Origin of the sequence: Microbulbifer sp. VAAF005 (genome assembly GCF_030012985.1) — a bacterium.
GTDB lineage: Bacteria > Pseudomonadota > Gammaproteobacteria > Pseudomonadales > Cellvibrionaceae > Microbulbifer.
Window position 1 is genome coordinate 3,462,072 of the sequence record NZ_CP120233.1, and the last position, 922,746, is coordinate 4,384,817.

The 922,746-nt window shown below is 48.7% G+C and carries 793 protein-coding genes, 5 tRNA genes, 2 other RNA genes and 20 pseudogenes (2 of these 820 running past the window's edge); 403 read left to right on the plus strand and 417 right to left on the minus strand.

Annotation, left to right across the window (positions count from 1 at the left end):
• Window positions 1-314, plus strand: partial view of a DUF2237 family protein gene (locus P0078_RS15580; RefSeq protein WP_282930846.1) — the 3' portion only. 64 nt of this gene lie to the left of the window's left edge; the window shows 314 of its 378 coding nt (coding positions 65-378); its start codon lies beyond the left edge, outside the window; it ends in the stop codon at window positions 312-314.
• 98 nt (window positions 315-412) lie between these two features.
• Here P0078_RS15580 and P0078_RS15585 read toward each other — a convergent pair whose 3' ends face one another.
• From P0078_RS15585 to P0078_RS15645, 13 genes are all read right to left on the minus strand, one after another.
• Entirely contained in the window at window positions 413-1,405 is a 993-nt protein-coding gene (locus P0078_RS15585; RefSeq protein WP_282930847.1) for an AgmX/PglI C-terminal domain-containing protein, read from the minus strand.
• 1 nt (window position 1,406) lies between these two features.
• On the minus strand, window positions 1,407-1,928 hold the full coding sequence (locus P0078_RS15590; protein WP_282930848.1) for an ExbD/TolR family protein: 522 nt from the start codon (window positions 1,926-1,928) through the stop codon (window positions 1,407-1,409).
• A gap of 12 nt (window positions 1,929-1,940) precedes the next feature.
• Window positions 1,941-2,453: an ExbD/TolR family protein gene (locus P0078_RS15595; protein WP_282930849.1), complete on the minus strand. Its 513-nt coding sequence runs from the start codon at window positions 2,451-2,453 to the stop codon at window positions 1,941-1,943.
• An 11-nt stretch (window positions 2,454-2,464) separates the two neighbouring features.
• The gene (locus P0078_RS15600; RefSeq protein ID WP_282930850.1) at window positions 2,465-3,130 is read right to left on the minus strand and encodes a MotA/TolQ/ExbB proton channel family protein; all 666 of its coding nucleotides are present in this window, start codon (window positions 3,128-3,130) and stop codon (window positions 2,465-2,467) included.
• Between the two features lie 210 nt (window positions 3,131-3,340).
• Window positions 3,341-3,610 (minus strand): hypothetical protein, encoded by a 270-nt coding sequence (locus P0078_RS15605; protein ID WP_282930851.1) that lies wholly within the window; start codon window positions 3,608-3,610, stop codon window positions 3,341-3,343.
• A gap of 2 nt (window positions 3,611-3,612) precedes the next feature.
• The gene (locus P0078_RS15610; protein ID WP_282930852.1) at window positions 3,613-4,188 is read right to left on the minus strand and encodes a tetratricopeptide repeat protein; all 576 of its coding nucleotides are present in this window, start codon (window positions 4,186-4,188) and stop codon (window positions 3,613-3,615) included.
• A 56-nt stretch (window positions 4,189-4,244) separates the two neighbouring features.
• On the minus strand, window positions 4,245-7,109 hold the full coding sequence (locus P0078_RS15615) for a tetratricopeptide repeat protein (protein ID WP_282930853.1): 2,865 nt from the start codon (window positions 7,107-7,109) through the stop codon (window positions 4,245-4,247).
• Window positions 7,102-9,072: an ATP-binding protein gene (locus P0078_RS15620; RefSeq protein WP_282930854.1), complete on the minus strand. Its 1,971-nt coding sequence runs from the start codon at window positions 9,070-9,072 to the stop codon at window positions 7,102-7,104. Before P0078_RS15620 ends, P0078_RS15615 begins: the two co-directional genes overlap by 8 nt.
• 6 nt (window positions 9,073-9,078) lie before the next feature.
• A complete protein-coding gene (locus P0078_RS15625) occupies window positions 9,079-9,603 on the minus strand; it encodes an AraC family transcriptional regulator (protein ID WP_282930855.1) in 525 nt (174 codons plus the stop codon).
• A gap of 116 nt (window positions 9,604-9,719) precedes the next feature.
• On the minus strand, window positions 9,720-10,718 hold the full coding sequence (locus P0078_RS15630) for an FAD:protein FMN transferase (RefSeq protein WP_282930856.1): 999 nt from the start codon (window positions 10,716-10,718) through the stop codon (window positions 9,720-9,722).
• 12 nt (window positions 10,719-10,730) lie between these two features.
• Complete coding sequence (locus P0078_RS15635; protein ID WP_282930857.1) at window positions 10,731-12,302, minus strand: general secretion pathway protein GspF; 1,572 nt, start codon at window positions 12,300-12,302, stop codon at window positions 10,731-10,733.
• 114 nt (window positions 12,303-12,416) lie between these two features.
• Entirely contained in the window at window positions 12,417-14,936 is a 2,520-nt protein-coding gene (locus tag P0078_RS15640; RefSeq protein ID WP_282930858.1) for a LamG domain-containing protein, read from the minus strand.
• Window positions 14,937-14,939: 3 nt separating this feature from the next.
• A complete protein-coding gene (locus P0078_RS15645) occupies window positions 14,940-16,166 on the minus strand; it encodes a hypothetical protein (RefSeq protein WP_282930859.1) in 1,227 nt (408 codons plus the stop codon).
• Window positions 16,167-16,387: 221 nt separating this feature from the next.
• On the opposite strand from P0078_RS15645, the gene P0078_RS15650 reads away from it, so the two are divergent.
• The 6 genes and pseudogenes from P0078_RS15650 to P0078_RS15675 all read left to right on the plus strand — a co-directional run bounded on the left by P0078_RS15650 (window position 16,388) and on the right by P0078_RS15675 (window position 22,345).
• Window positions 16,388-18,916 (plus strand): HzsA-related protein, encoded by a 2,529-nt coding sequence (locus P0078_RS15650; RefSeq protein ID WP_282930860.1) that lies wholly within the window; start codon window positions 16,388-16,390, stop codon window positions 18,914-18,916.
• 89 nt (window positions 18,917-19,005) lie between these two features.
• A complete protein-coding gene (locus P0078_RS15655) occupies window positions 19,006-19,851 on the plus strand; it encodes an outer membrane beta-barrel protein (RefSeq protein ID WP_282930861.1) in 846 nt (281 codons plus the stop codon).
• Window positions 19,821-20,474, plus strand: a complete 654-nt coding sequence (locus tag P0078_RS15660; protein ID WP_282930862.1) for an outer membrane beta-barrel domain-containing protein — start codon at window positions 19,821-19,823, stop codon at window positions 20,472-20,474. Before P0078_RS15655 ends, P0078_RS15660 begins: the two co-directional genes overlap by 31 nt.
• 28 nt (window positions 20,475-20,502) lie before the next feature.
• Window positions 20,503-20,978: pseudogene (locus P0078_RS15665) on the plus strand (TlpA disulfide reductase family protein).
• Between the two features lie 4 nt (window positions 20,979-20,982).
• Entirely contained in the window at window positions 20,983-21,198 is a 216-nt protein-coding gene (locus P0078_RS15670) for a DUF4266 domain-containing protein (RefSeq protein ID WP_282930863.1), read from the plus strand.
• On the plus strand, window positions 21,185-22,345 hold the full coding sequence (locus tag P0078_RS15675; RefSeq protein ID WP_444892269.1) for a DUF3570 domain-containing protein: 1,161 nt from the start codon (window positions 21,185-21,187) through the stop codon (window positions 22,343-22,345). The genes P0078_RS15670 and P0078_RS15675 overlap by 14 nt, the downstream gene beginning before the upstream one ends.
• Window positions 22,346-22,428: 83 nt before the next feature.
• Here the strand turns inward: P0078_RS15675 and P0078_RS15680 are convergent, their stop codons facing one another.
• Window positions 22,429-22,731, minus strand: a complete 303-nt coding sequence (locus tag P0078_RS15680) for an antibiotic biosynthesis monooxygenase family protein (protein ID WP_282930864.1) — start codon at window positions 22,729-22,731, stop codon at window positions 22,429-22,431.
• Window positions 22,731-23,069 (minus strand): NIPSNAP family protein, encoded by a 339-nt coding sequence (locus tag P0078_RS15685; RefSeq protein WP_282930865.1) that lies wholly within the window; start codon window positions 23,067-23,069, stop codon window positions 22,731-22,733. The genes P0078_RS15680 and P0078_RS15685 overlap by 1 nt, the downstream gene beginning before the upstream one ends.
• Window positions 23,070-23,158: 89 nt before the next feature.
• Here P0078_RS15685 and P0078_RS15690 point away from each other — a divergent pair, with 89 nt between their 5' ends.
• A complete protein-coding gene (locus tag P0078_RS15690) occupies window positions 23,159-23,851 on the plus strand; it encodes an ArsR/SmtB family transcription factor (RefSeq protein ID WP_282930866.1) in 693 nt (230 codons plus the stop codon).
• Window positions 23,852-23,900: 49 nt separating this feature from the next.
• On the opposite strand, the gene P0078_RS15695 is transcribed toward P0078_RS15690, so the two are convergent.
• The gene (locus tag P0078_RS15695) at window positions 23,901-24,299 is read right to left on the minus strand and encodes a DUF998 domain-containing protein (RefSeq protein WP_353057080.1); all 399 of its coding nucleotides are present in this window, start codon (window positions 24,297-24,299) and stop codon (window positions 23,901-23,903) included.
• A gap of 673 nt (window positions 24,300-24,972) precedes the next feature.
• On the opposite strand from P0078_RS15695, the gene P0078_RS15700 reads away from it, so the two are divergent.
• Both P0078_RS15700 and P0078_RS15705 read left to right on the plus strand, forming a co-directional pair.
• Window positions 24,973-26,361 (plus strand): pyridoxal phosphate-dependent decarboxylase family protein, encoded by a 1,389-nt coding sequence (locus P0078_RS15700; protein ID WP_282930867.1) that lies wholly within the window; start codon window positions 24,973-24,975, stop codon window positions 26,359-26,361.
• A 332-nt stretch (window positions 26,362-26,693) separates the two neighbouring features.
• Window positions 26,694-27,581 carry an alpha/beta fold hydrolase gene (locus P0078_RS15705; protein ID WP_282930868.1) on the plus strand — a complete coding sequence of 296 codons (888 nt, stop codon included), beginning with the start codon at window positions 26,694-26,696 and terminating at the stop codon, window positions 27,579-27,581.
• A 70-nt stretch (window positions 27,582-27,651) separates the two neighbouring features.
• On the opposite strand, the gene P0078_RS15710 is transcribed toward P0078_RS15705, so the two are convergent.
• Window positions 27,652-28,437: a DUF2884 family protein gene (locus P0078_RS15710; protein ID WP_282930869.1), complete on the minus strand. Its 786-nt coding sequence runs from the start codon at window positions 28,435-28,437 to the stop codon at window positions 27,652-27,654.
• A gap of 235 nt (window positions 28,438-28,672) precedes the next feature.
• Here P0078_RS15710 and P0078_RS15715 point away from each other — a divergent pair, with 235 nt between their 5' ends.
• Complete coding sequence (locus P0078_RS15715; protein ID WP_282930870.1) at window positions 28,673-31,015, plus strand: zinc-dependent metalloprotease; 2,343 nt, start codon at window positions 28,673-28,675, stop codon at window positions 31,013-31,015.
• 50 nt (window positions 31,016-31,065) lie between these two features.
• Here P0078_RS15715 and P0078_RS15720 read toward each other — a convergent pair whose 3' ends face one another.
• From P0078_RS15720 to P0078_RS15730, 3 genes are all read right to left on the minus strand, one after another.
• Window positions 31,066-31,902, minus strand: coding sequence for a transglutaminase domain-containing protein (locus P0078_RS15720; RefSeq protein ID WP_282930871.1), 837 nt, complete (start codon window positions 31,900-31,902; stop codon window positions 31,066-31,068).
• A 4-nt stretch (window positions 31,903-31,906) separates the two neighbouring features.
• Entirely contained in the window at window positions 31,907-32,137 is a 231-nt protein-coding gene (locus tag P0078_RS15725; RefSeq protein ID WP_108734840.1) for a DUF350 domain-containing protein, read from the minus strand.
• A 317-nt stretch (window positions 32,138-32,454) separates the two neighbouring features.
• Window positions 32,455-32,748: a putative quinol monooxygenase gene (locus P0078_RS15730; protein WP_282930872.1), complete on the minus strand. Its 294-nt coding sequence runs from the start codon at window positions 32,746-32,748 to the stop codon at window positions 32,455-32,457.
• Window positions 32,749-32,949: 201 nt separating this feature from the next.
• On the opposite strand from P0078_RS15730, the gene P0078_RS15735 reads away from it, so the two are divergent.
• A complete protein-coding gene (locus P0078_RS15735; RefSeq protein WP_282930873.1) occupies window positions 32,950-33,912 on the plus strand; it encodes a LysR family transcriptional regulator in 963 nt (320 codons plus the stop codon).
• Between the two features lie 108 nt (window positions 33,913-34,020).
• Here the strand turns inward: P0078_RS15735 and P0078_RS15740 are convergent, their stop codons facing one another.
• The 3 genes from P0078_RS15740 to P0078_RS15750 form a co-directional block, all read right to left on the minus strand.
• Window positions 34,021-35,529, minus strand: coding sequence for a S8 family serine peptidase (locus tag P0078_RS15740; protein ID WP_282930874.1), 1,509 nt, complete (start codon window positions 35,527-35,529; stop codon window positions 34,021-34,023).
• 499 nt (window positions 35,530-36,028) lie between these two features.
• Complete coding sequence (locus tag P0078_RS15745; RefSeq protein ID WP_282930875.1) at window positions 36,029-38,848, minus strand: M16 family metallopeptidase; 2,820 nt, start codon at window positions 38,846-38,848, stop codon at window positions 36,029-36,031.
• A gap of 239 nt (window positions 38,849-39,087) precedes the next feature.
• Entirely contained in the window at window positions 39,088-39,486 is a 399-nt protein-coding gene (locus tag P0078_RS15750) for a globin (protein WP_282930876.1), read from the minus strand.
• 584 nt (window positions 39,487-40,070) lie between these two features.
• Here P0078_RS15750 and P0078_RS15755 point away from each other — a divergent pair.
• From P0078_RS15755 to P0078_RS15765, 3 genes are all read left to right on the plus strand, one after another.
• On the plus strand, window positions 40,071-41,234 hold the full coding sequence (locus P0078_RS15755; protein WP_282930877.1) for a phosphoglycerate kinase: 1,164 nt from the start codon (window positions 40,071-40,073) through the stop codon (window positions 41,232-41,234).
• Window positions 41,235-41,323: 89 nt separating this feature from the next.
• Window positions 41,324-42,388 carry a class II fructose-bisphosphate aldolase gene (fba, locus tag P0078_RS15760; protein ID WP_282930878.1) on the plus strand — a complete coding sequence of 355 codons (1,065 nt, stop codon included), beginning with the start codon at window positions 41,324-41,326 and terminating at the stop codon, window positions 42,386-42,388.
• A gap of 114 nt (window positions 42,389-42,502) precedes the next feature.
• On the plus strand, window positions 42,503-43,486 hold the full coding sequence (locus P0078_RS15765) for an alpha/beta hydrolase (protein ID WP_282930879.1): 984 nt from the start codon (window positions 42,503-42,505) through the stop codon (window positions 43,484-43,486).
• 202 nt (window positions 43,487-43,688) lie between these two features.
• On the opposite strand, the gene P0078_RS15770 is transcribed toward P0078_RS15765, so the two are convergent.
• The 7 genes from P0078_RS15770 to serA form a co-directional block, all read right to left on the minus strand.
• Window positions 43,689-44,129, minus strand: coding sequence for a DUF6326 family protein (locus P0078_RS15770; protein WP_282930880.1), 441 nt, complete (start codon window positions 44,127-44,129; stop codon window positions 43,689-43,691).
• Complete coding sequence (locus P0078_RS15775) at window positions 44,126-44,857, minus strand: DUF4386 domain-containing protein (protein ID WP_282930881.1); 732 nt, start codon at window positions 44,855-44,857, stop codon at window positions 44,126-44,128. The genes P0078_RS15770 and P0078_RS15775 overlap by 4 nt, the downstream gene beginning before the upstream one ends.
• A 625-nt stretch (window positions 44,858-45,482) precedes the next feature.
• Window positions 45,483-46,469 (minus strand): MBL fold metallo-hydrolase, encoded by a 987-nt coding sequence (locus P0078_RS15780; RefSeq protein WP_282930882.1) that lies wholly within the window; start codon window positions 46,467-46,469, stop codon window positions 45,483-45,485.
• Between the two features lie 218 nt (window positions 46,470-46,687).
• Window positions 46,688-47,470 (minus strand): LytR/AlgR family response regulator transcription factor, encoded by a 783-nt coding sequence (locus tag P0078_RS15785; RefSeq protein WP_282930883.1) that lies wholly within the window; start codon window positions 47,468-47,470, stop codon window positions 46,688-46,690.
• The gene (locus tag P0078_RS15790; RefSeq protein ID WP_282930884.1) at window positions 47,467-48,543 is read right to left on the minus strand and encodes a sensor histidine kinase; all 1,077 of its coding nucleotides are present in this window, start codon (window positions 48,541-48,543) and stop codon (window positions 47,467-47,469) included. The genes P0078_RS15785 and P0078_RS15790 overlap by 4 nt, the downstream gene beginning before the upstream one ends.
• Window positions 48,544-48,594: 51 nt before the next feature.
• Window positions 48,595-49,503: an EamA family transporter RarD gene (gene rarD / locus P0078_RS15795; RefSeq protein WP_282930885.1), complete on the minus strand. Its 909-nt coding sequence runs from the start codon at window positions 49,501-49,503 to the stop codon at window positions 48,595-48,597.
• Window positions 49,504-49,702: 199 nt separating this feature from the next.
• A complete protein-coding gene (gene serA / locus P0078_RS15800; protein WP_282930886.1) occupies window positions 49,703-50,950 on the minus strand; it encodes a phosphoglycerate dehydrogenase in 1,248 nt (415 codons plus the stop codon).
• 150 nt (window positions 50,951-51,100) lie between these two features.
• Between serA and P0078_RS15805 the strand changes: the two genes are divergently transcribed.
• The 7 genes from P0078_RS15805 (at window position 51,101) to P0078_RS15835 (ending at window position 56,241) form a co-directional block, all read left to right on the plus strand.
• On the plus strand, window positions 51,101-51,763 hold the full coding sequence (locus P0078_RS15805) for a fumarylacetoacetate hydrolase family protein (RefSeq protein ID WP_282930887.1): 663 nt from the start codon (window positions 51,101-51,103) through the stop codon (window positions 51,761-51,763).
• An 84-nt stretch (window positions 51,764-51,847) separates the two neighbouring features.
• Window positions 51,848-53,356, plus strand: a complete 1,509-nt coding sequence (locus P0078_RS15810; protein WP_282930888.1) for an aldehyde dehydrogenase — start codon at window positions 51,848-51,850, stop codon at window positions 53,354-53,356.
• A 269-nt stretch (window positions 53,357-53,625) separates the two neighbouring features.
• Window positions 53,626-54,024 carry a hypothetical protein gene (locus P0078_RS15815; RefSeq protein ID WP_282930889.1) on the plus strand — a complete coding sequence of 133 codons (399 nt, stop codon included), beginning with the start codon at window positions 53,626-53,628 and terminating at the stop codon, window positions 54,022-54,024.
• A gap of 96 nt (window positions 54,025-54,120) precedes the next feature.
• On the plus strand, window positions 54,121-54,432 hold the full coding sequence (locus P0078_RS15820; RefSeq protein WP_282930890.1) for a putative signal transducing protein: 312 nt from the start codon (window positions 54,121-54,123) through the stop codon (window positions 54,430-54,432).
• The gene (locus P0078_RS15825) at window positions 54,374-54,865 is read left to right on the plus strand and encodes a VOC family protein (RefSeq protein ID WP_282930891.1); all 492 of its coding nucleotides are present in this window, start codon (window positions 54,374-54,376) and stop codon (window positions 54,863-54,865) included. Before P0078_RS15820 ends, P0078_RS15825 begins: the two co-directional genes overlap by 59 nt.
• Before the next feature lie 207 nt (window positions 54,866-55,072).
• Complete coding sequence (locus P0078_RS15830) at window positions 55,073-55,393, plus strand: SpoIIAA family protein (protein WP_282930892.1); 321 nt, start codon at window positions 55,073-55,075, stop codon at window positions 55,391-55,393.
• An 89-nt stretch (window positions 55,394-55,482) separates the two neighbouring features.
• Window positions 55,483-56,241 (plus strand): TerC family protein, encoded by a 759-nt coding sequence (locus P0078_RS15835; protein ID WP_282930893.1) that lies wholly within the window; start codon window positions 55,483-55,485, stop codon window positions 56,239-56,241.
• Between the two features lie 62 nt (window positions 56,242-56,303).
• On the opposite strand, the gene P0078_RS15840 is transcribed toward P0078_RS15835, so the two are convergent.
• The 9 genes from P0078_RS15840 to P0078_RS15880 form a co-directional block, all read right to left on the minus strand.
• A complete protein-coding gene (locus P0078_RS15840) occupies window positions 56,304-56,756 on the minus strand; it encodes a phosphate-starvation-inducible PsiE family protein (RefSeq protein ID WP_282930894.1) in 453 nt (150 codons plus the stop codon).
• Between the two features lie 55 nt (window positions 56,757-56,811).
• Window positions 56,812-57,408 carry a lipase family alpha/beta hydrolase gene (locus tag P0078_RS15845; protein ID WP_282930895.1) on the minus strand — a complete coding sequence of 199 codons (597 nt, stop codon included), beginning with the start codon at window positions 57,406-57,408 and terminating at the stop codon, window positions 56,812-56,814.
• 213 nt (window positions 57,409-57,621) lie between these two features.
• Window positions 57,622-58,551 carry an alpha/beta hydrolase gene (locus P0078_RS15850; protein WP_282930896.1) on the minus strand — a complete coding sequence of 310 codons (930 nt, stop codon included), beginning with the start codon at window positions 58,549-58,551 and terminating at the stop codon, window positions 57,622-57,624.
• A 100-nt stretch (window positions 58,552-58,651) separates the two neighbouring features.
• Window positions 58,652-59,479 carry a DUF5694 domain-containing protein gene (locus tag P0078_RS15855; protein WP_282930897.1) on the minus strand — a complete coding sequence of 276 codons (828 nt, stop codon included), beginning with the start codon at window positions 59,477-59,479 and terminating at the stop codon, window positions 58,652-58,654.
• Between the two features lie 260 nt (window positions 59,480-59,739).
• On the minus strand, window positions 59,740-60,201 hold the full coding sequence (locus P0078_RS15860; protein WP_282930898.1) for a YccF domain-containing protein: 462 nt from the start codon (window positions 60,199-60,201) through the stop codon (window positions 59,740-59,742).
• A 214-nt stretch (window positions 60,202-60,415) separates the two neighbouring features.
• On the minus strand, window positions 60,416-60,940 hold the full coding sequence (locus P0078_RS15865) for a nuclear transport factor 2 family protein (protein ID WP_282930899.1): 525 nt from the start codon (window positions 60,938-60,940) through the stop codon (window positions 60,416-60,418).
• Between the two features lie 507 nt (window positions 60,941-61,447).
• On the minus strand, window positions 61,448-61,678 hold the full coding sequence (locus P0078_RS15870; RefSeq protein WP_282930900.1) for a hexameric tyrosine-coordinated heme protein: 231 nt from the start codon (window positions 61,676-61,678) through the stop codon (window positions 61,448-61,450).
• An 88-nt stretch (window positions 61,679-61,766) separates the two neighbouring features.
• The gene (locus P0078_RS15875) at window positions 61,767-62,144 is read right to left on the minus strand and encodes a PH domain-containing protein (RefSeq protein WP_282930901.1); all 378 of its coding nucleotides are present in this window, start codon (window positions 62,142-62,144) and stop codon (window positions 61,767-61,769) included.
• Between the two features lie 231 nt (window positions 62,145-62,375).
• Window positions 62,376-63,302 carry a LysR family transcriptional regulator gene (locus tag P0078_RS15880; RefSeq protein WP_282930902.1) on the minus strand — a complete coding sequence of 309 codons (927 nt, stop codon included), beginning with the start codon at window positions 63,300-63,302 and terminating at the stop codon, window positions 62,376-62,378.
• Window positions 63,303-63,462: 160 nt separating this feature from the next.
• Here P0078_RS15880 and P0078_RS15885 point away from each other — a divergent pair, with 160 nt between their 5' ends.
• The 3 genes from P0078_RS15885 (at window position 63,463) to P0078_RS15895 (ending at window position 67,328) form a co-directional block, all read left to right on the plus strand.
• On the plus strand, window positions 63,463-64,908 hold the full coding sequence (locus tag P0078_RS15885) for an NAD-dependent succinate-semialdehyde dehydrogenase (RefSeq protein WP_282930903.1): 1,446 nt from the start codon (window positions 63,463-63,465) through the stop codon (window positions 64,906-64,908).
• A 126-nt stretch (window positions 64,909-65,034) separates the two neighbouring features.
• Entirely contained in the window at window positions 65,035-66,348 is a 1,314-nt protein-coding gene (gene aptA / locus P0078_RS15890; RefSeq protein ID WP_282930904.1) for an omega-aminotransferase AptA, read from the plus strand.
• Between the two features lie 395 nt (window positions 66,349-66,743).
• A complete protein-coding gene (locus P0078_RS15895) occupies window positions 66,744-67,328 on the plus strand; it encodes an HdeD family acid-resistance protein (RefSeq protein ID WP_282930905.1) in 585 nt (194 codons plus the stop codon).
• Between the two features lie 99 nt (window positions 67,329-67,427).
• Here P0078_RS15895 and P0078_RS15900 read toward each other — a convergent pair whose 3' ends face one another.
• Together P0078_RS15900 and P0078_RS15905 are read right to left on the minus strand one after the other, a co-directional pair.
• Window positions 67,428-70,163, minus strand: a complete 2,736-nt coding sequence (locus tag P0078_RS15900; protein ID WP_282930906.1) for a M1 family metallopeptidase — start codon at window positions 70,161-70,163, stop codon at window positions 67,428-67,430.
• 129 nt (window positions 70,164-70,292) lie between these two features.
• Entirely contained in the window at window positions 70,293-71,843 is a 1,551-nt protein-coding gene (locus P0078_RS15905; RefSeq protein WP_282930907.1) for a CocE/NonD family hydrolase, read from the minus strand.
• Window positions 71,844-72,169: 326 nt separating this feature from the next.
• Between P0078_RS15905 and P0078_RS15910 the strand changes: the two genes are divergently transcribed.
• Entirely contained in the window at window positions 72,170-73,672 is a 1,503-nt protein-coding gene (locus P0078_RS15910) for a hypothetical protein (protein ID WP_282930908.1), read from the plus strand.
• Between the two features lie 227 nt (window positions 73,673-73,899).
• Window positions 73,900-76,107, plus strand: a complete 2,208-nt coding sequence (locus P0078_RS15915) for a transporter substrate-binding domain-containing protein (RefSeq protein WP_282930909.1) — start codon at window positions 73,900-73,902, stop codon at window positions 76,105-76,107.
• Window positions 76,108-76,183: 76 nt separating this feature from the next.
• Here P0078_RS15915 and P0078_RS15920 read toward each other — a convergent pair whose 3' ends face one another.
• The 8 genes from P0078_RS15920 to P0078_RS15955 form a co-directional block, all read right to left on the minus strand.
• The gene (locus P0078_RS15920; RefSeq protein ID WP_282930910.1) at window positions 76,184-77,227 is read right to left on the minus strand and encodes a Kelch repeat-containing protein; all 1,044 of its coding nucleotides are present in this window, start codon (window positions 77,225-77,227) and stop codon (window positions 76,184-76,186) included.
• A 44-nt stretch (window positions 77,228-77,271) separates the two neighbouring features.
• Window positions 77,272-77,733, minus strand: a complete 462-nt coding sequence (locus P0078_RS15925) for a GNAT family N-acetyltransferase (protein ID WP_282930911.1) — start codon at window positions 77,731-77,733, stop codon at window positions 77,272-77,274.
• A gap of 276 nt (window positions 77,734-78,009) precedes the next feature.
• Window positions 78,010-80,631: an aminopeptidase N gene (pepN, locus tag P0078_RS15930; RefSeq protein ID WP_282930912.1), complete on the minus strand. Its 2,622-nt coding sequence runs from the start codon at window positions 80,629-80,631 to the stop codon at window positions 78,010-78,012.
• Window positions 80,632-80,829: 198 nt separating this feature from the next.
• Window positions 80,830-82,170, minus strand: a complete 1,341-nt coding sequence (gene aptA, locus P0078_RS15935) for an omega-aminotransferase AptA (protein ID WP_282930913.1) — start codon at window positions 82,168-82,170, stop codon at window positions 80,830-80,832.
• 230 nt (window positions 82,171-82,400) lie between these two features.
• Complete coding sequence (locus tag P0078_RS15940) at window positions 82,401-82,964, minus strand: phosphoribosyltransferase (RefSeq protein WP_282930914.1); 564 nt, start codon at window positions 82,962-82,964, stop codon at window positions 82,401-82,403.
• A gap of 11 nt (window positions 82,965-82,975) precedes the next feature.
• Window positions 82,976-84,337 (minus strand): NCS2 family permease, encoded by a 1,362-nt coding sequence (locus tag P0078_RS15945; RefSeq protein WP_282930915.1) that lies wholly within the window; start codon window positions 84,335-84,337, stop codon window positions 82,976-82,978.
• Between the two features lie 18 nt (window positions 84,338-84,355).
• Complete coding sequence (locus tag P0078_RS15950) at window positions 84,356-85,123, minus strand: outer membrane protein OmpK (RefSeq protein WP_282930916.1); 768 nt, start codon at window positions 85,121-85,123, stop codon at window positions 84,356-84,358.
• A 754-nt stretch (window positions 85,124-85,877) separates the two neighbouring features.
• Window positions 85,878-87,485 (minus strand): ABC-F family ATPase, encoded by a 1,608-nt coding sequence (locus P0078_RS15955; RefSeq protein WP_282930917.1) that lies wholly within the window; start codon window positions 87,483-87,485, stop codon window positions 85,878-85,880.
• A 501-nt stretch (window positions 87,486-87,986) separates the two neighbouring features.
• Between P0078_RS15955 and P0078_RS15960 the strand changes: the two genes are divergently transcribed.
• The gene (locus tag P0078_RS15960; protein WP_282930918.1) at window positions 87,987-88,403 is read left to right on the plus strand and encodes a VOC family protein; all 417 of its coding nucleotides are present in this window, start codon (window positions 87,987-87,989) and stop codon (window positions 88,401-88,403) included.
• Between the two features lie 75 nt (window positions 88,404-88,478).
• Here the strand turns inward: P0078_RS15960 and P0078_RS15965 are convergent, their stop codons facing one another.
• The 4 genes from P0078_RS15965 to P0078_RS15980 form a co-directional block, all read right to left on the minus strand.
• Window positions 88,479-89,399, minus strand: a complete 921-nt coding sequence (locus tag P0078_RS15965; RefSeq protein WP_282930919.1) for a DMT family transporter — start codon at window positions 89,397-89,399, stop codon at window positions 88,479-88,481.
• Entirely contained in the window at window positions 89,396-89,986 is a 591-nt protein-coding gene (locus P0078_RS15970) for a cysteine hydrolase family protein (protein ID WP_282930920.1), read from the minus strand. Before P0078_RS15970 ends, P0078_RS15965 begins: the two co-directional genes overlap by 4 nt.
• 87 nt (window positions 89,987-90,073) lie before the next feature.
• Complete coding sequence (locus P0078_RS15975) at window positions 90,074-91,600, minus strand: cryptochrome/photolyase family protein (RefSeq protein WP_282930921.1); 1,527 nt, start codon at window positions 91,598-91,600, stop codon at window positions 90,074-90,076.
• Between the two features lie 32 nt (window positions 91,601-91,632).
• Entirely contained in the window at window positions 91,633-93,231 is a 1,599-nt protein-coding gene (locus P0078_RS15980) for an ABC-F family ATP-binding cassette domain-containing protein (RefSeq protein WP_282930922.1), read from the minus strand.
• A gap of 327 nt (window positions 93,232-93,558) precedes the next feature.
• On the opposite strand from P0078_RS15980, the gene P0078_RS15985 reads away from it, so the two are divergent.
• Window positions 93,559-94,209 carry a glycine-rich domain-containing protein gene (locus tag P0078_RS15985; protein WP_502867298.1) on the plus strand — a complete coding sequence of 217 codons (651 nt, stop codon included), beginning with the start codon at window positions 93,559-93,561 and terminating at the stop codon, window positions 94,207-94,209.
• Window positions 94,210-94,249: 40 nt separating this feature from the next.
• Here the strand turns inward: P0078_RS15985 and P0078_RS15990 are convergent, their stop codons facing one another.
• From P0078_RS15990 to P0078_RS16005, 4 genes are all read right to left on the minus strand, one after another.
• Window positions 94,250-95,446 carry a CaiB/BaiF CoA transferase family protein gene (locus P0078_RS15990; RefSeq protein WP_282930924.1) on the minus strand — a complete coding sequence of 399 codons (1,197 nt, stop codon included), beginning with the start codon at window positions 95,444-95,446 and terminating at the stop codon, window positions 94,250-94,252.
• Between the two features lie 53 nt (window positions 95,447-95,499).
• Window positions 95,500-96,648, minus strand: a complete 1,149-nt coding sequence (locus P0078_RS15995) for an acyl-CoA dehydrogenase family protein (RefSeq protein WP_282930925.1) — start codon at window positions 96,646-96,648, stop codon at window positions 95,500-95,502.
• 105 nt (window positions 96,649-96,753) lie between these two features.
• Complete coding sequence (locus P0078_RS16000; protein ID WP_282930926.1) at window positions 96,754-98,910, minus strand: 3-hydroxyacyl-CoA dehydrogenase NAD-binding domain-containing protein; 2,157 nt, start codon at window positions 98,908-98,910, stop codon at window positions 96,754-96,756.
• 10 nt (window positions 98,911-98,920) lie between these two features.
• A complete protein-coding gene (locus P0078_RS16005; protein WP_282930927.1) occupies window positions 98,921-100,129 on the minus strand; it encodes an acetyl-CoA C-acetyltransferase in 1,209 nt (402 codons plus the stop codon).
• Window positions 100,130-100,514: 385 nt separating this feature from the next.
• Here P0078_RS16005 and P0078_RS16010 point away from each other — a divergent pair, with 385 nt between their 5' ends.
• Both P0078_RS16010 and P0078_RS16015 read left to right on the plus strand, forming a co-directional pair.
• Window positions 100,515-101,423, plus strand: coding sequence for a DUF937 domain-containing protein (locus tag P0078_RS16010; protein WP_282930928.1), 909 nt, complete (start codon window positions 100,515-100,517; stop codon window positions 101,421-101,423).
• Complete coding sequence (locus tag P0078_RS16015; protein WP_282930929.1) at window positions 101,414-101,758, plus strand: OmpA family protein; 345 nt, start codon at window positions 101,414-101,416, stop codon at window positions 101,756-101,758. Before P0078_RS16010 ends, P0078_RS16015 begins: the two co-directional genes overlap by 10 nt.
• 93 nt (window positions 101,759-101,851) lie before the next feature.
• Here the strand turns inward: P0078_RS16015 and P0078_RS16020 are convergent, their stop codons facing one another.
• Window positions 101,852-102,886: an AraC family transcriptional regulator gene (locus tag P0078_RS16020; RefSeq protein WP_282930930.1), complete on the minus strand. Its 1,035-nt coding sequence runs from the start codon at window positions 102,884-102,886 to the stop codon at window positions 101,852-101,854.
• Window positions 102,887-103,250: 364 nt separating this feature from the next.
• Between P0078_RS16020 and P0078_RS16025 the strand changes: the two genes are divergently transcribed.
• Window positions 103,251-103,583 (plus strand): helix-turn-helix domain-containing protein, encoded by a 333-nt coding sequence (locus P0078_RS16025; RefSeq protein WP_282930931.1) that lies wholly within the window; start codon window positions 103,251-103,253, stop codon window positions 103,581-103,583.
• A gap of 25 nt (window positions 103,584-103,608) precedes the next feature.
• Here the strand turns inward: P0078_RS16025 and P0078_RS16030 are convergent, their stop codons facing one another.
• The 3 genes from P0078_RS16030 to rpiA all read right to left on the minus strand — a co-directional run bounded on the left by P0078_RS16030 (window position 103,609) and on the right by rpiA (window position 105,615).
• On the minus strand, window positions 103,609-103,986 hold the full coding sequence (locus P0078_RS16030) for a DUF4168 domain-containing protein (RefSeq protein ID WP_282930932.1): 378 nt from the start codon (window positions 103,984-103,986) through the stop codon (window positions 103,609-103,611).
• 313 nt (window positions 103,987-104,299) lie between these two features.
• Window positions 104,300-104,926, minus strand: coding sequence for a transglycosylase SLT domain-containing protein (locus tag P0078_RS16035; protein ID WP_282930933.1), 627 nt, complete (start codon window positions 104,924-104,926; stop codon window positions 104,300-104,302).
• Between the two features lie 17 nt (window positions 104,927-104,943).
• Complete coding sequence (gene rpiA / locus P0078_RS16040; RefSeq protein ID WP_282930934.1) at window positions 104,944-105,615, minus strand: ribose-5-phosphate isomerase RpiA; 672 nt, start codon at window positions 105,613-105,615, stop codon at window positions 104,944-104,946.
• Between the two features lie 207 nt (window positions 105,616-105,822).
• Between rpiA and ilvA the strand changes: the two are divergent.
• Together ilvA and P0078_RS16050 are read left to right on the plus strand one after the other, a co-directional pair.
• Window positions 105,823-107,340, plus strand: a pseudogene (gene ilvA / locus P0078_RS16045) (threonine ammonia-lyase, biosynthetic); the annotation flags it as partial.
• Between the two features lie 244 nt (window positions 107,341-107,584).
• The gene (locus P0078_RS16050) at window positions 107,585-107,722 is read left to right on the plus strand and encodes a hypothetical protein (protein WP_192879435.1); all 138 of its coding nucleotides are present in this window, start codon (window positions 107,585-107,587) and stop codon (window positions 107,720-107,722) included.
• 92 nt (window positions 107,723-107,814) lie between these two features.
• Here the strand turns inward: P0078_RS16050 and P0078_RS16055 are convergent, their stop codons facing one another.
• From P0078_RS16055 to P0078_RS16070, 4 genes are all read right to left on the minus strand, one after another.
• Window positions 107,815-108,393 carry a 5-formyltetrahydrofolate cyclo-ligase gene (locus P0078_RS16055; RefSeq protein WP_282930936.1) on the minus strand — a complete coding sequence of 193 codons (579 nt, stop codon included), beginning with the start codon at window positions 108,391-108,393 and terminating at the stop codon, window positions 107,815-107,817.
• Window positions 108,394-108,421: 28 nt separating this feature from the next.
• A non-coding RNA gene (gene ssrS, locus P0078_RS16060) (6S RNA) lies at window positions 108,422-108,602 on the minus strand.
• 84 nt (window positions 108,603-108,686) lie between these two features.
• Window positions 108,687-109,016, minus strand: a complete 330-nt coding sequence (locus tag P0078_RS16065) for a cell division protein ZapA (protein WP_282930937.1) — start codon at window positions 109,014-109,016, stop codon at window positions 108,687-108,689.
• Entirely contained in the window at window positions 109,016-109,219 is a 204-nt protein-coding gene (locus tag P0078_RS16070) for a TIGR02449 family protein (RefSeq protein ID WP_108734784.1), read from the minus strand. Before P0078_RS16070 ends, P0078_RS16065 begins: the two co-directional genes overlap by 1 nt.
• Before the next feature lie 208 nt (window positions 109,220-109,427).
• Here P0078_RS16070 and P0078_RS16075 point away from each other — a divergent pair, with 208 nt between their 5' ends.
• The 8 genes from P0078_RS16075 (at window position 109,428) to gcvH (ending at window position 117,867) form a co-directional block, all read left to right on the plus strand.
• On the plus strand, window positions 109,428-109,982 hold the full coding sequence (locus P0078_RS16075) for a UPF0149 family protein (RefSeq protein ID WP_282930938.1): 555 nt from the start codon (window positions 109,428-109,430) through the stop codon (window positions 109,980-109,982).
• Window positions 109,982-111,334: a Xaa-Pro aminopeptidase gene (gene pepP / locus P0078_RS16080; protein ID WP_282930939.1), complete on the plus strand. Its 1,353-nt coding sequence runs from the start codon at window positions 109,982-109,984 to the stop codon at window positions 111,332-111,334. The genes P0078_RS16075 and pepP overlap by 1 nt, the downstream gene beginning before the upstream one ends.
• A gap of 64 nt (window positions 111,335-111,398) precedes the next feature.
• Entirely contained in the window at window positions 111,399-112,637 is a 1,239-nt protein-coding gene (locus P0078_RS16085; RefSeq protein ID WP_282930940.1) for an FAD-dependent monooxygenase, read from the plus strand.
• A 50-nt stretch (window positions 112,638-112,687) separates the two neighbouring features.
• Window positions 112,688-113,926, plus strand: coding sequence for a UbiH/UbiF/VisC/COQ6 family ubiquinone biosynthesis hydroxylase (locus P0078_RS16090; protein WP_282930941.1), 1,239 nt, complete (start codon window positions 112,688-112,690; stop codon window positions 113,924-113,926).
• 50 nt (window positions 113,927-113,976) lie between these two features.
• Window positions 113,977-114,945: a rhomboid family intramembrane serine protease gene (locus P0078_RS16095; RefSeq protein ID WP_282930942.1), complete on the plus strand. Its 969-nt coding sequence runs from the start codon at window positions 113,977-113,979 to the stop codon at window positions 114,943-114,945.
• Entirely contained in the window at window positions 114,942-116,057 is a 1,116-nt protein-coding gene (locus P0078_RS16100) for a CNNM domain-containing protein (RefSeq protein WP_282930943.1), read from the plus strand. Before P0078_RS16095 ends, P0078_RS16100 begins: the two co-directional genes overlap by 4 nt.
• 268 nt (window positions 116,058-116,325) lie before the next feature.
• Entirely contained in the window at window positions 116,326-117,414 is a 1,089-nt protein-coding gene (gcvT, locus tag P0078_RS16105) for a glycine cleavage system aminomethyltransferase GcvT (RefSeq protein ID WP_282930944.1), read from the plus strand.
• A 66-nt stretch (window positions 117,415-117,480) separates the two neighbouring features.
• A complete protein-coding gene (gcvH, locus tag P0078_RS16110) occupies window positions 117,481-117,867 on the plus strand; it encodes a glycine cleavage system protein GcvH (RefSeq protein ID WP_282930945.1) in 387 nt (128 codons plus the stop codon).
• A gap of 92 nt (window positions 117,868-117,959) precedes the next feature.
• Here the strand turns inward: gcvH and P0078_RS16115 are convergent, their stop codons facing one another.
• From P0078_RS16115 to P0078_RS16140, 6 genes are all read right to left on the minus strand, one after another.
• On the minus strand, window positions 117,960-118,619 hold the full coding sequence (locus P0078_RS16115; RefSeq protein ID WP_282930946.1) for a hypothetical protein: 660 nt from the start codon (window positions 118,617-118,619) through the stop codon (window positions 117,960-117,962).
• Between the two features lie 223 nt (window positions 118,620-118,842).
• A complete protein-coding gene (locus tag P0078_RS16120; RefSeq protein ID WP_282930947.1) occupies window positions 118,843-119,607 on the minus strand; it encodes a tRNA(His) guanylyltransferase Thg1 family protein in 765 nt (254 codons plus the stop codon).
• Window positions 119,594-120,043, minus strand: coding sequence for an AAA family ATPase (locus P0078_RS16125; RefSeq protein ID WP_282930948.1), 450 nt, complete (start codon window positions 120,041-120,043; stop codon window positions 119,594-119,596). Before P0078_RS16125 ends, P0078_RS16120 begins: the two co-directional genes overlap by 14 nt.
• Window positions 120,044-120,099: 56 nt before the next feature.
• Window positions 120,100-120,696, minus strand: a complete 597-nt coding sequence (locus tag P0078_RS16130; protein WP_282930949.1) for an alpha/beta fold hydrolase — start codon at window positions 120,694-120,696, stop codon at window positions 120,100-120,102.
• Window positions 120,690-121,052 (minus strand): hypothetical protein, encoded by a 363-nt coding sequence (locus tag P0078_RS16135; protein ID WP_282930950.1) that lies wholly within the window; start codon window positions 121,050-121,052, stop codon window positions 120,690-120,692. The genes P0078_RS16130 and P0078_RS16135 overlap by 7 nt, the downstream gene beginning before the upstream one ends.
• Window positions 121,053-121,282: 230 nt before the next feature.
• Window positions 121,283-121,555, minus strand: coding sequence for a hypothetical protein (locus P0078_RS16140; protein WP_282930951.1), 273 nt, complete (start codon window positions 121,553-121,555; stop codon window positions 121,283-121,285).
• 1,546 nt (window positions 121,556-123,101) lie between these two features.
• Here P0078_RS16140 and csrA (P0078_RS16145) point away from each other — a divergent pair.
• A complete protein-coding gene (gene csrA, locus P0078_RS16145) occupies window positions 123,102-123,290 on the plus strand; it encodes a carbon storage regulator CsrA (RefSeq protein ID WP_282930952.1) in 189 nt (62 codons plus the stop codon).
• A gap of 107 nt (window positions 123,291-123,397) precedes the next feature.
• Here csrA (P0078_RS16145) and P0078_RS16150 read toward each other — a convergent pair whose 3' ends face one another.
• The 9 genes from P0078_RS16150 to P0078_RS16190 form a co-directional block, all read right to left on the minus strand.
• Window positions 123,398-123,742, minus strand: coding sequence for a hypothetical protein (locus P0078_RS16150; protein WP_282930953.1), 345 nt, complete (start codon window positions 123,740-123,742; stop codon window positions 123,398-123,400).
• 114 nt (window positions 123,743-123,856) lie between these two features.
• Window positions 123,857-124,657 (minus strand): MBL fold metallo-hydrolase, encoded by an 801-nt coding sequence (locus P0078_RS16155; protein ID WP_282930954.1) that lies wholly within the window; start codon window positions 124,655-124,657, stop codon window positions 123,857-123,859.
• A gap of 229 nt (window positions 124,658-124,886) precedes the next feature.
• On the minus strand, window positions 124,887-125,726 hold the full coding sequence (locus tag P0078_RS16160; RefSeq protein ID WP_282930955.1) for a hypothetical protein: 840 nt from the start codon (window positions 125,724-125,726) through the stop codon (window positions 124,887-124,889).
• A 250-nt stretch (window positions 125,727-125,976) separates the two neighbouring features.
• Complete coding sequence (locus tag P0078_RS16165) at window positions 125,977-126,405, minus strand: hypothetical protein (RefSeq protein ID WP_282930956.1); 429 nt, start codon at window positions 126,403-126,405, stop codon at window positions 125,977-125,979.
• 557 nt (window positions 126,406-126,962) lie between these two features.
• Complete coding sequence (locus P0078_RS16170; protein ID WP_282930957.1) at window positions 126,963-127,283, minus strand: hypothetical protein; 321 nt, start codon at window positions 127,281-127,283, stop codon at window positions 126,963-126,965.
• A gap of 229 nt (window positions 127,284-127,512) precedes the next feature.
• Window positions 127,513-127,854 carry a hypothetical protein gene (locus tag P0078_RS16175; RefSeq protein ID WP_282930958.1) on the minus strand — a complete coding sequence of 114 codons (342 nt, stop codon included), beginning with the start codon at window positions 127,852-127,854 and terminating at the stop codon, window positions 127,513-127,515.
• 63 nt (window positions 127,855-127,917) lie between these two features.
• A complete protein-coding gene (locus P0078_RS16180; RefSeq protein WP_282930959.1) occupies window positions 127,918-128,298 on the minus strand; it encodes a DUF7674 family protein in 381 nt (126 codons plus the stop codon).
• A 68-nt stretch (window positions 128,299-128,366) separates the two neighbouring features.
• Window positions 128,367-128,630 carry a hypothetical protein gene (locus tag P0078_RS16185; RefSeq protein WP_282930960.1) on the minus strand — a complete coding sequence of 88 codons (264 nt, stop codon included), beginning with the start codon at window positions 128,628-128,630 and terminating at the stop codon, window positions 128,367-128,369.
• A gap of 425 nt (window positions 128,631-129,055) precedes the next feature.
• Window positions 129,056-129,475 (minus strand): hypothetical protein, encoded by a 420-nt coding sequence (locus tag P0078_RS16190; RefSeq protein WP_282930961.1) that lies wholly within the window; start codon window positions 129,473-129,475, stop codon window positions 129,056-129,058.
• Window positions 129,476-130,110: 635 nt separating this feature from the next.
• Here P0078_RS16190 and P0078_RS16195 point away from each other — a divergent pair.
• The 4 genes from P0078_RS16195 to P0078_RS16210 all read left to right on the plus strand — a co-directional run bounded on the left by P0078_RS16195 (window position 130,111) and on the right by P0078_RS16210 (window position 132,823).
• On the plus strand, window positions 130,111-130,320 hold the full coding sequence (locus P0078_RS16195) for a hypothetical protein (RefSeq protein ID WP_282930962.1): 210 nt from the start codon (window positions 130,111-130,113) through the stop codon (window positions 130,318-130,320).
• Window positions 130,321-130,335: 15 nt separating this feature from the next.
• Window positions 130,336-130,749, plus strand: coding sequence for a reverse transcriptase domain-containing protein (locus P0078_RS16200; protein WP_282934627.1), 414 nt, complete (start codon window positions 130,336-130,338; stop codon window positions 130,747-130,749).
• Window positions 130,658-131,308 (plus strand): group II intron maturase-specific domain-containing protein, encoded by a 651-nt coding sequence (locus P0078_RS16205; RefSeq protein WP_282930963.1) that lies wholly within the window; start codon window positions 130,658-130,660, stop codon window positions 131,306-131,308. The genes P0078_RS16200 and P0078_RS16205 overlap by 92 nt, the downstream gene beginning before the upstream one ends.
• 376 nt (window positions 131,309-131,684) lie before the next feature.
• Window positions 131,685-132,823 (plus strand): IS3 family transposase gene (locus P0078_RS16210; protein ID WP_282930964.1). Its coding sequence is split into 2 segments (ribosomal slippage): window positions 131,685-131,934 and window positions 131,934-132,823, totalling 1,140 coding nucleotides; the frame shifts between segments, so codons are not numbered across the junction.
• A gap of 250 nt (window positions 132,824-133,073) precedes the next feature.
• Here the strand turns inward: P0078_RS16210 and P0078_RS16215 are convergent.
• From P0078_RS16215 to P0078_RS16250, 9 genes are all read right to left on the minus strand, one after another.
• Window positions 133,074-133,271: a hypothetical protein gene (locus P0078_RS16215; protein WP_282930965.1), complete on the minus strand. Its 198-nt coding sequence runs from the start codon at window positions 133,269-133,271 to the stop codon at window positions 133,074-133,076.
• A gap of 90 nt (window positions 133,272-133,361) precedes the next feature.
• On the minus strand, window positions 133,362-133,832 hold the full coding sequence (locus P0078_RS16220; RefSeq protein ID WP_282930966.1) for a hypothetical protein: 471 nt from the start codon (window positions 133,830-133,832) through the stop codon (window positions 133,362-133,364).
• Window positions 133,833-133,914: 82 nt separating this feature from the next.
• On the minus strand, window positions 133,915-134,310 hold the full coding sequence (locus P0078_RS16225; protein ID WP_282930967.1) for a hypothetical protein: 396 nt from the start codon (window positions 134,308-134,310) through the stop codon (window positions 133,915-133,917).
• Window positions 134,311-134,599: 289 nt separating this feature from the next.
• A complete protein-coding gene (locus P0078_RS24625; RefSeq protein ID WP_353057009.1) occupies window positions 134,600-135,013 on the minus strand; it encodes a DUF4279 domain-containing protein in 414 nt (137 codons plus the stop codon).
• Window positions 135,014-135,052: 39 nt separating this feature from the next.
• Complete coding sequence (locus tag P0078_RS16230) at window positions 135,053-136,417, minus strand: IS4 family transposase (protein ID WP_282930968.1); 1,365 nt, start codon at window positions 136,415-136,417, stop codon at window positions 135,053-135,055.
• Window positions 136,418-136,563: 146 nt separating this feature from the next.
• Window positions 136,564-137,040 (minus strand): lysozyme inhibitor LprI family protein, encoded by a 477-nt coding sequence (locus tag P0078_RS16235; RefSeq protein ID WP_282930969.1) that lies wholly within the window; start codon window positions 137,038-137,040, stop codon window positions 136,564-136,566.
• Window positions 137,041-137,118: 78 nt separating this feature from the next.
• On the minus strand, window positions 137,119-138,327 hold the full coding sequence (locus P0078_RS16240; protein ID WP_282930970.1) for an IS91 family transposase: 1,209 nt from the start codon (window positions 138,325-138,327) through the stop codon (window positions 137,119-137,121).
• Window positions 138,328-139,050: 723 nt separating this feature from the next.
• Window positions 139,051-141,303, minus strand: coding sequence for a phosphoenolpyruvate--protein phosphotransferase (ptsP, locus tag P0078_RS16245; protein WP_282930971.1), 2,253 nt, complete (start codon window positions 141,301-141,303; stop codon window positions 139,051-139,053).
• Between the two features lie 108 nt (window positions 141,304-141,411).
• On the minus strand, window positions 141,412-141,918 hold the full coding sequence (locus tag P0078_RS16250; RefSeq protein ID WP_282934628.1) for an RNA pyrophosphohydrolase: 507 nt from the start codon (window positions 141,916-141,918) through the stop codon (window positions 141,412-141,414).
• Window positions 141,919-142,241: 323 nt separating this feature from the next.
• On the opposite strand from P0078_RS16250, the gene P0078_RS16255 reads away from it, so the two are divergent.
• Together P0078_RS16255 and P0078_RS16260 are read left to right on the plus strand one after the other, a co-directional pair.
• Window positions 142,242-142,898, plus strand: a complete 657-nt coding sequence (locus P0078_RS16255) for an HAD family hydrolase (protein WP_502867280.1) — start codon at window positions 142,242-142,244, stop codon at window positions 142,896-142,898.
• Window positions 142,899-142,966: 68 nt separating this feature from the next.
• A complete protein-coding gene (locus P0078_RS16260; RefSeq protein WP_282930972.1) occupies window positions 142,967-144,151 on the plus strand; it encodes an imelysin family protein in 1,185 nt (394 codons plus the stop codon).
• Between the two features lie 68 nt (window positions 144,152-144,219).
• On the opposite strand, the gene mepK is transcribed toward P0078_RS16260, so the two are convergent.
• Window positions 144,220-144,753 (minus strand): peptidoglycan L,D-endopeptidase MepK, encoded by a 534-nt coding sequence (gene mepK / locus P0078_RS16265; protein WP_282930973.1) that lies wholly within the window; start codon window positions 144,751-144,753, stop codon window positions 144,220-144,222.
• A 689-nt stretch (window positions 144,754-145,442) separates the two neighbouring features.
• Between mepK and P0078_RS16270 the strand changes: the two genes are divergently transcribed.
• Window positions 145,443-146,849 carry an Lcl C-terminal domain-containing protein gene (locus tag P0078_RS16270; protein ID WP_282930974.1) on the plus strand — a complete coding sequence of 469 codons (1,407 nt, stop codon included), beginning with the start codon at window positions 145,443-145,445 and terminating at the stop codon, window positions 146,847-146,849.
• Window positions 146,850-146,880: 31 nt separating this feature from the next.
• On the opposite strand, the gene P0078_RS16275 is transcribed toward P0078_RS16270, so the two are convergent.
• From P0078_RS16275 to P0078_RS16295, 5 genes are all read right to left on the minus strand, one after another.
• Window positions 146,881-148,059, minus strand: a complete 1,179-nt coding sequence (locus tag P0078_RS16275; RefSeq protein ID WP_282930975.1) for a L,D-transpeptidase family protein — start codon at window positions 148,057-148,059, stop codon at window positions 146,881-146,883.
• A 56-nt stretch (window positions 148,060-148,115) separates the two neighbouring features.
• Complete coding sequence (locus P0078_RS16280; RefSeq protein WP_282930976.1) at window positions 148,116-149,339, minus strand: L,D-transpeptidase family protein; 1,224 nt, start codon at window positions 149,337-149,339, stop codon at window positions 148,116-148,118.
• A 187-nt stretch (window positions 149,340-149,526) separates the two neighbouring features.
• On the minus strand, window positions 149,527-149,868 hold the full coding sequence (locus P0078_RS16285; protein ID WP_282930977.1) for a L,D-transpeptidase family protein: 342 nt from the start codon (window positions 149,866-149,868) through the stop codon (window positions 149,527-149,529).
• 71 nt (window positions 149,869-149,939) lie between these two features.
• Window positions 149,940-151,478, minus strand: coding sequence for a L,D-transpeptidase scaffold domain-containing protein (locus P0078_RS16290; protein ID WP_282930978.1), 1,539 nt, complete (start codon window positions 151,476-151,478; stop codon window positions 149,940-149,942).
• 414 nt (window positions 151,479-151,892) lie between these two features.
• Window positions 151,893-152,714: an NRDE family protein gene (locus tag P0078_RS16295; RefSeq protein WP_282930979.1), complete on the minus strand. Its 822-nt coding sequence runs from the start codon at window positions 152,712-152,714 to the stop codon at window positions 151,893-151,895.
• Between the two features lie 88 nt (window positions 152,715-152,802).
• Here P0078_RS16295 and lgt point away from each other — a divergent pair, with 88 nt between their 5' ends.
• From lgt to P0078_RS16345, 10 genes are all read left to right on the plus strand, one after another.
• Window positions 152,803-153,654: a prolipoprotein diacylglyceryl transferase gene (gene lgt, locus P0078_RS16300; RefSeq protein WP_282934629.1), complete on the plus strand. Its 852-nt coding sequence runs from the start codon at window positions 152,803-152,805 to the stop codon at window positions 153,652-153,654.
• 6 nt (window positions 153,655-153,660) lie between these two features.
• Window positions 153,661-154,494, plus strand: coding sequence for a thymidylate synthase (locus tag P0078_RS16305; RefSeq protein ID WP_282930980.1), 834 nt, complete (start codon window positions 153,661-153,663; stop codon window positions 154,492-154,494).
• Window positions 154,495-154,503: 9 nt separating this feature from the next.
• Window positions 154,504-155,013, plus strand: a complete 510-nt coding sequence (locus P0078_RS16310; RefSeq protein ID WP_282930981.1) for a dihydrofolate reductase — start codon at window positions 154,504-154,506, stop codon at window positions 155,011-155,013.
• A 287-nt stretch (window positions 155,014-155,300) separates the two neighbouring features.
• Window positions 155,301-156,083, plus strand: coding sequence for a DUF3450 domain-containing protein (locus P0078_RS16315; RefSeq protein WP_282930982.1), 783 nt, complete (start codon window positions 155,301-155,303; stop codon window positions 156,081-156,083).
• The gene (locus tag P0078_RS16320; protein WP_282930983.1) at window positions 156,080-157,450 is read left to right on the plus strand and encodes a MotA/TolQ/ExbB proton channel family protein; all 1,371 of its coding nucleotides are present in this window, start codon (window positions 156,080-156,082) and stop codon (window positions 157,448-157,450) included. The genes P0078_RS16315 and P0078_RS16320 overlap by 4 nt, the downstream gene beginning before the upstream one ends.
• A 14-nt stretch (window positions 157,451-157,464) precedes the next feature.
• On the plus strand, window positions 157,465-157,992 hold the full coding sequence (locus P0078_RS16325; protein WP_282930984.1) for a MotA/TolQ/ExbB proton channel family protein: 528 nt from the start codon (window positions 157,465-157,467) through the stop codon (window positions 157,990-157,992).
• A 112-nt stretch (window positions 157,993-158,104) separates the two neighbouring features.
• Window positions 158,105-158,506, plus strand: coding sequence for an ExbD/TolR family protein (locus P0078_RS16330; RefSeq protein ID WP_108734754.1), 402 nt, complete (start codon window positions 158,105-158,107; stop codon window positions 158,504-158,506).
• Between the two features lie 5 nt (window positions 158,507-158,511).
• Window positions 158,512-159,129, plus strand: a complete 618-nt coding sequence (locus P0078_RS16335) for an energy transducer TonB (RefSeq protein WP_282930985.1) — start codon at window positions 158,512-158,514, stop codon at window positions 159,127-159,129.
• Window positions 159,130-159,332: 203 nt separating this feature from the next.
• Window positions 159,333-160,493 (plus strand): tetratricopeptide repeat protein, encoded by a 1,161-nt coding sequence (locus P0078_RS16340; protein WP_282930986.1) that lies wholly within the window; start codon window positions 159,333-159,335, stop codon window positions 160,491-160,493.
• 224 nt (window positions 160,494-160,717) lie between these two features.
• The gene (locus tag P0078_RS16345) at window positions 160,718-161,362 is read left to right on the plus strand and encodes an energy transducer TonB (RefSeq protein ID WP_282930987.1); all 645 of its coding nucleotides are present in this window, start codon (window positions 160,718-160,720) and stop codon (window positions 161,360-161,362) included.
• A 42-nt stretch (window positions 161,363-161,404) separates the two neighbouring features.
• Here P0078_RS16345 and ilvD read toward each other — a convergent pair whose 3' ends face one another.
• From ilvD to P0078_RS16380, 6 genes and pseudogenes are all read right to left on the minus strand, one after another.
• Entirely contained in the window at window positions 161,405-163,237 is a 1,833-nt protein-coding gene (gene ilvD, locus P0078_RS16350; RefSeq protein WP_282930988.1) for a dihydroxy-acid dehydratase, read from the minus strand.
• 128 nt (window positions 163,238-163,365) lie between these two features.
• Window positions 163,366-164,687, minus strand: a pseudogene (gene argA, locus P0078_RS24630) (amino-acid N-acetyltransferase).
• Between the two features lie 59 nt (window positions 164,688-164,746).
• On the minus strand, window positions 164,747-165,910 hold the full coding sequence (gene argE / locus P0078_RS16365) for an acetylornithine deacetylase (RefSeq protein WP_282930991.1): 1,164 nt from the start codon (window positions 165,908-165,910) through the stop codon (window positions 164,747-164,749).
• Window positions 165,888-166,766 carry a DMT family transporter gene (locus P0078_RS16370; protein WP_282930992.1) on the minus strand — a complete coding sequence of 293 codons (879 nt, stop codon included), beginning with the start codon at window positions 166,764-166,766 and terminating at the stop codon, window positions 165,888-165,890. Before P0078_RS16370 ends, argE begins: the two co-directional genes overlap by 23 nt.
• A gap of 182 nt (window positions 166,767-166,948) precedes the next feature.
• Complete coding sequence (locus P0078_RS16375) at window positions 166,949-168,223, minus strand: inorganic phosphate transporter (RefSeq protein ID WP_282930993.1); 1,275 nt, start codon at window positions 168,221-168,223, stop codon at window positions 166,949-166,951.
• Between the two features lie 10 nt (window positions 168,224-168,233).
• Window positions 168,234-168,911, minus strand: coding sequence for a TIGR00153 family protein (locus P0078_RS16380; protein WP_282930994.1), 678 nt, complete (start codon window positions 168,909-168,911; stop codon window positions 168,234-168,236).
• Window positions 168,912-169,057: 146 nt separating this feature from the next.
• On the opposite strand from P0078_RS16380, the gene tfpB reads away from it, so the two are divergent.
• From tfpB to P0078_RS16395, 3 genes are all read left to right on the plus strand, one after another.
• Window positions 169,058-170,833, plus strand: coding sequence for a type IV pilus assembly ATPase TfpB (gene tfpB, locus P0078_RS16385; protein ID WP_282930995.1), 1,776 nt, complete (start codon window positions 169,058-169,060; stop codon window positions 170,831-170,833).
• A 169-nt stretch (window positions 170,834-171,002) separates the two neighbouring features.
• Window positions 171,003-173,846 (plus strand): bifunctional [glutamate--ammonia ligase]-adenylyl-L-tyrosine phosphorylase/[glutamate--ammonia-ligase] adenylyltransferase, encoded by a 2,844-nt coding sequence (gene glnE / locus P0078_RS16390; protein WP_282930996.1) that lies wholly within the window; start codon window positions 171,003-171,005, stop codon window positions 173,844-173,846.
• A 59-nt stretch (window positions 173,847-173,905) separates the two neighbouring features.
• Window positions 173,906-174,859 carry a branched-chain amino acid transaminase gene (locus P0078_RS16395; RefSeq protein WP_282930997.1) on the plus strand — a complete coding sequence of 318 codons (954 nt, stop codon included), beginning with the start codon at window positions 173,906-173,908 and terminating at the stop codon, window positions 174,857-174,859.
• Window positions 174,860-174,911: 52 nt separating this feature from the next.
• Here P0078_RS16395 and P0078_RS16400 read toward each other — a convergent pair whose 3' ends face one another.
• Together P0078_RS16400 and P0078_RS16405 are read right to left on the minus strand one after the other, a co-directional pair.
• Window positions 174,912-176,255, minus strand: coding sequence for a UDP-glucose dehydrogenase family protein (locus P0078_RS16400; protein WP_282930998.1), 1,344 nt, complete (start codon window positions 176,253-176,255; stop codon window positions 174,912-174,914).
• 109 nt (window positions 176,256-176,364) lie between these two features.
• The gene (locus P0078_RS16405; protein ID WP_282930999.1) at window positions 176,365-177,555 is read right to left on the minus strand and encodes an O-antigen ligase family protein; all 1,191 of its coding nucleotides are present in this window, start codon (window positions 177,553-177,555) and stop codon (window positions 176,365-176,367) included.
• 353 nt (window positions 177,556-177,908) lie between these two features.
• On the opposite strand from P0078_RS16405, the gene P0078_RS16410 reads away from it, so the two are divergent.
• Window positions 177,909-178,796 carry an ELM1/GtrOC1 family putative glycosyltransferase gene (locus P0078_RS16410; RefSeq protein ID WP_282931000.1) on the plus strand — a complete coding sequence of 296 codons (888 nt, stop codon included), beginning with the start codon at window positions 177,909-177,911 and terminating at the stop codon, window positions 178,794-178,796.
• Here the strand turns inward: P0078_RS16410 and P0078_RS16415 are convergent.
• Together P0078_RS16415 and P0078_RS16420 are read right to left on the minus strand one after the other, a co-directional pair.
• Window positions 178,793-179,458, minus strand: a complete 666-nt coding sequence (locus P0078_RS16415) for a YrbL family protein (RefSeq protein WP_282931001.1) — start codon at window positions 179,456-179,458, stop codon at window positions 178,793-178,795. The genes P0078_RS16410 and P0078_RS16415 overlap by 4 nt on opposite strands.
• Window positions 179,451-180,458, minus strand: coding sequence for a glycosyltransferase (locus tag P0078_RS16420; protein WP_282931002.1), 1,008 nt, complete (start codon window positions 180,456-180,458; stop codon window positions 179,451-179,453). Before P0078_RS16420 ends, P0078_RS16415 begins: the two co-directional genes overlap by 8 nt.
• Window positions 180,459-180,816: 358 nt before the next feature.
• On the opposite strand from P0078_RS16420, the gene P0078_RS16425 reads away from it, so the two are divergent.
• Window positions 180,817-181,590, plus strand: a complete 774-nt coding sequence (locus P0078_RS16425; RefSeq protein WP_282931003.1) for a glycosyltransferase family 2 protein — start codon at window positions 180,817-180,819, stop codon at window positions 181,588-181,590.
• A 250-nt stretch (window positions 181,591-181,840) separates the two neighbouring features.
• Window positions 181,841-183,166: a lipid IV(A) 3-deoxy-D-manno-octulosonic acid transferase gene (waaA, locus tag P0078_RS16430; RefSeq protein WP_282931004.1), complete on the plus strand. Its 1,326-nt coding sequence runs from the start codon at window positions 181,841-181,843 to the stop codon at window positions 183,164-183,166.
• A 14-nt stretch (window positions 183,167-183,180) separates the two neighbouring features.
• On the opposite strand, the gene P0078_RS16435 is transcribed toward waaA, so the two are convergent.
• Window positions 183,181-183,855, minus strand: coding sequence for a TolC family protein (locus P0078_RS16435; protein ID WP_282931005.1), 675 nt, complete (start codon window positions 183,853-183,855; stop codon window positions 183,181-183,183).
• Between the two features lie 14 nt (window positions 183,856-183,869).
• Window positions 183,870-184,703 carry a TolC family protein gene (locus tag P0078_RS16440; RefSeq protein WP_282931006.1) on the minus strand — a complete coding sequence of 278 codons (834 nt, stop codon included), beginning with the start codon at window positions 184,701-184,703 and terminating at the stop codon, window positions 183,870-183,872.
• 351 nt (window positions 184,704-185,054) lie between these two features.
• On the opposite strand from P0078_RS16440, the gene P0078_RS16445 reads away from it, so the two are divergent.
• The 6 genes from P0078_RS16445 (at window position 185,055) to P0078_RS16470 (ending at window position 189,239) form a co-directional block, all read left to right on the plus strand.
• Window positions 185,055-185,708, plus strand: coding sequence for a paraquat-inducible protein A (locus P0078_RS16445; protein ID WP_282931007.1), 654 nt, complete (start codon window positions 185,055-185,057; stop codon window positions 185,706-185,708).
• Between the two features lie 109 nt (window positions 185,709-185,817).
• Window positions 185,818-186,381: a paraquat-inducible protein A gene (locus tag P0078_RS16450; RefSeq protein ID WP_282931008.1), complete on the plus strand. Its 564-nt coding sequence runs from the start codon at window positions 185,818-185,820 to the stop codon at window positions 186,379-186,381.
• A complete protein-coding gene (locus P0078_RS16455) occupies window positions 186,374-187,861 on the plus strand; it encodes a PqiB family protein (RefSeq protein ID WP_282931009.1) in 1,488 nt (495 codons plus the stop codon). Before P0078_RS16450 ends, P0078_RS16455 begins: the two co-directional genes overlap by 8 nt.
• Window positions 187,861-188,082, plus strand: coding sequence for a hypothetical protein (locus P0078_RS16460; protein ID WP_282931010.1), 222 nt, complete (start codon window positions 187,861-187,863; stop codon window positions 188,080-188,082). Before P0078_RS16455 ends, P0078_RS16460 begins: the two co-directional genes overlap by 1 nt.
• Window positions 188,055-188,723, plus strand: coding sequence for an MlaD family protein (locus P0078_RS16465; RefSeq protein WP_353057010.1), 669 nt, complete (start codon window positions 188,055-188,057; stop codon window positions 188,721-188,723). The genes P0078_RS16460 and P0078_RS16465 overlap by 28 nt, the downstream gene beginning before the upstream one ends.
• A gap of 54 nt (window positions 188,724-188,777) precedes the next feature.
• Window positions 188,778-189,239, plus strand: coding sequence for a DUF4136 domain-containing protein (locus P0078_RS16470; RefSeq protein ID WP_282931012.1), 462 nt, complete (start codon window positions 188,778-188,780; stop codon window positions 189,237-189,239).
• A gap of 158 nt (window positions 189,240-189,397) precedes the next feature.
• Here the strand turns inward: P0078_RS16470 and P0078_RS16475 are convergent, their stop codons facing one another.
• Both P0078_RS16475 and P0078_RS16480 read right to left on the minus strand, forming a co-directional pair.
• Entirely contained in the window at window positions 189,398-190,450 is a 1,053-nt protein-coding gene (locus P0078_RS16475) for a glycosyltransferase (protein ID WP_282931013.1), read from the minus strand.
• Between the two features lie 36 nt (window positions 190,451-190,486).
• A complete protein-coding gene (locus P0078_RS16480; protein WP_282931014.1) occupies window positions 190,487-191,527 on the minus strand; it encodes a glycosyltransferase family protein in 1,041 nt (346 codons plus the stop codon).
• A 146-nt stretch (window positions 191,528-191,673) separates the two neighbouring features.
• On the opposite strand from P0078_RS16480, the gene P0078_RS16485 reads away from it, so the two are divergent.
• The 8 genes from P0078_RS16485 to P0078_RS16520 all read left to right on the plus strand — a co-directional run bounded on the left by P0078_RS16485 (window position 191,674) and on the right by P0078_RS16520 (window position 201,450).
• Window positions 191,674-192,336 (plus strand): NUDIX domain-containing protein, encoded by a 663-nt coding sequence (locus P0078_RS16485; protein ID WP_282931015.1) that lies wholly within the window; start codon window positions 191,674-191,676, stop codon window positions 192,334-192,336.
• An 87-nt stretch (window positions 192,337-192,423) separates the two neighbouring features.
• Window positions 192,424-192,945 (plus strand): DUF1249 domain-containing protein, encoded by a 522-nt coding sequence (locus tag P0078_RS16490; RefSeq protein WP_282931016.1) that lies wholly within the window; start codon window positions 192,424-192,426, stop codon window positions 192,943-192,945.
• A gap of 41 nt (window positions 192,946-192,986) precedes the next feature.
• Window positions 192,987-193,811, plus strand: coding sequence for a 3',5'-cyclic-AMP phosphodiesterase (gene cpdA / locus P0078_RS16495; protein ID WP_282931017.1), 825 nt, complete (start codon window positions 192,987-192,989; stop codon window positions 193,809-193,811).
• A gap of 344 nt (window positions 193,812-194,155) precedes the next feature.
• Complete coding sequence (locus P0078_RS16500) at window positions 194,156-194,830, plus strand: hypothetical protein (protein WP_282931018.1); 675 nt, start codon at window positions 194,156-194,158, stop codon at window positions 194,828-194,830.
• A 102-nt stretch (window positions 194,831-194,932) separates the two neighbouring features.
• On the plus strand, window positions 194,933-195,526 hold the full coding sequence (locus P0078_RS16505; RefSeq protein ID WP_282931019.1) for a YqiA/YcfP family alpha/beta fold hydrolase: 594 nt from the start codon (window positions 194,933-194,935) through the stop codon (window positions 195,524-195,526).
• 12 nt (window positions 195,527-195,538) lie between these two features.
• Window positions 195,539-197,425, plus strand: coding sequence for a DNA topoisomerase IV subunit B (gene parE, locus P0078_RS16510; RefSeq protein WP_282931020.1), 1,887 nt, complete (start codon window positions 195,539-195,541; stop codon window positions 197,423-197,425).
• A 486-nt stretch (window positions 197,426-197,911) separates the two neighbouring features.
• The gene (locus P0078_RS16515) at window positions 197,912-198,421 is read left to right on the plus strand and encodes a hypothetical protein (RefSeq protein ID WP_282931021.1); all 510 of its coding nucleotides are present in this window, start codon (window positions 197,912-197,914) and stop codon (window positions 198,419-198,421) included.
• Window positions 198,422-199,794: 1,373 nt separating this feature from the next.
• A complete protein-coding gene (locus P0078_RS16520) occupies window positions 199,795-201,450 on the plus strand; it encodes a hypothetical protein (protein ID WP_282931022.1) in 1,656 nt (551 codons plus the stop codon).
• Between the two features lie 362 nt (window positions 201,451-201,812).
• Here the strand turns inward: P0078_RS16520 and P0078_RS16525 are convergent, their stop codons facing one another.
• Window positions 201,813-202,754: an IS1595 family transposase gene (locus tag P0078_RS16525; protein WP_282931023.1), complete on the minus strand. Its 942-nt coding sequence runs from the start codon at window positions 202,752-202,754 to the stop codon at window positions 201,813-201,815.
• Between the two features lie 162 nt (window positions 202,755-202,916).
• Between P0078_RS16525 and asnB the strand changes: the two genes are divergently transcribed.
• Window positions 202,917-204,851: an asparagine synthase (glutamine-hydrolyzing) gene (gene asnB / locus P0078_RS16530; protein ID WP_282931024.1), complete on the plus strand. Its 1,935-nt coding sequence runs from the start codon at window positions 202,917-202,919 to the stop codon at window positions 204,849-204,851.
• 150 nt (window positions 204,852-205,001) lie between these two features.
• On the opposite strand, the gene P0078_RS16535 is transcribed toward asnB, so the two are convergent.
• Window positions 205,002-205,793: an SDR family NAD(P)-dependent oxidoreductase gene (locus P0078_RS16535; RefSeq protein WP_282931025.1), complete on the minus strand. Its 792-nt coding sequence runs from the start codon at window positions 205,791-205,793 to the stop codon at window positions 205,002-205,004.
• A 111-nt stretch (window positions 205,794-205,904) separates the two neighbouring features.
• On the opposite strand from P0078_RS16535, the gene P0078_RS16540 reads away from it, so the two are divergent.
• Together P0078_RS16540 and P0078_RS16545 are read left to right on the plus strand one after the other, a co-directional pair.
• Window positions 205,905-206,261 carry a winged helix-turn-helix transcriptional regulator gene (locus P0078_RS16540; protein ID WP_282931026.1) on the plus strand — a complete coding sequence of 119 codons (357 nt, stop codon included), beginning with the start codon at window positions 205,905-205,907 and terminating at the stop codon, window positions 206,259-206,261.
• Window positions 206,262-206,321: 60 nt separating this feature from the next.
• Window positions 206,322-207,035, plus strand: coding sequence for an NUDIX hydrolase (locus P0078_RS16545; RefSeq protein ID WP_282931027.1), 714 nt, complete (start codon window positions 206,322-206,324; stop codon window positions 207,033-207,035).
• A 20-nt stretch (window positions 207,036-207,055) separates the two neighbouring features.
• On the opposite strand, the gene P0078_RS16550 is transcribed toward P0078_RS16545, so the two are convergent.
• The 3 genes from P0078_RS16550 to P0078_RS16560 form a co-directional block, all read right to left on the minus strand.
• Complete coding sequence (locus P0078_RS16550) at window positions 207,056-207,895, minus strand: ADP-ribosylglycohydrolase family protein (protein ID WP_282931028.1); 840 nt, start codon at window positions 207,893-207,895, stop codon at window positions 207,056-207,058.
• A 34-nt stretch (window positions 207,896-207,929) separates the two neighbouring features.
• Window positions 207,930-209,345 (minus strand): nicotinate phosphoribosyltransferase, encoded by a 1,416-nt coding sequence (locus tag P0078_RS16555; RefSeq protein WP_282931029.1) that lies wholly within the window; start codon window positions 209,343-209,345, stop codon window positions 207,930-207,932.
• A gap of 206 nt (window positions 209,346-209,551) precedes the next feature.
• Window positions 209,552-210,676: a bifunctional nicotinamide-nucleotide adenylyltransferase/Nudix hydroxylase gene (locus P0078_RS16560; protein ID WP_353057081.1), complete on the minus strand. Its 1,125-nt coding sequence runs from the start codon at window positions 210,674-210,676 to the stop codon at window positions 209,552-209,554.
• A gap of 127 nt (window positions 210,677-210,803) precedes the next feature.
• Here P0078_RS16560 and P0078_RS16565 point away from each other — a divergent pair, with 127 nt between their 5' ends.
• On the plus strand, window positions 210,804-211,199 hold the full coding sequence (locus tag P0078_RS16565; RefSeq protein ID WP_282931030.1) for an FAD-binding oxidoreductase: 396 nt from the start codon (window positions 210,804-210,806) through the stop codon (window positions 211,197-211,199).
• 57 nt (window positions 211,200-211,256) lie between these two features.
• Here P0078_RS16565 and P0078_RS16570 read toward each other — a convergent pair whose 3' ends face one another.
• The gene (locus P0078_RS16570; protein WP_282931031.1) at window positions 211,257-212,171 is read right to left on the minus strand and encodes a LysR family transcriptional regulator; all 915 of its coding nucleotides are present in this window, start codon (window positions 212,169-212,171) and stop codon (window positions 211,257-211,259) included.
• Window positions 212,172-212,288: 117 nt separating this feature from the next.
• Here P0078_RS16570 and P0078_RS16575 point away from each other — a divergent pair, with 117 nt between their 5' ends.
• The 3 genes from P0078_RS16575 to P0078_RS16585 all read left to right on the plus strand — a co-directional run bounded on the left by P0078_RS16575 (window position 212,289) and on the right by P0078_RS16585 (window position 213,555).
• Window positions 212,289-213,011, plus strand: coding sequence for an SDR family oxidoreductase (locus P0078_RS16575; RefSeq protein ID WP_282931032.1), 723 nt, complete (start codon window positions 212,289-212,291; stop codon window positions 213,009-213,011).
• 125 nt (window positions 213,012-213,136) lie between these two features.
• Window positions 213,137-213,388 carry a hypothetical protein gene (locus P0078_RS16580; RefSeq protein WP_282931033.1) on the plus strand — a complete coding sequence of 84 codons (252 nt, stop codon included), beginning with the start codon at window positions 213,137-213,139 and terminating at the stop codon, window positions 213,386-213,388.
• On the plus strand, window positions 213,385-213,555 hold the full coding sequence (locus P0078_RS16585) for a hypothetical protein (protein WP_282931034.1): 171 nt from the start codon (window positions 213,385-213,387) through the stop codon (window positions 213,553-213,555). The genes P0078_RS16580 and P0078_RS16585 overlap by 4 nt, the downstream gene beginning before the upstream one ends.
• 67 nt (window positions 213,556-213,622) lie before the next feature.
• On the opposite strand, the gene mmsB (P0078_RS16590) is transcribed toward P0078_RS16585, so the two are convergent.
• Entirely contained in the window at window positions 213,623-214,516 is an 894-nt protein-coding gene (gene mmsB, locus P0078_RS16590) for a 3-hydroxyisobutyrate dehydrogenase (protein ID WP_282931035.1), read from the minus strand.
• Window positions 214,517-214,534: 18 nt separating this feature from the next.
• Complete coding sequence (locus tag P0078_RS16595) at window positions 214,535-216,046, minus strand: CoA-acylating methylmalonate-semialdehyde dehydrogenase (RefSeq protein WP_282931036.1); 1,512 nt, start codon at window positions 216,044-216,046, stop codon at window positions 214,535-214,537.
• Between the two features lie 318 nt (window positions 216,047-216,364).
• On the opposite strand from P0078_RS16595, the gene P0078_RS16600 reads away from it, so the two are divergent.
• Together P0078_RS16600 and P0078_RS16605 are read left to right on the plus strand one after the other, a co-directional pair.
• Window positions 216,365-217,417, plus strand: coding sequence for a hypothetical protein (locus P0078_RS16600; RefSeq protein ID WP_282931037.1), 1,053 nt, complete (start codon window positions 216,365-216,367; stop codon window positions 217,415-217,417).
• Between the two features lie 174 nt (window positions 217,418-217,591).
• Window positions 217,592-217,816 (plus strand): DUF7661 family protein, encoded by a 225-nt coding sequence (locus P0078_RS16605; RefSeq protein ID WP_282931038.1) that lies wholly within the window; start codon window positions 217,592-217,594, stop codon window positions 217,814-217,816.
• A 212-nt stretch (window positions 217,817-218,028) separates the two neighbouring features.
• On the opposite strand, the gene P0078_RS16610 is transcribed toward P0078_RS16605, so the two are convergent.
• Entirely contained in the window at window positions 218,029-218,631 is a 603-nt protein-coding gene (locus tag P0078_RS16610) for a GNAT family N-acetyltransferase (RefSeq protein WP_282931039.1), read from the minus strand.
• Between the two features lie 461 nt (window positions 218,632-219,092).
• Here P0078_RS16610 and P0078_RS16615 point away from each other — a divergent pair, with 461 nt between their 5' ends.
• The 4 genes from P0078_RS16615 (at window position 219,093) to P0078_RS16630 (ending at window position 226,404) form a co-directional block, all read left to right on the plus strand.
• Window positions 219,093-220,565 (plus strand): DEAD/DEAH box helicase, encoded by a 1,473-nt coding sequence (locus P0078_RS16615; protein ID WP_282934631.1) that lies wholly within the window; start codon window positions 219,093-219,095, stop codon window positions 220,563-220,565.
• A gap of 282 nt (window positions 220,566-220,847) precedes the next feature.
• Window positions 220,848-223,193: a PKD domain-containing protein gene (locus tag P0078_RS16620; protein ID WP_282931040.1), complete on the plus strand. Its 2,346-nt coding sequence runs from the start codon at window positions 220,848-220,850 to the stop codon at window positions 223,191-223,193.
• 303 nt (window positions 223,194-223,496) lie between these two features.
• The gene (locus P0078_RS16625; protein ID WP_282931041.1) at window positions 223,497-225,272 is read left to right on the plus strand and encodes an FG-GAP repeat domain-containing protein; all 1,776 of its coding nucleotides are present in this window, start codon (window positions 223,497-223,499) and stop codon (window positions 225,270-225,272) included.
• Window positions 225,238-226,404: a PKD domain-containing protein gene (locus P0078_RS16630; protein ID WP_282931042.1), complete on the plus strand. Its 1,167-nt coding sequence runs from the start codon at window positions 225,238-225,240 to the stop codon at window positions 226,402-226,404. The genes P0078_RS16625 and P0078_RS16630 overlap by 35 nt, the downstream gene beginning before the upstream one ends.
• Window positions 226,405-226,444: 40 nt before the next feature.
• On the opposite strand, the gene P0078_RS16635 is transcribed toward P0078_RS16630, so the two are convergent.
• Window positions 226,445-227,746 carry an amidohydrolase gene (locus P0078_RS16635; RefSeq protein WP_282931043.1) on the minus strand — a complete coding sequence of 434 codons (1,302 nt, stop codon included), beginning with the start codon at window positions 227,744-227,746 and terminating at the stop codon, window positions 226,445-226,447.
• Window positions 227,747-228,473: 727 nt separating this feature from the next.
• Between P0078_RS16635 and P0078_RS16640 the strand changes: the two genes are divergently transcribed.
• From P0078_RS16640 to P0078_RS16650, 3 genes are read left to right on the plus strand one after another with little or no spacing between them, the layout of a single operon-like run.
• Window positions 228,474-230,831, plus strand: coding sequence for an efflux RND transporter permease subunit (locus P0078_RS16640; protein WP_282931044.1), 2,358 nt, complete (start codon window positions 228,474-228,476; stop codon window positions 230,829-230,831).
• Window positions 230,812-231,627 (plus strand): outer membrane lipoprotein-sorting protein, encoded by an 816-nt coding sequence (locus tag P0078_RS16645; protein WP_282931045.1) that lies wholly within the window; start codon window positions 230,812-230,814, stop codon window positions 231,625-231,627. Before P0078_RS16640 ends, P0078_RS16645 begins: the two co-directional genes overlap by 20 nt.
• An 11-nt stretch (window positions 231,628-231,638) precedes the next feature.
• Window positions 231,639-232,823, plus strand: coding sequence for a hypothetical protein (locus tag P0078_RS16650; RefSeq protein ID WP_282931046.1), 1,185 nt, complete (start codon window positions 231,639-231,641; stop codon window positions 232,821-232,823).
• Window positions 232,824-232,890: 67 nt separating this feature from the next.
• On the opposite strand, the gene P0078_RS16655 is transcribed toward P0078_RS16650, so the two are convergent.
• Window positions 232,891-233,484, minus strand: coding sequence for a TetR/AcrR family transcriptional regulator (locus P0078_RS16655; RefSeq protein WP_282931047.1), 594 nt, complete (start codon window positions 233,482-233,484; stop codon window positions 232,891-232,893).
• 341 nt (window positions 233,485-233,825) lie between these two features.
• Here P0078_RS16655 and P0078_RS16660 point away from each other — a divergent pair, with 341 nt between their 5' ends.
• From P0078_RS16660 to P0078_RS16690, 7 genes and pseudogenes are all read left to right on the plus strand, one after another.
• Window positions 233,826-234,089, plus strand: coding sequence for a hypothetical protein (locus P0078_RS16660; RefSeq protein ID WP_282931048.1), 264 nt, complete (start codon window positions 233,826-233,828; stop codon window positions 234,087-234,089).
• A gap of 92 nt (window positions 234,090-234,181) precedes the next feature.
• The gene (locus P0078_RS16665; protein ID WP_282931049.1) at window positions 234,182-234,493 is read left to right on the plus strand and encodes a cupin domain-containing protein; all 312 of its coding nucleotides are present in this window, start codon (window positions 234,182-234,184) and stop codon (window positions 234,491-234,493) included.
• 328 nt (window positions 234,494-234,821) lie between these two features.
• The gene (locus tag P0078_RS16670) at window positions 234,822-235,130 is read left to right on the plus strand and encodes a DUF1272 domain-containing protein (RefSeq protein ID WP_282931050.1); all 309 of its coding nucleotides are present in this window, start codon (window positions 234,822-234,824) and stop codon (window positions 235,128-235,130) included.
• A gap of 191 nt (window positions 235,131-235,321) precedes the next feature.
• Window positions 235,322-236,284 (plus strand): glucokinase, encoded by a 963-nt coding sequence (gene glk, locus P0078_RS16675; RefSeq protein ID WP_282931051.1) that lies wholly within the window; start codon window positions 235,322-235,324, stop codon window positions 236,282-236,284.
• 169 nt (window positions 236,285-236,453) lie between these two features.
• Complete coding sequence (locus tag P0078_RS16680; RefSeq protein WP_285892588.1) at window positions 236,454-238,679, plus strand: TonB-dependent receptor; 2,226 nt, start codon at window positions 236,454-236,456, stop codon at window positions 238,677-238,679.
• Window positions 238,634-239,317: pseudogene (locus P0078_RS16685) on the plus strand (TonB-dependent receptor domain-containing protein); the annotation flags it as partial. The gene P0078_RS16680 and the pseudogene P0078_RS16685, both read left to right, overlap by 46 nt.
• 134 nt (window positions 239,318-239,451) lie before the next feature.
• Window positions 239,452-240,963: a tryptophan halogenase family protein gene (locus tag P0078_RS16690; protein WP_282931054.1), complete on the plus strand. Its 1,512-nt coding sequence runs from the start codon at window positions 239,452-239,454 to the stop codon at window positions 240,961-240,963.
• Window positions 240,964-241,053: 90 nt separating this feature from the next.
• Here P0078_RS16690 and P0078_RS16695 read toward each other — a convergent pair whose 3' ends face one another.
• The 5 genes from P0078_RS16695 to P0078_RS16715 all read right to left on the minus strand — a co-directional run bounded on the left by P0078_RS16695 (window position 241,054) and on the right by P0078_RS16715 (window position 248,972).
• Window positions 241,054-241,353 (minus strand): hypothetical protein, encoded by a 300-nt coding sequence (locus tag P0078_RS16695; protein ID WP_282931055.1) that lies wholly within the window; start codon window positions 241,351-241,353, stop codon window positions 241,054-241,056.
• A gap of 31 nt (window positions 241,354-241,384) precedes the next feature.
• On the minus strand, window positions 241,385-243,283 hold the full coding sequence (locus P0078_RS16700; protein WP_282931056.1) for a VCBS domain-containing protein: 1,899 nt from the start codon (window positions 243,281-243,283) through the stop codon (window positions 241,385-241,387).
• A 296-nt stretch (window positions 243,284-243,579) separates the two neighbouring features.
• Complete coding sequence (locus P0078_RS16705) at window positions 243,580-245,751, minus strand: tetratricopeptide repeat protein (protein WP_282931057.1); 2,172 nt, start codon at window positions 245,749-245,751, stop codon at window positions 243,580-243,582.
• Between the two features lie 3 nt (window positions 245,752-245,754).
• On the minus strand, window positions 245,755-247,752 hold the full coding sequence (locus tag P0078_RS16710; RefSeq protein WP_282931058.1) for a DUF3857 domain-containing transglutaminase family protein: 1,998 nt from the start codon (window positions 247,750-247,752) through the stop codon (window positions 245,755-245,757).
• Between the two features lie 374 nt (window positions 247,753-248,126).
• On the minus strand, window positions 248,127-248,972 hold the full coding sequence (locus P0078_RS16715) for a DUF3014 domain-containing protein (protein WP_282931059.1): 846 nt from the start codon (window positions 248,970-248,972) through the stop codon (window positions 248,127-248,129).
• 270 nt (window positions 248,973-249,242) lie between these two features.
• Here P0078_RS16715 and P0078_RS16720 point away from each other — a divergent pair, with 270 nt between their 5' ends.
• Window positions 249,243-250,889, plus strand: a complete 1,647-nt coding sequence (locus P0078_RS16720; RefSeq protein ID WP_282931060.1) for an alpha-amylase family glycosyl hydrolase — start codon at window positions 249,243-249,245, stop codon at window positions 250,887-250,889.
• Window positions 250,890-250,956: 67 nt separating this feature from the next.
• Here the strand turns inward: P0078_RS16720 and P0078_RS16725 are convergent, their stop codons facing one another.
• The 3 genes from P0078_RS16725 to P0078_RS16735 form a co-directional block, all read right to left on the minus strand.
• Window positions 250,957-251,748 (minus strand): universal stress protein, encoded by a 792-nt coding sequence (locus tag P0078_RS16725; RefSeq protein ID WP_353057082.1) that lies wholly within the window; start codon window positions 251,746-251,748, stop codon window positions 250,957-250,959.
• A 530-nt stretch (window positions 251,749-252,278) separates the two neighbouring features.
• Window positions 252,279-252,818, minus strand: a complete 540-nt coding sequence (locus tag P0078_RS16730) for a hypothetical protein (RefSeq protein ID WP_282931061.1) — start codon at window positions 252,816-252,818, stop codon at window positions 252,279-252,281.
• Window positions 252,819-253,379: 561 nt separating this feature from the next.
• A complete protein-coding gene (locus P0078_RS16735) occupies window positions 253,380-253,841 on the minus strand; it encodes a hypothetical protein (RefSeq protein WP_282931062.1) in 462 nt (153 codons plus the stop codon).
• A gap of 1,114 nt (window positions 253,842-254,955) precedes the next feature.
• On the opposite strand from P0078_RS16735, the gene P0078_RS16740 reads away from it, so the two are divergent.
• The 3 genes and pseudogenes from P0078_RS16740 (at window position 254,956) to P0078_RS16750 (ending at window position 259,596) form a co-directional block, all read left to right on the plus strand.
• A complete protein-coding gene (locus P0078_RS16740; RefSeq protein ID WP_282931063.1) occupies window positions 254,956-255,132 on the plus strand; it encodes a hypothetical protein in 177 nt (58 codons plus the stop codon).
• 239 nt (window positions 255,133-255,371) lie between these two features.
• Window positions 255,372-256,148: pseudogene (locus P0078_RS16745) on the plus strand (ADP-ribosylglycohydrolase family protein).
• 898 nt (window positions 256,149-257,046) lie between these two features.
• Complete coding sequence (locus P0078_RS16750) at window positions 257,047-259,596, plus strand: alpha amylase C-terminal domain-containing protein (RefSeq protein WP_282931064.1); 2,550 nt, start codon at window positions 257,047-257,049, stop codon at window positions 259,594-259,596.
• 47 nt (window positions 259,597-259,643) lie between these two features.
• Here the strand turns inward: P0078_RS16750 and P0078_RS16755 are convergent, their stop codons facing one another.
• The 3 genes from P0078_RS16755 to P0078_RS16765 all read right to left on the minus strand — a co-directional run bounded on the left by P0078_RS16755 (window position 259,644) and on the right by P0078_RS16765 (window position 264,904).
• Window positions 259,644-260,099 (minus strand): hypothetical protein, encoded by a 456-nt coding sequence (locus P0078_RS16755; protein ID WP_282931065.1) that lies wholly within the window; start codon window positions 260,097-260,099, stop codon window positions 259,644-259,646.
• Window positions 260,100-260,498: 399 nt separating this feature from the next.
• Window positions 260,499-262,412 carry an alpha-amylase family glycosyl hydrolase gene (locus P0078_RS16760; protein ID WP_282931066.1) on the minus strand — a complete coding sequence of 638 codons (1,914 nt, stop codon included), beginning with the start codon at window positions 262,410-262,412 and terminating at the stop codon, window positions 260,499-260,501.
• A 50-nt stretch (window positions 262,413-262,462) separates the two neighbouring features.
• A complete protein-coding gene (locus P0078_RS16765) occupies window positions 262,463-264,904 on the minus strand; it encodes a glycoside hydrolase family 31 protein (RefSeq protein ID WP_282931067.1) in 2,442 nt (813 codons plus the stop codon).
• Window positions 264,905-265,090: 186 nt separating this feature from the next.
• Here P0078_RS16765 and P0078_RS16770 point away from each other — a divergent pair, with 186 nt between their 5' ends.
• Window positions 265,091-266,608 (plus strand): MFS transporter, encoded by a 1,518-nt coding sequence (locus P0078_RS16770; RefSeq protein ID WP_282931068.1) that lies wholly within the window; start codon window positions 265,091-265,093, stop codon window positions 266,606-266,608.
• A gap of 177 nt (window positions 266,609-266,785) precedes the next feature.
• The gene (locus P0078_RS16775; protein ID WP_282931069.1) at window positions 266,786-268,189 is read left to right on the plus strand and encodes an alanine/glycine:cation symporter family protein; all 1,404 of its coding nucleotides are present in this window, start codon (window positions 266,786-266,788) and stop codon (window positions 268,187-268,189) included.
• 67 nt (window positions 268,190-268,256) lie between these two features.
• On the opposite strand, the gene P0078_RS16780 is transcribed toward P0078_RS16775, so the two are convergent.
• Window positions 268,257-268,703 carry a L,D-transpeptidase family protein gene (locus P0078_RS16780; RefSeq protein WP_282931070.1) on the minus strand — a complete coding sequence of 149 codons (447 nt, stop codon included), beginning with the start codon at window positions 268,701-268,703 and terminating at the stop codon, window positions 268,257-268,259.
• Window positions 268,661-268,933, minus strand: coding sequence for a hypothetical protein (locus tag P0078_RS16785; RefSeq protein WP_282931071.1), 273 nt, complete (start codon window positions 268,931-268,933; stop codon window positions 268,661-268,663). Before P0078_RS16785 ends, P0078_RS16780 begins: the two co-directional genes overlap by 43 nt.
• Window positions 268,934-269,811: 878 nt before the next feature.
• Between P0078_RS16785 and P0078_RS16790 the strand changes: the two genes are divergently transcribed.
• A complete protein-coding gene (locus tag P0078_RS16790) occupies window positions 269,812-271,266 on the plus strand; it encodes an aryl-sulfate sulfotransferase (protein ID WP_282931072.1) in 1,455 nt (484 codons plus the stop codon).
• A gap of 80 nt (window positions 271,267-271,346) precedes the next feature.
• On the opposite strand, the gene P0078_RS16795 is transcribed toward P0078_RS16790, so the two are convergent.
• On the minus strand, window positions 271,347-272,405 hold the full coding sequence (locus P0078_RS16795; protein ID WP_282931073.1) for a hypothetical protein: 1,059 nt from the start codon (window positions 272,403-272,405) through the stop codon (window positions 271,347-271,349).
• A 297-nt stretch (window positions 272,406-272,702) separates the two neighbouring features.
• Here P0078_RS16795 and P0078_RS16800 point away from each other — a divergent pair, with 297 nt between their 5' ends.
• Together P0078_RS16800 and P0078_RS16805 are read left to right on the plus strand one after the other, a co-directional pair.
• Window positions 272,703-273,017 (plus strand): cupin domain-containing protein, encoded by a 315-nt coding sequence (locus P0078_RS16800; RefSeq protein WP_282931074.1) that lies wholly within the window; start codon window positions 272,703-272,705, stop codon window positions 273,015-273,017.
• A gap of 888 nt (window positions 273,018-273,905) precedes the next feature.
• Window positions 273,906-275,711, plus strand: a complete 1,806-nt coding sequence (locus P0078_RS16805; RefSeq protein ID WP_282931075.1) for an Ig-like domain-containing protein — start codon at window positions 273,906-273,908, stop codon at window positions 275,709-275,711.
• A 91-nt stretch (window positions 275,712-275,802) separates the two neighbouring features.
• Here the strand turns inward: P0078_RS16805 and P0078_RS16810 are convergent, their stop codons facing one another.
• The 12 genes from P0078_RS16810 to P0078_RS16865 form a co-directional block, all read right to left on the minus strand.
• The gene (locus P0078_RS16810) at window positions 275,803-276,636 is read right to left on the minus strand and encodes a polyphosphate kinase 2 family protein (RefSeq protein ID WP_282931076.1); all 834 of its coding nucleotides are present in this window, start codon (window positions 276,634-276,636) and stop codon (window positions 275,803-275,805) included.
• Between the two features lie 39 nt (window positions 276,637-276,675).
• A complete protein-coding gene (locus P0078_RS16815; protein ID WP_282931077.1) occupies window positions 276,676-279,201 on the minus strand; it encodes a plasma-membrane proton-efflux P-type ATPase in 2,526 nt (841 codons plus the stop codon).
• Between the two features lie 526 nt (window positions 279,202-279,727).
• The gene (locus P0078_RS16820; RefSeq protein ID WP_282931078.1) at window positions 279,728-280,114 is read right to left on the minus strand and encodes an Imm50 family immunity protein; all 387 of its coding nucleotides are present in this window, start codon (window positions 280,112-280,114) and stop codon (window positions 279,728-279,730) included.
• Window positions 280,115-280,180: 66 nt separating this feature from the next.
• On the minus strand, window positions 280,181-280,618 hold the full coding sequence (locus P0078_RS16825; RefSeq protein WP_282931079.1) for a DUF8479 domain-containing protein: 438 nt from the start codon (window positions 280,616-280,618) through the stop codon (window positions 280,181-280,183).
• 144 nt (window positions 280,619-280,762) lie between these two features.
• Entirely contained in the window at window positions 280,763-281,095 is a 333-nt protein-coding gene (locus P0078_RS16830; RefSeq protein ID WP_282931080.1) for a hypothetical protein, read from the minus strand.
• Between the two features lie 2 nt (window positions 281,096-281,097).
• A complete protein-coding gene (locus P0078_RS16835) occupies window positions 281,098-281,598 on the minus strand; it encodes a hypothetical protein (protein WP_282931081.1) in 501 nt (166 codons plus the stop codon).
• 1,168 nt (window positions 281,599-282,766) lie between these two features.
• Entirely contained in the window at window positions 282,767-283,099 is a 333-nt protein-coding gene (locus P0078_RS16840; protein ID WP_282931082.1) for a hypothetical protein, read from the minus strand.
• A gap of 84 nt (window positions 283,100-283,183) precedes the next feature.
• A complete protein-coding gene (locus tag P0078_RS16845; RefSeq protein WP_282931083.1) occupies window positions 283,184-283,447 on the minus strand; it encodes a hypothetical protein in 264 nt (87 codons plus the stop codon).
• Between the two features lie 794 nt (window positions 283,448-284,241).
• Window positions 284,242-284,724, minus strand: a complete 483-nt coding sequence (locus P0078_RS16850) for a hypothetical protein (RefSeq protein WP_282931084.1) — start codon at window positions 284,722-284,724, stop codon at window positions 284,242-284,244.
• 75 nt (window positions 284,725-284,799) lie between these two features.
• A complete protein-coding gene (locus P0078_RS16855) occupies window positions 284,800-285,330 on the minus strand; it encodes a hypothetical protein (protein WP_282931085.1) in 531 nt (176 codons plus the stop codon).
• A gap of 100 nt (window positions 285,331-285,430) precedes the next feature.
• Window positions 285,431-285,817, minus strand: coding sequence for a recombinase family protein (locus tag P0078_RS16860; RefSeq protein WP_282931086.1), 387 nt, complete (start codon window positions 285,815-285,817; stop codon window positions 285,431-285,433).
• A gap of 451 nt (window positions 285,818-286,268) precedes the next feature.
• A complete protein-coding gene (locus P0078_RS16865; protein WP_282931087.1) occupies window positions 286,269-286,562 on the minus strand; it encodes a hypothetical protein in 294 nt (97 codons plus the stop codon).
• Window positions 286,563-287,845: 1,283 nt separating this feature from the next.
• On the opposite strand from P0078_RS16865, the gene csrA (P0078_RS16870) reads away from it, so the two are divergent.
• Window positions 287,846-288,034 (plus strand): carbon storage regulator CsrA, encoded by a 189-nt coding sequence (csrA, locus tag P0078_RS16870; RefSeq protein ID WP_108732074.1) that lies wholly within the window; start codon window positions 287,846-287,848, stop codon window positions 288,032-288,034.
• Window positions 288,035-288,157: 123 nt separating this feature from the next.
• Here the strand turns inward: csrA (P0078_RS16870) and P0078_RS16875 are convergent, their stop codons facing one another.
• Window positions 288,158-288,604, minus strand: a complete 447-nt coding sequence (locus P0078_RS16875) for a hypothetical protein (protein ID WP_282931088.1) — start codon at window positions 288,602-288,604, stop codon at window positions 288,158-288,160.
• An 822-nt stretch (window positions 288,605-289,426) separates the two neighbouring features.
• On the opposite strand from P0078_RS16875, the gene P0078_RS24775 reads away from it, so the two are divergent.
• Entirely contained in the window at window positions 289,427-289,591 is a 165-nt protein-coding gene (locus tag P0078_RS24775; protein WP_502867281.1) for a transposase, read from the plus strand.
• Between the two features lie 189 nt (window positions 289,592-289,780).
• Here the strand turns inward: P0078_RS24775 and P0078_RS16885 are convergent, their stop codons facing one another.
• The 9 genes from P0078_RS16885 to P0078_RS16925 all read right to left on the minus strand — a co-directional run bounded on the left by P0078_RS16885 (window position 289,781) and on the right by P0078_RS16925 (window position 295,600).
• A complete protein-coding gene (locus tag P0078_RS16885) occupies window positions 289,781-290,176 on the minus strand; it encodes a hypothetical protein (RefSeq protein ID WP_282931089.1) in 396 nt (131 codons plus the stop codon).
• Between the two features lie 459 nt (window positions 290,177-290,635).
• Window positions 290,636-291,064 carry a hypothetical protein gene (locus tag P0078_RS16890; RefSeq protein ID WP_282931090.1) on the minus strand — a complete coding sequence of 143 codons (429 nt, stop codon included), beginning with the start codon at window positions 291,062-291,064 and terminating at the stop codon, window positions 290,636-290,638.
• Between the two features lie 42 nt (window positions 291,065-291,106).
• Window positions 291,107-291,649: a hypothetical protein gene (locus tag P0078_RS16895; protein ID WP_282931091.1), complete on the minus strand. Its 543-nt coding sequence runs from the start codon at window positions 291,647-291,649 to the stop codon at window positions 291,107-291,109.
• Window positions 291,650-291,732: 83 nt separating this feature from the next.
• The gene (locus tag P0078_RS16900; RefSeq protein ID WP_282931092.1) at window positions 291,733-292,008 is read right to left on the minus strand and encodes a CarD family transcriptional regulator; all 276 of its coding nucleotides are present in this window, start codon (window positions 292,006-292,008) and stop codon (window positions 291,733-291,735) included.
• A 107-nt stretch (window positions 292,009-292,115) separates the two neighbouring features.
• On the minus strand, window positions 292,116-292,712 hold the full coding sequence (locus P0078_RS16905; RefSeq protein ID WP_282931093.1) for a hypothetical protein: 597 nt from the start codon (window positions 292,710-292,712) through the stop codon (window positions 292,116-292,118).
• Between the two features lie 615 nt (window positions 292,713-293,327).
• Window positions 293,328-293,888 (minus strand): hypothetical protein, encoded by a 561-nt coding sequence (locus P0078_RS16910; protein ID WP_282931094.1) that lies wholly within the window; start codon window positions 293,886-293,888, stop codon window positions 293,328-293,330.
• 43 nt (window positions 293,889-293,931) lie between these two features.
• Complete coding sequence (locus P0078_RS16915) at window positions 293,932-294,405, minus strand: hypothetical protein (protein ID WP_282931095.1); 474 nt, start codon at window positions 294,403-294,405, stop codon at window positions 293,932-293,934.
• A 236-nt stretch (window positions 294,406-294,641) separates the two neighbouring features.
• The gene (locus P0078_RS16920) at window positions 294,642-294,884 is read right to left on the minus strand and encodes a hypothetical protein (RefSeq protein WP_282931096.1); all 243 of its coding nucleotides are present in this window, start codon (window positions 294,882-294,884) and stop codon (window positions 294,642-294,644) included.
• Window positions 294,885-295,120: 236 nt separating this feature from the next.
• Window positions 295,121-295,600, minus strand: coding sequence for a hypothetical protein (locus P0078_RS16925; protein WP_282931097.1), 480 nt, complete (start codon window positions 295,598-295,600; stop codon window positions 295,121-295,123).
• A 127-nt stretch (window positions 295,601-295,727) separates the two neighbouring features.
• Here P0078_RS16925 and P0078_RS16930 point away from each other — a divergent pair.
• Window positions 295,728-296,523: pseudogene (locus P0078_RS16930) on the plus strand (IS110 family transposase).
• Window positions 296,524-297,719: 1,196 nt separating this feature from the next.
• Here P0078_RS16930 and P0078_RS16935 read toward each other — a convergent pair.
• The 3 genes from P0078_RS16935 to P0078_RS16945 all read right to left on the minus strand — a co-directional run bounded on the left by P0078_RS16935 (window position 297,720) and on the right by P0078_RS16945 (window position 300,069).
• Entirely contained in the window at window positions 297,720-298,031 is a 312-nt protein-coding gene (locus P0078_RS16935) for a hypothetical protein (protein ID WP_282931098.1), read from the minus strand.
• Between the two features lie 89 nt (window positions 298,032-298,120).
• Complete coding sequence (locus tag P0078_RS16940) at window positions 298,121-298,438, minus strand: hypothetical protein (protein ID WP_282931099.1); 318 nt, start codon at window positions 298,436-298,438, stop codon at window positions 298,121-298,123.
• Between the two features lie 761 nt (window positions 298,439-299,199).
• Window positions 299,200-300,069 carry a hypothetical protein gene (locus P0078_RS16945; protein WP_282931100.1) on the minus strand — a complete coding sequence of 290 codons (870 nt, stop codon included), beginning with the start codon at window positions 300,067-300,069 and terminating at the stop codon, window positions 299,200-299,202.
• A 682-nt stretch (window positions 300,070-300,751) separates the two neighbouring features.
• Between P0078_RS16945 and ltrA the strand changes: the two genes are divergently transcribed.
• Window positions 300,752-302,023, plus strand: a complete 1,272-nt coding sequence (gene ltrA / locus P0078_RS16950) for a group II intron reverse transcriptase/maturase (RefSeq protein ID WP_282931101.1) — start codon at window positions 300,752-300,754, stop codon at window positions 302,021-302,023.
• A 72-nt stretch (window positions 302,024-302,095) separates the two neighbouring features.
• On the opposite strand, the gene P0078_RS16955 is transcribed toward ltrA, so the two are convergent.
• The 7 genes from P0078_RS16955 to malT form a co-directional block, all read right to left on the minus strand.
• Complete coding sequence (locus P0078_RS16955; protein ID WP_282931102.1) at window positions 302,096-302,413, minus strand: hypothetical protein; 318 nt, start codon at window positions 302,411-302,413, stop codon at window positions 302,096-302,098.
• 89 nt (window positions 302,414-302,502) lie between these two features.
• The gene (locus P0078_RS16960) at window positions 302,503-303,231 is read right to left on the minus strand and encodes an AAA family ATPase (protein WP_282931103.1); all 729 of its coding nucleotides are present in this window, start codon (window positions 303,229-303,231) and stop codon (window positions 302,503-302,505) included.
• 83 nt (window positions 303,232-303,314) lie between these two features.
• Window positions 303,315-303,692, minus strand: a complete 378-nt coding sequence (locus P0078_RS16965) for a hypothetical protein (protein WP_282931104.1) — start codon at window positions 303,690-303,692, stop codon at window positions 303,315-303,317.
• 1,191 nt (window positions 303,693-304,883) lie between these two features.
• Window positions 304,884-305,255, minus strand: coding sequence for a hypothetical protein (locus tag P0078_RS16970; protein WP_282931105.1), 372 nt, complete (start codon window positions 305,253-305,255; stop codon window positions 304,884-304,886).
• Window positions 305,256-305,334: 79 nt separating this feature from the next.
• Complete coding sequence (locus P0078_RS16975; RefSeq protein ID WP_282931106.1) at window positions 305,335-305,751, minus strand: hypothetical protein; 417 nt, start codon at window positions 305,749-305,751, stop codon at window positions 305,335-305,337.
• A 968-nt stretch (window positions 305,752-306,719) separates the two neighbouring features.
• Complete coding sequence (locus P0078_RS16980) at window positions 306,720-308,363, minus strand: alpha-amylase family glycosyl hydrolase (RefSeq protein ID WP_282931107.1); 1,644 nt, start codon at window positions 308,361-308,363, stop codon at window positions 306,720-306,722.
• A 209-nt stretch (window positions 308,364-308,572) separates the two neighbouring features.
• Complete coding sequence (malT, locus tag P0078_RS16985) at window positions 308,573-311,287, minus strand: HTH-type transcriptional regulator MalT (RefSeq protein WP_282931108.1); 2,715 nt, start codon at window positions 311,285-311,287, stop codon at window positions 308,573-308,575.
• Between the two features lie 433 nt (window positions 311,288-311,720).
• Here malT and P0078_RS16990 point away from each other — a divergent pair, with 433 nt between their 5' ends.
• The 9 genes from P0078_RS16990 (at window position 311,721) to P0078_RS17030 (ending at window position 318,454) form a co-directional block, all read left to right on the plus strand.
• Complete coding sequence (locus tag P0078_RS16990; protein ID WP_282931109.1) at window positions 311,721-312,614, plus strand: hypothetical protein; 894 nt, start codon at window positions 311,721-311,723, stop codon at window positions 312,612-312,614.
• A gap of 50 nt (window positions 312,615-312,664) precedes the next feature.
• Window positions 312,665-313,315, plus strand: coding sequence for an MBL fold metallo-hydrolase (locus tag P0078_RS16995; RefSeq protein ID WP_108734664.1), 651 nt, complete (start codon window positions 312,665-312,667; stop codon window positions 313,313-313,315).
• Between the two features lie 55 nt (window positions 313,316-313,370).
• Entirely contained in the window at window positions 313,371-313,985 is a 615-nt protein-coding gene (locus P0078_RS17000) for a DUF2799 domain-containing protein (RefSeq protein WP_282931110.1), read from the plus strand.
• Window positions 313,986-314,067: 82 nt separating this feature from the next.
• On the plus strand, window positions 314,068-314,496 hold the full coding sequence (locus tag P0078_RS17005; RefSeq protein ID WP_282931111.1) for a hotdog fold thioesterase: 429 nt from the start codon (window positions 314,068-314,070) through the stop codon (window positions 314,494-314,496).
• Between the two features lie 33 nt (window positions 314,497-314,529).
• Window positions 314,530-315,237, plus strand: coding sequence for a M48 family metallopeptidase (locus tag P0078_RS17010; protein WP_282931112.1), 708 nt, complete (start codon window positions 314,530-314,532; stop codon window positions 315,235-315,237).
• A gap of 93 nt (window positions 315,238-315,330) precedes the next feature.
• Entirely contained in the window at window positions 315,331-316,641 is a 1,311-nt protein-coding gene (rlmD, locus tag P0078_RS17015; protein ID WP_282931113.1) for a 23S rRNA (uracil(1939)-C(5))-methyltransferase RlmD, read from the plus strand.
• 61 nt (window positions 316,642-316,702) lie between these two features.
• Window positions 316,703-317,071 carry a DUF2750 domain-containing protein gene (locus tag P0078_RS17020; RefSeq protein WP_108734659.1) on the plus strand — a complete coding sequence of 123 codons (369 nt, stop codon included), beginning with the start codon at window positions 316,703-316,705 and terminating at the stop codon, window positions 317,069-317,071.
• A 55-nt stretch (window positions 317,072-317,126) separates the two neighbouring features.
• Window positions 317,127-317,501: a VOC family protein gene (locus P0078_RS17025; protein ID WP_108734658.1), complete on the plus strand. Its 375-nt coding sequence runs from the start codon at window positions 317,127-317,129 to the stop codon at window positions 317,499-317,501.
• A gap of 23 nt (window positions 317,502-317,524) precedes the next feature.
• Window positions 317,525-318,454, plus strand: coding sequence for an SDR family oxidoreductase (locus tag P0078_RS17030; protein WP_282931114.1), 930 nt, complete (start codon window positions 317,525-317,527; stop codon window positions 318,452-318,454).
• A gap of 17 nt (window positions 318,455-318,471) precedes the next feature.
• On the opposite strand, the pseudogene P0078_RS24780 reads toward P0078_RS17030, so the two are convergent.
• Window positions 318,472-319,292, minus strand: a pseudogene (locus tag P0078_RS24780) (tRNA 2-selenouridine(34) synthase MnmH).
• A gap of 1,077 nt (window positions 319,293-320,369) precedes the next feature.
• On the opposite strand from P0078_RS24780, the gene P0078_RS17045 reads away from it, so the two are divergent.
• The 3 genes from P0078_RS17045 to P0078_RS17055 all read left to right on the plus strand — a co-directional run bounded on the left by P0078_RS17045 (window position 320,370) and on the right by P0078_RS17055 (window position 324,326).
• A complete protein-coding gene (locus P0078_RS17045; RefSeq protein WP_282931117.1) occupies window positions 320,370-320,960 on the plus strand; it encodes a hypothetical protein in 591 nt (196 codons plus the stop codon).
• 807 nt (window positions 320,961-321,767) lie between these two features.
• Window positions 321,768-322,358: a hypothetical protein gene (locus P0078_RS17050; RefSeq protein ID WP_282931118.1), complete on the plus strand. Its 591-nt coding sequence runs from the start codon at window positions 321,768-321,770 to the stop codon at window positions 322,356-322,358.
• Between the two features lie 126 nt (window positions 322,359-322,484).
• Window positions 322,485-324,326, plus strand: a complete 1,842-nt coding sequence (locus P0078_RS17055; protein ID WP_282931119.1) for an SLC13 family permease — start codon at window positions 322,485-322,487, stop codon at window positions 324,324-324,326.
• Window positions 324,327-324,337: 11 nt separating this feature from the next.
• Here P0078_RS17055 and P0078_RS17060 read toward each other — a convergent pair whose 3' ends face one another.
• Window positions 324,338-324,784: a CBS domain-containing protein gene (locus P0078_RS17060; protein ID WP_282931120.1), complete on the minus strand. Its 447-nt coding sequence runs from the start codon at window positions 324,782-324,784 to the stop codon at window positions 324,338-324,340.
• A gap of 550 nt (window positions 324,785-325,334) precedes the next feature.
• Between P0078_RS17060 and P0078_RS17065 the strand changes: the two genes are divergently transcribed.
• Both P0078_RS17065 and P0078_RS17070 read left to right on the plus strand, forming a co-directional pair.
• Window positions 325,335-325,811, plus strand: coding sequence for a DNA binding protein (locus tag P0078_RS17065; protein ID WP_282931121.1), 477 nt, complete (start codon window positions 325,335-325,337; stop codon window positions 325,809-325,811).
• A gap of 169 nt (window positions 325,812-325,980) precedes the next feature.
• The gene (locus P0078_RS17070; protein ID WP_282931122.1) at window positions 325,981-326,544 is read left to right on the plus strand and encodes a SixA phosphatase family protein; all 564 of its coding nucleotides are present in this window, start codon (window positions 325,981-325,983) and stop codon (window positions 326,542-326,544) included.
• Here the strand turns inward: P0078_RS17070 and cobB are convergent.
• The 5 genes and pseudogenes from cobB to P0078_RS17100 form a co-directional block, all read right to left on the minus strand.
• The gene (cobB, locus tag P0078_RS17075) at window positions 326,541-327,251 is read right to left on the minus strand and encodes a Sir2 family NAD+-dependent deacetylase (protein WP_282931123.1); all 711 of its coding nucleotides are present in this window, start codon (window positions 327,249-327,251) and stop codon (window positions 326,541-326,543) included. The genes P0078_RS17070 and cobB overlap by 4 nt on opposite strands.
• 195 nt (window positions 327,252-327,446) lie before the next feature.
• Window positions 327,447-328,753 (minus strand): annotated as a pseudogene (locus tag P0078_RS24635) (NAD(P)/FAD-dependent oxidoreductase).
• A gap of 207 nt (window positions 328,754-328,960) precedes the next feature.
• Window positions 328,961-329,116: a hypothetical protein gene (locus P0078_RS17090; RefSeq protein WP_282931124.1), complete on the minus strand. Its 156-nt coding sequence runs from the start codon at window positions 329,114-329,116 to the stop codon at window positions 328,961-328,963.
• Window positions 329,101-330,171, minus strand: coding sequence for a selenide, water dikinase SelD (gene selD / locus P0078_RS17095; protein WP_353057083.1), 1,071 nt, complete (start codon window positions 330,169-330,171; stop codon window positions 329,101-329,103). Before selD ends, P0078_RS17090 begins: the two co-directional genes overlap by 16 nt.
• Window positions 330,172-330,284: 113 nt before the next feature.
• On the minus strand, window positions 330,285-331,241 hold the full coding sequence (locus P0078_RS17100; protein WP_282931125.1) for an FAD-dependent oxidoreductase: 957 nt from the start codon (window positions 331,239-331,241) through the stop codon (window positions 330,285-330,287).
• 258 nt (window positions 331,242-331,499) lie between these two features.
• Here P0078_RS17100 and P0078_RS17105 point away from each other — a divergent pair, with 258 nt between their 5' ends.
• The 4 genes from P0078_RS17105 (at window position 331,500) to P0078_RS17120 (ending at window position 338,654) form a co-directional block, all read left to right on the plus strand.
• Window positions 331,500-336,698, plus strand: a complete 5,199-nt coding sequence (locus P0078_RS17105) for a DUF748 domain-containing protein (RefSeq protein ID WP_282931126.1) — start codon at window positions 331,500-331,502, stop codon at window positions 336,696-336,698.
• A 486-nt stretch (window positions 336,699-337,184) separates the two neighbouring features.
• On the plus strand, window positions 337,185-337,556 hold the full coding sequence (locus P0078_RS17110) for a hypothetical protein (protein WP_282931127.1): 372 nt from the start codon (window positions 337,185-337,187) through the stop codon (window positions 337,554-337,556).
• Between the two features lie 92 nt (window positions 337,557-337,648).
• A complete protein-coding gene (locus P0078_RS17115; protein ID WP_282931128.1) occupies window positions 337,649-338,056 on the plus strand; it encodes a GFA family protein in 408 nt (135 codons plus the stop codon).
• 292 nt (window positions 338,057-338,348) lie between these two features.
• The gene (locus P0078_RS17120; protein WP_282931129.1) at window positions 338,349-338,654 is read left to right on the plus strand and encodes a hypothetical protein; all 306 of its coding nucleotides are present in this window, start codon (window positions 338,349-338,351) and stop codon (window positions 338,652-338,654) included.
• A 71-nt stretch (window positions 338,655-338,725) separates the two neighbouring features.
• On the opposite strand, the gene P0078_RS17125 is transcribed toward P0078_RS17120, so the two are convergent.
• The 4 genes and pseudogenes from P0078_RS17125 to P0078_RS17135 form a co-directional block, all read right to left on the minus strand.
• The gene (locus P0078_RS17125) at window positions 338,726-339,526 is read right to left on the minus strand and encodes an ABC transporter permease (RefSeq protein ID WP_282931130.1); all 801 of its coding nucleotides are present in this window, start codon (window positions 339,524-339,526) and stop codon (window positions 338,726-338,728) included.
• Window positions 339,523-340,128 (minus strand): ABC transporter ATP-binding protein, encoded by a 606-nt coding sequence (locus P0078_RS17130; RefSeq protein WP_282931131.1) that lies wholly within the window; start codon window positions 340,126-340,128, stop codon window positions 339,523-339,525. The genes P0078_RS17125 and P0078_RS17130 overlap by 4 nt, the downstream gene beginning before the upstream one ends.
• Before the next feature lie 687 nt (window positions 340,129-340,815).
• Window positions 340,816-341,007, minus strand: a pseudogene (locus tag P0078_RS24640) (ABC transporter permease); the annotation flags it as partial.
• Window positions 341,008-341,160: 153 nt separating this feature from the next.
• Window positions 341,161-341,412, minus strand: a complete 252-nt coding sequence (locus P0078_RS17135) for a hypothetical protein (protein ID WP_282931132.1) — start codon at window positions 341,410-341,412, stop codon at window positions 341,161-341,163.
• 323 nt (window positions 341,413-341,735) lie between these two features.
• Between P0078_RS17135 and P0078_RS17140 the strand changes: the two genes are divergently transcribed.
• From P0078_RS17140 to P0078_RS17155, 4 genes are all read left to right on the plus strand, one after another.
• Window positions 341,736-342,197 (plus strand): DUF2846 domain-containing protein, encoded by a 462-nt coding sequence (locus tag P0078_RS17140; RefSeq protein WP_282931133.1) that lies wholly within the window; start codon window positions 341,736-341,738, stop codon window positions 342,195-342,197.
• A 236-nt stretch (window positions 342,198-342,433) separates the two neighbouring features.
• Complete coding sequence (parC, locus tag P0078_RS17145; protein ID WP_282931134.1) at window positions 342,434-344,683, plus strand: DNA topoisomerase IV subunit A; 2,250 nt, start codon at window positions 342,434-342,436, stop codon at window positions 344,681-344,683.
• Between the two features lie 137 nt (window positions 344,684-344,820).
• On the plus strand, window positions 344,821-345,270 hold the full coding sequence (locus tag P0078_RS17150; protein ID WP_282931135.1) for a MarR family winged helix-turn-helix transcriptional regulator: 450 nt from the start codon (window positions 344,821-344,823) through the stop codon (window positions 345,268-345,270).
• On the plus strand, window positions 345,263-346,342 hold the full coding sequence (locus P0078_RS17155; protein WP_282931136.1) for an HlyD family secretion protein: 1,080 nt from the start codon (window positions 345,263-345,265) through the stop codon (window positions 346,340-346,342). The genes P0078_RS17150 and P0078_RS17155 overlap by 8 nt, the downstream gene beginning before the upstream one ends.
• 64 nt (window positions 346,343-346,406) lie before the next feature.
• On the opposite strand, the gene P0078_RS17160 is transcribed toward P0078_RS17155, so the two are convergent.
• From P0078_RS17160 to P0078_RS17175, 4 genes are all read right to left on the minus strand, one after another.
• Window positions 346,407-346,826: a DUF2147 domain-containing protein gene (locus P0078_RS17160; protein ID WP_108734638.1), complete on the minus strand. Its 420-nt coding sequence runs from the start codon at window positions 346,824-346,826 to the stop codon at window positions 346,407-346,409.
• A gap of 183 nt (window positions 346,827-347,009) precedes the next feature.
• Complete coding sequence (locus P0078_RS17165) at window positions 347,010-348,476, minus strand: protein adenylyltransferase SelO (RefSeq protein WP_282931137.1); 1,467 nt, start codon at window positions 348,474-348,476, stop codon at window positions 347,010-347,012.
• 72 nt (window positions 348,477-348,548) lie between these two features.
• On the minus strand, window positions 348,549-349,619 hold the full coding sequence (locus P0078_RS17170) for a Ppx/GppA phosphatase family protein (RefSeq protein WP_282931138.1): 1,071 nt from the start codon (window positions 349,617-349,619) through the stop codon (window positions 348,549-348,551).
• Entirely contained in the window at window positions 349,532-350,020 is a 489-nt protein-coding gene (locus tag P0078_RS17175) for a Ppx/GppA phosphatase family protein (RefSeq protein ID WP_282931139.1), read from the minus strand. The genes P0078_RS17170 and P0078_RS17175 overlap by 88 nt, the downstream gene beginning before the upstream one ends.
• Before the next feature lie 385 nt (window positions 350,021-350,405).
• Here P0078_RS17175 and ppk1 (P0078_RS17180) point away from each other — a divergent pair, with 385 nt between their 5' ends.
• Window positions 350,406-352,454 carry a polyphosphate kinase 1 gene (gene ppk1, locus P0078_RS17180; protein ID WP_282931140.1) on the plus strand — a complete coding sequence of 683 codons (2,049 nt, stop codon included), beginning with the start codon at window positions 350,406-350,408 and terminating at the stop codon, window positions 352,452-352,454.
• Between the two features lie 360 nt (window positions 352,455-352,814).
• Window positions 352,815-354,866 (plus strand): polyphosphate kinase 1, encoded by a 2,052-nt coding sequence (gene ppk1 / locus P0078_RS17185; protein WP_282931141.1) that lies wholly within the window; start codon window positions 352,815-352,817, stop codon window positions 354,864-354,866.
• A gap of 138 nt (window positions 354,867-355,004) precedes the next feature.
• On the opposite strand, the gene P0078_RS17190 is transcribed toward ppk1 (P0078_RS17185), so the two are convergent.
• Together P0078_RS17190 and aceK are read right to left on the minus strand one after the other, a co-directional pair.
• Window positions 355,005-355,514, minus strand: a complete 510-nt coding sequence (locus P0078_RS17190; protein WP_282931142.1) for a hypothetical protein — start codon at window positions 355,512-355,514, stop codon at window positions 355,005-355,007.
• Between the two features lie 56 nt (window positions 355,515-355,570).
• Window positions 355,571-357,325, minus strand: a complete 1,755-nt coding sequence (gene aceK / locus P0078_RS17195; RefSeq protein WP_282931143.1) for a bifunctional isocitrate dehydrogenase kinase/phosphatase — start codon at window positions 357,323-357,325, stop codon at window positions 355,571-355,573.
• 156 nt (window positions 357,326-357,481) lie between these two features.
• Here aceK and P0078_RS17200 point away from each other — a divergent pair, with 156 nt between their 5' ends.
• Entirely contained in the window at window positions 357,482-358,090 is a 609-nt protein-coding gene (locus P0078_RS17200; protein ID WP_282931144.1) for a MarC family protein, read from the plus strand.
• A gap of 149 nt (window positions 358,091-358,239) precedes the next feature.
• Entirely contained in the window at window positions 358,240-358,974 is a 735-nt protein-coding gene (locus P0078_RS17205) for a sulfite exporter TauE/SafE family protein (RefSeq protein WP_282931145.1), read from the plus strand.
• Between the two features lie 395 nt (window positions 358,975-359,369).
• Here the strand turns inward: P0078_RS17205 and P0078_RS17210 are convergent, their stop codons facing one another.
• On the minus strand, window positions 359,370-359,729 hold the full coding sequence (locus P0078_RS17210) for a putative quinol monooxygenase (protein WP_282931146.1): 360 nt from the start codon (window positions 359,727-359,729) through the stop codon (window positions 359,370-359,372).
• 927 nt (window positions 359,730-360,656) lie between these two features.
• Here P0078_RS17210 and P0078_RS17215 point away from each other — a divergent pair.
• On the plus strand, window positions 360,657-362,519 hold the full coding sequence (locus P0078_RS17215; RefSeq protein ID WP_282931147.1) for a sensor domain-containing diguanylate cyclase: 1,863 nt from the start codon (window positions 360,657-360,659) through the stop codon (window positions 362,517-362,519).
• A gap of 1 nt (window position 362,520) precedes the next feature.
• Here P0078_RS17215 and pstS read toward each other — a convergent pair whose 3' ends face one another.
• Window positions 362,521-363,603, minus strand: coding sequence for a phosphate ABC transporter substrate-binding protein PstS (gene pstS, locus P0078_RS17220; RefSeq protein WP_282931148.1), 1,083 nt, complete (start codon window positions 363,601-363,603; stop codon window positions 362,521-362,523).
• A gap of 111 nt (window positions 363,604-363,714) precedes the next feature.
• Entirely contained in the window at window positions 363,715-365,637 is a 1,923-nt protein-coding gene (locus tag P0078_RS17225) for a PhoX family protein (protein ID WP_282931149.1), read from the minus strand.
• 229 nt (window positions 365,638-365,866) lie between these two features.
• Between P0078_RS17225 and P0078_RS17230 the strand changes: the two genes are divergently transcribed.
• Together P0078_RS17230 and P0078_RS17235 are read left to right on the plus strand one after the other, a co-directional pair.
• Complete coding sequence (locus P0078_RS17230; RefSeq protein WP_282931150.1) at window positions 365,867-368,470, plus strand: TonB-dependent receptor; 2,604 nt, start codon at window positions 365,867-365,869, stop codon at window positions 368,468-368,470.
• 131 nt (window positions 368,471-368,601) lie between these two features.
• Entirely contained in the window at window positions 368,602-370,482 is a 1,881-nt protein-coding gene (locus tag P0078_RS17235) for a phytase (RefSeq protein WP_282931151.1), read from the plus strand.
• On the opposite strand, the gene P0078_RS17240 is transcribed toward P0078_RS17235, so the two are convergent.
• The 5 genes from P0078_RS17240 to P0078_RS17260 form a co-directional block, all read right to left on the minus strand.
• Window positions 370,460-370,897, minus strand: a complete 438-nt coding sequence (locus P0078_RS17240; protein ID WP_282931152.1) for a VanZ family protein — start codon at window positions 370,895-370,897, stop codon at window positions 370,460-370,462. The genes P0078_RS17235 and P0078_RS17240 overlap by 23 nt on opposite strands.
• A 591-nt stretch (window positions 370,898-371,488) precedes the next feature.
• Window positions 371,489-372,199, minus strand: coding sequence for an outer membrane beta-barrel protein (locus P0078_RS17245; protein ID WP_282931153.1), 711 nt, complete (start codon window positions 372,197-372,199; stop codon window positions 371,489-371,491).
• Window positions 372,200-372,417: 218 nt separating this feature from the next.
• Window positions 372,418-373,128 carry an outer membrane beta-barrel protein gene (locus tag P0078_RS17250; protein ID WP_282931154.1) on the minus strand — a complete coding sequence of 237 codons (711 nt, stop codon included), beginning with the start codon at window positions 373,126-373,128 and terminating at the stop codon, window positions 372,418-372,420.
• 142 nt (window positions 373,129-373,270) lie between these two features.
• On the minus strand, window positions 373,271-373,936 hold the full coding sequence (locus P0078_RS17255; protein WP_108734620.1) for a replication protein P: 666 nt from the start codon (window positions 373,934-373,936) through the stop codon (window positions 373,271-373,273).
• Window positions 373,848-375,155: a DnaT-like ssDNA-binding domain-containing protein gene (locus P0078_RS17260; protein WP_108734619.1), complete on the minus strand. Its 1,308-nt coding sequence runs from the start codon at window positions 375,153-375,155 to the stop codon at window positions 373,848-373,850. Before P0078_RS17260 ends, P0078_RS17255 begins: the two co-directional genes overlap by 89 nt.
• On the opposite strand from P0078_RS17260, the gene P0078_RS17265 reads away from it, so the two are divergent.
• From P0078_RS17265 to gbpA, 5 genes and pseudogenes are all read left to right on the plus strand, one after another.
• Window positions 375,149-375,334 (plus strand): hypothetical protein, encoded by a 186-nt coding sequence (locus P0078_RS17265; protein WP_282931155.1) that lies wholly within the window; start codon window positions 375,149-375,151, stop codon window positions 375,332-375,334. The genes P0078_RS17260 and P0078_RS17265 overlap by 7 nt on opposite strands.
• A gap of 21 nt (window positions 375,335-375,355) precedes the next feature.
• Window positions 375,356-377,598 (plus strand): annotated as a pseudogene (locus P0078_RS17270) (heavy metal translocating P-type ATPase).
• Window positions 377,599-377,967 (plus strand): cupredoxin domain-containing protein, encoded by a 369-nt coding sequence (locus P0078_RS17275; protein ID WP_282931156.1) that lies wholly within the window; start codon window positions 377,599-377,601, stop codon window positions 377,965-377,967.
• 155 nt (window positions 377,968-378,122) lie between these two features.
• Entirely contained in the window at window positions 378,123-378,950 is an 828-nt protein-coding gene (locus P0078_RS17280) for a DUF417 family protein (RefSeq protein WP_282931157.1), read from the plus strand.
• Window positions 378,951-379,732: 782 nt separating this feature from the next.
• Entirely contained in the window at window positions 379,733-381,385 is a 1,653-nt protein-coding gene (gene gbpA / locus P0078_RS17285; protein WP_282931158.1) for an N-acetylglucosamine-binding protein GbpA, read from the plus strand.
• 89 nt (window positions 381,386-381,474) lie between these two features.
• Here the strand turns inward: gbpA and P0078_RS17290 are convergent, their stop codons facing one another.
• Entirely contained in the window at window positions 381,475-382,080 is a 606-nt protein-coding gene (locus P0078_RS17290; RefSeq protein WP_282934634.1) for a TetR/AcrR family transcriptional regulator, read from the minus strand.
• Between the two features lie 138 nt (window positions 382,081-382,218).
• Here P0078_RS17290 and P0078_RS17295 point away from each other — a divergent pair, with 138 nt between their 5' ends.
• Entirely contained in the window at window positions 382,219-383,295 is a 1,077-nt protein-coding gene (locus tag P0078_RS17295; protein ID WP_282931159.1) for an MBL fold metallo-hydrolase, read from the plus strand.
• A 163-nt stretch (window positions 383,296-383,458) separates the two neighbouring features.
• On the opposite strand, the gene P0078_RS17300 is transcribed toward P0078_RS17295, so the two are convergent.
• From P0078_RS17300 to P0078_RS17340, 9 genes are all read right to left on the minus strand, one after another.
• A complete protein-coding gene (locus P0078_RS17300) occupies window positions 383,459-384,532 on the minus strand; it encodes a hypothetical protein (protein ID WP_282931160.1) in 1,074 nt (357 codons plus the stop codon).
• Window positions 384,533-385,052: 520 nt separating this feature from the next.
• On the minus strand, window positions 385,053-385,277 hold the full coding sequence (locus P0078_RS17305; protein WP_282931161.1) for a hypothetical protein: 225 nt from the start codon (window positions 385,275-385,277) through the stop codon (window positions 385,053-385,055).
• 49 nt (window positions 385,278-385,326) lie between these two features.
• The gene (locus P0078_RS17310; RefSeq protein ID WP_282931162.1) at window positions 385,327-386,598 is read right to left on the minus strand and encodes an alpha/beta hydrolase-fold protein; all 1,272 of its coding nucleotides are present in this window, start codon (window positions 386,596-386,598) and stop codon (window positions 385,327-385,329) included.
• Window positions 386,599-386,743: 145 nt separating this feature from the next.
• Entirely contained in the window at window positions 386,744-387,490 is a 747-nt protein-coding gene (locus tag P0078_RS17315; protein ID WP_282931163.1) for a copper resistance protein B, read from the minus strand.
• Window positions 387,483-389,273 (minus strand): copper resistance system multicopper oxidase, encoded by a 1,791-nt coding sequence (locus tag P0078_RS17320; protein WP_282931164.1) that lies wholly within the window; start codon window positions 389,271-389,273, stop codon window positions 387,483-387,485. Before P0078_RS17320 ends, P0078_RS17315 begins: the two co-directional genes overlap by 8 nt.
• Window positions 389,274-389,284: 11 nt before the next feature.
• On the minus strand, window positions 389,285-389,773 hold the full coding sequence (locus tag P0078_RS17325) for a DUF411 domain-containing protein (RefSeq protein WP_282931165.1): 489 nt from the start codon (window positions 389,771-389,773) through the stop codon (window positions 389,285-389,287).
• A gap of 108 nt (window positions 389,774-389,881) precedes the next feature.
• Entirely contained in the window at window positions 389,882-390,229 is a 348-nt protein-coding gene (locus P0078_RS17330; protein WP_282931166.1) for a hypothetical protein, read from the minus strand.
• 82 nt (window positions 390,230-390,311) lie between these two features.
• Window positions 390,312-391,109 (minus strand): oxygen-binding di-iron domain-containing protein, encoded by a 798-nt coding sequence (locus P0078_RS17335; protein ID WP_282931167.1) that lies wholly within the window; start codon window positions 391,107-391,109, stop codon window positions 390,312-390,314.
• Window positions 391,110-391,122: 13 nt separating this feature from the next.
• Window positions 391,123-391,566 carry a pseudoazurin gene (locus P0078_RS17340; protein ID WP_282931168.1) on the minus strand — a complete coding sequence of 148 codons (444 nt, stop codon included), beginning with the start codon at window positions 391,564-391,566 and terminating at the stop codon, window positions 391,123-391,125.
• Between the two features lie 261 nt (window positions 391,567-391,827).
• Between P0078_RS17340 and radA the strand changes: the two genes are divergently transcribed.
• Window positions 391,828-393,222 carry a DNA repair protein RadA gene (gene radA / locus P0078_RS17345; RefSeq protein WP_282931169.1) on the plus strand — a complete coding sequence of 465 codons (1,395 nt, stop codon included), beginning with the start codon at window positions 391,828-391,830 and terminating at the stop codon, window positions 393,220-393,222.
• A gap of 82 nt (window positions 393,223-393,304) precedes the next feature.
• Here the strand turns inward: radA and P0078_RS17350 are convergent, their stop codons facing one another.
• From P0078_RS17350 to P0078_RS17365, 4 genes are all read right to left on the minus strand, one after another.
• Window positions 393,305-394,411: a YHYH protein gene (locus tag P0078_RS17350; RefSeq protein WP_282931170.1), complete on the minus strand. Its 1,107-nt coding sequence runs from the start codon at window positions 394,409-394,411 to the stop codon at window positions 393,305-393,307.
• 56 nt (window positions 394,412-394,467) lie between these two features.
• The gene (locus P0078_RS17355; protein ID WP_282931171.1) at window positions 394,468-394,725 is read right to left on the minus strand and encodes a hypothetical protein; all 258 of its coding nucleotides are present in this window, start codon (window positions 394,723-394,725) and stop codon (window positions 394,468-394,470) included.
• 388 nt (window positions 394,726-395,113) lie between these two features.
• Entirely contained in the window at window positions 395,114-396,172 is a 1,059-nt protein-coding gene (locus P0078_RS17360; RefSeq protein WP_282931172.1) for an AraC family transcriptional regulator, read from the minus strand.
• A 733-nt stretch (window positions 396,173-396,905) separates the two neighbouring features.
• Window positions 396,906-398,507, minus strand: a complete 1,602-nt coding sequence (locus P0078_RS17365; RefSeq protein WP_282931173.1) for an AbgT family transporter — start codon at window positions 398,505-398,507, stop codon at window positions 396,906-396,908.
• Between the two features lie 316 nt (window positions 398,508-398,823).
• Between P0078_RS17365 and P0078_RS17370 the strand changes: the two genes are divergently transcribed.
• The 5 genes from P0078_RS17370 (at window position 398,824) to P0078_RS17390 (ending at window position 412,586) form a co-directional block, all read left to right on the plus strand.
• Window positions 398,824-399,405: a glutamine amidotransferase-related protein gene (locus P0078_RS17370; RefSeq protein ID WP_282931174.1), complete on the plus strand. Its 582-nt coding sequence runs from the start codon at window positions 398,824-398,826 to the stop codon at window positions 399,403-399,405.
• 772 nt (window positions 399,406-400,177) lie between these two features.
• Window positions 400,178-403,192, plus strand: coding sequence for a TonB-dependent receptor (locus tag P0078_RS17375; protein ID WP_282931175.1), 3,015 nt, complete (start codon window positions 400,178-400,180; stop codon window positions 403,190-403,192).
• A 3,487-nt stretch (window positions 403,193-406,679) separates the two neighbouring features.
• Complete coding sequence (locus tag P0078_RS17380) at window positions 406,680-407,744, plus strand: HlyD family secretion protein (protein WP_282931176.1); 1,065 nt, start codon at window positions 406,680-406,682, stop codon at window positions 407,742-407,744.
• A 2-nt stretch (window positions 407,745-407,746) separates the two neighbouring features.
• The gene (locus tag P0078_RS17385) at window positions 407,747-410,479 is read left to right on the plus strand and encodes an ATP-binding cassette domain-containing protein (RefSeq protein ID WP_282931177.1); all 2,733 of its coding nucleotides are present in this window, start codon (window positions 407,747-407,749) and stop codon (window positions 410,477-410,479) included.
• The gene (locus P0078_RS17390; protein ID WP_282931178.1) at window positions 410,469-412,586 is read left to right on the plus strand and encodes an ATP-binding cassette domain-containing protein; all 2,118 of its coding nucleotides are present in this window, start codon (window positions 410,469-410,471) and stop codon (window positions 412,584-412,586) included. The genes P0078_RS17385 and P0078_RS17390 overlap by 11 nt, the downstream gene beginning before the upstream one ends.
• Window positions 412,587-412,799: 213 nt before the next feature.
• Here P0078_RS17390 and ettA read toward each other — a convergent pair whose 3' ends face one another.
• Window positions 412,800-414,464 carry an energy-dependent translational throttle protein EttA gene (ettA, locus tag P0078_RS17395; RefSeq protein WP_282931179.1) on the minus strand — a complete coding sequence of 555 codons (1,665 nt, stop codon included), beginning with the start codon at window positions 414,462-414,464 and terminating at the stop codon, window positions 412,800-412,802.
• Between the two features lie 180 nt (window positions 414,465-414,644).
• Here ettA and P0078_RS17400 point away from each other — a divergent pair, with 180 nt between their 5' ends.
• The 5 genes from P0078_RS17400 (at window position 414,645) to fnr (P0078_RS17420) (ending at window position 420,131) form a co-directional block, all read left to right on the plus strand.
• Window positions 414,645-415,751 carry an enoyl-CoA hydratase/isomerase family protein gene (locus P0078_RS17400; RefSeq protein ID WP_282931180.1) on the plus strand — a complete coding sequence of 369 codons (1,107 nt, stop codon included), beginning with the start codon at window positions 414,645-414,647 and terminating at the stop codon, window positions 415,749-415,751.
• 72 nt (window positions 415,752-415,823) lie between these two features.
• On the plus strand, window positions 415,824-416,729 hold the full coding sequence (mmsB, locus tag P0078_RS17405) for a 3-hydroxyisobutyrate dehydrogenase (protein ID WP_282931181.1): 906 nt from the start codon (window positions 415,824-415,826) through the stop codon (window positions 416,727-416,729).
• A gap of 398 nt (window positions 416,730-417,127) precedes the next feature.
• Window positions 417,128-417,826: an OmpW/AlkL family protein gene (locus P0078_RS17410; protein ID WP_282931182.1), complete on the plus strand. Its 699-nt coding sequence runs from the start codon at window positions 417,128-417,130 to the stop codon at window positions 417,824-417,826.
• A 123-nt stretch (window positions 417,827-417,949) separates the two neighbouring features.
• Window positions 417,950-419,332: an oxygen-independent coproporphyrinogen III oxidase gene (gene hemN, locus P0078_RS17415; RefSeq protein ID WP_282931183.1), complete on the plus strand. Its 1,383-nt coding sequence runs from the start codon at window positions 417,950-417,952 to the stop codon at window positions 419,330-419,332.
• A gap of 70 nt (window positions 419,333-419,402) precedes the next feature.
• Window positions 419,403-420,131, plus strand: a complete 729-nt coding sequence (fnr, locus tag P0078_RS17420; protein ID WP_282931184.1) for a fumarate/nitrate reduction transcriptional regulator Fnr — start codon at window positions 419,403-419,405, stop codon at window positions 420,129-420,131.
• Window positions 420,132-420,183: 52 nt separating this feature from the next.
• Here the strand turns inward: fnr (P0078_RS17420) and P0078_RS17425 are convergent, their stop codons facing one another.
• Entirely contained in the window at window positions 420,184-421,206 is a 1,023-nt protein-coding gene (locus P0078_RS17425) for an adenosine deaminase (RefSeq protein WP_282931185.1), read from the minus strand.
• A 290-nt stretch (window positions 421,207-421,496) separates the two neighbouring features.
• Between P0078_RS17425 and P0078_RS17430 the strand changes: the two genes are divergently transcribed.
• The 4 genes from P0078_RS17430 to P0078_RS17445 all read left to right on the plus strand — a co-directional run bounded on the left by P0078_RS17430 (window position 421,497) and on the right by P0078_RS17445 (window position 425,367).
• Complete coding sequence (locus P0078_RS17430; protein WP_282931186.1) at window positions 421,497-422,363, plus strand: SDR family oxidoreductase; 867 nt, start codon at window positions 421,497-421,499, stop codon at window positions 422,361-422,363.
• A gap of 232 nt (window positions 422,364-422,595) precedes the next feature.
• The gene (gene fnr / locus P0078_RS17435) at window positions 422,596-423,327 is read left to right on the plus strand and encodes a fumarate/nitrate reduction transcriptional regulator Fnr (RefSeq protein ID WP_282931187.1); all 732 of its coding nucleotides are present in this window, start codon (window positions 422,596-422,598) and stop codon (window positions 423,325-423,327) included.
• Between the two features lie 850 nt (window positions 423,328-424,177).
• The gene (locus tag P0078_RS17440) at window positions 424,178-424,573 is read left to right on the plus strand and encodes a hypothetical protein (protein ID WP_282931188.1); all 396 of its coding nucleotides are present in this window, start codon (window positions 424,178-424,180) and stop codon (window positions 424,571-424,573) included.
• A gap of 98 nt (window positions 424,574-424,671) precedes the next feature.
• Window positions 424,672-425,367 carry a putative adhesin gene (locus P0078_RS17445; RefSeq protein ID WP_282931189.1) on the plus strand — a complete coding sequence of 232 codons (696 nt, stop codon included), beginning with the start codon at window positions 424,672-424,674 and terminating at the stop codon, window positions 425,365-425,367.
• A gap of 66 nt (window positions 425,368-425,433) precedes the next feature.
• On the opposite strand, the gene P0078_RS17450 is transcribed toward P0078_RS17445, so the two are convergent.
• Both P0078_RS17450 and P0078_RS17455 read right to left on the minus strand, forming a co-directional pair.
• Window positions 425,434-425,877 (minus strand): SpoIIAA family protein, encoded by a 444-nt coding sequence (locus P0078_RS17450; RefSeq protein WP_282931190.1) that lies wholly within the window; start codon window positions 425,875-425,877, stop codon window positions 425,434-425,436.
• A gap of 29 nt (window positions 425,878-425,906) precedes the next feature.
• Entirely contained in the window at window positions 425,907-426,482 is a 576-nt protein-coding gene (locus tag P0078_RS17455; RefSeq protein ID WP_282931191.1) for a hemerythrin domain-containing protein, read from the minus strand.
• A 480-nt stretch (window positions 426,483-426,962) separates the two neighbouring features.
• Between P0078_RS17455 and P0078_RS17460 the strand changes: the two genes are divergently transcribed.
• The 14 genes from P0078_RS17460 to ribA all read left to right on the plus strand — a co-directional run bounded on the left by P0078_RS17460 (window position 426,963) and on the right by ribA (window position 437,041).
• Window positions 426,963-427,451: an outer membrane beta-barrel protein gene (locus P0078_RS17460; RefSeq protein WP_282931192.1), complete on the plus strand. Its 489-nt coding sequence runs from the start codon at window positions 426,963-426,965 to the stop codon at window positions 427,449-427,451.
• A gap of 149 nt (window positions 427,452-427,600) precedes the next feature.
• A complete protein-coding gene (locus P0078_RS17465; RefSeq protein WP_282931193.1) occupies window positions 427,601-427,735 on the plus strand; it encodes a hypothetical protein in 135 nt (44 codons plus the stop codon).
• Window positions 427,736-427,743: 8 nt separating this feature from the next.
• Entirely contained in the window at window positions 427,744-428,097 is a 354-nt protein-coding gene (locus P0078_RS17470; RefSeq protein WP_282934635.1) for an outer membrane beta-barrel protein, read from the plus strand.
• Between the two features lie 219 nt (window positions 428,098-428,316).
• A complete protein-coding gene (glyA, locus tag P0078_RS17475) occupies window positions 428,317-429,585 on the plus strand; it encodes a serine hydroxymethyltransferase (protein ID WP_108734578.1) in 1,269 nt (422 codons plus the stop codon).
• Between the two features lie 153 nt (window positions 429,586-429,738).
• Window positions 429,739-430,206 carry a transcriptional regulator NrdR gene (gene nrdR, locus P0078_RS17480; RefSeq protein ID WP_108734577.1) on the plus strand — a complete coding sequence of 156 codons (468 nt, stop codon included), beginning with the start codon at window positions 429,739-429,741 and terminating at the stop codon, window positions 430,204-430,206.
• Window positions 430,203-431,348, plus strand: coding sequence for a bifunctional diaminohydroxyphosphoribosylaminopyrimidine deaminase/5-amino-6-(5-phosphoribosylamino)uracil reductase RibD (gene ribD / locus P0078_RS17485; RefSeq protein WP_282931194.1), 1,146 nt, complete (start codon window positions 430,203-430,205; stop codon window positions 431,346-431,348). The genes nrdR and ribD overlap by 4 nt, the downstream gene beginning before the upstream one ends.
• Complete coding sequence (locus P0078_RS17490; protein ID WP_282931195.1) at window positions 431,348-432,010, plus strand: riboflavin synthase; 663 nt, start codon at window positions 431,348-431,350, stop codon at window positions 432,008-432,010. Before ribD ends, P0078_RS17490 begins: the two co-directional genes overlap by 1 nt.
• A 78-nt stretch (window positions 432,011-432,088) precedes the next feature.
• On the plus strand, window positions 432,089-433,210 hold the full coding sequence (ribBA, locus tag P0078_RS17495) for a bifunctional 3,4-dihydroxy-2-butanone-4-phosphate synthase/GTP cyclohydrolase II (RefSeq protein ID WP_108734574.1): 1,122 nt from the start codon (window positions 432,089-432,091) through the stop codon (window positions 433,208-433,210).
• Between the two features lie 77 nt (window positions 433,211-433,287).
• The gene (gene ribH / locus P0078_RS17500) at window positions 433,288-433,758 is read left to right on the plus strand and encodes a 6,7-dimethyl-8-ribityllumazine synthase (RefSeq protein ID WP_108735355.1); all 471 of its coding nucleotides are present in this window, start codon (window positions 433,288-433,290) and stop codon (window positions 433,756-433,758) included.
• Between the two features lie 69 nt (window positions 433,759-433,827).
• Window positions 433,828-434,271, plus strand: coding sequence for a transcription antitermination factor NusB (gene nusB, locus P0078_RS17505; protein WP_282931196.1), 444 nt, complete (start codon window positions 433,828-433,830; stop codon window positions 434,269-434,271).
• 10 nt (window positions 434,272-434,281) lie between these two features.
• Window positions 434,282-435,241 (plus strand): thiamine-phosphate kinase, encoded by a 960-nt coding sequence (gene thiL, locus P0078_RS17510; RefSeq protein WP_282931197.1) that lies wholly within the window; start codon window positions 434,282-434,284, stop codon window positions 435,239-435,241.
• Window positions 435,242-435,264: 23 nt separating this feature from the next.
• A complete protein-coding gene (locus tag P0078_RS17515; protein ID WP_282931198.1) occupies window positions 435,265-435,753 on the plus strand; it encodes a phosphatidylglycerophosphatase A family protein in 489 nt (162 codons plus the stop codon).
• Between the two features lie 17 nt (window positions 435,754-435,770).
• Window positions 435,771-436,406: a retropepsin-like aspartic protease family protein gene (locus P0078_RS17520; protein ID WP_282931199.1), complete on the plus strand. Its 636-nt coding sequence runs from the start codon at window positions 435,771-435,773 to the stop codon at window positions 436,404-436,406.
• Between the two features lie 17 nt (window positions 436,407-436,423).
• A complete protein-coding gene (ribA, locus tag P0078_RS17525; RefSeq protein ID WP_282931200.1) occupies window positions 436,424-437,041 on the plus strand; it encodes a GTP cyclohydrolase II in 618 nt (205 codons plus the stop codon).
• A gap of 69 nt (window positions 437,042-437,110) precedes the next feature.
• Here the strand turns inward: ribA and pulA are convergent, their stop codons facing one another.
• Window positions 437,111-440,437: a pullulanase-type alpha-1,6-glucosidase gene (pulA, locus tag P0078_RS17530; RefSeq protein WP_282931201.1), complete on the minus strand. Its 3,327-nt coding sequence runs from the start codon at window positions 440,435-440,437 to the stop codon at window positions 437,111-437,113.
• 690 nt (window positions 440,438-441,127) lie between these two features.
• Here pulA and P0078_RS17535 point away from each other — a divergent pair.
• Both P0078_RS17535 and rsgA read left to right on the plus strand, forming a co-directional pair.
• Window positions 441,128-441,256, plus strand: coding sequence for a hypothetical protein (locus P0078_RS17535; protein WP_282931202.1), 129 nt, complete (start codon window positions 441,128-441,130; stop codon window positions 441,254-441,256).
• 11 nt (window positions 441,257-441,267) lie between these two features.
• Window positions 441,268-442,143 carry a ribosome small subunit-dependent GTPase A gene (gene rsgA / locus P0078_RS17540; RefSeq protein WP_282931203.1) on the plus strand — a complete coding sequence of 292 codons (876 nt, stop codon included), beginning with the start codon at window positions 441,268-441,270 and terminating at the stop codon, window positions 442,141-442,143.
• Between the two features lie 39 nt (window positions 442,144-442,182).
• On the opposite strand, the gene P0078_RS17545 is transcribed toward rsgA, so the two are convergent.
• Window positions 442,183-442,500 (minus strand): DMT family transporter, encoded by a 318-nt coding sequence (locus P0078_RS17545; RefSeq protein ID WP_108734565.1) that lies wholly within the window; start codon window positions 442,498-442,500, stop codon window positions 442,183-442,185.
• Between the two features lie 294 nt (window positions 442,501-442,794).
• Between P0078_RS17545 and P0078_RS17550 the strand changes: the two genes are divergently transcribed.
• Window positions 442,795-444,843 carry a TonB-dependent receptor gene (locus P0078_RS17550; protein ID WP_282931204.1) on the plus strand — a complete coding sequence of 683 codons (2,049 nt, stop codon included), beginning with the start codon at window positions 442,795-442,797 and terminating at the stop codon, window positions 444,841-444,843.
• 91 nt (window positions 444,844-444,934) lie between these two features.
• Here the strand turns inward: P0078_RS17550 and P0078_RS17555 are convergent, their stop codons facing one another.
• From P0078_RS17555 to P0078_RS17575, 5 genes are all read right to left on the minus strand, one after another.
• Window positions 444,935-446,785, minus strand: a complete 1,851-nt coding sequence (locus P0078_RS17555; RefSeq protein WP_282931205.1) for a DUF885 domain-containing protein — start codon at window positions 446,783-446,785, stop codon at window positions 444,935-444,937.
• A gap of 140 nt (window positions 446,786-446,925) precedes the next feature.
• A complete protein-coding gene (dxs, locus tag P0078_RS17560) occupies window positions 446,926-448,842 on the minus strand; it encodes a 1-deoxy-D-xylulose-5-phosphate synthase (protein WP_282931206.1) in 1,917 nt (638 codons plus the stop codon).
• 95 nt (window positions 448,843-448,937) lie between these two features.
• The gene (locus tag P0078_RS17565) at window positions 448,938-449,831 is read right to left on the minus strand and encodes a polyprenyl synthetase family protein (protein WP_282934636.1); all 894 of its coding nucleotides are present in this window, start codon (window positions 449,829-449,831) and stop codon (window positions 448,938-448,940) included.
• A 15-nt stretch (window positions 449,832-449,846) separates the two neighbouring features.
• Window positions 449,847-450,161 (minus strand): exodeoxyribonuclease VII small subunit, encoded by a 315-nt coding sequence (locus tag P0078_RS17570; protein ID WP_502867282.1) that lies wholly within the window; start codon window positions 450,159-450,161, stop codon window positions 449,847-449,849.
• A gap of 50 nt (window positions 450,162-450,211) precedes the next feature.
• Window positions 450,212-451,699, minus strand: a complete 1,488-nt coding sequence (locus P0078_RS17575; protein WP_282931207.1) for a PQQ-dependent sugar dehydrogenase — start codon at window positions 451,697-451,699, stop codon at window positions 450,212-450,214.
• A gap of 795 nt (window positions 451,700-452,494) precedes the next feature.
• Here P0078_RS17575 and P0078_RS17580 point away from each other — a divergent pair.
• Window positions 452,495-453,064: an HNH endonuclease gene (locus tag P0078_RS17580; protein ID WP_282931208.1), complete on the plus strand. Its 570-nt coding sequence runs from the start codon at window positions 452,495-452,497 to the stop codon at window positions 453,062-453,064.
• Between the two features lie 53 nt (window positions 453,065-453,117).
• Here P0078_RS17580 and P0078_RS17585 read toward each other — a convergent pair whose 3' ends face one another.
• From P0078_RS17585 to P0078_RS17610, 6 genes are all read right to left on the minus strand, one after another.
• On the minus strand, window positions 453,118-454,128 hold the full coding sequence (locus tag P0078_RS17585) for a D-alanine--D-alanine ligase (protein ID WP_282931209.1): 1,011 nt from the start codon (window positions 454,126-454,128) through the stop codon (window positions 453,118-453,120).
• Window positions 454,129-454,132: 4 nt separating this feature from the next.
• Window positions 454,133-455,074 carry a penicillin-insensitive murein endopeptidase gene (gene mepA / locus P0078_RS17590; RefSeq protein WP_282931210.1) on the minus strand — a complete coding sequence of 314 codons (942 nt, stop codon included), beginning with the start codon at window positions 455,072-455,074 and terminating at the stop codon, window positions 454,133-454,135.
• A gap of 76 nt (window positions 455,075-455,150) precedes the next feature.
• Window positions 455,151-456,224: a histidinol-phosphate transaminase gene (gene hisC, locus P0078_RS17595; protein WP_282931211.1), complete on the minus strand. Its 1,074-nt coding sequence runs from the start codon at window positions 456,222-456,224 to the stop codon at window positions 455,151-455,153.
• The gene (locus tag P0078_RS17600) at window positions 456,221-457,261 is read right to left on the minus strand and encodes an FHA domain-containing protein (protein WP_282931212.1); all 1,041 of its coding nucleotides are present in this window, start codon (window positions 457,259-457,261) and stop codon (window positions 456,221-456,223) included. The genes hisC and P0078_RS17600 overlap by 4 nt, the downstream gene beginning before the upstream one ends.
• The gene (locus P0078_RS17605) at window positions 457,252-458,550 is read right to left on the minus strand and encodes a S1C family serine protease (protein WP_282931213.1); all 1,299 of its coding nucleotides are present in this window, start codon (window positions 458,548-458,550) and stop codon (window positions 457,252-457,254) included. The genes P0078_RS17600 and P0078_RS17605 overlap by 10 nt, the downstream gene beginning before the upstream one ends.
• A 110-nt stretch (window positions 458,551-458,660) precedes the next feature.
• Window positions 458,661-460,442, minus strand: a complete 1,782-nt coding sequence (locus tag P0078_RS17610) for a trans-sulfuration enzyme family protein (protein WP_282931214.1) — start codon at window positions 460,440-460,442, stop codon at window positions 458,661-458,663.
• Between the two features lie 1,219 nt (window positions 460,443-461,661).
• Here P0078_RS17610 and P0078_RS17615 point away from each other — a divergent pair.
• Complete coding sequence (locus P0078_RS17615; protein WP_282931215.1) at window positions 461,662-462,159, plus strand: hypothetical protein; 498 nt, start codon at window positions 461,662-461,664, stop codon at window positions 462,157-462,159.
• Here P0078_RS17615 and P0078_RS17620 read toward each other — a convergent pair.
• The 3 genes from P0078_RS17620 to P0078_RS17630 all read right to left on the minus strand — a co-directional run bounded on the left by P0078_RS17620 (window position 462,153) and on the right by P0078_RS17630 (window position 468,504).
• On the minus strand, window positions 462,153-464,714 hold the full coding sequence (locus tag P0078_RS17620) for a serine/threonine-protein kinase (RefSeq protein WP_282931216.1): 2,562 nt from the start codon (window positions 464,712-464,714) through the stop codon (window positions 462,153-462,155). The genes P0078_RS17615 and P0078_RS17620 overlap by 7 nt on opposite strands.
• A 126-nt stretch (window positions 464,715-464,840) precedes the next feature.
• A complete protein-coding gene (locus P0078_RS17625) occupies window positions 464,841-467,423 on the minus strand; it encodes a serine/threonine-protein kinase (RefSeq protein WP_282931217.1) in 2,583 nt (860 codons plus the stop codon).
• 106 nt (window positions 467,424-467,529) lie between these two features.
• The gene (locus P0078_RS17630; RefSeq protein ID WP_282931218.1) at window positions 467,530-468,504 is read right to left on the minus strand and encodes an FHA domain-containing protein; all 975 of its coding nucleotides are present in this window, start codon (window positions 468,502-468,504) and stop codon (window positions 467,530-467,532) included.
• Between the two features lie 715 nt (window positions 468,505-469,219).
• Between P0078_RS17630 and P0078_RS17635 the strand changes: the two genes are divergently transcribed.
• Entirely contained in the window at window positions 469,220-470,614 is a 1,395-nt protein-coding gene (locus P0078_RS17635; protein ID WP_282931219.1) for a cytosine permease, read from the plus strand.
• Window positions 470,615-470,662: 48 nt separating this feature from the next.
• On the opposite strand, the gene P0078_RS17640 is transcribed toward P0078_RS17635, so the two are convergent.
• The 3 genes from P0078_RS17640 to P0078_RS17650 all read right to left on the minus strand — a co-directional run bounded on the left by P0078_RS17640 (window position 470,663) and on the right by P0078_RS17650 (window position 472,647).
• Window positions 470,663-471,226: a YceI family protein gene (locus tag P0078_RS17640; RefSeq protein ID WP_282931220.1), complete on the minus strand. Its 564-nt coding sequence runs from the start codon at window positions 471,224-471,226 to the stop codon at window positions 470,663-470,665.
• 12 nt (window positions 471,227-471,238) lie between these two features.
• Window positions 471,239-471,844, minus strand: coding sequence for a cytochrome b (locus tag P0078_RS17645; protein ID WP_282931221.1), 606 nt, complete (start codon window positions 471,842-471,844; stop codon window positions 471,239-471,241).
• A 134-nt stretch (window positions 471,845-471,978) separates the two neighbouring features.
• Window positions 471,979-472,647: a hypothetical protein gene (locus P0078_RS17650; RefSeq protein ID WP_282931222.1), complete on the minus strand. Its 669-nt coding sequence runs from the start codon at window positions 472,645-472,647 to the stop codon at window positions 471,979-471,981.
• Window positions 472,648-473,217: 570 nt separating this feature from the next.
• Here P0078_RS17650 and yihG point away from each other — a divergent pair.
• Window positions 473,218-474,120 (plus strand): 1-acylglycerol-3-phosphate O-acyltransferase, YihG family, encoded by a 903-nt coding sequence (gene yihG / locus P0078_RS17655; RefSeq protein WP_282931223.1) that lies wholly within the window; start codon window positions 473,218-473,220, stop codon window positions 474,118-474,120.
• Window positions 474,121-474,172: 52 nt separating this feature from the next.
• Here the strand turns inward: yihG and P0078_RS17660 are convergent, their stop codons facing one another.
• Complete coding sequence (locus P0078_RS17660; protein WP_282931224.1) at window positions 474,173-474,610, minus strand: host attachment protein; 438 nt, start codon at window positions 474,608-474,610, stop codon at window positions 474,173-474,175.
• Between the two features lie 315 nt (window positions 474,611-474,925).
• On the opposite strand from P0078_RS17660, the gene P0078_RS17665 reads away from it, so the two are divergent.
• From P0078_RS17665 to P0078_RS17675, 3 genes are all read left to right on the plus strand, one after another.
• Window positions 474,926-475,354: an Hsp20/alpha crystallin family protein gene (locus P0078_RS17665; RefSeq protein WP_282931225.1), complete on the plus strand. Its 429-nt coding sequence runs from the start codon at window positions 474,926-474,928 to the stop codon at window positions 475,352-475,354.
• A 74-nt stretch (window positions 475,355-475,428) separates the two neighbouring features.
• Window positions 475,429-475,845 carry a CBS domain-containing protein gene (locus P0078_RS17670; protein ID WP_282931226.1) on the plus strand — a complete coding sequence of 139 codons (417 nt, stop codon included), beginning with the start codon at window positions 475,429-475,431 and terminating at the stop codon, window positions 475,843-475,845.
• 272 nt (window positions 475,846-476,117) lie between these two features.
• Window positions 476,118-476,693, plus strand: a complete 576-nt coding sequence (locus tag P0078_RS17675) for a PhnA domain-containing protein (RefSeq protein WP_282931227.1) — start codon at window positions 476,118-476,120, stop codon at window positions 476,691-476,693.
• 146 nt (window positions 476,694-476,839) lie between these two features.
• On the opposite strand, the gene P0078_RS24645 is transcribed toward P0078_RS17675, so the two are convergent.
• Complete coding sequence (locus P0078_RS24645; RefSeq protein WP_353057013.1) at window positions 476,840-477,082, minus strand: DUF6868 family protein; 243 nt, start codon at window positions 477,080-477,082, stop codon at window positions 476,840-476,842.
• Window positions 477,083-477,316: 234 nt separating this feature from the next.
• Between P0078_RS24645 and P0078_RS17680 the strand changes: the two genes are divergently transcribed.
• The 3 genes from P0078_RS17680 (at window position 477,317) to fghA (ending at window position 480,510) form a co-directional block, all read left to right on the plus strand.
• Complete coding sequence (locus tag P0078_RS17680) at window positions 477,317-478,330, plus strand: AraC family transcriptional regulator (RefSeq protein WP_282931228.1); 1,014 nt, start codon at window positions 477,317-477,319, stop codon at window positions 478,328-478,330.
• 174 nt (window positions 478,331-478,504) lie between these two features.
• On the plus strand, window positions 478,505-479,638 hold the full coding sequence (locus tag P0078_RS17685; protein ID WP_282931229.1) for an S-(hydroxymethyl)glutathione dehydrogenase/class III alcohol dehydrogenase: 1,134 nt from the start codon (window positions 478,505-478,507) through the stop codon (window positions 479,636-479,638).
• 14 nt (window positions 479,639-479,652) lie between these two features.
• Entirely contained in the window at window positions 479,653-480,510 is an 858-nt protein-coding gene (gene fghA / locus P0078_RS17690) for an S-formylglutathione hydrolase (protein WP_282931230.1), read from the plus strand.
• A gap of 137 nt (window positions 480,511-480,647) precedes the next feature.
• Here the strand turns inward: fghA and P0078_RS17695 are convergent, their stop codons facing one another.
• On the minus strand, window positions 480,648-481,082 hold the full coding sequence (locus P0078_RS17695; protein WP_282931231.1) for a hypothetical protein: 435 nt from the start codon (window positions 481,080-481,082) through the stop codon (window positions 480,648-480,650).
• Window positions 481,083-481,493: 411 nt separating this feature from the next.
• Here P0078_RS17695 and P0078_RS17700 point away from each other — a divergent pair, with 411 nt between their 5' ends.
• A complete protein-coding gene (locus P0078_RS17700) occupies window positions 481,494-483,701 on the plus strand; it encodes a S9 family peptidase (protein ID WP_282931232.1) in 2,208 nt (735 codons plus the stop codon).
• A gap of 73 nt (window positions 483,702-483,774) precedes the next feature.
• On the opposite strand, the gene katG is transcribed toward P0078_RS17700, so the two are convergent.
• Window positions 483,775-486,048, minus strand: coding sequence for a catalase/peroxidase HPI (gene katG, locus P0078_RS17705; protein WP_282931233.1), 2,274 nt, complete (start codon window positions 486,046-486,048; stop codon window positions 483,775-483,777).
• Window positions 486,049-486,386: 338 nt separating this feature from the next.
• Here katG and ybaK point away from each other — a divergent pair, with 338 nt between their 5' ends.
• The gene (gene ybaK, locus P0078_RS17710; RefSeq protein WP_282931234.1) at window positions 486,387-486,854 is read left to right on the plus strand and encodes a Cys-tRNA(Pro) deacylase; all 468 of its coding nucleotides are present in this window, start codon (window positions 486,387-486,389) and stop codon (window positions 486,852-486,854) included.
• 140 nt (window positions 486,855-486,994) lie between these two features.
• Here the strand turns inward: ybaK and P0078_RS17715 are convergent, their stop codons facing one another.
• From P0078_RS17715 to P0078_RS17765, 11 genes are all read right to left on the minus strand, one after another.
• Complete coding sequence (locus P0078_RS17715) at window positions 486,995-488,569, minus strand: DNRLRE domain-containing protein (protein ID WP_282931235.1); 1,575 nt, start codon at window positions 488,567-488,569, stop codon at window positions 486,995-486,997.
• Between the two features lie 44 nt (window positions 488,570-488,613).
• Window positions 488,614-489,342 (minus strand): fibronectin type III domain-containing protein, encoded by a 729-nt coding sequence (locus P0078_RS17720; RefSeq protein WP_282931236.1) that lies wholly within the window; start codon window positions 489,340-489,342, stop codon window positions 488,614-488,616.
• 86 nt (window positions 489,343-489,428) lie between these two features.
• Window positions 489,429-490,070 carry an Lcl C-terminal domain-containing protein gene (locus P0078_RS17725; RefSeq protein ID WP_282931237.1) on the minus strand — a complete coding sequence of 214 codons (642 nt, stop codon included), beginning with the start codon at window positions 490,068-490,070 and terminating at the stop codon, window positions 489,429-489,431.
• On the minus strand, window positions 490,070-491,653 hold the full coding sequence (locus P0078_RS17730) for an ethylbenzene dehydrogenase-related protein (RefSeq protein ID WP_282931238.1): 1,584 nt from the start codon (window positions 491,651-491,653) through the stop codon (window positions 490,070-490,072). Before P0078_RS17730 ends, P0078_RS17725 begins: the two co-directional genes overlap by 1 nt.
• A gap of 292 nt (window positions 491,654-491,945) precedes the next feature.
• Window positions 491,946-492,548, minus strand: a complete 603-nt coding sequence (locus tag P0078_RS17735) for a glutathione S-transferase N-terminal domain-containing protein (protein ID WP_282931239.1) — start codon at window positions 492,546-492,548, stop codon at window positions 491,946-491,948.
• Window positions 492,549-492,631: 83 nt separating this feature from the next.
• Window positions 492,632-492,883, minus strand: a complete 252-nt coding sequence (locus tag P0078_RS17740; protein WP_282931240.1) for an HP1242/YdcH family protein — start codon at window positions 492,881-492,883, stop codon at window positions 492,632-492,634.
• A gap of 313 nt (window positions 492,884-493,196) precedes the next feature.
• Complete coding sequence (locus P0078_RS17745; RefSeq protein WP_282931241.1) at window positions 493,197-493,949, minus strand: TetR/AcrR family transcriptional regulator; 753 nt, start codon at window positions 493,947-493,949, stop codon at window positions 493,197-493,199.
• A gap of 145 nt (window positions 493,950-494,094) precedes the next feature.
• Entirely contained in the window at window positions 494,095-495,114 is a 1,020-nt protein-coding gene (gene cydB / locus P0078_RS17750; protein WP_282931242.1) for a cytochrome d ubiquinol oxidase subunit II, read from the minus strand.
• Window positions 495,111-496,499, minus strand: a complete 1,389-nt coding sequence (locus P0078_RS17755) for a cytochrome ubiquinol oxidase subunit I (protein WP_282931243.1) — start codon at window positions 496,497-496,499, stop codon at window positions 495,111-495,113. The genes cydB and P0078_RS17755 overlap by 4 nt, the downstream gene beginning before the upstream one ends.
• Window positions 496,500-496,816: 317 nt before the next feature.
• On the minus strand, window positions 496,817-497,374 hold the full coding sequence (locus tag P0078_RS17760) for a GbsR/MarR family transcriptional regulator (RefSeq protein ID WP_282931244.1): 558 nt from the start codon (window positions 497,372-497,374) through the stop codon (window positions 496,817-496,819).
• A gap of 125 nt (window positions 497,375-497,499) precedes the next feature.
• Window positions 497,500-498,453, minus strand: a complete 954-nt coding sequence (locus P0078_RS17765) for a DUF1853 family protein (RefSeq protein ID WP_282931245.1) — start codon at window positions 498,451-498,453, stop codon at window positions 497,500-497,502.
• A 263-nt stretch (window positions 498,454-498,716) separates the two neighbouring features.
• Between P0078_RS17765 and P0078_RS17770 the strand changes: the two genes are divergently transcribed.
• On the plus strand, window positions 498,717-499,619 hold the full coding sequence (locus P0078_RS17770; protein ID WP_282931246.1) for a bile acid:sodium symporter family protein: 903 nt from the start codon (window positions 498,717-498,719) through the stop codon (window positions 499,617-499,619).
• A 211-nt stretch (window positions 499,620-499,830) separates the two neighbouring features.
• Entirely contained in the window at window positions 499,831-500,748 is a 918-nt protein-coding gene (locus P0078_RS17775) for a glycosyltransferase family 2 protein (RefSeq protein WP_282931247.1), read from the plus strand.
• A gap of 67 nt (window positions 500,749-500,815) precedes the next feature.
• On the opposite strand, the gene P0078_RS17780 is transcribed toward P0078_RS17775, so the two are convergent.
• The 3 genes from P0078_RS17780 to P0078_RS17790 all read right to left on the minus strand — a co-directional run bounded on the left by P0078_RS17780 (window position 500,816) and on the right by P0078_RS17790 (window position 505,262).
• Complete coding sequence (locus P0078_RS17780) at window positions 500,816-503,167, minus strand: autotransporter family protein (RefSeq protein WP_282931248.1); 2,352 nt, start codon at window positions 503,165-503,167, stop codon at window positions 500,816-500,818.
• Between the two features lie 148 nt (window positions 503,168-503,315).
• On the minus strand, window positions 503,316-504,092 hold the full coding sequence (locus tag P0078_RS17785) for an OmpW/AlkL family protein (protein WP_282931249.1): 777 nt from the start codon (window positions 504,090-504,092) through the stop codon (window positions 503,316-503,318).
• Between the two features lie 240 nt (window positions 504,093-504,332).
• Window positions 504,333-505,262 carry a LysR family transcriptional regulator gene (locus P0078_RS17790; protein WP_282931250.1) on the minus strand — a complete coding sequence of 310 codons (930 nt, stop codon included), beginning with the start codon at window positions 505,260-505,262 and terminating at the stop codon, window positions 504,333-504,335.
• A gap of 113 nt (window positions 505,263-505,375) precedes the next feature.
• Between P0078_RS17790 and P0078_RS17795 the strand changes: the two genes are divergently transcribed.
• From P0078_RS17795 to P0078_RS17810, 4 genes are read left to right on the plus strand one after another with little or no spacing between them, the layout of a single operon-like run.
• The gene (locus P0078_RS17795) at window positions 505,376-505,594 is read left to right on the plus strand and encodes a hypothetical protein (RefSeq protein ID WP_282931251.1); all 219 of its coding nucleotides are present in this window, start codon (window positions 505,376-505,378) and stop codon (window positions 505,592-505,594) included.
• A 2-nt stretch (window positions 505,595-505,596) separates the two neighbouring features.
• Entirely contained in the window at window positions 505,597-506,526 is a 930-nt protein-coding gene (locus P0078_RS17800; protein ID WP_282931252.1) for a sodium-dependent bicarbonate transport family permease, read from the plus strand.
• Between the two features lie 6 nt (window positions 506,527-506,532).
• The gene (purE, locus tag P0078_RS17805) at window positions 506,533-507,024 is read left to right on the plus strand and encodes a 5-(carboxyamino)imidazole ribonucleotide mutase (protein WP_282931253.1); all 492 of its coding nucleotides are present in this window, start codon (window positions 506,533-506,535) and stop codon (window positions 507,022-507,024) included.
• A 12-nt stretch (window positions 507,025-507,036) separates the two neighbouring features.
• A complete protein-coding gene (locus tag P0078_RS17810; RefSeq protein WP_282931254.1) occupies window positions 507,037-508,137 on the plus strand; it encodes a 5-(carboxyamino)imidazole ribonucleotide synthase in 1,101 nt (366 codons plus the stop codon).
• A gap of 3 nt (window positions 508,138-508,140) precedes the next feature.
• Here the strand turns inward: P0078_RS17810 and mnhG are convergent, their stop codons facing one another.
• From mnhG to P0078_RS17875, 13 genes and pseudogenes are all read right to left on the minus strand, one after another.
• The gene (mnhG, locus tag P0078_RS17815; RefSeq protein ID WP_282931255.1) at window positions 508,141-508,485 is read right to left on the minus strand and encodes a monovalent cation/H(+) antiporter subunit G; all 345 of its coding nucleotides are present in this window, start codon (window positions 508,483-508,485) and stop codon (window positions 508,141-508,143) included.
• On the minus strand, window positions 508,475-508,810 hold the full coding sequence (locus tag P0078_RS17820) for a cation:proton antiporter (protein WP_282931256.1): 336 nt from the start codon (window positions 508,808-508,810) through the stop codon (window positions 508,475-508,477). The genes mnhG and P0078_RS17820 overlap by 11 nt, the downstream gene beginning before the upstream one ends.
• Window positions 508,810-509,244, minus strand: a complete 435-nt coding sequence (locus tag P0078_RS17825) for a Na+/H+ antiporter subunit E (RefSeq protein ID WP_282931257.1) — start codon at window positions 509,242-509,244, stop codon at window positions 508,810-508,812. Before P0078_RS17825 ends, P0078_RS17820 begins: the two co-directional genes overlap by 1 nt.
• A 44-nt stretch (window positions 509,245-509,288) precedes the next feature.
• A complete protein-coding gene (locus tag P0078_RS17830) occupies window positions 509,289-510,809 on the minus strand; it encodes a Na+/H+ antiporter subunit D (RefSeq protein WP_282931258.1) in 1,521 nt (506 codons plus the stop codon).
• Window positions 510,806-511,180, minus strand: coding sequence for a Na+/H+ antiporter subunit C (locus P0078_RS17835; RefSeq protein ID WP_282931259.1), 375 nt, complete (start codon window positions 511,178-511,180; stop codon window positions 510,806-510,808). Before P0078_RS17835 ends, P0078_RS17830 begins: the two co-directional genes overlap by 4 nt.
• A 1-nt stretch (window position 511,181) precedes the next feature.
• Complete coding sequence (locus P0078_RS17840) at window positions 511,182-511,601, minus strand: Na+/H+ antiporter subunit B (RefSeq protein ID WP_282931260.1); 420 nt, start codon at window positions 511,599-511,601, stop codon at window positions 511,182-511,184.
• Window positions 511,598-512,770, minus strand: a complete 1,173-nt coding sequence (gene mbhE, locus P0078_RS17845; protein WP_353057084.1) for a hydrogen gas-evolving membrane-bound hydrogenase subunit E — start codon at window positions 512,768-512,770, stop codon at window positions 511,598-511,600. Before mbhE ends, P0078_RS17840 begins: the two co-directional genes overlap by 4 nt.
• Window positions 512,762-513,882 (minus strand): annotated as a pseudogene (locus P0078_RS24650) (proton-conducting transporter transmembrane domain-containing protein); the annotation flags it as partial. The gene mbhE and the pseudogene P0078_RS24650, both read right to left, overlap by 9 nt.
• Before the next feature lie 219 nt (window positions 513,883-514,101).
• A complete protein-coding gene (locus P0078_RS17855; RefSeq protein ID WP_282931262.1) occupies window positions 514,102-514,794 on the minus strand; it encodes a pirin family protein in 693 nt (230 codons plus the stop codon).
• A 102-nt stretch (window positions 514,795-514,896) separates the two neighbouring features.
• Entirely contained in the window at window positions 514,897-515,799 is a 903-nt protein-coding gene (locus P0078_RS17860; protein WP_282931263.1) for a LysR family transcriptional regulator, read from the minus strand.
• A gap of 105 nt (window positions 515,800-515,904) precedes the next feature.
• Window positions 515,905-516,876, minus strand: a complete 972-nt coding sequence (locus P0078_RS17865; protein WP_282931264.1) for a glutathione S-transferase family protein — start codon at window positions 516,874-516,876, stop codon at window positions 515,905-515,907.
• Between the two features lie 47 nt (window positions 516,877-516,923).
• On the minus strand, window positions 516,924-517,355 hold the full coding sequence (locus tag P0078_RS17870; RefSeq protein ID WP_282931265.1) for a DoxX family protein: 432 nt from the start codon (window positions 517,353-517,355) through the stop codon (window positions 516,924-516,926).
• A gap of 170 nt (window positions 517,356-517,525) precedes the next feature.
• Complete coding sequence (locus tag P0078_RS17875) at window positions 517,526-518,263, minus strand: OmpW/AlkL family protein (protein WP_282931266.1); 738 nt, start codon at window positions 518,261-518,263, stop codon at window positions 517,526-517,528.
• 663 nt (window positions 518,264-518,926) lie between these two features.
• Here P0078_RS17875 and P0078_RS17880 point away from each other — a divergent pair.
• The 14 genes from P0078_RS17880 to P0078_RS17945 all read left to right on the plus strand — a co-directional run bounded on the left by P0078_RS17880 (window position 518,927) and on the right by P0078_RS17945 (window position 528,529).
• Window positions 518,927-519,136, plus strand: a complete 210-nt coding sequence (locus tag P0078_RS17880; protein ID WP_282931267.1) for a hypothetical protein — start codon at window positions 518,927-518,929, stop codon at window positions 519,134-519,136.
• The gene (locus tag P0078_RS17885) at window positions 519,136-519,795 is read left to right on the plus strand and encodes an alpha/beta hydrolase (RefSeq protein ID WP_282931268.1); all 660 of its coding nucleotides are present in this window, start codon (window positions 519,136-519,138) and stop codon (window positions 519,793-519,795) included. Before P0078_RS17880 ends, P0078_RS17885 begins: the two co-directional genes overlap by 1 nt.
• A 607-nt stretch (window positions 519,796-520,402) precedes the next feature.
• Window positions 520,403-521,728: a hypothetical protein gene (locus P0078_RS17890; RefSeq protein WP_282931269.1), complete on the plus strand. Its 1,326-nt coding sequence runs from the start codon at window positions 520,403-520,405 to the stop codon at window positions 521,726-521,728.
• Window positions 521,725-522,543: a hypothetical protein gene (locus tag P0078_RS17895; protein ID WP_282931270.1), complete on the plus strand. Its 819-nt coding sequence runs from the start codon at window positions 521,725-521,727 to the stop codon at window positions 522,541-522,543. The genes P0078_RS17890 and P0078_RS17895 overlap by 4 nt, the downstream gene beginning before the upstream one ends.
• Window positions 522,544-522,882: 339 nt before the next feature.
• A complete protein-coding gene (locus P0078_RS17900; protein ID WP_282931271.1) occupies window positions 522,883-523,047 on the plus strand; it encodes a hypothetical protein in 165 nt (54 codons plus the stop codon).
• Between the two features lie 110 nt (window positions 523,048-523,157).
• Complete coding sequence (locus P0078_RS17905) at window positions 523,158-523,400, plus strand: hypothetical protein (protein ID WP_282931272.1); 243 nt, start codon at window positions 523,158-523,160, stop codon at window positions 523,398-523,400.
• 33 nt (window positions 523,401-523,433) lie between these two features.
• Window positions 523,434-524,255 carry a hypothetical protein gene (locus P0078_RS17910; RefSeq protein ID WP_282931273.1) on the plus strand — a complete coding sequence of 274 codons (822 nt, stop codon included), beginning with the start codon at window positions 523,434-523,436 and terminating at the stop codon, window positions 524,253-524,255.
• A 34-nt stretch (window positions 524,256-524,289) separates the two neighbouring features.
• Window positions 524,290-525,114, plus strand: coding sequence for a hypothetical protein (locus P0078_RS17915; RefSeq protein WP_282931274.1), 825 nt, complete (start codon window positions 524,290-524,292; stop codon window positions 525,112-525,114).
• 31 nt (window positions 525,115-525,145) lie between these two features.
• Window positions 525,146-525,454, plus strand: a complete 309-nt coding sequence (locus tag P0078_RS17920) for a hypothetical protein (protein WP_282931275.1) — start codon at window positions 525,146-525,148, stop codon at window positions 525,452-525,454.
• Window positions 525,454-525,969 (plus strand): hypothetical protein, encoded by a 516-nt coding sequence (locus P0078_RS17925; protein WP_282931276.1) that lies wholly within the window; start codon window positions 525,454-525,456, stop codon window positions 525,967-525,969. The genes P0078_RS17920 and P0078_RS17925 overlap by 1 nt, the downstream gene beginning before the upstream one ends.
• Window positions 525,970-526,002: 33 nt before the next feature.
• Entirely contained in the window at window positions 526,003-526,821 is an 819-nt protein-coding gene (locus P0078_RS17930; protein WP_282931277.1) for a hypothetical protein, read from the plus strand.
• A 34-nt stretch (window positions 526,822-526,855) separates the two neighbouring features.
• Window positions 526,856-527,674 (plus strand): hypothetical protein, encoded by an 819-nt coding sequence (locus P0078_RS17935; protein ID WP_282931278.1) that lies wholly within the window; start codon window positions 526,856-526,858, stop codon window positions 527,672-527,674.
• A 31-nt stretch (window positions 527,675-527,705) separates the two neighbouring features.
• Window positions 527,706-528,038 (plus strand): hypothetical protein, encoded by a 333-nt coding sequence (locus tag P0078_RS17940; RefSeq protein WP_282931279.1) that lies wholly within the window; start codon window positions 527,706-527,708, stop codon window positions 528,036-528,038.
• The gene (locus P0078_RS17945) at window positions 528,035-528,529 is read left to right on the plus strand and encodes a hypothetical protein (protein WP_282931280.1); all 495 of its coding nucleotides are present in this window, start codon (window positions 528,035-528,037) and stop codon (window positions 528,527-528,529) included. Before P0078_RS17940 ends, P0078_RS17945 begins: the two co-directional genes overlap by 4 nt.
• Window positions 528,530-529,328: 799 nt before the next feature.
• Here P0078_RS17945 and P0078_RS17950 read toward each other — a convergent pair.
• From P0078_RS17950 to P0078_RS17990, 9 genes are all read right to left on the minus strand, one after another.
• Entirely contained in the window at window positions 529,329-530,270 is a 942-nt protein-coding gene (locus tag P0078_RS17950) for a COG2958 family protein (RefSeq protein WP_282931281.1), read from the minus strand.
• 60 nt (window positions 530,271-530,330) lie between these two features.
• Window positions 530,331-531,698 carry a restriction endonuclease subunit S gene (locus tag P0078_RS17955; RefSeq protein ID WP_282931282.1) on the minus strand — a complete coding sequence of 456 codons (1,368 nt, stop codon included), beginning with the start codon at window positions 531,696-531,698 and terminating at the stop codon, window positions 530,331-530,333.
• Window positions 531,695-533,299: a class I SAM-dependent DNA methyltransferase gene (locus tag P0078_RS17960; RefSeq protein WP_282931283.1), complete on the minus strand. Its 1,605-nt coding sequence runs from the start codon at window positions 533,297-533,299 to the stop codon at window positions 531,695-531,697. The genes P0078_RS17955 and P0078_RS17960 overlap by 4 nt, the downstream gene beginning before the upstream one ends.
• Entirely contained in the window at window positions 533,244-534,428 is a 1,185-nt protein-coding gene (locus P0078_RS17965; protein WP_282931284.1) for a Fic family protein, read from the minus strand. The genes P0078_RS17960 and P0078_RS17965 overlap by 56 nt, the downstream gene beginning before the upstream one ends.
• A 197-nt stretch (window positions 534,429-534,625) precedes the next feature.
• The gene (gene hsdR / locus P0078_RS17970; RefSeq protein ID WP_282931285.1) at window positions 534,626-538,150 is read right to left on the minus strand and encodes a type I restriction-modification system endonuclease; all 3,525 of its coding nucleotides are present in this window, start codon (window positions 538,148-538,150) and stop codon (window positions 534,626-534,628) included.
• Between the two features lie 224 nt (window positions 538,151-538,374).
• A complete protein-coding gene (locus tag P0078_RS17975; protein ID WP_282931286.1) occupies window positions 538,375-538,998 on the minus strand; it encodes a DEAD/DEAH box helicase in 624 nt (207 codons plus the stop codon).
• A 23-nt stretch (window positions 538,999-539,021) separates the two neighbouring features.
• Window positions 539,022-539,774, minus strand: a complete 753-nt coding sequence (locus P0078_RS17980) for an SNF2-related protein (protein ID WP_282934639.1) — start codon at window positions 539,772-539,774, stop codon at window positions 539,022-539,024.
• The gene (locus tag P0078_RS17985) at window positions 539,771-541,573 is read right to left on the minus strand and encodes an SWIM zinc finger family protein (protein WP_282931287.1); all 1,803 of its coding nucleotides are present in this window, start codon (window positions 541,571-541,573) and stop codon (window positions 539,771-539,773) included. The genes P0078_RS17980 and P0078_RS17985 overlap by 4 nt, the downstream gene beginning before the upstream one ends.
• Before the next feature lie 151 nt (window positions 541,574-541,724).
• Window positions 541,725-544,742 (minus strand): DUF2339 domain-containing protein, encoded by a 3,018-nt coding sequence (locus P0078_RS17990; protein ID WP_282931288.1) that lies wholly within the window; start codon window positions 544,740-544,742, stop codon window positions 541,725-541,727.
• Between the two features lie 646 nt (window positions 544,743-545,388).
• On the opposite strand from P0078_RS17990, the gene P0078_RS17995 reads away from it, so the two are divergent.
• Both P0078_RS17995 and P0078_RS18000 read left to right on the plus strand, forming a co-directional pair.
• The gene (locus P0078_RS17995; protein ID WP_282931289.1) at window positions 545,389-546,063 is read left to right on the plus strand and encodes an AzlC family ABC transporter permease; all 675 of its coding nucleotides are present in this window, start codon (window positions 545,389-545,391) and stop codon (window positions 546,061-546,063) included.
• Window positions 546,060-546,374, plus strand: a complete 315-nt coding sequence (locus tag P0078_RS18000; RefSeq protein ID WP_282931290.1) for an AzlD domain-containing protein — start codon at window positions 546,060-546,062, stop codon at window positions 546,372-546,374. Before P0078_RS17995 ends, P0078_RS18000 begins: the two co-directional genes overlap by 4 nt.
• Window positions 546,375-546,829: 455 nt before the next feature.
• On the opposite strand, the gene P0078_RS18005 is transcribed toward P0078_RS18000, so the two are convergent.
• Both P0078_RS18005 and P0078_RS18010 read right to left on the minus strand, forming a co-directional pair.
• Entirely contained in the window at window positions 546,830-547,210 is a 381-nt protein-coding gene (locus P0078_RS18005) for a DUF5329 family protein (protein WP_282931291.1), read from the minus strand.
• Window positions 547,211-547,328: 118 nt separating this feature from the next.
• Complete coding sequence (locus P0078_RS18010; protein WP_282931292.1) at window positions 547,329-547,688, minus strand: hypothetical protein; 360 nt, start codon at window positions 547,686-547,688, stop codon at window positions 547,329-547,331.
• Window positions 547,689-548,367: 679 nt separating this feature from the next.
• Between P0078_RS18010 and P0078_RS18015 the strand changes: the two genes are divergently transcribed.
• Both P0078_RS18015 and P0078_RS18020 read left to right on the plus strand, forming a co-directional pair.
• Complete coding sequence (locus P0078_RS18015) at window positions 548,368-548,757, plus strand: hypothetical protein (protein WP_282931293.1); 390 nt, start codon at window positions 548,368-548,370, stop codon at window positions 548,755-548,757.
• A 251-nt stretch (window positions 548,758-549,008) separates the two neighbouring features.
• A complete protein-coding gene (locus P0078_RS18020) occupies window positions 549,009-551,000 on the plus strand; it encodes an LVIVD repeat-containing protein (RefSeq protein WP_282931294.1) in 1,992 nt (663 codons plus the stop codon).
• Window positions 551,001-551,365: 365 nt separating this feature from the next.
• On the opposite strand, the gene P0078_RS18025 is transcribed toward P0078_RS18020, so the two are convergent.
• A complete protein-coding gene (locus P0078_RS18025) occupies window positions 551,366-553,531 on the minus strand; it encodes a winged helix-turn-helix domain-containing protein (protein ID WP_282931295.1) in 2,166 nt (721 codons plus the stop codon).
• A gap of 220 nt (window positions 553,532-553,751) precedes the next feature.
• On the opposite strand from P0078_RS18025, the gene P0078_RS18030 reads away from it, so the two are divergent.
• Together P0078_RS18030 and P0078_RS18035 are read left to right on the plus strand one after the other, a co-directional pair.
• The gene (locus P0078_RS18030) at window positions 553,752-554,603 is read left to right on the plus strand and encodes an alpha/beta hydrolase (protein ID WP_282931296.1); all 852 of its coding nucleotides are present in this window, start codon (window positions 553,752-553,754) and stop codon (window positions 554,601-554,603) included.
• 57 nt (window positions 554,604-554,660) lie between these two features.
• Complete coding sequence (locus P0078_RS18035) at window positions 554,661-555,863, plus strand: serine hydrolase domain-containing protein (protein WP_282931297.1); 1,203 nt, start codon at window positions 554,661-554,663, stop codon at window positions 555,861-555,863.
• A gap of 167 nt (window positions 555,864-556,030) precedes the next feature.
• Here P0078_RS18035 and csrA (P0078_RS18040) read toward each other — a convergent pair whose 3' ends face one another.
• On the minus strand, window positions 556,031-556,240 hold the full coding sequence (csrA, locus tag P0078_RS18040) for a carbon storage regulator CsrA (RefSeq protein WP_282931298.1): 210 nt from the start codon (window positions 556,238-556,240) through the stop codon (window positions 556,031-556,033).
• Window positions 556,241-556,933: 693 nt separating this feature from the next.
• On the opposite strand from csrA (P0078_RS18040), the gene P0078_RS24785 reads away from it, so the two are divergent.
• A complete protein-coding gene (locus tag P0078_RS24785) occupies window positions 556,934-557,272 on the plus strand; it encodes a YjaZ family protein (protein WP_444937234.1) in 339 nt (112 codons plus the stop codon).
• A 723-nt stretch (window positions 557,273-557,995) separates the two neighbouring features.
• On the opposite strand, the gene P0078_RS18045 is transcribed toward P0078_RS24785, so the two are convergent.
• The 7 genes from P0078_RS18045 to P0078_RS18075 form a co-directional block, all read right to left on the minus strand.
• A complete protein-coding gene (locus tag P0078_RS18045) occupies window positions 557,996-558,250 on the minus strand; it encodes a hypothetical protein (protein ID WP_282931299.1) in 255 nt (84 codons plus the stop codon).
• Between the two features lie 137 nt (window positions 558,251-558,387).
• Window positions 558,388-558,744 (minus strand): hypothetical protein, encoded by a 357-nt coding sequence (locus P0078_RS18050; RefSeq protein WP_282931300.1) that lies wholly within the window; start codon window positions 558,742-558,744, stop codon window positions 558,388-558,390.
• 282 nt (window positions 558,745-559,026) lie between these two features.
• Entirely contained in the window at window positions 559,027-559,233 is a 207-nt protein-coding gene (locus tag P0078_RS18055; protein WP_282931301.1) for a hypothetical protein, read from the minus strand.
• A 954-nt stretch (window positions 559,234-560,187) separates the two neighbouring features.
• Window positions 560,188-560,577: a transfer-messenger RNA gene (gene ssrA / locus P0078_RS18060) on the minus strand.
• 173 nt (window positions 560,578-560,750) lie between these two features.
• A complete protein-coding gene (locus tag P0078_RS18065) occupies window positions 560,751-562,097 on the minus strand; it encodes a sodium-dependent transporter (RefSeq protein ID WP_282931303.1) in 1,347 nt (448 codons plus the stop codon).
• A gap of 40 nt (window positions 562,098-562,137) precedes the next feature.
• Window positions 562,138-562,617: an SsrA-binding protein SmpB gene (gene smpB, locus P0078_RS18070; RefSeq protein WP_282931304.1), complete on the minus strand. Its 480-nt coding sequence runs from the start codon at window positions 562,615-562,617 to the stop codon at window positions 562,138-562,140.
• 15 nt (window positions 562,618-562,632) lie between these two features.
• Window positions 562,633-564,051 (minus strand): sodium-dependent transporter, encoded by a 1,419-nt coding sequence (locus P0078_RS18075; protein ID WP_282931305.1) that lies wholly within the window; start codon window positions 564,049-564,051, stop codon window positions 562,633-562,635.
• Between the two features lie 190 nt (window positions 564,052-564,241).
• Between P0078_RS18075 and P0078_RS18080 the strand changes: the two genes are divergently transcribed.
• Entirely contained in the window at window positions 564,242-564,682 is a 441-nt protein-coding gene (locus tag P0078_RS18080; protein ID WP_282931306.1) for a type II toxin-antitoxin system RatA family toxin, read from the plus strand.
• Window positions 564,679-565,032, plus strand: coding sequence for an RnfH family protein (locus P0078_RS18085; protein ID WP_282931307.1), 354 nt, complete (start codon window positions 564,679-564,681; stop codon window positions 565,030-565,032). The genes P0078_RS18080 and P0078_RS18085 overlap by 4 nt, the downstream gene beginning before the upstream one ends.
• Here the strand turns inward: P0078_RS18085 and P0078_RS18090 are convergent.
• Window positions 565,029-565,373, minus strand: a complete 345-nt coding sequence (locus P0078_RS18090) for an outer membrane protein assembly factor BamE (RefSeq protein WP_282931308.1) — start codon at window positions 565,371-565,373, stop codon at window positions 565,029-565,031. The two genes, P0078_RS18085 and P0078_RS18090, sit on opposite strands and share 4 nt — an antisense overlap.
• Window positions 565,374-565,650: 277 nt before the next feature.
• On the opposite strand from P0078_RS18090, the gene fur reads away from it, so the two are divergent.
• Window positions 565,651-566,061, plus strand: coding sequence for a ferric iron uptake transcriptional regulator (gene fur, locus P0078_RS18095; protein WP_282931309.1), 411 nt, complete (start codon window positions 565,651-565,653; stop codon window positions 566,059-566,061).
• A gap of 50 nt (window positions 566,062-566,111) precedes the next feature.
• Here fur and P0078_RS18100 read toward each other — a convergent pair whose 3' ends face one another.
• Together P0078_RS18100 and recN are read right to left on the minus strand one after the other, a co-directional pair.
• Window positions 566,112-566,711, minus strand: coding sequence for a 1-acyl-sn-glycerol-3-phosphate acyltransferase (locus P0078_RS18100; RefSeq protein ID WP_282931310.1), 600 nt, complete (start codon window positions 566,709-566,711; stop codon window positions 566,112-566,114).
• A 281-nt stretch (window positions 566,712-566,992) separates the two neighbouring features.
• Window positions 566,993-568,660, minus strand: a complete 1,668-nt coding sequence (gene recN / locus P0078_RS18105; RefSeq protein WP_282931311.1) for a DNA repair protein RecN — start codon at window positions 568,658-568,660, stop codon at window positions 566,993-566,995.
• A 228-nt stretch (window positions 568,661-568,888) separates the two neighbouring features.
• Between recN and grpE the strand changes: the two genes are divergently transcribed.
• The 3 genes from grpE to dnaJ all read left to right on the plus strand — a co-directional run bounded on the left by grpE (window position 568,889) and on the right by dnaJ (window position 572,932).
• Window positions 568,889-569,509, plus strand: coding sequence for a nucleotide exchange factor GrpE (gene grpE, locus P0078_RS18110; RefSeq protein ID WP_282931312.1), 621 nt, complete (start codon window positions 568,889-568,891; stop codon window positions 569,507-569,509).
• A gap of 123 nt (window positions 569,510-569,632) precedes the next feature.
• On the plus strand, window positions 569,633-571,579 hold the full coding sequence (gene dnaK, locus P0078_RS18115) for a molecular chaperone DnaK (RefSeq protein WP_282931313.1): 1,947 nt from the start codon (window positions 569,633-569,635) through the stop codon (window positions 571,577-571,579).
• Between the two features lie 228 nt (window positions 571,580-571,807).
• Complete coding sequence (dnaJ, locus tag P0078_RS18120) at window positions 571,808-572,932, plus strand: molecular chaperone DnaJ (RefSeq protein ID WP_282931314.1); 1,125 nt, start codon at window positions 571,808-571,810, stop codon at window positions 572,930-572,932.
• Between the two features lie 125 nt (window positions 572,933-573,057).
• Here dnaJ and P0078_RS18125 read toward each other — a convergent pair whose 3' ends face one another.
• On the minus strand, window positions 573,058-573,507 hold the full coding sequence (locus P0078_RS18125) for a hypothetical protein (protein WP_282931315.1): 450 nt from the start codon (window positions 573,505-573,507) through the stop codon (window positions 573,058-573,060).
• Window positions 573,508-573,739: 232 nt separating this feature from the next.
• Between P0078_RS18125 and dapB the strand changes: the two genes are divergently transcribed.
• From dapB to greA, 7 genes and pseudogenes are all read left to right on the plus strand, one after another.
• Window positions 573,740-574,555, plus strand: coding sequence for a 4-hydroxy-tetrahydrodipicolinate reductase (gene dapB, locus P0078_RS18130; RefSeq protein WP_282931316.1), 816 nt, complete (start codon window positions 573,740-573,742; stop codon window positions 574,553-574,555).
• Between the two features lie 164 nt (window positions 574,556-574,719).
• Window positions 574,720-575,109 (plus strand): annotated as a pseudogene (locus P0078_RS18135) (ATP-dependent zinc protease family protein); the annotation flags it as partial.
• 84 nt (window positions 575,110-575,193) lie between these two features.
• Window positions 575,194-576,102 carry a 30S ribosomal protein S6--L-glutamate ligase gene (gene rimK / locus P0078_RS18140; RefSeq protein WP_282934640.1) on the plus strand — a complete coding sequence of 303 codons (909 nt, stop codon included), beginning with the start codon at window positions 575,194-575,196 and terminating at the stop codon, window positions 576,100-576,102.
• Between the two features lie 53 nt (window positions 576,103-576,155).
• Window positions 576,156-576,845 carry a YfiR family protein gene (locus P0078_RS18145; RefSeq protein ID WP_282931317.1) on the plus strand — a complete coding sequence of 230 codons (690 nt, stop codon included), beginning with the start codon at window positions 576,156-576,158 and terminating at the stop codon, window positions 576,843-576,845.
• A 330-nt stretch (window positions 576,846-577,175) separates the two neighbouring features.
• A complete protein-coding gene (gene carA / locus P0078_RS18150) occupies window positions 577,176-578,324 on the plus strand; it encodes a glutamine-hydrolyzing carbamoyl-phosphate synthase small subunit (protein WP_282931318.1) in 1,149 nt (382 codons plus the stop codon).
• Window positions 578,325-578,436: 112 nt separating this feature from the next.
• The gene (gene carB / locus P0078_RS18155; RefSeq protein WP_282931319.1) at window positions 578,437-581,664 is read left to right on the plus strand and encodes a carbamoyl-phosphate synthase large subunit; all 3,228 of its coding nucleotides are present in this window, start codon (window positions 578,437-578,439) and stop codon (window positions 581,662-581,664) included.
• Window positions 581,665-581,751: 87 nt separating this feature from the next.
• Window positions 581,752-582,228 (plus strand): transcription elongation factor GreA, encoded by a 477-nt coding sequence (gene greA / locus P0078_RS18160; protein WP_282931320.1) that lies wholly within the window; start codon window positions 581,752-581,754, stop codon window positions 582,226-582,228.
• Window positions 582,229-582,285: 57 nt separating this feature from the next.
• On the opposite strand, the gene P0078_RS18165 is transcribed toward greA, so the two are convergent.
• The 12 genes from P0078_RS18165 to P0078_RS18220 form a co-directional block, all read right to left on the minus strand.
• Complete coding sequence (locus P0078_RS18165; RefSeq protein ID WP_282931321.1) at window positions 582,286-583,161, minus strand: hypothetical protein; 876 nt, start codon at window positions 583,159-583,161, stop codon at window positions 582,286-582,288.
• 448 nt (window positions 583,162-583,609) lie between these two features.
• Window positions 583,610-584,491: a hypothetical protein gene (locus tag P0078_RS18170; RefSeq protein WP_282931322.1), complete on the minus strand. Its 882-nt coding sequence runs from the start codon at window positions 584,489-584,491 to the stop codon at window positions 583,610-583,612.
• Between the two features lie 295 nt (window positions 584,492-584,786).
• Complete coding sequence (locus P0078_RS18175) at window positions 584,787-585,677, minus strand: hypothetical protein (RefSeq protein ID WP_282931323.1); 891 nt, start codon at window positions 585,675-585,677, stop codon at window positions 584,787-584,789.
• A 306-nt stretch (window positions 585,678-585,983) separates the two neighbouring features.
• Window positions 585,984-586,868, minus strand: a complete 885-nt coding sequence (locus P0078_RS18180) for a hypothetical protein (protein WP_282931324.1) — start codon at window positions 586,866-586,868, stop codon at window positions 585,984-585,986.
• A 411-nt stretch (window positions 586,869-587,279) separates the two neighbouring features.
• Window positions 587,280-588,161 carry a hypothetical protein gene (locus P0078_RS18185; RefSeq protein ID WP_282931325.1) on the minus strand — a complete coding sequence of 294 codons (882 nt, stop codon included), beginning with the start codon at window positions 588,159-588,161 and terminating at the stop codon, window positions 587,280-587,282.
• Window positions 588,162-588,405: 244 nt separating this feature from the next.
• A complete protein-coding gene (locus tag P0078_RS18190; RefSeq protein WP_282931326.1) occupies window positions 588,406-589,425 on the minus strand; it encodes a hypothetical protein in 1,020 nt (339 codons plus the stop codon).
• A 450-nt stretch (window positions 589,426-589,875) separates the two neighbouring features.
• Entirely contained in the window at window positions 589,876-590,898 is a 1,023-nt protein-coding gene (locus P0078_RS18195) for a hypothetical protein (protein WP_282931327.1), read from the minus strand.
• 489 nt (window positions 590,899-591,387) lie between these two features.
• Complete coding sequence (locus P0078_RS18200; RefSeq protein ID WP_282931328.1) at window positions 591,388-591,930, minus strand: hypothetical protein; 543 nt, start codon at window positions 591,928-591,930, stop codon at window positions 591,388-591,390.
• A 58-nt stretch (window positions 591,931-591,988) separates the two neighbouring features.
• Entirely contained in the window at window positions 591,989-592,861 is an 873-nt protein-coding gene (locus tag P0078_RS18205; protein WP_282931329.1) for a CsgG/HfaB family protein, read from the minus strand.
• 32 nt (window positions 592,862-592,893) lie between these two features.
• Complete coding sequence (locus P0078_RS18210; protein ID WP_282931330.1) at window positions 592,894-593,313, minus strand: curli assembly protein CsgF; 420 nt, start codon at window positions 593,311-593,313, stop codon at window positions 592,894-592,896.
• On the minus strand, window positions 593,313-593,741 hold the full coding sequence (locus tag P0078_RS18215) for a CsgE family curli-type amyloid fiber assembly protein (protein ID WP_282931331.1): 429 nt from the start codon (window positions 593,739-593,741) through the stop codon (window positions 593,313-593,315). Before P0078_RS18215 ends, P0078_RS18210 begins: the two co-directional genes overlap by 1 nt.
• On the minus strand, window positions 593,738-594,169 hold the full coding sequence (locus P0078_RS18220; protein WP_282931332.1) for a response regulator transcription factor: 432 nt from the start codon (window positions 594,167-594,169) through the stop codon (window positions 593,738-593,740). The genes P0078_RS18215 and P0078_RS18220 overlap by 4 nt, the downstream gene beginning before the upstream one ends.
• Before the next feature lie 863 nt (window positions 594,170-595,032).
• Between P0078_RS18220 and P0078_RS18225 the strand changes: the two genes are divergently transcribed.
• From P0078_RS18225 to P0078_RS18235, 3 genes are all read left to right on the plus strand, one after another.
• Window positions 595,033-596,469, plus strand: coding sequence for a hypothetical protein (locus P0078_RS18225; protein ID WP_282931333.1), 1,437 nt, complete (start codon window positions 595,033-595,035; stop codon window positions 596,467-596,469).
• A gap of 162 nt (window positions 596,470-596,631) precedes the next feature.
• Window positions 596,632-597,423 (plus strand): glycerophosphodiester phosphodiesterase family protein, encoded by a 792-nt coding sequence (locus P0078_RS18230; protein ID WP_282931334.1) that lies wholly within the window; start codon window positions 596,632-596,634, stop codon window positions 597,421-597,423.
• 482 nt (window positions 597,424-597,905) lie between these two features.
• The gene (locus P0078_RS18235) at window positions 597,906-598,808 is read left to right on the plus strand and encodes an MBL fold metallo-hydrolase (protein WP_282931335.1); all 903 of its coding nucleotides are present in this window, start codon (window positions 597,906-597,908) and stop codon (window positions 598,806-598,808) included.
• A gap of 64 nt (window positions 598,809-598,872) precedes the next feature.
• Here P0078_RS18235 and P0078_RS18240 read toward each other — a convergent pair whose 3' ends face one another.
• The gene (locus tag P0078_RS18240; RefSeq protein WP_282931336.1) at window positions 598,873-601,992 is read right to left on the minus strand and encodes an efflux RND transporter permease subunit; all 3,120 of its coding nucleotides are present in this window, start codon (window positions 601,990-601,992) and stop codon (window positions 598,873-598,875) included.
• 119 nt (window positions 601,993-602,111) lie between these two features.
• The gene (locus tag P0078_RS18245) at window positions 602,112-603,230 is read right to left on the minus strand and encodes an efflux RND transporter periplasmic adaptor subunit (protein ID WP_282931337.1); all 1,119 of its coding nucleotides are present in this window, start codon (window positions 603,228-603,230) and stop codon (window positions 602,112-602,114) included.
• 134 nt (window positions 603,231-603,364) lie between these two features.
• On the opposite strand from P0078_RS18245, the gene P0078_RS18250 reads away from it, so the two are divergent.
• Window positions 603,365-603,997 (plus strand): TetR/AcrR family transcriptional regulator, encoded by a 633-nt coding sequence (locus tag P0078_RS18250; RefSeq protein WP_282931338.1) that lies wholly within the window; start codon window positions 603,365-603,367, stop codon window positions 603,995-603,997.
• On the opposite strand, the gene P0078_RS18255 is transcribed toward P0078_RS18250, so the two are convergent.
• Genes P0078_RS18255 through P0078_RS18265 form a run of 3 tightly spaced genes read right to left on the minus strand, consistent with a single transcriptional unit; the run spans window position 603,978 to window position 606,224 of the window.
• The gene (locus tag P0078_RS18255; RefSeq protein ID WP_282931339.1) at window positions 603,978-604,442 is read right to left on the minus strand and encodes a GFA family protein; all 465 of its coding nucleotides are present in this window, start codon (window positions 604,440-604,442) and stop codon (window positions 603,978-603,980) included. The genes P0078_RS18250 and P0078_RS18255 overlap by 20 nt on opposite strands.
• A gap of 58 nt (window positions 604,443-604,500) precedes the next feature.
• The gene (locus tag P0078_RS18260) at window positions 604,501-605,262 is read right to left on the minus strand and encodes an ABC transporter permease (protein ID WP_282931340.1); all 762 of its coding nucleotides are present in this window, start codon (window positions 605,260-605,262) and stop codon (window positions 604,501-604,503) included.
• Window positions 605,259-606,224, minus strand: a complete 966-nt coding sequence (locus P0078_RS18265) for an ABC transporter ATP-binding protein (RefSeq protein ID WP_282931341.1) — start codon at window positions 606,222-606,224, stop codon at window positions 605,259-605,261. The genes P0078_RS18260 and P0078_RS18265 overlap by 4 nt, the downstream gene beginning before the upstream one ends.
• Before the next feature lie 39 nt (window positions 606,225-606,263).
• Here P0078_RS18265 and P0078_RS18270 point away from each other — a divergent pair, with 39 nt between their 5' ends.
• Window positions 606,264-606,536, plus strand: coding sequence for a hypothetical protein (locus P0078_RS18270; RefSeq protein WP_282931342.1), 273 nt, complete (start codon window positions 606,264-606,266; stop codon window positions 606,534-606,536).
• A 219-nt stretch (window positions 606,537-606,755) separates the two neighbouring features.
• Here P0078_RS18270 and P0078_RS18275 read toward each other — a convergent pair whose 3' ends face one another.
• A complete protein-coding gene (locus tag P0078_RS18275; protein ID WP_282931343.1) occupies window positions 606,756-606,911 on the minus strand; it encodes a hypothetical protein in 156 nt (51 codons plus the stop codon).
• Between the two features lie 84 nt (window positions 606,912-606,995).
• Between P0078_RS18275 and soxR the strand changes: the two genes are divergently transcribed.
• Window positions 606,996-607,484 carry a redox-sensitive transcriptional activator SoxR gene (gene soxR, locus P0078_RS18280; protein ID WP_282931344.1) on the plus strand — a complete coding sequence of 163 codons (489 nt, stop codon included), beginning with the start codon at window positions 606,996-606,998 and terminating at the stop codon, window positions 607,482-607,484.
• A 93-nt stretch (window positions 607,485-607,577) separates the two neighbouring features.
• Here the strand turns inward: soxR and P0078_RS18285 are convergent, their stop codons facing one another.
• The 4 genes from P0078_RS18285 to P0078_RS18300 all read right to left on the minus strand — a co-directional run bounded on the left by P0078_RS18285 (window position 607,578) and on the right by P0078_RS18300 (window position 609,483).
• Complete coding sequence (locus tag P0078_RS18285) at window positions 607,578-608,303, minus strand: dienelactone hydrolase family protein (protein ID WP_282931345.1); 726 nt, start codon at window positions 608,301-608,303, stop codon at window positions 607,578-607,580.
• 80 nt (window positions 608,304-608,383) lie between these two features.
• Window positions 608,384-608,797 (minus strand): VOC family protein, encoded by a 414-nt coding sequence (locus P0078_RS18290; protein WP_282931346.1) that lies wholly within the window; start codon window positions 608,795-608,797, stop codon window positions 608,384-608,386.
• An 83-nt stretch (window positions 608,798-608,880) separates the two neighbouring features.
• Window positions 608,881-609,297 (minus strand): LysE family translocator, encoded by a 417-nt coding sequence (locus P0078_RS18295; protein ID WP_353057085.1) that lies wholly within the window; start codon window positions 609,295-609,297, stop codon window positions 608,881-608,883.
• 3 nt (window positions 609,298-609,300) lie between these two features.
• Window positions 609,301-609,483: a hypothetical protein gene (locus P0078_RS18300; protein WP_282931347.1), complete on the minus strand. Its 183-nt coding sequence runs from the start codon at window positions 609,481-609,483 to the stop codon at window positions 609,301-609,303.
• Between the two features lie 375 nt (window positions 609,484-609,858).
• On the opposite strand from P0078_RS18300, the gene P0078_RS18305 reads away from it, so the two are divergent.
• Window positions 609,859-610,818: a LysR family transcriptional regulator gene (locus P0078_RS18305; RefSeq protein ID WP_282931348.1), complete on the plus strand. Its 960-nt coding sequence runs from the start codon at window positions 609,859-609,861 to the stop codon at window positions 610,816-610,818.
• Window positions 610,819-610,886: 68 nt separating this feature from the next.
• On the opposite strand, the gene P0078_RS18310 is transcribed toward P0078_RS18305, so the two are convergent.
• From P0078_RS18310 to P0078_RS18340, 7 genes and pseudogenes are all read right to left on the minus strand, one after another.
• Window positions 610,887-613,649: a nitrate reductase gene (locus P0078_RS18310; RefSeq protein WP_282931349.1), complete on the minus strand. Its 2,763-nt coding sequence runs from the start codon at window positions 613,647-613,649 to the stop codon at window positions 610,887-610,889.
• Window positions 613,649-614,095 (minus strand): nitrite reductase small subunit NirD, encoded by a 447-nt coding sequence (nirD, locus tag P0078_RS18315; RefSeq protein WP_282931350.1) that lies wholly within the window; start codon window positions 614,093-614,095, stop codon window positions 613,649-613,651. The genes P0078_RS18310 and nirD overlap by 1 nt, the downstream gene beginning before the upstream one ends.
• 87 nt (window positions 614,096-614,182) lie before the next feature.
• Entirely contained in the window at window positions 614,183-616,720 is a 2,538-nt protein-coding gene (gene nirB / locus P0078_RS18320) for a nitrite reductase large subunit NirB (protein ID WP_282931351.1), read from the minus strand.
• A 270-nt stretch (window positions 616,721-616,990) separates the two neighbouring features.
• Window positions 616,991-618,772, minus strand: a complete 1,782-nt coding sequence (locus tag P0078_RS18325; RefSeq protein WP_282931352.1) for a bifunctional protein-serine/threonine kinase/phosphatase — start codon at window positions 618,770-618,772, stop codon at window positions 616,991-616,993.
• Window positions 618,762-620,224: pseudogene (locus P0078_RS18330) on the minus strand (NarK family nitrate/nitrite MFS transporter). The gene P0078_RS18325 and the pseudogene P0078_RS18330 overlap by 11 nt, the downstream one beginning before the upstream one ends.
• Before the next feature lie 180 nt (window positions 620,225-620,404).
• On the minus strand, window positions 620,405-621,469 hold the full coding sequence (locus P0078_RS18335; RefSeq protein WP_282931353.1) for a CmpA/NrtA family ABC transporter substrate-binding protein: 1,065 nt from the start codon (window positions 621,467-621,469) through the stop codon (window positions 620,405-620,407).
• A 7-nt stretch (window positions 621,470-621,476) separates the two neighbouring features.
• Window positions 621,477-622,064 carry an ANTAR domain-containing response regulator gene (locus P0078_RS18340; protein WP_282931354.1) on the minus strand — a complete coding sequence of 196 codons (588 nt, stop codon included), beginning with the start codon at window positions 622,062-622,064 and terminating at the stop codon, window positions 621,477-621,479.
• Window positions 622,065-622,838: 774 nt separating this feature from the next.
• Between P0078_RS18340 and P0078_RS18345 the strand changes: the two genes are divergently transcribed.
• The 4 genes from P0078_RS18345 to P0078_RS18360 all read left to right on the plus strand — a co-directional run bounded on the left by P0078_RS18345 (window position 622,839) and on the right by P0078_RS18360 (window position 627,965).
• On the plus strand, window positions 622,839-624,386 hold the full coding sequence (locus P0078_RS18345; RefSeq protein ID WP_282931355.1) for a Re/Si-specific NAD(P)(+) transhydrogenase subunit alpha: 1,548 nt from the start codon (window positions 622,839-622,841) through the stop codon (window positions 624,384-624,386).
• A 15-nt stretch (window positions 624,387-624,401) separates the two neighbouring features.
• The gene (gene pntB / locus P0078_RS18350; protein WP_282931356.1) at window positions 624,402-625,793 is read left to right on the plus strand and encodes a Re/Si-specific NAD(P)(+) transhydrogenase subunit beta; all 1,392 of its coding nucleotides are present in this window, start codon (window positions 624,402-624,404) and stop codon (window positions 625,791-625,793) included.
• A 281-nt stretch (window positions 625,794-626,074) separates the two neighbouring features.
• Window positions 626,075-627,589, plus strand: a complete 1,515-nt coding sequence (locus tag P0078_RS18355; protein WP_282931357.1) for a S41 family peptidase — start codon at window positions 626,075-626,077, stop codon at window positions 627,587-627,589.
• 1 nt (window position 627,590) lies between these two features.
• A complete protein-coding gene (locus P0078_RS18360) occupies window positions 627,591-627,965 on the plus strand; it encodes a hypothetical protein (RefSeq protein WP_282931358.1) in 375 nt (124 codons plus the stop codon).
• A 34-nt stretch (window positions 627,966-627,999) separates the two neighbouring features.
• Here P0078_RS18360 and P0078_RS18365 read toward each other — a convergent pair whose 3' ends face one another.
• Window positions 628,000-628,239, minus strand: a complete 240-nt coding sequence (locus tag P0078_RS18365; protein WP_282931359.1) for a YhbY family RNA-binding protein — start codon at window positions 628,237-628,239, stop codon at window positions 628,000-628,002.
• Between the two features lie 205 nt (window positions 628,240-628,444).
• On the opposite strand from P0078_RS18365, the gene rlmE reads away from it, so the two are divergent.
• The 8 genes from rlmE to P0078_RS18405 all read left to right on the plus strand — a co-directional run bounded on the left by rlmE (window position 628,445) and on the right by P0078_RS18405 (window position 636,857).
• On the plus strand, window positions 628,445-629,065 hold the full coding sequence (gene rlmE, locus P0078_RS18370; RefSeq protein WP_108734402.1) for a 23S rRNA (uridine(2552)-2'-O)-methyltransferase RlmE: 621 nt from the start codon (window positions 628,445-628,447) through the stop codon (window positions 629,063-629,065).
• 187 nt (window positions 629,066-629,252) lie between these two features.
• Window positions 629,253-631,172 (plus strand): ATP-dependent zinc metalloprotease FtsH, encoded by a 1,920-nt coding sequence (ftsH, locus tag P0078_RS18375; RefSeq protein ID WP_282934642.1) that lies wholly within the window; start codon window positions 629,253-629,255, stop codon window positions 631,170-631,172.
• Window positions 631,173-631,263: 91 nt separating this feature from the next.
• Window positions 631,264-632,109 carry a dihydropteroate synthase gene (folP, locus tag P0078_RS18380; RefSeq protein ID WP_282931360.1) on the plus strand — a complete coding sequence of 282 codons (846 nt, stop codon included), beginning with the start codon at window positions 631,264-631,266 and terminating at the stop codon, window positions 632,107-632,109.
• 94 nt (window positions 632,110-632,203) lie between these two features.
• Entirely contained in the window at window positions 632,204-633,556 is a 1,353-nt protein-coding gene (gene glmM / locus P0078_RS18385; RefSeq protein WP_282931361.1) for a phosphoglucosamine mutase, read from the plus strand.
• Window positions 633,557-633,675: 119 nt separating this feature from the next.
• On the plus strand, window positions 633,676-634,410 hold the full coding sequence (gene tpiA / locus P0078_RS18390) for a triose-phosphate isomerase (RefSeq protein ID WP_282931362.1): 735 nt from the start codon (window positions 633,676-633,678) through the stop codon (window positions 634,408-634,410).
• Between the two features lie 70 nt (window positions 634,411-634,480).
• Window positions 634,481-634,912 (plus strand): preprotein translocase subunit SecG, encoded by a 432-nt coding sequence (gene secG / locus P0078_RS18395; RefSeq protein ID WP_282931363.1) that lies wholly within the window; start codon window positions 634,481-634,483, stop codon window positions 634,910-634,912.
• Window positions 634,913-634,924: 12 nt separating this feature from the next.
• A tRNA-Leu gene (locus P0078_RS18400) sits at window positions 634,925-635,010 on the plus strand.
• A 272-nt stretch (window positions 635,011-635,282) separates the two neighbouring features.
• Window positions 635,283-636,857: a site-specific integrase gene (locus P0078_RS18405; protein ID WP_282931364.1), complete on the plus strand. Its 1,575-nt coding sequence runs from the start codon at window positions 635,283-635,285 to the stop codon at window positions 636,855-636,857.
• A gap of 3 nt (window positions 636,858-636,860) precedes the next feature.
• Here the strand turns inward: P0078_RS18405 and P0078_RS18410 are convergent, their stop codons facing one another.
• The 3 genes from P0078_RS18410 to P0078_RS18420 form a co-directional block, all read right to left on the minus strand.
• Entirely contained in the window at window positions 636,861-637,019 is a 159-nt protein-coding gene (locus tag P0078_RS18410; RefSeq protein ID WP_282931365.1) for a hypothetical protein, read from the minus strand.
• 78 nt (window positions 637,020-637,097) lie between these two features.
• Window positions 637,098-637,334 (minus strand): hypothetical protein, encoded by a 237-nt coding sequence (locus P0078_RS18415; RefSeq protein ID WP_282931366.1) that lies wholly within the window; start codon window positions 637,332-637,334, stop codon window positions 637,098-637,100.
• Complete coding sequence (locus tag P0078_RS18420) at window positions 637,331-637,708, minus strand: Tse2 family ADP-ribosyltransferase toxin (protein WP_282931367.1); 378 nt, start codon at window positions 637,706-637,708, stop codon at window positions 637,331-637,333. Before P0078_RS18420 ends, P0078_RS18415 begins: the two co-directional genes overlap by 4 nt.
• A 442-nt stretch (window positions 637,709-638,150) precedes the next feature.
• On the opposite strand from P0078_RS18420, the gene P0078_RS18425 reads away from it, so the two are divergent.
• A complete protein-coding gene (locus P0078_RS18425) occupies window positions 638,151-639,605 on the plus strand; it encodes a KAP family P-loop NTPase fold protein (protein ID WP_282931368.1) in 1,455 nt (484 codons plus the stop codon).
• Window positions 639,606-640,624: 1,019 nt separating this feature from the next.
• Here the strand turns inward: P0078_RS18425 and P0078_RS18430 are convergent.
• The 3 genes from P0078_RS18430 to P0078_RS18440 form a co-directional block, all read right to left on the minus strand.
• Window positions 640,625-641,470, minus strand: coding sequence for a TIR domain-containing protein (locus P0078_RS18430; RefSeq protein WP_282931369.1), 846 nt, complete (start codon window positions 641,468-641,470; stop codon window positions 640,625-640,627).
• Between the two features lie 135 nt (window positions 641,471-641,605).
• Window positions 641,606-642,811: a hypothetical protein gene (locus P0078_RS18435; protein ID WP_282931370.1), complete on the minus strand. Its 1,206-nt coding sequence runs from the start codon at window positions 642,809-642,811 to the stop codon at window positions 641,606-641,608.
• A 939-nt stretch (window positions 642,812-643,750) separates the two neighbouring features.
• Entirely contained in the window at window positions 643,751-645,580 is a 1,830-nt protein-coding gene (locus tag P0078_RS18440) for a hypothetical protein (protein ID WP_282931371.1), read from the minus strand.
• Window positions 645,581-646,431: 851 nt separating this feature from the next.
• On the opposite strand from P0078_RS18440, the gene P0078_RS18445 reads away from it, so the two are divergent.
• Window positions 646,432-646,671 carry a hypothetical protein gene (locus P0078_RS18445; RefSeq protein ID WP_282931372.1) on the plus strand — a complete coding sequence of 80 codons (240 nt, stop codon included), beginning with the start codon at window positions 646,432-646,434 and terminating at the stop codon, window positions 646,669-646,671.
• 377 nt (window positions 646,672-647,048) lie between these two features.
• Here the strand turns inward: P0078_RS18445 and P0078_RS18450 are convergent, their stop codons facing one another.
• Window positions 647,049-647,720: a recombinase family protein gene (locus P0078_RS18450; protein WP_282931373.1), complete on the minus strand. Its 672-nt coding sequence runs from the start codon at window positions 647,718-647,720 to the stop codon at window positions 647,049-647,051.
• Window positions 647,721-649,439: 1,719 nt separating this feature from the next.
• Between P0078_RS18450 and P0078_RS18455 the strand changes: the two genes are divergently transcribed.
• From P0078_RS18455 to cas6e, 7 genes and pseudogenes are all read left to right on the plus strand, one after another.
• On the plus strand, window positions 649,440-651,605 hold the full coding sequence (locus P0078_RS18455) for a choice-of-anchor U domain-containing protein (RefSeq protein WP_282931374.1): 2,166 nt from the start codon (window positions 649,440-649,442) through the stop codon (window positions 651,603-651,605).
• A gap of 45 nt (window positions 651,606-651,650) precedes the next feature.
• Window positions 651,651-651,890, plus strand: coding sequence for a hypothetical protein (locus tag P0078_RS18460; protein WP_282931375.1), 240 nt, complete (start codon window positions 651,651-651,653; stop codon window positions 651,888-651,890).
• A 468-nt stretch (window positions 651,891-652,358) separates the two neighbouring features.
• Window positions 652,359-653,960, plus strand: coding sequence for a type I-E CRISPR-associated protein Cse1/CasA (casA, locus tag P0078_RS18465; protein ID WP_282931376.1), 1,602 nt, complete (start codon window positions 652,359-652,361; stop codon window positions 653,958-653,960).
• Window positions 653,960-654,537 (plus strand): annotated as a pseudogene (gene casB, locus P0078_RS24655) (type I-E CRISPR-associated protein Cse2/CasB). Before casA ends, casB begins: the two are co-directional and overlap by 1 nt.
• 183 nt (window positions 654,538-654,720) lie before the next feature.
• Window positions 654,721-655,797 carry a type I-E CRISPR-associated protein Cas7/Cse4/CasC gene (gene cas7e, locus P0078_RS18475; RefSeq protein WP_282931378.1) on the plus strand — a complete coding sequence of 359 codons (1,077 nt, stop codon included), beginning with the start codon at window positions 654,721-654,723 and terminating at the stop codon, window positions 655,795-655,797.
• Window positions 655,798-655,861: 64 nt separating this feature from the next.
• Complete coding sequence (gene cas5e / locus P0078_RS18480; RefSeq protein ID WP_282931379.1) at window positions 655,862-656,563, plus strand: type I-E CRISPR-associated protein Cas5/CasD; 702 nt, start codon at window positions 655,862-655,864, stop codon at window positions 656,561-656,563.
• Window positions 656,564-656,573: 10 nt separating this feature from the next.
• On the plus strand, window positions 656,574-657,344 hold the full coding sequence (gene cas6e, locus P0078_RS18485; protein ID WP_282931380.1) for a type I-E CRISPR-associated protein Cas6/Cse3/CasE: 771 nt from the start codon (window positions 656,574-656,576) through the stop codon (window positions 657,342-657,344).
• 783 nt (window positions 657,345-658,127) lie between these two features.
• Here the strand turns inward: cas6e and P0078_RS18490 are convergent.
• From P0078_RS18490 to P0078_RS18500, 3 genes are all read right to left on the minus strand, one after another.
• Window positions 658,128-659,486: a hypothetical protein gene (locus tag P0078_RS18490; RefSeq protein WP_282931381.1), complete on the minus strand. Its 1,359-nt coding sequence runs from the start codon at window positions 659,484-659,486 to the stop codon at window positions 658,128-658,130.
• 343 nt (window positions 659,487-659,829) lie between these two features.
• Window positions 659,830-660,333, minus strand: coding sequence for an endonuclease V (locus P0078_RS18495; protein ID WP_353057014.1), 504 nt, complete (start codon window positions 660,331-660,333; stop codon window positions 659,830-659,832).
• Window positions 660,334-660,376: 43 nt separating this feature from the next.
• Window positions 660,377-661,111, minus strand: a complete 735-nt coding sequence (locus P0078_RS18500; protein WP_282931383.1) for a tetratricopeptide repeat protein — start codon at window positions 661,109-661,111, stop codon at window positions 660,377-660,379.
• A 236-nt stretch (window positions 661,112-661,347) separates the two neighbouring features.
• Here P0078_RS18500 and cueO point away from each other — a divergent pair, with 236 nt between their 5' ends.
• Window positions 661,348-662,919, plus strand: coding sequence for a multicopper oxidase CueO (gene cueO / locus P0078_RS18505; protein WP_282931384.1), 1,572 nt, complete (start codon window positions 661,348-661,350; stop codon window positions 662,917-662,919).
• Between the two features lie 20 nt (window positions 662,920-662,939).
• Here cueO and P0078_RS18510 read toward each other — a convergent pair whose 3' ends face one another.
• Window positions 662,940-663,374 carry a helix-turn-helix domain-containing protein gene (locus P0078_RS18510; RefSeq protein WP_282931385.1) on the minus strand — a complete coding sequence of 145 codons (435 nt, stop codon included), beginning with the start codon at window positions 663,372-663,374 and terminating at the stop codon, window positions 662,940-662,942.
• A 28-nt stretch (window positions 663,375-663,402) separates the two neighbouring features.
• Between P0078_RS18510 and P0078_RS18515 the strand changes: the two genes are divergently transcribed.
• On the plus strand, window positions 663,403-664,908 hold the full coding sequence (locus P0078_RS18515) for an MFS transporter (protein ID WP_502867299.1): 1,506 nt from the start codon (window positions 663,403-663,405) through the stop codon (window positions 664,906-664,908).
• A 282-nt stretch (window positions 664,909-665,190) separates the two neighbouring features.
• Window positions 665,191-665,697, plus strand: coding sequence for a cupin domain-containing protein (locus P0078_RS18520; RefSeq protein WP_282931387.1), 507 nt, complete (start codon window positions 665,191-665,193; stop codon window positions 665,695-665,697).
• A gap of 376 nt (window positions 665,698-666,073) precedes the next feature.
• Here P0078_RS18520 and P0078_RS18525 read toward each other — a convergent pair whose 3' ends face one another.
• On the minus strand, window positions 666,074-667,027 hold the full coding sequence (locus tag P0078_RS18525; RefSeq protein WP_282931388.1) for a hypothetical protein: 954 nt from the start codon (window positions 667,025-667,027) through the stop codon (window positions 666,074-666,076).
• 846 nt (window positions 667,028-667,873) lie between these two features.
• On the opposite strand from P0078_RS18525, the gene P0078_RS18530 reads away from it, so the two are divergent.
• Window positions 667,874-670,306, plus strand: coding sequence for a glycoside hydrolase family 19 protein (locus tag P0078_RS18530; protein WP_282931389.1), 2,433 nt, complete (start codon window positions 667,874-667,876; stop codon window positions 670,304-670,306).
• Between the two features lie 146 nt (window positions 670,307-670,452).
• Here P0078_RS18530 and P0078_RS18535 read toward each other — a convergent pair whose 3' ends face one another.
• From P0078_RS18535 to P0078_RS24660, 5 genes are all read right to left on the minus strand, one after another.
• The gene (locus P0078_RS18535; protein ID WP_282931390.1) at window positions 670,453-671,268 is read right to left on the minus strand and encodes a NosD domain-containing protein; all 816 of its coding nucleotides are present in this window, start codon (window positions 671,266-671,268) and stop codon (window positions 670,453-670,455) included.
• A gap of 395 nt (window positions 671,269-671,663) precedes the next feature.
• Window positions 671,664-672,887 (minus strand): hypothetical protein, encoded by a 1,224-nt coding sequence (locus tag P0078_RS18540; RefSeq protein WP_282931391.1) that lies wholly within the window; start codon window positions 672,885-672,887, stop codon window positions 671,664-671,666.
• A 278-nt stretch (window positions 672,888-673,165) separates the two neighbouring features.
• Window positions 673,166-673,330: a hypothetical protein gene (locus P0078_RS18545; RefSeq protein ID WP_282931392.1), complete on the minus strand. Its 165-nt coding sequence runs from the start codon at window positions 673,328-673,330 to the stop codon at window positions 673,166-673,168.
• A gap of 128 nt (window positions 673,331-673,458) precedes the next feature.
• Window positions 673,459-674,817 carry a hypothetical protein gene (locus P0078_RS18550; RefSeq protein WP_282931393.1) on the minus strand — a complete coding sequence of 453 codons (1,359 nt, stop codon included), beginning with the start codon at window positions 674,815-674,817 and terminating at the stop codon, window positions 673,459-673,461.
• A gap of 511 nt (window positions 674,818-675,328) precedes the next feature.
• The gene (locus P0078_RS24660; RefSeq protein ID WP_353057086.1) at window positions 675,329-675,439 is read right to left on the minus strand and encodes a hypothetical protein; all 111 of its coding nucleotides are present in this window, start codon (window positions 675,437-675,439) and stop codon (window positions 675,329-675,331) included.
• Between the two features lie 1,177 nt (window positions 675,440-676,616).
• Between P0078_RS24660 and P0078_RS18555 the strand changes: the two genes are divergently transcribed.
• A complete protein-coding gene (locus P0078_RS18555) occupies window positions 676,617-677,456 on the plus strand; it encodes a right-handed parallel beta-helix repeat-containing protein (protein WP_282931394.1) in 840 nt (279 codons plus the stop codon).
• A 545-nt stretch (window positions 677,457-678,001) separates the two neighbouring features.
• On the opposite strand, the gene P0078_RS18560 is transcribed toward P0078_RS18555, so the two are convergent.
• From P0078_RS18560 to P0078_RS18585, 7 genes and pseudogenes are all read right to left on the minus strand, one after another.
• Window positions 678,002-678,376 carry a cysteine peptidase family C39 domain-containing protein gene (locus P0078_RS18560; protein ID WP_282931395.1) on the minus strand — a complete coding sequence of 125 codons (375 nt, stop codon included), beginning with the start codon at window positions 678,374-678,376 and terminating at the stop codon, window positions 678,002-678,004.
• A gap of 435 nt (window positions 678,377-678,811) precedes the next feature.
• Window positions 678,812-679,906, minus strand: a complete 1,095-nt coding sequence (locus tag P0078_RS18565) for a hypothetical protein (RefSeq protein ID WP_282931396.1) — start codon at window positions 679,904-679,906, stop codon at window positions 678,812-678,814.
• 156 nt (window positions 679,907-680,062) lie between these two features.
• Window positions 680,063-680,167 (minus strand): annotated as a pseudogene (locus P0078_RS24665) (hypothetical protein); the annotation flags it as partial.
• Window positions 680,168-681,185: 1,018 nt separating this feature from the next.
• The gene (locus tag P0078_RS18570) at window positions 681,186-682,496 is read right to left on the minus strand and encodes a hypothetical protein (RefSeq protein WP_282931397.1); all 1,311 of its coding nucleotides are present in this window, start codon (window positions 682,494-682,496) and stop codon (window positions 681,186-681,188) included.
• 490 nt (window positions 682,497-682,986) lie between these two features.
• Entirely contained in the window at window positions 682,987-684,282 is a 1,296-nt protein-coding gene (locus P0078_RS18575) for a hypothetical protein (protein ID WP_282931398.1), read from the minus strand.
• A gap of 576 nt (window positions 684,283-684,858) precedes the next feature.
• Window positions 684,859-685,722, minus strand: coding sequence for a hypothetical protein (locus tag P0078_RS18580; RefSeq protein WP_282931399.1), 864 nt, complete (start codon window positions 685,720-685,722; stop codon window positions 684,859-684,861).
• The gene (locus P0078_RS18585) at window positions 685,722-686,150 is read right to left on the minus strand and encodes a hypothetical protein (RefSeq protein ID WP_282931400.1); all 429 of its coding nucleotides are present in this window, start codon (window positions 686,148-686,150) and stop codon (window positions 685,722-685,724) included. The genes P0078_RS18580 and P0078_RS18585 overlap by 1 nt, the downstream gene beginning before the upstream one ends.
• 1,402 nt (window positions 686,151-687,552) lie before the next feature.
• Between P0078_RS18585 and P0078_RS18590 the strand changes: the two genes are divergently transcribed.
• Both P0078_RS18590 and P0078_RS18595 read left to right on the plus strand, forming a co-directional pair.
• Window positions 687,553-688,116 carry an MFS transporter gene (locus P0078_RS18590; RefSeq protein ID WP_282931401.1) on the plus strand — a complete coding sequence of 188 codons (564 nt, stop codon included), beginning with the start codon at window positions 687,553-687,555 and terminating at the stop codon, window positions 688,114-688,116.
• A complete protein-coding gene (locus tag P0078_RS18595; RefSeq protein WP_282931402.1) occupies window positions 688,050-688,940 on the plus strand; it encodes an MFS transporter in 891 nt (296 codons plus the stop codon). Before P0078_RS18590 ends, P0078_RS18595 begins: the two co-directional genes overlap by 67 nt.
• Window positions 688,941-688,975: 35 nt before the next feature.
• Here P0078_RS18595 and P0078_RS18600 read toward each other — a convergent pair whose 3' ends face one another.
• Window positions 688,976-690,337: a hypothetical protein gene (locus tag P0078_RS18600; protein WP_282931403.1), complete on the minus strand. Its 1,362-nt coding sequence runs from the start codon at window positions 690,335-690,337 to the stop codon at window positions 688,976-688,978.
• Window positions 690,338-690,997: 660 nt separating this feature from the next.
• On the opposite strand from P0078_RS18600, the gene P0078_RS18605 reads away from it, so the two are divergent.
• A complete protein-coding gene (locus tag P0078_RS18605; protein WP_282931404.1) occupies window positions 690,998-692,158 on the plus strand; it encodes an NnrS family protein in 1,161 nt (386 codons plus the stop codon).
• Window positions 692,159-692,240: 82 nt separating this feature from the next.
• Here P0078_RS18605 and P0078_RS18610 read toward each other — a convergent pair whose 3' ends face one another.
• Window positions 692,241-692,663, minus strand: coding sequence for a GFA family protein (locus tag P0078_RS18610; RefSeq protein ID WP_282931405.1), 423 nt, complete (start codon window positions 692,661-692,663; stop codon window positions 692,241-692,243).
• 82 nt (window positions 692,664-692,745) lie between these two features.
• Window positions 692,746-693,537, minus strand: coding sequence for a PhzF family phenazine biosynthesis protein (locus P0078_RS18615; protein ID WP_282931406.1), 792 nt, complete (start codon window positions 693,535-693,537; stop codon window positions 692,746-692,748).
• A 195-nt stretch (window positions 693,538-693,732) separates the two neighbouring features.
• Between P0078_RS18615 and ubiM the strand changes: the two genes are divergently transcribed.
• The 15 genes from ubiM to P0078_RS18690 all read left to right on the plus strand — a co-directional run bounded on the left by ubiM (window position 693,733) and on the right by P0078_RS18690 (window position 707,018).
• Window positions 693,733-694,899 carry a 5-demethoxyubiquinol-8 5-hydroxylase UbiM gene (gene ubiM / locus P0078_RS18620; protein WP_282931407.1) on the plus strand — a complete coding sequence of 389 codons (1,167 nt, stop codon included), beginning with the start codon at window positions 693,733-693,735 and terminating at the stop codon, window positions 694,897-694,899.
• Window positions 694,900-695,187: 288 nt separating this feature from the next.
• Window positions 695,188-695,264: transfer RNA gene (locus P0078_RS18625), tRNA-Met, on the plus strand.
• A 41-nt stretch (window positions 695,265-695,305) separates the two neighbouring features.
• Window positions 695,306-695,382, plus strand: a tRNA-Met gene (locus P0078_RS18630).
• 37 nt (window positions 695,383-695,419) lie between these two features.
• Window positions 695,420-695,496 (plus strand) — tRNA-Met (locus P0078_RS18635).
• Between the two features lie 136 nt (window positions 695,497-695,632).
• Window positions 695,633-696,097, plus strand: a complete 465-nt coding sequence (gene rimP / locus P0078_RS18640) for a ribosome maturation factor RimP (protein ID WP_108734364.1) — start codon at window positions 695,633-695,635, stop codon at window positions 696,095-696,097.
• 42 nt (window positions 696,098-696,139) lie between these two features.
• The gene (nusA, locus tag P0078_RS18645) at window positions 696,140-697,642 is read left to right on the plus strand and encodes a transcription termination factor NusA (protein WP_282931408.1); all 1,503 of its coding nucleotides are present in this window, start codon (window positions 696,140-696,142) and stop codon (window positions 697,640-697,642) included.
• 64 nt (window positions 697,643-697,706) lie between these two features.
• Complete coding sequence (gene infB, locus P0078_RS18650) at window positions 697,707-700,601, plus strand: translation initiation factor IF-2 (protein ID WP_282931409.1); 2,895 nt, start codon at window positions 697,707-697,709, stop codon at window positions 700,599-700,601.
• A gap of 90 nt (window positions 700,602-700,691) precedes the next feature.
• Window positions 700,692-701,090: a 30S ribosome-binding factor RbfA gene (gene rbfA / locus P0078_RS18655; RefSeq protein WP_108734361.1), complete on the plus strand. Its 399-nt coding sequence runs from the start codon at window positions 700,692-700,694 to the stop codon at window positions 701,088-701,090.
• A gap of 3 nt (window positions 701,091-701,093) precedes the next feature.
• The gene (truB, locus tag P0078_RS18660) at window positions 701,094-702,035 is read left to right on the plus strand and encodes a tRNA pseudouridine(55) synthase TruB (RefSeq protein WP_282931410.1); all 942 of its coding nucleotides are present in this window, start codon (window positions 701,094-701,096) and stop codon (window positions 702,033-702,035) included.
• Between the two features lie 146 nt (window positions 702,036-702,181).
• Complete coding sequence (rpsO, locus tag P0078_RS18665) at window positions 702,182-702,451, plus strand: 30S ribosomal protein S15 (protein ID WP_252083174.1); 270 nt, start codon at window positions 702,182-702,184, stop codon at window positions 702,449-702,451.
• A 263-nt stretch (window positions 702,452-702,714) separates the two neighbouring features.
• A complete protein-coding gene (gene pnp / locus P0078_RS18670) occupies window positions 702,715-704,838 on the plus strand; it encodes a polyribonucleotide nucleotidyltransferase (RefSeq protein ID WP_282931411.1) in 2,124 nt (707 codons plus the stop codon).
• Window positions 704,839-704,952: 114 nt separating this feature from the next.
• On the plus strand, window positions 704,953-705,603 hold the full coding sequence (locus tag P0078_RS18675) for a hypothetical protein (RefSeq protein ID WP_282931412.1): 651 nt from the start codon (window positions 704,953-704,955) through the stop codon (window positions 705,601-705,603).
• Complete coding sequence (locus tag P0078_RS18680; RefSeq protein ID WP_282931413.1) at window positions 705,596-706,000, plus strand: GFA family protein; 405 nt, start codon at window positions 705,596-705,598, stop codon at window positions 705,998-706,000. The genes P0078_RS18675 and P0078_RS18680 overlap by 8 nt, the downstream gene beginning before the upstream one ends.
• A gap of 51 nt (window positions 706,001-706,051) precedes the next feature.
• Entirely contained in the window at window positions 706,052-706,693 is a 642-nt protein-coding gene (locus P0078_RS18685; RefSeq protein ID WP_282931414.1) for a CorA family divalent cation transporter, read from the plus strand.
• Window positions 706,620-707,018 (plus strand): CorA family divalent cation transporter, encoded by a 399-nt coding sequence (locus P0078_RS18690; RefSeq protein WP_282931415.1) that lies wholly within the window; start codon window positions 706,620-706,622, stop codon window positions 707,016-707,018. Before P0078_RS18685 ends, P0078_RS18690 begins: the two co-directional genes overlap by 74 nt.
• Before the next feature lie 188 nt (window positions 707,019-707,206).
• Here the strand turns inward: P0078_RS18690 and P0078_RS18695 are convergent, their stop codons facing one another.
• From P0078_RS18695 to pcnB, 7 genes are all read right to left on the minus strand, one after another.
• Window positions 707,207-708,634 carry a hypothetical protein gene (locus tag P0078_RS18695; RefSeq protein ID WP_282931416.1) on the minus strand — a complete coding sequence of 476 codons (1,428 nt, stop codon included), beginning with the start codon at window positions 708,632-708,634 and terminating at the stop codon, window positions 707,207-707,209.
• 163 nt (window positions 708,635-708,797) lie between these two features.
• Window positions 708,798-709,835, minus strand: coding sequence for an endonuclease/exonuclease/phosphatase family protein (locus P0078_RS18700; RefSeq protein WP_282931417.1), 1,038 nt, complete (start codon window positions 709,833-709,835; stop codon window positions 708,798-708,800).
• 396 nt (window positions 709,836-710,231) lie between these two features.
• The gene (locus P0078_RS18705) at window positions 710,232-711,023 is read right to left on the minus strand and encodes an acyl-CoA thioesterase (protein WP_282931418.1); all 792 of its coding nucleotides are present in this window, start codon (window positions 711,021-711,023) and stop codon (window positions 710,232-710,234) included.
• 78 nt (window positions 711,024-711,101) lie between these two features.
• Window positions 711,102-711,914: a 3-methyl-2-oxobutanoate hydroxymethyltransferase gene (gene panB, locus P0078_RS18710; RefSeq protein ID WP_282931419.1), complete on the minus strand. Its 813-nt coding sequence runs from the start codon at window positions 711,912-711,914 to the stop codon at window positions 711,102-711,104.
• A gap of 5 nt (window positions 711,915-711,919) precedes the next feature.
• Window positions 711,920-712,606 (minus strand): deoxynucleoside kinase, encoded by a 687-nt coding sequence (locus P0078_RS18715; RefSeq protein WP_282931420.1) that lies wholly within the window; start codon window positions 712,604-712,606, stop codon window positions 711,920-711,922.
• Window positions 712,607-712,707: 101 nt separating this feature from the next.
• Window positions 712,708-713,184 carry a 2-amino-4-hydroxy-6-hydroxymethyldihydropteridine diphosphokinase gene (folK, locus tag P0078_RS18720; RefSeq protein ID WP_282931421.1) on the minus strand — a complete coding sequence of 159 codons (477 nt, stop codon included), beginning with the start codon at window positions 713,182-713,184 and terminating at the stop codon, window positions 712,708-712,710.
• A complete protein-coding gene (pcnB, locus tag P0078_RS18725) occupies window positions 713,184-714,560 on the minus strand; it encodes a polynucleotide adenylyltransferase PcnB (protein WP_444925801.1) in 1,377 nt (458 codons plus the stop codon). The genes folK and pcnB overlap by 1 nt, the downstream gene beginning before the upstream one ends.
• Window positions 714,561-714,566: 6 nt before the next feature.
• On the opposite strand from pcnB, the gene P0078_RS18730 reads away from it, so the two are divergent.
• On the plus strand, window positions 714,567-715,190 hold the full coding sequence (locus P0078_RS18730) for a hypothetical protein (RefSeq protein ID WP_282931422.1): 624 nt from the start codon (window positions 714,567-714,569) through the stop codon (window positions 715,188-715,190).
• 183 nt (window positions 715,191-715,373) lie between these two features.
• Here P0078_RS18730 and P0078_RS18735 read toward each other — a convergent pair whose 3' ends face one another.
• The 5 genes from P0078_RS18735 to dksA form a co-directional block, all read right to left on the minus strand.
• The gene (locus P0078_RS18735; RefSeq protein ID WP_282931423.1) at window positions 715,374-716,765 is read right to left on the minus strand and encodes a sigma-54-dependent transcriptional regulator; all 1,392 of its coding nucleotides are present in this window, start codon (window positions 716,763-716,765) and stop codon (window positions 715,374-715,376) included.
• A 129-nt stretch (window positions 716,766-716,894) separates the two neighbouring features.
• On the minus strand, window positions 716,895-719,858 hold the full coding sequence (locus P0078_RS18740) for an ATP-binding protein (protein ID WP_282931424.1): 2,964 nt from the start codon (window positions 719,856-719,858) through the stop codon (window positions 716,895-716,897).
• Window positions 719,848-720,024 carry a hypothetical protein gene (locus P0078_RS18745; RefSeq protein ID WP_169337099.1) on the minus strand — a complete coding sequence of 59 codons (177 nt, stop codon included), beginning with the start codon at window positions 720,022-720,024 and terminating at the stop codon, window positions 719,848-719,850. The genes P0078_RS18740 and P0078_RS18745 overlap by 11 nt, the downstream gene beginning before the upstream one ends.
• 142 nt (window positions 720,025-720,166) lie before the next feature.
• On the minus strand, window positions 720,167-721,039 hold the full coding sequence (gene gluQRS, locus P0078_RS18750) for a tRNA glutamyl-Q(34) synthetase GluQRS (protein WP_282931425.1): 873 nt from the start codon (window positions 721,037-721,039) through the stop codon (window positions 720,167-720,169).
• 80 nt (window positions 721,040-721,119) lie between these two features.
• Window positions 721,120-721,557: an RNA polymerase-binding protein DksA gene (gene dksA / locus P0078_RS18755; protein ID WP_108734345.1), complete on the minus strand. Its 438-nt coding sequence runs from the start codon at window positions 721,555-721,557 to the stop codon at window positions 721,120-721,122.
• Window positions 721,558-721,815: 258 nt separating this feature from the next.
• Between dksA and sfsA the strand changes: the two are divergent.
• Window positions 721,816-722,516: pseudogene (gene sfsA / locus P0078_RS18760) on the plus strand (DNA/RNA nuclease SfsA).
• An 18-nt stretch (window positions 722,517-722,534) separates the two neighbouring features.
• On the opposite strand, the gene P0078_RS18765 reads toward sfsA, so the two are convergent.
• The 3 genes from P0078_RS18765 to P0078_RS18775 all read right to left on the minus strand — a co-directional run bounded on the left by P0078_RS18765 (window position 722,535) and on the right by P0078_RS18775 (window position 724,692).
• Complete coding sequence (locus tag P0078_RS18765; protein ID WP_108734344.1) at window positions 722,535-722,879, minus strand: Rieske (2Fe-2S) protein; 345 nt, start codon at window positions 722,877-722,879, stop codon at window positions 722,535-722,537.
• A 48-nt stretch (window positions 722,880-722,927) separates the two neighbouring features.
• The gene (locus tag P0078_RS18770; RefSeq protein ID WP_282931426.1) at window positions 722,928-723,983 is read right to left on the minus strand and encodes a S1C family serine protease; all 1,056 of its coding nucleotides are present in this window, start codon (window positions 723,981-723,983) and stop codon (window positions 722,928-722,930) included.
• A 493-nt stretch (window positions 723,984-724,476) separates the two neighbouring features.
• Window positions 724,477-724,692 (minus strand): hypothetical protein, encoded by a 216-nt coding sequence (locus tag P0078_RS18775; RefSeq protein WP_282931427.1) that lies wholly within the window; start codon window positions 724,690-724,692, stop codon window positions 724,477-724,479.
• Window positions 724,693-725,404: 712 nt separating this feature from the next.
• Between P0078_RS18775 and csrA (P0078_RS18780) the strand changes: the two genes are divergently transcribed.
• On the plus strand, window positions 725,405-725,584 hold the full coding sequence (csrA, locus tag P0078_RS18780; protein WP_282931428.1) for a carbon storage regulator CsrA: 180 nt from the start codon (window positions 725,405-725,407) through the stop codon (window positions 725,582-725,584).
• A 588-nt stretch (window positions 725,585-726,172) separates the two neighbouring features.
• Here the strand turns inward: csrA (P0078_RS18780) and P0078_RS24670 are convergent.
• A complete protein-coding gene (locus P0078_RS24670) occupies window positions 726,173-726,373 on the minus strand; it encodes a transposase family protein (RefSeq protein WP_353057015.1) in 201 nt (66 codons plus the stop codon).
• A gap of 1,344 nt (window positions 726,374-727,717) precedes the next feature.
• On the opposite strand from P0078_RS24670, the gene P0078_RS18785 reads away from it, so the two are divergent.
• The 6 genes from P0078_RS18785 to P0078_RS18810 all read left to right on the plus strand — a co-directional run bounded on the left by P0078_RS18785 (window position 727,718) and on the right by P0078_RS18810 (window position 739,330).
• The gene (locus P0078_RS18785; protein ID WP_282931429.1) at window positions 727,718-728,071 is read left to right on the plus strand and encodes a hypothetical protein; all 354 of its coding nucleotides are present in this window, start codon (window positions 727,718-727,720) and stop codon (window positions 728,069-728,071) included.
• Between the two features lie 131 nt (window positions 728,072-728,202).
• Complete coding sequence (locus tag P0078_RS18790; RefSeq protein WP_282931430.1) at window positions 728,203-731,553, plus strand: beta strand repeat-containing protein; 3,351 nt, start codon at window positions 728,203-728,205, stop codon at window positions 731,551-731,553.
• A complete protein-coding gene (locus tag P0078_RS18795) occupies window positions 731,480-733,174 on the plus strand; it encodes an autotransporter family protein (protein WP_282931431.1) in 1,695 nt (564 codons plus the stop codon). Before P0078_RS18790 ends, P0078_RS18795 begins: the two co-directional genes overlap by 74 nt.
• A gap of 880 nt (window positions 733,175-734,054) precedes the next feature.
• Window positions 734,055-735,353 (plus strand): hypothetical protein, encoded by a 1,299-nt coding sequence (locus tag P0078_RS18800; RefSeq protein ID WP_282931432.1) that lies wholly within the window; start codon window positions 734,055-734,057, stop codon window positions 735,351-735,353.
• A gap of 23 nt (window positions 735,354-735,376) precedes the next feature.
• Window positions 735,377-735,985 carry a hypothetical protein gene (locus P0078_RS18805; protein ID WP_282931433.1) on the plus strand — a complete coding sequence of 203 codons (609 nt, stop codon included), beginning with the start codon at window positions 735,377-735,379 and terminating at the stop codon, window positions 735,983-735,985.
• Window positions 735,986-736,006: 21 nt separating this feature from the next.
• Window positions 736,007-739,330, plus strand: coding sequence for an autotransporter outer membrane beta-barrel domain-containing protein (locus P0078_RS18810; protein WP_282931434.1), 3,324 nt, complete (start codon window positions 736,007-736,009; stop codon window positions 739,328-739,330).
• 120 nt (window positions 739,331-739,450) lie between these two features.
• Here P0078_RS18810 and P0078_RS18815 read toward each other — a convergent pair whose 3' ends face one another.
• The 6 genes from P0078_RS18815 to P0078_RS18840 all read right to left on the minus strand — a co-directional run bounded on the left by P0078_RS18815 (window position 739,451) and on the right by P0078_RS18840 (window position 745,175).
• Entirely contained in the window at window positions 739,451-741,010 is a 1,560-nt protein-coding gene (locus P0078_RS18815; RefSeq protein WP_282931435.1) for a GSCFA domain-containing protein, read from the minus strand.
• Between the two features lie 214 nt (window positions 741,011-741,224).
• A complete protein-coding gene (locus tag P0078_RS18820) occupies window positions 741,225-742,250 on the minus strand; it encodes an IS630 family transposase (protein ID WP_282931436.1) in 1,026 nt (341 codons plus the stop codon).
• A 571-nt stretch (window positions 742,251-742,821) separates the two neighbouring features.
• A complete protein-coding gene (locus P0078_RS18825) occupies window positions 742,822-743,361 on the minus strand; it encodes a hypothetical protein (protein ID WP_282931437.1) in 540 nt (179 codons plus the stop codon).
• A gap of 4 nt (window positions 743,362-743,365) precedes the next feature.
• On the minus strand, window positions 743,366-743,728 hold the full coding sequence (locus tag P0078_RS18830) for a hypothetical protein (RefSeq protein ID WP_282931438.1): 363 nt from the start codon (window positions 743,726-743,728) through the stop codon (window positions 743,366-743,368).
• A gap of 103 nt (window positions 743,729-743,831) precedes the next feature.
• Complete coding sequence (htpX, locus tag P0078_RS18835; RefSeq protein ID WP_282931439.1) at window positions 743,832-744,716, minus strand: protease HtpX; 885 nt, start codon at window positions 744,714-744,716, stop codon at window positions 743,832-743,834.
• A 174-nt stretch (window positions 744,717-744,890) separates the two neighbouring features.
• Window positions 744,891-745,175 carry a TfoX/Sxy family protein gene (locus tag P0078_RS18840; protein WP_108735343.1) on the minus strand — a complete coding sequence of 95 codons (285 nt, stop codon included), beginning with the start codon at window positions 745,173-745,175 and terminating at the stop codon, window positions 744,891-744,893.
• A gap of 231 nt (window positions 745,176-745,406) precedes the next feature.
• On the opposite strand from P0078_RS18840, the gene P0078_RS18845 reads away from it, so the two are divergent.
• From P0078_RS18845 to P0078_RS18855, 3 genes are all read left to right on the plus strand, one after another.
• The gene (locus P0078_RS18845) at window positions 745,407-746,141 is read left to right on the plus strand and encodes a M15 family metallopeptidase (protein WP_282931440.1); all 735 of its coding nucleotides are present in this window, start codon (window positions 745,407-745,409) and stop codon (window positions 746,139-746,141) included.
• A gap of 140 nt (window positions 746,142-746,281) precedes the next feature.
• Complete coding sequence (gene cysE, locus P0078_RS18850) at window positions 746,282-747,088, plus strand: serine O-acetyltransferase (protein ID WP_282931441.1); 807 nt, start codon at window positions 746,282-746,284, stop codon at window positions 747,086-747,088.
• Between the two features lie 18 nt (window positions 747,089-747,106).
• The gene (locus P0078_RS18855; protein WP_282931442.1) at window positions 747,107-747,583 is read left to right on the plus strand and encodes a hypothetical protein; all 477 of its coding nucleotides are present in this window, start codon (window positions 747,107-747,109) and stop codon (window positions 747,581-747,583) included.
• Window positions 747,584-747,664: 81 nt separating this feature from the next.
• On the opposite strand, the gene ppa is transcribed toward P0078_RS18855, so the two are convergent.
• A complete protein-coding gene (ppa, locus tag P0078_RS18860) occupies window positions 747,665-748,201 on the minus strand; it encodes an inorganic diphosphatase (protein WP_282931443.1) in 537 nt (178 codons plus the stop codon).
• Between the two features lie 162 nt (window positions 748,202-748,363).
• Between ppa and P0078_RS18865 the strand changes: the two genes are divergently transcribed.
• The 5 genes from P0078_RS18865 to P0078_RS18885 all read left to right on the plus strand — a co-directional run bounded on the left by P0078_RS18865 (window position 748,364) and on the right by P0078_RS18885 (window position 754,177).
• Window positions 748,364-749,737 carry a glutamine synthetase family protein gene (locus P0078_RS18865; protein WP_282931444.1) on the plus strand — a complete coding sequence of 458 codons (1,374 nt, stop codon included), beginning with the start codon at window positions 748,364-748,366 and terminating at the stop codon, window positions 749,735-749,737.
• An 18-nt stretch (window positions 749,738-749,755) separates the two neighbouring features.
• A complete protein-coding gene (locus P0078_RS18870) occupies window positions 749,756-751,162 on the plus strand; it encodes an aldehyde dehydrogenase family protein (protein ID WP_282931445.1) in 1,407 nt (468 codons plus the stop codon).
• Between the two features lie 105 nt (window positions 751,163-751,267).
• Window positions 751,268-752,452, plus strand: a complete 1,185-nt coding sequence (locus P0078_RS18875) for an iron-containing alcohol dehydrogenase (protein WP_282931446.1) — start codon at window positions 751,268-751,270, stop codon at window positions 752,450-752,452.
• A 62-nt stretch (window positions 752,453-752,514) separates the two neighbouring features.
• Window positions 752,515-753,108, plus strand: coding sequence for a peptide-methionine (S)-S-oxide reductase MsrA (msrA, locus tag P0078_RS18880; protein ID WP_282931447.1), 594 nt, complete (start codon window positions 752,515-752,517; stop codon window positions 753,106-753,108).
• Between the two features lie 25 nt (window positions 753,109-753,133).
• Window positions 753,134-754,177 carry an alpha/beta fold hydrolase gene (locus tag P0078_RS18885; RefSeq protein WP_282931448.1) on the plus strand — a complete coding sequence of 348 codons (1,044 nt, stop codon included), beginning with the start codon at window positions 753,134-753,136 and terminating at the stop codon, window positions 754,175-754,177.
• 251 nt (window positions 754,178-754,428) lie between these two features.
• On the opposite strand, the gene P0078_RS18890 is transcribed toward P0078_RS18885, so the two are convergent.
• The 3 genes from P0078_RS18890 to pdxR form a co-directional block, all read right to left on the minus strand.
• Window positions 754,429-755,361: an ADP-ribosylglycohydrolase family protein gene (locus P0078_RS18890; RefSeq protein WP_282931449.1), complete on the minus strand. Its 933-nt coding sequence runs from the start codon at window positions 755,359-755,361 to the stop codon at window positions 754,429-754,431.
• Window positions 755,362-755,561: 200 nt separating this feature from the next.
• The gene (locus P0078_RS18895; protein WP_282931450.1) at window positions 755,562-756,371 is read right to left on the minus strand and encodes a right-handed parallel beta-helix repeat-containing protein; all 810 of its coding nucleotides are present in this window, start codon (window positions 756,369-756,371) and stop codon (window positions 755,562-755,564) included.
• A gap of 260 nt (window positions 756,372-756,631) precedes the next feature.
• Window positions 756,632-758,086 (minus strand): MocR-like pyridoxine biosynthesis transcription factor PdxR, encoded by a 1,455-nt coding sequence (pdxR, locus tag P0078_RS18900; RefSeq protein ID WP_282931451.1) that lies wholly within the window; start codon window positions 758,084-758,086, stop codon window positions 756,632-756,634.
• Between the two features lie 103 nt (window positions 758,087-758,189).
• On the opposite strand from pdxR, the gene P0078_RS18905 reads away from it, so the two are divergent.
• Window positions 758,190-758,789 (plus strand): pyridoxamine 5'-phosphate oxidase family protein, encoded by a 600-nt coding sequence (locus tag P0078_RS18905; protein ID WP_282931452.1) that lies wholly within the window; start codon window positions 758,190-758,192, stop codon window positions 758,787-758,789.
• Window positions 758,790-758,817: 28 nt separating this feature from the next.
• Here the strand turns inward: P0078_RS18905 and P0078_RS18910 are convergent, their stop codons facing one another.
• The gene (locus tag P0078_RS18910) at window positions 758,818-759,741 is read right to left on the minus strand and encodes a S41 family peptidase (protein WP_282931453.1); all 924 of its coding nucleotides are present in this window, start codon (window positions 759,739-759,741) and stop codon (window positions 758,818-758,820) included.
• 52 nt (window positions 759,742-759,793) lie between these two features.
• Entirely contained in the window at window positions 759,794-760,264 is a 471-nt protein-coding gene (locus P0078_RS18915; protein ID WP_282931454.1) for a MarR family winged helix-turn-helix transcriptional regulator, read from the minus strand.
• Window positions 760,265-760,528: 264 nt separating this feature from the next.
• Between P0078_RS18915 and P0078_RS18920 the strand changes: the two genes are divergently transcribed.
• The 3 genes from P0078_RS18920 (at window position 760,529) to P0078_RS18930 (ending at window position 764,599) form a co-directional block, all read left to right on the plus strand.
• Window positions 760,529-763,381, plus strand: coding sequence for an ExeM/NucH family extracellular endonuclease (locus P0078_RS18920; protein ID WP_282931455.1), 2,853 nt, complete (start codon window positions 760,529-760,531; stop codon window positions 763,379-763,381).
• Window positions 763,382-763,837: 456 nt separating this feature from the next.
• A complete protein-coding gene (locus P0078_RS18925; protein ID WP_282931456.1) occupies window positions 763,838-764,206 on the plus strand; it encodes a hypothetical protein in 369 nt (122 codons plus the stop codon).
• Window positions 764,207-764,236: 30 nt separating this feature from the next.
• Window positions 764,237-764,599 (plus strand): VOC family protein, encoded by a 363-nt coding sequence (locus P0078_RS18930; RefSeq protein ID WP_282931457.1) that lies wholly within the window; start codon window positions 764,237-764,239, stop codon window positions 764,597-764,599.
• A gap of 66 nt (window positions 764,600-764,665) precedes the next feature.
• Here the strand turns inward: P0078_RS18930 and P0078_RS18935 are convergent, their stop codons facing one another.
• Window positions 764,666-765,928, minus strand: coding sequence for a 6-phosphofructokinase (locus P0078_RS18935; RefSeq protein ID WP_282931458.1), 1,263 nt, complete (start codon window positions 765,926-765,928; stop codon window positions 764,666-764,668).
• A 287-nt stretch (window positions 765,929-766,215) separates the two neighbouring features.
• On the opposite strand from P0078_RS18935, the gene mpl reads away from it, so the two are divergent.
• The 4 genes from mpl (at window position 766,216) to P0078_RS18955 (ending at window position 771,270) form a co-directional block, all read left to right on the plus strand.
• Entirely contained in the window at window positions 766,216-767,598 is a 1,383-nt protein-coding gene (gene mpl / locus P0078_RS18940) for a UDP-N-acetylmuramate:L-alanyl-gamma-D-glutamyl-meso-diaminopimelate ligase (protein ID WP_282931459.1), read from the plus strand.
• A 31-nt stretch (window positions 767,599-767,629) separates the two neighbouring features.
• Window positions 767,630-768,292: a flavin prenyltransferase UbiX gene (locus P0078_RS18945; protein ID WP_444891899.1), complete on the plus strand. Its 663-nt coding sequence runs from the start codon at window positions 767,630-767,632 to the stop codon at window positions 768,290-768,292.
• On the plus strand, window positions 768,282-768,569 hold the full coding sequence (locus tag P0078_RS18950; RefSeq protein WP_282931461.1) for an Rdx family protein: 288 nt from the start codon (window positions 768,282-768,284) through the stop codon (window positions 768,567-768,569). Before P0078_RS18945 ends, P0078_RS18950 begins: the two co-directional genes overlap by 11 nt.
• A gap of 118 nt (window positions 768,570-768,687) precedes the next feature.
• Window positions 768,688-771,270: an efflux RND transporter permease subunit gene (locus tag P0078_RS18955; protein ID WP_282931462.1), complete on the plus strand. Its 2,583-nt coding sequence runs from the start codon at window positions 768,688-768,690 to the stop codon at window positions 771,268-771,270.
• 73 nt (window positions 771,271-771,343) lie between these two features.
• Here the strand turns inward: P0078_RS18955 and P0078_RS18960 are convergent, their stop codons facing one another.
• Window positions 771,344-771,625 carry a peptidylprolyl isomerase gene (locus P0078_RS18960; protein ID WP_282931463.1) on the minus strand — a complete coding sequence of 94 codons (282 nt, stop codon included), beginning with the start codon at window positions 771,623-771,625 and terminating at the stop codon, window positions 771,344-771,346.
• Window positions 771,626-771,813: 188 nt separating this feature from the next.
• On the opposite strand from P0078_RS18960, the gene P0078_RS18965 reads away from it, so the two are divergent.
• The 14 genes from P0078_RS18965 to P0078_RS19030 all read left to right on the plus strand — a co-directional run bounded on the left by P0078_RS18965 (window position 771,814) and on the right by P0078_RS19030 (window position 786,763).
• Window positions 771,814-772,395, plus strand: coding sequence for an LON peptidase substrate-binding domain-containing protein (locus tag P0078_RS18965; RefSeq protein WP_282931464.1), 582 nt, complete (start codon window positions 771,814-771,816; stop codon window positions 772,393-772,395).
• A 96-nt stretch (window positions 772,396-772,491) separates the two neighbouring features.
• Window positions 772,492-773,775 carry a glutamate-5-semialdehyde dehydrogenase gene (locus P0078_RS18970; RefSeq protein WP_282931465.1) on the plus strand — a complete coding sequence of 428 codons (1,284 nt, stop codon included), beginning with the start codon at window positions 772,492-772,494 and terminating at the stop codon, window positions 773,773-773,775.
• A 24-nt stretch (window positions 773,776-773,799) separates the two neighbouring features.
• Window positions 773,800-774,507, plus strand: coding sequence for a nicotinate-nucleotide adenylyltransferase (gene nadD / locus P0078_RS18975; protein ID WP_282931466.1), 708 nt, complete (start codon window positions 773,800-773,802; stop codon window positions 774,505-774,507).
• A complete protein-coding gene (gene rsfS, locus P0078_RS18980) occupies window positions 774,504-774,881 on the plus strand; it encodes a ribosome silencing factor (RefSeq protein ID WP_238152049.1) in 378 nt (125 codons plus the stop codon). The genes nadD and rsfS overlap by 4 nt, the downstream gene beginning before the upstream one ends.
• A 5-nt stretch (window positions 774,882-774,886) precedes the next feature.
• Window positions 774,887-775,363, plus strand: a complete 477-nt coding sequence (gene rlmH, locus P0078_RS18985) for a 23S rRNA (pseudouridine(1915)-N(3))-methyltransferase RlmH (RefSeq protein WP_282931467.1) — start codon at window positions 774,887-774,889, stop codon at window positions 775,361-775,363.
• 120 nt (window positions 775,364-775,483) lie between these two features.
• On the plus strand, window positions 775,484-777,382 hold the full coding sequence (gene mrdA / locus P0078_RS18990) for a penicillin-binding protein 2 (RefSeq protein ID WP_282931468.1): 1,899 nt from the start codon (window positions 775,484-775,486) through the stop codon (window positions 777,380-777,382).
• Window positions 777,375-778,520: a rod shape-determining protein RodA gene (gene rodA, locus P0078_RS18995; protein WP_282931469.1), complete on the plus strand. Its 1,146-nt coding sequence runs from the start codon at window positions 777,375-777,377 to the stop codon at window positions 778,518-778,520. The genes mrdA and rodA overlap by 8 nt, the downstream gene beginning before the upstream one ends.
• 42 nt (window positions 778,521-778,562) lie before the next feature.
• Window positions 778,563-779,573 carry a lytic murein transglycosylase B gene (mltB, locus tag P0078_RS19000; RefSeq protein ID WP_282931470.1) on the plus strand — a complete coding sequence of 337 codons (1,011 nt, stop codon included), beginning with the start codon at window positions 778,563-778,565 and terminating at the stop codon, window positions 779,571-779,573.
• A 147-nt stretch (window positions 779,574-779,720) separates the two neighbouring features.
• Window positions 779,721-780,596 (plus strand): septal ring lytic transglycosylase RlpA family protein, encoded by an 876-nt coding sequence (locus P0078_RS19005; protein WP_282931471.1) that lies wholly within the window; start codon window positions 779,721-779,723, stop codon window positions 780,594-780,596.
• Between the two features lie 249 nt (window positions 780,597-780,845).
• Window positions 780,846-781,991: a D-alanyl-D-alanine carboxypeptidase family protein gene (locus P0078_RS19010; RefSeq protein ID WP_282931472.1), complete on the plus strand. Its 1,146-nt coding sequence runs from the start codon at window positions 780,846-780,848 to the stop codon at window positions 781,989-781,991.
• 167 nt (window positions 781,992-782,158) lie between these two features.
• Window positions 782,159-782,440 (plus strand): HP0495 family protein, encoded by a 282-nt coding sequence (locus P0078_RS19015; RefSeq protein ID WP_282931473.1) that lies wholly within the window; start codon window positions 782,159-782,161, stop codon window positions 782,438-782,440.
• On the plus strand, window positions 782,440-783,141 hold the full coding sequence (gene lipB / locus P0078_RS19020) for a lipoyl(octanoyl) transferase LipB (RefSeq protein WP_282931474.1): 702 nt from the start codon (window positions 782,440-782,442) through the stop codon (window positions 783,139-783,141). Before P0078_RS19015 ends, lipB begins: the two co-directional genes overlap by 1 nt.
• On the plus strand, window positions 783,134-784,117 hold the full coding sequence (gene lipA / locus P0078_RS19025) for a lipoyl synthase (RefSeq protein WP_282931475.1): 984 nt from the start codon (window positions 783,134-783,136) through the stop codon (window positions 784,115-784,117). Before lipB ends, lipA begins: the two co-directional genes overlap by 8 nt.
• A gap of 930 nt (window positions 784,118-785,047) precedes the next feature.
• Complete coding sequence (locus tag P0078_RS19030; RefSeq protein ID WP_282931476.1) at window positions 785,048-786,763, plus strand: AMP-binding protein; 1,716 nt, start codon at window positions 785,048-785,050, stop codon at window positions 786,761-786,763.
• A gap of 70 nt (window positions 786,764-786,833) precedes the next feature.
• Here P0078_RS19030 and P0078_RS19035 read toward each other — a convergent pair whose 3' ends face one another.
• The 3 genes from P0078_RS19035 to P0078_RS19045 all read right to left on the minus strand — a co-directional run bounded on the left by P0078_RS19035 (window position 786,834) and on the right by P0078_RS19045 (window position 790,302).
• Window positions 786,834-787,124, minus strand: coding sequence for a DUF1540 domain-containing protein (locus tag P0078_RS19035; RefSeq protein ID WP_282931477.1), 291 nt, complete (start codon window positions 787,122-787,124; stop codon window positions 786,834-786,836).
• 159 nt (window positions 787,125-787,283) lie between these two features.
• Complete coding sequence (locus tag P0078_RS19040; RefSeq protein ID WP_282931478.1) at window positions 787,284-787,805, minus strand: GNAT family N-acetyltransferase; 522 nt, start codon at window positions 787,803-787,805, stop codon at window positions 787,284-787,286.
• A 112-nt stretch (window positions 787,806-787,917) separates the two neighbouring features.
• Window positions 787,918-790,302 (minus strand): autotransporter outer membrane beta-barrel domain-containing protein, encoded by a 2,385-nt coding sequence (locus tag P0078_RS19045; protein WP_282931479.1) that lies wholly within the window; start codon window positions 790,300-790,302, stop codon window positions 787,918-787,920.
• Window positions 790,303-790,729: 427 nt separating this feature from the next.
• On the opposite strand from P0078_RS19045, the gene arfB reads away from it, so the two are divergent.
• Entirely contained in the window at window positions 790,730-791,149 is a 420-nt protein-coding gene (gene arfB / locus P0078_RS19050) for an alternative ribosome rescue aminoacyl-tRNA hydrolase ArfB (RefSeq protein ID WP_282931480.1), read from the plus strand.
• Window positions 791,150-791,413: 264 nt separating this feature from the next.
• Here arfB and P0078_RS19055 read toward each other — a convergent pair whose 3' ends face one another.
• Window positions 791,414-791,971 (minus strand): DUF2799 domain-containing protein, encoded by a 558-nt coding sequence (locus P0078_RS19055; RefSeq protein WP_282931481.1) that lies wholly within the window; start codon window positions 791,969-791,971, stop codon window positions 791,414-791,416.
• A 245-nt stretch (window positions 791,972-792,216) separates the two neighbouring features.
• Between P0078_RS19055 and P0078_RS19060 the strand changes: the two genes are divergently transcribed.
• The 3 genes from P0078_RS19060 (at window position 792,217) to P0078_RS19070 (ending at window position 798,641) form a co-directional block, all read left to right on the plus strand.
• Window positions 792,217-793,638, plus strand: a complete 1,422-nt coding sequence (locus tag P0078_RS19060; RefSeq protein ID WP_282931482.1) for an amidase — start codon at window positions 792,217-792,219, stop codon at window positions 793,636-793,638.
• A gap of 473 nt (window positions 793,639-794,111) precedes the next feature.
• A complete protein-coding gene (locus P0078_RS19065) occupies window positions 794,112-795,671 on the plus strand; it encodes a M20/M25/M40 family metallo-hydrolase (RefSeq protein WP_282931483.1) in 1,560 nt (519 codons plus the stop codon).
• Between the two features lie 345 nt (window positions 795,672-796,016).
• Entirely contained in the window at window positions 796,017-798,641 is a 2,625-nt protein-coding gene (locus tag P0078_RS19070; protein WP_282931484.1) for a TonB-dependent receptor plug domain-containing protein, read from the plus strand.
• 132 nt (window positions 798,642-798,773) lie between these two features.
• Here P0078_RS19070 and P0078_RS19075 read toward each other — a convergent pair whose 3' ends face one another.
• The 4 genes from P0078_RS19075 to can all read right to left on the minus strand — a co-directional run bounded on the left by P0078_RS19075 (window position 798,774) and on the right by can (window position 802,641).
• Window positions 798,774-799,505 carry a glycerophosphodiester phosphodiesterase gene (locus P0078_RS19075; protein ID WP_282931485.1) on the minus strand — a complete coding sequence of 244 codons (732 nt, stop codon included), beginning with the start codon at window positions 799,503-799,505 and terminating at the stop codon, window positions 798,774-798,776.
• 159 nt (window positions 799,506-799,664) lie between these two features.
• On the minus strand, window positions 799,665-800,177 hold the full coding sequence (locus tag P0078_RS19080) for a flavin reductase family protein (protein ID WP_282931486.1): 513 nt from the start codon (window positions 800,175-800,177) through the stop codon (window positions 799,665-799,667).
• A gap of 118 nt (window positions 800,178-800,295) precedes the next feature.
• Entirely contained in the window at window positions 800,296-801,888 is a 1,593-nt protein-coding gene (locus P0078_RS19085) for an FAD-dependent oxidoreductase (RefSeq protein ID WP_502867283.1), read from the minus strand.
• A gap of 96 nt (window positions 801,889-801,984) precedes the next feature.
• Window positions 801,985-802,641: a carbonate dehydratase gene (can, locus tag P0078_RS19100; protein WP_282931487.1), complete on the minus strand. Its 657-nt coding sequence runs from the start codon at window positions 802,639-802,641 to the stop codon at window positions 801,985-801,987.
• A gap of 427 nt (window positions 802,642-803,068) precedes the next feature.
• Between can and P0078_RS19105 the strand changes: the two genes are divergently transcribed.
• Entirely contained in the window at window positions 803,069-803,578 is a 510-nt protein-coding gene (locus P0078_RS19105; protein WP_282931488.1) for a GNAT family N-acetyltransferase, read from the plus strand.
• A 78-nt stretch (window positions 803,579-803,656) separates the two neighbouring features.
• Here the strand turns inward: P0078_RS19105 and P0078_RS19110 are convergent, their stop codons facing one another.
• Window positions 803,657-804,853: an MFS transporter gene (locus P0078_RS19110; protein ID WP_282931489.1), complete on the minus strand. Its 1,197-nt coding sequence runs from the start codon at window positions 804,851-804,853 to the stop codon at window positions 803,657-803,659.
• Window positions 804,854-805,018: 165 nt separating this feature from the next.
• On the opposite strand from P0078_RS19110, the gene P0078_RS19115 reads away from it, so the two are divergent.
• The 9 genes from P0078_RS19115 to P0078_RS19155 all read left to right on the plus strand — a co-directional run bounded on the left by P0078_RS19115 (window position 805,019) and on the right by P0078_RS19155 (window position 817,517).
• Complete coding sequence (locus tag P0078_RS19115) at window positions 805,019-806,935, plus strand: IucA/IucC family protein (protein WP_282931490.1); 1,917 nt, start codon at window positions 805,019-805,021, stop codon at window positions 806,933-806,935.
• Window positions 806,936-806,945: 10 nt separating this feature from the next.
• Complete coding sequence (locus P0078_RS19120; protein ID WP_282931491.1) at window positions 806,946-807,929, plus strand: GNAT family N-acetyltransferase; 984 nt, start codon at window positions 806,946-806,948, stop codon at window positions 807,927-807,929.
• Complete coding sequence (locus P0078_RS19125; RefSeq protein WP_282931492.1) at window positions 807,926-809,746, plus strand: IucA/IucC family protein; 1,821 nt, start codon at window positions 807,926-807,928, stop codon at window positions 809,744-809,746. Before P0078_RS19120 ends, P0078_RS19125 begins: the two co-directional genes overlap by 4 nt.
• Window positions 809,746-811,065, plus strand: coding sequence for a lysine N(6)-hydroxylase/L-ornithine N(5)-oxygenase family protein (locus P0078_RS19130; RefSeq protein WP_282931493.1), 1,320 nt, complete (start codon window positions 809,746-809,748; stop codon window positions 811,063-811,065). The genes P0078_RS19125 and P0078_RS19130 overlap by 1 nt, the downstream gene beginning before the upstream one ends.
• Before the next feature lie 826 nt (window positions 811,066-811,891).
• Complete coding sequence (locus P0078_RS19135; protein ID WP_282931494.1) at window positions 811,892-812,413, plus strand: hypothetical protein; 522 nt, start codon at window positions 811,892-811,894, stop codon at window positions 812,411-812,413.
• 434 nt (window positions 812,414-812,847) lie between these two features.
• A complete protein-coding gene (locus tag P0078_RS19140) occupies window positions 812,848-813,960 on the plus strand; it encodes a phospholipase A (protein WP_282931495.1) in 1,113 nt (370 codons plus the stop codon).
• A gap of 81 nt (window positions 813,961-814,041) precedes the next feature.
• The gene (locus tag P0078_RS19145; RefSeq protein ID WP_282931496.1) at window positions 814,042-814,446 is read left to right on the plus strand and encodes an NUDIX hydrolase; all 405 of its coding nucleotides are present in this window, start codon (window positions 814,042-814,044) and stop codon (window positions 814,444-814,446) included.
• Window positions 814,447-814,696: 250 nt separating this feature from the next.
• On the plus strand, window positions 814,697-816,748 hold the full coding sequence (locus tag P0078_RS19150; RefSeq protein ID WP_282931497.1) for an aminotransferase class I/II-fold pyridoxal phosphate-dependent enzyme: 2,052 nt from the start codon (window positions 814,697-814,699) through the stop codon (window positions 816,746-816,748).
• A gap of 28 nt (window positions 816,749-816,776) precedes the next feature.
• Window positions 816,777-817,517, plus strand: coding sequence for an SDR family NAD(P)-dependent oxidoreductase (locus tag P0078_RS19155; protein WP_282931498.1), 741 nt, complete (start codon window positions 816,777-816,779; stop codon window positions 817,515-817,517).
• A 72-nt stretch (window positions 817,518-817,589) separates the two neighbouring features.
• Here P0078_RS19155 and P0078_RS19160 read toward each other — a convergent pair whose 3' ends face one another.
• From P0078_RS19160 to P0078_RS19170, 3 genes and pseudogenes are all read right to left on the minus strand, one after another.
• Entirely contained in the window at window positions 817,590-818,351 is a 762-nt protein-coding gene (locus P0078_RS19160; protein WP_353057087.1) for an acyl-CoA dehydrogenase family protein, read from the minus strand.
• A gap of 120 nt (window positions 818,352-818,471) precedes the next feature.
• Window positions 818,472-818,609: pseudogene (locus P0078_RS19165) on the minus strand (hypothetical protein); the annotation flags it as partial.
• Window positions 818,552-819,247 carry a hypothetical protein gene (locus P0078_RS19170; RefSeq protein ID WP_282931499.1) on the minus strand — a complete coding sequence of 232 codons (696 nt, stop codon included), beginning with the start codon at window positions 819,245-819,247 and terminating at the stop codon, window positions 818,552-818,554. The gene P0078_RS19170 and the pseudogene P0078_RS19165, both read right to left, overlap by 58 nt.
• An 810-nt stretch (window positions 819,248-820,057) precedes the next feature.
• Between P0078_RS19170 and P0078_RS19175 the strand changes: the two genes are divergently transcribed.
• The 6 genes and pseudogenes from P0078_RS19175 (at window position 820,058) to P0078_RS19200 (ending at window position 824,471) form a co-directional block, all read left to right on the plus strand.
• A complete protein-coding gene (locus tag P0078_RS19175) occupies window positions 820,058-820,741 on the plus strand; it encodes a helix-turn-helix transcriptional regulator (protein ID WP_282931500.1) in 684 nt (227 codons plus the stop codon).
• Window positions 820,742-820,745: 4 nt separating this feature from the next.
• Window positions 820,746-821,174, plus strand: a complete 429-nt coding sequence (locus P0078_RS19180) for a CsgE family curli-type amyloid fiber assembly protein (protein WP_282931501.1) — start codon at window positions 820,746-820,748, stop codon at window positions 821,172-821,174.
• Window positions 821,174-821,575, plus strand: a complete 402-nt coding sequence (locus P0078_RS19185; protein ID WP_282931502.1) for a curli assembly protein CsgF — start codon at window positions 821,174-821,176, stop codon at window positions 821,573-821,575. The genes P0078_RS19180 and P0078_RS19185 overlap by 1 nt, the downstream gene beginning before the upstream one ends.
• A 153-nt stretch (window positions 821,576-821,728) precedes the next feature.
• Window positions 821,729-822,462: pseudogene (locus P0078_RS19190) on the plus strand (CsgG/HfaB family protein).
• A gap of 290 nt (window positions 822,463-822,752) precedes the next feature.
• Window positions 822,753-823,238 carry a hypothetical protein gene (locus P0078_RS19195; RefSeq protein ID WP_282931503.1) on the plus strand — a complete coding sequence of 162 codons (486 nt, stop codon included), beginning with the start codon at window positions 822,753-822,755 and terminating at the stop codon, window positions 823,236-823,238.
• 54 nt (window positions 823,239-823,292) lie between these two features.
• On the plus strand, window positions 823,293-824,471 hold the full coding sequence (locus P0078_RS19200) for a hypothetical protein (RefSeq protein ID WP_282931504.1): 1,179 nt from the start codon (window positions 823,293-823,295) through the stop codon (window positions 824,469-824,471).
• Between the two features lie 88 nt (window positions 824,472-824,559).
• Here the strand turns inward: P0078_RS19200 and holA are convergent, their stop codons facing one another.
• From holA to leuS, 3 genes are all read right to left on the minus strand, one after another.
• On the minus strand, window positions 824,560-825,564 hold the full coding sequence (gene holA / locus P0078_RS19205) for a DNA polymerase III subunit delta (RefSeq protein WP_282931505.1): 1,005 nt from the start codon (window positions 825,562-825,564) through the stop codon (window positions 824,560-824,562).
• Window positions 825,565-825,577: 13 nt separating this feature from the next.
• The gene (locus P0078_RS19210; protein ID WP_282931506.1) at window positions 825,578-826,102 is read right to left on the minus strand and encodes an LPS-assembly lipoprotein LptE; all 525 of its coding nucleotides are present in this window, start codon (window positions 826,100-826,102) and stop codon (window positions 825,578-825,580) included.
• Window positions 826,103-826,187: 85 nt separating this feature from the next.
• Window positions 826,188-828,785 (minus strand): leucine--tRNA ligase, encoded by a 2,598-nt coding sequence (gene leuS / locus P0078_RS19215; RefSeq protein WP_282931507.1) that lies wholly within the window; start codon window positions 828,783-828,785, stop codon window positions 826,188-826,190.
• Between the two features lie 161 nt (window positions 828,786-828,946).
• Here leuS and P0078_RS19220 point away from each other — a divergent pair, with 161 nt between their 5' ends.
• From P0078_RS19220 to P0078_RS19230, 3 genes are all read left to right on the plus strand, one after another.
• Entirely contained in the window at window positions 828,947-829,396 is a 450-nt protein-coding gene (locus P0078_RS19220) for a zinc ribbon-containing protein (protein ID WP_108734284.1), read from the plus strand.
• Window positions 829,397-829,593: 197 nt separating this feature from the next.
• Window positions 829,594-830,175, plus strand: coding sequence for a YdcF family protein (locus tag P0078_RS19225; RefSeq protein ID WP_282931508.1), 582 nt, complete (start codon window positions 829,594-829,596; stop codon window positions 830,173-830,175).
• 172 nt (window positions 830,176-830,347) lie between these two features.
• A complete protein-coding gene (locus P0078_RS19230; protein WP_282931509.1) occupies window positions 830,348-830,761 on the plus strand; it encodes a hypothetical protein in 414 nt (137 codons plus the stop codon).
• Between the two features lie 10 nt (window positions 830,762-830,771).
• On the opposite strand, the gene P0078_RS19235 is transcribed toward P0078_RS19230, so the two are convergent.
• From P0078_RS19235 to miaB, 6 genes are all read right to left on the minus strand, one after another.
• The gene (locus P0078_RS19235) at window positions 830,772-831,689 is read right to left on the minus strand and encodes a TIGR01777 family oxidoreductase (protein WP_282931510.1); all 918 of its coding nucleotides are present in this window, start codon (window positions 831,687-831,689) and stop codon (window positions 830,772-830,774) included.
• Between the two features lie 114 nt (window positions 831,690-831,803).
• Complete coding sequence (gene lnt / locus P0078_RS19240) at window positions 831,804-833,369, minus strand: apolipoprotein N-acyltransferase (RefSeq protein ID WP_282931511.1); 1,566 nt, start codon at window positions 833,367-833,369, stop codon at window positions 831,804-831,806.
• 70 nt (window positions 833,370-833,439) lie between these two features.
• On the minus strand, window positions 833,440-834,336 hold the full coding sequence (locus P0078_RS19245; RefSeq protein ID WP_413663108.1) for a CorC family transporter: 897 nt from the start codon (window positions 834,334-834,336) through the stop codon (window positions 833,440-833,442).
• Between the two features lie 71 nt (window positions 834,337-834,407).
• Window positions 834,408-834,878, minus strand: a complete 471-nt coding sequence (ybeY, locus tag P0078_RS19250; RefSeq protein ID WP_282931512.1) for an rRNA maturation RNase YbeY — start codon at window positions 834,876-834,878, stop codon at window positions 834,408-834,410.
• A 16-nt stretch (window positions 834,879-834,894) separates the two neighbouring features.
• Window positions 834,895-835,950, minus strand: a complete 1,056-nt coding sequence (locus P0078_RS19255) for a PhoH family protein (protein ID WP_413663106.1) — start codon at window positions 835,948-835,950, stop codon at window positions 834,895-834,897.
• A gap of 194 nt (window positions 835,951-836,144) precedes the next feature.
• Window positions 836,145-837,512: a tRNA (N6-isopentenyl adenosine(37)-C2)-methylthiotransferase MiaB gene (gene miaB / locus P0078_RS19260; RefSeq protein WP_282931513.1), complete on the minus strand. Its 1,368-nt coding sequence runs from the start codon at window positions 837,510-837,512 to the stop codon at window positions 836,145-836,147.
• A gap of 192 nt (window positions 837,513-837,704) precedes the next feature.
• Between miaB and P0078_RS19265 the strand changes: the two are divergent.
• Window positions 837,705-837,992 (plus strand): annotated as a pseudogene (locus P0078_RS19265) (DUF1820 family protein); the annotation flags it as partial.
• Between the two features lie 61 nt (window positions 837,993-838,053).
• Here the strand turns inward: P0078_RS19265 and P0078_RS19270 are convergent.
• Genes P0078_RS19270 through P0078_RS19280 form a run of 3 tightly spaced genes read right to left on the minus strand, consistent with a single transcriptional unit; the run spans window position 838,054 to window position 841,196 of the window.
• Window positions 838,054-839,409: an MmgE/PrpD family protein gene (locus tag P0078_RS19270; RefSeq protein ID WP_282931514.1), complete on the minus strand. Its 1,356-nt coding sequence runs from the start codon at window positions 839,407-839,409 to the stop codon at window positions 838,054-838,056.
• On the minus strand, window positions 839,402-840,595 hold the full coding sequence (locus tag P0078_RS19275; RefSeq protein ID WP_282931515.1) for a M20 aminoacylase family protein: 1,194 nt from the start codon (window positions 840,593-840,595) through the stop codon (window positions 839,402-839,404). The genes P0078_RS19270 and P0078_RS19275 overlap by 8 nt, the downstream gene beginning before the upstream one ends.
• On the minus strand, window positions 840,582-841,196 hold the full coding sequence (locus P0078_RS19280) for a recombinase family protein (RefSeq protein ID WP_282931516.1): 615 nt from the start codon (window positions 841,194-841,196) through the stop codon (window positions 840,582-840,584). Before P0078_RS19280 ends, P0078_RS19275 begins: the two co-directional genes overlap by 14 nt.
• A gap of 468 nt (window positions 841,197-841,664) precedes the next feature.
• Here P0078_RS19280 and P0078_RS19285 point away from each other — a divergent pair, with 468 nt between their 5' ends.
• The 3 genes from P0078_RS19285 (at window position 841,665) to P0078_RS19295 (ending at window position 844,123) form a co-directional block, all read left to right on the plus strand.
• Window positions 841,665-842,456 (plus strand): UDP-2,3-diacylglucosamine diphosphatase, encoded by a 792-nt coding sequence (locus P0078_RS19285; RefSeq protein WP_282931517.1) that lies wholly within the window; start codon window positions 841,665-841,667, stop codon window positions 842,454-842,456.
• A gap of 148 nt (window positions 842,457-842,604) precedes the next feature.
• The gene (locus tag P0078_RS19290) at window positions 842,605-842,949 is read left to right on the plus strand and encodes a lysophospholipid acyltransferase family protein (RefSeq protein ID WP_282931518.1); all 345 of its coding nucleotides are present in this window, start codon (window positions 842,605-842,607) and stop codon (window positions 842,947-842,949) included.
• Window positions 842,900-844,123, plus strand: coding sequence for a bifunctional lysophospholipid acyltransferase family protein/GNAT family N-acetyltransferase (locus tag P0078_RS19295; protein ID WP_282931519.1), 1,224 nt, complete (start codon window positions 842,900-842,902; stop codon window positions 844,121-844,123). The genes P0078_RS19290 and P0078_RS19295 overlap by 50 nt, the downstream gene beginning before the upstream one ends.
• Before the next feature lie 83 nt (window positions 844,124-844,206).
• Here P0078_RS19295 and P0078_RS19300 read toward each other — a convergent pair whose 3' ends face one another.
• Together P0078_RS19300 and P0078_RS19305 are read right to left on the minus strand one after the other, a co-directional pair.
• Complete coding sequence (locus P0078_RS19300; protein ID WP_282931520.1) at window positions 844,207-845,481, minus strand: aspartate aminotransferase type Ic; 1,275 nt, start codon at window positions 845,479-845,481, stop codon at window positions 844,207-844,209.
• Window positions 845,482-845,672: 191 nt separating this feature from the next.
• On the minus strand, window positions 845,673-846,539 hold the full coding sequence (locus P0078_RS19305; RefSeq protein ID WP_282931521.1) for a DUF6279 family lipoprotein: 867 nt from the start codon (window positions 846,537-846,539) through the stop codon (window positions 845,673-845,675).
• Window positions 846,540-846,805: 266 nt separating this feature from the next.
• On the opposite strand from P0078_RS19305, the gene nagB-II reads away from it, so the two are divergent.
• On the plus strand, window positions 846,806-847,804 hold the full coding sequence (gene nagB-II / locus P0078_RS19310; protein WP_282931522.1) for a glucosamine-6-phosphate deaminase NagB-II: 999 nt from the start codon (window positions 846,806-846,808) through the stop codon (window positions 847,802-847,804).
• 32 nt (window positions 847,805-847,836) lie between these two features.
• Window positions 847,837-848,967, plus strand: a complete 1,131-nt coding sequence (nagA, locus tag P0078_RS19315) for an N-acetylglucosamine-6-phosphate deacetylase (RefSeq protein ID WP_282931523.1) — start codon at window positions 847,837-847,839, stop codon at window positions 848,965-848,967.
• 29 nt (window positions 848,968-848,996) lie between these two features.
• Here the strand turns inward: nagA and P0078_RS19320 are convergent, their stop codons facing one another.
• Window positions 848,997-850,040, minus strand: coding sequence for a LacI family DNA-binding transcriptional regulator (locus tag P0078_RS19320; protein WP_282931524.1), 1,044 nt, complete (start codon window positions 850,038-850,040; stop codon window positions 848,997-848,999).
• A gap of 825 nt (window positions 850,041-850,865) precedes the next feature.
• On the opposite strand from P0078_RS19320, the gene edd reads away from it, so the two are divergent.
• The 8 genes from edd (at window position 850,866) to P0078_RS19360 (ending at window position 861,542) form a co-directional block, all read left to right on the plus strand.
• Window positions 850,866-852,683, plus strand: a complete 1,818-nt coding sequence (gene edd / locus P0078_RS19325) for a phosphogluconate dehydratase (RefSeq protein ID WP_282931525.1) — start codon at window positions 850,866-850,868, stop codon at window positions 852,681-852,683.
• A 53-nt stretch (window positions 852,684-852,736) separates the two neighbouring features.
• Window positions 852,737-854,197 (plus strand): glucose-6-phosphate dehydrogenase, encoded by a 1,461-nt coding sequence (zwf, locus tag P0078_RS19330; protein ID WP_282931526.1) that lies wholly within the window; start codon window positions 852,737-852,739, stop codon window positions 854,195-854,197.
• A gap of 69 nt (window positions 854,198-854,266) precedes the next feature.
• On the plus strand, window positions 854,267-854,977 hold the full coding sequence (gene pgl / locus P0078_RS19335; RefSeq protein WP_282931527.1) for a 6-phosphogluconolactonase: 711 nt from the start codon (window positions 854,267-854,269) through the stop codon (window positions 854,975-854,977).
• Between the two features lie 21 nt (window positions 854,978-854,998).
• Window positions 854,999-855,625 (plus strand): bifunctional 4-hydroxy-2-oxoglutarate aldolase/2-dehydro-3-deoxy-phosphogluconate aldolase, encoded by a 627-nt coding sequence (eda, locus tag P0078_RS19340; RefSeq protein WP_282931528.1) that lies wholly within the window; start codon window positions 854,999-855,001, stop codon window positions 855,623-855,625.
• A gap of 73 nt (window positions 855,626-855,698) precedes the next feature.
• Window positions 855,699-856,733 carry a type I glyceraldehyde-3-phosphate dehydrogenase gene (gap, locus tag P0078_RS19345; protein ID WP_282931529.1) on the plus strand — a complete coding sequence of 345 codons (1,035 nt, stop codon included), beginning with the start codon at window positions 855,699-855,701 and terminating at the stop codon, window positions 856,731-856,733.
• A 117-nt stretch (window positions 856,734-856,850) separates the two neighbouring features.
• Window positions 856,851-858,287 carry a pyruvate kinase gene (gene pyk, locus P0078_RS19350; RefSeq protein WP_282931530.1) on the plus strand — a complete coding sequence of 479 codons (1,437 nt, stop codon included), beginning with the start codon at window positions 856,851-856,853 and terminating at the stop codon, window positions 858,285-858,287.
• Between the two features lie 876 nt (window positions 858,288-859,163).
• Window positions 859,164-861,281 (plus strand): Hint domain-containing protein, encoded by a 2,118-nt coding sequence (locus tag P0078_RS19355; RefSeq protein WP_282931531.1) that lies wholly within the window; start codon window positions 859,164-859,166, stop codon window positions 861,279-861,281.
• Window positions 861,282-861,290: 9 nt separating this feature from the next.
• Window positions 861,291-861,542, plus strand: coding sequence for a hypothetical protein (locus P0078_RS19360; protein ID WP_282931532.1), 252 nt, complete (start codon window positions 861,291-861,293; stop codon window positions 861,540-861,542).
• Between the two features lie 703 nt (window positions 861,543-862,245).
• Here the strand turns inward: P0078_RS19360 and P0078_RS19365 are convergent.
• On the minus strand, window positions 862,246-862,608 hold the full coding sequence (locus P0078_RS19365) for a hypothetical protein (RefSeq protein ID WP_282931533.1): 363 nt from the start codon (window positions 862,606-862,608) through the stop codon (window positions 862,246-862,248).
• Window positions 862,609-863,439: 831 nt separating this feature from the next.
• On the opposite strand from P0078_RS19365, the gene P0078_RS19370 reads away from it, so the two are divergent.
• The 5 genes from P0078_RS19370 to P0078_RS19390 all read left to right on the plus strand — a co-directional run bounded on the left by P0078_RS19370 (window position 863,440) and on the right by P0078_RS19390 (window position 866,697).
• Window positions 863,440-863,784 carry an SMI1/KNR4 family protein gene (locus tag P0078_RS19370; protein ID WP_282931534.1) on the plus strand — a complete coding sequence of 115 codons (345 nt, stop codon included), beginning with the start codon at window positions 863,440-863,442 and terminating at the stop codon, window positions 863,782-863,784.
• A 363-nt stretch (window positions 863,785-864,147) separates the two neighbouring features.
• Entirely contained in the window at window positions 864,148-864,741 is a 594-nt protein-coding gene (locus P0078_RS19375) for a hypothetical protein (RefSeq protein WP_282931535.1), read from the plus strand.
• A gap of 250 nt (window positions 864,742-864,991) precedes the next feature.
• Window positions 864,992-865,204: a hypothetical protein gene (locus P0078_RS19380; protein ID WP_282931536.1), complete on the plus strand. Its 213-nt coding sequence runs from the start codon at window positions 864,992-864,994 to the stop codon at window positions 865,202-865,204.
• A 973-nt stretch (window positions 865,205-866,177) separates the two neighbouring features.
• Complete coding sequence (locus P0078_RS19385) at window positions 866,178-866,405, plus strand: hypothetical protein (RefSeq protein WP_282931537.1); 228 nt, start codon at window positions 866,178-866,180, stop codon at window positions 866,403-866,405.
• Between the two features lie 43 nt (window positions 866,406-866,448).
• A complete protein-coding gene (locus P0078_RS19390) occupies window positions 866,449-866,697 on the plus strand; it encodes a hypothetical protein (protein WP_282931538.1) in 249 nt (82 codons plus the stop codon).
• 729 nt (window positions 866,698-867,426) lie between these two features.
• Here the strand turns inward: P0078_RS19390 and P0078_RS19395 are convergent.
• Together P0078_RS19395 and P0078_RS19400 are read right to left on the minus strand one after the other, a co-directional pair.
• The gene (locus P0078_RS19395) at window positions 867,427-867,987 is read right to left on the minus strand and encodes a hypothetical protein (RefSeq protein ID WP_282931539.1); all 561 of its coding nucleotides are present in this window, start codon (window positions 867,985-867,987) and stop codon (window positions 867,427-867,429) included.
• A gap of 1,496 nt (window positions 867,988-869,483) precedes the next feature.
• The gene (locus P0078_RS19400; RefSeq protein WP_282931540.1) at window positions 869,484-869,810 is read right to left on the minus strand and encodes a hypothetical protein; all 327 of its coding nucleotides are present in this window, start codon (window positions 869,808-869,810) and stop codon (window positions 869,484-869,486) included.
• An 846-nt stretch (window positions 869,811-870,656) separates the two neighbouring features.
• Here P0078_RS19400 and P0078_RS19405 point away from each other — a divergent pair.
• Both P0078_RS19405 and P0078_RS19410 read left to right on the plus strand, forming a co-directional pair.
• Window positions 870,657-871,109, plus strand: coding sequence for a hypothetical protein (locus tag P0078_RS19405; RefSeq protein ID WP_282931541.1), 453 nt, complete (start codon window positions 870,657-870,659; stop codon window positions 871,107-871,109).
• A 579-nt stretch (window positions 871,110-871,688) separates the two neighbouring features.
• Window positions 871,689-872,851 (plus strand): IS3 family transposase gene (locus P0078_RS19410; RefSeq protein WP_282931542.1). Its coding sequence is split into 2 segments (ribosomal slippage): window positions 871,689-871,947 and window positions 871,947-872,851, totalling 1,164 coding nucleotides; the frame shifts between segments, so codons are not numbered across the junction.
• A 165-nt stretch (window positions 872,852-873,016) separates the two neighbouring features.
• On the opposite strand, the gene P0078_RS19415 is transcribed toward P0078_RS19410, so the two are convergent.
• From P0078_RS19415 to P0078_RS19435, 5 genes are all read right to left on the minus strand, one after another.
• Window positions 873,017-873,754, minus strand: a complete 738-nt coding sequence (locus tag P0078_RS19415) for a LytR/AlgR family response regulator transcription factor (protein WP_282931543.1) — start codon at window positions 873,752-873,754, stop codon at window positions 873,017-873,019.
• Complete coding sequence (locus P0078_RS19420) at window positions 873,751-874,497, minus strand: sensor histidine kinase (protein ID WP_282931544.1); 747 nt, start codon at window positions 874,495-874,497, stop codon at window positions 873,751-873,753. Before P0078_RS19420 ends, P0078_RS19415 begins: the two co-directional genes overlap by 4 nt.
• Before the next feature lie 437 nt (window positions 874,498-874,934).
• On the minus strand, window positions 874,935-876,311 hold the full coding sequence (locus P0078_RS19425; RefSeq protein WP_282931545.1) for an amidohydrolase family protein: 1,377 nt from the start codon (window positions 876,309-876,311) through the stop codon (window positions 874,935-874,937).
• 444 nt (window positions 876,312-876,755) lie between these two features.
• A complete protein-coding gene (locus P0078_RS19430; RefSeq protein ID WP_282931546.1) occupies window positions 876,756-877,187 on the minus strand; it encodes a GFA family protein in 432 nt (143 codons plus the stop codon).
• Complete coding sequence (locus tag P0078_RS19435; RefSeq protein ID WP_282931547.1) at window positions 877,156-877,599, minus strand: hypothetical protein; 444 nt, start codon at window positions 877,597-877,599, stop codon at window positions 877,156-877,158. The genes P0078_RS19430 and P0078_RS19435 overlap by 32 nt, the downstream gene beginning before the upstream one ends.
• Window positions 877,600-877,868: 269 nt before the next feature.
• On the opposite strand from P0078_RS19435, the pseudogene P0078_RS19440 reads away from it, so the two are divergent.
• The 6 genes and pseudogenes from P0078_RS19440 to P0078_RS19465 all read left to right on the plus strand — a co-directional run.
• Window positions 877,869-878,528, plus strand: a pseudogene (locus P0078_RS19440) (IS5 family transposase); the annotation flags it as partial.
• Window positions 878,529-879,180: 652 nt separating this feature from the next.
• On the plus strand, window positions 879,181-879,345 hold the full coding sequence (locus tag P0078_RS19445) for a hypothetical protein (protein WP_282931548.1): 165 nt from the start codon (window positions 879,181-879,183) through the stop codon (window positions 879,343-879,345).
• A 307-nt stretch (window positions 879,346-879,652) separates the two neighbouring features.
• Window positions 879,653-879,889, plus strand: coding sequence for a hypothetical protein (locus P0078_RS19450; protein WP_282931549.1), 237 nt, complete (start codon window positions 879,653-879,655; stop codon window positions 879,887-879,889).
• The gene (locus P0078_RS19455; RefSeq protein WP_282931550.1) at window positions 879,844-880,449 is read left to right on the plus strand and encodes a hypothetical protein; all 606 of its coding nucleotides are present in this window, start codon (window positions 879,844-879,846) and stop codon (window positions 880,447-880,449) included. Before P0078_RS19450 ends, P0078_RS19455 begins: the two co-directional genes overlap by 46 nt.
• Window positions 880,439-880,984, plus strand: coding sequence for a hypothetical protein (locus P0078_RS19460; protein WP_282931551.1), 546 nt, complete (start codon window positions 880,439-880,441; stop codon window positions 880,982-880,984). The genes P0078_RS19455 and P0078_RS19460 overlap by 11 nt, the downstream gene beginning before the upstream one ends.
• A 19-nt stretch (window positions 880,985-881,003) precedes the next feature.
• Window positions 881,004-881,216, plus strand: a complete 213-nt coding sequence (locus tag P0078_RS19465; RefSeq protein WP_282931552.1) for a hypothetical protein — start codon at window positions 881,004-881,006, stop codon at window positions 881,214-881,216.
• A gap of 181 nt (window positions 881,217-881,397) precedes the next feature.
• Here the strand turns inward: P0078_RS19465 and P0078_RS19470 are convergent, their stop codons facing one another.
• On the minus strand, window positions 881,398-882,384 hold the full coding sequence (locus tag P0078_RS19470; RefSeq protein ID WP_282931553.1) for a transposase: 987 nt from the start codon (window positions 882,382-882,384) through the stop codon (window positions 881,398-881,400).
• Window positions 882,385-882,590: 206 nt separating this feature from the next.
• Between P0078_RS19470 and P0078_RS19475 the strand changes: the two genes are divergently transcribed.
• On the plus strand, window positions 882,591-883,319 hold the full coding sequence (locus P0078_RS19475; protein ID WP_282931554.1) for a hypothetical protein: 729 nt from the start codon (window positions 882,591-882,593) through the stop codon (window positions 883,317-883,319).
• 11 nt (window positions 883,320-883,330) lie between these two features.
• On the opposite strand, the gene P0078_RS19480 is transcribed toward P0078_RS19475, so the two are convergent.
• The 5 genes from P0078_RS19480 to P0078_RS19500 all read right to left on the minus strand — a co-directional run bounded on the left by P0078_RS19480 (window position 883,331) and on the right by P0078_RS19500 (window position 887,435).
• The gene (locus tag P0078_RS19480) at window positions 883,331-884,398 is read right to left on the minus strand and encodes a hypothetical protein (RefSeq protein WP_282931555.1); all 1,068 of its coding nucleotides are present in this window, start codon (window positions 884,396-884,398) and stop codon (window positions 883,331-883,333) included.
• 29 nt (window positions 884,399-884,427) lie between these two features.
• Window positions 884,428-885,438: a hypothetical protein gene (locus tag P0078_RS19485; protein WP_282931556.1), complete on the minus strand. Its 1,011-nt coding sequence runs from the start codon at window positions 885,436-885,438 to the stop codon at window positions 884,428-884,430.
• Window positions 885,439-885,443: 5 nt separating this feature from the next.
• Window positions 885,444-885,905 carry a hypothetical protein gene (locus tag P0078_RS19490; protein ID WP_282931557.1) on the minus strand — a complete coding sequence of 154 codons (462 nt, stop codon included), beginning with the start codon at window positions 885,903-885,905 and terminating at the stop codon, window positions 885,444-885,446.
• A 242-nt stretch (window positions 885,906-886,147) separates the two neighbouring features.
• The gene (locus P0078_RS19495; RefSeq protein WP_282931558.1) at window positions 886,148-886,807 is read right to left on the minus strand and encodes a hypothetical protein; all 660 of its coding nucleotides are present in this window, start codon (window positions 886,805-886,807) and stop codon (window positions 886,148-886,150) included.
• Between the two features lie 541 nt (window positions 886,808-887,348).
• Window positions 887,349-887,435: transfer RNA gene (locus P0078_RS19500), tRNA-Leu, on the minus strand.
• 178 nt (window positions 887,436-887,613) lie between these two features.
• On the opposite strand from P0078_RS19500, the gene queA reads away from it, so the two are divergent.
• The 4 genes from queA (at window position 887,614) to secF (ending at window position 892,921) form a co-directional block, all read left to right on the plus strand.
• Complete coding sequence (gene queA / locus P0078_RS19505) at window positions 887,614-888,687, plus strand: tRNA preQ1(34) S-adenosylmethionine ribosyltransferase-isomerase QueA (protein ID WP_282931559.1); 1,074 nt, start codon at window positions 887,614-887,616, stop codon at window positions 888,685-888,687.
• A 14-nt stretch (window positions 888,688-888,701) separates the two neighbouring features.
• A complete protein-coding gene (gene tgt, locus P0078_RS19510; protein WP_444894765.1) occupies window positions 888,702-889,820 on the plus strand; it encodes a tRNA guanosine(34) transglycosylase Tgt in 1,119 nt (372 codons plus the stop codon).
• A 219-nt stretch (window positions 889,821-890,039) separates the two neighbouring features.
• Window positions 890,040-891,908: a protein translocase subunit SecD gene (gene secD / locus P0078_RS19515; protein ID WP_282931561.1), complete on the plus strand. Its 1,869-nt coding sequence runs from the start codon at window positions 890,040-890,042 to the stop codon at window positions 891,906-891,908.
• Window positions 891,909-891,919: 11 nt separating this feature from the next.
• Window positions 891,920-892,921 carry a protein translocase subunit SecF gene (gene secF / locus P0078_RS19520; RefSeq protein WP_282931562.1) on the plus strand — a complete coding sequence of 334 codons (1,002 nt, stop codon included), beginning with the start codon at window positions 891,920-891,922 and terminating at the stop codon, window positions 892,919-892,921.
• A gap of 105 nt (window positions 892,922-893,026) precedes the next feature.
• Here secF and P0078_RS19525 read toward each other — a convergent pair whose 3' ends face one another.
• The 3 genes from P0078_RS19525 to pyrC all read right to left on the minus strand — a co-directional run bounded on the left by P0078_RS19525 (window position 893,027) and on the right by pyrC (window position 895,225).
• Complete coding sequence (locus tag P0078_RS19525) at window positions 893,027-893,221, minus strand: PFL_1563 family small protein (RefSeq protein ID WP_282931563.1); 195 nt, start codon at window positions 893,219-893,221, stop codon at window positions 893,027-893,029.
• Window positions 893,222-893,391: 170 nt separating this feature from the next.
• Complete coding sequence (gene rnt, locus P0078_RS19530) at window positions 893,392-894,063, minus strand: ribonuclease T (RefSeq protein ID WP_282931564.1); 672 nt, start codon at window positions 894,061-894,063, stop codon at window positions 893,392-893,394.
• A 130-nt stretch (window positions 894,064-894,193) separates the two neighbouring features.
• Entirely contained in the window at window positions 894,194-895,225 is a 1,032-nt protein-coding gene (gene pyrC / locus P0078_RS19535) for a dihydroorotase (protein ID WP_282931565.1), read from the minus strand.
• A 319-nt stretch (window positions 895,226-895,544) separates the two neighbouring features.
• On the opposite strand from pyrC, the gene P0078_RS19540 reads away from it, so the two are divergent.
• From P0078_RS19540 to P0078_RS19585, 10 genes are all read left to right on the plus strand, one after another.
• The gene (locus tag P0078_RS19540) at window positions 895,545-896,765 is read left to right on the plus strand and encodes an argininosuccinate synthase (RefSeq protein WP_282931566.1); all 1,221 of its coding nucleotides are present in this window, start codon (window positions 895,545-895,547) and stop codon (window positions 896,763-896,765) included.
• A gap of 155 nt (window positions 896,766-896,920) precedes the next feature.
• Window positions 896,921-898,375: a cytochrome-c oxidase, cbb3-type subunit I gene (gene ccoN, locus P0078_RS19545; protein ID WP_282931567.1), complete on the plus strand. Its 1,455-nt coding sequence runs from the start codon at window positions 896,921-896,923 to the stop codon at window positions 898,373-898,375.
• 11 nt (window positions 898,376-898,386) lie between these two features.
• A complete protein-coding gene (ccoO, locus tag P0078_RS19550; protein WP_282931568.1) occupies window positions 898,387-899,004 on the plus strand; it encodes a cytochrome-c oxidase, cbb3-type subunit II in 618 nt (205 codons plus the stop codon).
• A gap of 18 nt (window positions 899,005-899,022) precedes the next feature.
• Window positions 899,023-899,256, plus strand: coding sequence for a cbb3-type cytochrome oxidase subunit 3 (locus P0078_RS19555; RefSeq protein WP_282931569.1), 234 nt, complete (start codon window positions 899,023-899,025; stop codon window positions 899,254-899,256).
• On the plus strand, window positions 899,256-900,164 hold the full coding sequence (gene ccoP / locus P0078_RS19560) for a cytochrome-c oxidase, cbb3-type subunit III (protein ID WP_282931570.1): 909 nt from the start codon (window positions 899,256-899,258) through the stop codon (window positions 900,162-900,164). Before P0078_RS19555 ends, ccoP begins: the two co-directional genes overlap by 1 nt.
• A gap of 139 nt (window positions 900,165-900,303) precedes the next feature.
• Window positions 900,304-901,722 (plus strand): cytochrome c oxidase accessory protein CcoG, encoded by a 1,419-nt coding sequence (gene ccoG / locus P0078_RS19565; RefSeq protein WP_282931571.1) that lies wholly within the window; start codon window positions 900,304-900,306, stop codon window positions 901,720-901,722.
• An 85-nt stretch (window positions 901,723-901,807) separates the two neighbouring features.
• The gene (locus tag P0078_RS19570) at window positions 901,808-902,332 is read left to right on the plus strand and encodes a FixH family protein (protein WP_282931572.1); all 525 of its coding nucleotides are present in this window, start codon (window positions 901,808-901,810) and stop codon (window positions 902,330-902,332) included.
• Entirely contained in the window at window positions 902,329-904,761 is a 2,433-nt protein-coding gene (locus P0078_RS19575; RefSeq protein WP_282931573.1) for a heavy metal translocating P-type ATPase, read from the plus strand. The genes P0078_RS19570 and P0078_RS19575 overlap by 4 nt, the downstream gene beginning before the upstream one ends.
• Before the next feature lie 34 nt (window positions 904,762-904,795).
• Window positions 904,796-904,981 (plus strand): cbb3-type cytochrome oxidase assembly protein CcoS, encoded by a 186-nt coding sequence (gene ccoS / locus P0078_RS19580; RefSeq protein ID WP_282931574.1) that lies wholly within the window; start codon window positions 904,796-904,798, stop codon window positions 904,979-904,981.
• Window positions 904,982-905,731 (plus strand): sulfite exporter TauE/SafE family protein, encoded by a 750-nt coding sequence (locus tag P0078_RS19585; protein WP_282931575.1) that lies wholly within the window; start codon window positions 904,982-904,984, stop codon window positions 905,729-905,731. It begins immediately after the preceding gene.
• Window positions 905,732-905,758: 27 nt separating this feature from the next.
• Here P0078_RS19585 and nadC read toward each other — a convergent pair whose 3' ends face one another.
• Window positions 905,759-906,613: a carboxylating nicotinate-nucleotide diphosphorylase gene (nadC, locus tag P0078_RS19590; RefSeq protein WP_282931576.1), complete on the minus strand. Its 855-nt coding sequence runs from the start codon at window positions 906,611-906,613 to the stop codon at window positions 905,759-905,761.
• A gap of 434 nt (window positions 906,614-907,047) precedes the next feature.
• On the opposite strand from nadC, the gene P0078_RS19595 reads away from it, so the two are divergent.
• The 8 genes from P0078_RS19595 (at window position 907,048) to P0078_RS19630 (ending at window position 917,518) form a co-directional block, all read left to right on the plus strand.
• The gene (locus P0078_RS19595) at window positions 907,048-909,519 is read left to right on the plus strand and encodes a DUF1631 domain-containing protein (RefSeq protein ID WP_282931577.1); all 2,472 of its coding nucleotides are present in this window, start codon (window positions 907,048-907,050) and stop codon (window positions 909,517-909,519) included.
• Between the two features lie 190 nt (window positions 909,520-909,709).
• Window positions 909,710-910,267 carry a 1,6-anhydro-N-acetylmuramyl-L-alanine amidase AmpD gene (gene ampD / locus P0078_RS19600; protein WP_282931578.1) on the plus strand — a complete coding sequence of 186 codons (558 nt, stop codon included), beginning with the start codon at window positions 909,710-909,712 and terminating at the stop codon, window positions 910,265-910,267.
• 90 nt (window positions 910,268-910,357) lie between these two features.
• Window positions 910,358-911,233, plus strand: coding sequence for a regulatory signaling modulator protein AmpE (ampE, locus tag P0078_RS19605; RefSeq protein ID WP_282931579.1), 876 nt, complete (start codon window positions 910,358-910,360; stop codon window positions 911,231-911,233).
• A 217-nt stretch (window positions 911,234-911,450) separates the two neighbouring features.
• Window positions 911,451-912,878 (plus strand): aldehyde dehydrogenase family protein, encoded by a 1,428-nt coding sequence (locus P0078_RS19610; RefSeq protein WP_282931580.1) that lies wholly within the window; start codon window positions 911,451-911,453, stop codon window positions 912,876-912,878.
• A gap of 52 nt (window positions 912,879-912,930) precedes the next feature.
• On the plus strand, window positions 912,931-913,977 hold the full coding sequence (locus P0078_RS19615; protein WP_282931581.1) for a threonine ammonia-lyase: 1,047 nt from the start codon (window positions 912,931-912,933) through the stop codon (window positions 913,975-913,977).
• Between the two features lie 15 nt (window positions 913,978-913,992).
• Window positions 913,993-914,565 (plus strand): YbhB/YbcL family Raf kinase inhibitor-like protein, encoded by a 573-nt coding sequence (locus P0078_RS19620; RefSeq protein WP_282931582.1) that lies wholly within the window; start codon window positions 913,993-913,995, stop codon window positions 914,563-914,565.
• A gap of 71 nt (window positions 914,566-914,636) precedes the next feature.
• A complete protein-coding gene (locus P0078_RS19625; protein WP_353057016.1) occupies window positions 914,637-916,010 on the plus strand; it encodes an AmpG family muropeptide MFS transporter in 1,374 nt (457 codons plus the stop codon).
• Window positions 916,011-916,246: 236 nt separating this feature from the next.
• Window positions 916,247-917,518 carry an AmpG family muropeptide MFS transporter gene (locus P0078_RS19630; protein WP_282931583.1) on the plus strand — a complete coding sequence of 424 codons (1,272 nt, stop codon included), beginning with the start codon at window positions 916,247-916,249 and terminating at the stop codon, window positions 917,516-917,518.
• Between the two features lie 17 nt (window positions 917,519-917,535).
• On the opposite strand, the gene P0078_RS19635 is transcribed toward P0078_RS19630, so the two are convergent.
• A complete protein-coding gene (locus P0078_RS19635) occupies window positions 917,536-917,841 on the minus strand; it encodes an MGMT family protein (RefSeq protein WP_282931584.1) in 306 nt (101 codons plus the stop codon).
• 240 nt (window positions 917,842-918,081) lie between these two features.
• On the opposite strand from P0078_RS19635, the gene P0078_RS19640 reads away from it, so the two are divergent.
• Together P0078_RS19640 and P0078_RS19645 are read left to right on the plus strand one after the other, a co-directional pair.
• A complete protein-coding gene (locus P0078_RS19640; RefSeq protein ID WP_282931585.1) occupies window positions 918,082-919,113 on the plus strand; it encodes a DUF481 domain-containing protein in 1,032 nt (343 codons plus the stop codon).
• 84 nt (window positions 919,114-919,197) lie between these two features.
• Window positions 919,198-919,959 carry an SDR family oxidoreductase gene (locus P0078_RS19645; RefSeq protein WP_282931586.1) on the plus strand — a complete coding sequence of 254 codons (762 nt, stop codon included), beginning with the start codon at window positions 919,198-919,200 and terminating at the stop codon, window positions 919,957-919,959.
• An 83-nt stretch (window positions 919,960-920,042) separates the two neighbouring features.
• Here P0078_RS19645 and cfa read toward each other — a convergent pair whose 3' ends face one another.
• Complete coding sequence (gene cfa / locus P0078_RS19650; RefSeq protein WP_282931587.1) at window positions 920,043-921,191, minus strand: cyclopropane fatty acyl phospholipid synthase; 1,149 nt, start codon at window positions 921,189-921,191, stop codon at window positions 920,043-920,045.
• 144 nt (window positions 921,192-921,335) lie between these two features.
• Between cfa and P0078_RS19655 the strand changes: the two genes are divergently transcribed.
• The 3 genes from P0078_RS19655 to groL form a co-directional block, all read left to right on the plus strand.
• Window positions 921,336-921,821 carry an FxsA family protein gene (locus P0078_RS19655; RefSeq protein WP_282931588.1) on the plus strand — a complete coding sequence of 162 codons (486 nt, stop codon included), beginning with the start codon at window positions 921,336-921,338 and terminating at the stop codon, window positions 921,819-921,821.
• A 215-nt stretch (window positions 921,822-922,036) separates the two neighbouring features.
• Complete coding sequence (locus P0078_RS19660) at window positions 922,037-922,330, plus strand: co-chaperone GroES (RefSeq protein ID WP_020412315.1); 294 nt, start codon at window positions 922,037-922,039, stop codon at window positions 922,328-922,330.
• Between the two features lie 48 nt (window positions 922,331-922,378).
• Window positions 922,379-922,746, plus strand: the 5' portion of a protein-coding gene (gene groL / locus P0078_RS19665; protein ID WP_282931589.1) for a chaperonin GroEL. It continues 1,273 nt past the right edge of the window; 368 of the gene's 1,641 nt are visible here — the first part of the coding sequence; its start codon is at window positions 922,379-922,381; the stop codon falls past the right edge of the window.

Sequence of the window (922,746 nt, forward strand, 5' to 3'; positions counted from 1 at the left end):
AAACCGGTTTCTTTCGCGATGGCTGCTGTAATACCTGTAACGAGGATCTCGGTTCCCACACGGTCTGTGTCGCAGTCACCGATAAGTTCCTGGCGTTCTCGCGCAGTCGCGGCAATGATTTGAGCACTCCGATAGAGGAGTTTAACTTTCCCGGTTTAAAAGAAGGGGACAGATGGTGTCTCTGTGCCGCGCGCTGGCTTGAAGCGGAGAAATTGGATATGGCTCCCCGGGTATTTTTACAGAGTACACATGTGAAGGCGCTGGAAATTATTCCTATGCAAATATTGCGTCGCTATGCGCTGGATTTGCTTTAGTTGATTGGGTGGATCAGCTTCCTGTCCACCTATTAACCCCCTCAAATGGCGGCACGTCCCTGTGTCGCCACGCTACAGACAAGGTAGCTACTCGGAACTTAAGAGGGCAGGAAGTCGATTGAGTAGTTTTTGGTAGTACTCTCAACGTTGGCAGAACCAAAATTGATCATGCGGATTCTCGCCAGCAACTTGCGTTCAAGTGCCGGGTTATTGAGCTCGCTCTCTACCAATTTGATCGACGCGATAGCACCATTCGGTGCGATCACCAACTGTACTGTAAGCCTTCCCTGTAGAGTTGGGTCCCTGCGCAGCGCACGATTATAGATTCCAATAATGGCCTCTTTATTGGCCTCCATAACACTGCGAATGGAATCGTCGGTACGTATGGATTTTTGCCCTCTGGCCTTGGCCACCGCTTCTTTGGCTGAACCTGTTGCCTGGGTACTTTGCACTCGGGTGTTCTCACGACCGGCCAGTGAGACGCCACCGGTATCGCGACTCACTCTGCCGGCGGCAACGCCGCCACTGGAGGCTTTCGACTTATCCGCGATCATACTGCGTTCTATTTTAGTAGCAGTAGCATTTCCCGAGCTGAGCTGGCCCCGGCTAATATCCGATGTATTAAAACTCTCGCGCATATCCAATAGGTCATCGGCGAGTGCATTCAGGCCGCTATTGGCCGCTTTCTCTCGGGCCTGCTGTACTTTGGCAACTGGGGGATTTTCAACCTTGCGCGGTTTCTCCACTGGTTTGGGCTTGTCGGGTGTTTCCGCTTTTTTCTCGGGCTTCTCCTCAGGCTTTTTCTTTTCCTCGGGTTTCTTTTGCTCCTTGGGTTTTGGCTTTGGTTTAGCTTTAGGTATTTCTTTCTTTTCCAGAATTACTTTGGCCAACTGTGGTGGTACCCTTTCGGCTTGTTCCCGGGTGAGTTCGGGAACTGGCGCAAGTGCGACAGCAATGCCGCTGATAGCCAGAGCGATCAGGCCTACACGCAACAACTTAATAAAGCGCTGATCTTCCTCTCGCGAGGCAGACCAGGGGAGTATTGTTTCCTGCAGTTGCCAGGGAGCATAACTAATCGTTGCTGTACTCATATCAAGACTCCACCCCCGAAGGATTTTCCGGTGCGGTTTGCTCTACAGCAAAAGACATATCGCGGAAGTCTGCTGTTGCACAGGTGTGCATAATTTGCTTAAGCAACTCATAAGGGACCTGCTCATCCCCCATAATAGTCACAGCGCGCCCCAAAGTTTTCTGGGTTTCGCTCAGTTCTCCCGCCCGCTCAGCGCGATATTTAAGCTCTGTTACCAGTGGTTCAATATTTTCCGCGCTGGGGTCGATATCATCGATATTGATGATAAAGCGATCCCCGACAAACAGCTGTTGATTATTGACCCGCACCACAGTAGTCACCTCGGGTTTTTGTTGAGAGGTGGACTTGGGTAGCTTTATGGTTTTATCAGTCTGCAGAACCTGTACATCACTGGTTGAATTTACCAAAAGGAAAAATACCAAGATGGTAAAGATATCCATCAGTGATACCAGGTTCAGTTTTGACTGCTGCCTTTTTTGCCTTTGTCTGCGTTCTTGCAGTTTCGCGGCTGCATTTATCTTCATAGTTTGGCCCCGCTATTTTTCCTGCTCCGGTGCATCGCCGAGAGATATCTGGGGGAACAGTTCTGCATCAACAACGGATGCAGCCACTACAGCCCGGTAGCTGCGGGCAGTATCCATGGCGGCAACCAATGTCTTGTAGGGCGTACCCTTTTCCGAAAGGATTACAAGATCATCTTTGTCGATAGATTTTTCCCGTAATTGCCGTTTTATTTGTTGTAAAACAACAGAAACCGTAGCGAAATCCGGCGAATTTTCTTCGTGTGGGATGCGTTTAACCCGCTGTCCTGCCGGGTAGTTGATATCGACATACTGCTTGCGTAAAACAAGTTCTAGCTGGCGGTTTTCCTCTACACTACTGGAACTGCCATCACTGATGCCTGGTAGGTTCAGTTTGAGCACAGAAATATGAGAAAACACCATGTTAAGCAGTAACACTGGAACCAAAATGGTCATCAAACTCATAAATGAGGTGATATCAAGCTCTGCTTCCTCGTGTCCACGCCGGCGAATGTTGATGTTCAGCATGGCGGTATCCCCTAGCTGTTAGCGGTGCGCTGTTCAGCTTTCTGTGGGCGTCCCATGGTCAGCAGGTTGAGAAATTTAACCCCAGCCATTTGCAAGCTATCGACAATTTCATTGGTTTTATTTTGCAGCATTGAGTTAAATAGAAGCAGCGGGATGGCGGAAATAAGGCCAAATGCAGTGGTATTCATCGCTACAGAAATACTGGTAGAAAGCATGGTAGCTTTCTCAGAGGGATCAGCGCTGGCTACTGCGGTAAATGCAGCAATCAGACCCATAATAGTGCCGAGAAGTCCCAGCAGGGTAGCGATATTAGCAAGGGTAGCCAGGTAGCTAGTGCGTTTCTCCAGGCGGGGAACTGCTTCAAGAATTCCCTCCTCAATTGCCAGGGCAATATTCTCCTCGCGTTTGGCAAATTGCAACGTATTGATACCTGCTGCGGCAATGCGCCCCATCGCTGCGTCGTTATCGCGGGCCAGCTGCAAGATACTTTGGTAGCTGCGTTTTTGCAGCATGGGTAATACTTGTTGATAAGCCTTCTTATTGGCATTTCTGGCACGGGTTAAGAATATCCAGCGCTCTACGACCATTGCAAGTCCGATTACCAGAACGACCGCAATCGGGTACATAAAAGGTCCGCCATTTTGGAAGAAGCGCAACATCGCTTGAGTGAATTCCATGATTTAATTCTCCACAGATAAAAGTATAAATTTGTAGTGCAAAGGGGAAGAAAATCCGCCCTTACCCTTGTTGTATTAAAAGGGTCGCCGGACACTGAAGCGCAGTGCAGCGTTTCCAATTATTCGCTGAATAAATTCAGTTGCGCCGCCTTCCTTGCACCGCAAAATACATTTTTTTAAGTATTATTTGTAACTTTTTGGGCGCGTCGGCTATTTGGTTTCTTCCTGTTCGGTTTGCAGCAATTTTATTTCGCGGCGAAATTCAGAGTATTCCTGATGCTCGAATACGGAAGAGAAAGTTTGTGGTAGGACGCTGTCGAGCCTTTGCAAACTATCGGCCTGCTTCCAGGGAATAATATATAAAACTTTAGGTTGCTCCTGGCTGCCGATTACGGTGGATTCCAGAGTGGTGATTTCCTCAGCCGCTGCGACTTGTACCCAAGTCAATATGGTCAAGATGAAGCTAATATATAATTTCATTATTAAAGTCTCCGCTCCAGCTCAAGTATCCATGCGTTGAGTAATTTATCCTGTTCAATACTGGCATCTTGTGCTGCAAGATAGTGCTGCAGAGCGCGTTCTGGTTTTTGCAGGTAGAGGTCGTAGAGGATTCCCAGATTACGGTGAGCGTCGACGTAGTGTGGCCAGCGCTCTATAGCGGCCTTGTAGCATTGCTCAGCATCTTCAAAGCGCCCCCGATCGCGCATTAGCGCAGCGAGGTGGTTCCAGGCAAATATATTGTTATCGTTTACGCTAATGGCCTGGCGAAAGCTTTGCTCAGCCTCCGCGTATTTATCAGCAGACTGTTGAACGATAGCAAGATTTAGCCAGGCTCCGGAAAGTACCGGCCATTTTTCAGTAATTTGTAATAATTGTGATTCGGCCGTTGTTAAATCGTTTGCCTGGAAAGATTGATGAGCTAAATCCATCGCCGCTCGAGCCTGTTGCGGCACTCTTTGAGCATCTTGCAAATACGGGTTTTTCGTCCGTTGCTCCGCAGCCTCCCCATCGGTTGGCGATACGGTCTTTTGCAGGCCACTACATGCGCAGAGTGACAAAGCCAGCACAATGGTAGTTAGGAACCGTACCGCCGATATTTTTTACGGTACTCAATTCAGTGCAGTGCATCACTCCACCCCAAAGTTTTTTCATCTTTTTTATATCGCGCAGGTAACAGCTCCCCCAGTGAATGGAAGCTGCGTTTAACCCAGTCGTCGTATATACCCTCAATCGTGCGCTGGATATTGGCCTCATGAAGTTCTATGGACTTCTCCTCAAAAGGGTAGGCCTGTTCTTCCAGTAGAATTTCGTACTGTTCCAGTTCAAGGTCATTCAGGTTTTTAGGGCGCTGTGAGTCCATCAAGTCCCGGCTGAGCTGCCGGTAAACTTCTGCAAGGCGATAGTTGGCTTGAGGGGTGAATTCCGCAATACCAAACTCCAGGACTTTGCGGTAATCAGCTACTGTCGTGTGCATAGCCCGCTTTTTATTAGCGAGACTGGTTTTTAATGGTAGACGCAATGCCAGTTCAGCAAACTTTGCATAGCTCTGTTCTGCCAATTCACTTTGCGAATAAGCAGCCAGGTACCGACCGCGAGGCGATTGCAGTGAATTCTGTGCCAGTTGCTGTAGCCAGTAATTCCGTTTCGTTGTTTGTTTGGTCTGAGCATAGATTTCTACTAGTTGGAATTGTGCTTCCAGGCGTTGCTCAGCAGGCTCCGGCCACAATTTGCTGTAGTTGCGGTAGCTTTCAATAGCTTTGTCGTACTCACCAGCTTTTTGCAGGTTTTCTGCGGCCATATATAGGGATTGACGGCGAACTTCCCGATCTGGGTCTGTAGAGGCTAATTGCAGCAACTCTGCGGCTGCCGCTACTGGCATTTCCAGCGCGTCAAAGATAACAACGGCCTTGGCGGCCAGTGTTGGCGTCAAAGTATGCGCGGGATAGAATTGGCGAAAATCTGCCAGCTCTGTGCTGGCTCGCTGCCATTGCCCCAGCTGAATAAGGAAATTAATCGCATCGTATTGGGCGGTAGCGGCGATTTCCGTTCGCCCACTGTCGCGGATACGCAGTAGGTGATAGAGAGCCTCTTCGCTGGGAGCGGCATCTTCACTCTCGCGCTGGGCCAAAATGATTTCTGCCTGGCGATAGATAGATAACTGCAATTGGCGCAAGGCATCTTTGCGCAGTGTTTCATTGGGCTGATATGCGAGTGCGCGTGTGTAGGCGGCCTCAGCCTGGGGGTATTGCTTCAGGGAAAAATGGCTGTGCGCCAGTATCATCGCAATACTTAATTGCTGCTGGCGATTTGCCGGAGGTTGCCATTGGTCGGCGTGCTCGGCGGCGGCGATGGCCTCGGCAAAGCGCGATTGTTGTAGCAACTTATCGGCAGCGGCCAGCTGTACAGGCAGTGCCCTTGGGTCTTGTGGCCAGCTCTGTGCGAATTTCAAGCTCGCTTCAATATTGCGGTCTAGCCATAGAGCTTTTTGCTCAGCCTCTTGGTCGGGGGTTTGTTCATGTACTCTAGCTGCACTGAGAATGGCCCCATAGCCGGCTTCGGCGCCATACTTTGGATCTTGGTATTCCCAGGCGACCTGGCTGTAAGCGCGCCAAGCGGCGGGATGATCTGCAGCTTGCTCGAGACACTCCGCCATCAGGAAAACCATGGATGGCGTACGAGGGTCTTGTGGAAAAGTCTGTGCGTATTCCCGATATAAAGCGGCGGCACTGCGATAGGCTCCCAGTGATTGTGCGCTGACAAGGCGGCGTTCTTTCACTTTACTTGCGGGCAGCTTTGCCACCTGCTGAGCCAATTCCTGTGCGCGGGCGTGGTCAAATTGAGCCAATTCGTACAGCCATGGTTGCAGGGTTTTGGCTAACTCTTGTTGTTGAGTTTCACCTGCTGCTTGCCAGTAATCACTGTTCACACCATAGCGACGCACAAAGTCCCGCTTCGTAGGCAGAACTTCTTTATGTAGTCTCCCCGCTTGCAAGGTTTCAACGGCGAGAAGATGAAGCTGTGGGGCTTGCTCGGTTTGCGGGTAGTGATTGACGAATTGCAAAAAGGTATCGGCACTGTTGCGGAACAACTCTTTTTCCCGATACCAGGTACCGAGTGCGCTGTATAGTTGGTGCTGATAGGGACGCGGCTCTCCATCGAGGTTAAAAGACTCAATGGCTTCAGCGCCTCCCAGGTAGCTGAAGTTTAATGCAAGCCCGCGCAGGCTGTCTTCACGCAGGCGCTGCCGCCCAACAGGCAGTTCCTCCCCTTGTTCCTCACTGTGCAAAATATCCAGCGACTGGAGGAAAATTTCTGTTGATGCGCGGTAATTGCTCGATTTAAATTCTGACCAAGCCAGCATATAGCGAGCATTATCCGTAAATGGACTCGGCCCCTGCTTGAGCAATGCACGGAAATCTCGGGCGGCGCTGGGGTAGTCTTTGCGGTTGAATGCCGCCTCGCCACGGCGGAATAAGACTTCGCCGATAAATGGTGAGTCCGGTGCGCTACCGGCAATCTTTTCCAATGCCTGTAAGGCCGCAGGCATCTCCCCATCCAGTGCCCTGGCGCGGGCTAAGCGATAGAGAATGTAATCATCTTTCGGGCGCTGTGCAGAGAGACTTTGGTAATAATCGACCGCGCTGGAGTAGTCGACAATGGTATCCGGATTGTCGGACTGTTTTTGCTCCAGCCGCTCCATTTCCAAGTCAGCCAGGCGCAAATGGATTTGTTGCTGAACTTTGGGGTCGGTGTGGCTTTCCAGTGCAGTGCGGTAACTTTGCACCAGGTTTTCCAGCGCGATAGCCGGTTGCGGGGGTGGGTTTTGTGGTCCTTCACCCTGTGGATTGGGCACAGTGGCTGGGGGTAGGTCAGCCAGGGTTTGAACCGGTTGGTTGCCACAAGCCGTTAATGCACAGTAAATACCAATAGCCAAGGAGCGCAGGGCAAATATACCTGCCCGATGTGGGATGTTATTCATGCTCTTCGGCCCCGGTATTATCTGTGTCGCTGTCAGCACTGGGGCTTGTGGGGACCGCCTGCATTTGAGCATCCTGCAGGCGTGCGATAGCCAGGCGTGTATGAGCCATGTATTTACGAATTTGTTCCTGCTCCCTACCGAGCTGGGCGATGACTTCCCGGCGCAATTCGGCTTCAATCAATTCGCTGGCGCTGTCTATCGCTGCCTGCTGTGCGGGTATTCGGTCACTGGCAGTGACCACTCGATAGGCTAGCTGGCGCAATTGTGGGCCCCGCTGTGCCTCGGTATCTGTTTTCTTGCGTTGTTCCCGCCCACTGCGTAACTGATCTTTGAGCTGCTGTAGGGATTTCCGTTGTTGCCATAACTTGTCGTGATACTGTTCACTGGCTTGCCAGAGCAAAATCCCCCGGGCTTTCGCCAGGGTTTCCGCTTGTTGTTGGCTGGCTTTGCCGCTGTCCTGGATTTTTTTAAGACGCTCTTGTGCGCCGGTGAGAATTTCCAATAATTCCAGGGTTTCACTTTGATCATCTGGAGTGGCGGTGGTCGCCAATAAAGTGAGTGCGTCGCGCTCCCGCTCAATTTGCTCGAGTGCTGCTCTCAAATGATCATATTGCTGTGTTGCCATCTGCAACTGTTGGTCAAACTGAGCGCTATTGTAGTGATCGATAATAGTTGTGCGGCGCAGGTGGCGCTCTTCGATAAGATCGGTGAATTGGGGCAGCTTATTTTCCCAAGCTTGCAGCACCAGGCTCAATTGCTGCAGATCGCGCAACTCGGTAAGCCGCAGCTGGAAACGGTCGCTTTGTAAAATGGGGCGCAAAAAGTGCTGGTTATCACGCAGGAGGGGTGAAGCCTGGGCCAATTGCAACCAGCCATAACGCCATGCTTCCCGTTGAGCGGCATCATAGGCCAGGGGCTCCGATGCCAGGGCTTGCTGTAACTGCTGTAATTCTGTAAGCGTTTCTAGGTAATAAGCTTCAGCGCTTCGATATGTGTGCAGGGCAACAGGTCGATTTTCCAGTTTTTCGTAGCCATAAGGTAGCGCAACCATGGCTTCCCGTGCTGCGGGACTATAGTGGTGTTTATCTAATAAAAATTGCAGTGCATCTATGCCCGCCTGATAGTCTTCACCGTTGATCGAGGACCAGGCCATCCCCAGGAGTGCTCGAGTTGCCCAGGGTGTGTTAAGACGGACCTTGGAAAAAACTTCCTTGGCTGCGGTGTGTTGCTCCGCTAGGGCGAGGGCGTATCCCATCCCAATATGGGCTTTATCGACAAGTATAGGAATCTCTGTTGATGGAATATCGATCGCAGCTGAAAAATCGATGGCCGCTTGATATTCACGGATTGCCGCTGGTAACTCTCCGGACCTAGCGTAGGCTGCGGCCAGATTAATACGTCCAAGTAATCTTTCCGCAGGAAATAGATCACTGGTTTCCAGCAATTTTTTTGCTGCGGTAAGGTCACTGTTACGCAGGGCGAGGTTGAGAGGTAAGGATGATCCCTCGGCAACCCCGGATTTCTCCAGGTGTGTTATTGCTGTAGAAAAATCACCATTCAAGTAATTTAACTCAGCCAATTTTAACCATGCAGTGCGCCGGTATTTGGGCGCTGTACTGGTATTTCCCTGCTGCTCAAATAATTCAGCCGCACGTCTATGTAAGCCAAATCCAAGGCTAATACCGCCCTCAATCAAGGCGGCGTTATCTCGATGAATCTGAATTGAGTCTCTCTGTTGGGCAACTAACAGTGTACTCAGAGCATCAAAATAATTTCCCTGGAAATAATTGTAAAGAGTGGTGCCATAGGCTAGATCCTGAGCCCTTTGGTACTTTTGTTGGACCTGTTTTTCGTCGCCGGAATTTTCCTTATCGGCTATAGATTCAGCTTCTTGAGCGCAAATACTGCCCGTTACAAGGGTGAGTGCCAGGCATAGGGTACGGGTAAGAGATGGGTAGTACATGAGTGATTAGGGAGTCGGCCACTGCACTAACTCAAACTCCGGCTGCTGTTTGCCAGAACTGTCTGAGATTACCAGCTCAATGACGGCAGGCTCATCAGTTTTATTTAATTCCAGCTTGGCCGCTCGCTTGTACTCGCGTCCTTCGGGTCCCAAGCCCGTTACAAAAGCAGAAATAGTGTATTCACCGGATTTCAGGTTGCCTTTGTAGAGTGGTTGAATACCACCGCGAATGAGCGCTTCCCTTTGATGTTGCGTATAGAGATGACTAGCACTTAGTTTATTGTCAATGTGAAGCTTTACTGCATTCAGAGTGAAATAGTGGCCCACGTCCATAGATACATAAAAAGCGATCTGACTCTGTGCCGGATATAACAAATCTTCCTCAAGGATTAATAAATCCCTGTTGAGTTTGAGCACATCGCGCTTTAATTCCTCCAGCTTCTCTGCGGAGAAATCATTTTCTTGGGCCTGCAGGAATACTGAAGCAAAAAAGCTGATAAAGAAAATCAAGCACTGAAGAGGGCGTCTCATGGCAGACCTTTTGATGGGAATCGGCATTATTCTATGGTCGGCGCAAATTATGTCAGGGGATCAATGATCTGATGTGATCTTGTTGGCAAATTTTCTATGAAGATAAATTGGAATACTCAAAGATTCTCTAAACCGCGACTGAAAAACAGCTTCCGGTTACTATCGATAACCACTGCTTCAAATTGGGGCAAGCGATTGATTAGCGCCAAGCCCTTTTCTTTTCCGAGAACAAATACACTGGTAGAAAGTGGATCGGTATCAAATCCACGCGGGCCAATAATGCTGACACTGATCAATTTGTCGGTATCTTCTTCTGATGTTGTAGATGGCTTTCCAGTCGATGGATTAAATATGTGGTGGACTCTGTCCTGCTGTTCATCGATGAAATAGCGCTCATAGTCTCCAGATGTGGAGATAGCGATATCACGCAGGGGAATAACCGCAGCATTTTTACTTTTCTCTCGGGGATGGCGAATACCCACTAACCAGGGTTGCCCCTGTTTATCTCCGAGCATGCGTGCATCGCCGCCAGCACTGACACTGGCACAGCAAATTTCTGCTTGCTTAAGAATCTCAATCGCTCGATCAACAGCATATCCTTTGGCGATACCGCCCAAATCTATTTTTGTATCCTCGTGACCAAAACTCAGGGTGTTGGTCTTTTTATTCAGTTTTAAGTGACGGTAATTCAAAGCTTCTAAAAGGGAGTCTGTCAGCTGGGCACCGGCTTGTTTTTTCTGGCGAAAATCATAGTGCTTACCCAGGGTGGCATAGCTGATATCAAACGCTCCATTGGTAAGTTGGCTAAACCAGAGAGATTTATCAATCAGGCTGGTGAGCTCTTCCGAAATATTGACCTTGCCCAGGCCAGCCGTGCGGTTGACCAGTGATAATTCACTATCTTCCTTGTAAGGAGATAACTGATTGTCGAGGCGCTGGAATTCCGCCATAACCTCTTCAATAAGATGCTCGGCTTCATTACTGTCTTCATGCCAAAGTTGCATGCGCACCTGAGTGCCCATAATGGCACGTTCAGCGTAGTGCCATTCGGCTAAAGTGGAAGTAGCGCACAGGGTGGCACTACACAGTAAAATAACTTTAATAAAGCGGAGCATCACTATTCCAACTTAAACAATGGACTCAAAGGCGGTCATACTGTCTTGTAAAGTGCTATCGCCGAGCCCATGGTCTGGAAATAGCGTGGAGAAATTACCCTGCTCCCCATGCAGGGCCATATAATTGAGTATGACAGTCTCTACCAAAAGGTTGACGTTGTTAGCTGCTGGAGTGGAAGTGGTTTCTACATCACCGGAGCTGCGCATATAGCCGAGTTGTTGGTGGATTGCCTGCTCGTCTACCGTACTGCCAATTAGCTGTGGCCGTCCTGCTGGGTTGTATACCAGGAAAAATGAAGCGGCAGTTTGCTGGTCATCGCCGGTCCAGACTCCCTTGCCACGGCCCTCTACTGAGTCGTCCAGTGTTCCGTTGGAGAAAACAGAACCGTCACTAAAAACATAAATCATCAGCGGCTGGTTGCGGCGTGCGGCATACTCCAGGCAGGCGCCAATACAGCGTCCTGCGCGTAGATCTCGCAGTTCACCGGTAGCTCTATCACCTGTGTGATAATCGTAACCTCCCATACTGATCGTGCCGGCGCCGGCATACCCATTGATCACCAGTTTCATAACTGAAGCAGTTTTTTGGAACTCGCTGTCGCTACTCAGCTCTGAGCTGGTAAATATGCCGGAAGGGCCAACGATATCCGGATCGGATTCGGGGTTTAAGTCGGCGGGGTTGCCGAAGCGATCAGCCAGGTCAGCACTTTTCATATAACCGCAGCGCACCAGGTCTTTAATAACGGCATCGGTGCTCACTTGGGTGTCTACATTACTGAGCTTTGCTTCAGATATGCGGTACATCGACTCCATAACTGCAACGGTGTCTTCCTGGCTGAGTAAGCCCACCAGGTCTCCCACATCTACCAGGCCGGTTACATCGGAAGAGCGATCTACCTTGGTTGGGCGGACTTCGGGATTAATCATGGCGGAAGGAGCCATGGAATTGCCGCCGGAATCGCTGGAGCTGGAGCCAATCAGGGCGAGCAGTGAGCCATTGGCTCCGGCTTGGTTGATACCGTACATCGGATTGTGCGGATTGTTTCCGGTATCATTTTCGGAGCGTGCAGGAATAACCGCACCATTTGTCGCCGATGCCGTGCCGCTGCTGATTTTCTCCAAAATACCGCGCAACATGCCACTATCACTATGAAAGGCGAGGCCCAGGTCAGTGTTGATAAATTCATCACTGAGCGACGGAATCATATCTCCGGGGAGCCCTTGTTTGTTGTAGCCAGCGGTACTGAGGAAATCCATTTGTCCGCCCTCTTTACCTACCAGCACATTGGAGCCTGAGATATTGGCGCCGCCGGCGAGGTCAAAACAAATAAAAGGAATTTTGCCGGCGCCGAAAGAGCTGACATCACAGGGGCCACCATTGCTTTGCCGCAGCGCTTCCAGATCTGAAGACAGGGCTGCATGGGCACTGCGGGGGTCGGCAAACAAGCTAAATACGGAGCCTCCCAGCACGGTTGCCATACCTGCTCGAAAACCCTGGGCGAGAAAGTCGCGACGTGTTACCGGGCGGCGGTGGTCCGGGTGCCGCAGGGGCTGGTCCAGATCAAAATGTTTTTTCTTGCTCATAATATTCCCGGATATAGTTATCGGTATCGCGGCTATTTATTGTTAAGTGGTTTTGCAGGCAGGCGCCATTAGTTATTGCCTGCCTGCAAAGCTGCTGGTTCTTTTCTTGCGAGATTAGTGAATCAGGATCATCGCACTGCCCATTGCTGCAGCGCATACGGCTTTCACAGTGGTTTCTGTGCGGTCTGACTCGCAACTGCTGCCACAAGCAGTCATGGTATCGATTAGTGAGTCAAGTTCAGCCTCTACAGAAGCCAGGTCAGGAGCGCTGGCCAGCTGTGAGACACTGCCGTCGTGCCAGTTCATCTCGTGGCCAAGCAATCCTTCCATAAGTGGATCGATAATCAGCGCCCGCTTGCTGGCACTATCGAAGGCAGTGTCGGCGGAAGCACTGAAGTCAAATCCGCTGAAATAGCTGCTGCGGTCACTGGAGTCCACTAAAGTACTGCAGTATTTCACTGCCAGCTGGGTAATACCCATTTGCTGCGCTGCCAGGAATCCTTCGATATCACTATCTACCGGAAGCTGGCGCTTCACTGTTTCCCAAGTTTCGTAGATATCCGGGTCGGCCATGGAAACTCCGGTCGCCTGGGACAGGTTTGCATGAATTTGTTCAAACCGGCGCAATCCTATGCGGGATTGCGGGTCAAGATCAGCATCCTCGGCCGGTTCCGCTGAAGTGTCTGCTTCCCGGTTATAAGTTTCGCTGCCAATTTTTTCGAAGGTCAGGAAAAATTCATCGTCGAGGGCACCTTTATCCAAAGTGATAATGGTTCCGAGTCTGGATAACTGCTGACCTTCACCTGCCACGTAACTATCGTCGACAGAGGTAGCCAATTTGGCCCAGGCTTGGCCTACTTCTGCCTCGCGACCGTTAATACCGATCCGGATTCCCTCAATGGCGACCCCCGATGGATCGACAGTCTCGTCGAGGCTGACAAAGGTAGGTTCGCTAAAGAGGTAGGCGTAATTATCAAATTGCTGAACAGTAAACATGACATAGCTTTCGGCAATGCCAGTGTGCTCTTCAACCTTAAATAAAAGCAGATATTTTTCACCGACACCGACTTCGTAGTTGGTGGCAATATCCTCTTCAGACAGCGCTCGGGAGTGAATTGCCAAAAGGCGAATGGAGCCCTCCCAGCTATTTCCGTTACTGACTTCACTACCTACGGCGAGCGCGAAGGTATCGTCCCAGGTGGATAGCAAACCGGCTTCGCTGAGGTCAGGCTCCCCTGTGTTTGAGCCATTGACGTAAAGCTTGCGCCCATTAATTGGATCGTAAGTGGCCACCACGTGCTGCAGGCTGGCTTGTACAACCTGGTCAGCGTCATCGGTTTCCAGGGCAGGCATACCATCCGCATCTGTGTTGTCGTTGCGGTTTTGTACGGTGTAGCTGTATTGATCCTGACCGAGGGTAAAGTTGCGAATATCATCACCACCGGAGTAGGTGATGATTCGCGCGGGCCCATCTTGTGAGACATTGGCCGGGGCGGCCCAGATTTCGATAGAGTATTCACCGGTGGCAGTGAGGGTATCGTGAAGTTTGCTGCTGGTGGCTGTAGCCCCCTGTGCTTTTCCCCCTTTTAATTGCAGTCCCCAGGATTCGATCCATTCCACATCGCCGGAGAGGGCGAGATCAATTGCAGGATTTACCCCAGAGGTATCGTAGGCTGTAGTGCCGCTGCCGGTTTTAAATTCGTAAAGAGCAATTGCATTACTCTCGATTCGGCCACCACTACTTGCGACAATACCGTCTGTCAGGCGCAGTGCCTTACTGATAACCCAGTCGGGGTCCACCTCGGTGACACTGATGGTGTCGGCAAAGGCCTGAATTGCATCGGTCATTTCCGCTTCGTTATCTGAGCAGTCATCCCAACAGTTATGATATTCACTACCCAGTCGCACAGAGAATCGAGATTCGCTTGGAGAGTCCAGATTTATTTTACTAACTGCATATTCGTATGCCAGATCAACATCGGAACTGGCGAAATAAGGGGTTTGTGCGGTTGTTGCCTCTTCACTGTGACAGTTGGCGCAGTAGCTGCGTAGAAGTGGATAAACTGTGGAGCTAAATCCGCTGCTAGAGTCAGGAAAACTTTTGCTGGCACCTACTTCACGCTCGACAGGGGCGACAAGGGTTATCGTGTTGCTCAGACTACCGGTCGCTCTAGCCCATTCCTCAATATAGTTGGTAATAATTTCCGCACAGGCATCATCGCTTGATAGCCAGCAATTGTGCCCTCCGCCAACCTTGGTTACCAAGCGGGACTCTTCGGGTGATGATAAATTAATTAGCTCGCGCCCCGCATTGTAGGCAGCATTGATATCGTCACCACGAACAAAATGCGGACTCTGATTATTTTCAACGTGACAACTACCGCAGCGATTTGTTGCCGCCAGGTTATCCCAAATATAGAGTTTGTATTGGTTGACATCTTCGGTCTCTGGGGCTGGCCCGGCATAGGCTGCGGTACCATCACTATCAGTGGTGTCAGGCTGACTTTCCGTGCCCTCGCCACTGCCACCACTACAAGCACTGAGGGCTAAAGCGGCACAAAACAGAGAAGCAATACCCAGGGTGCGGGTGGTTAACGAATTTTCCACTGTTGGGAGACATTTATAGAATTTCATTTTTTAATCTCCCGCGCAGTAAACCGCAGTGTCTGCGTATACCTGCTTGAGTTTGTAGCCGGTATTGCTGAAGTCATCAGTAATCGTTTCTATTCGTGCGCGGTCGGTGGAATCTTCCGGCTCGCGCAGACAAACCTGACGAAAAACCTTTGTCACCTGGCATTCAGCAAAGGCACGGCTATTGGATAGTTCTTCTCCCAGGGATTTCATGCCGTTACCACTGCCGGACAAGCTGTCACTCCAGCCCAAATGCATATTTGTTCCCTCTCGCCAGTAGTTAACCCAGCTGTCGTCGGGAATGATAAATCCGTAGGGGAAATTACCGCTGTTGATCAGGTTTTTGGCCTTGACACGGCTACCTGTTTCGGGATCGACATCGCCGGCTGTGTTGTAGTCAAGGACTCCCTCTTCACCATCGGGATCACTGTCTGCATCGTACACGTAGTCGTAATAGGCAAATGCCTGGGCCATGGGGTCCATGCCGCTATGACAGCCGATACAGTTATTTTGAAATACGCGGCTATCGCCCCCAGGACTGCGACTCACATCCTGGCGGATGCGATCCGGTGAGCGGGAGGTATCCTGTACCTGCTCCATGTCGTTACACAGGTGATTGAGCATCGTGAAGCGAAACATGGCGCGATTGGTTCCGGCACTAAAAAACGCCTTGGCCGCAGCGCGGCTGGTAAGAATACCGGCGGTGGCATTTGCCGGGAGGCCGTTTAGGGAGGATTGAGTTTCCTGCACCAAATTATCCTGTAGGGAATAGCCACCAGCTTCCAGGGACTCATAGTGATCATTGTCGCCAGTGCTATAGGATGGCAAACCAGAAATATTACCGGTATAGAGAATATTGGCTGACAACAGCTGACGGAAGTCCATATCATCCCGAACCATACCGATCACAGTCGCGCTGTAATCATTCAATGGTTCAAACGCGTCCTGTTCCTCATTGGTCCAGGGCGTTGCCAGATTTTTTAACGTTACATTGTAGAAGGCATCACTTTCCATTGCGGTATAGGCCGCAGAGGTAGGATCGCCATTTTCAATATCCTCTGCCATATCCAGTAGTACGCTCTCACTGGGAATGGTTCCTGTGATACGGCTGTGAATTTGCAAGGCCTGGTCCTGCGATGCGGATAGGGCAGAATTACTCCACAGACCCACTCCGAGCAGTGCGGTTGCCGTGGTGAGCCGGAATACACGCGCTCGAGACGAATTATTTTTCATTGGACTATTTTTGTCGGTGAGATCACTGGGGTGTGGCAAAACAGTCTAAAACCAGATTTAAATAATGTCAGAGTGACTTTTAATATTTGCGTCCCAGTTGGCAAACTTTTTGTGCACAACTTGCGAGAATTACCCTTAACGGTCAAAGCCGTAAAAAAGTTCTCAGGCTATAGAGCACAAAAGGCGAGCCCTGCTCATGCCAACCCGGGTGGATAACAAAAATGAAATGTTTGCGTGCGGTGCCGCTTTTACTCCTGGTGGCGGCGTGTAGTGGTGGTGGCAGTTCCAGTAGCGACGAAGATCAAGCTGAAGATCCCGTAGTGGAGGATTATCCTGTTGCTTTTGTGCGTCGCCAGCTAAGTACTGACGATGACGGCGGCTTATTGGAAGACGATATCTATGAGCCCGAAGAATTCTTTGCCGGTGCCGAGCTGATATTAAAGGACCGTGCAACTGCCAGTGCCACAGAAACGGTAATTACTGCGGATATTTTTGACGGTGATTACGATGTTAAAGATCTGAACACTTCAGCGGATGGCAGTCAGCTTATCTTTGCCATGCGGGCACCGGAAATTGAAGACGCCGATGATGACGATCAGCCCACTTGGAATATCTGGATTTACAATAACGAAACAGAAGAACTAAACCGGGTAATTGAGTCAGATTTAACTGCAGAAGAAGGTCAGGATATCGCCCCGGCATTTTTACCCGATGGGCGTATTGTTTTTTCATCTACACGACAGCGTCGCTCCAGGGCTCTACTGCTGGATGATGACAAACCACAGTTTTCAGCTCTGACAGAAAACCGGGAAGACCCAGCGTTCGTACTTCATGTTATGGAGTCGGATGGTACTGATATGACCCAGATATCTTTTAATCAGAGTCATGATTTAAATCCAATTGTACTTAGTGATGGTCGTATTCTCTTTAATCGCTGGGATAATGCTGCGGGTATCGACAAATTAAGTCTTTACACGGTAAAGCCAGATGGTTCTGATCTGTCGGTCTATTACGGTTATCACAGTCAAGATACAGGAACCGAGGATACTGAGGCTGCTTTCAATCGCCCACATGAAATGCCCGATGGCCGCCTTTTGGCTACTCTGCGTGCTCCTTCCGGTCTCACCCTTGGTGGGGATCTAATTACGATTGACGGAATTGTCTATAGCGAAGCCTACAGTGAACCAGAGCAAAGTGGCGAAATGGTCGGACAGGCTTCTATCACTGTGGGAGAAGTTACTACCGACGATACCATTTCCCCTCACGGCACCTTTGCATTTGCGTGGCCGTTCTACGATGGCACCAGTCGATTGCTGGTAGGTTGGAGCGAATGCCGGGTTATCAATGCAGAAACCGAGCTACTGGAGACCTGTCCAGATAGCGTTGCCGAAGATGAAGAAATCCAATTGGCAGACCCATTATACGGTCTGTGGATTTACGACTATATTGCCGGTACCCAGCTTCCCATCGTCGTTGTGGATGAGGGTGAAATGATTTCTGAAGGGGTTATTCTGGAGCCCCGCACTGAGCCCACCTATATTCCGGACCCAGTTGCTGGAATTGATGTCGATGCAGACCTGGTGGAGGAATCTGTTGGCGTCCTGGATATTCGTAGTGTTTACGATTTTGACGGTGAGGATATTGTCGGTATCGCAACCCTGGCAGATCCTGCCCAGACCAGTGCTGATTTGCGTCCAGCTCGATTTCTGAAAGTTTCCAAAGCTGTGGGCATTCCCGATGATGATGTTCTCGACTTCGATGGAGCAGCATTTGGCCGCAATGGCAGTCAGGGGATGCGTGAAATATTAGGTTATACCCCTATACAACCCGATGGCTCCGTCAGGGTAAAAATTCCTGCAGATATGCCCCTGGCAATTTCAGTTGTTGATGCGGATGGTAAGCGTATTTTTGATCCTCATGACAACTGGTTACAGTTGCAGGCGGGAGAAGTGCGCAGCTGCAACGGTTGCCATACCAGCGATAGTGAAATTCCACACGGTCGTACGGACATGCAGTTGGAGTCGGCATGGGATGGAGCACCGACATCGTCTGCACCGTTTGACAATACCGAGCCTGCGTTATTGGCAGAAATGGGCGAGACCATGGCCCAACTGTTGGCCCGTTATGTCGGTGAGGCCGAGCTTGAAGGGGATCTACACTTTACTGATTTGTGGACTGATCCTGCGGTGCGCACAAAGGATGACGAACTATTACTCTCTTATGGCGACTTGAGCACGGATGCACCAGTGGATTCCACCTGTTTAACGGAGTGGGAGGGCAGCTGTCGAATCGTCATTCACTATGAACAGCATATTCAGCCTTTATGGGATTTGTCCCGCGAGGTACTGGATAGTACTGGTGCTGTAATAGATGACTATACCTGTACAGGTTGTCACTCCCCCGTCGATGCCGCTGGAGCAATACAGATCCCCGATGGACAATTAGATCTCACCACCTCAGCGTCTTCAGTTAACGATGCGTGGTTTATTTCTTATTCGGAGCTGGTGGTTGACCGTGCCGAGCTTGAATTGGTCAACGGGGTTTTAACCGCACGACTTGTACAAGAATATGACAATGATGGAAATCCGGTTTACGAAGTCGATGAAGATGGTGAGCTGGTGCTCGACAGTAATGGTGACCCGATCCCTGTAATGGTCACTGTCAATATTTCCTCTCCCTTAGCGAGCTCAGCACTTGAGAGCTCGTTTTTTCTCTCTTTGAGGATGGTGGTGCACACCAGGGCTATTTAGAGGGTGCCGAGTTGCGCTTGATTGCCGAGTGGTTTGATATTGGCGCTCAGTACTATAACGATCCTTTTGCGGCACCGGCAGATTAAACCATGTTGAAATTACTTCGATATTTTACTGGTTGTTTCCCGGTACTTATATTTCTTCTCGTTTTTGCAGCGCGAGCTTCTTCTGAAGAAGCATCAGCGGATTCTGTTGTGTTAGATGAAACTCCGCCGGCAGAACTGGAAGTTACTGAGCTAATAGATGAGGATGAAAGCCCTAAGAATGCTGAATTGGTCACAGTGGGCAATGCATTTATCAATATTTATCGCGGCCCGGGTCGCGGTTATCCGATTTTCTATGTGGCGGAATATGGTGAAAAGATTTGGTTACTTAAGCGCCGCACCGACTGGGTAAAGGTGCTGACTTCGCGCAATAAAAGTGGCTGGGTAAAAGTAGACGATTTACGGGAAGTCTATGGAGAAAACGGGGAAGTTGTGCGTGTGTCACTACCAGACTTTTCTGATGTTGATGATGGCTACTTTTATCTGGGGTTGAGTTACGGAGATTTTGCTGGAGCAAATTCTCTGGGTGTTAGTCTAAGTTACCAATTTACCCCCAATTTATCTTCAGAATTACGTGCGACCCAAGCGGTAGGTTCCTATTCAGACAGCCAGGTATACCAGGTGGCGATGGTCCACCAGCCATTCCCCCACTGGAAAGTTTCCCCATATTTTGTTTTGGGTGCTGGGGTAAATATCACCTCTCCAAATGCCACGATTGTCGCCACCGAGGATCGACAGGATACAACTATGTTGGCCGGACTGGGGTTGCGCACTTATCTATCGCGCCGTTTTGCCATTAGGGCTGAATACACTAATCATTACTTGCTTACCACGCAGGAAAATAATCAGGAGATTGTCGAGTGGAAACTTGGTTTCGACGTATATCTGTAGGCTCTGCGGCGCTTTCAGCGTTGGTGGGGACTCAGGTATGTAGCGCCCAGCAGGATGATGATGTGCTCGCGGATATTGTCGCACCAGAACTGGAGCGCCGGGAGATACGTGATGCCCTGATAGATAGTGAAAATATAGAAATCGGTCTGTTTGCAGGTGTTATCAACGTCGAGGATTTCGGCTCAAACTCCCTGTACGGTACTTCAGCGGCCTACCACATCAGTGAAGATTTCTTTATTGAAGCCACCTATGCCCAGACCGAGTTAGGAGAATCCAGCTTTGAAAGGTTGAGCGGTGCTGCACCACTGTTGACTGATGAGCAGCGTGAACTCAGTTATTACAATACCTCTGTGGGCTGGAATATTTTCCAGGGTGAGTACTTTGTATTTGATGACTGGGCCTTCAATGCCAATTTTTATGTTGTTGGAGGTGTGGGAAATACCTCGTTTGCTGACGAAGAGCACATCACTTACAACTTTGGTGCTGGCGTGAGGATGCTTGCCAACGATTGGCTCGCTGTTCGCATGGATGTTCGCGATCATGTTTTTGAGCATGAATTATTTGGCGAAGCACAAGTCACCAATAACCTTTCCGCCCAATTGGGGCTCACCATCTTTTTCTAGATAACCAATAAATAACAAGGACTCTTCCATGAAATACCTGGCTGCTTTCTTGACCCTGCTTTTATCAATATCGCAGACCTACGCCGCAGAGCCCTCTAAGGATTTTACCTTGAGTTCCAATCAGGGCGGAAACCTTAGGCTCGCAGAGCAGCGCGGTGATGTCATCATGCTTAATTTTTGGGCCTCGTGGTGTGGTCCCTGTCGTCAGGAAATGCCGCTGTTGGATCAGTTACACGCCCGCTATGAAGCTGCAGGCTTCCAGGTTTGGGGGTTAATGTGGATGCTCAACGTAAAGATGCGGACTCTCTACTGGCAAAAATTCCGGTGGATTTTCCGATCCTTTTTGATAGCAAAGGGGAAGTGAGCAAAATGTATGGTGTTGCCGCTATGCCCAGCACCGTGTTTATCGATCGCGATGGAAATGTTCGCTATATCCACAAAGGCTATCGCGATGGAGATGAAGCCGCCTATAAGAAGATGATTAAGGAACTGATTCGGGAGTAGTGTCATGCGTGCATTGTTCCTAGTTTGCACTCTCTTGTTGAGCACAGGTTGTACTGTTAATCCTTGGGTTGCTCCTTATGAACGACAATTTATTGCCGATCCTATTATGGGGTTTGAACAGGACCCTGTAGCGGCTCGTTACATGAATCATGTGTACGAAGCCCGTGAAGCTGCGCGGGGTGCTGAAGGGGGAAGTGGAGGTGGATGTGGCTGTAACTAAGCTTCTATCTCGCTGGAGCGGACTATTATTTTTAGGACCGCTCATGGCCGTTGCCGCAGTTCTTCCCGAGGAGAGAGCGGACAATATGTATCATGCCTATAGCGGTGGTGGAGTGACTATTGATGGGCCCTCCCTATTGATTCGAAAGAATGTCGGCAACAATGTATCCCTGTCTGCAAATTACTATGTGGATATGATATCCGGGGCATCTATTGATGTGGAAGCCACCGCTAGTGAGTACACTGAGCAGCGAGATGAGTTCTCTTTGGGGGCTGACTACCTGGTGGATAAAACCACAATCAGTATGGGGTATACCAATAGTTCCGAGAATGACTATGAGGCGCAAACAGTTGCCTTCGGAATTAGTCAGGGGTTCTTTGGCGATTTGAGCACCCTTGGTTTGCGGGTGAGTTACGGAAGCGATGATGTATTTCGTAATGGCGATGACAATTTTGCTGAGGATGCACAGCATCGCCGCTATGCATTTAGTTGGAATCAGATCCTCACGCAGAAGCTAATTGCTGAATTAAGTGTGGAAACGGTGGCTGACGAAGGTTTTCTTAATAATCCGTATCGCAGTGTCAGATACCTTGACGAATCCTCTGGCAGCGGATTTAGTTATCAAGCTGAAGTTTATCCAACAACTCGCAACAGTGATGCCGTTGCTTTAAGGGCTAAATACCGGCTGCCTTACCGAGCAGCCGTCAAGGCCGAATACAGACACTATGCGGATAGTTGGGGTGTTGTTTCGGATAATGTTGAGTTTCGCTATATCCACCCCTGGAAGGAACGGGATGAATGGGTTTTAGAGGGAAAAATTCGTTATTATCAGCAAAGTAGTGCAGACTTTTACAGCGATCTTTTCCCCTATCTCAACGCTACTAATTTTCGTGCTAGGGATAAAGAGTTGAGTAATTACACAACTCTAGCCCTTGGGTTTGGTGTATCTTACGAGCTGCCAAAACGTTGGTCAGTACTGAAACGACGCAATACGATTAATCTCTATTGGGACCATATCCTATTTGACTATGAGGATTTCCTAGATGTCACCGTGCATGGTTCTGATACATCTATCAGTCCTGGCGAGGAACCGGCTTATAGTTTCTCTGCGAATGTAATTCGATTATTTTGGTCAGTCCGTTTTTAGGAATGGGAGCCTCTGCGTTCTGTTTTTCAACAAAAGAAAAAGATGCAGAGGCTTCATAGTCTGAGCCAAATTTGACTGTTGATTTATTGCATAGAGTAATCCCGAAGAATTTCTCCAATCCTTATACGGTAGTTATCAAATAGTTGTTTTTTGCCTAGGTGTTGTGCATCACAATGTGCCTTGTGATTTTTCCAGTTCACTACAGACTCTTCATCCCGCCAAATAGAGAGCGACAAAATTTTTCTTGGCTGATTGAGGCTTTGAAATCTCTCGACTGAGATAAATCCATCGAAGTTAGTTAGGTGTTCTTTTAGGTCCGCTGCAACGGCCAGATATTTGTCTTTTCCTGAAGGCTTTGGTGTAACTTCAAATATGACGGCGATCATCAGTGACTTTCCTGTGGGAACTTCAGGTAGGTTTCTGGCACAGCATTTAAAAAGCTTCGCTTCTCTTCAAGAATAAACTTCTCTCTCGTCGCAAACTGAAAATTTTCACTGCCCTGAGGAGACTGCTTAAGCAGTTTTCGATATTGTTCATAATGAGCCAAGCTATCGAAATTAATAATACCAAAGGCCTGAAAGTTGGTGCCCTCAGAAGGTAGATAATATCCTAATAGTCGTCCGCCACAATTGGGAATGATTTTGCCCCAGTTCTCAGCATACTGCCGGAAAGCATCAAGCTTAAACGGATCGATCTTGTATTCAATAAAACAGGTTACAGTCATCTAAGTTGCCTCTATTCATAATTTGCTGGCATTCTAGATGGTTTAATTTTCTATACTTCGGTGGTCAGCGAACTGTTGCGAGGGTAACCATGGAACCTGACATTTCGGTAATATCCAGTTTGATTGGGGATCGGGCGCGCTCAAAAATATTGATGGCGCTTATGAGTGGAAAAGCACTGACAGCAACAGAGTTAGCCTGTGAGGCCGATGTGACTGCACAGACTGCAAGCAACCATCTTTCCAAGCTGGTAGATAGCAAGCTGCTGATAGTTCGCAAGCAGGGTAGGCACAAGTACTTTCAGCTGGCGAGTCATCAAATTGCCGAAGCGCTAGAGGCGTTGCTCAATCTGAGTAGCACCCTGGTACCTCAAAAAGTTACCACTGGACCCGCAGATCCAGATTTAAGGAAGTCCCGTATCTGCTATGACCATTTAGCAGGAATGACTGGTGTTCTATTGTACGAGGCGCTATTGGCTAGTGAGTTACTCTCTGAGCAATCACAGCAAGTTTCCTTGACTGAAGAGGGCGAAATATTTTTCCAGGAACGAGGGGCAGCCGTAACGAGTTTTAAGCAACGTAAGCGCCCTGTTTGCAAGTCATGCCTAGACTGGAGCGAACGAAAAAGCCACCTTGCAGGCAGCTTGGGCCAATGGATACTCGAAGATGCCTTGGCAAAGCAGTGGGCGGTTAGAAGAGCGGACTCCAGGGCGATTACTTTCTCCCAGAAAGGGCTTTTACTGTTTTCGAAGCGTTATCAGATTGATTGCTCCAAGTTGCTATAAATTATTTGTCAGCTCGTTATCAGATTAAAGGAAAGCCCCGTTAACCATATCAACTGTGCTCCATAGCTGAGACGTTGGTGCAGGCCGGGGTTGATTTTTTCCTCGTAGGCTTTTTTAAGGTAACAGTAAAATAGATAGAAGCGAGCAAGCAGGCTGTACTAAATAACCTGAATTCTATTGAGAAGTAACTACTGAAAGTACTTAGCAATGGCGCAATGAGTAAAGAAAACAACATAAACATCCCCGCCCAGGAGTGTATCTGGCATTCAAGACTAGGGGTTTTTGTATAGGGATCCGCATCCATAGGAAAATAACCCGCAACCCAGGTTCCAATACCGTGGATAATAATTAAAACTCCAATGATGGTAAGTACAACTGGGGCCTGTTCAATTTGAATTATATGCAGACCAAATAAGAAGAATAATATGCCAAGTGGGTAGTTGTTAATGAGGGGGAGAGCTTCTGGGTTGGGCTTCCAACGGCTCCTAGTTCGCTACAGAATTGTCTTGAATGGCTATAGCCAGAGTATTTTGCTCCTGCCAATGTAACACCTACAACCATCCATACCAGCGAGAGAAACCCCAAGTAAGCAAACACTGTATGAGCCCCGACTGGTTATGTTGGGGCATAAGATAGCACTAGGGAGCCTCTGAATAACTCCGTGATACCTCTGGCATACAGAGCGGTTCACAATCAAGGCGCGGCTTCGCAGGAATGTCTAGACCTTTCAAGAAGTCGCAACGCGGAGTGTGAATCGCTCTGTAAGCCCCGAAGGGCGGGCCTTGAAGGCCACAGCTGCTGCGTTGCAGCTCTTGCAAAGGACTAGGCCATTCGCGGCTAGCTGCGCCTAACATCTGTAGCCTTCAAGACCCGCAGAGGCATTACGGAGTTATTCAGAGGCTCCCTAGATAAAAAGTCCTTTCAAGTTAATCCTTGTCTTCAAACGTGCCAGGTTTATTGCTATTTCAACTTTATCTAAAAGCGATTATTGCCACAAAGATAAGTGTTTTTGTCCTTATTGTTCGTATCGGTTTAATTAATTTTTTATTAGTTTAAGTCTAATAGAGTAATTAATTTTTTATACTAGATCAGGTACTGGAAAAGGAGTCGAGGGTTCGAAAATGGATAATAATGACAGCAAAAATTTTTCTAATGCCATAGAAGTACTATCCCTGGCAGCGCGGTACGCTGAGGAATATGTTGCTGATATTCGCGATCGCCGCGTAAGTCCGTCCGCCTTTGATATTGATCAAATGCAATTTTTTAACAGTGACTTGGCCCGGGCTGGGGAACCGGCAGAGGCTGTTGTCGAGAGCCTGCATCGTTACGGTTCTCCGGCAACAGTTGCCAGTACCGGTGGGCGTTTTTTCGGGCTGGTGGTAGGTGGGGCTACGCCAGCTTCTATGGGCGCGGCGGTAATGAACGCCGTTTGGGACCAAGTGGCGGTTTTGGAGGCATCGGCGCCTTCTGCAATTTATCTGGAGCGTATTGCGGCAATCTGGATATTGGAATTGTTAACCTTGCCGATGGAAAGTAGTGTGGGTTTCACCACAGGGTCATCTATGGCCAATATGGTGTGCTTGGCTGCTGCGCGAAATACGCTTTATCAAAAATTAAATATCGACCTGGCAAAAAGCGGGCTAGCCGGTGCGCCGCCACTGCGTATTGTTGTTTCTGAACAGTCCCATGTCACAGTTCACAAGGCACTCTCTATTCTTGGATTTGGTATGGATCAGGTGATTAAAGCGCCCTGTGATGAACAGGGGAGGGTGCGAGCAGATACTTTTCCCGAGGTTGATGAAACCACCATTATTTGCCTTCAGGCGGGCAACGTAAACTCCGGCAGTTTTGATCCGTTTGCAGGCATAATTCCCGAAGCTAAATCCAAAGGTGCCTGGGTACATGTCGACGGTGCCTTTGGTTTGTGGGCAGCGGCATCTCCAGCGAAATCAGTGTTGACTACTGGAGTAGACCAAGCAGATTCCTGGGCTGTAGATGCTCATAAATGGCTAAATACGCCTTATGACTGCGGTTTGGCAATTTGTCGAAAGCCGGGGGCTGTACACAATGTGATGACAACCCAGGCGCCATACTTGCAAGTGGGATCGCTGGTGCCGCCCAAGGATATGGTGCCAGAATTCTCACGTCGGGCCAGAGGGGTGGAAGTGTGGGCGGCAATTCAGGAGATGGGCCCGAAAGGAGTTGCGGCGATGATTGATCGCTGCTGCATCCATGCCCAACATCTGTGCGAAGGCCTGGCAGAAATGGGCTATGAGATCCTTAACGATGTAGTGTTAAACCAGGTGGTGGCAACTATTGGCACTGCGGAAGATATCCAAGAGATAGTCAGAGCCATACAGGAGGAGGGAGTCTGCTGGTTTGGAGCGACTACCTGGAGAGGAAAAACGGCCCTGCGTATTAGCGTCTCTTCCTGGGCGACTACCGATAATGATATTGCCCTTACCCTGGATGCTATTTGCCGGGCGACGGAGGCTCAGATGTCCAGATAACCCTTTGAGTGACATGAAGTGCTAGGGGGCCTTCTAAAGTAAATAGCACTTAATGTTTACGTCTTTTAGATCAGGCTGAGGTAGTTGGTGAATTATTTGGAGGCCCTCTTGTTTCTACCTTTGGCCGTAGCAGCCAGTTTCAGTGGTGAGCGCCGTCTATCCTTGTTGAATGGGCGCGGATCTGGGCCATTATTTTCAAGCTTTTGCTTGCGGTATTACTATTTCCGCCAACTCAGCCACTTTTTCAGCGCATAAAGGTGAGGGGCTCGGGTAGAACGATGACTTTTTGGCTGGTTTTAATACTTTTTTTAATTCTACTCTGGCTTCTGTGGATGGCGTTTTTTAGTCCCAGTTTAAGTCGCAATGAGCTACTGAAATTCTCTTTTAATCAACTTACGCTGGCTGGTGGTTTATCCGTTAATTATCGCGAGATGGGGCCTGTTGATGGCGTTAATATACTTTGTCTTCACGGTGGTGGTGATTCACTGAGCGCCTGGAATGCCTGGGCGACAAAATTGGCAGAAAAATATCATGTTATTTTGGTGGACTTACCTGGGCATGGATTGACCGACCCGTTACCAGGAGGCACTTATACACCTAAGCATTTTGCCGATTTTATTGCAGAATTTGTCGCAACCCTGAAACTTAGGGACTATGTGATCGCTGGCCATTCATTTGGTGGAAATGGGGTTTTACGCTATTTAACAGGACATCCGAATATACCCAAGGCCGCTATTCTTGTCTCTCCCGGTGGTTATAAATGTGGCAAGGGACTGGAAATGCCTGCTGGTATTGCTCGATTTGCCACCAGCCATTGGGGGCGAAAAATGGTTGCGCACATTGGTAGTCGTGGATTATTGAGAAAAATGCTGGCTTCCAAATTTTTCTACAATCCGCAGGCTCTGCCGGGGGAAATGTTGGAACGAATCTATTTGCTTTCCCGCTATGAGAAGAATCGCGGTACAGCGATCAATTTGGTTGCTAATGCCACAATCAATTTCCAGCCGTTGCCGGACTTGGAGACTATAAAAATTCCAGTTTTATTTATCTGGGGGGCAGAAGATCAAATTATTCCCTTGTCCGTAGGAAAGTATTTCTCTGACAAGTTGCCTAATGGAGAGTTAATCGTGTATCAGAAGATGGGGCATATGTCCCATGTCGAAAATGCCGAACAAAGTGTCACCGACGCAATGGAGTTTTTGCAGCGTCAGGGGCTGTGACAATACTGTGGAAAATTTAAAAAAGAGGCCGCAGTGCGGCCGAGTTTGGGGGGATGAAAATCAAGAGCGCCTAATTGATGACAACCAGGCCGGCTTTCACTATGTCGTAGTGACTGAGTTCTGGTACCTGCTGGTGTAGGTCGCTTTCCAGTCGATCGATGGATTCCAATTGTGTACACAAGCGGTTTGCAGACTGCTCAATACTTTTACCGCGCTGTTCCAGTAACCGCTCCGCCTCTTCAGTGGCCTGTTCTTCAATGCTTTCTCCGCCGGTAAAGGCAGCTTTGAAGGCATGCCAGGCAATAGTTCCCGCGGACTCCATAGCGAGGCGTTCGATACGGGGTTCAAACTCTTCAGAGATGGTTTTCTCTATATAGTTACCCATTTCCTCGTTTCCCAGCTGGTAGATCTCGCCCTCTCGATTGAGGCGGTCCTCAGTGCGCTGGATCAGGTCGGCGGAAAACTGTTGGAGTTCGAGGATATCCGGGTGGTCCGGCCCGGCGAGGGTGCTGATGGCAATGGATAGGCCATCCATTGCAATATCGACCGCCTCAAGGGTGAGTACCAGTGTGTCGCGACCGGCGATGTGTAGCTGTTGGCGGTATTCCTGAAGTAGTTGCTCCTGCTGAGAATTGAGGGACAGCAACTCACCATCCACTGATAGCTGGTTGGGCAGCTGAAATGTCACCAGTTTTCCGTCTTCCCCATCGACGGTAAAGAAGTCCGGGCCTACTTCAATAGCGTAATTCGTAGACACTGTGCAGGTGCTGGTATCGACATGAAAAGAATCGTGGGCCATTGCCTGTGAACTGATACCGAGGCCTATCAGGGTTGAAAGTGCGATTGGCTTCCACATATGCCGGTTTCCTATTGTGTGTCTTTTCAATGTGACGCGCCTGGGTAGCCGAACAGATGCAGGCAGTTAGAAATATTTTTCATTTTTTCCTGACGCAGGCCCGGGGAGTGATGGCCAGGCGTGGATGTTCCAGCGGGTATTCTGTATTTTTAGCCCATAACACTTAATAAATTGAGGGTATTCAATGTTCATAAGCAGGCACATTGCCGCACTGTGCTTCTTGATAGTCAGCACAATGGCACAGGCCGGGAGCATCGCGGAGTACACCGCAGGCATGCATAGGCACAGCGGCTTCCACGACTTTTACTGGGACGAGGCTAACGGCCGGGTGCTACTTGAGATCGATGAGTTTGAGCGCGAGTTGCTCTTGCTCACCGGGCTGGCCCAGGGACTGGGTTCAAACCCGGTGGGCCTGGATCGCAACCAGGTGGGTGAGAGCCGCTTGGTGAAGTTCCAGCAGTCGGGTAACAAAGTATTACTGCATCAGGTGAACCTGAAATACCGTGCCCAATCAGCAAATGCGGCTGAGCGCCGCGCGGTTGAGGAAGCTTTCGCTTCGTCCGTACTCTGGGGCTTCAAGGTGCTTGCCCAGAGCGATAAGGCGGCACTGGTGGACCTTACGCCCTTCCTGTTGAGCGATCAGCACGGTATTGCTACACGTCTTAAGGGCGCAGAGCAGGGCAGTTACAGTGTGGATAAGAGCAAATCGGCAATTTATCTGCCCCGCACAAAAAACTTTCCCAAGAACAGTGAGTTTGAGGCCCAGTTAACTTTTGCTGGATCAGCTCCGGGAAACTATCTGCGCGAAGTGGTTCCGACCCCTACATTGGTGTCCCTGCGCCAGCATATCTCCCTGATTCAATTGCCAGATAACGACTATGAGCCGCGCCGTTTTCACAGCCGCAGTGGCTACTTCCCGTTCGCTTATCGGGATTACGCTACAGCGATTGAAGAGCCCTTGGACCAGCGTTATATCTACCGTCATCGACTGGAGAAGAAGGCGGGTAGCGATGAGGTTGTGGAGCCGATTGTTTACTACGTAGATTCTGGAGTGCCTGAGCCGGTGCGCAGTGCCCTGATAGAAGGGGCGAGCTGGTGGGACCAGGCATTCGCTGCAGCAGGATTTAAAAATGCGTTTCGCGTAGAGATTCTGCCGGAGGGCGTCGATCCTTTGGATGTTCGCTATAACGTGATCAATTGGGTACACCGCTCCACTCGCGGTTGGTCCTATGGTTATTCGGTTTACGATCCCCGTACTGGCGAAATTCTAAAAGGCAATGTTACCTTGGGGTCCCTGCGTGTTCGCCAGGACTTTCTGATTGCTCAAGGGCTTGTACAGCCCTATCGCGGCGATACCGTCAGTACTGAGCAGCTAAAGAATATGGCCCTGGCCCGTATCCGTCAGTTATCCGCTCACGAAGTAGGCCATACCCTGGGTCTGGCGCACAACTTTGCTGCCAGTAGCGAAGAGCGCGCTTCAGTAATGGATTACCCGGCTCCGCTGGTCTCTCTGCTGGGAGGTAAGTTGGACCTGACAGATGCCTACGCCACTGGCATCGGCAGTTGGGATAAGTTGGCGGTTCGCTACGGCTATGGCGAGAGCGATGATGAAAAAAGTTATCTCGACAGTGTTATCGCTGAGGCCGGGGAACAAGAGCTGCGCTTTATTTCAGACCCGGACTCCCGCACCATCAATAATGCTCACGCAGTCTCACACCTTTGGGACAACGGCACTGACCCATTGACGGAATTCCAGCGGATGGTCGACTTGAGGCGTCATGCCCTGGGTAACTTCTCTGCGGCGGCAGCGCCGTTATCCGCGCCCCGTTCTGACCTGGAAGAGACCCTGGTGCCTGTGTACTACGGTCATCGCTACCAGGCGGAGGCTGTGGGCAAATTGATTGGTGGCTTGGACTATGACTATGTCTACAACGGTACCGATCAAAATAGCTATACCCTGGTGCCCGCAGAGCGACAACAGCGGGCAATTGATGCACTGCTGGATACACTTTCGCCGCAGTTTCTCACCTTGCCGGAGCAGGTCTTGCAGCTGATTCCGCCCAAGTCCTATGGCTACGAACGTACTATCGAGAGCTTCCCCTCATATACAGGGGTAGCTTTTGATGGGGTCGCTCTGGCGGAAGCGGCTGCTGGGCATACGCTATCAATCCTGATGGACCCGCAGCGCGCGGCGCGAATGAATCAACAGAGTGCCCGCAGCAGTGAGGTACCGGGGTTTGCTAGCCTATTGCAGCGCTTGAGCGCGCTGGCTCTGCAGGGTGAGGGTTATACCGGTCTGCAGGCGAGTGTGCACCAGCGAGTTAATCACGCCTATATCGAGCAGTTGATGTTACTGGCCAGTAATGCAAAGGCAGACGAATCAGTGCGGGCCAAAGCGCATTTGGAGCTGGCAAAACTTCTTCAGGAAATTGGTTCTATGCGGCTGTTTGGCGATGATCCTGAGGGCTATAGTGCGCACTATTACTATGAGGCACAGCGCATCGATGCCTTTAAGCAGGGCAAGCTGGAAGTAAAACCTGGTGCGGTTAAAGCGTTGCCGCCAGGATCTCCGATCTGATCTGAAACGGATAAAAGGGGTGGGCTGTAAACACTCACCCCCTTTGGGCATTAACCGCGAATAAACTGGGACTTCTTTACCCAGTGATTTCCTCGGTATTGTCGAGTGGGGGTTGGGTTTTTCTTCGCCCAGAAAAAGTGGCGGTTAAACTGAAATTCCGCATCGTAACCCTCCGCCAGCGCTGCCAGGGGCATGGCTTGCCAGCTGGTCTGGCGGCGTTTGCTGGTTGCCTCCAGCAGGTACTCTTGATCGTTCAAGATGGCCACTACCCAGGCGTGACCCTGACCTTTATGGGTTCCGAGTGCCACCCGCGCATCAACTCCCAATTCGATCAGCCAATCTGCCAGTAAAATAGCGTGGTCTTCACAGTCACCCCGCTTTTGGTAATAGGCCTGCCGGGATGTTTGCCAAATGTCTGACAAACCGGCGTATTGCAGGTGATCGTATTGGTACTCTTTATTCATAGCCAGTGTATAAAGAGGCACCCAAAGCTGTTGAGTCTTAAAGGGCTTGAACCCCACCAGGTAGCTGTTGGCAAAGTGGTGTTGCTGGTCCAGTCCCCGGGCGGACGCTGTCGCCGCCTCAATTCCCTGCCAGTTCCACACTGAGACATGAGCGCTCTCTTCCAGTGAGCGTTTGTCGACTACTTTCTGGATGGTTTTTTCTTCCAGAGGGTAGCGGGTACCCACCACTCGCACTACACCTTGTTGTGAGTCCACAATACTGGCTAACTGACTGCCGCTGCTACCAAAGCTCCGTAAATTATCGGAAAGGGGGATTTCCGGTGTGCTTTTAGTTGGCGGCTCCTGTGTATTCGCTCGCCGTACAAGTTCAGGGGTGATCAGTGCGAGGGAAAGTATCAGTGTGATAGCCAGCCACTTGCGCATAGTGCTATCCCTTGAGGCCAAACGAAATAATGATGGCAACAAATATCAATATGGTTGATGCAAATATAGATACGGCGATATTGCCATTTTTTAGCTCGCCTTCGATATCTACAGAGCGAAGCAGTTTCTTATCAATGGTAATCAGTGCGGTGATACCAATAAATAACGCTAGCAGCGTATAAATCAGGTTAATGCCCAGGTTAAACAGGGTTGCCGTTAAAAATTCCAGTTCCATAAATCCTTCAGGCTAATTATGTTTATTAGTGACTGTTAATGGAATAATTTAAGCATAGGGTCTGATTGAGTGCAAAGGATGGCCGACCCAGATAAACCGACAGCTTAATTTACAGGTGATTGTCAACCTTAATTGGCAATCCGGACTTGTTGATTAGTATTTTATTTGGCTGGGTTGCTATTGGGGAATAGCTCTAGACGAAGAGTTGCTCCGTCGAAGGGATTTTACGCTTAATTTACCGGGAAAGCCTTTTGAAGAAGTGTATTTATTAGCTCGGTGTTATCCAGGCGGGAACCTGGATAACACACCGAGTTTGATTAGTTATCAATCTCGGTCATTTCATTCAATACAAACTCTTCAACGGCGCCCTCGGTTGCCTTCATATAGTCTTCCAGGTGCTTATTGTTCATGTGGGTTTGCCACAGATCGCGAGTTTCCCAATTTTCATAAAACAGGAAGTGTGCAGGATTGTCATTGTCTTGATGAAGGTTGTAATTAATGCAACCAGCTTCTGCTCGTGTTGTATTAATGAGTTTTAACAATTCAGATTTCACCAGGTCAATTTTGTCGGCCTTGGCTTTAATGTTGGCAACGATAGTGAGCCTGCTCATGTGAACACCTCTTTGTTTCAATATGTGTTGGATTAAGGTTTGTACTCTTTTCCTTGATCCTTTCAGAGGAGACCTAGTGAACAGCTTAGCTGCCTCCTGGGTAAGGACTGGGATGTCGAGCTGATGAAGTCATTCTAGATCTAGATTGCATTGCTAGAAACACTATAATCTTTGAATCTTTATCAAAAATATATTGAAAATATGCAGCTTGAAGACTTGAGGGTCATTCTTAAAGTGGCCGAGTTTCGTAGTATCACTGCGGCCGCCGCCAGTCTCGACTTACGCACTGCAACTGCCAGCGCAGCGATCAAGCGTGTGGAGAGCGCGCTAGGAGCGGACTTGTTTATTCGCACTACGCGGCAATTGCGGCTATCCAGTGCTGGGGAAAGGTTTATTCCCAAATGTGAGGAGGCCCTCCTGACTTTGGACCTCGCCCGGCAAAATCTCAAGGAAGACAGCGGTCAGATAGATGGCGAGCTTCGCATAGGTGCATCCTCGGACCTAGGAAGGAACCTCGTAACTCCTTGGTTAGATCAATTGTTGCAGGAACACCCGGGGCTGAGTCTAAGAGTGAATATCAGTGATAGCCAAGTGGACTTTTACCGGGATCCTGTGGATATCGCGTTGCGCTACGGCCCCCCAGCGGATGCCAACCTGTATGGTTTTAAGATTTGTGACGTGCCCCGTTTATTGTGTGCAACCCCGGCCTACTTACAGGAAAAGGGTTCCCCGAAAACACCGGAGGATCTCTCCGCACATAATGGCCTTTTTTATCAGCTTCACGAGATTGTGCACAATAATTGGGAATTTTTTCGGGGCGAAGAGATATACAAGATACGTATGTCTGGGAACAGGTCGTCAAATGACGGTGACCTGGTGCGACGTTGGTGTACCTCTGGCTATGGACTTGCCATTAAGTCATGTCTGGATATGTCTGCGGATTTACTTTCCGGTCAGGTAGTGGCCACTATGCGAGACTATAAACCCAAGGCAACGGAGCTATGGTTGGTATCTCCGGGAAGGCAGTCAATTACACCGACGGTAAGGTTGGTGCGGGATACTGTAAGAGATCGGTGCTTGGAGGTTTTAAAGCGGCTGCTGGCAAAGGACATACTTTCTGAGGCTGATTTCAGTAATGGAACGGACGCAATGTTGAGGTCTTAATTTTCTTTGTAGCCATATGGTTATCCTTGAAAACTATTTATTAGTTCCTGAAAAAAAGGGGAGCTTTGCTCCCCTTTTTTATTCAAGCTCTAGTTAATCCAATTGGGATTAGGAGCCTGAGCAGCCGTAGGTATCCAAGTAGTCATAGGCTGCTTTTGCCTGTACAAGGCCGTAGCCATAGGCATTGTCCCTTCCTGCGTCACCGAGATCTTCAGCGGTAGCCGTTAGTGCGTTGCGAATCTCTGTATTGCTGCAGTTGGGGAAGTGGCTCCATACCAACGCGGCAACACCGGCAACGTGTGGGGTAGCCATGGAAGTACCGTTGTAATATTCGTAGCTAGTAGCCTCATTTTCCAAATCCACACTTGCATTTAATTGCGTGAGTAGAGTTGCACCGTCAGTATCTGAAATGCCAACTGAGGGAATTGTGGTTACGGTGTCACTCAGGGTGGCACTGGAAAGTAATCCCTCTTCATTATTGTAAATAATGGCACCGATACCGCCGCCAGACTCACAATTCAAGACTTTCTCGGCGAAGCTGATATTGCCGCGAGCAATCAGGCAAATCTTACCTGCCGCACTGGTGCAAGCGGATTCTGCCGTACCACAATCTTCCATCGAGCCGGTGATTGCACCAGCTGGAGTGCCGGATATCGGGGCTGACTCGATATCAACACTGTCGACAGTCAAGTAGGAAATTCTGCCTGTATCAGTGGGAACAGAAGATAGAACCTGCACGCCGGGGGCGGAGAGTTCTACCTGGTTAGTTTGCTGGGATGAAGACCAGATGGCCTTATCGCTGTCGACAGCACCTACGGATACTACTGAGGAGTAGGAGGCTGGGTAGGAGTGGGCCGTATTCCCATCGTTTCCTGCTGCTGCGATGGACAGGATGCCTTCGCGATTCAGGCTATTAAAGGTGCGCCTCTCGAGGACGTTGGGGCTGTCACCTCCCAAACTCATGTTGATGACGTTGGCACCGTTGTCGGCGCAAACTTCTGCTGCTGCCATAAGGGAGGAGGAGTAGGCCCAGCCATCACCGTCGAAGACTTTTACAATATGCAGGTTGATGTTACTACTAGGCATCACACCTACGACACCAGCATCATTGTTCATTGCAGCAATAGTGCCGGCTACATGGGTGCCGTGACCGCTCTGGTCTTCATACCAATTGCCTGCACCACTGGGATCACTGGTTCCGGTAACGGCATTGCCAGACAAATCTTCATGGACGAGATCGTAGCCAGAATCAATAATACAAACGGTGCGGTTGCCGGCTTGAGAGTCACCCAGCTGGTCTGCTTGCACCATGGTAATTCCGTAGGGCGTTTCCTGAGACATTGGATAACGTTTTACGTCTTCTTCGATAAATGCAACGTTCGGATTGGAGCGCATTTCTTTGAGGGTTTCTGCAGACATATGAGCTGCCATCGCATTCTGACGACGTATTTCAACAGCTTGGCGTCCGCCTCTCTTTTTCATGAAAGACTTAACTGATTCACCTTTTCCTTGCTTGAAAGTCACGATGTAACGCTTGTCTTCTGCAGCTGCAGCGGCGTTTCCGGCTACAGCAAAGGCTAAGACGCCGGCGGCAAATACAGATAGTTTTTTCTTCATTGGATACTCCTGGCAATTTCTATATTTATTGTTGCTTTTGTCGCTGCTCTTATTTCAACATTTTTGATTATTGGTTTTTGTTCGAGATCGACCTGGGGGAATTTAACAGGATTTTAATGGCGTATGAATAATCAAATTGCAGGTATTTTTTTAAAATTTTATTGAGGGATTTTTATTTTGTTGATTTTTGCGATTGCATGATAATTTTTAACGACTTTTGTTGAAATTTCCACATTTTATTTTCTCTTTGCGGTATTTGTTAGGTTGAGTGTTTTTTTGTGGGTATTTTGTGTAAATCTTTTTATGAGTGGTATCTGCAATTGATTTATTTGGTAGTTAGTCTTGTGACTTGTATCAGTTTGTTTCGTAGTGTTGGATAGAAAAATATATCTGGTTGAAAAATCAGATTGAGAAATTTGTGGTGGGCCAGTTATTGGTTGGAAAGTTGGTAGTGGTCGACCAAATAGAGATTGTCTGGTCGACCAGAATTAGTTGTTATTTAGTTTTGTGGGATGCTTGTTAGATTATCTCCTGATTCAAGTTCAGAAATAGATCCTAAATTAAGACTAATCAGTTTTTCCTTAATTTTGCTTTTATCGCCTACAATAACCCAAGTAAATTGATTGGTTTTTAGAGTTTTCCTAGACAGAGTATGAATTAAAGCAAGATCAATATCGCGAATTTGCTGTGTATAAGTCTCCATATAGGTAAGTGGCCGGTCATAGGCTACTATATCTGCAATAGCACTTGAGACTGATCCAATAGTCTCGAAGCGGCCAGGCAGCTCATTAATTCGTTTATCTTTTATCTTTTGTAGTTCCTCTTCCTTTGCTGGGGAATTTCCTATATAGGCCTGTAGTTCATTATATAGCTCTTGTAAAGATTCACTGGTTTTGTCTGTTTGAACCGGTGCGTATACCAATAGAGGCTGCTGCCCTTTGGCTCCTGTTAGGAAAGAGTATGCTCCGTAGGCCCAATGCTTATCTTCTCTCAGGTTCATATTAATTCGTGCGGTGAAAGTGCCTCCAAAGATATCATTCATCATATGAAGGGCTTCACGCTGTGGAATCATTTCAGATGGTGCCAGTAGACCACCAATGATGATGCTTTGTTCGGCTCCTGGTTTATCAATTAAGTAAATATTAGTTTTTTCAGGATGTGAGACCTGTTCAAGTTGCTTGGAGGGCAAGGGCTTTTCAGGTGCTACCCAGTCTGCAAAGTGTTGCTCAAGTTTTTGTTTCAGCTCATCGAGACTAATGTCACCAACGGCAATTAGCGTGGCATTATCTGGACGCATCCAGGTCTGATGAAAACTAACAATATCTTCGCGAGTCAAAGATTGAATGGAATTTTCAGTTCCTGAGCCTGTTAGTGGTACGCCATACGCATGGTCTTTACCGTAAAGTAGCGGTGGTAATTTTCGTAGGGCTATTTGTGCTGGTTGAGTTTTTTCCTGTTGAATACCTGCAATCCATCGGCTCCGCTTACGTTCAATTTCCTCTGTGACGAAAGCTGGCTGCATCACGATATCGGCAAATAAAGATATGGAGTCATCAATATTGCCTTTCAGTGCATTGAGACTAACTGTTGAAGTATCAATAGTTGAATTTGCGCTGATGCGCGCACCTAGTAATTCTTCTTTGGCACTTATCTCAAGAGCACTTAAGCTTGAAGTACCTTCCTTGAGCATGGACATGGCGTAACTGGATGTACCCAGGATATTCCCCTGGTCAGCGGCATACCCGGCATCAAACTGCAATTGGACATCGACGACTGGTACAGCATGGCGTTGAGCCAGTATGACCTTTAAACCATTGGATAGCTCTGTAGTTTGTAATTCGGGGAATGGGACACTGGGAAACTCTCCTGTATCCGGCAATTTGGATCTATCTGCATCAGCTTTAGAAGTGGAGTATTTAGGGAAAGGGTGTACCTCCAGATTGTAATCGCCGCTGGAAAGCCACTTCTGAGCGGCAGCTTTAACATGCTCAGGGCTTATACCCTGCATTTCAGTAAGTGCATCCAGATAGGAGCTGGGGTTGCCCCTATAGAGTTCACCACGAGCAAGAATTACTCCTTTTCCACTCCATCCGCCCACCTGCTCTAAGTTACGGGCATGAGATGCATAGACTTTCATATTGACTCTTGCCAACTCCTCTCTTGTTGGCCCCTCCTCAAGAAAACGCTTTAACTCCTCATCGATAGCGTTTTCTACGGTAGTCAGCTCTATGCCTGGCTTTATATCGGCAACAATAGGAAATATAGAGGAGAGTTCAAATTCATGTAGTCCAATATCTACTTTAGTGGCAATTTGGTCTTGGTAAACTAGGCGCTGGTAGAGACGGGAATTTTTGCCCTCACCCAAAACAGCTGCCGCCAGAGCAATAGCTCCAGCATCCTCATGAGTTAGGTTTGGAGTATTCCAGACTTTATACAGGCGTGATTGTGCGACGCGGTCGAACATTTGCTCGCGGCTGGATTGTTCTCGTTTAGCTATCCATGCTTTCTTTTTAATTAAGGGTGGGCCAGGATGAATGTCCGCAAAATATTGAGTGGCCTTTGCCCTTGCTGTCTCTACATTTATATCTCCGGCAAGTACTAATACTGTGTTGGCGGCACCATAATATTGTTTAAACCACTCGTGGACATCCTCAAGTGAGGCTGCATTCAGATCTTCCATTGAGCCGATCGTAGTCCAGGAGTAGGGGTGGCCGGCCGGGTAAATGGCCTTTTGCATACGCTCCCATACTTTGCCATAGGGTTGGTTTTGACCCTGGCGTTTCTCATTTTGGACTACACCACGCTGTTCATCGAGTTTCTCTTGGGTAATGGCACCGAGTAGATGTCCCATGCGATCGGATTCCATCCATAGGGCCATATCCAATGCATTCGTGGGCACGGTTTCAAAATAGTTTGTTCTATCTAACCAAGTGGTGCCGTTCATACCGGTAGCACCAGCTAATTCAAATGGTTTGAAAAATTCGTCATTGTAGTTTTCTGAACCATTGAACATCAGATGTTCAAATAAGTGTGCAAATCCAGTCCTGCCGGGTTTTTCGTCTTTTGAACCGACGTGATACCAGACTCCGATAGAGACAATAGGCGCTTTGCGGTCTTCATGCACGATTACGCGCAACCCATTAGGTAGTGTGAATTTTTCGTATTTTATTTCCAGTGACGGAAGCTTGTTTTCCGAGGTTGAAACTGAAGTAGGATTTGTCGTTATTTCGGAGTTCTTATGACTCTTGGGGGCTTCGCTACATGCACTTATCGCAACAGCTAGCGCCAAAGGAAGGCTGTACTTTCGTACCGTTTTCATTATTATTTCCTTGTTATTGATTCCTATAAATTTAGTTTTACTTTTTATAGTTATTTTCGGATTTTTAGAATAGCTATAGGCATTTTTTATAGTGAATTGAATCTTGATAGGATAGAACCCCGTACCGGCACTAGTCACAAAGTATGCTTTTGTGCATTGAAACTATCGGAAATCCGATCGTGAAAGGCCGGTTTGGGGTTTAGAGATTAAAAGCTATCTTTTTCTTTGAATCGCAAGAGTCAGTAGGCTTTACGGATGATTTCAATACCTGGCAGGATTGCCCGATGCCAGGAGGCTTCAATTTCTGGTGAGTACTCCTCGTCGTGTTGTCTAATTGTGGCGAGCAGTGCGTCGAGCCAGAGGCGATACCATTCCGGGCGAATATTATAGCCATTACGATCGTGACTTTTCCCTAGGGCGCGCAGTTTGGTGTCCGGCATGCCGCGCGAATAAAGTACCAGTTGCATAATGCCATTACGTAAAAGGTGACGCTGGGCTTTCATATCTGTATTGGCAAAGAGCTGACGGATGTCTGTAGAACTTCCCATAAAGCGATCATAAAAATCTACAAAAAACTTTTCTTTATTGCAGCAGCGTCCATAGCTTTGAAAAACGATATCACTATCCGTTGGTTGCATCGTTTTGTTTACCTCTTAAGTTGGCCATCCCAAGTTCTACTTTTAAATGGCCTCTGTAATTAATGTGCGTTTTGGAAGGGGGCGGCGATTCTAGCGATCGAACTCGAAAGCGGGAAGTACAATTTGGCTATGCCTGCTAGGTATCTGGCGCAATTAAGCAGTAATTCTCAGAGCGGGAATGAAAAATTTACTGTGGAACCCTGATTTCCAGTGAGCTTTATTTCAATTACCTGGTATCAATTGAGACTTGTATTGCAATTACATGGCCTCTTATTTAGCTGCTTAAATGGCTTGGGTAGCCCTTTGGAAGTGGTGGGATTGATTTTGAAAGCATGATCATTAGTTGGCGTTAGGTGTCAGTCCTGCATGAAGTAACTACTTGCTAACCCTCTGAGCGAACAGTTATCAACTAAGGTCGCTTTTGGCTTGATGACCCCTAAGACAGTAACAACTGCGCTAATAATTCGCAGATTGACTGTTATAACAACGTATTCCCCTGTTTTTAATATCGGCATCAACAGGCTCCTGTTGATATAATCGCCGCCCACATTTTTCAGTTAATCGAAGTAGAAGAGGATTGGCGAATGGCGGTCAAACTGATGGCAGATCTCGATCTTGCTGGTAAGCGCTTACTTATCCGTGAGGACTTGAATGTACCGGTTAAGGACGGTTGTGTAACTTCCGATGCACGTATTCGTGCGGCACTACCGACGATAAAAGCCGCCATTGAAGCCGGGGCTAAAGTGCTGTTGATGTCTCATCTGGGGCGCCCCACAGAGGGTGAGTACGCAGAAGAATTCTCCCTGGCCCCAGTAGCTGCACACCTGGGTGAGCTGTTGGGCCGTGATGTGGCGCTGGTCAAAGAGTGGCGCGATGGCGTTGAGTTGGCCGATGGGGAAGTTGCCCTGCTGGAAAATGTACGGTTTAACAGCGGTGAAAAGAAGGACGATGAGTCCCTGGCAAAGGCCTATGCCCAGTTGTGCGATATCTTCGTGATGGATGCCTTTGGTACTGCCCACCGGGCCCAGGCTTCCACCCATGGTGTGGCTAAATTTGCACCGGTTGCTTGTGCCGGTCCTCTGTTGGCTGCTGAGCTGGACGCATTGGAGAAAGCCCTGGCTGAACCGGCGCGCCCGCTGGTTGCTATTGTTGGTGGTTCCAAGGTTTCTACAAAATTGACGGTACTCGAAAGCCTGGCTGACAAAGTCGATCAGCTGATTGTTGGTGGTGGTATTGCCAATACCTTCCTGGCAGCCAGCGGCAAGCCAGTGGGCAAGTCCCTTTGCGAGCACGATCTGGTAGATACCGCCAAGGCCCTGATGCAGAAGTGTGATATCCCTGTGCCTACCGATGTAGTCACAGGCAAAGAGTTCAGTGAATCCGCCGCAGCGGAAACCAAAAGTGCCGATGCTGTGGTTGAAGACGATATGATCTTTGATATCGGCCCGAAATCCTCCGAGCAACTGGAAGATATTCTCAGCAGTGCGAAAACCATTATCTGGAATGGTCCTGTAGGTGTGTTTGAATTTGACCAGTTTGGTGGCGGTACCGAGCACCTCTCTAAAGCCATTGCCGAGAGCGCAGCGTTTTCTATAGCTGGTGGCGGCGACACCCTGGCAGCTGTGGATAAGTATGGCATTGCCGACAAGGTTTCCTATATCTCCACGGGTGGCGGTGCCTTCCTTGAATATGTTGAAGGTAAGAAGCTCCCGGCGGTCGCTATACTGGAAAGCCGCGCACAAGACTAAATAACGAAAAATAAGGCCTGTCGCAATTTGCAGGCAGGTCATAAAAGCAAAAATACAAATACTACGAGTAGACGAGAAAGGAATTAATTATGGCTCTTATCAGCCTGCGCCAAATGTTGGACCATGCCGCAGAGCATGGCTACGGTGTACCCGCATTTAATGTAAACAATCTAGAGCAGATGCGTGCGATTATGGAAGCGGCCAAAGAGACCGATTCTCCAGTAATCGTTCAAGCTTCTGCGGGCGCCCGCAAGTACGCCGGTGCTCCCTTCCTGCGCCACCTTATCCTGGCCGCTATTGAGGAATTCCCTGAGATCCCGGTAGTTATGCACCAGGATCACGGCACCAGCCCTGCCGTTTGCCAGCGCTCTATCCAACTGGGCTTTAGCTCAGTGATGATGGACGGCTCCCTTGAGGAAGACGGCAAGACCCCGGCTTCTTACGAATACAACGTAGATGTCACCAAGCGCGCGGTGGATATGGCCCACGCCTGTGGTGTTTCTGTTGAAGGTGAGCTGGGCTGTCTAGGTTCCCTGGAAACCGGTATGGCGGGAGAGGAGGACGGTGTTGGCGCTGAGGGCAAGCTGTCCCACGACCAGCTGCTGACCGATCCGGAAGAGGCCGCTGACTTCGTACAGAAGACCAAGGTGGATGCCCTGGCAATTGCCTGTGGTACCAGTCACGGTGCTTACAAGTTTACTCGTCCGCCCACCGGGGACATCCTGGCCATCGACCGTATCAAAGAGATTCACGCTCGTATTCCAGGTACCCACCTGGTAATGCACGGTTCCTCTTCTGTACCCCAGGAGTGGCTGGCTGTAATCAATGAGTTTGGTGGTGAGATCCCGGAAACCTACGGCGTTCCTGTTGAGCAGATATGTGAAGGTATCAAGTACGGTGTGCGCAAGGTCAATATCGATACCGACCTGCGCTTGGCCTCGACTGGTGCCACACGTCGCTTCCTGGCTCAGAACCCATCTGAGTTTGACCCGCGTAAGTTCTACAAAGCCGCTATGCAAGCGATGAAGGAAATCTGTATCGCTCGTTATGAGGCATTTGGCACTGCTGGTAATGCCAGCAAGATTCGCCCTGTTAGCCTCGATGTTATGAGCGAACGCTACGCTGCCGGTGAGCTGGAGCCGCAAATCAAGTAACAGTCTTCCACTGTTGCGAAGAGGTGGGCTCTATGCCCACCTTTTTCTTTTCAGGTTGTCTTTCCCGCTACGATATCACTACCCCTATCGCCAAAATGCAGTACCATTGCACTAATGGATACTTTGCAAGACCTCAGCACCTACGATAATAGTCCGGTAATAAAGCGCCCGGACTACTCTGCATTGCGTCAGAAGTTGCCTGAACTGGATTTTGGCGCTGACGAAACCCCTCTGTGCAAAGAGCTGCGGGATTATCGTAATTTTTACGATTTGCATTTTCCACGAGCCCATAAGACCGGGGTAGGCACATTTAAAGTTGCCGGATTTGAATTGGTTTCACAGTATTGGATGGTCGAGAATCCCAAGGGCACTTTGTTTATTTGCCATGGCTATTTTGATCATACGGGTATTTATGGTCCGGCAATCCGCTTTGGCCTGGAGCGGGATCTCAATGTAGTGATTTTTGATTTCCCCGGACATGGTTTATCCAGTGGTGAGCGTGTAGCTATCCATACTTTCCTGCAATACCGCCAGGCGTTTGATGGACTGTTGGAAATTGCGCGAAATAAGTTGCCCGGGCCCTGGCATGCAATGGGCCAGAGCACCGGTGGCGCTGCACTACTGGCCCATCTGCAATACAGCCGCTGGCAGCCTCTGGATAAGGTCTTTTTGTTGGCTCCCTTGGTAAGGCCGTCAAACTGGGCCTGGCTAAATCGCTGGAAATATTATGTGGGCCGCCTGTTTATCCGCGAACCCGGCCGGGCCTTTACGATTAATACCCACGATGTGGAGTTTTCTCGACGTCAGGCACTCAGGGACCCCCTTCAATCTCAATCAATCTCTATGAGCTGGCTCAGGGCGATGGTGGATTGGTTGCAGACATTTCCCCGCACGGCACGCAACCCACGCCCGATCCTTTTGGTACAGGGAACGGATGATAAAACCGTTGATTGGCGTTATGGCCTTCATGCTGTTCGGAATCGTTTTCCCAATTGCCATCGGGTATTGATACGCGGCGCTCGGCACCAGATGATTAACGAAACCCAACCTTATCGCCATCAAATATTAGCGGCGATGGATGAGTGGTTAACCAAATAGGCTGTGAGCGATAACTTGTAGCACTCAACTCGCAGAGTTTTGACTTGCACTTTTCACTCGGAAAGCCTTAGGGAATCTACTTAGTGAGAAGAAATGAACACTCTGTAAATTTCCTCTTTAAGGTCGAAGACGCCATCCATGCCTTATACGGCGGTGCCCAAGCACAATATGTTCTTTCCTTCCTCTTTGGTCAAAAGCTCTATTAATGCTCTTCATGAGGCCAGCGCCAAGCCAACCAAATAATAGCTAATTTGAGCATAATTTCGATAAACCCTAGATAAAAGTAGAAATACCAGGAGGATATTAAAAATGTTGCAAATAAGAAAATAATGAAAGCTGAGGATGTGACAATATTGATCCAGCGAGAGATAGATGGTTTAAGTAATAAAGTTAGGGCAACCATAATACAGGGGAGTGACACAATGATTGATACAGCAAGTAGTGACTCTTGTGTGACCGCTCCAAATGGCCCGAATCCCTCAATTATTCTATCTATTTTCCCAGTCCTAAATAGCCCAAAGAAATCCCCATAGATGTAAAGTAGCACTACTGAAGCCCATAGCCCGGCTATTTTAATCCTAACATCTATATGGTTGTCCGTGAGCTTGGCTGATGTGCTCTTTAAATTGTCTTTATCGTTCATGACATTCCCTCGATCTTGATGGTAGATAACTTTTGATTTGATACAGTAATAGTTGGTGGAGTTCTAATGCCCATAATTAGCAACCATAGACAGGTTCCGATCTCCCCTAGAGAGGCGGGTACTCTAATAAAAGCCGGGATTTGATATTCAGGGAAAAGTAAATTTGCGCAGAACCTTACTAAATAGCTAAGGCCTCCTGCCATTAACATTATGCCCAGTATTTTGGGTAGTAAGTTTGATTTGTAGACCAGGTATCCGAAAGGAAATAGCCATAAACCCCAGAGAATATGGATGATTTGGATTCCGTTGCTATACGATTTTAATAACAATAATACCTGAGTAAAAATTTGTTCTTTTTCAAAAGTTAGGAGATATTCTGCTCCGCTAAGAAGTGTGAGAGCGTCAACTTTGTTAACTATATTGAGTAGAGTAAATGGAATACTGGTGAGGGCCAAAACAACCATTAATGACGCACATCCCCTATTTACAGGTGCAAATGTGCGATATAACGCTAGTGGCAGTATTGAAAATAGTATATAAAGAAGTATCCCGCCTAAAATTCCTAATCTATATAGAAATTCATATTCCAGGATGTTTTGTGCTGTTAATGGTGCGCTTTCCCATATTATGGGAATTTGCGAAGGCACGTATACTAAAGAAAATATTCCCAACAAGATGGTAAGTAAATAAATAAGCCCAGAAAGTCTGGCATATTCTTTTTGAGTCATTTTATGTCCTTGTAAAATCAAATTGACAGATAGAGAGCCAAAAGTTGGTTAGGTCCTAGTCGCGGTAGCTATATAAAGGGTGCTACGGTGAACTTCCAACCACGGTAATCAGCTAGAATTTCATAAGAAGAATATGGTCAGCAAAGACGTACTTATGGTGTTGTTCCGTTGTGAATAGAGCTAAAGCTTCTGTATCTCTCGCGGTACTACGACTATTGGGTGTGGGGTACTAGCTATTGACGCCATGGTGGTCTCTTTAGAGTCACTGTATGCAAAGAAACCTATTGGAATATTGAGTTGTGCGCTACCCAGCTAGGCATGGGCTGCGGAAAGCGTGGTTTGAAGTGCGGAATAGTGAGATAAGTGATTTGGGATGGTATGGCCATCCAGAAGATTTGTGAGCCGCCAACTGTATGCGGCTCACACTGTTTAGCCTGCTGTTAATCGGGTTGTTGACTGGCTTTCTTGGATTCGGAGGGACTCGGTGTGGAGGCTGGCTTCTTGCGGGGTTTATCACTTTTCTCCGAAGTCTGTTTTGCACTTGTGGGAACTCTGTTAGTAGGGTATTCAACCTTACAGGTACCCTGTCCATTGTCCGATAGCACAATTTCATCCAGGTCATCCATTACCCGAATTGGGCCCGAATAGAATTTACGCATTCCCTTAATAAAGCCGATCTTGTCAGCTTCAGTAACGGGGGTGGTATTAGGTGTGTTAAGGCAACCGATTTTACTCCCGCTTTGGTTGCCATCTTGGCAATGTCCAGAGTATTGGAATGGTAGTGGATAATTTGATTTGCCTTCTCATATCGCAAACGAGCGCGACGGTTATCCCCGGTTTGCTTCAGCTTGCTGATGTATTGGGCATAGCTGAGAGCCTCAGAAATCAGTAGATCGGCATCCCGTTCAATTGGCTCTAGCGCATCGAAAACATGGGTATCACCAGTAATGATGACTTTACAGGGGCCAAAACGTATCTCGTAACCAAATGCGGGAAAAACCGGTTCGTGATGTACGGCAAACACAGAGACATAAGTATCCCTGTGGTGCCACACATCTTGTACGACCTCGCTTTGATCCCCGGCAATATTCACTAGGTGGGGAGTGGCGACCGCTAGGACTGGATCGAGAATTCCCTGCCTATTTGCCGATCGAAAAAGGATGTCCGGCCCAAAACTCTTGTTAATTCCATCCAAAATGCGATGGATGCCGTAGGGTCCGTAGACATTAATAGGCGAGTCGGCACCAACAAACCAGGACTCGTTGATCACCATGGCCAAACCACCAAAGTGATCCGAGTGCCAGTGGGTAATAAAAATGGGGTCCAGCTGGGCGAGATTAAGGCCGAGCTGGCCAATTCTTGCTGTAGCTCCTTCGCCGGCATCGACGAGGAATAGTTTCCCACTGCTGCGAATAGCAACGCAGGCGGGATGGCGCAAGTATTGATAGGCCGGATCTGGCGTGCCAGTTCCACAAAAGTAGATGTGCATTTTGCCATCATCTTCCACATAAGGTGGGTAACGCTTCAGAGATTCAGGCTGCTCGGCCAGGCTTGAAATGGCAAAAAATATACCGAGGAAAAGAGAAGCAAAACTATTAACTACCAGTCGCATGATTTTATAGATTCCAGCCAATATGGAAAATATGTATCAAGGATATGCAGTGATCTTTTGGAGTGCCAAAAATAAGATAAAAATCTAGAGGCAAAGATTAGGGCACCTAGCTGCAGTGCTCTGATGTTGTTACTACTAAGTTTGATTAATAAGAATAACCGCCAGTAAGCATTGTTAATGCAAGTGATTAAGAGAAAATTACTTAGGTGGCGCTTAAGTTACATTTGGCGAAACAAGTGTAGATAGCGTCGACTGACAGGTAATACTTCCTCCCGGTTCAGCAGTGTGATTTGGGCAACATCTCCATCTCTCACCACATGGCGGACGGCCTTTAAATTGACGACAACAGAGCGATGAACCTGGGTAAAGAGTTCGGGGTCAAGTTGGTGGGTTAGATCCTTTAATGGTGTGCGAATACAGGCCTCCAGATTGTTATTGCCGGATTCGCTCCAGGCTACCAGGGTATACTTCTCATCTGAACGCAAATAGTGCACATCTTCTACCGGTATCATCCGCAATTGCTGGCCTATGGAAGCGCGAATCCAGCGCAGGTATGGTTTGTCTCCCTTGGATTGAAGCTGTCTCGCTAATTGCTCGAGTAACTCCTGTTGATGATTGACGGGTTTGCAACTGCTGAGCCGTTCCCTAAGCCGCTCGGCGGTATCGGCGAGCCGCTCAATCTCTACCGGTTTTACCAGGTAGTCCAGTGCACCCTGCCTAAAAGCTTCCACGGCATAGTTGTCGTATGCGGTAACGAAAACTAAATGGGCCCGACGCCCAATACTCTGGGCTGCCTCAATACCGGACTTACCCGGCATATGGATATCCAGAAAACAGATATCGGGCTGCTTTTCTTCAAATAGTTCTACGGCTTCACGACCATTACGGGCCTCCGCAACAACCTTCAGCTCCGGCCAGACACTTTTGAGTTTGCGGACCAAAGACTGGCGCAGCAGTGGTTCGTCGTCAGCTACTAAGGCGGTGGTGGGCGTGGCACTCATATTTGCTCCTCGGCGGGGAATAGCAATTCGGCACAAAGACCTGTGGGCTGTTGGTCGATCAAACGCAAGCCTGCACTATCGCCATAGGTCAGTTGTAGCCGCTCTCTCAAAGTTGCCAACCCTGTCCCGAGACTGTTGGAATTGTCCTGGATGCCGATACCGCTATCGGTGATGGTGGCAATACAGAGGCCCTGTTCCAGCTTTATTTCAATATCAATACGTCCCCCTTCCTCACTGGGGTCTATGCCATGGCGGACGGCATTTTCAACCAGTGACATCAGAGACATGGGCAGGCAAGACTGACTTCGCACCTCGTCACCAGCGTTGATAGAAAATTCCAGGCGATCCGGCATACGCATTTGCATCAGGCCCAGGTAAGCCTGCACCAGAGTTAGCTCTTGCTCGACGGTACTTTGCTCCGACTCAAGTTTCGGTACTGCGGCGCGCAGGTAGGCAATCAGGTTGTTCAGTAGTGCGGGTGCCTGAGGGGATGAAGACTCTACCAGCTCTTGTACATTGGCGAGTGTATTAAATAAGAAGTGTGGGGCCACCTGGGATTGCAATAAACGCAGCCGCGCATTGAGCGCCTGGTGCTCCAGGGCACCCCGCTGCCGTTCAAAAAATTGCGCCTGCTCTCGTACAGCAATATCCCGCTGGCGCAACAACGCAGACATAGCGAGCCAGGGCCCGAATAACATGCCGGTCACCGCTATCAGGAGAAAACTCCAGTGTCGGCTGTGGTCCTGCCAAAGTGGAAGTGCCCCCGGTTCTGTCAAGGCAGGAGACAGGATTAGCAATGTCAGTGGAATAGAGATTGCCACACCCACCACCTGTATTACCCAGCGGGGTAATCGTTGAGGCAAGTTGCGCGGCCACTGCTCGAACAGGCAAAAAGTAATCAGTGCTGATATGGCAGCTGTGCTGGTTTGCAGTAGGAGCTCTGTATAAGTACCTTTCCAGCCGAAGCTGAGTAGCAGGGTCCAAAGCAGAGTAGCCAGCAAAACAGTCAGCGACCGCTGCCTGCTGGGTAGCAGTCGCACTTGAGGTGGGTTGGCTGTCGGCGAGTAATTCATGATGGCCGCCTTCGGTAAATTTTAGCGGCCATTCTTACACAGGTTTTACCGTTAAAGCGCTGCTTTACCTTGTAGATGCAGCTTTCTCCGCTGTGCTAGTGCATCGACAGAATAGAGGGCTAGACCCAGCCAGACAAACATAAAGGTGGTGAGCTTTTCTTCGCTGAAAGACTCGCCCAATACCTGGGTGGCGACCACCAGCATCAGTGTGGGGCCGATGTATTGCAGGAAGCCCAGTGTGGATAAGTTGAGCCTGCGCGCGGCGATCGTAAACAGCAGCAGGGGAACCAGGGTAATGGGGCCGGCAAAGAGCAGTAAGCTGTTTAACTCCAGGCTGTTGTTCAGCAAGTTGCTGGTGGGGCTGTCGCTCCAAAACAGGTAGATCATTGCCACTGGCAATATAAAGAGAGTTTCCACCGCGAGGCCGGTAAGGCTTTCCACAGGGGCCTGCTTGCGGGCCAAACCGTATAGCGCAAAGGAGCAGGCCAGGAACAGGGCAATGATCGGTATGCGACCAAACTGCCAAAGCTCATAGGCAATGCCGGTAGCGGCCAGCGCCACAGCGATCCATTGCAGTCGCCGCAGTTTCTCACCCAGGAACAGGACCCCCAGCAAAATATTGATCAGTGGATTGATGTAGTAACCCAGGCTGCCCTCGAGCAAATGGCCATTATTGATCGCCCAGATAAACACCAGCCAGTTACCGCCGATCAATACCGTGGTCAGGGCCAGCATCCGCATCTTCTTGCCGTCGCGCAGGGTTGCCAGAAAATCCGGCATCTTGCGTACAATCAGCAGAATACCAATAGCGAGTACCAGCGACCAGATACTGCGGTGGGCAAGGATTTCCGCAGCGGGAATATCCTGTAATTTATTGAAGTACAGTGGCGCCAGCCCCCAAATGAGGAAGGCGGAAATCCCGGCGAGAAGGCCGGTTGAGGCGGAATCATTACTACGCAAGGGAGCACCTGCTGTGGATAACTCTGGCTTTGGTTCAGGGGTGGCACGTGGATGTGGTCACCTGGGCCTGAAGCAAAAGAATAGGTCTGGCCATTGTAGAAGCGGTGGCCGGGGGGATCAATCTTTTTTACCGCGAGGAAGGCTCCGATTGGCGTGTCATTGGCGGGTATTTGTGGGTACCCGCCAACGACCGAAAGGCTTAGAAAAGCACGCGGCAGCGCAGGGTGCCGGGGATACTCTTCAATTTTTCCAGTGCCAGATCAGAATACTCTGCGTCCACATCGATCACTACATAGCCCACTGTCTCATTGGTTTGCAGGAACTGTGCGGAGATATTGATGGCATTTTCTGAGAACACTTGGTTGATGGCGCTCAGTACACCGGGCACATTCTTGTGAATATGCAGCAGGCGGTGGGTATCCAGATGACCGGGCAGTGCAACTTCCGGGAAGTTCACAGAACTGGTGGTGGTGCCGTTGTCGGAGTAGTGAGCGAGTTTCTCCGATACTTCTGTACCGATATTCTCCTGGGCCTCCACAGTGGAGCCACCTACGTGAGGGGTCAGCAGCGCCTTATCGATTCCGCGTAGGGGAGAGACGAATTCGTCGCTGTTGCCACGGGGCTCAACCGGGAAGACATCGATTGCCGCACCGGCCAGGTGATTGCTCTTCAGTGCTTCTGCCAAGGCATCAATATCTACCACAGTGCCGCGAGAGGCGTTGAGGAGAATACTGCCGGGCTTCATCTGCGCGATCTGCTCGGCGCCCATCATCATTTTGGTGGAAGGCAACTCTGGTACGTGCAGGGAGACCACATCGGATTCTGCCAACAATTCCGGAAGTGAGTTTACTTGGGTGGCATTGCCCAGCGGCAACTTGGTAATCACATCGTAGAACCTGACTCGCATCCCGATAGCTTCGGCCATAACAGAAACCTGGGAGCCGATAGCACCGTAGCCGATAATGCCCAGGGTTTTGCCCCGGGCCTCATATGAGCCCACCGCTGACTTCTGCCAACCGCCGCGATGACACACTGCGTTTTTCTCTGGAATACCGCGCAGCATGAAAATAGTTTCTGCAATAATCAGCTCGGCAACGCTGCGAGTGTTGGAGTAGGGCGCATTAAATACCGCGATACCCAGTTCCGTCGCCGCCTGTAAATCCACCTGATTGGTGCCGATGCAAAAACAGCCTACGGCTACCAGTTTGGACGCATGTTCCAATACTTTGCGGGTTAACTGGGTACGCGAGCGAATACCGATAAAGTGCGCATCGGCAATTTTCTCGATCAATTGATCTTCAGGCAGGGAGGTCTTGAGGTACTCCACATTGGTGTAGCCTCGGGAGCTGAGTAAGTCGACGGCGGACTGGTGTACGCCTTCCAGCAACAGGATGCGGATTTTATCTTTTTGCAGGGACTTCTTTTGATCGGAACTGTGCGCAGCCATAAACTATCTCTTCACTGAGTGCGAATAACAGGTGCAAAGTGCTTAGATCACTTCTTCGGGGGTGCCGCAATTTTGGCGAAGGCGCGATCATAGCACATGCAGCCTCCAAGGCTTTATTCGAAATTTCTATCCTAACTATCTTGTTTATCTATGTACCAACATCAATTTACCTGTGGCAGTGAAGTACCGTTTGGTTTGGGGAAGGTTGTCTGTGTGGGGCGCAATTACGCAGACCACGCGGCGGAGTTAAATAATCCGGTGCCAGAAGAACCCCTGCTATTTATCAAGCCGGCAACAGCAGCGGTACCTATGGCAGACACCATCCATTTACCAGCGGGGCGCGGCAGTTGTCACTTTGAAGGTGAGCTTGCCCTGTTGATTGGCAAGCGCTTGAGTAATGCCAACGTGGCAGAAGTCCCTGGGGCCATTGCTGGCTTGGGCCTCTCCCTGGATTTAACTTTGCGCGACCTCCAAACGAAGCTGAAAAAAGCGGGACATCCTTGGGAAAAGGCCAAGGGGTTCGATAAGTCATGCCCTCTTTCTCCCTTTGTGAAACTCGATTGGTTGCCGGACTGGGACAAGCTCAGTTATTCCCTATGGCTGAACGGTGAACTGCGCCAGCAGGGTAAAACCGAAAATATGCTGACACCAATTCTTGATCTGGTGGCCTATGTCAGCAGTTACTTTACGCTCGAACCCGGTGATGTGGTTTTGACGGGCACACCGGCGGGAGTGGGCGAATTACACCACGGCGATAATCTGGCGATGCAGTTGGAAGATGATTGGCTGCGTGTGGAAACGCAGGTGGCCTAGTTTAGAATGACTTCAGCCCTTTGATTTGTGATCACATTTTCGATATAACCGGGAAAACTATCTCCAAATTAAATGAGGTGTGTCATGTCAGCGAAAAATAATGTCCCCCAAAACCTGCAGGAATGGCAGGCTCTGGCGGCCTCACTGAAAATCGAGGGCCGTGCCTTTATCAATGGCAGCTATGTCGATGCCCTCTCCGGTGAAACTCGCGCCACTTTTAATCCCGCAAATGGTGAAGAGCTGGCGCAAGTTGCCAGCTGCGGTCCAAGTGACGCGGATTTGGTGGTAAAGGTGGCTCGGGAAACCTTCGAGTCTGGTGTTTGGTCGAAAATGCCGCCAATGCAGCGCAAAAAAATTATGGTGCGCTTTGCAGAGCTGATTGAAGAGAGTCTGGTGGAAATTGCCCTGCTCGAGAGCCTCGATGCGGGTAAGCCGATTGGCGATACCATGGCCGTGGATGTCCCTGGAGCGGCCACTACGATTCGCTGGAGCGGTGAAGCAATCGACAAGATTTACGATGAAGTGGCCCCAACCGGCCCCGGTGAGTTGGGCTTGGTTACCCGTATGCCCCTGGGGGTGGTGGCCGCCATTGTGCCCTGGAACTTCCCTTTATCCACCACCGCCTGGAAACTGGGGCCGGCCCTGGCCACCGGCAACAGCGTTATCCTGAAGCCCGCTTCTAACACACCGCTGACAGCGATTAAGCTGGCGGGCCTGGCTAAGGACGCGGGCCTGCCGGATGGCGTGTTAAATGTGCTACCGGGACCGGGAAGTAGCTTGGGCAAGGCCTTGGGTCTGCATATGGATATCGATTGCCTGACATTTACAGGCTCCACCGAAGTAGGCAAAACCCTGACCGAGTACTCAGGTCAGTCCAACCTCAAGCGTACTTTCCTTGAGCTCGGCGGTAAAAGCCCGAATATTGTATTTGCCGATGCAGATCTGGATAAGGCGGCAGAAGCAGCGGCCCTGGCCATTTTCTACAACCAGGGGGAGACCTGCACCGCCGGATCACGTCTGCTGGTTGAAAAATCTATTGCCGATGAATTTATTCAAAAAGTGGCTAAAGCGGCAGAGTGCTTTAAGCCCGGGCATCCTCAAAACCCAAATACCCGTATGGGTGCCCTGATCGATCGCAGCCAGTTTGATACGGTTGAATTTTACGTGGCCAAGGGCCTGGAGCAGGGTGCGCAATTGGTTTGCGGCGGCAAACCGGTAGATGAAGTAGCAGGCGGTTACTACTATGAGCCAACGGTATTTCGCGGTGTTACCGGCGACATGACGATCGCCCGTGAAGAAATCTTTGGCCCGGTGCTGTCTGTTATCGAGTTCGAGACAGAGGAAGAAGCACTCGCCATAGCCAATGACTCAATCTACGGCCTGGCGGCGGGTATCTGGACCAATAACCTGGGTCGTGCCCACCGTATGGCCCGGGATATATACGCCGGCTCTGTTTGGGTAAATAACTATTTTGGCGGTGATATCACCGTACCGTTTGGTGGTTTTAAGCAGTCTGGAAATGGCCGCGATAAGTCGCTACATGCGCTGGATAAGTACTGTGAACTCAAGTCCACCTGGATTGATTTGAGTTAGCTTCTCAGATTTGAGGGCCGGACTCCCGGTCCTCATGCATTTTTCCCACTCACCCCGGAATTGCCACTAGATATACAGGGCTCCGGTGTAGTCAGTGTTTATCTCCCTCTACCTCCATACCAGCTGCTGGATCGACGCGCAGTGGATTTTCTGGCGTGAATTATCTAGTCAGCTATACCTAACTTATTGCCCTGAGAAAAGTTTGGGGCGACATTTTCAGGATATGAGTATTCCAGTTCACGAGTTTTATAGCGTGTAGGGGTGCTGATTTGAACAAAACTACCGTTCTATTTGTGGCTTTAAGTGCCATTGGTGCGACCTATGCCTATGCTGAAAAAGCGCCAATTTTTGGCGAAATAGCAGGGCTTGTTAGCGCAGAAAAAATTTATACGAGTATGTCTCACAATAACAATCTCAAGCAGAGGCAAAGAGAGTGGATCAGGCTATTTGTCAATCGTGGTGATCAAGTCAGAAAAGGGCAGAAAATTGCTGAGCATCGCAATAGAAAAGGAAAAGTTGTCCTTGAATATATTGCCAATCGCTCAGGCAGAATTCTATTGAACAGCCGTTCAGCAGTTGACTCCGTAGAGTCTATTCTGGAGATCATTACGGTTGGAGAAGAGAAATACTGTGAATATGAAAATTGTGGTTTGATCGGTGTGCGCTGAGAATTTTCAGGAATTGCCTGCTTGGCAGAAGCAGGGTTTGTTTGCAGATTAATAGCTGTGTAATCTGGGGATTCCTGATATTTGTGCGGCCCAATTATGAAACTTATTTATACCCATGAAAACCGTTTGTTGGTTGAGTTGGCAAAGAGTCGACTTGAAGTTGCGGGAATAAAAACACAATTAAAAAATGAATATGCCCAGGGGGCTACTGGTGAATTAGCCCCCAACCAGGTTTGGCCAGAATTATGGTTAGAGCGTGACCGCGATTTGGAGCGAGCCCGACAGGTCCTGGCTGAGGCTGAGGTGGATTCGAATAGCTGGTTCTGCCAGGCATGTGGGGAAGATAACGGTGCAGCTTTTGATTACTGCTGGCAATGTGGAGAACCCAAGCCAGCAGGAGCTGACTAAAGCGGAGTTTTGTGGGTCGCATATCACAATGCAAGTACTTCTCAACATTGATGTCGATGACTTAAACCGGGCGATCAATTTTTATCGAGATGCATTTGGCCTCTACGAAGGTCGCCGCCTGGGAACGGATATGATTGAGATGCTCGGTGGCACTGTGCCTATATTTCTACAGCAAAGGGATTCGGGGATCTGGCCGATAAACAGTAAAAAAAATATAGGTAGCTATGATCGGCACTGGACGCCGGTAAATATGGATATTGTTGTAGAGGATTTGCTTCTGGCAATAGAGCAGGTGGTCGATGCTGGTGGACAGATACAGGGTGAAATCCAGCAAAAAGAATGGGGAGTTAAGTCTTCATTAACTGACCCCTTTGGAAATGAGTTCTGTCTGGTACAGTTTGATGGCAGTGGTTCTGATACTATCAGCTTGTAAGAGAGTAGCTATTCAAATACTTAAACCTATCACCTTTCAATTAATATGATCTTTTTATCTTAACTCATGAATTCATGGCTTTTTCGATGATTTAAGTATGGATTATGTAGTGATAATTGGTAAAAGATTTACAGGTGTCTTATGACTGTTACGTCCCATGGTGTGTCTATCGGTTTGGAATAGAAATCCGATTATATTTTCCTTACTGTGAAGGCCCGTGGTAAGTTGACCCATGATGATTACGAAACCATGGTACCAATGTTGACCGCAGCAATAGAAAAAGTTGAGCACCCAAAGATAAACGTATTTATGGATGCTCGAGAATTGGAGGGGTGGGAGCCTCGGGCGGCTTGGGATGATTTTAAGTTGGGTATTGAATACGGCCGGGAGTTTAACCGGGTTGCCGTACTTTCAGATAAACGCTGGCTAAAAGTCGCCGGAAAAGTAGGTAGCTGGTTTATTGGTGGTGAATATCGAACATTTGAATCAGAAACTGAGGCGAAAGCTTGGCTGGAGGAAGCTACCTAGATTTTGAAGTGATAAAGCCAGAATAGGAAAATAAAGTATTTGTCCATTAAAGGCTTATTAAATAATAAATTATATAAGGATTAGACCGTATGTTTGAGTGGATAGCCAACCCTGAGGCCTGGATAGCATTGGCCACGTTGGCGGCGCTGGAGATAGTGCTGGGCATCGATAATATTATCTTTATCTCCATTTTGGTTGGACGGTTGCCTCCAAAACAGAGAGAGCCCGCGCGCTTTATTGGTCTTACCCTGGCAATGGTGACCCGGTTGGCTCTGCTTTTCTCTATTGTATGGATTATGGGCTTAGTCGAGCCACTATTTAGCATCTATGGCATGGAAATTTCAGGGCGCGATATTATTTTGGTTGGCGGAGGACTGTTCCTAATCGCTAAAGCTACCCATGAAATCCACAATAGTCTCGAGGGTGAAGAGGAGAGTGCATCCTCGCTCGGCAGTGCGGGATTTTGGATGGTGCTACTACAAATTGCACTATTGGATATTGTCTTTTCCTTGGATTCTGTAATTACCGCTGTCGGATTGGTCGACGAGATCTCAATCATGGCAATAGCGATTATTCTGGCGGTAATCGTCATGTTGGTAGCGGCTAAACCGATAGGGGATTTTGTTGATCGGCATCCTACCGTGAAAATGCTGGCACTATCCTTCTTAATTATGGTGGGCTTAACTCTGGTGGTTGAAGGGTTTGATGTCCATGTGCCTAAGGGATATATCTACTTTGCCATGGCGTTTTCAATGGCTGTGGAGTTCCTCAATTTGCGTATGCGCAGCAAGAAAGTCCGTAAGACCCCGCCGGTAAGGTTACATCACGCTCTACGTGAGGATAGTTAAAATAGTGAGAGGGTGAAGGTGTTCCTCCACCCTGGATTACTGTCTGGTTTGCAATAGTACCCTTAGTTACTATTTTTAAGCTTCAATATTAAGTAAGTAAGGCCCAGCGCGAGAGTGGCAGTAGATAATCCCAAAAGTTCGCCAGCATTGACCTTATCCAGATCTAAAATAATAAATTTTCTGGATAAAGCCAAAATAGCAATAAGTACGACAACTTTGGTTTGAATAATACTCTGTTGACGTGTAACTACATATTGAAGTGTATGGCTAAATTCCAGTGCAATCAGTAAAGTAATAATCTCGCCAAATATTGTTTGAAATACCTTGTGGTCCAGAGGGTCCTGCATGCCCACCAGTAACATATTGTATACAGAGTATCCCAATCGGCTGATCGCGACTATTACGATTACAACAATAATAAAAGTCAAAATTAAGGCAATCAGGCTTTCAAATTTTCGATAGTAGTTGTGAATTGCCTTATCTGTAATCGAAGTTTTTTCTTCTGGGCTGTCCATGCCTTACTTCTCGTTAAACTCATAAAATTAAAGCTAGTTTCTGTCAGTGAGCTTCTTAATCCAATCCTGATTTAATTTCCTGTTTTAGTAATGAAATTACCTTGCTACTTAGCGGCATCATTCGATGTAGTATCACTGGAACTTCGTAGGATGTTCCCAAGCCCAGGATAGCACTACTATGGGGCATAATGGTTATGTCATAGGGTGTCCAGATTGAAGCCGGTTCGGTAACCTCCAATTTTTGAATGCCTAAGTTCAACGCGCGTAAAAAATCACTGCCGATCCGCAATTGTTTCCCACCTTTGTAAGGAAGAAAGTTTGCCCAGTAACTACCATGGTGGGGAGAGGAAATTGATATAAATTTATGCACCCGCTCCAAACCATTAAGGGCTTGTAAATAATACCGAGCGATTATCCCTCCCATGCTGAATCCCACCAGGGTACAGGTAGTTTCTTTATCTACGATGTGCTCCAATTTTGCGAGAAGCTGGGACGAAAGGTGTTCCATACCATGCCAGCCGGAGTTATAGCGTAGGTGGATATAGTGTACGTCATAATTTTCGGTAGCTAATTCGTGCTGCATTCTAAGCAAGGAGGTTCCTCGATCAAAAATTCCAGGTATTAAAAGAACAGTTCGGCTTTTACGTTTCATTCTTGTCGCAGGAGAAGTAATGCGTTAGGAAAAGCTTCAATCGCAATAGTTATTTGTCTGCCAAAAACTATTGGGAGCTTGATAGAGAAGTGTAGTTGCAGAACTATTGTTGGATGCCACAAAGTAGCAAAGTAGTCTTAAGGGATAAGTTGGATTGCCGGCAACTATGTCTTTTATTTATATAGACGCCGGCATCTGAAATAAAAAAGTAATTCAAGCGTCTGTTTGAGGGTTTCCAAATAGGAATATTAATATTTCACCGAGTCTAGAATTCCATGATTTCTCATCATGGGCATGACCCTCAAATACTTGGGTTTGCCAATTTGAAGAGGAATACCCTTTCCGGCGCATGATTTTATCCACAGCCCGTTGCAGAGGCGGGTAATAAGCATCCAGGGTTTCTGTACCATGGTCAAAATAAAATCGGTGATTTCCAGGCTTAGGTAAATTTGCCTCTAGATAGTCGCGAATAGCCTCAGCTATTGGTAGTTTGTCGTTAGGGTTAATCCCTGGCCAATGGGTGGATATAGCTGCAGCCGTAGAGAACACTTCGGGGTACTCTGTGACCGCATAGAGTGATATCAATCCTCCCATACTCGCGCCGGCAATAAAGGTGTCGCTGGGATCACCACTCACAGCGTAATGACTATCAATATAGGGTTTAACTTTGGTCACCAAAAATTGTAAGTAAAGATCTCCACGCAATTCGGCTTGGCTAAATGGATGTTGGACCTGTGAAGCTTCTTTAGGCAAAAAACTCCGAGCTTTCTGGGGGAAGTAGTCACCGTGGCGAAGTGTCTCAATGTTATCGATAGCGACAACTATGAAGGGACGTACCTTTTTTTCTGCTATTAACCGAGAGGCGACTTCATCCATGCCCCACTCCTGGCCATTCCAGGTGGTTTTACTGTCGAACAGCATCTGTCCATCGTGCATGTAAAGGACTGCATAGGGTTTTTGTGTGGGATATTGATCAGGCAGCCATACACGAATAGGGCGTTCAGCAAGCCCTTCCAGTGTCAGGGAGGGCAGTGTTTCAAGCTTTCCTGCCGATACTTGTACTTCTTTAGGGGGTTCTTCAGCTGTACACGGTGGTATTAGACTGAAAAGAATACCGAATAATAAGGTCTTATAGATATCCATAGCGCCCTGCCTTTGGGGTGTAGATAAAGTTCTACTCTATCTATAAAACCAGTGGCAGGGCTCCTCCCCCTAAGGGGCTGACTTTGGTGTTGAGACTTCTTTAGAAATAACTGCGGACATCCCAAGTTTCACGTTTATCATCCAATTCGAGCATCGGTCTCATTATAGAGCTATGCCCCTGTCCACCAAGAACGAAAACTTTGGTACCCGGTTGGGCGACGGCCTGGATATTGGCATACATACGGAAGTTTCTGGACCACCATTTGGAGGATAGATCGGCCCCAATAAAGTTATCACCTTGGCCAACATCATTGAGCATTATATAGGAGCCTACGTTTATTTTATCTTCAGTGGGGTCATTGTGCTTATCCAGAATTTCCTCCAATGACAGTGAGGCATGCATCTCATTAAATCGAATGCCCCAAGCCTTCAAAAATTCATCAGTTATTTTTTTTCGCTCGGGCGAATTACTTTCTAGATAGGATAAAAGTTCGCCATAGGGGAGATCTTGGCTAGCATCATAGCAGATGACTTTAGGCAGGCCGGACTTCTTGGCTACTCTGAATCCCAGCTGTTCGCTTTCTCCTCTATTTAGCTTGTGCTCACCCTTGACATATTTGGCAAAGCGCTGATTAATTTTACTTTCGTCATTGGTGTGGCATTCCAGAAGAACATGTGTTGGCGAGTCGGCGGCAATCCGTGAGGATAGGTCCTCCAAATACCTTTGACTTTCTTCGGTATAAACATCAATAACTTGTGTTTTCACTACATCTTTACTGGGTTTGCTGAAGTGGCTAAAGTGAAAGCTACCAAAAAGCATAACTTGTGCGGGTTCTGTACTTTCTACTGGCTCTGCATAGGCACTTAGACCAACAAGTCCCAAAGAAAGCATAATTGAGCCAGTGATTTGTCTTGTTAGGTTTTTCATTTAATATCCTTATTTTATTATTTAGCTTCTATAGTTTGGCTAAGTACTACACGAAATGAATAAGTTTGAATTTGACAGCGATAAAACAGCTTAAAATTGAATGCTTTAAATTGGTAATGCCTGCTTATAACAAGATAGATAAAGTGATTTTTCTGATCTGAAAAATTTTTTATTAATTAATTGCGGTGGGACTTGAGAACTCAGGGCTATTTTAGTAATAGCCCCAAGTTGGTACGGTATCATTGTTAATGTATGTTTACTTAAGTACCACTTCTTAATCTGGTCACTTCAACATCTGCATTACGCATTTTAGCTGAATGGGCTACTTCCTTGCTGACAATAGTCTTTCCTATCGGAGAGAGTGAAATTGCCGCAAGCTTAAGGTGCTGCAAACCAAAAGGTATACCAATAATGGTAATAAAACAGGCAATAGCATGCAGAAGGTGGCCAATAGCAAGCCAGATACCAGCCAATAGGAACCAGATAATATTCCCGACTAGACCAAAGCCACTTGTCCCAATATCACCGCGCAGGGTGAGTTCTTCTCGGGAAATTGCCTCCTTACCGAAAGGGAAAAAGGAAAATTTGCCGATTACAAAGCAGGCTCTTCCCCAGGGAATACCAATAATACTGATAAAGGCAATCAGCGAGCAAAACCACCAGCAGAGTCCCATAATGACACCGCCAAGGATAAACCAGAGGAAATTTCCAAGTGTTCGCATAACTACCCCTACCAATTCGGTAAAATATATTAGTGAAAACGGTAATCTACTGATGTTACCGCAAATCCTAATGGCTATATCATTTATTTAAATTACAGTAGTTAGACGCAAATACCCACGCTTTGGATTCATTTATGGGTATTATTGTCGGCCCTTGCGTGACTAAGTAGTCAGATTGGTTGCCGGCTTGGATTTTGCCCTTTGGTTATAAAAGTTACGGTAGCAGCTCATTTGTCGGAGAATTACTATTTAGCAAGCGATGACATTGACTACTTCCTGTTACTGGTAGACCTGACTGCAATATACCCAATTGATCCAAGACAGTCGCTTGGTCCCAGTAAATATGCTCAGAGCTGATTTTTCTATTGGAGAAGCTAATAATTCCCACATGGGGGATTGATAGCTTCTTCCCTGTTGCTCCGATACCAGGTGCGAACCAATCCATACGAATAGAATGGGTGAAGTGAAGAATAAACTCATCCACTAAGCTGTCTTTGCCCACGGTGCGGGAAAGAAGCTGTAAATTTATATCCGCTGGCATTTGAGGAATAAATATATCCCTATAAAATTTTCGCAGGGGTTCTTTTCCCGTTGCGCCGGTATTAACCGGTACATGAATTAATACGGGATTTTCTGTCATGGTAGCAATTGCGGCGTCGGCATCTTTTAGATCGAATTCGGCCTCGGTATGGGTTTCCCAAAGTTGAATTAAGTACTTTTCATCGTCATTGTATTCCATCTCATTCACCTTCCCATTTGAGGCGCAATATTACTGGTCGTTGAGTTAATCTATCTTGTGCCAAAGACAGTATCTCGATGTTCATAAATATCAATAAGGTCGAGAGCGTCAACAGTGAATATGACGATCTTGCAGCTACCTATAGTGATGGCTAATTTCTAGTACAGAATCAGAGTGTTTGTAGTACTAAAAGACCATAAATTATTGAGGAGGAGATGAAGGGAAGTTGTTTGAATGTTTGCAGATCTAGGGAGCCTCTGAATAACTCCGTGATACCTCTGGCTTGCAGAGCGGTTCACAATCAAGGCGCGGCTTCGCAGGAATGTCTAGACCTTTCAAGAAGTCGCAACGCGGAGTGTGAATCGCTCTGCGAGCCCCGAAGGGCGGGCCTTGAAGGCTACAGCTGCTGCGTTGCAGCCTTCAAGGCCCGCAGAGGCATTACGGAGTTATTCAGAGGCTCCCTCGAATGCGTTACCCGTTCTACAAAGGTAACGCATTCTTAACCCTTTAGACGCGCCAGTAATTATTGGCTGCTGCAACGGTTTGGAAGTTAATGGCAACAACCTGAGAGGAGGCGATCAGGCTGTCTGCATTTTCCTCATAGGCGGACCTCAGCTTACCCCGTACTTCATCTGAAGGCTGGGTGTATTTTACTCCCATCCTGGATAGTTTCATTGCAAGTTCAAAGCCTTGTTGTGCATTTTCAGTAATTAGGCTTTCTAACCAGATTTGCGACATGGACATCCCTCTCTACTATCGGGTTGATTGATAAAGTTGTGGGAGCTGCTGAGCCCCAGTTATTTTGTGTATTTACTAAGGGTTGATATCAGTCCAATATGTATTGGCTGATATATTTGTTGAACTGAATAAGATCGAAAGAACCTCTTATTTCGAACCTTACCTTACCGATCTCGCTTAAATAAACTTCTATTTCACAGTCCAGATCAAAAGTGCCAGCGGTCTCAACAGAGAATGCCTGGATCTTGCTGAAAGGCAAAGAGGTGTAGTCTACTTTTGAGCCGGTGATACCCTGAACATTGGCGGCAATAATGCGTTTGTTGGTGAAAACTACCTGATCGCGAATAGTTTTAAAACCTGCAAAAATAAACTCCCCCTCGATCAGGAACTTATTAAAGTCATCCCTGGATTCAGAGATATCTATAGGCTTGAGTTTAAATACTGGTGAGTTTTTAAAATCTATCACGGGTTATCCCTGTAATTCTATTGGAGGAGGAGATTACCACTGTGGCGCATTAAGTTACAGATGATTTACTTTTTGGTTGTTTTTTTATGTTTAAATTTATTTAATTATTATGACAATTTCCACAATAGAGGATCGATCATAAGTAGTTGGTAATTTTTGAAATGCTTATCTCTCTATTCACTGGATTCTTGACTCGATTATTTCAGTAGCACTAGGGATAAATAGCAGTGGCTATATCTGTCTATTGATTTGCAGGGCTTCCAAAAAAAGCTGCACAGCGGGATGAGTTGTTGCACTTTTTTTGAAGGTGACAGCATTTTGTATTTGGTAGTGAAACTTCTCCGGTAGCAGGGGGAGCAGGGTTCCTTCCCCGACATATCTGCGGGCCAGGTATTCCGGTAGGAAACCCACAAAGCACCCAGAAAGTATCATCGCCAATCTGGCCGCCATATGGTTGGCTGTGGATCGCTTGGGAAACAATCGATACAGGTGCGCCGCACCAGAGAGAACAGTATGACTGGGTGCAGCTAACTCCTGCTGGGTGAGTAGCTCCTCATCAATAGCTGACACCTGGGCACAGGGGTGGCTGTTACTGCAATAGAGAATCGATTGGTGATAAAACAGGGGTTGGTACTCCAGCCCCGGTCGGCGTGAGTGCAGGGGGTTGATACCGATATCGGCGCGGCCTGCGAGGATTTCCAACTCGAGTTCCTGAGGGGCGGCCAGTTGTACTTCCAGGTGGAGTTGCGGGGCCTTCTCACGCAGTTGGGTGATAGTTCCGGGCAAGTTCAGTTGCGGTATTTCCAATACATCGTCGGGCATTACCAGGCGCAGGGTACCGGTGAGTTGGGATTGGATTGCATTGACCTGGCTTTTGAAGGTATCCAGGTGCCCATCGAGCTCCAAAATAGCCCGATACAAGGCCTCCCCCTCCGGGGTCAGTTTGAAGTCGGCCCTGCCTCGAGAGCGCAAGCACAACTGCATACCCAGCCGTGTCTCCAGGTCGGAGATATGCACACTGATCGTGGAGCGGCTGATATTCAGGGTAACTTCTGCGGGGGTGATGCCTCCGGCGTGCACAACCTCGCGGAAGACGCGCAGCAGGCGCAAATCCATATCGCTGAGGCGGCCTCCCAGGGCGTTTTTGGTTTTGCTCATGGCTGCACTTCCAGGTTGTTTTCGGCGCTGCGGGCTGCGGATTCGATTAAAGTTTGATAAATATAAACTTTAGTTGGAAAAATACTACTATTCTCCTCAGTCAGCTGCGGCCAGAATCGCCGCATACTACTAATAACATCTATTTACTAGGAATTTCCCTGTGAAACTTGCAAATTCGGACCTGTTGAAATTTCAGAACTATATAGCGGGCGAATGGCGTGACGCTGCCGCCACTGTAAATGTATGTGACCCGGCAAATGGCGAGTTGCTGGGTCGTGTGGCCGACGGTACCGCAGAGGATGCCGAGGCGGCGGTGGCGGCTGCCAGTGAAGCCTTCCCCGCTTGGAGCCGCCGTACAGCCGGTGAGAGAGCTGCGGTTCTCAAGCGCTGGTACCAGCTGATCGTGGATAACAGCGATGACCTGGCAATGATCCTTAGCCTGGAGCAGGGCAAGCCGGTAGCGGAAGCGAAAGGTGAGATTATCTACGGGGCTTCCTTTATTGAGTGGTTCGCGGAAGAGTGCCGCCGGGCCTACGGCCAGACAATCCCGACTCACAACCCGGCCATGCGCCTGAATACCATCCGCCAGCCGGTGGGTGTGGTGTCCTGTATTACTCCCTGGAACTTCCCCAACGCCATGATCACCCGCAAGGCGGGTCCGGCACTGGCGGCAGGCTGTACTGTGGTGATCAAACCGGCCCTGGAGACGCCACTATCTGCTTTGGCGCTGTGTCAATTGGCGGAAGAAGCGGGCCTGCCCAAGGGGACTATCAATGTAGTTACCGGCAGTGATTCTCCGGGAATTGGCAAGGTCCTGACCCAAGATCCCCGTGTGGCCAAATTCACCTTCACTGGCTCCACTGCTGTGGGCAAGCTGTTGATGTCCCAGTGCGCCAGCACCGTGAAAAAAATGTCCATGGAGCTCGGCGGCAACGCGCCGTTTATCGTATTTGACGATGCGGACATGGATACCGCAGTCAGCGCCTGTATGGCGACCAAATTCCGCAATGCGGGCCAGGTGTGCGTGGCCACCAACCGTATTTACGTGCACGAATCCGTGCATGATGAGTTTGTGGAAAAGCTGCGCGAGCAGGTTGCCGCCCTGAAGATCGGTCACGCTACCGATGAAGGGGTCAATATGGGCCCGATGATCTTCCGCAGGGCTGTGGACCGGGTTCAGGGGCTGGTACAGGATGCGGTTGAGGCCGGAGCAAAAATTGAAATTGGCGGTGAGCAGCTGGCCAATGGCGATAACTTTTTTGCGCCAACCATCCTCACTGGAGTTACCGATACCATGCGTATCGCCCAGGAGGAAATTTTTGGCCCTCTGGCGGCGGTACAGAAGTTCTCCGATGAGGAAGATGTGGTTCGCCGTGCCAATGAAACGCCCTACGGCTTGGCGGCGTACGTGATGAGTGAAAACATTCGCCGTGCCAATCGTGTGGTAGAGGCGCTCGACTACGGCATGATTGCCTGTAACACCGGGGTTTTCTCCACCACTGTGGCACCCTTCGGTGGTGTTAAAGAGTCCGGTATTGGCCGCGAGGGCGGTGTCGAGGGTATGGCCGAATTTTACGAGACCAAATATTGCTGTTTCGGGGCCTGAGTCCCGGTCTGAACACAACTGGCCTGCGCTTGTCCTAGGTGACAAGCGCCCGAACAGATTTTCGGGAGCCTGTGGCTCCCCTACTTAAGAGTTTGAAACTTCAGGGAACTTGCGGAGATTAATACTATGTCTGAGATGCAAACCGATGCTTTCTGGATGCCGTTTACCCCCAACCGCACCTTTAAGTCTGCACCGAGAATTGTGGAGCACGCCGAGGGGATTTATCTCACGGAGAAAGGCGGTCGCCAGGTTATTGATGCGACTGCGGGTTTGTGGTGCAGCAATGCGGGTCACTGCCGTTCTGAAATTGCAGAGGCAATTTACCAGCAGGCAAAAACACTCGACTACAGCTCTATTTTTAATTTCGGCCACGAATTGGGTTTCGAATATTCCGAGCGCCTGGTAAAGCACACTCCCGATGGCCTGGACCATGTGTTCTTCGGTAATTCCGGTTCCGAGGCAGTTGAGAGCGCCCTGAAAATTGCCCTGCAATACCAGCGTGTACGCGGCAAGGGCACTCGCACTATGTTTATCGGCCGTGAGAAGGGTTATCACGGAGTAAACTTCGGCGGTATTTCTGTGGGCGGTATTCCTCCTAACTACCAGGGTTTTGGCCAGCCGGTGAAAGCCAACCATATGCGCCACACCCTGGATATCGAGCGCAATGCATTTAGTCGTGGCCTGCCGGAGCATGGTATTGAGCTGGCTGAAGACCTGGAGAGACTGGTAGCTTTCCACGGTGCCGACCAGATTGCCGCTGTGATTGTTGAGCCATTTGCCGGTGCCGGCGGTGTGGTACTGCCTCCCAAAGGCTACCTGCAACGCCTGCGGGAAATTTGTGATAAGCACGACCTGCTGCTGATTTTTGATGAAGTCATCTCTGGCTGGGGCCGTACCGGTTCTGCATTTGCCTCCACGGAGTTCGGTGTGACCCCGGATATGATCACCTCCGCGAAGGGGATTACCAATGCCACAGTGCCCTTGAGTGCGGTATTTGTCAGCGACGAGATTTATAAAACCGTGATGAATGCGGCTCCCGATGGTGCGGTGGAATTCTTCCACGGTTATACCTACTCAGCACATCCGGTTGCCTGTGCGGCGGGTATGGCGACTCTGGATATTTACGAGCGCGAAGGCCTGTTGACCCGCGCTGCCGGTGAAATTGGCCAGCACTGGGAAAATGCTCTGCACAGCCTGGCTGACCTGGACAATGTGATCGATGTGCGCAATTACGGTTTGGTCGGCGCTATTGAGTTGCGCGCGCCGCAGGATCTGAAAGGGAAATACGGAGCTAAAGTCTCTGGTATGGCCTGGGAAGCTGGAGTGATGGCCCGTGGTATTGGCGATGCCCTGTGTATGTCCCCACCGCTGATTATCGAGAAGCACGAGATCGATGCTGTTGTGGATAAACTGCGTGGCGTGATCGGCGCTCTGGCCTGATTATGCTATTGCGGCAGCCCGTTCGGGCTGCCGTTCTCTCCAAATTACTCTTGTGTCAGAAGGAAAGAATACACATCTCTCGAGACGCGCCGTGTATACATCCCTGTAAACTCATAATCGGCATCCATGCCTCATACGGCCCCGAGTGCAGTCTTGCCTTATTAGTTTTCTCCCTTCCTCTCCTTTCATGACCCGCAGGGCAGTTTGCGTAACTTCCCTATTGTCGTTTAGAGCTACACTGAAAATAGTGGTCTGCGGCGCGGTCACAGTCTTTGCAGAGTCGACTGCCTGGCCGCGCTCGTAGGCTGCCTTTAAAAGCCGCCTGGGAAAAATTCAATTCCCTGATGGTAAGGGACTCTTCAATATGGAAAGTTACTCAACCTGGGGACTTTTCTATGCCCGCTGACACTCCTCCCCTGGCGACCGGACCTATTTTGCAGGTGTTGTCTGCAAACTGGTGGCTACTCCTACTGCGCGGTATTGTCGCGGTGATTTTTGGCGTGCTGACTTTTGTCTGGCCGGGATTGTCCCTGTTGACCCTGGTGTTACTTTTTGGGGTTTACGCTTTCCTGGATGGTATTTTTTCCCTGGTTGCGGCGGTGATGGGGAGGCATAAGTCCACTCCACTGTGGTGGTTGATTGTCTCGGGGCTGATCAGTTTGGCTGCGGGAATTGTGACTTTTATTTTCCCGCAGGTTACCGCTTTAGTGTTGGTCGTTTTTATCGGTGCCTGGGCCCTGGTGCGGGGTATCTTTGAAATTGTCGGCGCTATTCGCCTGCGCAAGGAAATTGATAACGAGTGGCTGCTGATCGCTATTGGTGTTCTCTCGGTGATTTTCGGAGTTGCGATTTTAGTCAGCCCCGGGGCTGGTGCTCTGGCGTTGCTCTGGGTAATCGGTGCCTATGCGATTATTTTGGGGCTGCCATTGATCTGGTTATCTTTCCGACTGCGCAAACACAATAAATCCGCTTCTTCATAACCGTTTAACTCCAATACGCTCAGTAATAAAAAAGGCCGGTATTACTTAGTAATACCGGCCTTTTCGAATTGCTATTTAAATAACAGCTTCTGTTTTTTATTATTTAGCAGCGAGATTGACTGCCTTCGGCAATGCCCCCATTAACGCTTTGCCTTTTTTCTCCAGTGCCATACACAGCTGGATTCGCTCCTCGGCTTGCGCGAGGCTGCGCTGGTATCCGGGGGCTAAATCACCTTGCTGGGCAAAGAGTTGTTGCAGTTCGCCCAGGTGCTGTTTATCGCAGAAGGCAGCGGCAAGTGATGGGGTGCGGCGGCGGATCTGGGCCGGAATCTTATCTACCACCTTGTCAAAATTCTGTTGCAGCCACTCCCAGTGCTGTTCCTGAACCCTGGGTTGGGCCAGGGCGTAATGGATCAGGCCAAATGATTCTCTCGGCCCCATTTCGTCGCTGAGCGCTAATGCTTGAATGGTTTCCACTTGCTTGGGATTGTTGCTGGTGCCGATGGCATTGGCACTGGCATTTTCAAAGCGGGGATCATCCAGCTCGGCGCGGACTTTGATCAGGTGTGCGAGGAAATCTTCCCCTGCATCCTGTACTGCCACACTCAGGGCTGCCTGGTATAGGTCGGAGCTTAACGCCTTCGCATCCCGTTCCTGTTTAAAGCCGGTAAAGGCGGTTGCCATTTCCTGTAACTGCTTGCGCGAGTCAGGATCTTCTGCAACTTGCGCCATAAAGGTTAGCAGGTCGCTGTGCAGCATCTGCTGGTCGCTATCACTGCTATTGGCGCTGCGATTTAGTATCGGCAGGTACAGGTTCTGGGCAAAATTTAGGAATGCAGAGCGCTGGGATTCAACCAGGTAGTTATCCCGGTACTTCTGCAGGTAGCGCAGTGGCATGGTGATCACCTGGCGCTTGTCCGCCACTGCGGATTTGCGCACTACTTCCAGCAGTGGTGCCGCAGTGAGATTGCCGGCCTCGAAAGCTGAGAAGGCGCTGTCGATAATGGACAGCTGCTCAGTGGCAGAGAACTGGGCAAATTGTTTAATCAGTGCCTGCCACTGCGCCTTGGGAAGGTTCCAGCGGTAGTAGCCGCTGCCCTGAGCATTGGGCATTACCCAATTTGGGCAGGCACCGCCGGTAATCTCCAGGGTTTCCCTTGGCTCAGTCAGGATCTGGCACTGCTGCACGCCGCTATCGGTGCTGAAGCAGAAGGGGATGCTCCATTTATCGCTGGCGTCGGCGATAGGGGAGCCGAGTGGCTTGTAACGGCTCTGCTGAACCACTAGCGAGGCCTTGCCGTCGCTATTGCAGTCCATGAAGATATCCAGTTGTGGAACCCCTTTTTGCTCGACAAAACTGCGGAAAGTCTCGGTCAGTTCCGGGGTGTTGGTTTCCTGGCCGATCACTTTGTAGAAGGGTGGTGAGTCGGCCACGCTGTCGGAGAAGGTTTCCAGGTAACGTCCCAGTGCCGGGCGGAAGTTTTCCGCTCCGAAATAGGTGTCCACCATGTGGATAACGCCCAGGCTCTTCGAGTAAGTGATCGAATCGTAGGCGTTGCGAATATTGTTGTTGTCCGCGATGGGCTCACGAATGGCGCGGGTGCTGGCCAGGGAGTCTAGCTGCATGGCGCCGATCGCATAAGTCGCTGCGTTGAGGTCGTGCCCCTCTTCAGGTTCCATAATGGTGAGGGCCAGCGCCTCCCCCCAGGTAGCAAAACCTTCCTTCAGCCACAGGTCGTCCCACCAGGGAGGGGTGACCTGATTGCCAAACCACATATGGGCAATTTCGTGCGCATGAACTTCTACGAGAGCCAGGCGGGTGCCGGGAGCCGGGTTGTCGCCCACCAGGATACGCTGTTCGCGATAGGTAATTGCCGCGGACAATTCAGTAGCGCCACTGGGCCACTGGGGGGCGGCAATAATGTCCAGCTTCTTGAATGGGTAGGGGCGTTGCAGCTGGGTCTCGAAGGTCTCCACCATTTTGGGGGTGATATCGAGGATGTAGTTCATATCCTCACCGCGACCTTTACGGGCGAAGCCGCGCAGGGGAATGGGGTCTTTGCGGTATTTACTCGGCGGAATGGCTGGGCGCTCAACCTGGTCAAAGGGGCCCACTGACAGGGACAGCAAATAGGTGGACATCGGTGGTGTGGTGGCGAAAGTGACTTTCTCCATGCCGTCACCTGCCGCTTCGCGCTTCAGCTCGGGCCCATTGCTAATCGCTGCGTAGCCTTCGGGTATTGTCAGGCTGACGGTAAAGGGCGCTTTCAGGCCTGGCTCGTCGAAACCGGGTAAATACTTGCGGGCCTGGATCGATTCAGATTTTGCCAGGGCATAGGCATCGCCCTGTTCCTCGACCTTAAAAAGCCCGGCCAGGTTGCGATCAAATGCAGCACTGTAGTCGATATGCAGTTTGAAAGTGCCCGCATCGATCTTCTCCGCAAACTCTACTGCGGCAACACCACTGTCCAGTACTTCCCGGTATTCGGCCGGAATCTGGCGGCCGTCATCGAGCTGTGCGTAGACTTCGCGCACATCCAGGTTTTTGCCATGCAGCCAAATATGTCGGGCACCTTCCGCCAGCTGGATATCGATATCCACCTTGCCGGTGAAGGTGTCTTTGCGCGGGTCCAGCACCAGTTCCAGCTGGTAATCCAAGGGGGTAGTGCCCTCGGGCAGGCGCCCTTCGGGAGCCTTATCAAAATCGAGGCCTTTAGCCTCGACTTCTTGGGCAGTATTGGTTTTTGCTGGTTCCGATGCTTTTTCTGCGGGGTTACAACCTGCTACTGAGAGCAGGGCCGCAGTTAGCAGGGCGAGCGGGATGTTCTTTTTCATGGTAGGGGGAGCACTCAGCCAAAAGGCTGATTGTACCGCTTTGGAGAAAAATTACGCGATGCAAATAGTTGGGCTGAGGGGAAGGTGGGAGGAAACCCGGCAGTGGATGCCGGGTTTCTGTGGGGAGACCTACAGGTGCGGTACGGTCAGGCTAGAGACCTTGCTGCTGCTGTAGGGCACTGTGATGGTGTAATTGGTATTTTCCGGCTTCTGGTAGATATAACCCTGAGTATCGATGGCCAATACTACACGGTGGCCAACCGGGACATCGTAGCTGGTGGTGAAAAAGTCCACTTCGAACTTTTGTTTTTGCCCAGACTTGTCTGAATGCAGGGTAATGGGGGCGTGAGTTATCAGACGCCCCAATCCCAACGGACCCACATCGTAGAGGTGCACGTTGAGTTGCACTTCTTTTTTGCTGGGTTCCACCCACATTTCGAGTTTGGGTTCGCCGCGAATCTTCAGGGTTTCCCACTGAATCGGTGATTTGTACTCGATGGCGTAGTAGCCGTTGATAGCGATCATGGGCGCGTAAACGGGGATACCGAAGCCTTCTAGTGCATCGGAAACCAGCGGGATACCGGTGCCTGCAAAGGTATCTGAGCCGCCGTGGAATTCATTACTCCAGCTCCAACCGTCGTACTTGTCGCTCTCCATTTTTGCATTGTTAAACATGGTAAAGCGTGGCTGCAGGTACCAGGTGGTGCTTTCGTCTGTTACCGGGTAGTCCTCGAATTGCTCCAGCTCATTGCTGATACGCACAGTCATATCCACCTTGGGTTCGGTGTCGATCCCGTTGTCCTCGCCTTTAAGGTGGTGGTCGAACCAGCGGAAACTGGTGGACCAGATATGGCCATTGTTACCGGTAAGAGTCTCGGTAATCGCGTGGGTGCCGGGGTTTAGCATGAGTTTCTTGGGCCCTTCGAGCAGGGAGTAGAAATCGGTCATGCTATTCGGCTTAAACAGGTAGTCGGCGAAATTGTTTGAGAGCAACACCGCTGTGCCGTTTTGATTGATTTCGTCCACGTAACTCATTGCGGAGCGCTCAGCACCGAAATTAATTACCTGTTCCATATTTTCGCCGTCGCGCAGGTTGCTCCATACCTGCTCGAGTTCGGCCTCTTTCTGGAAGGCCGTAGTAACAAGCAGCGTGCCCCATACCAGGTTGACGGTTTCATTGGGGTACAAAGCTTCTACTACATCTGCCCAACCGGATAGCGCAGCTACTGCATCGACGCGAGGGTGCTTGGCAGCACTCAGTAGTGAAATTCCACCGCCGTAGGAAATTCCGGCCATACCCAGCTTGCCCACCGGGTAATTGGTTTCCAGCCAGTCGATCAGGACTCCCACATCGTTAAGGCTGTTATCCCCTGCGACGTCAACAAGTCCTCCCGAGTGCCCAAATCCCCGGGTGGAGTAGCTGAGCACCAGGTAGCCGTTTTCTGCCAGCTCTTTGGCCTGGAAGTGGTACTGGTGCTTCTCCAGCCCCCAGCTGTTGGTAAAAATAACGGTGGGGTAACCGTCTGCTGGTGCGGGCGTTTCCGGGATAAATAAGTTCGCATCCAGGACCGTACCGTCAAAAGAAGTAATATCCACGTCGGCGATATATTCCGGTGCCGACCAGGCATGAGCAGACATTAGGGCGCCGCCAAGCAGCGCCAGTAGTGGCTTGGTATTCATTAGTTTTCTCTCATCTGATGAAATCATTATTATTTTTTTGACCAGGATTCCCTCCTTGGTCGACCCCGTACTATAGGAGTTCATCCTAGTTTTGTACGTAAATAGGGCTAAATTTGAGACGTTTGTCTCGCTTCATGTCGCAATCTGCTGCAGAAAACTGTTTGTGAACAGCTATCTATTTTGTGTCTTTCCGGTCACACAAAAACAGTCGAAAAGCTGTTTTGTGATCAAATTGATCTTTTTTTGATCAGTGAAAACCGGTACTGTGTCGTCTTCGCTAATCAGCTAGGGAGGGCTTCAGCAGCAATGACTCGGTGGCCCGAACTATGGTTTCTCGTTCAGTTGTTCTATTAGTACTTTGTTTCGGATTTATCGCTTCAGCCTACGCCGCGCCGCGTGGTTTGGGGGAGGTGACCTGGTATGAAGTCGACAGTGATAATTTTCGCGTGATTACCGACGGTGATCCCAACGCAGTCAAAAGTCTGGTAGCAGACCTGGAGCGCTATCGCGCAGTGGCCTTGGAGTTACTCGATGCAGATCCAAAAAGTGAGCGATTAACTATTTATGCGGCCGCAGACCGGGACACCTATGCAAACCTGGTGGGTGTTGAGCTGGCGGATATGACCAACGGTTTGTTCGATACCTCTGCGGAGGGTAACTATGCCCTGGTAAACCTGGATGGTCGCAGCGTTGAGAGGCAGCTCAAAGCACGCGAATTCCTGTTCCACGAATACACCCATTTTCTGAGCTATAACGGCAACACTACCCACTACCCCTATTGGTATAGCGAGGGGTTTGCTGAATTTATGGCAACCATGTCATTCCCGGAAAAAGGTACCTACGAAATTGGCTCCATTCCCAGCGAGCGGGCTATGACCCTGATGTATACCGGGCTTATGCCGCTGGAAGACCTGTTGCGTGCGACAGTGTACAACACCGATGCGGACGAAAAGGCGGATGTCTATGCCGGAGGTTGGATTCTGTCTCACTGGTTGATGATGAAAAGCGGCAAGCAGGATAATTTCGATAATTTCGTCAAAGCCTATAACGATGGTGCCGACCCAGTACTCGCCCTGGAAGAAGCGCTGGGGATGTCGGTGAAAGACATTGAAAAGGCCTATGTCGCCACTTATAAGGCGGATAGCTTTGAACATTTTAGTGGCGCTATCCCCGCGGACTTTAAAGAGGCCAGCCCTAGGGTTAAACGCCTCAGCAAAAGAGAGTCGGTGAGCATCCTGGCTGGATTTATCGCCCAGTCCGGTTACAACCTGCTGGCTTTGGATGAGTTGATTGAGTATGCCTACAGCACGGGTATTTACAGTACTGAGCTGGCTGCGATTAAAGCGAGTGCCGATCTGCGATTGGGTAATTTCCCCCAGGCCAGCCACCTTTTGGCCAGTGTCCCCACTAAGGACCGAGGCCAGCTCTGGTACTTGAGTGCCCATGCCTGGTTAACGGTTAATCAGCAGGCGGTGGCGCCCGGTAGTAAGCGGGATCTTCGCAGCTTGAAAATGGCGCGGGAGGAGTTCGACTTCCTGGTGAAGGAAGAACCGAAAAATGCATCTCACTGGTTTGGCCTGGCGATGGCTATGGAGATGCTGGATTACCCCCGAGAGGAATATCTGGAAAAGCTGGAGCAGGCTTACAAGCGTGCCCCCCGTGAGCTGCATATTGCCCAGTGGCTGGCAGAAGAGCTCTACCAAAAGAAAGATGCGGAGTATTTTGCCCGAGTGGCGAAGCCGCTGATGTTCGAGCTTCCAGACGAGGAGCAGAACAAAGAAATAAAAATGAGGTTGGCAGAGCTGAAGGGCAAACCCAAGTCATCATAGCAACCATAAGAGCGCTCACTGAATAAAAAAGGCTTGTCACTCTGTGTAAGAGACATCCGACATTCGCCAACGTATATTTGCCCGGCAATTGATTTTGCCGGGCTTTTTTTTAGGGGATAATCTCCCAGCAAACTGGTACGATTTCTGTAACAGCGGCAATTCCATATTGTGAAGCATAGCGTGCGCGTTAAGGGTAATGCTTCTCATAGAATAAGAAAGGGTGCACTGTGAGCAGAAAACGGTTTTTCGTTATATTTCCGCTATTTGTCTTAATATTGCTGCTTGCCGCATGCGAGAGTAATAGAGATCCTGTTGTAGAAAACTCACAGGTTTTAACGGAATCTCCCCAACAACCGATACCAACGCCGCAGAATAAACAGCCCGCAAAGCCGCAGTTTGAAAATTATGTAGAGCAAGGAGATTTGCCAGCCCTGTTAGAGCGAGGTGTATTGCGCCTGTTGGCCCCAAGGGGCCCCCAGGAGAGCGCCTTACCACGAGAAGGACTACCTGCAACAGAGTGGCGAAAACTTGCGGAAAATTTTGCTCGTAGCCGCGGATTAAAGCCTCAGTGGGTTTACGTAGATAACTTTTCCGATTTAATTCCAGCGGTTATTGATGGACGTGGGGATGTAATTGCCACCAATTTTTCTCGCACCGAAGAACGCAAGTTATCACTGGGTTTTACCCGCCCATTACAATATGTTGATGAGTTGCTAATTACTCATAAAGAGTTCGAGGTGGAAGAGGCTGTGCCCTTACAAGTCGTGCTGCGGCGGGGCAGTGCATTTGCTGAAACCCTGGAGCAGCGAGCCGATACGGAAAATTACAGGATCACCTACCTCGATAAGCCGGTTGCAACCAACGAGCTTATCGCGGCTGTAGCAGCGGGTGAATACCCCGCAACAATTATTGATAGTAATTTGGCCGATGTGCTTCTAACTGATTACCCGCAACTTACAGCCACCACAGAACTCGATTCCCGCAGGCCTATCGCCTGGGCTGTACGCAAAGATGCTATCGCTTTGAGGCGTGAGTTGAATGAGTTCTTTACCGCTGAATTGGTATTGGCCAGTCAGAACCGAGAGCAGCCACTGAGAGATTGGCAGGCAATAAAGGAGAGCGGAACTTTAAGGGTACTTACTCGCAATCACCCCGCCTCCTACTTTATCTGGCGCGGTGAGTTGATGGGGTTTGATTACGATCTGCTAAGGAAGTTTGCCCGTGACCATAAATTACGCCTGAGTATGGTTGTGCCCGATAAGGACCAGGATTTGGTCGAAGCATTGAATGATGGAATGGGGGACATGATTGCTGCATCCCTAACTGTTACCGAGGCTCGCCGCCAGCAGGGATTGGCATTTTCCAAGCCTTATATGACAGTTACGGAACAGGTAGTAGCCGCAAAATCAAAGGTGCCTGATAAAGAGCTACCCCTTCCCGAGATCCTGCTTTCAGGGCAAACAGTAGTGGTTAATCCCACCACGAGCTATCACGAGAGTCTGGTCAAAATAATGGAAAAGCAGCACGGGCAAGATATGGTGCCGCTACAGATCCACCGTCTAAAAGGCGCTACCAGTGAGTTTCTTATTGATGCAGTAGCCAGGGGTATTTTTCCCTATACCGTAGTTGACTCACACTTGGCCGCCATTGAAAGCACTTACCGGGATGACTTTACTGTAGTGGGGGAGTTGCCAGGGGAGCGAGATATCGCCTGGGCCGTTCGAACTGGCCAACCGGTATTATTGGAACAACTGAATAACTTTCTGAACAAGCACAATCGGGACCTGTTCTTTAACGTTACTTACAACAAATATTTCAAGGAGCAAAAGCGTATCCTCCGACATCAAGGGCAGCGCCTGCGCAGCACTGATGAGCTATCGCCCTTTGATCCCATAGTAAAGAAATATACTGAGGCTACCGATCGGGATTGGCGTATGGTGGTTGCGCAGATGTACCAGGAGAGTCAATTTAATCCCCAAGCGCGCTCCTTTGCCGGTGCTCAGGGCTTGATGCAGGTATTACCTCGGACTGCACGACAGATGGGAGTTAACAATTTGTATGATCCTGAAAACGGTATCCGCGCAGGTGTATCTTATCTGGGGTGGCTGGATAAACGTTTCCCTGAAAATATACCCCTAGAGCAGAAGATCTATTTTACCCTGGCTGCATATAATGCGGGTCACGGCCATGTCAGGGATGCGAGGGCGTTAGCCCGACGACTGGAGTGGGACCCTAACCAGTGGTTTGGCCATGTTGAAGAGGCCATGTTGCTGCTGTCCCAGCCTGAATACTATCGCAATAGTCGTTTTGGTTACGTGCGCGGCAGGGAGCCAGTTAACTATGTGCGTGAGATACGGGATAGGTATATTGGATATTTAGGAGTTGAGCGCCATCAGATTTATACAGATATTGATGGCAGCATTGCTCCCAATTAATTAATGTATCCCATCAATGGGCCTCTGCAAGCCAGAGGCATTGTGGGTTTGCTCAAGGGCACTTTATTATTGCCCCTTAGCTCCAGTGCAGCTGTATTGCGGAAGCGAGAGTTTCTTGCGGTCCAACTTTAGAGGCTCCACCAATCAAGTAGAGGTTTTCTCCTAGGGCTACTGCTCCGTGACCGTGTCGTGCCTGGGGCAAATGACCCTGATTGTTCCAATCATCTGTGACTGGATCGTAAATCCAAATATTGTTAAATGCTGTACCAGTCTTCCATTTGCCATTGGGGCCAAATGCCTCACCGCCGGTAACTATTAATTTATTATTTAATGGGGTTACTGTGAGTCCGGCAGCAGCCTGGGGTAGGGGGCGGATCTTTTCCCATTTATCCAGGCTGGGGTCATAAACTTCGGCATAAGTTAGATTCCTAGCCTTGCTACTATTGTCGCTAACCTGGCGGCCACCAACAACATAAATTCTGTTATTTAAGTTTGCCCCACCTGCGGAGGTTCGCTTGATACTGGCTGGCGCTGCTTGCTCCCAATGATCCCCTCTTGTAAGCACATAATGAGAATTGGTATCTCTATTTTTAGACTGTTCGTCGGGGGCCCTACCGCCAATGACATGGATGTTCTCCCCAATGTTGGTGTAAATAGATTCAGCCAGTGGCCGGGGGAGAGGGCTGGTTTCTATCCAATGCTTATATTCGCTGGAAAGTTTATAAACGGTATTTCGGGCTTGCCAAGCGCTATCAGAATCGCCAAAAAATCCACCGATGCCATATAGGCTGTTGGAATTACTGGCCATGCCAAGGTGATGTCTTGACTCAGGTAAATTGGGCCCTGGCCTCCAGTTTTGTTCCCGCGGAGAAAAGATATGTGTTTGTTTAGTTGGAGAGAGACCGAAGAAAACTGCTGTATCCGATGGGATAAATCCCCCTGCTACATAGATCTCGCCAGAAAAGACTGCGGGGTAAATCTCCTGTAAAGGCATTTCCAGGCTGGGAAGACTTGATATAGATAGACTGGTAATAGCCTCTTTAGCGGTTAGATTGACTCCACCAAAAGTAAGGGAAGCTAAGCTGGAATATTTAATAAAGGATCTTCTGGATAGCGTCATAGTAACAAACACTCTCACACTGACTGATAAAGAATACCTATTGATTATAATTTTTTACCTAAAAATAGGCTAAAAGGGTCATTTTTATAGTGACTGAAAGGGTCGCAATCGTCAAATCCATAACGGCGATAGAGAGCGATTGCGGGAGCAAAAGCTTCAGTGCGGCCTGTCTCCAGCTTTATCTCTTTATATTTACGCTGCTTTGCCTCCTCCAATATTCTTTCTATCAAGGCGCGGGCAACGCCTTTGCGCAGAAACAGAGGATGAGTTTTCATGGATTTTATTTCACCCAAATTAGGGTCGATCTCTTTTAGAGCAGCACATCCGGCCAAAACTCCATCAATTCTTGCCCCCCAAAAGGTAATCATGGGGTCATTTAACTCATCAGGATTTAGTGCGTGAACGCTTCCAGGTGGGGAATGTCGGTACATTTCCCGTAGATGAGCTTCGAGAAGATTGTTAATGGAACCGTCGGACAGATCGTCTAATTGTACTGATATATACATCTTTATTTGATTGTCTTTCTTTTTAAAATAATGGCTTAAGCAGGAACGCCCGTTAATCTTTTGGGCTTTGAAATGTCACTTTAACAATATTTTCAGAGAAGGATAAGTATAAGTTGGCTGGTGCAATAGGTATGCTTTATTAGGGGGCATTGAGAAAAAATATATAACTTTTTGCACCGTTTTATTACGCATAATACCCGGCCAAAATCCTGGCAAGGGGAACTAAGGGCTGGATATTGCCCTTAGTTCAACATTAATAGCTAGTTTAAAGAAGATTTAGAGTAATCGCTTCCCGATATTGATACAGCGTTCACCGGAGTAGCGATGATTTTTTAATGCTTTTACCAATATGGGCTTAAGTTGTGGTTTTTCTTTTAGTGACTTAGTAATCTCATTTACATTTTCTCTAGAGCACATTAGCGGTAGGGCGTAAGCATAAGCAGTAAGCAATTCCTGAGATTCATCTTCATTGACCTGAGCCAGTGAATCAAAAATTGGTTGACCGTGGATGTTAAATAGCTCTATTTGCTCTGGTGCAAAAAGGGACTCTGTAATTTTTCGAATTTCGCTTAACTTAAATTTGTCTCGATTAGATATAAGGTTATCTACCCACTTTGATTTGTTTTCGGGTTGGGGGCGAATAACTTCAGCAGATAATGCGTTGAGTTTAGATCTGTCGGAGTTATCTTTTGCTAATTCTCTTGTGATTGCCTGCTCATAATCTGAGAACAGATAACGATTCTGTAACTTGATAAGTTTCCAGCGCATATCAGGATCGAGTTCCAATCCTTTAATGGCAAACTCTCCCTTTAATAGGTCTCTAGCATGACTTAATGCTGGAGTGGAGTGGGCGATATTGGTAAAAACACCAAACCAGACTTTTTGTTGATCACTACCTTCAGCCGCCTCTAGTAGTTGACCCCAGACAAAGCTCTCAACAGTCTGAGTAAGTTCGTTACGGCGCTTTGTGCTTAGGGGGATTTGAGTCAGGAAATCGTAAGTGAACTCAATATATCTGGCATTCAAACGAATAATGTTGATGTCCTTTTCGTCGGCGCCATTATTCACTATAAAACTAATATACTCATCCAGAGGGAGCTTTGCGTCATAGGTACTATCAAATAGGCTTTGCCAGAACATTAGTCGTGCAAACGGCTCTTCAATGTCATTGATATGCTGAGCCATGTTTTTGATGGTAACTTCATCCAGATTTACCTTCACATAGGCCCAATCTTCTTCATTGGGATATAGCCCCTCTGGACAGGGTAGCCCCACGGCTTCTTTTACTTCGGTTCTGGCACCACTATAAAGCACTGGAAGGGTTGCAACCCGTTTCATACTTCCAGCTTTCATTTGGTAAAACCCCAGCTGTGTGCGCTGTTCCCTTAATATCGGGTATTCCTCTGGTGCTGTTTGCTGAATTACCAGATGATTGATTTGGTCATCATCGCACTGGAAGCTGGCTTCAATTGTGTTGAGGCCGGCCTGGTAAAGCCACTGTTGCTGCCAGGAATTAAGATCTTTATCCGCAGCTTTGCCCAGGTGGTTGATAAAGTCATTGAGGGTTGAATTGTCATAAGATAAGGCCTTTAAGTAATTACTGACGCCTTTGCGAAATTCTTCTTTGCCCAAATAGTAGGGCAATTGCTTGAGTACTGAGCCGCCTTTGCCATAAGTAATTCCATCAAAACTGGCAAAGGCTTCGTCAGTATTGTTGACTGGTAGTTGAATAGCGTGGGTAGTGGGGCGTTGATCAGTGTGGTAGGCCCATTGCTTGGCGCCTAAGTAATAGTTCTCCCAAGCGGTAGTGAATTCGCTATTTTCGGCTAGAGCCAGATTGGCCATGTAAGTGGCAAAGCTCTCATTGAGCCAAAGGTCATCCCACCAATTCATGGTGACCAAATTACCAAACCATTGATGGGCCAGCTCATGGGCAATAACATTGGCGAGACGCATCCGCTGGGCCTGGGTCTTCTTTCCTCGGGATATGTAAGAATCGTTAAATGTTACAGCCCCAACATTTTCCATAGCGCCGGCGTTAAAATCAGGTACTAGTATTTGATCATATTTTTTAAATGGATAATCAATTTCAAAGTAGGGCTGAAAGAACTCAAAGGATTGTTTGGTGAAGGTAAACCAGTCTTCTGTTTTTACGTAATTTGCCAGGCTCTGTCTTGCCATTAAGCGAAGGGGAATATCTCCTGCCTTGTCTTCCCAGATGTGGTAAGGACCTGCATGTAAAGAGAATATGTAAGATGAGAATTTCTTGGTTTGAGGGAAAAACCAGTGGTTTGATTTTCTTTTCTCTTCTACTCTCTCCTCTCTTTCCGCGCTAACTACTACCCAGTCTTTTGGAGCCCTTACATCCAGGGTGTAACGCGCTTTCAAATTGGGTTGGTCAAAATGTGGGAATAGGCGATTGGCATCATAAGGTTCAAAGTCCGTATATAAATAGACCTTTTCGTCTTTGGGGTCTTTAAAGCGATGTAATCCTGAGCCATTGTTAGAGTACGGGTGTTGATAATTCACCGTAATCGTGTGGGATTTTTCCGGTAGATTTTGATAATCAATAGAAATAAAGTAGTTGTTGTATTCAAATGGAACAGATCTTCCATCGACCTGAATTGAATCAACAGCACCACCGGAAAAGTCTAGAGTCAGTGGTTGTTCAAGTTTTTGATTAAACTTTATATCTGCATGAACGATTCCGGAAAAATTCTTATCAGGATTTTCCAGGTTGATGCTTAAACGATAATCCACTTCAGAAATTTGTTGCCGTCGGAAGCGGGCATAAGGCTCAGAGAGCCCTGATTCTGTGGCTCGCGGGGAAAATAAGGTTGGCTGTTCTGATGAGGTTGTGTCTTGATCAGGAAGTTTTTGTCCACAGGAACTTATCAAAATACCACATAGAATTGATATAGCCACTTTGCACGTTAGTAATACCTTCGAAAGGTTAGTATATTTTTTCATGGCATTATTTTTAATATAGGGTGATTGAATTTCACTTTGTATCATTAATGACAGGTAGGCGGCGATATAAATTTTCGTCTTATCGAAGATGAAGATTTTTGTGGGTAAATAAGGAATGAGTGCTGATTATTGGCCGTTTGCAGTTTCTAAAATTGATTCGGCTAATGCGTTGATAATACCGTCAATTTCCTCTACTTGAGCTATAAACGGTACGCCGAGTTGTAGTGTGTCGCCCCCGTAACGAATATAAAAGCCCTTTTCCCACATCTTCATAGCTATTAAGTAGGGTCTGAGTAGCGGCTCATCTGGAGCCGCTTCGATAGTCAGGCCAGCGGCGAGCCCGCAATTGCGAATATCTTCAACTAACGGCAATCCGTTTAGTTGGTGAATATGGTCTTCCAGGATATGGGCAAGCTCTGCAGATCGATCAAACAATTTTTCCTTCTGCAAAATATCCAGTGTCGCCAATGCTGCTGCGCAGGCCAGTGGGTGCCCAGAATAGGTATAGCCGTGAGGAAGTTCCAGCTGGTAGTCAGGTCCTCCGGTTTCCATGAAGGTATCGTAGATATCCTGGCGCACTACCACAGCACCCATGGGAATGATGCCATTGGTGAGCTGTTTGGCGGTGTTGATAATATCCGGGGTTACTCCAAAAAACTCTGCTCCGGTAGCTTTCCCCATGCGGCCAAAAGCAGTAATGACTTCATCGAATATCAATAATATATCGTTTTGAGCACAAATCTCCCTTAGGCTATGAAGATACCCTTTTGGTGGGGGCAATACTCCTGCTGACCCGGCTACGGGCTCGACAATAACAGCTGCAATGTTTTCAGAACCGTGCAGTTTGATAAGTTCCAGCAGTTCGTCTGCCAAGTAACTTCCCTGTTCAGGTTGTCCTTTAGCAAAACGGTTCTGGGGTAAAAGGGTATGGCGAAGGTGATCGGAATCTAAAGATGAACCAAAGATTGCTCGATTAGCACTAATGCCGCCCACACTGAGGCCGCCAAAATTAACTCCGTGATAGCCTTTCACACGTCCAATAAATTTTGTCTTTCCCGGAGCGCCCATTTTCTGCCAGTAGGCTCGAGCTATTTTTAGAGAGGTCTCTGCGGATTCGGAGCCGGAATTTGTGAAGAAAATTCGATTGAGACCAGCGGGCATCATTTGGCTGATACGTTCAGCTAGTTGGAATGCTCCAGGATGGCCATATTGGAAAGCTGGGGCATAATCCAAAAGTTCAGCCTGCTGTGTAATGGAATCAATTATCTCCCGGCGGTTGTGTCCGGCACCACAGGTCCACAAGCCGGATAGACCATCGAATATGGGGCGGCCGTCAGCACTACGGAAATAGCAGCCGCTGGCTGAGGTAATAATACGGGGATCTCTTTTGAATTGGCGATTCCCGGTAAAAGGCATCCAGTAAGCATCTAACTGTGATTTACTAAGTCCCGCTGATTTGTCGTTCATTTTTATTTTCCGACATTTGGCCTTATCCCATTAATTTTGGACCAACTTTTCTACTTTATAAATTGATTCTCACTAACTTTAGTTTCATAAGCGGGATTTACTAATAGAGTATTGAAGTATTGCCTATGGCAGGAGTTGAGTGCTGGGGGAGGATTTGCCTGAATGGCCTTAGGGGGAGATGAGAGGAGAAAGAGAACCGGGGGTATTAGCCCCCCCGGTAATGTTGCTGATTAAACAGCAGTGGCGATTCTGTCCACGTAAGGGGCGAGTTCTGGTTTGTTCTCCAGAATCTCCTGCCGGGACAGACCGTCGATCTCGTGGGGGAATACCAACCACTCTTCGGTCTTGTGGATAAAGTAATCCGGCTCGCGCTTGGCCTTGTTGTTCTTCGGCTTGTAGTAAGGGGTCGCGATACGAATCTCCGGCGTGTTCTTCTTACAGGCAGCGCGCAGGTCTTCGATAGTTTGCTCAATGCTCAGGCCAGAGTCGTGCACATCGTCCACGATCAACAGGGAGTCGTGGGACTCCAGGCGCTTGATCAGGTAGTTCAGGCCATGCACGCGCACTTTCTTGTCTCGCTCACCGATACCGAGATAGGAGGAAGTGCGGATAGCAATATGGTCTGCATCCACTCCCATCACATGCAATAGTTCTTGTACGGCGATGCCCACAGGTGCGCCACCGCGCCAAACGCCGACAATATAATTGGGACGGAAGCCGTCCTTATAGATCTGATCAGCGAGAGCATAGGAGTCAATCAGGAGCTGCTGTGCGCTAATAAAGTGCTTTTTCATCAATGTACCCCTCAGAAAAAGGCAAACTTGGCAACAAAGAGTGCCGCTAACACGTACACACTGATACTGACGTCTTTACTGCGCCCGCTCAGCGTTTTAATAACCGCATAGGAAATAAAGCCCAAGGCAATTCCGTGCGCGATAGAGAATGACAGAGGCATCATCACTGCGGCGATAACTGCCGGTGCGGCCTCGGTAATATCATCCCAGTCGATAGATGACATGCCGGAAGTCATCAGGACGCCAACATACAGCAGAGCGCCTGCAGTTGCATAGGCTGGAATCATACCGATAAGGGGGGAGAAGAAGGTCGCCAACAGGAAGAGGCCGGCACAAACTACAGCGGTCAGACCGGTGCGACCACCTGCGGTAATTCCCGCAGTACTCTCTACATAACAGGTAGTAGTGGAGGAACCCAGCACAGAGCCGACGACAGATGCGGAGCTGTCGGCCATCAGGGCCTTGCCCATACCTGGCAACTTGCCATCTTTATCTAGTAGTTTGGCGCGATCAGAAACGCTCAACAGGGTACCTGCGGTATCGAAAAGGTCGACAAACAGGAAGGCAAAGATCACGCTGATCATACCTACTTCGAAGGCGCCAGCGATATCTAGCTCTAAGTATGTGGGCGCTAGACTGGGAGGTGCGGAAACCAGACCTGTAAACTCTACTTTACCGATTGCCAGGGCGATGACGGTTACCGCAAGGATACCGATCATCACCGAACCCAGCATGCGGCGGTAGGACAGGGCCACAATAATAAAGAAGCCCAGTGCTGCAAGAATCGCCTCAACCGACTTGAGGTCGCCGAGGGTTACCAGAGTCGCAGGGCTGTCCACTACAATACCGGCACTCTTCAGAGCAATGATCGCCAGGAATAAGCCGATACCCGCTGCCAGGGATTGTCGCAGGGAGAGAGGAATACTATCGATTATCCATTCCCGTAGCTTGAAGATACTGAGCAGTAGGAAGATTATCCCCGATATAAACACCGCACCCAGGGCCACTTGCCAGCTGTAGCCCATCTCACCGACGACAACGTAGGCAAAGAAGGCATTGAGGCCCATGCCCGGCGCCAGTGCAATGGGATAATTGGCGTAGAGTCCCATAATCAGGCAGCCAATAGCGGCTGCAAGACAGGTCGCCATAAATACAGCGCCCTTATCCATACCCGCTGCAGCCAGGATATTGGGGTTCACAAAGATGATGTAGGCCATCGTCAGGAATGTGGTAACGCCGGCGATCACTTCGCGGCGTACATTCGTCCGGCGTTCTGAGAGCTTGAACAACTTCTCGAGGAAAGAGGCATTGCCTCCCACCTGGGGAATGTCGGACCCTGCGGTCGCCGATGTTTGGATATCAGTGGGTTTCATATCAGAAGTGGTACTTCACTAACAGGTTAACGTTGCGCTCGTTGGAATCCACACCATGGGTGCCATCTTTGATTCCGAACTTGTCGTTCCAGTGTACGTACTCAATACCCGCGTATAGGGACTTGGGCTCCCCCAAGAGGCGCCGGCATCCCATTTCAGCTGGGAGGTAAAGTTGGTGCTCGGATGCGCATCTTCAGAAGCGCTGGTCCAATCGATAAAACCGTCGTAGACAAAACTGGCATCACCCAGGGTAAAGGGCATCGCCCAAACCAGGGTCAATTGCTCATTGCTGGCTTTGTCATCGTTATCGCGGCGGTAAACATTTGCTTGTACAAAAGAAAAACCGGGTACCGCGAGATCGAAGCCCACTCCCGCCAGATAATTGGTAAAGTGGGGGCCAGTTGTTGCCAAGTGGTCCGGGTCATCCATGTTGCCCAGCTCAACTGCTGTGGCAATCAGTACATCGGTAACCGGCCCGAAAGCCAGTTCACTTCCGCTGAGCTTACCCAAGCTCAGGCGGGGAGAAATCTCACTATACAGCTCATCGGAGCCATCTTCCGAGTCCAGGTAGTCGGCAAAAATAAAGAGGTCACCCCAGCTGTGGCCACTGGCGTGTTCAAAAGTTACTACGGATCTCTCAGAGTCATCCGTGGTCCTGCTGTAGTTGACTTTGTAATCACGGCCGTAAAGAAGGCTCAGGCTGTTGTCACTCCAGGTCATCTCAGCTTGGGCAGCTGCGGACAACAGGCTAGAGGCCAGCAGTAGCAGGGGCTTGGTTGGTTTCATTCTATTACCTCTGTTACAGCGACAGGCGAATTTCGCACTGGCGGCCGATGAGAAAATCGGCAGTTGGTTAAAAAATAGTCGCGGAATGTACCAGAACTTAACCCCTGTTTTCCAGTGTTTTTTCTCGGGATTTACGCTTTTTCCCGGGCTTTTCGAGTAACTCTGCACCAAAAAATCCCGCTTGGGAAAAATAAGATGCTCATTTTTTGGTTAGCGATAGATTGGTGTAGCAAAAAAGTATTGTTTGATTGGTTTGATAGTCGGGAATCCCTAAATTGCAGGGGCTAACTAGGTAAATAGTCCAGAAAGTCGGCATCTGCTCCCCAGTGGTGCTTGAACAGGCAACATGAATACTTTTGGTGCTTTTAGGGGTCGTGATAGCTGTTGTTTAATTTTGATGGTAATGGAAGTCATCCGCTTGGTAGCAGAGCAAGGATGGTTGAAATGTATCTTCTGACCGCCCTTCTTATATAGGCAGGCATCGGTCTGAGGTCGATGGTTGGGAAAAGTAAATCGACTTTTAACCAGTATAAAAATTATTTGGCTGTTTGGTTTTTTTGCTAGTTCGTATGAAATTGGCCCTGGAAGGAGTCTGGATGGGATTGCAGTAACGGGGGGCGACTTTAGGGGGGCTCAGGTGATGCCTACCGAGCCCCGTATTATCTGGTGGTGATTGGTTACACTTTCCAGCTTTTGAGACCTGGGGCGAGTATTGTTATCGCCCCAATATGCCTTTTCCGATTCGAGTTTGGAGTCAGGCTACCTGCTGTTCTGTACCTGACTGGTGCGCCAGGTATTCCTCGTAAGTGCCTTGAAAATCGATCAGTGCTTGATCTTTGATTTCAATAACTCGGGTTGCCAGGGATGAGACAAACTGACGATCGTGACTCACAAAAATAAGTGTGCCCTCATATTTCTCCAGTGCCTTGTTCAGGGCTTCGATGGCTTCCATGTCCAAGTGGTTGGTTGGCTCATCCATGATGAGCACATTGGTGTCCATCATCATTAGCTTGCCAAACAGCAGGCGATTTTTCTCGCCGCCAGAGCAGACCTTTGCCTTTTTATTGGCATCATCTGCGGTAAATAATAGTCGGCCCAGAATACCCCGCACGGCCAGATCATCGTGCTTGGGGGTGCGCCATTGGGACATCCACTCAAATATCGTCAGGTCACCATCAAAATCTGCACTGCTGTCTTGCGGACAGTAGCCGATAGCGGCATTTTCTGACCACTTGACGACTCCGCTGTTTGCTTGGATCTCATTGACAAGACAGCGCAGGAAGGTTGTTTTACCAACGCCGTTTTCACCGATAATTGCCAGGCGCGCACCGGCTTCCAGCAGCATTTCGCCACCTTGAAATAGCGTTTCACTGTCAAAACCATGGGTAAGCCCCTCAAGAGTCAGCGCCTGACGGTGCAATTTTTTACACTGGTTAAAGGTAATATAAGGGCTGACCCGACTGGAGGGTTTGATTTCGTCCAGCTTGATTTTTTCCATCTTCTTTGCGCGGGAGCTGGCCTGCTTGGCTTTGGATGCATTGGCAGAAAAGCGGTTCACAAAGCTCTGTAGCTCGTCCAGTTCGGCACTTTTCTTGGCATTCTCTGCGTGAAGTTGTTCTTGTATTAGCGTGGAGGCCGCAACAAAGTCCTCATAATTGCCGGGGAAAACCCGCAGTTCACCATAATCTATGTCGGCCATATGGGTGCAGACAGAGTTCAGGAAGTGGCGATCGTGGGAAATGATGACCATGGTGCTTTTGCGTTGATTCAGTACATCTGCCAACCACTTGATGGTGTGGATGTCCAGGTTATTGGTCGGCTCATCCAACAATAAAATATCCGGGTCGGCAAATAGCGCTTGGGCGAGTAATACACGCAATTTCCAGCCGGGAGCTACCTGTTTCATCAGGCCAAAATGCAGGGATTCGTCGATGCCAGCTTCAAGCAGGATTTCTCCCGCACGGCTCTCTGCACTATAGCCATCCAGCTCAGCAAATTGGACTTCAAGCTCGGCTACGCGCATGCCGTCTTCTTCGCTCATTTCCGGTAGCGAGTATATACGGTCACGTTCCTGTTTAATTTCCCACAGGCGGACATCTCCCATGATGACCGCATCGACGACGGTGTACTCTTCAAATGCAAACTGGTCTTGGCTCAAAGTACCCAAGGTGCATCCAGGCTCAATGGATACGTTGCCGGCCGAGGGCGCCAAGGCACCACTCAGGATCTTCATAAAGGTTGACTTTCCACATCCATTGGCCCCGATAAGGCCATATCGGTTGCCATTGCCGAACTTTACAGAAATGTTTTCAAACAGTGGTTGGGCACCAAACTGCATGGTGATATTCGCGGTGGAGATCAAGAGCGTATTCCTGAGGATTACAAATGGGCTTTGGTAAGCCGGTTTCGCCAAAATAGGAGGCGTGATGTGGGGGCCGCACTATAAGGATTTGGCGCTGAGGTGTCGAGGAGTACGTTCAATAACTAAGCAGTTTCTCTGCGGGTTCGATATTAGAGGTTGAAATATATATGTTAAAGTATGCTTCTAGGCTAGGAGGATATTCCATTTCGGGGTGGGGTGCGATGATATGCATCTGTATACTCCCCAAGTTCGGGTTCTTTAGCTAAAGCTATGGGCCCTAATATTAGGAATATTCCCGGTATAAGTTGCCGGCGCGTAAAGCGGCCACTTTTATTTAAATAATTAACGGGATCACTTGATCTTATTTGTATCCTTTGGGTGGCTCCGACGGCAAAGTAAATGTTAATGCTGTCAGGGGGAGGGTTGAAGGGCTAATGACTAGCAGATGTCAGTCAATCAATTTTTGATCTCTATAAGGAGCTAGCAAAGGCTGGAGGCTATATGAAATCGAATTGTTTGCACCTTGCGATTCCGGCAGGGGACCTGGAAACCGCCAAGAAATTCTATTGCGATGTCTTAGGCTGCAAGACCGGCAACAGTGAAGAAGGTCGCTGGGTAGATATCGACTTTTGGGGTAACGAACTCACCCTGCACCAGAGTGAGGAGAAGCTCCCCAATGTTCGCCACAAGGTGGATATGGGAGAAGTGGCTGTTCCTCATTTTGGCATTCACCTGCCGGAAGATGAGTTTCAGGCATTGAAAGGCCGTATCGAAGCTGCCGGGCTGGAATACCTGGACAAGCCCTACCGTCGCTTTGTCGGCAATGAATATGAACAGGAAACTTTCTTTATCGAAGATCCAAATGGCAATGTCCTGGAAATGAAAACGATGGTTAATCCTGAACTGATGTTCAAGTAATCGTCTGGGCCCTGCAGATAATTGAATCTGTGGGGCTGGGTTTCTCCCGCTATTCCCTGTCCTCGCTTATCCTTGTTAAGAATGAGATGCCTTAATCTGGGGTTGAGTTCTGATTGCCTGAATAATACCTCCGATAACTATCAGTAAGCTGCCGGCATAAGTATTCCAGGTTGGGAGTGTGCTATAAACAAACCAATCCAATATGCCGGAGAAAATCAGGCTTGTATATAAATAGGGAGATAGGCTGGCAGGTCTGTTTACCCGACGATAGGCTTTAGTGCGTAAGGATTGATTGCTGATTGTCGCCAGGCTAAAAGCAATAATCACAATCACAAAACTTACCGAGTCCGATAGAGATACAGCGACTTTCGTAAGCTCCCCAAGATTTCCTTCAATCAATAATATGGCAAGCATATAGAGGCTGGATAGGCCGAACATCTTGGTGGTTGAAGATATCGTATTTTGCTTCTTTGAAGAGTGGTGCATTACAAACTGTGAACAAGCTCCAAAGAAGCCCGATAGCAGGCCCACTATCATATAGCTATCAAAGCCAGTAGTTGGCTTCAATATAAAAGCAACGCCGATAAAGCTGATTATACAGGCTGCTAATGTCTTCTTTTTTATCGGATCCTTTTTGGCAAACCGGGTAATAAAAGGGAGAAATAAACCTGACGTTGAAAATAGAAGGGCGGCGACAAGTAGAGAGCCATTGGACAAATAATAAAACAGGCAATACTGAGCGAGACAAGTGAATAACGCCCTTGCACCATCAATCCTGTCTATTCGATGAGTCACAGGGTTTTCATCAAAAACAACGAGGCAAATCCAGGTTAGGAGTAAAAATGGGGCAAAGAAACGAATAAAGACCACCAGGGATAAGGAGCTAAAAGTAGTTAGTTCTTTACCAAATAGCCCGGTTAGCGACATACAGCTGGCCGCCAGAATTGCGGTAATGACACTGAGGGCAAATTCTCTATTGGAAATGCGGGTATTCATGGTTTACTAGCACCCTCACTAGCAATAATCTCATCGACAGTTTTTACACTGGCTATCTTCGTGAGGAAGTTCAGGCTATTCTGTTTATTGTTTTCTGTGTCAGACTCACAGGCATCTGAGGCAATGAATACTGAAAAGTCTCTATCGTGAGCTTCCCTGGCTGTCAGTTCGACTGTATTTTGTGTTGATACCCCACAGAGAATAATCCTTTCTATATTGTTGCTAGCAATAAGTACTGGGAGTTCGGTCCCATAGAAGCCACTGACACGCCTCTTATAAATAGATATATCGCTATCAGTAATATTGAGTTCATCAACAAAAGCAGTGCCCCAGCTTTTCTGACGGAGGGCGCCTATATCTTTGATATAGCTGAAGAGAGGAGAGTTAGAGGAAGATTCCCTGTAGTCGGTGGAAAAAGCGACCCTGATATGGCAAATAATATGACGTCGTGCTCTTCCCCACGTAAGGAGTTTATTGGTGTTCTCAATAACTCTATTCTTATGGACTCTTGGGGCCGCTGCTGATATTTGTCCCTTTGGATGACAAATATCGTTGATAAAATCGAGGGTAATGATTGCAGTCTTCATGACCAGAGTCTAATAAGGCGAGTATTGGCTTAGTTTAGTAATGATTAAGGAAGCCTTCGATAAAGGATTTTATGATCTATACAGAGATTATGATTTCTTTGTCATAAATTGCTTTGCCCTTTTTTTTATTGCTGCCACTTCACTCTTCTCAAGCTTATCCAAAAGGCTGAACATCATTGTCATTCTATGATTGCCCTCTAGTATTTTTCTTTTTTCAATTAAGAAATTCCAGTAGAGGCTGTTAAATGGGCAGGCCTTCTCTCCAGTTCGTTGTTTGACGTCATAAATACAGTCGCTGCAATAGTTACTCATTTTGTTGATATAGGAGCCACTACTAATATAGGGCTTTGTTGCAACCAACCCACCATCGGCGAACTGGCTCATTCCCCGGGTGTTAGGCATTTCAACCCACTGAATAGCATCTATGTAAATACCGAGATACCAACTTTCCACCTGGTTAGGGTCAGTTTGTGTTAATAGCGCAAAATTACCGGTAATCATAAGCCTTTGGATATGGTGAGCATAGGCATTTTCCAAGCTATTCCTGATGGTGTTGTGAAGGCAGTTCATGGTCGTTTTTGCATCCCAGAAAAAATCTGGCAAATTATTTTTATTCTTCAACTTATTCTGATGCTCATAACTGGGCATAGACATCCAGTAGACACCGCGCATATATTCTCGCCAGCCCAATATTTGGCGTACAAAACCTTCAATCTGGTTAAGTCCTATTGAAATTTTTCCATCTTCCCAAGATTTTATCGCTGTATCGATAGCCTCTTTTGGAGATATGAGTTTACTATTTAGGGAGAAGCTAATTCGGCTGTGATAAAGAAAGGCTTCATCTGGATCCATTGCGTCCTGAAAATCGCCAAAATGAGCAAGTAGATGTTTACAAAAATGACGAAGTAGTTTTATAGATTCCTCCCTGCTGGTTGGCCATATAAAATTCTCTGGATCAATCTCTCCAATACTCTTAATTCCAGACTTTTTTATACGGGATAAAGTTAAAGTGACATTACTTGTTATTTTTCCCTGCTTGGGTTTGCCCAGCTTTCCATTCCATTTCTTTCTATTGCTTTGGTCGAAATTCCACTTTCCCCCTTCAGGTTTTCCATTGTTCATCAGAATGTCATGCTTCTTCCGCATATAGTGGTAGAAGCTTTCCATAAGTAGAGATTTTTTCCCCTGGAAGAAGTTTGCCAGCTCTTTTCGGGTGGTTAAAAAGTGCTCAGTGTCGTAGGCTTGAAATTCTATTGATAGTCTCTTTTCTAGTTGTAGCAGCTGCTGATCTAGTCGGTACTCATCGGGAAGTTGGTACTCAAATTTTTCAATTTTGTGCTTTCTAATAATATCTTCGATATTTTTTGCAAGGTTTTGTTTGTTGTTTTTATCGTCTATTCGATAGTAGATAACATTGCAGCCCCTATTTTTAAGCCACTCTGAGAAAATCTGCATAGCTTCAAAAAAGGCAACGATTTTTTGGATGTGGTGAACAACGTAATCGGTCTCTTGGCGCATTTCAGCCATAAAGTAGATCTTATCTTCCTGGTTACCTCTAAACCAGGAGTGTTTTTGGTTCAATTGATCCCCTAATAGCAAGCGCAGCGTTTTCACATCTCACTTCCTTTATTTAGGTCTTAATGTGCCTATAGATAGATCCTTCTATTCACTCCCACATTTTCTACAAAAGTAGAGTCATGGGAGATCAATAAAAATGTTCCGGGGTATTCTACCAGCGCAGTTTCCAGCGCTATACGCGACTCCAGATCCAAGTGATTGTCCGGTTCGTCCAGTAGTAGCAGGTCTGGTGCCTCAGTGCCATGAGTAGCGGCAAGTAAAGCAACCTTTAGTCGCTCCCCTCCACTTAAAGTATTGGTAGAGCGAAGTGCAGAATCACCTCGAATATTCATTGTGGCTAGGGCTGTGCGCCAGAAGTTGGTATCTTTATCAGTGTGCAGGCGGGATAAAGTTTCCAAGGCAGATAGATTTCCATTTAGTTGACTTAGGTTCTGATCCAGATAAAAACAGCTGCCAAAAGTTTTACACAAACCGCTGCGAGGTTTAACTCGACCAGCAATGATCTTTAGTAGCGTTGTCTTTCCGCTACCATTGGCGCCACAAATATGCCAGCGATCGCCACTGTGCATGGTAAGTGATATGGGATCACTCTGAATACCGTAGGGAAGTTTGAGATCCTCAACATGCAGACGAATACCACCCGTTAGCCCTGTTTTGCTAAGTTGCATATTTGGGAGCTTATGACTCTTATAGTCCTTTTGGCAACTTTCTAAATCTAGCTTTAACTTATGGTGCTGACGATCAAGGTTTCTAGTCAGCTTGCCTAAACTTTGCCCTGCACGATCTTTTTTCGCATCTAGTAGCGATTTACATTGGGAACCTTTTAATTTCTTACCCTGGTTTTTCCTGGTTGTAGTTTTTTCAGCAGAACTTTGCTTAAGTTTGGTTAGGCTTTTTATCTTCTTTTTGGTACTTTCAATTTTCTTTTCTACAGACTGTCTCTGTATCTCTTTTTCTTTCTTGTAGTGTGAATAGTTACCACCATATGTGCGTAGTTTTCCTGAATCTAGTTCCACTATCGTGTCAGCTTGTTGGAGTAAGCTTCGATCATGACTGACCATTAGAATTCCGGCAGAATGGTTTCTAATTTTCTGCTGTAACCATTTTCTACCGTCTGAATCTAGGTGATTACTAGGCTCATCCAGTAGCAGGTAATATTTTTTATGAGAGAAGGCATTGATTAAAGCCAGTCGGACTCTTTCACCACCGCTAAGATTGCCGATAGGAGTGTCTAACGTGAGATTTATTCCGGCGCTGTATAAATTCTGTTGCCAAATTATAGGTAGCTCCCATGAATCTGAGACACGCATCAGATCTTCCTCACTCTGATTGCCAGATTCAATACGTGAAAAACAGTCATAGAGACCCGTAGGGTCGAATATATCTACAATTCTCTTGTTGGAATTGCTGCTCACTTGATCCACTTTAAGGTAGTCCATATACCAAGTAATACTTCCCTGTTCAGGCTTTAGTTTCCCAATCAAAGTCTCTAAAAAAGTCGATTTTCCACTGCCATTATTTCCCACTAAGCTAGTAAATCCCGGAGGGAGGTCAAGATGGATCCCCTTAAATAGAGATTTCTCAGGGAAGTTTAAGGAAAGATTTTTTATAGAACAAATGCTCTGCATGTCACCCTCCGGTAGTCGGAATGGGTGGCGCAATACCATGATCTTGAGAGAAAGTTGTAGAGAATGGAGTACGCCACTTGCACGGGAATTGATGGCCTCTTGAGAAGCCGGGTTATCTCCAGTGTGTGCAAGGCTTAATTCATTGGCGTAAATGACCCCAAATAGAAAAGTTGATATGCCGTATCTTAGTAAATGTGGAAAAATACTTCAAGGCCGGTCGGTAAACTTCTACTTGGTACTCTAATCCGTTAAAAGAAGGTGGCATAAAGATCTTTTTGAGATTACATTGCGGTATTTTATTTTTAATGACTTACTTTCGAATGATAAGTATTTAATAACAATGGGAGTTGCTATGGTGGTTGGTCTATTGATCGTAAGCACTATGGTTTTTTATTTTATCGAAAAACAGAAAGGCAGCGATTTTTGAGAGAATATCAATTTCATCCTTCGCTTAAACAAAAGGTAAAGAAAACATATCCTCACCTCAGCAACAAACAGCTGGGCATAGTGCTTGATGCTTTAAGAGATTATTTTATTATCTGTCAAACTGCTGGCAGAAAAATGGTTGCTATGCCATCTCAAGTTGTCGATATTGCTTGGCATGAATTTATATTAAGTACACAGTTATATAAGAGTTTCTGTAATAAATCTTTTGGTTATTTTCTACATCATACGCCCAATGAAGTTATGCCAAGTAAGAATACTACTGGTGAGGGGATTAAGAGAGCATGGCGAATAGCTTGTGCTCATGGTGGAATTAACCCATCCAAGCCTAAGTCGCTGCCTCTGATTTTTTCAATTGATAAACAGCTGGAAATTAAAGACGGCTTTCATTATTCACTAAATTGCTGTTCTAGAACTAACCTCTCATCAGATTATTGTGCCAGTCATATTGGTTGTGCCGCGAGTTGTGAGGGCGGTTCATCCGATAGTAGTAACGGTGGATTTTGGAGTAATGACTCTACTTCAGACTCTGGAAGCAGTTGCGGTGGTGGCTGCGGCGGGGGCGGGGATTAGAGGCAGCTATTCGCCGCCTTATCGATCGTATTCAATGTGACTAGTGGGGAACAACTTGAGTTTCACATATTTCCTCGATTTCTTCTGCACTAAAACCGAGCTCACTCAATACGGTATGGTTATGTTCTCCCAGAGATGCTCCCCGGCTGAAAGAAAGTGGCTTCTTGCGATTAAATCTAAAGGGGGTGTTGATCTGTTTGATTCCTCCATCTATTGAGGTGATCATCTCCCTGGATTGGATAAGTTCGCTATCGGCGGCTTCTGTAAAATTGAGTACAGGTTCAATACATGCATCGACGCTCTGAAATACGGCTAACCATTCCTTCTGGGTCTTGCTGGCGATAATCTTGGCGATATCCTCTTTGAGTTTTTCTTGTTGGTCGTCTTGAAGGATTCGATCCATCCACTCTTTATGCCCAATTTTTATGAAAAACTGTTCCGCAAATTGTGGTTCTAAACTGCCTACTGACAAAAAGCGATTGTCCGCCGTTCGGTAGTAATCGTAATAGCTGCCACCATTCAATAGCTCAGACTCAATTTCTGGAGAGCTATTTAAAGCAAGGGCATTAGCTCCACTGATTGCGTTTAAAGCAAAGCTACAGTCTGTCATGCTGATATCGATGTAACTTCCCTCACCAGTTCTCTGGCGATGATATACTGCTGCCAGTATTGACATGACCGCATGATGAGAACCGCCGGCGATATCTGCTATCTGGGTGCCACTCAGGCAAGGGCCATGGCTGCGATTGCCGGAATAACTGGCTAGGCCAGATAGTGCAAGGTAATTGATATCGTGTCCAGCACGCTGTTTTAATGGCCCTGTCTGGCCATATCCAGTGATCGAACAATAGATAATGTCTTCACACTGTTGGCTTAAGTTTTGGTAACCAAGGCCCAGGCGATCCATTACACCTGGGCGAAATTGCTCAATAACGATATCGTATTGCTGAAGTAACCGATGAATTACCTCTTTTGCTTTGGGGCTTTTTAAGTCTATCGCCAATGAGCGCTTGTTGCGGTTAATGGTTGCATGTGCGGCAGATAAGGAAGCAGAGTCATCGACTAGTGGTGGAAATCCCCTCAACAAATCAGGCCGAGAGGGCGACTCAATTCTTAGTACTTCCGCGCCCAGGTCCGCCAATAACATAGTGGCATAGGGACCGGGGAGGAGCGTGGAAAAATCGAGTACCTTAAGCCCTTCCAATGGGGCACAGTGCTTATTCTTTTGCTGTTTCACTTTTTATTTCATTATTTTAATTGAGAACAGAAATTTAAAGCCAGGGCTTTAACTTAGTCGTCGCGTAGAAGTTCACGGGAGATAATCAATTTCATGATTTCATTGGTCCCAGCATAGATTCTTCCTACACGGGCGTCGGCCCAGGATCGGGCGATGGGATATTCCCACATATAACCGTAGCCTCCGTGTAACTGGACACATTCATCCAGAAGTTTGCACTGGAAATCCGTACTCAGTAATTTTGCCTTTGCCGCCGTTGCAACATCGAGCTCCTTTTTATAGTGAAGCTCCAGGCAACGATCGATAAATACTCGAAGGGCAGTTAACTCACTGTCCAACTCTGCCAGCTTGAATTGTGTGTTTTGGAAGGCAGAAATAGGTTTACCAAAAGCCTTGCGATCCCGTACGTAATCAATAGTCCATTGTAGGGCAGCTTCAGCATTGGATATAGCATAAATTGCCACGCTTAAACGCTCTTGAGGCAACTCCTGCATTAAATAAATAAACCCTTGTCCCTCGCCACCGAGAAGGTTTTCCGCAGGAACCCTGACATCATCAAAAAAGAGTTCTGAAGTATCCTGGGCCTTCATTCCTATTTTTTCCAGGTTACTACCTTTCTTGAATCCGGGGCTGTCTGCTTCGACGAGTAACAAGCTGACTCCAGATGCCCCCTCGTGAGGGTCGGTTTTGGCCACGACAATAACCAGATCTGCTTGCTGTCCATTGGTAATAAAAATCTTGGAGCCATTTAGCAGATAGTGATCCCCTTTGCGCACAGCTGTAGTTCTCACGCCTTGTAGATCTGATCCGGCACCAGGTTCGGACATGGCGATAGCGGTAATCATCTCACCACTAATGCATTTGGGAAGGTACTTTTTCTTCTGTTCTTCCGTGCCGTAATTAATAATGTAGGGCACTGCAATATTAGAGTGCAGGCCCCAGCCAATACCGGAAAGTCCCGCCCGGGCTACCTCCTCATCAATAATGGAGTTGTAGCCATAGTCCAACCCCAAGCCACCATACTTTTCGTCAACTTGCGGACACAGAAAGCCCATTTCTCCAGCTTTATTCCACAGTTTACGATCTACCTGACCATCTTTTTCCCACTGATGGTGGTAGGGTACAGCTTCATTTTCTAAAAATTTACGTAAAGTTTCTCGAAACTGTTCGTGATCTTCGTTGTAAACAGTTCTTGGTACCATCCTTACACCACCGCATTTTATTGCTGAAAAATTGAACCAGTGTTTTGATAGGCGATGTAAACAGCGAGATTTTAAAAGCCTGTTTACATCGCTCAAACCCCTGGGTTAAGGGTTGTCCGCCAGAGCTTTTCCTGACTCTGCCAGATCCAGCAAAATTGCTGGTGGGGCAAATCGATCTCCATATGCATCAGCCAGTTGCTGGGCGCGTTGGGTAAACGCTTTCAGGCCAAACTGGCTGATGTATTGCAATGCACCACCGGTCCAGGGTGGGAAGCCGATACCGAAGATAGAGCCAATATTGGCATCGCGTACGCTGCGTAGCACATCCTCTTGATAACAGCGAAGTGTCTCCAGAGCCATAATAAACAGCAGCCGTTCCTTCACATCTTCTATCGGCAGTGCCTCTTTGGCGGGAAACTCCTTCTCAAGGCCACTCCATAAGTGCTTTTTCCCGCCCTCAGGGTAAGTATAGAAGCCGCCACCTGCAGCCTTACCAGCGCGACCAACTTCAAGCATTCGGTCGATCACTCCGTCGGCGGGATGCGTGGGGGCGGGTTTACCCTCTTTTTGCAGGTCGTTGATGGTCTGCTGGCGTATCCGGCTCATCAGCGTTAGGGAGACCTCGTCACTAACAGCTAGAGGGCCGACTGGGAAGCCAGCTAAAGCTGCGGCATTTTCAATGGTGGCGGGATTAACCCCTTCGCTGAGCATGCCGATACCTTCATTGGTAAAGCAGCCGAATACCCTTGAGGTGAAGAAGCCACGGCTGTCGTTGACAACGATAGGAGTCTTGCCAATCTGCAATACAAAGGCGAAGGCTTGGGCGAGAGTCTCATCACTGGTTTGCTCTCCACAGATAATTTCCACCAGTGGCATCTTGTCGGCAGGGGAGAAGAAATGTAGGCCGATAAATTGCTGGGGACGGTCGGAAGCTTGAGCGAGCCCAGTGATCGGCAGTGTCGAAGTATTGGAAGCAAATACTGCATTTTTCGGCAGCTGTGCCTCGGCTTCCTGGGTAACTTTACGCTTGAGTTCCCGGTCTTCGAAAACTGCTTCTATCACCAACTCACAATCAGCCAGGTCGGTATTGCTGTCTGTGGGCGTGATACGGGAGAGGATCTGATTGACCTTGTCCTCGGTAATGCGACCCCGCTGTAAGCGTTTTTGCAGGGATTTCTCTGCATATTGTTTGCCGGCTAAGGCACCTTCCATGGATACATCTTTTAATACGACATCAACACCTTTACTGGCACAGGCGTAGGCAATGGCTGAGCCCATCATGCCGGCGCCGAGTATGCCAATTTTTTGCATGGGCGACGTTTTATGATCGCGGGCGGCGGCGGGCAGTGATGCTCCGGCTTTGACCTCATTGAGTGCAAACCAGAAAGTACCAATCATGTTTTTGGCAACCTGCCCGCAAGCGAGGCCTACAAAGTGTCGGGATTCAATTCGCGTAGCAGTTTCGAAGTCGACCCTTGACCCTTCGACGACGGTTGCCATTATCGACTCTGGCGCCGGTAGACATCCCTTGGTTTTTTTCTCCAGCATTGCTGGGGCGATCATCAGTAACTGCGCATTTTTAGGGTTCTTTGCGTCCCCTCCCGGCATCCGGTAATCCGGTTGATCCCAGGGTTGAGCAACAGGTTGCTCACTATTCTCTCGAATATAAGAGACAGCCTTCTCTAGTAATTCACTTTCACTGGTAACGAGCTGATGTACCAGACCGGCTTTGAGAGCCTGTTGCGGCCTCACCTGTTTTCCTTCCAGTAAGTAGGGTAGAGACTCCTGGATGCCTAAAAGGCGGGGCATACGTACACAGCCGCCACCACCAGGTAGTAAGCCTAATGTGACTTCAGGCAATCCCAGTTTTATTGCGGTGCTATCGATAACAATGCGCTGATGGCAGCTGAGGGCAATTTCCCAGCCACCGCCCAAAGCTGTGCCATTAATCGCAGCAACGACGGGTTTACCCTGGGTTTCCAGCCAGCGCAGGTTGGCTTTCATTGATTCGCAAGATTCGAAGAAAGGTTTAGCTTCTTCAATTTTTGCAGCATATAAAGACTTAAGGTCGCCTCCGGCAAAAAAGGTATTTTTTGTGGAGCGAACAATAATTCCAGAAAATTCTTGCTGCTTGAGTTGTTGAACCGCTGCGCTCAGCGACTCGGTAAAATCCCGATCCATCACATTGGCTGAGGCATTGGGGTTGTCCATGATCAGGTGGACAATATTGTGATCGTCTTTTTCCAGGCGAATGGATTTCATAGTCTGCCCCCTAAACTCTTTCGATAATGGTTGCTACACCCATACCGCCGCCCACACATAGTGTGACCAGGCCGTAGCGAAGTTGCCGTTGTTCCAGCTCATCCAGTACTGTGCCGATCAGCATTGCACCAGTCGCGCCGAGGGGGTGGCCCATAGCGATTGAGCCGCCGTTAACGTTGAGTTTTTGTGAGTCCACGTCCAACTCGTGTTGGAAACGCATCACCACTGCCGCGAAGGCTTCATTCACCTCAAAGAGGTCAATATCCTGCACCGTCAGGCCTGCGGCCTTCAGGGCTTTGCGAGTGGCGGGCGCGGGGCCTGTGAGCATGATAGTAGGCTCAGTGCCCACTACCGCAGCGGAGACAATACGGGCGCGGGGGCTGAGCCCCAGATCCCGCCCGGCCTGTTCACTGCCGATCAGCAGGGCGGCTGCGCCATCGACGATGCCTGAGGAATTTCCCGCAGTGTGAACATGGTTGATTGATTCGACCTGTGGGTAACGGGATATGGCAATGCTGTCGAAGCACAGGTCACCCATCCCGGCAAAGGACGGCTTGAGTTGTGCCAGGGCCTCTATGGACGCATCTGGGCGCACCAGCTGGTCGTGATCGAGAATGGTCAGGCCATTTTGGTCGCGTACGGGAATCACAGATTTTTCGAAAGCACCGCGCTTCCAGGCGGCTGCCGCCTTGTGCTGAGAGTCCAGCGCAAAGTTATCCACATCCTCGCGGGAAAATCCGCCGAGTGTAGCGATCAAGTCCGCGCCAATGCCCTGGGGTGCAAATCCAGTATCTATTGCTGTGCGTGGGTCCATCGCCCAGGCGCCGCCGTCGCTGCCCATGGGCACCCGCGACATGGACTCTACACCTCCGGCCACTACCAGATGCTCCCACCCGGAGCGAACTTTGGTAGCGGCGAGATTGACCGCTTCGGCACCGGAGGCACAGAAGCGATTCAGGGTTACGCCACCGATATCCCAGTCCCAATTGGCAGCTAAAGCTGCAACTTTTGCGATATCGGCACCCTGATCTCCGATCGGTGTAACACAGCCCATAACGATGTCGTCCACTTTGGCAGTGTCGAATCTATTGCGGGTCTGTAATTCTTTCAGGAGATCTGAAAGCAGGGTGATAGGTTTGACTTCGTGAAGGGCACCGCTGGATTTGCCTCTGCCCCGCGGGGTGCGGATAGCATCGTAGATGTAGGCTTCGGTTGGCACGGTTTTAGCCTCTTTTTATTTTATGGTTTCGCTTATTACCATAGTGCGGTGCAGCTTGGGTTCAATGATAAAAATTGCCACGGAAGATGACTCAGCTTCCAGGTACTACCGAAAAATTCCTAGTCAAATATCTTTTTATTTATTCCAAATTAACCTAACCATGTGGAGGTACTGCCGTACACTCAAGTAAGGCGCCTAAATCTATTGAAATTTTGGCACGGTAAATTGGCACTTAAATTATCTTTGCGGCTGGAGGAATTCCATGTCAGGCAGGGTAATGGGTGATTCAGGGCAGCTGAGAAAAATTTGAATGGGTAACACACGGGTGACCCCGGACAAATAAATGTACTTTGATGGTCCCTGAGGTGGTGAGCGAGGTTTGGCTATGGCGGATAATGTTTTGGATATGGCTACCGGCCAATTGGGCTCCGGGGGTATTGATGCGCTAACAAAGGCTTTGAATTTGCCGGCAGGGCAAGGTGAAGCTGCACTCTGCTCAGGCGTTGCTTACATACTGGCTGGTATGTTGAACAGGGCCAGTAGTAAAACAGGAATGGGTTATTTATTTAATTTAATTTCTGAAAGTGAAGCGCTGGATTTGTCTAAATTCGCCACCGCTATTTCCTCACCAGAAAAGTTGAAGTCAATTACAGACATCGGTGAGAAAATGCTGGAAAAAATTTTCAGCAGTCGTAAAAAAGAGGTCCTGGAAGTTGCAGCGAATAATTTGGGGAAAGAGGGCGGAGATCTATTGAGTGTATCCGCACCGATAGTTACTTCGTTGATGCAAAGCCAGGCCAAAGCTCAAAAAATGGATGTTTCTGACTTGGCTTCATTCCTGATTGGCCAGCGGGAGCATTTACAGGGGTATATACCGGATAACCTTCTTCAAGCAATCGACGTTCCAGATTTTGGGAAGTTGGGAGACGCTCTGGTTACCCATGGCCACGCCAAACCCCAGGAACCTCGGGCTACAGCAATTCAGGGGCCCGAAGAAAAACGTAAACCGGTGAGTTTCAGTAGCTGGTTTTTTCCTTTGCTGTTGGTACTTGTGGTTCTCTACGCATTGAATATGTGTATGTTGAAAGGGAAAAAGGAAAATTCAGAAAGTAATCCTTCCATGACCTCCCAGGAAGCGAGCTTTATGGAGTCCGCTTCACAGCCGGTAGGGGATTCCCCCTTGAGAAAGCGGAAGAGGAAGCGCAACTGGGCCCCGATAACTTTTCCAGTAATTTACGTGATTATCTCAAGAGCTTTTCAGACAATCCCGACCGGGAATTCCCCATGCGGGTGAACTTTGAAAAGGGAACCGCAAAAATCACCAACCCTGCAGCTGAGGATATCGATGCTCTGGCAAAAATCATGCAGGACAACCCCAACTTAACCATTGCTATTGAAGGGCATGTAAAAGGTGAGGGTAATGAAATTGCAGAGCAGGAAATTTCCCAAGAACGTGCGGATGTTGTGAAAGAACTTCTACTGAAGAAGGGGATAGCGGCAAACCGTATCACTGCAACAGGAATGGGCTCAGCTAAGCCTGTTGCGGAAGATATGTCAGAGAAGAGGGACCAAAAAGCCCTCAATGTTGAGCGAGTTAGTATCCGGGTAGTGACAAACTCTCAGGAGTAGCCGGGATACGGGAATCCCTTTAAAGGATATTTTCCAAGGTGGATTTCATTTATAAAAAATCCCGGTCTTTTGACCGGGATTTTTAGTGCCGCCTTAACTACGGAATTTATCCCTGTAAGCTCCGGGAGCTAGCCCTGTCCACTTTTTAAATGCGCGATTAAAAGCGCTGGGTTCGGAAAAGCCCAGGCGCTCGGCAATTTCAGCTACAGCGGTTTCCTGTTGTTTCAACTGGTAAACCGCCATATCCCGTCGAACAGAGTCTTTAATATCCTGCCAGCTGTTGCCCTCCTCTTTGAGGCGGCGGCGCAGAGTCTGTGGAGATGTGTACAAGCGTGCGGCGACATCATCCAGTGACAGATTTTCGATACTATTTTGCTGTTGCAGCATACGGCGAATACGACCGGTGAAACTGTGGTCGGATTTGTATTGGGTCAACAGGCACTCGGGGGCGCGGGACAGGAAGTCTGCCAGCTGTTGCTCATCGCGTACCAGGGGCATTTGCAAATAGCGAGTGTTAAATACCAGGCAGGTTTCACCTTGGTTAAAGTAGTGCCTGCAAGGGAACATATCGCTGTAGTCTTCGTTGTAGTCGGGCGGGGGAAACGCCAGAAGAACGCGCTCTAATAAAATGGTACGGTCGATCAGCCAGCTAAAAAAGCGCAACCAGATTACCGCGATAGATTCGACGAAAATTTGGTTGGGCAATTTTTTTTCATTGGTGTGGTGAATGATCAGTCGAGCTTCTTCACCATCCTCGACCAGCTTGATGTGCAAGTCGTCACTCACCATACTGATAAAGCGGCTGGAGCGAAGCAGGGCTCGGCGCAGGTTGGGACAGGTGATACAAGCGTGCCCCATCATGGCAAAAGTGCCCGGCAGCCAAGGGCGCGCCAGGAATCCTCCTGACTCATCGTTCAGAAAATCCCACTCAAGGCGTAACAAGTTGGCCATCTGCTCCCGGCCAACGCGGCTATCGGGATCATCTAGCTGGGCGGGGGCGATTCCGCTATCGATGAGTAGTTGTTGGCAGTCCAGTCCGGTCGCTTGTGCGCCAACCAGATGGGCCTTTACCGCAGCGGCGGGAATACCTAGCCCCGCTTCGCGGAGTTTGGGGTTTTCATTGTCCACTCTTTCAGCCTCACAATTATTTTCTGTCTGCTGCTGTATTACGGTATGGATTATGCGCAAACAGAGAGAGAAAGTCAGGCTTCTGCTTAATTTATATGCAACTGCCTGTGCTTTTATTAGTGGTGACAGTTTCGAACTTGATGGGCTTATGGAATAAAAGTTGTCTATTTCTGTCTTTTAATGTGTATTTTTTGCGTTAACGACTGAAAATCCCAGTTTTGCTCTCAACAATTTTCTATGCTTGATCCTCTGTGGACTGACAGTTCTTTTAAAGTTTAATAGCGATAGTGAATCACTATTTCCTCGACCTGTAAGTCATATTCGTCAACAATAGGGAAAATTCCGTTAGTGAAGGACTGGTCAAATGTCACCGACGTCTGTTGCAAGTCTGTTAAACCCGACCATCTGCCGGCGAATGTTGATTGCTTACCTGATCGAGCATATTCCGCGTCCCAATAATCCTACTTTGGAGGAGGCAACTGGATGGCCTCGCCGTACGGTTCAGGACATTATTGCGAAAGGATTACCGGGGCATGGCACGGTTGTAGAGTTCATTCAGGAAGGCGTGCGCCACAATGACGGCTACTACCTGCTGCGTGATTGGGGGTCTTTTGACAAGAATTGGGTGAAAACCAATTTGCCGGTTATTTGCCAGGTGTTAGATGTAAAGCTGGATTTGAGTGACGCAATGAGCTGATCAGAGCGCCACTCACAAAGTTGGATTACTGCTGTGGCGCGTGGCTTTGCTGAAGAATTTTGTTCACTTTCTCCAGTAGGGCGGGATTCGATTTAATGCTGTTGGCAATTTCCTGGTATTTGGTTTTGGAAAGGCCGGCTTTTTCAATTGCGGCGATCATTTTTCCCTGTGCTTCTTTGTTGATCGCTTCCGCTTCCTTGATATCGGCAGCCGCTTTCAGTTTGGGAGCGTATTCTCGACTCAGCATCACGATAGAGCGATAGGCGTTGGCAAATTGCTTGAGCTGCGGTTCGCTAAACGAAGCTTTGGGGGCGGTTGTTTGGCTGGTAGCAGGTTGTGCGAAGGTCATAGGCACGCTGAGTGATATTGCCAATACAGCCAGGTATTTCAAAAAGAGCTTCATCGGGCACTCCAAAAAGTATAAGGACGCTTTTGCTTCTCAGAGGGAGCACCCAGCGTCACGTTGGGGCTGTAAATTTATGCTTGTGGCGGCGCTTTAGTGACCTGTACCAAGTCTAAAGCGGGTAGCTATTAGTCTTCAGCGTAGTCAGTTTCTGGCGCCTTGTAGCGCCTTTTTCCGCCAGCAAGGAGAATTTTTCCTGGAGTGGTTGTGAGGTCATAAAATTTAGTGAGCGGCTGCCGCCGCTCATAATGCAAGAAAACTGCACCGGATTTAAACCGAGGTGGGCCTTGCGACTAACGGTCGTTGTGATCAGCTAGAAAATCCAGAGAAATTTCTTGCGTTTTTTCAGCGACTGTTCGCAGCTATTGAGTTGTTGCTGATATTTTTGCGCCCTGGCAGATACCTTGTGGGATACATTCTTTAGCCAGGCTTTATTCTGGAAAGTGCGCCGATTAAAACCACCGTGCCCCTCGTGGTAGGCGAGGTAAAGGCTGTAGGTGTCATTGGCGCGTATCTGGCACTGGCGTGCACTGGTGTTGTTATACCAGCCGATAAAATCGATGGCGTCGCCAAAATCATCCCGATCGGCACCGTAGTTAAAGGAAGACCTTTGGTAGTGACGCCAAGTGGTCCCCAGAGCCTGGGGATAACCGTAGGCATCGGACGGCCTCGGGCCGGGGATAAAGCCCAGGATCTTGGTGCGCGGGGGCTTGGCATCATGCACAAAACGGGATTCCTGGTGCATGATTGCCATCATCACAGCAATCGGAGAGCCCCATTTTTCCTCCGCGTCTTTTGCCTCGCCGTACCACTTCTTTTTTTCCTGGAAAATAGAGCAGACGTTGTCGAGATTACTTGGAGGCGCGGTTGCACAGCCGCTGCTCAGTGCAACAGCACTGAGCAAAACCAGCAGTCCGCATTTTTTATTTTTTTTGTGCATAACTATTTACGACATGTTTAAACGGTAATGGTCTTCACTCCGGCACTGGTGCCAAGCAGTAAAATATCGGCGGAGCGCTTGGCAAAGATACCGTTGGTCACCACACCAGTAATGTTATTGATGGTTTCTTCAAGGACAGTGGGGTGTTCGATACGCAGATTGTATACATCGAGAATGGCATTGCCATTATCTGTGATCACACCTTGACGATAAACCGGATCACCGCCGAGTTTAACCAGTTCTCGGGCAACCAGCGAGCGCGCCATGGGGATAACTTCAACCGGTAGGGGAAATTCTCCCAGGACTTTTACCCACTTGCTCTCATCGGCAATGCAGATAAATTCTTCAGAGCAGGCCGCTACGATTTTCTCTCTAGTCAATGCAGCACCACCACCTTTGATCATTTCAAGGGCGGGGTTTACTTCATCGGCACCGTCCACATAGAACTGGATGCTGTCGACGGCATTAAGTTCATAAACGGGAATGCCGTGAGACTTGAGGCGCTGTGCGGAGGCTTCAGAACTGGCCACAGTACCGTCAAAGGTACCTTTGATCTCCGCCAGGTAATCGATAAAGAAGTTAGCGGTGGAACCGGTACCTACGCCGACAATGGAATTGTCCTCCAGGCGCGGGGCGATATAGTCGATAGCGGCGCGTGCTGTCGCCTGTTTCAATTCATCCTGGGTCATACTCTGGATAGTTTCCTTTGCAATTATTTCGCATTAATTTGTATCTGACGATAAAAAAAAGCGCGTCTGGTTGTTTTTTGTGGCAAATATGCTTCTCAAGGCTTAGACTGTCATGCCGGTGCTGCGCTGCACACAGGGCCTATGTAACCCTGCTATTAGTCTACGCTGAGTCGCGCACAGTAATTAACCGCTACGGCCGTCAAACACGTCATGCCCAAGTCCTATATCAAGCGCATTTTAGACGCACGTATTTACGATGTCGCTACCGAGACGCCATTGGAGCAAATGCGCCAACTCTCCCATCGCTTTAACAACCGGATTCTGTTGAAGCGCGAAGATCTGCAGCCGGTGTTTTCCTTCAAGATTCGAGGGGCATACAACAAGCTCCTGCAGTTGCCCGCCGAGGAGCGGGCCCGGGGAGTGATCGCTGCATCGGCGGGCAACCATGCCCAGGGGCTTGCCCTGAGCGCAGCTCAAATGGGAGTACGCGCGACTATAGTGATGCCCAAAACCACCCCGCAAATTAAGGTGAGTGCTGTGCGCATGCGCGGTGCCGAAGTCGTGCTACATGGGGATACCTTTGATGAAGCAGCGGCGAGGGCTCGGGAGCTGGTTGAAGAGCGGGGGCTGGTATTTATCCACCCCTACGATGACCCCGATGTGATCGCCGGCCAGGGCACCGTGGCTATGGAGATGTTACGCCAGCACTCGGGCAATCTGGACGCGGTGTTTATTCCGGTCGGAGGGGGTGGTTTAGCCGCAGGCATGGCCGCCTATATCAAATATGTACGTCCGGAAACCAAAGTGTACGGTGTAGAGCCACAGGATGCTGCCTGTCTGGAGGCCGCGCTGAAAGCCGGCGAGCGCGCTCGGCTAGCGGAGGTGGGCTTGTTTGCCGATGGTGTTGCCGTTGCACAAATCGGTGAGGAGACCTTCCGGGTTCTGCGCGAAACCGTGGATGGGGTTATCACTGTAAGTACCGATGAAATCTGTGCGGCCATTAAGGATATATTCGAGGATACACGCTCTATCGCTGAGCCGGCTGGAGCCGTTGGCTTGGCGGGGTTGAAGAAATATTTGGAACAACACGACAATCGCAACGGCACCTTCGCCACAGTGTGTAGTGGAGCCAATATTAATTTTGATCGCCTGCGCTACATTAGCGAGCGCACTGAGATCGGTGAAAAGCGCGAGGCGGTTCTCGCGGTAAAAATTGCTGAGCAACCGGGAAGTTATCTGCAGTTCTGTCGGGATTTAGGGGACCGTTCAATCACTGAGTTTAACTATCGTTTTGCCAGTGATAACGAAGCGCATATCTTTGTGGGTCTGCAGGTGGTATCTGAGGAAGACCGCAGCCAATTGGTTAGTCAGCTTGAGTCCAAAGATTATCAGGTTACCGATCTCACCGATAACGAAATGGCGAAACTGCATATTCGCCATTTAGTGGGAGGTAGAGTACCGGGCTTGCCCGATGAGGTCATTTATCGCTTTGAATTTCCCGAGCGTCCGGGGGCCTTGCGCAAGTTCCTCGAGCATCTTGCCGGGCGCTGGAATATAACCCTGTTTCACTATCGCAACCACGGGGCAGCTTATGGGCGGGTTTTGGTTGGGTTACAGGTAGAGCCGGCTGCGCGGGGCGAGTTGCAGGCACTGCTACATCAGCTTCACTTTCGTTTTTGGGACGAAACGGAGAACCCGGCTTATCGCTTATTTTTGGGCGCTTAAACCATCTCTTTCGGTTACCTGAGAAAGGCGTCTCATTTATTGAAAGGTGTATAGACTGCAAATCCTGTTTTGTCGAACTTGCTTGTCTAATTTTGAGACAAAAAACTCATAAAATATCCAATAAACGGTTACTATTACGCCGCTTCTTGAGTATTGTCTATTCGCGTGGAACTTTTGCTGTGGCTTTGGTCATAAGCGGGGCGAAACGCATATAAAAACAAAATTATCGTACAGGATGGTCCCAATGAAAGCCGATGCGCTGACAATCGCTGTGGTTGTCTTTGTCGCGGGCGTTCTGTTGAGTACCAGTGGTTTATCTGAGGTATTTTCTTCCGAAGCTGAACCGCCGGCTGCTCTGCAACAGGGAGTGGTTACCCGTTAGGCTGATGCCGGGGGGCGCTCTGCCCACGAGCAAACACAAAAAAAGCCGGACACCCAGGTGTCCGGCTTTTTTTGTGCTCCGCCAATCACTTTTTAGCGGCAGCGATAAATCCTTTGCTCAGTCACCACCATATCCAGTGGAATATCCCAATTGTCCGTGGGTAAGTTATCCACACACTGTAGATGGTGCGCTGCGCCAATAAGTTGTGGCCCCGTGCCTGGAAATAACTGTTTGCGCTCAAAAGTACGGTCGTAGAAACCGGCCCCCATTCCCAGGCGTGCTCCACCGGGATCGAAGGCGACGAGGGGAACTAAAACCAGATCCAGGAGCTTGGGAGCGCGGTAAGTCGTGCGCACTGGCTCCGGAATGCGATAGCGATTGCGAAAAGCCAGGGGTTCGCCTTGCCAACGCCTGAACCGGAGGTGGGGGTGTGGTTCTGCCGGCAGCTGTGGCAAATAAAAATGTTTTTGTGGAAAACGTTGCAGCAGGTAGCGGACATCCAGCTCGCCATCAGTCGGCCAATAGATACCGACATGCGCTGCTCGATTCATTTGTGGGATACGGCTCAGGAGAGTGATGGCTGCACGGCCATGCAAACGCTGTTGATAGGCGCTGAGTTCCCGTCGCCCCGCGCGCATACGGCGGCGCAGTTGCGTTTTGGTTTCAGTCATTGTGGGAAGAGAAGAGCGTGAAGAAATAGGGTACCCCGAGTGTGCGGCTGTAGACGGAGCCTTGAACCGTAAGGTTCAAGGTGGTGGGATCCGGAGTACATAAGGCTTTCCGCTACAAGGCGGACTTGCACACCAGCACTCGCTGGAAACCACCGGGGTAAGATTATCGGCTCAAGGACATAGTCTGCTGGCCAACACCCCAGGGTATGAACCAATTATAACTTGTAGAGCGGGGGCTGTTAACCAGAAATTTAGATGAAATGACCAGTAGCAGAAAGTGGCTTCTTGTCACCTTACTCCTGAAGTTTTTCTTCCGAGTCTATTTCGCCCAGTGCGTTTTGCACCTTATCAGTAAGTCGCTCCAACATTTCCTCTTGCAGGGGAATGGAGCTGAGCTCAGCTTTCGCCTGGATAAGCTCGTGAGCAATATTAAGCGCTGCCATTACGGCGATACGCTCTAAGCCGATGACAGTACCCGTTGCGCGGATGCGGGACATGCGTTCGTGTAGCAGGTGTGCCGAAGCCTGTAGTCCGGCGCGCTCGCTTTCCGCGCAGGCGACACGGTACTCTTTATCGAGAATAGAAACAGTTACAGTTTCGGAGGGTGATGCGGTTTCAGACATCAGGTATCTTGCGTTAGCCCCTTAAGACGGTTAATCATAGCTTCTACCCGCGAGCGGGCGGCCTCGTTATTTTTTATCAGGCGCTGGCGTTCACGCAGCCAGTCGGCTTCCTGCCGGCGTAATTCACGATTGTCATCCGCCAATTGTTGACAGCGGGCAATGAGTGAATCCACGGTGCTTTCTAGCGCTTGCAGCTTATCCATATTTCCTGCATTTGAGGTCGACGTCTGAGTTCGCAACACGACAGACTGCGAGGGATTCCGCTACTATATTGCCGGCGTATTGGTGGGTCAATCGCTGCACCTGCGCGGACAATCACAAAATTGTCTCTTAATGCCTCAAATTCCCGGTTTGGCACCAGTGTGACGGCCGGATTGAAAAGCCTAATTTACAAAAAGCTGTACGGTAACCATGACTTCTGAAGCTAGCCGATTTGAACTCCTCGCCAACGCCATTCTCTCAGCTGGGGGGCAGGCTGACCCCAGTGAATTGCACGGTTTTATCTGTGGCATTTTGGCGGCGGGCGAGCGACCGGACAAACAGCGTTGGCAGAATGAGCTGGCCGGATTGCTCGATGTGGAAGCGGTGCCGGCAGATCTCAATCGGGATTTTTTCCAGCTGACTGAGGAAAGCCACAAGCAGCTCGACGGCTCTAACTTCGATTTTCAGTTGGTGCTGTGCGATGACGAAGATGTTGTCTCCCGCGCTCTGGCGCTGGGTCATTGGTGCGATGGGTTCCTGCACGGCTTTGGTGTCGGCGGGGCCCGGGAAAAATTGATGCCCACCAGTGACGAAGCTTTAAAAGATATAAGTGCCATCGCCCAATTGGATGCCGAACATGTTGAAGAGGGTGAGGAGACGGAGCTGCAACTGGTGGAACTGCAGGAATACGTGCGAGTAGCCGTACTCAATATATTTACTGAGGTAAGGGGTAAGGACTCCAATAGCGAGCCCACCATTCACTGATGTCTAAGACCCCGAAAACCACAGCGGGAATCAGTCGATCTGAGTACGCCCGCCGACGCAACAGCCTGATGGCAGAATTGCCCGCAGGTAGTTTGGCAATCGTGTCATCTGCTGGGGAGCAACTGCGTTCCCGGGATACTTATTTTCCGTTTCGCCAGGACAGTGATTTTTTGTATCTCACTGGGTTTGATGAACCGGAAGCGCTGCTGGTTTTGGTGCCGGGACGAACACAGGGAGAAACCTTGTTGTTCTGTCGCGAGCGCGATGCGGAAAAAGAAAAGTGGGATGGCCCGCGCCTGGGGCCGGAGCGCGCGATGCAGCAGTGCGGCTTGAACGATGCATTTCCCATCGGTGATCTCGATGATATTTTGCCGGGGCTGCTAGAAGGGCGCGAGCTGCTCTATTTCCCCATGGGCCGCTACGCCCATTTGGATAAGCGACTCCGCAATTACCTGGAGCGGATTACCGCAGCGCCGGATACCGGGGGTGCACCGGAAATGGTCGACCTCGATTACCAGTTGCGGGAAATGCGACTGATTAAGTCAGCCCAGGAAATTCGCTTAATGGAGCAGGCGGCCAAAATCAGTGCCGAGGCACACAGCCGGGCTATGACCCGATGCCAGCCGGGCCTTTACGAATACCAGCTAGAGGCTGCCCTCCTGCATACCTTTGTCGACTCCGGAGCCCGGGAAACAGCCTATCCCACTATCGTTGGGGGTGGTGGCAATGCGTTGGTGATGCATTATTGCAGTAACAATGCCCAGTTGCGCGATGGGGACTTGGTGCTGGTGGATGCGGGGTGTGAGTACCGTGGTTATGTGGCCGATATTACTCGCACCTATCCGGTTAATGGTTCATTTAGCGGACCGCAGCGCGCACTTTATGAGATCGTTTTGGCGGCACAGCAAGCGGCGATTGAACAGGTTTCAGTGGGCAATCACTGGGACCATCCCCACGCTGCCAGTGTTGAGATAATCACTCAGGGGTTGGTCGATTTAGGACTGTTGCGAGGCGACACCCAGGGGTTGATAGAGTCTGGCGCTTATCGGCAGTTTTATATGCACCGGGTTGGCCATTGGCTGGGCATGGATGTGCACGATGTGGGTGATTATCGCATTCATGGAGCTTGGCGCCAGCTGGAAGCCGGAATGGTAATGACGGTCGAACCCGGAATTTATGTCCCGGAGGACGATGAGAGTATTCCCGCAGAATTTCGCGGGATCGGGATTCGAATTGAAGATGATGTCGCACTTACCAATAGAGGGCCTCAGATCCTCTCAGCAGCGGCTCCAAAAGCGATTGAAGATATTGAATACACCATGCTTCACGGGCGGGACTTACTGACCCGTTAGAAGTGATTGTTGGATTGTTCGGCCAATAATATTTCAATGCCGAATAATCAAAGGGGGAATTGGGATGGGTGAGTCGGCGCGTAAAGTAGATGTGGCCATTGTCGGTGGCGGTATGGCGGGAGCCAGCCTGGCATTGATGTTGTCACATTTTTGTCCTCAACTCAGTGTGGCGCTCCTGGAGCAGAGAGCACTGCCGGATGCCGCTGCCAGTATTCAGTTGCCGAGTTTCGACACGCGAGCCACAGCCATTGCCGCAGGCAGCTTGCAGTTGTTTGCGGAGCTTGGACTCTGGCCTGCTCTGCAAGCCTATAGCGCCCCGATTGATCGTATTCATGTGAGTGACCGGGGGCATGCATTTGGCGCCGCCCTCTCGACCCGTGAGGGACAGGGAGTCAACTTTGAGGGCATTCTGGGTGCAGTGATAGAAAATGCAGCGCTGGGCCCGATTCTCCACAGTGCACTGACTAGCACTTCCACCCAATTATTAGCGCCGGCGCAGGTTACTGACATTAACATGACCTCTGCGGGCGCAAACCTGTTGTGGCGATCCGGTGAGAATTCCCCCGATGAGGCACTGTCCTGCGGATTGGTGGTCGTTGCCGATGGGGTGAACTCTCCCCTTTGCCGCCAGCTGGGAATAGAAATCAGCTCGGTTAAGTACCCTCAGAGAGCGCTGGTCGCTACGGTCGCTCTGCAACAGCCTCACCAAGGTGTGGCTTACGAGCGCTTCACCCGAATGGGGCCCATGGCACTTTTACCGCTGCCAGATAGAGAAGGGCAGCACCGCGCGGCACTAGTGTGGGCTTGCGAGGAAGCAGAAGCTGAGCGTGTCGGTGTAATGCCTGAGGCTGAACGCCTGAAAAAACTGCAGCAGGTATTTGGCTGGCGTGCCGGACGTTTTATTAAGGTTGGAGCCGTTCAGGGGTATCCACTGAGTTTATCTATCGCCCAGGAACAGTGGCGCCGTAATGTGGTGTTGATGGGCAATTGCGCCCACTTTCTGCACCCAGTAGCAGGGCAGGGTTTTAACCTGACTCTGCGGGACTGTTATGGATTGGCACAAGCGCTGTCGACAGTGACGTCGGATACATTGCCAGGGCGGCTCGATTTCCTGCAGAAATACGGAGAAATGCGCCAGCTGGACCAGCAATTGACGATTGGATTCAGTGACCGTATTCCCACACTGTTTTCCTCTTCCGGTTGGCTGCAACAGGGAATTCGTCAGTTGGGAATGCTCGGCCTTACAATGGTCCCGCCGCTGCGCCGGGAGTTTGTCAGTCAAGCGGCGGGATTTGGGCTTTAAAAGGTGCAGGGTCGGGGACGGCTGCTGCTACTTCAGCGGAATTGGCTTTTATGAACAGACATCGTTTGGATTTTGCCATTGTGGGTGCGGGCATGGTGGGCATGGCCCAGGCAGCGCTGCTGGCAGTTCGGCACCCGGGCATGCGTCTGGCCTTGCTGGAGGCGTCCCCGGAGACAACGCCGCAATTGTCACCGCAGTATGAACCCCGCGTGGTGGCTCTGACACAGGCCTCCCGCGAGCTGCTCGAAGAGGTGGGAGCCTGGGATGATATTGCCAGCCGCCGCGCCTGCCCCTATGTGGAAATGCGGGTTTGGGATGCAGATGGAACCGGCTCAGTAAGCTTTAACAGCCGCGATGTGCAGCTGCCGAATCTCGGTCATATCGTCGAGAATAATGTCATTGTCGCCGCGTTAAGAGCACGGCTGGAAACCCTGCCCAACGTGGAGTTGGTCAATGGTTTTCGCCTGGAGAGCTGGTGGCGCGACTGCGGACTCTGGCATTTACAGCCTCGCGGTGAAGACCGCTTAAATGAAGAGGATGGCCTGCGCGAGCAACCTGAGATAGTGCGTACCCGCCTGTTAATCGGTGCCGATGGCGCCCGCTCTAAAGTGCGGGACTTACTGCATATCCGCTCCCAGGATACCGATTACCATCAAACTGCGTTGGTGTGTGTCGCGCGCAGTGAGAAATCTCACCGTCACACCGCTTGGCAGCGTTTTTTACAAACGGGTCCACTGGCATTTTTACCTCTCGCGGGGTTGGGGGATGACAATCACTGCGCCGTGGTTTGGTCTGCGGATGAAGAGCTGGCGCAAGAGCTATTGATGCTGGATGACCAGGCCTTTGCCCTGAACCTGGAAAAAGCCTTTGAGAGCCGTTTGGGCAAAGTGGAATCCGTCAGTGAGCGCTTTTCCTTCCCCCTGCGCGCGCGCCATGCGGAACGTTATCGCGGCCCTGGCGCTGTATTGGTGGGAGACGCCGCCCACAGTATCCACCCCCTCGCGGGCCAGGGTGTAAATCTTGGGCTGCAGGATGTGCGGGTGTTGGCAGATGAAATTGACCGCGCTATGGCGCGCGGCCTGGAGCCCTCTCACTCTTCAGTGTTGGCCCGCTACGAACGCCGCCGTCGCGGCGACAACGCCGCCACTATGAAAGCGATGAGCGCCTTTAAGTCTTTGTTCGGTGCTGGTGATGTGCACTGGCGCTGGCTGCGTAACACTGGGTTGAGCATGGTAGATGCCAGCCCCATGTTAAAGAAGCGGATTATTATGCGGGCTATGGCTGTTTAGTTGTAGCTCGGATTTTGACTCAGATTCTATTAGAAAAAAGGTTGTGATAAGTGAGCCAATGGATAACCGTTTATTCTTTCCCGATGGAGAAAGAATTGACGGAATTAGCCCGTTTTATACAAAGTCACGGTTTGCCAGTACGAATTATTGAAAAAGGCAAACAACAATGCGTAATCGCCGAAGATACTAAATTGGCGGAACTCTTAAGGCCACTGATTAGTCACTGGGATACTGAAAAAATAGATCTTGATTTTTATTTTTCTCAGTTGATCCGGGATTTGGAAATTAATGAAGTGGATTCAGAGTTAAATGAATCTGAAGGCAAGGAGAGTAGCGAGCCAGATTCTGAAAGGGGTGAGAGGACTTACTATATACCAAGCTTCCCTCTGGATAGTACCCCTTTCACTTTTCTGTTAATTGCTCTTTGTTTTCTGGGGTGGTTTTTATTCACTAGTAGCTTGGCGGGCTTGCTTTTAATTACTCCTGACCCGGCTGGCACTAGCGTTGGTCAGTCAACATTGGCCAAGCACTTGCAGGAAGGTGAGTATTGGAGGTTGTGGAGCCCTGCAATTGTACATTTTTCATTCTTGCAGGCCCTTATGAATGCTTTAGCCTTATGGATTTTAGCCCGGCCAATTGAAGTTCGAGGAGGGGCCTCAGTTTTAATTGCGTTGGTGGTGCTTGGAGGGCTTGTGGCAAACCTCACACAGTTCTTGTGGGCTCCACAGTCCTATTTTGCCGGCATGTCGGGAGTAATTTACACACTTGTTGGTTTTGCTTTGGTAGTTCAGCGTTGGCAACCTGCTTGGCAGGATATTCCTAGGAGTATTTTACTCGTAATGACTGCTTGGCTTGTTCTAAGTGCGTTGGGGATATTTGGTTTCATTTTGGGGGTTAATTTTGCCAACCCAGCAAATGTTGGAGGGCTACTCAGTGGATTGCTGAGTGGACTGATTTATTGCGCAATAGGTGGAGCGCGAAACTTTTATTCTGGTGATATTTACGCTCGAGAATTATGATTTTACTGATAACCTACATTTTTATTGCCCTTGGCTTTTCTTTTCTGTGCTCGATAGCCGAGTCGGTTATTCTCAGCGTAACAACGCCATACGTGCGCCTAATGGAGCGGGAGGGGCATAAAGCGGGGTCTTTGCTGCGCAAATTAAAATCCGATATTAATGCCCCCCTGGCCGCTATCCTCACCCTGAATACCGTCGCGCACACAGCGGGTGCTGCAGGTGCCGGTGCCCAGGCAGCAGCGGTTTTTGGCAATGAATACCTGGGTATCGCATCAGCGATCCTGACTCTGTTGATCCTGGTTTTTTCTGAAATTATCCCCAAGACACTGGGAGCCGTGTACTGGCGCCAACTGGCCCCCACTACCGCTTATGTATTGCGCGGCCTGGTTTGGTTACTCCACCCGTTTGTAAAAATGTCCGAGTGGTTGACCAAAGGCCTGTCCCACGGCCCAACCCTGACGGGCTTTAGCCGCGATGAGTTCGCCATTATGGCGGAAATTGGCGAGGCCGAAGGGCAGTTGGAGCAGCGGGAGTCCAGTATCCTGCGCAACCTGTTCTTCACTCTGCGGGACCACTCCGTGCGCGAGGTGATGACTCCCCGCACGGTGGTCTTCTCCCTGCCGCAGGACATCACTGTGGAAGAGGCCTACGAGGATGCAGAGAAAGGGCGTTTCTCCCGTATCCCGGTCTATGAAAATCGCGACCCGGATTGTGTGGTGGGTTTTGTATTGCGGCAGGAGCTACTGCTGGCCTACGCCAAAGGCGAACACCAGAAAACTCTGGCGGATTTTCGCCGTGAAATGTTGATCCTGCCGGAAACAGCCACTATCTACCAAGCGTTCCAGAAAATGCTGTCCCGCCGCGTGCAGATTAGTGCGGTTATGGATGAATATGGCAGTCTCGAGGGCTTGGTGACCCTGGAGGATCTGCTGGAGACCCTGCTCGGCGAAGAAATTGTCGATGAGGCAGATAAAACACCCGACCGCCAGGAGCTGGCTAAGCGTTTGTGGCGCTGGAGATCGAAGAAGTACGGCCTCAAAGTCGACGAATCCGCAAACACAGAAGAGAACGCGGAAGAGGCTGGTCAAGGGCGCGACCGGGGCAGCGACTGATAAGAGCTTCATTGGTTAAAAAGTGATCACTTCTACGCTAGCCCAACACAGTGGGTATTGGGTATTGCCCGATTCCATAACTCGGGCGAAAGCAGGATAGAGCGCCAGCGGAATCTTTGACGGCCTCTGTGAATCTGGACAGGTTTTACTACCAATGCCTGCTAGGCTTGCAGAGCATATATATTGCCGCGCCTGCCCCGCTGGCAAGGCCGGTACCCAAGCCGCTAGAATACGCCGCTTCGGAACCTGACGGACTGAGATTTTAAAAATGGGAAATAGAACTCCTCTGTATGACACGCATGTCGCTATGGGCGGCAAAATGGTGGATTTCGGTGGATGGGACATGCCGCTGCACTACGGTTCGCAGCTGGATGAGCACAACAAGGTGCGCACCGATGCGGGGATGTTCGATGTCTCCCATATGACCGTGGTCGACGTAGATGGCGCCCAAGCCCGCGACTACCTGCGCTACCTGCTGGCCAATGATGTGGCCAAGCTGGATGGCAACCCGGGTAAGGCCCTTTACACCGGCATGCTCAATGACAAAGGCGGTGTGATTGACGACCTGATCGTCTACCTGCGCGATCCCGGCTATCGAGTGGTTGTTAACTGTGCAACTCGCGAGAAAGACCTGGCGTGGATGCGCAAGCAGGCAGAGTCCTTTGATGTGACCCTGACTGAGTGCCCGGATGTAGCGATGGTCGCTATCCAGGGCCCCAATGCCATCGAGAAAACCAAAGAGGTTTTGGGCATTGATTGGACTGCCGCGATAGACGCACTGAAAGTTTTCCAAAGTGTTGCCCGAGGTGGCTGGTTTGTAGCGCGCACCGGTTACACCGGTGAAGATGGCCTGGAAATTATGTTGCCGGGCGAAGACGCCAGTGGTTTCTGGCGCGCCCTGGCCGAAGCGGGCGTTTCCCCTTGTGGACTGGGTGCACGCGACACCCTGCGCCTGGAAGCGGGTATGAACCTGTACGGGCATGAGATGGACGATGAGACCTCTCCGCTGGTTGCCAACATGGCCTGGACGGTTGCCTGGGCACCGGAGAGCCGCAACTTTATCGGCCGTGGTGTTCTGGAGCAGGAAAAAGCCGATGGCATCAAGCACAAGCTTGTAGGCCTGGTGCTGGAAGAGCGCGGTGTATTGCGCGCAGGTCAACCGGTAGTGGTAGACGATAGTGATGACCGGGGTATCATTACCAGCGGCACTTTCTCCCCCACACTGGGTTACTCTATCGCCTTGGCGCGAGTTCCGGTGAGTGTTGGTGATACCGCACAGGTGGAAATCCGCAAGAAACTGCAGCCAGTCAAGGTGGTTAAGCCCTGCTTCGTACGCAACGGCAAGTCAGTTATTTAAGCGTCGCCCAGAGGTGTACGCGTCACTAAGACAATAAACTTAGATGCTTAATCAAGGGATAACAGCATGAGCGAAATCCGCAATGAATTGAAATACCTCTCCAGCCACGAGTGGGCACGCCTGGAAGAGGACGGCACCGTAACCATCGGCATCAGCGATCACGCTCAAGATGCCCTGGGTGATGTGGTTTACGTTGAGACTCCAGAAGTGGGCACCAACCTGGCTGCTGGTGACGAGGCAGGTGTAGTTGAATCCGTTAAAGCTGCCAGCGATATCTACTCCCCGGTTTCCGGTGAAGTCGTTGCTGTCAATGAAGCTCTGGAAGAAGCTCCGGAAACTGTAAACTCCTCTCCTTACGACGATGGCTGGTTCTTCCGCATCAAGCCCTCCGACGTGAGCGAGCTGGACAATATGCTGGATGCAGACACATATCGTTCAGAGTCTGAAGACTAATAGAGCGAATGTGCTGAAAAGCATATTAAAAAAAGGCTGTGGCTAATCCCCACAGCCTTTTTTGTTTTATAAGCGCCTAAATCAATTTCCGCTTATTGATCAAACGATACTGCGTTGCGAACTTCCTCATCATTCACAATCTGATCTAGCTGAGCTTTATAGGCCCGCAAGATATTGTTTTGTGGAGATTCACTAGCCTGCTCATCAACGACATCCCTTTCAGCAATATTCTTGGCAAGTAACTTCCCTTCTTCCAGGTTGTATACGAGGATGTCGGTATTCGTGTCGAAGTTGAATGCTGAAACCCAGTTCAAGTTAACACTGAAATACCACTCATTAAGCACAAGACTAATCATTTTTTCGGTGTTATTTTCTTCCATCAAGGCTTTGATGGCTTCATCACTCGGCACTTCATCTAAATCTACTGCTGTGGTATTCCAGCCGGTTTCATTCAAGCCGTGAGTCAATCGGCTTTGTAGAAACTGAGCAAGATTCTTTTCTTTATCTCCCGGCTCTGTAGCTAACACCTGATTAACATGCCAATCAACCGGGATACCAAATGAAACGTGGGCTTTACCTATAAAGTTCTTATCTTTCCCTTCTTGAACACGTTTGCGCTGATCAATAACAGAAATTAAAACAGGCTCTTTAGTTGTGTACTCTGCTTTTGCGGACTGCTCCTGTAGCGGAATAGGTGAAACACAGGCAGTGATCATTGTAACTAGTGCGAGAAGCGCTATCTTTTTTAGCACGATTTCATTCCTTGTTTTATATGCGATGGTTCATCATTGCGCACAAACTTCTAGTGAGTTTTAAATAAATGAGCGCCTTTATAGTGTATCACTGGGGCCAATTAATCCTTTAGATTTGTTTTTAAAGAATTTGGTACAATAGAACCAGCGTTATTGATTTTAAAAAATAAACTTGGGTCTTTCATCTTCTAAAGCTATCTATAACCAGAAAGGCCGCATTTGCTTATATGATTTCAGGAACAAAAGCACTAACAAAATTACTGTATTGGTTCTTCATCGGAAGATTGAGATCAACTTTCAGTCGGTTGCGACATGCTTTAACTGCCTCACCTGTGATGGGATTAAGTGCGTCTTTTTCGTAAGACTCCCAATAAATTCCTATTCCTCTTTTTTGCCAGTTCGGAAGGTCATTGAAGTTGATTCCCTTTTGGAAGAGGAATTCATTTTTATGAATTACTGACATTTTTGTAAATGTAGCAGCAGACTCTTCGGGAGATAAGCCTTCCTTGCGTAGGCTCCAGTAGCAGTGGGCATTCAGAGCGTTCCTGTGAGCATCCTCATTCCTCCAGCGGAAATAATCGATGACAAGCTGCCGATGGGGCAGCTGGCAAATACGGCAATCAAAAGCCCCAATGTCGCCTAGAAGTAAACTAAATTTTGCACTCGCCTCTCCTGCGAGGATTGAATTTAGTTTTCGCTCCTTCCTCTCGAAAGTATTCTCATTCAAATCAAGAAGTAGTGATATTTCATCGCTTTGTGTATATCCATAAAGAACCTTAAATCCACATTGCATCAGGTGCTTAACGGTTTCGATCATCATATCTCGAAATTTGGAGTCATAAGGTGCTTCAAAGCTATGTTTATCCTTAGTTAGTGTTGTAAAACAACGACCATCAATTCGAGCAACGATATATATACCAGGTAAAACACTATGATCATGCGCGGTTTCATATACACGCATTTTCTTATCTAACTCATTGAACTTCATTTTTCCACTCTTCTACTGTGAAATCCCCGTTTTTCATTGTTACATAATATAACTTGTCAAAGCCTTCTGTATATTCTGGTAGTTCCAGCTTGTTGTATGTCCCTTTTAGCCCAACGTCTGGTATTCGCTCTTTGCCCTTTCTGGAGGCATTTCTCTGAATACACTCAGTCAAGTTTGATGAAAAATAATACCCAATGACTTCAAAGCGGTGCTCTTTAAGGCCATTAATATACTTTTCCCGCTCTGCTTTCGTTGGATTTGTGTTGTCAATCACAACTGGCTGCTTAGATTCCAAGCAAGCATTGAAGAGAATATTCTCTCTATGCCGCGTTCTAAGCATATCCATATTCAGGCGGAGATGGCTTTTATAAAAGTTATTAAGATAAAAAGAGGATTTTCCGCTGGCTTGTAAGCCAATGAATATAACACCATTCATGGTTCGTCGCTCCGTTTAATAGATGATTAAATGCTAAGCCGGTTATGCCGAAATCGTCATCTTGATAGCTTGCCGAACCAGTGAACCAACTCCCGACTTTCATTGTCACCAATTATTGACATACTTGGGTGGTTTCGGTCATCAACTTTTACAATCGAAACACCATTCGATGCTAGATTGCTATAGCTTCTGTGTGGAGCAATAGGATCTGAAGATGATCCAAAAATAATTATAGGTACACTAGAAGATGCAATAATTGGTTTAATGTCCGTCTGCTCAGGAGTGATATCAGCTCTAACTAAACTATCTAATGCTCCTTGCTTGATGCTTTCCTCTGAAAAAAGCATTGTCATACTCGGAAAGTTAGCTTTAATATAATTTAAAACTGCGTCATCAAATCGAAGCATTGGAGCTTGTAGAATTATTCCATCAATGTCATTTCTTAAAGTAGAAATGTGCATTGCAGTTGTGCCACCCATAGAGTTACCATCAATATACAGGGGGCTATTTGCATATTTGTTGATGATATCGTTGACTATTTTACTATCACCAACACCGTATTCTTTATCCTCATCAGACTCACCATGCCCTAATAAGTCAGGGACTATAACTCTAAAACCTAACATCCTGAAGTACAGAGCCGAGTTCAGCATAAACTCTTTAGATGCCCTAAAACCGTGTATAAGAACAACTGTTCCTGAATGTAATTCAGGTAGTGAGTTTTTGAAATATCTAAACTGACAGTACTTTCCGCACCGCTAAATGATTCTAGAGAAACTGTATGGCGAAGTTTCTTGTTTTCAAGTGGCTCCCCTAGAAGGTAGTTTGTGCATACTTTATGCTCTGTAGAGCAATACCTGTTGTTTTTAAACCCATAAGTTTCAATAGTATCGAAAGAAACAATCTCTTTAAAATCAAAGCTATTAGACCGCTCAATATATTCTGTAACTACTGTGGAACAGCCAATAGCTATGCTGCTCACAAATACTAATATCAATTTCTTAATCATAATCTTTAATGATATAGGGAAAGATAATACTCTTACCTGTTACACTTGATGCCAAAGCTCAATAGATTGTGTGGTTGGGCCTTCTCCCCACCTTATAGTGATATTACCCCTACTGAGCACAGATGGAGCATTAATAAAGATAACCACTTTATCAGATTGTGCTGTGCACGCGCTTTCACCACAACTTATAATTAAAGCGGTACATGCTATAAGAACTAGAAATTTAAGTTTTACAAATTTACGTAACAATTAAGTTTGGACCCTATTGCTAATAAAAATACATCTATTGACAAAATCTCAGTGCCGGTTGAACTAGTATCTAAGACACTATTTACACTTACTTCTGATTTTTCAAAATTAAATACAAGGTCATAAACATTTCCATTAAACTCTCTAAAAGCTATCGATGGGTTAAGCTTGGCTTCTTCAACAGTCGCTTCAATACGCCCAATCAAGCGCTCGGAGAGTTCTTCACGAATAAAGTTTTCTAGTAATACACCCATTGTTAGGCCTTTCCGCTAATTAGGTTCCACCTCTGTATTAAACCAAGCGAATAGGTTAAGCCGAGAATTAAACATATGCCTGAGCTGGTTAGCCAGAAAGTTAGCGAATTATCTGGGAAGGCTGGCATTATGAAATAAAAACCCAGCGCACGAGCCAAAAATATCGTTGAGATTAGTATCAGGCCAAGCCGAATCAGCGGTAACCTAACAATTAAACCCGCCCCAGAAAAAGCGTAGCTAGCCCAAAGCAGTAGAACGGCTGAAATTACGCTAGTTACAATAGTTGGGTAAGGGTGGCCACTTTCTGCTAGTTGAGCCATATGCTCACCGGCACCGAGAAACCGATACCAATCACCGCCAAATACTATACACCCGATATGAACTAAAGCAGCGAACACTGTGAGTATCCCTGCTACCTGCAAATAGTTAATTCTCTGACTGACCATTTACTCTCCTTGGCTGGTCTATTCGTATATTCGAAAGTGGACGAAATCATATCATTTATCAGCATGCCCAGAGAATGGAAAATGACTCAAATCAGGGAAAGATACCCACTAATAAACTAACCAGTATCGATTGAATAAAATTCCAGTGGCCATATCACGCGTACAGTATATTCGCTTTGAGTCCTCTTTTAGAAAATACAAAAACCGTTATAAATCAGTGGTTTAGGATGGTTGGTGCAGTATTTTTAATATCAGAATGTATGATAAGTAGCACCCAGCCAAAACAGACGGCTTAAGAAGAGTAATTAATGAGTTTTCAGGGGCATTGAACGTGTAAATAGGTACGATCATGCAGGATACCCCCTAAATTCCTGGCGGAATATCAGAGTGCCAATACCAATGGGTAAGCACATAAAATCCACGGCAATATATCCAATACTTAGAAGATACTTAGCCTTTCTCTTTTGAAATGAGGAGTACGTTTACGTATTTATTTTTGGTTGTCTTGTGCCTTGAGGTTCTAACGTAAAGGCCATTAAAGATTGCCAATACGATTGGCCATTTTCTACATAAGCCGATATTTTCCAAGGCGGTAACTTACAAAAAATAGGCACAAAAATGATCTTATTGAAATTTATTAAGTTTGTTTCAGTGTCAAATCTGCGTAAAATCGATGGACATTTATTGGTATTTTGGTCGTAAATAGGACGCTTTTTGAAGGCCTATAACCAAAGAAACTCAATAGAATAAGATTTTTATAAAAGATCCACCCTCTCAAAGGAGAACGGTAGCGTGACGTAAGAGTAAGTAAAAGGCGCTGACCCAAGGTGCGGGAACACCTGGGGCCAGCTAACCAAATTGATACAGAGACTATCAAGATGGCTATATGGATCATACGCTAGAAACCCGCTCGTCTTCAATAAAGTGGAGTACATCCAGCGGCTTGGAGAGACTCCCCAAGCTCTGGCAGCGCTGCGTCCGCCTCTTCTTCTTCTATGCCTATCGTTCTCGTGCTCCTCCTGCGTTCTTCAACAGATTAGTTTCTCAGCCGTCCATCAATAAAAAGTCTACCCATGGCTTGAAAAGCAGAGAATAGAAATATGTTGATCTTAAAGCGTAGAACTGGTGAAAACCTAAGGATCGGAGCCAATGTCTCAATCACAGTATTGGAAGTTAAGGGAAATCAGGTAAAGATAGGAATACAAGCTCCCAGATCACTTCCAGTTCACCGTGAAGAAATTTACATGCGAGTCCAGAAGGGAAGGGTGCAGGGGAATAGAAGCTGTTGAGAACTTGGCCCTAATTGTGGAACATCCAAAGCATTGGCATCAAAACCTCAGCAGAGCTGCGGTCTTGGTGCCAGGTGCCAGGTGCCAGGTGCCGTTGCTAGTGACGTCTATTCACCCGATGGTACCACTTGATAAATACCGGCCTCATCTAGTAAATCGCCATTGGACATCATATAAGCAAAAATTAACATAGATAAGATAACTACAGCTAAATGAACCTTCGTTGCTGAATTGGCGTACTTAGAAAGATAACCCAGGCCATTTTTTTCGTCTGAAGTGGCTGCAATGGCGAATGGTAATAATACAACTATTGCTAGTCCAGCTAAGAAGAAGTATGAAAGATATTCCTCATAATAATAAGGGAACCATGACTCATAGAAAGCTGTAAAAGTAAGATAATATGCAGCAAGTGCAAGTAGGAGTGTAATGGTAAAAATAAATAGTTTCTTCAAATCAAATACCAAGACATTCAAGAGAGCGTAGGCTCTTGTACTTAACAAGTTTTACAGTGAAGGGTTCTTCCTCATAAGAATAATAACAAAAGAAGGGTGCTAAAGCTCACCCTATCAATGAGCTTGTTGCAAACTCTCTTCATTATCTATCACGGAGATTGTTCTCTCTATGAATCTTTTGTAAGCCTTTTCAGGTATAAATGTGGCTTTATCGCTCGCGTTGAATTTCTGCAAAATACTCTTTAATTGTGTATCCGCCATTATTTTCTCTAGATCTGATTCTTTATGGTAAAGTTCTCGAACTCTATTTATCCATGCAAAAGTATTTTCTCTAAATTCAATTAGGGATGATTTATTGGCAGTGACACCATGTCCGGGTATGATTAAGCTTTGATCATCACCCATATTTAAAATAGTATCAATTGCGTTGCTGAAGCCTTTAATTCCACCAGCATAAAATGTGGGGTGCCAGCTAGTATCAAAAATGTCACCAACAAATATTGCGTTACTCTCCTTATGATAAAATATATTGTCAATCGATGAATGAGACTCAACTCTAATGTGAGTAAACCCTTCTAGAGGAATGTCACCCTTTAGAAGCTTTCCACCTTTACCTTCAAAATACTTATTGCCCCCAGTGTGATCAGAGTGTGAATGTGTATTTAAGATAAAAATAACAGGCTTATTGTAGATCGACTGAATTACTTGGTCTAATTCACCCAGATGATTATCTCCCGGCATCGGATCAATTAATATCAAGCCATTTTCTACGGCTATTAAACCGATATTAGTACCATACTCTTTCCCGCTTAAGATATATAATTTTTTAGATATCTTCATCTTAACTATACCTGATGAAGCAGTGGGGCTGATAAGTATAAATATTATTGAAAGCAGAACTTTAAAAATATTCAAAGCTAATCCTTTTACATTTCAGTCAAATTTCATCGATATGTTAAACGCCGTAAGAAATGATAATCACCTATTGTGGGCTTAGATTCCAAAATTTTTCTTACCTTACGTAATTTAGATGTACCTCCGTGTTAGGTCTAAACCTGACTATACAGGGTATCTACTAACCGTGGGTAAGTCTTACACTATAACTCCTATAGCAGGACCGGTCGGAGCAACCTGCCTGTTTTTGTTAAGCATTTTGTGCGAGCTCTTTGATGTGGTCTAACTTTACCGGAAAGAACCCGTAAATAGTAATGTCCGCTTCGTACTCTAGTTGATTTTCTGAGACGAACTCTAGTGTGGGCATGAGATCAGTCAAAATTGGCTTTATAAAATTTGGCTTCGTCATAAGCATTTGCTCCACAAGGCTAATAAAGCAGTTTGCCGCATCTGGAGCATCGAACTGCTCGAAATCACCTTTCTCAATAAATTGTTTAAAACCAAGCATATAGTATTGAAATGGTTTAATTGGCATAAAGCTAAGTTCGGAAGCCCGTTCAAGAACACACCGGCGAAAATCTAACTGAACTTGATCGTTCGTTTTTCCAGCAAAAATTCTGTGTGCATATTCAGAATCGAGGTCATCCCGGTAATTTCCCCAATCGCTTTCCGATGGTACATTCATAGTTCGTGTGCCTCTATTTGTTAGGCATTTCCTGCTCCAATTTGTGAGCCAAGTATGAGACAAGCTTATTTGCCTCCTAAAGTGATATTCCATTTTTTTGGCTGGGTAGATATAGAAGTTGAAATCGCCAAATGGGTTAACACCTAAGATACTTGAGTCTGGTCGCCACATCATGATTAGAAAGTGTGGATCTGTCGGATGTGTACGTGCAACTTGTAATTTGAATCCATACGTATCTGAAAATGGGCGAAGCACCGATTCAAGAGCTTCTGGTGACGGAACTGTAATCGAAAATTTGCCTTCTGCAATAGGTATACCCTCGTACGCGTCGTAATCAAAGACTTGTTTATAGCACCCTGTGAGGATGATCATTACAAAAACGAAGACTATTGTATTTCGAAACATAATGATGCCTAACGAGGGTGTAGAAAAACTCAGTCCTATTTCCGTATTGTGCTTGTATGTGAAAAATAGCTTACTCATCAGTGAAAGCTAAATCAGAGTTCACGTAGAACCACTATCTGTGGTTAATATTTGGCTCTCCCTGGAGGGGCATAGATGTACATTAATTTTTCTACCGCCTGAACGCCTTTAGCAGTAGCAGAATGTAGTGAGGCCCAGCCAGCTTTTTGCATGGTGATGCTGGCCAAACTTGTTATGAGTTTACTGGCCATATAATTGTTTTGTTGTCCGCCTTAAATAGATAGCTACACTGCATTTGTGTAAGGTAATTATAGTCAAACCAAAACATTATACCCAAACCATCGTGAATTAAGCATTTATGATTTGGAAGTTCTTCGGAAGACCAGTCTTCTAGCTTTGCTATTTCTCCAGTATCTTTAGCAATTAACCTTGAAACTTCTTCGACTCCTAAACCGAAGAGTTGCTTTTTAAATAATGAATAACCAGCTCCCATAACTGTTATTGTACCCAAACGAAAGTCATCATCATTATTGAAGGTAAAAGTTAAATTTCTAAGCGAATACCATAATTCTCTATGCCAATCACCGTTGCCCTCAACATACTCGGATTCGTCAATTCGATCTGGCTTACCGAAGAAAGAAATAATTTCTTTCTCTACCATGCCGTACCTAATTTCACCTATTCCAATACCCGGTAATATGTTCATTATCTAGTAGTCATAACAGTAAGCTTTGGGAGCCGCTGTGAAGCGGATACGCAACAGCAGCCCCAGTCATGGTAGCGGCGAATAAGAGCGCTTTGATATGTATTTTCCGGCCAATCAGAAAAACCATTCAATATCTGCTGTATTTAGGCAAAAGCTCCAATTACCTCTCGACAGTCTTTTGCAATTAAAACCAATAATAGGCAGTGGATATTTAAGTATATCCTCTTCATCAGGTAAATCTTGCTCATATCCTTCTAGAATGTTGGAAAATTTAAAGGATTTTCTTTCTTCATGATTATATGTAGGGTAAATAGTGACAATCCAGGTTTTACTATTTTTACTAACGACACAAGCTCATGAGGTGCATCACCATCTAATATAAATTTTTCGATTTCTGATAACACCAATATTGCCTCTATACATAACGCAATGCTAAAAGGCTGGAAGTGCTTATTGCCGGAGGTCCTGCCCACGCTTTGTGGCAATTTTTCAACCTGTTGCTCTATGATTGCTTAGTCAGTGGTGTCATAGCCACCATCGTAGTCCTCCGATGATGAGCCTCTATTATCTGAATTGCTCAAAAGACCTGGTGAATCTTTATACTCCTTGGATAAGTCGTTTTCATTGCAATCAAACTCATCTGGCTTATCAGGAGCTGGCTCATAAAATGGAAAGATGATTACAGGGAGCCCAGATCCAATCCCAATCAAAATTAGAGGGATTTGCCATCGGAGTTCCTCACCGCCTAAATACTGGATAAGAATATCAGCAAAACCACCGATCAGAAATAACCCTGAAATTAGGAAGCAGAATATTTGTACTTGCCGCTTCATACGACTCCTCTTATCACATAACGAGAGTGTAGGAAAAATCAGCCCTCTTTTCGTATTGTGCTTCTACATGAAAAATAGCCTACTCATCAGTGAAAGCTAAATCAGAATTCATGTGGAATCACCATATGTGGTCAATGCTTGATCATACTTGAAGGGCCATAGATGCACATTAGTTTTCTTTACAGCCTGAGCACCCACAGCAGGGGCCGGCGCTAACTGCCTGTGATTGTTAGCTGCCTTTACGTAATTGCTCATTATATATTTCCTGTATCTCAGCATGGCCAACTACTCTTGAGCCTTCTCGAACCTCCAGATTAGCACCAGTCTCTAGGCATTTTGGGTATGCCTCTGGCGTGATGAATTTAACAAACGCTAGAGCGCGTCTGTTAGGTTCCGCAATCCCCGCATCAATAAACCAATGAATTGTAGTCGTGAGGTAGTCGGCTTTAACCCTGTAATGAGGTCGGTATCCATTCTTTACGATGATATCTTTACCGGAAAAACATACCTGCACAAGGGCATCAGGCTCCCAGGCTGGATTTTCATTTCTATCGAATTTATCAGATATCACATTTGCCTCTTACAAGAGTTAACGCCCACAGCACGGGCGGCCGTAGCAACGTGCCTGTGATTGTTAGAGCGGTGCTTGCCCGTGAAACTCGACATAGAGCCCCTTTAGATTCTTAGGCATTACTTCCCAGTACGGCCGAGCATTATCGCTATTTACTTGCCAAAATAGATTCTCTACGAACGCGACGTCAATTGCTTTCATTATTCCACTTTCACCGTGCTCGTATACTGAACTAATAGTTTTAAGGAGTGCCTGATAATTATCAGCTATCACTTTCTTTTTCATTTCACTGTTCAGGGCATTCGCAAGTGATTCAAACCAAGAATATGAAGAGAATTCCGTTTGGACCAACCTGTTCCAATATTCATCATATAACTTGTCAGCCTGTGCTGATATTTCAGGATAGGCTTCCCTAATTTGCCTACAAAAAGTATCTAAATCCATCTCGTTTCTCAGTCTGGAGCTCTAATGCTTTTAGCACCTGCGCCTTAGGCGTCTGGTACCTAAATTTGCTATGTGTATATCTCAGCTAGTAGATCTTGTGCAATTTTGTAATAGATTTCGGATTCTGCTGTTGCTTGATTTTCGTCCATGAACTGTAGCGCTCGCTCTTTAAGTATTGGTATAGGCCCATCATTCCCCGAAAAATGGCAACCAACTATATTGTTCATCGTACTAACTAGTGAATATATCGGTGTATCTCTTCTAAGTGCTTTCGGCGGTAAATTACCCTGCCGGTTTAACTCTTTAGCAAAGCTAATAATTCTGCTCGTCATATTACCTCCGACACATAACGTTGCCAGCAAGGGCTACAGAAGCGGAGTGTAGGCTGTCCAGCCCAGCCCCCGGTGGGGCGAGCTTGCCTGGCCTGGTTATATGGCCTGCGCAGATGAATTGGGCTAATCAATATTTGGTCTCTTTGCTAGCACCGCTTTTACTAGATTGTACTGCGTTTTCCACTTATCTGAAGACTTAAAAACGATACCCCCAAACGGGGAAGATTTGTCTTCTTGCAAATCAGAAAGCTCTATCGATTCCTCACACTGCTGCAACCGATGTAGGTAAGCGAGAAGCCTCTTTGTAGAAAGAGCTTCTAACTCGCGCTGATTCAACGGCTTTACGGGTCTTAGCATTATTGTTTCCAGATTGCATAACGCCCAGTACAACGAAGTTGTCCTTAACGTGCTGCTGCTGGTTAGATTTATTTTTCTGGCTCATATTTATTTTTATATTCAACAAACTTAGTTAGTTGCTTTGCTGATAACTCTGATTCGGGAATCCAATATATAACATGACTCATTTTATCGGTGAATAAGCTATTAGAATGAACTGCTGACTCATATTGTATGTAAACACGGCCTCTAGAGTTGCCAATATAGGAAGCCCAATAGGAAGAATTAGTACCAGATGCTGCACTCAGTAGCATTTCAATGTCTGCTTTGTCTGCGCGCTTTAGTAAGTCAGCGTGTGCCATGCTGGGAATAAAAAAGAGACTGAATATTGTTGCCATGACTATGCGCATAATCTCTCCAAGTGAATCCAACACTGCCAGCAGAGGTCGAAAAATCAGCGCGAAGCGGCGGATTTTTGTCCCTCTGGCTGGCTTTGGTACGCCCAGCATGGGCGTGAACTAATGGGGTGAAAGTCCCCTGTAGGAAGATCACCGTTTAATGGATTCTATTAAATGCTAACTACTAGCGAATGGCAACTGCAACACTGTGAGGTTTTGTGGGGAGGAAGCCGCTAGCAAAACTACGAGCTGACGGACAGAAACATCATATAAGGCTTAGCCTGGAGGCGAGGTAGCCAAGCACACCGAAGCCATGTGATCTAACGGGTAGAGTAAATGATGCAGTTGTGTAGTGAAAGTTCACGTTCTTATCTGGGGAGATCTGTTTAGCTTACTCCTGTGAAGCTGTCAGCGTGGCCGCTGACTCATAATTAGGCCCAACCCGCTAGCCACCATCGCGGGTATAGACAAAAATGGTGGGACACAGAAGCGCTTCGGTCAGCAATGATCAAGGTGATTAAACAGAAGTCAGCCGAGGGCATAGTAGCCAAATGCCAAGTTTAATACCTTGGACAGGGTGAAGGCCTGAACCCAAAATCCACGAGTTAAAAGACAGGGCTAGCCTACTGATATGTTGCCAGCCGGATATAAAATTGCCGTAGCGCACTGCCATGACACTCAACTCAAATGAAAATCTGCTTGAAGCCATCCTCAGCAAAGAAAATCTTAATGCTGCATGGAAACACGTGCGAAGCAACAAAGGTGCCGCAGGCATTGACGGGATTACTGTCGATAATTTTGTGCAGCACTTCAAGGCAGTTGGCGACGACCTCATCGAGACCATTCGACAGGGTCATTACCAGCCGCTTCCCGTCAGGCGCGTCTACATTCGCAAGCCAGATGGTGGCCAGCGTGGTCTCGGGATACCTACGATCTTTGATCGTGTTATTCAGTAGGCTATCGCCCAAATCATCGGTCCCAGATTCGATAAAACCTTTTCGGAGTTCAGCTATGGGTTCCGCCCAAAGCGATCGCAGCATCATGCGGTGAAAAAGCTGCGAAAGTATATCGAGGGAGGGAAACGAATAGCAGTGGATGTCGATTTATCTAAATTCTTCGACCGGGTAAATCATGATTTCCTCATGAATTTACTTGGCCAAAGAATCAGCGATAAGCGCTTACTCAAACTGATCGCAAGCTACTTGCGTGCAGGAAGTGTAGAAGATGGATGCTGGAAAGCCTGTCATGAGGGGGTGCCACAAGGTGGCCCTTTATCGCCGCTGCTGTCCAATATTGTACTCGACCTGCTCGACAAAGAGCTGGAAAAAACGCCGACACAATTTCGTCCGCTATGCGGACGATTTTGTGATTGTGGTTTCCTCTAAACGCGCGGGTGAACGGGTTATGGCGAGTATTAAACGCTTTGTTGAGCGCAAGCTTAAGTTCAAAGTTAACGATACTAAAAGCCAAGTGGTTCCTGTCAGCCGTTGTAAGTTCCTAGGCTTCTCTTTTCTGGGGGCAAAGCTTGTCTGGCATGATAAGTCCCTGCTCCAATTTAAATACTGCGTCCGCCAGATTACAGGTCGATCTCGTGGTATCTCTATGGAAAAGAAACTGAAAGAACTTACCGTATACCTCCGTGGTTGGATCAACTATTTTGGAATAGCGCAAGGCTATCAAAAATGTATAGATCTAGACTGCTGGATACGACGGCGATTAAGAATGAGCTATTGGAAGAATTGGCGCAGAGTGAAAACGAAAGTTCGAAATTTACTGCGTATGGGTGTGAGTGAGTCGCTGGCAGTTACCTGCGGCTCGTCCGGTAAAAGTTACTGGCGAAGCGCAAAAACTGAGGGTATTCATATTGCGCTCAATAATGAGTTCTTCGAAGAGATGGGGTTGATTTCATTGCGAGATCGTTGGGTAGAGATTCATTACGGATAGGGAACCGCCCATTGCGGACCCGCACGATGGGTGGTGTGGGGGCCGGTAGCTAGAAACTACCGGCTACCCGATTTATGCATCATTTTCTATTAACCACTTACAAAATGGATCCTTGGAATCTTCGTCTCCAAATTCCGCAGGTTCTTTGACTATTTCACTGGCTTTGCTTGGAATAGAAGTTTGAAACTCATGAATTAGCCAATCTTGATATTTTAAATTTGGCTGAACCGTAAAGTTACTATTTTTGAAGCTTTCTCTGGGTGTAAGATCGAACTCTTCATTCCAGCAGATCTCATCGTATCCTATGGCGATATGTAGTGGTCTAATCCTTCCGGACACTTCGTTAAGATGGTAAAACTACCTAGCGAGGTGAAGTATGACAACAAAAGGTACACGCCGGAAATTCAAGCCGGAGTTCAAGAAAGACGCCGTAGCTCTTGTCTCAGAACAAGGGTATTCGATTTCCAAGGCCGCAGAGGCTGTAGGAACCACTGCTAACAATCTGCGACGCTGGATAAAGGAGCTGGAGCAGGAAGAGAGCGGAGTAAGGTTGGATTCGGGCGAACGAGCTGAACTGGATCAACTGCGACGTGAAGTAAAGCAATTGCGGATGGAGAAGGAAATCCTAAAAAAGGCCAGCGCCTTCTTTGCGAAAGAAATGAAATAAAGTACGAATTTATTAAAAAGCAGCAAGGTAGCTTTCCAGTTAGAGTGCTCTGCCGAGTAATGCAAGTAAATAAGAGCAGCTATTACGAATGGTGTCGTCGTAGTGATAGCCCAATAGATGGCCAGATTTGGCAACTATGCCATCGATTGAAGGCCTTATTTGCAGAATCTCGTGAGAGTCTCGGAAGCCGTCGGTTAATGAAGCTGTTGCGCAAAGAAGGCTTTGAAATTGGGCGTTATCGAGTCCGCAAACTCATGAAAAAGCTCGGCTTGGTAGTAAAACAGAAGAAGCGATTTACACTAACCACAAATAGCAAGCACCAACTGCCAGTTGCTGAGAATCTTCTAAATAGGGATTTCTCACCGAGTGCTAAAAATCAAGTTTGGACTACGGATATTACCTATATCTGGACTTTGCAGGGTTGGTTATACCTAGCAGTGGTAATTGATCTTTATTCACGCCGGATTGTTGGCTGGCACTTAGACCGCCAGATGGAGACGGCCCTGGCAAGTCGTGCACTGGTTATGGCTATCAATTTGCGCACCCCAACAAAAGGTCTGCTGCATCACTCTGATCTAGGTAGCCAGTATGCCAGCCATAGCTACCAAGCGCTACTAAAGCAGCATGGAATGGTGTGCTCAATGAGCCGCAAGGGAAATTGTTGGGACAATGCACCTACTGAGCGTTTTTTTAGTAGCCTGAAGCGGGAATGGTTAACAGGAAACCTCTATCCGACAAGGGAGGGTGCGATAACAGACGTGAGGGCCTATATTGCGTATTACAATTCACGCAGGATACATACAACACTGGGGGACGTAACCCCTATCGAATTTGAAAAATGTGCTTAGGAAAGTGTCCGGTTGGAGTTGACCACAACAATAAGCCTTAAAAAGTCCAAAGGATCATCACATAAGATACAAGCGAGCATGGACCCAGAGCCTGATCCTATATGTACAATTTTTTGTTGCCCTTCATCATCAATCCAAAACGCAGCCATTGACCCATCACCACCGGTTCTGGCGAAGACCCTAAGTCGCCCCTTTGTTTTTTCATTTATGAAGTAGAATAAATCACAGTCTTTCTCCGCATAGAATTCAATCAGTGTTCCACCAGGCCTTTCATTGCTACCCCATTCAGATCTAAGCTTGCTGATTGGATATAGGCAGCCAACTCTCCCATCTTCCGTATCTTCGTAGAAGCCTTTTTTTCAATCCAGCTGAAGAGCCTCTCAAAAGCATCTGGAATCTTCATCGGCTCCAGCAAAATATCGTCTATTTGATTGGATAGAGATATCAACTACAAAGCTCCTTTTGTGCATAACGCCCGCAGTTGTGGACGACCTGTAACGACGAAGGAGCGGAAAGGGGTTCCGACAACCTGCGCTTGTTATGCCTTTTCTTTAAGTTCATTTATGGCCTTTAGTAAAGCGTCTCTATTTTTTGATGACTTTATCCATATGGGCAGCCTGCTCGCTAAGGACGAGTTACGCCAACCCCACTCTTCATCTTTAGATCTCTCTCTTAGATTCGCAGAAACGTAAGACTCCAAGAATTCTAGGTGTTCATTGTTAAAAGCCCATAGAGAATTGCCGACACAATCAGTTCTTAACCATAAATTAAAACCAAAGTAACCATCTGTTGGATTATCGGCATACCAATAAAAAGAACATCCGATTGAGGGTTTGTCCGTGCTATATCCACATTCAGTACATGAGGACCGGACTTTATCTTCTACAAGTGGAATAACCACTGCTTTACTTGAGCATTTAGGACAAGCGATCAACACCGGATCAGCTTTTGTAGGCTTACTAATCGTATACCTATGCTCTCGTCCATCTTTAAATCGAATATTACTCATGACTCTCTCTGGGCATAACGCCTAAAACACCTGTGTCAACACCAAAGCGAAGCGGCGGTTTTGGCGCAGGTGCCTTTACTTGTTAACTATCCCCCTCGATCCGATCTATCACTTCAACTCGTGCACTTTTTGGACAGTAAATCGTGAGAGTTTCTGAGTGAGGGTTTATTGTTCCCCAGTCTCTTTCAATCCGCCACTCTGGCATATCATCTGAATTTTCACTTGAAGGGCTTACCGCAAAGGACCAGTGGCCTGAGTAGAATACATGAACAAAGATACCTTGAATTTCGCCTGGGACAGTTATTTCAAGAGTACAAACATAGCCACCTTCACATAGTTTAGGGTGAGAAGTTATGTTGAACTCATTTTGACTACAATCTATTCCTTTGCAGCAAACCATTCGATCACTTGCCCCCCAAAACACAGCCTTATTGCCGCTAGATTTAGTATCAGTAGATTCTTTATTTTTGAAAAACACCCCAGATTCCCTAATACAGTTAACGCCGCTAGCAAGGGCAGCCGAAGCAACGCGTAGGCTGTCCAGCCCACCCCGAAGGGGGGCAAGATTGCCTAGCCTAGTTTTGGCTGGCGCTACCGGGGACCGACTACTAGCACTTTGCCAGCCACGGTTTGGCTGGCCACTATCCAATATTTACGAGGAAAGAATACCGCACTTTCCCCAACCAATTCCTATCTTATTGGCACTCTGCAAAATTGTAGCGGACTGCTCCTTTTGCAGGCGATTTTGCCTACCTTTGTTATAACTTCTACTCATCGGAACTGGCCAAAGAATAAATATCGAAATTCAATGCCAACCCCAAAGTAACGATTCTTTGCAAAAGCTCTTTCTGAAGTATTACTGCCATGTTTGGATAGTAACACGTAGGCACGTATGTGATACCAATACGAGCCTCACTTGATAAATGTGTGAGCTTTTCTTTTCGTGATTCTAGTAGCTCCAACAACTCTTTGAAATGTACGTTTGTATAGTAATCATCGGAACATTCTAAAGTACGATAGGACCAAAAGTTCTCTTTGCGTTTTCGTACGTTATTTGGACCCCATGGCTCTCCCTCGCACCAAAAATGCGTTGGTTCGATATCCAATATTTTGGAAATTGATTCGGGAGAACACTTAAAATCTCTAGCGTAAAAATATGCGTATGTTTGATGATCATTCATAATATTTGAGATTAACGCCGCGCCTGTGTTTTATACACATCATTTAAGCCCATTTAAAGCCTCTGCTGCTTCAATATAATGGAGCAGTTTGGTATATCCCTGCCAAACAGTTTTAACCCCTGGTTCGCCATCACCTTTACGTCCTAGAAATCCCCCTAGGCCTGCCAACATACCTGTTATATCTCTCATGCTTGGAGGTATATTCGGTGGGCAACTTTTATCTCGCATCATCCATACCATGCGCCATTCTTTTTCAGAGTAAGCACTCGTACATGGTTCATCAGGAAGACTTCTTGCTTGTGTAGTTATCGAATGTAGTCGCCATCCAATAATCATATAGATCGCAATACAATTCAACATTCGCTGCTCTTTTCTAAAACGATTACTTTCTATCTGGCATCCGCCTTTTACTACCCGAAAATAGGTTTCAATTTCCCACCGGCTTCGATACCACTCAATGATAACTCTCGCCTGCTTAAAGTCTTCAACTGGAAGATCAGTTAACAGCATCCACTCAATGCCTTTTTCACCCTCTGGTGGGTTTAATTCTTTGGCCAATACAGCATAGAGAGAAAGTGGTCGTTTAGATTTTCCTTTCCCAAGTAGCCGTATCTCAGTAGTGGATACACTGACTTTGGCTTTTCTTCCAGGTTCTCCATTCCGTTTGGGAATGTCTACCGTGTATAGATCAACAGATTTCTGCTCATTCATATGATCCCAAAGCAAAACTGTTTCTTCTCCATCGAGCTCTAAAGTGCGATTGGCCTTAGCTCGAACGATATAGCTCGCCCGCCGCTGTTCACTTTGATCTTCAGCCCGTTGAAACCACTCATGAATATCACCTTCTCTATCAGCAATACTCACAATTGTGCTTTCAGGGCAGCGCTCCTGTATCTGACAAGCCGCTTCGTAATGGTCTAGCCAGCGTCGACTCTCCTTATCCTTTATCGACTTGGTATAGCGAGAATTAGAGCTTGATTCCTTGTCTCTCTGCCACATACTACCCTCAACAACACCCAAGTTAACTCTTGATGGCGTTATAGCGATTGAGGTGTGCAAAAGTTGCTGATTGGTCTCTTTCCGTCGAAGAGTTCCCATCTCTTTACTTTCTAGGTCAGTGGCAAAATTTAAAAAGGTAGTATCTTGAGGAATAAGAACAACGGGCTGCGCTTTGATTCTCTCAAGAGTTGCTGATTTATGGCCGCTCATAATAGAGTCAAAGTTGACTTTATCATTTTCGATAAAGCGATAAGCCGCAAACGTTTCTGCCCAAGTTTTGTTTGCGCAGGGAATACTATTCTTTGGGTCGGAACTTAAATTACTGAGAATATTAGACAGGCGCTTATTCAAGCGTGTATCACCCATAACCTGATTTTTTATTTCGTCAATGACCCAGTCCTGCATAATTATCCAGCCAAATCTATAGTTCTTACTGGGTTAAACTGTAACTTATTGATTTATAAAATAAAACTGAAAAAACTTATGTATAAAACTTAGCGCCGAGCTCAGGTGCATAGCGTTGCACGTCCCGTGGAGCGAATTGTTATGGATTACCACTGTGGAGACTTCTGGCACTCAGGAGATCCACATTTTAAGGACTCTAAATGATCGAGATAGCTATTTAACGCTTCCGTCCTGCTTTGTGTAATTTGTGAGATGCAGCTCCATTTCCATTCACCCCATGCCTTGGTCGATTCGCCCATAAAATTACAAGTGCTGTCTCTGAACTCACTCCATTTTTCTTGCGCCAAAATAAACTCATGTTTTGCTTGACGAGAAACATTTTCACTTTCAATTTTATCGACAACCGTTTCGTAGATGGAGTTAAGCTCTTTTTCTAATCCTACGGCGTGCAACCTTCTACACTCAGAGACTGCCCAATTTGTCCCCACCTCACAAGGGTTTATAAGCTTCTTCTTATGGCATATAAGATCGCCATAATCTCCTGTTCCAGAACAGGATTCTCCTCTCTCAGCAGATACTGCATAGCCGCAAAACAAGAATAAGATAAAAAATATTTTCTTCATAAAGCCGTATCCATTTGGGTTCCATAACGCTTAGATAACCTGCACTGCAGGCGGTAAAAAAATTACCTGGCATTGAATTTAGGCCGAACTAAAGAGGCCCATTCCTGCAGTGTCTGGTTCATCGCCATGTTGTACATTCCTGCCGGCACTATCTTGCCGAACCGCCCCCTTTATAAAGAAAATTCCTTTTTTCGCCTTAGACCACACTCTGCCAGTCAACTTTGTAGATTCATGGCACTGCCCACACTCTACCACCAGATCTTGGATTTGCAATCCAACTGGGAGTCGTTGATCTTTCATTAAACCCACTTGATTACTACATAGATCGTGCTTTTTCTTATTGCACCCAGCATATAATCCATAACTCCGTACCATGTGTTTTCCTATTGGAGGTATGTGCTGCAAGACACGTCTTAAGAACTCTTCAGGCTTTAATCTTAGTCGCTTGCGTCGCTGGTCACGGTGATCAAAATAACGAAATTCCAGCCCCTTATTATCCACGTTTAATATCTGCTTTGGCTTCAGCGGGCCACCTTTGATATATCGTGAAAAATACAGAAGCACTCCTTGTCCATGCTCATATCGATCCTGAATACGAACTGACCATTCTTTGCGATAGCAAGCTTTAAAGAGAATATCAAACTGGCCAATGGGCCAACTGGGAGGGAGCTTGATTAACCCAGCACGATACTGCTCTAGTAACAGCGCTTGAAACTTTCCCCTATAAAGGCTCTTAACCATTCGCACAGGTAATAAATACTCACCTGTTTCTTTCCACTCTTCCCTTAAAGTCAAGCCGCTAGCAGTTATCAAGCAGTGTATATGAGGATGTAAAGTTAACTGTCTTCCCCAAGTATGCAGAGCCATAAGCATCCCGGGAGTTACTCCGTGATAGTCTTTACTCGCCATTAATTCAAACAGGGTTTCTTTACTCGACAAAAAGAGTATATCTGTAAGCTTCTCTTCGTTGTATTGCCATAACGGCAGATACTCATGAGGTATAGTAAAGACCACATGAAAATGTTCTGTATCAAATAATTTACGACGCTGCTGATCAACCCACTGGAGCTGTTTTCTGCCTGAGCAGAGGGGGCAACTTCTATGCCTACAAGAATGATGCTGCTCAGTGACATGGTTGTGCTTACAACGATAATAACTGCCTCCCATCGATTTTGTACGGCATTCTTGTATCGAGGAGATAGCCTTTAAATTTTTTAGTGGCTGCGCAGTTTTAGATAAATAACCACTGTACGCAGAAAATATATTTTGCAATACCCGGTTATGCATTTTCTAAAATGCCTCTTATAATTTAAAAGTGGCACCACTCCCGCGTAGCGGGTTTGTACAATATTTATATAGTATTCATTCTGACCACTTTTATCATGATTACTATTTCGGAATCAATTTTCCCGCTGTAATGGAAGTTTTAAATTAAAATCATAGAGTTAGATGTAATTGCTACTAAAGTACAAACCACAAAAATGATCACTTTGACTACTATCCTGGTTTTTAACTCAACTTATAACTGACTTATTTGTAAAGTATTTTTATACATTCTATGTAAAGCTCAAAAATAACGGTCAAAATGATCATGATTACCTGAGCTGGCACTCACTAACTTGTCAGGATTATCGGAAATTTAGAAGTGTGATGAGGTCAAGGCTTCAGGATTGAGTGTTGTGAAGGGTTAGATATTTTTTTAGTTTGAGTGTACTAATTGAGTATCACGCGTATTTAGTAGTTACTTGTTTTTTCTTTGGGTGGGGGATATTCTGCTATGCCATTGACACGCTTAAAAATAAAGTGAGCTTGCCATTTCTGAAAAGTAGCTTAAGGATTAGGAAACATTGAGAAGTTATTTAGAGGGTCAGAATAATGTAGAGCGATATAGCTCTTCATTAGTCGCTTGGGAAAATAGCCCGCTGTTGCGAGGGACTAACGGTCTGGTTGTTAGATATTTTACTCAGGCTTTATAAAATCGGGTAAATTTAGATTTAAATACCTCATCATTTACGGCTGCAAAGAGACCTTCAATCCCGCCTCATTAAGAAACCCTTTCACGGTACTTTCAATTTGCTCAGGGCTATTCATTTGCAAAACCTGTTGCAGGAGCTGCTCAATATCAGCCCGGCTAACGGCGCGTAGCGTAGCTTTTATTCGTGGTAAGTTAGTGGCGTTCATCGATAGCATATCGTAGCCCATGGCTACTAATAACAATGCACCGCTAGGTTCTCCTGCTAGTTCTCCGCAAATCCCTACTTTGGTGCCAACGGCATGGGCTGCCGTTACGATTTCCTGCAAAGCGCGCAGTACCGCTGGGTGCAGGGCGTGGTAAATATTGGCTACACGGCTGTTATTGCGATCCACCGCCAGGAGATATTGGGTGAGGTCATTACTGCCTACTGATATAAAGTCTGCATGTACGGCGAGTTCCCGCACTTGGTAGACGGCGGAGGGTACCTCTACCATTACCCCGAGTGGGGGCATAACAATTTCGTAACCTTCTTCAAGCAGCTCCCGGTAGGCCCTTTCCACCAGTTTGCGCGCGGCTTCGAGCTCGTTCAGGCCGCTGATCATGGGGAGCATAATCCGTAGGTTATTTAGCCCCAGGCTGGCTTTCATCATGGCGCGTACTTGCGCCAGGAATATTTCCGGGTGGTCGAGAGTTACGCGAATGCCACGCCACCCTAGAAAGGGATTGGTTTCCTCTATAGGGAAATAGGCCAATGCTTTATCGCCGCCGATATCCAGGGTGCGCATGGTGACGGGTAGGGGGGCAAAGGCTTCCAATTGCTCCCGGTAAATTTCCCGCTGCTCTTCCTCGGAGGGGAAACGGTCTCGTAATAGAAAAGGTACTTCGGTACGGAAAAGTCCTACTCCTTCAGCGCCGCGCTCCAGGGAACGAACAACATCGGCCATCAGCCCAGTATTTACCATCAGGCGAATGCGGTGGCCATCGGAGGTGATTGCCGGGAGTTGAGCCAGGTGGTCCAGGTTGCGGGCCAGTTGCTGCTCTTCTGCAACAATATCGTCGTAGCGGCGTTTGAGTTCTGCGCCGGGGTGAATATGCAAATCGCCCCGGTAGCCATCCACCACCATATCGACACCGTCGATGGTTTCGTAGGGTAGGTCCTGGACTCCCATTACTGCGGGCAGTCCCATGGCTCGGGCAATAATAGCCACATGGCTGTTGGAGGAGCCTTTAACGGATACGGCTCCGATCAGCTTTTCCCTGGGTACTTCTGCCAATACTGCTGCGGTTAGCTCTTCGCCGATCAGGATGGTGTTATCGGGGAAGTCTCGGTCGCTCTGTTGCTGTTGTCGCAGGTGCATTAGCACCCGGGCGCCCAGGTCGCGAACATCGGCGGCCCTATCGCGAAAGTAGGAGTCGGACATGGCTTCAAAGCGCCGCACATGTTCCAACATAACTTCGGCCCAGGCCCGCTGGGCACTGAGCTGCTGTTGGATGCGATCGCACACTTCGACGGCGAGGGAGCTGTCATCCAACATGCTGATGTAGGCATCGAATAGCGCCCGTTCCTCGGGGCTGAGGTCGCTCTTCAGGCGCTCACCGACTTCGCGAATTTCTTCTTGGGCGGCTGTCAGGGCCTGTTGAAACAGGGCCAGTTCAGTGTCCACATCCTCGCATTCGGAGTAGGGCACTGTGCCGAGATTCGCATGCGGGGTGACAATATGTACCCGCCCGATCGCCACACCGGGGGACGCGGCAATGCCAGAGAAGTGAGTTTCCCGCTGCTGTTTGCCAATACAGGCAAGAAGACCGGTGGCCTCGGCGTGGGCGATAACGCCGGCGAGCTGCGCCGAGAGTGTGACCAGGAAAGCTTCCTCCCACTCGTCGAAGCGGCGCTTCTCCTCTTGCTGCACAACCAGGACACCCAGTACGGCGCGGTGGTGAATAATCGGTGTTCCGAGAAAGGCGCTGAAGCGCTCTTCTCCTGTAGAGGGGAAATATTGGAAGGCGGGGTGGGCTTCGGCCCTTTCCAGGTTAATCGGCTCTTCGCGGGTAACTACATTGCCTACCAGTCCCTCGCCGGGGGCCAGGTGGACCTGGCCAACCGCTTTGGGGTTGAGGCCATCGGTGGCCATCAGGACATAGTTGCCGTGTTGCTTGTCGCGCAGGTATACGGAGCAGACGCGGGTGTGCATGATTTCCCGCACGCGATGCACAATGATTTCCAGCACCGCGGTGAGGTTCCGGGCGGCATTTACTTCCTGAACGATACTGCGCAGAGATCCGAGCAATGGCCTGTCCTCGCCAATCAACGGAGAAATTCGATGGCCCCGGAAAGTAGAATTTCGATGCTGATCGGGGCCATTTTGTGAAGATACGCTGCTAATTACCCTGTGCGGTCAGCTGTCCTGTCCGCGCAGCCAGCGTCTCTCCAGCTGTATTTGTTGTGGGGCCAGCTCGGTCAGTGCGCGCCGATATACTTCACGCTTAAAGGTCACCACTTTACTCAGTGGGTGCCAGTAGCTTACCCAGCGCCAGTGGTCGAATTCGGGTTTGTAACCGTTGTCGAAGCTGATAGAGGCCTCTTCTGCCTCGAGCCTCAGCAGGTACCACTTTTGCTTTTGCCCGATGCACAGTGGTTCGGAGCGACGTCGAATCAGCCTTTGAGGCAGGCGATAACGCAGCCAGCCACGGGTACAGGCAATCATACTGACTTGATCGCGAGTAAGGCCTACTTCCTCGTACAGTTCCCTATATAGCGCCTGTTCAGGGGTTTCGCCCGGATTAATACCACCCTGGGGAAATTGCCAGGCGTCCTTGCCACCTACCCGCCGCGCCCACAGTGCCTGACCGCGGGCGTTGAGCACGATAATACCGACATTGGGGCGGAACCCCTCGGCATCGATATTGCTGCTGCTCTCGCCACTCGTGCCCCGGTTCTTGTTACTGGCCGGAGCTTTATCATTGCGATTCGAATGCTTGGCGGGCTTACGGCGGTTCTTTCGTCCGGCCTGTGCCGGCTTGCCGTCGCCCAAAATACCATCCTCAATACTGTTGTGTGCGGCCGTGCGCTGCACTTACTTGTTCTGCATTGTTCCACAGCGGGGGGTTTACAGCAATTCAGTGACGCAGTCCGTGTGCTGTCGTGCGGCGCAAGGTAAAATTAGCGGCCGCGCAGGGGACGTTTCCGGCTTCCTGGCGGTCAAATGCTTATGGGGAACCTATAGTTATGGGAGAGTCGACGGTGCACTTGGCAATCTTTGATCTGGATAACACGCTGATAGGTGGTGATAGCGATCATGCCTGGGGCGAATTTCTGGTGGAGCGTGAACATGTCGACGGGACCCGTTACCGCTCGGCTAACGATCGCTTTTATCAAGATTACCAGCGCGGTGAGCTGGATATTTTTGCCTACCTGGAATTTGCCTTGGAACCCCTGGCGCAGCTTTCCCGTGGCCAATTGGATAACTTGCAAAGCGAGTTTATGCAGGAAGTTATCAGTGAATTGTGGCTGCCTCGGGCCCAGGAGCTGATCGGCGAACACCGCCGCAAAGGCCACCACATCATGATTATCACTGCGACCAATCGCTTTGTGGTTGAGCCTATTGCCTCGCGCCTCGGTGTCGATACCCTGCTGGCCACTGAGCCTGAGGAGGATGAGGGGCGGTTCACCGGAAAGGTCGTTGGTGAACCCTGTTATCAGGGGGGAAAGTTGTCCGGTTGCGCCAATGGCTGGCCCACAACCCGGAATACGCCAACAGTGAAAAGTGGTTCTACAGTGACTCCATCAATGATCTGCCCTTGCTGGGCGAAGTTGAGCACCCAATTGCGGTGGACCCGGATGATCGCCTACGCGCAGAAGCTGAGGCTCGCGGCTGGCCGGTGATCAGTTTGCGGGAAGAGAGTGAGTAGGTGCTTGCCAGTATTTGTGAAATGCACAAGATGGGGAATTGAGTGAACGGATCTATTATCCAGTACCGGGCCCTGGCTGTTTTAATCGGGGCCCTGGCCGGACTTTCTGCCTGTGAACAAAAAGCGGTAGAAAAACCGCAGCAGGTATCGCAACAAAGTATTGCGCCGCAACCTGTGAATGAAAAGGCTGCGACCGAGTTATCCCTGGCAATTTGGCAGGCGGGTGAGGCCCAGGTTATCCACGCCCATGCCGCTGTTGAAACGTTGCAGCGTGAAGTGGATGGTCTCTTGGCTCAGCCGAATGAAAATAAGCTGGAAAATGCCAGGCTCGCCTGGCTGGATGCCCACAGGGAATTTGCTGCTGCACTGCCTTATATCCAGTTGGCTTTTTCTTCGGGAGAGTTGCGCAGCCAGGGTAGAAAATTACTGTTATCAGTAGATAGTTGGCCGGCCCAGGCGGGCTACCTGGATACAGTGCCGGGTTATTCTGAGAGCGGTATCGTTAACGATACGGCCATTGATCTGACTTTAACGAACTTGCGCAAGCAGCACCGCCTGACGGCACATGAAGAGGCAAGCACCGGTTTTCACGCCCTGGAAATCATGCTCTGGGGACCCACCAGCGAGCGGGTTGCGGAACAGTTTTTGGCTAAGTCCGATGGGGAAAAACCCGAGGCCCTGGCCGTCAATCGGCGCCGTGAACTAACCCGCTTGATCGTTAAAGGTGTGGAAGAGGATATGGCAGGCTTGGCCCCCCGTTGGCCGACGGCAGCCAACAGCCTGTCGCGGCCCTATCTATCCCTTGGCCCGGTTGCCCGATTGCAGCAAATCCGTGCAGCGCACACCCGGGTGATTGATGAGCAGCTGTTGCGCAGGTTGCCGGAGAGTTCTGAGAGCGATGTGGAAAGTAGCCGCGCTGCCGATTCAAAGCAGGCGATATTGGCGATTATGGCAACTCTCCAGTCAAACTGGATTCCCACTGGTGGGGGCGGCTTGGCGGAGCTGTTACTGGATAGACATCAGGTGACAGCTTTAGAGCAGGCTTTTGTGGATTTCGAGAGCTTGTTGTTGCAAATGGAAGACCCGATTGAGCTGGCGGAACTGACCCAATTGGCGCAGGCACGCAAACTTCTCGAGCGTATCGCCGGGTTGATGGCAGGTACTACCCAAGTGCCAGTATCCGATCAGGATGTGATGCCGGTTAGCTTACCGGTTGATGGTGAATAAATCTTGCTCTCACAGGCATAACAAAAAAACCGGCGACTGCCGGGTTTTTTGTATCTGTTGGGTGGGGATTACCAGCGACGTACAGGGCCAGTATCCACGTGTACGAAGTTACTCTTCGGGTAGTATCCGACACCGCCCGCTTTCAGGTTGAGTGCTGCCTGGCGCAACTTCGACAGGGACACTCCCGGCATACGGATATCCAAGGCCATACCACGTGTGTGGTAACTGCGTTTCGCTACGCCTCGGCCAGCTGCACGCAGCTTGGCATTGGTTTTAGGTGAACGGTATCCAGAGATAATCTCAATGGTGCCGTTGTAATTGAACTTCTCCTTCAGCTTGTAGACGATATCCAGAAGCTTGGGGTCCATTCGGGTCACTTCGTTGGCGCGGTGGTCACGAAGCAATTTGTTGAACTGCTTCAGGCCTCCGCTGCTGTAATCTCCGTTAGTCCAGTAGGCGGCCTCCAGCTTCTCCCCGGTGTGCAGGTTGCGCATTTTCAGGGTGCGGGAGCTACCTACTTTTGCGAAAGTCGGTCCGGCGCTGACGGCCGCCGCAGTTGCGCAGGTCACTGCCAGGAATCGACGTCTGGATGGATTCTTCATAATTCCGCCTCGTCGTTAAATCTCTCGTCGGTTTGCCTTAGTTGGCGCAACCGGGTACGGCGGAAAATGTACAAAAAATAACCAGTTGTTACAAACCTGAGGCTGCTAATTCGGAAATAATTAGATGGCCCCGGTGGTATATTTTTTCTTTTCTGCTACCTGAAACCGGAATTTTTACTGCTGATCAGTCGATAGTACTGAATAAGGTGGAGACAGCGTTGTCATTGCACGCTAATCGCTAAAAAATTATTTTTCTGCGACTTATAGGTTTTATCGGGCGGTTTCGTCAGTGTACTTGGGAGCTATCCGATCACCCCTTCGGCCATGAGCTCGATAGCCTTCTTTATTAGTGGCTGGTTGATCTATCTATATAGAAAGACAGTTCAGCTCTATCGAGTACACAATTATTTGTATGCACATGTATATACAAGATGTGTAGGTGCTACCAGTGTAGTATTTCTATGGATACCCAACCGTTTAAGTTGGCTAGCATAGCCCGGTCTGTCCCCTAAGGATTTCCAAAGCCAGTCGAATCATCAGTCCAAAACTAATGATCACTTTGCATAGCTGGCCACCGTTATGGATTGTGCACCTTGGTAAGGTTGTGTTTACAAATGTGAAGTTGCCTGAGATCAAAACCAAATAATGCTAGCTTGGTTCTTTTACTTTTTCACTTGCGGTAAAACACTATGGCTAGCATATCTGGGGCCGGGTCTCGGCTGCCCTATATTTCTTTGGTCGCATTGATCTCGGCTTCCTTGAGCCTGATGGCAGCGGCACATGCTGAAAAGAAAATAGACTCTATTAGTTACCCAATAGTAGATACGGCACAGGTCCAATTTTTTGATGATAAGGATGTCATTCCCAAGCCAAAGCCCGGTGATGATTTCTTTGGTCAGGATGCCCAGTATTCTTTCAATAAGATGAATTACTCCCTGGCTAAAGATGGTCTTACTGTGGTTGATAATGTCACCGGTTTGATGTGGACCCAGAGCCCGGATTTAAACAGGGATGGTGAAGTTACCCCTGATGATAAGATCGCTTTCCGCGATGTTGGGGAATATGTTGAAAAATTGAATCAAGCGCGTTTTGGTGGCTATTCTGATTGGCGTCTTCCGACGATAAAACAACTATATTCCCTGATGAACTTCAGCGGTATTGACCCCGCCGGTCCAAGTGAGAGTAATGCTAAGCCCTTTATTGATACCCGGTATTTTGCATTCGCCTATGGTGATGAAGAGAGGGGCGAACGCACTATCGATGCCCAATTCTGGTCCAGTAATATTTACACGGGTGATGTATTCAGAGGATCACTTGCAGTATTCGGCCTGAATTTAGCAGATGGCAGAATCAAAGCTTATGCAATTCCTGGTGGTGGTCCGAGAAACTATGCTTACTTTGTGCGCGGCAACCAGGCTTATGGCAAGAATAAGTTTGTCGATAATAAAGATGGCACCGTTTCCGATCTGGCAACGGGTTTAATGTGGATGAAATCTGATAGCCGGAAAGGAATGAACTGGCAGGAGGCCTTAGCCTGGGCAGAGGAGAAAAATGCACAAAATTTCCTAGGCCACAGCGACTGGCGCCTGCCTAATGCAAAAGAGCTACAGAGTATCGTTGATTACCAACGTTCTCCAAATAAAACGACTTCTGCGTCTATTGATTCTATTTTCGAAATCAGCTCTATCAAGAATGAAAGTAAGGAAAAAGATTTTCCCTGGTTTTGGACTAGTACAACCCATGTGAATAGTAGAAAAGCAGGAGCCTCTGCAAACTACATTAGTTTCGGTCGAGCTATGGGGTATATGGCGGAGAAATGGGTAGATCTGCATGGAGCTGGGGCTCAACGAAGTGATCCAAAATCTGGACAATTGGATGAGGTCGCTGTTTATAAGGATGGGGGATATCACATAAAAGGTTTAGGTAGACCGCAATCTGATGGTGATGGCCCTCAACGGCGCCCACCAATGCCTGAGCCCCCTTTCATGACTGATGGAAATATGCAGAGAGCTATGGGGCCTCCGCCAGGTGGGGCACCTGAGGATGCCATTAGAATTGATAACTATGTAAGACTTGTCAGGAATATCGACGGGTAGTCCGTACGGAGTTATTTATAGATAAGCTCCTTTAATTTGGATAGGGTATCTCTTTGTCACGATGATAAATATCAGGGCGGAATTGGGGGCGCCCATCCCTATCTATCCATGCTGTCATATAAACAATGTAAATACGGGGTGACCCCTTAACCTTTACATTCAGAGCATCATGCCCATTCGCTGCCTGTGCTACCCGAGTTCTATCCCAACCCTGGTCACGGAGAAGAAAGTACGCTAATTCTTCTGGTGCTTGTAGCCTTACGCATCCGTGACTTAATGCCCGCTGGCGAAGTTTAAACAGGCTTTGAGCTTGGGTGTCATGAAGAAAAATAGCCTGCTTATTGGGGATAACAAATTTCACTTTCCCCAGAGTATTCTCAGGGCCACTCAATTGCCTCAAAGTAGCGTGCCCACCGGCTGCCTTGGCAATAGTCTCCTCTGTAATAGGGGACGATTTACCGCTGCGATATTGCACTACTCGATAACCCCGCTTGTGCATGGCTGTTGGGTTGTGTCGTGCCTTGGGCAAAAGCTCGGTGACAAGAATACTTCGGGGGACTGTCCAGGTTGGGCTGAAAACAATATTGGTTATCCGCGTGCGTAAATTCGGTGTGCGCGTACTGCTTTTTCCCACGACGGTTTTCATATCGAGAGCAACCGAACCATCTTCGATAAGCTGTAAGCGATAGTCGGGCACGTTGACAATTACATAGCGGTCATCTTCAGGGAGTTTTAGCTGTTCCCATCGGGATGCATTCAATTCCATTTGCTGAGCGCGCTCCATTGGCGAGACGGCCAAGGCTGCAAGTGTGTCTTCACCGGCGATGCCGGTAACGTTCAGTCCGTGACGTTCCTGAAAGCGCTCCACTGCTGCTTGGAGTGCACTGTCAAATCTTCGGGGATCTTTTTGCGGGGCGGAAAGCGGCCCGGGCTGACCGTGAAAATCCTTATAAAGTGCCAGCAAATTACGTAGTTGCAGGACACGAGGGCCTTTGTCTCCGGGCTGTAAAGTTTTTCCCTGGGCAATCGGTCGCCAGTTTTTCGCTAACACTCGGTAGGCCTGAGCGGTATCGCGCAATTGCTGGGTCGAACTGATTGGCTCAATAATGACATCGGTCTGCCCAGTAAATGAAGCATTCAAAGGGCTGGCCGAGGCAATTACGAGGCTTATCAGTGCGGCGATGCCGAGCTGGAATGGGCCATTTGCCATACTGATAACTCAGTAGTCCCTATAGCTCTTATTCCGCTTCACTCCGTCACCTCCTATTACTGATCCCGGTTATAGATATCCGGCCGAAACTGAAGCTGCCCATTTTCATCGATCCAGGCAGTCCAGTAAGCGATATAAACCGGTAGGGGATTTTTAAGGGCAACGCCATGGGTGCGACCACTTCCCAGCGCGCGATTGATGCGAGCATCACTCCACTTGTTTTGCTGGGCTAACATCATGCGAGCAAACTGCAATGGTTTTTCCAGGCGAATACAACCGTGGCTAAAGGCCCTTTGGGATTTTTTAAATAAGTGCTTGCTATTTGTGTCATGGAGAAAAATGGCCTGCCGATTGGGGATAACAAATTTCACCCTTCCCAAAGCATTTCCCGGCCCGCCTTTTTGTTGCAGTGAAACTTGTCCTCGACGTACTGCAGCCACATTTCCACGAGTAAAAGGCACCGATCTGCCTCGATGATTCATTAGGCGATAACCTTTTGCCCTGAGGGCGGAACTGCCCTTGGGTAAAAGTTCCCGCAGCGCAATACTGGGCGGGACACGCCATACAGGATTAAATTCCAGTCGCGTCATACGGGTAGCGATTTGCGGTGTTTTGTGTTTTGGTTTTCCCACAACCACACGCATACGGAATTGCTCTTTATCGCCCTCAATTAGGCGCAAATTAAATTCCGGGACATTCACGATGATATAGCGAGGCCCTAAATCCTTGGGGAGTTGTTTCCAGCGTTCAATATTGGCTGCCAGAATTTTGGCAACTTTATCTGGCGGGGTATTGAGTCGACTCCGGGTTCCCTCATCAACCAGTGCCGTTTGCTTTAATCCGTGACGTTTCTGAAACCGTTTAACGGCCTGCTGCAGTTTTTTGTCGTAGACATCTGCTTTAGAAGTATCTGCTCCGTACTCTTCGGGGTGGTGATCACCATAGAGCATAAGCAGGCTTCTCAATTGCGCAACCCGGGGACTGCGACTGCCCGGTGCGATAGGTTGTCCAGCACTGAGCGGTTTCCAGTAGTTACCTTGTGCCAGGGTTTGGTAGCGTGCTAACGCTTCGCTGAGTAGGGAAAATTGCCTGCCCTGAGGTAAAAAAGGATCGCGACTGCCGATCAAGTCAGGTTCGACGGTATCTTTAGCTTCGGCGATTATTTGTGGTGAGTGAATGCCTAACGATATTGCTATGGCAATCGCAGCGGCACTCGCCCGGAGGGAGGTTAGTTGGTTGCGTGGCAAAAAAGCGCAAAGTGAATTGTTGGCAGCACCCATAAGTCACCCCTGCAAGCACTGAGAAATCAGTGAGATTTATCACTGTGCTCACATTGATAACTTGTGACTGATAGTCTTTAAATAATTTTCAGGAATGGTGCTGCTTAAGAATGGCTAATTAATGGAATAACACGCTCAATAATTCCCTGGTTATAACCGGGGCGACGTATAGCCGCCCCGGTTTCTTTTAAAATTGATTATCGGTCAGTCCATCTTTGCCATAAATATCCGGGCGGAAGTTCAGGTTGCCCTGACCATCGACCCAGGCAGTCCAGTAGGTGATATAAACCTTCACCAATTGGGACATATCCACTTCCGTGGTTTCCTCTCCTGTGGTCAATTGATCGATACGCCACTGATCCCAATCCCCTTGGGGACGAAGTAGTGCTTCGGCCAAATGGCGGGGTTTTTCCAGGCGGATACAGCCATGGCTATAGCCCCGAGTGGTCAGGGAAAAAAGTTTGCGCGCGCGCGTATCGTGCAGGTACACGTCGTGAATATTGGGGATTTCAAATTTGACACGTCCCAATATGTTTTCCTCACCACCCATTTGGCGCATCAGGTAGGAACCCGCACCTGCTGCAGATAGGTTTTGCGGGGTCAGGGGCAGTTTTTCCCCCTACCGCTAATCACCCGGTATCCCATTTTTTCCATACCCGCAGGGTTTTTACGAGCTTTGGGGAGTATCTCATTCACCAGGATACTGCGCGGTACTGTCCAAGTGGGGTTAAAGACTACCTTGCTGACACGGGTGGTTATTTCAGGCGTTGCGTGCTTTTTCTTGCCGACGACCACATTCATCGCCAGTTTGACCTGGTCGTTTTCCACGTATTTGAGACGATACGCAGGAATATTGACCTGGATAAAACGGCTGCCCAATTGTTCCGGCAACTCTTCGCGGCGCTTGATATTCATTTCCACAATGCGGGCGCGCGCAGCTGGGGATAAGTTCAGGCGTTTGCGAGTTGAGCGACCGACAATACCATCTGCTCTCAGGCCGTGACGCTTCTGGAAGCGCACCACCGCTTGGTGAAGGCCCCGATCGAAGCGATTGCGATCAGTGCCACCGTAGCTGTAGTAAGACTGGTAATCACCGTATAGGGAGAGCAGGTTGCGCAGGAGGCCCACATGTGGGTGGCGTGCACCCATGGTCATGGCGGGACCCGCCGGGATCGGACGCCAGCGACCGCTGGAAGAAATCTTGCGCAGCCGTTGAAGTTCACCGCGCAGCGCTCTTACATCGTTGCCATAGGGCCGGTTTTCCTCGTAGTAAGGCCCCTCACTGTTTTCAGATCTCACCGGTGGGGCGGCAGTATTTGACCGCCCCTGGTTGTAATAAACGCGACTGCCAGAACCCGAGCCACTATTGTTGTCCCGATAGGAACGGTATCGGCTGCGCTCATAGGTGCGAGTGCTACCGGAATAATTGCGTCCTGAGTAATTGCCGGAAGTATCCGCATTGTATTCCCGCGAGTAATAGCGGCTGCGTACATTGCTGCCGAGATTGGCTGCGCGATCATATCCGCGGAAGTACTTGCGTCCGCTGGGTTCACTGGAAGCCTGCTGTTGAGCGGTGCTGGTAGCAACCAAGCGGAAACCTTCGCTATCCCGCAGAACCGGTGTGACACCCCGGCGCGGGCGGGTTTTGGGCTTGAGCCTGTCCAGCTGGGTATCTTGCGCGTAGGACACAAAGGCATCGGTCAGTAAGATATCCAATACGGCTGCCATCTGCAGACGTTGTGGAGTATCGCGGAGGGTGCGATCGAAGTACCCCAGGTGGTAGCGGTAGTCGACCATGCTGCTCGGATTGCCGGAGCTGGCAGCTGTGAGTTGTTTCAGCAGGTCATTGGCACTATCACTTAGGCTGTAGTTATCGAACCAAAGCAAGCGGTAATCCGTGCGCTGGTAGATCTTGCGCACAGCGGCGGGGTTGAAAATGGGGTCCTGGGCTGGCCAGGCATCAGGGTTTTCCTCTAGCCAGTGCACTAAATGAGGGCGAACAGCGTTCTCCGGTAAAACGGGTACGGTCTTCTGGTTTGCTGCGAAAGCATAATAAAGAATGAAGACACAGAGGCTACCCAGTGTCAGCAGTGGAAGTACAGATTTGCGTCTACGATGCTCGGGGTTGAAATACGACATGGTACCTCAGCGATTCTGCGGGGGCCCGGTGCGATATTTTGGAAAATGCCGGGCGCCAGATCGTTCATACCTTCCCAACCTGTGGCGAGCCCATCCAGATACTCAGGGATATTATCGGTGACTCGCACGTGTCATGCGTCCCGCGCGACTTCCTTTTATTAAGACTGCTGTCGGTGTCCTGCTTGCGCGAAACTCAACCAACTTCAGTCTGTGAAAGTAAGTATGGCAATAAATGCAAAATTTGCTTGGCGCTTCATTCTTTTTAGAGTAGGGATTTGCGGATGATGAGTTTTGCGTCAAATTTTTCGCCCGTGGGTGAAAATGGGGCGAGTTTACTGGGGCTTTTTTAAATATGGTGCAGAGGCTTGCACAAAAAGTTATGCACAATTTGTCTGCCATCAGGATTAACCCCGCTTAATTGGGCGACTGGGTAGTGAGGTAGCGCAGGGGGCCACTTTGATTGCCGTTTATAAAAGTTTGCTCCCAAAGTTGGCCACACCCCCTCTGGTCGATGGTGATCACGGTACTCGCGCGGGTGCCGTAGCCTCCATTGCGAAGCATTGGTTCTGTCGCCGAGCTATCGGCATCAATTTGAATGAATATCGGAGAGAGTGCCCGTTCAATCTCCAGTGGTAGCCCGGTATGAGGGAGTTGTTGGTCCGGCGCGCGGGTACGATCTTTGAGCAGTGCCAGTGCTGGCTCCACAAAGCTCTCGATTGTTACCAGTTGGTCGGCCGCAGGTATTATTTCTGCCAGCCCCGCTTTGCCCCTTTCCACCTTTGGCCAGGGCTCGTCCGGCGCTCCGTTGGAGATACCGTGAATGCCCGGTTCAAAAGTAAATGGCTTGTGCCGGTTCCCGGTACAGAAGAGAGTGTTTTGATTCTGAATATCAAACAGCAGGGCGTTAAAGCCTCGATATTGCTGGGATTCCAGGTAGTGGATGAAATGTTCAGGGCTAATTTGTTGGCTGAGGAATTTCTGCGGTATTTCTCCGCGGGAAAGCGCTCCTACAGGTTCCGGTGTCCCAGGCTCCCGGATATTGGTTACAGCCGCGACCCGGCCGGGGGATACGCCGGCCCAGGTTCCCTGAGCTTCAAGGTCTCTACCCGCAATTAGCCCGGTCCCGGGCCAGTGCTCCGCTGCTGCGGTTGGCCTTTGATAGAACTCATCCCGATTGGCGATCAACAGCAGAGGGTATTTCGGGTGGCATTGATAGGCGAATAGCAGTAGACACATGGGGATCTTCCCTAGGGGCAAGCTGCCCTTCCACAGCGGGGGGCTTTACGACCATAATACGCCCTTTATTAGCAATCGCGATTCCCCCATGCTGACCTATCCCGAAATTGACCCGGTAGCCTTTGCAATAGGCCCCTTAAAAGTGCACTGGTATGGGCTGATGTACTTGGCTGGCTTTGTCGCGGCCTGGTGGTTGGCATTGCGCCGAAGTGCCAAACCCTGGTCACCGGTCATTAAATCCGAAGTTGAGGACTTGATTCTCTACTGTGCCATTGGTGTCGTTATCGGTGGCCGCTTGGGGTATATGTTCTTTTACAACTTCCCCCAGTTGCTCGAAGACCCAATATCACTGATCCGGCTGTGGGAAGGGGGAATGAGCTTCCACGGCGGGCTGATAGGGGTAATGTTGGCCACGGCACTCTACGCGCGCAAAATTGGTACAACCTTCCCTGCTCTAATTGATTTCGTCGCCCCCTTGGTGCCCATCGGTCTTGGGCTTGGGCGGATCGGTAATTTTATTGGCCAGGAGCTTTGGGGGCGTGAAACTGAAGGCCCTTGGGGCATGGTCTTTCCAAAGGACCCGGACCTTCTGATCCGGCACCCATCCCAGCTGTATCAAGCCTTCCTCGAGGGGTTGGTACTCTTTGCGCTGCTCTGGTGGTTCTCCAGTAAGCCGCGTCCTCGACTCGCGGTGGGTGGTATGTTCGTGATGCTCTACGGTGTATTCCGCTTCCTGGTGGAATTTGTCCGGGAGCCCGATGGGCATATTGGTTTTGATTTATTTGGATGGATGACTCGTGGGCAGCTTTTGAGCCTGCCGATGATTATTGCCGGCATGGCATTGCTGGTGTGGAGTTATAAGACTCAGCCGCTTCCCGAGGGAAGAACTGAGAAGAAAGGTAAGAAAGCAGGGTCTTCCCGAGTTAAAGGCGGAGCATAGCAGTAGATGAAGCAGTATCTCGATCTAATGCGCCATGTGCGCGATAACGGCACCGTTAAAGGTGACCGCACCGGCACTGGTACTCTCAGTGTATTTGGCTATCAAATGCGCTTTAATTTGGCGGAGGGTTTTCCGCTGATCACCACTAAAAAGTGCCATTTGCGCTCGATTATTCACGAACTTATGTGGTTTTTGCAGGGGGATACCAATATCCGCTATCTCCAGGACAATAAGGTGCGGATTTGGGATGAGTGGGCGACAGAGGACGGGGATCTGGGCCCTGTATATGGCCATCAGTGGCGCTCCTGGCCCACTTCGGATGGTCGCCAGATCGACCAGATTGAGCAGTTGGTACACCAGTTGAAAACCCGCCCGGACTCCCGGCGATTGATGGTTAGCGCCTGGAACCCTGCGGATCTGCCAGATGAAGGTGTTTCACCTGCTGATAATGCCCGTGAAGGACGCATGGCCCTGGCTCCCTGTCACGCCCTGTTCCAGTTCTATGTCGCTGACGGCAAGTTGTCCTGCCAGCTGTACCAGCGAAGCGCAGATATTTTCCTGGGGGTGCCTTTCAATATCGCCTCATATAGCTTGCTGACCCTTATGCTGGCACAGGTATGTGGTTTGCAGCCCGGCGACTTTATTCATACCTTTGGCGATGCTCACCTCTACTCGAACCATGTGGAGCAGGTCGAGCTGCAATTGCAGCGCGATCCACTGCCTCTGCCGCAAATGCACCTGAACCCAGAAGTCAAAGACCTGTTTTCTTTCCGTTTCGAGGACTTTGAGCTCAAGGGTTACGAAGCCTATCCACATATTCCGGCACCCGTAGCGGTTTAAGGAGCAGTAATGACGGTTTCTATTGCTTTGATCGCGGCGGTTGCTTGTAATGGTGCTATCGGCAAGGACAATGAGCTCCCTTGGCGCATCTCCGGCGATTTGCAGTTTTTTAAGCGGACCACCATGGGGAAGCCAGTAGTAATGGGACGAAAGACCTTTGAGTCTATTGGTCGACCACTGCCGGGGCGCGTAAATATTGTCATTACGCGTAATACAGATTGGGTTGCGGATGGCGTTGAGGTGGTCCAGTCTCTGGACAAAGCCCTGAGTCTGGCTCAAGACAGTGCCAAAGATAGCGGGGCAAGCGAAGTGATGGTCATTGGTGGAGCACAAATTTACCGCCAGGCACTGCCGCTTGCTACCCGTTTGTATATCACTGAAGTAGACGCAAAAATCGACGGGGATGCTTTCTTTCCCGATATTGATGACTCTTGGGTCGAGTCGGTACGCGAGTGTTACCCGGCCTCAGACAGGAATGAGTACAACTACTCATTAGTCCAATATGACAGATTTAAATAAAAACAATTTGATCAAAAGTTGATCGATCTGTTAAATTCTCCAACAGCTTACACAAGGAACGTCGCCGCGAATGTGTGCAAGTGACCCGGGGATGTTACCCAAGTGTTACCTTGCTACCCAAGCGGGCCGATGCTGGCAATCGGCATTTGAATAATCAAATCGGCTGTTTACAATGTGCGGCTCTTAGCTGTCTTCTAACCAATGTTTTTAAAACAAAAGGACACCGCGTTGTGGCAGCTAACTCATCGCGACCATGTTGTGAAATATTGAACCCACTGGGGGGTCTAATGAAAACCAAGCGATTCATGGCTGTGGCGCTGACCACTGCGCTGTCTGCCGGCGCGCTCTACGGCAGCGTAGCCACTGCGGATACTCTCGATAACGTACTCGCCGTCGGCCAGCAGAAAACCACTGCGGCCCAGGCATCGCAAAAGCGCATCGACAAGATCGCCGACGAAACCAGCAGCCTGCTGCAGGACTTCAAGGTGGTAAATAAAGAAATCGATGGTCTGCGCGTATACAACCGTCAGCTGGAAAAGCAGCTGGCTAACCAGCTCGAAGTAATTAACGATCTGGATGAGTCTATTGCCAACGTTACTGTCATTGAGCGTCAGATTCAGCCGCTGATCCTGCGTATGCTGGACGGCCTGGAGCAGTTCATTGAGCTGGACGCACCGTTCAAGCTTGAAGAGCGTATGGCTAACCTGAATGGTGTTAAGAGCACCATGGACCGTTCCGATGTCAGTGTTGCGGAGAAATTCCGCCAGGTATTGGAGCTGTATAACTTCGAAGCGGAATATGCCCGTAAGATCGACTCTTACCGCGATACTCTGACTGTTGCTGGTCAGGAGCGTGAGGTAAGCGTCCTGCAAATCGGCCGTATTGCCTTGTTGGCTCAGACTACTGATGCTGAAATTTCCCTCGCTTATGACAAAGGGCAAAAAGCGTGGGTTGAGATCGATGCTGGTGAATACCGCCGCGCTCTCATGAACGGTCTGAAAATTGCCAAGAAGCAGGCCACTATCGACATCATGACCATGCCGATCCCGGCTCCGGAGGCAGCGCAATGAAAACCTCTTTCGCCAAACGCGTTTTAGTAGCGGCAGCAGCTGGTCTGATCAGCTTCTCCGCAGTTGCTCAAGAGAAGGCTGCTTCCCTGGACGATTTGCTGAAAATGGTTCAGCAATCCAAAGTTGCCGAGTCCAAAGAACACAAGCAGCGCGAAGCTGAGTTCCGTCGTCAGAAAGCGAACCAAAACGCCCTGCTGAACCAAGCAAAAAACACCCGTACCGCTGAAGAAAAGCGTTCTGCTGAACTGGAGAAGAAGTACCAGGAGCAGGAAGTTGCTGTAGACCAGAAGCGTCAACAGTTGGATGAGCGTATGGGCTCTCTGAAAGAGCTGTTCGGCCACATGTCTTCTACTGCAGCAGACTTGCGCGCGAATGTTGGTACCTCTCTGGTTTCTGCCCAGTATCCTGGTCGTACAGAGTTCATCGACGGTCTTCTGGCCAAGATGAATACTGCTACCAAACTGCCGACTATCGAGGAAATCGAGCGTCTGTGGTTTGAAATTCAGCGTGAAACCGTTGAATCCGGCAAAATCGTTAAGTTTAACGCGACCGTGATCAAGCCCAACGGTGAACAGGCTGATCAGGAAGTGGTTCGCGTAGGTAACTTCAACCTGGTTTCCAATGGTAAATACCTGGAAATGAACAATGCCTACAAAATGGCTGAGCTGATCCGTCAGCCGGACGCCAAGTTCCAAGGCATGGCTGAAGCTCTGCAATCTTCTACCAGTGGTTTCAGTGCCTTCGGTGTAGACCCGACTGGTCCTACCGGTGGTTCCTACCTGAAAGCCATGATCAACAGCCCTGATATCATAGAGCGTTGGCACCAGGGTGGCATCGTGGGATACATCATCTCTGCTGTTGGTGCTTTCGCGATGCTGTTGGCTATCTTCCGCCTGATCGTCCTGACTGGCGTTGGTGCCAAGGTGAATGCTCAGCTGCGTTCCTCTACTCCGAACACCAATAACCCGCTGGGTCGTGTACTGGCTGTTGCGGAAGAGAACAAAGGTGTAGACGGCGAAACTCTCGAATTGAAGATGGAAGAAGCGGTACTGAAAGAGCGTCCGGCAATCGAATCCGGCCTCAACCTGCTGAAAATCATCGCGATGGTGGCTCCGCTGCTGGGTCTGCTGGGTACCGTTACCGGTATGATTATCACCTTCCAGGCGATCACTATCTTTGGTGCAGGTGATCCTAAGGCCATGGCAGGTGGTATCTCCTCAGCCCTTATCACTACCGTTCTCGGTCTGGTTGTGGCTATCCCAACCGTTCTGATGCACACCGTAGTAAATGGTCGTGCCAAGCGTGTCCTGCACATTCTGGAAGAACAGAGTGCCGGTATCGTGGCAGAAAACGCCGAGCGTAAATAAGAGGAGGCGGCAACATGCACGCATTAAATGACGCATGGGCCGCCGTCAACGCCTTTATGGCGTCGGGCGGGCCAGTACTGTTCCTGATCGCCGGCCTGACCTTCTTTATGTGGACGCTGATTTTTGAACGTGTTTTCTACTTTAACAAAGGTTTGAAAAGTGACGTTCAGGGTGCGGTAGACCAATGGGAGGGGCGCGGTGAGCGCAAATCCTGGGCTTCGCACCAGATCCGTTATGCAATGATTTCCCGGGTATCCGAGAAAATTCAGGACAATATGGACATGATCCAAGCTTGTGTCGCCCTGGCCCCTCTGTTTGGGCTGTTGGGTACGGTTTGGGGCATGATCAACGTGTTCGATGTTCTCGCGATTACAGGTGGTGGTGACGCCAAGCAGATGGCCAGTGGTGTATCCATGGCAACTATCCCGACAATGGCGGGTATGGTTGCAGCGCTGTCAGGCGTATTTGCCAACACTTACCTTGCCCGTAAAGCTGAGCGTGAAACCCAGCTGCTGGAAGATCATCTGACGATGGATCACTAAGCATACACCAGCGAATAAGCCTGCTTATTTACTGTGAAGGTTTAGCCAAGCCAGATACTTTCGCCGGGGGCTCCCTGAGCCCCCGCTGGAAAAGTTCGCTAAGAGAGTTGCTATGAGCAAAAGACAAAATACGGCAGAAGAAGAAGCCGGCGCAATTGACCTCACGCCCATGCTGGACGTGGTGTTTATCATGCTGATCTTCTTTATCGTCACTGCGACCTTTATCAAGGAGCCGGGTGCTGATGTTGAGAAGCCGGAAGCGACGACCGCTGAACTCAAGGCCGCCTCTATCCTGGTAGCGATCAACGACAGTGACGAGGTTTGGATTGCCAAAGAGAAGGTTGATGAGCGTCAGGTACGAATTGTCCTGGAGCGTCTCTACTCGGAAAACCCGAAAGGGTGGTTGGTAATTCAGCCCGATAAGGGAGCAAGCATTGAGAAGATTGCCCTGATTGCAGAAGCAGCCAGGAAGATTGGTATCAAGAAAGTTTCCGTCGCTACAGAGAAGAGTTAACAGCTATGAATCCGGTAAGACTTCTTGGGGCAGGTACATTGGCGGTAGCCACGACCTTTGGCCTCATCTTCACCATGCATCAGCTGATTGCGGCAAATATGAAAGCTCCTGAGGAGAAGGAGCAGTTCAAAGTTGCCGATGTGGTGATGCCTGATACGAAGATTGAAACACAGTACGACACCGCTAAGCCGGTAAAACCAGATGAGCCCGAAACTCCGCCACCGGAGATGCCGGAGCCCGATTTTGAGGAGCCGGATCTTGATGGCAGCATCAATATCGCTGCCCCCTCTGCGGGAGGCAACGTTAAGCTGTCTGGTTTCAGCTTTGGTGAAGGTGACTATCTACCGATCGTAAAAGTACAGCCGCAGTATCCTCGTCGCGCTCTACAGCGTGGTATGGAAGGTTATGTAATCGTTGAGTACACCGTAACGACAAACGGTTCAGTACGTGATCCGATTGTAATTGAAGCCTTCACTCTGCAAGGTAAGCCCACAACGGTTTTCAATCGGTCTGCCCTGAAGTCCGCATTGAAGTACAAGTACAAGCCGCGGGTAGTCGATGGCAAGCCGACCGAAGTTCCTAATGTTAGGACCAAGATCAGCTTTAACATGGCTAAGGACTAAAGGGGAAGCACTATGAAGTTGACGACCATCACTAAAGGTTTGTCCAAGTTCGCTCTGCGCACGTCCGTAGCGCTACCCTTGGTTCTTGCGCCGACGGTCAGCGTCACAGTGTTAGAAGCTGTCGGTGTGTCAGCGCCATTCGCTTCAGCACAAGCGCAGGAAGAAAAAAGCCGAGCAAGCAAAAGACCCGTAAAGTTCCGGCTATGCGTGAAGCTGCGTACAAGAAGCTGGAAAAAGCTCAAGAGGCTGCTGATGCAGAGGATTGGGCGGGTGCTCTTGCAGCGCTGAAAGAGATGGACGCAAGCAAGAAGCGGTACAACGGCTACGAAGTTGCACAAATGTACAACTTCTTCGGTGTTGTTTATTACAGCACTGAAAACTATAAAGAGGCGATCCCTTACTTTAAAAAGGTACTGGCCCAGGGTGAGAAAAACCTGCCGGTAGCTTTGGAAGTGGGCACCCTGTTTACTCTTGCCCAGCTGTACTTCGTAACTGAGGATTACAAGCAGGCGATCAACTACTTGAATCAGTGGTTTAAAGTTTCTGATCGTATCACTGCTGACTCCTACGCACTACGTGCTCAGGCTTACAACCAGATTGGCAATCAGGATAAGGCTCTCTCGGATATCAATATAGCGGTATCCATGTTTGAAAAAGAGGGCAAGATACCGAAGGAAGGTTGGTTCGGCTTACAGCAATATGTTTACTTCGAGCGCGGAGACTACCCGAAAGTAGCTGCCGTTCTAGAAAAACTGGTGCAGTACTATCCGAAGCCAGCGTATTACAAAACCCTTGGAGCGGTATACGGTGAACTGAAGCGCGATAAGGATCAGCTGCACATGATGGAAGCAGCTTACCTTGCCGGCGCTTTGGAGAAGGATAAAGACCTGCTAAATATGGGGTATCTCTTTATGGGGCATGAAATGCCTTATAAAGGAGCTAAGGTGATTGCCAAGGGTATCGAAGATAAGAAGATCCCACGCACATCTAAAAACCTGGAAACCCTAGCTCAGGCTTACCAGATGTCTCAAGAGCTGCAGAAAGCTATTCCCCAGTTGGAAGCGGCAGCACAGCTTTCTGATAAAGGTGAGATCTATTCACGCCTGGCCGGTATTTACCTGGACCTGGATCAGAACGAGAAAGCCCTTTCTATGGGTAAAAAAGCTCTGGCCAAAGGTGGTATCAAGCGTGTCGATCAGCTGCATATCGTAATGGGTATGGCGAATGCCAACCTTAAGCGTTATGACGCAGCTTTAAAGAGCCTCAAACTTGCACGTAAAGATGAGCGCTCAGAGAAGTTCGCTGAACAGTGGATATCCTTTGTCGAAGGTGAAAAGGAGCGTGAAGAGCAACTGGCAATTTAATTCCGGTTAACTTCTTAGGCCCCTTAAAAGCCACGCAGAAATGCGTGGCTTTTTTTATACCTGTTTGTTTATTAGTGCCGATACAAAATTTTGAGATAACCTGTATTAACAGACTATTTGCATTTTTTTGTAAATTGACTAATGATTAAGTCAGCTGATCAGCTTTTCCATTTTCGGCACAAGAATGCCGCTTATTGCACCCTAAAAATAATAGGAGAGGTGTTATGGATAGAGCTTGTCAGTCAATTCCCAACCCCGTGTTTTTCCCCCAGCATTTACTTGCAGGCTACGTGAAGGGCCTGGGATATGCTGCCGTGACAACAGTGGGGCTGCTCTTTTTAATGAGTCAGCTAGTGGCAACTGATATTGAAGAGCCAACAGTTGAGTTGTTGCCACAAATTAAATCGGTACATATGCCGAAAAAGGTGATTGTTACCGAAAATTATGAGGCACCTGCACCACCACAAACAGTCATTGAACAGCCGAATATGCGAATGGAGCAGGCTGAAGTTTTGCCGGTTAAGCTGAATATTCAAATAGGCTCTCCAACACCAGTTTCTGAGACTGGGATGAAGGTATCGCAAGATCCTTTGCCTGTGTACAAAGCTGCACCGCGATATCCTAGTGCCGCCTTGCGCAGGGGAATAGAAGGATATGTTGTTGTAGAGTTTACAGTGACAAAAACAGGGGCTGTACGAGATGCTCGTGTTGTTGGTGGTTATGACTCTAATGGTAACCCAACCCGTGTGTTCGATCGTTCTGCGATAGCTGCGGCAGAACGATTTAAGTATCGGCCTCAAATGGAAGCTGGCCAACCAGTGGAGCGCTACGGGGTACGCAATCGAATCAGTTACAAAATAGCGGAATAAAAAAAACGGCCCTTAGGGGCCGCTTTTTTCGAGCAGTTTTAATCAGTCAATTTCTCTCACGGCACCTCGGTCTGCGCTGGTGGCGAGCATGGCATAGGCTTTCAGTGCCTTGCTGACCTTGCGGGGGCGCTCCTCAACAGGTTTCCAGCCGTTGGGACTTTCTTCCATTTCCCGGCGTCGCTTGTCGAGCTGACTTTCCTCAATAACGATTTCAATTTTCCTCGCTGGAATATCAATACGTATCAGGTCTCCATTGCGAACCAGAGCGATATTACCTCCGGATGCTGCTTCCGGTGATACATGTCCAATAGAGAGGCCCGAAGTACCGCCTGAGAAGCGGCCATCGGTAATTAATGCGCAGTGCTCCCCAAGCCCCTTGGACTTTAGGTAGCTGGTGGGGTAGAGCATCTCCTGCATACCAGGTCCACCTTTAGGACCTTCGTAGCGGACGATAACAGCCTCACCTTTACTGACCTTCCCTTCGAGGATATTGGAAACCGCCTCTTCCTGGCTTTCTACTACGTGGGCGGGGCCTTCGAATTTCCACAGCGACTCATCGACGCCGGAAGTCTTCACTACACAGCCATTGGGGGCCAGGTTACCAAAGAGAACGGCGAGCCCTCCCTCAAAGGAGTAGGCGTGCTCAGCAGAACGGATACAGCCACGCTGGCGGTCTGCATCTAAAGTGGACCAGCGGCATTCCTGGCTGAAAGCTGTTTGGGTGGGAATGCCTGCGGGGCCCGCGCGATAGAATTCCACTACAGATTGGTCGTCCGTGCGGCAAATATCCCAGCGCGCCAGGGCATCGGCGAGCGAACCACCGTAGGCGGTTGGTAGTGAAGAGTCGATAAGACCTGCGGCCTCCAACTCCCCGAGGATGGCCATTACACCACCGGCGCGGTGTACATCTTCTATATGGTATTTCTCGGTATTGGGGGCAACCTTGCACAGCTGTGGAACCTCACGGGAGAGGCTGTCGATATCTTCCAGGGTAAAGTCAATCTCACCTTCCTGAGCGGTTGCCAGCAGGTGCAGGATGGTATTTGTGGAGCCTCCCATGGCGATATCGAGAGCCATGGCATTGCGGAAGGCTGTGCGGTTGGCGATGTTGCGCGGCAGGGCAGTTTCGTCATCCTGCTCATAGTAGCGTTTGGTCAGGGTTACGATCTCGCGGCCAGCGCGGAGGAATAGCTCCTTGCGGTCGGCGTGAGTCGCTAGCATGGTGCCGTTACCAGGGAGTGAAAGCCCCAGGGCCTCGGTCAGGCAGTTCATGGAGTTCGCTGTAAACATTCCTGAGCAGGAGCCGCAGGTCGGGCAGGCAGAGCGCTCATACTCAGCAACTTCCTCGTCGGAGGCCGTATCTGTAGCGGCGATCACCATAGCATCTACTAAGTCGAGCTTGTGGTCAGCCAACTTGGTTTTGCCGGCCTCCATGGGGCCACCGGAGACAAAGATAACTGGAATGTTCAGGCGCATGGCTGCCATCATCATTCCCGGAGTGATCTTGTCGCAGTTGGAGATACAAACGAGGGCGTCGGCACAGTGGGCATTGACCATGTACTCCACTGAGTCAGCGATAATTTCGCGGCTGGGCAGGCTATAGAGCATGCCGTCGTGACCCATTGCGATACCGTCATCCACAGCGATCGTATTGAATTCCTTGGCCACGCCGCCGGCGCGTTCAATCTCCCGTGCGACAAGCTGTCCCATATCCTTCAGGTGCACATGCCCAGGGACAAATTGGGTAAAAGAATTGGCAATAGCAATGATCGGCTTGTGGAAATCCTCATCCGTCATACCGGTGGCACGCCACAAGGCGCGGGCTCCGGCCATATTGCGACCGGCGGTAGAGGTGCGGGAGCGGTATTGGGGCATAAGTCACAGATTCCAGCTGGCAACAATGAATGCGCCAGCTTAACAAAAAACGGACTTTCCTGGGATATTTTTGCGTAAAAACTACCGATCAAAGGATTATTAAGGATGAGCATTTCAAATTTTTATGACTAAGTGGGCTGACTTTTCCCCAGGCGTTTACGCAGGATTCTCGAATTGCGCTGAATGTTGTACAGGGACTTCCGCGCGGTAGGCAGCTCACTGATACCGACTTGCTCAAAGCCCTGTTCGATAAACCAGTGCTCAGTCTGGGTGGTAAGGACGTAGAGTTCATCGACCTGAACTGATTGTGCTTGTCGCTCAAGGTGGCGCATCAGCTTGGCACCACGCCCGCCACCGCGAAATTCCGGATGGCTGGCAAGGCAGGCGACTTCGGCTGCTGTGGTTGTTCCACTGGCATCTTTAATCGGATATAGGGCTGCACAGGCAACTGGAGTGCCGTCCACTTCTACCAGGGTGAAGTGTTCGATTTCTGCCTCGAGTTTCTCGCGGGAGCGCCGTACCAAAACGCCATCTTTCTCTAGCGGTCGGATTAGGCCGAGGATACCGCCTACATCGGTAATTCGCGCCCTGCGTACCACTTCATAGCTGTCTCGGTAAATCATGGTGCCGGCCCCTTCTCTGCGAAACAGCTCTTGAATTAAGGCTCCATTTTGGCAAAAACTGAGCAGGTGGGTGCGGGCAATTCCGGCGTTACAGGCTCGAATGGCGCAGCTTAGAGTTGCGCTTTGAACTTTGGGTGAGACCTGTTCCGCTTGCAGTATGCTCAGCTCATGTATCGTATTTCCGTCCACTTGGAGTTGCTCAGGTTCGCGGAATAGCACCAGTTTTTCGGCACGTAATACCCTGGAAGCTTCGGCGGCCAAGTCGAGGTAATTGATATTGAATAGCTCCCCAGTCAGGGATGTACCCAGGGGGAAAGGAGTACTAGAGAGCCTTGGTCCAGAGTTTGCTCCAGGGTGCTCACGTCCATGCGCCTCACGGTGCCGGTCCAGCCCAGATCTACCCCGTCCAGTACGCCACAGGGGCGTGCTGTAACAAAATTGCCTGAGACTACTTTGAGGGCCGAACGCGCCATAGGCGAGTCTGGCAGCCCCTGGGAAAAAGCGGCTTCAATATCGAAGCGCAGTTTACCCACTACGGACTTAACAATCTCCAATGTCTCACGATTGGTAATACGCTGGTTCTCATGAAATCGGTTTTCAATGCCGCGATCATCCAGGGCTCGATTGATTTGCTCTCGCGCACCGTGCACAACAACCAATCTAACCCCAAGGCTGGCAAGAAGGGCCAAATCATGTACCAGATTGCGGAAGTTGGCATGCTCTAGAGCATTGCCGGGAATACCAACTACTAGAGTGCGAGCGCGCAGGTCGTTGATGTAAGGTGCCGCGTGGCGAAACCAGTTCAGGGAAGCGTTATCGTCGCTCACTAATTCTTACCGTGTGCAAGTCTTGTGGTGTTAAAGCCCCGGAGGCTGTCGCAGGCAGATTAAAGGCAAAAGCGGCCAATCAAGTCGCGCAGAATGTTGACCATAGGGTTGATACGATCCAGGGCAAGAAATTCATCCGGCTGATGAGCTTGGTCAATATCGCCGGGGCCGAGCACGATAGTGTCAATATTCAAACTCTTCAAGTAGGGCGCTTCAGTACCAAAGGCAACACTTTCAGCGGGATGGCCACAAAGTTGTTCTGCAACTTTTACTAACTCTGAATGGGCATCCTGTTCAAAGGGCGCAGTGCCGGGGAATAAAGAGGCCACTTCCACCTGAATTTTATTGTCTTGTGGAATGGTAAGGATACGTTTGTTTAGTTCTTCCCGCAGGTCCGTAAGCTGCATCCCAGGCAGCGGACGTATATCAAACTGGAGTTCAGTGTGACCGCAAATTCGATTGGGATTGTCACCCCCATGGATACAGCCTAAGTTCATTGTGGGCACAGGAACAGCAAATCCGGGATTGTTGTATTTTTGCTGCCACTCTTTACGCAAGACTAATAATTCGCCGATGACTTTGTGCATGGCCTCGATAGCATTGGCTCCCAGGCTGGGGTCCGATGAGTGGCCTGATTGCCCGGTAATACGCACCGCCTCCATCATAACGCCCTTGTGCATACGTATCGGGCGAAGCCCGGTGGGTTCACCTATCACAGCGTAGCGCGCCCGAGGCTTGCCGGCCTCAACGAGGGCACGGGCACCGCTCATACTTGTTTCTTCATCGGCTGTAGCGAGGACGATGAGTGGTTTTTGCAATGGTTTATCGAGAAAAGAATTTGCAGCCTCTATGACCAGAGGGAAAAAGCCCTTCATGTCACTAGTGCCGAGGCCGTAGAAGCGGTTGTCACGCTCTAAAACCTTAAAGGGATCTGATTGCCACCGACCTGCATCAAAGGGCACTGTGTCGGTATGCCCTGATAGGACGAGCCCGCCATCGCTGTCACCCTTGCCACCGAGGGTGGCAATCATATTGGCTTTATTGGGTGAGCCCTTTAACGGCATTACCTCAACATTGAAGCCAAGGCTTTCCAACCATCCCCCCAAAAGCTCAACTACGGGGCGATTACCCATATCTAGAGAAGGGTCTGTTGCACTGACACTAGGGCAGGCAATCAACTGATGTAATTGGGTCTTAAGGTCAGGTACTGCGATACTCGTCATGGTGACTTTCCCTTTTCTTGTAGCGCCATTCATTCAAGATAACAGCGACTCCGATCAGGCTTCCCCCCAATGTGAGGCGAGTTAGATCGGCATCCCGATTCCAGATTAACAGATTTACTAACAAACCAGCGGGAATCAGTGCATTGTTCATAGCGGCCAGGGTGCCAGTGGAGACCTGTGTGGCTCCCTTATTCCACAAGAAATAGCCCAGACCTGATGCCACCAGACCCAGCCAGAGTAAAGTACTCCATTGTTGCGCGCCTTGTGGGTACTGCGGCTTTCCAAGAAGGAGCCAAGCTACAAAGGTGACTGCGCTGGCACCGATAAAAAACCAGGCGAAGGTTTGTCTTGGAGGGAGGGATTGCTCGCTGGGCATCAGGCGCTTGTATGCCACCTGCCCTACGGCAAAACATAGGTTGGCGCCCTGGACGACTACAAACCCAATCCAAAAGTCACTACTGGGAGAGCCCCAGCGAATAGTGGCTGCTCCCAATACAGTCATGGCTGCGATAGTGAGGTTCCAGACAGAAAAGTGCCTGTTAAGGGAGTCCTCAAGGGCGGTGATATACAGGGGAGTGAAAATAGTAAATAGAAGTACTTCGGGGACACTGAGCAGTAAGAATGACTGATAGTAAAATAAGTACATCAGCCCCAGTTGTACAGCACCGATCACAATTAAACGTATCGCGGTACGGGGAGGGCAACCCTTCCATTTCAGCATGGGTATAAATACCGCTGTGGCAAGGAGCACCCGTGTCATTGCGGAAAAATAGCTATCCACCTGTCCGGCCAGGTAGGCGCCTATCAAACTGAAGGAAAAGGCCCACAGAAGAGTGACAAACAACAGTAATGGCATCAGGGTGAATTCGCAGGCATAGATTGGTCGGCGGGCTCGGCCCAGTTTATTTCCCTAAATATTAATGCCAGAGGACCGAAATAGATATCGACAGGAAGCCTTACTAAAGTGGTGGATATGAGAGGCATAAAAAAGGGGGCTTTAGCCCCCTTTGCTGATCTGTTCTGTGTGCTGCTTCAGTTTTAGCCGAACAAGCCTTTGAAGAAGTAGAAGAACAGGATCGCAATACCTGCACCCGCTGGCAGGGTGACTACCCAGGATGCGGCGATAGTGGTGATCATACGCAGGTTCAGGGCGCCAATACCCCGCGCCAGGCCAACACCCAATACCGCGCCCACCAGAGTGTGAGTCGTGGAGATTGGCAGGCCTGTACCAGAAGCCAGTACGACGGTGGAGGCCGCACCCAGCTCGGCAGCGAAGCCACGGCTCGGTGTCAGCTCGGTGATTTTCTTACCGATAGTGGCCATTACCTTAAAGCCGTATGTCGCCAGGCCCACCACGATACCGATACCGCCGAGCAGCAATATCCAGGAAGGCATAGTGGATTTAACGGTGATAGCGCCGCTCTGGATGGTGTTAACTACGGCAGCCAGAGGACCAACGGCGTTGGCGACATCGTTGGAGCCGTGAGCGAAGGCCATGGCACAGGCGGTGAAGACCATCAGGATCGCAAATACGCGCTCGACGTTGGCGAAACGGTTTTCAGCTTCAGCTGCCGGGTCGCGCTGGACGCGCTTGAGCATGGTGACTCCGATACCGGCTACAGCAAGGCCCACCAGGGCGGCGATACCGGCATCCTGGATAAAGCTGAGCTGGATATTGGCGTCTTTAAGAACGTGCTTGAGGCCCTTGGTAAGGGTCACCATGGCAATCATCCAGCCCACTGCAAACATGTAGAAGGGGATGTAGCGCTTGGCATTGTTGAAGGGGTCTTCCGTATCCAGGATCAGGCGCTGAACACTGCGGAATAACAGGAAAGACAGGGTGCCCGCGAGAACCGGGGAGACCACCCAGCTAGCCACGATGCTGCCCACTTTACCCCAGGCCACTGCATCTGGGGATATACCTACCGCAGAGAAGCCGACAATTGCGCCGACAATAGAGTGGGTGGTGGATACCGGCCAGCCGAGAATACTGGCTACCAGCAGCCAGGTGCCCGCCGCCAGAAGTGCCGAAAGCATACCGTATACCAACAGCTGCGGTTGGGCGGCGAAGACTTCAGAATCGATAATGCCTTTGCGGATAGTTGCGGTAACCTCTCCGCCTGCCAAATAGGCGCCGGCAAATTCAAAGATCATGGCGATAACAATCGCCTGCTTGATAGTCAGTGCACGGGAACCTACGGAGGTACCCATGGCGTTGGCTACGTCGTTGGCACCGACGCCCCAGGCCATAAAGAAGCCTGCCACACAGGCCAAAATCAATAATATATGGCCGTATTGACTAATAATTTCCACGCTAAACCCCCTAACGTGCTAACAACAACTGCAGTCGGTTACCCACGCTGTGGGCGCGATCGGCAAGTTCACCGATCCATTCAATAACCCGGTAGAGGAACATAACGTCCACCGGAGGTAAGTCTTTCTCAATGGCAAACAGAGACGCACGAATTTCGACTTCGAGTTTGTCTGATTTGCGCTCCAGCTCATCTAACTCTTCGGTCATGCGCTTGGCGATATCCACCTCGCGCCCCGCAAAGCCGCTTTCCAGCAACTCGTCCAGTTCGTTGATGGCACGCAGAGCCTGTGCAGAAGTGGCGACAGCGCTCTCCACAAAGGTGGCCATCAAGGATTGGAGAGGTGCGGGAATCTGCATCTTCCTGCCAACAGCCAGGCCAGCGATATCCTGGGCGGTGTTGGCCACTTCATCCTGGGCATGCAGCAATTCCAGCAAATCGGTTCTGGACACTGGCATAAACAGGCTGTCCGGCAGATGCAGGCGCAGGTCTCTCTTGATATCGTCAGCGCGGTTCTCCGAGGCGGAGATGCGCAGTTGGATCTGTTCCGCCTCTTTGAGGTCACCTTTAATCAGTGCTTCAAAGAAGGGGATCAGGTCAGCCGATGCCTCGTGGGCCGTAGCCATATGCTTCTCGATTGGCTTAATCGGAGAGCGGCCAAATAAGTTGGCAATATTCGACAGGGCCATGGTTAGCTCCATTGCTCAGAATGCGAAAACGGCGGCATGGTACCCCAATCGGGGCAACTTCGTAATAGTGCGTTAACAGCGCACTTTCATAGCTTGATGATAGGGCTACAATGCAACGTCGCCATATGAGAATAAAGGGGTTGCCAATGGCAGAGGACAGAGTTGCAGACCGACTACTGGAACTGCGCGGTTTATTGGAAGATTTGGTGGAGCAGGGCTTTGTCAGCCGAGAAGATGCCAACCGGATCATCGGCACTCCACGCACTGCTGAGCAGGCCCAGATGCACCCGCTTAGCTATATCGCCAGTTGTGATCTTGCCAATCAAAAGCAGCCCGGCAGGCTTCTGAATAGTGAAACCCTCAGTGCCTGGCTGGCGGATATTTCCTCTCACCCCTTGTATCATATTGATCCGCTGAAGATTAATGTGAGCGCTGTCACTGAGGTGATGAGCTTTCAGTTTGCCAAGCGTCACCAAATCCTTTGTGTCGAGGCGGGCGCTGAGGAGCTGTTGGTGGCAACTGCCCAGCCGTTTACCCATGGTTGGGAAGAGCAGCTGGAGCATACCAGTGGCCGCAGGGTGCGCCGTGTGGTGGCTGATCCGGCTGATATCAAGCGGCATTGTGTTGAGTTTTATTCGCTTTCCAACTCAATCTCCGGTGCCAGCGGCCTTCAGGGAACCTCAGTAGCCAATAATTTCGAGCAGCTACTGGAGCTGGGCGCTTTAAAGGACCCGGAAGCCAACGATCAGCACATCGTCAATATTGTCGATTGGCTTTTGCAGCACGCCTTTGACCAGCGCGCCAGTGATATCCATATTGAACCTCGCAGGGAGGTGGGGCGTATTCGCTTCCGCATTGATGGCGTGTTGCACCCGATCCACGAGCTACCTGACCAGGTGAATGCCGCGATTACCAGTCGCCTGAAAATTCTTGGCCGCATGAACGTGGCGGAGAAACGCAAACCCCAGGATGGACGTATCAAGACCAAAAGACCCGATGGTAGCGAGGTAGAGTTGCGCCTCTCCACGCTACCCACTGCTTTTGGCGAGAAGCTGGTTATGCGGATCTTCGACCCGGAGGTTCTCGCGCGATCTTATTCTGACCTGGGGTTAGGTGGTGACGACTTGGCTCGTTGGAAAGCGATGCTGTCACGGCCGAATGGTATTGTGTTGGTTACGGGCCCTACCGGTTCGGGTAAAACCACAACTTTGTATACTGGTCTTAAGCAGTTGGCCACCAGTGCAGTGAATGTTTCCACGGTTGAAGATCCTATCGAAATGGTGGAAGAGAGCTTTAACCAAACCCAGGTTCATCACTCTATCGGCTTTGATTTTGCTGCAGGTATCAGAACCCTGATGCGCCAGGACCCCGATATCATCATGGTTGGTGAAATTCGTGACCTGGAAACCGCTCAGATGGCGGTTCAAGCGGCACTGACAGGCCACCTGGTTATCTCAACCCTGCATACCAATGACGCTCCAACAGCGGTTACCCGCTTATTGGATCTGGGCTTGCCGCATTATTTATTGAAGTCCACCATTCTCGGGGTGATGGCCCAGCGCTTGGTACGGACACTATGTCCCAGTTGCAAACAGGAGGACAAAATTGAAGAGGTCGATTGGCAGTCTCTGGTGAAACCCTGGAGAGCGCCGTTGCCGGACAAAGTCTACCGGCCGGGAGGTTGCCTGGAGTGTCGTAATACGGGTTATCGTGGGCGTCAGGGAATTTATGAAATCCTGCCATTTAGCGAATCGGTACAAGCTATTGTCACCTCCGATTGTGATCTACAGCAACTGCGGCGCCAGGCGATGCGCGAAGGTATGAATAGCCTGAGGCTTTCCGGCGCGAAAAAAGTAGCGGCGGGTTTGACCACTGTGGCAGAGGTATTGAGGGTCGCCCCACCGCCGGATATCGCTTTTTAGCTTGGGTGGCCTCTCTGAGATAACTGTTTGAAGATGTAGAGGCCAGTGAAGTGACGCGAGGGGCGGGCTTGCTCGGCCACTCATCATTATCCGATACCACCGCTAGCTATCGGAATGCCGATAGCTAGGCAGAATTGCCCGCTGATATTCGCACCAAGGATCGACCCTCATGTTTGACAACATTCAGTGCCCAAAACCCATCCGCGCTCAACTTCAGTCACTTTGGCATGACTGGTGTGAACTGGCGGAGGCCGCGCTTGTTGTTGAGGTGGAGAGCTTGCTGGCAGAGCCATTGCTTGCGCAAGGAGTGGCTCGGAGCTTAATTGGTTCAGAATTTTTTTATCAACAGTGCTGTCGCCGCCCAGAGCTTTTACGGGATTTGTTGCTTAAACAAGATCTTGGACTCTCCCTGCCGACCATAGAAAGTGATGAGGGGTTAGACCTTCAATTGCGCTTATTGCGCAACCGGGTAACGACTGAGGTCATATTTCGCGATTTTGCCGGACAGTGGGATATTCCCCAGGCATGTCTGCGCCTCAGTGAATTGGCAGAGCTATCCATTCGTACGGCGATGCAATGGCACCATGAGAAGTTAGTTGAACGCTATGGCGAGCCTCGTAGTAGAGCTGGCGATAGTCAGTCGATGGTGGTGTTGGGAATGGGCAAATTGGGAGCCCGGGAACTCAACCTCTCATCGGATATCGATTTGATTTTTGCCTACCCTGAGCCCGGTTATACCGATGGTGAAAAGAGCATAGAAAATCAGCAATTTTTCCAAAAACTTGGCCAGCGCTTGATTAAATCATTAGATGGAATCAATGCGGATGGTTTTGTCTTCCGTGTAGATATGCGTTTGCGCCCCTATGGTGACAGTGGCCCCTTGGTAAGCCATTTCGCCGCTCTGGAGGACTATTACCAGACTCAAGGGCGTGAGTGGGAGCGCTATGCCATGGTTAAAGCTCGCCCAGTTGCTGGCAGGGAGGAGTTTGCTGAAGAGTTGATGGAGCTATTGCGCCCATTTACTTATCGCCGCTATATCGATTTCAGTGCTATTGACGCTTTGCGCGAAATGAAAGCCCTGATACAGCGGCAGGTACGCGCTCGCGGTTTAACAGACAATATCAAACTTGGGCGGGGTGGCATTCGAGAGTTGGAATTTATTGCCCAGGCATTTCAGTTAATTCGCGGAGGGCGGGAGCCCGCGCTGCGCGAGCGCAGTTTGCTCAAATTACTACCCCTTTTGGAAAGTGATGGCCATGTTGAACCGGGTGTGGCCAGTGAATTGACCAGTTGTTATTTGCTGCTGCGGAGAGTTGAACACGCTCTTCAGGCATGCCGGGATCAACAAACACAGGCGCTCCCAGCGGAGAAGGAAGAAAGGGAAAAATTGGCATTTGCCCTGGGCCGTGACAACTGGGAGCAACTGGAGAGTGAGCTGGTCGCCGTTCGTTCCTTAGTTGAACGGGAGTTTGACACAGTGATCGCTCCACCGGAGGAAATGGCTGCCCCCAGTGTGGCTGAGGAGTGGCAGGGACTCTGGGCAAGTTGCGCCGATGAAACTGCTGATGAAGAGAATTTGCAGATTTTGGAGAGTGCAGGGTTTCTTCCGCCACCGCAGGCGCTCGAGCACTTAAAAGAGCTGTGCCAGTCAACAATGGTTGCAGCACTACCGGCTTCTTCCCGTGCGCGCCTGGACCAATTTATGCCTACCCTACTGGCCGCAGCGGGGTTACAGGCTGACAGCTCGTTAGTGCTAACCCGTGTTTTACCTCTAGTGCGATCAGTACTACGTCGCAGTGCCTATCTCGTCCTGATCAATGAAAATCCCCCCGTGCTCAACCAGCTGGTACGCCTCTGTAGCGCCAGTCCATGGATTGCTGAGCAACTTGCGCGCCATCCAATCCTGCTGGATGAGCTGCTGGATTCGCGCAGGTTATTGGCACCCTCTACGGCGGCAGATATTGCCAATGAGCTGCGTCTCGAATTGTTGCGGATTGATCCCGAAGATCTGGAATTGCAAATGGAGGCGCTGCGATATTTTAAACAGAGTCAAAGCCTGCGCATTGCGGCACAAGAAGTGAATGGTGCCCTGCCTTTGATGAAAGTCAGTGATTCCCTTACCTGGTTGGCTGAGGCGATATTGCAGCAGTCATTGCAACTCGCCTGGGCACAGATGGTGGATAAATATGGTGTGCCTGCGGGGGCCTCGGCTGAGGACATGCACTTTGCCATTATCGCCTATGGAAAGCTGGGGGGATTGGAGCTTGGCCACGGTTCTGACTTGGATATTGTTTTTGTGCACGATGCGGATGCGATGCAGGTTACTGACGGTAAAACTAGTATTGATAACTTGAGCTTTTTTACTCGATTGGCACAGCGACTTATCCACATATTACAAACCCGTACATTGAGCGGGCCTCTTTATGAGGTAGATACAAGACTGCGCCCCTCGGGTAATTCAGGACTCTTGGTGACTTCAGTTGCTGCCTTTGAAAAATACCAGAGGGAGAGTGCCTGGACTTGGGAGCATCAGGCTCTGGTGAGAGCCCGATCTGTCGCCGGTAGTCTCCGCCTGAGTGAGTCGTTTCAACAGTTGCGTACGAAATTGCTTTGCCAGTCGCGAAAGAGCGATAAATTGCGTGATGAGGTGGTGGAAATGCGCAATAAAATGCGTGCGCACCTCGATAAGAGCAACGATAAAAAATTTGACCTAAAGCACGGTGAGGGCGGTATTGTCGATATTGAATTTATGGTTCAATATGCTGCTCTGGCCTGGGCAAAAACTTCGCCCTCGATCGTGCGGTATACCGATAATATCCGCATTCTCGAAAGTCTAATTGACGCGGGCCTGATGCCGGCCCAACAAGCCGGACATCTGATCGACGCCTACAAAGCCTACCGATCTGAAGGTCATCGCCTGGCACTACAACAACTGCCAGGGATTGTGAGCGATGACCAATTCACAGCGGAAAGAAAGACCGTTCAAACAAACTGGCAGCAATTACTCGGTTAATACCGGGTTTCCACCTGCTGCCCGATTAAACTGTTTTTCAGGATTTGTAGGAGTTACCCATGTCTTTTGCCGACCGCGACGGCGTTATCTGGTTTGATGGTGAATTGGTTCCCTGGCGCGATGCCCGGGTGCATGTCCTCACTCATACCCTGCACTATGGAATGGGGGTGTTTGAAGGCGTACGGGCTTATGAAACCGACACTGGTACCAGTATCTTTCGTTTGCAGGAGCACACCCGTCGGTTGTTTCGCTCCGCGAAAATAATGAATATCTCGATGCCCTATAGTGCCGATGAGTTGAATGAAGCTCAGCGACTTGTGGTGCGCGAAAATAACTTGCGGCAAGCTTACTTGAGACCAATGGTATTTTACGGGTCAGAGGGAATGGGATTGCGTGCAGAAAACCTGTCAACTCATGTGATTATTGCTTCCTGGGAGTGGCCCAGTTATATGAGCCCCGAGGCCCTGGAGCAGGGTATTAAGGTGAATACCTCCTCATATACCCGACATCATGTGAATATCAGCATGTGTAAGGCGAAGGCCAATGGTAACTATATAAACTCGATGCTGGCGCTACAGGAAGCTGTGCGCAATGGCTGCGAAGAGGCGTTGTTACTGGACCCCGAGGGTTATGTTGCTGAAGGTAGCGGAGAAAATGTCTTCATTGTTCGCGACGGGACGATATATACGCCAGAGCTGACGTCGTGCCTGGATGGAATTACCCGCGACACAGTTATTGAGCTGGCACGGGAGTGCGGCTATAGGGTGGTAGAGAAGCGTATTACCCGAGATGAAGTTTATATCGCTGACGAAGCATTTTTTACCGGTACGGCGGCAGAAGTATTGCCGATTAGTGAATTAGATGGGCGCTCCATCGGCAGCGGTCGCCGTGGCCCTATCACCGGGCGTTTGCAAAATCTTTATTTTGATGTGGTACATGGGCGGAGTGCCGCGCATCGGGGGTGGCTCAGTGATGTGGCGGGTCAGGCTGAAGTGAAAATGCGTATAGCATGAATCAAAATAAAAACCCGGCAGATGCCGGGTTTTTATTTTGAGTAAGGTTTACTTAATAAGAACTGGTGGTGTCCGGGCGTCCCACGCAGTAATAATCAAAGCCTGCCTCGCGCATTTCCTCTGGCTCGTACTGGTTGCGTCCGTCAAACACAACCGGCGCACTGAGAATGGCGCTAACTTCATCAATATCCAGAGATTTGAACTGTTGCCATTCGGTCGCGACAATCAGGGCATCGGCACCTTGTAAGGCCTCTGTTTTGGAGTCGCATAGAGTCAGGTCTTCGCGATCGCCAAAAATTCGCTGGCACTCCTCCATAGCCTCTGGATCAAATGCCCGTACCTTCGCACCCTGCTCCCATAGTCGAGCTAACAGTACGCGGCTGGGGGCTTCGCGCATATCATCTGTATTGGGTTTAAATGACAGTCCCCAGAGCGCGAAAGTTTTGCCCTGAATATCTCCCTTGAAGTGGCGCAGGATTTTTTCGGCGAGATAGTGTTTTTGACGCTCGTTGCGAGATTCCACGGCAGCGAGAATATCTGCGGCAATGCCCAGTTGTTGGGCTGAGGAAATCAGGGCTTTCACATCTTTCGGGAAGCAGGAGCCACCGTAGCCGATACCGGCGTAGATAAACTGGTAACCAACTCGCGGATCTGAACCTATGCCTGCCCGAACTGCCTCAATATCAGCGCCCACTTTATCGGCAATATTTGCCATTTCATTCATAAAGCTGATCTTGGTTGCCAGCATACAGTTGGCGGCATACTTGGTCAGTTCCGCACTTTTAACGTCCATCACCAGGATCTTTTCGTGATTGCGGTTGAATGGCGCATAGAGGTGGCGAAGCTTCTGTTCTGATTCTGCTTCGGAGGTGCCGATAATAATTCGGTCTGGCCGCATACAGTCATTCAGTGCCGAACCTTCCTTGAGGAATTCAGGGTTGGAAATAACATCGAATGGCATATCGGACTTATCCCGCTCGGCCAATTCTTCCTCAACAGCAGCTCGTACTTTGTCGGCCGTACCCACAGGTACTGTGGATTTGTTGATGATGTATTTCTTGCACTCCATGTGCTTGGCAATGGTTCTTGCAACAGTCAACACATGTCGAAGGTCTGCTGAGCCGTCCTCATCTGGAGGAGTGCCCACGGCTATAAAAATCAGCTCACCGTGTTCTACACCGAAGGCCGCATCAGTTGAAAAAGATAGATTGCCAGTGGTGATACTGTTCTTCACCATAGGCTCCAGGCCTGGCTCATAAATAGGGATAATACCCTGCTTGAGGCGGTTGATCTTGTCCGCGTCTATATCGATACAAACTACTTTATTGCCAGCTTCAGCTAAGACTGCTGCTTGCACCAGGCCCACATAGCCGGTGCCAAATACGGTTACATTCATCAGTGTGACTCTATCTCTCAGCGGTTACTGTTTTGAGGGTTACTTTCCTGGATAGTTTTATATTGACTCAAACCCCGATCTTCAATGCTGCTTCGTGCCAGCAGGATAGCTAGGGAATCCAGTAAAAGAACCAAATATAATTGGGCTTTGCCAAAGGTTGCTGGGCGTATGTCAGCATTGCTAGTACGCCGAATAGGAACCAGGTGAAATACAAGCCTGGAATCCAGCTCAAAAGTCTCTCCTTGGATCTCACTGTCCACAGGGTTGTAAGCCCCTGCCAGGTACAGGCTGCCAGCCCCAGTAGTCCGCTAAAACGCGCGATATCCAGAAGGAAGTTGTGAGGATGGGGTACCATCCTGTTTAGCTCAATAAATTTCTTGTGCACTAACCCCTGGCCAAGTAGCGGGGCTTGCAGGAACTCCTCAAAGGCTTTTTGCCAGAGTGTCAGGCGAACAGAGTAGGCACTACCCCGATGTAAAAGGGGCAAGTCACCGTACAAGGCAAAATAGGCCAATGGCAGTACACAGACGATAGCCACAACAACTAATATTTTCAGCAGGCGCGAAAGATTGCCGAATACAACCAAGAAGATTGAGAAGCCCGCCATAACAATCGGGACCTTGGTCTGTGACAAAACTATATAGATGCAGGAAGTAAGTAAGCCTGCTCCTGATAACCAGCGCCAAATGCGGGGTTTTTGGTAGAGACCGTAGCAGCAAAAAAGAGCGTGGAAGCCAAACAGCATTCCTGTTTTATCAATATTACCCTCGAGAGATATACCGCCAATCCGGCGCAGATCCTGTAATCCGCCGTCAAGGGAGTAATAAATTAATGAGGCAACACCGGATAGCAATCCAATCACAATAAGTGAAAGCAATAGCTTATGGAGGATGTTGTCACCGTACTGCTCTAACAGGAAGAAAACAGCGCAGTAGAATAGAGCTAGGTATAACACCAATTTCCAGTAGTAATCAGGCTGTCTATAAACATCTGCGGTATCCGGTGAGGCCCACAGCGTTGATAGAGCTAGAATGATTGGCAGGCTACAAAAGGTTAGGAATTGCCAGGAAATTAAGAAACGATAGCTCTTTCTCCATGCCAGCAGTAGAAAGGCTGTGGGTAGTAAAGTTAGATAGAAGCTGGTTTGTACCCCTGATACCTTAGGGGAAACATAGTAGCCACATACCAGCAGAAATAACCCGAGAAAGGCCCATTTGAGGAGACCTGAAATCCACAGTGAGCTTTGCTGGCGATAAACGGGCTGGGAAAGCTTGTTTAGAGTACTTCCAAGTTCAGGCATAGGTGCAACTGTCGGCCATTCAGAAAATATTGTAATGATGTGCGCGGAAATAGGCTGTATGGGTGGGTACTATATAAAAGTCTGTTGTCCATGAGCGCTCAAATTTTGCTTTTTGGTGATAATTGTGGGGCTTTACACAAAGTAATAGCGGATATCTATTTGGCTGAGCGCTTTAACGGGGCCTCCTTAGGTATAGATTCACTAGGGGCACCCTTTGGAGCTCCCTGGAAGGGTATGGTAGGCAGTATACTGGATGTTTTGGGGCTCCCATAGCCTTGTTACAGTAGCTCTACTGGCATGCGCTATGTACACTGCGCTATCTCCTCGATGTTTTAGTAGTTTAGGGTTCAATATTGCAACTTACTGTTTGGCGTTTTCTGGATGGCAACCGGGCTCATGAAAAGCAGAGTGCTGCTCTCATAGAAGGGTTGCGCAGGAGCTTTGCCGGGAAGTTACAGGCCTTCGACATACCGCCTGAGTACAGTGCCAGTCGTATTGTTTTTAAACCAGGAAAGTGGCTGGAAAGCCTTCCAACCCCTGATTTTCTGATTGGTACTGGCCGACGCAGTCGTCTTCCCATGTTGTCCGCGCGTTACAGGTTTGGTGGTCGCGCAGTAGCAATTAACCGTCCGTTGTGGCCTTATCGCTGGTTTGATTTTGCCATCGTTCCAGAACACGACCGTCCCCCGCCGCTACCCAATGTCATTGTGAGTCAGGGCGCCCTGACCGAACCTTTACAGGAAGGTGCACTGCAAGCTGGCAAAGGGCTTATTTTATTGGGTGGGCCCAGTAAGCATTACAGCTGGAATTCAGACTCAATCCGGGAGCAGGTTGATAAGTTATTGGCTCAACCCTTGGACTGGTGTATTTCTGACAGTAGGAGAACTCCGGAAGGCACAATGGTGGAGCTGGGGAGGGGGCGCGCGAAGTTGGTTGATTGGCTTTCGTGTCCGGCGGGTTGGCTTCAGGAGCAATTGTCTCAAGCAGAGAGAATCTGGGTTACTGAGGACAGTATCTCCATGCTATTCGAGTCGCTGCAAAGTCGAGCCCAGATAGGTGTGATTCGGGTTCCGAGCCGCAGTCAATCAAATAAAGTACGATCAGCGGTTTTAAGGCTTTTGGACCAAGGATTGGTCAGCGAACGGTTTGAAGTGAAAGAAGGGGCTGGGCGGGATCCCCTTAACCAATATCTGCTTTGTGCCCAAGCATTGCTACGCCGATCAGGATTGCCAAGTCGCTAGCGTTTGAGCCCCTCGGCTTCAAATTTTCGCCAAGGGGTTTCCTTATTGGATATTTCCCACTCGACTCTCAGCCACATACGCGCGATACGACGGTGGATATAGCGTTTTGCGAAGTAGCTGGAAACTTTTGGTAAGGGTAGGAAAGAGGCGCAGCCCAATCCATCAATCAGGTAGGTCTGCAGTTCTCCATTTTCCTTTCGTAGGACCAGATTGTGGGCAATTAGGTTTTTGGTGAGTACTTCATATTCAAGTAGCCACTCGGAAAAGCGCTGTAAAGAGGCACGTACTTCAGTATCAAGGCCATATTCATTCAGGTATTGGCGCAGAGTGGATGCTGGACTGCCATCGCGATCGAGAATCATGTCGGTAACTGCTGCGGGCCCCAAGTTAGTCTCTTGTATCCCATACCACCTTGGCAAATGCTGCCAAAGTCCATCTCGATTACTGGCAAGAGCTCGTTGGCTATAGCCCTCCAGCTCACGAAGATTGTCATCAAAATAAGACTCCCCACGCCAAGTTTTGTACCAGGGCGCCCGTCCCAGTAGCTCAGAGGTTCGCCCTGGTCGCATCACTTTGACGCAGATTTCTGGTCTTTGCGGATGTCGGTAGCAAAAGCGATTGCCTCCACTGGCAAACGGCTCGCTCTGGCTCAAATCAATCACTCGGGCTGGCTCCGGTACGCTCTGTGAGTAGGCTCTTGTAGATTTCAATGGTGTGTTCGGCCTGTCTACCCAAAGTGAATTCGGTAGAAAGGTGAGGCTTCTGTTCAGGGCTGCCGAGCAGCTCTTGAGTACGCGTGAGTAAAGCTTTTGAATCATTGATATCAACTAACCCTTGAGGGAAACAGGCATTCAGCGACTCTGCCGGGCCCCCAATGTTATAACCGATAATAGGAGTGCCAATCGCGGCGGATTCTATAACGGTTCTGCCAAATGGCTCGGGTCGACGTGATAGGTTATACACCAAACTGGACGCACTATACCAGTGACGTATATCACTACGATGACCAACCAAAGTGAGGTGATCCTCAAGCTTCAATGAGCGAATTTTCTGCTCTAATTCATCGGCGTAATGCTGTTTATTCTTTTCTGCTCCACCAAGAATAACACCGTGTATATCTGTTCGGCTTTTGATCAGCTGATGGATGAGGTCGATAAAGTCTTCCTGCCCTTTCCAGCGGGTCAGTCGGCCTGGCAAGAGAAGCCAGCATTTGCCCGCAAGCTCAGGGAATTCCTGGTGTATTTGTTGGTACCAGGTCTCAGGTGGGTAAGTATTGGGTTTGAATTCATCTGTATCTACCCCCCGGTAGACAATCTGCGGAGGGCGTTGCAAGTATTCCGCGTAATTTTCCAGTAAGTAGTTGTTCACACACTCAGAAATGGCAATGACCTGCTCTGTCTGCGCCATGATGGCACTGTAGCGGTTAATTGAGTAGAGGCCGTGAGCCGTGCTGACAAGGCGGGGGCGTTCAACCGGGTCAAGTTTTCTCCAGGCCAAGTAAGTTAGCCATGCTGGAACTCGGGAGCGTACGTGAAGGATATCGGGCTTTTCGCGGGAGATGATTTCCCGGAGTGGCCTGACTTGAAGGAGGCTGAAAAGGGACTTTTTGTGAATTGGTAGCTCAATATGGCTTGAGCCTTCAGCTTTGAGCTGCTCGACCATTGCCCCCCGCTGGAGATAACGACTGACTGATGCCCTTCTGCTACCAGGAAACGGGCAAGATCAACAGTTCCCCTTTCAACCCCCCGGAGTTCAGGGCGGGCAAAAGCTGCATAATTTTCATGGGGAGATATACCGGCAGTTAAGGAGGTTGTTTATTAAACTAATTTGACTAGTGAGTTTTGTTTTAGTGGGGAAGGTCGGGCGCAAGCGTATAATGTGGAGCATAGATGCCCTGATAAAGCATTTGGCAAAAGTGGTATTATAGACAGGTCATTGTTAAGGGTATAGGCTGATTCTTTTTTAACCCAATTCAGATGCCTATAACCGACCTGTATTTGGCCGTAATCTGGAGTTTACATTGCACCCCTTGTTAGTGATCTGTATTTGCACCTATCAGCGACCAGAGCGGCTTCGCAACTCCTTGCAAAGCTTGGCCAAACTCCAGCTGCCTTCAGATTTAAATGTGGCTGCACTGATTGTCGATAATGATTCGGATGCTCAGGCGGGTAGGAAAGTTGTAGACGAACTGTCGGAGAGCTTCCCCTTTCCCCTCAATTGTGCCGTGGAAGAGCAGCGAGGTATTCCCTGTGCCCGCAATCGTTGTATCGACGAGCTCAATAATATGGGGGCTGACTACTTGGTTTTCATCGATGATGATGAATGGGTAGAGGCCGATTGGTTAATCCAGCTTTATGATTATTCGCAGAAGCTGGGGGGCAATAGTGTAGTTTGTGGTAGCGTTATTCGACGTTGGCCCGATTCTGTTCCTGCATACTATTCCCATATTTTTTATCGGCAAAAGCGGAAAACTGGTGAAGAGCTCAATTACTGCGCGACCAGTAATGTGCTAATACCGATGAGCAGTATTCGCTCATTAAGTTTGAGATTTAATGAACAAGACCCTCTCGGTGCTGGTACAGATGTGATTTTTTTCACAGAGTACAAAGCAAAGGGGGAGAGATTCTCTACTGTCTGGAGGCTAAAGTATACGAAGCTGTACCAGAGAGTCGGGCCAATATGCGCTGGTTATCGCGTAGGAAATTCTCAGCTGGTATTACTCTGGCGAAGCATAAACTTGCCAAAGGTCGCAGCCATCCCAGTATCTTTGTATCTGCATTGGGACAGTTATTGATCTCCAGTTTAGGCTGTATTTTAGGAATGGTTATTGGTGGCAAGCGTTTGGGGTCTGGGCCCTGGCTTCGCGCTTGCCGCTCTGCGGGTATGGCCTGTGGTGTTTTTGGAGTGCGTTCAGAGTTTTACCGGGTGGTAGATCACTAATTAGTTTTGGGGCGTCTCTAAGAGGGTGTTTTCCACAGAAGAGATAACCGTCATCATAGCGCCTCCTTTGGTGGCAATATTGATCTTTTGGTGACGCCCGCTCCATGCAAACACTTTATTCCTGGCTCTTCCGTCTGTTTTTACCTGTTGTCCTGCTGCGCCTCTGGTGGAGAGGGCGCAGCCAGCCTGCTTACCGGCAGCGTTTGAGAGAACGATTGGGTCAGGTGCCCAAAAGGCATAGCAGGGCACCGTTGATTTGGGTTCACTCTGTTTCTGTAGGTGAGACCCTGGCCGCTGTACCAGTGATTTCTAAGCTGGCTGCTCGGCACACAGATTGGCAATGGCTGGTAACGACCACAACCCCCACCGGATCTGAGCGCGTTCATGAAGCCCTGAAGCCAATTCTTGGCGGCCGCCTGCTTCACTACTACCTGCCTTACGACCTGCCCGAGTGCCTGGTGCCATTTCTCAATGCGCTAAATCCTAGTGTTCTAGTGATTATAGAAACTGAGCTTTGGCCTAACTTACTCAAGCTCTGCTCAAGTAGGAAGATCCCCACTTTACTGGCTAACGCGCGACTTAGTGAAAAATCTGCGCGGGGCTACGGCCGCTTTCCCTCTTTAACTTGCAGGATGTTGGGTTATCTTGATCGTGTTGTGGCTCAGTATCCTGCCGATATGCAGAGGTTTATCGATCTGGGGTTGCCAAGCGAGCGGGCAGTGGCCAATGGCAATATTAAGTTTGACCTCAGTATTGACTTGGGGTTGGCAAGTGAAGCCCAGGCATTGGCGCACCAGTGGCGGGGGAAGTCAGGCAGGCCTATATGGTTGGCTGCGAGCACTCATGTGGGAGAGGATGAGGTTGTTTTGGAGGCTTTCTCCATCCTAAAGAAAAAATTTAGTGATTTGCTGCTGGTTCTGGTTCCTCGGCACCCTCAGCGATTTGACGGTGTTGCTCGCCTGTGCAAAGAGCGAGGGTTTAGACTCACTCGCAGGAGTGAAGGCACGGCCGTAGAAGCTTCTGATGAGGTTCTCCTGGGAGATACCATGGGGGAATTACTGCGCTTTTATGGAGCCTGTGACATTGCCTTTGTGGGGGGCAGCCTAGTTTCTGTTGGTGGCCATAATATGATTGAACCTGCTGCCTGGGGTGTGCCGGTTATTTCTGGCCCGCATCTGCACAATTTCTCCACCGTATCCAGCTTACTGCAGGAGGCCGGGGCCATGGCTGTAGTTGAGGATGGTGAGTCGATGGCATTACAGGTTCAGGTCTGGCTGGAAGATGTAGGACAGAGAATGGCTGTCGGGCAGAGAGCGAAGGCGGTGGCTTTAGAAAATAGTGGCGCTTTGCAGCGTTTACTGGAGGAAGTGGAGAGCTTAGCAATTCGAGATGGGGGCCAGAGAGAGGATAAAAACCCTGCTCTCTGGTAGTCGCAATTGGGCAGTTACTTCGAGGGAGCTGGAAGGCTAGTGCCGCCAGTTTCCTCGACGCGGGAGACAACGTTTGCGGGATTCAACATCATATCCAGATCTTGAAGATCTTTGGGTGATAGGAGCCCCGCAGCTTGTTTCAAGCTCAATGAGTTCAAGATGTAATCGTACAGTGAGTTGGCGTAATCGGTTTGTGATTCGAATAGGGTCCGCTGTGCCAGAAGCACATCTACAATATTTCGGGTGCCCACTTCATACCCCGCCTGAGTGGCATCCAGGGCACTCTTAGCAGAAACAACAGCCTGCTCTCTGGCTGCGACCCGGGAGACATCAGTGACAACTGCGCGGTGAAGGGTGCGGGTGGTTTGTATAGTATCTCTCTCTGTCAGGATACTCAGGTCTTGGGCCTCGAAGGCTTGGTTTCGAGCTTGGCGACGATTCGCACTGAGGAGACCGCCGGTGAAAAGCGGCATAGTTACGGTAACTGCTGCTGATGATTCCCAAGATTTTGTATCTTGCGGAAATCTATCGAACTGAGTCCCAGATACATCAGTGGTACGGGCCTTTTGTTCTCCAGTAGCGGTGAAATTTGAGTAAGCAAGTGTCCCTGTAACTGTGGGAAGGTGCTCACTGGCTACTGCTCGGGCATTATATCGGGCTGCGTCAGCTCCCAGGCGTGCAGCTTTCAAAACAAAATTATTTGCTAAGGCAAATTCAACCCAGTCGGCACGATCCGATGGAGTAGGGGGGTTACCTTAAAGTCGGCAATTAGAGGTGCCACTTCGTCATGATAGCCACCAGTCAAAACAGATAAGGCGTCAAAATTGCTGAGTAAGTCATCCTGAGCGGTGAGGCGGCGGGCGACAGAGCTGTCATAAGCCGCTTGGGAGTCGTAAACGTCAGTAATTGCAGTGAGTCCCACTTCAAAGCGTTGCTGAGTCTGTTCCAGCTGTTTGGCTAGAGCCTGCTCTTCAGCAATCGCAGCTTCTAGAACATCGTAAGCGCGTAACACGTCAAAATACGCAGTGGCAACACGAATCATCATTCCTTGCTGGTTGGCGCTAAATTCTGCCGTTGCCTGTTCCGTAAGTCTCTTGCCCCGCTGGAAATCGAACCAGGCTGGAGCATCAAAAATAGCTTGATTCAGGGTGGCAGCGTAGGTTCTTTCTTGTACGGACTCAGTGACTCTGGGTCTGAAGTTAATCAGTTGAATATCTTCGTCTTCACCCTCTCCACTGACATCCACGAGCTGGAAGTTATTTGCGGCGCTATAGGTATGGCTTCTTTCGGCTATATAGTTGGCTTCCACTTGAGGAAGCAAGAGTGCGCGAAACTGGTACTTAGCCTCGATACCTGCATGGTAAGCAGCGCGATCTGCGGCCAGCTCGGGATCATTCTCCAGGGCCTGTGTATAGATATCCCACAGGGTGTCGGCTTGTGCCTGCATAGCGCCCAGGCCCAGCAGCGTAGCGGCGATTAGTTTTTTCAGCGGACGCAACTTGCGGCCTTGCGGCTCTGTGCGGTTACTTCTTTTCATCTGTTTCGACTTCCTGTGGAGGGTACGGTCTTCAAGCTTTTGCAAGTTATTTGGAGCTGGTGTCATGTAGTGGGGATATAGAGGGCTCCAGCTTGCGGTTATTACTAATATTGCCAGTCTCCCCAATAGCAGTCGCGAGAGTTTACCCGGGGTCAAACCGACCGTCGAGACGGCTTTCGGCTTTTTGCTATATCTTCGTTAAACCGACACCTATGTGCGTTTATCGGTAATTTCTTGGCAATAATACGGGCCCATTGAATAATGGTTGAGGGCCTATATTTCAATAGACGCGCCTCATAAGCATTTGGATGCGGCAAAAATTGTGCAGAATAAGGCAAGGACTGACTGTCCATGAATGAGGAGCACAACGCGGTGCTGACCGATTGGCAGAGAGTCTGTCACGAATGCGATCTACTTTTAACCGGCAGCTTGGCGCCCCCGGGGCAAAAGCTGGTTTGTCCCCGATGTCGCTGTACTTTGCATCGCAATGGCAATCACAGTATTTACTACACCCTGGCTCTCAGCCTCACCGGCCTCTTATTATTTATTCCCTCTGTCAGCTTGCCGCTGCTCGACTTTTCCCTGTTCTCATTTGGTGCAGAAAGCACTTTGCTTAATGGCGTTTACTCTCTTTTCAAGGCGGGATTTATTTGGCTCTCGGTGCTAGTGCTTTTCTGTAGCGTTATAGCTCCGGTAGGTAAATTTGCCCTGTTGTTATTTATTTGTTGGGGCAGCGCATGGGCCTGGCTTGACCGGCCGGTATCTAATGCTATTCGCTTTTACCAGCACATAAAAGAGTGGGGCATGCTCGATGTCTATATGCTCGGAATTTTGGTGGCGCTGATTAAATTACGGGATTTGGGCAAGATGGAGGTAGAACCGGGGCTGTACTGTTTTGGTGCCATGATGCTACTGGCAAATCTCTCTTCCCTGAGTTTTGACCAAACAGCAATTTGGCACCGCTTGGCACAACGTCGTGCGCTTAAAGGACAAGCTTGTGAATAGCGTACCAATTAAAGGTTTAAAGAAAGGCTTAACCAGCTGCCTATGCTGTCATCAATTAATTATTCTTCCCCAAATTGGTCGTTGTCGATGTCCGCGCTGTGGAGCGAGAGTGCATAGCAGAATTGAGGGAAGCTTGATGTTGACCTGGGCTCTGACGATTACTGGCACTTTATTGCTTTTACCTGCCAATGTGTTGCCGATAATGACCGTAGTTTATTTAGGTGCCGGTGATCCCAGCACCATCATTAGCGGGGTTATGCAACTCTATAACTCGGGAATGTGGGGAATAGCTTTAGTTGTCTTTGTTGCCAGTATTGCAGTGCCTGTGATGAAGCTGCTGGGACTGGGGCTGCTCCTGATTCAAATCCAGTTGCGTATGTCCTTCGATCCAATTCAGTCCATGAAAATATACCGGGTGGTTTCCGGCATTGGCCGTTGGTCACTTTTAGACTTATTTATGATTTCAATTTTGGTATCACTAGTGGATATGGGATTTATTTCCCAGGTAACTGCTGGAGCTGGTGCTACGGCTTTTGCCTCTGTGGTAGTGGTGACCATGTTGGCGGCACGAACCTTCGATCCCCGACTAATTTGGGATGCCTACGATGGAGATCTGTATCAGTCTGCTGTAGAGCCGGAGACGGCCCATAGGAGTGCTGCAGAGAATGGCTGAGGAACTGCCCCCGCAGGACATAAGTGAAGAACCTCGCCTGGATGGTGGTGCCCAGCGGGGAGTGGTGCGTACAAGTAAGGGATTGCCTTTGGTGTGGATTTTGCCCTTGATTGCAGGGCTAATTGCACTTTGGTTACTTTATCAGGATTTTTCTGAGGGGGATGTTAAGGCCACTATTCTATTTCACTCCGGTGATGGCCTAGTAAAGGGCAAAACAGTAGTTAAGTATTCTGGAGTCGATATTGGGGTGGTTCAGGATGTTCGTTTGGTACCTAATGCGAAGGAGTTGAATGGTGCTGATGGAGTTTTAGCTGAGGTTAGTTTAAATCGCAGTGCAGAATATTTACTGGTGGAGGGAACTGAGTTTTGGGTAGTAAAACCAGAGCTTTCCATTACAGGGATTAGTGGTTTAGAAACATTGCTATCAGGGAATTATATTGCGGTTGAATCAGGCAGTGGAAATCGCAAGCGCAATTTTGTCGCCCTGGACCAGCCCCCCGCGTTTATTCGTGGGGATGGTTTACGTGTCGTTTTACAGTCCCGTCGCTTGGGCTCTTTAAGTCGCGGGTCGCCGGTATATTATCGTCAATTGCGAGTCGGGCAGGTAGCGGATTACCGTTTGGATCGAAATGGAAGCGAAGTCAGTATCGAATTATTTATTCGCCGCGAATATGCTTATCTGGTCCACCGGGGTAGTCGCTTTTGGAATAGTTCTGGAATTTCTATTGAAGGTGGCATCAGTGGAATCAGCGTCAACTTGGAATCTCTCGCAGCACTTTTTGCTGGCGGGGTCAGTTTTTACACCCCGGAAAATCAACGCCAATCTCCACTTGCTGTAAATGGTAGTGAATTTAAGTTATACAAAAATTTTTCTGCAGCGGATGCGGGAATTCCAGTGACATTGAATTTTGATCAGGGGGTCAATGTCACTCCTGAAACTACAAAAGTTTATTATCAAGGTATCCAGGTCGGGGAAGTCAGCGCTGCCAAAGCGAATAACCGTTTAAATGGTATGGAAGTAAAAGTCCTTATGGATCCGACTACCGATGAATTACTCACCGAAAATACTCGCTTCTGGTTAGCTCCTCCTACCCTGGATTTTACCGGCGGGCTTAATGATCTAATCCAGGGAAATCGTATAGAAGTGGATCTGCGTAAAGGGCAGCGCTCACAGCGGAATTTTACTGCTCGGACATCTGCACCACCGATGGATCCTCGTGTGCCAGGGCTACACTTACGCTTGACTTCGCGTAACCCAGGATCATTGCAGCGCGGTGCTCCAGTTTATTTTCGCCGTATAGAAGTGGGAAAAGTTCAGGGAATGGAGCTACGAAGGGATGGCGAAGGCGTAGAAGTTTATGTCGTGATAGAGCCCCGTTATGCGCACTTTGTGCAGGAGGGCGTTCGATTCTGGAATGTCAGCGGATTGCGAGCCACCGCGAGCTTGACCGAGGGGTGGAAGTGGAAGCGGATTCGTTGATGTCGCTTCTGCGCGGCGGCGTCGCCTTTGGTATACGTCGGGAAGATCTTGGAAAAGGCGGACAGGCGAAAAATGGAGATCAGTTTCCCCTTTATAGTAGCCGGGAGGCAGCTCTGGAAGGGGGGATACAGATTCAGGTGAGTCTCGTAAGTGCCGAGGGGCTTAGAGTTGGAGCCCCCTACGTTACCGCGGGGTGCAAGTTGGAGAGATCACCCGCCTGAGGCTCGATCGTTCTTTAGGAGAGGTGTGGGCTAGGGCGAAGTTGTATCATCGAGGGGAACAGTTTGCCCGGGAGGGTACTCGTATATGGGTGGTATCCCCACAAATTGGCATTGATAAGATTGCCCATCTGGATACCCTGATTACAGGGCGCTACCTAGCGCTTGAGCCCGGCTTAGGTGGTCCTCAGACAAAGTTTTACGCTTTGGAACAGGCTCCGGAAGAAGACCTGGCAGAAACTTTTACCCGCCCTGGGCTGGGAATTATCCTGGATGCTGCGAGGCGAGGATCTTTGGTAGCAGGGAGTCCGGTTTATTATCGCCAAGTAAAAGTGGGGGAGGTTACAGGTTTTGCCTTGGGGGAGTATGCTGATCGAGTGTATATCTATGTTCATATTGAACCCCATTACCAGCCCCTGGTGCGAGAGCACACGGTGTTTTGGAATGCCAGTGGCGTCGATGTGAATTTTGGTCTGAAAAGTGGACTTAATATCAATACGGAATCGGCTCAGGCCCTGTTGCAGGGGGGATCGCATTTGCCACGCCAGAAGCCCCTTTTATGGGATTTGAAGTGGAGTCGGGCAGCCATTTCCCTCTCTACCCGAAAGCTGAACCCAAGTGGTATACCTGGAGTCCTAAGATAGAACTTTACGGCACGGTCGAACCAGTAAAATAAGTACGGGAATGTAGGAGTTTTTATGCGCTATTTATTAACAGGCTTGCTGAGTATCTTGGTATTGGCGGGTTGCCAGGAGATACAGGTTGAAAAAGCCGCTACCGGGGAGCCACCGGTTGCCTTTGCCACGTATAAATGGGGGGTAGCGCCGTTGAGTGGCTCAGAAGATGCCTCTGCCCAGCTGGTGGAGTTGGATGAAGAAATGCGGGATACCGTTGCCGCAGAGTTACAGCAACGAGGATATCGCCAAGTCTCCCAGGACCAGGATGCGGATATGGTGGTGGATTACCAGGTTGCGGTAGTCGATGAGTTTTTCTCCGGTGATACCCGGGATCCCAGCTGGGACAAACAGTTTGATAGCAATGCTCCACAGGATGTAGTGGAACTACCGCCCCTGACAGATGCCCCCTTGGTGATTATGAGTGTGGGTATTGGGCGCCCGGGCGGGGCTGTGATTTGGGGGGGAGAGCCAGTGAATTGTTAACACGCCCCGATAGTATTGAGCAGCGTCAACGACTGATCGCCAATGGGGTCAGCGCACTCTTGCGGGATTTGCCTCCGGCCTATCAATAAGTACGATTTGGCACGAAACGAAAAACAAGATTTAGCAGCCGCCGGGTTAAAGGTGGCTGCTATTCACCGCTAGCGCCCTTTCTTCATCAGGTTTTCGTATAGATCGATATAGGAGTCGACGATAACCTGTTTCGCATATGTCGTTGCGTACTCCTCGGCCGCATTTTCGATCAGGCTTTGGCGCAATTCCGGCGATTCGATAACGGACTTCATGGCTTTGGCCAGTTCATCGGCATTATCGATAGGGGTAATCAGACCGGTTTTGCCATTGGTAATTACTTCTCCAGGGCCCTGAGAGTCCGTCGCTACTATAGGGCAGCGATGGGCCCAGGATTCCATCACAATAGAGCCCAGGCCCTCATGGCGCGATGGGCACACGAACATATCCGCAGTGCGCATCAGAGTGGTGACATCATTGCGCCAACCGAGGAAGCGAACCCGCTCTTCCAGGCCGAGTTGATGGCACAGGGATTTCAGCTTGCTCTCCTCTGGGCCACTACCCGCGAGCCACAGAGTGGCGTTGGGTACCTGGGTGAGTGAATGGAGGAGAGTGTCGAACCCTTTATTGATATGCAGGCGGCCTGCAGCCAGGATCAGGGGTCGGTCTTCCGGGGTGTTGAAGCTGTTTCTTGGCAGCGGATTAACCGGTGTCTCATCGGCAAAATTGGGGATATGGAAAATTTTATCCTTGGGGATGCCCCCGTCCCTTAAATGCTGGCAGATACCCTTGCTGATGCCGATCCAATAATCTGCGTGACGGTAATACTTCAGGTTGTAATAGTGCCCGAGGCGGCTTACCAACAGGTATTTTTCAGAGTTGGGGGTGATTGAAGTAGCACGCCCCATCCAGGTCATCACGATATCCGGTTGCCATTGGTTCAGGGCATCCCGGTATTTTTTTCGGCCGAGAAAATCCAGCTTGCCACCAAATTTAAAACCTTCGGTTTCAACATTGTTGCCGCGCAGTGCCTGTACCCGGTGATCGTGGTTGCGAATAAACGCTTTTTCTGTAATTTCGCTGCGGGGATTTAATCCACTGACGAGACGCACAAAGAAATTTTCAGCACCACCGTGCTCAGCACCGGCGAGTATCTGTGCGACTCGAATTGGGTTATTACTCATAATCTATTGCATCTGATCGAATAGAGTGGGTCAACACTACCTGAGTGTGCCATCCAGATTGATATCTTGAGCCCAAGCATAGTCGTGGCTAAAAGGCTGTAGGCTTGTGGCTTCGACAATGTACTGAGCGTAGAGCTTCGAGTTCATTTCATTGTGGAAAAACTCCCTGGCCCGTGTGGCCCAGGCGCGTCGCTTGGCATCGTCACTGTTAAATTCGCGGATTTTTTCCAGTAGGTCCTGCTCATCGGAGAAATAAACGACGCTCTCAGCGGGTAACAAGTCATCAAAATGTAATTTATCACTGGTGAACTGCAAAATACCGTTGCCCGCCAACTGCGCCATGCGTGCTGAGGAATACCAGTAATGGGTATCCTGGCGATTGAAATTCAGTCCCATTTTGGTTTGAGATAGAGCGTGGTCGTAGTCGCGGCCCCAAACGGGTGCCTCGCCGAAGCTGCCATAGGTTTTAAAGTTCAGCGAATCCCCCAAGGCATCTTTCAGGTTTTTAACCATTTGCAAACGCTTGGTGAAATTATTGCTGTTACTGCAGAAAAGCAGGTCGATGGCTAAATCTGTGCGTTCAGCGTTATTAAGGTTTTCAATCGAGGGTTCAACCGGGTTCGGCATGTGATAAACACGAGCACCAAAGCCCTCAAAAATTTTCAGTTCTCTTCGCCCGGTGGATACAAAAACTGCATCGGCGACTTCCGCGCGGTATTTGATTCGTTCGACATTGCTGGGAACAAAGAGGGGATCATTATTGCAGTGAGCGATAAAGCAATTGGGCAGGCGTTGCTTAATGGCCTTCAGAGTGTCGTTAGTGATCATATCGCAGTGGCCTGCAATGATGAGGTCTGGCTCAAAGGCCTCGACAGTTTCTATCAAGCGTCGGTTCGCCTTTTTTACACCCAGGTCGCGAATACCAAAGGGAGCCTCAAACGCGGCGATATCGCGGTCGCTGAACACTTGGGTGTAGTGGTCATTTTTAATCAGGCCGAAGGTGAGCTTTTGTGCCCAGCTAACCCTTGTCTTGCCATAGCGCCGTAGCTGCTGATAGGCGATATTCAGCACTCTCATGTTGTGTACTCTCGAAATTCAACACGGAAACCCGGATAGCCTCTGTAGTCAGCGGCTGGTACGGTGGGCGCAGAGTATAACAGCTGGTACCCCGGTCTTGTCGCGGAAGCAGCGCAGCAAAACCGAAACCTAGGGAAAGACGAACCATGCCACAAGATAACAGTCGAACTGATTTAAACCCGGAGTTCACCGCTGATTCGGTAGACATAATTTCCAGGGAAACCGTGTTTAAAGGATTTTTCACTATGGTGCGCCTGCGACTGCGCCACCGCTTGTTTCGCGGGGGTTGGAGCAATGAAATAGAGCGGGAGCTGTTTCAGCGTGGTGAGGCCGTGGGAGTCCTACTTTACGATCCTGTCAGGGACCTGTTGGCACTTACCGAGCAATTCCGTACGGGTGCCTTGGGACGCCCTGCAGGACCTTGGTGTCTTGAAGTGGTAGCCGGTATGGTGGAGAAAGGGGAGAATCTGGAGGATGTAGCGCGCAGGGAGGTGTTTGAAGAGTCTGGATGCACCGTGGACGACCTGTACTTTATCCACAGTTATATCCCCAGCCCCGGGGGCAGCTCGGAGCGGATACATCTGTATTGTGCCCTGGTAGATTTGGAGCAGGCCGAGGGCGTATTCGGCCTGGCTGAGGAAAATGAGGATATCCGTTTGCGGGTATTCCCGAGGCAGAACGTCGTAGATGCGATGCGGAGGGATTACGCCCCGGGAGAAAACCCGATAGACAATGCCACAACACTGATTTCGGTGCAGTGGCTAGAGTTAAATCGGAAACAGTTTACTCATATGACGTCACCCGCCTGAGCGGTCACAGCCTTTTGCGCTACTTTACCCGGACAAAAGGCAAACTGAGATGTAAATCACGGCGGCAATTGAATTGGAGTGTTGATAATGGCTCTAGTGCGTGAGGTAGGTGCGCGTCAGCGCAGGCAGACGAAAATGTCGCCAAATGGCAACGGTAAAGCAGTATATCGCGTCGATTTACCGTCTTATCATGCCGACTGCGACGCTAACTACCTACGTCTACTGAGGCTGTTACCTGAGCTTTCAGAGAGAGAGCAATGGTGCTATCAAATCCCTGGTGGCAGCTTAAAGCTGAGAGTGGTAGCGCGATCCAGGTACACCACAGAAGTGTCACTGGACGCAGAGGTAAATCTCAGTGAAAGCCACTGGCTAGTATCTCCCAACCTGACCGCTCGTCTCTATCACGATGCGCGGATGGCAGAGGTGATAGCAGTTAATGGCTGTGGGCCGGTAGGTGGTAAAGGAGTGGATATCGCTTACCCAAATCCCCGTATGCAGCGCGCAGATGAGAGGCCTCAGGCCAACCGTTTTCTCGGTGAGTGGCTTGAGTACTGTCTTGCAAATGGTCGCGCAGAATTTCAATTAGTGCTGGATGGCCGAAAAATTTAATTCTGCGGTAGAACACATGGATGTGATTACAAGGTGAGCAAGTGATTCGCGAGCACAATAAGCCTAGCAGGTCCGATAAGACCAATTCATATCGTCTGATCCAAATAACAGACCCACACATTGGCAGCCGGCCGGATTATCAATTACTGGGTTTGGATACCGGTCATACTTTGGATGAGGTACTGTCCGCAATCGTTTCCAGACAGCAGGCAGCGCAACTGCTGGTGGCGACAGGAGATATTAGCGCGAATGGGGCCGAGGCCTCTTACCGCCGGTTTCTTCAGAAAATGCGCAGGGTGCAGAAACCTTGGTACTGGCTACCAGGAAATCACGACTTAAGCTCTCGTATGAAACAGCTGGCCCCACAACGCTGTACAGAGGTAGTTGCCCTAGGAAATTGGCGCCTCTTGCTTCTCGATACCAGTGTTGAAAACCAGATATGTGGCGGTCTCAGCGAAGCTCAGCTTGAGCGTTTGCAGCTGCTGCTTTGGGAAACCCGGGAACACCCGGTAATGATCATGATGCACCACCAGCCGGTACAGGTGGGTAGTAAGTGGATTGATGGCCATATGCTGCGCGATGGACGTGAGCAACTCTTGCAAATGGTATCCAAAGCGCCCCAAGTCAAAGCGCTCGTGTGGGGCCATGTACATCAGCAGTTTGATAATCATGAGGGTCGGGTCGGCTTACATGCGACACCTTCCACATCTGTACAATTTACTCCGGGTAGTGGGCCTTTTGCTGTAGACGACGAGATGCCGGGATATCGTTGGTTCGATTTATATGATGACGGTAGCTATAAAACCGGGGTCGAACGGGTTGAGGTTTCAAAATACTCTGTTGATTTTGCATCTTCCGGCTACTGAGTCACTTCTCCTTGAGATGTGCCTGCTTTTTTGAAGTCCCACTTTGTGGGATTTCTATCGTGTTATTTAAGAGTTTCTAGCTCGCCTTTATTTGTAAAGCCTCCCTTTACGAACTTACCATTATCTTTTTTGTCTTCTGACCGTACAATGAAACTTCCCCAGGCTTATGATCATTGATGATATTTGTTTAATGGGGCATACCAGAATCAATAGTAGTATTTGACAGTTGATAAAATACGCTAATAGGTACTGGGGTTTTATTTGCGCTACTGCCCCTCATTTCATGCGTATTTTGCAGCTACTCCGTCCGCTAAGTGGATAACATCGGGAAGTGAGGAATAATAATGAACAGAATATTTGTTTTACCGCTCATTGGCTTGGCGTTATTAGTCGGCGCCTGTGCACAGGACCCCAATAAGGTGGGAGAGTCAAAGCTGGCAGTGCAGGAGGATAGCCAAGGTTTGGTTCCCAGATCCAGCTCGTTGGATGAAGTTGCCGCGGCCTTTGCTTTTGATATGAGCGGCTCCAAAGTGTTTATTGCCCCTGTGCAAATTGACTACACCAAGCGCTTTTCTTCGGTGCCACGCACCCGCTACAGAGAGAAAGATTACGAGCTGGATGATAGGGACCTACAGCAGATGAATGCACTGTTGGTCAAAACGTTTGCCGAGAAGTTTCTCGAACCGCGTAACAGCGTGGTAGCAGAGGAGGAGGAAGAGGCAGATTACACACTGTCCTTATCCCTGGAAAAATTTTCGGTAGCTGCACCACTGGACCCCTCTCCATGGACCTGGCGCGTCTACACCGAGCAGAGTGCCTATGGGGTACTGGTCGGAACGCTTTATGATCGGGAGGGCAATGCTGTGATGCGCTTCCGGGATCGCCGCGATATCGGTGAGAACTTTGGTGCCTATGGCCCCGGTGGGCGCATGGAGCGTTTTACCAGTGTTACTTTCTGGTCTGATATGCGTGTAGATATGAGGCGGGCCTTTGCCAGTTTGAATCGCACATTGCTGTGATACCCACACGTTTTGAGGCTTCTGGTTACATAGCGCCCCCGATTGACGATATGGGCGCTATAATCACCGCCTATGCAAACTAATGATCTTCAGGGAAGGCCGGTGCTGATATATCTGCACGGCTTCCTTTCATCACCACAGTCCTTCAAATGCCAGTTGATGCGAGAACGGCTCCAGGCCCAATACCCGCATGTTACCTTCTGTGCACCGCAGATTCCTCCCTATACAGAGGAGGCGCAGAAATCGTTGGTGGCTCTTGTGGAGGATCTCCTTCGGCAGTCAGATAGGGGACCCATTGGATTGGTGGGGAGTTCTATGGGGGGCTTTTGGTGCACTTACCTTGGTGAGCGCTTCCGATTGCCCGCTGTACTGATAAATCCCGCAGTGCGCCCCGCGCGCTTTATTCCAGCCTATGTGGGGAAGGTTTTAAAACCCTATAGCGGTGAAGAAGAGGAATTCCGTCTTACCCTGGTTGATGTAGATGCCATGCAGCGGGTACAGGCTAAATTGGAGAAGCCGTTGCAGAGTTGCTACTGGTTACTCGCCCAGCGCGGGGATGAAGTTCTGGATTATCGCGATGCGCAGGATTTCTACCAAGGACAACGCCAGACCATTGAAGACGGTGGCGATCATAGTTTCCAGGAGTTCGCACGCTATTGCGACCCTATCACCGAATTTCTATTTAACGAGCAGTAATCAATAAGAATTATGGCTAATTATTCCGCCGAAGATATTGAGGTACTCACGGGACTAGATCCGGTGCGTAAGCGCCCCGGGATGTATACCGATACCGCACGCCCAAATCACCTGGCTCAGGAGGTAATCGACAACAGTGTCGACGAAGCCCTGGCCGGACATGCCAAGAAAATTGAAGTGGTGTTACACAAGGACCACTCGCTTTCTGTCAGCGACAACGGCCGCGGTATGCCTGTCGATATCCACCCTGAGCAGGGACGGCCTGGTGTAGAGGTTATCCTCTCCACTCTGCACGCCGGCGGTAAGTTTTCCAATGATAATTACCAATTCTCCGGCGGCCTTCACGGCGTCGGTGTTTCGGTGGTTAATGCCCTCTCAAAAGTGCTGGAGGTTACTATCCAGCGAGATGGCAAGGTTCATCGCATTGGCTTTAAGGATGGTGAAAAGGCCTCCGACCTGGAAGTAGTAGGTGAGTGCGGCAAGCGCACAACAGGCACCAGTGTTCGCTTCTTGCCAGATCCCCAATATTTTGATTCCGCTAAATTTTCAGTGGTGCGCCTACGACACCTTCTGCGTGCCAAGGCGGTTCTCTGCCCGGGTCTCACGGTTACGTTTATCAATGAGCAGGATGGCGAGTCCGATGAGTGGTATTACGAAGATGGCCTCAAGGACTATTTGGCCGCTGCAAATCAGGGCTGGGAAGTACTGCCAGCAGAACCATTTGTAGGCAGTTTTGCAGCTACTACTGAGGCGGCAGACTGGGCGGTCCAATGGTTACCAGAGGGCGGAGAGGTCACCGCTGAATCCTACGTAAACTTGATTCCTACCGCTCAGGGCGGTACCCATGTCAACGGTTTGCGGGCTGGTCTGCTGGAAGCAATGCGCGAATACTGTGAAATCCGCAATCTGCTACCGCGCGGAATTAAATTGGGACCAGAAGATATTTGGAGCCAGTGTTCTTACGTTCTCTCTGCCAAGCTGGCTGACCCTCAATTCTCTGGCCAGACAAAAGAAAGACTTTCCTCTCGTGAAGCGACCGCATTTATTTCCGGTGTCGCCAAAGATGCATTCAGCTTGTGGCTGAACCAGCATACGGAAGAGGGCGATAAACTGGCGGAACTGTGTATTGGCAATGCACAGAAGCGCATGCGCTCCGCGAAAAAAGTTGCACGTAAAAAAGTTACTCAGGGACCGGCCTTGCCTGGAAAACTGGCAGACTGCTCCAGTGGCGATACCACGCGCTCTGAACTCTTCCTGGTGGAGGGGGATTCGGCCGGTGGCTCCGCCAAGCAGGCACGAGACCGGGAGTTCCAAGCTATCATGCCTCTGCGCGGTAAAATCCTGAATACGTGGGAAGTTGACTCAGGGGAAATTCTCGCTAGCCAGGAGGTGCATGATATTGCTGTAGCCCTCGGGGTGGACCCGGGCAGCGATAACCTGGAAGGCTTGCGTTACAACAAGATCTGTATCCTCGCCGATGCCGACTCAGACGGGCTGCATATTGCTACGCTGTTATGCGCGCTTTTCTTACGTCATTTCCGACCGTTGGTCACTAACGGACATGTCTATGTGGCCATGCCCCCACTGTTCCGAATTGATATCGGTAAAGACGTTTATTATGCGCTGGATGAATCTGAGAAACAGGGCATTCTCGATCGTATCAGTGCAGAAAAGAAAAAGGGCAAGATTCAGGTAACCCGATTTAAGGGATTGGGAGAAATGAATCCTATGCAATTGCGTGAAACTACCATGGATCCCAATACCCGACGTCTCGTACAGCTTTATATAGATTCAGGAGATGACAGTAATCAACTACTAGATATGCTCCTGGCTAAAAAGCGTGCTGGAGACCGCAAGCAGTGGCTGGAAAGTAAGGGGAATTTGGCTGAAGTGGGTTAAGCTCTTAGCTTTCTAACATAGATATTGGTGTTGCCTTAGTGTACTAAGGCAACAGATCAATGCATATGATTAATATGGAGCGCTGAGGGGCTCTATCTCTCTTTCAGAAGTTGTATCAGTTATTCAGCTTAATGGATGCCATTTCAGCTGGATATTATTTAATTCCTTTAGTTTAAATTTTTTGTTTTAGAATAATACTTATTTAAAAGAGGCAACTTCATTGATGCGAAAATATATAGCCTTAGCATCTATGTGATATTTTCGATAAAAAGAAGTGCACAAATCAATTCATTCTATTGGTTTTACTATTTTGTCATTTTCTAATTGCTTAGAGTCTAAATTTTTTTTAAAAGATGAAATAAGCACCATGTGACAAGTGCCTATATAATGTCTTGACAGTGAGACTAGCAGTTTCGGGTATTTTCAAAGTCTAAAGCGACAGCATCAAAAGTTATATAATTAATGATTGCTTGACGAGATTAAATTTTGAGTATGCTGTGGGATACATTAAGTGCCGTTGGTGAGCTTGTTGGTGCCTTTGCTGTTGTCGCATCTTTAGTCTATCTTGCCGCTTTAATAAGAGTTCAGAATAAAGAATCGAAGATTGCTTCTATGCATGAGATATCCATTGCTCATCGAGAAGCTGTGGCAGCAATTTGTGATGGACCAATGGCAGACATCTTTGCAAAGGCGATGAAGGATTTTGATTCTTTGTCGAGTGCCGATACTTTAAGGATCATTGGTTTTGTATATCGTTTTTTTAAGATCTGGGAAGAAGCTTATTTCCAATACAAGGCAAACAGGTTGGATTTTACTATTTGGGACTCAATGACTCGTCAATATACAGCATACTTATCAATGGCACCTTTTAAAAGGATATGGGAGTTGCGCTCTGAATATGTGGCTCCCGAATTCCGTGATTATGTTAATTCAAGGAAGCCAGTAGAGTTGGTTTTGCCAAATTCAATTAGAAATATGGGTGATTCCAAAGGTTAATCTTAAATCATGCCTTAATAGGGAGTTGATATATCTAGCTGTTGTAATAGGAATGGTCATATTAAATTTAGCTACTGGTAGTATCACTCTCAACAAAATCAATAATAACCTAATTGTGAAAGAGGTATTTTTCTTCCTGAGTACCAGTGGGAGTTTGTATGACCGAAAGTCAACCCAAAATATATAATGAAAATTGTGAGGTCATGGGATTTGATAAATCCTGGATGAAACCGTGGATTCGAAAAATACGTGCAGAGCGAGCTAGAAGAGTAGTTGAGTATCTAATAGCTTGAGTTCCAAATAAGTATTGGAATGCTCATAGATTTTTTGTCATAAGAAATGACTAATACACCTTTTTAAACTGCTTTCATGCGTAAAAGGTATGAGATGCGATAAAAATAGTGCTCTATTATTTAAGCGGCTAGAAATCCATATTTCTTCTTTTTGATGCACGAAAATTTTTAAGCTGTCATCTCCTCATCGATTTATTTTGTGCAATCATGTGGGGTATCTGGCTTTAAATTTCTAAAAATATATCCGTATTTTTGTTTGCTAAGAAATTTTGAGTCACATTTCTTTATGAACATGTACCCTCAAGTTCGGACAGATGTCTAGCCATTTAAGACTTTTAGTTGGATCTGTAGTTCTAATTCAGGGAGTAAAAATATTTTTTTAAAAAAAGTTCACTCTGTCATTTGAATCTTGTAGGCTGCTTAAAAGTAGCAGAATATTTAGATGGCAGTTTCATTATGAGTGACTTATAAAGTCTTGGCTGCAATGTGAAGAGTGATAGTTTATAGGTTAAATTAACAAGTTATGTTTATAGGTATTGCTATTGATTTTGTATTGGTCGGTTGCTCCATTTGGTGTGCAGGATAATTGGTGCAAACCCAACAATAAAAGATAAATAGTATAGACATTGATGAGAATTTTCCACTTTGTTTGGCAGTTATTACTGCCGGATGCTGAACAAAGGTATAAGTAATAATGTCTGCTCGTCTGAGTGTTTGCTTTATATGTTTTTTATGCTGGTTATTTCGGCGTTAAAATTCATGTAAGCTATTGTGAGTTCAAGAAGTGAAATTCTAAATCTTAATTGGCAAATTAATAGTGCAGTCTGAGCCCTTAATCCTGCAAGGCTCTAAAAGAGAATAAAGCCTTTATCTATAAAAGAGGCTATTTATTTGCGAATATATGCGAAATTTATTCTAATTTTACTTCTCGCATTAGTTCTTGTTGGAGATATTTTATTGCTAAGGCGATGCGAGAGTAGTCTGTATTGTCTGTATTGATAATGAAAATTATATCTACTCCAGCACCAAGAATAAGAGAGTTTTGAAAAATGACATGATGACCTATAAGGAAAACATACGGTGAGATTTAATATTAACTTGGCAATTTTGATGTTCAGTGCATATCTTTCAGGTTGTAGTGGATCTTCGAGCGGGGGAGATGATCCAGACACAGGTGGCGAGCTTGCAGCTGCTGCGATGGCGGTCCATTATGAGAAACCTAAAACGCTAACCTTTCGCTGGAGCGATGTTTCTGGGGCAACTTATTATCAGTTATTTGAAAATGCTGATGGGCACTCTGGGTTTGAACCTATTGGAAATCCCATTGCGCCAAAAGAAGAGCGCATTGAATTAGTGGTGCCTTTATTCAAAAAGCTTAATGCCCAATACTTATTGCAAACCTGCGATGATCAGAGATGTATCGATTCTGATGCAGTAGCGATTGATCAGGATGTGATAGGTAGTATCGGTTATTTTAAACCCAGTAATACGGATGCTGACGATCAGTTTGGTTGGAATCTAGCAATTAGCGATGATGGCAACCTGCTTGCAGTAGGTGCTCCTCGCGAAGATAGCGGTGGTGACCAAGAGGATAACCTGACACCTGATTCAGGTGCAGTTTATATTTTTAGTCGGGAAGATGGCGAATGGACACAGCAAGCCTATCTTAAGTCTCCAGATCCTCAAGAAGCTGCAGAGTTTGGAACTGCATTGAGCCTTAGCGATGATGGTTATACGCTTGCAGTAGGGGCATTCAAGGAGAATGGGGAAAATGATAATTTTTCTGCGGGCGCTGTTCATATTTTTTCCCGAAGTAATGAAGGTTGGGTCCATAGCGCCCGACTTCAAGCGGACAATCAAGGAAATAATGACCTATTTGGTTATGCCCTTAGCCTTAGTGGGAATGGTTCTACTTTAGCAGTAACCGCACCCAGTGAAGATGGTGGTCTTGATGGCGATTCTATTGAAGATTCTGGAGCGGTATATGTGTTCCTTAATGAGGAGGGAAGTTGGTCACAGTATGCCTATATTAAGGCTGCTGATAGTTCTGAGGGGTTAGGTTTTGGTTCTTCGATAAGCCTTGATGATGCCGGGGCTTCATTCGCAGTTGGGGCTTATGCTGACAATACAGAGGCAGGTTCCGTTTATCTATACCAGTTGGATGGTGAATCCTGGGTAGAAGATAGCAAGATATCGGCTAGTAATCCTGTCGCTGGTGATTGGTTTGGATTTGCGCTCAATTTAAGTGGTAATGGGCAAACTCTAGCAGTTGGCGCCCCATTACAAAGTGGATCTAACAGTGGCGCTGTCTACATTTTTTCTCGAAAAGAAAACGCTTGGGAGCAAACTGCCTATTTGAAAGCTTCCAATCCTCATGTATCGGCTTACTTTGGAGAGGCGGTAAACCTGAGTGATGATGGCAGTTTTATAGCCGTGGGAGCATGGGGAGAGAAAAGCTATAGCCAAGGATTGTTCGGAGATAGTACAGACGAATCTTCAAATAAAGCAGGAGCAGTTTATACCTATATATTTAATGGCGTAGACTGGTCTAGTGAGGCTTATATTAAGGCGAGCAACACAGACTCGGGAGACAAATTTGGTGGCTCTGTTGCGCTAAGTGGAGATGGAGCTAGTTTAGCAGTAGGGGCGAACGGTGAAGGAAGTGCCGATAGTGGTTTGCTCGCAAGCCCTGAGAACAATGAAGCTTATTCTGCAGGAGCGGTTTATATTTATTGATTGGGCTGTATAATTTGTATTTACGTATAAAGTTAGTTGTTTGAGTTTAAATGGTATTGTTATCATTAATATAGACCGAACGGAATACGTACAATGTAAATTTTAGAGATCTTTATTCTAAGTATAGATTTTAGGCTGCTCAGGTAAATCAAAAGATTTTCCTAGAGCAGCAATATATCTAGAGTTTTAGCTAAAGCTTAGATGAATAGTGAAAGAAAAGGATATCTTTAATATTTATAACTCTCTTTAAGTCTGAGCTTGTAATCAAGCTCAGCTAGTGAAATGTGAGTTTGGTTCTAAATTTTAATCTCATACTTATATTTAGTTCAATTCTTTAATGCATAAGTATTCCTAATTACCACCTATGCTAAGCTAATTTTCAGCAACCTTTCTGGCATCGGTGGTGTCCGAAGTGAGACAAAGACAAGTCGGGGAATAAGTGCTGACAAATTAAATCTCCGATTAAATCGGTATTGGAACTCAGCCAAATAACGCTGTGCATACTTCGGTCTAATTGCATGGTAGGTGCTACGTAGAGCACTCTTTAAATTACCGAGAACCGTATTCACCCAATAAAATTCAGGCTCCTCAACGGAACTCCGACCGCCACCACAAACGATCTTGTCATGTGCACATCCGGCAGCTGTAACGGCATTGAAACACGCAAGGCCATCAGAGATCACTGTACTGCCGTTACAGAGGTGTTTTTTGCTCCAGGCAGAAATTTCACTGCTCCTGAATCCCTTGACAATAGAGAGCTTGATGCGTGTTGCCCGTCCTTCCTTAGTAGTTTCAACCGCAGCCACAAAGGGCGTTTTACCCTTAGCCCCACGCCCGGGTTTGCATCCTGTACGCTCTCCCCCGAGATAGGCATCATCCAGCTCAATGAAGCCAGATAGCTTGTATTGGTGGTCTCGCTCCATCATCACCTGCATGAGTTTGTGCTTCATACGCCAAGTTGCGTTGTATGAGATACCCAAATGACGTGACAACTCCATACAAGAGATACCTTTCTTATCCTGAGTGATGAGAAAAATCCCAAGGAACCAAGTAGTTAGGGGCAACTTGGTGGAATCGAAGATTGTGCGGGAAGTAATCGATGTCTGGCGCCGACATCGATTACATTGTTTGAGCTTTCGGTGAGATAGATCACAATGCTTGTCATGACCACAGTGAGGACAAGAAAACCCGTTTGGCCAACGCCACTGGCAGAGAGCCTCGAAACACTGCTCTTCAGTACCATATTCTTTAAGGAATTGGGTCAAACTAATGCCTTTTTGGAACTGTACCTTGTTGCGAGCCATGATCTATTCCCTACGTCTAACTGTATTTATATACAGTTAGATATGGCTTTGCAAGGGTGGTAATTGGGTAAGTATTTGTTCGCTTTTTCTTGAGTAGATGGCGCGAAGTACTTTTTTGCTAATCTGAGGCAGTCCTTCTATCGATATTGGGGAGGCAGCAAAATGTGTGGGCTGCTAGCTGTATTTTCAAATACCGTTGTATACAACCGGGAACAGATTTATCGAGCATTACAGACTCTTTCCCATCGAGGGCCTGATGGTGAAGGGTTCTGGTCATCAGGAGATGGACGGGCCTGGCTGGCTCATAAGCGCCTCAGTATTATTGACTTGGAAGGTGGTCAGCAGCCACTATTGAGTGATGATGGAGAGGTAGCCTGCATTGTTAATGGTGAATTTTATAATTATTTAGAGATAAAAGATGATTTGATAAGGCGGAACTATCGTTTTCTTACACAATCGGATAGTGAAATACTTATCGGCCTATATCAAGAGTTTGGTGTTTATTGCCTGGAATATCTACGAGGAGAATTTTCTTTCGTACTTTACGATAAAAGAAAAAACTTAATATTTTCTGCTCGAGATAGGTTTGGAATAAAACCTCTATTTTATTGTTGGGTAGATGGATGCTTGTGTTTTGCATCAGAAGTTAAGGCCTTCAAAGCGCTTGGCTTGCCGATAGATTGGAATCCACATACTTTTTGGCAAGAAATTAGCTTCTTGCATGCTCCAGCTTCTAGTTTGTTTAAAAATATTCATGAGCTTCCTCCTGGTCATTATGGTTTGGCCTATTTGGATGATCTACAATTTTCGACTCATATTTATTGGAATTTACACTTCCCCACTATTGCGGAACAAGGAAGTAATGTTTTCGATGAGAAAGAGGTTATTAGTGAGGTGCGCAAGCGCTTCTCTGAATCGATTAAGTTAAGGCTCAAAGCTGATGTACCTGTTGCCTGCTATTTGAGTGGTGGCATAGATGCCTCTTCCGTGCTTGGTATAGCGCAAGGTATGGTGGATAAGCCGATCGATGCATTCACCTTATCTTTTGATCATCCGGCCTATGATGAGTCCTCTAACGCAAAATCCATGACTGATTACTTGGGAAGTAATTATCACCCTGTTGAAATTGATAGTGACACACTGATCAGTTGCTTTGAGGATACTGCTTATACCGGCGAAAAAATGTTCTTTAACGGTAACGCTATCACTAAATATGTTCTAAGCCGAGTTGTTCGAGAGCACGGTTATAAAGTGGTTCTTACTGGGGATGGAGCAGATGAAGTATTTGCTGGTTACGGTTGGTTCAGGCAAGATTTTATCGAATATTATTTAGATACAATTCCAAAAAAAGAAAAGCAAGCTATCTTGCAGAAATTGCAGTCTGGTGATCCTGTTTCCGAAGGCGTTTTTATGGCCTCTACAAGACTGCATCAGTCACAGGTGGTGAAGTCAGCCCTTGGCTTCTTTCCAAACTGGATGCAGAGCTTTATGGATATGGGCAAAAAGATATTCCCATTGTTTTGTGAGGATTATGCCAAGTATATACAGCACTTACAGCCTGCAGAAACCCTGTTGGAACACTTGGGAGGTGCCTTTTCGGTTAAGAACAGGTCTATTTTATCAAAAAGTCTATATACCTTTACCAAGTCTATGCTGCCCCACTATGTTCTTACAATGATGGGGGATAGAACAGAAATGGCTCACTCTATCGAAGGGCGCCTACCGTTTCTGGATCATCACCTGGTTGAGTATGTCTCAGTATTGCCGGATAAATACAAGATTCGCGGGTTAACGGAGAAATATATACTCAGAGAAGCCATGAAACCTGTGTTAACAGAGCAAGTATACAAGAAGCAAAAACAGCCTCTTTGGACTCCGCCACTTACGGATAAGAAAAACAGGAAACTTTATGAATATATGAAGGATATTGTTCATAGCCGTGCTACTTTGGATATGCCGTTTTTGGACCATAAGAAGGCAATTAGATTTTTTGAGAAGAGTGATAGCTTATTGAAAGCCGATCAGAATGTTGTTGATGCTGTAAAATACCTTATCGTGAGTGGCATTTTGTTGCACAAGCGATTGGTTATGTCTTAGGATTTAATTTTCTACTTTTGATGGTTTTGATGGTTTACTCCAGATATTAAAATAAAAGGTAAAATAACCATTCTTTAGCAGGAGCTGCAGTGCAGGAGTTTCTCAAAATTGAGCCCGAATAAAATACTTCTATCCGGGCGTTTTGGTATTCTAGTTTCTCCCAGCAATTACCCCGCCATCAGCGTCCCAAATGGCTCCAGTTACCCAACTTGCTTTGTCGCTTAAAAGAAAGTCTACGACATCAGCGATGTCCTTGGGGGTACCAACTCTGCCAATAGGGTGAAAGCTATCGAAGGAGGCAAGTACTTGGTCTATTTCCCCTGGATCGATAAAGGATTCATAAATAGGCGTCTTAACCACCGCAGGGGATACTGCATTAACCCGAATATTGTGATCGGCCAGCTCCATTGCCATATGTTGGGTGAGCGAATGCAAACCGGCTTTGGCCATAGAATAGGCGGAGGAGGGCGTTGCCTTTACAGATTGCTTGGCCCACATGGAGCCAATATTCACTACACTGCCTCCGCCGTTGTCTACCATGTTTCTTGTTACGGCCTGGCTAATAAAGAAGGTGGCACGATTGAGGTCGAGATAAGTATCGTAGTCAGCCCGAGTATGTTCAAGAAATGCAGTAGGATTAAAATATCCAGCGGCGTTTACCAGGTATTTAAAATGATGATTACTGGATTTTATATATTCGATAATCTTGCTGATATCAGCCTGTTGATAGAGGTCTGCCTGAAGTGCTTCAGCAGAGCCCATCTGAGTTAATTTACTGTGGGCTCTTTCAAGTTTGTTGAGATTATTGCCAATAATAACTGTGTGAACTCCCTGTTTCACCAGCAGGTTTGCAATGGCGAGTCCCATACCACTGGAACCGCCAACGATTAAGGCAACTTCTTTTTGTTCAGCAGACTCTGGTCTTTTAGTGGAGTCACTCATATTATTTCCTCACTGAGATATGCTCATTACGTGAGTGGAGTTTAGAAAAGAACCGGATAGGTTGAAAAGTAAGCACAAAATGGTGCACTAGTTACTTTTTGGTAAGTATTGATGAAATCAGAGAAAAATATGCTCACGCGAAAGCGCCCGCCCAAGAGAAGTGCCAGAATGGTTGAGACTATCTATGGCTGTAAATGGTCCCTTACTGTCTATCAGCTTCTGGCTAGAGGGGTAAATCGACCGGGGGAAATGGTTCGCAGCGTTGAGGGTTTGACTACCAAGGTCCTGAATGAATGTTTACGTAGAAATATGGAGTTCGGGATACTGGAGCGGATCAGCTATGCAGAGATTCCTCCTCGGGTGGAATATAACGTTACAGAATTTGGACAGAAATTTCTGAGAATTCTGGACGACTTGGAAAAGCTACAAGAGGAAATTGACGGCTCAGAATTATCTGAAAGTAAATAACTTTATCCCACCAATACCTTCGAGTTACACTAAGTGTCTAAATGATACTTGTCTCTCCCTATGAATGAAAAAGACTATATAGTTCGCTATGAGAAGCGTAACTTTGACGCTCCTTTAGTTACTGTGGATACAGTTCTATTTACCTATCACGAAGGCTTTCTCAAGGTGTTATTGGTTAAGCGCGCTGCTCACCCAGAGAAAGGGAAGTGGGCTTTGCCTGGAGGATTTGTCTCTGAAACCGAAGATAATAGTCTGGAGGCGACAGCTAACCGAAAGCTAAAAGAAAAGACATCAGTTAAACCACCCTATTTAGAGCAGCTTTATACTTTTGGAGGGCCCAGCAGGGATAAACGGGGGTGGTCGGTAACGGTTGCCTATACTGCCTTGATTGCCCACCAATGCTGCGCAAGTGCAATCAATACTGTGTCGAGTGTGGACTGGTTGCCTTATTCTCAGATATCTCAATTATCTCTGGCTTTTGATCATCAGGAAATTATTAGTCGTGCCCATGAGCGTTTGGTTCAAAAAGCGCTCTATACTATTGTGCCTGCATTTGCATTACCGGAAACTTTTACCTTGCCAGAGTTGCAGCAAGTACATGAGACAATAATTGGGAAACCAATACAGAAAAAATCATTTCGCAGGCGAATTGAGCAGGCAAATCTGTTAGTGGATACTGGTGAAAAACGTTCCGAAAAAGGTCGGCCTGCAGCGCTCTATCGTTTGAGTGAAAGCTCCGCTGATTATAAATTTATAAGAAATTTAGAGCTTTAACTAAAAAATAGTTTAGCTTCTTAAGATAAAAAATTATTAACTAATTTTTTATCTAGCTCAATCAAGTATTGGTATCCATAAGTACTATTTTCCAGGCCAGAGAGTAAACTAAAAGGAAGTTCCGAATCGTACTCTCTGGTAAGTGCTGCAAGCCCGCAGGCAATAGCGGCGACACTATCAGTATCACCACCAAAATCTATACAGGTCTTCAATAGTCCAAGGAAGTCTCGATTACTTTGTAGTGCTGTATTTACCGCAGCCAAGGTTTCTAAGGCATCACAGTTGACCTTGCCAGACCAGCTTCCTATTAATTTTAGGTTGAGCTTTCTCTCAATAAGCTTGGGCAACTCAATTAGAGCTGATTTTTGGTAGATTAATAGATGTGCCATTAGGGCAACTGCTTGAGCAGATAAGATCCCCTCTTCTGTATTGTGCGTAACGCTAGCTTGGCATTTAGCCACTGTTAGTAGTTGATCAATATCGGGAATGAGCCCTAGGGGTACTGAGCGCATTGCAGCACCGTTACGTTTGCTGTGAGGCCTTATCTTGCGAGTTAAATCCTTTCCAGTTTCACAGCTATCGAGAAGGCTTTGAAAGCCTGATGCATATCCAAGGCGAGGATCACGCTTATAAGTGTGGATAAAAGCTTGTGCAAAGTCCGACTCTTGGGGATTCGAATTCTCAAGAAGGAGCTCAGCAATAGCCAAGCTCATCTGAGTATCGTCGGTATAACAACCGGGTTTGATGCCAAGGGGATGAGAGATATACCCGTTAGCATGATTGTTATTGTTAATAATCTCACGGCTACAAAACTCAAATCCGGCTCCGTAGGCATCTCCAACTGCAATTTCCAATAACATCAAAGCACCCTAAAAGATTACCGATTAGTTAATATTAACTGGCAACAGCCAATACATTTCTACCTTCAACAATAACAGCCCGTTCTCGAATAGTTTCCAGGTCTTGTTCTATAAGTAATTTCCCGTTGCGGTAGACGGTTTCCAGCAAATTATTACGGCCGCCAATATCTTGCTCACGAATAGTGTAGGGCTTTCCGTCGGTACGATTTATTAATGCCAAGCGCCCTCTCTTGGAGCGCTTGCCGCTATCGGTGGCGGGATCTTTGTAAACATCCCGCCATAGGCCATCGACACGAACCGCGCTGGCTTTCATGGCGAACCTCATGGTATCCCGATTAACTTTTTGTAAAAGCTCACCTCCCATACCGAAGCTAATATTTTCAGCGCTCTGTTTTCTGGCCTTCATTGCGCTGAGGATGCCCTCAATGGTGTGCAGAGAAATCCCGTCACCCTGGATCACCCGAATAAAGTCAGGAAGTACTCGGAAACCTTTACTATTAATGGTCGCTCCGAATATTCTCATCAAGCGCTCAATAGTCTGAGTGACTATATCAACGGGATCGCCGCTATCCGGGCGAATTACCAGGGTGCCGCCATTATTTTCTACCCTCTCTTTTAATTCACCGCCCCAGATATTCTCGATTGCACTCCAAAGATCGTAGCTGTCACTCACTACGGCGACCAGACGATTGTCACCGCTGAATTGCGTCAGCATATTTTCATAGGCTTTGGCTTCCTGCTCGGGTCCCCAACTGGTCATGGTGCTGTGCTCTGCAGCGGGTATTGAAAATCCGGCCATTGGGGCTGCGTAGTAGCGACGGCCGGCGAGTACGGCGGCAATGGTGTCTGTGCCTTGGAAATTTACCAGGTGGGCCAGGCCCCCAATAGCAGCTGTCTCTTCGCTGCTAGCACCGCGTGCGCCAAAGTCATGTAGCTTGAAGGGCAGTGAGTCGAGGCCCTCAGCAGTTTCCAGTAAATATCGTTGAATGACCTTTTTGGCTTCCCGGCTTTGGGTGGCAACTGTGGTGGGGTACCAAATTGCGCGCAGCAGGGCGGTTTCGATATAGCTGGTTAGCCAGAAGCACTGAGGGTCTGTATTGACTACTTGGACTAAGACATTCCTAGTTGGGATAACGCTGCCCTCGGGAACTGCTTGAATCTCAATGGGCAGGTAACCCTGATGCTCCTGAAGAACGTATTCCCATCCCTCGCGATTAAATGGCAGGCCATGGGCCAGACAGAGCTCCTCTGCCTCTTCGATGTGCTCTGCGTTGATTGGCGTAGTCAGGTACTGCTTGATAAATGCCTGTAGGCCAAAGAAAACAGCCTCTTTGAACTGGCCGCCCCGGCTCTCGATATAGCTGCTGACATACTGGGTTCCCTCTGGGTACTGAAGGTAGTGGCTGGTTTTATAGCTGTCGACATTCAGGATTGGGTTGTACTGGTTCATCGCGGAAATCCTCCGTGAGTAGTTGTTAGCACCGGTCTCTCCAGTGCGGGCCTTGCCAATTATTGTCCAAAGGACACTAACAGGGTTAATAGTGTCTTTTGGATACTAAGCTGTCAAGTATCGGCGTGTTTTTTTTGGGGTATTGGTGGAGGTAACGTGAGCTGTTGAATGTGCAAGAGGTGGCAATTGGCCACCTCCTACCAGCTTTAGGCACCGCCAATCAGGGATTGAATGATGTAATAGTGGTCTTCAAATAGCTGCTGAGGGTCCAGATCAGCGAGGGGAACCCAGCGGGCATGGCGAGCGTCGTCACCGCCCTTTACCTTGGGTAGCTGTTGGCTGGGAGCCAGTTCTATGTAGTAGGCGTGTGTGATAGTCCTTCCACGGGCTGAGCGATAGGGTTCATCGAATACATCCTGCCGGCGTATAGATCCTTTCAACACTGGTGTCGGGACTTTAAGGCGTGTTTCCTCTCGCAATTCTCGCAGGCAAGCATCGATCAGTCGCTCACCGGGGTCGACAAAACCACCGGGTAGCGCCCATAAACCCCGCCCGGGAAAAGCTCGTCGCTCTATCAGCAGGATATGGCCAGATTGGACCACTACAGCATCGACAGTAACGTGAGTTGGCGGATAGGGAGCGGTGGCCCAGGAGGATCTGTAGCGCTGGATAAATGCCATTTCTTCGCGCATCTCGCCGTAGGCTGGGTTGGTCTCCACAAACTCTCTTAAAGCGCCAACAGTGCCCTCTGGCAATTGCTTTTCATGGCTGAGTGAATTCAACAAGCTATCGGCGCTGTCGGTAAATAGTGCCTCCCTAAAGGGGGTTGCACTGATTTCGTTGTGATTCTCCACCCCAAGGGATTCCCACTGGGGGAAGAGGTTGAGGTAAAAACCGCTCTGGTCTTTCTGGTGCCCGATTAATGCAATTTGAGGTGGCTTGTGAGGAATGCTGTGATGAGCGGTTACTATGCCGTTAACTGAGTTTTGTACATTGCGCACCCACAGTTCATCATTGTAAGGCACATCCATTAAAGGAAGGCAGGTCAGGCGCTTGTTGTCACTCTCGCTTAAGCTTTTCCTGATAAATTGTTCCCGCTCGCGATGAGTCCAGGGGTTGCGAGGATTGCGGGGTTGGTTGGCGGAGCCAATCAGGATAATCAGGTGCTGGGCCTGAGCTAATCCGCACTGGACTACTTTTAGATGTCCGGAATGGAATGGCTGGAATCGACCGATAAAAACGGCAAAATCGTAGTGCTGGGCCATAGCAGCAAGCTCCTTGCTGTGAATAAACCCCGGTCTCTCCAGGGTTTGAATAATGGGTCTTGAAATATTATGTGTCTAATAGACACTAATGGCAAGTGGGCTTAAATTCAATTTTTAGTGGTTTATCGAAGAGGTGGGGTTATATTTCAGTGTCCGAGCCGATTTACTTTTTTTGAGTGTATGAGTAGGACTGATGTGCCGCTGGTTGTTGTTCATTTCCTTATTGAGTTTGGAAGCCTTTGCGCAGGAAATAGAGCCATTTACTACTGATGGTTGTAGCGCATTTCCCGATGGAACTTTTGATCAACAGGAGTTGTGGCTCGACTGCTGTATTGCCCATGATTATGCCTACTGGAAAGGGGGCACATACGATGAACGCGAGCAAGCGGATAAAGATCTGGAAGTCTGTGTAGCTGGAACCGGGGAAGAAGAAGTTGCACTAATGATGTTACTTGGAGTTCGGGTTGGCGGTACGCCTTTTTTACCCACTCCATTTCGCTGGGGGTATGGCTGGCCCTATTTGCGTGGCTACAAGGCTTTGTCACCGGTGGAATTACAGGCAATAAAACAATCAGAAGGTGAACTTTGACGGTAATCAGGAAAAGCTAGTCACAGAGACAAATTGTTCGCGTTTATTTGAGGTACTTTATTCAATAGGACTAACGGCTAAAGCCTGTAAATAAATATCTGCAAAACCCTCCTTGAGCCACTGCATCAAATTGCGCACCCGTAATAATTGGTGGCGTAGGGGCGGGCATACCATGGAGAGCTCGGTAGACTCAGACCAGCCGGGCAGAATTTCAACCAGGCGTCCACTGACAATATCTGCCTGGACATAGATATCTGCCAGCCGGGTAATTCCAAGTCCCTCAATTGCAGCGCGGTGCATTACCCTTCCGCTAATCAATTTAGTGCTGTTTTCAACTTGCACAACCTGTTGGTTCTTACCTCGTGTCAGCAGCCATTGATCTACACTGCCGGAAATTAGCGGTACAGATGCTAAGTCAGCAGGTTTTTCTATAGGCCCATATTCTTGAAGGAACTTTGGGCTGGCTACGTATCGGGTTTTGATAGTGTGAAGTTTACGCACGATTAGAGAGGAGTCCGGCAAGCTGCCCATACGAATAACCAAATCGTACTGGTCTTGAATCAAATCTACTCGGGTGCTGGAAAAGTCCAGATGAACTCTAACTCCTGGATTGGCCTGCTGAAACTTGATCACCAGCGGAGCAATCAAGCTCTCCCCGATAACGCCACCAACAGCGTTGATGCGGATGTTTCCCTCCAGTCCCCCCTTTGATTCACTGGCCCACTCGGCGGCAGAATCCAACTGCTGCATCGCTTGCTTGCAACGCAAATAGTAACCCTCACCAATCTCGGTATGACGCAGCTGCCTTGTTGTGCGGTAGAGAAGCTGTATATCCAGGGTTGTTTCCAGATCAGTGACCAGTTGGCTTAAATTGGCCTTGGAAAAGCCGCTATCCCGCGCTGCAGCAGTGAAGCTTCCGGCATCGGCTACCTGAATAAATGCACGAATAGCGCGCCATGAGATATTGTTCATAAAAACCAAACAATGTTTTCCGATTGGTTGGGCTAATCATATTAGTCGGAATTCCTATACTGGGTCTACTTAAACAAAACTATCCGCTGGGATAGCTCATTGAAGGAGAGAGAGCCCATGTCCAAACCACTTGTTGTTATTACTGGAGCCAGTTCAGGTATTGGTGCTGCCATTGCCCAACATATGTCTGCTGCCGGGCATCCTTTATTATTGTTGGCAAGGCGTGTGGACAAACTGGAAGCTTTAAATCTGCCAAATACTCTTTGTAGGAAAGTGGATGTGACTGATATGGCAGCCTTGCGCGGGGCAATTCGTGAGGCTGAGACTCAGTTCGGTCCGGTTGACTGTCTGATTAACAATGCCGGCAAAATGTTACTGGGCAATATTGAAACACAGAACCCCGATGAGTGGCGGCAAATGTTTGATGTGAATGTATTGGCCTTGCTAAACGGTATGCAGGCGGTTTTGGAAGATATGAAAACTCGCCATTCCGGGACCATTATCAATATCAGTTCTATTGCTGGAGTAAAAACATTTATCAATCATGCTGCGTACTGTGGTACCAAATATGCTGTCTCTGCTATTGGTGAAACCGTGCGCGAGGAAGTGGCGCCTACCGGGGTACGTGTAATGACCATATGCCCCGGCGCGGTGGAAACAGAGCTGCTAAGCCACACTACCTCAGCAGAAATTATTGAGGCCTATCAACAATGGAAAGAATCCATTGGTGGCGCAATTAATGCAGAGGATATTGCTCGCACAGCAATGTTCATGTACTCCCAGCCCCAGCATGTAAATATTCGAGAGGTTCAAATTGCAGCGACAGGGCAGGGGCAGTAATCTTAATTTGTTGTCGCCAAAGCACTGATTGTTTTTCGAGGTAATATTTATTTTACTAATATTTCCAACCTAATCCAGCGAATCGGATCTGGCTTAGGTTGGAATGAACTGTAAAAGATATGGAGATGGCAGCGCGAATAACGATTTTATTTGCCCGTCTTATTTTATGTTCTTCTGTGCTTGCACGACAAAATACTGATGAGCAGGAATGCGGCGTAGAGAAAACGGCAGAATCAGTGATGTCTAGTATCGTCAACTTTGCCAAAAAACCATCATGGATGGCGACAGAGAAGGCGTCGAAGATGGGTGTAGATCAGGGTAGAGTACAATTGGTGCTGCTCTCATCAATACTCTGGAAGCTGATGTTATCGCAGTGATCCTTATTGATCAGGATGGCTATGCAACTAACTTGTTTAGGGGCAAAGGAAACCCTGAAGAACTCACGATTCCCAGTAATGCTGGACGCAAACAAAAGTTCTACTTTGCTATAGAGTGGGATCAAGTGCGTGAAATCCGAATTCTCGGTAAAGTCATGCAACCATAGCCAGTACCTGGCGCTGGAGAGAAGTGGAGCTGCGGCTGGGGTTGTGGATACCCAGCCTGCTACGCGGTTAATCCACTTCTTGAAATAGCTTTTGAATAGATGAGAAGTCCAAATCACTTCCTCCCCGCAAATTAAGAATTCCATAGAGATTGCGCGCCATTGAACCGAGAGGCGTATAGCTCTTACTCTGAGTGGCGGCTTCCTGCGCCAACCCCAGGTCCTTACACATAAGTCTTACCATAAAACCACCGCTATAGTTTTTACTCGCTGGAACTTCGGGCATTACTCCGGGATAGGGATTGTAATTTTGTAGGGACCAGTTGGCTCCTGAACTCTTTAACATAATGTCGGAGAGCACATTGGGGTCGAGTCCATTATCTACCCCCATTTGTAGGGCTTCAGCGGTACCAATCATATGAATAGCCAGCAGCATATTGTTACAAATCTTTGCTGTTTGGCCAGATCCCGCTGCTCCGGCATAGAAAATATTGCTACCCATTGGCTCTAGAACTTCCCGGGCCCTGTCGACATCACCGGCCTCTCCCCCACACATAAAACTCAAAGTTCCTTTGCTAGCACCCGCCACTCCCCCGGAAACAGGGGCTTCAATGGCTTGCAGGCCTTTGATTCTGGCTTCACGAATAAGGCGCTTAGAACTGTTGGAAGAAATAGTGGAGCAGTCGATAATCAAACAGTCGCGAGAAATACTGTCGAGCAGTTTATCGGTATCAATATACAGGCACTCAACCGCCGCGCTATTAGGCAGCATGCTTACCACAAAATCTGCTTCCTCAACGGACTCTTGGGGAGAGGAACACTTTTTGATACTGCTTTCTACAGCGGTATCCAGTATTTCAGTGACCGGATCAAATCCTTTAACTTCAAAGCCCGCCTTGACCAGGTTGGTGGCCATAGGCAGTCCCATATGGCCCAACCCTAAAAATGCGACTGTTTTAGTCATGCTGCTCTCCGGTTAACATTATTTGAGCTGTATGGTTAAGTTGGTGTGCTCTGCATGCTCTATATCACTGTCAAACCAGCGTGCCGTAACAGTTTTGGTTTCGGTATAAAACCGTACAGCTTGTTTTCCATAAGCGTGTTGGTCACCATAAAATGACGCTCGCCAGCCGGTAAAGCTAAAGAAAGGTAACGGCACTGGAATAGGCACATTAATACCGACTTGTCCCACTAATATTTCGTGTTGGAACTTGCGTGCGGCAGCGCCACTAGCCGTAAATATTGAGGTGCCATTGCCATAGGGGCAGTTATTGATTAATTGGATTGCGTCTTCCAGGGAGTCGGCATTTACCAGGCAAAGTACGGGACCAAAAATCTCGTCGGTATAGATCGACATGTCCGAGGTAACATCGGCAAATAGGGTGGGACCAACCCAGTTCCCATTGGGAAACCCTTCGACAGTAATTTCAGAGCCATCTAACACACAGCGGGCGCCTTCCTTTTTGCCCTGGGCGATATACCCAAGCACCCTCTCACGGGCAGGGGGTGATATTAGTGGACCGAAGCCCGCTTGCGTATCCTTCCAATGACCGGGCTTGATAGCTGACATAGCGTCTTTAATGTCGTCTACCCATTGTTGTGTCTCTCCAACAAGTACAGCGACGGAAATCGCCATGCAGCGTTGCCCGGCAGCTCCGATGGATGATCCAACAATATTATTAATAGCCGCAGCCTTATTGGCATCGGGCATTACGACCATATGATTTTTAGCACCGGCAAAAGCTTGAACACGTTTTAGATGCTGGGTACCCGTCTGGTAAATATGCCGCCCCACGGGGACTGAACCAACGAATGAAATGGCCTGAATACCGGGATGTGTTAGAAGAAAATCCACCTGCTCCCTCCCGCCATGTACTACCTGTAAAACACCTGCTGGAGCCCCCGCTTCAGCAAATAATTCGGCCAGTTTGCAAGGCGTGACAGGGTCCTGTTCAGAAGGTTTCAGAATAAAAGTATTCCCACAGGCAATCGCCATTGGAAACATCCACAGTGGAATCATTGCGGGGAAATTAAATGGTGTGATCCCCGCACAAACTCCAATAGGTTGTAGATAGGAGTAACAGTCGATGGTGTTGGCAACATTCTCTACGGTTTCACCCATCATTAGTGAAGCGATATTGGCTGCATGCTCAACAACCTCAATACCGCGCCAGACGTCCCCTTTGGCATCCTCAAAAGTTTTACCTGTTTCCTCGCTGAGGATTTCAGCCAGCAGCTCCTGATTTTCTTTCAGAAGCGCCTGGTACCTCAACATAATCCGTGCTCTTGCGGTAACCGGCGTATTTCGCCATTGGTCAAATGTTTCTTTGGCGGAAATTACTGCATTCTCCAGTTCAGTCTGGGTAGACAATGGCGCCTGTGTAAGAACATCGCCGGTAGCGGGGTTGGTTACATCCAGCCACTCAGTACTTTTAGACTGAATCCACTCACCACCAATCAATATTGGTAACTTGGAAGGAATATTCTTATTCATGTTAATTAAAGCGCCGAGAGGAAGGAATTTTATCCAACAGTTTAGGTGTTTATTCGCGATTAAAGAGGAATATCACGCTGCTTTTATGACTAACCACTTTTATTGAGTAGAAGGTTGATTGACCAAAAAATTAAAATAAATGTATTTGATTATCTTTGTAGAATAGATCGCAAATAATTAATACCCATAAGAAATGCAAAAAATAATCTTGCACCGTACGGCTAGTATCTTGTGGCTGGCAATTCGGCTTTGGATTAATGCCCAGCTTAAACGTTGTTGTCGTAATGTAACTAGTGAAGAGTAAAAGAGGATTATTCAATGTATTTTATGATAAAAAGAATACTGATGGTAATCGGATTAATGATATCTCCCATATTTGTTGGTGCTACCACTCTAAGTGACTTAAGTGCACATGAGCCTAGCTCTGATGAAACCTGGGCTGAGCAATGGTTCTATAACATTGCAATTCCCGATATGGGATATTTCAAAGTTAGCTTACAAACCTATATTGCACCTGACTTTGCAGTTGCCAAGCCTAAAGCCTATATCCATTTAGCTTTTTCTTCAGAGACCGGAGCTACTACGAAGTATGATCTTTTTTATGATGAAGTGATCTTGAAGCACCCCGAAGGTACTGATGAGTTCTACTATGAAGTACCGGGAGTAGTTGTGGCCGATGAGCAGGGTGTACAGGTCTTACATCCAGATTTTCTGTTTAATATGGAGTGGGCTGGTGAACACCACCATTACTGGCATGGGTTAAACCCCGGTCAAACCCCTTTTGGATTTATTCCTGAGATACCTGGGGTAGGAGGAAAGTGGTTCCTATATACGGTCGGTACCCCAGTCAATTACAGTTATTTTGATGGTTCTATGTCTCTAGCCGGTGCTGGCTATGCGCAATTGGATAAGGGCTGGTATGACAAAGAATCCAGTGCCGGTATGATCTATTCAATGGGGCTAACAGATGACCTCTACTATATGATTACCGGAGCTAAACTGGGTGACTCAGAGATTGAAATGTGGGCGGGGCGATATGTTTCTGAAGAGTATGACCTGATTTTTTTACCGGCTTTTAATGGTTTCTCTGTTAAGCGGGAAGCAGATGCTTGTTCAGGTTATCTACAAGTTGAACTTAACAAAATTTCATACAAGTTAGTTGTCGAAGCAAAAGCAGACATTGCCAGCTTTTATCCACTGGAGTTTCCCTCTGTAATTATTTTTGGTGGTGAGCAGAGTTATATGAAATCCATGCAGGCAGATGTCAACTTCTATCTGTATCAATTTGGACAGTTGAAGGAGCAAATTCAAATGCCCCAGGCCTTGCTCGAATTTAGTGGGCCATTGGCGTGTGATGATTTTTTTGAGTAAAGAAGAGTGGTATAAAAGAAGAACCTATTGGATTTGCAGGGGTTAAATTTACTCCTGCAAATACTTTGTTGTACTTGATGGAGTGCGTATTGTATCCATGAAAAAAAATAGGTTTGTAAAATTTGTGTGAGCAATTGCAAAGCTTTGAGGCATTTTAGTTGTACATAGTTCTTTATGAAAAAGCTTAAATTCAATGTTTTTGGTAGAGAGGTTTTGATCGAAAGGCAGTCGAATAGCTGGGCCACATTCTATCAGGGCAATGAAGGTAAGCGTCGCAGTGCCGGGATATCAATACCTTCGGAAATTAGTGAGGAAGATTTAGCCCAATACTTGGCAGATATCTGCCATGAATGGGCAAGTGAGCGGTACCCTGCTGTGGAGCGTATAAATACAAAATAAGCATATAAAAATTTGGCGGGCGGTGGTGATCCAAATTTTCTTGAGGTCGTATTATAAAAGACCAATAACTGTAAGAAATTTGAGGTTCGCCAAGGCTGTATTAGGAAAACGATGTAAAGTTAAGTAGAAAATAGGTGAAGCAAGTACCAAGGGCACCTGCTTCATATAGATAAATAAATATAAATATGGACTTAAATTCTTAAATTACTCACCTACTCCAAATTTATTCGGGAAACTTCCTCTTTGTGACTAAAGCCATTAGTCTCAAGATTAGTTTTCAATTCTAGTGTATAGGTGAGCAGGGTATAGTCTTTGGCATCGGCTTTACAGGTAAAGCCCATGGATTTTGCGAAACTGTCCACTCGTCTATTTTGTGCTGACTCAATCGAATAGATTCGTTCAAGCCCCTGATCCTGAGCGCAGTTGATGAGTCGCTTTAACATTAAGCGTCCCAAACCTAACCCCTGCCAGTCATCGCTCACCACAACGGCACACTCACAAGCGCGTCCGTCAACGTCAAGTGCGTAGTGTGCTATAGCAACGGCTCTCTGTGCCCTGTCACTACTGCAGAGTGCAATAAAAGCTTCATGTACATGGTGGTCGTTATCGGTGAGTAACTCCAATAGCTTTTGGCTGGCTTTACAGCTTCCGCCAATAAAGCGATCGCGGCGAGTTTCTGGAGACAACTGTTCAATTAATTCTTTCTCAAGCTGGCCATCACTGCGACAGATGGGGCGTATCGAGACTTTGCGTCCATTGCCGAGGGTGATCAGCTCAACTTGGTGTTCAGTATTCACACTGTTGTTGGGTGACATAACGGTTCCTATCCTGGCTGCTTTGAGCAGCTTTGTTTTACAAGTTCGCAACGGGATGGGGTACCTCAAAGATAGACGCTCGCGCTGCGAACGTGAAACTATGTTACGGTCCTGAAGACGACCTCCCCAACAACTGCTCTGTATAAACCTATAAAAGAAAGGAGTTTGGCTGGTTGAAACTATACAGTCAGCCTTTGTGTGGTATAGTACCGCCGCTGATTTTTCTCAGCTGCGTCATTTGTAGGCCGGTGATCCGCCGGTAGCCCCTCCGGAACTTTTCAAAAATTCTTCCAGGAAATTTCTACTGAATGCCGCGCGCCGGTTACGAGGACTGGCGATTAGACGGCTGTACACGCTGGGAGCAATACAGGCTCCCGATGTCGACTCCGATTTCTCTCTTCATTCCCTCAGGGGGAGTGAGTGTGTTTGATTGCGCCTGCGGCGCAGTTCGAGGTTTTTTTATGTTGTTTGAAGATCTGGGCCTTGCCCAGGAGATTGCCCGTGCCGTTGCAGAGCAGGGATACACTGCGCCTACGCCAATCCAGGCACAAGCTATTCCAGCGGTAATGAAGGGCAGCGATATTATGGCCGCAGCCCAAACTGGTACCGGTAAGACGGCTGGCTTCACTTTGCCGCTGTTGCATCGTCTTAGCCAGGGGGAGCGCGCTAGAAAAGGGCAAGTACGCGCACTGGTACTCACTCCAACCCGTGAATTGGCGGCTCAGGTTTTCGATAATGTGCAGGGGTACAGCCAGTACCTGCCTATGCGCCATGCGGTGGTGTTTGGTGGTGTGAAGATCAACCCCCAGATTTCTCGTCTGCGAGGCGGAGCGGATATTTTGGTAGCTACCCCTGGGCGCTTGCTGGATCTGCACAATCAAGGGGCAATTCGCTTCGATCGCTTAGAAGCCCTGGTACTTGATGAAGCAGACCGCATGCTAGATATGGGCTTCATTCACGATATCAAACGAGTATTGAGGATTTTACCGGCTAAGCGTCAGAACCTTCTATTCTCCGCAACTTTTTCACCAGATATTCGTCAGCTGGCGAAAGGCTTGGTAAAAGACCCGCTGGAAATTGATGTCAGTCCACGCAACTCCACTACTAAAACGGTGCGACAGAAACTCCATCCTGTGGATAAGACTCGAAAAACGAAACTGCTTAGTCATTTGATTAGGGTGAATAACTGGCACCAAGCCTTGGTCTTTAGTCGAACTAAACATGGTGCCAACAGGCTGGTGAAGCAGCTCGAAGGTGACGGCATCCTGGCAGCAGCCATTCATGGTAATAAAAGTCAAAATGCACGAACTCGTGCCCTGGCGGACTTTAAGGCTGGCAAGGTTCAGATTCTTGTGGCGACTGATATCGCGGCCCGAGGCATCGACATTGACCAACTGCCCCAGGTAGTAAATTTTGATTTGCCCAATGTGCCTGAGGACTATGTCCACCGTATTGGCCGCACAGGGCGTGCGGGCGCTCAGGGGCAAGCGGTATCCCTTGTTAGCGCTGATGAGATTAAGCAGCTTCGGGATATTGAGCGCTTGATCGGCAAGCCAATTCCGCGTGAGGAAATTGAAGAGTTTGAGCCGGACCACCAGGTGCCCGCATCCGGTAATCCAAAGCGGGGTGGGTTGCAAAAGCCCGGCTCCAGCAAGCGCCCTGCGAGTAACTCTCAGAAGAGTGAAGGGCGGCGTGAAGCGCGCGGCAATAGCGAGGAACGTCGGGGCAACCGCGGCAATGGACGCGGTAAGCCTGAGGGGCGTGGAAATTCTAGCGGCCGCAGTGGTAACGCCTCTGCGGGTAAAGGGGCCCCAGCTAAGCGCACGGGCGGGAACGGTAAAGGGCGCGGTGCTGAGGCTGGTCGCAGTGATGGACAGAAACCACAACGAGCTCCGAGACGGCGTCCTAGTAGAGGACGTTCGGAAAGCGCTTAGCGTGTTTAATTAAAAGAAATAAAAAAGCGGCTTAGGCCGCTTTTTTATTTCTTAGAAAAAATCTAGGAGGTCCCTTTTAACTTCATCTATTTGCCTGCCTAATTTACTTAAAGAAATACATTTTTTTGTTTTGAAGGTTAATTTCTAAATTTATTTTTCGGTACTAGTGTCTGCTTTTGTGTCTTTTTCTTGATATTTTATTTCATAATTGATCACACTTCATTTTCACATTTTGTGCTAATTTGCTTCCGCTTTTGAAGCGATTTTACACAAGGAGATGTTGTGAAGCTTAAGTTACTCTCGAAATTCTTTGTTCTACCCTCTATTACCTTTCTATGTGCAAGTGCTGTGAGCGAGGAAGTTCAATTTCAGCCAGCAGAGATTTATTCGACAGGGTCAAGAGCGGAGGCTGTCGCCGTTGCGGACTTGAATAATGATGGTCGTGATGATGTGGTAGTGAGTACCTCCAGTAATTTTGATCCTGAGAATGATTTTAAGCTAAAGATATTTTTACAAGATGAGTATGGACAGTTACAGGAGCCCGTAGATTATTTACTGGATGGAGATGGCACAACTCTACCAAAATCAATTGATGTTGGGGATTTAAATGGTGATGGACTTCTGGATATTGCAGTTGCATTTGATGGTGAGCGAATAGATATTTTCTTTCAGCTTCATGATGGGACACTAGTGTTAAATGAATCTATCAGTTCATCTCGATCTAGCAAAATAGCTGTTGCAGATGTTACGGGGGATGGAGTTGACGATATTGTTGGAATAGGTTCTGAGGAAGTTGGACTTGCCATTTATGCTATGAAGGATGATCCGATAAATAATCGTTTGTCCTATATATATCTTATGGAGCCTGATGATTCAATCAGCTTGGCTCTCAAAGATATGAACAGAGATGGTGTTGAGGATGTTATTGCAGTTGTCAAGCAGTCAGAACGTAGTGCTTTGGCTGTAATGCTTTCCGAGTCAAATGGAAGTTTTGCTCCAATACAATATTATGAAATTGATGAGGCATTTTCAGTAAATAACATTTCAGTTGATGATTTGAATAGTGATGGTCGTGCTGATATATGGCTTTCTGTCGATGGAGAAGATTCTGATACTACTGAAATGGTTTTTTATCAAAAAGATAATGGGATATTAGAAAATACTATCTTTGCTTCAGTTGAGGATGCATATGGAATGTTGCTGGCCTATGACTTAAATAATGATTTAAGTAGCGAATTTATAGCGGTTCCTTTGCAGGGTAATACGATATCTATTCATAGAAAATTAAGTAGTGATAGGATATTGGAGCATTTTTCATATGATATACCAGAAGATTCTTATAATAATTTTCAGGGGATAGATGTAGGAGATATTAATAGCGATGGAATTCCCGATGTTGTTATTGCAAGCCCCTCTACCGGTTTGGTCTTATTGAAGGGAAATACCCAGGGTATTAACTTGGCACCTTTAGCAGATGCAGGAGATGATCAAGAAACCAGAAAAGACCAAATAATACTGTTAGATGGCACCCACTCAGCTGATAGAGATGGAAGTATTGTAGATTATCGCTGGAGACAGGTGTCAGGTTCCCCTGTAACATTAAATGACACGAGTAATGGGTTTGCTACTTTTCTTGCACCTTTATCTAAATATTCGTATTTGGGTATGGATGAATCTTTGGTTTTCGAATTAGAAATTGAAGATAATGAAAATATAGTTTCTGTTGATAAAGCAATCATTACTTTGGATGGAAATATTCCTCCTACAGCAATTACAAATACCTTTCAGGTAGTAGGTGCTGATGAGGTTGTAACCCTAAATGGTAGTTCCTCAAGAGATTTATTCGGAGAGATTATTAGCTATGAGTGGAAACAAGTAGCGGGTGAGCCTGTAGAGCTGGAGCAAGAGTCAGAAACTACTGTCAGTTTTTCTAGTCCAGTATTAATATCTAGCTATCCGTTTATATCTTTTGAGATATTGGAGTTTGAGTTAGTAGTCACTGATAACGAAGGTCTGGAAAGCAGTGTTATTGCTCAAGTTAATGTACAGAAGCTTGCTCCGCCAATGGCAATTCCCGTCGCTGCCCAAACAGTTTATTCTGGGGAAGAGGTTCTTCTGGATGGTAGAATGTCCAGTGATGCTGACGGTGAGATCGTTAGTTATAACTGGCGTTCGCTTTCCGATATTGACGTAGTTAATTATCCTAATGGTACAGCTAGCTTTATCGCACCTATTATTTCTGCTGAATCGAGAGCCCTCCTTACTTTTGAGCTGGAGGTTGAAGATAATGATGGTCTTAAGTCGACTAGTATGATTAACGTGACTGTGGAGCGGAATATGCCTCCAATAGTACCTTCTGATTTAATGAAAATCGTTCAGCCGAACTCTCCCGTTATCCTAGATGCTTCAGGTGCCTTTGATAGGGATGGGGAAATAGTAAGTTATCAATGGCAGCAAGTATCTGGTCCTTCAGTTGCTATAGCTAATTCAAATAGTATTTCCGCTAATTTTACAGCTCCTTCGGAGCAGGTCACGTTAGTTTTTGCTGTAACAGTGACCGATGATGATGGAGAAAGTAGCACTTTTGATACATCAGTTAGAGTTTATGAGTTGATCCCTTCAAATTAATAGATGGAGCCCCAACGGGGCTCTTTTTTACTTTTATTCTGCCTATCTCTATATGCTTATTTGATCTAAGTTTTTTAATAATTTTAAAAAATGGTTTTCCTCCAAGCAGTGTGGTGGTTGCTTGAGGTTTCTATAAAATATATTTCCTCTAACTCATTGTGGGTGTTCATATTTTAGGTCTTGGTAATTATGGTTTGAGACTAGTGTCTGCTTTGCCATCTAATTCTTTGGGTTTTGCTTTTATTTCCATATTTTGTGCTAAATTGCGCCCGCTTTTTAAAGCAAATTACACAAGGAGATGTTGTGAAACTTAAATTACTTGCAAAATATTTTGCTCTTTCCTCAGCTGCTTTTCTGCTTGCAAGCACTGCAATTGGAGAGGTTCAGTTTCAGCCGGTAGAGATTTATTCCACAGGATCAAAAATAGAGGCAGTTTCTGTTGCCGATGTTAATAATGATGGACTTGACGATGTTGTACTAACTACATCGAGTAACTTTGATCCCGAAAATGACTTTAAGCTAAAAGTATTTCTACAGGATGAATTTGGTAGTCTGACAGGGTCTATTGACTACCCGCTTGCAGGTGGAGAGGTAAGTCTGCCTCAGTCAATTGCAGTAGGTGATCTTGATAATGATGATTTGAAAGATGTTATTGTTGGGCTTGATGGCGGCATAATTGAGGTATACCTGCAAGATCCTACTAACGGTTTAGAATATGCGGAATCTTTGGAGAACTCCTATTCTGAGCGAGTCGCAATTGTCGACCTTGGTAATAATGGTGATAAAGGAATTCTCGGGATTAGTTGGGGAGAGAATGGTGCTGTTATAACCCATAAAGTAGGGGAGTCATCTACCTATGTGAATAGCGCTAGCGATCTAGCTATTGAAAGTCCGGGGCAGGTGGCACTGGGTGACGTGGATGGAGATGGTATAACAGATATTTCTCTAATTGCTAACGGGTCTCTCCAAAATAGCTTGGTTGTTCTAGCGCCGGATGATTCTTTGAGGTTGAACGAAATTAGCAGTATTGAATTAGATGGAAATGCTGATGTTAATGATGATATTAAAATAAAAGGAATCGCAATTGGTGACCTTAATAATGATGGCCGCAATGATCTTTCGTTATCAATAGTGGGTGGAGGGCAGGATAATTTAAGGGTCGCTATATATTACCAGGGAGAAGATAGCTTATTACAGCAACCTGAAATTCACAGCTTTGGAAGTCCTCCTGGAGAGCTTTTAATAAAAGATATTGATAATGATGGCCTTGCTGATTTAGTTGTCTTGCCGGACAGTGGAGAGTTCTTAAGTATTTATCAACAGCAAGATGATGGTACCTTGGCTTTGAGTGAACAAATTGCCATTCCTGGTGCAACTTATACTAGCCCCCAGAGTATGGCTAGTGGAGATATCAACGGGGATGGTATTGCGGATATCGTTGTCGCAAATCCGTTACAGGGATTGGTTATATTAAAAGGTGGTGCTGGACATATCAACCAGCCACCTACGGCTATCGCCGGTGAAAATCAAACTGTTGAAGGTAATTCGGCGGTACTGCTCAATGGTACTCTGTCTTCAGATTCCGACGGCAGTATTGTGGCTTACCGCTGGACACAGATTTCCGGTACGCCTGTTATCTTAGATGACTCTGGTAATGGTTTCGCTAGCTTTACCGCGCCCTCCGAAATTACTGGAGTTGTACAGGAGCTAATTTTCGAGCTGGAAGTTGAGGATGATAGGGGTCTAAAGAATACTAGCAAAGTGGCGGTTAGCGTTGGAGTTAATTTAGCTCCTGTTTTGATAGTCGATCAGCCAATGTCAGCATTTACTGCCGGCCAAGAGGTTACATTATCCGCAGGCCAGTCTTATGATCCTGATGGAACCATCGTTAGCTATCATTGGCAGCAGGTTTCTAGTGGCCCGCGTATTGAGCTGAAAGAGCTTGATGATGGTTCCGTAACCTTTACTGTTCCAAGGATAGTTGCAGAGCCAGGAGTGTCTTTCTCAGCACTAGTATTTACGATTGAGATTGAAGATAACGGTGGTGCAAAAACTGAACAGAAAAGGTTTTTTTGTTAAGGTGTTAACACCTCCTGTGGTCGGAAGCACTTTTCTAATAATAGTAGACCCAGGCGAGGAAGTCTTGCTTAAAGGTTGGGTTGGGGATAGTGACGGCCATATTGTAGATTATCGCTGGCGCTCACTCTCTGATATTGATATCGAATTAACAGTCCACGCCGACGGTAGTGCGAGCTTTTTAGCGCCCCAAGTTCCTTTGGGTACAGAAGTAGAACTGAAGTTTGAACTTGAGGTCGAGGATAACGATGGCCTGACAGCCACGGGTTTATTTACTGTAATTGTTAAGCAGAATATGCCCCCAAATATGGGTATTGGAACTATGAGAGTGGTTCAACCGAATACAAATGTGATTTTAGATGGTTCCTATTCAAATGATCCAGATGGATATATTGTGAGTCAACAATGGGAGCAAGTATCGGGTCCACCCGTTGAATTAGTAGATGCTAATAATTTAATTGCCAATTTTAAAGCTCCAGCAGAGCCAGCTGTATTGTCATTTAAATTGAGTGTCACTGATGACAGAGGGGCGACAAGCCAAATGACCGTCAGCGTAGATGTTGAGTTAGTTCCCCCGAAAGTAATAAGCACTACTCAAGAAGTTGAGCCCGGTGAAAATGTCTTACTGGTTCCTGGCATTTCTTGGGATGTCCCTGGTGCGCATATTGTCGACTATCGCTGGAGTTCCCTCTCCGATAGGGGTATTGAATTGATAACTCACGCTGATGGTAGTGCGAGTTTTATAGCACCACAAAACCCGGGAAGTGAGTTTACTCTGGAGTTTGAGCTGGAGGTTGAAGATAACAATGGCCAAATAGTAACGAGTATATTTACGGTAATCGTAGAAGGTAACATTCCACCGTTTATGGTTATTGCATATGGGGCTGTTGGCGGTGTTAAGATTAATACAATTTCGACCTTGAGCGGTGGGGCTTCAAGAGATCAGGATGGAACTATTGTGAGCCAGAAATGGGAGCAAGTATCTGGCCCTGCAGTTGAATTGATTGATGCGGACAAGCTGACTGCTTATTTTATGACACCAGCAGAGCCCGCCACTTTGTCTTTCAAATTTAGTATTACGGATGATGATGGAGCAACAACTGAAAAAACTATAACCTTAGATGTTGAGGAATAGATAATTGTGAAAGTGAGCCCCAAGAGGGGCTCCTTTACAATTACTGTTTTTTATAGTTTGCCATATAATCCAAAGTTAACAGAGTCAGCGCTTCAGTACCCTTACGCAAAGCGTCCTCATCCACATAGAAAAGCGGTGAGTGATTGCTTGGAGCTTGGCTGGCATCCTGATCCCTAGGAGTTACCCCCAGGAAGTAGAAAAAGCCAGGGACCTCATTGGCGTAGTAGGAGAAATCTTCTGCCCCCGTAATTTTGGGTACTTCTACAACATTCTTGTCGCCGACAGCAGATCTCAGAATAGGCAGGGCCATTTCTGTCAGCTCTGCATTATTAATCGTTACCGGATAGCCTTCCAGAATCTCCACATCTGCGCTTGCACCGGAGCTTTCAGCAATTAACTCCGCAGTGGTTTTTAAGCGCTTGAAAATTTCTGCACGGTTATCCATATCAAAATTACGGATGGTGCCGTTCAGATAGACACTGTCGGGGATGATATTGTTGCGGACACCACCGTCAATACGTCCGAAGGAAACGACTGCGGGCTCTTTGGTGATGTCGATCTGGCGGCTGACAATGGCTTGGGTGCCCATTACGACTTGTGCCGCAGCGACAATAGGGTCCACTCCACCCCAGGGGCGTGAGCCATGGGTTTGGCGGCCATTGATGGTAATACGAAATTCATCGGCAGCGGCCATAAGCGGGCCCGAGCGATAGCCGATGACGCCGGTGGGTAGTGATGAAGTGACATGCTGGCCAAAGGCCACATCCGGCTTGTACTTCTTGAAGATCCCTTCTTTGAGCATCAACTCCGCGCCACCTTCTTCATTGTCCGGTGCGCCTTCTTCTGCGGGCTGGAATATAAACAAGACGTTTCCAGCCAGCTCATCGCGAAGGCCTGCCAGGACCTCGGCAGCGCCCATCAGCATGGCCACATGGGTATCGTGGCCACAGGCATGCATAACGCCAACATCTTTACCTTGGTAAGTGGTTCTCGCTTTGGAAGCGAAGTGCACATCGGTTCTCTCTGTGACTGGAAGAGCGTCCATGTCCGCGCGCAAGGCAACAGTTGGTCCCGGTTTGCCGCCTCTCAAAAAGCCCACAAGGCCGGTATGGGCGATACCTGTTTCTACTTCAAGGCCCAGTGCACGTAAGTGTTTTTCAATATATTTGGCTGTTTCAAATTCGCGATTGCCCAGTTCTGGGTTCTGGTGCAGGTGGCGGCGCCACTCAATCACTTTGGACTCAGTATTTTCCAGCAATTGCTGAGGCTTAGGATCGCTTGCAAAGGCATGGGTAGCCAGCAGCAATGCACCGATTGCGATGGGCAGGAGCAGTTTTTTCACAGCACAATTCCTTCATTCTCATTATCGTCGGCTGATTCTACCCCAGATTTTGCGCGACCGACTCCCTCGAGCTGCTTTGCCTTTATATATTTTGAGTTTCCGCTGTTGACATGATGAACCGAACGGTTCAAGATGTTCTGCATAGATTGTGGAAAGAGCTATAACCACAGAACAATGAGGGCTGCAGGAGGTTCTCAAGGTTTTCACGAGACTGGGTGATACAGAAGGTGATACTGATTGGTCATAGGTTGGAAATAATTAGAGATGTTTAATTTGTCGAGCCCCCTAATTATTTCTTAGAGGATAATTAACGAGTTAATTTATAGTGATAATAATAGGCAGGTTACTAATATATCTGTATATCCCAGGTATATATAAATAATTATTATATTTATTGTTAGATTTACGACACTGTAAATTAGGTAACGTCTTAACTCGGCGGCTCTCTCGCGGTCGCCCCTGTGTTGGGGAAAGGTAAGCTTTTCCTGATAGTTGGCTACCATTAATTACAAAGAAGTGGTTCTTATAGCGCCTAAAGCGATAGCTTTTAATTGATGTCTCGGTCATATTTATGGTTTGGCTGATTGCATTAGTGTGCCTTTTTATCAAATTTTGTAGCTGATTTTATATTGGCTACTACGGGATTCTGTGGCCGTAAGTAAATACTCATTTGCTTAGGTTGTTGATTCATTATTTTTCTATCAAGTTGTTTGAAGGAGCTGATTTAATGTCATCCCCCCAATTACCTTCGAATTGGGTCAGCCGTTATGCGGATTGGCTTATTCGATATCGATGGTTGGTAGCCATTGGCGCACTACTGTTAGCCTTCTTTGCTGCAAGCGGAGCAAGATTTCTGGGATTCAATAATGACTACCAGGCATTCTTTAGTAAATCTAATCCGCAGTTACAGGCCTATGAGCAAATCCAGCGCACTTATACCAAGAATGACAATATTCTGTTTGCGGTAGTGCCTAAAGATGGCAATGCCTTTTCCAATGATGCCCTGGCAGCCGTAGAGGAGATGACCGAGAAATCCTGGTTGTTACCCTATGCGCTGCGGGTGGATTCAATCACCAACTTCCAGCACACCATTGCCGAGGAAGATGACCTCCTGGTACAGGACTTGGTGGAAAATGCCAGCAATTTAGATGCAGAAACCCTGGCCTCTATCAAGGCTGTAGCGCTGGCAGATCCCACCTTGAAGGAGCGCCTGGTAAATAGTGATGGTTCCGTTACAGGGATAAGTATCACCTTCCAGCTTCCACAAAAATCCATGCATGAAACCCCTGAAGCGGCTGAAGCTGCAAAGGCATTGATGGAAGAGATTGAAGCAAAATACGATGTAGAGGTCTATGCGACCGGTATTATTTTACTGAGTAATGCATTTTTTGAAGCCTCTCAGTCAGATATGAGCACCTTAGTTCCGCTCATGTACCTGGTGATTATTGCAGTTGTATTTTTGTTGGTGCGGAGCTTCAGTGCGACTTTTGCAGCGCTGTTGGTTATCGTCTTCTCCATGGCTGCAGGCATGGGTTTGGCCGGTTTTATAGGTGTTAAATTGACACCACCCTCCGCTTCTGCGCCCACCATTATCATGACTCTCGCAGTGGCGGACTCGATACATATATTGGTGAGTTTGTTCGCTGCAATGCGCCGTGGACTCAGCAAGCACGATGCAATTAAAGAGAGCTTGCAGCTCAACATGGGGCCTGTGTTCTTAACTTCGATCACTACCGCAATTGGCTTCCTGTCGATGAACTTTTCCGATGCGCCTCCCTTCCACGATCTGGGTAATATTACCGCGATGGGTGTGATGGTGGCCTTCTTCTTATCGGTTACCTTACTGCCTGCATTGATGGCGATACTACCAGCCAGGAGTCGCGCTAGTGAATCCAAAATTGGACGCTCCATGGATACTCTGGGAGATTTTGTGATTCGCCGCCAGCGCCCGATATTACTCGCGGGAGTCATTGTCTCGTTGGGATTATTGGCAATGATTCCAAACAATGAGATTAATGATGACTTTGTTGGTTACTTTGATGAATCTGTGGAGTTTCGAACCGATTCAGATTATATCAATGACAACCTCTCTGGTATTTACCAGCTGATTTACTCGATCGAATCCGGTGACAACAATGGTGTCAGCAATCCGGAGTTTCTTGCAAATCTGGAGCGTTTCACTGAGTGGATGCAGGCCCAGCCTGGCGTGCGCCATGTCAATACTATTGGCGATACTTTCAAGCGCTTGAACAAAAATCTGCATGCTGACGATCCTGCCTACTACAGGTTGCCTGAAGACCAGGAATTGGCAGCCCAGTATTTGTTACTGTACGAGCTGTCTCTCCCCTATGGCTTGGATTTAAATAATCAGCTGAATGTGGCTAAGTCGTCGACGCAGATTGTTGTAACTCTCGACAATCTCAAGTCGAAAGAACTTAAAGCGGTAGCGGATGCCGGCAGTAATTGGCTGGAGAAAAACATTGGTGTAACTGCCTATGGTGTAGGTCCGGCGATAATGTTTGCCAATATTGCCGAGCGCAATATGGAGGGCATGTTGGTGGGCACTCTGGTTGCGCTGGTATTAATTTCTGCACTGATTGGTATTGCCCTGCGCAGTGTCAAACTCGGTTTCTTAAGCTTAATTCCCAACTTGTTACCTGCCGGTCTGGCATTTGGCCTCTGGGGTGCACTGGTAGCTGAAGTCAATGTGGCTGTCACTATGGTGACCGGTATGGCTCTGGGTATTGTCGTAGATGACACAGTGCACTTCCTCAGTAAATACCTGCGCCAGCGCCGTGCAGGCTACAACGTGGAGGACGGACTGCGTTACGCCTTCTCTTCAGTGGGTGTAGCGATAGTTGTGACCTCAGTCATTCTGATTGCCGGGTTTATGGTGTTGGCCCAGTCCTCCTTCGGTATGAATTCTTCCATGGCACTTCTGACCGCAATTTGCATTTTGATGGCCTTGCTGGCGGATTTCCTACTTCTTCCGATTCTCTTGATGAAGCTCGATGCCAAGGCCTACGACCCCGCTATTACCTCTATTGAAAATAAGGAGAAAAACTATGCAACCCAGCCGCTCTAAAAAACCGTTTTTGACGCGGGCCCTAGCAGGTGCCCTGGCTCTGGCAGCTTTCTCAGTTTCTGCCAGTGAATTGGACCTGGCCGCAGAAAAAGGTTTGGAAATTGCCAAGGAGGCGGACCGCCGCGACTTGGGATTCGGCGATCTCAGCAACAGCCTTACAATGACCCTGCGCAATAAATATGGTGAGGAGAGTGTGCGGGCTATGCGTACCAAAACTCTGGAGCAGGAAAATGACGGGGATAAATCCCTGGTGGTTTTTGACAACCCTCGGGATGTAAAGGGCACAGCATTTTTGTCCTTTACCCATAAAGTGGGCTCCGATGACCAGTGGCTCTATTTACCTGCTTTAAAGCGAGTAAAGCGTATTTCCTCCAGCAACAAGTCTGGACCATTTATGGGTAGTGAATTCTCCTATGAGGATATTGCCTCACAAGAGGTGGAGAAATACACCTACAAATTTTTGCGCAACGAGTCTTTCGATGGCCGCGATCACTTTGTTCTGGAGTTGGACCCGGTTGATCCTAAATCCGGTTATTCCATTCAACATCTTTGGATTGATACAGAGGAGTACCGCGCATGGAGAACGGATTACTATGACCGAAAAGGGGACCTGATGAAGACCCTCACGGTTTCCGACTACAACCAGTACGGCGATCAATATTGGCGTGCTAATAAAATGGAAATGGTTAATCACCAGACCGGTAAATCTACTGAGTTGTTGTACGGCGACTGGGTATTTGGCAATGGTTTTACCGATCGCGACTTCACCAAAAATAGTCTCTCCAGGGCGAAATAGGGATTGCGCCCATGGTAAACCAAAAAATACTCGCTCTGTTGCCACTATTGGCAGCATTGAGTCATACGGCTTGGGCAAATGAGTTGAGTGGTTATGCGGGCCTGGAGGCCCGCGCGTTCACCACAGACCCTTTGGATTCAGCACAAAGTGATGCCGGTCTTTCTGCGTCTTTAAATCTCGAGTACTACCGGGATTTTGACGATGGAAACCAGCGTGTTGTGGCCAGTGTCTTTGGGCGCTGGGACAGTGAAGATAGCGATCGCAATCACGCGGACCTCGGCGAGCTTTACTGGTGGAAAGCTTACGATAGTTTCGAGCTCTACGCAGGGGTACGCAAGGTGTTTTGGGGGGTTACTGAAACCGTGCACTTGGTGGATGTGATTAACCAGGATGATGCACTGGAAAATATCGACAGTGAAGACAAGTTGGGCCAGCCCATGATTAATCTCCTGATGGAGCGTGACTGGGGAACACTGGAGGTGTACGGTTTACCGGGTTTTCGCGAGCGTCAGTTTGCCGGCCGGGAAGGGCGATTGCGTGCACCACTGCCGGTGGATGAGGATGCTGCGGTCTATCAATCTGACCGGGAAGAGAAGCACATAGATTGGGCCTTGCGTTACAGCCATGTACTTGGAGATTGGGACCTGGGCCTCAGCCATTTTTCCGGCACTAATCGGGATCCATTATTATTGCTTACGGAAGATGGCTTGCTTGCGCCTTACTATGCACAGATCGATCAGACAGGTGTGGACATCCAAACTACCCGTGGAGATTGGTTGTGGAAGTTTGAAGCTATTTCATTTAAACCTCGCGGTGAAGATCGTCAGACAGCGGCTGTCGGCGGTTTCGAATATACATTTTATAGTATTGGCGAAACGGTCTCAGATCTTGGGGTATTCATGGAGTATCAATTTGATGATCGTACCGGACCTTGGTCCACGGCCAGTCAAAATGACATTGCGATAGGTGCACGATACGCTCTAAATAATACCCAGGATACGGAGCTTTTATTTGCCGTAAGTACCGATTTGGATAACGGTAGTCGTTTTTCCAATCTGGAACTGACCCACCGACTAAATGACCGCTGGTTAATGGAAGTGGAAGCGCGTTTTTTCGGTAATGCCGATGAAGACGATCCCACTTACAGTTTGCGCAACGACGACTACTTTCAGTTGGAATTACGTCGCTATTTTTAAAGGTTAATTCTCACAGGAATACCCCCATTCCCACTCCAAAGAGGTAAGAAGTTTTGGAGTGGGCTTTTTAGGGAAGCGTATATAGATCCAGAATATTAGCTAATTGTTGGTAACTACGCTTGCCCGCGATATTATTACCCATGGCTTTGTTAAAGGTAGCAATGCCACGGTTTACTGCCATGATCAATGCCGCCAGACCGGCACAATCAGTTTCTGGTTTCAATTGGCCATCTTCTACTGCCTGGCGCATGCGAGACTCAAGGCGTTCCAGTATTTCATTCAGACCCTTAGCTACTAAGTCTGCTAGGAATCCCTCACTGGCACCAACTTCCATTGCTGCCATGGTAGCGATACAGCCCTCAGGCGTTTCAGAGGATTCCATTCCAGCTTGGAACATCTCTAACAGGTTGCTCATAGCCGTACGAAAGTCGGGGTGGTCCAGAGTTTTCAGGCCGTCACGGGTATACTTTGAGTGAAAATGCTCCAAACAACGACCATATAGCTCTTCTTTACTGTGGAAAGAGTTATAGATACTGGATTTGTTCAGCCCCATGGCCGATTCAAGATCTGACAAGGAAGTAGCTTTGTAGCCTTTCTCCCAGAAAACGAGCATGGCCTTGTCTAGTACTTCTACCTCGTCAAATTGCTTGCGCCCACTCATTTATCGTTACCAAACCTCAAAAAAATGATAGTGACACATCAATCTGGGGTGGGCAAGGCGAGAGGGGGAGAGTCTAGAAAGTATAGGGATAAATGGCTTTTGGAATGAACAATCCAGCGGATTTACCGGTACATGAATAGGTGGTCAGCTTATTTTGTACAAAGGTCTGGTTCTGACTAATGGGCCCCTTTTAACTGGGTACTCAAAGCCTTTGCTATAAGTGACTAGCTCGTCTTAATCTTTGACTGTTGTGTCCCCGAGGTTACCTGATTACGGTTCTTAAAAATAGACAATTATTCTATGATTTCGGCCGCGAATGAATAGAGAAGGAATAGGAAATTATGGGTATTTTTGATAAAGCCAAGGAACTCGGTGAAAGGGTCAATGAGTCCGTAACCGCTTTTAGCAGTGATGAAGTAATAGCCAATACCGTTATCAAAGCGGTTGAGAAGCAGGAGAAGGTGAATGCCATTCTCAAAGCCAGGGGGTGCAATTATCGTGTTGCGGACATCGATCTGGGGATGGGCATTCCACCAACGGTGACTTTTGGGGTGAGGCGAGTTGATGTGCTGGCAGAAAAAAGGCTGATGAAAATGGTGTCATGACTTCACCCGCGTCTGAAGAATCCGCCTTATAGTTACCGACTCTCTAAATGATGGTTCCGGAAATTTTATAAAGCGATATTGGAATAAACATTATGAAAATAGTGCGTAGCAGAGATTTTACCGGTAGTAAGCCCTGGGAATCGCAACTTATCGCAAATATGAACGGGATTACCACTAAACTGCATTGGACTAATAAACCTTATATTTGGCATATCAATGATGGCCAGGAAGTCTTCGCTGTTCTCGATGGTCATGTAGAAATGTTTTACAAAGTGGCAGGTAGAACCGAATCGGAACTTCTTGGACCTGGTGATATATTCCACGCTTCTGAGGGCACGGAACATGTAGCTCATCCTGTTGGTGAGGCTCGCATTCTGGTTGTGGAATCTGAGGAAAGTGTCTAAGTTGGTTTTCCTTTCTTAGAAATTAATTAATGTGGTTATCTTATCAAGAAATAGTCATCAATTTGATGGCTTGGATAAGCATTTTGCAATGTTGATTTTGTAACAGTTGAGCATGTCGGAATTTGTCGATTTACTGTCATTTTAATACCACTATTGGTGAGAGTAATTCGTTAGTATAAAAAGCTATTCAACCTTCCATATATGAAGCTTATACAGATTTTATGTAGTCATTTTCTGTTGGGATAACTTCCTTTGTGTAGGGAGGTTGAGCGAGAAATTAAGAGTAATAAGCTTCAAAAATTATTTAGCGAACAAGGAGGGAGCTGGGATGTTGGAGTTAAGGCCGAACTGTGAGAATTGCGATAAAGATCTACCGCCAAACTCGGAAGAGGCGATGATATGTACTTACGAATGTACTTTCTGCCAGCCCTGTGTCGAGACATTACTCAGTAACGTCTGCCCTAACTGTGGCGGTAATTTTTGCCCCCGCCCCATTCGGCCCCAGGTTGCGCGGCGTAGTGGTGTGGGTATTAGCTATCAACCGGCCTCACAGAAGCGAGTCAATACTCGATTTAGTAAAGATGAAATCTGCTCGTTTACCGATAGCGTGAAAAATATCCCCCCCGCTGATCGCTAAAACAAAGTGACTGAAAGTTGCAGGTTGGTTTTCTGTTGCGAGGTTTATCGAGCTTATCTGGGTCATGCATGGGGTTATGCGGTTTTTTTATAGGGTGAGTTGTCCTCTGTAGTAAGCTTTGGGGCTGGCAATATTTTGCCTGACGCCTTAAGTTATATCGCCTTTTTTAGGGGGAAGTTAGAAGGATAACTATGACGAGTATCGTAGCGGATATCGGTGGGACCAATGCCCGATTTGCCATCGCCAAGCCTGTAGCAGAGGGTTACCAGCTGGAAGAACTCAAAGTCGTTGATTGCCAACGCTTCGAGGGGTTTGATGCAGCACTACAACACTGGCTCGATGGATTAAACCAGCCGCGTCCGGAAAAGGCGTGTATTGCAGCAGCCGGTCCGCTGGAGATGACTCCAACTGGTGGAAAGGTTTATATGACCAATCTGGGCTGGACTATTGACGCTGGGGAGCTGGCTCAAGAGTTTAGCTTTCCCCATTTAGAGCTGATCAATGATTTTGCCGCCTTGGCTCAGTCTCTGCCCCGTCTGGCCGAATCAGATTACCAGGTGCTGCGCGATACTCCCCGGCAGGCAGGTGCCCCTATGGCGGTGCTCGGTCCCGGAACCGGCCTCGGTGTTGCCGGGCTGGCTGAAGCTGATGGCCGATACCATGTGCTGGCGGGAGAGGGTGGGCATGCCAACCTGACAGTCTCCACTGAGCGTGAATTGCAGTTGCTGCAAATCCTGATGAAAACCCAGTTACCCGTTTTCAATGAATGGGTTTTGTCGGGCAATGGGCTGGTTAATCTCTATCGCGCAGTTTGCGAGCTGAACGGAGAGATCGCTGAGGACCTGACGCCCCCCGATATTAGCGCCCGTGGCCTTGAAGGTTCAGATCCGCTGTGCCGTGAAGCTCTGATAGATTTCCTCAATTTCCTCGGCAGTGCGGCCGGAGATGCGGCTTTGTATATGGGCGCTCGTGGTGGGGTATTTTTGGGCGGTGGTATACTGCCCAGGATCGCTGAACTGCTACCTGAGAGCGAGTTTGAGCAGCGTTTCCTGACGAAAGGGCGTGTCGCTCAATGGATGGAGGCCGTTCCGGTATACGCGTTGAACGCGGGTTATCAGGCCTTGATTGGCGCTGCAGTACAGCTTGAGGGGTAATTGCCTGGTACTTTTGTTGGGTTATGGCCTGACAAACGTGTATTAAATTACACCTGTGATTGATCTCACACTTTTTCCCGTCTCCTCCCCCTCGGGGGAGGATGTTATGGATTAGGGGCCGCCCTAGGATGCAGGGTCTCAACATAACGATAAGTCCAGGGAGAAGATGATGAGTCTATCCAATAACGGTAAAGGGGCGCTCAGACCCACTTTGCTATCTGCTGCCATCGCGGCCTCCGTGTCCACCTCGGTTGGGGCCTATGCGCAGGAGCAGGAAACACTGGAAGAAGTAACAGTTACCGGTATTCGCACCAGCGTTTTGGACTCCGTTGAAGCCAAGCGCGCCGCCGATGTTGTGGCCGATGTGGTAGATGCGGGCGCTCTGTCATCTCTTCCCGACCAATCAATCGCCGATGCCCTGGGCCGTCTGCCCGGCGTAACCACCGTGCGATCGAACGGTCAGTCCTCACAGCTAAATATCCGCGGTATGAACGGCGACTTCCTGCAGACCACCCTGAATGGTCGTGAGCAGGCCTCTACCAGTGGTTATACCGAAAGTACTCGCTGGATATCTTTTGACCAGTACCCAGCTGAGCTGATTAATCAGGCTGCGGTCTACAAGACTCCGAAAGCCTCTCATATCGAAGGTGGTGTAGCGGGCTCTGTAGAGCTGAAAACAGCCAATCCTCTCGACGCCGAGAAAGAACACAACTTTAATGCCAATGTGCGTATGTCGTTTAACGACGCAGCAGACGACGTCGGTGCCGACGAGTTCGGTGAGCGTGTCACCCTGTCGTACATGGGTAAATTTATGGATGACAAGGTGGGCGTCGCCCTGGGTTACTCCCACCTTGAGCAGCCGAATAGCTTTGTAAAGTCCCGCACAGGTGCAGACGCCCAGATCGGTTATGAACCGCCGGCAAGCGATTACGATGGTGACGGCAGCGCAGATGCTTTGCCGCGCGCATTCCAATGGCAGTCAGGTGATGGTACCGATACCCGCAATGGTTACCTGGCTAGCGTCGTTTTTGAGCCTACCGATGGTTTCAAGGCCCAGTTGGATTACTTCAAATCTGACTTTGAGCGTGTGGATACTCGCCACGGTATTACGGTTGGTGGGCTGGCCAATACAGACATGTATACCCTTTCCGATACGGAAGTAAACGGCGGAGTGGTTACCGATGGAACGGTAATTATTACCGATCCAAAAACTGTTTACGATTCCAGCCCCTGGTTTGAATCCCGCTCTGAGGATCAATCAACTCAGGCGGACAGCGATAGTATTGGCCTGAACCTGGAGTGGAATTTTGGTGACCGCCATACCCTGGCCGTTGACTACTCCTATAGTAAGGGCACCAAGACGCGCAAGGATCAGATTGTATCCATGCACGCTTACGACCTGACCTACAATGACGATGGAAATTTAGAGACCTGGGAAGAAGCTGCTGGGCAGAGCTTTGCCTATTCCCTTAATGGTGATGGTATTCCCTCAGGCGTTTTCTCCGGTGTAGATTTCACCGATCTGGATACCATGCGTTTGTCGCGCTATGAAGAGTACCCCCACGAGTACACAGATAAAGTTGAAGCCTTCAAGTTCGATTACAAGTTTGACTTGGAGTGGCGAGCCATTGCCTCTATAGAGACTGGATTCCGTGTATCTGAGCGTACTTTCGATTCTGAGCGTGGTGCTTTCCTGTACGGTAGCCGCGATGGTCAATTCAATGACTACTGTGCGGATAACCTGTCCGACATCGATTGTGAGCCGCAACTACTGGACGGCTATGTCAGCATTGAATCTACCAATGGGATACCACAATTCGTAGTCAACGATATGGATGCCCTGGCTTCCAGTATTTTTGGTGCCGGTAATTACGAAGGTAAAAAGGTATTTAGCCAGGACTGGACTTTCGTTGAGTCCGGTGCTGTGAGAGAGGAAGTTTTTGCCTACTACCTGATGGCCAATATTGAAACCCAGTTGGGTAGTATTCCAGTAACTGGTAATTTCGGTGTACGGGTTGTTGAAACCGATGTGAAGTCCAGCGGTATCCAAAATGTGGGTGCTGGCAATGGTATCGAAATTACTGATGATGTGGGTGTAACATCAGATAGCTACGACTATGTTGAGTACGGCCCCGAATACACAGACACCCTGCCTTCCCTTAACTTGAACTTTGAGCTGACCGAGCAGGACTACATTCGCTTTGCAGCAGCTAAAGTTATGGGCCGTCCGCCGGTTGGGCAGCTGAAGGGGGCGCTGGCTCCTGGAACAGTGTTAACAACGATGGCGCTACGGAGTACAACGTTTGGACCAAGGGGTCTCCCTACCTCGATCCTTTCCGTGCAAACCAGTTTGACTTGGCTTATGAGCACTATTTCGAAGATGGCGGCGCGGTAACTGCAGCCATTTTCTGGAAAGATATCGAAAGCCTGGTAGAAAAGCAGTATATCTACCTGGACAGCCAGGCAGATCGAACGGCGTTATTTGATTCCCTGGGTATTGAAATTCCAGTTGGCCTGGAAGCCGGTGCTTTCGAAACTTACGTGAATAACGACAAGGGCGGATATATTCGAGGCATTGAGCTTGCGGGTACTAAAACCTTTGATCAGCTGCCGGGTATTTGGGCTGGCCTGGGTATGACCGCCAGCTATTCATATACTGAGAGTGAAACCGAAGTGAGTGGCGGTAGCCTCTATGGTGAAAACCTGCCGTTGCCGGGCCTCTCTGAAAATGTCTGGAGCACTACAGTATTCTGGGATATCGGTAATTTCAGCTCCCACGTCAATGTTCGCTATCGGGATGAATTTATCCTGAATATGCCGGTACCAGGCAGCTCCACACCTGTGGAAGCGCAAGCCTATACTACTGTCGATGCACAGATATCCTACGCATTTGATAATGGTATCGATGTGATTCTCTCAGCGAACAATCTTACGGATGAGGCTGATGTGAAATCATACGGAGTAGATGGTGTCCTCGGTGAATATACTGAGTTTGGGCGTCAGTTCTACCTCGGCTTGAACTATAGCTACTAAGTATCGCTGATTCTTTCGGTGTAAAACTGAAGGTGTGATAAGAGACCGCCCGCTGAGCTACGCTTGCCGGGCGGTTTTTTTGAAATATCAAATGGCCCGAAAATAAGTGCGGTGCCGAATTTTTGAGAGTCGCCATGAGCAATCAACGCAAAAAAATAATTATTCTTGGCGGGGGTACCGCTGGCTGGATAACTGCCAATCTGATGGCGACCCACTGGCAGGATAAAGGGTTTGAAATCACCTTGGTGGAATCACCGGATATCGGGATTATCGGTGTTGGGGAGGGATCAACTCCACCGCTAAAAGGTTTTATGGAGACTATAGGAGTTAGCGAATCAGAGTGGATGCCTGCCTGTAACGCTACTTACAAAGTGGGAATTACCTTTAGGGATTGGTCGGTTAAGCCGGGCTTTACTGAGTATGTTCATCCTTTTGTTGGCCAGCCTGACCAATTTACTATCCCGGCATTTTTTCATAATAGTTACTTGCGCAGGAAAGGCGTTGACCTGGAGGGACATCCGGATCATTTCTTTCTGGCTACTGAGATGATACGGCAAAAATTATCTCCAGTCGCGCCGGAAAACTTCCCTTTTGAAATTGCCTATGGCTATCATTTTGATTCTGGTTTATTGGGCCAGTTCCTGCGTCGTGTTGCCGAAAAAAAAGGCGTTCGCTATAAGGTGGCGACAGTGGCTGGCGCCATGCTCGATGCACAGGGGAATATTGATCATCTGAAAACTACTGATGGTGAGGTTCTCAAAGCGGATCTGTATGTGGACAGTTCCGGCTTCCGTGGAAGTCTTATACAACAATCCCTGAAAGTTCCTTTCATTAGTAGCGCTGAGAGTCTGTTTAACGATTCTGCGGTTGTATTTGCTACAGATCAGGATAAAGAGTATGCACCGCATACTATTTCTACTGCGATGAAATATGGCTGGGCCTGGAAAATCCCACTGACTAATCGCAATGGCAATGGCTATGTTTACAGCTCTCGCTTTGTCGACGATGACAAGGCAGAAACGGAATTTCGCGCTCACTTGGGGTTGTTGGACAGTGATGTCGAGGCGCGTAGATTAAAGTTCAAGGTGGGACGGGTTGCCCAACACTGGGCCAAGAACTGCCTGGCGGTGGGGCTCTCCCAAGGCTTTATTGAGCCTTTGGAGGCAACGGCGCTGGATATGGTTCAGGAAACCGTTGTGCGCTTTATTGAGGCCTACAACAATGGTGATCATACAGATAAGTATAGGGATGATTTTAATAATCGTATCAGTGCTCGTTTTGATGCAGTGCGGGACTATATCGTCTGTCACTACCGTATTAGTTCGAGAACTGATACGGATTATTGGATTGCCAATGGGACTAATGAAAAGATATCTCCCTCCCTGCGCTCAATCTTGATGTCCTGGATGGCAGGCAAGAATATTACTGATGAACTACTGAATCAAAAATTGGATGTCTATTTCCCGAATGTATCCTGGAATTGCCTGTTGACTGGCAAGGGGATTTACCCGGGACAGGAACAGTTGCGTCTAGGTAATGAGCTCGCACACAAATATAAACTGGACGAAATCAGGGATTTTAACCGCCGCTGTGCTCTGAACTTTATGCCGCACATGGATCAGTTAAATCAATTAAGGATGGGGTAGGAGGAAATCTGGAATAGTGCTCGGGTTATCTCTGAGCACTATTCCATTTTAATCAGATAGGGGAATAAATCGTCTTAATTTAACAAATGATTATTCATTGTCCTGAAATTCAATTTTTTCTGACTCTTTAATGCGAAGTGTGCGTTTTTCTCCGCGCTCTCCACGGATTTTCACACGATCTCCCGATTTCATACCTTTGAGCTTGGCCTCATCGGCATCCAGGAAAAAGTAGTGGCCAGTCTGCTCATCTTTCAGGGAAAACTTACGCTTGGATTTTCCTGTTTCAAAATCTTCAGAGATAATTTCTTCCAAGGTGCCAGTTACAATCTCCTCTGCTTGTACAAACAGGGAGAAGCTCAATGCAAACGCTATTAGAATGAACTTTTTCATAGTATTTACCCTACGGTAACGGATTTATAGTCTAATCACTGTAACTGACTAAGATAGTGGCCGACTGTTTGTCTGAGGCCATAGATTGAAACTCAATGGTTAAGCCAATATTTGAGTCGGTAAAGCTATCTCCTGGCTCCTTGAGTTCTGCTACATGGTTAAAGAGTCTATTATCGAGATAATGAACGGATACTGAATTTTCCATATGAGACGATGGGTTCAGTATGTCATGGCCTACATGGTAGTTCACGTAGTAGTAGTCTTTCCCATTCTGACTACCCGCACTCTCAACTTTCAGCTGCTGGGGCAGATTTCCTGAGAGCTCTCCCGCAGTCAGCTCAATAGCTTCAATCTCCACCTCTTCTGTTCTGCCGGCGGTCTGGGTTACCGTTTGAGTATATTCGGGGAATAAATCATACCAGCCCATATACTCACGGTGACCACTGCCAAACAAGCGAGATCTCCAGGCATTCCCCATAAAGCTCCCGTCTGTTCCATATTCGCTTTCGCCACTATCGAAGGTATCCCCATCATTGTTGTCATCATTGCCAGCATGGCTCAGTCCAATATTGTGTCCAAGCTCGTGGCCCATAATCATCTGATCTGTATAGGCAGTAACGATGCTCCACCTTCCACCAACGGAAGCGACACCAGCCCCTACTAGCCCGGCACTCTTGGCCTCTGGAGGAAAAATGTAGACTCGGTGGCGCCAGTCGCTTAGGTCAATCGGATTGTTGTTGTCATCTACAAAATTGGCCTCAGCCCACTCGGTGGCATTATCCCGCCAAGTATATCCTCCATCGGTATACTCTCCACCCTGACTGGATCGGGCCGATGCATCATCAACACTTAAAGTGCCACCATTCTGGCTATCGGGAATATTGTAGCTGATGCAGTCAATGGAGCTGTCTTCATTACTATCTTCGCCATAACAGTAATGCCCCAGGGAATTGTCACTGATGAGATGACGGAGAAATTTTAGCTGTCCCAATGAATTCTTTAGATAGGTATTATCGAGGGAGTCCTCATCGTTAAATACCATATCTGCAATATCTGAGATGTCAGTAGTATCCGTCGGTGCTGCATCAGAGAAGTTCATAAAAATGAATACGATACTACTTTCGTCAGGCTCGATGGTGACAATAGAAAAAGTAACTGATTGGGTAGAGCCATCACTCAGTTGAAATGAAACGGTATCTTCTGTGGTCTCACCATTATTCAAATTATCTGCTGAGTCATTCAGGCTGTATTCCCAGTCCCCACTGCTGGATAACTCTAAATCACCGTATGAGCCGTTAATAGTTTCCTTGACGAACTCCGGTGTGTTGCCATCGACATCCTCTAAAAGGAATGTACCTGAAGCAAATTCCTTCCCTTCAACAATTAGGGTAGCCAGTGGGCTGGCGGGGTTAAAAGTGTAGGTGTCATCGTATCCAGTGATGGAAATGGATATGGTCGCTTCTGAGTTACTGAAGCCAATGCCAATACTGAACGTGTCGGTAGCTATTTCTGAGCCAGCAATGGGATCGGATAACTCACTGTCCAGAGTGTAGGTCCAGCTGCCATCGCTGGAGATTTCCAGTTCCCCGTAAGTTCCGTGAAAATTTCCAGACTCAAAGGTTTGATTGCTATTTGAGTTATCGATCAGTTGCCCTGAGACCGTGATCTCGTCATCTTCACTGACGCTGCCACTACCTCCGCTTATGCTAGAGGAACTGTCATTGTCAGAGTCGCTATTGCCATTGGAGCCTGAGTTATCACTATCAGAATCAGAGCTGCCATTATCGTTGCCAGAGTTAGATCCAGAATTATTGTCGCTGCCAACAGCAGTGTCTTCAGTACCGCTTTCATCGGAGCTTCCGCCGCCCCCACAAGCAGAAAGAAATACAGCTAAACTGATAGCTGTAAGCAACTTCAATGAATAAGTCATATCGCCTCGATAGATCCGTTATACCAAATATGATTGGTGCGGAGTATAAAGAGATGGTGATCATATTCTGTGATGGCTGGCTTGATTTTGACGTGGGCTTATTGCTGGGATAGGGCAGAACACCATCTGTCATATGATTCGATAAGGCTTATTTATACGGAAGATAAAATAGGGGAAAATTGGCGAATAATTATAGGCGATTTGTATTACTGAATATCAATTTTTTGAGCCTGTTGGCAAAATTAAGTTGATGGCGGTCAACTATTTGGTGTGAATAGTTGACCGCTCAAGAGTTATCACTCTTTAGATAGCTCACTTAGGAACTGTTTTAGATGTGTAACATTACAATCTTTTTTTCCAGTACAGTTTTCCAGTATTTGCTGTAGCTGTTGATCGTCGCTTTGCTCAGTAGCCAGTTTCAAATAATGTAGCATCTGGTTAATGTTCTGGTCGGCAGGCTCTCCCTGACTATAGGCTTCAGCAATTTTCAGTGATGCCATGCCATGCCCCCTTTTGGAAGCCTCATCGTAGAGTGACAGTGCCCGATCCAGATTGGCCTCTACACCAAGTCCCTGCTCATACATGCGAGCTTGATTAAAAAATCCATACTTTGAATTTTTGTTCGCTGCCTGCTCGAACCAATATAAGGCTTTGGAGTAGTTTTTTATATCGTTATTCTCGGAGTCCAAATATATGAGACCCAGCTTATTCATGGCAGAAGCTAATCCACTCTCTGCTGCTTGAGTATAATAATAAATTGCCTGTTCAAGGTCCTTGTATACTCCATTACCCGTTTCATAGAGTCCTGCCAGCCTTGCACTAGAATTGGCTGATCCCTCCTCAGCAGCAAGCCTATAGAGTTCTGCAGCACGAGCTGGGCTTTTTTCAACTCCATAGCCATGTTCGGCGGAGTAACCCATATTGGTAATACACTCCAGATTGCCGGCCCTTCCACAGAGTAAATACCAAGCATAGGCAATCTCAGGATTGGCGTCTGCAATAATGTCTTTGGAATTCAGTATTCCCATTTTTAATTGTGCAGGAAGGTGGTTGCGGAATGCCGCTGCTCGGTATTCCCTGATAGATTGACTGATATTAATTGGCTCGCCATGTACTCCGAATTGAGCGATACGGCCCCTTTCATAGAGTGCTGCTGGATTTCCTGCAACTGCGGCCTCATTGAGAAGTGCCATGCCCTCACTGATTTCTCTTTTCTCTTCCAATAGGTAGCTGGCATAAAAAAATTGCGCCGGGGAAAAGCCGCTATTGGAGGATTTTTGGATATGTTGCTCAAATTGATAATAGTTATTTTGCTCGAGATATCCTATGGCTTGGGTGAAGGAAGCCATTGGATAATTTTTGTTGGCGCTAGCCTGCAGGAGTTGTTTAGCACGGTTTTCGTTGATAGAGGCAAATTCTTCTGAAGCAAAGAGGGAATAGAGCTCGTACTCTGCCTGACCTTTTTTCAGGTGTTGTTCGGCACTGGATAGTAGTGAAATCGCGAGTTCTTCATCTTGCTCAATGCCCAGTCCCATATAGGCCATATAAGCGAGAAAAACTTTTGCCTCTTGCAGGCCCAAATCTGCAGCAGCAACAAATAATTGGGCACACTCGTTGATAGAAAATTTTTCAGTTTTTTCACTGAGGCACAGTCGTCCTAAACTGATGTTGGCAGAAATAGACCCCATAACTATGGCGTCAAGGTAGGCTTGCTCTGCTTGCGAGTACTGTCCCTCAGCATGGAATACAGTGCCTTCGGCGTGCCGAGCTGCGTAATCTGTAGAGGCTAGAACCTGAATTACATCCGTATAGAGCTGATCTGAAGTGCCGGCAAACGGGTACCGAATCGCGAGTAGGCGGTGTAGAAAACGGGCATTATCGAAGTAAATTTTGGATACTTGATTACCTCCGATTTCCCTCACGTTATATACGCGATAGATAGCATTGCGACTATTGGCAAACTCTATATAGCTATCGATAATTTCATAGCCGGATATGGTGAGCAGATCTTCTGCGTCTGCCCAGCTCGCTACTTCGAAAGCACTGTAGCCATATTCACCACTGCGTCCGGAAAGGATGCCCGTCGCAATAAATTCAAACAGGTTTTTGTGATAATTGGCGGCCTCCAGTTGCCCCACAGACTCATAGCATTCGGCGGCAGTGAGGTGGGGCATCAGGGACAGGATGTTGTTATTGACCACGGCCTTCCAATCCACTGCGTCACAGGCTTTTTGTCCAGACTCAATCGCAGCCATTTCTGATTGGTAGTGGTCTCTGGCAGCGATGTTATTCACTGGCTGCTGGGATTCCAGATATGCGAACCAGAAGTCCTCATAAGCGACTGTGTCCGGAGCGCTGGCTACCTGGTTGGTTAACAGCCGGATTTGGTTGTCGCCCGATTCGATCGTGGTTTGGCCGGCACAGGAGGCCAGTAAGTACATGATGGGAGCAAAGATTAGTTTTTTCATTATTTACTTCCTGATCAATGACTTAACCAGGTTTTTCATTGCCTTGCTGGTTTCCTGGGTATTGGAGTTGTCGCCTTTTGCCCAAAACTGATATTGAAGGGCTTCATCCAGTTTATCCAGCTGCTCCATATACTCGGCAATATCTGTGTTGCGAACGTGGTCTGTTTTGGATTTAAAGGCGTAGTTCACTGAGATATTGTTACCAGTATGATCAGAGGTTCTTGAGAAGGTAAACCAGGGGTTGTCAATCTGAAGTTCCTGAGATTCTTCTCGCCACAAGACTTCACCGGTAACCTTGGCTATTGCCTTGTGATGGATATCTACTGGATGCGCTAATGCGAGTGGGCTCTGGCGAATGCGCTTCTGAGGACTGGTGATATAGGACGCGATACTGGAGCCATACAGTGAGAAAATCTTCCGAGCAGAGTTCAACTCGGCAAAATCACTGATCTCATATAGCTCCGATACCTGAAGTACATTTTCACCCCGATTGTCCTGGTGCTTGATATTGGATGTAATTTCAATACCAGGGTAGTAAGTTGCCATAAAGTTTGCGTAATTACTCTTTATGTATTCAGAGTCCGCTGACTGGAAAAATTGACGCATCTGCTCCGCTTTGAGAGCGCTGTAGGTGGACTCAACAGTTAGCCCTGCGGTATTGGCACCGGCATTGATTTCAAAATTTTCGGTGACATCCAGTTGCAGAGTGCCATTGGCGGGATAAATCGTGGTTACTTGTTTTAATGCTCGGGTTCCCTTTCGAATGGGGAGTGCCAATTCATAATCAAAGAAGCCTTTGCTTTTGATATTGGAGCCCTGTCCGGAAGCGGTGCCGTCAACCCAATAATCTTGTCCATTGAGCTCAATGACGCTGATTACATGATCAAACGAACTGGGAGAGGGGATATCATTGGCAAGGTCACGCCCGCGTCCTGAAGACACCAAAGCGGGGTAAGAGCTAACCCCCAGGTGAGACAACATGGCGGTTATTAATATGGCCTTGTCTTTACAGTCGCCATAGCGCTTATCCAAAGTCTCTCTCGGCGTTCGCGGTTGGTGTGAGTTGATTCCAAACTCGATCCCAAAGTAGCGAATATCCTCCTGAACGTAGGCAATAGCCTTGCTGACCGCTCCCTCAAGGCCTTCCTCTGCGCGCCATTGATCCAATTGCCGGGTGAGTTCCTCTGGCAGGGAGAGGTCAATATCGTAGAGTGTCATTGCCCAGTCGTTTACTTCAGCCCAGCTGTTATAGCCTGAATATTGGATGTAGTTGAATGGGTCATGCCAGTGAGGATATTCCCCCTCCTGAAGTATCGGAGATACCTGCTTCAGGTCCAGTGTGTACTGGTAAGTGTCGTTATTGCGGGTAACGTTCACCGGTACTTTTTCATTGTTAAAACGGTAGTTGAGCTTGTTGTCACTGGTAATTTTTACATAGCGCCTGTCGATGGCATCCGGCCATGACAAGTAGAAAGTACCAAAATCCCCGCGTTCAAAAATAGGATTGCTTCCCTCGAGTGTATAAGCGTAGGAGATTTTGTCACCGGGTCGGATATCCTCAAGAATGTAAAGCGCATTCCACATTTCAGAGTAGAGTTTGCTGGACAGCTCCTGCTCAGACTGGAATAACTTGAAGTCCTGTTTGTCCAGGCGATCAATCACTTGATCATTGCGGGTGACGGTAATTTCGTGAACGACCAGCTGCTGGAACGCGGGGTAAAAACTAATGTTCAGTTCCGATACCTGTTTAACCCCTTGCTGATTGAGGGGCTCCATCACCAACTGAAAATAGTATTGGTGTTGTTCGTTCGTATGGGATATCTGGGAGTTACTCAGGTGATACCTAACACTGCCTTCGGGTGCAGTGACACTACTCGAGAGGTCGACGGCATCCACCCAAGTGGGTGTTGGGGCTATGTTAATTTCAGGGGTAGCCTGGGCCAGCGACACAGCAAATAAGAGAGTCACAGCCAGAATTTGGCCGAAGGAACGATATTTCAAAATGAGCCTCGATTGTTATCTACAGCCTATACCGGCGGAGACAGAATAGATCTTGGGTGGGGAGTAAGCAGAAGGGGCACGCAGGGCACCCTACGATTGATTCGCTCCTGTTGAACCCTGGATCTTTCCCTATAGGGCAGTGCCTGTTGCCGCTTGGTGTTGGGATCGTTTAGTGAACAGCCGGTAATATACCCCAATGGCTATGGGCTGAGTATCGGATGGGTATGACCGCTGGCGTTTTGAATAAGTTTTTCGGCGGTTCAAATTGATGAAGGCAGGGATTGATGTGTCCAGGCGATAAAATGGTCAAAAAATAACCGAATCTTGAAGGTGGGAGGCCACCCAGCTTGTAAGCTGAGTGACCTGAGATCTGCTTATTGGGTTTGCTCCTGAACGGGCATTTCTTCGAGCTTAGCCTTTATCTCTTTCAGCTTTTCCTTAACTCGGGCTGCATTGTCGGGGCCCATGCGGATCATCAGCTTTTGTATTCCAGGGAGTTTTTCCAGTTTTGGATCGGCAAATTTGTAATACACCGATGGGCGTATCAATTGAATAGGGCCTTCAACATCTGGCGCTGCCAGTACATTGTCGATTGCTCCAATCACCACCTGGTGGAATGACTTGTTGCGAATCCCCAGCTCGCCATAGGCCTGAGCTAAACGGGGGTACCAGTACTGATACAAAGTAATGATGGCATCAGTGTTAGCCAGTGCGAACAATCGTACTGGTTGGTCGTAACGGCGATAGTTCTCCGGGGACAGCTGGTAGCCTTCAGCGGATGACCCGGTAACGGTGATGGGGCCGCGAATGGTTTTCAGCGGGCGATGCTTGTGAATCAGCTCACCACGGGATGCTGCGTTGGCAGCGGCCACCCATTTACGTATTACTTCGTCGGGTACCAGCCAGCGGGACAGGGCGCCGTCGGGTGCCAAGGACATTAACTCGTCATATGCGGCCTTGTCGCTCTCGTTCAGGGGGAGGCGGCTCTCTGCCGGGCTCCTCTTCAATGACCGGCTCCTCGGGCGGCTGGGCTGGTTCCTGGCTCTCAGGTTGTGCCAGGGCCTCTGGCTCGGGAGCAGTTTGGGGTTCTTCAACAACACCGATGGTGGGAATTTCTTTTTCTTTTCCTCGCCGGTCCAGAGCCAATAGGCTGCTGCAGCGACAACGACCACCACAATAATGCCGATGATCCACCCTTGCCTAGATTGTTGTTCCGACATTCCCTGCCTCCTTTGACTGCTAACAGAATGTGACGCTTGGACCACGACAAAGCGCTGCGGTTTCTCGCGGTCTGCTGGTTTTACATTACTCTGCAAAAGCGCCGCTCGCAAAATAGTTTTACTATGGGGTAATTGCACAACCTTATTGCCGGTCTTATACCCTGCGCAGCACCTACGCCCCCGCGCGGGAGGATGTTTGATTTACTGGGCCTATTAGAGTGGTCTGGGGAGCTTCTGAACAATTCTGAGCGGCGAATAAAAGAGAGAACAATGGGAAAATTCACCAGCTTATTGATTGGCCTGATGCTGGGTGGTGTACAAGCTGCCTTGGCTGCAGAGCCGGTAGACCCTTTTTGGCGCAATGCGACAGTCTATTTTATGTTGCCGGACCGTTTTAATAACGGCGATAGCAGCAATGATTTCCCCTACGGCCGCAAAGACGATGCAGCATACCTGCGCGGTTTTGAGGGAGGGGATCTGCGCGGTGTTATCGAGAAAATTGAAGCCGGGTATTTTAATGATCTCGGGGTCGATGCTATCTGGATGGCCCCGGTGATTGAGAACATCCATGGCTACAATGAGTCCGATAAACACACCTACGCTTTCCATGGCTACTGGCCTAAGGACTGGACTGCCGTAGATGCCAACTTTGGCACCGAAGCAGAACTGGCAGAATTGATTGAGGTAGCTCACAGCCAGGGGATTCGCGTATTGCTGGATGTAATTCTCAATCACACCGGGCCAGTCACTGAACAGGATTCCAGATGGCCCTCGAGTTGGCTGCGGAATAGCCAGCAATGCGATTGGTCTGACTATGCCGGCAACGTTGAATGTGCAATTCACGCGAATTTGACGGATATCCTCACGGAGAGTGAGAAAGATGTCGAATTGCCGCCGCAACTGGTGGCAAAGTGGAAAAAAGAAGGCCGCCTGCAGCAAGAGCAGCGCGAGCTGGATGCCTTTTTCGAGCGCACTGGCTATCCCCGTGCCCCCAAATATTACCTGATCAAGTGGTTAACCGACTGGGTGCGTGAATACGGTGTCGATGGCTTTCGTGTGGACACCGTTAAACACGTAGAGCCACAAGCCTGGGCAATACTGAAAAAGGAAGCGGACTTAGCCCTGGCGGAGTGGAAGGCTGAGAACCCGAAGAAGAAATTGGATGATCGCAATTTCTTTATGGTGGGTGAAGTTTACCATTTTGGCGTTAACAACTTCGGTCCCAGTGTTGGTCGTTCCTACGATTATAGCGACCGGAAAGTGGACTTTTATCAGTACGGTTTTGACAGCCTGATTAACTTCGACTTTGCCCAGGTTGTGGGCCGGCCAGCGGAGGATATTTTCTCCAGCTATTCTTCCGCCTTGAACAGTGGCGAACTAAAAGGGTTCGGTGTCCTAAATTATCTAGGCTCCCACGATGACCATCACTCATTTGACCGCGAGCGTCAGCACACACTGAATGCCGCAAGTAAACTGATGTTGGCGCCCGGTGCAGTGCAGATATATTACGGTGATGAACTGGCGCGCCCCATGATTGATGATCGCGCATTCGGCGACGCCTCTATGCGCACCAATATGAACTGGGATGACTTGGAAAAGCCGGAAACCCGTGCATTGCTGGCTCATTGGCAGAAGCTGGGGCAGTTTCGTCGATCGCACCCGGCAGTTGGAGCTGGTGTACACCAGAAGCTGGAGGATAAGCCTTATACATTCTCCCGCACCTTATCTGGTGAGCAGCCGGTAGTTGTGGCGATGGAACTGTCTGCGGGTGAGAAGAGCGTATCAGTTAAAGGTGTGTTTGCCGATGGTATCGAACTGACCGATTACTACTCGGGCAAGCGAGCCAAAGTTGAGGATGGCAGGGTGACTTTTGATACCGAGGGAACTGTGCTACTGCTATCTGCTAAATTGCAGTAAATCCAAAAAAGAAAGCCCCGGCAGATAGCACTGCTGGGGCTGTCAGCATCCTTGAAAATGGGATGACTTAATCGTTGTTCATTGTTGTTGTGGTGAACTGGTTACATACCATCACATCAACATCTAACTGGCCAATTACACGCTCGGCAGTATTGCCACGCAGGAATGAACCGGTCTCGCCGTACTGATTCATAGTTCCCATCACGACCAGATCTGCATCGATCTCACGGGCCACCTCCTCAACAACATCACTGGTATAGCCGCGCTTTACGTGAATGCGATGGGTGGGGACACCGGTTTTATCGGCAAGCTTGGCCAAAGCACCGCGATCTGGGTAGAGCATAGAATCCAGGAAGGCGTTTACGAGGTGTAGCTCTGCTCCGTAATGACCTGCGATATAGGTCGCGCGTTCGCTGATCTGGCGATTGAGCTCGCGCTGTTCGAGGGTTTTTGCCTGGTAGTTAACGGTAGCCAATACAACTTTGCGCTCGTCCTTGGCGCCGGGGCGAATCAATACCACTGGGCAGCGCGCTGTTTTCAGGACTCGCCACTTGGACTCGGCGAAGGTAAAGCGACGGCTGTTCTTCGCGTGTACTGGTAGGTAGATCATTTCTGCGTTGCAACGCTTTGATTCCTGCACGATGGCCGCCTGCCAATCACTGGACCAGCAAACAGTGATCTCACAGGAAAGACCAGCTTCTGAGATGGGTTCACGAATTTGTTCACGGAACCACGACTCATCGCGAAATAGGTGGTCGTTTACCGCACGGGTATCCACCGCTTCACCATCAACTGCGACGAATACAGCCAGTCGCGGCTGAGGATTGCGTCCACGTGAAGTAATCAGGGCTCGCTCCAGAGCTACTGCTTCTCATCGTTAGGGTCCACTACAACGAATACGGTGCTTTGCTGCTCCATTTTTTCTCCTCAACTAAGCGTGTTACTGGCCAGTGCGACCTGCAGTTGACCAAGAGGTCTAATCTATCATGATGGGGTGGTCAGCCCGAGTACCTGACTGTCCCATTTGTCGAATTTGGCGCCTATCTCATCGAATAATTTTGTTGCGCATAATGGCGAAGTTGGGGGTGGGGGTATTGAGGTAGATCAAGTTTATAGGTAGCGCGTGCAAGCCCTACTAGAACCAAAATGCGGGTGACCAGAATTCAAAATGTATTCTTGCCTGGTAGCGTTATTGAGAGCTGGTTGGAGTATGTTGGGATTGGAATTACTTAGAGAGTGGGGGGCTAACTACAACACCATAAGTAACTATCGGCTACAGGCTCTTTGAGTTAAGCCGTGATCGGTTCTTTTAGTCTTTCCCAAAGAAACTTACTCGGTGAAGAGGGAGCGCGCACTATACGCGCGTCCCTAGTGCTCAATTCGTAAGGTTTAGACTTCCCGATACTGGTCAATGAGCGCTTTGATATTTTTCTTAAGTACAGCGCCAATATCTCCACCTGCACCGCCCACGGACAGATCACTATCGGCGTGAGCCTTGTATTTAACATCACCGGTTTCGGAGTCCTTAACAGTCAGGACAGAGTCAACGCCTCCCTTTCCTGCGCCAAAGCCAACAGCCCAGCGCAATGCGCGATTTCCGTATTGAACCTTCACATCAAGATCAACGAGCAAAGTCTTGCCTTCAGCTTCATCTAAGGAATTGACGAGTTGATAATCGCTCTCTCTGGCAAATTCCTCGAGTTCACTGCGGGTATGGAGCTCCCAACTTTTCATTTTTTCCTGTAGGGCACTATTGTTTTTGGCTGCACTTTCATTTGAGTACACCCTTACATCTTGTATTAATATATTTTTATAGTCTTCAAAACTTTGCGCTTGAACGTCTGTTTTTACGTGTGCGACACCACATCCGTATAAAGCTGAAAGTGTAACTGCAAGGCAAAACACCTTTATCCCTTTGAAAAATTTCATCCTTTTCCCCTTAATTTGAATATAAAAGCTGAAGCTTCACAGTAGGGATCGAGCCCTAGCTGTCTATTTCAGTTACCGGCTGAGCGGTTTTATAGTTAGTGCAGATGGAATGAACTACATGTTCACTGCCCGGTAAGTTTACAAGGAAAATACATTACTTTCTCTACTGATAAGGTGAGATCACACTTGAATGAAGCTATGGTGCCAAGTTGTAAGGCAATTTCCTTCAGATACACTATGCCAAAACTTGAGCCTGCAGTCTGAGGAACTAATCAAAATTGTCTACCGCAATAGCTTAGATGCATAGCAGGTTTTGTATGGCAGATTGCCACATCTGCTGTAGGAGGTAGGTAGATAAACTAAGTGATTTGGGTGTTTAAGTGACAAATTGAAGTGTTTTTAGAAAGGTTCTATGTTTAACGCCCGCCCCTCTTGCTAGCGACTTGTCCAAGGTTCGATGTATATTTCGTAGTATTTGAACTTTTTATAAAAATCTCATATGACGCTTTGCGAAGGGATAAAATGTGAAACACTTTATCCACTTGCATAATTTTTTATGGATTATTTAGAAAATACGTAAATCATACGATTACTCGAGCCATCACCACCAACAGAGGTTGCCGTCCAGCCCTCTTGTGCTACTTGAGAATAAGTTAAGGATCTTATATCTGAGGGGGCAGATTGTTGAGCGCAGTCATATGAACTGCCATCAATTGGCCATGTATAATGTACAACGCATATTAATTGATCTGTTACAGTTGTTAAAGTAACTGCTTCCAATGCATTAATCCTCAAGTCTTGAGAATTACTTTCTTTTATAGCCTCAGTTAGACTGGATTCCGCTAAACTTATTCTTGAATCTTGTGAATTACTCTCTACCACTAAAGTTGAGAAGTTCTCATTTACTTCTGCGGCAACGGCCTTAGTTCCCGAAGAAAAGGTATGTGGTAACTCAATTTGACCAGCATTCGCATTTAATGAGCAAAGAGAAAGTATCACTGCTGCATATTTAATAAATTTCATATTTAGTCCCAATTATTTTCATTCCAATTACTTTCGTCCCAGATTGCTTGCTCTGCATCGCTATTGGAGGAGTTTCCTTCACTTGATCCGCTACAGCCCGATATGGTTAATGTAAGCATCGCAAAAATAAAATATTTCAGATTCACCTCCTTATTGCTCTTTCATGGTATTTATAGAATATTCATCCTAGCTACTATTATCCTGATTGTTATCTTTGATGCAAGAGTGTGTTAGCCTGCGGGAAATACTATATAAGTCATATGATAATACCTACGTGGTATCATCGTTCAGGTTAAAGAGATGATTATTATGACCGCCATCTTGAAAAAATATCTGATTCGTAACTTACTGTCATTGGTAGCATTCCGAGCGCATACACTCTTCTTGCCTAAATAACGTTCTATAGGCTCTACTTTAATTAAAAGAGACATGCTGAAGTGATGAGTAAAGATAAGATAAATAGTTGGTTCACACATTTGCGGCTAAACGGTCATTCTCGATCAACGCTAAAAAATGGTTTGAATCCAGTAGTAGTTTAATAAAATAATTTTTGGAAGTTGACTAGGGAAGACATGGTCTTGGAAATGTCTGCTTCCCATACGGGTTATCGGCAGTTTTTTCATATGAAGAAGCGGCAGGTGTTTTGAATCAATTAGATATCCATGTGAAGTTTTTGAATTCATTGATGAATGGAGGGAGATTGAGACTTAGGATGAAGACCATCGATTTTTTTAAGCTGTGCATATTTATAAGGGAATTTAAGGGGGATAAATGAAGGATGGTCCAGTTGCTCTATTTTCTTGTTTAGCTTTAACCTGCGTAAATTGTGTATGTACTTTGTTCTTGTCCAGAGAAATAAAAATTGCTAGTTGAAATTTAAAGGGGCCTTAAATGATGCATCAAGTTGTTGAACTGTTGTCCGGACAGCTAAACTTGAAGCCGCTTTACGATTATGCGAGACAGCATAGTGGTGAGTATCCGGCTAATGGTAATGACTCGATTGCGAAGGAATACACAGGGTAAGTACATAAATTTTTAGAAAATTTACCCGAATGTAGCGGAGTATACTTATTGGGTTGTTATGATCCCAAAGGTAGTTGGAAAACTATTTATATTGGCAAAACGGACTCAGCAAAAAAAACTGCTGGATTATGCTTTACAACGTTATGCCAACCTAGGTCCCAAGTCTGCCGCCCACTATAAGTGGGCCATGAAAAAGAGTGGTACCACTCATATCTACTGGGCTGAAACTGCAGCAGGTCAAACCTCGGAGGAAGTGGAAACTAGTTAATTAAACTGATGAACCCTAGCGGTAATCAGCGAAAGATATTAACGAAATCTCTTTATAGGAAGGGAACGCTTAGTATATTGGAGGTATTTGGTCAACTAATCAGTGACCAGCGCTCAGCGATCAAATCCGGTTCAGGGCATAACGAAAACACAGTAGCAATTACACCACATCAGCGCTTCAAGGTTGACTAATTGCAGATGCCGTGGGAAATACCTTGGGGACTCCGGTGGAGTTTATGCGTGCGGAGGATATCAGGAGGAAATTTGGTTGGACCACAGGGGCTTAGCGATCTTGCACCGGTTTATGGGCGTGTGGGGGCAATTACAGACGATACCCAAATGACACTATTTGCTGCGGAGGGATTACTGCGTGCCTTTGTTCGGAGTGTTAGTAGGGGAATTTGTAATGAGGAAAAGACAGTCACAAAAGCTTATCTACGTTGGTTGCACACTCAGTCTGGTGCTCTCGTTAATCGCCCTGATATTGTGAATGGAAGTTACTTGTTGGGTTTATCACAATTACACCACTGCTGGGCTCCGGACACTACATGTTTACAGGCTCTCAATGCCTATGCCACCTGAATTCGGGCAGATAATAATAGTAAAGGGTGTGGTGGGTTAAAGAGGATTGCACCGGTAGCCCAGTACCCGTGGCGTTGGAATGGTGCACATAATATTGAGAGAGCATTTAAGCGGGATGCTGATTTTTCTTCTATTACCCATGGTCATGCCACTGGCCAACTTACTGCTGGTGTACTCGCTGTTGTTATTTTGATGTTGTTAGATGGGCAGTCTTTACGTGCGGGCATTGCTCTAGCTAAAGCGAGGTTGTGTAAACATCCAAATCACATGGAAACGCTAACAGCTCACAGGTGGGTTGAAGAGGCTCTTGCTATTTCAGTCTACTGTGCCCTTAAAGCTCCAAGCCTCAAAGAAATGTTGCTGATGGCTGTTAATCACGATGGTGATTCAGATTCTACCGGGGCTATTACTGGAAACCTAGTCAGCGCGAATTAGGGTATTGGTGCAATTCCTGCAAACTGGCTTGCTTAACTTGAGCTATCTGATGACATATCAGAAATAGCTCAAGATCTACTAGAGTTTCGAGATCGGCCTGTAAATGAATTTGATGAACACTGTGATTATGCCCATGCAATAACTAAGAAATATCCGGGGTAATAATTTCTAACTATCAAAAGTCATTGCTAAGAAGTGCTCACATACCGTCATTATTTCAAGCATTCAAAGCTAATTTTGTAAGTACTTCTGTTTTCCCATCTGTTTAAATTTTGGTCTTAAAAACCAAATTATCTTCGCTATTTAGACCCGTAGCACAAATATCTACTACGCCCCCTACAGGGAGGATGTGCTCTTAAGCACTGATTATTAGCCTTCCAAAAGCCCGAATAGTTGTAATTTCGGGTCTGCAGTAGCACAGGAGGTGCATATTACCGTTGCTGTTCGGTATCTGTTCACATACTACCGGTTTATTGATGCCTTTGGTGGTCTGTGGATATCTCAGGATGAGTGATCAATTGGCCGGGTATAGCAATCCAGCGGTTTAGATACTGTGTCGTTGGGATTCCCAAATACCGGGCTTGAATTGCAAAAAATAATAAATGGTCACCTGTGATGATAAGCCTGAACTTTTCTTCGCCGCTTGCGGTACTTCCCCCAAATTCTTTTCTTGAGCTAATGCCTATTGGTTGTGTCGCCTTAGGAGAATATTTCTAGCTCCTACCGTGGGGCGAACGTAACCCAAGTATCTGCAAATGCCTGGGAAAAGGCGTGCTTATAGGTTGATTCTACTTATGTAGAAATGGAGAGTCATTAATCATTGGTAAGCAATTGCCTCTGGGGTTCTCCTTATACAAAAAAGATAACGACTACAGATGAGAGAAAAAGGAAAGCTAAAATGAAAAAACAATTTCCACTAAAAGGGCTTCTGGGAGGCGCGAGTATCGTACTCGGAGCCATGTCCAGTACCCATGCCAGCGCAGGCACAGCCTTTGTACACCTGTTTGAATGGAGCTGGAATGATATCGCCAGCGAATGTGAGGAGTTCCTGGGGCCGAAAGGATTTGATGCGGTACAGATTTCACCGCCCCAAGAGCATGTCAGCCATTCTACCTGGTGGGCGCGTTACCAGCCGGTAACTTACTCTAACCTGACCAGTCGCAGCGGTACCGAGGAGGAGCTGCAGAGTATGATCGACCGCTGTAATGCAGCGGGTGTTAAGGTTTATGCAGATGCTGTGATTAACCACACGGCAGCCTGGAATGGCGGTGGTACGGGTTGGGGCGGTACTGAGTGGACACTATTGAATCACCCGGAATTTTCCTCCTGGGATTACCACTCCGAGTGCACGGTCGATAACTACAGTGATGCCGATAATGTCTGGGATTGTCGCTTGGTTGGACTGCCAGACTTGGATACAGCTTCCAGCTATGTACAGCAGACCCTGGCTGATTACCTGAATAAATTGCAGGATATGGGTATTGCCGGTTTCCGCGTAGATGCGGTTAAGCACATGTCTCCCAGTGATATGTACGGCATCATGAGTAAAGCCGGCAATCCGTGGATATTTTCTGAAGTTATCGGTGCAGACGGCGAAGCCTCTGAAATCCAGCCATCGAATTATACATTCCTGGGCCGTGTGACTGAATTCAAGTACGGCACTGATGTGGCAAGTAATTTTAACGGCCAAATTAAAAACCTCGCTAGTATCGGTGAGAGTTGGGGACTTTTATCTTCCAGCGATGCAGTTCACTTTATCGATAACCACGATCGTGAACGAGGCCACGGTGGCGGCGGTAACCTGACCTATCACGATGGCTACAAGTACAACCTGGCCAACGTGTTTATGTTGGCACACCCCTATGGCTATCCGAAGGTAATGTCGGGTTATGACTTTACCGATACGGATATAGGTCCCCCCAGCACTGGACCGGAGAGTTGTGAAAACAATGAATGGGTATGTCAGCACCGATGGGGCAATATTGCCAATATGGTGGGATTCCGTAACTACACCGATGGCACCAGTATGGAAAATTGGTGGGATAACGGAGATAACCAGATTGCCTTTGGACGTGGTGATAAAGGCTATGTCGTTATCAATAACGAGGGTAATTCTTTCAGCCAGACACTGTATACAGGCCTTCCTGCAGGGGACTACTGCAATGTCCTGGCGGGAGATGATGAGTGCAGTGGCGATGTTATTTCCGTAGGCAGCAATGGTTATGCCACCTTCAATGTCGCAGCTTATTCCGCTGCTGCCATTCACGGTGGGCAGCTATCAGGTTCCTGTGGTGAAGAATGTTCTGGGACGGGTTTCCCCAGCCTTTATTTCCGTGGCACAGCTAATAATTGGGAAGCAACAGCTTTTGAATTGGTAGCAGATAATACCTGGCAATTGGTGGTTAATTTTGATGGCCAGGCAGACCAACGCTTTAAGTTGGATATCTATGGTAACTGGGCCGAAAATTACGGTGACGATGGTGCTGATGGCACGCTGGATCAAACCGGAGCAGACATTTATACCTCAGTAACCGGTAGCTACCTTATTGAAGTAAATGATGAGACCCTGGCCTATTCGATCACCGAGGTCTCTTCCCAGCAGGCACCCACTGCAATTGTGACCCCAGTATCCAGCACAGTAGAGGTCAATCAGAGTGTCACCCTGGATGCCAGCAGCTCTACTGATAGCGACGGTAGTGTGATTTCCTATAGCTGGAGCAGTGGTGGTAGTTCTTCCTCGAAAACTTTGAGCTTCGCCAGTGCGGGCACTTATACCGAGACAGTCACTGTTACTGACAACGATGGCTTAACCGATAGTGCTACGGCAACCATTACCGTGACTGATCCCAATGCTGGTTATGCTCAAAACTTTACGGCATTAAATTTCCGCGGTACGCCCAATAGCTGGGGCACTCAGGCGATGACCCTGGTTGCAGATAATACCTGGCGTGCCACTGTGGTGTTTGATGGCAGCAGTAACCAGCGCTTTAAGTTTGATGTTAGCAGTGACTGGGTTGAAAACTATGGGGATAACAATGCGGATGGCTCTCTGGAGCAGGGTGGGGATGATATCTACACCGATGTATCAGGGACTTATATTGTTGAGGTTAATGATGAAACTTTGAGCTACAGCCTGACCTGTGCAGACTGTGGTAGTTACACATCTAACTTTTCTTCCCTTTATTTCCGTGGCACACCAAATAGTTGGGATGCTGACGCTATGGAATTAGTTGCCGACAATACCTGGGAAATCCAGGTAAATTTTGATGGTCAATCGCAGCAGCGTTTCAAGTTCGATGTTAATGCTGACTGGAGTGAAAACTACGGCGATAGCGACTCCGATGGTGACTTGGAGCAGGGTGGGTCTGATATCTACACTTCTGTAAGCGGAAGCTACAAGGTGCAGGTGAATGATCAAACCATGATTTATAGTGTGGTTGCACTGTAATTGATAAGAGGCTGCAGGCCAGGAAGTTGGTCTGCAGGCTTCTTTAGTTATTTATTTTCTTTTTCTTTAGCCAGCAGAGCTTGTTGTAGCGCCTGCAATTTTGCATTCTCTTCTTGATTTAACTTTGGGTTCGATTCACAACGAGGATCGGTTTTTTGCAGCAAGGCCAGTATTTCTTTTGTTAATGGTATGGGTTCACAGCCGTGTCCGGTCTCGCAAATTAAATCCCACTGCGGTTTGGCCTGGACATGACAGGCAAAGCAGTTACCTCCAAAACGGTTAACTACATCAACAAAACCTCGCTTACGGATTTTGCTGCCTTCCTCAGAAACATCCAGTTCAAAAAACTCCCAATCTTTAGTGGCGGGGTTAAAGCCTTTTTGGTGTTTGATCATCACTTCCCCGGGTACTAACTGGACCACTGATCCAGGAGGATAAACACCTCCAGTGCTGGAGTTTGCGATCTCTAGAGTCCCATCCAGATCTCCCAGTAAATTATCCACATAAAACCCCCGCACCTTGGTCATATCTCGGATGCAGTTAAAAGTCTCGTCTGTTACCTGGATAGGTGCTTCGCTCTGTTCAGCCTTGTTAGTTTCAGCCATTGTAGGAAGTGCTACTGATGCTAAAAGTGCAGCCAAAATTAGGTTTAGTGGTGAAAAATAGCGGCTAGGTTGTCGGTTCATAATGTCCCCTTGCATATCAATTTCGGCTTTTATTTAAATTGTGCACAATATAATTGTAGGCAATATACATGGGGTAGTGTTTATGTCAAGCGAGTTACCTGACGAGTATGGTTAGGGATTGTCGAGATTATGTTGTGAGAAAGGGGGTAGTTGGGGGTATAAATTGCTGTGCTTAAGCGTTCTTGGAGGGGAGTAGTCCCCTCCAGGGCTGAGTGGCTATTTCTGGGGAGCAGTGGATATTGCAAAAATATGGCTTTCGTAGGGTGCCAACTGGATCTTTGTGGAGGCTTGGTCTGTTTCCAAGATAAGGTTTGCCACCTTATTGGATATCTGGCTTTCGACCAGGTAGCTGCCCGGTTGTAGTTTCCAGGCCTCTAGAAGTGCTGTAGGCAACTGAAAATCAAACTCCACTGCCCTGTTATCGAAGTTGGCGATTACTAACAATTTTTCATGTTCACTCCAGCGGGCAAAGGAGAATTGTTTTTCCCCATAGCCAGAGTTTTGCTTGCGGTTGTAGCTGTGCAAGTCCAGGTAATCGCCAAGTAAGGCCGGGCTCTGTTTGGAGAAATTAAGCAGGCGCTGGTAGAAGCTGCGCAGCTCTTTTTCTTCTTTTGTCAGCAGTGCAGTGTCAAAAGCGCCCTCATTGTTCCAACGGCGCACACTGGGTACTGACCAGTAGTCGAAAATGGTGGTGCGGCTGGCTTTACCGAAGCCGGCATCTTTGTTGGCGGGCTCTCCCAACTCCTGGCCAAAGTAAACCAAGGTAGGGGCTGGAGAAAGCGCGGCAGACACCAGCATTGCAGGTTTGCCTGCCTCTGGGTTGCCAGAAAATTGTGGGCTGGCAATACGCTGCTCGTCGTGGTTCTCCATAAAGCGCAACATATGAGAGGAAATATCTACCAGGCTTGCCTGTACCTCTGCGATTTTATCTGCGCTGCCCTTGTTCTCCATGACCGCACGAATAGCGTCGTAAGTACCGACTTTATCGTAGAGATAATCCATTTTGCCCAGATGCAGATAATCCCGATAGCGCTCTGGAGTATAGATTTCGGCAAGTAACAGTGTGTTGGGGTTGCGCATTTTGATGGAGGAATTCAGGTAGCTCCAGAATTCTACCGGCACCATACCGGCCATATCATAGCGGAATCCGTCCACGCCAAAGTCCAGCCAGTAGTGGGCGATATCGCGGAATTTTTCCCAGGTGTCTGGGACTTTCTTGTCTGCCCAAAACTGGGCGTGGGCCCGGTAGTCACGCTCGGCATATTCCTGGGGTAGCTCAGAAAAGTTCTTGCTGTTATCGGGGCGAACGCCAAAATTAATTTTGACGGTTTCATACCAGTCGTGCATGGCAGGTTGTGCACTGCGCGCGCCATTACCGGTCCATTTAGCTGGACTCTCTACAAACTGCCCATCGACAAGATCATTGGCTTCGCCATTGAGTGGCTGATAACTGTCTTCTGCAACGGGCACGCGGAAGTCTTCGCCCACCACATAGTAGAAATTGTTGTTGCGGGCGTAGGTGACCTGGGTGTTGTCGCCAGCTCCAAAATCCTGCACGCCTTGGGGTTTGTCGAGAGAATGATAGGCGCGGGCTACATGGTTAGGCACTATGTCGATAATCACTTTCAAACCGGCCGCGTGGCTGCGTTCCACCAGTGCGCGGAATTCCTGTAATCGCTCTGCTGGGTTATTGGCCAAGTCCGGGTTTACGCTGTAGTAATCCTTGATGGCATAGGGAGAGCCGGCGCGGCCTTTGACCACATCTGGATCATCGTTGCTGATACCGTATTCGGTATAGTCGCCAACGAGCGCGTGGTGCAGGGCGCCGGTGTACCAGATATGGGTGGCGCCCAGCGCGTGGATTTCATTCAGTGCTTTTGGGGTAAAGTCGGAGAACTTACCCACACCATTCTGTTCGAGTGTGCCCCAGGGTTTGTTGGTGCGGTTAGTGTTGCCAAATAAGCGCGGTAGCACTTGGTAGATAACAGTTTTTTTCTCCGCAACTTTTTCAGCGGGCTGTATTTCTTCCGGGCTGCTCTCCTGGCTGCAGCCGGCAGTGCCGAATAGAGCAGCGCCTAGTAGGGAAGCCGAAAGGAGTTTGGCAATAAACAGGGAGTGTAACTTCTTCATTGTTTCCTGATGACTTTAATTTTTTTGTCAGTGAACAGCAGTTTGCTGAATTATTGATTTTTGAGCATTAAATCCAGCGGTTCTTTATGCCAGTCAAATTTAACCAGCAGTTGCTGCTTGCGCTTGTTGTACCAGGCCCCACGGGGTGCCTGAGCAAAGACTTTTTCACTGTCGAAAATAGGCAGGGATTCGCCGCTAATATTGAGCTGCACGGGTACTTGTTGCCAGTTGTGGATCTTTAAAGTGACCGTGCGGGATTCCGGCATACCGGTATAACCGTCGCCTTCGCGATTAAAGGCGAAGGCTAAACCTTGCTGTTTGTTTTCAGCTGAGAAATGCAGCTTCTCGTATTTGCCTTTTTCAAAAGCCTGCGCGGTAGCGCCATCATCCTCATAAACATAGCGCTCGGACTTTGCTGCTGATGGGTGCGCGTAGTAGTCCAGGGTCAGGTTTTTACTGGAGTAATCGCGGCTGCTGTGGACATCGTCAATGGTGGGAATAATGGCGCCGGCCCGCACCAGTACAGGAATCGTTTTCAGGTTCACTTCTACCAGGGCCTGATCGCCAGAATATTGTTCATCAGTCCAGTAATCGAACCAGGTGCCGCCGGGCAGTTTTACCGCGACCTCATCCAGATCTTCTTCCACGACCGGGGCAACGAGGAAATCCTGACCCCACAGGTAGGCATCCTTGTAGTCCAGTAGGGAGAGGTCACTTTCGTTTTCGAAAAACAGCGGGCGAATCAGTGGCATGCCGGTCTGGCTGTTTTCGAAGGCGAGGGTGTAGTTGTAGGGCAGCAGGCGATAGCGCAGTTTTACATATTCGCGCAGGATATCGCGGGTGCGGCGATCGTGGAAAACTGGCTCGGAAGCAATATGCTCCTGGGCGTGCGGGCGGTAAACCGGTTGGAATACGCCGTACTGTAACCAGCGGATATAGAGTTCGCGGTCAAATTTCTCGCCGCCGGCAAAGCCACCCAGGTCTGAATGGGTGTAGCCAAAGCCCAGCAAGCCCATACTCAGAGCCAATTCCACCTGAGGCTGTAAGCCACCCCATTCCCGAGCGACGTCGCCGGTCCAGGGGATCATGCCGTAGCGCTGGGAGCCGGCAAAACCGGCGCGCATCATAATAAAGGGGCGGCGTTCAGGGTGTTTTGCCGTTTGGCGTTCGTGTAGTAATTGCGCCCAGGCGTGGCCGAAGGCATTGTGGATTTCATCGGCCATACCGATTGCGTGAACGGTATCGGAGGGGTGAACTTCCGGTTCACCCAGGTCGCCCCACCAGCCAGCTACGCCCTGTTCCAATAACCCGTCGTAAATATTCCAGAACCAGTCGCGGCCATCTTCGGAGAAGACATCGATCAGGCCGGTATTGCCGAAGTAGAAATCAAAACGCTTGGGCTCTCCGGCCAGGTTTTTGGCCAGGGCATTATTCGCCACGGCTTCCTGCCAGCGTTCGGAGGTGGAGAGGACAAAAGGTTCGGTCACCAGGATGGTATTGATGCCGCGGGCTTTAAGGTCGGCCATCATCTTTTCTGGTTCGGGAAAGGCCTCCTTATCCCAAGCCAGGTTGCCCATATGGCCTTTGATATCCGGGCCAAACCAGTAGAGGTCCAACACCAGGGCGTCCAGGGGGAAATCTTCTTCGGCAAACTTATCCACGGTTGCGCGGACTTCAGCTTCGCTGTGATAGCCAAAGCGCGAGGCGAAGTTACCCAGGGCCCAACGGGGTGGCAGGGGCTGTTTGCCAGTTGTGGATACATAATTTTCCAGCAACTGTGGATAAGTATCACCGGCTACCACGATGTAAGCGGTGCGCCCGGCTACAGCTTCAAATTGCAGGATATCTTCTTCGTTTGCGCCCAGATCCAGGGTGCCGGTGGCAGAGTTGTCGAACAGCAGAATGTATTTGTTGCTGGACAGTACTGCTGGCAGGGAAAAATACATCTGGTTGGATTCGGTGGTGTATCCGTAATGGGCACGGTTATACAGGGGCAGGCGTTGACCGCGACGGTCCATCCCCATAACCCGCTCTCCGCCACCCAGCAGTTTTTCCTCTGGCGACAGTGCGAAACGGAATCCGCGCATCGTCTCGGTGGCAAAGAAACCACTCTCTTCACTCAGGATTTGTTCGCTACCGCGCAAGTACTCGATTCGGAAGGGAGACTTGTGGATGACTGCAGTAAGCGAGCCAGTGCGGTAAACGAGCTTGTCCCCTTTTTGCTTCAGCGTAGCCTCGGGTCGGCCGGCGGAATCGCTGGCCAACGCAAATGAGGGCAACTGCTTCAGGCCCTCGCGGCGATAGTGCACCGATAGCGCTGACGGACCAACCGGGGTGAGGGTGACCTCGCCCTCACTCGTCTGTACAGTTAGTGAGTCTTCGCTCATGGTGTGATCGCGGTAGTTGCGCTGTTCAGCGGCCAGGGATTGAGCGCTCAGGCAGAGTGTAGCTGCGAGACATACCAGGCGCAGGAGTGGGAGTTTTAGGATCATCGCGCGGGACTTCAGTTGCTTGATTAGGATTCACAGTTTCGTGTTGGCCCGGCGTATACGCATGGGCCTGAGTTTATCCTAAAGCGAAGGATCTGGCCCGCATCCTCCCCTATGGGGGAGGATGGATGCTCCGGGAGTGCGTGTGAGAATGGCAGAATAAGCATAACTAGTGATGCGGTGACCTCTATGACCCAATCAGCAAGCAGCGCCGTTGCGCCGCAAGCCCAGCAACCGCGCTTGCCCTTTTGGCAGGTGTGGAATGTCAGTCTCGGTTTTCTCGGGGTGCAATTTGGCTTTTCTCTGCAAAATGCCAATGCCAGTAGAATCTTGTCTGATCTGGGGGCGGACCTTCACTCCCTGTCTCTATTCTGGATAGTGGCGCCGCTAATGGGACTGATCGTACAGCCGATCGTGGGTTCAGCTTCGGATAGGACCTGGAGTCGCTTCGGTCGCCGCAACCCCTTTATCCTTTTTGGTGCCATCGCCGCAGCCCTGGGGATGGCGTTTATGCCCAATGCCGGGATTGTGGTGGCGATAGTGGCCCCCATTATCTTTGGCGGCGTTATGTTGGCCCTGATGGACGCGGCCTTTAACGTGACCATGCAGCCTTTCCGCGCCCTGGTATCCGACATGGTGCCATCAGAGCAGCGCACCCTGGGTTACTCGATACAGTCTTTGCTGATTAACATTGGCGCCATCTTCGGCTCCATGTTGCCATTCATCCTGACTAATGTGATTGGTCTGGAAAATACTGCCCGTGCGGGAGAGGTGGCGCCCTCCGTTATATGGGCTTTCTATATCGGCGCCACAGTGCTGCTGGGCAGTGTGTTGTGGACTGTGCTGCGCACCAAGGAGTATCCGCCGGAGCAGTACAATGCCTATAAAGGTCTCGACTCCGCGCAACTTGAGCGGGAGAGACAGCAAAAAACCCCACTGGCAAAGCGCTTGATCGGTTTTTTCCAGCTGCTAATTAAAATGCCGCGCACTATGCGCCAGCTGGCCCTGGTGCAATTCTTCTCCTGGTTTGCCCTGTTTATTATGTGGGTTTACACCACGCCTGCGATCACTCAGCACGTTTGGGGAGTGGAAGCCAAGTGGTTTGATCCCGCCTATCTGGAAAGCGTCAAAGAAATTCCCGCACATATCGCTGCCGCTAAGGGTGCTGCCGGTGACTGGGTAGGAATTATTTTTGCTGCTTACTCCCTGTTTGCAGCGATCTTCTCTATTGTCCTGGCCCGTTTGTCTCAGGTGCTGGGGCGTAAGCTCACTTATTCCCTATCGCTGGCACTGGGCGGTTTGGGATACATCAGCTTCCTGTTCTTCCAGGGGGGCGATCCCACACAGGTGAATCTGTTGATTACAGAAGTTTCCGTACCCAGTGGCGCCCTGGGATTATTGCTACCGATGGTGGGTGTGGGCATTGCCTGGGCCGCTATTCTGGCGATGCCCTATGCGATCCTCTCCGACTCACTGCCGGCGGATAAGACTGGTGTTTATATGGGGATTTTTAATTTCACTATCGCAGCCCCGCAGATTGTTTCCGCCCTGGTAGCTGGCTTGATATTGAAAACAGTTTTCGAAAACCAGGCAATTTACATCATTGTTCTGGCGGGGGTGTGTATGTTGCTTGGAGCTATATCGGTGGCGCTGGTGAGGGAGAGTTCAGAACCCGAGCCCGCATTAAAGGCAACTACTACAGCTTGATAAAAAGTTGTAAAAGATCGTTAAAAAAGCCCCTATTTGGGGCTTTTTTATTGCCTGGATTCCAGGTTTTCCCAAATTTTTCGCATTTATGGGGCTGCGTAGTTTTATGGCAGCATTTTGACAGTCTGGTGTGAGCGTACCTAGACTGGGCGGACCTCACCGGAAATGAATTAAATTATGTCGATATTCCCTGCTATTGATCAGGCATTAGAGGCTTTTGCCAGCTTTGTCTGGGGTCCACCTTTATTAGTGCTACTTGTTGGTGGCGGCCTCGCGCTATTAATCTATTCTCGTGGCCGTCCCTACCGCCATCTTGGGCACAGTATTGGGCTTTTAAGTGGCCGATATGATGATCCCAATGACCCTGGCCAAGTGAATCATAGCCAAGCGCTATCCACAGCGCTTTCGGGAACCCTGGGACTTGGCAATATTTCTGGGGTTGCCATCGCAATTACGATTGGTGGGCCTGGGGCGATTTTCTGGATGTGGGTAACCGCCCTGGTGGGGGTGGCTACCAAGTTTTATACAGCGACGCTGGCGGTGATGTTTCGCGGTCGCGATGCCTCCGGGGAACTGCAAGGTGGCCCCATGTATGTTATTCGCGAGGGGTTGGGCCGACGCTGGATGCCGCTCGCGGTACTGTTTGCCGTGGCGGGACTCTGCGGTATGTTGCCGGTGTTTCAGTCCAATCAAACCACGCAGCTATTGCGAGAGTCTTTTGCTGAGCCCTTGGGTTGGGTAGCACCCGGAGGTTCACTCACTTTTGATTTTGTTATTGGCTTATTAATTGCTGTTGCATCGGCCTACGTTATTGCCGGTCGTATCCAGCGTATCGGTAAATTCTCCGCAAGAGTAGTGCCGGGCATGGTACTGTTTTATCTGGGCATGACCCTTGTGGTGATTGCCAGCTTCTGGGAGCAGGTACCGGCAGCATTTGCGCTGATCTTCTCGGATGCTTTCAGTGGTCAAGCTATTGCTGGAGGTACTCTGGGTTCGGTAATCACAGTAGGGGTAAGCCGGGGCGCATTTTCCAATGAGGCGGGTATAGGCACGGAGTCTTTGGCCCATGGTGCAGCGAAAACCCGTGAGCCCGTTCGAGAAGGCGTGGTTGCCATGCTGGGCCCTATTGTAGATACACTGGTTATCTGCACTTGCACTGCCCTGGTGATACTACTGACTGGCGCTTGGCAGCAGGAAGGGGATATTGCCGGCGTTACCCTGACTGCACAGGCATTTTCTCAGGTGTTTGGGCGGTTCGGCCCAATTTTGCTACTGCTAATGGTCCTTCCGCTGGCTTTCAGCACTATCGTTACCTGCTGGTATTACGGTATGAAGTGCTATGTTTTTCTTTTCGGTGGCCGCTGGCAGGGTCTTTATACTGGACTCTACATGGTGCTGATTATATTGGGTGCGGTGGCTTCTTTAAGTGCGGTAAACAGCATCATCATCGGGATGTATGCGGTAATGGCGATTCCAACAATGGTGTCTACTTTATTGCTGGCAAGGCATGTTAATCGAGCGGCTCACGATTATTTTACCCGTATGGATTTAACAAAGAGAAAAGAGGCCGAGGCTTCTTAATTAAAAAAGGCGGACTAAATAGTCCGCCTTTTTTATGGTTGGTAAAAATTTACCTGTTACTTCCAACTTAAGGCACCACGGACACCTTGGTACCAACCTTGGCGTGGGCATAAAAAATCTTAGCCATATGCCAGGGGATACGAATACAGCCATGAGAGGCGGGATATCCCGGGACGTGGCCGGCATGCAAAGTAACGGGGCCATTGATACGCATCATGTAATCCATAGATGCCCCGCGGAATCGAGAACCCGCAGGTTTGCGGTGGCGGCGCACATCCACATTGCTGCGCATTACATAACCCCGTGGGCTGATGTAGTGACCGTACAGATTTGATCGATGGCTGTATTTCTTCTGTGAAATACGGAAGTTACCGGTAGGTGTGCGGTGTCCGGGTTTGCCGGTAGATACCGGGGACATACCGGCCAGGCGCCCGCCCTTATAGAAGTATGCCATTTGATCACTGAGGTCGATCACAATACGCGGTGTTCCCTGAATATTGGATTTAAACCACATATGGCGGCTATGCCGTGGATTCGCCGCGTATCTGGAATGTGTTCCGTATCTGGAGTGAGCCCGATAATTCCTATTGTATCGGGAATGCGCCCTGTAATTTCTGTTGTATCGGGGGTGTGCTCTGTAGTCCCGGTTGTGCCTTGAGTGCGATCTGTAATTCCTGCTATGCCGTGAATTTGCTCGGTAGTCCCTGCTATACCTGGAGTGTGCTCCGTAGTTTCCATGTCCATGTTGAGCGCTGTATCTCGAGTTATAGCGGGAATTGGAATAATCCACGGCATAGGTCAGTGGGGCAAGAATTGCAGATCCCACAATCACTACGGCAGCGGCGAATGATGATTTTTTGCGTAGAGATCCCTTCTGTTTCGTGGAAATGGATTGATGATTTTGCAGCGAAGATCGGCTATGCATTACACACCTCTCTACTACCAGTGGGCCGTGTAAACAACCGTGGATTTTGAATCCAGCTACAGTTTGTCTTAGGGCAAGTATTTCTGCCCTTCTACAGGGACAAGTCCATAGCTGGTGATTTCCCCAAAGCAGATAACCGTATACTCGGCCTCGGCTGCGGGTTGGTACTGCGGCGGTATGAACCACTACAAGTCCAAGGGATGGTAAGGTGGGTCTTAAGGGCTGGTGACAACAAAAAGGAATATACTGGGCCTCTCTTAGAGGATGTTCTTCTAGTTGTTAGTGATTTTGGGGAATTTTGTCTTAGTTGCTAAGGTTTTATGAGTTATCTACCGTAACTTGCGAGTCAATTTCCAGCATTCTTGAATCACACCAGAATAATAGAAATAGCTTTCAAAAAGTTATTGTTATTTATTTCATCTTAGTAAGTGTCGCGACTATATCGTTATCCAAATTTATTCACACTTCTCATTCTTGTTGTGTTGGCCTTTGCGCATTAGAAAATTTAATAAAGAAATTTACTTTTCGGGATCGTTCAAAATATTTATTTCTGATTTGAAAACCAAGTAAACGAACCCACCCTTTTTGCGTTATGTGATAGCTGATTATTGAAAGTTCCCCTGAAAATGAAATACCAGGGTAGAGGTAGTTATTTTTATTATTTACTTTATAGGATTTGGCTATGAGTGGAAGATCGATGTTGCCCACATTTTTTCTAGTATTTATTGTAATACTTTACAGCAATCCGGGCGTGACTGCTGAGGTAGAGCAAGCGAATGAAGCTCTGATTGTTTTGGATGACGAAGTAGAATTAACCCTTTCGATGCATCCACTAAATAGTTTAATGGTTAATGCGCAAGTATCGACTAGCAGTGAGTCACGAGTGGCGATCAGAATCAATTCGGCGGTAACCGACCGTCGGCGGACAAATTATACCGACTGGGGCACAGAGCATGATATGACCCTAGTAGGTTTAAGGGCCGATACCACTTACCGTTTTACTGCACTGGCAATGCTGGAAAGTGGAGACGTTGTACTGAGCTCGACTATTTCTTTCAAGACTGGTTCGTTACCTGAAGGTGCTCCCCCTGTTGAGGTAACTACGTTTACGGAGCAAAGCGAAGGAGGTGTAACTATTTTTGCACCTTCAGGTGACAGGGATAATACCTTTTGGGGATTCGATGAGGAGGGTGAGGTTGTTTGGTACCTTCACGGAGACGTTCCTCTCACCGGATCTCCGGTAGTGCGCAATTTACAGGATGGCAATTTAATGTTGCTGTTGGATCAGGAAGCAAGAATTATCTCCTTTGCCGGTGAAACGCTCCAATCATTTGAGCTACCAGCCTATCACCACGACGCGATTCTTCTTGAAAATGGAAACCTACTGGTATTAACAAACGCCTATGCAACAATTGGTGGCCAACGGATAAAAGGAGATGCGATTCTCGAAGTGGATGGGCAAGGAAATACTGTATGGGAATGGTCTGCATTCGATCATCTCGATACCCAGCGTTTCCCCGGTGAGTTAGCCAGTCGGGAATCGAGCAATGGTGCGCTGGATTGGACTCACTCTAATTCTTTACACTATATTTCTGAGGATAATTCGATTTTATTGTCAAGTCGATCTCAAAGCTGGGTGGTTAATATTGATCATGATAGTGGCGAAGTGAACTGGATTATGGGTAGGGATTTGGATGCTTCCGAGGAATTTCTTGAGAAATTATTTTCATTGCAAGATGGCACCTGGATGGCTTCTCAGCATGCAGCCATGCTTGCGTCAGACGGAGATATTCTGATTTACGATAATAGGAATGAGTCTGAATACAGTGGTGAAATCTATAATAGCCGCGCAGTGAAATTCTCTTTGGATACAGAGGAAATGGTTGCAGTGCAGACTTGGGAGTACGTTGCACCAAAGTACACCAATTCTTTAGGGGATGTAGATGAACTTTCCGGTGGGAATATTCTACTTTGCGTGGGCGGCCCATCCAGTGCTAGTACCGGCAATAATAGAGATGCACATATTGTTGAAGTCGCCGACGATCAGACTGCAGAGACGGTTTGGGAGATGGTAGTCAATGATACGAGTGTATATCGTGCTGAGCGTTTTTCTTGGAATGATATATCAGCGGTAAGTGATTTATCACTTTAGACCCTCTAAATAGTTGGAAGCCAGTAGCATACTTTGTTGCTGGCGATTTTTATTAAAGGACTTCTAACCAGATTTGGCAATCAGTGCTCTATAGCATTGATTATTCTCCTAAGCCGGTATTCCCCGAGTAACTGTTGAATATCACTAGATAGGATTTGAAGTGTTTTAATTAAATATGGTTTTAGCGTGATAATGTTAGCCTTTTTCTGTGGGGGTGTATGATTTGATGGAAAAAGTTCTTCACCTCCTTCGAGGAACTCATCATTTATTTTTTTATTTTCCTGTGAATATCGATCTAAAAAATTAGCTCTATCTTCATCAGAGTTCCATAGGTGTGATGATCTTGGTAGTGTTCGCTTGATTATGTTTTGCGTATTGCCAGATTTTATCCATTTTAATAGTTTTATATTTTCAGCTTTTGAGTGTATTTGCTGATTTAATATTTGCTTTAAAACGGCCTCTTCATTGGAGAGACTCTCCCTTATGATCTTGTTAGAATTTGGTAAGCCGGAAACCCCTAGCGAGCGGAAAAAATTAACTGGTAGGTCGCCATTACATAGCTGCTCGTAAATGAGTATTTGTATATTGGGAAAGAACTTTTTGAATACTGCTATATTTTTATAAAAGTTCAGGTTTCTACCTTCTATCTTTGATAGGAACTCCTTGAATGACAGTTTCGCTAGTGGAGATACTCCTTTCACAATATGTTCTTTGTATAGAGACTGGGCAAAATTATCTTGTCTGCGCAAGGTTAAGATGATTTTGGTTTGCTCTGGGGGTAATGTGTTGGAGAGGTGTTCTAAATAATGGTGCCGAGCCTCAATCCAGGAGCAATCTTTTGTTTTATAAGTATGTCGACAAATAGGCTCTGCACTAATTAATAGATCAAGGTTATTTTTCTGCGACTTTGACTTCCAGTCATATGCTAGCAACTTTCCTCTGGATATAGGCGGGCTTTCAGGATGATCGGAAAATGAGTGTGCAAAAAGATGGTGACCCTTATCTATGCTAATTAAATTGCGATGAATAATGGGATATAAAATGCCTTTGCTTCTTAACAGTCTTCTATATTTGTAGGCGTAATATTGTATTGCTGTGGTGCCGGTTTTGTGTAGCCCTGAATGTAAATATATAGTCATTATATGTTCTTTGTATTTTATAGATCGTGATCTGGTATCTATTGTTGTTTAATAGGTGCTCATATTTATTTCGAGTGATTTATTTTATGTGTCATGTGAGAGTTGTGTTTTTGGGGCGTCAAAGAGCCAATGTTAATGGTTTAGTAAAAAATATTCTATTTTATAGTCTTGGGCTCATTTTGAATTCGGTTGGCGTATGTTTTTCTATATTAACCCCGATTGTGGAGCCCATTAGTTCTAGTATAGTTGTATTTTTGTAAATTTTCGTTCATGCCGATTTAATGCTAGGGGAGACTTATGGGTAATTTTTTCACTCAACTACCAGGTGATCACTCTAGGGAGCATTTTCAGAGTTTGCTAGAGGGGAAAAGCTGCAGGGTTGAGCGGATTATATCTTACGGGCAGTCCTCGCCGGAAACAGGGTGGTATGATCAAGATGAGCATGAGTGGGTGTTAGTACTTTCCGGTTATGGTGTTATTGAAATGGAAAATGGTGAGAGGCACCACCTGGGGAAGGGGGATAACTTGTTGATTAGGGCAAATCAAAGGCATCGGGTGGTGGAGACAGCTGCAGATGAGGCCACTATATGGTTGGCAGTTTTCTTTCAGTGAAGCAGTTATCTTTTAAGAAATAAATCTTACGAGCTCCTATCGAGAGTTCTATATCTACCAATGTAAATCGGATCTAAAGTCCTCTGACGAGTTAGTATTGTTAGCTTTAAGACTGGAGTGGTTGCTGACTGGCAGGTCAGCCTGTACATATCTCCATATACCGTAGAGGCCTGTTAAAATTTTCGGCGCTTTGCTTAAATTGGACAGCTTTAATTTGGTCTGATCGTTTGATACCAAGTCAAATCCTTTTCGGCCAGGCAGTGTATGCTGCCTGGTTTTTTCTTATAGGGTTATCGTAAGTAATACTATAAGAAAATAATTAATCAAATTTTCAGCTTTCTATAGCTAGGTCAGCGGCTAGGTTATCTGGTGGTTATACCCTGTGTATGTTTACTCTAGAGGTTTTCTTTTCTGAATGAGACATTTGGAAAAGTAAGCTTGTAAAAGCTTCAGTGTTCATAAAAAATCTCTGCGCTCTTCTTACTTAGTCCTGGTAAATGCAATTTAAAATATCTTATATGTCGGTGAATTAAACTCTTGATTTATTATTTGAGGTGATATATCTGTAATAGATGATGTTGTTCCCATTTTAATAGTAGGGAAATCAAGAATCGACAATTTCCTGGATGTGATTGCGTTTAGGTTGAAATTAGTGATCTGCAGTTAATTTTTTCGTGCTAGGAGGAAACTCTTTCATTAAAAGCCAAATATGATTATGGGGCATTAGTACTAATTGGAAGTGTTTACTTAAAGTTGTGCGCCAATTTCCGCCATAAAACGCGTTACTTCTGACAATCGATATAAATTGCTTGTTCTCGTGTCATTTCTTTGTGAGAAATAAATTAGCATGGTCCTGTGTTGATAAGTAAACATTTTCTTGGGGAAGAAATGAAAGTTCAGTTTTTAAAAGCAACTCTTTGCCTTGCTATTGTCTCATCGCTATACGGTTGTAACGGAGGATCAGGTGGAGGAAAATCTCCTGAAGAGACTGGTGATATTACTGCACCCAGTTTGACCCTTATTCCTGCAGGTGGTAGTACTATCGAAGAAGGTGGTAGGGTATTACTGACTTTTGATGAACCAGTAGAGCTAGGTGATATCTCACTGTCTGGTTCTATGCAGGAACTCGGGGAGCTATACCAAGTTAGTGAAGATTCATTAGAGCTGAGACCGAACGATGTTTGGGGGGAAGGGGAAGAGCTATCCCTAGTAATCAATGCTCAGGACGGCGCTGGTAATCAAATGACGGAGATTACCGTCAAGTATCAAGTTGAGAACATTGCCCCTACTGTAAATAGTATATTTCCGCAGAATATTCGCCTGGAAAAGAATGATTCTTTCAAACTGCAATTTTCTGAGACTATGGATACAGATAGTCTTCAATTAAGCGGAATATTACTTGAAGATGACTATAAGGTTGTTTGGTCTGCTACCGCCGTTGAAAATGATACGCTAACCGTTACTCCAAAAGAATACTGGATCGCCGGACAGAAACGCACAATCAACGTTGATGTAATGGATTTAGCAGGAAATTCCATTCCTACAGTAAACAGCAGTTTTACTGTGCCGATGTATTTCGAGAACTTTACTCCGGCGTCAGTGGTGATTGGTCAGGATAATTTTTCAGACATAGATACAGGGCTCAGTGCTAAAAATCTTGGAGGTTTTCCGGTTGGTACTTCTGCCGTTAGTTCTGATGGAAAACTATTTATAACGGATCGAGAAAATCATCGTGTCTTGGTATTTAATGAAATACCTTCCTCGAATGGGACTTCTGCTGATTTTGCTATAGGTGTCGATAGTCTGGATAGCTCCGATTCATCTGATGATAGAAAGACACTACAAACGCCAATTCAGGCCAGTATTAATGACGGTAAGTTAGTTGTTTCTCAGGCGGAGGGGGAAAGACGGATTTCGCTTTATAATCAAGTCCCTATGGATGGGACGGCAGCTCCTGAAGTGGTTTTAGGGCCATGGGGCAAGGGAGACGAAGGATGTGATAGCTTTAGCACACTAGCATCTGCCATTATAGTTGACGGGAAGATTATAGCTGTAGATGAAGTTAACTCTCGCGTGTTGGTTTGGAATAGTATTCCAACAGAAGATAATACAATTGCAAGCTTAGCTATTGGTCAGCCTACACTGGAGAGTTGCGCCGCTAATACCGATTTGGATGGTAATAGCGGGGGGCCAACAGCTCAAAATCTTGCTTACCCTAGTGCAGTCTGGAGTGATGGAGATAAGCTTGCAATTTTAGATTCTGAAAACAATAGAATTTTGCTCTGGAATGAATTTCCCACAGAAAACTATGCTGCGGCAGATGTTGTACTTGGGCAGGAAAATTTTAGAGTTGCTGAGTGGCCGGATAATGCAACGGAAAAGGATTTACTTTATCCCTGGTTAGGGATTTGGTCAAATGGAATTCAGCTATTCGTAACTGATACAGAGAATAACCGAGTGTTAATTTGGGATCAGTGGCCTGAAGAAAATTATGCTGCTGCGGATTCTGTTTTGGGGCAAAGTGATTTTGTAAAATCTGCTTATAATGACTCTAATCAAGACGGAGTTTATGATACCGGTGAACTACCTAGTGCATCCACTTTAGGCCTTCCAACAGGAGTCTTTGGTTATAAAGATAATCTGTTTGTTACTGACTCAATGAATAATAGGATCTTGGTGTTTAAGTCGCAGTAGTGCTTTCTAGATTGACTTGGCTAGATTGAAATTATAGCTAAGAGAGATGGTAAATAAATTTACCATCTCTCTCACTTTTTAGGGATTTAGTTTATTGCAAATTCTTAAGTTGATGATACTTGGTTTTTATCTCTTCCAGGTTGACGGTGGGGGCAGGAAACTGGGGGTTTAACTTCTTTAATGCTTCAGAAATAATTGAGGCTACAGCCAAGTCCCGGAACCATTTGTGGTTTGCGGGGATAACAAACCAGGGCGCGTATTCGGTGCTGCATTGATTTAGCATATCTTCAAAAGCACAGATATACTCATCCCAATATTTTGCCTCAGTATAATCACTTTCGCTGATTTTCCACTGTTTGGCGGGATCATCAATACGTTGCTTGAATCTCTCCAACTGCTCATCCTGGCTGATGTAAAGGAAAAATTTCAGTATTATTGTGTTGCTTTCAGAGAGTAATTTTTCAAAGTTGTTAATTTGTTCATAGCGTTTGCTCCAAATGTCCATCGGAACCAGGCTATGCACTCGCTCAATCAGCACCCCCTCATACTGAGAGCGGTTAAAGATTGATATATGCCCACGAGCAGGGGTTACTTTATGATATCGCCATAAGAAATCATGCTCGCTCTCTTCTTTTGAAGGTTCCTTAAAGGAAATCGCTCTACACATTTGTGGATTTGTTGCGCCCAATACATGCTTGATGGTGCCATCTTTCCCCGAGGCATCTATTCCCTGCAAGCAGATAAGTAGAGATGTTTTACGCTCAGCGTAAAGCTTGTAAGTGAATGAACGTATCTGCTCATCTATACGCTGGGTATCTGGGAGTGCCTCTTCACGACTTTCGTAACAATGTTTGAAGCCCGGATCTATTTCGGAGAGCTTTATCTTGCTGTCAGGCTTTACCCTGAAATCTTCGAAACAATTCATAGTTCGACTGCCTACCTTTGTTAGGCTTTTGTAGGTGGCTCAGATATCACTTAATCTTCGATAAAGAAGTTTCTTGACCAGGTCCAGGAAAAACATCCAGATAATCATGTATAGCCATACCAGACCGATTATAGTCCAGGGTATTGCCGGCACCAGCCAGCCGAATCCACACATCAGTACGGTAAACGCTTGGGTGCCAACAATTGCGATAAACAGAGGGAATGCGGGTAGTGGTTTTGAAAAGAAAGCTGTACGTGAGCGCACAACGAATAACAGTAGATGTCCTCCCGCTACGATCTGTAAAAATACGATAGTTTGAATTTGCTCTTTATTTAATGCAATCCAGGATTGCCAGTGGGTGTTATTGAGCCATTCCATTCCAATAAAGAGAATACCCATTGTTTGAGCAATAGAAAAAAGGCCGATAATGCTAGAGCCCAGTAATAGGTCTCGCATTTGCCAATGCACAGGTTCCTTGGGAAGCAGGGTATTATCGTAGGCAATGGTCATAATGGGGATGTCATCAAGAAGAGCCACTAGTACGATCATAACCGGGGTTAGGGGCGAGAAACCGAACATTATGGTAGCAAAGACAACCACCACCATAATATCCAGGGTCATGGATACCCGAAAAAGTACGTAATTAATAATGCGTTCAAATATTTTTCGGGCTTCATCAATGGCATCGACGATGGTAGATAGCCCGGGAGAGGTCAGGATAATGGCTGCTGCCGCGCGTGCGGCGTCGGTTGCACCGCTAACGGCGATACCGCAATCAGCTTGCTTAAGGGCTGGCGCATCATTCACACCATCGCCAGTCATGGCAACCTGGTGACCCCTGCCTTGCAATGCTTTCACAATGGCATATTTATGTTCGGGAAACACTCGCCCAAATCCATCTGCACGCTCAACGGTATCGACGATAGTAGATGGCAGGTGGTCCATATCCTGGGACTTTGTAAACACACTACTGGCAGCGAAAATATTTGTTCCAATACCGACTTGAGTAGCGATTTCCTTGCCGATAGCCACATCGTCGCCCGTAATCATTTTTACTTGAAGCCCGTGTTCCCGTGCACGCTGAATAGTGTCTTTGGAGTCATCCCGAGGTGGGTCTTCAAGAGACAGAATACCCAGGAATTGCCACGATGAACCGTTTGCCTTCTGCGCAACGCCCAGGGAGCGCAGTCCCCTGGAGGCCTGTTGTTGCACACAAGCAGTGGCTTTGTCGGCCTCCGCACCACTCAAGTTACATAAGTCGACAATAGCCTGGGGGGCCCCTTTGCTGAAATATAGGGTTTGCCCGTCCTGATCCTGTACCTTAACCTCAGTGCGTTTGCTCACCGGATCAAATGGAGTGAATTCCTCAACCTTATATTTCTTCAGTTCTTCCTTATTTTTCAGGCCGGCAAAAATTGCTTGATCAATTGGATCACTGGCGCCTGCTTCAGATGCGATAGCGGCGGCAAGAATTAACTGGTCGTTCTTTTTCGCGCTGAATAAGGTAGGTTCTTCGAGACACAATTGGTTCTTGGTGAGGGTGCCAGTTTTATCTGAGCAGAGGATATCAACACCGGCCAATTCTTCGATGGATTCCAGCCGCGAGACGATCGCTTTTTTACGGGATAGCGCCAGGGCACCGAGAGCATTGGTCACAGTAATGACCGAAGGCATGGCAACGGGAATCGAAGCGATCAGCAATACCAGTACAGTGCGAAGGATATTGATGATATCTGACCAGTGCCATGTTTCCGCAACCACGATATCGCGGTATAACTCTGTACCCACCAGAATAACGGCCAGCACTAAACACAACACGATGAGGAAGTCACCGATATGGGTGACGGCTTTCTGCGAATGTGAGGCACTTTGCCCAGCGCCTGCAACAAGTTGGGCGGTGCGCCCAAAGAATGTATTGTGCCCGGTACCAATGACAACAGCGGTCATCTCCCCCCGTTTAGCGATACTGCTGGAATAGCCGATATCACCGATGCTCTTACTGACGGGTAGAGATTCTCCGGTAAGGGCAGCTTGATCAATACTGATGGATTTCCCTTCGGTAAATCGCACATCAGCGGGCACGACTTGCCCTAGCTTGATTCGCACTATATCCCCTGGGACCACCATCGCCGCATCGATGGATTGATACCCCCCATCCCTTAATACATTGGCTTTGGGGGCCATGCTGGCCTTCAGTGCTGCCAGCGCATTGGCAGCTTTGTGTTCCTGCCAAAACCCGGCAATCGCGTTGTATAGAAGCAGGGCCATAATGATGGCGAAATCGGGCCAGTGGCCAATTAATGCAGAAAGCAATGCGGCCGCTTCAATCATCCAGGGAATGGGGCCCCAGAAAAATCGCAAGAACTTAGCGAGTGCGCTTTGCTCCCTCTCCTGAATGGTATTGGGACCATATTTTTGCAGGCGGGCGCTGGCTTCATTTTTTGTGAGGCCGGCGGGTGACGTGTTTAGTTCATTGTAAACTGCATCAATATCAGCGTTCTGCAAATCTAACGATTGCTGATCGCTGTTGTTTTGATTATTTGGCGATGATTCTTGACTTTGCACTTTGGGTTTCCCAATGACAAAGGTTTACCTATGGAGTCTGTTCCAGCAATGGATATTTCAATCTAGCAGTTTGCGCCACTCGCTAAGTGGACATTGGTGACGGCGGTAACAGAAATTTGAAGGCATAGAGTCAAAGGCAAAAAAGCCGGTATCCTACTGGCATGAAAAACCACTACTCCTGTGGGCCATTGAAAGGGGTATATCAGTGACAGCTGATTAAGCTGCAGGATTAGCCTATCTCGATAACGTCTCGGTTTTTCTCCGGGGTTTCGAATAGTAAATCTTTGCTAGTCCTTGTCCAACAGGCTCAAGGTATAGGCTATATGCAGGTGCTTTCCGTATATGCCTAAGTTCTCTTTAGCTTATAGTGCACTATCATGATAGGCTGAAGCCTAACTATACAGGGTGTCTACTAAGCGTGGGTAAGTCTTAAACTTAACGCCCAGCACACGGGAGGCCGAAATAAAGCGAAGCGTAATGTAGGCCGTCCTGCCCGGCGTCTTTTTTCGGGCATTCGTGCTGCTTGCTATGCATTTTGATATGCCGAAACCTTTGTAAAGAACAAAACATCGCAAATGCAGCTAAAATATGTACCAGAAGAAGATACAAATTTGAACGAATATAGATCACTTCCCTTAATTTTTTTTACCCTAAATTCGCCGATATTCTCTGACGCCCAATCTTTCATGTGAATCTGTGTACAGGCCCCCAGAACAATTGTTACTTGAACTGTATTAAGTTTCTGATCGCTCCATTTTCTTGGAGCGTTTTCTGGCCATTCACGAAGATCAAACTCGATTTTGACATCTCGATCTTCAAATGACATCCGTATAAGCTCTACAACTTCTCCGAATACCTGGTCTTGAAAGATCCTGTCTAGTGCCTCTCTTGAATTAAGATAGTCTAACCACATATGGTCACTCTATGGATTGCATAACGCCGCTAGCAAGGGCAGCCGGAGATTTACTGCCTGGCGTTGTTAACCATTTTTACAATCTGAAGGTTGATGAGAAAGGTTGAGGATTTGCTTGCCGGCTTTTCCAAGGTATCTGAAATTTACGGTAACTCCGTGATCTACAAATTGCTTCATATCCGAAGATGAGCAGTAATTGTTAAGTACTTTTGGAGACAGATTCTGTTCTAGAGTAGATGCATCAATTTCATCAAATGAGTAATTGGTAAGCGTATAAATATATGTGAATGTGTTATTTAAGCCGACAGTGCTGTCTAGGCGCGTTTCTGAATCTATGATCATCGGCAACAGCTTATTTGTCTCTTCGGCTACTTTCTTTAGGCGATCATTCTGATCTACATTTTCTTTAAATAGATCTTTGACGGCAAAACTCCCTAAGGCAGAACCTATTGCGGTAGCTGCGGTTACTAGGATTATATTCTTTTTGCTTATCTTATTTTCCATTTTACTCTAATTCACTCACTTCTATGGTTAACGCTCCGCTCACCCGCACATACTGCGGAGAGCGTTTTTGTGTAAAGTGGCGCTAGCGACACACAAAAACGAGCGTAGCAGTATGTGTCGGTATGCAGCAGTTTGTTAAGGATTCTAGCTCTCTAGGTCACCATATTCGGATTGTATGTAATAATATGTTTTCTCATAAATACCCATCATTACATCATCATACTTCTCCTCATGAGCTGGATCGTAATTTTCCTCTTCGTCATCAGTGAAAGGATACATTAAAATTGCTTTAGACATCTCAATATCAGCCAAACGCATTAATAGCTTTGCTTCATTCTCATCAATTGATAAATATTCTGAATTGTCCAAATCAATATTTTTAAACACATGCAACAGAGCGTCATATCCTTGATTAACTACAATTTCATTTAGCTCTTTAATCAGTTCGTTAGGGAAATAAATATTTCTTTTAGACATGCTTAGATTGCCTCTGCCTTCTTAAGGGCACCCGGAAACTCTTCGATTATGCGACCAGTGCCTTTTTCTATCTTCACCTTTGTTGACTTTAACTTACTAGCCAACACTTTTAGTTTTTCAGTAAATTCAGCAAGTGACATTTTGCGAGAAACATTCAGAAGCGGATGTGTGAAGTCTTTTACATTAAAAACCAACCCCTCAGGTAAACATTCTCCTCTTGGTAGGACCCAAACGTAACCCGATATTACTGGATTTTTGGATAATTTTTTGATGTTACTAGCAAATGAGAGTCCCTTGCTCGGATTTGGAATGACCATCTCTATTTCATGGTCAGGGTCGTGGATGACAGTAATATCTTTCACTCTTGGGCCACTGGCTCGCACTATTTTTGAGTCTAATGTATTACCACCACCACGATATATTCCAGCCACCCCGTTATAGAACTTCCAAAGGTCATCAGGTCCCAAGATCGTATATTTACTATCTTCTAACTTTTTCTTCATACTCTTCCTCCATTTGTGAAGAACTTTAGATTTTTTGCCCTAACGTTGCTAGCAAGGGCAGCCGAAGCGAAGCGTAGGCTGTCCAGCCCAGCCTCCGGCTGTCCAGCCCAGCCTCCGGCTGGGCGTATAGCTGGCGCGCACTGAATAATCTACTTGCTCTCTGCCAGTCAACTTAGGCTGGCCACAACCCAATAAATTTACAGGGAAAAATACCATACTTTCCCCACCAATTAACTATCTGATTGGCACTCCACAATGCGGCAGCTAACTTGCAGAACTTGTTGACTTAAAATGAAGGACTTGAACGAAACTGCGGTACCAGTTTGCAGGAGAACTCTCTGGCGAAGCGTGTTCAGGTAGAGATTGTTACTTGCAGCAACTACAAACTATCTAATAATTGACCGCCACAATAACGCCTTAAGAAGGGGCTGCCGGTTAGGCAGCCCTTGGTACGCCCAGCATGGGCGTGAACTAATGGGGTGAAAGTCCCCTGTAGGAGGATCACCATTTAATGGGTCCATTAAATGCTAACTACTAGCGAATGGCAACTGCAATACCGCGAGGTCTTGAGGGGAGGAAGCCGCTAGCAAAACTACGAATTGACGGGCAGAAACATCATATAAGGCTTAGCCTGGAGGCGAGGTAGCCAAGGATACCAAAGCCATGTGGTCTAACGGGTAGAGTAAATGATGCAGTTGTGTAGTGAAAGTTCACGTTCTTATCTGGGGAGATCTGTTTAGCTTGCCGCTGTGAAGCTGTCAGCGCGGCTGCTGACTCATAAATAGGCCCTGCCCGCTAGCCACCATAGCGGAGATTAAAAACAAATGGTGGAACACAGAAGCGCCTCGGTCAGCAATGATCAAGGTGATTAAACAGAAGTCAGCCGAGGGCATGGTAGCCAAATGCCAAGTTTAATATTCTGGACAGGGTGAAGGCCTGAACCCAAACTCTACGAGTTAAAAGACAGGGCTAGCCTACCGATGTGTTGCCAGCCGGATATAAAATTGACGTAGCGCACTGCCATGACACTCGACTCAAATGAAGAGCTGCTCAACACTATCGTTGGGTAGAGATTCATTACGGATAGGGAACCGCCCATTGCGGACCCGCACGATGGGTGGTGTGGGGGCCGGTATCTAGAAACTACCGGCTACCCGGTTTAGAGGCCCTACTCGTGCACATATTTAGTAGTTTTACCTTCTGAGTTTGTTGTGATCTTTCCATAGATTCCTTGAGCATTATCTAAGTAATCAATTTGGAAATACACCTTCCCATTAAGCCGCTTTGTTAACATCAAAACGTCACCAGAATCACAAACAAGCTGAATATAATATGCCTCTCCGTTAACCTCCCTCTGTTTTGCTTCTTCGCTACTAATCTCCCCTGAGACTTTCTCCGGAAATACTTTTAGGTTTGCCCTGGCATAAAAGCTCTCTGTTGCATTATCGCAGCCGAAACTATTAACAGATATAAAAAGAATTAATAGTATAAATATACGCATTTTCTATGCCGGCCCTTTAACGCCGCTAGCACCGAGCGAAGCACGCAGTGCGTAGTCCGGTGCCTAGCTTGGTTAAATGCATGTTTAGACACCTTCTCTTTTTAGTAGTTTGACACAACAGAGTGTTGTAAACATATAGTTGCCTTTTTCATGTTCTACTTCGACAACGACGTTATCATTTTCGAGAACGTTATCTGTTGTAACCCATTGTAAGAAGCTTTCTTCTAGTTCACTGTGTGAGTAATCTTCGCCTAACATTACAACACTTGCAGATACATATTCGTTTGGGTCGACATCGTATTCTACGATATCACCCAGCCGTACCTCTTCCCCAGATTCGTATTGCATAACCATTTAACGCCCGCAGCACACGAGGCTTTGTAGTGGAGGCGACGCCGCAACGAAAAAGCCGTCGTTGTGCCTGCGTTTGGTACGCCCAGCATGGGCGTGAACTAGTGGGGTGAAAGTCCCCTGTAGGAAGATCACCGTTTAATGGGTTCCATTAAATGCTAACTACTAGCGAATGGCAACTGCAATACCGCGAGGTCTTGTGGAGAGGAAGCCGCTAGCAAAACTACGAGCTGACGGACAGAAATATCATATAAGGCTTAGCCTGGAGGCGAGGTGGCCAGGGACACCGAAGCCATGTGATCTAACGAGTAGAGTAAATGATGCAGTTGTGTAGTGAAAGTTCACGTTCTTATCTGGGGAGATCTGTTTATCTTGCCGCTGTGAAGCTGTCAGTGTGGCCGCTAACTCATAAATAGGCCCAACTCGCTAGCCACCATCGCGGGGATAGAAAAAATGATGGAATACAGTAGTGCTCCACTCAATAATGAGTAGGGTGATTAAAAAGAAGTCAGCAGACGGCATAGTAGCCAAATGCTAGGATTAATACCTTGGACAGGGTGAAGGCCTGAACCTAAATCCACGAGTTGAAAGACAGGGCTAGCCTACTGATATGTTTCCAGTCGGTTAAAGTTGATGTAGCGCACTGCCATGACACTCAACTCAAATGAAGATCTGCTCGACACTATCGTTGGGTAGAGATTTATTACGGATAGGAACCGCCCATTGCGGACCCGCACGATGGGTGGTGTGGGGGCCGGTAGCTAGAAACTACCGGTTACCTGATTTATGAGCTACCACCGGTTTTGCCACTTACTTTCTACCAAATTGAATTGATGGTTACTGTCGTGCGGTGCAATATTAGCCTTCAAATTAAAGCCCTGACCGCCCACAGCTTGCCAACATTTTGAGAACCACTCAATTAGTTCATTTGTAGCGATATCCCATGGGGCAAGCGACTCATCTTTGCTTGTATACTCTTCTTCTAGCTCATACGGGTATACGTGTTCGATTTTCAAGAAACCTGGATCTACGGGTGAGGGGTATTCTGCTTTTCCATCTACGTAGATAAAGTGCTCTGAATTATCTTTATCCATAAAGAATGCCCGAACTGGGAATCCTGACGAGAACCCATCAACGAAAATCTCAAATACGAGCGTATCAACCTCTTTGGGATAATCGAACTCTATTAATTTTTTGAGAATAGGCCTCAAATCCTCACTCAGGTTTTCTAAGTGCTCTGCGACCTTACCTTTAAATGCTTGCTCGATGTTCATTTCTCTCACTGCTCATAATGCCGCCAACAGAGGCCCGCGCTTGCGCGGGTCCTGTTGCTTGGCCTGGTTAGACGGCTACTTACTCTGCTGGAGTACAATTTTTTGTTCCTTGTCTTGTGCTTTTACCAGATAAGTATTTGTACCCCATCCTCCGGCCTGTAAATAGTCTTGTACTTTAAGATCGAAAGAAACTCTTTCCCCCGTATACGCTTGATCTTCCTTCACGCCTACAACAGGAGTCAAAATAACTTCCCCAGCATTTCCTTTGAAGTTTTCAGGATTACCATGCCAGCGCTCACTAAGGAATACTGATTTTATATAAGGTTTCCACATTGGTTTGTTTTTGATAGTTCCTCTCAATCTGTACTCGATAACAGCCTTGGAATTAAATAAGTACAAGTTGGAGTATATTTCTTTGGTTTCTAATACGTCGATTACTAGGTCGTCTTGGTAGCCCCACCACCCAATTTTATACGTTATGGGTACATCAGATTTTGGTTCAGGTATTTTAGGCTCTAGCGTTTTAATCAGGAACCAGTATGTGGCAGCAAGTAGTGCTGCCACTACGCACGCTATAACGATCGTGATTTTGAGTTTTCTCGACATTCTCAAAGCCTTTTAACGCCGCAAGCAACGGCCGTAATATAGCAGTGAAGCTGCGAAATGGAGGTCCAGCCCACGCAGTGGGCGATGTTGCCTTGCATTGTTAAGCATTTTCCTTGTGCCTAACTTTAGTGAAACCCGCAGCATTTAGAATGCTGAATAACTGAGACAAAATAACCTCATCACGTGAAAGCCTATTTTTGCTAAAGATAACCTCAACAAATGATCTCTTCTTGGTGATCATGACCCTCCACTCACCCAGATTGGATGAGTCGTTTTCGGGAAGCCCGCCAACTCCCAGATAGTAACCACTGCAATCTATTTCCCAACCCCAGTCTTCCTGGTAGATATCAGACACTTCAATACCACTATTTTCGAGGTGAGGTTTTAACCAATTGGCAAAATCTTCACCAAAGCAACCTGGATTAATAAACTGGTCATGCTCTTTTGTGAGATTAAACTGGTCAGTTTCGAAAAATATAGTGCGCATGATCTAGTGCTTAACGCCGCTATCAAGGGCAGCCGAAGCAACGTGTATGCTGTCCAGTCCAGCCCCGAAGGGGTTGGGCGAGCTTGACTAGCCTGGTTATGGCTGGCGCGCTCAGAACTGACTACTAGCACTTTGCCAGCCACAGTTTGGCTGGCCGCTGCCCAATATTTACGAGGAAAGAATACCGCACTTTCCCCAACCAATTCCTATCTTACTGGCACTCCGTGAAATTGCACCGGACGGCCTCTTTTTACAACACTCGAGCGAATACTCTAGGAACGAAACTGCTTGAATAGCAATCAGTAAAATTGCTCAACACCGGATGCTATTTAGTGGCACTAAACCTTCAGTTACCACGAAAAATCAATAAAACCGACCGCCACAATAATGCTTCAAGCTGGGGCGGCCGTTAGGCTGCCCTGGCGCGAAGCGCCCTTGCAGCCTTGACTCGTTATGTGCCCGCACTAGCTTTGGCCTCCTCGAGCTCAAGCAATTTTTCTTGGCGCTCTAAGATCTTTTCCCAGCGGTCCATCAGTCGGGTATTGCGCTCTAGTTGGGCCTTTTGCTGTTTCAGAAGTCCATCGGTAGCTTCAGCTTGCTTTCTCGTAATTTCAAGCTGGCGATCAGACTCCTGAGATTGTTCCCAGAATTTTTCGACTTGGCGATCATACTCTTGATACATATCATCGGCGAAAGAAGACATTGATACTACCGATAATATGAAGGCAAGAATCCATTTATTCATGCTGATGCTCCTGGGCACATTTATATAGTAATCATTCTGACCACTATTATCCTGATTGTTATCTCAGAATCAATTTCTACACCAAAGCCTAAATTTTTATTTAAAACCATAGACTTAAAGCATCCTGATACGACCGTGCAAACTGAAAAAACGATCACTTTGACTACTATCCCAATTTTAACACTAGACCGTAACCCACTGATTTAACTATTATTTTTCGGTGTGTCTCCTTGTTCTCCAATATCACGGTCAATATGATCGTAAATCCCTGAGCTAGCACTCACCAACTTCTACAGATTGGCACTAGTTGGGGGGTGAAGTATCTAGGCTGCCTCTGAATAACTTCGTAATACCTCTACGGATCTTGAAGACTATAGATGTTAGGCGCAGTTCGCCGCGAATAACCGTAGTCCTTTGCAAGCGTTGCGAGACAACAGCTATTGTCTTCAAGGCCCGATCTGCAGGGCTTTCAGAGTGATTCATACACGCTGTAGCGCCTTCTTTTAAAGTCTAGATATTCCTGCAAAGCTGCGGTCTGACTGCGATTGTCCTGTAAGTAGAAGTATCAGTGGGTTGTTCAGATGCCCCTGAACCTCGCAGTAATATCCTAAAAGTCTGCAGGCTATTTTGGTATATCGAGAGATATTTTCTGTAGATATGTGGAAGACATTTCAGCAGTATTGATGATCTATTGTTTTCTGAATTCAGGTATGGGAGTGGGTGGGGATATTAATTTTTTTAGCCATTTTTATGTGCAACCAAAATTTTCAAAACGTGAACAACGAAAAATATAGGCACAAAAATAATCTTATTGGATTTTATTAAGTTTGTTTTAGTGTCAAAGCTGCGTAAAATCGGTGGATATTTATCGGTATTTGGGTCGCCATTAAACAGCCTTCTGAAGACCGGCGACCAAAGAGATTCGAGAGAATCAAGAATTTTCTAAAAACCATTCCCTCAAAGGAGAACGGTAGCGTGACGTAAAAGTAAGTAAAAGGCGCTGACCCAAGGTGCGCTAACACCTAGGGCCAGCTAACCAAATTGATACACGTACTATCAAAATGGCTATATGGATCATACGCTAGAAACCCGCTCGTCTTCAATAAAGTGGAGTCCATTCAGCAGCTTGGAGCGTGTCCCCAGGCTCTGGAAGCGTTGTGCCTGCCCTTTCTACTTCTATGCCTACCGTTCTCGCGCCCCACCTCGCTTTCCTTAAAAGTTACTTCCAATTCCTTCCATTCAGGGAGGTCTACGCATGGTTTGAGTATTCATAGGAAGCAATTATGTTGATCTTAAAGCGCCGGACGGGTGAAAACTTACGGATTGGAGCGAACGTCTCAATTACAGTGCTGGAAGTTAAGGGTAATCAGGTAAAGATAGGAATACGTGCTCCCAAATCTCTACCCGTTCACCGTGAGGAAATCTATAGACGCGTCCAAAAGGAGAGGGTGCTGGGGGATGGAGTTGGTTGAGATTATAGAGCGCTGCTAAGAAGCAGCGTGAGTCCGCCTGGCTATAGGGTTAATGCTCACATAAACGGTGCGCGGCTTTTTTGCGCGCCCGGCGACCAATAGGGAACGTATTTAGTGTTATTGTTAGGGTTTTGTTTGTAATACATTTAAATGAACCCAATAGGTTTTACCATTTAACTCTACGGATGGCTCGTACTCCCAAACTCTATAGCTGATTTGTTTAATCTCGATATTACTTTGATCAATCCATTGGATACTCGGAGGTTGATTAACTTGGCTATTCCAGATCATCCAGTGATTTTGCCACTCACTAGAGTTTTCTAATGTTTGTAACTTTATGTGATAGAAAGGTGCCGTATTGACCCTAGTGTTTGATACGCCACGCTCAAGAACTGCAATCACTGTATTGTCAGAATTCGGATACTCACCAACAACACTCCAATCAAATAAATCTGGTCGAGGCTCAGGCTTACTTGGAAATAAAAAGTTGTAGGCATCAAAGCTCAATACGATTAGCGTTATGCCGCCAACTAGCACTAAGAAATCTCTGAAGTAAACGATCGCTCTCATAAAAACCTAATGCTCATCATAAAGGCGAGGAAGTTGTTGCGAGTTAAGTACCTATTTTCCTCGTACGTTTTGCTGGTGCTTGTATGGTTGTTCTTGTCCGATTCTGATGTTAAAAATTCTTTTCGCTAACGGGTAAATTTAGACCCACCTTCGACGGCTACCGAAGGCCATGTTGTCACAGTTCGTTGCTGCATCGGTTTATAAAGGCTGTTAACAAGCAGGAACGTGACAGACACTCACTAGGCATAACTCGAATAGTCATGTGGGTCTCGAGCCCGAATAGCAAGGCGGAGATAGCTTATCTTAGGAAACTTCAAGAGATCAAGGTCGGTATCGATACCAGTAGTAAATAACTCGATATTTATGTGAGACCTACTGGCCAATTCTTTAGTATTGCTAATGATAAAAATTACATAAGGGATACTATTAAACAACTACAACCTCTTAAACCTCAAAGAGTATTAATAGAGTCTACAGGAAGACTCGAATTAGAGTTTGTTTGCGCCGCTGACAAAGCAGGATTACCTGTTGTTGTTTGCAACCCGTCTCAAATAAGAAGCTTCGCCAAATCCGCAGGACGTCTCCCCAAGAATATCCGCGCTTAAGCTAGAAAAACTCAGAGGGATTAGTGACTTACTGACTGTAAGAAGTCAGTATTTAGAGATGAGCACAATGCAAAAAATCGGCTTCAGAGGATGCCTAAATCAGTGCACAAACCTATACAGATCGTTCTAAACACCATTAAAAGAGATACAAAGAATCGACAAACAACTGGATAAACTGGTTAACAGTGTGTCTGAGTGGCGGCAAAGGCGCGATCTATTGTTGAGCGCTAAAAGGGTCGGAAATGTATTGGCTTATACGTTGATGAGTGAACTTTCCGAGCTAGGAAAATTGAACCGTAAAGAAATTGCTGCACTTGTCGGTATCGCCCCGATGAACCATGATAGCGGTAGCTTCCAGGGCAATCGATGTATCAGCGGTTAGTCGATGCTGGCAAGCCTAAAAAGGTCGCTCTGATTGCTTGTATGAGAAAGCAGATTATGATCCTGAAAAACAATACCTACTGGGATGAAAGTATGGCTTCATAACTTGACGAGTAATTAAAGTCACTTGTTAGGAGTTGCCTGATTAAAGGCCTGGCCCAGCTTGCTGGGCTGTACTTGTTACAGTTTTTTACAAATCATAGATTTGGCACTCAACTATATAAATGGTATTGGTATAAGTAAGTTTGAATGTGGCCACCATAACTATATTTTTATTTATTTCAACACCAACATACTCTTGCAGGTTAATTCCAAAGCTGTGCAGTGGAAGCCTGACAATATTGTTTGCGCCATTTGAAAGAACGACCTCACTAAATTCTAGTTCATCATCTGTCAGCTTAGGTAGTTTCAGTTTTAGCACCGAGAAGTCCTTGCCATCTTCTAAGATGGAAATAAAACCTTTGGTGTTTTCTTGCCGGAGATGAATTTCTTGTCGTTTTTGTTCTGTTTCTAGCTGTATTACTGTGCTCGCAAGACATAAATTTGAAAAACAAAGAAGAATTATTAACGTAATTTTTGCAATCATGCTAATGCCTTGTAATGCCGACAAAAAACGCGAGCGTAGCCAGCCGCCATGATTTGTGGCAATCGTTCTGCTGTTTATTATGCATTAGCTTCTCCGCCAGTCTTTAATGGTTGCAATAAGTAGGGCTATGAAAATTACTAGAAGGAAAAAGGCAATACCATAGCCCACAGCACCATCTACTTTTGCTCCTTTGGCCTCGCAATGCCCATAGGTTATAAGCTGGTATAGCTTTACAAAAGATACGAAGCCACCAGTAAATACAGCGAGCAACATATGCCGTAAATTGAAAAGCTTTTTCCCAAAAGCAAGCTCCCCTCATGACGGAGTCTCGATTTTTCTATCGATGCCTTTTCGACGTCATCAGCGAACTTTGAGATTAGACCTATGCATAACGCTGCCATAAAAGGCGAGCAACTTGTTGCGAGTCCAGCACTGAAAGCGCGTTTTTTTATGGCATTGTTATGTGCTTTGTTCAATTAGTGGTGCTACAAGCAGAATTGTTGGAGCACCTTTTGAGTAATAATATAAACGGAAGTAAGTATACTCTAGGCTTTCACTACCAATACAACCTAGTACGCGTGCCGACTCACCCATAACCTCATAATCATACTCAGTTAAACCAGTATTCGAGATTACCTCGCTTACTTTAGGAATAGAGGTATGTTCAGTCACCTCAATTCTACCCAGCTCCCTCTCCTCCAGTTCCTCAAACTTCAAAACAAATAGTGCATATACAACAAAATCGTTATATTCCTGAATGGACTTTTCTGCTAGTTCAATCCAAACTCCATATAGATTTTTTATTTCACTATTTGATAGAACTTCAACATCTAAAGCAAGTAATTTAAGAGGTGCAAAAAATACCAGAGTAAATAGAAATCTCTTCATTTTATTTGTGCACAAAGTAAGATGCCACCTTGCAGCGCTTTGTTAGGGCTGAACCCGAGCACTGCCTCTATGTTTAAGCCAAAAACGAGAATGATGCTGCGCAACCGATAGCCCTAAGTAGAAACGCTCAATGTTCAACTGCGATTTTGGAAAAGCGAATTCAGGCACGAACATTGATTGTAAAAGTATTAGTGATGCCCCTATCTGGGCAGAAGACTCTGCCCCATGACCGCTATTTATATAGCTGGGGAAAAAGTCCATCATTTCCCTGAAATGAAGACGAGCAATTGCAACAGCAATTTGAGGGCTGACCATACTACCATTTTTAAAGCAGCTCTTTAGGTCTTCCAAGTGAGTTCTATTCTCCGAGACTATGAGACACATATATGCGATCAAGTGCGAACGCCAATTTACATCAAGTAGTTGCTTTTTATAAGCTGCATGCTCGCTTTCAAGCTCAGAAGCTAGAGCACTAAAGATATAAAGATCGCTTTCTACTTCAGATGGTTGAAAACTCAAATTAAGGGCCTTCAGGTAGAAGCTACTATCATTACTGAGCTCTTCTAGCCTCTCAAATACATTCATCCACAAGTTACCCTAACATCTTTAGCACAGGCGCGCTGTAAGCGTTTCCAGGCGAAGGCGATTGTGTCTAAATTTTTTATACATTAGTTACTTCGCTTAAATAGGCTACTAAGAAAGGAGCCCTTTTTGTTCTTTGGTTTTGGAGCTGATAACTTAGCATATTTTGGTACTAATGCTTTTGATCCATGCTGATCAAAATTTATTCGGATTGTATTTTCGCCAGATTCAACGAACTCAAAAATACTTTCTACTTCCCCTGCACCAAACATTGGATGCACTATCTTCATTCCTGGTGTCACGAAGCCAATACCATTAACTTCAAGACTTTCTAGTTCAACTGCATCCATTTTCTTCAGCATGTACATTCCTTACTTAAGGTACATAACGCTTTAATAACCGAGAGCTAAAGCGTAGCTTTGGCTGTCTAGCGCCGTAGGCGCATAGTCGATTGCCTTGGTATGAGCTTTTAGTAAATACAAACTAATGACTCCATTTCATCTTTGAGTTTGGCCACTGGATTCTTTATGATCAGCTCAGGAATTGCGTGTGGCCATGATTCATAAATTGAACCACCTGGTATAACTGGGCAGCTACTTGTCTGATGAGGGTTGCCGTTGAAATCTATCATTTCCATATTGAACTTCAGTATTACATCCTCAAATGGGTTTGATAGAGATAACATCATCATTGTTTTCTCATCCATTTGAGAGAACTTAATGGTGATTGTTTTTTCTGGGCTAACCACCTCTGGTACTTCTTTTAGGTTGACGAGCTTTCCGTTAGCTACGTCGGCTTCTACATAAAACGATTCACCCGGGAGTACAGAGATAACATCATTAAATACTCTTGGCCAATACATGTCCACTTTTTTGTCAACTGGCTCTCCGTCAGTCCTGAACTTTATGTGAATATCTTTCCTACACTCGTTCTTCTGACAGAATTCCTCAAGCGTAAGTTGTTCACTTAGTTGCTCATTATTCTTTTGGGGTTCAGTTTTTCCAATTGGAGCGGAAGCACAACCGAGAATAATCATAGAAGTGATTATTAATAAAATTAGTCTCATACTGTAAACCCTTGGTTGCTTATAGCGCCATTATAAGCGGCTGGAATGGAGTTGGTTTGTTTGCGGTAGCGTAGCGTTAAACTGCAAACGAAGCAACGGAGTGGAGGTCTAGCCGGCTCGCGATGCTTGATAACTTTGTTAAGGCGAATTTAGCTTACGCAACCCTTGAAGGAAGATGGTGGTACCGCCGAAGGGCCCTATAAAACCAAATTTTCTTGAAAAGCATTGCTATAAGGGATAAATAGGAATGCTACACCACTTAAGAATAGGAATGAGCCAACAGCCATAATTGCAACTCCACTAGGTTTCGATACGCGACTTACACATGCACGAATCGACGCCCAAAGGGATAGAAGGAAAGTTACATAGAAAAACGAGTAGCTTAAAAGTGAAGCTTCTCCATTAAGGAACATAAGTATCCTGAAGTAAGATACTATTCCAGTAAATGTGCAGATAATGAGGGGAAACTACGATCGTAAATATACGCTCTTTTTTAGTTGGAACACGATCAATACCCCTATTTCCTCGCAATTTCATAGGGAACCTTAATGCCTCAATAACCGGCGCAGCTTTGCTGCGTCCGGCGCCTGAAAAGACGCGAAGCTGATTGATTTGTTAGTGTTTTTTAGCCAAAAAATATACTGGCTTATACCGCATGCCAAAGAAACCAGCCGGCAATACATAACGAGTTTCTCGTATAAAATTCTCTAGACTATCCATTGTATGTACCTCCCCACGAGATACTGATTCAATAACTTCATCATCTGTTAGTAGTTTACTATCTAAGCAATCAATGTTTTCTAAATAGTCGTAATAGCCATCTATATCTATCCATGCACACTCGTCGCATGATGCTAATTCCCAGAGATTAGTAGCCTTAGGGCATCCAGCAAGGACAGTGATTCCATGCTCTGCACCAATTGCTTTATATACTGATAACTCGCCATTTATTGTTACGAGCACTTCATTATCATCAGAAACCTTCGGTCTCCTAGGGAAGAGTGCTAAAACATGAAACCCTAAGAAGCCGTGAGTGTTTTTTGCCCTATTTCCAAACTCTCTTGAAAGCCAAGGGAAGATTGGTACAACAGTCGAAAACCTTTTCTCTAAGAGAGCTTTCATTCTAGGCACTAACACAAACTCAGCCGAATGCTCACTTATAAAACTTGTTGCCAAAATTCACGCCTTGAAGACTAAAGCGCCAGACTGGCTTGCATTGTTATGGCTTAGCATATTCAAACTTGGATACATCTAGCTGTTGAGATTCCAAATTTATTAAAATTGTGTAGTAATCAGTGTACCAAACATCATCCCTAGAAAAGCCTTCAGTCGAAGAGATATTTACTATGAGTAGATCACTGGAACTGGCATCCAATTTCTCGTAAGGCATGCTTTCTGATCGGTATATCTCATGGCCGACAAATACGGAAGAAAGATTCACACTTTTTAGTTTTACGAGCCGCTCTTTTCGCACCGAGAAAGTAAGAGCGCCGACATTTATTTCAACTTTTGAAACATCACGATTACCTTCGTACAAGGAAACGCTTACCTTAAATGAACCGTAAGGCATAGGCAGAGATCCACTGAGATAGTTTTCATGAACATCAGCGACTTCAATTTCACTAGATATAGCAAGTTGTGAGAAAACCAATAAAACTATAGCGATATATTTGAGCATAGTTACCTTAGCCATAACGAGGGTGTAGAAAAATACAGCCCTCTTTTCGTATTGTAATTTTACGTGAAAATTATCCTATTCATCAGTGAATAGCGAAATCAGAATTTACGAAGAACCACCTTTTATGGCCAATATCTAACTGCACTTGAAGGGTCATAGGTGCACATTAGTTTTTCTACAGCCTGAACGCCGCCAACAGCGTTGGGTGTCCCGCAGAGGGGCGAAGCCCCGGAGCATGCTGCTTGGCCTATTCAACGAAGCTTGGATTTAATCTCCAAGCCCGACTCCTCAGACATGATGATGTACTTACTATCGTACTCACCAGAAGTAAACCCCATAAATAGTTTAATGTATATAGTTTCCCCGCCTAAGGTGGGATAGCCAGCCTCACTTGAAATTTGGATACCATTTATAATGGTTCCATCAAGCATAGCTAGCTGTGATTGATCCAGGTCAAAAACCTTTCCGAAAGCACTAATACTGAGATTTCGCATTTTATTATTAGCAGCGCCCCCTTGTGTCCGCGCTACGCCAGCATCAATATCAAATTCCAGAAATATCTCGCACCTTCTTGAGAAGCGAGTGCCATTCCATTACAAAATATGACTAGCAAAATCAAAAATATGACGTTGTGTCTCATACCTTCACCTAATGCGGTCATAACCGGCAGCCATGTGCGAAGCGCGCTTTAGGCTGTCCAGCCACGAAGTGACATTGGTTGATAGCCTTGTTATGCATTTACGCGTATCTTATTAAAGAATAACAATGGCAGGCCAATAGATAATGCTAGCGACCAATCATAAAAATAAAAACTTATTAGAGCATGAAAACCTATGACATACATTGTTTGTTCGGGGTATTTTCTTAGGAAGAGAAATACGCCACAAGAAAAACAAACAAGCATTGATGCAATACTCAAATAAAAAAATTCTGAACCATTCTCTGTAAGTACATAGATCAAGCTACTCTTTGCCGCTTCATATGTACTTAGTGCCTCTGGCTGGGCAACAAGTAATAGAATTGCCCAGATAGTAAGAAAATAAAAGACGCAAAGAAAATTTAGTGCTCCAGATATTTTAAAACCCATAACCTTCTCATCATGCATGCGCTTGTATGGTTGTTCTTGCCCGATTCTGATGTTGAAAATCGTTTTCGCTAACGGGTAAATTGAGACCCATCTTCGGCGGCCACCGAAGGCCTTGTTTGTCACAGTTCGCTGCTTGGCTGGTTCGTAAAAGACCGATAACAAGTATGAACGTGATAAGCACTCACTAGGCATAACTCGAATAGTCATTCGGGCCTCGAGCCCGAATAGCAAGGCGGAGATAGCTTATCTTATGGAACCTCAAGAGATCAATGTCGGTATCGATACCAGCAGTAAACAACTCGATATTTATGTGAGACCTACTGGCCAATTCTTTAGTGTTGCCAATGATAAAAATGGCATTAAGAAGCTTTGCTAAATCCGCAGGGCGCCTCGCCAAAACTGACAAGTTAGATGCAATGGATATTGCACATTTTGGTGAGGCCATGAAGCCAAGACTATCGGAGCTAAAGCCAGAAAAATCTAGGGATATCAGTGACTTACTGGCGGTAAGAAGTCAGTGTTTAGAGGTGAGCACAATGCAAAAGAATCGGCTTCAGAGGATGCCTAAATCAGTGCACAAACCTATACAGGCCATTCTAAACACCATCAAGAAAGAGTTACAAGGTATCGACAAACAACAGGATAACAGGGTGTCTGAGTGGCGGCAAAGGCGCGACCTATTGTTGAGCGTTAAAGAAGTCGGAAATGTATTGGCTTATACGTTGATAAGTGAACTTCCCGAGATAGAAAAATTGAACCGTAAAGAAATCGCTGCACTTGTCGATATCGCCCCAATGAACCGTGATAGCGGCAGCTTCCAGGGCAAACGATATATTCGAGGAGGAAGGCATCGTGTACGAACAGTTTTGTTTGTCTTCATCATGTCGGCCATTCAGCATCATCCAAAACTAAAGCCGATGTATAAGCGATTAGTCGACGCAGGCAAACCTAAAAAGGTCGCTCTGATTGCCTGCATGAGAAAGCAGATTACGATCCTGAATACAATGGTGAAAAATAACACCTACTGGGATGAAAGTATGGCTTAAAAACTTGACGAGCAAACATAGTCACTTGTTAGCTACTTTTTGCATACGAGTTCACGTCTTGTAGAAGAATGGATAGCCTCCAAGTAACCTAGAACAATCACTAGCACATAGTAGAACGCAAGAACTGGAATGAATATACCAATGAAGGTAAATGTGAAGTCAAAGTACTCATGCGCAATGAGGGCGATAAATAATGCAAACACTGCCAATGCAAGGGATGCCAAATTGTAAACTATGTATGAAATAGGCCCATATAGGTATTTAAGTCTTTGGCCACAGTGGTTGCACTTCAAATTATTTGGGATGAGTGTTGGCTTTGCTACCGACCAGTTTGAAATTTTATTCTTACAGGATGGGCACGTTCCAAATTTGAGGTTCTGGATTAAGTCACTCGTTGGTGGTTTGTATTGACTCATAAGAATGTATAGCGAAGCGCAGTGTAAGCTGTCCGGCGCTGAAGGCGCGTAGTTAATTGACTTGGTACGCCCAGCATGGGCGTGAACTAATGGGGTGAAAGTCCCCTGTAAGAAGATCACCGTTTAATGGGTTCCATTAAATGCTAACTACTAGCGAATGGCAACTGCAATACCGCGAGGTCTTGTGGAGAGGAAGCCGCTAGCAAAACTACGAGCTGACGGACAGAAACATCATATAAGGCTTAGCCTGGAGGCGAGGTGGTCAAGAACACCGAAGCCATGTGATCTAACGGGTAGAGTAAATGATGCAGTTGTGTAGTGAAAGTTCACGTTCTTATCTGGGGAGATCTGTTTATCTTGCCGCTGTGAAGCTGTCAGCGTGGCCGCTGACTCATAAATAGGCCCAGCCCGCTAGCCACCATCGCGGGGGTAGAAAAAAATGGTGGAACACAGCAGCGCTCCGCTCAGTAATGAGTAGGGTGATTAAACAGAAGTCAGCAGGCGGGATAGTAGCCAAATGCCAAGATTAGTACCTTAGATACGGTGAAGGCCTGAACCCAAAATCCACGAGTTAAAAGACAGGGCTAGCCTACCGATGTGTTGCCAGCCGGATATAAAATTGACGTAGCGCACTGCCATGACACTCAACTCAAATGAAGATCTGCTCGACACTATCGTTGGGTAGAGATTTATTACGGATAGGAACCGCCCATTGCGGACCCGCACGATGGGTGGTGTGGGGGCCGGTAGCTAGAAACTACCGGCTACCCGATTTAGCAGCTATGTCCAAAGTGCCCACCTGACTTCAATGAGTTTATGAAGCATGCGGTCATCTTCTTCGTATTGCTGTTCATTTAAACCACATTGTTCTTCTATTTCGAGTCTTTTTAACCACCAAGAATAGAGCGCCTCTAGTTCGACTTTAACTTTTTGATGCTTCTCATCGGCATTCCAGTCAGTGTGACCAATAAATAGATTTTCCTTTTCCACGCAGTCTTTCAGCAACTGAAAGCAGGCATGCAATAACACGCAATCTTTGTCTCGCCATCCATCATCTAGGCTTTCAATTCTCAATATATTACTTGGCTGCATTCGATACTCTTTGTACTGCTAACGCCCCGCAGCACGGGCCGGAGGTCCAGCACACGCAGTGTGCGATTGTGCCTGCGCTTGTATGCATATTACTCGACATTATTTATGCGCTTGATTTGATTGGTTAGATTTTCTATTTCTTCTTCGGTATAAGGCTTAAAAAAATCACTTTCCGTATTCATGTCATCGCAAGATAGCTTTGTCACTGCTGGTTTTTGCATATCTCCGGTGAATTCAGTTTGCACTGATAGCTTACCTTTACATGCTGTTGCAAATTCAAAGCTGTGCTGTTGCAACAATATTGATTGCTCAACTTTAGAATTAATCATTTCATCTTGTCCGCAAGCTGTAACAAACAAGGCGACAAAAGCCCCGAAAAAGAATAATTTTAAATGATGTGACTTCATTAACTTACCTTACTGGTTAATTGCATAACGCGTTTAGCACCTGCGCCGTAGGCGTCGGGTGCCTAAATTTGGTACGCCCAGCATGGGCGTGAACTAATGGGGTAAAAGTCCCCTGTAGGGAGATCACCATTTAATGGGTTCCATTAAATGCTAACTACTAGCGAATGGCAACTGCAATACCGTGAGGTCTTGTGGGGAGGAAGCCGCTAGCAAAATTACGAGCTGACGGACAGAAACATCATATAAGGCTTAGCCTGGAGGCGAGGTGGCCAAGCACACCGAAGCCATGTGATCTAACGGGTAGAGTAAATGATGCAGTTGTGTAGTGAAAGTTCACGTTCTTATCTGGGGAGATCTGTTCAACCTGCTGCTGTAAAGCTGTCAGCGTGGCCGCTGACTCATAAGTAGGCCCAGCCCGCTAGCCACCATCGCGGGGATAGAAAAAAATGGTGGAACACAGCAGCGCTCCGCTCAGTAATGAGTAGGGTGATTAAACAGAAGTCAGCAGACGGCATAGTAGCCAAATGCCAAGATTAATACCTTGGACAGGGTGAAGGCCTGAACCTAAATCCACGAGTTGAAAGACCGGGCTAGCCTACTGATATATTTCCAGTCGGTTAAAGTTGATGTAGCGCACTGCCATGGCACTCAACTCAAATGAGGATCTGCTCGACACTATCGTTGGGTAGAGATTCATTACGGATAGGAACCGTCCATTGCGGACCCGCATGATGGGTGGTGTGGGGGCCGGTAGCTAAAAACTACCGGCTACCCGATTTAAGCCTACCATCTGGTTGCCAGTTTCCCTCTCCGAGAAAGGAACCAACTATTTGTGTGAGTGACAAGCCTAAACATTCTTGAGCTGCCGACTCGCCTGCATCTTCGTAATTTGAATGATTACTGAACTTTGCAAAAGCCGAAAAATCCTGGGATATATTACGGGCAAGAATGTGAGCTAAGTGATAGCTAAGCTCCTGACCTTCATCTATTGCCATAAAGCTCTCTCCTGACCAAAAATCTTGGATAGTATCTTCATTCCAATACCTTTGGTGGCGCTCAACCATTTCTTTATCCAGGAAAAGGCGATTACCTGCAAGTACATCTTCCATCAGAACAGCGATACCTTCATTGAGCCATAATGGTATCGGGAGATGAACCAAGCAAGCATGGGTTAGCTCATGAACTGCAATGGGCTCAGCAAAATTTATATCTTGAGATGGAAACACAAAATGACCATAGCCTTCATTTATGTACATTCCTGAGCTAAGGCCAAACTCACCTTCATTTGGAAAGAACATACCTATATATTCGTAATATTGGTCAATATCTTGAAAGATTAGCGCTACATGCTTTCCAAACCCTTCGTCGGAAGCAATTCCATCAAGAGTGTTTAAAATTCGTTTTAAAGTTCTTTCTAAGAACCCAGAGAAAACGTGAATGTATCGATCGCTTTCATTCGACATTATCGAGAAATTGGGTGATTCTTCGACTCTATAGTCACTGCCAAATTCACTGGCGATTGACTCTAACCATTTTTTGCATTCTTTAGACCATTCAGAATGCAAGTCATCATGACTTAGATCATCTCCAATCCTTTGAGCTATTTCATTCCAATCTGGCTTAATACTCATCGATCTCTCTATTCATTGGGCTTAACGCCGCAAGCAACGGCCGTAATATAGCAGCGAAGCTGTGAAATGGAGGTCCAGCCCATGCAGTGGGCGATGTTGCCTTGCATTGGTACGCCCAGCATGGGCGTGAACTAATGGGGTAAAAGTCCCCTGTAGGAGGATCACCATTTAATGGATTCCATTAAATGCTAACTACTAGCGAATGGCAACTGCAATACCGCGAGGTCTTGTGGGGAGGAAGCCGCTAGCAAAGCTACGAGCTGACGGACAGAAACATCATATAAGGCTTAGCCTGGAGGCGAGGTGACCAAGAACACCGAAGCCATGTGATCTAACGGGTAAAGTAAATGATGCAGTTGTGTAGTGAAAGTTCACTTTCTTATCTGGGGAGATCTTTTCAACCTGCTGCTGTAAAGCTGTCAGCGTGGCCGCTGACTCATAAGTAGGCCCAGCCCGCTAGCCAGCATCACGGGGGTAAACAAAATTGGTGGAACACAGCAGCGCCTCGGCCAGTAATGGCCAAGGTGATTGAACAGAAGTCAGCCGACGGCATAGTAGCCTAATACCAAGATTAATACCTTGGATACGGTGAAGGCCTGAACCCAAAATCCACGAGTTAAAAGACAGGGCTAGCCTACCGATGTGTTGCCAGCCGGATATAAAATTGACGTAGCGCACTGCCATGACACTCAACTCAAATGAAAATCTGCTTGAAGCCATCCTCAGCAAAGAAAATCTTAATGCTGCATGGAAACACGTGCGAAGCAACAAAGGTGCCGCAGGCATTGACGGGATTACTGTCGATAATTTTGTGCAGCACTTCAAGGCAGTTGGCGACGACCTCATCGAGACTATTCGACATGGTCATTACCAGCCGCTTCCCGTCAGGCGCGTCTACATTCGCAAGCCAGATGGTGGCCAGCGTGGTCTCGGGATACCTACGATCTTTGATCGTGTTATTCAGCAGGCTATCGCCCAAATCATCGGTCCCAGTTTCGATAAAACCTTTTCGGAGTTCAGTTATGGATTCCGCCCAAAGCGATCACAGCATCATGCGGTGAAAAAGCTGCAAAAGTATATCGAGGGTGGCAAGCGAATAGCGGTGGATGTCGATTTATCTAAATTCTCCGATCGGGTAAATCATGATTTCCTCATGAGTTTACTTGGCCAAAGAATCAGCGATAAGCGCTTACTCAAACTGATCGCAAGCTACTTGCGTGCAGGAAGAGTAGAAGATGGATGCTGGAAAGCCTGTCATGAGGGGGTGCCACAAGGTGGCCCTTTATCGCCGCTGCTGTCTAATATTGTACTCGACCTGCTCGACAAAGAGCTGGAAAAACGCCAACACAATTTCGTCCGCTATGCGGACGATTTCGTAATTGTCGTTTCCTCTAAACGCTCAGGTGAGCGGGTTATGACGAGCATTAAACGCTTTGTTGAGCTCAAACTTAAACTCAAAGTTAACGATGCTAAAAGCCAAGTAGTCCCCGTTAGTCGTTGTAAGTTTCTGGGTTTTTCTTTCCGTGGAGCAAAGCTTGTCTGGCATGATAAGTCACTGCGCCAATTTAAATACCACGTCCGTCAGATTACAGGACGGTCCCGTGGCATTTCGATGGAAAAGAAACTGAAAGAACTTACCGTATACCTCCGTGGTTGGATCAACTATTTTGGAATAGCGCAAGGCTATCAAAAATGTATTGATCTAGACTGCTGGATACGGCGGCGATTAAGAATGAGCTATTGGAAGAATTGGCGCAGAGTGAGAACGAAAGTTAGAAATTTACTGCGTATGGGTGTGAGTGAATCGCTGGCAGTTACCTGCGGCTCGTCCGCTAAAAGTTACTGGCGAAGCGCAAAAACTGAGGGTATTCATATTGCGCTTAATAATGAGTTCTTCGAAGAGATGGGTTTGATTTCATTGCGAGATCGTTGGGTAGAGATTCATTACGGATAGGGAACCGCCCATTGCGGACCCGCACGATTGGTGGTGTGGGGGCCGGTAGCTAGAAACTACCGGCTACCCGATTTATGTTTTTACTACACATTTTAGCTTTACGATTTTTGAGAATTCTAAAACTTCGTATCCTGTACCGACTAAACTTAAAAGCATAAGAGTAACAAAAAAACCTAGCGAAAGAGCGGGAAATAATTTACCGAGAGCAAAGGCCAATCCCAGCATTATTAGCGCAATCCAGCCAAAGTAGCGACGAAATTCACATTTCTTTATATCAGGCAATAGAACGCTATTACATACTGGACATTTGTAGATAACTGGATCGTCACCACGCTCACTTTCCTTTATTGCTACGCCACCACAATTGGGGCAACCTGTATCAATTTTCATAGAGCGATCCCTAAACATAACGCTTCAAACACGGGCTGACAAACGCGTAGCGGTTGGCAGTCCTTGGTGCTTTGACTTGTTACACATTTTCATTCCATCAATATTTTCATCATTTGCTCATGACGATTCAAAAAATCTTTCGTGATGGCATAATGCTCAGTATCTTCGTATTTTACTTCATATATACCTGATTCAGAAAATTGATATATTTTTGAGCGAGGGTAAGCAAGTAATATTGGAGAATGTGTAGCAATAATAAATTGGGAATTTTCTTCTACTAATTGATGAATTGCGGAAATCGCCGCCATTTGACGTGCTGGCGATAATGCAGCCTCAGGTTCATCCATGATATAAAGGCCATTACCTCGAAGTTTGTTTACTAATGTGGCCATGAATGATTCCCCATGTGACTGTTTATGGAGAGACTTTCCTCCATAACCCCCTAGGTAACCTGTTTCATCCATTAGAGTTGCCAAATTATAGAAGCTTTCAGCTCTTAAAAAATATCCATCTTTAGGATGTTTGAAACTCTTAATTGACTTTAAATACTGGTGTAATTCAGAATGAGTTCTACTTGTAGAAAAAGTTGATTGTTTCGTACCACCTTCCGGATTGAAACCTTGTGATACAGCGATAGCTTCTATCAGGGTTGATTTACCCGTTCCATTCTCTCCAACGAAGAAAGTTACATCCGCATGAAAGTCGAGGAAATCAAGCTCTTTTACCGCAGGAATACAAAAAGGATATGAGTTAAAGTTTTCAATATCATTCCTTTTTAACTGTATTTCTCTTAAGTAAGGCCTATCTTGGAAGCTCATTCTTTTCCCTAGGTGTAACGCCCATAGCAGGCGCATTGATGGAGGTGATTGTTTTTATGCAAGCGTAGCGGATAGCATAAAAATCAAACACCGGAATTGATGTCGACCTGACTATGATTGTTAAGTGGTAAACGCAACCAGATGACTGCGATGTAAAAACCTACAAAACCATAGATGGGCCAGTGCCACAAAAATGGATTACGCCAATCAGGTGCTGGGAATAAAGCAAACCAGCTTATTGCCAGCAACACTATAGCTACCGAATAAATCTTGATAGAGATCTTTTCTGAAACTAAGTGGGATACTACGGCACTGATTGCGCCAGAAATAGCCGCAGAAAGGATAATGTGCGAATCCGAAAATAAATCGCTAGCCAACTCTGCTAACAGCATCATAATGATACCGAAGCTAGTGCTGGCTGAAGCTATGCCACACCAAATGCCGAGAAGTTGCTTTTTCATATGTACACTTAACGCCCGCATTTGCGGCTGGTTTGGAGCGCAGCGGAAAACCAGTCCGACAACATGCGTTTGGTACGCCCAGCATGGGCGTGAACTAATGGGGTGAAAGTCCCCTGTAGGAAGATCACCGTTTAATGGACTTCATTAAATGCTAACTACTAGCGAATGGCAACTGCAATACCGCGAGGTCTTGTGGGGAGGAAGCCGCTAGCAAAACTACGAGCTGACGGACAGAAACATCATATAAGGCTTAGCCTGGAGGCGAGGTGGCCAAGGACACCGAAGCCATGTGATCTAAAGGGTAGAGTAAATGATGCAGTTGTGTAGTGAAAGTTCACGTTCTTATCTGGGGAGATCTGTTTAACTTGCCGCTGTGAAGCTGTCAGCGTGGCCGCTGACTCATAAATAGGCCCAACTCGCTAGCCACCATCGCGGGGATAGAAAAAAATGGTGGAACACAGCAGCGCTCCGCTCAGTAATGAGTAGGGTGATTAAACAGAAGTCAGCAGACGGCATAGTAGCCAAATGCCAAGATTAATACCTTGGACAGGGTGAAGGCCTGAACCCAAAAAGCCACGAGTTAATAGACAGGGCTAGCCTACCGATATGTTTCCAGTCGGTTAAAGTTGATGTAGCGCACTGCCATGAAACTCAACTCAAATGGAGGTCTGCTCGACACTATCGTTGGGTAGAGATTGATTACGGATAGGAACCGCCCATTGCGGACCCGCATGATGGGTGGTGTGGGGGCCGGTAGCTAAAAACTACCGGCTACCCGATTTATACGTTACAGCTAAAATCATCTACTACACCCCACACTATTGCCGCCATAAACATACACCATGTAATTAGGATTAAACGTCGTCTCATACCAAAATTTGATACATATCTTGCCTCTGGTACATGAGGCACATTCATGGGTAACTTTAAGAAGAAATTAATATTTAAATTTACTAAATAGGTAAAGCTAAGAAACAGAACAAATGGCCTACCTTTATCTGCGGGGCAGGAATAATGACTCGCTGCCAAAATTGCAATGACTAAGTACGATAGGAGTAAAATCCATTTAAGAGCTTTGTTGTTCATTTTATCCGAAGCGTATAACGTTGCCAGCAAGGGCAGCCGAAGCAGAGCGTAGGCTGTCCAGCCCAGCCTCCGGTTGGGCGATCTTGCCTGGCCTGGTTATGCATTTTACTCTGCTACCTGCACCATATCTTTGATTTCAGACTCCACCTCATTGGTGTAACCATACTGCCAATTTGGAAATGGAGCTATTAAAAGAGCTACCCAGCCTTGCATTGAGGTAACTTTAACCTGACCAAGCTCTTGTGACCCGGATGAAACACTGTATGTATTGATGCAGTGGGTAGGGATAATGCCTAGCGTGAGTACGTACATCATTGGTTCAAAACAATGATTGCCTTCTGGCCACTTATTTACTCTTGTTACGGCGACAGCATCTTTATCGCTTATAGCTTCACTAAATTTGTCCTCCGGCTCAACTTTATAGGTTGCGCATGCCGAAAGAAGCGAGATAAGTATGATGAGTGGTAATTTATTCATGATGCATAACGCCGCCAGCACAGGCCGGAGCACGCAGTGCGGAGGTCCAGCCCCGAAGGGGCAATTGTGCCTGGCCTTGTTAAGCGCTTTGCCATTGCTCGATTACCTGATTATATTTTTGGTCTGCTTGCCCCTCAGTATCATCACATGAAAAGTAGGCAATACTTAGAGCGCAATACTGGTCTGTGTGTTTTTCAATTTCTCGCATTAGTTCGATAGCACGAGAAACTGAGATAACTTTGCTTGCTAATAGAGCAGAAGCCGCTTCTTTTATGGGTTCTAGAAGCTCATGGGAGAAACCGTTGCACCAATAATTATATAGGCGCTCTTTTGTTTCTAGCGCCACTTCACTTGGTGCACGAACTATCTCATGAAGAACCATAAACGAAGCATTTGCTGATATTGCTCTCCCTTGTGTGATTAGATCGATTGCTCTCTCTTTATCTTTATAGGGAAAGCTGAAATCAATTGATTCTATAAATTCTTGCTCAGTCATAATTGCCGCTTAACAGTTAATTCAAAAGAAGCGTCTTTATATCACCCTTCTATATAATTCTGGTGCAGTCATCCAAGATTACCCAAAAAACATAGCAATATCAGTAGGTTAGAGGCTTTGGCGCAATCCTCAACAGGTAGATATATAACAGCGGCTATATATCTACCTGCTTTTCTTGCTCGTGACGATAGTGCCACCCCCTTTAAAGTCAATGACTTAGCTCGCTCTCTCCAGAAATAGGAGAAGCTTCTCTTGAATTCTGATATTGAAAGTAGAGCAAGATATGAAATGCTGTATATCAGACAGTTTGAAGAGCAATGTTATGGAAGATATTCGCGGTTGAATACCAAGTAAGACTGAATGCTTCGCGGGAGTCTCCTGGTAGCATATTTGAAGTTAAGTACGGTTGTTTTAGGAAGGAGAGGTAAACTTATACTCACTGGGAGAAGCAGTTCATGTATTTTGTTAAGGAAAATAGCCTCACTGATAGGGTGGGGAGATTGCGAGAGGCCTCTCTCATCTTGTACTTCAGGGAAGGACAGTCCCATTTCAAAATAGCTAAAATACAAGCCCCATTATCGGTTTTATATAAACGTTCTAAATTTTTCAATTTTTATTTGAAAAATCATATGACGTGACTCTCCAATGGTAGTGCTTTAAATTGAGATTGAAGGATTCTTAACTCGATGGGTTTGTATTTTTCTTCAGTTGATGATTTTTGCCTTGCATTTGGTTATTTCCAATAGCGAAGACTTACCTTGAGAGGGGAGCCACACCGGATATCTTTATCTGGTTTTTTGTATTGCAGGCTATAAATGATGAGTTATTGGAGTTAAGGAAAAAAAGCCGGCATTGTGCCGGCGGGAAAGCAGACGTCGAAAGGAAGAGACGTTGCAGAGAGACTGTAATTCGTACTCGATGCCCTGGCTCGAATATGAGCTGGGCATCTTTTAAATATTGCTAATCAATCAGGCCTTTTTACGCAGCAGCACACAGGCATCTGCGGCAGCGAGCTCTAAGCTATTTCCTTCCGCATTGCCAGCAAACAGTGCCGGGGTAATATTGTGCGCACAGAAGAACTCGGCAGGTAATTCCAGGGTGCCACTGTTTTGCCCCAGGTTGAGAACAACCAGCATTTCTTCGCTGTCGCTGCGCCTTACAAAAGCAAATAAATCACTGCCGGTGTCGATCACTTCCTGCTCTGCTGTAGCCAACGATTGGGGTAGCTCCCGGTGCCATTCGATCAGTGCGCGGAAGCGGTTGAGCATGGAGCGTTGGGCGTCCTGCTGAACCTCTACCGCCCGTTGCTGGTGTTCCCCAGAGACGGGTAGCCAAGGTTTTGCTGTGGAAAAGCCCGCGTTGTCTTCGCTGGTATTGGTCCAGGGCATCGGTGTGCGGCAGCCATCGCGGCCTTTGAATTCCGGCCACAGATTAATGCCGTAGGGGTCTACCAGGTCTTCATAGGCAATTTCCGCTTCCGGCAGGCCCAGTTCTTCCCCTTGGTAGAGGCAGACACTGCCGCGTAGTGCCAATTGCATCAACAGGAATAATGGGGCCCTGGCATCGGCTTGGTCATCGCTAAAGCCTTTGTTCCAGCGGGTTATTGAGCGGGGTACATCGTGATTGCTGATCGACCAGCAGGGCCAGCCCTTCTCGATTACGTCGCGGTTTTTTTCCAGGGTTTCGCGCAGGAAGCCCGCACTGCAATCCTCGGTCAATAGATCGAAGGAATAGGCCATGTGCAGGCGTTTTTCCGTGGTGTACTCGGCCATGATTTTATGGGTATTGTCGTCGCCAACTTCACCTACGGTCACAGTGCCTGGATATTGATCCATTAACTGTCTTACCCGCTGGAGAAACACCAGGTTTTCAGGCTGGGATTTATCATTCTGGTGCCACTGGTAGTCGTAGTGATTGACTGGTGGCAGGCCTTTCTCGTCGAGCTTTAGCGGGCGCGCCGGGTTATTGCCCAGGGCCTGCTGATGGAAAATAAAGTTGACCGCATCCAGTCGGAAACCATCCACACCCCGATCGAGCCAGAACTTCATATCGGCCAGCAACTGCTCCTGGACTTCCGGGTTGTGCACATTCAGGTCCGGCTGCTCTTTGAGGAAGTTGGCCAAATAGTACTGGCGGCGGCGGGTACACCAGCGCCAGGAGCCTCCCCCGAATACGGAGACCCAGTTGTTGGGAGGGGTGCCATCTTCTTTGGGGTCAACCCAGACATACCAGTCCGCTTTGGGGTTGTTGCGGTTGGCACGGCTCTCCTGGAACCAGGGGTGCTGGTCCGAGGTGTGGCTGAGGATTTGGTCGATAATCACTTTCAGGCCGCGCTCGTGGGCCGCTTCGATCATCCGGTCGAAATCTTCCAGGTTGCCAAAAATAGGGTCTACATCGCGGTAGTCGGCAACGTCATAGCCAAAATCCACCATCGGCGATTTAAAAAAGGGTGAGATCCAGATGGCGTCTACGCCGAGGGATTTTACATAATCCAGTTTTTGCGTAATTCCGGGAATATCACCGATGCCATCTCCGTTGGCGTCGCAGAAGCTGCGTGGGTAAATCTGATAAATAACGCTATTGCGCCACCACTCATAGCTGTTGCCGCTCATGGATTACTGCCTTGTTTCATTATTTGAAATGTGGAGATAGTCCACCTTTAAAGGATAGGGTGAGTATGGAGCAGTCATTGGCGGGCTTCCTCCTCCCCGGCGAGGGGGAGAGGGGAGTAAAGGGTGACCGGCCTGGGGTGGTTTGGTATTGGCGGGCGGGGGATGAGGAGCATAGTGGGCACGTCCCTGTGCCGCTGGAGCAGGACTGTTTAGGGCTTGTCCTGGACCGAGCGAAGCATTTGCTCGGCCAGGGCGATGGCCTCCTGGCGATCCTTGACGTCCAGCTTTTGGTAGAGGCTGCGAATATGGGTCTTGATGGTGCTCGGTGCCACCTTAAAGTGACGGGCGATTTTCTCGTTCGACAGCCCCGAATGAATCGCATTGAGTACCTGCCATTCCCTTGGGGTGAGTGGGGAGTGGCGCAGGAAGTCCGGCACGGCATCGCTGGCCAGTATCTCGCGGATAATGGTGTCATCCAGTTCGATGCGAATACCACCGTCCAGCTCTGGCTGCTGTTGTGTCGCTTTGATCAGTTGTTGGGCTTTGCTGGACTCCGCCTCTCCCAGGCCATTTTCCAGGGCGGCTTTCAGGATAACGATTAAAGGTTTGCCGATCTGCAGAAAGCTGGCGCGAAAATCTCGTTCGTGGGAGAGAAGCAGGGCTTCACTAATAGCCTCTACAGATTGGGCGTATTGCTCCCTCAGCCACAGCAAGTGGGATTCCAGCACCCGGTTGCGCAGGCGATCTGTCTCCAGGCCGCACTCGTTGGCAACTTGTTTCAGGCGGCTCAATAGTCGATTGGCATCGGACCAGTGGTGCAGTTCAATCATCGCGCGCACATGGTTGCGCCCGTGGCACTGCTCAAAGTGATTGCTGGGCCTGTCGGCGACGGGAGTAGCCTGTTCCAACCAGCTGGCGATGGCCTGCTGATTGCCCAGGGCGCGCCAGGTGCGGATGCGGGTGGCATCGGCGTTGGCGATCCAGTCCCGGTGGTAGCGCCCGTCTGTGAGCAGGCGCTCGATACGCTCCAACCACTCCAGGGCATCCTCTTTCTCCCCCCGGGCCTGGGCGATTTTTAACAGCAGGGTGTACTCAGGTAGCAGCCAGTGCTCGCCGACCCGGCGGTTGATTTGCATACCTCGGCGAGCGGATTGCTCGGCACCTTCCAGATCGCCGGACTCCCATTGCAGCTGGCCGCGCAGCCGGCACACAAATTCCGAGATGGGCAGTGTGGACAGGTGATTTTTCTGCACCAGGGTCTGCACCTTCTCCTGCAGCGTGGACGCTTTCTTCAGCAGGCCCTGGGCAAAGGCGATCTCTGTCTGTTGGCAGATGGCCCAGGCGGCGCTGGGGATATCCCGTTCGGCGATCGCCAGGGCTTCCACTTCCTGCATATAGCGGTTGGCCTCTTGCAAGGCACCCAGGCAGAAGCTGGTCTCACCGGTGACCAGCAGAGCGGAGATTCTTTCGCCCAGCTGGTCTGCGCGGAGTAGGGCCAAAGCTTCTTCAGCATACTCCTTGGCTTGCAGTGTCTGCCCACGGGCAATGGCCACCTGGGCGCGCATGGTGGCAAAAGCGCCTTCAAAGCCGCGCCACTGTGCCGGGTCCTCCCGCTGTAGCCAGCTTTCCGAGGCCGCCAGGTTTTTCTCGCACAGGTCGTATTCAAAATTCTCCCGTGCCATTTTGGCGGACAGGAGAGTAAAGCGGGCGCTGTGTTGCAGGGCTTCGTCACCGAGCCAGTCGAGGCAGTCCCGCAGCAGGCGTGACTGCCCTGCGCGCAGAAGCTGTTCCCCTCGATCGTTGAGCAGTTGTTTTAACCGCTCGCGGTCGCCGCCGGCCAGGGCGTGGCGCAGGGCCTCCACTGGCTGGTCTAATTCTTGCCAGGTATCACAGGCAGTGCTGTGCAGTTGCAGCAAGTGTTCGCGGTCATTAATTTGCCGCTGCAGGAAGCGGGCGAAGACCGGGTGAAAGCGGAACCACTGGCGGCTTGAATCCTGCGCCTGCAGGAATAACCCCCGACGCGCGGCTTCTTCCAGCAACTGCTGACCATCTTGCCGACCGGTAAGGCGCTCCGCCAGTTGGGCGTTCACCCGGGTGAGGATCGATGTGCAGGAGAGGAGTTGGCGCAGTTGGGGTTCCAGCCGTTCCAGTACTTCCTCAGCCAGGTAATCGAGAATATGACTGTGGCCCTGCTCCAGCTCTGCCAGATAGCGATCCACTTCGTTGCTGTCGCGCACCGATAAAGTGAATAGCTGTACGGCGGGGGGCCAGCCTTCACTGAGGTGATGCAGTTGGGCTGCGCGGTCGCCGTCGAGATTAAACGGTAGGCGCTGCTTGAGCAGGGTGGCGATTTCCCCAATGTTGAGGGCCAGCTCATTAGTGCCCAATTCCAGTAATCGCCCTTGAACTCGCAGGGTGGCCAGGCCCAGGGGCGGTTGGCTGCGACTGGTGAGAACAATACCGACACCGGCGGGGGCGTGGCGCAACAAAAAGCGGGTAGTGTCGTGTACCTGCTGGTTGTCGATCTGGTGGTAGTCATCCAGCACGATGCGCAGTTCGCTGGGCAGGCCCCGCAGTTCCGATAGAAGGTGGCTCACCAGGGTTGAGGGGTCCGGACGCTGGGGCGCGGACAATAACTGGTGAGTCTGGGGGACACCATTGCCGGTCGCCCTGTGCACACTTTCCACCAGGTAGCGGCAGAATTGGCTCGGTTCATTATCACTGGCATCCAGCGTATACCAGGCCACCGGGTTGTCCTGTTGTGAGGCCCAGGAGGTAACCAGCGTGGTTTTGCCGTATCCCGCAGGAGCCGTCACCAACAGCAGTTGATCGCTGTGGCATTGGTTCAGAACCGACAGCAGGCGCGGGCGCGATAGGGCGTGCTCGGGGCAATCCGGCAGGCTGTATTTGGAAGTTAAAAGCATCGCTGCGGGAGGGATTGTTATAAATGTTTGATTTTTGTACAGCCACTATTATGCACCAGGACCCGGGTATTGTTACAGCACTGTAATAGGCCAGCTTTCTGGTGATTCCGCCTCTTGGGTGGCAAATTGGAGTGGCGCCGGTTTAGCTTTGGGCAGTATATTACTATTCGGGTTAAATCGGTCATCTCAACCCGTCGCAATGCAGTTTCTGCGGCTCATTAGTGGGTACGTTAGTTCATATTTACTGTGATGTATCCACACCGGCTCGCAAAGGGATGCATTATTGTGCAGCTTCCCCTCGCGCCACTTTCAGTATTTTTCGATTTTTATTTGGCAGTGAGAATGCCCCTTGTGCGGGTTTTCATCAATGTTCATTCATTTAAAAAAGCCGAGCGCTGCGAAGGCGCCGATAGAATAATAAGAAGAGGAAGCCATGGCGGATATCGTAATCCTTGCTGCTGCGGGTATGGGGGCTGTGGATAATACGTTTGCAAAGCCACTGTTTGCGGCATTGGAAACCGAATTTGGGGAGGAGTGGTCGCGTCTCTACTGCGCTGAATTACCCGGCCTGGAGCACTTCCAGAGTAATATCGAACGCACCTTTGAGAGTATGCAGAAGGGCGAGCTGGACTTCCTGCGTGCACGAAAATATTTACTCCTGGGGATGTCGCAGACAGCGGCGCAGTCCGGCACTGTGGATCGCCGGGATAGCAACTACGAAAAGACCCAGCGCGAGATCTATGCGGCGCTGGCCAAGGCCGCTGATGAGGTTGATGAGCGGGCCCCGGTGATATTGATCAGCCATTCGGTGGGTTGTATCAACCTATCTAATTACCTTTGGGATGCCCAGCGCCCCAATGTCAGTTGCGGTGTTTGGCGTGATGGTGGTCCCGCAGGCGTTCACAAAGGGTCGGCGCGTGAGAGGTTTTTGCGCCTCAAGACTCTGAGCCATTGGTACACCCTGGGGCCGACAATGCCCCTCTGGTGCGCCGATCGACCCCGGGAGCAAATTCAGGCGGTCACCTCCAATTCCCGGGGATACAATTTTCGCTGGAAGAATTTTTATCACCCCAATGACCTGTTTGGCTGGCCCCTCAAACCCCTGAGCCCCTCCTATAACCAGGCGGTGTGCCGTGATTATGAGACTTGTTCGCTGAGCGATCACGGCGCTTTGAGTCCAGTGGCTTTTCCCTCGCCCCCTGAGGATTACTGGCGGAACCCGATAGTTGTTGAGCAGCTGATAGAGGATGTGCGCTCCCTGCTCAAGACAGTGAATAAGCCCGCTCATCGGCATCCACAACCCTCTCAGCAGGCTCTCGCGGTATAATCCCCAATTACCTCAACAGTCTCCTGTAAAAGATGAAGGGCCGCTTTCTTATGTCGCTGCAATATCACCTGGTTCCGGTTACTCCTTTCCAGCAAAACTGCTCGTTGCTGTGGTGTGAAGACAGTAAGCGCGCGGCTGTTGTCGACCCCGGTGGCGATCTCGATAAGATTCTGGCGGCGGTGGAGGAGCGCGGTCTCAAGCTGGAGAAAATCCTGCTGACCCATGGCCACCTGGACCATGTAGGCGGCACTGCGGCGTTGTCCAAGCAGCTCCAGCTGCCGATAGAGGGGCCGCATAAAGGCGATGATTTCTGGATTCAGCAGTTGCCTATGCAGGCGCAGATGTTTGGTTTCCCCGCTGTCGAAGTATTTACTCCAGACCGCTGGTTGGAACAGGGAGATACGGTTACTGTAGGAGATCAGGAACTGGAGGTGCACCACTGCCCGGGCCATACTCCCGGCCATGTGATTTTCTTCCACCGCCCCAGCCAGTTGGCTCTGGTGGGAGATGTTTTGTTTGCCGGTTCGATCGGGCGCACAGATTTTCCCCAGGGAGATCACGATACCCTGATTCGCTCTATCAAAGAGCGCCTATGGCCGCTGGGTGATGAGGTTCAATTTGTACCGGGACATGGCCCCATGTCCACTTTTGGCCAGGAGCGCCAAACCAATCCTTTTGTCGCCGACAAGCGCTTTGGTTAAGTGATACCTGGATTCCAATAACAGGCGGGAAGTACAGCGCCGGGAGTCCCATTTTATGTTTGCAGGAAAAATACGTCTTTTTCTCGCCTTGCTGGTGCTGGGGTTAAGCGGCTGCGCAGTAATTTCCGAAGAGGAGTGCCGCGCGGGGCTCTGGTATGAGCGGGGCCTGCAAGACGGCGCTCGCGGTCGCTCACAGTCGCTGGTGTACGATATTGCCCAAGAGTGTGACAGCTACGACATGCATGTGGATAGCGATGCATGGCTGCAGGGCCATGAAGAGGGTGTCGAGACTTACTGCACTGCAGAAAATGGCTATCACCAGGGGCGTAGGGGACGTAATTACCAAGGGGTTTGCACTGGCCCTACTGCTGATTTGTTTTTACAGAATTACGAGCGCGGTCTCGCCGAATACCGTATAGAGCAGCATTACCAGCGCCTTATGTGGCGCCGGGATAATTTAGAGCGCGAGTTGCTCTCCCTGCATTACGCCTATCGGAACACTGATAGTGAAGCCCAGGCCCAGGCATTGTACTTGCAGCGCAGCCGCCTTCGCTGGGAGCTGCGGATGTTGGATATGGAGTTGTTTCGTTACGGCTTGTTTGGCCCCACGCATTTAACGCCCGGCTATTATCCCCCCGGATTTTTTTCTGCCAGATTATTTTATTGGTAAGTAAAAAAAATTTTGACACTGAATGTAAGTAAAGAAGTCCGGGTTAATGCTCCGGTATCACACGCACAAGAGATTTATTGTAATGGCAATTTGGCATTTAAATCCTTCACTGGAAGAACTGAACCAGGGAATATCCCAGTGCATGCCCGGCTACCTGGGAATGGAAATTACGGAAATTGGCGATGATTACCTGGAAGGGACTTTGCCCGTAGATCATCGCACTCGCCAGCCCTTCGGTATTTTGCATGGTGGTGCCAATGTCGTATTGTCGGAGACGCTGGGTTCCATAGGCGCCAACCTATTAGTGGATACCGATAAATTTTATTGTGTCGGTCAGGAAGTTAATGCCAATCATCTGCGCCCTGTCCCCGAGGGAGAGGTTCGAGGTCGTGCAAAACCCGTGCATATTGGGCGCAGCAGTCAGGTGTGGGAAATTCTGATCTATGCACCCAATGGGAAACTCAGTTGTATTTCTCGCATTACCATGGCTGTTGTAGCTCATGGTGCCTAGTATTAGCTCCTGGGTTGCGAGTGGAGATCCCGCTTGAAACAGGCCCAGGACTTTATTTTTGAAGATATTCCCTATCGCTTGGTGCGTTCGAGCCGGCGCAAGCGTCTGGGGCTGGTACTGTCTTCCGGTGGTGTGGAAGTGCGAATTCCACAGCGATGTGCAGCCCGTTATGGCCATGAATTCCTGCAGGAAAATATCCAGTGGGTGAGAGCGCAGTTACTCGCAGCCGACCGGCGCGCTGCGCAGGTGCCGCAATATCGGTACGCTTTTGGTGAGAGTTTTCCCTGGCTGGGACAGCAGCTTCCCTTAGAGCGTGCAATGAGCAGTAAAAGTGCCGGTATTGGCGATGGTGCTATCGGGCTTTATACCCGCTATCGCGAGCCTGATGACACGCAGCTGCAAACTGCTTTACAACGCCTTTACCAGCGGGAAGCATTGGCATTGTTAACGCAAAAATCCCATGTGTTGGCCGAGCAGCTGGGGTTAAGTATTTCATCAGTAAAAGTCCGTCGTACCAAAAGCAAGTGGGGTCACTGTAGTATCCGCGGTGAGCTGCAGTTTAACTGGCTTGTTTGTCTCGCTCCTGAGCCTATAGTGGATTACCTGGTGGCTCACGAAGTCTGCCATTTGCAACACCATAACCACAGCCGCGCTTTCTGGGATTTGGTCCAAAGTGTGTGCCCTAGATTTAAAGAGTTGCGCCGCTGGTTGCGCGATAACGGCCACCGCCTGACCCTGTAACTTTTTTCTATTCTTTAGTTGTACTGAATTCTCCCAATTAATTATGAGTAAGAAGCCCCGTTTTATTACTGGCCGCAAGCCGGTTAAAAAAACTTGCCGAGCCTCGCTGAAGCGACAATAGAAAAATTTAGTCACGATATGCGCGGTATTGCCCGGGTAGGTGGCAAAACGGTGTTTATTGATAGTGCCTTACCGGGAGAGCAGATTAAATTCCGCTATACCGCACGGCGCGGCCGTTTTGATGAGGGAATTGTTGAGGAAGTCCTATCGGCTTCAACAGATCGGTGCGCGCCGCAGTGCGCCTATGTGGATTCATGTGGAGGCTGTTCGGTTCAGCACCTGGAGCCATCGGCACAAATTATAGAAAAGCAAAAAATTCTTTTGGATCAGTTGTTGCGCTTTGGTGGAATTGAACCCGAAGAAATACTGCCGCCGTTAACCGCTGATCCCTATGGTTATCGACGCAAGGCCCGTATCGGCATTCGCAAATTAAAAAAGTCCCAGGGTGGCGAGCTGCTTTTTGGTTTTCGAAAAAAGCACAGCAATGATTTGGTAGATATTGATGAGTGCCCGGTACTACATACAAAAATTGCCGAACATTTAGGGTCGCTAAAAAAACTTGTTGGCGAAAGTGAAGGCCGGGCAAACTTTTCTCATCTGGAAGTGGCGGTTGGAGATGATGTGACAGCTCTGGTGCTCCGCCATTTAAAGCCCCTGTCAGATAAGGACTTGGCGCTCTGGTTAGCATTTGCTAAAACCACTGGTATACACCTGTATATACAAGGTGGTAGTGATGCTTCCCTGGAGAGAATCTGGCCGACAGAAGGAGCCGCTTATCTCAGTTATCAGTTGCCGGAATTTGACCTGACGCTGAGATTTAAACCGCAGGATTTTGTGCAGGTTAATTTTGCGATAAATCGGCAGATGGTGAGTCGAGCCGTTGAGTTACTCGATCCGCAACCCTCCGAGCGTGTATTGGATTTATTTTGTGGATTGGGGAATTTTACCCTGCCATTGGCGCGTCGTGCAGCGGAAGTGATCGGGGTCGAAGGTGTCGGCGCTTTAACTCAACGAGGTGAGGACAATGCCGCTTTGAACCAATTACAAAATGTGCACTTTTATTCTGCCGACCTGAACGAAAAAATGGCAGGTGCGCCTTGGGCTGAAGCAGGTTTCGATAAAATCCTGTTGGACCCACCGAGGGACGGCGCTCTGGAGGCTGTGCGCGGGTTGGCGCGATTTTCTGCCAGTAGGATCGTCTACGTCTCCTGTAACCCGGCCACCCTGGCCCGGGATGCCGGTGAATTGGTGAAGTTGGGGTACCGGTTGAGTAAGGCGGGTGTCATGGATATGTTTCCCCATACCGATCATGTTGAGTCGATGGCAGTATTCGACAGAATTTAGGGCCTATTGAGGCCGGGAAAACTAACGTAAACTGCGGTAAAACCGTTTAAGCGAAGTTGTTATGCAAAGCGAAACCCTAACCGATAATTTTGAAGATAATTGCGCGCGCTTTTTGCCTGAAGCTGTAGGCCAGGGCTGCGTCTGGGCCCTGCAGGGTGAGGAGGGCTTTGCACTTTGTGAGTCTGAAAAGCGGGCCGATACCGAGGTTATGCCCTTTTGGTCGCAAAGAGAATTTGCACAAGACCACTGCGAAGGAGACTGGGCTGACTATGAGGCAGTGGCAATTGACCTGGAAGAATTTATGGATGACTGGCTCACCGGCATGCATGAAGATGTCTTATTGGTGGGGATAAACTGGAACGCCGAACTGGAAGGGGTTGAGGTAGAGCCCCTAGACCTACTGGAGCAGTTGGAGCAAGAGCTGCAATAAACTGCGCCATAGTGGCCCACCCAGTGGATAAAAATTACTCAACGGGGTGTCTCAAATGGGGCAGATTCTTGGCTTGCGCAAAACAGTCTACGGAGTTGCCAACATTACCGAGGCTGTGGCCTGGTATACGCAGGTACTCGAACAGAAACCCAGCTATGAAAGCGATAGCTATGCGGCGTTTAGTATTGGTGATTGCGAGCTCGGATTAAATGCCGATGCGCGCAGTGCGATCAGCCGGGCCGATGGTGTAGTTGCTTACTGGCAGGTTTTGGATTTGGCCGCGCAGATTGAGCGACTCGGCACTATGGGGGTGCGGCAGCACACGGATATAGAGGAAGTTTCTGGACGTGTGCTGATGGCGAGCTTTCTCGACCCCTATGGCAATGTTTTCGGATTGATTGAGTACCTGCAAACGCCCATTGAGAGATAGGACCATTAAACGGAGCAGTTCCTGTGGATAAGCCGCCCATTTCCAGATTTCGTTCCCCCAATCGAAGTTTTGCTGCGGAAAGCCTTGCGCAAATTGGGCGGGGTTATGTGGTTCCGGATAGAGTGGCTTTAATTACCGGCTGCTCAAGCGGTATTGGGCGGGAGTTGGCTTTGGCGCTACATCGCCGGGGAACCATAGTGATTGCCACGGCGCGCCGCCCGGAAAGTTTACAAGAGCTGGCGGACCTGGGAATTGCCACTGAGGCCTTGGATGTGAATTCCCAGGCGGATATCAATCGAGTGGTTCACGCAGTAAAAGCGGCATACGGGCGGCTCGATATTTTGGTCAATAACGCCGGTTACGGTCAGATGGGGCCGTTGCTGGAACTGGACACGCGAGCACTGGAAAAGCAGTTCCGAACCAATGTATTTGCCCCTCTCGCTCTGATTAGGGCCTGTGTACCTTTAATGCGTTCGGAGCAGGGCGGAATTGTGTGTAATATCGGCTCGGTTTCCGGGGTAATGCCTACACCTTTCTCCGGTGCCTATTGTGCTTCTAAAGCGGCCCTACACTCCATTTCTGATGTTTTGCGACTTGAACTAAAACCTTTTGGCATTCGGGTAATGACGGTGCAACCCGGTGCGATCGCATCGGAATTTGGTCGCCACGCTGAGACATCCCTGCGCGGTCTTTTGCCGCCGGACTCCCTGTATAAACGGCAGGAAGAGGCGGTTAGGGCCCGTGCCCAGGAGTCCCAACAGAATGCTACATTGGCAAGCACACTGGCCAAAAAGCTGGTGCGTGAGCTGCTGCGAAAACGCGCTCGTCCTTTGGTGCGTATTGGTAATCGCAGCAGCCTGTTGCCCTGGATGGCCCGCTGGCTGCCGCGCAGTTTTAGGGACTGGTTTTTAATGCGGCGTTTCAAGTTGAATCGTCTGGCACCTAAAACCTGATGGCCTAATTGCCTCTTTTAGTTTACTTGGCAGGAGTCCATTAGCCACTGCTGTACTTCACTATAGGTACCACGGAATAGGATCTCCTGTTTAGATTTCTCCATAAGGTGGTTGTAGCTGCCATCGTAGTAATTCTGCAGTAGCGAGACTACTACTGGGATGTAGGCCTCGCTATTACCATGATGTTCCAGTTCGCGATTAGCTGAAATCAATGCCTCATCTAACTGCTTATAGCACTGACCACCTAAGCGTTTTTGAATTTTATTAAGATTGAAACGCAGCTCTTCCCCTAAGCATTGTACAGGGGGCTTTTCATTGGCCGCAAAACGCTTGAGTCCTTCATTGATATAATCGCGCACAATACGTTTTGCCCGCTCTTCCAAGGGCACTTCAACAAGTACTCGAGGAGCCGCTTTCATCGCGGTTTGCAGTGTGGGGGGAGGGCACAGCATCCGATTAACCGGCTTTCATCCTCGATCGCAACATTGCCCGGCTGTTGGGAGAGTTTTAATAAATCAATACTGATTCTATTTTCAAAATTGATTTGTGAAGGCTGCTCGCTGTCAGTGCGGCCAAAACTGGAACCCCGATGTTTAGCGATGCCCTCAAGGTCTATAGATCGTTGAGCCCAATTGATCAGCTCTGTTTTTCCACTTCCCGTATATCCCGAAATTACGACCAGGGGTAGGCTTTTACATTGTTTCTCCAATTCTGACAGAAGGTAATTGCGCATCGCTTTATAGCCCCCTTTTATCATTGGATAGTCAATCCCTTCTGCAAGAAGCAGTTTTTGTGATATGCGGGAGCGTAGCCCCCCTAAAACAATAGAGATAGCCATTGGGAGAGTGATTGATGAACCTTTTCCAGTAAGCGAGGCGGGCAGTGATTACTTCTTCTGTGGCCAGCTCCCAGCCCAAATCAATGGCTGCCTGTTGTCCACTATGTTTGTATGCGGTACCAATTAGTTCACGCTGGTGATCATCCAATAGTGGATAATTATTTGCTGAGGGAAATGCGCCTCGGGAAAACTCTATAGGTGCACGTACATCTAAGAGGGGAGTATCCTCTAAAAACAGTTTTTTAAAATTTGCAGTATCTGTCCGCAAAGTAATATTCCCATTAAATTTATAGTGATTTTAGCCCCTATTGTATCGCCATTCTATATGAAGGCCTACTGGGAGTGTCGTGTTTTATGTGCTTATAGATGGGCGGGCGATAGTAATTTGTTTTAATATATTATCTGCCCATGCTTAATTGCTGATGCTGTAATGAAATTGGATGTCTATTTCACTTTTAATGTGCATTATACGTATGTGGTTAAAGCTATTTAATATGGTTTTAAATGAGCCCCTAATTTGTTCCTGTCATTTTTATTGTTGAGTATTTGATTGGTCTAAAATTTAGGCTTCATCAAAGTGTTTAATATTTTAGTTTGTTTGTTTTCCCTTCAATTAGTGCTTCTGTTTTGCGTAATTATATCAATGGCTACTACATTTTTGTCATTCGATGAAGTGTGAGAGGTTTTTGTTGAAGTGTCAGGGGTTTTGTGAATGCAATATTTTTGCAGTTGGCAAGGTGTTTGCGAGTTTCAACGGACAGAAGTCCTGATTATCAAAATAATGTGCAGGAAATAAGATTGTACTGCTGTTTCTTGTTGGTTTGTGAAGGGGGTTTGATGTGAGATAATTTTCCTTGCCATTTTTCTGTTAACGGATTTATTTTTCCTTCTTGAGGTTGTTAATGAAAGGTTTCTCGCTTTTTTGAGATATTTATTGCGGCTCTCATTTTAAAGTTTTTGAGGGGTGACTCGTAGGTGTGGTTTAGTCAGGTTGTTTTTCAATTTGATGGCCATATTTTTATCTATGTATAGCCTGTCATCACTGCTACAAAACCCGATATAAAAAAGTAAGTAAAAATGGCAAAAAAATATATCTATATACCCATAAATAGTGAGGAAATGCAGGAGTTCGCTAAGGATCTTGCGACTGCTTGGAGCATCCCTGTAAATCAGATATTGTCGAATAAAGCAACCTCTGGGCGTGGCAAAGCCATATATCGCTGGGTGGATCAATGTCTGAGTAAGCTCACTCCAGCAGATACACTTTACATCGTTACTCATGGTACTGGAGCTGCTGATGGTAAAGTGATTGGTGCAGAGCGATCGGTTGGCAGTAATAAGCAGAAGAAAGTCGTTAACAGGGGGGCTGTTACCTGGCAAGGCGGAGAGTGGAAAACATATACTCCAGAGCAGCTGGCTACTACCCTTTCAAAAGAAGGCCTACCAGCCAACTTTGTAAACCTACATGTTTGTGCTTGTGGTTCAGGCTATGATGGAAAAAAGCTGAGGCCCTGGGCTCAGCGCCTTCGTCAACAAATGGTGGGTACCTATAAAGACATTCAAGTTACGGGCTACTTGGGTTGGTTCTCATGTAGTGCAAATAAGGTATGTATTAAAGTGGGGCATGAGTTTTTCCCAATGGAGGATCGTGCAGTTACTTTTTCTTAAGAGTGACATAACACGGAATATTTCTAATGTCTAACTAAGTTTGCTCTTCAGGGATGAGGGCAAACAGAAAGTTGGTGCATGTTAGTTCATTTACCAGTAAATGATACTCACATATATAACTCCACAAATAAGTTGTTCAAGTGTAAGCCAAATATCTGTATAAATATTTAGCTTGTACTCTTCCATACTCTCCCTTTGCCTATAAAAAGGGCCGGGCATCTAAAGCACTTGGCGACTTATTTAAACACTCCGTTCCGTATTTCCAACTGTGCACTTTATGTGTCACCAAATACCGATTAGTCCTGGCCTGTGTATATTGGTCATTTCTTGGCTAAAATTTAAGTTCGTTTGTACATTGATAGTTATTCAGTAGTGAAATTCTTCTATGGAAAGATAAGTTTCGTTGGCCAGTCATGAGCAAAGCAGGATTCATAAAACTGACCTTGAAAATTACAGTATCTGCTCGCCAGTAAGTCCCCTATTCCTCCAGATTTAATGCCCTGATGTTTTGTAGAGAGTTCCGTGAATAATAAATAGGCATGTTGTCTAAAGTCTAATTGTTAGTGTTTGCCGTTAGGTGACAGATTGATATTTCTGACAAATATTGACAGTCAATATGAGAGAATGAATTTTAATTTGTTGCCCCTGAAATCAGATTTTGAGTTCACTTTTTGAACCTGATACTGACGACGGTCACGAGGAGTAATATTCGAACTCCAAAAAATAGTGCGGCTTATTAAATATAGTTTTGGAAGTGCATAGATTTTACAAGAGCGAATTGCTCTGGAATCTAGAAAGGATAGAAAAATGGCAAAAGAATATATCTATATCCCTATTGGCAGTGGAGAAATGCAGGAGTACGCTGAAAATTTAGCTAAGGCCTGGAAAATACCTGTAAATCAAATTCTGGCCAATAAGGTTACATCGGGCGTTGGTAAAGCCATGTATCGATGGGTGAACCAGTGCCTGAGTAAGCTGAATCCGGCAGACACGCTCTATATTGTAACTCATGGCACAGGGGCAGCAGACGGAAAATATATTGGTGCTGAACGTTCCACCAGCGACAATAAACAGAAAAAAATTTATGTAAATGGTCGGGAAGAGTGGCAAGGGGGAGAGTGGAAAACCTATACGCCTCAGCAACTGGCAACTACTCTGGTCAAAGAAGGGCTTCCCGCTAATTTTGTGAATTTACATGTATGTGCCTGTGGTTCTGGGTACGATGGAGAAAAGTTAAGACCTTGGGCTCAACGTTTGCGCCAAGCAATGGGCGGCACTCATAAAAATATTCAGGTGACTGGGTATAGAGGTTGGTTCTCCTGTAGTCCTGGTAAGGTTTGTATTAAAGTAGGTACTCAATTTTATCCATTGGAAGAGCGCGCGGTTACTTTTTCTTAAGTTTGGTACCTCTAATATGGGGGCTTCTGGCGTAGAAGTGCGCTCCATGTAGTTTCCCGGGTATACCCTGAATAGATAGCTGAACAGAAATCTGATCAGCTTTAATATTCAGGGATATCTTTCTCTATGACTGTTGACCAGTTACTAATCCTGATTATTTTAAGCATCACTATAACCCTGTTTATATGGGGGCGGTGGCGCCACGATATGGTTGCTTTAGCAGCCTTATTGACTTGTGTCTTTACGGGGTTAATTCCCCCGGAAAATGCTTTTATTGGTTTTGGGCATCCAGCGGTTGTGACTGTAGCTTGTGTGTTAATCCTGAGTCGCGGTTTACAAAATACCGGTGCAATGGATGCACTTGCACAACGAGTTGTTCGCAAAAGCGGGAGTATCTCAGTATCCATATTGTTACTCATTGGGCTCGGTGCGTTTTTATCGAGCTTTATGAATAATGTCGGCGCGTTGGCCTTATTAATGCCCGTGGCTGTGGATATGGCTGAGAAACAGAAAGTGGCATTGGGGAGGGTTTTGATGCCCCTGTCTTTCGCAACGATTCTGGGAGGGATGACCACACTGATAGGTACACCGCCAAACTTGGTCGTTTCCGGTTTTCGGGCGGATTCTGGCGCCGGTAGCTATGGTATGTTTGATTTCACCCCGGTGGGGCTGGCAGTTGCGATAGCTGGAGTTTTGTTTATTGCATTTGTTGGGTGGCGCTTGGTGCCTGTCCGCAACCGAACGGGGGCCTCCTCCTTTGAAACTGGCACATATTTAACAGAAGCACTTGTTGAGGAAAAAAGTGTAGCTGCCGGTAAGAATCTACGTGAAATTTCCAAGATGCTGGGAACAGAAGATGCCCAAGTTGTGGGTGTCGTACACAATGATGCCAGGGTCTCTCCCGCGACTCCCTGGCATAAAGTAAATAGTGGTGACATTTTGGTCATTGAGGCGGAGCCGGAGAGCCTTGCCACCTGCTTGTCCAATCTCAGTTTGAAAACAGTGGGAGCCCTTGGGGCAGATTCATCGGGTAAGGCTCGACAATCGGGCAGCAATAATACCGAGAGTGATTCTCAGAATAAGCCCCCAATAAAAGCACTGGCGGATCGTACCGAAATGCAGCTGCGGGAGTTGGTTGTTATGCCAGACTCCCCTTTAGTGGGACGCCCTATGAGGTTTTCACGCCTTGCAGCGAGATACCAGATTCACTTGCTAGCACTCTCGCGCCAGGGGCGCCGCTCGGTGCGCCGGTTGCGTTCGACACCATTACTGGCCGGTGATGCTCTGTTAATGATGGGGGCCGATGAAAACCTAAACAGCTTTGCTAGGGAAAAGGGCTGTGTGCCTCTGGCCTCAAGGGATATTAGCATTCCCAACAAGGAGAAGGCGGCCATTGCCCTATTGGCTATGGTGCTTGGTGTCGCTGGTGCAGCGTTCGGCCTATTGCCGGCAGCAATCTCGTTCGCCACTTGTGTATTGGCTTTTATGGCGTTGAAGATAGTGCCGCTGCGAAATGTTTATGACTCTATCGACGGGTCCGTAGTCGTGCTATTGGGGACTTTGATTGCTGTTGCTGATGTGATGGAGTCAACGGGAGCTGCAGACTTGGTCGCTCAGGTTCTGTTGGATGTCCTGGCTCAGGGCAGCGCTGTTTTGGCCCTGGGGCTGATCCTGGTAGTTACCATGACGCTGTCTGATTTCATGAATAATGTCGCCACTGCGGCTGTGATGTGTTCAATTGCCATGAGTACTGCAGAACAACTGGCGGTGAATCCAGATAGCTTCCTGATGGCTGTCGCAATTGGAGCCTCTTGCGCATTTCTAACACCGGTTGGGCACCAAAATAACACCCTAATTCTGGGGCCGGGAGGGTTTGAATTTGGTGATTACTGGAAAATGGGGCTGCCACTAGAATTGTTGGTACTCGTTGTGAGTATCCCCATGTTGCTTTGGGTTTGGCCCCTGTAATCGCAGTGAGTTCAAGCAATAGAATCGTCTACCGGCTGGGCCAACTCCGCCATGAACTTGCTACAAAAGCGCAAAATATCAGTCACAGTTACAATTCCAACCAGCTCGCCTTCCCGCATAACCAGTACCGAACCAATACTGGTATCTGCCATAGCTAAGAGAATTTTATCTAACGGGTCGTGGATATCTGCAATAAAGGGACGTCTGGCACATAGGTCATGTACATAAAGTTGCTGCTCTTCTAAACGGTGTCCCGGTGCATTGGCTCTTTCGATATCCCCTCGGGAAATGACCGTCTCCAAGTCGCCTGCACGTGTTACCGGCAGGTGGCGTACTTTGTGCTCCTCCATCATTGCCAGAGCATCCTCTACCGTGGCATTGATATCGATATGGTAGGGAAATGGCGTCATCAGAGCGGCCAAAGTCGGTATATGGTGGATATTATTGTGAGTGGACATAGTATGATCTGGGTATCCAATTGTATTTGGCAATATGCTCGATTACCGTTACACAGCGACTAATTTGCAATTGACGACTGCAGCTACAATATAGCTAATTGCGCTCCCTAGGGATATCCTTTTAAGATTGCAGATATGGCCGCCTTTGTTACACTTTTTAGCCCTTATTTTGAATTATTCCTATTATATTCAAAGGTAGGGACACAAATGGTTGATATTTGCCGGTGAAAGATTATTATTCGCGACCTCAGTCGAAAAATATAATCAGTGATTCGGAGTGTTTGCCGAACCGAGCTGAAATCGGCTAGTTTTTAATAATGTATTTGCCGAATATACCTAACACCAGAACTACACGATGTGTAGTGGTATCTACTCATGTATATCGGGCAATTCATAATATGCCGGACTAAACATCACTAAATTGCTTGCCATTGGCCAGCCATGGTGTTTGTTGATTTTTTACACGGTATATCCGAAATAACAATCTGTGTCGCCCAGCGCCACAGATATATCTCTGTGTTTTTTAATAACCGTCGTTGAGGTTTATTGAATGTTTCAGGAATACGAACAACTTGAACAACAAATCGCCGAACATCAGGCAAGAATCGAAGAGTTACAAGAGCAAATGGCTCAGGCTGAACGCAAGAAAGATGGCGTAATTGCCTATGATAAAGCACTGGTAAACCTTGCTGCTGAATACCACATGGATGAAGAGGAGTTCTTCGTTGCCCGTGGCCAGCAAATCGTTGAATGGCTGGTAGCACAGCTGGGTGATGAAGATCCAGCAGACTACGTACAAACCCTGAAGGCTCGCGTTGCCCGTCACCTCAAGAAGGAAGGTGACAGCCCCCGTCGCGGCCGTCGTGCAGCACCGGCAGCAAAGGCAGCAGAGCCCAAGCTGGAAACTGGTCACTATCGCAACCCGTATACCGGCGCTACTGTTGAAAAGAAAAAGCGTAATCCTAAGGCCCTGAGCCAGTGGATTGATGAGTACGGTCTGGACACCGTAAAAGAGTGGAAAATCTAATTCTGGATGACCACTAATTTGATGCCGGATATCCGGCATCAAATATTTTTTCAAAAATCGTTCGATTTTAATTCATCGCATTATTTGGCATTTTCGCCGCATCCTCTCTTTACTTACCTTATTATATTCAGCATATGTCTGCCCCGTTATTTACCTGGGAGTTTATACTGTGCTTTCAAGACTTAAGCTGTTTATTTTCTGTACACTTTTTGTTCTGGTTGGGGCTTCAAATTGGGTTTTAGCCGACTCTTCTGAGTCTCAGGTTATTTACTTAATACGCCATGCAGAAAAAGAGAAAGGGCCCGGGGTGGGTCGCGACCCTCATTTGACTGAGGCGGGCCGGCAGCGTGCACGGCAACTCGCCTATATTCTTGGGGGAGTGGGTATAGATGCTATCTATAGCACTGACTACAACCGCACCCGGGAAACGGTTGAGCCTCTGTCAAAAGAGCTGGGGCTTGAAGTGGAAATTTATAACCCCAGAGATTTAAAAGAATTTGCTAACTCTTTGCAGCAGGCGGGAAATCGAATTTTAGTGGTTGGGCACAGCAATACCACTCCAAAACTGGCGGAATTGCTCGGCGGTGAAAAAGGGCGACCTATTCGAGAGGCTAGTGAGTTTGACCGACTCTATATCCTTGTGCGTGATAATGAGGGGGTAACCACTTTGATACAGCGCTATGGCCCGATGAAATCCTCGCAGACAGAAAATGCAGTTTCAGAGTCACCTTAATTAATAATTTCTTTTATAAAACTATCGACTACCTGTGACGCCAGTCCGTGGCGGTGTTCCTTGAAGGCATCGCCGACACTACTGCGCTCTAGGTTCAACTCTATGGTGTGAGCTCCAGCCTGATTGGCACATTCGACAAATCCCGCTGCTGGGTAGACGTTTCCAGATGTGCCAATGCTGATGAATAGATCGCAATCGGATAACGCCTGATAGATAGCTTCCATTTCCAGAGGCATTTCTCCAAACCAGACCACATGGGGGCGAAGGTTTCCCGCCTGCTGACAGCAACTACAGGTATCAGCTATCGAAAGATCCGAATTGAGGGGATATAGTTTCCCGCTCCGGCTGCATCGTGCTTTTAGTAGCTCTCCATGCATATGAATTATCTGGTCACTGCCCGCGCGCTCATGCAGGTTGTCAATATTTTGAGTAACCAGTAAGTAATCCCCTTGGAATTTCTGTTCCAGTTCGGCCAGGGCGAGATGGGCAGGGTTGGGATGGATATCTGCAGATAGCAGCTGCTGGCGGCGTTCATTATAAAATCTATGTACCAGTGCCGGATTGCGATCAAATGCCTCTGGCGTTGCGACATCTTCCAGGCGATGGTTTTCCCACAGGCCATCGGCACCGCGAAAAGTGCCTATACCAGATTCAGCTGAAATTCCTGCGCCGGTAAGTACAACGATTTTTTGATACTGTTTTTTCATTTTATATTTTCACACAAGGGCATTGCTTGGATCTTCAGAGGAGCTCGCATTCAGCTCAGAGGTCTTAATTGATGGGCTGGCCTGACTCATAATGTTACCGCCCTGGCACTTCCATGTGCAGGGTTTATTGGTAGCACTATTAGTTAATTTTGCACTAACTTTCTATTTTTCCCTTAGCTTCATGGGATTGATCCTTTAGTGCATCTTGAGCTTCGGCTTCACAAACCGGTTCGCCTGTCCGATTAGGTAGAGCAGCATAGCTCTCGGCCAGCCGTGGATTGCCGCCAAGTGCATACGGTAGAGCGAGCGATAGGCAAGGCCAGCAAGGCGTCCTTCTACGGTAAGACTGCCTTTAACCAGCGCCCCCATCAGGTTGCCAATGGCAGTGTATTGACTGAGGGATACCAGAGAGCCTCGATCGCGATAATAAAAATGGTGCAAAGGTCTATCTTCAAATAGGGCAATAATATTGTCGCCAACCAGGGTAGCCATTTGCTGTGCTGCCTGGGCGCGCGGAGGCACTCGCTGGTGATTGCCGTCAATGCAACTGGCGCAGTCCCCCATGGCAAAAATCTTTGCGTCAGTTTGGGTCTGCAAGGTAGTTTCCACTTCGATTTGATTGAGTCGGTTGGTACTGAGACCATCCAGTTGAGTGAGAAATTTCGGAGCCTTGACGCCAGCAGCCCACACTCGGATAGCGGCTGGAACTTCTTTGCCACAAGAAGTGGTGAGTCCGCTCTCTGTTGCAGCTGAAATATGATGGCCGGTAAGAATATTAACCCCCATCTTGGCCAGCTCGCGTTCAGCATTATTTCCAATTCGTTTTGGTAGTGCGGGGAGTAGGTGCTCTCCCCTTCTATCAGGGTGATTTCCATTGCATTGGGACAAATGCGTCCATAGTTGCCAACCAACTTTACAGCATCCACTAGTTCTGCCGAGAGTTCTACACCCGTTGCCCCGCCACCAACGATCGCTACTTGCAATTTATCGTCAACACGGGTTTCTAAACGCAGGAAACGGTTGAGAAGGTTTTGGTGAAATTTTTGTGCTTCATAACTGCTATCCAGGAAAATACAATTTTCCCTGACGCCGGGAATATGAAAGTCGTTACTATGCCCGCCGATGCACAGCACCAAATAATCGTATTCCAATTCCCTTGCAGGTACTAACTCGCTACCGTCCTCATCATTAACGGGTCCGAGCTCAACTACCTGTCGTTCACGATCCAGAGATTGCAGGCTACCCAACTGAAATTCATAACCGTGAATGCGGGCATGCACTTGATAATTCAGTGCATCCATATTGGCATCCAATGCGCCGGAGGCAACCTGGTGTAGTAGTGGTTTCCAGAGGTGGGTGCGATTTCGATCAACCAGAGTAACTTGTGCAGCGGGGGACTTGCGGCGGCGCTTAAAGAAAGGGGTAAAAGAAAAATATTGACCGAGCCGCGTAGCCAAATGCAGGCCGCTGGCACCGCCGCCAATAATGACGATCTTTTTCATAGGGGTCTTCCTGTCGATTGCTAAAAGCCGACTCCCCAATCTGTGAAGACCTTTTTTGGTATCGGGAAATATGTCACCGATGTTTTTTCTAACGCCAGTATGTCGCGCTGAAAGACAGATGACAAGTTAATAAAGTCGGTGAAGGCCTCTCTCAATAGAAATCATACAAAGCTCATAACCGGCTGTTGTTCCGGTTTCGCAAAATCCTTAAACCTGGCCTGGTACTGTCTCGTTGTCCTGTGAAATTAGCGCTCGCCAGTCTGCAGACTTGCGCAAGTGTACGCTTACTTCTGGATTCTGTGAGTCTGTTACTACACCGATAATTGACGCCTGGGTGTAACCGCGTTCTAGCAGTGCGCCCACGCAGGCTTCGGCTTGGTCAATAGGAACAGCAGCGAGGAGCCCCCGCAAGTCTGTGGATCGGTAATCAATGACCACTGTGGCAATGGCTGCCACTCCTGGGGGTTTTCTACAAAGGCGTAGGCATTGGCGTTTTGCGGTTGCAGGCTGGATAGCCATCCGCGCTCGATACAAGTGGCGGCGCCGGAGATTAGCGGTAGATTCTCAGCGATCAGTGTCGCGCTTAACCCTTCAGGGCCGAGCATTTCCAATAGGTGGCCCAGCAGGCCAAAGCCCGTGACATCTGTCAGCGCATTGGCGTTATGGCGGGCAAATATCTCTGCGGCGTCGGCATTGCTATGTAACATGGTTTCCAGCGCCTGCTGCAACCATAGGCCTTTAGCCTCTCCCGCGCCCTCTGCTGCCAGGATAGTGCCTACTCCCAATGGCTTGCTCAGGATCAAGCAGTCTCCCCCGCGGGCCCCCGTTTTTTCCAGGAGCTGCTCCCGCTCGGAAAATCCATTGACGGTTAGGCCCATTAGCATTTCAGAACCTTCGGCGGTATGCCCTCCAGATAGGACACAGTGGTGCCGGTTCAGCTCGTGGATGGCGCCTGCGAGTAACTGCTGTAGGTCTCGCCGGGTAATTTCCCCAGCAGCTGTAGGCAGGGTCGCAAGGATTTGTGCGGTGGCGGGGCGAGCATTCATAGCAAATAGGTCGGATAGGGCGTGCAGAGCCGCCAGGCGACCAAATATCCATGGATCATCTACAGGTGCACGCAATTGGTCGGAGCTCTGCACTAATAAATGATTAGCCGGCAGGTCCATAACTGCGGCATCATCACCGACGCCCTTTAACAGGTATTCCGAATGCTGATCCGGAAGGGTCGCCAGCGTGCGGCGCAGGATGTCGGCTCCAACTTTTGCGCCACAGCCATTACAGCGCATAGGAGATAGAGAAGAGCCTGAGCGCTGGTCGACGATGTCTTTGGTTTTGGCAGTGTGATTAGCCATGTCCATTGGCAGCTCACTGAAGCGTCGCATAAATGTGCGGTCGATAGAGTCTTTCCATCGCCACATCAGACCGCTTGCAGCGGCGAAGCCATTTCGAACTGCCACAGCCCGCTTGCCACCACAGGAGAGCAGGCTGAGAAAATCTTTTTGTGGCCGGTATTGTTTTAAGCGGCGTCCGGTCAGGGAGGCGCGCAGATTGTGAAATAGAACTGGCCCCTGGCGAACGGCGTAAACCCCGGCCTTGGGTAGAGGCTCTGGGGCGAAACTGGCCACATCACCAGCTGCAAAAACGTCTTCCCGCCCCTGGGCGCGAAGTGTTTGATCCACCACCACAAAGCCTTTGTCATCGAGGGACAGGCCCGAGTTGGCCAGCCAGGGGGAGCACAGGCATTGGTGGTGAGTATTACCTGATCGAGGGGTAGGCAGTCACCGCTCCCATTAACGACACCCTGTTCGGTAATTTCATTAACGGTCCAGTTATGGTGTAACTGAACCCCTAGCTCTTGCATCTCCTTTGAGACTAATTTGCGCGCTCTGACTGGATAGCCCTGGGGAATCGCTGCGGCACCATGAATCAGGTGAACCTCTACCTGCTTTTTCTTAACGGCACCTTGTAAAGCGTGAGCCATTGACATCGACAGCTCGCAGCCTCCGGCACCGCCGCCGACAACTCCCAAGCGGAAGGGCGAGGTGTTTTCACCAACCTGTTTTTGCAGCTTTTGCCAGAAACGGTAGAAATGCCCGATAGGCTTTACCGGGATTGCCAATTCGGAGCCCGGTAACTCGCGGGCGGGAGTCGCGCCGACATCCAAAGAGAGCAGGTCGTACTCTATGGGAGGTCTACCCAATAGGGATACGGTGCGATTATCGATGTCAATTTCGTGTGCACAGGCCTGTATAAAGCGGGCACCAGCGGCCCGGCAGAGTCTGGCAAGATCTATATGAGTGTCTTCCAGGGAGTAATGGCCTGCAACCATTCCGGGCAACATACCGGAGTAGGCGGTTTGCACCTGGGGAGAGACCAGGGTCAGACGCGCGCCTGGCAGAGGGTTCATGGCCCACATTTGCAGCACAATAGCATGGCTATGGCCGCCGCCGACCAAAAGGATGTCCTGGTAGTTTGGATGCTCCTGCATGTCTACTCACTGGCTGGGTAACAGAAAAAATGAGAGGCGGTAAGGATACTGGCTTCCCAAACTTCCGCGCCGCGCAAATACACCCCTGGATAAATAGTAGACAGTTCGCATTTGACTGCGAGCGAATGGACGACGCAGCTGGTTATTATCGCGAATAGCAGCGCCAAGGCAAAAAAATCCCCAGGTGCTGGTCTTTACTGTATGGGCCTAATTGCAGTTGCAATCTGCGTAAAATTCATTTTCTGGCGCTTAATTCTAATGCCCCCAGAGCCCGCTTCTCAGAGTGCCTTTTTTCGTCGCTTAATCTGGTGGCTACTAGCTGGGCTATTGCTGGTGGAAGTTCTTCACTGGTGGGCAGCAAATTGGGTGCGGGTAAAAGCTGGCGACTGGATGGAGGAGCGCGGCCTTGAATTCCGCGTGGATCACCTACGCGTATCGCTGCTGGATCTAAGTGTTATAGCGGTTGATGTAAAAGCTGAGAATCGCGAAGGGCGGGGGTTCTCTGCTCATGAGGTAATGCTCGATTACAGCTGGTGGCAACTGATATGGGGGCGAGCTCATTTGCCCAAGGCATCGGTGAGCGGTGCCTATATGGACTTGCAATCTTACCCGGGTGAACTGTACCGGGAGTGGGAGGTGGGTGGCTGGAATCTTGGAGGTGGAGCGCGGCAGGATCGCGATTTCAGGCTGCTTATCGGTCGCGCCCAGATACGGGATAGTGAACTTTGCTACCTGCACAAGCCTATTTGGAACCAAGCTACCTGCGCAGCCATCGGCAAACTCCAAACCGATGAATTTACGCTGGCATTATGGCGCAAAGGTGATGTTCCCCTGAATGTAGATATTGCTATTGGGGATGTACAGGTCAGTGATTTATTGGCCTGGGAGGGAGGTAAATCACGATACAACACGGTGATAGGCAGTTTGGAAGGAACTCAGGTCAATTTTTCCTGGCCGAGCCTCAATACAGATCTTAACAAGTTTACTGCGGAATACTTTATAGGATGCCCGCCACAGCGTTGGGCCGATGCAATAGCAGGGCTGCAAAGCCTGATTGGACATTGCGCCTCCGCCCGCCGGCTTGCCGCAGAAGGTGATATGAAATTCGGGTTTGGCCGCAAAGCTCGTGCCCAGTGGCGGCAGCTCAATGGTGAGAGTGTTGTACTGAGGCACAGTGATCGCCTTTGGCAGGATTGGCGGGCCGGGGTTATTAGCATCAGTGAGTTTAATTTTGAGCGCCCGAAAAAGCGCTTGGGATGGAGGAGAGGCTTTGCCCAGGCATTTGATTGGTGTCCACGACATCTGCGTAACGCCAATTCCCACCTGTGCCTGCGAGCGGCTAATTTAGACCTGTCGGAAAAAACGGTTTTCGACTGGAACGATCGCTTAAAAATAAATACAGGGGCCAGTTCAATTAATCGGGGCTACCTCTTGGATATGGCTCGATCTACCAGCCATCCCATCAGGGCTAATAATGGCGTATTTGGTCCTCTTCAGTTTTATGCCAAAACGCGAATATTATCTTTTGCCCACCTCGCGATTGAAACAGCCAATGGGTGTGTACCGGGCGGTCTGTGGCAGAAGCCCGATCACTGTGTCTCTATGGTTGGTCTCAAAAGTACAGAGGAATTTGCCTTTCAGTTCGGCTCTGCTGAACACAATATTGATTGGGGGCTTTCCAGCGGTCCTCTGCAATTGGCTCAATTTTCAATAGGTGCCAGAGACCGTCCCAGAGCTAAGCTACAGGACCTACGCTGGCAGGCCATTGATACAATAGGTCGTAACGGCCCGCTATCTGCTCAGGACTTTTTTATCCAGTCACTATCAGGGTGTTTACCGCAGGACTTTCTCCCCTCGGATTGGCAGCCTTTGTGCGCACGTTTAAACAGCTTTTCAGGGCGGGGACATTTTGCTTGGCAGGGAGGTGAAGATGGCTATGCCATTTTGGGAAAACTGCACCTTCACCGATTACTTCTAAATGATTCCGCGGGTGCAGGAAATGGCTTACTGATACAGCAGTTTGAAAGTGGCGATAGCTTATTTAAAAGAAAGGTTACAAATAATCCTTGGGCGGCGACCAGTCAGTTGCCGGGTATTCCTCAAGGAGTTGGTGATGATAATTACGGCACCGAAAAAGGAAGACTGGATCAACAAAATATTGATGCGGATAAAAATCCTGACGATTTAGGGCTGGCCAGCATAGAAAACCCAAACCTGGAAATTAAAAACCTTGTTTTGAAGAAACTGGCTGGCTGTCTCACTGAAGGTTGGAAAAGGTTATTTTATCGCGCCAACAAAGGCCACGAAAATCTGCCAGTTTGCTTTGATATCCGCTCATTAGAGCAAAGGGAGCCACTCTTTATATCTTGGCAGCAGGGGATAGATCTTTCTGTAAAAAAAATATCCGTGGTTAGTGCTGAAGCAAAGACAAAAGGGGGCAGAAAATTATTTGACTTAAAAATGATAGAGCTACCCCTTGCCAGGCTAAGGCATAGACGTACACCAGACTCTGAATCTTATGTCGCTTTGCCCGGTGCAAATGCTGAGCAGTTGAGTGGCTGCTTTCCCGGCGGTAGGCAAGTGAGTTCACTAAATATTCACTGTGTAGATGTTGAGCGCCTTTCACTGGGAGATTACTCCTTCGTTTATTTCAGCCAACGCAATCTAATTGCCAATATGGATGACTCAGCAATTCAATCCGTGCAGCTGAAAAACCTGTCTGGCGCGAATGTTTTTGACATTGGAGGTGTACTTATACCAAAGCTAGAGTTGCTATGGTCCCGGGAAAAACCTACCCAGTCAAAAATTGCATTGCAGGATGTTGCTGCTGACAGAGTAACCTTGTGTCTTCCCTGGCTAGCAGAGAAGTATAAATCGATACCGACCTGTGTATTTGGGCAAGACATCCATTCGGTAGGGCATAGCGGTTGGTCGATCGAGGAAGTGGAATTTAAGGAGGACTTCGAAACTGTACCCATGTTGCAACTGGGGCGAGTATTCACTAAGAGAATGTCTTTTTCCTCCAATACTCTCGATTTTTATGGGCTCAATATCGATGATGTTCTGCTTTGTGGGTTGAGGTCTTATTCTTCTGAAAATAATGAAGATATGGGGCTTGCCGATTGCATTGAGACCCCACAAATAAGCTTTGGTGATTCCTGGGTAAAATTGGGTATAGATTCCGGCGCCCCCCGCTTGGATTTAGGACCGTTAAAGAGTAAGCCTATCGCGTTTTGGCAAAAGGGTAGCGGCTATTTAGAAGCTGGTGTGCAGAGCTTGGGTTGGAGTCGATTTATCTGGGATAGCGGTGCAGAGTTCTCGGTGTCGAATCTAAGCTTGCAGAATATCCGGGTGTGTACGCAGGATACGGGGCTTGCAGTAACTGTGGATAAGCTGAGTCGGGCCAGGGCAGGTGACTCCCACCATTGTTTTGGGGTTGATAAATTATCCATGCCGGGATTACAGAAAATCAAATTGTCACACCCCTGGTCAGTTCAAGGTTCTGTAGAAATGGTTGGGTTATCAATACCCAGGAAAAATCTGGGGCCACTGAAAATACCAAAATTTGAAATTGATAATATCTCCTTGCAAGGGGAATCTTTGGCGAAAGCCTCTGGTGCGAGGGGATGTATGCCAGGGGGACTATTAAAAGATGAAAAGATTGCGCCCTGTTATGAATTTGGGGCCTTTAGTATTGGCAAGGCAGAAGGTATTAATGGCTCTAGCGGTAGGCAGCTTATCCTTTCTGGGATAAAAATAAGTAATGTACAGTTGCATGAGCAAAATTTTCCACAGGAATTGCCACTTAAACTTTTATCTGTATCCGGTATGGGGGCCGGGCACTTAAATATCAGCCGGCAGGGAGTTGACTTCAAGGATTTACAGTTTAAGGAAATTGCAGGATGTTTTCCCAGTGGTTATCTGGATCAGGGAGATCATTGCTTCAGCTTCTCGAGTTTAATGCTGGAGGGAAACTACCGCCGTGGTCAGGGGGCAGAACTTGCTATTGTGAGGGTCAATGGCATCACTTTGCTTTCACCTTCTGGGGAAGAGTTAGTGCACGGTGAAAGCATAACCTTGTCGCATTTGCTCTTTACCGATACCGAGTGGCGCTTTGCCAGTGGTGAGGCAATTCACTTTCATTTTTTTGAGAGAAACCCGGATAGTTTGGATTTTGATCGCCATAGATGGATGGCTGATTTTAAGTCCCTGTGGGTTGAAGGTTTGAGCTACTACCGCCCTAAGAAAACACTCACTGTTGGTTTTATCGACTTTCTGCGCCCTCGATTTATTCTCTTAAGGGATTTATCGGGGAAGTTTCCGGTGGCCCGAAAAATTAATGAGTTGCGAGGCTTTGGTGGCATTGACACGTTTGCTTTCAGGGAGGAGGGCAGCCCGCCGCTACTTTATCATCTCGGTGACCTCTACCTAAAACATGGCACTTTTAGTTGGGTAGACTATCAAGATGAATTCAGGGCCCGCTTACCGGTCCGGGATATCAACTTTAATCTCAGTGATTTAAGTAACTTGGCCGAACACCCCCCTGCGGTGATTGTTGTTAATGGAAGACCTGGTGGATTTGGTGAGGTTCAGATAGGAGGAACTGTAGATTACTTGGGAGACAAAAAGTGGAATGCTGATCTTACCGGATATCTCACCAGCGTAAATTTGATACCGGCTACGCCATATATGGCCAAGTTGTTAGGTTACAAAATCCTTCAGGGGCAGGGAGATGCGGTAGTTAATATTCGGGTATTTGAAAATGAACTCGATGGCTTTTCCGATATACGATTGGAAAAATTAAAAGTTCGCCGGGTGCGGAAAGATGATCAGCTACCGGTGAAGTCCACGCTGATTCCCTTGAATGTTGCTCTATGGTTGCTAAAAGACGGGCGAGGGGATATCAAGTTTGGCATGCCTGTTAGCGGCAATATTCGCGATCCCAAGTTCTCCTTAAGTTTTGTATTTAGTGAGTTGCTACAAAAGGCAATTATAGATGCCTTGATAAGCTATTTGACTCCCTATGGCGTTTATTTGTTGGCACGTTATGCCTGGGGGCGTTTCAGGGCGAAATCATTTCCGTCTATTGACTTTGAACCTGGCAGTGCAAAATTAACTAATTTGGCACTGATACAACTACAGCGTATGGTCATTGTTTTACATAAAAACCCTGACGCGCGACCGGGAGTATGCGGCATCTCTAATGCTCGGGACTGGCAAGCCCTGTACCCCTATTCCATGGCAGGTATGAGTAGAAGCCGAAGAGCCCAGGTTGCTTTTTACCGAAACCCGTCTCTGGAACTTCGTGAGGAGCTTGAAAATTTGGCAATGGAGCGCAGCCGAAATGTCGAAAAATATTTGATTGATGCGGGAATAGAAGCTTCAGAATTGATCCCTTGCGCACCTGACTATATTGGGAAGGATTTTGGTGGTCCAAGGGTGGAATTTTCGAATTAAATAAGTATGTAACCTTAATATCTATATTAATAATGGTGCAGGTTTTCGTAGTGCACTTCTGTCTTGCTGCCTGTGATGGCTTCTTACTGCTATATATTTTGTAATTTTTCAGGAGTGTCAAAGTCGTATTGCGGGAAGAGTTAATTGTTTATCCTGCTGTAACTTGTACTTATAAGACTATTCGCTTTCTTTTCGTGAAATAATTCATCGGTCTTAAATATGTCTCAGTTTTTTAGTGTTTTTAAGATTTGTTATTTGTAGGGTGAGAGTTGGGACATTCTTACAGGTTGTTGTGGAGTTAGAAAGTCCCTGGACTTGCCTTTAGATTAATGTAGTTTTCAAATTAATTTGAATTGCGGCTTGTAGTTTGCTTCCTTGATGCGGTCGTAGAATTCCGGCATAGTGAGTCTGACGTTCAACATATCAAAAATTTTTCTCCTAACATTGTGTGTATTTTTAAGTTCTGAATACTCATTAGGGCTGTATATGAAAAAAATACTAATTATGCTTGTTTTTTTATTCGCCCCTCTTCTCTCCGCAGAGCAGGCGAAGGTAGAGCGGCAACCCCTAAAGACCATGTCCACTTGTTTGATTATGAATGGTTGGAGTGCTTGGGGAATATGGCAGTATGATGTTTATGCACTTGCCCGAGATAAGGTCCTTATTGGGAGTAAAGAAAATCACTTTTTAATTTCTTCTGTGGATGCTGGGTATTCTCATGTTATCAATGGGAAAACTGTGGCTTATTATCCCGAGGCTAAATCTCTAAATGAGCTAGGCGAAGCTTGCCAGGAAAATTGCCCGGTTAATTATGAGAAGCGGGTCAGCTGGTTTCAGCGACGCTGCAAGGAATATTAATAAAAGTTAGTTTGTAGTTTTATTTGTGAAAGGTTTCACAAATATTTGATTCTATTCGTTTCCTGATGTAAGTAATAGCAAGGTAAAACAATATGACTCAAGTGCACGGAAGTTGCCTCTGTGGTTCAGTGACAATTAGCGCATCTTTGCCCTCTTCAAATCTGGGGGTTTGCCACTGCGGTATGTGCAAAAAATGGGGCGGTGGTCCTCTGTTGGCAGTGGATTGTCAAACCAGTGTTGAGATTACCGGTGAGGAACATGTCAGTGTATTTGATTCATCAATTTGGGCTGAACGGGGTTTTTGTTCAAAGTGCGGTTCGCACCTCTTTTATCGCTTAAAGGAAACTTCCCAGTACTCAGTACCTGCGGGGATCTTTGATCTTCCGGCCGAGACAACAATGACCCATCAAATCTTTATCGATGAAAAGCCGGATTACTACGAATTTGCCAACGATACCCAGAACATCACGGGGCTGGAGATAGTTACTGAGTACTCATGATAGTGAGTGCTCGCTATCTCTATGGGTATCTTTTAGTCAAGAGTGGATATGCGTCTGGGATTCACTTTAGGGTTACTATAGCGTCCTAGGGCTGTATCGCCGCTCCCCTCAATGGTGATTTCAGCTTAGAAGGGTACCAATAGGGCCGTCTGCATGGGTTTCGCTCACTGCGGCGGCTCTTTTAGCATCTTTGCATTGGTATCTGGATGTCTCGTTCTGGAAGCACCTAATCTTTTAAGGTGCCGAGAGCATTAAGATGTAATCGGAAGGTAATACGGACTGGCTAAATTCCATGACTGAAACCCAAATTGTAGAAATTTTCCTGGCCAACCAATGGTGGTCGATCCTGGCGTTGGTGGTAATTGTAATTGGCGTAACTTTATGCTGGTTTGGTGGCCTGATGGCTGCGTTGACAGCCTTGGGTAACAAGCGCTGGGTTTGGGGGATTGTTACGATCGTCCTCGGGCCGATTACCGGCATTCCCTATGCATTGCGTTACAAAGAGGCGGAATATGCCCGATCGTTGATGCTGCGAGGTGTATGGGCCCTGTTGGTAGGCCTGATTATCGCCGGGGCTATCTTATTCTTTGGCCGTTAAAGGTTAATAGAGCGCTGGTTCTCAGGAGTCCAGCGCTCCCTCCTTCGATCGAATCACCTCTCCACAGACTTTTAGACATTTTTGATCAGGCGATCAGTACGCAGGCGCTCCCGCTTATCAAAGAGCTGCCTTGAGGCCAGGGCAACGGCGAGAAAAGTGCCGAAACCGGTGCCTGATGCAATCGCAAAAAGAATCAGAATTTGATATTTGACGGCAATTGTGGGGGAGGTACCTGAGAGAATCTGTCCTGTCATCATTCCTGGCAAAAATACTATCCCAGCGGCAGCCATGGAATTAATTGTCGGCATCAATCCTGCACGCATCGCATCCCGTCGAAACTCCAAGCTGGCTTGTTGCCAGGTATGCCCCAGCATCAAGCGGTTCTCAATAATATCCTTGGAGCGGTGCATACTTTCGGTTAGACGGTCCAGGCTTAGGGCAACACCAGTCATTGTATTACCCAGCAACATACCTAAAAGAGGAATGGAGTACTGTGGTTGGTACCAGGGAGTAGGGCCAATCAGTACGGCCAAACTTAATATGGTGATACTGAAAGCGGACACCAGCATCGATAAGGTGCCCACGGCAAAGCTCCAACCACCGAGCAGGCGATACTTTTGTCGGGCTGCCACTTGCTGCCCGGCAAATAGCAGCATTGCCAAGGCCAGAAGTCCCATCCAAAGTAGGGTGCCAACCGCAAAAAGGGTTTCCAGTACCAGTCCAACCAGGGTGAGCTGAATAGCCGTGCGTAGAGCGGCAACAATTAACGATCTACTTAGTTGCAGTCGCGCTACATGAGTGCATACGGCTAGAGCCAGTACCAACCCCGCTGCCAAAGACAGCTGCCACCAGGATAGGTCGATTACACTCATCGACGGATCTCCTGTTCTTCCAGTTGATTATCAACAATGGCCAAGTGGCGGTGAGCTACCCTTCGAATCTGCTCCTGGCTATGAGCTACCCAAATCGTAGGTAGCTTGTGCTCCTCAATGAGCCCTGTCAGCCATTGCTCTACCTCATGCGCAGATTTGGCGTCTAGGTTGGCCGTAGGCTCATCTAGAAGAAGCGCTTGAGGTTTGTAGGATATTGCGCGAATAAGAGCCAGGCGCTGTTTTTCTCCCGAAGAGAGTCGATTTACTTGCCACTTTACCGCGTCCTCAGGAAAGCTGAGAAGTTTAAGTGCATCATTCATGGGTGTTGCGAAGTGATCGCCGACAGTTTCTTCCCACCAGGCAGTCTGCGCGGGAACCAGCATCACATGCTTTCTCCACTGGTGTGCTGGATATGTACTCTGGGATTTATTCTTAAAGCATATGTCGCCTGTGTAGGGTTCAAGGTCAGCTATGGCTCTGAGTAAGCGGCTTTTCCCTGAGCCAGATGGACCCGATAAGCAAATAATTTGGCCAGATGCCATGGTTAAATTTATATTTTGAAGACAACCTACAAAAATATTTTTTAGCACCAGAGTTGACATGAGCTTCGTGGAGATTAGTGTTTACTAGAAATTATCAGCAAATGATCATTTGTGTAAAGTAAGTTTTATCTTTTAATTTATTATTCTTTGTATATGAATTTTTGGTCTTTCTTGGATTGGGGAACGTCTTGATGCTCTGGGGTTATGGATTAAATCTATAACCTGTAAAAATTGTAGGATCTGTTAAGGACGGTGACAATGAAAATCTGGTGATATAAATTTTGTAGGTGTTGTTGTTATTTTGTAATTTTATCTAAAAACCAGTGGAGGAGAAAATTTTAGTCGTATCGATATTTTAATCTGTATGCCGGAAGCTATTATTTGAAGGGCTTGATTTTTAATAAGTGCAGTCGGTAAGGGGGGGCGGTTGATGGAGTTGGTTCTTATCCTGATCATGAGGAAGGCACTAATGAGATAATTATAGTTGAGCGAGAACGGTATCAATTTTACAGCCTAAGAAAATTGGCACTTACAGAAAGTAGTAGAAAAACTGTTGAAAAGACACCCCTTGTCGATCAGGTAAGAATTGCGATGCGCGGATGCTGACAAGGATAGGCACAGAAAGTGACTGCTGGTGAGTAGCAACAAATAGACATCACAATTCGGAAAGAAATAGGTTCCCAGTAGAGGGAAAGTTACATAAAGAGACATACGGTTGTATCGTTGCATTATGAGATGATCTATTAACTAATTTATTTTCAGCCCAAATGGTGGAGCCTTATACAAGGTACCAATAGCGATAAGGACTTCCAGTATGACCTCGACAAGAGGCAATTGAACCGCTGTGCGTACTGCCGCGACAATCAGTGGCTTGCTGCGCTGTGATCGTGTGATATTGGAGCAAGTTGCCAGGACGACTACCAACGTCGCAGCCAACGATAATTGCCACCATCAAAGATGATCACACTAATTGTGACTTAATAAGCTACTCCCATTAATTTCAAAATGCCTGCTCTACACTCGTTGGATCTGCCCTTTCTTATGGGGCGTCCAGGTGGTGGGATATTGGTGATTGCTGATTTCAACCATAAGTCATGCTTCTATTTTACTGGTAGTATCTGTCTCCATATTGACACTGGGCCCATCCTGTAAAAAAGCTTGTGCGGTGTAGGAAAGCTCGAGAATAAGTGCCAAGCGTTGTTTCTCTATGAAGGATAGCCGGCTTATCTGCCGGTCTGTCGTATTCTCGGGAAATCTTAAAGTGTTTAATGTATGTCCCATTGGTTGATTAAAGTTTTCGCCTATTGTTTCGTCCCACCAGGTATTTTGCAGTGGTACCAACATAACTTGCTGCCGCCACCTGTGATTTGCCATTTCCTTCTGGCTTTCGTCATCATTAGTTGTACTTTTTTAAGTGGGCCAATGCTCAGTGATTCCAGCTTTAGCTCAGGTATAATCGTGTCTATTTATTTCAATTTCCTTCACCTTAAAAGTCGGTGGAATACTCAAGCTTTGTGGATATGGCTGAAGAGTCGAGTTTTTTCTCCCTGATCAATTTGATTAAAGGTTCTAGTTGGTAGTCAAGCTGATATGATGCGCGTCTGTTAACACAGAAGCTGTACAAAAAACAGTCGTTAGCAGGTGTTAAATTATATTGGGGATAAAACATGTACAAAAAATTAGCGGTGCTTTCTATAGCTACATCTCTTTTTGCGGGTTGCGCGTCGGTTCCTATGGAGAGTGATGAGTTATCTAATAAAGCTAAAGAGTTCAATTCACCTACTGAGGGGAATGCTGGTCTCTACATCTATAGAGCTTCTGGTCCCGGTACTACTCTGAAGAAAGATATCTGGGTTAATGATGAATGTGTTGGTCAATCTGCACCCAACGTCTTTTTCTACCAGGAGGTTATTGGGGATAAAGAACATAAGGTCTCAACCGAGTCGGAGTTCTCCCCGAATGACCTACTGGTTGATGTAAAAGCAGGTGAAAATTACTTTATCGAACAATACATTAAGATGGGTGTGTTCGTTGGTGGTGCAGACTTGAAGCTTGTTGAGTCTGAAGAAGGTAAAGCTGATATTACAAAATTAAAGCTTGCTAAAGCTGGCGAGTGCAGCCAGAAATAAAGTTGGCTCTGAGAGAGGCACACTCAGTAGGTGTGCTTCTCGAAATTTTACCTGGGAGTCCTATTTCCTTAAGAATGCATTAGGCTGGTTCGATACCCGCCGGACTTTTTGGGTAAGCTTTAGAGATTGTATTGAACTTACAATGAGCTTCTCCCCTTCCTTTTTCAGCTTCCCTTTGAACCTCCCGCTCCAGTCCGCCATAATCCGCTCCTTCCGAATCGAATAACGAGAGCTGTATGACCGACACCTCTGTTTATGAGGCCACAGAGCGCCTGCCGTTAAAGGAGTACACCGAAAAGGCGTACCTGGATTACTCCATGTATGTGATCCTAGACCGCGCCCTGCCGAATATCGGTGACGGCCTTAAGCCTGTACAGCGGCGTATCGTTTACGCCATGAGCGAGCTGGGCCTGAAGAATACTGCCAAGTATAAGAAGTCCGCGCGCACCGTTGGTGATGTGATCGGTAAGTACCATCCCCACGGTGATAGTGCCGTGTACGAGGCGATGGTATTGATGGCACAGCCGTTTAGTTATCGCTACCCCCTGATTGATGGCCAGGGCAACTGGGGCTCGCCGGATGATCCCAAGTCCTTTGCCGCGATGCGTTACACCGAGTCGCGCATGGGTAAATATTCGGAAGTGCTGCTGTCGGAGCTGGGTCAGGGCACTGTGGACTGGCAGCCTAACTTTGACGGGACCATGGATGAGCCCTGCGTACTGCCTGCGCGGGTGCCCAATATTCTATTGAACGGTACCACCGGTATTGCCGTGGGTATGGCTACGGATATTCCCCCGCATAACCTGCGCGAAGTGGTCAACGCGACTGTAGAGCTGCTGGAAAATCCCAAGGCCACAGTAGAAGAGCTGTGTGAGCATATTCTCGGCCCGGATATGCCCACTGAGGCAGAAATTATTACGCCGCGGGATGATATCCGTAAGATTTACACCTCCGGTCGCGGTTCTATCAAGATGCGCGCCCTGTGGAGTAAGGAAGACGGCGATATTGTCATTACTGCGCTGCCCCATCAGGTGAGCGGTGCCAAGGTGTTGGAGCAGATTGCCCAGCAGATGCAGGCGAAGAAGCTGCCCATGGTGAGCGACCTGCGTGATGAGTCGGATCACGAAAACCCGACGCGCTTGGTAATTGTGCCGAAATCCAATCGGGTGGATATGGAATCGGTGATGAATCACCTGTTTGCCACTACCGATCTTGAGCGCAACTACCGCGTCAATATGAATATGATCGGTATCGACGGGCGCCCGCAGGTGAAGTCCCTCGATAAAATCCTGCGGGAGTGGCTGACTTTCCGCGCCACTACCACCCGCCGTCGTCTGCAGTTCCGTCTGGATAAAGTTGAGAAGCGCCTGCACCTGTTGGCAGGTTTGCTGGTTGCCTTCCTCAATATTGATGAAGTGATCGAAATTATCCGTACCTGTGACGAGCCTAAGCAGGAGCTGATGGATCGCTTTGAGCTCACGGATATCCAAGCGGACTACATTCTCGATACCAAGCTGCGCCAGTTGGCACGCCTCGAAGAGATGAAGATTCGCGGCGAGCAGGCGGAGCTGGAAAAAGAGCGAGATACCCTCACCAAGACCCTGAATAGCGAGCGCCGCCTCAAGACCCTGATCAAGAAAGAGCTTCTGGCCGCAGCTAAAGAGTTTGGCGACGATCGCCGTTCCCCGATTGTGGCTCGTGAAGAGGCCAAGGCGTTTAGTGAATCCGAGCTGCTGTCTTCAGATCCCATCACCGTTATCGTTTCTGAAAAAGGTTGGATTCGCGCGGCCAAGGGCCATGAAATTGATGCGGCAGCACTCAGTTATAAGGCGGGGGACAGTCTCGGTTTTGCCGCGCGGGGCAAGAGTAACCAGCCCGCGTTATTACTCGATAGCACCGGTCGCAGTTACTCCATTGCTTCCCACACATTGCCTTCGGCACGAGGGCAGGGCGAACCCCTCAGTGGGCGTATCAATCCCCCCTCCGGTGCCACCTTTGAGGGCTTGTTGATGGGCCCTGATGAGCAGCGAGTGTTACTGGCTTCCGATGCGGGTTATGGCTTTATCGCCAAGCTCTCTGATTTGCAGTCGCGCAATAAGGCGGGTAAAGCCATGCTGACCCTGCCCAAGGGGGCCCAGGTACTTTCCCCTCAATTGCTGGAGAGTCTCGATGACGTTCTGCTGGCAGCGGTGACCACCGAGGGGCGCATGTTGGTATTCCCTGTGACTGAGTTGCCGGAATTGTCCAAAGGCAAGGGCAATAAGATTATCAATATCACTTCGGCCCGAGCTGCGGCCCGCGAAGAGGTGGTCATTGGTGTTGCTGTATTGAAGGGCAGGGACCAACTGGTCGTTCACGCCGGTAAGCGCCATACCAAGATCAAGATCTCGGAGATGGATCACTATCGCGGCGAGCGTGGCCGGCGCGGCAACAAGCTGCCCCGGGGCTTCCAGAAGGTCGATAAGATCGAGGTTCTGGAGAAATAGGCCTATCCCGGATGCAGGTCGAAAGGGCGGTCCTAGTGACCGCCTTTTTTAATGGGGTTTTGGGATATTGATAACTCGCACATTGATGAAATAATAAGCAGGCTTATAATGAGCGGCCTTAGACAGGGAGAGCAGATATGTCCAGGGAAGACGCCGTTACTGAAATGAGTTTTGAACTACACAGTGCAGCACGGCTGCTGCGGCGAAACTTTGACCGCAGAGCCAAGGACCACGGGCTGAGTGGATCCCGCTGGCAGGTGCTTTGGCATCTACTGCGTGAGGAGGGCCTCAAGCAGGCAGAGTTGGCCGAGCGCCTGGACCTAGCGCCGATCAGTCTGGCGCGCCAGCTGGATAACCTCCAGCAGGAGGGGCTGGTGGAGCGGAGGCCCGATCCCGAGGACCGGCGCTGTTTCCGTATTTATCTGACGGAGCAGGCAATGCCGGCCCTCGAGTTACTGGGCGGCGTAGCCCAGCAGACCCGCAGTGAGGCACTTGCGGGCTTTTCCGCCGCAGAGGTGGATCAATTGCAGTCGCTGCTATTGCGGTTGCGCAAGAACTTGACACGTGAAGAGATTGAATGTGACTGAAAAGCTGTCCATTAAGCTAGACCGCGCCGGGCAACGAGAGTTCGCACTCTCCTTTTTTCTGGTACTGGCCGTCCTGATAGGGGGATGGAACCTGTTGCGCGGCAGCGATATTGTCGAGACAGAGAACGCTTACGTGAAAGCGGATAAGATTTCCCTGGCGCCTGAGGTTAGTGGTGTTGTCACCCAGGTGCTGGTGAGTGCCAACCAGGTAGTGGAGAAAGGGCAATTATTGATTCAGATCGACCGCACGGCCTTCGAACTGGCGGTGACTGAGGCGGAGGCGCGCCTGGCCCAGGTGCGCAACGAATTGCTCGCTCGTCGTTCAGAATATGCTGAAGCAGATGCAGCGTTGCAGCAGGCGCGCAAAGATGCGGACTTTTACCGCCGCCAATTGGAGCGCAATGAAAAACTGAGCAAGGTGGCGTTTTCCGAGGCGGAGCTGGACAGCGCCCGCCAGCAGCTGGAGCGCGCTCGCGCCCAGATCACCATTAATGCTGAGAAGCTCTCCAGCTTGCGCGCTGAATTGGGGGGCGACCCGAGTATTGCCCTGGAAGAGCAGGCAGATTTAAAAGTGGCTCAAGCGCAACTGGATACCGCCCGCTACCAATTATCGCGCACGCGCATTATTGCTCCCGTGGATGGCACTATCGCCAATACCGTACCCAAGGTGGGGGAGATGGCCACCCTGGGCATTAACCTGCTGCAAATGATTGGCTCCACTGGCCTTTGGGTGGAGGCCAACCTGAAAGAGACCGAGCTGGGTCGCGTGCGCACGGGCCAGCAGGCGGAAGTGACCTTGGATGCCTACCCGGATTTTGAGTGGCAGGCTCAGGTGGACAGTATGAGTCCCGCCAGTGGCAGTGAGTTTGCTTCCACACCGCCGCAGAATGCCAGTGGCAAGTGGGAGAAAGTCGTGCAGCGGGTGCCAGTGCGCCTGCGTCTTTATCCCCTCAAGGATTCTCCGCCTCTGCGCGCAGGTATGAGCGCCAAGGTACGAATTGATACCAGTGAAGACGATAAAGTGGTTTCGGCTCGTGCAACGAGCGGTGAAAGCGGCAGGGTGGTGCTTTAACTGGATCTGAGAGAGAGGGTTCTGGGCCCGATAGAACTCGGGCCCGAGAGCTGCACCTAGTTGCTTATTGAACTCGGTGCCAAGTTTGGGTGCGGTAGAGGAAGCCCAGGTAGCCGCGCAGCTTAAGGGTGTTGTCATCCTCGAGCCAGACTTTCAGGTCGTATACCTTGCCTTTTACCGGGTCGAGAATTTCCCCGTCCTCGTATTTTTTCCCTTTCTTTTCCAGCCCGCTGATGACATCCATGCCGACAATGGGCTTACCTTTCAGGTCGCCTGGGCACTTGTCGCAAACGGTGTCGTTAGGCTTCATCAGAAGATCCACTACCTTGCCGTAATACTTCCCATCCTTTTCATAGATGTTGACGATGGACTTTGTCTCTCCAGTCTCGTCATCGATAGTGCGCCAGTTGCCCAGGATATCTGCAGCACTGGCCTGCAGGGCGAACAGCAGGCCAAAAGTGGCCAGAAGCAGGTTTCTAATCATCACTTATTTTCCTATGTAAAGTAGGGTGACCCAGATATTACATCAAGTCACCTGCGAGGGCAGTGGGCTAGTCGTCATCAGGTAAAATCTAACAGTCAAAAAGTAGCATTTGGCCACATATCCCTGCCTTTTCTCTCTATTTGTCCCAATTTCGAGACCTTTGTGAATTACCCAAAGGCACCTTTAAGAGGAACAGCTCAAGGGGATACGCTTGCCGGATTCTGGCGGTGCACTGGCCCAGACTTCTCGCTCCGGGTGCTCGGCGAAGGGGGATTGCAGTAACTGGCGCAGAGTCCGCAAAGGATGATAGTCGCCATCTTCAGCAGCCTCGATGACCTTCTGTGCCAAATAGTTGCGCAGAATGTATTTCGGGTTGACTGACAGCATGGCTAGATTGCGCTCCCGGGAGTTATTTGTCTCCCGGGTGAGGCGGCGATCATAGTGCTCCAGCCATTGATCCAGGGCGCTGTGGTAAGTGGGTTTGAGTAACTCGTGCAAAGCGCTGGCCGGACGCTCCCCCCGGTAGTGGGCCAGGGCGCGGAAAAATAGGCTGTAGTCGGCCTGGCCGTGTTGTAGCAACTTCAGCAGTTCCGAGCAGAGGGCCTGGTCGCCATCTTCTTCTTTTTCCAGGCCCAGTTTGGCCCGCATACGTTGCGCATAGGCCTCGCTTACCACCGGCTGGAATTGCTCCAGGCATTCGCGTAGGGCGTCTACACCGACAAAGGCCGACAGTGCATGGGCGAGAGCATTCAGGTTCCACAGTACGACTCCAGGCTGTTGCTCAAAGGCGTAACGGCCGGTGTGGTCGGAGTGATTGCAGATAAAAGTGGGGTCGTAGTCGTCCAGGAAGGCGTAGGGCCCGTAGTCAAAGGTGTCGCCAATAATCGACATGTTATCGGTGTTGAGCACGCCGTGGGCAAAGCCTACGGACTGCCAGGCTGCCACTAGCTCTGCACTGCGGCGTGTGGTAAAGCGCAGCAGTGCTTCAGCTTGGTCTCCCACTGCCATACCCTCTGTACCCGGTATAAAGCGTCGGCAAATAACCCCGATCAACTCCTGTAAGGCCTCCAGTTGCTTGGTGTAAAACAGGTATTCAAAGTGACCGAAACGCACGTGGCTCTCCGCAACCCGGATCAGCATGGCCCCAGTTTCGATTTTCTCTCGGGTGACTGGTTCGTCGCTTCCAACAATGCACAGTGCCCGGGTGCTGGGAATACCGAGGCCATAGAGTGCTTCACTGGCGAGGTACTCCCGTATGGTGGAGCGCAATACTGCGCGGCCATCGCCAAAGCGGGAGTAGGGCGTTTTACCCGCACCTTTTAAATGCAGTTCCCAGTGTCGGCCTTCATTCTCGATTTCACCCAATAGCAGTGCTCGCCCATCCCCCAGGTCCGGGTTGTAGACCCCGAACTGGTGACCGGTATATTTCATGGCAAATGGGCGGCTTCCTTTAAACAGGCGGGCGCCGCAGCCCAGCTCGGCCCAGGCGGGGTCAGATTTCTCGTTGGGATCTATTCCCAATAGTTGCAGCACAGAAGGGTTGGTATCGATTACCTTGGGGTGGCGGAAAGGAGTGGGTGCTATGGGGGTGCCAAAGGCTTCCCCCATATCCGCATAGTGGTGTTCGAGAGTGACTTCGCTCAGTTTCATAGCTTTTGATTGTAGGGTGAATATTCGCGTAAAACGCCAGTGTCCAGAGTGGCTCACAAGGGCCCCTGGCTCTTATATCGCCGTTATCTGTAGGGGCCGATTTTGTGAGCGCCAGTGTTGCTCTTCCTGCTCCAACAATTCTGCAATTGCCGGGCTATCCTCCAGCCACTGTTGATCAGCTTCCAGGTGATAGGCGTCTCCCTGGTCATATAGCTTTAAGCCGTCCAGGCTGCGTTCGGTGCGGTCCCGGTGAATAATACATCCGAGGCGCAGGCATAACAGAAGGTCCGGGCTGGGGTGGAAGCCATAGTGTTCCCGTGGCGGTTTGATTCTTCCCCGTTGGTTGTGCACCAGATAGGCCAGGTGCTCCTGTTCACTTTTGGCAAATCCGGCCATATCGGCGTGTTTAACCATATAAGCCCCCAGCTTGCGAAAGCTACTGTGAGTTAGGGCCAGGCCGGTTTCGTGCAACTGGATAGCCCAGTGCAGTCGCACCTTGCCTTCTGGTGGGTACTGGGGGCGCAACTGCTGCAGGAGCTTGAGTGAGGTGGAACTGACACGTTTAGCCTGGTTGGTATCTACCTGCCAGCGCTCTACCATGGCGGCAATCGTATCTGCACGTCGATCCCCGCCGTGCAAGCGCCCGGCCAAGTCGTGCACTATGCCCTCGCGGATTGCATAGGGAGAGACTTCCATACGCATAATGTCAAGTTCGCAGAATATTGCATGCAGTATCGCCAGACCGGCAGCGAATACCGGGCGACGCTCTTCATCCAGATAGGGCAAATCCAGGTCCGCGATATGTTTGGCGGAGGAAACCCGGTGCGCAAGCTGATCGATATCCCCGCGCTTGATCGCCTTTACTTCACCATCATTGCAAATCCTGGCAACCGCTTTGATAGTCCCGGAGCAACCGGTAACTTCCGCGCCTTCGGCAATATGCTGTAGCTCCTGCAATTCGGCCCGCGCCGCTCGCCGCGCGCGCTGGAAGTGGTTTACAGTGTTGCGGCTGATCAGGCCATCGGCGAAGAAACGTTTACTGTAGGAAACACAGCCTATATCCAGGCTTTCCAGTTGCTGTGGAGTATCACCACCGCGAACCAGCTCCGTAGAGCCACCGCCAATATCAATAATGCAGCGCAAGCGAGGGGGCCATTGGCGGCGGCGAGAACCCCAGTAAAGATCAGGCGGGCCTCCTCGATACCGCTGATAATTTCCACCGGCACACCGAGTATTGATTCCACTTCTTCCAAAAAGCCATCGGCATTGGCCGCAGCCATACGCAGTGTATTTGTACCCACAACACGCACATGGTCGAGGGGCAGTTTATCCATCACTGGTTGAAAGCGTTGCAGAGCGGTCAGGGCCCGTTCGGTTACTGCCGAGTCCAGGTGGTGGTTAATATCCAGCCCCTCGGCCAGGCGCACCATGGCTCTGTCTGTGTGCAGGCGTACCATGCGCTGATCGCGAAATTCCGCCAGGAGCAGATGGAAACTGTTTGAGCCCAAATCTAGGGCGGCATAGCGTTCGTTTGGAGCTTGCATCAATATCCCGTTGAAAGCGCTAATGTATGGAGTCGGACGCTCTATTATTCATTTTGCCACTTTTCAGTCCAATAGTGGGTGCAGTCAATATACAGCGCACCAAAAAGGCGCCACCTATAAAAGTGTTACAAAATTATTAAATATCTTTTATAAATAAAAGATATTTTTTATTTATTTGTGCCAATTTATGGACTGAAACAGTGTGGCAGAAAACTGTGAAGCCATACTAGATCGTTATATTGCTATAGGCGCTTGCTCACAGCCACATTTCAGTGGCATATTTCTTTACTTAATCTTGACCCTCAGCCCCGTGTTAAGGCTGCTTCCAGAATAATCTGGGTTTTTAAACTGCCGTCAGATACTGGGTGCGTTTTATGGTTTTGCAATGTCTAACGATGTGCCTCTATTTCCCAAAGAGTTGAGCTGGCTTTCATTTAACGAGCGTGTTTTACAGGAGGTGGAAGATGAAAGTGTGCCTGTTATTGAGCGCGTACATTTTTTGGGAATCTTCTCTAATAACTTGGATGAGTTTTTCCGTGTGCATGTTGCAGCGGTACGTCGTTTAGCAGCCTTTTCCGTTGGCGGAGAAAAGAAGGAATATTACAGTAATCTATTGCAATCGATTAATAATCGAGTGTTGAGGTTACAGTTGCGCTATGCGAAGGCCTATAACAAAGCTTTAAAGGATCTGGCAAAGCATGATATCCATGTGGTTAGGGAGACTTCGCTTAGCGATAACCAGCGCCAGTTTGTAGAAAGTTACTTTCACCGGGAAGTGCTGCCGGAGTTGGAGCCATTCTTTATCGATGGGCGCAAGCCCATGCCATTGATTAATGAAACCAGTATCTATTTTGCGATTGCACTTGAGTTGGATGATGGTACTGAGCGCTATGTGGCAATGGAGATTCCTACGGATACACTTCCCCGCTTTGTGGAGATTCCTCCACGGGAGGGGAAGCGGGAGAAAGTCTACATCGTTCTCGATAATATTATCCGGGGATGCCTTAAAGAAATATTTCGCCATGTGGTGCCTATCGCTAAAGCCAGCGCCTATACCTTTAAGATCAGTCGCGATGCTGAGTTGGAGTTAAGTGAAGAGGTAACCCAGAATATTCTCGACCGAATGGAGCGCTCACTAAAAAAGAGAAAGCGCGCAGATCCGGTGCGTATGGCATACGATGGTGATATGCCTGAGGCTCTACTGGAGTTGGTGAAGAAGAAACTGAAAATGGGTCGTTATGATACCTATACCCCCGGTGGGCGTTATCACAATTCCAAAGATCTGATGAAATTCCCGGGAGAATCCGCCCGGCTTCGCTATAAGCGCCTCACACCACTGCCAGCCTTACCGAAAAATGAAAGTGTATTTTCACAGCTGTGCGCAGGGGATCGGCTTTATTATTATCCCTATTATGACTTCCATGCGATTGTCAATTTCCTGGCATCTGCCGCACTAGACCCTCAGGTAAAAGAAATTCGGATTAATCTCTACCGGGTAGCAAAGAACTCCCGTGTAGTTGCGGCTCTGGTAAATGCGGTTCGCAATAACAAAAAAGTGACTGCGGTGGTGGAGTTGCGGGCGCGCTTTGATGAAAAGGCCAATATCCATTGGTCCCATGAGTTGAGCGATGCCGGGGTGAATGTAGTGTATGGCATGCCCAATCTCAAAGTACATTGCAAGTTAATTTCTGTGCTTCGTCGCGAGGATGGCAAAGACCGTTTCTACAGCCATCTAGGCACCGGTAACTTTAATGAGAATACAGCGAAGGTCTATTGTGATTTTAGTTTATTGACCAATAACCAGGAGCTAGGTAGGGACGTGTACAATGTATTTGAGTTTATGCAGGCACCGCGTAAGCGCCCTTCTTTTAAACGTATTATCACTTCACCATTTTTCTATCGGGATGCGATAACTGCAGCGATAGATCGCGAAATTGATGCCGCCCAGGCAGGGAAGAAAGCGGCGCTATTTTTCAAGTGTAATAACCTTGTGGATAGCCAGATTATTGAGCAGCTGTATCGTGCCAGTGCCGCAGGTGTAAAAATTCGTATTATCGTTCGTGGGATGTGTGCATTGGTTTGTGAAACTCCGGGCGTATCAGACAACATTCGTATTATCAGTTTGGTAGATAAGTACCTGGAGCATGCCCGGGTCTATATTTTTCACAATGGTGGTGATGAGCTGATGTGGTTGTCTTCGGCGGACCTGATGAAACGAAACCTGGATCAGCGAGTTGAAGTCACTTTCCCGCTTATGAATCCGGAGCACCAGGCTACAGTTCGCAAAATTATGGAATTGCAGTGGAGTGATAATCAGAAGGCGCGGCTGATTGATGCCAAGCAAACAAATTCCAAGTTGGCTAATGGGGGACGAAAAGGTTGTCGATCCCAGGATGCCATCTATCGCTTTTTAAAGCAGCGTGAGGCGGAGTAGTATAGATCGCCAATAATGGGCTGCAGACCTTCCTTAGATTAAATGGTGACCCTTCAGTTTGTCTGTGGGGTCACAAATACCATTTGCACTGCTAACATCATTATTCTACCCAGTTTAGGCTATCACTCTTGATAGAGTGCATCTTTCCTTTATTTATTGATCCCGCTACCAAGATAGAAACTCTACTGTTGGTTTTATAGCCGATATCACAAGGAGTGAATCCAAAAATACGCTGTCACCTTGTTCTATTATTTTATAGTTAGCCAGATTTTAAGCTCTGTACCAGTAGGGCGGATTTAGGGAGGCTGGTATTTGGATTTTGGTGATCAATAGTAGAAGCGTTGGTGAAGTGCTCTATCTATGCTAAATGATATTCCTCTATTTCCCAGCGAATTAAGCTGGCTATCTTTTAATGAGCGAGTACTACAGGAAGCCGAGGATGAAACAGTCCCGGCTATCGAACGGGTACACTTTCTCGGAATTTTCTCCCAGAATATGGATGAATTTTTCCGCATTAAGGTTGCTGGTGTACGGAGGTTGGCGAGTATTGATTCTGGTGTGGGGCAGAGGGAGCACTTTTCCCAGCTATTGAAAACTATTAATGATCGTATTTTGACGCTTGAAAAGCGCTATGCCGAAGCTTATGTCAAAGTGTTATCGGGATTGAAAAAGCATAGTATTTATCTTGTTCGAGAAGATAGTTTAAATAGCCATCAGTTGGGATTTGTAAAAAATTATTTCCATAGTCTGGTTTTACCGGAGTTAGAGCCTTTTTTTATCGATGGCAGATCAGCAATGCCATTGCTGAGTGACAACAATATCTATTTCGCTATCACTTTGAATTTAAAAGGGGAGCCAAGCAGATATGCAGTTATGGAGATTCCTACTGCTATTCTTCCCCGGTTCCTGGAAATTCCATCGCGACAAGGCAGGAAAGAGAAAGTTTACATCGTTCTGGATAATATTATTCGAGTGTGCTTGGAAGAAGTCTTCCGCAATGTCCTGCCTATTCTTTCTGCCAAGGCATATATGTTCAAGATAAGTCGAGATGCAGATATTGAGCTGGGGGAGTATGTCAACCGGGATATTCTCGAACGTGTTGAACGGTCGCTCAAACAGCGTAAGCGTGCAGAGCCGGTACGTCTTGCTTACGACATGGAAATGCCTAATACACTGTTGGAGCTGATTAAGAAAAAGCTGAAGATGGGATCCAGGGATAGTTATACCCCTGGTGGGCGTTATCACAACTCCAAAGATCTTATGGGCTTTGCCCCGGATTCCAAAAGTTGTCGGTATAGAAGGCCGGCACCGCTCTTGGCTTTATCCACCAGTGAAAATATTTTTGACCAATTGCAAGACGATGATGGATTGTTCTGTTATCCGTACCATGATTTTTGGGCAATAACAAATTTCCTTGCTTCGGCCTCTATTGACCCGCAGGTAAAAGAGATACGTATTACCTTGTATCGAATGGCGAAAAACTCAAGGGTAATCGCGGCGTTAATTAATGCGGCTAGAAATAATAAAAAAGTAATTGCGGTTGTTGAATTGCGGGCGAGTTTTGATGAAAAAGCCAATATTTATTGGTCCCGTAAATTAATAGAAGCGGGAGTGTTGGTTGTTTACGGCGTTCCTGAAATGGAGGTTCATGCGAAGTTAATTTCTGTAGTTCGCCGTGAGCAGGGAAAGAATCGTTTTTATACCCAGTTGGGAACAGGGAATTTTAACGAGAGTACTGCTCGTGTCTACTGTGATTTCAGTGTGTTGACTAATGATCAGGGAGTGGGTCGCGACATCTATAACTTGTTTGAATTTATGCGATTCCCCAATATAAAACAGGTTTTCAAGCATATTATTGTCTCTCCTTTCTCATTGAGAAGGTCTTTTGAGCAGGCCATAGACCGGGAAATAGAGGCAGCCCTCGCTGGGTGTAAGGCTGGCATATTCTTTAAGTGCAACAGCCTGATAGACAGCAAACTGATTGCCCACCTTTATCGGGCGAGCGCTGCGGGAGTAGAGATTCGATTACTCGTTCGCGGTGAGTGCTCTTTGGTATGCGACACCCCTGGATTATCCGACAATATTAAGGTGATCAGTTTGGTGGATAAGTTTCTGGAGCATGCAAGGATTTATGTGTTTCATAATGGTGGCGATGAACTGATGTGGATGTCCTCTGCAAACCTGAAAAACCGCTGTCTGGATCAACGTATCGAAGTCACTTATCCGGTGACCAATTCTCGACACCTCCGAACCATTAAGAAAATCATGGAACTACAGTGGCATGATAATCAGAAGGCCCGCTTAATTGATGCCGGTCAAACTAATACCCGATTGGCTAATGAAGGAAGTAGGGGCTGTCGGGCTCAGGACGCTATTTACCGCTATTTAAAGAAGCATTCCCAGAGGTACTAAAAAAGGCAGAAGAGAAATTGTACGGTGCCCAAGAGTATATGGGCATAGATGCTTTACAGGCCTAACCGGGTGTCTTCACAGTATGTCTTCACAGTATGTCTCAAATACTGTCTATCACACTAGTGGCAACTCTTTTCTTTAGTTGGGGCTAAATCCTACCAGTTGTCCATCACTAAATGAAAAGCGATACCCCTGGCCGACCTTCAGTCGCTGGCCGCAGGGGGATTGAATTGTAATACGGGGATATTGCGGGGTGGAAATCCAAGTTGCAAAGTCGCCTCTGGGTCCGCGTCCCAGCAGCTGGTAATAGTCTCCATAGTTACAGAAGGCCGCTGGTGTACACCTCTCACTGCCCCATACATAGCCGATTACATCGAACTGTTGGGGAAGGCCATATGACTCTACGAAGGGTTGGCGTGGGTTTTCAGTAAAAGTAAAGACCTCATCAAAGGACAGGGTTGGAAACCCCCGGGCGGGGGTTGCACAGCTGACCACATGGGGTTTACCTGTGATTCGTGCGTAAGGTGGTGGGCGTTTTGCTGGAGGGAGCTTGCCGGGGATGGACATCTCGCTGGGGAAATAGCCGCAACCGCTGGTCGTCAGCAGGGTATAAGTTGCGGCAACTAGAGCCCAGCGAAAAATATGCACGGATTATCCGCTCCCTTGGAAAAGTCCTCCTACCAATATAGTCATAGATTGGTCGTCTACTTTTGTTGTGCACGGTTATGGGAGCGGCGCGGGAAACGCCACTTGCGTCGATAGGGGAAAGCACTCTCCACATGTCCGGCGCGAATACGATCTTGTAAGAGTTTCCAGAAGCGATAGTTGTATAAATCGCCGTGCAGCTTTTCGAATGCCGCGCGCGCGGTGGGATTGCCAGAGAAGAACAGGCGGAATTCTTCTGGGAAGACGTCGGCTTCTGCGACGGTATACCAGGGCTTGTCGGCCAGCTCCTGCTCAGAGGTATGAGCTTCGGGAATCTTGCGGAAGTTACATTCCGTCAATGGGCAGAGTTCATCGTAATCGTAGAAGACTACCCGCCCGTGACGGGTAACCCCAAAGTTTTTCAGCAACATGTCACCTGGGAAGATATTTGCGGCTGCCAGCTGTTTGATGGCATTGCCATACTCTTCCATGGCCTCCTTGGTTTGCTCTTCATTGGCATGTTGCAGGTAGAGGTTAAGCGGTTCCATACGCCGCTCTACATACAGGTGTTTGATGATGACCCGCTTCTCATCAATGATCAGTTTTGATGGTGCCACTTCCTGCAGTTCTTTGATCAGCTCTTCACTGAAGCGATTGCGGTAGAAAATAAAGTAAGAATACTCCTGGGTGTCAGCCATACGGCCGACCCGGTCAGAGCGGGATACGAACTTGTATTTTTCTTTTACGATCTTTTCGGTGACAGTTTTCGGCTGGTCGAACTCGTCTTTAATGACTTTAAATACCACCGGGTAGGAGGGCAATGTGAATACACTCATCACCATCCCTTTAATGCCCGGTGCAATAACAAACTTGTCGTTACTGACCTTCATATGGGCGAGGATATGGCGGTAGAACTCGGTCTTACCGTGTTTGTGGAAGCCGATAGAGTTGTATAGCTCAGACTTCTCCTTGAGCGGCATAATGGTGGACAGGAAGCGCACAAAGCGGGAGGGGATTGGCGCATCCACCATAAAGTAGGAACGGGTAAAGCTGAAAATGATACTGGCGGAGTCGTTATTGTAGATAAGGGTGTCCACAAAAATACCGCCGCGCCCGTTGTTTAGGCAGGGCAGGATCATGGGGATAACTTCGCCGTTCAGGATAATGCGCCCCACCAGATAGGCCGCTTTGTTACGGTAGAAAACCGACTCCAGCATATCCACCCGCAAGTGTTTCTCGTTGTCCACATTGGCCAGGGGGGCGCTGCGCAGGGATTCGCAGATATGGGCAATGTCGCGCTCCATATTCTCCCAGGGCGTGGAGAAGCTGAAATCCTTGAGAATATCTTCGACCATACACTCGAGGCCGTGGCGGCCGCTGTAACTGATATAGATGCTGTAATCCCGTAGCGGTTTGTCTTCCGGTGCTCGGGACGGCTTGACGAAGATATTGCTGTCGTGAATGTTGGTGTGGTGAAACTGGCTGCAAAACACCGAGTTAAAAAAGGTCTCGGCGATCTCATAATTGCTGTGATTGGCAATCAGCTGTGCATAAGTGGCGCGGGCATCACGCCACAGCTCCAGCTGGCTGGTGTCCTTGCTGGTTACCGAATGGACCAGGTCCACCACTTGGGTGACCTTGGTTTTGTACAGATCGATCCGGGCTTTATTGGCCTCGTGTGCCGCTTGCCAGGAGGCGGTTTCAAAACGGGCCTTGGCGCCCAAAGTGATGTTCTGATAGTCTGCGAAATAGGCGTCAAAACCATTGAGGATGGTTTTAGCGATGCGTCGGGCGGTCGGTGAGTGATTCGTCATGCACTAGACTTTTTTTCTAAGTTACAAGTTACGCTTGCGCCAGCAGTTACCGTAGATAACGGCGTTGGACCCCCTAAGCACACCTCGCTCCGGTCCTGCCCATACTGCCTGGGGCTCTAATTAAGCGGATAGTAGCACGGCACGTCGGAGTCCCAATTGAACGATTGGATCAGTAGCTTTGTCTTTTTCTTTGCTGTGATTGACCCGGTGGGTACTCTGCCAGTGTTTATCGCAGTCACTTCACGACATGCAGAGTGGCAAAAGCGCAGGATAGCCTGGCTGGCAGTACTCGTTGCCACCGGGATCTTGTTGTTCTTTTTGGTCGCAGGGCAATTCTTCCTCGAGGCGATTGGCGTGCCCCTTTCTGCATTTCAGGTAGCTGGAGGCGTCGTCCTGTTCCTGTTTGCCTTAACCATGATATTTGGTGAGAGCAAGCCAGAGCAGGAGATAGAAATCATCCGTGAGGGGCATGAGACAGCGATTTTCCCTCTTGCGGTGCCCTCCATTGCCTCACCCGGAGCCATGCTCGCGGCTGTGGTACTCACAGATAACCATCGATTTGATGTGGTTCATCAGCTGAGTACAGCATCTGCCATGATAGCTGTATTGGCGATAGTGATATTGCTGCTGCTAACTGCCAACTGGATATATCGATTTATTGGTGATGCCGGGGCCAGTATCGTAAGTCGCGTTATGGGGCTGATCCTGGCCTCCGTAGCAACAACCAATGTACTTGTCGGGATTCAGCAGTTCTTTTCAATTTAACTACTGGCATTTGGTTTTGTACTGGTTGAGCTAAGGCTACGTTTCTTCTAGTGAAGAGAGTATTGGATTGCCGGTTAGTGTTGGAATTGCGCCCAAGCCTGAATTTCTACTTTATTCATTGTGATTTTGGTGACTTCTGAAGCGGTAAAATGATAGAGCTATTGCTGCTGATTTTTGGCGTCTTGATTTGGTATATCAGCACGCTTGCGGCCGGGGGCGGGGCACTGCTCCTTGTTCCTGTGATTAGCTTTACCGTTGGCCCACACCTGGTTGCACCAACGGTAACCATTGCCAAGTGCCTGGCTTCGCCATACCGGGCACTGGTTTTCTGGTCCTATATTGATTGGCGGGTAGTACGCTGGCTTACCCCGGGAAGCTTAGTCGGGGCATTGTTAGGTGCATATTCCTATACACAGATGTCCCCAGAGTGGATACAAATAGTGGTTGGGCTTTTTTTAATGTCCACGATACTTCAGTATCGCTTTGGCCATAGGGAAAGATCTTTTCCCATGTCACTTCCCTATTTTTTACCTTTGGGATTGGTGACCGCTTTTGCTTCCGGTCTTATTGGGGCAATGGGTCCGCTTAAGAACCCTTTCTTGCTGAATTATGGCCTCGAGAAAGAATCCCTGATAGCCACTAAGGCCTTTAATGGGCTGTTAATGCAGCTTGTAAAGCTGGGAACTTATATTACATTCTCGGCGGTATCCCTAGAGTTGGCATTCTATGGTGTGGCGGCTGGGCTTGGGGGGATTATTGGTGTAACCCTCGCGAAAAGGAGATTGAATCAGGTCAGCTTTAAAAAGTTTAGGAAATACACTCTATTGGTAATGTTCTTGTGTGGCTTGGTACTAGTGATAAAAGCGCTTTATGACATGGCTTAGATTTATAGGGATAGTATTTATAATTTATTGCTAAAACTAACCGTTTGGAAAGCAAAGAATTAAAATTCGGTCCCCTAATTACAATACTATCATCATAAGAAATAGGGAGCCTCTGAATAACTCCGTGATACCTCTGGCATGCAGAGCGGTTCTCAATCAAGGCGCGGCTTCGCAGGAATGTCTAGACCTTTCAAGAAGTCGCAATGCGGAGTGTGAATCGCTCTGCAAGCCCCGAAGGGCGGGCCTTGAAGGCCACAGCTGCTGCGTTGCCGCTCTTGCAAAGGGCTTACGGCCATTCACGGCGAGTTGCGCCTAACACCTGCAGCCTTCAAGACCCGAAGAGGCATTACGGAGTTATTCAGAGGCTCCTTAGTACAATTTTTATATTCAGTTTATTAATGGCTGCGCTCGAATCCTGCATAGGTGTGATACTGCTGGGGGGTTAGGCCTGCATGGCGTGCCTGAAGATCTTTGGGAAGATCGCCTAAATAGATGACGCGAGTGGGTTCTGCCGTCTTGAGCCAGCGCTCTGAATAATTCTCCCAGGTATCCACATGTTTATGCGCGGCACTTACATCTTTGAAATGCTCGTATACAATAATTTCTCCACTATCAGAAATATAGTACTGATAATTCAGTGTCCCCGTTTCTTGCTGCGAGATTATCTCTACCATTTCATCAACAATTGACTTAAAGGCCTGCTCCTGTCCGCTCTTTATTTTCGCCTCCACAATCCAGCCAACATTATTAAACATAAGTATCTCCAATACGGTTTAACAGGCTTTGACATAAGTAGTAGAGCAACAACTTTTAGACCCTGGGAGCATGCTGACTGATAAGCAACCCACCGCTAAATACCTGAGGAGGAATAACTGCTCTACTCAGGAAGAAGATCAAGAGGTGGTCCTAGATATTGTAGACGACATCGTGGCGTCTAGTTTGGTAAGGCTAGCTTTTGATAGCCCTCCAGTTGCACTGAACTTCACCGGGCTCCTTACATCAGGAACCTGCTTCAGGAATGACTAATGGTTCATTGTTTGGTCTAAGGGAGGGTTCAATGCTTGTGTTGTGAGATAAGCCCAATTGTATTCAGCTGCTCTTTAGAGGCTCCTTAATATCTAAGAGTGGCATATTTTCCGTATGTACTGATTGGTAAACAACGATGAGATCCCCGGATCAGCAACAATTTCTAAATTTAGCGTTCTAGGGACAATATTTAAATTCGATGTGGGTAGTCAAATGTAGTCGTTAACAGGAATTTTTTCTTTGGCGTATTTAAGATTTTGTATTCTTTGTCTCTCCTAATTAATACTTGATTTTAAGGATTAGTCCCAAGGTGTAAGACGGCGTAACAGCCTGTGTACCCTTATTTCAAGCTAAAAGGCATAAAACACATTACTTAAGCGCTTGATAAATTAAGAGTGAAACTGCCAAATAGGGGGAGTAGAAAAAAGTTGTACCTGATAATTTAAAGTCCCCACTAGCGTATTTTTTGTACAGGCGCGGACTTGTAGAGTTCATACATAGCTATTTTATGTAAGTATGAATTGATGACTTTCTTGTATGGAAGCTATTTCTCTGAAATACAACAAGCATCATCAATTCACTTTGGAAGTCAGTATCCATTATGACTGATTTGGTCTTTATGAAGACGGAAATTGTTGCGCATCTACATAGTAAGAATGAAAAAAACAATTGGTGAATTTGAACTGTGGACTCAAAAGGGTGGTCCTAAATGGCACTACCGTTTGGTTTGCTGTGCAGTGCTGATGTTTGCCATACTTCTTTCTATGCCCAGCTACCCCCATACGGTTGTGGATGTCACCTCGTTGGAGGGAGGAAGTAAACCGAGTGGCTTAAATGCAATTTGGCATGATCCATCGGGGTTTGGAAACATTGTTGAAGCTGAAAAATCTTACAAAAATAAACTTTTTCTTCCCCTGGGAACTGCTGGATCTACCGGACTTAAATCTGGAGCCTTCTGGTCTCACTTCATATTAAAAAACTCCAGTAGTGAAACAGTTTATGTCTCAATTGAATATGTGGATAACCAGCTCGATGGGCTGACGGCCTTTTCTAGGATTCAGGGCGGCAGTCAACCTTATACGGAGCTGGCAAGTCTGTCTGCGAATCAGCCTTTTTCCAGTCGAAAAATCAGGCATCATCGCTTTGCTTTTCCATTGGAAATCCGCCCCTTCGCATCAAAGGAAATGATGGTTAAATTTGATGTTGGAGTTTTAGGTGTTGCCTTTCCCAGTATGCGTATTTGGCGACCTGAACAACTTGAAGAGAGGAGTAAGGCTGAGGCCATTTTAACGTCATTTCTTTTTGGTGGTTATTTTTTGATGGCCATTCTTGCGCTGATTGGTGCTATTACTGCGCGTAAGAATATCCTGTATCTATACTCGTTATATTCCGTAACGAAAATTTGGGTGTGGGGATCTTTACTGGGATATACCCACCAATATTTGCTTCAAGAGCAATTTGATTGGCGCTATCAATCGATTAGTAGTGCTGTGGCGATCCTAACCGGAATTCTTTTTGCCCGATACTTTCTTGAAACGGCAAAGTACACCCCAAGACTGGATTACTTTTTAAAATTAATTCTACTCAACGGTTTATTCCTGGTTATTTGCGTTGTACTGCAGTGGGAGGCTCTGGGGCACATTTCCATGATGCTCGCTCTGTTTTTCTATCCTGGCGTTGTTGTTGTCGCATTGGTACGTTGGCGACAGGGGGATACTTCTGCGGCCGTTTTTGCTTTAGCCTGGGGCGTTTTGGTGTTGGGGCTTTTGGTACAGGCGATGAGGGATCTCGGTTATGTGGTGCACAATCCAATTAATTATTATTGGCCCCCGGTTGCCTCTTTTGTTGAGATGTTGGCAATAATGATAGCTATTGGATTACTGGTAAAACGTTTACGGCAACAAAAAGAGACTGCAGAAAAGAAGTATCTACTACACCTGGAAGCCTCGAGAACCGAGCTGGAGCAACAGGTAAAACTTCGCACACAGGAATTGGAGTACGCTAAAGCCAAGGCTGAAGAGGAGGCGCGCACAGACCCGCTAACAGGTATTTTTAATCGCCGCTGCTTTTTTGAAGAGGCCAGTAATCTAGTGGCTGTGGCAATTAATAACCAAATGCCATTGTGTGTATTAATGCTGGATATCGACAATTTTAAATCTGTTAATGATATTCATGGCCACTTAATCGGCGATCAGGCACTCTGTGCGACTGCCCGAGTAATTTCCCAACACGTACGGGATGTGGATATCTTCGGGCGTATTGGTGGGGAGGAATTCGCGCTAGTACTCAGCTCCAATGTCGAAGGAGCTATGAAGGTTGCCAATCGTATACACCGGGATATCGCTAAAATCGTGATTAAAAGTGCCGTTGGGCAAGCTCAGTTTACCGCAAGTATTGGCATCGCCCGTCTGCAGGGGCGAGAAGATATCCTGGAGCTAATGCGACGAGCAGACTCTGCGTTGTATCAGGCCAAACGCGCTGGACGTAATCGTATTGTGGAGTGCGCTGAAGCTACGTAAATTAACGTACGTAGGTAACTGCATTGAGTACTTTTTGACGTATATTCTCCGGAAGGGGCACCAGGCCCAAGCTTCCGGCCTGGCTTTGGGATGCGTTGCTCAACATAAAGACGAGCATTTGCCGCAGTGCTTGTGCTTTTTGATCATCCTGGTCTGCGTAGAGTAACAGCCAGGAAAAGCTGGTAATGGGATAGGCGGTTTCTCCTTTGGGGTCCCAGATCCAGGCGATTAGGTTGGGAGCTCCACTAATTGGTAATGATGCTTTTGGAAATTCAATCTCTGAAAGAGCCTCTGCTCCGCTCTTGGGGCCTGCGGCAATATAATTTCCCGCGTGGTTTTCCAGTAAAGCCACAGGCAGGTTTACCAGTTGGGCAAACCCGTGTTCGACATAGCCAATGGCCCCGACTTTCTTGCGAACCTTAGCGGCTACGCCTTGATTGCCCGGTGCTCTTTTAAATCTGGGCAACTTTGGCCAACTGGGTGTTCTGTCCAAACCAATTTTTTCGCGGAAATCCTGGCTCACGCTACTCATATGTCCAGAAAAGATATACGAGGTCCCCGAACTTTCAGAGCGGGTGACAACGGTAATCTCATCTCTGGGCAACTTGATATCGGGGTTTGCGGCTGCGATCTTGGGGTCATCCCAGTGGGTTATTTCTCCCAGGAAAATCCCCACATAAGCTTCCCTGGACAGTTTTAGCTTGTCGATCCCGGGAAGGTTAAATACCAGTACCACTTCCCCAGCAGTAACCGGCAGTACCACGCCACCACCTTTTAGGTTGCGTAACTCATCGATCTCAATAGCAGCATCTGAGGCGGCAAAATCGACTGTGTGACCGAGAAAGTCTCTGATGCCATCACCGCTACTGCTCATCTCGTAGAAAATAAATATGTTGTTTTCCCGATGGGTGAACTGCCGAAACCACTCTACATAGATTGGGTAGGGGAAACTGGCGCCACTGCCTCGGAGATTTACAGGATTTTCTGGTACCTGGGCAGTTCCCGGTGTGGCGGCAAGGATAAAACTGGCGGTTGCCAGCACAGCGGTAAGGCGGCGTAAAAGGGTTGCACACCTCGATATCATAGGGACCTCGGCTTATAGGCCTCTGGCAACCTGCCTATAGGCGGGATGAGAGGCCGAAAACTGCTTTAGATTAAAATTTTAGCAGGGTCCCTGGTTCGTCATATCAATTGCCTAGCTACCGACTATTTGGTCGTCCTCGCGGTAGATGGCCAGTACCGACGGCCGAGGTGGTAACTGGGGATTATTATCTGGCCACCGGTGCAGGGGATTGTCATAAGTTGAGTTGCGTGAATCGGCGGGGTGCTGCACAGCAATAAATAGTGTTTTTCCGTCGGGGGTAAATTCCGGCCCGCATACTTCAGCCCCTTGGGGGCAGCCAAAAAAATGCTTGGGTGCCGCTCGCAAAGGCCCTTCAGTAGCCATTGCCCAAAGTCCATCGTGGAAGCCAAGGCGCTCACAGCCATCAGTAGCAATCCACATATTGCCCCTGGGGTCGAAAGCAACGTTATCGGGATTGGCAAACCAGCCGTGCTCAGAGATATCGTAAGGGGACTGCTGTCCATAGGCGCCCCTTTCAGCGGGGTTTTCAGCATTGGGATTTCCGCCAAGTAGAAATTGCTGCCACTGAAATTGTGCGCTTGTGTGGTCGCGGTTTCCCTTCTTCCCGGGGGGCGCTATTTCCAATACATGGCCGGCAGTATTGCGGGCGCGGGGGTTGGCGGCATCGGTATCGCTGCGCTTCTTGTTTTTGGTCAGCATTACATAGGTGCAATCATTGTGGGGGTTAGTCTCTACGTCCTCCGGCCGATCCATTGGCGTGGCTCCCAGTAGCGTGGCTGCGCGGCGCGCATCAATCATTACATCTGCTTGATTGCGAAAACCATTCTCTGCGGTCAGTGGGCCCTGGCCATATATCAGCGGCAGCCATTCGCCACTGCCATCGTCGGCAAATCGTGCGGCATAGAGCGAGCCATTAACGAGTAGCTTTCGGTTTGTATCGGGATCTTCGGGCTGATAGTTATCTTGGGATACATAGCGATAGACAAATTGATGTTCATCATCATCGCCGCCGTAAGCAACGATCGGTTGTCCCGGTTTACAGACCAGGGTAAAGCCTTCGTGCTCAAAACGCCCAAAACTGGTCAGTTTGCGCGGTTTTGATTGGGGGTTATAGGGGTCAAACTCCACCATCCAGCCGAATCGGTTGGGCTCTTTGGGTTCTACCTGAATATCAAATCGGCGGTCGTGGTCACCCCAGTTGCGATTTTCCGGTTTTATACCAAAAAGTTGATGGTTTTCGATCTCCAGGGAATCTTCGAGCTTTTTTGGGTCTCCCTGAAAAGCGCCACCAAACCCCTCTTCAGCAATTAATACGGTTCCCCATGGGGTTTTTCCTCCTGCACAGTTACCTATGGTACCGAGGACCTGGGTTCCGCTGGGATCTTGGTGGGTCTTCAAACGTTCGTCGCCTGCGGCCGGGCCAGTGATTTCCATTGGCGTCGTAGAAGTTATCCGCCGGTTATAGGGACTGTCAGCCACTACTTTCCAGCCCCGTTTAGTTCTTTGAATTTCCACGATGGAGTGTCCGCAGGCAGCCTGTTCAATGGCCACATGCTCGGCACTCACTCCCCGGGTGGCACTGTATTCGTCGTTATAACCGGGGAACATTAGATGGGGCTGGGTGTATTCGTGATTGACACATAAAAGCCCGCGATCACTATTTTTACTTTGTATATGCAGGTACCCCTGGGTGGAACTCGCCCCCTTTGCCAAGGGCATAAAAGCAATAAAATCGTTGTTGTAACCGAAGCGTTGTTCCTGGCCACTGGCGCTAAGTTCTTCAGGCTGAAAAGATGTTTCCTCTTTATGTAGAGGGTCTCCCCACCTTAGCAGAACCGTGGATTTATAACCCTCTGGTAGATGGTGTTGGTAATCCAGGCCATGGGGAATTTCTTTAAAGGTGAGGGAGTTGTGTGTGGGCTTTTCACTCCCACTACAGCCGGGTAGTAAGCTGCTTACAGCACCGGTGGCGGTTACACCACCCAGGACTTTAAATAGAGATCTGCGTGCTGGGTTTGTGGGGCTTTCGTTCATGACTGCTCCATATTTGGCTTCAGTATATGACGCTTTTTACTGTTAATTGCCTTGATGGTTCTTTTTAAGGCGATTGATATCTGTGTAAATAGCAGGGCTTACATCTATCGTCGCAGTACTAATTGACTATGTGATGACAAGCTTAAAAAAAATGTCACGTAAAGTTCATAGCGGCCTTCTAGTCTGCGTCCAATTCAATTAACCACCGGTAATGTGGGAGTGGGACGCAATGAAATACAGAACTTCAGGCTTGCGGTTACTGGGAATGCCATTGGCGGCTCTGGCGACTGCCATCATTAGTGCAAATGCTGTCGCAGAAAATGAGCAGCTAATGGAAACTGTGACGGTTACCGCTCAGGCAAGTAATGCGCGCAGCGACTTGGATCGACAGCGGGACGCCAATAAGGTCGTAGCGGTGCAAACTTCTGATGCGATTGGTGAACTCCCCGATGCCAATGTCACAGAAGCGTTACAGCGGATGCCCGGTGTATTTATTGCGAGAGATCAGGGTGAGGGGCGTTTCGTTGGGGTGCGGGGTATAGACCCAAATTTGAATGCGGCGACAATTAATGGTGTGAGCTTGCCGGCACCGGAAACAAACTCCCGGGCGGTAGCCCTGGATGTTATTCCATCGGACTTATTGGCGAGTTTGGAGGTATTTAAAACTCTTACGCCGGATATGAGCGCAGATTCTATTGGCGGTGCCATTGAGATCAAAAGTCTGAATGCCCTGGATTATGACAGCAATCGCTACAAATTCAGTGTAGAGAATAGCTACAGCGAGCTGCAGGAAGAGTACAGCCCCAAAGTGGCTGCGACCATGACCAACATTTTTGAACTTGATGGAGAGCGCCGTCTTGGGGTGGCCTTGGCGCTAAGTCACCAGGAGCGGGATTTTGGCTCAGATAATATTGAGACTGACGGTAGCTGGGAAGAGCTGACCGCTGAAGACGGCTCTGTCGCTAAGGGCGCGACCGAAATAGAGCATCGCGATTACAGTATTACCCGGGAGCGCACAGGTCTTGCTGCCAACTTCGACCTGGATCTGGGCAGTGACTCAAGCATCTATCTCCACAGCTTGTACTCCGATTTTTCTGATCAGGAAATCCGCCAGCGCAATTCCTGGAAGCTCGATGATGAGCGCGATGAGCCGGAGACTATTTCAGGCAACTCGGCAGAATGGGAAGAGGCCGCGTTGGAGAAGTCCCTGAAGGACCGCCTGGAAGAACAGGAAATTATTTCTGCGGTATTTGGCGGAGAGCATAATTTTGAGCAATGGGGATTGTCCTATGCCTTGGGATATTCCCATGCAGAGGAATCTGAACCCAATCGCCGCGATACCGATTTTGTCTTGGACTCCCTGCGTTTGGGGTATGTTGAAGTTGGTGATACTCCCCGTATGGCGGTGGGAAGTGAGGATGTTGAAGCAGTATTGGACCCGGCCAGCTATCAACTCGATGAGTTGGTCATTGAAGATAACTTTACTGAAGATGAAGAAATCAGCTTCCGTATTGATATCAGTAGAGAAATGGATTGGGCTGGCAATCCTTCAGTAGTTAAATTCGGATTACATGAGCGTCAGCGAGAAAAGGCTGGTGACTTAAATGCGACTGTATATGAAGGGTTTGGTGGGGATTACACTCTGGCGGACTTTTCTCGCAATAGTATCGATTATGGTTTGGATGCATTTGGACCTGGCGTCAATGTTGGAAGCCTGAATAGTTTTATCAATGCTAACCTCAGTGATTTTGACATAGATGAGACGGAGACCGCTTTGGCATCCGCCCGTGACTACGCAATGAATGAAGACATCACGGCCTTGTATGTGATGAATTCTATTGAGTTGGATCGCTCCCAGCTGGTTTTTGGGGTTCGCTATGAGCGCACCGAATTTACTGCTGAAGGAGTGAATGTGGCAGAGTCGGAAGAGCCCCTGCCGGGTGCCGATTTAATTTCAGAAGGGGTTTATGCCACTGAGGTTAACTACGAGCGGGACTACGACAATTTCTTTCCCAGTATTAATTACAAGTTTGATTACAACGATAATGTTGTTCTCCGTGCAGCTTATTCGGAGTCCTTATCGCGTCCATCATTTGGCTATTTGAACCCCTCTCCGGCCAAAATTGAATACGATGATGGGGAACTGGAGGTTGAAGCTGGAAATCCAGAATTAGACCCCTATGAATCCCGCAATATCGACCTATCTGCCGAATACTATGCGGACGACCTGGGTATGTTCTCTGTGGGACTTTTCCATAAGAGTATCGATAACTTTATTGTTATGTCTGAGGTTTCCAGTAATACCGATTTTACCCGTTTTGTAGGGAATTTAGCGGTGGATGATGCTGAAGTATGGCAACCGATTAACGGAGACAACGCCCGTATCAGCGGTGCCGAACTGGCCTGGACCCAAGGTTTTGAAAATGGGTTCTTACTCAGGGCTAATGCAACATTAACCGATTCAGAAGCTGATCTGGGTCTCAATAGCAGTGATCGCAGTGACAAAATATCTATGCCTTCCCAGGCGGATTTTGTCGGCAACTTTATTGTAGGCTATGAACGCGATGCCTTTAGTATGCGCCTGTCAGCAGCTTTCCGCAGTGAACGCCTGCTGGAAGTAGACCTTGAAAATGAGGTCAATGACCGCTACGAAGAAGACCATTTGCAATTGGATTTGTCGGCCCGCTACCGCTTTGATAATGGCCTTCAACTTACTTTTACTGGGGTTAACCTCACGGATGAGCCTTACTATGTTCACACGTCTGGGTTTAATGGTCAGTACGAAGAATACGGTCCGACTTATGCGATTGGGCTGAGCTATAGCACTTTCTAGAATTTTCACTGGAATTTTTGGATTAGTGTAAATTCTTATCCTGATAAAGCCCCTGCAATATTGTGGGGCTTTGTTTTTTATAAAAATAATATTTTCTGTCAGTTACCGGTAAATCCTAAGCAGGTTTTATTATGCGTTTTTCAATAGTGGGTGTTTTGTCCTGCCTTATATTACTCGGATGTGATCTTGAAAAGGATAGTCAAAGATTATCTTCGCAAAATATCATCTCTTTAAAGGGTGTGATAGCTGAACAGATTCAGTTGGTCGGTTTCCCTGAGCAGCAATACTTGTTGCTATCTAGTAAATATAAGGGGCTGGTGCTTGTAGATGAGTCCGCAAAAATACAAGTTCAAAATGATGCCAGAGTAGAGGCACTTGCAATTCAGCCAAAGGAAGATGGTAGCTACCTGGTGGCGGCTTACGAAAAGCAGGAAGCGCAATTACATCTATATCAATTATTTACTGATCTAAACGATGATTTGCGGCTTCAACTTTTAGGAAAGCTTGAGAATGCTAAGCCTGTGAGCGCACTCTGTTTTTCACTACAAGCAGGAAGAGATCACCTGTTTGCCATTGGAGAGGACGGACTGGGGTTTGAGTACCTGCTTTCTCCCAGCGGTGGGCACTGGGACTTTACCGAGATCCGCCCAATATATTTGGGGGAGGAGGTTAATAGTTGTAGCGTGGATAACCGTCGGGGGCGATTACTGGTATCACAGCCGCCTGTAGGGATATTGGCATTGAATGCCGATGCAGAGCGAGATGAGGAGCGTGAGCTTTTAATCTCGGCGAAACGGCTCGGTGATGATTTCGGCAGCTTGCGATTGGGTTATCAGCAGGACCAAATCTGGATTGCTGTGGAACAGGGAGTACAGGCTTTCGACTTGTCAGGAAGTGGTATGCCCGACCACTCTTGGACATTGCCTGCAGAAAGTCCTGCCTCTATAGCAGTTTTTGGTGATAGGTTGGCCGTGTTAAATGATAAGCAGAGTGAAATAACCTATTTCCCGATAAATACCAAACTGACCAGAGTTACAGATAATCCGCTTGAGATTATTCCCACTATTGCCGCCAGGGGACAAACTGACCCCGTTCACTCTTATGGGGATGCTGCCGATGATCCCGCCATTTGGGTGAACCCTCATTCGCCGGCAAACAGCCTGATTTTTGCTACAGATAAAAAAAAGGGGCTCAATATCTATCATCTATCAGGCGGCTTAAAACAGCACTTTCCGGTAGGCAGGGTTAATAATGTTGATATCCGTAAAATTTCCCACCCCGATATCGATGCGATTGCCGTTGCCTCTAATCGTACTAATCCCGGTTTGGATCTATTTTCTATCAGTATAACGGGCGAGGTGGGGTATCTTGGATACCGGGGTATAGGGCTTCGTGATCCCTATGGCTTGTGCCTGCAACAGGACGATAGTGGACTTTATGCCTGGGTTTCTGACAAGGAGGCCAGCTTGCATCAGCTCAAGATCAATGTCTCTGAGTCCTCCAATGAGTTTGAGATTGAGCAGGGTATCCAGCTTGATGACTATGGACAGGTTGAAGGCTGTGTTGTGGATGACCAGTTCGGAACCCTGTTTTTTGCTGAGGAAGACCGGGGGATTTGGCGACTGGACCTAAAGTCCTTATCAGAGGCCTCTCCAGAGTTGGTGGCAGAAGTGGATGGTGAAAAGCTGGTGGCAGATATAGAGGGATTGGCACTTTATCAGGATGGCGACAAGGGCTTTCTAGTGATATCCAGTCAAGGTAATGATAGCTATGCACTATTCAGCCGTAGTGGGAATGAATTTATTACCCATTTTCGGGTTGGTATGAATCCCCAGCTAGGTGTGGATGGCACTTCGGAAACCGATGGTTTGGCCGTTACCAGTTCAGCTCTGGGTGCGGAATATCCGCAAGGTTTGTTAGTTGTTCAGGATGGGCGCAACCGAATGCCCAGCGCAGCCCAGAATTTTAAATTGGTTGATTGGAGGGATATCAATCGTCTGTTGTCTCACTAGCGGTATCGGGGTTTTCAGGCTGGCTTAAATTGTTAATATTGCGGGCTCTCTGAACCAGATAAATCAGAGAGCTCGCAAGTATCACTCCAACGATATCGGCGGCCAGATCAAGTAAGTCAAAAGTCCTTGAGCGAACAAATGCCTGGCTTATCTCTTCAATCAGGGCAAAGCCAAGCACTGCGATAGCACCATAGTAAATTCTAATAAAGCCGAGCTTAAAATAAGTGGCGCGGGTGGCAGGTATCAGGATAAGACCAAAAGTACCAAACAAGGCGATATGGCCTAGTTTATCGCCATAGGGGATAGCACGGACAAGGTCAAAAAATATACTACTCGATCCGGTATTGGCTAGATATACAATCCAAAGAATAAAGAGAAAAAACAGTAGGGCTGAAGCCTTGAGAAATCTTGACATAATACTTATTGATACTGTTTCGTCTAATCTTGTGAAGCTTGACTATTGATTTTATAGATATCTAATTGGATCGGAAAGATAGGCCATTTGGCTATGTGAATTAGCCAGAATGTGATGGCTCAGTATCAATTATTTTCGACTTACAGTCCCTACATAGGTAGGCGATACCATTAATATCTAGTGATTTACTTTTAGATCGAAACTCATAGGGCTCCATGTTTTTCTTACAGTCGGTGCAAATAGGTGGGTTTTCAAGTTTTTCTTGCTCTAGCTGTTTTTTTGTTCCGAATATTAACAGCACAAACACTATAAGAATGGTCCATTGAAAATTGTCTGGCTGCCTAGAGCTTCTCGAAACGAAGATTGAATAAATTAATAGTATAGAAACTATTGTAATGTATATAATTGAATGAGTTTTTTTGGTTTCTTTTAGCGTGTTTTCATAATCTATTTTCGCTCGATAGTCTTCTTGGTATTCCTCCAGATCTTTTTCATTCAGTATTTTATTCTTTTTGTTGTTCATTTTGGAATGTGTTAGTTAATGGCTGTTTATGGAGAGGAGTTCTATCAGTATTTAACAGGGTTTTATCATTAAAAATGCATACTCCACCCCATGGTGATAGCTTCACTATCTATTTCATCCAGAAACGTATCGCCCCCAATTTTTGAAAACTGTTCCCACTCTATCCGTAGGCTCCACTTGCCCCTGTAGCTATAGTTAACACCAGCACCATATGCCCAGTGGAATCCATTGCTGCTATCGGTTAATTCACCTCTGACAGGAGTTAATTGTTCTATTAAACTGCCATCTTCAAGCTGGTATAGGATAAAAACTTCACCCTTCTGAATCTCATTGGTTTCCGCGTACCAGATGCCGGTGCCAAGTTTCCCGAATAAGCTAAATGACTCTCCCAGGGGAAGATACGCCAGGGAAAATATATTGAAAAGCTGGCTATCAAAATCAGAGAAATAGTTTAAATATTCACCATCCCCATATGAGATATGGGTATCCAGCTGGTACTTATTGAAATTTTGATAGCTGGCTTCAATTGCCAGGTAAGGTGTCCATCGAATTCCTGCAAATAGTTTCCAGGCGTTATTTTTATCATCACACCGACTGAGATCCACTTGATCTAAGCTGGTGCTAATTTGTTGAACACGCTTTTCTGCTTCGCTACACAAGTTATTGGCATGCTGGTTACCGAAAGAGATACCAGCATATTTGTGTGAGTAGAAATCGGCGCAAGTAAGGGCAGGCAAGGAAAGTAGAAAAATAATGAATAGGGGGCTAAAGCGGTTCATGGTTTGACCTTGTTTAGCTTATATGGGGGGACCGCTGAAGATGATTTTAGAGTGAAATTTGATTAAGGCAACCACCAAAATAATAACGTCTTTTAGATTGATCGAAGGTAGGACCTACTCTATTAACTGGATTCGGCGCCTAAAGATAGAGTTCCCAGTAATAGTTCGCGGGAACTCTATTTAATTTGTATAAAGTTATAGGTGTCAATTAACAAAATTCAAAAAAGCCGCCCTAAACCCAGTGATAGTGTTTCTGCATTGAAGTCTACTCCAGTGGGCTCCAGTTTCTCCCACTCCAGTCTCCAAATCCAGTGATTCCTATAGATATAATTCATGCCGACCCCAACTCCCCAGTGAGGGCCTTTGTGGTTTTGGGACTTGTCTTTATCGAACGTCTGAAGTTGTGCCGTGAATTGTCCATTGGATAATTGCTGGGGGATATAAAATTGAGCGGATTGTTGCTCTGATAATTTTCCTCTCCAAGCTCCAGCCCCGACTCTGGCAAACATATTTATATTGGAGTTAACAGGATAAAAACCCAATAAAAAGGCGGTCAATAAATGTGTCTCAACCTGGTATGCAGCCTTTGCATACTCTCCATTTTCATTATTGGTATAAAAGCTGCTTTGCGCAGCTGAAGGTTTTAGATAGCTGATTTCAAGGGCGAGGTATCTGTTCCAACGCAAGCCGCCATAAAACTTAATCGTACTGCCGCTACTATTGCAATGAAAACGTCCGTCTGTAGATCCTTGAGGAATCTGTGATTTTATCCGGGGGTTTGCAGATGAGCAAAATTGAGGATAAGAGGTTTCACCGAGGGTAGCCCCAATATATTTCCTGTTGGCAAAGTCAGCGCTGGTATTTGTAGCGAAAGTGAATATAAGGCTGGAAAACAAACTTGTTTTTACGGTGGTCTTAAAATTATTCATGATCTGTCCTGTGCTTTGTTTATTTTTATTTCAAGCACAGTAAAGCTAGATCAGGGCTTTTACTTCACAAGTCATTGGCGTGAGGGCCTTTAGGTATCAGGCCCTGTATTCAAAGTCAGAGTAAGCAGTTGGCTGTTAATTTCTAAATGCCAAGCTTTGCTCGCATCTCCGAGAGTCTTTTCGAATTTTCTTCCTTGGAAAGTGGTGAGCCGGGGTTTTCCTCCAGCTTTAATTGCTCTGGAGCGGTTAGTTTTTCTCCCCCCAGGACTCGTTCACATATTTTTCGATAGTGCTCAGCAAAGACCGGGTAGGCGATAGACTCGGGGTTATTGGCAAGAAAAAACCAGTTGGATTCCCGCCCTGCGTGATAGATCGCTAAGTGGCTCCAGTTGTAATTGGTTTTGGGGCTGGGGGCATTGCAGGCTTCGCGATAGGCGGCGCGTGCTTCCGGTAAACCATTCTCCCCAGCGGCGCACAGCTGCAGCATTTTATGTACGGTGGGCAGGTACTCGCTTTGCAGGATCGCTCGCTTGGCACCCTGCATAATATCCTGGGGAGCGAAAGCAAGCAGGGCCTCCAGCCAGAGGCGCTTGGCGTGGTGAAGGGTTTCAGTGTCTGGAAACGCTGCGCTGAACTGATTGTGATAATTCAGTTTAAACAGCGCAAATACTTCATTGATTGCGCGCTTCTTTTCGTTCAGCAGTTCCTGGCCCTGTTCACTACCAGTTTGTGTCTGTGAGTATGTCGCCGATTGACCGGTCGCGGGTGCGCTGGTTGGTGTTGTTGTGGGAGTCTTGTGGATTGCCATAAGAGTTTCCTATTGCCAGTTTGTTGCGCTCCGCCCACTGGTGGCGCGCGTGACGCACAAATACGGCGTCCCAGCTTTTACGTGCGGCATTTTGACCGCGCCAGTAAATAATAAATTCCGGAACCAGGGATAGAGCGAAGTCGCGATCTATCTCGCATTGGTTCATCAAATGACTCAGGCAGTCACCACTGGGCTGCCAGTTGCGGGAGATGGGTTTGGCCACCGGGTTTTTCTCAATACCCTGGCAGTAATAGGCCCACTCTTCCCGCGCATACTCGATAAACAGTTCACCCCAGCGGGCACTGTGGCCACCGCGCTCGGTCCATTTATAAATGAATTCCGGCAGCAATTCGGCAGCAAAGCGCGGATTGATGGCCAGGCGCTGCAACTGCTCCCAGGTGTGCTCGCTGGGCTGCCAGTCGCGGGACATAGCAGTGGGCTTGCGCTTTTCGATAAATGGCGTGTCCTGCTTTTCCCAGTCTTCCATAATCCAGTCATTGAATTCCAAATCCCAGGAAATGGACTGCTTGCCACTGGAGCGGTGGTAATCGAGAAAGCGCTGTAGGCCGCGACCGACAAAAGTGCTGGGGACTCCCTCGTCTGCCAGCTTGCGCAGGGTCTCATCGCTGGGTTGCCAGCCGTTGGGCAGTGGCTGTTTGCGCTGAGCAGTTGCGCGAAAAGCCTCCCACTTGCTTTTAACCTGGCGCAGGAATAGGGAGCCAAAGGAGTGGCGGGGCTCGGCGCGCTCGCGCCAGTAAGTGACAAACTCCGGCAGTTGCTCCCTTACAAAGTGCTCGGGAATACCCAACTGGGCGATACGCGCCATGGTTTCACTATCCGGCTGCCAACTGGGGGCAATGGTGTTGGCATTGCGGTTGGATGGGGTAGGGGGTGTTGCCACCGGGCGCTTGTACTCACCGGGCAGGGCGAACTTCAGAATCTCGCTACTGCCGAATGGTGCCGCCCCCAGCAGAAGGGCACCCTGGTTGCGCAAGCTGGTGGCTACCCGCTGGATATCCGCCGCCTGCCAGAAGGGCAGCAGCAGATATAGCTGCTCCCCCTCGGCGGTATACCAATCCCGACCTCCGTAGGGCTCCAGGGGAAGGAATGGAGCCAGGTCGCCAAGTGCAGTGAGCAGCACAGCTTCCTCCAGGCCGACAGTGGCAGCCAGAGAAGGAGAGATACTCAGGGGTCTTTCGGGAAGCAGGGGATGTGTCATGGCGCGATAATAACATTCCGTCGCATCGCATGCGCGATCATTGGCGAATCCTCAGCCTTTTCCTGCCCCTGGTGCCAACCACTAAGCTGAAGGATGAATTGACTGCGAAATTTCGGCAGACGGTGCGCTGCCAACTGTTGCCTTCCCCTAGCGGTAAGGTTGTAACTTTGTCGCTGTAATTGGTGTTGCGGGAGAGCAAGATGACGAAGGAGCAACAATCTGCGCCAACGGTGTTCCGTTTGAGTGGAGTCAATTGTGCCGGTTGTATCAACAAAATTGAGACTGCGGTTAAGGCCGTAGCCGGGGTGACTGATGCCCGGGTAAACCTGTCCGATAAAATCCTGTCGGTATACGGCCCGGCGGAGGCTGAATCCTGTATCGAAGCCGTCCGAGGCGCGGGCTACGGCGCTGAACTCCTGCGAAGTAGTGAACGAGAGCAGCGCGCGGAACAGCGGGAGCAGACACAGCGGCACTACCGCCAGCAGTTGTGGCGCTCGGCATTTGCTTTGGGCGTGGGCGTGCCAATGATGGCCTGGGGGCTGATCACCGACAAGGTATCGGTGAATACCCCTGCGGAGCAGCTGGCCTGGGGTGTCATGGGGCTGATTACCCTGGCGGTGCTGGTCTTCTGTGGCGGCAACTTCTTCAGTGGTGCCTGGAAGGCACTGCGTCACCACAATGCCACTATGGATACGCTGGTGGCCCTGGGCACGGGAACGGCCTGGCTCTTTTCTATGATCGTGGTATTGGTTCCCCATCTCTTACCGGAAGCGGCACGACATGTGTACTTCGAGGCCAGTGCCATGATTATTGGCCTGATCAGCCTCGGCCAGGCACTGGAGATTCGGGCGCGCGGGCGCACTAGTGCCGCAGTGGAGAAGCTGCTGGAGCTCCAGGATACGTCTGCGCGGGTATTGAGGGATGGCCGAGAGGTGGATCTGCCTATCGAGCAGGTGCAGCAGGGAGACCAGCTGCGCGTCCGCCCCGGCGAGAAAATTCCGGTGGATGGCACTGTGCTTGAAGGGCGCAGCCTGGTAGATGAATCCATGCTCACCGGGGAACCAGTGCCGGTGAAAAAGGCGGAGGGTGACAGCCTCGCCGCCGGCACCCTGAATAAAAATGGCAGCCTGTTGTTTCGCGCAGATAAAGTGGGTTCCGACACCCGTCTCGCGCAGATTATCGAGATGGTAAAGAATGCCCAGAGCTCCCGAGTACCTATCGCGCGTTTGGCGGACAAGATTTCCGGCATCTTTGTGCCAGTGGTGATGATTATTGCCCTGGTGGCCGCACTGGTTTGGTTCAACTTGGGACCCGATCCTCGGGTTGCCCATATGCTGGTGGTACTGACTTCGGTGCTGATTATCGCCTGCCCCTGTGCCTTGGGTTTGGCGACTCCCATGTCGGTTATGGTGGGGGTGGGCAAAGGTGCTGAGTACGGTGTACTGGTGCGCAACGGCAAGGCCCTGCAACAATCCTGCACCTTGGATGTCCTGGTTGTGGATAAAACCGGGACTCTCACCGAGGGTTCTCCGCGTCTGACAGATATCGATAGTGATGGCGACAGCGATGAACTGCTGCGTTTGGTAGCGAGCCTGGAGCAGGGCTCAGAGCACCCCTTGGCCGAAGCCATAGTGACGGCAGCTCACGATAAAAACCTTGAATTGCAGTCTCCAGCCAACTTTGAAGCCATCACAGCTCACGGTGTGAGTGGTGATATTGGTGGCAGTCGCGTGCTGTTGGGGAATACCAAGTTAATGCAAAAGGAAGCCATTTCCCTGGACGCCTGGAATGAGCGGGCAGCCACGTTGGCTGCGGCGGGGCGCACGGTGATGTACGCCGCCGTGGACGGCAAGTTGCGGGGGATTATTGCCGTAGCCGATCCGATTCGCGCTGATGCGCAAGCTGCAATCGAGCGACTGGGCAAACTGGGTTTACGCATTGAAATGCTTACCGGGGACAATCACGGCAGTGCTGAAGCGGTTGCCCGGCAGCTGGGTATCGATCGCGTTCACGCAGAGCTATTGCCGGAAGATAAAGAGGGGATCGTCGCTGAATTGCAAAAAAAGGTGAGCGAGTGGGTATGGTGGGTGACGGGATTAACGATGCCCCGGCCCTGGCGCGGGCCGATGTGGGCTTTGCGATAGGTGCCGGTACCGATGTTGCTATTGAGAGCGCCGATGTCACCCTAATGCGCTCCTCCCTGCACGGGGTCGCCAATGCCGTGGAGTTGTCCCGGGCCACTTTGCACAACATCAAGCAAAACCTGTTTGGAGCTTTTATTTATAACACTCTGGGTATTCCCATCGCCGCCGGTGTCCTCTACCCGATTACGGGTATGTTACTGAGCCCCATTGTTGCCGGTGGTGCTATGGCGCTTTCCTCCCTGACGGTGGTCAGTAATGCCAACCGCCTGCGCTTCTTTAAACCATCGGAGGCTCGCTAAATGGCTGAAGTTCTCGTAAATATCGTCGGTGTGCTGATGATTCTGGCTGTTATCTGGTGGTTTTGGTTGGGGCCAAAAAGAAGTGCCAGTAAGGCGACGCCGAGCACGGATAATTTACAGATTCTGGTTAAGGATGGAGTTTACGAACCGGATCTTATCCGCCTGCCCGCCGGTCGCACAGCGACTTTGCATTTTCACCGGGAGGACCCAAGTCCCTGCTCCGAGTGGGTATTGTTTCCAGACTTGGAAGTCAGCGCTCAGCTTGCCCTGAACCAGGATACCTTGGTGGAAATACCAAAAGCCGAGCCGGGTGAATACCCGTTCAACTGCCAGATGCAAATGTATCGGGGCACATTGATACTGGAGTAACAGTAAATGTGATTCTCTATGGGGGTGTAATAATTCCCCGGGCCAAGACGACATAGATTTAACCAATACCCCAGAGCCGCCTTTCACCTGTATGGAGAGGGGGGCTCTGGTCAGGCTGGTGACTAAGCTCTAATTTGTTAAGAGGTCGTCAACAAATGTCATTCCTTCTTCGAAAACTTCCCTTCGCCCTGGTGGCCATCGCCTTTGCGCTTATTGCGGTGGCGCTTTTTTCCGGCCAATGGGGTGGTATCAAGCGCGTATTTGAATTCTACGGTGTCACTAATGAGGAGGTGCTTTCCTTTATACGTATACTGACTGCCATTATTTTTTCAGTCGCCGCTATTTTGGGGGCACTCGCCCTTCGCTTTGAGCGGGTTGTTAAGCCCCTGGCAATCCTTCTGATTTTAATATCGCTAGTGCCCCTACTGAGTCTTCTTGGCCGCGGCCATTGGATCGACTCCCTGGGCGGCTTTCCTGCAATTGGCTCAGGACAGGGGATAATTAAGTACTTTGCCCTGTTAACCTTGGGTATTACCTGGTTGTATCGGGATTCGTTGAGTCCACTAAAGTTGATATGGCTCAATTATTTCCCTGTCGGCTTGGTATTACTCTGGATTGGTGGGATGAAATTCACAGCGCTTGAGGCTGAGGGGATTGAAGGTCTGGTAAGCACTTCGCCACTGATGTCGTGGTTATACAGTGTATTTAGCGTGCAGGTGGCCTCAAATCTTATCGGCATATATGACTTGATTGCGCTGGCTATCCTCGCCTTGGGTATTTATATCCGGCAGCTGTTTTGGCCGGGACTATTGCTTTGTGCCGCAGTATTTATAACAACCCAGACCTTCCTCTACTCCTATCCAGGCAGTTGGGTCGCTCCCTGGCAACTTAGCTCCAGCGGTATTTTTATTATTAAAGATCTGTGGTTTATCGCAAACCTGATATTAATCTTGGGCTTTAGAAACTCCATGATTAAATCTTAAAACTGATGGGGTCAAAGAGTTGTTCTGAGGCCCCCAGAATGCCAGCTTTGATACATTGGGGATACTATTTGTAAGTTATGGAAAGGTAGAATTTTCTGTGGGCTCTGGGAGATCTGGCCGGTATGAATTCAGTGAGGTGAAAGCTTAAAAAATAACTCATATCTTTAATTGTTATTACAAAGCCCTCTGCTTACTTTGCTATAGAAGATGTGTTGGCCGTTGTTTTCCAGATTTTTCTATTTCTATTTTATCTTGGATACACTGAGTTTTTGCCGATAAGCGATAGGTGGTGTTGGTTAAAATTTCATATTGAGTTTCGGGAGGATTTAAGTGTGAAATTCATAGTTCTTCCATATTTCGTTTTTATATTTTCATAAACGTTATTTTCGGGTTTGTACCTGATTACTTTTGCTGGAATAAAGTTCCATCAAAGGTGCTGCATATTGATATTGTGTTGTAGTAAAGTTCCGATAATGTGGTCTTTCTTTGTTTTAGATTGTCATTTTTATATTTTGCAAGAAGTTGTTTTGTCATTATTTGTATTTTTATTTTTGTGTGTATATGGAACTTTTAATGGAATGGTATTTATTAAAAGCTGGACTTATCTTTCGGTGACACACTAAAGGTTGTTTGTCTAAATTATAAAAATAATAGGAACCGTGCCAGTTAGTGGCGGTCCATAACTCTGTCGCTAGCGTTGCAGGATTTACATCCTCTAAAAGTAAAAATTTGTGTTCAGCTGGGGAAGGAAGTTGAACGCAAAGTAATAAATGGGCAGAGATATGATTCTACGTAAGAAAAAATTAGCATCCGTATTTAAACAACCGATAGTCAATCGCACATTAATGGCAGTGGTATTAGCCGGTGTCAGTTCTAATGCTTTCAGTCATGGTTATGTTGAGGCCGCTGACGGTGGTGTAGCTTCTGCGCGCGGTACTTTGTGTAAATACGCATTAGATACCGGTGAAATGAACTTGAATTGCGGTGCAGTTCAGTGGGAACCTCAGAGTATTGAAGGTCCTGAAGGCTTTCCCGATAGCGGCCCTGCCGATGGGCAGATTGCCAGTGGAGGAAGCAGTGCCTGGTCTGAGCTTAATGAACAGACATCAGATCGCTGGGTAAAAAATTATATTAGCTCCGGTTGGCAAACCTTTAAATGGTACTTCACCGCCAATCATGTAACTCGTGATTGGAAATACTATATTACTAAAGAAGATTGGAATCCGAATTCAGTCTTGACTCGTGATCAATTTGATCTCGATCCATTCTGTGAGATAGATGGCAATTATGAACAGCCAGATGTAAATACAACTCATGAGTGTCAGGTGCCGGATCGCGAGGGCTATCATGTAATTCTGGCTGTTTGGGATGTGGGTGATACGGTTAACGCTTTCTACAATGTTATCGATGTAGAGTTCGATGGCGATAATGTCACTAATACCGAGTGGAGCGCTGCGGGTACCATCAATCCGACGCAGGACTTGAACGTTGGCGATAAAGTATATACCCGCGTATTTGATGGCTCAGGTGAAAACTCATCTTACAGCACTGTTTTGGAAATTGCCTCCGAAGAGCAGGGCATCGCTGAAAACTGGTCACACGATTTGGCTGAGTTGATTAATGCAGAGCAGACCGATATCCGTGCCGGTGATTTTGATGGTGATAATAGTTTTGAACCTCTGTACGGTATCAACCGAATTTATCTGAAAGATGGCAGTGGCCTGGAAAATGTCGAGATCGGTTACGAGTTGAGCGAAGAAGAACCCAGCTATGAAGTAACGGTAAGTGGCCTTGAAAGTGAATATACAATTACCGGTGGTGCTATTTCTCTAGACTTGGCTCTCAGTGCAACGGGAGATGTCAGCGTTGAGGTTACAGTGGTGAATCATGGCGGTGATACTTTAGCAAGCTATAGCAATAACATTGATGATGGTGATACTGCCAGTACTAGCTTGACCCTTTCAGAGACTGTAGCAGGGCACCATATGGTTGTAGTGGTGGTAAAAGACCGCGATGGCAACATGGTTGATCAAAACACTCTGAACTTCTACCTGGTTGAAGATACCTCTGGTGATGATGACTCCTCGAATGGGGATGACGATACTTCCAATGGGGGTGACGATAGCTCCAACGGCGATGACGACACCTCCAATGGAGACGACGATACTTCGAACGGGGACGACGATACTTCGAACGGAGATGATGATAGCTCCAATGACGATGATCAATCTTCGAGTGATCAGGATTACGATTATGTCTTCCCTAGAGGTCATAGAAACTATGCTGCGGGCACCAAAGTTCTGGGCCGTGACGGTAATGTCTACGAATGTAAGGACTCTGCTTACTCCCACTATTGTAAGGAAGTAAAAAGAGGTGCAGTACAGTTCGAGCCAGGTGTTGGCGGGAACTGGGAAATACTCTGGGAAAGACTGTAATTTGTTCCCGATAAAATAAAAAAGGCCCCTTTTGGGGCCTTTTTTATAGGTAAACTAGTTGGTAATAAATGGCCTTTTAGGGAAGCGATTTAAGCTTGGTAATAACTTAAAAACATCGCTGCGGTGCGCTTGGCCAGTGTCTCTTGCTCGACGGAACTCGGTGGGCCGGAGAGTTGGAGTAACTGAGGCCAGTAGCAACCACCCTTAATCAGGTTGTGAATCTGCCCACTGGCGACCTCTATGTCGAGAGACTTTAGTCGCCCATCAGCTACGGCAGATTTAATCCAGCGCTGCACCCCGGTTTCATGGGCCTTATATTTTTCCATTTCCTTCTGTAGTGCTTCTGGCTGGTGGAAGAAGTAGTCGAAGGCCATGCGGTTAAGCTCAATATACTGCGGGTTGCAGATCGTTTTTATTTCCTGCTCTAACAGTGTACGGAGTTGTGACTGCATATCACTATCTGGGTTGTAGTCACAACCGGAGGGCTGGGTGGCTTGCTGCCAGAGTTCACCGATCAAATACATCACCAGGGCTTCTTTACTGGAGAAGTGGTTGTACACGGTGCGTTTTGATACCTGAGCTCGGGCTGCCAGCTCGTCCATACTCGTGCCCTGCACCCCCAGCTCCTGAAAAGCCTGCTTGGCGGCATCAATAATAGCTTGGCGTTTCAGCTCACTTCTGGTTGGTTTTTTCAGTCATGGGTATCTCTGTGAAATCTGGGCCGGGGGATTCCATTGCCGGCGAGTTACTTCTTACGCAAATTTTACACTATATAGTTTACTTTTATATAGTTAGTTTATACACTGCACTGTATAGTTTACATGGTAAGTGAAATGAAGAAGCGCTGGTGGATTCTGGCAGGAGTGATTGTTATGTCGGTAAGTCTCTTTGGTAGCTGTACAAATCAACCCGAGAAGTTCCGCAACAGTGATATGGACTACAAAGTCAGTAGTGGCGGTATAGTTGAGATGATTGGCGCCTACATTAAGGCGGATCGTGCAGCCCCCGCACCGGTGAAGCCAATTCCATTGCGGCAGATTCCCGCCGCAGAGCTGGCAGCCCCTGTCGCTGAGAGTGCCGTATATCGCGTTGGGCACTCCACAGTACTGATTCGAATGGATGATCAGTATGTTTTGACAGATCCGGTATTTAGCAAGCGGGCATCCCCGGTTCAGTGGCTGGGCCCAAAGCGCTTTCATCCATTGCCCATAGATATTCGAGACTTGCCTTCGATTAAAGCGGTCGTTATCAGCCATGATCACTATGATCATTTAGACAAAAATAGTATTCGCGCACTGAAGGATAAAGTAGAGCAATTTGTCGTTCCTACCGGGGTGGGGAGTCGTTTGCGTAATTGGGGAATTCCGGCCGAAAAAATTGAGGAGTTGGCCTGGTGGGAATCGTTTGCCCTGGGCAGTTTGCACTTTACCGCGACCCCGGCTCAACATTTTTCCGGGCGTGGACTCACGGATAAAGACTCAACACTGTGGGCCAGCTGGGTAATTGAAGGGCGCGAGGGCCGTATGTTTTTTAGCGGTGACAGTGGCTATTTTAGTGGCTTTCGTGAAATTGGTGAGCGATTTGGTCCGTTCGACCTGACACTGATGGAAACGGGTGCTTACAACAAGCTTTGGAGCTCGGTTCATATGTTGCCCGAAGAGAGTGTACAGGCACATCTCGATCTTGGAGGGCGAGCAATGTTACCTATCCACAACAGTACTTTTGATCTTGCCCTACACGATTGGTATGAACCCCTGGAGCGCGCACAGGCGGCAGCCAAAGACCAGGGTGTCACTTTGGTAACGCCTATCATTGGAGAGGTTGTTCGTCTGCGATCTCCCACCACAACAAAGGCCTGGTGGAAAGATGAGGTGAGGGCAGCTGATAATTTAAACCTAGTGACTAAATAGCTCGGATTTGAAGTTTATATTCGAAGGAGGGGGCAAATGTATTGTGGTTTGTGGCTCAGGTTGGGTGTAATTTAAATTGCTAAGCATAGGGTTACCAGAGTTAAGTTCCGGTAACCCCAATTTTTTATTCAGAAGTAGACGTCCTGGAAAATATTATTTCCTTTTAGTCTCTAAACATTGCAACTGCTTTTCCAAGAATCTCATACTGTGATCTTACAAGTGGCAGAGTTTTTACACCATAATAACTGTACTCATCATGTTCATTATTCCCAGCTGTGCGCCAGACAAAGGGAAAGATTGTTACAATTTTTTCATTACTTGCAGCAAAATCATAAGCATCCCAAGCACGGAGAACTAACTCCTCTTCCGTCATGACACTATAGCTTGGGCTGTCGGTTTTAAATGCGCGGGGTACTATGTGGTATTTTACATCCATGTCTTGTGTTGCATACATAAGGTCGTTAACAACATCGGACTGAAAATTTTTATGCTTGTAGTAATCTGCGCCAAACATATCATAATTATTGGGGGGTTCTGGGGCTTTGAGGCAATAAGAGGCTAAAGAGTCATTGTATGGATCGTCATCAGTTAGATAGTCATAGTCATCGTCATAGTAGCAGGAATTGTACTCATCCTTCATTTCCCCGACGGTATCTTTTGTGAAAGTTATTCCTCTGCGTGCGTTGGGGAAGTCTGCTTTAAGTAGAAGTCCGATTTCTTCCAAGTACACCTTTAATTCATTATTGCTCAAGTCTGAGCGATGGTATGGCTCGTCAAGAGGGTCAAATGCATAGATCATGTCTTCGTAAGGTTTTAGCTTTTCCTTGGCTTCTAACCAACGTTCATAATAATCACTGTTCTTTTTATAGCCGTCATCATAACCACTAAAGAAAATTGATTGAAGTGATATCCAGACTTTGGTACCACTGCTTTTAGCAATATCCATATATGTGTCAACCTTTCCATAGTCAATATTGACAAAAGTTGACAATGTTGCAGCATCAGGAATGTCGTCTTTTTCCCATCCTGACTGGTAGAAGCCAAATGCTTCTAGATGATCAGGAACAACATTTCCTGGGTCAGCATAGAGGGGGATAGATACAGGCCCATGGATTATCACCATTGGAGGTTCTTTTAAATCCATTGCCGGGGTGGGTTCTACTTCTTCTGCCACTAGAGAACTTGAGATTGCAGTCAAAAAACAAGTACAAATAGATAAAATTTGAAAGTGTTTCATCGATAAACTCCTTTTATTGCTCAATATGATGCTCTATCTAAGTTTTATTTGGGGTTTGCTTTTTGTGTGAATAGCTAGGTTAGAATGTCGTTTGATACTATATGTTGATATGTAAACTATAGTAGCTTGGCAGTCTATAGTCTTTATTAAATTAGCTTTATTTTATTGATCTTTCAAAAGGTTTTCCCTTTCAGTAATATATTCAATATTGGTACGATTTAACCAGTCAGCTTGATTTGCTTGACTGGGCATGCATTTTTTATGCGTTATTACAACACTAAACATGTTAACATATGAGGGTTGGTTGTTCTTGTCCTTTTGTGTGGCAACCTGTAAAGAGGTACCTGGGAAAATCAGATAACTGCTAAAATTAGTATTTTATCACAATCTGCATTATTTTTTCCTTTTGTTCTCTAAAACAACATTTCCTGGATTGATAGTTGCCCGGAATCCCCGTCCGTAAATTGAAAATTAATTATTCTCTCAAGATCACATAACGTTGTTTTTCGAGAGAAGTTGATTAGCCAGGAATCGTAGGTGTCTCAATTGTGTTATCTGAAGAAAACAGCTCCTGTGTTTCGGTAATGCGGCTGATAAACAGACTGTCGACCACCGCAGTATGATTGAGTATACGGATAAAGAAGCTCGCACCTTCCTTGGGTAGAAGATGAAGTTGCTTTTCTCCAGCTGATAATAGCTCTAAGTTGGCCCATTTTTTATATTGAAAAGCACTGGTGAAATCCATATATATTTATCTCCTTTTATTTTTAGTAAATACGATTTTTAATCGTATGCTAATTGAGCTTGAGTTCATCTATTTGCCGATTTATCGCCGCCGTTTTGCTTTTATCCTGATTGCGAGAAATTTCTAGTGCTTTCTTCAAGATATCAGAAGCCTCTGAAATTCCATCATTCTGTTGTAGCGCCTGGGCCAAACTTTGGCGGGCGTCAATAGAATTTGGCCGATATTCCACCCATCGCCTTGCGACATTGATGGCTTCTTGGATACGACCATCCTTTAGTAACAAATTGGTGATATGGCTTAATTTGTTAACATTTCTCCAACGTGTAGCCCTGGGTAAAATAGGAAAGCCATATTTCTGTGATAGTGATTGATAGAAATGATCGATATTTTGTAAGGCGTCACCAGGCTGGGATATCAATTCTCGATAATTTGCGGACCATTCTTCGTGGGGGTAATTAAGCTCAATAGCCGATAACGTGGCTTTTATAAAGGCGCCGTAATGGTTTTCATTGTTAATAATTTCTATTTTTAGTTTGAGGTTCTCTTTTGCGTAAGGAGAAAGTTTGGTGTTAATTTGACTTAAGATTTTTTCATGGCGCTTATCTTTACGCATGTCACTGTCAGCCATCGCGAAATAAAAAGCACTAATCTTGTTTGATGAGGTCTGCATACTTGTGGTTATTTCATCAATAAAAGTACTCTCTGAAGTGGGCCCCATACCAAATATATCGGCTGCAGATAAAAAGAAGTAAGACTGAAACAATCCAGGTTTGTTAGTTAGGGCGTATAGAGGAAAGATACTGCTAGTTGAGACACCAATAATCATCCTGTTGTCGAGAGCGCGGTAATTACTTTCTAAATATGGGAGTAGTTCTTCAGTTAGAAATTTACTATAGGTCTCAGGGTTTCCCTGGGCGCTAAATTTCTCCTCAGCGGTATGCTTCCACATTCCATGTAGGTAGGTTTCCGGTTCATCACCGCCATCATTAAGACTGATTACAATACTTTCCGGCATACGTTCTACGCCACTTAGATGCTTTACCACCCCGGTTAAGGCGTGGAAAAATTCTTTGCCGTGAGTGCCATTAATAAAGATAACCGGGTATCTATGCTGCTCTGATGCTTGGTGGAACGTTTGCGGTAAATATATGTTGATTGGTATTTCACGACTCAAGATTCTGGATGAGAAAAGAATTTCATCGCCATAATTCAGGTGTTTGGTCGTGTTAACAGAAGAGTGGCTCTGTGGGCTTTCAGGTTCTGCTGATAGTCCCACACACAGTAAAGAAACTGCGATTAACAGTATTCGGGGAAAAATCATATCACCGGCATCCTTGCTGAATTTAAATTTTCTTAAAAAGGCGATTAAGATCTATTAGATGCTATGACAGATTGAGGGGGTGGTAAAGTTGGTTATAGCTGATGCGAAGTGGTACACCTTGTATAGATATAAAAGTTGGATTTTTTCAAAACCAAGCTCTAAACCCCAGTACCCATACGGTTGAGTCCACATCCTCCCCTTCTTCACGGGCGAAATCAGCGGCATTGCCCACTTCCCGTTCATAGTGGACGCCAATATAGGGTGAGAATTTCCTGGTGACTTCATACATGAGCCGAAAGCCGACTTCCGCTTCCGATAAGCCAGAGCCGCTACCTCGGGCCTCATCGTTCTGCCCAAAAAAGTTCAGCTCGATACGTGGGACCAGATTCCAGTCCTGTGCCAACTTTATTTCATACTCGCCTTCCAGGCGAAATGCAGTACTGCCATGTTCTCCATAGAAAAATACTGCATCCATTTCGAATTTGTAGGGAGACTCTCCAGTAATACCCACAGCAGCCCAATTCCGGCTAGTAGTCTCCAGATTAAAATCGTGGCGAATTCCAATTAGGAAATTCCAGTTTGCCGAAATTGCCCGGCTATAGAGCGCCCAGAGTTCATTTTTTTCAATTTCCCCACTACTTCGTTCATAGTCAACTTCGGCAACAAACTTATTTTGCTCTCCGCCATAACTGAAGTCTCCCTCGATTTCCCCGCCGTTATCACCTCGCAGTTCCACATAGTCGAGGCTGACTTCAGCCATGGGTTCTTCTTCGTTATCCTCGCCAGAGGACTGGTAGCTGTGGTGCTGATGCTGAGGTTCTGCCTGCCCATAGCTGGCCTGGGCAGAAAGTATCCATAGTGTTGCTGCTATCCCTGCAACATTTTTAAACAATGCGCACCTCCCGATACATACCGGGCCTCTGGTAAAGCATTTGGCTGTGCAGAGCCCAGCGGCCATAGGTGTCAGCGCTGACCAAGTAACTGATGCTTGATCCGGGTTGTGCGATCACCGTGTGCTTGAGAGGTAAATACTCTCCGTCGCCGGTTTCCAACTCACTCCAAAAACCGTGTAAGTGCATGGGCTGGGGAAGCGTGGTGTCATTGACCAGGGTAATGCGCAGGCGCTCCTGGTGCCGAAATAATAATGGGCTGGCATCGCGAAAATTTTCACCATTTATTGACCAGAGATAGCGTTCATAATTGCCGGTCAGGTGTAACTGTAATTCCCGCTGTGGCTCTCGCTGATCCTGGGTAGGCTTATTGCTGCGCAAGTCGCTGTAAGTCAGTACGCGGCGGTTATAGCGATTTTTGTGGTTTCTGAGCCCTACACCGGGGTCAGAGATGCCGTTTGCTGGCGTCAATGCGCGATGATCCACCCTGAAGTTGGATTCACTTGGCTGATGAATAATAGGGCTATTACTACCGAGTCCCGCTGCGGCGAGGCTTCCGTAAAACCATCCTCCCTCAGTTGCCTCGGGCAAATCGGAATGTTTTTCGGTGTGAGCAGTCTGGGTTGTTTTAAAGTGTGTGTCTGTCTCTTCGGTTTTTCTCCCTAGTCCCAGATCTTGCCGGGTGAGCACTGGGCGGTGATCCATCGCGGGAACCTCTGCGCTCAGACGTATATCACTTGTCAGTGTGCCTCGCGCATAGCCACTGCGGTCCATGGACTGCGCAAATATACTGTAGGCTTGTTCACTCTCTGGCTCGACAATTACGTCATAGGTTTCGCCGCTGCCAATGCGAATTTCATCGACGCTAACGGGCTCGACATTTTGTCCATCGGCCGCCACCACCTTCATTTTCAGGCCAGGGATACGCAGGTCGAATAAGGTCATCGAAGCTGAGTTAATTAATCGCAGGCGAACCCTCTCACCAGGTTTAAATAATGCAGTCCAATTGGTATCGGGTGTATGCCCGTTAATCAGGTAGGTGTAAGTCTCGCCTGTGACCTGGGAGATATTGCGGTCGGAAAGCTGTTTCCAGTTCCATTGATGCCGGTCCCGCCAGGTTCGTGCGACACCTTTTGTTCTCACTTCACGCCATAAATCTGTAGCCGTGCGCTGTTGCCGGTTGTAGTAGTCCGGGTCTTTTTTTAAATGGGTATAAATAGTTTGGGGAGATTCATCGCTCCAATCGGATAGGACAACAACATAATCCCGCTCGTAAGAAAATGGTTCTGGAGATATCGGATCAATGACTATTGCCCCAATTAGCCCCAGTTGTTGTTGAAACCCGGATTGGCTGTGATACCAATAAGTACCACTTTGGCGCACAGGGAATCGGTAGCGAAATGTTTGCCCAGGTCGAATGCCGCTAAAGCTCAACCCCGGTTCGCCGTCCATATCGCTGGGTACCCTAACACCGTGCCAGTGTAGGGAGGATTTGTCGGGTAATTGGTTGTGGACATTCAGGGTGACGGTTTCCCCTTCCCGCCAGCGTAAAATGGGGCCCGGTAGACCGCCATTAATGGTAAGGGCTTGTCGTTCGCGCCCGGTAAGATTTACCTGGCGGTACCCGATGGATAAATCAAAGTGGTTACCGCGCAGGGTTGCTGTCGAAGCTGTTGGCGAGTTTGGGTGCGAACTGTGGGGTATCCCCAGCAGCAAGGCTCCCGCTCCGAGACCTGTGACGAAAGTACGCCTCGATACGGCGTCGGTGCGGAAGCTCTCTGTCATCGATGTCCCTTTTAAAACTGCTCCTGTGCCGTATTGATTTCGGCGTAAATTTCGCTGCTGCCGTTTTTGTTAAGCAGCATTACCTGATAGGGCGTAAAACGGTCGCCCACTTCCATACCGGGGCTGCCCAGGGGCATACCTGGCACTGCGAGGCCAATGGCATTTTGCGGTGGATTCTGCAAGAAACGCTGTATCAGCTTTGCAGGTACATGCCCTTCAAAAACATAGCCCTGTTCTGACACTGTGGTGTGGCAGGATTGGTAGCGCGGAGAGATATGGTGCTGCTTTTTCACGCCGTTAAGGTCTTCGACATCCTTTGCTACGACGTTAAAGCCACTTTGTTGGGCATGCTCAACCCAAATTTTGCAGCAGCCGCAGGTGGCGGATTTGTAAGTGGTCAGGCTCACAGATTCCTTTTTGGGGTCTGGAGATTCGGCACAGGCACTTAATGCCAGGGTAGTGAGTAGCGCAGCAATAGCGATCAAAATTGAACGGTTCATATGAACTCCGATGATGAGATTAAGGGCGCACACAGGCGCGCGAGTATTTATAAAAAATATTTGGAGTAAAACTGGGGAGTGCGCGTATGCCTAGGCATACGGGGCCCGTTAAGTGCGGAATATGGGTGGGCGTAGTGCCATTTCCGGATCTGGAGAGGAATTAAATTCCCGGTAGGCAGTGACAAGTAGATTGCGGTTGTATACAAGAATTTTATATTGAGCGTTTACCGCAGAGCTGGTGCCTGGCCCTGCACAGCAGCTGCATTCAGCAGTGCAACTGGAGGGATGGCTGTCGCTGCAGTTCTCAAGGGTTGCCTCGTCGCAGTGGGTTTTTTCTTCTGCAGCGATGGATGCCGCTGGGGATTCGTGTGTTTCCGCACAGGATGACGCAACTGCCTGGCCGCCGAAGGCCAGTAGTAGTATGAGCAAAAATAGGCGGAAGATCCCGGAGTGCATGGCGGTATTCAGAAAACAAGCCAGCCCGCAGTGTATGGGCTGGCCTCTGCCGGTGCAACTTTCCCGCTTGCGGGATGGCGGGTTAAGAGCGGCTCAGGGGTAGGCGGAAGTCCTGGTGTCGCAACAGGTCCGGCCCACATTCGAGGCGCTCGAGCCAGCCCAGGAAGCGCTCTTTGACATCGCCTGAGGCAAAGTAACCGCCGTGCTGGGGCACAATCATTGCGGGGTTGAGCTCCCGAATCATCTTGGCCCAGAGACGACAGGTCCAGTTCCCGCCCATATAGCGGCGGTGGAACCCTTCCATCGACGGCAGGTGCTCGTCGAAATCTTTGACTTCGCCCTCCTCACCACCGAGTGAGGCACCGATATCGCCGGAAAATAATATGCGGCTGACCGGATCATAAAAACTGAAGTTGCCACAGGAGTGCATAAAGTGGGCTGGCAGCGCCCAGATCTCGCTGTCGCTGAAGGGGATAATTTCTCCCTTGTCGTCCAGAGGCATGATGCGTTCCTGCCAGCGTTCAGCACCGGCACGCGAGGCGACAAAGCCGGAAACCAGGTGTGGCAAAAACCGCGACCACAGCTTCGACACTGCCACCTTACAGCGCGAATGCAGCATCCAGCGCGGCAGCGAGGCGATAATATCCGGATCCTGGTGAGAGGCCAGGATCAGGTCCAGTTCGCTCAGGTTCAAATGGCGGCTGAGCTCAATGGTGAGGTGTGTGTAAGTCAGATCGCCGCCGGGATCGATAAGCGCCCCTTTGGTGCCGCGGCGAATAACAAATTGATTGGCCTGTACCCCATCGCTGCCATTCTGCTCTTTAACCAAATCGCCGAACCGCGCAACCAGGTGGTGACCTTTTTCAAATAGGATGTCCACGCCGCGACTCCTCTTATTGGACTTGGCCGAGGTATTGAGTGAGCCTCTCCTTGTTCATGGCGATGGTGGCATTCATGCCTTCGGCATGCTTCTTGGCTTCTTCCAAGTTGGTTGCCTTACCTACCTGAATTACCCCAACCATACCCAGCGGCAGATGTGGGTCGCACTGGTATACGTAGACACCTTCCTGGTTCAAAGTGACAGTCACCTTTTCTCCCATGCTGCCATTCCAGGTAGCGCCCTCGGCAGGGGACAAAACTGAGTGAGTGTTGTGGGCCGCATCAGTGGGCAGGAAGGTGACAGAATCGCCCGGTGCTACTGCGAGAAATGCCGGTTCAAAAGTCATCATGCCGTCCTTGCCCTGGTTCAGCATCTTAACTTCGTGATCCGCAGCCAGGGCGGAGGTCGAGGCCATGGCGAGCGCCAGAATCGCGCCGCGAAGAGTAATAGACGACATACTTACTTCCTGTTCGATGGTTAGTCAGTGTTGTTCAGCGCCTCCCCATTAGTGGGTAGAGGCAGCGGCGGATGTTATCTCGGAGGGGGCTGGGTGAATTGATCTAGATCAATCGCGTAGATAGACCAATTAGAAGGAGAAGATGCCAATAGAAGGGATCCGTGTAGGAGAGTCATTTTAGACTGCTGAGCACCACCCGCCTTGGCCGGATAAGGGGTAAACTGTGCGCCGATCAATTCTGTGACTTTTCGGGAGAGTGCTTTGGCCACAAAACGTAAAACTGCCTACGTGTGTAATGAATGCGGCGCTGACTACACCAAATGGGCAGGGCAGTGTAGTGCTTGTGGCACTTGGAATAGCCTATCGGAAGTACGCCTGGGACCGGATCACAAAGACAGTCGCGCCGCGAATTTTACCGATGCACAAAGTGGTTACGCCGGTTCCGCTGGTGCTGGCAAAGTACAAAAACTATCGGAAATCGACCTCAGTGAATTGCCGCGTATTCCCACTACGGCCTCGGAACTGGATCGGGTACTGGGCGGCGGGCTGGTGCCGGGCTCCGTTGTATTGATCGGCGGCCACCCCGGTGCGGGGAAATCCACTGTTTTACTCCAGACCTTATGCCATCTCGCCACATCAATGCCGGCGCTTTATATCACCGGCGAGGAATCTCTCCAGCAGGTTGCTATGCGCGCTAAGCGCTTGGGGCTGCCCACGGACTCCCTGCAATTGCTCAGCGAAACCGATGTGGAGCGTATTTGCCTGGCGGCCAAGGAAGTGAATCCTCGGGTTATGGTAGTGGACTCGATCCAGGTGATGCACATGAGCGATGTGCAATCGGCACCCGGTTCTGTGGCACAGGTGCGCGAGAGTGCGGCCTACCTGACCCGCTTTGCCAAGCAGACCGGCACGGCGCTCATTCTGGTGGGGCATGTCACCAAAGATGGCAGCCTCGCAGGCCCCAAGGTGCTGGAACATATTATCGACTGCTCCATTCTCCTCGAAGGCACCCACGACTCCCGCTTCCGCACATTGCGTGCCCATAAAAATCGCTTTGGGGCCGTCAATGAACTCGGCGTGTTTGCCATGACAGAGCAGGGCTTGAAAGAGGTATCCAATCCCTCAGCCATTTTCCTGCAAAGGGCTGAGGAGATCGCAGCCGGTTCTGTGGTGACCTCGGTGTGGGAGGGCACCCGGCCGCTGTTAGTGGAGTTGCAGGCCCTGGTGGACGATAGCAGTCTTGGCAACCCCCGCCGGGTAGCGGTGGGCCTCGACCAGAACCGCTTGAACATGCTGCTCGCTGTGTTGCATCGCCACGGTGGTGTCTTGGTGGGGGACCAGGATGTCTTTATCAATGTGGTCGGCGGGGTAAAGGTGATGGAAACCAGCGCCGACCTGACACTGTTATTGGCGGTAGTCTCCAGTTTCCGCAACCGTGTCCTGCCCCGGGATCTGGTGGTATTCGGGGAAGTGGGGCTGTCAGGCGAGATTCGCCCAGTGCCTTCGGGCCAGGAGCGTTTGCGCGAGGCCGCCAAACACGGTTTCCGCAAAGCCATTGTGCCTGCAGCCAACCGTCTTAGGAACGATATCGAGGGAATGGAAATGCACTCAGTCAAAACCCTGGCGGAAGCGCTGGCGGTAATTGATATGAGCTGACACTCCAGTTGGGGACAGCTGTTTTGACAGGGGAATACCTTGCGTATTCCCCTGGAGAAGTGAGTTTTCAGAGCCTCCTGCGCTAGGGGCGCCTAGTTGCTCCCTTGCGCTGGTTGTTACCGGGGCCCCGACGAAAATCCTCTGACGGAGTGCCCTTGTAACAGCGCGGGATAATGGGCCAGTCCTCTGTTAGAAAATAGGCATAGGTGCCCTTGGGGAATTCCGGGGTGCTTACCATTCTGCCGTTGCACTCATCCAATGTGCCGGAGCCAGCCACATAGTGGTAATCATCCACAAAGGTACCATCGTAGTAGCCTCCAGGTTCTTTACTGCCCTTGGGGCGTTTCCCGGATTTCACCTGATAACTTGAAGTCATTGCCGCAATCCCGGATTTAGGTTCCCAACCATCGGCATAGGCGTACAGGGCATAAATGGGGAATCCATCGGCAGCCCAGCCAATCAGCGGCGAATGCCTTTCCTTAGATACCCCCAGGCGCTGTAATAAACCGGTGGGAATTCCGTGATAGTGATAGGCACCATTGGGCTGAACATGGGCGTAGTTATCGTCTACACCCAGCTGAATCGCGCCGGATAGGGCTTCGTAGCGCCAGCGTCCGCGATTGCCCAGGTACCATTCCGCAGCACTGGGGTCGAAAGGCACTCCGTTCAGTCCGATACCAAAATTCTGCAACGGAACCGGTGTAGATTGAGCGGCAATTTGGGGGATAGCCGGAACTCGGAAACGGTAGCGCTGCACCTCGATTTCATGGGGATTGCCGCGATTGGGGAAGGTACCAGTCTTGTGCTCGGAAATACCGTTGGCCTCAATAACGCGCCAGGGCCCTTGAATACTGATACTCACTTCACTAAAGGTGATGGGCGCCTCGGTAGCAGGGACTGTGTGCTGCAGGCCGTCGGATTGTACCACTGTATGTTTACGGGCGGCGGGGGGCCCACCAGCGGCGCCACCCCCTGTAGCGCGAGCAGCCGATTTACGCTCGGGAACACAAGCTAGCCCGTGTGATTGGGGGAGGTTGCGGCAGCGACCAGTGACTAGTCCGCTGGGCAGCTCTATAGTGCAGCTGGCGCCACTGGATAGCTTCTTGCAAGCCTGTAGGGCGCTGTCAGGAACGTGAGCCAGTGCGAGCGGTGCAATACTGCAAAGCCCCGCAAATAACCACTTCTTCATAATCACATCTCAAGATTTACAGTACCGCTGGCCGGCCTCGATCGATTTATTAGGATTTATTGCGCTTCATCTTCCATTGGGCGAGGGCCACCTTTGCCCTTACCGCCGGCAGGTACACAGACCAACTGCTCAACCTCTGGGGGCATACGGCAGGTGCCTTCCAGAGTGCCTCGCGGGGTCTCGACAGTGCAGGCGTCTCCTTCTGCCAGACTGCTGCAGGCATCAATCGCTTCCTGCGGCGGCTGGCGGGGCTGTGCGGACACATTAGTGGCCAGTAAAAGGGCTGCTACTGGAATAAATATTCTTTTCATCATGATCTCCTGTCGTAGGCACTTTGGGGGAGTCCCACAAGCTGTGATTTTGCTCTTTGGGTTTTGACAATAGTTATTGGTGTCGCCCAAAACTAAAACTATAGGCTCTGGTAGTGGCGATTACCGCTCAACAGAAAGTTGGCTTCTCGGTACCGCCCTGGGACTTCAATCGAAAATAGTTGAGGAATGAGTAAGTAATGTGGACAGCTTGTAAAGAAGTGTGGTGCAGGGGAGATGGAACTATGACCTTCTAGTCCGGGTACCGGCCAATTCCATGAAGAAAAGCTAGTATGGTCGGCGTAATTGGAGGGCTAGAAGGTAAGGCCTTAGATAAGACCATCGGGACACATACCTAGAGTAGGTTTGTGTCCCGATTTATTACTTGTGAGGTTTAACTCTCAGCTTCCAGTGCGGCTTTTGCTGCGGCTTCACTTAGCAGCTTACGCCGGACTTTCATCGGGGTAATACCAAACCAGCGATCGCAAGCCCGGTTGAATGAGCTTTGCTCTCGGTATCCCAGCATGTTGGAAATCTGAGCCATCGGTGGCAACTTCCGACTGAGATAATGTTCCGCGCGTTCTCGGCGAATTCGATCCAGAATATCCTCAAACACCAATTCTTGGTCTCGCAACCTGCGCTGTAGAGTGCGCTTGTGCATACCTAGCTGGTTGGCAACTTCTTGCAGACTGCAACGCTTCAGAGGCATCAGACAGTAGATCAGCTGCTCTACCTGATGAATCAAATTTGATTCGCCTTCGCTCAGTACTTTATCGATATAGGATTTCAGTAGGGGTCTTAATACCGGGTTGCACTTCTCTGTAGGTTGGGCCAGCTGGCCGCTATTGAGAATTAAGGTATCGCTATTTTTCGAAAAAAGTACTTCCGTGCCAAAAAAGTTTTCGTATTGGTCGTGTAGCGGACGCTTGGATTTTAAGTGAACTGCCTCCAGGTTGAATTTTTCCCCACAGAGTATTTGTAGGGCGACAACGGACACCCCGAGTAAAAATTCCCTGAATAGTTCTAGCGGCAATGAAGAGTCCGAGGGTATATAACTTTCCAGGTCATTTAAGCAATGAAAAGTTATATATGTTTGCAGCCCCTTAACCTCCAATTCAACTCGGAGGTTATAAGGGGGAGCAGCAAATTGTTTTACGGCAGCATTGAGGAACTCCCCCAGGGTAAGCGACTGCAATACTGCTGCCCCCAGAGAGCTCAGGGCTGCAGCCCCCTGGTTTTTTGCTAGTCTCAGCCCAAAGTCTGCACAGTTGAGTTGCCGCGAAGCCTTTTCTACAAGGTCTGTCACTTTACTCAAAGGGAGGTACCCCTCGAGTTTTTCAACTTGCTCGGGGTTTATACCGGCGCTATTAAGCAGAGTTTCCGGACAGCCGTTTAGCTGGGATACTTGGTCATAAAAGCCGGTTAACAGCTTAGCTCTTATTTGTTGGGTCAATTTCTTCCAAATCCTTCCAAGAACCCAGCCTGATTTAATTATTAGGCGTGCCGGGTCGCAACTTCAATTTGAGCGGAAATCTTCAACTGATAGGGGCACCCGATAATTTTGGGAGTCTGCAATTAAATCAGAATCCAGAATTATGCTTTCCTGGGCTTTGTCTGACAGGTTTATGAAACCGTCATATTGGCGAATGCCTGTTTTATTTCGATTTCCTGATATGTAATGTGTGCGATGAATAATTGTTACTGCACTAACTACCACAAAGTGCACACGGCTCATCCTGAGAGAGTAATATTTGAGATTAAAACAGGGCAGGCGAAACTGGCGCAATCCGCCTATCAGTCTCCGCTAAGTATTATTTCAAGGTCTATATTACTTGTTTTTTTCCGGATTCGAAGGGCTTCTGGATTTTACCCATAAACAAACTGTCACCTAATGAAAAAAATACCATTTAAACCTGATATATTGAAACTTTATTCCTTTATGACAGCAATAAAATCTTTTTGTTTTATGGTGACTTCATATCCGGGAATAATAATTTTTTCATACTTTATCCACTTTTTTTACTGCTCGCTAAAGCTAGCTTGAATGACTGGTGATTTCAGGAACGCTTTAACACTTTTAGGGTAGTTACAGCCGGATATAAATGACTCGGTCAAAAGAGTAGTCATTCTGCACAGACAAAAAAGCCCGCAAAAGCGGGCTTGTGGATCACTGTTTGGAGAGAAGCTTAGCCACCGTAGTAGGTAGCGGCACCTGGGCCTACCGGCAGTCCCAAGGCAAATACCCAGATAAAGAACAGCGCTGTCCAACCGATGAAGAAGAAGATGGAGTAGGGGATCATAGTTGCGATCAAAGTACCCATCCCTAGATCTTTCTTATAGCGTGCGGCAAATGTAATGATTAGACCGAAGTAACTCATCATCGGCGTGATTACGTTAGTCACAGAGTCACCGATACGGTAGGCAGCCTGGATCACTTCCGGAGCGTAACCGAGCAACATCAGCATTGGCACAAATATGGGGGCTGTCACTGCCCACTGAGCTGAGGCACTGCCTAGCATCAGGTTCACAAAGCCACACATCATGATAAAGAACAGGAATAGCAGTGGCCCAGTAAGACCGATGCTCTGCAGCGTATCTGCGCCCAGGACGGCGAAGATAGTACCCAAATTGGTGATTTTAAAGAAGGCAACAAATTGTGCAGCAAAGAATACCAGCACAATGTACATACCCATGCTGTTCATACTCTTGGCCATGGCATCAATGACATCTCGGTCATTTTTCATTGTGCCAACAACTTTGCCGTATACAAAACCAGGAATTGCAAAAAATACCAGAATCAATGAGACGATCCCTTTAAGGAAGGGAGAGCCGGCGACCAGGCCTGTCTCAGGGTTACGTAAAACACCCCACTCAGGTACTACTGTCAAGGCAAGCACAGCAGATACACCTAAAACTGCCAAGCCCGCGTACTTGAGGCCGCGTTTCTCAGCGTCGGTCAGAGTGCCGACCTTGTCTTGAGTCAGGTCGACAGATGCTTCGCTGGGATCATATTTCCCCAACTTTGGCTCAACGATCTTCATGGTCACCCAGCTGCCAACAGCGGTAATCAGGAAGGTGCTGACAATCATAAAGAACCAGTTTACTTCCGGGCCCACTGAATAGTTCGGGTCGATCATATGGGCCGCAGATTCAGTGATTCCAGACAACAAAGGGTCCACAGTTCCTAACAGTAAGTTGGCACTATAGCCTCCAGAGACACCGGCAAATGCAGCGGCCAAGCCAGCGATGGGGTGTCGACCGAGGGAGTGAAAGATCATCGCGGCGAGGGGAATTAGCACCACATAGCCCAGCTCTGAGGCTGTGTTGGAAATGATGCCGGCAAAAACCACAATAACCGTAACGGTGCGCTTAGAAGCCTGGAGTACCAAGCCACGCACAGCGGCACTTAGCAGGCCCGAGTGCTCGGCAATCGCGACTCCCAAAAGAGCTACCAAAACTGTGCCCAAGGGCGCAAATCCGGTGAAATTCTTTACCAGGCTGGTAACGATCATCCTGAGCCCATCACCGCTCATGAGATTAAAGACTTCAATAACGCCATCTGGCGCGCGGCCAGCGGCGCCAACTGGGCGAGGATCAGGGACAGATAGGCCAAAGTAAGAGGCGACACCGCTAATGACTATCACACCAACGGCAAATAGTGCGAATAGTGTTATTGGATGGGGAAGAAGGTTGCCGAGCCATTCCACGGCGTCTAAGAAGCGGATAAAGGCGGTCTTGCGCCCAGGTGGGCTGTCCTGCCGATCACTCGGGGAGGTTGTTGTGGTCATTGTTTGTCCTCAATCGTAACTGCAAGCGGCCCTAATTGCCTCTGGGCCGCCCTGTAGCCGAAGGGTTGGCTGAAAAATGTGCTAAAGCCGAGATCATACACAAAACTACTTCAGCTAAGAATGCCTTGGAAGAAATGTTGCTCCTAGATGTCAGGGTTAAACGCTATAGAGAAGCCTAGATAGAATAGAGATCTATGATGGGTGGTGTGCTGGCGGTAGTGTATGGCCTCGAGTGTCAAATACCCTAGATGACGCTCTCTGATGCATAGGTATGCCATAATCTCAACACCAAGCAGTCAATTCAGCGGTGAAAATAATGAAGATTGGAATATTAAAGACCGATGATGTGCGCAAAGAGCTCGTCGACGAATTTGGGGAGTACCCGGAGATGTTTGTCAACTTGCTGCACGACCAGGACTCCGGGCTGGAGTTTATCACCTTTGAAGTCCAACACGGTCAGTATCCAGAGCAGATAGATGAAGTAGACGCATACCTTATTACAGGTAGCAAGACCGGCGTCTATGACGATAAGCCATGGATTGCCCCTTTAATGGAATTCGTTCGCAAATTACATGAGAAGCAAAAGCCGACTATTGGCATTTGCTTTGGTCATCAGATAATAGCTCAGGCTCTGGGAGGTCGGGCGCGTAAATCGGATAAAGGATGGGGGTTGGGGGTACACACTTATGAGATGCAAGAGACGCCAAGCTGGATGTCTGAGCCAACGCTTAATTTCAGCCTTTTAGTAACACATCAGGATCAGGTGGATCAGCTGCCCCCGGGGGGCGAGTATTGGCATCCAGTGAGTTCTGTCCTATGGCAATGGTGCAAGTGGACGACCATATGCTCAGTTTCCAGGCGCACCCGGAATTTACCAAGATTTATTCAAATAGCTTGATGGAGCTCCGCCGAGAGGCGTTTGGTGAAGCTGTTGTTGATAAAGGACAGGAGTCGCTGAAGAACGATATCCATGAGAATACGGTTGCCAAGTGGATGTTGGAGTTTTTACGCAAGTAAATTCCTGTAAGGAAGTGAATGGCCTCACTTCCTTACAATTCACCCATTCCTGACTTTACTTATCCTGACTCACTCTATTTCTTGAAATTGAGAATATATTCTGGCTTACCCTGCATTTTTTGTATGTTAATTATTATTCTGAATGGCGTAGTAAATTAGTGTGACAAAAAGCAATTATAATTTAGATATGCTTGAGCATAGATTGTAATTTATTTTATTTGGCTCTAACTGTCTTCTGTTGAAGTTGCCTTCGCATTTTGACAGGGATCTGAACGTGGAACAAATTTGTTAGTTCGGCTTTAAATAGTTTCTATTTGCTAATTGTGTCCGGTTTTGGCGGTATTTCTGTCTTTTTTATTTGATGTATATTAAAGAGCGGTAGAAAATATTTTTATTGGTTGTTTTAAAAAAGGATGATTGCTTAATATGTGGGGTGCCAAGAGGGGCTAATTTAAGTAATTGAAATGATTGTCCCAATTTTAACTTTTCTAGATCTGTCAATATTGAAGGTTGGATAATTTTTTGAAGCGCTTTTTCATACTTTTTTATAGTTGTTTGGTGGAATAAATAACTTGATGGGGGTGAGTAGGCAATAGAAGGTTGGTTTAATTAACATAATTAATAAACATTTTAATAATCAAAAGGATGGGTTTATGAATCTGTTTAAAAGGACACTTTTAGCGACGTCGATAGGGTTGTCGTTTGTTGGTAGCCAAGTGTATGCGACAGGTAATTCAAGTTCCAACATCGTTGGGGTTATCGAAGCTTCTGAGCAAAAAGCGGAAGAAGAGTACATCGTCACTGTTAATAATTTGAGTACGGGCCTGACGCGATCGATTGAGACATTGCCGGGAGAGAACTTCAGATTTACCAAGCTGCCTATTGGCATGTATCAAGTCGTGGTCACGCAAGACGGGGAGCAAGTCGGTGAGCGCACAGTAAGGGTCGCTCTTGGAGCAAATGCCAGTGCCAATTTTGACATTGATAATGTCACTTACGAAGAGGTTGTTGTAGAAGGCCGGCTTCTGACCTCTGTTGACACCTATACGATGGATTCTGGCTTGGTGATGGGAGAGGCTGAGCTTGATGCGATGCCAATCGCAAGAAACCTGACAGCAGTGTCATTGTTGGCGCCAGGAGTTATTGCCGGGGATACAGGCTTTGGTACTGGTAATGGTTTTGGTGCCGCTTCTTTCGGTGGCGCATCAATTGCGGAAAACTCCTGCTACATCAATGGGCTTGAAGTCACAAATACCCGGCAAGGGATAGGCTGTAGTTCTGTTCCTTTTGAATTCTACCAAGAGTTTCAGGTGAAGACCGGCGGTTATTCAGCAGAATTTGGTCGCACAACTGGCGGTGTTGTTAATGCAGTTACTAAAAGTGGTGGGAATACCTGGGAGTTCGGCAGTACGGTCTATTGGGATCCAGATTTCTTCCGCTCAGAAGGGTCTGTTTCGAGGGGCAATGGTGGAACTGGAGATGTTTTCCGCAATGAATCCCAAAATGAATATGATGAAATCTCTTACACATTTTCTGCTTCGGGTCCAATTGTTCAGGATAAGCTTTTTTTCTATGGCTTGATAAACCCTAGGGATAAAACTGATAAGTTTGCTTATCGATCTGGGTTCGACCAGGGAAATCCAGATACTCAGTTTCGTACTCGCGAATCATCTGGTACTGACAATCTATTTTGGGGGGCCAAAATAGATTGGGATATTACTGATAGTCATAGGTTGAGTTATTTCGGTTTTTCCGATCGGAATGAAACGGAGGAGCTCATCTTTGAGTTTGATGCGAATACCGGGTCAATTGGGCCAAATATTGGCGCTGCAGCGGGGGTTGTTACGGGTAATACCCGAATAAGGGGATCTGAAGCTCATTCCTTTAATTATACCGGATATATAACCGACGATTTAAGTATATCCGCTATGGCTGGCCAAATTGAAACTGAGTATACCACTGAGCCCTTAGCTCTAGAATGTCCAGCAATTGCAGATGAAGCTGGGCTTGGGGTGAGCACCTGTGGTGGTGGAACTATTGGGTCAAATTTCGATGAAAATACTCAATATCGTTTTGATATCAATTACTCACTGGGGGATCATAGCCTTAAAGCGGGAGTTGATATTCAGGAGCGTTCATCAACTCGTACTACAGCTCCAGTTGCTGGTCATAGTTGGACTTATGAAACTATTGGCATTGGCGGTAGTGTACAGGGTGATCAGGGAGCTTTATTTACAAATGAAACTGGAGAACCGCTGCAAGTCGTTAGCGATAGAATCTTCGAAGGTGGAGGCGGTTTTAGTTCAGATTTAACTGCTTTCTATATTGAAGATCAGTGGCAGATAATGGATGACTTGATGATAAGTATCGGTCTTCGGAAGGATATTTATGAGGGAGATGGTACTACTGGGAAACAGCTGTTCGAGTTCGATACGGATATTGCCCCTCGATTAGGATTTTCCTGGGACCCCTTTGGTGATGGCGAGACAAAGGTTTACGGTACTTGGGGACGGTATTATCTACCTATTGCGAATAATACTATCTATAGAGCCGCATCCGGCGTTAGCGATGTAACAACCTATTATACTTATACTGGCATTGATCCTGTAACTAATGCGCCTACAGGAATTACGCCTATAAATGGTGATGTTGCGTCTTCCTCCTATGTAAGTTCTGTGCCTGTAATTCCAGAGAAGGACATATTCCAGGCCCAAGAAGCTGAGCCATTTGCCCGAGACGAGTATATTTTGGGCTTTGAAACAGCGGTTAACGATGAACTAAGTGTAGGAGTTCGAGGGGTTTATCGTGAAGTTGTTTCCGCTCTTGATGATTACTGTGGACGCTATGCATGGCCATACTGCGTTATGGTAAATCCGGGTGAGTCGATGTCCTGGTATGCAGATGGGTATTACTGGGATGGCTCCGAACTTGTAGTGAAAGGGGAGTTATTTGATGGCTCGCCAGATCCAGATTCCCTCAGGAAATTCTCTGCAGGAACAATCGGTCTACCTGAAGCTAAAAATATCTATCGTGCCCTTCAAGCGGATCTGACCTATAGTACAGATCAGATGACCTGGAAGTTCATTTATACTTGGTCTCGTAGCACAGGTAATTTTGAAGGTGCAGTGAAGTCTGATATTGACCAGGCTGACGCCGGTGTTACTCAGGATTTCGACTTCCCCGCCCTTATGGATGGGGCAGAAGGATACCAGCCTAATGATCGCAGACATGTCTTCAAATTATTTGGAAGTTATGATTTTACTGAAGACCTAACATTCGGTTTAAACGCTACTTTAGCAAGTGGGCGACCAATATCAGCATTTGGCCATAGTTACCCGAGTGACGATCCAAATATTTATGGTAGTTATGGTGATACCTTCTACCATCTGGACCCTGAAACAGGCGAATATGTGTACATCCCAAGAGGAGAAGTTGGCAGAACTCCGTGGACATTTAATGTAGATGCCTCTATGAGGTATAGATTCTCATTAAATGGAGTTGACATGACGGCTTCTCTTGATATTTATAATGTATTTGATAATCAAGAGGCGACTAATGTTAATGAGCACTACGAGCTAAATTCTGCTGAAGTTAACGATTGGTATGGCGCTGCATACGACTGGACAGCGCCAAGGTCTGCAAGAATTGGCTTAGTAGCAACCTTCTAATACGATTAGTAAATCCCCCTGTAGTAATGATTTGATAAGATTACTACAGGGGTTCTTGTTTTAGTTTACATTACTGATTTCTCTTAATTTTAAGCTGGCCTTTAACTGCAGTATAATGGCCCTTTTTTTATTTTTAACTGATCATTTAGTTTATTCCAGTAATGAAGTCTTCTTCGAGTATTAGTACTCTTACTCGAATCGGATCTTCAATTTGAAAATAACTTCGAGCCCGCTCATCAAGCTGGATGGATAGTGTTTGTAGTTTTTGATGTGTTAGGCTGGGTTTCTTCGAGCAGATTATTTCTATATAGCACTCGCCTGGTGTTATTTGAAGGGCGTTAATTATTTCTATACTAGGGTCTTCCTCTGTATCTAACTCCTTAATAATTAGATCTTGGAATAGTTCAGAGGCTGAATCCGGAGCTAATTTTAGTGGGGTCAAAAAAATCTTGCAGCTAACCATAGGGAAGTTCCTATTGGGAAAATTAATAGCTATATTAATTGTCTTTATATTACTTTTTTAAAGGCGATAGTGTTAAGAGGAGTTTTAAATGCCCCTTGGGTGTCCGTATGTTTAGGTGTGCAAGATAATAGCAGAAGATTGTGTTTTTTCTTTGGGGGCGTCTTGCTTAGTTATAACTTTTTGTAATTTAGAGTAGCTTTTTTGAATTTGAGTTTGACGGTTTTGGCCAAGCTTATTAGCTTCTTTAAGATTTTAGGTAGGAGTTGTTCAGGTGGGCGGCTCTTCGTGTTAGGTAGTAATTAGGTAAGAATAAACTCTGTGGGTGGGAGAGGTTGGAGGTCAATAGATTTATCTGGATATATATATTATTCCACCTTTAGTGTTGCCGGGTATTTTTTTGCTAGAAAATTTAGGTTTACAGCATAAATTGATGAAATTTAAATAGTATTTCTTTAGCGATAGGTTTAGGAGGCTACAAAGCGCTTTAGAGATACTTTTGTGTAACAAAACACTAGTGCTAGCTAAGGGTGGGTTAGTGGGTAGGTGTAGTTAGAGTAGATGCTACAAGTTTGAATGGGTTGAATTTTATGCAGCGGGCTTTACAGTAGTCCGTTACTCCAGCCTTAAGAATGAGTTTGATTATGCTCGGAGTATGTCAATATTTATTGTTGTGATCTGGTTGCTGTTTAAGTTTTTACTTATTTTTTCAAAGTTAGTTGATTTTTGGGGTTGGCATTTAGTCTTTCCTGGGGGGCTGTAGAAGTTAATTCAATTTAATAGGAGCTGTGAATAATCTTTAGGGGATTTAGACCCAGATTACCCTACATTAATTGGTACGAAGGTTCCGCCAGCAATATGAAAGCTCAGTTTAATTTGGCTGTATCAAGGATTGGTTTAATGAAAGTTACACTAGGAAGTTGTGGGCGGTGTTAAGCTAGTTGAGGTTTTCATCGATCCCATTAAAGAGGTCGATAATTATTTTATAAATGTTGATCGATGTAGGATGGATGTTACACCACAAGAGAATTAGTAGGCTGTGAATAGGATAGATAATCCTGAAAAGTGAAGAGTAGAGCCTATTGGGCTAAGATAGTTTTTGCTCAATTTAGGGGGCTTATGCATGTATGCAGGATGTTTCTAGCGGTAGACAAAAATTTTTGTTGTGATCACTCACCCATAATTACCAGTCAACATTGGCATATTGGGGCATAATCGAGTTAAGCTTTAGTTTGCTGGGTAGAGGTTCCTATCCAGCAAACTATACGAACTTACTGAAAGGAAGGTGCGCTATGTACACTGAAACTGATATTAAAGCTGGTCCTGAGGCACAAGTAGAGCTGCCTTGGGATGAAGATTAAGTAATCTTTCCCTTGACCCCCAAAGTTAGGCTGTTTGGAGTGCTTTTTACAGATTGATCTCGATAGGTTTTGAGGCTATTTTCAGTATTGCTTTATTGAAAACTTCAAATAACCTTGTAGTTATATCTGCTTGCACTGCAGGCTTTGCTTTCCTGAGGGGGGATTGCCGGCCCTGACTTACCTGTCGAGTTTATTCCAATGTACGTAAATGGTTGTAACTCGCACTGATCGTTCGACACGCCTATTTTGTAAGAGTTCATTCGTAAATTTGCAATTTTTTTACATGACTCTTATCACTTGGTCTACTTTCGATGGGATAATATGGGTTCGCAGGCGCCAATCGTCAAATGATGTCGATTGGTGCCACTTTATTTCTGCTACAGGAATAGCTCTAGCTGTTTATTTTTAAATACTAGAATCAATCTAAATGAGTTTGCTCCCCCTCTGCTTTTTGCCTTCAGTTGACGGTGAAAGTGAGCTATGATTTTTTTAACTATAAAACCTATATCCTAATATGATTATTGCTATTTAGCTCATAATTTAAGCCTATCTTTGTCAGCTTTGACTTTGTCAATAATTTAGCGAGAATTTGTCTCGACAACTATCCTTGCGAAAAGCAGGGCCGAAAAAGATGGTCTGTTGCTAGTGGAATCTTGACGGTGCAGATACAATGCTTGGTTCACAAGTGGCGGCTTTGTTAGAGCTTTATCCAATCAGATAACACCCTGAATTCATTTTAATTGTGTGTTTTTAGGTGGAGTCAATAAGTTTTTTGTTCAATAAAAATTCTGAATGGTGTTTATTTCAGATTCTTGATAGCGCCGTCTCGTAGATTTTATATTGGCCCGATTTGCCACTTTTCTACAGAGATCTCTAATAAAAATCTTTGAGCCACCTTTTGTGATTGGGCTCTAGCATGTGTATTGGCTTTGCAATTTCGGAAATACTGCAAAGTATTAAGCAAGTCTCGAATCTATATTGATGGTAAGCCGAATTTATGCTTTTGATTTTAACTCTTGTGCTTTGCTTTTAGATTTACTTTATCAGAAAATGGGTTCTTGCCTATATAGTACTATGGCTACTTAGCTGAAATATGTAAAAAATGTGAAATTCTTGTTTTTCGACAGCTACTTTGATCAGTATCAAGGTTTTAGTGATGGAGCATAACTATAAGTGAACAGGCCACTATGCCCGCTGTTAGTTTGTACTTACTTTCCATGTTAGATGAATATGAATTGAGGGTGTTTAGGTGCACTCCAGGTCTATATTGCATTTTATCCTCAATTATTTTTGGTTGAAAAGCTTCGCCTTGACTACTTTGGCTGTGGAGCAAATAGCATTGCATGGACCATCACTTTAGCTTAGGCGGGGATAGTTATAAATCACTATGCTAGAGCGAGGAATATACAGATTCCAATTGACTCCATAACCTGAGAAATCTAAATTTGTATTTCCTGTATTTTCAGTAGAAAAATACAAAAGATCGAATGAATAGAGTCAAATTTTACTCCTGTTCAATGCGATAACTATTGATAGGTTTCTTATATTGTCAACTCCTTTTTTTCACACTTCACGTTCCATTGTTTCAGATTCTATTCGTGGTCTGATTGTAGCTACTGCTCTCGGTGTCCTGCTTTTATCGGCTTGGGTTATATGGTTTTTTACAATGGAAATCACAACATATAGCGTGAGTGAAGATGCGAGGTTGGAGCAAGATCACAATACCGTCCATGTAAGTACCCAGAGAGTTGGGCGTGTTGTGCATATTGAAGCAGAGCTGGGAGATGCCTTAGAGCAAGGCGATATATTAATTCGTCTTGATACGTCCGTACTTGATTTGAGCTTGCAGGGAGATAACAAGATATCCGGAAGCTTGCGAGATCAGTTTGAATCAGTTCAAAGAGAACAAGAGCTACTCGATAAAAAATTTGGTGAAGACGAGAAGGCTCTTAGCGATCAATTAAAATTACTGGAACAACAGTACCAGCTTCAAGTGAGTAATCAGAAAATTCAAGCGGATGTTACTGATCGTTATGAGCGACTGTTACAAAAACAACAAAGTTCAGAATTGGATTACCTCGCCGCAAAGCGAACGTACCAACAAATGGCGATGGCAACCTTGAAAGTACAAGCGGATATTCGTGCTTTGGAGGATCGTCGAGCGCAACTGATTAGTGAATATCAACTTGAGGTGAGCGCATTAAAACAGCGACATCAGGATATCGATGGAAGGCTTGCGGAAGTTGATACCCGTATCCAGCAAAGCCATCTTGCAGTACGTGAACAGAACTTACGTGCCCCAATTACCGGGGTATTGGCTTCGCTGGCGAAAATTCGGGAAGGTGAAGTACTGGTTGCCGGGCAACAAGTTGCAACGATTCAGGCAGAAGGCGTTATTTCTATACAGGCATTTTTTCCGCCCGCATTAGCACTGGGACATATTCAGCCTGGGCAGCAAGCCCAAGTAAAATTGGATGGATTTTCCTGGGCTCGTTACGGGCAATTGGAGGCTCGTGTAGAGCGGGTGGCGAGTGCCGTCCAGCAAGGTAAAGTTCTTGTACAGCTATCCTTGCAAGGTGAGACACCGCCCCACCTCCCTTTATTACACGATTTACCGGCCAGAGTAGAAATTGCCACAGGTAAGAAAACACCTTATCAGCTGCTGCTACAAAGGACGGGCGAAATACTTTCAGGTAAAGCTTCCGCAGAAATAGTAGAAGAGGGAGCGTGATAGTGAAATGCAAAACACGCTGGTTAGTTCCAGAGGTTGTTCAGACCTCTAATATGGACTGTGGCCCGGCTTCCCTGAAGTGCTTGCTTGAAGGCTTTGGTGTATACACACATTACGGCCATTTACGCGATGCTTGCCAGACTGATGTAGATGGCACCTCAATAAATACTCTGGAAAAGATTGCGATAGAGTTAGGGCTGGATGCCGCCCAGATGGTAGTTCCTGTGGATCACCTTTTACTGAGTTCCACTGATTACTTACCAGGATTGGTTGTGGTGCGCCTACCTAATGGCAACACTCATTTTGTTGTGGCTTGGAGAAATCATCGCGGTATCGTGCAAGTGATGGACCCTGCCAGTGGCAGGCGTTGGCCTAGCGCACGTCGTTTTTTGGATGAGTTGCATGTCCACATCCTACGGGTGCCTCCTCAGGGCTGGAGAAGCTGGGCAGGTGGTGATGACTTTATTGCCCCGCTTAAAGAGCGTATTGCATACTTAAAGGTTGGCGATACTGTGGCCACCACGCTCTGTGACAAAGGGCTAAAAGATAAGAGTTGGCTGTCGCTGGCATTTCTCGATGCATCCGTTCGAATGCTCACCTCATTAGTTACGTCCGGGGCGATAAAGCGAGGAGCTGAAGTCAGTGGTATGTTGCAGCGGCTGTTTGTTGAGTTTTCTACAGATACCAGTCAAGCATTTTCTCTAGTGCCAGAGAGTTACTGGTGCGCTAGGCCGTCCCGTCCCAGTGGAAGTGAGCCGGCAGAGACAATTGAACTGTCGCCAGAGCAGCTGGCATTTAGTGGTGCGGTCATCGTGAGTGTTAAAGGGGTTCGCGATGTCAGTGAAGTTAAACCGAAATCGGAAGCGCTATCGAGGGCTTTGCGAGAGCCACAGGTTCAACCTCTCAAGCAACTATGGGGGTTGATGCGTGAAGATGGAATGATTGCGCCACTCTCTATATTTATTGCTATGCTCGGAGCGGTATTGGGGCTGATGTTCGAGGCCTTGCTTTTCCGTGGCCTGATTGATATTCACAGTGAGTTAGCGACAGAGATACAGCGAGCAGGCACGATTGCACTACTGCTGGTCTTCATGATCACATTACTGCTATTGCAGTTTCCTGCAGCAAAAATCCAAATGGTGGTAGGGCGGCGTTTAGAAAATCGATTTCGCATGCGTTTTTTAGCGGCGCTGCCCCAAGTACCCGATCACTTCTTTCAGAGCCGCCCGACCTCTGACACAGCCGAGCGCTCACATCGTATTGCCGCCTTAAGAGGTTTGCCTGTTCTTGGAACGAGTATCGTTTTTAAAATTTTCTCCCTGCTCGCTACTGCACTGGGAATAATTTGGCTTGCGCCTGTTGCTGCTCCTTTGGTGCTAATCATGTCGGTATTGCAAGTTGCTGTACCTTTGATGTTCCACCCAGTACTCACTGATTACAGTATGAGAGTACAAACTCATGCGGGAGCCTTGGCTCGCTTCTATATGGATGCGCTGCTGGGAGTTATCCCAATCCGTACGCACGGCGCTGGTGAGTCTGTACGGCGTGAGCATGAAAACCTGCTCACCGAATGGATAAGGGCTGGATACTCATCACTGAGTTTCCAACTCAATAGCCAGGCGGTACAGCTGTTGGTTAATTGCACTCTCAGTAGTGTATTGGTGATTTATTGTGTTAATGCACGAGGGGCAAGTCCCGATCTGCTTTTATTGATATATTGGGTGTTGGCACTGCCGCCACTGGGTGAAGAAATTGCGGGGCTGATGCGAAGTTATCCACGGCAGCGAAATTTTTTACTGAGAGCCCTCGAACCGCTGCAAGCAGTCACTGAAACTGATACAGATAAAAATTCCGCTGATAGTGTGGCATTTTTCCCGGCAAAACCGGTGGGAATTAAGTTTGAGAATGTCACCGTTAATGCCAGCGGTCGCACTATTCTCGACAGGGTAAATCTGGAAATCAGCCCCGGTGAGCAAATTGCTGTGGTCGGAGCATCCGGCGCTGGAAAATCTAGCCTTGCAGGGTTATTGCTGGGGTGGCACAAGCCCGCCAGTGGCCGTGTAATGCTCAACGGTGGAGAATTGAAGGGAGAATTACTGCATCGTTTTCGCCTTCACTGTGCCTGGGTTGATCCCGCAATTCAGCTGTGGAATAGCAGCCTTTTGGAGAACCTGAGTTACGGCAATAAGCCGGAAACTCCCCTTTACCCCATTTTACAGCAAGCGGATTTACTCAAGTTGGTAGCAGCGCTACCGGAGGGGCTGCAAAGCCCGCTAGGTGAAAGTGGTGCTCTGGTCAGTGGTGGTGAAGGGCAGCGTGTACGTCTGGGGCGCGCACTTGGCCGTGAGGAAACTGCTTGTGTGATTCTGGATGAACCGTTCCGGGGTCTTGATCGCCAACAGCGGCAGCGCTTGATGAACCGGGTGCGGGAGGTTTGGCAGGGGGTTACCCTGATCTGTATTACCCACGATATCAGCGAAACCCGGGACTTTCCTCGTGTTTTGGTCGTGGACGATGGTTGCATTATTGAAGATGGCAAGCCCAGTGAGCTTCAAGCCCAGGGCGATACGCGCTATGCACAGCTACTGGCAGCTGAAAGCAGTCTCTGGCAAGAGTGTTGGCAGAGTAGCAGTTGGCGTCACTTGCGTATGGCCAGCGGTCAATTGACAGAAGTGCAAGGAGTCCCTGGGGCGACACCGGCCTCCCGGTTTACGGAGGTTGCCAGTGAGCAGTAAAGAATTAATGCCCTATTGCTGGCCAGTGTCACAGCTGGAGGCCGCCTTACAAGCGTTAGCAAAATACAGCGGCTTGGAGCCAGAGGTAGCGGAGCACAAATCCCAGGGAAGCACCCTGGAGTTGAATGCCAGGTTGCAGGCAGGTGCCGAAGCTTTGGACTTGCAAGTGGAGCAGGTGAGTTGTAGCTATCCAGAGATGGAAACCATGTTGTTGGGAGCCGCCCCGGCACTGTTGCGGGTTCGCTTTCCCGAGGGGGAATATTTTATCGCACTGTGTGGTGGCAGGGGGCATAAGTTACAGCTGCTCACACCGGCACTGAATGTGGAGAAAGTTTGCCTAGAGCTGGTTATTCAGCAGCTGGCTCGCGAGCTTGAAGGGCCTCAGCGCGAACGAATCGAGCAACTGTTGGATAGTGCATGCATTAAAGGGCGTCGCCGCAAGAAAGCCATGGCTGCTCTGCTGCGGGAAAATCTTGCGGGCGTACGCCTGGATGATTTCTGGCTGTTGCGTCAACCCTCTCACCGGTCTTTCCGCTTACAGCTTCGCCAGCGCGGGTTGTATTGGCGCTTTGCCGCCATGCTTGCCTGTCACAGTGCCCAGATGACTATTTTTCTGTGCAGTTGGTGGGTAATAGGTAGGGCTGTGCTCGAGGGCCATATTGATACCGGCTGGCTATCTGCCTGGGTATTGCTATTGGTGACTCAGGTTCCCCTATCTTTGCTCACAGCCCGAATGCGAGGAGTGCTCTCTGTTGAGACAGGTGCACTCCTGAAGCAGCGACTGCTTGCCAGCGCGCTGCGCGTTATTCCCAGTCGTATTCGCCATATGGGGTCGGGTCAGGTATTGGGCAGGGTTTATGATGCGGAGAATATAGAAGCCAGTGCATTGCAGGGTGCCTTTTTATTGTTGCTTGGCGCTGTAGAACTGTTAATTGCAGCCTCAATTTTACTGATGGGAGCTGGTGGCCTTATCTACGCAGCAATTTTGCCCCTATTTTTAGCGGTTGCGTTTTTCCTGGGGCGGGCACAGTACTACGGCCGCAAAGAGTGGACGTTACAGCGCCTTTCAATGACCCACCGTTTGATTGAGAAAATGATCGGCCACCGCACCCGCCTCGCGCAGCAGGCACCTGGCGACTGGCACCGGGGCGAAGACAGTGAGTTAAATAACTACCTGGAAATTTCCTCTCACATGGATAACACCATGGCGCGTTTGCAGGCTTTTTTGCCGCGCCTCTGGTTACTTCTTGGGGTAGTGGGGTTGGCTCCAATATTTATCGCTAACAGTGTCAGTAGTACCCAGCTCGCGATTGCCTTTGGAGGCATGTTGTTGGGGTATCGCGCGGTCTTGAAGTGTATGAGTGGCTTTACCAGTGCTTTGAATGCAGCAATTTCCTGGGAAAAAGCACGTGAATTATTTTTCTTGGAAGAGCGCATTGTAAAGGGAAGCGTGGGGTCGGCAATGGTTACGCCGTCGGGCCAGCAAAGTTCCTCGCAACCACTGTGTTATTTACGCGATATCGGCTTTACTTACAAAGGAAAAGATCAAGCGGCGTTGGCGGGTTGCAATCTCAGTATTTATCCTGGCGATCGGCTTTTACTACAGGGCGCTTCTGGTTCAGGTAAATCTACTTTAGCGAATATTCTTACCGGTATTCAGCGGCCGGATGAAGGTTTATTACTACTTAATGGCTACGACCGGGCGAGTATTGGTGCTGAGCCTTGGCGCAGGATGGTCGCCTCCTCTCCCCAATTTCATGAAAACCATGTGTTGGGAGACTCATTTTTATTCAATTTATTGATGGGAGATCAGTGGCCGCCACGTCAGGAGAGCCTGCGCAAGGCTTATGCAATTTGTGATGAGTTGGGTCTCACCCCGCTTCTTCGAAAAATGCCTGCGGGAATTTTACAGACGGTAGGGGAAATGGGGTGGCGGTTGTCTCACGGAGAGATGAGCCGTTTATTTATCGCCCGTGCACTTTTGCAAAATGCTGAGTTAGTGGTGCTGGATGAAAGTTTTGCGGCACTCGATCCGGAAAACCTCCGTATGGCGGTAGCCTGCGTACAGAAAAACGCAAAAACTTTGATGGTGATTGCCCACCCATAGAGCGATAAGTTTTTTATTGGGAATTTTTACCTCCACTTTACTTAAGTAATCTATGGGAGGATAAGTCTTATGTACCTCGAACCTGATATTCAGACTGATCTAACAGCTGTATACCTTTCTTTCCATAGTTGGTTAGAGCTTAAGCCTATGGCTAGTTATTCTAAGGCCCTCCCATAAAAAAGCCCGCTGACGCGGGCTTTTTTGTTATCAGGGTTAAGTCTTAAGCTTCTTATAATGCATGCGATGGGGTGTTGCATCCTCACCTTTGCGCTGCACAAAGTCCTCGTGGTACTCGGTATAGTTACCCTCGAAGAATATCGCTTCACTCTCACCCTCATAGGCGAGGATATGGGTGGCAACGCGGTCCAGGAACCAGCGATCGTGCGAGATTACCAGGGCGCAGCCGGGGAAGTTGAGCAGGGCTTCTTCCAGGGCGCGCAGGGTTTCGATATCCAGATCGTTGGAGGGTTCATCCAGCAGCAGTACGTTGGCGCCCTGCTTGAGGGTATAGGCCAGGTGCAGGCGCCCGCGCTCACCGCCGGAGAGTTCGCCTACGCGCTTCTGCTGGTCACTGCCCTTGAAGTTAAAGCGGCCAACATAGTTGCGCGAGCCCACTTCGTAGTTGTTGATCTTGAGCATATCGTGGCCGTCTGAGATGGCTTCCCATACGGTCTTGCTGTCATCCAGATTTTCACGGCCCTGTTCAACGTAGGCGACCTTAACGGTTTCACCCATCTTGATCTCGCCGGAGTCCGGCTGTTCGGTGCCGCTGATCATACGGAACAGGGTGGACTTACCGGCACCGTTACCGCCGACGATACCTACAATTGCGCCCTTGGGCACGCGGAAAGACAGGTTGTCGATCAGCAGGCGCTCGCCGAAGCCTTTGCTCACACCTTTAAACTCAATCACATTGTCGCCGAGACGCTCGCCGGGCGGAATGTAGATTTCGTTGGTCTCGTTGCGGGCCTGGAAATCCTGGGACTGCATTTCTTCCAGGCGGGACAAGCGGGCCTTGTTCTTGGACTGACGGCCCTTGGGATTTTGGCGGGCCCACTCGAGTTCCTTTTGCATGGCTTTGGCGCGGGCCTGTTCGCCGCGCTGCTCTTGCTCCAGGCGCTTTTCTTTCTGTTCCAGCCAAGTGGTGTAGTTGCCTTCCCAGGGGATGCCGTGGCCGCGGTCCAGTTCCAGAATCCAGCCGGCAACATTGTCGAGGAAGTAGCGATCGTGGGTGATGGCTACCACAGTGCCGGTGAAATCGTGTAGGAAGCGCTCCAGCCAGAATACGGATTCCGCATCCAGGTGGTTGGTGGGTTCGTCGAGAAGCAGCATATCCGGGCGGGACAGCAGCAGGCGGCAAAGGGCCACACGGCGCTTCTCACCGCCGGACAGATTGTTTACGTCCGCATCCCAGGGGGGCAGGCGCAGTGCGTCTGCGGCAACTTCCAGGCGGTGCTCCAGATTGTGGGCGTCCCAGGCCTGGATAATGTCTTCGAACTGTTGCTGTTTCTTGGCCAGGGCATCGAAGTCTGCATCGGGCTCGGCGTAATCGGCGTAGACCTGCTCCAGGCCGGCGAGGGCGTCGATGGCTTCGCGTACACCGTCCTCTACGTTGCCGCGCACGGTCTTGCTGGCATCGAGTTGCGGTTCCTGGGGCAGGTAGCCAACCTTGATGCCGGGCATTGCGCGGGCTTCGCCGTTAAAGTCCTGGTCGACCCCAGCCATAATGCGCAGCAGGGTAGATTTACCTGCGCCGTTGAGGCCGAGTACGCCGATCTTGGCGCCGGGGAAGAAGGAGAGGGAGATGTCCTTGAGGATCTCGCGCTTGGGGGGCACTACTTTGCCCACCCGGTTCATGGTGTATACGTATTCGGCCATTTGGGGTTCCGTAATGGGTGTTGGAATCGGTCAGATTTTGCGCGCAACTTATCAGTTTGCGTAAAAAGTGCAACCGGGCATGTCTGAGGTAGCCCGCTGTACTCGCGTGTGGCTGACGTCAAATGTGATCTGTGTTTAACTGCGACACTATCTAGTACAAGAGCTATAAGACGAATAAAAATGGATCAGGATTCCCCGGTGTTGTTTTCCCGACGCGGCGCCCTGGCGATCGCGACGTTAAACCTCCCCAAGGCTCTCAATGCCTTAAATTCACCCATGATCGACTTGTTGTCGGCCCAGTTGGACCGCTGGGCTGAAGACACTGAAGTCGCAGCAGTCTGGATCGATGGCAGTGGCGACAAGGCGCTGTGCGCTGGCGGCGATGTGGTGGCGCTGTATCGGGAGTCCGCCGCCTATGGTGAGACACCGGACTACGGATTCACCACCGACTTCTTCTCCCGCGAATATCGCCTGGACTACCAGATTCACACTTACGCCAAGCCCGTCGTGGTGTGGGGCGATGGCTTCGTGATGGGGGGCGGTATCGGCATTATGGCGGGAGCCAGCCACCGGATTGTGACCGAAACCACTCGCATGGCAATGCCAGAGATTACGATTGGTTTGTTTCCCGATGTGGGGGGCAGCTGGTTCCTGAATCGTATGCCCGGGCGCCTTGGACTTTTCCTGGGGCTGACCGGTGCGCAGTTTAATGGCGCCGATGCCCTGTTTGCCGGTATGGCGGACCGCATGATAGGCCAGGACCAGCGGGAATCAGTCTTGTCTGCGCTCGCAGGGCTCAGTTTTGGTGAAAACCTGGAAGCCAATCACCAGTTAATTAGCAATTGCCTTAAATCCCAGGAGCTGTCCCTTCTGGAGCGGCCTGAGTCTGCTCTGCGAGACCATTATGACCAAATCCAGCAGCTTACCGATTTTGCCACCTTGCCAGAGGTTTGTGCCGCCATCAGTGCATACCAGGGTGTGGATAAGTGGTTGCAGCGGGCAGCTGCCACTTTGGCTGGAGGCTCTCCGCTAACACCTTGGATTGTGTGGGAGCAATTACAGCGGGCTCGACACCTGTCCCTGGCGGATATCTACCGCATGGAGTTGGCACTCGCGGTAAACCTCTGTGCCAGTGGCCACTTCAAGGAAGGGGTGCGCGCGCTGTTGATTGATAAAGACCGCGAACCCAAGTGGCAACCTGACAGCTTGGAACAGATTACACCTGCGCAGGTGGAAAGCTGCTTTGAGGGACCCTGGGGCGGTGAGCACCCGCTGGCCGACTTGTAGATATCGTATTTACCGAGCGTCCCGGGCTGTTAATCGCCAGGGATACCAACAACAAAATAGGGAGTGGCTTTTATGGAAAAGATAGCCTTTTTTGGTTTGGGTAATATGGGTGGCCCCATGGCTGCCAACTTGGCGAAGGCCGGCTATACCGTAGCGGCATTTGATTTGAGCCCTGTTGCTCTGGAACAGGCACAGCGAGACGGCTGCCTGCCCTGTGACAGTGCTCAACAGGCTGTTGAGGGCGCGGATATCGTAATTTCCATGCTGCCCAGTGGCGACGCAGTGAAAGGGCTCTACCTGGGAGAGACTGGGTTGTTGCAGCAACTCCCGGCCGATACCCTGATTATCGACTGCTCGACTATCTCCGCAGAAGATGCCTGCCTGGTCAGCCAGGCTGCCAGGGAGCATGGGTTGAGAGCGATAGATGCCCCGGTATCCGGTGGTACAGCTGCCGCACAGGCGGGGACGCTTTGCTTTATGTGCGGCGGGGATGAAGCGGCATTCGATGCAGCGCGGGCCCCGCTGCAGGTTATGGGCAGCAAGATATTCCTCGCCGGTGCTGCCGGTGCCGGGCAGGTGGCAAAGATTTGCAACAATCTGTTGCTCGCGATCCATATGACCGGTACCGCAGAAGCGTTACAGCTGGGAGTGGATAAGGGGCTGGATGCCAAGGTACTGAGCGATATTATGCGAGAAAGTTCGGGTAATAATTGGTCCCTGGCTAACTACAATCCCTACCCGGGCACTATGGAGAGCGTGCCTTCGGCAAAGGGCTATGCCGGTGGTTTCAGTGTGGCATTGATGCTCAAGGACCTGGGGTTGGCTATGGATGCCGCCTCAACCAGTGCATCTTCTACTCCGATGGGAGCTCTGGCGAAAAATCTTTTCCAACTGCATGGCGCCAGTGAGGAAAACCAGCAGTTGGATTTTTCCAGTATTCAGAATATGTTCCGGCGCCCGGCGGGTAGCCTTACCTAGGGCTTATCTATAGGTCCTACACCGCAGTCAGGCAGCATTGGCTGTGGTGTAGTTTTAGGCGGTTTTACATAGTTGTACTGATGTCGCCTAATGGAAAAATTTGCGACAGTTCGCAAATTGGCAATTAGGTGCCAAATAGTGCAGGCTGCTCTGTTCCCAGCGGCAGCGAGAGTCGCTATCTTGCCAATCCCTTCCCGGAAATGGGCCCCCCTTTACCAACGCAATAGCTGTGCAGTCGTATGGCTTCAGTGGATTTTTTTCCAGGTAATTCGGCAGCTTGATTTGGATCAAGCTGTTCCAGTTAGCCTGCGGGTAACCTGTCCGCGACTTGTGATTGTGCCTGGAGGGGGGCCCTTCCTGAGTCGGGAAAAATGCCTAATCGCTTTATGGAGAAGTTAATGAATCGTATAACTGCTTGTGCGACAGCCGCTTTGACCGCCGTACTTACTGCACCCGCACTGGCCTATGAACAAGGCAGTTTAATTCTGCGCGGTGGCATGGCCACTGTAGCACCCGATGCTAATTCCAGCGTGCTTTCCTTGAATGGGACCGGCATCAACCAAACTGGCGTTGATGTGGATAATGGTTCCGCACTGGGCCTGACCGGCGTCTACATGTTCCGCGATCACTGGGGCTTGGAACTGGTTGCTGCAACGCCGTTCAGCCACGATATCGAAGTTGTGGGCGAGGGCCTGGGCAGCTTTGATCTGGGGGAAACCAAGCACCTGCCACCGACTCTGTTGGTTCAATGGTATCCGATGGAGCCGCAGTCCAACATTCAGCCGTATGTTGGCCTGGGTGTGAACTACACCGCTTTCTTTGATGAAGAAATCAGCAGCACCGCCGATAGTGCTTTCGCAAGCCTTGGCGCTACCGGTGATGCAGAGCTCTCCCTGGACAATTCATTTGGCCTGGCAGCAGAAGCTGGTATCGATTTTACCTTCGGTGCCGATCAACGCTGGCTGTTCAATATGTCCGTGTTCTGGATGGACATCGAGACCGACGCCACAGTCAAAGTACCTGGCCTGGGTGAAGTGACGGCCAATGTGGATATTGATCCGCTGGTTTACATGGCTGGTCTGGGCTACCGCTTCTAACAGGTAGCAATAAATAGGTCTGGGGTAGAGCAGTCACTGCGGTTTTCTGGTCGAAGACCCGGTGGCTGCTTTTTTGTTTGTGTCGGATTTTCAAGCAAACTACCGAACGAGGTGTGAATGAATATGAAGCAAGAGATTAAAAGCCCCGTGGGAGGGTTGTCTGAAGAACTCTTATCCCGTTATAGCGGACCCTGCCCGCGCTACACCTCGTATCCTACCGCCGATCGTTTTCACACATTAAATGGAATTGAGCCTTGGGCAGCACTGCAGGATATTCGCAGCTTGTCCCTTTATGTTCATATTCCTTTTTGCCGTTCTCTTTGTTACTTCTGCGCCTGTAATAAAGTAATTACTCACCAGTATGGGTTGGCTTCCAGTTATCTGGATCACCTGCTGCAGGAGGCCCAGTGGTACCGGGATAAAGTGGCTGATGTCCCCGTCACCCAATTACACTTGGGCGGTGGTACGCCGACTTTCTTGAGTGATAGTGATATGCGTCGCTTAATGGGGGGGCTGGCTGAAGTTTTTGATTTGCGCCCAGGCGATGGGGTTGAATACAGTATTGAGGCCGATCCACGTACCCTTGAGTTAGAGACCCTGGATACTCTGCGAGAACTGGGTTTTAACCGCTTGAGCTTGGGGGTGCAGGATTTCGATATCGAAGTGCAGCGTTCAATCAATCGTATCTGCAGTGCCGACCAAGTCACGGAGTTGACCGTAGCGGCGCGTGAGCGCGGGTTTGAGTCTATTTCCTACGATCTGATTTACGGACTACCCAAGCAGGGACTGAGCAGCCTGCACCGCACTTTGGATAAAGTGCTGGAGCTGCAACCGGACCGCATCGCTCTCTATCACTATGCACACCTGCCGCACCGATTTAAGGCCCAGCGCCTGATTGATACGGATTTAATTCCTTCCGCCGCAGAAAAAGTGGCGATGCAGCTGGCGGCTGTAGAGCACCTGGGTAAGGCTGGGTATGAATTTTTGGGGATGGATCACTTTGCCCGCCCTGGGGATGAACTGGCTAAGGCAGCCCATGCCGGTATGTTGCAACGCAATTTCCAGGGGTACACCCTAATGCCGGCAGATGCTTTGGTTGGATTGGGAGCGTCTGCAATCAGCTACAGTCGCGATGGCTACTGGCAAAATTTACATCGCTTAAAAGAATATACTCAGGCGATTGGAGAAGGGAAATCTGCAGCCTGTCGCGGCTGGTTAATGGATGATGAAGATCGTTTGCGCCAGTGGATTATTAGTGAATTAATGTGTCGTTTGCGCTTGGATAAAAACCTTGTTGAACAGCGTATAGGTGCTTGCTTTGAGGAGTATTTCTCTGAGGAATTAGCGCGCTTACAGCCTATGTTTGACGATGGTCTAATTTATCAGGATAACGAAAATATTATTGTTACCGAGGAAGGCCGCTGGTTCGTGAGAAATGTTGCTGCTGCATTTGATATGTATTTGCACAGTCAAGAAACAGATGCGAAATATTCACGTGTTCTATAGCTACCGGCAGGAGACTAACGGCTCAACAGCCGTTACAATTGCGGCAAATTAGTTTACCGACCGGTTTAGTATGATGGATTCCTCTACAGCTGTTAGTTGCGGCAACTGTTCAGTCAGACGTTTGTGCTTGCCAGCTGGTTTGTGTCAGTCTGATATTGATCGGCTAGAGCAGATCACGCGTCGAAAGAAAATAATTAAAGCGGGGGAGACCCTTTACAGAGCTGGCGATCCATTTGCCAACCTCTATGCAATTCGTTCAGGTAGTTTTAAAACTGTGGTGATTGCTGCAGATGGTGACACTCAGGTCACCCACTTCGCTTTACCTGGGGAACTGCTCGGTCTGGATGCCTACAGTACTCGGGTACATCCGAGTTATGCGGAAGCATTGGAAGACAGTAGTGTTTGTCTGCTGCCTTTTACTCAACTGGAAATTTTGGCCCAGCAGGTGACAGCCCTGCAGCAGCAGATTTACAGCATTTTTTCTGAAGAGTTACGCCAGGAAAATGATATTTTAATGTTGTTGGGTAAACGCTCTGCCGATACTCGTTTGGCGGCTCTTCTGATTAATATTTCCAGCCGTTACGCTCGTCGTGGATACTCTCACAGTGCCTTTGTTTTATCGATGCCGCGCACTGATATCGCCAATTATCTGGGTTTGACAGCGGAAACTGTCAGCCGGCTTTTCTCGCGTTTTCAGCGAGAAAAATTAATTAAGGTGAGTGGCCGATCAGTTGAGATTGTTAATTTAATTGAACTCAGTGAGCTAGCGGGTACTCACTGCGGATATGATGAAGACTGAATCTTGAAATAGTGTCCTGGCTTTATGGTCAGCCAGGACACTACCCAACTTACTAAACTCCAGCAACCGTTTCGATTGCTGATATTGCCTCCGCCCACTTTTCTTTATCTGCCTCTGAAATGTAGCTCGCTTTGAAACTATTCAGGGCCAGTTTTTTCGCCTGCTCTTTGGTCATGCCCAGACTTTCGCTAAGGGCCAGATAATTTTTATTCACGTAACCGCCAAAGTAAGCGGGATCATCTGCATTAACCGTGACACACAGCCCGCGCTCGAGGAGTGACAAAATGGGGTGTTGGCTCATATTGTCGTACACACAGAGTGCGGTATTGGAGAGCGGGCAAACAGTCAGGGGAATATTTTCTGCTTTCAGGCGCTCAATTAGTGCTTCATCCTCAACGCAGCGAACCCCATGGTCGACACGGCTCACGTCCAGAAGATCGAGAGCCTCTACGATATAATCGGCAGGTCCCTCTTCACCGGCGTGGGCAACTCTCTCAAGCCCTAGCTCTTTGGCCATAGCAAAAACTTTTTGAAATTTTCTGGGTGGATGACCCAGCTCAGAAGAGTCCAGCCCTACACCTTTTATTAAGTTCAGGTATGGTTTTGCCGCTTCCAAGGTGGCAATTGCTTCCTCTTCACTCAGGTGGCGTAAGAAGCACAAAATAAGGTGACTACTTATTCCCCACTCATTTCTTGCATCATCAAGAGCACTGTTAATACCCTTGATAACCACACCGATATCAATGCCCCTCTCTGTATGGGTTTGGGGGTCAAAGAAGATCTCTGTGTGGACAACATTGTCTTCACGACAGCGCTTGAGATAAGCCATGGTCAGATCATAAAAATCCCGCTCATGGATCAGGACCGAAGCGCCTTGATAATAAATATCGAGGAACGACTGTAAATTATGAAATTTATAGGCTGCTTTAATTTCCTCAATACTGGAAAAGGGAATTTCAATATTGTTGCGCTTGCTCAACTCGAACATTAGCTCCGGTTCCAGTGAACCCTCGATATGGAGATGAAGCTCGGCTTTTGGCAGTGCTTTCAAAAAGTTCAAATCAGCAATGGACATATAAATACCTTGTTGCGGGACTACCTGTGAATGTGAATGCGCCGGAGGCAATCCAACATTCCTACTCACAGAAACTGTCTGGGCTATAAAAGGGCGCTAATGGTATCAGGTTACGTTCTCTGAGAATAAAGCTGGTTACGGATTATTCTGGCAAGTTAGCCCTATGCTTAGCAGCAGCCAGCTACACCGCCAGAAAATACACTGATCGGTTTACTTGTTGCTTTTTATGTGTATACTGCACCGAGTAGTTTACATCTTGAGATTGATTAACGGATACTGAGGAGAGAGCAATGAGTAAGGTTGCCTTGATTACCGGGACTTCCACAGGGCTGGGGCAGAGTCTGGCGCTGCAAATGGTCAAGCAGGGGTTTAGGGTCTTTGCCACCATGAGAGATCTCTCCAAGGCCGACCAGCTGATAAATGCGGCTCCTCAGGGGGCGGCTCTCGAAGTGATGGAATTGGATGTAACAGATTCTGACAGTATTCAGAACTGCGTAGATACCATTATCCGGGATGCTGGGCATATCGATTTATTGATCAACAATGCTGGCGCTGGTTTTGTAAAGACCACTGAGCATGCCAGCGAAGAAGAGATACGCTGGGTGACGGATGTGAACTACCTCGGTGTAGTTCGCTGCACTAAAGCAGTTTTACCCCATATGCGCGAAGCTCGTAGTGGACACGTTATCAATATTTCGTCAGTGGGCGGGCTAGTTGGGCAGCCGTTCAATGAGCTGTATTGTGCGGCAAAATTTGCTGTTGAGGGTTATACAGAAGCCATGGCAAGTTATATAAATCCTGCCTTTAATATCAATTTTACCGCTGTCGAGCCCGGTGGTATCCACTCGGAGTTTGCCAATAATGTACTTTCGCAGTTGGAGCAGAGCCAGGGGTACCCCGAAGATGAATACCAGGGGGTCTTCAATCAGTATATTGGTGGTATGAGGTCTCGGAGCCCAGAGAAGACGGCAGAAATATATCAAACTTGTGACCAAGTAGTTGGCGTGGTTTTGCAGGTTGTACAGGCTGAGGATCCACCAATTAGAGTCAGGACATCCTCCTGGGCCAATGAACTGTGTAATTTTAAGATAGGCTTAGATGATAATGGGAAAAAACAGCAGAAAATGGTGGTCGAGAGTTTTTTGCCGAATATCTAGACCTTCATTTCTTGGTAGGTTAGTAATTCCCCGTGAGCTAAATGAGTAAAATCCAGTTTTAATTTTGAGAATTTTACGTCTAGGGTGATCTATTAGGTGTCCAGCGGGTTCATTTTTGCAGTTGGCAAAGTAGCCCGCTCGGGTGTGTAATTTATTCACGGCAGGATGAATTCCCTATTTGATGCCCTGATTAACAGTACAATAGAGAACATATTTTTTTGGCTGCCTTTTTATGAGTAAGGCATCAGCAGCGGTAAGTTGCAGTAACTGTTCAGTCAGACGTTTATGTTTGCCTGCGGGGCTGGAACAAGCGGATATTGATCGGCTTGAGTGCGTTAGTCGTAGGAAAAAAGTGATTAAAGCGGGAGAGCCTCTTTATCGTGCAGGTGACCCGTTCCAAAGCCTCTATGCAATCCGCTCCGGAAGCTTTAAAGGCGTGGTTATTGCTGCAGATGGAGATTCTCAGGTAACCCATTTTGCCCTTCCTGGAGAGCTTCTAGGGCTCGATGCTTATAGTAGTCGGCTCCACCCGAGCTATGCAGTGGCCCTTGAAGATAGCAGTGTATGTCTTCTTCCATTCGATCAGTTGGAAAATCTCGCTCAGGAAGTTCCAGCTTTACAGCAGCAAATCTATAGCATCTTTTCTGAAGAGTTGCGCCAGGAGAATGAGGTTTTAATGCTGCTTGGTAAGCGTTCAGCGGATGCTCGTCTCGCTGCTTTACTTATGAATATATCCAGCCGTTATGCCTGCCGAGGTTACTCCCCTCGCGAATTTGTGCTTTCTATGCCTAGAATAGATATTGCCGACTATCTCGGATTAACGGCAGAAACGATAAGTCGTATATTTTCTCGTTTTCAGCGTGAGGGGCTGATAAAAGTTAGTGGTAGGATGATTGAGATTTTAAATATAGTTGCACTAAGTGATTTGGCGGGTACCCATCTTAGTTATGAGAATGATCAATGAATTTTTTTGGGGCTTATTTGAATTGCTGCATGTTATAGAAAGATATTAATTGACTGTCGTAAAGTTCAACTTTCTGTTTTATAAATTACTCTGCTATTTTTCTAGGTTTGTGGGTGTTTTAGCTGTAAATGCTGATACTAGATTATTTATACGGTGGCATCAGTTGGCAGGTGCCATGTAATTATAATTTATTTTCAGGCCTGTTTTTTATGACTGATTAATAATTCATTCGTGGAAAACGATTTTCCCCGATCTCTGTTAGCTATAAGTTTTCCAGGAAATGTTTACCTGAGCATAGTAATCTTTCAGTTAAGGTGCTGAAAAGTGCAAAAAAATAATAAGGTGAAAAGGGAAGAAATCATGCCAGTTAGAAGGCTTGACCTAGTTAAGAGTTTTGCAGTGGATGGGGCTTAGGTCGAAGCTGCGCCCAACTTAGCTATTTCTACTCATGGGGCGATAATCAAGCAATTTTTTACCCGAAAGGGCATGGGGGAGATGATCTATTTTTCTTTTCTCCACATGATTGCTTTCTAGATGATCCGGGTATTAGTAGTGCCTTAACGGGTAATGCGAAATGTCGCGAGTAGGTAGGCAAAGGAAAGCTTTGTCATAATTATACGCTAAGTAAATTTTAAGAATCCCATGGCACAACTACAGGTCAGATTCCCGGTCGTGTCACACGCTTTTCATAAAAGGCGCGAGCTATGCTGGCGTACAAAAGGCAGTGGATAGCACCCATTAGCGCATTGAAATTGTGAATAGTCCGGATCTAAACAATCCTATAGACCAGTAATATATTGCAAAAGGGGTGGAGTCGGTAGACTTATTAACTATTCGCCATCGAATAAAGATGGGTAATCTCACTCTGGCTGATGTTCTCAATATTCGGCATAAAAATAAACTGCATTATGAAAATGTTTATTGCTCTTTTTGTCGCAGTGAAATGAGTTTTGGAGATATTGTTATTGGAGCTCCATTCTGGGGTAGCAAAATGCAGGGGGCAGCTACTAAATCAGTATTTTTGGACTGTAATACAAATGAGGTGGTGCTTGTTTGGCGGTGGTATAAATCTACTTATATTTCTAAGTACCTTTTTGATTTTAATGTTGGTCTTGCAGAGTTTTCTTTATTTTCCATATTTCCTCCTTATTTCATTCGTATTTTATCTGGTTTTTTAAGAAACCTTCCTGGTTTGTCGCCTCACTTCCAAAATTATCTGTTCATGACAAACATCAAAAATTACTGAATATAACTTGAGTGTGAATGGCTGGTCATAGTACGTTAGTAGTACGGTTATGAGGGGTAACCCTCTTATTTTTATACTAGACGTTAAATAGGTGTCTTATGCCTGTTCGTGAACTTGATTTAGTTAAAATTTTTGCGCCTGAAGGTACCAATGTTGGGGATGCGCCGAACCTAGTCATCTCTGCCCACGGTGCCGCAACCAAAGAAGTTTTTTGTAGCAAGGGACATGGCGGTGATAATCTATTCTTTTTTGCCCCCCACGGTTATACGTTAGATGATCCGGGTCTGGAAAATGTAGTTAATGGGACCGCGAAATATCACGAGTGGGTTGGTAAAGGTAAATGGTGCAAAAACTATACTCTGAGTAAATTCCAGGGTTATCACGGATCTATGGCGGGGCAAATATTCGGTCGCCTAACGCGGCGATTCATTACTGATGGTGAAAGCTATAACGATATTCAGAGAGTTGTAGACTCGGCACATAAAAATAATCAATTTGTTGAGCGCAAGAAGACGGAGCTGGCAAAATATGATTTATCTGATCCGTTCCAAAAGTCTATGTACGATGCAAAATCCAGCTCGCTTGAAACCAGAATGGAAGCTAATTTTCTGACGATTCGAAATCGGCATAACCAAAAGAATCCGACACTGGTTGATGTGCTCAATATTCTGCATCGAAATAACTTGCATTATGAAAATATTTATTGCTCCTTCTGCCGCAATGAGCTGAATTTCAATAACTTTGTTATTGGTACACCTTCTTGGGATAGCCATAAGCAAAAAGTGTCTAGCTGAAGCAGTTAGATTGTCAAATTTCAGGCAAAAAAAGGGGGCGTAAACGCCCCCTTAATCCACTACTTATCAGGAGTGTGTGGAGAAAGCTAATTCCTTTTCAGATTCCTTGTGACCAATACCCGTCTTCCTTGTTTCCTGTAGCCAATCCATGGCCTCTTGTTGCTGTTTGAAATAGCGGACTTCACCGCTAACAAACCAGCTCCCGACTTTTGTGGCTATTTGCTGCCACTCCTCATCCCCAAGTACAGCGACATGCGAGAATTCATTGCCGTGCTTTAAGGCCAGCTTGAATTCATCCCAGATCGCGTGCATCCCCCAGCCCTCGAAATCCCGGAGATCAATCAGTAATTGAACCTGAGGTTTTTTTACCCCTTCCAGAGCATATTCTAATAGTGGTGTTATATGCTCATAATCCTCATGGGTTAACTCACCAATTGCCTTTATGTAAAGGAAAAACTCATCATTTATGCGTTCCATGCCAATGGATATGCCGTGGCGTTTAAACTGCATTAACATTTCCTCCCTGCTGTTTAGGTGACCTAAGCTAATGCCTGCGCGGGCATTTGATGTTGTGTCAGATCTTCGTGCAGGGATTCGTAAATTTTTCTGGTTGCCCTGTCGAAATATCTGCAGCTTAATTCACTGACCTGTTTCTGAATATAAATCCAGTCGGTAGTCCCCAGGTACTGTTCGATCTGTGGGAAAATAGATTTATTTTCCAACTCCATATGCTTGCGTTGCAGCTTCAGGTAGGTGTTGCAAGCTCCTTGCAGCACTCTCCGTTCAACGGTCGCATCATTGGCAATAGCGTAAAATAAAGCGCACATGTGTTTTGTCGCTGCGGCTATATTTTCATGCTGCATTTGCGCTTCGTAAATTGATTCCCTGTCATGCACTGGCTTAGTCAACAGCCGGGAAAATATTAAGTCCTCAACTGGGTGGTGATACCTATCCGGGTATGCTGATAAATAATCCAAAGCATCAAGGATCAGTGACAAGGTGTTCGGATCGCGGTCGCCGCAGCCAAAAAGATCCAGGAGTAATTGCTCAAAGGCGTTGAGCAACTCTTGCATATGTTTATGGTCACAGCACAGTTGTCGGTAGATGGCATTCATCCCAGACCTCCGCGATTTGTCGATGGGTCTATTGTTGCCATATGTACCAATCCAAAGTTGATTTGGATCAAGTGAGGGGGACTTAGTGGGACTCAAGGTGGAATTTACCGCTACCTACTCAGGGTAGGGCTGGGGTTATCAATAGGTATGAGGCTGACCATGCCGCTGAATTCCTTGGGCCAACTCTAATCTGTGCCTCGTTGTATTTGACCACAAGATAAATTAAACCTATTTTCGAGTAGCCCTTTCTTCAGTTTTTTCCACAAGTACGCTCTTCTGTCGGACCTAGATAAGGGTGTGTCTGATCCTTCATATTTTAATAATTTCTAATGACGTGTTGTTGCACATTTAAGCATGCTGCGATGTTTCCTGTTGCTCAATAAATTTATTGGTGCTGAAGTCGTAGGTTGTCATCGAATTATTCCGCAGCGCTCTATTTATGTGTCACGACAAAGTTAAAGCAACAGGATGGGAGTGTTAATGAAAATAGTTAAGGCTGGTATAGGTGTGCTGGCACTCGTTGTTTCAACGGGCGCAATTGCCGAGGGCGCCTACTGGGGGGGCGTGGCCGGAATAACAGATTTTGATTTCAAAGGGGTCGATAACCCTCTGAATTTGGGACTGCGAGCAGGTTATGTGCGGGCCTCGGGTTTTGGGGTGGAAGGTGAATATACCAGTTCACTATTAAGTGGTGAGACTGAGGCTTATGGTCGGAATGTGGATGTAGACATACGCACTCTTGCTACTTATGCGACTTACAGAACAGAGGGGGACTGGTACCTGAAAGGACGCCTGGGCCTTCTCTATGAAGACGTTTCTGTTGGCAGCGAAAGTAGTGATGACCTGGGTGTCAGCTTAGGGGCTGGAATTGGTTATAGCCTGAATGAAATTTATCACCTGGAGCTTGAGTACACCGTATTAGAGAAGGATGTCAGTTATTGGTCAGGCGGGTTTAGCCTGAGATTTTAATTGTCCCTTTCCTTAATTTAACTAATGGTGACATCTCTTTTTAGAAGCTCCTAGGTTACATACTGACTTGTCCAAGTGAACACTTGTGCCAATTGATCGTACCCCTATAATCCCTGCCCTTTGATCAGACTTCGAGATTTAAGGGGAAGATGGTGGGCTTTAATCTCAAGGCAATGGCTGCAGTTGCCGCTCTGTTGTGTTCCGCTACCGCTTATGGGCAGGGTGCGTATATCGGTGGCGTTTTCGGTGTTTTGGATGTTGATGCCAGGGGGAGAGCCCTTTAAATGGGGGGATTCGAGCCGGTTATACCTGGGGTTCTGGCTGGGGATTCGAGGCAGAAGTCACCGACTCTGTCATTGATGGTGAGTTCGACTACTACTGGTACGATTACAACTACTCCCTAGCAACACAAGCTGTTTATGCCACCTATCGCAGCCCGGGCAACATTTATCTGAAAGGTCGTATCGGCTACCTCCATGAGGAGTTGGAGATAGATAATTGGGAGAAAGAGTACTCGGATAACGGTGCATCTGCCGGGCTCGGGGCTGGTTTCAAACTGACCGACGAGGCGACCCTGGAACTGGATTACACCATCATTGAGTCAGATGTGAATTACTGGTCTGGCTCTGTGGTGTACAAATTCTGACCGTCTTTTTAAGGTGGACGGGTTGGTCCCGCCACGTCTCTGCATTTGCGCATTCATGCTGCCCTTGGTGTACAATGCGCGCCTTTCTAAAATGCCCAGAATGCATTGAGCAGTAGGGCCATCCCACGCTGGGAGCCTTTGGTCCTACTCATAAGTCTGGGCGCTGTGGTATCGAGTTTTAAAAGCCTCTACTCAAGCCCGCTTTACCGAGGGAACACCATGTTTGATTCATCTGTCACTTTAGCTTCTTACGACCCGGAAATTTGGGAAGCCATCCAGGAGGAAGACTCTCGTCAGGAAGACCATATCGAGTTAATCGCCTCTGAGAACTACACCAGCCCAATGGTAATGGAAGCTCAGGGCAGCAGCCTGACTAACAAGTATGCCGAGGGCTATCCAGGCAAGCGTTATTACGGCGGTTGTGAGTACGTGGACAAAGTGGAAACCCTGGCCATTGAGCGCGCCAAGGAGCTGTTTGGTGCTGACTACGCGAATGTGCAGCCGCACTCTGGATCACAGGCTAATGCGGCTGTTTACCAGGCGCTCTGTGCCCCAGGTGACACTGTACTGGGCATGAGTCTGGCCCACGGTGGCCACCTTACCCACGGTGCCCGCGTTAACTTTTCCGGCAAGATCTACAATGCAGTGCAGTACGGTCTGAACCCGGAAACTGGCGAAGTGGATTACGAGGAAGTTGAACGCCTGGCGCTTGAGCACAAGCCGAAGATGATCGTGGCTGGTTTCTCTGCCTATAGCCGAGTGATGGATTGGGCGCGTTTCCGCGAGATCGCTGACAAAGTGGGTGCTTACCTGTTTGTGGATATGGCTCACATTGCAGGCCTGGTTGCCGCTGGTGAGTATCCCTCCCCAATCTCCCACGCCGATGTTGTGACTTCTACTACTCACAAAACCCTGCGTGGCCCCCGCGGCGGTATCATCCTGGCGCGCGCCAACGAAGAAATTGAGAAGAAGCTCAACTCCGCTGTATTCCCCGGTGGTCAGGGTGGCCCGCTGATGCATGTGATCGCGGCGAAAGCGGTTTCTTTCAAAGAGGCCATGACCCCTGAATACAAGGCCTACCAGAAGAAGGTTGTGGAAAATGCCCGCGCAATGGCGGAGACCTTCCTCGATCGCGGTATCAACATTGTATCCGGTGGGACCGATGATCACCTGATGCTGGTTGACCTGATTGGCAAAGAGTACACCGGTAAGGATGCGGATGAAGCCCTGGGTAACGCCAACATCACCGTTAATAAGAACGCGGTACCCAACGATCCGCGCTCTCCTTTCATTACCAGCGGCCTGCGTGTCGGTACCCCGGCAATCACTACTCGCGGCTTTGGTGTAAAGGAAACCCAACAGCTCACTCACTGGATCTGCGACGTGCTGGATGCACTGGAGAAAGGTGATGTTGAAGCCACTATCGCCGATGTGAAGCAGAAGGTTCTGGGGATTTGCGCAGAGTTTCCTGTGTATAAAAAAGGCTGATCAGCACTGCTGACAAAAAAGCGGCTCATAGAGCCGCTTTTTTTATGTGTCCCTGTTGAATTTGCGATGCACTGTGGCTGTGCGTGCCGCGGTCACACAGTGCAACGGCTGTGGTAAACTGCGGCCCATTTTCCATTCCGGGGATAATCCCACATGCACTGTCCGTTCTGCAGCGCAGAAGAAACAAAAGTAGTCGATTCCCGATTGGTGGCTGAGGGCGACCAAGTACGCCGCCGGCGCGAGTGCCTGGAGTGCCACGAGAGGTTTACCACATTTGAAACTGCGGAGCTGCTGCTGCCGCGAGTGATCAAGCAAAACGGCCAGCGCGAGCCGTTTAATGAAGACAAGTTGCGCGCGGGTATTCAGCGCGCTGTGGAAAAGCGCCCGGTGAGTATTGAGCGGGTGGAGTCGGCGGTATCTCAAATAAAACACGCTCTGCAGGCGACCGGAGAACGGGAGTTGCCGGCGCGTGCTATTGGTGAATTGGTGATGGAGCAGCTGCGTGAGCTGGACCAGGTGGCCTATGTGCGCTTTGCTTCTGTCTATCGCCGTTTTGAGGATGTCAGCGAGTTTAGAGAAGAGATTGAGCGACTGACCAGTAAGGGATCGAAGACAGAATGAGTCAAACTGTTGTACACAGTGCGGAAGCACTGATGGCCCGCGCTATTCAGTTGGCAGAGCGCGGTCTCTACACCACTATGCCGAATCCGCGAGTGGGCTGTGTGATTACTGACGGGGATGGCAATGTTGTCGGCGAAGGCTGGCACAAGCGGGCCGGCGAACCCCACGCTGAGATCGAAGCCTTGAGTGATGCCGGCGACCTGGCTCAGGGGGCTACGGTTTATGTCACTCTTGAGCCCTGCAGTCATACCGGCCGCACAGGTCCCTGTGCCGAGGCGTTGGTAAAGGCCGGCGTGGCCCGGGTTATTTACGGAATGCAGGATCCGAATCCGAATGTCAGCGGTGCCGGATTGCAAATATTGCGCGATGCTGGGATCGAAGTGGAAGGCCCCATCCTGGAAGAGAGGTGTCGCGCTCTAAACCCCGGCTTTATCAAGCGTATGACCCTGGGACTGCCCCTGGTGCGAAGCAAATCCGCCATGAGCCTGGATGGGCGCACCGCTATGGCCAGTGGGGAGTCAAAGTGGGTATCGGGCCCTGCGGCTCGCGCCGATGTACAGCGCCTGCGTGCTCGCAGTTGTGCAGTGATCACCGGGGTTGAGACGGTGCGCTTCGACAATCCCAATCTCAATGTGCGCGCCGATGAAATGGCTCTGGAAATGCTGGCCGCAGAGCGAGCCGCAGAAGTGCAGCCGCTGCGGGTAATTGTTGACAGCCAGCTGCGCACCCCAGCGAGAGCCTTTATTTTGCAGGGGGATGCCCCCACATTGGTGTGCACGACAGAGCGCGTGGAGGCCGAGCGCCGCGAGCGTATTGAGAAAACGGGTGCGGAAGTCGTGGTTTTACCCCACGACAAAGAGGGCCGCGTAGACCTGCTCGCCCTGCTCAAGGAGTTGGCGCGACGCCAGTGCAATGAAGTTTTGGTAGAGAGCGGTGCGACCCTCTCTGGTGAATTCCTCTACCGGGGCCATGTCGACGAAATAATTGTTTATATGGCGCCAAAACTGCTGGGTAGCACCGGGCGGCCGCTGTTTGAACTGCCTATCGAGCGTATGGGCTCGATGCTGCCGATTACGATTACCGATATGCGCGCAGTTGGTCACGACTGGCGCATTACTGCAACAACCGATATCGAGCGCTGATGTTTACCGGAATTATTGAAGCCTTAGGCGAGATCGCAGAGTTAAAACCCCAGGGCGGCGACCTGTGTGTGCGTGTGCGCAGCGGTAAGCTGGATCTGGGGGATGTGCAACTGGGGGACAGTATCGCCACCAATGGTGTTTGTCTCACGGTTGTGGATCTGCCCGGTGATGGTTACTGGGCGGATGTCTCTGCGGAAACCCTGGATGTGACAACGGTGGGCCGCTGGAAAAAAGGCGACCGGGTCAATCTGGAAAAAGCACTGACACCCCAGACCCGCCTGGGTGGACACATTGTCAGCGGCCATGTGGATGGTATTGGCGAGGTGGTATGGCGTAAGTCCGAGGCTCGCGCCGAGCGGTTCCGCCTGCGCGCACCGGAAAATCTGGCTCGCTATATTGCCCATAAAGGGTCTATCACCGTCGACGGCACCAGCCTCACGGTCAATGCCGTGGATGGGGCTGAGTTTGAACTCACCATAGTGCCACACACGTTGCAGGAAACGATTATGGCCGGCTATACCGCTGGTACTCGGGTCAACCTGGAAGTGGACCTGATTGCGCGCTACTTGGAGCGGCTACTCCTCGGTGATGAGGCAGCCAAGCCTAGTGGTGGGGGCATGACCCTCGAATTTTTGGCCCAGAACGGGTTTTACAAGCGCTAAAGATGGGCCGTGCACCACGGCGAAAACAGCAGCGATAGCCGCTCTATTTGCAATTGATAAATTTATCCAGAGTTAACCATGGAACTAAATACGGTTGAAGAACTGATCGACGATATCCGCCAGGGCAAAATGGTAATCCTGATGGATGATGAAGATCGCGAGAACGAGGGCGACCTGGTGATGGCTGCGGAGCAGATTCGCGCTGAAGACATCAACTTTATGGCCACTCATGCCCGTGGCCTGATTTGTATGCCCATGTCCAAAGAGCGCTGTGAGCAGTTGGACCTGCCGCTGATGTCGCGAGACAACGGAGCCCAGTTCAGCACCAACTTCACCGTATCCATTGAGGCGGCAGAGGGTGTCACCACCGGTATTTCCGCCGCCGATCGCGCGCGTACGGTTCGCGCCGCTGTGGCCAGAAATGCCAAGCCCAGCGATATTGTACAGCCCGGCCATATCTTCCCCATTATGGCCCAGCCCGGCGGTGTATTAAGCCGCGCAGGCCACACCGAAGCCGGTTGCGACCTGGCCCGCCTGGCGGGTTTTGAGGCGGCTGCGGTGATTGTTGAGATCATGAATGAAGACGGCACCATGTCCCGCCGCCCGGACCTGGAAAAGTTCGCGAAAGAGCACAACCTGAAGATCGGCACTATCGCCGACCTGATTACCTATCGCGCCCTGAATGAGAAAACCGTTGAGTGCGTTAATGAGCGCAAGGTGCGCACCGAGTTCGGTGAGTTCAAGCTGCGCACTTATCTCGATAAGGCCCGCCGCGAGCGCCACTTTGCCTTTGTTAAAGGCGACCCCACCCCAGAAGAGCCGACCCTGGTTCGTGTGCATGTGGGAAATACTCTGCGCGATGTGCTTACGATTCAGCGCGGCGATGAAAAATTCACCCCGTGGACCTTCCGTCGCGCGATGCAGCGTATTGAAGAAGAGGGCAAGGGTGTTGTGGTACTGATCTGCCACAACGAAACCACCGAAGAAATTGAAGAGAGTATTGATTGGCTGATCAGCGGCAAGCAACAGCGCCCCAGCCAGGACCTGGTGTACAAGCAGGTAGGTACCGGTTCGCAAATTCTGCGGGATCTCAAGGTGCGCAAAATGCGCCTGATGAGCGCGCCGTTCAAGTTCAGTGCTATTTCCGGGTTTGATCTCGAAGTAGAGGAATACCTGAACGTAGAGGCGCCGCAACTCTGATAAAAGAGTAACAATACTGAAGCGCCGCTACTGTCCTGATAGCGGCGGCGATGAACAAGAAATACGGATTGAAAATTATGAGCAATATTCAAGTGATCGAAGGGGACTTCGTCGGCAGTACGGGCAAATATGCACTGTTGGTGAGCCGCTGGAACAGCTTTGTGGTTGAAAGCCTAAAGGATGGTGCACTGGACACCCTGCGCCGCAAGGGTATCAAGGATGAAGATATCACTATCTACTACGCCCCGGGCGCATTCGAATTTCCCCTGGCGGCACAGAAGCTGGCTGAGACTAAAAAGTTTGATGCCATTATTGCCCTGGGGGCGGTTATCCGTGGTGGCACCCCGCACTTTGAGTATGTGGCTGGCGAGTGCACCAAAGGCCTGGCTCAGGTATCCATGAATACTGGCATTCCCGTCACCTTTGGCGTGCTGACAGTGGACTCCATTGAGCAGGCTATCGAACGCTCAGGCACCAAGGCTGGCAACAAAGGTTGTGAAGCCGCCGAAACCGCCCTGGAAATGGTTTCCCTACTCGGCAAGATTTAATTGCCGGCGCGCCGGCACAAAAGGTGTGTCGGTGCAGCCCATTCTGTGAAGTATCTACCGGAAAAGACAATGACCGTAACTGCATCCGCCCGCCGTAAGGCACGTCACTACGCCATGCAGGCGCTCTATCAGTGGCAGATGGCCGGCGCCAGCCTTAATTCCATTGAGGCCGAGTTTCACGCCGATAATGATATGAGCAAAACCGACGTGGAATATTTTCGTGATATTTTCCACGGTGTAGCGAAAAACCTCGATGAGGTAGAGGGCGCTTACACGTCGCACCTGGATCGCAAAGTGGAAGACCTGGACCCTGTATCCCGCGCGCTGTTGCGCATGGCCACTTACGAGCTGAAAAACCGTATCGATGTGCCTTACAAGGTTGTCATTAATGAGGCGGTGGCCCTGGCGAAAAAATTTGGTCCCACCGATGCCTTCAAGTTTATCAATGGCATTTTGGATAAGACCGCTGCGGACCTGCGCTCGGCAGAGGTAGCCGCAGACAAGAAGGGCTGAGCCAGCAATTATGTCTAAAGCGCCGGGGGAGTTTGAGATCATCCGCGATTACTTCGCCCGCGCTCCCCAGGGCGAAGGTGTAGCCCTGGGGATTGGCGATGACTGCGCGCTCTTGCAAGCACCTGTCAGCGGGCAGCTGGCTACTTCTATGGACACCCTGGTAGCAGGTCGTCACTTCCCCGCAGGTGCCGACCCATTCATGCTTGCCAGCCGTGCACTGCGTGTGAATATCAGTGACCTGGCGGCAATGAATGCCCGCCCCCTCTGGTTTACCCTTGCCCTGACCTTACCCGATAGCGACTCCGTTTGGCTGGAGAAATTCGCCAGTGGCCTGCTGGAAACTGCTGGCAAGTTTGGGGTTTCCCTTGTGGGTGGTGACACTACCGCTGGCCCCTTATCCATTACAATTCAGGTGATCGGCCATACGGAAAAGCCCCTCCGGCGGGATGGCGCTTCTGTCGGCGACAATATTTATGTGAGCGGCCCACTGGGCGCTGCCGCAGCAGCCCTGCCCGTTGTTTTGGCAGAGCGGAATGTGACTGAGTCAGTGCGGCGGGAAGCGGAGCAGGCTTTCTATTTTCCCGAGCCGCAATTAGAAACTGCCAACGCGATTGCAGGCATTGCTACCAGTGCGTTGGATATTTCCGATGGATTACTGGGGGATCTGGGCCATATCTGCAAAGCGAGCGGTGTGGCAGCAGAAATAAACCTGGAGTCTCTGCCCATAGCACCCCTGGCCAATCGATTGGCAGCTGATACTGCCGTAGAGCTGGCGGCCTGTGGAGGGGATGACTACCAGCTCTGTTTTACTGCTCCGGCAGCCGCTGTTGATCAAGTTCGTCAGCTGGGTTTCACCCCCATAGGGAAACTCGTTGAGGGGGGCCGCAGGTACATTGCTCCTATCACGGGAACCCCTGGGTTGCTCAATCGCCAGGCTATAGGCACTTTTAAGTCATTGTGTAGACCATAGTGCCTTTGTGAGAATTCAATAACATGAGCATTAACAACCCGACATTTTCCCAGCTGTTGCGCGATCCCACCTTACTGTTGGCATTTGGGTTCGGCTCCGGGCTGGCACCGAAAGCGCCGGGTACGTTTGGTACCCTGGCAGCGATTCCTTTTTGGTGGTTGATGAAGGATTTGCCTCCATTCTGGTATCTGGCCATTGTGTTTGTTACCGGTGTGGTAGGTTGCTATCTATGTGGTGCAGCTGCCAAGAAAATGGGAGTTCACGATCACGGCGGTATTGTTTGGGATGAAATGGTGGGCTACTGGCTCACCATGTTTATGGCTCCTGCAGGTTGGGCTTGGGCACTATACGGCTTTGTCCTCTTCCGGATATTTGATATTGCCAAGCCCCCGCCCATTGGCTGGGCTGATCGCAAGGTGCAAGGTGGCGTTGGGATTATGCTCGACGATATACTGGCCGCCGTTTATGCCTCCCTGGTACTGCAAGTAACGGCGTGGGTACTGGGCGCTTAGATTGATAGGGAAGATCAATGCGCAGCTATTTTGTATTTTTTTTCAGTCTCTTTATTGCTCTGAGTGCTAATGCGCAGCAGGTTCAATTAAAGGGGTTATTTGGCGATAGCGCCATGCTGGAAATTGATGGCCGCCAGAAAATTCTTAAGGCGGGACAAAAATCCCCAGAGGGTGTCACCCTGTTGGAAGCGACTACTCGTTATGCACGGATTAGTGTGTCTGGACGAGAGCAAAAGCTGACCTTGGATGCACCTATAGCAACCAGTTTTGCCAAGGCGGCGAAAGCAGAAGTACGGCTTCCCGCCGATAGCCGTGGACATTATTTAACAAATGCCTGGGTCAATGGCCTGAGAGTGCCGATGATGGTGGATACCGGCGCTACCAATATTGCTATTAATTATCCTACCGCTCGTCGCCTAAGGCTGAATCTGGATAATGCCGAGGAAGTACTAGTCTCTACTGCTAATGGTATTACTAGTGTTTATCGAGTGAATCTTAGCAGTGTCACCATAGGTGGAATCAAGGTTCACAATGTTGATGCGACAGTTCATGCCGATGACTTCCCCCAGGTGGTACTTCTTGGCAACAGCTTTCTCAGCCAGGTTGATATGGAACAGCAGGGCGGTGTGCTGGTACTGCGCGCCCGACACTGATTTAAAGAGGTATTAAGTTGACCATTCGTTTTGTGGAATCCTCAAAACTACCCACCTCTTGGGGTATGTTTGAGATGCACGGTTTCGAGGAAGTGGAATCCGGAAAAGAGCACGTGGTGCTCACCATGGGTGACTTCGATACCGAAGAGCCTCTGTTGGCCCGTATTCATTCTGAGTGCCTGACCGGAGATGCACTATTCTCCCTGCGCTGTGATTGTGGTGCCCAGCTACAACATGCTATGCATCGTATTGCGATGGAGGGGCGTGGAGCTATTTTCTATCTCCGCCAGGAGGGCCGTGGTATCGGTCTGTTAAATAAGATTCGCGCTTACCACTTGCAGGATTGTGGTGCGGATACGGTGGAAGCTAATGAGCAGTTGGGCTTTGGCGCCGATATGCGGGATTACTCGATTCTGAAAGCAATGATCGAACACCTGGGTATTCATGCCATTCGCTTGATGACCAATAACCCGCGTAAGGTAAAAGCGCTGGAGGACTTGGGCATCAATGTGACTGAGCGCCTGCCGCACCAGTCCGGACGCAATCCCCACAATGCCAAGTATTTGTCTACCAAAAAAGGCAAACTTGGTCACTTGATCGAAAATGAGGATGAAGAAGGAAAAGAGGAAAACTAACTTTCACTTTTCTTGAAGCACCCCAATAAAAAAGGCCGGAAAATCCGGCCTTTTAAAATTTATAAAGAATTAATATCTACGGCGTGGCTGCACAAATACTGTGGTAGTTCGGCCGGGCAGAGTAAAGGTGCCGCTGCTCCTATCAAATTTTACTTTGTGCAGGCGTGAGTCTACTGATCGGCGCTGACGTGGGTGCTTGAACAGGTACTCACCAATAAGGTTTTCGCTGGTAAATTCCAATGATTCGTCATCGCCATTAAACAGCACCACAATACGTTCAAAGCGGCGATCGATGTTGCCATTGGAATCGGATAACTCCATCACAATCAGCCCAGGAATCTGGTCGGGTCCGGTGTTGAGGAAATTGAGATGTGCTTCTACGGACTCTGCATCAGACAAGCGGAACAGGGGAGAGCTGTTGCGAATCGCCAGCTGCTCGCGGAATAGAGCAGAGCTCCACAAGCGGTGCCGGCGCTCGGGAGCCAATTCCGGGTTTGCCAGTAAAGGTTGCATCAGGGACCAGTTATCTTCGTTTTTATCTGCGATAGGTAAACCCGCAGCCCAATTATCGGTGGCGAGGCTGAAGTCCAGTGCATTAAACCAGTCACCGGAGTTGTAGCTGTCCCGATCCATCGACTTTGAGCGCAGGAAATCCTGGCCTGCGTGGATAAACGGCACTCCCTGGGCGAACAGAACCAGGGAGTTACTGAATGCCTGGATACGCACTCGTTCAGCCAAGTCGGCGCTGTCGCTGGCTTTGATCTGTACTCCGTCGAACAGCGTCTCGTTGTCGTGGGCGGCAATATAATTAATGGATTCCTGCGGGTCGGCGGTATAGCCGGTGGGCTGGCCGTTATAGACCAGCTCGCTGCCGGTAATGATATTGCCGTTGGCATCTTCAAAAGGATAATCCGCCAGGTTGCCGGCGAGGGAAATGCGGACTTTATCTGCCAGGGTTAGCAGTGTGGCACGCTCATCTTCTCCCTCAAACTTACCGTTGCTGTCGGTGAACAGACCGGTACCAAAGCCCTGCTCCTCAAAACCTCCAAAGGGGTTGCCGCCACGGACGGAATCGCGCAGGCGATCGTTAAAGGTGCCGACACCGCTGCCGGCCATATTGCCCTGGCGGGCCTGTACAAAGCGAGCATCGTCAGCCACTTCGCCAAAATTCCAGCCCTCGCCGTACAGGTAGATAGCTTTGCCGTCGACACCATCGGCTGCCGGGGTCAGTGATTGCAATGCCGCTTGCGCCTTGAGGATATTGTCGAGGCTGTGGTGTCCCATGAGATCGAAACGGAAGCTGTCCACCTTGTAGGACCGGGCCCAGGTGACCAGGGAATCGATCATCAGCTTTTCCATCATGGCGTGCTCACTGGCGGTATTTGCGCAGCAGCTGCTCATCTCCACTCCGCCCTCCAGATTGCGGCGGTGGTAATAGCCGGGGACGATTTTATCGAGTACGGAGTTGTCGTATTGGCCATAGGAGCTGGTGTGGTTGTAAACCACGTCCATTACCAGTCGCAGGCCGGAGTGGGATAGCCCTTGCACCATTTGACGGAATTCGCGAATGCGCGCAGGTCCATCGGGAGCGCTGCTATAGCTGCCTTCGGGGACCGTGTAGTGCAATGGATCGTAGCCCCAGTTAAAGCCATCGGTATCGCGAATAGCATCTACCTGGGCCTGCTGCTCGCTGCTGTCCGGCGCGTAGTCTGAGAGGTCCGGGGTTTGCTGCTGCTGGGTGCGATCCTCATTGACTGTGGCAAAGTCAAAGGCCGGCAGCAAGTGGATATGGGTGAGGCCGGCGCGGGCCAGTTTATTGAGGTGGCGCATGCCGTCGCTGTGCTTGCGGGTGAAAGCCTTGAAGGTGCCGCGCTCTGCTTCGGGGACAGTTTGATCCACAATACTGAAATCGCGTACGTGCAGCTCGTAGACACTGATATCTTCCGGCTGGGTTAATCTGGGCTTGCGCAGGCGATCCCAACCGCGCGGCTTCAGGTCCCGGTCATTCAGGTTAATGATCTGGCTTTTGCCACTATTGATGGAGAGACTCAGGGAATAGGGGTCGGTGACCAGGTTGGTTTCAATCTGGCGGCTGAAGTAGGAGTACACCTCGACCTCATAGAGATAAAAGTTGCGGTCCCACTGCTTATCGATATCGGCACTCCAAACCCCGGTAGATTCATCGCGCAGCATGGATACCACCTGACCGGCGCTATCGCTGCTGGGGTCTGTAAACAGGTGCAGCTTTACTGCCCGTGCAGTGGGTGCCCAAAGATCGAGCTGGATAATCTCCTCGCCGACACGGGCACCGAGTTCACCGTCGTAGTAGAAGCGATCATCGAGCGCGCCTGCTATCTGCACACCAGTCGCATCCAGTAACGTGCCCTCCGCATCGTAAGCGGCGAGGGCCAGCTGCTGGGTGACCAGATCACTGATGGAGGCCTGCCCTGGCAATTGCCAGGCACTGAAACTGGCCAGGTGCGGGAATTTTTGTTGGGCGCTGTCGGGCAGGGTGGCGAGAGGGGTGAGATCGATGGTGCCGTCGGAACGGATATCACCGTCCTCCAGTTCTAGCTCGGCGCTGTTGCTGTAGTGCAATTTAACCTCGATACCTTCCTGCACCTGGATATCCCAGGCAAAGCTGCTGGTATCCACCCAGTGAGCTTTATCACTGCTCAGGTCACCCTTGGCGAAGCCATCACTGCTGACGGTGACTTCTTTACTATTCGAGTCAAAAGCAAAGTAGATTTCGTCGTAATCGGCGGCCACGGTAAAGCTGACGTTGGTTCCATTGTTGCCGTAGCTCTCCTCCCAGCCTTCGTGCAGGGCTACCTTGAATTCATAGGAACCGGCAGGCAGTGCTGAGGTGATAAAGGTGTAGGTGCCATCTCCATCGGCATCCTGCATCCAGCTGCGTAGGCAACCGGGTTGCCAGTCTCCCGGGCACCCCAGCAGGGATTGGAAGTTGCCGGCTACAGTGGCGACCACGCTATTGTGGTTGTCGGTGATCCAGTGACTCTCGTGGTCGTAGATAAATTTAACTTCGCGGGCCTCATCCAGGCTAAGGGAAATATTACCGCCGTCCCGCTGGCCGCCCCAGCCATAATTTTCATCCCAGCTGTTGTTGAGAGCGGCTTTGTACTCCCAGTTGCCGGCGGGTATCCAAAAGTTGCCTTGCCATTTGTCGTCTTCGCTGTCATAGCTGAGCAGGGTGGCGACACAACCTGGTTGCCAGTCGCCATCGCAGCCCAGTTGGCTTTGTAGGTTGCCGGGAATATTGACCTCTGTGGGGTCTGGTGTGTCAGATGCCCACACCGGTATTTGGATGGAGCAGAAGACTGCCCCCAGAATCAGCCCCGCCTTTGTGCCGGGCCCTGTAAATTTTGTTGTTGGCATAGCGCTTCCCATTTTTTTTGTACTTGTTGCGGTTCTCTCAGTTGGTATTGAATCGCAGTCACGCATTGACGGCCTCCCACCCCGAGGAGGTGGAGGTCTGGGGGAGGTGGTTGGGGGTGTCATAAAAGCTTTATAAATTCGTCACTTGGTGGAAACACCCGCAGGAGAAGATGCTTCTCGAGTAAATGCGATGGCGAAAGAAAAAGCCGGATCTATACTCAACTGATCGGGTTATGGTGAGTCGAGAAAGGTGATGCACTCGCTGTAATCGGATTCGAAGGCCGGCTTTTGCCGGCTTTGCTTTTTGTGGCGGGGCAATTACTAAGAGGCTTCCCGGGATTATCCTTGCTCCTATCCCCGGGTAGTGCTAATTTGCCCATAGCCCGCCAGGTACTATGGCGGAATCCAGAACTCAATGACTGCGGAGGATGATTGATGATTGTTGCAACCCTCCGTCGGGTCCAGTAGCAGCCTCCAGCTGCCCACGCCCGGCGATAGATTCCTAGACGTCGGGCTTTCCCTGAGAAAGCTCTGTTGGCCGCGTATCTGCGGTCGCTTGGTGCTTTGTTGCGCCCAGAGGGTTTCAATCTTGAGTAAATCTCACTTTACCCGCCGGTCTGTTAATAGATTCGGCACTAAATCCCTATCTATCAAAATTGAGCGGGAAACCTCTCCGCTACAAAAACTCGGTTGGAAGTCTTTTTCCAACAGCAGCTGACGCTCGAAGAACTCGAGCAGTGTTTGCCGCTGCGGATTATGGCTGTACACCGCAGTCGCCTGGAATTGGCCGGCGAGCAGGGGGCTGTGTCCCTTCCCTAACCGGGAGTCTTGTGGCTAATTTGCCCGCGGTGGGGGATTGGCTGTTGTTAGAGAAGAGCAGTGGATATTTCGTGCGTTTGTTGAGCCGCAGCAGCCAGTTTGAGCGCATGGCACCTGGGGGGCATCAGGTGCAGATGATCGCAGCCAATGTCGATAGTGTTTTTATTGTTTCGTCTCTGAATGATGACTTTAACCTCTCACGTATTGAGCGCTATTTGGCTCTGGCTCGGGAGTCTGGTTGCAGCCCACACCTGATACTGACTAAGGCCGATCTGTGTGAAGATACAGCCCCTTTTCTTCAGGCATTGCGTCCATTCGGCGAATTACCCGCTGCAATGGTAAATAGCCTGGATCGAGAGAGCGTGGCACAGCTGCGCCAGTGGTGTTTACCGGGAGAAACTATCGCGCTGTTAGGTTCTTCTGGAGTGGGTAAATCCACTTTGCTAAATACGCTGTCTGGCGAATCCCTGGCTGAGACTGGGACCATTCGCGAGGCCGACAGTAAAGGGCGTCACACTACACGGAAACGCTCTCTTCACTCCCTGAGTTGGGGAGCGCTGTTACTCGATAGCCCTGGAATGCGGGAGCTGGGGTTGGTGCATGTTGAAGATGGCGTGGCGGAGACTTTTTCTGATATTGAGGCCTTGTCCAGAGAGTGTCACTTCTCTGACTGCCAGCACCAGTCAGAGCCAGGCTGTGCGGTACAAGAGGCAATAACGGGCGGTTCGTTGGATGATCGGCGCTTGCGCAATTGGCAAAAACTGCAACAGGAATTAAGCCGTAACGGTCTAACTCTGGCACAGAAGCGGGCAGGGGAGAGAGCGCTATCCCAGATGTATCGATCTGTACAAAACCAGGCGCGTAAACACAAATATTCAGAGGATTAATAGAACTGGCCCCCGGGAATTTTCCCGGGGGCTTCTCAATTAATGAGAGAGTTTTAACGTGACAACACCTAAGATAATGAGCAAAACTCCCAGATAGCGTCCAAGGCTGGTGGAGTCTCCAAAGAACAGCACCCCTACCGCAAAGGCTCCGGCGGCACCAATTCCTGTCCAGACCGCATAGGAAGTACCAATAGGTATCTCCCGCTGCGCCAGCCATAGAAGAAATCCACTGACCCCAATAAATACCACAGCCATAACCACACCCAGAAGGCGGGTGTTACTTCCCTGTGAAATTTTCAGTCCCAGCACCCAACCAATTTCGCATAGTCCGGCGAGTATTAAGTAGAACCAGGCCATGATATTCCTTTAAAAATAGCTTTGGGGATTTCAACTTCAGCGCCGCTTGTGACGCTTGCTTGTTGATAAACATATTGAAGGGTCAATAGAAAAGATATAGCTGAGAATGGAGGAAACGCTTTTTATGAGGCTTGGGGCAGGCCAAGCGGCAGACCATACTTGTCTTTAGCAGCTGCAACTTCCGATATAATCAGGTTTGAAGGGAAGTATCCGACGATAAAAATAAAATCAGTTATAGGGAGTTTGGCCAAGTTGAAAATGATCCATGGAATAAAAGGAGTCTTATTATTTTTTGTGTCTGTCTGGTTATGTTTCCTCTCTGACTTTTCGTATGGTAATGAGACGAAGATAGAAACCCTGGTTGTTACAGCGGGCAGGTATGCTCAGGGCATTGCGGAGCGGGTAGAGAGCATTTCCGTTGTCGACAATGATGTACTCAAGAAAGCGGGTAACACCCATATCCAACAAAGCTTGGCGAGTGTGCCCGGAGCAAATCTGGCTCGAGGAAATGGGCAGGAATATCTGCCTGCCCTGCGCTCCCCAGTACTGACGGGTGCGGGAGCTTGTGGGGGAGTTCTGACAGCAGAGGATGGTATTCCACTGCGAGCAAATGGCTTTTGCAATATTAATGAGTTATTTGAATCTTTTAGTGAGACAGCACGTCATATCGAAGTCATAAGAGGGCCTGCTGGTACGCTATATGGTTCAAATGCCCTACATGGATTGATCAATATTATTAGCCGTGACCCTGTTGAGGATGAGGGTGGATTACTCAATGTTGAGACGGGGCCGCACGATTATCACCGAGTGGGTGTGTCGGCGAATCATCATTTTAATACTGAAGGTGATGGAATAAGTACGGATTTGTATCTGACGACCGATGGTGGCTATAGAGATCACTCAGGTGTGGACCAGCAAAAAGCCAGTGTTCAGTATGTTAGCCACATCGGAGATAGCAGGGTTCGAACCCGTTTGGTAGCTACAAACCTGAACCAGGAAACTGCGGGTTACGTTGAGGGAGAGAGCGCTTATCGAGATCCTCGATTGAGCCGTACAAACCCCAACCCAGAGGCATTTCGGGATGCCTATGCTATCAGGATGTATTCCCTGATCGATTTACCTATTAATCGTGATAGCCAAATACAGTTGTCGCCGTATTTTCGAAAAACCAAAATGCGTTTTCTGCAACATTATTTACCGGGCCAGCCTTTGGAAGAAAATGGTCAGGAAAGTATTGGAATTAGAACTAGTTATTATCTGGAGTTGGATAAAAAGCTGAATCTGGTTTCGGGTATTGATACGGAATTAAGCGAGGGTTATCTCTGGGAGGTGCAAGAGAGTACTACCGAGGGATCTGAATTTCTTCAGGCGACGATTCCTGTGGGGAAGCACTATGATTACGAAGTGACGGCTTGGAATCTCGCTCCTTACGCATCGGTAAACTGGCAGGTTGGTGATAAATTAGAAATTACTGGCGGAGTGAGGTTTGAGTCTGCACGTTACAATTACGACAATAACATGCTCTCCGGTCGTACCGATGCAAATGGAATAGCTTGTGACTTCGGCGGCTGCCGGTTTAGCCGACCGAGTGACCGAAAAGATAGATTTAGCAATATATCTCCCAAGCTGGGTGCTCTGTTACAGTTAGATAGTGAATTTCAACTATTTACCCAGCTCGCTCAGGGATATCGGGTACCCCAGGCGACAGAATTATATCGCTTACAGAGGGAGCAAACGGTTGCAGAATTGGACGCTGAAGAGCTCAATAGCTTTGAAATAGGGCTGAGGAAGCTGGGTGATTCCCTATCATTTGAGTGGGTGGCCTATGCAATGGAAAAGGAAAATGTAATTTTTCGCGATGCTGATTACTTTAACCAGTCCAATGGAAAGACCCGGCACTGGGGACTGGAATTAGCGGTTAATTATGAGTTTTCTGAAAGTCTGCGCTTTGAGGGTAGTACCAGCTATGCTGAACATCGCTATGACGATCAACGGGAGTTAGAGGGCGTAGAACTGAATGGCAATTTTGTAGATTCCGCACCAAGAACTTTTGGTAGCTATCGCCTGCAGTGGTCGCCCGGCTCTCTTATATCGGCGGAACTGGAGTGGTTACATCAGGGCAGTTATTTTACCGATCCTCAAAATGCTCACCGCTATCCGGGGCATGACTTACTCAACTTTCAATTGGCCTGGCAGTGGGATCAATATGGATTTTCGACACGATTATTGAATATTACTGACAGAGCCTATGCTGAGCGTGCCGATTACAGCAGCTTTAGTGGCAGCCGGTATTTCCCCGGAGAACCTCGCTCAATTTATTTTGGAATTGATGTTGAATGGTAATGGGGTAACTAGGGTTGTTTTATCGAAACTTCCTTTTTGCAAAAGGTTTGAAATCTATTGCAAAAAGGAAGTAGAAGCCGACAGGTCTGGATTAACTGGTAGCGGGCTTTTCGATCTGTTGCGCATCGATATGGGCAGATGCTGAGGCCTGGCTTTCCAGCCAGTTGTCCATACGCTCTTCAAGAATATTCAGTGGCAGTGCTCCAGCACCTAACAGAGCGTCATGGAAACTGCGAATATCAAAATTGCTGTCGAGGGCTTCCTCCGCCTCCCTGCGCAGCTCTTTAATTTTGAGCTGCCCCAGTTTGTATGCCAGGGCCTGGCCCGGCCAAACCAGATAGCGGTCGATCTCGACGGTCACATCGTGGAGTGGTTTGGCGCTGTTTTCCATAAAGTACTCGATCGCTTCCTCGCGACTCCAGCCCAGCTGGTGCATACCAGTATCCACTACCAAACGCACTGCACGCCACATATCGTAAGTGAGTGCACCGAACTCGCTGTAGGGGTTTTTATACAGGCCCAGGTCGTAACCAAGACTTTCTGAGTAAAGGCCCCAACCCTCCACAAATGCGGTGTAGAGGGCCATACGGCGCAGCGGGTGAATATCAGTTTGCTCTTGTGCCAGGGCGATTTGCAGGTGGTGACCTGGCATTGCCTCGTGCACTGTGAGAGCCTCCATTTCCCATTTCGGGCGGCTGGGCAAGTTGTAGGTATTGGCAAAGAAAATACCTGCACGGCCAGCCTCATTGGAGCCCGGTTGGTAGTAGGCAGTAGTTTGGGCCTGTTCTGAGTAACCGGGAATTGGTTTCACACCATAGGGCAGGCGCGGCAAGGTGCCAAATAGGGCGGGCAGCTCTGCATCAATACGCTTGGCGATATCGCGGTAGTCCTGCAATAAGCCTTCCCGGCTGGTGTGGTAAAAGCGCGGGTCGGTACGTAGAAACTCGGTGAATGCTATGAAGTCTCCCTGGAAGCCCGTCTTCTGGATGATTTTATCCATCTCCCCGCGAATTCGCTTCACTTCCGCAAGCCCAATGCGGTGGATCTCTTCGGGACTAAGATCGGTGGTGGTACTCTCTTCCACTTTATGGGCGTACCAGCGCAGACCGTCAGGGCGGCTGGTTAAAGCTGTATCCACCTGGGCCTCGGGAATATATTTTCGCTCAACAAATTCAGCCATACCCTGCCAGGCCGGTACCAGTTGTTTGCTGTAAATGGCATAGGCACGTTGCTGCAGGCTTTTCCGTTTGGCCGCAGGAATGGACTCGGGCATTTGGCTAAAAGCTGTCAGCAGCGGGCTGTGCTCCGGCGCGGCAGGTACCAGTGCGCGTATCTGACGCGGCAGGTCGCGCAGGGTAATTTGTGGTGGTGTGACTCCTTTGCGCAGACCCCGGCGCATCAATCCCTGGGTTTGTTCAATCAGGATTGGCAACCTTTCCAAGCGGCTGATTATTGTCTCGTAATCAGTTGCAGTGCTCTTGGGCATGCTGTTGATAACAGCTGGCACATTGCGCTGGATACCGCTCATATGGGTAATTGGTTGCAAGTGTTCTGGAAACTGGAAACCTTTCACTTCTCCCAACAAGTCTTGGTAGAGCAGTTGGTAATCCAATTGCTGCTCGGCAGGCAGATCACTTTGATCGATATTACGTGCAGCCCCCAAAAGGATTCGTGTCTGCTTCTGCCTGAGTTCCACTGCCTTGAGGGAGTCATCTACCCAGCGATGATTTTGCCCAGGATAGCCCTCGTAGGTTGCCTGGCTGGGGTAACTCTCCATAATCCAGCGATAGCGCAAATCCTGCAGGGCGGTGAGTCGCTCTGAGGCACTGTTCTCCGGAAGGGACTTGTAAGCTTTTCGGAAGGTGTCCTGGTCCATCGCTGAGGCATTGAGGCTCACAACAAGTCCCAGGGATGTAAATAGGGCTTTTCTGATAAACGACATAATCCCCTCAAGTGAAAACGTGTGGCCCCAATAGTGGCCGGATTTAGTCAATGGGTGGTTTGTTACCACTGCCGGCAATTTATTGCCGGGCATTTGAAGAGCAGCCAGCCGCATTAGCTGACTGCCAAAGGCGGGCTGGGTCAGTTGGCTGCCGCTGTGCGACTGCCAAACTCCTGGTGATTGATCAGTTGCAAACGCCTGCGAATCTGTTCCTCAATACCGGAGGCATTGAGGCCGATGGCCGCCAGCAGGTCTTTGTGCTTGCCGTGCTCAATAATTTGATCTGGAAGCCCCAGTTGCAGCACCGGTACCGACCGCGCAGTGCTATTAAGGTATTCGAGTACGGCACTGCCAGCACCACCAGCAATGGTGTTCTCTTCGATGGTAACTAAGAGTTGGTGACTCTCGGCAAGTTCATCGATCAGTGCTTCGTCCAGGGGTTTTACCCAACGCATATCGGCGACGGAGGCCCCCAGCTGCTCTGCAGCGGCCATAGCGGGGCCGAGTAAGGTTCCGAAGCTGAGGATGGCTACACCACTGCCCTGGCGCAACAGGCGCCCCTTGCCGATCGGCAGCTCTGTCATTTCCTTGTTGATGGCGGTACCCATACCAGTTCCGCGTGGATAGCGCACAGCAGTGGGGCCGTTGTGTTTGTAGGCGGTATAGAGCAGCTGGCGGCATTCGTTTTCGTCACTGGGCGCGGCGATAGCCAGGTAGGGCAGGCAGCGCATAAATGTGAGGTCAAAACTACCCGCGTGCGTGGGGCCATCTTCCCCTACCAGGCCGGCGCGGTCGATGGCGAAAGTGACATCCAGGTTTTGGATTGCCACATCGTGCACCATTTGGTCGTAGCCGCGTTGTAAAAATGTCGAATAAATAGCAACTACCGGCTTCTGGTCTTCACAGGCGAGGCCCGCAGCGAGAGTGACGGCGTGCTGTTCGGCAATGGCCACGTCGTGGAAGCGGTCTGGGAAGCGCTTGGAGAACTCCACCATACCGGAGCCCTCACACATGGCCGGGGTAATAGCGACCAGGCGCTCGTCCTGTTCTGCGGCATCGTACAGCCACTGGCCAAAAATATCCTGGTACTTGGGCAGTTTCTTCTTGCCGGGTACGGCCACTTGCACCTTGGCTTCTGGCTCCAGCTTGTTCAGCGCGTGGTAGCCCACCGGATCTTCTTCAGCGGGGCCGAAGCCTTTGCCCTTGGTGGTGGCAATATGCAGGAGTTGCGGGCCCGGCTGGCTGCGCAAGTTGCGCAGGGTGTGCACCAGGTCGTGCATGTTGTGGCCATCCAGGGGGCCTACGTAGTTAAAACCCAGTTCTTCGAACAGGGTGCCCGGCGTGATCATGCCTTTGACGTGCTCTTCGGTACGTCGCGCCAATTGCCAGGCTTTGGGGATGGCAGACAGTATCTTACGGCTGCCCTCGCGCATATTCAGGTAGGTTTTACTGGCCAGGATTTTGGCGAAATAGGTAGCCAGGCCGCCGACATTTTTTGAGATAGACATACTGTTGTCATTGAGAACAACCAACATGTCCTTGCCGGTATGTGAGGCGTGGTTCAGGGCTTCGAAAGCCATTCCCGCCGTCATGGCGCCATCGCCAATCACCGCCACTACCTTGCGATCGTCAGGGGAGCCCAGGGCCATACCCAGGGCGGCGCTGATCGAAGTGCTGGAGTGGCCAACTCCAAAGGTATCGTAGGGGCTCTCACTGCGCTTGGGGAAGCCGGACAGGCCGCCTTGCTGACGCATGGATAGCATCTGCTCGCGGCGACCGGTGAGGATTTTATGGGGGTAGGTCTGGTGGCCCACATCCCAAACCAGCCGGTCCTCCGGGGTATTGAATATGTAATGCAGGGCGATGGTCAGTTCCACCACACCGAGACCGGCACCAAAGTGCCCGCCGGTCTGGCCGACACAATACAGCAGGTACTCGCGCAATTGGCTGGCGAGTTCCGGCAATTGGCGTTCATCGAGGGCGCGCAGCTGCGCCGGGTCGTCGATCGAGTCGAGAAGCGGTGTCTGCGGGCGTGTGCGTGGAATTTCTTCGAGCATCAAATGTATCAGTTGCAACAGATGGTGATATTGAGGGGGATTGTATGCCCGTGGCGGGCATATTGCATCCCAAACCCCACAGGCAAGGCTGTGACTTAGTGTCCGCGCTGCACGATATAGTCTGCGAGCTGCTGTAGTAGCAGGGTATCGCCATCGAGACTTTGCAGTGCCTGGGCGGCCTGGGCGTGCAGTTTTGCCAGCTTGTCCCGGGCGCCGTCGACGCCGAGCAGAGAGACATAAGTGGGTTTGTTGCGCAGGGCATCGGCGCCCTGGGTTTTGCCCAGAACTGCGGTTTCAGCAGTGATATCGAGAATATCGTCCTGAACCTGGAATGCCAGGCCAATAGCTTGGGCGTAGCGGGTAATAATCTCCAGTCCCCTCTCGCCGGCACCGCCCAGCAATGCGCCCATACGTGCGCTGGCACAAATCAGAGCCCCGGTCTTGAGGCGGTGCATGGGCTCCAGCTGATCCAGGGTGAGGGTTTGGTCAACGGAGTTCAGGTCGATTGCCTGGCCGGCGACCATACCTCGGGCCCCCGCCGCAGTGGCGAGCTCACGCATAAGGTGTAACTGCAATTGAGGGGCAAGCGGTTCTGCGAGAAGTAACTCGAAAGCTTGGGTTTGCAGTGCGTCGCCAGCGAGAATGGCTGTGGCTTCGTCATAGGCGATATGACAGGTGGGGCGACCTCGACGTAGGTCGTCGTCATCCATTGCCGGCAGGTCGTCGTGGACCAGAGAGTAGGCGTGAATGCACTCCAGGGCCGCCGCTGTGCTATCGCAATAGGCCAGGTCAAAATCGACACCCCGAAAAACCTGGGCACAAGCGTAGACGAGAGCGGGGCGCAGGCGTTTGCCGGGGCCCAGTGCGGCATAGCGCATTGCTTCGAACAGCTTTTCTGAGCCGTCGATCGGGGTGTTGAGCGCCTGCTGGATTCGGCTTTCGACGCGTGTGGAGGAGGCCTGTAGAAAGGCTTTCAGCTCCTCTGGCAGGTTTGCGGAACTCACTTAAACTGGGTCCCCGGAGTTGTCGTCGGCATCAAAGGGGAGCTCGCGGATATTGCCGCTCTCTTCAATTAACAGCTTCACTTTCTGCTCGGCTTTGGCGAGCTTCTGTTGGCACTCCCGGGTGAGTTTCACTCCCTTTTCGAAATCAGCGAGAGCCTCCTCCAATGGGAGATCTCCGCCTTCGAGTCGCTCAACCAGCTGTTCCAACGCCTCGAGACTCTCTTCAAAAGTTGCTGTTTTTTTCTTTGCCGCCATAGCATCGCCTCTTAATTGCGGGGCAACCTTAGCGGCTGGCGGTGCGGGGGTCAATTCCATGGCACCCTCATCCGGGAGCCTCTTCTCAGTGTCGTTTAGGCGTACAATTCCTAGAGGCTCGACTCCCGGGATAAAAGATAGTGCGCCAGGGCTTTTTTCTGCACCGCCGTAAAGTTGTAGTTGGGCATTGGTGGTGTTGGGGCATCGAAGTAGTCAGCCAGGGTCTGCGCTGTGTATTTAGCGGACAGGTTGCGCAGGGGAAACTGGGCCTGATGGCAGTGGGCACAATCGTTAGACCGATAGAGCTGCGCGCCCAGTTGCACCACCTCGGCATCTATTGAAAGCGCGTTGGCCGTGGATGTTTTTTGCAGTTGTGGCTGCTGTGTTGTCAATACAGCTTGGCGAGGGGCCCCTTGGCTCACACGATAAACTGCACCGGCGTAGTCATCGGAAATATAGATGTTGCCCAGTTTATCCTCGGCGATGGCGACAGGGCGGCCGTAAACCGTTTGGCGGTCATCGCTGAGAAATCCCCACAGGAAATCCCTCTGTTGAATTTCCCCGTCGTCACTCCAGTGCAGGGAGACAACTTTATAGCCATCTTTCACGCTGCGGTTCCACGAGCCGTGCAGGGCGACCAGCGCTGCATGGCGATAATCCTTAGGCTGTTCCACACTGCGCAAAAATTTAATCCCGAGTGGCGCGTTGTGAGCGCGAAATTCGTATACGGGGGGAATTGAGGCAGCAATCTTTTGCTGGATTTCAGGGCTTGCATCCACCCCAAGATCCGGATCGGGAACCCGGTCACCGTAGGCGTAGGGCCATCCGTAGAATTGGTCTTTGCGAATCAGGTTGAGCTCATCTGGCGGCAGGTTGTCGCCGAGCCAATCGCGGCCATTATCTGTTGCGTAAAGTCCGCCATCTTTTGGAGACCAATCGAACCCCACACTATTGCGCAGGCCGGTGGCGTATATTTCAAAATCATGTCCATTTGGCTTCATCCTCATAACAGTTGCGCGGCGAGGATCTTTTTCAATACAAACGTTGCAGCTGGAACCACTGCTGAGAAAAAGCCACCCATCGGGACTCATATCAATAGTTTTGGTCCAGTGTCCATCGTCCTCAAGATTTTCAATAATTCGCTGGTAGCGCCCAGCCAGCCGCCCATCGGAATGATCAAAGGGCACCCGTCCAACTGCGTCACTTTCGGCAATATATAACCAACCGTCGTGTAGCAATAATCCGTGGGGCCGCTGAAGATTATCAATTAGGACTTTTTGTCCGTCACTGCGACCATCGCCGTCTTTATCTTGTAATAAAAGTGAAACTTTGCCGTGTCTCGGCTGAGAGACAATGATGTCTCCGCTGCGGGTCACTATGAGCCAGCGCGCGCCAGGAACATCCCTTGCGAATAATTCGACCGAATATCCATCCGCTGCCGTTAGCCTGCCTGTCACTTCTTTTTCTGTTGTTTTGACACCACCGACCAGTTGGCGCCAGGGTACACTGACACTGGATTTAAAGGTGGCCAAGGCGGTAGAAAGCACCGCTCCCAGGGCAATAAAAAATATTAGCGTATATTTCAACGTTTTCTTCATGGTATCGATTGAACTTGAAATAAAGATGTTTATAGTTGCCGCGCTTACTTTTTACCCCTATAGTTAACGCGGGATTAATTTCCTGTCTCCCCTCCCTTTTGTAACAGGTAACTCAGTTTGTGAGATATCTCTTACATAAAATTCAGCAGATTTCCCCTACTTTTTTCTCCCTTGATGTCCATAATTAACTTGCAAGGACGCGAAAGGGACTGCACTACTGCGGCAATGGATAAATGGATTGCGCCGCTCGCCCTAGGGATATGGGCACCATCCTGTGAGACGCACCGCCCTGGCCGGATTGCCTGGGCGGTGTTTTACCTTCTGCTTTAATCTGCCTGTTGCTGCCTACAACACTTTCCAGAATTTATACCTATCCTATGTAATTTGCTGTAATTCCACCATCGGCTTGTCACTGTCTGGAATTTGTAATAGTTATCCGCTTTAATGTTGATAGGCCGGCCAAATTACCCATGAGCCGGCGGAGGGTGGCGCATTCAGTAATCTACCAGCAGAAGTGCCCGTATCACCCAAGGCAAATTTACGCCTGTGGGCATCTGTATTTTCGTTGGTAAAAAAACTTTCAGGCTTTTCCATACGGTCTGGGAGCAAGTTTTTACTGTTGAAGGTGGAAGTGTTTTCTTACACTGAGAATTGCGCCAGCCTCTGTCATCGTCATCCAGCCCCTTCGAGCTGTCACTCCAAAGCTTCTTTTTTATTTTTCATAATAATCTTTATGACTACACGGAAACAGTTCCGGGGCTGCCTTGTTCTATTCGACTGTGGGGAGGCGAGGTTATGCACGCGAGAATATTGCGTTTAAATCTGGCGGGGCAACCGCTGGAGTGGCTGAGTTGGCAAGAGGCATCCTGTCTGTACGTGCGGGAGCTGGTTACATGGTCTCTGGGAGGTGTTGTCCAGCGGGTGCGTGGAGGCTTTAATCGCAATGGCGATCGTTCCAGCCTTGATCTGGCCGCTATTATCGCCTGTGGTGGTGCACGTATGGCCCGTCCGCGCCGACGCCCACCTCTAACAAATCGAGCACTGTTTTTTCGCGATTCCCATACCTGTCTTTATTGCGGTAATTTCTTTAAAAGTGTGGATTTGACACGGGACCATGTTATTCCTGTTTCCAAAGGTGGAGTTGATTCCTGGGAAAATGTGGTCGCGGCCTGCAGGCGCTGTAACCAGCATAAGGGCAATCAACTATTGGAAAATATCGACATGGAGCTGTTGGCCTTGCCCTTCTGCCCCAATGCAGCTGAATACCTTGCCCTGATTAACAGTGAGCGGATTCGCGGCGATCAGATGGAGTTTCTGCGCGGCCAGTTTTCACGGCGGCGTCAACAGGGGTGGTTGTTGCACTAGCCCATCGGATCAAAATGAGCAAAAAAGAAAAGGGGCCAACAGGCCCCTTTTAATTATGTCTTGTCGTTAGGTGAAGATACCGCAGAGCGGATCAGGCCGGCCAGGTATTCGGTGAAATTGTGCCCGTGGTTTTCCATCATTTTGGGGAACATGGAGTTTGGCGTCATACCGGGAAAAGTATTGACCTCATTGAGGTAGAGTTCGCCGGTCTCTGTCAGGAAAAAGTCTATGCGGGACAAATCCTTCAGCTTTAGGGCTTTAAAAGTGCGCAGGGATACTTCGGCTATCCATTGAAGCTGTTCTTCGTGAAGATCAGCAGCTTCGATAAAGGTGACCGCGCGGCTGCCCTCGGCATACTTTTCCTTATAAGTGTAAAAAGTATCCGTTGGGGCGCGTACTTCTCCCGGGCGGGTTGCGATCACATCATCGTTGTAGTGGTAAACCGCAACTTCCAGCTCTCTGGCTTTCAATGCTTTTTCTATCAGCACATAAGGGGAGAGTTTAAAGGCGTCCTCGATCGCGGCCTCTAACTCTTCTTTGTCACGGACCTTAAAGCAACCTACGGAAGATCCCTGATTGGAGGCTTTTACAAATACCTCACCCCAGTTCTCCAGGGCATCGTGAGCTTTTTGTAATTCCTCGAATTCAGTGCTGTGCAAAAACTCGTAAGGTGTGTTTTCAATACCCAGGGCACTGAGCCACATCTTGGTTTTAATTTTGTTAAAGCAGATTTTGCTGGGCTCAGGTGCAGAGCCAAAATAGGGGATGCCGAACATATCCAGTTGCGACTGCAAATCGCCGGTCTCTCCCGGGTAGCCGTGAATTGCAGGAATTACGTAGTCCACATCCCAGGAGTTACCTTCTTCATCGCGAATTTTGCGATCGTAAAAGATATGGTAAACCCGGCCCTGGCTGTCGGTAAGGCAGCCACTGCTATCCATTTCCACCCGCAATAGGGCGATGTCCTCTGCCGCTGACAACTTGTCCTCGATAAAATCAGCAGTTCTGAGGGATACGTCGTGCTCGCTGCCGCCACCGCCGCAGATAAGCAAGGTGTTAATCATAAAATTATTCCGTCGTAGTGCCTGCCGAAGGTGCGGTTAATACCTGTTCGCACTGTTGGGGCAAGGTCTTTGGTTTCGGCTTTTTCTGTTTCGGCTGGGGTTTAGTGCCATTGAGAATTGCATAGAAGTCATCGCTAAACCACCAATCCAAGTCACTGCCACAGGCTGCAGTGGTCACCGGAGCCTGGGGCTTACAGTTGGTGCTTCCCTCTGGGCAGGCCAGGCGCACATGAAAATGGTAATTGTGCCCCCACCAGGGGCGCACTTTGCGCAGCCACTCGTTATCTTCGCCGGATATTTCGCACAGGTGGCGCTTGATGGTCGGGTGTACAAATATTCGTTCGACCCGCTGGTCCTCTGCGGCCATGCGCAGGATTTTGGGAACCCGGTCGTCCCAATTTTCAGGGATTAGGCGGTGTTTGCGCTCATCAGCCAAGGCAACAGCAGAGATATTATCACGCTCCCACGGGGTGAGGGGACGCTCTGCCGCCCGCCGATCCTGGGAATACCAGATATCTACGTCCAGGCCGGTTTGGTGGCTGTTGTGCCCACCACTGCCGAAAGGGCCCCCTCGGGCCATAGACATGTCACCGATCTGGATTCTGCCCAGATCTTTCTGCGCCACGCTCTGGGAAAACTCCTTCAGGAAGTTGATGGTCTGGGGGTGGGCAAAATGTCGATCGCGGCCAGTCCTCACCAACTGATAGCCCTCTCCCCTCAATGGCAGGGTCTCCCCTCCACTCAGGCAGCCATTGGTGTAGGTGCCAATACTCGATGGTGTCTGTGCACTGGGCCCTTCGACCTTATCCCAGTCGTTGGCACTTGCGGCGCCACTCGCCAGGGACGAGGCGAGAATCAGGGTGTGGGTTAGTTGCCGTAAAAATCCCGCTTTAAAGGGGCTAACGGCCTCGGTAGTGGATACTGAATTTTGAGCTTTCGGGTGCATAGGTCCCTGGATACCAATAAGTCACAGTTGTCGGGCCACCTCAAGTGGCGCCCGACGAGTATAGACAGACAGAGTGCTAGCTCTGTGACGCAAGTATCTCTTTGCAGTTCCGTATCAGCTGCTCCATTTCTTCATCGGTGCCAATAGAGATACGCAAGTACTCACTGATCCGAGGCTTGTTGAAATAACGTACGAGAATATTACGCTCCCGCAGTGCCAGATACAGGGCTTCTGCGCCGGGCTCCGGTGGTTTGGCCAGGAGGAAATTGGCTTGGGAGGGAACCACTTCGAACCCCAGGTCTATAAGCGCCCGCTCACAGCGCTCGCGGGTGGCGATGACCTTGCCGCAATTGTCGCTGTGCCAGGCGGTATCGTGGATCGCTGCGGTGGCCACACGCTGGGCAATGGCATCAATGGGGTAGGAGTTAAAGGAGTTCTTGGCTCTCAGCAATCCTTCAATCAGGTGCTTCTGCCCCATGGCAAAGCCGAGGCGAAGCCCTGCGAGGGCATAGGACTTTGACAGTGTGTGTATCACCAACAGGTTGGGGTAGCGATCGATGAGTGCTGCTGCACTTTGTCCGCCAAAATCGATATAGGCCTCATCAATAACCACCACTCTCTCAGACTGTGAGCGCAAGAGATGTTCAATTTGCTCTAGCGGCAGGTACCGTCCCGTGGGTGCATTGGGGTTGGGAATAATTACACCGGCTGCAGGGGCTGCATAGTCCTCAAGCTGGATAGAGAAATCGCCGTGCAGGGGAACAGTGCGGCTTTTGATATTGAAGAGCTGGCAATAAACCGGGTAAAAACTGTAGGTGATATCCGGAAATAGCAGGGGCTCGCTGCGGCGGAAAAAACTGTAAAAGCTCAGCGCCAGCACTTCATCGGAGCCATTGCCCACAAATACTTGTTCGGCAGAGAGATTGTGCTTATCGGCAATAGCGCGGCGTAATTCACAGGACTCCGGGTCGGGATAGCGGCGCAATGCATCGGCAAAGTCGTGCTGCTCCAAGAGCCTTAAAGCTTCGGGGGAGGCAGGGTAGGGGTTCTCATTGGTATTGAGCTTTATCAGGGTTTCACTCTTGGGCTGCTCCCCAGGTGTATAGGGTTCCAGCTGGTCGAGCCCTGGGCTCCAATAAATCTTGCTCATGATTCTACCTCTGCGGTACTACTTTGATTGTCGCTGGAGGAGCCTTCAGCGCCTTCTTTAGTTTCTTTTTTCTTGATGGGGATATCAAACAGGTCGGCCGAATTTCCAATAAATTCCTGCATGGGAACAGGGTTGCGGAATAGCATATTATCGTATTTCAGCTCTGTGGATATCGGTGGAACCTCGCTGAATTCGTCCATGTTGTTAACGCTTTCAGCTAAGCCCAGGCCGAGGAATGCCAGTGGCAGTGTCAGTGCCACTGTCCAGCGCCAGCCCCTGGCGAGGTTGGTGGCCAGGTAGCAGGCGGACCAGAGCATTGCCGGTAATATGATGGCGAGTACCAGGAAGTCCAGGACCTGAATAGTGGTGCCGATGGCAAAATTGAAATTGATTAGCCCCCTCAGCCATTCCCAAAAGGTGTAAGTAAGTGCACCTATGGCGGCGATGGATAGATGGGTGAAAAAGTGTGTTTCATGCCTGACTACCCTGCCGATAAACGCCCAGACTCCGGCGTAAATCACCATGCCAATTATGGCCGTGGCAAGAATGTTGACGGCAATAGTCCATTGATAGTTACGGGCGTAACCGAGGTAGCTCATCAGTACGCTGGCGAAGCCAAAACACAACAGCAGCAGTATTGCTCCCAGGGGGTGGGACAAGCTGGAAAACAGGTTTTCCAGTGAATGGAGAGGGGTAGCTTCAGGTACCGGGTCATCCGTATGGAAAACCCGGAAGCGTGACTTCCCACACTGCAGCAAGTCACCGGAGGAAATCCTGTGTTGAGCGATGGTATCTGGTTTAACGGACTTATCTTTCAGGTTTCCCAAAAGCTGGCAGCCGTTGGTCGAATTGAGGTCGTGTAAGACGTACTGGCCGTCCTCTCCCCGCTTGATTTCGGCATGGTGGGCATCGGAATGGATGTCCTCCAGAATTGCATCGTTGTCGTAAGCGCGGCCCAGGGTAAATTTATCCCCGTCCATTCGGTAGCGCAGCTGCACCCGGTGGGCGCGATTGAGTTCTTCAATAATCAGGGCCATTGGATCTCGCTCGTAAACTTCTGGGTAAAGGCGTCGGCGGACTCCTGGGTAAAGCCGGACAAGGTAAAGTGGCTGACCAGTGCGCGATTTTTCTGATCCACACTTAGGCTCAGGAAGAAAATATCGTAGAGGTCTGGGAAGTCCTTGTAGCGCCTGACGCAGTAGCTGGTGCGCGCGATCAGGGGCTCGCGATTGCGATCCGGCTTGGACACCGAGGTTTCATTGCCGCGTTCCTGAGAGGTAAATCCTTGCTGGCAGCGGAAATTGGTTACATCTTCTTCTCCAGCGCTATTGCCTGGGTAAAAGGAGTCCATCTGCCCTTCGTACTCGGCATAAAAGCGCGCGGGCAGAAGATCCTCGGCCTGCAGCCAGAAAAATTCGTACTCTACCCGCCCGGTGTTGAAGTCGTCGGATAGGAAAATAACATCTTGTCCGGTGCAGCCTTTATCAATTCGCTTGATCGGATTGGTTTCGCTCTCTTGGGTATTTCCCCAGCATTTAATGGCTGGAATTATTTCACCGACAACCTGGGCCTCACCGAGGGCGCGACGCTGCCAGTCGGCCCTCAGTATTGAGTCGATTATTTTTTGCTGGTTATCCAGAAGCTGTTGATAAGTCACTTGCTTCAGGTTGAGAGTTCCGCCCTTGGCGCGATAGTGTTTTAAAAGCGACGACAGCTTATCCACTGGCACCAGGAAGCTAACCTGGTTGCCTGCGGTCGCCACATTAATGCCCACTACCTGCCCTTGGGTATTGATCGCTGGCCCGCCGCTCATTCCCGGATTAATAGATCCGGCAAAGTGAATTCGATCGTAGAAGCTACCGCCGGCAATACCGTTATAGGTCCCGGGAATCAAGGTCATGCCCAGGTCCAATGGGTTGCCCAGGGAGACAATGGTTTCCCCTTTTTTGGGGGTGTCCGTCGCCAATTCCAGGTATTCGTCTCCCGGTTTCTCCTGGCGCAGCAGCGCCAGGTCATTGACCACATCGATATCCAGCAGAGTTAATTTTCCCCGGGTGCCATTAACTGCAAGATATTCCAGGGAGTACTCATCTGGCTCACTGACCGCTTGAGCCACTACGTGGTAATTGGTGGCAATCAATCCATCGGGGGAGATTTGAAAGCCTGACCCCAGGCCGGCTTTTGAATTGGAGGATTTTTCGATAAGTCGAATTTGATAGAGGCTGCCGCGATAATCACTGTAGAGCTTTTCATAGCCTTGCGCCATTGCAACAGTGGATAAGCAGCACAGAATCCAGGCGAAGAGCCACGTGGAAAGTTTCGGCATTTTGAATTGATTAAATTGTGGACAGGAAGCGTGATACTACGGGATATAGGATAGTGCAACAAGCGCCCATCACCGGCGCTATCTACCGGTGATGGGTTTGTCTTGGATGGTTAGAGATAGTCCACAATTTTTGGCTGTGTCTCTATCACTTTCTGGTGCGACTCGAGATAAAAGCGGCTGAAGAGTTTGTCGGCTTTTTCCGGAGCGATAAAGCCCTCGCTAAAACCAGGGCTAACTGGATCGAGATGCAGGCGCGCGCAGTTGATCACATGGGCGGCCATCTGCGCCATATTTTCATCCCCAACAGAAATTCGGATAGTGGTTGGGAATATACCCGCCGCTTCCATCGCTTCAGGTGATAGCTCTGAGTGAGATGTCAGGGCGGGGCACAGCACCATAGTATTTGTCTGGCCCAAGCTCACCATCTGCCCGAAAGCGGGCTCCAGCGCGTCAAAGAAACTTTTAAAGGCTTCGGTGGGAATTTGCGCAGCTTCCATGTCAATGCTGAATAATGGTGTGGGGAACTGGTAGCGCATCAGCGATTCTCGCAGCCCGGAATTGGGATGGGTTTCCACTGCATGGCTGTTGACACGAATCTTGCTGTGACTGGCAAAGAAATGGCTGAGGCTCAAAGTATTAATACACTTGGTGAGCATACGCATTTCCAAGGTGCGCATACCGCAATGCACTTCCCAGGCCTTGTCTGCATCCAGGAAAGCCCCCTTGATGTAATAAACATCCCAGAACATGCACTGATCCCAATTAAGGCCTTTTGCGCTGTCGCCTTTAGGGATAAACATGCGGTGGTTTTCGCCGATAACCACACCGGCAGTGGCGGCGCCGGTGCCACCGATATCCTTGGTGTAGGAGTGAACAACAAAATCCGGTCTCTCTTCCCTATCTTTGCGGCGTAGTGGCTGATATAGAAAAGGGGTTGCCAGGGTGGCATCCAGGCTTACCAGGATATTTTCCCGGTGAGCGGTTTTACAAATAGCCGGTACATCCAGCATGATCCCGTGGGGATTGCATGGCGATTCAATATAGACATGTATTTTTGCTCCGGCACTGATTGCGTCTGCGTATGCTTGCTGGGTATCAGCCAGTAGCTTTTCGAACTCTTCACCGGTAGTGCCATCAAACCAGGCCAGATTGATAGACAGTTTGTCTTTGCGGGCGTAGAAATCCTGTAACAGCTGGTGAGTGCCGCCATAGATATTCCTGGAAACAATTAAGATATCCTCGTGGCGCAATTGATTTGATAGGAGTGCATCGATTGCAGCCATACCGGAATTAAAATTCCAGGCCATATATTCACTGGCTTCAGGTCCGCATTCCAAATCCACAATAGCATTGGCCAGGGAAATGGAAGTGGGGTTGAGTAAACGTGAATAAATATCGTGGCTCGGCTCGCGCCCACGGAAAGCATCGTCCACCCACTCGGTGCAGGCATAAATGTAAGTTGCTGTGCGGGCAATTACCGGGGTTGCAGAAAAAATAGCGGGAATATTATCGAACAGGGGGTAACCGCCCCGTGTGGTGATATTAAAGTCGTCCCCTTGCAGGCTTTGAAAGCTGGCTCGCAATGGGTTTTGTAAGGTGTCCAATAATTTCGCCAGCTGGAAACTCATAAAGCGCTTGGCATTGAAATAGGCAATCTTGTCAGACTTGTCCAAGCGCTGGAGTGTGTCCGTTACCTGGCTCCACAGCTGGCTCAGATTTCCTTGTGCCTGGTAGAGCAGGGTTGCGGTTTGTTCTAACAGTTTTCCATGTTCTGATTCACTATCAATACAAAAGTGCTGCAATTGCTCTTTTGACAGCTCATCAATATTTTTTGCCTCGGTGCTGTTGCGGCGGGGAGAGAGAATTTTTACATCTTCTAGGTTCGCTTCCATTGTGTCCTCACTACGTGATGCTTTTTGTTATATGGTGACTCTAACAGTCCTGTGCGGCGCATAAAACACTTGGCGAGTAATTAGTGTGTAATTTGCTGTGTTTTGGCGTGATCGATCTGTAATTTGGAAATCTGTACAGTAGCTTCCAGTTGAGGGGGTAGGTGGCTGTGATAATGGTTACCTCGCCATGGAAAGGCAGCCCCCACAATTTTCGAAAGGATTTAATTTCCTTGCCCCCTCAGGTGGCGTGAGGAAACAAAGGAATTCAGCGCAAGCTGAACGGTCAAGCTGGAATCGACAGGTGTAGAGTCTTAGTCGATTCTCTTGGATGAGCTTGTCCGGGCATGGATGCCAAATTTTGCTCTTGATAGTGTTGTTGTAACCGTCGATGGTTGGGACCATCATTTCGGGCCGGCAGTTTTGTGACTGCCGGCTTTTTTTATTTTCTGATTTAGTTGTAAAGGTTATTGCTTGGCTAAAGAGATTGTCTGCCATTGGTTTTGCTGAATAGCTTTGAATAAACATTTTTGGTGTGGCCTTGATAAGAATAAATTATCTGAGGGGGCGTTAGTCTCTTTCAGTAAGAGTTCAAAATATTTTTATATTTATTTTAATAATATAGCGTCTTATCTTTATTTAGATATTCACGTGATGGGGAAGGAAAAACTTTTCCACTCTTCTTTTTTCTTTTATTATGAATTTATCGTGTAATTATTTTGGCATATGATGACTTTATGCCTTTCAACAAATATATTTTGCGAAATTATCTGTAATGGCGTGTGATCGACCTGTAATCCTTAAGTATGTACATTGTGTTCCAGTTGAGGGGGTGTAGGTGCTTGTGGGAACAATTACCTCGCCATGGAAAGGCAGCCCGCAGCAAAATTCGGATAGATTTACTTACCCCCTATCCCCAATGTGATGCCAGGGGTTGAAGGGGGGGCACAGACTGAGTGGCCAAGCTGGGATCGATAGGTGCAAAGTCTTAATCGAGTCAATTGGATAGGGTTGCCCGGGCACGGGTGCCAAATTTTGCGCTTGATAAGATTGTTATAGCCGTCGATGATCGGGGCCATCAATCAGGGGCGGTAAGTTTCAGCCCTGCTGGATGATTTAAGATTGGGGCTGGTTATGATGACGCAGTCACGGACGTAGTTTATACAAGATAATACGTCCTTTGGTGACACCATATAACAAATTTTTAGAGGGGAATGGAAATATGGTCAATTGTGCTGACCTACCTGTACTTGACGTGAAGGTGCCTAAAGAAGGGTTAAAGCTAGATTTGGTTCTTCAGCCTAAAGAGCAAGAAGATGGTAAGCCTCAATACTGGCCGCTGTTTAATGCGGCTAACCCTGAAGAGCACTTTGGCAATATGCACTTCAAAATCCATAAGCGTGCAGTATTGACTCTGGAGGTGACTCTGGATTTATCGCAAGTACCGGGTCGTGAGTTGGAGTTTGTTCGCTATCGTCAGAACCATAAGTTAGATGGTCTTATTGCCCTGAGCCCAGATTTTCGTCACCAGTTCCGTGCTCGCGCTAAAGAGGTGGATGGCGAATTCACTAAACTGATTATTAAAATCAGGGATAGAGAAGATATCCCCGATAACTTCTCTTTCCTGTGGATGTGCGTGGATGCAGAAACCGGTGTGCACTTTGTCTCTGGCGATCCAGAAGCGCAGGTTGACCCATACCCAGTAAACAATCCTCAATAATTACAGATAGTTTGCAAAACCTTTTGAGAGGTTTGAGGTTGGGTGCAGAGCTTTTTAAAGGCAGGTAGAGCAAACCATTCTGCACCCATTTTTTGTCCAATAAGCTCCTCTACATAGTAATTGGCCGATCTCCATTCTTCGGAAAGAGAGTAGATAAGAGCTGCACTATATTTTACATCTGTATCATCCGGGTTTAGCTTTAGAAGATTGTTGATTATCGCTATTGATTCAGCATGGCGGCCTAAGTTCGCAAGCGCCATAGCTCGATACCTGTATTGCTTACTGCTGAGTTGTTTCTCTGGGCTACCTGATGTTAGCTGGATAATCTTTCGATACTCATTCTCAGCGGCCGTTGGGTTTTTCAGCATTTGCTGGGTTTCTGCGATTTGCCAAGTCGAAGTTAAATTGTTTGGAGAAATGGCAACAACTTTTTTGTATTTTTCTAGTGCTTCCTGATATTTCCCTTGTAGGAAATAAACGACTCCTAGATTGGCCTCCGCACTTAAGCTTCGAAACTGCTCTGGAATTGTAAGAATGGCTGATTTAGCAAGCTCTAAGTTGCCTTGTTCCAGCTCAATAACTCCAATAACAGCATAAGCTGACCAGAAACCTGGGTGACTTTCTAAAAGATTGTCTAGGGTTTTACGTGCACCATTATAATTTGCAACCTGAAATTGGTTTATAGCTACCAAATATAGGTAGTGTGCAGAGGGGTTTAGAGCTGAGGCTTGCTCTGCATAATACAGGCCTTGCTTATAATTTCCTTGGGAATAATGGAATCGGGCATATTGTGCGAGTAGATGTGCTGAAGGGTACCCTTTGGCCTGGAGCCTGCTTAAGATTGACTCAAACCCTTCTCTATCTGTACCTGTGGATTTAATGTAGAGTTGGGCTTCGAGGAGAGCAGTTTTATCAGTGCTTGTAGATTCTGCGCTGGCCAATATTCCAAGTGCTGAAGTCAATAACTTACTATCATTGGTCGCAAGATATAGCTTGGTGGCAATGTCAGCATAAAGTGAGTATAGGTTTGAGTTTTTTGGGTACTTGCCTATTAGCTCTTTTGAAGCTTCCAGGTCGGCAGGCTCTGTTGCCGTAGTGGCAAGTTTAGAGAGGACGTGAAGGTAGTGGTTATAATCCTCGGGTGACATCCGAATATCAGAGCCAGGTTCCCTATGGTATCTTTTGGGGAATAAATCTATAGTGCTATTTCGAATAGAGTATTGGGCTTCTTGTCTTAACTGTCCAGGTAAAAAAGCAAAAGCAGTTTGTTTTTTTACCTGTTTATCAAGAGGATTAATAACTTGTATTTCAATATTGCAGCGAGACTGTACGCAATCTAATCGAGCAGCTAAAGCATCTGTAATGCCTTCCGCTCCAAGATGCCGGAGCTGCTCATTTAAGGTGGCCTCTCTTCTAGGGGTGTAGCTTACAAGGGCGCTGGACTTTAGGTGGCTGGGGGTGCTCATAAGTGCTTGGCGCACCATTGCTTTTACTAAGCTGTTTGTACTCTCATCAGTTGTTTTGCCGCTTAATTCGATAGGAAGAATTGCGATATATTGTGGCGGTAGACGAGAATAGGTTTTCCATCCCCAAAAGCCAGTAGCGCCCAATGCAATTAGAGCAACTAAAAATGACGTGAGATGGCGATGTTTCTTGCGTGGTTTAATAAGTAACTGCGTTACTGTTTCAGAGTATTGTTGGGTGTCAGCATCAATGCCATGATGGCGGACTAAAGAAAGAGCCTCGAAAACTTGCTGGGCAGAGTCTGGACGTTGCTCGGGGCGCTTACTTAAGAGTCTATCGAGTAGTGCGACAAGAGGCTTAGGTATTTCTGGCCAGTGGGTTTGTGGAGGAATATGGGGAGCGCTACAGATTTGTTGGGCAAATGCCAGCGCATTTAAGTCTCCACGTTCAAAGGGTTTGTTGCTGCAAAGCAGTTCGTAAGCAATACTGCCCAAGCTAAACAAGTCACTCCGAGCATCCAGAGGGGCACCTTGAACCTGCTCTGGGGACATAGCTTGAATGCTGCCAGCAATATGATCCTCTCTGGTCAGCTGTTGGTCACAGTCCAGCGCTTTGGCGATGCCAAAGTCAGTAATCTTTGCTACGCCATCATTAGTGACAAGGATATTTTCCAGCTTAAGATCGCGATGAATAATACCTAGGGAGTGAGCTTTACTGAGCCCTTGACATATTTGCATCAATAAATCGAGCTTTATTGCCAGGGTAGGGCTGTTTTCGCGAAGCCATTCTTTAAGAGTGACGCCTTCAACCAGCTCCATAACCAGGGCGATACCGGTATTCTCCTCCAGTACGTCATAAAGCCGCACAATATTTGGGTGATTCAACCTGGCTAAAAGTTCAGCTTCGCTGCGAAAACGGGCCTCTGCAGAATTTCCACTTAAGTCAGAGCGGAGGCGTTTAATAGCTACTTTTCGCCGAAGTTTGACATCTTCGGCCAAGTAAACAACCCCCATACCACCAGCACCCAGGGTGCGCTCAACCCTGTAACGGCCTTGATATTCCTCAGTTTTCTCCAACGCAACTACGTCCATTGTATTGTATTCTTCTCGGATGGATAGGGGATTTTACCTGATAGTACAATTTCGTGAAGGCATCTGTCCCCTCTTAAAGGGAAATGGTTCACGTTATTCCATTCTGTTTGATTTGTTTTTGGCTGTTTAAGTGTCAGTCCTGTCAGAGCATAATGTAGGGTATCTGGCGCGTATATCATCAAAACTTGCCAGAGTGCAAATAGGTTGAAAGCCAATTGTTGTGAACCACACTGGAGCCATGCCTAGCTCCAAAGTCTTTCTTATGTAGGCTTTAGCGGAAAGCATATCGCCGCTGGCCATGTAAACCTGGGCGCGGCTGTAATTGACAAATAAGCCGTCTGGAGCGGTGTTATCCATCTTTAATAGTGTCTCAATGGCTTGCTCACCCTGGCCCAGCTCGGAGTAGGCCCTTGCCCGCAGTAACAATCCAAGCCAGTCCTCCTGCTTTTGTGCCAAGGTTAGGGCGCGCTGGGCAAACTCTTGTGATTGCAGCTGTCTATTTTCCAGGCGGGCAATCTCTGCCAGCAGCAGATATACATGGGGATCGTTAAGGGCTCGTTCAGCAACATGACTCAGGCAGTTTTTTGTATCCTGCAGCTGCTGTTCGATGTAATAGGACAAGCAAAGGTTGAAGGTATCCCTGTCCCCTAAATGCTTTAAGCCTACCCTACTAAGAAGCCGGATAGACTCTTTGGGGCGGCCTGAATCCAATTCATTGGCTGCGAGTAGGGAGATAGCATCAATATATTGATTGTTGAGACGGATAGCCTGTAAAAGGTAAGGCCTCGCTTTTTCCATTTGCCCCATCAGGGTCAGGGTCAGAGCCTTTTGGCGAAGATAAAGAGGGCTGGTACGAATGTTGAGAGCTTGGTTAATGACTTCCAGCGCACGGTTGTAATTCCCCCTTCGCTGGTGGGCTTTCGCGCGCAGGAAGTAGTAGAGAGCCTGATCAGGCAGTCGCAGCTTTAGTTTTGCAAGTAAGGCCTCTGTGAGCTCGGTATCTGCTAAGAAGATGGCAATACGTAATTTAGTGACCAGCACCGTTGGGTGGTTGGAAATCTTTGCGGGTATGTTTTTGAGAAGCCCTGTGAGACGGTCGCGTATTTTGGTATCCCGCGAGTGATATAGGTGGGTGGCTAATAGATCCGCTAACAGTTCATAGTAGGAGGGGAAGTAGGGGTTCCTTTTTAGCAGAGCCTCAACTTTGGTAATTGCCCCGGCAACATTGGCTTCATTATTGCGCTGTTCGAAGATCTCGAGGTATTGCTGGTAATCTTCAGGGCTAAGGTTGAACTGAGCTCCTTGACTTCCTGTAGGGTAGTTGGGGAGTAGGTAGTGCAGCTGTTGCAAGACGCGTGCGCGGCTCTCCAGCGGTGCATCCAGGTTCAGCATGGCGCTACGGTTGGCAGTTTCAGCGAACCCCTCAGTTTCTATGAGGGCAAATGAAGCTTCACAGGCGGTGGCTTCACAGTTTAGGGCAAATTGCAGCAGCAGCTGTGCGTTGAGCGCTTTCGCTTGCTCGCGTAAAGGCTTGCCTTTTAGTTGCTGGGACTCCGAATAGGGTACCAGTAGTAGTGCTGGTTGATCGGAAAGCCCCTGCTTGATGGAGCTGAGAAGGTTATTGGCTAGTAGCCTTTCCTCTCGGCTGCGCAGGTTAGATAAATCTGGCTCAATAATCGCAATGTACTTTGCTGAGGGTTCTTTACTTCCCCATAGAGAAAGTTCAGGAAAAACAGCGGCGGTTAAGCCGAGTAACATCGCACCGGATGCCAGGAGTATGCCGGCTAGAAGTTTGCGTCCTTTGTTTTTACGTCGATGTTGTACATGAAAGTCTTCAGTGGTGATCGTGATGTCATGGTCATCGGCGGTTTCCTGGTCCGATATTAATTGACTCAATATCATATCCAAGTCGGTGGCTACAACGGCAGCACTGACAGGGCGTTTGTCCGGGCTTTTGGCCAGCAGTTTATCCAGTAATTTGCAAAGCGCCGTAGGAAGTCCGGGGTTTATGGTCCCTGCGGGTGGGTGCGGGTTGTTGATGATCCGATCGATAATAACGTATGGGCTTCCATGCTTGCCGAAGGGAGGCTGATCACAAAGTAAGTGGTAGGCGAGCATTCCCAGGGCAAATAAGTCACAGCGGTTATCCAGCTTCTCACCGAGGGCCTGCTCCGGGGACATTGCATACCAGCTTCCGGCTATATGCTGCTCGCGAGTGATTTCTTTCGTCTCCTGCCAGTTCCGGGCAATACCAAAATCAGCGATTTTTGCGATGTTATTGCTGTCAATAAGGATGTTGTCAGCTTTCAAGTCGCGGTGAATAATTCCGGCAGCATGGGCACGCGCAAGACCGGCAGTGATTTGCTTGAGTAGCTGGATTTTCTGGCGGAGGCTGGGGTTAAACTCCCGTGCCCAATAGGTGAGTGGGCGGCCATCAACATACTCCATAACCAGGGCTACATCGTTCTGCTCCTCAACAACATCATAAATTTGTACGATATGGTTGTGGTTTAGTTGTGCGAGCAGTAATGCTTCCTGGCGAATTCGCCGTGAGGCAGATTCGTCTTCAGGGTTGTTGAGCAATCGCTTTATAGCGACCTCTCGGTTAAGTCGCTCATCTTTGGCGAGGTACACAACTCCCATTCCCCCGGCTCCAAGCTGCCTGATGATCTTGTACCGGCCGATATAAGAGGGTGGTTGCGCTGACATTGTAATTCTTGCCGAGGGATAAGAGATTCAGCTCCGCCACCCTGGCAAATAATTACTGAATAGATAATAAGGGGCTTAGCCTTAAGCCCCCTTTCTGGAGATGAAGCTATACCGTTTCCGGCTCTGCTTTTGCCTCGAGTTGGTTGCCTTTATAAATTTCGAATTGCGGGCAACCAATACGGATTTCCCAGGATCGGCGCTCTACCAGGCTCGATGTATCCACTGCATCAGGTAGGGATTCAGAGATTTGTTTGCGGGCGCGGAAAATTTGGGTGTTTAAGTGGTTAACAGTGATACCCAGCTCGTGAGTGGCTACCTGAATAGAAACCCAGCCCTGGGAGTCAGTGTCCATGCCGCTCTGCATATCTTTGTGGCGGGCACGAGCAAGGTACAACAAGAGATAGTTGTGGATTCTTGCTGGTAAGGATTGCTTCATGCCTTCCCGCTGAAGTTGTAACTGCACATGCTCTTCGTGGGAACTCACAGAGAACTTCAGCTCAAAGTCGATAATAGACAGTTGTTGCAGTGACAACTCTTTCGTTGCCCCTTGGTTGTCCGCCAGGAAGAGCTGCCAGCTATGCAGGCCGCAATCGATACGATCGCCATGATTTACCAGGATCTTATCGCCGTCCTCAGCAGATGGGCCGGTGAACTCGTACAACCACTGTCCTGTTAGGGGGCTGTACTGAAGACTGGCGAGAGGCTCATTTTCGTCGGGCAGCAGGTGGTATTGTTCCAGCGGTTGTGCCTCGCCGGAGTGAATATCGATCAGCAAATTCTCGGGAGCGTCGAGGTTTTCGACGATCCAGGCTGGGTTATTAGCCCGGCCAAAAGCGATTTTGTCACCGGTCTGGAGTGGGTAGCTCTTAGCGGGCACCAGCTGCTGGCCATTTAGCCAGGTACCATTGCGACTCAAGTCGCGAATATTCCAATGAGTACCGGTCCACTGCACTGCGGCATGGATGCCCGATATCTCAGCACTTGTGATTCTTGTGTCTACTGCACCCTGCCGGCGCCCAATGGTGTGGTGTGCCATTAAGTAAACTGGTTGTTCCCTATCTGGATGCTGTAAGCAAGCCATATTCCTACCCTTCTGCCGTGGCCAACTCAAGTTGTGGCCTGATTGCGACAAAGCTCATTCATACTGGTGGATGCCCGCTGTGCTTGTCCTGCGAATACCTCAGCAGTACGGAGTCTTGGCTTACCATCTGCGGCGATTATTTCCCTTGAGCTGAGACACTACTTGTTGTGATTGGCGCTGCTCTGCGCCGCTGTCTCACTGATAGTCTCGGAGAGGATTGCCCCAGTTCTGAATGATTTAGTCACTACGATTTTTGGAAATTGTTCTATTTTTGCGCTCCCTTGATAATTGTCTCTAGAGGGAGTGCAATAATTGTCAGTAATTGCTTCCATTTTCGCTGAAAAGTTGTGCCGCCGTCAAAAATCTTAAAGACCTTTTCGTACTTTTACTTGTGACTTGGTTAATGTTCTCCAAATACACGGCTGCACACTAGTTTAATGGATACTTGCCTGTATCTTTGTCGACCGGATCTTCTTTAATCGATGGCTACACAATATATTTCACAGTTGTGCGCCAGTGCTAGCGGCATTACTGCTAATTTGGTAAATGGATACCACTTTTACTGTTATTGAAAATAAGTCTCAATTGTAAAAGAGAATATATATTATTAACTGTTAAATTTGGCACTTATGACGGCTTGTATGTCATTGTTGAAAAGGTTGATTTGAAGTAGCTGCTTTGGCGCGTTATTAATCAAATGCACTTAGGTGACACTTTGCAGCTAAAGAATGAAAATTTAGCGGTGGTGAAGCCCGAAGCAAAACGCTGGGGCACTCTGACGATCTTTAACCTTTGGGCCAACGCTGCACAAAGTCTCGCTGGCTATACCCTGGCGGCAACTCTATTCCTCGGTCCCAATACGAATGCTTGGCTGGTTCTCGCTGGGATCGCTATTGCAGCAATTTTAATTATCATCTTATTAAATTTAATCGGTGAACCGAGTGTTAAATACGGTATACCGTTTCCTGTATTGGCCAGGGCGAGTATGGGGATCCGAGGTGCTAACGTCCCTGCGTTGCTTCGGGGGAGCGTGGCAATATTTTGGTACGGTGCGCAGACTTGGTTTGCTGCCCATGCCATGTCTTTGTTACTGAGAGAGTGGTGGCCACAAGCTGTCGGAGGGCAGTGGCTGGCAATGGACCGGATCGATTGGGCTTCCCTCGTACTTGTCTCCTTATTTCAGGCTCTTCTATTTTTCAAAGGTATCAATACGATCCGTTGGTTTATCAACCTGGCTGCGCCATGTGTCTATGGAGTGATGCTCGCGCTGTTGTGGATGCTAGTGGTTCGAAGTGACGGACAGTTTGTATTTGCAGTTGCTACTTTCTTTGATCGGTCTATAGCATCCTGGGGCGATGGCTTGGTCCAGCTCATCAAAGTCACAGGTACTATGTTGGCTCTCTATGCGCCGATAATCCTAAGTTACGGAGATTTTGCTCGTTTCTGTAAGAACGAGTCTGTTATGCGAAGGGGGAATTGGCTGGGAATCACTATAAACATGACTGGCTTTGCGATAATTGTTCTGTTCACCACTATCGCCGCCCAGTCAGTTTTCCACCAGAACTTGGCAAACCCCACTGATATCGTGCAGAAGCTTGGGAATCTGGAGCTGTCATTGATCGCCGCGGTTGTTTTTTTTACAGCAACGGCCGGTATCAATGTGGTGGCGAACTTTGTGGCTCCAGTTAACGATATTTCAAATTTTCTGCCAAAGTACCTGGGGTTTCGCAGGGCGGCATTGATAACGCTGTTTCTGGCCTTTCTGATTAGTGCTTTGTGGCCCGCTGTTATCAAACAAATCGGTTTAGTGGCGTTCGTAAACTGGGTGGGGGTTTTTCTGGCGCCTGCCTACGGTGTCATATTGTCTCACTACTACTTAGTAGAGAAGCACCAGATGGATGTAGGGCAGTTGTATTACAGCGAAAGTGATGGGCGTTATTACTATTTCTGTGGCTGGAACCCGCGAGCACTGCTGACTTTATTGGGGACATGTATTGTCATCACAATGCTAGCTTTTTTCTTACCGAAAGGGTTGATGGCAGGCGTCGACTGGCTATTGGCTGCGGCTGCTGCTTGCGTAGTTTATTGGAGTGTTGCGAAGCGCAGTTAGGGGGAGCCCGGAGGTATTTCCGGGCTCAGGGGGCGTACTTTTTTGTTGTTAGATACGGATACCTTCGATATCCAGGATCATCTCAACTTTCTGGGAGGCTGGGCCTAGGGATTTGATACCGAATTCTTTCAGCTCGAACTCAGTGGTTCCACTGAAGCCCTGGCGGTAGCCACCCCAAGGGTCTTTACCGCCACCGATATTGGTAACGTCAATTGTGATTGGCTTAGTGATACCGCGGAGGGTCAGTTCGCCATTTAGACGGGCTTTGCCGTCTTCCAAAGGTTCAAAGCTAGTGCTCTTAAAAGTAGCAGTGGGGAATTTGGCAGCGTCGAGGAAGTCATCGCTGCGCAGGTGCTTGTCGCGCTCAGCGTGATTGCTATTGAGGCTGGTTACATCGATGTCGACATTGATAGAAGATTTTTCCGGCTGCTTTTCATCGTAAAAGAAGGAGCCGTTGAAGTCATCGAAACGGCCGTATAGCCAGCTGTATCCAAGGTGCTTGATACGAAACTGCACAAAAGCGTGAGCCCCTTTGGTGTCGATTTTGTATTCCGCTGCTTGAGCTACAGTCCCCATCAGAGCTGCAATAAGAAATACAGAGAGCTTCTTCATGTCATTTTTTCCTTATTTGGTGGTTGAGAGTGTTGTTTGTACGTGTGAGTGATTGTCTGTAGAACTTTTTACACGGATGCCGATGATTCTGCGCAGTGTGCCGTCACGGTCAATAAAGTGGTGCTTGAGGGCTGCCAAGACATGTGCTGCTACGAGTCCAGTCAGGCCCCAGGCAAGGATTTCGTGGATAGATCCCGCAATGTCTTCCTGATTGGGAATTCCTTGTAAGGTTGCAGGGATGCTCACTATGCCGAAGACATCGATAGGGCGGCCATCGGCGGTAGAAATCAGATAGCCGGAAACCATGATTGCCAGTAGTAACAGGTAAATCAGTCCATGAGTGGCGGTGGCGGCAAATTTCTGCCAGTTGGGAGTTTGGGGGGTGCTCGCCGGAGATGGGTTGGCAAAGCGCCAAGCCAGCCTGAAGAGTAGAAACACAAGCAGGATGATGCCTACCCCTTTGTGAATTTCAGGGGCTCGTTGATACCATGGATCGTAGTAGGATAGCTGGCGCATCCACCAACCGAGAATAAAAGTCCCTATGATCGCAGGGGCCATTATCCAATGGAGGACGATGGCTACCCAGCCGTAGCTGGAGGAGCTGTTTTTGGCCTGCACTTCTCTCTCCTATTGGTAGTACGTCACACTTAGATTTGCTAAGTGCCACTAGGGTACAGCCTTTGGGCTCTACCACCAATGGGGAGTTCATGAGTATGGGAAAGGAGTCAAAGGTGTTAGTAGGTAATGCCGCGCTATATCGAGCGCCCCGGAGAGCTTTCGCGCTCGGCCGCCTGAAGGATGCGCTCACAAGATAGCCGATCAAGCGCGGAAGAGCGCTGTGCCAGTTGGTCCGCCAGCCAGCTGGTGGAGTGCTCTTCATCCCCAAGGGCTAGTTGTTCCAGCTGCCAGATAACATTCAGTAGGGTCTCACGCTCAAACCCGGTCTCAACCGCCTGGCTGGTAAACAGATGGGGTTCCAGTTGTTCCAAATCGTTGCGCTTGAGCACTAACTCCGCATAGGTAGGGTACCAGCGGCTGCTAAACGGTTCTGGCCGCTGGTGGTAGTCGAAGGTGATTCGCAGCCGGTTTCCGTCGGCATCTTCCAGAAGCGGGGTGTCATGTTCGTAGGCGGGCAGCGCTGGATTGTTCCGCAAGATATCCACGATGGCGTGCCAGTCACTGGCATTTTCGTAACAGAGCCGGACGGGCTCTACCAGTTCACGGGTCCCCCTGTGATCTTCCAAGGACAGTTTTTGGCCTGGACGGTACCAGTACAGGTTAAGAAGCTGCTCATCGGCCAGGTCTGCAAGATGTGCACTGGTTAGTGGCTCTTCAGACAATGCACTCAGGTGGTCAACGGCCTGCTGTACGCTGAGCCATTGCTTGCGGTGGAAGTGTTGCTTATTACCTGTAATTCCCATTCTATTCTCCCGGCGCAATTCTACGACCTGGAGCCCCAAGTTTAGCAGGATGCAATGCTGCTCCAGTTACTATCGTGCCTTTGCGGCGTGGGAAGATAAAAGTTACTAATTCATGGTTATAGAAAGGGTACAATGGCGCCTTTTCATATCCAGGACATACTGAAAAAATGAGGCCGCTCACCGGGCTGCTGTCACTGGTTTTATCCGTGCAGTTTGCGCTGATGTATCGCCGATAGATTCAGACTATTCAGTCAAAAAATATGGGGTTGAAATGCGTGTTACTCTCCCAGAGTTGCAGCGGTTTGATATTGCCTCTGGCGCGGCTAAAGCCTAGGCGCTCGGCGCATGAATTTATTGTAGTGGAGCAGTTTCCCATGAGCCATAAATATACACAGCCATGTTAATTGCGATAGGCAGCCTGTAGCCCGGATTATGTAAATACACTGATGAGAGCAGAGTCCGCTTAGTTTTTGATAAGTGGATTTCAAGATATTAAAAAAGAAACGGGTAACCTGTGAATATGGCGTGACAGCCTGACCTGTAAGCCCGGAAAATTAAAAGAGCCTTTAGATGTTTAACTTTCTCCCCTCGTTTTTACTGTTGGTCATATCTTCGGTGTTGCTGGCCATTAGCACATTGGTTTGTGCAGCCCCCATACTCTTGTTTTCAGTTTTTAGGTTTATTCTCCCTTTTGCCTTTCTGCAAAAACTTTTCATGGGTTTTTTTATTTCTTGGGCAGAAATGTGGATAACCCTAAATAAAGGCTGGATGAAGCTAACCCAAAGAGCCCAGGTGGATGTACAGGGGATAGAGCATCTCGATCAACATGGATGGTATCTGGTCACAGCGAACCATCAAAGCTGGGTTGATATCTTTATTATGCAGTCGATTTTTAATCGAAGAATTCCATTCCTGAAATTTTTTGTGAAGCAAGAGTTGATCAAAGTTCCTGTGATTGGAATGTGCTGGTGGGCACTCGACTTTCCATTTATGAAGCGTTACAGCAAAGAATTTTTGAAAAAACATCCAGAGATGCGCGGTAAGGATCTTGAAGCGACGAAAAAATCTTGCGAAAAGTTTAAACTAATGCCCACCAGTATTATGAACTTCCTTGAAGGAACAAGGTTTAGCAAAGAGAAGCATCAAAGACAGCAATCGCCTTTCAAACATCTTCTAAAGCCCAAGTCCGGAGGGATTGCTTTTGCAATGCACTGTATGGGTGAGCAGTTGAACCAGCTACTGAATGTCACCATTGTTTACCCTGATGGTATACCTACTTTTAAAGATTTCCTTTCTGGTAAGTTAAAGAAAGTGATTGTTCGTATTGAGAAAGTCCAGTTGCCCAGCCGATTTTTTGAGAGAGACTACGCAACCGATCAGGAGTTTCGGGTGGAGTTTAATCAGTGGGTAAATGAGTTATGGACTGAAAAGGATGCCCTGATTGATAAACTTTTAACAGAAAGCAGGGCTTAAGTGGGGTTCGTAGAGAGGTTCACTCGTGAGCCTCTCTACTGGCCGAACGTTACTATAGCCAAATAGGGAGCTGAGCCCGGATCTCCTCGGGTTCACAAGCCACCAGATTTTTTCCTGTTTCTCCTGCTATTGTTGCGCGGGTTGGAGATTTCAAGGCATCCCTCAAGCTGCCAACCATATAGGGTTCTGCGACAATATACAGTTTTTCGTACTGGCCCTCCTGTCTTCCCCTCTCCAGGGTATGTGCAATTTCTCTGGCAAAATTCTCACCTTCACGGCGATGTAATCCTGCAGAATTACCTACTGAGTGCCTTCCTTGACCATAGCTGTCGAAAGTGCGTCCGGGCGCATCACTCTCTTGGTCTCTTCCAGAGAGCCGTGATTCTGGATGGAGAAGTGCCTGGATTTCATTGAGATTTCCCGCGCGTTTGTTGGCTTCAAAAATTCGCGCTTGGGACTGGTTAGCCACAAGGACCCACGCTAAGGCCATGAACATATCCTCGTTTAACTGCCTTATTTAATCCTAGTAAATAGCCATATTGGCCACGAGCCCTGGTTGCTTATTGATGGATATGGAGGTGGAAATTCTCTTTAGGTGCACTTGGAAAGGAAGTTTTTAATATTTATATGTACAAAAGAAATATACGACAGCTCTCATATTCAATTTGTAATGGCTTTTATCGGCACTTAATCCCTTCGTTTGTCGCAGTATTTCCTAGACTGTACTCAAGATGTAACAGGCGCAAGACGGACTCTTGAGTTTTCTGGCGCCTTTTGCGGCTTAGCGTAAAAAGAGGTTGTAGATATGAGTCTGATTCCCAGAGGGTCCCTATTGGACCTTGATAATATGTTTGAACAAATGCTCTCACCGACCCGTGCAATCGGATCTGAACGCGAGGGATTTTTTTCTCCGCGTATTGATGTGAGTGAGCGCAAGAATATGTATGAAATTAGCGCTGAGCTGCCGGGAGTGGGTAAGGACGATATCAGTGTAACCCTAGAAAATGGGGTTTTGACCCTTGAAGCTGAGGTGCACCGCGAGGTTAAGGAGAAGAAGGATGGCCGCGTGCTTCGTCAGGAGCGGCGTTACGGCAAGTTCTTGCGAAGTTTCAATCTTGGTGAAGATGTTCGCGAAAGTGAGATTGATGCAAATTTCAAAGATGGGATTCTCACGCTCACGGTACCAAAACATGAGGGGCATCCCCCGCAAAGAAAGCGGATTGAAGTGCACTGATCTATAGGGGTTAAGAGTGATGGGTGTTACCCATCACTCTCTTTGGCATTTGTCTTAAGAGTTTTGAGGTACCTATGAAAGTTAAACACGCAATGCATGAGGGGGCTACCTGGTGCACCCCGGATACTCCACTACAGGAGTTGGCAAAAATATTGCGCGATGAGGATATTGGTGCAGTACCGATTGGAGAAAATGACAAGCTTGTAGGAATAGTGACTGATAGAGATATTGTATGTCGCGGTGTGGTTCAGGGAGGTAATCTAAGCTCTCTATCTGCCCGCGATGTTATGACAGAAGGGATTGAATGGTGCTGGGAGGAGGATGATCTGCTGTCTGCTGTCCACAAAATGGAGCAACAGCTGTTACGCCGGATGCCGGTACTCAATAGTGAAAAGCGCATGGTCGGTATTCTCAGCTTAGGGGACATCACCAGTGCCATCGCCAGCAAGCAGGGTGGGCAGTTCGCAGCAGCGGTCTCCTCGCACCACTGAGTGTGGGACTTAACGCATAATGCTCTTTACAGTCGTCAATCTATATTGGCGGCTGTTGGAAGTTTTAGTACCCTAGAGTGTCTTGTCTGAAGCCTGTGAATCCCTCGGCAACCTAATGGCTCCATCTACTATTGGGCTGTTGATAGTCTTATTTACTTCCTGTCTGAGCTTGATCATGTTCACGGTCGACCTCGATGTCCGTTAAATGTGATTATTTGGGAGGCGTGAAGGAAGAATCAGTCGTATAATCCCTACTTTTTTTGAGGTTACTTATGGCTGTGACTCAGGAGCAGTTGGCACAACGCAGTGGAAATCAGTGTGAGCTCTGTAAGGCAGAAAATGGCTTGGCGGTTTATGACGTACCCCAGTCAGAGGGTTATCCAGATGCGGCGGTATTATTGTGTCAAACCTGTAGGGACCAGCTGGAAAATCCTGCACAGCTGGAAAGTGCGCATTGGCAGTGTCTGTCGGAGTCTATGTGGAGTACCGAGCCGGCAATTCAAGTGTTGGCATGGCGTATTCTAAAGCGCTTATCTGGCGAGACCTGGGCCCAAGACTTGTTTGATATGTTGTATTTGGATGGCGATTTGCTGGCCTGGGCAGAGGCCGGGGCAATACCAGAGGCTGGTGAGTTGGTGATTCATCGGGATAGTAATGGTGCCCAGTTACAAGCTGGAGATAATGTAGTTATTATCAAAGACTTGGATGTAAAAGGAAGCAGTTTGGTTGCAAAACGGGGAACGGCAGTTCGCGGTATCAGCTTAAGCGATAATCCTGAGCATATCGAAGGGCGGGTCGAGGGTCAGAGAATTGTTATTCTGACAAAGTTTGTGAAAAAGAGTGGCTGATAAATATTTTAGAAATATCTTAATTTTCTGAAAAGGGGATCTGCCGGCGGACCCGAAATACTCTCCCTATCCGTCTTAAATATGAAAATAAGAAAGGTATAGTTTACCTTTCTTATTTTTTTGCAAAATATTTCCGCTTTTATCAATTAACTGATAATTTTTAGAGCAAAATACGGTGTAATATTGAAGACGATAATAGCAATTTTGTATTGTGCCAGATATTGAAAGTATGCACGGCCTAAATCTTGTTCATTAAGCTCAAATATTCGGGCGTGAATCCTGGTGATCGACTTTCTCAGGCAGACAAGTCCAAGAGTTGATAGCAGTAGTATCAATATGTTTATAATCGAAGCCCAGCCTAAAAATAGTGTTAGATTTTCAGTTTCCATGTGAAATTTCCTTGCGGTTTTTTCTCGTATAAAACCGACAGTTTTATGAGTAGATAGTGGAAAGTGCCACAATAGTCAGGCACTAGCCTCCAAATAAATTTCGTTTGTGGATAGGGGCAGTCCCAGTTAGTTGCAAAGCTATTTTATATGATACAGCTATTGTCCGATGCTCTTTATTCCTAGACACTGTGTGATAGTGAAAATGAGAGGTTGGCAATATGGTAGCTATAAAACATGAAGCCTATCTATGAAATTCGCAGTGGTGCGCTGGCTGGGTTTAATCTATTGGTGCCACAGCTCGGTGGTCAGTCATCAGATTTTTTAGCGCAAGTGGGGCTTCCTGCGGATTGTACACGTCGTCCAAATATCTTGATCCCCATTGCAACGCTGGTAGACCTCCTTAATTTGTGTTCACGGGACTTGTCCTGTAGTGACTTTGGCTTGCGATTGGCGGGGAAGCAAGGGCTGCGTATGCTGGGCGTCCTTGGTAAGCTGATACTGGAAAGTGAGAATCTATCCAGTGCTTTGACAGTAACTCATCGGTATATGGTGTTACACAACCAGGCGGACCACTGGAAAATTTACCAAACCGATGACTGCTTGATTGCAGAGAGAGTTAATCACTTCCCCGACGCAATTCCCGCGCAACAGTATACTGAACTTTCAGTAGGCGCCGCCTATCGCCTGATACAGGAGATGGTTGGCTCTAAAGTATCTCCCCGCTCTGTTTCATTTCGGCATAAGCCCCAATCTTCGCTGAGTAGTTACCAAAATTTTTTTGGCATTGAGGCTAGTTTTGAGCAAGATCGAGATCGCTTGGTTTTTGATGGATCATTGATGAACTATCCCCTCGCTAAACCCAGCAGCGGTCTTATGAGATATTTTGAGGAGTTTTCCAAGTGCTTATTGGCAGAGCACAAGGGTGATATCAGCCGACAGGTTCAAGTCTTAATCCTTCAAACTCTCGGGGCCCAGCAGCACTCCCTGGAGCAAGTTTCTCGGTTACTCGGTATGCCAATGAGAACGCTTCAGCGCCGCTTAAATGAAGCGGGAACCTCCTTTAAGCAGTTGGTACAGGGGGCGCGAATGAAGACTGCCCGCTGGCATCTACGGGCCTCAAGTATTGACGTGGGATTACTATCAGCAAGTTTGGGCTACACCGATATCAGTGCTTTCTCAAAAGCATTTCGAGCCATTCATGGAAGCTCCCCACTGCAGTGGAGGAAGCGACAAGCTATTAATTGTTAATCAATTAAAGGAATTATTTTTAATAATGGTTCAGCGCTACCACTTATTACTATAAGGGTGAGCTTTTAGATTTTTCCTGATTTTACTTCAGCAGCGGCGCTTGGCTTTGCACCAATAATCCTAGGGGACTATGCTGGGCGCCACTGGAACGAATGATGAAAGGCAGAATTGAAAATGAGTGCAGAGACAATCCGTTGTAAAGCAGCTGTAGCTTGGGGGCCTGGGGAGCGTTTGGTTATTGAGGATGTCGATGTTATGCCTCCCCAACAGGGTGAAGTTCGCGTGAAATTACACGCCACCGGCGTTTGTCACACAGATGCGTTCACTTTGTCAGGAGATGATCCTGAAGGGGTATTCCCGGCAATCCTCGGCCACGAAGGTGCGGGTGTTGTTGAGTCCGTTGGTGAGGGGGTGACCAGTGTCTCTGTCGGGGATCATGTGATTCCTTTGTATACCCCTGAATGTGGCGAATGTAAGTTTTGTCTCTCTGGAAAGACCAATTTGTGCCAAAAAATCCGGGGCACCCAGGGCAAAGGATTAATGCCTGACGGTTCGACACGCTTTTCGGTAGATGGGAAACCCATTTTCCATTATATGGGTTGCTCTACTTTTTCTGAGTACACAGTCCTTCCTGAGATATCTGTGGCCAAAATTAATCCCGAAGCCCCCTCAAATGAGGTTTGTTTGCTGGGCTGTGGTGTTACTACGGGAATGGGAGCCGTTACCAATACAGCCAAGGTTGAGCCGGGTTCCTGTGTGGCAATTTTTGGTTTGGGTGGAATTGGTTTATCCGCAGTGATCGGAGCCAAGATGGTTGGCGCCTCACGAATTATTGGTGTCGATATTAATGAGGACAAATTTGCGCTGGCGAAGAAACTGGGGGCCACTGAGTGTATTAACCCCAAGGCTTACGATAAGCCTATCCAAGAGGTTATCGTAGAGCTTACCGATGGCGGAGTGGATTATTCTTTTGAGTGTGTGGGTAATGTTAACCTGATGAGAGCTGCCTTGGAGTCTTGCCACAAAGGATGGGGGGAATCCATTATTATTGGAGTGGCAGGTGCGGGACAGGAAATCAGTACACGCCCATTCCAGTTGGTTACAGGGCGGGTTTGGAAGGGATCAGCATTCGGCGGTGTAAAGGGGCGCTCTGAATTGCCTTCTTTCGTAGAGCGTTACCTGGCTGGAGAATTTAAATTGAATGACTTTATTACTCACTCAATGCCCCTTGAGCAAATAAATGATGCCTTCGATTTAATGCACGAAGGTAAAAGTATTCGCAGTGTTATTCATTTCCAGCAGGCTTGATAGGAACACTTAAAATGTCGATTGAATTGGTTGGCAGTACTAAATCTTTTGACGGTTTGCAGCAGCGTTACCGACATAAATCCAGCACGCTCAACTGTTCTATGGTCTTCTCCATTTTTTTACCACAGGATGCAGAGGGGAATACACAGAGGAAATATCCTGTTGTTTATTGGCTATCGGGCTTGACGTGCACGGATGAAAACTTCAGTCAAAAGGCTGGTGCTCAGAGAGTCGCTGCAGAGTTAGGGATTATCTTAGTGATACCCGATACGAGCCCCAGAGGAGACGATGTGGCGGATGACCCGGGTTATGATCTGGGGCTGGGGGCTGGTTTTTATGTAAATGCGACTCAAGAACCCTGGAAGCAGCATTATCAAATGTATGACTACATCGTGGATGAACTTCCAAGCCTGGTAGAACTTCATTTCCCCACCAATGATCGACGCGGGATTTGCGGACATTCTATGGGCGGGCACGGTGCCCTGGTCATCGGTCTGCGAAACCCCAAGCGATATCAATCAATTTCTGCTTTTAGTCCAATTTGTAATCCTATTGCTTGCCCTTGGGGAGAAAAGGCGCTGGGAACTTACTTGGGAGCTGATCCCAAGAGCTGGGAGCCATATGACGCAACAGTGCTAATGGGGCGCGCTGTAGAGAAAACGCCGATTTTGGTTTCTCAGGGAGAACAGGATGAGTTTCTTGAGGAGCAGCTGAGACCACATTCCCTGCAAACAGCTGCCGAAGCCAGTGATTATCCTCTTCGGATAGAGCACCATGCAGGCTACGATCACAGTTACTATTTCATCGCTTCATTTATTGAGGAGCACTTAAGGTTCCATGCAGACTCATTGTTGAGCAGACATATATATTAGGCTGGATAAATTACGGACTAGTGAAGTTAGCCCCTCAGTTGAGGGGCTGTTTGGGCAAAGGGCTTTGCGCCCTGGCAAGTTGCTATGTATAAAGCGATACGAGCAGAATACATAGAGCCAAAGTGAGAGGCGTAAGCTTATCGTGCAACCGCCCGACACTCGCCAATAATTTCAGCTCTGTTCTGGTCAAAAGTTTGTTCGATCAGGAACCAGCCATTGGGACAGAAGCCACTTTCGGCTAGCAAGAGTTCCATTCTCTGCCGGGCAACTTTCTTCACATCTCCAGAATTGGCGCCGCCGGGACCGCCACTGCCGCTGGGACCACCACCGCCTGGGCCACCACTACCCTTACCGCCGCCGGGACCACCACCGGGACCACCGCCACCCGGACCTCCACGCCTACTGCCTTGGCCCTTGGGACCAGCCCCAATGGTTGCCTTGTAGGTAAAGCGACGATGGCCCAGTTCAGTGATGTCAGTGACAAATGATTCAGTGGTGGGGATCTCTGGTGTAGAGCTACAGCCAGCAGCGATCAAAATCACAGCTGCAGATGCAAAGAGATGAACCTTCATTATTGTTACCCCGTATTTTGATAAAAGCTTTAGTCAGACATTAGCTAACCACAAATGTTGGTTAAGCAGAGTAAACATTTGTAAAGGGGGGCAATAGCAGCAGGATTGTTTGTGCTCAAACCCAAAACTGTAAGGTACTGCATGTCCCGGAAGGTTCCGTTGTAGAATCCTCAATAGTTTGCTCTATCCACAATATAGCTGCATTTTTTAGAGGGTTTCCGATAAATTTGAGATACTTCTGGTGATCAGAACAAGTCCCAAAGAGAAGCTATGGTTTATCTGGATGCCATTTAGGCCGACTCTTAAGGAAGCCGGAGATAATATGGAATTAATCAGAGTTTTCTAAATAATACCCTTGGTAGCAAAGTGGTACGTGAATTGCCAACAATACTTAATATAAAGAGTTTTCCTATGAAACAAGCACTGCTTGCATTACTTGGATGCACTTTTGCAGGAATATGTTCTGCAGAGTCACTCAGCATTGAACGGTTATTCTCCGACCCGGCTCTGGGTGGTACTGCTCCCCGTGCGCTGGAATATTCACCTGATGGGCAGCGCGTAACTTTCCTCAAAGGTAGAGCTGAAGATTACAACCGTTACGATCTTTGGGAGTACAACCTGAAAGACGGTCAGTCCCGAATTTTGGTCAATTCCGATAGCTTGCACAGCGGTAGTGAAACTCTTTCGGATGAGGAAAAGGCAAGACGGGAGCGCCAGCGAATTTATGGTAGTGGAATAATGGAGTACAGCTGGTCCGAGGATGGTCGGTCTCTGTTGTTCCCTTTGGCCGGCGATATTTACTATTACGATCTCAAAGACCGTTCTTCGCGTCGACTGACTGAAACGGAAACCTTTGAAACCGATGTAAAGGTCTCTCCCGAGGGGCACTTTGTTTCGTTTATTCGCAACCAAAATATCTATATTGTCGATCTGAAAACCGGTAGGGAAAAGCAGCTAACCAGCGACGGCAAAGATCATATTAAAAATGGAATGGCTGAGTTTGTTGCCCAGGAGGAAATGGACCGGATGACCGGTTATTGGTGGTCTCCTGATGATCGGCATATTGCTTTCCTGCAAGTTGATGAGTCGCCAGTTGATCAGGTAACCCGTAGCGAAATCTATGCGGATCGTATCGAAATGATACAGCAACGTTACCCCGCTGCTGGGCGTGCGAACGCAAAAATCCGACTTGGCCTTATAGATATTGATTCGGGGGATATCCGTTGGGTCAACCTGGGAGATAATCAGGATATTTATATTCCCCGAGTAAAATGGGCCCGTGATCACCTGTTAACTTTCCAGTGGCAATCTCGAGACCAGCAAAAGTTAGAGCTTCGTGCTTACAATCTCAATACGGGAAAAACCCGAACGCTCCTTACCGAGTCCAGCGATACCTGGGTTAACCTGAGCCATGATCTCCACTTTTTGGAAAATAGCGATGCTTTTATTTGGTCATCGGAGAGGGATGGCTTCAAACACCTGTATAAATATGATTTTGGCGGCGGATTACAGGCACAATTGACTAAGGGAGATTGGGTGGTTGACGAGTTAGAGGCTGTTGATGAGCAGGCTAATCGTTTGTATTTTACCGCACGGAAAGATACTCCAATCGAGAGGCATCTCTATGCAGTCTCCCTGCAGGGGGAGAGCGACATTAAGAGAATTTCACAGCGTAGTGGTATGCACTCTATCGAATTTTCTGAGGATGCCTCTGGATATATTGATAAATTTTCCAGCGTTACCACGCCCCCTCAGGTGAGCCTGCACAGCAGCTCAGGGACCAGAGTTACCTGGCTTGAGCAGAATGCTGTAAATCGTGATCACCCTCTCTATCCTTTTAAAGATCAATGGATCACTCCGGAATTTGGCAGTATTGAGGCGCCCCATGGCCAGGAGCTTTTCTACCGCTTGTACAAACCTGCTAATTTTGATGCGAAGAAGAGTTACCCGGTAATGGTGTTTGTCTATGGTGGTCCACACGCTCAGGTGGTTACCAATAGCTGGGATAAACTATTCAACCAGTATATGGCCCAACAGGGTTATATTGTTTTTTCCCTAGATAATCGTGGTTCAGCAAACCGCGGTACCGCTTTTGAGAATCCTATCTTTAAGAATATGGGATCTCCTGAAGTGGAAGATCAAATTACCGGCGTTGAATTCCTGCGCACCCTGCCTTACGTTGATAAAAATAAAGTAGGCATCTTCGGCCACAGCTACGGTGGTTACATGGCACTGATGAGTATGTTCAAAGCCGGAGACTACTTTAAGGCGGGGGTATCGGGTGCGCCGGTTACGGACTGGACGCTGTATGATACTCATTATACTGAGCGTTATATGGGCAATCCAACCAAGGATATGGATGCCTATGAGGCATCTTCTGTGTTTCCCTATGCGAAGGGCTTACAAGGTGATCTGCTGATTTATCATGGTATGGCGGATGATAATGTGTTGTTTACCAATACCACCAAACTCATAAAACAGTTGCAGGATAACGGCCAACAATTTGAACTGATGACTTATCCAGGCAAGAAGCATAGCTTGCGCGGTAAGCAGACTCGCATCCACCAATACAGCATGATCAAGCGCTTTTTTGATCGGTATTTAAAGGGGCAGGATTAAAAATTAAATAATCTCCCAGAAGAAAAAAACCGAGGCTAGCCTCGGTTTTTTTCTTTATTGAGGTATATGACCCCTAAGACTGAGGCTGATCAACCCGATCCAAATTCATTACTTTGGTCCAGGCCAGCACAAAATCATTTACAAACTTGTCAGCGCTATCACTGGAAGCATAAACCTCTGCGACTGCCCTTAATTCAGAGTTTGAACCAAAAATCAGATCTACAGGTGTGGCTGTCCACTTTGCCTGGCCACTTTTGCGATCTTTTCCTTCATAGATACCCTCTGATTTTGCCGACTTGGACCAGACAGTAGACATATCGAGCAGGTTCACAAAGAAATCATTCGTCAGTGTGCCGGGGTGCTGAGTAAGTACACCATTCTGTGAGGAGTCGGTATTTGCATTAAGTGCCCGCATTCCTCCAACCAGAACAGTCATTTCAGGCACACTTAGGGTTAACAGACTGGCTTTATCAACTAATAACTCTGTAGGGGTTCTTCCATAACCATCGCCAAAGTAGTTGCGGAAGCCATCGGCCAGAGGTTGTAGTACCGCAAAAGAATTAACATCTGTTTGTTCCTGGGAAGCATCGGTGCGTCCAGGCTTGAAAGGGACCTGAATTTTATGTCCGCCTTGCTCTGCAGCTTTTTCAATGGCTGCTGCGCCCCCAAGTACAATGATATCTGCCATTGAGATTTTTTTGCCCCCGGATTGGGAACTGTTAAATTCCTGCTGGACTTTTTCCAGCGATGCCAGGACTTGTGATAGTTCAGTGGGATCATTTACCGACCAGTCTTTTTGGGGTTTCAGGCGAAGACGGCCACCATTGGCGCCACCGCGAAAATCTGAACCACGGAAGGTAGAAGCTGAGGCCCAGGCAGTCCTCACCAGATCGGGAACGCTAATGCCCGCCGCCAGTATTTTTGCTTTGAGAGAATCTATATCCCGGCTGTCAATTAGAGGGTGATCAACTTTGGGGATAGGGTCTTGCCAAATTAAATCTTCTTCAGGCACCTCCGCTCCCAAATAGCGCGCACGAGGGCCCATATCCCGATGAGTCAACTTGAACCAGGCTTTGGCAAAGGCGCGTTGAAACTCTTCCGGATTTTCCTGAAACCGCCTGGCAATTTCTTTGTAGCTGGGATCGAACTTAAGGGATAAATCCGTGGTAAACATGATGGGGGCATGGCGCTTGTTCTTGTCGAATGCATCGGGCACCAGATTTGCCGCGCTCTGATCATCGGGAATCCACTGAACGGCACCAGCTGGACTTTTTGTTTTGACCCAATTGAATTTAAACAGGTTGTCCAGATACTGCTGGCTCCAATTGATTGGGGCGGCAGACCAGGCCCCTTCCAGGCCGGATGTCATTGTGTCGTCGGCATTTCCTTTCCCACACTTATTTTTCCAGCCAAGCCCCTGTTGCTCTATCGGGGCGGCGGCGGGCTCTGGGCCGAGGCAATCAGCTTTCACTGCACCGTGAGCCTTACCAAAGGTATGGCCTCCGGCAATCAAGGCTACTGTCTCTTCGTCATTCATCGCCATGCGGGCAAAAGTTTCGCGGATATCTGTGGCGGCAGCCACCGGATCGGGATTGCCATTGGGTCCCTCAGGGTTGACATAAATAAGCCCCATTTGCACTGCGCCAAGAGGTTTGTCCAACTCCCGGTTGCCGGTGTAACGCTCATCCGCCAGCATCTTGGTTTCGGGCCCCCAATAAACCAGGTCGGGCTCCCAGTCATCCTGTCGCCCCCCGGCAAATCCGTACGTAGGGAATCCCATGGACTCCAGAGCTACATTGCCGGTTAGCACCATAAGATCAGCCCAGGACAATTTGCGCCCATATTTTTGTTTGATGGGCCAGAGTAGACGGCGGGCTTTATCCAGGTTGGCATTATCAGGCCAGCTGTTGAGGGGATCGAAACGCTGTTGACCACCACGGGCACCACCGCGACCATCACCGATCCGGTAGGTGCCTGCGCTGTGCCAGGCCATTCGGATCATAAATGGGCCGTAATGACCGTAGTCTGCGGGCCACCAGTCCTGTGAAGTTTTGAGCTGAGTTTCGATGTCCTGTTTTACCGCTTTAAGGTCCAGGGTTTGGAATTCGGTAGCGTAATCAAAGTCGTCACCCATTGGATTGGATCTGGGGGAGTGCTGTCTGAGCGGGCGTAGGTCGAGTTGGTCTGGCCACCAGAACCTATTGGACTTTGGTTGCCCTTCAACTGCGCCCTCAAGAATGACGGGATCAGTCACCACTTCCTCATTGGTGTCTGCGGCATAGAGTGGCGCGGTTATAAACAATGAGACTATTAAAGCGGCACAACTACGATTATATTTTATTAGCATCGAAAGTGTCTCCGTACGATCGTTGATACATCCTTCGTTTCACTATTACTCATCGTAATGATATAGGCGACTTGCTGCGATTTAGTAAGGTTACTTTCGGTTTACGATAGCACCTGATTCATCTATCCAGCAGATAGTATAGCGGGTAAATAGTATAAGAATTTACCGGTATAAGGATTAAAAGTAATCAATAAGGTAAATTAAAAAACTTAATAACCAAGCCTATTTGTTGAGTGGCGATATGGGCTGGTGTAGTTTTATTTATAGGGTGTTTTGTCTGGGGCCTATTGCATTATTATGTGGGTGTCGTTTGGTGGAATATATAGGTTGTGGGTTATATGACTCCGGGAATTGCCTTATTAAAAAAGAATAATATCAGTCACAAGGTTCATGAGTATAGACACGACTCTTCAAGTGATTCTTACGGTTTGGAAGCATCACAAAAATTGGGAGTTGCTGAGGAGAGAGTGTTTAAAACGTTGGTAGTTGCGCTGGGCAATAAAAAGTTAGTTGTTGGTGTTGTTCCGGTTTCGACGATGCTTAACCTGAAACTTATTGCAAGAGCTGCCGGGGCAAAGAAGGCGATAATGGCCGCTCCAGCTGATGTAGAGAGATCAACAGGTTATGTTTTGGGCGGCGTTAGCCCGCTTGGGCAAAAAAAGCGCTTGAAGACTATCCTTGATCTATCGATTCAAAATCACTCAACCATTTTTGTGAGTGCTGGCCGTAGGGGACTGGAAATAGAGTTAAGTCCAGATGACCTGATAAAGGCTGTCGATGGCAATCTAGCTAAAATTTGTGAGTAACTGAGCCGGGCAGTTCCTGATGTGAGGGTTTATTAGCTTCAAGGTGAATAGCTATTGCCTTCTCAAAAGTAGTGCATGAAGAAATCAGTAAGTTAGTTGTTATTGAAACTGGGCTCTCCCTGGGGAGAGCCCAAAAAGTATTAATTACAGAGTGTCTGCATTGTCAGGAGAGGGCTCTGTCCACTCTCTTTGGAGCTTATATCGAGGCCATTAATGCCTCCCTCTGAAGCGATCACCAGGCCGTGATTACTAGCGTTGAGCCAGCGGTCCACTATACCGGAGGCTCCCAGGTCAATGAGGTGTCGACCAGTAGAAGAGGGCGTAAAGCTACCCACCTGAAGCCCAAGAATCGAGCTGCCGCCAACAGAGTCCCATGTAGCGGATTCCTCTTGCCAGCTTTGTGTCGCCATATATATGCCATAGCTGTTGCTGGATGTATTGATGACATTCAGTTCGAGTGTCGCATCAATATATTGCTGACAACTTAAACCGGATAAATCGAAGCGAATCAGGCTATACATTGTGCCGTAGATCAAATCGCTACCATCGGCGAGAAGTCCATCGCTGTCACCATCGAAATTGTCATCTTCCTTTCTGGAGGAGATAAAGACATCATCTGAGGCAACTTGGGATATCTTTTCGCTGACAGTGTCACTGCAGTCTGCAACCACCTTGAGGGCTGGTGCAATACCGGTTTCCTTTGATGAGATATCTACGCCATTGCTTCCATTTTGCGCGGCGATGACCATCCCGGTATTTTCAGCGTTTAGCCAGTCTTCCAGAATACCAGAAGAGCTTAAATCCAGGGTTAGGGTTCCAGTGGATGAAGGAATAAAGCTGGCTGCCAATTGTGAAAGCACTCCCGATCCGCCGACTGAATCCCAAGTGACTGATTCTTCGTCCCAGTCAGATTCGGCCAGGTAAATTCCATAATCGTTGGTGGAGCGGTTGGTAATATTTAATTCAAGCTTAACTGAATTTATTGCTGAACAATCGGCGATATTGGAGAGGTCAAATTTGATTAATGAGTAGAGAGTTCCGTAGGTACTATCGCTACCATCTGCCAGTAGCCCGTCTGAGTCACTGTCGAAATTACTGGATGAATAGCGGGAAGAGATAAAGGCATCATCTGCTACGGGTAGGGTTACCTCGCCGTTGTCACTGCTATCCTCGACAATGACACTCCTGCCAACACTATTTTGTGCAAGAACCATAGATTCGCCAATTCGGTTGGCACTCCACCAGTTAATGTCCTCTGGTAAAGCAAGGGGGTCATTGGCGCGATCTTCACGGGTCAGGATACTGGCGCTGTCGTCAAATTGGGCCGTGCGGATGCTCAGCTCATCAGGACTAACTTGTATCACTTTAAACTGCTGGATGCTGGCCATATCGATGGTCCAAAACTTGGCATCATTGGCGGAACGGGCCGGAGCCCCCCAACTGCCTTCACCCACATAGACAGTGCCTCCGGTATCACTGGTAGAAAAATCACTATTGCCCGGGGCGACGACTTCAGTGAGCTTGGTCAGGTGGGTATCTGATTCGACCACTAGGTTCATGGCGTAGTCATAAAATGGCTCTGCCCACCAATTGAATAATGTGGGGTTATCGGACTTGCCACTGTAATGGGGGAACATGGGCTTGTGGTATTGGGCAAAACGCCAATTGCTGTAGGCGCCACTTGTAGCTAAATCATCTTCCAGCCAGTTGTTCATAGCCGTTGCATAAGATGACCAGCCACTTTCCTGAAATTGGCTGTTTAGGGTGTAGACGCGTAAGAGGGGGAAATCTGTACGGCGCCGTAAGTATCGCTGGGGCTACAGCTACTATCTGCATTGAAGTCGACTCCAAATACCTGGCAAATAGTGGAGTAGTTGTCATCTTCATGATTTCCATGGGTGGGAATTAAGGGGTAAATGCGTTGGTAGCTATACCCATCAATTTCATCGCTGGAATAAGTCAGGGTCCAGTCTTGTAAAAACTCATCCATCTCTGATGCGCTGTTGGCGTTAGTAAAATCGCCGCCGTGCATAACAGCCAGCGGACGGATCTTAGCCAGCAGTGCATTCCCCTCGCGCCGGGTTGTGTGTCCGGTGCGGGTATCGCCTCCAGCAATAATCACAAATGGGGACTCATCGTCAGGTGCAGTTTTAAACCAGAAACGATCGCCACAGCCATCCTGGTCACAGATCCGGTAATAAACCTCTGAATTCGGTGTCAGGTTTTCCAGTCTTACAAAGTAGCTATTTAAGCTACCGTCGAACGTAGCTGCGGTATCAACTGATCGACTGCTCCAACTATTTTCATTGGTTGAGTAGCCAAAATTGATATAAGGGTTATTACTATTACCGTCCGGTGAAAATCCAATGACAGCACTGGTAGAGGCATCGCCATCCCAGGCCAATCTGTGATATTTGGTCGCTGAGTTGGCATCAATTGCCAAACATAGAGTCGAGAAAGCAAAAGCAGTGCTTAAGAACCGTCTCATGGGGGATTCCTGTAAGTAGTGGTTATTATCTGAAGGCGCTGCAATTTGAAAGGTTAGTTGTGAAAGCTGGATGCAGCGCGCCGGAATTATTCGGGATTATTATTACAGGCGGTTGAATGGTTGGAGACTAAGCGTACAAAAGCGGCGTTTCTATAAGGAATTGTGATAGTTTCTGCGTTCATGAAATTAACTGCCCCCGCCCCTGTTTTCAGGTACTGGTAAACATCGTATAAAGGCCTGTCAAAATTACGGGTCCAGTAATCTCCCCTTTGAGTTTTCGGGAAATATTCAGTCGCAATTAGAGGCCTGCCAGATTTACTCTCCTGCAGGATAATGGATCGTAACTCTGTAATATCGGGGAGCCTCCAATTTTGCGTTGCACACAATTTCTGTTGATTGGTATTGCGAATCAGATCCTCGGTATCACACCGCTCTTCTTCAAAATAACAATCTCCATTATTTTCTATACCTTCTTCATATTGATACCACGAGTAGGTCCACCTTCCATCGTGAATTCCTTCGTCGTCGGTTTTTACTTCCCAAAGAAGCCCTGTATCGGTGTCGCAGATACAGGACCAGGGGCCTGCCCAAGCCTCGATAGGCTCCCCATTTTTATCAATTTTAACTAAGTGGTATTCCCTTGGCAGAGGTTGTGATGGTTGGTGCAGTATGACTGCACAGACCGTGATTGCAGGAAAAATGAATACCCAAAATATGCGCACAAACATTATTGATCTGCCAACTTGATTTTGACGGGGAGAGAGTGGCGAGTGTGGGCGATTTGCGAGTGATCAAAGGCAGAAACCCAGAGGCAAATACCGTCTTTTATTGCTACATCTAACGCTGATCCAGTATCTAATTTTCGCACCATCTCCATAGACCAGTAGCCGTCCTGCCAAACAGCATAGGCCCTTACATCGGCACGATCTCCCTCAAAGCGATTTGAGGTATAGAGGACTGAAGGCATAATCGTATTGATAGGATAATTGTCATCTTCAGCCGTGTATGACTGGTAATCAAACCAGGAAATAGTCCAATCGCTTTTTGTATCCTCGTTTTGATATGGCGTCAGGCTGGAGGGACTTTTGGGTAGTCGTTTTGGTGTAACGTTTTTTGCGGAGTACCACTTCCAGTTCATTAAGTATGCCCCGGACTCTTTGCCATCCTGGAGATATCCTGCGGTATAGCGGCGTGCTCCTGGCCTTACAATATCAGGCTTGCCAATATAATTGTCATCTGCCAGGTGCATTTTATTGGTTCTTACTGCTTTCCAGTGCCAGAGATCGTGTATTTCATCGGATGAGCTGTAGTGGTAGCCCTTACCATGCCAATTTGCGGGCAACTGTGCTGATGGTTTGCGGCCCAGGTGAGAGGTTCCCGAAGCACCGAAATCACAGGAATTGGAAAGCAGGATGGCAAACTTATCTTCATAGTGACGGGTTTCATTAAAATTTTGAAAACCTTGCTGTTGTATTTCCCAGCCAGAACCAACTTTTTTCAGTGGTAGGTGTTTCAGGCTTTCAGTGGGATCTTCCCAGGTGATATGAAAAAATATTTCCTGTTGGTTATGCAAGGCTCTCAAGTTGACGGTTGAGCTACCATCAATAAAGTTAGCACCTCCGTCAGTATGGATTTTAAGTGATATGGCTGAGGACCATGCGGATTCTTGGGGGATTCCATCTATGTTTATAAAGGTTTCCGGACTTATTTTCTCAACTGTAAGATCGTGGTAACTGTTATTTGTAACAATAATCCAAAGTAATAAAGTGATACAGCCGGTAGATAAGTAGGTAAAAATTGAAGTTCGATAGCCTGATCGAGTATTGGGAAGCAAATAACCCGAAGTCTTCAGACCATAGGTTATTAGGTAAACGCCAGCGTGAAAGAATATATAGAGTAAGATCGCAAAAGCACTATAAAAGTGTGCCTGGCGAAAGATAGAAGCATTGTCGGAACCAATAAATAAAATCCAGCCACTTAAGACCATGAGCACTAAAAAAAATGAGCCAATGCGTGTTACTACCCTATGGTAGCTAATTGATGTTTTATAAGGTTTACTTTGTGAGGTTGTATTTTTTATTTTAATTGTTACTTTATAGGATAAGTAGCAGATAAGGATGGCCGAAGTAACAATTGCTACAAAGAAGTGAATATCATGAATCTGTCCCTGGGGTAACAGTTCTTCGATATTTCCAATACTTGGCTTAGTTAAGGTGGAGATACGGAGCCCCGTTAGCAGGTTACATAAAACTGCAACAATGGCCACACTGTGCAGAATTATCCAAAGAGTACTCTTCGGTTGTTTGGCCATGGGAGTATTCCAAAAGGGATTAGGCTAGTAAAAAAGTGTGGCATTTATATTAATTAAAATAGACTACATTCTGCTGATGGAGTCACGGCGCCTAAAAAAGGAAGAATGAACTGTGCTGTAGAAGCGCATTAAGAATGAATGCCGGTTCCTATCTTACCGAGATGTAATCACAGCGAGTCTCAGTTGCAGAGTTTCCTTTCCGCCTGACACAATAGTGCACTACTCAGTATTTTGACCTGCTCAGAACAAATAGCGGGATAACTTATTCTTGTTGGTATTCCGCATTTTGTAACTATTCATGCAGCTGACACTTACTCAGGCTTTCACTTTTCTCCAAATCTTCCGATATGGCCATAAGTTTCGGGTGGTCACTTCTCCAGTCAAAATCTTCATGGCGAAAATCAAGATAGGATAGTGCTGAGCACAAGTTAATATGTGGCAAGCTAAGACTGGCGGGTAATCGATCCAGGTGCTTTTCCAGGTAATCTAGAGATCTCTCAATAGCACTGAAATAGCGCTGCCACCAAAAATCAGACCTAAGTTCTTCCCGTGCGCGCAGCTTTTCCATTTGCAGATGCACTGCTGCGTCCATTAATCCAGAGCTGACACTGTGAAAAGTATACAGATCCCAATTGTTATCCAGTGGCGCAGATAAGTGACCATCCCCCAAGCTTTTATCCAGAAACGCACAGATGACTTCGCTGTCAATGATCGAGGAGCCATTATCCAGGGTTAGGCAGGGGACTTTTCCCAAGGGGTTGCTGGAAATAAGTTCGTCGTCATTGTGAAAGGGGTGAGAGAAATGCTCTGTTACCACAGAGTGCAGACGCTGTTCTTGCACAACAATGCGCGCCTTGCGAGCAAAAGGAGAGGAAAAGGTCAGGTACAGTTGCATAGGCCAAGCTCTTTTAGGCTGCGTGCCCTTTCAGCAACTGCAGTGACCGCCAGTGCTGCTACGAGCAACTGTTAACGCGTACTTTAGTGATGGGTAATCACTGAAGTAATGCGGTTATAGAGGTGCTGTTTTAAGTAGGCTCTCTGTTTTTTGAGGCTGGAATAGTGATCGTCGTCGGTGCCAATACCACTATCCTGAAGGCCTCTTATTTGTTTATCCAGTTTGCTGTAAATGTCGTTTTCAAGTTTGAATTGAATATCGTCTTCGATGAGCTGCTTGATTGTGTCTGCATATTCTGGGAAATCCACCGAGAGCTCGTGTGAAGCAATGGGCATAAGGGACCTCCACAATCGATATTAGTTAATGAAGTGTAGGTTCAGTCTTGCCAGTCACAAAAATGCAATTCTAGCGCTGCTTCCCTTAATCAACATAGTTATAAAGTGAAGTTAATATAAGTCTGTATATAGCCATTTGATATATATAAAAGTTGAAGCTATTTTATTAGCAAATATTTTTTACCCTCTTTTTTTGATTATTGGTAATTGTTAGTCAGGTGAGGCTTAAACAGAGGGCTGGGAGGAAGTGACGGGCACAAAAAAGCCCGACAATTACTTGTCGGGCTTTTTTGTTGCGGTTCTGCTACTGGGCTTAGGCCGAAGCCTCCAGTGGGGCAAAGCGCAATTGGCGCCTCTGCAAAAGCTCACCGAGGTAGAGCTTTAAGTAGGCTGCAGCGGCCCGTTTCCCCTCTGCTGCGGAGTCTTCTGTTATTTTCCCAAAGCGGGAATAAGACTGGGAGCAGAAAGAGTCGTTAATGTTGATGGCACACATAAACCGGTCTCGCCAATCCTGAGAGGGTGGCAACTCAAACTCCCGAGACAGGTTTTTGATCAGAGTATCTGCCAGGCGCCAATTGTTTTCCATTTGTAGTTGGCGTAATGCCCAACTGGACTGAGGTCCAAAATGTACTTTTAGTGCCGCGAGATTCTCTTCATAGTAGCCGCGCACAAGGTCGCACAGCTGATTCAGCATATCCTGCCAGCTTTCTGACGGAGAAAAATCCGAATGGCCCAATACTACGTCACCGAAAGACTTATAGTGACGCTCGGCCAGGGCGGTTAAGCTGGCATCTACACTTGGGAAGAAATGATAAACAGACGCTGCTGGAACACCTGCAACCTGACTAAGGTTTGCGAGGCTAATATCCGTAGAGTCTTGTTCAGTAATTAATACTTCAAGGGCGTCAAGAAGCTTTTCATACTTCTCCCGACCATTTTTGCGTTGTGGTTTGCGCGGACTGGCAGTGTCGCGCCGGCTGATAGCTCGTCGATCGATTTGGTTCAAATTACCTCCCCCTATAGACAAGCGGTACTGGCCATGGGCTAGCATACGCTTTACTTCCATGTAAAAAATTGTCTTTTGGAATTGATTATTATAATCGTACCAAATTCAGGCGAGCAAGAAGAACTTGTTTGATTTGTGGGGTAGTTCCACATTAATTAATTAAATTCGGCTAGCAGGTATTTCTGCCAGCCGAATGGAAATGCAGCTAGTGATAATGTAGCTCTGTCGCCTTTCCTCGGAAGACGTAATAAGAGAAAACGGTATAGGCGAGGATGACGGGAACTACTATTACCGCACCCACAAGAATAAATTTTAATGAGGCGGTGGCACTGGCTGCCTGCCAAATATTTAGTTGGCCGGGAACAATATCAGGGAAAAAGCTGAAAGCCAGGCCGATAAAGCACATCAGGAAAATAACAACGACGGTAAAAAAAGGAACCGCTTTATGTCTGTCCGCAGGCTTAGGCATTCTCGCCAGCAGAACATCATTGGAGACAAAGGCAATAAAGCACAGGGTGGGGACGAGTAGTACAAACATAACCAGAGGGTAGGTAAACCATCGGTCAAATACGGTTGGGTTTACCAGTGGATTGATGGCCGATACTGCAACCACCCCAAGCAGGGTGGCCCGTCCTGCGTAACGGGTCCATGTGGTCGCTCGTTTTTGCAGCTCCGACTCGGTTTTAAGAACCAGCCAGGCGCCGCCAATATAGGCGTATGCGGCGGTAACTCCCAGAGCGCTGAGCGCTGAAAAAAGCTGTGCAGACCAGTCGGGCTTAAAGCCAATCACGTACTGCCCCAGCATGTACCCCTGTGCAAGGCTGGTAATAATAGACCCCGCTTTAAAGGTTCGATCCCAGGTTAGTTTTTTGTCGATGGCAGCCTTGGCACGAAAGTCGAATGCCACTCCTCGCATGATTAGCCCGACCAGCATAATCGCAGCTGGTATATATAGGTGCATTAACACCAGGTTGTGTGCGATTGGGAATGCAATCAGGAGCAAACCGATTGCCAGTACCAGCCAGGTTTCGTTGGCATCCCAAAAGGGGCCAATGGATGCGATCATGGTATCCCGCTGCGATTCCTCCTCTTCTCCCATGGGGAGCAAAATGCCCACACCAAGATCGTAGCCATCCAGAATTGCGTAGACTATTACCGCCAGGCCCATCAGGGCGACAAAGGCGACAGGCAGCCAATAGGCCGCTGCAGAAGCGCTACCGGTCATTTGCCTTCTCCCTTGTCATTTTTCTCGGTATCTTTTGGGCGGTTGGTTAAGCTAGTGCCGGCGAATAGTTCCTGAGTTTCAAACTCCTCGACTTTTACAGACTTTAGGGCCATCACTTTCAGGGTTCTTATGTACGCATAGAGCAATATCACATAGACAACCAGATAAAGGGTTAGGGAAAAACCGACATGGGAAGGTGGTACTGGAGTAACAGCATCGGCGGTTTTCAGTACTCCTGTTACGAGCCAGGGTTGGCGTCCAATTTCTGTGACATACCAACCGGCCAAGGTGGCTATCCAGCCGGAGAATGTCATCGCGACCAGGGTTTTAAGCATCCAGCGAGGCAGCTCACCTTTACGCAATAGATAGACCCCACCCCAAGCGGTTAGCAGCATCAATATTCCTATGCCGACCATAATGCGGAAGGCGAAAAATACGGGGGCTACCGGTGGGTGATTATCGGGGAATTCATTTATTCCCTTGATCTCACCATCCCACTCATGGGTAAGGATAAGGCTGGCCATCTTGGGAATGCCGATCGCCAAATGGTTGGTTTTCTCTTCTCCGTCGGGTATCGCAAATAACAGCAGGGGCGCACCGCGCTCTGTTTCCCAGACTCCCTCCATTGCGGCGACTTTTTGTGGTTGGTGCTCAAAAGTGTTGAGTCCGTGTAAGTCACCCACATAGATTTGAATCGGAATAAAGATGGCAGCGAGAATCAGTCCTGTTTTAAGGGCGAGCCGGGGCGCGCGTTTGGGGTCTCCTTTAAGAATCCGATAAGCGGAAATCCCCGCAACAAAGAAAGATGCCGTCAAACCCGAAGCCAGCAGCATATGTGTAAGTCGGTAGGGGAAAGAGGCGTTAAAGATAATTTCCATCCAGTTTGCCGGGTAGGCGACCCCATCCCGTAAATCGAATCCGGCAGGTGTTTGCATCCAGGAGTTGAGAGCAATAATCCAAAAAGCGGATAGAGTGGTTCCTGTTGCCACAATAAAGGCAGATAAAGTATGTATTTTGCTTGGCACCTTATTAATGCCAAACAACATAATGCCGAGAAAGGTTGCTTCGAGAAAGAATGCAGTAAGTACTTCGTATCCGAGAAGCGGGCCGGCGATATTGCCGACCTGGGCCATAAAGCCGGGCCAGTTTGTTCCGAACTGGAATGACATGGTGATGCCACTCACTACGCCGAGAGCAAATGTCAGGGCAAAGACTTTTACCCAAAAACGATATGCGCGCATCCAGACCGGATTATTAGTTTGGTCGTAGCGTAATTTAAAAAAGAAAACGATCCACGCGAGTGCGATGGTGATTGTTGGAAATAGAATATGAAAGCTGATATTTGCGGCAAACTGTATCCTGGAAAGGATCAGGGTATCTAGCATGAGAGCCTCTGCTGGTCTGAGATCTTTGAACCAGTGAGCCGATTAGCACTTCCTGTGCTAATCGGCACTGCAAGAAAATATAGAGGCAGGTGTGTGTTCCCGCGTATACAATCCTGCAGGAGCCGACTTTGGATCGGCAGCGGCACGGCCTTGTGCCGTTTTTAATCCAGCACTATGGGCTGCTGGATTAAAAATATGCCGGGGCTTTTAGCCATGGATTTGGCCCTATGGGTTTCTCCCCGGAATAAGTGCTTCAGATGAAGGTGTTATTTCGCTTTGAGTGCAGCGGTATATTCCTCGTACTAGCGTTTTTTTCGCTAGTTTGAGGTGTTCTGTCCACCTGTCATCTTACTTTTGAGTTCCAGTAGCTTGACGATACCGGAGCCTAGCTTCATCAATTTAAGCAGGTCCTGGTGTTCTAGCTTGCTGAGTGTATTGGCAAATTCTTCGAGCAGCTCCAGCAAGCTGTAAACTTCCTGGATTTTTTCCTGTGCCTGGGCATCCAGCTCATCTTGGGGTTCATTGAGCAGCAGCTGGCGAAGCAGACTTAATGTAGGGTCGAGCTCTCGCTTGCGGCGCTCCTCGAAGACAGTACGAGCGAGGTCCCAGATTGACCCAGCTGCAGTGAAATAATCTTTGCGATCGCCCGGTTGATGATGCAGCTCAACCAAGCGCCAGGCCTGTAGCTCTTTGAGCCCCATACTGACATTGCCACGACTGATCTTCAGTGCCTGGGCCAATTGCTCGGCATTGAGTGGCGTGGGATGAATGGTGAGTAGGGCAAACATTTGCCCCACCGTGCGATTGAACCCCCAGCGGCTACCCATTTCACCAAAGTGCAGTACGAATGCCTGGGCTTGACTCGATAGTTTCATTTACTTCTTAAATTTCAGAAATTTCTGAAAATTGTAAGTGTAAATTGATCTATGTCAATCACCAATTTAGAAAATAATGTGAGGCCAGCGAGAGGCTCCCGGATTCTGATCTGGGGAGAGGCTGGTTATATGCTCAAGCTACTTTTGGCTCTTTGGTACCAGTTGTCGGGCACGATAAAGCCTCTGCAGGCTTCGCCGTTTTTATCGACGGCGGCGATGCACAGTGGGTGGGTAAAGCTTTCGGGCAGCAGCGCCTCTAGCAATTGATCGGCAGTCATGCCGGTGGTGCTGCTCTGAGGCGCCAGCCAGGCTTGCTTGGGGAGTGCCAGCCACTCGAGAGCACCGCGGTTTGCCTGGCTCAGGGAGAGTGATCGAAACTCGGATAACGATACCCACCAAAGATCATGACTGGAGGGCCGGTGAAGTGTATCCAGCGGTTTGAATAGTCTCCCGGGCATTAGCGCCCACTGGCGATCTATCTCTAGGCCGTGCTCTTTCAGCATTGATTGAACTGCCGGCATTTCAATCAGTGGCAGTTGATGATCTGCCATTCTTGCCAGTTTGATATCCAGTCGGTCCTTGATTCCGGGCCCTACCCAATGGATATCGGTAACCTGGAGATAAAATTTTACGGCAATTTCCCAGTGTTCACACTGGTTGCTGGGCAGGTGTTGCACGACGAAGTCGAGTTCCCCCAGTGTCTTGCCGCCGGACCTTAGAGGGAGGTTTTGGTAGAGCAGCTGGTAGTCGGGATGTTTGTCAAAGGCAAATGACCAGAGCCTTTCAAAGTAAGTGCCCAAGCGGTTATTGGGTTTGTTGAGGCTGAGTTCGTGCAGGTAATTATCCAACTCAGGGGAAAGTGCATCTTTTACTTTCGGGCAGGAGAAGTATTCCAATAGGGACTTTCGTCGCGTGGGGAGAAGCCAGGGGAGTTGGTTAGCTGCACTAAAAATTGTAACGGAGTCCTCGCTAGTGGGAATATCCGAACTTCCCACGGACCACATTAAGTTGTCCCAATTATCTACCTGTCCGCTTTTCAGGGAGGAAATCATGGTCTTCTGTATCGTTTCCTGAATCATTAAACTTCTGTATATTGCTAAAATACAAGACAGATTGGTGAAATCATCTATGATTGCTTTACCATCTGAACTAAAAATAATAATTACACTTATAAGAATCGATCCGAGCACCAAAAAAATCAGCGAATTACCGATGTCGAAATAAGTCCCCTGGCAGTGAAGTTTCTGCCTTGATTTCGTTATCCATCTCCAGTGCCAGCTTTATTCTGGGAGTTGATTTTGGTCGGGTATTTTTCTTACAGTGACTGATACTGGAGAAAATCATGGAATCAGGTCCCCTTATTTCGATCGGCTTGCCTATCTCGCTGTTTATCATCATGGTGGGAATAGGGATGACCCTAACTGCCAGGGATTTCCATCAGGTAACGGTAAAGCCCGTTGGCCTTATTATCGGAACTTTTACCCAAATTCTCCTGATGCCAGCTATAGCAATTGGCCTCTGCTGGGGCTTAAATCTACCACCGGCCATTGCGGTTGGCCTAGTCATTATTGCCGCTTGTCCGGGAGGCACAACATCGAACCTGTTTACCTTGATGGCTCGCGGCAATGTGGCGCTTTCTATTGTATTAACAGTTTCTGCCAGCCTGATTACTATTGCCAGTTTACCGCTTTTCGCAAATTATGCGCTTCGAACTTATTTCGGTGCTGACCAGACTGTAACTCTGCCATTCGCCAGTACAGTGGTGATGTTATCCAGTATTGTCCTCTTGCCTGTTGTGATAGGGATGCTATTTCGCGCCTGGAGACCGCACCTGGCTCGCCGCGCAGAGGGAATAGTCAGTATTTTTGGCGGGGTTGTATTGCTTGCACTGGTAGCAGGCCTTATCTGGGGAATTCGCGATCGCCTTGCAGACTTGATGGTTCAAGCTGGACCCTCGGTCATTCTATTGAATCTCTGTGGTGTGCTATTGGGGCTTCTTATCAGCCGGGTTGCTGGCCTGCCAAAGCGGGAGGGGGTTGCGGTTGCAACGGAACTCGGTATTAAAAACAGTACTATCGGAATGATGGTAACCCTCACGCTCTTACACTCGAGTGAGATGTCCGTGCCCTCAGCAGTTTACGGCGTATTGATGTTCCCATCTGGCGTTCTTTTGGCGTTATATGGTCGCCGTGGCGCAACGAAAAAACTGGCCTCTGAGACGGAAGGAGCAGGTGAAGTAGGGTAGTAAATGTTGCATTTACCGAAAACTAGACCATACCTTTACTATTGAGGGTGTGGTCGATCTCGGAAAATTGTGCTCGCCTATACCAATTTCTGTTACTGCACTATGAATTTCAATAATTCTAATGTGCGGCCACGGATTACTGAATGTCCTTTTTAGGTATATGTCTAAAACCAGGCATTGAGTTGTCTCAACCCCAGATTGTAAAGTCAATATGTTCAAGGGTTTTACGGCGAAGCGCAGCAAGAAAAATACAATCAACAACAACCTAAAATTAGATGCTCTGGTCTGGAAGAGAATATTGGAGCAGTCGACTCTCAGTGGTAATGATTCTGGGGTAGGTAATGCGGCTAAACACAGTATTGTTGTTTCTCTGACTAGCTATGGAAAGCGAATCCATGATATCCATTTGTGTATCGAGAGTTTATTTCAGCAGTCGCTAAAGGCGGATTTAATTGTACTTTGGCTATCGACCAAAGAATTTCCAGATTATATGTTGCCCAATATTTTAATGAGGCAGGTAGATCGTGGATTGAGAATTGAATTTGTTGATGAAGATCTAGGACCTTACACAAAGTATTATTACGCGCTTCAAAAATTTCCTGATAGCCTGATAATCACGGTGGATGACGATATCCTCTACCCGATGGATACCATCGATATGCTGTATCAGTCATATTTAAAGTTCCCGTCACATATTTTCTGTCATCGAGCTCACAGGATAGGTGTTGATAAAAAAGGTAATGTATTGCCTTACAATAAATGGAGGACAACGCGGGAAATTTGGAAGTGCAATATGAATATCAAACCTTCTTATCGCGTTTTTCCTACTGGAGTTGGGGGTGTTTTATATTATCCCGGATCTTTACATCCCGATGTTCTGAATAAAGATAAGTTTTTGGAGTTATGTCCTAATGCGGATGATATCTGGCTTAAAGCCATGAGTATGAGGCAAGGAGTCAGTTGTGCAAGAGTGCCAGATGTTCGTTTCTGGAGGGATAGGTTTTTAACAATCCCTGGGTGTCAGGCTAGCGGCTTGAAGAAACAAAATTTAAAGGGAAAGTGTGGTAACGATAAGAAAATACGCAGAGTATTCTCTGAATATAATTTATCTCGACTATTATTAGAGTAAATAGGCGATATTTAATTCTGGTATTATTTGGTTGTTGATTTAATAATTTCGGTTTGGCTTTATACTGCTACCACTTATATCGAAACCCTAACTCCAATCCTCCGGAAAAGCTATTCCCCAAATTTTCCAGACTGCTACTGTAATAAATTTCTGAATAGATGGAGCAGTGATCACCGCACTCATCGTAACTGGCACCCAATCGCAATTCCCCATACCAAGTGTCAGGTTTCTGACTGAGGCGGGTTTTTGATACCAGTAAATTAGTCCTCTGATCGATATTATAAATAAGGCTCGGTGTTGCAAATAGGGAGAATCTTTCCAGTGGATTTGAGCCATACATATTTCGACTGTTCTTACGCTGACTCTTACGTTTTTCAAAGATGGTACCTAAGCGCAGCAGAAAGCCATTATTATTGATATCGGTGGCTTGTACGGCATAGATATCCTGCAAGTCGTTGGCTTCCTCCGAGGTGTAAATCAGTTGCGCATGAGGCGTCCAGGAGTAGTAATCATGCAGTTTAAAGCTCTTGCCTCCCTCGATAGACAAGGCGTAACCAAATGCCTCATCGCTATTATTGAGTTCGCGCAGTGATCTTGCGTCCATTTCAAAGTCAAACCAATTTAGCTTTAGCTGACTATCTATAAATATGCCGTCTAATCCATACCAGGTGGCAAATGCGCTGACACCATAGTTGCTAGCATCGATTGAGCCATCTCCAAAAAATGAACTGACATCGTTATTTGAATCGCCGTAGTGCAAAGCGGCACTGCCAATAAGCTGGCTTCCAAATATGGAAACTTGTATTGGCAAATCAAAGCCCATTTGCACCTGATAGTAAGTCTGCTTCCAGTTCGCTCGAGTACTGGACTCATTGGGATCAAGGGTGATATGCCGGGCAGAGCTCCTGATCCAAAGCCCACGATTATCAACTGCCTGCTCTTGGGCGTCGCTATACTCGCTACTAGCCAAGTCCAAGTAGCTCGTACCTACCCAATAGCGATTGCCCAAGCGGCTGCGTAATGAAGAGGGTAGGTTGAGTGTTCTGAGAATTTGCGGGAGGGATTCGTAGAGCACTGAGGTGGGTTGCCAGCGAGCCATGCCCCCCTCAGGAAATACTGAGGAATTATCCACAGTGGAACGGAGATACCAGTTGCCGCTATTATTTTCCTCTGTAACACCTTGGTGCAGTGTGTAAGCATAGGCACCGCCGATAACAGCCTGCTGATCGTCTTTGCTGACAAAATCCCCAGCCAGGGTAAATTGTGCATTTGACTCCCCTTCGACGGAGACCACTTTGATCCCGTTGCCCACTGTCCGTTTTCCTTTACCTGAACGGTTAAAGACAGAGATGGTCGTAGTGCCGGATGTGTCTCCCTCTATAATTAGCTGATCGCTTTGTGAAAAATCATCTTCTAGAACGGCGTCTACCCATAAGCGCCCGTTGTCAGAGCGATAATTTCCATAGTTTCCTGTGTCGTCTTTGGCTATGGTGAGGGTGTTGAATTTATTATTAGATAGGTCAATGGTTCCGTTATTGGATATATCTCCTGTAATCACATAACTGTCGCTGTCAAAAAATGCTTGCCCTCCCCATCGAATATCCAGGCCAAGCGGGTTTCCCTCTGCGTCGAGGCCTCCACCGACGGCTAAGCTCCCGGTAAATATCATTTTGGAACTACCCCAAATAACTATCCTTTCCCAGTTATTTAAAAGTGTCCCATCAACGGAGTAATCCAGCTTGAATATCAAGTTGTCAACCTCTCCGTCATCTGCACTGAGATCATCACCACCATCCAGTACTACATCACCGTCGAATGAGTGTGAGTCAATCAGGAGGGTATCTGATCCGGAGCCGCCTCGAACTTCGTTGCTGATGCCCTCATCCCAATAGATATAATCATCACCATTACCGGCATCCAGGTAATTAAAAATAAAACCTCCATCCAGGGTAATGGTATCGTTTCCATCACCTCCCCAAACATGGAAAGACAGCCCATCGAGTAGGATCAGGTTGTCATCGCCCTCGCCTCCATGAATGCCGCCTCCCTCCAGATAATCTCCAACATCACTGGAACGCTCATCGAGGGTTATCGTATCGTTACCAGCGCCGCCATTGACAAACAAATTGACTATGCCGCCGGTAATATTTATTTCATCATTTCCCTCACCGGCAAGTACATTTTCTGCCGTTCCTCCATTCAGGGTGATGGTGTCGTTGCCGGCGAAGGTTTCTATATCTGCGCCATTGGGGTCATTATCTTCATCACAAGTGATTTGATCTGCGCTGGCAGTACCGCTATTACCTGGGTTGCATTGCGCAATAGATTTATTGCAAAAAATAAGCACAAGAGGAATTACCAAGGTGAGTTGTACCAGCCTTACGAGCAATGCCGGGTGTCCAATTTTATGGATAGACACAGTTATTCCTTTTATCGTGCCAAATATTTACAGTAAATGTTTGCGATTTAACCGCACGGTTCTAGTTGGGCGAAATACAATTCATGTATTCACAGGCTTTAGAAACTGGCTTCTATTCTCACCCAACTTTAAAAATCATTCCCATAAACTAGAATTTAGTGCCGACGCCAAAATTTATGACCCAAGGGTTGTAGTCAAAATGGGCGTAAAGGCGATCTCTGCCCAGTTCTGTGGGAAAATCGATAGTGGCATCAGTATCCGCTAGGTAATAAACCGTGGATAAATTAAGCAGGACCGGATAGCGCCAATCTCGGAAGTCTAGGCTGTAGTCCAAGCCAGCCTGTAGCCCCCAATCCCAGGAGTGTCCCATATTAAATGATCCTGGTGCGACCGAGAGCCCAGAGTCCAACAGGTACTCGTTAAACTGGCGGCTGATTTCAACCGTGTGGAAGTTGGTGTAATTTATTCCCGCGCCTATATAAGGTCGTGTACGATAGGAGGGGTCCATGAAGTACCAGTTGCCAAACACCATGGTTGTAGTGGTACTAAAGTCGCCCAGCTGGATTTGGTTTCGCCCGACGTTGCCGGTGAAGTTATCCAGTTTTGTACCGTAGTTGGCGCCATTAATATGCATCAACTCAACACCCCAACGGTCGCTGGGACGCCAGACCCCCGATATTTGCCAGGCGTGAGCGGTATCGATCTGCCAGCTGCTGTTATATAAATCCCACTGCTGTAAAACCCGATACTTTAGCGCTGTGCCCTCGTCATTTGGTTGAACGTAAGTTAATCCGAAGCGAACAATAAATTCCCCCCACTCGATATCACGCCAATCATCCTGGGCATGAGTTGACAATGTTGAGAGAGTAAAAATCAGGGTAATAATTCCTTTGCTAAATCCTTTTGCGATCATCGCGATATCCATCTCTGAAAATCCAGGTACAGGCAAAACTACTTAATTGCCATAGGGAGGTGTAAATAAATACCGGCAATACATGGGCCAAGTACCCCAAAAAGTAGCAGGGTTGAGAAAGCTCGCAGTAAATTTTTCAAATTTTGAGGACTAAATTATTCAACAGGCATGATGTCAGGGGAGTGCTAGAGATATGACTTTGGGGGAAGCCAATATCTCTGGAAGATTGGGGTGAGAGGGGGAAATTGAGGGTTAAGAAAGTTTCCCCAGGGGCACCTTTTCCAGGTTGCGTGCATACTCCAGGAATTTCTGTGCGGCGGGAGACAGCGGACGTGACTTGCGTCGGGCTAAATACCAGTGGGTAACAATAGGAAGCTCCTCAATATCGAGAATCGATAAACCTGCACGCCCGCCAAATGCCAGGGTATGCTCCGATAATATTGAGACCCCGAGGCCGGACATAACCGCGTGCTTAATGGCTTCATTACTCTCAATAGTCATTCGGAGCTTGAGGTCTACATTGCGTTTACGCAGGAACTGTTCAATGGCATGGCGTGTACCGGAACCCTCTTCCCGATGCAGGAACTGACAGCCTGCAAATTCTTGCAGGGAGATTTTCTTGCGGGAGGCCAGTGGGTGCTTCTCAGGCGCTATCGCCAGTAAGCGGTTGGGTAAAAACTCCACCAGCTCCAGGTCCTGGCTTTTGGGGGGATGACTGAAAACGTAGAAATCATCTTCATCCTCACCGGTGTAATCAATAATCTGTTGGCGGTTGCCCACCCTGAAATGGATATCCAGTCGCGGATGCTGCTGATAAAACTCCCCAATCAGGTGAGGGATAAAGTATTTGGCGGTGGTCACTACTGCCAGCTGTAGGCTGCCGGTATCCAACCCTCGTAATTGGGCCAGTTTTAGGTCCAGATACTCGTAACTCTTCAGAATCTCCCTGGCACTTTCTACCAGGGTTTGCCCGGCCTCCGTAAATTGCAGTTGCCTGCCCACCGAGTAATAGAGAGGTAGACCCACCGCATCGGAGAGTTTGGCCAGCTGCATCGATACGCTTGGCTGGGTTAGGTGCAGCTTTCTGGCTGCGGCGCTGATATTGCCCAACTCATAGACACAGAGCAGGATCTCCAGTTGTCGAACGGTTCCAATGCGGGCATGGGCACGAGTTAAGGGCACAAAATCACCTATATAGGTTTTGGTTTATAGTTTACATAATAAATATCTATTTTTATCTATCAATAGCAATTCCGATAATGCGTCAATTTCAATAACCAGTGGGGGCATTATCAATGCAGAGATCACAACTCTTCTTTGGCGTGGTTGTCGGCTTGTTAGTTTTAAGCACAGGCTTATCAGTAAACCTTGCCGGTATGAACGGGGTTCCCTTGATGGCTGTAGGCCTAGTGGTGGTTCTGGCCAATGCTGCTTACTGGCTGATGGCGCAGCAAACCCCAAAACGCATACGGATCTCCAATAATCGCTCCAGACAGCGCCGGGGACAGCGATAGAGATGCAGTTGGATATTGTTGTTGGTTTCTTTCTGCTGGGCGCCTTTGCCCAGCTGGTTCGCAGTGACCTGCGTTTACCCAAAGGTCTTTACCAGAGCTGCGTTATCTTCCTGCTAATCGCCATCGGCCTAAAAGGTGGTGCTGCTTTAAGTGCGTATTCCGCTGCCACCCTGGTTCCCCAGTCCCTGGCGGTGGTGGCTTTTGGTGCTCTATTACCCCTGGTGGCTTTCCCTATCTTGCGCTGGATTGGCAAGTGGTCACGTGTGGATGCGGCGGCAACGGCGGCGCATTATGGGTCTGTTAGTGTTGCCACCTACGCGGTGGCTGTGGCCCTGCTACAGTCACAGAATATTGAATACGAAGCGTATTTCCCTCTGTTTGTAGCGCTTCTTGAAGTCCCGGCAATCATTGTCGGCATGCTGTTGGCGCGGCAATCGATGGGCAGTTCGAGCAAGCGCCGGGTGTTTCACGAGGTCACCTGCAACCAGGGAGTACTGTTGCTCCTGGGGGGAATCGTTATCGGAGCATGGGCTGGAGAGCGCACCGCTTCAGTAATGCCTTTGTTTGGGACCCTGTTTCATGGCATATTGGCGCTCTTTCTGCTGGAAATGGGGCGTGTCGCTGCGGCGCGGTTGGCCGATGTTAGAGGGCAGGGTGCTTTCCTGCTCAGCTTCGGCATTTTTATGCCGCTGATTGGCGGAGCCGCTGGCGGTATCTTGGGGAGTTTGTTGGGTTTGTCGCCTGGTGGTATCTTTCTGCTCGCGGTGCTCGGTAGCAGTGCCTCTTATATCGCTGTGCCTGCGGCTATGTCCGTTGCCCTGCCGCAGGCCAATGCTAGTGTGTCCATCACTTTGTCCCTGGCAGTTACCTTTCCTTTCAATGTGCTGGTGGCGATTCCCGTCTATCTGGCGCTCGTTCAATATTGGAGTTAATCGCAAGTGAAGCCGATTCCCTTTGAAAAAGTCACTATCGTAATGGGTTCCCGCTCAGATTGGGCCACCATGAGCAACGCGACTAAGCCTCTGGAAGAGCTCGAAGTTCCCTTTGCTACTGCTGTGGTTTCGGCCCACAGAACTCCCCAGCGTATGGTTGAATTTGCCAGCCGTGCCCACGAATCCGGTACCGAAGTGATTATTGCCGGCGCCGGCGGCTCCGCCCACCTGCCGGGTATGATCGCTGCTTTGACTCCCCTGCCGGTGATTGCAGTGCCGGTTGAGAGCCGTTTTATGACGGGTATGGACAGCTTGTTATCCATTGTGCAGATGCCTCGCGGTGTGGCGGTAGCAACCCAGGCGGTCGGTGCTTCCGGTGCCTACAATGCAGGTTTGATGGCTGCGCAGATGTTGTCTTTGGCTGATGCGGAATTGCAGAAGCGCCTGATCGCCTGGCGTGAGCGTCAGACCGAGCAAGTCCCGATCACGGTTGAGTGATAGGAGATCGTTGTGAGTAAGAGACGAGTTGCCATTATTGGCTGTGGGCAGTTGGCACAGATGATGGCTCAAGAGGGGCAGCCCCTCGGAGTGGAGTTCAGTTTCCTGGCTGAGAACGGTGAAAACACCGACTGTGTGAAGGGGCTGGGGACTATCGTGGAGATGGAACCGGGACAGGACCCTGAGGCCTTGTATCAGGCACTGGGGCGCCCGGAAGTGATCACCAGTGAGAGGGAGCAAGTGAGTGTGGACTTGCTGCGCTCTTTTCAGCCCTTCTGTCCGGTATATCCGGACCCGCATATTACAGAGAAGGCCCAGCACCGCTTGCGTGAGAAGCGAGCACTCACAGACTCTGGCCTGCCTGTTGCACCTTTCGCAGCAGCACAGGGTGAAAAAGAGCTGCGGGAAGCGGTCGACCAACTGGGATATCCGGCGTTTATTAAGAGCTGTGAAAATGGCTACGACGGCAAGAACCAATGGTGTGTGAAGAGTGCTGCAGACTTGGATGCTGCCATTCCCCAAGCTGGAGATCAGGAGTGTGTGGTTGAGGCGGGGGTGAATTTCGCCTGTGAAGTTTCCATTATCGGCGCTCGCTCGGCATCCGGTGAAATCAAAGCCTATCCGCTGACGGAAAACCGCCACCGCAATGGCACCTTACTGCTGTCCACCGCTCCCTACGACAACCCGGAGTTGCTCAAGGCCGCAGAGGGTTACCTGGCGACCCTGTTGAAGGACTGGGACTATGTGGGTGTATTGGCCGTTGAGTGTTTTGTCAGTGAGAGCGGCCTGATTGTCAACGAAGTGGCACCGCGAGTTCACAACAGCGGTCACTGGACCTTTGTCGGCCCTGAGGCCAGCCAATTTGCCAATCATATCCGCGCGATACTGGATATGCCCCTGGGCGATACTGCCTGCCCGGTGCCAGTTGCGATGGTCAATATGTTGGGGGTTGATGTAGCTCCAAAGCAGGATAACGATGGTGTTTGGCTGTACGGCAAAGCACTTCGCCCTGGGCGCAAAATGGGTCATGTCATTTTACAGGACCCGGATATGGATCAGTTGCGTGAACGCAGTGAGAAGATGATCGAAGAGCTTTACGGCGAAAAGATTTAGTCCTTACTGAATATTGCGCATCGGGTTCTTGAACTTGATCTTGGAGCCGGTACCTCGCCACATGGGAGTGCCGGCCCGGTAGGCTGCCCGGGCAATCATATGTACACCGATTGGAACTGTCAGTAATAAGAATAAGATGGCAGCAATGGCCCTGGCGGTCACCTGGGCATCGCTAAAGAGAATTGCTACGCCCGCCAGTAATAACCCACAACATACCGTAGCCCCTTTTCCCGATGTACTCATTCGAGTGTAAAAGTCCGGCATTCGCAGCAAGCCCAAAGCGGCGCTGAACCCAAAAAAACTGCCCACCAGAATTATCAAAGCGATAAAAATTTCATCAAATGTCATCACGACCCCTATGGCTGTGGGTGACTGTGCGCGAGCCGCTTTTTTCAATAAAGCGGGCAAAGGCCACACTCACTAAAAATGCGACCAGGGCCAGGGCGATGGCAGCGTCCAGGTACACGGGTTGTCCCGAGGCGATTGCCAGTAGTGCACAGTAGGCCACGGCCAAAATGTTGAGAACATCCAGGGCGACAACCCTGTCCGCTAAGGTGGGGCCCAAAGCGATACGCAGGAAGCACATTACCAGGGCGAGTAATAATAGAAAGGAGGCAATATTGATTGCTACTGTGACCAGTGGTGAATGAATATCGATAATTGTGAGAAACATCAGGAAACCGCCTCCTTAACCCGTTTCTCAAACCCCTCTCTAATCTCTTCGCGAAAGGTGTCTGGATCACTGACAAACATAGTATGTACGATTAAGGCATCATTATTGGGGGTGACGTCCAATACCATCGTACCCGGTGTCAGCGAAATTAAGTTGGTAAGAATAAAAATCTGGTTTCTATCGAGTCTCTCCATGGGTAGTCGTACGACCAGGGGCCGGCTTTGTAAGCGGGGCGAAAAAACTTCGTAGGCGGCACGCAGGCTGGATAATACTAGCTCCTCGAGAAAGAAAAAAATAAATGAGCCAAGCGCGGCAGGCGGGTAAAGTAGGTTTGTGCCCCAGGCAGTATGGGAGATACTCGAAGTGCCAAAAAACCGATCAAAAAGCCAAAGAAAAAGTTCGCCATGGAAGCATTTCCCGTCAGCGCAGACCAACTGATGGCGAGCAGCAAATTTAATAGAAAAATACGCATTTCTATTCAGTTATCCGTAATTGAATGAACAATACCTGGCAACACTGCGTTCAGGTAATCATCAGGCTCCAATAACTCTCCGGCAGCACCCAGGGAGTACTCTATAAAAGGTTCAGGAACAAATCCCAAGGTCAAGGTGATAAGTGCGAGCAATATGACTGGAAGCAGCCGCTGGAAGCGCTCCGCACCACTTAAGCTGTATAAATTCTTGCAATGCTCCTCGGGGTGGGGTTTCCAGAATGCTTCCGCCCATATCTTGCTCATTGAAAATAGAGTCAGTGCCCCGGTAATTAATGCGACAGCAGCAACGATATAGGCGGCCTGGTCCAGGCTAGCCTTGACCAATAGCAGTTTTGCCCAAAAACCTGATAGTGGAGGAAATCCAGCCAAGCTGAATGCGGCTATAAAAAATAATGTCGATAGAAACGGACTGGACCGATATAAACCGCCAATCTCATTCAATTCATAACTGCCTGTGAGGCGCTGAGCAGTACCACTGATCAGGAATAAGTTCGTTTTTGCCACAATGTTGTGGACCATATAGAAAACAGATCCGGCCAGTGCCAGGGGGCTGTTCAGAGCTAGCCCCAAGACCAGGAATCCAATCTGGCTGATGATATGAAATGCAAGTATTTTCCGAAATTCATAATGTGCCGCAGCGCCCAACACACCTGTCAGCATGGTGAGCAATGCTGCCCATAATAAAATATCCCGGGTGAACTCAAGATCATTGGGAAATATTAAAGTAAAGGTGCGAATAAGCGCGTAGACGCCGACCTTAGTCAATAGACCGGCAAATACAGCGGTAACGGCGACCGGCGGAACATGGTATGAAGCGGGCAACCAAAAAAACAGGGGAAATATTGCCGCCTTGATCCCAAAAGCACAGATAAATATAACTGCCAATGTTGAAATCGCGACAGGATTTTGCACCTCTGCCAGGGAAATATGCAGCTGAGCCATATTCAGGGTGCCAGTGAGCCCATAAAGGAGCCCGATAGAGGTCAGCATCAACAGTGTGGATACCAGATTTAACGCTACATATTTAATACCGCCATCCAGTTGTATTTTCTCACCACCGAGTACCAGTAGAGCGAAAGAGGCAATTAACATTACCTCAAACCACACATATAAATTGAATAAATCACCAGTGATAAAGCTACCGCTGACGCCCGCTAAAAGCAGCTGGAAGAAGCTGTGAAATCCCATCTTCACACGTTTTTCACTGATGTCTGATATTGCAAATAGTGAGACACATAATCCCACAATGGCACTGATCAACAGCATTACCGCACTGAGCCGATCGGCGACCAATGTGATTCCGAAGGGAGCTTGCCAGTCTCCCATTTGCCCAGCTTGAGGGCCCTGGCTTTCTACCAGGACAAGAATATAAAGGTTAATGCAAAGGGCGGTGAGGCATCCCAATATAGAAATGGCAGAGCAAAGATATTGACGGCCGCGTGCGGGAAATGTAATTAACGCCGTGGCGATAGGGATTAAGAATGGCAGGGCCAATAACCAACTCAAGGGGCTTTCTTCCTCTTGGGCTTAACTGGTTCAGCAATTCTCATACTATCCACATCTAATGTACCCAGCTCCCGGTAAGCTTGTGCAATTAGTGCCAGGGCAAAAGCCAGCAAGCCAAAGCCAATTACGATTGCGGTTAGGATCAGGGCCTGGGGTAGGGGATTGGCAACGATAATTTGCGGGGCTTCCTGGCCCTTGGGGACCAGCGGTGGCGAGGCGCGGGTCAGTCGTCCGGCGATAAAAATTGCCAAATTGGCGGCATTGCTGATCAGTACCAAGCCAAACAGGTAGTGTAACAGGTGGCGGGCCAGCATAAGGTAAACGCCGGTAGCTATCAGGATGCCGACGACAACGGCGAGTGGAGCTTCCATTTTAGCTGGCCTCTTCCAGTGCGAAAATCAGTGTGAGAACGGCTCCGAGTACTGTTAGGTAAACTCCAATATCAAAAAATAAAACATTGCTGATAATAATTCCGCCAGTTTCCTTGCTCCCTACCATGGCAAACCACTGTCCGGAAAAGGGGCCATCTCCCCAAAATAGAGCCATTAATCCAGATAACCCGGCAATGACAACTCCCCAGGCGGCGAGGGTCCCTGGAGGTATACGCAGAGCACTTTGTGCAGCCTCCATCCCCCAAGCCATAGCAAACAGGGCAAAAGCAGAAGCGGCAATTAATCCAGCAATAAATCCGCCTCCGGGATAATTGTGTCCACGTAACAGCATATAAATGGAGAAGACCAAGATCAGGGCTACCAACACACGGGTCGCTGTCTGTAGGATAATAGAATTCACTGCTTGCCCCGTCTTAAATGATGACCGAGTAAGGTCACCGCAGCGACAGCTGCGGTGAACACCACAATAATCTCCCCGAAAGTATCCAGGGCCCGGAAGTCCACCAGAATGACATTGACAATATTGCGCCCATGGGCCTCGGGTACTGCAGCCTCCTTGTAAAATTCACTCACAGGGCTCTCGAATGGGGTTTGCAGGACTACCAAAATACTGATAGTAAATAAAAGGCCGACTGTGGCACCCAGCAGTGCATCCCTGGGACGGAAGCCTTCCTTCTTACCGGGAGTAAATACGGGCAGGCGTGGAAGAATCGCAGCAATTAATACCAGATACAGCGTTTCTACCAGAATCTGTGTAATGGCTACATCCGGTGCGCCAAAGAAAAGATAAATTAGTGCTATACCCACACCGAGAGCGCCGAGTGCGCAAATGGCGGTCAGAGGTTTACGCGCAATGCCCGCAGTAAAGGTGCCTCCTACCGTCAGCAGTATGGCTGCCCACTCTTTTAAATTGAGGCGTGGTGCAGTGTACTCCAGTGAGAAGTGGCCGGTATGTATAAAGGCATAAATTAAAGCCATCGAGAGAGTAACAAAAATAACAGTGAGATAACGCCGCATAATTCCATTTTGCAATATACGTGTTTGTAGCGCGGCAAAAGCTTTTAATAGTTCTAAGGATTTATCCCATAGTAAATCGGCACTAGTTGGCGCATGGGTAAAATCCCAGTTTAACCAAGCTCGCATACGTTTGAGATTGACATACATAATCACCCCGAGCACAAAAGTAAGAATGCTCATCAGGAGCGGAATGTTAATACCGTGCCAGAGTTTTAGGTCGATGGTTTCTGGAAGTCCGAGTATCGCTGTGAGAGCCGGTTCCACCAGTCCGCCACCGACTAAGTCCGGGGCTAGGCCAAATGTGAGGCCGAAAGCGCTTAAAACTATTGGGCTTATCCACAAACCGGGAGGTGCGCTTCGAATACGGCTGGCATCTTTGGCTAGAGGACCAAAGAAGGGTTTGATGGCCACCATACCGGCTACTGTCACCGTTACCGCATTGGCAAAAATTGCTGCTGTGCCCACCAATGCGGGCTCTGAAGCTACCGCCAAGGCACCTTCATATTTCAGTTCTTTGCCAATAAATCCAAGGAACGGCGGGAACCCTGCCATGGATAGGGCTGAAGCCAGCGCTGCGATAAACGCAAAGGGCAATAATTTCGCCAGGCCGTGTAGCTTGGTTAAATCCCGGGTGCCGGTCTGCCGATCGATAATACCCACCACCATAAACAGTGCAGCTTTGTAAAAAGAGTGAACCAGCAAGAAAGTAATTGCAGCGGCGACGGCAGCTGAAGCATCAGAACCCAGAAACATGGTGATAGTGCCGAGAGCGATTACGGTGGTATAGGCGAGGGCCCGTTTCAGGTCTGTTTGACGCAGGGCAGCCACTGCCGCTACTGCGGCAGTGGCAATACCGGTGCAGGTTAAAATCCACTCCCAGTATTCAGTGTGGGCCAGTACCGGATGTAGGCGCGCAAGAAGGTAAATGCCGGCTTTGACCATAGTGGCCGAGTGTAGATATGCGCTCACCGGTGTTGGAGCCGCCATGGCATTGGGTAACCAAAAGTGGAAAGGCAATTGTGCCGACTTTGAGAATGCTCCGATAAGTACCAGAATCAAAATAGGAAGATAGAGTGAACTGGACTTAATTTGTTCCCCTTTTATTAATAACTCTTCAAGGTCATAGCTATCGACAATTTGTCCTATTAATAAGAAAGCGGTAAGTAAGCAAAGCCCCCTAAGGCAGTCACTAGTAAAGCCTGTAAAGCTGATCGCCGCGCAACAGCACTGGAGTGGTTAAAGCCAATCAAGAGGTAGCTCGCGACTGTTGTAACTTCCCAAAAAACAAATAAAGTAATGAGATCGGATGCCAATACCAAACCCAGCATTCCGACCATAAAGAGATAGAGATAGAGGAAGAAACGTCGCAATAGTGGATTGCCGCGTAAATACTCAGCGGCATAAATGGTGATGAAAAATCCAATACCACTGATTAATAAGGCAAATAAAAAACTGAGTCCGTCGATATAGAAGCGCAGGGATATGCCCAGATCTGGAACCCAGCTAATGCCAAAGGAAAACTCTCTGCCTGCAGAAATATCGGGTAGATGAAAAAGCAATAACAAGGCGACAATGGCCGGAGGAATCGGAGAAAGCAGGGAGATCCATCTTCCCGGCGCTTTTCTATCGCCATTGCGACTTTCCATGTCGCCTACTGATCCCATTATTTTATCCCTGGTGACTCGATGTCAGTATCTAGCAGTGAATCACTGCCAAGTTAATAGTTTAGGTGTAAACCGGAGATTGTCGCTTTTAGGAGGAGTAGTCTTGTGCTTGTAAAGATGAATGTTCTGGTTAGATAGATTCCAATGCCTGTTACAAGAAGCGGTATCTCAGAACAGGTTTACAGCCCCAACAGAATCAGTCTGTTGATAGATTGCCTATTATCGAGGCAAGTCGAACCATAGTGCGAGAACATTATTTGCTGAAGCGGTTAACTCTATTTTTTCCCGATAAACTCCCAAGCCATCTCCCGCCACTAGCAGGTGACTGCCATTGAGTTCGACATTACCAGCGATGATGTGAAGATATCCTGGGCGCTTAAGGGTGTTCAATCTTAAACTCTCACCGGTACGTAGTTGGAGGCGAAACAAGCTGGCATTCTGGTGAATAATTAGTGAGTTATCGCGTCCATTGGGAGTTACCAACGGAGTTAGCGCCCCAGCTTGAGTGATTGATTTTTGTTCATAGCTGGGCTGAATATTTTTCCGGTTAGGTTGAATCCAGATTTGCAGGAATTTAAGGTTTTTAGTCTTTGAGTGGTTATACTCTGAATGGGTAATACCTTTACCTGCACTCATTCTTTGAATCTCACCAGCGGGAACGACAAAGTGGTTTCCCTCGCTATCTAAATGTTCGATAGCACCCTCCAGAATATAGGAAATAATTTCCATATCCTGATGGCCATGAGTGTCAAAGCCTGCCCCAGGCTTTACGGTATCATCGTTAATAACTCGCAGCGCGGAAAACCCCAGATGATTCGGGTCATAATAGTGCCCAAATGAAAAACTGTGTTTGCTGTGTAGCCAACCAAAACGGGCTTGCCCCCGTTCCCCTGATGGTCTGAAGTAGTACATAGCCAATTCCTTATCGGTAGAAATATTTTGGCTATGGTAGGCTGCTGTGGTTATAGGAGATATTGGATAATAATGAATCGGTTATTCGTATTAATAGAATATTTAAGCTTCTTCAGAGGTTGGCATATCTAAGGTCAGCAATCTTAGCTCACCAATAAACTCTCTAGCGGCAGGGCCTAATTTATCCTGGTCTTTAAAGTTCAAGAAAAAGCTTGTGGAGCGTAGGCTACCGTTTTTTAATTTTAGCTTTTTAAGCGTCCCCGCATTGAGTAACTTGGAAATTAAGGGTATGGGTAGCCAGGCGAATCCGAGGCCCTGTTCAATAAGATCCAAGGAGGCCCGTAAACTACCCACCTTCCAGCGCTGTTCCGCTCCCAGCCAGCCTGAATCCCTGTTTGTCTGCATAGCTGAGTCCCGCACAATAATCTGTCGATATAATTTCAGATTCTCGTACGTCAGTTCGCAATTTAATTGATGTAGCGGATGATCTCTATGAGCGACAGCGACAAATTCTATACGGCAAATTTCATCGTTGAGAGCATTTTTCATAGGAAAGGCAGAAAGGCCTAAATCCACAAGCCCTTCTTGGATCAACTCATTGGTACCGGACAATACGGTATCGACAATATCGATATTCACCTGGGGATATCTCGCCGAAACTTTCTCCAGTGCCTGAAAAACCACACTTTGGGGGAAGGCGCCATCTACAGCGATACGCAGTTCTGATTCCACGCCTTCACCAAGGGTTTTGGCAATATCCTCGATACGGGAGACTTCATCCAGCAGGTATTGGCTGCGGCGCAGCATTAGGTTGCCAACTTCCGTGAGTATCACTTTGCGGCCAGATATCTCAAAAAGCTTGACTCCGAGAGCAGCTTCCAGGTTGCTAACCGCATTGTGAATACTGGATTGGCTTTTATGGACTCGCGCAGAAGCCTGATTAAAACCTCCGGCATCCACTACCGCTTTAAACATGCGCCATTGTTCTAAGGTGGTTTTTTGCATTATGTAAACCCTGATTCTTATACCGGCAGTTGTGGATAAATATCAAGGGCAAAGCTGCACTGCCTAGAACCCCAAATACTTGCCCCAAGCGCGGGGCAAGCGTATTTATACCCGATTGTGGGGACTGTTGTAATCGATCATTGGACCCACAGGTACCACCTGGCTGGGGTTGATGGATTTATGGCTAAAATAGTAGTGGCGTTTAATATGGTGGAAATTCACTGTCTCTGAGACCTGCGGCCACTGGTATAGCTCGCGGACATAATTGCGCAGGTTGGGGAAGTCTTCCAGACGCTGCCGGTTACACTTGAAGTGGCCGTGATAAACGGAATCAAAGCGAATTAAAGTTGTGAATAGTCGCCAATCTGCTTCAGAGACCTTATCGCCTACCAGATACCGCTGTTTACCTAATATTGCCTCTACCTTATCCAGGGCATCAAATAAGTTTCGGTAGGCCTCTTCATAAGCGGATTGAGTCGTCGCGAAACCACAGCGATAAACCCCGTTATTTATGTTTTCATAGACCAATTGATTGATGGCTTCGATATCTTTCTGTTTGTCTTTGGGATAAAAGTCCTGTGTATCACCAGTAATTTCATTAAACGCACTATTAAACATGCGAATTATTTCGGATGACTCATTGCTGACAATACAGTTTTGCTGTTTGTCCCAAAGTACTGGGACCGTAACGCGGCCGGAGTAGTCGGATTTATTGCGAGTGTAAACCTGATGCATAAAGTCATAACCAAATAGTGCATCACCGCTACTACCCTCATCGGTATTGAAGCTCCATCCCTGCTCAAGCATATCCGGGCTTACAACGGAGGTACTGATATGTTCTTCCAGCTTTTTCAATTTGCGGAAAATCAAGGTGCGATGAGCCCAGGGGCAGGCCAGGGATACATATAGATGGTAGCGCCCAGACTCAGCTTTAAAGCCACCTATGCCACTAGGCCCTGCGCTGCCATCGACAGTAATCCAGTTGCGTAACTGTGCAGCCTCTCGCTTAAATGCGCCCCCCGAATTCTTGGTGTCATACCACTGGTCGTGCCACTGGCCATTAATTAACAATCCCATTTCATACTCCTAAATAGCGGTTGTTTTGTGACTGGCTTCAGATGGAATCAATGTGTTTTCTTTCTGTTGTCCAAGCTGAAACGCCCAGCGCCATGGGCTGCTATCACCAGAAAACCACCGGCTATAGCCAGGTTCTTAAAGAACATTAGAAACTGCATTTGATCTTCCAGGTTGCTATGGAACAGGAACGCAGTGAGTAAGCTAAATCCGGCGAATGCCAGAGCAGTTAATCGAGTTTGAAAACCCGCAATCAGAGCTAAGGCACCGCCTATCTCAAACAGGATTACCAATGGGAGCAGAAACTCGGGTAGACCACCGTAGGCCAGGTACTGAGCGCTACCCTCATAGTTTTGGATCTTGTTAACACCTGCCAGTAAGAAGATTGCTGCCAAGCCAATACGTCCGGAAAGGTCTGCGACGGCTGGAAACAAGGAACCACTGGGGGCATTTGATGCTGTGGATAAAGTGGAAGTATTCATTGTGTCGGTCCTTAAACTGTAAATTGAGCGCCACTGCGGAGTAGCTGCTGTGGATAAGGGGCAGTTTATAGAGGACGAGTAGAATGAAAATTGGTTAAATTCGACCATATCATTCGAATAAATCGAACATCGGGTGGGTCAGGTTCATTCAGAAGTGGACAAAAGGCCGCTCAGAAGTGATAGCCGATACCTATTGAGTAGACCCAGGGGTCAATATCTACATTTACATTGATGCGGTCGTAGTCGTTATCTTCTGTGCGGAAGCGAATTTTGGCCTTGGTATCGATGCTCAAGTACCAGATGGCCGCATTAAACAGCCAGTTGCTCTCTCGTCCAAAGGCAATATCTACGCCCACTTCCCCTGCCAGGCCCCAGGAATTGCTCAGGCTCAGGGATGCCCTTGAGTCTGCACCCAGGGCCGTCTCGAAGTAGTTTTGTGCCGTGTGGCTGATATCTTCATCGAAGAAATGGGTGTAGTTAATTCCCACACCAATATAAGGCTGTACCCAGGACTCGGTGCATACCGGATACCACTGTACGCTGAGAGTTGGCGGAAGGTGCTTGATGTCACCCAGGGATACCCGACCCAGTGGATCACCGGTATCCGGGTCCGGTAAACCGCGAACATCGAGATCGTGCCGGAAAGGTACAGCTGCCAGTAATTCCAGTCCCCAGTGGTCTGCAAATAACCAGGTACCAGTGATGCTAGCGGAGTAGCCGGTATCCACGTAGACCCGGGTGTAGTCCAAGGGGGTGCCATTTAGGCGAAGTCTACCAGAATCGTCGTTTGGATCGACCGCAGCAGCGCCAACGCGAACGATAAAATCTCCCTTTTTATAGTCCGCAACCGACGGGCTGGTAAGCAACAGTACTGCACAAAAAACTAATGTCAGATTGATTCCGTTCATGCCCAACCTTCCAGAGGTGCGACTGGTAATAAGTAGGAGGTCTGATAGCGATATGAATACCGTAACTTACCGCCAGATTATTAGTGTAGATGTCTTGGAGATCCGGGAAAGAAGATAGTAAAAGCTGTGGCGCGGTATTTTATTGATATAACTTTGCTGGCTCCCTTTGAGAAAAATTTCCTATCTGTGAGAGAGTGCAAACCAGAAAAGAGTTTTATTTCCTATTGCGGCGATAATTGTCGAATCGGTTAATCTATTGATTGAATTCGCCCTGTATTATTTTGTGTTTCTACGTTGATATATATTTAGCGATTCTTGATCAGTGTATTTTTCTTAATGCTTAGGAGCCTCTGAATAACTCCATGATACCTCTGGCATGCAGAGCGGTTCACAATCAAGGCGCGGCTTCGCAGGAATGTCTAGACCTTTCAAGAAGTCGCAACGCGGAGTGTGAATCGCTCTGCAAGCCCCGAAGGGCGGGCCTTGAAGGCCACAGCTGCTGCGTTGCAGCTCTTGCAAAGGGCTACGGCCATTCGCGGCGAGCTACGCCTAACATCTGCAGCCTTCAAGACCCGCAGAGGCATTACGGAGTTATTCAGAGGCTCCCTTAGCAAAACCCACTATCAATGATCATATAAGACACCAGGCTAGAGATTTAATAACATGCTTAAGATAATACAGGGAACAATGCAACTCACAGGGCGGCTATCCCCAAAATTATCGGCCAATATTGCAATGTACCTGTCTTCTCGACCCAGACGCCATGCTGACTCCGAGCGTGAGAAGGCTCAGCAGTCTCAAGCCAAGAAGATTACTTACCGAGGTGCTTTAGGAACAGAAAATACGGCCTGGTCCTGGGGGAGGGGCCTGTAGTGATTCTCTGCCACGGCTGGGAAGCCAAAGCCGCAAAAATGGCAACCTTGGCGATGGCAATTGCTGAGCAGGGTTTCCAAGCGGTGGCTATCGATGCTACCGCTCACGGTCACTCTGAGGGCAAGGTTTGTAATTTCGATATTATGGCGAAAGATATCTGCTCTCTGGCCAGCCAGTTTTCGGAAATATTTGCCATCGTCGGTCACTCGATGGGCGGAATGATGACAATGCGCGCGCGGGAGTTTGGGCTTAAAGCCCAGTGCTACGCAATACTCGGCGCACCGAGTGCTCCCTTGCCCATTATAGAAATTATGAAAAATATGCTGAAGGTAAGCCCTGAAACTGCAGAGCTATGCCAAGACAAGATAGCGAATCAAATAGGGTACTCTTGGCAGGAGTTGTTGCAGTGCAAAATGTATACCCCAGAAGATACCCCGCTCTTAATGATCTACGATACTGAAGACGATGAAGTACCTGTCTTCCACGGAGAAAGAATTCATAAAACCTGGCCCGCAGCGGAGATGATTAAAATTAACGGTGTTGGGCATCGGAAAATAGTTTGGGATGCTGAAGTAATAGAGTCAGTGGTAGAATTTCTGCAAATGGAAAAGGCCAAGAAGGTAATAGTAGGGGCAGATTTGGGGAAGCGTGTGGGTTAACCAAGCTATTGAGGCTTAGAGGTACGGCGGGCCTTGAATGCTCGCTTTACGGAGCTTTTAATAGTTCCCTGTATAAGGCCCTTTTATTTTTGTTTGTAAGTATTGCTGGAATAATTTTTTATTTTGTTGCTATTTTGTAGTCCTTCTGATTTAAAGCCTGTCAGTTTTTCTCGTTTGAAGTATTCTTCGGCTGTCGCTAATACCCCTTTCAATTCTTAGTTTCTCGTTGTCTCAATTTCTGCGTATCACTTTTAGCAGTTGATACATTGGTACTAATAAGCAGGCCTAGCGGTAGGCGTTTGCAATATGGAAAGAGGCGAGAAATTGAACCCAGTAGAGGTAGCTTTATAGACTTGCTGGTTGGTACAAATCCACAAAGCTTCCACAATTCCTGTAGGACAGCCAAGTAGCTAAAGCCAGTTTGCCACCACACTTGTTGTTCAATATCTTTGAAAGCTTAGGCTAGCTCTTGCCCTTTATTATTTCAAACTGGAAATAAATCACATTATGTATAAAAGCTGTCTGTTAATAACGTGATTTTGGCCGATTTTTATAGATAATAACGCCCGATCAAACCGATTGTTATGTATAAGGGAGGGATTCTCGAATGAAGGTATTTGGTTCTGGTTTAGCGGCTTCTCCTGCAATGGAGGTACATGGCTTTAAGGCTATGGGGGATAACTCAAACGGCTACCTCCTGATTTCAGACGCTAAAGATGGCCGTAAGGTTTATATTGCTGCAGCCATCGCCGGGAAGTTTGCCAGCTGGCTAGCAAGAAGTGGCTACAAAGGATCAATGGTGATGTCCCGCCTTGCCCAACTGCGGGCCACCGCCGGAGGCTTCAAGAGCTATAACAATGCCCATAATGCCTTTGAGCACATGGATATCATTGAGAACCTGCAGATCGGTTACAAGATTGTCCAGCCCAGTGCAGATAATCGGCGTGGTGGTGTCTATATCACCCGTATCGATTTTGCTGAGCATGCTGGAGGGGATGTAACGCCGGGGCTGTATCATGTTGATTATAAGGCAGGTGAAAAGGAATGGGCGCTAGATAAGGATGAGCAGCCCAAGATCCGACGCACCAATATGGCCGTTAATGGGCTCTGTCGGCATGCTGAAGTCGCAGCCAGGGATATTATCCCGGGAATGGTGAATGGCGCCTATAAAGATGTCAGCGGCAGCCAGGGGATTAAAGATGAAGGGTTTGGGTTGTTCTATAATCCGCGCCCGCTTTACAGTGCCGGCCAACAGTGGAAGACCCCACAACAGAAACAGGTTTCTTTTGACGTGACAGCGAACAAGCTGGGCAACCTGATATTGGCATCACAAAAGGAAGGAAGGGATACCCAGTGGGTGATTCACGGGGATGGCTGCCACTTATTCCGCAAGACTTTGCTGCGTTTGCAGGGGCAGGTGCTAGACAAACATACGGTGTTTTTTGCCGCCCCCAAGGGCAGTCTTCAAACCCTACTGCCATTGGTGCGGGGGGCTGGATTAAAACTTCACAAAGACGTCTTTAAATATCATCCCCATGACTGGAGTCAACCCCTGAATCGGGTTAACCCGCGTATCTCTAAAGAGATAAAGGCCTTTGGGTCTGATTATGATAACGCCGCGAGGGTAGCCTCATTAAATGTGCAAAGTTCCTTTGCAATGGCGGCAGGATATGTAGGATCATTTGCCTTGGGTGGTTTTACACTGGGACTTGGTGAGTTGAGTGCCGGCGCTGGTGGTGTGGGCATGGCAGTAAAAGCGCGAGCACTAAGAAATATGCTGGCCAACCACGCCAATGATCCTACCTTAAATCCCCATATGCACCCCTTTAAAAGTGTGAACGAGATGAATGCCCATGTAATATCGGAGAATGGTTCAGGGGCAAGCTCGTTCCTGAAACTGGCCGGAAGTCTGCGCCGCGAGTATGCGAGATGATAAAAAAATTACTATTGTGGCCGCCCATTTACCAGCGCCTGCCGGCCGCATGGCAGGCCAGCAAGCTGAATCTTTACGGCCCGGATTTTGAGCAGGCTCCTTGGAAGGAAATTGACCTTTCCGGGATCAAACTCAAATTTAAAAATCCCCCTCAAACTGAGATGTTCCCCAATGATATTTGGGTGGAGCGAATGAATATCTATGATACTCGCAGCTTTGAACAATGGGATGGTGGTGAAACCGAAATTGTCTATAAAAGCGGTTGGGTCTATACGGATGGTTTGTTCGGTGACGGGGTTGTGGGGGGCGGTACCCTACAGATGATTATCCAGCGCCGGGATCTGAAAAAATACGGTTTGCAGAGTCTGTTTATCCCCGAGCAGCTGGCCATGATTTTGCTGGATGATTTGGCACGAGATTACGAAGAGCGAAATAGAAAACGGCGCGAAGGTGATTACGTGGAACCCTATAATCCGGAAATTCATACTTGGTTATACCCCAAAACCGTTGAAGCGTTGCACCCAGCTGAGCATAGGGGGCTAACTTGCTATTCATTTTCTATATGGAGACCATTTGAACTGAAGAGGCACACCTGGGCTACCGCTATTACCGACGAACATATTCTTAAATTTTCCTATATGCCCAGTGCCAGCGGTGTAGATCACCTGTCGGATGACAATAACTTTGCCGAAGCGGCGGAAAGAACGGCACGTGAGTTTGCTGAGAATATTTATATTACCCTGACGCCAGATGCTGAAAGGCAGCGGCAGGCGGCTTTAACTGAAGCCTCAAAATTGGCACAGCAGCGGGCCTAAATCTGGCCCGAAGTTTGTGTAGAGAGACGGTGTGGTGCTGAAGAAATTATTATTATGGCCTCCCATTTATAAGCGCCTACCGGCCGCATGGCAGGCCAGTAAGCTAAATCTTTACGGCCCGGATTTTGAGCAAGCCCCCTGGAAGGAAATTGACCTTTCCGGGATCAAACTCAAATTTAAAAATCCCCCTCAAACGAGAATGTTCCCTAATGATATCCGGGTGGAGGGGATGAATATCTACGATGATCAATCTTTTAGCCCCCCTGGGATGGTGGTAGGACTAAGACGCTATATAAGAGTGGCTGGGTCTATACCGATGGCCTGTTCGGCGATGGAGTTGTGGGGGGCGGTACCCTGCAGATGATTATCCAGCGACGGGATCTAAAAAAATATGGTTTGCAGAGCCTGTTTATTCCCGAGCAGCTTGCAGTGATTTTGTTGGATGATTTCGAAAAGATTATGAAGAGCGGAATAGAAAGCGGCGCGAAGACGATAATTATGTAGAGCCGTATAACTCGGAAATTCATACCTGGTTATATCCTAAAACCGTTGCAGCGCTGAATCCATTGGAGCATCAAGGTCTGACTTGCTACTCTTTCTCGATATGGAGACCTTTGGAAACAAAGAAGCATACATGGGCTATCGCGATTACCGATGAGCACCTCCTTGAGTTTTCCTATATGCCCAGTGCCAGCGGTGTAGATCACCTAGCGGATGACAATAACTTTGCCGAAGCGGCGGAAAGAACAGCACGTGAGTTTGCTGAGAATATTGATATTACCCTGACGCCAGATGCTGAAAGGCAGCGGCAGGCGGCTTTAACTGAAGCCTCGACCTTGGCACAGCAGCGGGCCTAGATCTGGCCCGAAGTTTGTGTAGAGAAACTTACGATGCTAAAAAAACTGCTATTGTGGCCGCCCATTTACAAGCGCCTGCCGGCCGCATGGCAGGCCAGTAAGCTGAATCTTTACGGCCCGGATTTTGAGCAAGCCCCCTGGAAGGAAATTGACCTTTCCGGGATTAAGCTTAAGTTTAAAAATCCCCCTCAAACTGAGATGTTCCCAAATGATATCCGGGTGGAGGGGATGAATATCTACGACGATCAATCCTATAGCCCCCCTTGGGATGGAGGTAGGACTAAAGCGCTATACAAGAGTGGCTGGGTCTATACGGATGGCCTGTTTGGTGATGGGGTTGTGGGGGGCGGTACCCTACAGATGATTATCCAGCGACGGGATTTAAAAAAATACGGTTTGCAGAGCCTGTTTATTCCCGGGCAGCTGGAAACTATTTTATTGGATGACTTAACAAAGAAATACGAAGCAAGGAATAAAAAACTTCGTGAAGGCGATTATTTGGAGCCCTACAATCCAGAGGTTGATGTTTGGCTGTACCCCAAAAGCGTTGAAGCGCTGAATCCATCGGAGAAACGGGGGTTGGCCTGTTACTCATTTGCAATATGGCAGCCATTCGAACTAAAGAGGCACACCTGGTCTACCGCTATTACCGATGAACATATCCTTGAGTTTTCCTATATGCCTAGTGCTAGCGGCGTGAATCACCTAGCGGATGATAACAATTTTGCCGAAGCGGCGGAAAGAACAGCACGTGAGTTTGCTGAGAATATTGATATTACCCTGACGCCAGATGCTGAAAGACAGCGGCAGGCGGCTTTAACTGAAGCCTCGAAATTGGCGCAGCGGCGGGCCTAAATCTCGCTCGAAGTTTGTGCAGAGAGACGGTGTGGTGCTGAAGAAATTATTATTATGGCCTCCCATTTACAAGCGCCTACCGGCCGCATGGCAGGCCAGTAAGCTGAACCTTTACGGCCCGGACTTCGAGCAAGCTCCCTGGAAGGAAATTGACCTTTCCGGGATAAAGCTTAAGTTTAAAAATCCCCCTCAGACGAGAATGTTCCCAAATGATATCCGGGTGGAGGGGATGAATATCTACGACGATAATTCCTATAATCCACCTTGGGATGGTGGCAGGACTAAAACGCTATACAAGAGTGGTTGGGTCTATACGGATGGCCTGTTCGGTGACGGGGTAGTGGGGGGCGGTACCCTGCAGATGATTATCCAGCGACGGGATCTAAAAAAATATGGTTTGCAGAGCCTGTTTATTCCCGAGCAGCTTGCAGTGATTTTGCTGGATGATTTCGAAAAAGATTATGAAGAGCGGAATAGAAAGCGGCGCGAAGACGATAATTATGTAGAGCCGTATAACTCAGAAATTCATACCTGGTTATATCCTAAAACCGTTGCAGCGCTGAATCCATTGGAGCATCAAGGTCTGACTTGCTACTCTTTCTCGATATGGAGACCTTTGGAAACAAAGAAGCATACATGGGCTATCGCTATTACCGATGAGCACCTCCTTGAGTTTTCCTATATGCCCAGTGCCAGCGGTGTAGATCACCTAGCGGATGACAATAACTTTGCAGAAGCGGCGGAAAAAACGGCGCGTGAGTTTGCTGATAATATTGATATTACCCTGACGCCAGATGCTGAAAGGCAGCGGCAGGCGGCTTTAACTGAAGCCTCGAAATTGGCACAGCAGCGGGCCTAAATCTCGCTCGAAGTTTGTGCAGAGAGACGGTGTGATGCTGAAGAAACTATTAATGTGGCCGCCAATTTACAAGCGTCTGCCGGCCGCATGGCAGGCCAGCAAGCTGAATCTTTACGGCCCGGATTTTGAGCAAGCCCCCTGGAAGGATATTGACCTTTCCGGGATCAAACTCAATTTTAAAAATCCCCCTCAGACGAGAATGTTCCCTAATGATATCCGGGTGGAGGGGATGAATATCTACGACGATCAATCTTTTAGCCCCCCTGGGATGGCGGTAGGACTAAGACGCTATATAAGAGTGGCTGGGTCTATACCGATGGCCTGTTCGGTGACGGAGTAGTGGGGGGCGGTACCCTGCAGATGATTATCCAGCGACGGGATCTAAAAAAATATGGTTTGCAGAGCCTGTTTATTCCCGAGCAGCTTGCAGTGATTTTGTTGGATGATTTGGCAAAAGATTATGGAGAGCGAAATAGAGAACTGCGAGAAGGTGATTACCTGGAACCCTACAATCCGGAAGTTGATGTTTGGCTATACCCCAAATCTATTGAAGCGCTAAATCCTGCGGAGCACCAGGGGCTAACTTGCTGCTCATTTTCGGTACGAAAGCCCTTAAAGCCAAAGATTCATACGTGGACCACCGCTATAACCGATGAACATATCCTAGAATTTTTTTACATGCCCAGCGCCAGCGGTGTAGATCACCTAGCGGATGATAACAACTTTGCCGAAGCAGCGGAAAGAACGGCACGTGAGTTTGCTGAGAATATTGATATTACTCTGACGCCAGATGCTGAAAGGCAGCGGCAGGCGGCTTTAACTGAAGCCTCAAAATTGGCACAGCAGCGGGCCTAAATCTGGCCCGAAGTTTGTGTAGAAAAACTTACGATGCTAAAAAAACTGCTATTGTGGCCGCCCATTTATAAGCGTCTGCCGGCCGTATGGCAGGCCAGCAAGCTGAATCTTTACGGCCCGGATTTTGAGAAAGCTCCCTGGAAGGAAATTGACCTTTCCGGGATCAAACTCAAATTTAAAAATCCCCCTCAAACTGAGATGTTCCCCAATGATATTTGGGTGGAGCGAATGAATATCTATGATACTCACAGCTTTGAACAATGGGATGGTGGTGAAACCGAAATTGTTTATAAAAGCGGTTGGATCTATACGGATGGTTTGTTCGGTGACGGAGTTGTGGGGGGCGGTACCCTGCAGATGATTATCCAGCGGCGGGATTTAAAAAAATACGGCATACACAGTCTGTTTATTCCCGAACAGTTGGCGATGATGTTATTGGATGATTTGGCGAGAGATTACGAGGCTAGGAATAAAAAACTGAGAGAAGGCGATTACCTGGAACCCTACAATCCGGAAGTTGATGTTTGGCTATACCCCAAAACCGTTGAAGCGTTGCATCCAGCGGAGCACCGGGGGCTGGCTTGCTATTCTTTTTCCATATGGAAACCCTTGAGGCCAAAGAGGCACACCTGGGCTACCGCTATTACCGATGAACATATTCTTAAATTTTCCTATATGCCCAGTGCCAGCGGTGTAGATCACCTGTCGGATGACAATAACTTTGCCGAAGCGGCGGAAAGAACGGCACGTGAGTTTGCTGAGAATATTGATATTACCCTGACGCCAGATGCTGAAAGGCAGCGGCAGGCCGCTTTAACTGAAGCCTCAAAATTGGCACAGCAGCGGGCCTAAATCTGGCCCGAAGTTTGTGTAGAGAGACGGTGTGATGCTGAAGAAACTATTATTGTGGCCGCCCATTTACAAGCGCCTGCCGGCCGCATGGCAGGCCAGTAAGCTGAATCTTTACGGTCCGGATTTTGAGCAAGCCCCCTGGAAGGAAATTGACCTTTCCGGGATTAAGCTCAAGTTTAAAAATCCCCCTCAAACGAGAATGTTCCCCAATGATATTTGGGTGGAGCGAATGAATATCTATGATACTCGCAGCTTTGAACAATGGGATGGTGGTGAAACCGAAATTGTTTATAAAAGCGGTTGGATCTATACCGATGGTTTGTTCGGTGACGGGGTTGTGGGGGGCGGTACCCTACAGATGATTATCCAGCGCCGGGATCTGAAAAAATACGGTTTGCAGAGTCTGTTTATCCCCGAGCAGCTGGCCATGATTTTGCTGGATGATTTGGCACGAGATTACGAAGAGCGAAATAGAAAACGGCGCGAAGGTGATTACCTGGAACCCTATAACCCGGAAATTCATACTTGGTTATACCCCAAAACCGTTGAAGCGTTGCATTCAGCTGAGCATAGGGGGCTAACTTGCTATTCATTTTCTATATGGAGACCATTTGAACTGAAGAGGCACACCTGGGCTACCGCTATTACCGACGAACATATTCTTAAATTTTCCTATATGCCCAGTGCCAGCGGTGTAGATCACCTAGCGGATGATAACAACTTTGCCGAAGCAGCGGAAAGGACAGCGCGTGAGTTTGCTGAGAATATTGATATTACCCTGACGCCAGATGCTGAAAGACAGCGGCAGGCCGCTTTAACTGAAGCCTCAAAATTGGCACAACAGCGGGCCTAAATCTGGCCCGAAGTTTGTGTGGAGAGACTCTATGATACTAAAAAAATTACTATTGTGGCCGCCCATTTATAAGCGCTTACCGGCCGCATGGCAGGCCAGTAAGCTGAATCTTTACGGCCCGGACTTCGAGCAAGCTCCCTGGAAAGAAATCGACCTTTCCGGGATCAAACTCAAATTTAAAAATCCCCCTCAAACTGAGATGTTCCCCAATGATATCTGGGTGGAGCGGATGAATATCTACGATGATCAATCTTTTAGCCCCCTTGGGATGGTGGCAGGACTAAAACGCTATATAAGAGCGGCTGGGTCTATACCGATGGCCTGTTCGGCGATGGGGTTGTGGGGGGCGGTACCCTACAGATGATTATTCAGCGGCGGGATTTAAAAAAATACGGTTTGCAGAGCCTGTTTATTCCTGAGCAGTTTGCAGTGATTTTGCTGGATGATTTGGCGAAAGATTATGGAGAGCGGAATAGAGAGCTGCGCGAAGGCGATTATTTGGAGCCCTACAATCCGGAAGTTGATGTTTGGTTATACCCTAAAAGTGTTGAAGCACTGAATCCATCGGAGCATCGGGGACTGGCCTGCTACTCATTTCCTATATGGCAGCCGTTCGAGATGAAAAGACACACATGGGCTACCGCGATTACTGATGAGCATATCCTTAAATTTGCCTACAGACCCAGCGCCAATGCTGTCAACCACTTGGCGGATGACAATAACTTTGCTGAAGCGGCAGAAAGAACGGCGCGTGACTTTGCTGAGAATCTCTATATTACCCTGACGCCAGATGCTGAAAGGCAGCGGCAGGCGGCTTTAACTGAAGCCTCGAAATTGGCACAGCAGCGGGCCTAGATTTGGCCCGAAGTTTGTGTGGAGAGGCGGTGTGATGATGAAGAAACTATTATTGTGGCCGCCCATTTACAAGCGCCTGCCGGCCGCATGGCAGGCCGGTAAGCTGACCAATATATCAATTGGTTTATAAAATCAAACACCAATCTATTTTTATTCGCCACTAAAATAGGCAGCTTTACCCCTGCTCACTAACCGAATTTGATCGGTGCTGTTTCAGGGATAGCTTTAGCAGAATCCAGGCATGGTAAATACTCCCCAAGAAGTACATCATTATGCCGAGTGCAACAAGAATACCTGCTGGGATAAAGGCGTCGCTTTGTATGATCAAGCTAGAGAAATACTGGTACTCAAAAATATCGCCCTCATTAGATAGTTGAAAAATAAATAAGAAAAAACAGCTATACCAAATATTTGAATTTATTTTTCTAAAATGTTTTTTTTGTAGTTCAGATATGAAAGGTTTGCCGGTTTGTAGGTGTCGTATGCGATAAATAATGCAGGCTGAGCAAGAGGTGAATAGAAACGCAAGAAAACTTATCGCAAAGAGAGTGTTGGTGTTCTTCATATCCAAGTTGGATAGGTACTGGAGGTCAAGAATGTCGCCTTCGGTGTACACTTGATAGATAAATAAAGTTAAATATAGATAGCCGATATTCAAGAAAATCTTTTCAAGATGTTCTCTCGCTGGCTTTGAAATGGATAAATTTCTCATTGTTTTACAAATTTCTACTGCGCTGAATTATTAGTTGAAATAATTGTTTTCCCTAAATGCCATAATAACAATGGCCTTAATCGTTGCTTATTCTTCGCTGGTGGCTTGCCAATCGGAAAGGCGCAGGTCGCCGGTTTGGTAGAAGTGGCGGATACTTTTGATATAGGCGAGGAAGTCTTTATTCTCTGCCGCGAGGCGGTTGGCGATATCCCAGTCGATGGCGGCGCGTTCGCGGGAGGGGATCAGGATTTGGCTTTCCGTCGGGTTTTCGGCATCCAGCAACATTAAGCCGATACCGTGGGCGGCGCAGAGCAGGCGCAGTTCCTTTAGGGTGTCGCTGCCCTCAATTTCGGCGGCGACCAGGTAGCCCAGGTTGGCCCAGGAGGAGTTGGACAGGGCCTGGAAGAAGCACTCGCGGCTATTGGAACGGTTCAGCCGGCATTTGACTTCGAAGGACCAGAGGCGGGTGCGCTGGTCGGCGTATTGGCTGGCACAGGCGAGGATTTCTGTGTTCCAGCCGTCGGTGAGATTCTCCAGGGCGACAATATCCGGGTAGAGCCAGCGGTTGCCGTTGGGGCCTTTGTTATTGGAGCTGCGCTTTTCGTCGATACGCTTGCTGAGCAAGCTTAACTCCGCATAGAGGTATTCACCGAGCAGTGGATAGAGCTGGGCCTCGCTGGGCTTTTTACTCGGGGGAGGACTTTTAGTGGCGCTTGCCGGTGCGGATTCCGCGCGGGCGATTTCCTCGGTGGCGCTGGCCTCGCTGTAATAGAATTTGCGCGGCCGGGTTTCCAGGGTTTTTATCTGTGGGTGGATTTTTTGCAGGCGCGGGCGCGAGGCTGCAATCTCGGCGACGATCTGCTGGAGCAGCTCGCTTTGATTATTGAGGAAACTGCTGCGGGCCAGTTTGTCCGCGCAGGCTTCGGGGTGGAATTGCAGGATTTTTTCCGCGATCTGGCGGGCGCTCAGTGGTTGCTCGCGGTGTTCGCGCAGTATCTCAAACACGCTTTCGCGCAGTTTTAAGGCCATAATTCTTCCTTGTGGCGTGCCCGGCAGGGGGCTGCCGGGGATATTTTTATTTCTTGCCGATTAGGCGGCTGTGGTTTTGCGGCGCTTGCGCGGAGCCGCTTTGGTGGCGGCGCGCTCGGCTTGGATTCGTTCCAGCAGGGCGGCGGCGCTGTTGTCGCCACTAATCAGGTCAGGATTGTCGCGGCGCCACTGCTCGGTCAGCTCGCCCCTAAACGCCTTGGCCAGAATCGATTGGCTAAGCTGCTCCACCTTGGCCAGGGCGCTATTCACCTGCTGTTCGATTTTATCGGCGTAGGCGAAGAGGTGTTCTACTTGATGTACTACTTCTAACTGCTGTTGATAAGGCGGAAAGTTAAAGCTTAGCGATTTTAGTATCTTCAGGTTAATGCGAGGACGTGTTACTCCCTGAACCTGCTGCTTTATCTGTGTATATGAGCTAGAGCTAGCTAGAATATAAGCCAAGTAAGAGGAGTTTACCTTTTCACTATTTGGCCGCAGACAAAAACAGTCTGCTTTATTTATATACAGGTCGTTCTCAATATTGAAAACACAAACTCTTACTTCCTCATCAACGAAAGAAGAAAATAAGACATCTCCAACATTTAGCTTATTTTTAGTGAGAGTTTTGAACTTTTCTTCACTGATAAATGTCTTTTTTGAATCGTCAAAGCTGAGATTACCTATATTTTCTAGCCTAGCAACTCTCACCCCGTCATCAGTGTAATCGGCAGTTTTGAGCTTTGAGCCAAATGGACCATCGAATGCTGAAAGGCATACTTCACCAATCGTTTTAACTTCAGCAGCCCAGTTTTTTGTCAGGCTCCCACTAACCGCCGCTGCCAATACCGCTTGGCGAAAGCGTTTTAGGATCTGCGGGATGCGTTGCAGGCGGGCTTTGCTGCTCTCCACCTGCACCAGTAAGCGATCGAGTTTTCCGGTGATTACTTTTTGTTCGGCTAATGGGGCAAGTGGAAGTTGTAAATTTTCTAATTTTGGAATTTCAATACTATTAACTGTTGTTCCAGATTTAGAACAATTTGAAAGTATGACTTGGGAAAATGCACGAAGTGTATACGCTAAGTAACTTCCATGTATATGTTCGTGAGGCTCTATAACTTTTAGGTCCTGATTGACTGTAAGCTCGATGTTACTCACCGCAATAGGAAAAGAATGTTTAAGTATTCCACTTCGAACTACGAATAAAATACTGTTTTTGGGGTATAATTTCCCCCCTTCACTTAGAGCAAGACTGCTAATTTTATCAAAAGTATCGTTTAGAATAGCTACCTTCATATCTTTTGGGGATGCCCAAAAAATATCTCCATCATTCCAATATAATGGGTTTGATTTTGCAGGAGTCTTTCCACCTTGGAGCTGGGTGACTTCTTTTAAAGTGAAACTGATCCAGCTGATAGGAGCTTGACTCATTGTTTTGCCTCGTTGGTTATTTGAGACAATAGTGAGTGTTGATTATTTGCTTCTTCCCCTGCCCCCAACTCCCGCATTAACCCGTCCAATTCCCCCAAGGCCTGCACCAGCTCCCCCATAGCCTCACCAGCCAACTCCGCCGGCTCCGGCAGCGCACTGGCATCGACACTGTCGGCATCTTTTAGCCAGCTAATATCCAGGGAATCGCCTTTTTGCTCGGCGATCCAGTCGCGGGAGAAGCGGCGCCAGCGGCTGTTTTCTATGGTCTGTTCGGCACCCTTATCACTCCCATTACTTTCAGCACAGAAAGACCAGTCGCCCTCGCTGCGTTTGCTGGTGCCATCGGGCTTTTTGCCGTAGCACTTTTCAAACGGTTTTAAGTGTTCCTCTTTAAACGGATTGCGCTTGCCGAAGCTGGGCATATTGGTGCGGAGGTCGTAGACCCAGGTATGTTGGGTGCAGTTTTCCTCCTGGTAGGGGTCTTTGGCGGAACCCTTGTTAAAAAACAGCACATTGGTTTTCACCCCGGCGGCATAAAAGATGCCGGTGGGCAGGCGCAAAATGGTGTGCAGGTTGCACTTGTGCATCAGGTCGCGGCGGATTTCGGTGCCCACGCCCGCTTCAAACAGGACGTTATCCGGCAGTACCACGGCGGCGCAGCCGCCGGGCTTGAGGGTGCGGTAAATATGCTGCACAAAGGCCAGCTGCTTGTTGCTGGTTTTATAGGTGAGGTCGTCGCGGCTGATACTGGCTTCGCCGCCCTTGGCGGTGCCAAACGGCGGGTTGGCCAGCACGATATCCACCGGCTCCAGGCTGGCGCCGGCCTGGCCGAGGGCATTGCCCAGGTGCACCACGCCTTCGGCATCGCCCTCCATGCCGTGCAGCAGGCAGTTCATCAGGGCCAGGCGGCGGGTACTGGGGACCAGCTCGATGCCAATAAACGCCTTGTTTTTCTGGAAGTGCTGGGCCTTGGCATCCAGGTCGAAGAGGTCGTCGGTGTGGTCTTTGATATAGCGGTCGGCGGCAATCAAAAAGCCGCCGGTGCCGGCGGCGGGGTCCTGGATCACTTCGCCGGCCTCGGGTTTGACACAGCGCACCATGGCGTCGATTAGGACGCGGGGGGTGAAGTACTGGCCGGCGCCGGATTTGGTCTCGGTGGCGTTCTTCTGCAACAGGCCCTCGTAGAGGTCGCCGAGGCCGTCTTTCTGCGCGCTGAACCAGTCGATCTGGTCGAGGGATTTGATCATCTGCTCCAGGTGGCGGGGCTCGCGCAGACGGGTCTGGGCATCGGCGTAAATGGCGCTGATCAGCGGGTCCTCGTGGGCGATATCGCCGCTGGCGTGGCGTCCGGTGGACAGGGCGAGCAGTATGCGCTTGTAGTCGTTCAACAGGTTGATACCGGACTGGCGGTTGAGATCGGTCCAGCGGCAGCCTTCCGGCAGCGGGTGCTCCTTGAGGGCGCCGCTCTCGGTGTTCTCGTGCACCATCTTGATAAACAGCAGCAGCACCAGTTCGGTGACATAGTCGGAGTAGTTGATACCGTCGTCACGCAGTACGTCGCAGAGGTTCCAGAGTTTCTGCACGATATGGTTGTTGGTCATGGCTTTTAAACTTCCTGTTGGCGGGGAGCGGGGCTCCCTGGCAAATATCGAGTAGTTGGGGAAAGGCGTAAATGGTGGGCGTGCGGCCCTGGCCCTGACGCAATATGGTCAGGGGCCCCTGTGTTTGGCTGAGTTGGCGCAGCAACCCCTGCAGGGTCTGTTTGTTGATTTGGTTGCGCCGGGCAAAATCGGCGGCATTAAAAATGGGCTGGTCGAAGATGCCGTCTAATAACTGCGGGCTGTGCTGGGTGTGGGTAATCTCGCGAATCTGGTTTTTGGTGGTCTCGTACAGGGCCATAATGCGCCGTACCTGCAATAGGTTGGTATGGGCCTGTTGGGTAATGGCCTCCAGGAAAAACTGAATCCAGCCGCTCCAGTCGTTGTGGCGGGAGATATTGGCGAGCCGCTGGTAATACTCTTCGCGGTGGGATTCCAGGTAGGCGGAGAGGTAAAACATGGGGCTCGATAGCCGCTGGCGGGCGTAGAGAAATAGGGGAATCAGCAGGCGGCCAATCCGTCCATTGCCATCTTTAAACGGATGCAGCAGTTCAAATTGGGCGTGCACTATGGCGGTTTGCGCCAGTACATCGAAGTCTTGTTGTTGCAGGTATTCCTGCCAGTGTTGCAGGTGGTCCGCTAACTGTAACGGGTTGGGGGGCACAAAGGTGGCCTGCTCCAGGGTACAGCCGGCATGGCCAATCCAGTTTTGATCCCTGCGGAAGTGCCCGGGGGATTTGTCCTGCCCGCGCACATTGTCGAGCAGGATTTCGTGCAACTGGCGCAGCAGACTCAAGCTGATCGGGCGCCCAGCCTGTAGGTGTTGCTGGGATAACAGCAGGGCTTTGCGGTAGTTGCGGACTTCATGAATATCGGCACTTTTACGCCCTTCAAAGTGCTGCCCGGCCTCTTGCTCCAATACTTCTTCCACCGTCGCCTGGGTGCCCTCAATCTTTGAGGACAATACGGCCTCCTGCTGGGTCAGGGGCGATAGCATCACGGCGGGATTGATAATGCCCTGAAGCAGGCCGCTGTATTCGGCGAGCTTGGCGTTTGCCTCACCTACCGGGGTAATCAGGCGTGCGTAATCCAGTTGCTTCAGGGGCAGGGCGTCGGGCGTGTAGGGATTCATGGGTGTATGGCTACTTGACGTGTATTTTTCCACTGTGTTCAGGCACTACAGGCCCCGTGGCACTATACCAATGGCCCTATTCGTTGTGTATCAAATGCTGGCAAATTTGATATGAGAGGGGGCTTGTGTGGGGTGTCTCATACACAAACCCTCTTGCGTATCAAAAATCTGGAAATTTAATACATAATTGGGGTGGCTTATGCTGGCACCGGCTTGGGGGTTGCCCAGACGGCCATATTCAGCTCCTCTAATACCGTGTCGAGCTGGTCGTCCAGCACCTTGTCCAGCTGGCGGGCGCCGCCCTGGAAGGCGGGCAGTTTGTCAATGGTGTCGCGGTCGATAATCACCTCGTGGGTCAGCTGTTTGGCCAGGCGCTCCAGCCAGCGGCGCTGGGCGGTTTTCCAGGGGTGGCGGGCGTAGATTTTCTCCATGGCCGCCGCCACGCGCTGGGCAAAGGGCACCAGGGCTTCCCCCAGGGCGGCGCGGCGGATATGGCCGATAATACTGGCGGCGATATCCCGGTTGGTCTGGCTGCGCACGGCGGCCTGTAATTTGGCCTCGGTGTAGCCGTGGCTATCCAGCAGCAGCTTGATCTCCTTGAGTTGGGCACGGGTGAGGTCGCGGGGGCGCTTGGCGACCACGGTGATGGCGGCGGACTCGTTAATCTGCTCGCCAATAAAACGGGTGAAGCTGTCGAGGTAGACTTCGGGCTTGCTGTGCTCGCCGTAGCCCTGGCTGCGTTCGAGGACTTCATCTGCGTGTGTGGAGATCACCGGATGGCGCTCGCTGCCGAGCAGGGCTTTCACTTCGGCCAGCTGATGCAGCAGGCCGCCGTGCTGGTTGAGAAATTCGGCGGCTTTGTGTGGGCCGAGGCCGTGCAGGTGGCTGTGCAGGGATTTGGCGGGGACACCCCAGCTCTGTTCCAATTCATTGAGCTTTTCCCGCAGGGCCGGGCGCTTCTCTGCGCTGTTCTCCGCTTTGCGCAATACCCGCATGAGTTTTTGGCTGAGCTGGCTCAGGACCACATCGGCCTGGCTGTCCATGCCCGGTTCGCCGGGGCTCTGTAGGGCGCGCTGCAGTTGCTCTGGGTCGGTGAGTTCGCCGGCCAACTGCTCCAGGGTGATATTGGGGTCTTTGACCAGGGGTTTCATGGTGTTGACGTTTTGCAGCGCTGCGTAAATATCTACGGGGTCGTAGATGCGAAAGACGGTTTTGCCGATTTCATCGCAGCGGCGGGTGGCGCGGCCGATCATCTGTTCGTAGAGAATGCGCGAGCGCACCCGGCGCATAAAGACCAGGTTGCAGATTTTGGGTACGTCGATGCCGGTGCTGAGCAGGTCGACGGTGATGGCGATATTGGGGTAGCGCTCGTTTTTATACTGGCGAATTAACTGTTTGACGCTGGGACTTTGCCCGGTAATTTTGGCCACGGCGGCCTGGTTGTAGTCGTCGCCGCAATAGTCGCCAAAAGCTTGGTCCAGCAAGCTTTTGACTCTGTCGGCGTGGCTGTCAGTGGTACAGAAAATCAGGGTTTTCTCCCCGCCGAGCGGGTCCAGCTCCTGCGCCAGTTGCTCGCAGATCACCCGGTCAAAGTTTTCGTTAATCACGCGGCGGTTAAAGGCGTCCACGTCGAAGTGCAGTTCGTCTTCCAGTTCGGCGCTGTCTATTTCACCGGTTTGGGTGTCCACCGTTTCCACGGTGCTGCCGGGCGCAAAGGTGATGCCGTTTTTACTGAGCAGGGTTTGGTAGCGAATGGGGGGCTCGTGGTCGATCAGCCAGTCATCGGCAACAGCCTCGCGGTAGGAGTAGGTGTATACCGGCTTGCCGAAAATTTCGCTGGTGTGTTTGGCGGGAGTGGCGGTGAGGCCTACTTTCACCGCGTCAAAATAGTCCAGCACGCGGCGGTAGCTGGATAGATATTGGCTGGCATCGCGGGTGGCCAGTTCGCCTTCAGTCATCTCCTGGTCGAGGGTGTAGCCTCGGTGGGCTTCGTCCACGATCAGGCAGTCGTAGTGATCTACGGTGGGGGGCGTTTCACTGGCGAACAGGCGGCTCACCATGGCCTGCACGGTGGCGACCTGGATGCGGGTTTCCGCCTCGACGGCCATATCACCCAGCTCGGCCAGGTTATAAATTTTGGAGATGGGGTGGTTCTGCTCCAGCGGCGCTTCCTTAAAGGCATCCTGGGCCTGCTCGCCCAGAGCGGTGCGGTCCACTAAAAACAGGATGCGGTTAAAGCGTTCGGCTTTGAGCAGGCGGTACATCAGGCCGATCACGGTGCGGGTTTTGCCGGTGCCGGTGGCCATGGCCAACAGGGCGCGGCGTTGGCCGGAAGTTATCGCAGCTTCTGCGGCGAGAATGGCTTTTTCCTGGTAATCGCGCAGTTTGAGGTAGCCAAAAGGTTCCCGCTTGAGTTGATCTTCGGCGTCCTGTTTGCTGCGCTGGAGTCGATCGAGCAGGCCCTGGGGGCTGTGGAAATTGGGCAGGGCGTGGGCGCGATTTCTGGGGCTGCGTACATCCCGAAACCAGATACCGGACAATTCCTGTATCTGTGGCAGGTAGGGGCGCCCATTGCCGGAGTAGACAAACGGTACTAAATAGTGGCCGCTGTGGTTGTCTGGCCAAGCAATGGTGCGCCCGGCAAACTCCCAGGCACTGGTGAGCGGCGCTTGTATAACGATATTGCGGCTGTAACCTTCGGCCTGGGGAATCTTGCCGGCAACATTTTTATTTTTCCGCTTTGCTTCCACTACCGCGATGGGCATCAGGCCGACAAACAGCACATAGTCTGCACGCCCTTTGTTAGTCGGCCATTCGGCGATGGCCCTATTGATACCTTTCTCTGGGCGTGCGCCTTTGGCGTATCTGAGTTCCTCTGTATCTACCTCCCAGCCGGCATCGGTGAGTTGTCGGTCGATCAGGATGCGGGTGAGATCTTCGTCGAGATCGAGGTCGAGCTTTACCGCCCTGGTTTTGCGCACGGCTTCTTTGCGCTGGCCGACCCTCTCTTTGGCCTCGCTTGCAGTCAGCTGTTTTTGCAACGCCTGGATTTTGTCTTCGTAGCCGCGCTTGGTCTCTTGCAGGGCCTGTTCGTGAGCGGCGACCTGAGCGGCATTGGCGCGCGCCTCTTCATCCATGGCCAGGGCCAGGGACTCGTAGTCGGACTTCTCCTGGGCGATCAAGTCGTTGAGCTTTTGGCTGGAGTCGAGCTGTACGTTGGCCTCTGTCAGCTCGCTGCGCAGCTGTGCGATTTTTTCGTGCAGTTGGTGGAGATCTTTACTGGGGTCCTCGGGGGCCTGGAAACGGCCCGCTTTAAATTGAGCACCGTTGCGGCCAAAGGCGCGGTGAAACCAAACGGCCAGACAGCGGGCTACACGCAGGCCATCCATGGCCTCTTTGTGCCGGGTTTTGAACTGGTGCGTGGCGCGGTTGCCCTCGACGCGCAGGGTGCGAAACAGCTGCCGCACCGCCGGCTCAAAGTTGAGCTCGCGCCCCAGCCGTTCCACCAGTTCCAGCTGTGTGGTTTGCTCAGTAAATGCCACTCCACTGATGCTGGCGATATGCTGGGCGAGCGCTTCCCCCAGCTGGCGCAGCTTGATCAGGGTGGTATTGGGATCGCTGCTGAAGGCGCGCTCGGCGGCGCAGGCTAATTGAACAAAAAGGGGGTCGTGTTCGGCGAGGAAGGCAAAGTTTTTGCTCTGAGTGAGGTCTATCGCTGACACATTCCCTCCAATGGCTGTTCAGCTGGTGTAAGGAAGGCTAAGGCTCGCTACCACTTGGCTTAGCGCTTATTTTTTTACCTTTATACGACGGTGATGCTACCTGAAATTGGCGGATTGTTTAACTATTAGGCGGGAAAGGGGGTTAAGGGGCGCTGTTGGGGGGTATCGATGGGATCAATCTGGCGGGAAAAATAGGGGCTCCATCGGAGCCCCTATTAAATGATTTAATCCTGGAACAGTGACAACCACTGCTCCGAATCCAAGGCAGCACTTTTCCCATCTTTACTGTAAATCGCATCTGCCAGCGCCTGCTTGTGCGCTTGCATATCGATGATTTTTTCTTCGACGGTATTCTCACAGATAAATTTATACACAAAGACCGGTTTGTCCTGGCCGATACGATATGCGCGGTCGGTTGCCTGGTTTTCTACTGCCGGATTCCACCAGGGATCGTAGTGAATGACCGTATCGGCAGCGGTAAGGTTTAGGCCGACGCCTCCGGCTTTCAGGCTGATCAGGAATACGGGAATATCACCCTTCTGGAAAGCGTCAATCGCTTCCTGGCGTTTGCGCGTGCGCCCGGTGAGTTTTACATAGGGTATTGCCTGTTCTTCAAGGGCGGTTTCAATCTTGCCGAGCATTTCGGTAAATTGGGAGAATACAAGTATCTTGCGGCCTTCCTCCACCATTTCCGGGAGGATGTCCATCAGTGCTTCCAGCTTGGCCGATTGTTTAACCTTTTTTGCCTTGTCCAGTTTGACCAGTGCGGGGTCGCAGCAAATTTGTCGCAGCTTTAATAGGGCATCCAATATTTCGATATGAGATCGGTTGAGCCCTTTCTTTTTCATCAGGTCCCTAACCCGCTTTTCCATTACCGAGCGTACGGTTTCGTAAAGCGCGGCTTGGGCGGTATCGAAAGTAACTCGCTGGATAATTTCTGTTTTTGGGGGAGTTCAGTGGCAACTTCCTGCTTGGTGCGGCGTAAAATAAATGGGGAGATTCTCTGGTTCAGAGTCACTTGTTTGTGCTCATTAGCCTGCTTCTCAATGGGGGTTCGATAAAGCCCATTAAACCTTTTCTGGCTGTGCAGGAAACCGGGCATCAGGTAGTCAAACAGTGCCCACAGCTCGCCCAAGTGGTTTTCCAGTGGCGTTCCTGTCATGCACATTTTGTGCTTTGCACTTAGGGTACGGAGTAATTGTGCCGCTTTTGATTTGGGATTTTTAATCACCTGGGCTTCATCGAGAATCAATAGATGAAAATCATACTCTTTTAATATTTCACTATCTCGAACAATCAACGGGTAGGTGGTTATCACCAGATCAGACTCGGGAATGAGTGAGAAATTCTCATGCCGCTCACTGCCGTGAAGTAGTAGCGCTTTTAATGTTGGAGTAAAGCGCAGGGCTTCGTTGAGCCAGTTACCCACCAAGCTGGTGGGTACAACCACCAGGGCGGGGGCGGTTAAGCGGCGGCTCTCTTTTTCTTTGAGAATATGAGCCAATCCCTGCAAGGTTTTACCCAGGCCCATGTCGTCGGCCAAAATACCATTCATATCGAGCTTGCGCAGGTGTTGCAGCCATTCAAAACCCGCTTGCTGGTAGGGGCGTAATTGTGCTTTCAGTGCCCTGGGGGTTTTACACTTTGCGGGCCCTTTTGTAGATTCTTGGCCAGGGCTTTTAGATCTTTATTGCCCTGCCAGGCTGAATCGGCATTGGGCAGCTCCGGCATAGCAAACCTGGGTACCTTGAGGCTTTGGGACTCACTGTCATACCACTCCTCTAAAACTGCAAACAGGTTGCGAAATAGTGCACTGGGTAGACGAATATACTGGTCTGAGCCGAGGGGAACTAATATGTCTTCTTCTTCAGCAGCCGCATATCCTGATTCCAAATACTGTAATATTAGCGGCGCCAGGTGAATGGGTTGACCTTCAATATCTACGGTAGCACTCAGGGAAAACCAGTCATTGTCAGACTCTTCTGTTTGCCATTCCCAATCTTCAACCTCGTGTACTTTTAATGAAAAATCATCCTCGAACTCGATTATCCAGCCCGCTTCCTCAAGTCTTGGGATACCCTCGTTGAGGAAATCGTGCCAGCGCTCAATAGGCGTTTGACCGGTTTCGCCATCATCGAAGAACAGAGAGATCTCACCGGCTTCATTAGCTCCCAAGCTCCACTGCCATTGCATAAGATCCTTCAGTACAGCGATTTCGTGATGAAAATTTCGCTCCACTTTATAAAGCTTATCTTGTTGAGAGTAGATATTAGTTTCTGGGCGATTTTCGGCAAGTATTTCTTTTGCACGGATTACTACCGGGCCGTACTTAATGTGAAAATTGGCCGTGTGAATACTTTCAATCTCTCCCGGAATGGGGATCGATTTAAGGGTTAAGACCGGCCTTAGTGAATCGCCTACCTGTATAATAGGCAGTGATTTTGGTGTGGGTAAATGTTCACTGCCATAGTGACTATTAAGAAAGGTAATAGCACTGCCCATTTCTTTTTTGGAAATGGCTGGCATTGTTGCAAAGTCATTTAAAGCTCCACCACCCACCGGGCTTATGATAGGACCAATGATGTCTTCTTGTGGTGAAAAATAGCAAGGTGGCTCGGTGGGGATTAGTTTCCAGTCATCGGGAAGGTCAGGCACATCTAATTGCAGCTGTGCACCGTTATTACTTTCTTCCCAGTTGAGCTCCAGCTTGACTGCGTCCCCCCCATGAATCGGAGTTAGAGAATCGATATCGCTGAAGAAACGTCCACTGTCTAGCAGGTTTCTCAACAGAAGCGCACCTTCCTCTCCAGATATGGTTTTCCTGAAAAAGGACTGTGACAGCAGTTGTTGAAGGCCAAAAATTCTCTGGTCGATTTTTGATATGGCAAGGCTGCTGTTGATATGGAAGTATTCTCGCTGGGGCTTACCATAGCCGCCTTTTTTGAGTGGACGGGCAGAATAGACATTAATCCTGGCATGTGCAGGGGAATACCGATCATCCCAATCCAAGGTATATAGCAGGTCTCGTTGTGCTGGTGAATCAAGCACGAGTTCACGCTGTTTCCCTGTAACATTGTTTTGCCAATGCTCCCAGGTTGTACTATTTGAGACCCGTCTGGGTGTCTTCTGGACTTCATTAACCGCTGCCATCAGTACAGCGGCGACATGTTTGCAGTTGTACCCCACTGGACAGGAGCACTCGCCATCAATTTCGAATCCCCCCAAAATAGGGTCTTCGACTATTTCTATAAGTTGTTTGTAGTGGCTGGCATAGGAACCCCTTACCCTCCCGGTGATGGTTTTGCCATCGTGGGAAACATTAAATTCCTGAACTTTGCCGTTTCGAAAGTAATCTTTTCCCCTAACCAGGCTATTACTAGGGAGTTGCTGGGAAATGCTTCTAAAATCTATCGGGATGTTCATTTATTTTGGAATTGCCTAATACTAGCCGGTTAGCGATTACAGTTCTAAGAGAGTCTTTTGTGTTAATGGTACTTGCTTTTAAACGTAGGGGTAAGTAATCGGGAGCTTGTCGGTACCAAACTCCCGGTATAGCGTCTAATTAACCGGCGGCCTATTCGGGTAACGTGTGTCGGGGTAAGAACTTCTGATACTGAAACGCCGCGCCCAACATACACAGTCCCACTAACATACAAACGACTATCTTTTGTATTAGTGAGAAGTCCTGCATATCCCAGAGCACAATCTTCAGTGCAGCTATGCCATAGATAATTAGTGATAACTTGAGTAACTTCTGGGTTTCAGGCTTTAATGTCTGGAACAGCAGTAGGGTTGCATGGACAACGAGAGCGAAGGAAACTGCCGGTAGCCACATGGCATCAAATAGCTGTGCTAATAGAGCTACGTAAACAATAATCGCGGTAACATGCACCAGCCACATATTTGCCATTCGATGACCAGACCAAACGGCTCTTGTAGGCAGGGTTTTGTGGTAAACCAGCAGGACAGCGATGCCAAGAGAGACTAGGTTATAGGCTCCAATCCACTCTGCATTGTGCGATTTCACAATGACAGCTCCGACTTGAATCAGTGTGATTAATTCAAAAATGCCCAGTGTCAGCATGTAGAAGGGCGTAAGCTGGTTGCGTAATGGCGCCAGCTTGGGTTGGCCGAAAAAGAGGCTCCCAAAATAGAGCTGGGTGAGTAGTAATGACAGTACATAGTCACGAGTCAAAGTGTAACTGACAGCTATCAGTACTGCTGCAAAATAGTAGAAGGCCAGCGGGAATACAGGCTTCAGTGCCCTGTGGATAGCTTGCTGCCACTCCCTACCTGCGGGAGTTCGCTTTAAGCCCTGGCCAAGCCATATGAGTCCTATGAAGCTGGCGACTCCCAGCAATAGCCCCTCCATCGCCTTGCCCTGCCAGCCGACAAACTCTTGTAGGAGACAACCGCCGATAGTGATAAGGCTTGCAGCAGGAATCAAAATGCGAACTTCTTGTTTTAGATGTTCCATCCGCAGCCATGTGCAGAGGAATAGGGCAATACCACACGAGAACCACATCGCAACAGTGAAGTAGTCACTGGCCTTATACAGTATGGTAGGTAAGGCAATAATGGGCAGTAAAGCGTAAAAGAGTTTACGCAGTGCCAATGCCAGCTTCTGCCCTGGTGATTGTATATTCAGCTGGTGATAGAGCTCGGCAATCAACCAAAGCCCCAGGAAAGCTTCAACACTGGCGATTTTGCCGTAGGGAATTTGATCATAGAAATGGAGGTTGCCCACAACTGATGCACTGGCGAGTAGTGGAATAAACAACAGAAGGTAATGCCAGAGACCGAGCCACTCGCTAAATGCTGAATTCATACGCTGGCTGCGCCAGATCAGGAAAGCCATTGGCAGTGGTGCCAGCAACCACATCCCTTGCGGCCAGATAATGCCTACCGATAGTAGGAAGCTCGCGGATAGCAGCAACCCAAAAGCATTATCGGCAACAAGGGTAAAACCTTGCTCTGCGGGAGTGATTCTTTCTGCACTATGGCGCAATAGCTGAGTGAGGGCAAAGGCAGCGGCACTTAGGGTTAGCCAATTAGACCAGCCTGCGCTGACCTCAAGGGATAGCAGAAGTGGTGCGGGAACCAGACTTTCAGCTACCCATACCAGGGCTTGCAAAAACAAAAATATACCGGCTAAGGCAAGGGCGATATAGCCCTCACAGCGCACGCTGATAAAACCGAAATGTAGACCGAGGTAAATCAGTAGGAGTCCTTCAATACACCATACGATACCCAACAATTCGGGGCTGCAAAGAGCCAAAATAGCCAAGCCTGCTAGCAAGCCCCCATGGAGTAATGCCATTGCGAGGATACTGCGGGCTGAGTCACTATCAGTACCGTAGCCGAATAACGGTCGAGAGCAGATAGCGAGCGCCGCCCAGGGCAAAAGGTTGAACAACCAAATTACCCCCAGGGCGTTGGTAGAAGGGGCCAAAGACCAGCTTATATGGATAAATAGCACCAGGTTGGCTACCAGCATACCGATGCGTTTCCCATCCAACTCCCTGCCACTAAGTCCACTTAAAATGTAGTGAGCAAAACCATAGAAGAAACCATGAACTATCAGCAATAGGCTCCAGGTAGAGGTAGACTCCCCCAGATTCGCGACCGAGAACTCGAACATGCCAGCACTCAGTGCCATAGTGACCAGTGCGAGCTGAGGCCAGTGAATCAGCTTGGATAAATGGAGCATGGCGAGAGCGAGAACCAACAAGTAGCTTAGATATACAACAGCAGTTGGATCAACATGATTAGCCACCAGTGGCATGGTGGCGCCGCCCAATAAGGTCACCATGGAGACAACCCGGGTCTCAAACAGCAGGGCAAGTAAATAGGAGATCGATGTCGTTGCTACTAATAGTCCGACCCCGACTGGAATCGGGACTAACTGATAGTATGGCCCGGCAAAATAACCACACAAATAAAGGAGTATGACCCCGAGTGCGATTAGCCCGGAACCATAGTCAGCCATATTGGGCATACGCCGTCTAAACGTTACACCGCCCACAGTGGTTGCCGCCGCGACTAGGAAGCCAAGAGTCACTTTACCGGCGGGGCCCAGGTAGGCATTGAAAGAAAACTGCAATAGGTAAGCAAAGCCAAACACCAATGCCAATATACCGGCAGCCGTCATAAAGAAGACCGGAGCCTTCCCCTGGCTTTGATAGTGCCGGTAGAAGCTCATCAAGGAACCCCAAACCCGGTTCAGTGGTTCCAGGGTAGGTTCTAATAGGCTCGGTAGTTCCTCAGATATCCATTTAGCCAATTTACTTGGTTTGCCCACGCTTTGGGGGCGTGGCGTGGAGATAGTATTCTTCGGATGGACTGGAACTGTAGGAGGGGAAGTTGTTTGGTCTGGTTCTGGGGACTTAGAGTGGGCGGGCCCCATCAACTGAGCCAGTTCATCCTCTGGATTATCCTCTATCGGGAGCTTGGCTGCTAACTGATCCGCTGTATCTTGCTGAAGCTGTGCTTCTAGAGCGGATAACCGCTGTTCGAATATCTCAAGACGACGGCGATTGTCCCGCTCCAGTAGGGCCAATTCTGCGCGAAGTGATTGAAGTTCACTTTCCATAACTTGCTCTAAGTACTTTTCTCCGAGGCTACATTGACCTGAGCAGCGGAACAAGTAGTTATATCGCCGTGTTCACTTATTCAATTAATTTTGATAAATGTATCACTATTTGTTATGTAAGTATTCGCAAGCTGTTCGTTGACAACTATTAAAATAGTAAGAAGATTCAGTACAGTGAAGATTGTTATTTTTGTTCTGTCCGTTTTTTCCGCCATTGGGTCAAGGGAGATCGTTTGTTGTCATCAAGCTTAAGTAGCCAGATTGATCTCGATAAGATAGTTCTTTCACCGTATGGAGCTTACCAAAACTACTTTTTCTATATTTTTGCTTTTTTGCACTTGATATTTCAATGTAAAAAAATCAGTTGACCCTCTGGAGTTCAAAATATATAAGTCCCGTCGGATTAAAGACTAAATGATTAAAGGTTTCACGAAGAAAAATGGAGGCAAGATTTCAGTATTTCCCTGGTCGGATGCTAATAATTATTGCTTATCATCATTCCCGTATTGTCAGTTGCTAACCTCTGGTACAACTTTGTAAGTTTGTATCAGATAAAACAGTAAACAATCCCTAATTGTAAAAATTGTCAGTTATTATCATGAGTTTTCAAAGAGCCGTTCCTGCAGAAAGATCGCATTCACTTGGGATGGCAGCAGTACTTGATACTTTGCCATTAGCAATAGCCGTAATTCCATGGGGGATTCTTTGTGGTTCTTTAGGAATTAAAATGGGCTTGAGTCTGCTAGAATCACAGCTAATGTCCTTGCTGGTATTTGCCGGGGCAGCACAGTTATCGGCTCTTTCCATTATTGGTGTGGGCGGTGGTCTTTCTTCTATCCTAGGTAGTACGGCAGTTGTAAGTTCTCGTCATCTTCTCTACTCTGCGACTTTTAGGGGTGAAGCTTTAAAGCTTCCTCTATACAAGCGAATAGCATTTGCATTTCTTCTTACGGATGAAATGTTTGCAGTTGCCGAGAATAAAAAGAGAACACTTGGATATTTCTCATTTGAGTATGCACTAATATCCGGATTTACCTTCTACTTAATATGGAATCTATCCACCTTTACAGGAATTATAGCCGGAAAGAGCATCCCCAACCTGGAGGCACTTGGGTTGGAATTTGCAATTGCTGCAACTTTTATTGCTATGGTCGTTCCAAATATTAAATCTCGAGCTACTCTCATAGCTGTTTTGGTTTCGGCAGTGAGTTCAGTAATATTTCATATTTATGCAGTATCCAATGGGTTGCTATTTTCAGGATTGATGGGTATGTGTATAGGCTATCTACTGGAAAACAAGGCTGAGGAGGAAGAGGTATGAGTATATATACCATCCTAGCAATGTCTGCTATTACTTTTTACATGCGTTATGCTTTCTTTATAAAGAATCTTCCAATAAAGTTAAACAATAATACTCAACGTTTTTTAAGGTTTACGGCACCTTGTATATTGGCCTCAATGGCGGCTCCAATTGTTTTTGGAGAGGTTGAACTTTCCAATTCCGATCTAACTAACCCCTTCCTTGTAGCAGGTCTATTCACTATTTTAGTTAGTTGCGTGATTAGAAATACTCTTGCCGTTGTCTTTCTTAGTATATTTGCGTTTTCAGCAATGAAGTTCTTCTTTGGCTAATTAAGTATATTTCTATTCAGGTAGGATTGAAGTTTTTGTTTCGGATAGTTTTAGCTGTTTAGAATGAAAGGGTATGAGAAGCAAGTTATTCTGGGCCTCCTTAACTATGCTGAAGTCAGGCCAATTCAATTGCTATTGGTAAGGTAGCTAGGGGGCCCCTGAATAGCTCCGTAATGCCTCTGCGGGTCTTGAAGGGTGCTGATGTTAGGCGCAGCTCGCCGCGAATGGCCGTAGCCCTTTGCAAGAGCTGCAACGCAGCAGATGCGGCCTTCAAGGCCCGCCCTTCGGGGCTTGCAGAGCGATTCACACTCCGCGTTGCGACTTCTTGAAAGGTCTAGACATTCCTGCAAAGCCGCGCCTTGATTGTGAACCGCTCTGCATGCCAGAGGTATCACGGAGCTATTCAGGGGCTCCCTAGGTATCAGCTTTAATTGAGTTGGCCTCTTGCTAATGGCTTAAGTATTATCAGGAGTTAACTGAATAGTTTCACGATAGCGTGCAAGCTCATCTAAAAGCCACTGCTGGGATTCTTCTTTGGGTTGGTCTGCACACTGTATATGATAAGGTTTGCCGCTAAAAGTGCTTGCGCTGGCACTTAGTTTAATAAAATCCTCAGCGCTAACAATTTTATTGGAGAAATATTTGTATTTTTTCTCCATATGCTCCACGGCTTCCTGGCTGGTATGCTTGCTATCATTACGGATAAATGTGCACTCTGAAGCCGAAACAAACTCCATCAGATGATTTATCTCCTTGGTAGCTGTGTCAGCCTGAACCAGGGCAGGGAGCATACTCAGAGAGAGAATAGTGAGTGAATTTGAGAGGCTTTTAATCATTTTCCCATTCCTTGGCTATGGAAATCAGGATAGTCCACTAAGCGGACTTGAAAGAGTTGGAATAGAGCCCCGGAGGGGCTCTACCAGAAACATATATCAAGGCCTATAGTTTGGAGCTTTAGATGTTCTTGGTAACCACTACTTTCGCGGTGCACTGAACACTTTTACTGCCTTCCTCTCCAATAACTTCAGAGGACTCGGTCAAGATTTGAGAGACTGAAAGTTCAGAGGCAGAGATAACCTCCATCATTTCCTTCTTGCAGTTAGTGATATTGACAGCATTGGATATGGCTGGGTCATAGCTAATTTTGTGAGAAAAGTCTCTCTCTTCTTCACCATTGCGGCTTCTCTTGATACTTTGGAACGCATCTTTGCCCGCATCTACTGTGTCCCCGATAACATTGCCAGGCTGTACTTCGAGTTTCATACAGGAAGTCGTAGCAATGGCCAGTGCAATAATGCTCAAGAATTTTTTCATTTTTTAGCTCTATAAAATATAAAAGCTCAACTTTAAATAAGCCAAAATGAATCAAAAAGCCTGGGGCTTAATGGTGGCCTATATATTAATTGGATTTATTCCAAGCTAAATTATACAGAATTTTGAGATGATTATTATCTAAATCATCCGCCATTGAAAACTTGGTCTGTTTTTGTTCACAATGAACAAAAAGTCGCCAAAAAGCCTTGCGGTGTTTGCACGAAAGTACCCATTAGATGTTGTCTGGTTCAAGCCATTTAAAGTAGCGCATGGTTGTAGCGACTTGGTAGTTTTCTGGAGCATCCTGCAGCCTCAGGGTGGGATGTGTGTATCTATATACAGGAGATATTATATAGAGTGGAAATCTTTGTATTTTTTACATCGCCAAATAAGAGTAGAGATTGGAATACTTTTATAGAGGATCGCAAAGATTTCTAATTATCTAATTAGGTAATCACCAATTGATTTGAATCACTTATTTATAAATTCAATTTCTTTTCCCAGTGATTCTGGAAATATATTCATGCGATAAGACTCAGCGGCATATTTAAGAAGTGCCCACAGTTAATTTGCATTTGATGCCACCTCTCCTGCTGTAGAAAAATTAACCGCGAATGCTCAGTCAGTGACCAATTTGGTACGTTGCGGTTTGAAATAAGGAAGAAAAAAGGATTTTTTGGTGATTTTATTTGATAAAGTCCCCGCGCAACAAAGTTCTTACAAAAGATATTCTATTAAAAGTTCTTGGGGAGATTTATCTGTGGGTAGCTTTAATAAAGCCCTATATCTTAGTTCCATCTTTGTGCTTTCCGCTTGCGGAGGTGGTGGTGGAGGCGGTGATTCATCTGGATCACAATCACAATCACAATCTCAATCAAATAATCAATCACCTCCAGTCGCAACGGCTCCGACAGCTGTTATTTCCGGACCTGCAAGAGTTGTTGATGGCGAACTGGTTACACTAAGTGCCGCAGAAAGTACGTCAAATAATGATTCCAATTTAACTTATCAGTGGCGTAGATTGACATCGGGGGAGGAAGCCTCGAAGGAGATGATACTGATACGGTAACCTTTTATCCGTCATATAATCTTGACCCAACAGCAGGGGCACATCCTATTACACTGGAGCTAACGGTCGATAACGGGGAGACGACAGATACCTCACAATTTACCATTATTTCTGCTGCTAGCTTAAAAGAAAATCCGTTCAAGAACTATGCGACGGAAGGAGTTTGGGTAGCGGAAGATTTTTATCTTTCAGATGAGCGTATTTACTTTGTTGACAATAGCAGCTCGTTTATAAATCGCCCACTACCTGAGTTGGGGCAGCCAACTCCTAAGGAAGTTCATCAACAGATAGATGTTTATTCATGGCATGAAAAAAATATTGTCCAATATGAAAACTGGGCAATAGTGGTCTCTACGAAAAACTTGGAGTTTATTCAAACTTCTACTGAAGGACAAATATTACAAACAGTCACGGTTCCAACCAGTGCTGCAGATAACGGAGCTGAAAAAGCTTTTGGTGCTGTCTATGGTGACTATCTGGCTGTAGCTTTTAATAATAGTACAAACGGACTTAAAATCTATGATATTTCCGATCTACCCAATGTGAATTTGGTTGGCGTGGAGGCAAATATAGATTACCCGAAAAAAATATTAGTTTCGGAGGGTAGGGCTGTTGTAGCTACTGGCAGTAAATTATATACCTTTGATATATTAACCGATCCAGGCATGAGTACCCCGACTGCCTCTTCTTCAATTTCATGTTATGACATTGAACTTCATAAAGATCAGCTTTTCTGTGTTGAAAAAGATCACCTTGCAAAATATGAACTTGATGATGATGGTAGCCTAACTGCAAGTCAGTCATTTGTTTTTGAAAATATAGATACTGAAGCCCCGTACAATTTTACTATATCCAAAGGTGAAACCTTTCTCTATCTCAATACACAGGGGCTGACCACTACCTTTCCACTAGGTGAAGATATAAACATTCTTCATCCTGAAGTTAAATACCTCCAAACAGGAGCTGATTACGTTACAGACAATGGGGAAATCGTTGCTATAAAGCATTTTGATGGAAGTGTGGCAACGAGTGAAGTAAAAAAAATGGGTTCAGCACAATTGAATACCCTTTCAGAGGGTAAATCTCTAGAGTACTTGGCATTTCCTAGTGAAAGCCTGCTTGCCGCATCAGATGCTGAAGGCAGTATTAACTTCTACGATATATCAGAAAGGCTGAATCCAGAATTTGATTTTTCTATTTCCCGATCTTCAGCGGACTCTTATATAGGCAATATTGAATCATATAAGAATGATATAGTTAGTATTCCATTTAGCGGTGGTCTTTCTGATATAGATGTTTCCGGCGGTGAAAATATTGTTGAGCTATTCCAAGCCAATCCTACTTCAAAGAGGATTCTGGACTCCGCCTATAAGAGTACAAAGCTGCAAAAAGGACACTTTACGGTTGAACAGTATCCAGCTGTAAATGATGAAGAAGATTACTCCTTGATACGTTTTTTAGTTGATGGATCTCAATGGAGTGAATTTGAAGCGCCAGGATTAGTATATGAAATTACAGCCCATGGTGACTCACTCTATATGGCGTCAAGTCTAGGCGTTCAGATCGCAGACATCTCTTTACCTACAGCGGTAATACTAAGCGAAACCAGATTCTGTCATAGGACTATTTACTCTCTAGATGTTGAGGACTCAACCCTGGTAGCTTTCTCAGGATTTACCCTTTGCGCCACTACATTGGATGAAAATGGTTTGCCAATTGTAGATACGACATCGGCAGTCGATATCAGCAGTGGGTTTAGAGGGTATCAGCCTAAAGTCGTTCTCAATGATGGACTGGCCTTTCTTAATGGAAATGGTGTGACAATTTATGATGTTGGAGTTACCCGAGCACCTGAAATAGTAGGGCATTTCAGTACTTCTGGCCCTTCAAATGATGTGGAAGTCATTGATAACCTAATCTACTCTGCTGATGGTATGGGAGGGCTAACGGTTATTGAAAATACATTAGAGAATAATCCCGCCATAACTCAAGTTAGTGATAACGATGGTTCCATTACTTATGATTTAAGTTGGACAACTCCAAGTCAAGGACAACGGGTTCTAGATATTCCTCTTTGTATTGTGGACATGGGAACTTGTGAGATTAGTGAAGTAAACCGTGAAAATAAAACTGCAAAATTAATATGGAATAATAGTGACTTTGAAGGTGAAGCTGCTCTGAGGGTTATGGTCGGTAATGATATTTGGTTTAACTCTCAGGTAATCGTCACTCACTTTGACTAACTGATTATCCTTCTTGATTAATTGTTTATATAGTTTCCGATAAACGTTGGTAGGCTATTTTGACTGGAGTGGTTTTTAGAACTGCTCCGGTCTCTTTCTTCGACGTCTGGTTGCTAACTTTAAAGTCAGAGCTATTTGGCCATGTTCTCGCATGAGAATTAAAGTTAATAAATATTAATTGGTGCTATGAAGGCAAGGTATCAATGAAGGTCACAATAAATAATATTGCAGTAGTTATATTAAAGGAGAACGGTTAACCATCTACTAATTTAAATGATGAGTTATAGTGTTATTTTCCCTGCAAAGCCTCAAGTTGCTTGTAAGCTCAAGGCCTATCAAAAAATGCAGAGACCCTTAAGAACGTTTTATTTTCTTAAGAATAACTCAGCCACTTCTTTTTTAGCGGCAACAACATAGGTAATCATTAGGTTTTCCTGACTAATATCGGTCAGATAATTGATATCCCTATGCACTGCTCTCAAAATAGAAAAGTTATCGGTGTCGAGGTCGTAAGACCATAACTGGTCATCTCGATTGATTGAGTAAATCACATTCTCTTTGATCACAAACCTTTTTTCACTGCCCTGATTAATCAGCTCTTCAATAAGCTGGTCTTCCGCAGGACCGGGCTGCCAGAAGCGGTTCATATGATCCATATAGATCAGCCGGCCATCCTCGCTTCTTTGGGCCCAGTTAACTTGGGTATCGTTGATAATACTTACTTCGAGATTATCAAGGTTTACTTCTGCAAACTTTGTAACACCTTTCACCGTTAGAGTTAACAGTGCGAGGTTACTCACACTATCCCACTGAAATAGCCGGTCAACTGGATGCGCTAATGGGAAGGCTTCTCTGCTACCGTCCTGGGAGATTTTAGTCAGTATCTGATTAGCACTCGCCAGTATGCTTTGGCCGTCAGCAGACCAACTAATACCGTAGATATTGGTATCCATCGGAAACTGGCTGACTTGCTGTAAATCACTGCCATCAGTTATCCACACCTGGTCCTCACCAGAGCGCCTGGATGTAAATGCAATCAAGTTGCCACTGGGTTGGAAAATGCCATCATCTTCCCCCAAAATCGACCGTGTTGTGCTTGGGTAGAGTTCGCTCACATTTTCTTCTGAGGGCGTATCGATCAACTCAGGCTGGCTAAGAGGTATAGTGGCAATATCACTATCATAACGCCCCTTAATTAGGAGTGCCCTCTGCCCATTTGGGTGGAATTCCGGCGAGCTGGCAGACTGATCCAGGGGTAAATCAAGCTTACTGACCTTTCCATCATAAGTGAGAGAGAAGAGTCGCCGCCCTGTGCTAAAGATTAACTCATCTGTAAGCGGTGAAAAGTTAGGGGATATGGTCCTGCGCTGGGGGATTTCATCCGGATAGTCTATCGGGTGGCTGGATAAAAGCGCCCCCTTGGAATCCAGCATATCGATATAAAGCTGGCCATCTTGATGATGGCTGGTTACGGCTATTAATCCATCACTTATTGAGTAATCAAAATAGGCCAGGTTCCCATTCTCCAGGTCATAAAGAACCCGACTGGCATTATCCTTGACTGAATAGTTGATCAACCGCCAACGGTCGGTCTCTTTGTGCAAAATAGCGAGATCATTATTATTTAGCCATACCGGGTTCTTAATCGCAGAATTTCTACAGCGCATTAATACATTTGGCTGCTGTGGGCTGGCTAATGCCTTTTGAAAATCCAGGCTTACCAGGTTGTAACAAGTATTTTGGGTTAGCGGTATGGTGCAGTCTTCTTCAGAAATAAATACCAGTTTCTTGCCATCCGGTGATAGTGTATGGCGGCCATAAGTACCCCATTCTGGAGTCAACTCTGTTTCCTTCTGTGTATGAATATTTCTGGCCCAGATTTTATTAACGCAGAGCTTATCTAAGTAACGATTAAATATAATATATTCACCGTCAGGCGAATAAGAGGGGCTAAACTCTTTACGGTCAGTTGCAGTTACCGCCTGTAATCGATCAAATACAAGCTGAGAGCTTTGCTCGGGCGGAGAGTGTTTAAATATAACAAATACTAATAATACCAACCCGACAAGTGCAAAGATTGGAAATCGATTTGGTTTGATCGTCTGGGTTTGGTGGCTTGGATTAACCGGTGTTATATCTATTTCAGGCTTAGGGGAAGTGGGGGAGGGAGCTTCTTCTTCCGGTGCTGTCTTACCCTGTGGAATAGAATCACCATCTTGCCAAACAATATCGCATTCCAGGCTATAACCCTGTTTCGCATGGGTCCTAATATAAGACTGCTGTTTCCGATCTTCCCCAAAGGCTTTTCTAAGTTGCGCAATACTTCTTTGCAGCGTATTGGGTGTGACTATTGTATCCGGCCAGACCTCAGACAGTAGCTCATCCTGGCTCACCACTTTTCGCTGATGTCTTGCTAAGTGGGTTAAGACAGCAAGGGCTTTAGGGGGGACAGTTTGCGAGTGCTCATGTCGGGTGATCTGGTTTCTGGATAAATCAACAAAGAAGTCACCTACCCAATATTGTGAAGTCATTGATGTATCTACCTGAACAAAATATGAGCTAAATTTTGGCAATGGATACTAGCATAAACCCTGATTATAGCTAAAGCAGACTTTGTAACTTGTTGATAAATAAGCACTTTATAGTAACAGAACAAAGTCATTCAAAAGTCAGGTGCACTTCAGGTGTTTCATAGGCTCCTTGTTTAGATTGAACGCTTCTCCGATCACATGTAACGGTATAAATACTGATATGAAAAAGCGTTTACTAGTCGCCTTTCTCCTGTTGCTACCTATCGCTGCCCTTGAAGCAGGTGAGCATAAAGCCCTGGAGTTATCCACAATCCAAGTGATACCCATTCAGGATTCCGGCAATAACAGGGAATACGAGCTGTATATCAAGCTGCCTGAGAAATATGAGGAGAGTGACACCAAAAAGCATCCGGTCATTTATTATACAGATGCTTTGTGGGCGGTTGAAATACTGTCGGCCACCACAGAGTATGCACTGGAAGATGCAATTTTGGTGGGCATTGGCTGGCGGAAAGGTATGCCAGCTGATGAAAATGAATGGTCGAGTCGATATCGGGACTTTAAACCAGCACTACCCTCAGATGATAAAGCTAACGATAAAGAATCCTTTAAAGGAGAGGCCCATCAGCATCTCGCCTTTATCAGAAATGACGTTATAAAGTATATCGAAAGCAATTACCGCGCGAATCCAGATAATCGGACATATTTCGGTTACTCATTTGGTGGTCTCTTTGGAGTCTATGCCTTAATAAGCCAACCGGATACTTTTCAGAACTACATTATCGGTAGCCCATCAAGATTGATCGGCACTTATATGGATTCTCGTCTTGAACTAGAGCCTAACAAACCATTGATAGAACTACCAAAACAAACCAATGTATTTATTGCCTACGGCGCTTTAGAAAAGGAGCTGGGTGCAACGGTAGAAAGGTTTGTTAGTGAGTTAAAGAGCCAAAAGCTGGCTAACTTATCCATAGATCCGGTGGTTATTGAATCGGCTAATCACACAACGGCGTTTCCAAAGACTTCAGTGCGCAGTATTTATTGGCTTGCGGATAAAGTGAAACACTAATCAATAGTATATCGATCCATATTAATAAACCGTTAAAAATTAAATATAGGATATGAAATGCTTATCAAGAAGCTAATCACAATCGGGCTAACGTACGGGATATTTACTACTGTAAGCGCAGGAGACCTACAGGCACCAGAAGTCAATATGGCCGACTATAGTAGCGACCTCACAGGCCTGGAGAGATCAATACCAAAGCTTAAAATAGCATTTATTGATACAGCTCCAGCGGATAGAAAAGACGGTATTCCTGTTGGTGAGATAGATGTAATCAAGGAGAGTTTGCAACAGCTGGCACTAGAAATAGCTGATAACCAACATACACCTTACGATAGCTTGCTAGTTGCTCAAAACAACAAACTGGTTTTTGAATCCTACTATTCCCTTGGTCGCGTTAATTTTCCTCACCCTCAAGCCTCTGCCACCAAGGCTTATACAGCCCTGGCAATTGGGCGGGCGATACAGTTAGGTTATTTGACCATGGAAGACTTAGACAAGCCTGTCATTTCCTTCCTGAAAGGGCTGGATAGGAAACAGCTCGTTAAAGGCGCAGACCTTGTCACACTAAATCATGCCATGAGCATGCAGTCAGGAATCCGTATTGCAGAGGAAAAACTCGATGCCTTACTAGAAAAACCTGAGCAGTTAACCGGGAAAAAGCTAGCCCAAATCTATCTAAGTTACAGTAAGCCGATCACTTCTGATTCGCAGACTTATTTATATCAAGGCTCAGACCCAATGATTGCAATGCTGGTTCTGGATGCTGTAGTTCCCGGTTCTGCGAGCGACTTTATAAAAGAAGAGCTACTGGAGAAGATGGGGATAGATATCTATCACTGGAAGGAAGCCGTTAGTGGAGTGCCCCAGGCAGGATCAAGAGCCATGATGACATCCCGCAGTATGGTTAAGTGGGGCACTTTGGTACTTAATAAGGGAAAATGGAATGGCCACCAGTTAATACCGGAGGCGTATATTGCCAAGGCTACTGGTAAAGTGGCTGTTCCCACAGAGGATGAGTTTGACTATACCAATTTTTCATACGGATACTTCTTCTGGCGAACGCCTTTGAAGGTTGGCAACAAGAAATATATCGCAAAGTTTGGCTGGGGCGGTGGTGGCCAGTATGTGGTCTCCATTGAAGATCTTGACTTGGTGATTGCTATCACCGGCCACAGAGATGATGACAAAACCCTGGGCTTGATAGAACAACGTATTTTGCCAGCTTTTGTATCTTCTGCATTAACTGGTACAGCTGGCTAAATTGTTACATTTATTGACCTTGCCTAAGCAGTGTTAAAGTTTTCTGTCCAGCATTTAGGGCCTCTGGAATAAGGAAGCCCTAAATGCTGGACAGATTGTTCGATTACACAAGGGTTGCGGTAGTTACCGGTTTTGAATTGGTAGGACCAAAGCAGGATTGTTAGGGTTCACTCTACTGGGAAAATTTGCTTTTTATCCCCATTGTCTTGCCTCTGTTGTCTTTTGATTCTCCTATAAATCTCTTCGCGGTGAACCGCCAAGGTCTTGGGGGCGATTATACCTACCCGCACCTGATTACCTTTAACTTCTAATATTGTGATTGAGACGTTTTCCCCAATCCTGAGGTTCTCGCCTGTACGGCGGTTTAAAATCAACATATTGGTTTCCTAATGAGACGCAAAGCATTGGCAAACCTTCCATAACGGGAAGGCCAGGAAAGTAATATCGGTTGCAGGTATAAGGAGGGGCGCGAGAACGGTAGGCGTAAAAGAAGAAAAGGCGGGCGCTAGACTCCCAGTGCTTGGGGAATCGCCTCAGGTTACTGAATTTGCAACCTTTTATTGAAGACGAGTGGGTTTCTAGCGTACCATTCATGGAGCCATTTTGATAGGTTAGATATCAACTTGGTTAGCTGGCCCCGGGTGTTGCCGCACCTTGGGTCAGCGCCTTTTACTGTCTCTTACGTCACGCTACCGTTCTCCTTTGAGAATGGGTCTTTTATACAACTCTTGATGTTCTTGTTTTATCTTGGGCTGCTGGCTTGTCGAAGCCGATTTGATCACGGCCCAAAATATTGCTAAATATCTATCGATTCTACGCAGCTTTGACGCTGAAGAAAACTGAATAAAATCCAATAAGATTATTTGGGCGCCTAAATTTTTTTCTGTCTGTCTTGTGGGTATCAGTTTCTTATTGGATGTATCGGGTTAAATTGAGTTTGGCTTTATGTGTTGGTTAAATATTTAAACTGAATTATCCTGCCATAATTTATTTGATATTGAGTTAGTCGGTAAGTGCAGGATAATGAATTTTTCCTGAGGTCTACTTATTAAATTTGCCGGTTAGCCTCCATGTACGATAAGAAAAAATGGCAGTGGATTTGCCCCGATACGGGAAATATCTACAACCTAAAGCACACACAGGAATTCGAGACTTCATATGGTGTAAAGCTTGAAAAGGGAGAGCCTGCGAAAGATATTGCTTGCCGAGTTATTTTTTCCAACCATTGTTTTACGCGGTTACGAAATCCTGAAGACTTAGATAGTCACGTAATGGTTCGTGAATCAAAGCGTGGCGGCAATGTGGAAGAGAGAGTTTTTTGCCCTGTTCGATGGGACTTCTCGCAACAGTTACCGGAGATTATTCGTGACCTGACATACCGAAATTGCCTTATAGGGGGAAGTAGGTAAATTATTTACCGGCAAGAAGGTCGCTCTGGGTTTAAGGAGCAGCAGGGTTGGTATATCTGTATGCGTTTAAATTTCAAAAGTAAACGTAATCCACAGTTGGGGCTTTGGGTTCGCAGTGTGCATTGGCGGAGAAATCGTCCGTTTGATGTGCGGGGGCACGGCGGTAAACGCTTTTGTATGATTTTGTCGGAATATCTCAGAAAACGATTATAAGCATCAAAAATGCAAAAGCCCCGGAAAACCGGGGCTCTGCATAATCACTGTCGGGCGTCTTGATTATGACCACACTTTGGTGGAAACCAGTGTTAACTGGTGCCATGAGAGCTACCCCAAAGGGACACCGACTATCGCTACTCACGTTGATTAATATATTAATATCTGGCGGCTTCGTCAATGAGAGAGGGGTAATTACAGGATTCTTATCGGCATTTGGTCTCCAATTAAGTCTTCTTGATTTTTAAGTTAAGAGATTCTAATAGCCTAACTAACTGATTTATATGGAAAATACAGATTTTAAAGGTTTTAGCGGCAATCTGAGGGAATATTTATCGCCTTTGCTCTGTCTAGATGGCACACCAGTCCGAGCTTCTGGAGGTCAATAATGATTAAGATGGTTATAGCAATGAGTTATAAGGGCAAGGGGGTAGGTTTTGTTGAGCGCTTGCAGAAGAATCGTATTAATTGGTAGCTAGAATCGCTAAATATCAATTATGTAAACTATTTTTACGCGCCGTTAATTCTGTTGGGGTCTTCAACCCATTCCTGGTTAATGCCTGTTTTTTGGTATGGCCGATGAAGGTATTCATTAAAAACAGATAGATCTATGTGAGCATTGATCAGATGGTGGAAAGCAAACTCAAAAGTTTGAGGTTGTAACTGCCCTTCGAAGTTGATTACGATCATGGCATCTTGGTTGTAATCATAGTTCTTGGAGTTGGGTGTGTATAGGATCTCAATATTGAGGCTCCATTTTATCAAAAAACACAAACCTCTAAGCGTTTTTCTACAGACTGAATGCCCCGTTAAGATCCCCAAGCAAGCCTGGCAAATCGGACCATGCTTGCTTGGGTATGCTTCAACGGCTTCTTATGTGTATCCTGCGATATTAATTAAACTTATTCCCAGATGCTTATCCATTCAATTTCATGTGCATCTGAAGATATACCGCTCGACTCTTTAACATTTACGCTTACTTTTTTTCCTGAAGCCTGCGCAGATAGCAGAGTAGATAAAATACTTGGATAAGATGGTTCTGAGTTTTCAAGATATGCGTATTTGACTCCTTCACAATCTCCCTGGCTATTTACAAATATACGTAAAGTATCTGCATAAGCACTACCATTGTCACGAGTTGCTTGTACCGTTATTCCTTTCACATCAATGTAACCGCATTCTAAGTAAGCATGAGATTGAACAGAAAAAACAGAGAGTGCTACTGCACCAGAAGTAATAGAAAATGCCTTTTTAAACATTAGAGATTCCTTACGTTAGTTATCAATAGAAAATATATTATTTTACGTTATCATAAAAAATGAAAGAGTGAATTTCTTCTTGCACGATAAAATCCACTGCATGCAAGGCTTTTAAATGAAGACGAAACCGAAATATAAAAGTCGTCGCTGTGTCCGAGATTGCTGATTGGGGTCTATCCACTAGCTTGCGACCTAGGTGAAATGCAGAGCTGTAGTCGCTAACTATTGTCTGGACCTCTCGATTTATCATACCCTAAAAAGGGTTGACCACTACATAAGCCTCTAATAGGGGGCAAACTTTTCACTAAAGAGCTTTGCCAGATTAGCTTCTACACCTTTAAGGATTTCTGCATCGTTAAGCAGATCAGACAGGGTGTCTTCATTAATTGAATTCTCATCAAGGTTTTCAATTTGTTTAAGATGGTATCGCATTGAATCCAGGATTAGGGTTAAGTTGGTATAGGGGAGCTTTAAGTCTAATGTTTCCACAATAATCTCTGAGTGTACTCTCTAGTGTGGTCCATGAGGGCATGAGATTCACCGAGTTGCATTGTTCTTGAGGGGGTAGACATTGTAGTGGTTTGTATACCTTGGCCTTCTGTATACGACAAACTTCACCCCATTTCTTGCTTGAAGTAACGCATCTTTCATGAGGCGAATATGATTAAGTCTAGGTTTTTTAGAATTCCCATATCGATGTGAATCCAAGAATAGTTCTGTATGATCTGTAATGTAAAATCTCTTCCTTTGTTAGCACTACTATCTCCCTTTAGTAACTCGTCCCCACCATGTTTGCGCCAGAGTGATCCTTGCTTGATGTGTAGTAATCGAGCGCTAACTTTGGCCATTAATAAGTGGCGGCTAAGCGGGTGCAGGGAATATTTCGTAGAGATTGTAAAACTTGATTAGATTAGTTTGGGTAGAATTACGTGCCGTTTAAGTGACTGGTGCGGACGTGCAAAATTTAGGAGCGTGATGCTCATAAATGAAATTGTCTCTCTTGTGTGTAATTAAAAGTAGTCAGAGCTTTAGGAGGAGATATTAATTTTTGCTTAGTCAATCCTTTTGCTGATTACCCTTGTCGCTGTTTGTTTTAGGGCGGTGATTTATTCTCAATGAAAAACGCCTCCCAAAGGGCACTACTGAATATCAAAAGTTGAGAAAGGAGTGCGCTAAAAAGTGTGATGAAGAGCTGTTATCAGGTTCCGAAGAAGTAGATCAGACAGAGCTACTGAGCGGGGAAAGATGGAATGCGAGATGATAATCCTGAGGGGAAGCCGGATTTAAAAGAAGTTAAGAGGTAGTGTATACAGTGTTGGATAGTTGCACTTTAATGATGTCGACTTTTTGGGCAAGGAAATTGTTTAGCTCTTGAACCTGAAGGTTTTCTGGATGTGAGCTAGAAATAAAAAAGGCCAACCTCACGGTTGGCCTTTTTCGATTTGGTGGAGATGGCGGGAGTCGAACCCGCGTCCGTCAGCACTCTGCCAGAGGCTCTACATGCTTAGCTCCGTCTATTGATTTAACCCATTACAGCCCGGCGGTCAGGACGTATAGGGCGATCCCGTAAGTTGTTTAACCGCTTACCCACGAGTATGGCTTGCGGCGATCCAGTTCTGTATAACAGTCTACAGCGCGATACTGGAACCTTGCTGAAGACTGCTAAGGGACGAACCCTTAGTTAGCGCTTCACAAGCTGCTTACGCAGCGAGTTGGGCACCGTAGTTGTCGTCGTTGGCAACTAATAAAATACAGCTTTGGATTAACGAGATTCGCTGCCATCTCGGCATGCACCCAAGGTTTCGTCACCGGCGTCGAATCCAAGTCATCCCCGATAAGAAACACTTTCGTGTGTCATCTAAGTATACCTCAAAATTCACGTTAGCAATAAATTTTATGTATTCGCCATTTGAGCGATCAGAGTCGCTTTAGTCAGGCGCTTTGAGGGAGGGCTTAAGTGGGAAGGGAGTTCCCGGCGGTGGGGTACCGCCGGGAGGGAGATCAGTTTAGGCAATGGACTGTACGAAAGCAGTCAGGATTAGCAGTGGGCAGACGATGCGCACGTACCAGGGCCAGATTTTCCAGAACAGGGTGTGTTCGATATCTTCATGGCCTTTTTTGAGCTCACTCAGCAGCTGATCGCGGCGCCAGATCCAGCCAGCAAAGATACATAGTGCAATGCCGAGCAGAGGTTGGCCGTATTCGGTGCTGATGCTGACTGCCAGTCCGAAGAGGGCGTCGAAGTTGTAGATGATGCCGCAACTCACGCCGAAGATGATCAGGCCAACGATCGGGGTGGCGATGCGGCGAGGGATATTCAGGTTCTCGATAGAGAAGGCCACCGGTACTTCCAACATGGAAATGGAGGAGGTGAGGGAGGCGATAACCATCAGCGCGAAGAAGGCGATGGCGACGAATATCCCGGCTTCACCCATGGTGTCGAACAGTGCCGGCAGCACTTGTAGGATCAGGCTTGGGCCAGCGATCAGGGAGCCGTCGGCAGAGAAAATCTGGGTGCCGGCTTCCTGGGCTACGTACATGGCGGGTAGGATCAGCAGGCCCGCTGTGAAGGCGATGCCCACATCAATCAGGGTTACCAGGGCGCCGAGGCGCGGCAGGCTTTCCTGCTGGCTCAGGTAGGAGCCGTAGATCAGCATGGTGCCTACACCCAGGGATAGGGAGAAAAAGGCCTGACCCATGGCGGAGATCAGCAGATCCGGGGTGAAGTGGTCGAAGTTGGGCATTAGGTACACTTCCAGGCCGGTCAGGGCGCCGGGCTGGGTGAGTACGTAGCAGATCAACAGCAATAACAGGATGATCAGCGATGGCATCAACAGGGTGGACCAGCGCTCGATCCCCTTCTCAACACCACTGGCGATAATCAGCATGGTGAGACCACTGAAGATAGCGGTCATGATCATATTGCGATCGGTGCTGTTGCCGGCCAACCACTGGGCTGCCTCTTGGGCGCCGAACAGGCCGGCGAAAGGTTCGGCCAGGTGCGCCACCATCCAGCCCGCCACAATGGCGTAGAAGCTCAGGATAAGTGAGGCCACCAGGATACCGCCGAAGCCGGTCAGGCCTCCGAAAAAGCGGCTGATGGGCCCGTTGGAAATGGAGCGCAGCGCCTGCACCATATTGCGGCGCGCGTGGCGGCCGATGGTGAGTTCCGCCATCAGGGCTGGGTAGGCGAGCGCAAAGGCTAGAAATAAGTAGGCGACTACAAAGGCGGCGCCGCCGTTACTGGCGGCCTTGGTTGGAAAGCCCCAAATATTGCCGAGACCAACGGCGGAGCCCGCCGCAGCCATCAAAAAGCCAATATTCGAGCTGAACTGTCCTCGCGGTGCACTCATGGTAAATCCCGTAATTATTCTTCTAATAGTTCACTGTGCACTATTTGTGCGCCGAGCGCATTAGGCGCTGCTTTTCGCGGTTCCAATCGCGCTTCTTCTCAGTCTCGCGCTTGTCATGGCTCGCCTTACCTTTAGCAAGGCAGACTTCGCACTTCACCAGATGCCCTTTCCAGTACATGGCGGTGGCAACCACGGTGTGACCCTTCTGCTCAACAGCGGCAATCAGCTTGGAAAGTTCGCGCTTGGTGAGCAGCAGGCGACGGGTGCGGTCAGGCTCGGTAACAAAGTGGGTGGAGGCACTGGGTAGCGGCTGGATGTTGGCACCCAGCAGCCAGGCTTCCCCGTTTTTGAAAATGACATAGCTGTCGGTCAGCTGGGCTTTGCCCTCCCGACAGCTTTTGACTTCCCAGCCTTTCATCTCAACGCCCGCCTCAAACTTTTCTTCAATGAAATAGTCGTGGCGGGCCTTCTTGTTGAGGGCGATGGTATTGGATGTTTGTGCTTTCTTTTTCTTGGCCATGAAAACTACGAGTGACTATATAAAACTGTGTCCAAAAAACTTCAGGGCCACGGTATTGATAAAGATAAGCAGCAGTATCAATGGGATAAAAGTGCCCAGGGAGAAGTTAACGTATTTTTGCGAAAACGAGCCTGCAAAGTTGCTGTCACCTTCTTGCAGCTCTTTATCAAAATTGGATTTCTTCCATTTGTAGATCACGAACAGACATACCAGCAGGCCGTTTAAAGGCAGGATGGTGTCGTAGAAGATGATCTCCACCAAATCGAAGAACGACTTGTTTGCGCCGGCCAGTTGTACAAACTCTGTAAACCAAGTGGCCATACCGAATGATACGGCGCAAGCGATGGCGAGTACAAATTGAACTGCCGCGACGATGTAAATGGCCTTCTTACGCTCCATGTTGCGCTCGTCGCGCAGGGTGGCGATAGGCACTTCGATAATGGAAACCAGTGAGGTGATGGCGGCAACCAGTACCAGGAAGAAGAAGATGGCCGCTACGGCGCTGGCGCCTATGTAACCGATTCCGTCTTGCAAAGCGAGGAAAATCTTTGGCAGGAACAGGAAGATCATACCGGCGGAGGAGTCGCTCAATTCTGCCGGATCAATCTGCGGGTTAAAGTGGAAAATACTCGGCAAAATCAGCAGGCCAGCAGTAAAGGCTACCAATGTGTCAGTAATCGCTACGGCGCGGGAGGAACCGGGGATGGAGTCCTTCTTCTTCATATAGGAGCCGTAGGTAATCATGATGCCCATTCCCAGAGACAGGGAGAAGAAGGCCTGGGCCATGGCTTTACTGATTACGTTGCCATCAATTTTGCTGAAGTCGGGTACCAGGTAGTACTGCAAACCGAGGGCGGCGTTATCCAGGGTCAATACAAAGAAGACCAGTCCCAGTAACATCACAAACAGCATGGGCATCAGGGTTTTTGCGGCCCGCTCAATACCGTCTTTAACACCCATAGCGAGAATGGCATTAATGATCAGCATCAGGATGACCAGGTAAATAAATACCGTGGGAGTATTGATAAAGTGGATAAAGAAATCCGGGGTGGCGAGCTTATCCAGGTTGCCGGAGAAGATTTCTACCAGGTACCCCATTACCCAAACGGTGACTACCAAATAAAAAACCGCGATCATAAATGGGGTGATCAGGGCCAGCCAACCGGGAATACTCCATAGCGTGGAGCCCTTGGATATCTCGCGATAGGCCCCGACAGGGTCTTTGTCTGAGCGGCGACCCATAGCGAGTTCAGCCATCATCACCGGCAGGCAGATCAGGAATACGAAGAGAGCGTAGACCAGTAAGAAGGCGCCGCCCCCGCTTTTGGTGGCTGCTACAGGGAATGCGACCAGGTTGCCAATACCGACGGCGGAACCTGCGGCGGCCAGGATAAAGCCCAGCCTTGACCCAAAATGCTCTCTCACTGCGGTCATAAGTACTCTCGCTATTATTTTTTGAATGCTTGTAGTTTTTGATACATCGGCTGGGGCAAATTGCTCCCCACCAGTAAAAAATGCGATTGTTACAGGAATTGTCTTGCTTGAGTAGCGTCGACTGGCAAAATTAGCCGTTCAACGGCAATCCCAGGTAATTTTGCCTGATGGACTGGATTAGACAGTAGGAATGACTGAAATAGAACGCAGTGCGCTGGTGATGTACAGCGCGGAACAAATGTTTGACCTGGTCAACGATGTGGCCAGTTACCCGCAATTTTTACCCGGCTGTCGCGCTGCGGAGATTATCCACAGCGATAACTCTACTTTAGAGGCGCGGCTGGATTTGTCGCGTGCGGGTATAAAGCAGAGCTTTGTGACCCGAAATCAGCTAGTGCGTCCCAAGTCGATGACACTCAAGCTGGTGGATGGCCCCTTCGAGCAGTTTGAAGGGCTGTGGGAATTTACTCCACTGGCTGAAAATGCCTGTAAGGTGAGTTTCACCCTTTCGTTTTCGATGAAAAATCGATTGATCGCGGCGGCTGCGGGAAAAATTTTCAGTGACCTGGCTAACCAGATGGTTGCGATTATGTGTGAGCGCGCTGAAGAAGTTTATGGGAAACCCCAATGACAGAAGATAAAACAATCTCGGTGGAGGTGGTGTACGCACTGCCCCATGAACAGCGATTGATGCGTTTGTTGGTGTCTGAGGGCACCACTGCGCGGGAGGCGCTAATTCGCTCGGGAATTCCCAAGGAGTATCCTGAAGTTGATCCGGATACTGCAAAGATGGGCATTTTTGCCCAGGTGCTGGGGAGTAAGGGGCTGCCGCCGGCAGAAAGTTATGTCCTGCAACCCGGGGACCGGGTTGAGGTGTATCGCCCTTTGATCGCCGATCCCAAAGAGGCGCGCAAGCAGCGCGCCGAGAAAGCCAAGCGTATGGCTGAGAAGAAGAAAGGCGCCGCGGGGGCGTCCTCTTAGGGCCAGCCTGTGGGCTGCCAGTCGCCGCTGGTGGCTACCAGGGAGTCTTCGTCAAAGTAAACGCTAAAGGTCTTTTGGGTGATATTGCCTTTCTTGTCGCGAAGGCGATTGACGTAATCCCAGCGGTTGGGATTGTAGGTATCTTCCAGCAGCGGAGTGCCCAAGACAAACTGTACCTGGCGTCGAGTCATCCCTGGCTTCAGCTGATCCACCATCTCCTGGGTAATGATATTGCCCTGCTGCACTTCAATACGGTGTACGCCGGGGAATTTTACGAGTGTGCAGGCTCCCAGCAAGCTGCAGAAGAAGGCGATGGTGAGAAATCTCAGACTAGGCGGCATTCATTGCTCCATTATTCGGTTTCAAACGGCAGCGCTCACGCTGATTTCTTACAAACAGTCAGTTTAGTCCCAAGTGGAGAAAAAAGTTCCTCCACCCACCAGTTCTGCCCTAAGTGAGCAGTACGGGGTTTCTCTGACTCCGTAGGGCATGGGATAATACCTGAAGAGTTGGCTCGCTGACAGACGGGACTCCAGGGTCGGAATCCTTTATAAATGGCCGCTGTGGGTTTGGGCAACTTCGGATAACTTTTAAAATCCTGCCGGGAAATATTGATACATGTCGAATGAAAACCAGGAATTGCGCAAGGCTGGCCTCAAGGTCACTCTGCCGCGGGTAAAAATTCTGCAATTGCTCGAAAGCACCAGTGAGCAGCATTTGAGTGCTGAGGATGTCTATAAGCTATTGCTGGAAGCGGGAGAGGATGTTGGCCTAGCTACTGTGTACCGGGTGTTAACCCAGTTTGAGAGCGCGGGCCTGGTTGTGCGCCACAATTTCGATGGTGGCCACTCTGTATTTGAGTTGGACCGTGGTGATCACCACGATCACATGGTGTGCACCGATACCGGTAAGGTTATCGAGTTCCACAATGAAGAGATTGAGGAGCTACAACGCCAGATCGCTGAAGAGCACGGCTATGAGCTGACTGGCCACAGCCTGGTTCTGTATGTGACAGAAAAAGAGAAGTAATTCTTCCGGGTGCGGTATTCACCGCACCCTTCAAATGCTTATCCTGAGTGTTACGACTGGCAGGGTGGAGTGTAAAGCTCTGGGAACTTGCCAATTTTATCCGCGTAAAATTCCTTGAGCTTCAACAGCTCGGCTTCCAGGTTTTCACCGAATTGAGCTATCGGGCCGATGCCCACTTCTTTTTTGGGGAAGCTGATATAGCCCAGTACCACCGGGACCCTGGCGTTGCGGGCGATATGGTAAAAGCCGGTCTTCCAGCGTTCCGCCAAACCGCGAGTGCCCTCGGGGGGGATAGCGATAACCAGTTCTTTGCGCAGTTTGAATTGCCTGGCGGTGGCATCCACCAGGTTGTTGGCTTTGCTGCGGTCTACGGCGATACCGCCGAACCAGCGCATGGGGCCACCCAGGGGGAAAGTAAATAGCTTGTCTTTGCCCATCCACTGCGGGGTCATCTTCAGTTTGAGTGCGGCGAGGATAAAGTAATAGCCATCCCAGTTAGTGGTATGGGGGGCGCCGATCAAAACATACTGCTTTAGTTTGAGAGACTGCTCGTCAGCTTTGACACGCCAGCCGTGCAACTTCAGTAGCACCCGTGCAACCAAGCGGAGGATTGGGGTGACAATGGGGGTGTTGAAAATCGTTCTCTGCATAACCTCGGCCGGGACTACTCATACATCGAAAAATAAGCCGCCAAGTATATGGTGACTTTACCTGCCACTCCCAGTCATATTTGTTCGTTTGTCCTAAATCGGCACATATATCCGACGAAAGGGGTGGTTTACCGGATTGTGTGGCGGTCAATTATTGATCTACGGTATAAGATTGCTTACCAAAATGCACCATTTTTGACCTTTGGTGACGCTTGGTGCTGGTACCGTATGGAGGGAGCGAGGCTGACTCTATAGCCAGCCCGAGAGAGGAATTTGGAGAGTTAAATTCTCCCCAGCATTTCCTCGGCATGGGCCAGGGATTGGGCGGTGGGAGCGCCGCCGAGCATGCGCGCCACTTCTTCGCGGCGCTCGCCGTTGGTGAGTTCGCGCAGGGCCACAAAAACACTTTCCCCATCGCTGTGCTTCTCCACCAGGTATTGTCGGTGAGCTCGCGCCGCTACCTGGGCCAGGTGAGTCACACAGATCACCTGGCCGCTGCAGCCATTGCGGGTTTCCCCCAGTTGGCGCAGCAGGCGGCCCACCACATCACCGGTGGCACCGCCAATACCCACATCCACCTCGTCGAATACCAGGGTGGGGGTGCGGGAGGTTTGCGCAGTTACCACCTGGATTGCCAGGCTGACCCGGGAGAGCTCACCGCCGGAGGCAATCTTGCCTAGGGGGCGAGGCGGTTGGCCCGGGTTGGTGGATATTAAAATTTCCGCTTCCTCGAGTCCCTGGCTATTAGGCGTATCCAGCTTTTGAAGTGATAGCTCTACTCGAGCGTGAGGCATGGCCAAATCGGCCAGCTGGTCGTTCACGGCTTCTGCCAGTGAAGTTGCTGCTTTGCTGCGCAGTTTGCTGAGCTTGCCGGCAACTTTTCTGTACTGCCTTTCCAGTTCTTCACAATCTGCGGCTAGGCGCTCCAGGGCATCTGGGCTGCCGATATCGTCCAGCTCTGCCTGTAACTGTTGCTGTAGTGCCGGCAGCTCCTGCGGTTGGACTCGGTGTTTGCGCGCCGCCTGGTAGATGGCGCTGAGCCTGTCTTCAACCTCGGAGAGTCGCTCCGGGTCCATCTCGAAGCGGTCGATATGTCGGGAGAGGGTGGCTGCGGCTTCATCCACCTGGATGCGCGCGCTGTCGAGCATCTGCGCCACTTCCACTAACGCCGGAGCCTGCCCGGGCATGGAGGACAGCAGTTGCAGGGCGCGGTGTAGCTGTTCGGCGATATCGCCCTCACCGCCGGACAGAAAAGCGGCCAGCTGGTAGCTGCCGCTGAGGATTTCCCCGGCATTGGCCAGCTGTTGCTGCTCGCTCTCGAGGGACTCTATTTCCCCTTCGCTCAAGCCCAGCTGGTCCAGCTCTTTAAGCTGGTATTCCAGCAAGTGGCGGCGGGCTTCGGCTTCCTCAGCGCTGTCGGCTAGGGTGCGATAGCGGCGATAGTGATCCCGCCAGGTTTTGAAGCGGCTGCGGGTCTCTGCGGCGAGTTCCTGGGCCTGGGCGTATTCATCCAGCAGGCGCAGGTGCGTTTCTCTCTTCAGCAGGGATTGGTGTTCGTGCTGGCTGTGGATATCGATTAGCTGCTCGCCCAGAGCGCGTAGCTGCAGAAGGGTGACCGGTTGGCCGTTGATATAGGCGCGGGAGCGGCCGTCGGCGCCGATGGTGCGGCGCAGAATGACTTCCTGCCCGGCGTCCAGCTCCTGGGACTCGAGCCAACTGGCGGCGCTGGGGTGCTCGGCGATATCAAATGTGGCGCTGATATCGGCGCGATTGGCGCCGGTGCGCACAAGCTCAGCGCTGCCGCGACCGCCCAGCGCCAGGCCGAGGGCATCCAGGGTGATTGACTTACCCGCGCCGGTCTCACCGGTCAGGGTGCTGGTACCGGGACCAAACTCCAACTCCAGTTGGTCCACCAGGGTGAATTGGCTGATAGACAGATGCAGCAGCATAGAGATCGCTTGTGTCCTTGCTAATCGGCGGGCGCCCGGCCCAATTAGTGGTTATTTATACAGTATTCGCTCCCGCTTAGCTATAGGGGTGGGGCCACATTACTCTGAGGATGTGCGCTAGCGCGAAAAACCACTTGAACTGTGCGGGGATGTCCCCATATAGGCTCCAGTGCCCGCGAGACGGGCTCAACTCACATTACTGACAGAGTCGACGCGACGGAGAAAGCAGTGGCCAGAGAGCGCAGCGAAGAAGATCAGATTAAAGAGGGGGCGGAGCACGCACCAGCTACAGATGAGGGCGTTTCAGCAGAGATTGAAGACCCTTCCTCTATAGAAAGCGAACTTGCCGAGGAAGCCCTGCGGGAAGAGGCCGAAGGTGCCGATGCCCTGCACGAGGAAATTATCAAGTTGCAGGAGCAGCTGGCAGCGCACAAGGATATGGCCCTGCGCGCCCAGGCGGAAGAGCAGAACGCCCGTCGCCGCGCGCAACAGGATATCGAGCGAGCGCGCAAATTTGCGGTAGAGAAGTTGCTACAGGACTTGCTGCCTGTAGTGGACAACCTCGAGCGTGCACTGGCGACGATCGATACGGCCGACGAAGCCAACAAGGCCTTGGTAGAAGGTATCGAGCTGACCCACAAATCTTTCGTTGAAACCCTGACGAAAAATGCTGTGGAAGTTGTCGATCCGGCCGGTGAACCCTTCGACCCAGAGCTGCACCAGGCTATGACCCAGGTGCCCAACGGCGAGGTGGAGCCGAACACGGTTCTGGACGTGTTTCAAAAAGGTTATCGCCTCAATGGCCGCTTGGTTCGCCCGGCCATGGTGGTGGTCAGCAAAGCGCCGTAACGGCAGAAGTGTAAAGCGGCCTTGAAATTTAGCGGCCGGCACCAATATAGCTGACATCAAGAATTATTCGCGCGGTGTAAACAGAACATAGCTGGCAGCGCGCATCAAAAGAGGATTTTACAGATGGGAAAAATTATCGGCATCGACCTGGGTACCACTAACAGCTGTGTAGCGGTACTGGATGGTGACAAAGCGCGTGTAATCGAAAACGCCGAAGGCGATCGCACTACACCTTCTATTGTTGCCTTCACTGACGACAACGAAATTCTGGTAGGTCAGTCTGCCAAGCGTCAGGCGGTGACCAATCCCCAAAATACTCTGTTTGCGGTTAAGCGTTTGATCGGCCGTAAATTCAAAGACGACGTTGTCCAGAAAGATATCAAGATGGTTCCTTACACCATCACTGAAGCTGACAACGGCGACGCTTGGGTAGAAGTGAAAGGCGATAAAAAAGCTCCGCCGCAGATCTCTGCCGAAGTCCTGAAGAAAATGAAAAAGACTGCAGAAGACTTCCTCGGCGAGAAAGTTGAAGCTGCAGTAATTACCGTACCGGCTTACTTCAACGACTCCCAGCGTCAGGCCACTAAAGACGCCGGCCGCATCGCGGGTCTGGACGTTAAGCGTATTATTAACGAGCCGACTGCCGCTGCTCTGGCATACGGCCTGGACAAGCAGGGCGGTGACCGCACTGTAGCGGTATACGACCTGGGTGGTGGTACCTTCGATATCTCCATCATCGAAATTGCCGACGTAGACGGCGAGAAGCAGTTCGAAGTACTGTCCACCAACGGTGACACTTTCCTCGGTGGTGAAGACTTCGACCTGCGCCTGATCGAATACCTCGCAGACGAGTTCAAGAAAGACCAGGGCATCGACCTGAAAGGTGACCCCCTGGCAATGCAGCGCCTGAAAGAAGCTGCGGAAAAAGCCAAGATCGAGCTGTCCTCCAGCCAGCAGACCGAAGTCAACCTGCCGTACATCACTGCAGACGCCACTGGTCCCAAGCACTTGGTGGTTAAACTGACCCGCGCCAAGCTGGAAAGCCTGGTAGAAGAGCTGGTTACCCGCTCCCTGGAGCCGGTAAAAATCGCTCTGCAAGATGCCGACCTGTCCGCTTCCGGTGTAGACGAAGTGATCCTGGTAGGCGGTCAGACCCGTATGCCAATGGTTCAGCAGAAAGTAACCGAGTTCTTCGGCAAAGAGCCGCGCAAGGACGTTAACCCCGACGAAGCCGTTGCCATGGGTGCTGCGATCCAGGGCGCCGTACTGTCCGGTGACGTTAAAGATGTACTCCTGCTGGACGTAACCCCGCTGACCCTGGGTATCGAAACCATGGGTGGTGTTGCGACTCCGCTGATCGACAAGAACACCACTATCCCCACCAAGAAGTCCCAGGTTTTCTCCACTGCGGATGACAACCAGACTGCGGTAACCATTCACGTGGTTCAGGGTGAGCGCAAACAGGCTGCACAGAACAAATCCCTGGGTCGTTTCGACCTGGCCGATATCCCACCGGCACCGCGCGGCATGCCGCAGATCGAAGTAACCTTCGACATCGATGCCAACGGTATCCTGCACGTACACGCGAAGGACAAGGCCACTGGTAAAGAGCAGTCCATCGTGATCCAGGCTTCCTCCGGCCTGTCCGAGGACGAGATCGATAAGATGGTTCAGGACGCTGAAGCCAATGCTGAAGCGGACAAGCAGTTCGAAGAGCTGGTGCAGACTCGCAACACGCTCGACGGCCTGATTTCTGCGACCAAGAAGACTCTGGAAGAAGCTGGGGACAAAGCTACCGCTGAAGAGAAAGCAGCTATTGAAGCGGCTGTTACCGAAGCGGAAGAAGCGGTTAAAGGCAATGACAAGGCCGCTATGGAAGCTGCAACTACCAAGCTGACTGAAGCTTCCGGTCCGGTTGCCCAGAAGATGTACGCCGAGCAGGCTCAAGCCGCTGGTGCTGAAGGTGCCGCTGGCGCTGGTGCCCAGGGTGAGCAGCAGTCCTCCGCTGGCGACGACGCAGTAGACGCAGAGTTCGAAGAAGTTAAGGACGACAAAAAAGAAGGTAAGTAAGCGTTCGCTTGCAATTCCGGTGGCAGCTTTTAAAGTGGCCGCCGGAGAACTTCAGGGGCGCGGCGCCTTACTTTCAGAGGCCCGCGCCCTGTGTTGTTTCAGGTATCCGCCAATATTTGCCGAGTTTTCGCAGTTTTGGTGGTGCTCCGTTCGCGGAGCTTAGTTAGAAACCGAGAAGTAGAAAGAGAGTTTGGCCGTTCTTGATGCCGGACCAGAGAACATAGTTTTATGTCGAAACGCGATTATTACGAAGTCCTCGGCGTCGAGCGCGGCGCTTCGGATGCAGAGCTGAAAAAAGCCTACCGCCGGGTGGCAATGAAGTTTCACCCGGACCGCAATCCCGATGACAAGGAATCGGAGAACAAATTCAAGGAGGCCAATGAGGCCTACGAGGTTTTGTCGGATTCCGAGAAACGCGCAGCTTATGACCAGTTTGGCCACGCCGGTGTGGAAGGCCAGATGGGCGGTGGCGGCGCCGGTGGATTCGGTGGCTTCTCCGATATTTTCGGCGATGTGTTCGGCGATATCTTCGGTGGTGGCGGCGGTGGCCGTCGCGGCGGCCCTGCTCGCGGTTCCGATCTGCGCTATGACCTGGAATTGGACCTGGAAGACGCAGTGCGCGGCACCACGGTCAAGATTCGCGTTCCGACTCTGGCAGCCTGTGGTACCTGTAGCGGTTCCGGTGCCAAGCCCGGTTCCTCTCCGCAAACCTGTGGCACCTGTGGTGGTGCTGGCCAGGTGCGTATGCAGCAGGGTTTCTTCTCTGTTCAGCAAACCTGCCCCAACTGTCGCGGTCGCGGGACCACTATTTCGGATCCCTGTGGCAGCTGTCACGGTCGCGGTCGTGTAGAGGAAACCAAAACCCTGTCCGTTAAGGTACCGCCCGGTGTGGATACCGGCGATCGCATTCGCCTGTCTGGTGAAGGTGAAGCGGGGCCCGATGGCGGCCCCGCTGGTGACCTCTATGTACAGGTAGTGGTAAAAGAGCACGATCTGTTCCAGCGCGATGGCAAGAACCTCTACTGCGAAGTGCCGATTAGTTTCGTTTCCGCTGCCCTCGGTGGTGAGCTGGAAGTGCCGACTCTCGACGGTAAAGTGAAGCTGAAGATTCCTGCGGAAAGCCAGACCGGCAAGCTGTTCCGCCTGCGCGGCAAGGGTGTTTCCCCGGTTCGCGGTGGTGCAACTGGCGACCTGCTGTGTCGCGTTGTGGTAGAAACTCCAGTGAACTTGTCCGGCAAGCAAAAAGACTTGCTGCAAGAGTTCTCTAATACCCTTAGCGAAAAGAAAAATTCACCGCGTCAGACCGGTTGGTTTGAAGGGGTGAAAAACTTCTTTGGTGATATGAAGCTTTAATCGCTGTTAGCACCGGCAAAACCTTAAATTGTTTTGCGGGTTGCCTATTCAAAAAGGCTCGAGAGCATTAGCTTTCGAGCCTTTTTTATTTCCGGGTGAGTTTTATCCCCCCAATTGAATACCTTCTATTGGGAAGTTTTTGTTCTCAAACGGGCCGCGAATTCACTCAGGAATTCCTGTTGGATTTTTTGCGCTTTGCGCAGTTGCTCCTTATTTAAAATACCTTCCAATTCTTTGTGTGTTTCCAGACTGATAGCTGCGAATTGAGCGCCAATTTCGCCGCGTTGCTTGGGGGTTAGAGCGACCTTTTCACCACTGAGTAATCCGTATTTTTCCAGCACTGCTTTTTTCTCTGCGAAGCTTTTTTGCATAATGGGTAATACGGTTTTTTCCTGTCCCGGGGTGAGCTGCAAACGCAGCGTCACCCAATCGGTAATATCATCATACTTCTCCCAAAAGTCTGGATTGGCATTTTGCTGCTGGGCAGATGCCGGCGTGCTGCCAAAAGCCAGGCTCAGAGAGATCACTACCACCATGATGTGCGGTAGATGGTTGGACAGGATCATCAGTCGCATATTGGCGCTCCATTTACCCCTCACAGTAAAGCGTAGCAGTGGCCGCTGATATCGCGTTTTGCGCAAGTATCCTCTTGGCAATTTAAAAATATGTGGATATTTCTTTTTGTTTTACTTTTGCGGAGTGACTAGCGATTTTTAGACTCGCTAATACTGGCTTACTGGTATCTATGCGCTCTACCGGGTGCGTTGTAGAATCCAGAACCTTATAGATTTGGACTGGAGTGCTGTGATGGCGGTAAAAGTGGCGGTGACGGGATTTGGTGGTCGAATGGGGCGAGCGTTGGCGGAGGCTTTGTCCCTGTCTGATAAAGCCGAACTGTCAGCGGCTATAGTGCGGCCTGGCTCCAGCTTGGTCGGCGCCGATGCCGGTGAAGTTGCCGGTCTGGGCCGCAGCGGCCTCGCTATTGTGGACAGCCTCGATAAGGCAGGCTTTGACGTACTTATTGATTTCACTGCCCCTAAAGCGACTGTGGAAAATACTGCCTATTGTGCGGAGAAAAACCTCCCCATTGTAATCGGCACCACGGGCTTTGATAGCGAGCAAAAAAATAAAGTATTGGCTTATACGGATCAGGTGCCGCTGTGCCTCGCCAGTAATTTTTCCACCGGGGTAAACCTGTGCTTTAAATTGTTGGAAACTGCTGCGCGGGTAATGGCGGAAGAGGCCGATATCGAGATTGTCGAAGCCCATCATCGCCACAAAGTGGATGCACCTTCCGGCACGGCACTGAGTATGGGAGAAGTGATTGCCGAAACTCTGGGGCGCGACCTGGATAAAGTGGCAGTTTACGGCCGCGAAGGTCAAACCGGTGCCCGCGATAGGGATACTATCGGTTTTGCCACAGTGCGCGGTGGTGACGTAGTGGGTGAACACTCGGTGATGTTCCTGGCAGAAGGTGAGCGGGTTGAAATTAGCCACCGCGCCAGCAGCAGGCTCTCTTTTGCTCGCGGTGCCGTGCGCGCGGCACTGTGGATGATGGGAGAGGAAGGGAGTGCGCGGGCGCCGGGGCACTACGATATGCGCGATGTGCTCGGCCTTAACTAACCTTACAAAGAGTAAATATATTCAGCGCCTGCAGGGGCGCTGCGAAATAAATTCCAGGTTTTCATTTGCCCGCCATTTTTGCGGGTAAAACTAAAAGACCGGCGACATTCGTTCGAGCGGTCACCCTGTAACCTTCCTTTGAGGATTCTTGCTTGGAAAGAAAGTTGATTGTCGGCAGCGAGGAGTGGTGCGGATTTCCCGCGCTAGGTATCCCGGCGATTAAGGCGCGTGTGGATTCAGGAGCTAAAACCTCGTGTTTGCATGCCTATAACATCCATACCTTTAAGCGCGATGGCGAACCCTGGGTGAGTTTTGAAGCGCATCCATTACAACACCAGCGCCGCCCATCGGTCCGCTGTGAAGCCCGACTTCTGGATAAGCGGCTAGTGCGCAGCTCTTCCGGTGAAAGTGAAAAGCGCCCGGTAATCCGCACCTCCATTTCCATTGGTGGCAGTGTCTGGGATATCGAACTGACCCTCACCAACCGGGACAGCATGGGTTATCGCATGCTGTTGGGGCGCGAAGCCATGATGGGGCGTATGCTGGTGGACCCTTCGGAAAGCTTTTGCCTCGGTGATATCCCCCAGAGCCAGTTGGATGAGTACTACCGGGATGAGCACCATATTGCCGGTACCGGCTTGCGTATTGGGGTGTTGGCATCGAACCCGGACCTCTATAGCAACCGACGCATTATGGAGGCGGGAGCTGAGCGCGGGCATCGCATGAGTTTTCTCGATATCCGCCAGTGCTATATGAAGCTCGATCCGGACGAGCCGGAAGTACACTACCGTGATGGCCGAATACTGAATGGCCTGGATGCAGTGATTCCCCGTATTCGCCCCAGCCAGACTTTTTACGGTTGTGCCCTGACGCGGCACTTCGAGAGCCTGGATATTTTTGCCCTGAATGGCTCTGCCGCTATCAGCCAGTCGCGGGATAAGTTATTTTCCCTACAGTTGCTGCAACAAAATGGCCTAAATATCCCCACCTCCGGGTTTGCCAATTCTCCGGTGGATACCAACGAGCTGATTGAAATGGTGGGCGGTGCGCCATTGGTGGTGAAGTTGCTGGAGGGAACCCAGGGGCGCGGTGTGGTTTTGGCAGAAACCCGCAAGGCTGGGGAGTCAGTGATTAATGCGTTTAAGTCCCTCAAGGCCAACCTTCTGGTACAGGAGTTTATTCGCGAGGCGCAAGGCAAGGATCTGCGCCTGTTTGTTATCGATGGTCGTGTGGTGGCCTCAATCCAGCGCGAGGCGGCGCCAGGGGAGTTTCGCGCCAATATTCACCAGGGCGGTACGGCTTCAGTGGTAAAGGTCACCGCTGAGGAAAAGCGCCTGGCGGTCAAGGCTGCCAAGGTGTTGGGGCTCAAGGTGGCGGGTGTGGATATTATTCGCTCTCGCAAGGGGCCGCTGTTATTGGAGGTGAATTCGTCACCGGGTCTTGAAGGCATCGAGAGCGCTACGCGTAAGGATGTGGCTGGAGCCATGATCATGTCTATCGAGAAGGCGCTGAAATGGCGCCCGATTGTGGCGGGCGAGGGCGACTAGTTATTGTAACTTCGGCCACGGCGGGGGCCTTTGCGTTGGGCTAACCTGAATAGGTGGCCGGGCTTTTCGCTGGCGCGCAAATAGAGCCGCAGCGAGCTTTGGCCACTGCGGGTAACAGCCCACCGCAACTTCCTTTCGGGAGGTGCAAACTGCAGGGTTTGAGCTTCTATGACGATATCCAGCCCAGGTTCACTTCGCACTATTCCCCCCTGATACTTTTCCTGACCGTACTTTTCACCGGTGTGGGTGCCCAGGCTGCGGTGCAGCTCTCCGATACGCCTTTGGGGCGGCGGGTAATGGTGGATTACATAGTGCACTTCGCCTACCACCTGCAGTGGCCGGTCAATGCCTTTGCCAACAGCAGTGCCCCGTTCAAGGTGTGCCTGATGGGTGGGGATTCTCTCGGTGAGCCATTGGCGGCCCGGTTCAAGAATCAGCGTATTGATGGGCGGAATGTGGAGCTTGAGAAGATCGAGGTCAAGGAGATGCTGCGGGCGCGCAAGTGCCAGATTGTGGTGCTGAGTACCCTGGATCGTCCCACACTGCTCAAGGCGCTGGTGGCACTGGAGTTTTTCCCGGTTCTGACGGTGAGCGATGCTGAGCGCTTTGCCACCACTGGCGGTATGATCGAGTTTGCCGACAGCGGCCGGGAGGTGGCCCTGCGTATGAATAAGACCATGCTGGAGAAGGCGGAGCTGAAAATGGGCAGCAGTCTTTTCCGGTTGGGACGCAAGCCGGAGTGAGATTTTCAGGGAAAGTAGCCTGGCGTATTTTTGCACTAGCGTCCAGAGGTGAATTCGCGTAGAATCTGCGCCCGATTTGGGCCGGTGCCGCGAAGCTGAATCGCGCAGCGTGAGCCTACTAAAAAGCTGGCGGCAACCGTCGGCCACTTTGTGAGAATCACGCGTGAACAGATTTTTAAAGCGAGATGAAGCTGCGATGTTTCATCTCGCTTTTTTATGCGCGCACCAGTCAGGAGCCCGCGTGCTCCGAAGCCCGCAAACCCCGCCCGGAAGCAGTTCTGAAGATTGGAGTTCAATTTGACTAAAGCTGTCCCTACGTCGGAGGCTTTCATGCCCCACAACTTTATGCAGAGTACAACTCCCGCGCTGCTGGTGCTCGCAGATGGTAGTGTCTTTGAAGGACGCGCAATCGGTGCCCATGGCAGTTCTGTTGGCGAGGTCGTGTTCAACACATCCATGACCGGCTACCAGGAGATTCTCACCGATCCCTCCTACGCCCGCCAGATTGTGACTCTGACCTACCCGCACATCGGCAACACTGGCACCAACCAGGAAGACGAAGAGTGCGCTGATATCTGGGCCGCCGGCCTGGTAATCCGCGACCTGCCGCTGCTGGCCAGCAGCTTCCGCAACGAGCAGTCCCTGGAGGACTACCTGCGCGAGCGCAATATCGTTGGTATCGCCGATATCGACACTCGTCGCCTGACCCGCCTGCTGCGCGACAAGGGTGCGCAGAGCGGTTGCATCGTTGCCGGTGACAATATTGACCGCGAAGAAGCCCTGGCCAAAGCCAAGGAATTTGCCGGTCTGAAAGGGATGGACCTGGCCAAGGTAGTGAGCACCAAGGAAGCCTACCCCTTTAGCGAAGGTACCTGGGAACTGGGCGAAGGCCACAAGGCCGCGCCGGAACAGCCTTTCAAAGTAGTGGCTTACGACTTCGGTGTGAAGCGCAACATCCTGCGTATGCTGGTGGATCGCGGCTGTGACATCACCGTAGTACCGGCGGAGACTCCGGCTTCCGAAGTACTGGCGATGAATCCCAACGGTGTATTCCTGTCCAATGGCCCCGGCGACCCCGAGCCCTGTGAATACGCGATCACCGCTATCCGCGAAATCCTGGACGCGGGCATTCCCACCTACGGCATCTGCCTGGGCCACCAGTTGTTGGGCCTGGCGGTGGGCGGTAAAACTGCCAAGATGAAGTTTGGTCACCACGGTGGTAACCACCCGGTACAAGACCTGAACAGCACCAAGGTGATGATCACCGCGCAGAACCACGGTTTTGAAGTGGACGCCGACAGCCTGCCGGACAATGTGGAAGTTACCCACAAGTCCCTGTTCGACGGTACCTTGCAGGGTATTCACCTGAAGGACAAGCCGGCCTTTAGCTTCCAGGGACACCCGGAAGCGAGCCCGGGCCCACACGATGTGGCGCCGTTGTTCGACCACTTTATCGATTTGATGAAAGAGCGCGCCTAAGGGCGTAGCCGCCCAGGGTAGGGCATTTAACCGCCGCTTTTGCGGCGGTTTTAACAAGAAACGAATGAAATTTAGCGCAGCCGGCCTTTGCCGGTAGTAGAACGGAAGAAAGATGCCAAAACGCACAGATATCCAAAGCATTCTGATTATCGGCGCAGGCCCCATCGTGATCGGCCAGGCGTGCGAATTTGACTACTCCGGCGCCCAGGCCTGTAAGGCGCTGCGCGAAGAGGGTTACCGGGTGATCCTGGTGAACTCCAACCCGGCCACCATCATGACCGACCCGGCCATGGCTGATGCCACCTATATCGAGCCGGTTGAGTGGCGCACCGTTGCCAAGATTATCGAGCAGGAGCGCCCCGACGCCATCCTGCCCACCATGGGTGGCCAGACAGCACTGAACTGCGCCCTGGACCTGGACAAGCACGGTGTCCTGAAGGAGTTCAATGTCGAGCTGATCGGTGCAGACAAAGACGCTATCGAGAAAGCGGAAGACCGCGACCTGTTCGACAAGGCGATGAAGGCGATCGGCCTGGAAACTCCGCGCGCCAAGATCGTCCACTCCATGGAAGAGGCGAAGAAAGTACCGGAAGAGTTCGGCTTCCCGGTAATTATCCGTCCGTCCTTCACCATGGGTGGTTCCGGTGGTGGTGTGGCCTACAACTGGCCGGAGTTTGAAGAGATCTGTAAGCGCGGTCTCGACCTCTCCCCCACCAACGAATTGCTGATCGACGAATCCCTGCTCGGCTGGAAAGAGTACGAGATGGAAGTGGTTCGCGATAAGAACGACAACTGCATCATCGTATGTTCCATTGAGAACTTCGACCCGATGGGTGTACACACCGGTGACTCCATCACCGTTGCCCCGGCGCAGACGCTGACCGACAAGGAATACCAGCTGATGCGCAACGCCTCTATCGCGGTACTGCGCGAGATCGGCGTTGAGACTGGCGGCTCCAACGTACAGTTCGGCGTTTGTCCGAAGACTGGCCGCGTGGTTGTGATCGAAATGAACCCCCGCGTATCCCGCTCCTCCGCACTGGCCTCCAAGGCCACCGGTTTCCCGATCGCCAAGGTCGCGGCCAAGCTGGCAGTGGGTTACACCCTGGACGAACTGCAAAACGATATCACCGGTGGTGCTACCCCGGCGTCCTTCGAGCCGTCCATCGATTACGTTGTCACCAAGATTCCGCGCTTCACCTTCGAGAAATTCGGTGAAGCCGATGCGCGCCTGACCACCCAGATGAAGTCTGTGGGTGAAGTGATGGCGATCGGTCGCACATTCCAGGAATCCCTGCAGAAAGCCTTGCGCGGCCTGGAAGTGGGCAGCTTCGGCCTGGAAAGCAAAATTGATCCGAGCAAAGACGGCGCTGAGACTCGTCTGCGCAGCGAACTCTCCATTCCGGGTGCCGAGCGCATCTGGTACGTGGGCGATGCCTTCCGTATGGGCATGAGCGTCGGCGAAGTTTACGACCTGTCCGGTATCGACCCCTGGTTCCTGGTACAGCTCGAAGAGCTGATCAAAATTGAAGAGCCGCTCAAGTCTCTGCCTACCTCGGCGTTGACCACTGAGCATATGCGCTTCCTCAAGCGCAAAGGCTTCTCCGATCGCCGCCTGGCGGACCTGCTGGGGGTGAGCCAGAAGACTGTGCGCGAATTCCGCCACAAGCTGGGTGTATTCCCGTCTTATAAGCGCGTAGATACCTGTGCTGCTGAGTTCAGCACCTCCACTGCTTACATGTACTCCACCTACGATGAGGAGTGCGAAGCGCAGCCGTCTGACAAGAAGAAAATCATGGTACTCGGCGGTGGCCCCAACCGTATCGGCCAGGGCATCGAGTTCGACTACTGCTGCGTACACGCCGCTCTGGCGATGCGCGAAGACGGTTATGAGACCATCATGGTCAACTGTAACCCGGAGACTGTCTCCACCGACTACGACACTTCCGACCGCCTCTACTTTGAGCCGGTAACCCTGGAAGACGTGCTGGAAATTGTTGCCAAAGAGAAGCCGGAAGGCGTGATCGTACAGTTCGGTGGCCAGACTCCGCTGAACCTGGCGCGCTACCTGGCCAACGAAGGTGTGCCTATTATCGGTACCACCCCAGAGCAGATTGACCGCGCGGAAGACCGCGAGCGCTTCCAGCAGATGATCATGCGTCTCGGCCTCAAGCAGCCGAAGAATGCCATCGTGCGCTCTGTCTCCGAAGCCATCCAGGCGGCGAAAGACGTGGGCTACCCGCTGGTTGTGCGCCCGTCATACGTACTGGGCGGCCGCGCCATGGAGATCGTCTACAAAGAAGACGAGCTACTCACCTACATGAAAGAAGCGGTACAGGTTTCTGACGAAGCACCGGTACTGCTGGATCACTTCCTCAACGCCGCCATTGAGGTGGATATCGATGCGGTATCCGATGGCAAGGACGTTGTGATCGGCGCCATCATGCAGCACATTGAACAGTGTGGTGTTCACTCCGGTGACTCCGCCTGCTCCCTGCCGCCTTACAGCCTTCCGGCGGATGTGCAGGACCGTATGCGCGAAGAAGTCAAAGCCATGGCCCGCGAGCTGGGCGTAGTTGGTCTGATGAATACCCAGCTGGCCTACCAGGACGGCGAGATCTACGTGATCGAGGTGAACCCGCGCGCTTCCCGTACTGTACCTTTCGTCTCCAAGTGCATCGGCACTTCACTGGCGAAAGTGGCTGCGCGCTGTCAGGCGGGTATCAGCTTGCAGGAGCAGGGCTTTACCGAAGAAATCGTACCGGACTACTACTCCGTTAAAGAGTCTGTATTCCCGTTCAACAAGTTCCCGAAAGTGGACCCGATTCTCGGCCCCGAGATGAAATCCACCGGCGAAGTAATGGGCGTAGGCGCTACCTTCGCAGAAGCCTTCGACAAGGGCCTGGTTGCCGCTGGCGACCGCCTGCCGGAGTCCGGACGCGCATTTATCTCTGTGCGTGACTTCGACAAGGCCGACGCAGTGGGCGTAGCTCGCGATCTGGTGGAACTGGGCTTCGAAGTAATTGCCAGCCGCGGCACCGCCAAGGTCTTGCAAGAAAACGATATTCCCGTTACAACCGTCAACAAGATGAGTGAAGGTCGCCCGCATATCGTCGATATGATTAAAAACGACGAGATTGCGCTGGTGGTGAATACCACCGAAGGGCGTCAGGCGATTCGCGACTCTGCGGATATCCGCCGCAGTGCCGAGAATCACCGGGTGTGTTACACCACCACCCTGGCAGCGGCTCAGGCCATGGCGATGGCCATGCGTCAGGAGCAGCCGCTACAGGTTCGCCGCCTGCAAGACCTTCACCAGCGTGTCGTAAAGCTGTCTTAATAGCTTTAAAACCAACTTGTGAAATCCAACCGGGCCCCGTGATCTCACTGGGCCCGGTTTCGTCGTAACAATAATGGAGGTCCCACATTGAACCGGGTACCAATGACCGTTGAAGGCGCAGAAGCGCTGCGCTCAGAGCTGGACAATCTGAAGAAAGTTGAACGCCCTACTGTTGTACAGGCGATTGCTGAAGCGCGCGAACACGGTGATTTAAAGGAAAATGCCGAATACCACGCGGCGCGGGAAAAGCAGGGCTTTATCGAAGGCCGTATCCAGGAAATCGAAAGCAAGCTTTCCCACTCTCTGGTCATTGATGTGAAAAGCATTGAGCCCAGTGACAAGGTAATTTTCGGCACTACGGTAACGATTATTCACCTGGATGATGAGAAGGAAGTCACATACAAAATTGTGGGTGACGACGAAGCCGATGTGAAAAAGCACAAGATCTCGGTGAACTCCCCGATTGCCCGTGCGCTGATTGGAAAGGAAGTAGGTGATGTGGTGGTAGTCCAAACACCTTCCGGTGCGGTGGAGTACGAAATCGATGCAGTGGAGCACCTGTAAACTACAGGTGATAAAAAAAGGGCGGCCCATGGCCGCCCTTTTTTGTTGTTGCCAGCTCTACTGGAAAACGTAACTCTGGTTAGCATGGCCAGACTGCATTACCGTGGCAGTTTCGTAGAGGCCAAATTGTCCAACCAGGCTATTGTTGTTGTGTCCTGATTGACGTGCCATAGCGGTATGCCCGACACCAACCTGTCCTAAATACACATCATTGTGGTGGCCTCTCTGGCGAGTACGTCCGCTGTGATCGAACCCGGCCTGGGAAATATCTGCTTCTTGGTTGTGGCCGCGCTGGCGCATACGAGCGTAGTGGTCACCACCTAGCTGACGGATATCACCATCGTTGGATTCACCAGACTGGCGCATGCCCGCATCATGGCCGAATCCGCTCTGGTAGGTATCTGCGTTATGCAACTCCCCTCTCTGGCGGATAACTGTCTCAGAACCAACACTTAAAACCTGGGTAGCGGTTGCGGTGTTGTGGCTGTCATTCTGAATAATTACTGCGGAGTTACCAGCACCGACAAACTGATAGGTGAGGGCGTAGTGGTTGTCGCCGGATTGCTGGTGGGCGGAATAGCTGCCGAGCTGCCCGATTTGGTATGTCTCCGAAACATTGGTTTCGCCAGACTGAAAGCTGAACGACTCATTTCCGGCGCCGCCGGTTTGCAGTAATTCCGCTGAGTGGTGATCACCCTCTTGGTACTGGTAGCCATAGCTACCGAGCTCAATGCTATGAGTGATCTCTGCGTCATTACCATGGCCGTGCTGTTCCTGCATGGCGTTGTTATCCCATGTCAGCGGTCCGGTTTGATCGATGGTGGCATTGTTGTGGCCGCCATTCTGGTCCTGAGTGGCAGTGTTGCCGCCCGCGTAAGCGGTTCCACTGATGGCCAGGGTTAGGGCTACAGCGATAGGGGTCAAAGTCTTCATGAGTGTCTCCATTACTACAAACTTCAATGAGCATCACATGGTGAAATACCAGCCTAAATGGCTGAAAGGGGGTGGCACGTCATCCTGCGCCGAGGGTTTTACAGCAGGTGCACCTAGCCTGGGGGGCAGGTATCACTGTAAAGAGGGGGAGCAGCGTTGCCACAAAGGCATTGCCGCCAATCAAACAGGTAAGTGGGAGAGTAGGACTGATACATTTTGATGGCTTCCCTGATACTGCTTAGGAGTCCAAAATTTCGTTCCGTCCTCAATATTCTTGCCGGGAATTGAGGCAGTCGCTATAGGAGAGAAGTTGTAAATCCTTGAGAAGAAAGTTCTATTGCAGAGTGCCGAATTTAGCTTTTCTCTCTCTATAGCTTTTGCCCGTCGTTATGAATAGCGCAGAGGTTTAAGTCGGATTTCTCGATTGGCAGTTTTGCTGCGAGTCGATTTACTGGGAAATATTGCTGCTATTGGAAATGCCGATCTGTAGGGTATTACTGGACGCCCCCGCTCTCATCTGGCTGGCTTGGACCTGGTTAAATAAGCCAATCTGGGTACTGCTGGCCATCTGGTTAAGGCCCTGTTGAGAAAATGAGACAGTATTTTCAAGCCCAATTTGGTTTGATTGGTTGGTATTACTTACACCAGCTTGCAGAGAATTTGCTGAATTCAATAAACCCTCTTGTGAAGCTGATGATGAATTTCCCGTGCCCAGCTGCTCCATTTCGGAAAAGTTAAGTGCGCCTGCCTGGGTAATTGAAGATTCATGAGCGATGCCGGTTTGCTCACTGATACCTAAATTAAGCAAACCCGCCTGTGAGATTGAGGCATTACCCGTAAAACTGAATACTTGTGCCACAGCGGCGACATTGGCTCTATCTGTCTGCTCAATATTGACGCTGTTATTGGCCCCGGAAATTTGTACCGTGGTGGCAACCTGCCCCTGGCCATCCTGAGTGTGCAGGGAGAAACCGTTTATTTGGTTAACTTGCCGGGTGAGCGATCTGCTATTAGAGCCAATCTGTACGCTCTGTCCCGCATTGTCGCTCCCAGTAGATTGGGAAACTCTGGAAAAATGATTGCGGCCAGTTTGAAATTGGGAAATTGTGCTATTTATTTCTATGGATTGAATGCCGGTGGCGTCATTAAAAAAGCCAATTTGCTCTTGCAGGATTAAGTTGCCCTCATTAAGCGGAAACCTCTGGTTGGCAACGGCATTGTTGCCAATACCAATTTGTATCTGCTCTACGGTTTGGTCATTCCCAAAGGCGGAATGGACGGAAAGAAATGCGATAAATGTGACTACCGGTGAGTAAATAACTTTTTTCACGAATGCCTCCACGACTACATAACAAGGAGCATGAAAATTACGGCTTTGAAGTGCGGTGTTGGCAAGCAAACATAAGGAAATTACTACTGAAAATTAAATTCCGGACAGTAATTATTAAGAGCGCTAAAAGCGAATTGAGCCAGCTACCGCTATTTTCATTGTTGATGGCGGTATAGTAAGTTTCCATAGGGCCTTATTCTCAATTTAATGAGAAATAAGTATCAAGAAATGAGTGCTTTTACTTCAGGAATCCAGTCGGAATAAGTTGATCTTACTCCGACCGGTAATAACTCCGTTACTGTAAAACCACTGCCGTATTACCGGTACCGGTTTGGGTAATATTGGCGGACTGGGAGAAACCATTTTGAATCACAGTTGCGTCATTCATACTGCCAGATTGATTGACGATCACCATATGTCCGCCGCCTAATCCACCATTACCCGCTTGCATAATGTTAGCGGAATTCAAGAAACCATCCTGGGTGACAAAGGCACTGTTATACCAGGATACTTGCACGATGGTGGCCATGTTGCCCTCGCCATCCTGATAGAGGTCCAGTTCGTTGTACATATCGGACTGGGCAACATCTGCACTATTGGCAGCGCCGATTTGCTGAATGCTGGCGTAGTGTCCAGTACCTTCCTGACTGATCATGGCCTCGTGGCTTGAGCCTTGCTGGAATATCAACGCATCGGAATTAAAGCTTGCGTATTGACCAATCAATGCGCCGTGGAGTTCGCCCATTTGCTCAATAACAGAGACATTATCGCTACCTAGGTGTTGTTGGATTTCTGCTTCATTACCCGATCCCACCTGCCGTATTGTTGATTGCCCATGCTGTGTGGCCAATTGGTAACTATTGGCACGATTATTAGAGCCCGACTGGAATATTTCTACGCTATTTGCGATCCCACCCATTTGCAGGCTATAGGCGTCGTTAAGACTGCCTTCTTGTATTTGGATAATTGAGCTTTCAATTTCGTTTTGCTGTACGGCCTCTGCAATATGAGCAGAGCCGTCTTGACTGATCTCCAGGTGATTGTCGATAGCGCTTGGATCAGTTTGATCTGCTACAGCTGAGTTACTGGAGCCACTTTGGGTGATTAATGTAGTATTTTCTGCAGCATAACCCAAGCTGGTGGCAGATATCGCCAATACCAGTGGAATTACGGTAATCTTCTGCACGGCTAACTCCTGTGTATTACCGTCTAGTGGTAAATCCGGTCGTTAAAACTTTTGCCTGTGTTACCTGTGAAGTGAGTAACGTCAAAATGTGAGAAATCGTTTACATGGAAAACTGTAGACGAAGAATTTTGAAACCTCTGCTACGTAAGAAAATATTGATGCAGTATTTTTATCAGCTAAGGAAAGAATGCCATTCTTTGGGTAGCTCTTTGAGTGACTCATAAATTAAAGCTGGCATTGAAAAATGCATTCTTTCCTCTATCTACATTGAAAATATAATAACCTTCAGCTGGAACGAATATGCCGCTACTGTATGATAAATCCTTGGTTTAACACACCATTCTGAATGCCAACGGCCGTTTGATTGTCAACGCTCTGGGTAATAGTGTGAAGATTAGTTGTTCCTATCTGGGTACTGCTTGCTGATTGCATTGCTCCAGCTTGATCCACGATGGACATATTGCCAATACCATCTTGTAGCGTAGAAACCAACAAAATATCTCCCGTCTGGGTCTGGGTACTAATGTTTCCATCTCCTATCTGGGTACTTGTTGCTACCAGGATGTCACCCGTTTGTATAGAAAAATAAGTATTCAGATTGCCCGTTTGCGAGGAGGTCAATAGATTATCAAACCCTGTTTGTTCGGCATCTGCGCTATTTTGATCACCCGTTTGAGACACATTTAGGCTGTTAAACGTGGTGGTAGTTTGAGTCACTAACATCTGGTTATCAAAACCAGACTGATAGAGGTTGACTGTATCGAAACTACTGTCTGTTTGGGAGAAAATGATGTCATTTGCAGAATTGAACTGAGAAATGTCAACAAAGCTGGAAGAAGTACTGTCCTGTAAAGTAGAGGCGAAATTTCCAGCGCTCTCCTGATAGATATTTACCTCTGCATCATCTGAGAAATTAGTTTGAGTCGAGTCAGCTTCATTCCCCAGTGTTACCTGTTCATGTCTGATGATACTCAAGTTGGTTGAAGTGTCTTGCAGGCTATTGCTTACCTGTGCTTCATCTGCCTGAATAACCTCAATGAGGTTGTTAGTTGCTGTTGGGTCTACTTGGTTTGCAGTCACCTGGTGATTGTTACCCGTTTGTTCCACGGTAGTTGTATTTCCATCCGCATAAGCAATTGACCCGACAAGGCATAAACTGATGCCCACGGAAATTGGTGTCTGGATTCGCATCGATATCTCCGATTGAAGGTAAGGTGGATTTTTCTTATCCCCATGATTTCAGTTGCGGTGAAGCATCAAGCCTAGGAAGGACAAAAGACTCCATAGATAGGGTGTGGCATTTATTGCGCAAGGAGTTTGGCACACCTTGTTTTATTGCTATCCCTAATAGGTATTATCACTGGAGTACCTGATAATACCCTGATGCTTGTTTGAGTTTTATCGTAAGCCTCAAGTATTGCTATGGGAAGTTAGTGCCTAAAAAATAGGAAAAACTTCTTTGTTGTTGTTTTCGGCGTTAACTGAATATGCCCGTAAAGGGATACGATAAACGGATTTAAGCGAAAGGTTTGTAGAGTTATAGAGAGGTTCAGATTGGGCTACCTGTTAGAGTAGCCCGTTAATAAACAACTAAATGTGATGTTATTGAAAAATAAAGCCCATATTATTGCTGCCATTTTGAGTGGCATTGGCTGTTTGGCTGATGCCATTCTGGCTGGTCTGGTGTGAGTTGTTTGTTCCTATTTGTAAGGTGGTTGCCAAGTTATTGGTACCGCCTTGATTCATATTAATCATATTCATAGAGCCTATCTGAGTCGATGATCCGGTTGCGAATGTCCCGAACTGTCCATGAAAAGAGGTGTTATTATCACCATCCTGCATAATGGTGATCGAACCCTGCTGACTACTTTGTACAGCACTGATTGTGTTTGAAGTACCAATCTGAGTGGCATCAATCAAGTGGGCCAGACCTGTCTGCGTATATCCAGCACCATTTGAATCTCCAGATTGTGAAGATATGGTGGTACTTGAGTCGCTATTTGCTTGGGTAACTGTAGCCAGGTTTTGAGTGCCAAATTGCTCAAAGTCGGCATTGTCAGAAACGCTATTTACCTGGCTGATAGTGGCAGACTGAAGGGTTCCGAATTGCTCAACACTACCGCTGCTGGTTGTTGTATTAGTTTGGCTTGTAGTTACGCTGTGACTAACGCCGTCCTGGTAGACAGTCGCTGTTGTATTAGTAGCTGCCGTTTGAGTTGAAAAAATGGAATTGCTGTCTCCGAGTTGTTCCTGATCAATTCCATTAGAGGTGCTGTTTGTTATCTGCGTAGCATTAGCAGTATTTAGATTCCCGGACTGAATTTGAGTAACTAAATTTCCAATAGCAGTAGGATCACCCTGATCCACAGTGGCGCTATTGGTTAATCCGCTTTGTAAAACTGTAGCGGTATTATTGGATGCGATAGCACTGTAGCTTGGGATACACAGTAAGAGTCCAATGGTTAACGTTTGGTAGCGTATCATTTTATCTCCGTGGGATTTTAATTTTGAATATAAAAGATCTTGAACAGCTTGAATGAAACGAAGAAGCTGATTATCTGGTAGATATAGTGATTTTTACTTCTTAAACACTATATATGCAGAACTATTGTAGAGTGTTCACCTATGGTGGCTATGAGAACTTAGTATGGATAAATTGAGATTAAAGTTTGTGAGATAATTTTTTCGTTAAAAAAAGGCCGACTTTAACAGTCGGCCTTTATCTTGATTACTGAATAATTACTGCCACATTGCCATCGCCCACTTGTGCAGGAGCGGCTGCGTTGAAATCACCTACTTGGGTCACAGTTATGGTGTTGAAGTTGCCAACTTGTGATGATGTGGCGCTATTAAAATCGCCAGGTTGTGTCACGGTCAGGTTATTGAAAGTACCATCCTGAGCCGCCTGGGAGAAGTTATCGAAACCACTTTGGGTAACGACAGCAACATTAGTGAGTCCCACTTGTTCTGTGTATGCCCAGTGGTCACCGCCACTTTGGTTGTGGACCAAAGTCTGGGTAGTACCGTCTTGCAAGCCCTCACTGTAGTTTCCGTCATCAGTCTGGCTAAAGAACAAGGTGTTGAAAGAGCCATCCTGGAAGGAGAAAGTGGTGCTGTTGCTCGCAGATATTTGCTGGTGAGCGACAGTGTTAGTATCACCGGCCTGGATCATATTCATGGTGTTCTGCGTGCTATTACTTTGCGTTGCAGAAGCGGTGCCATTGGTGCCGGTTTGAGTAATAATTGCGCTATTCAGTGAAGTCAGGGTTTGAATGGCGACTGCCACATTACCGTCACCGGATTGATTAACTACGGCGGTGTCATTTGCACTGGTAGTCTGGGCAATAGTTGCATCTTGCGGGCCACCGCTTTGATTTATCACGGCAACACTGGTATCTACAAAGCTCTGAGTAGTCGATGCAAACTGGCCGTCATTTATCTGGGTGATAGTAGCCACTGGCACATTGGAATCGTTCTGGAATGATTCCGCGTAATTCATATCTCCTACTTGAGTTTGAGTAATTACTCCTGAATCATTATTGCTGGATTGCTCAGCATAAACTTCATTCGTATCACCAGTTTGAGTCTGGGTGATAACGTTGTTGGTTACCGTTGGATCACTCTGATCAGCGGTTGCCATGTTACCAGTACCGTTCTGATTGAGAATGGCGGTATTGTTCGTGGCGAGGGCTCCGGTGCTGGCAATCGCCAGAAGAACACTGGCGGCAATAGGTGTGTACTTGGTCATCTGTAACTCCATATAGATGTCAAATATCGCTGTACAGCTTTTACAAACAAAAAGAAAACAGCATCATTTGATATTGGAAGAGTCTCATCCTCAGGCATATTACAACTGTGTCTGAAGTATGTGAGGAAACTGGGATGAACCCGACTGCTTAATAACCTTCACATTCCTTGTGAAAACCTAGCAATATCATTTAAACAGCAGCTTGATGCTGATTAGAGTTTTGTCGTCTTCTGGAGTTACAGCCATAGGACGGAAGTGCCGAAACCTTAGGAATAAAGTTCTTTTTTGAACTAGCTATGGCAAATAATGTCAGCTGATTTGAGGGACGGCATTAAATGCATGAAATGGTTGTTTCATGCGAATTTAGGGGCTAGTAATAATAATTGAAGCTTGCACTTAGCCCACCAAGTTGAAAATAGGCCGGTATTTTAAGCCGGCCTATTCCCTTGATTATTGAATAATAACTGCGACGTTGAAATCACCTATCTGGGTAGGTGTAGCCATGTTGGTATCGGTTGCCTGGGTCACAGTAATCGTGTTGTTGTTACCTGTCTGCGAGGCAACAGTGGTATTGAAATCGCCGGGCTGGGTAACGGTTAAGCTATTGAATGTTCCATCTTGGTAGCCTTCAGAATAGTTATCAAAGCCTGTTTGGGAGATAACACCAATATTGGTGGTGCCCACTTGCTCAGTATAAGCCCAGTGATCATCTCCAACTTGAATATGAGTCAAGCCCTGAGTAGTACCATTTTGGAAGCCCTCGCTGTAGTTCCCATCACCTGCTGTCTGTGATGAAGTGAATGTGTTGGAAGTGCCATCCTGGAACGAAACTGAGGTGCTGTTGGTTACCAGATTTTGGATAAGTACTACAGAGTTTGTGGTACCTGCCTGGAGAGCATTAACAGTGCTCGATGTACTGGAAATTTGAGTAGAAGTTGCAGTATTGGTGGTTCCTGTTTGGGTTAATGTTGCGGTGTTAAATGAACCATTAGTTTGAATAACATTACCTACGTTACCGTCTCCGGACTGAGTCACTACAGCAGTGTCATTCGCACTGATAGTTTGAGTTACTGCTGCTGTTTGTGGACTACCACTTTGAGTGACAACAGCAACGCTGGTGTCTACAAAGCTTTGTGTAGTCGTTGCAAAGTGACCGTCGTTGATTTGGGTGATAGTAACAATCGCAGTACTGGAATCATTCTGGAAGGACTCTGCGTCATTCATATCCCCGGCTTGAGTTTGGGTAATTACACCGGAGTCATTAAAGCTGGTTTGCTCTGCATAAACTACGTTGTTGTCACCGGTTTGGGTTTGTGTGATCAGGTTGTTGGATACAGTGGCATCACTCTGATCAGCAGTGGCCATGTTGCCAGTGCCATTTTGGGTGAGAATGGCAGTATTGTTGGCCGCGAGGGCTCCGGTACTGGCGATCGCCAGAAGAACACTGGCGGCAATAGGTGTGTACTTAGTCATCAGTAACTCCATAGAGATGTCAAATATAGCTGTACAGCTTTTTACAAATAAAAAGAATTCAGCATCATTAGATATTGGGAGCGTTTTGTCTCAGGACACGATACCGCTGTGCCAGGCGTATGTGAGTTATCTGGAGTGAAACCGACAGCTTTTAACCTTCACATTCCTTGTGAAACATCTAGCAATATCATTTTTAACAGCAGCTTGATGCTGACTAGAGTTTTGTCGGCTTCGGGAGTTGCGGCTATAGGACGGAAGTGTCGAAATTTTAGGAATAAAGTTCTTTTTTAAGCCTTTGATGACAAATGTGAGCAGCTGGTTTTTTGAAATGACACAAAATTTGAGGAATTGTTGCTGCAGGCGATCCGGCTACTCAAATGGATAATTTAACTTTTGTAGTTGTGACTGTTGATAAATTAATCAGTAAAAATGTAGGACTGAATAAGTCGAGGTAATCGGTTTTTGGAGAATTGATATATGCTTTAAATATTAGTCATACTGACTTATTTGTGTTGTTATGGCAGTTCCGACAACGGTGACTGAAGTATGTAAGCCGTTCCCACTTTGGTAAATATTTACGTTATGAAAGCTGCCGATTTCTTCCACTTGTGCACTATTTTGTATTCCAATTTGAGATATGCCTGCTGTGTTTCCAACTCCATACTGATCGATATCTATAAAATTCTCAAAGCCCACCTGTATTAATAATGCAAAGTTGTAATCTCCGACTTGGCTGGATGAGACTATATTGTCTTTGCCGGATTGGGTGACAGCTAAGTTATTTCTATTGCCGTCCTGATGGGCAGAAGTGTAGTTGCTGCTACCTGTTTGGTAGGTGTGGACTCTATTTCCCCCGCCTTCCTGATTTATGACGCTTAAATTTGAGATCGAATAAAGATTGGCTGCGCTCAATTCGCTGGCGACAGCCAATTCACTACTGCTATCCAAGTCTGAACAAAATCCTGTGCCAGGGAAGATTGCTACTGCCAGCAAAAAGGTGGCAGGGTAAGTGCTACTGATTTTATGGTACATCTTTTCAACCTTTCGAATTTCAGGATAGGCACAAAGTAAATTTTGAAGGCTTTAATTTCTACATAATGACGGTGCTGTCATTTAAGTAGTACTGCAATATTGGATTCTCAATTTCATCCGGGTTGGCGAGTGCCCAGGAGTTGTGGACAATGCCTTCACTGATCAAGTGAATTACAGCGGATTCCATCGCTGAAAGCATAGCAAGCTGTGCCGGTTCGTTATAGGTAGTACCTGCTTCCAATTCCAATAGGCGTCGATATTTAACATAGCGGAATACATCGGCACTAATTGCTTTTGAATAGACCGTTTTGGAGGTTAATACTGAGTGTAATACCCGCCCGGAGCGAATATCAATGGCTCTCAAGTTAACTGTTACCTGGTCCACACGGTATTGCTCATCAGCGCCAATACCAAAGTATCGAGCGCCTGCGCCACCGGTTTGAATATTTTGGTCGTAGGCAACAATGCCACCTTCCAATAAGACGTTCGCAGCTACGAGAGTGGGAAGTGGCACACTGTTATTGACGGGAATATCCGGCTTGGTTAATCCTGCACGGATAATTTTCCGTTCAGTTAACAGATTTTGTAAGCCCTCACGCTCTAGCGGGATAAACCAGCCAGATTCATTGAGCACGTCCATCAACATAGCCGCGCCACCCTGAGTAACCGCAGTCGAGAAACTACTATTCGGTGCGGGCTTATACTGACCGGTTTGGTCGCGGAAGCCATAAACCGCTACCAATATTTTACCTTTTGGTTCAGGAAGATTGATTAGGTCCCGGTAGGTATTTTTCCTAGGGGTGAGCATTGCATCTGTGATGCCCGGACCAAAAAGTGCATCGCCCACATCTTTGACTGCAGAGCAGCTGCTTAGCGTCATTAATGTTGTTACGATGGGCAAAGCTATCACTTTTTTTATTGCATTACGCATTGCCAAAGAATCCTTTGAAATTTAAAGGTTCATTAGTTTGTCGGGTTTAATCCGCTTACAACGATTTCGCTTTTATCTCCGGTACTTCGATCGGTGATAAGTACTGTTAGGACACCATCGTTATCAACAATTTGTACGATAAAGTCGTCGGTAATCAGCTCTCCACTATTGCCGTCACCAACATCGGTAAGGAGTTGGTTTAGTAGACGGGTTTCCAGTGAATCGCTGAATCTATCCAGGGCACTGGGCTGCTCATAGAGGCTGTCAACCTTGTCAGGGTCTTCGTGGGTATCTTGGGACTGTGCATTTTGCAGTAAGTAGGTGCCGTTGAGTGGGTTGCCACCAAAGTTAGGGTTTACCGGTTCATAGATTAATTCGGTGGCGGAGATATGGTGGTAGGAGACCGCTGCCAGAGAAAAGACGGCGGTTCCTAGTAATGACTTGATTTTCATTAGAATTCATCCTTACCCAAATCAAAGGTGTCTGTGAGTGAGCTGCGAACACGCGATTGCAGTACTTCCTGGTGAATATACTGAGCGGCCTCATCGGCCAAGCGATGTATATTGTTGGTGCTTGGACTGATAAAACGCCTAAAAACAATTTTGTCGTTATAGGTAACCCAAATTAGATTTCCCCATCGGGCCGACGGCCTTTCATAAATTGTTAAGTTGTACGTAGCATCTGGGTAATTGAGGTTTCTGTATTCGCTCATGAAGCGAGCAAAATCATGCCCGGTGCGAGTTATTGTTCGATCTATATTAAATCCGCTGATTTCATCTTCGAGTTTTCCAGAATCGGTATCTGCTGGAGGAACCTCTGTGTCATCCTGGCCAAAGGCCAGGGATGCACACAGTGTCAACATCAACAGGGTTAGTCTCATATCCTCTCTTCCTGGAGATTGAGCTTGGCCCAATTACTGGCCTGCAGCCGGTTTTTAACTCCAATTTTTCGGAAAATGTTGTACATGTGATTTTTCACAGTGTGTTCGCTAAGGTGCAATTTTGTTGCGATAACACTGTTGGGTTCACCGGTAGTGAGTTGTCCGAGTATTTCCTGTTCCCTGCGGGTAAGAGGGAGGGAGTTTTGTGGGCTGATATGTTGTCGCCCCTCGGCACTGTGAATCGCGGTATCCAATTTGTGAATAAGGTTTTCCTGACTGGTATTGCTGTCACAAAGTAGGTGAAAACCTTTCTGGCGTAACTTTTCCGATATATGAATGGGTAGGTTGGCTGGGAGATTAATCAGTAAAGCTTTTGCATGACTAATCTTCTTTAGATCTGAAAGAAACTGTTTTGAGTCAGAGCTCACACCAATTTGCCAGCAATCTATCACGATAGCCTGATAATGCTGCAGGCAGTTTTTTTGTTTTCCAATGCTAGATTTTTCCCAGGGTATGGGAATAGCTTGTGAAAACAGTGAAAATAATAGATCGCCTTGAAGGCCGGAGTTGCTAAAAAAAAGAACCGGCATATACCTCGTACCTCTCCTTGATACAGATAGATCTCTCTCGAAATAAGAGTTTGACCTTCCATCGACTCCTGTCGTTTAGGTTCCCAAAATTACCCCACGTTATCTGCCATGACGACGTGGGAGTCAGCGTAAAATCGTTTCTGCCATGTTAGGGAAAAACACTCACTCAATGAGAATTTAGTTTGGAGTGTAGACGTAGGAGGGATAAGTCTTAGGAAAAAATGTGCCTTATTTATTTGTAAATATTTTTAGTGTTTTTTTGCTGTAGTTTAAGATCGCTAAATAATTGCTTTTGTTCAGTTAGAATATCTGAAAATAAGCGTTCAATTTATTTTTTTGGCATTTTGTGTCTTGTGTTTGGTGCTGTTTTTTTATTTGGCAAGTATTGCATTTGATTGATGCTTAATTGTACTCGTTAAAGACCTTTATTCGCTTTGCTCTGTCGCTGGAGTGCAATTAATTTTCTACAGAAAAAGAGGTTTTCAGGTGCCTTTCCTATGTCACCTCTTATGCCTTTTTTTGTTGAGTTGTCGCAACTGCCTAATGCCTATGTCAGTTTTCCCTGTGTTTCCTATGATTGGAGCCGATTACAATGGTGAAACTGTCGTCATACTACTGTACAAATTGTGAACTTTTGGGCGGATGTGCTGTCCGCAGCTGTTAGGATAGAGGCCAATTGGGCTGATAATGAAGGGGGAGAGATGAGTCAACTAATGCAAAGTTTACCACTTTGGCTTTGGGGCATCCTGGGTTTGATTGTATTGTTCTTGGCCCGTGAGCCTGTGCATCGCGCCGTATATGCGATAGCACGTCTGGGCCATCGGGCGTTGCGCTTTGTGGCGAGTAATATTGATTCTGCAGAACAAAGACTGGTAGAGCGCAATCGAGAAGTACTTTTTGCTGAAGGCCGGGACACGGCAGAGCGCCAGATTGAAAGAGAATTTGAACGTATTGAGCAAACCGTAAAGCGGGATTTGGCACTGTATCCAACCTTGCATCGAAAGCTCTGTGAACAGCTCAGCAGCTTGGATGAGGACTATGTACGCAGTGCTGAAATAGCTCCGGAACCATCAAACTGGGCCCGGGCGATTCGCGCCGTTTCGGAAATTCCCGGCAAAGAAGACCCGGTGGTAGCTGATGTTCTCGACACTATTAACCAGTCAATGCGTAAAGCTGAGTCCAAAGCTCTGGAGTCTTATCGCGAGTCGACGCGGGAAAGGCATCAATTACTAAAACGTATGCTGCCTAGTTGGCGTGCAATGCTTTCAACTTTGGGGCGCATTAACAAAAATGTAGAGTCGGTTATTCGGCGGGCCAAAGCGCTGGATGGCCATATGGAGCGCTATGAAGAGATTCTTCAGGAATCGGATAAGAGTCTTCATTTGCTATCTTCTTCCTCTTTCAGCCGTTTTCTGACGGCTTCTTTGGTGTTAATGGTTGCCTTGGCTGGGGCCATGGTGAATTTTCAGTTACTGGCACAACCTATGGCAGCTGTACTGGGCACTGAAGCTTCACTTGGTGGCTATAGCCTCGCCAGTATTTCAGCTGCGGTGGTTATATTTTTACAGGTCACTGTCGGATTGGTGATTATGGAGTGCCTCCAGGTTACCCGAATGTTTCCTTCGGTAGGCTCCTTAGGGGAAAGTACGCGCAGGTTATTATTGGGAGTGGCTTTGGCACTCTTATTGATTTTGGCAGGTGTCGGTGGAAACCTGGCCTTTTCACGAGAGTTGATCCTGCAGCAGCAATTATTGGGTTCTGAACAGCTCTGGCCAATCCCACTGGCACAAATGGGGCTAGGGTTTGTACTTCCTCTGATTTTGGCTTTTCTGGCAATTCCCTTGGAGCAGTTTATCCGTTCAGCGCGAACGGTAATTGGTATTGGGGTGGGCTTATCCCTGCGGGGAATGACCTTAATACTGCGGTTTTTGGCGATGGCTTCACTGCACTTAGGTGTTTTGGTTAATCGCTTTTACGACATCGTTATTTTTGTTCCCCTCTGGTTACAGGCTTTATATGTCCGTCAGAAACAGGGAACTGGCAGTGAGGCTAAAGAACCGGCGGAGAAAGAAGAGTCCAAAAAGAATACCGTGCTTGCTGACACTGATTCTGTTGCCAAATTAGTGGAAGAGGCGTAATCGAAGCTAACACTATCCAGCTTGAAAACTGACAAAATAATAAGTGTGGTGAGCATGTTTTGGTTGTGGTTCTTTTTAATTGCCCTAGTCGTCCTTTTTCTTTATGCCCGGTCTGCACCGGGTAAACCTTGTCCCCTGTGGTTTCCTCAAGGGGAGGGGCCGATGGTGATCGCACATGGTAATGACTGCGGCAATGGCCTCTATCCAGGAAACACGGCGATTTACCTTGAAAAAATGGTGCAACTGGGCGTGGATGCTATTGAAGTGGATCTGTGGCTCACTGCCGATGGCCATTTAGTGTTGATTCACGACAGGGAGCTGGAAATATTCTCTGATGGGGCGGGGTTTGTAGAGGATAAAACCTTAGAGCAGCTGCGTCAGTTAAATGTTGCCTATCTCTGGACTCGGGATGGAGAGCATTACCCCTATAGAGAAAAGCCTCTGCGAGTGTTGACTCTGGAAGAGGCGCTGGCAATGGTGGGGGATATGCCAATGATACTGGAGATTAAAAGCCGTCAGTATCGCGCTGCAAAAGTGTTGAAGGATGTGCTGGCAAAGTGTGGAAAAGGCGAGCAGGTCGTTGTTTCCTCTTTTCACCAAGGGGTGATTAATGAGTTTCGTCGACTCTGTCCTCAAGTGGCGACGGGTACGCCTACCGTAGAGGCGGTGGTATTTTATATTGCACAGTTACTCCGAGCAGAGAAATTGTTGCGCCCAAGCTATAGCGCAATGCAGCTGCCGATGGAGCAAAAAGGTATTCCCGTAGTTACTGAAAGTATGGTGTGCGCCGCTAATAAGAAGAACGTCCACTTGGCGGTATGGACAGTGAATGGTATGGAGAATTACCGGCGCTATATTGATCTGGGCGTACACGGCATTGTGACTGACCGACCGGATCTGCTGTTGGAGATGTTGGCGCAGCAGCGAGAAACTTTATTGAAGCAGGCAGCCTGACTCGATTGATATAAGGAATAAGTCAACTGATGGAGATCGTAGTTTTTCTATTTACGACTATTTGTATTATTGGCTTCATTTCAGGTCTTACTGCTGCCATTAGTATCTCTGTTTTGAGTAAGTATGCTGTTGGCGCGCCACGACTTCTTAAGTTGTCAGGGGTTTCGTTACTCTTTAAAAAGTACTATCCAAACCACAATAAACAGAGAAAAGTGACTCTCGCTCTAGAGGTTATTTGCGTGGCTTGTATCTTGCTTGCGTTTTTGGTGCTAATTATCTGTATTCCAGAGATGAGAGATCTGGTTTTTAAATCCATTGGTAGCCACAGTACTTTATAGGAGTAGGCAAGAACGTCTAGCCTTTCAGTTTGATTGGAGGGCTGACCAAAATATTTGGCATACTAAAAGCAACAGGCGCATTTTATGTTGTCAGATCAACTTCTGATAATTTTCGGAAAGAAATAATAACAACTGGGAGTTTTTATGAAGAACGTAGTAGGTTCCGTCGCCCTGGCGGTTTCTGTATTGGCTGCATCTTTTACCTCTGCACAGGATCGGTTTGCCAATGTGGAAATTAGTAGTGAAGCCGTGTCTGGCAATGTTTATATGCTCAAAGGGGCTGGGGGCAATATTGCGGTACTGGTGGGAGAGGACGGCACCTTTATGGTGGATGACCAATACGCGCCTTTGACCGCAAAAATTCAACAGGCAGTCGCTGAGTTAGCTAAGCAACCTTTGCGTTTTGTCATTAATACCCACTGGCATGGCGATCATACCGGCGGTAATGAAAACCTGGGTAAAAGCGGCGCCCTGATTGTGGCTCACGAGAATGTGCGCAAACGGGTAAGTACCGAGCAGTTTATTGAGGCGTTTAAACGTAAGGTTGAGCCGTCTCCTCCAGAAGCATTACCGGTGATTACCTTTACCGATGCCACTACCTTTTACTGGAATGGCGATAGGGTAAAGGTCCAACATGTGGGGCCGGCGCACACGGATGGTGACTCCATCGTGCATTTTGCCGAAGCCGATGTGATTCATATGGGGGATATTTATTTTAACGGCAACTATCCCTTTATCGATCTCTCTTCCGGCGGTTCGGTGGATGGCATGATCGCAGCTATGGACACCGCTTTGGCGATGGCGGGGGAAGATACCAAAATTATTCCCGGTCACGGTCCTCTCAGTAATCGGGCAGAACTGCAACAGCAGCGCAATATACTGGCAGGGCTTAGGGATAAAGTGAAAGCGATGGTGGATGAGGGTAAAACCCGGCAGGAAGTGATTTCTGCAAAACCGACTGCGGAATTTGATTCGCAGTATGGCCAGGGTTTTATGACACCGGATATTTGGACCGGGATTGTTTACGACTCCCTGACACAATCTTAGAAAATAAAAAAAGGCGGCGCAGTGAGAACCTGCGCCGCCTTTTTTGTTGGATTACCCGGTGATTTTATTCTGTAGTGGCGCTCGGGGTCATGGGCCCGCCAAATTCAGGGTTATTTTCCACCGCCTCTTCATTGTGCTCTTCTCGCACTCGGAACCAAGCGGCATAGAGTGCTGGCAGGAACAGTAGGGTGAGTCCGGTTGCGACAATCAATCCGCCCATAATGGCGACTGCCATAGGGCCAAAGAAGTCACTGCGGGACAGTGGAATCATCGCCAATACCGCAGTCAGCGCTGTCAATACAATCGGCCTGAAGCGTCTTACCGTCGACTCGACAATTGCATCCCAGGGACTGAGGCCCTGACTGATATCCTGCTGTATCTGGTCCACCAAAATCACCGAGTTACGCATAATCATTCCCGCCAGGGCGATGGTGCCCAGCATGGCGACAAAACCAAAGGGTTTGCCAAACAGCAGCAGGAACAGGGTAACGCCGATCAGGCCCAGGGGAGCCGTGAGGAATACCATGGTGGATAGGGACATACTGCGCAATTGCAGCATCAGCAGGGTAAAGACCACCAGCACGAATAGCGGCATACCGGCATTGACCGATTTTTGCCCCCGCGCAGACTCTTCCACGGTACCACCCACTTCCAGCAAGTAGCCTGGCGGTAATTTATCGCGAATGGATTGAAGCTGAGGCCACACGGCATTGACGACGGTCGCCGGTAATTCGTCCCCATAAATATCAGCGCGCACGGTAACGGTGGGCAGGCGGTCCCGGTGCCAGATAATACCTTCCTCAAAACCGTATTCCAGGGTGGCAATCTGGTTCAACGGTACACTGCGGCCGCTGTCGGTTTGTACCGCGAGGTTACCCAACTGGCGCAGGGCATAGCGATCGTCTTCATTACCGCGCACACGCACGTCGATCAGCTCGTTATCCTCCCGGTATTGGCTCACAGTGATACCCGTTAAGGAGCTTTGCAGAGCCTGGGACAAGGTTGCACTGTTGACGCCCATGGCGCGAGCGCGGTCCTGGTCGATATTGAGGTTGATGGATTTACTGGGTTCTTCCCAGTCCAAGTGCACGTTGGTCACCTGTGGATTGTCCCGCAGGCGCTCAGCCACTTCCCGAGCCAGCCCGCGTACTTCGCGAATATGTTCGCCGGACAAGCGGAACTGCACCGGGTAGCCCACGGGTGGGCCGTTCTCCAGGCGGGACACACGGCTGCGCAGGGTGGGGAACTCCTCATTCATCGTATTGATCAGCCAGCTGCGCACTTGCTCGCGCTCTTCGACACTGCGGGTCATTACAACAAACTGGGCGAAGCTGGCAGCGGGCAGTTGCTGGTCAAGGGGCAAGTAGAAACGCGGGGAGCCGGTGCCCACATAAGCCACGTAATTTTCTACTTGATCGTTCTGCGCCAGGAGGGTTTCCAACCTTTTGGCTTGGTGCTCGGTGGATTTCAGCGAGGCACCTTCGGCCAGCTTCAGGTCCACCATCAATTCGAGGCGTCCGGAAGAGGGGAAGAACTGTTGCGGAACCAGTTTGAACAGGGCGAGCGAGCCGACAAAAATCGCCAGGGTTGCCGCAATCACTGTTTTACGATTGCGCAGGCACCAGGTAATAAAGCGGCGGAAGCGCTGGTAAAAGGGTTTCTGGTAGGGATCTTTCACTTCACCGCCATGACCGTGTCGTGCCAGGTTCGGCAACAGGTAATGGCCCAGGTAGGGCACAAATACCACGGCGGCGATCCAGGAAACGATAAGCGACAGGGTGACCACCTGGAAAATAGAGCGGGTGTATTCACCGGTACCGGACTGGGCGGTGGCAATCGGTAAAAAACCGGCGGCGGTAATCAATGTACCGGTAAGCATGGGAAAAGCGGTGCTAGTCCAGGCGAAGCCGGCGGCTTTTAGCCGACTGAGCCCCTGTTCCATTTTTATAGCCATCATTTCCACCGCGATAATGGCATCGTCCACCATCAAGCCCAGGGCGAGTACCAGTGCCCCCAGCGAGATCTTGTGCAGGCCGATATTGAAGTAGTGCATCAGCGCGAAGGTCATCGCCAATACCAGTGGGATCGACAGCGCCACAATTAATCCCGGGCGGCTGCCGAGGGAGAAAAAACTCACCAGCAGTACGATACCCAGGGCTTCGGCCAGCACTTGCAGGAATTCGCCAACGCCGCGTTTTACTGCCGCTGGTTGGTCGGAGACCTTGCGCAGCTCCATACCTATGGGCAGATCTTCTTGTAGTCGGGCAAAGGTTTCATCGAGGGCTTTACCCAATTTTAAAATATCGCCCCCTTCCTTCATGGACACGGCGAGACCGATGGCGTCCTCTCCCATAAAGCGCATTCGGGGCTGGGCCGGATCGCTAAAGCCTCGGTGAACCTGGGCGATATCTCCCAGGCGCTGGGTGCGGCCATCTGCGGTAATGGGAAACTGACGTATTTCATTGACTGAGGTGAATTGCCCGCTCACACGGATGCGCACCCGGTCGCTGACGGTATCCACAAAGCCGCCATCAGTGACCTGGTTTTGCGCTTGCAGGGCGTTTTGAACCGCAGACAGGGGAATGCCCATGGAGGCCAATTTGGTATTGGATATTTCCACCCAAATTTTTTCGTCCTGCAATCCCAGTAACTCGACCTTGCCTACATCCTTAACTCGCTGAAGGGCCAGTTGCAACCGCTCAGCGTAGTCCTTCATCAGTGCGTAATCGAAGCCACTGCCGGTGAGGGCATAAATATTGCCGAAGGTGGTGCCAAACTCGTCGTTAAAAAATGGGCCCTGGATATCCGGCGGCAGGGTGTGGCGAATATCCCCCACCTTTTTACGTACTTCATACCAGAGATCGGGAATGTCTCGGGAGTGCATATCGTCCCGGGCAACAAACAATACCTGGGATTGCCCCGGACGGGAAAAAGAGGAGATACGCTGGTAGTCACCGGTTTCCAGCAATTTCTTTTCTATCCGTTCGGTAATCTGGCGGGATACATCTTCGGCACTGGCGCCGGGCCAGACGGTGTTGATCACCATCACCTTAAAGGTAAAGGGTGGATCTTCACTTTGCCCCAATTGGGTATAGGAAAAGGTTCCCAGCAGTCCCAGGACGATCATTGCGTAAAGCACCAGCGGGCGGTTTTTTAAGGCCCACTCGGAGAGGTTAAAACCCATGGCAGTTTCTCTGTTTCAAGGGCGGCTCTGCTGTTCGCGGCCGCACTTTGGAAATTGTTATCGAGGCTTTATTGGGAATTAATTTACGCGGGCAGGTTTATTGTTCCCGCGTCTTTAATTTATTCCTGGTGGGCGAGAGACGGCCCCTGTTCAATAGGGCGGTTCATACGGTCCACAGGGCGCACCACCATACCTTCCTGCAATAAATGGGTACCTGCGGCCACAATCCAGTCATTGCGTTCCAACCCGGAAAATACCGAGACAAACTCCTCACCGTAGGGGCCCAGGCTGACCGGGGTTTTATGCAGCGTTTTTGTCTCTGGATTTAATACCCATACAAATGCGGCGCCATCGTCGGCACTGACTGCTGACATCGGAACTTGCAGTACATCAGTTTTTTCCGCCCTGGGGACAAATGCCCGTGCACTCTGGCCGATTTCTACACCGCTCACTTTATTTTCGAAAGCGACCCTGGCTTCAAATGTGCGGGATATGGGATCGGCTGCCGGCGATAGTTCGCGGATGCGTGCGGGGAAAGATTGGCCTGGTTGGGACCAGAGTTCGACAGTTAGCGGTTGGCCCACTTTAAAGCGGCTGATGGATTGCTCCGGCAGGTCGATACGCACTTCCCGCTCGCCATCGGCTGCCAGCTCAAAAATGCCTTGTCCTGCGGCAACGACCTGGCCGGCCTCCGCCATGCGGCGGGCGATCACGCCACTTTCCGGCGCCTTGAGTACGGCATAGGCAGCCTGGTTGCGGGCCACATCCAGCTGTGCCTTGGCCTGCTGTAGTCGCGCTTCGCTGGCTTCGAATTGGGTTTCTACGGTATCGAACTGGGAGAGGCTCACCAGCTGCTTTTCCAATAGCTTGCGGTGGCGCGAGAGTTCACTGCTAGCCAGGCGCTGGTCTGCCTCGGCAGAAGTATGGCTGGCGCGGGCTGAATCCAGTTGTAGCAGCAGGTCTTCAGTATCCAGTTCCGCCAGGGGCTGGCCCTGTTCCACACGGTCGCCGACATTTACCAGGCGCCGTTGGATTTTTCCGCCGATACGGAAGGCCAGTGCCGGCTCGAAGCGGGCTCTTACCTCACCGGGATAGACATCGGCTTGGGCGCTGGCCAGGGTGGGGCGCACCATAACAGCGGGGCGCGGTTTGGTCTCTTTTTCCTGGGATTCAGAGGGGGCGCAAGCGCTCAGTAAAAGGCTGAGTGAGAGCGCAGCGAGGATTAACATTCGGTACATATTGGCTTCCTTCCCCGGCGCTGGCGCGTCGAGGCAGATCCGTGACTGGGTCAAGCATGGCCGGGCGGCCATCAATGTTATACTGGTGAGTATAGTATATTTAATGAACTAACGAGTCTAGTATATGGAGAGCTATGTCTGAGCAGATCCAGACGGCCGCCCAGCGCGGTCGCCCAAAGGACCCGGTGAAACGCCAAGCCATCCTGGATGCAGCTAAGGACCTGTTTTTATCCCACGGTTTTGCAGCCACTAGCGTGGATGCGGTGGCCTCGGCTGCGGGAGTATCCAAACTTACGGTCTACAGCCACTTCTCCGATAAGGAGACGCTCTTTAGCGCCGCTATTGCCTCTCGCTGCGAAATGATGATGCCCCTGCCCATCTTTGCTTTAGAAGAGGGGGAATCGGTAGAGCAGGTCCTGGAGCGTATTGGCGACGCTTTTATGGGGATGGTGGAGAGCGAGGATAGCGTGCGTCTGTTACGCCTTTTGTGTGCCCTGGCATCCCAGGAGTCGGAAATGGCCCAGCTATTTTTTGACGCAGGTCCCCAGCGGATTTTGGGGGAGATAGAGCAGCTACTGCGCAGAGCCAATCAGTTACAGATGTTGAAGGTGGATAATCCCGCCGTAGCGGCGGAAGATTTTATCGGCTTGTTGCTGGGTTGCCATCATATGCAGGTCTTGATCGGCTGCCGACAAATGTCGACACAGGAAGAGCGCCGTGAGCGCGTACAAAAGGCGGTGAGAACCTTTATGTGTGCCCACCAATAGCGCCGGGATTATTGCCTGTATTCTTGGGCTGCTCCGCCATCGCGGGGCACAGGGCAATATCACTGGCGACCTGGATCCACTCAGGTTTGTTGCGGCTGTAAACATAGCGCTCGGGATAAATAAATTCCGGTGCATCAAAGGCGCCGCCGCCAAAGCCCCGATATTCGGGTAGGAACTCCAGTGTCCAGGTGAGCGTGCTGCCGCAATCGGGGCAGAACTGGCTCTTTATCCAGCGACCGGCATCGGAGTAAAGGGTGTGAGATTGCAAATGGCCCTGAAGAAAAGCTATTTGTTTCTTTTTGAAGTAGACCGATAAGCCGATGGGGCTACCGCTACGCTTTCTACACCACTGACAAGAGCACAGGCTGACCCGGCGAGGGGAGCCGAGGGCGCGAAAGCGCAGTTGCCCGCAAACGCAGCCCCCTTCGTGATATTCCTCCACCATACTAAGTCCACCGCTGTACCGCCTTTACTAAGGTTGGCACAGCGGCGTGGGGGAGGAATCAGGTTTTGATGCGGTATCCGGTGCGGAAAATCCACCAGACGGTGCTGAGACACAGTACCAGAAAGAGCAAAGTCATGCCGATACTCAGCCCCAGGTTAACATCGGCTACGCCGTAAAAAGCCCAGCGGAAGCCGCTGATCAAATAAACTACCGGGTTGAACAAGGTAATTTTTTGCCACATTTCCGGCAGCATACTGATCGAATAAAATGCACCGCCGAGAAAAGTGAGCGGCGTAATAATCATCAGCGGAATAACTTGCAGCTTCTGAAAGTCATCGGCCCAAACTCCGATAATAAATCCGAACAGGCTAAAAGTGACGGCAGTCAGCGCGAGGAATGTCAGCATCCACCAAGGGTGTACAATTTCGTAATCCACAAAAAAGCGAGCGGTCAGCAATATCAACAGCCCTAATAAAATGGACTTTGTCGCTGCGGCACCCACATATCCGGTGACGATTTCGAATGAGGATATGGGAGCGGACAGTACTTCATAAATGGTGCCGGAAAATTTAGGAAAAAATATTCCGAAAGAGGCGTTGGAAATACTCTCGCTGAGCAGTGCCAGCATTACCAATCCTGGAATAATAAAGGCCCCATAACTGACTCCGTCGATATTCCCCATACGCGATCCAATCGCCGCACCAAACACAATAAAATAGAGAGATGTGGAGAGCACCGGTGAGGCGATGCTCTGCATCAGGGTGCGCCAGGTGCGGGCCATCTCAAACTTATAGATGGCGCCAATTCCATACCAATTCATGCCTGTGCCTCCTTGCTGAGCTGCTCTTCCCGTTCAAGGCGGGCACCGTGAACCAAGTTGACGAAAATTTCCTCCAGGGAGCTTTCCCGGGTGTGTAAATCGCGGAATTCAATATTGGCGGCATTTAAACGGCGCAGAAATTCCGCAAGACCAGTGTCTTCGCTTTTGATATCAAAGCGATAAACCAGCTGGCTGCCATCGCTGCTGAGACTCAGTGGTAGGTCAGCAAGACTCTCTGGAATTTGTTGCAGTGGTGTGGGCAGTTGCAGGCTGAGTTCTTTCTCCCCCATTTTCTTCATCAGTGCATTTTTCTCCTCAACCAGAACAAGTTGGCCGTGATTGATAACACCGACACGATCGGCCATTTCCTCGGCCTCTTCGATATAGTGGGTGGTGAGGATAACGGTTACCCCCGACTCTTTCAGTTCGCGCACCATTTGCCACATATCCTGGCGCAGCTCCACATCGACCCCGGCGGTGGGTTCGTCGAGGAAGAGTACATTGGGCTCGTGGGATAGCGCTTTGGCGATCATCAGGCGGCGTTTCATTCCGCCTGAAAGCGTAATAATTTTGTTATCTTTTTTCTCCCAAAGGGATAGCTGCCGTAGAATTTTCTCCAGGTAGGCGGGATTGGGAGCCTTGCCGAATAGGCCGCGGCTGAATTTCACTGCCGCCCAAACGGTTTCAAAGGCATCGGTGGATATCTCCTGGGGCACCAGACCAATCTCATTGCGGGCATTGCGATAGTCCCGCTGAATATTGTAACCATTGACAGTGACGTCACCGCAGCTCGGATTTACGATGCCGCAGATAATGTTGATCATGGTTGTCTTGCCCGCGCCGTTGGGGCCGAGCAAGGCAAAGAGTTCTCCCCGCTGAATTTCCAGGTCGATATTCTTCAGGGCGGTAAACCCCTCGGCATAGGTTTTTCCCAAGCCTTTGATAGAAATAATCGATTCCACTTTTTCTCCTTGCCAAAATTACCGTACGGCTTTGGCTGTGTGTTGTCAGGTGGATTTATCGGGCAGAAAGGAGGAATACCTTTCCTGTCGGATCAGTTTCCCGATCCCAGCCCGGAAGTATATGCCAATGAGAATTCTTTTTTAATTTTAATGATGTATATCAAAGCAGCGCTGGATGCGGCGAACATCAAAATTAAAGCCATGGATGAAAATGCACTGGAATATCCCATGTTATCAATCCAGGGCTGGCTGATGAAAGGCGAAATAAATTGCCCAAGAAAAATTCCAGTCGTCAGAAATCCAGCCTGCTAATGGAGCGCAGAGGGCGATGCTCAAAGCGGGCAGGGTCACTACCAGTCGGCTCCACAAATCACTATTGGGTGTCCCTGAGAAATACTGCTGCAGTGCAGGTAGTGACGGGGCTACAGTGGCCCCCGACATGATAGTGAGTGCTGCCAGGCACAGTAATGTGATACGGCTCTGAGACGGTATCCCGCTGGTCGTGTGCTTCATGATTATTAGTCGCTGCTTCTAGGTCCCAGGGTTTCTCTTCGCGGTATCTCCAGACTCGCGTATTTCATTAGCAAATTTGGGGTTCAGGCTTGCAGCTGCCACTAGTAGTAAGAACAGGTTTGGGGTGGCTTGACCGGCTGGTTGCGCAACGCCGTTTGCTTGGTGCTTTTCCATCACTTTTCTCCCTCGCTTGCATTAGGTTGCGCAGTAGTGTAAAACCTCAACTAATGTTTAGGTCAATGGTTGGTGGGCATTTTTATGGCAGCTGAAGAATCGGCCGAAAAAGGAGCGGTAAAGTCAAAGCAAATCAAGCGGGAGCTGACTGTTGGCGAGGTGGCCGAGCGCAGCGGCGTGGCAGTCAGCGCCCTCCATTTCTATGAAAGCAAAGGCCTGATTGCCAGCTGGCGGACCTCCGGAAATCAAAGGCGTTACTCACGGGATGTGTTGCGCCGAGTGGCCATTATCAAGGTGGCCCAGAGTACCGGGATTCCATTGTCGGAAATACGCGAGGCCTTCGGGGAGCTTCCCAATAAGCGCACGCCCAATGCGGGGGATTGGTCATCACTCTCTTCTCACTGGCGTGAAGAGTTGGATCAGCGTATCCAGCAGTTAACCAAGTTGCGCGATGACCTTGAGGGATGTATTGGCTGCGGTTGTTTGTCTATGCAGAAATGCCCTTTACGGAATCCTGGGGATGAAGCTGCGGAGCAGGGAGGGGGAGCTCGCTATTTGGATTTGACCGAGTAGGAAAGTGGTAGCAATACACGAGTACTGCTACCAACTCGCAAGGCGTACCTTTATCACTGCTAAAAGGTTGCTAGCGGTTTTCCGACGCTCACCTCAAGAGAAAATTTTCTCGTAAAATGCCAGCGTTCCCCGCCAAGCATCCTCAGCAGCTTCACGGTTATAGGCCAGCGGTAGGCCGAATTTTTCTCCACGGTCTGTCGCACAAGGGTTGGTAAATCCGTGTAGGACTCCAGGGTAACTGACCAGAGTTAACTTTGCGTTGGACTCTTGCATCTCAGTTACAAACTGGCCGACCTGGTCCGGTGGGACCATCACATCGGCGCCACCGGTGTAGACTTGTATTTCGGGTTTGATAGGTTCGTTCTGTGCAGGCGTACTTCTAGCCAGGGCGCCGTGGTAACTGACAACGCCGCGCAAGTCTACTCCAATTCGAGCCATGGCGAGTACGACTCCGCCGCCAAAACAATAGCCCTGTGCTGCGATCTGGTCCGGGTCTGCTAGGGGCTGTTGCTGGAGCAGTGATAATGCTGTGCGAAAGCGCGCCTCGAGGGCCACCGGATCTTTCAGGGCTTCATCCCTGAACTGTTGTGCCTCCTGTGGATCATCGGTCTGTTTGCCTGCGCCAAACATATCTACCGCAAAAGCGAGGTAGCCGCAGTTGGCCAGTTTCTCCGCCTGCTCGCGGACAAAGGCATTGTGACCCCACCATTCGTGTACCAGTAAAACCCCCGGCCGTTTGTTACTGATATTTTCATCCCATGCGAGATATCCGCAAAAAGTGTCACCGTTTACGGTGTAGTCAATTACTTCCGCTTCCATAGTGAATCGCCTGGCTGATCGAGAAAGAGTCGTTGGGAAACCGGTAAGGGCCCGGCTACTCCGCAAGCGTGGCACAAACTTCAGTTGTTGCCAGTGGGTGGTCCTTTCAGCTCAATCACATTGTCCTCGGGATCTGAGATGTAAATTGACAGGCCAATTCCATCGGCGCCAAAGCGTTCTTCTGCTGGCGAAAACTTTACCTGTTCCTGCGCTAAAAAGGCTTGAATACTCTCCGGATTAAAGGGTTCAACCCGGAAGCAAAAATGATCCAGGTTCCGCCCTTCCTTTCCTGGTGCTGCTCCCCCTCTCTGGCCTATAGGTTTATCAACTGGCACTAAATCTATCATGCAAGTGCCTGCGCGGAGTTGGTAGAGGCCAATATCGTCCCGTTGGCGCACAATGCTGCATCCAAGAATATTTTGGTAAAAGTCGAGCATGGGTTTTAGAGATTGGACACGCAATACAATATGGTCAATATGGTGGAGCTTAATCATAGGCGGCCCAAGCTTAGTTTTTACTAAGACTAGGTGGACCCTAAGGTAGTTGTCGAGTGAATTAAATGTTAGAGATTTTCTAGTTAATCTGTAAAAGTCTGGCTGTAGAGAAGGTAGGTAGCGCAAATAATCAGAAGGCTCCCCATTGATTTGTTAAATATTTTGCGCCGGTATTGACTCTCTAATAGTAAGCGAGCCCGATCTCCGGCAATAGCCCAAGTACTTAATGATATGTAGCAAACCAGAAAGTAAATCAGGGTAAATGTGAGTAAATTGCTGTGGTTATCGCTGCTGGAGAAAATAGCCACTCCAGAAAGGCAGGCGATCCAGGCCTTTGGGTTAAACCATTGCAATAAAAACCCCTGGTAAAAGCGTGGCTCCTGTAACCGCTCAATATCTGCATGATTAGCAGGTGCAGCCGCTGTTTGGTAGCCGATAAAGGCCACATAAATTGATCCTGGTATCGCAACATATCGTAGTAACTGGGGATAAATTTCTATTACCTAATAGAGCCCAAGGCCCATAGCTGCAAGTAACAGTGTAAAGCCTATTGTGGCTCCTGATACAAAGGGCAAGGTGCGGATAAATCCATAATTCACCCCGGAGGAAATGATAACCATATTGACCGGCCCCGGTGTAATGGACATAGCCAGGGAAAACCCAAACATAGCAAGAAGTAGTGACATTCGCTGCTCCTGGCAGTTATCAATTGTTTGGAGACTTTAATGGCCTGGTAGGAAAATGATTAGATACTTAAAACTGAAATATATTGTTTATAAAAATTTACTTACTAAAAAGGGAGAAGGAAAGAATACATTGAACTCGGGACCCTATGAGGCATGGATGCCGATTAGGAGCTTACAGGGATGTATTCACTGCGTGTCTCGAGTACGGTGCATTCTTTCCTTTCACCCCAGTAGTAAGTATGGACGAGTGTGCTGCACGAGACTGGATGCCGATTAGGTGCTAACAGCAATATATTCACAGATCTTCGCAAGAGCGGTGTATCCTTTCCTGTTGACCCAGAAGTACCTTTAGAGAATTCATAGGGAGTTGCTATTGTGCTAAAGGATATTCGCTATTTACTGGTGTTTGCCAAGGTTGTGGAAAGCGGCTCTTTTAGAGGCGCTTCTTCGGAACTGGATATTTCTGTCGCCAGCGTTAGTTCCTATGTGGCGAGGTTAGAGGAAAGTCTTGGGGTTGCGTTCTTGTATCGCAATACCCGCAAGTTGTCCCTGACCGAAGATGGGGAAAAGATTTATAAAACGGCACAGAAGATATTGGATTTGTACGCCGATGGTCTCGGAGAATACAAAGCGCGAGAGGAACGCAGTATCAGTCGGCTTAAAATTGCAATCCCCGCCGTTTTGATCCACAGCCGCTTGCTGAGCAAAATAGTGGGCTTTGTCCGGCGGGATCTGGGTATTCATTTACAAATTCAATGCAGCGACCAGCACGAGGATGTAATTGGCGGTGGTTTTGACTTGGCAATTCGTCTGGGTAATATGCCTGACAGCAATTTGAAAGCGCGTAAGATATTTGAACTAGAGCGGGGGTTAATTGCCAGTGGCGATATGCTGGATCGTTATGGTTTTCCGAGTCATCCTCGCGACCTTGCAGTTTGGCCCTGGATTGGGCTGAAAATGCGGCCCAATCACCGGCGATTTCTGCATCGGCAGCAGGGCGAATATGAAGTTAGCTACGCTCCGGTAGCGACTGTCGACAGTGTTGAAGCGGCTTATCGATTAACGAGCTGCGGCCTGGGACTATCGGCGCCACCTAGATTTCTAATAAGTGCACAGGATGATGTACAAGAATTATTGCCAGACTGGCAGCTTCCGAATTTACCCGCCTATGCAGTTAGACCTTCAAACGGAGTCTCCGAAGGTCCTATACAGAAACTGATTGATTATTTGGCCGATAGTGATACCCAGCTTGCTGCCTGCCATCCTCGCGATTTAACGCAAAAGCTAGCTGCAGAAGCGGTTGATTGTCCCGGAAGGTTCTCAATAGCTCGGTAGAGGCCTCTGCCGTCAAGGTTGGTCACTTGCGGGCAGAGGTTCTTTTATTCATGGGGGAATTTAAAACCTTACTGCGGAATAAATTCCTGAACCATATTTATTTGGGCATTACTGCTTATTTCTACCGGATCTTGCTTTACCGGAGTTGACTCCATGGATGTGTCTTCAGAGGCGTTAACTGTGCGAATAATGCTGGAAATTTCTGGTTTGCAGGAACCGCAGCTGGTACCGCAGCCAAGGGTTTCTCCCAGTGCTTCGACAGTGTTAATGCCTTGGGCGATGGCCTCCTCTATCTGTGGCCGGGAAACCTGGAGGCAGGTACAAATCATCTTCACACCGGGCTTTATGGGATGAAGCAGTTGCCCCGGTGATTCAGGCAGGGGAGTGGCCAGGTAGTTTTCCAGGTGCTGTCGGCTGGGTAATTGGTGCCAGTTTCTACCAGAGAAAATCAGCAGTTTTAAGCTATTATCGTAGGCGATCCAGCGCTGACTTTTAGGGGTAACCAATTCCTGCCAGAACAATTGGGGCTGGTCGTTCATTATCTTGGATGCCAGATCCCGCCCGTGGATAAGTTGGTTCGCGGCAATTTCATAGCGAAAGCCATTTTCCAAGGGGACTCGATACCAGTGCAGGATACTGCTGTCGTTGGACTGCTGTAACCAATCCCATACTCTATCGGCAGTCTCTTCGGCACAGATCATTGTGGCAAAGTATTCAGCTGCCAGGGGACTGACACTAACGGGAACCTGTTTGAATTCAGGTTGACCGGAATAGGGATCAATACTGGAGTCCGCCAGGGCACTGGGCTTGGAATCCTGTGAGAAGGTTTCACTCCAGTGAATGGGGGCAAAGATCTCCCCTCTTTTTTGCCCGCCGTTGAGAGCGGCGCGGCCGACCATTTTAGATGAGGCGCTGTTTAACCGAACTAATTCCCCATCTTTAACCTGGAAGCGAGCGGCATCCTTGGGGTTTATTTGTATTTCCGGCAGTTCGCTGTGATCGAGTAATTTTCTTACCCGCCCGGTTCGGGTCATGGTATGCCACTGGTCGCGCATACGGCCGGTATTGAGCCATATAGGATACTCGCCACTGATCTGCTGTTCCGGAGGCTGCGGCGCTATGGGGATAAAGCGAGCACGCTTGTCCGGGGTAAAAAACTGTCCACTGGTGAATAAGCGTTTGCACCCGGCTGGATGCTCCTGGTTGACCGGCCACTGTACCGGGGCCAGTGCATCGTATTCACTGCGATTGATATTGGCGAGTGCGGAGATATCAAAAGCCCTGGAGCCGTGGTTTTCGAAGCCGGAAAGCTGGGCGTGCTCACGAAAAATATCGGCGGGGTGTGAATAATTAAACTGATCTCCATAACCCAGATGCTGGGCCAGTCCGCACAGGGCTTGCCAGTCGTGGCGAGCTTCTCCCGCTGGGGATAAAAATCCACGTTGCCGAGAGATACGTCGTTCTGCATTGGTGACAGTGCCGTTTTTTTCTCCCCAGCCCGTTGCGGGAAGTAGCAAATCGGCACAGCGAGCGGTATCGGTATTGGCAATGCAGTCGGAGACAATAACCAACGGGCATTTCTGTAGTGCGGCTTTGACTCTATCGGCTTCGGGCATACTGACGGCGGGGTTGGTAGCCATAATCCAAATGGCTTTAATTTTTCCGCTTTCTACCGCGCGGAACATATCCACAGCCTTCATTCCCGGCTTGGTAGCAATTTGATCGGAATTCCAGAATCGTGATACCCGGTCAATATCCTGCTCGTTAAACTCCATATGCGCGGCGAGGGTATTGGCAAGTCCGCCTACCTCGCGTCCACCCATCGCGTTGGGTTGGCCGGTAATAGAAAATGGTCCTGCACCAATTTTGCCCACGCGTCCGGTGGCTAAATGGCAGTTTATGATTGCGTTGTTTTTATCAGTGCCGCTGCTGGACTGATTGATTCCCATGGAATAAAAACTAATGGTCTTTTCTGTTGCTGCAAATGCCTGAAAAAATTCCAATAGTTTTTCGATAGATATGCCACAGGTGGCCGCAGTTAATTCTGGTGACCAGTCTTGAGCCGCAGCTAAGGTATCGGCAAATCCCTGTGTATGATTTTTTATGTAGTCGGTATCTAGATAATAGTGCCGGCTGAGAAAACGCAGAAGTCCATTGAATAGTGCCGCATCAGTGCCGGGTTTAATTGCCAGGTGCAGATCTGCCATTTCACTGGTAGCGCTGCCACGGGGGTCGATAACGACAAGCTTTGCAGCACCTGCCTGCATTCGCTGGAATAAGATCGGATGTGTCCAGGCTGCATTGGAACCGATAAGCACGATAAGTTCAGCCTGTTCCAGATCCTCATAGGAACAGGGTACCGCATCGGCACCAAATGCGCGTTTATATCCCACCACCGCAGAGGCCATACAAAGTCGGGAATTGGTATCAATATTGGCAGAGCCAATAAATCCCTTCATTAACTTGTTGGCCACATAGTAGTCTTCGGTGAGAAGCTGACCGGACAGATAAAAAGCTACAGAGTCAGGGCCATGGTTGCGAATTGTCTGCTTAAAGGCATCGGCCATATAAGATAGCGCAGTATCCCAGTCACAATCTTTTCCGTGCAGGCGAGGGTGCAGGAGACGGCCGTGTTCGCCCAGCGTTTCGCCGAGCGCAGAACCTTTAACGCACAATTTGCCGAAATTTGAAGGGTGCTGGGAATCGCCACTAACAGTAATCGCTGTAGTATTTGCGCGCTCTTCCCTGTTAACCGAAACCCCACAACCGACACCACAATAGGGGCAGGTAGTGCAGGAGCGGTGCGCGCTCAGAAATTCCTGTACTGCCATTACTGTAGCTTATTGTTGCCGATGTAAACCGTGTTCCCACTAAATGCCAGCGGGTAGGTGGCAAGCTTGATATCGCTGTCTTCCATGCAGACTCCATCGCTAAGGCGGAAATGGTTTTTATACATTGGGGAAGCAATGGTTAATTCCCCTTCCAATTCCGCAATAATTCCTCTTGCAATCACACCAGCTTGTGCGATTGGGTCCCAGTTGTCAACGGCATAAAGCTGTTGTTCCTGGTCGGGTAAAAAAAACAGGGCGATGCTTCTTTGATAGACAGTTTTAGTCACTGTATTCAAAGCCTTCGTTGGGTATACGGAGGTATCGCCCCAAAGCGCACATACCCCAGAGTTGGTGACCAAATCTGATCGCTGACAGATTGGAGACCATTGGGGGTGGGTTATGGCAACTGAATTTGAGGGAGTTTCTTGCAGGGCAGCCAGGCTCATAATAATTTCCTCACAATGGATGGAAAGGATTCAAAAGCAATTTATTAATAAAGGTATAACTGGCGGCTTGCGCCGCCGGGAGAAGCTTTAGGCGGATTCGGCTGTTTCCACTAGCTCGTCAGTGGTCGCCGGACGCGGTTGCCCGCGCTCTTTAACGAAAACAATCTTTTCGTCGGTTTCGCTGCTATTAACGAATTGACGGAAGCGCTTGAGTTTTTCCGGATCGTTAATGGCTGTTTTCCATTCGCATTGGTAGGTGTCTACTACTCGGGCCATCTGGGCTTCCAGCTCGGCACAAATCCCCAGCTTGTCATCGATAATGACTTCGCGCAGGTAATCCAGGCCGCCGTCAAGATTTTCCAGCCACACAGATGTGCGCTGTAATTTATCGGCGGTGCGCACATAGAACATCAGGAAACGGTCGATATAGCGGATAAGAGTTTCGTCATCCAGGTCGGTGGCGAACAAATCTGCATGGCGGGGGCGCATGCCACCGTTGCCACAAACAAATAGATTCCAACCTTTTTCAGTGGCGATAACCCCGACATCTTTGCTTTGAGCCTCAGCGCATTCACGGGTACAGCCGGAAACAGCCATTTTTATTTTGTGTGGAGAGCGTAGTCCCTTGTAGCGGTTTTCTACTTGAAGGGCCATTGAAACGCTGTCCTGAACCCCAAAGCGACACCAGGTGCTACCAACACAAGACTTAACCGTGCGCAGGGATTTGCCGTAGGCATGGCCGGTTTCAAATCCTGCATCAATCAGCTCTCGCCAAATTTCCGGTAGCTGCTCCAGGCGCGCGCCAAACAAGTCGATACGCTGGCCACCGGTAATTTTGGTATAGAGGTTGTAGCGTTTGGCCACTTCACCGATCACTATTAATTTTTCCGGTGTGATCTCGCCGCCGGGAATACGCGGAACTACAGAATAGCTGCCGTTTTTCTGCATATTCGCCATAAAAGTATCGTTGGTGTCCTGTAAGCCGACGTGAGTCTGCTCCAGAATATGTTCATTCCACAGGGAGGCAAATATGGATGCGGCCGCAGGTTTACAAATTTCACAGCCGCGCCCTGAACCGTGTTTACTTAATAATTCACTAAAGGTTTTTATTTCTTCCACCTGGATAATGTGGAATAACTCCTGGCGGGAGAAGGGGAAGTGCACGCATAAGTGATTGTTCACTTCCATGCCGAGCGCCGCCAGCTCTTCATCGACAATATTTTTCAGTAGCCCAGCACAACCACCGCAACCTGTAGATGCTTTTGTTGCATCCTTAACATCAGCCAGTGAGTGGCAGCCTCCGGCAACGGCATCGATAATTTGGCCTTTGCTTACATTGTGGCAGGAACACACGGTAGCCGAAGCGGGAAGTGCAGCAGCACCCAGCCCGGGAGCTGCGCCATCGGTTGCCGGTAAAATTAATTGTTCCGGGTGTTCGGGCAGATCAATATCGTTAAGGTGATATTGCAGCAGGGTATCGTAGTCATCCGTATCCCCCACCATCACCGCACCCAGCAGCTTTTTGCCCTCGCTATCGGTGATCATACGTTTGTAAACACCGCTCTGCTCGTCTACAAAAGTAATAGCGGCAGCGCCGTTGGTGCGACCATGAGCATCGCCAATAGAGCCGACCTGTACACCCAGGAGTTTCAGCTTGGTGCTCATGTCAGCACCGTTAAAACTTTCCTCTCCACCGGTCAGTTGAGCGACAGCAGTACGCGCCATGCTGTAACCGGGAGCGACCAGGCCAAAAATTTTCTGATCGTAAAGCGCGCATTCGCCGATAGCGAAAATATTTGGGTCTGAAGTACGGCAGCTGCTGTCAATTACGATGCCGCCGCGTTCGCCAACTTCCAGCCCGCTGGATTTTGCCAGTTCATCCTGAGGGCGAATGCCTGCGGAGAAAACAATCATATCGGTAAGCAGTTCTTTATCTCCCTTGAACTGCATACGCAGGCGGCCGTCTACTTCTTCAATCAATTCCGTGGCGGTACTGGTGTGTACCTGAACCCCGAGTGCTTCAATTTTTGTTCTTAATAGGGCTGAACCGCCTTCATCCAACTGAGTGGCCATAAGGCCTGGGGCGAACTCGACAACGTGGGCTTCAAGTCCCAGGGCTTTCAGGGCATTGGCAGCTTCCAGGCCCAGTAGGCCACCGCCGACAACTACACCACTTTTTGCACTGGCGGCAATCGAGCGAATGGAATCGAGATCTTCCAGGGTTCGATATACAAAGCAGCGCGGGTGTTGATGACCGGGTATTGGCGGAACAAAAGGGTAGGAGCCGGTGGCAAGTATTAATTGGTCGTAAGAGTGGCTGGCTCCACTTGCCGCAGTAATTGTTTTATTGTCCCGATCAATTTGCACCACCTTGTCATTGAGCAGGATATTAAAACCCCACTGCTGATACTGCTCCAAGTTTCCCATGGACAGGTCTTCAGCTGTGCGTCCGGCAAAGTATTCGGAAAGGTGGACCCGGTCATAAGCGGGACGGGGCTCTGCACAGAATATGGTGATATCAAATTGGTTGGCGTATTGATGGTTGGCGAGCTGTTCCAGGAAATGGTGCCCGACCATACCGTTGCCAATCACAATCAGCTTTTGAGGTTTAACATTTGCCTTCATTTACAATCCTGCCGTCTCAATTCGTTTTATTCGGCAGGAAGAGGGCCCGTCTGAAATGGCAAGGGCGTCTCCTCTTCTGCCGAAGAGTACAGGCGCCGTTGCCTCGTAATGGGGGAATAATTTGTTGGTAATTAAATACATTCAATCTCTATGCCAATTTTATTTTTAGTAATAAAGGGGGTTTGGCCTGATTGTCCACAATTTTTGCGACAAAGTGGTGCATTTAATTAATTTTCTGCGCTGTAAATGTGCTTATTCAAATCTTATGTATTAGCGCCAAAAGAAGTAGAGCAGATGAGAGAGCAGTAGAATTAAAGTTAGTAGCTGCCAGACAAGAACCGGGTTTCTTTCTAGCAGGGGACGGCTTTGGGGGGCTTTAAAATCTGGGCTGGGAGATTGCAGGTCCTGGATAAATTCTGACAATGCGTTGTAGCGCTTTTTAGGATCAGGAGCACAAGCCTTTTGTAGGGCGCTATCAATCCAGTAGGGAATATCTTTGCGGTGTGCAGATGCGCGAGTAAAGCGCATTTGGTTATAGCTCTTTAAACGGTAGTGGTAGCTACCAAAGCGCTCGGGATAGGGATACTTACCCGTGAGTAATTCATAAGCAATGATTCCCAGGGAAAAGATGTCTGATCGATGGCTGGCGCTATCCCCAAAAAAGAATTCCGGAGCTGCATAATTCTTACTGCCGGGTGCTGTTTCACCAGATAGATGTAATTGCTCTCTGAGCCCTGGGCCATCGGCACCACCGAGATCAATGATTACCAGGCGCCCGTCGTTGCGCATCATAATATTCTCTGGTTTGAGATCGCCGTGAACGATCTCCAACCGCTGTAAACTTCGCAACGCACTAACCAGTTGTCCCATTAGCTCCCGCACTTGGGGAATTTGAGGTTGTGGATGTAATTGCATCCACTGACGCAAAGTCTGTCCTTCGATATATTCGAGAATATGATAGAGACAGTGCCTTTCAGAAGTCGGAGCAAAAACTTTAATAATCCCTGGGTGGGAGATTCGTCGCCCGGTCCACTCCTCAGCAATAAATCGTTCGATGTAGTGGGGGTCATCACAGAAATTAACCGAGGGAGTTTTTATCACCCGCAATACTTCGGTATTGAGGTCTCGGGCCAGATAGAGATGGCTGCGGCTGCTGGCATGTAATTCCTGTAAAACAAGAAAGTTGTCGAGCTTTTGGCCCGGGCGCAGGTCAGGTGCGAACGGGAGTTCGCGATTGCGCATAGCCAATTCATCGCACTGGGGCAACCCTACATAATTTATCCGGCAAGTGACAGCAGTCAGGTTATCGGTGGAGCCCGCTTTCAGAGCAGCATCAATAAGCCCTTGTGGGGTTGAGCTGGAAAAATTAAGCAATCGCTCAATCATCTCCGTCTCAGGCAGAAAATCGTGAATACCATCGCTACTCACCAGGAAAATATCCCCGGACTGTAATTCCTCACAGCGGTAGTCCACTTCAATATGGGCATCCATTCCCAGGGCGCGGCTCAAAAAGGTGCGTCCAGGTCCGAGGCTGTGGCTGTGATCGCTACTCAAGCACTCTAATTTCCTGTCGCGGAGTCGGTATATCCGGGAATCGCCGATGTGAACCAGATGTGCGCTGGTGCCTTTGAAAATAACGGCAGAAAAAGTGGTCAACCAACCCCGTTTAATTTCGGCACTGCCGCCACTCTGTCGAAATAGCCAGCTATTGAGCGAGTGCAAAACCCGCGCAACAGCGTGCTTTGTCGACCAGGTTTGCGGGGTGCTGTAATAATCGGAAAAGAATCCATTGATGGCAGCGCGGGCTGCTTCACCGCCGGCTTCTGCATTGGCAACACCGTCGGCTACTGCGGCAAGGCTGCCGTGGCGCTGTAATTCAGCGCCTTCGGGAAGCCTCACTGCGCAGGCGTCGTCATTGTGTTGGCGAAGTCCAGCGCAGGAGGCAGTGAACAGTTGCAGGGCATCTTCTTTATCGCCCTGCGAACTGTCACTAGCAGCGAGCCCGGATTCTTCTGTGCTCGCTGCAGTGGGTAGATCGTTATTAGGCAACATCGATCATGGATACGCTGCCATCCGGGTGTACTTCTGCCATTTGTCCCTCCGGTTCTTCCAGTAGAAGCAGGGCGGCAAAGCCGAGCAATGCGGTAGCGCAGATTACCAGGAAAAAGACCTGGTAAGACACCATGCTGAGAACGGTGAGATAGAAAACGGCTCCGACATTGCCGTAGGCGCCAGTCATGCCGGCAATCTGCCCGGTTAGGCGGCGTTTGATCAAGGGCACCACTGCGAATACAGCGCCCTCACCAGCTTGCACAAAGAAGGAACAGGCCATGGCAGCGGCGACCGCCAGGTACAGGGGCCACTCGGCATCGATCATGCTCATAGTGAAGTAACCCAGAGCCAGGCCAGCGGTGAGGATCAGCAGGGTAGGTTTGCGGCCCCAGCGGTCGCTAATCAATCCGCCGGCAGGGCGTGACATGAGGTTCATAAAGGCATAGGCGGAGGCCAGCAAGCCAGCTTTTACCGGGTCCAGTGTAAAGGTCTCGGAGAAGAATAAGGGCAGCATGGAAACCACAGCCAATTCGGAACCGAAAGTCGCGAAGTAGAGCAGATTCAAAACTGCTACTTGCTTAAACTTATAGCGGTGTACCGGTGCTGGTGGGTTGCTGAGTACTTCACGGTTAATACTGTAGGTTTTATACGCGTCCAGAAGATACAGTAATACCAGGCCTGCATAGATCAGGTTGGCGGTAAGGTTGGATATTAATGCAACGCCGCTGGATAATTTCCAGGTTAGCAGAGCCAGTGCCGCATACATGGGCACTTTCATCACCAGAAGCAGGATAAAATCCCCGGGACTGGTGACTTCCATAGCACCAATTTTTTTGGCTTGAAATAGGTTGACCCCTTGGGCGTATCAGTCACAGAGAAGTAATAAACTACGCTGAAAACCAGTGCGATTGCGCCAGTGAGGCCAATGGCATAGCGCCAGCCGTCGTCACCGCCAAAAAACAGGGCGATGGTGGGTAGGGACATGGCTGCTGCGGCTGAGCCAAAATTTCCCCATCCCCCGTAAATACCTTCTGCGGTACCCAGCTGTCGAGCCGGGAACCATTCGGATACCATGCGGATACCTACAACAAAACCTGCACCAATAAAGCCCAAAAGGAATCGGCCAATGGCTGCCTGCACAAAATTGTCTGCCAGGGCAAAAATAAAGCAAGGCACACTGCCGATTGCCAGTAATAGCGAATAGGTGAGTCTGGGGCCATATTTATCAGTGAGCATCCCGATTACAATGCGTGCGGGAATTGTCAGGGCCACGTTTAAAATAAGTAGGGTTTTGACCTGGTCCGGAGTTAATGAAAGGCTTTTCGCAATTGCCATTAGCAATGGTGCGTGGTTAAACCAGGCAAAGAAAGTGATAAAGAAGGCCACCCAAGTTAGGTGGAGCACTTTTATCTTCCCGCGGAACGAGAATAGATTAAGTGAGTCACTGGACATGCGCATTTCCTTTGTTTGCTAATTCCGCAGGCACAAAAAAAGCCCACAGCTGCAGCCGCTTGACTGCAGACGATGGACTTCGTTGCCCGTTATATTCGGCGAACAACCGCTTCACCGCGCTGATGCGCCTGAGGGAAGGCAATTGCATCATCGAATTATTTCCATTCAATTAATGTGCCACTATTTTTTTGCGAGCAGGAAATCCACCGTTTGCCGGTAGAGGTCTGGACGATAGGCTTCTGCTGCACGAAGTGTCGAGCTCCCCAGATCTGAATACATCTCCAGCAGTTGCCGTGCTTTTTCCTGAGTTGGACGCCCGCAGTCGTTATCAATATGGGCAAACAGGTGCCAGCCGGGATTGGCGAGAATTTCCCGGTCCCGGTGGTAGAGAATCTGGTCATTGAGGGAGCGTTGAATCAGCTCCTCAGGCAAGTTGAGGTATTGCCCCAGGGACAAGAGCTTGGCAGCTTCGGCTCTGTTTGTGCGTGCGGCAAGCCAGGTACAGGCTTTGAGAAGAGCGGCCCTTAGGGCCAAGTGGGTCGCAGGGTTGGCTTGGTGCCAGCTCTCAGTGACGGTCAGCACTTTTTCCGGCATAGCTGGCAGCAGTGTATTACAAGCCGCAATGACTACGCCGGACCCTTTGTGGGCGGCCAGGGAGTTCCAGGGTTCGCCTACACAATAGCCATCGATAACGCCACTGTGGAGGTTTTCCAGCATTTGTTCAGGCGGTAATACCACCAGTTTTATATCCCGGTCCGGGTCGATATCAGCAGAGCGCAACCAGTATCTTAATTGCAAGCTATGACTGGAGAATGGATAAACCGTAGCGAGTCTGACTGTAGGTGGGTATTTATTGTCGTGCAGGTAGCGCTTTAGCGCCAAGGCTATATCACTTTGTGAGTCACCTTCACAGTAATTTTGCAGGCGTTCGAATAATTCTGCAGAAAGGGTAATAGCATTACCATTGCAGCTGAGAATTAATCCACTTAATAAGCGTTCGTGGCAATTGGGTAACGCTTGTTCAAGTGTCAGGGGCATAGGAGCGAGCATTGCTGCAGCATCTGCTTTGCGCGCAATTAACTTGTCTCGCAGGGTGGCCCAGCTTGTTTCTTTTTGCAGCTGTACCTTTAATCCATATTCTTGGAAGTAGCCTAGCTCCTTGGCGACAATCAGCGGTGCGCTGTCGGTCAGGCGCAGGTAAAGCAGTTTGATGATCTTTTTTTCCGGGCACAGAAGGGCTGACATCGGTACTCTAATGCTCTTTCTGAAAATATTGGATTACTTGCTCGGCAACTGTATGGATGGTCGAGTTGCTGTTCATCGCGAGATTGCGCAAGGTCTTATGGGCATCCTCTTCACTGAGGTTCTTCTTGGCCATTAATAGCCCTTTGGCCCGCTCGATCGCTTTTCGCTCTGTGAGTTGCTGCTGGGTGCGCTCGAGAGACTGACGCAATTGCTGGAAATGTTTAAATTGTGCCATAGCGATTTCTATCGCCGGTGCCACGCGCTCAGGAGTCATTCCCTCGGCCATATAAGCGCTTACCCCGGAGTCGACTGCACGACTAATAAAGTCTGCGTTGCCGCTACCTGAAAACATAGCCACTGGGGTTGGCGCCTCACGATTGACTATGGCCAGGCTTTCCAGGATATCCCTGTCCGGGGATTCGATGTCTATCAGCACAATATCTGGACGGTATTTTTCCACCTGGAAGAGGAGGCCTTCGGCACTGTTGATCTGGGCGAGAATGCTGTAGCCAGCAGCACGTAATCGCTCACAAACCAAGTGGGCGCGCTCGGGATTGTCATCGACCAGCATGATTCCAGGGCTTGGATTAGTCACAATTTACTGCGGCACTCATCTAATAATTTTTATTGGGCTTTACCAACTTTTAATCAATAGTTGTGCCAAATACGCAGAGGTGGGGGAGTGGATATATGTCTCTAATTCCATGAGATAAATCTGATGTTACTGCTTTTTCCTGGTGCGACATTCTGCGGATATTGTTTTTTTTGCACAAGTAGGGGGCTAGTACATATTTTTCAGGCAGAAAAGTGTGACTTGGTACTATGGAAGCAAAATCATCTGCACATTTGTGGTTTGCGTGAATAGACTGTCACATGGCGCGTTATTTTTTATTATAGGTGTAATGCGATAGTCGCCTTTATCGACAATATTTAACTAACACGGCGTGTTTGGCGATCTATTTGCGGTTATTAAAAATAGTCAGTTACCCCTAAATTTTTGTAGTTGTTTGTTTGTTTGTAGGTGGTCACTCCACTGTGGGGATTTTCTTGGGTTGAAAATTCATAGTGAATTGAGCGGTAAGGCCATTTAAAAAGGAAAACTCCTTATATTTTGGATAAACAAATAGCAATTTAACTTCAGGGAAAAGGTTTCGAGCGAGACTAATTTTTGCTTATTTCTCCCAAGTCTATATAGCCAATTCAGGATATATAGTCTTATTAATTTCACCAATTACGGCTATCAGGTTATCCCTCTTTTCATCCCCTTTGACGACGTTTACACTCGATCTGTTTATAAATTGGGCAATCCAATACTTTTTGAGGTAGATGTAGCTGTAAGTTCATAAAATCAACTAAGAGGGGCACGGCGGTGATTATAGCCATACCTAGAGAGACCGCAGAGGGAGAAGCACGTGTTGCAGCGACTCCCGATAGCGTAAGACGATTACGCGATTTGGGTTTTTCCGTAGCGGTGGAGAAGGGGGCTGGTAATAGGGCCAGTTTTACTGATGAAGCTTATGCTGAAGCCGGTGCAGAAATCCGTGAGGATATGCAACAGTGCCTGGCTGACGCGGGCATAGTATTAAAAGTACAAGCACCAACTGATCAAGAGTTGGCCCTGATTCCCAAAGGGGCTACGCTGATCGCCTTTCTGAAGCCGGCACAAAATGCCGAGTTCCTACAGAAGCTTGCCGAGCGCGATATCAATGCGCTAGCGGTCGAGTCGATTCCAAGAATTTCCCGCGCGCAAAAAATGGATGCGCTCAGCTCCATGGCAAATATTGCCGGCTATCGTGCGGTTGTGGAGGCTGCCCATAATTTCGGTCGCTTCTTTACCGGGCAGATCACAGCTGCAGGAAAAATTCCCCCGGCAAAAGTACTTGTTATTGGTGCTGGTGTAGCGGGGCTCTCTGCAATAGGTACGGCAAAAAGCATGGGAGCTATTGTGCGGGCCTTCGATACCCGCGCTGAAGTACGTGAGCAAGTGGAGTCCATGGGGGCTGAATTCCTTACCGTAGAAATTGAGGAGGAAGGCTCGGGCTCCGGTGGTTACGCCAAGGTGATGTCCAAGGAATTTATTGATGCTGAAATGGCACTGTTCCGCGAGCAGGCCAAAGAAGTGGATATTGTGATCACCACTGCCTTAATTCCGGGGAAACCAGCTCCGAAATTATGGCTTGCAGATATGGTCGACAGTATGCCTAAGGGTTCTGTCGTCGTGGATTTAGCGGCAGAAATGGGCGGTAACTGTGACTATACGGTGGCTCATGAAAAAGTGGAGCAGAATGGCGTCACTATTCTTGGTTATACCAATTTGCCCAGTCGAGCAGCTGCACAATCCTCGCGCCTGTATTCAACCAATCTCGCTCACCTGCTTGGGGAGCTAACTCCGGAGAAAGATGGCGAGATTAATCTCAATTTTGATGATGAAGTGATTCGTGGTGCCACAGTGGTTAAATCCGGTGAGATTACCTGGCCTCCACCCGCACCAAAAATTTCTGCTCAGCCCAAGCCATCGGCGAAAGCTACTGAGGAAGTGAAAATTGTTGAGGAGAAAGCTGAGAAACGAAAATCTCCCGTATCTATTTTTGCATTTTGGGCGATCGCGGCAATCTTATTGTTGTGGTTGGGGCGCGTCGCACCTCCTGATTTCGTCTCGCACTTTACCGTATTTGTCCTGGCAATATTTGTTGGCTGGCAAGTGATTTGGAATGTTACCCATGCGCTACACACTCCGTTAATGAGTGTTACTAATGCAATTTCCGGCATTGTGGTTGTTGGTGCATTAGTACAGCTTGGAATTGCCAATTCGGGTTTGGTGAGCCTGCTTGCTTTCATCGGCGTGTTGGTGGCCAGTATTAATATATTCGGTGGTTTCTTTGTGACCTACCGTATGTTGAAAATGTTTCGCCGGTAAGGGGAGGAGAGAGTGATGAACGGTATGATTGCAATGGCTTATCTCTTCTCGGCAGTGATGTTTATCTTGAGTCTGGGAGGTTTATCCAGTCACGAAACTGCGCGCAGGGGAAATATTTACGGCATGGTGGGAATGGCAGTTGCCATTATCGCCACTATTGCTGGAGTGGCCGCCGGGGCTTACTGGATGGTCGCCATCGCCATGATCGTCGGTGCGGTGATTGGTTTGGCACTGGCCAAGCGTGTGGCTATGACTCAAATGCCACAAATGGTGGCTTTGCTACACAGCTTCGTCGGCTTAGCTGCGGTATTAATTGGTTGGGGCGGTTTCCTTGATCCGGTTGTGGAGTTACACGGAGCTGCTCATGTTGTCCACAGCACTGAGATATACCTGGGTGTATTTATTGGAGCAATTACCCTGACCGGTTCTTTGGTTGCTTTTTGTAAGTTGCAGGGATTGGTTTCCGGGAAACCATTAATGCTACCGGCCCGGCACTGGCTTAACTTGATTGCCATTTTGGCTTGTATTGTTCTGGGTGTGTTGTTTGTACCGGCAGATGTGCATGCGGGTACGGTTATTAACTTACTGTTAATGACCTCAATTGCATTGCTGTTAGGTATTCACCTTGTGGCAGCTATTGGCGGCGCTGATATGCCGGTGGTTATATCCATGCTGAACAGCTACTCCGGTTGGGCCGCTGCCGCTACCGGATTTATGCTGGGCAATGACCTGTTAATTGTAGTGGGCGCCCTGGTGGGTTCTTCCGGTGCCATCCTGAGTTACATCATGTGCCGGGGAATGAATCGCTCTTTTATCAGCGTTATTCTCGGTGGATTTGGCTCTGATGGTGGTGAAGTCTCCGATGAGGAAGTCGATGGTGAAGTAATTGCCATTGATCAACAGGAGCTTGCGGATGAACTGGATGCGGCGGACAGTATCATTATTGTTCCCGGATTCGGAATGGCGGTAGCCCATGCCCAGCAGGCGGTTAGTGACTTGACTGATCGTTTGAGAAAAGCAGGCAAAACAGTGCGCTTTGGTATTCACCCGGTAGCTGGACGTCTTCCCGGACATATGAATGTGCTCTTGGCTGAGGCTAACGTGCCTTACGATATCGTTCTGGAAATGGATGAGATTAATCCAGACTTTCCCGCTACAGATTTGGTTTTGGTGATCGGTGCTAACGACACGGTAAACCCGGATGCAGTGGAAAAACCGGGCTCGCCTATCGCCGGTATGCCGGTGTTGGAAGTTTGGAAGGCCGGCAAGGTTGTTATCCTTAAGCGCTCTATGGCTTCCGGGTATGCGGGAGTTGCTAACCCACTGTTTTACAAAGAAAACTCACGCATGCTGTTCGGTGATGCAAAAGATAGTTTGCAGGGGGTTTTGGGTAAGCTCGGAAGCTAATCCCTGACCCGGGTTATCAAATGTAATTAAACCTACTTTGCACAGAAGGGCTTGGAGGGGTACAAATTGGACAGTGCCTCTTCAGGCCTTTCTGCGTTTAGGTTTGGTGATTTATTTTGATGAAAATATGGTTATCGAACCTCGCATCAAATAATGATAATCTCCCAGCCTTTACATATCTTTACAGTAGAGAGTTACAAGGAGTTTGGGGATGGAAATCCGTCTACGTAAGCTAGCTTTAACAGGGGTGGTTACTCTGGGAGTTTTGGGTCTGGCAGCTTGTGGGGGGAGGCGGTTCTGATTCTGGGGCTCCGACAACAGATAGTGGTACTTGGGAAGAGGGTAATTTCCTGACCTCCTCTACCTATGCTAACCAGTGTGTTTCTCCTCGCAGTGGCACAGATCCAGCAACCGGTTCAGCCTACGCTGATGTAGCGGGCAGCCGTGAAGATGAGAATAACTGGCTGCGCTCAATGAGCAATGAACTCTACTTGTGGTATGACGAGATTGAGGATCAAAACCCAGCTGATTTCGATGACTCTTTAGCTTATTTCGAAGAGCTAAGAACTTTCGCTCTGACTCCCTCCGGTCGGGAAAAGGATCGTTTCCATTACACTGTCCCCTCAGATGAATGGTATTCAGAATCAGAATCCGGTGTTTACGTTGGCTATGGTGTTCAGTGGGCCCTACTTTCCAGCACCCCGCCACGTAAAGCAGTAGTCGCCTACCTGGATGAGGAAAGCGGTGGTGATTTGCCCGATATTATGACCCGTGGTGCAGAAGTTATTAGTGTCGACGGTGTTGATCTGGCCTACGGCGATGATGTGGATACCCTGAATTACGGTATGTGGCCAGAAAATGATGGTGAGTCCCACGTATTTGAAATAAGACCTTTGGGTTCTTCAACGATCGAGACTGTCACGCTGGTTGCGTCACCGGTGCAATCTGACCCGGTTCAATATGTTAAAACTGAAGTGACAGATTCGGGCCGTAAAGTCGGTTATATGCTCTTCAATGATCATATTGCGACAGCGGAAGCGGAGCTGATTGATGCTGTTACCGAGCTTGAATCGGAATCTATTGAAGAGTTAGTGCTTGATCTTCGCTATAACGGCGGTGGCTATCTCGATATCGCTGCGGAACTGGCCTATATGATTGCCGGTGATACTACTGTGGGGCAAGTATTTGAAATTGCCCAATTTAATGACCAGCACCCGGAAACTAACCCAATTACCGGAGCGCCTTTGGATGGGACTCCATTCTATTCGACCGGCTTAGGCTTTATTGATGAGTCTTTATACGGAAAAAAACTGCCGACTTTAAACCTCTCGCGGCTGTTTGTCCTAACCAGTGAAAATACCTGCTCTGCCAGTGAAGCCATTATCAATGGCTTGCGCGGCATTGATATCGAGGTTATTCAGATAGGTGAGACTACCTGTGGTAAGCCCTATGGTTTTTATCCTTTGGATAATTGTGGCACCACTTATTTCACAATTCAGTTCTCCGGTGTGAATGCAAAAGGCTTTGGTGATTACTCCGATGGCTTTATGCCCAATGGTGATTACGGAACTGATGCCGATTTGCCAGGGTGTGTGATCGGTGACGATTTTGACAATCTCCTGGGGGATGTCGATGAAGCGCGCTTTGCTACCGCACTGAATTATATCGAGACCGGAGTGTGTGGAGATATTTCCACCAGTGCATTCTCCATATCAGGTGAAAGTGAAGATGCTCCCGTTTTCAATGCGAGAGTGACCAAGGAAGTTTCCCGCAGTAACCGCATAATGGTGAAATAAAATGAGAATGGCAGCTCTGGCTAAACTTTGTGGTTTTGCATTAATGTGCCTTGGCTGCTCCTCTCAGCAAAGTGTTGAAACTGCAACACCGGCGCTGTTACTGGAAACAAGCCCGGAGATTCAAAGCAAGTTGCAAACTGCAGTTTCGCAAGCGTTGGGTGGAGCTAAAGTGACCCTTGGCCCGAAGGTGTTTGTAGATGATACCGTTTTAGTGCTTGAGAATACCCCGAAGCAGATGGCATTGATTGGTAGGGATATGGGGCGGCCGATTAAGTTTCAGCTGGTCGGCAATGGTGAAAAGTGTTGGTTGACACGGCTGTCCACTGGAGAATCCTGGGAGTTGCCTGTGCTGTGTAAGCCAGTTTCCACTGGTTGAGAAAAGAAAGGGGAGCATTAGCTCCCCTTTTTGTTTAACGCAGCAGGTTGGACTTGCGAATATCCGGCTTCTGCGCCGCGCGGAAAATCAGGGCAATCTTGCCGATTTCCTGTACCAGCTCGGATGAGGATTTTTCGCAAAGCTCACCAACGATTTGGTGGCGTACTTCCCGGTCGGCGATCATCAGTTTGACTTTGATCAGCTCGTGGTCTTCGAGTGCACGGTTCAGTTCTTCCATCACCCCCTCGCTCAGCCCATTGCCGGCTACGGTCACGACAGGTTTCAGATTGTGACCTAGAGAGCGAAGAGCTTTTTGCGGTCGGCGGTTAAAGGCATACAATACTCCATTACCACTTTGTGGAATTCGATGTGGGAGCGGCCACAGACCGCGATCGTCGCCAGCGTTTGTTCGGCGGACCCGATCGCGGCCAGTGGCCGCTCTTATAATTAAGCTGTAGTGATTGTAGGCATTGTACCCGATGGGCCGATCTAAGAGCAGCCACCGTTGGCTGCGTGAACATTTTAATGACCATTACGTCAAACAGTCCCAAAAAGAGGGCTATCGCTCCCGTGCCAGCTACAAGCTGCAGGAGCTACAAAATAAGGACCGCTTATTCAAGCCAGGAATGACTGTTGTCGACCTGGGTGCGGCTCCAGGGGGCTGGTCCCAGGTAGCGATGGAGTTGGTAGGGCACAAAGGCAAGGTTTTGGCGTCAGATATATTGCCGATGGACCCACTGGCCGGTGTGGACTTTGTCCAGGGGGACTTTACCGAGGAGTCGGTGCTCAGTGAACTGTTACAGCGCATGGGCGATGAACTGGCAGACCTTGTGATTTCCGATATGGCCCCCAATATGAGTGGGATACGCGATGTTGATCAGCCCGCCTCCATGTATTTGGTGGAACTGGCGGTCGATATGGCCCGGCAGGTACTTAAGCCCGGTGGTGCATTTGTTGCAAAGGTATTCCAGGGAGAGGGTTTCGACGAGTTGATCCGCGACTTGCGTGGGAGCTACAACAGTGTCGTAACTCGCAAACCTGGTGCTTCCCGCCCCCGTTCACGTGAAGTATACGTGGTGGCGCGAGGATTTAAGGGCTGAGAGCGACTGAGAACATCGGCGTATTTCTAGTCTGACTCCCCGTATGGTATAAGCGATACCTGTATCGGGGGCGAAGGCTGTTGACCCCCCGCACCTATACTGGTTTTATCCGGTATTGATGTGGCCGGCATTGCCGGAATGAACGGATTTTGATTGCGAAAGCGAGAGGGCTATCCCTTTGAATGATATGGCAAAGAACCTGGTACTGTGGTTGATCATCGCAGCGGTACTGCTGATGGTTTTTCAAAACTTTAAACCACAGTCACGGGATGAGGCTCTCAGTTACTCCGACTTTGTTCAGGATGTGCAGTCGGGCCAAGTTAAGAACGTGATCGTAGACGGTCTGGTGATCACCGGCGAAAAAGCCGATGGCAGCCGCTTCAAGACTATCCAGCCACAGATTATCGACGATGAACTCACCAATGAGCTGGTGCGCAGCAATGTGCAATTCGTTGGTCGCGAGCCTGAGTCACCGAGTATCTGGCAGCAGCTTCTGGTAGCCAGCTTCCCGATCCTGATTATTATCGCTGTATTTATGTTCTTTATGCGCCAAATGCAGGGCGGAGCCGGCGGTCGCTCAGGTCCTATGGCATTTGGTAAGAGCAAGGCGCGCCTGCTGGGCGAAGACCAGATCAAGACAACTTTTTCCGATGTTGCCGGAGTAGATGAGGCTAAGGAAGAGGTACAGGAGCTGGTCGAGTTCCTGCGCGATCCCACCAAGTTCCAGCGCCTGGGTGGCAATATCCCTCGTGGTGTACTGATGTGTGGTCCTCCCGGTACCGGTAAGACCCTGCTTGCCAAAGCAATTGCCGGCGAAGCAAAAGTACCTTTCTTCTCCATCTCCGGTTCTGACTTTGTTGAGATGTTTGTTGGTGTGGGTGCTTCCCGGGTGCGGGATATGTTTGAGCAAGCCAAAAAGCAGGCTCCGTGCATCATCTTTATCGACGAGATCGACGCTGTTGGCCGTCACCGTGGAGCCGGTGTTGGCGGTGGTCACGATGAGCGCGAGCAGACCCTGAACCAGTTGCTGGTTGAGATGGATGGTTTCGAAGGTAATGAGGGTGTGATCGTTATTGCAGCGACCAACCGCCCGGATGTACTGGACCATGCCCTGCTGCGCCCGGGTCGCTTTGACCGCCAGGTATTTGTTGGTCTGCCGGATATTCGCGGCCGCGAACAAATCCTCAAGGTTCATATGCGCAAAGTGCCTATGGACGACAAGGTGAATCCGCAGACGATTGCCCGTGGAACCCCTGGTTTCTCCGGTGCCGATCTGGCCAATCTGGTCAACGAAGCTGCCCTGTTTGCTGCGCGGGCCAATAGACGCACCGTGACCATGGAAGAGTTTGAGCGCGCCCGTGACAAGATCATGATGGGTGCCGAGCGCAAGTCCATGGTGATGAATGAAAAGGAAAAGGTGAATACCGCCTACCACGAGGCCGGTCACGCCATTATTGGTCGACTGGTACCCGAGCATGATCCGGTACACAAAGTAACTATTATTCCCCGTGGCCGCGCCCTGGGTGTCACCCAGTTCCTGCCTGAGGAAGACAAGTACAGCCTTTCCAAGCGCGCGATTGAATCGCAATTGTGCTCCCTGTTTGGCGGCCGTATTGCTGAAGAAATGACCCTGGGTATCGACGGTGTTACGACTGGCGCTTCCAATGACATCGAGCGGGCCACTGACTTGGCTCGCAGCATGGTGACCAAGTGGGGCTTGTCCGAAAAGCTTGGCCCATTGCATTACGGCGAAGATGAAAGTGGCCAGCCCGGCCAGGGCAACCCGGTTTCCGGCAAGACTTCCAATGAAATTGATGTGGAAGTGCGGCGTATTATCGATATCTGCTATGAGCGCGCGCAGAAACTGCTGGAAGATAACCGCGATATTCTTGAAGCGATGAAAGATGCGCTGATGGAATACGAAACCCTGGATGCGGAGCAGGTGGACGATCTTATGGCTCGCCGCAAAGTTCGTGCACCAAGGGACTGGGAAGACAATAACTTCGGCTCTGGTGGAAACAGCCCGACCCAGGATACTGAAACCACAGAGGCCTCAACTGAGGCGGATAAGAGCAATACCGTCGGCGGCCCATTAAACGGCCACTGATTCTCCGAAGCGACTAACTGGACAAAACCAAATGCCGGGTTGGGGATAGGGCGATAGCCTGTTCCGATCCGGCATTTTTTTATTTCAGCCAATGAAAATTATCTGTGGTAACCACACCCTAGACCTTTCCCAACCGGTGGTTATGGGGGTTCTGAATACAACGCCGGACTCCTTTTCCGACGGTGGCAATTACTATGCCTCCGGTAGCCTGGACTTGACCTTGGCTCTGCAGAGAGCGGAACAGATGCTCTCTGAGGGAGCGAAAATCCTGGATATTGGCGGAGAATCGACACGCCCTGGCGCATCGCCGGTCACCGAGCAGCAGGAACTGGATCGGGTAGTGCCGGTGGTGGAGGCGATCAAAGCGAACTTTGACGCGATTATCTCTGTCGATACCAGTACCCCGGCTGTGATGCGCGAGTCAGCTGCGGTGGGGGCGGGACTGATCAATGATGTTCGTGCCCTTGAGCGCCCAGGAGCACTGGAAGCAGCCGCAGAGAGTGGCTTGGCAATCTGCTTGATGCATATGCAGGGTCAGCCCGGCACTATGCAGGATGATCCGTCTTACACTGATGTTGTAGAGGATGTCGCCAGGTATTTGCAGAAACGGGTCGATCTCTGTATCGATCTGGGCGTGACACGGAACCGGCTCATTCTCGACCCGGGTTTTGGCTTTGGCAAAACCGATGAGCACAATTTGGCGTTGTTGCGTAATTTGTCGCAGCTGGCGCCGTCGGATATGCCCATACTGGCAGGCTTGTCGCGCAAGTCGATGATCGGCCGCCTGCTCGATCGAGATGTAGATGGCCGCCTCCCCGGTAGCCTGGCCTTGGCCATGTTAGCTGCGCAAAAGGGTGCAAGAATTTTACGTGTCCACGATGTTGCGGAAACCGTGGATGTGTTGCGCATGCAGCAATTGGTTTGCAGCGAAATTTGATGAGTGATGTCTTACAGAGACCTTAAGCCGCAGGGTCCTGTTGTGGTTTTCCGACAGAACAGAAAAGCGGCGAAGTACACAATTGAGAAGCGTTATGGAAAGAAAGTATTTTGGCACTGATGGTATTCGTGGTCGCGTTGGCGAGGGAGCAATTACTCCCGATTTTATGCTGCGCCTGGGATATGCAGCGGGCAAGGTACTGGGAAGAATTTCCAAAGCTAAACACCACCGACGTCCCCGCATCCTTATCGGTAAGGACACTCGGGTCTCCGGCTACATGTTTGAGGCAGCGCTGCAGGCGGGCCTGATTAATGCTGGCGTGGATGTCGCCCTGTTGGGGCCAATGCCGACTCCGGCGATCGCCTACCTGACCCGGACTTTCCATGCCGGTGCAGGCATTGTTATCAGCGCCTCCCATAATCCTTACCACGACAATGGCATTAAGTTTTTCAGCGCTGAAGGCTCCAAGTTACCGGATGAGGTTGAATTGGAGATTGAAGCCGCTCTCGAGCTGCCGATGGAAACTTCTGACGATCTCGGTCGCGCCTATCGAGTTGATGATGCAGCCGCGCGTTACATCGAGTTCTGCAAGGCTTCCACGCCCTGGGGTTTCTCCCTTGAGGGTTTGAAGATTGTTCTCGACTGCGCCAATGGAGCCACTTATCACGTAGCGCCGATGGTGTTTCGTGAGCAGGGAGCAGAAGTCAGCGTAATTGGAGCGGGCCCTGATGGACTCAATATCAATCTAGATTGCGGCTCCACTAAACCTCAGCAGTTGCAACGGGCCGTGGTTAAGCGCGGTGCGGACCTGGGTATAGCCTTTGATGGTGACGGGGACAGGGTGTTGTTCGTCGATGCCAATGGGGAATTGGTCGATGGCGATCAGCTGTTGTATATCATCGCTATGCACCAGCATAAATTCCTGGGCGGTTGTAGTGGTGTTGTCGGCACCTTGATGAGCAATTACGGTTTTGAGCTTGCATTGCGCGAAAACAAAATTCCGTTTGAGAGAGCCAAAGTGGGCGACCGCCATGTGCTTGAAAAAATGTCAGCTAATCAGTGGAAGCTGGGAGGCGAGTCGTCAGGCCATATTATCTGTGCCGATGCATCTACCACCGGCGACGGTATCATTGCCGCACTGCAGGTACTGCGTGGCCTGTGTGAATTTGATGAGCCCTTGCATCAGCTTAAATCCCGTATGACAATGTTCCCCCAGCACATGATTAATGTGCAACTGGCTCATCGCGATGGTGTTCTCGATCACACAGACGTTAAGGCCATTGTTGTCGATGCAGAACGTCAGCTCGCAGACAGCGGACGTGTGCTGCTGCGGCCATCTGGCACAGAGCCTCTGATCCGGGTAATGGTTGAAGGCCGCGACAGCGCCCTGGTGGAACAGCTGGCCAAAGATATTTCCTCCGTGGTGGAGCGAATTGGAAATAACTGATCTGCTGCGATTTAACCCGTAGTAAATCGGTCCTCTTGGGGCGCAGAAGAAACTCGTATAATTTTGGTTGTATGTTGGCGTCAATGTCGCTAAGATTTGCGCCCCTTGAAGGAGCACACATGCGAACACCGCTAGTAGCAGCAAACTGGAAAATGAACGGCAGCCGCGAGTTTGCCGAACGTTTTTTCACCGAACTCAACCTCGAAGGTGTGAAGTCCGGTGTTGTTGTTTGCCCATCTTTTCCATACCTCGGCCTGGTGGCTGATGCAGCGGAAAAGAGCGGAGGTTTCAGCTTGGGTGCCCAGGACCTTAGCCAGGAGCCCGAAGGGGCGTTTACTGGTGAGGTTTCCGCTAGCATGTTACTGGATTGGAATACCCGTTACGTTATTGTCGGGCATTCTGAGCGCCGTAGTCTCTACGGAGAAACCAGTGAGTTAGTGGCGAAAAAATTTGTTGCGGCCCAAGAGGCGGGATTGACTCCAATACTTTGCGTCGGGGAAACCCTTGAAGAACGCGAGCAGGAGCGCACTCTCGAAGTGGTTGCAAAACAACTTCAAGCGGTTGCCGATATCATTGATTCGGCTGGCTGGAAGCAGTCCGTGATTGCCTATGAGCCGGTATGGGCCATTGGCACCGGAAAAACTGCTACTCCTGATGAAGCCCAAGCTGTACATGCATTTATTCGCTCGCAGTTGGGAGATTTGGGCGCTGAAGTACAGATTTTATATGGCGGTAGTGTAAAATCCGCAAATGCCAGGGAGCTTTTTGCCCAGGCAGATATTGATGGTGCCCTGGTGGGTGGAGCCTCGCTGGATGCCGGCGAGTTTGCTGAGATTTGTCGCGCTGCTGTTTAAATTGACAGCACGCGGGTTGGCGAATACTGAATAACGGGTTGTTTAGACCCCGGTAGAGAGTTTCCAGAAAATGGAAAAATTGGTATTAGTTGTACACGTTTTGACCGCATTGGGCATTATTGGCCTGATTTTGTTGCAGCAAGGTAAAGGTGCCGAAGCCGGTGCATCCTTTGGTGCGGGCGCGTCCCAGACAGTTTTTGGTAGTCAAGGTAGCGGAAATTTCTTTTCCCGCTTGACAGCAATTTTTGCGACGGTATTCTTCGTCACCAGTTTCGGCCTGGCCATCCTGGCTAAGCAAGGTGCAGGCGCCAACGTTGATGCGGACCTTCCGCAAATTCCAGCAATGGAGCAGCAAATTGGCCCAGCCGAAGAACTGCCGGCTATCGACAGCGATATCCCGCAGCTCGAAACAGATTTGGAAACTGGCGATATCCCGCAGATTCCTGCAGACAGCACCGGCTCAGAAGAGCCAGCTGCTAACCAGGAAAGTGAGGAACAGTAGTAAAAGATTTTTGCCCAGGTGGTGGAATTGGTAGACACGCTATCTTGAGGGGGTAGTGAGCTATGCTCGTGCGGGTTCAAGTCCCGCCCTGGGCACCACACATGAAACTGAGAGAAAACCTCAGTCAAATCAAAGAGTTAAAAGGAGGCTTCGGCCTCCTTTTTTTATGTCTGATACTCCGCTGGCACACAATTGGTACACACTCATGCACCTGTTGAAGCGCCCGGATAGCCCCCACCTTTACTTCAATCTACGCCTCCCTAAATCATCGCGGTTCTTGCGCTTCTCCTTACATACAGTTGACAGAGATAAGGCTTCTAAGAGAGCGTTATACCTAGCAAGGAAGGTCAAGCAATGGCACTGGTTGGGTATGGACTACGAACAGATAAAACGTAACGCCTACGAGCAGGCAATAAAATTTCGGGATGATTGGCTGGATGAGTTCTTTAGTGAAGGGGGATACGCTCTACATAGCTATGATGCAAAGCAGCTTTTAGCGGAGCATTTAGGGGAGAGTGTTGAGAGTGGCCCTCAGATTGAGTTGGATCTAGAGGAGGCCGAGGAAGAACTTCTGAGCAGCAATGTAAGACCTGAAAGAAAGGCTAAAACACTTCAGGCACGGATAGGGAAGTTACAAAGACAGTTATTGAGGGCTCAACAACGCCTTGTTTCTGGCTTGTCTACTCCCGATGAAGTTGAAGATGATTTAGCGGATTTACTCGGAGCCCAGTTAACAATAGAAGCCCTTGAGCAACATAGGAGGCCTGAACGCGTTACCGAGTTGTTAAGCACTGCTAGCCAAGCAGCTTCGGCTGCCATAGCTGTTGATAAAGTAAGTAGTCCCTCTCCGAAATTCTCAGAGCTGTATCAAGGTTGTGTGGATAACAAGAAGGCCGAGACCATAGCGAACCCACTAGGGCAGGGAACCTATGATGCGCTTCGTCTGGCCGCTGAGGATTTCTTGTGGGTATTTGGGGATATTTCTTTAAATGCTTTCAAGGTAAAGGATGCAATGCATTTTAGAGATGTGCTACTGAGAGGCCCAAGTAACAGAAAGAAATATCCCGATCTTATACCTGAGGCAGTTTTATCTGGTGATGCAGAGTTTGGTAAGAGGATGTCTGCTACCACGGTTGGGGAGCGCCTGCTCTATGTCTCTCAAATTTTTGAGTATGGGGTAAGGTTTGAGTGCATCAGTAAGAATCCCTTTAAAGGCATTACGGTACAAAGGGATACTCCAAAGATGCCAGCTTACTCGCAGGAGGACTTGGAGCGTATCTTCAAGTCACCGCTATTTGTTTCTGGTAGTTCATACTGGAAGCGGTCTGCACGGCAGTCGCATTTTTGGGCGTTGATGATAGCGCTATTTACTGGTGCAAGATGTGGTGAGATAGCACAGCTTAGAGCCGAGGATGTAAGGGAGCAGGATGGTATTACTTATTTCAGCATCAATGATGAGGAGGGAAAGGCGGTCAAGTCTAAGGCTGCTATAAGAAAAGTCCCGGTCCACCCTAGATTGGATGAACTGGGTTTCAGGGATTATCTGAAAGGTTTGCCTAATGTGTGGAATGAGACTCACCGCTCAGGGCTACTGTTACCCGGTATTCCAGCCCCATCAGTTAGGCAAAGGCCACATGCACGCCTTAGTAAGTGGTTCAATGAGCAGTACAGGGATCGCTATCTAGAAGGCTTTAAGGCAGAGAACAAATCTTTCCATACATTCCGTCGTAATTTCATTCGTAACTCATTAGTAAGCGATGCTAGTGAAACTCATGTGCTGAATATGGTTGGTCACCAAGAAGGTGAGTTCAGTACAGCAACTATCCACTATGCTCCCGAACGCTACACCCCTAAGCAGCTATATAATGAGCTTGTAAAGATGGACTATCCTTTCCTAGATTTTACAGCATTGGCTGCTTGTTGGAGGGAGATACCTAAGCCGTAACACCTATGAAGAGTGCTTGGATTTGTCGTCCTTGTTTTTGGGCGTTTCGTCTTCATCAAAAATCTTAGATGGATCACCAGTATATTGTGGTTCATCAAAGTCAGGGCCATCTTTGAAAATTTCTTCAGAGCGTTTCTTAAGATTGTCTTGGGGGTCTTTCATTTTCAATCTATAAGGCTTTTTACTTGGAAGCGAGTCAATTCTCTAGAGTTGGTAATCCTTCCTCTTTTGTTGCTTGTATCAATAGGCTTCGTCACTGACTATGAAAGCATTCTCATCAAAAACCTCTTCGGCCTGCGCTTTCAGTTCCTTCTTATAGAGCCTAAGAGCAATTACATCATTGGCCGCATCAGCAGCCTCATCAGAGTCCTCGCCAAACTCGTTTATTCGGTTTAAAAGTTCATTTTCGCGTGTATGTAAAGACGTCCACAGCAAACTAAAAGTACTTCTGTCAATTTCAAGTTTTAGAGTTCTCATAAATTAACCTGCTTTTTGAAAACCTTTTTACAGTTAATAGCTACCTGCTCCAAGAGCCCTACATATTGGCTTAGAGGCATATTGTACGCCGGTACCAGCATCCTGTGACCGAAAGATCCCTTTTCAACCAATTTGAGGCCGGGCGGGAAATGAGTTCCCTTTTTAACCTCCCAAATCCAGCCTGTTAAAGGACTTTCTTCCAGGCCGGCTTTATTGTACAGGCTTACTCCGTTATCGTTCGCAACAATTACTTCAACATCGTTGACTATTATTGTTTTAACTTCCCTAGGCCGGACCTTTGAGAGTCGAGAAGAAGAAGAGTTGCCAACTCTAAACAGATCTTCCTTGGATATATAAAGTTCTTCAGTGTTCATAGTCATCATCCTTAATTGACTAGAGTAAATTCTGATTTTTACTTCATTTATGGCTGCCTGCCGTGGGGATTGTAACAATTGCGATAGGTAAATCAATAAAGTGAGAGGTGGCATCATAGGTGTATTTCTTTATATGAGTATCCAGCAATATCTGTTGCTCACTTTTCACTTAATTGTTAATTATTATTAGTTTGTACTTGGGTGCTCAGTAATGAAAGAAAGTTAAAGTCAATGTGTCTAATGGTTGCTGTTCAACTAAATTAGATTAAATAGGGGTAGGTTTAGTGTGCAGACATAGAATACTCACATCTTCCAGAGGGTAATATTTTAGAGTCTGCGTAATTACGTCCTTATCATGTAGTATCTAATCGCGTAACGATATAATAAGCTAAGAACAGAATAACTGTTTGCTAGTGAATAGTATCAGTAAAGAGGGATCTTAATGAGTGAGCAAGCTATAGCTGAACAAAAAACAGGTGAGCTTTCAGTTCGTATTTCTGAGGTCTCTCTTTCCAAAGATATATGGCCAGACCCCAAGGATCTCCTTGGTAGGTGTGGAGAGATAGAAAACCTAACTCCACTAGTGGAGAATGCCAAAGCACCTTTTGTCTTATCTATTGACGCTCCCTGGGGAGGCGGGAAAACTACGTTTATTAAATTATGGCAAAACTATTTCAATACACGGGAATGTCCTAAAGTAAGCCTATATCTAAACGCCTGGGAAAATGACTTTGCTGAGGACCCATTACTAGCTTTGCTTGCTTGTTTGGATAAGTGGTTAGGTAAAGAAGACCCTGACTCTAAAACTGGAAAGGCTTGGAAAGTAGCTAAAGAGTATCTTCCTGGGGTAGCTAGAGGTACTATCACTGCTGCCGTAAAAGCAGCAACATTTGGTGCTTTAGATGCTGATAAAGCAATTGAAAAGGTTGCGTCTGATCTAGCTGGTGCTGGGGCAGATAAATTAATTAACGACTTTAATGCAAGAAAATCTGATCTAGAGAAGTTTAAAGCTAAGTTGGCCGAGGCAATTGAGGCATTACCAGGCAGTCAAAGGAATTTAATAGTATTTATTGATGAGCTAGATCGTTGCAGGCCAAACTTTGCCATTGAGCTACTAGAGAGGATAAAGCATTTATTTGATTTGGAGAGGATTGTGTTCGTTATTGCCGTTAATCATGACCAACTTGGTCGAGGTATTAAAGGCGTATACGGAAATGAGTTTGATGGCCATAGTTATTTGGAGCGGTTTTTTGATGTTGAATACCAGCTTTCAGCATCTAATAACTATACTTATGCTAAGATGCTGCTAATGGACAGAGAGTTTGAGACTTACTTCAGTTCCAGGCGCGAAGGTCGGGAAGAGCTTCTGTTTATACAGAAGGCGATTCCTAGATTTTGTGCACGATTTTCTTACGAGCCCCGAGATATAAATCGATTTATTGTGCGCTTAAAATTAATATTATCTGGTGTATCCTCAGAAAATTACCTAGATATATGGTTGGTTGTTGTTTTATTGTTTGTTAGAAGAGAAAACGAAAAGTTATATAATAACTATATGGCTGATGCTGGATGTGCTAACCAAATAGCTGAATTCCTTTTGGAAGGTTTTACTGAATCTATTCTGGAACATGAAGTCCCGTATTGGCTTAGTTTTACCCTCGGGTTTTTGATTTCTCTAGTGGAAGACTATGAGAAAAAGGATAGCCTTATTCAGTACTGGAAAGAAAATCCAAATATGATTACTTTTTCTATTGCCGATGCAGCATATGATTTGTCCAGTAATCTTATTGGGACTGCGGAAAGGTCGCACTATGAGAGAGAGCCGGCAGGGATAAGAAAGTTGGCATTTGATAGAATTGAGTTGCTCCATGCTGTGAAAATAATATCAGCTCCCTAATCAATATTTGTCCGTTGGATAGCGAAGAGCTTGGTATACCTCCAGCTGTTCTCTTTACTATTGAGTATACCCACAGCTAGTATAGTGACTTTTTGCTACCCCTTTGACTTTTTGCTACCCATTTAAAGTGCTCCCTATAACCCTAACAAAAAATCGGTGAGCCGGTGAAAAGAAAAAATATTTTCTTAGGCAGTAAAACTCTAAGCCCCGTAACCATGCGGGTTTCAGAGTATTTGGAGTGGGGGTGGAAGGATTGGAATTGGCGCGGGGATAGACGAAACAGCTATTTTGGCTGCTGATAAGTCAATCTGAAATAGTACTACTGAGTCACCGCAGAGGCAGCACCTGGGTATTCACTGACACTTATTCTCCGGTATATCTCCCTTTCTACTCTTCCTAGAGCATCACGCTTATTTCCGGGCACTGTAGAGACAACTTGATCATAGCAGTTTTGACAAATAAAGGCGGTTTCACAACGAGAAGTATATACACGGCTACAACTCGAGTCATCATAAACTAATTCCGAGTTACACTTAGGACAATAGCACCATAAGCTTACAAGACGATTGCCTTCCCATTCCCAATACCATTTGGCCCCAAAAAGAATATCTTCAGTATATTTAGTGTGAGCAGGCGGCTCAACTGCCAATAATCTACTCCTTACTTCCATGAGTATTCCCATTACAAAGCAAGTAGTAGCTATTATTAATGAAAACAATACCCAACCAGCTACAGAATAAGAATTTAATAGACTGTTTACTAAAAAATTCCAGCAGACGACGATCCCCGAAAAGACTGACTGCCAGAACACATCGTAGACAGCTCTCCCCTGATCTGTAAAAACAATTGCGACAACACCTCCCCCAATTATTGCGGTCACAATCCCAATTATTAGTAACTTCCGTGTTTCTTTACTCATAGCCATCTAATCAATATGTTTTATACAACAACCTTCAGTAAATTTAAGCGTTTTCTACAGTAGACCGTAAGTCGTTTACTCTACAAGGCAAACCCCTTCACTAACTCGATTTCAATTTATTAAAATCAATCTCGTATCCAGCCGCTTCCATTTCATTGGCAATTGTTATCTTCCAATCATCTTTTTGGATGTAAACCACACCGCTAATATCAGTCGGCAATTCCAGCTCCCCATCTACTAGGGTGGCAACCTTATTACGACCAAGCTTGCCTATTAATAAGCCATGCTCAAAAACAACATTTTGTCTGGCACGATACCTTAAATCCCCTTCTCCAGCTTTAAGCTTGGTATTACCCATATCATCTGGTGTATATAGTACAATAGCGAAACCAGCCTCATCTGACATACGCTCAAGCTTCTCAATAATTGTTTGCCCCTGGCTTACCTCCTCTTGGAGGATTATGGACTTAAAGCCAAGATTTTCTATAAACCTAGCTGTTCTATGTTTTGCATCCCCATCGTGCCCATGGACAATAAAGATCTTATTCTGTGCTCTGTCTTTACTAGAATTTTTTGTAGGAAAAGCAGTATTCTCTGTAGCTACTTCCAACTCAGGCTGATGGTATGCATCATCTTCTACATTCTTTATTAAGGATTTAATATAGGCAACTATCTTCTCCCCATATTGGCTCCAAAATATCTCTAAATAATCTGTTTCAGTGTAACCAAAACCTCCGGTTACCGGCCTCCTTGCGTTTATCCTTGCATTGAAATACTTTATTTCCCCAGGCAGGTACTCCTTTAAGAACTTTGTGAATTCCCTACACCACGTGTTAAACCTTTCCTGTCCATATTCCTGTCCCGAGGATTCAATTCCATCTAAGACGTCTTCAAATAAACGATCATGAAAAGTCTGTAGTCTAGTAATTATTTTTTGCTTATCCATCTGCGCCTTTCCTAGGTATCTGTTACACCTATAGATACTCCGTACTATACCATCCTGCTGTACACCAACACAGAAAAAAATGCCTGCAAAGCCCCTCATAGGCTCTACAGGCACCTTCAACTTATCTTAAGCGGCTTACTGGACATATCCAGCCGTCCGGCTGACAGTGGCTCCTGAGGCGTCCACGGTGGATACAACGGTACTGCCAGCACTCATCACGTTATTAATGACCTTGATTCCCTGAGCGGCTGGATATAGAACTTTCCTATCTCGTTCTCGTCTGATGACAGCGCTACTGTCTTTAGTTGTGTACGGTGAGGATGATTTCATTACCAATACATAAGCAAGAACCATTGCTTCTAGGAATTCCCCTTGCTGATGAGAGGGTATAATGAAAGAGTCATGGATTGGGAGAAAAGGTACATCAGTTAGGGAGAGGATTTGGGTTACGACCTTACTATCAAGGTGTTGTAGTGCTAGGCCGTCGTGATTTAACAAGTTAATAGTTTTATGTTGAGCTAAGAAAGCCTCTACAGCTTCTGATACATGTTTAGCCTTTGGATGATATTCCCTTACAGCTCTTTTCACTTGTCCAAGATTCTCACAGTTAAGACAGCATTGGGCAATAGTCTTTATAAGCTCTCTGTGGTCTTCATAGTCTGGAATACAGTACGGGTCTTCCCCCTGATATTGCTTTCCCTCCAAGTGGTAAGCCATATGAAGGTGCATAGCTACAAAGTCTAGTTCTTCAGTGGGGTAGCCATCTATTAGAATTGTTTTCCTACACCCCTTTTCTATGTTTTGTGCTGGAAAGTAGAAACGTCCCCCCTGGTTGAAAGATCCATTGTTGAAGACGCGCTTTACCTTAAGAGCTTCATTGGGAATTATATGAGTAATGCCTTCTGAGTCTTGGTATGTCCATTTATGCGTCCTCATACGCTTCTGTAACTCCTCAGTAGCTTTGCGATATGGTGCTGCTTTCTTCTTGCTCTTTATTTTTATAGGACGCTTTTTTACATCTTTCAGTATCAAGCAGTCAGACTTTGGATCACTTTCAATATGTGTTCTATCAAGGTTGAGGTGTGATAAGAGGCGCTCAGTGTTGGGGAATGTGATAGTCGGTAAGCCTGTTAAGAACCCTGAACCTTTAAAGCCTTTTTCCTGGGTTGCAAAACCTTCCCTAGTGAGTAGACAAAATGCCTTTCCCAAGCCTCCAGGGGACGCTTTGAAGTGAGCTGGAATTGTAAATGGGTTATTACCAAGAGGAGTTATCACTGCTGTATTTTGAGAACGGCTAGCAACGAGCAGGTTGTAAATGGCTACAGGTAAGTGTTTTTTCATACTGTGTAGCTCCCGTCTTGTCATGCCTTCTGTTAGAGCGGTTACAAGACTGTCAACACTCGGGCCTATACATCTATAGTCTGTAGTCCAGTAGCGGGTGTAGATATCTTTGCTAAGTGTCTTTGACCATTGATGGTGAAACAATACAGGCGGAATGTAGTTGGTGTAGGTGGTTATAGTTGTCATGTTAATCCTTTATGAAACTGGTAACGCCCGTTACAGTCCTGAAGGGAGCCGTAGCGAGTAATCTTGAATGGGGATGAGGAATCATCAGCAGGCTTGAAAATGCATGGAAAACCGCTACGCAATTGATGCTATCGGGGTTGGCTAAGGGGTTAGCATGGGGTGGGGGTGATAGCCTGATTTTGTATGGGTTTTAACTACGCAATCAGCACATATGGAGCCGTCTAGAATTTGGATGATTCTTAAACGTCCTCATTATGGAGGAGGGGGGATACTAAGGGGGATTTCTAGCAAGAACCCTTATGTATATTCTTCTTACAACAAACTAAATAAGTGTATATTGAATATGTCTTCTTCTACGGCTTATCCTCTTTGTCTGTAACAATCAGTTTTGAGAGCTTCTTTCTACGGCTCTTGGGCCTGAATGGATATAAAGCACATTTAAAGGAAGTACAGGCTTCCACTTGTTGACGCCATGTGCCCGGCGCTAGTTGGTCAAAGATGCATTCTTTGCACTGGGCATCTATCGCTTGTTGTCGTGTCATTAAACTTTACCTTTAATTTGGAAATACAAAGCCTCTCATGTCATTGCGATATACGGAGGAAAGTGTTGTTGTGGGGTGTTGTTGCTGTTTTTCGCCGTAAAGCCTGTTTAAGAGCCCCTACGAGCGCACTGGGGACCTTTAACGGGTTCGGGTAGGGGTTAGGGTGTGTTGCGAGGGATAGTCTGATTTTGTATGGGTTTTAGCTACACGATCAGCCTTCTTGTAGATTTGCTAGCTGTTGCTCAAGTTCTCTAACTTCCTCTCGCTGTCTAACTATCACGGCCTCGTCAACATTCAGGCGGATATTCCGACTGATATCAGCTTTCTTGGCTGCAATACTATGCTCAAGCCCTAACCGCTTAATACCGCTTTTCACCGTATCAGCTACAGGTTTCACAACCCCGCCAATAGCGCCAACAACCGCTTGCGCGGGCTTAACAAAGCTCTCATTAAATGCCTTGGCAGCTCGCCTTCCGGTATCCCCTGCATCATGTTCTGCAAGTGCTTGGGTGTACTCATACTCATCCATTAAGGCAGATACTTCTGGCCTTCCGAAGTCGTAGAGGTTTGCTATCGGAGCGTTATTCGCAATAGGGGGGCGAACAATCATGGCGGTCTTTCGGTTTATCGCGAGGAGATCGTTATTTATAGGGTTATAAAAGAGAGCAATGTCTTCTGGCTCTACGTCTACCCCGTCGCCACGCATCTGTTTTACATAGCTCTCGCGAAGGAATTGGAAGGCTTGCTCAGGCGTCTTGCCTGTTTCCTGTTGGAAGCGAATTACCTCATCTTTCCGAATTGCCACTCCACCGACTTGAGTGAACTCATCTTCAACTTTGTTGTAAGCTATCTCTAAAGCGCGGTCTTGAGACACCCCCATCTGCATCAGGTAGGAGGCTTCACGCTCAATCAAACCAATCACAGGCTTAGTGTTGAAGTCCGTATCCAGATCCCTGGTCCAGTTGAACCAACCCTCACCAAACTTCTTATTCAGGAATTCATCACGGTTGGCTATAGTTTCCCTATCCCAGGTAACACTTGGTTGCTTCTGCGTGAGGTCCGTACTGCTGATTCTTTGAAGAGCTTGGAGGGGTGTTTCATCAAGTAGCTGATGTTCATTAAAAGCTATCACCTTGCGTTTAGTGTCATCAGGCAGCATCCCCACATAACCGGTTTCCATGGCCATTGGTAAAACCTGAAGCATCTGCTTAGTAATTGGAGCCAGCTCTTGAGGATCACCTATCTTTTCATCAAAGGCTGCAAACCCACCTGAGAAGACTTGATCCAACGGGCTGTAACGCTCGCCATTTTTCTTTAAGGCATTAAAGAAAGTCCTCATGCCCACATCACCCTGCCGTAGGAAGTGGTTGTAAGCGAGCCTAAGAGTGCCTGCCTTCAGTGTTCCTTCACTCTTCTCCCATCGTTGAGCTGCAATGGGAAGCTCCTTGTTAAGCGTTCCTTCAAGGAATGCGTTTAGCAGGTAGTGTTTAGCCGTATCTCCTCCAGCTTTCAGGCGCTCACTATTTATCATGTCCAGCAGGGAATCCGCTTCAGAGCCCGTGATAACTCCCTTCTCAATGACGCCTCCGAAGTAGTCATACCCCGGCTCTGCCATCTGACCTGAAAGCACTGCTGGTATTACTTGAGTTTCCCAGTCATGTATAAAGGCCAACTTAGCTTCTTGCTTCTGTTTGGTATTAAGGTCCAGGGTTCTTTGGCGAGCTGCTTTCATTCTTTGCTGAAGCGCATCACCACCTATCAAGCGACCTTGTGAATCCTTCCGATCCAATACCAAGTCAGCTAACACGGTTGCTTGGAAGTCGCTATCAGTGATCTCTGGCATTGCTTGTACATCAGCCACAATCTCCAGAAATTCCTGCTCACTAAGGCCATCACTTATCGCCAGCTGCCTGAGGGAACCAAGAGCAAAGTCCGCATCATCAGGAGATTCGTTGAAGGTCTGCTGCAACTCAGGGATTGAGCGGAGTACATAGTCCTTAAAAATCCCCTTCTTATCTTCATGCAGTTTTGACTCACGCATCTGAAGAGCCTGTTGACGTGATTGCACCCCCAGGTTCTTTTAAGGCGAGTGGCATAGTCAGGATTGTGGATACGGGAAGTGTCTAAGAAATCTGCTGCTTGTTTTGAAAGTTCATCTGGCTCTAAGTCCAGCAGGGATGGATCGCGCTCAACAGCTTTTCTAAAGCTCTGCTCAGCATCCTTGTAAGCCATCTCAGAAGCTAGGTAGCTCTGGGCGTCTAGCTCCTTATTGTATTTATTAGCCCAGCTATCCATGGCCACACCGCCCATTGAAATCAGCTGGTCAACTGTATCTACCCCGCTCTGCTTAGGGGATACTGGTGTTGTCATAGTTGCGTAGTCAGCAACCTTTCTTCTATTTCCCTGACTATCTGCTATGCCATCTAGGGTTACTCTGCTCATTTATTTCTCCTGTAGTCTCCGTTGTTAATCCAAAAAAATTGTTTTTAATAATTAATAGATAGGCCTCCTGTGTGTGTCGTAATGCCTGGTTTTCAGCGTTCAGGTTGTAAGGGTTTTATTGGTTTATATCTAAAGACAACAAAACAAAAACCCATTAATAACAGGAAGTTAGAGCGTCTTTAGATGGGTCCTAATGGGGTGGATAAGTGGCCGCCAGCAGTATGATAGTGGCGTATCTCGTGTGCGCCGTTGCCACTTTCTATTGGCTAACGATACAGATGGGGGAAAGACTTATTCAAAATTAACCATGTATGCCTTAGTAGACTTACATTTTTTTGTCAATAGTTATAGATAATTTTTTTCTCTCCTTTAATCTTCTTCACCGCAAGGACAAGTGGCCACGTCTTCGTAGAGCAGTATAAAAAGCAACAGCTAACTATTGAGGCGCTTATGATTCTCTATGACGTTAATGTTTCCTCTATTCAGACCTATGGGATGTATTTTGAACCTGATATTGAGGCCCGTTTTCTGACCGCTTCTGAGGATTGGTTTGAGGTGGAAGAAGATAGCGAGCACCACAAAGTCTTGAAGGGCTCTGCATTTGCCTTTGCCCACTACGGTGATAAGTTTTTCGCAAATAGCTGTAACAGCTTGCAGGTCGTTCTTGATGCGCTTGAAAAGCTAGATTAAAACAGGATAAGCCTACGGACGAGTAAAATAGCTGAATCTTGGTGGCTGGGTTCTTGGAGTTGTGTAACGTCTTATAGATTTATGCCTAAAGGCAACAAAACCCCAAACTTAGCTACCATGCGGCCTTCAGAGCATTTCAAATGGGGGTGAAAGGGACGTTTATTGCTACGCCAAAAACGCAGTTGTAACTCGCTAGGGTATGATAGTCGGCTTACAAGCTATCCATTGAGGTATGTCATTGCTACCCCAGCCAACCAAAGAAAACTTATTGAAGCGCCTGCTATCGGCAATAATGGCCACACCTCCTTCCAGTTAACTACCAGTTGCCAGAGCATGAAGACTGCAACTAGTCCAGGGATGAAATAGCTAATCATTTCTTACGCCTCCTGAGTGTCATTCAATCGCTTTACAAGGCGTGATACAGTCATTGACTGGAACTCTCCACCCCTTGCTGTGGTTAATCCAGCTTTATTAAGTTCAGCGGCTATTTCCCTTGTAGTCATTCCAGCTGTAACAAGCGGCTGTACTATGCCTCTAAGGTTCTCAGCACGTTTATTAGCCTGCTTTTTGACCGCTACATTATTGGCTCTGTGTCCTGGCCTTTTGCCCCCTAGTTTCACACCGCGTGCTTTAGCTGAGGCCAGTGCTTGTTTGGTACGCTGACTGATAAACTCCCTTTCTTGCTCTGCTAGAGCTGCATATAAATGAAGCTGGAACTTATCAGCGTGAGGCATACAGGCAACCTTAACGTCTACCTGTTTTATTACTGTGGCTATGTCTGCTACATCCCTACTAAGCCTATCTAGCTTGGCTACCAATAGCACAGCCTTCTTTTTCTTTGCGAGGACAATAGCTTCCTGCCTCTCTTCCTTTACAGCTCCAGTGTCTTTACCGGAAACAATCTCAGTGAATGTTTTCAGCACCTCAAAGGGCTGTCCACTGTATTGCTCTAGGTATATCTGTATGTCCCGCTGCTGTGCTTCAAGCCCTAACCCTGAAGCACCTTGTCTTGAAGTGGAGACTCGGAGGTAAACAACATACTTAATCACGGCGGTAGTCCTGTATTGATGTTGCTAGTTCCATTATCAAAGCACAGCAAATCTCTTGCTGCAACAAAACCCTACGTTGGTAGAGGGTGTTGCAAATAAAAAAGGCAGGTTATTCATCGCTAAGAAAAGCACTAAAAGTGGGACGTTGGTGCGGATTCAAGTCCCTTTGACGTGGGGGTGACATACCCCCCTACGGGGGGAAGCAACTGAAACCTTTAGATCAATTGTGTACTCAGATTTTTTCCCCAAAATACTTGCCGACGGTACACATCTGTTACACAATTTTTGATCAATCCTTCTTGAATGACTCGTCTAGCGGCGTATCTTGTTGGTTTTACTAGGGTTTCACTATGTATGCTCATAGTCCCGCCCTGGGCACCACATCAAGATCCGAAGAAGTTCGGAATCATTCAAAAAGCCCGGTAAATCCGGGCTTTTTGCTATCTGGAGGGTACACAGCCCTCCGTTCTTGTTCGTTGTCATCCGGTGTTACATTTGGTGCTACCTGGTTCAATTTAGAAACTGGTAGTACCACCATGGCTATGACAGGTGCTCAAATCAAGTAGGCCAAGCCAAGCGACAAGGATTAGTGGCTTGTGGATATCTGGTTGTTCTGTATATGGCTCTTATGCTCAGAGTTCAATACGCAAAGTAATGTAGCCAATAAAACTTGAGCGCTGGAATCAGCTTTAGATCTTAACTTTGGCCAAGTAGAGAGCCAGTCATTTCAACAAAAAATGATATGGACCACTAGCTGTTTGACTAAGTCAGGGAATAATTATGTATACCTTACGCCGTTGCTTATTTATAAGCTCCAGTATATTCACCCTAATTTATGTCTTGCGATGGCTTCTTGCCTATTCATGGTTGTGGGTGATTGGCTATCTTGTAGTTGGTGCAATATTCGTAGGTTTCTCAATGTGGCTTTACTCTGGTATGTATAACGAAGACGAATGAAAATTTTTGCAAGCGCGCATATGCATAGCTGAATAGTGTCGTCTTGGCGGTCTATGCGGTTTGAGTTTCTGTACTTTACCGACCACCAAGGGTTCTAGGGGGGCATGATTCTGGGCGCCCTTTGGGATGTTTTGGAAATCACTTCAACTAAAGTAGGGCTACCTTCAGAGCATTAGGTAAACCGATACGTTGTCGATTTGGAGTAGGTGAAGCCACGCTTGAATTTCAGTATCACGCTCAATCGTTGAGCCCCCTCAGTAGGGGGCAGGATTCAAAGTGGTGTTACTTTTTTGTTGTGCTTTCCTATACGTCCCGCACTGATCAAGAAACGAAGAGGCTCCGAATCATCCAAAATGCCCGGCTGGTCCGGGCTTTTTACAATTTAGAAAATAAAAATATTAACCTTTCACTTTGTCAGGAATTGCCCTGTATAGCCTTGAATATCCCTTCCTGGCTCACTCATTTATGACCAGGTGCCTCTCCAATAATTTATAAGCCATCTGCAGAGCTCATCGGTGGTTGATGTGATTTTGTAGACAGGAAACATTCACTAGTAGGCCTGTAATTCTATGTAATAGCTTTTCCGGGAGGTTTGGTTGCGGGTTTATTTGGGGGGATGGATACTGGATTACTCCAGTTGCTCGGTATCAAGTTAGTAACTATTTTGCTTCCCATTCGCGATCCCTATTCTCGGCACCAGTTCTGAAAGTGAATTCAATATAGGCTGAGATTTTTGGTAAATATAGAAAAAGGAGTTTTCGATTGAAGTCTTATACCACTAAATACAAAAAGCTTTCGACACTTCGGGGGCTAATAATATTTGTCGGGCTACTGTCCATGGAAGGTGTATCAGCTGACGCCTCTCCTTCTGATCTTGATATTGATAATGATGGTCTGATTGAAATTCGTAATTTAACAGACCTTAATGAGATTCGTAACAACCTAGACGGATCAACTTTATACAGTAGTAACTATGGTTGCCCAGAAAGTGGCTGTTATGGCTTTGAGCTGACCAAAGACCTGAATTTTGATACCAATGGCGATAGTTATGTTGATGCGAATGATGAGTACTGGAATGAGGGCTTGGGCTGGGAGCCAATCGGTACGAGTGAAAACCCGTTTACTGCGACCTTTGAAGGTAATGGCTATTCCATCAATAACCTCTATATAAACCTCAATGGAGGAGTATTAATGGTTCTGAATGGATACACAGGCCTGCTGGGAATCGTTCAATCGGCGGAAATACGCAATTTTACTATAGTTGATACTCTCGTTTCTTTTATTGGCACTATTTCCGCTGGGGGAGACTCTACAAGCCCAAGTGAAGGGTGCTCGGGAGATATGGCTGAGTCTAGTACTATTTCCAATAGTGAATTAGGTTCTATATGTGAATTAAGCTCGATTGTGCTGACCTTAGATTTATCCGATACCGAGATAGCATTACCCTATATTAATTTTGAATCTCCAGTAGAGGGTAATGAAGTATTTGTTATTGATTTATCTGAATTCCCTTCAGTTGATGAAGAGTGCGGGGCTAACGATTTTTCTGGGGACAACGATAGCTTTTGTGTTACTGGATCAACAATTAGTTTCCAGGAGGGGGCTGATGGTGACAGTTTAGTTGCTATTTCAAGTATTCCAGTTATACCTAGCGCTACGTTTAACTTTTACCCCATAGTTACGGCAAAGCTATCTCAAGCTGGTCAGTTCAGGGCTGTAATTTATGAGGATCAGGGACCGGCAGAGATTCAAGCCTGGGTTACAGATGAGTATGAGCTGGACCCATTTACCTATAGTTGGAACAGCCCAAAGCTAGTTCAGCTCAACGACTCTGGTGAAAGCGTATTTACCTTTGATCCAGCAGGTTTGTCGGGAGCTTTCGAAGTTACTGTTACTGTTACAGATTCTGGTGGTTTGTCAGATACTGCGAAGCTGATATTACGAGTGGATGGCAGTGCCCCTGTATTGTCTGATAATGAGGATGCTGATCAGGATGGGCTGAGTGACAGCCTTGAGGGATTCTTAGATTTAGATGGTGATCGCATACCGGACTATCTAGATAGGGTGGCGGTTCGTTCCCAGCTGCCGGTAAATAGAACTGGTGCAGTGATGCAAAGCTCTGAAGGGACAAGCTTGAGACTTGGTGATAGTGCCTATATTGCCGGTCAACAAGTGGGCCAGGTTACGTTGGAGGATATAGATAATCTCTTTGAGGATAATTTGGCAGGACAGAATAGCTATAAATTCCTGCATGGTATTTTTGACTTTGTTGTTTACGATACAGATTTTGGGGAAAGCGCTAACATCGTTGTCCCTTTAAATGCCGCCTTGCTCGAAGGTGCTCGTTATCTGAAATATCGCCAAAGTGTTGGATGGGTGGATTTTATTGAGGATGAATTTAACCATGTATCTTCTGCACTGGGGCAGTTGGGTGATTGTCCTGAGCCTGGCAGTGATGAGTACCAGCCAGGGCTCCATGAAGGCCATTTTTGCATCCAGCTCAGTTTACAAGATGGTGGCCCTAACGATGATGACGGGGAGGTGAATGGTATTATCGTTGATCCCGGTGCTGTTGCGACTCTCAATGTCAATGAGCCAATTGTAAGCATAAACTCCTATTTACTTGAGCGTTCACAGTTTCTGCTAGAGCAGGAAGCCCCGGTATTAGCTTTCTCTCTGCAGAGCGATTCTGCCGATGCGATATTGAAGTCATTCACAATTAAGGCCGATGGCGAGCTGAATGAAGTGTCAGACTTACAGCAGGTGCGTTTGTATTTGGATCGGGACAGTGACGGGATTGCCGCTGAATCGGAACTGATCGGCAATGGGTTTTATTCAATTGATAACGGCTCCCTGACGTTAGATTTATTCAATAAGTTTCAGTTGCCTGTCGGCGAGACCCGGTTTCTGGTGACGTATGAATTCTAAGTTTCAGAGAATTTTTTGGATTTTCTGCTAATGGTAGGTGGATATATGAAATCTTTAAAATCTGATATATGTTTATATCTTTTATTGGCTATGATTGCCTTTGTTGGGGCTTGTGCTGATTCATCGAATAATGTGGTAGAGCCGGATGAAAAATCGGCAAGTAAAGCCTTTTCAGTTAGCCTGGAGTCAGTTGAGGTTGAGAGGCTCAGTAATGGTGATGCTGTGTCTGTGGATACAAATGAGACTGAAAATAAAGATCTTGTTTTGGAATTTCCCCCCGACTAAATAATGTTTTAATAAGTAAGAACATAATGCCCCTTTTTAGGGGCTTTTTTGTGCGCAATTTTTAAGAAACTTATAAGGGGGATAATAGAGAGTGACTAATCATTTGTTAATGATTTTGTCATAAAGGATTTAAGTATCCAGATAAAGGCTGAAGTTGATGCAAATATCCTTACATTTATAAGGGTTGATATGGCAGTAGTCGATTCGTAGCGGGTAAACGGCCGTGCATATAATTTTCTGTCTGTGAGAGGGAAAAGATGCCCAGACTTGAGCCAGATCATTTTTCCCTAGTCAGAGTGGCATAAGGTAATGGAATTAGTGTCCCGGCAGTGACGCTGAGAGATTGAGCACTCAAAAATGAGGCAGAGGCGCTCGCACTGCTCTGAGTGTAACTGTTCCCTCTAGCTCTTAAAAAAAGCATGGCTATAGCAGAGTAAGAGGGCGGAGACTGGATCAGGGAGGATCGTGGTGAATTTGGTTGAAGATTCCTGGCTGCCAATTATCCGGCGATGCGGTAAGCAGGAAAGAATTGCTCCTTGGCAAATTGTCGAGGTGGATAATCCTGTCGTAGATATTTGCACGGTACGACCGGATTTTCGCGGGGCGCTGTTCCAGTTTTTAATTGGCCTGTTGCAAACAGCTTTTGCACCTGAAAGTGTCGATGATTGGGGAGTCTACTGGAAAAAGGCGCCTACTGAGGAAACACTGAAATCACGGCTGCAAAACTACGCTCCCAATTTTGAATTGTTTCAAGAGTCCGGGCCTGCATTTATGCAGGACTTGGAATTGAGTGTGGGGGAATCAAAGTCGATTGCTGCCCTACTGATTGAGGCGCCGGGCAGTAAAACCTGTAGAGATAATCAGGATCTATTTATTAAGGGTGGTAGGGTGCTGGGTGTATGTCCCAGCTGTGCCGCTAGTGCCTTGTTTACCTTGCAAATTAACGCCCCCTCCGGAGGAGTGGGGCATAGAACCAGTTTGCGTGGTGGTGGCCCTTTGACCACATTGATAATTCCAGAGGCAGAAGATGCCAACCTTTGGCAGAAATTGTGGCTCAATATCTTGCCACAAAAGGAGTTTGGGGCGAGGTCTGAAAGCTCTGATAGTTGTATCTTCCCCTGGCTCGCTCCCTCCCGCCTCTCTGACAAACAAGGTTCCTCTACGTCTCCCAATGATACCCATCCGCTGCAAATGTACTGGGGTATGCCGCGCAGGATACGTTTCCAAATCCCGAGAGAAGGCAAGGATTACTGCGACCTTTGTGGAGAGCAGACGAATCAGTTAATTCGGGAATATACCACTAAGAATTATGGCATTAATTACGAGGGTCCCTGGATTCATCCCCTAACGCCGTATCGATGTGACCCCAAGAAAAAAGCCCCACCCTTGAGTTTGAAAGGTCAACAGAGTGGTCTCGGTTATCGACACTGGTTGGGGCTTATGTGGAATGACCATTCAAATGGCGATGAAGCGAGCCGGGCGGTGCGCTTGTTCCATGAGGAATATGCGGAAATTCTCGAAGAACTGGATTCGAATGTCGATGTGCGTCTATGGGGATTTGGCTATGACATGGACAATATGAAAGCGCGTTGCTGGTATGAACAGGAAATGCCAGTACTGCCTATTTCCCCCGAGTACCGGTCGCTATTTATGCAGCTGGCAGGGCAGCTTTTAACGGCTGCAAAAGATACTTTGAAAGAGCTGCGTTTTAGGGTCAAGGCTGCCTGGTTTAATAACCCTAATGAGGCTAAAGGGGATTTTTCATTTGTCGATCAGGCGTTTTGGCAGGCGACGGAAAGCCAGTTTTATCACTCGCTCAAGCAATTATCCCTCGAATCCAAGAAATCCCAATTTACACCTGCACCGGTGGCTATTGCCTGGGCACACATATTGAAAAAAACGGCCTTGGCGCAGTTTGACCATTGGTCAATGGAGGGCTCTGCGGAAGACTTGAAATTGCAGCGAGTGACCCGGGCGCGACGTTTTTTAAGAAATAAGCTCGCTAGTCTGGCAAGTTTAAATGCTCTGGATAATACAGCCAAAGTTGAGCAACAACAGGAGGAATTGTGATGGCCGGATATCAATATCTTAGCGATACAGATGTGAGCCGACTGCGCGAGTGGCACCGCTGGCTCAATGACAAAGCTGGCAGGGCCGATCGAGCGCGTTTGCGCCGTGCGGTGGAGCCTATGGATGTAATGCCTACTCCCGCCTTTATCCGTTTTTTAAAGGATATGCCAGAGCGCTGGCAGAAAGATGAGCAAATTCGTATCGAAGATGCGGCTCTGGTAGCCACAGTAATTGCACACGTAAAAGCTGATAACACGAGCAAAACAATTGATATTGATAGCAGCGAGGCTATGGATGTCAGCTTTGCCCGATCCCTGGCTATGCCCCGGGAGAGGGGCGGGCGCCCCCTTTAAGTGAGCTGCGCTTTTTTCAGTTACAAAAAAGTCGCGATACGGCCGAGTTTTATCGCCGCATAGTACGGGCCCTGGCCCTGCTGGATGGCAGGGCCAATATAGCTTCTCTTGCCAATGATTTGCTGCACTGGCAAAGAGAGATGCGCACGATTCCAGCACGGCATCCACAGGAACGCCTGGCTGTGCGTTGGGCAACTGATTACTACGCCGTATTACCAGACTGAGAAGTATTTAGAGAATTACAAATTAAAGGGGTCTTAGGGGCCTAAAGAATTTTTAAATGCTATTCCCATAACAACACTAAGCACAGAGCAAAGCCAGACCGATTGACAGTGACTGTTGATCAGATACCTGAGAAATGAATCGAAGTAATGTGATGGCCTGACGGTCGCAACAAGGAGAGATTTATGAGCCGCTTTATTCAATTGCATGTATTGACCGCCTATCCCCCTGCGAACCTGAACCGGGATGACTTGGGGCGGCCAAAAACAGCGAAGATGGGAGGTTGTGATCGCCTGCGAATCTCTTCCCAGAGCCTTAAGCGTCACTGGCGAACGTCAGAGTTGTTCCAGCAGGTATTGGCTACGGAGCAGGGGGATAGCCTAATTGGCACCAGAACCAAGCGTCAAGGGGTACTGGCCTATGAGACTTTATTGGATCTGGGTGTCTCTGAAAAAAAGGCCAAATTGTGGGCACAGAAAATTGCCGAGCAATTCGGTAAGTTAAAAAAGCCGGAAAAAGATAACCCTCTGGCCGATTTGGAAATCGAGCAGTTGGTTCACCTCAGTAGTGCTGAGCAAAACGGGATCAGTGCACTACTGAAAACCTTGGCAGAAGAGGGGAGGGAGCCGGAGAAGACAGAGTTGGATTTATTGCGTAAGGAAAACATGGCGGTGGATATCGCCTTGTTTGGCCGTATGCTCGCTTCCAAGCCCACCTATAACGTTGAAGCTGCGTGCCAGGTGGCCCATGCACTCTCGGCTCACTCTGTAGTGATTGAAGATGATTACTTTACTGCGGTAGACGATTTGAATGATCGCAGCGAGGATGCCGGTGCTGCTCACTTGGGTGAGGCGGGTTTTGCTGCGGGATTATTTTATTCCTATATCTGCATTAACAAAGAGCTGCTAATTGAAAACCTGGGCGGGGATAAACCCCTGGCCGATCGAGCCGTAGCTGCGCTGACTGAGACAATCCTTAAAGTTTCTCCCAGCGGTAAACAAAACAGCTATGCCAGCCGTGCCTATGCATCTTATGTCGTGGCCGAAGCCGGTGACCAGCAACCGCGCTCTCTCTCTGCGGCCTACCTGAAGCCGGTTGATCGCTATAGCGAGGATTACGCCCATGACGCTATTGATGCACTGCAAAAGCAATTGCAGAGTTTCGATAAGGTGTACGGGGATTGTGCCGATAGCCGCTATGTTCTCAATGCCGTAACTGGCGAAGGTAATATCGAGGAACTTTTGGCCTTTGTCAGCGAATAGGTGGCGCTATGGAATACCTAGTATTTCGTCTTTACGGTGCCATGGCTTCCTGGGGGAAGTGGCTGTGGGGGAATCCCGCCACAGCGCACACTACCCGAGTAAATCCGCTATCGCGGGACTATTTGGTGCGGCACTGGGGATACCTCGGGAGCGAGAGGACTTACACCAGAGCCTGGCCCGGCAATATCGCCAGGCGGTAAAGGTGCTGAATGTAGGTACTTTGCTAAAGGATTTCCACACGGTGCAGGTCCCAGATTCCACTGGCAAGCGCCGCTACCATACGCGCCGGGATGAGCTAGTTGTAGGGAAAGCGCGTCTGGGAACCCTGTTATCCCGCAGGGAGTATCTGGTGGATGCGCAGGCGATAGTGGCCCTAAGATCCTGTGAAGAGGCTAACTGGTCTCTGGCGGAGCTGTGTGAAGCCCTGGCCCGGCCAAAGTATCACCTCTATCTGGGGCGAAAAGCATTTCCCCTTTCAGCCCCCACTGCCGCACGGGTGATCGGTGCGGACAATTTCCGCAGCGCCCTGGATCATTATGAATCCCCGGAGTTGCTGGATTACCAACCGGAATGGGCCCGGCAGGAGCGCTGGTTGCCTACAGAAGAGAGTTGTCGTTACTACTGGGAGGGTAGCTTGGATGATTTCTCTGCGGAAGATGGAGTGTTTTCAGCAGGATCTGTACAGCGGCTTAGCCGTCTCGATCAGCCCCTATCTCGCAAGCGCTGGCAGTTCCAGCCGCGTATTGAAAATCTCTGGCAGTCATAAGGGAGCGGTTATGTATTTATCCAGAGTTCAACTATCTCCCTCGCTGGCGGTGCAGAAGCAGCTGGCACGGTTGCTCAGCGAAAACAGCTACGGTATCCATCAAATCTTGTGGGATCTTTTTGATGGTGATGAGCGTTTTTTATTTCGTGAGGAATCCTCGCGGGAACAGCTGCTTAGCAAACGCAATCTACCGGTGTATTACCTGCTGTCTAAAGTCCGGCCTGCGCAGGACAATCCGATATTTTTGGTAGAGACTAAAATCTTCGAGCCCCGCTTAAACCCTGGCGATCGGCTGGCCTTCCGCCTGCGGGCGAACCCTACAGTTGCTCGTAAAACTGAAGGGCAAAAGCGCGGCAAGCGGCACGATGTGCTGATGGATGCTCAATACCATTGGTTGCGGGAGCAGTGCGAATTGCATGGTTTACCTGTTGAAGGTGGCAAAGGGCAGCTGAAGCAGAGCTTGGTGCAGGAAAAGCCGGAGCAGTTTGACCAGGGGCAGATTGAAACCCGGTTACAGGATGTCAGCCAGACTGCCGCCCGCAGCTGGTTAATTCACCGGGGAACGCGCCTCGGATTTGATATTTACCCACCAAAGCTTCACTGCAATGGGTATCGTTGGAATTTGTTACATAAAAAGCAGCGCGGTGCTGGATTCAGTTCTGTGGATTACCGGGGAGAGCTTTTGGTTATTGAACCCGAATTATTTATAAAAAATATTTTTGCGGGTATGGGGCCGGCCAAAGCATTTGGTTGTGGATTGATGTTAATCCGCCGAATCTGATTGGGATAAATAGAGTTGTTATACAACTGGAAGTGTTTGAGAGTGAGGGCTGGGATTCAAAAGTATCGGCAACGATACTGAGACTTTAGCGGATAGCAAATAGGCAGATTTAGAGAGTTCCCCGCATCAGCGGAGATAAATCGACCGGTGAGATGATGGTCAAACCAGCTTCATACTGTTCCCCGTATATACGGGGCTAAACCGGAGGGTATCCTGTTATACACTCCTTTCTGAATAGGTTCTCCGCATAAGCGGAGTTGCACCGGTAATTGCGCAATAAGGCGATCTTAACTGAGGCTGTTCCCCGCCCAGGCGGGGTTAAACCGTGGAAAATCGTCAAAGCTGCACGGTAATGATTCGGGCTATTCCCCGCTGCTGCGGGGGTAAACCGAGTGTGGGGTTGGGTTGTGCCGACACCTGAGATTGTTCCCCCGCTGGGCGGGGCTGGACCGTAGCCGATAGCGCACGGACATTAGTTCTGAAAATGTTTCCCCGAAAGCTCGGGGATGCAATGGGGGTGTGCTATGATCGCGCTCCTTTTGCGCGACTGTTCCCTGTTTGTACAGGGGTAAACCGGATAAGGCATAGCCTTAGTGCTCTGCGCAAGGTGTTCCCTGAATGCTCGGGGATAAACCGACGATGGAGAAGTTGTCGGAGTGCATCCTAGTTGTTCCCCGCTCTCGCGGGGCTGCACAACGACTTTTCCCTTCTTCTTTTTCCTGTAGATTTCGCAATCGAAAGCCCCGCAGTGTATTACCGGGGGCCTCTGAATTTTGGCTGGAATTATTGGAAGATTACGCCGGTATTACTCTCGCCGCCGATCTGGAAGTTAAAAGCGCGCCCATTAGAACCTGTCTGAGTAATTTCCTTGGTGTGATTGTTACCAATTTGCAGGCTAAAGGCTGAGTTGGAATCGCCACTCTGGGTGATGGTGATGTTATTACTATCGCCAAGTTGTCGGGAGCTTATTGAAAGAGACTCACCAGCCTGTTCGAACGTTGCCCGGTTATCGAAACCCAATTGACGGGTGAATATATCTACCTCTGTTCCAGCCTGCTCGATATTGGCAACATTCTGCAACCCGGTTTGTTCATTGGTCGCGCTGATCAGTAAGCCGCCTTGATTAATAACAACCACATTATCAATCAGGAACTGTTCGCTGTTCATGGAGTTGAATTCGGCACCCAGCTGGGAACCCGTAATCTGGTTGGTGGTACCGGTCTGGCGTATATCGATACTGCTACTCAATGCGGATTGTTCTAAAGCCGCGTTGTTGCCCCCACCATTTTGGCGCAACTCAAGGGTATTAAAGGCACCGGTTTGGGTGATCGAGGTGATATTGGCATCGCCGAGCCTTTGGATAATCAGAAGGTCATTGAACAGACTGTCTACTTGGGTTGCAAACGCGAAGTGGCGATTGTTTGTTTGCCGTAAAGTCATACTGCTGCTGACACTGGCAAATTGTGCGAGCCCGCCATAGATATCGCTGCCATCCTGCAGTATGTCCAAGGTGCCATCGATTGTGGCAACCAGGCTGGCGGTGGCGAAGTCGTCCCGATCAAACTGAAAGATTAAAACGGAACTGCCTATATTGCCTGCGGTTTCCTCTACCACGGCACTTTGCCTTTCGCCATCCTGGAATACAAAAATGCTGCCGTTAGCACTGGCTTCCTGGCGACCAATAAAAAAGTGACTGTCTCCATCCTGGATATTGGTAATGGTATTACCGCTGCCAAAGCGCTGCTCGATAGTGGAAGCGTTGGAGGTACCGAGTTGCAGAATAGAGACCTGGCTGTCGAGAGAGAGTTCCTGGGTTATCTCGGAAGTATTTTGCGAGCCGATTTGTGTATTGGTTGCGCTTAGAGAAGCACCACCGGATTGAGATATCGTGGTCTCGTTTTGACTGCCGATCTGGGAACTCTGAATACTACTGTTAATAACACCGCCACTTTGAGTGGCGGTAGCGGTATTAGTATCACCTATTTGGCGTTTGATAATAGTATTGCCGAAACCCGCTTCAGTTTGATCGGTACTCGCTGAGTTACCTGAACCGATTTGTTCCAAGTCAGTAGAGTTGGTGCCCAGCGCATTGCCGCTAAAGGCAACCAGTGCGAGTGTCGCAATACTGGCGCATAACTTCATGAGTAACTCCTTTACTACAAAACTTCCAAGGAGCCCATTCGGGGCTGCTAATGAATATCGTCCACTCGCGCTTCACAAGTGGACATCAAAAACTACGAGCCGAATACATCAGTATGGGATCTTAGCTACTTCTAGCCGTCTATCTAAGCGCCAAATTATCCCTATGGGATAAACGGATGCCAGGTAGCTTTTACTTTCAGTAGCTATTTCCCGCCGAATAGAAAAATTATTGCTGGCATCGAAGGGGTAGGATATGAGAAATAAGTATTGAAAATGTAGGAAGAAAGCCCCAGGGATGTGACTGGGAAATGGCGGGGATAACCGCCTTTCATTCTCTCGGACATTATCGTGGGGACTTTCGACACTCGCGGTCCACGCGTTTTAATAAAGTGGGAATACGGTGGTCTCCATGCATCTTTTTCACCAAATTTTTGGCTTCCGGCAAAGGGAGACCGAGGCTGCTGATATACAGCGGTTTTATACTTTTTCCCCGCAGTAATTCAGCCTCAACAGGGGTGTCCTTAAACGGTTTCTTGGCGACACCGATGATGGGAACTTCCTGCTGGAGAGCAGAGTAGAGATGGGCACCCAGACCCGGTTTTTGTTCCCCTCCGAGAAATACATAACCATCGATAACAATCAGTTCTGCTTCTATCTTGTGCTCCTCGATTAGGGTGAGGATACAGGGGAGTTCTCGCTTGTAGAAAGCACCGGACTCATAGGCCAAGGTACTCTCTATTTTACTGAGATAGAGTTGCTCGGGCTCGGGAGCTGACCAATTCTCAAAGCCGACCCCGGCTACCATTGCTCCGGGGTCCCGGTAATCTACATCTACCGCCAAAATCATATTGGGAGCCTTTTTTTCCATTGAGCCGAATGTTGTGATTGGTTCAGGATACTTCCAGTTTTGCCTGCTTTAACAGCTGCTTATGAGTCGCTTTGTAGTGCTTGCCCAGTGTTTTGGATTTATCAAGGATTTCATTGAACAAGACATTGGCCTTTTCCGCCTGGGATTGATCTTTTAAGAATAAGGCAAAGTAAAAAGTCGCTTCTGGTCCGCTGTAGTATTGGTACAACGTTTCATACTCGTGGTAGGCCTCTTTTACTTGCTTCAATGCCGCTAGTGTACGAGCGTAAAGTAAGTGAGCATCCTGATTTTTAAAATCGGGGTTTTTTTCGATTAATTGGTCCAGTGTTTCCTTGGTTAGTTCAAACAGATTGAGAGCAAACTGACAGCGTGCCAACCCAAACATCAGCTCAGGGTCATCCTGATGAACCCCCTGGAGGCACTTTTCATAGAGAGTTTTTGCTTCATGATAAAGGCCACGCTTCACGCATTCATCGGCCATGCGCATAGAGTTTTCCACATTATTGGAGCGGGACAATTCTTGTGCAGCCTGGTTGATATCCCGATTGGGATTTAGAGTTTCCCGCACCGTCCTGCGCGCATTTTTGGCACTGCGTGATTGGTTTACTTCCGGCAGGATTTCCAGGACCAGGTAAGCAATAACTCCGGCCATGGGCAGCATCACCAGAACCCAAATCCAAGTGGTGTTGCGCCCGGTTTTGAGCACGTGAATTACAAAAGCTGCCTGAATAAGGATGGATAGAATAAGAAACGGCATAGGGATTACTCTTCTTATTTTCGCTACTAACTTTTCGTGGGCAAGGTTAACCGAGTTCGCTTAGAACACAAGGACTGTGGATCATGGAGTTGTGCACTATGGTACCACTCTGTATTGAGTGTACAGTTGTCGCAATATACTACTGGGCCATTGGAATAAGCCGTCTAAGATTTCTGGGGATAAAAATGACCAGTGCCCTAGACACTTGGAGCTATGGCGCATAGGGAGGTGGACCCATGGCTCAATTGTCGCGACGGAAATTTTGTTTTGCCACTGGCGCATTGGGGGCGGCCTTGCTAACAGGGGTGTCGACTTCCAAAGCTGCCCAGGCACAGAAGGGCCGCCGTCAGGCTTTACCGATTCCCCCGGAGTTGCGTGCAGATAGGCAAGGCCGGATTAAATTGGCAGCGCGCCCGGGCAAGCAGTCTTTCCTACCGGGGGTGACTACGCGTACTTATGGGTTCAATGGTCCGTTTTTAGGTCCGGCGATACGGGTGCGCAAGGGCGAGAAAGTAACCGTCAGCGTGGTCAATCATCTGCCGCAAAATGTAACTGCGCATTGGCATGGACTGATCGTACCCGGCAATGCCGATGGTGGCCCCTATATGCCATTGAAGCCTGGAGAAACCTGGACCGTAGATTGGAACATAATCCAGCCCGCCGCCACCCTGTGGTTTCATCCCCACCTCTACCCGACAACCGCCGAGTTGGTACTCAAAGGCCTGGCCGGATTGATTATTATCGACGATGAAGAAGGCGATGCACTGCCGATACCTTCGCGGTGGGGTGTGGATGACATTCCGTTAGTGATTCAGGATCGCCGCTTTACCGATAATGGTCAGTTCTTCCATCGCTTTAACGAAGTGACGGTTGCGGCGGGCTATTGTGGGGATCGACTTCTGGTTAATGGCGTTATTAATCCGGTGGTCAGGCCACCTAAAGGCTGGGTGCGCTTTCGTATTTTGGATGGCTCCAACGGGCGCAACTATCGGCTTGCCACCAGCGACAAGCGTCCACTCTACGTAATAGCCAGCGACGGCGGTTTTCTTTCGGAACCAGTGAAAGTGGATGTACTGCCTATTGCTGCGGGAGAGCGCTACGAAGTAATTATCGACACCCGCGATGGTAAGCCTTTCGATTTCCAAACACTGCCAGTACCCCAGCCAATAATGCGCCTGCCGCCATTTGATCAGGCCCACAGTTTTCTCAGTGTGGTGCCTGGAACATCCGAGGGGAAAGGAAAATTGCCGGAGCGCCTGGCATCCCTGCCGACAATCCCCCAAAACCTGCCACCAATCAGTCAGAAGCTGGTGATGCAAATGAACCGACAGAAGCAGGCGCAAGCAGTGATTGGTGCAACGGGGCTGCCGCAGATGGTTGCCGCCGGTACGACCAACCCCGATGTGGTGGCCAAAGTATTGAAGCTGATTACTAAGGGGCCGGCATTGCCGTTAAAAGAGCAATTAACTGCGAATGCGATTAATGGGGTTTCCTTTGCATTTACCGAGCCCGGGTTTAAGGTTGTGAGGAATAAGGACCTGCGCTGGGAGATCTCTGAAGGACAGGACCGAATGCTACACCCGGTACATATCCATGGCTGCCAGTTTCGAGTCACGAAATACAATAATGCAGAACCGCCACTCTATATGCGTGGCTGGAAAGATACGATGCCCATATCCGATGGCGGCAAAGCGGAAATATTTGTTCGTTTCCCGCTGCCGGCGATGCCGGATATGCCCTACATGGCGCACTGCCATGTTTTGGAACACGAGGACTCGGGAATGATGACAGAGTTTAGTGTCTCCTGACTTTATTCGCTGCTATTCTGTCAGCGTCGCTTCTGTTTCCTGTCTTCCTTATGCTGTAACTTGGTCGCTTTCCTGATCAGGTTTTGGAAGTTGGGGCACTCCAGCTGATTGACCTCGGGACAGTTGGCCACATGGCGTAGCCCATCGCGCATAGCTTCGAGTCGGCGGATATTCTTTTCCAGATCGTCGGCCCTGGCGAGGAGCTGCTCCCTGTCGATAGCGGGGTTGCCATTAGAGGAAAACATCTCGCCAATTTCATCCAGGGAAAAACCGGCGTAGCGGCCAAGGGAGATAAGGGACAGCTGTTCTATCACTGTGGCTTTAAAAATTCGGGTAATTCCCCGACGACCACATGACTTTATCAGGCCTTTTTCCTCATAATACCGAAGTGTGGAAGAGGGGAGTCCCGACAGTTTGGAGACTTCGCGTATATCCAGTTCTTCCCTGTTATTCATCGCTTATTGACCTCAAGCTCACTTGAAGTTGTATGCTAGTTTCACGCGTCATTACTGGCAAGTCAAAGTTCAGCTTATGCACACCGCGAAAAGTTATTCCGAAGACCCAATTTCCCAAGAGGCTGCTCAGGTTTCCAAAAGAGGAGTCCTGGTCACCTTGTGTTTGGCGACCTTGCTCGCAGCCTTGGGAGTCAGCGCAATTAATATGGCGCTGCCTGTATTAATCGAAAGCTTGGGAGCTTCCTTCAGTAATACTCAGTGGATTACCGTGGCCTACATGATGTGTATGACCGCGACCCTGCCTATTGCCGGAAGCCTCAGTGACAAGCTGGGTCGCAGGAAATTGTTTCTAAGTGGCGGATTGATATTCACCTTATCGACATTACTTTGCGCGCTGTCTTTTAATGTTTGGACTCTGGTTTTTTTCCGCGCAATACAAGGGGTCGGTGCCGCGATGTTTGTGGCTGTGTCTATGGCTATTGCCAGCGACGTTTTCGATAAAAGTGAAACGGGAAATATAATTGGATTGTTGGGTAGCCTGTCTGCGGTTGGGACTGGTATGGGCCCTATCGTGGGCGGCTTGATTGTCGAAAACCTGAATTGGCAGGCTATCTTTTGGTTGGTAGTGCCGGTGGGATTGGGGGTGTTTTTCCTCGCATATCGAACTCTACCGGAAAACATAGTCGGCGAAGTTGTTGATGGCAGAAGTCGACTCAAACGCTACCTGGCTGCAGCATTCCTGTTCTTTAACATTGTTTTTTATACCCTGGCGATTAAGCCATTGGGAGAGGGATATTCCGCAGTTAATGGAATTGCTATTGCTCTATCGGTGATATTTGGTGTGGGGTTGTTTTATGTCAGGCAGAAAGTACAACCCCTGCGTGAAGGATTTACGGAGTCTTCTGGAAAGCAGACATTCTTGGCGAATGTGGCTGGAAACTTTTTGGTGGCTTCATCGGTAATGAGTAGCCTGATTGTAGGGCCTTTTTATTTGACCCTGGCACTGGATCTGGACCTTTTTATCGCAGGGCTGGTGATGACAACCGGATCATTTATGGTGGCTGCTTGTTCAAATCTTGCCGGTCGAGCCGTGGATCGATTCAATAGTCGAGGTATCGTATTACTGGGTCTGTTAATTTTACTTTGTGGAGCCATGGGAATGGGACTGCTCAGGGTGGAGCAGGGCTTGGTAGGCTATCTGGTTTTTTCCGTCACTATGGCAATGGGTTACGGAACCTACCTTTCGACAGTTAATACCATGACCATGAATAGCGCCCGGGCCGAAGTTCGTGGGCGTATTTCCGGGTTTCTCAGCCTTTCACGAGGATTGGGTTTATTGACTGGAGCTTCTGTGATGAGTGTGATTTTTGTAGGGCTTGTACCCAGCCAGCCCCTGCAAGACATGAGTCCGTCGCAGATAGCGGATGGTCTCAATGCCGTTTATCGCCTGGCATCAGTGTTCTTGTTAACCGCATTAACAATACAGATCGTGTCTATTCTTGCCAGCAAGCTTGCTTCCCGAGCGCAAAATTAACGATTACCTCCAGAGCTATAAAGTAAACCCATTAGCGAGTGCTTCGTTTTAGTGAGCACTCGCGGGTATTAATAGCTGCTGGAGCTATTAATACCCATCTCTATTTCCTGATTTATTCCTATTTTCCAGGCCAACGCCTTTACACTTCACCCACGACTTAAATAGCTAAAAATACAGGCACAGATCTGGTTGACTTAAAGCTGGCTTCAAGTTGTATCTTGAATTTGTGGATTCGCAGTAATTTTCAACAAGATATCGAGAGAGCTTTAGGAGGACCAATCAGTGACGAATTCTTTGAGACAGTGCGTTGAAGCACTTAAAGCGAATTGGCAGGGACTTGATACTTCATCAATTGTGAGATGTCGAGAAGCCCTGGGAAAATTGGCGGCATCAAGTTCTAATGAGGCATGGTTGGCTGATCTACACAGTCGCCAAGAACCCAGTGTAGAGTTATACCGGGATGAAGGTAAGGGTTTTATCTTGCTGGCTCATGTGGAGCCTCGTGGGCTCTATCGTCCACCACATAATCATGGCAATGGCTGGGTATTTTACGCGGTGCAACATGGTGAAGTGGAGATGTCTACCTATGGTTTGCTCAATCAAGACGACGGTGAACAACTGGTGAGCCGGGGCTGCTATCAAATGAAGCCCGGTGACTGTAGTGCGTTCTTACCAGGGGATATTCACGATACTCATTGCCTTTCTGAGTATGTGTTGATGTTTAGGTTGACCAGTTGTGACTTTAGCGAGGAGAAGCGTGAGGGACGTCTTAGGGTGTTTGCATCTTAAGCAAGAGTTTAACTATTGCCCGCTGGCCAGTTACTAACGGGCAATTATCGATTGGACGGTTCCTAAGGAGCCTCTGAATAACGCCGTAATGCCTCTGCGGGTCTTGAAGGCTGCAGATGTTAGGCGTAGCTCGCCGCGAATGGCTCTAGTCCTTTGTAAGAGCTGCAACGCAGCAGCTGTGGCCTTCAAGGCCCGCCCTTCGGGGCTTGCAGAGCGATTCACACTCCGCGTTGCGACTTCTTGAAAGGTCTAGACATTCCTGCAAAGCCGCGCCTTGATTGTGAACCGCTCTGCAAGCCAGAGGTATCATGGAGTTATTCAGAGGCTCCCTAAGCCCAGTTCAATCAAAACTTTCGATTAAAAATCGTAATCTCTATTATTGGGATATCATCCCAATATTGCCATTGCCCACTTGACTGGCTGAGATATTTCCATTGACTTCACTCTGTGAAATATCAATAAAATTATCCAGCCCATTTTGTTGAGATAAGGCGAAACTCGAAGTGCCCTCCTGAAATGCAATAGCCTCATTAAACATACCTTCCTGTGTGGTGGTGATGCTCATGAGTTCACCTTCTTGTCGAGAGGAAATGATATTGTCTGACCCGATCTGACTTGTTTGGGCGTAGCTGTTTTCATTGAATATTTGCCAGAGAGTGGCATTGTTGCCATCACCTAATTGGGTAACTTCATTAGTAAGGGACTCGCCAAAGTTCTGCAAGCTGGTCGCCTCATTTCCTGTTCCGTTTTGTGTCACGGTAGAGGTATAGAAGGTACCGCGTAGTTGAATTAGGACACCATCATTCAAGGTTCCTGTTTGGAGAAGTGAGCCTGAATGGAAGTCACCACTGGTGGCGCGAACAAACCCCATATTACTTTGTCCAGATTGGAACAAGTAGCCTGTATTGCCAATGGAGTCACTTTGGAAGAGTCTACCGTTATTCAATAGCCCCTCCTGATAGATTTCCCCATTAGTCGTAGTGGTAAGTATCTGGGTACTGAGTGCGGTCTGATTATCACCCAATTGCACAATTTGCACCGTGGTTGAAGTGCTTTCTTCTTGGCTGGCGATGGCGCTGTTACTGTCTCCAGTTTGCATTTGAAGTATGTAGCCCAAGGATGAATTCACAGATTGCATCGCTTCGGCAGAGTTGGAGCTACCCGTTTGCCTTTGTTCTATTAAGTTATTTTCAATGGTTAAGTCAGCTTGCTCGGCTGTTGCCAGATTGCTATCGCCGTATTGCTCTACAGTGGTAGTACTTGTGTCCGCGTGGCTAATAGTACCTAACAACAGAATTGTGGATGAAAAAAGGATAGGGTAAGGCTTCACAAAGATCTCCCTTTGTTGAACTAATCTGAGCTCTTTCCTGTTTGGGGCACGGGGTGCTAGCCAAAGGATAAATGACTGCTAGTTGCGGCTTATTACTGCTGATATTGCCGATCTAAAGTGTCGCCATGGAGTAAGGGAAATACTATGGGCCAGAAGTACTTTTATTTTGAGAGAAAAGTCACTGACAAAAGATTCAGGAATTGTGAAAAGCTGTATTTATCAGTTGTGGTTCCTGGTTAGGTTGGGAACTTTTTCTCACTTAGTCGATGGAAACTGCCGTGAGCTTTTCTATAGGTGACTGTTGACTAGGTAATTATCCTCATATTTTGATCCTGTATTGCTATTAGTAAAAATTTTTGCTGTTGTGGTTTTTTGTAGATTTAAAAACCTATAATTTCTGCTTTTTACGTGCTTTTGATCTTTAATTTAGATATTTACTCACTGGCGCACGCGGCCTGTGTCGATATGGTCACGAAATATTCTGTTTAAATCTGGAACCATTCCGTTTGGTATTTATCGAAACTGCTGAGTACGTATGGGGCTATTTGAACAGCGTACAGAAATAAAGTAAGTGTTTGTGATAATTACTAAAGGTGCAGGGGCAGTTGCACCCAGTTGAGTAAATAAAAACGGGGAAGGGGAGTGGGTTCCTTACAATTTAGAGCATCCTGGCAGTGTATAAATATTCATGCCAAGAATGCCTGCTCTATTTATTAATGCTTTCCGTTATACGTTATTCACACAAGCTCTTGATCTCTATTTTTGCAAATAATACCTGTCAGTTTGGTATTTGCCTCATCGCGTAAAACTTTAAATAGAACCCTAAAAACGACAATTGGAGATTCTATGAGCCATATTTTTATTCGCACAGCCATAGCATCGGCGCTGATGCTGGGCGCTCAAGGTTTGAGTGCGGCACAACCCGCCGACGACTACGTTGCGGGGCAGAGTTATACCGGTGGAAGCCAGGTTTGCTACGGGGGAAACTTATATAAAGCTCAATGGTGGGCAACAGCTTCTCAAGTTCCCTCGGATGCCCTGACAGCAGAAAACCGATGGGACTCCCCCTGGATTTTGGAAGAGTCAGGTGCGTGCGATACCAGTGGTGGCGATGACTCCAATTCCGGTGATGGTGATGGCACCGATTCTGATGATGATACTGATACCGGAAATAACGGTGATACGGATTCTGGTAACAATGATGATGCAGGTTCCGGCAGTGGTGGTGGCACTGGTGGCTCTGATGACTCCGATACTTATATTTCTGGTCAAAACTATCGCAAAGGCGAAGAAGTTTGTTACGACGGTGACCTATTTGTTGCCCAGTGGTGGGCTAATAGTGACGACCACCCCACCGATGCATTAACGGCTGAAAATACCTGGGGTTCCCCTTGGCTTCTTAAGGAAGCGGATGGTTGCTCCAGTGACGGTGGCTCCGATGATGACACCGGCACCGGTGGCAATGATGGCGGCAGTGATAACGACGATAACGACAACAGTGGCGATGGCAACGATAATTCTGACAGCACTCCCATTACGATAAGTGCTTCAGTGTCGCAGTCACAAATTACCGGTGGTGGCACTGTAATACTTGATGCCAGTGCCTCCGGTGGCGAGGGCAATTTATCTTACAGCTGGGCCCAATTATCCCCGGCCTCTCCTGAAGCAGATATTGCCTCTGCGACCAGCGCATCCACCACTGTTACCCTACCTTCAAGCACCTTTGATGTGAGCTATGTCTTTAGCCTGATCGTCAGTGATGGTGACTCTACTGAAGAAGCACAGGTAACCGTGCAAAACCTCGCTGTGGACGATACCGATGAAGACGACGATGATAATACCGATGGTTCTGAAAGCTCAGTAACCGCAAATATCTCGGCCTCAAGTATCAATGTTGGCTGTAGTGGAACGGTTAATCTGGATGGCTCCGGTAGCACCGGTGGCAGCGATATCTCTTACATCTGGAGCCAAACCAGTGGTCCGGTTGTAAAGATGACCAACTATACCGGCAGCGCTACCTCAGTGGCCCTGTCTGAGGTATACAGCGATGTAACCTATACCTTCCAGCTGACGGCTTCTGACTCCACTCAAGCCAGTGATGTGGACGAGGTCTCCATTAGACAGGATGGTTGTGCCGCAGCCGATGGCTATGTGATGGGCATCAGCGAACTGGAAGCTGCGGAAGAGTCGATTACCAGCAGTGATTCCCTGCTTCAGGAAGTAAAGGATACTGTTGAAACCCGAGACAACGCTGTGGTTGAGGCGGTACAACCTGGCCGCAGTGCAAACCCTGAAAATGTCCTCCGCGTTGAGAGCATCCTGTCTGAAGAAGATTGGGATTACCTTTTCGCCCTCAGAGCGGAAGAGTACACCTACACCAATTTCCTCCGTGCCGTAGCCAAGTTCCCAGCTTTCTGTGGTGACTATACCGATGGCCGCGATGCCGAGGCGATCTGTCGCAAGTCGATGGCGGTAATGTTTGCACACTACGCCCAGGAAACCGGTGCCCACGCAACAGGTTGGGAAGTGCCGGAATGGCGCCAGGGTCTGTACTGGTTGCGGGAAATTGGCTGGACTGAAGATACTTCCGGTGGCTACGGCGCCTGTGATGCCAGCAGCAGCTGGGCAGCGGAAGCATGGCCCTGTGCGATCAATGATGACGGTGGCTATAAGAGCTACTTCGGTCGCGGTGCCAAGCAATTGAGCTGGAACTATAACTACGGCCCTTTCTCCCAGGCGATGTATGGCGATATTTACACCCTGCTGGAAGCGCCGGAGTTAGTCGCGGATACCTGGTTGAACCTGGCCAGTTCCATCTTCTTCTTCGTCTACCCACAGCCACCCAAGCCAAGCATATTGCATGTAATTGATGGCACCTGGGAACCGAATAGTGTGGATCTGGCCAATAACCTGACTGCAGGATTCGGTGTTACCACCAATATTATTAACGGTGCGATCGAATGTAGTTCAGGTACTGAAGACTACCGCTCACAGTATCGGATCGAGTACTACCAGAGCACAGCGGAATACTTCGGTGTAGAAATTCCTGCAGATGAAGAACTCGGTTGTGCCAATATGGGGCAATTCCAGACTGGCGGTGCAGCCTCCCTGGATATTTACTGGGATAAAGATTGGGGATGGTCTGCGGATACCCCAAATAATGAGAGCTACGCATGTCAGTTGGTGAATTACCAGACTGCCTACTCAGCACTGAATGAGGGCGATTATGCCAAGTGTGTTGAAGGAAACTTTGATATGACCGTCGATTACCAAGACTAAAAACCACGGGGCTAAATAGCCCCCACTCAAACCCTTTCAGTGACCTGGTTCCCCCCGCAGCCAGGTCACTTTTTTATTACCTTTCCTTCGGTGTTATCTTTCTCTAAACCTATCTACAGGCATATACATTCCTGTTAGACAAAATTTTAATCCAGGCAGTTGGGGTTAGCCGTTGTAAAAGTGTTGGAGATCCATGTATTGGAAGATGTACAGGCATCGGCATTGGCATCATTAAGGTCGAAGCCAAGGCCAAAGCCGCCCGCATCAACTCTGTTGCCAGTAATAAGGTAATTGGTTTGCGCAAATTCCTGCATCAATATGCCGCTAAAAATAATATTTAAAACGGTATTTTGCGTAATAATACCCCCGGACGAACTGCCGATAACGATACCATTCTCTCCTGTGTTTACCCCTTCAGCTACAGGCTCTATGGTGTTTTGTGAAACGAGAGCATAGTCCCCTTGGATAACAATAGAGTCCCTCCAGTTACCTACAATTTCATTTGAAAGTATGCTGTTAAAATCCCCATCGGAAGAGATACCCATTTCGGTATTTAAAGAAATTGTAGAACTGCTAACAAAGTTGTTATTGCTGGTTAGGGAAATACCTATTTCGTTAGTTTGCGCTAGGATATTGTAAATTCCATGAAATCCCGAGTCCTCTGCGCTGACGCCGGTATAACAATTTTCAATAGTCCCGTTTGAGAGAAAAGCCCCCTGGCCAGACAAAATGATGCCAGTATTCAGCACGGGAAGTTCGGCACAGTGCACGGTAAACCCGTTCATATCCAGATTGCCGCTGGGACCGGATATGGTGATTGGCGGTGTGGCAGTGCAGAATAATATGTCTTCAGTCATTATTTCAGCGGTGGTAATGGTATCGCCGCACTGAACGTCGGCAAAAGATAGGGCTGGTAAAAGCACGGGTGCAAAAATGAATGGGAAATATTTTCCTGCCTGCATAGGGTTTCTTCTCTGTCAGTTGCTTTAAGGAAGCGCTTAAAAGAGATCCTTTGAACGGATCTTCTGAGAAAAATATAGATATGATTGATTGGTGTGTGAGGTAATAGGTGACGGAGATCAGGCGTGGGAAATGGGTGCATGTTATTGATGTTTGCATAGATTCCAGCCAAACAGGGAGGAATAATTAGCGGCTAAGAACTTCCTGGATCGGCTGTTTTTATACGTACAGATTACTCTTTTTATTCTGTGGTATTGTGCTTGCGCCTTGTGTATAAGGCGGAAATATACGATGGGGCTAATAAACTATAATGCCGCCGGATATCACAAAGGATATTGGCGGCATGGTGTTACAACATATTTAAGAGCTACTTAAAAATAGGGGTGCCGGTTTACTCCTACTGTGTGACCTGGGCAAAGTTGGCGCTGCCGATTTGGATCGTGAAAGAGGAATGACCTTCACCAGATTGTGATATCTCCTTGTAATGCCCTTCGCCAATTTGTAGGAGTGTGAGGGAATTATTCAGGCCACTTTGTGAGATCACTGCTTCATTGGAATTGCCAATTTGGGCAACATCTGCACTGAGAATAGTGCCATCCTGCTGTAGGCTGACGGTATTAGCTGTTCCGATCTGTGTAACCAGCAAGTGTACATCAAGCCCTAACTGATCAGTATCCACTGCATTTTGGCTTCCGAGCTGAGCAATCTCACCACTACTAATCAGTGTATTTTGGTCGGCCTCAACACTATTTCCTGAACCGCCTTGGGTAATGATTAGGGAGCCATCTTCAGATAGATTCTGGTTAGTAGTCGCTGTATTTAAGGTTCCTAGCTGGGCAATAAATACACTATTAGAGTTACTAATAGTCTGGGTAGTTTCAGCGGAGTTCTGAGTGCCAGTTTGTAATACTTCTGCACTATCAGAATTGGCATCCAGCTGAGAAATCTTCGCATAGTTATTACCTCCAATTTGGGTAATAGACCCTTGAGAGGTGTCGCTGTCGATTTGGTCAATACGGCCTGTATTTAATGATCCGACCTGAAGCAGAGTTCCAGTGCTACCAGACCTTAGCAGTTGCAGAATATTCCCCGTATTTGATACTCCAAATTGTTGAAGTGTGCCACTAGCAGAACTTATATTCTCCTGGTAAATTTCCGCAGAGTTTTGTTCTCCCACTTGAGTGGTGAGTGATGAGATTGAAGAGGTCACAACCTGTTGGGAGGTAGCGGTATTCGATACGCCGATTTGATTGACGATAATCGATCCGTCTGATGAGCTTCCCTGGCCAGCATTAGCGCTGTTACTATCCCCTGTCTGAGAAGTGTTGATATGCCCATTACTGGTATTTTCCTGGGCAGTCTCACTGTCATTGGCGACACCGATCTGGCTTTGCACGATGGTGCTTTCACTGGTTCCATCAATTTGGAGGGCATCCTCGCTGTTATTGACTCCAATTTGAGTTTGTACTATTAAGCTGTTGTTAACATCAGAGTCTGCATTATTGGCTGTGGCGGTATTACCTATGCCAGTTTGGTTTTGGATTACAAAATTGTTTTCGGCAAAAACCACACTGCTGATTGCCAACGCAAGTGAGCTAAAGATAAGTGGTGAGATTTTCATAAGTTACTCCTTTAAACTAAAAATCCCTAAATCATTGTCCGTTCAGTTACTGCTTCCTCCTTGTAAATCGAATTGACCACTGATATCCACTAGAGGCTCTGCCGATGAACGATACTGCATACAGAGCCTAATCCTGTGAGTTTTGGATATAACTATTGCTGCACACTGGCAAAGTTGGCATTACCAATTTGTAACGTAAATGAAGTTTGGTTTACATACACTTTGTGAAATTTCTTCAGAATGACAGCAGCCAATCTGGATTAATATCATCAAATTTCTCAGATCCGTATGGGTATTGTCTGCCTCATGGTACTGCCATTTTGTGTTACAGCGGTGCTCAGAAAGGCCCTACCTTGCTGTGAAGTAACAAAATTATTCTCGGCGATAGCAGCACTGCTGATGGTCAGCGCCAGGGAATCGGTAAGGAAGGAAGAGATTTTCATAAGATACTCCTTGACTACAAAATCTCTATGACAGCATATGGTGATGTTTAGGCGATGTGCTCATTAACTTTTGCATATTGAGTAGGTTAAGATGCCCAAAGGGCACCTTAACGAAAGTCTCTATCAGTCTACTGTATAAATGTAGCGCTATTGCCGTCTCCAAGTTGGGTAACACTGATAGCATCATTAAAGCCAGTTTGCGTAACCGATATGTAGTTACTGCTACCGTCTTGAGATAATGTTGCAGTGTTTTGCATGCCGCTCTGGGCCAACTCAATCAAATTCAAGTTACCTGCCTGCAGCATGGTTGCTGTCTCCATATCTCCATCCTGTGTTGAGGTAATTTCGTTCTCATCACCTTCCTGGGTGATATCCAGTGAGCCACTGAATGCTGATTGGCTAGCTGAAACCATATTCATATTTCCAATTTGTTCAACAGAGGATGTATCCGATGAACCGCTTTGTGTGACAGTAGCATCGTTTTGTGTACCGTCCTGGGAAATAATATTGGAGCTATTGTCAGTCGACGCCTGTAAGGCTGTAGCCATATTGGATGAGCCTGACTGATAAATTTCAATGTTGTCACTGGCTCCTGATTGTGTTGCCAAAGCCATATTATTGTCATCACTTTGGCTAATATAAATGTTACTTTCAAAAGCACTACTTTGTGTGGCAACCGCTGATTGATTATCCCCATATTGGTAGATGGATAATGTATTGTCTGCAGTATCAAAACTAGTAGCACTGGCAAAATTGGAGTCTCCGGACTGTACTACGATAGCACTATCGGAACTTGAGGTGTTTCTGTTAATTGAGGCATTGTTGAAATCACCAACCTGACTTATCAAGTCTGAATTGGTAAAGGAGTTAAGGTGAGATATCCCAGCAGCATTTTGTTGCCCGAATTGAATTGTGGTAGCGCTGTTACCAGAGCTTGCTGTGTTTTGCAATGTAGTTGAAATATTTAAGTCACCGGATTGGGTAATGACTACAATATTGCTGGAACTCGTGTCCTGAGTACTAGTAGCCAGGTTTTGATCGCCATACTGGCTGATTGAAATAGAATCAGAATCTGAGGAGGTTTGTTCAGAGCTGGCAAAGTTAGTGTCACCATTCTGGAGGATTTCACTGCTACCGTTTGAAGCGGTTTCCTGACTGGTTAAAACGATATTGTTATCCCCGACCTGGAGTGCTGATGCCGTAGTGCTGGTTGTGGCATCTTGTGTCGAGGTGACACTATTATTATCCCCCTGCTGTGTTTGATAAATGGCGCCGCTGACATTGCCATTAGTTTGACTGGCATCAGCGTCGTTGTTATCACCAATTTGTGTTTGCACAATAAGGTTATCAAATACGGTCGGATCACTTTGATCAGCTGTCGCGTTATTATCTGTACCCATCTGGTTCTGGATGACAGTATTTTCCGCATAGGAAATCCCACTGATCATAAAGGATAAGGCCGTGGCTATAAGGGAATAGGTCTTCATTGGATAACTCCTTTACCAATTTGGACTTTGGGTGGTAAGCATATACTCTGCCTTTAACATCCATATAAAGGCAGAGTGTTTTTCGTGTTTCTACGAAAAATTATGTGCGGTCAATAATGATTGGGAATCTAAAGTGGAGGCTAGTACATAAAAAATATCACTCTACTACACGATGATATGGTTTAAAGCCATAGTTTGGGTTGTTAGCCATTTGATTTATAGCGTCAGATCAATCAAAGGCTACTTTAATTTTTGTCGATGAATTGGTATGTAGCTATGAGAATTTAGTTTGGCAAAGTTAGGAATAAAGTCGAGTTTATGTTTTGACTGACTACGTACTGGGCTGATCTATATTTTATAGATTGACAAGAATATAGGGAGGTTGCGCCCTGATGATCACATCAGCTCACCGATCAGCACAGCTTTCGAGACAACCTTGAAAGGGCTAGGTTATTGCTGCTGGTAGTTTGCGCTGTTGTCACCACCTATTCGTAGTATGTCAGCACTGCTATTAACCCCCAGTTTGCATCATTTGTATAAAGTTATTGCTACCAATTGGGGAGAGTTCGACAGTATTTTGTCTCCCACTCTGGGTTAGACTGAGCCTATGATCGCTACCTATTTGGTGAGTGTAGAGGTGAGTCTCTTCTCCACTCTAAGTGACGTTTAAACTATTAATATATCCCTCCTGCAGTAGTTGCAGTTCGCTACTTGTGCCGCCCAAATTCACTGTTTTAATATTACTACTGCCGAGTTGATTAATAATGACCTCATTATTAGCTGTAGAGATAAGACTAATATCGATAGTGTGCCTGGCCCCAGCTTGTATAATCTCTACTTTGTCATTATCACTAACACTGTGAATTAGAAAAACCTGGTTGTCCGCACCAACTTTCTTGATATAGTCTATGGCCGAGTTTGTCGTGCTAATAAATACCTAGTTTTGATTGGTATCACCGATTTGAGCGGAAAGTGTACTATTATTAGAGCCATTGTTTGAATCTAGTATTGTTGGTTTGTTACTAAGTCCTATCTGATGAAATTGCATTTCTCCATTAATAATATTACCTTGTGAACTAGTGGCAGAATTTTCTGTGTTTTTTTGATAGATAGAAATAGAAGCATTTTTAGAGTAGGTTTGAACACCTTGGGCGTTATTTTGATGGTCTAACTGGATATAGTTAAAATGGCTGTTAGTAATGGAGTCTTGTAGTGAACTTCCCTGGTTGCTATCGCCAATCTGGTAGCCAATACTAGTAATATCGCTTTGGTCAGTAGTGGCACTGTTAGCGCTACCCTACTGATACAGTGATGTACTATTTGCTTCAGCCAAAGAATTTGTGGCAATAAATGAAGATAGAGCGACGTAAATACCAGCCTTGGTGTACATGATAATTCCTTTCTATGACCGAACATTAAGTAACAGTTTCCCGAAGTTAGTACTTCTATCATGAGTAAATTTTATATAAATAACCTAAGTTTTTCATAATAAGCTGCATGCACTAGCTGGCGAATAAAATCGTACTTTCCAAAATTGGATCAGAGTATGGTGTTCTGGATTAAATGCTAGTAATCATTAAAAAGTAATTGTGCCAGCTTAAGATTCTATTTTTAATCGTTGCTATCGATATGGCTGCGCTAGCTTCTTCAAAAGAATGACGTAGTTTTTTATTCGTTCGAACGTCAATTATTTTAGGCAATTTTTCTTATGGTGGAAGCTATTATTGCATCCAAACTTAGGGGACTCAGTATCTCTGTGCTGAGATGTATTCTTTATTCTGAACTGATAGGAGTTGGATGTGAAAATTAAGCAGTCTGTAGATAAGGTGGCACTATTAGCGATAATGGCTTTTTCGGCGTCTTCATATTCATCAATTGCCTTGGCTGAAGTGGCTTGTGGCGATGTAATTACAACTGCAGAAGTGCTCACTGAGGACTTATCTTGTGATCTAACTACCGATGAACCTGATGCACTTACTATTGTCGGCCCAAGTGGCAGCTTAAATATGGGCGACTATTCCCTGACCTGTACTACAGGAGGAGACCTAGGTGGTGCAGGAATTCGAATCGAAGGCAATGGCGCCACCCTCACTGGAGGCGTTATAGATGGCTGTTTTGATGGAATTTTCTTAGAGGGAGAGGGGTATCACAAAGTACTTGGTACCGAAGTTGTTAATAGTGTTAATGATGGGATAGATATAGATAGTATTTACAATACTATAAATGACTGCGTTATTACTGATAGTGGTAGAGTCGGAGTCGATATGGATGATGACTACAATACTTTTTCTGGCTGTACCGTAACAGGTAGTGTTGCCGACGGAATCCAGGTGGATGATAGTTTTTCACGAGTTTTTAACAACACTTCAAGTGGAAATGGAGGAGCTGGTATTCTGATAGAAGGATCGTCAAATAATGTGATATCACAGAACACAACTACCGATAATGGCAACGGTGATAGCCAAGATGGTGGTATAGTTCTTATTTTTACTAATTCCAACTTCAATATTATTTCTGCGAACTCTTCTCTTGGTAATGATCCTTTTGATCTGAGGGATACAGTTGACCCTGATTGCAGTGGTACTAATATTTGGGTAAACAATGAATATCTCACTAAAGATCCAGATTGCCTGGATTGAAAATTTTTTTCGAGCGAGTCTTTTTTCAAAGTCTCTTAAACTGGTGGCTACATCTTGTAGGATTTCATAGCGGGCTTTATTTAACTTGTCTATAAAATTTATCAATCAGTTGTCTATTGGGAGCTTGTATGTTAAATATATGAGCTTCCTTTTTTGTGATTAAATTCTGGTAGAGTTCTACTGTACTTTCACATAAAGTAAAAAGCGTTCAAGATCAGTAGCTTATATAAGGCTCTCGAGTACGTGGCTGGTAGCATTTTCTTTCATTAGATGTTGTTGTATAAATCAAATTATACTTTTTCCTTAATATTAAAGCCTATGGTTCATCTCTTCCGGATAGCTGCATTTTTTAGTGGTTAATGCCTTGAAACTGTCCGATATTGTAAGCAATATTCCAGTTTTGTACGGCTCGGCTGTAAACATCCAATGTCCTTGTAATTTGTACTATAGATTCTGATTTCATCCATAGCTTTACGGTAGTTCGACGTTTTTCTTTCTTAGCGGAAGTGGGTGGTTTTCTTACATCAATAATATCCACTTGGACATTATTGGAAATCAGCAGATGCCTCACCATCGGATAGGCATGCCACAATAAAATAACTGCCATCGTGTGCCTTAGCGATAGCGGGCAGCATGACATTACTCAGATCGCTGACATCAGACGCTAGCTGCTTGGCCTTTAACGTAAGAACCTTGGCTGCTTGTAGGAGCTGGGTATCAGAAAAGGATTGTCCTTCATGACCAAACTGGTGGGAAAGTTGATCAGGCTCAGCAGGCAATTGATGGAAACGCGCTATGGCAACCAGCGCATGCAATCCTGTGTCGATCCCTGAAACTGCCTCCATCTTACTACTACGCCGCAACATCCATGTTAAATACAACTTTATAGCAAGCAAAAGCCCTGCTATACCATCTGCCATCCCGGAATCATTCCAGAGCGCACGCAGTATAAACAAACTTGAGAATCGATCTCAATAAATAGAAAATAAAATAAAATAAAATAAAATATAGTTTATGTGACTAACTTATCAGTCATTGTGTAAACAATTCACTTTCTTCGTCGGCCTATGATCTTGCCCCGTTTTAACGGGCACCAAAGTCAAACAGACGAGGTGTCCGTTAAAAGGGGCAAGATCAGTAGGTTTTTGTTCGTTTCGACATACAATGTTCTTTGGTTCAAAAGAGGAAGCTGATGTTTACGTGTACTACTGATCCAGAAGGAATACACTGTTTCTGAGGGCTGCTGTGAATGCACATCGGTAAGCTCGTATTTGGCATCCACAGCTCATACAGCCTTAAATACAGTTTTTCTTTCTCTCCTGACTTCTTGTAGTTGGTGACTCCTAAGGCGCAGCCTACTGCTGTTGATAGCTTGCGCTATTGTTACTGCCAAGTTGCAATATGTTAATGCTGCTATTAATTCCTGTTTGCATCAAATAGATATAGTTGCTGTTACCAAATTGGGAGAGTGTGGCAGTATTTTGTCGCCCACCCTGGGTTAGATCCAGCTCATTATTACTACCTATTTGATGGGCGTATAGGTTAACTCCCTCTCCACCCTGAGTAAGATTGACACTATTAAGATATCCATCCTGTTGCAGTTGCGTTCCGTTACTTGTGCCGCTCAAATTTAAGGTACCAATATTACTACTACCTAATTGATTAATAGTGACTTCATTATCAGCCGTAGAGATAAGACTAATATTGAGTGTTTGTTGCGTCCCAGCTTGCAGAATCTCTACTGTATCATTGTCACTGATACTGTGGACCAGGAAAATCTGGTTGTCTGAACCGGTTTGCTGGAGATGATCTGTTGCGGAGTTTGTCGCGTTAAGAAACACATTGTTTTGATTGCTGTCCCCGCTCTGGGTAGAAGTTAATCTGTTATCAGAGCCGTTATTGGAATCCGCTACTGTAGATTTATTGCTAATACCGGTTTGGTAAAACTGCATTTCTCCCCTGGTAATAGTGTCCTGTGAACTAGTAACTGTATTTCCTGTGCCCTCTTGAACGATAGAAATAGAAGCATTGTCGGAATTCGTTTGGACGCCTTGAGCGCTATTTTGACTGCCCAACTGGGTATAGTTGAACTGACTGTTGGTAACTGAGCCTTGTAATGAGCTTCCCTGGTTGTTATTACCAATCTGGTAACCACTGGAACTTGTATCTCTTGTGCCTTCTTGTGAAGCAAAGGCGTTGTTACTATCACCGATCTGCGTCTGTAATATGGAGCCACGCAAATTGCTGTCGCTCTGTGTTGCCTCTAGTGAGTTATCGTTACCAATTTGTATTTGCGTAATCTGGTTGCCAATACTGGTAATGTCGCTTTGGTCGGCAGTGGCACTATTATCACTTCCTTCCTGATAGAGAAAAGTATTATTGTTTTCAGCCAGTGAAAATGTGGCAGAGAATGAAACTAGAGCGGCGCAAATACCAACCTTGGTGTGCATGATAACTCCTTTCTATGACTGAACAGCAAATAGCAGTTTCTTGAAGTGAGTACTTCTATCATAAATACAGTTTATATGGAGATATCTAGAATTTCATGGCCTATTTTTTCTTATTTATTTTTAAACGTTGTATCTGGAGATGGCTCCCCACTTTATTTAGGAAAGCCATTTAATCCATTTTTTAGTAAAAATAGCGCTATTGTTATCTCCCTGCTGAGCAATGTGTATACTCTCGTTCGCACCCATTTGGGTAAGCATTAGAAAATTATTGTTGCGATCCTGAGTTCAGGTGGCGGTATTTTGTTGGCCAATCTGCATGAGATCTAACTCGTTCATCATTGCGGTCAAAATTAGTGTTGCTATTTCATTAACACTATCTTGGAGTAAATTGATAAGATTCTATTCTCTATGTTGTTCGGCCAAAAGGTCAAGACCAGAACTGAATTGCTATTACCGATTTGAAAAATTACTACAGACATATTTGAGGTGCTATCTTGAACAGAAACAATAAAGTTATTATTTCCCTCCCGGGTCTGGATAATACCTCCTCCAGTATTTCCATTTATCTGACGTGCATCTATATCATTGTGATTTCCAGTTTGTGTCTGGTCTATAAGGTTATTACTAATAGTTGGCTCTGGTGTGTGCATTGTGGCCGTATAGCTTTCTGAGCTACTTAGAGGTTCCCGGGTGGGAATATATTTTCAAGTCATAGTTTCGCGAACAATCGATTAAATTAAAATATAATACCTACTGAACTTGAGGTATTAAATTGTCACTCTAAATGGCGATAAATGGCGATAAATGGCGATAAATGGCGATAAAGGTCGATATGGCTTTGCACTGCAAACTTCGAATCCATCTAATTGCTATTGATGTCTTAATCTGCCTTGGTATTACTCGCATACTGGCTGTTTAGATGTGAATCGATAATCTCAAGAGCGCTACTAATATATCCCTAAATCGATATTTCTATATGGGTCACCTCCTGTGGTCAATGAGCCAGTCGCATCGAGTGTTGTCAGGCCTGGCTGTACCTTTAATTTGTGCGGATAGTAAATTGCTGATCAGAATCTCTGGGATGTTGAAAATAATGACGCTCTAAAAAGTTATTGTGCAGTAAAGAATTCTTAGCAAGTTGGAAAAGTATGGATTTGTTAGGAAAAAATTCCTGGAGAGATATTGCACATCTCTCCAGGTGTGAGTATTTAATGCGGGCTTAAATAAAATTAGGTTATCGGTAGGGTGCTTGCTGTTTGTTGATTGCCCCTAAATTCAATCACTGGGAAATGGTGCCGCTATTGTTATCCCCCAACTGGATCGCGGTGATAGTATCGCTGGTGCCAGTTTGAGTAACGGTTAAAGTATTGTCATTGCCGTTTTGGGTGAGGATGGCGGTATTCAGCGTGCCGCTTTGGGTCAGATCTATCTCATTGACCGTGCCGGTCTGGCTCAACATAGCTATTTCACTAACGCCATTCTGCACCGCATCGATCAGATTATCTACACCATTTTGTAGAGCGTACAGGCTGTTGTCGGCGTTATCTTGGTCGACATTTATGTTACTGGAGTCATCCATTTGGATAACTTCCGCCATATGACCGGAACCCGATTGATTAACTACGGCAACATTTATAATATCGCTTTGGGTAACCGATACATAACTATCTGAAACGTTAGTTTGAAAGATTGTAAGATTATGGAAGCGCCCACTCTGAAGGGCAACCGCTGTACTATTGTTTGCATTGTTTATTTCTGCATTGATAGAGTTGCCATTCCCATTTTGTACTAAGTTGTTGGTCTGATTAAAGCTCGAGGCAATGGTGGAGTTGGTAAGGTGGGAATTTCCAGTCTGGGTAAGGCTGCTGATATTGTTGGCGCCGCCAGTGCGATCTTGTACAGTGCCAACATGGGTGTTGCCCGTTTGAAAAATCGTAATGGTAGAATTTGAAACATCAGTTTGGATTGGAGTGGGATCGTTGCTATCGCCATAAGTTTCCGAAATTGCTGTTGAGGAATCCGAATTCTGCTGATTTAAATCGGGGCGGTTACCCTCACCAACAACGGTAAAACTAGCACTGACATTGCTGTTATTCGCTTGAAATGATTCCCCGTCGTTATTATTTCCTTCAATGGCATAGATCACCGTTGTATCTGAATTTCCTGTTTGCATATTTTCTATTTCATTGCCGTTTCCTGTTACATAAACGCCGATAAAGCTAGTGGCGTTGGAAGTCTGAGTGGTTTCTAAGTCGTTGTTGTCACCGATAGCACTGGTTTCTACCGTTGAGTTAGTGTTGCCGTCTTGGGTGCTAAGCGATACATTATTGCTGCCCTCCTGATACTGGCTAATGGTGCTACTGTTATTGCCATTGGTCTGCGATGCATCGACGGAGTTGGTTGTTCCGATCTGGACTTGTTCAATCAGGTTGTCGCTAATCGTGGGGTCGCTCTGATCCGCGTTAGCGGTATTGCCGCTACCATCTTGAAAAAGAATATATTCATTGTTGTCAGCATAGGTGGGGCCACTGATGGCGAGGGCCAGTGCGGTTAGGGGTAGTACAGTCGCGGCGATGGGTAAGATTTTCACAAATAAGTCCTTTATGTTAATTGGCTATGACATATTAATTGCAGTCGCAGCGCTTCCTGCATCACACAGGCGGCATCGATATCCAATTCCGGTGTTGGTTAACAACAAATTAGTCTGCCGTTGTAATTCGCCCAATATCGGGGAATTTTATTGCCTTAATGGAGAGAAGTAGTGAGACTGCTGACTGGCACTGATTTCAAGCCATTATTGTTAGCATGAATACTTGGTTATGCTGGGATATTGACCTTTGACTTCCTTCTCTACAGTCTCTGGACCGAATAAATCCGCGCTATTTGAATCCCGAATTATTGGTAGAAGTATTAAAAGAAGGCGTAGGAAAGGAAATGGGATAAAAGCACTGAAAAACTAGTAATAAAGTAGGTCTGGACGTTTTCGTAAGTGTGTCTATTCTATAGTGATTTTCTAGGATCAGAGCTAGTTGACAGTAGGGGGAGTCTATATGCGACGTATACAGACTCCCCTGGTCAATTCATTGTGTAAAAGTAGCGCTGTTGTTATCACCTAGCTGGGTGACACTAATGGTATCGCTAAAGCCGGTTTGAGTAACCATAAGGAAATTACTGTTACCGTCTTGCGAAAGGGTGGCGATATCCTGCTGGCCGCTCTGGGTGAGGTCTATCTCATTTAAGGTGCCGGTCTGGTTCAGTGTTCCTGTCTCACTATCGCCGTCCTGCAGAGAATTGATCAGGTTTTCCTCACCGTTTTGCAGAGCGTACAGATCGTTATCAAAGCTTTGTTGATCCGCATTGATTTCGTTCATATCGCTCATTTGAATCGTTTCTATCGTATGATCAGAGCCGGTCTGTTCCAGAAAAACAGAGTTGCTATCGCCAAATTGGCTGAGGTCAAAACTGTTATTGGAAACCGTCTGTATTATAGCGCCTATGGAGTTGTTGTCCCCCTGCTGCAAAACAATCCCGGTACCGTCACTGGAGTCTGTTACCGAGGTGGACACCACATTGCTATCGCCAATTTGTTCGAAATAGTTGTTTTGCGAGAAGCTGTTGAAGTTGGCAAAGCTGCCAATATTGGAGTCGCCAACCTGGACAATGGTGCCGGTATTATTGGCGCTGCCAGTTTGATCCCCTGTGGTTCCCGTATTGCCATTTCCGGTTTGGAAAATCATAACGCTGGTGTTGGAGCTGTCACTTTGGGTGGTGGAGATAATATTGCTATCGCCGTAGCTTTCTGAAATTAGTATCGCTGAGTCGGAATCTACTTGCAGGGACGATGCGATATTGCCATCACCAACAAAGGTGAAATCCATCAAGCTATTCGATAAGTTCTCCTGGAGCGAGATCCCGAAGTTGTTATCCCCATCCATGGTATATAGCTGCGATGTATCGGATGTCGTATCTTGGGTGCCGCCCCCAGTATTACTATTACCCGTTATATATACGCCCATGGTGCTATTGCTGGTAGCCGTCTGCGATGTATCTGAATCATTACTATCACCGGTCAGATAGGCTTCTGCGGTTGAATCAGTGGTGCCATTCTGATCGCTGGTCGAGGTGTTGTTGTCACCTTGCTGGTACTGAATTATCACACCGTTGGTATTGCCGTTAGACTGGGTGGCATCCGCATCGTTGTTGTCACCAATTTGGGTCTGCTCGATCAGGTTGTTAAAAATGGTGGGGTCGCTTTGATCCCCGCTGGCGGTATTGCCGGTACCATCCTGGTAGAGGATATATTCATTGTCATCTGCATGAACCAGACCACTGATGGCAAGGGATAGAGCGGTAACGGCTATAGGTAAAATCTTCACAAGTAACTCCTTTACTTCAACTCGTTATGGGGCATTGACTGCGCCCACAGTACTTCCTGTACAACACAGGTGAAATCTGTATCCAATCCCGGTGTAAACGAACGGCGACTACATTCCGCCTCTACCGTCCGCTGGGCATTGGGGGGTGATTTGATCGGCCCTAAATGGTGAGAGAAGTAGTGAGAATGCTTGCTTACACTAATCCCAAGCCATTTTTTTGGCATTAATGCTTGGAGATGCCGAGGCTATATTCATTTTGCTTCGATTGAAGTGAAATATTTATTCCAAGTTTTTCACCTGTATTAGGTGATTGTACTATTCATTTAATTTGCTCCTATTTGGTTTGTTGGTCGGTCAAGCTATAGTGAAGTGATGAATGACTCCTACTTTCGGTATCGCTTTTAGTATTATTAATAAATAAGATGATTGGTATGAGATAAAAGCACTGAGATGCTAGTAAAAAAGTCTGATTTACATAGTACTTTCATTACAGAGTAATATTGATGTTTGGTAGTGGATAGAATATGGACGGTAACGAGGAGCCCATATATAAGTATATGGGCTTCCATTAACTAGTTACTGTGTAAAAGTAGCACTATTATTGTCACCCAACTGGGTAACGCTAATACTATCGCTAAAGCCGGTTTGGGTCACCATTAGGAAGTTATTGTTACCATCCTGAGATAGGGTGGCAGCGTCCTGTTGTCCGCTTTGGATAAGGTCTATTTCATTGAGGGTACCCACTTGGTTGAGCGATGCCATTTCGCTATCGCCATCCTGTAAAGAGGTGATCAGGTTTTGTTCACCATCCTGATAGGCGTAGAGGTCAGCCTCGAATCCTGTTTGCTCGGCGTCGATCATATTCATAGTATCGTTCTGAATTATATCGGCACTATGTGATGAGCCGGACTGAAATAAGAAAGATTCGTTACTCTCACCTGTCTGGGAAACACTTGAAATACTGTCAAATGCGAGATCTGCATTAGTGAAAGCATTATTGTTGTCACCCTGTTGAATAATGATTGAGTTCAGATTGGCAGAGTCAGAGATCAGTATAAATGCATCATTTTGATCACCAGACTGCAATATATAATTGGTAATATCGCTGCCAGTATTTGTAGTGGCGCCGGCAGAGTTATCGTCCCCATACTGCTCCATGAGATCCATCTGGTTAAAGCTGGGAGTATGGTTAAATCCTACGTTATTTGAACTGCCAGACTGTATAGCGGATATGCTGTTATTCGAGCTATCAATATCGTTACCGGAAAATGCATTAAAGTCTCCAGTTTGCTGAATGACTATGGTTGTGTTGAAGCTGTCAGTCTGGTTTGTGGATGCGATGTTGTTATCACCATTTATTTCGGCATTGAATGATACTGAATCTGAGTTTGTTTGACCTGATCCAAATATATTATTATTCCCATTAACGGTGAATATCATTACACCATTGGAGGTTGATATTTGCCCCGATCCTCCGAGGTTGTCATTACCTGTAACGGTATATTCCTGCGTCGTATTGCTTGTATTCTGTTGAAGGGGGAAACGTCATTCGTATCGCCAATCAGGGTAATTACTAAGGTAGTGTCAGTGGTTCCATCCTGAAGCGCGATAGAACCGTTAGAGTCACCCTCCTGATACTGAGTAATTACACCATTGGTGTTGCCGTTGGATTGTGTTGCATCTACAGAATTATTATCCCCGATTTGAGTCTGTTCGATTAGGTTGTTAAATATAGTGGGGTCGCTTTGGTCTCCAGAGGCCGTATTGCCTGTACCATCCTGATAGAGGATATACTCATTGTCGTCAGCATGAACGAGCCCACTAATGGCAAGGGATAGAGCGGTAACGGCTATAGGTAAAATCTTCACAAGTAACTCCTTTACTTGAACTCGTTATGGGGCATTGACTGCGCCCACAGTACTTCCTGTACAACACAGGTGAAATCTGTATCCAATCCCGGTGTAAACGAACGGAGACTACATTCCGCCTCTACCGTCCGCTGGGTATTGGGGGGTGATTTGATCGGCCCTAAATGGTGAGTGAAGTAGTGAGACTGCTTACTTGCACTGGCTCCAAGCCATTGTCATTGGCATTAGTACTTGGATATGCCGGGGCTATGATCATTGGCGGCTTTCAAAAAAAGACTCAATGATTTCAAATTTCTGGTGAGCATAAGTGCCCACCATTTGTCATAGATTTTTCTCCTCTGTAATCCGTTTGATAAGATCCTCCAAAAGTTGAAACCCAAAGCGTTTCAGGCATTGAAGCCTTGAAAAAGTATTGGCAAGGAGAATCCTTAGGGAAATGAGATAAAAGCACTGAGATACTGGGAATAAAGTCGGATAATTTTTATTATTTTTAGGGTTTTCGGAAGTGGGAGTAGGGCAGGATGGTAGATTTCATGAGATTGATACATAGCTTTACTGCATAGAAATCATAGTATTATTGTTGCCAAACTGGGTGGTGGTGATGCTATCGTTAAACCTTACCTGGATAGTCGCTAAAGACTTGTTATTTCCATTTTGGGTCAAAATGGTGCTATCCGCTTGGCCACTTTAAATCAGATCTATTCCACTAAAAGTTCTCGTCTGATTAATTGTAGAAACTTCTGAGATGCCAGTTTGGAATACATCAACCTAGTTAATTTTGCATCTTATAGTACCAAAGGGTTTTAATTGGAGTCGGCTCGTTCAGCTATTATAGGGCCCGAGTTAACTTGCAGGAGTATACTGGTGCTATGATCTGATCCAGTCTGTAGTGATTCTATGGCAGTAAAGTTTCTAGTTTGAGTGATATTAGACTTGCTATCAACTACTGTAGCGCCTTCATGGGAAAATCCTGTAACCCTTGACTTGTAGTTAATGAGAGTGGAAGTAGAAGGTCCCGCTCAAGCTAGTCGATCAACCTTGATTGATCATCGACTGATAGCTTTAAATACTTCTGCTACCAAGAACTGCTTCTAGATTGATTCGACCTGCTTAACATGGGATGAAGGGAAGTGAGACTACGGACTTGCACTGACATCATGCCATTGTTGTTGGCATTAATGCTTGTCTATGCCTGAGCTGGGACCTAAACAGAGTATTGTGGATAAGTGCTGGCCAGGGTATAGGAAAAAAGCACTGAGATTCTAGTAATAAAGTTTATATGACCCCCTAGCTAGTACGTCTCCCTTTAGAGCTATACGCTGATTAGTACTGCAACCGGGCTCCTGTTGGTCCAAGCTTTTATATCCATTGCATAATTTGCAAAGTGTAAAGTTTGGCATTTATGGCAGCCTCAAAGACCCCGCTATCGCGATCACAGATTATTGGCTTAACAGCATTGTCGTTGGCAGTCTTTTTGGTGGCCAATGATTTTACGGCCTTCTCAGTCGCTATCCCTGCAATGGAAAAACACTTTAACGCAGATATCTCCACTCTTCAGTGGGTGATTAACGGTTATGCATTGGTGTTCGGGATTTTTATAGTTACTGGCGGGCGCTTGGCGGATATGTTTGGTCGGCGCCGGCTATTTTTTGTTGGAACCTCAATCTTCGTCTTTTTCTCAGTTTTGGGTGGTCTGGCCGTTAATGAATGGATGTTGCTGGGGAGTCGGGCATTAATGGGGGTTGGTGGCGCCCTTATGTGGCCCGCCGTACTCGGCATGACTTACCAGATTATGCCTGATGATAGGGCGGGGCAGGCTGGGGGCTTGATAATGACGGTATGTGGTTTTGCCAATTCTATAGGGCCACTACTAGGTGGTTTCTTTACAGAATTTGTCAGTTGGCGCTGGATTTTTTTATTAATTTCCCCATTGCGCTGGCGGCAATGTTGGTGGGCTGGAAGGTAATTGAGGATGATAAGCCCGCAGAGAGCAAGGAAAAGGTTGACTATTGGGGCATGGTCTCTCTATCTATCAGCTTACTGGCATTAATGCTGTCCTTGGATTTTGTTATTGATGTGGGATTTAGAAGCCCTCTGGTAATAGGACTTTTCAGCGCTTCGGTGATGTTTTTCCTAGTGTTTGCCTGGGTGGAGCCTCATACCCAGTCGGACCCACTTATTCCCTCTGATGTCGCTAGCAACTGGCGTTTTTTTGCTATCGGTGTAGTGACCCTGCTTCTGTCTGTCACTTTCGTATCTATGTTGCTTTATATCCCGCAGTTTCTGATTAAGGAGCTGAGTTTTTCTGCCGTTTGGTCCGGCGCAGGGTTATTGCCGGTGATGATTACCTATGCGGTAGTGTCCTATATCGCGGGTTGGCTGTACGAATCTTTGGGAGCACGGTTAATTTTGGCTGCCGCTGCTCTATTTTTAGGATTGGGAATGTTCTTGCTTTCTGGATTGATAGTCCATGATCGCTATCTGCACTTGGTGCCAGGCATGCTTTCTCTCGGGGTAGGCTTGGGTCTATATTTTCCTACGATAACGACGACCGCTGTTACAGTGCTGGGGCCTGCCAGGGCAAGCTTGGCGGCGGCTTTAATTTATATGTTCCAAATTATTGGCGGTGCTATTGGATTGGCGATGAATACAACAGTTGTAGCCATGGCTCCCGAATTGTCTGAAGGTATTGATCGGGCATTTACTATTAATGCGTGTTTGGCTGCTGCAGCACTGATTGTAAGTTTGCTGTTTGTGAAAGGGGATGTTTCCCAGAAAGAAAAAATCTGAGCAATAAATAATATGGTTTTTCTTAGCCTCTTTCTCTACTGTATGTATATCGCAGAATTGTTACTGCCAATCTGTGAAATGGAGATAGTAGCACCAAAACTCAATTGAATTACCTGGAGAAAGTTGTCTGTACCTAGTTGTAGTAGCTCTGCACTATTAAAGCTGCCGGTTTGAGTGAGATTGATAGTGTTTAGCTCACCCAATTGAATGATGTCCGCATCATCAATATAACCAGACTGCGTTGAACTTACTTGATTCTGTAGACCTTGTTGCAGCAACTGTAGTCTTGCACTAAAGCCATCTTGAATGGCTATTAATGTGTTTTGATCAAATTCCTGGTCTATAGCTGCCTCAGAGACTGATCCACTTTGACTAATATCAGCGCTATTATCCGATCCACTTTGTGTGACAACACTACTAGCCCCTTCAATAGCGAGTTGTATTGACGTGGCGCTATTGCTTGTTCCTGTTTGTGTTATCTCGGAAAAATTATTGATGTTTATCTGGTTGATTGTGGACCCGTTGTTTGTTCCGCTTTGAGATGTAAAGGCCTGATTATTTAGAGCAAGATTAACAATGATAGAAGCGCGATTACTCTGTCCTTGCTGGATGGAACTGTTAAATCCCTGAATAGAGTTGCTTGTTTGGATGCTAGTAGCACTGGAATCTGTCAGTTGTACTATTGAGTTGGTATTAAAGGCGCCGTTAATATTTGTTATCCGGGCAGTGTTGTTATTGCCAAATTGCTGAATTTGATTATTGGTTCCCAGAGACTGTATCAGGGTAATTCTAGTATCAATATTCTGGCTTCCACTTTGGATAATACTGGCAGAGTTTGCTATGCCACTTTCTTTATCGATAATCTCAGCTCTATTAAAATTACCTAACTGGCTAATAGAGACATCACTAAGAGCAACACCATCTTGGATAGATTCTGAAAAATTTAGGGTTCCTATCTGCGAGATGTTAGCAGTTGTACCAGTGGAAAGGTTTTGTATGCTGGTAATATGATTTAGGGATTGTTCCTGACTGATGCTTATAGTGCTAAACAGTGTACTTGTCTGTGAGGTTTCGGCCTTGTTGAGAACATTAAGCTGGGAGACTGATGTCGTGCTACCCAGGCTGCTGGATTGGACTGACATTAGCTCGTTTGATACGCCTCTCTGCAACTGGATAATAGATCCTTCAGTATTGCCGTTGGATTGCTGAGCCACCACATTATTAAATTCACCATCTTGTGTTTGCATGATGAGATTGTTAATGATGGTTGGGTCGCTTTGGTCCCCTATAGCCCGATTGCCAATGCCCTGTTGTGACAGGATATAAGTGTTGGTTGCGAGGGCCTGGCAGCAGAATAGTAAGGTTGATGCCGCGATAAGATGGCCTGGTATGGGCATAATTCCTCCACTGCACAGGCTGGCGTAAATCTCTAACTTAGGCTGTATCTTACCGGCACTGGGCACGGTGTGATGATTGCCATATAAAATTATGGTGAAAACTTAATGGTTTGTATATGAGAGATAAGCACTGAATTACTAGGGAAATGGGTTCAAGCTTTATTCCTGGTTGAGTGTTTGTTTATTGGTGGCTCCGTGTATATTTCTGTAAATGGAAGTGCTTCCCAATCTGAGTAAACTTGTGAGATACTTCAAGTCCACTTCACCTTTGCCCAGTTTTTCCTGAAAATAGAAATAACCCTATAAAACGTGTGGTTTTTTTAGGTTAGCTACACAGAAAAAGATTCTTCACCCCAGTTAGATTAATTCACAGACTGCTCATTTTTTTGTTAACTATTTTTGTTAATTGAGTGAGAATAGGGTTCTTTCCCAATCCCTGGAAATGGAATCTCGGGCGATATCCCGCACTGATGCGGATGACTGAAAAGTCGGCGCTTTCGCTTAGGTTGCGGCGCCGCCGGACAGATAAACCCCTGTGTCCTGCTTTTTATAGGACGCCTTTGATTCTCCAAGCAAAGCAGGCCTGTCGGGGTGGTCTTGTACTGCGAATTATTTGTGTAGGGAGCCTGGTGTTCCCGTAGTTGGTAAGGAGAATGGATTTTGATACCTATCGTTGACCGCGCGCGCGCGGAGTCTATTGCACCTATTTGGCGTATGCCGTTTCGACCTTTTTTCTGGGGAGCTGCTCTGTGGAGTATGGTTGCCCTGGTTATCTGGCAGGGGCAGTTATCCGGTTGGCAGATGCCGGCTTTTCGTATGGGGGTAGTCTGGCACTCCCATGAGATGCTGTTTGGGTTCGCGGCTACCGTTGTTGTGGGTTTTCTGGGTACGGCTATGCAAACCTGGACTGGTATCCCCTCGCCAAAGGGCACTCAGCTTATTGCTTTGGTCGGCTTGTGGCTCTTAGCCCGTTTGGGCTATCTGTTGGCGGCGGTTCCTATTTGGATGCCGGTGATTGCTGAAGTGTCCTTTTTCCTGTTCTCAGCGTTCTTGCTCGGAGCCAGGGTGTTGCGAACCAAGCAGTGGCGAAATATGTTTGTATTGCCTGCGATGCTGATGTTTGCCGCATTGTCCGCTAGCCACTGGCTGCTGCCAGGGGCACAGAGTCGAATCGCCTTACTGGCTTTGCTGTTGGTGACGGCGATTATTCTGATAATCGGCGGGCGGGTTATACCCTTCTTTACGGCGCGCCGCTTCCACTTGAGCCCAAGGGATAAGATACCGGCTGTAGAGTGGGGTACCCATATTGCTGCGGTGGGCTTGTTACTGTCGGTAGCTGTTGGTTTGCCGCAAATGGTTTGGGCCTTTTTTGCGGTCTCTCTGGGTATTTTGCAGGTGATCCGGGTAGTGCGCTGGCACCCGACAAAAATATGGGCAGAACCGATGGTTTGGTCTCTGCATGTGAGCTACTGGTTGGTTATTTTGGGGTGTTTTCTCGCGGCTCTGGCCTGGAGCCAAATTGCCCCTTCCTGGCAGAGTCCCGCTTTACACGCATTTGCCGTTGGCGGTATCGGCGGATTGATCTTGTCTATGACCAGTCGCGTCAGTCTCGGCCACACAGGTCGGATATTGAAGGTGCCGCGCTTGATGCCCCTGGCTTTTATGGCTCTGGCGTTATCTGCTCTCGCACGTGTGTTTTGGGCACCCGCCCCGAGTGGTTTGCTCGCAGCAATTATTGCCTGGGTAGTCGGTTACACGCTTTTCTTACTGTATTACACCCCGGTGCTTTTCCAGCCGCGCGTTGACGGTCATCCCGGCTAATTCTCTCTATGTGATCTTCAGTTGCTGCGAGAAACCTTATCATCGCAGCAACTGTGGTCGAGTAAAGCCATCATTAGCTGGTCTATTCAGAGTCCGCACTAGCTACCTGGGGTAGTTTGTCTACTTTAGGTACTGTTTCCAGTTCCCGGTCCCACTCGGCTTTACTGGCCATAAAGATATGGGCATTAGGCCTTACATCTATTGGGCGATCCAGGCTGCCAGCGGGAACCGCTAAGAGGCCAATTTCAGGATCTTCTCGTGGCACTGCGGAACCGCATTGATTGCAAAAGCTTTTGCTGTGCCTCGTCCCTGCTAACTTAAAGGTTTTGACCTGTTCTACACCGGATAGCCATTCAAGTTTCGCTGATGCGAAGAATAGGTTTGCTGCATGAGCTGAACCGGTATCTTTGCGGCAGTAACTACAGTGGCAGAGAAAGAAGCCCCCAAAGTCACCTTCAATTTCGAAGTTAATAGTGCCACATAGGCACGATCCTTTTTGTTCCATTGCTCAATGCTCCTCTGTTTAGTTGTACTTATCGTAATTAGGGGAAACTGTGATTTATTTTGGAAATCCCGGCGTTGGGGTATCAAACCCGTATGGTCCCGCTCAAATAGGGTACTGCTTTGCCTGAGATAATGACCCTGTCCCCGGCGATGGTGCAATTCAGTAGGCCGCCGCGCTTAGAGGCTTGATAGGCGATCAGCTCTTTCTTATCCAGAATTTGTGACCAGTAAGGGGCGAGCCCTGTGTGAATAGAACCGGTCACCGGATCTTCGGCACCACCATTGGATGGCCAGAAGTATCGGGAGATAAAATCGTACTTATCGGATTTTGCCGTAACGACCACATCGTAGGGGGCGAGCTTTCGCAGGCTGCTCGCATCCTGCTGCACATCCAAAACGTCTCGCTCACTATCGTAGATGGCAAAGTAAGCTTGGTTGTTAAGTAACACCTGGCTTGGTGTTATTGAAAGCCCCTCCAGTAATTCCGGCGGCATGCGATCTACGGGTTGTGGCTCCCTTCGTGGGAAGTCCATGGAAATAATTCCATTTTCCCCTCGGCTTATTGTCATTTTGTCCACAGCGGCCGCATGGAGCTGGAGTTGCTCGCATTGAGGGTTTTGAGAAAAAAGAACATGGGCTGAGGCCAGGGTAGCATGACCACAAAAATCAATTTCCGTTAACGGTGAAAACCAGCGAATTCCATAACTGGTATCCGGGCGTTTTACCAGGAACGCGGTTTCGGAAAGGTTATTTTCTGCAGCGATGGATTGCATTAAATTTTCATCCAGCCAATCCTCAGTAACAACAACTCCGGCTGAATTTCCGTGAAAGACTTTGTCGGTAAAGGCGTTAATGAAATGAATTTTAAGTTCCATATTTGAACTCCATGGTGCTCCAGTTTTTTCGGAGGCGCTGGTGGCGAGCGTGATATTTTATACCCCTAAAGTTCACCAATTTATACCTCTGTAGAGCAGCTTGGGATTGGCTTTAACCTGATCTGGATCAGTTTATCCCGGATGTGAGTCTCTAGAGTGACTTGTATTTGTTGCGTGCAAATCAAGGGTGTGAAAATGACGGAGTCCGATGTAGCTATCGTAGGTGCTGGACCGGCGGGACTTTCCTTGGCGGTGATGCTCGCCCGCAAAGGGTGTCAGGTGGCAATTATTGAGCGCCAGGATAAGTCGGCGCTGTCCGCTCCCGTTGACGATGGTCGCGAGATTGCCCTGACACATAAATCCTACAAGCTGCTGCAAGAACTGGGGGCTTGGCAGAGGTTATCCTCGGAAGAGATTAGCCCGCTAAATGCTGCCGAAGTAGTCGATGGTAATTCCCCTTCGACACTCCACTTTGGCCCGGGAGAGAGGGGGCCTCTGGGTTTTATTGTCTCCAACTCTGCGATTCGGCGAATCTTATATGAGACAGTTTTGGAGACCGAGAATATAACGCTGCTTGATAACTCGACCGTTACCGGGATGACATTGAGTGGTGCTGTGCGTCATCTTGAGTTGGCAGAGGGGGAGGGCGTGCGCGCTTCCCTGGTGGTTGCAGCCGACAGCCGTTTTTCTGAAGTGCGGCGCATGGCGGGCATTGGCGCCGATATGCGCGACTTTGGCCGAGTGGCGATTGTCGGCCCTGTACGCACCGAATTACCCCACGATGGTATTGCCCGGGAGTGTTTCCGCTACGGCTCGACACTGGCGCTGTTGCCTTTGCCCAAGGCAAATATTTCATCGGCCGTGGTTACTGTTCCCGCCAGTCTCTCTGCCCAGATTATGGCGATGGGTAATGAAGAGTTTGCCGGGCACGTATCCCGCGAAAGCGCGTCCCAGCTCGGCGGTGTCGAAGCTTTTGGTGAGCGCCACTGTTATCCATTGGTTGCGGTATATGCACATCACTTTTTCACTGAGCGCTTTGCCTTGGTGGGAGATGCCGCTGTGGGGATGCATCCAGTGACCGCACATGGATTTAATTTGGGCTTGGCCGGTGCGGATACTTTGGCCCGTCAACTGGATAGCGTTAGCCGTCTATATAACCCGGCCAAGCTGACTCGGGCCTTGGCCCGTTACCAGATGCTGCACCGGGTTGAATCCAAGCCGATTTACTCTGGAACTAATAGGGTGGTGGATTTGTTTACCGACGATCGCCTGCCGGCCAAGTTGCTGCGCAAAATGGTGTTGCGAGTCAGTGATCGCTTCCCTCCTATTCGAAAAGCAATAGTGCACCAGTTAACTCGCTAGCTTATTCAGAGGCGCCTTGAAAGAGTTTTACTCTTCGTTCTTTTTATAAAAAGTACATGTGCAAGAAAGAAGACGGTATATGGAAGTGGCCTGCTTGCGGGATTTTCTTCCTTTTCTATACTGATTTGCGAGATGGTAGAGACGGCTTTAACCCCCCGGTGAAAACAAATGCCAATTACGGCTTGACTCACCGGGTCAGCACCAATAGAATGCGCAGCCTCTTGAGTGGTTGGGCTGGTCCCGCCGCAGGGAAACAAAGATCAACCAGGCTTTGTTTCTTGGAGTTGTTGCGGGGTGGAGCAGCCTGGTAGCTCGTCGGGCTCATAACCCGAAGGTCGTAGGTTCAAATCCTGCCCCCGCTACCAATTTTACCTTCGGGTAAAATATTTGATTGCGCATTTGTTGTTGCGGGGTGGAGCAGCCTGGTAGCTCGTCGGGCTCATAACCCGAAGGTCGTAGGTTCAAATCCTGCCCCCGCTACCAACTTCCCTTAGGGGAACTTTGATTGCGCTTTCGTTGTTGCGGGGTGGAGCAGCCTGGTAGCTCGTCGGGCTCATAACCCGAAGGTCGTAGGTTCAAATCCTGCCCCCGCTACCAAATTTTGCATTCGTGCACACTGACTGCACGAATGTGCGGTCAAAGCCCCGTCAGGGGCTTTTTCGTATCTGCAAGAAAAGTTGCAGATATTTTTCGAAGTGGGCCGTAGGCCCATTTTTTGTATGTGGTGACGAGAATGGCGAGCAAACGCGAATTGCTGGAAGAGCTTCTGGCGCCGGTGGTGGCATCGCTGGGGTGTGAGTTGTGGGGTATTGAGTACCAAACCCACGGTCGCAACGCGCTGCTGCGCATTTATATCGACTCCGAAAACGGTATTTCCGTTGAGGATTGCGAGAAAGTGAGCCGCCAATCCAGTGCTGTACTGGATGTGGAAGATCCCATCAGTAGTAAGTACACACTTGAAGTCTCTTCCCCAGGGCTCGACCGCCCTCTTTATAAGCTGGCCCAGTACGAGCGCTTTATCGGCGCCCAGATTGAAGTTCGCCTGCGTATGCCTCTGGATGGGCAGCGTAAGTGGCGCGGACTGCTGGCCGGTGTAGAGGGTGATGAAGTGGTTCTGCGTGTAGATAGTGAAAACGAATACCTTTTGCCGATCGACAGTATCGAAAAAGCAAATATCATTCCCCAATTTACCAAATAACCTGTAGGAGCCTGAGCTCAGGCGATTTTGAGGCACAGTTGCATGAACAAAGAGATCTTGCTGGTAGCCGAGGCGGTATCCAACGAGAAGGGCGTTGACCAGGAGATTATTTTCCAGGCCATCGAAGCGGCATTGGCAACGGCCACGAAGAAGCGCTACGACGAAGATTCAACCATTGAGGTTATCATTGATCGTCGTTCAGGCGATTACGAGACTTTCCGCAGCTGGGAAGTGGTCGGTGATGAAGTCTTGGCTGAGTTGGGTACCCAGTTCACCCTGGAAGAAGCTCACGAAAAAGATGCTGACCTGAAAGCAGGTGATGTTTTCCGCGAGCAGGTGGAAAATGTAGAATTTGGCCGCATCGCTGCACAGACTGCAAAGCAGGTCATCGTACAAAAGGTACGTGAAGCCGAGCGCGCCAAGGTTGTAGACGAGTACCGCGATCGCGTCGGTGAGATGGTTAGCGGCACTGTGAAGAAGGTGACCCGCGACTTTATCGCTGTAGACCTGGGCAATAACGCCGAAGCGCGCCTGCCCCGCGATCAGCTGGTTGGTCGCGAAATTTTCCGACTCGGTGATCGCGTGCGCGCAATCCTGTTGGAAATCCAACCGGAAGCCCGCGGCCCCCAGCTGATGCTGAGCCGCTCCTGCCCGGAAATGATTGTCGAATTGTTCCGCATTGAAGTGCCGGAAATTTCCGAACAGGTAATCGAAATTAAAGGCGCGGCCCGCGATCCCGGTCTGCGTGCAAAAATCGCTGTAAATACCAACGACGGTCGCATCGACCCGGTGGGTGCCTGTGTGGGCATGCGCGGCGCGCGTGTTCAGGCGGTATCCAACGAACTGTCTGGTGAGCGCGTAGATATCGTTCTGTGGGACGAGAATCCCGCTCAGTTCGTTATCAATGCGATGGCGCCAGCAGAAATTGAATCCATCGTAGTCGACGAAGACACCGGTTCTATGGACGTAGCCGTAGCAGAGGAAAACCTCGCAATGGCTATCGGCCGCAGCGGTCAGAACGTGCGCTTGGCCTCAGAGCTGACCCAGTGGCAGATCAATGTCATGAGCAGTGACGAGTGGCAGAGCAAGCAGGAAGCCGAGTCCAGCTCGATCATGCAGGTGTTTATGGATCGCCTGGATATCGATGAAGATGTGGCTGGTGTACTGGTTGAAGAGGGCTTTGCCTCTCTGGAAGAAGTAGCATATGTACCCATTGAAGAGATGCTCACGATTGAGGGCTTCGATGAGGATATCGCTGAAGAGCTGCGCGCCCGCGCCAAGGACACCCTGTTGACCCAAGCGCTGGCATCTGAAGAGAAGCTGGATGCGTCCGAGCCTCAGGAAGATCTTTTGAATATGGACGGTATGGAGCGCCAGCTGGCATTCCAACTGGCCAGCCGTGGCATTGCCACAATGGAAGACCTGGCAGAGCAGGCTGTCGATGACCTGCTGGATATCGAAGGTCTCGACCAGGAGCGTGCTGCTGCGCTGATTATGAAGGCGCGTGAGCCCTGGTTTGCCGACGATAGCGGCGAAGAAGCTTAAGTGCAGCGACATATAACTTACGTATAAATAACCCCCTCCGACCAAGTGACTTTTAGGAGAGAGAATGGCCGAAGTAACAGTTAGTGAACTCGCCAAATCGGTTGGTGCCACCGAAGACCGTCTGCTCAAGCAGATGAAAGAAGCGGGTTTGCCTCACACCTCTGCAAATGCGGTGGTGTCAGATGAGGAAAAGCAGGTCTTGCTCAGCTTCCTGAAAAGCAGTCACGGGGAGCAGGGCGCGACGCCGCGCAAGATCACCTTGAAGCGCAAAACCACAAGCACGCTGAAGACTGGCTCTGGCACCGGCCGCAAGACTGTGAATGTGGAAGTGCGCAAGAAGCGCACTTATGTGAAGCGCCCTCAAGCTGAGCTTGAAACCGTAGCAGCAGGCGAAGAATCGAGCAGCCCCGAGCAGGAAGCGGCAGTCGATGCCCTGCAAAATGAGCAGGAAAGACTGGAGGCCGAAGCCGAGCGCGCACGCGCAGAAGCTGAGGCAGAAGCTGCACGCCTAGCGGCGGAAGAAGAGGCGCTAGCCAAAGCCGAAGCCGAGGCGAAAGCCAAGGCTGAAGCAGAAGCGAAAGCCAAGGCCGAAGCAGAAGCGAAAGCCAAGGCTGAAGCCGAAGCGAAAGCAAAAAATGAAGTAAAAGCCGATCAAGATGCGGCTAAATCAGAGGATAAGACCGCGGAAAACGTAGTGAAAAAGGCAGAGCCCGCCGCACCAATCCGCTCAAGCTACTCCGACGATATCGAGGCAATGCGAATTGCCGCGATGGAGCGTCGCAAGCAGCAGGCTGAGCAGGAAAAGCGTGAACTTGAAGAGAAGAAAGCTAAAGTAGAAGCTGACCGACGCGCAGCCCAGGAAAAGAAAGAGAAAGCTGCACAGGCTGCACAAGCAGCCAAGGCTAAGCCAGCACCGGCAAAAAGTGCTGAGAAGACCTCTGAGGTCAAGCCAGCTCTGCGTCGCAAGCTGGAGGCAGCATCCACTGCTCCCGCTGAAGCTGATCGCTCTGAGGACGAGCCGCGCAAGCGTCGCGGTCGCCGCTCCAAGTCCGGCCCGAAAAAATCCAGCAAAACCGCTCTGTACGAACAGGCGCTGGAAGTATTTGAGGAAGACGAAGCATCCAAGCGCAGCACGCGCTCCCTGTCTCGTCCGACCTTGAAGGTTAAACCTACGCACGGCTTTAAAAGGCCCACGGAGAAACAGGTGTACGAAGTACAGTTGGGCGAAACCATCACTGTTGGCGAGCTGGCCAAACAGATGAATGTGAAAGCCGGTGACCTGATCAAGCGCCTGATGAAAATGGGCGAGATGGTTACTATCAACCAGAGCCTGGACCGTGAAACTGCACAGCTGATCATCGAAGAGATGGGCCACAAGGTGGTATTCCGCTCTGAGAGCGAGCTGGAGGAAGCGCTGGTTGCCGAGACCCAGGCCAGTGAAGGCACTGAGGTGTCCCGCGCACCGGTAGTTACCGTTATGGGTCACGTTGACCACGGTAAAACCTCCCTGCTGGACTACATCCGTAAGACCAAGGTGGCTTCCGGTGAGGCCGGTGGTATTACCCAGCACATCGGTGCTTACCGAGTAAAAACCAGCCAGGGCGAGATCGCTTTCCTGGATACCCCGGGACACGCCGCCTTTACCGCAATGCGCGCCCGTGGCGCCCAGGCAACTGACGTGGTTATCCTGGTAGTGGCTGCTGACGACGGTGTGATGCCGCAGACTGAAGAAGCTGTGAACCACGCCCGCGCTGCCGGTGTGCCGCTGGTTGTTGCAATCAACAAGTGCGACAAAGAAGCTGCCGATCCCGATCGTGTTAAAAACGAGCTGGCTGCGAAAGATGTAATTCCTGAAGACTGGGGCGGTGATACCCAGTTTATCAATGTGTCTGCACACACCGGTGAAGGCATCGATGACCTGCTGGAAGCGATTTCCCTGCAAGCAGAGATGTTGGAGCTGAAGGCCAAGGTCAAGGTACCGGCAACGGGTGTTGTGATCGAATCCCGCCTGGAAAAAGGTCGCGGTGTTGTAGCCACCCTGTTGGTACAGAACGGCGAGCTGAAGCGCGGCGATATCATACTGGCAGGCCAGAGCTACGGCCGTGTTCGCGCCATGACCAACGAGCTGGGCAAGCAGGTTAAAGAAGCTGGCCCTTCAACCCCGGTTGAGCTGCTGGGTCTGGACACTACTCCCAACGCCGGTGACGAGTTCATGGTGGTTGCGGATGAGCGCAGAGCCCGTGAAGTGGCTGAGCAGCGCGGTGACAAAGAGCGTCGCGAGCGCATGCAGCGCCAGCAGGCGGCCAAGCTGGAAAACATGTTTGCGAACATGGAAGCCGGCGAGCGCAAAGTACTGCCGGTTGTGATCAAAGCGGACGTTCGCGGCTCCCTGGAAGCTATCCTGGGCGCACTGGCGGATATCGGCAACGAAGAAGTTTCTGTCAACGTCGTGTCCAGCGGTGTAGGTGGTATCGCCGAGAACGATATCAACCTGGCCCTGACCTCCGGCGCTATCGTACTGGGCTTCAACACCCGTGCTGATGTGGCTGCCCGAAAGGTTGCTGAGACAGAAGGCGTAGAGATTCGTTACTACAGCGTGATCTACAACCTGCTGGACGAAGTGAAGCAGGCGCTGTCCGGTATGCTTGATCCGGAAATACGCGAAGAAATCGTGGGTATTGCCCAGGTTCGCGATGTATTCCGCTCACCGAAATTTGGCGCCATTGCCGGTTGTATGGTTACCGAAGGTACCGTCTACCGCAACAAGCCGATCCGCGTACTGCGCGACAACGTTGTGATCTACCAGGGCGAACTGGAATCCCTGCGTCGCTTCAAAGACGATGTGCAGGATGTGCGCAACGGCATGGAGTGTGGTATCGGGGTTAAGGACTACAACGACGTTAAGTCCGGTGACCAGATCGAAGTTTACGATATCGTTAAGGTTGCTCGCGAACTCTAAGGAGTTCCGCAGCGGATCGAGGATAAACCCGCGCGGCGCTAGCCGTGCGGGTTTTCCTGTCTTTAAACCGCCATTCTCAATAGGTAAACAATGGCAAGAGAATTTCATCGCGCAGACCGCGTCGCCGACGCCATGCGCCGCGAGCTGGCCCAGCTGATCCAACACGAGATTCGCGATCCTCGCCTGGGTATGATCAACGTCAATGATGTTGAAGTCAGCCGCGACTTAACCGTTGCTAAAGTTTTTGTCACCCTGGTGGGTGAGGATGATCGCAGCAAAATTAATACCTCTATCGAAGTGCTGAACAAAGCCGCCGGCTTTTTGCGTACGCAGCTCGCGCGTGCAATCCAGATTCGCACTATTCCCCGTTTGCACTTCCGCTACGACGAGACCTCGGTGCGCGGCCAGGCGCTGTCTGCCCTGATCGACAAGGCGGTTAAAGAAGATCGCAAACACCAAGACGACGATAGCGACTCCAACGAAGATTAATCCATGGGCCGCAGACCAAAATGGGGCCGGCCGGTTCACGGCGTGCTGTTATTGAACAAGCCCGCCGGGATTACCGCCAACGACGCCCTGCAAAAAGCCAAACGACTCTTTTTCGCCAATCGCGCCGGTCACACCGGAGCGCTGGACCCCCTGGCAACCGGTGTGTTGCCGATCTGTTTCGGCGAAGCGACCAAGTTTTCCCAGTACCTGCTCGATGCGGACAAGCGCTATCGCAGTACTTTTGTTTTCGGTATGACCACTGCTAGTGGCGATGCCGATGGCGATGTACTGGAAACTAAAGATGCTTCCGGTTTGACTGAAGAAGCCGTGCTGAAAGCGATGGAAGCCTTTCGCGGTCCCATCAAGCAAGTGCCGTCCATGTACTCGGCCCTCAAGCACAAGGGGCAGCCGCTGTATAAGTTGGCGCGCCAGGGCTTGGAAGTGGAGCGCGAGGCGCGGGAAGTAGAGATTTTTGAATTTGAACTGCTGAGCTTTACACCGGGCGCCCAGCCCCGTGCAGAAGTTGAGGTTCACTGCTCCAAGGGCACTTATATTCGCAGTATTGCTGAAGACCTGGGCCAGGCTCTGGGTGTCGGTGCCTATGTGGAAGAGTTGCACCGCAGCGCAGCCGGTCCCTACGTCGAAGCCGATTCAGTGACCCTGGATGAGCTCACCGAGGAGCGCGGTGAGGGCATGGCGGAGGAGTTGGATCACCACCTGTTATCGGTGGATTCTCCCGCCTCTTCGCTGCCCAAACTCACCCTTCCGGACGAGTCTGGTTACTATGTGCGTCAGGGGCAGCCGGTAATGGATTTGCAGGTCTACCGTATCGGTGAAGAAGGTGATATGGTGCGCCTCTTCCTGGAAAATGGCGATTTTCTGGGCGTAGGAGAAATTACTGACGACGGGTGCGTAGCGCCTCGGCGTCTGGTAAGCAGTACTTAAGCAGAAAACGCTATATTGGTGAGAGCCGATAGCGGTTGATGTGAGAGTATTGCAGTGGACTATGTCCACAACAGTGAGTAGCTGGTCTGTAAATATGCACGGGCCAGCCGAATCTTTTAAAGCATATTACGACGAGGTTAATCGTTATGGCACTGTCTGCAGTAGAAAAAGCAGCAATCCTGAAAGAGCACGGCCAATCTGAAGGCGACACCGGTTCTCCGGAAGTCCAGGTAGCCCTGCTGACTGCCAACATCAACAAACTGCAGGGTCACTTCTCTGCGCACAAGCAGGATCACCACTCTCGCCGTGGTCTGATCCGCATGGTAAACCAGCGTCGCAAGCTGCTGGACTACCTGAAGCGCAAGGATCTGAACCGTTACGCACAGCTGATCGCTAAGCTCGGCCTGCGTCGCTAAGACCCTGGAATGCCCGCCTCTGGCGGGCTTTCTTCTTTAATGCTTGCTGAAAAGTGGCGTTGTTGTCACTTTTCGGCAGTTTCGCAACACAACCCCAGGGGCAAATATCCCGGCGGATGTGCTGCGTTTGCACCGGCCACCCGGGTCGGTAGCGGTACATCCCCGTATCGCTCTGGACTGAAGGTTTGGAACTTCTATCCAGGCAACCACTGTAGGGGTTACTGGAATGGGCCAGTAACCGTAAGGAAATAGGAAAAAAACTAGTGAATCCAGTAAGCAAAACTTTCCAATACGGACAACACCAAGTCACCATCGAGACCGGCCGTATCGCGCGCCAGGCTACCGGTGCTGCCCTGGTTAGCATGGGAGAGACTGTCGTCCTGTGTACTGTTGTCGGCGCTAAAGAAGCCAAGCCAGATCAGGGCTTCTTCCCGTTGTCCGTGCACTATCAAGAAAAAGCCTACGCGGCTGGCAAAATTCCCGGTGGTTTCTTTAAGCGTGAAGGCCGCCCGTCTGAAAAAGAAACCCTGACTTCCCGTCTGATCGATCGCCCGATCCGCCCGCTGTTCCCGAACGGCTTTATGAACGAAGTTCAGGTGATGTGTACTGTTCTCTCCGCTGAGAAGGACATGGACCCGGATATCGCTGCCATGATCGGCACTTCCGCAGCGCTGTCTGTTTCCGGTATACCTTTCGCAGGCCCAATCGGTGCTGCGCGCGTGGGTTACACCCAGCAAGACGGCTACCTGCTGAACCCGGGTTACGAAGCTCTGAAGACCTCCGAGCTGGACATGGTCGTTGCCGGTACCAAAGACGCCGTACTGATGGTGGAGTCCGAAGCCCAGGAGCTGCCGGAAGACATCATGTTGGGTGCGGTACTCTACGCACACCAGGAAATGCAGGCCATTATCAAGGTTTGTGATGAGCTGAAAGCGGAAGCGGGCAAGCCCCAGTGGGACTGGCAGGCTCCGGCGGAAAACACCGAGCTGAAAGCTGCCCTGGACGCTCAGTTTGGCGAGAAGGTTGCCGAAGCCTACCGCATCACCAACAAGCAAGAGCGCAGCACCCGCCTGGCGGAACTGCGCAGCGAAGCCGCTGAAGCCCTGGCTAATGAAGAAATCAGCGCCGATCTGGTAAAAAGCTACTTCGGCAAGCTGGAGAAGAAGCTGGTACGCGGCGCTGTAGTGCGCGGCGAGCCCCGTATCGACGGTCGCGACAGCAAAACTGTACGTTCGATCGCTGTGGAAGTTGGCGCTCTGCCCAAGTCCCACGGCTCTGCGCTGTTCACCCGTGGTGAGACCCAGGCTCTGGTAGTGGCTACCCTCGGTTCCACTGGCGATGCACAGATCATCGACGCCCTGGAAGGTGAGCGCAAAGACTACTTTATGCTGCACTACAACTTCCCTCCCTACTCTGTAGGTGAAGCGGGTCGTGTAGGTGCTACCGGTCGCCGCGAAATCGGTCACGGCCGCCTCGCTCGTCGCGGTATCGCTGCAGTTCTGCCGAGCCCGGACAGCTTCCCCTACACTGTGCGTGTAGTTTCCGAGATCACTGAATCCAACGGTTCCAGCTCCATGGCTTCCGTATGTGGTTCCAGCTTGGCGCTGATGGATGCGGGTGTTCCGCTGAAGGCACCGGTTGCCGGTATCGCTATGGGTCTGGTGAAGGAAGACGAAGGCTACGCGGTTCTGACCGATATCCTCGGTGACGAGGACCACCTCGGCGATATGGACTTCAAAGTAGCGGGTACCGCCTCTGGTGTAACCGCGCTGCAGATGGACATCAAGATCGAAGGTATTACCGAAGAGATCATGGAAACCGCTCTGGAGCAGGCTCTGCACGCGCGTCTGCACATCCTCGCGGAAATGAACAAGGTGATCGACTCTTCCCGTACCACCGTGAATGAGAACGCACCGCGCTACGCGACCCTGAAGATCCATCCGGACAAGATCCGCGACGTGATCGGTAAGGGCGGTGCGACTATCCGTTCCATCACTGAAGAGACTGGCGCCTCCATCGATATCGAAGATGACGGCACTATCAAAGTCTTCGGTGAAGACGGTGAGAGCCTGGAAGCGGCGGTAACCCGCATCGAGGAGATCACTGCGGAAGCTGAAATTGGCGCTATCTACGAAGGTACCGTGGTACGTATCGTGGACTTCGGTGCGTTCGTTAACTTCCTGCCGGGCAAAGACGGTCTGGTGCATATCTCCCAGATCGCTGAAGAGCGCGTAAATGCCGTAACTGATTACCTGAGTGAAGGTGAGAAGATTAAGGTTAAGGTGCTCGACGTTGACCAGCGTGGGCGTATCAAGCTTTCTATCAAGGAAGCCAAGGCCGATGCAGCTGCCGCTGAAGAAGCCAAGCAAGCTTCCGACGAAGCTTAAGTCTACGGACTGAAAAAACCCGGCTTTTAAGCCGGGTTTTTTTGTATCTGCCGAAGTGGAATTGTCGCTTATTACCGGATTTCTATTAGAATTCTGGAAAAAAAGGGCAAAACATTGGATAACTTCTGGCTGATCGACATTCTCCTCACCCTCGCCGCACTGCTGATTGCCAATCAGTACTGGCGTCTTATCAATGCTCGCTTCCAATCAGCTGCACTCTTGGTGATGGCGGGTCTTCTATTTATCGCTGTCTCTGCGATTGTCGATGCCTATCGCTACGGTATTGATCCCGGGGCAACCCAATTACACCGGGCTTTACTGCAACTATCCGGGTTTAGTTCGCTGTTGCTAATTGGAATCGGGTTGGTTTGGGCTCGTTTCGAGATAGCTATTGGACAGAGTACCCGGGGACCCGCTTATGTAGTGCTGGTGCTGGTACTGGCCTCGTCTATTGGCGTCGCGGAAAGTGGCAGGTTGTCGCCGGAGGAAGTGATAGAGGTATTTTCCGCCCTGGGGCTTCTATTGTGGTTGTGGGTTGCAATGATGGAATTGATGTCACCGCGACGACTGGCGCCACCGGGGCCCCTGTTACTCGGCGCGGGGGCTGTAGTCATCGCAATGGATGGTTTGTTTGTGGGTACCGGTGCGCCCAGGGTGTTGGGCTTGGCGCGTACAAACTGGTTCCATCTTCTGCTGGGACTTTCGTTGTTTTCACTGTTGGCCGCCCGCCCGTTATTTGAAAAGGAAAATAGTTCAAATGAGTAAAGTAATTACTGAGCTTCGCGGAGGTTGCCACTGTGGCGTTATTCGCTATCGGGCGCGGCACGAGCGCGACTCTGGGGAGAAATTGGTAGCCCACGCGTGCAATTGCTCGATGTGTGAGAAAGTGGGGTTCCTGCACGTCATTATTCCCGCTGAAAACTTTGAGCTGGAGTCTGGGGAAAAAGACCTGCATTGTTATACGTTTAATACGGGGGTGGCCAAGCACCTGTTTTGTCGCCACTGTGGCGTTAAATCCTTTTATGTGCCCCGCTCCAACCCGGATGGCTATAGTCTTAATGCGCGCTGTTTTGATGAGAGGCCCAGGGACTTGGAGGTAAAACCTTTCGATGGTCAAAACTGGGAGCAGAACGCCGCAGAGCTGGCCCATCTCAGTAAATAAGTCGCGCAAAGAAAGTAATACTCCAACCAATATCAGGTGATATGAGAGCCTATGGAAACTGGTCTGGTCTACGCTGTCTTACTCGATCGCAAAGGCTCGGGCCGGGAGCTTTCCTGGACCGAGGTGCAATCATGGCAGCCGAGCCAGGGGCTTCTCTGGTTGCACTTTGACTACGCCAATAGCAAGACCGTCGAGTGGCTCCAGCAGCACAGTGGGCTTACAACGACAGCGGTAGAGACCCTGTCAGCAAAGGCAGTTCGCCCCTGTGTAGCAACTGTGGAGGATGGGCTGATTTTGGCCATGTATGGTATTGAGAGAAAATCCAAACCTCGCTCAAAGGATATGATCGCCGTGCGAATTTGGGCTGAGAAAGACCGCATTATCAGTACTGGCCGACGAAAGTTACTTGCGGAGGATGATTTACTTTCCCGTTTGCGCAGTGGCTTTGGACCTCGTGGAACTGCAGCTCTGTTGATGTCGCTGGCTGATTTGCTGGTCTTGCGGATGTGTGAAAAAGCTGAGGATTTCGAAGAAAAAATTGATGAGTTGGAAAACCTGTTATTAGGTAAGGGGGGCGGAGCTATCTTCTTTATTAGTGCGTCTGCGCAAGAAAACTATCGTGTTACGGCGCTATTTATGCCTGCAAAGAGAGGTTCTGAGACGTCTACAACAGGAATCCTTACCCTGGTTTGATAAGCATAGTCACGCTCTTTTGGGTGAAGCAAATGATCGACTGCAAAGGCATATCGATGATATTGATACAGTGCGGGAGCGCGCCGCCATCGCCCAGGAAGAGTTGTTGAGCCTCACATCAGATCAGTTGAATAGCCGTATGTATGTGCTATCGGTGGTGGCTGCAGTTTTTCTGCCCCTGAGTTTTCTTACCGGGCTATTCGGGATCAATGTCGGTGGTATTCCCTGGGGGCAATCATCTCTGGGTTTTATTGCTTTTTGTATATTGCTGATCGTGGCATTGACTGGGCAGATCGCTTTTTTCTACTGGAAAAAGTGGTTGTAGTCATCTTTTCAAATATTCCAATTGAATAGTCTGTTTAAGCTAACTGGTTGCTAATCAGCCATTAAACCCTATAGACCTTACGATTCGATCAGCATTCGCCATAATGGTATAGGCGATGGTTGAACCTGCAATATCGGGAAAGTTGGCAGAATCCGTAATATGGACATTTTTAAAGTGTGCCGGCCTCCCTAAAAAGTCTGAACGGAATATTTCATGTTTTCCTCCCATCGGGAAACTGCCCCCAAGGTGGAAGCTTTTGCCTGGCGGTAGTACTGTGAGAAAGAAGGGGGGACCATGCCAAGCCTTATCAGTGAGCGTCTTATTAAAGACTGCGTTCTTTGGGCGATTTCTCGAGCTCTCGTATTTTCAATTCCTCTTATTTCTATCGAAGAACTATCTGAGTGTTTATCGGTTAAGGTCAGCTCCAATGAATCAGAATCCTCAGAGGACATAAAACCCTGAATTACGTATAAGCGATCCAAGGCGACTTGCTTTGGGAAAAGGGTAGGAAGTAGAGATGTTAATTGTTCTTCAATAATTTGGCTTCGACCATAAAGTTGGAGGTGTATTTGTTCAGGGCTTATGTTTGGATTGTCAACTTCTAGAAAGATTTCTGCGAGGGTAAACTCAATCTCATAACGATACCCTTTGTAGAGAAAGAGGGGGAAGAAAAAATATTGGCTGTTTTTTATTTTGATTGGAGTATTTAATAGATTGAGGGATCTTGCCAGTATTGTAGTGGTGGCAAACTGGCCGGTTGCGAGAAAAACTTTCTGTGCGGTAATTTTTTTTATTTTGCTATTGGTTATATCAACTGCAATCACATCTACGCCTTGACTTGTTTCATGAATCTCCAAGACAAGAAGACCTTTATGTATGGTGAGTTTGTCTTTTTGTAGTTTTTCAAACAAGTATTTAGGGTTGAAAATAGATTGGTATGGGCATCCGTCAAAGCAGTGGCCGCAATATCTACATCCATACTCCCCCTTGCTTGCATCTACCGCTAAGCGGGCTCGACCAAATTCAATGCCATTCCTCTGGAGATTACTTTCAATAGCCTTCAATTTTTTCAATAAGAAATCTGTCGGCGCATTTCTTTTGATGGCAGTAAAGTTGTTAGGGAATAGTGGATACTTGTTGTTGAGGTTGTCTATCTCCGCACTTATAGGCATATAGCGGAGTACATTTTTGTAGGATGGCGTTAGTTCATTTAAGGAAATAGGCCAATTTGCTAGCTGACTTTCACTGTAGGGCATGATAGCTGCACCCCATACGTTCCCAAGCCCACCAAAGCCATGGGAAAATTCTGTATTACAGTTTTTTGTCGTAATGCTGAGAGGTTTTGGTACTCTGTATGGAAAGTCAGACCCAAATAGATATCTTCTTTCCAGGCCTTTTCGGGAGGCTACTGGAGGTGGAAACAGTTTATCTTTGTCCTCCTGAGTCCATGCATCAACGTTTTTTTTGGATAAGATATTAACTTGGTATTTGATATCGTCTTCAAGGTCATATGAAACATCAACGACTTCAACTTCTTGCCCAATATCCTGCAATGCCTTGACCGTAGCGATACTCGCAGGACCACTCCCGATAACCAGATTCTTAATTCTGTCCACTGAAAGCCCTTCCCGCCAAGCATGTGTTTGTGCGTGGGTTAAAGTTCTCCTCAATAAGCAAAATTGTAGCTGGATTGTGTTTTCAGTCCGGTGTCGTTCACTTTGTCGGTAAATTGGTTAAGCCCCTTCCGATCCCCTGCGGAAGAGGCTGTGTGCCGCTCGTTTAGTGTTTAACCCATGAGAAGTCTACAAATACTGGGTCGTGGTCGCTCAGCCCTGTGTACTCTGCGGAGCCAATATAATAATTGGTTACGTCCAGCGTGTAATTGGGGTTGTTATTAATAACGACGACATGATCGGTATCGTCCTGAAGTTCATCAGCACAGGCTTCCAAGCTGGTGTCGCTGCCAGATAGCATATATTGGCAGGCATGCTTGCCGCCGGTTTTGGCAAAAAATGCTTTCCAGGTTTGGTAGTTTGTACCGCGCCAGCCGTCGTCATTTTCATCAAACGCCATATTGAAATCACCGGCCAATATGACTGTGGCATTACTTGAGTGGGCGACGATCATATCGGCAATCTGGTCGAGTTGCTTGGCTTTGGCATTTAGGTCATCGTCTTGGTGTCCTGCATCCATATGGGTGTTGTACACATGGACATGGAAGTTTTTGGTTACTTCAACTTTTGCTACGGTAAAGCCTTTTTCGGTATCACAGTCATTACCTGCGCACTTATCAAAAGTTTCCTCCTCATAAGTGGCGAAGGTGTAGTCGTCGTCATCGCGATTATCTCGGTCAAACGGAAACTTGGAAAAGGTCAGCAGGCCATTGCCAAAGCTGGTACCAGTGCCTTTCCAGTGTTTGGAGCGATAGGGGACTGTATCGTTATCAAGCTTGTCGTTGTCGTCCAGATAGTTGGCTTTGGTTTTGCTCCAGGCCTCCTGCATCAACCAGAGGTCTTTGGGGTTGTTATCAAAAGTGTTAATAATCTGTTTGAAGTCAGATTTGCTGTTACCGCCAATACATTCCAAAAACCCATCCATGTTGTAGACGATCATGTCAAAGCTGCCTGAATTGGCATCGGCAAATTCAGTGTCACCGTATTCATAGCCGTCCAGGTCTTTTGAGCCGGTATCATCGACATCATCAATAAATTCAAACCAGTTACAGGAAGTAATTGCATCCCATACATCTTCAAAGTCTGCTCCTGCAGCGGGATAACTGAATAGAAACATGAAGGAAATAAATATTCTTTTTATCATTATTGCTCTCCAAATTTGTTATTACCGACGGTTTTGTAGTGGTGCCGAAAATTGGGGCGTTTCTCTGGCGGCCCCTTTGTTTTCGATGGAGGGGATGATGGATAGCGTAGATTACAAATTGGAGTAAAGGAGATTTTTTTATTTTATTTTTCTGTAAGGGCGGCGCGATTTATTTTTTCATAAGGAAATAATAGAAATCACGAAAGTTGTATATTTTTATGCAGGTAATAATTGATTCGTTAGGCGGGTTAAGCAGGATCGGGAAGTATTATTTAGAGTGGTCTGAAGGCTGCAGAAAAGTTACAAAATTCTTTAGGACGGTTTAAATGGTTCCATCCGTGGAGCCAAGGTATCTAGTGAGCACAGGTAAAGGGATAGTTGATCGACGAGTGCTGGTTAACCAAAGATAGTGACCATTTGGCGGGAGAGGGCGGTTAAACGTCCATCGGCATCCCACAAGCGGGCCTGTATTACTGCGTAGCCATCCTCAGCCTGTTCCACTTCGGCCTCGTATTGCCACCAGTCAGAAGCGGTGCGCTCTGGGAGTGGCTCCATAAACTCCACTGTCCATGTTAATGAGCTGGCGGGAGCCGGCTCTTTCATCATCGGGAGTGTCGCCGGTGGCCAGGCATCGATCAGTGCGAGTAAGTGGCTGATACCAGTACGGCTCTCACTGCCATCCTTAAATCGTACCCAGCCACCTAAAACTCTCTCTTTCGCGCCGCTGAAAGGCAGGCCCCCACTAGCGATGCGGTAATCGAACTTCTGTGTGAACTCCGGCACTACACCTTCGATATAGGGCAGGGGCAGGCATTTATCCGGGGTGGGGTACTCCGGTGCTGAGGGACCTTTGGCGAGAACCGATGACTCCCTGCCGCGGCCAAAACTGGCGAGGCCCGCCAGCATAACGGCATCATCCTGATCGAGGTGCCCCTGCACCTGGGTGACAGAGCGGCCTGCGCGAAGGACATCCGCGCGGGTGTTAATCGCCCCTGGGGCAACAGGGCCTACGAATGAGGTGGTAAAAGAGCGCAAGCTGCTGTCAGAAGGCAGCTCTGAAGCCATCTGCTCATACAACATTGCGGCTACAAGGCCGCCAAATGTAGCCCGCCCCTGGGTCCAGCCTTCGGGCACAGAAGTGGCGCCATTGGTCGAGAGCCAATCCTGGATTAGTTGGTCGAAAGTCATAGTGTTACCGCTTGAGAGCGGCAGGTGGGACCTGCCGCAGAAAAATACCGGGTGAGAAGCACCCGGATGAGGGGAGTATTATTTAAATATGTGTTCCTCGCCGGGGAAAACGCCTTGTTTGACGTCCTCGGCGTATTTGCGCAGGGCCCCGGGAATATCCTCGGCCTCTACCAGGAAGTTTTTGGAAAACTTGGGGGGCTGTTGGGTGAGGCCCAGGATGTCATTGATTACCAGTACCTGGGCATCGCAGTCGCGGCCCGCGCCTATGCCGATGGTGGGCATGGATACGGCTTTGGTAATACGCTTTGCCAGGTCGGCGGGAACACATTCCAACACCAGCAGATCAGCTCCGGCTTCGTCGAGTTGTAGGGCGTCTTCGAGGATTTGCTTGGCGTGTTCTTCGTCGCGCCCCTGAACGCGATAGCCTCCCAGTTTGTGTACTGATTGAGGGGTGAGGCCCAGGTGGGCGCAAACGGGAATACCGCGATCAGTAAGGATCTTCACGGTGTCGGCGAGCCAGGCGCCTCCCTCGATCTTCACCATATGTGCACCGGCCTGCATGATCCGGGTTGCATTCTGGAGTGCCTGCTCCGGGGTGGCGTAAGTCATAAACGGCATATCCCCCATAATCAGGGACTTCTTATTGCCGCGCGCGACCGCCTCGACGTGGTAAATCATTTGCTCCATCGTCACTGGCACGGTGCTGTCGTAACCGAGCACGGTCATGCCCAGGGAATCTCCGACGAGCAGTGTCTCAACCCCGGACTTTTGTGCCATCGCAGCCATAGGGGCATCGTAGAGAGCAACGGTAATAAACTTCTCACCATTCGCTTTCATTTTTCGCAGGGTTTGAACGGTTACGAGCTTTTCTAATTCAGAGGGTGCATACATAACAATTAACTTCCTGGGTTGTAATAGTGTCGGCCACTGGTGATCGTGAACAGATATTCGACCAGCTGTTGGTAGTCCTCTGGGCTATCGACAATGTCGATCTCCTCGGTATTGACGATGAGTAGAGGCGCCTCATCGTAAAAATGGAAAAAGCGGGTGTAGGCGTTGTTGAGGGTGGCGAGGTACTCATTGCTTATCGCCCGCTCAGCCGGGATTCCCCGATTGCGGATTCGGGCTTGCAGCACATCGAGGGGAGCTTGCAAATAGATCACCAGGTCCGGCTTGGGTGCTTCCAGGGTGAGATGTCTGTACACCTGCTGGTACAGGTGCAGCTCATCCTTATCCAGGGTGACTTCAGCAAACAGCTGGTCCTTTTCAATTAGAAAATCCGACACCCGCACCGGCTCAAAGATATCGTCCTGCCGCAGTGCCTGGATTTGCTGTGATCGCTGGAGGAGAAAGTGCAGTTGGGTGGGCAGTGCGGCATTTTTTGGGTCCCGGTAGAAACGCTCTAAAAAGGGGTTCTCCTCGGGTAATTCCAACAGCGTGTCGTAATTGAATGTGGAGGCCAGCTTCTTTGCCAGTGTGGTTTTTCCCACGCCAATATTGCCTTCCACCGCGATAAATTTAGGCGGCGTTTTATCAGACAGGTTGAATTCAGCTGTGCTGGTCTCGGGTTTTTCGATAACCACTTGAGCGACTCCTCTTTGTCTGGGGTCTTCCCTGATGAGTTGCAAACGCAAAAGTACTATTGAGAGGGCCGCCCGTCGAGTAGTTGGGGAGCCTCAGTCGATCAAACCTTTTCCAGGCGGTTTTCCGGGCAGCCCTGTAAGAGTGCTGGAAGGGCTCCCAATCCGGGCAGTTCCATCGCGGGAGCCAGTTCAGAAAGGGGTAGCAGTACGAAGTTGCGCTCGGCCATGCGCGGGTGTGGGACCTGTAGGCGGGGCTCATCGATTTGAGATTCCCCAAACAACAGGATATCCAGGTCCAGGGTGCGGGCGCCCCAGCGGATGGAGCGCTCGCGCCCGTGGGACAGCTCGATAGATTGGAGCTGGTCCAGTAGTGCTAGCGGGGACAGTGCTGTTTTCAATGCTGCGACGGCATTGATGTAATCGGGTTGATCGCCGGGGCCGACCGGGGCGCTTCGGTAAAAGCTCGAACACCCCAATAATTCTGTACTGGGGATTCGTTCCATGGCCGATAGGGCGCTGCGCAGTTGTTTGCCGGGCTCTGCCAGGTTACTGCCCAGGCCGATGTATACCGTTTCCATTACTGTTCTGCTCTCGGCTTGCGACGGCGGCCGCGAGAGTTGCGGTTGCGGCGCCCACCGCTGCCTGTGCGCTGTAGCTTGCGCACCATTTGCTGGCGCTGCTCATCGTCAGCCTGTTGGAAGTCGGTCCACCATTTGCCCAGGCCCGCTTCAATCTCGCCACTTTCTTCCCGCAGCAACAGGAAGTCGTAGGCGGCGCGGAAACGGGGGTGTTCCAGCAAGCGCTGGGCCCGGCTGCCACCGCGCTGGGGCAGGCGCTGTTGCAGGTCCCAGATTTCCCGCATGGGGATTGAGAAGCGCTTGGGAATAGCGGTGTGGGCCAGCTGTGAACTGGTAACTTTTTGTGCCGCTTGGGCCAGCGCCGGCGCTGGCGGGGTACCCTTGGCAATCAGCTTTTGTTGCTCGGTGCTCACCGCAGGCCAGAGTAGGGCGGCGTAGAGGAACGCTGGGGTAACACGCATATCGGCGCGGATACGTTGGTCCGTGTTCCGCAGGGCTTGTTGGGATAGTTTCAGGGCCGCGTTGTTGGCCTCAATTTGTGCGGCGTTATCCGGGAACAGGTGTTGCCAGAGCTGGTACTGGCGCAGCAGCTCAAAGGTGCGCTCTCCGTGGCCACTCATCAGCAGCTTGAGAATCTCATCGAATAGGCGAGCCGGGGCAATATTGCGTAACAGTGGCGCCAGCTCGTGCAGGGGAGCTTCGGTCTTGCCTTCAATAGTGAAATCCAGCTTGGCGGCGAAGCGCACTGCGCGCAGCATGCGCACCGGGTCTTCCTTGTAGCGGACCTCCGGGGAGCCGATCATTCTAATCAGGCGCTTTTCAATATCCTCGACACCGCCGGTGTAGTCGTGGATTTCGAACCCTTTGGTGGTGTAGTAAAGCGCATTGACCGTGAAATCCCGACGCATGGCATCACTTTCCAGGTCGCCATAGACATTGTCACGCAGCAGCATGCCGTGTTCGGACTGCTTGGCCTCGTGGGTCTCGCCATCGCTGTGGTGACCGCGGAAGGTAGTCACTTCGATAACTTCACGGCCTATACGGGCGTGCAGGATGCGAAAGCGGCGACCGACAATGCGGGCGCCGCGAAACAGCACCTTGGCCTGCTCTGGAGTGGCGTCGGTGGCCACATCGAAATCCTTGGGGTGGCCGCCGAGCATCAGGTCGCGCACACCTCCACCTACGATATACGCCTGGTATCCGGCATCCTGAAGGCGCTTCATAACTGTTAAGGCCGCGCGGCTGATTTCTCGGCGCGAGATGCTGTGGTCGTTGCGGGCGATAACCCTGGGGCCTTTACTGGCCGGCTTGCGCCAGCGTTTGATACTACTAATCAGGTTGTTGAGCATACGGCTGTCTATGTTGACTGCTGCCATTTAGGGATGGCCGGGAAAGCCCCGCTGTGCTTGGCCACGCATTGGTTGGCGGCCTGTATAAGTGGTGGTCCCTCTGGGGAGATTCACGATGGCACTGCTGGAGCCTCTATACCTGGGCTACCCCAGGAGCGAGTCCGGAAAGGAGCCTCAGTGGCTGTTTATCCTCAGAGATCGGGACTCGCGGGCGCGATTCTAACACACGCAAAGGAATGCGCCCGCAATATGCGGGTGCCTGTAAGTTCGGGGGAAAAGAAATATGGGAATTATTATTACCAGTATGAAGGCAGCGGCTTCCTTGCGCTCTCAATTTGCTTTCAAGCAAACACCCTCTCCCAGGTACAGTTCAGTCAGTTTGCAACGCGCTTGTTGTTATTCTTATTCTTCTTGAGTTTTATTGTTATTGTTTATTGTTGTTCTTGCGGTTTTGGCCACTCATTGCTTTTATTGTCGGCCGCCCCATTATTTTTATTATGTTTCGCCCCACTTATTGTTAGTTGTTATAGGGCTTTTAACAGTCATTTATTTTTATTGTTGGCTGTTTTCAATTTTTGTACTAAGAGTAAAGCACTTAGTATGCCAACTTTTAAAAATCCTTATAAATCAATAGGTTGCGATCTTTACGAAATTTGACGGAACTTTTCCTGGAGCTATTGCGTTACGGAAGGTGCGAGAGTTGTTACTTCTGGGTGGGTGTGGGTAACACTCTGGTTGGTAACCCCTGTGGGGGTGGGGTAACAAAGTAATGGAGGAGACTGGCAGGTGGGGGAGGAATGGGAGCAGGGGGCGGAAGCCCCCAGGGGATAGGGTTAGTTTTTACACTTCTGCGGCAGCGCTGCGGCGACTCTTCTTGCGGGGGATACCCAGCTTTTGGCGGCGTTCCCACAGGCATTTGCGGCTGACGCCGAGCTTCTTGGCCAGGTCCGTCTCACTCATGGTGTCCTGGTGTTCAATAACAAAGCGGGCGAAGTAGTCCTCCAGGGACAGGTCCTCGCGGGGGTCGGTGTGCAGACTGCGGGGGCGAGGGATGCCATCGGCTTCTTCGATCGGTACCAGGTCCAGATCGATGTCCAGGGTTTTGTGGTCGATTTCACGGCTGTTCTTATCCGTCAGGATCACAGCGCGCTGAATGGCGTTTTCGAGTTCGCGCACGTTACCGGGCCAAGTGTAGGTGGTAACAGCCTGGATGGCTTCCGGTGACAAGCGCAATAAAGGACGCTCGATCTTGGTGCAGAACTTTTCCAACAGGTGCTCTGCCAGTGCTAGGACGTCTCTGCCTCGCTCGCGCAAGGGGGCAAGCGTCATTTGCACCACATTGATGCGGTAGTAGAGGTCTTCCCGGAATTTACGCTCCGCTGACAGCTGGCGCAGGTTGCGGTGGGTGGCTGTTACCAGGCGCACATCCACTTTGCGGGATTCGATCGAGCCAATTGGCCGCACTTCGCCCTCTTGCAATACACGCAGCAGGCGGGCCTGTGCCTCCAGGGGCAGCTCACCGATTTCGTCGAGGAACAGGGTTCCTCCGTCGGCTGCCGCTACCAGTCCCTCCCGGGAACTCTGGGCACCGGTAAATGCACCTTTCTCGTAGCCGAACAGCTCAGATTCAATCAGTGTGTCGGGAATCGCGGCACAGTTGACGGAGATCAGGGGTTTGTTGGCCCGGCGGCTCTCCTCGTGAATAGCCCGGGCAACCAGTTCCTTACCGGTACCGGTTTCACCGTGCACCAGGACGGTGGCGTCTGTGGGGGCAACTTTATGGATGCGACCGTAGAGCTCCCTCATCACTGGGCTGCTGCCAATCATGCCGGCAATAGTGCCGGTATTTTCTTTCTCGTTGACGGGCTGGGCGCGATTCTGCTCCGCTTTGCCTATGACCCGGCGGACGGTTGCGAGCATTTCGTCGTGATCAAAGGGCTTGGCGATATAGTCGGCGGCCCCCATACGCATGGAGTCCACCGCAGAGCGGAGGCTGGCGTAACTGGTCATGATCAGTACCGGAATATCACCGGCGTGCTTGAGCAGGTCGGTGCCCGGTGCGCCAGGCAGGCGCAGATCGGAGATAACCAGGTCAACTTCATTGAGGCGGTACTTGGTGAGCGCCTCCTTTACCGAACCCGCTTCACTGATTTTGTAGCGGTGCCGCTCTAAAAGCTTGCGCAGCGCCGTTCGGATAATGGCTTCATCTTCGACGATGAGGATGTGGCTCATATGTTACGCCTGGTTACAAAATGCTCAGTAAGCGCCTAGTTTTACCCGGGCGCCGTTTCGATGCAACTCAAAAACGGTTAATCGGGTTGTTTTTGCACAAATAATGATCGATTTGGGTGTCCAGCCATCTCAGTCTCCAAGGGGGAGTTGCACAATAAAGCGGGCGCCAGTCCCGGTTTCCGGATTTGCGGGACTGACCAATTCCAGCTGGCCGCCGTGCTCCTCGACAATGCTGTAAACCATTGCCAGCCCCAGCCCCGTACCTTCGCCGGGCTCTTTCGTTGTGAAGAAGGGCTCCAGAATCCGTTCACGATGCTGAGCTGAAATTCCCGGTCCGCTGTCGGTGACAGAGACACAGGCGCTGCCGCTCTTGCGATAGCCCTCGATTACAATCTGGCCGCCATCGGGGCTGGCATCGCGGGCATTGCTGAGCAGGTTGATAAACACCTGGATCAGGCGCTGGTTGTCTCCCGGGGCGATCAAGTCTTCGGGTACCCGGTTCTCAAACTGGACCTCGGTCTTATCCCGTTGCAGGGACAGCAGGTTGACCGCCTCCTGTACACAGGCATAGAGGTCCACTGGGGCCCGCTCGCTGTCTTCCTGGTTGCCGCTGTGAGAGAAGTTGACCAGGGAGTGGACGATACGGCTGATGCGCTGGGTCTGGCTCAAGATCTGGTCGGCGGTTTCCAGGACTTCCGGATTGTCACAGTCGTACTGGAGGTTTTGCGCCAGGCAGGCGATTCCCGTTACCGGGTTACCCACTTCGTGGGCTACGCCGGCGGCCAGGCGACCCACAGAGGCCAGGCGCTCGCTGTGGATAAGTTCCTGTTCCAAGACCTGTGTTTCGGTAATGTCCTCCAGCAACAACATTTGTGCATCGCCGCGCTCGTCGCGGGAGCGGTCGCTGCGGCTGCGTTTTTGCCGCGCCTTGTGCAGGTTGAGCCAGTGGCTATTGCCGTCGAGGCTCACCTGTTGCTTAAAGCGGCTGGCATCGGTGGATAGGGCAAATTCCCCCAGCAGGCTGCGCCAGGGTTCTGCCAAGTATTCCAATTTCGAGCCGATTACCTCGCTGGCACTGATACCGGTGAGGTCCTGCATGGCGTAGTTCCACAGCAGGACTTCTCCGTCGCGCCCCAGGGAGCAAGCGGCCATCGGTAGCTCTTCCAGCATTTGACGGTGATACAGGCGCAGGTTATTGAGTTCTGCGGCCAGGCCGGTGAGCTGGTGCTTATAACGGCCCAATCGGGTCTCGATCAGGTGAATATCCTTGTTCGCCGGCTGATCGCTGTTCTGAAACGGGAAGTGCCGATCGATAATTTGCACCGCCAGAACCCGCCCCAGCAGGCCGGAAAGATTGGACTCCAGCTTGTTGCGCAGTTGGCGCAGGGCGTAGGGGCGGCGCTCGTTGTCCGGCAGATTGAGGGCGGCGAGGGCGCGTTTAACTTCTTTATTCGCCGTAGCGGCCCCGAGGCTTTCAGCCAAGCGCAGGCGAAAATCTGCGGCGGATTCCACATCCAGTCCCAGGCGTAGAGCCTGGGCGATGGTGTCGTCGCTACACAGGTCAGCGGCGTACTGCTCCAGGCTGCTGGTGCGGGTGAATAGAGACAGACTGACAAATAACAGGACATTGACCCCCAGTGACAGGGTGGTGATCTGTGTCCAGATAGACATTCCCAGGGGAATTTGGAGGGAGGTGCCGGGCAGGGTGATGCCGGTAATCCCAAAAATTGACGGAATTAACAGGCCGCCCCCCCAAAGCAACATGCCCGCCAGCAGGCCACCGACAAATCCGCGTCGATTACCTCGCGGCCAGTGGATTACAGCAAAAATCCCCGGCAGAAATTGGAGTGATCCGATAAATGCCAGCAGGGCCAGGTCCGACAGGGAGAGTCGGTTGTTGAGTAACAGGTAAAAGGCAAAGCCGGCAATAAATAGAGCGGCGATCAGCGCGCGGCGCAACCACACCAGCTGCCGGTACATATTGTCCTCAGAGTGCCAGCGGGTGCCGGGCAGCAGCCAGTGGTTCATCACCATGGTGGCGAGGGCCAGGGTGATCATAATCAGTGCGCCAGTGGCTGCCGACAGGCCGCCGATAAAGGCCAGGGTGGTGAGCAGTGCCGAGCCACTGGCGCGGGGAACCGCCAGGGAGAAGTACTGCACCGGGCCGGCCACATCCAGGGCAAAGCCCGCCCACATGATGGGGAAGATAGGCAGGGCCATCAGCAGCAGGAACAGGGGGAAGCCCCAGCTGGCGGTGCGCATTGCCTGTCCGGTGGGGCGCTCGGCAATACTCAGGTAAAAAATATGTGGCATAGCCACGGCAGTGGCGATAAACACCAGTAGCAGGGTGTGGGATGAGCCCTGCTTGATGGGGGTGTAGAGCAGCTGGTGCATATCGGGGTTCTCCAGCAGCCACTCATCCAGGCCGGAAAATCCACCGAAGACGCCGTAAATGGCATAGCCGCCCACCGCGGTTAGCGCCACCAGTTTTACCAGGGACTCCAGGGCCATGGCACTGGCCAGGCCCTCGCCACGCTCGCGGGTGGCGCCGTACATACTGGTGAATACCGCTAGCAGTACGCAGTAAAAAAATGCGATTAGGTTTTTGCTCGATACACCGCTGTCCGGCAGTGCCAGGGCAGCCACACTATCCCGCGATAAAAGGGCCAGGGTCTCAGATACTGCCTGGATTTGCAGGGCGATCAGGGGGAGCAGCGCCAACAGCATAAACAGGGTGGCGAGAGTCCCCGCCTGGCGGCTGTGATAGCGGAACACCAGAAGATCTGCCGGGGAGTACAGCTGGTAGCGCTGTGCCAGGCGCGCCAGTGGTTCCAGGGCTACTGGCGCAAACAGGAACATGGCGCCGGTGCCCAGATAGTAGGCGAGCACTCCGTAACCATACTGCCAGGCCAGGTCGACGATACCGTAGAAGGTCCAGGCCGATAATGATACGCCCAGGGAGAGCACATAAACCAGTGGATGGCGCACCCAGCGGGAAGGCAGCCAGCCCTTGGAGGTGGCGAAGGCGACAAAAAACAGGGTGGCGATATAGGCCACTCCCACCAGGGCAATGTGGGCAATATCAAAGCTCATTCGATTTGCGCCTCCACTGGATAAAAATCGCCAGTAGGATCAGCACGAACCAGAGGATAAAAGGCCGGTACCAGGCGCCGACGGGATTGATCATCCAGGTAAAGATGGTGGGGGAGAATACATAACCCACCAGCACCAGCAGAATTAATAGTGTGCGGTTACTCATAGATCGCCTTGAAAACCCGCTAGAGAAATTTGTTGCCCGCGCACTGTACCGGTGAGAAGTCATCCCTGTGTAATCGTCAACGCGGGTTATCAGCCGGACCCTTAAGGGCGGCTGGCGCGGAAATGGTAAGTGCAGCTTGGAATCAGTGCAATTGGCGGTTGCGCATATCTATCTGGTGGCGGCGCCAGCGCGCGGTAGCCCACTTGAGAATATGCTCGGGGGATTCTGTTAGGGCAGTGTTTGGCAGTTTGAAGCCGAGGAACTGTAAAGCCTTACAGAGGTTATCGGAAGCCATGTTGTCGTCGATAGCCGGCGCGTGATTTTGTTTGCTGAGTTTTTGCCTGTCGTCAGGGCCCATCACCAGCGGCAGATGGCCGAACTGGGGCGGGGTGGCGCCGAGGATTTTATACAAGCGCTGTTGTGCACCGGTGGTATCCAATAGGTCTGAGCCGCGCACCACCTGGTTGATCTGTTGATCGATATCGTCGACAACGACTGCCAGTTGGTAGGCATAGAGGCCGTCGCGGCGCTTGAGAATGGTGTCTTCGCGGATTAGCTGCCGCTGCTCTCCGTGCCAAATATCCACAAAGCCTTCCTTGCCGCCTGCGCATTGTAATCGCAGCGCTGAGGGTTCGCTCACATCGTATTTAAGGCGACAGAAGTCGTTCGCATGCCCACCATTTTTCTTAATCTGGCTGCGTGAGCAGTCGCAGGGGTAAATCAGTTGCCGTTGGCGCAGTGTGGACAGGGTTTCCTCGTAGAGTGCGTAGCGTTTGCTCTGCCATTCGACGGGGCCGTGCCAGTGCAGTCCGTGGGCTTCCAGGGATTTCAGAATGCGGGTTGCCGCGCCGGGCTCTTCCCGGGGAGGGTCGAGGTCTTCCATGCGCAGGAGCCAGTGTCCGCCATGGGCGAGGGCGTCGAGGTAGCTGCCGACGGCGCACACCAGTGAGCCGAAGTGGAGCGGTCCACTCGGGGAGGGTGCGAAGCGACCAATATAGGGAGTTGTGCTGTTCAAAATGAATAGGGGCGATACATTGATCGCCCCCTCCGAGCAGGGCGATCGCAAGCGAACGCCGTGTCGCTATCGGTTGTGGATCAGCCGGAGATCTGCCGTTCCTTGATTTCCGCGAGGGTTTTGCAGTCCACGCACAGAGTGGCGGTTGGACGGGCTTCCAGGCGGCGAATGCCGATGTCGACACCACAGGCTTCGCAGAAACCGTAGTCATCCTGGTCGATAAGCTCCAGGGTGGCATCGATCTTCTTGATCAGCTTGCGCTCGCGATCGCGGGTGCGCAATTCCAGGCTAAATTCTTCTTCCTGGCTGGCGCGGTCTGCGGGATCGGGGAAGTTTGCGGCCTCGTCTTTCATGTGGGAAACGGTGCGGTCCACTTCCGCCATCAGCTCGGCCTTCCAGGCCAACAGCAAGTTGCGGAAATGCTCCTGCTGCTTCTCATTCATGTACTCTTCGCCCTGCGTCTCCTTGTAGGGCTCAAAGCCGTGCAGAGATTCGGTGCTCGCAGCAGTTTTGGGCATAGTCGTTGCCTCTCTTTCTATACGGGCCCCCCTTTATGGGGGCGATACCACCAAATTCAATCTAGCCTAGACCGGAATCTTTCTAAGTGATGCTTTTTTCACCTATCAAATTCGCTGCGATGTCAGGCTAATCCTGTTCTCGGTACCGATACCCCTGGCGACCGAGAGCGAGGAAGCTATCAAATCTGCGCGATTCGCGCCACAAATAGTTGTCTGCTATTTTGTGGCGCCTGAAATTACAGCCAAGTGGTCCAGCCCGTGAAATTTACCCCTCCGTTGCAAAAGGCAACACTTTTGCGCCGATACAAGCGCTTTCTCGCCGATGTGGAATCTGCCAGTGGCGACGTGTTTACCATCCACTGCCCAAATACGGGGTCTATGAAGAATTGTTGGGTGGAGGGGGAGACTGCTGGTACTCCGATTCTGGCAACCCCAAGCGCAAGTATCATCACACTCTGGAAATCTGTACGACCCCGGATGGAGCCCTGGCAGGGGTGAACACAGGCCGCGCCAATGCTCTGGTTGAAGAGGCCATTCTGTCTGGCGTAGTCAGCGAGTTACAGGGCTATGAATCCCTGCGCAGGGAAGTGCGCTACGGCGAGGAAAACAGCCGTATCGATCTGTTGTTGTCCGGCGCTGATGGGGACTGCTACGTGGAAGTGAAAAATGTGACCCTGGCAGATGGGGCACGGGGTTACTTCCCCGATGCGGTAAGTACCCGGGGCGCCAAGCACCTGCGCGAACTGCAAAAGCTGGCTGAGAGCGGTGTGCGGGCGGTACTTTTTTACTGCGTCCAACACAGCGGTATTGAGACGGTGCAGGCGGCGCGGGAAATTGATCCCGCTTATGCTGAGGCCCTGGATTCCGCTGTCGATGCCGGTGTGCAAGTGCTCGCATACCGCGCGAAGCTCGGTGCTGAAGGTGTCGAGCTGGTGGAGGCCCTGCCTTTCCTCCCGTGAGGGAAAGGCAGGGGGCTGTCAGTCGGCCAGTAATGCGTAGAGACCGTCCTGTGCATATTCCACCGGTACTGGCGTAAGGGCATCACCAGTACAGGGCCCGGCGATACACTCCCCAGATTCAATCAGGAATAGCGCGCCGTGGGAGGCGCACTGAATAAGTGCGCCATCGGGATCGAGGAACTGGTCTTCCTGCCAGTCCAGATTGATGCCCCGGTGAGGGCAGGTGTTCTTGTAGGCGTAGACCTCGCCATCTTTCATCACAGCAAACACATTGTCAGTGCCGGCGGCAGTGTCTCCGAGGGAGAACCCTTTGGATTGACCTTCGCTTAATTCGTCATAGCGACACAGGAAGTACTTCTGCATAGGTTATCGGCTCCCGGCCTAATTCTTGTTCAGGGCGCAAGCGCCTGCTTATTCGGGTGCCGCGAGTCTAATGGACGTGTAACGAATTGTCCCGTCACGCAGTATGCCGATAGTGATTTCGTCACCGGCACTGTGCTTTTCCAGGGCATTGAGCAAATCGTCGTAGCTGCGGATCGGCTGTTGTTCTATTTCTACAATCACATCGCCCAATTCCCAGCCCCCACCCCGGGTGCGGTGGATACCGCGCAAGCCGGCTTTCTCTGCGGGGAGCCCGGGAGCGGTACGCAATACGGCAACCCCCTCAAAGCCGTAGCGGCTACTCCACTGATCTGGGGCGGATTCGATACCGATAATCGGGCGCACCAGGCGGCCGTGATTGATCAGTTCCGGCACAATTTTTTTGACCGTATCCACTGGAATCGCAAAGCCAATACCGACACTGGCGCCACTGGGGCTGTAAATTGCGGTATTGACCCCGATTAAACGCGCCTGGGAATCCAGCAACGGGCCGCCGGAGTTACCTGGATTAATAGCCGCATCTGTTTGGATAACATTGCGAATGGTGCGGTTGTTGGCGGCTTCAATTTCCCGCCCCAGAGCGCTGACCACCCCGGTGGTGAGAGTGGTATCCAGGCCGAACGGGTTGCCGATAGCCAGTACTTTGCGGCCCACCGCGAGATTGCTGGAGGTGCCCACAACCAGCGGTTTTAGCAACTCCCTGGGAGCGTTAATTTTCAGAACTGCCAGATCTTTTTCCGGCGCAGACCCCACCAGCTCGGCCGGCCACTCACTGCGATCCTGCAAAGTAATAGTGATCTGCCGCGCACCCTCAATGACGTGGAAATTGGTGACAATATGGCCCTGAGTGTCCCAGATAAATCCGCTGCCGGCGCCTTTGGGCACTGAGTGGAGGCGCAGGGTCCTGCGATCCCGCACCAGGGTTTCATTGGTGACATAGACCACCGACGGACTGGCAAAATTGAACACTTGCATGGTGTTGCGCTCGTCGTCGGTGGCAAAGGTTTCCGCCTGTGCAGATATTGCTGGCGTAAGCAGCAAAAAGACTGAGATTAAGCTGGCGCGTAGAGTTTTAAGTAGAGTCATTAATACAATCCTCCCTTTGAACATCCGGATTGGAAGAGACGTCTGTAATTGTCGTCTTCCTTTTTGTTTGTTGCTGTTTTAAAAGTGTATCTTGTTTGCAATCGTTATGCGGTATTGGCTGTTTATTGGGGGCTGCGGGCGAGATTTAAAGCTGGGGGCTATGGATCGGAACTCACTTTGGCTGAGCGTCGCCGACTGCTGCTGAAGCAATGAAATTTCTGTGGTGGGATTAATGATGACATATGCGCTAGTTTTGTCGAACAGTACAAAACCTGTTTCGGCCTGTCAGGTTGTCTCGCCACAGGCCTGGTGATTAAAAAACAGTATTAGGTTCCGGGCCGTGGCTAGCTTGCCGTAATAGGGGTTAGCCCCAGATCTGGCATCGTTGCTCTTCAGTCAGCTGTCGGTAGCGTTCTGTCATCACTTAATTGCTTAGTGGAGAAGAAGCGGCAGATGTTACCTTCAGCTGACCGTTCTTTTCCAGGTCTTGGTTTCAAGGGGTAAGTGCAACCCTTGAAGCCAAGTGGGATGCATAATCTGGTTTCAATCTTTCGCTATTGATACTGCAGCCTATATAGTAGGGAATAACCACTACCATGCCGTACTTAATATCGACAAAGAAAAAACACTGAGCTGAACTGATGGCGAGGTCATCCTTCGCTGTCAAAAAATATTCAAAACCTCCAGTTTGGGCCTGCGTTATCTTCAAAATAATATCCTTGATAACGGCGAGATAAGAAAGCTTAAAGATGTCATCGGTCTATGCTAAATCGTTTGATGTAATCCTAACTGATTTATGCTCTGCATAAACCAATGTATAACCCTCTGGACCAATAACGAAGGCAATCGTACATATCACCTCTGGAACGATTCTCCCCTAAGGCACCACCCAACCCATTTTGAAATTGAAATCACAGTCCAAAAGATAGGCGTAAAAATAATCTTATTGGATTTTATTAAGATTGTTTTCAAAACTGAAAATGCGTAAGGTAAAGAGATATTTATTGGTATTTTGGGATGCAACTGAATTAGCTTTCGTTAGCTAATAAACCCTGCTCAAAACGCGCAAGAATTTATAAATGATCTATTCCCTCACCGGAGAACGGTAGCGTGACGTAAAAGTAAGTAAAAGTCGCTGGCCCAAGGTGCTACGAACACCTGGGGCCAGCTAACCAAATTGATACACTACTATCAAGATGGCTGCTATGGATGATACGCTAGAAACCCGCTTGCCTTCAATAAAGTGGAGCACATTCAGTAACTTGAGGTACTTTCCCAGGTTCTGGCAGCGTCGTGTCCGTCTTTTCTACTTTTTCGCCTACTGTTCTCGAGCCCCGCCCCGTGCGCACTCAAAACTAACCTCCCAAGCTTTCTCTGCACGGAAAGCCCAACTATGACTTATGCATCACCAGGAAAGAATTATGTTGATTTTGACCCGTCGAATCGGCCAGAACCTCAGAATTGGGGCAAATGTCTCAATCGCAGTATTGGATGTTAAAGGTAATCAAGTACGAGTGGGGATAAAGGCTCCCAGATCCTTACCTGTCCATCGAGAAGAAATTTATATACGTATCAAAAGGGCACAAGAGGAGAAAATATAGATCATCAATGGCTGTACTCTCTTAAGCCAGTGTCGAATTGTTTTTCTGTAGTTATTCGCACAGAGGCGGTATTGCTCGGTATCAGATACAAGCAAATGATAACCAAGCGGCTTTCCTAGGAAAATAAGCGTTACCCTTTTGGTAATTAAAATTACAAATGCCCGCAAGGCGGGCACCCTTTGCATAAGACCAGCTGGCGATCATCGAAACAAAGTAAAAATGGCTGATCTATAACCTCAGTTTTATACATATTTGTATTGATAATTGTTCGTAGGCCAATAACTTTCAATATAAAGCGCTTGAGTATGGTAAGAGGGTATAAACTCAAGGGGTTGTCGTCGCGGGATGCTATTCCAATAGACCTTAAATTAATGAGCGGCGTTCAACTTATCCTGAATTGTGAAGAAACCTCTCAAGCTTACATGTCGGAAGTCAATGTAATTCCGCTAAATTTAATGCATTGCAGTTCTTCTTGGCTTCAAGAAATAACCAGTTGTTATAAGTTTTATGTTGTTTGGGTTCTAAGCCTACAATAATCCGGCCAAATGTGTTTTTTGAGGGGGTTTCGTTATTTGGATGTGTGAGTTTTTAGGTGGTCTTGCTTCTATTCTGTGAAATTAAAAAAGCTCTAAAGGTTTTTGCACCACAAATGATATCGCAAAACATGATAAATGAAATATCGGGTAGGGCGTGCAGCTTGTGCCGATCAGTCCGAGAATCTTCTATGTTATCAAAGTGATATAAAAGGCTAACGCTATCTGTTTTGTATAAAAATACGTTGTTTATCAAAAAAGATAGCTATTCTAAATCTATTTGGTTCATTTTGTATCGATTTATGTGCGGCAGTCCTGGTATGGGGTTGGCTGTCAGGTAAGTGGGCGCTCGGGAAATCTGTTATTTGCTTAATGTTTTATAAATCTATATTTACTAAAAAGTGTACGCCACCTAGCTTTTGTTTCCTGTTTCCTGTTTCCTGTTTCCTGTTTCCTGTTTCCTGTTTCCTGTTTCCTGTTTCCTGTTTCCTGTTTCCTGTTTCCTGTTTCCTGTTTCCTGTTTCCTGTTTCCTGTTTCCTGTTTCCTATTTCCTATTTCCTGTTTCCTGCTGCCAGGCAGTTATTGGGGAATATTTTTTCCCGTTAGGAGATTGAGTTATTTATCCGCCTGTTTTGGAGTGCAGGTTTATGTTGGTTGGATGGGTAAAGCTTGCGTCTGGAAAAAATATAGTCTCCCCGCAAGGTTAGGCTAAAGTTCATGCTTAAGGAATAGCTATCAAGTACTGTAGTGCAGTTTATCCGGAGGCAATTGATAGTGCTTTCTATGGCTTTGGTTTGCTAATGAAGTCAGCGTCAGTCATCTATCTTTTTTAGCTTTGCATTCCTGCGAATCAAGCTGGAAATTGAAATGCACAAAAAATAAATTTATAGGGTCTGCTTTTGCAGGCCGTTTGTGATAGAGCCCATTCAGCATTCGATAGATCATATTAATGCTCAAAGTGCGAGCGTCTTGAATATCTGCACCTTATCAAGGGGCTTCATTTGCTAATGCTAATAATTGTACAGGTTAACCACCGGATAGCGTTTATTGGTTTGCAAAAGTGGTGAAAATATATCTGCATTTTATAGTGATCTTTGTGGGGTGGGTGAATCGGGTTTCCGGAAGTTATGGGGTTTTCCTTGATGTCAAAAAAACAATATGGGGTGCAACTTTATGTTTAACACTTAAGTTTTATTTTTACTGGATTGCGTTGAATGGGGCGGCTTTCGGCTATTAATCTGATGACTTTCTTACATGCTGTATGCTAACTTTTTCGTCTTCTTAATTAATTTAAATAAGCTATTCGTGTTTTATGGCTTTCCGGAATCTGATAACTCCTGGCTAATAAGTAGGGATTGAATTGGGGTGGATAATGTCTAAAAAAGTTTTACCTGGTGGGGATACAAAAAAATAAACAATAAGGAGTATACGAAGCGGAAGTCTAATCGCTTGGTGAGTGGTGGTAGAAAGCCGGCAGTGGAGGAGAGGTTTAAACTCAAGTCTTTGTCGCGTATTTTCTCGGGTAATTCCTATGCAGGGAGAAATATAAGCGATCAATTGCGTGGATTTAATGCTTGGAGCCTATGCAGGGGCTTGTTTATGTCATCCGGGATTCATGAATTAAAATCAGATTCAACAATTGGCTTTTCTTTATCTTCTCAAGCACAGCTCCCGGTAAATAATAGCGCTGAGATATTGGGGCAAGAGACAGGTCCAGGCGATAGCAGGCAGCAAAGAAGTAGGGTTGGGGCTGCAACACTTAGTGCTGCGTTACTATTTGCTATGCCTTATTCTGGTGTGGTGGCTAGTAATTTATACGTGAATGCAGGTGATGTTACTTTCTCTGGGGGGCTCAAACTTTTTACATTGTTAATGTTGATAACGGTTACAAGCTCCAGATTGAAAGCGGAGCAGAGGTCAGCTTTTATGAAACCAGTATCTACGATGGGGTAATTAAAATCACTGGCACAGATTCCGACTTTGAAGGTGTAGATCAGGGTGTTGCACAGCCTAATAATTTATACCTCTCCCATCTGTCTGGTTCCTCAGGTACGTTATTGATTGAGGATGGTGGGAGTCTTTCCTTGGATGAAATATGGGGGGAGGGAGGCGTTCAAGTTATTAGTATTACCGGTGAAGGTTCTGTACTTCATGCTAATGCTGGGATCTTTTTAGGGATTACGAATATAAGCGATTTTGGTGAGGACAGCTCTGCCTCAATGATTGTTGAGGATGGTGGGGCTGTCTCAACTCTGTCTGCCTATATTGGAGCTGAAAATGAGGCCGTTATTCAAGTAACCGGAGAGAATTCCAGTTTTGACGCGAGTGATTATTTGGCAATTGGAAGTAAGTACAACGGCACGCTGGCAGTTGAAGATGGCGGGACAGTCACTACCGATATATTTAAACTTGGAGCATTTTCTGACTCTGAAAATGGAGATGGTATCGCTAACATATCAGGTGCTAATTCCAGGATCTATGCAAATAAACTGAATATTGGACACGCGGGTGGCTCAGGGAATTTGACAATAGAAGAGGGAGGAGCCGCTTTTATATTGGGTAGTGCGTATCTTGGTAAAGATGGTGGTGTTGGAGTAGCCACTGTTAGCGGCACTGATTCCTTATTAGATATACATGGGGATTTGGTGTTGGGAGACGACGCCAGCGGTTACGGTTCAGTGGTGCTAGAGGACGGTGGAGCAGTATCGATTGGTCAAAATGCACTTGTTGGTGGTACTTCAGTGGGCCAAAAGACGATTATGGTAACTGGAGAAAACTCCCAGCTCCATATACAAGAGAATTTACAGCTTCTCAGCGGGGGCAACCCCGTTTCCCTGAGTATTGAAAGCGGTGGGGGGTTATCTGTTGGTGCGGATATTACTAACCCTCAAGATGGTCTTTCTGTTATTGAAGTCATTGGCACGGATAGTAAATTGGAGGCTGGTGGCTCTTTGTTTCTTGCCAATGGTAATCGTAATAATGTAATTATTAGTATTAGAGAAGGTGCAGAACTATCTGGTGGTGACGATTCTACCCTTGGGCAGGCTAGTAGCTTTTCGATCGATTTGGTGGATTTAGGTTCTACATTTAACTTGGATGGTAGTTTATATCTTGGCAGTGCGGACTCCAGCCCTAGTGTACATGCTCGGGATGGGGGGAAGGTATCTATACAAGATTCACTATATTTCAGTGGCAATAACTTGTTGAACTCTCATATCGTGATGAGCGGTATGGGCTCATCGCTCGAAGTGGGTGAAAATTTATATATAGCCAATGAAGCTAATAGTTTCGCCTCTCTAGTTCTTGAAAGCGATGGCAATGCCTCTGCTAACGCAGCCTTTATTGGCATGGGTGGAGAGGGGGCTGTTGATATTGGTGGGAGCGCCAAACTAGGTTTGAGCAATCAGCTGTACCTGGGTTTTCATAATGGTAGTACAGGCACCCTGAACATTCAGAGCGGTGGGGAAGCGGATGTTCTTGAGGATGCAGTGATTGGGCGCGAAGGTAATGGGAATGCCTTGATTACAGGTGAGGGGGTCTCCCTGGATATAGGTGAAGACTTGGTCCTTGGTCTTTTTTCCGGTAGTGAAGGAAGTTTGACGATCAATAATGAGGGGACTGTACGTGTAGGTGGTGATGCTACCTTCGGAGTTAAGGGTGAGGGTCTTGGCACAGTGAGTGGTGCTGGCTCCACCCTTGATGTAGGCACTAATTTGTATATTGGTGGTGACGATACAAGTGTCGCCGTTTTATCAGTGTCGGATGGGGGGACGGTCGCTACTGATGGTGAGACCTTTATTGGTTTGAAGGGGCAGGGAACCGTTCATGTTAACGGTGACGATTCTTTAATGTACGTGGGGGATGCGCTGTATATTGGCCATGAACCCGCTGGTAAAGGTTATCTGGAGATTACCAGTGCTGGGACATTAGAGGCAGCCTATGATACCAATATTGGCGTTAACGGCAGAGGATATGCTTTAGTCTCCGGCGAGGGCTCCAGGTTGGATGTGGGGCATACCTTAAATATTGGGAATGCCGCAGGTGACTACTCACTGGATATCGCAAATGGTGGAGCGGTCTCGACCGGATGGGAGACCGTTATTGGTGCTTCTGGTGCCGGATCAGCCAGGGTTACTGGTGAGAGCTCCAGGCTTGATGTGGCCCTGGCCCTGACGCTTGGTTATACCTCAGGTGGATCGGGCTCGCTGCTGATTGAAAATGGTGGAACCGTTTCCACAGGGCGCTTTCCCTTTATCGGTTTTGAGGGGGAAGGAGCGGTTACAATTACCGGTGAGGGCTCCACACTTCACACAAATGGCACTGTATACCTTGGCCATGAAGCCGCTGGTTCGGGTGAGCTGCTGATTAACGACGGCGGGTCACTTACTTCAGAGGATGGTGCTGCGATTGGTCTTTATGGGCTTGGCTCAGCAATCCTTTCCGGTTCCGGCGTCAGCCTTTCTGTTGCCAACAATCTATCGCTGGGTCATTTCGCCGGTAGTTCGGGGGTACTGTATATTGAGGATGGTAGTGATGTCGGCGTAGGTGCTACTGCAGTGATAGGGCAAATTGGCAGCGGATCAGTCACCGTGACCGGCATGGGCTCCTCACTGGTAATAGAGGATCTCTTATCACTCGGCCACCTGGCTGACGATACTGGCGCCGGTGTTGGCACGTTGACTATCGAGGATAGTGGAAGCGTCTCCACACAGAAAACGGCCTATATTGGTTATGCTGGCATGGGTTCGGCCACGGTTACTGGCGGAGCCCAGCTGGATATGAATGGCTCCCTGCACCTTGGCCAGCTAACCGGCAGCTCAGGGGTGTTGAAGGTCCAGGATGGCGGGGCTGTCTCCGCCCAGGTTAATGCGCTGATCGGCTACGATGGCATGGGCGAAGCGAGTGTCACCGGAGCTGGTTCCACGCTCGATACGGATGGCCTGATGATTCTCGGTAGGCATGACAGCAGCTCAGGGTCATTGACCATTGGGGATGGTGGGGCCGTATCTGTTGGTGGTGAGGTTATTATTGGCGATGCTGGTATTGGTGAGATTACTGTTAGCGGTACAGATTCCAGATTCGAAACACAAGGCACCGTAAGAATTGGTGAGGGAGTTACCTCTACGGCAACCATGCTTATCGGGCCAGATTCCACTTTTAAAGCAAACCGGTTACTGGCGGGCAGCGGAACCATCAGTGTGACCGTTGATGGTGCCACCTTGCAGGCTGGCGCCAATAACTCCTTATTCATCTCCGGATTTTCCGGCACCGAATTTACTGTTGGCTCAAATGGTATGTTGTTGGATACCAATGGTTTTAATATCGGTATTCACGGAGATATTGAATGGAGCCGTGGGGGGGTTGACCACCATCGGTGCAGGGACACTAACCCTGGATACCGACCAATATATCCCTGGGGGCACAACGGTACGTAATAGCACATTAATTGTTGGCAGGAATACTTCCGAAGCTGGTGTTCGGTTGACCGGTGACATCCTGCTTGAGGATGCCGGGGTGCTTGGTGGGGCCGGCCGAATTTTTGGCAGTGTAACCAGTGAAGGAGGCACTATCACGCCGGGTAATTCCATCGGGACAACCACTATTTTCGGTGACTATTCAGGTACGAATGCGACTTTGCAGATTGAAGTTGAAGGGCATGCCAATGCTTCCCTGGCCAGGGCCGACCAGCTTGTTGTGGCGGGTGATATTGATGTCAGTGGAACTACACTGGCACTGGTTATGACCCCCCTGGACCCCACCCAGTGGGCCATGGTGCCAACAGGCCCCTTCACTATTGTCGATAACTGGGGCACCAGTGCGATAGCTGGCTCTTTTGAGAGCATCGACAACACCAATCACCTGTATTTCCTTGAGCCGCACCTGAGTTACACCGGTGGAGATGGCAATGATATCTCGCTCACCCTGACCCGCAATGATCTCGCCTTTGAGATTGACGGCAGCACGGTTAACCAGAGAGCGGTTGGCGCCAGCCTTGATAGCATGGACTGGTCAAACCCGGTATACAATGCCATGGCGATGAGTATCTCATCCGAGGCAGAAGCCCTGGCATCCTATGAAAGCCTGTCTGGTGAAATCAATGCCTCTGCTCGCAGCCAGCTTATCGAAGACAGTCACTTTATTCGCACTGCGATTTCCAACCGCCTATATCAACGTGCCGCAGACGATTTACTCTATCCTGGCGCAGGCCCAAATGGTGCAGAGCGCGGTGGCCCCGCGCTATGGAGTCGAGCATTTGGCAGCTGGGGGCGGGTAGATGGAGATGGCAATGCAGCCGGCCTGGATCGCTCAATTGGAGGTGTCTTCCTTGGTGCCGATGTCCGGGTGCTTGAGAATACCCGCATAGGCCTGGTGGGTGGTTATAGTGCCTCTAATATGGATGGAGACGCTCATCATGCCTCTATGTACAGTGACAATTACAACCTGGGCGCTTACATCGGCACCGGGTTTGAGGTAGTGAAGCTCAGGGCTGGTATCGCAGCAGCTTGGCACCGAATGGATGGTGAGCGGTTTGTCTCCCTGGGGTCGGGTACTTTCATTGATAACCTGGACTCCTCGCAGGATGTGACCACCTTCCAGGCCTTCGGTGAAGCAGGCATTGACCTCAATGTATCGAGTATACCCCTGGAGCCATTTGCGGGTTTTGCCTGGGTCAACCTGGCCAGTGATGGTTTTACAGAAAGGGGAGGGCACGCAGTTCTGACAAGCCAGGACCAGAGCGATGATATGCTGTTTACAACACTCGGCCTGCGCGCTGCTTCCGGTTTTATGGTGGGGGAAACCGGTGTGACCTTACAGGGCAAGATTGGATGGCAGCACACCTCTGACGATACCACAGCCCTAACCCAGGCCTTTGCGGCAGGTGGTGACCGCTTCACCATTGAGGGCGTCCCGATTGCCCAGGACCAGGTTTTCCTAGAAGCCGGTTTAGCAGCCAGCCTAAGTGAGAGATCTTCAATGGTGTTGAATTATTCTAGCCAGATTAGCTCCGATGCCCAGAACCACGGCGTAAATGCAAGGTTCAATCTTCGCTTCTGAATATACGATGCACACAAAGCCCCGACGTCAAAAGGGGCTTTGTAGCAGGAGTTACCAGTCGGCAAGCACTGTGCTGGAAAATTTCTTTCCTGGCTAGGGACACAGTCATTCCGCTTGTGATTATGGCGTGATTGAGTATTGAAAGTTTTGCGAGAAGTGGCCGAAGTTTAATGTAGGTACTGATTGCGCTATCCATATAGGCCGCGAGAGCAAGAAAAGCTGTTTGGCTAACGAAAGTGTATTAAATCTCCACTATTCACCTTCATACTTTTTATAGGGGCTGGGTCAAGCGGATGCCCTTTTCGGATTGCATCTTGTTATGAGCTGTGGTGGATTACCTTACAGGTCAAGTAGATGATTATTTTTGTATACAGTTATCTCTGGCTTAGTAGACGTGTTAATTGGGGTAAATTTAATGTGCGAATATGTTGTAGGGATATCAGTAAATAAGGGATTTCCAATTATATAATCTGTATTCATCTGCCTGCTTGGTACTTAAGTTTGGCTTTGTCAATTGGTGCTGATATATATTTATACCCGGCCCTAATTGGTGGGGTAGAATATCGCGGCTTTTAATTTTTAATAGACTGACCCGACTTAAAGGGTGTGGTAACTTTTTAGTTATTGCGGTGTGCCTTATAAAATAATTGTTTTCTAAAGATTAACAATCTCTGGACAAATCGGAGTTGATAATGTCTATACCTGTTCCACCTAGTGATGATGCTGTAGACGAAAAAGATCAAAGCTCTTTATCCTGTCGGTTTAATCGCTTAAATAATAAGAGAAATCTTAAAGTAAGGTCCGGATTTAAAGTTGAACATCCGGTTCAGTCATGGTCGTGTACCCCCCGGTTTTTGATTCTGATTATTCAAAATCAAGCTTGATATCTATCGCCCCCTTTGCAGCAGCTCATAACAAATTTAATTGTGTGTCCGGCATAAATGCTAACTTTAAAAATTACTTCTCTAAAAATAAGCGGGGCGGAATATCTTCGTGGGGAATTAGCTCTACCTATAACCGGTGGCAAAACAGTGTGCTTGGATCTGCTGTATTTTTCGGTGCGTTATTATTCGTGCCCGCCCCTGAAGTGATGGCTGCGGGGAGATTAGATGTGACCACACAGGATGTTACTTTTTCAGGGGGATCTCAAACTTTTGACGCTATCGACGTTTCTAACAATTATACATTGAAAATTGAAAATGGAGCAGAAGTAGGCGTTGATGGTGGTTTTGTTGAGGTTGGCCTTGGGGATAGCCGAGCAACAATCCATGTTACTGGCGCAAACTCCCACCTTGACCTGCTCGATTCTATAGCTCTTACGCTTACTCTAGTAGATGAAGCAGAAGCCATTCTACTGATTGAGGATGGTGGAAGGGTTAGTGTGAATGAATTAAATATTGCGGCAGGTACTAACAATATTAGGGTTGCCGGTGTAGGTTCAGTGCTTGATGTATATCAGATCCTTGACATGTCTGTGTCAGGCGGCCCAAATTCAATAGTGATTGAGGATGGTGGGGCTATCTCTATTTACAGCGATACTGATACTCGGATTGGAGCTACCAGTAATGTTTTTGTAACAGGCAATGGCTCCAGTCTTAATGTGAAAGATAATTTGCATCTATGGACGAATGCGGGCCATTCGAGCACTATGAAAATAGAGGGTGGTGGAATTACTTCTGTAGGAGGGAATCTCTATCTTGCCGAAAACGGCACAGGAACATTTACTGTTACCGGTGATAACTCATGGCTTACTGTGGGAGGCAATTTGTCACTTGGACTTAATACAGGCGGCGCCGGTTCACTGTTGGTGCAAGATGGCGGAAACGTAATTATCGAGCGAGAGGCAATCATTGGTATCGATGGTGCAGGATTAATCTCTGTGACTGGAGAAAATTCACGGCTTAATGTACATGAGAACTTATATCTCGGTACCGGGACTGGCTCCAGTATGCTGTCAATTACCGATGCTGGAATGGTTTCTGTCGGTAGCGACATTATTGTTGGAGGCTCAGGGGTAAGCGGCATCAATGTGATAGGCGCTGACTCTAAGTTAGAAGTGAATGGCTCCTTGAGCCTTGGCGGTGATTTATATCACTCATTTTTTATTGGAGAAGGCGGAGTAGTATCTGTCGGTACTGATGCCACCATTGGGGGGGCGATGGTGGGGGTATCTTTGTAGAGGAAGCAGGTTCTACGTTTAATTTGGATGGTACCTTGTATCTTGGCCATGAGGTTGGGGACTCGGCTACGCTGGTGCTTGATGAAGGGGGCCATACCTCTGTCCAGCATTCTGCTTATGTTGGATTTAAAGGTAATGCGGCCACCTATGTTGAAGGTGTGAATTCATCGTTTGAAGTGGGTGAAAACTTATATTTGGCTAGCGAAGCTGGCAGTAGCGGTGCGCTGTTGATTGATAACGGTGGGAGTGTATCTGCTAATGCAGCTTTTGTTGGCATGGGTGGAAGTGGGATTGTTGATGTTAATGAGGGCGCCACACTAGATTTGAGCAACCAGTTGTACCTGGGTTTTCATGATGGTGCTACAGCCACTCTGAACATTAAGAGTGATGGCGAGGCGGATGTTCTCGAGGATGTAGTGATTGGGCGTGCTGGTACAGGGTATGCCTCGGTCATAGGTGAGGGGGCCGCGCTGAATATAGGCGAAGATTTGGTCCTTGGCCTTTTTCCAAATAGTGATGGAAGTTTGACGGTCAATAATGAGGGGACTGTACGTGTAGATGGTGACGCTACCTTCGGCATTGGGGGGAGGGGGATGGCCTGGTGCACGGTGCGGGCTCGACTCTTGATGTAGGCACTAATTTGTATATTGCTGATGACGAGCAAAGTGTCGCCGTTTTATCAGTGTCGGATGGGGGCGGTCTCCACTGGCGCCGAGACTTTTATTGGTTTGAAGGGGCAGGGAGCTATTCATGTTAACGGTGACGGGTCTTCAATAAATGTGGGAGATGATCTCTATATCGGTCATGAACCCTCTGGTATTGGCTTTCTGGATATTACCAACGCTGGGACATTAGAGACAGCCTATGATACCAATATCGGCGTTAACGGCAGAGGGCATGCTTTAGTCTCCGGCGAGGGCTCCAGGTTGGACGTGGGGCATACCTTAAATATTGGGAATACCTTTGCGGATCTCTATTCACTGGATATCCTCAACGGAGGAGCTGTCTCTGCCGGTTGGGAGGCTGTTATTGGCACTTTCAGTAGTGGATCAGCCAGAGTGACGGGTGAGGGCTCCAGGCTTGATGTGGACTTGGCCCTGACGCTTGGTTATACCTCAGGTGGATCGGGCTCGCTGCTGATTGAAGATGGTGGAACCGTCTCCACAGGGCGCTTCCCCTTTATCGGTCTTGAGGGGGAGGGAGCGGTTACAATTAGCGGTGAGGGCTCCACACTTCACACAAACGGCACTGTATACCTTGGCCATGAAGCTACTGGTACGGGTGAGCTGCTGATTAAAGATGGCGGGGCCCTCATTTCAGAGGATGGTGTAGCGATCGGCCTTTATGGGCTTGGCTCAGCTATCCTTTCCGGTTCCAACTCCAGCCTTTCTGTTGCCAACAATCTATCGCTGGGGCACTTCGTCGGTAGTTCAGGCACACTGCATGTTGAGGATGGTGGCGATATTGACGTAGCGGTTACTGCTCTGATTGGGCAAATTGGCAGCGGAGCCGTCACCGTGACCGGTATGGGCTCCTCACTGGCAATAGAGGATCTCTTGTCCTTGGGACACCAAACCGGTGGTTCGGGCATGCTGACAGTTGAAGATGGTGGAAGCGTCTCCACACAGAAAACGGCCTATATTGGTTATGCTGGCATGGGTTCGGCCACGGTTACTGGCGAGGGAGCCCTGATGGATATGAATGGCTCCCTGCACCTTGGCCAGCAAGCCGATAGCTCAGGGGTGTTGAAGGTCCAGGATGGCGGGGCTGTCTCCGCCCAGGTTAATGCGCTGATCGGCTACGATGGCATGGGCGAAGCGAGTGTCACCGGAGCTGGTTCCACGCTCGATACGGATGGCCTGATGATTCTCGGCAGGCATGACAGCAGTTCAGGATTACTGACCATTGGGGATGGTGGGGCCGTATCTGTTGGTGGTGAGGTGATTATTGGCGATGCCGGTATTGGCGAGATTACTGTTAGCGGTACAGATTCCAGATTTGAAACACAAGGCACCGTAAGAATTGGTGAGGGAGTTACCTCTACGGCAACCATGTTTATCGGGCCAGATGCCACTTTTAAAGCAAACCGGTTACTGGCGGGCAGCGGAACCGTCAGTGTGACCGTTGATGGTGCCACCTTGCAGGCCGGCGCTGATAACGTCTCATTTCTTTCTGGATTTTCCAGCACCGAATTTACTGTTGGCTCAAATGGCATGTTGCTGGATACCAATGGCTTTGACATCGCTATTGATGGAGAGATCGACTGGCGCAGTGGGGGAGCCTTAGCCACCATCGGTACCGGGACGTTAACCCTGGATACCGACCAATATATCCCTGGGGGCACAACGGTACGCAATAGCACATTAATTGTCGGCAGGAATACTTCCGAAATTGGCGTTCGGTTGACTGGTAACATCCTGATTGAGGATGCCGGGGTGCTTGGCGGAGCCGGCCGAATTTTTGGCAGTGTAACCAGTGAAGGAGGCACTATCACGCCGGGTAATTCCATCGGGACAACCACTATTTTCGGTGACTATTCAGGTACGAATGCGACTTTGCAGATTGAAGTTGAAGGGCATGCCAATGCTTCCCTGGCCAGGGCCGACCAGCTTGTTGTGGCGGGTGATATTGATGTCAGTGGAACTACACTGGCACTGGTTATGACCCCCCTGGACCCCACCCAGTGGGCCATGGTGCCAACAGGCCCCTTCACTATTGTCGATAACTGGGGCACCAGTGCGATAGCTGGCTCTTTTGAGAGCATCGACAACACCAATCACCTGTATTTCCTTGAGCCGCACCTGAGTTACACCGGTGGAGATGGCAATGATATCTCGCTCACCCTGACCCGCAATGATCTCGCCTTTGAGATTGACGGCAGCACGGTTAACCAGAGAGCGGTTGGCGCCAGCCTTGATAGCATGGACTGGTCAAACCCGGTATACAATGCCATGGCGATGAGTATCTCATCCGAGGCAGAAGCCCTGGCATCCTATGAAAGCCTGTCTGGTGAAATCAATGCCTCTGCTCGCAGCCAGCTTATCGAAGACAGTCACTTTATTCGCACTGCGATTTCCAACCGCCTATATCAACGTGCCGCAGACGATTTACTCTATCCTGGCGCAGGCCCAAATGGTGCAGAGCGCGGTGGCCCCGCGCTATGGAGTCGAGCATTTGGCAGCTGGGGGCGGGTAGATGGAGATGGCAATGCAGCCGGCCTGGATCGCTCAATTGGAGGTGTCTTCCTTGGTGCCGATGTCCGGGTGCTTGAGAATACCCGCATAGGCCTGGTGGGTGGTTATAGTGCCTCTAATATGGATGGAGACGCTCATCATGCCTCTATGTACAGTGACAATTACAACCTGGGCGCTTACATCGGCACCGGGTTTGAGGTAGTGAAGCTCAGGGCTGGTATCGCAGCAGCTTGGCACCGAATGGATGGTGAGCGGTTTGTCTCCCTGGGGTCGGGTACTTTCATTGATAACCTGGACTCCTCGCAGGATGTGACCACCTTCCAGGCCTTCGGTGAAGCAGGCATTGACCTCAATGTATCGAGTATACCCCTGGAGCCATTTGCGGGTTTTGCCTGGGTCAACCTGGCCAGTGATGGTTTTACAGAAAGGGGAGGGCACGCAGTTCTGACAAGCCAGGACCAGAGCGATGATATGCTGTTTACAGCACTCGGCCTGCGCGCTGTTTCCGGTTTTATGGTGGGGGAAACCGGTGTGACCTTGCAGGGCAAGATTGGATGGCAGCACACCTCTGACGATACCACAGCCCTAACCCAGGCCTTTGCGGCAGGTGGTGACCGCTTCACCATTGAGGGTGTCCCGATTGCCCAGGACCAGGTTTTCCTGGAAGCCGGCTTAGCAGCCAGCCTAAGCGAGAGATCTTCATTGGTGTTGAATTATTCTAGCCAGGTTAGCTCCGATGCCCAGAACCACGGTGTGAATGCAAGATTCAATCTTCGCTTCTGAATATACGATGCACGCAAGGCCCCGAAGTCAAAAGGGGCTTTGTAGTAGGAGTTACCAGTCGGCAAGCACTGTGCTGGAAAATTTCTTTCATGGCTAGGGATATAGTTATTCTGCTTGTGATTATGGCGTGATTGAGTATTGAAAGTTTTGCGTGTCTTTCTGGCTATCTTCTGATTTAATTGATCCCAAAATTTTCTTCAAAAGCTGAATCGTTCCTTCATCTCCAGGCCTCATTTCCAAGGCTTTTTCCAAGTATTCCTTTGCGACTTTTAAGTTTAAAGGTTCAATTAGCTTGGCGCCAAGTTTATACGCAGTAAAACCAATCCCTCGAGAGACCTGTGCCCATTGTTCTACCAAGGCCATTGCACTCTCAAGATTACCCTGGTCAACCTGAATTGAAATCAGCTCTTTCCAAATTGAGTGGTTACGTAGCTTGGGCTCTATAAAGGGTTCCAGCACTTCCCAGGCCCTTTTAAAATGTTTTGCTCCACGTAGCGCTTGCGCTTTAGTAGCTGCGGTATTTGCATCTGTTTTAACAACTTCTAATGCTTTAACCGCTTCCTCGTAATTGCCGGTTTTATTTAGGAATCGGGCAAATTGTAGCGCAAAATCGGGATATTCCTTGTACATCGAGCGGTACTTGGAAAATAGAGCTTTTTTGGCTGGTATTGGGGTTGATGGTGTGCGGAGCTGCTCTAATACGCTCTCTCTTGAGAGATCTCCCACAGCTTTACAGTATTTATCAACAAGCCTGGAAACTTGAATACGTACCAATTCATCTCGTACATGTACTTGATCGTCCATCCAGGCGATACTGCGATCTGTCAATAGTATAGATTCATAGCTAGGATAATAGAAAACATTAGAGTTTGAGCATACCAGTGCTTCAGCGGCAGTTCTTAATACGGATTTTGAATATGAATTTGAAATGGAGATATCTTGATTTCTATATGTAAGCGACATTGGGACAGGTGAGACTGTAACTAGTATATTCTGTTGAACTTCAGCATTGGCTTTCAAGATCTGTATTGTTTTATCGAGATAGCCGTAGACTTCATTATAATTCAATACATGAAGTTCAAACCTTCCAGGCCATAATTTCATAATTTTTGGTAGTGGAATTGTATTAAGGTATAAGTTGGTTTTTTTGTCGAACCAGACCTCCGATAGCCCCAGGGTGATAATCACTGTTTCAGCTTTCCGAACTGATTTATAAAACTGAGTAATTGCCTCTCTTCTTGTATTTACTGCCTCTAATGGAGCAGGGCGTATGGATGACAATACGTTAAGATCACAATATTTCCCCTTGCTTACCTCAATAATGCAGTCTCCTGGCATCTCGCAATTGTCATCCAATGCCCATTTGAATTCGTTGTAAATGGATGAGACTCCAAAGTTGGTGATTGAATCAAGCTTCGGGTCTTCAAACTCAGGCAGTCCAAAGATCTCGCTCGATGGAACACGGAAGCCAAGTTCAATCAGTTTGGTTTCGACATTTCGGGCGAAGCAGGAACCAACCGAAAAAACACATGATCCAGGTCGAAATTGAAATCCAGCCATAAAATCAGGTCTTGCGATAGGTTCATATCTGTTGTCCGCAGAACGATTAGGCCAGTGCCCGACACGATTTTTTTTCTTGCTGCTGATTGCCTCTTTATCAGATAATATTTGTATAGGCATGATTGACTCCGGGTTGGTTTCAGCTCATGAGTTAAAGTTCGCTAATGTTTTTGGCTGGCTCCTAGAATAAGGCCAAAAAATTACCGTAAATATTGGGAGAGGGGTTCCTGAGGTCTTTGTTGTTTAGTCCATACTAGACTGTTTTCAATAAGTAGTCGCTATATCTATAAGAAAGCCTCAGGTTTGGCGCCCTTGTCCACTTGGTAGATACTACCTAGGCAGCAGCAAAGAATACAGTCGACTCTTGAAAAAATGATTTCACAAGTTTTCTATTTTTCTTGATGCTCTGCAAATCTGCATTTGCACGACTCAGTAGTGTCTCACCTTTTTTCAGCGGCCTCTTTGAAGTCCCTATATTTCTCATATGATTCCAGACCAACTCATCTGGATTTAGGTCTGGTGCATATGGCGGTAAGAACACCATTTCAAGCTTTCCATCCTGTGAATCGACATACTCCAATACCTTTTTCGATTTGTGTACTGGGTGCCCATCAACAATGAGAATCACTGGTCTTTTCTGACTTCTCTGGAAATTTTTGAAGCATTCTACGCACTTTTCTGCCGTGAACTTTCCACTATAAATATGATACCAGAAGCCACCTCTATTCGATAAAGCTGAGATCGCATTGATTGACTGTCTTTGACCACTCGTTTTTACCACTGGAGTTTTTCCTTTTTCTCCCCATGTCCTTTGGAGTGGATCGTCTGATCTGATACTAGCCTCGTCCAGCCAAAATATTTCTGCACCAGTTTTTTTCGCATAAGATTTAATCTTTGGATAGACTTCCTTTACCCATTTATTCACCGCCTTCTCATCTCTCTCGTAAGCTCTTCGTAGAGGCTTTTGTGGCGTCAGGCCCAGTCGATGTAGAAGTGTGCCGACACTAGAAACGCTAAGTTCAATTTTGAATCTCTCAAAAATCAAATCCGATACGATCTGACGTGTCCACAATCCGAAATCAAAGCCATATTGCCTTGGATCGCCACCAATAATCCATCGTTTGACTTCCTCTTCTTCAATAGCTGACAGTTTTCTACCGCGTCCAGGTCTAATTTTTGGAGATAGCGCTTCAATACCTTTCTCCCGAGCAGTCCTTAACCATGGGAAAATAGTTCTGCTCCCCAGCCCTAAGCTACGACTAACCTCCGCCGCAGATTCTCCATCAAATACTCGCTGAACAGCAATTTTACGTATGAGGTGCTGCTCCTCAGTACTAAGTTTTCTGGCATCGTATTTCATGCAGTTTATATTACCAGGGTGTACTGATTATTTCTGCCCCGCTAGTAAGTTGATTTATAAACTGTTAATTCAGGATGGGTTTTTCCTGAAATTAAAAATTTAAAAGCAATATCCCATCGTTATGGCTTGTAAAGTGTGGGTATGTAATGGTGGGTTATTATTTTGTAATAGGCATTTTGGGTCGTTTGGGTCGTTTGGGTTGTGTGAGGTGCAGTGTCCGAGTCGCTGGGAGGATCTGCTAACCCTCTGGCATTATAAATAGATTGGGTACTTTTCTCTCCCGATGATTTATGTGAATTAACGTATTGCATTATTAGTTTAATCATCGGAGACTCCGTTTTGATTTGTCCCAAGTAACTATTTTTGTTTTATTGCTACAGGGCGCCTGTTGGCTCTTGAGTCTAAGATGGTGGTTAATTAAAGAGTGTCATTTCTATTTTGCTTGCAAAGAAAATTATACTAATCAATGTATTTACTCCCTGGGTTCTCTATTGGATTTGTGGTTTGGAAATTTTTCTATGAAGTCGTTGAATCAGGGGCTTCAGCGGCGTTGTAATGCTCTTTTGTAGGTCTAGGGTTGTTCGTTTGCTTCGCCACGGCCCTGGTGATTAAAAAACAGTACCAGATTCCGGACCGTTGTTACCTTGCCAAAATAGGGATTGCTTTGATAGTCCTCAAGGGTTCGCCCGGTTCTTTGTGCGATCTCCTCAATTAAGTCCAGATAGAGATCATCTTCATCCAGTTTCAGGGTGTTAAAGAAATCATCTGATGCTTGAATTGGGATCAGTTGTTTGGTGGGAAGTGCCGCTTGTAGTTGCTCATACACCGCTCTAATAATCCATGTATCTACAATTTTGTAATCAAACTCCCGGGCAAATTCACAAACGGATAAATCTTTGCGGTTGTCACGTAGATGTTGGAAATGCCTATCAATTTTGGGTTGTTCGAGATAGCCCCAAATTATGGCCAATAATACTAAGCCAACTAAAGCTAAAAGATATATTGGCTGGTAAATAAGAAGAGCTAACACTGCTGTTAGAAAAGCAAATAGTGTAAATTTACCTGCCCTTTCAGGCTTGTATTTAGGCATAAACCTTGATGCTTTTCTCATGTTTTTATTGTTGCTCCAGTTTTGGTAGTCGTAGCTTTTGTTCCAATTGAACAAAGGTTTTTTCTGTGTAGGGGCCAAAAACAAACTCGGAAGAATCTGCAAATTTGTGGCCTTTAAGTCGATCTATGTAATAGTAAGCGCAGGCACCCTCAGGGCAAGCGTAGACTGAGACGAACATCTCGTTTGCACTGATATGATGTGGCTTATCGATACGGCGGATGTAGGCATCGTCCCCCAAATTAAAACCAAGGGCTTTTTCGCCATCTATCCAATAAATCTCGTAAGGGCCATCACTCCATGAAGGAGAACACCCAATTAAAAATATGGCGACGAGTAGTGGGATGTACTTCAGGACACTTCTTTGCATAAATGCTTTTACTTTGCATCTGTCCACATAGAAAGTAACCCTTTTAAGTTACAACTCTGTGAGAAATTGAAACTACAGCTGTGATTATCTACCAAATTAGATACTAATTACGGAAGTTTTGCAGGGCGAGAATACGATCATCCAGTGGTGGGTGCGTGGCCATAAGCGCTCCCATGCTACCGAATATACCGAAGGCTTTCATATTACCAGGTAGGGGTTCCTCGTGGCCGCGATCGGACTCCACCTTGAGCCGTTGCAGCGCGGCAATCATGGATTGGGGGCTGGCCAGTGTGGCGCCGGCATGGTCGGCCCGATATTCACGGCGGCGACTGAACCAGGCGACAATCATCATGGCGAAGAAGCCGAATATGATGTCCATAACAATGGATGTGACAAAATAGCCGATGCCCAATCCCTCTTCGTTGCGCAAGATAACCCGGTCTACGAAGAACCCAACCAAGCGGGCAAGGAACATCACAAAGGTATTTACCACGCCCTGGATTAGTGCCAGCGTCACCATATCGCCATTGGCCACGTGACCAATTTCATGGCCAATAACGGCGCGGGCTTCCTCTCGGCTGAAGCGCTGCAACAGACCGGCACTGACAGAGACCAGAGCGCTGTTGCGATTCCAGCCTGTGGCGAAGGCATTCGCCTGGGGCATTGGAAATATCCCCACATCTGGCATACCGATGCCTGCTTTGCGGGAGAGTTCCCGTACGGTTTCTACCAACCACTGTTCATCGGCACTGCGGGGCTGCTCGATAATTTGTGTGCGGGTACTGACCCGTGCGATGGTTTTCGATAAGAGCAGGGAAATAAAAGACCCGCCAAAACCAAAAATCGCGCACATCAGCAACAAGGCGCCGAGGTTGAGATCGACACCGTTTGCCTGAAGAATTCCCCCAATTCCAAAAATATTGAAAATAATGCCGACCAATACAAGGACAGCAAGGTTGGTCAGCAGGAATAGCCCAATGCGCAACATCGGATCTCTCCTTTGAGTGAGTGTCTTTACGGAATTATTCCGCGGCTCCACCGGTAAGTTTAGATAGGGTTGGCGCAACTTGCCTTACTGTAGATCGGCACAGCTTGGCCTGCTGTGCCGAGTCCGTCGAGTGCGCGTGTCTGCGACTCTTTCCGTGGTGCTTGGGGGGAATTACTAGTCAGAGTTTTGGGTGGCAAGGAGGCGGTCGACCTCGCTGGTGAGGTGTTGTTTCAGCTCCGGCTCCAGGTCGTTCCAGTGCACATCCATCAGGGCGCCCTGAAGAGCGTAGAGCATTACTTTGGAGGCGTTAATCCCCCGGTTGCGAATACTGATAAAGGCCTCGACAGGCCCAACCCTGCGCAGGTCATCGTGGGAGCGAATGCCAATAGAGTGGAGAATATTGACCGAGGCCAGGCCCAGGTTTTTTAGTTTTAATAGTTCTGATTGACTCGGGTGCATTCGGTTTTCCCTACCAGTTTGAGCGTCCGTTGTCGCAGCCAACCCCTCGACTGCGGCTTTGAACTTAACATAAATTAACAGGTGGCTAACAAACATTACCGCCAGATTATTGTGCGGCGCGCCTGCTTTGGTGCCATAGTTAAGGGCGATTGTCTGCGCTCTGTTAAAGTAGGCATAGCCTGTTGAATAATTTAGCCTGCCCTTTGGAGTTCGCCTAATAATGAGATGCAAATGTTATCGACACCGCTGAAGCGTATGTTATTTGGGCTCGGCGATGAGCATGTCATTGTTGACCCAGCTTCTGACCAGCTTTTACATCCCGAAGCACTGATCGCCTTTCAGCGCTTGAGTCGGGATGCCCGTGAAGAGGGGTTTGCCCCTAAAATCGTTTCCGGTTTTCGCGCCTTTGATCGACAACTGTTGATTTGGAATGCCAAAGCACAAGGTCACCGCCCGGTTCTCGATAGTCACGGTACTCCCCTGGATATTGAACAGTTAAGCGAGCGGGAGCTGATCTTCGCCATTCTGCGCTGGTCTGCATTGCCGGGAGCATCCCGTCACCACTGGGGTACCGATTTCGATATTATCGATGCGGCGGCAGTCCCCGCTGACTATGCAGTCCAGCTCACACCCCAGGAGGTGGCGGACGACGGAGTTTTTGGCGCCTTCCACCGCTGGCTGGATAACCAAATCAGCACGGGTAATAGTTATGGGCTGTTCCGCCCCTATGCAGAGGATCGCGGCGGAGTCGCACCGGAACGCTGGCACCTGAGCTATGCCCCCAGGGCCCGAGAGCTTCAGGAACTTCTCAGCGTGGAGCGCCTGTCCGAGTTGCTACAAGAGTCAGAACTATCCCTGGGCACTGCGGTTTGCGAGCACCTTCAGGAAATCTATACGCGCTATATCTGGGTTCCGGATCACTGCTACCCCCATTTAATGGGCAACTATAGCGGCCTGTTGAGATAGGTTGGTTACAGTTTATTACCACCTCAATGGGGGGTGGCAAGAAAGCTACTTTGCGATGGAGGCTTCCTCTTGAAAGGGGCTAGTGATCCTGCCAAGCTGCGCCGCAGTGAATGCCCTGGGAAATATAAGGGAGATGAATTATGGGTGAGGAAGCGGCCGTTCAAGGGCAGCGGGATATTTGGCAGGCGATGCGGGCTGAAGCCTCAGAGGCGGCTGCTGGCGAACCTATCCTGGCAAGTTATTTCCACAATACCATTTTGCGCCACAAGTCTCTGGGTGATGCTATGGCGGATCACCTGGCTTCGGTGTTGGAGCACAATGCCCTCACGGCAACCGCACTTCAGGAAGTGATTGCCACGGCTCTGGCTAATGATCCGAGTATTTCCCACTGTATGAGCGAGGATATTTGCGCTTGGTATGACCGGGACCCGGCTTGCGACCAGTACCTGACGCCTTTCCTGTATTTTAAGGGTTTTCACGCCCTGCAATCCCACCGGATAGCGCACTGGTTGTGGAATCAAGGCCGCCATACCTTGGCGCTCTATTTCCAGAGCCAGGTATCGGAACAGTTCTCGGTGGATATCCACCCAGCAGCGCGATTTGGCTGCGGGATTATGATCGATCACGCCACTGGATTAGTGGTGGGGGAGACCTGTGTGGTTGAGGACAATGTCTCGATTCTCCACTCGGTGACATTGGGCGGCAGTGGCAGCGGCAGCGGCGATCGTCATCCGAAAATTGGCCCCGGAGTGATGATTGGCGCCGGTGCTAAAGTATTGGGTCCGGTTAAGGTGGGAGAGGACGTCAAAATTGCCGCCGGTAGCTTGGTCTTGCACGATGTGCCGGCCCATACAACCGTCGCCGGTGTTCCCGCCCGCCAGGTAGGAGGGCGTGTTGAAGGGGCTCCGGCTTATACCATGGACCAGACTCTGGATTCGGAAGAGTAACTCAGGGAAATATTATTGATGTCGCAATCTGCCTACAGTTTGGTTTTTCGCGGTGATTTGGTGGCGGGTTTTACCGCCGGTGATGTAAAGGCCAGTATGGTGCGCCTGTTTAAAAGCAATCCCCAGGCGATAGAGAAATTATTCAGTGGGCGCCCGCTGGTACTGAAGAAAGGGTTATCTCTGCCCCAGGCACAGAAGTTTCGTGCAAACCTGGCCAAAATAGGCGCACAGGTCACTATTAAGGACGAAAGCAGCGGCGCAGCTGTTGCTGAGCAAACCAAGCCCAAGATGGAAGCTGCGGCTAGCCCGAAGTGGACCTTGGCGCCCATGGAGGGAAACTTGGTTAAGGAGCACGAACGCAAGTCGGTGGAACCGGTCAGCGTTGAGGTAGAGCACCTCAGTTTACGTGCAGCGGAAGGCCAGCTTCTGGATGAGAGTGAGCGCAAAGGGGAGGAGCTATCTCCTGTCTCTGTTCCCAATTGGGAAGTTAACTGACAGGGTCTCTCCTAACAGGCAATAAAAAACCGGCACTAGGCCGGTTTTTTATTGCTCAGAGTCTGCTGAAAGAAGAGGGGATTAGCCTTCTTCTTTCAGGTAGCGCTCGCGGGAAGCCATAACTTCTTTGCGTGCAGCTTCGGCGTCAGCCCAGCCTTCTACTTTAACCCACTTGCCCGCTTCCAGGGCTTTGTAGTTTTCGAAGTAGTGCTCGATCTGCTTGATCAGCAGCTCGGGCAGGTCGCTGATTTCTTCAACGTGATCGTACAGCTTGGTCAGCTTGGTGTGCGGTACGGCCAGCAGTTTGGCATCAACACCGGATTCGTCGGTCATGTTCAGAACGCCAACAACACGAGAGCGGATTACAGAACCAACCATTACCGGGTAAGGCGCTACAACCAGCACGTCCAGGGGGTCACCGTCTTCAGACAGAGTCTGGGGCACGTAGCCGTAGTTTGCTGGGTAGAACATCGGAGTGGCAACGAAGCGATCCACAAATACTGCGTCAGAGTCCTTGTCCACTTCGTATTTGATCGGGTCGTGGTTGGCAGGGATCTCGATGATTACGTTGATATCGTTGGGCAGTTCTTTACCTGCCGGGATCTTTTCGAAGCTCATTGCTGGTCCTGAATGAATAGATAACTGAAAATCTGGAGCGCGGATTATATATGCTGAGGGGCTCGGCTGAAAGTCACGCCTGCGCCGGGTTTATGGCGTCGAAGCTCGTCTGGCGGGTCTATCCTGTAACTCGGAGATAACAACAACGGGGCAGGACCAGTCATGGTAAAGGCACGGGAGGTAAAAACCGCTCACGAGGCCCGCGCAATTGTCGAAGAACGAGGCCTCAGTCATGTCAAAGTGGGCTTATTCGATACCGATGGTGTAATGCGTGGCAAATATATGAGCCGCGCCAAATTCCTCTCATCCCTGGAAAAGGGCTTCTCGTTTTGCGATGTGGTCCTGGGCTGGGATGTTAAGGATCAGCTCTACGACAATACCCGCTATACCGGTTGGCACACCGGATATCCAGACGCTCCGGTCCGCATTCTTCCAGAAAGTTGCCGGGATGTACCTTTTGAAGATGACATGCTGCTATTTCTCGCCGAGTTTGACGGTCGCGCCCAGGCGTTGTGTCCCCGCGCAGTTCTGCGCAGGGTAATTGAGCGCTGCCGCTCACTGGGATTTGATCCCTATGCCGCCCTGGAGTACGAATTTTTCCTGTTTGATGAAACGCCCGAGTCAGTGCGGAGCAAGGGTTTCCGCAACCTCAAGCCTTTTACCCCTGATGTGTTTGGTTATTCCATACTGCGAAATTCTGTCCACGGTGAGCTGTACCGGGAAATCCTGGAACTGAGTGAGCGCATGGACTTCCCCTTGGAGGGCTTACACACAGAAACAGGTCCGGGAGTTTTAGAGGCGGCTATTGCAGTGGATGGTGTTGAGGCCGCTGGAGACAAAGCTGCCTTGTTTAAAACCTTTATAAAAGTATTGGCACAGCGAATGGGCTTGATGGCCACTTTCATGTCCCGCTGGTCCAGTGAGTACCCGGGGCAAAGCGGGCATATTCATTTATCACTGCGCAATAGTGGCAGCGGTGATTCGGCTTTTTTCGATTCGGGCCAGCCAGACGGTATCAGCCAGGTAATGCGTCAGTTTATTGCTGGGCAGCAAAGGTTGATGCCGCAATTCCTTGCCCTGATGGCGCCGACTGTCAACAGTTATCGCCGCTTGGTACCAGGGTATTGGGCGCCAACAGGAGCCAGCTGGGGAGTGGAAAACCGCACAACGGCTCTGCGCGCTATCCCGGGTGGCGATACTTCCCAGCGCATCGAATACCGCTTGGGGGCCGCCGACGCCAATCCCTATTTAGCACTGGCAGCAGCTTTGGGCTCGGGTCTTTACGGTGTTATGCAGCAATGGCATCCCGGTGAGCCTGTCACCGGCAATGCTTATTCGCTGGAGTTGGAAGGCGAGCAGGTTCTGCCGGGCACACTGTGGGAATCCACTCAGCAATTTAAGGCGTCAGAAGCAGCACAGGAACTATTTGGCAGCGACTTTGTTGAACACTTTTCGGCCAGTCGCGAGTGGGAGGAGCGGGAATATCGCCGCCATGTGAGTGACTGGGAGTTGGAGCGGTACTTCGAAATTATTTAATTGGGAGTATCGACGCCGATGAAGACTACAAAAATCATGCACCACCTTCAGTGTATTTCTCCTATTGATAACAGTGTTTATGTAGAGCGCGCTCTGGCGGGAGAGGTGGAAATCCGTGTAGTGCTGGATCGGGCCAGTAAAGCACAAAAAGCATGGAGGCGAACTCCCCTCAATGAGCGCATCGCTATTGTCGAGCGGGCTGTGGAAATATTTGCCGTTAAAAAAGAGCGTTTGGGGCGGGAGCTGTGTTGGATGATGGGGCGTCCAATCCGTTATGCAGGAGGAGAAATTAACGGGTTTATGGGGCGTGCGCAGACCATGGCACAGCTTGCTACTGAAGCCCTCGCTGACATTCAGTTACCTGAGAAGCCGGGTTTTACCCGGTTTATCCGCCGCGAGCCCTTAGGGGTCTCCCTGGTAATTGCCCCGTGGAATTACCCTTACCTAACGGCGGTTAATGCAGTGGTACCGGCACTGCTATCGGGCAATGCAGTGATTTTAAAACACTCGGCACAGACGCCGCTTTGTGCTGAGAGAATGGTGGAGATTTTTCGCGAGGCGGGACTGCCCTACGGTGTTTTTCAGTTTCTTCATTTAAATCATGCTTATACCCAGCGATTAGCCTGTGCGGGGGAAATCCAGCATGTTGCCTTCACCGGCTCGGTTGGCGCTGGCGCGAACCTAGAACGCACAGTTGCCGGTCGATTTATTCAAGTGGGACTTGAACTGGGGGGAAAAGATCCAGCTTATGTCCGCGCCGACGCCGATATTAACCAAGCTGTGGCTGCGGTAGTCGACGGCGCCTATTTTAATTCCGGGCAGTCCTGTTGCGGTATTGAGCGGGCCTATGTGCATGAAGATATTTTTTCTGAGTTTATTTCCCAAACGGTCGACTTACTGCGTGACTATCGACTGGGGCGCCCGGATCAAGTGGAGACCACTTTGGGGCCTTTGGTGCGTGCGGAAGCTGCAGACCGGGTTCGCGCGCAGGTGGATGAAGCGATAGCGGAGGGCGCGAAGGTTCACTTGGATGTGAGTGAATTCCCAATGGACAAGCGGGGTACCCAATATATGGCACCGCAACTGTTAACCCGGGTGCGACACCACATGCGAGTGATGCGCGAGGAGACTTTTGGGCCGGTGCTGGGGGTGCAGAAAGTGCATGATGATGGCGAAGCTCTAGAATTTATGAATAACAGCCCATTTGGTCTTACTGCGGCTATTTTTACCCGCGATGAAGATGTTGCAATGGAGATGGGAGGGTATTTAGAGGCCGGCACTGTTTTTTTAAATCGTTGTGATTACCTGGATCCGGAATTGGCCTGGACGGGTGTTAAGCAATCTGGTCGTGGATGTACGCTTTCTAAAATTGGATTTGAGAATTTAACCCGCCCCAAGTCATTTCATTTTAAACATGATGGTTAGCGGGAATGATTGCCGGATGCAGAAAGTGAAATTGTCTGCCTGTTTTCCGAAAGGTCACAGCCTATTTTGAATATGCAAAAGTGACAGAACGTCAGAGAGGAAATTGTGGATAAATACCATGTCAATTGGAATTATCCCACGACCGTTTGGGTTGGCCCCGGTCGCATTACTGAATTGGCTGAAGCTTGCCTGGAGCTGAATATTCACAAGCCTCTGTTAGTTACTGATCCTACAGTCGCCGCATTGCCACTGATCGATAGTGCGATTAACCCATGCCAACAGGTGGGTCTGGAAGTTAGCGTTTTTTCCAAAATCAAAGGTAATCCCAATGAGATAAATATCGCCGATGGGGTGGCCAAGCTGCGTGAGCAGAAGTGCGATGGGGTCATTGCCTTGGGCGGGGGCTCGGCCCTGGATGCGGGCAAAGCCATTGCCCTTATGGCGGGACAGCAGCACAGTATTTGGGATTTTGAGGATATAGGCGATAACTACAGGCGTGTGGACCCAGAGGGCATTTTACCGCTGATTGCCATTCCCACGACGGCTGGCACAGGTTCTGAAGTTGGCCGGGTTGCGGTAATTACCGATGAGAAAGCACAGGTTAAGAGGCTGATTTTCCATCCGCGCATGATGCCGGATATCGTTATTCTCGATGCTCAATTGACTATGGGGTTGCCGCCAGACCTCACCGCAGCGACGGGAATGGATGCGCTGTCACACAATCTCGAGTCTTTTTACTCCCCTCAATACCATCCTATGGCCGAGGGAATCGCCCTGGAGGGGATGCGCCTGATCAAGGAGTATTTGCCTCGAGCTTATGCTATAGGCGCAGAACTCGAGGCGCGTCAGCAAATGTTGGTAGCTTCCTGTATGGGGGCTACGGCTTTCCAGCGGGGCTTGGGCGCTATCCACGCCCTGGCACATCCATTGGGGGCCCTGTATGACAAGCACCATGGTTTGTTAAATGCGATATTGATGCCCTACGTTCTGATCGCCAACCGTCCAGCCATCCAGGTGCCTATGGGGCATCTGGCACTTTATCTACAACTGGCCGGTAATGAGATGTTTGATAGCGGATTTGATGCGGTACTCAACTGGTTGCTCGGATTGCGCAAACAGCTGGGGATTCCCCACAGCCTGTCGGATATTGGAATTGATGATACCGATGCCGACAGAGTTGGGAAAATGGCATCGGTGGAGCCTTCCGCTAGTACTAACCCGATGCGTTTTAACGGGATAGAGTATCGGGATATTTTCTTGCGCGCCTGTGAAGGTACCGTCACCCTGTAATAAATTCCTGCGAATAGACGACAGAAGAGAATGTGTTCCATCGACAATCGGTAAAGGACTGAATGATGCGCAGTATTATTGCTCTCTTGTTCCTCTCATTGGCCAGTATTTCCCTGGCTCAGGATTCATCGAATATTCGCACGGCTATTTTTGCAGGAGGGTGTTTCTGGTGCATGGAGCCGCCATTTGACAAGGTCGATGGCGTCCTGGAAACCACCTCAGGATACAGCGGTGGCCATGTCAAAAACCCGACCTATGAACAGGTATCTTCCGGTGGTACGGGGCATGCGGAAGTTGTTCAGGTAAAGTACGATGCGAATAAAGTCAGCTATTCCGACTTACTGAATATTTTTTGGCACAACGTTGACCCTTTTGATTCCGGTGGTCAATTTTGTGATCGCGGTGACCAGTACCGAGCCGAGATTTTTTACGGCAGTCAAGAAGAAAAGGTGTTAGCAGAGGAGAGCAAGAAAAAGGTAGAAGCGGAGTTGGGTAAAAAGGTGGTGACACAAATAAAACCCGCTGCAACCTTTTATCCCGCAGAGGCCTACCATCAGGACTATTACCAACGTAATCCTCTGCGTTACAAGTATTATCGCTACCGCTGTGGGCGTGATAAGCGCTTAGAGGAGGTCTGGGGGAAAGCGCCAAGTTAACGGATTGCCTCTCCGCAGGGTGAATATGGCACCGAGTCCCACTTTGTATGACGGGGAAGTCCTGGAAACAATCAATGATTTTCCAGTGCTTTACCGTTATTTACCGGCGGTTAGTACCAGTCCGCTAATGGTATTTATTCCAGGCACAGCACATCTAGCGCGTATTTTCTACGGCTATCCCGGTGGCCGCCCAGATGATTTTATAAGTCACTGGGTCAATCTAGCGGGTTTTCCCTTCCTTGCTATTTCTTACCCTATGGAAAATGCGGTTTTTTGCAGTACTCACCCGGAGTTTACAATTCAAGATTGGGGAGATCAGGCTGCAGAAATTATTGCCAAGATTTTGTCTGAATATAACCTTCCAAATTCGGTAGTGGTGTGCGGCTGGAGTATGGGAGGGAAAATCGCTGGGGCTCTAGCGAGGGCGGCGAAAGCCTTGAATTTTTCGATTGAATGCTTTGTGGCTATGGCCGCAGAACCCGCGTTGCCGGGCTTTCTTCCCGAAGCTAATGCCAAGGCCATCGAAATGACAGTTGATGGGATGGCCAGTCGAAAGGGCATATATCCTGCCTTTTTGGCCGCGCTTGATGAGCAGAACACCTTAAACCAACACACAATTATCCCCAAAGATATCTATCTGGAGGCGTTCCTTGGAGCAATTCCCATCGCGCTTATTGGCACTGGATTAATGTATGATGGGCAAGGGTTTAAGGAAGATCTTTCCAGGGCATTGAAAACGGCAAACACCTTTGACTTCTTGGACTATCCAATTCCCGTTGTTATTCAGAGTGATTCAATGGGAGATTTGGAAAATGTGCTGTGCAATATTGATGATTGGGCATTTATTCGCAATCGAGTTCTTGCCAGTAAACTTTTAGGAGGTGCATCTCCAGAGCAGATTCCAAGGGAAAGGTGGGAGCTAGTACAGCTTATAATCCGCTCGTCTTCCGCTTATTTTTCACAGACCGTTACAGGTAACCATTTCTTCTTTGTTGGCGCTATTGGGGCGCGCACTACTGTTGATAGTATCGAAAAGCTTTTGGCCAGGGTGAGAAGTATCCAGTCCTAATAAAGCACTTCTTAATAGCCTCATGGTGCTCTGGTTAAGCTGTCAGAGATTTTTAAATTAACATTTTGGTTATTTTACGATCCGCTCTACTTTTTTAAGGCTTACTACTGGGGTGAAAGGAAAGAATACACCGCACTCGAGACTCACCGCGAATACATCCCTGTAAGCTTCTAATCGGCATCCATGCCTCATAGGGTCCAAGCGCGGTGTATTCTTCCCTTTTCCCTTTTCCCTTTTCCCTTTTTAGTAGGCTATGCGGGTTGTAAGGCTTGTTCATGCTGATATTGGGTGAAATAGAGTTTCTCAGAAAGCTCGGTAATGAAATCGATGTTTTCGACCTTGTCGGCCATGCTTTCCATTCGGTCTTCTCCATTTAATGCCCCCCAGATGCTAGCGGCCATGGCACCCACGGTATCTGTGTCACCACCTAGAGAAAAAATATTAGCTAATACAGACGTTAAAGGAGAGTTTCGATACTTAAGTCCAAAGTAAATGGCGGTGATACAGGACTCTGGCGCGGTAATGCCATTACCTAGCCATTGCTTGATTTGCTGCGGATGTGGGATTTTCTGGTTAAACAGTAGAGTCGCACACTTTTCCAGTTTGTAGCGATATATTTCGGACTTACATCTTACTTCCAGTTTGTTCAATATCTCTCTGTTTGAACGATCTTGCAGGGATTCACAGATGGCGATAGCGATCAAGTATGCTCCCTCGACAGCAACTGGATGGGCGTGGGTGATTTCAGACACCGATTGTACATATTGCTTGAGGCGATAGTCATTTTGGGGGTGGCAGAGGGCAATAATAGGTGCTCTCATGGCGGCCCCATTGCCGATAGAACCGAGCTTAAATTTTTTTCGGTTTAAATCTTGCCAGCGTTTACCATCCCTGACTCCTTTGAGTAGTTTCGCTGCACTGGGACCATACCCTCTGCTCCAGCGATAACTTTGGGCAAACTTTTTGGCTATGTGGTCCTGATCAAGGTAATTATGCTCAAGAAAGGAGGTCGCAATATCAATAGACATCTGCGTGTCATCGGTGTAACGCTTTTTACCCTGTTCGGTTTTCCCGATAATTTTCCAGAGTTGTCTTTCTAGAACGCCACCCTCGTACGGGGCGCCAAATGAATCGCCGATGGCTATTCCTTTAAAGCAACCTCTATATTTACTCAGCTTTATCATTTTTTGATTTCTATACCTTATTCTCAGGGGAAGTCGCTACTAGCTATAAGGACCACTATTAATTGCTGTTATAAGTAACAGTTTTATTCTAGAAAACATATATTGGCAGTTGATGGCCATCGAGGGAAAGGGTTTTATTTTAGGTGAGAGCGAGCCGATATTTAAAACTAATCGGCTCGCCACTAAAGTCGCTATATCATTTAATTAATACAGGCATCGTTAGCACTTCCAAAAGTATTTCTAATCCATACATTGCCAGTGCAAGCAGGGTGATTGTGGTCAGCAAGATCTGCGCCGGCATTATTTTCCGCGGTATTGCCAATGATCAAGTATCCGACTTGACCCAATCCCAACATCATAATGCCGTTAACGCCGTTATTATCTGATAGATTGTTGGCAACAATGCCGCCATCCCCACTATCAATTACAATCCCACTCGACGTATTGAGATTCGTCTCATTGAATCTGATGAGAGTATTGTCACCAACAATCTTTATTCCTTGGAGACCGTTGCTTGATGCATAAGAGTATCTCACACGATTACCGTCACCCATAACGCGTATACCCATACCCCCATTGCCGCTAGCATCGGAGGCTTCAACAGTATTACCTGAACTCCAAAGGGCGATTCCTGCAATAGAGTTTGACGAAGCAGTGATATCAAAGATTTGATGGCTGCCATCACCTTCGGCAGATACGCCATTGTTACAGTTTGAGATAGTGCTTCCACCAACAGTATCCTCAAGGATTCTATCGCTGTCTTTCAATTGAATGCCAATTCCACTGCCATCGCAGCTGAGGTGGTAACCCGCCATATCGAGTGATCCGCCAGCATCTATCACGAGTGCAGGGTGGCTTGCGCAGCCAAGAATATCGCCGGTAAGTGATTCTGCGGTTGTAATGGTATCTCCACAGCTGACAGCTGATGCGACGGCGGAGAGCGATAGTGCTGCAATACCGGATACAGCGAGCAATGATGCTTTTATAGAATTCATATTTCTATTTTTCATATCAAATTTCCCTAATTATCTGAGTAATTAAAAAAGAGAGTGAACACCCAAAGCCATGGAGATTGTGACCTAGGTTTGGGAAAGAGCCATAGGAAATTTTTCCTAATTTATTGGGTTTTATTTGATATTTTGGTGATAATAGATTGTTTTTATTCTATTAAAATATTTACTTTTTTATTTTAGGTGGAGGTGCTTAATACTGGTGCGAAAAATGAAGAAACCTGCATTATAAAAATAAGCGTTGTTTGGGTGTGCAATGGCTATTTTTTAAGATTTTTTGCGAGAATCTTTACGCAATCTGCCCTCTGTTCGAAAGTTGTATTGGCAAACCCGAGCACCAACCCTGAATCTTCATTTTTATTGGAATAGAAGAGCGATAGTGGTGTGCTGCCAAATCCGTATTCGCGTAGTTTTTTTGAAAGGGTGATGTCGTCGTGTCCCGGCGTGGATATAACCAAGTGCATACCGGCACTACTGGCAATTAGTCCGGCTGGAGGTGGTATTTCTTCTCGAATAAGCTGATAGAAATGTTCCCATTTCTTCATATAACTAGCACGCATTTTGCGAAGATGTCGCACAAAATGCCCCTCATCGAGAAAGTCTGCCACGACAGCTTGTGTGACTAAGGGGGAGTGGCCAGATAACATTTCTTTTGCTTGGGTAAATGCCGCTACTGTAGATTTAGGCACCACTAAATAGCCCAATCGTAGGCTGGGTAGCAAGGTCTTACTAAAGCTCCCCATGTAGAGTACAGGTGTATTTTCTCCCATCCCCTGGAGCGCCGCGACGGGTTTATGTTGGAATGAAAATTCACTGTCGTAATCATCTTCAATTATCCAGCAGCTAGCCTGTGTCGCCCAATCCAGCAGTTTAATCCGTTCACCTGCGGGCATAACACCACCCATTGGGTACTGATGTGTTGGTGTGGTAAAAAGTAACTTGGCCTGGGTTGCATTATTGACCAGCTTATCTACATCCAAGTGCTTATCTTTCAGATTCGCTGGTACGAGCTTTGCTCCAACAGCCTGGAAAGCTGCTCGAGCGCGGCGATATCCTGGATTTTCTATATAAACCTTGTCTCCCTGGTTAATCGCGACCAGTGCACATAGATTCAGGGCTTCCTGAGCTCCATTGGTAATAATAATTTGTTCAGCGGTACAGCGAACTCCCCGGGAGTTGCGCAAGTATTCAGTAAGTGCCATACGCAAAGGTAAATAACCTTGGCTTTGCCCGTAACCTGCGAGAGCTAACCTGGATTGGTGGCGGCGGTATAATTTATTCCAAATAGTGAATGGAAATTTGCTTAGATCCGGTAGGCCGGGGGTGAAGGGGAGAGATTGATCCTCACTTTTCTTACCCCAAGATAATGTCTGTGCAAAATCACCATAGTGAGAAAGTGATGGTAAGTACCTATTCCTTTGTGCTTGCCAACCTTGTCTGTGTGTTCTCTTTGTGTAGGCCGGCAATTCGGGAGATACAAATACGCCTTTCCCTGGATGGCTGGTAAGGAAGCCCTCTGCTTTCAGCTGGTCCAGAACTAATGTCACTGTATTGCGGCTGATAGAGAGGGATTCTGCCAACCGGCGCGAGGAGGGGAGCTTGGTACCAGCAGCCAGTCGGCCATTGCAGATCCAATCTACCAATTGCCGATACAACTGTTCCTGTAGCGGCTGGCCTGATTCGAGAGTTAGGTCTGTAAGTTCGGCGGCACTCAAAACTGGCACCATAAAATAGTTAAAACTGGCGCTTATCAGCGTACCAGCAAGATCCTACATTGGCGATATCTATTTCATACCAGAGTGAGTTAAAGGAGGTTTTATGAATTTACATTCGCCAATCTCTGATGAATTGCCAACCTCAGCGAAGAGTCGTGTACGTCGTGCTCCCAAGCGTGCCAGTTATCGGCGAGAGGATGTTTATAAGCTTGTCGACGAGCTAAAACTTGGCCATGTCGGTTTTATTGAAGACGGTGAAGTCATCATTATTCCTTTAACCGTTTGGCGTCTGGGGGAGTTTTTGTATTTTCACCTGGCTAACAAGAGCCGGCTACAAAAACTATTGGAGGCAGGAGAGCAGGTCTGTATTTCATTTGCCCGTTATGATGAGTGGGTACTGGCCAAGTCAGCCTTTCATCACAGTGCTAATTATCGCTCTGCGGTATTGTTTTGCCGAGGTGAGAGGGTCAAAGAGCAGCGGGAATTTGATGCGGTTTTTAAAGCGATTATTGATGATATAGAGCCGGAGCGCTGGGATCAGGTGCGCCTCCCCAACCTACAGGAGCGCAAGGGAACAGCTTTGATGCGCCTGACTATAGAGGAGGGGGCTTTCAAAAGCCGAACTGGCGCGCCATCCGATAATAAAGAGGATTTGGCTCTGCCTGTGTGGAGCGGGGTCAAGCCTGTGTGCCCGTTTCGCTAGTGCTCAATTTAGCAAAGTAAAGGGAGCCTTATAGGGCCTCTGCCACTACTTTTAATGCGATTTGAATGATCTCCTGCTGGCCGGCTTCAATATCGGGGATAACACCCTGTCCTTCCCAATTGGGGCGGCTGCCGGCAATCGTAGAAACCGGGCGTTTATCTGGGATACCGATTTCAAAGCCATAGGGGAGGGATTGGGGAGACTCCATGATATGTGCCCCACCGGCGCTGGCATTACCGACAATCGTGGCTCGGCCCAGCTGTTGTAGTGCGAAGGCGGTACTCTCGGATGCAGAGAAGGATCTTCCATCAATCAGAATGACCATTGGTCTGTCACTCCCATAGGTGGGCCAGGGTTGAGGTGAAATACGTTTCGGTATTTCTCTCCCCTTGCGGCTTTCAATAACAAAGGGAAAGGGAGAATGGGGGTCAATAAATGACTGCAGAACAGCATTGGCGGTTTCTTCGTCTCCGCCGCCATTACTGCGTAAATCGAGTATTAGGCCCTCGCTGTGGCGAAGCAGGGTGAAAGCCGCAGCGAGGGTTTGGTGGGCATTTTTATAGGTGTGGAAAGAAGAGAGGGAAAGGTAGCCAATGTTACCGGGAAGAATCTCAATTTTCTTAACGCCGTAGTTATTGCTGGGCGCTTCAGCCTGCCACTGTTCAATCCAATTGTGGGCTTCTTTTTGGTTATCTATATGCTCTATATAGAAATGCTTATCACCGGAAAGGGTGCGAATTTCTTTGGTAAGTGCGCTGGCTAATTGTTGGTAGTCACTACAAAGATGATTAAAGTGTTTGGATTCTGCCAGGCTATTGAGTTGAGCAGATAGCGCCTGTCCTTTTTCCTCCAATATATAGTGCTTCTGAATAGCTACTGCAGCAGCTTTAATAACCGGGCCTGTCTCAAACTGGCAGGAACTCATTGCGCCGGAACTTGCCGCGAGAGACATGGAAAAAAACTGATTAATACCGCTAAACTCATCTTGAGTTGGCGTTTCATATTTATGTAGCCTCTATTGATAGATTTTCTTTTATCCGCTCTAAATAAGAGCGTTTCTCTAAAGCTTGAATTGTTTGATTGAGCAGCTCTGATAGTTCTGTCGGTAATTCGCTATTGAGGGACTGTTCAGCTTCCAGAGTTGCTATCCACTGCTGTTTTAGCTTGGGTATCAACGCACTGCCTTTGCGGGTCAAGCGTATTTTGCGCTGGCGAGCATCTTCTCCAGAAGAGGTCTGTACCAGCCCTTGTTTAATCATGTCTTTTACAGTTTGACTCACTGCGGGCTGGGAAATATGGGTGCTCGCTACCACCTCACTAATGGTTATATCTCTCTTGTGGATAAGTGCACGCATTATCGGGGTGTAGCGGGGTTTGTAATTCTCCAGGCCACAGGCCCTATAGCTCTCTGCTACATCGCCATCCAGTAATTCCAGAATGTGACGAAGCTGAGTCCCCAGTTGGCTGTATTTCATAAAAGTTGTTCCATAAGCACTTATATAAGTGACTATATAATTTTTGGCGAACTTTTCAAGCTTCTTTGCCGCTATTCATCACCCCGCACAAATTCTTTGGCGCTTTTTTTGCATTGTGTGGCGAGTTTGGCGGGTTTTGTGTGAAATGGATTTTTGAACAAAGAGCTGAAATTTAAATTTCATATTTCATTCATCGAACTTTAGGAATTAACCGCCAATCTTTGCGCCGCGTAATCTGTGTCAGGTACGAGTGAAGAGAACATTATGAAAGAGATTGGCTTGGCTGCCCTTGCAGCCTTGGGGTTACCATTTTTGGCTGAAGAGGTCCAAGCCAGCGACCTCATTATTTCTGAATATATCGAGGGCAGTAGCAACAATAAGGCCCTTGAAATTTACAATGGCACGGGTGCAGCGGTTGACCTCAGTAGCTACAGCATTGAACTTTACTTCAATGGCTCCTCTGCGGCGGCTTCAACCATCGCCCTAAGTGGCAGCTTGGCAGACGGCGATGTTTACGTATTCGCCCACGCCAGTGCTGATTCCTCAATCCTGTCAGTAGCCGATCAGATTTATACCAGCGGCCTGTTTAACGGGGATGATGCGGTTGCCCTGAGTGGCCCCAATGGATATGTGGATGTTATCGGCCAGATCGGTGTTGATCCCGGTAGCCAATGGGGCGACAACAGTCTGGGGACCCAAAATCAAACCTTAATTCGCAACTGGAGTGTGAGCGAAGGCCGTGCCGACGGCAGTACGGATTTTGACCCAGCTTCAGAGTGGTCTAGCGCAGGTCAGGATGACTTTTCCAACCTCGGCTGGCACAGCGAAGACGGCACTGGTGGTGGAGATGACGGCGGTGATGACGATGTTGTTCTCGGCGATTGCGGAGATATTTCTACGTTAATCAGCCAGGTTCAGGGTGATGAGTTTGAAAGCGCTCTGGAGAATGAGCGCCACGAAATTGAAGCGGTTGTTGTTGGTGATTTCCAAGATACCAGCACCGGCCTTTCCGGCTTCTTCCTGCAAGAGGAAGACAGTGATCAGGATGGCCAGATAAATACCTCTGAGGGGTTGTTTGTACACGACAAAGGCTTCGGTGTAGATGTGCAAGTCGGGGATTTGGTTCGCGTCGGTGGTGTGGTTACTGAATACTATGACTTTACCGAGTTAGATGAGGTAGATGGCGTTACGGTTTGCGGTAGCGGCTACAGTGTGACTGCCGAGGAAGTCTCCCTGCCGTTTAGTTCTGCCGAAGAGCAGGAGCAATACGAGGGGATGTTGGTTGAGTTCCCGCAAGCCCTGATGGTGAATGACCACTATAACCTGGGGCGCTATGGTGAAGTCACCCTGGCCAATGGCCGTCTCTATATTCCCACCCACAACAATGAGCCTGGGGTTGCAGCCGTAGCACAGGAAAGTGCAAACGATCTGAATAGGATTGTGCTGGACGATGGTTCCAGTGTGCAGAACCCGGAAGCTGTGCCTTATCCCGTCTCCGGCCTCAGTGCCAGCAATACCTTACGCAATGGCGATACGGTAGAGGGGTTGCGCGGAGTAATGGGGTATAGCTACAGCGCCTACCGAGTACATCCCGTGGAGGCGCCAGAATTTGTTGCTGCCAACCTGCGTGAAAGCGCTCCACAATTACCGGGTAAGGGCAGTTTAAAGATCGCCAGCTTTAATGTTCTGAATTATTTTAATGGCGATGGTTATGGCGGCGGTTTCCCTACCTCCCGTGGGGCTGATACTGAAGAAGAATTCCTGCGCCAGAGAAATAAAATTATCTCCGCTATTTTAGGCCTGGATGCCGATGTAGTTGGCTTAATGGAAATTGAGAACGATGGCTACGGTTCGGAAAGTGCTATTCAGGATTTAATTAATGGTCTTAACGCGGCTACTGGCAGTGAAAACTATCAATTTATTAATCCAGACCTGGCTCAACTGGGCACCGATGAAATTACTGTGGGGCTGATTTATCGCAGCGATCGGGTAATGCCTATAGGCGCTGCTGCGACAACTGATAGCTATCCCTTTGATGACGGTAACCGCCAACCACTGCTGCAGGCTTTTGCCGAACTATCAAGTGGTGAAGAGCTGGCCGTGGTGGTCAATCACTTTAAATCAAAGGGAAGTTGTCCTGACGATGGCAGTTTGAACGATGATCTGGGTGATGGACAGGGCTGCTGGAACTCGCTGCGCACCGAAGCCGCAGATGCCCTGGTTTCATGGATTGATTCTGACCCGACAGGTAGCGGCACCGATCGTGTTCTGGTGCTCGGTGACCTCAATAGCTACGCCCGCGAAAACCCAATTAGCACTCTAAAGGACGCTGGCTACGCTGATTTGTTGGAGGTTTTCGGTGAAGGAGAAGCCTACTCCTATGTCTACAGCGGTGAGTCCGGTTACTTGGATCACGCCCTCGCCAGTGAAGCTTTGGCTCCTCTGGTAACAGGTGCGGCCGATTGGCATATCAATGCCGACGAGCCTCGGGTGCTGGATTACAACATCGAGAATAAAACCGATGAGCAGGTGGAGAGTTTCTACTCGGCTGATGCATTCCGCGCTTCAGATCACGATCCGCTTGTGATTGAACTGGATCTGGGGGCAGATAACCAGGAGCCGGTTGCTGGGTTTGAGTGGGGTGTTGAAGGCTTCGAAGTGAACTACTTCGACAGCAGCGTCGATACCGATGGCACTATCGTTAGCTGGGCCTGGGATTTTGGTGATGGCACTACCAGTAGTGAGCAAAACCCCAGTCATAGCTACGATGCAGCAGGCACTTATTCAGTAATCCTCCAGGTTGAGGACGATAGGGGAGCGATCTCCACTGTTGAGCAGCTTGTACCACTTGAAGAAGTTGTTGATCTCCGAGCTGATTTTAAAGTCCACACCTTCCTGCGCTGGGTGTGGGTTGAAGAGCGCAGTAGTTACGATGGCGACGGTAACCTGAGCTATGAGTGGGACTTTGGTGATGGCACCAACCGCTCCGGCCCCATGGCACTGCATCGCTATGCCACCGGTGGTAGCTATGAAATTACCCTGACTGTGAAAGACGATTTCGGTAATGAAGATAAAGCCTACCGTGAAATTGAGATTCGCAAGCCGTTTTGGCACTGAGATGGATATCAACAACAATAAATAATTAACTCCACATATTGAACGGTCGGATATTAAGGCAAGAGATATTCGGCCGTTTTCTTTCCTCCCCATGTTAATTACGTATTTTTCATCTTTACCTCCTTGGGCATATGCCCGAGTGTTTCACTTCCTCGTTTTCATATTGGTAGCCCGGCAAGACTCCATTGCGAGTCATTAAAATCTTTATTATACGGATCATTGGAGGGGAAAGTGTTTGTGCGTGCCCGATCCCTGAATTGGAAAAAGACTTGAATAAAGTGCCTAAGATGTCTTCCTGGAGTATTGAGATATCACTGGGGCCTATCAGAGACGTATCAAAATACATAAATATTTAATGCAAAGAGTGTCGTTTTCAGTCAGCGTGTGTTTTATTGCTTCAGGTAAATCAGTTACTAGTGATCAGCGAAGCTATTAAACCACTGGGGGAGACATAGTTTGCAGGCATTTAAGACATTGGAAGGTTTAAGCCTGGAATGGACCGGCACCCACTATTCAAAGCAAGGTGATTTCCCCGACCTTTCTACCCACACGGTAACCTATGAAACCGCGACACATTGTTACGTTACGGCGTCGGGAGAGTTAGTTGGGGAAGCTTCATATACCTATGAAGCCATGGACGATAGGATGGCGGCGTTGATTTATCGGCCTGATATATATCAGGGGCGAAAAGGTGTGGTGCTTTATGCGATGCTCGATTTTGTACAGATGATGGATCGCGCCATTATTCTCTATCAGGATCGGCCACTAGCGCTGGCAAATGGCAGTTTTCAGGTGGTGAATACCCCTGTGCGACCTACAGCCTGAAAATTGAAAAACAAGGAAAATGGTGAGCTTATGAGAGAGTGCGAGAAAATTAATTATATTGAGTTGCCCTCCAGGGATTTGGGTAAGACAAAAGCATTCTTTACCGAGGCATTTAATTGGACTTTTACCGATTACGGTCCGGAGTACACCGCTTTTTCAAATGCGGGATTAGACGGTGGCTTTTTCAAGGCAGAGTTGCAGAGCACTACCGAAAATGGATCTGCATTAGTGATGTTATACAGCCGCGACCTGGAGGGTACCCTGGAAAAGGTCACGCGATGCGGAGCCGAAATAGCCAAGCCAATTTTCCCGTTTCCCGGTGGCAGGCGCTTCCATTTTAGGGAACCTTGCGGCAATGAATTTGCGGTTTGGTCTGATGTGGAGTCTGCGTAGAGGCGTTTACAGAAAAAAGCCCCCGATTTTACTCGGAGGCTTTTGGGAGACTGGCAACCGTTTCTATTAAGCTTCGAAATCGGTACCCAGCTTCTTTTCCACCAGCTGCTTTTTCAGGGTGGCGTACTGGGGAATGCCATTTTTGTAGGGAGGGTAGTCCTCGCCTTGAATCAATGGCAGCAGGTACTTGCGTCCCTCTTCAGTAATTCCAAAGCCGTCTTCGCTGATATATTCGCGCGGCATAAATTTTTCTACGTTGGCGACTTCAGACAGCGGCGCCTCTGCGATGGACCAGCTGTACTCTTCACCTTCTGCGCGAATAATGGCAGGCATAATGGCATTTTTGCCTGCTACAGCCATTTCCACTGCGGCGCGACCTACGGCGTAGGCTTGCTCAACATCGGTAGCAGAAGCGATATGGCGGGCGGCGCGCTGGAGGTAATCTGCCAGGGCCCAGTGGTACTTCAGGCCGAGTTCGCTTTTGACCATGTTGGCCAGGGTCGGTGCAACACCGCCCAACTGCTTGTGGCCAAAGGCGTCGGTGGTGCCGGCATCGGCGAGGAAGGTGCCGTCGCCGTACTGGGCGCCTTCGGAGGCGACGATAACGCAGTAGCCTTTCTCGTCTACGGTCTTTTGTACCTTGGCGAGAAACTTCTCTTTATCGAAAGCGATTTCCGGGAACAGGATAATATGGGGTGCATCGCCTTCCTGTTCTTGGGCCAGAGCGCCGGCAGCGGCAATCCAGCCCGCGTGACGGCCCATCACCTCGAGAATAAATACCTTGGTGGAAGTAGCGCACATGGAGGCCACGTCCATGGCCGCTTCCTTGGTGGAAACGGCAACATATTTGGCAACGGAGCCAAAGCCCGGGCAGTTGTCGGTCAGGGGCAGGTCGTTATCCACAGTTTTGGGAATATGGATGGCCTGGATTGGATAACCCATGGTCTCGGACAGTTGGGATACTTTCAGGCAGGTGTCTGCGGAGTCTCCACCACCGTTGTAAAAGAAGTAGCCAATATTGTGCGCTTTGAAGACTTCGATCAGGCGCTCGTATTCTGCGCGGTTCTCTTCCAGGCTCTTCAGTTTATAGCGGCAGGAACCAAAGGCACCGGAAGGGGTGTGGCGCAGTGCAGCAATATCCTCTGCGCTCTCTTGGCTCACGTCGATCAGCTCCTCGCGCAGCGCGCCGAGAATACCGTTTAGCCCTGCGTAGACATTGCCAATCTGGTCCGGGTTTTCACGCGCAGCTTCAATTACGCCGCAGGCGGATGCGTTGATCACGGCGGTAACGCCACCGGACTGCGCATAAAAGGCGTTCTTTTTCGACATGGTTATCCTGTGCTTATAGAGATATAGAGAAGTATCCCGATCCGGTAGTCCGCCTCGCATCTAGTTTTAAACATTTGTGCCAGTGGGGATAACCGGGAGCTCGTATCGGGTGTCGACCCTTTCGGGAAAATTCCTACCACCGTACCGGGGATGAGGCCGACCAATGCGGGGGCGGAGTCTAATGGAATAGCGAGTAAATTGCATGGTAACTGGGGTATTTGGCAATTACTGGCCCGAATTGCCGTGTTAAGCTTGCGCCGCAACCCGTAGGAGTACATTTTTCCGCTATGCATATTCATATTCTAGGTATTTGCGGCACATTTATGGGCAGTTTGGCCCAACTGGCGGTGGCGGAAGGGCACCGCGTAACCGGCAGTGACGCCAATGTTTATCCACCTATGAGCACCCAGTTGCAACAGGCGGGTATCCAAATTACCGAGGGCTATGATCCCGCACAGCTGGAGCCCGTCCCGGACCTGGTGATTATTGGTAATGCCATGTCCCGGGGAAATCCGGCGGTAGAGGCGGTGTTGGAAAAAGGGTTGGCTTACACCTCTGGCGCCCAGTGGTTGTGCGATCATTTCCTGGGTGGCCGCTGGGTATTGGCGGTTTCCGGAACCCACGGTAAAACCACCACCGCCAGTATGCTGGCCTGGATTTTGGAAGCGGCAGATATGCAGCCCGGCTTCCTGATTGGTGGAGTTCCGGCTAATTTTGGTGTCTCTGCTCGTTTGGGAGAGTCTCCCTTCTTTATTGTCGAGGCGGATGAGTATGACACTGCCTTTTTCGACAAGCGTTCCAAGTTTGTGCACTACCGCCCGCGCACGGTGATTATCAACAATCTCGAATTTGACCACGCAGATATCTTTGAGGACCTGGCGGCAATCCAGAAACAATTCCATCACCTGGTACGAACTGTGCCTGTTAGCGGCCTGATAGTGGCCTCTGCCGAAGAGAATGTAGAGCAGGTGCTTGATAAAGGCTGCTGGAGTGAAGTGCAGCGGGTTGGCAGCGAGTCTGCCGAAGGTGTGCGAGTGGGTGATTGGTGCGCAGTGGATATTGCCGCCGATGGCAGCAGTTTTACGGTTCAGTTCAAAGGCGAAGCTGTGGCGCGGGTCGAGTGGGACCTGACCGGGCAGCACAATGTGCAAAATGGCCTCGCGGCTATGGCTGCGGCGCGGCATGTGGGTGTCACCCCAGATTTGAGTGCGGCAGCTCTGGCACGCTTCCAGGGGGTTAAACGCCGTATGGAGTGCCTGGGAGAAGTGGCCGGCATCCGTGTTTACGATGATTTTGCCCATCACCCTACCGCGATTGAATCCACCCTCAATGGTCTGCGGGCGAAGGTAGGGGAGGATAAAATCATTGCCCTGATTGAACCGCGTTCCAATACCATGCGTATGGGAGTGCACCAGGGCAAGCTGGCCGACTCCTGCTCCGGAGCCGATATGGTGCTCTGGTATCAGCCTGAGGGAGTTAACTGGTCCCTGGAAGACGTCGCCCACCACTCATCGGTGCCGGCCAAAACTTTTGATTCGATTGAAGATGGTGTGGAATCTGTGTTGCAGCTAGCCGATTCCGGTAGCCATATCGTAGTGATGAGCAACGGCGGCTTTGGCGGTATCCACCAGCGCCTTATCGGTGCCCTGGAACAGAAATACGATCTCTAAGTCAGAAGACTAATGTTTCCTGCGCAGTCCTATGCTCGCAGGGCTTAATAAGGTATCGACTTTGCATCAATCCTCTTTCGAAAAGACCGTGACCCTGGCTATGACCGGGGCCTCCGGCGCTCAGTATGGTTTGCGCCTGTTGCAATGCCTGCTGGCATCGAATGTGCGCGTGTGGTTGCTGTTGTCTGAGGCGGCTCAGGTGGTCATCAACACCGAAACTGATATGCAGTTGCCGGAGGGCGATGAGCGCGAGTTGCAGAATTTCCTCGCCGATCGTTTTGCCGCGCAGGAAGGCCAGCTGACCCTTTTCAGCAAGCGCGATTGGTTTTCCCCGGTGGCTTCTGGAACCGGGGCGCCAGCCAGTATGGTGATCTGCCCGGCAAGTGGTGGCACCTTGTCTGCGGTGGCCTGTGGAGCATCGAACAACCTGATTGAGCGGGCTGCGGATGTAGCCCTGAAAGAGCGCCGCCAGCTCATTCTGGTTCCCCGCGAGGCACCTTACTCCGAGATTCACCTGGAAAATATGCTGAAACTCACCCGCATGGGGGCCATGATCCTGCCGGCCAGCCCTGGCTTTTACCAGAGGCCCAGTTCGGTGGAAGATATTGTGGACTTCGTGGTGGCTCGACTGCTCGACCAACTGGGCATCGAGCAGAAGCTGTTGCCCAGCTGGGGAGAGCAGGATGGGCAATGAGATAAAACCGAGTATTACGATTCACTACTGTGTGCAGTGCAACTGGATGTTGCGAGCCACCTGGATGGCCCAGGAATTGCTGCACACTTTCGCCGATGACCTCAATCAGGTTGCATTGCAACCGGGTACTGGGGGAGTATTCGAGATTCGGATTGGCGAAATTTTGATCTGGGAGCGCAAGCGTGACGGCGGCTTTCCCGGTGCCAAGGAGCTCAAACGTCGCGTCAGGGACACCCTGTTTCCCGAACGCGACCTGGGGCATATCGACAATCCCTGAAAAAAGTTCCAATAAAACGGTGCGGTGGCAAATTTTAGGTTTGCTAATTCATCGCATAGGCGAACAATATGCGCGCCGCAATGCGGCCAGTTTTTAGTTTGGAAAGAAGCGGAAATTTATGCTGTCAGCTTTACAGAAGTCTTATGAATACTTGGTGACCAAGCGGCCCGCTGTGGTGTTGGTGGTTATCGGCCTGTTAACCCTGCTGGCAGCCCTCGGATTGTCCCGCCTGAAGATCGACGCCTCTGCCGATTCCCTCACTCTGGAAGCTGATAAATCCCTGGATTATTTCCGCGAGATTTCCGAGCGCTATGCCAGTGGCGACTTCCTGGTTGTCACTTACCGCTCCAAGACTGGGGACCTGTTCAGTGATGAGTCCCTGGAAACCCTGGGCAAGTTGCGGGATGAATTGGCCAAGGTAGATGGTGTGTCCAGTGTGCAGAGCATTCTCGATGTCCCACTGCTGTACAGCCCCAAGCTGGTTCTCACCGATATCAGCGATGAGGTGCGCACGCTCGCCAGGCCCGATGTCGATCGGGATATGGCCCGGCAAGAGTTCCTCTCAAGCCCGATTTATCGGGAGTTGATCCTGAGCCCGGACGGGCAGACGACGGCCATACTGGCGAACCTGAAACTGGATAGCCGCGGCATCGAGATGGTGCGCGAGCGGGATGCTTTACGCAGCAAACGCAATACAGAGGGACTGACTCCGGAAGAGGCCGTTCGCCTGGAGGAGATCAGCGCGATCTATCTGGCCCACCGTACTGAGCAAGAAAAAATTGCCCACCAGCGCGTCGATACCGTGCGCGCAATTCTGGCTGGCTACAACGGCGAAGCGGAGCTGTTCCTCGGTGGTGTCACCATGATTACCGCCGATATGATTTCGTTTATTAAAAGCGACCTGCTGGTATTCGGTGTGGGGATCCTCGCTTTTATCGTGATTACTCTGTTGCTGATTTTCCGCCAGCCGCGCTGGGTGCTGTTGCCGCTGATGACTTGTGTTACCACTGCGGTGGTGATGCTGGGGCTACTCGGCTGGCTGGATTGGCGACTGACAGTGATCTCGGCCAACTTTGTCGCACTGCTGTTAATTATTACCTTGGCAATTACCATCCACCTGGCGGTGCGCTATCGGGAATATATTGCCCAGAACCCGGATTGGGATCTTGAAAAATTAGTGTTGCAGACAGTGCGTTTTATGGCCAAGCCCTGCCTGTATACCGCACTGACCACCATCGTGGCTTTTGTGTCTCTGGTGGTGAGCGGCATTCGCCCGGTTATCGATTTTGGCTGGATGATGACGATGGGTGTGACTGTGGCTCTGCTGCTGTCGTTCCTGATTATTCCCAGTTTCCTGATGGTGCTGCCGAAGCGTGTGGGCAGTGTGAGTGCAGATAACTCCCACGCATTTACCCTGCAGTTTTCCCGCTTTGCCGAGCGCCACAAGTTTGTGGTGTTAGGTATTTCACTGCTGGCAGCCGTCGTGAGTGTGGTGGGCATATCCCAGCTGAAGGTGGAAAACCGCTTTATCGATTACTTCGATGATTCCACAGAAATTTATCAGGGCATGCTGGTGATTGACCGCCGCTTAGGTGGCACTGTAACCCTGGATATTATCCTGGATCAGCCCGAGGAGCAGGAGGTAGCTTTCGAGGGGGAAGAAGATCCCTTTGCGATGGAAGCAGAGGAAGATCCCTTCGCTGTAGATGAGGACCCCTTTGCCTCCGATGATCCATTTGGCGGTGAAGAGGAGTCAGTGGAGCAGAGCTACTGGTTTACGGTTGCCGGTTTGGCAAAGCTGGAGCAGCTGCATGATTACCTGGAGGAGCAGCCGGAGATAGGCAAGGTTCAATCTCTGGCGACCCTGTATAAAGTTGCCGTGGATCTGAATGGCGGTCCCCTCAATGACTTTGAGCTGGCGGTGGCCAATACCAGCCTGCCGGCCGAAATTCGCTCCGTTCTGGTAGACCCCTATTTATCTGTGGAGAACAACCAGGCTCGTATCACCCTGCGGGTGATGGAGACAGATCCCACCCTGCGTCGCGATGAGCTGATCCAGCGTATCTACAACTACGCTCACAATGAGATGGGCATAGCTCCAGAGAATGTTCATCAGACCGGCCTGTTGGTTCTGTACAACAATATGTTGCAGAGCCTGTTTAAATCCCAGATCCTGACTCTGGGTGCCGTTTTTGTCGGTATCCTGTTGATGTTCCTGGTGCTGTTCCGCTCTCTATCCATCGCCCTGATCGCGCTGGTGCCAAATATGTTGGCGGCCTGTGTGGTACTCGGTGGTATGGGGCTTGCGGGCATTCCGCTGGATATGATGACCATCACTATCGCCGCGATTACCGTGGGTATCGGAGTGGACCACGCAATTCACTACCTGTATCGCTTCCGCGCTGAGTTTGCCAAAGATGGCAATTACCTGGCGACCATGCACCGCAGCCATGCGACGATTGGCCGTGCCATGTTCTACACAGCGATCACGATTATTGTCGGTTTCTCAATTTTGGCGCTGTCGAAGTTTGTTCCGTCGATCTATTTCGGCCTCCTCACCGCGCTGGCGATGTCCGCCGCACTGTTGGGTTCCCTGACACTTCTGCCCTTGTTGCTGGTGATGTTCAAGCCGCTCGGCCGCCAGAGGCAAGCTGATAAAGTTGAGCCCGAGGCACCGATGCAGGAGGCGCCCAGCGCCTGAATCGAAGGAATTGGAAATATAAAAAAAGCCGGGATAACCCCGGCTTTTTTTATGGCTGCTTAACAGTGGGGACTCAGTCTTGGCGGCTGGTAATTTCCAGCAAGTGGTAGCCAAACTGGGTTTTGACTGGGCCATGTACCTTGTGCAGCTCTTCGGAAAATACGACCTTGTCAAACTCGGGAACCATCATTCCCTTGCTGAAAGAGCCCAGGTCACCGCCGGAACGGCTAGAGGGGCACTGGGAGTACTGCTCGGCAATTTTACCGAAGTCAGCGCCGTTCTCGATTTGCTGTTTCAGGTCCTGGCACTGCTGTTCATTTTCAACCAGGATATGGCGAGCGGTTGCTGTAGGCATGAAAAATCTCCGTTTGGTCAATTTACCGCAGCAGCTTAAAGGCTGGGTGTTGGGCTTGCCAGCGACAATTACCGCAAAGTGGAAAAACTTGCTCCCAATCCAACCGGTTGGCGGTAAAAAGTCTCTTAACCTGCCGCAGAGTTCCCTAGGGCGATGTTATCTTTAGGGTACACAAAAAATAATGAGTGATGACTTTGCAACAGATACCCCTTTTTCCCCTGAGTGTCCCTCTATACCCCGGCGTGACTTTACCCCTGCGGATTTTTGAGCAGCGCTATATTCACCTTGTCAGTGAGTCCATGAAAACCAATAGCGGCTTCGGCATTGTTTTGATTCGCTCCGGGGGCGAAGTGGGGCGCGCTTCAGTATGGCCTCTCGGTGTTTATGTCGACATCGTGGATTGGGGACAGGGCGAGGGAGGGTTGCTAAACGTGGAGGTGAAAGGTCGGCGTCGCTTTCGCATTGTCCACACCCGTCGCGCAGAAGATGACCTGCTTCTGGGGGACGTGGAATGGATACCAGATGAAGATGAAAAGCCGATTCCGGCGGATTGCGATGGTCTTCTGTCGGTGTTGGAGGAGTTGAAGGAGCGGGCACAGACGCTATCACTTAAATTTGAGCCGGTGGAGTCTGCGGACTCACTTTCCTGGCAATTGGCTCAGCTTCTGCCATTGGAGGATAAGGTTCGCACCGATCTGCTGGCGGTAGAAGATCCTCTTATGCGGCTTGCCACCATCGCCGAGAACCTGGACCGTTGGACGCGGGAATAGCTAGATACAAAGCTGTGCGGCCCGGTAATCGGCACTTTCAACCGAGTCTCGCTGGGTTATACTGCGCGGCCGACCGGATTTTGCACGGAGAGCCAAGTGACCGCCACAGACACCGCTGATCAGCAATCCACTCGCGCCAAGCTCGAACAGATGGGGCGCGCCGCCCGTACCGCCGCCAAACAGATAGCTGCCGCGGATACCTCCACCAAAAATAATGCTCTCAAAGCCATCGCTGCCCAACTGGAGACTCAGCGGGTGTCTTTATTGAAGGCCAATGCATTGGATATGCAGGCGGGTCGCGAGCGCGGCCTGGATGCGGCTCTTCTGGATCGCCTGGAGCTTAATGATGCCCGCATCGATGGCATGATCGAGGGCCTGGTACAGGTGGCAGAGCTGCCCGACCCGGTGGGAGAAGTTGAAGATTTACGCTATCGCCCCAGCGGCATTCAAGTGGGCAAAATGCGTGTGCCCCTAGGGGTGGTGGGCATTATTTATGAGTCCAGGCCCAATGTGACCATTGATGCAGCAAGCCTGTGCTTAAAATCCGGCAACGCCACAATTTTGCGTGGAGGCAGTGAAGCGCTGCACTCGAACAAGGCAATTGCCACCTGTATTACCGCTGGCTTGCGAGAAGCGGGTTTGCCGGAAACGGCGGTGCAGGTTGTCGATACCACCGATCGAGCGGCGGTGGGTGCCCTGATTACTATGCCGGAATATGTGGATGTGATTGTACCCAGGGGTGGAACCGGCCTGATTGAAAGGGTCAGTCGCGAAGCCCGGGTGCCGGTGATCAAACACCTGCACGGTGTTTGTCATGTGTATATCGATGATCGGGCTGACCTGGACAAAGCTTTCGATATCGCCCTCAATGCCAAGACCCATCGCTATGGTGTTTGTAACGCCATGGAGACACTTTTAGTTGCCGAGATGGTTGCGGCGGATATACTGCCGCGCTTGGCTAGTGCCTACGAAGAAAAAGGGGTTGAATTGCGCGGTTGTGACCGGACCCGCGAAATCATTCCTCACTGTGTAGCGGCGACAGAAGATGACTGGAGTGAGGAATACCTTGCCCCGGTTCTCTCTGTGCGTGTTGTTGCGGATATGGAAGCGGCTATGGACCATATTGCCTGTTACGGATCCGGCCACACCGAGGCGATTGTCACCCAGGATTACAGTCGCAGCCGCCGCTTTATGAGTGCTGTGGATGCTAGCTCAGTGATGATTAATGCTTCAACCCGCTTTGCTGACGGTTTCGAGTACGGCTTGGGGGCGGAAATTGGTATCAGTACTGATAAAATCCACGCCCGCGGCCCGGTTGGCCTGGAAGGGCTCACTTCGCAAAAATGGATTGTGTTCGGAGATGGCCATATCCGGCAATAAGCATTTTTCCCTTTGGGGCAGCGAGTGCGAGAGGTACGAGAAATAATTGTGGCGAGCAAAAGGCATACGTTGGCCCTGTTTGGCGGAACCTTTGATCCGATTCATCTCGGTCATTTGCGCATGGCGCTGGAGCTGCGCCAGGTGCTCGAATTTGATGAAATGCGCTTGCTACCCAGCCACCAGCCCGCCCACCGGCAGACGCCAGGTGTATCGTCCCGCCAGCGTAGCGAAATGCTGGCTCTGGCGCTGGAGGGGTGTGAGGAACTCACCCTGGATGAGCGAGAACTCCTTCGTGGCGGAGCTACTTATACGGTAGATACCCTGGAGGAGCTGCGCAGTGAGCTGGGAGGTGAAGCCTCCATCAGTTTCTGCATGGGACTGGATTCCCTATTGAGTCTGCACCGCTGGCACCGCTGGGAGCGCCTCTTGGAGCTGGCACATCTGGTGGTAGTAACAAGGCCAGGCTGGCACCTGCCAGATCGCGATAGCGAAGAGCATGGCCCTCTGGCAGAACTGCTGGAGAATCATCGGGGCACGGTTGCAGACTTGCATACACGAGCATGTGGTTGCCTGCTGTTGCGGGAGCAGACCATGTTGCCGATTTCCGCGACGCAAATTCGCGAATTAATTAAAAGTGGCCAGTCGCCACGCTATTTGCTGCCCGCAACTGTGTTGCAGTACATAGAAGATCATCGACTTTATACAGAGGTTGCTTCGGGCGACCCGCAATGAATCAAGGTGTTATGACAAATATTAAAGATATCGCTCTCAATGCGCTGGAAGATTTGAAAGGTAAGGATATTGTTTCCCTGGATGTTTCCGGGCTTTCAGATGTAATGGACAATCTGCTGATCTGTACTGGTACTTCCAGCCGCCAGGTTAAGTCCCTGGCAGAGAATGTTGTAGACGAGCTGAAAAAAGAAGGTATTCGCCCCATTGGTGTTGAAGGTGTCGAACAGGGTGAGTGGGTATTAGTCGACTACGGTGACTTGGTTGTTCACGTGATGCTCGCAGATGTTCGCGGTTTCTACGATCTGGAGAAACTCTGGTCTATGACTCCGAATACCCGTGACGATGCCGATGGCAGTGATCCGCACCAGGGTTAATTGCTGTGAAAATCCGCATTCTTGCCGCCGGTGGAAAAATGCCGGCTTGGGTGCAGGAGGGCTACGCCGAGTACGCTAAGCGCCTGCCCCGGGAAATTGCTCTGGAAATGGTGGAAATTCCACTCGGCCAACGAGGTCAAAAGAGCTCTGCAGCCCTGATTGAAAAAGCGCGAAAAAAAGAGGGCGAGGCGATGCTCGCCGCTTTGGGACCGCGGGATCACGTGGTAGCGCTCGATGTGAAAGGCAAGCCCTGGAGTACCGAGCAGTTGTCGGCGCAATTAAGTGATTGGCAAATGCTTGGGGAAAATATCAGCCTGTTAATTGGCGGGCCCGACGGTTTATCTGAAGACTGCCTCGCCCGTGCGCGCCAGCGCTGGTCTCTGTCCCCACTGACCTTGCCGCACCCGCTGGTGAGAGTGGTTCTGGCTGAACAAGTTTATCGCGCCTGGACATTATTGGCCGGCCATCCCTACCACAAATAAAGCATTTGCGATAAGTCGCGGAGAGATTTGCCGACTCGGTTCTCTCTCCTGACTCGCCCTGTGTTAATGTAGGGAATTAGATTTTTTGCACGCCAGTCAAAAACCATCGAATAAATTCTGATGCCGCACGATTACCATCTCAAGGACCCCCATACCGAGCAGCGATTGTTTCGCAATCGTATGTTGGTGGCGCTTTTGGGTGTTGTCTTCTTGTTGGGAGTCCTCGTTGCACGTTTCTATAACCTGCAGGTCGTCAATTATGAGGACTACCGCACCCAGTCTGATGAGAACCGCATCCAGGTGCGTCCGGTTGCGCCAACCCGGGGGTTGATCTACGACCGCAACGGCATTCTATTGGCAGATAATCGCGCCAGTTATAACTTGTCGATTGTTCGCGAGCGTGTTCGTGATATGGACGCGACCTTGGAGTTGATCGGTAATCTGGTGCGACTCGATGAAAACGATGTTGCCAAATTTCAGAAACGCCTCAAGCGCCGTCGCCCCTCATATGAGCCGGTGCCTCTCCGGTTTCGATTGAATGATGATGAAATTGCTCGGATCAGTGTTAACCAGTTCCGTATGCCGGGAGTGTTGGTGGAGGCGGAGCTGGTGCGTTACTACTCCCTGGGGGATCTATTTGCCCACAGTGTGGGTTATGTGGGGAGAATCAGTGATAGCGATCTGAATAACTTTACCGAAGATGATGTGCGTCGCTATCGGGGTACCCGCAGTATCGGTAAGGTCGGGTTGGAACGCTCCTACGAGGACCTTCTGCTCGGGGAGGTTGGTTACGAAAATGTTGAAATTAATGCTCTTAGCCGAGTGCTGCGCGTACTTGAGCGACAAGATCCCAAACCGGGCGCTGATCTGGTGCTCAACCTGGATGCTCGGCTGCAACAAGTCGCCTCTGATGCCCTGGGAGATCGACGCGGCGCAGTAGTTGCAATCGATGTAAATAGCGGTGGAGTGCTGGCGTTTGTTAGCAAGCCATCGTTCGACCCCAATCTGTTTGTGACCGGCATTAGCTTTGCCGACTATCGGGCGCTCAGCGATTCCCTCGATGTACCTCTGTTTAATAGGGCTGTCCAGGGTCGGTATCCACCAGGTTCTACTTTAAAGCCGCTGATGGGGCTCGGTGGACTCCAGGCAGGCATTATTTCCCGGGAGACTACGGTTAAGGACCCAGGCTTTTACAAGCTACCTAATGATCCCCGCATCTATCGTGACCACGTGCGCTGGGGGCATGGTGAAAAAGTAGATCTTGTGCAGGCTATGGCGCAAAGCTGTGATGTTTACTTCTGGGATATGGCGCACCGTTGGGATATTGATGATATGCATAGTATCGCCTCCCATTTCGGCTTGGGTGCCAAGACTGGAATTGATTTGCCGATTGAGAATTCTGGGCTATTTCCCTCTAGGGATTGGAAGCGTGGTGCCCGCGGAATGCCCTGGTTCCCCGGAGATAGTTTAAATGCGGTGTTGGGGCAGGGGTTTGTATTGGCCACGCCACTGCAATTGGCAGTGATGACTGCCACGATAGCCAATCGAGGAACTCATTATCGCCCGCAAATGGTCAAGTCGATCAACGGGGTGGAGCAGCCATCGGAGATATTGCATAACCTCGAGGCACGCCCGGATCACTGGGATCTGGTATTCGAGGGAATGGAGGCTGTAGTCAACCACAGTACAGGTACTGGGAAGCGGGCAGGTAAAGATCTGGATTTTCGCGTGGCGGGTAAGTCAGGCACTGCTCAGGTGGTCGGCATTGCCCAGGGGGCACGTTACGATTCCGAAGCGCTGCAGGAGAGGCATCGCGATCACGCCCTATTTGTGGCCTTTGCGCCTGTGGATAACCCCCGTATTGCCGTTTCAGTGCTGGTCGAGAATGGCGAGGGTGGCGGCAAGGTTGCTGCACCGGTGGCTCGGGAGTTGTTTGCGGAGTGGATGTCACGCCCGCAGCAAGAGCTGCAGAAAGCTGCGAATGCTACCCATTTGGGCGAGGGGGCGAGCAATGGCTAGTCGTGACTTCTCCCACCGTTTGTCAGATGTCCATGGAAGTCTGCGCAGACCGGTCAGCCTATCCCGCCGCCTGCATATGGATATACCGCTATTAGTGTTGTTGTTAGTGTTGGCAGCCTTGGGACTTGGGGTGCTATACAGTGCCTCCGGCGGTGATATGAATTATGTGCGACGCCAATCGATTTTTATGTGTGTAGCCTTTGTGGGCATGTTTATCGTTGCACAAATCCCCCTGGATTTTTACCGACGCTGGTCCCCCTGGGCCTATTTGGCCGGATGTGTACTCCTAGTTGGGGTATTGTTCTTTGGTACCAAAGCGATGGGAGCGCAGCGATGGTTGGAAATTGGTGGATTTCGCTTCCAGCCATCGGAAGTGATGAAGCTCGGTGTCCCCATGGCAGTGGCGGCTTATCTGCATCAGCGCCGGCTGCCGCCCTCGTTGATAACAGTGATAGGGGCGCTGGCAATTGTGGCAGTTCCCGCAGCCCTGATTGTGCGCCAGCCGGATTTGGGAACTTCAATCCTGATTGCGGCATCGGGCTTATTTGCCCTGTATCTAGCGGGGTTGAGTTGGAAGATGATCAGTGTGGCGGCAATGGCTTTACTGGTTGCCGCCTATCCTATTTGGCACTGGGGGCTACACGATTACCAGCGCCAGCGAATTTTGACCCTGCTCAACCCAGACGATGACCGTTTTAATACTGGCTGGAATATATTTAACTCCAAAGCTGCTATCGGCTCTGGTGGCATTTATGGCAAGGGCTATCTGCAGGGAACTCAGTCACAGTTGGACTTCCTGCCGGAGAGTCATACCGATTTTATTATCGCGGTACTGTCGGAGGAGTGGGGCATGCGCGGCGCCCTGTTGCTGCTTTTGCTATATGTACTGATTATCGCCCGTGGCATTTACATTAGCTTTATGGCCCAGTACGTATTTGGTCGATTGTTGGCGGGGAGTATTACCCTCACTTTTTTTGTCTATGTATTTGTAAACATTGGTATGGTTACAGGATTGTTGCCGGTAGTTGGGGTGCCCTTGCCAGTGATTAGTTACGGCGGGACATCCTTGATTACATTGATGGCCGGGTTTGGCCTTCTTATGGCTGTTGGCACGGAGAGGCGCAGAGTGCATTTTTGATGGGCACTGCACAGGGACAATAACCGGATTTAGAGACGCGAGATGAAGACAGGAGCGGTCGTTTTGAAGTGGACCTCGGGATTATTAATCGGGATGGGACTGGCCCTCGCTGCCTGTGCGCAGGAACCGGGTCATGGGGACAATAAACAAGCGCAACAATTCGTTGATTATATGGTGGAAGAGCACGATTTTAATCGCGAAGAAATGCAGACCTTGATGCGTGAGGCCAAGCGCAAAGACTCCATCCTAAAAGCGATCAAACGGCCAGCTGAGAAAGCCAAGCCCTGGCACGAGTATCGCAAAATGTTTCTCACCCCGCAGAGCATTGCTGGTGGGGTGGACTTCTGGGATCAAAATGCTGAGGCCCTGGCTGAGGCTGAAAAGAAATACGGTGTACCCGCTGAAATGATCGTCGCTATTATCGGTATTGAAACCCGGTACGGCGGTAATATGGGCGGCTACCGAGTTCTGGATGCTCTTTCCACGCTGGCATTTAACTACCCTCGTCGCTCGGCGTTTTTTACCAAAGAGTTAGAAAATTACCTACTGCTGACTCGTGAGCAGGATATGGACCCCCTGGCTCTCAAGGGCTCTTATGCTGGGGCTATGGGCTACGGTCAATTCATGCCTTCAAGCTACCGCTCTTATGCGGTGGACTTCAGCGACGATGGCAAGGCGGATATATGGAATAATCCTACCGATGCGATCGGCAGTGTGGCTAACTATTTCGTGAAGCACGGTTGGAAGCCCGGCGAACCGGTCGCGGTACTGGCCAGCCCCCGGCCGAATGCAGATATGACAATCGTCAACGATACTCTGCAGCCGCAGTGGACCGTTGGAGAATTGGCGGACAAAGGCTTTAACGCTACTAGCCAGGTGGCTCCGGAAATGCCGGCCAACGTATTCTCCCTGCAAACTGAGCAGGGAAAACAGTATTGGCTCGGTTTGAATAATTTCGCGACTATCACCCGCTATAACCGCAGTCGTCTCTACGCTATGGCCGTCAATGACCTGGCCCAAGAGATCGTTAAAGCGAGAGGCGGCAAGTCTTAAGGCGGCTTCAGTCCCGCAGCTAAATTTAACCCAAATGGAGGGAACCATTTGGGTTTTTAGCGTTCATATTTTTCTATTTTATTTAGCAGTTCCAGATAATAGCGGCTTGGAGACGGCAGCAATAAGTTGTCGCGCGCCGGGGGGATTATGTTTCAGTGCAAAGCGCGTTGGGGAGTGGCCCTGGCGGTCCTGATATTAGCGGCCTGTAGTGGCCCGCAGCCAAAACCACAGAAAACCGAAAACACCAAGCAACCGGACTTTAATAGCATCAAGGATAGTGGCCCTGCTGCTCCGGTAAATATGCAAGCAGCCCCTGAGCCGATCCCTGTCCGAGAGCCGATCGGCGACGCCGGCAATAAATCCCCTTATAAGGTCAACGGTGTCACGTATCGTGTACGCAATGACGTCAAGGGCTATAAAGAGGTGGGGCAGGCTTCCTGGTATGGAACAAAATTCCACGGCCGACGCACTGCAAATGGCGAGGTCTACAATATGTATGCCATGTCTGCTGCCCATAAAACGCTACCACTGCCCAGCTATGCCAAGGTCACCAATCTCGACAATGGCCGCAGTATTATCGTGCGGGTAAACGATCGGGGGCCCTTTGTGCACGGGCGCATCATCGACCTCAGTTATACTGCTGCGCAAAAGCTCGGATACATTGATAAAGGCATTGCTCGGGTTGAGGTAGAGGCTCTGGACCCGGCCGCGTTGCCGGCGGCCAATGAAGTACTGGCCAATAGTGATGGCACCGCTGGTTTGGCGGAAGATACGACTATCAAGTTGCCCGACAATACCTATCTGCAAGTTGGTGCTTATAGCAGTTCCGCGCAGGCCCAGGAAATTCGCACCCAATTGGCAGCGGCCATTGACTATCCTGTTGCTGTTAGTTCTGTTCAGAGTGGCGGCAAGACTTATTATCGAGTTCGAATTGGCCCACTCACCCAGCAGAGAGCTTTGGCAACAGCGCGGGAAACTGTTGAGCAAAAGCAATTTGGACAGCCACAAGTAGTTTACGAATAGTGTTGTGGGCTTTTGGGTATCAATAGGTAAGGGTGATATCTGCCTTAAATGATTGTGACTGATGCTATCGGCGGCAGTCATTTGAATACCCGTTCACAAAATAGTGCGCATTGACGCGTTTTTTCTTGTATTTTGTAATTTTGTAATGATAGGCGGCGTTTGGTGACAAGCTCTAGTGCCGCTGATTAACCTTGTAGATTTCGTTGCAGGTTAAGCCAACGAAAACGAGGAATGACGAGACATATACCTATGATCACACGGATTATCGCCTGTTCTTTCCTGTTGTTATGTGCGGGCCTGGCCCAGGCGCAATCTCTTATCCCTGCACCGCCTCAATTGGCGGCAAAGTCTTACCTGCTCTTAGATGCCAATACCGGTCAGGTCCTGGTTGAGCACGAGGCGGATACTCCGGTACCGCCGGCAAGCCTAACCAAGATGATGACGGCCTATATCGTTTCTGAGGAGATCCTTAAGGGGAGCATCAAAGAAAACGATATGGTTCGTATCTCTGAAAAGGCCTGGCGTAAGGGTGGCTCCAAGATGTTTGTCAAAGTGGGTGACCAGGTGCCGGTTATCGACTTGATGCGCGGTGTGATTATTCAGTCCGGTAACGATGCGAGTATCGCCCTGGCAGAACACGTCTCCGGTAGCGAAGAGGTCTTTGCCGAAGTTATGAACCAGCAGGCAGAGCTGCTGGGCATGGAAGATACTAACTTTGTCAACGCCACTGGCTGGCCTGCAGAGGGGCATGTAACGACTGCCCATGACCTGGGTGTACTGGCGCGTGCGCTGATAATGGACCACCCGGAGCATTACGATATTTATTCCGAGAAGTATTTCAGCTACTCCGGCATTAACCAGCCCAACCGCAACCGTTTGCTGTGGCGCGACTCCTCTGTAGACGGAATTAAGACCGGTCATACGGAAGAAGCAGGGTACTGCCTGGTGGCTTCTGCAATGAAGCGCGGCATGCGCCTGGTTGCTATTGTTGTCGGCACCGACAGTGATGAGAAGCGCGCCTCTGAAACCCAAAAACTGCTGGCCTACGGCTTCCGCTACTACCAAACCCACAAGGTCTACGGTCAGGGTGAAGAGTTGCAGACGGAGCGTGTCTGGGGTGGTAAAGAGCCCAGCGTGGGTATTGCCGTAGCTAAAGATGTATTCGTTACCATCCCCCGAGGCGGTGAGGAAGGCATTAAGGCCGACCTGATTGTGGATGGTGAGCTGGAAGCGCCTGTGCAGAAGGGCCAACCAGTGGGTAAAGTTGTTGTGACCCTGGATGGTGAGACTGTCGCCGATGTTAAAGCCGTTGCTGCCGAAGATGTGGAGCGTGCCGGTTTCTTCAAGCGCATGTGGGACTCCATCAAGCGCTTCGTAATGGGCTTTTTTAGCTAAATGCTGATTTAGGGATGGGAATGATTCCCATCCCTGTCCATCCCTCCCCACTCTCTGTCCACTTCCCCTTTTGCTCACTGTCCACTGCTGTTTAGCCGCTGTATAATCGCCGCCCGGCTGTGCCTAAGCTTTTCTCAATATCTAACAGCCCGGCCCCGGAGAGTGGTATGAGTCAAGATCCCAATCAAAAAGCCCCGAAAATTGAATTTCCCTGCGAAGACTACATGGTCAAGGTCGTGCGTGATGCCAATGATGAGGCGCACGAATTTGTACTGGATGTGATGCGTCGCCATGCCCCCGGCCTGGATGAAGAGCGCGTTACCTTGCGTGACAGTAGTACTGGTAAATTCACCTCAATGACTTTCTTTATCCTCGCCACTGGTGAGGAGCAGCTCAAAGCATTATTTGAAGAACTGAAACAGCACCCCGCTGTGCATATGGTGCTCTGATGACCATTGTTCGCGATCTTGCGCGGCGAGATTACAAGAGTGTCTGGCAGGCCATGTCGCGCTATACCGATAGTCGCGATGGCGAAAGTGTCGACGAGATCTGGTGTGTAGAGCACGAGCCGGTTTTCACCCAGGGGCAGGCAGGCAAAGCCGAGCACCTGCTGAATACCGGTGATATACCCGTGGTTCAGGTGGATCGTGGGGGACAGGTGACTTATCACGGCCCCGGCCAGTTGGTGGTGTACCCATTGCTGGACCTGCGCAGAGCAAAAATCGGCGTGCGTGATCTGGTCACTGCCCTGGAGACTGCCACGGTGGCAATGCTGGAAACTTTTGGTGTTGCAGCGGCACCCAGGGCCGATGCACCTGGGGTCTACCTCACTGAAGGCCCACGTGCGGGAAGTAAGATTGCCTCTATCGGATTGCGAGTTCGGCGGGGGTGCAGTTTCCACGGTATTGCCATCAATATCGATATGGATCTGGCTCCATTCCTGCGGATCAACCCCTGTGGTTACGCGGGGATGCAGATGGTGCAGATGGCTGAAATATTGGAACCCACCCCGAGTTGGAGCCAGGTCGCCGAGATTTTTGTACGCGAGCTGCTCCACACTCTTCAGTTGCCCGACGCCCAGTGGCAACCCATTGATGAAAAAGTATTTGCGCAGCTGAGCGCAGAACAGCAGGAATTAAGTAATGGCTGATAAACCCGACCTGGTGCCCGTTAAGCGCACTCGCCGCCTCCAGCAGGGGGAGAAACTTCGCGATGGCGATAAGGTAGAGCGTATCCCGGTGAAGGTAATTGCCAGCGATAACCTACTGCGTAAGCCTGACTGGATTCGCGTAAAGGTTCCCGCTTCAAAAGAAGTGGATCGCATCAAAAATATTCTCCGCTCACAAAAACTGTCAACGGTTTGTGAAGAGGCGAGCTGCCCTAATTTGGGAGAGTGCTTTAGTGGCGGTACCGCGACATTTATGATCATGGGTGAAATCTGTACCCGTCGCTGTCCTTTCTGCGACGTGGGCCACGGTAAGCCCAATCCACTGGACCCGGAAGAGCCTAAGAACCTGGCGGATGCCATTGCTGCAATGAGTTTGCGCTATGTGGTAATCACCTCTGTTGACCGGGATGACTTGCGCGATGGTGGCGCCGAGCATTTTGCCAATTGTATTCGTGAATCGAGAGCGCAATCCCCGAACCTGCAAGTGGAAATTCTCACTCCGGATTTCCGAGGCCGTATGGATGTAGCGCTGGACATTCTGGAGAAAGAAGCTCCAGATGTGTTTAACCACAATTTGGAAACTGTGCCACGCCTGTATAAAGAGTCTCGTCCCGGTGCTAATTACAAGTGGTCTTTAAAGCTGCTACAGGAATACAAAAAGCGCCGCCCTGACGTACTGACCAAGTCCGGGTTGATGGTTGGCCTGGGTGAGGAGAAAGAGGAAATTTTCCAGGTAATGGACGATATGCGCGAGCATGATATCGATATGCTTACGATCGGCCAGTATCTGCAACCGAGTAAAGAACACTTGCCGGTACAACGCTACGTCCATCCGGATGAGTTTGAAGAGTATCGCCGCTACGCCGAGCAAATCGGCTTTAAGCACGCGGCCTGTGGTCCCTTGGTACGCTCCTCTTATCACGCTGATAAGCAGGCCCACGGGGAGAAAGTGGGCTAACATAAGTTCAGAGTGGGGGAGTGGAATTTCATTTTCCTCTCCCTGTTTATTCTTTCGCTACTCTTCTACGAGAGTTCACTTTCTTTTTATCAGCTATTGGCAGTTAGTCGGTATAGCAGTGAGTTTATTTTCTTGATAAAGCGGATTAACTTTAGATCGCTTAATTGTCGAGATAAATATTTCTGAGATACGTAAAAGTTAATTGTTTCATTTCTAATATAGTGCTGTTTTAAGAAATCTCCATTTTCTATCTGGGGGCTTTTATAGTGCCTGTTGATGAGGCTTCTCCGTGATCTGACCTTGGACCTTTAAATTAAAAGGTTTAATAGTGGCTGTCTGTATATAGAATAATAATCTTTGACGGAAACATGTATTTAATGACCAGAGGCTTTTGTTGGTTGCGTGATAGGTTTCTGAATTGAATGTGGTTGTTTTTGATCAAACTCCAGTAGAAATAAAATTAATGTTTGTAAATACGAATTGCTCTCTGATTGGAGCAGCAATTTTAATTTGTGCCAACATCAACGTTTTTTACTAACGTACTTTGGGCTCTCTATTGGCCTAGCAAATTAAACTCTACTAGTAAGCATACTTTTGTTAGATCTTATGTCCCAATTAGAAGCTAGAAGCCCCTCTGTATGTGACTAACCGTCCGAGCTTTCTATGCGATAACAGTAATTGCACTAATAGGCGATCTTCAGTAACTTTAGATAAAACAATAACTGTCAGAGATTCTGCCTTTTTAGGTGTCTCATCTGCCATATTCAATGGGCTGATCTAGCCAAGCTAGGCAAAAGTCGTTATTTAATTACTTTAGTGCTAAGCAACCTTGGTAATTTTGTCTACGGTATGCTGCATATTGGTGCAGTCTACCCGGACATATAACGTTATCCATAATTAAAAAAACACAATAATCAGAGAGGACTAGCGATGACCCCAGAAGAAAAGTACGAGAAGGTGAAAGACCTGCAACCCTTGGAGATTCTTTACCGGAGGGAGGCTCAGCAGGCTGAAACCGTTTTTCTTCGCCAAATGCAGCAGCGCCAATGGAGAGATTATACTTGGGGTGAGGTAATGGATCGGGCTCGGAGGATCGCTGGCTATTTACGCAGCAAGTACGAGCCCGGTGATCGCATCGCTATTCACGGTAAGAACTGTGCGGACTGGATCATTGTGGACGTGGGTATCATGTTGGCGGGAATGATCAGCGTGCCACTTTACCCGGGCCAATCTGTCTCCTCGATGACCTATGTATTACAGCACTCAGAATCGAAGATGCTTTTTTGTGGTGCCACTGACAATAATGCTGCTCTGCAGGAAGTCGCTGATATGCTGCCTTCCGTCGCTATCCAGCGCTGTGAAATCCGTTGTGATCAGGACCTGGAAACCTTAATCAAAGATAGTGAGCGCTATGAGGAAAAACCAGTATTCGGTCTGGATGATATTTTCACGATCATGTATACCTCTGGAACTACCGGCAATCCAAAAGGCGTTATGCATAGCTGGTCTTCAGTGGTCTTTGTCTCTCCGAATATGATCCGCGGTTATGGAATGGATGAGAATGATCGCGTTCTTTCCTATTTGCCTCTAGCCCATGCCGCAGAGCGAATACTGGTTGAATTCCATTGCTTATATTCGGGTACACCAATTCACTTCCCAGAATCCCTGGATACTTTCCTTGAGGATTTAAAGCGCACGCGTCCAACTATGTTCTTCTCGGTTCCCCGGCTCTGGACCAAATTTAAAGAGGGGATTGACGAGAAAATTCCGCCGTCACTGCAAGAGGTGTTACTGCGCATTCCGGGAATTAATACCTGGCTGAGAAAGAAAGTTCGCAATGGCTTAGGGCTGGATGATGCCGAAATATTGGTTAGTGGTGCATCCCCTATTTCCATTGAATTGCTTCGTTGGTACCACCGCATGGGGATGAAGGTAGCGGATGGTTATGGAATGACTGAGAACTTTATTTATGGTTGTTTTGCACCGCCGGGAGAGGACCCGGTACCGGGAACGGTTGGTAAACCTTATCATGGATGTGAAGTCAAAATTTCTGAAGATGGGGAGATACTTTTCAAGAGTGACTCCTTGATGAAGGGGTACTATCTAGAGCCTGAAAAAACAGCGGAGGTAATAAGGGATGGTTATTACCACACAGGCGATTCAGGTTTTATTGATGCAGATGGCCTAGTTCATATTACCGGTCGAATTTCAGAGACCTTTAAAACCAGTAAAGGAAAATTTATTCAGCCCAGTCGTCTCGAAGGTTATTTTGGTAATGAAACATCATTGGCTCAGCTGTGTGTACTTGGGCATGGCATGGATCAGCCTGTGATGTTGGTGACTATTTCTGAGTCTGCTGAAAAATTAGCGCGTGAGGAGGTAAACGAGCATTTACAGAAGCTGCTTGCCTCCGTGAATGATAAATTGCCGCAACATGAGAGAATTAAGACCATCTTTATTACCAAGGAAGAATGGACACCCCTCAATGAGTTCTTGACGCCGACATTGAAAATTAAGCGAAAGGTGCTTGAGGCTCATTATCAGCCCTTATTTAAACAGCATGTGGATACCTTAGGGGTGGTGTGGGAGCCTCGTACTTCAGTTGGAGTGGATTCAAAAGAGGCTTCACTTGAGCCTGTAAGTTAATAAATCGAGTAGAAATAAAAAGCCCGGCGAGTTTTAAACCGGGCTTTTTATTGAATTATTAATAGTCTAATTAATGGGTGTAGCTCTGGCAGTGTTGGGAATTTCCTCTCAATCCAATTTGAATACTTTCTGCTGAGCACTCGAAGTCATCATTAAATTTGCAATCTTCCATTTTGCAGGCGCCGACACCGGCGGTGCGAGAGCTGCTTGTGTGGCGAGAATTTGTGAAGAAAGTGTCACAGTCGGGATCTGCGCCATCACCAATGGTAATTGCTCTGGCGTGGCAGGCATCATTGGCATTATAAGCGCATTGGCTGGCAGCACATTGACTGACTTCTGGCATATCTGTTGCGATAATCATGGCAGTCCTCTCCTTAATAGTAAGTTGGAGACTAGCTCAGCATACTTACATGTCAATGGAAAGCCATATGATCTGTAGGGAATTTTTACTTTCAGTATTTAGCTACAATATTTGTTGCTAAATGTTTTTTAGAATCTGATTTATATTGCAGAAAGTTATTTAGTTTGACGCTTCTTTTTGCCAGGTCATTAATAATAATTCTTTAGTCTCACCCGGTAAGACAACATTTGACTCGCAGTTCAAACCAAGCTTTTCTAGTAGTCGAATAGATGGTGTATTTTCTGGCTGTGTAATAGCAAGGATTCGCTGAAGTCCCAACTTCTTCTTGGCATATGCCATTACGGCTTGCGCGGACTCTAGAGCAAAGCCCCGACCACGGTAATCGGGCAAAAAGGCAAAGCCGATATCCACTCCATCGAGTCCTTCCCGTTTAACCAATCCGCAGATACCTATTGCTGTGCCATCTTTCAAAGATACTTTGTACATACCAAAGCCGTGCTCGCGATACATGGCGATAGGGCCGTTTAGAATATAGTGACGAGCTTCAACCTCAGTGCGAACTCCGCGATCGCCAATATTCTGCAAGAAGTCAGAGTCGTTAAGTAATGCCAGCATTAACATAGTATCTCGATCTTCATTTAACTCTTGAATAACCAAGCTGGAAGTTTCCAATTTGAGCATTTGATGATCTCTATTTCTGTTGGATTAAATTGGGTGGGGCCGAGGTGCGTCAATTACTGGAGGTGAGAAGTAGGGAGGGGGATGTGCCCCCGGTTGGGGGCACAGTTACCACTTAGAAGCGGTAGGTCAAATTAACGGATGCAGATTCAGTTGTTGGACGGGAAGCAACAGTTGCACTTACGGCAATAGTGTCAGCTGCTTGCCAGCGAATACCAGCAATCATACCCATACCGCCGTTGAAGATACCTTCGTCAACGCTGGCGTAGCTTGGCATCGCATTCATGTTGCCTTCCATGGATTTAACGCCCACTTCGATAGTGTCTTCTTCGGTACCATTGGAATCTTCGTACCAAATTTCTGCGTAGGCATTGATGTTATCCCAGCTCTTATTGGTGAAAGCACCAAAACGCATATTTCTCAAGCGGCGATCCTGATCGCCATAGTTCATACCCAGGGGATCGAGCTCGTTGCCACTCAGGTCGGTGTAGGTGAACCCTTCAATAGCATCTTCGGTATAGCCATCTACATCAGTGGTCACTCTGGTGAAGCTCACAAAGGGCCCAAACTGGAAGCTTTCGCTGCTGAGCAGGTTGGCACCCGCGGTAATGCCCAGAGATAGGTTTTCACCAGAGGTGCTACCGGTCAAGTCACCATTGTAAGTATTACCCAAGGAGATAGAGCGGCTAACCTCGTCATAGTCCACATCAGTCAAGGTCGCATTGGTTTCGACAAAGAAGATGTCGTAGTGCATGCGACCGAATACGCTGTAGTTGGTAGAAGTCGATTCGATAGCCAGTTGTGAGTTGTCCACATCAATATTGGAGCGACTCACGGCAAAACCGATCTCAGCGTTATCGCGCAAAGCAAAGGTCATACCGAGGACATTCGAATAACCATCACCTCTGACATTGGCGGTGTAGTCAGTGTCGTAGTCAATGTTGCCGAGGGAGCTACCAGCGAAAACGCCAGTCTGAGCAGAGCGATAACGAACACTCGCCAGACTCTCGTCCAGGCTATTGGTGTGGCTACGACCAGCTTGTATAGCGATATCCGGCAGTTGGCCGGCAACCTGGGCTGCATTTACGATAGCGGTGTAGTAGTCGGCAAGAACTTCCTGGCCAACTTGAGTTGGGTGCACGCTGTCATTGAAAATCAGCTGGTCCGCATCGGGGTCGGAGCCATCAATGCCGTATACTGGGTGCTCGATGCAGTCGTTGCCGCTGTCATCGTAGCAGTATTGGCTTTGATCAACATCGCCGGCCAAGCCCAGTTGTTCCGCATTATTCAGTGCGACTTTCAGTAAGCCCGCCTGGTCTACCATCAGCACGCCATCAATATCCTTGGCCTTGCTCAATAGATCAGAGTTAAAGCTTTCAGAAGCTGCGCTGGCTTCCAGTAAAATGCTGTCGATAGCTGCAGTTAACTCGGCAGTGGCTTCATCTTCAGTCATCAATCCAGCTGCAACAGCAGCTTCTAGTGTCGCTGCATCATCGCTGGAGTAAACCGCTTCATAAGCGGCAGCATAAACCCCTGGGGTTTTGCTGATATCCGGTACATTGGAAACCAAAATATAGTTGGCGCCAGCGTCAGATAGGGCTCCAGCTGCACTCGCCAGCATGGTAGATGCGAGGGAGAGATCTTCAGTTACTTCGTCGATAGTAGATGTGCCAGCGACGACATTGGCAAAGCCATTAAGCAGGTCATTACCGCCGCCATTTACCCAGTAGAGCGCATTGTGATCGGTGCTTCCCAGGGTGCTTTCCAGGTAGCCCAGGCCCAGAGGGTGCGGGTTACCGGTTGTGCCTGAGTCGGCGATGATAGTTGCAGGAGCTGCATCGATCTGAGCCTGAACGGCCTCCGCCTGGGCAGTGTAATAAGCGGCAGTGTCACTATCGCCGGCAGCTTCATATTGTTCAGCAGCTGCGGTTAACTCTGCAACAATAGAAGGCCCTTGAAGTATCAGTGCCAGCTGGGTCAGGTCCGCGTACATTTCTGTATCGGTTTCGCGGGTTGGATCTGGGAGTAGCGCGCTGGCAAAGTTATGAATGCTGGAGTCATAAGTCAGGCCGTTGGCACTCAGGTACTCATAGTAATTTTCAGTACCAATTACATTCAGTAGGACATCTGCTGCTCTGTGGCCGCCAACGGCCCAGCCGTTACCAGAGTTGGAGAAAGCTTCCAATACTTGTACTTCAGCTTCCGCCAGCAGTTCTTCTGTTGTCATGCTGGTATCGGTCAGATCGATATTGGGCAGGCAAAGAGTTAAATCTGCACAGGAGGGAGTTACTTCACCCAGACCTAAGTTCTGCGACAAGATGCTGATTGCAACTTCACGGTCGTCGCCGCCATTAGTGAATACATCGTAGTTGCCGACATCGGTCAGGCTGTCACCAAAGGCGATAACCTGGGAAAAGGCTGTGTCTTCGGCAAAAGCCGCAGAGCTTGTCATTGTTGCGAGTGCAATGGCCGCTGCGAGGCTACGCTTGGCGTTATGCATGGTTTTCTCCTTGTCGCGGTAATCTCACACCCGCTGAGACATCGGGAGCAGTCCAGAGGAAACTACAGGGCGAGAGTCTTTATTGTTCTTTGCTCCAATACTTCAAAGGAGCTAGGCAATGTTAGCGGATTTGACTGAAACTTTGAAACAAGTCACAAGTAATTTCGCATGTTTTAGCCGGCCTTTACGGACGTTTTAATAGCTTTTATTCGGCTGGCGCAATATTACTTAATACAGGTTTCCTGGTAAATGAGGTTTACCCCTTGATACTCTCACTTTATAGAAAGTATTTTTTTGTAAATTGATTTCTGTCAATGGCGAATTGTATCTGTGTAGCGGGGCTGGTTAATAGCTGCACTATTTGGGCAAAATTGTCATTGGTTTTTGCATTTTTAGTAAAATGAAGTAGCTCGGGTTTTGGATATTTATGGTTTTTAAAAAAAGTGGGGTATCAATTTCTCAAGATGAGATTGAGCTGAGTGCGATACGTGCTCAAGGCGCCGGTGGCCAGAATGTAAATAAAGTTTCCAGTGCAATTCATCTGCGCTTTGACATTAAGGCTTCTTCCCTTCCGCAGTTGATTAAGGAAGGCCTTTTAAAGCTAAAAGACCGTAGGATTTCCTCTGATGGAGTGGTGGTCATCAAGGCGCAGAGGTTTCGCACTCAGGAAAAAAACCGTGCTGATGCCTTGGAGCGGTTGCAGGAGTTGGTGGATAAAGCCGCATTTAAGCCTAAGTTTCGCGTGGCGACCAATCCTAGTCGTGGCGCCAAAGAGCGTCGTCTACAAGCAAAAAACCACCGCTCCCAGGTAAAATCAATGAGAGGCAGGGTAAAAGACCAGCATTGATCAGAGGTTTTCTTTGAGGGGGAGAGCTATTTTTTGATTATTTGGTTCTTTGGTACAATTTTTTGACCGACCACCAAAGGCCAACAAATTTTGTTTCATCCTGCCATTTGTGAAAATAATTTATTTTCTGTATTTTGTGCCAGCCGGTATCATTAGGTTCTTGAAGCAATTGTGGCTGGTTGGTGGTAGCTGGCAGGGGTAAATGGAAGTGGGATGAATCTCTGCAGATTTAAATGTCCACAGAGATTTATGGTTGAGGAACTTTTAGTAAGGAGAGTGGGCTAGAACTTTCTGATATGTCGCTTCCCGTTGCATTAGCTCGAATTGCAAGTCTGTGATTTCCATACCCAGCTCTGAATGCTTAACCTTTAAGCGAGTAATATCGGCAAGAAGTGTCACCCGTTCAGAGTTGTCGATCGTCTCATCCATCAATAGCGAACCAATTTCTGTCATGTCATCAAGAATGTGCTCTCTTTGCAATTCCAGGTCATGAATTGTAGACACAAGTTCCTCGACGGCTGCTTTGGCAAGAAAAATATCCTGGCCGGAGTTGTACCCCTTCAGGAATAACCCCTCGAGATCTGCAGGGCAAACACCGTTGTAGTTGTTGCCAGAGCGCCCCTGGTCGAACCCGCGCAGTTCGGTACAAAAAAGCTCAAGCCCTTCACCCCGCCCATTGCGGTATGCCTCTGTTTTGACTGATATTCCATACTTTGCACAAGACTCGCGGCGCGCTCCTAAGTAAGAAAGGTCCCGGCCAGCTGCACCATCTTCATATCCGATTGCCTGCCAGTCCGCGACATAGCATTCGTCTTTACTCATTGTGGCACATCCTGAAATCAACGACGCAAAAAGAAAGCAGAGGGCAGTTGTAGAAGTCAATTTCACAGCGGTTTTCCATGTCGGTGATTTCGCTATAGCTTAATTCCCAAATCCTGTCTGGAAGCTGAAGATGTAGGATAGTGTGAAATCATTTCACTAAGTCTTTTCACTGGGGTGCTCTAGTAATTATCTATTGGCGACTAGTCTGATGGTGTCAGCTAGTCAGTAATTGAGAGTCCTTGTCGATGAGCGATTTTGTTGGGATGACAGCCCTTGAAATGTTGCGGGGATATAGAGCGAAATCATTTTCGCCAGTTGAGGTTGCCCAAGAATTGCTCAGCCAAATTGAACGTCTAAATAGACATGTCAATGCTTTTTGCTTAATTGACTGCGAGACGAGTCTCGCCTACGCGCGTGAATCTGAGCGACGTTATATGTCCGGTGCCGCAAAAGGGATGCTCGACGGGGTGCCAGTAGCAATAAAGGATGTTTTCTATACACCCATGTGGCCGACAGTTTTTGGTTCCCAAACTATTGATCCAGAAACGACGCTAGGGTGTACGGCCCCTAGTATTGCAGCATTACAGCGCCACGGTTATACGCCAATAGGGAAAACCACGACACCGGAATTTGGGTGGAAAGCGGTTACAGATAATGCCATTGATGGTATCACGAGAAACCCTTGGGACAGGGATAAGACTTCAGGTGGCTCAAGTGGCGGGGCTGCTGTATCCGTATCATTGGGGCTGAGTCCCTTGGCGTTGGGAGCCGATGGTGGTGGATCTATCCGGATTCCAGCGAGCTTCTGTGGGGTTGTTGGATTTAAACCTAGTTTTGGGCAGATTCCCCATTGGCCTTTGGGAGCTTTCTCCTCTCTGGCGCAGGTGGGGCCCTTGGCTTCGACTGTGCAGGATTGTGCGCTGTTGATGAATGTCATCAGTGAACCGGATCATCGGGATATCCGTGCAATACCTCGACGTGAAATAGATTTCCTTGCTGTCACTGGGGAGGGGGAGTTTGATGGTATAAAAGAGTTACGTATTGCCTATAGTCCCAGTCTTGGCTATGTCGAACCCGACCCTATAGTTGAGCGTAGAGTTTCTGACAGTGTAATGCTGTTCCAAGAAATGGGTGCCGACGTTGTAGAAGTTGCCCCCAGTATTAATGACTCAAGTGCAGTTTTTGGGTGCCTGTTTAGTGCGGGTATCGGGAGTACCCTGAGGGGGATGGATAGTGCAAGACGTCAGTTGGTGGAACCTCAGTTACTGGAGGTTGCAGAGCAAGCAGACAGAATATCCTTAACCGGTTACCTCGATGTATTGAAGCGGCGAGATAACTTTGTTGAGCGATTGCAGGACTTTTTTCTGAGATATGATCTGTTGGTAACCCCGACTTTGCCTATCACAGCATTTGCTGCGGGTCTTAATATGCCGGATAAGGCCCCCGGTTCTCTTTGGTATTCCTGGACACCATATACGTATCCCTTCAATTTATCCGGTCATCCCGCAATATCGCTGAATTGTGGTTTCTCATCCAGTGGCCTGCCTATTGGCTTGCAAATCGTCGGTAGGAAATATGTCGATGAGATGGTTTTATGTGCGGCCGCTGCATTGCAAAGTCGGCAAGGGTTAAAATTGGTGCTTCCCGATTGGGTGCATTTTGTGTAAGTCACTGCCTTGAAAATAATCTCGTAGATCCAATTAAAATAAAGGGCTAAAAAACTCTTTAGTTCAGAAATTACTCCTAGTTCCATTTGCTATTAATAATCTTTTTATATTCTATGTTTTTTGTATATATGTGATCGACTTATAGTTTGTTGCGGCTCCTACGTTGAATGGTGCCAAATTGTTTTAGTATTTATTTGAATGTGCTAGCTTTTCCTTGCCGGGTTGATCAACCCGGTTTTGTTTGTTCTCTCTGCGCTTTTCAAAATTTGAATAATAAAAATATTTTTGGATTGTCTGTGGTTGTGTGTTGGTGAGGCGTGTCGTTCCATTCTCGATATTTTTTATATTATTTGAATATTATTGATATTCAAGACTGTTGTTTTGTGCAGGCTTCTTGCATGTGTATTTATTGCCTGCCTGTGTTTTTGAGATATTTGGAATTCGCAGAGGGCTAACTCAATGTGGAGAAGATAATGAAAAAAATTATTAGTAGATCTTTGGTTGGGGTTCTTGCACTCCCCGGCGCTGTTGTGGCAGAAGAGCTGTGGATAACTATAGGTAGTGATGGCTATCAATCGTTAAAGAAAAACAGCAGCCTTGTTGCCAAGCAACCACTCACGATCCAAGGTGAGGAGCGTAATGGAGTTGCTATCTTAAAGGTTGATGAAAGCAACCTTTCCGATATATCAACACTGATGCATATTAATCATAATCGCTGCGGTGGCTTTATGGTGCATGACTCACTGGAGGAGGCAGAAGCTGCACAGGTTTCATCCCTGACGACAACCATAAATAATTTGGTCACTTACTCTATTGATAATGCAGATGTGGTTAATGCCCTGCAGGCAGAAATCTCAGAATCCAATATACGATCAACTATTGAAAGTTTGTCGAACTTTACTAATCGCTATTACACCACTTCAACCGGTGTAGATGGTGCTGAGTGGATAAGGGATGAATGGCAGGCACTAACGAATTCACGTAGTGATGCCTCTGTCGAACTTTATAACCACAGTTGGGCACAGCCTTCAGTAATTTTGACTATCGAAGGGCAAACAGATCCGGATGAGATTGTTGTACTTGGGGCGCACCTGGATTCAACGGTCGGCTTTGGCACTGGTGAAGGTACAAGGGCGCCGGGGGCCGACGATGATGCTTCGGGTATCGCAACGCTGACAGATGTTATTAATGCAATTGTTAGTACAGGCTATAAACCGGATAAAACACTAGCATTTATGGGGTACGCTGCTGAGGAAGTGGGGCTAAGGGGGTCGGATGATATTGCCAGCGATTACAAGTCACAGAATAAGAATGTGATTGGTGCATTGCAGTTGGATATGACTAATTATTATGGTTCGAATAGTGATATCTACATTATTGGCGATTACACCGATAGCAGTCAGAATAGCTTCCTCGAAGACTTGGCTGAGACTTACCTGAGTGATCTTACTGTTGCAACAACGTATTGTGGTTATGCTTGTTCCGATCATGCATCCTGGTACAACCAAGGTTACCCTGTTTCATTCCCTTTTGAGGCGACTTTTAATGGCTCAAATCCTTATATCCACACTTCAAGTGACACCTTAGCCAATAGTGGTGGAGATGCCAGTCACGCAGTGAAGTTTGGAAAGCTTGCTGCGGCCTATGTCGCAGAGTTGGCCAAAGGTTATATAGGGGATGATCCTGGCCCGGATCCCGACCCGGATCCCGATCCAGACCCCGGTGAGGAACAAACAGAAACCTTTAGTGGTGATGTGGGCCGTGGTTCGGAGGATCACTATGGACCTCTCAGTGTAACGCCTGGTACAGACTTTATTGTAGACATGACAGGCACCAACGATGCCGACCTATATGTCCGTTTTGGTGCGGCACCTACTTGGCGCTATTACGATTGTCGTCCCTATGAGGGGGATAGTTCGGAAAACTGCTCTTTAACCGTGCCTAGTGGTGAGAGTGAAGCCTATTTTATGGTGCGGGGTTATAGTCGTCTGGGATCGGATTATGAGGTTGATGTTACATATACGCCTCAATAAACAGCGTTGATCTTGCATATTAAATTTTATGATTAAGTCTCTTGTAGTTAGCCGCATTTAAAACTTACTAAAAGTCACGTTTGACAGTTTTTGGTTTTTGTTAAACGTGTACTCCCTCCGTTGAAAAGAAATATCGCGTCATTAATTTTTTGATTTGTTGGATGTTGGGATTTAATCGCGTAAAAGATCTAACCGAGGTGTGCACTTACATCTGGCATGGATGCAAATTAACGAAATTTCAGTATGTGACTAGCTCCTGCACAGATTTTAGTTCTGGTGTGCATTGCTTCGAGTATCTGGTGGTTTTCTGCTTGACGTTAATAAAGATAAGAGAGGGTGGTGAATATGAAGTGTTACTTGTTAAGGCCTTTGTCGCTGGCGGTAGCAATTGCCATTTTTAACTCTGGTGCGTATGCCATTGATGAGGAGCGGGAAGATTCCTCCAATGCTGCGAATCAGACAATGGAAGAGGTAATAACCACTGGTACACGCAAAGAAGGTGTATCTCCTACCGAAACGCTCTCTCCTGTAGATGTTGTAGGTGGAGAGGAAATCGCCGATCAAGCGAGCTTTGATCTTACAGAGTCCCTGGCAAAAATTGCTCCTTCATTTAATACACAACGATTTCCCATTGCCGATGGAACTGCTTTTATCCGCCCGGTAACTTTGCGTAACTTATCGCCAGATCAAACGCTGGTGTTGGTTAATGGAACCCGCCGACACCGTTCTGCACTAGTTAACTTACAGCTCGCCCCTTTGGGAACAGTCAATCAGGGAGCTCAGGCTGTGGATTTTTCGGCATTACCTTCTATGGCAATTGAGCGAGTTGAGGTTTTGCGCGATGGAGCTTCAGCGCAATATGGCTCTGATGCAATTGCTGGTGTCGTTAATATTATCCTGAAGGATGATTCTGAAGGGTTTAGTTTATCCGCACAGACAGGGGAGTATTTTGAGGGTGATGGGACTCGGATGAGCATTGCGGCAAATACAGGATTTGCCCTGGGGAATGCTGGATTTATTAACGGAACCATCGAATTTTCTCGTGCTGATAAAACCTGGCGCAGTGAAGCAAGGCCGGATGCGCAGTTTGTAGGGTCAGTTGTGGGGGATAATCTAGTGCCTCTGGAAGGCTTGGGGCAGCGGTGGGGAGATCCTGATGTCGAGTCCCTAAAGCTTTTTGTTAATAGTGGTTTAGAAATCTCGGATTCGGTAGAACTTTACGGAAACCTGGGTTATTCACAGAATGAGACAATTTCAGATTTCTTCTATCGCGGCCCGGTTCTCGATCCGGAATATCAATTTACCGCTAGGGGTACTCTGCAAGTAGATAGCCCAAATGATCCTTTGGACCCGGGCAGTATTGACTACACTCCCGATCCGGCGCCTCAATCCTTAGTGGACTCTATTTTAGCGCAGGGCCTTAACCCGTCTGATTATCTGGTAGAGGATTCATCCAGCGACAGCGGCTACGTATTGCGCAATCCGATTTATACCCAGTTCCCCGGTGGCTATAACCCTGAATTTGGTGCAGATATTTATGATATTGCCGCTGTTGTAGGAGCGCGTGGGGAATTTGCTAGTGGTCTCTCGTGGGATGTGCGTGGCCGCTTGGCAGAAAATGAAGTTGATTATGTTCTGAAGAATTCCATTAACCCAAGTTTGGGTATTCTGTCTCCTACTTCCTTTAAGCCGGGAACGCTCACGCAGGAAGAGTCCAGTCTTAATGCAGACTTTGTCTATCCCATTGATGTTGTGGCTTTTGCCTCCCCACTAAATCTTGCGTTTGGGGCTGAGTGGCGCGAAGAGACCTATTCAATAGGCAGGGGAGACACTGCATCCACAGAGGTGGGACCAACAGCCGCATATTTTGGTGTGGGTTCAGATGGTTTTCAGGGTTTCCCTATAGAGGCGTTAGGCAGTTTCAGTAGTGAGAGCATTGCTGCTTATATCGATCTTGAAGCCGATGTGACTGATAAATTGACCTTGGGTGCTGCCCTACGATTGGAGGAATATGATGAATTTGGTTCAACGTCAGATTGGAAGTTATCGGCTCGATATGATGTGAATGAACAACTGGCACTGCGGGCAACAGTGAATACTGGTTTTAGAGCACCGACTCCTGGTCAGGTCAACACCTTGAACGTTACTACTACGACTGATTCCAGTGGCAATTTGATACCCAACGGTACCTACCCCGTAGCTCATCCAGTAGCGTCTGCGCTCGGAGCGGTTGAACTGGAGCCGGAAGAGTCCACCAGTTTTACATTGGGTGCAGTTTTTTCTCCAATGGACAATACCAGTGTGACAATTGACTATTACAGCATCGATATCGAAGATCGCTTGGCCTTGCGCAATAATGCCATTGGGGATGACGAAGTGCTTTTGTTGCAAAATGCCGGCATAGAGAATGCGGCACTTCTTAATGGCAGCAATGCAAATTACTTCGTTAATGCTTATGACTCGGAAGTGTCCGGTGTAGATCTGGCAATTACTAGTGATTTTGAGATTCTTGAGAGTTTATTGGTGGTGGACTTACGCCATAATCACAATCGCCAGGAAGTTACAAGTGTTGCGGCAAACACAATCAATGCCTCGCGAGTATTTGACCTAGAAAATCAAGTACCCAGCGATCGGACGACTTTAACCTTTGATATCGATACCGGTAGTTTATTTGAAGGGTACCTGCGTTTAAATCGATATAGTAGCTGGGAATCAACCGGTGGTCTGTTTGGCGCAGGAGACGCCAGTGATACTTATAGATATGGCAGCGAAATTCTCGTAGATATCGAAGCGACTTTTAACATTTATGAAAATTACAAATTGTCGCTGGGTGGTGAAAATATATTTGATGTAATGCCGGATGATGAGCAGGAACCAACGCTGCGATACCTTGGGGTGCGTCATGCCCTTACATCGCCATTTGGATTTAATGGTGGTTATTGGTATGTACGTGCGAGCGCAGAGTTTTAGGTAGCCTGCGTTAAAAGTCGATCCTTTCCCTAGTTTAACCACAGCAGTAGCTCGGTAGTTAGTCCGGGTTACTGTCTGTTCTTCAGGTTTTCAGAGGTTATCTTTGTTGGTCCCTGGACTTGCAGCAACTCCCTATGTGCCAGTTTTTGTGAATTCAGCACGGGCATTAAAATCTAATACGATTTGGGGTTCATCGGTGAAAACCCCATCCACCCCTTGAGCTGCTAAAAGTACCAAGTCGTTAGGGTCGTTGACAGTAAATACGTAGTTCTTAAGCCCGCGTTGTTTTGCATCAGCTATTAAATCTGCATTTATAAAATCCACGTTCGTATGTAATGAGTAGGCTTTTAAGGGGGAAGAGCAGGCCGCAAGATCGAGTGGAACACCGGAAATCAGCACTCCCCTTCTGACTTCTGGAGCTAATTGCAAGCACTGGAACAGCTGTCGGTGGTCGAAAGACGAGACGATATACTGCTCGTAGCTTGCGCCAGTATCCTGAGTAAAGGTGTGGATTTCATCTGCGAAAAGACCTGCACAGTTGGGTCCTTTAAGTTCGATATTGAGCAGGGCACTATTGCCTACAAGCTCCAGAACTTCCCGCAATGTGGGGATTTTATTTCCGCAAGGGAGAGGTCTCTCCTTTAGGGCATCGGGGTGCATTTCGGTGATTAGCTCTGAGCCCGCTATAAGGCGCCCTAGACGTCGGTCGTGCTTTACTAGAAGCTGTCCACCAATATTCCATACATCAATTTCAATACCCCCTACGTTGAGTTCCAACGCATGCCCGATTGCCTGGAGACTATTTTCACTGGCCCGCTGTTGATAACCCCGATGGGCGAAACAGAAGAGCGTAGCTGAAGTCATGGTTTATCAGTCCATTTTCACGGTTTGTTGCAGACTGCCCTTAAATTATTACGAGGTCACTAAAGCAACACCAAGGTTTCTGCCAAATATTGGTTAATTGGCATTAAAAATTTATTTTTATAGCTTTTGGGAAGATTCACCAGTTTGGAAGCTTTGTTGTTATTCTCCAGCCAGGGCACGATAACACCCCTGATGGAAAACCAAAGGTTCACCGCCAAAAGCAGCAAATTCGAGAACCTCACCTAAAAGTATCGTGTGGTCACCACCATCAATGCACTGTATCCGGCGACAATGGAAGTAGGCTGCACACTCTTCAAGACGGGGTATTCCATTGGGGCCTTCATACCAACTGACTTGTCCAAACTTGTCTGCTCCCCGACCGGCAAAGAGGTTGGAGACATGCTGTTGGTCTGCCCGCAGGATATGCACCGCAAAGTGCTCTCGAGTGGTAAATGCCTTATAGCCCATGGATTGCTTGTCTATGCTCCATAGAACCAGGGCGGGGTTCAGAGAGACGGAATTAAAGCTATTAGCTGTCATTCCAGCTGGTTGGCCGTTGGTATCCTGAGTGGTAATGACAGTCACACCGGTAGCAAAGTGGCCGAGGGTGTCCCGTAACAGCCGGCTTTGCTCGGGTGACGGGGAAATCGTACGGCTTTTCTCTGTCGTCATACTAAGGCTACTTGTACCAAAACTGTAAAGGGCGGCCATTTTAAGGCAAAAGAGAGCGATTTGCGCGCTTTACCTCGAATTGTTATTGAAATAAAAACGATTACCAGTCATTTTATGACTAATCGTTCATTATTGGTTGGCATACCTGGCTGAGCCTTTCCTTGTGGATAATCGCACTGCCTGTAAGAGCAAAGCCTAGTAAGTCGCCCTTTTGATTACGAAATTCGGCACAAACTCCAGAGTCTTCCCGGCTGACCTTCCAGCTTCCTTTGGTATTGGGACGAGGAGGGCAAACGATAGTTGGGTGTAGGGTTGTTTTTACGGCTACGGGAATTACACCAAAACAAATTTGGCTCGGATTGCCAGATAAGGTTCGTGCCAGGTTTTTTGCACAAGTGATTAGGGGAGCGACAAAGAGCAGCTGGTAGCCGTCAATTTCCGCACAATCCCCCAAGGCGTAGATATTTGGATCGCTTGTTTGTAAGTACCGATCTACAGCAATACCTTTTTGTGTGTTTAGGCCGGCCATGGTGGCTAATCCTGTATTGGCTTCGAGACCTAATGCAGCCAACACAATATCGGCTTCTATTTGCCCTCCCTCTTTCAAACATGCACGGATACCGGTGTTTGACTTTTCGATATGGGTTAGTGGTGCGCCCCCATAAAAGCGTACGCCATAGCTCTCCAAAGAACTCTGAAGATCGCGGGCGGCAATTTCGGGAAGTAGTGTTGCCAGTGGCCATTTCTCCTTGTCAACCAGGCTCACTTCGAAGCCCGCCTGAATCAGGTCGTTGGCAAATTCACAACCGATCAAGCCGGCACCCAAGAGCAGTATGCGCTTGTGACCTATCAAGGCGGTACGAAAACGGTGGTAATCCTTGAGATTATTAATGCGAAAGATATGTGCCAGGGCATTGCCCTCGAAGTGGGGAAGCTTGTGACATTTGGCTCCGATTGCAAGTACCAGCTTCCCGTAGGAAAGCTTGGATATATGCTCTGCGCCATCCTGTTGAATCGTCAGGACTCTTTTGGTGCGATCTATATGTATGACCCGAGTGTGAACCAGAATCTGTGCTCTGAGTTCCCTGGCCATATCTTCGGCACTGGCAGAGCTGAGCTGTTGCGCCGTCTTACCGTGGGAAAAAGAGGCTGACAGCAGAGGTTTGGAGTAAAAGGCTCCGTCATCAGAAGTAATCAACAGGAGGGGGGACAGGGGAGCAAGCTTGCGAAATTCCCGCGCCAAATTGTATCCAGCTAGCCCTGTTCCAATAATTACCAGGGGTATTGAGGTTGTATTATTGGCATCCTCGATTGCCAAAGGGGGAGTTTCGATAGGACCTTGCCTTACAAGGACCATATCGAACTCTTGCTTACTCACACCACACTGTGGACAGCTCCAGTCTTCGGGAATATCCTCCCAGCGAGTACCGGGATCTATGCCATCATGAGGACGTCCTTCGGCTTCATTATATGTCCAGCCACATACCATGCATTCCCAGATGCGAAAGCCAGTTTGATTATCTTGAGCAGTATCGCCACTGATCTGCAGCATGGAGAAATCTTGCTTGGCGGCACCACACTCAGGGCAGTACCAATCTTCAGGTATATCTTCCCAGCGAGTGCCGGGAGCTATTCCGTCCTCAGGCCAACCTTTTGATTCATCGTATATCCAGCCGCAGTTCTGGCACTGCCACTTTTTGTATGCCGACATGTTTATCCACCAAGCAGGGATGGACCCGGTAGCTAAAATGGCCGGGTCTTTTCCATTTATAGTGGTAAAAACACAGGATGTAGTGAGTAGGTTGTATTATTCAGCGCCGCGCTGGGCGATTTTACTGAGAGCACTTTGGTAAATATCAGCAATTTCCCCGGGATGCTTGATTGAAATACCTAAATCATGCACCAGACCATCTTTGAGACCATATACCCACCCATTAACGGTGAGTTCCTGGCCCGCTCGCCAAGCATCGCGAACAATAGTGGTCTGGCAAACGTGTATTACCTGCTCCAGAACATTGAGTTCACACAGTAAGTCTGTGCGCTGTTGTTGCTGGAAAAGATCGATCAAGGTGTGGTGTTTATCCCTGACATCTTGAATATGTCTCAGCCAGTTATCTATCAGGCCCAGTTGCTCATTATTTAAAGCTGCCTGGACGCCGCCACATCCGTAATGACCACAGACAATAATATGTTTTACTTTTAGGATCTCTACGGCATATTGCAGTACTGATAGGCAGTTCAGGTCTGTATGAACAACGACATTGGCTACATTTCTGTGCACAAAAAGCTCGCCCGGTAGCAGGCCGACAATTTCATTGGCGGGAACGCGGCTATCGGCGCAGCCAATCCAGAGGTATTCGGGGCTTTGCTGCTCGGACAGTTTAAGGAAAAAGTCAGGTTCGTCTTCGCGAGTGGCCTCTGACCAATGCTGGTTATTCTCTATTAAATGATTGAGCGGGTGCAATGAATCTATCCTGATGTGACCGTTTGGACAATTAGCCCGCAGCATAGCGACTTTGTTCGTGCGCGCCAAGTGCATCTGGTCTAATCTAAAAAAGTGACTATTGGCTCGAACCTGGTCTATAAAGGAATCTAAGATCATGGGAAGAAAAAAAGCGCCATTCCAGGAAAGCGGCAGAGGGTTTCCAGGCGCTCCAACTCAGTGGGGCGGCATCGCCTAAGGGTGCGCCAATTGCTGGCTAGGAGGACACGTTTACGCAGTTATTTACAGTATTTCCTAGCGGAGGATAATGGAAAGTTCGAATCGATATCAGGGCAAAGGGATACTGAAGTTACCTAGTAAATTCGTTATTCTACCTTTCTAGAGTGGGGCTCAAGAAATCATATTTAATAAAGTTTTGAATGAATAGGGAAGTAAAAACGAGAAATATATGGTGTTAGCAGGTTTTGATGTCGATATTCATTTAAAGGTTGATCTGGCAAATTACGATGAACCAGAGGATGCGAAGAGCGTAGTCGCTTTGATGGAGGAGTACGCGCTCCATCCATTCGGTGGGGGAGAACCTCTTTCAGAACTCTGCCGGTCTAGCTTGGTGCCAGCATTAAAAGAATTTCCCGGGGCCTTTAGCATTCTTGCTTACCGAGGTGAAGCTGCAGTAGGACTTGTTAATTGCTTTACTGGTTTTTCCACTTTTTTATGTAAGCCACTGATCAATATTCACGATGTAGTTGTTAGTGAATCAGCTCGAGGGTTGGGGGTGTGTACTGCCATGATGGACTTCTTGGCAAAAGAAGCAAAAAGGAGAGGTTGTTGCAAACTTACTCTGGAAGTTCTGCAAAGAAATTATACTGCACGGGCTGCTTATCTTAAGACGGGTTTCAAACCTTATACGTTAGATGAAGAGATGGGGCAAGCTGAGTTTTGGCAGCGCTATCTTTAAAGAGCAGTGTTCGCAATCTAGCTTTTGAGACAGCAATTACCCAATTAAATAGGTAATTGCTGTGATTCACTTCAGAGATTATATAGCACTTACGTTAGGCGATTTTTTCCAAGAAATAACAAAGTTAGTCAATGTGAGTATGGCTATTAAACTGACACTGAATAACATTCCTATTAAAGGTTGCGAAGAGCTTTGTTCATAGAGCCAGCCACCAAGAGCAAAGCCTATTGTGTAGCCCCCAGTGTGCATTAGTGACAAAAGGCCGAACAAGCGGCCACTACGTTGTTGCCCTCGGCTCACGAGAGCGCTGTAACCTGGAACCAAAAAGGCAACACCAACAACAAATAGCATCAGACCTGGAGCTGCAAGGGCACTACCGAGTGTTAGAGACAGGGTCATAGTGCCCAGGCATACGCATAAAACCCCAATCATTAAACTGATCTGTGGGCGTTCTATTTTTCTTACTAATCCCACCTGTACAAGAAAGCCGCAAATTGCGACGGAGGCGAGAAGAACAGCAGTTGTCGATGATGCCCCCAATGCACTTAAGCCGTATAAATCTTGTAGCACTGGCCCCATGACAACTTGTAACTGCCCAATACTTACCGTGCCTAACAACGCTATTGTGAATAAACTAATGGTTGCAGTGGGAAGGTTAGTTTTCTCAGTTTCTTTTGCAGTTATAGTTTTTTCTGGGGATTGGGGCAAAAAGAGTGTCAGGATTAATGCGGAAAAAGGCAGGAGAAGTAGCCACAGTAATGGCCATAAGCTACCTGCGATGAGTGCAGGCAGGGCAAGTAAAGGTCCCAGTCCTCGCCCTAAATTTGCGGCAGCGCTGATCCCCGAGAGAATAGATAACTGCTGGTCTTTCTCTCCCAATTCAAGAGCCCAAGCCTGGCAGCAGGGGAAAATCGCAGCGGCATTCAATCCGTAAAGGACTCTACTGGCAACCAGGGCTATAAGTGCTGAGTCAGTTTCCAGGTGTCCTTGGGCCAAGGCAACTAATAGGGCTACGAATAATACCTGGGAAAGCAGTGCCCCACTGAGCCCGAATAACAGTATCGGTTTCCTTCCAATTTTGTCGCCCAGCTCTCCCCAAATGGGGCCTGCAATCATTAGGCAAAAAGTACTGACCGCAACCAGTGCGCCAAGGGTTGCCAGATCCAGTCCACAGTACTCGATGATCAAGGGGATCTGGGTCAGCAAGATGACCTGGGCTGCACCTTGGCTGGCAACAATCCAGTTTATTTTTTGGAAGTGAGTGGGGCTGCTCATTCGGGCTCCAGAGATTAAAACTTGGGAAAAAGTCCTATTTTCCTTAAAGAAAAGTTCTCAGCCGAATAATTTCCCTACTAAAAGGCTTGAAATGTACTAATTTTCAAGACATGATAATATAAATACAAATCATTCTCATTACAATCCTGTAAAAGAACCTTACTCATGAATAATCCAGATCTCAACGGGGCTTCTTTGGGCGCCGCTACAGGAGCTTCTGATGCTCATAGTATGAACCCGGCTACTTCTGAGCGGCCGGCAAATATGACTGCTGAAAAGCAAAAGGTCAAATGTTCTGCTGAAAGACTGTCAGCTAATTGCTTCTTCAATGCATTGCTGCGTGAAACAGACAGTGGCCAGTGGTACGAGCATAGCGACACATCGTTCCCGGAGGGCATCAAGGCTCCTGCTGTTTGTGTATCTCTCCCGGAAACTGGGACTGAGTTATGGCTGAACGTGATCTATCGTAGTGAATGTGGCAGGCACCAGTTCGAGTTACCGATAGTTTGGCGACAAAGCTCCTTAAGAAGCCAAGTGGTATCAATGGCTGAATGTGCTCGGTTGATTGCTGATGACCCCGCTTTTTTCCCCGGAGCTGGAGAGCAGTCGCGACAGGTGTTTGCCGATCGTGTGCAAGCGAGTGTCCGGAACATGACTCAGGCCTTACAGGCGCGCAACCAGGATATGGAGCGCTTGTTTGGTGAAGTGTTGTCTTTTGGTGAGTCGGAGCAAGCTTTACTTTGTGGTCACTCCATTCACCCAACCCCCAAGAGCAGGGAGCCTTTCACTGATCGGGATGCTGAGTGTTTTGCCCCGGAATTCGGCAACAGTTTTTCACTGATGTGGCTGGGCGTAGATCCTCAGTTTTTATCCGGTGCTAGTGGAGCTCAAGAGTCAGCAGATCAACTCGCTGATCTTGTTCGTGAAACTGATGGTGTCTCTCAGCCGCCAAAGGGGTTTGTTGCAATTCCCGCTCACCCCTGGCAGTGGCAACAGTTGCAGAGAGATCACAGAATCACTCAGTTATTGGAAAGTGGCAGCGTCGTAGAGCTGGGGCTAGGCTCTGGAGCTTGGAGAGCGACATCATCGCTACGTGCAGTGTATAGCGCTGAGAGCTCCTATATGCTGAAGTTCTCCCTCAGCCTGCGCTTGACTAATTCGGTGCGCACTTTACAACCAAAAGAAATGACAAGGGGATTGGAAGTCCTAAAAGTACGAGAGACTCCAATTGGTCAAGATTTCGCTCAACGTTATCCTAATTTTCAGGTTTTAGCTGAGCCGGCCTATTTGATGCTAGCTGACCAGTCCGGAAATCCGGTGATCGAAAGTCTGGTAATGTTCCGGGAGAACCCATTCGTTGGCGAGGCAGCAGAAAATACTTGTCTGCTAGCTACTTTAACCCAAGACCACCCGGATGCAGAGAGCTGTCGTGCAGCTCAACTTATCTCTCAGCTGGCAAAAGAGCAAAATCTATCATCTATCGTTGCTTCCAAGCTTTGGTTTGATGCATTTGTTGATGCTGTGATTGAGCCTTTGTTAATAGCTCAGGCAGATTTTGGAATTCTGTTTGGCGCACATCAACAAAATTTAATTCTGCGCTTTGACGGACCTATGCCGGTCGCTGGATATTTTCGTGATTGCCAAGGTAGCGGTTACAGCTATCTCGGTGAAGAGCTGCTGAAACCTTATTTACCTAATCTCGCGCAAAATAGTGAAAATGTAGTTAATGAAGAAATGGCCAACCGCTTATTCGTTTACTACCTCATTGTTAATAGCTGCTTTGGCTTGATTTCGGCAGTTGCTGCCGCTGGGCTAGTTAGTGAAAGGGATTTGCTAAATCAACTCCGTGACCGGGTTCAGAAACTCTATGACGGTCAGCGACGTGATCGCAGTGGGTTGGAATATTTACTCCAGTCTGAACAGATATGGGCAAAGGGGAATTTCCAATGTGCAGTTATTGGCATGAATGAAAATACTAGTGATGACCCGTTGTCAATTTACCACTCTATGATTAACCCTTTGAAAGAAACTGAAGAACCATCCCCTACTTGTTCAGATAGCCTGGACTGTTCAAATACCTAAGGATCGATTGATGAGCGACATAAAGGCTAAAGCCGAACTAGAAGTAATGCAGCAAGGAGCCCTACCTGATGGAAGGCGATGGACTCTTGATGGTGAAGGTTATCAATGTCAGCTGGATAGCAATACTTTTTTTACGTTATTGAATGTAAATAATGGCAGTAATGCTCAAATACAAATCCCCCATGATGAGGCTGAATCGTCTAAGTTAAATGGGTGGCTGGAGTGGCTATTCGATATTCATGGCGGTGTTGCGATTGTTGAACTTGTTTCTTTAAATGGGGATAAAATAAAAGAAATATTCAAGTCTGATTTTTATCAGCAGACAGAAATCTGGTATCGAGGAAATAATGGCGGAACATTCCCGCTGAGGTGGGTTGAAAATGATCAAGGTGTAAAACATCCTTTCAGAGCTGAGCCTGTGAAGGGAGAAGTGTATAGGCGTCATTTCCACACCTTGGGGATGGATCTTAGTCTCCGTCATTTAGATCCAGATAAAGATCTGGAGCTTTTTACAAGCTGGATGAATGTAGGGCGTGTTGCGAAATTTTGGGAAGAAGAAGGCGATCTAGAAAAGCAGAAAAAGTTTATTCGGGAGGTTATTCAAGATCCCCATAAGTATCCGTTAATTGCTTCCTTTGACGATGTGCCCTTCGCATATTTTGAGGTTTATTGGGCGCTTGAGGATCGTATAGCTCCTTACTACGACTGCCATTCCTTTGATCGTGGGGCGCATATGTTGGTGGGTAACAGTCGTTTTCTTGGTCGGCGTTATGCGCTCGCTTGGCTTAAGGGCGTATCCCATTTTATGTTTTTGGATGATAGTCGAACACAGACCCTAGTTGGTGAGCCTAGAGCTGATAATGGTCCCCTACTGAAGTATATGAATGGAACTTTTGGTTGGAAAAAAGTAAAAGAGTTTGATTTTCCTCATAAGCGAGCGGCACTTATCTCCTGCGATAGAGCTGACTTCTTCGAGGGGGCGGGGAAAGTATGAAGAAAGATAGTTATTGGGCTCAGGCAAATCGAAAAACGCTTGCTAAGTCTTTATCAGAACTTTGCTATGAGCAAGCTTTAAGCGCTGAGCAGGAATCTGAAGAATCTTATATTGTTAGGCTTAAGTCTGGGGTGAACTATCAATTTAACGGTATCCCGACTATCTGGGATTGGCTGCTAATTGATGGGGAGACTATTCAAAGGTGTCAGGGTGCTGAAAAGCTGATTGCAAATGATGTGGCTCAGTTTTTTATCGATGCTGCGGAAGACTTAAAAATAGCAGCCAGCACACTGGGTGGCTTATTGCATGAATTGGCAAATACCTTAGTTGCTGATGTTGCTTTACTTGAGAAGCGTAAGGCTTTCTCAGCAGAAGATTTGGCTCAGTTTACTGACGAGCAACTGCAATGCTTTTTGGATGGGCACCCAAAAGCAATGATCAATAAGGGGCGTATTGGCTGGGGGGCTCAGGAGTTTAGAACCTATGCTACTGAAGCTGGTGAGGGTGTTCGCTTTTTATGGTTGGCTGTTCGCCAGGAAATGACTGTCAATGGGCATAGTGAGCGTTGGAATTGGCAGCAGTTACTAAAAGAGAGCCTGTCAGCTGATCAAATACAGTTAATGGAAGATGCTTGTCAGGAAAAGAAGGTCAATTGGCAAGAATTTATTCCACTTCCAGTTCATCCTTGGCAGTGGCAGCACCATATTTCTCAGCACTATGCGCAACAGCTAAGTCGTGGTGATATTGTACTTTTGGGGCAATTTGGCGATCATTACCTACCTCAAGTCTCGTTGCGTACTTTCTCCAATGTGCCACGCCCGCAATCACTGCACGTCAAACTGCCACTAACAGTATTAAATACATCGTGTTACCGTGGAATCCCCGGTAAATACATGCAGTGTGGACCATCTTTATCACAATGGATGCAGGAAATTTGTGTTAAAGATTGTGAGCTATCTGGGCGAGGCACTGGTATCTTGCAGGAAGTTGCAGGGTTACATGTTCCGCACCTCCATCACGAACAAGTAAAGGGAACGCCCTACCGTTACAGAGAGATGCTGGGGGCGACTTGGCGCCAAAGTCCAGCCAGCCACTGCTTAGAAGGAGAGCGCCATTTACTAATGGCTGCATTGTTACAGAAAGACTCCAGCGGAAGATCTGTAATTGCAGCACTAATTCGTAGCTCCGGTCTTTCTGTTGAAAAGTGGTTGGAATACCTTTTTGATGCGACTGTGGTGCCTTTATATCATTTGCTCTGTCGATATGGTGTTGGATTAGTTGCTCATTCTCAGAACTTGACTTTAGTTTTAAAAGGGGATCGAGTAGCGCGAGTTCTACTGAAAGATTTTCAAGGGGACCTGCGTCTTTCGCAAGGAGAATTTCCTGAGCGGAGTGATATTCCTCAGGCAGCAATGGATGTCCTTGATCAGCTGCCTCCTAACTATATTATTCACGATCTTTTTACAGGGCATTTTGTAACAGTTCTGCGTTACCTGTCCTCCCAGTTGATGTTAGAACTCGATTTTCCTGAGTCCAAATTTTATGGCGTTTTAGCTTCGGTTTTACGTGATTATCAAAAAAACATCACAGAAAATAGCCCTAAAATGGCCGAACGTTTTCAGATTTTTGATATTTTCCGTCCTCATATCGAGAGAGTTTGTATCAATCGGGTGCGATTGTCGCATGGATGGGGTGATAGCGCTGAAAGGCCGGTACCGATAGTTGGAGGAGATTTGGAAAATCCCCTTTGGCTATCAGAGCAGAAGCCAGAGAAAAAAGAATCCAAACTTAATACAGTTTCCTCCACAGAGATATAATGATGAGTAATATATTAGATCTAGCTGGTATTGGCGCCGGTCCTTTTAACCTCGCGGTTGCCGCTCTAATGTGGGATAAATCTTTAAAGCATCGTTTTTTTGAGGCGAAATCAGAGTTTTCCTGGCATCCTGGACTCATGTTACCTGGCGCTATGATGCAAACGTCTTACTTAAAGGATTTGGTAACACCAGTTGATCCAACTAATCCGTATAGTTTTCTTGCCTATCTAGTTGAGAAAAAACGCTTTTATGACTTTCTGAATGCGGAGCAGCGTACGGTTAGCCGTCAAGAATTTGCTGATTACTTGGGGTGGGCTGCAAAACGTCTGGATTCTTTGGAGATGGATAGTCGAGTACAAAGTGTTCTGGATAAGGGGGAGTATTTTGAGTTGGATATCCATGGTCCAAAAGGACAAGAGATAGTCAAGGCTAAAAATATATGTGTTGCTAGTGGTAAGAAGCCCAATATTCCAGAATTTTGCCGTCCGCAATTATCTGAAACCTGTTTCCACGCTCTGGAAATTGCGCTGCGTAACCCTGATGTTCAGGGTAAGCGAGTTGCAGTTATAGGTGGGGGGCAGACTGGAGCCGAGGTGGTAATTAACCTGCTCAATCGGCAGTGGGGAAAGCCAGAGCAGATTACTTGGATTTCTCGTCGTAGTAATTACCTCCCGCTGGATGAAACCCCTTTCACTAATGACTGGTTTACACCTGAATATGTTAATGTATTCCGTCAACTATCTCAGCATCGCAAGGAGCAGGTTGTAGCAGAACAGAAGTTGGCCTCAGATGGTATTTCACCAGATACCTTGAAAGAACTATATCAACTTTTTTATCGATTGGTGCACCTTGAGGGTGATACGAATCGTATGGTGCTTATGCCCAATCGAGAAATGCTAGAAATTTCCAAATGTGGTGCTTATCGAGTTCAGTTGCAAAACCATTTAGTGGGTGGAACTGAAGGGCAAGAGTGGTTAGATGCGGATATTGTTATTTTGTGCACAGGCCTCAGCGAAGCGTTACCGCCTTGTATTGCACCTTTGCAAGACCGTATCGCCAGAGATGGGGAGGGACGCCTTCTTTTGAGTGATTCCTTTGCGGCCCAATTAAATAGTGATGAAAGTGATCGTCGACTTTATTTCTTGGGTACTGGACGATATAGCCATGGTATTGCCGAGCCTCAATTAAGTCTTTCCGCCTGGAGGGCTGCGCAGGTTGTTAATGATTTACACCGGGAATCCATATACGACAACCAGGAATCAAATAACTTTATGAACTGGATTAGCCCTGGGAAAAACCTAGAGGCCGCAGTAGCCTAAGGTAAATTCTAATCAGTGGCTGAGTACTCTAATTCAGTCGCTGATTTTTGGCTGCTGGCTACAAGGCACTTTTGTCTAATAGACGATTGGTTTACGTGTGGCGGCCGTTAGTATGTAATTGACGTTGCCTTCTACCAGTTGGGCCATTTCAAGGCGTACTAATCATACGTCTTGCAGGTGATAAATAGCTATTGGATTTTCCCAGCCTTGATAAATGTCGGTATTTCGGCTAATAGATTGGTGGTCCAGTATTGACATGAAAATTATTATTCATGATTTGGATATTGAATAGTGATTTTTTTGGGACTTACTTTTAACATTTTTAAGTTCAGATTTTCTCGCCTGCGAATCACCTCAATTATATTTATTTTTGTTTAAACTTGTCCTCTTCTTGTGTTTACAGGGCTCTGTTTGGCGTAATAATAATAAAATCTATAGTTGTAAGTACTTTTATAGATATAACCTTTCCCGATTTTAGTGATTCATCCTTTAGCAGAGTTTCATTTTAGTGCTTCTTCTCCACTAAAAGCTTCCTCCACTAATGCCTTAAAATGAGCTTTTTGAAGTTTTGGTCTGACAATCACCCTATTGGTGCATGATCTTAAAAAGTTCCTTTTTACTCTTTATCGGTAGCACATTTTAGAGGCACATTAGCATTTTTATTATATTGATCCGCATTTAAGATCTTGGATTAATCACCACTTCTTTGAATTGCTTTTTAGATTAAAGGTGGCGTGTAAAGCTAGGTTAGCTTCCTTCCATGTGCAATACTTTTTGGGTACTGGACCACCAGTCTGGTGTGCAGTGGGCAAGGAGGGAATCTGCGATGCGTTTAAATTCAACTTTGGCTCAGGGCCGATATCATTACAGTTGTGATGGTCGGGAGATGCCTGTACAGGATAGTTGGCAGCTCGGAGATGATGAGCAGGGGCGGCGCTCTCTTGTTAGCCGGCGCTTAGTGGGTGACAAGGGGTTCGGTATAGAGGTTTTTGCCTTTTTGGAGCAAGGGCTTGTGAGCGAGTGTGTGGTCCACTGGCGGGATGAAGTTGATAATGTAAGTGCTCACTACAAGCTGTTGCCGAAGGGTGGGATGAAACCTGCGATAGGCGATGACATTCAAGCCAGTTGGACAGGTCCCAATGGCCCACAGCAACTTAGCCTTGAGGGGGAAGAGCGGCTTTTATTTCCTTTAATGCGGGTGTTTATGGGGCCGGTCTTGTCGAGATTAGTTCAATACGAGGGGGGCTGGAAGTTGTCTCACCAGATATTGTCGACCCATCTCAGCGAGGTAAGCTGCTTTCCCCAAGGGTCAGCCACCGCACTGCAAGGCCAATGGCTGGGGATGTAGCGGGGCAGAGGTCCCAAGAGTTGGGTGCCGACATCAGTGCCTATATTTATCAAGGAGATGAAGCTGAGAGAGACGCCCATTGTTACGTAGATAGTCGAAGTTTACTAGTGGGGTATGACTGGCCATCTAGCACTGGTCGTCTATGGCAGGTCAGGTTGAGAGATTTAGAGTGGTCATCGGACCTTCAGGGGTTACTATGGCCCAAATGAATAGACCAAATAACGATAATTGGTCACATGAATAAATTATTCTTTGGAATAATTGTTCGCCAGTATGTAATTGTTAAATTTTTTTCCTCTTTAAGTTGATAAAACGGCTTCTCAAGTCTGATTGGTTGTATTGTCACTATAATCGCAAAATTATGTAGTGGGACTTGTAAACCTCTCCAGTGTAAGCTTGCTCCATATTTGCAATAAATGACTGGGGGAAGCGTTTTGTCCTACTATCGAAGAGGGGTCTATGCCGGGCTTACACTACTTTCTTCTTTTGGGTTAGTTGCACAGCCACCTGCGGCTTTTGCTGAAGATGTACCAGAATCAACTTTCTCTGTGGATGCAGGGGAAAGCCTGCAAACCCATCACAAACGTTGCCTGAATGAGCAAATTCTTGTTTCCGATGCGGATGTCACAATAAGGGAAATTCGGCGTATCTGTGCTCAAAGAGTCCGGGCTGAACTGACCTTAGAAGAAGACCCTGTGATAGCGGAGTTCCTTGTTGATGAATATGAGGAAGAACTACCGACGGATAAAGTACTGCTAGGAGGAAGGGCTCAGGCGATCAAGGATGCTGCCAATAACCCGTTTACCTTGGCATCCCATAAAACCAATTATGTGTTACCAATGGTCTACAACCCAGCTCCTGAAGAGGGTGGGTTGGCGGATATTGAGGGGCTAGCTGAGGCGGAGGAGCTGGATAATGTCGAAGTCCAATTCCAGCTATCTGTACAGGTGCCTGTTTGGCGTGGTTTTTTAGGCCGGGCTTCCGTGTTGAGTGTAGCCTATACAAATCGTAGCTTTTGGCAGGCGTATAACGATGATGATTCTTCTCCCTTCCGCGAGACAAATCACGAGCCAGAATTAATTTTAAGTTGGCTCAATGACTGGAGCGTGTTCGGTTGGAATAATGTGGCCAATCAAGTGGCGATTAACCACCAGTCAAATGGGCGTAGTGAGCCTTACTCCCGCAGCTGGAATAGGGTATATGCGAACTTTATTTTTGAACGTGATAATTATTCGATAAGCCTGAAACCCTGGTATAGGCTACCAGAGGACAAGGATGATGATGATAACCCGGATATTGAGCACTACCTTGGGCATTTCGAATTGGGTGGGCGTTACCGCGATGGGGGCCACACTGTATCCGTAATGTTGCGCAATAATTTGCGTTCAGATAATCGCGGTGCTGTGGAGTTGACCTGGGGCTTCCCTTTGGGTAGGCGTGTCGACGGATATATCCGTTATTTCAATGGGTATGGTGAGAGTCTCCTTGATTACGATGAATCGGTACAGACATTAGGCTTTGGTTTTGTTTTAGCCCAGGGGTTCTAATTTCAATGGCGAGAGTGTATCCAAGACAAATAGGCTCTCGTTTTCCCTTTTTTCAAGCTGACTCATTATCAGGGTATATTCATGGCCTTTGATGATAGTTACCGCCTCAGTGCCCACGCAGTAATAACTAATCCTTATGGAGAAGTATTGCAGCTGAAAGCGACCTATGCGGAGCGCGGGTGGGGGCTACCCGGTGGCGCACTAGACCCGGGTGAAACTGCCCATGAGGCTCTGGTGCGGGAGTGCCATGAAGAGCTTGGTAAGGAGGTACAGATTGAGTATCTCAGTGGCGTGTACTACCACAACGCTTATAATTCACACGTTTTTATTTTTCGAGCCCATTTTACCAGTGGTGGAAGCTGCGTTCTTTCTGATGAACATTCACATTGGGCTTACTTTCCCCTGGACAGATTATCTGAGGTTCAGCGCCACAGGGTCGAGGACTGCCTGAGCTTTAACGGCATTGTGCGTAGCGCAAAGTTCTAACTTTATTATCTTCCTTGGCAATAGATCTGGTGTGCCAAGGTACATTTGGCGAAAATCGCCAAATGCGTTGTAGTCGCAGAATTCCCCTCTCTCCTACATTAGTATTTGCCTCCTGGTGTTTAATGCCCTGGAATTCCAGAGCCTTCGCAGTTCGCGGGCGCTTTATAAAAGTAAATAAAATCAAATAGTTAATAAATAATTGATACAGCAGGCTGTACAAAGCTGCAAGCTATGCTGATGGATAAGAATTATGGGTTTGGATTTGAAGATGCCTGAGCTGGGCAACCTAAGTGAAAGCAGCCATAAATTAGAGTGCCGAGTCGCTCTGGTCAGTTCTGATAGCAAATTGGCCAATGAGTGGGTAAGTGCCCTCAATAATACGGCAGCAGTACATGACAATCCTTTTGGTCTCCATTTTATGGTAGTGGCCCCCTCTGAAGCTGAAAGGTTGGCAAAAGAAGAGGACTGTCTCCAGGCAGTTATTGTTGATGGTGGCAGCGATGGAAAGGGGTTGGATTCTGCAGATGACCTAGCTGACCGGATTCATGTATTGCGTTCCCAGCTTAATATCTTCCTAGTTGCCCATAGTGGTTTTGCCGGCACAACGTCAAAATCAAGCAAAACTGCTTCCAAATCCATAGCCAATTTACGCCGTCGTTTTGATGAGTTATTCGATCGTCGTGAAGGTAACTTCAACCACATGTTCCGCTTGGTGCAGGCATTTATTGCTCGTAGGGCTTCGACGCCTTTTGCCGATACCCTGAAAGAATACGTCTTCTCTGCTCGGGATGCTTGGCACACCCCAGGCCACTCTGGAGGTGATAGCTTGCGAAATAGTCCCTGGGTAGGGGATTTTTATCGTTTTATGGGGGAGCATATCTTCAATACGGATTTGTCCGTGTCGGTTCAAGTGCTGGATAGTTTACTCGAGCCCCATTCCGTTATTCAGGAGGCCCAGGACTTGGCGGCTCAGGCTTTCGGAGCTCGTCATACCTTTTTCCTGACTAACGGTACCTCTACCGCAAATAAAGTGGTTATTCAGCAAATTCTTGGTGGTGGTGGGAAAATCATTGTTGACCAGGCTTGTCACAAATCTGTTCATCACGCGATTGTGATGAACCGGTGTGAGCCGGTTTATTTGAAGTCTGTCCTGCATCCAGAGTTTGGAATTTACGGACCGGTGAAGCGTTCCGATATAGAAGCCGCCCTTGATGAGCACAGTGATGCGCGCCTGTTGGTAATTACTTCCTGTACCTATGATGGACTGCGCTACGATCTCAAGCCAATTATTGACTACGCCCATGAGCGAGGCGTGAAAGTATTGGTGGATGAGGCTTGGTTTGCTCATGGTTTCTTCCATCCTGAGCTGCGTCCTACTGCACTGGAGTGTGGTGCAGATTATGTGACGCAAAGTACCCATAAAATGCTATCCGCTTTCTCCCAGGCCAGCATGATTCACGTGCAAGATCCGGATTTCGATGAATTCCGTTTTCGTGAGAATCTGAATATGCATGCCTCTACCAGCCCTCAATACGCAATGATTGCGAGCCTCGATGTGGCCCGTAAGCAAATGGCGATGGAGGGGTATGGCCGCTTGAAGCAATGCTTGCAAATGGTGGAAACCTTACGTAACGCCGTAAATGAAACTGGCGTATTCCGTGCACTGACTCGTGATGACTTAATTGCTGATCCCCTTGCCGGTGATAATATTCGTCTCGATCCCACCAAGGTGACAATTGATATTTCCAAGAGTGGTTACTCTGGAAATGAGATGCAGATTAAATTATTTGATCAGTATGGTATCCAGGTAGAAAAGACCACCTACAATACCATCACTGTGCTTGTTACTCTCGGTAGCACAGAGAGCAAGTTGCTTCGCTTGATACATGCACTTAAGCAATTGGCCGGAAGTACTCAAAAACGCATTCATATTGGGTCACCGCGGCGCCTGCCAGAATTTACCCGGTTTACTTGTTTGCCGGCAGATGCCTACTTTTCGGAAGCAGAAGAATTGCCGTTGATGGATAATGGCACAGAAGCCATCGAAAATTTGGTAGGTCGAACCAGTGCCGATGAAATTGTTCCCTATCCCCCTGGCATTCCAGTTCTTGTACCTGGCCAGGAAATTTCGGCTCAAATAGTACAATTCTTACAGCAGCTTCTTCAGGGGCAGAATACAACGGAAATCCACGGCCTAATTTTCCGCTCTGATGAGCCAATGCTAAGGGTGGTTAAGGAAACCCCTAAAGCTAAGCCTGGCAAGGCGCAATCTTCCGCAGAAAAAAAGGCAGGAAAATCATAACACTTCATAATCCGGCACGGAGCCCGGTATGCTTGAAAGTCCACAATCTGTGTTAATTGCCGGTGCCTCCGGCGGAATTGCACAGGCTATTGGCGCCGAAATTATTCGGCGCCATCCTCAGGTTACTCTATTGACCCTGAGCCGAATTACAGTCGACATGATTCCTGGTCATGTTGGAGAGCGTCATCATTTATCTGTTTCCCTAGAGGAGGCGGAGTCTATTGATATCGTTGAAAATTTTTTGGCAGAGCACTCTGAACCCCCAGATTGGGTAATATGTTGCTGTGGAATTTTACACGATGAATTTCACGGACCTGAAAAGTCCCTATCGCAATGTGATGATCACTGGTTGTTACAGTCTATGCAGGTCAATGTACTTTCCCATGTACATTTAGCACGGGCACTAGATGGATTCTTACGGCGTAGGCACCCTTTGTTGTGGGCATCACTTTCAGCAAAGGTGGGAAGTATTACGGATAATCACCTTGGTGGTTGGTACAGTTATCGCACCAGCAAAGCAGCATTAAATATGCTGGTTAAAAATCTATCTATTGAGTGGGCGCGAAAACTGGAAGAGAGTTGCGTAGTCGCAATTCATCCAGGTACAACAGATACTTCACTATCCAAACCTTTTCAAGCTAATTTGCCGCCAAGCAAACTTTACAGTCCTGAATTGAGCGCTAATCGTATTGTGGATGTCTTAAATCAGTTGACACGACTAGATACTGGTAAATTATTATCCTGGGATGGAAGCCAGATACCCTGGTAGTAACTGTGTTTGAACTATTTACGATAATTAGAAACCGTCTGACTTCTAAAAACCGGGAAAGCTCTCTGCTATTTATGTTACAAGAGGGTTGCCCCGATCCAGTAACGTTTTGATATCGATACCAGTTGGTAGGCATCCAGTATTTTGTAAACCACTGGCTCCTATTCTTGATTTAATGAAGGCATCAGTGACACAGGAGCTACTTCCTTGTAAGAGAAGATGAGCCTGCATGGTAAGGGCCATTTGATCAACAATATGGCGAGCACGATATTCAAATTGATTTAGGTCAGAAAGTTCATTTCTTAGCTTGTCAACAGCTGTATCAAATAAAGTATTTATACCTCGGCTAATCCCCAGTTCATCGAACCAGTGACTAATAACGGTTGGTGTTTTTGTGATGGCGCGCAAAACATCAAGTGCTTGAATATTGCCTGATCCTTCCCAGATTGCGTTAATTGGCGCATCTCGATACAGTCGTGCCGTAATAAAGTTTTCAATGGCGCCGTTTCCCCCCAGGCACTCCATGGCTTCATATGCGTGATGGGGACTGCGTTTGCATATCCAGTATTTGCCCACTGCGGCCCCCAGCCTGAGCAGCATTCTCTCATGCTCGCTGTCCTCTTGGTCCATAGCTTTGGCCATACGCATGGAAAGAGCAATTGAACCCTCAACTTCCAGTTGTAGATCAGCCAGAACATTTTGCATTAGTGGTTGATCAATCAGTTTTTTGCCAAATGCTTTACGCCCACTTGCGTTATATATTGCCTGGATAACTGCTTGCCGCTGGCCTGCTGTTGAGCCGACCATACAATCAAATCGTGTAAGCGCTACCATCTTTATAATGGCACTGATTCCTCGCCCCTCTTCCCCAATCAGCCAGCCTAATGCGCCGCGTATTTCAACTTCTGAAGATGCATTGGATACATTGCCGCATTTTGTTTTCAAACGTTGAATTTCAAGCTGATTTTTCGATCCATCAGGCCTCCATCGCGGAACTAGAAAACAGGATAGGCCGCTTGGGGTTTGCGCAAGAATTAAAAAGGCATCGCACATAGGCGCAGACATAAACCATTTATGTCCAAATAATTCATAAGTACTTTCTTCGAGAGGGAGGGCAGTAGTGGTATTTGCCCTGACATCTGACCCCCCTGTTTTTCTGTCATACCCATGCCTATGGTCAGTGAGCTTTTTTCAAAATAGGGGCGATTACTTCCGTCATAAGTTCGATTGGTTATCTTGGGGATCCACTCGTTGGCGATTTTAGGGTTTAGCTTGATAGAAGGAACTGAGGCGAAAGTCATAGTGATGGGGCATCCATGCCCTGCCTCAAGTTGTGAATGTAGTAAGTTTTTTGCGGCTCTGGCGACATTGGCTCCAGGACGAGGGTCAGTCCAGGGAGAGCTATGTAAGCCTTCGGAGAGTGCAAGTTGCATAAGTTGATGGTAGGAGGGGTGGTACCTAACCAGATCGATGCGATGACCAGAGCGATCATGACTTTCAAAGATAGGTTTAAACTCGTTGGCGGCATAACCTCGCTCAATCATTTCCGGTCTACCACATACTTCCCCATAGCGCTCCAGTTCTTCTTTCGCCCAGTATGCTCCATTGACATGTACGGCTTCCTGTAATGCCTGATCGCCAATATAGAGGTTATGGCCAGATAGAGGGCGTGGTTGATTGGTAACTTGATATGTGGGGTTATAACTTGGCGTATAACTCTTACTGTTCATATCTTTACCTTAGAAAATGTGTCTATTTGGGAGAGTTTTTGCATAGCCCCTAAATACCCCTACAGAGCTTATAGCTGCAGTTGATTAGATCCAGCAACTGTAGTTCATTGCAAGGCTTCTTCTTCGGATCTTTCAGAGGCACCGTCACATGGTACGAAATCATAAGTTGTACAGTTTTACTAATTGCGCGAAGGGATAATTTCAATGCATAGCTGAATGTGAGTATAAAACAAGTTTTTTTCTGATTACTATTTAAGCTCTTTACCTGCAGTGAGTTATTTTGCTGTTTTTATTTTCAAAGATGGGTTTTATTGATTCACAGAGGTATTTATTCGATCAAATATGGCTTAAAAGTAATGAATTGAAATTTATATTTTATTGCTATCGAATACCATTTTGTCATCTTGTCTCTAATGAGACTCGAACCATCTTATGTTTGTCACCTCATTGTCGATAAAGGAGTTCTTCATTGCAAATTAAGCGAAATTAATCGGTTAATACTGTCGACTAGTCCAAAAAAAATGAAGCTTTTGGGGTTCTAATTCTGCTCAAAAATCTATACCAAAGCATGTTGATTTTTTAATTCAGCTTATCTATCCGTGATACCTTTGTATTACAAAATGGTATGAGGGAACCAGGTTGGCACACTTAAGATTGAATTTTTGATATCTAGATCACTACTGGTTGCAGTAAGTGAGTTGATCGAATAGATTTAGCTCACAGCGTAAGATGAGCGCGAGAAATTAATTAAAAATAGTAAGGCTGGTAACAGGCCGAAATATAAAGGGACCGCACATTGGGGGAACCCAGATGAACTTGCATAAGGATTATGCACCACTAAAGGTTGTTAGCCCTAAGTCAGAAAAGTCAGGGGTTACAGTTGCCTTTTTAACCGCATGCGTCAATCTTCAGTCCTCAATTTTTGCAGGGCGAATTGAAGATGAGTTTAAGACTACTTGCGCTATTCTGCAGCGCTCTACACTTTCTTCTCTAAGTGGTATTAAGGCTGAATACCTACTTCTAGATTGTGCCGATATTTCCTCTCCGGATCTTGAGCAGCTTTTGCGGGAAATACACTCGTTACCAACCCCTCCTAATCTTGTGTTGATCAATGTTGATCAAAGTTCAGATATTGATTTTGTTCTTCACTGGGAAAAGGTTCTTGGCTTGATACCCTCGGAGTGTGAAGCAAAAGTCATTATGGAGAGGTTGGGTAGGATATTCTCAGGAGAGTATTGGTTTCCAAGGGATGTTCTTCATAATTTCCTCAGGCAACACAGAAAGCCAAAAAAATGGTGTGATAAAGCCTCTAATCTTACTCAAAGAGAGAGGCAAATTTTACAGCTGATCTGTGACTGCAATACAAACGCTAATATAGCTGAAACACTTTGTGTTAGTGAGCATACTGTTAAGAGTCATCTCTATAAAATCTATAGAAAAATAGGCTGTAAAAATCGTCTCGAAGCAAGTAGTTGGGCCAGTCAAAACTTGTAATATTATGAAATCAATATTTTTGCGTGCAGCTGTGTTTGCGGCTGCACTTTCGTGTATCTTTTGCAAAAGTCATGCGCAAGAAGCAGATAATCAAAGTGGAGAGGAATCCCTACTTACTGGATTAGTTATTGATAATACGGTAAGTGGTATTGGCCATGAATTTGCCAGATCTCTTTCTATTTATATTACAACCAATTTACAAGGTTTTGATTATAACCTTACTGTTCATGAGAGGCCATCCGCTAGATGGGGGAGTGTTGTCTGGGTGACTTATGAAAGTCAGCAGGTTTTCAAGACTGTTATTTACCCTGGGCGTAGAAAGTTTGGTGCAGTTGTCGAACAGGCCGCTTCACAAATAAATAATAATGTTCGGCAGCAGAGGTTGCAGGAACTTTTATCTCAAAATATTGATTTGGCGGGGGATGAAATATAATGAAATGTTATTTTTTGATGGCTGTTTTTCTGTTTTCTGGGGCTGTAAGCGCAACGGAATTGGTATATACGCCAGTTAATCCGTCGTTTGGAGGAAATCCTCTAAATGGTAATTATTTATTGAATAATGCCAGTGCGCAGAACAGTAAAAAAGACCCTGATGCTAAAGATTCACCTTACTCTGATTCCTCTTCTCTAGATAGATTTACTGACACACTGGAATCTCGCTTACTCTCGCAGCTGTTGACAGATGTGGGGAATGGTAATGATGGCACCTTGGTTACAGATGACTATATCGTGAACATTATTGATGTCGACGGTGAGCTGACAATAACGATTACAGATGCCGTTACAGGTGAGATATCTGAGATTGTAGTCGTGGGGCTCAATCCAAGTAATTAATATAAATTTATTTACGGGCTTAGGTTTTTGTGGGGTGGTGCGATGTTGTCGAGAATATTTGTTTTTATAATTATTTTTGGTCTTAGTGGGTGTAGTTCGGTTAAGGAAGCGCTGTTTGGTCCAGGCCAACAAAAGGCAACTTTAACAGATCGGATGAGTACTTATTCCGACTTGGTTAGCTTACCTGCTCCAAGAGGGAAAATAGTCGCAGCAGTGTATGGATTTAGTGACCAGACGGGTCAATACAGACCGGCACCTTCGAGCTCATTCTCAACTGCGGTGACGCAGGGGGCGGCAGCTATGTTGGTGCAAGTCTTAAATGAATCAGGATGGTTTGTAACTCTTGAGAGGGAGGGGTTACAAAACTTATTGACGGAGAGAAAAATAATTAGGGCCGCCCAAAAGGAGCAGAGTAGCCCCGCTAGTCCGGTATTTGATCTGCCTTCTCTTATGTCAGCTAATATTATGCTCGAAGGAGGGATTGTTGGTTACGATACTAATATTAAAACAGGGGGGCCGGAGCCCGTTATTTTGGTATAGGGATATCTGAACAATATCGAGTAGATGAGGTAACAGTTAATTTACGTGCAGTGGATGTGCGAAGTGGTCGAGTACTCAGTAGTGTTTTAACCAGCAAGAAAATTTTATCAAGGCAGGTCCAGGGGGATGTTTATACATTTGTAGAGTATAAGCGGCTACTTGAAATTGAGGCTGGTATGACAACAAACGATCCGGCTCAATTATGTGTTCTGTCCGCGATAGAATCTGCTGTAATTCATCTTATTTCACAGGGTGTAAATGCTAATTTGTGGGCTCTGGAAGATAATAATCAATACCCTATGTCAGTTCTTAGTGAATATGCGGCTACGCCGGTCAAGATATTGTAATATCTTATTAAATAGTTAACTTTGTCTGTGTTTGTATGTGTAATTTAGTGAAATGGAATTTTGTTAAATTATGCCGTTTTATATTTTTATATGTAATTTGATGGAATGGATTTCTTTTGGGAAATATGCATTTTAATTTATAGTGCTTCCTTAATACAAAAGTTTTACGTTCTAGTTGTTCTTTCCAGTTAAATATAATCTTTCTTCTGATTTAAGATTTATTTGTTTTTACCTATAGTTGTTTCGTTGTTTCTTATAGTTGTTAATCGATCTTTATAGAGAGGTGGTTGGTGATTGCTACAGCTAAACGAGTAACGGCAATTTTATTTCTGTTTCTGGTTTTACCGCTTTCGGTGTGCTGGGCTTCTGATATAGATGACCACAATGAATTGTCTGCGGGGCAGGGAGCTCTGGATCTTCTTCTACTAAGAAAAGATTCAATTACGGGCAACCTAGCCCAGGTTTCACAAGTGGGTGATTACAACGTTGCTGAGGTTACTCAGTCCGGTTTTTATAACCAGGCTGTCCTGATACAGGAGGGTGACTCCAATACAGCGTTGGTGCAACAAACAGGCGATTCTAATTATGCTGCGATATCTCAGTCTGGAGCCTATAACCAAGCTACAGCCATACAGAGTGGCGTAGATAATGTGGCATTGATTAGCCAAGTTGGCTACGGAAATTCTGCAAACATTATTCAAAACGGTGATGGATTGTTTGGTTATGTCGCGCAGTTCGGTGACGACCATGCGGTGCAACTGGTGCAGTACGATTAAAGCATTGCACTATTTTACTTGTATTTATAATTTTATTCTGAGGGAGATAGATAGATGAAAAAGATTACACTTGCTGCTGCTATTGCTTTTATTGCTAGCGCAGGTCAGGCTGTAGCCGATAATAACTACGGTGATCAGGTTCAGCTAGGTGAAGATAACAATGCAGATATTACCCAGGTATCTGCAGCAACCAATAATGCTGCTTACCAGTGGCAGGAAGGTAATAACAACGTAGCTAATGCATATCAGGCCAGTGCTGATAATAACTACATTGACCAAACCCAGCTTGGTGACCGCAACGCGGCCTGGACCAGCCAAACTAATCAAACTGCCAGTGAGGCCCTAACTTTCCAAAATGGAGAAGGCAACTCTGGAACCATCCACCAGTGGAGTGGCTCCTATAATAGCGCCTACGCTACGCAGGTTGGCAGTGAGAATATGGTCCACTTGGATCAGTACTATGAGTCTGATTTCAACTTTGCAGATATGTACCAGGAAGGTAGCGATAACATGGGCGTTCTGCAACAGGACGGCGATGGAAACTACTTTGCTAGTACCCAGGTGGGCGACGGTAACGGTGTTTGGAACAGCACTTGGTACTCCTCTGCAGATGGATTTGTTGGGGGTCAGGTAGGTGACTTCAACGTTGGTACTGTTTATCAGTCTGGTGCAGAAAATACTGCTAACTTGATGCAAAGCGGCGATGCTAACCTTCTAGATCTGGGGCAGGCTGGAGTGGAGAACACCGCTACTATTTTGCAAGAAGGTGATGCAAATACTGCTTTTGGTTATCAGTCAGGTGCTAATAACTTAGCCAATATTACCCAGAATGAAACCAATAACTTCGGTGCTGTGGGCCAATTTGGTAACGACAACACTGCAAACTTGGTACAGACAGGCGACTACAACACCACTGACTTTGGTCAATACGGTGATGCGAACCTGGTGAATATTGATCAAACCGGTAATAGTAACTACACCTATGGTTACAGCGCTGGTGTTTCCAACATTGTAGACATTGATCAGTCTGGTGATTTGAACCTGGCAGAAATCCACCAAGACGCTGGTGGTGACAACTTGATCACTGTAGCTCAAACCGGTCTTGAGCACTCTGCTCATGTTGGGCAGTCTGGCTATGAAAACATTGCAACTGTTAGCCAGAGCAGTGCTCTGAACATGGCTAGCATTGAGCAGGTTGGTGCCAGCAACGTTGCCACCATCACTCAAAACTGATTCTGAAAAGTTTCAGCTATGAGAAAAAACCGCCCTAAGGGGCGGTTTTTTTTTGAGATGCATATGGTCTTAGCTGAATATTTATCGGCTAGACTATTCGTTGACCGCAAAAATTGAGAGTCAGCTCCAATAAGCCGGTCCAGGGGGATTGCTGTCCACGGCCTCCTTTAATCGATACATCAATCGACCGCGCAAGAATTAACAGGCCTTCCAGTTGCTTTTTATTGAGCCTGTGCAGGGCTTTCTGTACCAATGGTTGTCGCTTTTGCAGCCTAACTAGTCTTGACAAAGGTTGGCCCTGCTCCAGCTTTTCCATAACCTCGAGAAGGGTACGAATTTCTCGTGCAATTGCCCAAAGAACAATGGGCGCTTCAACACCTTCAACTCGTAACCCCTCGAGTGTTTTGACCGCTTTGGCTGAGTCACCAGAGAGAGTAGTGTCGATTAGATCAAAGACATTGTATCGAGCGGAGCTGGTAACACTATGCTCCATCATTTCCCTGGTAATCTCTTGTCCGGAACAGGAGAGCTTGAGCTTTTCAATTTCCTGGCTTGCAGCGAGCAAGTTGCCCTCTACTCTTTCTGCGAGAATTTGCACTGCTTCGGGTTCGGCGGAGAGGCCTACTGAAGTAAGGCGCTGGTTGATCCAGCGGGGCATTTCCTGGATGGTCACCGGCCATACTTGGACCAGTACTCCTGATTGCTCCAATACTTTTACCCACTTGCTGTTGAGTTGTGACCTATCAAGCTTAGGCAGCACTAGTAAAAGGAGGAGGTCTTCATTTACCAGTGACGCAAATTCCTGTAAAGCTTTGCTGCCCTTATCTCCGGGTTTTCCTCCTGGTATACGCAGCTCAATTAGTTTTTTCTCGGCAAAGAGGGACATGTTGCCAGCTGAAGCAATCAGGGTGCTCCAGTCAAAATTGTGCTCTGCGTGAATAAGCTCCCGCTCTGTGAAACCATGCTTTTTAGCAGCTGAACGAACTACATCGCAGCACTCTTGTACTATTAAGGGCTCATCACCAGTAATAATAAAAATTGGTGATAGGCCCTTTTTGAGATTTTGCGATAATTGCTGGGAGTTAACGCGCATTTATAAACGTAACCTAGTAGCTTTTTTCTTCTAATGAAGCACTTACATCGATGCGTCGCAGGCGGTCAATTATGCGCCCAATAAGTTCTCGCTGCATCTCTGCTCGCAAGGTGTTTTCTTCTTCACTTTTACTGACAATTTCATCGACATCCCACTCTAGAGTGCGGTAAACGTCGGCTTGTGCTTTATTTAGAAGAACCTGCCCCGTACCTGTGCGTACACTATAAATGGCACTCGTAATTAGTTCATATTCTGAAGCTCGCCCTTCAGAGTCGACTGCTACAGTTAGCTTTCTTTCAGTTTCCTGATGAATAATGAGTGAGTAGTCAGATTCCGCAGGAGACTCTGCTATCGGTACACCGGCATTCCTTAGCAGCCGTGTCAATTGGTCTGCAATATCACTTCGAGGATCTACTGCGGATATATAAAGTGTACTGCCGGGAGGAAAATTCTTAGGGGCACCTCTTAGATGCCAGCCGCAACCGGCAATAGTGATAGCGAGAAGAAAAATAAAGGCTCGATTTGCGATTGTTTTCATAAACTACTTGCCATGGTCTTGTCGGCTACAGCGAGCTGACTTAAGTGAGCCGGGAGTGAAACTCCCGGCATCATATTGCGGGTCTCTACTTGGCGACAATATTAACCAGTTTGCCAGGAACGACGATTACTTTGCGCACCGTAGCTTCACCGATAAATTTCTGAACGTTCTCATCGGCGAGGGCGAGTTTTTCCAGGCTCTCTTTGTCTGCGTCAGCAGGAGCATCCAGTTTTGCCCGTACCTTGCCATTGACCTGGACGACCAAAGTAATCGAGGTGCGCACCAGTGCTTTTTCATCTGCCACTGGCCAAGGAGAATCGATTAGGGCACTGGTATTCCCCAGAACCTGCCACAGTTGGTGACAGATATGAGGAGTAACCGGAGCCAACAGCAAGACGGCGGTCTGTAGGGCTTCTCTCTCAACAGCCAGTCCTTGATCACTGCTGCGATCTGCCAGCTTGCCGACTTCATTGAGCAATTCCATTACTGCTGCGATAGCGGTATTAAAGGTCTGGCGGCGGCCATAGTCATCCCCCACTTTTTGGATGGTCTCGTGGGTTTTGCGGCGCAGCTGCTGTTGCTTGTCATTGAGGGACTGCTGGTCGATCTGTGCTTCACTGGAGCCCGCTGCAATATGGGCGTGAACGGTCTTCCAGAGTTTGCGCAGGAAGCGGCTGGCACCTTCCACACCGGCATCGTGCCACTCCAGAGTCTGCTCCGGAGGGGCGGCAAACATGGTGAACAGGCGAACGGTATCGGCACCGTACTCCTCAACCGCAGCGTGAGGGTCTATGCCATTGTTCTTGGACTTGGACATCTTTACCACGCCGCCGGCAATAATCTCTTCGCCGGTGGCTCGCTCAATCGCTTTGGTCGGCTTGCCCTTGTCATCGCGCTCGACGTCCACATCGGCGGGGTTGATCCAGGTCTTGTGGCCGTGTTCTTCCTTGTAGAAGGATTCAGCTAACACCATGCCCTGACACAGGAGCTTCTTGAAGGGTTCATCGCTATTGACCAGGCCCTCATCCCGCATCAGCTTGTGGAAGAAGCGCGCGTAGAGAAGGTGCAAGATGGCATGTTCAATACCGCCGACATACTGGTCCACTGGCAGCCAGTAGTTGGCGCGGTCCGGGTCCAGCATGCCCTCTTCAAAATCGGGACAGGTATAACGGGCGTAGTACCAGCTGGACTCCATAAAGGTGTCGAAGGTATCGGTTTCACGTTCTACGGGAGTGCCGTTGAGTTCGTCTTTACGCCATTCGGGGTCGGCTTTAATAGGTGATTGAACGCCGTCGAGCTCGACATCTTCCGGCAACAGGATCGGCAGCTTGTCTGCGGGTACTGGTATTTCTCCGCCGTCGGCCAGGTTGAACATGGGGATGGGCGCACCCCAGTAGCGCTGGCGGGAGACACCCCAGTCGCGCAGGCGATAGTTGGTCTTAACCCGACCCTTACCTGCAGCAATCAGCGCTTCGGAGATCGCAGTAAAGGCGCCATCAAAATCCAGGCCGTCAAAACTGCCGGAATTCACCAGTTTGCCTTTCTCGGTATAGGCCTCTTGTTCCAGGTCGATAGACTCGCCGTCGGCAGCCTCGATAACCTGGATAACAGGCAGCTGGTATTTTTGTGCAAACTCCCAATCGCGCTGGTCGTGTGCCGGTACTGCCATCACCGCGCCTGAGCCGTAATCCATCAGGACATAGTTGGCCACCCATACGGAGACTTCTTCACCACTGATGGGGTGAATCGCCTTGAGCCCGGTATCCATGCCTTTCTTGTCCATCGTGGCCATATCGGCTTCAGATAGGGACTGCTTTTTGCACTCGGCGATAAAAGTTTTGAGTTCGGGGTTGGACTCGGCAAGCTCCAGAGCGATGGGGTGCTCGGCGGCGAGGGAGACATAGGTAACGCCCATTAGTGTATCCGGACGGGTGGTATACACATCGAAGTGGTCCATGCCCGCAATAGGCTTGGGCAGGGCAAAGCTCAACTCTACACCCCGGCTCTTGCCGATCCAGTTGCGCTGCATGGTGCGCACCTGCTCGGGCCACTCGGGCAGTTTGTCCAGGTCTTCGAGCAGCTCTTCCGCATAATCGGTGATCTTGATAAACCACTGGGCCAGCTCGCGACGCTCAACGGTGGTACCACAGCGCCAGCAGGCGCCATCTTCGACTTGCTCATTGGCCAGTACGGTCTGGTCGTGGGGGCACCAGTTCACTGCAGAGTTTTTCTTGTAGACCAGGCCTTTTTCGTAGAGGCGGGTGAAGAACCACTGCTCCCAGCGATAGTAGGAGGGTTGGCAAGTGGCCAGTTCGCGGGACCAGTCAAAGCCAAAACCCAGGGCCTTGAGCTGGCCTTTCATGTACTCGATATTGGCATAGGTCCATTTGGCTGGAGCGGTCTTGTTCTGGATGGCCGCATTCTCTGCCGGCAGACCGAAAGCATCCCAGCCCATCGGGTGCAACACGTTTTTGCCCTGCATGCGCTGATAGCGAGTAATTACATCGGTAATGGTGTAATTGCGCACATGTCCCATGTGTAGCTTGCCGCTGGGGTAGGGGAACATGGATAGGCAGTAGAACTTTTCCCTGCCGGCGTCTTCCTTTACTTCAAAGCTCTTCTCGGCCTCCCAGAATTCCTGGGCGGAAGCTTCGACTGCGGAGGGGTTGTACTGCTCTTCCATCGATTCGGGACCTATACTCTGTGATCAAAATTTGCGGGAAACTGTTCAGTGTTTATTGGGGGATGTGAACGCTTGTCAATCGGTAAAGATTGATCGCGATCAAGTTTCGCTCCCAGTGCATCTTTTACGATGCGTAAACGCGGGATTATAGGAGGGATACCGTGACGAAGGAACCAAAGTTGCCGCCGAAGGACGATCTGATTAATGAGTTTCGCGAAGACTTTGAAGATTTGGTCGAAGGTGAGCTGGCTGTTGAGAATCTCACCGCCAATAAGATGGCATTTTTGCGCGCTTGGCTGAAAGATGACCTGCATCGTGCTGCTGACTATATCCGGGGACTAGGTGGGGAATTGAAGACCCTGGAGGAGCGCAGCGGTGATTGGCTGCTGGATGCGGCGGACCCCACAGAAACCGCCTGGCCAAACTTAATGCGATGCATTAAAGAGGGCAAGCCCTGGGCTTTGGCCGGCGAGTTTGTAGGGCCGGATGAGGAGTTGCAGTGTTTGGGCTGTGGATACCGAGCTATGCCGCCGGCAAATACCCAGATCACTCCCTGCCACCGGTGTGGTTATGGATGCTTTCGCCAGATTGAGGGTGGTCTCGAGTATTGAATGGGCTCTATACGGCGGCGGCCACGCTTCTGATGCCTCCAGCAGCCCCATTGTTGGGGCTGCTGGTTGCATTCCTTTTGCGATTCTCTTCATCCGGGTCCCTGCTTGAAAGATGTTCTCTACCCTTGGCTGTGATTTCCTTTTGTGTGCTTTGGTTAGGGGCGACCCCGGCATTCTCATCCTGGCTTGGAGATCGATTGGGCAAGGTACCTTATCAACCCCATATAAGGCCTGAGGCCGTTGTGATCCTTGGTGCAGGGCGATACCGCGACAGGTATTCGAATAGGGAGAGACTCTCTGCAGCGAGTCTCGAAAGAGTTGCCGGTGCTGTCGAGCAAGCACCAGAAGACTTACCGATTCTGGTATCTGGCGGTCGGGTTCACAGCGGAGAGCGGCTGGCAGAGTCTGATTTAATGGCTGCGTTGTTGGAGGAGGAGTTTTCCACTCCGGTCACTTGGCGTGAAGATTGCAGTCGTACTACTGCAGAGAATGCAGTAAATAGTGCTGATATTTTGCACAGTGCTAATGTGAGGTCGGTTTTTTTGGCCACTCACTGGTGGCATATGCCTCGCGCAGCGGAAATTTTTTCCCGCGCTGGCTTAGAGGTACAACCCCTGCCGGTTGGAAGTGCCGGAGAATTGATGCCTCGCGCTCAAACAGGTGTGGGGCGCTGGCTGCCCAATGCTGTCTCCCTGCTAAGGACCCAGGTCTATTGGCGGGAAATACTGGCACGGATCTGGTATCGGTGGAGTTCGCTACCGTCCATCAGAAAATGTTGAGGATGGATAAGGAACTTTTTGATAAATGTAATCTCAGAGGCCTACAGGATTTGAGGGATCAGGCGTCGAGCCCAAATGTTTGAGAGCTCTTGATTGCTGGTTGTACCGGGCTTAGGATGACTGGCGCCACAGGACATACCCATTGATTACCTTTTTATATGGAGTAGCGGCTGTGGATAAGAAACATAACAATAATCGAGATAACCTTATGATGAAGGGCATCCCACTTTCTTTCTCTCCGATACAGTTGCATAACCGGTTAAACCGGGCTGTTTGGATTGGCTTCAAGCGGGTTGAGCAGGATGGCCGCACGCTGGTTTTTCTGTGTGCCGGTGGCGATAGCAGCGCCCAGCTCAGTAAAAATTTTGAGACCTTTGCCGGGCAGATAGTTCGGGAGTTCGGTTTTGCTCCCGCCGAAGTGGAGTTTATCGAGCTGCGTTCAAAAGCCGAGGAGTCCCACTGGTATCGCTGGCATGCCCAGTGGGTGGGGTCTGCGCCAATGGAGTGCCATGGTGACCTGGTGACCAGTGAATCTAGCCGACGCTACTTAGCCCAGGCACTCGAAAGCGATATGGCCGCCGCTTAAATTCATTTGTTCAGGCGCTGGCTTTAGTGGCAGCGCCGTCACCCTTGAGCAGGTCTGAGAGGGCTTGCTCCAGAGTTGGAAATTGGAAGGTATAGCCGGTTTCCAGTGCTGTACAGGGCTCGACCCTATCACTGGCTAGCAGTAATTCATCAGCCATCTCTCCAAAAGCTATCTTTAAAGCCCAGGCCGGTGAGCGTAAAAACGCCGGGCGATGCAGCTCTTTGGCCAGGATCCTGGCAAAGCTGTTGTTGGTTACAGGTTCTGGTGCACTTCCGTTAAATGGACGGCAAAGTTGATTGTCGATGGCGTGTAATATCAGCCCGACTTCGTCTTCTTCGTGAATCCAGCTCATCCAGTGCTCGCCCGAGCCCATGGGGCCGCCAAGCCCGAGCCGAAATGGTGGCAGCATTTGGGGAAGGGCGCCACCGCGCATGGAGAGAACGATAGCTGTGCGGATAATGCCTACCTTAACGCCAGAGTGCTGCAGCGGGAGCGTGGCGGCCTCCCAGTCCCGACACAGCTGTGCGGCAAAGCCCCCTCCTGGAGCACTGTCTTCTTTCAGTAACTCCCCTCCGCGATTGCCGTAATAGCCGATTGCGGAGCCGGACAAGAAGTAGGATGGCTTGTCTCTTTGGCCCAGGGTCCAGCGAACCAGCTTCTCTGTTGTGTCCAGGCGTGAACTGCGAATCTCAGTGCGATATTTTTCTGTCCAGCGGCGGGAGATGGGGGCCCCGGCAAGGTTCACAATAACATCTACGGGCTGGTTTACCTCTGCGGGATCGCGGCAGGCGTTGGCTGATTCGCCACATAAGTTTCGAACCCTGTCCGGATGTCGGCTTAATACCGTAATAGTATTGCCTCGCTCCAGCCAGCGCCGACAAAAGAGTCTGCCTATAAGCCCGGTGCCACCGCTAATCAAGCAATGCATGGGGAATCACCTTGCCTTATATTCGCTAGAAAATTGAATGGAGCATAGCAGTGATATTCAGTGGCGGTAGCTTACCGATGGCCACCCCGGCAGGGAGTGGCCACAGGGCTTGTTTTAATCGGGTAGCTCGCCACTGAGAGGGGAGTTGGATTGGGGTTCCACCCTACGGCGTAAAAACAGGGCCAGGGCCAGCATTGGGAGCGCCAAGGCAAATACCAATGAGATGCCGGCTAGCATAAACGGAGTGGCGCCACTCATCGCTCTGATATCCCCGGTCATATTCGCGCGCTCGAATTGGGGGAGTTTTTTAATAACGTTCCCCTTGGGGTCCACAATTGCCGTCACACCAGTATTTGTCCCTCTCACCAGGTAGCGACCAGTTTCCAAAGCGCGCATCTGCGCCATTTGCATATGTTGTAAGGGGCCAATAGAGGTCCCGAACCATGCATCATTGCTAATGGTCAGCAAAACCTGGGAAGACAGTGCTGAGTCGGCAACCAGCCTGGGATAGACAATCTCATAGCAGATAAGCGGCGCCCAGCTTGCACCAGCAGCATTGAGTGGTGATTGTTCGTCCGGGCCTGAGCGGATAAAGGAAGTGGGGAGATTAAAAAACTCGATAGTGCCCCGAATAAAATCCTCCAGAGGTACATACTCACCAAAGGGGACCAGGTGGCGCTTGTGATACACGCTGGGGCTCTGGCCAAAAACAGCGGCGGAGTTGTGAATACTCCGCCCCTCCTGTGCCGAACCCCGGGTGTCATAGAGAATACCGGTGATCAAATCGATGTTGGTAGTCTCAGCATTGCGTTGCAGCGCCTGCATAAGGTTGGGGGCTTGCCCGTAGAGCATGGGCAGGGCGGCTTCGGGCCAGATAATAACGTCTACACCCTGATCGCTAAGGGCGCGAGTACCCTCCTGGTAGCGACTGATAGTTTCCCCGCGAAACTCTGGCAACCACTTCTTTTCCTGAGGAATATTAGCCTGCACCAGCCCAACGCTGATAAGAGGACCTTTTGCGGAGGTCCACTCCACTTGGGAGATGGCAGCTCCTATTGGCCAGGGGGCCAGTGCCGCAGTGAGTAGAATGATATGGCTGTGTCGCTTGAGCGGGGATAGGCGGCCACTGACAACCAGGGCCAGCACTGCGCCGGTAAATGCCAATAGCAGGCCTATGCCGTAGACACTCAAAATCGGCGCCCAGCCCGCTAGCCAGGTTTCTGTATGGCCATAGCCGGCGAAGAGCCAGGGGAAACCGGTAAAGGCCCAGCTGCGCAGCCATTCACTGATAAACCACAATGCGGCAAAAGCCAGGGCGAAGCTGAATTTATTATCTGTGAAGCGGCCCAGAATGTAGAAGGGCGCAGCTAACAGCAGCGCCATAATAGCGACAAAGCTTCCGGTGAGGGCCAGTCCTAATGGCACCGATGAGTTGCCAAAATTTGTAATCGAAACGTAGACCCAGGAAGCCCCGCAGGCGAAGAGGCCCAATCCATAGCAGAGGGCGAGCCAGAAGCTTTTGCGGCCCGGTAGCACCTGCCCTTTGGCTGCAGAGAGCAGAATCCAGGCGAATAGTGTGAGGGACAGCAGGCCACATACCCAATAGTTAAATGGGGCAAATGAAAGTGTCATCAACCCGCCAGCTACAACGCTGGCGAGAGGAGAAAATAATCTGCGCATAAAGTTGTTGTCAGGATACCCAATTCGCTCAGGGTATCAGTGTGTTAAGGCTTGCAGTAATGGGCGGTACTCAGCTGTCTTCTTCTGGCGGTTTGCGCATATGGGCAACCCGCAAAAGGTGTATCTGACGGCTGTCTGCATAGAGTACCCGGAACATAAAGTCACCCAGTCGGGTGACTTCGTCACGGCCCGGCAAATGGCCGAATGATTGCATAATAAGACCGCCGACAGTGTCGAATTCTTCATCACTAAAGGCGCTCTCGAAAAATTCATTGAACTCTTCAATGGGAGTCAAAGCTTTAACGATAAAATCGTTTTCCCCAACTTTACGGATATAACTATCCGCTTCTTCCTCGTCGGTCTCGTCTTCGATTTCACCGACAATTTCCTCGAGGATATCTTCAATAGTCACAACACCGGATACACCGCCGTACTCGTCTATCACGACCGCCATATGGTAGCGGTTCTCACGGAACTCGCGCAGCAGGATATTGAGGCGCTTGCTCTCGGGAATAATATTGGCTGGGCGGATCAGGTCTTCGAGCTGAAATCCGTCGAAACCTTTCAACAGGAGAGGGAGCAGGTCTTTGGCGAGCAATATCCCGCGTATATCATCGACACTTTCGCCGACGACAGGGAATCGGGAGTGCCCCGAATCAATAATTTTGGGGAGGAACTCTTCCGGCTTATCGTGGAGGCCTACCACAACCATTTGCGAGCGTGGAATCATAATCTCGCGGACTTGCTGGCTGGAAACGTCCAGTGCGCCTTCGATAATAGAGAGCGCTTCAGCATCTACCAGCTGATTTTCAGCGGCGTCCTTAATGATGTCCAATAATTCGTCGCGAGACTTGGGTTCAGCTGAAAAGGCGCTGAACAGCTTTTCCAGCCAACTTTTTTCACTCGCGCGGGATTTGCTCGCTGAGTGACTACTTGGGGGCTCGTCTGTGGTCATGGAAGTGGCCATGCTCCGGGGTTCTCTCGTTTGTAGATAAAATTCAGTAGCAGTTTGCCATTACTTCGGTGGTACAGCGGCTATCATCCCACTTCATCCTGTGGGGCGTAGGGGTCTGCAATGCCGAGGTTGGCGAGCAACTTCGTTTCCAGGCTTTCCATAACCTGAGCGTCTGCATCTTCGATATGGTCATAACCTAGAAGGTGCAGTGTGCCATGGACCACCATATGTGCCCAGTGCGCCGATAGTGATTTGCTCTGTTGCTCCGCTTCCAGTTCAACTACTGGGGCACAGATCACAAGATCTCCAAGCATCGGGAGATCCAGCTCCGCAGGGAAATCGGTAGGGAAGGATAAAACGTTAGTGGGTTTATCCTTGCCCCGATACTGGTGATTAAGTTCCTGGCTCTCACTTTCGTCCACGATTCGCACCGACAGTTCCGCTTCGTTGCGGTGGCCGGTCAAAGCCTTGGATACCCAGTTGCTGATAGCCTCATCGGAAGGGACGTCGTGGCAGCGGCTGACCCGCTGCACATCGAGTGTTAAATCAGTCATAACTCAGGTGCGGACTCTAAGCGGCATTCTCATCGGCTTTATTGGAAATTCGATCTGCCGAGGCCATTTCCAGCTCAGCTTCATGAATATCGTAGGCCTCCACAATGCGCTGCACGAGGGGGTGGCGAACCACATCCTTGGCTCCAAAGTGGGTAAAGCTGATTCCATTAACCCGTCCCAGTACTCCAACAGCATGGCGCAAACCGGAAGCTTGGCCACGGGGCAGGTCGACCTGGCTGGGGTCACCGGTAATTACGGCGGTTGAGCCAAAGCCAATCCGCGTGAGGAACATTTTCATCTGCTCGCGGGTGGTATTTTGACTCTCATCGAGAATAACAAAGGCGTTGTTCAGGGTGCGCCCGCGCATATAGGCAAGGGGAGCCACTTCGATAACGTTGCGCTCGATCAGCTTGCCAACAGTTTCAAAACCGAGCATTTCGTAGAGGGCGTCGTAGAGTGGGCGGAGGTAAGGGTCTACCTTTTGGCTCAAGTCACCGGGCAGAAAGCCCAATTTCTCGCCGGCTTCAACGGCGGGGCGGACCAGGAGGATTCGCTCAACTTCATCCTTGAGCAGAGACTCCACAGCACAGGCTACCGCCAGGTAGGTTTTACCGGTACCGGCGGGTCCGATACCGAAATTGATATCATTGGTCTGCACAGCGCGAACGTATTTACGCTGATTGAGCCCTCTGGGGCGTACCGAGCACTTCTTAGTGCGAATCAGTACTACTTGGTCAGCTTCGCTGGAGTCACCGCTACCATCTTGGCCGGTGAGTTCTTCAACTCCCGCTTGCTGCAGAGCCAGGTGAATCTCATCTGGAGTGAGATAGTCCTTGGTACCGGTTTCCTTGTAGAGCCTACTGAGTAGTTCGCCAGCGGCACGCGCCGATTTGGCATCGCCAAAAAATGAAAACTGGTTGCCGCGATTTCGAATTTCGATATCCAGGCGCTGTTCTATTTGGCGTAGGTGTTGGTCGAACTGACCGCAGAGATTGGCGAGACGGCGTGCGTCGTTGGGCTCGAGAGTGATGCTGTGAGCGAGGGTTTGTGTTTCCAAATTGGTTTCCGGCACCTTTAATCCAGGGGTTATATTGCTAGGGTATACCCATTTTCCCTAAAGGGGAAAGAGGTGATTCCTACAAATAGGTTCTAACTTTACCTAATTTTAATTACGGGGCGTAATTTGGGGGGCAAGTTGAGCCTAATTTGGCGGCAGGATGTGCTTTCGAAGTACATCTTGCCGCTATTTGAGGTAATCACAAAGTCTTAGAACAGGTCTTCTTCCAGCTCAGATGTGACTAAAGTACCGCGCAGGGAGTTTGGCAGGGCCTCTTCAATCACAACATCGGCAAATTTGCCGATCAGGGCGAGATCGTCCGCACGGAAGTTGACTACCCGGTTGTTCTCGGTGCGGCCTTGTAACTGTCCGGGGTCCTTTTTGGAAACACCGGTTACCAGTACACGCTCGGTGTTGCCAACCATGCGGCGTGCAATAGCTGCCGCCTGCTGGTTAATCCGCGCCTGCAGCAGCTGTAGGCGCTGCTTTTTCACTTCTTCCGGCGTGTCATCGGCCAAGTCGGCAGCCGGAGTGCCCGGGCGAGGGGAATATATAAAGCTGAAGGAGATATCGAAGCCCACGTCCTGGATCAGGTTCATGGTCGCTTCAAAGTCCCTGTCAGTTTCGCCGGGGAAGCCGATAATAAAGTCTGAAGACAGGCAGATATCCGGGCGAATTTTCTTCAGGCGGCGGATCTTGGATTTGTACTCCAGGGCGGTGTGGCCGCGTTTCATTGCCATCAGAATGCGGTCGGAGCCACTCTGTACGGGCAGATGAAGGTGACTAACTAGTTCCGGTACCTGTCCGTAGACATCGATCAGCGCATCGGAGAACTCTACCGGGTGAGAGGTGGTATAGCGGATACGGTCGATGCCATCGATCGCTGCCACATAAGTGATCAGCTCGGCGAAATCCACTTCGTGGCCATCTTCTCCCGTAGCGCGGTAGGCGTTTACGTTTTGCCCAAGCAGGTTCACCTCGCGGACACCCTGGTCTGCCAGGTGGGCGATCTCTTCGAGTACATCGGTCACAGGGCGGCTGACTTCTTCGCCACGGGTGTAGGGAACCACGCAGAAAGTACAGTACTTGGAGCAGCCTTCCATAATAGAGACAAATGCGGTGGCGCCGTCGGCCTCTGGCTGGGGCAGGCGATCAAACTTCTCGATCTCCGGGAAGCTCACATCGACGATAACTGCGCCGCTTTTTTGCTCTTTGGTCTCCATCATCTCCGGCAGGCGATGCAGGGTCTGGGGACCAAAGATCAAGTCTACGTGGGGCGCGCGTTTGGCAATCGCCTCGCCTTCCTGACTGGCTACACAGCCGCCAACACCAATCACCAGGTCGGGATTTTTTTCCTTCAGGTGCTTCCAACGGCCCAGCTGGTGGAACAGCTTTTCCTGGGCTTTCTCGCGGATAGAACAGGTGTTGACCAATAGTACATCCGCCTCGTCGGGATCGTCGGTAGGTACCATGTCGTGGGACTCGCCGAGTAGATCGCGCATCCTCGCGGAATCGTACTCATTCATTTGGCAGCCGTGGGTCTTAATATATAGCTTTTTCACCGATGTTTCGGACATATCGCGCCTGGTTAAAAACTGGTCAACAATTAGGGTGGGGCATTATAGCGATACGACCCGGCACTGCATAGATGGCTATATTAGCTGTTGCGAACCTGTGCTATTCTTGCGCGCCTTTTCGGGCTTTGCCCGTTCTTTGATCAATTTGAGCTTCGGGGTCATCCCCATCCTGAGAGACTTATGGCCAACCCGATTTATAAAGTTATTTTCCATAATCAAAACCAAGTGTATGAACTCTACGCTCGGGCTATCTATCAGAGTGATATGTACGGGTTTATTGAGGTGGAGGAATTTGTGTTTGGGGAAAAAGCCCAGCTTGTGGTAGATCCTAGTGAAGAAAAGCTGAAAGCAGAATTTGCTTCAGTAACTCGCTCTTACCTCCCAATGCATAGCATCGTGCGCATTGACGAAGTGGAAAAAGAAGGTACCGGCAAGATTGTGGAAGTAAAGGGTGACAAAGTTGCCAAATTTCCCTTCCCCCTCCGGTTCGTCACCCTCAGGACACAGAATAAAGCTCCTCCCGCACACTCTACAGCGGGATTCAGTATCTTGCGAACAAATCAGCAAACCGCCCAATGCGTACTAGGTTCCTGAACTGGTCAACCCATTCCTTCTTGTCTCCCATCCCAGCCCAACTCAGGCAGTCGCGGGCCTTTGTGTGCAACTGGCCCGGACTTAGAGGTTTAGCGGGTGACCCCACCAGCGAACTGACTGTCACTTCGACGGTCCGGCCATCGGTAAACTCGGCCTCGACGACGACGGGCGCTGTAACCGATGCCGGGCTGGTCTGGGAACGTTTTATTTTATACAGGCTTGCCTGTACCAGCGGTTCTGCAACGGCCTCATCCGTGAAATCGCGAAGCGATACTTTTCCGTTCTGAAGCAACCGCAACGCTGGATAAGACATGCTGAAGCGGGCTTCACTGGCCTTTGTGGGGGCGTCAAAACGCAGATTTTGAAACTGCGGATTTGGCAGGTATGCGGTTAGCGATTTGAGGTTCCTCAGGCGCAGGCCATGATCCCGACGAAGCATTTCAACACCATCAAGGGAAAAATGTGCCGAAGCGCAGCACGGAAATCGCTTGGTGAACAGGCCATCTTCTACAATGGCCCAACGCTCGCCAATGTCATCAAGCATCCGATGTTCCGCGCCGGGAACGGGATTTCCCTGATACAGGTCGCGAAACCCCCATTGCCCGGTTACAAATGCACTTTGGCCGTCAAGTCCAGACTGAGCCATGAATGCTGCCAGCACCGCATTATGAGCGCCGAAACCGGCATGGGTTGGCTTGGCCTTTGTTCCAAATTGCAGCCGCGTTCCCGAAGCAAGGCTAAAGCCAAGGCTCATCGCGTTGTTGATTTGCCGGGCATCAAGCCCCATCAGCATCGCACAGGCACCGGCTGTTCCAATTGTACCAACGGTCGAAGTCGCGTGCCAGCCACTGGCATAGTGGTTCGGGTTAACAGCCGCCCCAATGCGTGCATGTAGTTCCAGACCCACAATGTAGGCATTTAGAATATCCTGGCCCGAAACCGGCATAATCTGGCCCAGCGCAAACAGGGCAGGTGCGAGGATTGCCGAAGCGTGTGTCATGCCAGGAAGGAAATTGTCGTCAAATTCAAGCGCATGGGCCGCTGTGCCATTGACCAATGCGGCGCTGGCCGGGGGCAGTTTCATGTCAGTGCCAATGACCTTGCAGCTACCTGTTCCGTGTGTCTTTTGCGCGCCTTCAAAAACAATACGCACAGTCTCATCGGCGCTACCTGCGATCATGCAGATCAGACCGTCGAACAAGGCGTCGTTTGCCCGGTCCACTGCGACGTCCGATGGGGCAACAGGCCGCGATGCAGCCCATTGGGACAGTTTGAACTCTGCACTGTCCTGCCCGTTAGTCATGGCCAAGTTCTTCCAGCGCAACATTTACCCAATACGCGACACCGTGAGGGATTGCCCGGTCATCAAAATCGTAAAGCGGGGTGTGGAGGAAATGATGGTCGTCGCTGTCGCCATTGCCCATGCAAATGTACGCGCCAGGCACCATTTCAAGAAAGAAAGCAAAATCTTCGGACCCGCTCAGCGGTGTCATCTCGGTGTCCACTGTGGCATCAGAGGACGTTTGTCGCGCAGCTTTTACTGCGACATCCACTTCGCGTTTGTGATTTACCATTGGAGGATAGCGGCGCGTATAAATCAATTCTGCTTCGCAGCGATGTGCCTGTGCGCAAGAGTGTGCCAGTTCACCGATCCGGTTTTCCAACATGTCGCGTGCTTCGGGCGTGTAGCTACGTGCCGTACCGCGGATGACAACCTTGGAAGGAATGATATTTGGCGCGCCCCAGTCGCCTGCTGAAACATGACCGATACTGACAACTGCGGAATCTGTAGGTGCCAGATTGCGGGCCACGATTGTTGATACGGAAGACAGGAATCCGGCCAAAGCCATGGTAGGGTCGGTGCCCTTCTGAGGCATAGCGCCATGGCCACCGGTACCGGACAGAATGACTTCCCAGGTGTCGGCTGCTGCCATCATCGGCCCTTCGCAGATCTCGAAATTGCCGATTTTGATCCCCGGCATGTTGTGCATTCCATAAACCGCATCACAAGGAAAGCGGTCGAACAACCCGTCCTCGATCATCACCTTTGCACCGCCGTGCCCTTCTTCGGCAGGTTGAAAAATGAACTGAACGGTGCCAGAGAAATCGGGGTTTTGAGATAGGTATTCTGCCGCTCCAAGAAGCATTGCCGCATGCCCGTCATGACCGCAAGCGTGCATTTTACCCGGCACGGTCGCTTGATATGGCAACCCGGTTTTTTCTTCGATGAACAACGCATCCATGTCGGCGCGGAGACCGACAGTTCGATTGCCATTTCGCTTGCCTTTCAGAGTGCCGACCACACCCGTTTTGCCAAGCCCGCGATCAACTTCGATCCCCAGTTCGGCAAGCCTGGTCGCTACAACCTCAGAGGTGCGCACTTCTTCGAACGCAATTTCCGGGTGCCGGTGGAGGTCCTGGCGAATGCGGATGGCGGTTTCAACTAGGTTGCCGTAGTTCAGGATGTCAGCGCGATCAACGGTCGCCATTGTTGTTTTCCTCTTGGAGAGATTGCGCACTGGCCTGCGACAGGATCGTCAAGCCCCGCGCGATGCCGTCCAGAAAGACGGCCAAGACAAAGATTGGCACGGAATAGTCACCGGTGGCGCGCATGCGGCAGAGTTCGTTTTGTTGTTTTTCAGATAGCTTGGGTTGCTTGCCGCGCAGCTTGCCCTCGGCGCGGGCGATGGCCATGCCCTCGCGGGTGCGCATGCGAATGAGATCGGACTCGGATTCAGCAAATGTAGCGAGGATGTTGAAGAACATTTTGCCCATGGGATCGGCGGGATCATATACCGAAACGCCGAGTGCCAGCGGCACGCCTTTGGCTTCGAGTTGATCGGCGATAGCACGAGCATCTAGAACTGATCTGGCCAGGCGGTCGAGCTTTGGTACAACAAATGTGTCCCCCTCTCGCATTGCTGCTATCGCTTGATCGAGGCCCGGGCGTACCCGGTTCGTGCCGGTCAGGCCGTGGTCAGCATAAATGCAATCCTCGGTCACACCGAGGTCAACAAGCGTCTGACGCTGCGCTGTCAGGTCCTGTTCGTCGGTGGAGCAGCAGGCATATCCGATGAGCGTGTTTTTCATGGACGCACTGTACGTAAACGGCCCCCATAGCAATTATCATCGTACCATCTATTATATGAGACATTCTTTGTGCCGGTTTTGCAGGGGATACGAACTGGCGGAATTTTGTCCGCTGACCGATCCCCTTACGGACACTCATTCTTTGACATTCCAGAAAGGTTGCTATGCCCCGACTTATGTGGCCGGGTTACAACCCGGTTTTTTGACACCTAACTCATCTTTACACCTTTTTTTCCTCTGCAATATAAGCTTCAATAAAAATCCTCCTGACTGTCATCAAATCGCTGCAAAGTGGTTGCGCTGACGATCAACGCCGTTCTGTATTTAGTTGATCTCAATTTGCTAGCAAGAGAGCAAATACGGATTTATCGATTTTTCTCAAGTTAGCTCAAGCGACGACCTATATTTTTGCCGCGTATCTGCCCTGATTTTTATGGGCTGATAACTGGTACAGACTGGAACTTTGCTATGAGCAATCGCTATCGCGCACTGTGGATTTCCGATGTCCATTTGGGCAGCCGAGACAGTGAGCCCCATCGACTTGCAGATTTTCTGGCTCAGAATCGTGCCGATACGGTCTATCTGGTTGGGGATATTTTTGATATGCAGGCACTCGCTCAAGGACGAGGTACATGGTGCCAGGCCTCTTCGCTGCTACTGGAAATGCTTTCCGAATTAAGTAGCCTGACGCCTGAAGTCATTTATATTCCTGGAAATCACGACGCGCCAATGCGCAGCTGGGCCGGAAAGCGGCTCGGCAATATCCGAATTGAAAAAGACTATATCCACACTGCCTCCAATGGGCGCCGCTTTTGGGTAACTCACGGCGACCAGTTTGAACACCGAATTAAAATAAATCCAATCAGTTACCACATCGGCGATCGCAGTTATTACCTGATGCTGCGCTTTAATCGCTGGATCAATTATTGGCGCAATCGATTTAACAAGCCCTGGTGGTCGCTGGCCAGCCAGATAAAAAATCGTGTGGGTGCCGCTCGACAAATGATGAGTGATTTTGAGGATGTCGCTACTCGTGAAGCGATATCGCGGGGATTTGATGGCGTTATTTGTGGTCATATCCATAGGCCTGCCCTTAGAAATAAAACAGTGTGTGGGGATGCTGTGACCTATGCGAATTGTGGTGATTGGGTCGACTCTATGAGTGCGGTTGTAGAACAACAAGACGGCAGTTTGGACCTTTTACGTTGGTATCGGGCTCCAAAAATTGCCAGCATAATGACAGAGGTGGTTGCGGCATGATTCATCTTGAGAGCCTTTTGCAGAAAAATTCCTGGTATAGTGCAGGTCCGCAAAAACCCACGCGAAAACTGGTTTCAGCCACAGTTAAAAAAATCTGCTGTGAAGAGCAGCTGCAGGAATTTACCAGTAGCTATCCCCACCTTGGGGGGTGGATTTTATTCGCCAAATTTTTGATGACCTTAATTTTCGCTACGAATTAAATCCGTCGGAATTAGCTCGTGTCCCTACGAACGGGCCGCTGGTAATTGTTTCCAATCACCCATTGGGGAGCTTGGATGGGTTAGCACTTATCGACATGGTGGCGCGAGTACGTCGGGACGTACGCGCTGTGGCGAGCCAATTATTATGGAATATAAAACCTCTGCGTTCCTGCTTGTTACCTGTAGATAATTTTAATGGACATACCCGCCGAGCGGATATTGAAGGTATATATAACCACTTAGGTGAAGGGGGGCGATTATTATTTTTCCGGCGGGCGAGGTATCCAGGCTAACCCCCAGGGCGTTCGCGATGGTCGTTGGAACCCGGGTTTTGTTCGCTTTGCGGAAAAAACTAACGCGCCGATATTGCCAGTACAGGTGCAGGGTAGAAATTCCTGGTGGTTCTATGGCCTCTCCATGTTGAATAAACCTCTCTCAACTTTATGGTTGATCAGGGAGATGTTTAAACAAGCTAGCCGTAGTATCGATATTCGTATAGGACGGCCACTGGAAACTGAACATTTTCACAGTTGGCCTCTTACTCCTCGTGCTAAAGCCGCCCTGTGGCGTAAACATGTTTATCAATTGCATCGTTCCCCCGTTCCTTTGGGGCCAGAATTAATTGTCGAGGCAGAACCAGAAGAGGAAGTGGCGCGGGTGGTGGAGTCCTGTGTGTCACTGTCTGAATCGGATAATTTTTCTGTGCGTTTATATCGGCAGAAAGCGGATTGCCCTGTTATGCGAGAATTGGCCAGAGTAAGAGAAATTGCATTTCGCGCAGTGGGAGAGGGGACTGGGCAGAGCCGGGATTGGGATGCGTTCGATGCTCATTACGACCACCTGTTGTTGTGGGATACTGAAAATCGTCAGATTGCTGGGGCCTACCGCATAGCGGCAACTGAGACGCTCTCAGCGGATGAAGTTTACAGCAGTACATTATTTAATTATCCGCAGCCCCCTCGTCAGTGCTTGCCAGAGTCCGCTGAGCTGGGGCGTAGTTTTCTGTTGCCGGACTATTGGAGGGGAAGGGGGCTAGATCTACTTTGGAGTGCTATTGGGCAGTGGGTTTTGCGTAATAAAGTACGTTACCTGTTTGGCCCGGTATCAATGCCAGGTACGTTCTCAGTGAGAGCTAAGTCCGCCATTGTGCGCTATTTTTCCCATTATTTTGCTCCTGAAAACTCCTTGGGGGATGCTCGACTGCCATTCCCGGAAGCACAATCTGAGTTGCCTGAACTACTTGGAAATTCGGTGTCAGATATGCGTCAGTTGAAGCAGGTTTTGCGCGAGGAGGGCGTCATGCTGCCTCCCTTATTTAAAAAGTATGCTTCTGTTACCAAACCAGGCGGAACCAGTTTCCACGCATTTAATATTGACCCGGATTTTTGCGATGCTGTGGATGGGCTGGTCGTTGTTGATTTATCCAAAGTAGATGAGAAGTTTGCTAGGCGCTATTTAGGTGCCTGATTGTGAAGATATCACTAATTAAAAAGGCAGCTTTAAGCTGCCTTTTTAATGATTCAGGAAATTTTCCTGGGCATTTGGATTTGTTAAATCTTGCCAAGCTTTTTACGCAAGCTCACCAGTTTGACACAGAGAACAAAAATAGACATTGCCGTATCCAGCTCTTCCAGTGGTGGGAAGCTGGGCGCAATTCGAATATTGCTGTCCTCAGGGTCCTTACCATAAGGGAAGGTCGCGCCGGCAGGTGTTAATTTTACCCCAGCATCCGCAGCCATTTTTACCACTGCTTTTGCACAACCTGGAAGAGTATTAAAGGAAACAAAATAGCCCCCAGCGGGCTTTTCCCAACTGCCCATATTTGCATCGGCTAGGGCATTGTGTAAGTGCTCCAGAACACACTCAAACTTCGGGCGAAGAATATCTGCATGCTTACGCATATGTTCTGTCAAACTGGTATATTCAGTGAAAAATCGCGAATGTCGCAGTTGATTGACTTTGTCGGGCCCGATAGTCATTGCCTGCATTTGTGCCTTGAGGGAGTCCAGGTTTGCCTGGCTGGCACTAACGAATGCAACCCCTGCACCAGCGTGAGAGACCTTTGAAGTTGAGGCAAACTGTAATACGGAGTCTGCGGTATCATTTTCCAGGGTCGCAGTACGAATATTCGGCAGGTTCACGTAGCTGCCAAAGTCATGCACTGAGTAGGCATTGTCCCAGAATATTCGGAAACCGGCGCCGGCAATTTGCCCCAACTGCGCCAATCTTTCTATAGTCTCCTTGCTGTAAGTGACTCCTGTCGGATTTGAAAACTTGGGGACGCACCAGATACCAACAATTTCTTCATCTTGGCGCACGAGCTTTTCAATAAGCTCCATGTCGGGGCCATGCTCTCCCATGGGCACATTTATCATTTCGATGCCCAGTTGCTCACAAATAGTAAAGTGGCGGTCATAGCCGGGAACAGGGCAGAGGAATTTGGGAGCTTTCAGTTTGCGCCAAGGAGTGTTGCCTGCAAAGCCAAAAAGGTAACCAGTGACAACGGCGTGATACATCAGCGTGAGAGAGCTGTTTCCCCCAGCGATAACCTCATTGACGGGTACCTGAAGCATTTCAGCTCCAAGCTCTCTTGCGCAAGTCAGGCCGATTAAGCCACCGTAGTTGCGAGTGTCTGTACCATCGGCTGCCCGATAATCACCGGAAAGAATGCCATCAAGTTTATCAGAAAGTTTTAATTGCTCCGCCGAGGGTTTTCCACGTGTGATATCCAGGCTTAACTCATGTTGGCAGATTTTGTCGTAGTGGCCGCTTAATTCCTGTTCCCACTCAATCAGCTGTTCCTGTGTGGCGGACTCAATATGCACTTGGATTCCCCTGGCTGGTAACTTGAGTTGGCGAGCTTATCAGTCTAGAGGCGGTTTCGTCAGCAGGAAATCGCAAATGGAAATTAGTTTCTATTGAATCTAAGTGTCAGCAACTATGATAGGTCTCTGATTGGTTAGATCAACTACTCCACTAGTTGTCCCTGCGATAATATTTTGAAATAAAGGGATCTTTACTCACTGGATAGGGTGCGAAAGTCCTGGGCGTAGTCCCGTAGAGTTTTACTTAGGTGGCGACGTTGTGTAGGACTGGTGCTGGATAAAATCTCCTCTCCTAACTCCCGGGCCTGGATTTTGCGTTGCTCTTGGGCCTTGCGGTATTCATCTGTCCACAGCTGTTCGGGGTTTTCCAGCAAACTTCGCAATTTCTCAAGATATCCATCAGGCTTCTGCCGCAGCAGCTCGATAGCATGACTTTGCCAGATCTGCTGTTGCTCATTGCGCAGAACCGGGTTGTACTCTACTTGCTTGACCCAAGCTGCAATCAACTGCTTCTGCTGATCGGTCAAGCTTCCCAGCCAGCGCCTGCTCTCCTTGCGAATTTGTCGGTCGCGACGACGTTGGACTTTCCAGGGTGAGCGCTGCCATTTTTCCAGTGTTTTCTTTTGCTTTTTTATCAGGTTGTGTTGTAGCCGGTCAATTTGCTGTGGTGTTAGTTGTGCCGCTATAGGAAGTATCAGGTTAAACGCATTATTACTGGCGCTACTAATGAAGTGGCGGACCTCATCTTCAGCAGGACCCAGCTGAGGATCTTCCAGCTGCCCCTGATCTACTTTGTCTGCCAGTTGAGTGAGAAAGTTGGCATATTTGGGAAGTTGTGTCTGCCGATGCCAGTGAAAAAAACTATTGAGGGCTCCTTGAAATTCCAGTTCCTGCTGAGAATTCAAGTCCACATAATCGTGAAGCTTCCAGCGTATCCAATAGTCGATGTTGTTATAGGCAAATTGGATGCTGGAGCAGCTGCTAAGTAAGCTTGCCACTACCAAAAGAATGATTAGGTGCCACTTTTGTGCGGTGAAACTGCCCGGGGTTTGGGGCATTGATCCTTCCTATAGCTCTGATCGGCAGCGACTGACAGGGGTGCCTTAAGCATAGATTAAAAAGGTATAGCGAATACCCATTCTCCTGTGACAGATATAGGGTTTTTTGTTGGCGGGAGAGTTCTTGGTTATTTGTAGTCAAGCAAGGAAGACTATTGACGCCAATTAACCAGGAGAGTGTACGGCTAGGCATAGACTGATTGATGGGGCCGGGTATCAGTGAGGAGCCTGGGACCGTATTTTGAGTGAGTTAGACGGGTCGTATTATGGTTACCACGGTTATGGAGGCTGAAGCTCGTGAGGCGCCGGATAGGATTGCTGAACAGCTGCATTCCAATGCCACAATAATGTCTCGCTTGGGGGAGCGCCTGCGTCAGACGCCTCCTCGCTTCGTGATGATTGTGGGGAGAGGATCTTCTGATCATGCGGGAGTGTTTGCCAAGTACCTGATAGAGATTGAAACTGGTACTCCAACTTTTGCTGCGGCGCCATCGGTCTCCAGTGTCTATGGACGTACGTTAAAGCTTAATGATGCGCTGGTTATCGTTATTTCCCAGTCCGGGAGAAGTCCAGATATCCTGGCGCAAGCGCGCATGGCAAGAGAGCAAGGCGCTTATACAGTGGCTTTACTTAACGATGAAGACGCGCCAATCAAAGATGTGGTCGACTTGGTTATCCCGCTAAAAGCCGGCCCGGAAAAAGCGGTGGCAGCTACGAAGAGTTATCTGGCAACCTTGTCCGCCATATTGCAGATGGTTGCTAACTGGACACAGGATACCGCCCTTTGTACTGCATTGGAAAAGTTGCCGGAAACGCTCAAGACCGCAGTGCGGGCAGAAATTCAATTGCGACCAGAGAATCTGGCCTCAGTACAAAACCTAGTGGTATTGGGGCGAGGGCCGGGTTATGGGATTACCCGGGAGCTGGCACTTAAGTTAAAAGAAGTGTGCAATATTCATGCGGAATCATATTCCAGTGCAGAATTCTTGCATGGCCCTGTCACCTTGGTTGAGGGAAAGTTGACGGTGGTGAACGTTCCTATTGAAGATGAATCATTCCCCACTCACAGTCAGCAGATTGATGAAATCCGGCGGCGAGGGGCGGCACTGATTAACTTGCATGTGCCGAGTAAGGGGGTTCATCCTAGAGTGGCCCCATTGGCACTTTTGCAACGCTTTTATATTGATGTAGCCCACGTGGCGGTAAGTCGGGGGATTAATCCCGATGAGCCGGTGGGTTTAAAGAAGGTCACTCAGACCGTCTGAATAAAACAGAGAATAGTATTTGGGAGGGGAAAGTGGGGGTTACCCTGATTGCTGAAAGGCTCTTTGATGGCGAGCGTATTCTCTCGGAGATTGCCGTCACTGTTGGTGACAGTGGAATAATTTCTTCGGTGGGTGGAGGTGTGAGTTCCAGCGCGGAACGTTTACCGGGTCTATTGGTTCCAGGTTTTATTGATATTCAGGTCAATGGCGGTGGAGGTGTGCTGTTCAATCAGGACCCCACTGTTTCTGCTCTTCAAAAAATAAGTGAAGCTCATCGCCAGTTCGGTACCAGTGCATTCCTGCCTACCTTGATCACAGATAGTTTGCCCGTGATGCAGCGGGCTGCCGATGCAGTAAGTGAAGCGATCTCCAGCGATGTCCCTGGGGTAACCGGTATACATTTTGAAGGGCCGCATTTAAGTGAGGCCAAAAAAGGTACCCATGAGCAGGGCTTTATTCGTCATTTGAGTGATGAAGAGTTGTCCCTCTACGCCAGGGAGGACCTGGGAATACGGTTGGTTACCCTGGCGCCAGAATGTGTTGCAGTATCCGACATCCGGAAGTTAGTTTCTCTGGGGGTTCATGTTTGCTTGGGGCATTCGAATGCGTGTGCTGACACGGTTGAGGCCGCATTGGATGCCGGCGCAACGGGATTTACCCATCTATATAACGCAATGTCCCCGCTTCATTCCCGTGAGCCGGGTATGGTGGGAACGGCACTGATTCGCGATGACGCTTGGTGTGGGTTGATTGCCGATGGGCACCACGTGAGTCCTGGCGCAATGGCATTGGCTTTAAAGGCAAAGCCTCGCGGCAAGTTATTACTGGTAACCGATGCGATGTCATTGGTGGGTAGTGATGAAATCAGCTTCCCCCTGTTTGATCGAGTGGTCACGCGGGAGGGGGATAAGCTGACCTCCAGTACTGGAGAGTTGGCAGGCTCGCATTTGGATATGATCGGCGCGGTGAGAAATATTTGCGACTGGTGCGGGGTTGAATTGCAAGAAGCATTGCGTATGGCAAGTTTGTACCCGGCACAATTTATAGGCTTGGGGTCAGGAATAATTACTGAGGGCGCCCGTGCCGATATGGTTCTGTTAGATGAAGGGTTGCAAGTGAGTAGAACTTGGAGTCAAGGCCGCGAGGTATTTCGGAGGCATTAGCTTTCAGCACCTAGAGCAAGTTTACACAATTATTCCGGCGAGGGTCCGGTGGATTGCCGAATAATTAACTCGGGGGTGAAACTGCGTTGAATTTCACCCTTTGCTGCAGAGCCATTTGCTTTTGCGCTTTTACTTTGAATTCTCTTGAGCAATAACTCTGCAGCGGAGTGTGCAATTTTCTTATTTGGTTGGCACGCAGTAGTGAGTTTGGGCCAGGTTTGCCGGGAGAATGGGCTGTCCTCAAATCCGGCGATAGAAACCTGTCCAGGGACATCAATCTCTAACATACGGGCAGCGAATAAAGCCCCCGCTGCAATTTCATCGTTTGCGGCAAATATTGCCGAGGGTACACTATCACCGCGCAGGATCTTCTTTGCGTTGCTTTCACCAGATTCAAATGAATATTCACCGTCAATAATCAGTTGTCGGTCTACGGTTATTCCTGCCCCTTCAAGTGCCTGACAGTAACCTTGTTGGCGCTCTAAAGTGGAGAGGTGCTCCTCGCCTCCACTCAAATAAGCGATGCGTTTGTGTCCGAGGGAGAGTAGGTGCTGGGTAATATTAAAAGCAGCTTGCCGGTCATCGATTTGTATGGAGTTTTCTTCTATCTCATGGCTGATGCGAGAGGAAGCTATTCGCACAAACTCCACATTCATGGATTTGAGTGTTTCGAGAAAAGCGGGTGACTCCGAGAAAGGTGGGGTCAGGACTAGGCCGGCTACCTTGCCGTGCTCAACTAGTTTATTTAAATCGCTGAGGATAACTGGGGAATTTGAATCGCATGGGTGGATAAGCAGTTCATATCCTTTGGATCTGCAAGCCTCCAATATGCCGTTTTGCATGTCGATAACGTAATAGGCATTAGGATTGTCATAAATAAATGCGATGGAATAGGTATGGGTTCCCGCCAGGTTCCGTGCAGCGAGATTGGGTGTGTAGTTCAGGGTTTTCACCGCATCGAGCACTTTTTGCCGTGTGGCAGCACGTACAGAGGGTTCATTATTGATCACCCGGGACACGGTTTTGATAGATACGCCCGCGCATTCTGCAACATCATTAATCGTGACTTTCATACATCAACTGGTTCTATCTGAGCCGTGACTTGGAACTGAGGGTATCGACAAGATAAGTATTGTTAGGAGATGGGATTTTAACAGTTATAAGCCCGCTGTAAGTTTTATGACTGACACGTCTTTCTTTTCTAAAAGAGCCTTGTAGTTTTTTATCCTGTCTTTCGAGCCGACTCTACATCCCGTAACCTATCTGTAAAAATTCTACATTAAATGAGAGATTGCACTCCAATATAATGACTATTATGCGCCTTTCAGTTCCAGTTTTTCGGCTGAATGATGATTTTTACGCCGGAAAAGTGTGATCTCTTCCTTCACCATACTGACCACCCTCAATGACTTTGTGGTGGCTCTTGAAAAATCTTGTAGTTTAACTACATAATGTGCGTCAATAAGATTGAGTGGCTACAAGCTGAGTGAATTGCTCAGGTCGGTGTAAGAAACTTCTACCACTGCCCTGGGGAGGAGGTTCCGGCATTGTTGGATCACTAACATTCAGTTCTACGGCGGGTAAAGGGCTCGGAAGAGAGATTTTTGCCTGACAACAGAGTTTCCCTAACAAGTTCCAGAGGCAGTCTTGCAAAGGGCTTAATCGTGGGATGAGTGATTTGCCTCTGGCCCTGTGAAGCAAATTTGTTCCTCAGGTTTCAGATTTCCCATTGGGCAATGGGACTTCAATGGCACTACAACCAAAGGGTTGAAGTGGGAGCCATTCGGCCGAAAGGCCCTTCACGGAAAGACAATCACAAGTGGCAAATGCCACTGAAATGTGACCCTGGTGGTTTTTGCCTGCGGAGACCGCCTCAACAGAGTTAATACGGAATAGTCATGGTTCACAGCAAGGTTCAGGCCGTTACCGAACGTATCATTAAGCGCAGCGAAGAAACTCGTGCAGAGTATTTGGCGCAGGTTGAGAAAGCGCATATTGAAGGTCGGGCTGCGGCTCATGTGTCCTGCGGGAACCTGGCCCATGCAATAGCCGCATCCCCGGAAAGTGATAAAGAGTTAATCGCCTCCGGGCGTGGACCGAATCTGGGTATCGTTAATGCCTATAACGATATGCTGTCTGCACACCAGCCCTATGGTGCTTATCCCGCTCAATTGAAAGAGGCTGCTGCTCGCAATGGCGCTACGGCTCAGGTTGCCGGCGGCGTGCCCGCAATGTGCGATGGGGTGACCCAAGGGCGTGCCGGTATGGAGCTCAGCCTGTTTTCACGGGATGTGATTGCTATGTCCACTGCGATCGCCCTCTCCCACGATGTTTTTGAAGGGGCCATATTCCTGGGCATCTGCGACAAAATTGTCCCTGGCCTGGTTATCGGTGCACTGTCTTTTGGTCATCTGCCTTCAATTTTTGTACCTGCGGGTCCAATGCCCACCGGCTTGTCGAATGCGGAGAAAGTCCGGGTTCGCCAGCTGTATGCTGAAGGAAAAGTAGGGCGTTCTGAACTATTGGAAGCTGAAAGTGCTTCCTATCACAGTGCCGGCACCTGCACCTTTTACGGCACTGCCAACAGTAACCAGATGTTGGTAGAAATTATGGGACTGCAATTGCCCGGCAGTTCCTTCGTAAACCCCGGTACCGATTTGCGCTCAGCATTAAACGAAGCTGCTGTGGCGCAATTGGTAAAAATTACTGAACCGAGCGAGCACACTTCGGTAGCTAAAATTCTTACCGAAAAAGCATTCGTCAACGGAGTGGTGGGATTGCTCGCTACCGGTGGATCCACAAACCACACATTGCACCTTATTGCGATGGCGCGTGCAGCAGGTATTCAGTTGACTTGGCAGGACATGGCTGATCTTTCCGAAGTGGTGCCACTGCTGTGTCATGTGTACCCGAATGGCACAGCTGATATCAATCATTTTGCTGCAGCTGGCGGTATGCAATTCCTGATCCGCGAACTTCGCTCAGCGGGTCTTTTACACGATGATGTTCATACCGTACTCGGTAATTCCGGACTCGAACCCTACTGCGAAGATCCCTTCTTGAGCGGCGATGCAACCGGGGTAGTGTGGAAGCCAACTCCAGAGGAGAGCGGCGATACGACGGTAATTCGTCCGGCCTCTGATCCTTTCTCCCAACATGGCGGTTTGCAGCTTCTCGAAGGAAACCTTGGTCGCAGTGTAATCAAAGTGTCTGCGGTTAAATCCGAGCACCTCAAAGTGAAGGCGCCCGCCATTGTTCTGGATAACCAGGACGACCTGCTTAAACGTTTCAAAGCTGGTGAGTTAGAGCGCGACTTTGTAGCTGTAGTGAGATTCCAGGGGCCTCGAGCCAACGGTATGCCGGAACTGCACAAGCTGACTCCCACGTTGGGGGTGCTACAGGATCGTGGCTTTAAAGTGGCGCTAGTCACAGACGGGCGTATGTCCGGCGCATCAGGGAAAGTGCCGGCTGCCATTCATATGTCACCGGAAGCCGTAGAAGGCGGTGCAATTGCCAAGGTGCAAGAGGGTGACATGATTGAACTTGATTCAGAGGCTGGCGTTTTGCGCGTACTGGTAGACGAAGCTGAATTTAATGCTCGCGAACCGGCTCAGTGTGATCTTTCGGCAAGTGCCCGTGGTACCGGCCGTGAACTATTCGCTAATATGCGCGGGCTTGCCAGCGGTGCAGAGACAGGTGCAAGCATTCTTTATTGATTATTGCGGAGCCAGTAAGGCTCCGAGACAAGAACGATCTCAGAGCAAAATTTATGATTAACCCTTTTGATATGGTGTTATTTGGTGGAGGCGGAGACCTTGCACTACGCAAGTTGCTACCGGCACTTTACCGAGCATTTAGAGAGGGCAGCTTGATTGAAGGCTGTCGCATCCTTCCGGTGTGCCGCCGTCAATCAGATATTGATCAATATACCGAAACAGCCCACCAGGCTCTACAAAAGTATCTTCGTGAGGGCGAGTACTGTGCTTCGAGCTGGGACCAATTTAGCCAATTGCTTTGCCCCGTCACATTGGATATCGCCGTACCGGACGCCCAGTGGGATCATTTGGCAGAAATTCTCGGTACTGACCCTGAACGGGTTCGCATCTTCTACCTGGCAATTCCGCCGGCAGTATTTGGCCCCTGCTGTGAAAACCTCTCCTTAAAAGGACTGATTACTGAAAATTCCAGAGTTGTTGTGGAAAAACCGCTGGGCTATAACGCCCAAACCTCTGATGAAATTAACAGTAAAATTGCCAGTTACTTCCCGGAAGATAGTATCTTCCGTATCGATCACTATCTCGGTAAGGAAACTGTCCAAAACCTTCTTGCACTGCGTTTTAGCAATGTACTGTTTGAGCATCTTTGGGATGCAAAAACTATTGATCATATCCAGATCAGTATTTCAGAAACCGTAGGTCTTGAAGGGCGTGCGGGTTTTTATGATGAAACTGGTGCTATGCGGGATATGGTGCAAAACCACCTGCTGCAACTGCTATGCCTTATCGCTATGGAATCTCCCAACAGTATGTCGGCGAAGAATATCCGTGCAGAAAAAATTAAGGTACTGGAAGCATTGCGTCCGCTCACCGGCAATTTGGTCGATGAGAATGTGGTGCGCGGCCAATATGTCGCCGGTGAAATCAATGGCAGTGAGGTACCTGGTTACCTCGATGAACTTGACGGTGGAACCAGCTTAACCGAAACCTTTGTTGCAATTCGTGCACATATCGATAGCTGGCGTTGGGCCGGGGTACCCTTTTACCTGCGCACTGGCAAGCGTATGGAAAAGCGTTGTGCTGAAATTGTGGTTCAGTACAAAAACGTATCTCACCATGTATACGAAGAATCTGCCGGAAAAATTGTCCCCAATCGTTTGGTCATCCGACTACAGCCTGAAGAGAGTATCAAGCTGGTTTTGATGGCGAAAAAAATGGACAGCCTCACCACCGAGCTGCAACCAGCTGAATTAAATTTAACCCTCTCAGATACTTATGACAGCTTCCGTAGCGATGCTTATAAGCGCCTGATGCTGGATGCAGCAGCAAATAACCCCGCGCTGTTTATCCACCGTGACGAGGTTGCCGCTGCCTGGGCTTGGGTTGATCCAATTATTGACCACTGGCGCGAAACTGAAAATCAGCCTCAGCCCTATCCCGCAGGTAGCTGGGGGCCGGAAGAGGCAGACAAATTGTTGTCACGCAGTGACCGTCACTGGTTTAACGCGCAGTAATAACCTGAGAAACGGGCGTAAGTCTCCACGACATTACGACCGTTTCCATGAAGACAAATGGAATGATCCATGGCTGAAGAAAAGTTTTTCCAAGATCGCGAGCGCCTGGTCCAGGCCCTAGCCCACGACTGCGCCAGCGAATTGCAAAAAGGTATTAAAGAAAACGGTCACGCAAACTTCCTGGTATCGGGTGGCAGTACTCCGGAGCCGGTTTATCGTGAGTTATCCAGACGTCCACTTCCGTGGTCACAAATTACAGCAGCTCTCGTTGATGAGCGCTGGGTGGAAAAAAACCACAGCGGTAGTAATGCAGCATTTATTGAGAAATCACTCTTGCAGAACTATGGCGCTAAAGCCAATTTTCTAGGAATGAAAAACTCACATACAACGGCCGTAGAAGGTGAAGAAGCTTGTGAGCGCGCTTACAGCGAGCTGCAAAAGCCGTTTGATGTTTGTCTGCTGGGTATGGGTAGTGACGGCCACACCGCATCACTTTTTCCCCATGCGCAGGGCTTACAGGATGCACTAAATCCTGAATCAGAAAAGTTGTGCAGTGCAATTATTGCCAATCAAAGTGAAGTTACCGGCTCCAATACAGAGCGTATGACTTTAACCCTGAGCGCAATTGTGCAATCGCGCAATATCAAGTTGTTGATCACTGGTGAAGAAAAACTAAAAGTTTATCGCGAGGCATTGCTCGGCAGTGATGAGTTAGAAATGCCGGTGCGCAGTATTCTCAAGCAGGGGCTAAAACCAGTCACTGTTTACTGGGCACCTTAACGAAAGATTTGGAATTAACTGATGCAGAAAAATATCGCCGAGATTTTGCAGGTGGCTGGCGTTGTCCCAGTACTGGTTGTAGATAAAGTTGAAGACGCCCTCCCTCTTGCCGGTGCTTTGATTGAAGGTGGCCTGAAGGTACTTGAAGTTACCCTGCGCACTGAGGCAGCCCTGGAAGTTGTTGAACAAATTGCAAAACACTTGCCGGAAGCCCATGTGGGAACCGGCACCGTACTCAATGGTGATGATCTGCGTCGTTCTATCGATGCCGGTGCCAGCTTTATGGTGAGCCCTGGCGCAACCGATCGTTTGCTAGAAGCGGCAGAAGGCAGTGAAGTACCTCTGCTGCCCGGTGCTGCTAGCGTTTCAGAAGTTATGCGCTTATTTGAGCGAGGCTATCGCTACCAGAAATTTTTCCCCGCGCAGGCAGCAGGTGGAGTACCAATGCTGAAATCTATTGGTGGCCCGCTGCAGGACGTTCGCTTTTGCCCCACCGGAGGCATAGGCCCGCAAAATGCCCCTGATTTCCTGGCATTGGACAATGTGGTTTGTGTCGGCGGTTCCTGGATGGCGAGTAATGCTCTGGTCCGTGAACAAAACTGGGCTGAAATTACTCGCCTGGCAAAACAAGCTTCTGAATTGAAATAAAACACTCGGTATGGAGCACCCTTGAGTGGGTGCTGCTTGGAATACCAATAGTATATAAAGAGGGTAAAGCGAGATGAAAATTAAAATTGCCATCAATGGTTACGGTCGTATCGGTAGAAATGTCACCCGAGCCATTTATGAGTCAGGCTACAGCGATCGTGTTCAACTGGTTGCAATTAATGATCTCGCCCCGGTAGCTTCTAATGCTCACCTGACACGGTTCGATACTATTCATGGGCGATTTGGTACAGACGTCAAAGTCGACGGTGATGCACTGGTTATCGGTGGTGATCGAGTTCAGGTTTGCCAGGAGCGGGACCCATCCAAATTGCCTTGGAAGCAACTGGGAGTAGATTTGGTGCTGGAGTGTACTGGCCGCTTTACCGACCGTGCTTCCGCTTCAGCTCACATTGAAGCCGGCGCTGCTGCAGTACTGATTTCAGCTCCATCAAAAGATGCGGACCTTACCGTTGTTTATGGTGTGAATGACAGCAACCTCACTAGCGATCACCGTGTAGTTTCCAACGCGTCCTGCACTACCAACTGCCTGGCGCCAGTGGCTCAAGCACTGCATCGTGAATTGGGTATTGAGCGTGGCTTTATGACCACCGTACACGCCTACACCAACGACCAGAATACCCAGGATGCTGTACACTCAGATATTTACCGGGCACGTGCCGCAGCGGACAATATGATCCCAACCAAAACTGGTGCAGCTGCAGCAGTGGGTCTGGTATTACCTGAACTGAAAGGGCGCCTCGATGGTATGGCTGTCCGTGTACCGGTAAGCAATGTATCCCTGGTGGACTGCCAGTTTATTGCCGGCCGCGACACTACCGCTGAAGAAGTGAATCAGATCATGCAAGAAGCTGCTCAGGCGAGCGGCGGTGTTCTGACCTACTGTGATCAGCCCCTGGTTTCTGTGGACTTCAACCACACCAGTGCATCCAGTCACTTTGATGCCAACCACACACGCGTGAATGGAAACCTGGTTAAAGTAATGGCCTGGTACGATAACGAGTGGGGCTTCTCCCACCGCATGCTGGATACCAGTCTGGCCATGGCTGAGACGCTCCAACTGAGTCAGCCGGTTGCAGAGTCTGCTTAACTCCCCTCATTCACCATATTTTGGTAATTCAATTACTGAGGGCCATTAAATGGACATAGAATTCCTGTTTGATAGCCCTCTGAACCTTCTTTTCAATTTATTAGATGACGGGATCTTATGATTCGCCATACAAAAATCGTAGCAACCCTGGGCCCAGGTACAGATAAACCGCGCGTAATCGACGAAATGATTCGTGCTGGGGTGAATGTAGTGCGCCTGAACTTTTCCCACGGATCGGCAGAAGATCACCGTCGCCGTGTCACTGAAGTGCGCAACGCCGCCGAAGCACAGGGGAAAATTGTTGCGGTATTGGGGGATTTACAGGGGCCTAAAATCCGTATTGCCCGCTTTGCCAAAGGCAGCGTGCAGCTGGAAAACAATGATGAATTTACCCTCGACCTGGATTGCCCGGTTGAAGGAGGAGATGAACATCGTGTAGGTGTGGACTATCCCAGCCTGATTAGTGATTGCCAGTCCGGCAATATCCTGTTGTTAGATGATGGCAAGATTCGCCTGGAAGTAACCGGAACGACTCCCAGCAAACTTTACTGTCGAGTTTTACAAGGCGGTAAGCTATCGAACAATAAGGGCATTAACTTGTTGGGCGGCGGCCTGTCTGCCCCTGCACTGACAGAAAAGGACTACCGGGATATCAAGCTGGCGGCAGATCTCGAAGTGGATTTTCTTGCGGTCAGTTTCCCTCGCTGCGCAGAAGACCTGGATACTGCCCGTAAGGCCATGGCAGAGGCTGGCAGCCAAGCGGCGATCGTCGCCAAAGTTGAAAGGGCGGAAGCCGTTGCCGACGATGAGCAAATGGACAGCCTGATTCTGGCTTCCGATGCGATCATGGTAGCTCGCGGTGACTTGGGTGTAGAGATCGGTGATCCCGCTTTGGTCGGGGTGCAGAAAAAACTGATCAACCGCGCAAATGCTCTCAATCGTGGCGTAATCACGGCGACACAAATGATGGAGTCGATGATTACCAGCCCGACTCCTACACGCGCAGAAGTAATGGATGTTGCCAATGCGGTGCTGGATGGTACTGACGCAGTTATGCTGTCTGCGGAAACTGCAGCGGGTGATTATCCGGTTGCCGCTGTGGAATCCATGAGCGATGTTATTATTGGCGCTGAACAGTATTTGGGCAGTGTTCCATACACTGAAAATGACCAGGGTTCCTCGCCGTTGATCGACACAGTAATTGCCCAGGCGGCGATTGACGTAGCAACGCGAGTAGAAAACCTCTGTGCCGTGGCCGCACTGACTGAGTCGGGCCGTACGCCGCGAATGATGTCTCGTGCAAATACCCGCCTGCCGATTTATGCATTGACCCGGCACCCTCGAATTGCTCGTCAGCTAGTGCTGCTCAGAGGTGTAGAGACGGTGAGCTTTGATCCAGCGTCTGTTCCCCTAGGGCATTTAACCGAAGCGGTTATCGAGGTCTTAAACTCTCGAATCGACTTGCAAAAGGGACAGCGAGTGCTGATCACCCAGGGTGAACGCCTGAATATGGGTGGACATACCAATTCTATGCGGATTAAAGAGATCGAATAAGGCTTCTGATATGCGGCCCAGGTTTCTTACAGATAGGACCCTGGGCCAGTTAAGCCCCTTTCCTTTCTATAGTTACCACCTTTCTCCCCTCTGATCCTAGTCGCGGCAAAGTGTTTTAGCCCCAAGGTCGATTTTATGGCAGGCGTACTCTTGTGATTTATGTCACAAGTTTGAAGGTCCAGTGTCGTTGCTCGCCCAACTTTATTTAACAGCTGATAGCTATTAGTAATTGTACGCTGATATTCAACGATAAAAATTGGCCTCACTAATGGAATTAAGTGGATTGTTTTTATACGAAGATACGGTGAACAGGAATACGATTCCAATACGATCGTGCCACTTCTCCCGTCTATTAAAAATAAATCGGCAAACACTTTCGGTAGATATTAGGAAGCTTTGCTTTTGAGTTAGCCCCTGGGCTGTTAGTCATATTCTCGCCAAATGCTAGCTACCGTATTGATCTAAATTGCGGTAATCTCGCGAAGTAGATCTCAGCCTTGTAATTTTTTCGACGCTACAAGGGCTTATTATTTCTCCAAGCTAGAAATTAAGAGAAGAGCCTAATCGGTAATACTCTTCTAATAAGGCGATCATAAAACTCCCTTATTTTGATAGAGGGTGCTCTTCCTGGCAGTTTCTTTATGTAATGGCGTGTTATTGGCAGATCTTGCAACTTCGATTTTAATCGGCGCCGGCTTTTTCCAGAGTGGCCACTAATAAGTGACCCACTGGTCTTAGTCAAAGAGCATTTTGCTCAATAAATTCGACCAAAAATTTTCTGGAGTTTTCTGGACTTTCTCTAGTGCTCTCGAGTGAAGATTCACTGAATTTGGTCCCCACTAGATCCAGGTAGGCGTAAGTGTTTAAAGGATTATCATGCAGCTAACTGTTGAAAATAAGCAAGGCATCCAGTACGAAGTTAGGATTGGTTGGGCATACCAGATGGGCATACCTATGCAAGTCGATGCTAACCACTTGCTTTCGATGTTCGACGATGCCGTCATTGAGAAAATTCATGGGCACTTTTTTGGCTTGGGTGGTAATTGTTGTAACTTGCTGAGCACGAATATTCAAGCTGGCACCTCAGGCACTATTTTTTTAGGGCCCTTATCTGAGCCTCCGGGCCACCTATCTCACTCTGAAAAAGAAATTTACAGCGCCCTGGTACAGAACCGCCTGATAATTGAGGAATCGCACACGGCAGCGTCGGCCATTGCAGTTAAGCAGTCTGAATTGATGCTTAAGATCCGTCTGGGATTGCAGCAAATTATCGCTCAGGAGCGTGCAGAATCAGCACGAATCCAGGAACAACATGAAAAGCGTTCCACCATGGGGAAAGTGGGAGCTTATATTGGGAGTGCTGCTAGCGGTTTTGGTGACGCCGCCTGGGGACTGGCGGTATGGACAAAAGATATCCTTGAAGTAGCGGAAATGCTAAGCCCCTTGCGCCAATCTCATAGGCTGGGTGTTGCCACAGTAAACTACTTCATACATGGAAAAAGCTTCGAAGAATCTGGCCAGCAATACCTCAGCGATTTAGAACGTGAAGCAGTGGATGTGCTCGGTTTTGACCCTTCTAAAATTACTAAACAGCAGCTGGAACTGGCCGTTGATGTTGCCCAGATTATTTATGATGATCTCTCCCTGCGCGAAATTATTATCCGCTTTGCCGAGGATTATGTAAAAGCCCAACACAGCCTTGAAGTTACTAAGTTAGTTGGTGGCGGAGCCTTTGAAATAGTCCTTACTATCGTCCTCGCAGCGATAACTGGGGGCGTCGGTGCAGCTGTGGCTGTAGTCAAAAATGCACGCTTATTAAGGGCCTTCAAGAAGCTCGGTGAGCTGATGATGGAGTTCGCTAAACTGAAGAAGCTGCAGCAGCGGGTACTTAAGAAAAGGGGCGGCAAAGCAAAAGGCAGCAGTGCAAGTTTCTCTGATTTGAGCTCTTCGGAGGTTACGGTGCCGCAAAAATCCAGCGGCCCGTCTTCGAGCAATTCTAGCTCTGCTACTTCTAGTAGCTCCAGCCAAAGTAGTAGCAGTTCTGGAGGTAGCCCCAATAGTAATTCCAATGCTGCAGACACTAATACATTGTTACCTCCAGGTGCTCAGTCTGTTCAAGAAAGAATAGCTCAGGGTAAAACTGTACCTCGGCATGCACGCGTGAATCCTGAAGGCTATTATTATGATTCCAGTGTAGGAAAATATAAAACCATACCTGAACCTAAGCCAGATCTTTCTAAGGGATCAGGTAATAGGGAGATTCCTTGTTTTGGAGCTGGTACATTAGTAGCAACGCCGGATTCATTTGCAAAAATTGAAGATATTAAAATAGGAACTCTTGTTAGTTCTTGGGATGAAAATCTTAAAAAAGTAGTGGAAAATAGAGTTACGGCCTTGCATCGAAATAAGGCAGTTGATTGGGTTGAGATTGTGGTATCTGGAAGCGTTATTACTGCCACGTGTAACCACCGTTTCTGGATGCCCAAAAATGAAGAGTGGATTGAAGCGAGATTTTTGGATGTTGGAATGGAGGTATTGCTAGAGAATGGCCAGCGTTCTAACATTGACAAAATAAGTTTAGTGACCTCGGGTGAAAAAGATACTTTCAATATAACTGTAGAAAATGCTCATACCTACTACGTGGGTAGTTCGAAAGTTCTTGTCCACAATGATGGAAGCGATGTAAATGGCAAAGTTTACATTGGCTATAATAAGAGTGATTCTCCTATTTATGTTGGACAAACATTGCAAACAATAAAAGCACGACAAGCTCAACACACAGCAGAAGGTATTGCTGATCCTGTCAATAAAGGCTGGAAAACTGAAATGACTATTAAGCAATACCCTGGACTAGATGGATTGACGCCGGATCAAATGAATTATCATGAAAGAAGAATTTACGATCAGCTTATTGAGAAAGGGATTGACCTAAAAAATAGTCAAATACCACTTACAGATCCAAAAGTAAATAAGTTGATTAAAAAGTACTGCTAGGAGGATGTTATGGCGTGGGATGATAGTTATTTTTGTGGGTATCAGATTATATCAGGGGATAAGCCTGTTGACGAGCTGAGTATGGCTTTGAGAAAAATTACGGTTGAATATACCGAAAGGTTTAGTCGAAAGCCATCAGTTGCAGAATTACTATATGCCTTTAAAATTGTTATCCAATCGTTGGGGGAGGATCTATTATCTGACCCTGAGAATTTAAATAGCATGGTTATAGAACTAATAGGTAGAAATGATGATAGCTGATATTGATAGCTTTGAAGGCACATTTTGTGATCTTACCCCCCTGGTTACTACTCAATTGAAAAAGATGGGCAAGAGCTTATAAAAATCTCAAGTCTTGAGGTGGAAGGTAGAATCTTAAACTGTCAATTTGAAGTGCTTAAATCAAACTATTCCCGCGAAGAAATTGAAGAGCTGGTATATGTAGTGATGTTAAAAAGATTTTGTGATGACTTTTATTTAGATCAGGCAGATTTTGTTAAGTTTCATAATCTGAAAACAAATGAGGAGTGGAAAATAATATATTTAGGGTGATATTTGTCTTGGACACTCACAGTTTGAAAAATGGTTCTGACTTTGTTATCAGCACTATAACTAATGCAATTTATAACCAATTTAGAGCTTAAGGGTGATGAAATACCGAAAGTTTTATACTTGAGGCTCATCCCCTGTGGTTTTGGGTAAAAGTCAGAAGAGGTAGTATCGAGAGATTATATTGAAATTAGCAGGGTATAGTGGAAGGTAATTGCCGACAGTTACTGATGCGTATACCGCGCATTTATTGAGCAGGGTGCAGGCTTCCTGTACTGCCTCGACTGATCCTATTAGGCCTTTAAAGCGACTTTCAAAGTTTCGATCGAGGTAGAGCCAGTGTTTTGGTGAGATACCAAGCTGCTTGAGGGGGAGTGTTCTCGGCAATACAGCCCCGTTTTCTTGGATCAAAATTTCAGCCACTCCAGTCCACCAGCTCCAGATAATGCCAACTGGAAGGGCAGCCCTTTTGGCCTGTCAGGCGCTCGCTCCCTATGAACGGCAGAAGCACTTTAGGTTGCCGACCTGAGATTGCTGTGCGAATACGCTGTTGAACCGAAGTGTGGTCAGGCGCTTCTGGAGTTTTCGCCATATTGGCACGGATAGGGTTGAGATCGACATAGGCCATACAGGAAGCAAGGGCATCCAGTAAAGCCTGGGACTTAAATCGACCTTCCCAGAAGCAGCCTGTACAGCTATCTTCGGCATTAGCTTGGCTGGTCATAGGTTCGTTTAAACAGCGCCTAAACCAGCTAAGATCTACCAAATGATTTCGCATAGAGTAACGACACCCTTTAGCTTTATTATCTCGTAGTGATCGAGCGTCGTGCCTGGTAGATAGCGCTGAGCTAAATTAGAAGCCTTAAAGAACTTTTGCCAGCGTAAAATAACCTCATTATCTGACCGTTTAATGCTATTTCTTTGTTGATATAAATTACAATATGGTAGTGATTGCTCATTACCGCATTTGCAGCGATATCAAGATAAAAGATTAAAGCGAGGTTGTGCATCCGAGATTCAATCCACTCGCGACGGCGCTCATAGTCGTTGCTAGGTTTTATATCCTTGCCACACAGAAATACTCTTCGCGCTCAGTGGGAGATGCAGTGATAATAGGCGTTGCCTATAGCGATATTTGAGCGCTGCATGGAAGAAATATTGGTTATCCGTCCTATTTGATTGGTTATTTAAATAGTATCTAATCCAGTATTTTATGCGGTGTCAATATGGCTGGTGCGTGAAGTTGCCGCTTTCGAGGGTGTCGAGAATTGATGCTCATGAATTTTTGAATGCGAATACAGTTAAAATCAAATAAATGGGAAGTGACTTGGATGACCTTAGAGTAGAGGATGAGTTGACCTGAATCAATAAATCTGTTAGGCATGAAAATCGTTTAACATGCATCATTATCAAGACTTAGGGGTGTGTTAACTTCTACCTAGCTCAATTCATGGGCCTCTTACCCATACAGGAGGAGTGAGTCTTCTTGATAAATTTGTCAGATTGGGTCATTTGCTTGGGCCAGCATATGGCCGCTAGATAGAAACGAGAATTTCAGTGAAAATTTTTTCAATGCCTGAAAAGGCTTCCGAAGACTTGGTGTCTAAATTTGAGGGTGAGCTGGGGTATCAATTTCCCGGAGAGTATAGAGATTTTAATTGAGAATAATGTTTGTTCTGTAGATCCTTATGGCTTTTTTTATAAACATACCTCAGAGATTAGTAGTGAAGATAGGCCAAAGGGAGAGGTTGGAATATTCTATGGATTCACTGAAAAAGAAGAGCGATGCATAGATTGGATGAAAAAAGTCTATGTAGATAATTCCCGGATACCAAAAGGGTACTTTCCTATAGCAGTGGCTGGAGGGGGAATAATCTATGTATTTGTGTTGATAAAGCTAATTTTGGAAAAGTTTACTTTTGGAACCATGAAGCGTAAGAAGCAAGGAATCTGAGGTGCCTTGCGGATAACTTTAATGATTTTTTAGGCCCTTAAAAAAGATTGTCTAGTTGTTTAACTTGAAAAGATAGTAATTTATTTTTCAGCGATGAATATCAAGTATCTATCCAGCCAATTTTCTTTAAATTACAATCAATAAAATTTGCATGTAAATTCTAATTGCAATGGTTACCCTGGCCCTCCCTTTGCCTATATTAAGATGAGGGGGATTGCCCAAGTTCACCTGCTCTTGATGACGTAGAGCCATAGGGGGATCTATAAATCTTATTATTAAAATTACCTGAATCAAAAATACACGAATTTTCTTACAAAATAACACCTGGCGAGCAGTATAGGGTGGTTATATTTTAGGTGGGATATGAACTTTAAAAATCAAACTTTAGATGGTCAAGAGCTTGTTTTAAAGGATGCTGAAGTTAACGTACTGGGGCCTGGATTGACTTTAAATAGGTGTACTATTGTTTCCGAGGCCTCAGCGAAAGCTCTGTCTTTTTCAGGAGTTTCAGTTGTTGATAGTACCTTCATTTCAAAGGTAACTTTAGCAGACTTTCAATGGTGTAAAGTAAACTTGAAAGGCGTAAATTTTTTAGGGCGGTACTCCGGTTGCGACTTTGGTCAATGGGAAGAATTCCACGGTAAAACTGGTGGTATTGTCGATTGCGATTTCAGAGGCGCAGAGCTGGATAACTGTCGATTTATGAATTGTGATGTAAACTCTCTAGCTTTTCCGAAATGGCCTTACTACACGATCACGTCACCAAGAGACCAAGCTTCCAGTATTAAGGCTAGTTCTTGGCCTGGTAAATTGGAGTTGATAATGAGTATATTTGCGGATAGTCCAGAAGATTGTGTAGCTGTAACAGGCGATGCGAACGGGTTACTCAAACGATTAGGTGGAAGTGAAGAAGAATTTAAAGCTGCCTTATTACAATTAGATGGAATTATTTGTTAACGCCAGCAGTTTTTTCAGGTAATTCTGGACGCTCAGCCAACAAAGGAAAATCGTTGAAAGGTGGGAGGGAGGCGATAGCCCTCTACCGAATAAGGCCTAGGAAGCCGCTGGACATCGATTCATGGACGTTGTCCGGCAGTAGCCAGGGTTGAATTTTTACAAGGGGGAGCTCCATCAGGATCGAATCTTGATAATATGACTTGAGATCATCGGTCCTGCCGGGTGATCCTCAAAATCGAGAATAGTTTACGTGCCACCCGCAGGCTACCACTACGATGCACTGGACCGCCTCTCCCGGGCTGATAGCCCCAATCCAGAGTATTTTGTGCATGGTTCTGCGCACAGTAATTTTTCCGATGCGAACTCGAAAGATGAAGCCAAACAGCGGGCCTGCACCACTCAAGTCAAAGACAACTGTTTAACTTTCTTTGGCAATACCGACTATCGTTACGACATTCACTAAAATCGTATCGCAGAGCTGTGTGGTAAAAGGCAAAACTGCAAACCTACTACAAAAGTCGCCAACAGTTGGTGCTGGTTGAAAACTCAAGGTAGAGAAAGGTGTTGAGCAGCTTTAACAAGAAATTCACTACCAGTACGATTCGCTTGGCCATCGTATTGGTAAGGTTACTCACAATAAATATACGAGCTTCCTCTGGGGTGGCGATGTTTTACTTCTTGACAATAGAGGTAGCTGGATATCCACAATTTAAAAAAAGATTATAACTTTTCTGTCAGCACTAAACTCGATTCAATTTCTAACTGATTTAGTGCTTAAGGGCGATAAAATACCGAAAAATTTATACTTGAGGTGAAAATCCTATAGTTTTGGAAAAAACCTGAAAGGCGGGGTATCAAGATATTCTACTGAAATTAGTAGGATGCATTGGAAGGGAAGCGCAGACAGTTGCCGATGTCGTGTATTCAGTGTTTATTCAGTCGGGAACAAGCTTGCTGTACTACGCTTACTGATCCTGCCAAGCCTTTAAAGCGACTTACAAAGTTCTGGTTATATCAAAGACAGCGTTTTGGTGAGATACTCTATCGCCTGAGCGTGAACGGAGTGTTTTTGACAATATAATCCAGTTTCTTTTGATCAAGTTTTCCCCACTTCATTGCATCGGCTCCCAATAGAGACCAGCACTGGCGGGCCACCCTCTCCAGGCGCCCGCCACTCAAAAATAGTTAAAGTACTTTAGCCCAACTACCTTAGTGTAAAGGTGTTGATGGGCAACTCCTAACGATAGATTGGCCCTACCAGAAATAGCCAATAATTCTCTGCCCCTTCCAAAGTATCTGATAAATCTAAAGATTTCAGCGAGTATAGGGTGGTACCGGCAAGGTAAGCTCTGGATTGGCACTGATTGTGGCTTGACAGTCGCTAAGCTAGCTATCGTATACTGTATGTACATACAGTCTTGTGCCTGGAGGTGGATATGCGGGGTAGAAATATTACTATTGATGGAGAGCCGGTTCGGATTTGCCGCTATCGTTCGGGTTTTAATGACCAGCCAATGTACGCCATCTGCATTCTTAACTATACAAAGTACGTGCGTAGCTTTTCAGTGTTTGTGGATGTAAATCTGCGTAGCGAGTTGGAACTCACTCTGGCACAGATGCGAGAGGTTGAGCGCAGTATGAACTGGATGGAAGTCACAGCGTGAGAATATAAGGCTCAGGCTGTTTATACTAGAAAGGAGAACTATTATGGGCAGAAAAGTTAATCGATTTGCAATTTTTGCTGAGCGTGTTCATTTAATGAATGGCGGTGCAAAGAGCTTTAGAGATACTGCACCCACAGAAAAGGCTGCAAGAGATCTGGCAGAAGAAATTGCTAAGTCCGAAAAAGCGGAGTTTTATTCTTGGTTGCAAATTCTCGATATCATGACTGGGAGTTATACTGAATACTCAATCAAAAGGGGTGGGGTTTTAGAGAAGAGGGAGTGTCCTAAATAGTAGAAAATTATTAATAATTGGTTTGGTGCGTAACTATGATCAAGAAGGTAGACATTATATAAATTTTTTAAAGAGCTAGTTGTTCTCCAAAAAGTCACAAATGAATGTTCTGTAATTGTTGATTGGATTTAATCTGCCACAGCTTAAGAAGAATATAAAATATTCTGATGTAGTAATTTTTACTTGTTTTGGTTTTAAGTCTGAGGCTGGGGTATATAAATCCTGGTCTTTATATTTTCTTTCTTTATTATAATTTAGATGGGGAAACATTATAACGTAAGTCTGAAGTGGGTTTGCTTGACTAGTAGTAGGATGGCGATGCCGTTGGTAGAAAACAAGCCCTGCCGACCTAATTGTCTATTTCAAGATTGCGGGCTAATCGAACTACTTTTACTTATCTTAACAAATCTCTTAAGGGGATTTTGAAGTTTTAGTGAGATGGTGCTAGGTTTGAGAAAGCTACTAGCTTTGTGTGTTCATAGATCAGGTTGGATATTTTACAGTGGTATAGCTTCACTTGCAGAAAGCCCACTTTGGGTACTGCTTTAGTATACAAGCCGGCACCTGCCGGCTTGTATATAATTACATTATTGTTTTTCTTTATATCTATGTTTGTGGTCAAATTTAAGGTTTGCTAAATCCAGCTTGGGTGCTGGCTATAGTTGGTCAAAATTAAATTAACTGACTAAACAATAACTATTTGGTGACGGCCTTAAGCCTGGCAACAAATCACACAACTGCTTGGTTGTACATTGTATTTATTTGCTCCATGATTACCTTTAGGTGAAATGTTTTTTCACGAGTAAAGAAGTCATCTGGATGGGGTACCTTTGCTGAGTAAACTTCAGCGAGCATATGCAAGACGATATAGGTGTATCGATTGTTGCATTCTTGCAATAGCTGCCCCTGAATTAATTTGGCTCCCAACCTTGTAAGCATTACCACTTTTTGATCCAAAAGCTGAGCGCCTCTTAGGCTGTTTATCGCTTCTGAGATATGACCATATGCAATAAATCGGGCTCGCTTTTCAGGTATTCCCATAAACCCACATCCACCAAAGCTAGTCGTTTTGTTTTCCATTCGTATGCGAGAACGATTTGCATAAAATTCGGCCCATTGGGTAATTTTTGTAGAGCGACCTTTAGGTGAAGGATCTTCACGTGCAATCTTGGCTGCAGTCTTCCTCGCATCCTTAACAATTTCATTCATGATTATCTTCTTTTCTTGTTCACCTACGTCAATTCCCATTCCCTGCGTGGTTTCCAGCGCCAAGCCATTTAATTCTGACATGAAATTCTCCCTAATAGTGTTTGTTCAGGCATCAAGCAAGACCATTGAATACTATTAGGGATGGCGGATCTACTAAAAAATAAATTAATCAATCGGATATGTTGAGTTGCAGCTAATAAAGTCGATTACCGATATGCAAATTCAATATTTTTTCTTTTGTACTAAAAATAAATTGAATTTTTCTCGAAAAATCAAAATTACTTTGTTAGTTGGATTGAGTATTCTTTTGCAGTCTATGGTTCTTGGTTGAATAGGATTGCCATTTGCTAGAGGGGCGAGAATATAATTTCGTTGGACGTATATTTTGGGTGTTTTGAGTTGGGCTTAGTCGCTGGCGAAGGCTGGTAAACCCAGCTCAAAATACTAATAAATATCTATTTACCTTAAGCACTTTAGATTCTAAATAAAATCCAATAGGATCATTTTGATGTCTATCTTTTAGGCTACGGTCTAGGGTTCAAAATATGACACTTGCTGTCTGAAAAGGGGGGTGAAATAATCGTTCCAGATGTGATATATTTTTGACATTGACCCGGCCGGCAATAGGCTAACTCATATAGGGCAGAAGCCAGTTTAGGTTAAATCAAATTATTTTGCCTAGATCACTGATTTCTTATTATTTTTTATCTCGCTGTGATCAAGAGTATCTGCTTGGGGATATTGCAGGACCAAAATGAAAGTTTTGATTCTTTTTCAGTGGAGATGAAGTCGACATTGTGCTATTTCAGTGCCTTTTCATTGTTTATATAAATTATGTTATGGTAGTGATCACCCATATCAATCGAGAAGATTAAAGTCAGATTATGCTCCCTGGATTCAATCACCTTGCGACTATTTCTATAGTTTCTAACTGACCTTATATCTTTACTTAACAGAAATTCCCTTAGGGCATAGGGGGAGGTGTAGTGTTAATAAAGGATGCCTATAAACAGATTTTAGTACTGGGTAGAAGAGGTGCTAGTTACCTAAACTGCATAAAGTTTTATCCAAACCAACTTATTGATTTGGTGCATAACTTGTAACTTTTAGAGTGCCCCATTTATTAATTGTAACGGATAAGTCTTCTATAAAATAAGCACATTGTGTATCACTGTATGTGATAAGGTATCCTATAAAGATTTATCTAAGGGGGAGATGATAGTTATTGGACAATTTTAATCTGAGATTGCATTAAAAGAAAGAGGGTAAGATTTGCACATACGTTGTTTTACTTTTCGGGTGAGTCCACTTTCTTTTGGTGTTTTAGCTATAGTGGCACGAATAGAGTTTAGATAGAAATAGGCTATACGGGGAGCAAGGGCTTGTCATTGAGTAAGGCCTGGAGCTGAAATCAGCTATTCCTAGTAGCGGCATGTACAATTTTCTTCGGCATTGGTTCGGAGGGCAATAGGCTCATTTAAGTAGCGAAAATACCAGCTAAAATCCAATAAGCGATTTCTCTATAAATTGATGACTTCTTTGAAATATCTTATCTCGCCATGATTGAGAGTATCTTCTTAGACAGGATGTAGGGTCAGGCTATAGGCTTTGAATATATTTTGCCTGTAGAGGATGGCCTCCATATCGGACCAGTTCAGAGGCTTCTCTTTGTTGATATAAAGTACGGTATGGTAGTGGTAATTTATTATAATATAGGCAGCAATATCAATAGTTAAGGTTGAAGCCAGATTAAGGACCATAGGTTCAATCTGCTCACAGCGATCTTCATGAGTTTTGCCAGATTTTATATCTCTACCGTACAGAGCCGCTTTTCGTAAACAGTTGGAGACACGGTGGTAGTAGGGGGCCTCTAGTGCGGCTTGAGCACTGCGCGTAAGAGGCATTACTTACTACTTGTCTATCTATACAAATTTCATTCGATATTTTATGTGGTATTAATTTGGGTGACGCTTGAAGCTACTACATTTACGGATGTCCAGAATTGTTCCTAATTATTGTCGTCCTAAATATTTTCCCTTTTATTCTTGCTGCCTAGAGTTTTCTAGATCTTTCTCCGATTCTAGGGGGACTCTAGGGGCAAAATTTACATTTTGTCTGATTTTTGCTTCGGTCATATTCTTGGCTCTTTCATAATTAGTTCCATTCTTTTCTTTCGAATATTTTTTAATAGTCGTGGTTACACCCTTCTCATAGATCTATGTTTATTGGTTCACTTTCCTCGGTACGACGTACTGATATTCGTCTAATGATACGCCCCTCAATTCGCTCAACGAATATTAAAATAAGACTCTTGGTCATACCGTACCACTAGTCAGATAATACTAATTTTGTGGGTGTCTTTGTCTTGTTTTGACTCTGGTAGCTTGAGTAGCCTTTATGATGACTAATTGTTGCCAGCGCACTGCCAAACCAATGATGCATTAAATGCAGCTTTATGTGGCATGCATAGTTACGTCAGTAAAAATTTTGGCGTTGTTATTATCGCAACTATTGTCCATCTGCTATTTAAGGGTTGATATCAATTTTTATGACCCCAATACTCTGCCAGTGCACCAAGGGGTGCACAATTATTGGGGGAGTTTAGGGCCAAGCCCAGAGCATAAATCTCGTAATTTTTGATTTGCTATTGTTTTACTTCCCCTCTTTTCATACTTTAGTTTTTAGAAATAGGCAGTACCCGCTTACAGTCATTAATTTTTTAATGATATTTCTGAAGAAAAGGATTAATCATGTCAAATATTGGTCATGTTGAAGGTTGGGATACAGATAAGCCATTCATTTCTGATAGTCTTGAGGCAACCAGTTTTCACTGGGCTGCATGGACTGGTATAGAGGATTCTACAGAGGGAAGTTATATCCAGGGGATTGTAGAACTCAAAAATACTGGAAAATTTCCCATCCTTGACGCCAAAGTTTTTTTGGATCTCGATGATAATGGTATGACTTGGGATGCATATCTATGTAATTCATCAGGTACTCCAATAGAAGATGGTTTTGTAAGCTACGGCCATTCCATCGCTCCAGGCGAAACTGTTAGAGTAAAGTACTGGTGGGGACTGAAGCATGTTGCCGGCCCTACTAAGTGTGATTTTTCTGTTACCGTAAACATGTTCCCAGAATATAGAGTTCAGGTTCCCAGATCGAGCGCGCATCAAAGCAAAACCTCAATTCAAGCTTCTTGAGTTTTATATAGCTAGATAATGCGATTTTAGCTTAATAGGAGGGGCGACTTCCCCCTCCTATTAATATACTTATTAAAAAGATGTTCACATACCAATGGATAAAATCGTTGAGTGATGTAATTCAGCTACTTCGGTTTATTCCTTATTGGCTGCCACACCTTCTCTAAAACTCCCTTCCTGGTATGGCTTACCCAATAGTCACTTGGCATAAATTCATTGGGCTGGCGATCTGTGGTTGCTACATGAAAGGCTTTCGCTAAAATGATAGTGTCTTGCATTGGCATTACACCTATTGTACTAAGCCGTATCTGTAAAAGGATCAATGGCTAGAGGTGTTTTCGAGATGCCATCTTATAACTCCATCCTATGGTGAGGAATATATATCCTTGCTTCCTGGCGGGATATTCAGGGCCGTTATAGATCAAGTTATCCTCTACTTGGTTAGCTATTTATACAGTATTTGATCCGGTGTAAGCATGATGGCGCTTGAAGCTACTGCCTTTACGGGTGTTGCCAGTGATCCTACCCACCAACGACGGACACTCTCTTAAGCGATAAACTACGCAGCAGAGGTGCTCTATGACAAGATCAAATAAACCAACCAAAACCACTCGTAAACAGTACTCAGAGGAATATAGAAAGGATGCCCTAGCACTTGCGCTCAAAGTTGGGGTAAGCGTTGCCGCTAAACAGCTTGGGTTACATCCTTCTCAGATTTACGGATGGCGAAGCAAGGCTAAGTTACATCAGAGCCGAGGGGATGCCGAGAGAGAGCTGGCCACAGAGAATGCTCGCCTTAAGCGGCAGCTGGCTGAGCAGGCAGAGGAGCTAGCGATCTTAAAAAAGGCCGCAGCGTACTTTGCAAAGAGCCTGAAATGAGGTACGCCTTCATGCAAAAGCACAGGCATGAATTCAGCATCAAAGCGATGGCCAAGGTATTGAACGTATCTCGCAGTGGGTTTTACGACTGGGTGTCAAGATCGGCCGGCCAATCCAGGTACCAGCAGTACCGAATGCAGCTCGATAGCTTGGTACAGCAGCGCTTTATAGCCAGTAAAGAACGTAGTGGCTCTCCTCGCCTGACGAAGGAATTGGCCAGTGAGGGGAGTAAATATAATCAAAAAACAATTGCTGCCAGCATGCGTCGACAGGGCCTACGGGCTAAAGCCGCCAAGAGATATAAAGCCACAACCTATTCAAAACATGGTCTGCCAGTAGCTCCAAATCTGCTCGAGCAGAACTTCAATGCTGAAGGGCCGAATCAGAAATGGGCTGGGGATATAACCTACCTGCGAACGGAAGAAGGTTGGTTATATCTGGCTGTAGTGATAGACCTATATAGTCGGCTAGTTATTGGTTGGGCGATGTCAGAAACGATGACAGCTACATTGGTCTGTGACGCTCTTCAAATGGCTTTATGGCGACGTAAGAAACCTACGAATGTTATCGTGCATACTGACAGGGGAAGCCAGTATTGCTCTAAAGATTATCAATCTTTGATTACAGCTTATGGTCTGCGGTGCAGCATGAGCGCCAAAGGTAATTGCTATGATAACGCTTGTGCAGAAACATTCTTTCACTCACTTAAGGTAGAAGCAATCCATGGTAACCGCTTTCCCACAAGGTGCCTCATGCGAGAGACCGTATTTGAGTATATAGAGATAGACTACAATCGAAATCGCTTACACAGCGCCAATGGCTATCTCAGCCCTGAGGCGTTTGAGGAACAACTAGTCGCTTAGTGGTGTGTCCGTTGTTGATGGGTAGGATCACAGTTATTACTGCCGCTCTTGTAGGTTTGGGTCATTATTTCTCTAAGTGTTGGCTTAATTAGTGTATTTTGATAAAGTTTATGAAAGTCTTCAGTAATAATCCCAAGCCCTGGTAGTTTAATACATTTTATTTCCTTAACTTCCCTGCTCGAATATCATTTTCAGTCTATCGGCTCCGGATCGGCTAGATATTAAAGTGGTTTTCTGTTCATCATCAATAATAACTGCCAGTTTTCCGTTCAAATAACGCTGAATTTCCGAGACTCTGTCCAGGTTAATTAGATAGCTCCGGTGTAGGCGCAGAAATTGATCTGGATTAAGCTTTTGCTCTAGTTGATCTAAGCCCATTTGTAAGGGCTTGATGCCTTTCTCCGTATGAGCAATAATTGAACCTTGCTCCGACTTAATAAAATAAATATCGTTCAGATCAATAAAGGCCATACGATCATCGCACTTACTTACGAGGCGCTTTAGTGCTATCGAATCACCCCCTACCCGAGTACTGTTATGAATAAGTTTGATTCGCTTCTCCGCTTTTTCGATGGCAGCTTTTAAGCGTTGCAATGGGAAGGGTTTAAGCAAGTAATCGATTGTATCGTGGTTAAAAGCATCAATAGCAAACTTAGAATACGCTGTTGTGAAAATAATATAGGGTTGGTAAGTTAGGGCATCTAGTACATCCAATCCACTAAGATGAGGCATTTCAATGTCCATCAGTAATAATTGTGGCTGATGCTCCTCGATCAATGTTAATGCTTCCAGTCCAGATTTTGCTTCGGCAACCAATTCAATAGACTTAATAGTTGCCAGTTGAGCTTTTAATTTATTCCTTGCCGGTGCTTCATCTTCGGCAATAATGACCCTTAAATTCATACAGACATCTCAACTTTAACGTGGGCACCGTTTTGATTGCTTAGAGTAAGTTTTCCATTTGGTCGTAGCTCAATGCGCTGGCGCAAATTATGAATTCCAGTTCCCTGTGAGTGGATAAAACTAAGAACGCTTTCCTGAAATCCATATCCGTTATCTGCGACTTCAATAATTACCTTGTCATTCTTTAAGTAGATACGACATTGAATCTGTAAGCTTTCTATTGTACGGCAATGTTTGAAGCAATTCTCAAAAATTGGCTGTAATAATAGGGGAGGGATAGAGACATCACTGGCTCTTGGGTCTACCGTAATCTCTACCTTCAAATTATCACCAAAACGTACTTTTTCTATCTCTAAATACTTATTAATTAGTTCAATTTCTTCTTTGATTGTAGTTTCTTCTAGCTCGCCAGTGTCGAGAGAATACCTCAAAATATCTGCCAGTTTATGTAAAACCTCATCAGCAAGGTGTGGATCGCTATGAATATAGGAGGAGATTGTATTAAGACTGTTAAACATAAAGTGTGGATTTAGCTGATAACGTAATGTTTGTAATTTTGCTTTCTGCATGGCGAGCTTTTGCTCAGAGGCTTTATGGCGGTATTCCAGCATGGCGTAAGAACAGTATAAACAGGTAGCCCACATTAGCCCATTAAAAATAATACCCAGTCCCATATTCAATCCGCCTTCGACATTAAAGGCGTACTCTATAAACCAGCTAACGCACTGGTTGCCAATAGTCATATGGACTACCAGGATCATCCACTCTATTAACAATGAATGAAACCCTCTGCGTCTAAGGCGCAATACAATGAGAGCTGTGGACCAAGTGGGTAGCCAATAAAAGAAAACAAACCATATTGGAGCACCAGTGAGGGCACTGCTAACCGAACTTATATCTCCTGATTCAAAAAAGACAAATACGCAAGCTATATCTAGTAACAAAACGACGACAAATGATTTCGCAAAGAAAGGATGCTTAAGATCTTTTAGTATTGACATAAAATATGTGATGAGCAATAGCTATCATAGCTTATTTTTGGTTGGCAAATTATATTGGGAATAAATAAGATAAGATAGTTTTAATTCAACCCAGCTTGATGTGTTTTCTTGTTATCTAAAGGTGAGTATCAGCACCCATAAATTACAACTTAAATGGGTGCGGATACTATGAGGTTCTTTTATATTCTATGGTCTTTCTTCTCCGAAGAAGATTCACAACTGGAACCGATAGGGGGAGTGGCGTAACTCTTCTCGATGAGCTGTTTTCTCTCTACCGGCACACCTGCAAGATAGATTTTTTCTGGGTTTGTAATTGCTTGTATGTTCTCAATAGGATTTTTATTTAGCAGAATAAAGTCAGCACGTTTTCCCTGGGATATTGACCCTATATTCTCACTTGCATTCAAAGTTGTTGCTGCAACCTGTGTCGTGGCGAGTAAAATTTGCTGGTTGGATAGACCCGCCTTGTGCAACGCTAATATCTCGCTTATTAAACCCAGTCCGTGTGGTGAATAGGGATTGCCGGAGTCAGAGCCAGCGCCAATTTTAATACCGGCTTTAGCAAGCCTTATCACATTATTATATGCTACGGATTTTTTCTGCCACGCTATCTCTCTAATGGTTGTTGGCGCTTGGACTTCGTTAAATAGGCAGGCCTGCATTTTAGGGTGTATAGGCGCCAAGTCTAATTGACTGATAGATTGATGCTCATGTTCATCCCCCTGATTATGATATACCGACAGAGTGGGTATATAGGTAACCTTGTTTTGTTGCATGAGTTCTATAAACTCATTGTCCACGGGCTCAAAATTAATACCGTGGGCTAAAGCTGTGGCACCGGCCCTGATTGCTCGTTTTCCATCTTCCAGGGTGGAGACATGAACAAAAAACGGCAAGTTGGCGCTTTGGGAGCGTTTACCGATCTCTTCGAGTACATCATCTGAAAGCGGGATGGTAGTACCATCAAATGTCTCTATGATGGCTTTGGTTAACTTTGGTTGATAACTTAAATGTACATCCCAGCTCGCGCTGATTTGCTCAACACTATCAATCTCATGAACTTTCACCCCGAATTGGGTACCGTGACCTTTAGGGTTGGTGAAGGCGGGACCGGATGCAAACACTAGTGGGGCCGAATCGTCCAGCTGGATTATAAGCTGCATCATCTCGCTGGACATCAGAAGGTCCGTAACAGTGGTAACACCATAATAGAGATGATTGTTTAAGTTGGTTTCTAGCGGCAGATGCTGATAATTCTTATAAGTTGACCCTGATGCACTCAAGTGCACATGTAAATCGATTAAGCCCGGTATCGCATATTTACCTTGTGCGTCGTGGGTACTCTCAGCAGGTAGGGCTGTCCTGGTCATTGGAGTGATTCTGGCTATGCGGTCATCTTGAATGTAGATACGGCTTTTCTCGCTAAAACCCTCCGCATTACTGGTTAATATTTGTACATTATCGATTCTTAAATCGTAGTCATTCTTTTTCGTTTCCAGGGCGAAACTATTACTTGAGGCTAATAGTAAACTAAAGGCAGTGGCTGTAACTTTCATAAGAGTTTCTTTTCCTATTGAGTTTTCGCCTAGCCTATAGCGACAGTAATCTCGGTGTTGAAAAAATGGACGAATCGACATATTCGTAGATGAACGAACAGTTTAAGCCTGTGAGTGGTGTGGCATTGAGGTGAGTTGTGGGGGCTGCTCCTGGCTTGTTAAGGTTAGCCTTGGCTATGAAGGGCAGTTCAAAGCAGTTTCTTGATCGATATAAAGGATGGCAGGCTTGAAATCGCTTGTTGCAGCATATGTTGCGACATCCTGGGAAATCTGTCAGCTGGCTTTTGCCTACTCAATTGAGACGATCTCCATAGGCTTTGCCCGGCCCTATATCTTTACTATCTTTAAATGCTCAAGCAATCGCAGTGGCCATTCATGAGATTTGCGCGCTACGTGGAATAGGCATTGGTTGCTCCCTATCTCTCTGTTTCAAAAAATAATGAATTACTTGTAGTCGTTGACTAGCTGCCCATTTGATGATTCTTTGAATTGAGGGTGTTCGTCATCAATTTCGTAAAAATCAGATTTTTCGCCGGTGAAAATATGCCCCATAGTTTTCAACCCGGTTGGGCCATCTAGTGATCCTGCAATAATTCCAGTGGCATCGAGATTAAATGGTTCCCAGAATAGGCTCGAGCCACATTGCTGGCAGAAGCCTCTGCGAGCTACGTCTGATGTTTTATACCACGCCAGCCCGTCATCTTTTGTTATCTTAAGATTGACTTTGCGGGCCTTTGTATGAGGGCCGAAATTTCCATGTAGTTTTTGACACATACTACAGTGACAGTTAACTACATTGCGTAGTGGCCCTTTAACCTCGTACCGCACAGCTCCACACAAGCAACTACCGGAAGTAATTGAATTCTTGCTGTTCATATAATGAGCCTATAGGTGCAAAAACTTGCTTAAATAGGGATTGTTTTGGTGACAAGGGCTTTTTCATGAGTAGGGCCTGGGACTTAAAACGGCCCTCCCAGAAGCGGCCGGTACAGTTATCTTGGGCATTGGCTTGGCGGGCAATAGATTCGTTTAAGCAGCGTATAAACCAGCTGAGTTCCATTAGGCGGTTTCGCCATAGGTCAATGATTTCTTTGAATTTGTTGTGATCGAGAGTATCCCCCTGAAGATGGCGTAGGGCCAAGCTGGAGGCTTTGAATATGTTCTGCCAGTAGGTATCAGGCCAGTTCAGCGCTTTTTCTTTGTCTATATAAAGTACAGCATGGTAATGGTTGTTCATTACTGCATAGGCCGCGATATCAATAGTGGAGACTGAAGCCAGATCGTGCATCCTAGATTCAGTCCACTCGCGACAATACTCATAGTTTTTACCAGACTCTGTATCTCTGCTACACAGAAATGCTCTTCTTACTCAGCGGGAGACACAGTGATAATAGGACGTCGCATTGAGAGCTGCGTGGAAGATGCATTGGTTACGCCCTATTTGAAGGGCTATTTAAATAGTATTTGATCCGGTATTTTATGTGGTGTCAATATGGGTGGCGCTTGGAGTCACTACCTTTTGTGGGTGTCCAGAATTGCCCAACTTTGAGTAGCCCAATTCCCGATGAAACAACGATTCTTAACTTTCGCCACTTATTGGAGCTCAATCAGCTAGGTGCAGCTCTTTTTGATGAAATCAACAAGCATCTTGCTGAGAATGGCATGGTGCTGCGTGAAGGCACGATTGTAGATGCCACTATTATCTCTGCGCCAACTTCAACCAAGAATAAAAAGAAAAAACGTGATCCAGAAATGCATCAAACAAAGAAAGGCAATCAGTGGCATTTTGGAATGAAAATGCATATCGGGGTTGATGATGTGCTCGGAGTAATACATAGCATAGATACAACAGCAGCCAATTCGCATGATGTCACAACCACAGAGCGAGTTCTCCACGGGGAGGAGAAAAGAATCTGGGGAGACTCTGGGTACATTGGTGCGGAGAAACGTGAAGAGTTGAAAGAGCGGGAGGCGGATTGGTACATAGCAATGAAGCCGAGTAAGCTAAAAACTCTTCCAGGGCGTGATGCACTCCGTAAAGCGGAAAAGATCAAGGCGCAGATAAGAGCAAAGGTCGAGCACCCCTTTCGATACATAAAACGGGTATTTGGTTATGACAAGGTCCGCTATCGGGGACTGGTAAAAAATACTGAGAGGCTGTGCTTACTGGCAGGCTTTACCAACTTATTAATAGGGAGAAAATACTTGGCCACCTAGGGGTGGTGCGCCTGAAATCCGCCAACTGGGGATTTTAGGTGAAAAATTAGGGGACTATTACGCGAAAATTACGCGTTTGTGCGTAATAAAGTGAATTTTTCAAGCAGCTCAGCTTAATTCTGGAAAAATGCTTCGTTGATCAGAGGGTCCCTAAGTATGAAGTTAATTTTCATAGAAAGACTGCTTCTCTTCCAAAAAATATTGCCGATATAGTGCTTTATGAAGACATAGGCGCTTTGGGTTCTTGGCTGCAGACCCTTTGTGTTGCATGTGATGAAATTACTAATAACGCGAAGATGACAGAAGATTCTGTGCAAGCCTTTGTTAAGCATTATGGGTCATACGATATGGCATGTCGGGCCATTTTTCATTTAAGTTGGTTTAACATGCTGGCTAGATACTCTGATTCTACTGGTGTTCCCTTTGAAAGTGACCAAGTTCTAGATGGGGTCGCCTCTCCTACTAGAATGCACAAGCATTAGTTAATAATCTTATTGTTCGGCTCGGGATTGAGGAATTCACTATTTTTAAACTTTACCCATATTTGCTTAGTCAAGATGTTGCATTCAATACCCCAGCAATGTGGATAATTTAGAATTGCAGATTAAGCTGACAATGGCCTAGGTTTTTATTGCATTAAGGGCAGATGATTATGGGAAAAAATATACACCGATACGCCATTTTTGCTGAGCGGGTTCAAGTGATGGACGGCGGAGCAGAGAGCTTTAGAGGCTCTGCGCCGACTCAGGAGGCGGCAAAGGAGCTGGCAGAGAAAATTGCTAAATCCCAAAAAGCGCAGTTTTATTTCTGGCTGTAAATTTTGCACACTAGGTATTGATTCTTTTTTTTGAGGGGGAGTAAGGTAGGGATGGATATGTCTGTAGGTGAAGTCTTATTAGGCAGAATTTTATGCCAATGCAAATATCTACTAATGCTGAAGTTTGCTGATCTATTGTAGAGTTAATTTATCAATGTAATTGGTACAGGTGTGTAATCTTGATGTTTGGCGGCAAAAAAAGATTATCAAGCGCCTTTTTATAACTTTATTTTTATAATTTATGTACAAATGAAAAATAATCTCTATCTTTTTTTGGGGGGTAAAATCATAAAATAAAAGGTGTCAAATGACTGTCATTGTGTTACTTCTAAGTTTAATATCGGTACCGATGCAGAAATCAGGCCAGAATTTAACTCCGGCCATGAATGAAGAGTATGTCCTTGGTGTTTTCAAAGAGACATTTAATTCTGATGTGGATATTGATCATGAGTGGATGATGAATGTAGATCATCACGTTGCTGGAAAAAAAGATTCAGGATGGTGTTTGATCAAGTTGATGCAGGTGAAGAGGTGGATTATTTAGAAGGCTATGGAGTGAAAAAAAATAGTAATGGAAGTTATACAATATCACTTAAGGATCACGTAGGTTGGGTGACGATCTCCGAGCTGTTCATGCCTTTAAAATATGAGCATTTAAGTGAAAATGATAGAGAGAGCTTGATTGCGCGTGGTTTAAATGAAAAGGATCTACAGATCATTGAGGTTTATCTTAAGAAAAACAACATTCTAAAACTTCGGCAATGGGCACTGTATGATTATCTTCAAGATTCCTCGGAGAGACTGGTAAGTATATGCAATTCAAAAAACGGGCGAGGAAGGGCTCTTGAAACATATAAAAACGAAATTAAAGCTATAGAATTTGAGGTAGAGGATAAATGGGCTCGTAAACTGTACTCTGAACTTGATGCCAGGGCTCAGAGGGTTCTTTTGTCATACTTGACTGAATCTTTAGGTAGTTTGTCTTTTGCAAGAACAAAAAATTTTGATGCTTCAGTGGATAATTTTTTTAAGAGTCTAGAGAGAAAAGAGTATTTAGATGGCTTTAAAAATGAAATTAATAAGGAGGAAAAAGATGAAGGCTAAAATTTTCATGTTTGCATTTCTGCTTGTTTCTGATGGGGCGTTGGCGATTGCAACTATCCAGATAAAATCGTTTTCGGCATCACAAAGGATTGACTCTCAGCCGGAACATGTTGAAATAATCTCAAAAGCCGAAGTGAGTTCAACGGTGCCACATATAACGGCTACATTTGGGTATGATTTTAGCTGTCCTGGGATTATATCAGGGGAGCTACGGGAAGAGGTCTCAGTTAGTCAGAGCTTTGTTAGGTTTCTACCTATTGAATATTCAAATGTTGGGCAGGATATTCCTGGATACCCTACATGGTCTGGTGGCTCTAATAATACTAGTTGCCTTTTGAATGCTAAATGGACTGCAAAAAACGCTTATGGTGTGGGCGTTACATTTGCAGGTGTTGGTGTCGATTTCCAAGTTAATCTTCCAGATGATGTAAAAAGTGCCAATCAAAATGTAACAGTTCAGCGTCATTTTGATCACGCCTGCCCCCCGACTCCAGATGATAACTGTGGGCCAGGCACCAACACTATGTGTCCTTAGGTAAAAAAATGAGGCTAACATGAAAGTTGAAGCTATAACAAAGCGTATTTTTTTGGTTTTAAGGGGTACTTTAATTGTATTACTTGCATTTGGTATGACTGGAAGAGGTTACTCCCACCCTTGTACATATACAGATCCAATTATTATTGATCTTGGTAGAGATGGAATTAACCTTGCTGAACGAGGTAATGGTGTTTATTTTGATATATCTGCAACAGGCGAAAAGATCTAGGACAGCCAAAGACTGAAGGGTGGTGCCGGCAATAGGGCTAGCTGACCATCTGGCGGCTCTTTCTCTTTGGTTTACAGGTAAAGGAGATGAAATTCTGGGAATTGCTGGTTAGGTTTTGGAAATCGCGCTTTTGGATAAAAGGGCGGTAATCGTGCTGTTGAGTACTTGAGGCCGGGGCAGATTAGCAGGGCGTAGCTGAGAGGAGGCGCCGACAGTCGCTTATACCGTGTACCCAGCGCTTATCGAGTTGAGCACAAACTTTTTGTACAACCTCTACCGATCCCACCAAGCCTTTAAAGCGACTTTCAAAGTTCCGGTTGAGATAGAGCCAGTGCTTGGGTGAAATGCCGAGCCGCTCCAGAATAGGCGGCGTGTTTTCGGCAATACAACCTCGTTTTCTGGGGTCTAAATGCCGGCCGCTCCAGTCCACTAGCTCCAAATAGTGATCCAGCTGGAAAGGTAGCCCTTTCGGCATATTCAAACGCTCACCGCCGGCAAACGGAAGTAGATTTTTGGGCTGCTTACCTGAGACTGTCGCACGAATACGCTGTTGAAGCGAAGTGTAATCAGACTCTTCAGGTGTCTTGGCAATATTGGCACGGATCGGATTGAGGTCTACATAAGCCATACAGGCGGCGAGTGCTCTTTCATCCAGTAAAGCCTGAGACTTAAACCGGCCTTCCCAAAAACGGCCGGTACAGTTGTCTTCAGCATTGGCCTGTCGGGCGATAGATTCGTTTAAACAGCGCATAAACCAGCTGATATCCATTAGACGCTCTCGCCATAGGGAAACGACCTCTTTTAGCCTGTCTTCCTCAGCGTGATCGAGAGTATCGCCCTGAAGATAGCGCTGGGCCAAGCTAGAGGCTTTGAAGAGTTTTTTCCAGCGAGTAATTACCTCTGTAAGAGACCACTTGTTAGCCGATTTTGTGTCGATATAGAGCACTATATGGTAGTGATTACTCATTACTGCATAGGCGGCAATATCTAGCGCAAACACCTCGGCTAACTTATGCATACGGCTTTCAATCCATTCGCGCCGATGCTCGTAATCTTTTCCGGACTCAGTATCTCTGCCACAAAGAAATGCACGCCGTACACAGCGGGAGACACAGTGATAGTACGGTGTTGCATCAAGAGATATCTGGGTGCTTCGCGGTAGAGTCATCGGCTGTACACGCACTTGACTGTATAAACATACAGCATTTTGTAGGGTTTTAATCTTTTGTCAATAGGGATGGCGGTTTATACTCCTTCTGTTTGGTGGGTGTCCAGGATTAACTTCTGTTTGGTGGGTGTCCAGGATTAACTTCTTCATTGACTTGACGCTTTAAGCTTCTACTTTGGTGGGTGTCCAGAATTGTCTTCCTAACGATGCTGGAAAAAATCATTAAGCGAATTGTCCGGCGCCTGTTCCCGGAATTAACCGGCGGTCTGCACTTGCCGCTGTGGGGGCAAGTAATCAATGCCCCGGTAGCCATTACTGAGGCGGTAGAGAGCACCGACGAACAGCCAGGCTATTGCGTAGACGTGCAGCTACTGAGCGCGGACGGCAAAGCGGATACGGCTATGCCGCTAATAGAAAAGGTACCGCTGCCGGTAACGGGTATTGGCGCAGAGCGGGGGTTGTATGCATTCCCACAACCGGGCGCCCTGGTGGAGCTCGGCTTTGTTATGGGCTTGCCGCACCGGCCGTTTATTCGCTCGGTATTTGCGCGGGGTGAGTTGCTGCCGCAGCTGGGGGCCAAAGATTTATTACTGGCCCAGGACGCGGCCAATTACTACCGCATCGACGGCAAGGGCAATATTAGCGAGCAATGCCAGGCAGTGGCGGAGCGCTTCGCCGCACTAAAGCAGCGGCTAGTAGTGAAGGACGGCGGCACGGTTTGGGTGGGCAATGAATCCAGCAACGTACTGCGCATCCTGGATGACTTAATCAAAGTGACCAGCGCAATTGCCAACACGTCCGCAGGGCACACCCACGAGTACACCGACAACGGTACCCCACTAAAAACCAAAGTGCCGGACCAGGCGGGGGAGTTTAGTGGGCAGAAGGGTAGCGCCGATTCATTGGATTCTGAACTGGCGCCGATTGTGGGTTGAGGAGTAAAAAACTAGACAAGTTCTTCGGGGGAGGGCTGGCTGATTTTTTCCTCTACAACTCTTACCGTGTTTGGGTTTTTGATATCTGTAAAATAAAAGACAATATTATATCCTTTATCTTTCTTCAGCTGGTGCTTCAGCTGCCTAAATCTATGGTAAAGATGGCCTATACCTATTACATTCTCGGAGACTCTTTCCTCACTAGCTGACAAACTTAGTAGACCGTTAACAGCGACGGCTATTGCATTTTGTATTTGGTTTAAATTAACACCATCTAGGTTTGTAGTTCTTGCATAGCTATCGATATGCAAAATTTCTAAAATATCGTAAAGTTTTTTTGTTCTATCGATCTGTTGCTCGATTTCGTAATCAATAATGGATTTGGTTTTGCAAAATTTGGCTTCTGCTTCGCAGAGCTCATTTAAGGTTTGGATTGCTTCGAATAATCTGGACTCTCCGCTTCCCATATTGTCTATTGATATTTTAAAATCGCTGATACGGCTATTAGGGAAGCAGGCTTTGTATAGTTTTGTTTTATCAGTAAACACCACTTTCTGGTTCTTTTTTATCTGATTGAGAAAATTTTCGTATCTCTCTTTGTGGTCTAGGTAATTTGAGTAGGAGCTTTTTTGTTGTTCGTGCTCCCAGAGACGGTTTGCATGATTAAGTTGCTCATAAGCAAGATTAAGTTGTTGAGCAGTTTGCTCGCTACGGAATACCATACCTCTGACACCTGCTAGCACAAGAACCCCTGCAAATGCCTTAAAGGCTGGGGTAAGATATCTCACCAAGTTTTCGAAGCCTTGATAATTGGGTGCAAAGTTATATTGTGGGTCTTGGCTTATTGCTAATAGAATTAATATAACTATCGCTATGATAAACAAGACTACAAAAGAGCCAAATATTAAGTGGCGAAATAGCGGGTCTTGTGATAATTTTATTTGACTTGCTTTTGTCTCTTTTTTTTTGTCATTGCCGTTAACCATACTTTTGAATATATCCTTTATTACTTGAATGCTATTTCTAGTTATTTTGTGGGAGATCTTTATTAATTCCGGTAAGGCCAAGGTATTTTTCATTTGAAAATTTATGCGTCTGAGGTTGTTGTCTAACACTTACCTGACATAAGTTTTCTTATTAATTCTTTGGTTGGTGATTCTGTATTTTCATTTCTGCCTACACGGTGTTCAGTGAGGCTATCATTTCTGCGGATTTCATCTGTTTCTGGGTAGATCGTCCCGAATCTATATACATAAATGTGAGTTAACACATTTTCTTTACATGACCGTAGATGTTCAGCGGCCTTATCGAAGTGCTTGTAAATAGTATGCTCATAAGTGTTTTCTATTATAAATGGGGTGCAATTGGTACTGCTTGAGATACTGATTATTTCATTTAATATATGAATCAGATTGTCAATTCGGTCATAAATTTGGGTTGTGATATTCGGTGTTCTTGACCAGTGGCCTTCATTTATAGGGATGTTGCAGTAAGCTAGGCTGAGATAAAAATTTACCTCTTCAATCTGCTTCTCAGAGAAGATATAGTTTTTACCAATACTGCCGACTAATTTTTCTATATCTTGAAGATTGTTTAGGCTAATTGATACAATACTATGTTGGGTGATTGAAATATCAAAATTTGTTATTTTGCAGTTCGGAAAGCACTGCGAGTGAAAAGTGTTGATCTTTTTTCCGTCGAAAGTTATGCCAAGATCAGTTGTTATTTTATTAATTATATCTTTAAATTGGTCTCTGTGCTCAAAATATAGGTTGAAGTCACTTTTAGTTTTCTCGTGTCGCCAAAGGTCATTAGAAAGGTCCATTTGCTTGGATGTTTGTTCACTGCGAAATTTTAGTCCAACTATGCCTAGTACTGCCAGAAAACCTGCTCCAATCTTTGCTGCAGGAGAAAGATACACTGTTAACTTGGTTATTAGTTCTCTTGTCGTTTCGTGGCTTTCACTGCTGCTGCTAAAAAATATAAACCCTCCGACAAAAAGGGCAGAGGTTAGGATTAAGCCTATCCATAGAATGGTGATAAATAATGGGTCTTCGGTTAGTCCTGGTTCTTTTTCGTTATGAGAGACGGTTTTTGATTTTGCTTCAGGTTGTTCCATAACACCTATCTCATTGTGGGGGCATTCACTAAAGTAAATGCTAGGTAGTTTTCGGTGTCATTATTGAACAGTTGAAGGTCTATTGTCGCTTTCTTTTTATTTATGTGTACAGCGACTGAGGTATGGTTTTTTCTAGACTGAGAAAATACCCGGCGACCCCAATGACACGAAGCTTTCACTCTGTCCGTTTCTTCGATCGAGTTTATGCCAACTCCATCTCCTATAGTTGCTCCTGTGATTTTGATCTCGCACTGACGGTTAGATGATTCACCAATTATTAAAAGAATGCCGCCGGGAATGTCCTTGGCTTCCATAATATTGAGGCGATCACTATCGATTTCTGTCAGATTATCTAGGGAAGGGTAAGTAGTGCGTTCTTGTTGGCAGGCAAGTAGGACGGGAAGGCTAACAGTAGCTGGAATTAGCCATTTTAAAGCGCATAAAACAGTTCCCTTTAAAGTCATCACTTCTCTCCCTGTGATTTGTTATTCGCCAAAATCCTATCACCCCAAGCGGATGCTTCAAAACCTGTCGCACGCAGTAGCTCCGACCAAACCAAATTTCAAAACCCTTCATGCCTTTTCATGGCAACCAAAATCACCAATTAAAGCTGGGGAGATAATCTAGCCTATATCCCCAGCTGGGAATCTAAATGCAAATCCAATTAGCGAGTGTTGGGTTTTGGTTTTTCTGGCTGAGATGGGGTAGGTTACTTCCAGTCAGAACTTGCTACCTGGATATTAGATCCGGCCATGGTCAAATATTCGCCCTTTGGCGGTATCTCCGGGGTGGCCAGATGTACATCCAACGCCACAACTCCCTGGCGTGTTTCTCTGTCCCACTCAGTGATCGAGAACTTTGCCCAAGTGTTGTGATTCGTTGACCGCACAAAGTACTTGTCAGCCCAACGGCATGAAATATTAAAATATTCTACGGGGACCGGTGATCGCTTTTTGGATTCCACAGTGAGCCCAGACCGAACCTCGGAGGTGGGCAAATTGATCTCGCAAAAGTTATTGCCATCCTCTCCTATATAGAAATTCACTAGCTCCCCGTGATCTGCATCATCGAACTCTGATACAAACACAACTCTCAAGTTATTAGGGTCGACCTGTAGCACATGAAAATCGTTACTCCCAGCCATAGTTTCTTTATTCAGCGTACTAGTGGTAATTTCGTTGGGGCTAGGTTGTTGTGTAGGCTCATCTTGCCCACCAATAAAAAGCCCTAAGCCGATAGCCCCAAAAAAGACAAAAGGCCCCCAAATTGACTTCCAGCTACTGGTCTCTTTCCCGCGTAGCTTATTGCCCACCATGGTGGCTGTTCCAACGATGGCAATAAAAAGAATGACTCCCCCAAAAAATGACATCACTACTCTCCTTGTAATTTGTTATTCAACAAAATCCTATCACTCCAGGAAGATGCTTCAAAACCTGTAGCACGCAGCAACTGCGCCCCAACCAAATTTCAAAACCCTTCAAACCTTCTCAAAGCAACAAAAACCACCAATCTCCCCCCAAATCCCGCAACTCCTAAGGCCTACAGCCCCCTCTGTTCAAAAAACATACCGCCAACAGGGTCGCCGTTCACTCCTCCCCACGCCTGCCGATTTTTGACGTTCTTTTAGTTGATGAAATGAGACTAGCGGCCCTGGCCTGAGCTGGTGCGGGGTTTGGGTAAGAATTGGATTTCACACTTTGAAGAGATTGGAAGAGAAATGAAGAGGAGTTTCACAGGGGGAAAGCAATAGATTGATGGTGTCCACATGTGGGCAAGGTAGAGTTAAAAAAATCCTGTGTGGACACAATGTGGACACTTTGGGTCTTTTAAGCGCCATTCTTCAAAATTTAGGGAAGGTAAACCAGAAATAAAAAACCCGCGAAAGCCTACGCTATCGCGGGTTTGAGATATGGTACCAGAGGCCGGACTCGAACCGGCACGCTTTTAAGGGCGGGGGATTTTGAATCCCCTGTGTCTACCAATTTCACCACTCTGGCACTTTCGCTGCTCGACCTTGGGGTCGGTGCGAAGAGGGCGTGATTATAGCAATGCTTTCGCTTGGGTCAACCAGTGATTTCAATAACTTAGCGCATTTTCTGTCGTCCCAGTTAACAGCTCCTAAAATTTCCTATAACCTTCGCGACCTCTCCATAGTTTCTAGATTTCCAGGATTCCATGCAGCGTCAGGACTTTGACTTTCATCTGCCCGATGAGCTGATCGCCCGCGCGCCCACCGAGGAGCGCCGTGGCAGCCGTCTTTTGTGTCTGGATGGGCCCAGTGGGGCCATTGCACATCGGCAGTTTCCAGATATTCTCGATCAGGTCCAAGCTGGTGACCTGATAGTCTTTAACGATACCCGGGTGATCCCGGCGCGTTTGTTCGCGCAGAAGGAGACCGGCGGTAAGTTGGAAATCCTGGTGGAGCGGGTGCTCAATCAGACGGATATCTGGGCCCATGTGCGCTCCAGTAAGTCGCCTAAGCCCGGTTCCACCATCGTCCTTGAAGACGGTACCCGTATAGAAGTGACTGGTCGCAAGGACGCACTGTTTGAATTGTCGTTCCCCAAAGAAGAGGGTGTGCTGGCGATTCTGGATCGCCTCGGCCATATGCCGCTGCCTCCTTATATTGATCGTGAAGACGATGCCAGCGATCGGGAGCGCTACCAAACCGTATACGGCCGCAATGCCGGTGCTGTGGCGGCGCCGACGGCGGGGCTGCACTTTGATGATGAGATGATCGGTGCATTGCGGGATAAAGGTGTCGAGGTTGTCTTTGTTACCCTGCATGTGGGTGCCGGTACTTTCCAGCCGGTGCGCGTGGACAATATTTATGAGCACCAGATGCACAGCGAAGTGCTGGATGTCTCCCAGGAAGTGGTGGATGCGGTAGCCGCTTGCCGCGCTCGCAATGGCAGCGTGATTGCGGTGGGTACCACCAGCGTGCGCGCGCTGGAGAGTGCGGCGCGCAGTGGCCAGTTACAGGCCACGGTGGGGGAGACAGATATCTTTATTTATCCCGGTTATGAATTCCAGGTTGTGGATAAGTTGATCACCAACTTCCATCTGCCGGAATCCACCTTATTGATGCTGGTGAGTGCCTTCGCGGGGTACCAGCACACGATGGCCGCTTATAAGGCCGCTGTTGAGGAGCGCTATCGCTTCTTTAGTTACGGCGATGCCATGTTTATTACCCGCGATCCCAATGCCAAAAAAGAAGAAGTAGCACCAGCGAAAGGAGATACCCAGTGAGCCGCGAATGTTTTATGCAGTTTGAAGTGGATACCACTGATGGCAAGGCCCGTCGCGGTCGCTTGCGTTTCCCTCGGGGTGTAGTGGAAACCCCGGCGTTTATGCCGGTGGGCACTTATGGCACCGTGAAAGGCATGTTGCCGAGGGATATCGAAGGGATCGGTGCACAGATTATTCTGGGCAACACCTTCCACCTGATGCTGCGCCCGGGTACCGAAGTGGTTAAAGCCCACGGCGACCTGCACGACTTTACTCAATGGTCCGGCCCGATCCTTACCGACTCCGGCGGTTTCCAGGTGTTTAGCCTGGGTGAACTGCGCAAGATTACGGAAGAGGGGGTTTCTTTCCGTTCGCCTATCGATGGCAGCCCGGTATTCCTGGACCCGGAAGAGTCCATGCGCGTTCAGCGGGACCTGGGTTCCGATATCGTCATGATCTTCGATGAGTGCACCCCTTATCCGGCCACTACCGATGAAGCGCGCAAATCTATGGAGTTGTCCCTGCGCTGGGCGGAGCGCTCCAAGAAGGCTCACGGCGATAGCCCGTCGGCGCTGTTCGGTATTGTGCAGGGCGGTATGTACCCGGAGTTGCGCGATGTGTCCCTGCGCGGCCTGACTGAGATTGGTTTCGATGGCTATGCCATTGGTGGCCTGTCTGTGGGGGAGCCTAAAGATGAAATGATCAAGGTCTTGGACCACCTGGCTCACAAGATGCCGGAAGATAAACCGCGATACCTGATGGGCGTGGGCAAGCCGGAGGATATTGTTGAGGCGGTGCGCCGCGGTGTGGATATGTTCGACTGTGTCATGCCCACGCGTAATGCGCGCAACGGCCACCTGTTTACCTTTGAAGGTGTGGTGAAAATCCGCAACGCCAGGCACCGTCACGATACGGGCCCCTTGGAGGAAGAGTGCGATTGCTACACCTGTGAGAATTTCTCTCGCGCTTACCTGCACCATCTGGATCGCTGTGGTGAAATTCTCGGTGCGCAGCTGAATACGATTCACAATTTGCGCCACTACCAGCGCTTGATGCAAAAGCTGCGCGATGCCATTGCCGCCAATGAGCTGGAGGCTTATGTCGCCGAGTTCTACCGTGGTCTGGGCCGCGAGGTTCCGGCACTGGAGGCCTGATCAGGCGTCGCTTTTACCCTGCCTGGGGTGCTGCTGGTCTCATTGCGGCACCCCTGTAATTTGTCCGTTCCCACGATCCCCGTATAATCAGCCCGCACTTTTATTGGGGGCGGTGTACCTTGCATTCTGCGTATACTGCCCGCATATCCAGGCAAATTGCTTAGGCAGATTGCCAAGATTTACCGGCCCTCGGGGTCACACTAGAACAATGAGAACAGCATGAATCGCTACCCGATCTGGAAGTACTTTCTGATTCTCGCGGTTGTGGCCTTTGGCCTGATGTACGCCGCGCCCAATCTCTATAAGCCGGACCCTGCCGTGCAGATTTCCGGGCAATCCAGTGCACTCACCATCGGCCCCGATGTCCTTGCGAATGCACAAAAAGCCCTGGATGATGCGGGTATTGCTCACTTCGGCGGCGAAGTTGGGGACAAGTCAGTACTGATTCGCTTGAACTCCATGGAGGAGCAGTTGCCGGCTAAAGAGGCGATTCAAAAAGCGCTTGGAACCACCAACTATGTTGTCGCCCTGAACCTGGCTTCCACCACACCCCAGTGGATGAAAGATATCGGCGCTAGCCCGATGAAGCTCGGTCTGGACCTGGCCGGTGGTGTGCACTTCCTGATGGAAGTCGACACCAACACCATCGTCAAGAACAACATGGAGAGCTACGAGCAGGAAGTGAAAAGCAAACTGCGCGAAGCCAAGGCCCGTTACCGCAATGTGGAATTGGTGGATGATCGCGAGATTATTGCCCGTTTCCGCAACGATGAGCTGCGCAGCCTGGCGATGTCCACCATGCGCAAGGAATTCCCACAGCTTCAACTGCGCGAGTCCGGCAGCGGCGAAAACCTGGAGATCCGCGCAACCCTGACCGAACAGGAAATCAAGCAGCTGGAAGATTACGCCGTAACCCAGAACCTTACCACTCTGCGCAACCGGGTGAACGAGCTGGGTGTTGCTGAGCCGATCGTACAGCGCCAGGGCCGCAACCGTATCGTTGTGGAGCTGCCCGGTGTACAGGACACCGCAGAGGCCAAGCGTATTATCGGTAAGACAGCCAACCTCGAATACCGTATGGAAGCCCGCCCGGATGAGCTGGTTTCCAATAAGGAATACTTCGAGCGTCGTGACCCCGAGGAGCAACAGTTGTACGGTGGTGCCTGGCTGGAGCGCCAGATCATTATCAAAGGTGACAGCGTTACTAATGCCCGAGTCGGTTACGACGAGAGCGGCTTCCCTCAGGTAAATATCACTCTCGATGCCCGTGGTGGCGAGATGATGCATCGCGCTACCTGGAAGAATGTCGGCCGCCGTATGGGCACCCTGTTTATCGAGACTCGCTTTGAGCCGGTAACCGAAATCGACGAAAACGGTAACGAAGTTACCGTGCAGAAGCGCACCGAAGAGAGGAAGATTATTAATCTGGCCACAGTACAGAGTGCCTTGGGCAAGCAGTTCCGCACCACCGGTCTGGATAGCCCGGCCGAGGCCCAGGAATTGGCCCTGCTGCTGCGTGCCGGTGCCCTGGCTGCGCCCATGTACTTTGTGGAAGAGCGTGTGATCGGCCCATCCCTGGGTGCGGATAACATTAAGGTGGGTGTGCAATCCGTACAGATCGGTCTGCTGGCCGTGATTATCTGTATGCTGATTTCCTACCGCGTATTTGGCTTGGCCGCGAACCTGGCCCTGGCGGTGAATATGATCCTGCTGGTGGCGGTCATGTCGCTGTTGGGTGCAACCCTCACGCTGCCTGGTATCGCCGGTATCGTATTGACCGTGGGTATGGCGGTGGATGCCAACGTGCTTATCTTCTCGCGAATACGGGAGGAGCTCAGGAATGGGATGCCTCCCCAGACAGCGATCAGTGCCGGTTTTGACAATGCTTACAGCACCATTGTGGATGCGAACATCACCACCCTGATTGTGGCGGTGATTCTGTATGCCATCGGCTCCGGTCCGGTACAGGGCTTCGCGGTAACCCTGTCTATCGGTATTCTCACCTCCATGTTCAGTGCCATTATGGGTACGCGAGCAATTGTTAACTTGTTCTACGGCGGTCGCCGTGTGCAGAAGCTCTGGATTTAAGGGAGTCAGTCATGAGTGAGACCAAAGTGGATAACGGCAAAATTACCGAGTACATGGGCAAGCGCGTCTACGACTTTATGCGCTGGCGCAAGATTGCCGGGGTTGTCTCGGTGGTGCTGGTACTTTCCTCTATCGCCGCACTGGCGATGAACGGCCTGAAGTTCGGCCTGGACTTTACCGGTGGTACCCAGGTTGAAGTGGGCTATGAGGTAACGCCTTTTATTAGCGACGTGCGCGATCAGCTGGAAGCAGCGGGTTATGACGGCGCCACGGTAGTGAATTTTGGTTCTGAAAAGGACCTGCTGATCAAGTTGCCCCCTGAGGTGACCGAAGAGGAAACCCAGATCAGCGCTACCAGCCAGGAAACTACAACACCGATCGGTGACAAGGTAGTGGCTCTGCTGAAGGCCGGCAGTGAAGGCGATGTTGAGCTGCGCCGTGTTGAAATGGTCGGCCCTCAAGTGGGTGCCGAGCTGCGCGACGACGGAGGCCTGGGCATGATGCTGGCCCTGTTTATGGTGATGATCTACGTTGCCCTGCGCTTCCAGTACAAGTTCTCCTTTGGTGCTGTAGCGGCTCTGGGTCACGATGTGATTATCGTGCTGGGTTTCTTTGCATTGATGGGACTGGACTTCGATCTGACTGTTTTAGCGGCGGTACTGGCAGTGATCGGTTACTCCCTGAACGATACCATTGTGGTATCTGACCGTATCCGTGAGAACTTCCGCAAGGTGCGTAAGGCTGAGGCCGAGGAGATTATCAATATCTCTATCAGTCAGACCCTGGGCCGTACCTTTATGACGTCCTTCACCACCTTGCTGGTGCTGTGGGCGCTGCAGTTCTTCGGTGGGGAATTGATCCACAACTTCTCCCTGGCCTTAATTGTGGGTGTGGTAGTGGGTACTTACTCCTCTGTTTACGTAGCTGCCAACGTGCTGATGGCTTTGAATATCAACAAAGAAGACCTGATGCCGCCGGTGAAAGAGGGTGCGGAACTGGAAGAAATGCCCTGATGTGAATGAGAAGTGGCTGCGTTGACGCAGCCATATTCGAGCGGCCCCGGCCGCGCTTTGCTGTTGATCAGCGGAGCGCCGTCGGGGTTTTTTATTGCGCGGAGGTTAGTCTCTGGGCTTTTTGCCGAGGGTGATGTGCTTGGGGCCGGAAGTGTTGGTCTGGCCGCTCACCCCTTTGGGCACCTGCTCGATCTCACCGCCACCGGCGAGGAACGCCTTTACCTGCTCCTCGATACTTTCGCTGGTCTCGAGGGGAGCGGCTTGTTTGCGATTGGAGGAAGAGGAAGGTTTCTTGGCCACGGCGCTATCCGGTTTTTATGTGTAAGCGGGCCATATTAGCACGGTTTGAACAAAAAATCACCCAAGTGGCCAGAGTCTGCGCATAGCGGGTATTTTGTCGACAGTTTTCGGATAATTCTGTCGTTTTTGGATAAATCGGGCCGCTTCGAGGCAGCCCGGGAGATATTGCGTTATTCAGCTTCTTCTGTGGTCTCTTCGGTTTCCAGCGGCCAGCCGCCCATCTCTTTCCACTTGTTCACGATGCCGCAAAACAGGGTTGCGGTTTTTTCTGCGTCGTACTCGGCAGAGTGGGCGCAGTTGTTATCAAACTCGATTCCAGCAACCTGGCAAGCTTTGGCCAGTACGGTCTGGCCGTAGGCGAGGCCGGCAAGACTGGCGGTATCGAAGCAGGAAAACGGGTGGAATGGATTGCGCTTGATGCCGGTCCGTTCAACGGCTGCATTGACGAAGCCCAGGTCGAAGTGGGCATTGTGGGCAACCACGATGGCACGGGTGCAGCTGTGCTTTTTCACGGCGCTGCGAATCTTGCGGAACAGCTCGGGGATGGCAATTTCTTCCGGCCATGCGTCGCGGTCCGGGGATTCCAGGTCGATGCCAATAAAATCGAGGGCGGATTGCTCAACGTTGGCGCCTTCAAAAGGCTCCAGGTGGAAACTGTGGGTCTCCAGTGGGAAGAGGTTGCCGGAGTCATCCATATCCAGGATAACCGCTGAAATTTCCAGCAGGGCATCGGTGCGGGCGTTAAAGCCGCCGGTTTCAAGGTCGATGACCACGGGCAGAAAGCCACGGAATCGCTGGGCGAGAGAGCTTTTTGGTCCTGTGGGTTCTTCGGCGGGTGTCACGGTGGTTCCTTGTAAATCTTGTCTTCAGGCCAGCAGCATTTGGCGCTGGTGGGGCAGGGTATTGTATTCGAATTGTGGCGCCCGCCGGGAGGACTCTCCCCGCAGGCGCTGTAATCAGGGCATTCGCCGATTACGCAAGTTGCCAGTTTAAGGTTTCGCCGGCTGCGAGGGGAATCAGATTTTCACCACCCATATCCAGTTTTTCCGGCAGGGTCCAGGGGCTCTTGACCAGGGTGATGGTGCCCTCATTGCGCGGCAGCTCGTAAAAATCGGGGCCGAACTCACTGGCAAAGCCTTCCAGTTTGTCCAGTTTGCCTGCGCGCTCGAATACCTCGGCGTAGAGTTCGATGGCGGAATAGGCTGTGTAGCAGCCGGCGCAACCACAGGAGTGTTCTTTCTTGTGGTGGGCGTGGGGGGCTGAGTCGGTGCCGAGGAAAAACTTTGGACTACCGCTGGTGGCCGCTTCGATCAGCGCATTTTGGTGGTAGCCGCGCTTGAGGATTGGCAGGCAGTAAAAATGCGGCTGAATTCCGCCAACCAGCATATGGTTGCGGTTGTATAGCAGGTGGTGTGCGGTAATGGTTGCGGCAACACCTTCGCGGGCGCCCTGTACAAACTCTGCCGCTTGGGCGGTGGTGATATGTTCAAACACCACTTTCAGTGTGGGGAAGTCATCGACCAGGCGGGACAGGGTCTTCTCGATAAAAGCCTGCTCGCGATCGAAGATGTCGATATCGCTGGTGGTAACTTCACCGTGTACCAGCAGCTTCATACCGCAGGCCTGCATTTCCTCCAGGGCCGGGTAGATATTGGCGATATCGGTAACGCCGGAATCGGAGTTGGTGGTCGCGCCCGCTGGGTACAGTTTGGCGGCGATAACTCCGGCTTCGTGGGCTTTGCGAATGACAGCGGCGTCGGTCTTATCGGTGAGGTAGATCACCATCAAGGGTTCGAAAGGAGTGTCGGCGGGAACATTGGCGTTGATACGTTCCTTATATGCCACTGCACTTTCGGCATCGGTTACGGGGGGTACCAGATTGGGCATTACAATCACGCGGCGGAATTGTTTTGCGGCATCGGGCACAGTGCGCCCGAGAGCGGCGCCGTCGCGCAGGTGAATATGCCAGTCATCGGGGGCGCGAAGGGTAATTTGCTCCGTCATGGTACTCCGTAAAGCTTCTTAGCGTAGTGAGTCGTTGTGCGGCGCGAATGCTACCCGAAGCTGTACAAAATTGCGATGCACGAAAAGGCTAAAAATCAATCAATTGTACTTACTCGCGCCTTGGCGCTAGTCGATCGCGAGCTTAGGCGCTACAATCGCGCCCCGACAAAGAGTGTGGGTATTATTGTGCCCGCAATTTACCGATCCTGGGCATATCTCCAAGAATAACTCCCCCAGACCGACACTAGTTTCGCGTAGTGGCATTCCCCGTCTCCGCGTTTTAGTCGTGGCGACGTATTTCCGGCAGCAGAGGACAGCAATGAGCAAAATCGAAAAGGTGGTACTGGCATACTCCGGTGGATTGGATACGTCGGTAATTGTGCGATGGTTGCAGGAGACTTACGGTTGTGAGGTGGTGACGTTTACCGCTGATATCGGCCAGGGTGAAGAGGTAGAGCCGGCCCGTGCCAAGGCCGAGGCCCTCGGGGTCAAAGAGATTTATATCGACGATCTGCGCGAAGAATATGTGCGCGATTTCGTTTTCCCGATGTTTCGCGCCAATGCCATTTATGAAGGGGAGTACCTGCTGGGTACTTCTATTGCGCGCCCGCTGATCGCCAAGCGCCTGATTGAGATTGCCAACGAGACTGGCGCCGATGCCATTTCCCACGGTGCTACCGGTAAAGGTAATGACCAGGTGCGCTTCGAATTGGGCGCCTACGCGCTGAAGCCGGGTATCCAGGTAATCGCCCCCTGGCGCGAGTGGGACCTGAACTCCCGCGAAAAGCTGATGCAGTACTGCGAACAACACAATATTCCAGTGGACTTCTCTTCCAGCAAGAAGAAGTCTCCCTACTCGATGGACGCCAACCTGCTGCACATCTCTTACGAGGGCGGCAACCTTGAAGATCCCTGGGCGGAAGCCGAAGAGGATATGTGGCGCTGGAGCGTGAGCCCTGAGGCGGCTCCGGAAGAACCCACCTACATTACTTTGGGTTTTGAGAAAGGCGACCCCGTTTCTATCGACGGCGAGCGCTTAAGCCCTGCTACTTTGCTTGAGAAGCTGAATAAGTTGGGTGGAGACAACGGTATCGGTCGTCTGGATATTGTGGAAAACCGCTATGTGGGAATGAAGTCCCGTGGCTGTTACGAAACCCCTGGCGGCACTATTTTGATGAAGGCGCACCGCGCCATTGAGTCTATTACCCTGGATCGCGAAGTGGCGCACATGAAGGATTCCCTGATGCCGCGCTACGCCGAGCTGATTTATAACGGCTACTGGTGGTCCCCAGAGCGCCGCATGCTGCAGGCTGCGATTGACGAGTCCCAGGATGTGGTTAACGGCGAAGTGCGCCTGAAACTGTACAAAGGCAGCGTGAGTGCTGTCGGTCGTCGCTCTGCAGACAGCCTCTTCGATGAGCGTATCGCTACTTTCGAAGACGATGCTGGCGCTTACGACCAGAAGGATGCGGAGGGCTTTATCAAGCTCAATGCCCTGCGTCTGCGCATTGCGGCAGGTAAAGGAAGAAAATTGATTTAGTTGATTTAGATCAGCAATTGCCGGGCAGGGATGCGCTTAAATCCTTATCTGGCCAATAGTAACCACAGTGCCTCACACACTGTGGTTATGCACCTTCTGTGGTGGGCCAATCCCGCACAGTGGAACCGAATCTTAAAAGCAACGGAAGTAAAAACATGACGACAACGGTGGCAAAGACCGGCCCTGTGCCGGACTATGACTACAATATCGTGCGCCAGTTCACCATCATGTCCGTGGTCTGGGGCATTTTTGGTATGGGCATGGGCGTATTGATCGCAGCCCAGCTAGCCTGGCCTGAACTCAACGACTTTTGGCAGCCCTTCTCGCACTTCGGGCGCTTGAGGCCCCTGCACACCAATGCGGTAATCTTCGCTTTTGGTGGTAGTGTTCTCTTTGCCACATCTTACTATGTGGTACAGCGTACCTGTCAGGTCCGCCTTTGGGGTGGCTGGCTGATCCCCTTCACCTTCTGGGGATGGCAGGCCGTTATCGTCGCTGCGGCAATTACTCTGCCGATGGGCTTCACTTCCACCAAGGAATACGCTGAGCTCGAGTGGCCTATCGATATCCTGATTGCCCTGGTTTGGGTTGCTTACGCGCTGGTGTTCTTCGGCACCATCATGAAGCGTAAGACGTCTCACATTTACGTGGCGAACTGGTTCTTCGGTGCTTACATCGTCACTATTGCTGTTCTCCATATTGTGAATAACCTGGAGATTCCTGTTGGCCCGTTCAAGTCCTACTCTATCTATTCGGGCACTAAGGACGCAATGATCCAGTGGTGGTATGGCCACAACGCAGTAGGGTTCTTCCTGACTGCCGCTTTCCTCGGCATCATGTACTACTTCGTACCTAAACAAGCTGGTCGTCCGGTTTACTCTTACCAGCTGTCTATCGTTCACTTCTGGGCACTGATCTCCCTGTACGTATGGGCTGGTGGTCACCACCTGCACTACTCAGCGCTGCCCGACTGGGCTCAGAGCCTGGCGATGGTTATGTCCCTGATTCTGCTGGCACCTTCCTGGGGCGGTATGATCAACGGCATCATGACCCTGTCCGGCGCATGGCATAAGCTTCGCACCGACCCGACCCTGCGCTTCCTGGTGGTATCCCTGTCCTTCTACGGTATGTCTACCTTCGAAGGTCCGATGATGTCCATCAAGACTGTAAATGCTTTGTCCCACAACACTGACTGGACCGTTGGTCACGTACACTCCGGCGCTTTGGGCTGGGTTGCCATGATCTCTATCGGTGCTCTGTATCACCTGGTTCCGGTTCTGTGGAAGCGCCGCGAAATGTACAGCGCCAAGCTGATCAACGCGCACTTCTGGCTGGCCACTGTAGGTACTGTTCTGTACATCGCCGCTATGTGGGTTAACGGTATTACCCAGGGCCTGATGTGGCGTGCATTTAACGCCGACGGCACCCTGACTTACAGCTTCGTAGAGAGTGTTGTAGCTAGCCATCCGGGCTATGTAGTTCGCTGGTTGGGCGGCGCCATGTTCCTGGTGGGTATGCTGCTGATGGCTTACAACGTTTACCGCACGATTACCGAGAAGGTAAACGATGCCGAAGCCGATAACACCGTTCGAGCAGTGCCTGCGGCATAGGAGTTTAGATCGTGAAGAATCATGACCTCGTAGAAAAAAACATCGGCTGGATGATCTTTTTCACCATTATCGCCATCAGTTTCGGCGCCCTGGTTGAGATCGTTCCGCAGTTCTTTACCAAGGATAACTACACGCCGCTGCCGGGGCAGAAGCCGCTGACAGCAATGGAGCTGGAAGGTCGCGATATCTACATTCGCGAAGGCTGCCACGTTTGCCACACTCAGATGATTCGTCCTCTGCGTGCGGAAGTTGAACGTTACGGCCACTACTCCATGGCTCAGGAATCCATTTACGAGCACCCCTTCCTGTGGGGCTCCAAGCGTACCGGTCCAGACCTGGCGCGCGTAGGTGGACGCTACTCTGATGAATGGCAGCGCGCGCACTTGTACAACCCGCGCAGCGTTGTGCCTGAGTCAATCATGCCTGCTTACCCCTGGTTGTTCGACAATGTGGTAACTGGCGAATACACCGCACGTAAGATGGAAGCGCTGCGCTTCGTCGGTGTGCCCTACACCGATGAGGACATCGCCAACGCCGCTGAGCCTTTCAAAGGTGGCAAGGTCAAGGAAATTGACGCGCTGGTCGCTTACTTGCAACAGCTGGGTACCCTGGTTACCCAAAAACGCTAATAGCGAGGAAGGAAACTCGTGACTATTGAAACTTTGCGGGAAATCGGTCTGGTTCTGGGCTCTGTGGCTTTTCTGGCTATCTGCTGGTGGGCCTTCTCTCCGAAACGTAAGAAGCGCTTCGAAGAAGATGCCAATTTGCCATTTGCCGATGAAGAGCGACAAGCCGACAAGGAGAAGTCGGCCGCTCAGCAGGACGAATCCAATTCCGGGGATAAACCCGGAGCCAATCGAAAACAGGGGCAGGATAAGTAATGAGTACATTCTGGAGTGTGTGGGTAATTGTGCTCACCCTCGCCAATCTGGCGTTGATTACCTGGGTACTGTTCGCCAACCGAAAGGTGGCAGTGGATGACCAGGCTGAACCGGAAAACAAAACCACGGGCCACGTTTACGACGGCATCGAGGAATACGACAACCCGCTGCCCAAGTGGTGGTTCATGTTGTTTGTCGCCACCCTGGTGTTCTCTGCGGGATATCTGGTGGTTTACCCGGGTCTGGGTAACTTCAAAGGTGTTGGCGACTGGACTTCTGTCGGTGCATTGGAAGCTTCCCAGGCTAAGGCTCAGGAGAGATTCCACGAGACCTTCGGTAAGTACGAGAATATGCCGATCGAGCAGATTGCGCAGAGCCCCGAAGCCATCAAGATGGGTTCCCGGATCTTCGCTAACAACTGTGCGGTATGTCACGGTGCAGATGCCGGTGGTAACTTCGGCTTCCCGAACCTGACTGATAACGCCTGGCTGTACGGCGGCACTCCGGAAAAAATCCTGGAAACCCTGTACAACGGTCGTCAGGGCATGATGCCTCCTCAGGGTCCGGTGATCGGTGAGGAAGGTGTTAGAAATGCGACAGAGTATGTTCTCTCCCTGAACGGCCTGGAGCATGACACCGCCATGGCCGCCGAAGGTCAGAAGGTATTCAACACCGTGTGTATGGCTTGTCACGGTATGGATGCCAAAGGCAACCAAATGCTGGGTGCGCCAAACCTGACCGACGACATCTGGCTGTACGGTAAGAAGCGCGAACAGATCCAACACACTATCCGCGGAGGTCGTACAAATATGATGCCCGCGCAAAAAGACAAACTGCGTGAAGACAAGATTCGCCTCGTAGCGGCCTATGTCTACAGCCTGTCCCAACAGGAAGAAGAAAAGCAGTAATTAACTATTGAGGCCCGGCATTTGCTGGGCCTTGTTTTATCAAGGGACTCCGGGCGCTGCAGGGACGGAGAAAAAAGCCTCAACATAAGGGGCTACCTGGCCCACGTACAAGATGTGCCCGTGCGAGAGTGAGGTTTGTGTGAGTGATTTAATTCCAACCCGTGAGGAACAGGAAGGTGATGGCGAAGTTCGCTATCGCATGCTGTATGAGTCGGAAGACAAAGTCTACATCCGACATATCAAGGGTGTTTTCACCCGTGTTCGCAAATATACCGGCCTGCCTTTGCTGCTGGCTTTCTTCTTCCTACCCTGGATCAATATCGACGGGCGCCAGTCGGTCTTCTTTGATCTTCCCACCCGCCAATTCCATATTTTCTGGACTACTTTCGGCCCCCAAGACGGCTTCCTTCTAGGTTGGCTGCTGATCATTGCCGCCTTTGCGCTGTTTGCGGTCACCACATTGCTGGGCAGGGTGTGGTGTGGCTTCACCTGTCCGCAGACCGTCTGGACCATGATGTTTATCTGGGCAGAAAGGGTTTGTGAAGGCGATCGCAATAAGCGAATGAAGCTCGACAAGGCCCCCTGGAACCTGGAAAAGGTCCTGCGCAAGGGTGGCACGCACACCATCTGGCTGCTGATCTCGCTGGCAACTGCACTGGCCTTTGTGGGCTATTTCTACGGTGTGCGCGAGCTAGTCGTGGATCTGGCGACGTTTAACGCGCACCCGCAGGGTGTTTTCTGGGTCGCTTTCTTCACTTTTGCCACCTATATGAACGCGGGCTTCCTGCGCGAGCAGGTGTGTAAATACATGTGCCCCTATGCCCGTTTCCAGTCGGTGATGTACGACGAGGATACGCTGGCGGTTTACTACGATGCCAAGCGGGGTGAGACCCGTGGTCCGCGCAAAAAGAACGTGGATTACAAGGCGGAAGGTATGGGTGACTGTATCGACTGCTACTGGTGTGTTCAGGTGTGTCCGGTGGATATCGATATCCGCGACGGCATGCAGTACGAATGTATCAATTGTGGCCTCTGTGTCGACGCCTGTAACAGTGTTATGGACAAGATGGGCTATGAGCAGGGTTTGATTCGCTTCACCTCTGAGGATGAATTACAGGGTGGAAAGACCCGCTTCCTGCGTCCACGCCTGTTTGGTTACGCACTGATTCTTATTGCCATGACAGGCCTGTTTGCACAGCAGGTGATGACTCGCAGCCCTATCGAGGCTGAAGTCTCCCGCGATCGCGGTACCCGTATGTTCCGTGAGTCCCAAGGGCAGGTGCAAAATGTCTACACGGTGAAAATCAACAACATGGATCAGGCTCCCCACGAATTCACCATCAAGGTGGAAGGTAAGCCTGAATACGATTACTCCGTTCGCAGGCCAAGAACTATTTACCTGGTGCCGGGAGAGATGTTCTCCGTTCCTATTCGGGTCAGTGTTCCCAGAGAGCAGCTGAAGGATACCAAGCACGATATAGAGATTGTTGTCCAAGCAGTCGACAATCCTGAGCTGGTTGATAAGCACCGAACGGTGTTTATTGGTCCAAAGCAGTAGACGGGGCGCCAATCCCGTTGCAAAGTACGGGCCCGCCCAGGCGGGCTCGACTTTTGTGCACAAACGGTAACTTTTTGGTAACGCGATGAATGAACCAACCCCAAAACCCTGGTACCGGGAACCTTGGGCGTGGATGGTACTGGCTCCACTGATTGCAGTGGTGGTCGTCTCCACAATTACAGTCTCGATAGCGGTGCGCTTTGCTGACGATAAAGTCAGTGATACCTACTACAAAGACAGCCGCATGTATCACTTTAGCGCCGAGCAGGACTTGCGCGCGAAAGAGCTGGGTCTGGCCGCTTTGGTCCAGTTTCAGCCAGCTGAAAACACGGTTGTCGTGGAGCTGAATGGCGACCTCGACTACCCCAAGGCCCTACTGCTCACATTGAGCCACCCGGTGGAGTCTGACCTGGATAAGCATATCGAGCTCTCCCAGCTCTCTGTGGGCCGCTACCAGGGCACCTTGCCTGAAGGCGTTGGGAATCGCTGGTATCTGCGCTTAATGCCGGAACTCGATCCTGATGCGCATCAGGACGCCAACTGGCGCCTGAAAGGTGAAATCAACTTCGATCTCGGCAATGCCGCGCCACTGAACGCAGTAACTCAATGACTTTGTCTTCCTCCTCCTGTTATCACTGTGGACTCCCAGTCCCTCCCGGCAGCAACCACTCGGTGGTGATCGACGGGGCCGCCCGGGATATGTGTTGTCCAGGCTGTGAGGCGGTGGCCAGCGCTATCGTTTCCGGTGGTCTGGATGGCTTTTATCGCTTCCGGGAGAAGGAGAGCGACAGGCCGGAGGAAGCTCAACCCCAGGACCGCTGGGCGGCTTACGATTTACAGGAAGTGCAGCAGCAGTTCGTTCACGATTGGGATAACGGCAACAAGATTGCCTCGCTGTTGATTAGCGGTATTACCTGTGCAGCCTGTGTGTGGCTGATAGAAAAGCACCTGGGGCAGTTGGACGGGATTGAGAAGGTCTCTGTCAACGCCAGCACCCAGCGTGCCCAGATCGGTTTTAATCCCGACAAGATCAAACCCAGTGAGCTGTTTGGCGAACTGGAGCGGATTGGCTACCGGCCGGCCCCGGCCACTGCGGCCAACCAGGAAAGTGTGATCCAGAGCGAACACCGCGCCGCCCTGCGCCGCCTGGGTGTCGCTGGACTCGGCACCATGCAGGTGATGATGTTTGCCATCGCCCTGTATTTCGGTGCTGCCGCGGAAGAGGGCGTCGGCGAGTTTGAGCGCTACTTCCGCTGGGTTTCCCTACTGGTGGCAACGCCAGTGGTTTTCTATGCGGCGCGCCCATTTTTCAGCGCCGCTTTGCGCAGTCTGCGCGCTCGACACCTGAGTATGGATGTGCCAGTGTCCCTGGCGATTGGTATGGCCTATGTCGCCAGCTTTTACGCCACCGTATTCGGCACCGGTGAGGTGTACTTCGAATCTATCTCCATGTTCACCTTCTTCCTGTTGTTGGGGCGGACGGTGGAAATGCGCGCCCGCCATCGGGCGGGCTTAGCCAGCGGTGGTTTGGCTCAGTTGCTGCCGATGACGGCGGCCAAATACCAAGGGGACGATATTGTCTATGTACCGGTGGCCGCATTGGCCGCTGGCGATAAAGTTTTGTTGCGCCCGGGAGACACTGTCCCCGCCGATGGGGAGGTGCTGGAGGGCGTTAGTGGTGTGGATGAATCCCTGCTCAGCGGTGAATCGGCACTGCAACAGAAGTCTGCTGGCAGCCCGGTTTATGCCGGTAGTGTCAACGGCGATTCCACCCTGACTATTCGAATCACGGCAGCGGGGCAGTCGACTCGCTTGTCCGCTATTGAGCGCCTGGTAGAACGGGCGCAATTAGATAAACCCCACCAAGTGGCCCTGGCAGATCGGGTTGCGGGTATTTTTGTCGGCGTCGTTTTATTCGCGGCACTGGCGGCGTTTGTTGTCTGGTGGCAAATCGATCCCAGTCGCGCTTTTTGGGTGTCCCTGTCTGTTTTGGTGGTGACTTGCCCCTGTGCACTGTCGCTGGCAACCCCTGCTGCCCTGGCCTCCGCCACCCTGCGTTTACAGCAGTTGGGGCTTCTTGTGGCTGGAGGCAGCCTACTGGAAACTCTGCCGCGTATCGGCCGGGTGCTGTTCGACAAGACCGGTACCCTGACGCGCGGTGAGCCGAGAATCCTGCATATTGATTTGCTGCGGTCCAACTGGAGCGAGCAGCGGGTTAAGGATGTTGCCGCTGCCCTGGAATCCCAAACCAATCACCCCCTGGCCAGGGCCTTCCGCGCCTGGCGTGGCAATCTCATCGCCACTGATCTGAAAGTCCATACCGGAGCCGGCCTGGAAGGGCAGATCGAGGGGGGCAGTTACCGGCTGGGTAAGGCGAGCTTTGTCTTCCCTGAGGATGTTTCTACGCCCGAAGGGGAGGGGCAGTGGCTGCTGCTCGGCGACTCCCTGGGCCCTATTGCCTGGATTGCGTTGGGGGATAAGTTACGGAACTCGGCAACCACCGCTGTTGAGGGTTTGACTGAGCAAGGTCTTTCAGTGGAACTGCTCAGTGGTGACCAGTCTGCGGAAGTTGAGCGGCTGGCAGGGCGAGCGGGTATCGACAACTACCGCGCCGGTGCCTCGCCAGAGGACAAGCTCAGCCATATGAAGCAGCTGCAAAGCGATGGTGAGAAGGTGTTAATGGTAGGGGATGGCATCAATGATGTGCCAGTGCTCTCTGGTGCCGATGCCTCTGTGGCGATGATGTCTGCGGCGGATCTGGCCCAGTCCCGCGCCGATGCCATTTTGCTGAACGGAGATCTCGAAGTGCTGCCCAAAGCTATAGAGCTGGCGCACAAGTGCCGCCGAATTGTGCGGCAAAATCTGGCATGGGCTCTGGGCTACAACGTGATTGCCCTGCCACTGGCATTTTGCGGTCTGGTGCCGCCCTGGGCTGCGGCAATCGGTATGTCCCTGAGTTCTTTGATCGTAGTGCTAAATGCGTTGCGTCTGTCCCGTGGACAGGAAGTCGACGAAAACCCTGTGAGCGCCGCGGCTTAATCCCGTGATCACAGAAAGAGAGGAGGTTTAACTGATGGAAAGTCTGTATTTCCTGATTCCCATTGCGGTGATTTTGGTTGGCTTTGCGGTGAAGCTCTTTTTCTGGGCCGTGAATAACGGACAGTACGATGACCTGGAAACGGAAGGTCGTCGCATTTTGTTTGATGACGATGATGTTCAGCAGGACAAATCTGATTCGGAAAGGAAGCAGGAGAAGTAAGTGGGGGACTGGGGTTTTTTAGCGGCGGCTCTGGCTATCGGTTTTTTGGGTAGCAGTCACTGCATCGGTATGTGTGGGGGAATCTCCGGGGCGCTGGGTATGGCGGTACCGGGCAAAAAGACTGCTTGGGTGCAGCTGGGCTCTTACCAATTGGGTCGCCTGGGTAGCTATGCGCTGATGGGAGCGCTCGCCGGTGCCCTCGGTGCGGCGATACTGCCGGCACTAACTCCGCTGCGATTTGCCGCCGGGATCATGCTGATCCTGATGGCGCTGTATATCGGCGGTATCTGGCAGGGATTGGCTTGGATTGAAAAAGGGGGCCGTTACCTTTGGCGCTATGTGCAGCCACTATCGGCCAAATTACTGCCGGTTCGCTCTGCGGGGCAGGCATTGGCACTGGGCTCCCTGTGGGGCTGGTTGCCCTGTGGTTTGGTTTATAGCGCGCTGACTTTTGCCCTGGCCCAGGGCAGTGCCGAGCGGTCTGCCCTGGCGATGTTTGCTTTTGGTTTGGGCACCGTGCCGGCCATGCTGGCTACTGGCGCTGCGGCGGCGCAGGTGCGTGGCATAGTGCAAAAGCCGGGGGTTCGCTATGGTTTCGCCGCAGCGATTTTGCTGTTTGGTATCTGGACCATTTGGGGGGCTATGGGCCACGGTGGACACGGAGACCACGCCAACCACGGGGAGATGAGCGGGATGGAAGCCCCCGCCGAAGACAAAGAAGAGCAGGGACACCATCATCACCATCACTAAGCGCAGTGATGATGGGTCCTGTGGGCGCTAGAGGTCGATCCGCAGGGATAGGTCGATAGCGCGCAGGTGCTTGGTCAGGCTACCAGAAGAGATATAGTCCACTTCCAGTTCAGCTAACTGAGCGATGCGATCCCGGTCGACACTGCCGGAAAGCTCAATTTTGGCTTTGCCTTTGGCCAGTTTCAGGGCCGTTCTAGTGTCTTCATCATTGAATTCGTCGAGCATAATCACGTCCACACCGACGGCGAGCGCCTGCTCCAGCTCTTCAATATTTTCCACTTCGACTTCAATCAAGGCTTCCGGCTTGATCACTCGCGCTTGGGCGACGGCGTGTTCAATGCCTCCGGCGGCGAAGATATGGTTCTCTTTGATCAGGAAGGCGTCGTAAAGACCGATGCGGTGATTGTGGCAGCCACCGCAAAGCACGGCGTATTTCTGTGCGCTGCGCAGACCGGGAATGGTCTTGCGGGTGTCGAGAATCTTCACCTCAGTGCCCTCAGCTCGCGCAGCGAACTCTGCAGCGGTTGTGGCAGTACCGGATAAGGTTTGCAGGAAATTCAGTGCGGCGCGCTCGCCGGTGAGGATAGCGCGGGCATTGCCTTCCAGCTCAAAAATAACGGCGTTGGCGCTGATGCGGTCGCCGTCCTCGAAGTGCCAGGTGAGGACGAGTTCCGGGTCCAGGGCGTGGAATACAGCCTCTACCCAGGCGCGACCACTCAGAGTGCAATCTTCGCGGGTGATTACCCGGGCCCGCGCATTGCGGTCCTCTGGGATCAGCTGGGCGGTGATATCGCCACTACCAATATCTTCTTCCAGGGCCACCTGAACTGAGCGTTGCAGGTCGGCAGTGATATTGGGAATAGCCGTGTCTTGTGGTCGCATTGGGAAACCTCGAAATTAACGCCGGCGCAGTTTACCAAAACACTCGGGGTTTTGACTGCTGAACTCAGTCATTGACAAGTAGCAGTTGGCTCTACGAATAGCTGTGACAAGTGTCTCAAATATGTCGCAGAACTGTGTAAAACAGTCCTATAACGCGAGTAGAATGACCGAAGAGTTAGGCTTGATCGCAGCCTGAATTGTTCCAGAGCAGGGCCGGTAAACGCTGTTCTCTCGCGATCAAAACTTGAGTGAAATCAAGAACTTCGGCAGATTTTTCGCACATGATCGCGGCGGGATTTCAACAGGTTTGGGAATGTGGTTATCGGGGAATTGAAAGTATCCGTTTCCGCTTGGGAGACCACTTTTCCAATTACTAATTTTTGCTTTTGGCCTCAGCGCTACAAGTCGGACAGCATTCGAAGGACTTCTTGGAAATGAGTGAATCCAGAAAGGTAGTTTCCCTCTCAGAGAAAAGTGGAGCGCGCAATATTTCTGCATCAGGTAAGCCCGCTGTTCTGCCCGCCGCAGTGACAATGCTGAAAGAAAAAGCGACGGCACAATTGCTGGAGCGGATAAAAACGCTTTTCGGAAAAGTAGATGATTCCCTGTTTGCCATGGCTGAGCGAGCCCATGGCCAGGAAGAGCAGGATGGCCTTTTCCAGGCTTTGCGCTTACTTCGTGTGGAGCGCCGCAATATAGCCGAACAATTTATTAAGAATGTCTCTCGCGCTTTTCAGATACGCGAAGAAGAGAAATCAGAAAGTAGTTTCGCTTCGGATAACCTGTCGCTGGTTCACAATGATGACCTGGAGCAACTAGTAGCTGCCGACACCATGGTGGCTACAGCCAAGCGCGATTTTGCAGAGCCCCTCACCGAGTTGTGTATGAGGCTCGATACGCTCTACGCCGTTAAGGTGTATGACAAGAATAATCCTCTGGGTCCAGACGTAATCTGCGATGCTTTCGTAGAGGCAAACCAGGACCTGGATCTTCACATCCGCGCCCGCCTCACCCTGCTTAAAAAGTTTGAGCAGGTAGTTATGTTGCAACTGCGTGACTTCTATGAATTCTGCAATCAGCTACTTGTAGAGCAGGGTGTATTGCCGTCGCTGCGTGAACAGCAGCGCGTAGCCAGGCAGCGCTCTGCCTACAACGGCGCTCCCGCTCCCATTGCCAATGCACCGACTGGTGGGCCCAGCGGTGTTACGGCTGGTGGCCAACCTGGGCAAGGTGGCGTTGCCGCTACCGGACACTTTCCTCCAGGGCTGGTACCCGCTGCGGCAGGCGTTACACCGATGCCCGCTGGGGATCTTCTTTCCCACTTGGGAGCACTGCAAAGTGGAAGCCACTATCAGGGTGGTAGTGCGGTACAGCTGCTAAATGTGGGCGAGTTGCTACAGCAGCGGCTGGTGGACTCTAACCAGGCGGCCTCACTGGCAAAAGTCGATAGTGATGTGATCAAGCTGGTGGAGATGCTGTTCTCCTTTATCCTGGAAGATCGTAGCCTCGCTACCCAGATTAAATCCCTTTTAGGTCGATTGCAGTTGCCACTATTGAAAGTGGCCATTGCGGATAAATCATTTTTCAGTAAAGGCGGTCATCCGGCACGTAAACTGCTCAACGAGTTGGCCGATGCGGCTACCGGGTGGCAGGCAGGGGATAACTACGAATCCGATCCCCTGTACAAAGAGATATCCCAAATTGTTGAGCGCGTGCTTAACGAGTTTGATCGGGACATCAACATCTTTGCCGTTTTGCTGGAATCACTGCGGGAATTTATCGTCCGCGAACGCAAGCGCGCTGAGATGCTGGAGCGTCGCGTTGTAGATGAAGCGGATGGCCGTGCCAAGACCCAAGCTGCCCGAGCGCGGGTAGCTGCGGTGATGGATGCCTTGGTTGCAGAGAGAGACCTGCCGCAGGTTGTACAGGATTGGCTAAATAAAGTCTGGAACAATGTGCTGTTCCTGACTTGTGTCAAAGAGGGCACAGAGAGTGATGCCTGGAACCGCGATGTGCGCACTGCCAGAGACCTTGTGTGGAGTGTCCAGGCGCCAATGCCCGATTCCCGCAAGCAGTTATTAAGCTTACTGCCTGTTTTGCAGGAGAGATTGCGCGAGGGAATTGAGGCGCTTTCCTATAACGCTTTCGAAGCGCGCACTCTTTTCTCCGGCCTTAAAGAAGTTTATCGCGAGCGCTTTGCCCTGGCCCAGCAATTGGCGGAGCAGCGTGAGCGTGAAGTGGCAGAGCAGGTTGCCCGCGAAGTGCGCGCAGCGACATCTGCTGAGCCGACGTCTGTTGTTGCTGATAATGTTGCTGACAAGCCAGTTGCCCCTGTCGTGGAACAGGAAACTGCTGCTGATGGCGGACCCGCTGGTGTTACTGAAGCTACGGTTGCCGTGACTGAAGCGGTAATTGCTGAAGCTGTGGTTACCCAGGAAGTGATTACAGACACTGCCGAAGTCCAACTTCCAGGCGAGCCAGCTGAAGTTACTGTTGAAGCTGTCCAAGCCGAACCCCAGGAAGTGGCGGTGCCGCAGATGGAAGAGCTTGAGCAGGCAGTTGCTGAAGCAGAGGTGGCTGCACCGGAGCAGGATGGACTGGCCCCCCTTGACGAAGATGATCCCCACTGGCAGATGACCTTCCGCCTGGCACAGGGCAGTTGGTTCGAGCTGAAGCGCTCTGAGGACGAGCAGTTCCGTTGTCGTCTGGCGGCGGTAATTCGCGATATCGACCAGTTTATCTTCGTTAATCGCAACGGCGCTAAGGTTGCCGAGTTTGCTCGTCTGGAGCTGGCCCACGCCCTGCGTTCGGCACAGCTTATGCCACTGGATGATGGTATGTTGTTTGAGCGGGCGCTGCAGTCCGTGATTGGTAATGTGCGCAAGAAGCGCAGTGAGCAGCGCTAATTTTCGGGAAACTAACGAGCGGACGTTGAGTATTTGGCAGGGATATTCAGTGGCCAGTGGTTTTCCGCAAGTTATGTCGCGATACTGCTCCGATCAGATTGGCATATCGATCAACGCTTCCATAGAATGGTAACTGCTGAAGCCTCGGGCGATACCGGGGCTATCAATAGGTTGCAGCGGAGATCGCAGATTGAAATATCAAGTGGAGTCTGGCTGGTTGGCGGGCGCGCGCCGGGTTCCGAGTCCTCATTGCAATAGCCGCCCGGAAGACTGTGCGGTGGATCTATTGGTGATTCACAGTATCAGCTTGCCGCCCGGACAATATGGCGGCCCCTACATTGATGCCTTTTTCCTGGGGCAGTTGGATATCGATGCGCACCCCTATTTTGCCGATATTGCTGCATTACAGGTGTCTGCGCATATTTTGATCGACCGCGATGGCCTGGTAACGCAATACGTTCCCCTGGATCGGCGTGCCTGGCATGCGGGCAAGTCTGAGTTTAAAGGCCGTACCAACTGCAATGATTTTTCGATTGGCATTGAGCTGGAGGGGTTGGATACCGATATATATACCGATGCTCAATATCATGCTCTCGCCGAGGTGAGTGCAGCGATTATGCAGGCATACCCCTCCATTGATATCGATAGAATCGCCAGTCACTCTGATATTGCCCCCGGCCGAAAATTGGACCCGGGTCCGGGTTTTGACTGGGAGCGCTACCTCAATAAGCTAAAAGAAATCGTTTGATCCCCAGTAGCGAACCTCAAAAGTGGGACGGCCTCTAGTAAACAAGAGTCGCAGCACGATTTTGATAACTGAAACAGTCTCGGATTATTTATGACTCTGTTAATTGTTCTGATCACCGTTGCCCTGGTGCAAATCTGGGGTTCAGGGGCCCCGTTACATCGCGATGGTTGGTTCAGTCGCTGGGGCCAGTATTTACAGGCGTTGCCCAGTATTAATGGCAATAGTGGTCTGCTGCTTGGTGTCACTATCCTGGTTCCAGTATTGATCTCTGCGATTGTGATGGCGCTGGCAGAGGGCGCAGCGGGCGGCCTGGGCTACTTGCTGTTGGGGGTGCCATTGCTGCTCTATTGTCTCGGTCGCGGCAACTTCAACGAAATTGTCGCGAATTACCTGCGTAATTGGTACAGCGGAGACTTTGAAGGTGCTAACAAGGCGGCAGCTCCGATTTTGCGCGAGTTACACGAAGCGCCCTCCGATGATACTTGCTTGCATGAGCAGGTATTTCGCGGCGCAGCCTATTGTGCCTTTGAGAGACTCTTTGCCGTATTGTTTTGGTTTATTCTGCTGGGTATCCCCGGGGCAGTACTCTTCCGCTTGAGTGCTCTATATGCTGAAAATACCCGGGGCTCCTCCGAGGAAGCGACTGCGGCGCGCTGGTTGTGGTTACTGGAATGGTTGCCGGTCCGTGTGATGGGACTGAGCTTTGCCATTGTGGGCAATTTTGCCGGTTGTTACCGCGCTTGGCGCCGGGTGTTGATGTGTCGTGAAAGCCAAACCGATCAAGTTCTTGAGGCTTACCTGGAAGGGGCTCTTGGCGGTATTGATGCCAGCGAGTGCAGTGGCGGTTCCGACCTGTCGCAAATGCAGCGCCAAAGCGGTGCCGAGATTGAGGGGCTGCAGGCACTGCTTTCCAGAACCTTGCTTCTGTGGATAACTGGTTTAGCCCTTCTGGTTTTGTTTATCTGATAGCCAAAACAATCGCCTCTGAGCTACTTAGTGTGCTCCGGGGCGGCTGCTGAGCTTGTCGTCATTTTCAAAATTTTATTTCCTCTCTATATTGACTTATCCCCGCCTTCCTACGAAATTGCGCGCCCCAGCTGCCGGACTTCGGCGCTTTGCCATACCAATAAAGCGGAGCTAGCCATTGCCTGTGACGGCTTATACTCATTGAAGGAAGTAGGGTTTGGAAGTTTCGGTACTGGAACCGCAGATGTTGTCAGATCTGGCTACAGCAAACGATTGGAATGCAGCCACATTAGTGGCGGGGTTGCGAACCTATTTTCGCAGTGGTAGCACTGCCGAAATAAGTTGGCGGCGCAGGCAACTGTGTCAACTGCGCAAGATGATCTCCGAGAACGAGGCACATTTTGTCCAAGCCCTTCACGATGATTTGCGCAAAGCTCCCCAGGAAAGCTACCTCACTGAAATTTCATTTCTCTACAACGATATCGATCACACCCTGAAGTCCCTGAAGAAATGGGTGCGCCCGCGCAAGGTCCAATCGCCGATGATGACCCAGCCGGCCAAGAGCTATGTGCAACCGGAGCCGCTGGGTGTTGTGCTGATTATCGGTGCCTGGAATTATCCGCTGCAATTATTGTTATCGCCGCTGGTACCGGCGATTGCCGCCGGCAATTGTGCGGTGGAAAAGCCCTCTGAGTTATCCCCCGCAACCTCCCGGTTAATCGCAGAATTATTACCGCGTTATCTCGACAACGATGCCTTTGCGTGTGTCGAAGGTGGTGTGGCAGAAACCACGGCGCTGCTGGAGCAGCGTTGGGACCATATTATGTACACCGGCGGTGGCCGGGTCGGCAAAATCATAATGAGTGCGGCGGCTAAATACCTGACTCCGGTAACCCTGGAACTCGGCGGAAAGAGCCCTTGTATTGTTGCCGATGATGCCAACTTGGAAGTGGCTGCACGGCGAATTGCCTGGGGTAAATTTACCAATGCGGGGCAGACTTGTATCGCCCCGGATTATGTTCTTTGTAGTCGGCGGACAGCCGATCGGCTCACCCCCATGTTGCAGCGGGTGCTCTGGGAAATGTATGGGGAGCATCCGCGGGAATCTGCCGACTATGGGCGCATTATTAACAGCCAGCACACCCTTCGCCTGTCGGATTACCTGGGGGATGGAGAGGTGGTATTTGGCGGTGAAGTCGATGTGGATGACTGCTATATGGCGCCCACCATAATGCGCAACGTCAATCTCTCTGCGGGAGTTATGCAGGAGGAGATCTTTGGCCCGATACTCCCCATTATTGAACTGGATGATTTCTCCAAAGCGGAGGAGTTTGTCAATGAGCGAGAGAAGCCCCTGGCCCTGTATGTATTTACCCAGGATGAAGCATTGGCGGATCGGATTCTATCCCGTTGCAGCTCCGGCAACGCCTGCGTGAATGACTGCATGATGTTTATGCTGGCCCAGGACCTGCCTTTTGGAGGCGTTGGTGCCAGCGGTATGGGGTCCTACCATGGAGAGCATGGCTTCCGCACTTTCAGTCATTACAAGGCCGTAATGCGGCGCAGAAATATCCTCGATATCGATATACGATATGCACCCTTCAACGACAGGAAAATGAAATTCCTGCGTATGCTCAGCAAATAATTCCTTATCGATAGGCATGGTTTTCCACTGTGCCTGCTCCGTAGAACACTGGATGTTATCGGCGGTGGATAAGCTGGATTATTCCCATGTAGTCGAAAAGGATAACAGTGTTATGCCCCTGGATCGCAACGAGATACCTGCCAGTGAGGATGTATTTAGTGCCGCTCAAAATATTGCAGGCATGGTACACGAGACCCCTCTGCTCAGCTCTCGGCAGCTGAACGAGCTGACGGGCGCCAATTTGTGGTTTAAGTGTGAGCACTTGCAGAAAGTGGGTGCCTTTAAAGCGCGGGGCGCGGCTAATGCGCTTTCGCTGCTCCCGGACGGGGTCGAGGAAGTTGCCACCCATTCGTCCGGTAATCACGGTGCGGCGCTCGCCTGGGCAGCAGCCCAGCGGGGATTGGCCTGTACGGTGGTGATGCCCGAAACGGCTCCCAAGACAAAACGCATGGCGGTTGAGGGGTATGGCGCGAAGGTAGTGACTTCGGGCCCCAGCCTGGCTGATCGCGAATCCACTTTGGCAAAGGTACTTGAGGAAACCGGTGCGCACGAAGTCCCGCCCTATGACGATAAGCGCATTATTGCTGGGCAGGGCACTGTAGCCATGGAAGTGCTCAAGCAGAGCCGCGAACAGGGCTTTGCTCCAGACGTTATTGTGGCGCCAGTGGGAGGCGGTGGACTTTTGTCCGGCGTGGGATTGGCTATGGCTGCACTTGCCCCCGATATCCTGGTAATTGGTGCGGAACCCGCCGGAGCGGATGATGCCCAGCGTTCACTGCGCGGTGGCGTTCATATCACCACACAACAGCCTGATACGATCGCCGATGGTCTGCGCACAACATTGGGCGGCAAAAATTACGCCGTTATTGAGCGCACGGTGCGGGATATTGTGACGGTCAGTGAAGCTGGTATCGTCAATGCGATGCGGCTATTGTGGACGCGAACCAAACAGCTGGTAGAACCGTCGGCTGCGGTGGGTCTCGCTGCGATCATTGAGCACAGCGCGCGCTTTCGCAATAAGAATGTCGTGGTTGTTCTGACCGGCGGAAATATGGATCTGGACAAAGTGGGCCCACTGCTGTCCAGTGAAGAAAACTAAAAGGGGAGCTGGGATATGAGTCATTTATTGAAAAAGGGCGGCCGGGGTTTGGCCGGGCTGCTTTGTGTTGCTGCGCTGTCGCTGACTGGAACCAACGCGATTGCTGAGAAGCTGACACTGTCATCCAGCTCCCTGCAAGCTGGAAAGAAAATGCCCATGGCTCATGTTTATGGCAGCTGCGGCGGTGAGAACCTGTCTCCCCAATTGAGCTGGAGTGGGGCACCGGAGGGCACAAAGAGTTTTGCTATTACCGCTTACGATCCCGACGCACCCACCGGTAGTGGTTGGTGGCACTGGGTGGTATTTAATATCCCAGTTGATACGACCAATCTGCCGGAAGGGGCCGGTGACCTGAAGAACGGCCTGATTCCAGAAGCAGTGCAGGGGCGCAATGATTATGGTAATTCCGGTTACGGTGGTGCCTGCCCGCCCAAGGGGCACGGGGATCATCGCTATCGTTTTCGTGTCTATGCCTTGAAAGTGGAATCCCTGCCGCTGGATGAAAACACTTCTCCTGCTAAAGTTGGCTTCAATATCAATGCCAATAAGTTGGCCGAAGCGGAGCTGGAAGTTTTGTGGGGCCACTGAGTAAATAAATTAATCTAATCCCGCTGCACGGTGATCGCTGTTGCGGCGGCTCAGGCTCTGGAGGCCCGCGCTTGACCAACTCACAAAAGCAAATGACATGGGGGCAAGCGCTGGCCGCTTATTTGAAGCCCCGTGTACTCACCATGTTTTTCCTCGGCTTTTCCGCCGGCCTCCCATTACTGCTGGTTTTCTCTACCTTGACTGCCTGGCTGCGGGACTACGGTGTCAGCCGTACCGCCATCGGGTTTTTTGCCTGGGTGGGGATCACCTTTTCGATCAAGGTTCTCTGGGCCCCTATTGTCGATCAGCTGCGTCTGCCTTTTTTCACGGACAAATTGGGCAAGCGTCGGGGCTGGATGCTGGTATCCCAAATCGGGATAGCGATTGGCCTGATAGGTATGGCCAGTGTAAATCCCCAGCTCTCCCTGATGCACGTAGCCCTACTGGCCCTGTGGGTCGCTTTCTGTTCGGCCTCTCAAGATGTGGCGATTGATGCCTATCGAATTGAGGCCATGGATGACGACTATCAGGGCGCTATGGCTGCCAATTATGTATTTGGCTATCGGGTGGCAATGCTGATAGCTGGAGCGGGCGCCCTGTTTATTGCGGATATCTTTAGCTGGTCCGGTGCTTATCTTGCGATGGCTGGATTGATGGGCGTGGGCCTGATTACCACCTTGATTATTGCCGAGCCCGATCACAGCAAGGTAAACAAAGAAGCCGATGAGCTGCAAAGCGAGTGGGCCCAGCGCCTGTTGGGCAAGGGGGAACATGGTCGCATGAAGCAGTGGTTTATTCGCGCCGTGGCCTGCCCCTTTATCGAGTTTTTCCAGCGCAATGGCCGCTTCGCAATCATTCTGTTGGTGTTTATCGGTATTTTCCGTTTAAGTGATATTGCGATGGGGGTGATGGCCAATCCCTTCTATTTGGATCTGGGCTTTACCAAAACGGAAATTGCTGAAATCAGTAAGCTGTTTGGCTTCTTCTGTACCATTATCGGTTCCTTTCTAGGTGGGCTGTTAGTGGTGCGATACGGTGTTGTGCGTCCGCTGATACTGGGTTCGGTTATGGTCGCCTGTACCAACCTGTTATTTGCCCAGCTCGCTGTGATCGGTCCCGATAAAGCCTGGTTGGCGCTGGTAATTAGTGCGGACAACATCAGTGGAGGAATTGCCAATGCGATACTGATCGCGTTTCTCTCCAGTCTTGCCAATAAAGCTTATACCGCCACTCAATATGCTTTGTTTAGCTCCCTGATGACCTTGCCGGGGAAATTTATCAGTGGTTTTTCCGGCATAGTGGTGGATGCTCAGGGTTATGCCTACTTCTTTATTTATGCGGCGCTTATGGGAATTCCAGCCATTGCGCTGTCCATTTATTTTTGGCGCCGCGAGCAGCGCGACTGGCCGGGAGAAGAAGTTCAGCCGGGAGCGGGCACTACCTAAGGTTTACAGGGATGCTATTTCCTCTCTAAGAGTACACCCCGAATTCAGCTCTTTTCTAAATCCCTATGTCATATCAAAACTCTTCGCCGGGCATTCTGCCCGGCTTGTGTCTATGGTGGTTGTAAAGGTGAAACCCACCCCTCCATAGACTCGCCCTTATGTTTGATTGTGTGTCTGTTGCCTGTCGGGTCGGGTATCACTGGTAGACGATGCTCAGCGAATAAAAGCGACAAACTATGGCCCACGAAACCATCCGGGAGGCGGTGTTTAATCGGCGTATGCTGATTTGTATTGGCACCGGTTTCTCTTCGGGGATGCCTCTTTTTGTATTGATACAGTTGGTGCCCGCTTGGCTGCGTACCGAGGGTGTAGACCTGGCCACTATCGGTATTTTTGCATTGCTGGGGTTGCCTTATACGTGGAAATTTATCTGGTCTCCGCTGATGGAGCGCTATGCATTCCCGATGCTCGGCCGCCGGCGGGGCTGGATGTTGGTAATGCAGCTGTTGCTGATAGTTTCCATTGGCGTCCTGGGGATGTTCAGTCCCCAGTTTGATATCTGGTCAATTGCCGCAATTTGCTTTGCTGTGGCATTTTTCAGTGCCAGCCAGGATATAGTCCTGGATGCTTTCCGAAGGGAGATTTTGCCGGACCAGGAGTTGGGACTGGGCAATTCCTTCCACGCCAACGCCTATCGTATTTCCGGCTTGATCCCTGGCTCCCTCAGCTTGATTCTGTCGGATCACCTGGCCTGGGACCAGGTGTTTATGATTACTGCGGCCTTTATGTTGATTGCCGTCTTTATGACATTGATGGTCGCTGAGCCGGAACATCCAGCAGCTCGCCCTAATTCTCTGCGGGAAGCCATTGTTTTACCCTTCGTCGAATTCTTTAATCGCAATGGTGTAAAACAGGCGGTGCTCGTACTGGCCTTTATGTTTTTGTACAAGCTCGGCGATAGCATGGCCACAGCACTGGCGACGCCCTACTACCTGGATATGGGATATTCCAATACGGATATTGGCATAGTGGCGAAGAATGCCGGTTTGTGGCCTGCGGTAATTGGCGGTTTCTTTGGCGGCTTATTAATTGTAAAGATCGGGATTAATAAGTGCTTGTGGATTTTTGGTGTGGTACAGCTGGTTTCAATATTCGGATTTATGATTTTGTCTGAAGTGAATGGCGAGCTGGTGGGCACTCCAGATTTCAATCCTAGCCTCTGGCTATTGGCGATAGTAATTGCCTTTGAGTATCTCGGGGTGGGGTTGGGGACAGCGGTGTTTATTGCATTTATCGCCCGAACTACCAGCAAGTTGCACACCGCGACTCAATTTGCCTTGTTTACTGCCTTGACCTCGCTCCCGCGCACCTTCGCCAATGCTTCCACCGGCTATTTGGTGGAGGGAATGGGGTGGACACATTTCTTTCTCCTGTGTGCCGCCCTGGCGGTTCCCGGGATGATCCTGCTGTTTTGGGTTGCGCCCTGGGGGGCAGATGAGGTTGCGTAGTTTGTCTTCAGCGGCGGCTAAGGTTTCCAGCGGTATTTACTCATATCCACCCGTCCTTTCAACAATGTAACGCCCTCGCTTTCAAGTCTCTTACGCTGGTGGCTGGCGCCGGGCTCTGGCAGGGAGATGCGCCCCTGGGCGTTGATAACTCGGTGCCAGGGGAGCTTGGTGCCCCTGGGCAACTTACGCAGGGTCTGACCGGCAAGTCTAGCGGCACGTGGGTAGCCTGCCATCTCAGCCAAGTCTCCATAAGTCACAACCCGGCCCTTGGGGATGGCTGCCAAAGCTTGGCATATTCTTTCCAGGGAGTTCTGTTTTTCCATAAAAAGCTCAAACTGTCGGCGAAATACGCCAATTAGGCGCACTTTTTTACTTTGTAATCTTGTGAATCTGAGATTTTTATTCGCCATTTATGGATACTTTACCAGCTTGTAAGGTCACAGTCAGACCTGCGTAAAAGCGGCTACTTTGATGGCGTGCCACATGATTCTAGTTATGGCATTATGGTGCGATTACTACGGCTGTTTGCGCCTTTCACACACCTAAAAATCCAAGGTTTCTTAGTGGTTTTATCGACACGACTCCCCAGGTTCTTTGTACGAACTCTCCTGTTTATTGCGCCCTTCCAGGCCTATGCCGGTGTGCTGACTCTGGAAAATGGCGATCGCATTCAAGGTGATTTGGTGCTTGTGGAGAAGGATCAGGTTACTTGGAAATCAGAGACCTTTGGTGAAGTTAAAGTCGACAAATCCAAGGTAGTGTCAATGGATGTCGATACCGATATCAAAATTGCCGGCAGGGATGAACCTTGTACCTTGGCTGGCCACCGCGAAGAGCGTTGGGAAGTGTACTGTGCTGAGGGGCGCGGTTGGCTGATCGACTTCCCCGGTATTGAGCGGGCAGAACCCTACAGCACATTTACCACCAGTCCGGTGTTGTTCAGCGGTGATGTAACTGCTGGAGGCGTATTCGAAAGCGGTAACCGCGAGCGCGAAGACCTCGACGTCAACATCAACTTAGATATCCGTCATAACGATTTTCAGCACCTGATGGGGGCGGTGTACCAAAACCAGGAGAGTGAAGAAGACGGTGATCTGGAAAAGTACCAGCTCAACTATGATCTTCGCTGGATCTTTTCTGAAAATTGGTTTGCTGCAGCCAACAGTGAGTTGGAAAGAGAAGAAGCACAGAACCTGGATCTGGGAACCACTCTCGGTCTCGGTATGGGTTATCTGTTTTACGACACAAGCAAAACCACCTTCTCCCTCGAAGGAGGTGTGAGTAGCCTGCAAGAGAGTTTTATTGACGAGGAGTTGAGTGAAGGCCAGGACGAGCGTTATGTCGCCGGTCGAATCGCACTTAACTACCGCTACAAGTTTTCCCTTGGGCCGGAAATTTATTTCGACCAGGAAACCTTACAATCCTTTGATCACAGTAACGATTACGAAGCTAATGCCAAATTGGGGGTGCGAACTCCTTTGGTTGAAGGCGTGCTGATGGAAATCGGTTACGAGTGGCAGTACGACAATACGCCCTCCCTGGAAAGTGAAAAAGAAGATACCAAAGTGACCGTTGGCGTAGGTTACGAATGGTAATTCCCCCTTTAGCCTGCATAGGGCAGGTTTGAAGGCAGTCATAAACGATAAATCTAAAAAACGAGCGACGACGAGGAGTTTAATATGCAGATCGCTGACAGTATTGTTGCGATTACCGGTGCGGGCCAGGGTTTGGGCCGAGCGATGGCCGAGTATTTGGCCGCACGGGGCGCGCGCCTGGCCCTGATCGATGTTAATGAAGAAGGCCTGAAAGAGAGTGTCGCTGCTTGTGAAAAACTCGGTGCTGAGGCTCGCAGCTACTTGATCAATGTTGCTGATGAAGAAGCGGTAGATTCCGGGTTTGCAAAAATTGCAGCGGACTTTGGTGGGCTTCAGGTGCTGATTAATAATGCCGGCATTATGCGCGATGGCATGTTGCTCAAGTGCAAAGATGGCAAAGTGACTGATCGTATGTCCCTGGCTCAGTGGCAGTCGGTGATCGATGTGAACCTCACCGGTGTATTCCTTTGCGGCCGCGCTGCTGCGGGCATTATGGCGGAAAGCGGCAAGGGTGGGGTGATGATCAATATCTCCAGTCTGTCCCGTGCGGGCAATATGGGGCAGACCAACTACTCTGCCAGTAAAGCAGGTGTTGCCGCGATGACAGTATCTTGGGCACGCGAACTCGCACGCTACGGTGTGCGTGTTGCCGGAATTGCCCCAGGCTTTATAGGCACCGATATGGTTGCACAGATGCGCCCGGAAATTCTCGAGAGCTTGGTAAAACAAGTACCTCTGCGCAGGTTGGGTGAGCAGGATGAGATCGCTTCGACAGTAGCGTTTATCCTGGAGAATGACTATGTTACCGGTCGCGTGATGGATATAGATGGCGGAGCGCGCCTGTAAGTTTCTCTGTATCCGAACATAAAAAGGGTGAACAAAGTTCACCCTTTTTTGTTTCTGCAATTAGTGCAGGGGCTAAACCAACCTCAGCTTAACCGGGTGACACCGTCGGTGCGGAACCTCGAGAACATAAACTGCCACAGTTGTAGAGTTCGCACCCGAAAGCCACCTGCGCAGGCAAGCAGGTAGTAGCGCCACATTCTGTAGAAGCGCTGGCCATAGCGATCGGCAAAGTGCGGCCAATTTTTCTCGAAGTTTTCATGCCAGGCCATTAGTGTTTTATCGTAGTAATAGCCGAAGTTGTGTACGTCTTCACATACTAAGAGGCGATCGGCAGCATCCCCTATTTGCCCCAATGAAGGCACTTCACCACCGGGAAAAATATATTTTTCTGTCCATAAGTCAGTGGAGGAACTACGAATATTGTTACCGATAGTGTGCAGCAGCATTAGTCCATCTTTATCCAGGCAGCGTTGAGCTACCTGCATGAAGGTGCGATAGTTCTTATGCCCTACATGTTCAAACATCCCGACACTGGCAATTCGATCGAAAGGTTCATTTAAGTCACGGTAATCCATCAGCTTCACGGTAATGGGCAGGTCGTTATAGCGCTCTGCTACATAGGCACGCTGTTCCCGGGAGATGGTGATACCGACACACTCCACCTGGTATTTCTGCGCTGCATAGCTGACCAGGCTGCCCCACCCGCAACCGATGTCCAGCAGGCGCATACCAGGCTTCAGCTCCAGTTTTCGGCAGATCAGATCAAGTTTTGCCTCTTGGGCTTCATCCAGGGTTGTTGCGTCTTTCCAATAACCACAACTGTAGGTGAGACGGGAATCGAGCATGGCGCTGTAGAACTCGTTGCCCAAATCGTAGTGCTGTACGCCTACATTGAATGAGCGGCTTTTACTTTGTAAGTTCAGCAAGTTGCTGCGTATAGTTCGCCATAAGTAGCGCCAGTTTTTTAAATTGAGGTGTAGCTCTGCGGACAGTAGCCGTTGCATGAACTGGTCCAAAGCCTGCACGTCCCAGTCGCCGCGCATATACGTCTCGCCCAGCCCCAGGCTGTGCCGAGCGATGATCTCATCCAGGGCTGCTTCCCGGTTGAGTTGTAGATCCCAGGGCCTCTCCCCATTAATTTGAATGTCCGCTTTTGCTAAAATATCGTCCACTAAATGGCGGCTACGCCCGATAGCTGGCACTTCTATCGCATCCTGCTGCTCGCTTGCCATTCAATCCTCCCTATCTCCAGTTTTCGTGGGGTTGAATAAGGCGCCCTTGAATAATTTGCCTCCCCACTCCATTTACTACAGCATATTGAAAAAACCGTGATCGCCCCGGCTCTCTGCGAAGCTGGTTAACTAGGAATTCCCGCAATGCGCCCATTACTACTTCTATTTATAGCTCTACCTGTACTCGAAATGTGGGTGTTGATTGCCGTAGGCAGTGAAATTGGCGCCCTGCCAACGATCGGTCTGGTTATTTTGACCGCAGTGGTAGGAGTGACACTGCTTCGCCGCCAGGGAATCTCTACCTTGATGCGGGCCCAAGAGAAGATGCAGGCTGGAAATATTCCCGCCAAAGAGATGGTTGAAGGGATATTCCTCGCTGTAGGCGGTGTGTTGTTACTCACTCCGGGCTTTATTACCGACTTCTTCGGCTTTATCTGCCTGATACCGGGGCTCAGGAACCTGTTGCTCGGTTTTATCCTTCGCCATGTAAAAGTGGTTCCCCCGCAGCACTTCAATCAGTCGCCAAATCACAAGCATGGCGATGACATTATTGAGGGGGAGTATTCGAAAGATGAGAAGCGCCCCGGAGAGAATCAACACTCCGTTGAAGATAAGCGCCCCAAGTCCTGATTGGGTTAAAAAACATACAAAATGTCAGTGATGAGAATTTGCTTTGCAGTTTTTTCACCTGATGGTGTTGAAATCCTTATTCCCGCCCATAGATAGGGTTCAACTGAGAATTAAGCCCCGCCTCTGGGGATCAGAGAGGGGTGAGGTTACCGGCCCAAAGGGCCAGTGCCGTCCATGTTGGAAACCATTAAAACGACTCAATGGAGAACTTATCCATGAAAATTCGTCCTTTACACGACCGCGTCGTAGTACGCCGTAAGGAAGAAGAAGCGATGTCAGCTGGCGGTATCGTGCTGCCAGGCGCTGCCAAAGAAAAGCCGAACCAAGGTGAAGTGGTAGCCGTGGGTGAGGGCAAGCAGCTGGACAATGGCGACGTTCGCGCACTGTCTGTGAAGGTAGGTGACACTGTTGTTTTCGGTCGCTATGCCGACAGCAATACCCTCAAGGTGGAAGGCGAAGAGCTGATCATCATGAGCGAAGGTGACATCTACGGCGTGTTGGAAGGCTAAGGCCAGCCTTTAACTTTACTCGCAAAAAGAATTTGAGGAATAAGAATCATGGCAGCTAAAGACGTAATTTTTGGTGACGACGCTCGTCAGAAAATGCTGAAAGGCGTAAATATCCTGGCAGACGCTGTAAAAACTACTCTGGGTCCTAAAGGCCGCAACGTAGTTCTGGACAAGTCCTTCGGCGCTCCTACCGTAACCAAAGACGGTGTTTCCGTAGCGAAAGAAATCGAGCTGAGCGACAAGTTCGAAAACATGGGCGCACAGATGGTTAAAGAAGTTGCTTCCAAAGCTTCTGACACCGCTGGTGACGGCACCACCACCGCTACCGTTCTGGCCCAGGCTATCGTAACCGAAGGTCTGAAATCCGTAGCCGCTGGCTTCAACCCAATGGACCTGAAGCGCGGCATCGACAAAGC

Coding starts and splice junctions, on each gene's coding strand:
- P0078_RS15585 (WP_282930847.1), bottom strand. CDS start 1,405: ATGAGTACAGCAACGATTAGTTATGCTCCCTGGCAACTGCAGGAAACA.
- P0078_RS15590 (WP_282930848.1), bottom strand. CDS start 1,928: ATGAAGATAAATGCAGCCGCGAAACTGCAAGAACGCAGACAAAGGCAA.
- P0078_RS15595 (WP_282930849.1), bottom strand. CDS start 2,453: ATGCTGAACATCAACATTCGCCGGCGTGGACACGAGGAAGCAGAGCTT.
- P0078_RS15600 (WP_282930850.1), bottom strand. CDS start 3,130: ATGGAATTCACTCAAGCGATGTTGCGCTTCTTCCAAAATGGCGGACCT.
- P0078_RS15605 (WP_282930851.1), bottom strand. CDS start 3,610: ATGAAATTATATATTAGCTTCATCTTGACCATATTGACTTGGGTACAA.
- P0078_RS15615 (WP_282930853.1), bottom strand. CDS start 7,109: ATGAATAACATCCCACATCGGGCAGGTATATTTGCCCTGCGCTCCTTG.
- P0078_RS15620 (WP_282930854.1), bottom strand. CDS start 9,072: ATGTACTACCCATCTCTTACCCGTACCCTATGCCTGGCACTCACCCTT.
- P0078_RS15625 (WP_282930855.1), bottom strand. CDS start 9,603: ATGAGACGCCCTCTTCAGTGCTTGATTTTCTTTATCAGCTTTTTTGCT.
- P0078_RS15630 (WP_282930856.1), bottom strand. CDS start 10,718: ATGCTCCGCTTTATTAAAGTTATTTTACTGTGTAGTGCCACCCTGTGC.
- P0078_RS15635 (WP_282930857.1), bottom strand. CDS start 12,302: ATGAGCAAGAAAAAACATTTTGATCTGGACCAGCCCCTGCGGCACCCG.
- P0078_RS15640 (WP_282930858.1), bottom strand. CDS start 14,936: ATGAAATTCTATAAATGTCTCCCAACAGTGGAAAATTCGTTAACCACC.
- P0078_RS15645 (WP_282930859.1), bottom strand. CDS start 16,166: ATGAAAAATAATTCGTCTCGAGCGCGTGTATTCCGGCTCACCACGGCA.
- P0078_RS15650 (WP_282930860.1), top strand. CDS start 16,388: ATGAAATGTTTGCGTGCGGTGCCGCTTTTACTCCTGGTGGCGGCGTGT.
- P0078_RS15655 (WP_282930861.1), top strand. CDS start 19,006: ATGTTGAAATTACTTCGATATTTTACTGGTTGTTTCCCGGTACTTATA.
- P0078_RS15670 (WP_282930863.1), top strand. CDS start 20,983: ATGCGTGCATTGTTCCTAGTTTGCACTCTCTTGTTGAGCACAGGTTGT.
- P0078_RS15680 (WP_282930864.1), bottom strand. CDS start 22,731: ATGATCGCCGTCATATTTGAAGTTACACCAAAGCCTTCAGGAAAAGAC.
- P0078_RS15685 (WP_282930865.1), bottom strand. CDS start 23,069: ATGACTGTAACCTGTTTTATTGAATACAAGATCGATCCGTTTAAGCTT.
- P0078_RS15690 (WP_282930866.1), top strand. CDS start 23,159: ATGGAACCTGACATTTCGGTAATATCCAGTTTGATTGGGGATCGGGCG.
- P0078_RS15700 (WP_282930867.1), top strand. CDS start 24,973: ATGGATAATAATGACAGCAAAAATTTTTCTAATGCCATAGAAGTACTA.
- P0078_RS15705 (WP_282930868.1), top strand. CDS start 26,694: ATGGCGTTTTTTAGTCCCAGTTTAAGTCGCAATGAGCTACTGAAATTC.
- P0078_RS15710 (WP_282930869.1), bottom strand. CDS start 28,437: ATGTGGAAGCCAATCGCACTTTCAACCCTGATAGGCCTCGGTATCAGT.
- P0078_RS15715 (WP_282930870.1), top strand. CDS start 28,673: ATGGCACAGGCCGGGAGCATCGCGGAGTACACCGCAGGCATGCATAGG.
- P0078_RS15720 (WP_282930871.1), bottom strand. CDS start 31,902: ATGCGCAAGTGGCTGGCTATCACACTGATACTTTCCCTCGCACTGATC.
- P0078_RS15725 (WP_108734840.1), bottom strand. CDS start 32,137: ATGGAACTGGAATTTTTAACGGCAACCCTGTTTAACCTGGGCATTAAC.
- P0078_RS15730 (WP_282930872.1), bottom strand. CDS start 32,748: ATGAGCAGGCTCACTATCGTTGCCAACATTAAAGCCAAGGCCGACAAA.
- P0078_RS15735 (WP_282930873.1), top strand. CDS start 32,950: ATGCAGCTTGAAGACTTGAGGGTCATTCTTAAAGTGGCCGAGTTTCGT.
- P0078_RS15740 (WP_282930874.1), bottom strand. CDS start 35,529: ATGAAGAAAAAACTATCTGTATTTGCCGCCGGCGTCTTAGCCTTTGCT.
- P0078_RS15745 (WP_282930875.1), bottom strand. CDS start 38,848: ATGAAAACGGTACGAAAGTACAGCCTTCCTTTGGCGCTAGCTGTTGCG.
- P0078_RS15750 (WP_282930876.1), bottom strand. CDS start 39,486: ATGCAACCAACGGATAGTGATATCGTTTTTCAAAGCTATGGACGCTGC.
- P0078_RS15755 (WP_282930877.1), top strand. CDS start 40,071: ATGGCGGTCAAACTGATGGCAGATCTCGATCTTGCTGGTAAGCGCTTA.
- fba (WP_282930878.1), top strand. CDS start 41,324: ATGGCTCTTATCAGCCTGCGCCAAATGTTGGACCATGCCGCAGAGCAT.
- P0078_RS15765 (WP_282930879.1), top strand. CDS start 42,503: ATGGATACTTTGCAAGACCTCAGCACCTACGATAATAGTCCGGTAATA.
- P0078_RS15770 (WP_282930880.1), bottom strand. CDS start 44,129: ATGAACGATAAAGACAATTTAAAGAGCACATCAGCCAAGCTCACGGAC.
- P0078_RS15775 (WP_282930881.1), bottom strand. CDS start 44,857: ATGACTCAAAAAGAATATGCCAGACTTTCTGGGCTTATTTATTTACTT.
- P0078_RS15780 (WP_282930882.1), bottom strand. CDS start 46,469: ATGCGACTGGTAGTTAATAGTTTTGCTTCTCTTTTCCTCGGTATATTT.
- P0078_RS15785 (WP_282930883.1), bottom strand. CDS start 47,470: ATGAGTGCCACGCCCACCACCGCCTTAGTAGCTGACGACGAACCACTG.
- P0078_RS15790 (WP_282930884.1), bottom strand. CDS start 48,543: ATGAATTACTCGCCGACAGCCAACCCACCTCAAGTGCGACTGCTACCC.
- serA (WP_282930886.1), bottom strand. CDS start 50,950: ATGGCTGCGCACAGTTCCGATCAAAAGAAGTCCCTGCAAAAAGATAAA.
- P0078_RS15805 (WP_282930887.1), top strand. CDS start 51,101: ATGTACCAACATCAATTTACCTGTGGCAGTGAAGTACCGTTTGGTTTG.
- P0078_RS15810 (WP_282930888.1), top strand. CDS start 51,848: ATGTCAGCGAAAAATAATGTCCCCCAAAACCTGCAGGAATGGCAGGCT.
- P0078_RS15820 (WP_282930890.1), top strand. CDS start 54,121: ATGAAACTTATTTATACCCATGAAAACCGTTTGTTGGTTGAGTTGGCA.
- P0078_RS15835 (WP_282930893.1), top strand. CDS start 55,483: ATGTTTGAGTGGATAGCCAACCCTGAGGCCTGGATAGCATTGGCCACG.
- P0078_RS15840 (WP_282930894.1), bottom strand. CDS start 56,756: ATGGACAGCCCAGAAGAAAAAACTTCGATTACAGATAAGGCAATTCAC.
- P0078_RS15845 (WP_282930895.1), bottom strand. CDS start 57,408: ATGAAACGTAAAAGCCGAACTGTTCTTTTAATACCTGGAATTTTTGAT.
- P0078_RS15850 (WP_282930896.1), bottom strand. CDS start 58,551: ATGGATATCTATAAGACCTTATTATTCGGTATTCTTTTCAGTCTAATA.
- P0078_RS15855 (WP_282930897.1), bottom strand. CDS start 59,479: ATGAAAAACCTAACAAGACAAATCACTGGCTCAATTATGCTTTCTTTG.
- P0078_RS15860 (WP_282930898.1), bottom strand. CDS start 60,201: ATGCGAACACTTGGAAATTTCCTCTGGTTTATCCTTGGCGGTGTCATT.
- P0078_RS15865 (WP_282930899.1), bottom strand. CDS start 60,940: ATGGAATACAATGACGATGAAAAGTACTTAATTCAACTTTGGGAAACC.
- P0078_RS15870 (WP_282930900.1), bottom strand. CDS start 61,678: ATGTCGCAAATCTGGTTAGAAAGCCTAATTACTGAAAATGCACAACAA.
- P0078_RS15880 (WP_282930902.1), bottom strand. CDS start 63,302: ATGAGCAAAACCAAAAACGCCCTGGGAGGCCGCCTCAGCGATATGGAT.
- aptA (WP_282930904.1), top strand. CDS start 65,035: ATGTCTGAGATGCAAACCGATGCTTTCTGGATGCCGTTTACCCCCAAC.
- P0078_RS15895 (WP_282930905.1), top strand. CDS start 66,744: ATGCCCGCTGACACTCCTCCCCTGGCGACCGGACCTATTTTGCAGGTG.
- P0078_RS15900 (WP_282930906.1), bottom strand. CDS start 70,163: ATGAAAAAGAACATCCCGCTCGCCCTGCTAACTGCGGCCCTGCTCTCA.
- P0078_RS15905 (WP_282930907.1), bottom strand. CDS start 71,843: ATGAATACCAAGCCACTACTGGCGCTGCTTGGCGGCGCCCTAATGTCT.
- P0078_RS15910 (WP_282930908.1), top strand. CDS start 72,170: ATGGTTTCTCGTTCAGTTGTTCTATTAGTACTTTGTTTCGGATTTATC.
- P0078_RS15920 (WP_282930910.1), bottom strand. CDS start 77,227: ATGACGCTATCCAGAAGATCCTTTATTAAATATTCCAGCTTAGCTTCC.
- P0078_RS15925 (WP_282930911.1), bottom strand. CDS start 77,733: ATGTATATATCAGTACAATTAGACGATCTGTCCGACGGTTCCATTAAC.
- aptA (WP_282930913.1), bottom strand. CDS start 82,170: ATGAACGACAAATCAGCGGGACTTAGTAAATCACAGTTAGATGCTTAC.
- P0078_RS15940 (WP_282930914.1), bottom strand. CDS start 82,964: ATGAAAAAGCACTTTATTAGCGCACAGCAGCTCCTGATTGACTCCTAT.
- P0078_RS15945 (WP_282930915.1), bottom strand. CDS start 84,337: ATGAAACCCACTGATATCCAAACATCGGCGACCGCAGGGTCCGACATT.
- P0078_RS15950 (WP_282930916.1), bottom strand. CDS start 85,123: ATGAAACCAACCAAGCCCCTGCTACTGCTGGCCTCTAGCCTGTTGTCC.
- P0078_RS15960 (WP_282930918.1), top strand. CDS start 87,987: ATGAAATCGAATTGTTTGCACCTTGCGATTCCGGCAGGGGACCTGGAA.
- P0078_RS15965 (WP_282930919.1), bottom strand. CDS start 89,399: ATGAATACCCGCATTTCCAATAGAGAATTTGCCCTCAGTGTCATTACC.
- P0078_RS15970 (WP_282930920.1), bottom strand. CDS start 89,986: ATGAAGACTGCAATCATTACCCTCGATTTTATCAACGATATTTGTCAT.
- P0078_RS15980 (WP_282930922.1), bottom strand. CDS start 93,231: ATGGTATTGCGCCACCCATTCCGACTACCGGAGGGTGACATGCAGAGC.
- P0078_RS15995 (WP_282930925.1), bottom strand. CDS start 96,648: ATGGTACCAAGAACTGTTTACAACGAAGATCACGAACAGTTTCGAGAA.
- P0078_RS16000 (WP_282930926.1), bottom strand. CDS start 98,910: ATGAAATCCATTCGCCTGGAAAAAGACGATCACAATATTGTCCACCTG.
- P0078_RS16010 (WP_282930928.1), top strand. CDS start 100,515: ATGGCGGATAATGTTTTGGATATGGCTACCGGCCAATTGGGCTCCGGG.
- P0078_RS16015 (WP_282930929.1), top strand. CDS start 101,414: ATGCGGGTGAACTTTGAAAAGGGAACCGCAAAAATCACCAACCCTGCA.
- P0078_RS16025 (WP_282930931.1), top strand. CDS start 103,251: ATGTCACCGACGTCTGTTGCAAGTCTGTTAAACCCGACCATCTGCCGG.
- P0078_RS16030 (WP_282930932.1), bottom strand. CDS start 103,986: ATGAAGCTCTTTTTGAAATACCTGGCTGTATTGGCAATATCACTCAGC.
- P0078_RS16035 (WP_282930933.1), bottom strand. CDS start 104,926: ATGCACAAAAAAAATAAAAAATGCGGACTGCTGGTTTTGCTCAGTGCT.
- rpiA (WP_282930934.1), bottom strand. CDS start 105,615: ATGACCCAGGATGAATTGAAACAGGCGACAGCACGCGCCGCTATCGAC.
- P0078_RS16050 (WP_192879435.1), top strand. CDS start 107,585: ATGAAAGCCGATGCGCTGACAATCGCTGTGGTTGTCTTTGTCGCGGGC.
- P0078_RS16055 (WP_282930936.1), bottom strand. CDS start 108,393: ATGACTGAAACCAAAACGCAACTGCGCCGCCGTATGCGCGCGGGGCGA.
- P0078_RS16065 (WP_282930937.1), bottom strand. CDS start 109,016: ATGTCTGAAACCGCATCACCCTCCGAAACTGTAACTGTTTCTATTCTC.
- P0078_RS16070 (WP_108734784.1), bottom strand. CDS start 109,219: ATGGATAAGCTGCAAGCGCTAGAAAGCACCGTGGATTCACTCATTGCC.
- P0078_RS16075 (WP_282930938.1), top strand. CDS start 109,428: ATGACTTCTGAAGCTAGCCGATTTGAACTCCTCGCCAACGCCATTCTC.
- pepP (WP_282930939.1), top strand. CDS start 109,982: ATGTCTAAGACCCCGAAAACCACAGCGGGAATCAGTCGATCTGAGTAC.
- P0078_RS16085 (WP_282930940.1), top strand. CDS start 111,399: ATGGGTGAGTCGGCGCGTAAAGTAGATGTGGCCATTGTCGGTGGCGGT.
- P0078_RS16090 (WP_282930941.1), top strand. CDS start 112,688: ATGAACAGACATCGTTTGGATTTTGCCATTGTGGGTGCGGGCATGGTG.
- P0078_RS16100 (WP_282930943.1), top strand. CDS start 114,942: ATGATTTTACTGATAACCTACATTTTTATTGCCCTTGGCTTTTCTTTT.
- gcvT (WP_282930944.1), top strand. CDS start 116,326: ATGGGAAATAGAACTCCTCTGTATGACACGCATGTCGCTATGGGCGGC.
- gcvH (WP_282930945.1), top strand. CDS start 117,481: ATGAGCGAAATCCGCAATGAATTGAAATACCTCTCCAGCCACGAGTGG.
- P0078_RS16120 (WP_282930947.1), bottom strand. CDS start 119,607: ATGAAGTTCAATGAGTTAGATAAGAAAATGCGTGTATATGAAACCGCG.
- P0078_RS16125 (WP_282930948.1), bottom strand. CDS start 120,043: ATGAATGGTGTTATATTCATTGGCTTACAAGCCAGCGGAAAATCCTCT.
- P0078_RS16130 (WP_282930949.1), bottom strand. CDS start 120,696: ATGCTGAACTCGGCTCTGTACTTCAGGATGTTAGGTTTTAGAGTTATA.
- P0078_RS16135 (WP_282930950.1), bottom strand. CDS start 121,052: ATGATTAAGAAATTGATATTAGTATTTGTGAGCAGCATAGCTATTGGC.
- P0078_RS16140 (WP_282930951.1), bottom strand. CDS start 121,555: ATGGGTGTATTACTAGAAAACTTTATTCGTGAAGAACTCTCCGAGCGC.
- csrA (WP_282930952.1), top strand. CDS start 123,102: ATGTTGATCTTAAAGCGTAGAACTGGTGAAAACCTAAGGATCGGAGCC.
- P0078_RS16160 (WP_282930955.1), bottom strand. CDS start 125,726: ATGTTTCGAAATACAATAGTCTTCGTTTTTGTAATGATCATCCTCACA.
- P0078_RS16165 (WP_282930956.1), bottom strand. CDS start 126,405: ATGGTAGAGAAAGAAATTATTTCTTTCTTCGGTAAGCCAGATCGAATT.
- P0078_RS16170 (WP_282930957.1), bottom strand. CDS start 127,283: ATGAAGCGGCAAGTACAAATATTCTGCTTCCTAATTTCAGGGTTATTT.
- P0078_RS16180 (WP_282930959.1), bottom strand. CDS start 128,298: ATGGATTTAGATACTTTTTGTAGGCAAATTAGGGAAGCCTATCCTGAA.
- P0078_RS16185 (WP_282930960.1), bottom strand. CDS start 128,630: ATGACGAGCAGAATTATTAGCTTTGCTAAAGAGTTAAACCGGCAGGGT.
- P0078_RS16190 (WP_282930961.1), bottom strand. CDS start 129,475: ATGCTGGGCGTACCAAAGCCAGCCAGAGGGACAAAAATCCGCCGCTTC.
- P0078_RS16220 (WP_282930966.1), bottom strand. CDS start 133,832: ATGAGTAATATTCGATTTAAAGATGGACGAGAGCATAGGTATACGATT.
- P0078_RS24625 (WP_353057009.1), bottom strand. CDS start 135,013: ATGAATGATCATCAAACATACGCATATTTTTACGCTAGAGATTTTAAG.
- P0078_RS16230 (WP_282930968.1), bottom strand. CDS start 136,417: ATGCAGGACTGGGTCATTGACGAAATAAAAAATCAGGTTATGGGTGAT.
- P0078_RS16235 (WP_282930969.1), bottom strand. CDS start 137,040: ATGAAGAAAATATTTTTTATCTTATTCTTGTTTTGCGGCTATGCAGTA.
- P0078_RS16240 (WP_282930970.1), bottom strand. CDS start 138,327: ATGCATAACCGGGTATTGCAAAATATATTTTCTGCGTACAGTGGTTAT.
- P0078_RS16255 (WP_502867280.1), top strand. CDS start 142,242: ATGGGAGAGTCGACGGTGCACTTGGCAATCTTTGATCTGGATAACACG.
- mepK (WP_282930973.1), bottom strand. CDS start 144,753: ATGAAGAATCCATCCAGACGTCGATTCCTGGCAGTGACCTGCGCAACT.
- P0078_RS16270 (WP_282930974.1), top strand. CDS start 145,443: ATGGCTAGCATATCTGGGGCCGGGTCTCGGCTGCCCTATATTTCTTTG.
- P0078_RS16275 (WP_282930975.1), bottom strand. CDS start 148,059: ATGGCAAATGGCCCATTCCAGCTCGGCATCGCCGCACTGATAAGCCTC.
- P0078_RS16280 (WP_282930976.1), bottom strand. CDS start 149,339: ATGGGTGCTGCCAACAATTCACTTTGCGCTTTTTTGCCACGCAACCAA.
- P0078_RS16290 (WP_282930978.1), bottom strand. CDS start 151,478: ATGTCGTATTTCAACCCCGAGCATCGTAGACGCAAATCTGTACTTCCA.
- P0078_RS16295 (WP_282930979.1), bottom strand. CDS start 152,714: ATGTGTCTACTGCTATTCGCCTATCAATGCCACCCGAAATACCCTCTG.
- lgt (WP_282934629.1), top strand. CDS start 152,803: ATGCTGACCTATCCCGAAATTGACCCGGTAGCCTTTGCAATAGGCCCC.
- P0078_RS16305 (WP_282930980.1), top strand. CDS start 153,661: ATGAAGCAGTATCTCGATCTAATGCGCCATGTGCGCGATAACGGCACC.
- P0078_RS16310 (WP_282930981.1), top strand. CDS start 154,504: ATGACGGTTTCTATTGCTTTGATCGCGGCGGTTGCTTGTAATGGTGCT.
- P0078_RS16315 (WP_282930982.1), top strand. CDS start 155,301: ATGAAAACCAAGCGATTCATGGCTGTGGCGCTGACCACTGCGCTGTCT.
- P0078_RS16320 (WP_282930983.1), top strand. CDS start 156,080: ATGAAAACCTCTTTCGCCAAACGCGTTTTAGTAGCGGCAGCAGCTGGT.
- P0078_RS16325 (WP_282930984.1), top strand. CDS start 157,465: ATGCACGCATTAAATGACGCATGGGCCGCCGTCAACGCCTTTATGGCG.
- P0078_RS16330 (WP_108734754.1), top strand. CDS start 158,105: ATGAGCAAAAGACAAAATACGGCAGAAGAAGAAGCCGGCGCAATTGAC.
- P0078_RS16335 (WP_282930985.1), top strand. CDS start 158,512: ATGAATCCGGTAAGACTTCTTGGGGCAGGTACATTGGCGGTAGCCACG.
- P0078_RS16340 (WP_282930986.1), top strand. CDS start 159,333: ATGCGTGAAGCTGCGTACAAGAAGCTGGAAAAAGCTCAAGAGGCTGCT.
- P0078_RS16345 (WP_282930987.1), top strand. CDS start 160,718: ATGGATAGAGCTTGTCAGTCAATTCCCAACCCCGTGTTTTTCCCCCAG.
- ilvD (WP_282930988.1), bottom strand. CDS start 163,237: ATGCCCCAATACCGCTCCCGCACCTCTACCGCCGGTCGCAATATGGCC.
- argE (WP_282930991.1), bottom strand. CDS start 165,910: ATGACGAGTATCGCAGTACCTGACCTTAAGACCCAATTACATCAGTTG.
- P0078_RS16370 (WP_282930992.1), bottom strand. CDS start 166,766: ATGCCATTACTGTTGTTTGTCACTCTTCTGTGGGCCTTTTCCTTCAGT.
- P0078_RS16380 (WP_282930994.1), bottom strand. CDS start 168,911: ATGGCCCTGTCGAATATTGCCAACTTATTTGGCCGCTCTCCGATTAAG.
- tfpB (WP_282930995.1), top strand. CDS start 169,058: ATGGCAGAGGACAGAGTTGCAGACCGACTACTGGAACTGCGCGGTTTA.
- glnE (WP_282930996.1), top strand. CDS start 171,003: ATGTTTGACAACATTCAGTGCCCAAAACCCATCCGCGCTCAACTTCAG.
- P0078_RS16395 (WP_282930997.1), top strand. CDS start 173,906: ATGTCTTTTGCCGACCGCGACGGCGTTATCTGGTTTGATGGTGAATTG.
- P0078_RS16400 (WP_282930998.1), bottom strand. CDS start 176,255: ATGAATGTAACCGTATTTGGCACCGGCTATGTGGGCCTGGTGCAAGCA.
- P0078_RS16405 (WP_282930999.1), bottom strand. CDS start 177,555: ATGCCTGAACTTGGAAGTACTCTAAACAAGCTTTCCCAGCCCGTTTAT.
- P0078_RS16420 (WP_282931002.1), bottom strand. CDS start 180,458: ATGGTCGAGCAGCTCAAAGCTGAAGGCTCAAGCCATATTGAGCTACCA.
- waaA (WP_282931004.1), top strand. CDS start 181,841: ATGCAAACACTTTATTCCTGGCTCTTCCGTCTGTTTTTACCTGTTGTC.
- P0078_RS16440 (WP_282931006.1), bottom strand. CDS start 184,703: ATGAAAAGAAGTAACCGCACAGAGCCGCAAGGCCGCAAGTTGCGTCCG.
- P0078_RS16445 (WP_282931007.1), top strand. CDS start 185,055: ATGAATGAGGAGCACAACGCGGTGCTGACCGATTGGCAGAGAGTCTGT.
- P0078_RS16455 (WP_282931009.1), top strand. CDS start 186,374: ATGGCTGAGGAACTGCCCCCGCAGGACATAAGTGAAGAACCTCGCCTG.
- P0078_RS16460 (WP_282931010.1), top strand. CDS start 187,861: ATGTCGCTTCTGCGCGGCGGCGTCGCCTTTGGTATACGTCGGGAAGAT.
- P0078_RS16470 (WP_282931012.1), top strand. CDS start 188,778: ATGCGCTATTTATTAACAGGCTTGCTGAGTATCTTGGTATTGGCGGGT.
- P0078_RS16475 (WP_282931013.1), bottom strand. CDS start 190,450: ATGAGTAATAACCCAATTCGAGTCGCACAGATACTCGCCGGTGCTGAG.
- P0078_RS16480 (WP_282931014.1), bottom strand. CDS start 191,527: ATGAGAGTGCTGAATATCGCCTATCAGCAGCTACGGCGCTATGGCAAG.
- P0078_RS16485 (WP_282931015.1), top strand. CDS start 191,674: ATGCCACAAGATAACAGTCGAACTGATTTAAACCCGGAGTTCACCGCT.
- P0078_RS16490 (WP_282931016.1), top strand. CDS start 192,424: ATGGCTCTAGTGCGTGAGGTAGGTGCGCGTCAGCGCAGGCAGACGAAA.
- P0078_RS16500 (WP_282931018.1), top strand. CDS start 194,156: ATGAACAGAATATTTGTTTTACCGCTCATTGGCTTGGCGTTATTAGTC.
- parE (WP_282931020.1), top strand. CDS start 195,539: ATGGCTAATTATTCCGCCGAAGATATTGAGGTACTCACGGGACTAGAT.
- P0078_RS16525 (WP_282931023.1), bottom strand. CDS start 202,754: ATGGCTCGCAACAAGGTACAGTTCCAAAAAGGCATTAGTTTGACCCAA.
- asnB (WP_282931024.1), top strand. CDS start 202,917: ATGTGTGGGCTGCTAGCTGTATTTTCAAATACCGTTGTATACAACCGG.
- P0078_RS16535 (WP_282931025.1), bottom strand. CDS start 205,793: ATGAGTGACTCCACTAAAAGACCAGAGTCTGCTGAACAAAAAGAAGTT.
- P0078_RS16540 (WP_282931026.1), top strand. CDS start 205,905: ATGAAATCAGAGAAAAATATGCTCACGCGAAAGCGCCCGCCCAAGAGA.
- P0078_RS16545 (WP_282931027.1), top strand. CDS start 206,322: ATGAATGAAAAAGACTATATAGTTCGCTATGAGAAGCGTAACTTTGAC.
- P0078_RS16550 (WP_282931028.1), bottom strand. CDS start 207,895: ATGTTATTGGAAATTGCAGTTGGAGATGCCTACGGAGCCGGATTTGAG.
- P0078_RS16555 (WP_282931029.1), bottom strand. CDS start 209,345: ATGAACCAGTACAACCCAATCCTGAATGTCGACAGCTATAAAACCAGC.
- P0078_RS16565 (WP_282931030.1), top strand. CDS start 210,804: ATGTGCCGCTGGTTGTTGTTCATTTCCTTATTGAGTTTGGAAGCCTTT.
- P0078_RS16570 (WP_282931031.1), bottom strand. CDS start 212,171: ATGAACAATATCTCATGGCGCGCTATTCGTGCATTTATTCAGGTAGCC.
- P0078_RS16575 (WP_282931032.1), top strand. CDS start 212,289: ATGTCCAAACCACTTGTTGTTATTACTGGAGCCAGTTCAGGTATTGGT.
- P0078_RS16580 (WP_282931033.1), top strand. CDS start 213,137: ATGGCAGCGCGAATAACGATTTTATTTGCCCGTCTTATTTTATGTTCT.
- mmsB (WP_282931035.1), bottom strand. CDS start 214,516: ATGACTAAAACAGTCGCATTTTTAGGGTTGGGCCATATGGGACTGCCT.
- P0078_RS16595 (WP_282931036.1), bottom strand. CDS start 216,046: ATGAATAAGAATATTCCTTCCAAGTTACCAATATTGATTGGTGGTGAG.
- P0078_RS16600 (WP_282931037.1), top strand. CDS start 216,365: ATGTATTTTATGATAAAAAGAATACTGATGGTAATCGGATTAATGATA.
- P0078_RS16605 (WP_282931038.1), top strand. CDS start 217,592: ATGAAAAAGCTTAAATTCAATGTTTTTGGTAGAGAGGTTTTGATCGAA.
- P0078_RS16610 (WP_282931039.1), bottom strand. CDS start 218,631: ATGTCACCCAACAACAGTGTGAATACTGAACACCAAGTTGAGCTGATC.
- P0078_RS16615 (WP_282934631.1), top strand. CDS start 219,093: ATGTTGTTTGAAGATCTGGGCCTTGCCCAGGAGATTGCCCGTGCCGTT.
- P0078_RS16640 (WP_282931044.1), top strand. CDS start 228,474: ATGTCATCCCCCCAATTACCTTCGAATTGGGTCAGCCGTTATGCGGAT.
- P0078_RS16645 (WP_282931045.1), top strand. CDS start 230,812: ATGCAACCCAGCCGCTCTAAAAAACCGTTTTTGACGCGGGCCCTAGCA.
- P0078_RS16650 (WP_282931046.1), top strand. CDS start 231,639: ATGGTAAACCAAAAAATACTCGCTCTGTTGCCACTATTGGCAGCATTG.
- P0078_RS16655 (WP_282931047.1), bottom strand. CDS start 233,484: ATGAGTGGGCGCAAGCAATTTGACGAGGTAGAAGTACTAGACAAGGCC.
- P0078_RS16660 (WP_282931048.1), top strand. CDS start 233,826: ATGGGTATTTTTGATAAAGCCAAGGAACTCGGTGAAAGGGTCAATGAG.
- P0078_RS16665 (WP_282931049.1), top strand. CDS start 234,182: ATGAAAATAGTGCGTAGCAGAGATTTTACCGGTAGTAAGCCCTGGGAA.
- P0078_RS16670 (WP_282931050.1), top strand. CDS start 234,822: ATGTTGGAGTTAAGGCCGAACTGTGAGAATTGCGATAAAGATCTACCG.
- glk (WP_282931051.1), top strand. CDS start 235,322: ATGACGAGTATCGTAGCGGATATCGGTGGGACCAATGCCCGATTTGCC.
- P0078_RS16680 (WP_285892588.1), top strand. CDS start 236,454: ATGAGTCTATCCAATAACGGTAAAGGGGCGCTCAGACCCACTTTGCTA.
- P0078_RS16690 (WP_282931054.1), top strand. CDS start 239,452: ATGAGCAATCAACGCAAAAAAATAATTATTCTTGGCGGGGGTACCGCT.
- P0078_RS16695 (WP_282931055.1), bottom strand. CDS start 241,353: ATGAAAAAGTTCATTCTAATAGCGTTTGCATTGAGCTTCTCCCTGTTT.
- P0078_RS16700 (WP_282931056.1), bottom strand. CDS start 243,283: ATGACTTATTCATTGAAGTTGCTTACAGCTATCAGTTTAGCTGTATTT.
- P0078_RS16705 (WP_282931057.1), bottom strand. CDS start 245,751: ATGAAAAAACTAATCTTTGCTCCCATCATGTACTTACTGGCCTCCTGT.
- P0078_RS16715 (WP_282931059.1), bottom strand. CDS start 248,972: ATGTCGGAACAACAATCTAGGCAAGGGTGGATCATCGGCATTATTGTG.
- P0078_RS16720 (WP_282931060.1), top strand. CDS start 249,243: ATGGGAAAATTCACCAGCTTATTGATTGGCCTGATGCTGGGTGGTGTA.
- P0078_RS16730 (WP_282931061.1), bottom strand. CDS start 252,818: ATGAAATTTTTCAAAGGGATAAAGGTGTTTTGCCTTGCAGTTACACTT.
- P0078_RS16735 (WP_282931062.1), bottom strand. CDS start 253,841: ATGAAATTTATTAAATATGCAGCAGTGATACTTTCTCTTTGCTCATTA.
- P0078_RS16750 (WP_282931064.1), top strand. CDS start 257,047: ATGAAAAAACAATTTCCACTAAAAGGGCTTCTGGGAGGCGCGAGTATC.
- P0078_RS16760 (WP_282931066.1), bottom strand. CDS start 262,412: ATGAAGAAGTTACACTCCCTGTTTATTGCCAAACTCCTTTCGGCTTCC.
- P0078_RS16765 (WP_282931067.1), bottom strand. CDS start 264,904: ATGATCCTAAAACTCCCACTCCTGCGCCTGGTATGTCTCGCAGCTACA.
- P0078_RS16770 (WP_282931068.1), top strand. CDS start 265,091: ATGACCCAATCAGCAAGCAGCGCCGTTGCGCCGCAAGCCCAGCAACCG.
- P0078_RS16775 (WP_282931069.1), top strand. CDS start 266,786: ATGTCGATATTCCCTGCTATTGATCAGGCATTAGAGGCTTTTGCCAGC.
- P0078_RS16780 (WP_282931070.1), bottom strand. CDS start 268,703: ATGTGGTTTAAATCCAATATTCAGGGAACACCGCGTATTGTGATCGAC.
- P0078_RS16785 (WP_282931071.1), bottom strand. CDS start 268,933: ATGGACATGGAAACTACGGAGCACACTCCAGGTATAGCAGGGACTACC.
- P0078_RS16790 (WP_282931072.1), top strand. CDS start 269,812: ATGTTGCCCACATTTTTTCTAGTATTTATTGTAATACTTTACAGCAAT.
- P0078_RS16795 (WP_282931073.1), bottom strand. CDS start 272,405: ATGACTATATATTTACATTCAGGGCTACACAAAACCGGCACCACAGCA.
- P0078_RS16800 (WP_282931074.1), top strand. CDS start 272,703: ATGGGTAATTTTTTCACTCAACTACCAGGTGATCACTCTAGGGAGCAT.
- P0078_RS16805 (WP_282931075.1), top strand. CDS start 273,906: ATGAAAGTTCAGTTTTTAAAAGCAACTCTTTGCCTTGCTATTGTCTCA.
- P0078_RS16810 (WP_282931076.1), bottom strand. CDS start 276,636: ATGAATTGTTTCGAAGATTTCAGGGTAAAGCCTGACAGCAAGATAAAG.
- P0078_RS16820 (WP_282931078.1), bottom strand. CDS start 280,114: ATGTGGTTAGACTATCTTAATTCAAGAGAGGCACTAGACAGGATCTTT.
- P0078_RS16825 (WP_282931079.1), bottom strand. CDS start 280,618: ATGGAAAATAAGATAAGCAAAAAGAATATAATCCTAGTAACCGCAGCT.
- P0078_RS16830 (WP_282931080.1), bottom strand. CDS start 281,095: ATGTCTAAAAGAAATATTTATTTCCCTAACGAACTGATTAAAGAGCTA.
- P0078_RS16835 (WP_282931081.1), bottom strand. CDS start 281,598: ATGAAGAAAAAGTTAGAAGATAGTAAATATACGATCTTGGGACCTGAT.
- P0078_RS16840 (WP_282931082.1), bottom strand. CDS start 283,099: ATGCGTATATTTATACTATTAATTCTTTTTATATCTGTTAATAGTTTC.
- P0078_RS16845 (WP_282931083.1), bottom strand. CDS start 283,447: ATGCAATACGAATCTGGGGAAGAGGTACGGCTGGGTGATATCGTAGAA.
- P0078_RS16850 (WP_282931084.1), bottom strand. CDS start 284,724: ATGAACATCGAGCAAGCATTTAAAGGTAAGGTCGCAGAGCACTTAGAA.
- P0078_RS16855 (WP_282931085.1), bottom strand. CDS start 285,330: ATGTCGAGAAAACTCAAAATCACGATCGTTATAGCGTGCGTAGTGGCA.
- P0078_RS16860 (WP_282931086.1), bottom strand. CDS start 285,817: ATGCGCACTATATTTTTCGAAACTGACCAGTTTAATCTCACAAAAGAG.
- P0078_RS16865 (WP_282931087.1), bottom strand. CDS start 286,562: ATGAATAAATGGATTCTTGCCTTCATATTATCGGTAGTATCAATGTCT.
- csrA (WP_108732074.1), top strand. CDS start 287,846: ATGTTGATCTTAAAGCGCCGGACGGGTGAAAACTTACGGATTGGAGCG.
- P0078_RS16875 (WP_282931088.1), bottom strand. CDS start 288,604: ATGAGAGCGATCGTTTACTTCAGAGATTTCTTAGTGCTAGTTGGCGGC.
- P0078_RS16885 (WP_282931089.1), bottom strand. CDS start 290,176: ATGATTGCAAAAATTACGTTAATAATTCTTCTTTGTTTTTCAAATTTA.
- P0078_RS16890 (WP_282931090.1), bottom strand. CDS start 291,064: ATGAAGAGATTTCTATTTACTCTGGTATTTTTTGCACCTCTTAAATTA.
- P0078_RS16895 (WP_282931091.1), bottom strand. CDS start 291,649: ATGAATGTATTTGAGAGGCTAGAAGAGCTCAGTAATGATAGTAGCTTC.
- P0078_RS16900 (WP_282931092.1), bottom strand. CDS start 292,008: ATGCTGAAGAAAATGGATGCAGTTGAACTAGAAAGTCTTGAAGTTAAT.
- P0078_RS16905 (WP_282931093.1), bottom strand. CDS start 292,712: ATGAGACTAATTTTATTAATAATCACTTCTATGATTATTCTCGGTTGT.
- P0078_RS16915 (WP_282931095.1), bottom strand. CDS start 294,405: ATGGCTAAGGTAACTATGCTCAAATATATCGCTATAGTTTTATTGGTT.
- P0078_RS16920 (WP_282931096.1), bottom strand. CDS start 294,884: ATGCGAAATCTCAGTATTAGTGCTTTCGGAAAGGTTTTTGACCTGGAT.
- P0078_RS16935 (WP_282931098.1), bottom strand. CDS start 298,031: ATGCAGCCAAGTAATATATTGAGAATTGAAAGCCTAGATGATGGATGG.
- P0078_RS16940 (WP_282931099.1), bottom strand. CDS start 298,438: ATGAAGTCACATCATTTAAAATTATTCTTTTTCGGGGCTTTTGTCGCC.
- P0078_RS16945 (WP_282931100.1), bottom strand. CDS start 300,069: ATGAGTATTAAGCCAGATTGGAATGAAATAGCTCAAAGGATTGGAGAT.
- ltrA (WP_282931101.1), top strand. CDS start 300,752: ATGACACTCAACTCAAATGAAAATCTGCTTGAAGCCATCCTCAGCAAA.
- P0078_RS16955 (WP_282931102.1), bottom strand. CDS start 302,413: ATGAAAATTGATACAGGTTGCCCCAATTGTGGTGGCGTAGCAATAAAG.
- P0078_RS16960 (WP_282931103.1), bottom strand. CDS start 303,231: ATGAGCTTCCAAGATAGGCCTTACTTAAGAGAAATACAGTTAAAAAGG.
- P0078_RS16965 (WP_282931104.1), bottom strand. CDS start 303,692: ATGAAAAAGCAACTTCTCGGCATTTGGTGTGGCATAGCTTCAGCCAGC.
- P0078_RS16970 (WP_282931105.1), bottom strand. CDS start 305,255: ATGAATAAATTACCACTCATCATACTTATCTCGCTTCTTTCGGCATGC.
- P0078_RS16975 (WP_282931106.1), bottom strand. CDS start 305,751: ATGACTGAGCAAGAATTTATAGAATCAATTGATTTCAGCTTTCCCTAT.
- P0078_RS16980 (WP_282931107.1), bottom strand. CDS start 308,363: ATGAGCGGCAACAGCTATGAGTGGTGGCGCAATAGCGTTATTTATCAG.
- malT (WP_282931108.1), bottom strand. CDS start 311,287: ATGCTTTTAACTTCCAAATACAGCCTGCCGGATTGCCCCGAGCACGCC.
- P0078_RS16990 (WP_282931109.1), top strand. CDS start 311,721: ATGGCGGATATCGTAATCCTTGCTGCTGCGGGTATGGGGGCTGTGGAT.
- P0078_RS16995 (WP_108734664.1), top strand. CDS start 312,665: ATGTCGCTGCAATATCACCTGGTTCCGGTTACTCCTTTCCAGCAAAAC.
- P0078_RS17000 (WP_282931110.1), top strand. CDS start 313,371: ATGTTTGCAGGAAAAATACGTCTTTTTCTCGCCTTGCTGGTGCTGGGG.
- P0078_RS17005 (WP_282931111.1), top strand. CDS start 314,068: ATGGCAATTTGGCATTTAAATCCTTCACTGGAAGAACTGAACCAGGGA.
- P0078_RS17020 (WP_108734659.1), top strand. CDS start 316,703: ATGCAAAGCGAAACCCTAACCGATAATTTTGAAGATAATTGCGCGCGC.
- P0078_RS17025 (WP_108734658.1), top strand. CDS start 317,127: ATGGGGCAGATTCTTGGCTTGCGCAAAACAGTCTACGGAGTTGCCAAC.
- P0078_RS17045 (WP_282931117.1), top strand. CDS start 320,370: ATGGCAAAAAAATATATCTATATACCCATAAATAGTGAGGAAATGCAG.
- P0078_RS17050 (WP_282931118.1), top strand. CDS start 321,768: ATGGCAAAAGAATATATCTATATCCCTATTGGCAGTGGAGAAATGCAG.
- P0078_RS17055 (WP_282931119.1), top strand. CDS start 322,485: ATGACTGTTGACCAGTTACTAATCCTGATTATTTTAAGCATCACTATA.
- P0078_RS17060 (WP_282931120.1), bottom strand. CDS start 324,784: ATGTCCACTCACAATAATATCCACCATATACCGACTTTGGCCGCTCTG.
- P0078_RS17065 (WP_282931121.1), top strand. CDS start 325,335: ATGTTTCAGGAATACGAACAACTTGAACAACAAATCGCCGAACATCAG.
- cobB (WP_282931123.1), bottom strand. CDS start 327,251: ATGAAAAAACAGTATCAAAAAATCGTTGTACTTACCGGCGCAGGAATT.
- selD (WP_353057083.1), bottom strand. CDS start 330,171: ATGTGGCGATGGAAAGACTCTATCGACCGCACATTTATGCGACGCTTC.
- P0078_RS17100 (WP_282931125.1), bottom strand. CDS start 331,241: ATGCAGGAGCATCCAAACTACCAGGACATCCTTTTGGTCGGCGGCGGC.
- P0078_RS17105 (WP_282931126.1), top strand. CDS start 331,500: ATGCCCCCAGAGCCCGCTTCTCAGAGTGCCTTTTTTCGTCGCTTAATC.
- P0078_RS17110 (WP_282931127.1), top strand. CDS start 337,185: ATGAAAAAAATACTAATTATGCTTGTTTTTTTATTCGCCCCTCTTCTC.
- P0078_RS17115 (WP_282931128.1), top strand. CDS start 337,649: ATGACTCAAGTGCACGGAAGTTGCCTCTGTGGTTCAGTGACAATTAGC.
- P0078_RS17120 (WP_282931129.1), top strand. CDS start 338,349: ATGACTGAAACCCAAATTGTAGAAATTTTCCTGGCCAACCAATGGTGG.
- P0078_RS17125 (WP_282931130.1), bottom strand. CDS start 339,526: ATGAGTGTAATCGACCTATCCTGGTGGCAGCTGTCTTTGGCAGCGGGG.
- P0078_RS17130 (WP_282931131.1), bottom strand. CDS start 340,128: ATGTCAACTCTGGTGCTAAAAAATATTTTTGTAGGTTGTCTTCAAAAT.
- P0078_RS17135 (WP_282931132.1), bottom strand. CDS start 341,412: ATGTTGGTACCACTGCAAAATACCTGGTGGGACGAAACAATAGGCGAA.
- P0078_RS17140 (WP_282931133.1), top strand. CDS start 341,736: ATGTACAAAAAATTAGCGGTGCTTTCTATAGCTACATCTCTTTTTGCG.
- parC (WP_282931134.1), top strand. CDS start 342,434: ATGACCGACACCTCTGTTTATGAGGCCACAGAGCGCCTGCCGTTAAAG.
- P0078_RS17150 (WP_282931135.1), top strand. CDS start 344,821: ATGTCCAGGGAAGACGCCGTTACTGAAATGAGTTTTGAACTACACAGT.
- P0078_RS17160 (WP_108734638.1), bottom strand. CDS start 346,826: ATGATTAGAAACCTGCTTCTGGCCACTTTTGGCCTGCTGTTCGCCCTG.
- P0078_RS17165 (WP_282931137.1), bottom strand. CDS start 348,476: ATGAAACTGAGCGAAGTCACTCTCGAACACCACTATGCGGATATGGGG.
- P0078_RS17175 (WP_282931139.1), bottom strand. CDS start 350,020: ATGCAAGCTCCAAACGAACGCTATGCCGCCCTAGATTTGGGCTCAAAC.
- ppk1 (WP_282931140.1), top strand. CDS start 350,406: ATGTCTAACGATGTGCCTCTATTTCCCAAAGAGTTGAGCTGGCTTTCA.
- ppk1 (WP_282931141.1), top strand. CDS start 352,815: ATGCTAAATGATATTCCTCTATTTCCCAGCGAATTAAGCTGGCTATCT.
- aceK (WP_282931143.1), bottom strand. CDS start 357,325: ATGACGAATCACTCACCGACCGCCCGACGCATCGCTAAAACCATCCTC.
- P0078_RS17205 (WP_282931145.1), top strand. CDS start 358,240: ATGATAGAGCTATTGCTGCTGATTTTTGGCGTCTTGATTTGGTATATC.
- P0078_RS17210 (WP_282931146.1), bottom strand. CDS start 359,729: ATGTTTAATAATGTTGGCTGGATTGTGGAGGCGAAAATAAAGAGCGGA.
- P0078_RS17215 (WP_282931147.1), top strand. CDS start 360,657: ATGAAAAAAACAATTGGTGAATTTGAACTGTGGACTCAAAAGGGTGGT.
- pstS (WP_282931148.1), bottom strand. CDS start 363,603: ATGATATCGAGGTGTGCAACCCTTTTACGCCGCCTTACCGCTGTGCTG.
- P0078_RS17225 (WP_282931149.1), bottom strand. CDS start 365,637: ATGAACGAAAGCCCCACAAACCCAGCACGCAGATCTCTATTTAAAGTC.
- P0078_RS17230 (WP_282931150.1), top strand. CDS start 365,867: ATGAAATACAGAACTTCAGGCTTGCGGTTACTGGGAATGCCATTGGCG.
- P0078_RS17235 (WP_282931151.1), top strand. CDS start 368,602: ATGCGTTTTTCAATAGTGGGTGTTTTGTCCTGCCTTATATTACTCGGA.
- P0078_RS17240 (WP_282931152.1), bottom strand. CDS start 370,897: ATGTCAAGATTTCTCAAGGCTTCAGCCCTACTGTTTTTTCTCTTTATT.
- P0078_RS17245 (WP_282931153.1), bottom strand. CDS start 372,199: ATGAACCGCTTTAGCCCCCTATTCATTATTTTTCTACTTTCCTTGCCT.
- P0078_RS17250 (WP_282931154.1), bottom strand. CDS start 373,128: ATGAATAATTTTAAGACCACCGTAAAAACAAGTTTGTTTTCCAGCCTT.
- P0078_RS17255 (WP_108734620.1), bottom strand. CDS start 373,936: ATGGCAATCCACAAGACTCCCACAACAACACCAACCAGCGCACCCGCG.
- P0078_RS17260 (WP_108734619.1), bottom strand. CDS start 375,155: ATGACACATCCCCTGCTTCCCGAAAGACCCCTGAGTATCTCTCCTTCT.
- P0078_RS17275 (WP_282931156.1), top strand. CDS start 377,599: ATGGCTGAAGTTCTCGTAAATATCGTCGGTGTGCTGATGATTCTGGCT.
- P0078_RS17280 (WP_282931157.1), top strand. CDS start 378,123: ATGTCATTCCTTCTTCGAAAACTTCCCTTCGCCCTGGTGGCCATCGCC.
- gbpA (WP_282931158.1), top strand. CDS start 379,733: ATGATTCTACGTAAGAAAAAATTAGCATCCGTATTTAAACAACCGATA.
- P0078_RS17295 (WP_282931159.1), top strand. CDS start 382,219: ATGAAGAAGCGCTGGTGGATTCTGGCAGGAGTGATTGTTATGTCGGTA.
- P0078_RS17300 (WP_282931160.1), bottom strand. CDS start 384,532: ATGAAACACTTTCAAATTTTATCTATTTGTACTTGTTTTTTGACTGCA.
- P0078_RS17305 (WP_282931161.1), bottom strand. CDS start 385,277: ATGGATTTCACCAGTGCTTTTCAATATAAAAAATGGGCCAACTTAGAG.
- P0078_RS17310 (WP_282931162.1), bottom strand. CDS start 386,598: ATGATTTTTCCCCGAATACTGTTAATCGCAGTTTCTTTACTGTGTGTG.
- P0078_RS17320 (WP_282931164.1), bottom strand. CDS start 389,273: ATGACAGAGAGCTTCCGCACCGACGCCGTATCGAGGCGTACTTTCGTC.
- P0078_RS17325 (WP_282931165.1), bottom strand. CDS start 389,773: ATGAACCGTTCAATTTTGATCGCTATTGCTGCGCTACTCACTACCCTG.
- P0078_RS17330 (WP_282931166.1), bottom strand. CDS start 390,229: ATGCACTCCGGGATCTTCCGCCTATTTTTGCTCATACTACTACTGGCC.
- P0078_RS17340 (WP_282931168.1), bottom strand. CDS start 391,566: ATGTCGTCTATTACTCTTCGCGGCGCGATTCTGGCGCTCGCCATGGCC.
- P0078_RS17350 (WP_282931170.1), bottom strand. CDS start 394,411: ATGAAGAAGTGGTTATTTGCGGGGCTTTGCAGTATTGCACCGCTCGCA.
- P0078_RS17355 (WP_282931171.1), bottom strand. CDS start 394,725: ATGATGAAAAGAATATTTATTCCAGTAGCAGCCCTTTTACTGGCCACT.
- P0078_RS17365 (WP_282931173.1), bottom strand. CDS start 398,507: ATGACCACAACAACCTCCCCGAGTGATCGGCAGGACAGCCCACCTGGG.
- P0078_RS17370 (WP_282931174.1), top strand. CDS start 398,824: ATGAAGATTGGAATATTAAAGACCGATGATGTGCGCAAAGAGCTCGTC.
- P0078_RS17375 (WP_282931175.1), top strand. CDS start 400,178: ATGAATCTGTTTAAAAGGACACTTTTAGCGACGTCGATAGGGTTGTCG.
- P0078_RS17380 (WP_282931176.1), top strand. CDS start 406,680: ATGGAAATCACAACATATAGCGTGAGTGAAGATGCGAGGTTGGAGCAA.
- ettA (WP_282931179.1), bottom strand. CDS start 414,464: ATGGCCGAATACGTATACACCATGAACCGGGTGGGCAAAGTAGTGCCC.
- P0078_RS17400 (WP_282931180.1), top strand. CDS start 414,645: ATGGATCAGGATTCCCCGGTGTTGTTTTCCCGACGCGGCGCCCTGGCG.
- mmsB (WP_282931181.1), top strand. CDS start 415,824: ATGGAAAAGATAGCCTTTTTTGGTTTGGGTAATATGGGTGGCCCCATG.
- P0078_RS17410 (WP_282931182.1), top strand. CDS start 417,128: ATGAATCGTATAACTGCTTGTGCGACAGCCGCTTTGACCGCCGTACTT.
- hemN (WP_282931183.1), top strand. CDS start 417,950: ATGAAGCAAGAGATTAAAAGCCCCGTGGGAGGGTTGTCTGAAGAACTC.
- fnr (WP_282931184.1), top strand. CDS start 419,403: ATGATGGATTCCTCTACAGCTGTTAGTTGCGGCAACTGTTCAGTCAGA.
- P0078_RS17425 (WP_282931185.1), bottom strand. CDS start 421,206: ATGTCCATTGCTGATTTGAACTTTTTGAAAGCACTGCCAAAAGCCGAG.
- P0078_RS17430 (WP_282931186.1), top strand. CDS start 421,497: ATGAGTAAGGTTGCCTTGATTACCGGGACTTCCACAGGGCTGGGGCAG.
- fnr (WP_282931187.1), top strand. CDS start 422,596: ATGAGTAAGGCATCAGCAGCGGTAAGTTGCAGTAACTGTTCAGTCAGA.
- P0078_RS17440 (WP_282931188.1), top strand. CDS start 424,178: ATGGGTAATCTCACTCTGGCTGATGTTCTCAATATTCGGCATAAAAAT.
- P0078_RS17445 (WP_282931189.1), top strand. CDS start 424,672: ATGCCTGTTCGTGAACTTGATTTAGTTAAAATTTTTGCGCCTGAAGGT.
- P0078_RS17450 (WP_282931190.1), bottom strand. CDS start 425,877: ATGCAGTTTAAACGCCACGGCATATCCATTGGCATGGAACGCATAAAT.
- P0078_RS17455 (WP_282931191.1), bottom strand. CDS start 426,482: ATGAATGCCATCTACCGACAACTGTGCTGTGACCATAAACATATGCAA.
- P0078_RS17460 (WP_282931192.1), top strand. CDS start 426,963: ATGAAAATAGTTAAGGCTGGTATAGGTGTGCTGGCACTCGTTGTTTCA.
- P0078_RS17465 (WP_282931193.1), top strand. CDS start 427,601: ATGGTGGGCTTTAATCTCAAGGCAATGGCTGCAGTTGCCGCTCTGTTG.
- glyA (WP_108734578.1), top strand. CDS start 428,317: ATGTTTGATTCATCTGTCACTTTAGCTTCTTACGACCCGGAAATTTGG.
- nrdR (WP_108734577.1), top strand. CDS start 429,739: ATGCACTGTCCGTTCTGCAGCGCAGAAGAAACAAAAGTAGTCGATTCC.
- ribD (WP_282931194.1), top strand. CDS start 430,203: ATGAGTCAAACTGTTGTACACAGTGCGGAAGCACTGATGGCCCGCGCT.
- P0078_RS17490 (WP_282931195.1), top strand. CDS start 431,348: ATGTTTACCGGAATTATTGAAGCCTTAGGCGAGATCGCAGAGTTAAAA.
- ribBA (WP_108734574.1), top strand. CDS start 432,089: ATGGAACTAAATACGGTTGAAGAACTGATCGACGATATCCGCCAGGGC.
- ribH (WP_108735355.1), top strand. CDS start 433,288: ATGAGCAATATTCAAGTGATCGAAGGGGACTTCGTCGGCAGTACGGGC.
- nusB (WP_282931196.1), top strand. CDS start 433,828: ATGACCGTAACTGCATCCGCCCGCCGTAAGGCACGTCACTACGCCATG.
- thiL (WP_282931197.1), top strand. CDS start 434,282: ATGTCTAAAGCGCCGGGGGAGTTTGAGATCATCCGCGATTACTTCGCC.
- P0078_RS17515 (WP_282931198.1), top strand. CDS start 435,265: ATGAGCATTAACAACCCGACATTTTCCCAGCTGTTGCGCGATCCCACC.
- P0078_RS17520 (WP_282931199.1), top strand. CDS start 435,771: ATGCGCAGCTATTTTGTATTTTTTTTCAGTCTCTTTATTGCTCTGAGT.
- pulA (WP_282931201.1), bottom strand. CDS start 440,437: ATGCCAACAACAAAATTTACAGGGCCCGGCACAAAGGCGGGGCTGATT.
- P0078_RS17545 (WP_108734565.1), bottom strand. CDS start 442,500: ATGGCCTGGTTCTACTTAATACTCGCCGGACTATGCGAAATTGGTTGG.
- P0078_RS17555 (WP_282931205.1), bottom strand. CDS start 446,785: ATGTCGTTTATCAGAAAAGCCCTATTTACATCCCTGGGACTTGTTGTG.
- dxs (WP_282931206.1), bottom strand. CDS start 448,842: ATGCTCGAAGAAATTCCACGCACACGCCCGCAGACACCGCTTCTCGAC.
- P0078_RS17570 (WP_502867282.1), bottom strand. CDS start 450,161: ATGGAATTGACCCCCGCACCGCCAGCCGCTAAGGTTGCCCCGCAATTA.
- P0078_RS17575 (WP_282931207.1), bottom strand. CDS start 451,699: ATGAAGAAAACGTTGAAATATACGCTAATATTTTTTATTGCCCTGGGA.
- P0078_RS17580 (WP_282931208.1), top strand. CDS start 452,495: ATGCACGCGAGAATATTGCGTTTAAATCTGGCGGGGCAACCGCTGGAG.
- P0078_RS17585 (WP_282931209.1), bottom strand. CDS start 454,128: ATGATTAACACCTTGCTTATCTGCGGCGGTGGCGGCAGCGAGCACGAC.
- mepA (WP_282931210.1), bottom strand. CDS start 455,074: ATGCACCCGAAAGCTCAAAATTCAGTATCCACTACCGAGGCCGTTAGC.
- hisC (WP_282931211.1), bottom strand. CDS start 456,224: ATGAGCAAGATTTATTGGAGCCCAGGGCTCGACCAGCTGGAACCCTAT.
- P0078_RS17600 (WP_282931212.1), bottom strand. CDS start 457,261: ATGGCCCTGATTATTGAAGAACTCAATCGCGCCCACCGGGTGCAGCTG.
- P0078_RS17605 (WP_282931213.1), bottom strand. CDS start 458,550: ATGCCGAAACTTTCCACGTGGCTCTTCGCCTGGATTCTGTGCTGCTTA.
- P0078_RS17610 (WP_282931214.1), bottom strand. CDS start 460,442: ATGGAAGCGAACCTAGAAGATGTAAAAATTCTCTCTCCCCGCCGCAAC.
- P0078_RS17615 (WP_282931215.1), top strand. CDS start 461,662: ATGGTCAATTGTGCTGACCTACCTGTACTTGACGTGAAGGTGCCTAAA.
- P0078_RS17620 (WP_282931216.1), bottom strand. CDS start 464,714: ATGGACGTAGTTGCGTTGGAGAAAACTGAGGAATATCAAGGCCGTTAC.
- P0078_RS17625 (WP_282931217.1), bottom strand. CDS start 467,423: ATGTCAGCGCAACCACCCTCTTATATCGGCCGGTACAAGATCATCAGG.
- P0078_RS17630 (WP_282931218.1), bottom strand. CDS start 468,504: ATGGCTTGCTTACAGCATCCAGATAGGGAACAACCAGTTTACTTAATG.
- P0078_RS17640 (WP_282931220.1), bottom strand. CDS start 471,226: ATGAAGAAGCTCTCTGTATTTCTTATTGCAGCTCTGATGGGGACTGTA.
- P0078_RS17650 (WP_282931222.1), bottom strand. CDS start 472,647: ATGGGAATTACAGGTAATAAGCAACACTTCCACCGCAAGCAATGGCTC.
- yihG (WP_282931223.1), top strand. CDS start 473,218: ATGTTTAACTTTCTCCCCTCGTTTTTACTGTTGGTCATATCTTCGGTG.
- P0078_RS17660 (WP_282931224.1), bottom strand. CDS start 474,610: ATGGCCTTAGCGTGGGTCCTTGTGGCTAACCAGTCCCAAGCGCGAATT.
- P0078_RS17665 (WP_282931225.1), top strand. CDS start 474,926: ATGAGTCTGATTCCCAGAGGGTCCCTATTGGACCTTGATAATATGTTT.
- P0078_RS17670 (WP_282931226.1), top strand. CDS start 475,429: ATGAAAGTTAAACACGCAATGCATGAGGGGGCTACCTGGTGCACCCCG.
- P0078_RS17675 (WP_282931227.1), top strand. CDS start 476,118: ATGGCTGTGACTCAGGAGCAGTTGGCACAACGCAGTGGAAATCAGTGT.
- P0078_RS24645 (WP_353057013.1), bottom strand. CDS start 477,082: ATGGAAACTGAAAATCTAACACTATTTTTAGGCTGGGCTTCGATTATA.
- P0078_RS17680 (WP_282931228.1), top strand. CDS start 477,317: ATGAAGCCTATCTATGAAATTCGCAGTGGTGCGCTGGCTGGGTTTAAT.
- P0078_RS17685 (WP_282931229.1), top strand. CDS start 478,505: ATGAGTGCAGAGACAATCCGTTGTAAAGCAGCTGTAGCTTGGGGGCCT.
- fghA (WP_282931230.1), top strand. CDS start 479,653: ATGTCGATTGAATTGGTTGGCAGTACTAAATCTTTTGACGGTTTGCAG.
- P0078_RS17695 (WP_282931231.1), bottom strand. CDS start 481,082: ATGAAGGTTCATCTCTTTGCATCTGCAGCTGTGATTTTGATCGCTGCT.
- P0078_RS17700 (WP_282931232.1), top strand. CDS start 481,494: ATGAAACAAGCACTGCTTGCATTACTTGGATGCACTTTTGCAGGAATA.
- katG (WP_282931233.1), bottom strand. CDS start 486,048: ATGCTAATAAAATATAATCGTAGTTGTGCCGCTTTAATAGTCTCATTG.
- ybaK (WP_282931234.1), top strand. CDS start 486,387: ATGACTCCGGGAATTGCCTTATTAAAAAAGAATAATATCAGTCACAAG.
- P0078_RS17715 (WP_282931235.1), bottom strand. CDS start 488,569: ATGAACAACTGGCTGGAAGATGATTTAGCTACAAGTGGCGCCTACAGC.
- P0078_RS17720 (WP_282931236.1), bottom strand. CDS start 489,342: ATGAGACGGTTCTTAAGCACTGCTTTTGCTTTCTCGACTCTATGTTTG.
- P0078_RS17725 (WP_282931237.1), bottom strand. CDS start 490,070: ATGTTTGTGCGCATATTTTGGGTATTCATTTTTCCTGCAATCACGGTC.
- P0078_RS17730 (WP_282931238.1), bottom strand. CDS start 491,653: ATGGCCAAACAACCGAAGAGTACTCTTTGGATAATTCTGCACAGTGTG.
- P0078_RS17735 (WP_282931239.1), bottom strand. CDS start 492,548: ATGCAACTGTACCTGACCTTTTCCTCTCCTTTTGCTCGCAAGGCGCGC.
- P0078_RS17740 (WP_282931240.1), bottom strand. CDS start 492,883: ATGCCCATTGCTTCACACGAGCTCTCGGTGGATTTCCCAGAATATGCA.
- P0078_RS17745 (WP_282931241.1), bottom strand. CDS start 493,949: ATGGAAGTAAAGCGTATGCTAGCCCATGGCCAGTACCGCTTGTCTATA.
- cydB (WP_282931242.1), bottom strand. CDS start 495,114: ATGACCGGTAGCGCTTCTGCAGCGGCCTATTGGCTGCCTGTCGCCTTT.
- P0078_RS17755 (WP_282931243.1), bottom strand. CDS start 496,499: ATGCTAGATACCCTGATCCTTTCCAGGATACAGTTTGCCGCAAATATC.
- P0078_RS17760 (WP_282931244.1), bottom strand. CDS start 497,374: ATGAAACTATCGAGTCAAGCCCAGGCATTCGTACTGCACTTTGGTGAA.
- P0078_RS17765 (WP_282931245.1), bottom strand. CDS start 498,453: ATGATTCAGGAAACGATACAGAAGACCATGATTTCCTCCCTGAAAAGC.
- P0078_RS17770 (WP_282931246.1), top strand. CDS start 498,717: ATGGAATCAGGTCCCCTTATTTCGATCGGCTTGCCTATCTCGCTGTTT.
- P0078_RS17775 (WP_282931247.1), top strand. CDS start 499,831: ATGTTCAAGGGTTTTACGGCGAAGCGCAGCAAGAAAAATACAATCAAC.
- P0078_RS17785 (WP_282931249.1), bottom strand. CDS start 504,092: ATGGATATCGCGATGATCGCAAAAGGATTTAGCAAAGGAATTATTACC.
- P0078_RS17795 (WP_282931251.1), top strand. CDS start 505,376: ATGCAGAGATCACAACTCTTCTTTGGCGTGGTTGTCGGCTTGTTAGTT.
- P0078_RS17800 (WP_282931252.1), top strand. CDS start 505,597: ATGCAGTTGGATATTGTTGTTGGTTTCTTTCTGCTGGGCGCCTTTGCC.
- mnhG (WP_282931255.1), bottom strand. CDS start 508,485: ATGACATTTGATGAAATTTTTATCGCTTTGATAATTCTGGTGGGCAGT.
- P0078_RS17820 (WP_282931256.1), bottom strand. CDS start 508,810: ATGTTTCTCACAATTATCGATATTCATTCACCACTGGTCACAGTAGCA.
- P0078_RS17835 (WP_282931259.1), bottom strand. CDS start 511,180: ATGGAAGCTCCACTCGCCGTTGTCGTCGGCATCCTGATAGCTACCGGC.
- mbhE (WP_353057084.1), bottom strand. CDS start 512,770: ATGGCAGGGTTCCCGCCGTTCCTTGGATTTATTGGCAAAGAACTGAAA.
- P0078_RS17855 (WP_282931262.1), bottom strand. CDS start 514,794: ATGTACTACTTCAGACCATCAGGGGAACGGGGGCAAGCCCGTTTTGGT.
- P0078_RS17860 (WP_282931263.1), bottom strand. CDS start 515,799: ATGCAAAAAACCACCTTAGAACAATGGCGCATGTTTAAAGCGGTAGTG.
- P0078_RS17865 (WP_282931264.1), bottom strand. CDS start 516,876: ATGGGATTGTTAATTAATGGCCAGTGGCACGACCAGTGGTATGACACC.
- P0078_RS17870 (WP_282931265.1), bottom strand. CDS start 517,355: ATGAATACTTCCACTTTATCCACAGCATCAAATGCCCCCAGTGGTTCC.
- P0078_RS17875 (WP_282931266.1), bottom strand. CDS start 518,263: ATGAACGGAATCAATCTGACATTAGTTTTTTGTGCAGTACTGTTGCTT.
- P0078_RS17880 (WP_282931267.1), top strand. CDS start 518,927: ATGCTTAAGATAATACAGGGAACAATGCAACTCACAGGGCGGCTATCC.
- P0078_RS17890 (WP_282931269.1), top strand. CDS start 520,403: ATGAAGGTATTTGGTTCTGGTTTAGCGGCTTCTCCTGCAATGGAGGTA.
- P0078_RS17895 (WP_282931270.1), top strand. CDS start 521,725: ATGATAAAAAAATTACTATTGTGGCCGCCCATTTACCAGCGCCTGCCG.
- P0078_RS17910 (WP_282931273.1), top strand. CDS start 523,434: ATGCTAAAAAAACTGCTATTGTGGCCGCCCATTTACAAGCGCCTGCCG.
- P0078_RS17930 (WP_282931277.1), top strand. CDS start 526,003: ATGCTAAAAAAACTGCTATTGTGGCCGCCCATTTATAAGCGTCTGCCG.
- P0078_RS17935 (WP_282931278.1), top strand. CDS start 526,856: ATGCTGAAGAAACTATTATTGTGGCCGCCCATTTACAAGCGCCTGCCG.
- P0078_RS17940 (WP_282931279.1), top strand. CDS start 527,706: ATGATACTAAAAAAATTACTATTGTGGCCGCCCATTTATAAGCGCTTA.
- P0078_RS17945 (WP_282931280.1), top strand. CDS start 528,035: ATGATTATTCAGCGGCGGGATTTAAAAAAATACGGTTTGCAGAGCCTG.
- P0078_RS17950 (WP_282931281.1), bottom strand. CDS start 530,270: ATGGCCTTAAAACTGCGCGAAAGCGTGTTTGAGATACTGCGCGAACAC.
- P0078_RS17955 (WP_282931282.1), bottom strand. CDS start 531,698: ATGAGTCAAGCTCCTATCAGCTGGATCAGTTTCACTTTAAAAGAAGTC.
- P0078_RS17960 (WP_282931283.1), bottom strand. CDS start 533,299: ATGACCAACAACCATATCGTGCAGAAACTCTGGAACCTCTGCGACGTA.
- P0078_RS17965 (WP_282931284.1), bottom strand. CDS start 534,428: ATGAATCCCTACACGCCCGACGCCCTGCCCCTGAAGCAACTGGATTAC.
- P0078_RS17975 (WP_282931286.1), bottom strand. CDS start 538,998: ATGAAAAAGAAAGGGCTCAACCGATCTCATATCGAAATATTGGATGCC.
- P0078_RS17985 (WP_282931287.1), bottom strand. CDS start 541,573: ATGAACATCCCGATAGATTTTAGAAGCATTTCCCAGCAACTCCCTAGT.
- P0078_RS17990 (WP_282931288.1), bottom strand. CDS start 544,742: ATGGAAAGTGAACTTCAATCACTTCGCGCAGAATTGGCCCTACTGGAG.
- P0078_RS17995 (WP_282931289.1), top strand. CDS start 545,389: ATGGCAGCAGTACTTGATACTTTGCCATTAGCAATAGCCGTAATTCCA.
- P0078_RS18000 (WP_282931290.1), top strand. CDS start 546,060: ATGAGTATATATACCATCCTAGCAATGTCTGCTATTACTTTTTACATG.
- P0078_RS18005 (WP_282931291.1), bottom strand. CDS start 547,210: ATGATTAAAAGCCTCTCAAATTCACTCACTATTCTCTCTCTGAGTATG.
- P0078_RS18010 (WP_282931292.1), bottom strand. CDS start 547,688: ATGAAAAAATTCTTGAGCATTATTGCACTGGCCATTGCTACGACTTCC.
- P0078_RS18025 (WP_282931295.1), bottom strand. CDS start 553,531: ATGACTTCACAATATTGGGTAGGTGACTTCTTTGTTGATTTATCCAGA.
- P0078_RS18030 (WP_282931296.1), top strand. CDS start 553,752: ATGAAAAAGCGTTTACTAGTCGCCTTTCTCCTGTTGCTACCTATCGCT.
- P0078_RS18035 (WP_282931297.1), top strand. CDS start 554,661: ATGCTTATCAAGAAGCTAATCACAATCGGGCTAACGTACGGGATATTT.
- csrA (WP_282931298.1), bottom strand. CDS start 556,240: ATGTTGATTTTAAACCGCCGTACAGGCGAGAACCTCAGGATTGGGGAA.
- P0078_RS24785 (WP_444937234.1), top strand. CDS start 556,934: ATGTACGATAAGAAAAAATGGCAGTGGATTTGCCCCGATACGGGAAAT.
- P0078_RS18050 (WP_282931300.1), bottom strand. CDS start 558,744: ATGTTTAAAAAGGCATTTTCTATTACTTCTGGTGCAGTAGCACTCTCT.
- P0078_RS18065 (WP_282931303.1), bottom strand. CDS start 562,097: ATGAGTGCACCGCGAGGACAGTTCAGCTCGAATATTGGCTTTTTGATG.
- smpB (WP_282931304.1), bottom strand. CDS start 562,617: ATGGCCAAGAAAAAGAAAGCACAAACATCCAATACCATCGCCCTCAAC.
- P0078_RS18075 (WP_282931305.1), bottom strand. CDS start 564,051: ATGACCGCAGTGAGAGAGCATTTTGGGTCAAGGCTGGGCTTTATCCTG.
- P0078_RS18080 (WP_282931306.1), top strand. CDS start 564,242: ATGACTGAAATAGAACGCAGTGCGCTGGTGATGTACAGCGCGGAACAA.
- P0078_RS18085 (WP_282931307.1), top strand. CDS start 564,679: ATGACAGAAGATAAAACAATCTCGGTGGAGGTGGTGTACGCACTGCCC.
- P0078_RS18090 (WP_282931308.1), bottom strand. CDS start 565,373: ATGCCGCCTAGTCTGAGATTTCTCACCATCGCCTTCTTCTGCAGCTTG.
- fur (WP_282931309.1), top strand. CDS start 565,651: ATGTCGAATGAAAACCAGGAATTGCGCAAGGCTGGCCTCAAGGTCACT.
- P0078_RS18100 (WP_282931310.1), bottom strand. CDS start 566,711: ATGCAGAGAACGATTTTCAACACCCCCATTGTCACCCCAATCCTCCGC.
- recN (WP_282931311.1), bottom strand. CDS start 568,660: ATGCTGCTGCATCTGTCTATCAGCCAATTCACCCTGGTGGACCAACTG.
- dnaK (WP_282931313.1), top strand. CDS start 569,633: ATGGGAAAAATTATCGGCATCGACCTGGGTACCACTAACAGCTGTGTA.
- dnaJ (WP_282931314.1), top strand. CDS start 571,808: ATGTCGAAACGCGATTATTACGAAGTCCTCGGCGTCGAGCGCGGCGCT.
- P0078_RS18125 (WP_282931315.1), bottom strand. CDS start 573,507: ATGCGACTGATGATCCTGTCCAACCATCTACCGCACATCATGGTGGTA.
- dapB (WP_282931316.1), top strand. CDS start 573,740: ATGGCGGTAAAAGTGGCGGTGACGGGATTTGGTGGTCGAATGGGGCGA.
- carA (WP_282931318.1), top strand. CDS start 577,176: ATGCCCCACAACTTTATGCAGAGTACAACTCCCGCGCTGCTGGTGCTC.
- carB (WP_282931319.1), top strand. CDS start 578,437: ATGCCAAAACGCACAGATATCCAAAGCATTCTGATTATCGGCGCAGGC.
- P0078_RS18165 (WP_282931321.1), bottom strand. CDS start 583,161: ATGAAGACTTTGACCCCTATCGCTGTAGCCCTAACCCTGGCCATCAGT.
- P0078_RS18180 (WP_282931324.1), bottom strand. CDS start 586,868: ATGCGAATCCAGACACCAATTTCCGTGGGCATCAGTTTATGCCTTGTC.
- P0078_RS18185 (WP_282931325.1), bottom strand. CDS start 588,161: ATGATACGCTACCAAACGTTAACCATTGGACTCTTACTGTGTATCCCA.
- P0078_RS18190 (WP_282931326.1), bottom strand. CDS start 589,425: ATGACCAAGTACACACCTATTGCCGCCAGTGTTCTTCTGGCGATTGCC.
- P0078_RS18195 (WP_282931327.1), bottom strand. CDS start 590,898: ATGACTAAGTACACACCTATTGCCGCCAGTGTTCTTCTGGCGATCGCC.
- P0078_RS18200 (WP_282931328.1), bottom strand. CDS start 591,930: ATGTACCATAAAATCAGTAGCACTTACCCTGCCACCTTTTTGCTGGCA.
- P0078_RS18205 (WP_282931329.1), bottom strand. CDS start 592,861: ATGCGTAATGCAATAAAAAAAGTGATAGCTTTGCCCATCGTAACAACA.
- P0078_RS18210 (WP_282931330.1), bottom strand. CDS start 593,313: ATGAAAATCAAGTCATTACTAGGAACCGCCGTCTTTTCTCTGGCAGCG.
- P0078_RS18215 (WP_282931331.1), bottom strand. CDS start 593,741: ATGAGACTAACCCTGTTGATGTTGACACTGTGTGCATCCCTGGCCTTT.
- P0078_RS18225 (WP_282931333.1), top strand. CDS start 595,033: ATGAGTCAACTAATGCAAAGTTTACCACTTTGGCTTTGGGGCATCCTG.
- P0078_RS18230 (WP_282931334.1), top strand. CDS start 596,632: ATGGTGATCGCACATGGTAATGACTGCGGCAATGGCCTCTATCCAGGA.
- P0078_RS18235 (WP_282931335.1), top strand. CDS start 597,906: ATGAAGAACGTAGTAGGTTCCGTCGCCCTGGCGGTTTCTGTATTGGCT.
- P0078_RS18240 (WP_282931336.1), bottom strand. CDS start 601,992: ATGGGTTTTAACCTCTCCGAGTGGGCCTTAAAAAACCGCCCGCTGGTG.
- P0078_RS18245 (WP_282931337.1), bottom strand. CDS start 603,230: ATGTACCGAATGTTAATCCTCGCTGCGCTCTCACTCAGCCTTTTACTG.
- P0078_RS18250 (WP_282931338.1), top strand. CDS start 603,365: ATGTCTGAGCAGATCCAGACGGCCGCCCAGCGCGGTCGCCCAAAGGAC.
- P0078_RS18255 (WP_282931339.1), bottom strand. CDS start 604,442: ATGGTGGAGGAATATCACGAAGGGGGCTGCGTTTGCGGGCAACTGCGC.
- P0078_RS18260 (WP_282931340.1), bottom strand. CDS start 605,262: ATGAATTGGTATGGAATTGGCGCCATCTATAAGTTTGAGATGGCCCGC.
- P0078_RS18275 (WP_282931343.1), bottom strand. CDS start 606,911: ATGGAAAAGCACCAAGCAAACGGCGTTGCGCAACCAGCCGGTCAAGCC.
- soxR (WP_282931344.1), top strand. CDS start 606,996: ATGGCAGCTGAAGAATCGGCCGAAAAAGGAGCGGTAAAGTCAAAGCAA.
- P0078_RS18285 (WP_282931345.1), bottom strand. CDS start 608,303: ATGGAAGCGGAAGTAATTGACTACACCGTAAACGGTGACACTTTTTGC.
- P0078_RS18290 (WP_282931346.1), bottom strand. CDS start 608,797: ATGATTAAGCTCCACCATATTGACCATATTGTATTGCGTGTCCAATCT.
- P0078_RS18300 (WP_282931347.1), bottom strand. CDS start 609,483: ATGTCACTACTTCTTGCTATGTTTGGGTTTTCCCTGGCTATGTCCATT.
- P0078_RS18310 (WP_282931349.1), bottom strand. CDS start 613,649: ATGGCAGTACAGGAATTTCTGAGCGCGCACCGCTCCTGCACTACCTGC.
- nirD (WP_282931350.1), bottom strand. CDS start 614,095: ATGAGCCTGGCTGCCCTGCAAGAAACTCCCTCAAATTCAGTTGCCATA.
- nirB (WP_282931351.1), bottom strand. CDS start 616,720: ATGAAGGCAAATGTTAAACCTCAAAAGCTGATTGTGATTGGCAACGGT.
- P0078_RS18325 (WP_282931352.1), bottom strand. CDS start 618,772: ATGTTGCCTAATAACGATCTACCCACTGCAGCGAGCACAGAAGAATCC.
- P0078_RS18335 (WP_282931353.1), bottom strand. CDS start 621,469: ATGTCAGCCCTTCTGTGCCCGGAAAAAAAGATCATCAAACTGCTTTAC.
- pntB (WP_282931356.1), top strand. CDS start 624,402: ATGAACGGTATGATTGCAATGGCTTATCTCTTCTCGGCAGTGATGTTT.
- P0078_RS18360 (WP_282931358.1), top strand. CDS start 627,591: ATGAGAATGGCAGCTCTGGCTAAACTTTGTGGTTTTGCATTAATGTGC.
- rlmE (WP_108734402.1), top strand. CDS start 628,445: ATGGGCCGATCTAAGAGCAGCCACCGTTGGCTGCGTGAACATTTTAAT.
- ftsH (WP_282934642.1), top strand. CDS start 629,253: ATGGCAAAGAACCTGGTACTGTGGTTGATCATCGCAGCGGTACTGCTG.
- folP (WP_282931360.1), top strand. CDS start 631,264: ATGAAAATTATCTGTGGTAACCACACCCTAGACCTTTCCCAACCGGTG.
- glmM (WP_282931361.1), top strand. CDS start 632,204: ATGGAAAGAAAGTATTTTGGCACTGATGGTATTCGTGGTCGCGTTGGC.
- tpiA (WP_282931362.1), top strand. CDS start 633,676: ATGCGAACACCGCTAGTAGCAGCAAACTGGAAAATGAACGGCAGCCGC.
- secG (WP_282931363.1), top strand. CDS start 634,481: ATGGAAAAATTGGTATTAGTTGTACACGTTTTGACCGCATTGGGCATT.
- P0078_RS18405 (WP_282931364.1), top strand. CDS start 635,283: ATGGACTACGAACAGATAAAACGTAACGCCTACGAGCAGGCAATAAAA.
- P0078_RS18410 (WP_282931365.1), bottom strand. CDS start 637,019: ATGAAAGACCCCCAAGACAATCTTAAGAAACGCTCTGAAGAAATTTTC.
- P0078_RS18415 (WP_282931366.1), bottom strand. CDS start 637,334: ATGAGAACTCTAAAACTTGAAATTGACAGAAGTACTTTTAGTTTGCTG.
- P0078_RS18420 (WP_282931367.1), bottom strand. CDS start 637,708: ATGAACACTGAAGAACTTTATATATCCAAGGAAGATCTGTTTAGAGTT.
- P0078_RS18425 (WP_282931368.1), top strand. CDS start 638,151: ATGAGTGAGCAAGCTATAGCTGAACAAAAAACAGGTGAGCTTTCAGTT.
- P0078_RS18430 (WP_282931369.1), bottom strand. CDS start 641,470: ATGGATAAGCAAAAAATAATTACTAGACTACAGACTTTTCATGATCGT.
- P0078_RS18435 (WP_282931370.1), bottom strand. CDS start 642,811: ATGAAAAAACACTTACCTGTAGCCATTTACAACCTGCTCGTTGCTAGC.
- P0078_RS18440 (WP_282931371.1), bottom strand. CDS start 645,580: ATGCGTGAGTCAAAACTGCATGAAGATAAGAAGGGGATTTTTAAGGAC.
- P0078_RS18445 (WP_282931372.1), top strand. CDS start 646,432: ATGATTCTCTATGACGTTAATGTTTCCTCTATTCAGACCTATGGGATG.
- P0078_RS18460 (WP_282931375.1), top strand. CDS start 651,651: ATGAAATCTTTAAAATCTGATATATGTTTATATCTTTTATTGGCTATG.
- cas7e (WP_282931378.1), top strand. CDS start 654,721: ATGAGCCGCTTTATTCAATTGCATGTATTGACCGCCTATCCCCCTGCG.
- cas6e (WP_282931380.1), top strand. CDS start 656,574: ATGTATTTATCCAGAGTTCAACTATCTCCCTCGCTGGCGGTGCAGAAG.
- P0078_RS18490 (WP_282931381.1), bottom strand. CDS start 659,486: ATGAAGTTATGCGCCAGTATTGCGACACTCGCACTGGTTGCCTTTAGC.
- P0078_RS18495 (WP_353057014.1), bottom strand. CDS start 660,333: ATGATTTTGGCGGTAGATGTAGATTACCGGGACCCCGGAGCAATGGTA.
- P0078_RS18500 (WP_282931383.1), bottom strand. CDS start 661,111: ATGCCGTTTCTTATTCTATCCATCCTTATTCAGGCAGCTTTTGTAATT.
- cueO (WP_282931384.1), top strand. CDS start 661,348: ATGGCTCAATTGTCGCGACGGAAATTTTGTTTTGCCACTGGCGCATTG.
- P0078_RS18510 (WP_282931385.1), bottom strand. CDS start 663,374: ATGAATAACAGGGAAGAACTGGATATACGCGAAGTCTCCAAACTGTCG.
- P0078_RS18530 (WP_282931389.1), top strand. CDS start 667,874: ATGAGCCATATTTTTATTCGCACAGCCATAGCATCGGCGCTGATGCTG.
- P0078_RS18535 (WP_282931390.1), bottom strand. CDS start 671,268: ATGCAGGCAGGAAAATATTTCCCATTCATTTTTGCACCCGTGCTTTTA.
- P0078_RS18540 (WP_282931391.1), bottom strand. CDS start 672,887: ATGAAAATCTCACCACTTATCTTTAGCTCACTTGCGTTGGCAATCAGC.
- P0078_RS18545 (WP_282931392.1), bottom strand. CDS start 673,330: ATGAAAATCTCTTCCTTCCTTACCGATTCCCTGGCGCTGACCATCAGC.
- P0078_RS18550 (WP_282931393.1), bottom strand. CDS start 674,817: ATGAAGACCTATTCCCTTATAGCCACGGCCTTATCCTTTATGATCAGT.
- P0078_RS18560 (WP_282931395.1), bottom strand. CDS start 678,376: ATGGCAGATGGTATAGCAGGGCTTTTGCTTGCTATAAAGTTGTATTTA.
- P0078_RS18565 (WP_282931396.1), bottom strand. CDS start 679,906: ATGCACACCAAGGTTGGTATTTGCGCCGCTCTAGTTTCATTCTCTGCC.
- P0078_RS18580 (WP_282931399.1), bottom strand. CDS start 685,722: ATGATATTCACCGTTAATGGGAATAATAATATATTTGGATCAGGTCAA.
- P0078_RS18590 (WP_282931401.1), top strand. CDS start 687,553: ATGGCAGCCTCAAAGACCCCGCTATCGCGATCACAGATTATTGGCTTA.
- P0078_RS18600 (WP_282931403.1), bottom strand. CDS start 690,337: ATGCCCATACCAGGCCATCTTATCGCGGCATCAACCTTACTATTCTGC.
- P0078_RS18610 (WP_282931405.1), bottom strand. CDS start 692,663: ATGGAACAAAAAGGATCGTGCCTATGTGGCACTATTAACTTCGAAATT.
- P0078_RS18615 (WP_282931406.1), bottom strand. CDS start 693,537: ATGGAACTTAAAATTCATTTCATTAACGCCTTTACCGACAAAGTCTTT.
- ubiM (WP_282931407.1), top strand. CDS start 693,733: ATGACGGAGTCCGATGTAGCTATCGTAGGTGCTGGACCGGCGGGACTT.
- rimP (WP_108734364.1), top strand. CDS start 695,633: ATGGCGAGCAAACGCGAATTGCTGGAAGAGCTTCTGGCGCCGGTGGTG.
- nusA (WP_282931408.1), top strand. CDS start 696,140: ATGAACAAAGAGATCTTGCTGGTAGCCGAGGCGGTATCCAACGAGAAG.
- infB (WP_282931409.1), top strand. CDS start 697,707: ATGGCCGAAGTAACAGTTAGTGAACTCGCCAAATCGGTTGGTGCCACC.
- rbfA (WP_108734361.1), top strand. CDS start 700,692: ATGGCAAGAGAATTTCATCGCGCAGACCGCGTCGCCGACGCCATGCGC.
- truB (WP_282931410.1), top strand. CDS start 701,094: ATGGGCCGCAGACCAAAATGGGGCCGGCCGGTTCACGGCGTGCTGTTA.
- rpsO (WP_252083174.1), top strand. CDS start 702,182: ATGGCACTGTCTGCAGTAGAAAAAGCAGCAATCCTGAAAGAGCACGGC.
- P0078_RS18680 (WP_282931413.1), top strand. CDS start 705,596: ATGAGTAAAGTAATTACTGAGCTTCGCGGAGGTTGCCACTGTGGCGTT.
- P0078_RS18685 (WP_282931414.1), top strand. CDS start 706,052: ATGGAAACTGGTCTGGTCTACGCTGTCTTACTCGATCGCAAAGGCTCG.
- P0078_RS18700 (WP_282931417.1), bottom strand. CDS start 709,835: ATGATAAAAAGAATATTTATTTCCTTCATGTTTCTATTCAGTTATCCC.
- P0078_RS18705 (WP_282931418.1), bottom strand. CDS start 711,023: ATGACTTTCGACCAACTAATCCAGGATTGGCTCTCGACCAATGGCGCC.
- panB (WP_282931419.1), bottom strand. CDS start 711,914: ATGTATGCACCCTCTGAATTAGAAAAGCTCGTAACCGTTCAAACCCTG.
- folK (WP_282931421.1), bottom strand. CDS start 713,184: ATGGAAACGGTATACATCGGCCTGGGCAGTAACCTGGCAGAGCCCGGC.
- pcnB (WP_444925801.1), bottom strand. CDS start 714,560: ATGGCAGCAGTCAACATAGACAGCCGTATGCTCAACAACCTGATTAGT.
- P0078_RS18730 (WP_282931422.1), top strand. CDS start 714,567: ATGGCCGGGAAAGCCCCGCTGTGCTTGGCCACGCATTGGTTGGCGGCC.
- P0078_RS18735 (WP_282931423.1), bottom strand. CDS start 716,765: ATGAGCCACATCCTCATCGTCGAAGATGAAGCCATTATCCGAACGGCG.
- P0078_RS18740 (WP_282931424.1), bottom strand. CDS start 719,858: ATGAGCTTTGATATTGCCCACATTGCCCTGGTGGGAGTGGCCTATATC.
- P0078_RS18745 (WP_169337099.1), bottom strand. CDS start 720,024: ATGAGTAACCGCACACTATTAATTCTGCTGGTGCTGGTGGGTTATGTA.
- dksA (WP_108734345.1), bottom strand. CDS start 721,557: ATGCCCAAAACTGCTGCGAGCACCGAATCTCTGCACGGCTTTGAGCCC.
- P0078_RS18765 (WP_108734344.1), bottom strand. CDS start 722,879: ATGCAGAAGTACTTCCTGTGTCGCTATGACGAATTAAGCGAAGGTCAA.
- P0078_RS18770 (WP_282931426.1), bottom strand. CDS start 723,983: ATGACTCTACTTAAAACTCTACGCGCCAGCTTAATCTCAGTCTTTTTG.
- csrA (WP_282931428.1), top strand. CDS start 725,405: ATGTTGATTTTGACCCGTCGAATCGGCCAGAACCTCAGAATTGGGGCA.
- P0078_RS18785 (WP_282931429.1), top strand. CDS start 727,718: ATGTCATCCGGGATTCATGAATTAAAATCAGATTCAACAATTGGCTTT.
- P0078_RS18810 (WP_282931434.1), top strand. CDS start 736,007: ATGACGAGCAAAGTGTCGCCGTTTTATCAGTGTCGGATGGGGGCGGTC.
- P0078_RS18815 (WP_282931435.1), bottom strand. CDS start 741,010: ATGCCTATACAAATATTATCTGATAAAGAGGCAATCAGCAGCAAGAAA.
- P0078_RS18820 (WP_282931436.1), bottom strand. CDS start 742,250: ATGAAATACGATGCCAGAAAACTTAGTACTGAGGAGCAGCACCTCATA.
- P0078_RS18825 (WP_282931437.1), bottom strand. CDS start 743,361: ATGAGAAAAGCATCAAGGTTTATGCCTAAATACAAGCCTGAAAGGGCA.
- P0078_RS18830 (WP_282931438.1), bottom strand. CDS start 743,728: ATGCAAAGAAGTGTCCTGAAGTACATCCCACTACTCGTCGCCATATTT.
- htpX (WP_282931439.1), bottom strand. CDS start 744,716: ATGTTGCGCATTGGGCTATTCCTGCTGACCAACCTTGCTGTCCTTGTA.
- P0078_RS18840 (WP_108735343.1), bottom strand. CDS start 745,175: ATGCACCCGAGTCAATCAGAACTATTAAAACTAAAAAACCTGGGCCTG.
- P0078_RS18845 (WP_282931440.1), top strand. CDS start 745,407: ATGTTATCGACACCGCTGAAGCGTATGTTATTTGGGCTCGGCGATGAG.
- cysE (WP_282931441.1), top strand. CDS start 746,282: ATGGGTGAGGAAGCGGCCGTTCAAGGGCAGCGGGATATTTGGCAGGCG.
- P0078_RS18855 (WP_282931442.1), top strand. CDS start 747,107: ATGTCGCAATCTGCCTACAGTTTGGTTTTTCGCGGTGATTTGGTGGCG.
- ppa (WP_282931443.1), bottom strand. CDS start 748,201: ATGAGCTTCGAAAAGATCCCGGCAGGTAAAGAACTGCCCAACGATATC.
- P0078_RS18865 (WP_282931444.1), top strand. CDS start 748,364: ATGGTAAAGGCACGGGAGGTAAAAACCGCTCACGAGGCCCGCGCAATT.
- P0078_RS18870 (WP_282931445.1), top strand. CDS start 749,756: ATGAAGACTACAAAAATCATGCACCACCTTCAGTGTATTTCTCCTATT.
- msrA (WP_282931447.1), top strand. CDS start 752,515: ATGATGCGCAGTATTATTGCTCTCTTGTTCCTCTCATTGGCCAGTATT.
- P0078_RS18885 (WP_282931448.1), top strand. CDS start 753,134: ATGGCACCGAGTCCCACTTTGTATGACGGGGAAGTCCTGGAAACAATC.
- P0078_RS18890 (WP_282931449.1), bottom strand. CDS start 755,361: ATGATAAAGCTGAGTAAATATAGAGGTTGCTTTAAAGGAATAGCCATC.
- P0078_RS18895 (WP_282931450.1), bottom strand. CDS start 756,371: ATGAAAAATAGAAATATGAATTCTATAAAAGCATCATTGCTCGCTGTA.
- P0078_RS18905 (WP_282931452.1), top strand. CDS start 758,190: ATGAATTTACATTCGCCAATCTCTGATGAATTGCCAACCTCAGCGAAG.
- P0078_RS18910 (WP_282931453.1), bottom strand. CDS start 759,741: ATGTCTCTCGCGGCAAGTTCCGGCGCAATGAGTTCCTGCCAGTTTGAG.
- P0078_RS18915 (WP_282931454.1), bottom strand. CDS start 760,264: ATGAAATACAGCCAACTGGGGACTCAGCTTCGTCACATTCTGGAATTA.
- P0078_RS18920 (WP_282931455.1), top strand. CDS start 760,529: ATGAAAGAGATTGGCTTGGCTGCCCTTGCAGCCTTGGGGTTACCATTT.
- P0078_RS18930 (WP_282931457.1), top strand. CDS start 764,237: ATGAGAGAGTGCGAGAAAATTAATTATATTGAGTTGCCCTCCAGGGAT.
- P0078_RS18935 (WP_282931458.1), bottom strand. CDS start 765,928: ATGTCGAAAAAGAACGCCTTTTATGCGCAGTCCGGTGGCGTTACCGCC.
- mpl (WP_282931459.1), top strand. CDS start 766,216: ATGCATATTCATATTCTAGGTATTTGCGGCACATTTATGGGCAGTTTG.
- P0078_RS18945 (WP_444891899.1), top strand. CDS start 767,630: ATGCTCGCAGGGCTTAATAAGGTATCGACTTTGCATCAATCCTCTTTC.
- P0078_RS18950 (WP_282931461.1), top strand. CDS start 768,282: ATGGGCAATGAGATAAAACCGAGTATTACGATTCACTACTGTGTGCAG.
- P0078_RS18955 (WP_282931462.1), top strand. CDS start 768,688: ATGCTGTCAGCTTTACAGAAGTCTTATGAATACTTGGTGACCAAGCGG.
- P0078_RS18960 (WP_282931463.1), bottom strand. CDS start 771,625: ATGCCTACAGCAACCGCTCGCCATATCCTGGTTGAAAATGAACAGCAG.
- P0078_RS18965 (WP_282931464.1), top strand. CDS start 771,814: ATGACTTTGCAACAGATACCCCTTTTTCCCCTGAGTGTCCCTCTATAC.
- rsfS (WP_238152049.1), top strand. CDS start 774,504: ATGAATCAAGGTGTTATGACAAATATTAAAGATATCGCTCTCAATGCG.
- mrdA (WP_282931468.1), top strand. CDS start 775,484: ATGCCGCACGATTACCATCTCAAGGACCCCCATACCGAGCAGCGATTG.
- rodA (WP_282931469.1), top strand. CDS start 777,375: ATGGCTAGTCGTGACTTCTCCCACCGTTTGTCAGATGTCCATGGAAGT.
- mltB (WP_282931470.1), top strand. CDS start 778,563: ATGAAGACAGGAGCGGTCGTTTTGAAGTGGACCTCGGGATTATTAATC.
- P0078_RS19005 (WP_282931471.1), top strand. CDS start 779,721: ATGTTTCAGTGCAAAGCGCGTTGGGGAGTGGCCCTGGCGGTCCTGATA.
- P0078_RS19010 (WP_282931472.1), top strand. CDS start 780,846: ATGATCACACGGATTATCGCCTGTTCTTTCCTGTTGTTATGTGCGGGC.
- P0078_RS19015 (WP_282931473.1), top strand. CDS start 782,159: ATGAGTCAAGATCCCAATCAAAAAGCCCCGAAAATTGAATTTCCCTGC.
- lipB (WP_282931474.1), top strand. CDS start 782,440: ATGACCATTGTTCGCGATCTTGCGCGGCGAGATTACAAGAGTGTCTGG.
- lipA (WP_282931475.1), top strand. CDS start 783,134: ATGGCTGATAAACCCGACCTGGTGCCCGTTAAGCGCACTCGCCGCCTC.
- P0078_RS19030 (WP_282931476.1), top strand. CDS start 785,048: ATGACCCCAGAAGAAAAGTACGAGAAGGTGAAAGACCTGCAACCCTTG.
- P0078_RS19035 (WP_282931477.1), bottom strand. CDS start 787,124: ATGATTATCGCAACAGATATGCCAGAAGTCAGTCAATGTGCTGCCAGC.
- P0078_RS19040 (WP_282931478.1), bottom strand. CDS start 787,805: ATGCTCAAATTGGAAACTTCCAGCTTGGTTATTCAAGAGTTAAATGAA.
- P0078_RS19045 (WP_282931479.1), bottom strand. CDS start 790,302: ATGCATAACGCCAAGCGTAGCCTCGCAGCGGCCATTGCACTCGCAACA.
- arfB (WP_282931480.1), top strand. CDS start 790,730: ATGGTTTTTAAAAAAAGTGGGGTATCAATTTCTCAAGATGAGATTGAG.
- P0078_RS19055 (WP_282931481.1), bottom strand. CDS start 791,971: ATGAGTAAAGACGAATGCTATGTCGCGGACTGGCAGGCAATCGGATAT.
- P0078_RS19060 (WP_282931482.1), top strand. CDS start 792,217: ATGAGCGATTTTGTTGGGATGACAGCCCTTGAAATGTTGCGGGGATAT.
- P0078_RS19065 (WP_282931483.1), top strand. CDS start 794,112: ATGAAAAAAATTATTAGTAGATCTTTGGTTGGGGTTCTTGCACTCCCC.
- P0078_RS19070 (WP_282931484.1), top strand. CDS start 796,017: ATGAAGTGTTACTTGTTAAGGCCTTTGTCGCTGGCGGTAGCAATTGCC.
- P0078_RS19075 (WP_282931485.1), bottom strand. CDS start 799,505: ATGACTTCAGCTACGCTCTTCTGTTTCGCCCATCGGGGTTATCAACAG.
- P0078_RS19080 (WP_282931486.1), bottom strand. CDS start 800,177: ATGACGACAGAGAAAAGCCGTACGATTTCCCCGTCACCCGAGCAAAGC.
- P0078_RS19085 (WP_502867283.1), bottom strand. CDS start 801,888: ATGTCGGCATACAAAAAGTGGCAGTGCCAGAACTGCGGCTGGATATAC.
- P0078_RS19105 (WP_282931488.1), top strand. CDS start 803,069: ATGGTGTTAGCAGGTTTTGATGTCGATATTCATTTAAAGGTTGATCTG.
- P0078_RS19110 (WP_282931489.1), bottom strand. CDS start 804,853: ATGAGCAGCCCCACTCACTTCCAAAAAATAAACTGGATTGTTGCCAGC.
- P0078_RS19115 (WP_282931490.1), top strand. CDS start 805,019: ATGAATAATCCAGATCTCAACGGGGCTTCTTTGGGCGCCGCTACAGGA.
- P0078_RS19120 (WP_282931491.1), top strand. CDS start 806,946: ATGAGCGACATAAAGGCTAAAGCCGAACTAGAAGTAATGCAGCAAGGA.
- P0078_RS19125 (WP_282931492.1), top strand. CDS start 807,926: ATGAAGAAAGATAGTTATTGGGCTCAGGCAAATCGAAAAACGCTTGCT.
- P0078_RS19130 (WP_282931493.1), top strand. CDS start 809,746: ATGATGAGTAATATATTAGATCTAGCTGGTATTGGCGCCGGTCCTTTT.
- P0078_RS19135 (WP_282931494.1), top strand. CDS start 811,892: ATGCGTTTAAATTCAACTTTGGCTCAGGGCCGATATCATTACAGTTGT.
- P0078_RS19145 (WP_282931496.1), top strand. CDS start 814,042: ATGGCCTTTGATGATAGTTACCGCCTCAGTGCCCACGCAGTAATAACT.
- P0078_RS19150 (WP_282931497.1), top strand. CDS start 814,697: ATGGGTTTGGATTTGAAGATGCCTGAGCTGGGCAACCTAAGTGAAAGC.
- P0078_RS19155 (WP_282931498.1), top strand. CDS start 816,777: ATGCTTGAAAGTCCACAATCTGTGTTAATTGCCGGTGCCTCCGGCGGA.
- P0078_RS19160 (WP_353057087.1), bottom strand. CDS start 818,351: ATGGTAGCGCTTACACGATTTGATTGTATGGTCGGCTCAACAGCAGGC.
- P0078_RS19170 (WP_282931499.1), bottom strand. CDS start 819,247: ATGAACAGTAAGAGTTATACGCCAAGTTATAACCCCACATATCAAGTT.
- P0078_RS19175 (WP_282931500.1), top strand. CDS start 820,058: ATGAACTTGCATAAGGATTATGCACCACTAAAGGTTGTTAGCCCTAAG.
- P0078_RS19180 (WP_282931501.1), top strand. CDS start 820,746: ATGAAATCAATATTTTTGCGTGCAGCTGTGTTTGCGGCTGCACTTTCG.
- P0078_RS19185 (WP_282931502.1), top strand. CDS start 821,174: ATGAAATGTTATTTTTTGATGGCTGTTTTTCTGTTTTCTGGGGCTGTA.
- P0078_RS19200 (WP_282931504.1), top strand. CDS start 823,293: ATGAAAAAGATTACACTTGCTGCTGCTATTGCTTTTATTGCTAGCGCA.
- holA (WP_282931505.1), bottom strand. CDS start 825,564: ATGCGCGTTAACTCCCAGCAATTATCGCAAAATCTCAAAAAGGGCCTA.
- P0078_RS19210 (WP_282931506.1), bottom strand. CDS start 826,102: ATGAAAACAATCGCAAATCGAGCCTTTATTTTTCTTCTCGCTATCACT.
- leuS (WP_282931507.1), bottom strand. CDS start 828,785: ATGGAAGAGCAGTACAACCCCTCCGCAGTCGAAGCTTCCGCCCAGGAA.
- P0078_RS19235 (WP_282931510.1), bottom strand. CDS start 831,689: ATGCATTGCTTGATTAGCGGTGGCACCGGGCTTATAGGCAGACTCTTT.
- lnt (WP_282931511.1), bottom strand. CDS start 833,369: ATGCGCAGATTATTTTCTCCTCTCGCCAGCGTTGTAGCTGGCGGGTTG.
- P0078_RS19245 (WP_413663108.1), bottom strand. CDS start 834,336: ATGGCCACTTCCATGACCACAGACGAGCCCCCAAGTAGTCACTCAGCG.
- ybeY (WP_282931512.1), bottom strand. CDS start 834,878: ATGACTGATTTAACACTCGATGTGCAGCGGGTCAGCCGCTGCCACGAC.
- miaB (WP_282931513.1), bottom strand. CDS start 837,512: ATGTCCGAAACATCGGTGAAAAAGCTATATATTAAGACCCACGGCTGC.
- P0078_RS19270 (WP_282931514.1), bottom strand. CDS start 839,409: ATGACTAACGGGCAGGACAGTGCAGAGTTCAAACTGTCCCAATGGGCT.
- P0078_RS19275 (WP_282931515.1), bottom strand. CDS start 840,595: ATGGCGACCGTTGATCGCGCTGACATCCTGAACTACGGCAACCTAGTT.
- P0078_RS19280 (WP_282931516.1), bottom strand. CDS start 841,196: ATGAAAAACACGCTCATCGGATATGCCTGCTGCTCCACCGACGAACAG.
- P0078_RS19285 (WP_282931517.1), top strand. CDS start 841,665: ATGAGCAATCGCTATCGCGCACTGTGGATTTCCGATGTCCATTTGGGC.
- P0078_RS19305 (WP_282931521.1), bottom strand. CDS start 846,539: ATGCCCCAAACCCCGGGCAGTTTCACCGCACAAAAGTGGCACCTAATC.
- nagB-II (WP_282931522.1), top strand. CDS start 846,806: ATGGTTACCACGGTTATGGAGGCTGAAGCTCGTGAGGCGCCGGATAGG.
- P0078_RS19320 (WP_282931524.1), bottom strand. CDS start 850,040: ATGAAAGTCACGATTAATGATGTTGCAGAATGCGCGGGCGTATCTATC.
- edd (WP_282931525.1), top strand. CDS start 850,866: ATGGTTCACAGCAAGGTTCAGGCCGTTACCGAACGTATCATTAAGCGC.
- zwf (WP_282931526.1), top strand. CDS start 852,737: ATGATTAACCCTTTTGATATGGTGTTATTTGGTGGAGGCGGAGACCTT.
- pgl (WP_282931527.1), top strand. CDS start 854,267: ATGGCTGAAGAAAAGTTTTTCCAAGATCGCGAGCGCCTGGTCCAGGCC.
- eda (WP_282931528.1), top strand. CDS start 854,999: ATGCAGAAAAATATCGCCGAGATTTTGCAGGTGGCTGGCGTTGTCCCA.
- gap (WP_282931529.1), top strand. CDS start 855,699: ATGAAAATTAAAATTGCCATCAATGGTTACGGTCGTATCGGTAGAAAT.
- pyk (WP_282931530.1), top strand. CDS start 856,851: ATGATTCGCCATACAAAAATCGTAGCAACCCTGGGCCCAGGTACAGAT.
- P0078_RS19355 (WP_282931531.1), top strand. CDS start 859,164: ATGCAGCTAACTGTTGAAAATAAGCAAGGCATCCAGTACGAAGTTAGG.
- P0078_RS19360 (WP_282931532.1), top strand. CDS start 861,291: ATGGCGTGGGATGATAGTTATTTTTGTGGGTATCAGATTATATCAGGG.
- P0078_RS19365 (WP_282931533.1), bottom strand. CDS start 862,608: ATGCGAAATCATTTGGTAGATCTTAGCTGGTTTAGGCGCTGTTTAAAC.
- P0078_RS19375 (WP_282931535.1), top strand. CDS start 864,148: ATGAACTTTAAAAATCAAACTTTAGATGGTCAAGAGCTTGTTTTAAAG.
- P0078_RS19385 (WP_282931537.1), top strand. CDS start 866,178: ATGCGGGGTAGAAATATTACTATTGATGGAGAGCCGGTTCGGATTTGC.
- P0078_RS19390 (WP_282931538.1), top strand. CDS start 866,449: ATGGGCAGAAAAGTTAATCGATTTGCAATTTTTGCTGAGCGTGTTCAT.
- P0078_RS19395 (WP_282931539.1), bottom strand. CDS start 867,987: ATGTCAGAATTAAATGGCTTGGCGCTGGAAACCACGCAGGGAATGGGA.
- P0078_RS19400 (WP_282931540.1), bottom strand. CDS start 869,810: ATGCCTCTTACGCGCAGTGCTCAAGCCGCACTAGAGGCCCCCTACTAC.
- P0078_RS19405 (WP_282931541.1), top strand. CDS start 870,657: ATGTCAAATATTGGTCATGTTGAAGGTTGGGATACAGATAAGCCATTC.
- P0078_RS19415 (WP_282931543.1), bottom strand. CDS start 873,754: ATGAATTTAAGGGTCATTATTGCCGAAGATGAAGCACCGGCAAGGAAT.
- P0078_RS19420 (WP_282931544.1), bottom strand. CDS start 874,497: ATGACTATTGGCAACCAGTGCGTTAGCTGGTTTATAGAGTACGCCTTT.
- P0078_RS19425 (WP_282931545.1), bottom strand. CDS start 876,311: ATGAAAGTTACAGCCACTGCCTTTAGTTTACTATTAGCCTCAAGTAAT.
- P0078_RS19430 (WP_282931546.1), bottom strand. CDS start 877,187: ATGAACAGCAAGAATTCAATTACTTCCGGTAGTTGCTTGTGTGGAGCT.
- P0078_RS19435 (WP_282931547.1), bottom strand. CDS start 877,599: ATGCACGATCTGGCTTCAGTCTCCACTATTGATATCGCGGCCTATGCA.
- P0078_RS19445 (WP_282931548.1), top strand. CDS start 879,181: ATGGGAAAAAATATACACCGATACGCCATTTTTGCTGAGCGGGTTCAA.
- P0078_RS19450 (WP_282931549.1), top strand. CDS start 879,653: ATGACTGTCATTGTGTTACTTCTAAGTTTAATATCGGTACCGATGCAG.
- P0078_RS19455 (WP_282931550.1), top strand. CDS start 879,844: ATGGTGTTTGATCAAGTTGATGCAGGTGAAGAGGTGGATTATTTAGAA.
- P0078_RS19460 (WP_282931551.1), top strand. CDS start 880,439: ATGAAGGCTAAAATTTTCATGTTTGCATTTCTGCTTGTTTCTGATGGG.
- P0078_RS19465 (WP_282931552.1), top strand. CDS start 881,004: ATGAAAGTTGAAGCTATAACAAAGCGTATTTTTTTGGTTTTAAGGGGT.
- P0078_RS19470 (WP_282931553.1), bottom strand. CDS start 882,384: ATGACTCTACCGCGAAGCACCCAGATATCTCTTGATGCAACACCGTAC.
- P0078_RS19475 (WP_282931554.1), top strand. CDS start 882,591: ATGCTGGAAAAAATCATTAAGCGAATTGTCCGGCGCCTGTTCCCGGAA.
- P0078_RS19480 (WP_282931555.1), bottom strand. CDS start 884,398: ATGAAAAATACCTTGGCCTTACCGGAATTAATAAAGATCTCCCACAAA.
- P0078_RS19485 (WP_282931556.1), bottom strand. CDS start 885,438: ATGGAACAACCTGAAGCAAAATCAAAAACCGTCTCTCATAACGAAAAA.
- P0078_RS19495 (WP_282931558.1), bottom strand. CDS start 886,807: ATGTCATTTTTTGGGGGAGTCATTCTTTTTATTGCCATCGTTGGAACA.
- queA (WP_282931559.1), top strand. CDS start 887,614: ATGCAGCGTCAGGACTTTGACTTTCATCTGCCCGATGAGCTGATCGCC.
- tgt (WP_444894765.1), top strand. CDS start 888,702: ATGCAGTTTGAAGTGGATACCACTGATGGCAAGGCCCGTCGCGGTCGC.
- secD (WP_282931561.1), top strand. CDS start 890,040: ATGAATCGCTACCCGATCTGGAAGTACTTTCTGATTCTCGCGGTTGTG.
- secF (WP_282931562.1), top strand. CDS start 891,920: ATGAGTGAGACCAAAGTGGATAACGGCAAAATTACCGAGTACATGGGC.
- pyrC (WP_282931565.1), bottom strand. CDS start 895,225: ATGACGGAGCAAATTACCCTTCGCGCCCCCGATGACTGGCATATTCAC.
- P0078_RS19540 (WP_282931566.1), top strand. CDS start 895,545: ATGAGCAAAATCGAAAAGGTGGTACTGGCATACTCCGGTGGATTGGAT.
- ccoN (WP_282931567.1), top strand. CDS start 896,921: ATGACGACAACGGTGGCAAAGACCGGCCCTGTGCCGGACTATGACTAC.
- ccoP (WP_282931570.1), top strand. CDS start 899,256: ATGAGTACATTCTGGAGTGTGTGGGTAATTGTGCTCACCCTCGCCAAT.
- P0078_RS19570 (WP_282931572.1), top strand. CDS start 901,808: ATGAATGAACCAACCCCAAAACCCTGGTACCGGGAACCTTGGGCGTGG.
- P0078_RS19575 (WP_282931573.1), top strand. CDS start 902,329: ATGACTTTGTCTTCCTCCTCCTGTTATCACTGTGGACTCCCAGTCCCT.
- ccoS (WP_282931574.1), top strand. CDS start 904,796: ATGGAAAGTCTGTATTTCCTGATTCCCATTGCGGTGATTTTGGTTGGC.
- nadC (WP_282931576.1), bottom strand. CDS start 906,613: ATGCGACCACAAGACACGGCTATTCCCAATATCACTGCCGACCTGCAA.
- P0078_RS19595 (WP_282931577.1), top strand. CDS start 907,048: ATGAGTGAATCCAGAAAGGTAGTTTCCCTCTCAGAGAAAAGTGGAGCG.
- ampE (WP_282931579.1), top strand. CDS start 910,358: ATGACTCTGTTAATTGTTCTGATCACCGTTGCCCTGGTGCAAATCTGG.
- P0078_RS19615 (WP_282931581.1), top strand. CDS start 912,931: ATGTTATCGGCGGTGGATAAGCTGGATTATTCCCATGTAGTCGAAAAG.
- P0078_RS19620 (WP_282931582.1), top strand. CDS start 913,993: ATGAGTCATTTATTGAAAAAGGGCGGCCGGGGTTTGGCCGGGCTGCTT.
- P0078_RS19630 (WP_282931583.1), top strand. CDS start 916,247: ATGGCCCACGAAACCATCCGGGAGGCGGTGTTTAATCGGCGTATGCTG.
- P0078_RS19635 (WP_282931584.1), bottom strand. CDS start 917,841: ATGGAAAAACAGAACTCCCTGGAAAGAATATGCCAAGCTTTGGCAGCC.
- P0078_RS19645 (WP_282931586.1), top strand. CDS start 919,198: ATGCAGATCGCTGACAGTATTGTTGCGATTACCGGTGCGGGCCAGGGT.
- cfa (WP_282931587.1), bottom strand. CDS start 921,191: ATGGCAAGCGAGCAGCAGGATGCGATAGAAGTGCCAGCTATCGGGCGT.
- P0078_RS19655 (WP_282931588.1), top strand. CDS start 921,336: ATGCGCCCATTACTACTTCTATTTATAGCTCTACCTGTACTCGAAATG.
- P0078_RS19660 (WP_020412315.1), top strand. CDS start 922,037: ATGAAAATTCGTCCTTTACACGACCGCGTCGTAGTACGCCGTAAGGAA.